The organism is Priestia sp. TRN 1309 (assembly GCF_050846875.1).
In the GTDB taxonomy this organism is placed as follows: Bacteria; Bacillota; Bacilli; order Bacillales; family Bacillaceae_H; genus Priestia; species Priestia zanthoxyli.
The window spans coordinates 114,298-974,408 of sequence record NZ_JBOZGM010000002.1 but is presented as its reverse complement, the minus strand read 5'-3'; the positions used below and the strand labels follow the sequence as shown (position 1 = coordinate 974,408).

The following is an 860,111-nucleotide window of genomic DNA, read 5'->3' as shown; positions in this document are numbered from 1 at the left end:
GTTATTGTTAGGTACTACATACCCGTTTTTTAACTTAAAGGTGTTTTTTATTTGTCTCACTCTAGGGGGTCAGTCCCCATTCATTGAGCGCTTTTTGTTACATACCTTATAAACAAGCTCATACAACGATCACATCACGTAAATTATCCTCTTTTATTTATTGGGAAAAATCGGTAGTATAAACATAATAAACAAAAAGGAGGAAGGTACGTGGAAACCGCTGTTTTAATTAAACCAGATGCAGCTTATAAAAAGGCTTATATGAGCTTTTATCATGAATGGAAAGCAAGCGGAGAAAAAATGATTCCGTGGGTCATTGCTAAAGATCCTGCTTACTTTGGAAAAATGGTTCAAGAGTTATTAGATGCAGAAAAAGGGATCGGATTAAAAAAAGGATTTGTACCCGATTCCACCTACTGGCTAATGCATCACGAAAGAGTAATAGGCGTAGTTAATATCCGCCATGAGCTAAGTGAAATACTTCGAAACAGCGGAGGACATATAGGGTATGGTATTCGGCCAAGTGAAAGACAAAAAGGATATGCCAAGCTGCTACTGAGGTTATCTCTTCAAGAAATTAAAAAGCTGGGAGTTCAACGGGCATTAGTTGTGTGTGATGATTGGAACACTGCTTCTCGTCGAACTATTCTGGCAAACGGTGGTATACAAGACGAGGATTATATAGAAGAGGACGGGGCTATTGTTCAACGCTTTTGGATTCATACGGATAAAATGGCATAAAAAAGAGATGAATTTTTTAATTCACCTCTTTTCTGCTTAGTCATATTGTTTTAAAGCTAACTTCAGCCGCATATAGGTATACATAGCGTATGCCTGTCTTCCTTTTAAACTGTACGGATTTGCTTTGGAGCAAAGACACTCAAGAAATTGCTCATCACATGAGCGGCATGATCGGTAATCTTCATAGCATAAATCATGGTATTTACAGCAGCAGTCTACATCATTTACAGGACATCCCGGACCACTGCATCCGGGGCCACACCATTTATAGCCGGGGAAGAGGCAGGGCGTGGCTTTCCGTTTATTCGGAACAGACATAATCATACATCCTTTTCAATAGTCTCTTTACATTAAATGCAAAAAAGAGAAAAGAGAAAGGGACAAACACCTTGCAGCAGTAGCCTAATTTTCATGAATTTCTATTTAATCGATAAATGCGTCATTCAGCCGCATTAATAGTTTGCCAAATAGCTCCTTTTCTTCACTTGACCATTTTTTTAACATACTATGATAGCGTTCAAGGCGCATTTGCTTATCAGTTTGCAGCATTTGTTTCCCGCGTGTTGTGATGTCAAATAGGCTGACTCGCCCATCCGAAGGATCAGAGGAGCGAGAAATAAGCTTTTTATTTTCTAAAGCAGCAGCCTGTCTAGAAAGAGTTGAAATGTCGAGTTTAAATGCTTCTGCCAGTTCTTTTACACGAGCTGGTCCAAATTCATCTAATTGCCGCAGCAATAAATAAGCTGATCTTTCTAGGTTTCCTATTTTATTTTCGGAATTATCAAGATAGACCGCTCGTCTAATAAAGGTAGTAAGTTCATATTCAATCAATTCAATTGAATTCTTTTCTTGCATTATAATCGCCCCTTACAAAATCATTCATTGACAAAGAAATATATACTTGTATAATACAAATGTATATATAGTTGTATAGTACAAGTAAAAGTAGGTAAAGTAAAGGTGTTTATATAGTTAAATGTTAGACAACATGACAAAATAAAGAGAGGAGGGCAGCTGTTCTTTATTTATAGGACAGTGACCTATAATGAAAGTGATACGAATCATTTTACAAATTGCGATTCTTTATGCTTTTTCTATGATTGGCGAAGCTGTTCACCATATGCTTCATCTACCTATTCCAGGCAGTATTATAGGCTTAATTTTAATGCTCATTTGCTTAACATGCAAAGTTGTTCCCATCAAAATAATTGAAGACGGAGCAAGTTTCTTGTTATCTTTTTTACCGCTATTATTCATACCAGCTATGGCAGGTGTGATGAATTATCCTTCGCTTCTTTCAAGCAGCGGAGCGGTTTTATTTTTAATTATTGTGCTTAGTACGATTGTTACGATGGCCGCTGCAGGGACTGCCAGCCAACTTTTGGAAAAGAAAGCGAACAAACGAAAGGAGAAACAACAGTGCAAGAATTCTTTATCGCGGTCTTTATAATCGTAGCTACAGTTGCTTTGTATCTAGTCATGGCAAAAGTATACGTGCGGTTCTCCTATCCGATTCTTATTCCTGTTTTAACTACAACCATATTCGTTATTCTTCTTTTGCTTGCTTTTCATGTTTCCTATGATGAGTATATGATTGGAGGCAAATGGATTAATTCACTTCTAGGACCAGCGGTTGTTGCATTAGCGTATCCACTCTATAAACAGCGTGAGATGCTAGTAAAATACAGCGTTCCTATTATTGGAGGGGTATTTGTAGGGTTATTCGCAGGCATGATCAGCGGACTCGTGTTTGCTGAAGTATTTGGCGTTGATCGAAGCCTGATTTTATCCATTATTCCTAAGTCTATTACTACTCCGGTAGCGATTCAGATCGCCACAGGACTAGGGGGCGTTCCATCGATGACCGTGGTATTTGTTATGATCGCAGGTTTTTCTGGAGTAATCCTTGGACCGCTACTTTTAAAATGGATTCGGATCAAGAGTTCTTTAGGAAAAGGAATTGCATTAGGCAGTGCTTCTCATGCGCTAGGAACTTCTAAAGCATTTGAATACGGTGAGCTAACGGTATCGATGAGTTCAGTATCAATGACGTTAAGCGCTGTATTAGGATCCGTTTTTGGGCCAATTGTTGTCTGGCTATTCCAAGTGTAAGGCGAGATAAAAGAAAGTGAATATAAAAAACGAGGCTGAGACAAAAGTATGTTAGTTAAAGTTGAACACGAACGATCTATTGAAAGGTGATGGATAGTTCGTGTTTTTTTATGCTCATCGTAAACGTAGATTTAATGTATGTATTGGCTTCTAACTGTTGATTTCGTTATGCCCCCATCTCGCTTTTTATATAAAAGCATAAATTTTTTCCGAAGCAAATTTTAAGTTGTGCGGCTCTTACTCTGGTACTATAATAAAAAGAAAGAAAATTCATAAAATAACCGCTTTTTTGTTATTTTTAGGAAGGCTAGTCAATTTTCGAATGGATAAGTAGGCTTAGTCAAGGTTATATATGCAGTAAAAATAGCAGAAAAGAGGAGCTGAACGTATTTTATGAAAGAGGAGCTCGTGTATATAGGAAAAAAGATTCTTGAACATAAATATAGCTTGTCAGAAAAATTAGCCGAACGTTTAGATGCTACACATACGCTAAGTCTAGAGGAATTGAAAGAAAAGAAAATTCTGAAGTGGCGAGTGTCAATTATGGAATACTTTGGGAGAGCTCTATTTGAAGAACAGGAGGCTGTACTTAAACTTGTTAAAGAATGGGCACTTGATACGGGTAAATATGCAGTGGAAAAAAATATTCCTTTAGAAAAAGCACTGGGTATCCTTCCAATCTATCGCAGCGTTATTTGGGATGTATTTACAAGAGAACTAGAGGAGCATCAGTTTGCTGCAATTACCATGCTGCATGTCAGTGAACGAATTGATCCACTTTTAGATACGGTAACATGTGTTTTTGGTCAAATTTATGACGAGCATAATCGATATATGATGAATTTAGCTTATACGTCACTAGAAGAACTTTCAGTTCCGCTCGTACCTGTCACAAAAGGGATTGCTATTATGCCGATTATTGGAGAAATTGATACCCACCGCTCGCAAGTTATTATGGAAACCTGCTTGAAAAAAGGGACAAGCCTTCAATTATCTTATCTTATTTTAGATATTTCAGGTGTCGTGATTATTGATACAATGGTAGCAGACAATCTTTTTAAAATTCATCGATCGCTTAAATTGGTGGGAGTGGAAGCTATTATAACGGGGATACGACCGGAAATTGCTCAAACGGTAGTGAAACTAGGAATTGATTTTAATCAAATTAAAACAGAAGCAAATTTAGAAGCGGCGCTTTTAAAAATTGGGTTTACACGTCCTGAAGAGCATAGCCGCACGCATGTGTCATCGCGGCGCATAAAATGACCGGCCATAAATATGGATTTCAGCATGTAGAAAGTAAGTGCATAGTAAAAAAGCGGATGTTAATCAACATCCGCTTTTTTACTTAATAAATGCGATATGCCATGGCAGCACAAAAGCATAAACGAGGAAGTATACCGCTATTGAATAGATAAAAAACCAGCCGTTTAAATAAAACAAGGGCAAGAATAAATAAGCATAAACTAACGGTAATCGGAAACCACAAACCGTGTGCAGATAAGTCTAAATGCTGAATTGCTTGCTCCAACATTGTTCACCTCAAAAGGAAGAGTTAGTGTTGAAGTTAGCCTGTGTTATGGAAAGTATTTTATACATTTTCTACGCGTTGCGCGTGTATTCTTCTCGCAAGATTGAATATAACTTTAAGTCTTGATGAGCTCCTTTAATAAACATGGCTTTTCGAATTGTTCCTTCATAAGACATACCGATTTTTTTCATCACTTTCTCAGAAGCGGCATTTTCAACAAAGCACCTGGCCTGAATGCGCACTAAATCCATTTCTTCAAATCCAAACGCAATTACTTTTTCAGCTGCTTCCGTAACAAATCCCTTATTCCAATATGCTTCAGAAATCGCATAGCCAATTTCCGCAATGCGATGAGTAGGGTTCCAAGTGACAAAGTCAATGGTGCCAATACATTTTTTCAGGGCTTTGATTTCCATAGCCCAAGGAGAAATGGATTGGTTGCTGTACTGCTTTAAAACGAAGGAAACAAACTCTTTTGTATCTTGAAGCTTTCGGTGCTTTTCCCAATTTACATATCTGCTTACCTTTTCATTTGAGGCATATTCAAACATGTCACGCACATCTTTTTTGGTAACTTTCCGCAAGCGGAGTCTTTCTGTTTCTAGTGTGGGTAAATTTCCGTATATATCTTTTACTTGAATCATAAAGTTGTCTCCTTTCTCAGCAAGAAGTGGATGAAGTGTTGATAAGAATGTTTCATAGAAGCTGCAGCATCCAAGAAAGATCCTTTTCATTTCATGTACTTGATTCTTTAATTGTAAAATATTTCATTGCTGAGCGTAAGAGGTCAAATAGCTTTTTAAAAAATAAAAACATTATTTTCACTGTTCATAATCAGTTCACATAAGCTTGTTAGACTAAAGTCAGAAATTACGAAGGAGTGAAATGAAACACATGAACAGTGAAGTGAAAGAAGAACGGACTTCAAACAAAAAAAGAATAGACTTATTTTTAGTTCCAATTGTTTTAATTGCAGCGTTTTTGAACTTATTTAAAATTTGGACAGATGAATACGCCAACGCTTATTACACGGCAGCTGTCAAAAGTATGCTTCAAAGTTTTCATAATTTCTTTTACGCATCTTTTGATCCAGGAGGCTATGTAACCATTGATAAGCCGCCGGTTGTGTTTTGGATTCAGACAATTAGCGCCAAAATATTTGGATTTCACGGGTGGAGCGTCATTTTACCGCAAGCATTAGCAGGCATCGGTTCAGTTCTTTTACTATACGTACTCGTGAAACGTACGTTTGGCGTATGGGCTGGGAGGTTTGCTGCTCTTGCGATGGCTCTGACGCCAATTGTGCCCGCGGTAAGCCGAACAAATAATATTGATAGTATGCTTGTGTTTACATTATTAGTAGCAACGTGGATGTTGTTTCGTGCTGTGCGTACAGCTAAATTTGGCTGGGTGTTAGCGGCTTTTGCGATGATTGGTGTTGCATTTAACATGAAAATGCTTCAAGCATACATGGTTTTACCAGCATTCTATGTTTTCTATGTAGTGGCAACCAAAATTACGTGGAAAAAGAAAATTGCTTTTTTAACAACAGCAACTGCACTGATGCTTGCTGTTTCTGTCTCATGGGCAGTCGTAGTAGATTCAACTTCGGCTGATAAGCGTCCTTATATGGGAAGCAGTCAAACAAATTCAGTTCTAGAGCTTGCTTTTGGATATAACGGTATCAATCGTTTAACTGGAAATACAAGCGTGACGGGAAGCAGTCATAAACAGCCTGCTCAAGCTCAGCAGCAAACAGCAAGCAGTGAAACAAAACAAACGAGTAATTCAAATGCTGAGTCTTCACAAAGCTCAAATCAAAGCAAGAGCAGCTCTTCTCAAAAGATGCAGGCTCCAGATGGAGGAAATCAAAACGGAATGTTCAACACGGGGAACCCTGGTCCATTCCGACTGTTCCAAAAAGGGTTATCAGATCAAATCAGCTGGTTATTACCATTTGTAATCTTTTCAATCGTGGGTCTATTTGCTGGAGTGAAATTTAAAGGGCCTTACACGGCAAAACAAAAAGAAAGTTTATTTTGGTTAGCTTGGCTGCTGCCGGTAGCTGTTTTCTTTAGTATCGCAGGATTTTTCCATCAGTATTATTTAATTATGCTGGCACCTCCAATCGCAGCATTTGCAGGAGCGGGAGCAGTAGCTTTATGGAGTATGTACAAACAGCATAATGGCTGGAAATCATGGCTGCTGCCGAGTGGTATTTTAACAACAGCAGCGCTTCAAGTATATATCATGTCTCCTTATGTCAGCTCAATCGGCGTAGCGCCAATTGCAGGTGTAGGGGCACTGGGCGTCATTTTAGCTCTTGTTTTAGCTATTCGTAAAGAGCGTAAAAATTCTGTAACGAATTATTTAGGAGTAGCAGCAATGGTTGTCTTGCTTGCAATGCCGGCGTACTGGGCGATGACACCAATTATTTATGGTGGAAATAGCATGCTTCCAGCAGCAGGTCCTGATTCTTCAAGCGGTATGGGAGGACCTCCAAGCACAGCTACAAATAGCAAACAGTCTGGCTTTAACGGCATGCAGCCTCCAGGAAGCTCTGGCAGCAATTCATCTTCAAACAATCAAATGCAGCCGCCAAGCGGTTCATCGAACGGCGGTCAAATGCAAATGCCGGGCGGTTCGTCCAACAATGGTCAAATGCAGCCGCCAAGCGGATCGTCAAACAGCGTTCAAATGCCAGGAGGCTCGTCCAAAAATAATGGTCAAATGCAAATGCCAAGTAGCTCTTCAAGCAAATTATCATCTTCAAAACGAAAAAGTGGAGGGATGAACGCAGAAGTAAACACAAAGCTACTAAACTATTTAACAAAAAATAATACAGGCGAAAAATATTTATTTGCCACAACGGATTCAACTTCAGCTGCGCCTTACATTATCAAAACGGGCAAGCCAGTCATGGCAATGGGAGGATTTAGCGGTTCAGATCCAATTCTAACGGTGAGTAAATTAAAATCTATGATTAAAAAAGGTGAAGTGAAATATTTCTACCTGTCTGGAATGGGTAAGGGAGGCCAATCTGACGTTATCACGTGGATTAAAGAAAATAGTAAGGAGATCCCTTCTTCCAAATGGCAGTCTACTTCATCAAGTTCTCAGCAAGGACCATCCGGAAACGGAACATTATACGAAATAACGCTTAAATAAGGAGGACATGAACATGAGTTCAATTATTAAATATTCTATTGTTGTTCCTGTCTACAACGAAGAAGAAGTGATTCATGAAACCTATCGCCGTCTAACAGAAGTGATGCGTTCAACGAAAGAAGCTTACGAGCTTCTTTTCGTGAACGACGGCAGTAGAGACCGAACGGCAGAAATTATTAAAGAGTACAGTGAGCAAGACCCAGCGGTTGTTTTATTAGATTTTGCCCGTAACTTTGGTCATCAAATTGCTATTACAGCTGGTATGGATTATGCACGAGGAGAGGCGGTCGTTGTGATTGATGCTGATTTGCAAGACCCGCCCGAATTAATTTTAGAGATGATTGAAAAATGGAAGCAAGGGTTTGATGTTGTATACGCTAAGCGTACAAAGCGAAAAGGAGAAACATATTTTAAAAAGCAAACAGCGGCTATGTTTTATCGTTTCTTACGTGCGATGACCGATATTGATATTCCGCTCGATACAGGGGATTTTCGTTTGCTAGATCGTAAAGTGTGCAATCAAATGAATAGCATTCAAGAAAAAAATCGCTTTGTTCGCGGATTAGTAAGCTGGGTTGGCTTTAAGCAAATAGCAGTAGAATATGAGCGAGACGAGCGTTTGGCCGGGGAGTCAAAATATCCTTTGAAAAAGATGCTGAAGCTTTCAATGGATGGCATTACGTCTTTCTCCTATAAACCGCTGAAGCTAGCTAGCTATGCTGGTGTAACGCTATCAGGTGTTGGTTTTATTTATCTTTTAGTGGTGCTGTATTTGAAGTTATTTACAGACAGCACCATCACAGGGTGGTCGTCATTAATTGTCATTCAGCTATTCTTTAGCGGCATCATTTTAATCATTCTTGGTATGATCGGAGAATATATTGGTCGCATCTACGATGAAACAAAAAATCGTCCACTCTATATCGTCCGTGAAAAGTATCAGCTTGAAACACGCAAGGAAGTATCACTTCGTGACTAACAAATGGATACCCTTGATTAAATTTGCGTTAGTAGGAGTTGTAAATACACTGATTGATTTTGTAGTATACGCACTTTTAACAACAATCGGTGTGAACTACATACTAGCGCAGTGGATTTCATACAATGCGGGCATTTTAAACAGTTATGTCATGAATCGTAAATGGACGTTTGAGAAAAAAGAAAAAAGCAGTAAGCGTGAAGTGATTTCATTCGTGATCGTGAATTTAATCACTTTATCCCTAACATCTTTTCTGTTGACTGTTCTATATAATAAATGGGGTATACCACTGCTAATCAGTAAACTTTTAATTACAATCGTAAGTGTCGGTATCAATTTTATTGGCACCAAATTATTTGTATTTACTACTAAAAAAGAAAGAGGGATTCATATATGACGATAAAAAAAGCAGTTATTCCAGTAGGCGGTTTAGGAACTCGATTTTTGCCAGCGACAAAAGCGCAGCCCAAAGAAATGCTGCCAATTGTCGATAAGCCTGCTGTACAATACATTGTAGAAGAAGCTGTGAAATCAGGCATTGAAAGTATTATTTTTATTACAGGTCGAAATAAAAAATCAATTGAAGATCATTTTGACAAATCAATTGAATTAGAGCAAATGCTTGAAGAAAAGCACAAGTTCGAAATGTTAAAAGAAGTACAAACGATTTCATCAATGGCCAGCATTCACTATATTCGTCAAAAAGAGCCGTTAGGACTTGGTCATGCTATTCTTTGTGCTGAGCAGTTTATTGGAGATGAGCCGTTTGCCGTTCTTCTTGGAGACGATATTATGACTTCTGAAGAACCTACGCTCAAACAGATGATTCAAGCGTATGAAACGACTAATCAATCAGTTATTGGAGTTCAAAAAGTGGATGTTGAAGAAGTATCAAAATACGGCATTATTCAGCCGAAAAATAAATCTGGCAGCATTCACGAAGTGAATGACTTGATTGAAAAACCATCAATAGAACAAGCTCCGTCAACGATTGCCGTTATGGGCCGCTACATTTTAAACCCTTCTATTTTTTCTTATCTAAAAACGATTGAAAGAGGGGTAGGAAATGAATTACAATTAACAGATGCACTGCGCGTGGTATGTGAAAAAGAGCGATTGTTTGCTCTTGAACTTGAAGGGCAGCGCTTTGACATTGGAGATAAGGTAGGCTATATGAAAGCAATGGTAGAAGTAGGGTTAAAGCGTAAAGATTTACGTCAAACGTTTTTATCGTATTTGGAAGGAATTGTAGAAAAAGAACGAGCAAACAACTTCAGCTAATAAGAGTTAATCAGTTTGTTCATATTCAGTTCATATTTGAAGTATAAAATCATTGTATGATCTTATGTGGCTCTCTGTTTGGTATAAACAGAGAGCTTACTGTGCGTAAAAGCTGGACAAACTTAGGAATAGGGAGAGACATGTATGATTCAAATATTAGTTGCAGATGATGATCAACACATTCGAGAGCTGATATCATTATATTTAGAAAATCAAGGATTTAAAATTATAAAAGCAGCAGATGGTGAAGAAGCGTGGGCGAAAATGGAAGAGTTTCGAATTGATCTAGCGGTCGTTGATATCATGATGCCATTTAAAGACGGATGGGAACTAACAAAGGAAATTAAGGAGTATTTTGATATACCGGTTTTGATGGTAACAGCTAGAGGCGAATCGCATGATAAACTAAAAGGATTTGATATCGGAACAGACGACTATGTCGTGAAGCCTTTTGATCCTCAGGAAATGGTTGCTCGTGTAAAGGCCCTTTTACGCAGGTACCGAGTAGAAGCTAACAATGTAATTTATATGGGGAATATAAAATTGGACCGTACCAAATTAGAGATGAGTGCAGGAGAAACAAGCGAACAGCTACCGTTAAAAGAGTTTGAATTACTGTTCACATTAGTTAGTTCTCCAGGAAAGATTTTTACTCGTGATCAGCTTATTCAATTAATTTGGGGATATGATTATGAAGGTGATGAGCGCACGGTAGACGTTCACATAAAACGTCTGCGAGAGAGGCTTAATCATATGAAAAACGTCGGTATGGAAATCAAAACAATTCGCGGACTAGGCTATAGAGCAGAAGGGTGTTAACGTGAAATCAATTTATGTAAAGCTGGTTCTGTCGTTCATCATTACAATTTTATTGAGCGTTGTGATTACCGTTGTCGTCACGACATTTCTTAGCAAGCAGAAGCTCGAAATGCGATTAGGTCAGGATATGGTGAAGATGGGAGAAGATTTTATCGATTTGTACGGAGCAGAAGACTCCGATAAAGCTGCAAGGTTTTTATCTAATTCATCATTCATTCATTTTTCGTTTATTATTATTGATGATCAGCATAAAGAGAAAGTATTAGGACAGCCGGGACCGCCTATTCCAATTACACCGAAAGAAGTAGATCAAGTATTAGACGGGAAGCGTTATTCTAATTTAAACGAGGAAAAAGGTGATCGTCCACAGCCAAACGTAGTGGGTCTCCCTTTTAAAGAAAATGGACGGTCGTATGCTCTATTTATTCAGTCTCATCCACAGCGGCAATTTTCAGTTATTCAAGATGTTCAAAATATCCAGCTTATTACGATTTTATTAGTAGGTATTGTATTGTTTGCATATGTTTCAACGATTATTATTAAACCGATTAAGCGTCTCAGTACAGCGATGAAAGTTGTCGGACAAGGCGAATACAATGTGCAAGTCGAGCACGTAGCGAATGATGAAATTGGTCTGTTAACTAAAAACTTTAATCAAATGACTAAAGAATTAAACAAAATAGAAACGATGAGGCAAGAGTTTATTGCTAGCGTTTCGCATGAAATTCAATCACCGCTGACCTCTATTCGCGGTTTTTCAGCGGCACTTAAAGATGATATCGTCAGTGAAGATAAAAAGATACAATATTTAACGATTATCGAAAAAGAAAGTACAAGACTATCTCAGCTTAGTTCCAATTTGCTAAAGCTTGCTTCTCTTGACTCTGAACATCAAACGCTAATGCTGCAGCAATACCGTTTAGATGAACAAATCAGGCATGTGGTCATGGCTTTAGAACCTCAGTGGATAAAAAAGAACATAGAAATTGACCTTGATTTATCCAATGTTCAAATAGAAGCAGATAAAGATTTGTTAGAGCAAGTTTGGCTAAATTTAGTAACAAATGCTGTTAAATATACGCCTGAAAATGGATTTGTGAAAATATCCATTCATCAAAAAAACGAAGAAATAGACGTGAAAATAAAGGATAATGGAATTGGTATTATCGAAGAAGATCAAAAATATATTTTTGAAAGCTTTTATAAAGTAGATAAGTCCAGAACGTTAAAAGGAAGCGGCCTCGGTCTAGCTATTACAAAAAAAATTGTGCGACTGCATGAGGGCGCAATACGTGTTGAAAGCAAAAAAGAACAAGGAAGCATCTTTACGGTAACTTTGCCTATCCAAAAAAATAGGAATAAAAAAGACTCGTCTGTGTAAGTTCATGCAGATGAGTCTTTTTTTATTAGGTCAAAGATATAAAAAAAATTAATAATATCTATTTATTTTTTTAATCCCTACTTGACATATAGGTAAAGTGTAAATAATATAGATAGTATAAATCTTTTGAAAAAATTGGGATGCTAAAGAAGCTGATCGGTCAACCGAAGGCTCATACTTGTTCGCTACTGGTGTGGGCCTTTTCTGTACATTGGTTGTGGTCATTAAAATCTCAATCTTCAACTGAACATATGGGGAGGATTACGATGTATTTATCTTCTGCACATTATACAAGTACTTATAGATGTTGTTCGCTTTGTTTATTCAACTGCAACTAAAATATAAATTTATCTATGAATAGGAGAATGATAAAATGGCTTCAATTACACAAGAAAGATTAGATTATATTGTTAAATTACTAACTGAAATCAACTATGGATCTGTACTAATTACTCTTCACGACGGACAAATTACTCAAGTGGACAGCACGGAAAAAAACCGCTTTTTAGCTAAAAGCAAAGTAGCAAGCCACAAATAAGCTTATTTCAATACGTATTTAGAGAAACTGAAGGGCCTGTCTAGATAGCGAACGCTTGACGGCGGGGCAAGCAAGTACTGTATTAAATATAGAAAACGTGCGCATTCGAAGAAGAATTGACTTTCTTTTCGGTCGAAGATTTAGAATTTTTCGAATTAAAATTGAGTTATAGGTTGTATGAGTATGACGATGAAAAGTGTAAAGCTGCTAAAGCAGCAGCTTTATACGTTTTAAAATTATGAAGATCTGACAGTTTCATTCCTGTGCTGATCGGATTACCGAAGGCTTCTGACCTGTGTTAGGAGTCTTTTTTTTATTCTTAAATTAATATAATAGGAGGAGAAAAGATGGAAAATTTATTACGAGCAGCGGTGCGCCAAAGAAAACAATACCTCATTGAAGAGTTACTGAAAAAAGGGATTTATAAAAAAGAAAATCATCATCTTTTTGAACTCACACTCTCTGACTTAGAAAAAGAGTATCAGGCACGCAGTAAGTAAGGAAAATACGTAAAAAGAACTAAAATAAGTGTAAAAAAGATTCAAAACCTAGTTGACTAATGGGTAAAGTGTGTTTATTATAAAAACAAGAATAAATTGTCTTTTCAGAAAGTATCTTCTTTTTATTCTTACGAATAAATTTAATAAGAATAATTTAAGAGCACATACGCTGATCAGACTAACTGAAGGCTGCTTCTCTTTTTAAAGAGATAGCGGCCTTTTTGTATTTTTTTATAAAAAGGGGAGTAAAACATGAAGAAAAAAGCAGTTCAGTTTTTAATGGTGCTGACAGCACTGCTCGTGGTGCTAGCAGGTTGCGGCAATGGAAAATCTACTGAAACAGCAGGGAAAGATAGTTCTGCGAGTAAAAACGATTCAAAAAAACCAGTAGAACTTTTAAACGTTTCATATGATCCTACACGTGAGCTTTATCAGGAGTTCAATAAGAGCTTTGCGTCTTATTGGAAAGATAAAACAGGGCAAGACGTCACTATTCAGCAATCACACGGTGGCTCTGGTAAGCAAGGCCGAGCAGTTATTGACGGTTTAGAAGCGGATGTAGTAACGCTGGCGCTTGCTTACGATATTGATGAAATCGCTCAAACTCGTCAATTATTAAACAAAGACTGGGAAAAAGAATTGGCTCATAATTCTACACCATACACATCAACGATTGTTTTTTTAGTTCGTAAAGGAAATCCAAAAGGAATTAAAGATTGGGATGATTTAACGAAAAAAGGTACATCTGTTATTACGCCAAATCCAAAAACTTCTGGAGGCGCGCGCTGGAATTATTTAGCTGCATGGGCATATGCGAAGGATAAATATAACGGCGATAACAAAAAGATTGAAGACTTCATGAGTAAGCTTTATGGAAATGTCGAAGTGTTAGACTCAGGCGCACGCGGAGCTACCACTACCTTTGTAGAGCGAGGCATTGGAGACGTGTTAATTGCATGGGAAAACGAAGCTTACTTATCGTTAAATGAGCTAGGAAAAGATAAATTTGAAATTGTAACACCGTCATTAAGTATTTTAGCAGAGCCACCTGTTGCTGTAGTAGATAAAGTAGCTGAAAAGAAAGGCACGACAAAGGTAGCAAAAGCATACTTAAAATACCTATATACAGAAAAAGGTCAGGAAATCGCAGCGGAAAACTACTATCGTCCTCGAAATAAAAAAGTATTAGAGAAACACAAAGATCAATTCCCTTCGCTTAACCTAATCACTATTAAAGATTTTGGCGGCTGGAAAAAAGCTCAAGAAACGCATTTTAATGATGGGGGAACATTCGATCAGATTTATCAGCCAAAGTAATATGATTCATTAAAAAAGTAGAACGAGGAAGATACGAATGGTGATTCGTATCTTCCGTGTACATGTATCTTGAAAGCAGAGAGAGGTGTAAGACGTGAGCGTGTTACAACGACAGAAAAAAAAGAAAAGCATCTTACCTGGATTTGGGCTTTCTTTAGGTTTTACGATGTTTTATGCAAGTATCCTTGTGCTTTTTCCGTTAGCTATGATTTTTTTAAATACGGCATCTATGGGATGGAGCGACTTTATTAAAACTGTTACAGAACCTAGAGTAGTAGCGTCGTATAAATTAAGTTTTGGAGCAGCATTTGCAGCCGGCATCATTAATGTTATTTTTGGAACCATTATTGCGTGGGTATTAGTGAGGTATCATTTTCCTGGAAAGAGGTTTATTGACGGACTTGTGGATTTGCCGTTTGCCTTGCCAACGGCTGTTGCCGGCATTGCCTTGACCACTCTTTACGTTCCGAAAGGATGGATTGGTCAATTATTTACGTTTAAAATCGCATTTACGCCTATCGGAATTATTATCGCTCTTACGTTTATCGGTCTGCCGTTTGTCGTCCGAATGGTGCAGCCGGTATTGCAAAACTTTAATGCAGAGATCGAAGAAGCATCTGCTAGTTTAGGAGCCAGCCGAATGCAAACGTTCAGAAAAGTTATTTTTCCGGAGCTGGTGCCGGCTGTTTTAACAGGTTTTTCTCTTTCATTCGCAAGAGCGCTTGGAGAATATGGGTCCGTTGTTTTTATTGCTGGAAATATGCCGATGAAAACTGAAATTACGCCGCTTATTATTATGACAAAACTCGAGCAGTACGATTATGCGGGAGCTACTGCTATTGCATCAGTCATGCTCGTTGTATCATTTTTTCTGTTATTACTTATTAATATTATTCAATGGTGGACAAATCGTAAATTTATACATAGTTAAGGAGGGATGACATTGGCAGGACATGTTCCAATGCAGCACGCAAAAACGACTGTTGAAATCACTCATTCTAGTTTAAAAGAGCCCAAAGTCGTCCGATGGCTGCTTACATTTATTGCACTGGCTTTTTTAGCTCTATTCTTAGTACTTCCGCTTATCACGATTTTTATAACAGCCTTTCAAAGAGGGTGGGAAACATATCTCGCTGCGATTACAAATCCAGATGCCCTGGCTGCTATTAAACTAACGTTAATCGTTGTGCTGATTACCGTTCCGTTAAATGCCGTTTTTGGCGTGGTAGCTGCATGGTTAATTACGAAGTTTGATTTTAAAGGAAAGAATATTTTAATTACGCTTATTGATTTACCATTTGCCGTTTCGCCTGTTATTGCTGGATTGATTTTTATTTTATTATTTGGTGCACAAGGGTTGTTCGGAGAATGGCTGTTTAATCACGACATCAAAATTGTCTTTGCTATTCCCGGTATTATATTAGCTACCCTTTTTGTAACGCTTCCGTTTGTTGCCAAAGAATTGATTCCACTCATGCAAGCTCAAGGGTCAGCCGAAGAAGAGGCATCGTTAACGTTAGGAGCCAGCGGTTTCAAAACTTTTTTTCTAGTGACATTACCTAATATTAAATGGGGCTTATTATATGGAATCATTTTATGTAATGCGAGGGCGATTGGAGAGTTTGGAGCTGTTTCCGTTGTGTCGGGGCACATTCGAGGAATGACAAATACGATGCCTCTTCATATTGAAATTCTCTACAATGAATATCAATTTGCAGCAGCGTTTGCGGTAGCATCTTTAATGTCAGTTTTAGCTATATTTACATTAATTGTAAAAAATATTATTGAGTGGAAAGCCAAACATATTTAAAAAGGAAGGAGCTTATGAGATGAGTATCCATATTAAGCACGTATCAAAGAACTTTGGTGATTTTAAAGCGCTGGATTCTATTAACATTGATATTCAAACGGGTGAATTAGTAGCTTTACTCGGTCCGTCCGGTTCTGGAAAAACATCTTTGCTTCGCATCATTGCCGGTCTTGAACATCTTGACCAAGGAGCTATTTTATTTGATGGAAAGGAAATTACGCACGTAAATCCAAAAGAGCGGAATGTAGGGTTTGTTTTTCAACACTATGCTTTGTTCAGGCATATGACTGTGTTTGATAACATTGCGTATGGTTTAAAAGTACGACCTAAAAAAACAAGACCTTCTAAAATGGACATTAACAAGAAAGTAACCGAGCTGCTGCAGCTTGTGAAACTAGAGCCGCTTGCAAATCGCTATCCTTCTCAATTATCGGGAGGACAGCGCCAGCGAGTAGCGCTTGCTCGAGCGTTAGCAGTGGAACCGAAAGTACTGCTATTAGATGAACCTTTTGGCGCTTTGGATGCGAAAGTTCGTAAAGATTTACGCAGATGGCTGCGTAAATTGCATAATGACTTTCATATTACGAGTATATTCGTTACGCATGATCAAGAAGAAGCTTTAGATGTAGCTGATCGTATTGTTGTAATGAACAACGGGAAAATTGAGCAGATTGGAAGTCCTGAGGAAGTATATGATCATCCTAACAGTCCATTTGTGTACGATTTTTTAGGAAACGTCAATTTATTTAAGGGTCGCATTCATAAAGGCAGGCTAAAACAAGGAAGCTTTGAAATGGATGTTCCAGAATTTAGCGGAAGAAATGAAGAAGCAGCTGTTGGATATGTGCGACCTCATGATATTCACCTTGAAAAAGTAAAAACAAGCGCAGATGCCGTTTCTGCAACCGTTAGCCATATTCATGTGATAGGACCTATCGTGCAAATTGAATTAAAAAGAGAAGATGCAGAAGAATTTTTAGAAGCTGAATTAAGCAAAGAGCATTATAAAACACTCAGCCTTCAAGTAGGAGAGCAGGTGTATGTAAAGCCTAAGCAGCTAAAAGTATTTATTCCAGAAGATTATTCTATTTGATAAAAAGCGTGAAGGGTATACCTTTGCGCTTTTTATCTATTAATAAATTAGTACCAGATATTAAAAGTAGGTGTTATAATTAAGTATCAACTGATTTGAGGTGGAGAAATGATGCAATCAAAAGCTAGAATCACAGGAATGGGGATATATACACCAAAGCAAAAATTAACGAACGACCATTTAAAAGAAATGGTTGATACAAGTGACGAATGGATTGTACAGCGCACGGGAATGAAAGAACGGCGAATTGCTGGTGAAGGCGAATACACGTCTACGCTTGCCATTCGAGCAGTTGAAAATTTGCTCAACCGATATGCTGTAGAAATAGAAGATGTAGATGCAATTATTGTTTCGACAACAACACCGGATCACTTTTTTCCTAGCGTAGCATGTCAGGTTCAAGATTACTTTCATATTGATCAAGCTGCTGCATTTGATTTAAGTGCCGCATGCGCCGGTTTTACATATGGACTTCACGTGGCGAACGGCTTAGTGACGTCCGGATTGCATAAAAAGATTTTAGTTATTGGTGCTGAAGTCATGTCGAAAATTACAGATTATACGGACCGGGCCACCTGCGTGCTGTTCGGTGACGGAGCGGGAGCTATGCTTGTAGAATACGATGAGCATAATCCAAGTTTCTTAGGATGTCACTACGGAACGGACGGAAGCGGAGGGGTGAATTTATATCGTTCTAATTTATCTGATACTCTTTCAGGAAAAGAAATTAACGCGAGCGGAAATTTAGTTCAAAATGGGCGTGAAGTATACCGCTTTGCTGTCCGAACGATTCCAAAAGGAGTAGGAGCATTGTTAAAGGGTACTTCCATTTCTCTTTCTGATGTAAATTGGTTTATTCCGCACAGTGCAAACCTTCGGATGATTGAAGCTATTTGTGCTAAAACAGGTGTTTCAATGGATAAAACGTTAACGAGTGTACAATACTGCGGAAATACATCTTCAGCTTCTATTCCACTTGCCTTGAACGAAGGAATAATGACAGGAAAAGTACGGGATAATGACCTTCTTATTCTCTATGGGTTTGGAGGAGGATTAACGCATTGCGGTTTGTTAATTAAATGGACGTGTAAAGAAAAAAGCTAAAAGGCATCGCCTTTTAGCTTTTTAGGCTTTTATCGTTAACAAGAATTCGATAAAATGGAAAAAGAAGTAAAGGGGGTGTGCGCATGAATCACGTTTTATACATTGAAGACAATGAAGAAATTGGATTAATGATTCAAAATGAGCTTAAAAAGCAAAACTATGAAGTTACTTGGTTACAATCAGGAGATATCGCCAGTCAGTTTATTAAACAAACGGATATTGTCATTCTAGATGTAATGCTGCCTGGGTTAGATGGATTTACAGTGGGAAAAAAGCTTAAAAAACTAGCACCTGATGTCCCGATTTTAATGCTTTCAGCTCGTACAGCCCTAGAAGATAAGATCATGGGGCTAGAGTTTGCCGATGACTATGTCACAAAGCCGTTTCATCCAGAAGAGCTGCTTGCAAGGCTCGAAGTATTGTTAAGGAGATTTTCAAGAAAGAAAGAAGAGCTTATTGTAAAACATTTGCATATTTCGATGATAGACTATCGCGTGATGAACAGAGAGACAAGTGAAGAAATTAGTTTAACAGGTAAGCAATTTCATATTTTTACTTATTTCCTTCAGCATTTAAATCAAATTTTAACAAAAGAACAAATTTATGAAGGAGTATGGAAAGAGCGTTATATAGAAGGAGATAAAACATTAATGGTACATATTCGCTATTTACGAGAAAAATTGGAGAAAAATGCAGCTAAGCCTGAAATTATTGAAACAATACGAGGGATTGGGTACAGGGTAAAGCAATGAACGTTACACAGTCTCTTATCACGAAGTATATCTTAATTATGCTTTCAGCTGTACTAATTATACCGGTATCATTTTTTGCAGGCTCATGGCTGATCACCGTCCCTTTTATGCATATTCAAGGATTATTAAATGAAGAGTATAAAGGAAAAAGCTACTACGAACAAATGTGGAATGAAGAAGCCCGAAAGCTAGAAGGAGCAAATGAGAAAACAATTAATCAAAAGCTAAAATTATTAAAAGAAAAATACCCTGAAGCTTCAATGTTCTGGGTAAACGAAGATGGACAAACACAGCTTCCGCTTCCTTATCATGCAGCCCTTCCGAAGCAATGGTCATCGTCTTATACGGCTGAATTTATAAAAAAACGATACGGAAACAATCCGTATACGGTTATTACCTTTATTGGGACAGATAAAAAGCAAGGTTTTATGGTCATTGAAGTGCCAGAAAAAGCCGTTGAGCCTCCTATTCAAAGGCTAGACCCAGCCTACTATAATATTTATTTAGGATTTGTTTTTATTATTGTGCTTTCTTTTATTGTACTTTCTCTGTTCTTTTTTCTTCGAATTCGAAAAAGGCTGCGAGTGTTACAAGCTGCTATGAACAACAAAGGCGAGCGAGGAATTCCTTTACCTGTTGTATCTGAGTCCACGGATGAAATTGGTCAGCTAGAACAATCCTTTAATCAAATGGTTAAACAGCTTCATGAAAGCCGGTATCGAGAGAAGCAAGAAGAACAGCTGCGGCAAGACTTAATTATGAGTCTATCGCATGACTTACGAACACCGCTCACGACTGTTCGAACGCATATTTATCAGCTAAAAAACGAAGAAATGGCCTTGAACATTCAACAATCTCTTGAGGTAATTGATACAAAAGTAGAATTTGTTAGTGATTTAATAGATAATTTATTTTCCTATACGCTGCTGTTAAATGGAAAATATCCATATCGGGAAGAGGAAGTTGATATGGCTCGATTTCTTAGAAAAAGCATTGCGCAATGGTATCCATTATTTGAAGAAGAGAATATGGAAGTGGATATTCAACTGCCTTCTCAGTCCATATATTGGCGCGGAGATGTTCAGTGGTTAGAAAGAATAATAGATAATTTATGTCAAAATGTCATTCGTCATGCCAAAGAAGGTAACTTTATTAGTTTTCGTCTTGTTCAAGAGCATGATTTATCTTCTCTCACCATTTCTGATAAAGGGTCAGGCTTTAAAAAGAATAGCCATACGAAGCAAAACGGTGTAGGTCTAGCGATTGTGGATGCGATGATTAAAGAAATGGAGTTAACGTGGTCAATTCATTCTACAAAACATGGAACGGATATTCAAATTGTGTACAAAGCGAGTGATTAATTCACTCGCTTTTTTAAACGAATTTTAACCTTTCTTTTCCGTCCTCTTAACTTTGGCTGTTTATAGTAAAGGAGAGGTGATAAAAGTGGAAATTGTTAAAACGACTCAGCTGATAAAAGTATTTAAAGGAGCAGAAGCTGTAAATGAAGTGAATTTATCCATTAAAGAAGGAGAAATCTACGGGTTTTTAGGGCCTAATGGAGCAGGGAAGACGACAACGATCCGAATGTTGCTCGGGCTAATGAAGCCAACGAGCGGGGAAATTGAGCTGTTTGGAGAAAGAATAAAAAATCACAGGCAGCATATTCAAGCCTTAAAAAAGATAGGTTCACTTGTAGAGAGCCCTTCCCATTATGCGCATTTAACTGCAAGAGAAAATTTAGAGGTACTTCGTAAAATACTAGGTGTATCTAAAAACAGAGTGGATGAAGTACTAAATATTGTAAAATTAACAAAAGAAGCAAATCGCCCAGTCAAAGGCTTTTCTCTTGGAATGAAACAGCGGCTTGGTATTGCTTCTGCACTCCTTGGAAATCCTCGTTTATTAATCTTAGACGAACCAACCAACGGACTGGATCCTGCAGGAATTCAAGAAATTCGTTCATTAATTAAAGAAATGCCAGGGGAAAACGGAGTTACCGTATTGATTTCAAGTCATTTACTCTATGAAATCGACCATTTAGCGATTCAAGTAGGTATTATTACAAAAGGAAAGATGCTATTTAATGGCTCGATTGAATCGCTTCGCAAAAAAGCTAAGCATCAAGTGGCATTTACAACAGGAGAGATAGAAAAGGCTAAAACAATACTATTAGCAAACGGGTTTGTACCTACTATCGATAAACATAGTCTTCTTTTAGATTATATTGATCATGAGCAAGTGGCACATCTTGTTTATCAGCTTGTGCAAGAAAATGTCTCAATCTACCGAGTTGAAGAAAAATCGAAATCATTAGAAGATATCTTTTTAAAGCTGACAAGCGAGGAGAATAGATATGTTCACAAAAATACTGCAGGCTGAGTGTATGAAATTAAAAAGAAAATGGCTCTGGTTTTTATTATTTTTAGGTCCAGCAGGTGTAATAGGCTTAACACTGGTAGATTACAGCGTTCGATATGAATATTTAATTCAGCAAAATCCAAATGTGTGGGAAGGTCTTTTTCATGAAATAAACATTACGCTTCCTACAGCTTTTTTACTGGGAGGAACAATTCTTGCTTCAAATATAGCGCATGTTGAATATCACAGAAGCTCCTGGAAGCAGCTGCTGAGCTTACCAGTAAGCCGCCTAAGTGTTTATACGGCAAAATTTATAGTAGTTATGGCTATGTTACTCATCGCTTCTGCTTTTCTATTGATTGGTATAGTCGGGCTAGGGTGGTGGTTGGGATTTGGTCTTCCCCCTTCTTGGAAAACTCTTTTTGTTTATAACTTCTATCCGTTCTTTTCAGCCATCCCGTTTGTAGCTATTCAAATATGGTTGTCCATGCTTTTCAAAAATCAAAGCCGTTCTCTTGCACTAGGTATTATGATGAGTGTGACAATGAGTGGTATGGGAGAGTTGCCAAGCTGGTTTATTTGGCAATGGCCGATGCTAGTATTTTCTGATTACCGGAATACGTATATGATAACAGGTGCAATTATTGGTATTTTCTTATATGGTGCAGGCGCCTTTCACTTTATCAGAAAGGATGTGGCGTAAATGTTGTGGCAATTATGTAAGGTAGAATGGTTTAAATTGTTGAAAACAAAAGCCTGGATATATCTTTTTATTAGTCCAATTCTTATCGCTGCTATCCTTTTTGTGGGAGATCCGGCGCTGCCAAATGGGAAAATGAAATGGCTTATGGCAAGTGCTTTCATTGCCAATGTTCACGGCTTATTGCTTTTTCCGTTAATTGGCGGTTTAGTAACTTCATTCGTTTGTCGATACGAACACGAAGCAGGAGGATGGAAGCAATTATTATCTCTTCCTGTGACAAGGACATCGGTATACGGAGCAAAATTGATTACAGCAGCAGCTTTCATGGGGATTCTTCAAGTGCTTGTATTTGTTGTTTTATTAGGAGTTAGCATGTTGAAAGACTATCCGAGTACTATTCCATTAAAAATGATAGCTGGAAATATGCTAGGCGGCTGGATTGCAGTGTTGCCAATTCTTGCATTTATGTTAGCTGTGTCGATGGCACTTTCTAGCTTTGGAGCATCTTTAACAGTTAACGTCATTTTAACACTACCGAATTTATTCGTTGTTAATTCTGAAAGATTTGGTCCCTGGTACCCATGGACTCAGCCGATGTATGGAATGTTAGGTGTAACGGGAAGGGAGTCATGGGATTTGATGCTGACTACACAGACTTTCTTAGTGGTTATCATAAGCAGCTTTCTTCTTTTTGTAGCAGCAGGTTCACTGTATTTCCAGCGCAAACATATATAATAGAAAAAACCCGCTTTTTTACAGCGGGTTTTTAGCTGGCTTTTGGAATAGTAAAACCTACTCCAAAGACGTCTCGCACATCGTGGACAACCACAAAAGCCTGTTCATCGACTTTATGAATAATGCGCTTTAACTCTAATAGTTCTTGTTTGTTCACAACTACGTACAATACGTCTTTTGCTTCTTTTGTATAGCTTCCATGAGCAGAAAAGACAGTGACGCCTCGCTGCATCTTTTTGTTAACTTGTTCGGCTACTTCAGCTGAACGGTGTGAAATAATGGTGATTGCTTTGCGGGGGTTGAGTCCTTCAATAATATAATCCAGCACCTTTGTTCCGATATAAAGAGAAATAACCGTGTACATCGTCTTTTCTCCACCGATGACAAAATAGGCGCTTGCTACAACTAATAAATCAATTGCTAGCATCGTTTTGCTAATATTCCAGTCTAGATATTGATTAGCTAAGCGGGCGATAACTGCCGAGCCTCCGGAAGTTCCGCCACCTCTAAACACAAGCCCGAGTCCTACACCGGCTAAAATACCAGCAAAAATAGCCCCCAGTAGCGTATCGTCAAGAGGATTTCCCAGTCCTTCAGTTATATGTAGGAATAGAGATGTGAAAATAATACATATAATTGTGTAAGCAATCACACGTTTGTGAAGCAATTTGTATCCGATCAGTACCAGCAAACCGTTTAATATAAAGTTTGTGATACCAGGAGACCAGCCTAGTACATAATAGGTAATCATTGTTACACCGGTTACGCCGCCTTCTGCTAATTCATTTGGAATAGCAAAATAATTAATGGCCAGTGCGAAAATGAGGCTTCCTAGAATAATGAGGATAATTTCTTTTATTTTATTGATCATGAACGTTACCTCCAATCATCAAAAACTCCGAAAACACAGTCATGACAATGTATTATACCAACTCTAGAGGCTGAATTAAAGATGGGATATTATTATTTTTTAAAAAATCAATTTCTGCTATCAACATAAAATCTTTTGACAGTTTTTATGGAGTATGAAAAAATGAATTGTTTGCTTTTATTTTGATTAAAAAGTTTTGCAATGAGAATGTTCGTTCGGTAAAATAGAAGCAAGAGTCAAGGGGGAGAATGAACGTGTATCAAGATGAATTAAAACAGTATGCGAAGTTAGTAATGCCTGAGCATTTAGAGAAAATGAAGAAAATGTACAGTCCCGAGGCGCATAAGCAGTCTTTAGGGTTGAAAAAAGAAAAGATTGAGCATATTGAAAATGTCATTATGAACAGTTACTCGGAGCATCATCCAGTAACCCTTCACGTCTATGAAGCAGGACATATTCAAAGATATGAACGAGTGACAATCGATAAAGTTTCTCTGCAGTCGAATACGCTGATGGTGACAGGGCCTTGTTATACATATTCGATTCGAGCGGATGCAGTAATTGAAGCAGATGTATGGAAAGATGAAAGCTACTCTAGCTAAGAGTAGCTTTTTTGTTGAATTTGTATCTTTTTTTTAACGCTTGCATACAATACATAAAAGCATATTCTGCGAGTAGTCACTTTTAGCTACTAGGAAATTTTGATTAAAGAAGGGATATTGTATGCAAAATGAAAAAACTCAAGTAAGAGAAATTGAATTAACGCAGTTCATTAAGAAAAGACTCGTTCGTTTTATCTCAAGTTTGGCTATTTCTTCTGCCCTTGCTTCTATATTATATATGCTTCTGTTTTTATTTAAATGATGGGTCACTTTGAGTTGTCCAAAAAGGTGGACAACTTTTTTGATGTATAGGCTCTCATTAAAACAGGATAAGCTAAACATAATTCAGTCAAGAGAAATTAAATCGGTCAAGAAATAGTCAAAAACAGTCAAAGTTAATTAGTTGCAAGAAAACCTTTACATATAATGAGAAAAGTAGACAAATTCTTGAATTACCAGCTTATTTCCTTTTGTATAAACTATTATCAAAACAAATGCAAATCTAATTGTTCGTTCAAAAAACTTTATTTTGTAATTAAAAAAATGAATGTTTTTGATTTTTTATGATTGATTTTGAATGTAAACCGTGATAAAGTAAGTACATGAAATAAATGAAAACGCTTTTTTGAAAAAGGAGCTAGAACATGTTAACGCCGGAGAGACATCAACTAATCTTAAAACTTTTAAAAGAGAAAGAACTTGTAAAAGTGCAAGAGTTTATCGAAGTTACAGGCGCTTCGGAATCCACAATTAGAAGAGACTTAAGTCAACTAGAAGAAGAGCAAATGCTCAAACGTGTTCACGGTGGCGCTTCGCTTATTCGCAGTAAACGAATCGAACTGAGCGTTATCGAAAAATCTGCTAAAAATATTCAAGATAAACGAAACATTGCAGAGTATGCGGCTTCCATTATAAATGAAGGTGACTGTATTTTTTTAGATGCAGGAACTACAACGTATGAAATGATTCCTTTTTTGAAGCAAAAAGATGTAGTTGTCGTGACAAATGGTTTAATGCATTTAAACCCGATGTTAGAACAAGGTATCACCCTCTATTTAATTGGAGGATCTGTTAAACATAAAACGGGCGCTTTAATTGGCAATGGAGCTCTTTTAAGTCTTGAGCAGTATCGTTTTGATAAGTGCTTTATGGGAGCGAATGGGATTCATCATCAATATGGATATACAACTCCTGATCCAGAAGAAGCATTGATCAAGCAAACGGCAATGAAGCTTTCTAGAGAATCTTATATTTTATCAGATTCTACTAAGTTTTTTGAAACAAGTTTTGCGAAAATAGCCGATTTACATGAAGCAAAAATTATAACAAATGACGTACCTAGTGATGTACTTATACAGTATGCAAACAAAACAGACATAAAGGTTGTGAAATCATGATTTATACATGTACGTTGAACCCATCCGTTGATTACGTAGTACATGTTTCAGCATTCGAAGAAGGCGGACTTAATCGCACAACGAATGAAGCCAAGTTTCCAGGAGGGAAAGGCATTAACGTCTCTCGCGTTTTAAAGCGATTAGATGTTGATAATAAAGCTCTCGGTTTTGTAGCCGGCTTTACAGGAACCTATATCGAAGACTACTTAAAAGCGGAGAATATTGAAACAGCTTTTACAAGAGTTGATGGAGATACCCGCATTAACGTAAAGTTAAAAACGGAAAAAGAAACAGAAATTAACGGTCAAGGACCTGCTATTACAGACGAAGCGCTTCAGTCTTTATTGACTCAAGTAAAGCAAATGACTGAAGGCGATATCTTCGTATTAGCAGGAAGTATACCGAAAACGCTTCCGAGTTCTGTGTATGAAACGTTAACGGAACTAGCAGCAGCGAACGGAGTAAAAGTAGTAGTAGATGCAAGTGGAAAAACCTTGCTAGACGTCGTGTCTCACAAGCCGTTTTTTATCAAACCAAATCATCATGAACTTGCAGAATTGTTTGATGTAGAAGTAAACAGTGCAGAAGATGCGCTAGTATACGGTAAAAAGCTTGTGGAACAAGGAGCGCAAAACGTCGTTGTATCCATGGCAGGCGATGGAGCACTTCTTATTAACGAAAGCGGTGTCTACAGTGCCACAGTCCCTAAAGGAACAGTGAAAAATTCTGTTGGAGCTGGCGATTCACTTGTAGCTGGATTTATTGCTTCTTATGTAAAGCAAGGGGATTTATTAGAAGCCTTTCAAACAGGAGTTGCTTCAGGAAGTGCCACAGCATTCTCACTTGAATTATGTACAGCAGAAGATGTAAAGACGCTTCGTGAACAAGTGTCAATCACAAAGGTAGAGTAGGGGGAACCGAGAATGAGAATTACAGAACTATTAAAAAAAGATACAATCATTCTTGATTTAAAAAGCACGTCAAAAGCTGATGTTATTGATGAGTTAGTTGGAAAATTAGACGAAGCTGGTCGCTTAAGCGACCGAGCTGGCTATAAAGAAGCAATTTTAAATCGTGAATCTCAAAGTACAACGGGAATTGGGGAAGGCATTGCCATTCCGCATGCAAAAACAAGCTCGGTAAAAACACCGGCCATTGCATTTGGACGCTCAACAGAAGGTATTGATTATGAATCATTAGACGGACAGCCTGCACATTTATTCTTCATGATTGCAGCGAGTGAAGGCGCGAATAATGCTCACTTAGAAACATTATCTCGTTTGTCTACGTTATTAATGGACGAATCGTTCCGAAAAACGTTGCTAACAGCATCATCAATTGATGAAGTCATTAAAGCAATTGATGATAAAGAAACTGAAAATGAAGCGCCGGAAGAAGAAGTGGATACAGCTTCAGATCAATTAGTGCTTGCTGTAACGGCTTGTCCAACGGGAATTGCCCACACGTATATGGCAGCGGATAGCCTAAAAGCAAAAGCGAAAGACATGAACGTGACGCTCAAAGTTGAAACAAATGGTTCCAGCGGTGTTAAAAACGCGTTAACGAAGGAAGAAATTGAAAACGCTACCGCTATTATTGTTGCAGCGGACAAGCAAGTAGAAATGGAACGTTTTGCAGGTAAAAAAGTTATTCAAGTTCCAGTAGCTGAAGGAATTCGTAAGCCCGAAGAATTAATTAACCGCGCGTTAAAAGGAGACGCTCCTGTATACAGCGGCGGCGGTGGCAGCAAAGAAGGCGGAGAAAGTAAAGGATCAGAGCGTACAGGGTTTTACAAACACCTAATGAGCGGTGTATCAGCAATGCTTCCGTTTGTTGTAGGGGGCGGGATCTTAATCGCCATTTCATTTATGTTTGGTATTCACTCAGCAGAACCGAAAGATCCAACGTACAATGCGTTTGCAGCGGCGCTAAAAACAATTGGCGGAGATAATGCATTCTTTTTACTAGTACCGGTACTAGCAGGGTTCATTGCAATGAGTATTGCTGATCGTCCTGGTTTAGCTCCTGGTATGGTTGCAGGTCTTTTAGCAGCTTCTGGCGGAGGCGGTTTCTTAGGTGGTTTAATCGCTGGTTTCTTAGCGGGTTATGTAGTAGTGGGATTAAAGAAATTGTTCAGCGTCCTGCCGCAAGCTCTTGATGGAATTAAGCCAGTTCTTCTTTATCCGCTATTTGGGATTTTTATCTCAGGATTGATTATGCTTTATGTTGTAAATGAGCCAGTTAGTGCAATTAACAAAGGGTTAACGCACTGGTTAAGTGGATTTGGCACGGGTAACTTAGTATTATTAGGTATTATCTTAGGCGGTATGATGGCTATTGATATGGGTGGTCCTATTAATAAGGCAGCCTTTACATTTGGTATCGCAATGATTGATGCTGGAAACTATGCTCCACACGCAGCGATTATGGCAGGCGGTATGGTTCCGCCACTAGGTATGGCTATTGCGACAACTTTGTTCAAAAACAAATTTACTCGCCAAGAGCGTGAAACAGGTAAAACGTGTTATGTAATGGGTCTTTCATTTATCACAGAAGGTGCGATTCCATTCGCAGCAGCTGACCCAGGCCGTGTTATTCCCGCATCGGTTATCGGTGCTGCAGTAGCAGGTGCTTTAACAATGATGTTCCACATCGGTTTACCAGCACCACACGGCGGTGTATTCGTTATCGGAATTGTACAAGGAAATCCTCTTTTATATGCACTAGCAATTTTAATTGGTGCCATTGTGACAGCGGTCCTTGTAGGTGTATTAAAAAAACCAAAAGCAGAATAACACAAAAAGACTGATTTTACATCATGTAAAATCAGTCTTTTTGTGTTTTTGTGGTAGACATTTGTTCTTTATGAGAGTACAATTACGGTAGTATTCCTTTAATTTTTAGAAAAGTTAGATAGATAAGCTTTTCTACTTGATAAAATATGGTACAATAATCGAATATTAAAAACAAAGTAAGGAAGTGTCTCAAACATGAAGGTTGCGAAGTTTGGCGGGAGTTCAGTTGCAAGCGCAGAGAAATTTAAACAGGTTGCGCATATTGTAACGTCTGATAAAGAGAGAAAGCTGGTAGTTGTATCAGCTCCGGGCAAGCGATACGGAGAAGATACAAAAATGACAGATTTGTTAATCGCACTTTCTGCCAAAATACAGCTTGGAGAAGATTACGTCGATGAGTTTGGGCAAGTAATCGATCGCTATCGTGAAATTGTGGTTGACTTGTCTATGCCAGAAACGATTATTACTGATATTATTGCGAATTTACAATCACTTATTGATTTACATAAAAACGATCCGTTTCGCTTATTAGATTGTCTCAAAGCAAGTGGAGAAGATAATAACGCAAAGGTAATGGCTGCTTATTTAAACCATTTAGGGTTTGAAGCTCATTATGTAAATCCAAAAGAAGCAGGTATTTTTGTTTCTGATGAACCAGGAAGAGCAAGAGTGCTTCCGCTGTCTTATGAAAAACTGCCGCAGCTAAGAGAGCGTTCGGGCATTTTGGTGATTCCAGGATTTTTTGGCTACTCTGAAGAAGGGAACATGGTTACGTTCTCGCGCGGTGGGTCAGATATTACAGGTTCAATTGTAGCAGCAGGAGTAAAAGCTGACTTGTATGAAAACTTTACTGACGTAGATGCTATTTACAGCGTAGATCCAAGACTTGTGGAAAAGCCTCATGAAATGAAAGAAGTCACATACAGAGAAATGCGTGAACTATCCTATGCAGGTTTTTCTGTCTTCCATGATGAAGCGCTAGAGCCGGTTTATAAACTAGGCATTCCTGTATGTGTAAAGAATACAAATAATCCTGAAGCAAAAGGTACATTCATTGTAGCTGAGCGCCCTCACGGCGATACGCCAGTAGTTGGAATCGCTGGGGACAAAGGTTTTTGCAATATTCATGTGAGCAAATACTTATTAAACCGTGAAATTGGTTTTGGCAGAAGATTGCTTGAAATTTTAGAAGATGAAGGTATTTCATACGAACATACTCCTTCAGGAATTGATAATATCTCTGTCATCATGCGCGAGCATCAGCTTACGCCAGATGTGGAAAAACGCGTATTTGCTCGAATTGAAAAAGAACTTGAAGTAGATGAAATCTTTATTGAACGTGATCTTGCTATGGTTATGGTAGTAGGAGAGGGAATGAATAGCACAGTAGGAATTGCTGCGAAAGCTACAGAAGCTTTTGCTCGTGCTGAAGTGAATCTTGAAATGATTAACCAAGGTTCTTCTGAGGTAAGCATGATGTTTGGTGTGAAAGCAGACGCTTTAGACCGTGCTGTTCAAGCTCTTTATAATACGTATTTTAACAGCATGTACAGTATTTCTTATTCTAATGTAAAATAAACAAGACGAAAAACCCCGCTTTCTTTTTAGAGAGCGGGGTTTTCTAGTGAAGGCGTATATAAATTGAATTTGTGGACATAAAGGGAAAGAAGAGTGAAGTCGAAGGAGGAAATACAGTGAAGAAAAGACCCTTTTTCATATTCTTTTCCCTTATAGGTATGAGCGTACTTTCAGCATGTCACAATGATGATGCAGCACCCGCGAGAGAAGCTCAAAATAAACAAGGCGTGACAAATGGCGGAACGCCGATGAGCTATGATAATCAAAGTGAAAACACATCTTTTAACTTTTCAAAATTTGATTTAGAAGTAGACTACAAGGGACTTAATAATGATTATGAAGCTGACTATGAAAATGAAAACGATGAGATAGAAGCCAAAGTGGATGATAATATTAACGATGAGCACTTGAACGGAGACAAAGCGTTTAATAAATTATCTTCAACATTTAAAAAGTTAAATTTTGATCAGCGCACCCCCGATGAAGATGTAAAAAAGGAAGTAATCGATGCGTTTGGCCTAAAAAAAGATTTTCAGTCGTTTGAATTAGAAGTTCGTTTTTCAAACGGAACGGAAAAAGAATACAACTTTAAACAAAAGTAAGACGTTAAAACAAAGTATTTTAGTTGAAGGAAAATCCGAACGATGAATTGAGGTTCTTTATTAAGAATCCAACTCGTTCGGATTTTTTCTTTGGTAAGGTGAACGTATGTCTCAATCTTATTTTTGATGTCTAAAAAAAGGAAAATAGTGAAAGGATGGTGATAAATAAGCAAAAGGAGGAATCACGGATGCAAAAGTTGATAATGAACGGATGCGTAGTCTTTGTTCTGTTATTGTTAGGAGCATGCAGCATGGTAAAAGAGCAAAATAACGCTCATGAAAACCACCTGAAAACCGAGGAAGCGAAAGAAACGAGCGAGGTATCGGTAGGACCTGTTAAAGTAGATTTAACGAATACGTCAGGCAAAAAAGTAGGAGAGGCTACGCTGACAGAAGCAAAGAACGGTGTGCAAATTAAATTAACTGCTCAAGGTCTTTCACCCGGGAGACATGGATTTCATATTCATGAAATAGGAAAATGTGAGGTGCCGGATTTCAAAACATCAGGGGCCCATTTTAATCCTTTTAAACGTGAACACGGCTTTAAAAATACAAAAGGCCCGCATGCGGGTGACTTGCCCAACTTAGAAGTTGCGCCAAATGGAAAAGTAGATACCGAAATTTTTGCTTCTCTTGTGACGTTGCAAGAAGGAAAGCCGAATTCTCTTATAGATATGGATGGGTCGGCATTAGTGATACATGATAAAGTAGACGATTACACAACAGATCCTTCAGGAAACTCAGGAGATCGAATTGTTTGTGGAGTGATTACGAAATAAGCCAAAAAGCTGTGAGATCATTCACAGCTTTTTTATTGCCGTAACGAGCCGCTTCTAAATTGCGGTGAGCTTCTTTTTTTTGCACAATAGAAGAAAGAGTTAAAGAAGGTGAAAACATGCATAAGCAAGTTGTTGTAATAGGTGGAGGAATAGGTGGGTTAACAGCGGGAGCGCTTTTAGCTAAACATGGCTATGAAGTGACGGTTTTAGAAGCTTCTCGAGAGTGGGGAGGCTGTGCCGGGAAATTCCAGCGCCATCTCTATACATTTCCTGTCGGAGCGACGCTTGGAATGGGATTTGAGCGCGGAGGGATCCATGAGCGAATCAGCACATACCTGGGCCTAGAAATTGAAAAGATTTCTCTTGAGAAAATCATGAAAGTTCATCTTCCACATCGTACACTAATTTATTATCAAGACCGGTATCAGCATATTTCGTATCTTCAAAAACAATTTCCTCATAAAGCGAAGAATATTAGGAGCTTCTATGAAAGTATTTTTAGAGTTGCAAAAGAAATTCGCAAGCTCATGCGGCCGCTGCCGGTTCTTCCTCCTCTCACAATCGGTGAGTGGAGTAGGCTGGTAAGTTCGTTAAATCTTGGGTCTGTGAAGTTATTACCTTATTTTCATCGATCGTTTAGTCATTTACTAAAAAAACACAGGTTGCTAGACGAAACGGACTTTATTCATTTTATTGATGGTCAATTAATAGACAGCATGCAGACAACGAGTGAGAACTGTTCAATGCTTATCGGATGTCTAGCGTTGGATATTTATCACGAAGGAGCTTTCTATGTGAACGGTGGCTTATACAAAGTCGCAGAAGCCCTGCAAAAATCTATTAAAGCCAACGGAGGAAAAACGACTCTAGGAAGGAAAGTAGTAAAGATAGAGCGTGATAACGACGAGTGGATCGTGCATGATCATAGAGGTAACCGCTACCGCGCTTCAGACGTTGTATGCAACGCGCCAATTCAAAGCTTAAAGTCTTTACTGCATGATGAAGATTACCAACATATCCATAAGAGGGCCAAAGAAAAAAGCGAGCTTCCGCAGTGGGGAACGTTTTCGATGTATGTTGCGATTGATGAAAGAGATCTTCCGCAGAAGGTAGAGTTGTTTCAGCAAGTGCTTCAATCCGAACAAGGCGAGATGACGGAAGGAAATCATTTATTTATCTCCGTGTCTCATCCTGACGATCGTTTTCGTGCGCCGGAAGGCAAACGTACAATTACAGCATCTACTCACATTGAGCTTAGCAAGTGGAGTAACAAGGAAACCTATGATGTTCAAAAACAAGTTCTTGAGAAAAAAATGATAGCAGGAATTAAAACCATCATTCCTAACATTGAAGAAGCAGAGCATCAAATTTCAGGAGCTCCTAAAGCATGGGAAAGGTTCACTTCTCGCCCAAACGGCGGAGTGGGTGGCTTTCCGCAAACGTTAGATCATGCTTTGTTCAACAGCATTTCGCATCGATCTGGCTTACAAGGGCTGTGGTTATGCGGAGATACAGTGTTTCCGGGAGCGGGAACTATAGGCGTATCGGTAAGCGGCTATCATGCTTTTCAAAGTATAACGTCTCATCAGCATAGGTTACCTTAACGTTTCGTCCGGACAAACTACTAGTGCTTATACCATCAAAAAACACCGGCCCTATTATCATAGGGCCGGTGTTTTCAGGAGAGAAACAGCTTCCACCACTTCCGTTTTCGCTTCATATCAGCAGCGGCGGTTTGTCTAAAGGTTTGGACAAAATCACTAAACATTTCTTCGCGTTCAGCTACGCTTTGACGATGAAGCTTACGCTCTTTCTCCATTTCTTTCAAATAATAGACTCGTTCTTCATTCATCGAATCAATTAAATCACGAAGCTCTTCTGTCGTATTAGTTGAAGAATTATTTAATTTTTCAACCATAAATTTTACTTGATTCATTGCAACGGTAGAATTGCTTGAGAATCGGTCTAATAAATACTGCATTTCTTTAGAGGATTCATCCGCATTCTCCATGACATCTTTCATGAACAGGCGCATATCCTCTGTTTTTTCTTCCGCAATTGTTGAATAATCTTCAATCAAAGAAGTGACTTCATCAAACGATTTTTCGTTAGAACGGATAATTTTTTTAGACATATTTTCTACATCTCTTGCGCTGCGTTCTGAAGACTCAGAGATATATGCCCCGACCGACTCCACCATTTCTACAGTTTGAGTAGCACTTTTTTCAAGCTCTTTTTTTACTTCTCCGACAATTTCTTCCCGAACTTCATTTCGCATTCCTTCTCGCATTTCTTTTAACAAATCAGCTTTAAACGTATCAAGTACTTCAAACACATCTTCATAGCGGCGAACAGCTTCTACTAGTTCCCCTTGAAGCAGCTCTTTTTCATTCACGACAAGGTCGTTTGGTTTTGGTTCTTCAATAGAAGCAGAAATAGCCTGCTTTTCTTCTTCAGTAGCTAATCGTGCTTCAGGTATAGGAGGGGTCTTCTCTTGCTTATTCTCTGAAATGCTTTCCTGCTTTTCAGCAGCTTTTTTCTTTTCTTGCTTCATTTGTTTATTGGAGTGTTCTTGAAAATCAATGACGTTTTCTTTTTTAGCAGTTTTCAACTTTGCTGGTTCTTCTTCTTTTGAAACCGCTGCCTCTGATTCCATCACTAAATGCTCCTGCTCTTCTTGTTCCTTTATTAGCAGCTGAACGTATTCTTTGACTTCATCTAACGTACATTGTTCATCAAACAGCTGTTTAATATCATTAAATAATTCAATTTGTTCCTCTGTATAGACACGGGCCCCATCTACTCGTTCAATTGTTAAATAGCTGCCCAATAATTTTTCCCATTGTTTTAACGTTTTCTTTTCTACCTCTAATTGATCACTTACTTTTTTAATTGTATACGTCTCCATCATTTTTCATTTCCTCCCTTATCTATTTTCATCCAACTATGTAATGGATTATTTGTTGTATGTTGTATTCACCATATCTTCACTTGTTTTCCTGCTAGGTGACAAAGGTTGTCAAAACTAGACGACATTAGCCTTCTATGTAAAGAAAACGCATATTTTGTAAAAAAATGTACAGAAATGCGCAAATGGCAAAAATGGAAAACATAAAAGAAAAGGAGAGTATAGAAAACAGTTGACGGGAAAAAATGAATCCTATAAGATAAGTTTAAATGTTTAAGTTCTTGAACATATAAACATAAGGAGTGAACACTATGTCACAGCATTATGCGCTCATCACCGGTGCGTCCGGAGGAATAGGTAAAGAGTTAGCTTATCAATTCGCAAAGGATGGCCATTCTTTAATTTTAGTTGCCAGAAGTGCTGATAAACTAACAGCGATTAGAGAGAATTTAAAATCTACTTATAATATTGACGTGATAACGGTTGTAAAGGATTTATCAAGAGAAGAAGAGATACAGTCACTGTATGAAGAACTTAAAAATAAAGAAATGCACGTTGATTATTTAGTGAACAATGCAGGTTTTGGACTATACGGTAAATTTATTGAAACAGCTTTAGATGAAGAGTTAAACATGATTGACTTAAATATCCGAGCATTAACTCATTTAACAAAATTATTTTTACCCGATATGGTCAAAAGAAATCACGGGAAAATTTTAAACATTGCGTCCGTTGCTGCATTTATGCCGGGTCCGCTTATGACAGTGTATTACGCAACAAAAGCGTACGTATTATCTTTCACAGAGGCCCTTGAAAATGAATTAAGAGGTACCAATGTAACGGTAAGTGCTCTATGCCCGGGTCCAACTAAAACGGGTTTTAGCGACCGGGCTCAGCTGAGCAATTCCAAGCTTTTTCAAAGCGGTGCAATGGATGTAGAAGCAGTTGCTAAAGCGGGCTATAAAAAATTTATGAAAGGGCAGACGGTTATCGTACCAGGAGTACAGTTTCGTCTCGCCACCTTCATCCCGCGCTTTGTACCAAGAAAGTGGCTTTCATCCGTTGTCCGCAGAACACAAGAAATTAAATAAAGGAGAATATTTATGAGTGAAAAAGCAGTGGAGTTATTTCGTGCCAGCATTCCTATTTTTCAGGCTCTAAGTGATTCAGCAAGACAAGATATTATTTTGCTGCTCGCGGAAAAAGAGCCTTTAACCGTTAATGAAATTGCAAACGAGTCTACTTTATCACGACCGGCAATTTCTCATCATTTAAAAATTTTACGTGATCAAAAGCTTGTGCAAATTGAGCAAAAAGGAACGCAGAGATATTATTCATTGGCTTTAAACGAGGCAGTTGAGCTATTAAAAAGCTTGCTTGCTACAGTTGAAGCTGAATGTTTATAGGGAGATGAAAGAGATGAACCACGAGCAATTCTATATCACAGATGAAACGGTCATTGAACATATTGTCTCTACACAAAAGCAGTATTTCTATGCACAAAAGACAAAGAGCATCAGCAGCCGCATTCAAGCGCTGAATAAGCTCAGAGACGCAGTAAAACAAAACGAGCAGAGAATTATGGATGCTTTAAAACAAGACTTGAATAAATCTGAAGTAGAGGCGTACACGTCGGAAATTGGGATTTTACTAGAGGAAATTCGGTTTACGCTTAAGCATTTAGTAAAATGGATGAAGCCTAAAAAAGTAAAAACCGCTTTAACACACGTGGGCTCTAAAGGGAAAATTGTGCCTGAACCGTATGGAGTCGCGTTAATTATTGCTCCGTGGAATTATCCGTTTCAATTAGCGCTGTCTCCTTTAGTAGGAGCGATTGCCGCTGGAAACACGGCGATTATAAAGCCTTCTGAATTAACGCCTAGCGTATCTCGGGTTATACAAGAATTACTAGCTGAGGCTTTTGATCCCGCATTTGTGACGGTGATTGAAGGCGCTGTAGACACGACGAGCATGCTTTTAAAACAGCCCCTCGATTATATTTTCTTTACGGGAAGTGTAAATGTAGGGAAAATTATTATGCAAGAAGCAGGAAAGCAGCTTATTCCCGTCACGCTGGAGCTAGGAGGAAAAAGTCCGTGCATTGTACATGAAGATGCAAACCTAGATCTTGCAGCGAAGCGAATTATGTTTGGCAAAGGAATGAATGCAGGCCAAACGTGCGTTGCTCCCGATTATTTGCTCGTGCATAAAAAGGTAAAAGCGCAGCTAGTGGAGAAACTTCGCGAAGCGATTTATCAATTTTACGGTAGTAATCCGCTTGAAAGTGAGCGCTACGGCCGTATTGTCAGTGAGCGCCATTTTATTCGGCTAGTTGAGTTTTTAAAAGACGGAAACGCTATAGTTGGAGGCGGGTATAATAAAAGTACGCTCACAATAGAACCTACGGTGTTAAGTGAAGTAAGCTGGACATCAGACGTTATGCAAGAAGAAATTTTTGGGCCTATTCTTCCTATGATTGAATACGAAACGCTAGACGAAGTTATTCATAAAGTTCAAGAAAAAGCTAAGCCGTTAGCTCTTTACTTGTTTACGGAAAGTGCAAATGTACAAAATGTCATAACGGAGCGTCTTTCATTTGGAGGAGGCTGTATAAATGATACGCTTATGCATATCGCTACGCCATATTTACCCTTTGGCGGAGTTGGAGAAAGCGGTACGGGCCAATATCATGGAAAAGACAGCTTTCAGACATTTTCTCATTTTAAAAGCATGCTGTCTCAAACAACCAAGTTTGATTTGTCATTCCGCTATCCTTCAGAGAAACAAAACTTGAAAATGATTAAAAAATTATTGAAATAAAAAGCCTCCTGATAGGAGGCTTTTTCGTTATTTTGAAAGTGAAAGCTGAGAAAGCGGCCATTTTTCTTGTGTATACGCCATTTCCCAAAATAAATACTCCAGCTCACAGCTTTTGATAAAGTGATCTTTCATACGATTACGTTCTTCTTCAGTCGCTTGTTCGGCGAGTTCATCAAGCTTGTTACAAAACCATTGTGTTGTGCCATTCATTTCTTCATTATTATAAAACTGAATCCATTCATAAAAAGGATGAGAAGGAGATGGATTTACTTGTTCTGTAATGCGCTGGCCAATTTCAACGTACGTCCACGGACATGGAAGAAGCACGGCAATGATTTCCGCTAAGCTGCCTGTATGCGCAACGCTTGTCATATGGTTAATGTAGTGGCTGGCCGTTGGTGAAAGAGCCTCAGTGTGGAGGTCTTCATAGCGTACGCCTGCTACTTCACAAAAATTATTATGAGGGTGTACTTCACTATGTAATACCGTAGAAATGCCGGCATTAAAGGCTTCCATTTCGGTACGCGTGCGGCATTTTGTTAAAGCAGCGCCGTAAATGCGGACAAATGCTGTTAAGTATTCGTAGTCTTGAGAAACGTAGTGAATAAGCGCCTCTTTTGGCACGTCTCCTTCAGCAATTCCTTTAATAAAAGGGTGGTTAAAAATGGCTTCGTAAATATAGTTTGCTTCTTGTCTTAATTGAGATGAAAATGACATCAAAATCCTCCTTTAATATGAGGAAGTCACAAACAAGCACATAAAGGAAATAAAAAACACTCCGTTTATAAACGGAGTGGCAAATGACAGTACAAAACTGAACATTGCCACTTTCCTACGCTGGTATGAGCCAGATCAGGTTCAAAGGGATCAAGAAAACTTGTCTCAGCCGGTCGGCACCCCTAGTGGACTTCCTATTAGTCTATGTTTAACTTACCATATATTCTGAAAAATAGAAAGCGTTACGGAAAATTGTTCCCTAACGGTTTTTATCTCTTAAAGAGGTAGCTTCTTGAAGCTATTTTTAATCATTTTTGTTTAAAAATGCATATTTTTAGGGAAGAAGAGGTATTAATGAAGGGAAGAGCCGTTTTCGTCTCCGAAACATGCCCATATAAATAGAAGAAAGGAGAGAACAAAATGGCAAAATTTCGTTTGTATGCTGTATTAAATACAGTAGGCTTGGCTATTACACTTCTTGTGAATTATTTAGCAAATGCGATTCCAATAGGAGGCAAAACAACGGCAGAGGCTTCTGCGCAAGTTCCTACGTTGTTTACACCAGCCGGTTATGCCTTTGCTATCTGGGGCGTTATTTATTTGTTATTAACCATTTGGGTTATACGCCAATTTTTTGCAAGAGAAGATCAAAAGGAAATATATGCACGTATCGGCATTTGGTTTTTTCTAAACTGTTTGTTAAATAGTGCGTGGATCTTTATTTTCCAAAACGATTACTATAAGTTATCCCTTTTAGTTATGCTCTTTATTTTAGGCACATTAATGATTGTATATTCCATTATTCAGCATTCTCGGATGACGACATGGTTTATGCGTCTGCCGATTTCGCTTTATCTTGGATGGATTTCTGTTGCGACTATTGTTAATGTATTTGTCGTATTTCAAGCAAATGGAATACAGCACTTGCTTGGCCTAAATGAATTAGCATGGACGATTATTATGCTGCTGGTAGGGGCTGCGCTGGGCATTATGTTTACATTAAAAAACCGAGACGCTGTTTATCCGCTTGTTTTTATTTGGGCTTATATTGCCATTGCGGTGAAACAAAGTGGAAATCAGCCAATTGTCATTACTGTTATCATCTCGATTGTTTTATTAGCAATTGCTATTATTGTGGGACTGATTAAACGCTATAGACGTTTTTAAAAAGAAGCTCTAGCTTTTGTAAGCTAGAGCTTTTTATGATGCTCTTTTGATTGTAAAAAAGCAGCTGTAAAAGCAATTAAGCTAATTAAAATACCAAAAGGAACAACAATTGGTACGAATGATAAAATAAATGTCATAAGCGTAACCTCCATGTTGCATCGGTGCATAATGAAAAATTCAACTTTTTAAATTGAAGTTCCGCTATTATAGTATGCTAGGCTTTATGTTTGGAGCCTATATGTTTAGAAATAAACGAAAAAGGCAACATACGTTACATATAGTTTATATAGGAGGAGTTAAAATGGAAACATATTTAGTGGCTTACACAGATAAAGACGATATGGAATATAAACAAGTGACGTGCGAGAGTTATGAAGATGCAGAGCGTACGGTTCTTCGTTTAGAGAGAGAAGGGCATATGCATATTGAAGAAATATCAAATCAAGAAGCCTACCGTGGAGACGAATCATCGTACAGAGAATAATTTTTGAATAGAAACATCAAACTCAAAATGAAGAGGCAGCTGCTTCTTCATTTTTTCTATTCTATATAGATATCGTTTTATAGAAAAAAGTAAAACGGGAATGATTTTCTTCTACATTTATGGTACAGTACTAATCAGGTGAGTTTTGAGTTTAGAAGAGGAGAGAGTAACATTATATGAGTAAAGGAAATCAGTGGTCTTCACGCCTCGGTTTTATTTTAGCATCTGCTGGGGCAGCAATTGGTCTAGGAGCGATATGGAAATTTCCATACGTAACCGGAACCAGTGGCGGTGGAGCATTTTTTGCGTTGTTTATTTTATTTACAATTTTTATTGGATTGCCGCTTCTGTTGGCAGAATTTATCATTGGAAGACATACGGGAAAAGAAGCGATTAGTGCTTATAAGGCAATTGCTCCAAAGTCCGCTTGGGTATGGATTGGCAGGCTGGGAGTACTCAGCTGTGTCGTTTTGCTTTCCTTTTACAGCGTCGTTGGCGGCTGGGTGATTTTATATACGATTATGAGCGTAACCGGTATGCTAAGCGGAAAAGAGTACGGTCCGTTGTTCAATGCCGTCATTAGCCAACCTTATGTGGTATTAGGTGCACAGGCGCTGTTTTTATTAATTACAGTGTTTGTTATTTCAAAAGGCGTACAAAAAGGCATAGAGCGTGCTAATAAATACATGATGCCGCTGTTATTTATCTGTTTTATCATTATCGTGGTTCGCTCTTTAACATTAGACGGAGCTATGGACGGAGTAAAGTTCTTTTTAAAACCGGATTTTTCAGCCATTACAGGGTCATCTGTTCTCTACGCGCTCGGTCAGTCGTTTTTCTCGCTTTGCGTAGGATTATCCTGCATGGTGACATATAGCTCTTATTTAGGGAAAAAAGTAAGCTTGACGCGTTCAGCGGGCACCATTGCTATTTTGAACTTGTTTGTTTCGCTGCTTGCAGGCTTGGCTATTTTTCCAGCTGTTTTTTCATTCGGATTAAAGCCAACCGAAGGACCTGGACTTTTGTTTGTGGTCTTGCCAACAGTATTTGAGAAAATGCCGTTTGGCACCGTCTTTTTAGCACTGTTTTTAATTTTATTTCTATTTGCTACGCTTACGTCTGCTTTTTCACTGCTGGAAATTATCGTAGCTGCTTTAACTAAAGACGATCAGACAAAACGAACTCGCTACGCTTCTTTATCAGGGATTCTTGTGTTTGTAGTAGGTATCCCATCAGCGCTTTCGTTTGGTGTACTAAAACATGTCACACTTTTTGGCAGAAGTATATTTGATGTAGCTGACTTTTTTGTGAGCAATTTAATGCTGCCTCTTGGAAGTTTAGCCATTGCGATTTTTGTGACATTTAAAATGAAAAAAGAAGCCGTGTATGAAGAGTTTATTTCAGGAAGTACAAAAGGCGCTAAATTATTCAACGTATGGTTCTTTCTAGTTAAATACGTATTACCTATTATTATTATAGCTGTTCTGTTAAGCTTACTTGTTGCATATTAAAAAAAGCACTCATCTGAGTGCTTTTTTTGTTTATTTTGCAAAAACGTGATTTCTGATTGTAATCGTAACCTGTTTTTGACGAAGCCATTGATCGCTTGTTTTATCTGGGTTAAAGAAGAATAACGAACCTTTTCCTTGACCTCTAAACGCTAGTGCTTCATTTACAGCTTTTTTTGCTTCAGCATCCGCTGCTTTATTAATTTCACCGTTTTGTACAGGTGTAAACTGTGTACCTTGATAAATGACATCATGAATAGAGTTTGGGAAAGAATCGCTATCCACGCGGTTTAAAACGACTGTTGCTACAGCCACTTTGCCAGCGTAAGGTTCACCTTTTGCTTCAGCTTGTACAAGGCGAGCTAACAATTCTTTATCGCTTTCGCTAATAGAGTTAGGGATTGTTAATGTTTCATTTGCATTAATAGAGTCGGTAGATTTGTGATTCGCTTCTTTTAACTGTTTAACCGTAACGCCGTATTCAGCGCCAATCTTGTAAAGAGTCTCTCCGGCTTTTACGCGATGGGTTGTTTCAGCGGCATTTGCCCCGTGACTCATGCCGAACATAGGAACTGCTAGTGCTCCAATAATTGCTAGTTTCTTAAACATAAAGTAAGTACCTCCTGAAATCCTTTTGAACGCCCCTTTTATCACGGATCGGTGCGTGCTGTGCACCGAACTTTATATGTACGTTTCAAAGATTAACAGGTGTCAATACATCTTGTCACTGCTTAAAACATACCAATCTAGGAAGATATTATAATAGTTAACAGATAATTTGAAAAATACGTTGACTGATAATAAAGGAGTGAATTATAATGAACGAGTAAATAGTTAACCGTTTAACTGGAGAGATTTTATGGGAGAAAAGATAACGATTCGTGATGTAGCAAAGCATGCAGGGGTGTCTGCAGCTTCAGTATCTTACGTCTTGAACGGAATTAACAAAGTATCCGATGAAACAAAAGAGCGAATTTTAACAGCGGTAAAAGAATTAAACTACGAACCAAATTTAACCGCCGTTAGTCTTTCGAAACAAAAGTCAAATATGATTGGCGTGATGTTCCCGCTTACAGATGATTCACTTTCTACTATATTTAAAGATAACCATTATTACAGTGAAATGATTAGTGGAATTGAATATGTAATCCGTAAGCATGGTTATGATCTAGTCATATCTGGAGTGAGTAGCCCAGCTGATTGCCTAAAATGGATTCGAACGAGAAATGTTGATGGTCTTCTGTTTTTAGGAGCCTTCCCGCATCGATTGTATGAGAAAATGAAAGCGTTATCGAATCCGATTGTGCTAGTTGATACATACGAAAGGTACGAACGTGATTATCATCATATTTCTGTAGACGATGAGTATGGAGGATATCTCGCTACAACACATTTAGTGAGTTTGGGGCATAAAGAAATTGCCTTTGTTGCTCATCACCTCGTCAATAGTCCAGTGGATAAAAAGAGGTATATAGGCTACGAGAAAGCATTAAAAGAAGCGGGCATTACACCATCAAAGACGTTTGTTTTTGAAGTGAACGAAAGTTCCTTTGATAACGGTTACAATTTAGGGAACAAGCTGCTGCAAGATCATAAGGATATTCGGGCGGTTTTTGCATCCTCTGATACGCTGGCGCTTGGAATTATGAAAGCACTGCAAGAAAAGGGGAAAAGAATTCCGCAAGACTATTCAATCGTAGGGTTTGACGACATCACGTTTAGCAGCTATGCATCTCCAAGTCTAACAACCATTCGTCAAGATGTATTTAACAAAGGAGTCGTCGCCGCGACGTCTGTTATTCAAGCAATCGAACACCGTTTCAGCACGCTGCAGCATGTAAAATTATCGGTTGAACTTGTTATTCGAGATTCGACTGCTAAGCGCGAGTGAACCACAGTAAGTTAACCGGTTAACCAAAGTTTAGCATTGATAAAAAAAGGGGATATAAGTTAGCATTCACAAAAAAAGGGGATATGAAAATGATTAATGTTACAGTATGGAACGAAAATCGTCATGAACAGAAAAATCCGGTTGTAAGAGAAATTTACTCTGAAGGCATTCACGGTGCCATCGCTTCTTTCTTAGAAGAAGGAGGATTTCGTACGCACACAGCAACATTAGACGAAGTAGAACACGGGTTGACTGAAGAAGTATTAAATCAAACGGATGTTTTAGTATGGTGGGGTCATTTAGCACATGACGAAGTAAAAGATGACATCGTTGAGAAAGTAAAGCAGCGCGTGCTAGACGGTATGGGGCTTATTGTCTTACACTCAGGTCACTTTTCCAAGATCTTTAAAACGCTAATGGGCACAAGCTGCGACTTAAAATGGCGTGAAGCAGATGAAAAAGAGCGCTTGTGGGTAGTAGAACCGAGCCATCCGATTGTGGAAGGTATTGGTGAATTTATCGAGCTTGAGCGCGAAGAAATGTACGGAGAGCACTTTGATATTCCAGCACCTGATGAACTGATTTTCACGAGCTGGTTTGAAGGCGGAGAAATTTTCAGAAGCGGCTGCACGTACAAACGCGGAAACGGAAAAGTATTTTATTTCAGACCTGGACATGAAACATATCCAACATACCATAACAAAGACATTCAGCGTGTCATTATGAATGCTATTAAATGGGCGAAGCCAGCAGAGAGAAAACGTCCTGTTTACGGCAATGCGCAACCGCTTGAATCAATCGCTGTTAAAAACTAATGAATAATGCTTAAGCAAAGGGGATAGGAAAGATGGCAAAAGTAAAAATTGGCGTTATTGGGTGCGGAAGCATTGCGCAACACCGTCACTTACCAGAATATAAGATGAATGAACAAGTAGAATTAGTAGCCGTTTGCGATATAAACACAGAACGTGCAAACAGCGTAGCACAGCAGTACGGTGTAAAAGCCTACACAAACTATGAAGAACTTTTAGCAAGCGGTACAGTGGAAGCAGTGAGCGTATGTACGCCCAATTATCTTCATGCGCCTATTTCGGTTGCAGCGTTAAACAGCGGAGTTCATGTTCTGTGTGAAAAGCCGATGGCAACATCAGAAGAAGAAGCGAAAGCGATGATTGAAGCAGCAAAAACAAACGGTAAAAAACTAATGATCGGACATAATCAGCGCTTTGTAGCTTCTCATCAAAAAGCTCGTGAACTTATTGAAAAAGGGGAAATCGGTAAAATTTATAGTTTCCGTACGGCTTTTGGCCACGGTGGTCCTGAAGGCTGGAGCGTGGACGGAAAAGAAAGCTGGTTCTTCAAAAAAGACGAAGCGTTTATTGGTGCTATGGGGGATTTAGGCGTTCATAAAACCGATATGCTCCGCTACATATTAAATGAAGAAATTGTAGAAGTCGGTGCATTCGTGGAAAGCAATGCAAAAGACTTTGCAAATGTAGACGACAATGCTGTGTGCGTATTAAAAACGGAAAGCGGGATTATCGGGACGCTTGCGGCAAGCTGGGCTTACAATGGAAAAGAAGATAACTCCACGATTGTTTACGGCGAGAAAGGGATTCTTCGTTTAGAGGACGATCCGACGTATTCATTAGTTGCACAATATGCAACGGGTGAAGTGGTGAACTATGAATTAGGAAAAATCCAGTCGAACGATGAAGGCGGACAAAGTAATTCTCACGTCATTGAACAATTTGTAGATGCAGTTGCAGAAGATAAAGAATCTCCGGTTCCTGGTGAAGAAGGATTAAAATCACTTGCTGTTATTTTAGCAGCTTTAAAATCAAGTCAAACGAAACAAATTACGCGCGTGTAAGAGGTGAAAAACGTGAGAATTGGCATAATCGGAGCAGGAGGGATTGCTGTAAGCAGGCATATCCCGGCATTCAAACAACTGGGTGATGAATGTGTGATTTGGGGGCTTAGCGATATTAATAGTGAAAGAGCCACAGAGGTAGCCAATGAACATAATATCCCTCACGTATTTGTTGATTACAAAGATATGTTTAAAGAAGTGGATGCTGTATGTATTTGTACACCTAATAAATTTCACGCCGAGTTTGCAGTAGAAGCGCTAAAAGCAGGCGTTCACGTTCTATGTGAAAAGCCGATGGCGATGTCTAAAGAGCAAGGTGAAGAAATGCTTGCTGCTGCTAGAGAATCAGGTAAGCAGTTAGCGATTGCGTATCACTACCGATTCATGAAAGAAGCGCAGGCTGCAAAAAAAATGATGACAGAGGTAGGGCGTCCATTAGTTGCACGTGTCAGAGCAATGCGTCGCCGTAAGGTTCCCGGTTGGGGGGTATTTACGAACAAAGATCTTCAAGGAGGAGGCAGCTTAATTGATTACGGCTGCCATTTGCTTGATTTAACGCTTTGGCTAATGGGAAACCCAAAGCATACTGAAGTACTGGGAAGTACATATAATGACCTGAGTAAAACGCCTAACCAATTAAATCAATGGGGAGCATTTGATCATGAAACATTCGGTGTGGATGATCATGTAACGGCCTATATTAAATTTGAAAATGGAGCGTCGCTTCTTTTAGAAACTTCTTGGGCTGCTAATATCGAAGATGATGAAGAGCACGTAAGCATATCAGGGGTAGAGGGCGGTTTAAGCGTGTTTCCGTTTGAACTATACACGTCCAAAAACGGTATGCTTATGAACAGTACGTCATCTTGGATAGATGGAGAAGATGATTACAGCTTAAGTCAGGCTAAAAATTTCGTTGAAGCGTGTAAAGGAAATGCTGAATTAGTAGTAAAGCCACAAGAAGCGCTTCAAGTCTCAGCTATTATTGATGAAATATATCGCACAGGGGGAAATTAAAATGAAACTTGGAGTATTCACGGTCTTATTTGCGGATCTTTCTTTTGAAGAGATGTTAGATAAAGTAAAATCAGCAGGTCTTCATGCTGTTGAAATCGGAACGGGAGGTTATCCGGGAAACAGCCATTGTCCGCTAGATGAGCTGCTTGAAGATGAAGAAAAAAGAGAAGCATATATGAAGCAGATAAAAGACCGCGGACTTACAATCAGCGCATTTAGCTGCCACGGCAATCCTATTTCACCTGAGGCAAGTTTTGCAAAAGAATCTGACGAAACGCTTCGCAAGACCATCCAACTAGCATCATTAGTAGATGTTCCAGTGGTTAACTGCTTTTCTGGAACAGCAGGAGATCACGAAGAAGCGAAGTACCCAAACTGGCCTGTTACTCCTTGGCCTAACGAGTATGGAGACGTATTGAATTGGCAGTGGGAAAATAAGCTTGTTCCTTATTGGAAAGAAATTGGAGAACTAGCGGAGGAGCATAACGTAAAAATTGGTTTAGAACTTCACGGTGGATTTTTAGTTCATACTCCGTATACGCTCCTAAAGCTTCGCGAAAAAACAAGTCCAGCGATTGGCGCTAACCTTGATCCAAGTCATTTATGGTGGCAAGGAATTGATCCGGTAGGAGCTATTAAAATTTTAGCAAAAGAAAATGCGATTCATCATTTCCATGCAAAGGATACGTACTTGGACCAGGATAATATTAACATGTATGGACTGACGGATATGCAGCCATATGGAGAAGTCCAAACGCGTGCATGGACGTTTAGATCCGTAGGATGCGGACATGATGTAAAAGAGTGGTCTGATATGATGAGTGCCCTTCGCACATACGGATACGATTATGTAGTCAGCATTGAGCATGAAGATCCAATCATGTCGATTGAAGAAGGATTTAAACGCGCGGTTACAAACTTACAAAGTGTATTAATTGAAGAAACTCCGTCACAAATGTGGTGGGCGTAAGCAAAAAGAAGCATCTCTAAAAAGAGGTGCTTCTTTTATTTTCGATGATAAATTATTTGCCTTTTGTTCACCTGAATTTCGATACAAACGGGTGATTGGTAACCCAAAAGCGCCAAGGGTAATCCTTCGCTTCACCAGAATTATCAATGCCAACGCGAGGTCCGGCGGAAATCGCTGAAGGAGTGAAGCCACGAGCAATATAAAGAGGAGGGGTGGTTAAATCATGACCGTACAAATCCATTGAAACCCCTAGTGCTTTTGTTAGTTTCCCAGGACCGTTTGTCCAATTTATTTCATTTTCCATCCCTCGACGTCTAGTTTTCATCAAATCTTTTCCGCTAAATGGCTCAATAGCTCGAATGAGGACGCCTTCTGGACAATCGATGTCGCTGCTTACAACATTGAGTAAACAATGTGTATGCATTGTATGCGTATAGGCATGACCAGGAGGACCGAACATTACCTCTGTTCTTTTTGTGCGCCGGTTATTAAAGCTATGAGCTGCTCGGTCGAAAGGCCCTTTATAAGCCTCTGTTTCCACAATAAAACCAGATGCAGCTCCTTCTGCCGTTTCGTGAACAAGAAGACATCCTAACAGCGACTGAGCTAGTTCAAGCGTAGGCTGTTGATAAAACGAAAGAAGAAGTGGTTCAATCGCTAAAAGAGAACGCGTCATTTGCTGTAGTCCATCCTTTCAAAGCAAAGTCATTCACGCTGTTATTGCGCATCTTTTATTATGATGTTTTCTTTGTTATTTTGCAAAGGGAGGGACTGGTTAATACAAGTAATCTTTCTTCCCCCCCTTTCAAGTATTTATCATGATTCAACTTACTCTATGAAATCATTTTATTTTAAAGAAGGGTTTCGTTTTGCACGTGTAGGGGGAATATTTTACTACAATACTTCGCTTTTGCTGCTGGTATGATATACACAGTTCATCCATACTTTACATGCTTTTAGTTTTAAAAAATAGTGATCCGTCTTTTCTTTATTTTCGTTCTACACATGAAAGCAAAATAAAAAGATTGAATGGTAGAAAGTTCTTTATAAATGGAAATAAAGAAAAAATATCCTTCAAAGAGTATTTAAGGGATTTTAGAACATATTAAAAATAAAATTTATACACTGTGAGGAATAGCTATGAACATCCACTTTGATACATTAACGAATTTATCAATTAAACATATTTTTGGGCCTGCATCTCAAACGATCAACCATCTGACATATCATTCAAAGCAGGTTCACGACGGATCAGTATTTTTTAGTATAAAAGGTGAAAATGAAGATGGACATGGATATATTAAAGAAGCTATAGCTAGAGGAGCCGTAGCAGTCTTTGGGACAAGCATTGAGGAGCTGCGTCTTTTGAGCACTCAGTATTCTCACTGTACGTTTTTAGCTGTTGACGACGTTCGCAAAGTAATGGCGTCTTTTTCTAAAATGTATTTTGATTATACGGATGAAAAAATTGAGACAATTGGCGTTACAGGTACAAATGGTAAAACAACCGTAGCAGCTTACGTAAGGTCGCTTTTAACTCTTTTAAAATTGCCAACAGGATCGATTGGAACGACCGGCATTTGGTCATCAAAGCAGAAGTTAGTTTATAAAAAAAGTACGCCTACAACACCTGAGTCGGTAGACTTGCATAAAATTTTTTATGATTTGTATACAAGAGGTGATGAAGCGGCAGTGATGGAAGTATCTTCGATTGCGATTGATCAGCAACGAGTAGAAAATATTTATTTTGATGTAGCCATTCATACAAACTTATCGGAAGAACATTTAGAGTATCATAAAACGTTTGAGCACTATAAAAAATGCAAGATGAAATTATTTCAACAGGCCAAACATGCCGTTATTAATATAGATGATCAGGACATGGGCAAAGACTTAAGCAGGGTATTTGAAGGACCTAAAGTCACGTATAGTTTATTAAATAACAAAGAGGCAACTCTGCAAGCAACAAACATCACCGTCAAAGAAGGAGGCTCTTTCTTTGATTTACTTTATAAAGGACAGTCATACAAAGTAGCAGTGCCTGTATATGGTGATTACAACATTGCTAACGTGCTAGCGGCCATTGGTACAGCTCTTCACTTTGAATACCACATTGAAGATATTATTAGCGTACTTCCTCAATTGGAAAGTCCAGAAGGGCGATTTCAGGTGATAGAAGGTCCTAATAACCAAAAAGTGATTTTAGACTATGCCCATACGCCTGTTGCCCTTACGCGTTTGGTAGAAGAAGTAAAAAAGATGGAGTATAACCAGCTGATTGTCATGATTGCAGGGATCGGCATTCGAGATTTTAATAAAATGCCTAAAATGGCGCGTACCATTGAAGGAAAAGCTGATGAAATTATCGTAACGGTTGATCACCCAGGTTATCATGATCCTAACGTAATTGTAGATCAAGTGATGACAGGTTTTTCGAATCCGAGCGCAAGCAATATTCACCGCGCCCCTACTCGAACAGAAGGAGTATTAAAGTCGCTTTCTTTAGGAAAGGCGAATGATATTATCTTACTTACAAGCGGCTGTATTAACGGCGCTCAGCTTGTAAAAGGAAACGAAATTCCGCATTCAGATGAAGAAATTATTGCCTCTTATTATGCATCGTTAAGCAATATTTCCTGATATTCTTCTTCATTTATTGAACGAACGTGGAGAAATTGAAACATCATACGAAAGAAGGTCTCTTACTGTTTTTAGAGACCTTCTTTTTGCATGGGAACTATAGGCTGTTTTCGCGCTGTGTTTTTGGTTCTTCAATTTTTACATCATGTTCTTTAGCCAGCTTTTTAATAGCTGCATTGTAATCGCGTATACCTTTTCGTGCTTCATCAAGCATAGCGTTTGCCTCAGCAATAAGGTTGCGGTCCTGCTTTTCCAAAGCACTGACAATTTTAATAAAAGCATTATACTGGGTATTGGCAGCCTTTATATAGCCTTCATGAACCTTTCGAAGATCGTCGGTTTCTACATCGATGTTTTCCAGTTCGTCAACAAATTTACGATAGGTAGGAATGACTTCACTCGTCATCGTATCGTACATAACAGCGTCACTTGTGTAGTTAGCGCCTGTAACGGAATCGTATGCGTCAATCGCCTCTTTTTCAAGCTGAGCGGCTTTCTTTAAATCTTGATTGTTATAATCGATTAAATCATCTTGAACAGGATCACTAAAGCAGGCGGATAATAAAAACAAAAGAGGGACAAGACAAAATAAAACTTTCTTCAACGAATTTCACCTCCGTTTAACAATGTATGAAACATCTGCTTGGCAAAGTCTGTTTTAATAACTGGAGAAAAAGAAGGGAGTGTATAAAAGGATTTTTAAAGGTCGACAGTGAATGTATTCATAAGTTGGTTTGTAGTTGACCACCCTTTAGTAGCAGGAAGGAAGAGAAGATGATTAAAATAAAAAGAGACCACTTAACGAACAATGAAGTTATTGAGCTAGTAAGTTCTCACCTTCAAGGAATGAACTTACATTCCCCCCCTGAAAGTATTCATGCTCTAGATATTGAAAGTTTAAAACAACGTAATATTACGTTTTGGAGCGTGTGGGAAGGAAGTCAGCTAGCAGGGTGCGGAGCTGTAAAAGAGTTAGATGAGCACCACGGAGAAATTAAATCGATGCGAACAGCTACCGCTCATTTGCGGAAAGGAATTGCTAGAGAGCTGCTGCAGTACATAATAAATGAAGCGCAAAAACGAGGGTACCGACGCTTAAGCTTAGAAACAGGATCCGCACCTGCTTTTGAACCGGCTAGAAAGCTATACGCCAGTTTTGGATTTTACGAGTGCGAACCGTTTTCTACCTACAAAGAAGATCCATACAGTGTGTTTATGACAAAGAAATTGAATGAGTAAAAGACAGGAAAGCAGGCGCAGATGATTTGTTTATTTGTATGCAAACTGTGCGCGCAAGCAGCTGTCATTTATCCTGTTAGCAAGTAAGCTTTTTAGGAGGCTTTGTTTTGGTCATGATTCATATAAAAAGGTATAAACTAGGTTTTCTCACTAGACAAAAAGGTTTTTCCTATGTAGTATAGGTGTCAGATAATACAAAACGAATGTTCAGTATAAATAATAAATGTACGGGGCGGTGGAAATAGCTTGAATAAAAAAAAGCTTCAAAGTGAACAAACCAAAAGAAAAGTGGCAGATGCCGCTAAAGCATTGTTTTCTCAAAAAGGCTATAAAGCTACATCTATTGAGGAAATTGTAGAAGCTACGGGAAGCAGTAAAGGGAATATTTATTATCACTTTAAAAGTAAAGAAGGGCTTTTTCTTTATTTAATAGACGAATGGGATCTTGAGTGGGAACGAAACTGGAAAGAAAGAGAGTCTCTTTACAAAACAACAAGAGATAAGCTTTTTGGAATAGCGGAGCAAATCATTTTAGATGATTTGAATCATCCTCTTACGAAAGCTGCGGATGAGTTTTTTAACAACGAGGAGAAGGGCAGCGACATCGAAGAGCGAATTGATGAGATGGTGAAACGACACGTGGAGTTTAACCGGGAACTTTTGCAACAGGGCATCGATGAAGGCGAGTTTTCTCATAAAAATGCAGAGCAACTTGCAGTAATTTTAGAAGGGTTGTTTGTTGGAATGAGCCGCATGTCTCGAAAAACGAGTACGGAAAATGCCCTGCAGCTTTACCATTCAGCAATCGATGTATTTTTAAACGGAATTATAGCAAGGTCTTCTTAAATAAGCGGGGATGCTTATTGCGGCAATGAGTAATCCCTCATTATTTTGTATTTTTATAGACCGAACGTTCAGTATTTTTGTAATCAGGAGGTTTATATGTCATTATTGTTAAGAAATCGAGCGGCGATTTTGCTGCTCATGCTAAATATTTTTATTATCTTTACGGGAATCGGTCTCGTTATTCCAATTATGCCAACCTATATGACGGAGCTTCATATCAACGGCAGCGTGATGGGGCTTTTAGTAGCGGTGTTTTCACTAACTCAATTTCTGTTTTCGCCTTTAGCGGGGCGATTATCCGATTCGTTAGGGAGAAAGAAAATTATTGTAGCGGGAATGATTGTTTTTGCCCTGTCTGAATGGTTCTTTGGTTCAGTGAGTACACCTCTTTTATTATTTGTATCCAGAATGCTAGGTGGGGTCGGAGCCGCGCTTATTATGCCTGCTGTTATGGCCTATACAGCGGACGTGACGTCTGCTAAAGAACGCGCTAAAGGAATGGGCTATGTGACGGCAGCGATTACAACAGGATTTATTATCGGGCCCGGTATTGGAGGCTTTTTAGCTGAATACGGCATGCGCGTGCCATTTTACATGGCCGCAGTAGCAGGAGGCTTGGCTGCAGTGATTACGCTTTTTGTTTTGCCGGAGTCTCGTCCTGTACAAGGTCATGCTGTTTCAAACAATGAGAATCCAAAAGAAGATCGGCTGCTACTGCAGCTTATGAATTCCTACAAAGAACCTTATTTTTTAAGTTTAATTATCGTTTTTGTGACATCGTTTGGATTATCCAATTATGAAACGATCTTTTCACTATTTGTTGATCATAAATTTAGCTTTACGCCAAAAGATATTGCGTTTGTTATTACGTTTGGCTCTATTGCAGGGGCTGTTGTGCAGGTTACGATTTTTGGCTGGATTTTAAATAAATTCGGTGAAAAAAGAGTGATTTCGTTTTGCTTGATGATGACGGGACTTTTTATTTTACTTACACTATTTGTGCACACGTACTGGCTTATTATTGTTGTGACATTTATCGTCTTTTTAGCAACAGATATTTTACGTCCGGCAATCAGCACGCAAATGTCGATGATGGCACAAGACGACCAAGGGTATGTAGCCGGACTAAATTCTGCTTATACAAGTCTTGGTAATATTATTGGACCTGTTGTAGCAGGCTTTCTTTTTGATATAAACATTAATTACCCGTACGTATCAGCTGCACTTGTACTGCTGCTTTGTTTTCTTTTATCTTTAAGAGCAGGGAAGGACCGAAAAACAGCTGTGAGAAATCAAGCGATTCAAGAGAAATGATAGAATTTTTAGGGGATAGAAGACCTCCAGTAGTTTACTGGAGGTCTTTTAATGATGCTTTTAGTAAAGCTGTAAGATTTACAACACCACTCAGCCTATAGCGAAGCTTTATTTTATGGGCAAAACAGTGAAATGGTTGCAAATAAAAAAAGTTAATAGTAAACTTTAAACGTAGTAATAAATAGTATGGGAGCTTGCGCGGGGCAGGCTGAGAGTACAGGGGCGCCTGTTGACCATTTGAACCTGTTGGATAATGCCAGCGCAGGGAATGTGAGTACATACCAAAGCACTTTGCGCATGCAAGGTGCTTTTTTGTCTTTTTTTTGCAGTGTTAAAACTAAATGAAAAGAGTGAGAGAACATGGATATTAGTAAAATTTCAGCTCAATTAGAAAAAGTAAGAGATACAAGTCCGCTTGTTCATAATATTACGAATGTTGTGGTAACCAATTTTACAGCAAATGGACTGCTTGCCCTAGGAGCGTCACCTGTTATGGCTTATGCGAAGGAAGAAGTGGCTGACATGGCTCGAATCGCCGGAGCGCTTGTCTTAAATATGGGTACACTGACGGCTCAAGAAGTAGAAGCGATGAGAATAGCAGGAAAATCAGCAAATGAAAACGGCGTGCCGGTTATTTTCGATCCTGTAGGAGCCGGAGCGACACCGTTTCGTACAGAAGTGGCACGTCAGCTTGTAGAAGAATTAAATATTGCCGTTATTCGCGGTAACGCTGCTGAAGTTGCGAATGTAGTAGGCGAGTCATGGCTCATTAAAGGCGTTGATTCATTAGAAGGGCAAGGAGACGTCATTGAACTTGCTGAGAAAGCGGCGAACAAATTAGATACAGTGATTGTTATTACGGGTAAACAAGATGTAATCACGGATGGAAACACAACGTATACAGTAGACAACGGTCACCCGTTATTTACGAAAGTGACGGGGACTGGATGTCTGTTGACATCAATTATAGGAGCTTTCGCTGCTGTAGAAAAAGAATATGTCGAGGCAAGCGTTGCTGCTTTAAGTTTTTACGGAGTGGCAGGTGAAATCGCCGCAGCGAAAAAAGGTGAAGAAGGGCCGGGAAGCTTTCAAATTGAGCTCTTAAACCAGCTTCATCTTTTATCTGGGCAGGATATTGAATCATATGCAAGAGTACATCAACGTTAAAAGGAGCCGGAAAATGACAAACGAAGAAATCAAAAAGCTGCTGCAAGTTTATTTTATAATGGGCAGTAATAACTGTAAAAAAGATCCGAAAGAAGTATTAAAAGAAGCAATTGAAGGCGGCGTTACCGTGTTTCAATTTCGTGAAAAAGGCGAGGGTGCCCTAAAAGGAGAAGCGAAATATCAGCTGGCGAAAGAACTTCAGCAAATTTGTCAGCAGCACAGCGTTCCTTTTGTTGTGAATGATGATCTTGACTTAGCGATCCGCTTACAAGCGGATGGCGTTCATATTGGACAAGAAGATGAAAAAGCTCATATTGTTCGAGAAAAAATAGGAAAAGGAATTGTGGGCGTCTCTGTTCATAATATACAAGAGCTGCAGCAAGCCATAAAAGACGGGGCGGATTATGTAGGAATGGGACCTGTTTTTCCTACTTCTACAAAAAAAGACGCAAAAGCAGTGCAAGGTACAAAATTAATTGAAGAAGTGCGAAACCAGAATATTGACTTTCCAATTGTAGGAATCGGTGGCATCACGCCTGAAAATGCCAAACAAGTAGTAGAAGCAGGTGCAGATGGTGTTTCTATTATTACCGCGATTAGCTTAGCAGCGTCTCCAAAAGAAAAAGCAGCTCAATTGAAAGAAGCTGTAGGAAAATAAAAAAAGCGCACAGTGTGCGCTTTTTTATTATAGCTGAACGGTTTGAGGAGTTTCTTCGCCTTCATTCATAAAGCGAATTTCGTTTGGTGTAATTTCCAGAACAACATACTCAGGGTCATTTGGACCGTCAAACCATTCTTTCATGTGATCGTTCCATATACGTCCTTTTAATTGATCACCAGTACGAAGAACAGCTGTCCCGGATAATTCTAAGTATTGATCGCCATATCCTTCGCCGCTGTAGCCCAATAGTACGTGCACGTTCGGATTGGCTTCGATTTCTTCTGCCTTATGTGTATTGATATTTGTTGGTGTGTAAAGAGCGATACCATCTTCATCGCTGAAAAATGTCATATAGCGAGAGTGGGGTTTGTTGTTTACAACTGTGGCTAATGTTCCTACACGATTTCCTTCTAATACTTCATTTACTTTTTTAGCAATTTTTTGTTCATTCATTTTATCCATCTCCTTTATTACCTTTTATGTTCCTCAATCGAAGATAAATAAAACATACATGTCTAAAAAAAATATAAGTTAACAATAAAATAATTATGTAAACTAATAAATAAAAAAATAAAAAAAGCTAGCTACAGCTAACTAAAAAATAAGCCCGCACTGCCGTAACCCTAAGTGTCTTAAATACCCAGATCTACTAGGTGGGTGCCCTCATAGCCGGGTTTAGCGTCCCAAGAAGGGCGTGCTATCTGCAGCTAAATTTTGAGCTCCCTTTTAACACTCAAAGGTTTAAGACAACATGAGTATACGCACAGCGCAGGTATGTATAACAAATGTAAATAAAATGCCGATATATAAATGTTTTCTAATTAATCAACTTTCATCGTACAAGAAATGATTATAACGGAATAATGAATGGAACGCAAGACTTTTATTTAAAGTTTTTCTTCTCTAACATCTTGGCGGTTATGCCGTAACAAAATAAAAAAAGGGCCCGCAACTGGAATGAAACATAAGAGAAGGTAAGGCCGGGATGCTATCTTTTCTTTTGTCATAACGGAATAAGAAAGCCACGTTAAAACAAAAAAATCAGCGGTCATCACGCTAACAAGCTGTGACTGCATAAAAGCATCTTCATAAGCTCTTATTGAACCTATGGATAGTCCGTATACGTAACCAGCAATCGTGAGTGCTAAGCATAGTCCAATCCATAGACGAGAAGAAATGATGGCAATGAAACGCGAAGGAATACGCGAACGTGTTCGAACTTTTTGTCCTTTCCAATGATAATAGAACAAAAGAGAAAAAGCTCCAAGCGCAAATGATAGGAGAGAAAATGGCCATCCAGGCAGTTTGTACGTATCTTTTTTACAAATCATTACCATGAACAATACTGGGAAAAGCCCTAAAAAAGAGAATACCATAACTACGAGCGGATCTACCTGTTGAAAATTTCCTGTGACAAGGTTTTTAAACAGCATATCATCAGCGGCGCTTGCTCCCGGAGCTAGCAGAAAGGCGTATAGTACAAGCATAGTCCATACAATGATGTACATATTCTCAACTCCTTTTAATTGTTTTAGTATACAAAAACCATTTCAGTATATTTCCCCGTTTTGTGATGAAGGGAAACGCTTGAAACTCTTCTTTAATTAGGTGTAATATTACACTAAAGACATGTGCGTGTATAGAAAGAAAGGGCTGTAAAAATGAATAAACAAGAAGTGATTAAATCAGTATCGGATAAAATACGATTAATTCGTTTAGAAAGAAACTATTCACAAGATAGAATGGCTGAAGTCATTGGTATTTCCAAAAAAACATTGGTTCAAATTGAAAAAGGGCGCACGGAAGCAGGGTGGACGACTACTGTTGCAGTATGCGGTTTGTTTGGTGACAGTGAAATCCTTCAATCGGTTTTAGGAGACGTCCCCTTAGAAGTAGTAGAAATCATTGCTCATAACGGCGTATCTTCTCCAAAAGATAAAACGCTCGGAGGAAGAGTATGGTGGAAAGAGATTCAAAAAGAAGGTTCTTTTCGTCTGCAGCAAAATATGATTAGTCAGCACTATCGTATTTTAGATGACCAAGACTATCGATGGTTTAGTTCATTTGATAAAAGCGAAGCTGTAGAAAGATTTAAAGAATTAACAAAGAAATAAAAACAAGCACTTGCTTTCAAGTGCTTGTTACTGATTCATTAACGTGCCGGATGAAGGACGGTTGAACCAATTCCATAGCTCTACATCTCCAAGTGACGCATAGGTGATAGACGGATCATTTTTTAATTTCAGAAGCTTTTTGGTAGGTCCTGTAATCACAACGCCGTACACACCGACTCCATGTTTTTTTACATAAGAATATCGCTGCTTTAGCAACAAATCGGAATGGTCTAGCTGACGAACTTTTTGGACCGTTTCTTCATTATCGGCTAATAGTTTCATCATACCTAAAACGTTCGACTTGCTAGTAGAGTGCGTTTGATTTTCTTTGTGCTCGTAAGGCAAGTCTAAAAACTCTGGAAAGCCAAATGTTGATGTTAAGTCAATTAATGGCTCATCTTTTGTGCTTGTTTTTTGTTCGTTCCCTGTATTAAGCGCGTACCAAGAGGTAGAAAAATCACGGCTGTCGATGGCGTTCATTTTTTGCTGAACTTCTTTTAGCGAATACGTATCATCAAAAGAAATAGCCACTTCACTTACCGTTCCTTTAGGTAGGTTTTCTAATGCATTCCATGTTTCATTCGTCCATTCCTTATACTCTTTTGCATGTAGCTTTAGTTTTTTTGGATCAGGATAGACAAAGGAAAGGTTAAGATCGTATTTACCGCCGGAAAATTCTTTTTCTACACCGCTCGTTTTATCAAACAGCTGATGAAATGTAAACGTCCCAATGGCCTGCTCTTCACGTCCAATTTGCTTATAAGCTTCCATTTGCGACTGCATTCGGAAAAAGGACTGTGTATCAGAAGTGGTTTCACGTATATGAACGTTCGGAAAAGCAGATTCGATAGCCGCTTGATTGACGCTGTTTATGTATTCGGTTTTTGATTGATGATAATATACAATGGATAAAAAGCTGCCGATAATCCATAGCAGAACCACAGAGCTAATGACAGTTGTCACATTTGAAAGGCGCTGCTTCCATTTGGCGATATAAATGGACTTTTTAACTTTTTTATTATCCAACATCGTATCGTCACTTAGTGAAGTAGTTGATGGAGTGGGCGATAACGGTTCATCTTCGATTAGCAAGTGCTCTAAATGAGCTGAGCATGCTTCACAATTTTCCGTATGTTGTTCAAGTGTTTCTGCTTCTTTGTCTGTCAAAGTGCCGTTTTTATATTTTTCCCATTGATGCTTCATATCTTGACAGCTCATCCGTCCTCTTCCTTTCTTTTTTTCAATTGTTGACGACCACGATACAAGTCCATTTTCACTTTTGACAGAGTAAAGCCAGTCATTTCTGCAATCTCTTCATATGTGAAGCCATGATAATCTCGTAACAGTACAATATTCTGCTTAGCCGGAGGCAAAGCAGATACATCAGAAAGCCAGCCGTCGATTTCACTTTGAATCATCACTTGTTCTTCAGCACTTGGCTGAGGAGTAAAGTGCCATTCTTCTATTTCGACAGTAGGGCGTTTTTTTTCTTTTCGATACCAGTCAATAAAGGCGTGATAAGCAATTTTGAACAGCCAAGGCTTCACTTCCTCGCCTTTATACGTTTCTAAGTGTAAAAGTGCCCGGTAAAAGGTCTCCTGCATTAAATCTTCCGCTGATTCTTTTCTGCGAGTAAGAGAGAGAAGATAGCGCAGCAAATCATGCATGTGCTGTTTATAAATGTGTTCAAAGTTATGCTGTTGTGCCATTTTCTCCCCCTTTCATTTAATCAACGCAATTTGTGGATAAAAGTTTCGGTTTTTTTATCAAAAATCGTATGTAATAGATAAAAGATGCTTAAAATACGATATATAGCTTATCATACTAAAAAGAAAATCATATGAAATTCGACATAATTCCGTGTAATTTGTCATTTTTTTAAAAAACTAAAGGGTAATTGGTGTTCGAAGGAAACAGAAAATGTTATGATAGAACAAGGATGTGCTCTTACAAAAAACAGCTACATACATAATAAAAAATACAGCGTTTGTTTGCAAAATGAAAAAGGACAAACACATGGTGTTTAACCATGGATGTTTGTGGGAAAATAAACTAAGTATTTTCAACAAAAAGTAAATTAAATTGTGTTTTCACTTATAAAAAACACGGTAAATTGGAAAAGGTGGGGTCATGATGGACGTAGAAAATACACAAGGTACAGAAGAACAAGCACCTAAAGTCAAAGCAGCTAAAGTTGGCGATACGATTCAGCCTAAAAAAGGCGACTATAAAGGATTTAAAGGAATTGTTATGGTAGTGCGAGACAATTCGGTTATCGTAGATTTTGGGAAAGATGCTGAAACGGGCGAATCTATGAAAACAGTCGTTAATCATAAAAACTATAAAATCGTAAAAAAGTAGGTGAATAACCTACTTTTTTTTACTGAATATATGTCTAAAGACGGCAATTTTTCTACCGGAAACCTTAGAGAAACGCATAGGTAAAGTAATTCTTTGAGAAGAAGAATGTTTTTTAGTAAACTATAGAAAGTATGCAGAAAGAAAGGATTTTTTGTTATGTCAATTCAATTATCACAATTATCATTACCAAAAGAGGTTCTTTCGCTTTTAGCGAATCGTAAATATGAAAATCTGTCTCACGCTGATCAGCTATTAATCGGAAAAGGCGGCTATACAGCAGAAGAAGCAGATATTTTAGAAGATGCCATTATTGCCTTGTCACTAGGGAAAAACGTACTTTTAAAAGGGCCAACAGGTTCAGGTAAAACAAAGCTTGCCGAAACGCTGTCGCATTTATTTTCTCAGCCGATGCATAGCGTTAACTGCTCGGTTGATTTAGATGCAGAAGCGCTGCTTGGCTTTAAAACAATTTCTGAACAAGAAGGTAAAACAGGTATCGAGTTTGTAGAAGGACCTGTTATTCAGGCAATGAAAAAAGGCCATTTATTATATATTGATGAAATTAACATGGCGAAACCTGAAACGCTTCCTATTTTAAACGGAGTACTTGATTACCGAAAAATGATTACAAACCCATTCACTGGAGATGTAGTGCGCGGTCAGCAAACATTCGGCGTAGTAGCGGCTATTAACGAAGGGTATGTTGGGACTGTTCCATTAAACGAAGCGTTAAAAAATCGTTTTGTTGTTATTGAAGTGCCATATATTCAAGGGAGCAGCTTAAAGCAAGTTCTAATGTCTCAGTCTCAGTTAAAAGACGAAAAATTAATTGATAAATTTGTCACGCTCTCCGCAGATTTAATTACTCAAGTTCAAAGCGGCCATGTATCAGAAGAAGCTGCGTCCATTCGTGCGCTTATCGATACGTGTGATTTAGCTCTTTATATGCCGCCTCTTCGCGCGATTAAACGCGGTATTATTGAAAAGCTAGAAGATGAAAGGGAAAAAGCCGCCATTCAAAATATTGCTGAAACATTATTTGAGTAAGGAGTGGCGCTATGCGATTTATTAAATTTAACGACAAAAATGTAGATTCCTTTCTCTATATGGAGCTGGCAGATTTAACGAAAACATTAACAAAAAATGATGAAATTGAAGTAGAGTATCGCGTTTCATCTTATTATGATCCTGTACACGGCATTATTTATCTCAGTCACTTTTGGGATAACCGTCCAGAAGAAGACAAAGTGTACGGCTTAAAAAGTGATGTGTTTTTAAGAAGTATTGGAAGCTATAAGCATTCAAACTTCAAAGAAATTAATGCATATTTAAAGAAAATAAATAAAACCTCGGTACCTAGCTTAGCTAAACAGCTGTTTATGCTGTTTGAAGATATTCGTTTAGAAGAAGTATGCAAACGCGAACGTCCTGGAACGAAAAAAGCCTTCGCCGTCAGAAGGGAGCTCTATAGAAAATATTTTGCTACACAAATGAGCGCAAATTTAACAAAAAGCGTGTACACGGATGCACTTTTTAACGGCATTTACTTGCTATTAACGGCTGAAAATCCGTTTGAAGAAATTCCTTCAATGAGTGAATCGATTAACTTAGCGATGCCTTTTATTCGCAGACAGCTAACAAATGTATATGAAGCGAAAACAACAAAAGATGTATCGCGCATCTGCCTTGAACTCGTAGATGTTTTTGATGATATTATCGAAAAAGATATGCTTAATACTTATTTCTTCTTGGCTGAACTTCAGTATGATCAGTTAGAAGAAGGGTTAACATTTGAAGATTTAAAACGCAAAGATTCATTAGTGAACGATGATATTTTAGAGCATGAAAAAGACGGAGATGAAGACATTCACGAAGAGAAAATGGAAATGTGGCATCGAGAGACAAGCGAAGCGACGCAAAGTTTTCTACAGTTTGATATGGATCAAGGTTCAAAAACAGACATGCTAGGCGATGGTGTTCGTGAAGGCGACGATGGAGATCAAGCAATGGGAATGGTGCAAGGATCTTCTCAAAAAACATCACGGAACGATTATTCTCAAATAGAAGCCATGGAGCAAACGCATCCGGAAAAAGACGGGGAAGCGGATTATGAGTATGGGAAAGAAAATAAGCATGCCTATGCTGTGTTTGTAGATTCTAAACTTCCAAGCGACGATCACGTTGTTCAGTATGATGAGAATAAAAAAATCATTGCATCGTATCAAAAAAAATTAAAGCAAATGATTGAAAAAACGCTTGAACATAAAAAAACGCTACCTAGAAGCGAGCTGCACTTTGGCCGATTAAATAAAAAACTTCTAAAACTATGGACGGATGATAATCCTCGTTTGTTTTATAAAAAAGATGAAGATTCTGCCCAAATTGATGCTGTGTTTTCTCTTCTAGTTGACTGTTCGGCATCGATGTACGACAAAATGGATGAAACGAAGCTCGGGATTACGCTATTTCATGAAGCGTTAAAGTCTGTTATGGTGCCTCATCAAATTGTTGGATTTTGGGAAGATACAAATGATGCTACTGAAACAAGCCAGCCTAACTACCTGCAGACGGTGATGGACTTTCAAGCATCATTAAAGCGTAAAAGCGGTCCTGAAATTATGCAGCTTGAGCCTGAAGAAGACAACCGTGATGGATTTGCCATTCGCCACATGACACGCCGCTTGCTTCAGCGTTCTGAACAGCAAAAGTTTTTACTTGTGTTTTCAGACGGTGAACCAGCCGCTATGGGATATGAACAAAATGGTATTGTAGATACGCACGAAGCGGTATTAGAAGCACGCAAGCACGGAATTGAAGTCATCAACGTCTTTTTATCCAACGGGGAAATTGATGAAGGACAGAAGAAAACCATTCAAAATATGTACGGGAAATATAGTATTCTAGTACCAAACATCGAAGAACTTCCCGATGTGCTATTTCCTTTACTCAAGAAATTACTTCATAAAAGCATTTAAAAAAAGTCGAAGCATATTGCTTCGACTTTTTTTGCTATTGACCGTTAATGCGGAGGGAGGTAAGTTAAATATATATGAAAAAGAGAGAAGGAATGGTAAGTGGAAGGAGTTCAAACTTCATCTAAAAGAGCGTGGGGGCTGCTGCTTGTAATCATTGGTGCCACGATGTGGGGAGTGTCTGGCACGGTAGCTCAATATTTATTTCAGCATAAGAGTTTTAACGCAGAGTGGCTGGTCGTCGTTCGTATGTTAGTATCTGGATTGCTGCTTTTGGCAATAGCCTCTAAGCAGCGCAATATTTTTGCAATTTGGAAAACAAAAGAAGAGAGGACTTCGCTGCTTTTGTTTGGTGTAATCGGTATGCTCGGCGTGCAGTATACATATTTTGCAGCTATTGAAGCAGGTAACGCTGCTACAGCTACAGTGCTTCAATATACGTCGCCAATATTTATTATTGGCTATTTAGCCGTGCAAGCAAGAAAGTGGCCGGTGAAAGTAGAAATGATTTCTGTTGCGCTCGTCATAACGGGGACATTTTTTCTTGCAACAAGCGGAAATTTTAACGAGCTGTCTATTACAGGATGGGGGTTGTTTTGGGGGATTGGAGCAGCTGTGACGTCTGCTTTTTATACGCTTCAGCCTAAACGTCTTCTTGCAAAATGGAGCTCAGTTGAAGTAGTAGGCTGGGGAATGGTAATAGGCGGCGTAAGTTTTTCATTTATTCATCCGCCGTGGCATATAGCCGGTGAGTGGTCGCTATTGTCGCTGTGTGCGGTGCTATTTGTGATTATCTTTGGAACGCTCATTGCCTTTTATTGCTACTTGGAAAGTTTGAAGCACATTAGCGCTTCTGAAGCCATTGTTCTTGCGTCAGCAGAGCCTTTGTCAGCAGCCGCGCTATCTGTTCTATGGCTTCATGTGACTTTTGGGTGGACGGAGTGGCTAGGTACAATTCTTATTATCGCTACGGTATTTTTGCTTTCTCAGCGAAAGCCAGAGGTGACATCATAAGTAAAAAGGACTTTCATTTGAAAGTCCTTTTTATTTTTATAGAGGTTTTAGCGTAAACGTGTTTGTATACGAGCGGTTGGCGTATAGTGTGTAATCAGGGTGTGTTTTAGCTCCCCAGCTGTCGTCTCCGCCAACGCCCATTTGCTTGTAGTTAACCCGCACGGTTACTGAATCGCTTAACGGCAATTTGTAAAAATGATCGTAAGCCTCCAGTTCAAAAGGTGAGTAAGGTAAAGCATTCAGCTCGACTGTTGGCAAACCTTTTAGTAAAAAGCCGCGTCCTTGATCGTTTGTAATAGTTGCCCATCTAACGTCCGTTTTGTTTCCGCATTCTTGAGGGCGTAAATACGGTGTAACTTGCTCTTTTACACTGCCTTTATGAAGGCCAAGCTTAGCGCCAGTTTTACGATCCCAATAATTTTCATGAGGGCCTCTGCCGTACCATGTTAAAGAATCAAAAGCCGCATCCATCGTAAACAGCATCCCAATTTCAGGAATTTCAGGCATTGCCTCAGAAGGTGCTAAAGATTGTTCAATCTTCATTTCACCATCGTTATATAGCGTATACGTTACATAGCAAGAAGCAAGAGAGATGTCTAAAGCTAGCTCAACCGAAATGATAACAAAGTCAATTTGCGGTTGAACACTTACTTTTTTCACGTGCTGCTCTAAACTTGCTTGACGCCACGTTTGACATCTTTCATGCAATTTATTGCCGAGGTCATTATCGGTGACTGCGCGCCAAAAGTTCGGACGGAAACCCGATGCAAGCAGCTCGGTATGCTCATAGTTGTAAGAGATAAACTGCCCTTTTTGCTTGTCAAAAATAGCCGTGAAGTTAGTTCCTGTAACCGTCAGCGTTTGTTCGTTTTGGTCAAATGATAAAGCAGGATAAACAGCTTTTACTGAAGGTACAGCGGTTTTGGCAGGCAGTACAAACTGTTCGTACGCCACTTCATATCCAGCTGAAGCCCAGGCTGTATCTTTGGATAATCTGAGAGAAAGAGTTAAAACAAATTCATCAGTTTCGTTTTCTTGCTCGTAAAGAGGATAAGAAAGCGTCAGTTCGTCTGTACTATCAGGAGCTACATTTAAAAGAGACGCATGTTTTTCAAGTAGTTCACCGTTTTTTTCAACAGTCCAAGCAAAACCATAGGCGTTCAAGTTTGTAAACAGGTGTTTGTTTTGAACGGCAAATTTTCCTTTAGAAGCGTCTACTGCTGTCCACTTTACAGGCTGATAGCATTTTTTTACTTCTGCAATTTTCGGGCTAGCTGTCCCATCAGCAAAGATTAAGCCGTTTCCGCAGAAGTTGCCGTCGTTAGGCGTATCACTAAAATCTCCGCCGTAAGCTAAGTAAGAAGTACCGTCTACTGCTGTTGTTTGAAGAGCTTGATCTTTCCAGTCCCATATAAAACCGCCTTGCAAGATTGGATATTGATCGAACAGCTCCCAGTATTTGTATAGATTTCCGCAAGAATTACCCATCGCATGACTGTATTCACACAGAATATAAGGTTTTTTCGGATTCATTAAAGCATAGCGCTCTACATCTGCTGGCTTAATGTACATCGTGCTTTCTATATCAGAAGCATCATAGTCGCGGTGATGGAAGATTCCTTCATAATGAACAAGTCTCGTGGAATCTTTCTCTTTAAAAAAAGTATACATATGCTGAAAGTTTTCTCCGCCAAATGATTCATTGCCAAGAGACCAAATAATAATAGAAGGGTGGTTTTTGTCACGTTCGTACATCGAACGACAGCGATCTAGTACGTTTTCTTTCCATTCTGGCTTGCTTCCTGGAACGGCTTTTTGTTCGCCTTCTTGTAAATAAGTCCACGTTCCGTGCGTTTCTAAATTGGTTTCATCAATCACGTACAGTCCGTATTCATCACACAGCTCATACCATACTGAATCGTTAGGGTAATGGGATGTACGCACCGCGTTAATATTATGCTGTTTCATCAGCAAAATATCGTGAATCATGTCTTTGCGTGTGATGCCTGCACGGCCTTTTACTGAATCAAATTCGTGGCGATTTACTCCTCGAAGTACAATACGCTTGCCGTTGATTGTCATAAGGCCATTCTTTAGTTCAAACGTACGGAAGCCGACTTTACAGCTTTCCGTTTCGATAATAGAACCAGCAGCATTCTTTAAGCTGAGTACAAGGGTATACAAATTAGGACTTTCTGCGCTCCATTTTGCAGGGCTTTTAATGTGTGTACGTAAGGACGCTGTATATTGATCGCTCACACTTACATTTGTTTGCAGCGGAGCTTGTAGTACTTCATGGCCATTCGCGTCATACAGCATGACTTCAAATGTTAGATCTTGAGTATCGTGCTGAAAGTAATTTAAAATATCAGCTGAAACGCTAAGTTCACCATCTTCGTAGTTGTTATCAAGCGACGAACGAACGCTAAAGTCATAGATGTGAACCGGTGGAGTAGAGTACAGATACACATCTCGGAAGATGCCGCTCATTCGCCAAAAATCTTGGTCTTCAAGCCAGCTTGCGTCACTCCAGCGATATACTTCTACTGCTATCGTATTTTCACCATCTTGAAGATAAGAAGTTATATCAAATTCAGCTGGAGTAAAGCTGTCTTCGCTGTATCCAACAAACTCACCGTTAACCCAGACGTAAAAAGCAGATTCGACGCCTTGGAAGCTGACGTACACCGGCTGATTTTTCCATTCTGATTTAGGTGTAAAAGTACGGACGTACTGACCGACAGGGTTATATTTAGTCGGTGCAAAAGGAGGTTCGAGGTTTTCGTTTTCAACCCAAGGGTATGTCACGTTTGTATATTGAGGATAGTCATATCCTTGCAGCTGCCAGTGTGAAGGAACTGAAATAGAGTCCCATTTCTTATATGAAAATTCAGGAGCGAAAAAGTTTTTGACGCGGCCATCCGCATTTTCAGCAAAATGAAAGTACCAGCTTCCATTTAAGCTTTGGTAGTAAACAGAAGATTTTCTATCATTTTTTAAGGCCTCTTCGACCGTTTGATAAGGCATTAGTAAAGCGTGTGCTTTCGAACGGTTCAATTGAAAAATTTCAGGGTTGTTATTCCATTCAGGGTATCCGTTTGCAGGTGCTGTATAATTAAATTTTTTGCCGGTTTTTAACATGTCGATCCCTCATTTCTAGATTACTAGGTTATTAGTTTATATGAAAATGATAACGTTTTCTGAAAACCTTATCAATCTAATTATTTTCATGATAATATAACTATATTCACATAAAAAGGAGGAAGTAATGTGGACCGTATGTACTTTCCGGCTCTTTCAGATGAAGATATGAAACTGCCATTCTATGTTACAAGCGCTGGAAGCTGGAGACATCAAACGCATATTAAACGTCAGGGAGAGTTTCCTGATTATCAATGGATTCAATGTATAAAAGGAAGAGGCGAGCTTCGTGTAAACGACGAGGTTTATATTATAAAAGAAAATGAAGGGATGTTTCTGACGCCGCATGTTCCGCACGAATACTACCCCATTACAAGCGAATGGCAAGTATGCTGGGTTTCTTTTAATGGAAGTGTAATTGATGATATCATGCTTTCTCTTCAATTTATTAATTCCGGAAAAATCGTCCTTACACATGCTGAAAGCCTTTATAGGATGCTGCAAGAGCTAATGAATTTGTTAGAAGAAAATCATACCTCTAGCACCATGAAGTGCTCTGAACTACTATATAGCGTCATTTTGAAACTGCGCCAAGACAGCGTATATATAGAAAGCAAAAGTCGCTTGCAGCAAATTACTCAGCTAAACCCAGTCCTTCGCTATATTGAGGAATATTATCATCAGCCGCTAACGCTAGAAGTACTGGCGAAGCAGCTCAACGTAACAGAGCAGTATACGTGTTTGCTTTTTCAACAATCTCTTGGTATCCGGCCGTTTGAATACGTAACGCGCGTCCGAATTCAAAAAGCAAAGAAACTGTTGCTTAAAAACAACCAAATCTCTGTACAAGATATAGCAAGACAAGTAGGGTATGAACATCCAAGCTATTTTATCAAGCGCTTCAAAGAACAAGAAAACGTGACTCCAACTGTTTTTCGGAAAATGTATTTTTCATAAGTTACATACATTGGGTTTTATCTAGGTTATAAGAAATGATGTGGATGCTAGTTATTTCGTATGAGTTTTAAAAAAAGAATTTAAATGTAGTTTTAAGTAAAAACGGGGAGGAAAAGTAGAGAGAAGAAACAAAAAGGAGGGATAAACGTGTTTGGGTTAAATGATCTTCCAAAGTTTGTGTGGTCATTCTGTCTTGTATTGCCACTTGTATCATTTGTTCATCAGCTGGGGCATTCCGTCATGGCAATTATTTTCGGAGGGAAGGTCGATTTTACTATTGGGCGGGGGAAAACGATTCTTAAAATGGGGAAGTTTAAAATTAAGTCAGTCTATTTTCTAGACTCGTTTTGTAAATATGAAAATCTTAAGAACGACAGTCGCTTTTCCCATGCAGTGGTGTATGCGGGCGGTGTACTGTTTAATTTACTTACTATTTTTATAATAAATGGATTAATTATGGCTAATATTCTGCCTGAAGATATATTTTGCTATCAATTTGTTTATTTTTCAGTCTATTATGTTATTTTTTCACTGCTGCCAATTCAATATACAGAAACATCTGCAAGTGATGGACGTGCTATATATAACGTATTACGGTACGGGAAAACGTGTGATCCAGATTAAAGGGCTGTGTGTAGCAGCCTTTTTTGGTGCCTTTTTCTGTTTCATTTAAATAAAAAAAGGAAAACTTTACGAAAAGAAAATAGTAGCGGATAATAAAGATAGTAGATGTTGGAATGGAAGAAAGGAGAGGATTTATACGATTATTGAGACAGAGCGAATGACGCTGCGAGCTATGGCTGAAAGCGATGCAGGCAATTTAATGAAAATATTTGAAGATGCTGAAGCAATGAAGTATTATTCTTCTACTAAAAATGAACAAGACACATATCGCTGGATTCAATGGATGAAGCAGCATTATCAAATATATGGCGTTAGCATGTGGATCGCTGAAGATAAACAGAATCGAGAGTTTCTAGGGCAGTGCGGCATGGTTCTTCAAAAAGTAGACGGCAAGGTAGATCCAGAGCTTGGCTATTTATTTTTACGCAGCTGCTGGGGAAAAGGCTATGCGAGTGAAGCAGCAAAAGCTTGTTTAGATTATGGCCTTCATACGCTGAAATTTCATAAGATTATATCATTGATAGATCCTCACAATTATCCATCGATTAAAGTGGCTGAAAGAATTGGCATGAAAAAAGAAAAGCAAGTTAACAAATGGGATAAATCATTATTCTTTTATAGTATATATAATGAAAAATGAGAGTAAAGGAGTGTTAGCATGATCAACATTAACAACGTTTCGGTAAAACGAGCAGAAAAAGAAATTTTAAAAAGCGTGTCGTGGTCAGTGGAAAAAGGGGAACATTGGTGTTTGCTTGGGTTAAATGGTTCCGGAAAAACGACGCTTTTAAATATCATCAACGGATATATTTGGCCTACAAAAGGGGAAGTAGAAGTTCTTTCAAGGAAATTTGGAGAAACAAATCTGTCTGAGCTCAGAAAAGAAATTGGATGGGTAAGCTCTTCGCTTCAACAGCGGTTTCGAGATGACGATACGGTTGTAGAAATGATTTTAAGCGGAAAATTTGCATCTATTGGGTTATATGAACAAGTGGAGCAAAAAGATATGAACCAAGCCATAGAATTAATGAAGCTGCTAAATTGCGAAGATTTACAAAATCAGGCCTACGGAACACTTTCTCAAGGAGAGCGCCAGCGAGTGCTAATTGCTCGAGCTCTTATGGCTTCACCAAAGCTTTTAATACTTGATGAGCCATGTACAGGTCTAGATATAATGGCCCGAGAACAGCTTCTTCAGCTGATTGCAAAAATGGCAGAGCAGCCAAATGCTCCTACGCTTATTTATGTTACTCACCATGTAGAAGAAATTTTGCCTTGCTTTACCCATACGCTTTGTATGCGCCAAGGAGAAGTGTTTTCTTCTGGAAAAACGAAAGACCAGCTCACTGAGCCGCATCTTTCTAAATTTTTTAATCACTCCGTAGAGATTCAGCAGCAGAAGGAACGCACTTGGCTGTCATTAAAAGAACCGGTAAAAAGCTGAGCTAGCGTCGAGAAACCTTCTTACATACCATGGGAAAAAGAGCGCTGCTTGCAATGGAAACAAGCTCATTGTGGAGATAATGTTTACATGCTACATAAATAGTGGTGCTGCAAATAATATCAATGAGTAAAAAAGCAGCAATGTCATGTTTATCAATGGTTACAAATACAAAAGAAGAGGAATCATAAGCTGTCATCGTTGGCTCCTTTGGTTATATCGTTATGTTACTTTATTCACAAAAGGCTTGGGCTATACGAACTTTTAAAGAAGTACGATGATGACAGCTGATTCTCTCCTCTAAAGCTGATAATACTCTTGTTCGAGTATACTCATGATAATATCTGTCTGAAATGCTTCTTCAATAAAAGCACCTTCACGCTCTATTCCTTCTTTTACAAAACCGCATTTTTCATAACAAGCAATGGCTCTATGGTTGTATTCGAGCACTCGTAAATCGACTCTGTGCAAGTGAAGGTGTTCAAATGCGTAGGCCAGCACCAATTTTGTAACTTCAGTGCCGAGCCCTTGATTCCAAACGGAAGAATCGAATAAACCAATAGCATATCGTGCGCGCCGGTCGTACTCGTTAACGGTCAGCCGGGCTTCTCCAACAAACTGCTGCTGATATTCAACACACCAATTCAGCTTTTGAGACTTTATGTACTCGACGTGCCGCTTGGCATCTTGTAATGTAAGAGGTTTTAAGTTTCGGGTATCGCCTCCGTACATACGAATAAGCTCTTTTGTTTGCTTGCACGCTAGATAGTCATGTACATCGCTGTCTTTTGGTTTTCTTAGTATCACGTTTTTTCCTTTTAAAAGTGGTGAAACATTATTCATTTGATGCATCCTTTCTTTCCCAACATTAAAAAGGTATTCCACTTGTCTCCTAAAAAAACCTGCTTTTATGTACAAAAAGAGGCTGGAATAAAAGGATTTTAGACAAAGTGAAAAACGAACCATTGATCAAGATGTTTGATTCGTGGTTCGTTTTTTTTGTTAGGGTAAACATAGGTTTCATGTGTGTAAGTCTTTCTAGCAGTTGATTGGAGGGCAAGGCGAAGACTCCCGCGGAAAGCGAAGCCTTGCACGGAAATCAACTGCCGTGTCACAAGCGATCCATAGGAGCTCATGTATCCTATATGTTCGTCTTTAGATTGGATTCATTTCGTCATGTCTCAACCCCTTTATGAAGAATGTTTTTTTGCGTAGTGGGCAAGTGCAAGAAGAGGGAAAATATCATTGTAGCTGTGGTACTGAATATAAAATTGTCCAGGAAGACCAATTCCCGTGGGATAATGAATTTGCTGCTCTGTAAGATTTGGATTCAGTAAAAATTTAATTCCTTTTTCAACGGCTCGATCTTTTAATGGACATATTGTCATTAAAGCATCGAGAGCCCAAGCCGTTTGAGAAGGAGTGCTAAACGATAGTGGCACATATTTTTTTAAAGAAGCGCTATAGCATGATTCTCCGAATCCGCCGTCTTCTTGTTGAATGCTTTTGAGCCAATTGATGGCTTTGATGATACGCGGATCAGAAGCGGAAATTCCTACAGCACGGAGTCCAGTAATAGCGGCCCACGTTCCGTAAATGTAGCAAACACCCCACCGGCCGTACCAGCTTCCGTTATCCAATTGATGATCAAACAGCCATTTTACTGCAGCTTTAATCGAAGGGTGGGATTTATTCATACCGGCAAAGTTTCCGAGGCACTCAAGCACTCGACCGGTTAAATCGGCAGTAGCCGGATCCGTTGCTGCGTCTTTTGCGTTTTCAAGCGGCAGATAAGTAAATAAAATAGAATCGGTATTTTTTTCAAATGCAGCAAAACCCCCGTCTTTGTTTTGCATGGACAACAGCCAGTTAATGCCCCTTTGCCAAGACTCCAAATAATCTGTATCGGTTTGCGCTCTTCTAGAAAGAGCTCTAATAGCAGCAGACGTATCGTCTAAGTCAGGGTTATTCGTATTAATATCGGAAAATCCCCAGCCTCCAGGCGCTGTATTGGGGTTATGAAACTGCCAGTCTCCAAGCTTTGTATGCTGTCTTTTCTTTAAGTAACGAGTTGTGCCTTTAATCATGGGATCTTGCTGCGGTACACCTGCTTCTTGTAGAGCGTAAGATAGCAGGGCGGTATCCCAAACGGTTGACGTGGAGTTTTCTACGTGCGTGTGGCCGCTGCATGTACTAAGTAGTGAACAAATACCGTCAATTGCTTTTTGAACCACAAAGGAATCTTTTTTATAGCCAAGAGCCAAAAGACCGTAAATCATAAAAAAAGTAGAGGTTGCGTAGCTGTACAGTGTTCCATCTTTTTCAAGTCTTTCTAGCATGTAACGCTCGGCTGCTTGATAACCAAGCTTGTGGATGTAAGAAGGTAAAGAAGCCAGCTGTTTTAAATGGTCGACTAAAAAAATAGAAGCGCGTGATTCTTGAGCAGTTTCATCCGCTTCCTGTTTCTGCTCTCTTACATCTAAATGAGAAAGAGAAGGTGTATGCCTAGAAGTAAGTGAAAATTTTTTGTTTCCAGCTACCATCATCGGGACGAAGTGAATTCTGGCATAGGTGCTTAGTTCATAAAAGTTAAGCGGTACATAGGTAGGCACGAGCAAAAGAGAAAGCGGGAGGTAAAATAGCTTTGGCCACTCGTATAAGCCGTTAACACAAAGCATCCATCTTGTGAGAAAATGAGCGCGAGAAATGCCTCCTGAATCTATAATATATCTTTCTGCTTTTCGCAAAATCCGGTCGTTTTTTTGGTAATAGCCTGAATATAAAAGAGCTGTATAAGCTTGAATAGTAGCGGATAAGTTGTGTTCTTCATCATCAAACAACGTCCAAAGACCATCTTCATTTTGAAGGGAAACGATCCGTTCGGTTAATTGTTTAATCAACACTTCTTTATCTAAATCAAAGGTGCGAAGAAGCATAATTAAAAACGCATCAGGCATAACGCCTGTTTCAAAACAGTAGCGAAATGACCCGTCATTTTTTTGTGTTGGGCGCAGATAGGCGATTCTTCGCTGAATCTCTAGCTGAACTTCCTTTAGCAATATGATCACCTCTTATGATAATGCTTTTCAATCTTTCGACCTGTTTCTTTATAACTGTATTCAAAGGAAGAGCGTTCTATGAGAGGAGAAAGTTGCAAAGAATAGAGCGCTTGCTGCACAATAAAGGTACTGGAAAATTGGAGTGATAGAAGTGAAAGAAATACAGGTAGAAGTTATTCAAGGGCGAGGCTCTTACCGAGAGCTTGGTAAAATGCAAGGGGAATTACATAAAGGAACAAAGCTGTTTGAAAATCATCAAAAAAGAAGAAAACGTTCATTACGAAGCTATCAAACAATAGCAAAAGAAGCTCGTCATTATTACGACTTATTTGCTCCCGGACTGTGGGATGAGCTATTGGGCTTAGCAGAAGGCTTAGATTGGCCTCTTGAAGACGTTATACATGAGTACAGCGGATATCAGCAAGAGTGGAAGAAAACGGGATGTTCTGCTCTTATGCAGCACGGTGTGTATGTGCGGAACTACGATTATCATCCGAAAACGTACGAAGGTCGATTTTTGCTTTTTCAGCCAAATGAAGGATATGCAAGCGTCGGGTTTGGAACAAGAATGATTGGGCGAATGGATGGAATGAACGAAAAAGGATTAGCAATTGGCTATCATTTTGTTAATCGCCGCCGTCAAACGAACGGATTTATTTGCTGTACGCTTGCTCGGTTTATTTTAGAAACATGTGAAACGACAGAAGAGGCTGTTGCTATTTTAGAAAGGGCACCGCACCGTCATGCGTTTAATTATTCCATTTACGACCGCAGCGGACAGGGGGCAGTAGTCGAAGCATCTGGACGAGGCGTTCATGTACAAAGAGGAACGATGATGGGGTGTACGAACCATTTTAATCAGCTGGTCGAAGAAAATCGTCATCATTTGGTAGAGTCAAAGGAAAGGCTCGATCATATTCGAGATCATATTGAAAAAAAGCTATCGCCTCTTGAAGCTTTTTCTTTATTTAATGAAGATGAATACGGTATTTTTAAAGAAGATTACCGGAATTCTGCTGGAACGCTTCATACAGTGGCATATGTACCGGAGACGCTGCAAGTCATTGTGGGAATTGGACGAAAAGCAAAACCTCTTATTTTCTCGTTTGAGGATTGGGTGAAAGGAGAACAATTAACTATAACGAAAATAAAAGGAACGGTAAATACAGACGAACCATTTCCGTTTCAGTAAGGAGCAGCATAATGAGAATTGTAACGAATCAAGAGATGTATCAAGTAGATGATTATATGACGAATACAATTGGGATGAGTGAAGAGTCCCTTATGGAAAATGCCGGGCAGGCTGCTGCAAACGCGCTGAGTGAGCGAATCGAAAAATATGAAAAAATAGGGCTGCTTATAGGAACGGGAAACAACGGAGGAGACGGCTTTGTTATTGCCCGTGCTTTGAAGTCAAAAGGCTATGAAGTTGACGTCTGGGTAGTTCCTGCACGGGAGAAAATAAAAGGCGCAGCTAAAAAAGCCATGATCATCTATGAAAATGCTGGATTCGCGTGGCAATCGGCGGGAGACAACTTCTCTGTGAAAAAGTATACGGTCCTTATTGATTGTTTATTAGGTATAGGCGTAAAAGGCAGCATCAAATCTCCTTATGATAACATTATAAAAAAAATAAACGACTCTAAGGCTTACATATACAGCATCGATGTCCCAAGTGGAGTAATGGAACAGAAGCAAGAGCTTACGGTACGTGCAGATGCTACGATTACGCTTCAGCAGCCAAAGATCACGGCATTTACATACCCGAGCAAAGAAAGCTATGGTGAATTGATTGTAGTAGATATCGGTATCCCACCGCTAGCAATTGAAAAAAGCTCATCTCTTAAAGAGGTATGGTCAACTCAGCATATTAAGAAATCTTTTCCCATTCGGAATGCTTCGTCCAATAAAGGTACACATGGAAAAGGAATCGTAATAGGAGGTTCACTTCAAACACCCGGAGCGCCGATGCTAACGTCAAAAGCAGCACTCACAAGCGGAGCAGGGCTTTTAACGCTTGCGCTTCCGAATGATATTCATGCGATTGCAGCTGCTCACATGTTAGAAGTGATGTATAAGCCATGCCCAAGCAAAGATGGCTTTTTTGCAGGCGAGATTCCTTTAGAAGAAGCAAAGTACGATGCAATTGCAGTTGGACCAGGGCTTGGGAGAACGGAAGAAACGAAGAAAGTTGTCGAACAAGTACTTCAACAGCCCGTTTCTATTGTAATCGACGCAGATGCTCTTTATCATCTGCCGGATTTGATGAAAGAAGTAAAAGAAAGAGAACACGCAACGATTTTAACACCTCATCCCGGAGAAATGGCTAGACTCGTGGATACAACAATCGCAGAAGTAGAAGCAAATCGATTTTCGATATCTAGCCAATACGCAATGGAAAATGGTGTGTATCTTGTATTAAAAGGCCCAAACACGATCGTTACAACGCCGGATGGAAAACAATACGTAAATACCACTGGAAACGCAGGACTCGCAAAAGGTGGAACGGGTGACACGTTAACCGGAATCATCCTCGCTTTTATTATGCAGCATGATTCTCTTCAAGAAGCAATCAGCAATGCGGTATATGTTCATGGAAAAGCAGCGGATGTGCTGCTCGATCAGGGGCATACAATGATAGATATGTTAGCAAGTGACGTTATTTCTGCACTTCCGGCAGTATTCGGGCAGCTGAATGAGAAGTGATTTCTTCTGGATTATTAAAATTTGTTGACAAAATCCTTCAAAAAGTTGTCAAAACTCTGTGTAAATGATAACGTTATTTTACGTAAGATTTTACATAGAAAGAAAGTGATGTTGTGTACTACTCAATGAGACCAAGAGGCATTCATTTAGCTGTGCCTACACTTTTCTTCCTTATTACAGTCGTGTTATTTGCGATGATGCAGTTTGGTTTTTATTTGGATTCCAGCATTCTTCGTAAAATTTGGGTCATCATTATGGCTTTATTGCCCATTGCTGGACTAATCACGGCTATTAAAGGTAGAAGAGGAAGCGCAAAGCCGTGGTTAATTATAGGAAACGTGATTCTTATTTTAACCGTTACAATAATGAGCGTACAGGCTATTATTTATTAAACAAAAAAACGTGTTCGCCAAACAGGCGGACACGTTTTTATTAGGAAGAAGAAAAGAGCTGTTTCGCTTATTCTTGCATCGCGGCATTTATTCCTTCTTTTCTAACTTCTAGCATATGAGTAGCTTTTTTATCAATACCTTTAGCTGTATCGGAAGAAATGACGCCTACGCTGCTTAAGTCATAGGCAAGACTTGTAACAAGCAGCTGCTCTCTTTGTGCGAGTGTGCCGTATGTAAGTGCAGCGGTTTTAGCTTGAATGCCACTCATATTTAATTCATCAGTAGAAGAAGCTGCTTCTTTTTTTGCGGCTATTGCTTCTTGATAAAGAGAATCATATCCTCCAAACCCTACTTGGGCAATTAGAAAGTTATAAATGTCATCGGCCGATTTTTTCGAAGGCTGAGAAAAAGCTCTTTGAAATTTATTGCGCGGTAAAAAGTTTAGTGCCGCCTGTCTTCCGTCTTCATAAATTTTTTCTTGTATTTCTTTAGTAGCTTTTTCGTCATTTTTTTTCTGTGCTGCATCTAGCTGTTTGCGATATTTTTGAATAATGACTCCGTCCTGCTGATTGTTTCCCTCTTTGAAAGTAGCTGCGGCTTGTGGAACATCTGACGTTGCTAGCGTCTCAGCGGCGTTCTCTGAAGAAGAAAAGAACGTATTTTTGACAAAAATAAGTGCAAAGATCAGCAAAACAAACCATAAAAACCTAAATTTCTTAAACAAAACGTTCACCTCTGTATAATATTTCTAATTATGTAAAACAACATCGATCAGTATACAACAATTTTAGTGTCTTTTTACACATTTACCCAAAAATAAGAAAATAGTAAGAGGTGGTTTTATTAATCTAATAGATATATAGGTTCATTGTTATAGTTCTAAAGAAACCATTGATCTATTTGTACTGATTTACATAGTCGAATATGTTTTTGCTAATAAGGCTTAAAGTGACAAGAATAAAAAGCGTTCGGACGTACGTCACGCCTTTTGATAAAGCGACGTTTGATCCAACGAAAGAACCCACGATCATCGCAAACCCCATAATTAATCCGTAAGAAAATACAACAGAATCAAAATACAAAAATACAAGCAAAGCACCTAAATTACTGCCGAAATTTAAAAATTTTGCGCTGCCTGCTGACTGCAGGAAATCAAATCCCATAAATAAAAAAGCAAATAAAATAAATGAACCTGTGCCTGCTCCTAAAAATCCATCGTAAAAGCCAATGATAAAAATAAGTGCAGTAAAGAAAATAAGTTTCTTAATAGACAGCGGCTTATACGTGGACGTGGTGCCCCAGTTTTTTTTGAAGATTGTATAAATAGCAACTAAAACAAGGAGAATCAAAATAACAGGTTTCAAAAAAGCAGAGGATAGAAAATGAACGGTGATTGAACCTCCCAAAGAGCCAATAAATACAAAAGGAAACCATTTACCCACAACGCGAAAATCGACTTTTCCGGATTTGACAAATCGAATGGTACTCGTTAATACGCCCATCGTTCCAGCTAATTTATTTGTAGCTAAGGCAGCAGCGGGCGGCAGGCCTAAAAATAAAAGAGCGGGTGTAGAAATTAAACCGCCTCCGCCCACTACGGAGTCAATGAATGCAGCTAAAAAACCAAAGAGTAAAAGCAAAAGAACAATCTGTAAACTTAATTCTTCCATAAAGCACCTTCCTCATGTCATAATATATATATAGTGACTACTTAAATAGTAACTATATAAAAAGCAGTTGTAAATATGTAAATGATGAAAATTTCAAATAACTTAAAAAACAGGGAGGTTTCCTTTATGGAAAATATTATTCAGCAGCTGCAGTCGCTTGGATTTAATCAGTATGAATCAAAAGTATACGTGACGCTTGTCAAAAAAGGATCTTCCACTGCTTATAGCATTAGTAAACATTCAGGTGTGCCAAGAGCGCGTGTATACGATATTTTACAAACACTAGAGGAAAAAGGCATGGTGTTAAAAGAAGAGAGTAATGATGGCACCCAGTACACGTCGCTGCCCGTCGATGCTTTTTTGCATTCGCTGCAGAAAAAATGGAACGAAACGTATGAAGACGTTAGCGAAACGCTTAAACGTCTTGAAGCTGCAGAGTCTATAGAAGAAAGCCGGGTTATGACGATGAGAGGAGAAACAGCCATTCTTGCTTTTTGTGAGTCGCTATTGTTAAAAGCAAAAAATAAAATTGTCATCTCGCTTTGGCCTGATATTTATAATGAGTTGAAGCCTCTTTTATTACAGCTAAGGGAGAGTGTCACACTAAAAGGAATTGTGTTTGAACAAGATGAAGCGATGGAGGAATTTGACCGGCACCGCCATACAAGCTATACCGAAAATATTGGGAATCAAAACTGGTTTATTATATCTGTTGACAGCAGTGAAATGATTTATGGTCATAAAGAAATGGCTTACTATACCAATAACGGAGTTAACATTAATTTACTTGAAAACTATATTTGGCATGATATCCTCGTTAACAGACTTGTAGAAAAAAGTGATCGAGAAATGGACAGGTGGATCGAAAGGGAAAGAGAAAGCTTTTTTGCGTAGAAAAGAGACTTAGACATAACGAAATCACTTCCATCGAAAGACGAACAAACGGGATAAATGATCCAGTATGAATGGCTTGTTACATCGCAGTTAATTTCCGTGCAAGGCTTCGCTTTCCGCGGGCGGACGATGAGCCTCCTCGTCGCTTACGCGCCTGTGGGGTCTCATCTGTTCCGCTTTTCCCGCAGGAGTCTTCGCCTTGCCCTCCAATTAACTGCTGGAAGCAGCCACCATGCATGAAAGCTACGTTCACTTTACCAACAGAAAAATCCGAACAAAGTTGATGCTCCATTAAGAGTCTCAAGTCCTCGTTCGGATCTTCCTTCAATCAAAATATTTTTGTTACAGCCTCTTTATATTAAAAAGTTTGGGCAAGTTTTTTTGCTTCAGCTATTCCTTTTTCTTTAATTTCTTGGGCTTTATCTGGCATTGCATTATGCCCTTCCACAAAAATGCCGTCTAACGAAGGGACTCCGAAGAAATTCATCATAATTCCAATATAGCGATGCCCCATTTCCATATCAGCTGCAGGACCTTCAGAATAAATGCCTCCGCGTGCTTGAATATGAAGCGCTTTTTTATCCGTTAACAGTCCAACCGGACCTTCGGCCGTGTATTTAAATGACTTACCTGCTACGGCTACAGAGTCTAAATAAGCTTTCATAACCGGTGGAAACGAAAAGTTCCACATAGGAGTTACAAAAACATATTTGTCCGCTGTTACAAACTGTTCGCTCAATTCTGCAAGGCGATTGACCTTTTCCTGTTCATGAGAAGAGAGTTCCGAGCCAGACTGAAGTTTGCCCCAGCCGCTAAATACATCTGCATCAATATGAGGGATATTTTCTTTATAAAGGTCAATATGTACAACTTCGTCACTTGAATTGTGCTCTTTGTAAGCATCGATAAATGCTTTTCCAGTTGCCATACTGAATGATTGAGACTCATCGTGAGGATGAGCTGTAATATAAAGTACTTTTGCCACGTCTTATCATCTCTTTCTTGTTTGAAATAATGTACTGTCTTATCGTTATCACTCCCATAAAAAACTATACGCGCTTTGTCAGGTAAGCTAAAAAAGAGCGCAAGAAATGGACGTCTATATAGAAAATAATGGTATAATAAATGTTTGAATATTTACATAACAAGTATGTGTAACAGAAAGTAGATAAGAGGTGTCGAGATGAAAGAAAAATGGGTAATCGTCACGGGTGCAGGTGCTGGAATTGGAAAAGAAATTGTAAAAGAATGTGTGTCGAAGTGCTATTCAGTTATTGCTTGTGATAGTAATGAAGGAGCTTTGAAACAGCTAGCTGAAGATACAAAGGGCCATATTGAAACGTATGTAGTAGATGTTAAAGAAGGGAAGGCCGTAAAAAATCTTTTTTATCAAATAAAAGATAAAAATTTATATGGATTAGTTAATAATGCGGGCGTGTATTTAGGGAAAAATTTATTGGATTATGAAGAAAAGGAAATAGATTTTGTGATGGACACTAATATTAAAGGATATATTTATTTCTCCAAATACTTTGGTGAATTATTAATGGAAAAGGAAACAGAAGGAGCAATTATTAATATATCGTCCGTATCAGGAATGGAAGGAAGCTCCGATGCTATATATGGAATGTCTAAAGCAGCGATATTAGGATTAACCAAAAGCTGTGCAATGAATTTTTCTCCTTATATCCGTGTGAATGCCGTAGCACCTACAATGGTAAATACCGATATGATGAAAAATATTCCAGAGTGGCGCAAAAATGAATACATCGATCATCAGCTGATTCCAAGCTTTGTTACGCCTCAAGACGTGGCAGATACCGTTCTTTTTTTACTGAGTCCTCAAGCAAAACATTATACAGGAGCTACCTTTGATTTAAATAGCGGATGTTATTTACGATAAATTATCTTTTAAACGAGTAATCGAGGCTGGACAAAAATATTTTAGTTAAGAATAAATTCGAATGATCAATCGGTATTATTGACTGACCATTCGGATTTTTTACTGTTATTATAGACGTTGGTTTCACCGCTTCTAGCTGTTGATTGGAGGGCAAGGTGAAGACTCCTGCGGGAAAAGCGGAACAGATGAGACCCCACAGGCGCGTAAGCGACGAGGAGGCTCATCGGCCGCCCGCGGAAAGCGAAGTCTTGCACGGAAATCAACAGCGGTGTCAAGAGCAATCCATATGAGTTTATTAATCCAATTTGCTCGTCTTTAGATTGTGTTAATTCCGTTATGTCCCATCCTCCTTTTTGTTTTCTTAAGAATTCTTAAGAAATTTACTTAACGTTTCTTTAGATTTTTTTTCTATTCTAGAAAGAAAGAGTAGAAAGAAGGAATAGAAAATGAATTTAGCTTTTATGTATCAATATTTTCACCAGCCGCGAACGGTAGGAGCGCTTTTGCCAAGCTCTACGCACTTAGCGAAAAAAATGGTGAAAGGGATTGATTTTGAACATGCAGCCTGTATAGTAGAGTACGGGCCAGGAACCGGAGCTTTTACCCGTGAATTAATAAGAAGACGAAGCGCTTGTACAACTTTGCTTCTTATCGAATACAATCGGCATTTTTACGAAAAAGTAAAGGAACAAGTAAGAGATGAAAAAAATGTGTATGTGATACACGGCTCGGCTGAACATGTTCAAAAGTACTTGATACAGTATGATATTTCAAAAGTAGATTACGTACTATCAGGTCTTCCTTTTGCTTCTTTAGCAGCTGAGGTGTCAGATTGTATTTTGCAAAACACGCGAAGCGTATTAGCTGATGAAGGGAAATTTATTACGTTTCAGTATACGAATTTAAAAAAAGAGTTGATCCGCACGTTTTTCCCCCACATTAAAGTTGAAAAAGAGTGGAGAAACGTGCCTCCCGCATACATTTTTTCATGCGAAAAGAATGAGGTATAAGGAGTTTGTAAATGAAAGACAGAATTTTAATTATAGATGACGATGAGCAAATTCGTAATTTAATTGCTATTTACTTAGAAAATGAAGGATTTGAAACGCTGAAAGTTTCTAATGCTGTATCTGGATTAGCGCTTTTAGAGGAACAAGAAGTAGATTTAATTATATTAGATATCATGATGCCGCAGATGAATGGAATCGACGCAGCTTTTAAAATACGTGAAGAAAAAAACATGCCCATTATTATGCTTTCGGCGAAATCAGAAGATATGGACAAAATTTCTGGTCTAACAGCAGGCGCAGATGATTACTTAACAAAACCATTTAACCCACTCGAACTCATCGCACGAGTCAAATCACAAATTAGACGCTATAAAAAATACAATGAACGCGCTGAGCGTGACGTTATTCAAATTGGCGATTTGGAAATTAACCGCAGCACCCGCCTTGTATTTGTGCGCGGCCAAGAGATTCGTTTAACGCCAAAAGAGTTTGATATTTTAGAGCTGCTGGCACGCAACAAAGGAACAGTGATGAGCATGGGGAAAATATATGAAGCCGTGTGGCAAGAAGACGCGTTTAAATCGGATAATACTGTAATGGTCCATATCACAAAAATTCGTGAAAAAATTGAGGATAATCCGAAAAAGCCCATTTATATTAAAACCATATGGGGCGTAGGATACAGGATATGAGAAGAATAAGTGTAAAGCTTCTTTTTGCTATCATTATAAGTTTTTTGGCTACCAATTTAATTTTTATTTTAATTGCTAGGCTTGTTTTGAGCAGGTATATACAAGAAGAGAAAATGAATGTCCCTGCATATAATGTATTAGCGTTTGGACTTTTCTTTATCGCCGTTGTGGTCTTTGTTTTTGTTTTTTTAACACTTATTCGTTCCCATATTCGTTATCTGAAAGAAATCTCTAAACAAGTTCAAAAAATCTCAAATGGAGATTTAGGCGCAACCATCCATGTACGAGGAAAAGATGAGCTGGCTGAATTAAGTCAAAACATTAACAAGATGTCTGCGCAGCTTCGTACAAAGTTTGATCGTGAACGAGAGCTGGAGCAATTGAAAAATGAGCTAATATCAAGTGTGTCTCACGATTTGCGTACGCCTTTAACTTCCATTGTGGGGTACCTCGATTTAATCAAAAAAAGAGAAAGTATGGATGATCAAACATTAGATAACTACTTATATATTGTGGATTCAAAAGCAAATTATTTAACGGATTTAATAGATGAGTTGTTTGACTATACAAAATTAACGAGTCCGGATTTTCAGCTTCAGAGAAATGAAATTGACATGAAACGTTTGCTTCAACAGGTAATAGGAGAGTACGAGCCAATTTTAACAAGAGAAGGCATTGAAATTCAGACTAACTTTGCTTGTGAATGGCATGCATTTATTGATGTAGAAAAAATGGTAAGAGTCTTTCAAAACTTGCTCGAAAATGCCAAGAAGTACAGCGAAAAGCCTTCCGTATTAGAGGTGAATCAGGAAATTGATGAGGATTCGTTGGTAATTTCCTTTAGTAACAGCATTAACATCAGTGAAAAACTTGAGGTGGAAAAGTTATTTGATCGATTTTATCGAGGTGATGAATCAAGAACGAACGTAAATGGTTCAGGTTTAGGGCTGGCTATTGCAAAACAAATTATTCAGCTGCATCAAGGAGAAATACGAGCAGAGCGTCAGCACAATAAGCTCACTTTTTCGATAAAGCTGCCGCCTAACACAAGAAAGCCTTAAGAATCACTTGTAAAGATTCTTAAGGCTTTTTGCGACTATTTTAATGCCGTATTCAAATTCTGCAAGCGTCGCATAAGAAAAGGATATTCTGATATGCTGTGACGTTTCATGGTCATACAATGCGCCTGGATTTAAAAGAACTCCTTCGTCGAGACAGTGCTTAAATAATTTCCGCATCGAAACAGGCTTATGCAGCGTCAGCCAAAAATAAAAACCTCCGCTCGGAGTATTCCACGCAGCAAGACTTTTTAAATACTTCTCTAAAATAGCCTGCGTTTGCTGAGATTTTTCTTTTAATTTATAGCGTACGCTGGCAACGTGCTTGTCATAAATTCCGGTTTTTAGAGCTTCAGCAGCGGCCCATTGAGATAAGGAACTGGCTCCGTAGTCAACTTGCATTTTAAGGTCGGCCAATCGCTCAATTACATGTTCAGGCCCTACAATCCATCCAATTCGAAATCCCGGACTAAATGTTTTAGAGAACGTTCCTAAATAAAGAACCACTCCATTTTTATCTCGAGCTTTTAATGAAAGCGGAGGCGGTGAATGGAACCAAAGCTCTCCGTAAGCATCATCTTCAATAATCGGCAAATGCATTCTTTCACACTGGCGAAGCAGCTCTTGGCGCCTTTGTTCACTCATCGTTACATTGGTAGGGTTATGAAAGTTCGGTATTGTATATAAAGCTGTGCCTTTTTCTTTTTCGTGCTGGTCTTTTAATGAAGATAAATGAATTCCTTCTTTGTCTAACGAAATGCCCATTAGTTTCATTTTTGCGGACTGAAACAATGGTAGAGAATACAGATAAGAAGGCTTTTCAGCTAATATATTGGCACCTGGAGGCAGCAGGCCGATTGAAATTAACTGAAGGGCTTGAAGTGAACCGGATACAATTAAAATAGATGAAGGAGACGTTTCAATGCCGCGTTTTTTTACATGCTTCACTAACTCTTGTCGGAGCTCATCATTTCCTCTTGGGTGCTCGTAGCCCAAGTGTACGCTTCTATGGTTAGTTCCGCTAAATAGTTCCGCAAGATGATGGGAAGGAAGCAGGTCAGGTGCTAACTCTCCAGTACCTAAACGAATAATACCTGGTTGAAATTCAGCTTCATTAATACGGCGGATAGTCGGAGAATTTGGTTGGTAGATTCCTGCTTCTACATACGAATTCCAGTTCATCTGAGAAGCTGATGCGAGTAAGCTCCACGTATTATTGATGACCTTGGTGCCACCACCTTTGTTTCCACTGAGAAGTCCTTCAGCAATTAAGTTTTCGGTTGCCGTCACCACCGTGCTTCTATTTACAGAAAAGCTAGCAGCTAAATGGCGCTGCGAAGGAATTTTCGTTCCAATAGGCCACTCTCCATTTGTAATTTTCTCTTTCATATACTCTTGAATTTGTTTGTGCATTGGCTTTTTATCAGCCGGATCTGGAATCCAATTCATGTGAGACCACCTTTTTGTAATTTGGTTGGTATTATAAATCAAAACTTGGATGGAGACAACAGGGTACGTCAATTGTAAGATGAAAGAGAAAGGAGAGAACAACATGTTTACAGTGGTTATGCATGCTTTATTGTTAGCATTCGGTTTGATTTTACCTTTAGGAGTACAAAATGTGTTTGTTTTTAACCAAGGAGCAAATCAACGAACCATCAAACAGGCGCTTCCTGTAGTGGTAACGGCTTCTGTTTGTGATACGATTTTAATTCTAGTAGCAGTGCTGGGAGTTTCAGCAGTAGCCGCTACTTTTTCATTTTTTCAAGCGCTTATTTTTGGGATAGGTTTTCTTTTTTTAGCGTATATGGGCTTTGTGACGTGGAAGAGCGAACCTTCAAAAACGTCAGTAAAGGAAGGGATGACGGTGAAAGCACAAATTTTATTTGCTGCTTCTGTATCTCTGCTAAATCCTCACGCGCTGATGGATATTATGGGTGTAATCGGAACAAATTCTCTACTGTACAGCGGAAAAGAAAAATGGATTTTTACGCTCGTTACGATATCCGTTTCGTGGATATGGTTTTTATCCTTAGCTTTTGCAGGAAAAGCAGTAGGGGAAATGGATTCAAATGGGAAAATAATGATTTGGGTCAATAAGGCTTCTGCATGTATGATTTGGGGAGTAGCTCTTTACATGGCAAAAAGTATGTTTTTTCAGTAAAATAGGCGCTAAAAGAAAAGTTATATAATAGAAAGCGAGGGGTAAAGATGATTCAAGGAATTAATCATATATGCTTTTCTGTGTCAAATTTAGAACGGTCCATCATATTTTATCAAAAAGTGTTAGGGGCGGAACTTTTAGTAAAAGGAAAGTCCACCGCTTACTTTAGTCTAAATGGAATGTGGCTCGCGTTAAACGAAGAAAAAGATATTCCTAGATCAGAAATTCAGTATTCGTATACTCATTTAGCATTTTCTATTTCCATTGAAAGTTTTGACCAAGCAAAAGAGCTGTTAAAACAGCATAATGTAAATATCTTACCTGGAAGAAATCGTGACGAGAGAGACAAAAAATCTATTTATTTTACGGATCCTGACGGTCATAAATTTGAATTTCATACTGGTACGCTCCAAGACCGTTTAGCGTATTACCAAGAAGAAAAGCCTCATATGACATTTTATTCGCCAAAAGAGTAGTACTAAAATAGTTATATAAGGTTACAGTTTTATTACATTCGCATTCCTCGCTCAGTTATCATTAAATAAACGATTCTGTTGTGATATAATGGAAAAAAAGTGAGGAGGAGGAAGAATGTATACCGCAAAACAGGTGAAGTTTGGTTCGCATATTGTGATAGGCGTACTTTTCGGCATCCTAGCTGCAATGTTAATCGGCACTTTTTATCAAAATGTACCAGGTGTATTACCGTACGGGATGATTAGCGGACTTGCAGTAGGACTCATAGCAGATACATATTATACAATTAAAACAAAAATAAAGGTTATCTAATATAGTGTAGTACTATTCTCAGGAGAAATAAAAGATTCCTTTTGAAAATAGTACTATTTTTGTGAGAAAAACAGTTAATTTCTATTTTAGAAAAACAAGTTAACGCGCTAAAAAAATTGTGAATTTACTATTTTGAATCAGCAATAGGGGGTTGAAATATCGAATTAACTCTAAGTATAGAATTATATATTAAAGTAACTAACCGTTTTCTAAACAGTGAAACGGTTTTTACTTAGTTTCGTTGCGCGTCAGATAAAAGGTCTAATAATTAAGCAATTGTTCGTAAAACTGAGGATAAGAGATTTTTTAAAGCTGCTACTAACAGATAAACTACTGTTGCTTTTAATAGTTTATCTATAGAAAACTTGATAATTTTTCTAAAATCGTTCTTTTGGAGTACATAATATATGCTATCATTGTTTGGTGAAAAAACTACATACCAAAAAAAGGAGAAAAAATGAAGAATTTAAGAAAAATCGGTCTAGGACTTGTAGCATCTTTGCTATCTATTAGTTTAGTAGCTTGTGGGTCAACGAAAGAAGAACAAAAACAAGGATCTGCTAAGCAAGAGCAGAAACAAATGGGGAAAGAGCAGAAAAAACTCGAACAAAAACTCTCTAAATTAGAGAGTGAGTATGAAGAATATACAAAAGAAAAAGGATATATGGAATCTGATGATTATCTTGTTTTTGAAGCAGACTTTAACATACTAGCAAAGTCAATTGAAAGCAAGAATATTCTTCAGGGCGATGATGGTGAACTAGACAAACATGTAAAAGACTTAAAAACTGAGATAGACCATTTAAGTAATGATCAAGCAATAAAAGCTCAGAAGCGTTATGGTTCGGCAGTAGATGTGTACGAGGCTGCAATTGGTACTCATATGCATATTGTGTTAACTAAAGCGGATATTACTCAGCACTTTAATGCGGTGAACACTATTGAGTTAGACAAAGATTTTAATGCAGATAGCTACGATTATGAAAAAATTGATGCAGACGCAACTGAGGCTATTAAGTCTATACAAGGAATGCCTATGAAAAGAATAAAGCTTATTAAGGAAGAGTTGGAGAAATATAAAGCTAGCTTTAGTACTGAAGAATATAATCAATTGAATTCCGCAGTCACTAGCGTAACTTCGTCATTAAATAAACAAGTTGAAATGCTAGAAGTTCTACAAAAAGAAAGTGGTAAGGATAAATCAACTTTAGAAGAAAACACAAAAGCTGCTGAAACACAATTTTTAGATGCTAAAGAAAAAGTGTCTGCATTTGAATCTAAATATGATATCCAAATGTAAAATATATGCTTTAAATATAATTGTTTATTAAAATAAAAAAGCCGTTTCTTAACCAAAGAAACGGCTTTTTATTATTTATCTCTATTGATCTTTGGTGTACGTAAGAAGAGAGAGGGTAATAACGCAATTAGAGTCAATAGCGTCGCAAATAAGAATACATCGTTACTACCATATCTATAGTCGAAGTTGTTATTGCTTTAGCGAGGTGTTCCGTAGTTTGTTGCGTCATAATTGTAACAAGTATAGCAGTACCAATTGAACCTGCAACTTGACGAATTGTATTATTTAAAGCTGTACCGTGAGAAATTAAATGTTGAGGTAATTGGTTGATGCATTCAGTCACAATCGGCATCATAATTAATGCACCTGGCAATAATAGTAGATCTGATTGAAGCGGCGTAAAGCCTCGAATGCTTTATAGATAGATTGGCAGCGGTTTTGAAATTATTTAGGATGAAACATAAAAAATTATAATAAGTTTTGTTGAAAATCAACTTGGGAATTATTGATGTAATTTTCTGAAACTTTTATTAGTGCTATAACGTATAGTAAGTATAGGGAATGTTAATTTAAATTCCTTTTTGCGGAAAAACGTTTAACATAAAGTCGAATCATCTGTTAGTTCTGTTTTGTTTAAAAGAATGTGGAGGGGATAGTTATTAAAAAACTTGCCATTTTACTTGTTGGAGGGCTTTTATCCTGCGGAGGATATATGCTGTATTACGCGACGCTAGGTGAACTAAAGAAGAAAGAGGGGATATTAAAATGACAATGTTGCTATGGGCAGGCGGATGTATAGTGTTTTTGTTAGCAATGGGTTACATTGCAGATCGTGTAGCAATAAGGAGAAACATTGAATTTAGTCCGGAGGATGGAATTAAAAATGCTACAGATGCAGAACAAATATATGTGGAGAGCTATTTGAATGAAACAAAAAACACGAATAATAATATACCGCTTTAATAGAAATTATAAATAAAAGGTTTATCCGCTGCTACTTGCATTAGGGATAAGCCTTTTTGTTTTATACTTAGTTCCAAACTTCGTCTAAAGTATCTCTAAACAATTGATCTAATTCATATGTAGGGTCATCTAATTCTACAGATAAAGTTCTGACGTATTTGTCTAAACGGTCAATTTCTATGTTTAAAAATTCATTAATAACATTGATGCGTGGTTCTAAATCTAGCTCATCACCACTAATTTTACGCTTTAACAGCTTACTAACCTCTTCTTTTAATTCTCCTTCTGGTAACAGTTTCTCTAAGAGAATAGGGAATTCTAGTGGAGGAAATTCATTATATTGTTCAACCCACTTAGCAGCTAACACGGGTCTTAAAACGTAAAAATATTTTTTGATTTTTACTTCGTCACCTTGTAAATACTCTCTAAAGTTATTTCTAGCCATATTTAAATAGTGGTATATACAAGAAGTAGGAGTAAAGATGTTAGAATGTAGTTTTTTCATTTTATCAAATGTTGAATACGCCTTGTAATATACAATGTTTGATTGCATCCATTCTAGTAAAGGTGGGTTTGATTTTCTAAAAAGTTTTAATGTCTTGGTTAAGTCCCAGCCGCTAACATCTAATAGGTCATTAATAGGTAGCTCTATTACATCTCGCTTTTTACCTACACCGATTGGGTCAATGCTTAAATATTTATTTTTCTTATGAATATAAATAAATCTAACATCATAATCGCTATCTTTAGATGGAAAGTCCCATGCTCTACTTCCAGATTCACAAGCGTATAATACCTTTACGTCGTAATCTTCTTCAATTTTCTTTAAAGCTGCAACAATTGTTTCTCTCATAACCCAACCTCATTTTCTTTTAATGCTTTCTATATACAAAAGCTATTACTATTTCTCCTATTATATTTCATAATGTATGGAAAATGGTAAATACATAAAAAAAGCTTCCTTTAAGCCTCTAAAAATCTACGAAAATATAGAGAGTGAAAAACTATATCACTCAAAAAGCACTATATCCAATCCCTTTCTGCGGTAACAGGTTAGAAGCGTATACAGTTCTGCACGGTGATGGTATAAATGAGACTGATTTATTCAACTAAATACTGCATTTTTTGATTCAGCCAGTACTCTGATTTTTCATTATTATCGAGCTTGATATAGCAATCGATAATTTCATCATAAATGAATTCTTTTTCTTCTACTAAATCAATAAATTTAACGAGTAAAAATACGGCTTTCGAAACTTTTCCATTCTCACAAAGCCATTCTTTCATCCAGATTAATAGATCAAGAAGAATAATCTCTATTTTCACTCGGATATCAAGGAACCAGTCGTCATAAATCGTTGTTAAATAATGAGGAACTAATTGATGTAGGCGCTGTTCAGCTTCCTTGAATTTCAGCGACGGGTCAGACTGTTCGGTTATCCACTGAAGGTCAGTTAGTAAATCTAATCCATCGCTTGACACATCGGCATTTAAAGAAATGAGCTGCCTGTTAACAAGTAAAACCGGCTCTGAATTTTCTGCGTTCAATAACTTTTTTAAATGAGACAAGTAGACGCGTAAATTCTTTTTAGCATTGCTTAAAGGTATGTCAGGCCACAGTGCTTCGCATAGCTGTTCTCTGCTGATAGAATGATGAAAAATAAGATATAGTAAAATTTCTTGAGCAAAGCGCTTATTCCAGCCTTCTGTAATAAGCTGACCATTTACATAGACGGAAAAAGAGTATAAGAAATCTACTTTAAGGGAGGGTGTATGGGCATGAAAATCTTTTTGTATGTCTATAGCCGTATCACTTTCCCAGTTTTTAAGTATTTTCATAGAATCATTCTTTAAAGAAGGCAGCTGGCCTGTATTACTTTTAATAAAATCTATGACAATTTCTCTGAATAAAGCTGTTTTTTCTTTTACTAGAAATAGAGAATGTGCGTTAGGTATGGTCATATGACTGTAGTTTTTTAAAAACATCGTTTTTGAAATCAGATACTGAGATGAAAACAGCAAATCATGTTGGCCAGATAAAGTGAGTACAGGAAGTGAAATGCTGCTTAGCTCTTGAAATAGACTGGCTGTAATAGAAAGTTTAACGAAGCGGAAATATACATTGGGATCCATTTGTTTAAGTCTTTCAATAACCTCTTGTATGTTTGTATATTCCAGCCTTTCCAGTTTGCCTAATTCAAGGATTTTATTTACCGGTATTTGATTTTTGCTTTCTTCGTTGTAACATCTCTTAATCTTTTGAATGGTGCTATCTGAATAAAAAGGAAGAGACAGTAGTATCAGTCCTTCAATAAGAAATTCATAGCGGGCGGTAAATTTAACAGCGATTTGTCCTCCAAATCCCACTCCAACTAAGTAACACTTCTTTATATGCAACGTATGTAATAAGTGGAAAAGATCTTCGATATGAGCCTCAAAAGATATTTCCCCTGTAGCAGAGGCGCTATTTCCTGTCTCTCTCAAATCGTAATGAATAACACGGTAATGTTGGGTTAATTCCGCAGTAATAGAATCAAAAAGCGTATGATCAGTGACACAAGAATGAACCATAACAACGGTTTCTGTCTTGTCAGTGAACACGGGCGAATGAATTTTATAGTAAATTTTTTCTGTCGCCGTATGCAGAAAAGGCATAAAAGCAATCCTCCTAGTGTCTAACTGTAGCGTTTGTGTAACGGTAAAATCATTATGATAGGAATAGACAAAAATTTCAAAAAAATGGTTCTTTTTAGCAAATATAAAATGTCTAATGTTCTAGTAATATCCATTATACTGTAAAACCATAGTGAAAAATAAGGGAGAATGCCCAAAAACAGAAAAAAGAAAACGTTCTCAATTCCCGAAAAAGAAGAAAGGAAGCGAATTATGAATTTTAAAGACGAAAATGCGTTAGACTTAGAATGGGTTATGCTCATAATGGAAGCAAAAGAAACAGGTATAAGCATTGAGGAAATTAGACAATTTTTACAAAGTATTAGTTCAAGTTCTTAGCCGATACATCAGTAAGGAAATAAAGAATTCGTTACGGATAGCTAACCTTTATAGCGGGTCTCAAGCTATGTCCACTAGATGTATAATTATCCCTTTACAGTAAGAACGTTTATTTATAATGCACGATAAAGTGAAATTATGGTATTATTATCGATAAGTAAGCATTAGTAAGGGTGATTATAATGACAATTGGTCAACGTATTCGAGATCTTAGAATGAAACAGGGAATATCGCTAACAGAACTTGCAAACCGAGCGGGTGTTGCTAAATCGTACATATCTTCAGTAGAAAGAGGAATTCAGCTCAACCCATCTATTCAATTTCTAAACAAAATTTCTACCTCATTGAACGTGAGTATTGATAGATTGATTCATGAGCCTATGGATAAATCTGAATCGTTGGATATTGATAATGAGTGGCTTGAGTTAGCAAAAGAAGCAGCGGAGTCAGGAATAAGCAAAGAGCAGTTTAAACAATTTCTTGAATTTCAAAAATGGCAGCGGGCAAAGCAAGATTAACTTCGCGGAATATACATAAAAGATAACTTACATAGCACAACTGCTAAAAAATCATGATTGCAAAAAAGAGATTCCATTTATCTATGGAATCTCTTTTTTGTTGACTTAAGAAGAAATAAAATGAGACGGGAATTCTTTTTCTCGCTGAAACTGAATACGTTCAAGAGTTATTAATCTCGGCTTTCTTTTCTGTTCAAACTGTCTCAATGTTTCTGAAATCTCTTTGTTTTGATAAAAAACTTGATGCAGTAAGTCAGACAGTAAGTCAGCATCTTTTAATGACTCGTTTAATCCAAAAGCGCCAGTAGGAGTCATCGTATGAGCAGCATCACCTAACAAGAGCAGGTGATGTTTTGACCACACTTCGCTTATGCTGCTTTGCACAGAAAGAAGCGTAAAGTCTGACCACGACTTAATAAACCTTTCAATTGAAAGGTTTAAGCTAGGGAAAGCCTCTATTAAACGCTGAATAAACGGTTTAAACGATTGTTTTCGAAGAGCAGGATAGCTGCCTTTTTCAATATTCCATCCGATTTGAACAAAGCCTTTTACTTGAGAAAAAAGCGCTACCTGCTGCTGCTTCACAAGTGCAAATTTAATAGAAGGTTCCCAGTTGGCAGGTGCAGGAATTTTCGCCCAAAGCAAATCGTATCCATGATTATGAATATTGTTTTTTATGTGCGCAAGTTTGCGAACAGTTGAATATCGACCATCTGCTCCAATAATGATTTTACTTTCAACTATTATTTCACCCCGGCCTTTTTGCTGAGCTTTTATTCCAGTATATTGTCCTTTTTCATTTTGCGTTAGCTCCGTTACTTTTGTGCCCAGCATAAGTTTGTAGGAGGGATGGCTGCTTGCTCGGCTATCTATAGACTGAAGAAGATGCTGCTGTGGAACATGAATTCCTGCATGTCCAAGTTCAGATTCTATCGTTTTGAATACATGTCCATCTTTCCAGTATTCGACCCTAGACATTCGAAGGAGGCCTAAGCTTTCAATTTCTTCAAATATATGATGTTTTTTAAGAATCATTTCTCCATCTTCATTTAAATGTTCGCCTCGAAATTCTTTTCCAAGCTTATCAGATCTCTCTATCAGTATAGTTGATATATTTTGTTTAGCCAGTAGATAGGCTAGTAGAGCACCGCCTGGTCCGGCTCCTATTATACACACATCTGTTTGATAGTTCATTTTCTTCACCTTGTTTGTTATATGCAATTAAGTTACTTTTAGTAAGTATATTAACTTTTATAAATGTTAATGTCAACTTTTTTATAGCTTTTCTTCTATGGAATTCGTTCTTTGGTCGAAACACAAATAAGGTTTTACATAAACAAAGTCAAAGATTAAGTTTTATGGTAAACTAAAATATACAAATTATTTTGAATAATTTGTATAAAAAGGTGAAATTTAAACATTGTTGAGAAAAAGCACGGTTGGAAAGCTGCAGGATTTTTAGCAAGAAGAGTAGAGAACGTCTCTGAAAATTCTAGCAAACTCCAATTTCGACTGGAGGATGATTATGACAAAAGTAGAACATTATATTCAAACATTGGGTAACAGTGCAGATTTGCTAACGAAAAAGCAGACAAGCATTTACTTCGAAAAACTTTCAAACACCTTTCCTTTTTTAACAATCATGCAAATTAATTGGAGAAAAGTATTAATTAAAAAGTCCGCCCGGCATATTGAAGAAATCAAAAAATGGCTTCAAGAGATGAATATAAAAGAACATCAGGTTGTTTTATTTTGGAAACGAGCAACTAAAGCCTTAAGCGTCGATTTAGCTCAGGCTCTAACGTTTTTCCAACAAACAGCTGATCTTACAGAAGAAGCGTTTATTTACTGTCCGTCTGTTGACTATGTCATTGAATATTTTAAAGACGGTAAAATGATGATTGGTTTAGCAGCACGTTAATTAAAAGGGAAAAAAGCTGAGGGAAGAGGGGGAATGAGAACTTCTTCACTCGGCTTTTTATGCATATAAACTCTAAAAAATACGAAACATAACGTTATTTACAACATAAATTACCTTCTCTTTATAATTAGTGGGAAAAGTATTGACATTTTCCATAAAACAAATATAATTAACATTAATCATATTGTTAATTGTAAAAAGAGTGATCAGGAGAAATGCTGAATGTCGAACAAAAAAGCAATGACGAATCAAATGAAAAAAGAATACCCTAAACCCTATGGCTATACGTCAGATATTGCTGTATTTACGATTGTGACGGAAGAAAAAGAACCATACAAACCACCTAAAATGAATTTAAAATTAATGCTTATCCAGCGAGCAATGCTAAACGCGGAGGGAGAAAAGAACAGCGAAGCAGGAAAGTGGGCGCTTCCCGGCGGATTTGTCCATCCTGATGAATCAGCTTTTGAAGCGGCTAAAAGAGAGCTCGAAGAAGAAACGGGCGTGAACGATATCCATTTAAAACACTATGGTGTCTATGATGAGCCCGGAAGAGACGATAGGGGATGGGTCATCACAAACGCACATTATGCAATTGTCCCAGAAGATAGTCTAATAAAACGAAAAGCGAATGATGATGCTGCTCGAGTTGAATTATTTAAAATAGATGAAATCTTTTCATTGCCTTTAGCTTTTGATCATGAAATCATCATTCGAGATGCAATCAAGGAAATTAAGAAAGATTTATTGCAAACGACTATTGCTCAGAAGTTTCTGCCTTCTCAGTTTACATACTCTGAACTGCAGGCTGTGCTGCTTACCGTAACGGATGATGCGGCAATTAAAAGTGATCAGGCGTTTGCACGAAAAATAAGAATGCTGCCATTCATTGAAGAAGTAGACGGAAAAACAACGACGAGAACGTCTAAAAAGCCAACAAAGCTCTACCGGTTTGTTGAGATGAATGTGATGAAGCCAATCTATACAGCACGCTATTAAAAGAAAAAACTTTCAATTCAAATAATTAACAATATGTTAACTGTTAATTTTTATTTATGAGGGGGAAACATAATGAAAAAAGCACTGATTAACATTGATTATACCAATGATTTTGTAGCTGAAAACGGGGCTTTGACATGCGGAGAACCAGGGCGACACATTGAAACATCCATAAGCGATATCACGCGTCAATTTATTGAGCAAGGCGAGTATGTCGTGTTTGCCATTGATTTTCATAAAGAAAATGATTCCTTGCATCCAGAATCAGCGCTGTTTCCGCCTCATAATATTGAAGGTTCTGCAGGAAGGAAGCTATACGGAAAGTTAAATGATTTATATAATGTGTATCAATCAAAGGCAAATGTAGAATGGATAAATAAAACGAGATACAGCGCATTTGCTGGAACAGATCTGGAGATTAAACTGCGAGAAAGACAGATTACCGATGTCTACTTAGCAGGTGTATGTACGGATATCTGTGTACTTCATACAGCAGTAGATGCTTATAATAAAGGATTTGCTATTTATATTTATGAAAAAGCCGTAGCGAGCTTTAATCAAAAAGGCCATGAGTGGGCGCTCGAACACTTTAAATCTTGCCTCAGAGCAGAAATTATTTAAGGACATAAAAGTGGAGGAAATCAATGAATATGTTTACAGATGACAGCGTAATGCTACACACCGATCTATATCAAATTAATATGGGAGAAACGTATTGGGAAGATAACATTCATCAAAAGAAGGCTGTTTTTGAAGTTTTTTTCCGCAAACTTCCTTTTGGAAATGGGTATGCTGTTTTTGCTGGATTAGAAAGAATTATTGAATATATTAAAGCATTTAAATTTAGCGAATCTGATTTAACGTACTTGCACGAAGAATTAGGTTTTAAAGAAGATTATTTAGCTTACTTAAAAGACCTTACATTTACTGGGACAATTCGATGTATGCGTGAAGGTGAGCTTGTGTTTCATAATGAACCAATTTTACGTGTAGAAGCACCGTTAATTGAAGCTCAGCTTGTAGAAACAGCGATTTTAAATATTGTGAATTACCAAACGCTGATTGCAACAAAAGCAGCCCGAATCAAACATGTAGTAGGAGACCAAGTGGCAATGGAGTTTGGAACGCGACGCGCTCAAGAAATGGATGCTGCTATTTGGGGAACAAGAGCAGCCTATATTGGCGGATTTGGTGCTACTTCTAACGTGCGTGCAGGAAAGAAATTTGGAATTCCAGTTGCAGGAACGCATGCCCACGCAATGGTGCAAGCTTATAAAGACGAATATATTGCATTTCATAAATACGCTCGTCGCCATAAAAACTGTGTGTTTCTAGTTGATACGTACGATACGTTAAAATCAGGAGTTCCCAATGCGATTAAAGTAGCAAAAGAATTAGGAGACAAAATTAATTTTACGGCGATTCGTTTAGACAGCGGCGATTTAACTTATTTGTCTAAAAAAGCTCGTCAAATGTTGGATGAAGCAGGGTTTACAGAGACAAAAATTGTTGCTTCCAACGATTTAGATGAAGATACGATTATGCATTTAAAGTCGCAAGGTGCACAGATAGACATGTGGGGAATTGGTACGAAGCTCATTACTGCATATGATCAGCCGGCGCTTGGAGCAGTGTATAAACTCGTCTCTATTGAAGGAGAAAATGGCGAGATGATGGATACGATTAAAATTAGTGCGAATCCTGAAAAAGTCAGTACACCAGGGTTAAAGCGCGTATATCGTATTATTAATAATTTGAATGGGAAATCTGAAGGGGATTATATTACGATGGAAGACGAAGACCCTCAAAGCGAAGAGCGTTTAAAAATGTTCCATCCTGTTCATACGTTTATCAGTAAATTCGTCACAAATTTTGAGGCAAAAGAACTTCATCATGATATCTTTGTAAACGGAAAGCTTGTGTATGAAACAGAAGAACTTCAGGAAATTCAGCAGTACGTAAAAGATAATTTAGAGCTGCTTTGGGATGAATATAAGCGCACGCGCAATCCAGAAGAATATCCAGTAGATTTAAGCGAAAAGTGTTGGGAAAATAAAACGCGTCAAATTGCGTACGTAAAACAAAAAGTAGCGGAAGCCCTAAATAAAAAATAGTAGGGAGCTGGAGACATGTCAGATACGCTTGCTTATTTTCAACAGCTAAACCCTGATAAGAAAATAGATACGCTTTTAGAAAAAGGAGCGAAAATTGGGATTTATGGTTCATCTTTTGATCCGGTTACCAACGTTCATCTTTGGACGGCATCAACGGTTGCGCATCGAAAGAAGTTAGATGCTATTATCTTCTTGCCTTCATCGCACAAACGGACAGATAAAAAGCTCCAAACGTCCGATGAACACCGTGTAAATATGGTTAGCTTAGCGATTAAAGACAACCCGAAATTTTTGCTCGATACGTATGAGCTAGACGTATTGCCCGGCTATCATTACACATACTACACTATGGAGCACTTTAAAAAATTGCTCCCACACGCTGACTTATTTTTTATTATGGGAGCCGACTTACTGCAAGATATTGGTGAGGGCAAGTGGAAGAAAGCAGATGAACTTATTAGTGAAAACCAGTTTATCATCATGGCAAGAGAGGGAATAGACATGTTGAAAGCTATTAGTCATTCTCCTTTGCTTCGAAATTATGACGACGGCCGGTTTCAGCTTCTTGATAAGGGGCTTGCAATGGAAATCAGCTCTACTTATATTCGTCAAGAATTTGCCAGGGGCGGAGAACCACGATATTTAATGCCTGATCTCTGTTATTTTTATAGTAAAGAACATGGTTTGTATCAGTAAGAAATCTACATATAATGGAAGGAGAGCATGTATTATGTCAGACATGCAAGAAAAAATAAGAAAAGAGCTACATGTGAAATCTGAAATTGATCCAGCACAAGAAATTCGTGCCCGCGTTGATTTTTTGAAAAACTACCTAAAGTCAGCAAATGCAAAAGGCTTTGTATTAGGTATAAGCGGAGGGCAGGACTCTAGTTTAGCTGGACGATTAGCGCAGATTGCTGTAGACGAATTGCGAAAAGAAGAATATGAAGCAAAATTTGTAGCCGTTCGCTTGCCTCATGGCACGCAGCATGATGAAGCGGATGCGAAGGCGTCACTAGAATTTATTAAACCTAATGAAACATATACATTTAATATTAAAAACACGGTGGAAGCATTTGAAAGTTCGTTTACAGGTTCTACAGATATAGCACTGTCTGATTTTCATAAAGGAAATGTCAAAGCACGTACGCGTATGATTGTACAGTATGCAATCGGAGGAGAAAACGGCCTTTTAGTTATCGGAACCGATCATGCAGCAGAAGCAGTAACAGGCTTTTTTACAAAATACGGAGATGGCGGAGCAGACGTGCTGCCTCTAACGGGATTAACAAAACGTCAAGGAAAAGCATTGCTAAAAGAATTAGGTGCAGATAAACGATTGTACGAAAAAGTACCAACCGCTGACTTATTAGATAATAGTCCTGGTCAATCTGATGAAACGGAACTAGGAATTTCTTATGATGAACTAGACGATTATTTGGAAGGAAAAGAAGTATCACAAGAAGCCGTTGAAAAAATTGAACAGCGCTATCGTATTACTGAACATAAGCGTCAGTTACCGGCTAGCATGTTTGATGAATGGTGGAAATGAGAGAAATGCCCATATTAGGTATATCTAATATGGGCATTATTTTGACTGATTTCTTTCATAAAACAAAAAAGTGGCGGAAAAAGTGTAATTTAACAAATTGTTTTCTCATACACACTTTGTTATTCTTACGCACTTTGGTATAATGAAGTGCTTTTAATATTATTGAGGAGGAACATTTTTTATGGCAGTTGAAGTAGGTAGCAAGGTACAAGGTAAAGTAACAGGTATTACTAATTTTGGAGCATTTGTAGAATTACCTGGAGGTCAAACTGGGCTTGTACATATTAGTGAGGTAGCTGACAGCTATGTAAAAGACATTAATGACCATCTTAAAGTTGGTCAAGAAATTGAAGTGAAAGTCGTTAATGAGAAAGACGGAAAAATTGGATTATCGATTAAAAAAGCGATAGATAAACCGGAAAGACCCTCATCTTCTTATTCACAACGCCCGCCACGTCAGGCAAGAAATAATGATAATCGTTCTAAAAGCAACTTCCAACCAAAGGAAAACTTCGAACAAAAAATGGCGCGTTTCTTAAAAGATAGTGAAGATAATTTATCTACACTAAAACGCAGCACTGAATCAAAACGAGGTGGCAGAGGCGGAAGACGCGGATAAATCCCTTCCACTCTAACTACTTTATTATATAGTTGAAGCAAGCCAGTAAAAATTGGCTTGCTTCTTTTTTGTGATAGCTTAAGTACATACGCTAGAAGAGTAAAGAGAAGGTTAAGCACTTACTTAGTTGTAAAGTAGATGCCAATCGTGACAAGAGATGAAAGAAGATCAAGGATGAGTAGGATGAAATTTAAATCTATCATAATCATACCTCCCTTTTTGCGAGCGTTGACGTTAGTATCTGCACGAACTACTTTTATTATTCGTAATTTTTAAAAATTTCATTTAATTAAATGTGATATTTAATATTTAATTAAACTATGTTCTAAATAATAATTAATAAAATAAAAAACGCTTATAAGAACAATTTTCTTAAAATAATAAAAAAACCTTATAAGTAAACGAAGAGAAAGTAGGAATGAGTCCCTCATCGAAATAGCTAAATTAACAGAAAATCGTCAGTATTCTTGTATATTCATCTAATTTTTTCATAATTTTAGGAATAAAAAAGTGCTGAAAAAGCAAAGAACAGACAAAATTCTTCCTTTTTTGAGCAGTAGTGCTCAATTTGGAGAAATATATAAAATGATTCCATAGACTCAAGGATTTTATAGTAATATATAGAACTTCCATACTATTCTAGTTTTTAGCTCATTAGCTAAGTAAAAGATGCGTATGTTTTGGGGATGAAGACATACATAGTCGTACGAATTATAGAGAGAAATGGAGAGGGAAAAACGATGAAAAAAGTATCAATTCGGGCTGTATTGAGTACAGTAGCATTTTCGGTTGCTTTATCTTCTTTTGCAATGGGAGCATCGGCTAATGGAAATTCAAAGCCGGCGCTGGAACCGTCACTAGTTAAAATTCAAGGAGACTATAACTTAAAATCGGCTAAAAAAGTAAAAGTTATTGTGGAGTTAAATGAAGAGTCTGTAGCGGAAGCCAAGAAAAAAGGAGTAGCGCAAAGTAAAGGAAAGATTAAAAAAGCGCGTGACGAAGTGAAAAAAGAACTTTCAAAAGCTTCTAAAACTTCAAAAGTAAAGCGAGAATACGACCAAGTGTTTTCTGGGTTTTCAGCGGAACTTCCGGCTAATGACCTTGAAAAAGTAGCAAGTTTACCTGGAGTAAAAGCTATTTATCCAAGCGTTGAATATCATACAACAGAAGTGAAATCGAAAGAAGTGAGCGCCGAAGAATACGGTTCTGAAATGGATAAAAGCATTTACTACGTGGGAGCAGATCAAGCGTGGAAATCAGGATATACAGGTAAAAATATGACCGTAGCCGTTATCGATACAGGCGTTGATTACGACCACCCGGATTTAAAGTCGGCGTTTGAGAAATATAAAGGATGGGATTTTGTTGATGATGACAAAGACCCTCAAGAAACGCCGGCTGGAGATCCAAAAGGCGAAGCGACAACGCACGGTACGCACGTAGCGGGAACAATTGCAGCGGACGGAAAAATTAAAGGGATAGCTCCTGATGCTCATTTACTTGCGTATCGTGTACTAGGCCCAGGAGGAACGGGTTCAACCGAAGACGTGATTGCCGGTATTGAACGTGCGGTAGAAGACGGGGCGGATGTAATGAACCTGTCGCTTGGAGATACGATTAATAATCCGGACTTGGCAACGAGTATTGCATTAGATTGGGCAATGGAAGAAGGAGTAGTAGCCGTTACATCAAATGGAAACAGTGGACCAGCTAACTGGACAGTAGGCTCTCCGGGAACGTCTCGTGAAGCTATTTCAGTTGGTGCGACTCAGCTTCCTTATAATTTGTATAAAACGACATTAACCGTAGATAACGCAAGCTATGCTTCAGCTGAAGTAATGGGCTTTCCAAACGACAAGGCGTTACTGGATGCAAGCGGTAAAAATTATGAATTTGTACCTGTCGGACTTGGAAAACCAGAAGATTTTGAAGGAAAGGATGTAAAAGGAAAAGTAGCGGTTATTTCCCGCGGTGACATTGCATTTGTAGATAAAGTTGACAATGCGAAAAAAGCTGGCGCTGTTGCAACAGTCATTTACAATAACGTAGAAGGAACAATTCCTGATATTCCAGGTACATCTCTGCCGAGTATTCGCCTATCGAAAGCCGATGGACAAGCTTTGATATCTTCTTTAGCAAAAGGATCCGTCACAGGCTCTTTTACTGCAACCTTTAATCAGACAGTCGATGAAACAATGGCTGACTTTTCATCTCGCGGACCGGTTGTGGATACGTGGATGATTAAGCCGGACATTTCGGCACCGGGAGTCGATATTATCAGTACAGTGCCAACCAATGATCCAAGCAATCCTCATGGATATGGATCAAAACAAGGAACAAGCATGGCCGCACCGCACGTAGCAGGAGCAGCAGCGTTAATTTTACAGGCGCATCCCAATTATAAAGTAGAAGACGTAAAAGCATCTTTAATGAACACAACGGAACTGCTTCGTGACCGCAACGGGCTCATTTACCCTCATAATACGCAGGGTGCAGGAAGCATGCGCGTAGTAGATGCAATTAAAGCAAAAACGCTTATTACCCCAGGAAGTCACTCGTACGGCGTCTTTTATAAAGATAAAGGGAAACAAGTAGAAAAACAAAGCTTTAAGATTAAAAATCTATCAAATCACAGTCAAAAATACTCGGTCAAAGTGAAATTTAAGAAAAGCCATCAAGCAATTGACGTTAAATCAACAAACGATTTAGTTGTTAATGCAGGAAAAACGCAAAAAGTAAATCTCAATGTAAAAGTAGATGCAGGGAAATTATCTCCTGGCTATTACGAAGGCACAATTACGGTAAGTAACAATAAAGAAACGTACGATGTTCCAACGATCTTATTTGTAAAAGAGCCGGATTATCCTCGCGTTACTTCTGCGTATGTAGATGTACTAGGAAATGGCTCGTTTGAATACGGCAGTTATTTACCAGGAGGAGCAGAGAAGCTTAGCTATTACATTTACGATGCAACGCTAGAAAAAGGGGAATTGTTAAGTTCGTATACGAATGTAGGAAAAGGATTCTCTAGCGCAACGTGGGACGGAAAAATTAATGGTGAAGCTCTTCCAGCGGGAACGTATTATTTATACGCAGAAGCAGTAAAAGCAGGTCAGACGACCGGTTCTTTAGGAGAATTTGAAATTCAATAAATAAAAAAGAGTGTCAGTTACACTGACACTCTTTTTTTATTGAGCCGTATATCCTCCATCGATCACAGCAGCTTGGCCGGTGACGCCTTTTGCTAAATCACTTGCTAAAAACATTGCGTAGTCTGCAATTTCATCAACTGCCAGCAAGCGTTTTTGAGGAACAAGAGGATAAATAACTTCTTCTAGTACTTTTTCAAGCGCTACATTTCGCGTACGTGCTAAATCTTTTAATTGATTTTGAACAAGCGGTGTATCAACATAACCAGGGCAAATCGCATTTACCGTAATGCCGTGCTCCGCACCTTCAAGAGCAGCCACTTTCGTTAAGCCAATCACGCCGTGCTTAGCACTGTTGTATGCCGCTTTTCCTGAGAAACCAATCAATCCGTTAATGGAAGACATGTTCAAAATGCGGCCGAATTTTTGCTTTTTCATAATAGGAAACGCATGCTTAGTCGCAACAAAAGGTGCAACAAGCATAATTTTCGTTAAAAGTTCAAATTTTTCAGTAGGAAATTCTTCGAGCGGGGAAACAAATTGCATGCCAGCATTGTTAATTAATACATCAAGGCGGCCATATGTTTCAACCGTTTGAGCAATCATTTGTTCAATGTCACTTTCATTTGTCACATCTGCTTTAATGCCTAATGCTTCGTAGCCTTTTGTCTTCAATTTGTCTGCTGCTTTCTTAACTCCGTCTTCATTCAAGTCAGTTAAGACAACAGTCGCTCCGTCTTCAGCAAAGCGCTCACCAATTTGATAACCAATACCTTGAGCTGCACCTGTAATTAACACAATTTTGTTTTCAACCATCGTTTTTTCCCCCTTATATGTAGATGATATAAAATCGCTTACTTTTCCATTTTATCAAAAATTATCTTAATTTAGCGAGTATTTTAACTGTACTTTACGCGAAAAGAATGGGTGTGGGAAGGGGTGTTTACTACCTTTACTTCCACATTGCTGACAGAAGCGAACGGCGAGGGACCTTTTTTAATTTCTTCAATAAATTTTTGGATATTACTTTCTTCACCTTCAGCATCAATTTCTACTTTTTGATCGTCTCGATTTCGTACCCATCCGTTAATAGAGCATTCCATTGCTTTTAGCTGCGTGTAGTGACGGAACCCAACCCCTTGAACGCGTCCGTCTACAATCATATGCACATGTTTTTTCACTGTTCTCACCTCACAGGCAATTTTCCCTTTTTTATAAAAAAGAAAACAACTATAATCTTACTTTTCACTGTATAATAGAAAAAGACATTGTAAGACTTTAACAGTTTTTTTAATGTAGATTAAATAAGAAAGAAGGGTTATGAATGCAAGCAGCAGCACGAACGCAGCAAGCGCAGCCGGCGACGATTTACCGTATTTTATTTGCTATTAGTTTAGGACATTTTCTAAATGATTGTATGCAGTCTGTTATACCGGCACTTTTTCCAGTCCTTGAAAAATCGATGAATTTAAACTACACGCAAATCGGCTGGATTGCCTTTGCTTTAAACATGACGTCATCGATCATGCAGCCGGTGTTCGGCGTATTTGCCGATAAGCGTCCCTCGCCGTTTTTATTGCCAATTGCAATGTGTTTAAGCATGATTGGTATGGTTGGACTCGCTTTAGCGCCAAATTTTTATTTTGTGATTATATCTGTTTTATTTGTAGGGTTTGGATCCGCTATTTTTCATCCGGAAGGTTCTCGCGTAGCGTATATGGCAGCAGGAGGAAAGCGGGGGCTGGCACAGTCTATTTATCAAGTTGGCGGGAATACTGGACAGTCGATGGCTCCGCTGTTTACGGCATTTATCTTTATCGGACTTGGTCAGTTTGGAACAATTTGGTTTACGTTAATTGCAGGTATCGGCGTAGTGGTTCTATACAGCGTCTCTAAATGGTATAAATCAGAGTTAGCTACTCGTCAACGCTTGAAGAAAAAGCAGTCAGATGCTTCATTTACGATGAACAAGCAAATTATTTTTGCGATTGGACTTTTAATTTTTCTTGTTTTTGCACGTTCATGGTACGGAGCCGGCATCCTTAATTTCTTTCAGTTTTATATTATTGAAAAATTTAATTTGCCTATCAAAAGCGCCCAGCTTTACGTTTTTTTATTTATGATTGCAGGGGTGTTTGGAACATTCTTTGGAGGTCCGCTTGCCGATCGTTTCGGAAAACGAAATATTTTATTGTTTTCTATGTTAGGGTCAGTACCGTTTACTTTATTACTCCCTCACGTTTCTCTCGGAGTCGCAGCGCCTCTTTTAATACTAATCGGCTTTATTCTCCAGTCAAGTTTCAGCGTCACGGTCGTCTATGCTCAAGAGCTGATGCCGGGGAAAATTGGCTTGGTTTCCGGCTTAATTGTAGGGCTTGCTTTTGGGATGGGAGCTTTAGGAGCTGTTGTATTCGGTAAATTAGCCGATGTCTTCAGCCTTCAGTTTATTATGCTGTTTTGCAGCTATTTACCAATCCTAGGGCTGTTAACATGGCTGTTGCCGAGCGATAAGCGTGTGAAAGAAATACACGAAGCAAAATAAGAAAAAGAAAAAGCAAACGCGCCTTAGCGTTTGCTTTTTTTATGAGCGTGAAGCAAATTTCAAGACGAATTCATATTTTTCTCCTACAATAGATACAATAGAAATTGAAAATCGAAAGGAAGAATCAGCTATGATTAAGCTAAGCGTATTGGATCAGTCTCCAGTTTCAAGCGGATCAACACCAAAAGAAGCGTTAAAACGTACGGTGGAACTGGCAAAATTAACGGAAAAGTTGGGCTACCACCGCTTTTGGGTAGCGGAACATCATAATACGAACGGTCTTGCAGGCTCATCTCCAACTCTTTTAATGACGCACTTAGCTTCTCAAACGAGCCGAATCCGAATTGGATCTGGAGGAGTCCTTCTTCCTCAATACAGTCCGTATAAAGTAGCAGAAGATGCTCAGCTGCTTGAAAATCTGTTTCCGAATCGAATTGATTTAGGTCTTGGACGCTCACCGGGAGGAGATGTGCTGACGCGGCTAGCGCTTACAGATGGAGTACGTAAAAGCCTCAATGAATTTCCGCGGCAAATTCAGGCGTTAAAAGGGCATCTTGAGCATAATTTGCCGTCTGACCATCCGTATTACGGGGTGACAGCTTATCCGTTAAGTGAAACAAAACCGGAACTGTGGCATCTTGGTATCAATAAAAGAGGAGCAAGATCAGCTGCTGAGCTGGGCATTTCTTTTACGTTTGGACACTTTATTTATTCAGTTGGTGGACAAGAAGCCATTCGTCATTATAAAGAAGAATTTGTCCCTTCTTCGTATCAATCAAAGCCTAACACCAACGTATGTGTATTTGTTGTATGTGCAGAAACAACAGAAGAAGCCGAGGAACACGCCAAAACGTTGGATGATTGGCTGTTGAAAGTAGCCAAAGGCGGAGACACAACAATTTCATCGATAGAAGAAGTGCGCAATCGTTCTTATTCAGAAGAAGAGCTTAAAAAAATAAGCACCAATCGTCCTCGTATGATCGTAGGAAATCCAGCTGAAGTAAAACAAGGGTTAACTCAGCTGCAGCAAAAATACGATAACGACGAATTTTTAATTATTACAAATATCCATGACTATGAAGCAAAAAAGAAGTCTTATGAATTGCTTGCAGAGCTATTTCCTCAACCCTCATTTTTTTAAGAAAAAGATGGAGGGTGAGGAAGCTGTTGATATGAGAGGGATTTAAGAGTGGGGGAAAAGTGTTTGCTCCACTAATTACTTAGATAACGCCCTAGCTTAGTAATGTTTTCAGATTTATATTTCTTTGTAAATTGATGTTTTTAAATAATGATAAATAGTAGTATTTTATAAAATTTTTATTTTATTGAAGAACAGAATGAAGAAAATTTTCGTTATGCTTAACATGAGGATTGTCAGGAACAAACGAAGCAGCAAGAGAATTATGTTTTTTAGCTTCGTGAAATTTAGATAGTTTACTGTAGCATAAACAAAGTTGTAAATGAGGAAGCCATGTATAACAAGGCTTATTCACAAAAGGGCTAGTATTTGGAATTTCTATTTCTGTAGCGAGTTTATACCAAGAAATAGCTTTTTCAATACAATTCTGCTGTAAGTATATAAAGCCTAATCGACAGCAAATCTCTCCTCTTGGAGCATGATATCTGAAAGAATTGATACAACTATCAATAGCATTAGACCAGTCTTTTAAATAAATATAGCAATCTGCCATTCTTCCACAAGCCTCAATATTATCTTCAAGCCATCCTTTTGCGCCATCTAGAAACTTCTGGTACCATTCAATTGCTTGTTCGTACATACAATGATCTTTACACTCGTTAGCATAATAATACTGATCTCTAGGAGAAAACGATTTTCCATCCTTTAATAATTCTTCATAAATTCGTAAATTACGATCACTGCTTTTTTTAAAATTTTTATGAGTAATAGCAATATCCGAATCAATAATATTTCCGTATACTTCTAAAAATTCATGTACAAAACCAAACCACTTAAAATTCATTTTGCGCTTAACAAGACGGTTGCGCCGGGAGATGAAACTCGGATTACCACTCTCATCAAATGCAAGGTGATAATTCATTGATACAGCATCTATATTGGAATTCAATGTTTGTTTTAATGTTAATAACTTTACTTTATTTTCTGCAGTTATAATATCATCCGCATCAAGCCATAAAATATAGTCTTTCTTAGCTTTAGAAAAAGCAAAATTCCGTGCAGCTGAAAAATCATTAGTCCATTTGAAATCATAAATAAAATCTGTGAATTCAGCAATAATCTTCTTTGTCTCATCGGTAGATCCCGTGTCAACCACAATAATTTCATCAACTATTTCTTGAATAGATGATAAACAATCCCTTATCACAGCTTCTTCATCTTTTACAATCATACACAAACTAATAGATATAGATTGATGTTCTTTCATTCCCTCACCTCCAGATTATTGTATTAAATGGCCCAAAAGATTGTGTTGAACTTACAAAAAAATACATTTTTAATTAAGGTAGATAATGCTTTTGGATTAGCACATACACCAAGTAATTCAGCCTTTTATACAACTTTATTATATCCACGATTTCTTTGTGAACGGAGATAATGGAGGCCGATAAATTACGCCAAAAGTTGCTCGTAATCCTATTATTTGAACTTATTTTTAGCGTTAGACCTCTGTTTGTTTCTCTACCAGAATTTTTTCGTTAAAATGTGAGGCATCCACTTGCTCATATACTATCACCTTCTTATATTTTCGAAGTTTGTTGTTCTACTTATTTTTCTGTTTTAGATAAGCTTATAAATGTTTGTGGAAAAGTACAGTAGTGTTTTTTGTAACTTTTATTTATGTAAAAAAGAAAAAACAGTTGCCCCCATATAATTTAATTTATAAAGATATGCTGCTTTGAAAACCAGAACCTAATAGAACGTCATTAAACGGCTCTACAATAGCTTAACGATACATTATCAAACCCGTTTATTTTTTAAAGAAAAAGATGGGGTTTTTTTACGGGATTAAATGTTAGAATATTTAAAAAGGAGGAGTGACATGCAAGTAGAGCAAAAAAGTGTAAGCAGCCAAACTAATAAGATTACCTATACATATATTAAAACAGGAGGGCCTCGTATTTGCTTTATGTTTTCAGGGCTAGGCTATACGTACGAAAAGCCCCTGTTGTATTATGTAACGATGCTGATGATAAAACACGGAATTGACGTGGTTCAGATTCACTATACATATTCCAAAGAGCTGATGACAAAGTCTACAGATGAGATTGCAGACGTTATGATGAAAGACATTTGTTTAGTGCTGCAAGACGTTTTGCCTCAAAATAGCTATAAAGATATCATATTTGCAGGGAAATCGCTTGGGACCATTCCTCTAATTCAGCGAGTTATGAAAGATGAAGTTTACAAAGACGCAGTGATGCTTTTACTGACGCCGCTTTTAACAAGAACAGAACTGTTTGAAAGTTTACTAAAAAGCTCTCACAAAGGTCTTCTTGTAATAGGAAGTGGTGATCACTATTATACTGAAGAAGTTTATCGATTAAAAACAAATCCAATGAATATTGCGGTCATCGAAAATGCCGATCATTCATTGGATGTTTTATATGCTCCAGCAGAATCGTTAAGGGTGCTGGGAACCGTTTTGGACGGCATAGAACAGCTTCTTTGAGACAGGAAATAAGGAAAGGAGAACAAAATGGATACGTTACGTGAAATTATTTGTGAAAAAAGAGCCTACAGCTATTCACCTCATACTCATGATCATAACTACAGTCAGCTTTTGTTTCCGCTAGCAGGCGCTCTTGATATTCAAGCAAGCGAGCAGCACTTAACGCTGCAAGAAGGATGTTTTTACATTCCGCCTCGTCAGCTTCATACGTATCAAGCTAAAAATACAAATGAATGTTTGGTTGTTGATATTCCTTTGAAATTTACAGAAAGTGCGCATCTTTCTCAAGAAGCAGTTTTTATTCAATGGGATTCAACCTGGAAAGCACTTCGCTACCTGTTACTTGATGGGCTTCAAAAAAGCACTGACAGGGGGGCGCTTGAAGATTTAGTCCGTTACGTTCAGCATTATTTACCAAAGAAACAAACGTTTAAATCCATTGATTACCTTCATGTTAACTTTAATCAAGAGTTAAACATAGAAAGTCTTGCTAAGCTGGAAAATTATCATCCTGCCTATTTTTCCGCTTGGTTTAAACAAAAAACGGGTTATTCGCCTCAAAGCTATGTAGCGCGTATACGTTTAAATAAAGCAAAAGAACTGTTAAAAGAGAGCAGCTATTCGATAACGTATATTGCGCACGAAGTCGGCTATCACAGCTTGTCTTCATTCACTAAATGGTTTGCAAAACAAGAAGGAGTCTCACCGACGCAATATCGAAGTATCTTAAAAACAGACAAATAAGATCATAAAAGCGGAAAAACTTTTTTCTTTCTTTTAGCTATGATAAAAGAAAGGAGATGAAACGATGAATACTTCATTATCAAAAATACTTATTTTATGTGCCGCAGTTTTGTGGGGAACAACAGGAACCGCCCAAGCTTTAGCGTCTGCTGAAGCGCATTCCGTGGCTATTGGAGCCGTACGTTTAGCGGTAGGGGGACTATCGCTTCTTACAGCTTGTCTTATACAAAGAAAGAATGTGGACGTAAGACGTCTTCCTATTTTGCCTCTTGCGGTTGCTGCAGCAAGTATGGCCGCTTATCAGCCGTTATTTTTTTCCGCTGTCATTAAAACGGGTGTTGCAGTAGGCACAATGGTGGCAATTGGCAGTGCGCCTGTTTTGTCAGGAGTATTAGATTACATAGTGTACCGCAAGAAACCTACAAAAAAATGGTTGCTTGCTACGGTTACTGGTATTATAGGGTGCAGCTGCTTGCTGTTAAAAAAAGATACTCAAATCGACGTGATAGGTTTGGGTATGGCGATAGGAGCAGGGGCGTCTTTTGCTTGCTATACGACTGTCAATAAAAAAATTGTTCAGCATGTTGATCCGCAAGTAGGAGCTTCGCTTGTGTTCACAGCCGCCGCCGTTTTACTGATACCATGCTGGTTTATGTACGATATGAGCTGGCTAGTCTCTTTAAATGGAATGGGGATTGCTCTTCATTTAGGAATACTTACGACGGCGATTGCTTATGTATTATTTTCTACAGCGCTTAAGTCAGTGCAAGCGTCTACCGCCGTAACGTTATCGTTAGCAGAGCCCGTTACCGCTTTTTTACTTGGCGTCTTTTTCTTAGGAGAATCTCTAACTTTGGTAAACATATGCGGAGCAGCACTAGTGTTGGCTAGCTTAGTGTTTTTAACGTATTCTCCGAAGTCATCGCTAAATCAAGAGGTGCATATATAAAAAATCCCCCCGTTCTTTAAAGAACGGGGGGATTTTTTATTAAGCGTACATGCTAGCTACTTGTTTTTGCAGGTTGCTGTCTTCTAAATACTCATCGTACGTCATTTGCTTGTCAATTACTCCGTTTGGCGTAATTTCAATCACACGATTCGCAATCGTTTCAACGAACTGATGGTCATGAGATGTGAAAATCATTGAACCTTTGTAGCTGATAAGTCCGTTGTTTAGTGCTGTGATTGATTCTAAGTCAAGGTGATTCGTAGGATCGTCTAGTAAAAGAACGTTCGAACCGCTTAGCATCATTTTAGAAAGCATACAGCGAACTTTTTCTCCTCCGGAAAGAACGTTGGCTTTTTTCAACACTTCTTCACCAGAGAATAGCATTCTGCCTAAGAAACCGCGTAAGAAGCTTTCGCTTTGATCATTAGGTGAATACTGACGCAGCCAGTCTACTAAGTTTAAATCTCCGTTTTCAAAGTACTCGGAGTTGTCTTTTGGGAAAAAGGCTTGAGACGTTGTGACACCCCATTTGTACGTACCGCTGTCTGCTTCCATTTCACCCATTAAAATCTTCATTAATGTTGAATTTGCAAGTTCGTTTCGGCCTACAAGAGCAATCTTGTCATCTTTATTCATAATAAAACTTACGTTATCAAGTACTTTTACGCCGTCAATTGTTTTTGTTAAACCTTCAACGCGAAGTACGTCATTTCCAATCTCACGTTCCGGCGTGAAGTTCACGTATGGGTAACGACGAGAAGAAGGACGGATGTCATCTAATGAAATTTTATCAAGCAATTTTTTACGAGACGTTGCTTGTTTTGATTTCGATGCATTTGCGCTAAAGCGAGCGATAAAGGCTTGAAGCTCTTTAATTTTTTCTTCTTTTTTCTTGTTTGCATCTGACGCCATTTTTTGTGCTAATTGACTTGATTCATACCAGAAATCATAGTTACCAACGTAGACTTGGATTTTACTGAAGTCAAGGTCAGCAATGTGCGTACATACTTTGTTTAAGAAGTGACGGTCATGTGATACAACAATGACTGTGTTTTCAAAGTTAATTAAGAACTCTTCTAACCATTGAATTGCTTGGATATCCAAGTTATTCGTAGGCTCATCTAGAAGTAATACATCAGGTTTTCCGAATAAAGCTTGTGCAAGAAGCACTTTTACTTTTTCACTACCCGTTAGTTCAGCCATTTTTTTGGCGTGAAGATCTTCAGAAATACCTAATCCTTTTAAAAGAATAGCCGCTTCTGATTCTGCTTCCCAACCGTTTAATTCAGCAAATTCACCTTCAAGCTCAGCTGCTTTCATTCCGTCTTCATCTGTGAAGTCTGCTTTCATATAAATAGCATCTTTTTCTTGCATTACTTCATAAAGGCGAGCGTGCCCCATAATAACGGTTTTCATAACTTCTTGATCTTCATATTCGAAGTGGTTCTGTTTTAAGACAGCAAGGCGTTCGCCAGGGCCCATATGTACATCACCAGTCTGAGATTCAATTTCACCAGATAAAATTTTTAAAAACGTTGATTTTCCAGCACCGTTTGCGCCGATTAATCCATAGCAGTTACCAGGCGTGAATTTAATATTCACATCTTCAAATAACTTTCGGTCGCCAAATCGTAAACTTACATTACTAACTGTAATCATGTATGAGCAGTCCTCCAAATTCAATATCTATAAAATTATACCATTCTTTTGAGATAAGAGCGATATGAATACAATATTTCAAACATAAAGTGTAACCGACACTTTAAGCACTCGTCAACCATTTAAGGGATTTTTTGAGCGGTGACGCTTGATTATTCTAGCATTCACCAAAACTTTGAGCAGCAAACTAGTATATCTAAGCCTTCAGTAAGCAGCTCTTTTTCATTTTTAAGATGGATGTTGTATTCCTTTGTATAAGAAACAAAAAGAAGAATAATACTACCTGGTAAATAAAAGAATTTCTATGAAGTAAACACTGATATTTTACGGATGCTTATTTCTAAAATTGCTTTGATATGGACATAAATAGGGTGATGATTATGTGGAAATTAGTTGTTTCCTATCTTCCAGAAGGGCCAGTTTTTATACAAGCAGTTCTGGTTTTTTTCATCCCGTATATAATCTACAAATTATTAAGCGGGATTCGTAATTCAGAGGAAGAGTGATGAAAGTGAAAAAATGGAGATCAACAATAAAAAAAATAGGAAACCATGCGAATGAAAAGGAAAACAAACAGGAATTTACATCTCAAAATTCATCTAATCATGTTACGGATCATTTAGCTTTAACTCTAAAAGCAGTTAAAAATGAAATTGGTCATAACTCCGACGTTCATTTTCGGGAGTTTATTATAGGACGTACAGGCATTCAGGCAGCTATTATTTTTGTAGAGGGGCTATCAGATAAAGATCTTATTGAAAAACATATTTTGTCATCATTGATGGCTGATTTTTCAAAAGAATACCAACAGGATCAGCTTTACGTAAAGGAAAGCCTTTCAAAACAGTTTATTAAAAGCCAAGTATTATCAATCAGTGATGTAGAAGAGGTTCATTTCATTAAAGAAGTAACATCAAAAGTCTTAACAGGATCTACGGCTCTTTTAATTGACGGAATATCACCTGCTTTAATTCTTGGTACAAGCAAAGTGAAAACAAGGACGATTGAAGAGCCCGTATCAGAAGCATTAGTGAGAGGGCCGAGAGTAGGCTTCACTGAATCTTTAAGTGATAATACTTCTTTATTAAGAGGAAGCGGAGACATTGAAAATTTGTCGCTGGTGAAATTTCAAGTAGGAAAGCGTTCCAAAAAAGACTTAGTTGTTGCTTACATAAAGGAAATTGTTGATCCAGAACTAGTTGAAGAAGTAGAAAAACGAATTAAAAAAATTGATCTTGATAATGTACCGGAGTCAGGATATGTGGAACAACTCATTGAAGATAATTACCTTAGCCTATTTCCTCAGGTGCAGAATACGGAGCGTCCTGATCGTGTAATTGCTGCTTTGATGGAAGGGAGAGTAGCCATCTTATTAGACGGGACGCCTTTTGCTTTGATTGCCCCCGTTACGTTTAGCATGATGCTACAGTCGCCGGAAGATTATTATGAAAGGTGGATTCCCGGTACATTTATTCGTTTTCTTCGTTATATTGCAGTAGTTCTTTCCCTTTTTACACCGGCTTTGTATATTGCTTTTATTTCGTTCCACCCAGGGATGATTCCGACTAAATTGGCTATTTCCATTATAGGAACAAAGTCTGGAGTGCCGTTTCCAGCCCTTATAGAAGCCTTATTCATGGAAATAGCTATCGAAATCTTGAGAGAAGCTGGACTCAGGTTACCAAAACCAATTGGTCCAGCAATGGGAATTGTCGGTGGATTAATTATTGGAGAAGCTGCTGTGCAGGCAGGGATTGTTAGCCCTATTTTAGTGATTATTGTGGCGTTAACTGCCATTTCATCGTTTGCTATTCCGCAATATAGCGTCGGGATTTCATTGCGTATTCTTCGCTTCATAGCTATGCTATGCGCTGCCATACTTGGATTATACGGCGTCGTTTTATTTTTCCTTTTTATGACCAGTCATTTGGTGAAACTAAAAAGTTTTGGCGTATCTTACATGAGTCCAGCGGTACCCTATCGTTTAAGTGAATGGAAAGACTTGATGGTCCGTATGCCTCTTATGATGATGAAAAGACGTCCAAAGATGATGCACACCAAAGATTCTCTACGAAAAGGATAGCAGCTTATGATAAAAGGAAGTGAATCAGAGGTAATGATAAATTCAAAAGATCGTATTACGACGCCACAAACAGCTATTATTGTCATCAATTTTATACTTGGAACTGGTATTCTGACGTTGCCTCGAACAGCTGCGGAACAAGTGAAAACACCAGATGTGTGGTTAACTGTTATTCTAGGAGGAATAGTCACCATGATAGCAGCGATAATCATGGTGAAGTTAAGCGGGAAATTCCCTGGAAAGACGTTTTATCAATACAGTAAAGAAATTACAGGGAAATGGTTGAGTAAGTTAATTAGCTTACTTATGATAGGTTATTTTTTACTGCTTGGTGGTTTTCACGCCCGTTCATTGGCAGAAGTAACCGGATATCTCTTGCTGGAAGGAACGCCGACGTGGGCTATTATTATGCCATTTATGTGGATAAGCCTCTATTTAATTAGAGGGGGCATTAATCCGATCGCTCGACTGTTTGAAATTATATTCCCTATTACCGTTATTCTTTTTTTACTGGTAGCTTTTATGAGTATGAAAATATTTGAAATAGATAATCTGCGCCCCGTACTTGGATCAGGAGTCCTTCCAGTACTAAAAGGGGTAAAAACAACTGCTCTTGCATTCACCGGTCCTGAAATCATGTTAATCATTTTAGCTTTTATGAAAGAACCGCACAAAGCAGGAAAAGCTGTGCTAGTTGGAATTACTATTCCTATATTTATTTATGTGATTACTGTTGTAATGGTGATTGGAGCGTTATCGATTGATGGAGTAGTAATAAGAACATGGCCAACGCTTGATTTAATAAGGAGTTTTGAGCTGACAGGCTTGATTTTTGAACGATTTGATTCCTTGCTGCTAGTTGTATGGATCATGCAGATGTTTGCTTCTTTTACTATTAACCATTACGCCGCTTCATTAGGACTGTCTCAGCTTTTCCAAAAAAACATTCATCCATTTATGTATGGTTTGCTTCCGGTCATATATCTTATTTCCATGATTCCTAAACATATTAATGATGTATTTAAATTGGGAGATATGATTGGCAATATCGCCTTAGTTTTATTTGGCTTTTTGCCGCTGCTTCTTCTCATTATTTCAAAAGTAAAGGGAGTAAAATATGAAACAAACCTTTAACCATTTCCAGTACCTATTGGTTTTGTTTTCTGTTTTTTTGCTCTTTCCTCTGGCAGGCTGCTGGAGCAGTCATGAAATTGAAGAGCAAAGTTTTGGAGTGGGTGTGGCCTATGATAAAGGTAAGGAGTCCATAGCTGAAAAAGAATTTGATGAACAAGGAGAAGGGTATACTAAAAAGAACCTGATTACGTCAACTTATCAACTTATCACTCCTCAAGTCGCAAGTTCAACCACTAAACAAGGAGGACCGCAGCAGAAATCTTACGTAAATATTTCGGAAACAGGAGATTCTCCTTTTCAAATGCTTCGTGAATTATCTTTAAGAAGTGACACTCCTTTAACTAGTCCTCATATGAAAGTAATGGTTATCAGTGAGGCCCTTGCACGAGCGTATAGTTTAGAGCAATTAGTGGACCAAACTCTTCGGGACAATGATTTTAGACCTAGTTGCCTTGTGTTTATTAGTAAAGGAAGAGCTAGCGACACGTTAGAATCAAAAACAGCAGGAGAGATCCCAGCTTTTCACCTGTATGGAATGATAGACAATACGTATCGAACAACGCGGGTTTTACCGCCCATGCCGCTTATTAAATTAGCAAGCAAGATTCAAACTGGATCTAGTTTTCTGTTGCAAAATGTATTATCAGCAAATGGAGAAATCAAATTTGCGGGTGCTGGTATAATTAAAGGGGAAACAAGCAAAATGATTGGTTTTTTGAATGAAGAAGAACTAGATGGTTTGGCTTGGATTACAGGGAAAGGGAAAGGCGGGCTAGTAAAAAGCTTTGATAAAAAGACCGGTCAGCTGATTGTATATGAAATAGAGTCTATGAAAAGTCACATTCAACCCCATGTTAAAGGAGATAATATCTCTTTTGATGTACACATTGAATCAGTGGGAAGGCTATCTGAAAGTTGGATGACCTCAGGGAGCTCTTTTAATAATCAATTTTTACAGAATGCGCAAAAAACTTCAGAAAAAAAAGTAAAGTACCTGGTAAGAAACGTACTAGAAAAAATGCAAACAAAATATAAAGTTGATGTTGCAGGTTTCGGAAATCAATTGAGAATTAAGCAGCCTAGAACATGGATGAGGGTCAAAGGAAATTGGGATCAAACATTTAGTGAAGTGCCAATTAACTATGATGTGAAGTTAACGATTAAAGATTATGGAGCATCCGGATCAAAAAAGTAAGCATCTGACTGTAACTTTGCTTATCGTTATGTCAAAAATGAAAAAACCTAAAAAAATAATAATCTCGGAACTTCCCACGAAATACTCATCGTATGCTTCGTACAGAGCCTTCAACAAACAACAAATAAGAGCTGCCGGTTTTCGACAGCTCTTATTTGTTGTTATTCAAAAATATAAGCTAATGCTTGAAGAGCTTGTTCTGGCGTTTCGACTACAACTTGCGCTTTGTTTGACAGTTCTTTAAGCGGGTGGTGCAGTTTTTCAGGGCGAACCAAAATTAGCGGTTTATCTAATGCGATGGCTGTCGCCGCATCCATTGCGCTGTTCCACTGCTTGTATTTTTCACCAAATAAAGCAATGACCACATCAGATTTTTTAAGGAGCACCTGTGTGCGTAAATTATTAATTTGAGAAGCAGCTTCATCTTTTAAGACAGCATTAGGCTGTTTTCCTAAAATTTCTTCTCCAATGTTGTCGGAGCGGTCATGGTCTGTCATGGGACCGACAAAGGTAAGGGGAAGGTTTAATTGTTCTGCTTGGTTTTTAATTTCGTCTCGCCAGTTATCATGAATTTGCCCGGCAAGGTATACGGTTAAGTTCATTATGTAGAAGTCCTCCTCTAACTAAGATTTGTTTTATTTTATCAAATGTAAGCGGATAATACGAATGATTTGAATGGGCTACTTTTCCAAAAATAAGGTTATAGTAGACAAATAGTTAAAAAAGAGAAACAATAGAAGGCGTATTGCTAATTAAAGAAAGGATGTACATGATGACAGAAACAGTGCTACAAGTAGATCATGTCAGTAAAGTAATTGGGAAGAAAACCATTTTGCATGATGTATCCTTATCGGTTGAGCGCGGTGAGATTTTCGGATTGCTTGGTCCAAACGGATCTGGAAAAACAACGCTCATTCGTACCGTCGTAGGACTCATTAAAGAAACAAAGGGAACAATTACCGTCAATGGGTTTCCTTTAAAAGAACAGTTTACATCAGCTATGAAATCAATTGGAGCGATTATTGAAAACCCTGAGTTTTATGATTATCTGACGGGCTATCAAAATTTAAAACACTTTGCGAATATGCATGAAGGGATCACGGCAGAACGCTTGGATGAAGTGATTGCGCTAGTAAAGCTTGAAAACAGCATTCATGCAAAAGTGAAGACGTATTCCCTTGGGATGAGACAGCGTTTAGGAGTAGCTCAAGCTATTTTACATAAGCCTGCATTGCTTTTACTAGACGAACCAACAAATGGTCTAGACCCAGCGGGAATGAGAGAATTTCGTACATATTTACAAACCCTCTGCAGGGAAGAAGGCATTTCAATTTTAATCGCGAGCCACTTATTAAAAGAAGTGGAAGCATTATGTGACCGCGTTGGTATTATTCAAAACGGCGAGTTAAAAGCTGTTCAAGATCTATCTCCAAATCGTCGAGATCAAGGGATGTATGTAGAATTTGAAGTATCTGACGTGCAACAAGCAGCGGATCTTTTATCTCAAGAATTCCAAGTAACAATAAAATCCGATAGTATTGATGTAGTGATTATGAAAGAACAAATTCCAGCTGTGAATAGAAAATTAGTGGACAGCGATATTTTAGTCTACCGAATCACTCCTGTTTATGAGACGCTTGAAGATTCGTTTATGTCCGTTACGGAGGGAGAGCACCATGCTTAAGTTAATTCAAAATGAACATATGAAATGGTTTTACAAAAGAAGTACAAAAGTCACGTTTATTACAATCGGCATCTTAACTCTTTGTATGGCTCTTTTAATGAAGAAAGTAGCAAACAGCGCAGGAACGGAAGACAACATATTGAATTTCCTGTCATTTAGTGCAGGCATGCTGATCCTCGTTCAATTTTTCGCGCTTGCTGTTGGAGGATCAATGGTTGCAAAAGAGTTTGAAGCGGGTACCATTAAGCTTCTTTTAATTCGCCCTGCTAGACGTTCAACGATTTTAACGTCCAAGTACATAACGCTCGTTTTAATTAGCTTGTATTACTTGCTGAGCTATTTGCTTTTTTCGTTTGTATGGGGAGCATTGTTCTTTGGATTTGCCAGTCTAGAAGGAGATGCGCAGCTGCTTAAAAACATTACGCTTACGTATGACAGCGCGTATATGGAAACGTTTATGATGATGACGTTCGCATTCATGCTGTCGTCTTTATTTAGAAACAGCGCGCTTGCTTCAAGTCTAGCTATTGTCGTAAGTATTGGGGCGAAAGCAGTAACTGGGATAGTATCACAGTTTGGTCTATGGTGGGGGAAATTTTTACTGTTCGCCAACACAAACTTTGTGCAGTATATGGACGGAATGAAGACGATGTTTGACGGAATGACAATTCCATTTTCAATCTTCATCTTAGTTGCACACTTTGTCTTCTTTATGGGCGTAGCATGGGTGGCGTTTTTAAAACGTGACGTAGCTAATTGATGTGAGAATTTTCACACTATATATTTTTCTAAAATAGCATTTGACAATTAAATAAAAAGAGATTACAGTAGTGAAAGACTATTTTTAAAACAACTACAAACTTCTTATCAAGAGAGACGGAGGGACTGGCCCTACGATGTCTCGGCAACTGGCTGTACGCAGTGCGGTGCCAAATCCAGCAGACGATGTTTCGTTTGGAAGATGAGAAGGGTAATCTTATGATACAAATAAGAGACCTCTTCTTATCAATAAGAAGAGGTCTTTTTTTATTACGTAAACAAGAGGTGTTAAGAATGGAACAACAAAAAGGAAACGGCTGGGCGCTGTTACCGCTGGGCGTCTTTTTAGTCCTGTTTGTCGGATCAGGAATTATAACGGGAGATTTTTATAAGCTGCCTGTATTAGTAGCCATTATCATTGCAGCCATTGTGGCGCTGGCTATGAACCGCAAAGATTCACTTAATGTAAAAGTGGAACGCTTTGCTAAAGGAGCAGGGCATCCTGATATCATTATTATGGTACTTATTTTTATTTTGGCAGGTGCTTTTTCTCAAGTCGCTAAAGGCATGGGAGCTGTTGATTCAACGGTAAACTTAGCTCTGTCTGTGCTTCCGCAAAGCTTAGTGGTAGTCGGAATCTTTGTTATTGGCGCATTCATTTCAATTTCGATGGGAACGTCAATGGGAACGATCGCTGCGTTAGGGCCTATTGCTGTAGGAATCAGTGAGCAGGCGCATGTATCCATTACATTGGCAATTGCTGCTGTTGTTGGTGGTGCAATGTTTGGAGATAATCTATCCGTAATCTCTGATACGACCATTGCGGCAGTTCGTACGCAAAAAACAAATATGTCAGATAAATTAAAAGTAAACTTTTTTATTGTCCTTCCTGCAGCGATTGTTACAGTGATTTTATTACTTGTAATGACGCTAGGCAATACGTCATCAGTAGAAATTAAAGATTTTAGCTGGTTTAAAATCTTGCCTTATGTCGGCGTACTCGTTGCTGCCATATTTGGTGCAAACGTATTAAGCATTTTAACCGGAGGAATTGTATTAGCCGGCGTGATTGGATTAGCTGACGGAAGCTACACGCTTTCTTCTCTTGCTAAAACTGTGACAGAAGGTATTGGCGGAATGTCGGAATTAATTATTTTATCTCTTTTAATTGGCGGAATGGTTGAGCTCATTCGCTATAACGGCGGTATTCAGTTCTTATTGAACTTATTAACACGACGCATTCAAACAAAAAAAGGTGGAGAATTCAGTATCGCTGGATTAGTAAGTTTAACCAATTTAGCCACGGCTAATAACACGATTTCAATTATTACAGCAGGTCCGTTAGCGAAAGAAATCTCTGATAAGTATTCAATTGATAATCGTAAATCAGCCAGTCTGCTCGACTTGTTTTCATGCAGCGTTCAAGGGCTTATCCCTTACGGTGCACAAATGCTTCTCGCAGCAGGATTTGCTAAAGTTTCACCGGTTGAGATTATTCCATTTACATTCTATCCAATGTTAACAGCGGTTTGCGGTATCATTGCGATTGTAATTGGCTTTCCTCGTTTAAATAAAAAATCAAAATCATCTAAAGAAGCTGCGTAATATCAAACCCTTAAAAAGAACATTCTTTTTAAGGGTTTTTTACTGTTTGAAAAAATCAGTCGGCTTTTTTTCATCTAGCTCCTTCCAAAGTGTCTCATTTTGTTTAAGTGCATAAGCCGCTCCTCCGATTTCAATTCCGCATAATAAAATGAATAATAAAATACCCATGATATGACCTCCTTATATAAGTGAATAAAAACATGATTGTAACGGGTTTAGCTTATTGCTGTTTCACTTTATAATGAGAATAAAGTATGAAACGCGTTTCAGCGCAAGAGAAAAAGGTGAAAACATGACAAATATCCGAGATATCGCAAAAAAAGCTGGTGTATCTGTTTCGACCGTGTCACGGGTTTTAAATCATCATCCGTATGTAAAAGAAGAAAAGCGCCGTCTGGTAGAAGAAGTAATTCAAGAACTTAATTACGAACAAAACATTAATGCCGTTCACTTATCAAAAGGGAAAACAAATATGATTGCCGTCGTCTTGCCTTTTATTAATCATCCTTATTTCAGTCTGCTTTTAGAAGGAGTGGCCTCTCAAGCGTTAGAAAAGCAGTATCAGCTTGTTATTTGTCAGACGAACTATGATGTAAAAAAAGAAGAAGAAGCGCTTCATATGCTAAAAACAAAGCAGGTTGATGGAGTGATTATTTGTTCTAGAGCAAGCAGCTGGAGCACGATTGAATATTATCAGCAGTACGGGCCGATAGCCGTGTGCGAAAACGTACAAAATCGTTCTATTCGCTCCGTATACGTTGATCATTATGCAGCTTTTAAGAAAGCGCTCATGTATTTAAAAGAAAAAGGATATACGGATATTGGCTACTGTATTGGAAGAATGACGGGTACAAATAGTCAACAGAGGCAGCAAGCATACAAAGAATATGTAGAAAGAATAAATGAGCCTTATCATCCGGAATGGGTGTTTCAAGGCTGTTTGAACGTGACAGATGGTGAAAAAGTGGTGAAAAAATTGGTGCAGATGAAAAATCGGCCTCAGGCGCTTTTAGTAACAAACGATCAAGTCGCTATTGGTATAAAAGCTCAGTGCGAACAAGCGGGTATATCAGTTCCAGGCGATTTAGCTATTATTGGTTTTGATAATCATCCGCTTTCTTCTTATTTACAAATCACAACGATCGAACTTCCTCTCAAAGAAATGGGCGAAACGCTTTTTAAACTAATCAGGAGCAAGGATCCTCAAAAAATTGAGCTTCCTTTTCGGTTTATTGAGCGTAAAAGCGTATAAATTCTTGATGATCTCACCACGTGTTTTTATCGGATAAAATGAGTAAAAGCGGACATCATACGAGTAAAGAAAGAAGAAAAGGATGATGATCGTGGAGAAAAAAGAATATCAAGTAGGAGATCAAGTATTTGTTATTTACCGAAATCCTCATACGGCAAACGTTGCCAATATTAATCAAGCTGAAATTGTTGAACATCCTGAAAATAAAGGTGAAAAAGCGCTGTTTCTGCATGAGTCTTATCATTTGTTAGCTGAAGATGATGCTGTGTATTCAACGTATGAAGAAGCAGAGAACATGTATAACAAGATATTTGATTATGAACAATATGATTGACGAAAGGCTCTCTTAAATAGAGAGTCTTTTTTGATCTAAAAAATAATTACCACGGATAGAGTCTTTTTATTTTTCAAACGCTATTAGTATTAGAAAAAAGGAAGTGTACATGATGATAAAACCTTTTGTACCTCAATTAGTATACATTGAGCCAGGGGCAATGGAGTACCCGCTTGGTGTTCAATTAAAAGAAAAATTTGAGAAGATGGGAATTGAGATTCGTCAAACAACTTCTCATAATCAAGTGCGTAATATACCGGGAAAAAATGATTTGCAAAAATACCGCAATGCCAAGTCTACTTTAGTAGTTGGTGTGCGTAAAACCTTGAAATTTGATACATCTAAACCGTCAGCTGAATATGCAATACCTTTTGCAACAGGGTGTATGGGGCACTGTCACTATTGTTATTTGCAGACAACAATGGGAAGCAAACCATATATTCGCACGTACGTGAATGTGGAAGAAATATTAGGTCAAGCAGAGCAATATATGCAGGAAAGAGCCCCTCAAATAACGCGATTTGAAGCGGCTTGTACATCTGATATCGTAGGAATTGATCATTTAACACATTCATTAAAGCGCGCGATTGAATATTTTGGGGAAAGTGAACTAGGTCAACTGCGCTTTGTGACTAAGTTTCATCACGTGGATCATTTATTGGATGCTAAACATAATGGTCGCACGCGCTTTCGCTTTAGCATAAACGCAGATTATGTTATAAAAAACTTTGAACCTGGTACATCTCCTCTTGATTATCGGATTGAAGCTGCTAATAAAGTTGCAAAAGCCGGATATCCACTTGGCTTTATTGTGGCGCCTATTTACATTCATGAAGGTTGGCAAGAGGGATACCGTCAGCTGTTTGAAAAGCTTGATGCTTCTATACCTGAAGAGTCAAGAGATGATATTACATTTGAAATGATTCAGCATCGCTTTACCAAGCCGGCCAAACGGGTGATTGAGAAAAACTATCCGAAAACAAAGCTTGAGATGAATGAAGAAGAGCGCCGCTACAAATGGGGGCGTTACGGGATTGGAAAGTATGTATACGCAAAAGATGAAGAACAAGAATTAAGAGAGACGTTGGAATATTACATTGATCAGTATTTTCCAAATGCGAAAATCGAGTATTTTACGTAATTATTCTACAGTAATTGAAAAGTTATTTTGACATCTTAGTCGAGATAGCTTTTCAATTTTTAATGTAAAAAATAAATTGGTTGCTAATAAGCTGAAAAAAGAGGTTATTTGTATCTCTTGTCGTATTACATACATAAGGGAGGTGACTGAGATGTTAAAAAATGAAGAGTTTGCGCTAACAAAAGAATTAACAAAAGAACAGCAAGAAGCTGCACGAAATTTTATTCAAGTGTTGTTCCAAGAAGATTTATCTGAATTTTGGAACATATTATGTGATATCGATAAGTCTCGTATTTACGGCTTGTATGAAGCAAACCACTATTACGATTCGGATGTTGAACTACATGGATTTGTACAAGAAATTAGAGATAATGTAAGAGCGGTTTATGCGCCTCTTCAAGGGCAAGGAGGTATTTCGACGAAAGTTCGATATACAAGCGAAGGAAAGATGTATGTATACATATTAGGAAGCGGCGAAAACCCGAGGGTATATCCTGTTGGATTAATGCCTGAGACCTACATTGAAGAAGAACGTTTTTCTCAGCGTCTTCAAATTAGCATTTATAACGATGAGTTTCGAAACGTTGCGCTGTAAATTATATATAAATGGAAAAATAAAGAATAATAAAATTAATTTGTTAAAATAGCAATATTTGGGGTATGTAATAGGTATAACATTAAAAAGGGGTGAAAGAAATGCATTATTATCGTATTTCAGAGGGAGACCATGAAGAGTATTGTGAAACGATTCTGCTTCATGAAAAGAAGTTTTGCAAAGAAACATTTCAATCTATGGTGCGAGAAGCAATGAACAATAAGCCAGGTAAAATTGACCGTGTGGATATTGTTAAATATTTAATTGGTCATCATAGCTTTCAAGTAGCCCACATCGAAGCGGGATTTCATAGTACATACAGCGAGAAAGTGACATAAAAAAGGCAGCACATCCTATACAACGAACTTTTCTTTTGAAAAGGGCGCTGTATTTTTTTTTGCTAAAAATAGAATGTTTCTAAGTAATATTCCTTTTAATGGTATAATAGTTAAGTGCTGTAAGGTATACATATAAAAATCACAAATACTTTAAAGAGAAAGGGTGAGGAAATATGGAAAACGAAAGAATAGAAGAGCTTGAACGAAAAATAAGCAGTTTAGAAGAAGACGTAGCCAAGCTAAAGTCGCTTGTATATAAAACAAATTCTCCAAGACCAGCAGTTCACGCTCCTCCCAAGCTGCGTCAGGAGACGACTAAACGTCCTGCTCAAACAGCAGCTAAAAGCTCACAGGCAATAGAAGAGCCTGTTGATTGGGAAAAAGTCCTTTTTCAAACATGGCTGCCGAGAATTTTTATTTTCGTATTTATTATTGGCGTGCTATGGGGATTTAAAGCAGCCTCTGACTATGGATTAATGAATGAAAAAGCAAAAGTTGTTCTCGGTTTCGTTGTTTCAATAGGTTTTGCTGTAACAGGTCATTTCCAAATCAAAAAGGGTAGGCTGGTGCTCGGGCAAGTACTTGTAGGAGGAGCTATTCCTATTCTCATGTTAACGACGTTTGCGATGCATAGCCTATATCATTTAGCAGGACCAACGCTTGCTTTTATACTAAATACGAGCTGGATTATCTTAGGGATGATCGCGACAGTCTTTTATCGTTCACAGGCATTAGGGATTATTAGCGCGGTTGGAGGCGTACTAGTTCCTTTTCTTATTGAAAGTAATTCGCCTAATGCTCTGGTTTTCATTGGCTATGAAACGCTTCTGTATATTGCCTTTTTATATGTGGCAATCAAACAAAAATATTCAATTTTATATGTTCTTTCCGCGGTACTATTAAATCTTACGCTACTCATTTATTACTCGTTTGTTGGTGATAATGGTGTAAAAGCGTTATTAGGTATGGCGATTCTGATTCAGCATTTATGCTTAATTTCTAGCTTTTTTCTATCACAATCCGTACTCCAAGTATATGCGTTTACCCTTCTATCGAGTTTAGCAGTTACGTACGGCTGGCTGCTTGCCGTTTTTGACGATGGCACGACCACCATGGTGCTGCTTGCGCTAGTTATTATTTACGCATTAGGTGTTTACACAGTAAGAAGTTCTAAAGAGAAATTTGAATTTTTTATTACCTATTTAATTGTTGCAGTAGCGTTTTTTATTCATCAGCTCGTCGATTTAAGAGAAGGAGTCATTTTATATGTGATTCAAGGACTTGCTGTTTACTATATCGCCATGACGTATAAAAATCTACTTCATCAACTGTTTTCTTATACGATTTATATACTGAGTGCCACGTATATCTTAGTTACACCAATCGAACAAGTGCTGTCTCTTCCGACATTAAATTGGGTTGTTGTGTTAGCTTCTATTCTAGTATTTGTATGGATCAGTATTCAAAAAACAGAAAAAGATGAGCACGATACATTCAAAATTGGAGGAAGTATTGTTTTTTCTATTCTTTCTTTAATTTTTGCAACGGAAGTGACGGTCGCTGGAACCACTGATCTTTCCGCTAATACACAAACGCTTATTATGACGGCCGTTTGGCTATGCTTGTCCATTGCTGCATTCGTAATAGGATCACTTCGAAATTTTAAAACAGCAACATATGTCGGCGTGGGCATTTTGTTCTTAACACTTTTTAAACTCGTTTTATATGATTTACCTTTTATCCCAATGGCTATACGAGCCTTGTTATTTATCGTTTTAGGAGCTATCGGTTTAATTATCTCGCGACTATTTTATAAAAAGAAGTAGCTAGAAGCTGAAGAGAAATTCTTCAGCTTTATTTATTATAATATGATTATGTAAACTTAATCTTGAAGTCGTACAAAAAGTATACAATCATGTATAATGGAACAAGTGAATTGGAGGTATACATAAAATGAAATCACTTGTATTAGCAGAAAAGCCAAGTGTAGCACGTGATCTTGCGCGCGTGCTTGGCAGCACACAAACAAAAAAAGGGTATATTGAAGGGCCAAAGTATGTCGTAACATGGGCACTCGGCCATTTAGTTGAATTACAAACACCAGAGGATTATGATAACCAATATAAAACATGGCGATTAGAAGATCTGCCAATTATGCCTGAGAAAATGAAACTAAAAGTAATTCGTAAAGTGAGCTCTCAGTTTCGTACAGTATCCGATCTAGCAAAAAGAAAGGATATTGGCGAGTTAATTATTGCGACTGATGCAGGGCGTGAAGGAGAGCTTGTAGCACGCTGGATTATGGAAAAGGTACGCTGGAACAAGCCGTTTAAACGTCTTTGGATTTCGTCTCAAACGGACAAAGCGATTCGTGACGGGTTTAAACAGCTAAAACCAGGAAAAGAGTTTAATCGTTTGTATGATTCAGCAGTTTGCCGTTCAGAAGCCGATTGGCTTATCGGTTTAAACGTAACGAGAGCGTTAACGACTAAATACGAAGAACCATTATCAGCAGGACGTGTACAAACACCGACGCTTGCGATGATAATTGAGCGTGAACAAGTAATTAACACATTCAAACCTAGTGAATATTGGACGCTTACAGCTCAGTTTTCGTCGTTTGAAGCAGCTTGGCAAAAGGGCAATGAAAAGCGCATTTTTGATGAAAAACGTGCAAAAGAGCTGCACTCAAAATTATCAGGTGAAGCAGTTGTGAAAACAATCAAGCGTAAAATGCATAAAGAAGCGCAGCCGCTTCCTTATGACTTAAATGAACTGCAGCGCGACGCTAACAAACGCTTTAACTTCTCTGCTAAGAAGACATTGAATGTACTTCAAAAGTTATATGAACAGCATAAGTTAGTCACGTATCCACGTACAGATTCTCGTTATTTAACAACAGATATGGTTTCCACTATGAAAGAGCGCTTGGAAAGCATCTCTGCTGTATATAAAGAAGAAGTTCGTCCAATTTTAAAAAATGCACAGCTGCCAAAGCGAGTGGTTAATAATGAAAAAGTAAGTGATCACCATGCGATTATCGTAACGGATCAGCCTGTGTTTTTACAGGACTTATCAGCTGATGAACGAAAGCTGTATGACTTAATTGCAAAGCGATTTATTTCATTGTTTTATCCTGCATATGAGTATGAAGTGGTTAAAGCAGAGCTTGAAGTAAACGGGGAACTGTTGGTAGCGAGCGGAAAGCAAGTTGTGAATGCAGGCTTCAAAAAAGTTTCTGGTGGAGACTCAGAAGCAACGGTGAAGCTGCCTGATATGAAAGAAGGCAGCAAGCTGCTCATTCAAAATGTAACGATGAAAAGTGCATTTACAGAGCCGCCGCAGCGCTATACAGAAGCCGATCTTCTTGGACAAATGGAAAAACACAACTTAGGTACGCCGGCAACACGCGCAGATATTATTGAAAAACTTCTGCAAAACGAATCCATTGATCGCCAAAATAACCGTCTGCACGCAACAAAAAAAGGAAAGCAGCTGATTGACTTAGTAGCAGACGAGTTAAAGTCTCCTGAGCTTACGGCTAAATGGGAACGTGACTTAGAAGCAATTGCTAAAGGAAAAGGAAATGCAAAAGAGTTTTTAACGAATATTCGCGAACAAACAGAAAAGCTTGTCAAGCAAGTAAAAACAAGTAATCAAACGTACAAACCTCATAATTTAACGGGCTCTAAATGTCCGGAATGCGGCTCGTTCTTAAAAGAAAAGAAAACAAAGCAAGGAAGAGTGCTCGTTTGTTCAAGCCTTGAGTGCAGCTATAGACGCGCAAAAGACCCTAAACTATCGAACCGACGCTGTCCGCAGTGTCATAAACGAATGGAAATTCATTCAGGAAAAGCGGGTACGTATTTCCAATGCCGTTCATGTCAAGTAGTGGAAAAAGCCGAGGACAAAAAGAAAAAGATTTCAAAACGAGAAGAACGAAAGCTTCTTAACAAATACAACGATGACGGAGCATTTGGTTCAAGCTTGGGAGATGCTTTAAAACAAGCTCTTCAAGATAAAAAAGATAAGTAAAGTAGAAAAGAGACTAGGACAAAAAGATTTTAGACAAAGTGAAAAACGAACCATTGATCAAGATGTTTGATTCGTGGTTCGTTTTTTTTGTTGTGGTAAATGTAGGTTTCGTGTGTAGGTCTTTCTAGCAGTTGATTGGAGGACAAGGGGAAGACTTTCACGGAAGTCAACGGCGGTGTCCAAAGTGACTCCGCTCATGTGTACTAGTTGTTTGTTTTTAGAATGGATTCGTTTCGTTATGTCTCGTCCTCTTTTTGGTATAATACGGATTGAATCATAAGTAAGGTGGCATGGAACAATGAAAAGAAAAAGCAAGGGAATGGATCTTTTAATTGCGTTCTTTATAGCAGGAGCGATTGTACTAATCATTTTAGCTATCTTAATGGGAAGCTACTTTTTTGGTTTTATAGGCTTCCTTAGAGTGATGGGAGTGGAGTATGACTCTTACTGGGCCATATGTTTATTTCTATTTTTTATTTTTGTGTTTGGCTCTATCACAGAGCTTTTTTCAAAGGCGCTTATTTTTTTAATGAAGAATGCTAGGATGAACAGAGCACTATTTGTAGCATCTGCAGCTTTTGTGGACATATTTTTTACTTTTCTATCGGTTTATATAGCAGACTTGCTTATAAGCGGAATCCGTGTATCTATTTTAGCGATGATTATTTTATCCGGTTTATTTTTTTTGTTAGAGAGTGCATTGGATAGTGAGTTTCTACGTAAAAAAACAAGCTGATGAAATTGTTCATCAGCAGCGCATAAACAAAAAAAGTGCATCATATCAAGCTTCAATGCTATTTAAAGAACTCTGTAACATATTTTTTTAAAAAAGTATGTGATTTTTTTCACATATCTCTTGAAAAAGAACAAACATGTTTGTATAATAAGAATTGTAAAAGATATGTGAAACATTTCACAATATATGTGAAAAACTTCACAAATTATATTTTCTATAATCCTAAGGGGGATATCATCTATGAAAATTGCAGTAGTAGGGTGTACACATGCAGGAACAGCAGCAGTGAAAAATATGGCAGAACTTTATCCAGAAGCTAAAATTACAGTTTATGAGCGAAATGATAATGTTTCATTTTTGTCTTGTGGAATTGCGCTCTATGTAGGCGGGGTCGTAAAAGATGCAAATGGTTTATTTTACTCTTCACCGTCTGAATTGCAAGAGATGGGTGTAAATATGAAAATGAAACATGAAGTGACGAATATTGATACAGAAGACAAAAAAATAGCGGTGCGAAACTTAGAAACAAACGAAGAATTTGAAGATACATTTGATAAATTAGTGATGACAACTGGATCATGGCCAATTATTCCAAACCTTGAAGGCATCGATTTAAATAATGTTGTGCTTTGTAAAAACTATCAGCATGCTAATCACATTATCGAAAAAGCAAAACAAGCAAAAAAAATCGCCGTAATTGGTGCGGGTTATATTGGTGCAGAATTAGTAGAAGCCTTTGAAGTATATGGAAAAGAAGTCACGTTCATTGATAGTGCTGATCGTATTTTAAATAAATATCTTGATCCAGAGTTTACAAGCTTGATGGAAACGGAATTTAAAAAGCGGGGAGTTACATTAGCATTAAACCAAGCGGTTACTAAATTTGCAGGCAGCGATGGATCTGTTGAAAAAGTAGTGACAACTGCAGGTGAATATGAAGCGGATCTTGTTATTTTGTGTGTTGGCTTTCGTCCAAACACAGACTTAGTAAAAGGGCAGGTAGACATGCTTCCAAACGGCGCAATTGTGGTTGATGAATATATGCAAACAAGCAAAAAAGATATATTTGCGGCCGGAGATAGCTGTGCGATTTACTACAATCCGATTAAGAAACATGCCTATATTCCACTTGCTACAAATGCGGTTAGAATGGGAACATTAGTTGCTCAAAACCTTGTTAAACCGACGATTAAGTATATGGGAACACAAGGAACATCAGGCTTGCATATTTATGATTACAATGTTGCATCTACCGGCATAACTGAAACAGCGGCTTCTCTTTTTGATATGAATGTGAAAAGTATCACAATATCAGAAAATAACCGACCAGAATTCATGCCAACGTACGAAAATATTACGTTAAAAGTAGTATATGAAGAAGAAACGAGACGAATTGTAGGTGCACAGGTTATTTCTAAAATTGATGCTACTCAAGCAATTAATACATTGTCTGTATGCGTACAGCAGGAAATGACGATCGATGAGCTTGGCTTTATGGACTTTTTCTTTCAACCCCACTTTAATAAGCCTTGGCATTTCTTAAACCAAGCAGGGCTTCAAGCGCTTCAAGCATAAAAAAGCAGGTGACTACCTGCTTTTTTTATGTAGATTTTATTATCTTTTTTATTTTTATTTTAGCTGGTTTAAAACGAATCCATCCTATGATAAGAAGAATAAAAGGATATAAAGCTCCCATCAAAAAACTATAGGGAATCCACGTTTCGGCTAACCATGTTTTTTGATAGGTAATGGTTGGGTACACAATAATGGAAAAAGTCGTAACAATTAATCCCATCGGTAACGTTAGAAATCGAGTTTCATTGATGTTAAAAATATGACAAAGTCCAGCGATGGAAGCATGAAAATAAAGAGAAACTTTAAAGAAAAGAGTAAGAAACCATATAATGGCAATGATTACCTCGATTCCTTGCAAAAAATTTCCCACCTCAATTCGCTTAGCCATTTCATATACGGGAAACATGGTAGTTGAAGAATGATAAGAACCAATAACGATTATACAAGAAAAAATAACAATTACCATAATAAATCCACCTAGCAGGCTGCCGCTCATTAAAGCTTTAGCTCCATTTTCAGGTTTTCTTAAATGAAGGGGGAAAATCATCATCAAAGGAGCAAAAGTAAAATAAGTAATGCTAAGAAAGATAAGAACCGAATGAGTCAGCGGCTTTAAGTGAATGTCCATTAAAGGCATAAGATTTTCAAGTTTCATTTGAAGAGTTAGTGAAAAAATAAAAATTCCGAGAAGGCCAACAAACCACGGGAAAAAGATTTCACAGCAGCGTGCAATTGTTTCTAGCCCCAGTCTTGCCCCGAACACAACCACAAGCATAAAAATAATGTGAATAGCAAGCAGCGGCGTTTCCATCATAATATGGGTATTTAAAAAACTTCCGACGTAGTATACAATACGGCTGCACGTTATGACAGTAGATAGGACAAATAAACAAGATACACCTTTTCCTAGATATTTTCCAAATACTACATCATTGATTTCTACCAGATTTTTATCTTTAAATAAAAGTCCGAGAGCTATATATACTTTCACTAATACAAATCCGCATGCTACTCCGAGAATAGCCGGAATCCAAGCAGTTTGCTTAGAATCAACAGTCATAGCCGCTGGAGCAATAACAATTGTGCTTCCAATTGTATAAAGCATAACGAGCATGCGAAATTGAATCGTTGAAATTTTAACTACAGGTTTCACGGTATTCACTTCCTCGTCTTACGTATTAAGATAATAAATGAAGTAAAAATATGCTGATTGGTCTAAAGATAGCAGCTGATAAATCAGAAGGATTTGGAACATACAAACCCAGTGCTTTACAGATGCTTACGGACATTCCAATTGCAAGAACTGTGTAGAATAGCCATAATTCTTTCTTCGCTTTTTTTTGCCGTAAGTTAGGTACTTCAAACCAAATGACGAGCGTACAAACAATAAGTAACCCCAATACCCCTAGCATAGACTAGCTCCTATACATGAATAATTAATGTTATATTTTCCAGAAAAATAACTACTTATACTGAAGGTGCATTCTCTATTAAAGGTTTTTGATTTTTTAGTCGCTGTTAGAAGAATGCTGCTTTTTGTTTTGAATAAATCCTGCAATTAAAAGGAAAAGCGGATATAAGATGCCTACAAGTAAGCTGTAGGGAATCCACGTTTTTGTATCCCAATCTTTTTGATAAGAAACGCTTGGATACACAATAAGGGAAAGTGTAATCATGATGAGTGCGACTGGAAAAGAAAATAGCTTGTAGTCCTTTATATGAAATACATTGGCAAACCCCAAAAGAGTAGCGTAAAAGTAAATGCAAAGCTTAAAAAAGAGAGTAATAAACCACAAAATAGCAATGACTACTTCAATTCCTTGAAGAAAGTTTCCTACATCAATTCTTCTTCCTAATTCATAGCTTGGAAACATGGTGATTTGGGAGTAATAAGGACCAAGCACTAAAATTCCGAGTAAGATTAACGTAACCATCACTAGTCCACCGGCTATATTCCCTATATAAAAAGATTGAGTGGACTTTTTTGTGTCTGGTGTATGAGAAGGAAAAATCATAAGCAAAATCGTATAAGTCAAAGAACTCATGCTTAAAAACGTTAAAACAGCCCGAATAAAAGCTTTTGGATGTATTTCAAGCACAGGCTGAATATGCTCTATTTTAATTTGCGGAATCATAGACAAAATCAGAAGTCCGAATAATCCGACAAACCAAGGGAATAAAATCTCGGCACTTCGTGCAATAACTTCTATTCCTAGGCGTACTCCTACGATAACCACACCCATAAATGCAATGTGGATGGCTGTAAGCGGCGTGTAGGGAAGAATTTGTGTAGTGAGAAAATTCCCTACATAGTAAAGAACTTGACTGCTGATAAACAAATTGGATAACACAAAAACAGCAGAAACAATCTTTCCAAACAGTTTACCTAAAATTTTTTCGTTCATTTCCATCAGCGTAAGCGTTGGAAACATTTTTCCAAGTGAGGTAAAAAGCAAAACTAAGCCAATTCCTGATGCTACACCGAAAAGTGCTGCAATCCAGGCGTCTTGATGAGCATCAGCCGTAATAGCAGCAGGCACAACAATAATTGTGCTTCCGATGCTATATAAAGTTACTAGCTTGCGAAATTGCGCAGCCGAAATATTGATTTCATTAAGCAAAATGAGCACATCCTTTTGCCATATACACGAATTAAGTGATCCAACGGAATAATAAGTGACTTAAAGGCTGAAACATTGCTTCTACCCAATCAGAAGGGTTCGGTAGAGGCAGCCGAAAGATTTTTGCAAGAGCGATTATGATACTGATTGTCATGAATACAATAAAAATTTTCCGTTCTTTTTTATGAGAGTGTTGAGGTAATCTTTTTATTTCCATCCATATAATCCCTGCACAAATGATCAAAAAGGAAAGAAACAAGTGCATGCAGTCAACCCCAATATATTTTGACGTTCAAATAAGCTATTCGTATGATGTCCGCTAAAGAAAGTGATTATACATTTATGTAAAATATAGAAAGTATTTCAAGGGATAAAAGATATCATTGGATGCTCTTAAATAATAAAGAAATTTGTTATGCGGAATATTTACGCAGCTTCAACCTATTGAAACGTCGTATGAATAAGTGGAAAAATGCCACACTATAGAGTGAACAAATGGAAAGGAGCACTATGATGAAAAAATTCCCATATAACAAAGATAAACAACAATCATTTCAAGCAGCACAGCAGGGGCATAAAGAAGCAGTAGATGCATATGAACAGGCAAATGAAGCTAAAAATGATGCATCCTATGGACATGAAGCGAAGCAAGCGATAGGTGAAGTGAACGAAGCCTCTCAGCAAATCGAGAATGCGCTTGAAAATGCTTCTGAAACACAGCGTCAGCGTTTAACTGAGTTTCAGCAAGACATAAAAGATATGGAAAACGACCTTAATCAATAAAAGAGCCGCTGTTTTACTTAGACTTAGAGCAGGTTCATAATAGGGTATAAATTGCAAAAGCAGAAGATAATGAACTTCTGCTTTTTTTTATTGGCAGAGTGAATGTAGGTTTCGTGTATATAATAGCTTCTAGCAGTTGTTTGGAGGGCAAGGCGAAGGCTCCTATAGGGAAAACAGAATAGGTGAGACCCTGCAGGAGCGGAAGCGAAGGCTTGCACGGAAATCAACAGTAGTGTAACAAATAATCCATCGTTCCATTCTTATTTTAAAAGGTATAGAAGTTAAAAAAGTAAGAATCCTAATAAAAACAGAACGATAAGAATGGAAAGGGATTGTGACAGGAAACATGCTAATAAATATACTAATAATGATTGTCGTATTGTACTTCATATATGTATTCGTAACTGCAGTGGCACTGTTTTATGTCCCTTTGCACAAGGGAAAAGACTTAAAAGTAATGAATACTGAGAATTTTTACGGAAAGAAAGAATCCACAGACCGTGTTATGCTTTTGGAAAACGGTTATTTTTCAGGGCTTGTTCGGATGCAGATGATTCAAGAAGCGAGGCATACAATCGATATTGCGTACTTTTCCATCGGCAAAGGTCGTTCGTCGGATTTACTTATGGGTGCTTTATTCGAAGCTGCGGACCGAGGTATACGTATTCGAGTGCTGTTAGACGGGATCTCTCATGGGTTAAAAGGCAAGAGAAAAAATGTTCTTTATGCTCTAGCTTTCCACAATAATATTGAATTAAAGTACTATGAGCCCTTTACTATTCTTAAACCTTGGACATGGCATAACCGTCTTCACGATAAAATAATAGTAGTCGATGGCCAATTAGGTATTAGTGGAGGACGAAATATTGGAGATAAATACTTGGCCAGTCAACCGGATAAAAATTTTGTCTATGACCGTGATGTGCTGATTTATAATACAAAGCAAGAAAGTAATAGTGTCATTCTCTCAATGGAGAAGTATGTAGAGAAATTATGGAACCACCCGTATACGCGCAAAGCTTTTCCAAAGCTCAAGAAAACTAAACAATTTCGTGGCCTTTCAGGAAAGAAATTGTTAATAGATCAATACGAAGAGGCCAAAAAAGCAAACGAACCCTTTGTCCATCCTTATATTGTATGGAGAGAATCGACGATGCCTACAAGAAAGATTTCTTTTATTACAAATCCTATTCAAAGAATGAATAAAAGCCCTTTTATATGGAAAACGTTTATTAAGCTTTCCGAGCAAGCTGAAAAATCCATTGTCGTTCAAAGTCCTTATATTGTACCAACAAAAGAGATGGAACAGTATATAGATAAGTCAGTAAAATCTAAAGTGCAAAGAATTATTTTAACGAATTCTATTACGTCCACTCCGAATGCTATGGCTTTTTCTGCATACTTAGGAGTGAAAAATCGCGTTATAAAAGCGGCTTCAAAGCTTTATGAATATCAACAGCCTTATTCCATTCACGGGAAATCCGTTGTTTACGACCAGCGTTTGAGCGCAGTTGGTTCTTTTAACTTAGATTCACGTTCTGTATTTTTAAATACTGAATCTATGGTTATGATAGATAGTGAAGAATTTGCAGCCGAGCTAACAGGGGCTATTGAAACTAAAATTTCTCACAGTACGCTTGTGGGAAATGAGGGGGAACCTGTGGATTTTAATACGGATTCTCAAAAAAACGTGCCTCCTGTAAAATCTGCACTCCTCCATATTCTTTCAGTCTTCACGCGATTTTGGAGACATTTTGTATAGTTCTGCACTTTTCCTAAAAAAGTGCTTTTGCAGAAAGCTTATAAAAATAAATGGTAGAGGATAAAAGGTGCTGCAACTGGCGGTGGAAAGTGTGAAAAGCTGTGATATGCCTCACAGTTTTTTTTGAAGTCGCCAGTACTAGTCATGATTCATAAAAAGACCTATTGACGAAATTCCATATATGTTTTATTATAATATAGCGTCGTCAATAAACGAGGTTCTTTTGAAGAAATCATTTCTAGGGGCATAGTTTAAAGGTAGAACTACGGTCTCCAAAACCGTCAGTGTGGGTTCGATTCCTACTGCCCCTGCCATTTTGGAGTTATTTTTCAATTCACCCGCGGGTGTGGCGGAATTGGCAGACGCGCTAGACTTAGGATCTAGTGTCTTATGACGTGGGGGTTCAAGTCCCTTCACCCGCATCTTTACTTTTATATATTGCGCGGAAGTAGTTCAGTGGTAGAACACCACCTTGCCAAGGTGGGGGTCGCGAGTTCGAACCTCGTCTTCCGCTTCTTTTCAAAAGCAGTTTGCATGTGCAAACTGCTTTTTTTGTTGTAGAAATAAAGATTTTTACTATGCTGTTTTTAATTAGAAATAGTTTATTCAATCAGTGCTGCTTATACGTATTGTTTTCGTGAATATACACATATTATTGGGGTTACATTAAAAGCTAATGAACGATACGTGAAGACGTCTAATATGGTTTTTAAGATAGGGGAGAGTCCTATGGAATCTAGTTGGTTTTCAATTATACCGTTTTTAATTGTTATTCCAATAGCTATTTTCACCAAACAAGTGCTGCCAGGGTTGTTTTTAGGCTTATTAGTAGGCGCTTATTTGATTGATCATTCGATTGTCGGAGGTGTTGAAAAGTTACTTCACTACGTTGTACAAGCTCTTAGAAATAAAAGTAATATAGAAATCGTTGTCTTTTTATACGCGTTTTCAGGGCTTATCGGAATGATTAAGATGGCTGGAGGAGTTAAAGGTTTTGTGGAAACAGCTGCAGAAAGAATTGATACAAGAAAAAAAGCTCTTATTTTAACCTATGTTTCAACCATTGGAACATTCAGTGCTCCCACCTTTCGTTTTGTGACGATCGCGCCCATTATGAGAGCGCTGCTGAAAAAAGTGAAAATGACGACAGCAGAGCTAGGGTTTGTTATTGAAACAACTGCTACTCCTGTTATCGTCTTAATTCCCGTGGCAACGGCATTTGTAGGATATATGGTCTCAATCATTCAAATGGCAATTGATCATCAAGGCATAAAACAAGACGCTTATTCTTTGTTTATTCAAAGCATTCCTTATAATTTCTTTTCGATTGTGATTATTTTAGTAGGGATTTATTTCAGCTTTTTTCATCATTCAACGTCTACGGCTCCTATGAAGCTCGAGGAAGAAGACGAAAAAGATTGGCATGATTGTCATCCTTGCGTATCGAAGGATTTGCCTTCTAAGCCTTGGAATTTGTTAGTACCTTTACTTGTTGTGATTTCACTTACCTTACTTTTAACATGGTGGAGTGGACATCGTAAGAGTCACACCTTTTTTGAAGCATTTATTAAAGCAGACGTGTTAGAAGCGATGGTAGTAGCTTTAATTATGACTACGTTAATTACGCTCATTTTTTTCTTGTTTCAGCGCTTTACATTACAGAATTTGCTTAATGGTTTTATCACAGGAGGCAATGACTTGATGTCCGTTATTTTGTTGTTATCGGTAGTATGGGGATTATCCGCTGTGACAGAAGACTTAGGTTTTTCAAATTTCGTGACGGCACATTCTAAGTGGATTCCTCAAATGTTTGTCACTCCGTTCATGTTTATCTTTGGAGCCGCTATTTCTTACTTTATCGGATCTGCTTGGGGAACGTGGGGGATTTTAATGCCGCTTGGCGTATCGCTTGCAAGTTCTGCAGATCTTTCTTTGCCGTTAATTATCGGTGCGGTGTTTGCGAGCGGTTCCTTTGGAGCGTTTTCTTCACCTTTAAGCGACGATACGAATACCATCGCCAAAATATTAGATTTATCTGTTATTGAATATGCCAAGTATAAATTAAAGCCAGCTTTAATTGCAGCGGGAATAACAGTTGCTTTCTATCTTGTTGTATCTTTCTTATTTTGAATGAGAAAAATAGCCGTCTAGTATCAATTTTTCATTTTTTTTAATTTAAAGTATGCATACAGTCCTAATGACAGGCACACTAGCATGATACAAGTAAGCGGAAATAAGATGGTATTAACAAAATGATCATAAAACCATATATACACGCACATCACCTCGATAATTTTAACGCCATTTTTTCTATTTAGTAGAGATATACTATCTGTGCTGCTTCTTCCTATTTTTTAAAAAGGCGATAATCAGAAGCAGTAGGGGTACGATAGAAAATAGCGGCATATGCAAAAGAAATCTCGCTACGTGCAATCCTTCATAAAGGTGTTCTTGAAAATTACTAGCGATTGTAATCGACAAAAACAGCACAATGATACCTAAAGGATACGCTAGACGGGAAGGAGATTTAATTTTAAATAAAGTAGCTGTACCTATTATAGAAGCATAAAACAAGATGCTAACTTTGAAATAAATCCCAATCACCATAGCGAACATAAAAAATACATCTAGACGCTCTAAAAAATCAGCTACTTGGATCGTTTGGACAGTACTAAGAAGAGGGAACTGTGATCTTGTTGTCAGATCAACTCCAAGCACGCTAATGTTAATGATCATCGTAATAATTAGATTAATTCCGCTTAATCCCGTTGCGCATAGCATGGTCACACTTGCTTTTTTGGGGTTGCTTAAGTAAGGAAGAAGCATAGTAAATACAATAGCTTCTGTGAAAGGAAAATATAGCGTTTCGGTCAAAGCAACTTTGGCAACAGGAAGTATTCCTTCTTTTAATACCGGCTGCAAGTTCTTAAAATCAACTAATCCTGAGCTAATAATTAAGATGAAGCCTGCAATAGCTAGAAAATACATAAAAATAAACAGAAGCTCTCCTGATCTCGCTATCGCTTCAATTCCTTTTCGGGTTATATAGATAATGACCAGCATCAATAAGGCATTGGCAATAAATAAAGGCGTATCCGGATAAGCAAAAGTAAGAAGCATTTCTCCGAAATCTCTTAGAACTCGTGATGCATCGTATAAAAAATAGACAATATATACGAATGCAAGAAGTGTTCCCAGTGCCTTACCTAAAATTTTCTGCATGTATTCTGTAGGGAGGAGGTCCGGATAGTAGGAATAGAGCTTATGATAGACTAAGAAGAAAAAAAAGCTGCACAGCATTCCAATTAAAATAGCTAGCCATGCATCTTGCTTCGCTCTCATTGCAAGAGGAACTAATAAAGCGCTTCCCAGTTCGAATAATACCATGAGAATAAATAATTGAGTGGCGCTGATTTTTGCTTTTTCCATATAGCCAGAACCTCCTTTCTTCATTGTTGTTTTTCTTTTACGCTAGAGAGAAACGATTTATTGCGCAGACCCGTTCGGCGAATGTAAGCTTCTACTGTAACGTCTACATCTAATTTTGGAAAATAAACGTCATCCCATTCTGATTTGAATTTTTCCCACTGATTGGGCCGCGTACGTTCCAGTGCTTCTCCAAACCCAAAGATGTCAACTTTGTCTGTCTGAGCTTGTTTAATAGCTGTTTGTAATTCTTTTTTTATTTCTTTACCTGCAGCTTTTTCCATTTTTTTGATTACGGCAGGTTGACGGGTATCAACAGGGACCTCCACTTCTCCAAGATCGCCTTCTACGCGAGTGTGAACGGACACGTAAGGTTTTCCTTTTTTCATTTTTACAGATACATTCGTTTTTTGACGAACTGTTTGATAGGCAAGCGCTTCTTTTTTTCCTTTCCAATCTATATTAATATCCGTTCCTTGTATTTTATCAAGAATCCAAACGCTGCCTCTGGCTGGACTATTGTACAACCAGTCGATTAACTTTCCATTTTTAAAAACAGCAATGCCAGAAGCACGAAGGGTAGCTTCTGGTGCGCTTTGCTGGAGGTTATCTAATTTTTCTGCTTGTTGAGGATTTCCAACTAAACGAAAACCCGAGACTAGTGCTTCTCCTCCGGGAGATTCGAGAGACCTCATCACTTCTTGAAAGGAAACCTTTAGATTTTCTCCCCATTTTCTTTGAGTGAACTCCAGCGTTTTCATAATTTTGTTTGCTGGAATTTTATCGACAGGCGTTAGTGCTTTTACCAAATCAGCAGCACTTGACTGGTGTGCGATGACTAGGGAAGTCGTAATTCGAAATTCAGGATCGCGATCAATAGAATCAATAAGAATGTTAATTCCTTCTTCACGCGCTAGTTTTTCTCCGATCACGACTAAGTTGGTATGGGCATAATAAAGTCTTCGGGAAATTCTAGCTGAAGCGCGTCTGCTTGCTTCAACTAAATTATCGCCAGAAGCAGAATAGATCGTAACAGGCGGACTTTGGGTACCGCCGCCCCCTTGTAAGCCAGCTACGTTTCCCGGGTTAATAATTTGAAAGGTAAGCTCATACCGTCCGTTTTTCGTTTTATCAATGCCCATTGCCGATACAAATGCAAGGTCTGTTAATTCTTTTTTACTCCAGCAGCTCGTAAGCAATACCATCATTATGGTCATTACCAGTAAAAATAAACTTTTACGTTTCATTTTGATCACCTTTTTCAAGTTCCTGGTTAATCATACCTCTTGAAGAAGGAGGCTCAGGCTTTTGATGTTTGCTTTGACGAACTTTGTTATCACTAATTAATTTAGGTCTTCTTCTCATCGTCCACCAAGGTAACCGCAGCAATGTATCTTCATTGCTTGCAGGAATAAAGGGTGCTAATGGGGTCATGTAAGGAACACCAAATGAACGTAAGCTGCATAGGTGTCCAACCCCCATTAAAAGAATAAGGATAATGCCATAGAAGCCGAATGTAGCCGCTCCCAGTATGAATAAAAAACGAATTAAACGCGCTGAAATAGCCATATCGAAAGACGGTGTGGCAAAGCTAGCAATGGCTGTAATCGATACGATAATAACCATAGCTGGTGAGACGATCCCCGCTTGAACTGCTGCTTGCCCAATAACAAGGGCTCCGACGATCGATACAGCAGAGCCGATAGCTTTTGGTAAACGAATCCCTGCTTCACGCAAAATTTCAAAGGTGACTTCCATAAAAAAAGCTTCCACGAACGCGGGAAATGGAACCGATTCTCGCTGTGCTGCAAGAGCTACAATAAGCGTTGTAGGTACCATCTCTTGATGAAATGTCGTAACCGCTACATATGTAGCAGGCGCGATAAGTGAAATCATAAACATAAACACCCGCAAAAGACGAATGGACGTCGCAATATCAAAGCGTGCGTAGTAATCTTCAGCCGATTGGAAAAATTGAATGAACAACGCTGGAGCAATAAGGACAAAAGGAGTTCCGTCCACAAAAATAGCAATTCTTCCTTCCAAAAGGTTACCCGCCACCACATCAGGTCTTTCTGTGTTGTAAATAGTGGGAAAAGGAGTGACTGTTTGATCTTCAATCAGCTGCTCAACATAACCTGATTCCAAAATACTATCAATATCAATGTTTTTTAATCGCTTTCGAATTTCTTTCACAACTTTATCGTTTGCGATGCCATGAATATACATAAGAGTGACATCCGTTTTAGTTACTCGGCCAATCTTCATCGACTCTAGCCATAAGTCGGGTGTTTTAATAATTCGGCGCACCATGGCTAAGTTTGTGCCAATAGACTCAGTAAAGGCACCTTTTGGTCCCCGCACTACCATTTGGGTAGTAGATTCTGAAATAGCACGCTTTTCACCGCCTTGTGTACTCACGCTGAGTACGCGGTTTATGCCGTCGACAATAAGAAGGCTATCGCCTGACATCAAAGAAGAAAGTAAATCATTCCAGTTGTCTGCAAACGATACGTTGCCGATTGTTACGATGTCTTCGGAAATTAACTCTAATGCATTTTTATCGTTTAGTTCGTTTTTTTCATTATCTTTCATCAGAGACTGCAGTAAGTAATCTTGAATAGCCTGATTATCTACAATCCCTTCTATGTAGACGATAGCAGCAGCTAAGCTATTATTGCTGCCTATTTTAAAATGACGAATCACAATATCTGAGCTGTTTCCAGTTTTCTCTTTAATTAAGGTAAGGTTCTCCGACAGCAGATTCTTAAGAGAAGAAGCTGTTTGTTCGCTGTTTGTTTGATCTGCCTGAGGTTCAAGCTTATTTTTAGATTTTTGATTTTTAAAAAACGAAGGCATAAATGAAAGCACCCTTACTATAGTTTTTATTAATTTGACCAAAAACCGTATAATTATGTAATTTTTAACAAAATATCTTTTGCATGACGGTAAATGAAAATGACGACCCTATGAGGTAAGTAACCATTAGGTAAGGAGTGAAAGGAATGAAAATTATTGGAGTTAGCCTGCTGCTATTTGGATCTGTGATTGCTCTTTCTGTAGGAATTGATCTTTTTCAAGGAGCGAACGTACTGCAGGCACTATACAATGCTTTAAGCCCGTTTCGTGTAATGGAAGTGGCCGAATTATTTGTCCTTTTTTCTCTTTTGTTCTTCTTTTTTGCAGAGTCACTTTACCTTGTTTTAAAGAAGCGTCAACAAAAGCACTAGTAACTTGGTGCAAAGAGGTTTTTATCTCTTCACTATCGAAACAAGCGTATAGAAAAATAGCTTTGAGATAGGGGAGAACCACATGAACATTGAGACTAGCAGACTACTAATACGCAAATTTAAATATGAAGATTGGCAAGATGTCTACACATATACATCTGATGCTAATGTCATGAAGTACATACCAGAAGGCGTTTTTAGTAAGGATGATGCGAAGAAATTTGTAAATGAAAATATGAAAGAAAACGTTAAAAATTTTCCAGTTGTATTAAAAAACGAAAAAATCCTAATTGGTCATATCGTCTTTTTTACCTATTTTGGGGACCATACTTATGAAATTGGCTGGGTATTTAATTCCCTCTATCATCAGAAAGGATATGCGTCAGAAGCGGCAAAAGCAATCGTGGACTATGGCTTTAATACAATGAAACTGCATCGGGTTATTGCTACTTGTCAACCTGAGAATACGTCTTCTTATCGTGTTATGGAGAAGATCGGGATGAGAAGAGAAGGGTATTTCAAAAAATGTATTCCAACTGAAAAAGGATGGTGGGATGAATATTATTACGCGATTTTAAAGGAAGAGTGGAAATGAGCTTTACTCTTACGGAATTACATTTTCCGAGTTGTAAAGACGAAAACAAGCCTAATTTTTAAAAAAATGAGCAGGACAGCAAACCAAAACGTCTAGGCAGACATACAATAACCTATCCATGAGAAACACCCCATGTTTGAACCTTCTTTGTTTTAGCAACAGAAAATTACGTTGAAAGGGAGTGCTTGTATGTCTAATGCTGGATGTGGATTTGGTTCTGGTTTCGCTTTATTAGTTGTATTATTTATTCTATTAGTAATTATCGGATGTAGTTGTTATAGCGGTGGTTATGGTGGCGGCTACGGCTGCTAATTATATCACTGAATAGCCTAAAGGATACCCTTTAGGCTTTTTTGTGTTCATTATAAAAAGCTGGAAGAGATGATTAATCAGCAGGCTCAGTATCAACATGCGATTCGATTTTTTTCTCTTTCGGCAATTGATCAATAGAAGCCCAAGGCACGCGGCGAGGCTTATATTCAATCGCATCAGTAGAGTAAACGGCCACGCTTACGACTCCCCCGTGTACCTGCGCTCGAATCAACAAAGGATCACTGTACGTATTTTTAAAATGAAAGTCAGGTCCATACCAGCTGACGGTAGCGTCTCGCCCAGGAGGTACGTAGGAAACACTGCGGCTGTGTGAGTAGCGCTGCGTAATCGTGACGCCAGCGTTATCGACGGCGTTAAATAAAGTAGAAGAAACTTGGCAAATTCCTCCTCCAACTCCTTCAGAATACTCTCCTTTTACAATGATTGGCGCACGCATATACCCTTTTGCTGCCGTTCTTTTTCCAACGGTTTGATTAAACGAGAAAACTTCCCCAGGAAATATGACGCTGCTGTCTAGTGATTCAGCTGCAAGAGAAATATTGTGAGAACGATTTTTATTATGAGGGTTAAATACCGTATGATAATGACCGATTTGCTTAATGCGAATCGTTGCAAGCAGCTCCTTATCCACGCGAGGCGGAACAGGAAGCGTCGGGATTTCTAAGGTTGACGTACCGCCGTTAAAAAAATAAGTATAAAATTTCTCCGCAAAATCTTTATGATATAGTTTGACACCCGCTTGCTCAGGAACAATTTGTCCGCTTTTATCAATGCGGGCATTTGTGGGCTCTCTATATGTTTTTTTATCCAATTCTTTTAGAAGAAGATTGTATCGATCATGATCAACCATGGGTACAGGAAGAAGAGGTACTGCCACTTTGTCTCGTTCAATCCGTTCAATTGGTTTACCGTCATGAGTAATAGATAGGTGGTCTTGTGTAGAAAGAGGTTGAATAAGCATTAAAAGTCCAACCATCCAAGTGAAATTCATATCATATACCTCGCTTTCACCTGTTAGTATGAATAAAATGAACCGTTTAATGTATAGGATTCACAAGCTCTTTTTTGTATTATTTTCCATGAGCTGAGCGTGTAAAAATTTCTATTTATAATTGTATGTGTACTTTCGCATATTACATAGAGAAACTACAAGGTAATGAGGGTAGACAATGATAAAATTAATGATTTTAGTCTTTATGCTTATTAGTTTTTTTTTGCATCCCCAAAAGATGAAAGCAGAAGAAAACCTTACGTACTTTCCGGTAAGCGACACAGGAAAAGTATTAAAATGGAAACGTGTAGAAACCTTACTGCCGAAGGGGAAAAAATTTAAAGTAATCGATGTAGAAACCGGTTTTTACTTTTATGTGCAGCGAAGAGCAGGCTCTCACCACGCAGATGTTCAGCCGCTTACACGTCAAGATACGAAAGTAATGAAGCACTTATATAATGGAAAATGGAGCTGGAACCGAAGAGCTGTTCTTATTCCATTTAAAGGCCAAATGCTTGCAGCTTCCATGAATGGAATGCCTCATGGAGCCGGTGCGCTTGACAATGGGTTCCCCGGTCATTTTTGCATTCATTTTGCAGGAAGTACGACTCACAAGTCTCAAAATGTGGATCCAGGTCATCAGTTAATGGTATTAAAAGCAGGAGGCAAGCTTGATGAATATGCATTAAAAGCTGAGCCGGCAGAAGTCGTCAATATGTTTTTAACAGGATTAAAGCAAGATGACGATGCCTTAATGCAGCCGGTTTTGCGCGTGAAGCAAGAGCATAAGCTATGGGCAAAGCTGCATAGTATCTCCACCATTTATTATAAAACGGACTTATTTCATGCAAAAAAGTATAAAACAAAAGAGAAAATCTCCGTAGATTGCCTTATTTATTACGAAAATAAAGGGGCTCACAAGACAACGATGGTTTTTACTTTAAAAAGAAATCCGTTAACAAACGGGTGGGAAATTTCTTCTCTTACACTGTAATGAACCATTATTTTTTAAAAACACATCTGACAGAAAACAGATGTGTTTTTAAGCATTTGTTTAGCTCTTTAGCCGTTTGCAATGTTATAGTGAAAAACATACTTACATACGATAGAAAAGAATTAAAAAGGGTATAAGTAATAATATTACTCTTTCTACAAAGAACTTTACAGCACGAAAGGAGAGGGTGTTTATTTTTTCATATTGGTTTAGCCGCTTAGTCGCTGCAGATCCTGGACGAAAAAGGTTCAAAACAGCTTCTAAAGCTACGATCAGTGTCATTACAGCTGTCGTTATTATGCTGATTGTATTAAAAGCAGCGGGAAGCTCTCAAATTACCGCTGCTATTTTATCGGGCGTAATCGGCCTGATGGGTATATTGGTTGTAAATGATGAAACAACAAAAGCAAAAAAAGTGACAACAGGATTAGTAGCAATTTCCAGCGCCGTTTCTCTTGGAATTGGCTCGTTTCTATCACGATATGGACAAGCAGAAAATGTTTTTCTCGTTCTATTGGTGTTTTTGTCTTTTTATTTACAGAAATTTGGTATTCGCTATTTCTCTCTGTCGATGGTAGCATTTATGTCGTTTTATTTTGCTTCTATTTTACACGTTACATTTTCTCAGCTGCCGTGGCTGTTAGCTGGCGTTGTAGTAGGAGCCTGCTGTGCATTTATCTATAATTTTGTTATTTTTAAAGACCGGCCTGCCAACGTACTGAGGTCTTCAATGAAATCATTTCATATTCAAGTAAATTTGGTGCTTGATTTAATTATTGAGTTAATTCAAAAGAAAAGGATTGAACCAGCTCAAATTAAACAATACAACCGCAATATTAAAAAACTAGCGGAGTATGCCCGTGTAGCATCAGAAGAGCTTGGAAATACAGATCCTCACGACATATGGCCTGGCGTAACAGCTGAGCAAATGCGCCTTTATGTATTTGATACAGTGATGCTGCTGCAGACATATTCTCCGGCGATTCGAAAGCTCAGTGAATTAAAGGCATTTAATCATTTTGATATTCAGCAGGTGCTGTTAAAGCTAGTGGAATCGATTCGCGAAGCAGAGGTATTAAATGAAAATCCTACTCATTCCTTAACAGATGCAGCTCAGCATCTGCAAGAGCTGCGCCAAAAATTAAGCGAACTCGAACCTCAAGACAAAAGGTATAAAGACTGGCTTTACTTAATACGCCGTATCGAAACGATATCAAATCATGTCATTGATGAAGCGTATGAGCTGCAGCAAGCAATTGTGAAGCAAGAAAAACAGCCTCAAAAAGAAGTGGAAGAACAAGAAGACGAAGAGGATAATGATGAAGAAAAGGGATTAAAACCATCTACAAAAAAGTCTATTCAAGCAGTCATCACTGCTGTTACGACCTTAATATTTGGTTCGTTTTTATCTCCATCGCACCAATATTGGGCGCTCTTAGCAGGCTATTTGGTGCTTCTCGGTACAGAAACGATAGGAAGTACGTTTGTAAAAGCCGTGCAGCGAAGCGTAGGCACGCTTTTAGGAGCAGCTGTGGGCTTTGTTGTCGCAAGCTTTGTTTCACCAGGAATACTTGAAGTAACGCTGCTTTTTATCTGTGTGTTTATGGCTTTTTATTTCTTTCCCATTACGTATTCGTTTATGAGCTTTTGGATTACGATGATGCTGGCCTTTATGTATGACATGCTTCTTGGCGGGGTTTCAGAGAGTTTATTACTGGCTCGCGTATTGGATACAGTCGTAGGAGTTGGAATTGGCTTAGCCGTATCTGCTCTTGTGTTTCCTAAAAGAACAAGAGATAAAATAACCGACACTTCAGTAGAATACGTAGCGGCTTTAAAAGAATTTGTTCACACCTATTTACATCGTTTTACGAAGCAGTACGCATTTGCCAATTTAGCTGATAAAGGAATGGAATTAGAAAAAAAGCTAAAACAGCTTCATGTCGATTCCGATCCTATTATCAAAGGTTTCGTTGGCCGTTCACGTCTTCAGCAATTTTTGACCGTTTTTACCGCCATTAATTATTACGCCAAGCATTTGGTAGCTTCTTCTACTAGAAACGAAGCTTTTTATAAGGAAGCAGAATTTCATGGCGTAGTAAAGGAAGTGGAAGAGAAAGTGGCAAGCAACTTCACTCAGCTTGAAAAAGCATTACGAGGAGAAAGAGGAACGTATGTATACACGCTTGAAGATGTAAGACAAAAGATTGAACAATCTTTAGATTATTTTGATACGTCCGTTCAATCAAGAAACTTACAGCATCTTCAGCTGCTCCACAACATCTATTACGTATGGAAAATCAATCAATCGGTTGTTCACCTAGCCAAAGATCTAGGAGCAGAAGAAATAAGTAGTGAAAGCTAAAAAACCAGCGAATACTTCGCTGGTTTTTTAGTCTGATGAGTAAGGAGACGTATCTTTTCTAATCGTTCTCCACGTTGTTTTAAGACCGGCATAGCTTCCAATTGCGGCGTATCCATAAAAATATCCCATAAATAATCCGGCAATAATATGATGAGGGTGACTGATAAATACTGAAAAAAGCACGCCGACAGCTAAAGCGATAGTCGGAACATACTGCTTTTTAGGATGAAAAAGCCATTTGATGAGCTGCGTCACGATTAATACGACAGGAACGCCAATGACTGCGTCCCAAAAGTTTGTATGAATTGTTGGGAAATCCATGTTTAAGCACCTCGTTAAATGTGTTGGATGTAAGATTATCTATGCTGTTTTACCTAAGAACACTTCAATTAGAGTTATGAGGGGCTCCAGGTGGATAATAATAAGGGGGAATTTTGAGCCATCCTTTTTGCTGCATTAGAATTTTTATTTTTGATCCTAATATGACCTTTTCAGTGTGGAATTTTAACCACATTAATCCAATATCGGTTCTAATAGATTGTCCCATATTCGTGCTGCACATGACGATATTAGAGGCAATTTTTATAGATATTAAGTTAGCGATTTCAGAATCCGTGGCTTTTGCTCCTAATGGAATACTGTTAGGGTCGGATTTCGGTTTGGTAGCCGGTATTTCAGGAAGGGGAATTCCTTCTTTAATCATTAATTTTTTTAGTGTATCAATCTGAGATTCAGCCAGGTTTTTTGAGTCTTGAGCAAGCTTAAGCAGTTCACTGTTGGTTGTTGTATTAAGACAAGTTTCTAAGGCAGGTATTTCTTCCGCTAAAGCAGTGAAATACAGCCAGCATCCCATAGTCTCACCGATATGTGGGCGAGGGGGCGGATCATCTGTAGAAGAGTTCTTTATATAATCAATTAGTGTCTCAATGACGTTAATCATAACTTTTCACCCTTTATATAGTTTATGCATCTTCATTATTGCCTTCAGCAGAAAAGGATAAACACAGCTAAGAAAGGTTGCATATAAAATTGATTATGATGGGTGGAAGAAAAAGCATCCTACTCAGTAATTTATAATGGTGATGGTACCAACATCTAAAGGTATAAAAATTGTTGAAATGCTTAATAAATAGGTTGGTGCTAGAAGATAAAGTCAATAGAAAAAAATCTCCTTGCTCATCAAGAAGATTTTTTATCTTGAGTATTATACAGTTTTTCTCCGGTACTCTCTCCATAAAGAAGTTAGCTCTTCTGACCAATATTTATAATCAAATACCGTTATATTTTTGCTAGGCATAAAAACATTTAACAGCCAATTAACTCTTAATTTATCTCTGACGCCTATCGTTTTATCATTTTTACAGCAGCCTTCATCACAAGGTTTATCGTGTATCTTGTAAGGAATATTTTTAACGACCAATCCGTCTTTTACACGCTTTGTGTACTCAATTCCTATAATCAACTATATCACTCCTCGCAGTAACTCTTATCTTCATAATCATATGTAGGGATGACTTCTTTAATGAAAGGGGAAAAGGGCAGAAGACAAAAATAAAAAAGCCCTGCTGTAGGGCTTTTAGATTAAGCAACTTTTGATGCAACCACGATTACTTTGCCGTGATCTAATTCTTCTTCATAGCGTTCAGCTTCAGGCTGTGATAATCCTAATGAACGCATTTTGGCGCGAAGCTCGTCTCCTCGAGAGCGAAACACATTCGCAATCGCATCAAAAACACCTTGTTCAGAAAGGCCGATATTGTTTGTATTTGTTGCAGCTGTTAAATCCTCGGAGCGATCTTGATGGTGTGCAAGTAAATAAACTTCGTCTTTTGTAAATCCTTCACGCAAAAATTGTTCGATTGTATCTTTTGCCTGTACGCCATTTTCAACTACTTTTACATTTACCATTTCAAAAAACCTCCTTGTATGATAGACAACTTTCTCGAATACGTTGAGTAATGAAGAGAAGTTTAAATAACTTATCTCCTTGCTTTGTGTATACACGTTATTGGAAGTGATAAAACCTATTTCCAGAAATTGAGTTAAAAAGTCTAACATAGAAAAAGAGGGAAAAGCGCTGTTATTTTAAAGGAGCACATAGGGAAGAGTCAGCAGGAAGATGTTTTAGCAAGCCTAGCATTTCGCTTGCATAATTATTTTTACTTGTACGCCAAATACTACTTTTTCGGTATGAAGTTTAAGCCACAGACGTACGCACATTTTTTGAAAAATCTCTTAATATAGGACAGGCACCCGTGCACATTCCTTTCTTTTTCATATACTGATAGGGACAAAGAAAGAAGGAGATGATAGCAAAATGGGATGTTGCAAAAAAAGATTCTACGATTGTGAGGACCGTGATCACGGCAGATGCTCTCGCAAAAAAAGATGCCACAAGCATGATGACTACGACTATGGACGCAGCAGATGCTCTTGCAAGAAAAAATGCCACAAGCATGACGACTACAAATGTTCCTGCAAGAAAAAATGCCATAAGCATGACGACTATGATCCATGTTATGAGAAAAAACATCATTGTGAAGACCGCTGCGACAATGATTACCGCTTAATTGTCTTTTAATATAAAAGTAAAAATGTAGGACAAATTCCAAAAAGCCTGTATCTTAAGTAAGGAATTAAGATACAGGCTTTTTTCATACATAAAAAATAAAAGCTTAAGATGAAAGACGTTCTTTTTGCTTTTCATACACGGAAGTGGATTCATTCCACGTATAACGACCGTCTTGCAATTGAATGGTCGCGCTGAATGGACAGTCTATTGACGTTTCTGCGTCATCTAAACTGCTTTCAAGCAAACTTTTTTTGAATCGAAGCAAATCTTCTTTCGATGCAATTCGAAAAACCATTTCTAACGTAAGATCATCATCCATTGCATTGTGTAACTGGCTGATGCTTTTGCGGAATTCTTTATTATATTGAAGCATAATTTTAATGTCTGCTACGCAAGCAACACCAAACACATCTTTCACAACAGACTCAACCGTTAACTGCGTTGTCGAAGCATACGTTGAAATATCACGCTGAGGATTTTCTAAATAATAAATCGTTTCTACAGGATGTCTCGTCATAAGCACCTCTTTCTTACTACTTATTATACAGGAAAAAAGGGCGAAACGGGGAAAAGAATTTTAGGAAGGGGTTACATAAGAAATAAAAAAAGCCCTCTTATTAAATAAGAGGGTAATAAATGTGATAGGAATTAATAAAAGTCTTTTTCGGAAAAACGGGACGAGACTTTTGCGACTGAGAGAGTGGCATTGATGGTAGTAATTGTACCGGCTGCAGCTGTAACTGTAGCTGTCACTGTTACCGTATCGCCTCTTCTTAGATAACGAAGGAATGATGCTGTAGCTGTACCAGCAGTAGGAGTAATAGTTTGAGTGAAGCCTCCAACGTTAATCGTATACGTAACAGTTGGGGGAACAGCAGCATTAGAAGTGAAGAATGATGTAAATGAAATAAAATACTCTCCGCGTTCTAAAACTTCTAGACCACCAGACACAACTCGTACGTTCTCACTTGGAGATAAAAGGTTAAGTGTTAGTGGAGTGGTTACAGCTGCTCCTGTTCCTACTACTGTGGTTGTACCTGTTACTGTGCCAAATGCAGGTCTATCATCAAAATCTGGTCTCTCACAATCATCGTCACAGTGTCTGTTGCAGTGATGTTTATGCCAATCATTATCACAGTGGTGTCTATATTCGTCGTCAGAACTACCTTTTAAATATTTTTTGTAATAATATGACATGCTTTCACCTCATTTTCAATTTGAAGGTTTTCACCTTCTAGTATAGTAAATGCAGGAGGTGAAGGTTTTGCAATGGACAAGTGTTTATGTAGAGGAAATTGTTCTAATTCTAAACTTTGAATAGTCCATTTTATTGTTTTTACCACTCTGAATTTTGTAATTCAGGATCCTAATTCTTTGAAAATTTATTTATATATACCATCACTAATATAGCGCCTAAGAGAATATTAAAGTTAAGGAAATAGTAAAAAACTCACTACTTTTTAACAACTATCAGTAGTGAGTTTTTTATTTCAGGTATTTATTGACGATTTAGTCGTTAGCTTCAATTTCACTAGCTGTTAAAGTGTAACTAGAGATATTATTAGGAGTAAGAGTAACTCCAGATTGAGCAAGTGGAACGAATGATACTACTCCAGCTGCTGTAGCTGTTGGGAATACAGTACCTGTTGGGAAAGGTCCAAGGTTAATGGTTGCAAAGTATTCATTTTCTCCTAAGTCAGGATCAGTATCTACAGCGTGAATAGTAGTAACAATAGGTTCAAATGGGATGCTAAGTAACGGAGTTGCAATCCCTAAGACCTGTATTGCTGCGAATGCACTAGAATCAGTCTTTTCGGAAATTAAAACAGTTCCTGATGAACTTTTTCTCCAGATTCTAAAAGTCGCTGGTACTGCTAAAGGAAGAGCGACACCTGCACCACCTAATAAAGTTCCGATTGCAGTTATAAGAGTAGCTACTAGAGTTGTTAAAGTAAAGGCAGTTGGTTGCCATTGTACCGTTAGGTCTAGGGCTACCCGGTCATCACGATCGTCAGCGCAAACTTCTACTTCAGCAAATGCGTTAGCTAAATTAGGAAGTCCAGTAAAGGAAAGTGGAACTGAAGGAGCTTGAGCTACATCAAATTCCGTTAGTAAACCGTTTTCTTCTTCTTCTTTCTCATAATGCTTGTGATATTCCATCTTGCAATCATCTTTGCACTCATGTTTCTTGTGCTCGCCTTTAATATACTTCTTGTCATAATATGACATAAACTTTCACCTCCGAGTTATTTAAGAGGTTTTTTAAGCCTCTTGATATATATAATGCTAAAGTTCAATAAGGTGGACTAGGTTACCGTCTAAAATTATAAAAAAGGGCGTTTGGCTAGTTTTAATATGATTATCATGTTAAAACTAGCCACAGCTAAAAAAGATAAGCTGTTTTTAAATTTTTAACACGATAAAAAATATATCTGAGATTTTATAAAAGTAGAGATAATCTTTGTTAACTGGGAAGCTAGAAATTAATCGTAAGTTAAAGCTGTACTTTAATAAAATTCACAGAAGAAAGAGCAATAAATACACTTCGATTTTCTCTTTCATAACCTATTACGGTTTCTTCTAATTCAATCAAACCATTTTCGAATTTTATTAACACTCCTTCAAAAAGCGCACTGTCAGTAGCGATCTCTAGAGTTAGTCCAATAGATTGAAGAAGCTGAGTTGCTAAGAATCCCGAAAAATTCATTGTAAATCACCACCTTCATTTAATGGAATTATTCCATTAATAGTAGCTAATGGAATATAAACAAAATTATTTTCTGACTGTTTTAATACAACGTAATCAAAAGGTATTTTAAAAAAAGCTCCGGTTTGTACAACTTCTCCTGTTATAGAGCCAAACGCGGTAATGATTTCTACGCTTGAATTTATGGCAGTGGTAAGTAACTCCCGAAATTGAGAAATTTCTTGTGCTGATAAAATATGTGCCATTCCAAATCATTCCTTTCATTTTTAATGATACATTTCAATATATTCAACAAGCCCTCTGTTGACAGGGACAAACTTCCTATATTTAAAAAAAGGGTGGGATTTTAAGCACATCATAAAAGATTCAAGATTACTTGTCTCACCTTTCAAAGTCCATTGCATATAAGTAATGTGAGGTGAAAATAAAATGTTATATGAACGGACTATAGGACTAGTGAGCGTAGTAGTAACCTGCCATAATATCTCATCTTTCATTAAAGAATGTTTAGATGGTTTATTAAAACAAACTTATAGTAATATAGAAGTTATTTTAGTGAATGATGCATCTTTGGATAATACAAGCAAGGTAATAAAAGAGTGGATAAAAGACAATAATCCTCCTTTTCCAGTTGAGCTTATTGATTTGCCGCGGAATGTTGGATTTTCAGGCGCTTTAACAACTGGCTATTTTTTAAGTAAAGGAGAGTATATTGCAGTGCATGATGGTGATGATATATCACATCCTGAACGATTAGAAAAGCAGGTAGCTTATTTACAGAAACATCCTGAAATTGAGGTGCTAGGGTCAAGCTATGCTTATTTTCACGATGGGAATTTTCAAGAATTCAGGAAAGAAAACTGGCTTCGGTACGGAAAAAACATTCGCGAATTATATGCAAAAGGTGGACACTGCGTGTGTCATGGCACGCTTCTGTTTCGAGGTGAAGTGTTTGACAAAATAGGAGGGCCAACACGCAGAATTAAAGGCGCTGAAGACTATGAATTTATTGCAAAATGCTTAAATGCCAAGCTGAATGTAGAAAACTTACACGACGTTTTATACTATTATCGTTTCCATTCAAAACAGCGTTCTCAAGAATTTTATAGAAAGGAAGCTACAAAAGATGAGTAATGAATCTCTGCGTATACTAATGGTTTTAGACAGCATTGAAGTAGGCGGCACGGAAACGCATGTATTCAGTTTAGCTAAAGAAATGCTTAAAAAAGGCATTCACATCGTCATTGCTGGAAACAAAGGAAGAATGATAGATAAATTTCATGAATTAGGATGTCCCGTTTATGAAGTTGCTTTTCCTTATACATTAAATATAGAAGAAGAAAAGAGAAATGAGTTAATCAGCCAAGTTGATCAAATTATGGAACAAGAAACTATTTCTCTTGTTCATGCTCATCAAACTCCTTCAGCATACCTTACCTTTTCAGTTGCAAAAGAAAGAAGAATCCCTACCATTTTCACAGTCCACGGCACGTATTACCCTAAAAGTGAATTACTCAAAGTAGTAGAGTTAGCTTCAGCCACCATATGCGTTAGTCCTCCAGTATACGAGTATGTTCAAGAAGAAACGTCTGTCGAGCCAATTTTAATTGCTAACGGAATTGACACAGAAGAATACAGCGAAAGGGATGTAACGGAGTTAAAAGCTCAATTGAACATCCCTAAAGAAGCATTTGTTTTGTTGTACAGCAGCCGGATCAATTGGACGAAGGCTAATATTTGCATGATGCTGCTTCGGGCGTGCAAAGATGTTAAGCTGTCAAAGGCTCCTCATCTTCACGTTGTGGTAGTAGGAGACGGTCCTCGCTTTAAAGATCTCCAAAGTTTAACCGACTTAATTCATCGAACGTGCAAAGATTCATTTATTCATCTTGTAGGTGAAAAACAAGATATGCAGCACTATTATCCCATAGCAGATTGTGTGGTAGGAACAGGTCGAGTAGCGCTTGAAGCAATGGCTTGTACTAAGCCTGTGCTAGCCGTTGGCAATCATGGCTATTTTGGATTGGTAGATGAAGGTGAGTATGACAATGCGTGGCACTATTATTTCGGAGATCATAACTCTCGCCACGCCTGCAGTCGATTTACGTTGGCTCGTGACTTAGGTACTATTATTGCTTCTTCTGAACAGCTTAAAAATATTGGACTTCAGTCAAGAGAATGGATTTTAAATAAATTTGATGTAACAAAAGTAACAGAGGAGTTAATAGAGTTATATGTTGATAAACTAAAGGATGAGACAACATGAAAAAAGTGCTGTATATAGGCTGGATTGGGTTTGGGAATTTAGGAGACGAACTGCTTTGGCATGTGTTTAAAGAGCTGAGTGAACAGTATTACAGCGAAGATGAAATTGAAATTACTCCGTCTTTTCTAGGTGTTGATTTTAAAAACGTAGAGCCTTACGATACGGTAGTTTTAGGAGGAGGCTCTCTATTACTTCCTGGTTATCTTCAAGTCTTGCAAAAAGCAGCTGATCTAGGAAAAGATATTCTAATTTGGGGAAGCGGAATGGACTGGGTTGAAAAAGAACAGCTAGATAAAATGCTGGCAGGAGAAAATATTTCTTTACGGAAGCTATTTACTGAAAAAGACGGCGAGCTAATGAAAGACGTTTTTAATCGCACATCTTTTGCAGGGATAAGAGGGCCGCTTGCTAAAAAAGCGTTAGAAGCAATAGGAGTCGATACTAAAAAAATACGCATTATTGGAGATCCTGGCTTACTGTTAAGTGCTAATAGTGTGAGTGATAAAAAAGAAAAAATCATTGGTGTCAACTGGGGAACTACGTATAACCGTTTATATGGAGGAAATGAGCTGGCAGTTGAAGATGCCCTAGCAAGCGCTTGTAAGAAACTAATTCAACAAGGATACAAAATAGCTATCTATCTTGTTTGGGGAAGCGATAAAGCTTCTTGTCAAAGACTGTTTGATAAAATTAACGATCCAGAACATGTAGTATTTGATGAAAAGCAGTATAAAGAACAAGAATTGATGTCTATCTTATCTTACTACACTATGACGATTAATTTTAAGCTTCATGCAAACATACTATCATTAGCAGCAGGGGTACCGTGTGTGGCACTTGGATATCGTTTTAAAGTATTCGATTTAGCCTCCTCATTAGAAATAGAAAAGTGCATTGTATCTACTGATTCAAATAGTTTAGAGCAAGATATTCTCACAAGAATTGCATATATTGACGAAAATGCTTCAAGTATTATAGGAAAGTATAAAAATAGTGAAGCTCTCTATCGTCCTATGTTGACGGAGCCTTTTATTCAAAAGTTAATATAAAAAGCAAAGCAAGTAATTTTTTACGTTACTTGCTTTGCTTTTAGTTAGTGCTAATAAAGTTTAGTATAAAATTATTCTTCAACTTTTACCACTGTTAATACCCCTGCCACTATACCAGTAATGGGCAAGATCGCTGTATTAGTGACATTTACATATATAATATCGCCTCTTCTCAAACATACTAGTTCTGAGTAATTAGCTGATCCAGTTCCAGTTAGTGCTGTGCCAGAAAAATCGGGAGAGAAGATTGAAAAAGTGAGAGTGGTTGCAGTATTTGGGAAAAATGCACTGAACGTGATAAAATATTCTCCGTCTTCTTCAATTGTAATTCCACCATTAGGAGCAACATTAACTTTAGTAGTATCCATTAGAAAAGTAGTGAAGGGGAGTCTGACTGTTGAATTTGCTGGAATGGTTGAAAGAGTTCCCGCTACTACTTTAGCTATAGGGTTATCTTTTTTCTTGTTTTTTAGGAAATTATTCCCACTTTTTCTTTTGACGAAATTGATTTCACTATGTTCTGACATATCATAATCACCTCCTAGTTAATTTAGAAAGAAGGGGAGTTCAATAAAGTCCTACTTATAAATAGGAATGACCGTAGGCTCAATCTTCAACTTTTGCTACGATTAATATTCCTGTAGCAAAGGTAACAGCAGCAGTAGATGATATTGTTACATACACGGTATCACCTGCTCGTAAACAGACTAATTCTGCTAGAGTAGCTATTCCAGCGCCAGTCAGAGCTGTTCCAGAGAAATTAGGTGTAAAAATGGAAAAAGTAACAACTGTTCCAGCAGCTGCTGCAAAAGTACTATCAAAAGAAATAAAATATTCACCGTCTTCTTGCACCGTTATTCCACCATCTTGGGGGATTTTGATACATGGAGTTTTAAATAACACTGTAGTAAGAGGTAATCTGATAGGAGGATTTGCTGTTCCGGCTCCGAGAACACCAGTAACTTTTCCTACTATAGGAGTTCCATCATTCTCTGTGTTTTCGATATAATAACTTTCTTTTTCGCAACATGCTTCATGGGTGTTTTTATTAGAAGGGTAAGTCATATACATCACCTCCTTGCATTCAATATAAAGTTGCCAGGTGTTGTTGATTGAAATAAAAAAGCCGATGGGTTCTCTAACAGAAAAACTGCACGGAGTATTTATTCAGGGATTTTAGCAACAGTTAATAAAGCCCCTACAAATGATAAAGTTGCGCTAGGAGTTACTATTACATATACCGTATCGCCTCTTCGTAAGTGAACTAAAGTTGAAAAGGTAACAGCTCCGGGGCCTAGAGGGCTAGTTGCAGTTCCTATTAATTCTGGAGCATAAATAGAAAAAATTACGGGTGCTGTGGAGGGTGTATATTGGGCATTAAATGAAATGAAATATTTTCCATATTCTAGCACTGTAACACCGCCATCTTGCGGAATTTCCACTCCTGGAGTTCGAAATAAAATGTTAGTAAGGGGTATCCGAGTAGCTATACCCGCCGGCACGCTAGCTGTCCCGAGTCCTAAATTTCCATTTAAATAAGCAATCACTGGTTCATGATCACAACACTCTTCTTCGACTACATGATCGCAGCAATCTTCACCACTATGTTTGTCATAATTAGAAGACATAATTAAATCACCTCCTGTTTTATAAAAATAGGTCGTTCTTATATATATAATGCACTAACGCCCTACTTTGAAAGGGACAACCGACTAGATAAGCAGCTCTCCTTCAAAAAACAGTAAAATAGTATCCCTAATAAAACAGATTATGGGTAGACAATTTTACTATAAATATTTTTGATATCACTGCTGTGTAGGCACCGTTACTTTGATAGGTATTCTAGCTAACGAATTCTGTGCAACTTCCCCCAAGATTTGATAAGATAAAACTCTACGTCTTAATTTCTTCTAATGAATCCCTCAACTACTATTTCTACTTATTTTAAAGGAGGACGCTATTTTGCAATTTGAACAAGCTTTAACACATTTACAGTCCTATTTTGGCTATGATTCATTTCGAAAGGGACAGGAAGAGTCGATTCGTTATGTTTTAGAAGGACACAATACCGCTTGTATTATGCCCACGGGAGGAGGAAAATCACTTTGTTATCAGATTCCTTCATTGCTTTTAGAAGGCACGACACTGGTTATTTCTCCGTTGATTTCTTTGATGAAAGACCAAGTGGACACGCTGAACGCAGCTGGTATTCCGGCTACGTATATCAACAGCTCGCTGACGCACACGGAGGTACAGCAGCGCTTAGAAGAAGTAGCGCTCGGGGAATATAAGCTACTTTATGTAGCGCCGGAACGACTGGAGTCTCCGCAGTTTTTAGAGCAGCTCCAAATGCTTCCTATTCCGCTTGTAGCGGTAGATGAAGCGCACTGTATTTCACAGTGGGGGCATGATTTTAGACCGAGTTACTTACGCATCAATGAACTAATCAGCAAGCTGTCTAATGCGCCGATTGTGATGGGACTGACGGCTACTGCAACGCCTCAAGTGCGTGAAGATATTTGCAGAGCTCTTCATATTAACGAAGAGTACACGGTGATGACGGGATTTGAACGTGAAAATTTATCGTTTGCGGTTGTGAAAGGTCAGGATCGAATCAGTTACATCAATCAATATATTCGTAAAAATGACCAAGAAGCAGGCATCATTTATGCCGCTACGCGTAAAGATGTTGAAGAGCTTCACGCTAGATTGCAAAAATCAGGAGTTAACGTATCAAAATACCATGCTGGTATGAACGCAAACAGCCGTGATGAAGAGCAAAATCGCTTTCTTCAAGATGATGTTCAGGTAATGATAGCCACGTCTGCGTTTGGAATGGGGATCGATAAATCCAATATTCGATTTGTTCTTCACTATCAGCTTCCGAAAAATATGGAAAGCTATTATCAAGAAGCAGGACGTGCTGGTCGTGACGGACTTCCAAGTGAGTGTATCGTGCTTTATTCACCTCAAGATATTCGCGTGCAGCGCTTTTTGATTGAACAGTCAACGTCGAATCCTAAAAAGCAGATTCAAGATCTTGAAAAGCTGCAAAGTATGGTGAACTACTGTCATACAGAAGGATGTTTGCAGGCGTATATTCTTCATTATTTTGGAGAAAGTGAAGCGCATGAGTGCGGCCGCTGCAGCAACTGTACGGATGATCGCGTGGAAATAGACGTAACGGTCGATACGCAAAAAGTGTTATCTTGTATGATTCGTATGGGCGAACGTTTCGGTAAAATGATGATTGCTCAAGTATTAACGGGTTCTCGAAATAAAAAAGTAGTTGATTTTGGTTTTGATAAACTGAAAACGTACGGCGTCATGAGCGACCGGTCGGCTAAAGAAGTGAGCGATTTTATTGAGTATTTGATTTCAGAGCAGTTTATTTTGGTAGGACAAGGGTCATTTCCTACTTTATCCGTAGCGGCCAAAGGAAAAGGCGTGCTTCTTGGTACGGAAAAAGTGATGAGAAAAGAACAAATGGAAGTGAAGCAAATTGTCCAAGATGACGAACTGTTTGCTCATTTGCGCTCCGTTCGAAAGCAGCTAGCAGACGAAGCCGGCGTGCCTCCTTTTGTCATTTTCTCAGACGACACTCTTCATGATATGTGTACAAAACTTCCGGTAACTCTTGAACAGTTCGCCACTGTAAAAGGAGTGGGAGAACAAAAACAAGAGCGATACGGAGAACGATTCACTTCTGAAATCAAACAGTTTTGTGAAGAACATCCAGACCGAAAGCGCGAAGTGTCAGCGCCTGCTCCGAAAAAAGCAAGAGCTTCATCAAAAGAAGGCTCTCACTTAATGACGTATGAGCTATTTCAGCAAGGAAAATCGTTAGATGAAATTGCTGCAGAACGTGAATTGAGCCGCATTACCATTGAAAACCATTTGTTTAAATGCGCAGAAGAAGAAAAAGAAATCGACTGGTCGCCTTTTCTTTCGGATGAAGACGAACAGCAAATTTTACAGGTCGCTTCGTCAGTAGGCGATGAAAAGTTAAAGCCAATCAAAGAAGAATTACCTGAAAACATCACTTATTTTATGATAAAAGTAGCTCTATTTAAACAAAAAATGAAGCAGCTATCGTAAACAAAAAGCTCCTATTAAAGGAGCTTTTTGTGTTGAGTAAGCGAGTTTACTGATAAAATAATAGGTGTAAATGTTAGAAAAATCAGATTACATAAAAAGGAGGACTGAATGGAGATGATTGAACGAGAGCTTGAAGCTATTTTGCATGCTTCTCACGACAATATCGTGATCACTGATGAAAAAGGGTGTATTTTACGAGCAAGTCAAAACTGCCGTGATATATATGGATACGATGTGTCAGAGTTGGTCGGGCAAACCGTCTACGAATTGCAAGACCGCGGGATATTTTCACCTTCCGTTACGATTGAAGTGCTAAAGAAAAAGAAAGAAGTACAGCTGATGCAACAAACAGAAACGGGTAAAGTTGTAATGGCAACCGGTATTCCCGTGTATGATGAACATCAGTGTATGAAAAGAGTCATTAGCTTTTCGCATGATTTAACAGAGCTTCAGCGCTTAAAAGAAGATTATCAGCAGCTCGAAGTGAAAATGAAAACATATCAGCTCGAAGTGGAAGAGCTTCGGGAACAGCAGTCAAATGATATGGTCATACGAAGTGAATCGATGAAAAAGGTATGGTCTATTATTAATCGCGTGGCAGACAGCGATGCAACGGTTGTGCTGCTAGGTGAATCGGGTGTTGGTAAAACGGCTTTTGCTCGTGCTTTACACTATGGAAGTGAACGAAAAGAAGAGCCGTTTATTGAAATCAACTGCGGAGCCATTCCAGCTAGTTTGTTTGAATCTGAAATGTTTGGCTACGAAGCAGGATCTTTTACAGGTGCAAGTACAAAAGGGAAAACAGGAAAGTTTGAATTAGCTCATAACGGCACGCTTTTTTTAGATGAAATAGGAGAGCTGCCTCTTGATATGCAAGTGAAGCTGTTAAAAGTGCTGCAAGAAAAAACAGTCACCAAAATTGGAAGTGAACGAGCCAAACACGTAAACTTCAGGCTAATTGTAGCAACCAATCAACCGCTTGAGGAAATGGTCAAAAAAGGAACGTTTCGCGAAGATTTATTTTATCGCTTGCACGTTATTCCGATTACTATTCCTCCGCTTCGCGAGCGAAAAGAAGACATCACAGCACTGCTTTATCACGTGTTACATAAACAAAATGAAAAATATAGCATGAAGAAATTTTTTCACGCAGAAGCATTAAATCTGCTTCTTGAACATCCGTGGCCCGGAAATGTGCGCGAACTTGAAAATACAATTGAACGCCTCGTGTTAACAACGGATGAAAACAGCATCTCGCCTCAAGATCTCCCGTTTTATTCAGAAAATAGCAGCAGTGAAAAAGATGAATGGGAGTCTCTTGACACGTTAACCTCTCAGGGAATGACGCTTCAGCAAGCACTTGCAGAAGTGGAGAAAAACTGGCTGATTCGCGCTTATCGTCAGTGTCAAACAACGTATGAAATGGCAAACACATTAGGAATCAGCCAGCCTACGGTCGTAAGACGTTTACGAAAGTACAATATAAAATAATGAGATTTTAATTCAAAATGAATTAACTGATTCAATACTGAATCAGTTTTTTTGTTTTGATTCTATTATGAATTAAAAATCCTCCATAATTGCACGGAATAAGGTAATAAAAATTGGCATGCATTTTGCATTAATAAAAAGTATCTAAATAAAAAGCGTCAGTATCCAACATGTTGATACGGTGCTAATGAATGAAACCCACTAGGAGGAATAAATTATGCCAAAATATCAGCCGAAAAATTCATTTGAATCTCCGCGTTTTTGCGGACCACGTACATTTATGAGACTTCCTTACGTAGAACAAGTAAATGCAGAGATGGATTTTATCATAACGGGCATTCCATTTGATTCAGGTCAATCTTTTCGAACAGGAGCACGTTTTGGACCGGAAGCTATTCGAGATTTCTCCATTTTGCTTCGCCCGTATAACCCAGAACAAAAGATTAATATTTTTGATTACATCTCAGGCGTGGACTACGGTGATTTGTCAGTTGTTCCCGGATATATTTTAGAAACATATAAAAAAATTGAAGAAGGGCTAGCACCGGTTGTGAATGAAGGAATTATTCCTATTTCACTGGGCGGTGATCATTCGATGACCCTTGGTGAACTTCGTGCCATCGCGAAAAAGCACGGACCGGTAGCGCTTATCCAGTTTGATGCTCATTCTGATACGTGGGATAGTTATTTTGAACAAAAATACAATCACGGTACGGTATTCAGACGAGCAATTGAAGAAGGGTTAATAGACGTGTCGCGCTCGATTCAAATCGGTATGCGAGGCGGTCTGTACGGCATTGAAGATTTAGAAGATGCAAAGAACTTAGGTTTAGCTCTGTATACGACAAATGAATATAAAAAAATGGGCGTTGATAGAATGCTAGACATTATTCATGAGCGTGTAGGGGAAGGACCCGTGTTTTTATCGTTTGACATTGATTTTTTAGATCCAGTTTACGCGCCGGGGACAGGAACGCCTGAGGTCTCAGGTGCAAGTATTGACGATGCGCTTCAATTCGTTCGAGGCTTAACAAATATTGATTTTGTCGGTTTTGATTTAGTAGAAGTACTGCCAGCTTATGATCATGGCCAAATTACAGCAGCGGCGGCCGCTAATATTGTCTATGAATTTATCACGCTTATTGCGTTAAGAAAAAAAGCAAAAGAAGAAGAAGCGCTGTTAGTGAAAGCACGCGACTGAATATAAGCAAGACGGTAAAAGTGGGAAGGTACTATTATCTTCCCACTTTTATATAAGAGTTCTCTATAAGGAGTGTTTGACTATGAACGGGCAAGCAAATGTAAAAATAGATAAGAAACAAACAAAACCATGTAAAAGAGAAATAATCAACCCAGCGACCAATAAGATTATAGCGGAAGTATTTGATTCGTCGCTTCAACAAGTAGAAGAAGCGGTAGGTAAAGCAAAACAGGCTTTTGAACAAAGTGAATGGAAGAAAAATAAATCACTGCGTGTAGAGGTGCTTACGAAACTAGCAGACTTATTAGAAAATGAAGCGAGTATATTCGCTGAAACAGAAACATTAAATACTGGCAAACCGATAAAAGAAGCGCAGTTAGATATTGAAGATACAATTAATTGTTTAAGATATTACGCACATTTAATAGAGGAAAATCAGCCGTGGACAAAGAACATGTTCGACGACACAAACAGTAAAATCATTCAAGAACCTATTGGGGTATGCGCGCTAATCGTTCCTTGGAATTTCCCTTTGCTGCTTGGCATGTGGAAGCTGGCTCCTGCATTAGCAGCTGGAAATACGGTGGTGTTTAAGCCGTCAGAATTAACGCCGCTTTCTTTTTTAAAGTTAGCTTCACTATGTAAAAAAGCTGGTATACCAGAAGGCGTGTTTAATTTACTTACAGGAGACGGTGAAGTGGGAAGTGCCCTTGTTGAACACAATGACGTAGCCAAAGTCTCTTTTACAGGAGGATCAGAAACAGGCAAACGTATTTATCAGCAGTGTGCAAAAGAAATGAAAAGAGTTTCGCTTGAACTGGGAGGGAAATCTCCGCTTCTTATTTTTGAAGATAGCGAAATTGATATTGCGGTAGACTGGACAATGTTTGGCTCGTTTTTTAATCAAGGACAAGTGTGTGTAGCTTCATCGCGTATACTCGTACACGAATCTATTTATAACTCGTTTCTTTCTGCTCTTACGGAGGCTGTTGCTGCTATAAAAATTGGTAATCCGTTAAGAGAAGAAACGGAGATGGGTCCGGTTATTAGCAAGGAGCATCTGAATAAAATACAGAGTTTTATTAAGCTAGGTCAAGAAGAAGGTGCGAATTTATTAACAGGAGGAACGTTAATTGACTGCGAAGGTGGAAACTATATAACGCCAGCGGTGCTCGTTGACGTGGAGCAGCATATGAAAATCGTCCAAGAAGAAATATTTGGTCCCGTCATTACCGTTCAATCTTTTTCAAGTGAAGAAGAAGCCATAGCACTTGCTAACGGTACGAGATTTGGTTTAGCTGCAGGGATTTTAACGAATGATGTAGAGAAAGCAGAGCGAGTTGCTGAACAGCTTCAAGCGGGAACGATTTGGATCAACGGCTACCATACGCCTCATATTGAAACGGCTTGGGGCGGTTTTAAAGAAAGCGGCATTGGCCGGGAGCTAGGTCCATCAGGATTAGCTGCTTTTACTGAAATAAAACATGTGAATACAAATTCCAAGTTAGCTCGAGCCAATTGGTATCAATAAAAGTGAAAGGTGGAAAAGGAATGACAACAAAAAGTGGTCTCGCCCATGATGATGTGCAGCCGATTGCAATGAATAAAAGAAGTATGGGCTTCTTCTCTACATTTTCCATGTGGATAGGAGCCAATGTGGTAGTAACGACCGTTTTTACGGGAATGCTGTTTGTACCCGATATGACATTTTTAAAGGCATTATTCATTATCGTGCTTGGCTCTTTAGTCGGTGCCATACCGCTCGTGCTGATGGGGAATATCGGAACTCGAACCGGTCTTCCAACCATGGTTTTGATGAGACCTGCTTTTGGACAAAGAGGAGCTATGCTTCCTGCTGCTGTTAATCTTATTACATTAATAGGATGGGCATGGATTCAAGCCTACATGGCAGGGCTAAGTTTAAATCATGCCGTCACCTTTTTGACTGGTTACAGCAACATCAATCTATTTACAATTCTTACTCAAGTACTAGTAGTAGCTATTTCTATATACGGACACAAAGGCATTGAAGCAACGGAAAAATTAGTAGCTACGCTTATGGTCATTTTAGCAACCGTTGTGTTTAGCTATTTGTTTATCGAATTTGATGCAGCAAAATTAATTCAAATGAAAGCAAGTGAAAATCCTGGTATTACAGGAATGTTAGCTTTTGATATTGTAGTAGCTACAGCTTTTACGTGGATTCCTATTGTTTGCGATTATAACCGAAACTGTAAATCTGAAAAAACGGGAATTGCGGGAACTTATTTAGGCTATAACGTTGCGACTTTGATTGCGATGGGATTAGGAGCAACGGTTTCCGGCTTTTCAATTCTCGGAAATATGACGCAAACGTATGACCCGGTAAATTTAATTGGCGCATATAGCCCGCTGTTGGGATTAGTAGCAGCCATCGTCATTTTTTTATCGGTGTTGTCAACCAACGTAATGGTACTGTATAGCGCAACAATGTCTTATTTGTCTATTTTTCCAAAGCAGCGCTTTTGGATACCGGCACTAACGATGGGAGTTGTCACAGTCCTAGGTTCTTTATTAAAAGAGTGGTTAATGACAAATTTTCAAAGCTTTTTGCTTATGATCGGCGTCTTATTTGTTCCTATTATTGCGATTGTTCTTGTTGATTACTATATCATTCGCCGAAAACACTATGACATTTCAGCTATTTTAGATAAGGAAAATAAAATATATTGGTATACAAAAGGATTTAACCTTCATGTGTATCTATCATACGTAGTGGGGGCTGTATTTGCCTACTATTTTACGTACGTTCACCCGCTAGCCACAGGAGCAACAATCTTAGCTTTTTTATTTACAGGTGTTTTACACGTATCGTTCACCAAGCTTTCGCAGCTCTCCATCACTTACTCAAAGGGAATCGACAAAAATGCTTGATAGATATTCAAAAAAGACTGAATTATCTAAAATATACCGAAAGCTCCTGTTTAAAGGAGCTTTTTATTTTGAAAATAGGTGAGAAATAAGCAAAAGCATGGGGAAGAGAAGTTCTTAATCTAGCTTCAAATAAAGTGGTAACAATGTATTTGATTCTATAAGGGGTCTTTTCTATAATAAATGTAGGAAAACTTTCCAAAGGAGAATTTTATGCTCGAATTAGAGGCTATTCAAAGCAGGGCCATTGAAAAAACTAAGCATACATTGCTACAGGATATAAAAAGCGTATTAGGTGAACAAGACGAATGTCCGGATTTAGAGACGTATTTAACAGACAGGCACTCTTTTATTAAAAAAGCCTGGGGGACTGCGTGGAGAAAAATAGCTGTTTCTTCTGTATCTAAGAAAAACAGAAGATCGTATTTAACAGAAAGAGGCTTTGAGATAAAAGGATATAAACCTCAAGCTATCGATAAGTTATTTGCTAAAGAAACGAGAAAAGGTATAGAATTTGATGCTTTTTCTTGGTTAGAAAAGCAGTACGGAAAGGGCAATAAAGCAGAGTGGCTATCTCTATACGGAGAAGCAAGAGCTGAATTTGCCAAAAAAGAAGAAGAAAGAAAAGAGAAAGAAAGACAGCAAAGTATTAATGATCGAAAAGCCAGATATCAATTACAGTTAAATTTAGAAGCAGCTCCTATTTTGGAAGTAAACAAAGAGCTGTATTACCTACATATAAGAGAACAGCTTTCACATCAGCTATCAAAAGACATTGAAACAAACTCAAAGTATATTGAAAACTATGCGCCGCATACTGAGCTTGAAGATGAATTAATAGAAAACGGTGATTTAACACGTCATGATTATGAAACGGTTCATGACTTTTTTCAAGAGCTCACCGGGAACGTAAGCTCAGAATTAGACAGGTATTCAACGATTATCTTGTTTGAAACGTATGAAGATGTATACGAGGTATTTATCACGGATAAGATTTATGAAATCATTCCAACTATGATTATGGATGACCTTCCTGCTTCATTTAAAGAAGAGTATAAATCTTATACAAATGATTCAGTAACACGAATGGATATTATAAAAGCACTCAGAAGTGATTTATCGGATTTGGTCTATGAATATAAAAGAATGCTTGTAGAAGAAAAGCTTTCCGATGTACTAGAAGTTTCAGATCACAACTTAACGATCGAAGAGCATAAAAAGCGATATGCACAGCAGCTGGAAGAAAGACGATTACAACAAGAACGTGAACGTGAAGAAAAGAACAAACTGATTGAAGAAGAACAGCGACAGTTAAATTATATTTTTGGTGCAGAATACGAAATGGATCCAAGAAAAGAAACGGAATACATTCTTCATCTCGGTGATACAAACACAGGAAAAACGTATACGGCATTAAAGTCATTAAAGAAAGCTGCTTCGGGTAGTTACTTAGCGCCGCTTCGCCTGTTAGCTTTAGAAGTCTTTGAAAAGCTGAACAAAGACGGAGTTGCTTGTTCGTTAAAAACAGGTGAAGAAGAAAAGATTGTTGAAGATGCTCAGCACATGGCCGGTACGGTAGAAATGTTTAGTGAATTAGAACATGGCGATGTAACCGTAATTGATGAAGCACAGATGATTCAAGACCGAGATCGGGGGTTTTCATGGTATAAAGCCATAACGAGAGCTAATGCCAAACAAGTTCATGTGATCGGAAGTTTAAGCATTCGAAGTATGTTAGAAGAGATGTTAGACGGTGTAATCTCAGAAATTTATGAGTATGAAAGAGATATACCTTTAAAAGTAGATCTTCGAAATTTCAAAATTGAACAAGTGAAACCCGCAGATGCTTTAATTGTTTTCTCACGTAAAAAAGTGCTTCAAACAGCGGCTAAGCTAGAAAAAGATGGTCACAAAGTGAGCGTGATTTATGGAAGTATGCCGCCTGAAACAAGAAGAAAACAAATTGAGCAGTTCATTAATAGAGAAACAACTGTCATTGTGTCTACAGATGCGATTGGAATGGGATTAAACCTGCCGATTAGACGAATTGTGCTTTTAGAAAACATGAAATTTGATGGGCAAAAACGGAGATTGCTGACTTCTCAAGAGTTAAAGCAAATTGCAGGTCGTGCTGGAAGGAAAGGCCTCTATAATGTTGGAGAAGTTGCGTTCGCTAAAGATGCCAAGCAAATGAGAGAACTGTTATTTTCAACAGATGAGCAAATCAGCAGATTTTCAATTGCGCCTACTTCGGATATGCTAAGAAGATTTAAAGAATATCATCATGACCTCGGAACGTTTTTTGACATGTGGGCTAAATTTAAAAATCCAAAAGGTACACAAAAATCAAATCTGGCACAAGAACGTGAGCTTTATGAGGAAGTGAAAGACACGCTGATTGAAGCGAAAATGCCCATTGTTGATTTATATGGTTACTTGCAGCTGCCGTTTTCAGCAAAAGAAAGCTCTTTGAAAAAGCAGTGGGTGGCTAGCATGAATGCAATTGTTAACAGAGAAGAATTACCTGAACCAAGGATAATAGAAGGTTCACTGGAAAAATTAGAGCTGTCTTATAAGGCGATTGGCCTGCATCTTTTATTTTTATATCGAATGGATAGAAGACCGGAAGCTATTTACTGGGAGCGTGTCCGAGAAGAGCTTACAAACAAAATACATGACGTATTAAGAAAAGATATGAAAAAATTTAAAAGAACGTGCAGTGCGTGTTCTAAAGACCTTCCTTGGAATCATGATCATGCGATATGCGATTCATGTTTTCATAAAAGATTTCGCAGAAGACACGGGGACGACGGTTTTAATTACTAAGATGTAGTGATAAAAAAAGAGGCTTGTATGAACGTATGTTAGTTAAAGGAAGATCCGAACGAGTTCGATTCTCGATTGAGAATCCAATTCGTTCGGCTTTTTTTATTGTGAAGATAGCTTTCATGTGTTTCGTTCCTTCTAGCAGTTGATTGGAGGGCAAGGCAAAGACTCCTGCGGGAGAAGCGGAACAGGTGAGACCCCGCAGGAGCGTAAGTGACGAGGAGGCTCAGCGGCCGCCCGCGGAAAGCGACGTCTTGCACGGAAATCAACTGCGGTGTAACAAGTACCCCATACCAAATCATTTATCCTATTTGTTCATCTTTAGATGAGATTGATTTAGTTAAGTCTCAACCTCACTTTTCGTATAAGCTTTTCATCTTTTTATTATAAATTTCTGCGTCAAAGCAGATTTTTGCAGAAAAAAGGCGGAAATGTATAAGCGCTCATCTTGTAAAAAGAGCAATAAATTATTATGATATAAGATGGAACTTATATTTTAAAGGATTCCGTGATTTTTTTGTTGGGCGGACGTGTATTGTCTTAGAGTAAGTTTGCTATCATTCATTATGTTAAAAGCAGCACTTTTAAATAGAGATACGGTTCGTAATAGAAGGGAAGAGGATGATGACAAGTCATAACAAAGAAAACAAAGCTGCAGTCGAGCAGTACAGTAAAGGGAAAATTTTGTGGCAATTAACCCGTCCTCATACGTTAACGGCATCGTTTGTACCCGTTTTGATTGGAACAGTTCTAGCTATGTTTTATGGCCATGTGAACGTTTGGATGTTCCTAGCGATGCTTTTTTCATGTTTGTGGATTCAAATTGCGACGAACTTATTTAACGAGTACTATGATTTTAAACGCGGGTTAGACACAGAAGACTCCGTAGGAATTGGAGGAGCCATCGTCAGACACGGAATGAAGCCGAAAACGGTATTAAATTTAGCACTGATTTCTTATGGAATTGCTCTTATTTTAGGCGTATATATATGTGCAAACAGCAGCTGGTGGCTTGCTTTAGTTGGATTAGTAGGTATGGCGATTGGTTATTTGTATACAGGCGGACCGCTTCCGATTGCGTATACGCCGTTTGGAGAATTATTTTCAGGTCTGTGCATGGGCGCGATGTTCGTGTTGATTTCATTTTTTATTCAAACGAATACCGTAACGTCTGAAAGCATCTTTGTATCACTTCCGATTGCGATTTTAGTAGGCGCGATTAATTTGTCTAACAACATTCGTGATATAGAAGAAGATACAAAAGGCGGACGACGTACGCTAGCTATTTTATTAGGTTCTAAAAATGCGATTAGATTTTTAGCTGCTTTGTTTGGCATTGCGTATATTTGGACCGTTGCATTAGTGGTATTCTTCGATATTAGTCCTTGGATTTTCTTAGTGTTTCTTAGTGCACCTAAGCCAATTCAAGCCGTACAAGCATTTGTACGCGGAGAGCTTATTGCGATGAAAGCAACTGCTCAAACCAATACGTTTTTTGGATTTACTTTATCAATTGGGTTATTAATTGGCTATTTAGTAAGCTGATTGTGTTGAAAAAGCCTGTCTTTTTAAAGACAGGCTTTTTGTTATGCTCCAGTTATTTTTTCTTTTACGGCGTTAATAAATGCGTTCATATTTTCAGAAGATGAAAAGCTGGCTTGAGCTTGTTTTGGTCCGCCGCCGCCTTTTCCATCGTAAAGCGGAAGCAGCTCTTTATAAAGCTCTCCGCATTTTACCTCACTGCCGCTGTGAGCCAGTAAGACTTTTTGATCACTTGAAAAAGTAAAAAGAAGCGTCGTATCAGGCGTTTGAAGCAGCTGCTTTGTCAAAGCTTGCACATCTTTTAATGTACGGTTTTCAAAGTGATGGTACAGAAATGATCCTTCTTTTTTTGCTTCTAATTCATTTGCTAAAAAAGCTGCATTTTCATTTTTTAATTCTTCTAGTTGTTTTTGCAGCTCTTTTTGTTCAGTCTCCAATTTTTTAATTCGTTCTACAACTAATTCACGGCTTGTGCTGAATTTATTGCTAAGTTCTGCTACGATTTCTTGAGACTGCTGATAATCAGCTAATGCACGCATACCGCATTTAAAAAAGAGGCGTGTATTGCCGCGCTGCTTTTCCGTTTTCGTAAGTTTAATAAGGCCAAGCTCTCCAATTTGGTTCATATGAGTACCGCAGCAGGCAGAAACATCAATGCCTTCAATTTCTACGATGCGTACCACTTCGTCTTCTAGCTCGGGCACTTTGCGAAGCGCAAGAGTATGTAAGTCTTCCTTTTTCACTTCGTACGTTTTAATGGGGCGGTTGCTGTAAATAGCATTGTTTACAACTTTTTCAATGTGTAATAGCTGCTCATGAGATAACTGAGGTACATTTAAATCGATAGAGACTGCTTCGCTTCCTAAGTGAAAGCTAACGGTGTGAATATCATATGTATCGATTAATAGAGCCGAAAGTAAGTGCTGTCCGCTATGCTGCTGCATATGATCAAAGCGGCGGTGCCAATCAATTTCACACGTGACGTTCGTTTGTGCAGGCAGTGTATCGACGAGATGATAGACTTCTCCATTTTCTTCGTAAACATCTTTTACGTCGATTCCGGCAATAGTACCGTAGTCAGAAGGCTGTCCGCCGCCTTCTGGATAAAAAGCGGTTTGTTTTAACGTTAATGCGTAGCCAGTTGAAAGAGCGCGCGTCTCTGTCACTTCTGTTTCCCACGTTTTTATGTAGGGATTGCTATAATAAAGTCTTTCTGTCATGTTCATCATCCTTTCTACTAAAACCATATCTAACTTTTTCTATAGTATCAGAAATATGTTTCTTCGAACATGGATAAGCTAACTTGTAATAATAAAACTGGGTGGGACATATGAAAAATACTGTTTATATTTATACGCGTGACTTAAAAAGGATTTTTACCAATTGGGCGATGATTATCATTGTGCTGACGCTTATGATTCTGCCGTCTTTTTACGCATGGTTTAATATAAAAGCATCTTGGGATCCATATGGGCGGACTGAAGGTATTGCCATTGCAGTAACGAGCGAAGACGAAGGTTCTACGATAAGAGGGCAGCACGTAAACGTGGGAAAAGATATTATTGCAACGTTAAAGAAAAATAAAACGCTTGGATGGACGTTTGTCTCCAAAGAAAAAGCTGATCACGGAGTAAAGCACGGAGACTATTATGCAAGTATTGTTATTCCAAAAGATTTTTCACAAAAGCTTGGTACCGTTCTTCAAGATCGTTTGGAAAAGCCGGTCATTATTTACAAAGTAAACGAAAAAATAAACGCCGTAGCGCCTAAAATTACAAGCAAAGGAGCCAGCAGCTTAACACAACAGATTAGTGAAAAATTCGTCAAAACAGCGAATGGAGCCATTTTTTCTGTTTTTAACGAACTCGGTATTACCCTGCAGCGGGATTTACCGACCATTCAACAAGTTGAACAACGGATTTTTGAGCTTGAAAATCGTCTTCCTGAAATTAAAAAAGTAATTAATGAAGCGAATGACACCACTCAAAAAGCTGGAGCTATTGTATCGAAAGCTCAGGCCGCTCTTCCTGAAGTAGAGAGATTAACAGCTGACGGCGCACAGATGACTCAGCAGCTAAACACTTTTTTAACCAAAAGCGATGAAGTGTTAAAAAACGCTGAGCCAACGATCAGCGAAACGCTGCACCGTGTTCAACAGCGAGCTCTCGGAGTTCAAGAATTGAAGAATCAGCTGATGGAAAAAGATATAGCCCCGGCTGAAGTCAGCGCAGCAGCGGAACAGCTAAAAGTGCAGTTAACAAAACAAGTTGCTGACACAGGAGAAATTCTTACGCTTCTTACGGATTTAAATGCGGTGTCTCAAGGGAACGTTCTTTCACCGGTTATTAATCAAATAAAAAGTGTACATACGCTTTTACAGCAGCAGCTGTCGGATGTAAGCGACTTGCAGCAGCAAACAAAAAATGGAGGTGCACCAGATCCAAGTGTGCTTGAGAAATTCAGTTCTCGCACCGACCAAGCTGTTTCTAAATTAAATACGTTAACGAATTCGTATTCTTCTACGATTGTGCCGGCTATTGAACAAGCTATCAAAGAAGCGAAAGATAAAACAGCAAGCGCAAACGCACTGCTTGATGAAGCCAATAAAAGTATGCCGGATGTTTCGAACGTGCTGTCTAAAACAGCGAGTGGCATTTTGCTCGGACAGCAGGAGCTTGCGAAAATAACAAAAGACTTTCCGCGAATTGAACAAAACGTGCACAATATAGCGGATAAAATACGTGAATTTCAGCGAAAAGAAAACATTGAAGATATTATTAATTTGTTAAAAAACGATGTGCAAAAAGAAAGTGATTTTTTTGCTAAGCCGGTTCTTTTAAAAGAAGAAAGACTTTATCCTATTCCGAACTACGGGTCGGCTATGTCACCGTTTTATACAACGCTTTGCTTGTGGGTCGGGGCTTTGCTGTTAGTTTCAATTTTAAGCGTAGAAGTAGCGGATGAAGAGCGGTTTAAAAGCTATGAAGTCTATCTTGGAAGACTTTTAACGTTTTTGTCTATTGCTCTTGTGCAAGCTTTTATTGTGACGCTAGGCGATTTATTTTTAATCAAAACGTACGTCGTAGACAAAGTGCCTTTTATCTTTTTAGGCTTGCTGTGCAGCTTCGTGTTTATGACGATTGTCTATACGCTTGTAGCGATATTTGGCAATGCAGGAAAAGCGATGGCGATTGTTTTGCTTGTGCTTCAGCTTTCTGCTGCAGGCGGTACATTTCCGATTCAAGTCGTGCCTGCTTTTTTCCAAGCACTCAATCCGTTTTTGCCATTTACCTACGCAATAAGCATGATGAGAGAAGTTGTAGGAGGCATGTTAGCAGATATTGTAAGAAAAGATGTTACCGTTCTTCTTTGCATTTGGCTTGGCGTGCTGCTCGTTGGCATTTTTCTTCATAAGCCTCTTAGTAAAACGAGTGCAAAATTAACAAAAAAAGCGCGTGAAAGTAAATTAATTCATTAAAAAAAGGTTTTGGGTTTCCAGACAGAACAAAATGCGGTAGTGTAGATAGAAAGGAGTGATAAGCATGGGTATATTAGATGGACTATTAGGAAATGCATCAGAAGCAGATATAAGAGGAACTGAAAAAGATTTACAAAACATTTTAATTGCCAACGAGCGAGTGGAACAAGCGTATAAAGTCATTCGCGATTTGATGGTGTTTACGACGAAACGTTTAATTATCGTTGATAAGCAAGGAGTGACGGGAAAGAAAACAGATTATCATTCCATTCCTTATAAGACGATTACCCATTTTAGTGTAGAAACGGCTGGAACGTTCGATTTAGATGCAGAATTAAATATTTGGGTATCAGGTTCTAGCGCGCCGATTTCAAAAGAATTTCGTAAAGATAAAAGCATTTACGACGTGCAAAAAGTATTAGCATCTTATGTATTGAATTAAAAAGTTGAGCCATGAAAAAATGGCTCGACTTTTTTTGTGTGTAAAACAAGAAAGCATAGCAGTCTTGCATACAGTCGTTTGAAAATACTCAGGCTGTTGTCCATTCCTATTGCCATTTTACTCATTACTGAAATGCATGAAAACGATTTACATAATGAATTATACAGAATAAAAAAACCGTGATATGCTTTTTTTAGAGAAAAAAGGAAGTGACCAACTGTGAGCTATACCGTAATTGGAACATCAGCTTTTCGCAAAACAAATGTTGCGCTTTTTGCAGCAGGCTTCAACACATTTTCAATTTTATATTGTACACAGGCCATTTTACCTGAATTTTCTAGAGAATTTGGGATATCTCCGGCTTTTGCGAGTTTATCTCTTTCGTTAACGACCATCACGCTTGCTGTTAGTATGCTTTTTTTAGGTTCTTTATCGGAAGTGTGGGGACGAAAGAAACTGATGGGCCTATCGTTAATTTTTGCGTCATTGCTATGCATCATGACAGCATTTAGCTCTACCTTTGAAACGCTGTTAGTTTTTCGCGTTATTCAAGGAATCGTGTTAGCAGGGTTGCCTTCTGTGGCCATGGCTTACTTAGGAGAAGAAATTGAACCCGGAAGTTTAGGAAAAGCGATGGGGATTTATATAAGCGGAAACGCCTTTGGAGGCGTAGCGGGAAGACTTATGACAGGAGTGCTCACGGAGTATTTTAACTGGTCTGTAGCTCTTGATGTTGTAAGCGCAATCAGCTTATTGGCCACATTTGTTTTTTTTATGAACTTGCCTGATTCACAGAACTTTACTTCTCGGTCATTTGAACTTCGTCAGCTTACTAGCTCTCTTCGCAGTCATCTTCAAGATAAAGGGATGCTTTGTCTTTTTGCTATTGGTTTTGCACTGCTTGGAAGTAATGTAGCTTTATACAATTATATTGGATACGCTTTATCTGCTCCTCCGTATTCTTGGAATCATACTCTTGTAAGTTTTATTTTTATCATTTTCTTTGTAGGAGTATTCAGCTCAGTCTGGATGGGGACGCTGGCGGATCGATACGGTCGGAAAAAGGTGCTGTTATGTACGATTGCTGTTACGCTTATAGGTTCAATCGTTACGCTGCATCCCGTTTTATGGATAAAAATTACCGGGCTTTTGCTGCTGACGTTTGGCTTTTTCGGAAGTCACTCCATCGCCAGCAGCTGGGTAGGAAGAAGAGCAACGCATGACAAAGCGCAGGCTTCGTCTTTATATTTATTTTTTTACTATGCAGGATCGAGCATTGGAGGGACTGCGGCTGGCTTATGCTGGAGCGCGTACGGCTGGAAAGGTGTGATTGCTCTAATTGGTGTGTTTCTTACAACAGCCTTTTTCTTAGCTGTTCGTTTATCAAAAATGCCGGCTCAGCAGACGCACGTTCACTAAGAAAATGTAAAGACATATAGCTATTGATTTAAAAAAAGAGGCCGGTACAAAAGGATTTTAGCCCAAGTGAAAAACGAACCATTGATCAACATGTTTGATTAGTGGTTCGTTTTTTTTGTTATGGTGAACATAGTTTCATCTGTTTCGTTCCTTCTAGCAGCTGATTGGAGGGCAAGACGGAGACGCCCGCGGAAAGCGAAGTCTTGCACGGAAATCAACTGCGGTGTCGCAAGTAATTTATACTAGCTACTTTAGTCTTTAGATTGAAGTAATTTAGTTATGTCTTAATTTCATTCCCTAGTTTAAAAGCTGAATAAAAAGCTCCGCTACTTTTTTATGAGCGCTGTTAGCAGGATAGATATAAGAAAAGCGGCGCTTAAAAGGAGCGGTGTTAACATTGAGAATCGATAGGTGCTTTTGTTCTACATCTTCTTTAATAGCACAAAGCGAGAGTACAGACATTCCTAAATCGTGAACAATCGCTTCTTTAATTCCTTGATTGCTGCTGATCGTTAGCATGCTTTTCATTTTTAAACCGTTGGACATTAGAACGTGATCTAAATATTCTCTTGTTCCAGAGCCTTTTTCACGCGCTACCCACCGCTGGTTTTGTAAATCATCAATTTCTACTTTTTTAAGCTGAGCTAAAGGGTGATCCACTGACGCAACGATGGCAAGCTCATCGTCCATAAAGGACTGAATATGTAAATCGGACTCTTCCGTGTGACCTTCAATAAGCCCTACATCCACTTTGAAATGACGAACAAGCTGAGCAATTTCTTTTGTATTACCGATCGTCACTTCTACATCAATATCAGGATATTGTTCACGAAGCTTTGCTAAAAAGGAAGGAAGAATATATTCGCCAATTGTAAAGCTGGCGCCAATCGTTAGCATTCCTTTGACACGGTGATGGTGTTCGTAAATATCTCGTTTCGTATGCTCATATATTTGAATCATTTGTTTAGCACGATCGTATAAAATTTCGCCGCTGGGTGTGATTTTTAACATTTTAGGTGAACGCAGGAACAGGGAAGTTTGAAATTCTTTTTCGAGATTTTTGATGTGTACGCTTACGCTTGGCTGTGAAATCATTAATTTTTCTGCAGCTTTTGTAAAGCTTTGCTCTTCTACAACAGAAACAAACGTCTTTAACGCATCATAGTACATAGAGTATGGCTCCTTTTATATTAAAAAAATTAATTATAAACATTATAAAACATTATTATGGTAATAACTAGGGGCACTTGGTTAAGAAAAGTAAAACAAGGTGCTGACTTAAAGGAGTATGTTAGCTTGCAACGAAGGCAACCTGCGCAATTTGTTTACAGTTATTTTTATTTCATCTATAAAGCTATTAAACACTTTTTTGTCATCTATTTGTAACAAAAGTAAAAAAAGTACTTGTTTTTTCCAGAAAACATACTATAATATTAACTGTAATGCGATAAGTAATACAGTTAATACACCTAGTACACACATCATGATTTTGGGTAGATGAAGGGAGGCAGACTATGTTCGATTTAGATATTCGTAGTCGTAAGCCGATATACGAGCAATTAGTAGATAAATTGAAAGAGCTTATTATTCATGAAGTCTTTAAGGCCGATCAAAAGCTTCCATCTGTTCGGCTGTTAGCAAAAGAATTAACGATTAATCCAAATACAATTCAAAAAGCGTATCGTGAACTAGAACATCAAAACTATATTTATTCAGTTCCAGGAAAAGGAAGTTTTGTAACGCCTCAAGTTGATACACTAAATAACGAGAAGGTGAAAAAGATGAAAGAAGAATTAGTAAAGCTGTTGGCAGAAGCTATGTATTTAGGAATGGACAAAGATGAAATTCTATCACTTATTTCACAGGCTGAAAAAGCAGTAAAAGGAGGAAGCGATAGTGATTGAACTGAAGGCGATAAAAAAAGAGTTTGAAGAAATGGAAGCTCTAAGAGACGTCACGCTTTCTATAAAAAAAGGATCTATTTACGGACTGCTTGGCTCCAACGGGGCAGGGAAAACAACGCTATTAAAAATCATTGCAGGTATTTACAAGCAGGATCACGGAAAGATTGCCATAGACGGCGAGGAAGTATTCGAAAACGTTGGTTTAAAAGAACGTATTATTTTTATGCCAGATTCTCTTTATTTTTTCCCTCAAACAACGATTAAGCAATTAGCGTCTTTTTATAGAAGCGTCTATCCGACTTGGAACGAAGAACGGTTCCAAAAATTAAAAGAAGCTTTCCCAATTCAATTACATAAAAAGGTACATAGAATGTCCAAGGGAATGCAGCGTCAAGTAGGATTTTGGTTAGCGCTGTCTGCTATGCCTGATGTACTTATCTTAGATGAGCCGCTCGACGGTTTAGATGCGGTAATGCGTCAAAAAATCAAAAACCTTCTTGTTCAAGACGTGGCAGAACGGGAAATGACGATTTTAATTTCGTCACATAACCTGCGAGAAGTGGAAGATCTGTGTGATCATGTAGGCATCTTGCATCACGGTCAATTATTAATTGAAAAAGAGCTGGATGATTTAAAGTCTGATGTGCACAAAATTCAAGTTGCATTCGAAGGAGATGTGCCGCTAGCGCTTTATGACACGCTAGACATTTTATATCAAGAAAAACGAGGAAGCGTCTTGCTTTGTATTGTTCGAGGAAAAGAAAATCACTTAGTCAACAAAGTCCGATCGTATAAGCCTTTAATTTTTGACATCTTGCCACTTACGCTGGAAGAAATCTTTATTTATGAAATGGGGGATGTGGGTTATGCAATCGAAAACATCATCGTTTAACCGCGGCATGTGGATTCAATCCATGAGAAACGTGGGATGGATTGGGCTTGTATACTTGCTAGTACTGCTGTTCGCTTTACCTTTACAACTGATTTTTACTTTCACAGGAAAGGTAGAGCCTTATATAGAAAAACCAGATACGCTATTTAACGTATTGGATGGGCTGGAATTTGTGTTTATGTTTGTTGTACCAGTGTTACTTGGTATTTTTCTATTTAGATATATCCAAACGAAGATTGCGGCTGACTATATTCATAGTTTACCAATTAAGCGTTCTACGCTGTTTCATCAAAATATGCTTCTGGGCGCGTTGGTTTTAGTTGTTCCTATTTTAATTACGGGAGTCGTTACTTTTGCCGTTAAAGGAGTTTTAACCGTTGAGGATGTTTATACAACAGGAGATGTTCTAAGCTGGGTCGGTTACAGTATTTTAATTAACTTATTTGTGCTGACTGGAACTGTTTTAGCGGGAATGTTCACCGGAATGTCTGTCCTCCAAGGAATCTTTTTATATGTTCTATTTCTTCTACCCGGCGGAATCTCTTATTTAGCTATATCTAATGTAAAGTTTTACTGGTACGGTTATGCGTATGACTATTACGTGAACAAAAATGTTGACAGCCTTGTTCCGTTTTCACACGTAGCGCAAATGGTAGCTCATAAAAGCTTTTCTACTAGTGCATTTGTTTATATTGGACTCATTGTCTTATTTTACATCATTGCTTTAATCACCTACCAAAAAAGAAAAGTAGAAGCTGCTACGCAAACCATTTCAGTTAGCTGGTTAAAACCGGTATTCGTATACGGAGTAACCGCTTGTTCACTCATGTTAGGCGGATTTTACTTTATTAGCATGAAAGGTGAATTTTCATGGATGGTCGTAGGCTATATTATTGGTTCATTAATAGGTTATATCGTTGCTCAAATTATCTTAAATAAAACGTGGCGGATCTTTACGAAATGGAAAGGGTATCTAGGCTTTGTTATAGCCGCAGCTATCGTTGGCTTTATCATTCATTTAGATGTATTTGGCTACTCTACTAAAGTACCGGCAGCTTCAGAGATTGAAAGTGTATATTTCGATGAAGATATATATCCATTGACTGATAAACCTGAAAACTATGCAAATGGAATGAATGGCTATTATGAAGCTCCATATTACTATACAAGTAAAGAAACGATTCAGAGTGTTCGTCAGCTGCAAAAACAAATTACAGCATCTAAAGATAAGAAGCTGGATCCTGATAAACAAAGTGAAATAGAAAGCAGAAACGGTAAAATGGCTGTATTTGCTTATAAATTAAAAAATGGAAAACAAATGGTCCGAGAATACTTTATTCCATTTTCAGACTATAAAGCTTTTTATAAAGAAATTGCAGAAACAAAAGAATACAAAGAAAATTTCCATCCGCTTTTACGAACAAAAAACACGGATAAAATTAAAAGCGTGAGTTTTTCTGTTCAAGGAAAGTCAAATTCAATCAACATTACAAATCCAGATAAAGTACAAGAACTTATACACGTAGTCAAACAGTCGATGATGAACGAAACGTTTGATGAAATGTACAGCACAAAAGAAAGCTGGGCTTCAATTGAGTTTATGGATGGAAAAGGACAGTACGTACAAACTGCATCTTGGGATAAGTCTTATAGCGAAGTAGAAGCATGGCTGAAAAAAGAGGGTTTATATGAACGTGCTCGTCTCATGCCAAAGGACGTAGAAAAAACCGAAGTGTTTAAAAATTCTTCTCATCTTAAAAACGATTATCGTCTTCAAGAAGAGTTTACATCTCTAATGAAGGATGAGAAAGCAATTAAAGTAAAAAACAATCAGCAGGTAGAAACACTTCTTCAACATGCGAACTTACGAGACACGGGAGATTATCTTGTTGCTTTTTATTACAAAGACCAAGTAGATACTCCTCAGATTTATATGTTGAATGAAAATGAATTGCCAGCAGAACTAAAAGAAAAACTAAAATAACAAGGGAGAACTTATTATGTGCGGCGAGGAATTACAAGATTATTTAAATCAGGTGCTGGCTTATTTATTAAAAAATGGTGTGAATAGACAAGACGCCGAAGATATTACGCAAGAAGTAGCATTAAAATATTTAGAAAAACAAGAAATGGTCGATCCTGAAAAAATAAAAGCTTGGATGTTTCGCGTCGCATTAAATAAACGCTGTGACTTAGGAAGGCGTAAAATAGTGAAAGACCGCTATACGTCTTCTTACAAAGAAGAACCCGTTATGTATACGCCTATTCAGCAGGTCCTCAGAAATGAAGAAGCGGCTGAATGTCAGGCGATTTTAAATCAATTGAATCCTAAGTATCGCAATTTGCTTCTGTTAAAATATGGATTAGGATTTAAATATGAAGAAATTGCCGAGTTATTAAATATGCAGATGACTACGTTAAAATCAGCTCTTTACCGCGCGCGCAAATACTTTGTGAAGGGATATAATGAAGTCATTTAATATAAATGAAACAGCAGCAGTTTGTGAAAAAGAACTTTTTTACACAAACTACTGCTGTTTTTTTCGTATTTTTCTTCTTTGGACGGCATAGATAATCAAACTGATCGCACAAAAAGCTAAAGTGATCTCAATCACATCAGTATAAGAAGATGTCGTATTAAAAAAGGAACCGAAAATAAATAAAGCCAGCGTCCAAATGAAACCAAAAGAAAATGAGACTTTAATGTAATGACGATGATTCATTCCGCTTGCCCCGAGAAAAAAAGGCATCACATGTCGCATTCCTGGTAAAAAGTAGCTTGCGATGATGGCGTGAGATCCATATTCTTGAATTGTTCGCTCAACTTTCATGACATTCTTTTCCCATCGCGGGCGTTTTAATAGCGCAAGCGCCTGAGCTGAAAAAAGACTGGCTATCAAAAACTTGAGGTATAAGCTAAGCATCATGCCGCTGTAGGTAAGTATAAAAGCTGGAATATACTGAACGGATGGAGACGTAGCCTGGCTGCCTGCAAGCATAATATATACTGGGTCAGGAATAGGAGTAAGGTTGGCTCCGACTAAAATGATAAAAAAGAAATATCCGTAGCCTAATTGGTTAATGGCTCCGATAAGCTGATCAATCACGTTTTCTTCCTCCTTTCTTCATTAGAATACGAGAGAGTGACACACAGTGTTCGCTCAAAATAAAAATAAAGTATAGGTACGCACAACTTAGGAAAAAAGAGTTATAATAAATAAGAATGTACGTTCTTCTTTCGGGGATTAATTATACAGAAAGAGGTGATAGTATGAAAATGATGTACCCTAAAAACGGCAAAGTTATTCTTCATATTGATGCTAATGCTTTTTATGCATCTGTTGAAACCGCACATGATCATACGCTCAAAGATAAGCCTCTTGCTATTGCTGGCAATCCAAAAGAACGAAGAGGAATTGTTGTAACCTGTAACTATATTGCTCGTAAACGCGGAGTGTATGCGCCTATGCCTCTTTGGGAAGCGAAAAGAAAATGCCCCGAGCTGGTTGTTATAAAGCCTAATTTTCCATTATATCGCCAAGTGTCCAAAAACATGTTTGATTATTTAGTAACCATTTCACCTCTTTTAGAGCCCGCTTCAATTGATGAAGGCTATTTGGATATTACAAACTGTGCTGAATTAGGCTCTCCTCTTGACATAGCAAAGTCCATTCAGCAGCATTTAATACAGACGCTGCAAATTCCTGTGTCAATTGGAATCGCACCGAATAAATTTTTAGCCAAAACGGCAAGTGATATGCAAAAACCTTTAGGAATTACCGTTCTTCGAAAAAGAGATGTCCAAACAGTTCTTTGGCCAAAAGCCGTAGAGGAAATGCACGGAATCGGTAAGAAGACAGCTGAAAAGCTAAATGCGATTAAGGTGGTGACGATCGGTGATCTAGCAAATGCCGCTCCCGGTCTTCTTAAACAAACTCTCGGAGTAAAAGGAGAAGTTATGAGAGACCGAGCGTGGGGCCAAGATGATCGACAGGTGAACCCTGATCGCCAATCACAGTTTAAATCAATTGGAAACTCTACGACGCTATCTCAAAATGCAGTAGATGAACATGAAGTTCTGCCTATTTTAAATAAACTATCGCACTCAGTGAGTTCTCGTATGAAAGCGAAAAAAGTTGTAAGCAAAACGATTCAGTTAACGATACGATATAGTGATTTTAAAACCATTACTCGAAGCCAAACTATTTCTAAAGCAATTAGCGAGCCAAACGATCTTTTTCATTACAGTGCGGTATTATTTCAAAAGCATTGGAACGGAGAACCGATTCGTTTATTGGGCGTAGCTGCTCTTCAAGTGAGTCACCAGCTTCAAGAAGAAGAACAGTTGGATTTGTTTACATACGGAGAACAAGCAAAAAAAGAGCCTTTATACAAAGCGGTCGAAAGTTTGCGTGAAAAATATGGAGATAACATTATTCAAAGCGGTTTAAAAAAACAAAGAGGAAAAGAAGAGAGGTAACTCTCTTTTTTTGTATAAAATAATAGGTTTACACTCATTATAGAAGGGGAAGTACATTACTATCACGGTAATCAAAGTGATTACAAAATGAATTTGATTGCGACTTTTTTAATTGTCTGCAATGAAATTACATAAATTAATCTATGAGGTGATCTTATGTCAGACGCACTATTTACATCTAAAGCAACAGCGGTTGGAGGCCGAGATGGTCGAGTTAAATCAGATGATGGTATTATTGATTTAACCCTTGTAAATCCTTCTCCAAATAACAAAAAAGAAGGAACAAATCCCGAGCAGCTGTTTGCAGCAGGATATTCTGCTTGTTTTGACGGCGCTTTAAATTTAATCGCTAAAAAACAAAAAAAAGACATTGATTCGTCTATTACTGCAGAAGTAAGTCTACTAAAAGACCACACTGATGATGGCTTCAAAATTGGCGTGGTGTTAAACGCTCATATTAAAGGCGTTTCACAAGAAGTAGCTGAGAAGCTAGTAGAAGATGCACATCAATTCTGCCCGTATTCTAAAGCAACGCGCGGAAATGTTAACGTAACGTTAAATACAACGGTTGAGTAAATAAAAAAACGCTTGGATTTTTCTGAAATCCAGGCGTTTTTTTTTATGTGCAATTTTATATGGTCTATTTTTGATTGTACGTATGCAGTGATTGCAGTAACTCCTGCAGCGTTTCTTTCAGCTTTTCTAATTCTCCCTGTGACTTATTTGTCATGCTAAAAACTTCTTCTGGAATATGACAAGCTTTATCACGTAATTTTTTTCCTTTTTCGGTTAAACTAATAAAAACAACGCGTTCATCTTCATGAGAACGCTCACGAATCACTAATTCTTGATCCTGCATTCTTTTTAGCATAGGAGTAAGGGTGCCTGAATCCAAATACAGAAGTTCGCCCATTTTTTTCACGCTGAGTGTTTCATGTTCCCATAAAACAAGAAGAGCTAAATACTGCGGATAGGTTACTCCTAATTTATCGAGCAGCGGCTTGTACACCTTTGTAATTTCTCGAGACGTCGCGTAAATTGAGAAACAAAGCTGATTTTCTAGCTGCAGCTGCTTATAAAGTTGTTCCATTCATGTTGCCTCCAGTCTATTGCTTTTTATTTAATTATACACAATTAAATAGTGGTGTCCAATAACGCTGGATGAAAAAGTGATCAAGCTGTAAATAAAAAATGGGAATTTTACATATACTAAGAAAAAAAGGGAGCTGTGCACATGTATTTTGCAAAAAAAGCCGTAGAAGAAGAAGTAGATCAAATGATGGATACGACTGTATATGCGTGTCAATCTGAATCATGTAATGGGTGGATGAGAGAAGATTTTGTTACGGTTGATTATAACTGTCCGATGTGCGGAACAGGAATGTCGCAGGAAGTACGCGAGCTGCCGAAAATTAAGTACGACCACCAATTTTATAATAAATAAAAAAGAAGCAGCTGCTTCTTTTTTATTTTTCACTAAAATTTCATTAAGCTGAGCTAGACTAAGAACCAACATATGATGAAGGTGAGGAATATCAGAATGAATCAAGGGAACTTTTTGAAAGGTTTATTTTGGGGAACCTTATTTAGTATTCCTATTTGGATTTCATTGTTTGGCTGGTTCCGCATTTTATCACATCTTGCATAGTTTCGTTTTATAAATCGTCATACGCGCCCTTATCTTTCTATTTCCGCTATAATAAGGGTGATAGAAAAAATAAGGAGCTGTTCTCTATGATTCAATACAAAACGGAGCAAATGACGGTTTTTGAAAGCGCGCTATTTCAAACAACATCTGCAGTGATTGAAACAAAAGACTGTGTGATTGTTGTTGATCCAACATGGCTTCCTCACGAAATTAATGAAATTAAACAGCATGTTCAAGAGATCTTAAATCATCGCAAGCTGTATGTATTTTTTACTCACGGAGATTTTGATCATGTCATTGGGTATGGCGCTTTCTTAGAATTAAATGCCACCTTTATCGGCAGCAAATTTTTAAAAAATCATCCGGACAAAGAAGAAAAGGTTCAAATGATTAAGCAGTTTGATCATGACTATTATATAAAAAGATCTCATGATATTATATTCCCGGAGCTGGATATTGTGGTAACCGAAAATGAACAGCACATTACCTTAGGTGAAACATCTATTACCTGTTATTTTGCAAAAGGTCATACAAACGATGGACTATTTATGATTGTCGATAATTCAACATGGATCGCAGGGGATTATTTATCGGACTTTGAATATCCGTACATATATGAAAGTGTAAACGATTACCGCGACACGCTTGCTACTGCGCGACACATTTTAGCTAAGCACCAAAATCTAACGCTAGTTCCCGGACACGGAAAAACGACACATCACCGAGCTGAAATTCAAAGACGAGTGGAGATGGCCAGCTCTTATTTAGATGAACTGCAAGCTGCAGTGAAAGAAGACAGTAAAGAAGCGCTCGATAAGCTAAACGATAAATTGGCGTTTCCCTCTGACTTCACCGCACAATGTCATCAGAAAAACGTTGAAATTATGAAAAGAGAATTGCTGTTATAGAAATCGAGTGTACAGTCATCCCGTTGATATTAAAAGTAAGAAACCGCATCTTCTGTTGGAGATGCGGTTTCTTACTTTCCTTTATTTATCAATTTAATGAAACTTTTTCCTTTTATATCCGTTTATATAAATAAGAAGTTATTTTATTTGTAAAGGAGTATGACAATGGGGAAAAACGGTTGTGTAAAATGCGGACATACAGAAGCAAAAACAAAAGAAATTGCTACAACGGGAACGGGGCTGTCTAGATACTTAGACGTTCAGCATAATCAATTTACTGTGGTATATTGCACGAGCTGCAGGTATTCAGAGCTATATAATAAATCATCTTCAAGAGGCAGCAATATTATTGACTTATTTTTTGGAGGATGAAAATGAGTATCGACCTTATTGAAATTGATAAAGACCGGCACGCTGCCTATTTAAACCTGCTATTAATAGGGGATGAAGACGAAAAAGTAGTGAAGTCGTATATAAATGAAGGTTCCTTATTTACCATTGTGTATGAAAAGAAGGAGATAGGAGTTGTGCAGTGCCTCACCGATGAAGAGGAGTCGGCAGTAGAAGTAAAGAATATCGGTTTAAAAGAAGCATACAGAGGAAAAGGAATCGGCAGCAAAGTCATTAAAAAGTTAGAAGTACTGTATGAACGTAACCAATATTCTAAAATGATTGTAGGAACAGCGGACTCCAGTCTTGAAAACATAGCATTTTATAAAAAGGCAGGCTTTTATCAAAGCGGTGTCAAAAAGAATTTCTTTTTGCACTACGTTCCACCGATTTACGAGAATGGCCTGCAAGCTATCAATATGATTATGTTTGAAAAGAAATTAAAAAGCAGAAGCGACTAACACGCTTCTGCTTTTAATGATTAATCTAAAATTTGAAGTTTTACCGTTTTGCGTCCCCAATTTAAAGCTGAGCTTTGAGATGCCATAAATAAATCAACGCGAGTACCTTTAATGGCACCGCCAGTATCTCCAGCAATTGCTTCTCCGTAACCTTCTACGTATACGCGAGAACCTAATGGAATCACGCGAGGATCAACTGCAATTACTTTTCGATTAGGATTTGACCTTAGGTCGATGCCTGTAGCAGTGATTCCGCTGCAGCCCGCACAGTAAGCAGTATAAGCTGTTGCTTCAACCGTAATCTCTTTCGAAACCGACTTACTTTCTTGCGCTGGAGCAGGTGCCGGCGTTGAAGTCGACGGTGCTGAAGTTGACGGTGTTGAAGGAGTAGCAGGTGATGGCGTTGATGGTTTCGCCTGAGCTGCAGCTTGTCCGCCTACTTGTAGCACTTGATTAATGTAAATCGTATTAGACGATAAGTTATTCCACTGTTTTAATTGAGAAATTGAAATGCCGTGTCGCTGTGCTACGCTCCACATTGTATCTCCAGGCTGAACTTTATAACTTTTACTGTTGCTAGGAGCCGGGGATGCCTGCGTTTCGTTTGTTTTTTCTTGTACAGGTGCTGAAGGTGATGATGAAACTGTTCCTGTTCCATTTATTTTTAATATTTGATTCACATAAATTAAATGACTAGATAAGTTATTCCACTCTTTTAGCTGCTGTACAGAAGTACCGTTGTTTTTAGCGATACGATAAAGCGTGTCACCTGATTTTACTGTATATGTATGATTTGAAGATGTTGTAGTTGGAGTTGAACTAGATGAAGAGTCAGTAGATGTAGATCCAATTTGTAATGTTTGGTTTGCATAAATTAGTGTGGAAGAAAGACCATTCCACTTTTTTAAGTCTTCAACTGTTACATTATGCTGCTGTGAGATGCTGAATAACGTTTCTCCAGCTTTTACTTTATGCGTGTCTGTGTCAGCCGATGCTGCGTCTGCAATTCCAATTGATACTAAAGCTGTGGCCCCTAATGTAAAAATGTGTTTTTTCATCTAATAATTCTCCTTTATTTCCAATAGTTGTCTCTTATTCTATCAGCAATATGTAACAAACTCATGACAAAATGGTAGGTTTTATATTACAAGTTTGTAACAATACGTCTAAAAATATAGAAAAAACGCAGTTTTTTTACGATTATGATGAAAAAAGTCTTAATTTGTCTGGAGAGATAGACTAGTAAAAAAGGTATTCTGCTTTTATAAAAATGAAGAAGAAAGAAGCTATGCTATATTCAAATGACATGATAGAATAGACAAGTTAGAAATGAACGGATAAAAAGGGAGTTAGACATCTATGGAAAAACGCTCTATCTCTTCATATTTAAAAGCATGGGTGCGCGCACTTTCAATTGAGATTAATTATATGAAGAAACACGGCGGAGAAAAGTATACGGTAGGAAAAGGAGAGTACTTAGGGCAGCAGGGAGATGCGTATCTTTACCGGTTTGAACGCACAGCCGATTTATACCTTTTTGATGGAGCTCAGGTACGCCTTGTCCACCAGCATAAAGAAAGTAAAGGAGAAGTTATCGGAACGGAAGGATTTGATTTGTACCTTAAAATAGATGCGTTTATTGGACAAGAAGTAGACGAACTCGATATATATAACGAACCATGGGAATTATTGCAGGCGCTCATTGATAGACTGACGGAAGCAAAAGACTACAAGCAAAAAATAGTAAGAATCAAACGTCTTATGAGAGGCGATAGTCCTGTTCGCCATAAAGAGTATACGTCTAAGAACGCTCTTCATGAAGTGTTGCTGCGAGCGCGTTATAACCGTACTACTTATATTTGGGGGCCTCCTGGAACAGGGAAAACATATACGCTGTCCAAAATCGCGGCAAGCTATTACCGGAAATCAAAGCGTGTCCTTTTATTATCTCACAGTAATGCAGCGGTGGACGGTTTGCTGCAAGAAACTGCACGTCAGTTAAAAAAGAAAGAAGCTTGGAAAAAAGGAAAACTCATTCGATACGGAGCAACAAAAAGCAGCGGCTTAGAAAATATAAAAGTAGAAGAAGTCATTGGAGAAGATGATCCGGATTTAGCTCAGGAGATGCGTGATTTGCAAGAAGAACGAGTTTACTTAAGCAGGTATCCCAATAGAGCTCACCAGCTTCAGCAAGTTAATAAAAAGCTAAACGCCCTTCGTAACAAGTGGATTGAAGCGGAGAAAAATGTTTTTGATCAAGCGTATATTGTAGGCACTACTTTATCAAAAGCGGCTATTGACCGATTACTTTATCAAAGTGAATTTGATATGGTTGTGGTAGACGAAATTAGCATGGCATATGCACCGCAAATTGCTTTTGCAGCTACGTTAGGAAAACGAATTGTCGTATGCGGCGATTTTAAACAGCTTCCCCCGGTATCTCAATCTTCTCATGCTGAAGTGAAGAAGTGGCTGCAGCGAGATTTATTTGAGCAGACGGGTCTTGTAGAACAAGTAGAAAGCGGTGAGATCCATCCGCATCTTTTTATGTTGAAAAAGCAAAGAAGAATGCATAAAGATATCTCAGCTTTTACAAATCGCTATATTTACAGCAATCGAGTGGGGGATCATCCATCTGTCACAACAAGTCGAGAAGTAGTAGCAAGCAGCCGGCCGTTTGCTCATGAAGCAGCGCTTATGCTTAACATTGGTCAGTTGCATTCTTCCGCTATGCGAGATGTCGCTTCCGGTTCACGCTATAATGTGATAACAGCTGTTTTGGCGGTAAGTTTGATACTGCGGGCACGCAAAGCTTCTTCGGCTACTATTGGCTATGTGACTCCTTATAAGTCTCAAGCTAAATTGATTAATGCATTTCTTCAAGATATTGAACCAGCCAGCGATATAATCGCAGCAACCGTACACAAATTTCAAGGCGCGGAACGAGATATCATGATTTTTGATACGGTCGATACAAAGCCGCAGTCAAAACCAGGTTTACTTTTAACAAATGAAAATAGCGACCGATTGGTAAATGTAGCGGTGACGCGTTCAAAAGGAAAATTTATGATGCTTTCAGACGAGTCGTTTGTCCAGCAGCGTGTACCAAAGGAGCGAGCGTTCTGGAAGTTGGTCAACCACTTTAACGAAAATCAAAAAGTATACCAACCTCAGCAATTTTTAAAAGAAGTCATTCAGCATCGGAAATTGATTTGGTACCATCCATCGAACAGCAGTCAGTTAAAAAAAGATTTATATCAAGCTCGGCAGCAGATTTTATTGTGTATTCCTTATGCTTCGCTTGTTCCTCAAGAAATACGGGAGATGTTACATTCATTTAAAGGTGAAGTGACCGTTCTTACTCGTGAACCAAAAGAAGTTCGAATTGACGGTGCTCATGTCATTTCATCTGCTGTTCCGATGTCACTGCTTATCATCGATGAATCCACTATATGGATCAATATGCCTTACGGCGGAAAAAATGAAGCGTTTATGGCAGCTAGAATTGAGTCAAAGCTAGGCGCTAAACAGCTTATTCGGTCAATTGATTTTACAGAAGATAAAACAAGAAATCAAGAAACAAAAATGCATATAGAAACAAATAAACCACAATATTCTTTGAGTAATTACCTTCGCAGCTGGGATCGCTGTGAATCCTGTCAGCATATGCGAGAAGTAGAGATAACAAAAAAAGGAAAAGTAAGGTTTATTTGCTATTATTGCGGGAAAACAAGTGGGGCAACACGTTTATTAGTGGAAAAATATTTAAACTACGTACATGCTGTATGTAGAGCATGCAAGCAGCCGATGAACGTAGAGTATGATGAAAATAAAGGCGTCTACGCATGTTGTCCATCGTGCAAAAAAGAAGTTTTGCCTAGAGATCTATTGTAACTTTAGGAAAAGGGCGTGATCTTATCGTTTACTCTCGTAGTGTAGCGGCTTTAGCTGATTGTTTGCTAGAAGGAGACGTTCAAAAAAGCTGGCTGCTCATTGCTATATATATAGAAGAAGGCCATTCTTCAACTGACGTATATACGTTTCTGACAGAAGCGATGTATGACATAGGGAAAAGGTGGCAAGAAAATAAAATTTCAGTCGCGGACGAGCATTTGGCTACTGCAACCTGTGACTATGTGTTAACTCGCTTTCAGCTATCACAGCATCAATTGCTTCAGCGTAATCGAGCACTTCTTTTTTGTATTGAAGGAGAAGAGCATTACTTAGGCATTAAAATGATTGCAGGACTTATGAGCGAACACGGATGGGAAGTTAAAAACTTAGGAGCAAACTTGCCGCTGCCGTTTGCTCTAAAAAGCATTGAAAGATGGGATCCTGATGTAGTATGTTTGTCCGTCTCACAAGTGCATTTGCTGCCTGATTTACAAAAATACATTGCTGAGATTGAAAGCATGCCGCAAAGTCCTCTTGTATTAGTAGGCAGCAGGCTTCTCAGCACGCATGATTTATCGGCTTCAGGATCTTCAAAAACTATATTCATTAATCATATTCAAGCTTTTAAAGACTGGCTTCTACTCAACAATAAAGAAAGTTCGACGCAAGATAAAATGTTAGCAATGGGGGAAGAAATATGATCAGTTTGCCGATTCAACACATTCCGGTTCCAATGTTTTTACTCAATAAAGACAACGAAATAATTGAATTTACACCAAGCGTCACGAAAAATTTCCCGCCTGTTCAGAACTTTTTAGATCTAGTTGATGAAGACAGCCAAGAAAAAGTAAAAAGAGCACTCCAGGGAAAGGAAGAAGTGCAAATCGAAGTAAATATGCGCACGTTTTCCAACCCGGTTGCTCTTTTTGATTTTCATTTTAAACCTGAAGCGTACCATTCGCTGCATGCTGTTTTCTGCTATCCTATTCATGAGCATATGACGAGTGTTCAATCAACCCTTCAACAGTTTCGCTCTATACTTATGCAAGACTCACCACAAGTGAACCAAGGTTTTTCGGTCAGAGAAACAGATGTAGAAACGGCGAAAAAAATGCAGCTAGTTGATCTTCAGCGTCATTTTCGAGAAATGAAAACAAATGTGCTAACCATTCAAGATCTCCTAAGTATTATCCGCTCCGACGTAATTGAAGCAGGAAAAGGAGAGTATATTGAATTGGTCTCTACACATTTGTTTGACATTCAAGATTTAATTAATCAGGAGCTTGACTGCTTAAGACAGAAGAACAAAGTACATTAAGAAAGCGGCAATCGGATTTCTACCGTTGTTCCTTTGCCTTCTTCACTATCATACGAAATGCTTCCTTTATGATTACTAATGATTTTATGACTCACCATCAATCCTAATCCTGTTCCTTTTTCTTTTGTTGTATAGAAAGGCTCGCCAATTCGTGTTAATCGATCTTTCGGCATGCCTTTTCCTTCATCTATCACTTGGACGACTACTTGATTTGTATCTGGATCAAATTTAGATACCACTAGAATAGACCCGGGGTCATCCATCGCTTCAATAGAATTTTTCACCATGTTGATAAATACTTGTTTCATATCTTTTTCAATACAATGAACAACAGGTAATTTTTCTTCAAAATCCGTTGAAATAGTAATGTTTTTAAGAATGGCCTGTGTATGCAGCAGTGTACATACGTCTTGAAGAATTAAATTTATCTGCTTATTTTCATATTTTACGACTTCGGGTTTGGCTAGAATGAGCAGTTCGCTAATAATCAGTTCTAAGCGGTTAAACTCGGACATCATGACGTCCATATATTCTTTTTTATACGTTTCTTCTTGCATCATAAGCTGTAAAAAGCCCTTTAATGATGTAAGAGGGTTTCGTATTTCATGAGCAATGCCGGCAGCCAGCTGTCCAAGTGCTGATAGCATCTCTGAATTTTTGAGCATCATTTCCGACTGTTTGCGCTGCGAAATGTCTTCGCTTAACCCAATGTAATGGATGATTTCATCCTGATCATTTTTAACAGGCATTAAGGCTAACTGTTCCCAAACGGTTTCTCCGTCTTCTTGGACGTAGGAAATTTCTCCGTTCCATTTTTCTCCTCTATATACTTCATTCCAAATCTTAGGGAATCTTTTAACGCCCAGCTTTTTTGTATATAAGTCATAGAGGTGCAGTCCAAATACTTCCTGCGGCGCATGCTTTTGCTCCATGAATTTTTGATTAATGTACTTAATTTTACCTTGATGATCGGTAATAAAAATGCCCGTAGGACTGTGAGCTACTGCAAATGATGTAATAGCCAATTCTTCATTTGATCGTTTAATTTCTGTAATATTAATAAACGTAATAACTACACCGTTAATTAAATTCTCGTTCGTACGATAAGGCATCATTTTCATGCTATACCATTGGTTATCGTAGCTTTGAATTTCTTTTTGAAGGGTGTTATTTGTTCTTAAAACGTGCATTGCGTCCTCAATTAGATGGTCATATCTAAAGTTATGCGAAATATGAAAGAAAGGTCTTCCGATATCTTGATGAAGAACGTTGATTACTGTTTTCGTTTCCGGCGTAAATAATTTAATATTCAGCTGCTCGTCTAAGAAGATGGTAGCAATAGTTGTACTGATTAATAAATTATCAATATCGTTGTTTAAGTCCGTTAATTCTTCAATCTTTCGCTCGTATTGGTTGTTAACACTAATTAACTCTTCATTAACAGACTGCAATTCCTCATTTGTGGACTGCAGCTCTTCGTTGGAAGCAATCAGTTCTTCGTTCGTGGACTTTAGCTCCTCATTTGCTGTTTCTAGCTCTTCAATCGTCGTTTGCAAATGCTGCTGTGTGTAATGAAGCTCTTGCTCTAAATCTACTACAAGCTCACTAATAGAGCTTGTTTGATTAAGAAACATGGGCTCTTCCTTATCAATAATGGCACTATCTGTCTGTTCGTCAAACATAAGTAAGTAAAGAGAGTGATTTGTTGGAAGGGCAGATATAGTAATATTAAAACGGCGCTGCACGTTGTTTATGACAAATTCAATGTGCTGACAGCATACGCTCATACCTTGCTCTTTTACGCGTTTAATAGCTGCTCCAATGGCTAAAGAGACGTGAACGGGAACCATTTTGAAAATGGTATAATTAATCTTCCCCACAGGAACGTTAATAAGCTGAGTCGCTTCTTTTGAACAAAATATCACTTCGTTGTATTCATTTAATACAAGACAAGGGCTCATAAAATGATCAATCATTGACTGATACATCTCATCCAATTTAAGCGAAGGAAGAGGCTTATAAAGTTGACTTGGCAGCGGTACGCTAGAAAAATCACCTTCATGCAAGCTGGATTTTGAAAGATTAAAAGCTCCTGTAATTTGTCGGCTGGGCTGCCCCGAACGTTTAAATATTTTCCACTTACTGTTGATAGGGCGGAACAAATCAGACAAATTTCCCGTTGTTTCACTAGGGCCTAAAAAAAGTACGCCTTCTTCTGTCAAAGAAAAATGAAAAAGAGACAGAATGCGCTGCTGCAGTTCAGCTTGGAAGTAAATCATCATATTTCGACAGCTGATTAAATCAACGTTTACAAAAGGCGAGTCTTTTCCTATATTATGCGGGGCAAAAACAATCATTTTACGGATTGTTTTTTTAACTTGATAACCACCGTGTTTTGTTTGCTCAAAATATTCATTAATCTGAGCTGCTGAGAAGGAATGAACTTCCGCTTCTTCATAAATGCCTTGACTGGCTCTTTTGATTGCATGACGATCGATGTCCGTAGCAAAGATTCGGACATCGAAATAACGGTTGATTGTTGATAAATAGTCATGAAGCAAAATAGCTAATGTATATGCTTCTTGACCAGTAGAACAACCTGCTACCCAGATGCGGATTTCATCTTCTTGGCTATGAATCTTTCTTTCAACTAATTGAGGGATGACTTGTTCTTCAATAATAGAGAATGCTTCTTTATCTCTAAGAAATTGCGTCACTCCAATCAGCAGGTCTCGCTGCAGTTCGACGATTTCTTCGGCTTCCTTACATAAATAGTCCCGGTACTCTTCCATCGTTTGAGAGGGCGGATCGAGTAAAGCCATTCTTTTTTCAAGTCGTCGCAGCACCGTGTTTTTTTTGTACATAGAGAAGTCGATGCCTGTTTTCTTCTTTATTAATGAATAAATGTATTGCAGCGTTTCTTCATTATATGTAAATTCAGTTTGGCTGACATGCGTTTGCACAAGGTCAGGCATATCAGCAGGAGAAAGAATATAATCAGCAAGGTGTGCATCAATAGCGCTTAGGGGCATATCTCTGTACTTTGCTGTGCTTTCATCTTGTACAAGTACAGTTCCGCCATACTCTCTTATCGTTTTTGCTCCTCCTGTTCCATCATTTCCTTTTCCCGATAAAATAATGGCTGTGCACCGGTGTTTTTTTGCAGCGGCCAGAGAATGAAAAAAGGCGTCAATCGGATACTTTACCTGATCATTTTCTTCATAAGGACGAAGGCGAAGAGTATGATCCACAACGGTCACATAATGATGGGGAGGATTTAAATAAATTGTGTCTTCTTGTAAAGTCATCCCGTCTTGTGTCAGTTTGATATTCATTCCTGTTTTTTTTGCTAAAAGTTCTGGCATAAAACTTTTATATTTAGAGGAAAGGTGCTGTACAATAATAAACGCCATTCCATTTGGTGAAGGCATATTAGCGAAAAACTGCTCAATAGCTTCTAACCCTCCGGCAGAAGCGCCAATTCCCACAACGTGTAAATCCTGTTTCTCTATTCCTTCTGAAGACGATGGAACTGTAGAAAACGAGTTGTTCTTCATAATAGAACCTCCAATAATGTTTCGACACTTCCTAGATTGTATGTCGTTTTGTTTATTTTAATGTCGACAGCACAGCGTGGTTTACATCAAAAGTAAATTTTTCAAAAAAAACCAAGATGCTGGTACATAGGTTCATTTTAGCAAACCTATTATATTGTTCAAATAACGTTTTCAAAATTCCTCTATTTTTCGCAAAAAAATTTTAAAGTCCAAACTATATAGTATGCCCCGATTTTCCTTATATAAACGTATTTTTATAAAAAAATTCGTTTTTTTTTGCAGAAAAAAATATTTAAAAAAGTTTTGTTTACGCTTACATACGCATAAGGTTATACGCTCAAGGAGGAAAAAAACGGTTAAATTCAACTTGACACTCTTTTTCAGCATGTTACTATAGGAACCGTTGAAAGAAACGAGAACAAAAATACGAACAAATGACAGGGGAGATTTGATGGATCAAAAACAAAAAGTTGCTTTTTTAGGTGCTGGATCAATGGCAGAAGCGATGATTTCTGGTATGGTCAATGCAAAGAAATTACCTGCTGAAAATATTATCGTAACAAATCGCAGCAATGATGCGCGACTGCACGAACTTGAAAATAGATATGGTATCAAAGCAGTAAAGCGCAGCGAGCTGAAAACAGATGACATTGACGTTTTTATTCTAGCGATGAAGCCAAAAGGCGCTGAAGAGGCATTAAACGAATTAAAGCCTCAAATCAACAAAGACCAGCTTGTCCTATCTGTTCTTGCAGGGATTTCATCTTCTTACATGGAAGAGTTATTGCATGATGAACAGCAGGTCATTCGAGTGATGCCGAATACATCAAGTATGATTCAGCAATCAGCAACGGCTATATCTCCAGGTCAATATGCTGCAATGGATGCTGTGCTAACAGCAAAAGAGCTGCTTTCTGCAATCGGAAAAGTGTACGTGATTGATGAGCCTCAAATGGACATTTTCACAGGAATTGCCGGAAGTGGACCCGCTTATTTTTATTTCCTTATGGAGCATATCGAAAAAGCAGCTAAAGAAGAAGGTCTCGATCCTGAGCTAGCACGTGAAATTGGCGCCCAAACCATTTACGGTGCAGCAAGAATGATGATGGAAAGAGATGAAACGCCGACGGAGCTTCGTGAAAATGTGACGTCTCCAAACGGTACAACAGCAGCTGGTTTAGACGCCTTAGCTAAACACGGCGGCGGAGAAGCAATGATGCAAGCAGTCAAAGGAGCATCAAAGCGTTCAAAAGAAATGAGTGCTCAACTACAAAAAGTGGCAAGTACTAATTAATTCGTCACTTATCTTCTTCGTGAATTCCTCACCACAAAAAAATAATCATAAACAAGAAAACATACAGAACACACTAGGAGTGATTTGATGAGTCCCGACAATAAGAAGCGGGTTGTAATTAAAATTGGAAGTAGTTCATTAACAAGTTCACACGGTGAAATCAGCAGACGGAAGCTCGAGCGCCTTGTGGATCAAGTCGTAGACTTAAAAGACAGCGGTCATGAAGTGCTATTGGTTTCATCAGGAGCTGTAGCTGCAGGATACCGCAAGCTTGGCTGCTTAGAGCGACCTAGCTCTTTACCTGAAAAACAAGCAGCTGCCTCAATTGGTCAAGGACTGTTAATGGAGGCTTATTCAGAACTGTTTCTATCACATGGATACGTTGCTTCTCAAATCTTAATTACGAGAGACGATTTTTCAGACGAAAATCGTTACAACAATGCACGAAATACAATTAATGTGCTGTTAGAACGTGGTATCGTACCAATTGTCAATGAAAACGACACGGTAACCATCAATCGATTAAAATTTGGCGACAATGATACACTTTCAGCTAAAGTTGCTGGACTAGTGGATTCCGACCTGCTTATTATTTTATCGGATATCGATGGCTTATACAGCGCAGACCCTCGTCAGGATCCAAATGCAAAATTAGTTCCTCATGTAGGGGAAATCACGCAAGACATCGAAGAATCTGCAGGAGATTCAGGAAGTTCAGTTGGAACAGGCGGTATGCGCTCGAAAATTGACGCGTTCAAAATCGCTATGGCGTCAGGAATTCCAGCATTTTTAGGAAGAGCTGGCGTGCCAAACATTTTAACACAAGCGGTTGACGGGGATGCAACAGGAACGTATTTTGAATCTGAAGATGATTCTGCGAACCTTAATCAGAAAAAGCAGTGGATTGCGTTTAACTCTGGTCCTGAAGGGGAAATAGTAGTCGAAGATGCCGCGAAACGTGCAATTATTGAAGATAAAGAGCCTTTACTTCGCGAGCATGTTAAATATATTAAAGGCCACTTTAGTGAACGAGCAGTTGTACGTATTCTAGATAAAGATGACAATGAGCTGGCTCTTGGCGTGACAAATTATTCATCTGATGAACTTGCACTGAATGAGCCAATTGATCAACCGATTGTTGACAGCGAAGGTCTAGTGTGTCACTTAGAAATTCCAGTACCGGTCGGTTTGTAAGCAAACATGCTGTAAAGAAAAGGAGCCCTTCCTTTTCTTTGCATGATTGCATTTACCTCTTATGCCTCACACTTTAAAATCAAACAAAACTAAAACGAATCCAGGAGTGATTTGGTGTTACAAACAAATGAAACGTATTCAGTAGAAGAACAAGCTATTTCAGCAAAAAAAGCAGCTAAGCAATTAAGTTTACTAACAACAAAGCAAAAGAACGATGCGCTGTTAACGATTGCTTCTACACTTGAAAGCAACACGGAGTATATTTTAAAAGCAAATGAAGTAGACTTAAAAAACGGGAAAGAAAAAGGTTTTGACGAAGCGCTTATGGACCGCCTTGCTCTTTCAGCGGAACGTGTAAAAGAATTTGCAAACGGCCTTCGTGAAGTTGCTGAGCTAGATGATCCAACAGGGGATATTTTATCAAGCTGGACATTGGATAACGGTCTAGATGTAAAGCAAGTACGCGTGCCTCTTGGCGTTATCGGAATGATTTATGAAGCACGTCCAAACGTAACGGTAGATGCAACAGGGCTAGCGTTGAAATCTGGAAATGCTATTGTGTTAAAAGGCGGCTCTTCAGCTATTTCATCTAACCAAGCTATCGTGGACATTATTCATAAAGCTCTTGATGAAACGCCAATTCCTAAAGAAGCGGTACAGTTTATTTCAAGTACAGATCGTGCGGCTACGCAAGAATTATTTACAATGAAAGAGCATATTGACGTGCTGATTCCGCGCGGAGGGGCTTCATTGATTCAAGCGGTCGTCAATAACGCAACCGTTCCCGTGTTAGAAACGGGAGTCGGAAACTGTCATATTTACATCGATGAAAAAGCTGACGTTAAGAAGGCCATTCCGATTTTAATTAATGCAAAAACAGATCGACCAGCGGTGTGTAACGCAGCAGAAACGGTTCTTGTACACAAAAACTGGCTCGATTCTCATAAAGATGAATTGATTCAAGCATTCAACGATCATAGTATTGAAGTATATGGTGACAAAGCGACAGTAGGTGAAATTCCTGGAGCAAAACCAGCGGCTGAAAAAGACTGGGCCGAAGAGTATTTACGCTTAGCAATTGCGATGAAAGTAGTAGAGAGTGTGGATGAAGCGATTGACCATATTGAAACATATGGAACAAAACACTCCGAAGCCATCATTTCAGAAGATGAACAAGCCGTTTCACGCTTTATGTCATTAGTTGATGCAGCCGCACTGTATCATAATGCATCTACGCGCTTTACTGACGGAGGAGCTTTAGGATTTGGAGCTGAAATTGGGATTTCAACTCAAAAGCTTCATGCACGTGGTCCAATGGGACTTCCTGCACTTACGACAATTAAATATATTATGAGTGGAAACGGACAAACTCGATAAGAAATCAAAAGCGAGCCTAATCATGTGCTCGCTTTTTTTTTTATGAAAAGCAAAACAAGTAAATGGAAGCTGATTTGTAAAAAATTATAAACTCTGTTATAATAGTAAAATATATAATTTTTGTGATCTTCATTTTTGTTCTTTTCAGACTATCCCGTTGTTTTAAGAAAAGCAACTGCTACCTGCTTTGTTATAACTTCATTTTTATTTTAGTCTTTCAAGACGCCGTATTATTCCTCAAAGATTGATTTACGGATGTATAGTATCACTTTATCTTGCACCATTTACCGCATTTACACGCTAAGTTAATCTTCATTTATTATCCACTTAAAAAGTACTGTTTAAAGGAGACGATGTGTATGTATAATCGTAAAAATTTAGAGCCGGCTGTTATTGAAGAAACAAAAGTTTGGGAATGTACATCAGATACGTGTAATTGTTGGGTTCGAGATAACTTTAAAAGCGGAGATCAGCCAACTTGTCCAATTTGCAAAAGCGAAATGAAGCAAGCTGTAAAAGAGCTGCAGGTTATTCATAATCCTAGAGTCATTGATTAATAACTTTTAGGAAGACGTTTTTTGAAAGGGGTTTGTGGATGTTTCTGGGAATTGATCATGTTCAGCTTCTTGGTCCAGAAGGATGCGAGCAAGAAGCAAGAAATTTTTATGAAAATCTTTTAGGAATGAAAACTGTTCTTAAGCCGGAAAATTTAAGGCACAGAGGCGGCATATGGTTTCAATGTGGGACTCAAGAAGTGCATATCAGTATTCAAGATGACTACATACCTGCTAAAAAAGCGCATCCAGCTTTTGTCGTGGAAGATATCAAGACGCTTAGACGTAAATTGGCACATTCGGGCTGCGTTCTTTCTGAAGAAGAGCCTATTGCAGGGAGAGAGCGTTTTTTTGTCCATGACCCGTTTGGAAATCGATTAGAATTTTTACAATATGACAAATAAAAGACCTCCAAGCGGAGGTCTTTTATTTTAGGGCTTTATCTAAATAGGTATATACCGTTTCTTTGCTAATTAATACTTCGTTCTCTCGGTCTTTATCTTTTTGCCATTTTTCTCGCGCTTTTGCTAATACTTCTTCGGCTTGCTCCTTGGGAATGACAATCACTCCACCGTCATCACCTGCAATAAAGTCTCCAGGACGGATTTTTACGCCCCCGCAGGAAATGATCTCGTTTACCTTTCCTTTTTCTTTTTTGCTGCTTGCTGCGATCGTAGAGCCCTTACAAAATACGGGGAAATCGAGCTTTTCGATGTCTTCTTGATCTCGTATAACCCCATCTAGTACAATACCGCTTATTCCAACAAGCTTCGCCATGGCTACTACGAAATCTCCTGCTAAGGCACGGTTACAGTAGCTTTTACCATCAATAACGAGCACACTTCCCGGCTCCGCTAGTCGAATCGCTTCAAGCACTGAGTAATTATTGCCAGCGGGCGTATCTACGGTAAGAGCCGGCCCGAATAGTTTGTAATGACGCTGCAAGGGCTTAATAGAAAAGTCTAAGTGGTTGGCACCTTCCATTGCATCTGATAAATTTGCTGTTGATAATGGGAGCTGTTCATTCAACATCATATCTCTCCTTTGTAACTTTAGTTTATCTATACATATTCATATAAGAGAAAGCTCTTATTTATGAAAGGGGGAGTAGATAACATTTGACTACGAATCGACTACAAACGTGCAATATTAAAACTTTTCGTATTCAATTTTTTATGCCATTTACTATATTTTTGAGACGCTGTTTCCTGTATGACATTCGTCATGTAAACTCATATCTCCTTTATTACCAATAGGAGCGAAGGGAGCGTATAAAGGTATTTTTAAAAGAGGGGACTTGCTACAGAACTCTGTGAAAGTAATATGCTGGGCGAAGTGTAAAATAAGGGTTAACGAAGATGAAGAGTCTTTGTTAGTTTTATAAATTTCACTGATGTGTACATAAAAGGGTCTTATATCCATATGAAACGCGTCTAAATGTTTAATCCTGTGAACATTTAATGGAGCTTGATACATTTTTATATAAAAAAGTGAAACCTTTTGGTATGATGAAACGTAGGAACATATATGGAAATCATATATGAAAAAACATATGTGACGTTAGTCATTTAGTGGAGGGAAAGCAATGGTAAAAAAATTATTGGCCGCATTTATCGCATTAGCGGTTGTGTTTTCACCAGTCGGTGGATCACTTATTCATGACGGTTCAAACGTAGCAAGTGCAAAAGGGTATAAATCAGGAAAGCGCTCTTTTGACAGCGGAAGCAATAACCAATCAAGCTTATTTAAAAACAATAACAGTAATTCGGTTAAGCAAAACAATACGTCTAAAAACTCATCATCTAAAAGTACAGCGGCTAGCTCAAAGCGCGGCGGCTTAATGAAAGGTCTTTTAATGGGAGGAATCGCGGGCTTATTATTTGGAAGCTTACTATCTAGCTTAGGACCATTAGGCCCAATTTTAGGCTTTATGGTAAATATGCTTGTGATTGTCGCTTTAATTCTTCTTGTAGTAAAGTTATTCCAAAGCGTACGTAGCAACAAGCGTAAAAATGAGGAAGTGAAATCTTGGAGACAATAAAAATTTCTGAACAAGATATTATCAATGCGATGTGTTTGTATATCGCAGAAAAAAAACAAGTTCAGCCTCAAGAAGTAGAGATTGAGCTAATGTATGATGATGACTACGGTTTTTCAGCAGAGTCATACGTGCATGATCGTAAACAGGTTCATATTACTTTGAACATTATCGAAGCGCTGCGCTATTGGCTGGATACGGAAATGAACGTAGACCCATACGCAGCAGGACTAGAACTGGAATTAGACGATGAAGAAGGCATTATCGCTTTTGCTAAATTAAGTCGATAAAGAAATCTTCAATGCAAAACCCGCTCACTTGAGCGGGTTTTTTTATCATGATTTTACCTGTTCGTTGGAACTGGACTTATCGCTTTTTTTAGTGAAAAACCACCAGTTGGCATCTCCAAGCAATTTCATAAGAGAAGGGACAAGAAGCATTCTGACAATCGTTGCATCGATAAATATAGCTAAAGCAATTCCTACACCCATTTGTTTAACAGGCGTTACGTCTGTAAAAGCAAAGGCTCCTGTAATGACAATCATGATTAAAGCAGCGCTCGTAATGATTTTACTAGTGGAAGCTAGGCCTTCGACCGTTGCTACATTGTTATCCTTCGTTTGATGATACACTTCGTGAATGCGTGAAATCAAAAAGACTTCGTAGTCCATGCTAAGCCCAAATACAAGGCCGAAAACAAAGACCGGCAGCACTAAAGCGATATTGGATTGGGTAAGACCTAAATGTCCATTTTGAAACAGCCATACAAGTAAACCAAACGTAGCTGTTAAGCTTAAAATATTCATAATGATAGCTTTTAAAGGAATCAAGACGGAACGAAAAGCAATCATTAAAATGACATACGTTGAAAATAAAACAAGAGCCAGGCCATAAGGCGCCTTTTCATAAATTTCATCAAATATTTCTTGTTCGAATTTTGGATAGCCGCCAATATGAACGGTGAAAGGTGAACGTTTCTCTTTCCATTTTCGAACAAAATCTTTTGCTTGATCTGAATTTTGGTCTGTATCTAGCGTAGCTTTTATGAGCATATAATGTTCGTTAATAAACGAATCTACAGCTGGCTTTGTCTGCGCGCTTATCTGCGGGTTGTTCAGCATAGCTTGAAGCTGATTACTGGATTTTACGTTTAAAGCGGTAGAAATAGAATCAACTTGCTTAACTAACGAATCTTCTTTTAATTGTTTTATAAAAGTAAAGGCATTTGTTAAAGGCTTTTCCTTCAGCATATCTTGCTTAGCTTCTAACACAAAATAAACGTCTGCCGTGTTTTTATTTATAAACGTATCGTTATACGTGTCAAAAGCTTGACGAGACTCGTATTTTGTTGGCAGCGCTTCTGAAGACGGTATTTCTAGATGCATGTCTCGAACGGGAATAAGTGCTACTAACAGAATAATAAGAGAAACAATCGTCATAGCTACAGGCTTTTTCATGACAAATGTAGCGAATGAACGCCACCTAGATTGACCGCCTTGTTCACTGATTTTTAAGATGCGTAAACGATTGATGCGTGTACCTAGTATAGCCAGTATGGAAGGAAGCAGCGTAAGAGCTGAAAACACAGCAATAAAAACAACAGCCATTCCTCCAAGAGCGACGTTTTGAAAAATATCAACTTGAATAAACAGCATTCCCGCTAATCCAATAAATACGCATAATCCTGAGAAGATGACCGAGCGTCCCGCTGTTTGAATGGTGATTTTGATTGCTTGTTCTACCGATTTCGTTTGAATTTCTTCTTTAAAGCGATTAATAAATAAAAGGGCAAAGTCAATACTAAGAGCTAATCCAATCATTGGAATCACGTTTAAAATGAAGATGGACAGCTCTGTGTACGGATGAAAGAAATAGACAACGCCCATGGTGGTAACGACGGTTACAATTCCTATCATAAGAGGAATTGCAGCGGCTACCACGCCGCCAAAAGCTAGAAGAAGCACAACTAAAGCAACAGGAATACCAATGGCTTCTGCTTTTGCTAGATCTGCTTGGCTTGCTGTATTCATATCTTTTTCAATAATAGGACCACCGGTTAATTTTACACTAACTTCTTTTTCTTCAGATGAAAGAGTTCTGATCTTTTCCACTCGTTTATCCATCGTTCCATCATCGTGATTAAAGTGGATAATTCCATATGCTGTGCTTCCTTTTATCATCTTGTTAGAAGCCGTTGGTATGTCAACTTTCGATGCGTCTGATTTTTCCTTTGCTTTTTGCATATACTGAGCGATTGTTTGCTGGAATTTCGAGTCAGAAACTCCCTCTTTTTTCTCAAACAAAACGATGACCTGAGCTTCGCTAACATCAAATTTATTAACTAAAAGCTGCTCAGTATCTTTATACATTCCTTTCATTTCAAATCCGTTTCCTCCAAGCACAGAAGGAAGCTTAGCCGCATAAAAGCCAAATCCGACAATTAGGATGATCCACAGTATTAATAAAATTTTTCTGCCCGCATATAATGCGTTCGCTACTTTATTCATATTAACCTCCAATTTTTTGTACAGTTACTAGACTATTTTATACTAACAGTTATTGTAATTAGAAGAAGTATTGTGTTTTTTTGTTTTTCTTGCCTGAAAAAGCTTTTCAGATAGATGCGCAGGGGTGTTTCCTTAGCAAAATCGTGTTTATGTTTCAGGCAATTTAGGGAACACTGTACATAAATGCACGAAGGGGGATTTAAAAAGATGCAAATGAAACAGCCAGCTAAAATGACGAATCGTTATGGGTGTAAAAATGAGTATGATACATTAAAACGTGTGGTCGTTTGTCCACCTACATATATGAAAATTGAAGAAATTATTAATGAAACACAAAAGCACTATGCGGACGAAAACATTGATGAGAGCTTAGCTTCAAAGCAGCACCGTCAATTTGTCGAATGCCTTCAAAAAGAAGGAGTGGAAGTCATCGGACTATCTGCACAAGAGCCATTTCCAGAACAAGTATTTACACGGGATATTGGCTATACGCTCGGAGATACCGTTATTGTCACGAAAATGGGCAGCGAAATTCGAAGCGGAGAAGAACAAGTGCTAGCAGACTGGCTGCAGCAGCAAGGTATTCCTTTCCATCAGGTACCGGACCATCCCATTGAAGGTGGAGATGTGCTGATTGATGGACAAGCTATTTTTATTGCACTCAGCGACCGTACAAGTAAAGAAGGCGTGGAGCATATCCAAGAGCTGCTTCCAGCGTATGAGGTTGTTCCGATTCCTATTGATCGGTCTTATCTTCATCTTGATTGTGTGTTAAATATTTTATCACCTACAGAAGCGCTTGTATTTTCACCCGCTTTACATGAGAAAGAATTAAATTTACTTCGCATGAAATATGACTTAATTGAAGTAACAAAAGAAGAGCAGTTTACGATGGGAACCAATGTATTATCCATCGGTAATCAACGGGTGATCAGCTTGCCAATAAATACAAAAGTGAATGAAGAGTTAAGGAAACGAGGCTATAAAGTGATTGAAGTTGATATATCTGAAATTATTAAGTCCGGCGGTTCTTTCCGTTGCTGCACAATGCCTCTTGAACGAGTGTAAAAAAGCCTAAAAAGAAAAAAAGATCTCGGCGATAGCCAGGGATCTTTTTTTTTGAAGGATGTTGTATAAAATTTCAAGTGAAAGGAACATTAACCTATATAAGCTGTTGAAGGAAAGGAGTGATAAACATGGCAAATCGTAATCCTATTTTAGTTCAAGGTGCTGAACAGCTTCTTGATCAGTTAAAAACGGAAATCGCGGGAAGACTTAACGTTCAGCTTGGCGCTGAACAATCGGCTCGCGCAAATGGTTCTGTTGGTGGAGAAATGACGAAGCATCTTGTTGAAATGGCGCAGCAGCAATTAAGCGGTGCACAAGGACACATTCGCTAGTCTGCTCTACATAAATACTTTGATGAAAAGTTCTGGCTCTTTTGAGCCGGAACTTTTTTTGTGTAGGAAACATCATTCTACTTTCTCATGGTCGCTTGATTTGAGATTTTGCTCGAAATTCTCCACTTTCAAGGTTGAAAAGTGCATAAAATGGGAAAAGAACAAAAAAAGAGAAAGTAGAGGTTTATCATGAAAAAGCTATTATCATTCGGAAAAAGTCTTGGTAAAGAAATTCAAGAAGACCAAGCAACGGGACTAGCGGCTGAGCAAGCCTATTATTATATGCTATCATTATTCCCTATGCTTATTTTACTGATATCGATTGTTCCGTATCTATCTATTAAACCGGCAGAGGCAATCGATCTTCTTCAAAGCGTTATGCCGGGAGAAACGGCTGCAATCTTTAAGGATAACGTAGCTCAATTTGTAAGCCAACCAAACGGCGGGTTACTGACTGTAGGGATTTTAGGAACCATTTGGTCCGCTTCAAACGGTATGAACGCCTTTATTCGTGCAATGAACCAAGCCTACGATGTGAAAGAACAGCGCTCGTTTATTAAAGTAAGAGGCTTGTCCATTCTTTTAACAATTGGATTAATTGTAACAATTGTTGTATCGCTTCTTTTACCAGTGTTCGGAGGGGTTTTGTTAAATTGGATAAGCGAATGGTTTTCTCTTCCTTCAGGTACAACAGTGGTTTTAAATATTCTGCGCTGGATTGTTGGTGTCGGCATTATGGTACTTGTTTTATCCGTATTATACAGATTAGCGCCAAATAAAACATTTCCTTTTGCTCACGTATGGCCCGGAGCACTCGCTGCTACGCTACTATGGCAGCTGACATCTTTAGGGTTCTCATTTTACGTAAGCAACTTTGGCAATTATTCTGCTACTTATGGAAGCTTAGGAGGCGTAATTGTTCTGATGCTTTGGCTATTTTTAACGGGGTTAATTCTCGTCATTGGAGGAGAGATTAATGCTATTTATCACCGAAACAAAACGGCTGCACCTCCTAAAGATACATCTCAGGCGATGTAATAAAAAAGGAAACCTTTATAAAGGTTTCCTTTTTTAACGTTTAAAGCTATTCACAAGCTGTTTAAATGAGTTGGCTGTATATTTGACCGAATCTTTTTTGTACTGTATATCCGTTTTAATCGCTGCTTGTGTTACTTTTAAATGGTTTGTTTTTTCTTTAATATGATCAGTTTCGTTTTGAAGATGTTGAGAAGTGGCATTTACAGAATTCACAGTTGGCTTGATTTTTTTATTAAATGATACGCCTGCGTAAATAAGATACGCAAGTGATGCCAAAACAACAGCTAAGCTTATATAAACAATAATCATCATTGTGCCTCCTTTGTACGTATTTATATTTATATAGGTGAGAATAAAATATATACGAATATCATCCTCTTTATTTAATTGTTATACCCATTTTTAATTAAAACAAACAAAAGCCTGCCGAGAAGACAATATATTGGATTTTTTCTGAAATTTCATTCATCATTACATATAGAGTTACCTTGAAAGGAGAGAGAAGAAGAATGCCGTTAGATCCGCATATTCAAATATTTCTAAATCAATATAACGAAATGCCCCGTCCTTCTTTAGAGGACGTTACACCCCTGCAGCTGAGGGAAATGGAAAAGATGTCTTTAACTCCTTCCAAAGAAGCAGTTAAAAAAGTATATAATGAAGAAATCCAATTAAATGAACGTACCCTCACTATACGAGTGTATGAGCCTGAAGGAACAGGGCCATTTCCCGCTCTTGTTTATTATCACGGAGGAGGCTGGGTATTAGGAAGCCTGGATACTCATGACTCCATATGCAGGTCGTATGCAAATGAAACAAACTGTATTGTAGTGTCTGTTGATTACCGCCTTGCTCCTGAGAGTAAATTTCCCGCTGCGGTGAACGATGCCTATGACGCCTTGGAGTGGATTTCAGCTCACGCGTCTCAATTAAATATCGATTCAAACAAAATTGCCGTTGGAGGAGATAGTGCCGGTGGCAACCTTGCTGCGGTTGTAAGCATTTTAGCAAAACAAGGACAAGGTCCATCCATTGTTCATCAGCTGCTTATTTATCCGTCTGTAGGATTTAAAAATCAGCATCCTGCCTCTATGAAAGAAAATGCCGAAGGATACCTTCTTTCAAAAGATCTTATGGATTGGTTTCGCCTTCAGTACTTAAATAATAAAGAAGAAGAGCAGCATCCCTATAATGCTCCGGTATTACTAGAAGATTTATCGAGTCTACCAAGCGCTACCATTATTACAGCACAGTACGACCCTCTAAGAGATAGCGGAAAAGACTACGCGGACGCATTAAAAAATCATGGTGTTCCCGTCACCTACGAAAATTATGAAACGATGATTCACGGATTTTTAGGGTTTCATGAATTTGTCCCACTTGCTCAGCAGGCGATCAATAAAAGCGCAGATCAACTGCGTCAAGTATTTGATTCTATTTAAGGATATATAGTGTCATAAATCATATAAACTCGAAAAGAACAGCACATTGATGTGCTGTTCTTTTCTGTATTTGGAGGGAGAAAAGGTTAAAAAGAGTTCCAAAAAAATAGCCTATTATCTCTTTTAAATTTATTTCAATGTTATAAATAAAGACAATGTTATAGAAGTTATTGAAAATGATGCTTCACAATAAAAGAAAAGATTTCATATCTTAATGAAGGTTTTTTACAAGTTGAAACAAAGTAGGTGATTAAATGTTCTATTCTAATTTTTATACTCCTTTTAACTATGCTTTCTACCCTTATTTCATGCCTTCTTTTGGACGTCCTACTGGATATGTACTGAATTCTAGTGGTGAAGTTGACAGTTGGTGGGGAAATTATCCGTTAGGGTATCCTGCGAAAGCTCCAAAATTTTTGGGTGGGGGGCAGACGCCTATTTCAGGACCTGCAATACCATTCAGTTTCAGGGGTTATTATTGAACTGATTACAAGGGTTACTGCCGTAAAAGGTAAGAAAGATACCTACAAAATTAAAGCAGTATTTAAAGCGACTGAAAGAGATGATATTTAATTCAGTCGAGAAAGTCAATCATAGGGTCGACTTTTTATTTTAGGTAATTAACAAGTTTGATTTGGTTAATGAAGAGAAAATAATAAGTAACTAAAAGGAGGTGGAGTTATGGATTATGAACAAAAAGATTATTATATCAGTGCAAAAGAAAATGAGTATTATAAAGTAATAAATGTAGTAGGTCATATGTTAGAGGAAGCACAAAGTAATAATAAATATCCAGTATGGGGCGAAAAACTAAGAACTGAGCTAAAAGAAAGTGCTGGTAATAACCTTACTCCATGGCATTTTAATATGATAATATCCACACTTTTAGATTATGTACCTGAAGAAGTAAAAAAATAAATCTAATGCTAAGTCACTCTGAAGAGTGGCTTTTTATTATATCTATAGTATGCAAATTAAAATATGTGCTAAATAATAAATGGTAAAAAAGGTGGCTAAACAACATGCCTAAGAAGCCATCTAAGATATGTAACACAGAGGAATGTCGTCAATTAGCTTATGATACATATTGTGACAAGTGCAAAAAAGATAATCATTAAGAGTACAAGGAACAGAGAGTAGATAAGGAAGGGAAAGCCTTTTAATCTAGTAACCCATGAATTAAATTATGCAATAGGAAGAAGAGATTAAATCCTTTAGATGAAGTCTGTCTTGAAGAAGGCAGGTGTACTCCTATTGAAATAGCCTATCACCTTATAGAAGTTAAAGAGGATTGGAGTAAAACTTATAGAGTGATCGTAAAGCACATCACCATAAGGTTCACTTTGGTGTAGATGGTAAGAAGTACACGAAGATTAAGAAGATAAGAGAACCTATTAGAGAATGCTTATTTACAGAAAAGCAAGTAAAAGAATTATTAAAAGCTATAGAAAGTATAATGATGGATTACATTAATTATAGGAAAGAAAATGCAGAGAATGAGAATGATTCAAAAAGAAAATTATCGAAAAACTGATAAGGGAAATAATTGAATATATAAAAAAATAACCTTTTTCGTGATATTATTTACTCGTTAAGGGGCTGTGTGTTGTGAATGAACAATTAAAACCTGAGGAAATTAGCATAGAAGTTAAACTTGAGCTTCTAAAGATATGTAATGACGTAATGAACAATATAGGGACCCCTAAAGAATTAATTAAGGACTTAGAAAAATTAGTTAGTCAAATCAATTTATCAGTTTAATGTAACACTCCATACAGAGAAAAGTTAAGGGGAGAATGCTGTGAAAAAGTTGTTAGTTGGTAGCATTTTGTTGTCTTTGAGTTTCACTATGGGAGCATGTGACCAAGGGGAAGAGAAGAACGCTGAGAATTCTAAGGAAGAAACTGCTGTAAAGCCAGAAAAAAAGACTAATGAAAGAGAATTAAATAAAAAATCTGAATCTCAACAAATTCAAGATGAACAGAAAGATTTACGTGCCTACGCTACAAAAGTTGAAGTAGAAAGAAAGGCTAAGGAATTAGCAGAACAAAAAGTAAAAGAAGAAGCGGAAGCTAAACGACAAGTAGAAATAGCCGAACAACAAAGACAACAAAAGATTGCCGAAGAACAACGTATAGCAGCTGAACAAGCAGAGCAAAAGAAGGAAGCGGAATCTCCAGTTAGTCAAGAAACAATCGATAATTATGAAGCAAATCAAGCTGAAACATGGGCTGAAGAGGCTGAGATTGAGGAGGAACTGAATAAGGAAGAAGAAGAAAGATTAGCTAAAGAACAGGCAGAACAAGAAGCATATGAAGCTCAAATCATTGCTGAACAAGATGCTAATTTCTCCGATGAAGCAAAGGAACAGATTCAAAAAGAAATTGATGAAGAAGGATATAGTCAAACATCATACTATTGCGATCAAGTTATGACTGCTGTACAAAGAGGGGATATGACTAAAGAAGAAGCTGGAGGTTGTTTGAAATAATTTAATTATAATTTCAAGAATTTCCTTTGGAATTATTTTCTTATTTCTATTGATAAAAAAACTACCTAAATGGTACAATAGACTTATAAAAACATAATGGAATGTTGTTTTCACAGAGTTCATTGACATTAAGTAAGGTGATTTTTTGAATGATAAAAAACAAGTAGGTCAGCTGATTCAAGATCTGCGAAAGATTGCGGAAATGACAACTGTCGAGTTATCAGAAGGAATTTGTACAGAAGAAGAGCTACATCGATTTGAACAAGGTGAAATTCATGCAAGCAGTGAAGTTCTCTATCATTTATCGAAACGCTTAGGGGTTCCGATGAATTATTTCTTTGAAGCAGGAGAGCTAACGCCCAACGATTATTCAAAAGAAATTAAATCGACCATTAGGCATTATATACGAAAACGCGATTATGCAACCGTGTTACATATGGTGGACAAAGAAAAAGATAATCCTATGTTTCAAGATCCTTTTCACGCACAATTTTTCCTATGGCACGAAGCCATATGTGATTATTATATCGGAAATAAATTTGAACAAGCGCTTCGTAAATTGGAAAAAGCCATTGCGTTCACGCGTACGAGCGAACAGTTTTATTCAGAGAAAGAGATTGCTATTTTAAATAGTATTGCCATTATTTACGAAGAAGAAGGTCATTTAAAAAAAGCGTTCAGTACGTTTATGGAAGGATTGCAGCATATTGCTTTGCTTCCTAAGTTAAAAGATCCTCTTGTCAAAATTCGAATTTTATATGGATTATCACATGCGCTTTTGCAAATGGAACGTTATGAAAAGTCGGTTAAATATGCACAAGCAGGACTAGAGCTGTGTATTCAGCATGAGACGCTTTATTTATTAGGAGAACTGCACTATCAAATTGGAGAAGCACTCTGTCAGCTTGGTGAGCTTAAAGAAGGAATAGCTTACCTAGAAAAAGCTATTACTGTTTTTGAAATTGAGCAAAATGAAGCGTTTGTGACCATTATTAAAGAAGAGATGTCTAAATATCAAGAAACAAAAAAGAAGAGCTGACAGCTCTTCTTTTTTTATCTCCAATACACTGGGTGTGGGTAAAACGGACGAGGACGAGGGTAAAAGTAAGGGGGGTGGTAATAAATAGGACGTGGGTAAGGGTAAGGATAAAATGGACGTGGGCGAGGATATGGATAATAACCATAAGGGAATCTTTCTTCAGTTTCCTGGGGATTGGAATAATAATCATAGGCATATTGATACTCTTCTAAAGGTTGTTCCGGGTAATATGGGTAATTCACTCTTTTCACCGCCTAAGTTTTTATGCTTTTTACTGTATTCATTATAGAAAGAATTGGAGTATGTACCCATCAAATTTTCACTTTAAAAATTCGACGGGAGATAAGGAATATTTTAATAATAAAAAGAAATTAGTTGTCCTTTTTATTTTTTTGTAAGGTATCTGCTGTGTGAGGCAAAGTAGGCAGTTCGAAGCTTTTAATAAAGGAAGCGTAAGCAATCGTATCTTTAATAGGATTTACATAAGATAATGGTTGACCTCGGTAGCTGAAATTAAACGTAATCCAAGCAAAATCTTTATTATTGTTGGAAATCAGTTTTGCATTATGTATAAAAGCAGATGCGGCAATCATCGCATCTGGGCCTTTAATTTTTTTATTGGATTCTATTTTAGCTTTTCTGCGAATTTGAGCTGCTAGCTGTGCAATTTCACTTGTAACGTCTACAATCTTATCGGTCATATCGTAAATATAATGATTTTTTACTGCTTTGACTTGAGGATTTGTTTCTACTTCCCAATGCGACAGAAGTTCCATTTCTACAACGGTAGGCATTAAAAATTCCGCATTATTTGAAATAAGTTCATTAATGTATTCCACAACTTCTGGATAATTAAGCGCATGTGAAGCCCAAATGTTTGTATCAATGATTACTTTTTCATCCAACACAAATCGTTCACTCCTCTCTACTAGCCATTCGTACGAGCTCTTCTAACCCAAAAGGTGAGTAAAGAGCCGCGGATTCTGAAAGCTGATTGCTTAATAGAAGCTTTTCATATTTGGTTAATCTAGTTTTGGCAGATTTTACGAGCCTTTCTTGTGTGCCGGTTACCACTTGATCTTTTTTATCATACGTGCGCAGAACCTTATTTTGAGGTTTGTATTTAAGATTTTTCTTCTGCATAGGGGGTGAGGAAGGTGATGGCGGCGAGGGTTGTGTATAAATTTTCCCATTTATTTTTAGGTTAAAGTGCTTCTGAACTTCCTTGCTGTATGTTGCTTTTTTGTCATCTACCAAGCGCTGTGCTTTCATGATATCCCTGCCTTTTATATAAATTTATATAGTATATGTGATGAAGTTTTTTCTTACTATTCCTTTTATATAAAAAGATTAAAAAAGTTAGCTGCCGGGAGTTATTGAATTAATTGATGTTTGCCTATTGGGTGATGATCTCACCGAATACCGGACAAAGGTTTAAAAACATGATATCGTGTAAGAGAAATAAATTAGTATAGGTTAGAGAAGGAACTAGGCAACAGTACGGTGTTTTATTACCGATTTGGTCCGTCCTCATTTATGAGATTTTGCTAAAATGTAAAAACCTACATATTTCCTTCCGAGATCATCCATACTTTATTGACAAAGGAAAATTAATCATGGTATATTATCTTTAATTAAAGATATTTAAATTAAAGATAAATAACGAATGATAAACTAGACGATTTATCCGGAGGAATGTAGAATGAACCACTTAAAAGGAATACACCACGTAACGGCTATTACGAGCAGCGCAGAAAAGAATTATGAATTTTTCACCTATGTGTTAGGCATGCGCTTAGTAAAAAAAACGGTCAATCAAGATGATATTCAAACGTACCATTTGTTTTTCGCAGATGATAAAGGCAGTGCCGGAACGGACATGACTTTTTTTGATTTTCCAGGAATTCCAAAAGGTTCTCACGGAACAAATGAAATTTCAAAAACATCTTTCCGCGTTCCAAATGATGAGGCTTTAGACTATTGGGTAAAGCGCTTTGATCGCTTAGAAGTAAAGCATACGGGGATTCAAGAGCTATTTGGGAAAAAGACGCTTTCGTTTGTTGATTTTGATGATCAGCAGTATCAGTTAATTTCCGATGAAGGAAATCAAGGAGTTGAATCAGGCACTCCTTGGCAAAAAGGTCCTGTACCTCTTCAATACGCTATTACGGGACTCGGTCCTATCTTTATTCGTATCGCCGAGTTTAATTACTTTAAAGAAATGATGGAAAAAGTCCTTTTATTTAAAGAGATTGCTCAAGAAGGAAATCTCCACCTATTTGAAGTAGGAGAAGGAGGAAACGGTGCGCAAGTAGTAGTCGAACACAACGAAAAACTTCCGCAGGCTCAGCAAGGTTTTGGAACGGTTCATCACGTTGCTTTTCGCGTAGAAAATCGACAGGCTCTTGAAGAATGGATTAACCGTATGCCAAGCTTCGGTTTCCATACGTCTGGTTATGTGAATCGTCACTTCTTTGAATCGTTGTATGCAAGAGTGGCTCCGCAAATTTTATTTGAATTTGCGACAGATGGACCAGGATTTATGGGAGATGAACCTTACGAAACGCTCGGAGAAAAATTATCACTTCCTCCATTTTTAGAGCCAAAACGTGCAGAAATTGAGAAGCTCGTGCGTCCGATTGATACAGTAAGAAGTACAAAAGAGTTTGTGAAAGAATAGTACACAAAAAACACTCAAATAGCTATTTGAGTGTTTTTTGATGTTTTCTACTTTAACAATGCCAATGTTCTACAAGGAAGGAGTAGGAGTGGGTTGTGCATAGCCTTCCTTATATTTTTCATCGATGTCTTTGCGAATATCTCTTATTGATTTGCCTCGGTTATAGTCGAGCATAGCTTTAGCTGCAATCTCTATACACAATCCGCATTTTGTTCCATGATCATCCCAGACAACTGCTCCATTTCTTTTGTTTTTAAAAATAAAGCAGTCATAGCTATTTTTGTGATTCGCTTCCATGCCACATCCACAGTAGCAAGGGATTTTTTCAAGTAGTTCACGATTTTTAGCAACGGATAGATAAACTAGCTTCATGTCTTTAGGCTGGTTCTTCAAAAACTGTGGTAAAACATCTGCTCCTGGAGTCTCTTCGCGAATATCAGCAACTGCAGCTTTATGATGTTCATGACCTGAATGTGCAGAAGAGTTTGTAGCAGAAGAAGTTGTTGTATTGTTTGAGCAAGCTGATAATCCAATACTTGTAGCGAGAAGCCCCAACAAAATAATTGATTTTTTCAATACAATTAACATCCTTTCATGTAAAAATAAATGATAGTTGCATCATACATGGCAGTTTATCTATGTAGATAATCAAATACCTGCTTGTTTATATCTAATTCTCTATAAGTATGCAGAGCGGTTATCGTGTATGATAGAGATGGACGAGGAAAAAACATGAAGCATGAATTTCTCATAAGGTGCGTTTTGTAAGTGAGGACAGAAAGAGAAAGTGAACGGAGGTTAAACAGTAGTGAGTGAACAAAATCAACGTCTTTTTGAATATATTTTAGAGAATTCAGCCTCTATCAGTGAAGAATGGCTGCGCCAAAGAAGTAACATTAAAGGGTCGATTTACTCAAAGGACGCAGACGCATCAGTTGAGAAAAAGCTGCGCGAGCAGCATCGTTATACGATCGAAACAATTGCGAGCGGCTTTCTTGACGATCAAGAGATTTTTAAACAACGTATGATGAAATGGACGACGGAAGTAGTAAACAGCAGAATTAAATTTGATACGCCGATTTACGAAGTAGTAGAAGCGCTAAGCAAAACAAGAAAAATTATTTGGACATATGTCAAAACATATAGCCTGATACATTCATCTATTACAAAAGAAGATATACTGTCTTGGAGTGAAGTTTATCATACAACATTTGATAAACTCATTAATGAATTTTCCGAACAGTATTATAAAATCACAAGGCAAAAAATAAGTCTTCAGCAAGAGCTAATCGACGAAACGAGTTTTCCTGTTATTCCAATTGTAGACCACATCGCGGTCTTGCCTTTGGTAGGGCTTATTGATGAAATCAAAGGTGATTCTATTATCGAGGTTGTTCCAAAAAGGTGTGCAGAAAAACATATAAGGCATTTAGTCATTGACTTATCGGGTGTAAATTATGTAGATACGTATGTCGCTCACAAATTTTTTGATTTGATTAACATTTTGCAGCTGCTAGGCATCCATGCGATTATGTCAGGAGTGAGTCCTGACATGGCTCAGACGGCTGTTAATGTAGGAATCAGTTTTAATAAAATTGAAACGTTCGGACATTTAAAACAAGCGCTCTCTTCGCTTGGTGTAAAGAAAAAAGAAGAAGAATAAAGTATAGAAATGCTAGATCGAAACGGAACTGTTTGAGACCTTTACTTTCAGTTCCGTTTTTTTGTTTGTCTATATTCTGTATATGAAAATATGAAATAATATTCTGCTGCATTCAAAATTTTGTAAGCATGTCTTACAAACTCCTTTTCATATGGGGACAAATGGAAGATACTAAGGAGCAAACAAACGGCGGTTTTCTATGACAAACGTCTCGTTTAGCTCAAGAATGGAGGTGTAAAGAGAAGAATAAGAGAAGTACATAATGAGATAGTTAAAGCCTTAGATAAGTACTGATAAGCCGTGTGATTAAGGAGGAGTTCTATGAAAATAATTTATCTTCTTTGCCTGCTTCCGTTTGTAGGAATATTAGGTTTATTGCCTTTTGTTAACAAAGTGACGCCGTTTATTTTAGGGATGCCTTTTTTTCTTTTTTGGATTGTTATGTGGGTAATCCTTACATCTTTTATTATGGGTATTGTGTACAAGCTCGATCCTGCTGTTAAAGGAGGAGATAAACAATGAATACCGCACTGATTATTATTTTCGGTTTTTTACTTTTAGCTATTTATCTTGGAATTCGAGCTACGCGGGGCAAAAAAATGGATTTAGAACAGTGGAGCGTAGGGGGCAGAGGTTTTGGAACTATTTTTGTCTTCTTTTTGATGGCGGGTGAAATCTATACTACTTTTACGTTTCTAGGTGGAAGCGCTTGGGCATATGGGAAAGGAGGGCCGGCGTTTTATATTTTAGCCTATATTTCTTTAGCGTACGTTTTAGGGTATTGGATTGGTCCGCAAATATGGCGATATGCGAAGCAGCATAAGCTCATGTCTCAGCCGGATTTTTTTGTTTCAAAATACAAAAGTCCGTTTCTTGGTATCGTTGTTTCATGTGCAGGGGTGCTGGCAATTGTTCCTTATATTATTTTACAATTCAAAGGCCTAGGTATTATTGTATCTGAAGCTTCTTATGGCTCTATCTCTTCAACTGCAGCCATTTGGATTGGAGCCATATCATTAACGGTTTACTTAATGATATCAGGCATACATGGTTCCGCTTGGACGGCTATTGTGAAAGATATTATGATTTTTATTGTTGTCTTATTTTTAGGAATATATATGCCGTTTCATTACTACGGAGGCTTACAGCCAATGTTTGAGGCTGTGCATCAAGCAAATCCAACGTTTCTTACTCTTCCCAAGACAGGTCTAAGTATTTCGTGGTTTATTTCTACAGTCATGCTGACTGTATTAGGATTTTACATGTGGCCGCATACGTTTAATGCAACGTATTCAGCTGAAAACGAGAATGTATTTAGAAAGAATTCTATTATAAGTCCTATTTATACGTTAATGCTGCTTTTTGTCTTTTTTGTAGGGTTTACTGCTCTTATGCAGGTACCTGGACTACAAGGCGCAGAAGCGGACTTGTCACTGCTTCGTCTTTCCATTCAAACATTTGACCCGTGGATTGTCGGCTTTATTGGCGCAGCTGGTTTATTAACAGCGCTTGTGCCTGGATCGATGCTCTTGATGGCAGCTTCTACGTCACTATCTAAGAACGTTTACGGCGTGCTTGTTCCCTCAGCGACGGGCAAACAAATTTCGATACTGGCTAAATGCTTCGTACCAGTCATTGCGCTTGTTTCAGTCTATTTTACACTTCATGGAGGGAATACAATTGTAACGCTTTTACTAATGGGCTACAGCATTGTGACGCAGCTGTTTCCTGCTTTTATTTTTAGTTTAATGAAAAACAATATCGTGACTAAATACGGGGCGTGTGCAGGTATTGTTGCCGGCATTGCGTCTGTGATGTATATAACGATTACTGAAACAACGCTTGGCACGTTGTTTCCTGCGTTGCCACAAATCATTAAAGATACAAATGTCGGCGTCATTTCTTTATTTATTAATTTAGTTGTATTAATGGTGGTTAGTTTAGCAACAAAAAAAATCGCCTCACAGCCGCATTTTGAAAGCGGGGCAGTAGATGGCAAACAGATTTTATGAAAATCTTTTTCCAATTGCGTTTTAAGAACATCATGAAGGGTATAAAAGTAGTGCATCACCAAAATGTTCAATATGGCTGAAAGACGTAAGCAGCCTTCTCGATAAAATGTAACGATTGCGTTGTTTTTAAACATAGGTAACGAGTGTGAAAAGCAACAAGACGTATGCCACAAGCGGTGTACGTCTTTTCTATGAAAGATATTCACCTAAAAAAGGAGATGATAACATGACATCTGAAAAAGCATTTGAGCAAAAGAAAGATCTTTTAATGAATCAAATTATTGAATCGGGTTACTTTAAAGCAGAAGACGGGAGACATTTGTACGAATTGAATTTAAGTGAACTAGAACAAACGCATCACGACCTTCAAAGCCAAAAAGTAAGAGAAGTATAATTTGAATCTTCTAGATTATTAGCAATTCAGCTGATTTCGTATATGTCTGTAAACACCAGCTGTTCAGTTTGTTCCTCCGCGATTTTTTGGTTTGAAAGCAGGCACTTTTCTTTTTCTTCCGGTGCGTTTACAACCTCGCTGTTTACAACCATATTCCTCAAACATATAACTCAACACTTAAGAAATAGGCAAATAAAAACAAAAAAAGCGCAGAAGCTGCGCTTTTTTTATTAAGTTAAAAACGAGTGGAAGCCGCTGTTTTTTTAGGTTTGCTCATTGCTTTTTTTAATACTTCAGAAAAATAGGGCTCTCCGCTAGGGTTTTGCTGTCTTAGCAAGTCAATGGTTCCTTTCACGTCATCCATAGCTCTGTGAGCGTTCTCTCTCTCAATCTTATGATGGTCAAGAAGTGTTGTTAGTTTTTTATTAGGAAAGCCGTACTCTTTCCATTTGACAGCACGCATAGAGCAGTGCCATTTTTGGTTAAATAAAGATGGATACCGTTTTAAAAGAAAACTGCGATCGAAAGAAGCATTATGAGCGATGATAGCCGAAACGCTAGTTAACAATGATTCCACTTTTTTATCATCTAATGTTTTATGTTTGACCATCTCATTTGTAATTCCCGTTAAGTTTGTAATGTACGGGAAAATGGGAGTTGAAGGCATATTAAATTCTTCATATTCTTCTACAATGTCGATTATTTCTCCGGTAGAAGAATCATAAGAAACAACAGCAATTGCCAGTTCGATAATATCGCATGTTTGAGCACTTAATCCCGTTGTTTCAACATCTAAAACGGCTGCTAATTTCACTTGTTCAGTTGACAACTCGTCGCCCTCCCTTTCTATTTATCATTCTATTAGCTTATCATTTTTTAACAGAAAACGTTAGTAAAAAAGATGAGCAAGCATGTACACGGGTTTATTTTATACGCCCACGTGGAAAAGGAATTTACTTTTTTAAAGGAGATGACGATAGCAAAGGAGAATAGTAATATTTACTCATCTAAATTAAGTCTTCATTGAAAATAATGAAATGAAGGAAGAAGGGGATCGTTATCATGCAATTGCTGTATATGGTACTTTTTCTTGTCTTAATTTTTTGGGGAATTACATCTTTTATTCATTACAGGAATCAAACTATTAAAGTTCGTTTGAACAAACATTATACGAATGCAGTAGAATGGATTGAAGCTGTTAAACAAGAGCTGGAAAAGCAAGGGAAATCCGTGAGTTATGAAGGGGATTTCTTGTTTAAAATTGATGAAAAACCTTATGAAATCGCAGCGCGCAATATGTCTATTTGGAGCACGTCGCTCTATCATATCTTGCTGCATCGTCAAAAAGAACATTCTTAAATTTACTTGCATACAAAGGTTATCACTTCTCGTCTATCGAGAAGTGATTTTTTTATCTTTCTGTATCCATAATGGGGAATTTTTTGTTTTTATATAATAGTAATACGGAAAAGGTGGTTCTAATTCCCTAAAAAAATACGCTTCATACAGTTTTAGTTGTGGTTATCGATTTGGCATGGAATTTGCATACGCAAGAAGGGTTTATCAGACATTTTAATTGTCAGGCAAAGAAAACTAGTTACATACTATAAAACTATTTTACATTATCTACTAGAATCAAAAAATTTTAATAATATAGTAAAATGTAGTTGACCTTCCTAGTTTTAGAATATAAAATAAATCTTGCTAATAGTTTGAAAATTCTAAAATGGAGGGGTTTACTTGAAAAGCTGGAAAAAGATTTTGGGGACATCTTTTCTTGCCACAACTGTTACATTAAGCGGAGTGGGACCAGTACTTATGAATGGAAGTACTGCTTCAGCTAAAACCGCACAATCGGAGGAACTTCCGAGTTCACCAATTGATATGAATACAGTACCGGAAGAAAGATTGGCTAACGCACTGAAAAACCAAGGAGTTATTTCTCAAAGTGCAACACCGCAAGAAGTGAAGAAAGCCGTTACTTCTTACATAAACAAAAAAGATGCACATAAAGAGAGCATGAAAGGACATAAAGCTAGCAAAATTGATTTGAAAGCGAAAGAAATGCAAACAAAACAAAAAGAAAAGTTTCAACGAGGCGAATTTGCTAACATTAAGTCTCAAGGAAACAATTCGGGGAACGGGGTAAACGTTAAACCTGCAGCTCAGGCAAAATATAACGGACAAGTGAGAAAAGATAAAGTTCTTGTACTTTTAGTCGAATACGCAGACTTCAAGCACAATAATGTCGTTCAAGAACCTGGTTACATGTATGCAAAAGACTTTAACCGAAATCACTATCAGCAATTAATGTTTGGAAAGAAAGACTTTACGCTATTCAACGGAAAGAAAATTAAAACGTTTAAACAATATTATGAAGAACAGTCTGGAGGTAGTTACACAGTAGATGGAACGGTTTCTGACTGGTTAACCGTACCTGGAAACGCAAAAGAATACGGAGCAGACAATCCAGCGGGAGGAAACGATAATGCGCCTGGATCTAAAGGGCCTCGTAACCTTGTAAAAGAAGCGCTTGCTGCAGCAGCAAAAAGCGGCATTAACCTTTCAGATTATGATCAGTTCGATCAATATGATATCGATGGAGATGGCAACCGCAATGAGCCTGACGGCATAGTGGATCACTTAATGGTCATTCATGCTGGAACTGGGCAAGAAGCAGGTGGAGGTAAACTAGGAAACGATGCTATCTGGTCTCACCGCTCTACTTTGGGACAAGTATATAAAGTTCCTGGAACAAACATGGCTGCTTATGATTATACAATCGAACCAGAAGACGGAGCAGTTGGGGTTTTTGCTCATGAATTTGGCCATGATTTAGGTTTGCCGGATGAGTATGATACACAGTATACGGGTCAAGGTGAGCCGGTAGGCGTTTGGTCAATTATGAGCGGAGGGAGCTGGGCTGGTGAAGTAGCTGGAACAGAACCGACAAGTTTCTCCCCGCAAAATAAAGAGTTTTTCCAAGCAAATATGGGTGGAAACTGGGCAAATATTCAACAAATTGACAGCAAAAACATTACAAAATCGGGCTCTGTGAGCGTGGTTGATCAAAGTGTCACAAAATCTAAACGACCAGGTATTGTAAAGATTAATTTACCTAAAAAAGCTGTTCAAGGGATTAAGCCTGAGTTTGGAAGCAACTATTATTACAGTAAACGCGGAGACGATCTGCATACGACGATGACAACGCCAGAGTTTGATTTAACAACGGCCAACACAGCTAAATTCAATTACAAAGCGTTCTATGAAGTAGAGGCAGAATACGATTACTTATATGTAAATGCGATTCTTCCTGACGGTTCAAAAGTTCTGTTAGATACAATTGGTGATAAAGCGAATAATGCAGATGGTTCTGCTGAAACATCTAACGGAAAATGGGAAGATAAAAGTTATGACTTAACGCAGTTTAAAGGTAAAAAAATCAAGCTTCAATTTGAATACGTCACGGACGGCGGACTTGCTCTTCAAGGATTCGCTCTTGATAATGCTAGTTTAGTAGTAGATGGAAAAACGGTATTCACGGACGATGCTGAAGGAGCTCCAAAAGTAACGTTAGATGGATTTGAAAAGACAAACGGCATCAGCTATAAAGATAACTATTATTACCTTGAGTGGAGAAACTATGCAGGCAGTGATAAAGCACTTCAATTCGCGCGCGGTGCAAAATATAATACAGGCATGCTGCTTTGGTACGCAGATGAAAGCTATCTTGATAACTGGGTAGGACAACATCCGGGTGAAGGATTCCTTGGTGTAGTTGATTCACATGCTCATAAAGTTCTTTACTTTAATGTGAATGGTATTAGCACTACAGCAAATTCAAGCCGATATCAAATTGCAGACGCCGCGTTCTCATTTGATAAATCACCTGCTTGGTCATATTCTCATAAAACGTGGGGAACGATTTCATCTAAAGAATCAAATGGTGTTACAAGCTTTAACGATAAAAAATCGTATTTAGATGAAAGAATTAAAGATGCAGGCCGCTTGCTTCCTCAAAACGGATTAAAATTAGACGTAATTGGTGAAGCAAAAGACAATTCAGCTGGTGCTGTATGGATTCATAAGTAAAATTGGACTTATTAAAAAGATCTGAAGAGCGTATTCTTCGGATCTTTTTTTGTAACATAAAATCAAAATAAACTATGAGCTAAATAATCAAATAAGTTAAGCCCGTTTAAAAAATAGAAAAAAGGGAATTTTCAACAGTGAATAATTGTTATTATGTCATGAAATTCATCCATATAATCAATACTAATAGGTAAAGAAAATATTGAAAAGGAGTTCTAACTATGAGCTATCGTATCGAAAGAGATTCAATTGGAGAAATCAAAGTGGCAGAAGATAAACTATGGGGAGCGCAAACGCAAAGAAGTAAAGAAAACTTTCCAATAGGGATTGAAAAAATGCCGATTGAAGTAATACGCGCTTTTGCGGTTCTGAAGAAAAGTGCGGCTATTAGCAATCATAAACTAGGCAAACTATCAGCAGGGAAATCGGAAGCCATCGTGCAAGCTGCTAACGAAATTATTGAAGGGAAATGGAATGAACATTTTCCTTTAGTAGTATGGCAGACAGGAAGCGGAACGCAATCAAACATGAATGTAAATGAAGTGATTTCCCACCGCGGAAACCAGCTAATAAACGGCGACGAAACGCTCCATCCAAATGATGATGTTAATATGTCACAAAGCTCTAACGATACTTTCCCTACAGCTCTTCATATTGCAGCTGTACTAGAAGTCGAAGATCAATTATTGCCTGCTTTAAAAACATTAAAAGAAACGTTTGCTGTGAAGCAAGAGCAGTTTAAAGATATTATTAAAATAGGAAGAACCCATTTACAAGATGCTACACCGCTAACACTAGGACAAGAAATTAGCGGATGGCATCATATGCTCGAAAAAAATGAAGAAATGATTAAACAAAGCGTAGAGTATATGAAGGAGCTAGCTATTGGCGGTACAGCTGTTGGGACGGGGATAAATGCACATCCTGACTTCGGCGATGAAGTAGCGAAAGAAATCAGCAGCACGCTTGGAAAAACATTTATCTCAGCACCTAATAAATTTCATGCATTAACAAGTCACGATCAAGTGGTTTATGCCCATGGTGCACTCAAAGCCTTAGCAGCTGACTTAATGAAAATCGCCAATGACGTACGCTGGCTGGCAAGCGGTCCTCGGAGCGGATTAGGTGAAATCACGATTCCTGCTAACGAACCAGGAAGTTCTATTATGCCTGGAAAAGTAAATCCAACTCAAAGTGAAGCTCTAACAATGGTTTCTGCACAAGTGTTAGGGAATGACGTGACGATTGGCATTGCGGCTAGTCAAGGAAACTTTGAATTAAATGTATTTAAGCCGGTTATTATTTATAATTTTTTACAATCAGTCAGACTGCTGACAGATTCCATGCAGGCTTTTAACGATAAATGCGCAGTAGGAATTGAACCCAACAAAGAGAAAATCCAGCATAATCTAGAAAATTCTCTTATGCTTGTAACAGCGTTAAATCCGCACATAGGGTATGAAAATGCGGCTAAAATCGCCAAGCTGGCTCATCAAGAAGGAACGACATTAAAAGAAGCAGCGGTAAAAACAGGCCTTCTGACAGAAGAACAATTTGAGCAATGGGTAAATCCAGCTAATATGATTCATCCATCAAAATAAAACAAGAAGCCAAGCAGCTTAGAATGCTTGGCTTCTTGTTTTATAATAAAATGAACATTGTTCTAAATAAACATATAAAAAGAGAAAGCGGATTAAAAGAAATTTTACACTACCTTGTACTAGATTCAAGTACATACGATTAGGGTATTTACATCTTTATAAAGGAGGGATTCAAGTGACGTACGAAGTGAAGTTTTATTTTGGAAATGAAAAATCAATCAGTACATTGGTTGAATCAGAAAATGTAAAAGAGCTTGAGGAATCTATTATTCATACGCAAGGATGGTATCGTTATTATGACAAAAAACACGAAGCTTATTTAGCTATTCAAATGAGCAACGTTTTACACATCGTTATAAAAGAATATCAAGATCCGGAAAAACAGGGGTTTTAAAATATTCGTCGTATACATAAGGAAGCTAGCAAAAGAGGTGAAAACTATGCAAAGTCGACATTCAAATAATCCTATTATTCTCGATGTTTCTCATCATCAAGGAATCATTAATTGGAAAGAAATAAAAAACACCTCAGTGAAAGGGGTGTATATAAAGTTAACAGAAGGCGGAACTTTTGTAGACCCTAGATCTTATGAAAATTATATAGGTGCTAAAAATGCGGGCTTGAGAGTAGGATTTTATCATTATGCTCACTGTACAAATAGCCCGGAGAAAGAAGCTGCTTTTTTTATTGCTCAGCTTGGACAAATGAAACTAGACCTTCCGCCGTGTTTGGATCTAGAAGAAGATAAGAAAAAATCCAAAGAATTTGTTTCTCGCTTTGCCGTAAGCTGGCTCGAGCATGTTCACAAAACAACAGGGATTAAGCCTATCGTATATACTAATTATCATTTTGCTAAAACTTTTTTTACAACTGAAATAAGTAAGTATCCTTTGTGGGTAGCAAGATATAGTGCAAACAACAGACAAGGCGGTATGCAGCACCCTGGTGAGCTAAGTCAATGGCAGCGGTGGGCAATGTTTCAGTATACGGATTCTGGCAGAGTAAAAGGAATTTCTACAAATGTGGATATAAATGAAATGGACTGCTCATTTTTTAAAGAAGTCACAACAAATCTCTCTATGACGAATAATACAAAAGGACCATTTGTCTATTCCAAAGGTGATAGAGGGTTAGGAGTCAAACAAATTCAGCAAAACTTACTTACGCTAGGTTTTTCTCTTCCGAAGTTTGGAGCAGACGGTTTCTATGGAGATGAATTAATCGCTGCAGTGAAAAAATTCCAGAATCAGTATGGCCTTTTTTCAGATGGAATAGCAGGAGCGGACACGCTGCAGCGTCTTATTAAAGAAGTGAATAATCTGAATAATCGGGTTTGAGAGAGTACCTGAGAGGGAAAAGTTATTGTAAGATTCAAAAAGGTACAAGGAAGGAGTTATTATGAGAAAACGAAAACAAAAAGCATTGATATCAGGTATTACGCTATCAACGGTAGGAGTCGGCATTACGTCTTATCTATTAAGCGATGCTGCGAAACGCCGAAAAGTAAAAGGACTTGTTCGAAGTGCCAAAGTAAAACTTTCAAGTTTATCTAAAAAACAGCAGGTAAATGCTAGCCTAAATAAAGATGCGCATTCAGATCCTACGTACGTTTCTGAAAGCAATATGATTTCAGAAGGACCTATGTATCAAGATCAGCATAGATAATAAAAAAACTAGTCTTGCCTCGGGCGAGACTAGTTTTTTTTATCAATTTTATAAATAGCAGCGCTTATTCATGTTACACTCTCTATATAAGGGAATTATTTCACGCATATTTACAAGTAAAGGAGGAATAGAAGGAGTGATTAGTAGCGGATTATTTGTTAACTTATGTATTTTTTCGTTTTTTGTCAGTATTATGATTGCGATACGAATATTTTTGCTGCAGCGTCTAGCCCATAAATACAAATGGATGAGTGGTATTTATGCAAGTATTGTTTCTGCTATTCTTATGATATATAGCGTTACGTATCAACAGATTACATATGATTTACGTTTTCTTCCTCTTATTTTGACCGTTCTATACTTTGGTTATAGAGCCGGTGCAGTTGCAGGTATCACTATGGCTGTGTGCAGTATCTATTTAGAAAGTCATTGGTTACTGACTATCTTAATTTTAATCTTTACCTTTTTATTTTCCCTTCCTCTTATTCGATATAGAAAGCAGTTTTCTTTATTAAAACAATCTCTTCTTTGTTTTTTTATTCATTTTATCGTTCATGTCTTACTGACGAATTACTTTTGGAATACACCTATTCAGTCGCCGTTTTATAGCGAAATAGAATATTTAGTGTTCGGAATTCTCGGACTGGGAGTAGCTGTAGCGACGATAGAATTTTATCGTAAATTTTACGCTGTAGCAGAAGAAGCTGCTTATGCTGGATCAGATTCATGTAAGGATGAAGAAGATTCTTTTTTTGTCAGAATAATGAAAAAAGAACTGGAATATACGAAAGAACAGCTGGAGTCTTTTATTAATCATCACATGGATGCGGTGATCATAACTGATTTAGAAGGGCGGATCTTGCGAGTTAATGAAGCCTACGAAAAAGTATATGGCTGGAAAGCCCACGAAGTAGTTGGGAAAACATATTACGAAATAGCAGGGGCTTTTAGTGAGGACGTACATGAGAATATAAAAAAGACGGTTGCTGAAAAAGAGGCAATCAATCGAGTAGAAGTTGTAAGAGCTCGTAAAGACGGAAGTTTAGTAGATCTTCGCATCACTATTTCGCCAATTTTTAATGGGAAAGATGAGTTAATAGGTTTGTCTGGAGTATGTGTGGATATATCTGAGGCTAAAAAAGCGAGAAAAGAGCTTGACTTGCTGCATCGTAAGCTTAAGGAAAGTGAGTTGAAATATCGAACGTTATTTGAATATGCAAACGACGCAATTTATTTACTTGAAATAGGTTCTAATCATTTTCCTTCTCGTTTTATCGAAGTAAATGAAGCTGGATGTAAGCGCTTTGGATATACGAGAGAAGAGCTTTTATCCATGCCATGCCAAGATATTATACCTAGAGATTCTGACATTGTTCGAAAAACGGTTGAAGAAATTCGCCAAGGAAATCTTTCTTTCACGCTGCAATCACAGTTTACATTTAAGTCTGGAGAAGTAAAAAAACTAGAATATAGTGGGAAATTGTTCAATATAGAAAACAAAAAAGTGCTTCTTATTGTTTCAAGAGACAGGACAGAATACCTAGAAACAGAAGAGCTGTTGCAGAAATCTGAGAAATTAGCAGCGGTCGGTCAGCTTGCTACAGCTATTGCTCATGAAATTAGAAATCCTTTAACGGCCATCAAAGGGTTTATGCAGCTATTAACTGAAAAAGCGAGTAAAGAAGAGTTAACCTATATGAACATTATATCCTCTGAAATTGAGCGTATTGAAATGATTACAGATGAATTCATGTCTGTGGCAAAACCACAGGCTGTAACATTTCAGTCGATTGATTTGCAGCTGTTAATTCAACAAGTGATTTTATTGCTGCAGCCTCAAGCAACCATGAAAAACATTTTTATTGAACTTCACTCATATGGAGAATTGCCTCTTGTATATTGTGAAAGCAATCAAATGAAACAGGTGTTTATAAATATTCTTAAAAATGCGATTGAAGCAATGCCTTCCGGAGGCGAAATTAAAGTTGAGCTGAGACAAAAAGACAACAATCACCTTCATATTCAGATTATTGATGAAGGTGTAGGAATTTCAAAAGATCGCATTAAACATTTAGGTGAACCATTTTACAGTATTAAAGAAGACGGTATTGGGTTAGGGTTAATGATCTGCTTTAATATTATCCAGCAGCATAAAGGAACTCTTAGTATTGAAAGTGAAGTAAACAAAGGGACGAATGTGGAAATTTGTTTACCGTTAAAATAAAAGGTAATCAGTTAAAGGCAGAAGAAATTTTGCAACAAGTTGTTTAGTAAAGTTATAATATTCTATGTTGGAGTAAAATAAGCAAAGGAGTGGTTACGATTAAACAGAAAAAGTGGATTAACATATTTCGTATTCTGTATATTATTTTTGCTATTATTGCAATTGGAGCATCTTTTGGAGACTATTCTTTCGGGCTTAATAATCCCCGCATAGTCAGTTTAACGGCTCTCGTTTTGGCGGTTATTTGTATTGTTCCGTATTACATACTTCGCTTTAAAGAACAAGCTTCTAAAAGTAAATAAGTTAATATTTGTTATCTTAAAAGAGGCTGTGACAAAAGCAGTTTAGTTGAAGGGAAATCCGAACGATGAATCGTTCGGATTTTTTCATTGGTAGGGTGAACGTAGGTTTCATCTATTTAGTTGCTTCTAGCTATTGATTGGAGTGATTTCGTTATGTCTCAATTTCTTTTTTATTGTTATAAAAGGGCGATAAATGGGCGAGCATTTTTTCTAGCCTGTACATATGCTATAGAGTAAACAGGCTACGGAGGTGAAGTGAAATGGGATTTTACAACTGGGGTTACGGCGGTGGTTATGGCTACGGCGGCTACGGTAGTTACGGTGGCGGTTTTGCATTAATCGTTGTACTATTTGTTTTATTAGTTATCGTTGGTTGTGTATGCTTGAAATAAACAGAAAAAGCACGGATTTACAAAGATTTTAGTAGATTCGTGCTTTTTTACGTTCATAAGAAGTACAGTACTATAATAAAATAATGTTGTGCACGTACATAAAAAACATATAAAAAATTTAATTAATAGATTAAAAAAATAAAAAAATGAAGAGAAAGAGTATATCTAAGCCGAAAAAATGGTCTGAAATTTATAATTTTCCTTATAAGTAATTTTTGTAAAATGCTTCATAGAACTGACAGTAAGAACGAATAACGCTACCTATCCTACTAGTTTTTATCAGCTGGCTAGAAGAATTATTTTACTTGTATGAAAATCAACATAAATGATTTTCATATAGTTTAAATAGGTAAAAAAGACTTATTGCAGAGGACCTATTTTTAGTTTTCATAATAATAGGAATATTGAAATAATATATAGACGTAGTAATCTTTAGTTGCTATAATGTTGCTAATTATCGCAATTAACAGAAAAATTGAGGTAATTAAATTTACTAGGGATAGGGAGAAAAAAACTATGAAAAAGAAAAAACAGGCTTTAAAGGTATTATTATCAGTTGGTATTCTTTCTTCATCATTTGCTTTTGCACATACGAGCAGTGCTGCGCCAAACAATGTACTTTCAACTGAAAAGTATAACAAAGAAATTAAATCTCCTGAGTTTATTTCCGGAAAGCTCTCGGGCCCGTCATCGCAGAAGGCTCAAGACGTCGTATTTCACTATATGAATACAAATAAAGACAAATATAAATTAGGAAACGAAAATGCTCAAAACTCATTTAAAGTGACAGAAGTGGTGAAAGATCCTATTGAACAAGCAACCGTGGTACGCTTGCAGCAAGTATATAATAATATTCCCGTTTGGGGATCTACTCAATTAGCACACGTAGCGAAAGATGGAACCTTAAAAGTTGTATCAGGTACAGTAGCTCCTGATTTAGATAAAAAGGAAAAGCTAAAAGGCCAAAAGCAACTTGATAGCAAAAAGGCGATTCAAGTAGCTGAAAAAGACTTAGGCTTTAAGCCGACGTATGAAAAATCTCCTTCATCTGAACTGTATATTTATCAAAATGGTTCAGACACTACATATGCTTATGTAGTAAATTTAAATTTCTTAAATCCTGAGCCAGGCAACTATTATTACTTTGTTGATGCTACTAGCGGTAAAGTACTAGATAAGTACAATACAATTGATTCCGTAGCTGGTCCAAAAGCCGACGTGAAGCAAGCGGCAAAGCCGGCAGCGAAACCTGTAACAGGCACAAATGCTATTGGCTCAGGTAAAGGAGTTCTTGGAGATACTAAATCCTTAAAGACAACGTTATCTAGTTCTACTTACTACTTACAAGATAATACAAGAGGCGCTACAATCTATACGTACGATGCAAAAAATCGTACATCTCTTCCGGGTACGCTATGGGCCGATACCGATAATACGTACAATGCAACTCGCGATGCAGCTGCAGTAGATGCTCACTATTATGCAGGCGTGACATATGATTATTATAAAAACAAATTTAACCGCAACTCCTATGACAATGCAGGAGCTCCGCTAAAATCGACTGTTCATTATAGCAGCGGCTACAACAATGCGTTTTGGAATGGCTCTCAAATGGTATATGGAGATGGAGATGGAACTACTTTTGTTCCGCTATCAGGAGGATTAGATGTTATCGGACATGAATTGACGCACGCGGTGACAGAAAGAAGTTCTAATTTAATCTATCAATATGAATCAGGTGCATTAAACGAAGCGATTTCCGATATTTTCGGAACGTTGGTAGAATACTATGACAACCGAAATCCAGATTGGGAAATTGGAGAGGATATTTATACGCCTGGAACAAGCGGCGATGCACTTCGTTCAATGAGCAACCCAGCGAAATACGGAGATCCGGATCATTATTCAAAGCGCTATACAGGTTCTAGTGACAACGGCGGGGTTCATACAAATAGCGGTATTATCAACAAAGCTGCCTACTTGCTAGCTAACGGAGGAACTCATTACGGAGTTACTGTAACAGGCATCGGCGGAGATAAGCTAGGAAAAATTTATTACCGTGCCAATACGCTATACTTCACTCAGTCTACAACGTTCAGCCAAGCGCGTGCAGGTTTAGTACAAGCTGCTGCTGATCTATACGGTTCAGGCTCTCAAGAAGTAATTTCAGTAGGTAAGTCATTTGACGCAGTTGGTGTTCAATAAGCTATAAACCAAAAGTCGCAAGATAAATGAGGTATCTGGCGACTCTCTATACTACCTAACTACCAATAAAGGAGTACTCGTATAAATATATTACAGTACTCCTTTATTTTATGTTAATAAATAAGGAAGATAGATTTCTTCCCAATCCATAAAAATCCACTTCTTATTCCTCCCTTTTATATCCATTCGAATTATGCCGTTGTTTGTTAAATGAAGAGGACCCGTTTTAGTAAACGGTCTTATCATAAAATGTTATAATAAAGAAAAGGCTTGAATACATACATATGAAAAAGGAGTGGAGGAATCAATGGACAAAATTGCTGTTATTTCAGATATCCACGGAAATCTCCCTGCATTAGAAGCAGTTTTAGCTGACATACAACAACGAGATATCCATCGCATCATTTGTCTAGGTGATTTAGTAGGAAAAGGACCGGATTCAAGTAAAGCAATTGATATCATAAAAGAAAAGTGCGAAGTAACAGTAATGGGGAACTGGGATGACTTCATTACAAAGCCTGCGGAATTTGAAGCGTTAAAATGGCATCAAGAGAAGTTAAGTTCAAACCAAGAAGCATACTTAAAGGAACTTCCTTTTTCTGTTGAGTTTATGATGAGCGGGAAATTAATTAGAATGTTTCATGCTTCACCTAGAAGTCTTTATGACCGAATTCAACCCTGGGATTCACTTGAAAAGCGCCTTAGTCTATTTGCTAATACGGAATATACGGAAAATATAAAAGGATCAAGAGAACCGGATGTCATCTGTTACGGAGATGTACATAATGCATTTATTCAACATATTAAAGGGAAAACGCTGTGTAATGTAGGAAGTGTAGGAAACCCGCTTGATTTACCACAAGCTTCCTATCTTATCTTAGAAGGAAAGGATCAAGACGAAAGTCCTTCAGCATTTTCTATTCAATTTGTGCGTATTCCATACGATATTGAAAAAGCAATCGAATTGGCGAGAGCTGTAGAGATGCCGGACTTTGAACCCTACGTTCAAGAATTAAAAACAGCTCGCTATAGAGGACTAAAAAATTAAGAGTAGAATGTATCTTAACCTTCAGCATAAATGCTGGAGGTTTTTTAGTTGAGTAGATGAGAGGTTTTTCAACATCATTAGTATGATACATACAAATAGAAGTTATTCAGATGAGTTTAAAGAAGGAAAAACTTGGAGAAAAACATACAGCATTTGAAAGGAAATAAATTTTATTTTATGAAGACAATATGAAGAGGGCAATTCCATTTGAACATAAAGTTATGCAAAAATGCCCCTGAAAAGCTGTTTTTAACATAACGAGTGGAGGAATACATGATGAAATTTTTTATTGATACAGCTAACCTGGAAGATATTAAAAAAGCATATAAAATCGGGGTATTATCAGGTGTTACCACAAACCCTTCGCTAGTAGCTAAAGAAGGCGTAAAGTTTGAAGATCGCATCGAAGAAATTTTAAAAACCGTCCCGGAAGTAGAATCCGTTTCAGCAGAAGTCACCCCCGACACAGTAACAGCAGAAGACATGATTGCGCAAGCAGAAAAGCTTATAAAAATTAACGGAGGAGACAAAAATATAACAATTAAACTTCCTATGACCATTGCTGGATTGGAAGCAACCCGTTATCTAGCTAAAAAAGGCGTGAAAACAAACGTAACGTTAATTTTTACAGTGAATCAAGCGCTTCTAGCAGCCCGTGCTGGTGCGACATACGTATCGCCATTTTTAGGACGCTTAGATGATATTTCAGAAGACGGTGTGTATCTGGTATCTCGAATTGCCGAGCTATTTCGAATTCAACATATTGACTCACAAATTATAGCAGCGTCAGTCAGACACCCAGATCACGTCACACGAGTAGCTCTTGCTGGGGCTCATATTGCGACCATTCCGTATGCTGTAATTGAACAATTAGTAAAACACCCGTTAACAGAACAAGGAATTGAAAAGTTTGCATCAGACTGGGAAAAAGCTGTGAAAAGTTAAATTCACTTAAGGAGAAGACATCATTTGAGTGTCTTCTCTATTTAAAGGGTATACGAAGATTCTTTTTTTCTATTTTGCAGCAAACAACTTATCATTAATAGGCGAACATCCTATACATATATACAGAGATGACATACGTTAATAGAAACGAAAGAGGTGGTAAAATGGGATGTATTATTAACATTGAGAATATCGTGACTAACGGGTTAAAAGACAATTCAAATGTAAGCGTAGGCTGTGTTGTACAAAATAGTCACACGGCCAATACAAAATCGGTAGGAGCTTGTTTTTCGTTTGGAAATAGCTCTCCTGCTATTGCCTCTATGACAAACAGTAATATCGACTTTTGCAAAGATGAAGAAAATAAAGAGCAACAATCTTAAAAACAATTCCAGAAAGAGTATTTCTGGAATTGTTTTTTGGTAAGTGATAGAGTTTTGTTAACGAGATATTTTATGCTCCAAAAGGAAAATATTCATAAAGAAGGGGAGCTGTGCTATGAGCATTATTTCTATGATTCCTTATACATACGTTGAAAGAAAAATAAAACGAACAAAAAAAGTGACGATTCAGCATTCAAAAGACATGTGCTTATATACGGATAATATTGAAACAGAGAATGAGTCCTTTCACATTAACAGCGTATTTGACATCTCTTACAAATGCGTTTCAAAAGAAAGCGGCTTTTTATACTTACATACAAATCAAGGAATGTTCGCTTATACCATACACACCGATCCTGGTGATTTTATAGCAGCATATAAAGATATAAAAAAGAAGAGGTGAGCAACGTCACCTCTTCTTTTTTTGGTTTATTATTTGATCCACTGTACAACTTGATCCATACTTCTTCTTGTTTTTTCGCGTTTAGGTTCGTGAATACGGTAGCCGAACGCAACCATAACAGAAACATCAAACTTGCCGTCTTCTAGTAATCCTTCTTCTTTTAGAATTTCATGTACTTGGTCATAGTTAAACCCTTCAATTGGGCAAGAATCAATGCCAATTTGAGCAGCTGATGTCATCATATTAGCTAGTGCAATATAAGATTGTTTGCTGGCCCAATCAAATAGCGCTCGCTTGCTTTCGAACAAGTGAAAATCATTTTCTTGGAAATCTTTGTAACGAGGCATTAATGTCTCTAATACATCCTCCGGCATTTCTTTTACGTTTTTCTGAAGATTTAACACATATTCAGAGTCATATCTTGCGTCTGTACGAGAAAGAATAATAACAAAATGACTTGCTGTAGGAATTTGGCCTTGTGCTCCCCAAGAAACAGCTTTTAATTTTTCTTTTAAATCTTCATTTTCAACGACTAAAAATTTCCACGGCTCGTAACCTACTGAGCTTGGAGATAAGCGCCCCGTTTCTAAAATGAATTGGAAATCTTCATCGGAAATTTTCTTCGCTGGATCAAACTCTTTTGTAGCATGACGAAAGTTAAATGCGTCTAAAATTTCTTGTTTCTTATCTGTATTGTTCATGTGTAAACAACCTTTCTGTAAAAATATTTAATGATGAACTGTTCAGAGTAATCTATACCCTGTATAGCTTACAACTAACAGTCAGTTAACATACAATTTGTCGTAAAATCCGTTTGCAGATTTATCATAAATCATATAATTCATCCTAACAAGTACGCACATTTTTGTTGTATAGTATACTTTTTTATACTATTGATACAGTTTTATAAGAAGCAGAAAGAAGTAAACGATCTGGGGAGTGTATGTAGGAAAGCAGTTAAGAGGGGGAGAAAGGAGAAGAGGAACCTTCTCCTTTTTAGTTAAATTTTTGTATTTGATTTTTTCGCTTTGTTTTCAAGTTCACTTTTCGGTTCTGTTGAAAATTCAACATCTTTTCCGTGCCCTTGAGGGTTAACACCAGGAGCTACTTGACCTCGGTTAGCAGATTTTTTTGTACCCATTTTCGTCACCTCCGTTCGGTTAGTATGTGCAAAAAAGTGAAACAAAAATCAGGAAATAAAGAGTGCAAGTATAAGTCGAGTTTGAACACGACTATCTTTAAGCATTTTCATCACATAAACAAGATACCCATTCAAGAGTCCATAAAAAAACACCCCTAAAAGGGTGCTTTTCTGTTTAAGAATCTGAACTTGTCGCTCTGTCTGCATATGGATAGATAGGATCTTTTAATTGAAATTCGTAAGTCATGCCATCTACAAGTCCTACCGTTTTATTGCTATCATAAAGGTCCAGCATAAAAGCAGCCATTTCTTTTGACGTATGAAACTTATGTACTCGTCCTTCGTATTCAAAATCACTCATATCCATCGAACGCTGTGCAAATTCTGTTTCAGTAGCCGCTGGAGCTAGAACTTTAGCCTGCATTTTTGATCCTCTTCCTTTCAATTCTTGAGAAAGACCTTCTGTAAATGCACTTACATAGAATTTTGTTGCGCAATAAGTGACTGCATCAGCAACAATGGTGTAGCCGCCTCCAGAAGAGACATTAATAAGCTGTGTACCTTCAACATTTTCATAATCTCTTACAAATAGAGAAGAAAGAATGGTTAAGGCTTCGATATTTAAGTGAAGCATTGTTTCAATTTTAGTTAATTTTTGTTCACCGACAGAAGCAAAGTTTCCAAATCCAGCATTGTTAATCCATGTTTCTAACTCATATTCTTTAAGCGACTCATAAAACGTGTGAGCATTTTCTGCCACGGATAAATCAACCGACTGGATAATAACATTTACATCTTGGTTCAGTTTTTCAATCTTTTCTTTTAACTCATCCAGCTTGTCCTCTCTACGTGCAGCTAATATAAGGTTTTTTCCGCGCGCTGCGAAAGCTAAAGCTGTTTCATATCCAATTCCCGAACTTGCGCCAGTGATTACTGTATATTTCATGTTAATTCCTCCATTTGCGATGTTTTCGAATTGATTATAATTGTTAAAGTATACTTTAAGTCAAGCGTTTATTCGATTTATTTTTCCCTTTATCAGTCTGATTATAAACATTTGAAGTTTGGTGCTAAACTTCCTTTTTTTTATGCTAAACTTAAAACAAAAGACGGTATTTTATTTCATTATTAATTCCTTAAAAGGAGGAATGTATGCGTTCTCTTTACGTGAATAGAAGACTTAGCATACTTGCCCAAATTACATTACTCATCACTGTAGTTATTCTTGTTAGTACCGTCCTTGTATGCATCTTATTTTCTGCAATGGTAGATGAAATTGTCGAAAAATATGTAGGTAATCAAGCTATGACAGTAGCAAAATTAGCTTCTGAAGATAAAATGATTGTAAAAGCTTTTAAGCAGAAAAATCCTTCTGAGCACATCCAACCTGTTGCTGAAAAAATAAGAAAAACCACAGGGGCAGATTATGTCACCATCGCCAATGATAAAGGAATACGCTATTCTCATCCCAATAGTAGTTACATTGGAAAACATACCAAAACAAGCAATGAAGCTTCTTTAAAGAAGCATCAATCCATTATTTATAAAGGAAAAGGAATTTCAGGATTTGCAATTAAAGCCAAAACCCCCATATGGGATAGCCAAGGAAACGTTATAGGTGTTTCTTCGGTAGGGTTTCTTGTAAGCAATATAGAAAAACAGATTAATGATTATAGAATAAAAATTATTAAATTGTCCTGTATTCCTTTTCTTATTGGAGCATTTGGGGCTTTCTTTATTGCAAGGCGGGTAAAAAGACTAATATTTGGACTGGAACCAGAGGAAATTTCCTTTCTTTTTAAAGAAAAAGAGGCTACCCTTGAATCTATTCGAGATGCTACTGTTACTGTAAATGTCGAAAAATATGTAACGTCGATGAATAGAAGGGCTAGAGAGCTCTTTGATAACCTTCATTTAGCAATAGGAGGAGAGATAAAGAACACCCGTTTAGGACAGCTAATTGATCAAGCAATAGAAGAGCAATGCGTGTATTCTAACCAATCCCTTCTACTAGATGGTCAGCAGTATATTTTAGATTTATCTCCTATTGTAAGAAAAAAAGAAGTGCAAGGTATCGTTCTTACCATAAGAACTTTATCACAAATTGAAGAATTGACTGAAGAGATTTCTAAAATTAAAATGTTCTCTGATAATTTACGCGCTCAAAATCACGAATTTTTAAATAAGCTGAACGTGATTTACGGGTTATTAAGGTTAAAGAAATATGAGCATGTCATGCAAATGATTTCATCAGAGGTAAAGGAACGCCAAGATATTCTTTCTTTTTTAATGTCTTCTGTGAAGGATCCTTTGATTGCTGCCTGCTTACTTGGGAAAATCAATCGTTCGAAAGAATTAGACGTCACTTTAGAAATTGATCAAGATAGTAACTTAACAAGTACTTTAGATATCGAAGAGGCAAAAAACGTTGTTTCCATCTTGGGGAATTTAATTGATAATGCGCTCGAGGCTGTGCGAGAACATAAAGGGAACGTGCTAGTATCTTTTACAGATGTAGGAAACGACCTGATTTTTGAAGTTGAAGACAATGGACAAGGGATATCAAAAGAAGTAGAAAATATGATTTTTATAGATGGTTACACAACGAAAAAAGGTGAAAATCACGGGATTGGATTGACCATTGTTAAAAGATCTGTAGAGTTGCTTAAAGGTGAACTATACATAAGCAAAAGTATGTTACAGGGAGCAAGATTCACATTAGTTATCCCAAAGCTATTAAATAATGAAAAGGAAGAATCGATATGACTGAAAATCAAATTAATGTCATGATTATAGAAGATGATTCTACAGCTGCACAAATTTATGAACAATTTACTAAGAAACTAGAGCATTTCACTGTTGTTGCGACAGCAGGATCTGGAGAACAGGCTTTAGAATTACTGACAATATTTACACCGCAATTAATTTTATTAGATGTCTTTTTGCCAGATATCAATGGAGTAGAACTGCTATGGGAAATTAGAAAGAAGTATCGAGGAATCGACATTATTTTAATAACGGCAGCCAATGATGTTGAAACAGTAGGAGAAGCAATAAGAGGCGGAGCGTTTGGTTATTTGGTGAAACCTGTAATTATTGATAAATTTTTATCTACTTTAAAACATTATCAGTCTACGAGAATAGAATTAACTGAAAATAAAATGATTAATCAAGACAAAATAGACCATTTATTTAGAACACATCATAGTCGCCGCAATCAATCAGCGGCTGCAGTAACAGCATTTCCTAAAGGTATTGATAAACATACTCTTCGTTTGGTAAGAGATAAAGTTTGCAAAGTTCAGGAAAGCTTGAATGTAGATGAGTTTGCTCAATTAGTCGGTATCAGTTATTCAACAATGAGAAGGTATTTAGAGTATTTAGTATCGTGTAAGGAAATGCAGGTTGAAATAGTGTATGGAAGTGTAGGGAGGCCCGAACGGAAATATCGAGTAACTAATCTTACATAAAAACGAGATAGTGGGTTTTTATCCGCTATCTCGTTTTTATGTAGAAATGATGCATGAAAAAAATGAAAAAAATTACTTTTATAAAAGATATTAAACTTATGTTGGTTATCTATGAACCAGCTTCAACAAGTGATACCTTTTTAGTAACGTGTAGCAAATAAAAATGAAAACGTTATCAAAAAAGGAGGAAAAATATCTGTGCTTTCTTTATTAGGATTTTTAATGGTTGCAGTCTTCATGTATTTAATTATGTCAAAACGACTTACCCCAATGGTTGCTCTTATCATTATCCCCATCATATTTGGTCTAATAGGCGGTTTTGCTAGTGGAATGGGACCTATGATGCTCGAGGGTGTAAAAGACATTGCGCCTACAGCTATTATGATTTTATTTGCTATTTTATATTTTGGGTTGATGATTGATTCAGGATTGTTTGACCCTCTTGTTTCATTCATTTTAAAGGTTGTAAAAGGAGATCCTCTAAAAATCGTTGTAGGAACTGCTGTGCTTTCAATGATGGTTGCTTTAGATGGGGATGGAACTACTACATATATGATAACGGTTTCTTCTTTGCTTCCGCTATATAAACGCTTAGAAATGAATCCACTTATCCTTGCAGGAGTAGCGATGCTATCTATGGGAGTTATGAATATGACTCCGTGGGGAGGTGCTTCTGCTATGGCTATGAGTTCATTAAATTTGGATTCATCTCAGTTGTTTTTGCCTTTGATACCTGTAATGGGTTTTGGGCTTCTATGGGTGCTGTTTGTTTCTGTTGTACTTGGAAGAAGGGAAAGAAAAAGATTAGGAGTTATCAATATTAAACATTCTGCAAATGAAATTGCACACGCACATGAAGTAGAGGGAACAGTGCAATATTCAGACTATCGACGTCCTAAGTTAGTATGGTTTAATTTTCTGCTTACCGTTAGTCTTATGGTGTGCTTAATTATGGACTTCATGTCGCTGATGCTTTTGTTCATGGTAGCATTCGCTATTGCATTACTAATAAATTATCCAAACATCAAAGATCAACAGCAGCGAATTTCATCTCATGCAAATAATGCGGTAGCCGTCGTTTCAATTGTTATTGCAGCAGGTATTTTTACAGGAATTATGTCTGGAACAAAGATGATTGATGCTATGGCAAATACACTTGTAGGAATAATTCCAGATGCAATGGGCCCTTTTTTGCCAGTTGTAGTAGCATTTTTAAGTGCTCCTTTTACATTTTTTATGTCTAATAATGCTTTTTATTTTGGCGTATTGCCGATTATTGCTCAAGCTGCCGAAAGTTATGGCATTAGCGCAGCTGAAATTGGAAGAGCTGCTATCTTAGGACAACCTGTTCACGTGATAAGTCCCTTGGTAGCAGCAGCTCACTTATTAATTGGAATGGTAGGAATTGAATTTAGTGATTTGCAACGATTTTTAATTAAGTGGGCGCTAGGAACTACGGCGGTGATGACACTAGCTGCATTAATCTTAGGTGTTATTTCTATTTAATAAAAAAAGACCCCGAGGGGTCTTTTTTTATATTCTTAATCTTAAGTTGAACTAGACTGTTCGCTGCAGCTGCTCTTTTTAAAATAGAACTTATAAATTAAAAATCCGCATACAGCCACTACCGCTGCAATTAGAATATAAGTTTGTGCATCTGAGATAAAAGACTGAATGGACTTAAAGTTTCCGATTTGTCCTAGCCAAAGCATGGCAATATTCAAAGGAAAGATACCAAGAAATGTGAGCAGAGCAAACGGCATAGGTTTTACTTTAGATAGCCCTGAAAGGTAAGAAATGTAGTTGCCGAGCCCTAAAGGACGAGCAATCGCAATACTCCATAATCCGCATTTTTTAAACCATTTTTGCGATTTCTCAAATGCTTTTTTCTTTTTTGATAATTTTTTCTTTACCTTATCTTCTAATTTATAGCCTATCCCATACGGTATAAAGCTAAAAGCTGTATAAACGGCGCTTCCTGCAAGAGCGATTAATAATAATTTCACTATGTGCATGTTTAATAAGTATCCGTAGGTAAGGGTGAGAAGAGAACCAGGAAACGGCAGGGAGGAAGCCTCAATGGCCAGTCCGCTTAAAAGTCCCCAAATTCCAAATTGTTTCAGTAAGTCTGTTATGAAGTGTAGCATAAGATCGCCTCTTTTTCTGTGTCATAACATTCAAATACCCATCTATATGTTCGGAAAAACTTATAAGAGAAAAGAAAATAAAGGAAGAGCGCGGGATATAACAGAAAAAAACTTAGCTTGTACAAGGAAAAAAGAAGGAAGTATATTTTATAGCTTCTACTCAAAGTGAAATTATAGGAAAAAAATAATTGAGTGTGAATTTTTAAATAAACTACGACTTTTATTCATAGTTTTGATTCCTTTTATTCATTTTACTTATAAAACTAACGGGTGTAAACTTGTTGTGTTGTGAAATAATCCATTATGTATATGTATTAAAAGGAAAGGAGGTTACCGTGTGGTTATTATTGTAGGATTGTTATTGTTGATGTTTTTTGCTTATCTAGGATGGTCTATTATCTGGGTGGCACCTGTTGTCGCTACGTTTGTTGCTTATTTTAGCGGTTTAAAAGTACTGCCTACTTATACAGATGTGTATATGGGAGGGTTTGTAGATTTCGCTGCAAAATGGTTCCCCATCTTTTTATTAGGAGCCGTCTTTGGAAAGCTAATGGAAGATACAGGCGCAGCTAAGTCGCTAGCGCAGCGCATTGCTAAATTGTTTGGAAGTAAAAGAGCCATTTTAGGGGTGCTGATTGCTTCAGCCATTTTGACATACGGCGGAGTCAGTTTATTCGTTGTTGTCTTTGCGATTTATCCTTTAGCAATCGCATTATTTCGAGAAGCTAACGTATCGCGAAATTTACTGCCAGCAACCATTGCACTCGGAGCATTTACATTTACAATGACAGCGATTCCAGGTACGCCTCAAATTCAAAATCTGATTCCGACTGCTACATTTAAAACCAATGCAATGTCCGGTTCAATTATTGGAATTGTCTCAGGTCTTATTATGGCAGTGGGAGGCTATTTATGGTTGGCTTATCGCGATAAAAAATTAAAAGCTAAAAATCAAGGGTTTACTGAGCCTAATGAATCATCGGTTGCCGCAAGTGAAGAGCAGGACTCGATGAATGTAATGTTAGCTATTTTACCGCTGATTATCGTTGTCGTGACATTAAACGTTTTAAAATGGGAGCCTATCGTATCATTATTAATTGGTATTTTTTCTATTTTACTTATTAATTTCAAACACTATAAGACGTTTATTTCTTCTATAAATGAAGGAGCAAAAGGATCCGTAATGGCTGTTATTAACACGAGTGCAGCAGTAGGCTTTGGCTCGGTTATTACAGCAGTTCCAGAGTTTAAAGATGTCACGCACGTACTACTAAACATTTCGAGTAATCCGCTCGTTTCAGAAGCGTTAAGCGTTCAAGTGCTAGCGATGATCACGGGTTCAGCATCCGGTGGTATGGGTATTGCGCTTCAAGCATTAGGAGATACGTGGTATCACTTGTCTCAAACGACGAATTTAAGCGCCGATGCGCTTCACCGTATTGCAAGCGTTGCGTCAGGTGCATCTATTTTACCGCATAACGGTGCGTTGTTAACGCTATTAGCTGTAACTGGTCTTCGGCATAAAGAAACGTATAAAGACGTATTTGTTGTTGCATTTATCATCCCGACAATCGCTTTATTTGCAGGAGTCGCATTAGCGGCAGCCGGTATTATTTAAAAACAGGAGGAGAATACACATGGTTGAAAATCAAGTAATTGTAATCACAGGAGCAGCAAGAGGAATTGGATTTGAAATAGGTAAACGATTCGCTGAAAACGGCGGGAAAATTGTGTTATCTGATATTGATCAAACTGCCGTAGAAGCTGCAGCACAAAATCTTCGTGAAGCTGGATTCGAAGCACTTGGTGTCAAAGCGGATGTAACAAAAGAAGAAGAAATCAAACATTTAATTGAAACAGCAAACGCACATTTTGGAGCGGTTCATACGTTCATTAACAACGCTGGTTTGCAGCATGTTTCTCCAATCGAAGAGTTTCCAACTGAAAAGTATGAGTTAATGATTAAAATTATGCTAACAGCTCCATTTATGGCGATTAAGCACGCGTTTCCGATTATGAAAAAACAAGGGTTCGGACGTATTATTAACGTTTCTTCTATCAACGGTTTAATCGGTTTTGCAGGCAAAGCAGCTTATAACAGTGCCAAACACGGTGTAATTGGGCTAACAAAAGTAGCTGCTCTTGAAGGTGCAGCACACGGTATTACGGTTAATGCACTTTGTCCAGGTTATGTGGATACACCACTAGTGAGAGGTCAGTTAGATGGTTTAGCTAAAACAAGAAACGTACCATTAGAAAGCGTTCTTGAAGAAGTTATTTATCCTTTAGTCCCTCAAAAAAGATTACTAGACGTGAGCGAAATTGCTGACTACGCTATCTTCTTAGCGAGTGATAAAGCAAAAGGTGTAACTGGTCAAGCGGTAGTAATGGACGGCGGATATACAGCTCAATAAAAATAGAACAAATCATTAAAAGCATAAATGAGTCCAACGGGCTCATTTATGCTTTTTTAGGTTATATCTATTCTATTGAGTTAATCAACGTTAAAATATAACTAGGCGATACATAAAAAAAGCCTCATATGCTATTTCTACTGTCAAGATAAATAGTAGGATAAAAAAGCGTACAGATTAGAAAGGATGATACATATGGTGCAAACAGTAAATGAATTAATTAAACATCCGGTTTTCTATTTCTTTAACGAAATCTCAGCTATTCCTAGAGAATCTGGAAATGAAAAAGAAATTAGTAACTATTTAGTTTCTTTTGCAAAAGAAAGAAGCCTTGAGGTTATCCAAGACAAAGCTTTAAATGTAATCATTAAAAAGCCGGCAACTAAAGGATATGAACATGCTCCAGCTATCATTTTGCAAGGACATATGGACATGGTATGCGAGTTAAATAAAGGAACTGTCCATGACTTTGAAAAAGATCCGCTTCAACTGCGAATTGTTGAAGATATGCTTTATGCAAATGGTACTACGCTAGGAGCTGATAACGGGATTGCCGTTGCATATGCACTGGCTTTACTAGATGCTCAAAATATAGCGCACCCCTCTCTTGAAGTAGTCATTACCACTGAAGAAGAAACGACTATGGGCGGAGCCATTGCTGTAAATCCAGCTTATTTTGAAGGGGAAATCTTTATTAACCTTGATACAGAAGAGGACGGAAAGCTCCTTGTCAGCAGCGCAGGCGGGGTAAAAGGCGTGCTTCGTATTCCTATAAACTGGGAGTCGTCTTCCAATAACTCAGAAACATATAGCTTAAGCATCGGAGGACTGCGCGGCGGACATTCCGGAATGGAAATTGACAAAGAAAGAGGAAATGCGAATAAACTGCTAGGGAGAGTTTTATATGATTTACAACAAGAACTTCCCTATTCTTTAAGCAGCATTAGCGGAGGATTAAAATCAAATGCAATTCCCCGTGAATCAGAAGCAATTCTATCAGTTGAGCCTTCTGAGGTAGGAAAGCTAGAAAATAAGATTCGTGAGTGGAACGAAATAGTAAAAAATGAATTACAAGCGGCTGATCCGAGCGTATATGTAAAAATAAACAAATTTTCTTCCGTTGAGAAATGTTTTACAAGAGAAACGACAGAACGAATTGTACAAGCTATTATGCTAACACCAAACGGCGTTCAAAGCATGAGTATGAATATTGAAGGATTAGTAGAATCTTCTACCAACTTAGGTGTGATCACGACGACAGAATCTGAGGTTGTTTTTCAAAATGAAATTCGCAGCTCAGTAAAAAGCTTAAAAGAAAAAATAGTAAGTCAAGTGCGCATACTTGCTCAGGTAGTCGGGGGAAGAGTTGAAACAAAAGGTAATTATCCTGAATGGGCGTACAATGGAGATTCAAAAATTCGCGAATTATGTAAAAAGGTTTACAAAGAAAAGTATGGTGAAGAGGCGGAGATCATTGCCATCCATGCTGGAATTGAATGCGGTATTTTCTTAAAAAAAATCCCTGGATTAGATGCCATTTCGCTCGGACCCGATATGTACGACGTTCATACACCTGATGAACACCTGAGCATTCCGTCTACTCTTAAGACATGGGAATACTTATTAGCAGTATTAAAAGAGGCAAATAAGATATAAAGTTATCAGCATCCCTATAATCTTAAAAAGAGAGCTTCTGTAAAGGAGCTCTTTTTCATTCGTCATTTATCAGATAATAAATAAGGTTCCATCAACGCGTCAGGCAATTGAGAACATTTATGTAAGCGTTTTACAAATAAAGGTTTTAAAACGGTCCTAAAAGAGGTAAACAATTATTAAAACGATAGACAAATGAATTCAAAACAAGCTCTGCAACTAATAAATTAGTAGGGAGAGAATGTATATGAATGATAATAGTCTTATCAAAGATCCTTTTTTAGAAAAAGGAGAAATTGAATTTTTAGAATTAAAGAAAGACGAAATACGTTATCTAAAGTTCGATCGATTTTTAAAAGTCATTAAAGCACTTAATCAACGCAGTGATAAAGGCTACCAGAGTCTTATGCTTTCCGTTGATGGCTTTAAAGGTACTTCAAGAGAATTATATGAGATAGAGGAGTTTCGCAGGTATGTAAATTTGTTAATTAATCAAGTTCCTCAAATGTTATTTTATATTCATGATAAAAACAAAATGACTAATCAAATTTTGAAGAGTTTATCAAATAATAGCAGCCAGCCGGCCTCTATAGATCCTAAAAGAGCACGTTTAATGATTGATGCCATACAAGAGCAAGTAACGAAAACAGAAGATAAAGAGATAAAGGAGAATCTTTCTGAATTCGTATGTAAAATCCAGAGCTTTGTGAATCAGTATTAACAGTTCCCAAGAGAAAAGCAGAATCCATATTATAAAAAAGTACGAGAACTTAAAGCTTCTCGTGCTTTTTTTGTTGGGAAAACTGTAGAAAAAGAAAAGGATTATCAACATATATTGATAAATAATAAAAGTAAAACTTCATATTTGGCAGTGAAATAATCAGGAGGGATGAACATTGAATCATATTGAAATAAGAAGACCAAAAATAGAGGACAGTGCAGAACTCCACGAGCTTTTTAATGAAGTGATCACAGATACCTTCCATAGAGAGGGTCTATCTGACATGATGAACGATATACAAATAGAAATTGAAAGTAAAGAACAATATTTAAAAAGTGACCTTGATAGCGATGGGAAATGTCGATTCTTTTGGCTCGGAATAGATACGTGCACCAATAAGATTATTGGCTGCATTGAATATGGCCCTGTTAGTGAATTAATTATGGCGTGTACAAAAGGGGAGCTGCAAGGATGGATTGAAATCGGCACAGTTTTTGTTCATCCAAAGTACCAAAGAAAAGGGGTAGGAACACTGCTTATACATATTATGCTGCTTACGCTTCAAAGCAGAGAAATTAAAAAAATTTGTTTGGATAGCGGATACAAGAATGCTCAGAAAGTATGGAAAAACATATTTGGAATTCCCGATTACTTAGTAAAAGATTACTGGAGCAAAGGATATCATCACATGATTTGGAAAATAGAAACAGAACGTACACCGATAGTATTTAAGTTCAGTCATAACGGATAATAAGATGTCTTCTAGAAAATAGCCGGTAGAAAGGTACCGGCTATTTTTTACGGATTGAGCTACGATTATTTAAAGATAAAAAAGACCTCTCTGAAGGTCTTTTTTATGGACATATAACAATTCTTTTTAAGAGCGAGCAGGATAGTTTATTAGAGAGCTAGAACACATTCATAATACGAACGATTACGGCAACAAGCTGAATATGAGAAAAACATATTCGTATCTTTGAATAATAAAGCTTTTATAACTTATGTGGAGGAGTATGGAAATGTCTATATATGAAATTTGGAATGAAGTGGATCTTTATATGAATGATAAGCTCATACAACCTGACCCTATTCTTGATGAGGTATTGAAGGCAAATCAAGAGGCTGGATTACCTGCCATCGACGTATCGCCTAGTCAAGGAAAGTTTCTGCATTTGTTAGCTTCATTAAAAGGGGCTAAACGCATTTTGGAAATTGGTACTCTTGGAGGGTACAGCACGATTTGGCTAGCCAGAGCTCTTCCGAAAGACGGACAGCTGATTACGCTCGAATTAAGCGCTCAGCATGCAGAAGTAGCACGAGCTAATTTAAAAAGAGCGGGAGTAAGCCACTTAGTAGAAGTCATTGTCGGCCCCGGGCTTGATACATTAGCTGTATTAAAGGATAAGGGAACAGAGCCGTTTGATCTTATCTTTATTGATGCTGACAAGCCGAATAACCCAAATTACTTAAAGTGGGCTCTAGAATTATCGAAACGAGGAAGTACGATTATTTGTGATAATGTTGTTCGTCAAGGGCATGTGGTGAACTCAGAAAGTGAAGATGAAAATGTAAAGGGAATTCGACAATTTATGGATGCTCTGGCTCAAGAAAAACGAATCAGCGCCACGGCTATACAAACCGTTGGAAGCAAAGGCTATGATGGATTCATTGTAGGGATTGTTGAATGATAGAACTCGTGTTACATATAAAGAGGCTGGGACAAAAGTAGTTTTGTTGAAGGGAAATCCGACCGATGAATTCAAATTCTTGATGGAGAATCTCGATTCCTCGGTCGGATTTTTTCATGGTGATAGTGAACGTAAATTTCATGTGTGTAGGTGTAGGTGCTTCTAGCTGTGGATTGATTTCGTTATCTCCCAGCCTCTATTTAATTTGCGTCCAACTTATTTGTTATTTGTTTTGCTGTCAGAAAATTAATCAACTCTCTTACAGCGAATGAACTGTAGCGTTCTTTTAACAGAATAATTCCAAGTTCCCACATCATTTCAGGATTTGCAATAGGTACCGTAATAATATTGGAATCTTTCACTTTGGCATAAAGCGATTCGGGTAAAATAGCAATACCTAGTTCTGCTGCTGTTAATTCAATAATTAAATCCCATTGAGAACTTTTATATGCGATAGAAGGCACAAATCCTGATTTTAAAGCATCTTGAATTAACCGGTCGTGCAGCGTAAATTCTTCACTGAACATAATGAATTTTTCATGCTCCAATTCTTTCATCCAGACGGAAGAACGTTTCGCTAAAGGATGGTTTTTATGGGCGTATAAAAGGAATCTCTCCTTAACGAACGGGTATACGTGAAAATGCTCATCATGACCGCTTGTGAGAGGAAGCATAACAATCCCCATATCTACACCAGCCTCTTCCACAAGGGCTTCAATTTTTTTTGCTCCAAATTCAATAAGCTCTAGAGATACTTTAGGGTATTGTTCATTAAATGCTTTTGCAATCTTCGGGAAAAACAAGGTCCCGATGAGCGGAGGGATTCCCATCTTGATTTGCCCTGTTTGCAAGTTCATTAAATCGCCCAACAAGTGAGGCATGTCTTTTAACACCGACAGCGCTTTAGTTGCCTGATGATACACGACTTCTCCTGCATCGGTTAGCTTTAATTCTCTTGTTGAACGGTCAAGAAGCTCAAATCCTAGTTCATTTTCTACTTTTTTGACGGCTTTACTTAAAGCCGTTTGTGACAAATGAACTTGCAGCGCTGCCTTTGTAAAATTTTTATGATTCGCTACCTCTATAAAGTATTCTAAGTCTCTGATTTCCATGTGAAACTCCATTTCTGCAAACTGCTTATCCTTTTTTTTTACTCTTTATTTTAACCATTAAATTATTTACTGTAAATGCGCTGATTAAAAAAGGGAGCTATCCAATGAATAAAAACGAGGAAAGGAAATGAACTAAAGTTTCTGTCGAAATTGATTTATAAAACCAATAATCTTTTTATAGAGAAACATAGATTTTGCTACTAGCTGATGAGGAATATAAAGATTTTTGCCTGTACGTTCGGGCAAAAATGCAAAACTTATCAAAATAACTGAAAGCCCAAAGGCTGCAGCTGTAATCTCTATCCAAGAAAACACCATATCATTCCTCCTTTTACAAACCTATTAATAGAATATGTAAAAGTTTGAAAGGAGGTTGTACGATAGACCTATAAAGAGCGTCGTCATTAAGCTCTCTCAAAATAAAATGACGTCAAAGAACGCAGGGCCTGTGCCAAACGTTCTTTGACGTCATTTTATTTTCGCTCTTCAGCTTGATGCTCTTGTTTGTTTTGCTCAGTGAGACGTTTTTGATGAGCTTTTGTTTCTGCACTTACGTGATTCGCATCATTCGGTTGATTCTTCTTTGAACCTCCTGCAGCGTTACTCATTAGACGACACCTCCAGTCCGGTTATGAAACATACCTATAGAATGTGCGTATTTACAAACTTTATACACGGCTATCGATATTACTGCACACGAAAAAAGCAAAGGGAGAGTCACTAAGACTGTTCCCTTTGCTTTTTTACTAGGCGACTTTATCGGTGGTGATAATTTTGTTAATCCAGTCTTTTCCTTCTGTAAACCTTGTAACAAGCATCGCTGTTACTGTATTTCCCGTACTGTTTAAGAGCGTAGCAGGGGCGTCAATAATTGTGGAAATGACCGCAATGATGGGCAGAACTTCTGGCGAAAATCCGTAAATTGTAATGATTAACATTTCGCCAATCATACCGCCTCCAGGAATTGCTCCCATTACGGCTCCAACTAAAAAGGCTACGCCTAATATGCTCAAAATACTCGTAGCAGACGTCATATCTTTGCCGAACAAACTGAATAAGAAAACAATTTTTAGAATACCACCGATAACAGAACCATCTTTATGGGTGTTTGCTCCTAATGGAATCACTGTTTCAGCAATATCCAGAGGCACACCCATTTTCTTTGTTGCGTCTAAATTGACTGGAATAGATGCCGCGGAAGAACAGGTAGCAATAGCAGTGATAGAAGGAGCAGCTGCATTTTTCCAAAACAGCTTAATTCCTGCTTTACCGCCAGCAATCCATGCGTATAGCGTAAAGAAGCCAAAATAGTAAACGATTGCAATTAATAAATAAAGAATAAATGCTCTGGCATACCCTTGCAAGATCTTTGGTCCAAGTTCTCCTACTACAGTAGCAAAATAGCACCCTAAACCAATTGGAGCATAGTACATGACAATTTTAACGACTTTCATCGATACTTCTTGACCCGAAGTCAGAAATTTCGCCATAGGCTGTCCTTTTTCACCAGCCATCGTGGTAGCAATACCGAAGATAACGGCAAAGACAATTAATTGTAAAATATGCTCTTTCGAAAATAACTGAACAAAATCAGGTACAGTAAATGTACTAACAAGCTGATTTAAAAGCGTCATTTTTTCAGCTGTATTTTCACTGTCACCCATTAATTCTTTAATGGCAGAAGTATCTACGTTGTGCAGCGGATTGTAAAGTGATGCGCCTAAAAAGCCTAGAACGGCTGAAACAGCAGCAGTGGCGACAAACACAACGGCGATACCTAGCATAATTTTACCAAGACGTTTCATTTCGTTCATGTTTGCGATCGCCGAAGCCACACTAAAAAAGACAAGGGGAACGATAATCATGAACATTAAATTAAGAAACAAATCACCAAAGGGCTTTACGACTGCCACATCGGGCCCGATAGCATATCCTGCTATCCCGCCAATTAAAATAGCGAGAAGCAGAATAAGCGATGATCTGTACGTTTTAAATACACTTAAAACCATATAGATTTCCTCCAAACAACAATAGCTTCTTTACTACGCAAGAACAGCTATCATTTGCTCATTGCATACGTAGTAACGACTGGCTTTACATCTTTACGCACCAAATCTTCGTATGTTTCTCGCTCTACAGCAAGACGAGCTTCTCCATTTTTCACAAATACAACAGCAGGGCGCGGAATACGGTTGTAATTGCTAGCCATTGAATAGTTGTAGGCACCTGTAGAGGATACTGCTAGTAAATCTCCTTGATTAACGCGCGGTAAATCGATATCCCAAATAAGCATATCTCCTGATTCACAGCATTTCCCCGCAATTGATACTGTTTCATCTTTTTTATCCGTCACTCTATTAGCCAAGACAGCTTCATGTTTTGCATCGTAAAGAGCAGGACGGATATTATCGGTCATACCGCCATCAATTCCTACGTATTTGCGTACACCTGGAATCTCCTTCGTTGAGCCGATTGTATAAAGCGTTGTACCTGCTTCTCCTACGATGCTTCTTCCAGGCTCAATCCAGACTTCCGGAAGGGTATAATTCTGTTCAGTTAACGTGCGGCTTAGCTTTTCTGTCAGTGCATCTACATAATACTCAACTGGAAGTGGAGAGTCGCTTTCGGTATAACGAATACCAAAACCACCACCTACGTTTAAAACTTTTACTTCAAATTCCATTTTATCACGAATACTGAATAAGAAATCAGTTAAAATATCAATGGCGCGAGAAAAACCATCTACTTCAAAAATTTGCGAACCAATATGACAATGAATGCCTAAAAGATCGTAGTAAGGCTTTTCTAATGCAGAACTTACCGCTTTCATAGCCTGGTCATTGGAAAGACCAAATCCAAACTTGGAGTCTTCCTGTCCGGTCATAATATATTCATGTGTGTGGGCTTCAATCCCTGGAGTAACACGCAGAAGAATAGATGCTTTCTGTTTGCGCTCAGCTGCTAAGGCATGTAAAACTTCAAGTTCGGTAAAGTTATCCACAACAAAACAGCCAATATTCGCATCAAGAGCCATTTCAATTTCTTCAATCGTTTTGTTATTTCCGTGAAAATGAATGCGTTCAGCTGGATATCCCGCTTCAAGAGCTGTAAATAATTCGCCTCCTGAGACCACATCTAATGACATATCAAGCTTCGTTAAAAGGCTAGCCATTTCCATACAAAGAAACGCTTTCCCTGCATAGGCGATTTGATATGAAAATCCGCTTCTTTGAAAGGCTGAATGGAAGGCCTTGCATTTCGTCTCAATTAATTCTTGATCGTAGATGTATAGGGGAGTGCCGTATTGTTTTTTCAGTTCGACCGTATCGCACTGCCCAATTTCTAAATGATTGCTGCTGTTAATTTTACTCGTTCCATGTAAGTACATAATCCGTATCCCTCCATTTAAATCATTCAACTATAACTTTGATGGTCAGTAGAAAAACACAAAAAAGACCCGTGAAGTGATGTTCACGCGTCTTGGTTTCATAATAATAAAGTATTATTACATTCTAGGCATCAACATCTCTTCAATAGCTCTCCACAAACCAAGTGGTTTGTGACAGCTCAGCATTTATTCAATACTGAACCAGTATATGAACACAATGGATGTTTATATACTTCGGCACGAAATCCCTTTTACTTATCTTCACAGACTCCATTAGTCTCCAATAAGTGACTCTTGATTTCATGCACCTCTATTCTCAGAGAGGAAAATTATATTTAAATGTAACTCCTATTATATTTCCTTTTCCTCTGTCTAGTCAATGAAAAGTTAAGGCATAGGAATATCAAAGAAGATAAATAAAAAAGCTATGAAGCTTCCAGATAGAATCCAAGCAGCCAGCGCTGTCTTCTGATGAATGATTAAAAGTGAGAACGTGACAATATTGAAGAGAAAAGAACATAGCAGCGACCATCCATAATGATGAGTGATACTGTGATTAACATAAGCAATGAACTCAATCACAGTAAATAAAAGCGCCCATAAAAGAATCCACCACAGCCGGCCGCTTACATGCAGCGGCAGCCTTCCTAAAAAAACCGGTATAACAAACGGATAAATAATTAAGGTTATTCCAAGAGAAACCATTAGGTGATCGGGTAGAAAAAGATGATCAATACCAACAGGGTGAAATACCCATACGCGGTGATGAAACAGCAGCACTTCATAAAGCAAATTCCCCGTGACCCAAAACAGCAAAGTAGGGTAGTATTCTTGATACCTTCGCCACTTGCCAAATAGTAAACCAAGAATGATAAAAAATAATACAAATGAAGATTGCATACGCTCTCCTTAAAATAATGGTTATTTCTTTTTATTTACATATTATAGTGGTTTTATTCTTTCATTTTTTTATTCAGCACCTATAATAGAAAAGCCGTAAGCCACAGCGTTAAAGACGTACTACCACTATTTATGGCTTTCTTCACCCTGTTATAATCTTGGTAAAAGAACTTCTACCGCTTTTGTTTACGAGACGAAAGGAGCTATATGTCAAAGTCAGCAAGGCTTAAAAATAAGCTTAAAATAGCTTCGCCTAGTATGTGACTTCTTTTTTTGCTATGCTAAAATTGCATACATATAGCATGAGAATACTAGAAGAAAGAAAAGGGTGTTTTGGTATGAAAACATACATCGTAGTTGGAGCTGGGGTACTTGGAGCTTCTACGGCATATCATTTAGCAAAAGCAGGAGCAGATGTGACATTGATAGATCGCAAGGATGCTGGTCAAGCTACTGATGCAGCAGCAGGAATTGTTTGTCCGTGGCTTTCGCAGCGTCGAAATAAAGCATGGTACCGATTAGCAAAAGGCGGCGCCAAGTACTATCAAACATTAATTCAGCAATTAGAAGAAGATGGAGAAACGGATACGGGATATAAGCGAGTAGGAGCAATCAGTTTACACACTGATGAACAAAAGCTTAAAAAAATGGAAGAACGAGCATATAAGCGTCGGGAAGAAGCCCCCGAAATAGGCGAGATTACACGTTTATCCACTAAAGAAACACAGGCTTTGTTTCCGGCTCTTTCGGAAGAATACAGTTCAGTTCATATTAGTGGAGCCGCTCGCGTTAACGGAAGAGCTCTTCGAAACGCACTTGTGAATGCAGCGAAGAAAAACGGTGCAAAAATAATAGAAGGAAACGCAGAACTACTTTATGAAAATAATCAAGTAACGGGCGTTGCCGTAAATGGACAAACCCTTCTAGCAAGTACAACAATCGTGACAGCAGGAGCGTGGGCAAATCAATTACTAGAGCCTCTTGGAGTGAAATTTTTAGCAAGCTTTCAAAAAGCGCAAATTGTCCACTTGCATCTTCCTGATTTAGATACAAAAGACTGGCCCGTTGTAATGCCTCCAAGCGACCAATATATTCTTTCGTTTGAACAAGGTCAAATTGTCATAGGAGCAACACATGAAAACGACACGGGTTATGACTTGAGAGTAACGGCTGGGGGGCTTCATGAAATTTTTTCAAAGGCCTTATCAATTGCTCCTGGCTTAACAGAAAGCACAGTCTTAGAAACAAGGGTAGGGTTTCGACCATTTACTCCAGGCTTCTTGCCAGTCATTGGGGCTCTTCCAGCTTACGAAGGAATACTAGTAGCGAATGGTCTCGGAGCTTCAGGCTTAACTTCGGGCCCTTATCTTGGTTCAGAGCTGGCTAAATTAGCACTTGAAATGGAAATGGAAATTGATCTTAGCGACTATGATGTAAGAGGAGCTATTGAGTCCTAAGCAAATAGAATGAATGAAAACAAATAGAAGTTCGCAAACTATAACTACTATATGATGAAAGGAAGTAGATTGTTTGCGAAAGATTATGATAAGTGCAGCAGCAGCTTTTTTATTTATGAGCGCGACACCTGTATTAGCGGAAAACAATCCTCAGCCAGAAACAAAAGACGTGCAGCTGACGTCTCAGCAAAAGCAGGAATTATCCGTTCTGTACAAAGAAATGTTCGAAAAAAAGAAAGAAATACTTTCAAAATATGTGGAGTACGGCGTGCTAAGCAAAACGGAGAGTCAAAACATTTCTTCACATATGGAAAATCGCTATCAGCATATGGAGCAAAATGGTTTTGTCCCGAAGCGTCACTGTCATAAAATGCATCATTCAAAGTAATTCCTATTCACATAAAAAAGCGCCTATACAGGCGCTTTTTTATGTGAATGAATGGAAAATATCCGCTTCTTTATCTAGTAAATTTTAAACACCTCATGTAAAATTAAGAGAATGAGAACGAGTAGGAAAGATGCTAGTGAGGGGTAGGTAAATATGAACGATGAACGAAAATAAAAAAATAGTCCGATTACATGCAGAAAATCATTCAGCTGAGGATCTAGGAATCATATTTGCTTACAAACAAAAAGGTGACCATCTTGTTTACAGTATGTATCAAGGAGAAAGCGTTTCTGAGCAAAAAATACCTCTAGAAGAATGGGTCTCGTATGAGCATTTTTTTGAAGCGCTAAATAAAAAGAAAAAGCTTATGTACGAGCTTCAAATAAATGATAAACGCTATGTAGTAAACTTAACCCCTTTATCTTACACAGAAAAACCTGAAATTATGGGACATTGCGTGAATATAACTAGTTATCAGGAGAAAAAAGAACAGATTCAGCCTTTTATTTATCATAACGCAGATGCTGTTGCTATCGTTGACTTAGAGGGTAAAACGCTTCAAGTGAACCCTGCGTTTGAGAATACATTTGGCTGGACGTTTGAAGAAATTCATCAAAAGCCTCTTCCGATTATACCTTCGTTTTTAAAGGAGCCCGTGTGCGAACTTCATAAGACTATTCAATCAGGGGAATCGAAAACGGAATTTGAGACGGTCAGACAGCATAAAGACGGGCATTTAATTAATGTAAGCGTCACACTATTTCGCGTTGAAAATATGAATGATTGGCCGTTATGCATTGCGTTTGTCTATCGAGATATAACATCACGCAAGCAGGATGAGACGGCTTTAAAAGAAAGCGAACAGCGCTACCGAAGTTTGATTGAGTTATCCCCGGAAGCAATTATCGTTCATAGTGAAGGTAAAATTGATTATATCAACCCTGCAGGAGCTAAAGCACTAGGATACAAGAATCCTCAAGATGTATTAGGAGCTTGTGTTTATCAGTTTGTTCACCCTGATTACTATGATGTTGTAAAACAGCGAATTTATCGAATGAAAACAGAAAATAAATCTGTGGATCTGCAGGAAGAAAAGTTTATTCATAAAGACGGTCATACGATTGATGCCGAAACCATTGCCTTTCCTATTCCGTATATGGGAAAGCAGGCCATTCAAGTTTTGTTTCGTGATATTACAGAACGTAAAAAAACTGAAAAATTGCTGCGTGAATCCGCTCAGCTTTCCTTAGTCGGACAGTTAGCAGCGGGTATCGCTCACGAAATCAGAAACCCTCTAACAGCGGTAAAAGGATTTATGCAGTTATTAGAAGAAACGAGCGGTCAGCCTTACTATGTAGAAATGATAAATCATGAGTTAGATAGAATCGAATTGATTGCCGACGAGTTCTTGAGTCTTGCAAAGCCTCAGGCGAAAACCTACAAAGACAAACACGTCCAAGATATCTTAGAGAACACGTTAAAGCTAGCTGAGGTGCAGGGGATTACAGAGAAAATTCACGTAAAAAAAGAGATTGATCTTCATCTTCCTCTCGTATTATGCGAAGAAAACCAGTTAAAACAGGTCTTTAGCAATATATTTAAAAATGCCGTCGAATCCATGCCAAGTGGAGGAACTGTAACGATTCAACTAAAAAGATTTAATCAGGAGAACCTTGTTGTCCGGTTTAGCGACGAGGGGCCAGGCATCACGCAGGAACGAATGCAGCATTTAGGAAAACCTTTTTATAGTACGAAAGAGAAAGGAACGGGGCTTGGACTGATGGTGTGCTATAAGATCATTCGAGAACATAGAGGAGAAATTAACTTTGTAAGTGAACTTGGAAAAGGAACTACCGTAGACATTCTTTTGCCTTTTAAAAAGTAGATTCTACTTTTATAAGCATGAAACCTTTTCTAAAGGGGAATACATGTTAGTGAACGAATAATGAGGTTAAAATAGGAGGGAATACGATGGAACGTATTGAAACGGGAGAGATTTTTACAATTTTAGATGAAAATGATCAAGAGCAAGATATTGAAGTGCTTGGAAAAATGACGATTGAAGGCCACGATTATATTGCCGTTGCGTTTGTGGAAGAAGTTTTAATTGAAACAGAAGAAGAAATTGATGTTTTCTTTTTAAAAATTGAAGATGATGGTGAATGGTCTTCAATTGAAGATGATGATGAGTTTGAAAAAGTATCAGCCGTATTTGAGGAAATGACATCCGCGTAAAAAGAGAGGTTACAACCTCTCTTTTTTTTATTTCTAAATAATATAATATTTAGAATTTTTCTAAAAATATCTTGCTGAATTATTTCCCTTCATTTATGATAAATATGTAACATACCAACCGGTTAGTAAGTAAATGAAAGCGAGGGACTACCGTGTATTTTTCTTACTCTGACAAAGTAGTGAAGCTGCAAAAAGAATTGAGCTCTTTTATGGAAGAGCATATTTATCCAAATGAACGGCTATACGAACAACAGCTGAATGAACAGCCATCTAGATGGTCAGCTGTTCCTCCAATCATGGAAGAGTTAAAAGAAAAAGCAAAGCGAGCTGGGCTATGGAACTTATTTTTGCCAGAAAGCGAATACGGAGCAGGTCTAACAAATGTAGAATACGCTCCTCTTTGCGAAATTATGGGCCGTTCTATTATTGGACCAGAAGCTTTTAACTGCGGAGCTCCTGACACTGGCAATATGGAAGTGCTGGTTCGATACGGAACGCCTGAACAGAAAGAAAAATGGCTAAAGCCTCTGTTAAATGGAGACATTCGCTCCTGCTTTTCTATGACAGAACCGGATGTAGGTTCTTCTGATGCCACAAACATTCAGTGCAGTATTGTAAGAGAAGGCGATGAATATGTAATAAATGGAAGAAAATGGTGGTCTTCAGGTGCGGGAGATCCTCGCTGCAAAATTGCTATTGTCATGGGAAAAAGCGATTTTAACGCATCTAAATATGAACAGCAGTCTATGATTCTAGTTCCATTAAATACTCCGGGAGTTAAAATTGAACGAATGCTTCCAGTCTTTGGATACGATCACGCTCCTCATGGACATGCTGAAATTCATTATGACAATGTGCGTGTGCCAGCATCCAATATGCTTTTAGGCGAAGGAAAAGGGTTTGCTATTGCTCAAGGTAGATTAGGGCCTGGACGTATTCATCACTGCATGCGTCTAATAGGAGCAGCTGAAAGAGCGCTCGAAGAATTATGTAAGCGTATTCAAAGTCGTTCTACATTTAATAAGGTACTTTCTCAGCAAGGGGTTATTCAAGAATGGGTGGCAGAATCGCGTATTGAAATTGAGCAAGCTCGCTTATTAACATTAAAAGCTGCTTATATGATGGACACAGTTGGAAATAAAAAAGCGCGGAAAGAAATTGCCATGATTAAAGTAATAGCTCCTGCTATGGCTTTAAAAGTCATTGATCGTGCCATTCAAGCATTTGGAGCAGCAGGTGTTTCAGAAGACACGCCGCTTGCGGCACTTTGGGCAAATGCCCGCACTTTGCGCCTTGCCGATGGTCCAGACGAAGTGCACAAAGCACAGCTTGCAAGACTTGAGCTAAAATCCTATCAAGAACAGGAGGCAACCTATGCACATAAAGGATCTATTTGATTTAACTGGAAAAACAGCTATTATTACCGGAGGAGGCAGAGGATTAGGAGAGCAAATGGCAGAAGGGCTTGCAGAGGCAGGGGCAAATATTGTTCTATGCTCAAGAAAAAAAGAAGCATGTCAGCAAGTGGCTGATCGATTGGCCACCATGGGCGTAAAAACCCTCGCTTTAGCATGCGACATCAGTCAGCCTGAAGATATTAAAAATGTCGTGCATCAAACGATTGAAACATTTGGACGCATCGATATTTTAATTAACAACAGCGGAGCTACGTGGGGAGCTTCGGCTGAAGAAATGCCTCTTGAAGCATGGCAAAAAGTGATGAATATTAATGTGACGGGCACGTTTTTAATGTCACAAGAAGCTGGAAAAGAAATGATTAAACAAAAAGCTGGTAAGATTATTAACATTGCTTCAATTGCGGGTCTTGGAGGAACGGACCCTCAGTATATGGATACAATCGGGTACAACACGAGTAAAGGAGCGGTCATTACGTTCACGAAAGATTTAGCTGTCAAATGGGGACAGCATAATATTCAAGTTAATGCAATTGCGCCGGGATTTTTTCCTACTAAAATGTCAGGTGCGATTATGGAACAAGGAAAAGATTATTTTCTAAGTCAAACCCCTTTAAAACGCTTTGGCTCCGAAGCTGATTTAAAAGGAGCGGCTGTTTTTCTTGCTTCTGCAGCGTCTAATTATATTACGGGCGATATTCTGACAGTAGACGGTGGAGTTCATGCTATGTGAATAAGAAAGGAGTTACTCAATGGAAGACGTTAAAAAATGGTTTACACCTTATCCAGAAGCCTACACTCATGACATTCACATCGAAGATATTTCACTATTTGATATGCTGAAAGAAACAGCCGAACGTTATCCTGCTCACACAGCCACGCGCATGTATCAGCATACGTTAACGTACCAGGAGCTGTACCACTCAGTCCGCGTATTTGCAGGAGCACTGCAGAAAAAAGGGATTAAAAAAGGAGATCGTGTAGCAATTATGCTGCCAAATTGTCCGCAATATATAATAAGCTATTTTGGCATTGTAGCAGCGGGCGGCATTGTCACTCAGGTCAACCCCATGCTTGTCGAACAAGAACTAGAGCATATTTTACACGATTCCGGCGCAAAAAAAATAATTCTACTCGATGATTTTTATACGAGACTTCAAGAGATAAGGAATCGTATTGAGATAGAAGAAGCGATAACCGTCAGCTTGCAAAAACCTTTTGTTCCTACATCACCAGACCTTTCCTTCTTAGATTTTCTAACCATTAAGCATGAATTTAATCAGCCGGTCATCCATCCAGCACACGATATTGCTGTTCTTCAGTATACGGGAGGAACGACCGGACCATCTAAAGGTGCGATGCTTACACATACAAACATTTACACAAACGCAGTTCAATCATACGAAATATTTAAGCATGATATTGAATTGGGAAAAGAAAAATGCTTAACCGTTATTCCATTGTTTCACGTATTTGGCATGACTTCCTGTATGCATTTATCAATTCTTTGCGGAAATGAAATATTGCTATTGCCGCGTTTTGATTTAGAAGAAGTACTAAATACAATCAAAAAAGAGCAGCCTAGTATTTTTCCTGGAGTGCCAACTATGTATGTCGCGATTACCAATCATCCGCGGGCAGAAGAATACAATATCGAAAGTATTCGCATCTGCAACAGCGGCAGTGCGCCAATGCCTGTTGAGCTGATGAAAGAGTTCGAACGAAAAACGGGTGCTAAAGTGTTAGAAGGGTACGGCTTATCAGAAGCGTCCCCCGTTACCCATTGCAACCTGCCGTTTTGTGAACGAAAGCCAGGCACAGTCGGACTTGGCGTTCCGCAAACTGCTTATAAAATTGTAGACGTGGCTACAGGAACAAAAGAACTGCCAAGAGGAGAGCTTGGAGAAATAGTCATTAAAGGCCCTCAAGTTATGAAGGGCTATTGGAATCAGCCTGAAGAAACAGCTCACGCGCTTAGAAACGGCTGGCTGTACACAGGAGATATTGGACAGATAGACGAAGATGGGTATTTATCCATTGTTGATCGCAAAAAAGATATGATTATTGCGAGTGGTTTTAATGTGTATCCTCGAGATATTGAAGAAGTTTTATATGAGCACAGCCACATTAAAGAAGCCGTTGTCATTGGCGTTCCGCATCCTTACAGAGGAGAAACAATTAAAGCGATTTTGGTAGTGAAAGAAGGAAAATCTCTTTCTGAAGAAGAGCTTACTTCTTATTGTCGACATCATCTTGCAGCTTACAAAATTCCGCGAATCTTTGAGTTTCGCGCTGAGCTTCCTAAGACCAATGTAGGAAAAATTTTACGAAGAGCACTGCGAGAAGAAGTGGTGAAAGAAACGATGTAAAGAAGCTGAACATAAACAAACTTTTTCAAAAGCTCCCTCTAAGCCATGGTATAATTTGTGAAAATGAGAAAAGACAGAGAGGGTTTGACGATGAAAGATTTGATGATGGAACGAAGCATTCAGCTTTTTGCTCAAAAAGGTTTCAAAGAAACGTCTATTCAAGATATTGTAAATGAATTAAATGTCACAAAAGGAACGTTTTATTATTATTTTAAAAGCAAGCAAGAGCTTTTAATGGATATTCACCTTCAATATATTGAAAGATTAATAGAAAACCAAGAGACGATTCTTGCAGATAAGACAATATCTTATCCTGAAAAGCTGCACAGCATTATTTTTAAACTTGTTCATGATATTGAGAAAGAAGGTCTTCGAGCTAAAGTGTTTTTTCGAGAGATGCGTCATTTGAGTGAAGAACACTTACAGCAAATCATTCCAAAGCGCGATCGTTTTAAAGAAAACGTACAGGAAATTATTGAAAAAGGAATGGAAGCAGGGCAGTTCCGTTCAGATTTGCCTTCAGATATCGTGACGCTAGGCATATTAGGAATGACAAATTGGAGCTATTTTTGGTTTCAGCCGGATGGTGAAAAGTCAGATCGAGAAGTTGCGGCTATTTTTTATAAGATGTTAATGAAAGGTATTCAGTCACAGTAGCTGCTAGGCTGGACAGTGCTCGTAAAAGGTGGGAAAGTATAAGCTCTTTCTCTCCTTTTATATTAAAAGGAGGCTATAACATGAATAGTAAAGATATACAGCGTATTGCTGTCATTGGCGCAGGACAAATGGGACATCAAATTGGTATGCTTTGTGCACTTGGAGGATATGAAACAATTATCCAAGATATGAATGAACAATCACTCATAGAGGCGAAAAATAAGCTGGAAGCAATTATAGACAAGTGGGTTCACAAAGGCAAAATTTCCTCTGATGCTAAAGAAGCCGCATTTCAAAGGTTGTCTTTTACAAGCACATTAAAGGAAGCGGTTTCAAGTGCTGATTTTGTGATTGAAGCTGTTGTAGAAAAGTTAGATGTAAAACAAAGCGTCTTTAAAGAAATAGATGAGTACGCACCAAGTCACGCCATTTTAGCATCGAATAGTTCAACAATTGTTAACTCGCTTATTGCAAGTGCAACAAACCGTCCAGAGCAAATCGTTAACATGCATTTCTTTTTTCCTCCTCTTGTAATGGACTGCGTAGAAGTTGTGATGAGTGAAAAGACAAGTGAACAAACAGCTCAAACGACAATGGAAGTTTGCAAGCAAATTAATCGCACAGCAGTCCTTCTGAAAAAAGAAATCTCAGGTTTTATTGCCAATCGAATTTTAGGAGCGCTGCAAAAAGAAGCCGTTTTCCTTTACGAAAATGGATACGCAGATTTTGAAGACATTGATACGATTTGCAAAAAAGCGCTCAATCACCCGATCGGTCCTTTTGAATTGATGGATCTCTCAGGAATTGACGTCGGATATTTTGTGATGCAGCAGCGCTATAGCGAAACAGGGGACCCTGAGGACAAGCCAGCTGCGTGCATAGAAGAAAAAGTTCAAAAAGGCGAGCTTGGACGCAAAACAGGAAAAGGTTTTTACACATACCACACACAGGGAGTGAAGCAATGATGAAAAAATTTGTACGTATTGAAAAAGAAGAGAAAACAGCTATTGTAACCATTGATAATCCGCCTTTAAATGTAATGAGCCAGGCTGTTGTGCAGCAGCTTGAAGAAACGTATGAAGAGCTTAGTAAAGATCCTGATGTCATTACAATCATTTTAACGGGAGCGGGCGACCGGGCGTTTATGGCTGGAGCTGATATTAAAGAATTTCCACAGCTAATGGGACAAAGCGGTATTAAAGAAGAGTTTATGAAAACCCATCGTGTTTTGCAAAAACTTGAAAACATTGAAAAACCAACAATTGTCGTGTTAAACGGTTTAACGTTTGGGGGAGGGTGCGAACTTTCACTAACCGCTGATATACGCATTGCCGAAGAACATGCTCAAATCGGTCTTCCGGAAGTGAAGCTCGGATTGTTTCCCGGAGGCGGCGGAACTCAGCGTCTTCCGCGCGTAATCGGCGCATCTAAAGCTAAAGAATGGATGTTTGCCGGCAGTCCTGTTTCGGCGGAAGAAGCACTTCATGCAGGCTTTGCCAATCATGTAACGCCTAAAGGAAAAGGGCTGGAAAAAGCAAAAGAGCTGGCTAAGAAATTTAACCGTCACTCTCTTCCGTCACTTTCTCGAATTAAGGCAGCGGTAAACGAAGGAATGAATCGTACACTATCTGAAGGTCTTGAACTTGAGGCAGAGCTGTTTGAAGAAGTCTTTCAAACAGAAGATATTAAAGAAGGAGTATCAGCATTTATTGAAAAGCGTCCCGCTGTTTTTTCACATAAGTAAAGGAGGAGAAAACCATGTATGAAACACAGGTCAAAGTGCGTTTTTGCGAAACAGACGCACTCGGTCACATTAACAATACGAGCTATTTCATTTATTTAGAAGAGGCACGCATTGCTTTTTTTGAAGAAATGGGAGCATCCATGCATACAAAAAAGTGGGAGTATATTTTAGCGTCTACTAAATGTGATTTTGTTGCGCAAGGATATTTTAATCAAGTGTTAACGATTAAAACCTTTGTATCTAATGTCGGCAATAAAAGCTTTACAATTGGCCATGAAATTACCGACAGCAAGACGGGATCGCTGATTGCTAAAGGAGAAGCTGTCATCGTGTACTTTGATTTTGATGCACAAAAAAGCATTTCTATTCCAGCGGACATTAAGCAGTTTTTGATGAATTATAAAGTAGCTGTTTAACTATAAAAAAGCAGGTGGTAAAAGAATGTCACAAATCATTCCTGTACGAAAAGGAGAGGAATTAAACACGGAAAAACTGCATCAGTTTCTCCGTGTTTCGATTCCTGATTTACCTAAAGAGCCTCTTTTAATCAAGCAATTTGGATCGGGTGCGTCCAATTTAACCTACGCTCTTTCAGTCGGAGAGTGGGAGGCGGTGTTGAGACGCCCGCCATTTGGGCCAGTTGCGCCAAAAGCGCATGACATGGAAAGAGAATACAAGATTTTATCTGTTTTATCGAAATCTTTCCCTCTCGCTCCTAGGCCTAATGTGTTTTGTGAAGATGAAACGGTGGTCGGGAAACCCTTTTTTTTAATGGAGCGAAAGCACGGTGTTCTCATCGACACAGCGTTTCCAGAAGACGTGAAAGGAACTAGCGAACTTTGCCGTCGTATTTCAGAACAAATGGTAGATGTCCTTGTTCAGCTTCATGACGTTCCTTATAAAGGTACGCTCCTTGAAGAAATCAGCAAGCCTGAAGGTTTTTTAGAACGTCAAGTACACGGCTGGATTCATCGTTATGAAAAATCAAAAACAAGTGACATACCGGAAGTAGAAGCACTAAAGAAATGGTTGACCACACACATCCCCACTTCACAGCATTCAACCATTATTCACTATGATTATAAGCTTAACAATACGTTATTTTCACCGGATGGAAATAAAATTGTAGGATTATTTGACTGGGAAATGACAACCGTTGGAGACCCGCTTGCTGATTTGGGAGTGGCGATGAGCTATTGGATGGAAGACAGCGACCCTGAACTTTTAAAAAGAGGATTGGGGAACCCACCTGTTACTGTGCAAAAAAGCTTTTATTCCCGTCGAGATTTTGTGGAAGCGTATGCTAAAAAAAGCGGACGAGATGTGTCACACATTGACTTTTACCTGAAGTTTGCGTACTTCAAACTTGCTGTCATTTGTCAGCAAATTTATTACCGTTATAAAAAAGGCCAAACAAATGACAAACGGTTTTCACAATTTGGAGAGTATGTAAAAACGCTGATTATTCATGCTCTGCATACAGAACGCGGGCATATATGAAAAGAAAAGTTCACGTAATACTCAAAAAAGAAGAGCTTCTTGCCAAAAAGCTAGAAGGAAAAACGGTCGTTATATTTGACGTCTTATTGGCTACTTCAACAATTGCGGCTGCTTTACAACAAGGAGCAATAGAGGTTATTCCCGTAAAAAACGAAGAAGAAGCGCGCAATAAAGCAAAAACGTATAAGCCTGACGAAATTGCGCTTGTAGGCGAATATAGAGGGAAAACGATTGAAGGCTTTTTTGATCCAAGCCCCAGCACGATAAAGCAGCATGTTCAAGATAAAACGGTTATTTTATCCACCACTAATGGAACGGTGGCCATTCATAACGCTGAAAAAGCAAAACATGTCTATGCAGCTTCACTGTTAAACGGAGAAGCGGTTGCCAGTGCTGTTTGTCAACCAAGTCAAGATGAAACTGTTTTATTGGTTTGTTCAGGTTCATCCGATCGCTTCTGTCTAGAAGATTTATATGGAGCGGGGTACTTTATAAGCTGTCTTCTGCAACTAAAAACATTTTATTTAACGGATGCTGCAAAAGCCGCACTGCTTTTGTATAAGGCTTATGAGCATTCATCTGTTGAAATATTGAAACACTCAGCCGTAGGAGAAATGCTCACTCAGTATGGCTTTCTAGATGAAATTGGCTTTGTAAGCCGGAAAAACGTCTATTCTGTAGTTCCTAAGGTAATGAAGAAAAAGCTAGTAAACGGGGAGGAAATGATATGTCTGAAATGAAAACCGAAGCAAAAGGCGGATCATTTTTACTTAAAAAAACATCTGCGCAGCACGTCTATACACCTGAAGACTTAACGGATGAGCATCGTATGATCGCTCAGACAGCAAAGCAGTTTATTGAAAAAGAAGTCGACCCTTACCACAGTGACATTGAGCAGCAAGATTTTGATAAAGTAGTAGAATTGATGCACAAAGCAGGCAAACTCGGACTTCTTGCTCACAGTATTCCAGAAGCATATGGAGGACTAGGTCTTGATAAAGTAAGCAAAGGACTCGTCGGTGAAATCATCGGCCGGACAAGCGGATATGGAGTCGCTCATTCTAATCATACATGCATTGCGACACTTCCTATTACGTATTTTGGTACCAAAAAGCAAAAAGAAAAATACTTGCCCAAATTGGCAAGCGGTGAATATATTGGCGCCTACTGTTTGACAGAGCCAGAAGCTGGTTCTGATGCTCTTGCAGCCCAAACAAAAGCCGTATTAAATCCTGAAAAAACGCATTATGTATTAAATGGAACGAAGCAGTACATTACCAATGCTGCCTTTTCAGATACGTTCATCACATATGCAAAAGTAGACGGAGAACATTTTACCGCTTTTATTGTAGAAAAAGATTTTGAAGGACTGTCTCTCGGGGCAGAAGAAAAGAAAATGGGGATTAAAGGGTCGTCTACTCGCCCGGTTATTTATGAAGATTGTTTAGTACCCGTAGAAAACGTACTTGGACAAGTAGGAAGAGGTCACTTAATTGCGCTGAACGTCTTAAACCTTGGACGTTTTAACTTAGGTTCTGCATGTATGGGCGCAGCGAAATATGCGTTTGAACTTGCTTTAGGTTATACAAAAGAACGCAAGCAGTTTAAAACAGCTATTGCGGAATTTAACGCTTCAAAAGAAAAAATAGCAAAAATGGCGGCTCGTATTTTTGCATCTGAATCTATCCAGTACCGTACAGCTGGTTTACTAGAAGAGGCGCTTGGTGGACTATATGAAAGTGAAAATCATAAGTTAGTAGCTAAACAGCTGGCTGAATTTGCAATGGAATGTTCAGTGTGTAAAGTGTATGGATCGGAAACTCTTGATTTAATTGCCGATGAATCGCTGCAGCTTCATGGCGGAGCAGGATTTATTCAAGAATATAAAATTGAACAAGTATACCGTGACTCACGCATCAATCGTATTTTTGAAGGTACAAATGAAATCAACCGCCTTTTGCTTCCAACTCAGCTTCTAAAAAAAGCAGGCAAAGGAGAAATAGAGCTGAACAAACGAGTAGAACATGCCGTTAGTGAATTGATGAGCGGTCAGTGGGAAATATCTTCAAATGAACTTCTAGCACGAGAAAAGCAGGCTGTTATTACAACAAGGCATTTATTTCTTGCATTGCTAGGAACAGCATTCCAAACGTTTCAGACAAATCTAGCGCAAGAACAAGAAACGCTGATGAAATTAGCAGAAATTGCTATTGGGCTATTCGCTATGGAGTCATCTGTGCTGCGCGTGGAAAAAGCTGTAACCAGAAATGGAGAAGAAAAAGAAACGTTAAAAAGCAAGCTCACAGCAACAGTTGTTAGTGAAACGCTCTTTGAAATTGAAAAGCAGGCTCGACAATTAATAAACGGGATGTTAACGGATGAAAAACACCGACAGTACCGCACAATTCTTGGAAAATGGATGAATGATTTGCAAAGTGAAGGAGAGTTCATGCGCAATCGAGACATCGCCCGTGAATTTATCGACAGCGGACGATATGTTGTATAAGGAGGGGTATTATGATGCGTTTTGAAGGGCAAATAGCTGTTATTACAGGAGCTGGAAGCGGCATTGGAGAAGCGACCGCTCAAAGAATGGCGAAAGAAGGCGCTCGCGTCATTCTTGTCGGGCGAACGAAAGAAAAACTAATACAGGCTGCATCCGCTATTGACACACGGTGTGAACGAAAATGTACAGATATTTTCCCAGCTGATGTAACGAAAGAAGAAGACGTCAAAGAGCTTGCTGAGTTTATAAAAGAAAAGTACGGACAAATTCATTTATTAATTAATAACGCAGGCGGATCTGTTAATTCCACAATCAAAGAAACAACGCTTGAACAGTGGAAACAGGTGCAGGACGTCAATTTAACAAGCGTATTTCTTGTAACAAAACATTTGATTCCTTTTTTAACTGAAGAAATAGCAGAAAATCGCTCTATTGTTAACATCGCTTCTCTTTCAGGACATAAAGCAGGTGCGCAAATTCCCCACTATAGCGCTGCTAAAGCTGCTTTAATCAACTTTACAAAAGCAATGGCATTTGAATTAGCACCTCACGGAATCAGAGTAAACTCTGTGTCTCCTGGATTCGTAAAAACACCTTTAACACAGCCTGGACTTGAAAATGAGCGCTTCACTAAGGCAATCGAAAAAAATACGGCTTTAAAACGTGTAGGTAAACCAGATGAAATTGCAAATGTTATTGCTTTTGCAGCGTCTAAAGAGGCATCGTATATGACGGGAAGTGATTTATTAGTAGACGGTGGGTGGCTTATCGTTTAATGCAAAGCAAAGAGGAGGAAGTCGAAATTATGAGTGATTTAGTAGTAGAAAAGCAGGGGACTATTTTATCTTTAACATTAAATCGACCGGATCGTTTAAATGCATTCAGTGAGGAAATGATTGAAAAGTTAACAGCTGAAATAAAACAGGCACAAAGCGATGAGTCTATTAAAGTGGTTATATTAAATGGAGCGGGGCGCTCGTTTTCTGCCGGAGGCGATGTAAAAACGATGGGTCAAGCATCGGGAGCTGATGTTTATGAACATATCGGCCGTTTAAATGAATGTATTTTAGCGATGCAAAATCTAGAGAAGCCAATTATTTCAGCAGTTCATGGGTTTGCAGCAGGAGCTGCTTTTAATTTAGCTCTCGCTTCTGACTTTATCATCGCATCACAAGAAAGCCGATTTGTATTAAGCTTTTCTCAAGTGGGATTGATTTCAGATGGAGGAGGTCTTTACTTTCTCACAAAGGTCGTTGGCCCCCACAAAGCTAAAGAACTGCTATTTTTAGCAGAGCCTCTGGATGCCGATACGGCTTACAAAGCCGGTTTTTTGAACCGTGTAGTGCCGTTAGATCAGTTGAAAGATGAGGTTACGTCTTTTGCAAGCCGTTTATCACAAGGGCCAACGAAAGCGTACGGAAAAATGAAAAAAATCGTCAACGATTCATTCCATTTAACGCTAGAACAAGTGCTTGAACAAGAAAGGCTAACGCAAGTTCTTATGGTAGAAACGAGGGATCATCAAGAAGGAATATCTGCATTTAAAGAAAAAAGAAAGCCACTATTTCAAGGGAAATAAGAGGGGGATATAAAAGATGAAAGCTATTCAATTCACGCAGTATGGAGGGCCTGATGTTCTGCAAGTTATCGATATTGCACGCCCTGTACCTAAAAAGAAAGATGTGCTCATTAAAGTTGCGGCAATTGGCGTTAATTATGCCGACGCTGCGCGGCGCGAAGGAGCATATGTAGTCGAAACGCCGCTGCCTTTTATTCCAGGCTCTGAAGTAGCAGGCGAAGTGGTTGAAGTAGGCGAGGATGTACAAGGGATAAAAGTAGGTACAAAAGTCGTGACACTGCTGGGATCTAATCGAGCAACAGGATACGCTGAGTACACGCTGGCAGATTCAAGAGGCCTTATTCCGTTGCCGGAGAATGTGGATTTAACACAGGCCGTTGCTTTGCCTCTTCAAGGACTAACGGCTTATCATATTTTAAAAACAATGGGTCGCCTTGAAAAAGGAGAAACCGTCATCGTTCATGCAGCAGCAGGCGGCGTCGGAACCTTAGCTGTTCAGCTTGCGAAAATTTTTGGAGCTGGAAAAGTTATTGCTACAGCGAGCTCTAAAGAAAAGCTTGAGCTTGCAAAAAATCTTGGTGCCGACGAAGTGATTAACTATACAGAAACAGGCTGGGAAAAACGGATTTTAGAAGTAACAGAAGGAAAAGGAGCCGATATTATTTTAGAAATGGTAGGAGGGCATATATTCTATGAATCTCTTCAATGTCTTGCACCATTTGGGCGCCTCGTTTTTTACGGAATGGCTAGCGGAAAATCTGTAAAGTTTAACCCTGCTCGCCTGATGGAAAAAAATCAGTCGGTTCTCGGCTTTTTCTTACCTCAAATGATGGCAAAACCAGCACTTTATCAGCAAAGCCTGCATGAGCTATTAAACTACGTGAATTCCGGTCAGTTAAAATTAATGCTGGGCGGTACATTTTCACTTGAAGAAGCAGCACATGTACATCGTCTGCTTCAAGGAAGAAAAACGACCGGAAAATTAGTGTTAGTTCCTTAACAAAACAGCTTCCGTCTCTAATAGGGATGGAAGCTGTTTTAGTTTAAAAAATTGGCTTTCGCCTGCCAAATTTTTAAAAACTGCTTAATAATTTGGCATAAAAATCAGTGTTTTTTACTAATTTCTTCTATATTTTAACACTGGCATGGAAGTTGCATAATAAGTGTTTGAACATATAAAGGAGGAATTGAATATGGTGAGAAATGGAACGGACCGCGTGAAGCGGGGAATGGCAGAAATGCAAAAAGGCGGCGTTATCATGGACGTGATCAATGCAGAACAGGCAAAAATTGCAGAGGCAGCAGGCGCTGTTGCTGTTATGGCATTGGAGCGTGTTCCAGCTGATATTCGTGCAGCAGGCGGCGTGTCTCGTATGGCAGACCCAACAATTGTTGAAGAAGTGATGAACGCTGTATCCATTCCAGTTATGGCAAAAGCCCGAATCGGCCATATTGTTGAAGCACGCGTGCTAGAAGCAATGGGTGTAGACTACATTGATGAAAGTGAAGTGCTGACTCCAGCTGATGAGGAATATCACCTTAACAAAAGTACATTTACGGTTCCATTTGTATGCGGATGCCGTGATTTAGGGGAAGCAGCAAGACGAATTGGTGAAGGTGCTTCGATGCTTCGTACAAAAGGCGAACCAGGAACAGGAAATATCGTGGAAGCAGTGCGTCATATGCGCCAAGTCAACGCTCAAGTACGTAAAGTGGTAGGCATGGATGAAGACGAGTTAATGACAGAAGCCAAACTATTAGGTGCCCCTTATGAGCTATTACTGCAAATTAAACGTGAAGGCCGCTTACCGGTTGTAAACTTTGCAGCAGGCGGCGTAGCAACACCCGCGGACGCAGCGTTAATGATGCAGCTTGGAGCAGACGGCGTGTTCGTTGGTTCAGGAATCTTTAAATCCGACAACCCTGAAAAATTTGCTCGAGCAATCGTTGAGGCAACAACGCATTATCAAGATTATGAACTGATTGCAAGCTTGTCAAAAGGGCTAGGAAGTGCAATGAAAGGAATTGAAATTTCATCATTATTACCAGAAAATCGTATGCAAGAACGCGGCTGGTAATAAGTAATAACTTTTAAACTTAGTTAGGAGAATGATCATGGGGAAATATACAATAGTCGATAAAGAAACGTGTATTGCGTGCGGCGCATGCGGAGCTGCGGCACCTGATATTTATGATTATGATGATGAAGGAATTGCGTTCGTTATCCTTGATGATAATCAAGGCACTGTTGAAGTGCCCCAAGAGTTAGAAGACGATTTAATAGATGCGTTTGAAGGCTGTCCAACAGAGTCCATCCGTATAGCAGATGAAAAGTTTGATGGAGATTCGAATAAATTTCAATAAAGCCGAATAAATAAAAAAATAGAAAGTTTTTTTAAAAGAAAAGAAGGATTTTGTCTAGAAAAGGCGAAATATTAGTTGTGTAAGAACATATCTTTTTAAAAATGAAAGCACTTACATAACTAAAATCATATGAGTTAGTCTCATTTGACCTTTCAGAATTATTAGTGTAAATGTGCGGAGTAATTAAATAGTTTTTAAAAGGAGATTAAGGGGCATGCAAATACTGAATACAGTCATTGTGACAGGATATGCAAAAGCTCCACAGGGAACTTCCATGTATGAAATGTATAAGCATGCGGGAATTGTACTAGAAGTGGATCTGACAGAGCATAAAATTGTAAATGCTGAGTTTACGTTTATTACGGAGCTGACGCAAAATTTTTTCCGGAAGCTGCTTATTGGTTACTGCCTTGCAGATGGAATTGAACCTCTTATTGAACGTATTCAAAATTATTATTTTGCTCCATCTCAACAGGCGATTATCGTAGCGCTTCAGGCTGCAATCCAACGTTACTGGGATAATGTGAATCAAAAAATTACATAGCGTTTGGTTAGAATAAAGTGAGAAGATAACCTCTTTTCATGGTCTTATTAAAACCAAGCAGACACACACGCTTTACAAAGAATGGGGGACGTCCCTGTTTCTTTGGGGAGTCATTGTGTCCTGCTTGGTTTTTTTCGTGTAAAGCGCTGTGAAATATAAAAAGAAAAGGAGGAAACAAAATGAACAAAATCATCACGCGCGAAGAAGCAGTAGGAAAAATAACTGATGGCGCACGCATTATGGTAGGTGGATTTGGTCTTGTAGGAAGCCCGCTTAGTCTAATTGAGGCGATTGCCAAATCAAATCTTAAAGATTTAGAGATTATTAGTAATAACCTCGGTGAACCTGGAAAAGGATTGGGTATATTGGTTCAAAGAAAACAAGTAAAAAAAGCTATAGGTTCGTATTTTACTTCCAATCCTGAAGTTGTACATGCCTATCAACAACAAGAACTTCAAGTGGAGCTTATCCCGCAAGGAACAATGTCCGAGGCTATTAGAGCAGGAGGTGCGGGCATTGGAGGATTTTACACACCTGTGAGCGTAGGGACTCAGCTCGCTGAAGGAAAAGAAGAACGAGTATTAAAAGGAAAGAAATATGTTTTGCAAGAATCGCTGCACGCAGATGTAGCGCTTATAAAAGCTAAAAAAGCAGACCGACTCGGAAATCTTATTTACAGCAAATCAGCAAGAAACTTTAATCCAATGATGGCAACGGCCGCTGATATCGTGATTGCTGAAGTAGAAGAAGTGGTTGAAGTTGGACAAATTTCTCCTGAAGAAATTATCACTCCTCATTTATACGTTACTTATATCGTAGTGAAAGGAGAAAAATAAGATGAACGTCAAACAATATATTGCTGGGCGCGCTGCAAAAGAGCTTTGTCACGGAGATGTAGTGAACTTAGGGATAGGGATTCCTACTTTGGTTGCTAATTATATTTCACCCGATGTTCACGTGTTTTTACATTCAGAAAACGGAATTCTCGGCGTTGGCCCTACTCCTGAAGAAACCTATATAGATCCAGAGCTTGTGAATGCTGGGAAGCTTCCCGTCACGGTCTTGGAAGGTGCCTCATTTTTTAACAGCGCCGATTCTTTTGCGATGATACGCGGAGGTCATGTGAATGTATCCATTCTTGGAGTGCTTCAAGTAGATGAAGCAGGGCGAATTGCGAACTGGGCTGTCCCTGGGAAAAGTGTTCTTGGCGTAGGAGGAGCAATGGATTTATTAGAAGGATCGAAAAAAGTGATTGTGACGACTCTTCATACGAATAGTCAAGGAGAGTCAAAACTAGTTAGGAATTTAAGCTATCCGCTTACTTCAGAGCGACGAGTCGATATGATTATTACGGAATTAGCTGTCTTTTCGGTAACCGATCTTGGTCTTGAACTTCTTGAAACAGCTCCGGGTGTTTCTTTAGAGGAAGTAAAACAAAAAACAGAGGCTTCTTTTCATGTTTCTACATTGTTTAGCAAAGACAATGAGGTGACGGCATAATGGCAGTGATTGTAAATGCATTTCGAACTCCTATTGGAAAGTTTGGCGGTTCGCTTGCAGATACGCTTCCAGAAGAACTAGTCTCTCTTGTGATGAAAAACAATTTGTCTTCAGCCGGATATACATCAGAGATTGTTGAGGAAATTATTGTCGGACAAACGAAACAAAGCGCTCATGCTCCTAATATAGCGAGAGTAGCCGGGCTTAAAGCTCAATTCTCTGAACGTATTCCTGCTTATACCGTGCACCGCCAGTGCGGCTCAGGCATGCAGGCTGTGATGAATGGCGCTATGTCCATTTTATCAGGTCAAGCCGAAGCGGTATTAGCTGGAGGAGTGGAAAGCATGTCTCAAGCACCGCACTATACGGTAGGCACTCGTTTTGGTTTTCACGTTGGTGATTTAACACTCTATGACTCTAACACAGAAAGTCAGCCAAAATCACAGCCTGAAACGCTATACGGAACGTTTACAATGGGACAGACGGCGGAGTGGCTTGCTGAAAAGTATAGCATTAGCCGTACGGAGCAGGACGAGTTTGCTTTTTATAGTCAGGAAAAAGCTAGGCGGGCTATAGAACTTGATTTGTTCGAAGAAGAAATTATACCGGTTCCTGTAAAAGAAGGAATGAGGCATTTTGCAACAGATGAATTTCCTCGTCTTACTAGCAAAGAAAAGCTTGGTACGCTTAAGCCCGTTTTTCAAAGAAATGGAACGGTGACAGCTGGAAATTCATCCGGAAGAAACGATGGCGCTTCGATGCTGCTGATGATGTCGGAAGAAAAAGCTGAGCACCTCGGATTAACACCTATGGCAAAGATTGTGTCGTTTGCCGCAGCCGGCGTCTCTCCAAAGGAAATGGGAATTGGCCCCGTTTCTGCTTCGCAAATTGCTTTAACTAAAGCCGGTTTAAGCTTAAATGATATGGACTTAATTGAACTAAACGAAGCATTTGCCGCCCAAAGTATTGCTTGCTTAAGAGAATGGGACATCACATCAGAGAAAGTGAATGTAAACGGAGGAGCAATTGCGCTTGGACATCCTTTAGGCTGCTCCGGGGCAAGAATCATCACAACTCTGTGTCATGAGCTCCACAAGCAAAAAAGACGATACGGCCTTGCTACTATTTGCGTTGCAGGAGGATTAGGAATGGCGATGGTGGTGGAAAGATGGACGAAATAAAAAGAGATTATGTTTTTCATAGAGATTTAACAAAAAAGTACCCTATGATTACGCACGGTCAAGGAAGCTACTTAATAGATGAACAAGGAAAAAAGTATTTAGACGGCTGCTCCGGGGCCGTAGCGGCAAACTTAGGGCACGGCATTGTAAAAATAGCCGAGGCGATGGCTGATCAGGCTAAAAAAGCGGCGTTTGTTCATACATTACGTTTTGAAACAGATGTTTTGCATAAACTTGCAGGAAAAATCGGTAAAATGGCTCCACTCCATTTAAACAAAGTCTATTTTACATCAGGAGGATCAGAAGCCAATGAAAGTGCATTAAAATTAGCAAGGCAATATCACAGAGATGCCGGAAAGACGCAAAAACACATCGTAATCGGAAGGTGGCAGTCCTATCACGGAAATACGATAGGGGCACTATCAGCTGGAGGAGATGTAAAAAGACGATATCCTTACACACCTAATCTTTTACATTTTGCGCACGTGTATTCTCCTTATTGTCATCGCTGTCCGTATAATCGCAATCAAGAAGACTGCGTGGCAAATCAAAACTGGAGCTGCATCACCGATATTGAACGCACCATTTTAGAGCTTGGTCCAGAAAATATTTCAGCTTTTATCGCAGAGCCGATTGTAGGAAGTCAGCAAGGAGCTGTCGTGCCTCCGCTTGACTATTTCAAAAAAGTACGTGAGCTCTGCAGCCGCTATGACATTCTTTTGATTGTTGATGAAGTGATGACAGGCTTTGGGAGAACAGGAACTGATTTTGCAGTGGAACAATTCGGAATCGAACCGGATATTCTAACGTTTGGTAAAGGAGTTTCAGCAGGGTACGCTCCTTTAGGAGGAATGGTTGTCCATGACCGTCTGATTCAAGGACTGTTAGAAAATAGCGGCGGAAAATTCCTTCACGGCTATACGTACAGTGGACATCCTGTTTCGATAGCGGCAGGACTTGCTGCTTTGGACATGTATGAAGAAGTAAATATCCTTCAAAATGTAGAAACTCAAGGTGCGTATTTAATGGAATGTTTAGTAGCGCTGCAGCGCAAGCATCCGTATATTTCAGATATTCGCGGCCGCGGACTTTTAATTGGATTAGAACTAATGAAAGACGCCAATCAACAGATATTTTTCGAGCCAGGCGAAGCAGCCAGCGAAAAGCTCAATGAAATTTGTATGGAGCTTGGAGGCGTATTTTATCCAGGGTCCGGATCTATAGATGGACATAAAGGAGAACATATCATTATTAGTCCTCCTTTAAATATAACGAAATCAGAAGTTGATGAAATAGTGAGATTGCTAGATCATGCGTTTTCTATTTTTCATCAGCACATAAGAAAGGATGAGTCATATGAAAGTGCAAAATAAAACAGAAGAGCTTCAAATCAAAGGCAAAAAACATTTATCACCCGTGATGACAAGAGTAACAGAGCTTGTTATTGAAAAAGCGCACGGTGCGAAATTTTGGACAGCTGATGGCACGGAATATATTGATTTTGTATCAGGAGTAGCTGTCAATGCAGTAGGTCATACACATGAAAAGATGGTAGAAGCGATTAAAAAACAAGCAGATCAGTTGCTTCACCTCGGTTTAAATTACGGATACTATGAAACAGCTGTGAATTTGGCAGAAAAACTTGCGCAAATTACGCCAGGAAACTTAGATACGGTTTTCTTTTCAAACTCAGGCGCAGAAGCTATTGATGGAGCGCTTAAGTTAGCAAAAGCGGCCACTGGCAGACCAGCGATTATTGCTTTTGAAGGTTCTTTTCATGGCCGTACATTAGGAGCTACAGCTATTACGGCTTCAAGCTCCAAGTACCGAAGCTACTACGAGCCGATTTTGGGAGAAGTGTATCACGCGCCTTATCCGTATCCAAGTCAGCTTCCTAATATTGACGAGGAAGAAGCGGAAGCATATTGCTTAAATCAACTGCAAAAGCTGTTTGAACTGCGAGTGGATCCTTCACGCGTAGCGGCGATTGTTATTGAGCCAGTCATGGGCGAAGGAGGCTATTACCCTGCTCCTTCTAGCTTTTTACGCGCACTGAGAGACATAGCGAATGATTATGGCATTCTGCTTATCTTTGATGAAGTGCAAACGGGATTCGGGCGCACTGGAAAAATGTTTGCCGCAGAACATGCTGGAGTCACACCAGATATTTTAGTTTTAGCAAAAGCTCTTTCCGGTGGTATGCCACTAGGAGCGATTGTAGCAAGCCGAGAACTGCATGAGAAATGGCCAACAGCCGGACATGGTTCTACTTTTGGTGGAAATCCAGTATCGTGCGCAGCTGCTTTAGCTAACATTTCAATCATTGAAGAAGAAAAGCTTGTAGAGCGCAGTGAAAAAGTAGGTGCCGATATTGTGAAACGTCTTCAGCATTCTATCGGACATTTACCGGCTATTAAAGAGGTTAGAGGAATTGGCATGATGATTGGCATTGAATTTCATGTTGAAACAGCAGCTGCTTATGTTCCTGCCATTAAATCAAAAGCGCTGGAAAGAAGACTGCTTATCATGAACTGTGGAGTCAAAGGGCAAACCATTCGCTTAATGCTGCCGCTGAATATTGATAAAGACGTGCTGAATCAAGGGCTGTCTTTATTAGAAGAAGTCATCACAGAAGCAGTTTCAATTAACTAGCTTTTTAAATGAAAAGGAGGGTAACGATATGAGTCAAACTAAAACCGAACTGCTGCAAGGAGATTTATATATTAACGGCGAGTGGGTAAGTGAAGAGGAGCAAACCTATTTTAAAAGTATAAACCCTGCAACACAAGAGCTCGTCGGAATGTGCGCAGCCGCTACGGCTAGTCAAGTCGATGCTGCCGTAAACGCGGCTAGTAAAGCCTACAGCCACTGGAAAAATATATCTATTCCTGAACGTGCAGCATTTTTAACAAAAGCAGCTGGGCTTTTTGAAAACAGAAAAGAAGAGCTAGCCCAAGTAATGACAAAAGAGATGGGAAAGCCGCTATCAGAATCCATAGGGGAAGTTGGTGTCGTCATTGCAACAGCTCAGTATATGGCGGGAGAAGGAAGACGTTTGTTTGGCGAAATAGTGCCCGCTGGCTTTCCTGACCGAGATATAAAAATGGTTCGCGAACCGCTTGGAGTTGTGGCATGTATTACACCTTGGAACTTTCCTGTTTCTCTCGCTTCTTATAAAATGTTTGCCGCTTTAATTGCTGGCAATACCGTTGTCTGGAAGCCGGCTTCAGAAGTGGCGCTCTCAGCGAAGATTTTTATGGAAGTATTGCACGCTGCGGGGCTTCCAAAAGGAACGATTAACTTGCTTACAGGATCGGGCAGAATCGTTGGACAAAAGCTTGCTACGCACTCTGAAGTGAAAATCATCTCATTTACAGGTTCTACGGAAGTTGGTCAGCAATTAGCAGAAATGAGCAGCAAAACCTTAAAGCGTATTTCTTTAGAGCTAGGAGGAAAAAACGCGGTTATCGTATTAAAAGATGCCAATCTGGATAAAGCAGCAGAGGGAATCGTTAAATCAGCATTCACGACAACGGGTCAGCGCTGTACCGCAGCTAGCAGAGTCATCGTGGAGCGTTCAGTAAAAGAAGAGCTGTTGAAAAAAGTAATAGCTCTTACAGAAGAAATGAAGATTGGAAATGGTCTTGATGAAGGGGTTGCAATAGGACCGCTTGTTAATGAACAGCAGTGCCGTTTAGTAGAAGATTACGTACAAAAAGGGGTAGAAGAAGGCGGGAATATTGCGCTCGGAGGTCGTGCTTTATCAGAGTTAGGAACTTGTTATTACATGCCTACAATCATCGATAACGTCCATTCAAATCACACAATTGCTCAAGAAGAGATTTTTGGTCCCGTGCTTGCTTTTATTGAAGTAGATGGCTACGAAGAAGCAATGAGCGTCAATAATGGAACGGTGTACGGACTTTCCACTTCTATTTATACAAGCAGCTTGCACTATGCCAGCCGAGCTGCCAAAGACGCTGTTAGCGGATTAGTCTATATCAATAACGGAACATCTAATGCTGAAATGGGGGTAGCATTCGGTGGAATGAAAATGTCTGGCAACGGCCACAGGGAAGTTTCTCATCATGCATTTGATGTGATGACAGAATGGAAGTCTGTCTACACCAACTATTAATCTCGCACCTTAGCGAAAAGGAGGAGCACATGTCTTCATATCGCATTGGCATTGCCTTTTTTTATCATGAATCTCACAGCTTTAGTCCATTAAAAACAGAAATAGAACAGTTTGTACAAGAAGGATATTTTGTTGGAACGGAAATATATAAAGCATACTCAGGAACCAAAACAGAAGTAGGGGGATTTTTGGATGTATTAAAGCAAGAGAAGCAAGTAGAAATCGTTCCCCTTGTTTGTGCAGCTGCAATTCCGTCTGGGGTTGTATCTTCGGCAGCTTATTACACAATTGAAAAGCAAATGCTGCATATGCTTACTCACGCCGGCCCGCTAGATGGCTTATTAATCGCCTTGCACGGCGCAATGGTAGCAGAGCATCTTTTCGATCCGGAAGCTCATTTGTTAGGTCAAATAAGAAGCTGTATAGGAAGCGATGTTCCCATTGCTACTACGCTCGATATGCACGCAAATATCAGTGAAGATATGCTTACGTACACGCCGCTACATTTCGGTTTTAAAACATATCCTCATATTGATATGTATGAACAAGGAGTGAACGCAGCGCGAGCGCTTTTAACACAGGTAAAAGAAAGCGCTATCTATTATGCGTCTTTAAAAAAACTGCCCATGCTTTTGCCGTCGATTAATATGCGAACAGCAGAAGGACCTATGAAAAAAATGATTGATCTTGCTAACCAAGCCGAGCAAGAAGAAGACGTATACAATGTTTCCATTTTTGGAGGCTTTCCGTATTCTGATATTCCAATTGCGGGAGCAAGCGTGCTCGTAACAGCTTTGAATCCGGAAACAGCAGAAAAAACAGCAAATAGACTAGCTTCTCAGTTTTGGAGTATAAAAGAAGATTTTATCATGGATTTGCCTACCGTTGAAGAAGGTCTGCAAACAGCGTTAAAACGATCAAACGAACAGCCAATTGTGCTCGCTGATATAGCGGACAATCCTTTAAGCTGCGGAAGCGGTGATACAACAGAGCTTTTAGAATACATGCTGAAGCTAAATATGCCGGGGACACTGTTTGGAGGTCTTTATGACCCTGAATCTATTAAACAATGCGTGCAAGCAGGAGTTGGAAGCTACGTCTCTCTTTCCTTAGGAGGAAAAGTTTCTCCTGAGTTTGGAAAGCCCGTTGAAGTTGAAGCAAAGGTCATTGGCTTATCAGAAGGTGAGTTTTACAATTCGGGACCGTTTAATCAGCATTTAAAAGTAAATGTAAAAGGCGCAGCTCATATTCGAGTAGGAGAATTGGATATTTTGTTGATTGGAAGGCCGGTATCAGCAAACGATCCTGAACTTTTCCGCCATATCGGTATCGAGCCAGCAAGGAAAAAAATAATTGGTTTAAAAGCTAAAAATCATTTCAGAGCCGCTTTTGAACCGCTTGTAGGGTCTATCATCTATGTGGATGCTCCAGGCGTAGCGTCAAATCGCTTAACGACCTTTAATTATCAGCACCTTCCAAGTCCAATATGGCCGCTGCAAGATGCAAAATATGAAAGTGAAAAAAGGAGGAAAGAAAAATGGATGCATTAAAAGAGCAGTATTATATCGAAGTCCCAGAGTCGTTAAGTCCCGCGCAGCAAAAAATGATGATTGAACTTGAAAAAGATGCGTTTCCGGGCATGGGAGCCGTTGATGAACAGACGCTTGTACCTTTAGCGCGCTACGGAAAGCTCATTCAATATTTCCAGGAAAATGACGCAAGGCCAATTGCCATTTGCGAGCTGCTTAGAGATTACAAAGATGTCACAAAAGCTTATATCTTTGGGTTCTACGTCCGCTCTGATAAACAAGGAAGCGGAGTTGGACAGCTGTTCTTAGAAGAAATATTTTCTATTCTACAAAAAGATAGTTTTGAAAGTGTTTGTTTGACTGTGAATGTAAAAAATGAAGGCGCTGTTAAGCTGTATAAAAAAATGGGCTTTACGATTAAAGAAACGCGAGCAGGAGAGTTTGGCGAAGGAGAAGACCGCTATTACATGGTGCGGTCAATTTCTTAGTAGAACATCTATTCAAAAAATAAACTTTGGAGGGAATATAAAATGAAAAATACATTATATAAAGCAAGCAGACACTGGAAAGAAATCGAGCTTTGGAAAGATGTAACGGACGAGCAGTGGAACGACTGGGTATGGCAGCTGACAAACACGATTAAAACATTGGAAGATTTAAAGAAAGTGATCAATTTAACACCTCAAGAAGAAGAAGGCGTTAAAATTGCAACCAAAACGATTCCGTTAAACATCACTCCTTATTACGCATGGTTAATGGATGAGAACGATCCGAAATGTCCAATCAGAATGCAGTCCGTTCCTATTTCAGAAGAACTGCATAAGACAAGGTATGATTTAGAAGATCCGCTTCATGAAGATGAAGATTCACCGGTTCCTGGCTTAACGCACCGCTATCCAGACCGCGTGCTGTTTTTAGTTACAAATCAGTGCTCTATGTACTGCCGCTATTGTACAAGAAGACGTTTTTCAGGACAAATTGGCATGGGCGTTCCAAAAAAACAGCTGGATACAGCTATTAATTACATTGCTGCCAACCCTCAAATCCGTGATGTATTAATTTCCGGAGGAGACGGCCTATTAATCAATGATAATATTTTAGAATATATTTTGAAAAATTTGCGCGATATTCCCCACGTAGAAATTATTCGTATCGGTACAAGAGCACCTGTGGTGTTCCCGCAGCGCATTACAGAAAATCTTTGCAACATCTTAAAGAAATATCATCCGGTTTGGCTGAATACGCACTTTAACACATCAATTGAAATTACAGAAGAATCAAAGCGTGCTTGTGAAATGCTTTCCAACGCAGGAGTTCCAGTTGGAAACCAAGCGGTTATTTTAGCCGGAATTAACGACAGCGTGCCAATCATGAAGCAGCTTATGCATGATTTAGTAAAAATTCGCGTGAGACCTTACTACATTTATCAATGTGATTTATCAGAAGGAATCGGCCATTTCCGTGCGCCAATCAGTAAAGGACTAGAAATTATGGAAGGACTTCGCGGCCATACGTCGGGCTATGCAGTTCCTACGTTTATCGTGGATGCTCCTGGAGGAGGCGGTAAAATTCCGCTGCAGCCAAACTATATTATTTCTCAAAGCTCCAATAAAGTTGTGCTTCGAAACTTTGAAGGTGTTATTACGTCTTATCCAGAGCCGCAAAATTACCAAAGTGGAAGCGCAGAAGAATTTTATAAAAAAGTATATCCTGAAGTGTTTGAAAAGTTTGAAAGCAACGGTGTTCTTTCAATTATTGATGATACAAAGTTCAACTTAACGCCGGAAGGTCTAAACCGTCTTGACCGCCGGAAAACGTATGATCAAAATCCAGAGCATAGCTCTTTAAAAGACAAGCGTGAAAAGCGCGATCAATTAAAAGAGAAAAAATTTGAAACGCAAATGAAAAAATACGAAACGGCGGGAGCGAAGGAGGAATGATATTGAAGTGCCAATGGTGCGAATCATATGAAGCCAAGGAGACGGATGCAACGGTTTATTGGGAGCTTCCTGACGGTACAAAAGCTATAGAAATTAAAGAGACGCCTTCCATTACATGTTCAGAATGTGGAATTACGTATCAAACAGACGAAACAGTTGGACACATTGAAGATCAACTGTTTTTAATTAACACCTCTGCCTTAGAAAAAAGTGTAACGTACGAACAGCTTATGAGCCTGCCTCGTCTATTAAAACGAAACTACTTTGATTTTTCAAAGTGAGCAATAAAGGATCCATCTCCTACTTTTTATAGGAGATGGATATTCTTATACGCTTTACGTTAAACATGTTCGCATAGTTCTTTTATGAAGGTGGGATAAGTATGGAAGCGGTCGATATAAATCGTAATGAAGAAGAAAAGAAGCAGGACGATAAGCATATAAAACGCCATTTAAAAGCTCGTCATATGACCATGATTGCCATTGGAGGTTCAATAGGAACTGGCTTATTTCTAGCTACCGGATCATCCATCCAAACTGCTGGACCTGGAGGAGCGCTGATTGCTTACGGGGCTATTGGAATTATGGTTTACTTTCTCATGACTAGCCTTGGAGAAATGGCCACGTTTATGCCGGTATCAGGTTCTTTTTCAACGTACGCCAGTCATTATGTAGACCCAGCTCTCGGCTTTGCGCTCGGCTGGAACTACTGGTTTAACTGGGCTGTTACGCTCGCTGTAGAAATAGCTGCTTCTGCTATTATCATGAAGTTTTGGTTCCCTGATGTGCCAAGTATTATCTGGAGCGCTTTGTTTTTAGGCTTAATTTTTTTACTTAATTTCCTATCTGTAAAAAGCTATGGAGAATCTGAATATTGGTTTGCTCTCGTAAAGGTAGTAACCATCATTGTATTTATCGGAGTGGGCCTTCTGACGATCTTTGGCATCTTCGGCGGTGAATATATCGGCTTTAAAAACTTTACATTAGAAGAAGCGCCGGTCAACGGCGGATTTCTGTCCGTACTAAGCATTTTCTTTATCGCGGGATTTTCTTTTCAAGGTACAGAGCTAGTCGGTATTGCGGCAGGGGAAAGTGAAAACCCTCAAAAAAATATACCAAAAGCCATTCGCCAAGTCTTTTGGCGCATCCTTCTATTTTATATTGCAGCCATTGCTGTAATCGGGCTTATCATTCCTTACACCAGTCCATCTCTTCTAGGAGGAGATGTGGATAACATTGCGGTTAGTCCATTTACGCTTGTTTTTGAAAAAGCAGGAATTGCTGCAGCTGCTTCGGTGATGAATGCTGTTATTCTTACATCCGTTTTATCAGCCGGAACATCTGGTTTATATGCTTCTACGCGAATGTTATGGTCAATGGCCAATGAAGGGCAAGCGCCTAAAGCGCTTCGGAAAATTAATCGTCGAGGAATTCCAGTAAATGCGCTTGTTTTAACCACTATTATTGGCGGTCTTGCGTTTTTAACATCCGTTTTTGGTGATCAAATGTATATGTGGCTTTTAAACGCTTCAGGTATGAGCGGATTTATTGCGTGGATTGGTATTGCCGTCAGCCACTATCGTTTCCGAAAAGCATATGTTGCTTCAGGACAGGATCTAAATGATCTAGCCTATAAAGCAAAATGGTTCCCTCTAGGTCCTGTTCTTGCATTTGGAATGTGCCTCATTGTTATTTTAGGACAAAACTATCAAGCGGTACTTTCCGACAAAATTGATTGGTACGGCTTAACGGTCTCCTACATTGGCCTGCCTCTCTTTTTAGCGACGTGGTGGGGATATAAAATAGCAAAGAAAACCAAGGTTGTACCTTTGCATGAGTGCATTCAAAAAGAGGATAAGAAATAAAAAAGCCATAGTGGCTAACGACAAAGAAAAAAGGTGAACCCCGGACAGTGGGGTTCACCTTTTCATTTATAAAAATCGATTATTTTACACTTTATTATACAAATATCATATCATAAAAAGTGATTTTTTTCCAGTCTGGTTTTTATTTTGTTTATTGATAAAATTCAAGAATACCACTGCATGCTAAGCAATTGTGGAGGTTGAAAATCTTTGTACTTTAATAAGAAAAGGGGTTCGTAATGAGAATTTCTGCAGGTGTTGAGATGCTACAGTTGACTGCCAGAGCTTTTGACCAAGATATAATATTAAATCCTACGTTAGTTTGGAATAACGATGAAGCTATTCTAATTGATACAGGAATGCCTGGGCAAACCGATCAACTGAAAGAGATCTTGGGTGAATTGAATATATCTATTGAACAGCTAAAAGTAATTCTTCTAACGCATCAAGATCTAGATCATATAGGGTGTGCGACTGATATACGAAAAAAATCAAATGAAAATATCATCGTATATGCTCATGAATTTGATAAGCCGTATATTGAAGGGAAACTTCCGCTTATTAAAACGAATGCGAGCCGAATGAGTAACGAAGAACTAGCAGCTATACCTGATGAAATAAAATATTTATATAAAAATCCTCCAAAAGTTGAGGTAGATACAGTATTAAAAGAAGATCAACTGCTTCCATATTGCGGAGGCATTGAAGCTATTTTCACTCCCGGACACACGCATGGGCACGTTAGTTTTTATTTGAAAAAATCAAAAACGCTGGTTGCGGGAGATGCTTTAGTATTGGTGAATGGACAGCTAATGGGACCTGTTAAACAAACGACTTTAAATATGGACCAAGCAGTTCACTCACTGGAAAAATTCTTACACTACGACATTGAGCATGTTATTTGCTATCACGGAGGCTATTTTCAAGGCTGTCCGAAAGAAGCGATTTTAAGGATAAAAGAACACGTTGCAGAGAGACAAAGTTAAGATAAATAGAAACCAAAGGGGATGGATAAAATGTTTACACCAACTATTAGCGTTCAAAAAATAAATGATAGCCTCATTATAAAATGGCAGCTTGCACACTTTACGATTCCGTTAGAAGACATTCTTGAAGTAACGGAAGATGACACGTACGGAGGCAAAGAAGCAAACGCCATTCGAATCGGCCCTCCGTATGGAACGACTGACCGCATCTTTATAAAAACGACCAATAAAAACTATCTGTTATTTACCTCAAACACACCGGCTATATTAAACGAAATAAATTCATAACGACCACTACTAAATACGAGATATATAGGAGAGAAAAAATTGAAGATTAGCCGTACTTTCGATGCTGATACAATTGCCAAGCTTAATCAGTCTGTTCATCAACTGCATGTAGAATTATCCCCCGAGCGCTTTCAAACATATGATTTTCAGAAGATACATGAATTTTTTAAGAAAGTGATGGAAAACGATAGGTTTATCTTTCTTTTAGCAGAAGATGAAGGACAGCATGTAGGATTCGCTTGGGTTGAAATAAAGCAGTATTCAGAAACAGTGTTTAAAAAAGCTTACAAGTCAATTTATGTTCATCAAATAAGTATCGCAGAACTCCACAAAAACAAAGGGTTTGGTTCAAGTTTGATGAAAGAAATTTATAGCATTGCCCGTACTCAAGACATAAATACAATTGAGTTGGATTACTGGAGTGACAATACGGTTGCGGAGAGTTTTTACGAAAAAGAAGGCTTTGTTACGTATAGAAAAATGGTTTATAAAGAGCTTTAAAGAGAGCATTTACTTGCTCTCTTTTTTATGTCTAGGAAGCCATTTTCTTCATTTTAATCACTCAATAAAACAAAGTACGCGATTTGAGAACTTAACTCTTGAAAAATTTTTGTTTTACATTTATACTTACATTCTTGTTCGCGTAATGCGACAACTTACTTTATATTCAACTAGGAGGTATACAGATAGTATGGAAAATTTCATTTATCATAATCCCACAAAATTAATCTTCGGAAAAGATCAGCTTCAAGCATTATCAGAAGAACTCCCGAAATACGGAAAAAATATTTTGCTTGTATATGGTGGAGGAAGCATTAAGAAAAACGGTTTATATGATCAAGTTCTTGCGCTGTTAAAAGAGCTAAACGTAAACATACACGAGTTAGCGGGCGTAGAGCCAAACCCTCGATTATCTACGGTACGAAAAGGAATTGAAATTTGCCGAAATGAAAACATTGACTTCATGCTAGCAGTCGGCGGAGGAAGCGTTATTGACTGTACAAAAGCAATCGCTGCCGGAGCTGAGTATGAAGGAGACGTCTGGGATATTATTAACAAAAAAGTCACGGCTACAAAAGCACTGCCGTTTGGAACGGTATTAACATTGGCAGCAACAGGTTCTGAAATGAATCCTGATTCGGTTATTACGAATTGGGAAACAAATGAAAAATACGTTTGGGGAAGCGCCGTTACGCATCCTGTATTTTCTATACTAGATCCTGTGAACACGATGTCTGTTCCTAGAGATCAAACTATCTACGGCATGGTAGACATGATGAGTCATGTGTTCGAACAATATTTCCATAACGTGAAAAACACGCCTTTACAAGATCGTATGTGCTATTCCGTATTACAAACAGTAATTGAAACAGCACCGAAATTGCTAGAAGATCTGCAAAGCTACGAACATCGCGAAACGATTTTATATTCCGGAACAATCGCATTAAACGGAACACTTCAAATGGGATACTTTGGAGATTGGGCTTCACATACAATTGAACACGCGGTATCAGCAGTATATGACATTCCTCATGCGGGCGGTTTAGCAATCTTATTCCCAAATTGGATGCGACACGTTGTAGATCAAGATGTAACTCGTATGAAACGCGTCATGACAAGCATGTTTGATATTGAAACTGCAGGTAAAAGTGACAAAGAAATTGCGTTAGAAGGAATCGATAAGCTAAGCGCTTTTTGGTCAAGCCTTGGTGCACCTTCTCGCTTAGCAGATTACGATATCGGAGAAGAGCGACTAGACGAAATTGCTGGAATTGCTGCTCGTGAAATGGAGCACGGAGGTTTCGGTAACTTTAAGAAACTAAATAAAGATGATATTTTAGCTATTTTAAAAGCATCACTGTAAAGTGAAAAATAAAAAAGAAGGAGACACCTGTCTTCTTCTTTTTGTTTTATCTTATAAATGACTGGAAATTAAGTAGAGTAGGAAGAATGGTTTTTTTCTCAAATTTCAGTTAACAACTAAAGGAAAAGCTTTATAATTAAGTACAGAAAGAAAGTTTTAGAGAATTTAAGGGAGTGGGGAGATGAAAAAGTTTGCGCTAGCTTCATATGCGCTTTATTTGTTGGGCGGATTAGTCATTACAGCCGTAGGATCCGTCTTACCGCAATTGTTAACACATTATCATGTGTCCTATACAGTTGGCGGACAGCTTGTATTAGTAGGTTCTTTAGGATTTTTGATAGGAGTTCCGCTTTCTTCTTTTCTATTAGGACGCTTCAGCGAAATGAATTTACTTACAATTGCCGCACTAATGATAGCGTTATCACAAATAGGTATGCTTTTATTGCCTCCATTTGAGTGGATTATTGCATTCAATTTTTTAAACGGTATTGGTGTAGCCGCATTGGAAGTAGTTGTAGCTACTTTAATGATGGAAGTATTTATCGGTAGAAGAGCTATTGTTATGAGTTATTTAGAGGTATCATTTGGTCTAGGTGCGCTGTTGATGCCGTTAGTAGCTAGCTTATTGATTTCACAGAACAGCTGGAGGTTTTCATTTTTTATAACAAGTGTACTAGCTTTACTAATGGTTGTGGTTTGTAAAATAATTCCTTTTAAAAAAGAGACTGTTTCAACTTCAGAAAGCGATGCTTCAGATGCCAGCTCAGAACCTGCGCCTGTGCTTACTAAAAATCAAAGGTGGAAAATACTTACTCTTTTTAGTGTGATGATTTTTATGTATGCCGGAGTAGAAAGCAGTATGAATAATTTTCTTTCGTCTATTTTTATCACATATCTAGACGTAATTCCCTCACAGGCTACTTTAAGCATAAGCGTTTTTTGGGTAGCTATGCTCATAGGACGAGTGGCTACTGGATGGATTATTCGAATTGTTACATACGAACGTTATCTTTTTGGTAGCATTGGAGGGACAATTGTGAGTTTAGTGCTGTTTATTGTGTTAAAAGAAGCAGTAGCAGGCTATATTTTATTAGGGTTTTTAGGGCTTGCAATGTCAGGTATCTATTCGATAACGATGGTATATGCTAACCATACGTTTACCGGATCTGCCCGTATTGTAACAAGTTTAATTACTGGTTTTTCAGGGCTTGGAGGTGCTGTTTTCCCTGCGCTTATTGGCTTTACTATGGACGCAAGCGGCATTACCTCAGCGCTTTGGTACATAACAGCTTTTGCATGTTTATATCTTCTAGCGTTTTGTATCATTTTTTTCGTTCAGCGGGGTGCAAAACAGAAATCTAATAACCATTTGCAGCCTATGAAATAAATGCTACGTCAAAAAAAGAAGTGAATTATAAGTTCACTTCTTTTTCTTTTTATTTTCTCTTTCGTTATAGTAATCAAAAAGGGTTCACATAAATTCAAACTAAAAAGTAAAAGATGGATATCTCTATAAAAAAGGAGCGCTATATGAAAGAAGTGAAGTTTAACTCAAATGACGTTTTGAGTCAAAAACAAGAAAATATTCAAATTATAAAAGCAGTAAACGTGCAGCCTCAACAAGCACGTGAAACGTTGGATAAACATTTGCTTCTTCTTCACCGTACCGCTAAGCCTGTTGCAATTCAAGAAACAGTAGCAGATAGCTTTCATGGAGGAGTAGCGTTTAAAAATGATATTAACTTTATTCCTGCTGGAGCTGACAGCACTTGCGAGTGGAAAGAACCGATATCTTTTTTGCGTGTTGAGTTAAATCCTCAAATCGTTAAAGAAATAGCTGATAAAGAAAATGTATCTTCTAGGCTTGATTTAAGCTATTACCTTAGAAATCAAGATCATAAAATGCAGCAGCTGCTTTTGTGGCTTAGTGAAGAGGTCGAACATGGGAATCCTCAAGGAAAACTGTACATTGACTCAGTTACAAATTTAATTATTTATCACATTTTAAAACAGCATAACGATAGTCAATCCAATTTTCTTAGTAAAACGCCGGGACTTGAACATTTAAAAATAGCGATGGAATACATGCAAGACCACTATGCTGAATCCATTACATTAGATGAGTTAACTCGTATATCTAATTTAAGTCCCTCTCATTTCATTAACAGCTTTAAACAAACGCTAGGCGTAACGCCCCATCAATACTTGCTTAAGATTCGAATTGAAAGAGCAAAAGAAAAATTACAAAGCTCTAGTTTGCCGCTTAGTGAAATTGCTTATGAATTAGGCTTTACAGATCAAAGCCACTTCTCAAAGCACTTTAAGAAAATAACCGGAATCTCCCCGCTTAAGTGGAAACAAAATTTTGTACAAAAATAACCGAATTTTGTACAAGAAAACAACTTAAATATCTCCTAAAATAAACGTGTAAAGGAATTTAAGAGGAGATGTTTAAGTGAAAATCATCTCCGTACTATAAAATTCATACACAGTATAGGAGAGATCATAATGAAAGTATTAGTAAATATATTTCACCCTAATCTAGCAGAATCTAATGTTAATAAAGCGTGGATGAAGCGATTAGAAAAGGAAAATGTCACAGTTAATAATATCTATGAGCGCTATCCGAATTGGGAAATTGATGTAGAAAAAGAACAAGAGATGTTATTACAGCATGACCGCATCGTTTTTCAATTTCCTTTTTACTGGTATAGTACGCCTCCGCTAATGAAGAAATGGTTGGACGATGTATTAACTTTCGGCTGGGCATACGGCACGAATGGCACCAAACTGCATGGAAAAGAATTTGTATTGGCAATTTCAGTAGGAGGTCCGCAAAAGTCATATAGAGCAGGAGGTTATAACAACTATACGATTAGTGAGTTAACAAAACCGCTGCAACAAACGGCTAACTTAACGGGCATGAAGTTTCTTACTCACTTTGTTCAATACAATTCGGTTGTTGCTACGGAAAAAGAAATCAGTGAAAGTGCGGAAGGCTTAGTTCAGCATATAACAGATCCTGGATTAAACCCGGACGTCGCTTTAAAAAGAATACTAAATGAGATGGCTGAAAAAGATGTAACTTTATAAATGGTTACTATCTATTTTAATAAAAAACATAAAAAAGAAAGGTTGAATCTATGTCAACCTTTCTTTTTTTTATAAAAATTCTCATTAATTTTTTTCTAACAATATCTTTATAATCAAATAGCAAAATTCCTGCTTTTAATTTCGCCTTAGTACTAACCCTATAAACCATTCTTTTCTTTACCTTTTACCAATATATTAAATATTCTATATATTCCTAATATTATATAAAATTAAATTGACAAATATATGAAGCGGTCATTAGAATTTAGTCATCGAACAGTGAAGAGCTGTTTAAAAGTAGGGGGGAAGTACATGCCGTTACAAAATAAGCATCTAGCAGTTGTGTTACAAAATACATATTTACCGTTTATTTTTGAAGAAGCAGAAGCTCTCGGAATTAAAGTGACGTTTTTTTATAACCAAGAAGAAGTAGAACCTAAGCACCTTAAAAACGTACAAAGATTCATACCCATTGATTTATTTCACATTCCGGACAAAGCCCTTGAGATTATTAGAGCAGAGCATCACAAAAATCCTTTTGACGGCATTATGACATTATATGAGCCTGCGTTAGAGTTTGTAGCTCAGCTGACAGAAGAATTAAACTTACCGGGCTTATCACCGTTTGTGATTAGTAACTGTCGCAACAAACAGAAAATGAGAGAGGTTTTAAAAGATAATGATCTTAACACTCCGTATTTTAAAGAGGTTGAAAATAAAGAGGAATTAAAGAATCTTTCACTGCCTTATCCTGTCGTAGTAAAACCTTCTAACGGATTTTCCAGTCAAGGTGTATCACGAGCGAATAATAAAAAAGAACTGATTGACAGCATAGAAAAAGTGAGACGCGTAAATGAAGAAGACCTAAGTAAATTCACAAAAAATAAAACGGGCATGGTAATTGAACAATTTGTAGACGGACCAGAGTTTGCTATTGAGACGTTTTCTGTACGAGGAGAGGTTTGTGTACTCTCTATAGGCTACAAAGGAAATTCCAAAGGACCTTTCTTTGAAGAAGGTGTTTATATAGCTCCAGCTCAGCTAGAAGAAAACGTTTGGCAATCTATTGCACAAGAAGCAGCTAGAGCAGCAAATGCTTTAGGGATTGAGGATGGCCCGGCTCATATTGAATTACGCCTGGATCCAGCGGGAAAACCTTATGTAATTGAAATAGGAGCGCGCATTGGAGGATCTGGGATTTCTCACTACATCGTAAAGGAAAGTACAGGTATTAACTATATGGAGCTAGTTTTTTACTATGTATTAGGATTAAAACCTCCTGTATTAAAAAATGAAAGAAAACGAAAGAAAGTGGTGGGCAACTACATTATCCCTGTGCAAGGCTATGGGATTTTTAAAGAAATTCGAGGCTTAGAAGATGTGCGTAGAGATACTGAAGTAAAAAGGGTTATTCAATTTATAACTAAAGGGACAGACATTTTACCATATCCGCACTTTTCAGGTTACCCTGGATTTATTTTAACCACTCATGACTCTTATTCCGACTGTGAGCAGTATTACAGCTATTTAGATAACAAAGTAAAAATCGTTTATCAAAATAAAGTAAACGCATAGGGGGTATCAAAGGCTATGATAGTTGCAGAGTCGTCTAGTAAGAAAAATAAGCAGCTTCAAAAAATTAGCATTATCCATACCTTAGGGCCTGAAGGAACAAATTGTGAAAAAGCAGGCTATCTGTGGTTCGAACGCCAAAGCATACAAGGTCAGGTCTTTTTACACCAAACGTTGGAAGAAGCTTTAGTTCATGTGAAAGAAACAGAGAGTTCTGCTCTTCTAGGCTGCGCGGTATATCCTTACTTACATGATATTGTGTTCAAAAATTTAACTAGTTTAGAGCTAGTAGATAGCTTTATTATGCCAACGTATAACATGGTTCTTGCCTCAAAAGAAGAGGTGATAACAAACAATAACCTGTTAATTGCTTCACACCCTGCCCCTGTTGATTTAGCTCATTCCATCAGTCCCAATGTTCAGTTAGTAAATAGTAATGCTCAAGCGGCGATTGATTGCTTAGAAGGAAAAGTAGACGCATGTATTACAACAAGTAAAGCTGCTAACGAGCAGGGGTTAACAGTTGTAAAAGATTTTGGAGAAGTGCCGATGTGTTTTACGCTTCACGGAAGAAAATAGGCTCAACTTTAAAAAAGAAATAAGGTGAAACAGTGATTTCTAAATTAACCCGTATTCATGTACATCTTTTGTTTTGTCTATTAGCCGTCATCGGGGGAACGACATGGGCTTTTCAAAAGACGGGATTAAAGGATAGCTTGCCTCTATGGTCAGCAGGTATGAGGTTTTTAATTGCTAGTTTAATAATTGCCCTCTACCTCTTACTCACAAAAAAAATGGCCGTTTCAAAAGAAGTAGTAATCATTTCAGCATTAAACGGAATTTTGTACTTTGCTCTACCGTTTGGTTCTGTTTATTGGGCATCCGTCTATTTGCCAAGCGGGCTTGTTTCCGTTTTAGCTGCCAGCATTTCAGTGTTTGCTCTTTTATTTAATCGCTTATTTAAAGGAACACCAGCTACAAAAGGACAAAAGATAGGTGTAGTCATGTGCTTAATTGGTATGAGCGTTGTATTTGGAAATCAGCTGTTTATACAGGGAAATGTTATCCAAATAGTAGCCATGATCGTCATTTTAATGGCTATGCTAGGTTCTGCTTTTATAACTGTTCAAGTTCAATCTCGCATAAAATCCTTGCCTATTATGACCTTTAATTCTTTTTCGATGCTAAGTGGAGGCGCTTGTTTACTGATTGTTAGTTTATTTACAGAGAATGGAAACCGCACTTTCTCTGGGGTTAGTCTTATCTCATTATTATACTTGGCTATTATAGGATCGGTCTTAGGGTTTTCTATTAATATTTATTTATTAAAAAAATGGCATATATCAAAAGCAACGGCGCATCTATTTATTTCACCGGTTATCGCCTTATATGTAGGATTTGTCTTTTTAGGTGAAACATTAAACAAACAGGTCTATATAGGTACAGCGTTTGTAATAGCGGGGGTTATATTTATTAACTTAAAAAAGCAAATAGAGAAAAACACACATAACTCTACTCTTACATCATCTAAAGATATTTCTGCTAAGTAGCTGTTCTAAAAAAAGGAGGGTTTTAATCATGTTAACAAAAAATCACACTCAAAGTTTAGTGGAGTTATTAAACGGTAAAATAGTACCTGCTCTATATGAGATAAGAAAATATCAGGGCCCAAATGGAGAGGTCAAAAGAAATTACGAAAAAGCTAGAGAGCTCTTATTAAAAGTAGTTGCTGAAACTGAAACAATATATAACTCTTTAAATTTACCTGAAGTGTGGCATGCATTAAAAAATGACGTATGTGATTGGATTGAAAGAGGACTCGATCAGTCTCCTTACTTTGATCAAACGTTAATTGCCTATAGCCCGCCTACAAACAGGGAAGCGACGTTCTTTTTAGGACCGATTGTAACGCCTAATGGCCCTACAAAAAGAGGATTTTATTTAGAAGCCTTTATCGCTGTTCGCGATGAACCTGAAATCATGAAATCCATCGAAGCAGACCTTCCTCATCCTAAAAATGGATGTGAATCTTTAAAGCTGTTGGCTGGTACTCAAGGATTTATGGAAGAAAAGTGTATTGTATTTTTCCCTGAGAATGTAAAAACAAAAGAAAAGGTAACAAGTCAAAACTTCGCGATATTTTTCTTTAATAAATTTCACAGCATATACAATGAGGATACATTAAAAAGAGCGTCTTCTATCTTTCCTGATTTTAACTTTAAATCTCATACTATGAATAGAGAAGACACTTATCAGGCAAGGGTAATCTGGGGATATCTGCATGATTATTACCATCACTGCGGAAATAAACCTTTTGACCAACATATACAGGCGAAAATGAATTTTTTTGCAGGCATACTAGAAGAAGTTAAAGTAGATTGCCAGACGGTGCTGACTCTTCATAAAAGAAAATATCCTTTTTGGGAAGAGATAACGGAATTTGTTCTCTTTGAACGCCTTTTAAGGTATCCTAGTCAGCATAATGCACCTCGAAACTTTGATTCTGGAACAGGTTTTTTTCTTTTTAGCTGGCTAGTTACAAATGGGCGTTCAATTTCCCGAAAAGAAGACCATGCTTATTTAGATTTAGACATGTGTTTGAAGGAACTAGACCTTTTAGTAAAAGAAATTGAACAACTTGAAACAATTCAAAGTGACTCTGGCTATAAAGAAAAAGCTGAACATTATGTTCGAAAATACTTATTACCTAGTGAGAACGATGATAAATTTATTATCCCGGACAATTACTTTATTAATCAGCAAAATAAAAAGATTGAAGTTCCATACTTACTATTCGATGACCATAATCTTTAAGGAGAAGGTGCACTAGTGACTGCTTTGCATTTGAGTAAAATAGGAAACAAAATGACTAATAAAGTAGGCGTTCGCGCGATTATGCATGACATCCAAGAAGTGCTCAATTCCGATCTCAATCAATATGTAAATTTAAGTGCTGGCAACCCCGCCATCCTCCCTCAAGTTTATGAAATGTGGGAAGAAGCTTTAAGAGATATTGTGAACGACAAACAATTAAAAAATTTGATTAGCCAATATGGTTCTAGCTACGGTACGCATGAATTAATTGATTGCATAAGAGAATATTTCTTTACGAATTATCGTATTAAACTGGACAGAGAACAAGTCTTGATCACGTCGGGAAGTCAAAATCTCTTTTTTTTAGCTTTAAATTCGTTTTGCGGTACAAGTAAAGAAGGAAGAGTAAAAAAAGCATTAATACCTATGCTGCCAGATTACGCTGGGTATAGTGGAGTCGCACTCGAGGAAGGTGTAATAGAAGGAATTCCTCCTATCCTTTCAAAGCTTGATCATCATACGTTTCGTTATGAATTTAACAAACAGGCATTCAAAGATAAAATAGCACAGGACCCAGATATCGGAGCTGTCGTATTATCAAGACCTAATAATCCAAGCGGCAACATCCTTTCCGAAGAAGCCGTACAGTTTATATCCCAAGTTTGCAAGGACTATCACATTCCTTTGCTAATTGATTCAGCGTACGCACCTCCTTTTCCGGCTATGAACTTTGTTGAAATGAATCCAATTATACATGGCAACATCATTCACTGCATGAGTCTTTCTAAAGCCGGCTTGCCTGGAGAGAGGATAGGGATTGCTATAGGGAAAAGTGACTTTATAAAAGTAATGGAAGCTTTTCAATCAAATATCTTGATTCACTCTTCTAGGCTAGGTCAACGAATGGTGGTTAACACCTTGAAGAGCGGAAAGTTAGCTAGAATTTCAGCTAACTATATAAGAACTCATTATAAACAAAAACATGACTATTTAAAAAACCTTTTAACTACACATATGCCGGATGATATTCCTTGGTATTTGCACAAAGCGGAAGGTTCGTTATTTGGTTGGCTTTGGTTGGAAGGTTTGCCTTTCAGTGATAACGATCTATACAATAAATTAAAAGCAGAAAACTTGATTGTAGTACCAGGCGGATCATTCTTTCACGGCAGCCAATCTTCTCCTCACAACCGGGAGTGCATTCGTATAAGTCTTACCGCTACAGATGAGGAGTTAAAAAAAGGAATCCACATTCTTTCATCAGTAGTTAAGAAAATATACAGTTCAGATCTTATATGTGAAACAGAAAAAATCTAATTTCTTAAAGGTTTAGAGGTAAAAAAAGCCGTCCCGGTTGCTAGGGGCGGCTTTTTTGTTTAGATTAAGCAATAGACACATTAGAGAAAACAAACAGACATTTTTAATGATGTTTCTCTTTTAGTTGGTTACCTTTATAAGACCATGGTTTCACTGTTGTGAATTAAAGTTTTTTAGATACTTTGATGACCATTTCTTTTTGTTTTGAGATACCTTTAACAGTACCTTCTGTTCGCTGGAAACCTTCTCCGCAAAAAGCATGACTTGTTTTTTGGACAAAAAGTTGATCTGTCTTTAAAGAGTTAATAAGCTCTTGTGCATCATCAGGTTTCATATCTTTATACCAAATACCGTCTGGGTAGGAAATGACGACGCATTTATCATGGCATCTTCCGTTACATCGAGTACGAGTGGTGTGTATGTATTCGTCCAGTTCTTGATTAGCTATCTCGCTTCGAATCGCTTGTGTAACTTCTTCGGCACCAGCTCGATTGCAGCTGCTTCCATTGCAAATGAGAACGTGATGTTTCGTTTTATCTAAGTTCCATGTAGCCATGTTAATCCCTCCTATTAAAAGTAACGATTACGATTTATAACGTATACTAATTCCTTTTTTAGCAAAGAGGGCTTTTTACCTCATTAGAATTTTACCAGCTTGATTTTTTTACTCCAGGAAGCTGTCCCTTGTGAGCGAGTTCTCTAAATGCAATGCGCGAAAGCTTAAATTTACGTAAATATCCACGAGGTCTTCCCGTTACTTCACAGCGATTATGCAAGCGAGTAGAAGAAGAGTCTCTAGGAAGCTTTCGTAGTTCATTATAATTTCCTTCTTCCTTTAACTGTTTTCTTAACTTAGCATATTTTTCGACAAGTGCTTGTCGTTGCTTTTCTTTTGCTATTTTTGATTTTTTAGCCAAATAATCAATCCTTTATTAAATATTAAAGTCCTTCTTACAAATCGTAATCATTACTATTTATATTGTTATATCATAAATGACTAAAGAATGAAATGCAACCCATATTTAATGAGTAAAGTTATATTTTTATATGCTGAAAAATAGTTAAAAAAATACGAGAACATCCAATTTCTTTTGGAACTGGATAATTTTTTGCAATGAAAGACTCCTATATTTCTGCTAGCATATGAACCACGTCAAGAAATAGCAAGGAGGCTTTTATTTTTATGATGAAAAAACTAGTAATTGCTATCGCAATGCTTATCCCGAGTTTTGGTGCAGGTTACTCAGCATTTGCTGCAGCACCCGCTCATGAACAGCACATTCAAGTAAATAAAAATGATAAAGAACTATTAGCTCGTCTTGTATCAGCTGAAGCCAAAGGAGAGCCGTACGCAGGCAAAGTAGCCGTGGCAACAGTTGTATTAAATAGAGTCGACAGCAGCAAATTCCCTGACACTGTAAAAGGCGTTATTTATCAAAAAGGTCAGTACAGCCCAGTCAGCAACGGTCAAATTAATAAACCTGCAGACAAAGGTTCTAAAAAAGCTGTAGAAGAAGCAATTAACTTCCAAGGTCAAGGAAAAGGTTCATTATTCTTCTTTAATCCTGATAAAACAGGAGATCAATGGCTGCGCCAAAAACAAGAAACAATTAAAATAGGGAATCATGTATTTGCAAAATAATAAAAAAGCTAATGGCTAGCTACGTGCTGTCATTAGCTTTTTTAGTTATGTACATAGCATAAACAGTAGAACAACCTTCGAAATTAGAATTTTATGGTAAAATAAAAGAAGTCATTCGTAATTAAAAATATGAGGTGATAACTTGAAAGAGAATATGATGTTTGCTTGGATAGCTTCATGGTTAGCTCTTGTTGGTCAGCTCATTTTTTTATGGGAGTAGCGCTTGTTACAGGGGATTGGCGCTACATGATGTGGAGTTTTATGATAAGCATAATTGTAGGTATACCTAGTATAATGGGTACTTATAAACGAAATCAGCAGCTAAAAGCATACAAAAAATAAGGAATATCGTATTGAAACGCGTTATGAAAGACTTAGAGAAATCCTCTAAGTCTTTTTTTGTTTGGGTATAAAAAGACATGAACCGTACTCCGTTCTTCTAAAAAAAGTACTTTTTACATAGTTTATCAATACAGAACATTTGATAAACACGCGGAGGAGTAAACATGAAGGAGCAGCCTAATTTTTTGTTGATTATGGTGGACGAAGAACGATTTCCACCCGTATATGAAAGTAAAGAAGTAAAAAAGTGGCAAAAAAAACATTTAAAAGCACATGAATTTTTAAAACAGCATGGAATGGGGTTTACTCGTCACTACGTCGGTTCTACAGCCTGTTCACCGAGTCGAGCTACATTGTTTACAGGGCAGTACCCTTCCTTGCACGGAGTGACCCAAACGCAAGGTATCGCAAAGAAGTCACAAGATCCTGATATGTTTTGGCTGCAGCCTAATACCGTCCCAACGATGGGAGATTATTTTAAGCAGGCTGGGTATCAAACCTTTTATAAAGGAAAATGGCATATTTCTGATGAGAACATCTTAATTCCAGGAACACATAACGTTTTTTCTAGCTACCAGATGCAAACAGGAATACCGGATCCAGAAAAAGAGCGCCTCTATCAACGGGCTAATAAGCTTGAAAAGTTTGGTTTTTCAGGGTGGATTGGTCCAGAGCCGGAAGGGAGAAACCCGCACAATTCTGGTTCATCTGCGGCCATTGGAGTGAGTGGACGAGACGAAATATATGCAGAGGAAATCATGGAGCTTATTCAACGATTAGAATATCAAAAGACTGCGCAGCCTTGGCTCATGGTAGCTTCGTTTGTGAACCCGCATGACATTGCGCTGTTCGGAGCGATCACCAAACACCTTGCTATGTTTCAGTTTTCTATTGATGAGACAATTCCGAACATCGAGCCGCCACCTACTATTAGAGAATCTTTACAAACGAAGCCTAGCGCTCAAAGCAGCTATAAATACATCTACCCAAAAGCGCTGCAGCCGACGCCAAATTCTAGTTTCTACCGGCGCTTATATTATCAGCTTCAAAAAAATGTTGACAAACAAATTTTGAAAGTCCTTCAGACTATAGAACAATCTTCGTTCTATGACAATACCATTATTATTTTCACGTCGGATCACGGTGATTTGCTGGGGGCTCACGGAGGACTACATCAAAAATGGTACAACATGTATGAAGAGTCGATTCACGTGCCGCTTCTCATTCATAACAAGCATTTGTTTCCTAGTTATCAACGTACAGACGTACTGACTAGTCACGTTGACTTGATCCCGACAATGCTTAGCTTGGCTAATATCGATGCTTCCGCTGTTCAAAAGCAATTGCAAAAAAGTCATACGGAAGTACATCCATTTGTTGGGCGAGACCTCTCAGGAACGTTGCGAGGAGAAACATCGCTCTATCAAGAAAAAGCACCGATTTTCTTTATGACGGATGATGACCCGACAAAAGGACTTCACCAAACAAATTTTTTAGGAGAAAGCTATCCGTCAGTCGTTCAGCCTAATCACATTCAAGCGGTCATTGTCGAGTTTCAATCAGCCGCAGGAAAGGAAATCTGGAAATACGCTCGATACCATGATAATCCGCAATTTCGGTCAGCACCTAACGAAAAAGATGAAGTCATCCACCGAGAGCAATATGAAAGTTACCCGGTGGATCTTACTAACCTTAAAGAAACATCGGTTCCGGATCAAATTGAAATGTACAATTTGACCAAGGATCCGTTAGAAACAGTAAATTTGGCTTACCCGTATTTTTCAACAAATGAAACAAGAAAAATTCAGCGGCAGCTTGATGTTATTCTTAAAGAACAACTCAGGAAAAAACGGATTTTCCCGCAAAGTGGAAGCATGTACCAGGAGCTTCCGTCTAAAGATAGATAAAAAATAGTTTCGACGAGTTCAAGCCTAATATTGGTGTAAGTAGAAAAAGGTATATTTAATATTTTAGTATATAAATAAAAAAACTGATGATACTTGTGCTATGTTACTTATTCTGATTTGAGCAGTACTGGATTTTAATTCGTTAATAATACTTAGATAAAGCAAATAAGTGCTTGTAATATCTTTCTTTTTTGCCTTTATTTTTACACAATAAAGGCAAAAACAAAATAAAATGCAGGTGTTAATATTATAATAAAAAACTTTTTAAGCCCATATATTCTTAAGTAACTTTTCGGGAATTTAAGCATAAATTAATTCTATAATATTAAAAAATAAAAATTATTTCTTGACTTCTGTAAAATTTATACACTATAATCACTTTTAACAACTAACAAACATTATTTGGCAACGAAAAGGACATGAATTAGGTGCCGTTTTCTTCGCAGAGAATAGGGTCAGCGGCTGGGAGCCCTTAAGAAATCATCTAATTTACCACCTTAGAGCTATTGCAGGGAATGTGCATAACTGAAACTGCAATCGGTAAAACCGTTATCTTTTTTGAGCGTAAAATGCATACAGGTATTTTACGGAATTAGGGTGGTACCACGACCGCATTCGTCCCTTCACTAGGGATGAGTGCGGTTTTTTATGTAGAAAAAATGAATATACAAGCATTGAAAAGGACATGAATCATTTTTGGATTTTCTTTACAGAGAGTAGGGTCACTGGCTGAGAACCCTTAGAAAACGAAATGAATTTACCACCTTGGAGCTGCGGCGGGGAATGTGTATACACTGAAACTGCAACCGGTAAAACCGTTATCTTTTTAAGCGTAAAATGCATACAGGTATTTTACGGAATTAGGGTGGTACCACGGCCGCATTCGTCCCTTTACTAGGGATGAGTGCGGTTTTTTTGTTGAATAAAAACATATTGGAGGAATGAACATGTCAAAACAAATGGAAGCAGAAAAACGAAATCATCAAAAATTAGGTCAAGAACTGGAGCTGTTTATGTCGATGGAAGAAGCTCCTGGTATGCCGTTTTTCTTACCTAACGGAATGATTGTTCGAAATGAGTTAGAAAACTACTGGAAACAAAAGCATTACAAAGCAGGCTATCAAGAGATAAAAACTCCCATCATGATGAAACAGGAGCTATGGGAACAATCAGGGCATTGGGAACACTATCATGAAAATATGTATTTTTCAAATGTTGACAAACAAAACTATGCGATTAAACCGATGAATTGTCCGGGAGCCATTTTATTGTTTAACAGCAAGCGAAGAAGCTATCGAGAACTTCCGATTCGATACGCAGAACTTGGATTGGTTCACCGTCACGAGCTTTCGGGCTCTTTAAACGGACTGCTAAGAGTCCGGTCATTCACACAGGACGATGCGCATTTATTCGTAGAACTTAATCAGATTGAAGCTGAGATTAGCCGCATTCTAGCGTTTATCCATGACTTTTATTCACATTTTGGCTTTGATTACAAAGTGGAACTATCCACACGTCCTGAAAAATTTATGGGAGATATTGAAACATGGAATCAAGCGGAAAAGTCGCTTCAATCTATGCTAAATGAAAAAGGATTAGACTACCAGGTGAATGAAGGAGACGGGGCTTTTTACGGGCCGAAAATCGATTTTCATATTTTAGACTCCTTAGGCCGCAGCTGGCAGTGCGGAACAGTTCAGCTTGATTTCTTAATGCCAGAGAAGTTTGACTGTATGTATATTGGAGAAGACAATAAACCGCATCGTCCTGTAATGATTCACCGCGCTATATACGGTTCCGTTGAACGTTTTATGGCCATCTTGATTGAACATTATGAAGGTCAATTTCCTCTTTGGTTAGCTCCAGTTCAATTTAAGCTTTTGCCTATTGCACCGCCGCATGTGGAATATGCGTACAAGGTGAAACACGAGCTGGAGTCACAAGGGTATCGTGTTGAAGTGGATGATCGTATTGAAAAAATAGGTCTGAAAATTAGAGAAGCCGAAATGCTCAAAGTTCCTTATATGGCCGTAATAGGAGATAAAGAAGTAGAAAATAAATCGCTTGCTATGCGAAAGCATGGGAAGAAAAACATTGGAACAGTAAGTGTTGAAGAGGCAGCTGTACACTTGAATAAAGAAATGGATTCAAACAGAGTTTATTGAAGCCATTTACCTTGCTAAATAGAAAAATCCGATTTTTTAAGTCGGATAGTGATTCCCTTCATCTTGTCTTACATCAAAATGAAGGGAATATTGAACTAGAAGGGTATAAGATAATATATATCAGCAGTATAACTTTTGCCTTAGACAAACGCCGGTATTTTATAAAAAAAATTATCTTGTTCCATTCGAATCGTTTGTACGGGGGGAAGCTGAATCTTCATTTGACAATTTGTTCATAGGTTGCTGACCTCGCTTCTTTTTAGAAGGAGAATAAAAAAGAAATTTAAACATAAAGTACACTCCTAATGCTAGTAAAATACAGCCAATAAGTAAGTTAAGCATCTCTCTCCGCCCTTCATACGCTTCAGTTTTCATCATTATAACACCCGTTAAGGTAAAACATTCATCGTTCTGTAAATAATCCCTATGTCAGGAATTTATATTTGAAGATAGGTAGCGAAAAAAACTATCTGGAAATAAATCGATTTATTTTTTAGAATATTAATTTTATTCAAACTTATTATACATAATCACAACGATGATTTCTTTATTTAGTTGATAAAGCCAAAATAGAGAGAGATTAAGAAATCGCTTACAAAAACTCTTGAAATATATATAATGATATTAGTATACTAATAGACAAGTTAGTAATTATTTCTATATAATTACTTCTGTATCTGAAGTAAAAACGCGTAGTCAAATAGGAAAAGACGTCATTTTTAAGTTTTTTAATGGATGAGTGGCAACAGAGAGGAGAGAGTGCAATGGGAAAACTATTTAAAAAGAAGTCAATCGAGCAATTATTAGAACAAAGTCAAAACAAATCTCTAGTCAAAACATTAGGGGCATTCGATTTGACTCTTCTTGGTATTGGAGCCGTAATAGGAACGGGGGTTTTAGTGTTAACAGGCTTAGTAGCTGCTAACGATGCGGGGCCAGCCGTTATTTTTTCTTTTATACTGGCTTCTATTGTATGCGGTTTTGCAGCGCTGTGCTATGCGGAATTTGCTTCAACTATACCTGTATCTGGGAGCGTTTACACCTATACATATGCAACCATCGGCGAAGTGGTAGCACACTTAATGGGATGGACATTGCTTTCCGTCTATTTATTAACGATGTCAGCAGTAGCAAATGGATGGTCTTCTTATTTTAATAATTTTTTAGAAGGCTTTGGTTTTTCACTCCCAAAAGAATTGATTACGATCCCTGCAAATGGAGGCCTGGTGAACCTTCCTGCTATTTGTATTACCCTTCTTATTACATGGCTGCTTTCAAGGGGAACTAAAGAAAGTAAAAAAGTGAATAATTTTATGGTGCTTGTTAAATTATTTATTATCCTTCTCTTTATTATTGTAGGGGCTTTTTATGTGAAGCCGTCTAATTGGACTCCTTTTATGCCTTATGGAATTGAAGGGGTTGTGACAGGGGGAGCGGCCGTATTTTTTGCTTTCTTAGGTTTTGATGCTTTATCTACATCAGCAGAAGAAGTAAAGAACCCGCAGCGCAATTTGCCAATTGGAATTATTAGTTCACTCGTGATCTGCACGATTATTTATGTAGCGGTATGCCTTGTTATGACAGGGGTTGTTTCTTACAAGGAACTGAATGTTCCAGAAGCAATGGCCTATGTTCTTCATTCAGTAGGACAAAATGCAGTGGCAGGAGTTATTGCTGCAGGAGCTGTCATTGGGATTATGGCTGTTATTTTCGCCTACATTTATGCAGCAACACGAATTTTATTCTCAATGAGCCGCGACGGCTTGCTACCAAAAGCATTTGCTAAAACAAATGAGAAAACGGGAGTTCCGACTCTCTCCACTTGGCTAGTAGGAATTATCGGAGCGTTAATTTCAGGATTTATCGATTTAAAAGAACTTGCGAATTTAGCAAATATCGGAGCCCTTTTAACTTTCGGTATGGTGGGCGTCAGCATTATCATCTTACGCAAAACGCACCCAACTTTAAAACGTGGATTTACAATGCCGTTTGTCCCGGTTTTACCAATTTTATCTGTATTATCTTGTTTATTTTTAATGATTAATCTTCCTAAAACAACATGGTTATATTTTAGCATATGGATTGTGCTTGGTATATTTGTGTATATAGGTTATTCTCGTAAACACAGTCGATTAACAAGTAAAGAAATGAAAAAAGCGAGTTAGAAGCAGAAAAAGAGCCTTTCATCCAAGAAAGGCTCTTTTTTTGCTTTTTGTTCAGTTGTTAGACAGTTAGGACGATTGTTCACTATGTTTTTTGCGTGTTTCCACAATAAACAGACAAGTGCTAATAACAAAAGCCGTTCCTACAAAAATGGCGCCAACCCAAGGAAGTGAAGTAAGTCCCATATGGTTAATAATTACGCCTCCGAAAAAGGCGCCAAAAGCATTTCCTAAGTTAGCAAATGAGTGATTCGAAGTAGAAGCTAAAGCAGGTGCTTCCTGTGCTAAGTTCATAATTTTCACTTGAATACCAGGCATTACAGCAAATGCTGCTGCTCCCCAGAAAAACAGCGTGATAATCGCTGCTGCTGGGCTTTTGACAGTAAACGTAAAAATAGTCAGCACAATACAAAGAAAAGCAAAGATACCTACAACCGAAGGAATTAACTTCCAATCTGCAAGCTTTCCTCCAACAACATTTCCAAGCGTAACGCCGCATCCGTACAATACAAGTATCCACGTAACGCTGTGTTCACTTACTCCCGTAACGTCTTCAAGAAGCGGTGTAATGTACGTAAATACAGTAAATAAGCTACCGCACCCTATTGCACTTAAAAGAAGCATCACAAGAAGTTTTGGTTGGCTAAAAGCAGCAAACTGCTGTTTTAGACCCGTTAATTTTTCTTGACCAAGCTTTGGGATAAACAGAATAATACCGATAAATGCAATGATTCCCATAATGGTAATAGCCCCAAACGAAGCTCTCCAACCTAAGTGTTGGCCAATAAATGTTCCTACAGGAACGCCGATGATATTTGCAATGGTTAAACCTGCCATCATCGTTGCAACAGCACTTGCTCGCTTATGCGGTTGTACGAGCCGTGAAGCAATAACAGCGCCTACTCCAAAGAAAGTACCGTGACATAACGCCGTAACTAAACGAGCTCCCATCAAAATTCCATAGTTAGGTGCAATAATAGCAATCGCATTTCCGAGAATAAATAAAAGCATGAGTAAACAAAGCAGAAGCTTTTGAGGAAGTCGATGAGTAAAAATGGTTAAAATTGGCGCGCCAATCGCTACTCCTAAAGCATAGCCCGTAATTAGCTGACCAGCAGTCGAAATGCTAACATGAAGGTCTTCTGCAACGTTAGGCAGTATCCCCATAATAACGAATTCCGTCATTCCAATAGCAAAAGCTCCAAGAGTCAACGAGATAAGAGCAATTGGAAAGGAATCTTTCTTACTGACCTGCTCATTAGCATGCATTGTATTCATGTGTGATCACCCTTTCTGTGTATAAAATTTATATCTCCTTGAAAAGAAGTCAATTACTAATAATACTTAAGTGATTGAGCTTTGACAACCAAAAAAGCTGATGTAAGCGGTATCTTTTGGGATTCCGTTTATCTTTATCATATATGAAGACAGTCAGACATAAATTTATTGACAGAATAAAGTTTAGTCCTATAAACTATTTTTAAAGTTGAATAGTTTATACCTATAAACTAAATGAGCAAAGGAGGGAAAGAAGTGACGAAAAGCAAGTTATATCAAGCTGTAGAACTTTTTGAAGAAGTGCTGTTTGTAGGAACAGAAGTCATTCACAGAGAGCTGAGCCATAACCTCTTCGAACATGTCTCAAGGCAGCAGTTTGATTTGTTAAATAGTTTAATGATTAAAGGTCCATCTTCACCTGGCAGTCTCGCTGTCTTGCAAGGTGTTCATAAAAGTGCCATTTCGAATCGAATTAAAAAACTGCTCGAAAAAGGGCTTGTGGAGTGGGACACTAATGAACTAGAGAGCGATAAACGTTCTAAGCTTATTAAGATTACGGCTGAAGGAGAAAAGGTAATACATGACGGAAATGCCGCGTGTTTTAGTATCATTGAGAATTTGTTTGATGATGTAGAAGAAGAAAAAATAGATACATTTATTGAAATTCTTACAATGGCAAAAGAAAAGTTAACTATAAAAGGGGAAAGCAAAAAATGAAATTTATTGTGAAATTTAAATGGGTGATTGCGGCCTTTATTTTAGCTTTAACGGTCATATTGATGCTAACGGCACCCAATTTAACAAAGCTCGCAAGTGAAAAAGGGCAGTCTCAGCTTCCTGATGATGCCGTTTCATCTAGGGCCAGCCAAATTCTCAAAAATGCCGGGGAAGACAGTAACACCATCAGCATGGTGATCAAGCTAGATAACGCATTAGATAAAGATAGTGAGAAACAGATACAGAAAATCATTGATAAGACAGAGAAAATTAAAGGTGTAAAAGATGTTACAACGCCTTTAACAGATGATCAAGATGTTCGTAACCAATTAATGTCTAAAGACAAAAAAACCGTTTTAGTTCCGGTTACTGTCAGTGGATCGGATGAAAAAGTTGAAAAAATAGCGAATCAGATTTATGACAGCGTGCCAAAAGACGTTACGGCATATGTAACAGGTGCATCTCTTATTAATCAGGATTTTGCACACAGTTCAGAAGAAGGGTTAAAGAAAACCGAGTTTATTACTATCTTCTTGATTTTAGGTTTGCTTCTACTCGTTTTCCGTTCAGTCGTGACGCCGTTTATTCCTATTTTAATTGTGGGAATCACATACTTAATCAGTCAATCGTTACTAGGTATTTTAGTTAAAAATGTCGATTTTCCAATCTCAACGTTCACGCAAACGTTCTTAGTAGCTATTTTGTTTGGAATAGGTACGGATTACTGCATTCTTTTACTTAACCGTTTCCGTGAAGAATTGGCTAACGGACATGATAAAGTAGAAGCCACGATCACGGCTTACCGTACAGCAGGAAGAACGTTATTCATTAGCGGAATTGCCGTATTTATTGGTTTTGCAGCCATCGGATTTGCCAAGTTTGCTATTTTCCAATCGGCCGTTGGCGTAGCAGTGGGAGTTGGTGTGCTGCTAGTGATTTTATTTACCTTGCTGCCACTTTTTATGGTTACGCTTGGAGAAAAATTATTTTGGCCGTCTAAAAAAGTGGCTTCTCATAGCGATAATAAGCTGTGGGGGTTTTTAGGAAGAAAGGCAGTAGCGCGACCGTTCGTATTTTTAGTCATTACAGCGATTATTACCGTGCCTTTTATTGTAACGTATGACTCAAAAGTATCGTTTGATTCTACTGCTGAAATAAGCAGTGATTATAAATCTATAAAAGGACTAAATGCTATCAGTGACGCACTGGGAGAAGGAAAAGCATTTCCTGTCAATGTTATTATTAAAGGAGATAAAGAGTTAACAAAGGCGGATGTTATTCCGTATTTAGGAAATATAAGCAAAGCAATTGAAAAAGTGGATCACGTGGATTCTGTTATGACGATCACACAGCCTACGGGAGAAAAGATTGATGATTTATATGTTAATTCACAGCTGGGCTCTGTATCAGACGGAATCAAAGATGCTGTTAAAGGAATCGGAGATGTACAAAAAGGATTAAGTGATATTGAAAAAGGGCTAAATCAAATAGCCGACCAAACGGGTTCTGCTTCTAAAGAATCTGGCGGGTCACTTGCACCTGCCGCAGACGGATTAGCTCAAGTTAATCAACAGCTGCAGCTTGTCAGCACTCAGCTCTCTACAACAGGAAATGTGCAGCAAGCGGTTCCTCAGCTTGCAGCAATCAGCAAACAGCTTACTACCATTCAAACCGGTCTTCAACAAGCAAATGAGAATCTTTCAGCTCAGCAAGGCCAAGTCGGAACCCTATCAGACAGTATCAATCAATTAGCAGAAGGTGTTGACAGTGCAAATGATGGGCTAACGAAAATCTCAGATGGCTTAACAAAAGCAACAGGTATGCTTGATAACATGAGTGACAGCTCAACAGTTAGAGATACGGGTATTTATCTTCCAGTAGAAGTGATGAAAGATAAAGGGTTTAAACAATCCATCGACAACTATTCTTTTGCAGATGGAAAAGGAGTTAAGCTCAGCGTAGTGCTCGATCAAAATCCATATTCTGAGGAAGCCATTTCAACCGTAAAAAATATTGAAAAAGCGGTGGCAAGCGAAGTCGTTGATACGCCGTTTGAGCATACAGAAATTGTGTATGGAGGGGTATCGAGCTCAAATGCGGATTTAAAAGATTTATCTACAACGGATCTTTCACGCACAATGGTCATTATGATGATTGGATTGTTTATTGTTTTGACCATTTTATTCCGTTCAATGATCATGCCTGTATACATGATTGCTTCACTGTTGCTTACGTATTATACAGCAATGGGAATCTCAGAGCTTCTATTCGTGGATATAATGGGGAATGACGGAATCAGCTGGGCCGTGCCATTCTTTAGTTTTGTTATTTTAGTTGCTCTTGGAATTGACTATTCTATTTTCTTGTTAGACCGTTTTAACGAAGAAGTGAAAAGCGGCGTAGCAGAAGGCATGGTTACGTCTATGAGTAAGATGGGGTCGGTTATTATTACTGCCGCTATTATCCTAGCCGGAACGTTTGGGGCTATGATGCCATCAGGTGTATTAACGCTTGTTCATGTAGCAACGGTTGTTATCATCGGTCTTTTACTTTATGGCCTTGTTATTCTTCCACTTCTTATGCCAGCGATTGTCGTGACGCTTGGAGAAGGAAACTGGTGGCCGTTTCTTCGAAAAAAAGAAAAATACAAAGTAGAAGAATAACTTATATATGCTGGATTTTATCAACAATCAGATATAACGTTAAGCATTAGATAGGATAAAAATGAAGGATAGATGAGCGTCATGAGACTGCTTTATCTATCCTTTTTTGTGCTATTGGAAAACTTGAGCATGATTAAAAGTAAACTTAAGCAGGCGCTGTGATAAATATACCGGGTCGAATAAAAGGCTTCCTACTAGGAAAACCTATAGTCAAAAACATGCGGAGGTCTTTTTAATGAAATTTGTAAATCTTTTAGCTAATCAGCGAGAAAAACGACGCGAACAAATGCGTGAAGCAGGCACATGTCCAGACTGCTTAGGAAAACGTTTTCACCATGTTGGGCTTTATTTTGTGCACGTTTATGAATGTCCGAGCTGTCAGGGGAATGAGGAAAACTAAATAATTCAGCCGAAAAGCTTCTTCATAAAATAGAAGCTTTTTTTATTTCACCACTATTACAAGCTCAGTAGGTTGAAAAGAATTGTTCCTTTAGAGCTAATAATGATAAGATTAAAAAAAGCAGCATCCAAGGTAATTCATACTCACTTTTACGTAAAAACCACTATAGTATAGAGATTATATAAAAAGGAGATTCCGGCATGGGTGAAAAAAAGAATATTGATATAGGTGGTCTTAGTTTTGCTTGGGATTTAGAAAAAGGAAAATTTAGCTTTGAAGGAGAAGATGCGATTCTTTTTTGGATTTCTTCGGCGATGAAAACATTGTTTGACACAATCGAAGAAATATCTGGAGAAGAGGCAGCTTCGGTAGTACTGGAAACCACTGGTTTTCGACAAGGATTAGTAGTAGGAGAGTACTTTCAAAATATGAAAGGCGTAACGGTTTTTGAAGCGGCTGAGTTAATTACAAATACATACGCTTCGGCTGGATGGGGGAAAACAACTATCAAATATTTAAATCCTGAAAGTAAAACTCTATCTGCTGAATTAAAAGACAGTTGGGAACATAAAATTAACGTGGCCCAAAAGAAAACAAAAGGAGGAAATTTTCTTCCGGCCCATTACGCAGGGATTTTCACAGGACTATTCGGGACAAATATTTGGTACAAGGTGATTCAACATCAAATAGAAGGGCATGAATGCACCACAGTAGAATACTTCCCTTCCAACATTGATATTACTCAAAATATTCATCAATTAGCGAGAAGAAAAGAAGCGCAGAAAATAGAACATTTGCAAAGCATTGTAGCAGAAAAAACGGCAGAGTTAAAAGATCTTATTAAAAAGCTTTCTTCTCCTATTATTCCGGTTTTGGAAGGCATAGTCGTCGTTCCTTTGATTGGCAAGTACGACGAGGATCGAACGGAAGATTTGATTGTCAATACATTAAATAACCTCCCAAAACATCAGGCTAATTATCTTGTGCTGGATTTAACCGGATTGGATAAAGAACTTACTGAATATACGGCAAGTCTTATTGAAAAATTAGGTGCAGCAGCGTCCCTGATTGGTACGAAAACAATTTTAGTAGGAATTTCTGCTGACTTAGGCTTAGTTATATCAAAGACTCATATTGATTTATCAAAATATGATTGTTTTCAAACATTGCAGCACGGTATTCACTATGCATTGGCACAAAGCGGACGAAGCATCGTTTAAAAGATATATTTGAAATATAACAAAATGCACTCATTCAACATTATAACAAATTTCTTTATCAAAGAACGGAGATGTATTGAAGGATTTCATTTTTCGAAAGAAGAATTGACATGAAACCAAAAGGTGTTATATTATTTTTATATAAAACCTTTTGGTGTTATTTTTGGAAAAGGAGAATGAAGACAACGATGAATGATAAAAGTGTAGTAGAAGATGTAAAACAGACGATAATATTTAACGCGCCGATTCAAAAAGTTTGGGATAAAGTAGCAACCGCAGAAGGGCTCCAACAATGGTTCATGCCTAATGATTTTCAGCCTCTGGTAGGATATGAATTTCATTTGCAATCGCCTTTTGGACCATCTCCGTGTAAAGTATTAGAAATAGATGCACCAAACTATCTTTCTTTCTCTTGGGATACGGATGGATGGGTCGTTTCGTTTACCTTAAAAGAAATGGGTAATCAAACTGAATTTACGCTTATTCATAGCGGCTGGAAAGAAGCTGAAACACTTCTTGAAAAAGCAAACGAAAAGAGTTCAGTGGTACGAGATAGAATGAGCTACGGGTGGACTAGTCTCGTGAATGAAAAACTTCGAAAGGTTGTTGAAAACTAAATGACTTCATCAGCTGCCAAGCATGATATCTTTCAAGCCATTGCTGATCCTACTCGAAGAAAAGTACTTGAGCTGCTTTCTGAAAAAGAATTGCCTATTTCAGAAATAACGTCCCATTTTTCAATAAGCCGTACCGCTGTTGTCAAGCATCTTCATATACTTTCAGAAGCAGACCTAGTCCATGGACAAAAAAAAGGCAGAGAAAAAGTGTATCATCTTCAGCCGGAGCCTTTGAAAGAAATAAAAGATTGGCTTTCTTACTACGAACAATTTTGGACAAACAAATTATCTATTCTTCAGCATATTGTTGAAAGAGACGAAGAAAGAAATCAATAGAAAAAGCATAAAAACGTTTTTTATAAGGAATATAGCAAAGCCGGTCGTTAAAAAGACTGGCTGTTTTACATAAAAGCTGGTTTTATTTTAGAAGGACAAATAAAAGAAAGATGCAGAACACCATAGGGCATTTCTTAAAATGAAAAGATAGACCTTTAGAAGAAAAAAAGGAGGAAACAGAGCAATGAACAAGCTTTTATTTTATGGGACGAGCGATGCTCAAGGAGTGCCTCGATTATTATGTGACTGTAAAGTATGCGCGCAAAAAGATCCATTAAATCAGCGCACAAGACCTAGTGCACAGTTCACACTGGACGGTAATGTGTGTTTGATTGATGTATCACCTGATTTTAAACATCAATTTCATTTATACAATAACAAAAAAATCCCTTCTACCGTGTTTATTACTCATCCTCACAATGATCATGTTGCTGGTTTAGGGGATTTAGCCGACTTATGCTACTGGAATAATGTAAGTACAGAAGTCGTAGGAGCGCCTGAAGTCATCAATGAGTTAATCAAAAGATTTCCTTATCTCGCAAAAAGAAAAGGGCTTACCTTTAATGGCACGTTAAAGTGGGAAAGCGGAGAAACGGCCATTACGTTTCATAAAGTAAATCACGGATTTAACGGTTATTCCTACGGCATTGTAGTTCATCAAAAACAAGGCGAACGCTGGGCGTATGTATCCGATTCTTTTAATGTGACAAATGAACAGTGGAAGCCCTTTTACCACTTAGATTTACTGATATTCGGTACATCTTTTTGGAAAGAATATCTTCAAAAAGAAAAAAGATCCGTATATGATGTGACAGAGGCAATGGAGATTAAAGCGAAGCTGCAGGCAAAAAACATGGTGTTCACTCATTTATCACATGATATTGATATCCCAAAGCACGCTGAGATGCTTTTAGATGAAAACGTAAGCTTTGCCTATGACGGACGCGAGATTTTATTACCTTATTTGTGTTGAGGTTAACTAATATCTTATAGAATAATAATTTCAAAATAGGGAGATAAAAGAGGTTAATACGCAGGGATAGCTTGAAGTAGGAACAAACACGACACTAAATTGGAGTTGAAGAAGGGGATAGTGTTATGGATGCTATTATAGAAAAAGCAAATAACCTCGGTGAATTATCTCAATTTCTATCAGAAACAAATAGTCAGAAAACATCACATATTGGTTATTGTGGTGAAAAAGAAGAAGAAATCTACCAGACATTAAAAGAATATTTTATTAGTGACCAGGGTGATATAAAATTTTTAATCGCTAGAAATAGGACAGGAGAAATTTTAGCGGCTATTGGATTTGATATCGAAGAAACGGTAGCAGAAGTGTGGGGACCTTTTAATAAAACATCTTCTATTGATTTGCAATCTCAATTATGGAAACAGTTAGTTAATGAAAATCCTTTGATCCAAGAATTTCATTTTTTTATTAATAACAAGAATATGCAGCAACAAGTATTTATGAATGATATAAAAGCAAAAAAGACTGGTGAACACTTGATCTTAGAAATTAAAGAACAAAATTTTGATAAAGTTATTGAAATGAAAAGCGAGCCATTTAAACATAGTGATTTTCAAGCATTTGAAATGCTGCATAACGCAATGTTTCAAAATACTTATTATGATGGAAAAACAATTATTGAGAGACTTAACGATAGAAATATGTTAAAAATACTTAAAAATATGTCTAATGAGTTGCAAGGCTATGCGTACTTTGAAGTCGATACTGAAATGCGAGAGGCTTCATTGGAGTATATTGGTGTTTCAAAGAATGCTCAGAGTCAAGGTCTAGGAACGAGGTTGTTAAAGGAAGTTTTAACAGAGATGTTTTCATTTCCACAAATTAATGAAATTAAACTAACCGTTGATAGAGCAAATAGTCAAGCAAATCGAGTATATATGAAAGTTGGTTTTGAACCAAAAGATATTCTTATAAGTTATCGCCTCAAACTGTAAAAGAGTTAAGTTCAATGAGGGCGGAGAACATTAAGTGTAAAAGCGCTCGGATTTTTTTCGAGCGCTTTTACTTACCATTTATATTGCTGATTTGTAGTTCTAACTTATGCTTCTTTCTATCAACCGAATCCGTTAGAAACAAGGCAATTCTTTTTTTGTTGTAAATTAGATACGCTCGATAAAATCACTCACAACTTTGTTAAACCGATCGCTTTCTTCGAGAAAAGGGCAGTGGCAGCTGTTCTCAAAAACTTCAAGTACAGAACCTGAAACCAGCTTTTGAATATGCCTTCCAGCCGCTACAGGAATGAGTTTTTCTTCTTTTCCAAAGCACAGTAAAGTAGGAATTGTAATAAACGGGAGGAATTCTCGATAGTCCACAATGGATTGATCAAACAAAATAGCACTAGCTATCGACTCGGGCATTTTCGTTACTTCTTTCATAATCCAATGTTTATCTTTTTCAGTTAATTCATCCTTAAACATAAGCGGAATAAACCTTTCTAATGTACTTGTTCGATCAAGCTGAATACCTTGCATAAGCGAAATAAGGGCAGGTAAATCAAATGCACCGATTGGAAAGTCTGACCATTTAAAGTCTGAAGCCATTTCATCTACAATAATATTCCCTTTTACATTTTCTTCACCAAATTGTTTCAAATATTCCCACACAACAAAAGCACCCATCGACCAGCCTACTAATATGACGTCTTTTAATCGTTTATTCTTTATAAACTCATGCACATCGCGAGCATAAGTGGAAATTGTGTGACCATATGGAGTATGACTTGAATTTCCATGTCCTCTTAAATCCAAAAGAATAGTTTGATACTGTTTCGAAAAAAAAGAAAGCTGGTTGTGAAAAAAACGACTGCTCATCCAAACTCCGTGAATGAAAATAATAGGTGTTCCTTCCCCTTGTTGTTCATAGTATAAAGTTGCACCGTCTTTTAATGTATAAAAAGGCATCATTTCCGCCTCCAATCTCAAAGGTTCATATCTCACCATGTATGCGCAGAAAAGCTCAGGTAGAACGTATCTCCGCAAGAAAATGTTCATAAAAAAACAAATCCTAGAAGTGTTCGCCTTGATATGTTATACTATTACAGGCTTAAATACTGTATGTTTTTGAAACAATCATTCACTGTAATACTTTTTAGATAGAAGCATCCTCATAAAAAGGATGTTGTTTTTGTCGTAATGTACCTTTAAGTAATGAATTGTTACCATCAATTCGGTTCACAATAACCGACCTACATGCATTATATCTTGCAAATATAAACAGATAGGTGGAAGAAGCAACATGACTGAAAGAAAACCATATCAAGTACTACTATATTATTTGTACACTCCAATTGAAAATCCTGAAGAGTTCACAGCTCAGCACTTGGCATTTTGTAAAGAGCTTGAACTAAAAGGACGCATTTTAATTGCGGCTGAAGGGATCAATGGAACAGTATCAGGAACAGTTGAACAAACAGATAAATACATGGAAACGATGAAAAATGATCCTCGTTTTGAAGGTATTGTATTTAAAATAGACGAAGCAGATGAACATGCGTTCAAAAAAATGCACGTGCGTCACCGCAAAGAATTAGTAACTCTTCGATTAGAAGAAGATGTGAATCCTCTTCGCGTAACGGGTAATTACTTAAGTCCAAAAGAATTTTATCAAGCGATGCAAGATGAAAATACGGTCGTAATCGATGCACGAAACGATTATGAATACGATCTAGGCCACTTCCGAGGAGCTGTTCGTCCGGATATTCAAAACTTCCGTGAGCTTCCTGAATGGATTCGCGACAACAAAGATCAGTTTGAAGATAAAAAAATCTTAACGTACTGCACAGGCGGTATTCGCTGTGAAAAATTCTCTGGATGGCTTCTTGAAGAAGGTTTTGAAGATGTAAGCCAGCTTCACGGAGGTATTGTAACATACGGAAAAGATCCGGAAGTACAAGGTGAACTATGGGATGGTCAGTGCTATGTATTTGATGAGCGCATCAGCGTACCAGTTAACCAAAAAGAGCATGTGATTGTCGGGAAGGATCACTTTACCGGCGAGCCTTGCGAACGTTATGTTAACTGCTCAAACCCAGAATGCAATAAGAAAATCTTAGCTTCTGAAGAAAACGAACACAAATATTTACGCGCTTGTTCACATGAATGCCGAGTAAGTCCCCGTAACCGCTATGTAAAAGAACGTGGTTTAACAGAAGAAGAATTTGCAGCACGTGTTAAAGAGTTAGAAAACGAACACGTAACTTTATAAAAAAAAAAACAGCACGCTATATACAGCGTGCTGTTTTTTTATGAAAAGATTCTCTTGTAACCTAGTGTTTAGAGAATAACCTAGTGTTTAGAGAAGGTTATGCAACGGGTATTTATAAAAAGGAAACATATTCCTGTTTTTTGTTTTGCATACTTAAAGGAATATTTTTTAGAAAGCGATTAAAAAACGGTTGTACATAAAAACAACAAAGGAGCTTGAAAATGGAAGCGAAAATTGAAAAAAAGTACGATGGACGTTTACTGGAAGGACCCCTATGGGATGAAGAAAATCAAAGATTAGTGCTAGTAGACATTTTAGATAAAAAACTTCTTACGTACGATCCAAAAACGACAACATTAGAAGATATGGATCTTCCTTCAGTTGTTACAAGCGTTTCTACAACCAATCATTCAAAATTGGTCGTCTCCACTCGTAATCAGCTGCTTTTAGTGGATAAAAACAAAAAGAATCATGAAGAGTATATCCGTTTAGATACTCTTGAAAAAAACATGCGTTTTAATGACGGGAAATGTGATCCATATAATCGCTTTTGGATTGGCACGATGAGTGAAGAAGATGAAGAAGGAAAAGCCCAGCTGTACGTAGTAGATGAAAAAGGTGTAATTAAGAGTGCTAAAGAAGGATTAAGCGTGTCAAACGGGCTAGCTTGGAATCGAACAGGAGACAAATTCTTTCTAGTTGATTCCCCGAAAAATAAAATTATGTCTTATTCATTTTCTAAAGAAACAACAAGGCTCGAAGATGAAAAAGTGGTGATTGACCTTTCAGATATAGACGGGTTTCCTGATGGAATGACAATTGATGAGCACGACCGACTGTGGGTAGCGCTTTGGGGAGGTTCGAAAGTTATTTGTGTAGATCCAGAGAAAGGAGAAATTATAGAATCTATTCATCTTCCTGTTTCCAATGTAACCTGCTGTACATTTGGAGGAGACGATTTACAAACTTTATTTATCACCACAGCTAAGGAAGAAGAAAAATACGAAGAAGCTGCCGGCTCTCTTTTTTCATGCCGAGTAGGAGTAAAAGGCGTACCGGCTTATACTTACGTATATTAGACCAGCACTTATCAAAATGTAATGATTCAGACCAGTAACGATAGATATTAAATGCAGTTTCTACAACTCCTTTGCACTGCGTTCATTCCCTTTACATTTTATTCATTATGAGGAAGAGGAATAAAACATGACGATAACGAATTCCCATAAAGAAGCCTTTCAAAGAATATGAATACTCGTATTGGGTAATAATGGTTAAAGGTACAAAAGGAGGAATTGTTTTGGAACAAACATTGTATGAAAAAGTGGGCGGACAAGAAGCGATTGAAAAAGTAGTAGACTATTTTTATTCTGAGCTTGTTTTAAAAGACGAAACAGTTAGTCACTTTTTCGAGCACACGGATATGGATAAACAACGTCGACATCAAGCCAAGTTTATAAGCTTTGCCTTAGGTGGACCGAATCAATATTCAGGAAAGTCGATGGCCAAAGCGCATGCAAATATGAATATTCAGCCCGAACATTTTAATGCAATTGCTAAGCATCTTCACGATGCACTTGCTCACTTTAATGTTGAAGAGCCTGATATTGACCAAGCATTAAGTAAAGTTGAATCCCTAAGAAATGATATTCAATATAAATAAATCATAAAAAAAGAAGGTTATTGTGACCTTCTTTTTTTATGCGCAAAGCTGTGGTGTATGAAGGAAACATGGAAAAGACATCGTAATATGATAAAAATGCAATAGGTGAAAATATTTATTGAAAGTCTGGGAGTGGGAGTATGTCAGCAATTAATGGGAAGCAATACGTAGAGAGAATCAATCAATTAAAAGCAAATGTATGGGTTGATGGCAAGCTCGTAACAGGCAATATATCAGAACATCCGGCTTTTAAAGGAGCCATTAACAGTCAAGCTAAACTTTATGATCTTCAGCATGATAAAAAAATTAAAGATATCATGACATACCAATCTCCGGATTCCGAGGATTTTTTTGGTACATCTTACTTACAGCCTACAACAAAAGAAGAGTTAAAAAAGAGACGAGAGATGACTCAGCAGTGGGCTCGCTTAACTCACGGTATGATGGGGAGAAGTCCAGATTATATGAATACCGTATTGATGGCTTTTGCATCCTCTGCAGAACTCCTGAGAGGAGAAGAAAATTGCTTTCCTGAAAACATCATTTCTTATTATGAATATGTGAGAGAGCACGATTTATCGCTCACTCATACATTCATCGATCCTCAAGTCAATCGAATCCAATTTTATTACGAGCAAAACGATGAACCGATAGCAGCAAAAATAGTTGATAAAAACAATGAGGGAATCGTTATCCAAGGTGCGAAACTGCTTGCTACACAGGGTGGCATGACGGATGAGCTGCTCGTACTGTCTTCAGCAGGCATTCAAGGAAAAGAAAAAGGGTTTGCTTTTTCAATTCCAAGCAATACAGAAGGAGTTAAATTTATTTGTAGAGAATCGTTTGCAGGAACAGATTCAACGTTTGATTATCCATTGAGCTCTAGGTTTGAAGAAATGGATACCATTGTTGTCTTTGAACGTGTATTAGTACCGTGGGACCGCGTGTTTTTTTATGAAAATGTAGATGTGTCCAATGCATTCCTTGCTTCTAGTTCCTTCTCGGCCTTTGCTCTGCATCAAGTAACTTCAAGGAGAATTGTCAAAACAGAGTTTGTATTAGGGATTGTACAATCTCTGATTGAAACCATTAACATTGCGGACTATCCGCATGTGCGAGAAAAAGCAACGGAGCTTATTATTGCGCTAGAAACGATGAAAGCTCTCGTGATGAAAGCAGAAGAAGAAGCGGAGATTGATCCATGGGGATACATGCGTCCGAATGAAACTACACTTCGTATTGCCGCAAATATATTTTCAAAAACATATCCTACCTTTACAGAGATTATTCAGCTTTTAGGTGCAAGCGGACTAATGGCAATACCAACGGAAAATACGTGCCGCTCATTGGTTAAAGAAGATATTACACGTTATTTGCAAGCTAAATCTAGAGGTGCAGAAGATCGAATTAAGCTTTTTCGACTAGCGTGGGACTTAACTATGAGTCCGTTTGGCACAAGGGAAACACTGTATGAACGTTTTTTCTTTGGGGAGCCTGTACAGTTAACCAGTTATCTGTACTTATCTTACGATAAAGAGCGCTATGTGCAGACAGTAACCGATTTTTTGAAAAGTTAACGGAGAAAACAAATCTCCGCTGGATATGATAGTTTGGTTACAAAAACAGCGGAGATGCTTATTGAATAAATTTGAAAAATCTGCAATAATTTTCAGGGAATCATTTCCGTGAACACACTAAAGAATACTATAAAGATAGGATGTTACAATGAAGCAATTAATCTATTTTGGTTTAGAACAAGCAAAATCCTGCGTTTTTCCTGTTATTATTTTTCTGACATTGGCTATGACAAAAATAATTGAAGTACCGTTTATTTCTAGATATGACCTTATTTTATTAGCCTGTCTAGGAACTCAAGTTTTAATGGTGGCGTTTAAACGGGAAACGCTTGATGAAGTAAAAGTCATTGCAGTATTTCATTTAATTGGACTAACGTTAGAACTCTATAAAGTTCATATGGGCTCATGGAGCTATCCGGAAAAAGCTTTCACTAAAGTCTGGGGAGTTCCGCTGTACAGCGGATTTATGTATGCTAGTGTAGCCAGCTACATGTGCCAAGTGTGGAGAAGGCTTGAATTAAAGCTTACGAATTGGCCTTCTACGTGGATTGTCAGTATACTAAGTATGGCTATTTACCTTAATTTTTTCACGCATCATTTTATTTACGACTTCCGCTGGTTTTTAAAACTTTTTACTTTACTTATTTTTTATCGAACTTTTGTATATTTTACGGTTAACAAACGTACATATCGCATGCCTTTAGTATTGTCTTTTGTACTGATTGGCTTTTTCATTTGGATCGCTGAAAATATCGCAACATTTTTCGGAGCATGGCAGTATCCAGATCAACAGCAGCAGTGGACAATGGTTCATATAAGTAAAATTAGCTCTTGGCTTCTTCTTGTGATTGTTAGTTTCTTGATTGTTGCTTTACTAAAGCATTTAAAAGAAAATCAAAATCAATTTAAACAAAGTAAGAAATCAAAAGAAACAAACGAACTATATGAAAGATAGAAACATAACTATGTACATGCTGTTAATATAAGGTACAGAATCTTTGGAGGCCTATATGCAAGAATATATTTTTTATCTTCCCTATTTTAAGTCAGCGGGAAAGACCGTAGCAGTTACAAATGAAAATGGAGAAAATGTCGGACAGCTTAAGAGAGTGCATAAAAACATGTGGACTAAAAGTATTGATTTTTTAACTCGTGATGGACTTCCAGTGTTAGATTCTATTTCTTGGTTTCCTATCTTTTCCTGCGGCTTAAAGGTACATGTACAAGTTCAATGGGAAGGAAGAACGGTGTTTATTGATCACGTAAAAAAACACCGGTGGGTGATAAAAGAAAATGGAAAAATAATAGGGGATCTATTAGGTAAAGGAATAATTAAAAGCGAAGGAGCACAAGAAATTAGATGGGGAAATAACGTCTACATGTTAAGCAGTCATGAAGCCGTAGAGGAAGCGTGTATTTTTAATCAAAAAAGAGAAAAAGTCGCGGAGTTTAAATCAGATCTTTTTCATTTTAAACAAGGCAAACACTCAATAAGAGTAACAGAAGAACTGCCCGTACCCATTTTTATCGCTTCTTACTATATAACTACTTTTATTATGCCATACATATAATCAGGCGCAGAATGATTCTGCGCCTGATTTTTATATCATAATTTTACAAATATCATTTGTGAATTCAACGGGATCACTAATAGATAAGCCTTCAATTAAAAGAGCTTGGTTATATAATAAATTTGTATAAAGGTCTAATTTCTCTTTGTCATTTTCAAATGCATCTTTTAAAGAAGCGAATACATCATGATTTACGTTAATTTCTAACACTTTTTCTGCTTTTACATGCTGATTGTCAGGCATAGCACTTAAAATTTTCTCCATTTCAATCGTTACTTCACCATCAGCTGATAAGCAAACGGGGTGTGTTTTTAAACGTTTAGACGCGCGCACATCTCCTACTTTTCCCGACAAAGCTTTTTTCATATAGTCAAATAGCTCTTTATTTTCTTTTTCCTCAGACTCATTGAGCTGTTCTTCTTCTGCTTCAATCCCTAAGTCACTGCTTGAAACAGATTTAAATTCTTTTTCTTCGTACGTCATTAACATTTTAATCGCAAATTCATCGATATCTTCTGTAAAATACAGAATTTCGTATCCTTTATCTGCAACCAATTCTGCTTGAGGAAGCTTTTCAATTCGGTCGTATGATTCGCCTGATGCATAATAGATATACTTTTGATCCTCAGGCATGCGCGATACATACTCGTTTAGTGTTACGAGCTTTTTCTCTGTAGAAGAATAGAATAAAAGCAGGTCTTTTAATACATCTTTGTTGCTGCCAAAGTCACTGTAAACGCCGTATTTTAGCTGGCGGCCAAATGATTCATAAAACTTCTCGTACTTTTCACGTTCGTTTTTAAGCAAGCTTTTTAACTCATTTTTGATTTTCTTGCCGATGTTTTTGGCAATCAGCTGAAGCTGGCGATCTTGCTGTAAGATTTCACGCGAAATATTAAGAGATAAATCTTCAGAATCTACCATACCTTTCACGAAGCTAAAGTAGTCTGGAAGAAGATCTGCGCATTTATTCATAATTAATACGCCGTTTGAATACAGTTCAAGTCCTTTTTCAAATTCTTTTGAGTAGTAATCAAACGGACTATTTTCTGGAATAAATAAAATAGCATTGTAGCGAATCGTTCCATCCACATTAATGTGAAGGTGAGTGAGCGGTTTATCAAACCCGTAGCGCTTTTCTGAATAAAATTGCTCATAGTCTTCTGAAGTCAATTCATTTTTATTTTTCTTCCAGATCGGTACCATACTGTTGATAACTTGTTCTTCTGTATAATCTTCTAGCTCGTTATCAGAACCTTCTTTAGGCCGTTTTTCCGTTATGTCCATTTTAATCGGGTAGCGGATAAAGTCTGAATACTTTTTAATGATCTCTTTTAAACGATACTCTTCTAGATACTCGTCATACGTTTCATCTTCTGTATTTTCTTTAATTTTTAAAATGATTTGAGTCCCAACCGTTTCTTTGTCGCAAGGTTCGATTGTATAACCATCAGCACCAGTAGATTCCCATTTATAGGCTTCATCGCTGCCTAACGCTTTACTAATCACCGTTACGACATCTGCCACCATAAACGCTGCGTAAAACCCAACGCCGAATTGGCCGATAATCGTGTGCCCATCCTTTGTTTCATTTTCGTTTTTAAATGCAAGGGAACCGCTTCGCGCAATTGTGCCCAAGCTGCTTTCAAGCTCTTCTTGCGTCATACCAATTCCAGTATCTGTAATAGTTAAGGTACGGTTAGTTTTATCGGGTGTTACTTTTATGTAATAGCTTTCTTTGTTAAAACGCAAGGAGTCATCTGTTAAAGCTTTGTAATAAATTTTATCGATTGCATCGCTTGAATTTGATAGAAGTTCTCTCAAAAATACTTCTTTTTGAGAATAGATGGAATTAATCATCATCTCTAATAATCGCTTTGATTCGGCTTTAAATTCTTTTTTTGACATAAGAAGTTCTCCTTTCCAAATAGGGCTTACAAAATAATTAGCACTTGAATAGATAGAGTGCTAATCACTCTTTTTATTTAACATGTATTAGGGTATTTGTCAATATATTAGGAGATTCACCAAAGAGATTAAAAATTAGACTGAAAAAAGCAAACTTTTAAAAAAAGGTTGAACGTTCTGAAAGAGTTTGCTAGAATATACTTAATTTCAAAGACTATATGTGACTGGCGAAACGCGGATAACCGTGAGGAAGCATATAGTGACGTAGCCGTTCGCCTGGGCAGAGGTAAGGGATTAATACATATCTCTTACCTCTTTCTGTTTAGGGGGAGAGGATATAGAAGTTGACATGTAGGCTAAAAAACCAGACTTTTAAAAAAATTAAAAATGAAGTTCCTTTATCCAAAGGTAAAAACATGTAAAACTACGATGATAATCAGAGGAGAGTACAAAATGAGCACATTAACATTAGAAAAAGTACAAACAATCAAAACATTAAACAACATCGCACAAAAAGGCCTAAATGTTTTTAATCAAGAAGGTTATCAAATTGACAACGACAGCGAAAATCCAGATGCGATTGTCGTGCGTAGCTTTAACATGCACAGCATGGCATTTGACCAAAATTTAAAAGCTATTGCACGAGCTGGAGCAGGGGTTAACAATATACCGGTGGACGCTTGCACAGAGCAAGGTATCGTTGTATTTAATACGCCAGGAGCTAATGCAAACGCAGTAAAAGAAATGGTTTTAACTACAATTATGGCTTCTTCTCGTAACTTATTTGCTGGAGTTGAATGGACAAAAGGATTAGACGGCCAAGGTGATCAAATTCCTAAGTTAGTTGAAGCAGGTAAAAAACAGTTTGTTGGAAAAGAAATCAAAGGTAAAACATTAGGCGTTATTGGTTTAGGTGCAATTGGTGCTCTTGTAGCAAACGACGCGCTTGATTTAGATATGGACGTAATTGGTTTTGATCCATTCATTTCTGTTAATACAGCTTGGAATTTGTCTCGCAACGTACAGCGTGCAATGTCTCTAGAAGAACTATTTGCAGCATCTGACTATATTACGGTTCACGTTCCATTAACGGACGATACAAAAGGTGTTTTCAATAAAGAGACGTTTAGCATCATGAAACCAGATGTTCATATTTTGAACTTCTCACGCGGTGAGCTTGTAAACGAAGAAGATATGAAAGCTGCTCTTGAAAGTGGAAAAGTTGGTCGATATATTACAGATTTCCCAAATCAAAATGTCTTGAACATGAAAAATGTTGTGCCAATTCCTCATTTAGGGGCATCAACTCAAGAATCAGAAGAAAACTGTGCGGTAATGGCAGCACGTCAAGTGAAAAATTTCTTAGAAACAGGAAACGTTAAAAATTCAGTGAACTTCCCGAATGCATCTCTTCCTTACACTGGGAAAAAACGCGTAGCTGCTTTCCATCACAACGTACCGAATATGGTAGGACAACTTACGCAAGTATTCTCAAACTACAATTTAAACATCGCAGATATGGTGAACAGAAGCCGCGGTGAATATGCGTATACAATGATCGATATTGACAATCAAGTAAGTGACGAGATTGTGCCTGAGCTAGAAGAAAAAATTGGTCAAATTGAAGGAATTATTACAAGTCGTATTATCTAATTTGGTTATCATCCTATTTTAGTGTTTCAGCCCTAACTTTTCTAAGTTAGGGCTGTTTTTACATGGTGCTTATCCTCATATCATTTCCTTCATTCCCATAGCATATAGAAATACCTTTAAAGAGGTGAACGTTTTGTCAGGAGAAATGATAGGAATTTTGATAGGGTCGCTCATCGCGCTGGCAGGAACTTTCATTACGTCTGTCGTAGCTATAGCGATGTCGAAAGAGCAATACAAGCAAGAGCTTCGCAAAGCATTTATCCAAAAGAAAGTTGATGCCTATACCCATGTGTGTCAGGTTATTTTAGCTATAAAAAATGATTTACTGACAATAACCGTTTCTTCAGCCGGCTTAAACTGGACGGCTCAATCTATTAACAAACTAGCAGATGTATGTATTACGGAAGGACTGTGGATCGATGAAGAAGACAGCAAAAAGCTGGAGGTTCTGCAAAAGCAGCTTTCAAAGTTTGTATTGGATGAAATAGAACTGTCTAGACATGATATCCTCACAACCTGTTATGAAATTATTGAGTATTGTGAAAAAAAGGTAAGGATTCTTCATTTTATGACTACAAAAGAATAGGTGATTACTACTTTAAGAAGGGATAGTAGACGGATAAAAAAAGCATCGGAATATAAAGTCAAAAAACAATCCGTTTATACACCAGCAGTCGACGAGGGCATTAGTAAGGAAAGAGCCAAGAGGAAATTTTTTGTAAAAACGATAGAAAAAGATAGGCTCAGTACCGGGTCTATCTTTTTGCGTTTATATAAAGATTAAATATATTTATATATGCATGTGTCCAAGCATTTACAGAAAAAACTCCTAAAATATAGTCCAGAAAGGAGACGATTGTATGTCAAATTACGAGTCGAACAAACCGTATATTAAAGCGGTGAATATACCTAATCCTTTATATCAATCGTTAAAAGGAGACTATTTTGTTGGACAAACTGAGCCTATTCGTTTCGGTGGAAATAGAAATGCTTGGGGCGGGTTAGTTAACCCTTCCGGCTCTGGAGTAGATTTATTTGTGAATGCTTTTACTATCACTAACTATTCCAACGAACCTTTTACTGCTGAAATTTGGTTTAACTCTATCCCGCCTGGAAAAGGAACAACTTCAGATAATGTGAGTCCAGCAAATACTACACTACGTTCAAAACCAAAAGGGAAAATTAAATTTGCAGAAATGGTAAAAGGCTTTCCTACTAAAGGGGTAAACGTATTTAACCGTGTTGTTCCGCCGAAAAGTACATTAGTAAGTGATGAAGACGGCAAATTTATCTTTCCAAACAACGGTTCATACGTTATTTTCTTAGTTTCTCCAGGAAATAAAGAAATTGAAGCTGAAATTGCATATGGATGGTTTGAGAAAAAACGTAAGAAGGACTGTTAACTGAATAGGTCTTAGCGATTGTATGAGAAGTGTATGAGCTATTTCATATTTAATACAGTTCTTAACAAACGGTAAGTGTTTATGAAAAGAACTTTGCAGCAGCATCCAAAGTTCTTTTTTATAGCTTGCGTTTTTTCGTTTGATTGTGGATATAACTAAAGAAAAACAAGCAAAGGTATAATTCCGATTACGCAAGCGATTTGAACGGTATTTAAAGAAGTTGAGGACTCAAGAAGCAAAGCGATAATACATAAGTAGAATGAAGTAACTTTTTTGTCCAGGATATAAGCATGCTCAACATCTTAAGATAATGTCTACATTCACATTATCTTACGTTTCAATTCATACTGGCTTCATATAAATGAATCATACTGAATGTATTAATGAAAGATACGAGGTGAAACAATGTTAAACAAGCTTTTTAGACTATTTACACAAGAAACCGAGATATCTAAAGATAAAGAAGGAGATCTCCAAGAAGAGAACGATTTTAAAGAAGTTTGTGATGATCATTTTATTATAGATGAGTATTAGAAACCCTATAAAACGCTGCAAAATTTAAAGAATTGATTGAGTATATCTGTATAAACAGTAATTGTATAAGGGTCGTAAAGGTATACTTTTACGATCGATTAATATTGATAAATTGCTTTTTACATGAAACAATGCGAAAAAGATGGGCACCCTAAAAGCAAAAGGAGGGGATAAAATGGGCAAAGAACCAAACGATGAAACAAGTGAAGGGCTGAATCAGCTTTTTGAAATCATCAATGCAAAAGGCGACGAGGGCGAACTTAGAGAAATTGTCAGCAGGAGCAGTGAAAAGAATAATCATAAAAATCATGGGGATCAATCGTAAAAAGAAAATAAAAAACCTCTTCATGGAAATCATGAAGAGGTCAGATGAAATAGCATTGCATCCATCCCATCCGGCAGAGTTTTAAAGTATTTTAAACTCTTGATACGACTGGTTTTATGGAACTGATGGGATTCGAACCCACGACCCCTTGTCTGCCAGACAAGTATTCTCCCACTGAACTACAGTCCCGCTTATGTAGAGTCTTTATTGCCTGTTGACTCTACTATATTTTAATACGTATGACGCACGTTCGCAATAGTTATTTTCAGTGTTTTCTAATTTCTTCATATGAATATTAACTTCTAAAAAAATCATTTACTTCTTGTTTGTACGTATTAAAAAAACTTGGAATTTGGCTTGGTTCCAATCCTTTTTCAGCGTATTTGCTGATGGACTCGTAGTACCATTTCTGTTTTTCGAATCCTCTTTTAAAACTATTCCAAATTGTATCTCCTTGCTGATCGTAGCTTTCTTTTAAAGACCGTAAATTGTCTAATTTATCTGCTACAATTAAAGATTTCACTTCAAGAGAACCAGTTTTCACAATTTGAATTGTATGCTGTTTACGTTCTTCCCAGCTTTTGGATTTGTCTTCTGTATGAGCTTCAACAATCTCCGCTACCTCTAAGCCAAATCTTTGTACAATTTCTTCGAGTGTTACACTTGTATCTTCTACAGCATCATGCAGATAAGCTGCTGCTATTACTTTTTCACTAAAACCTGCTTTTTCTAAAATATTACCTACGTTAATAGGATGAACGATATAAGGTTTATCAGACAGCTTACGCACTTGGCCGGTATGAGCATGTTCTGCATACCTACGTGCTTCTTTTATTAAAGACATCATATTCCTCCATTTTTTATACAGTATATATTCATATTATTAGTATAAACGAATATAGCTCTCCTAACGTTATGAAATTGCACAAATTCATTTCTTATAATTCTTATAATAAGGTAAGGCTACCAAAAGCCCTTCTTATTGTACGGTTTTTTATAAAGCCTAATATCTATTTAATAGGCCTGTATCAGTTGCCATTTCCTTTTTTATTCATAGTTTGTATGAAGGAGTGATAGCAATGCAAAACCGTAATAATCAAAATATTAAGGTCATTGATGTTTCTCATCACAACGGAACAATTGATTGGGCAAAAGTGGCGTCGGATGGGGTAAAAGGCGCGTATATTAAATTAACAGAAGGCACAACCTTCTTAGATAAAAAATCATATGATAATTATATAGGAGCAAAAAATGCAGGTCTACGTGTAGGCTTTTATCACTTTGCTCATGCTGATAATGATCCTATTGCAGAAGTTAATTTCTTTTTAAATAAATTAGGCAGCATGAAGGTTGATTTGCCTCATTGCTTAGATTTGGAAGAAAATAAAGGGAAAACAAAAGCGCAGGTCACAGCCTTTGCAGTTAGATGGATGGAATATATTGAAAGGAAAACAAGCATTACGCCTATTCTTTACACCGGGTATAGTTTTATTAAATCCAATTTTACAAGCGCCGTGGCAAGATATCCGCTATGGATAGCTCGTTACAGTGGAAGTAACCGTTCCAAGGGGTTTACTAATCCAGGTGATACGGCCATTTGGGATAGATGGTCTATGTTTCAATATACAGATCAAGGAAAAGTAAACGGGATTAAAGGCAATGTTGATATCAATGAAATGGATCTGGATTTCTTTAATAGTATTAACACAGGGGTGACGGTGGTGGAAAATAATCAGCCATCAGCACAATTGCAGCAAGGTGATAGCGGACTAGCTGTAAAAGAACTGCAGCAAAACTTAATTAAATTAGGATTTGAGCTTTCCCAGCAAGGAACCGATGGCCAATATGGCAGTGAAACTGTTGCAGCTGTTAAAGCTTTTCAAGAAAAGTATGGATTAACGTCAACTGGAAAAGCTGATGAGAAAACATTAGCTAAAATGATGGAATTGCTTAAGGGTGTAAGTAATCCTATAGAAGAATCATTACCAAAGGTTACTTCACTCGGAGATAAATATTCTTTTCAAGTAAAAGCGAAGAAGGATATTGGAGTCTACAAATATGCGAATGTAACAGAGAATTTCAGAACTATAAAAAAAGATACGGTATTTAGCGTATATGGCTATACGAGTGCAGCATGGGCTGTTCCAGGCGGATTCGTGCAAATGAAAGACGTAGAACCTATCCCAGTTACAATTAAAACAGGCGGATTAAGTAAAGACATGGAAACAGAGTTTCGTACTTTCTTAAAAAATGAAGGAATTGACAGTGAATTAAACGTACATGCAATAGGTAATCCGTCAGCTGAACTCACAGCAGCTGGACTGGATTTTGTAAAAGTTAAGCAGTTTTTAGATAAAAAAGGCTGGTACTACAAGCAATAAAACCCCGCTCTGAAGAGTAGGGTTTTATTTTGAGGTTTTATAAAAAAGAAGAGCAGACATCAATTAAGTAATTAAAATATGTTCTAAATAACAAATTAGGTGGCAACAAAAAAGTTTTTATGTATAGTCGACCTCTAACAGTCATATTTTTAGTCAACGACTCATGGAGGGTGAATGAATATGAAAAATACGCAGATTCGAATTGAAACACTATCCTATCACTATGAAAGCATTATGGTGAATGATGAAGTAGAGCGTGCGATAAAAAGTATTGAAGTGACGTATCGAGCATATAAACATAACCACGTTTTAAACGGACACGTAGTACTTTCAGGAGAAGAGATTTACGATCTTCAGCAGCTGACTCACGCAGTGGCTGGGAAAATAAAAGCAGAATTAGAAACTACATAAAAAAGCGCCTTTCTTTAAATTTCAAACATTAAAGAAAGGCGCTTTTTTATATTAATTATTAATTAAACTGCAAAAAGAAGAAATTAAAGTATGTTCTAAATAAAATATATAAATAAAAAACATAGCATCTAAGAGAATTCCCTAAGCCATACGCATTACCTTTGCATTGTGAACTTTGTCTCTTTTATCACTACTTTTCTTTTACTATGTGTAAGCAACACGCCGCATAACGTAATGATGCTTCCAGCAATGGAAGCTGCACTCGGGATATCTTTTAAAAGCAGCCACGCTAAGAAAAAGGACAGCGCAGGAGTTAAGTAAAGAGAGATGGCAGCCTCAGCAGAACCTATACGCGATGTCAGATAAGCGAGTACCATATAGGGAATAACGGTTGGAAATAATCCTAAATATATCACGCTTATTGCTGATCTGACAGAGATATACGCAAGTTCCGTTTCTAACCCAGGTAAAAAAACAAGCATAGAAATTGTAGCTCCCCAAATACTGTACGTCACAAAAGAAAGGAAACCATATTTTTTTAATAAATTTTTTTGACATACTATATAGACGCTTTCTGCAAGGGCAGCTAGCAGAACCAGTAAGATTCCATTAACTGAGTGTACAAAATTCTCTTTGCTGAAGGTTAAAAGTACAATACCCGCAAGGCTTACTGCAGATCCAATCCATTTTCTTTTTCCGAACTCCTCCTGAAAAAGAAAAATAGCTAAAAGCGAAGAAAAAATAGGAGTAGTCGAGATCAGTAAACTCGCAATACCCGCACTTACCGTTTTTTCTCCAATGTTTAAGGCCGTGTGATAGACGGTAAAACCTAAAAAACCGAGCGCTAAAAGAAGTGGAATATCTTTTATATCAGGCAAGGACATGCGTGTGGCTATTGCAATAACTAACAGCACTACAGAAGCAATACTTAACCGAACAAAAGCGAGGTGCTGAGGAGAAAACGATTCCAGCCCTATTTGAATAACTGGAAATGCTGACGCCCATAAGCTAATCATCAGTATATGTAAGAACACCAGACTAAACGTTAATTTCATACCTATTCATCTCCATTTTTCATTTTGAATCCAACCAGTATCTATTGTGGTTCCCATGTTAATAAACATTTGATAAAATGTCTTCAACCAGTTTAAAGGCAATTAACCCAACCACTTTAAAAACAGGAGTAAATGTATGAATCAAGAGAACAGTTCTAGTTATCCAAAATACAAGCAAATCATTGATTTTATGAAAGAGAAAATTGCGCGTGGAGAATGGCCGATTGGAAGTAAAATTCCTAGTCAGCGAAAGCTTGCTGCTATGTTTGATGTTAACCGAAGTACGGTCATCACCGCATTAGAGGAATTAACAGCGGACGGTTTAATTGAAGGTAAGATGGGAAAGGGAACCATCGTTATAAATAATACGTGGACACTTTTGGCTACAACTCCGCCCGATTGGGATGTTCATGTGAAATCAGGCATGCATCATCCGAGTCAAGCAATGGTACAAGATATTAATGAATCCGAATTTAACTCAAACCTTATTCAATTAAGCAAAGGAGAGCTTTCACCTGACATATTTCCTAAAAACAAAATGAAATACGCCGTAGAAAAAGTAGCAGAAAATATGGAGGTTCTAGGATACGAAGAACCAAAGGGGTATTTTCCTTTACGAAAAGAATTAAGTGCATATATGAAAACAATAGGGATTGAATCTTCTCCAGATTCTATTTTAATTGTTTCCGGCGCTCTTCAAGCTCTTCAGCTTATTTCAATTGGACTGCTGCAAAGAAACTCTTCGGTTTTGCTCGAAAAACCTTCTTATCTATATTCCTTACATGTATTTCAATCAGCCGGAATGAAACTCAAAGGCCTTGCTATGGATGAGGAAGGAATAAAAGTAACAGCTATAAAACGCGCCGACCCTCAAGAAGGGCAAGCTATTTTATATACAAATCCATGTTTCCATAACCCAACGGGAACATTAATGTCACAAAATAGGCGTTACGATTTGTTGAAAGAATGTGAGGAACATCTGCTTCCTATTATTGAAGATGATTTATACCGCGAATTATGGCTAGATAAACAGCCTCCGCTGCCATTAAAAGCTTTAGATAAAAATGGACACGTGTTATATGTTAGCAGTCTTTCTAAAACACTAAGCCCGGGATTACGGATCGGATGGATAGTCGGCCCAGAACCAGTCATTGAGCGTTTGGCGGATATTAAAATGCAAACAGATTACGGATCTAGCTCATTATCTCAAAGAGTAGCAGCAGAATGGTTTAAAAATGGCTTATATCAACAGCATATGGAAACTGTACGAACGGAATTGCGAACAAGAAGAAAAGTGATGCTGAATGCTTTGGAAACATACGCAGGAGATATAGCAACATGGACGAATCCTGAAGGAGGCTTTTTTATATGGGTGCATATTCAACCTTCTATTTCAATGAAATCTTTATACTCTCGTGCTTTAAAAAGAGGGATATTGCTTAACTCTGGAAGTATTTATGCACAAGAAACCGGCAGTTATCTTCGGCTTTCTTACGCCTATGCCTCTTTACCAGATATCGATAGAAGCATTGAAATTCTTGCTGAACTGATTCGGGAATTGCAAGTATAGTAAAAAAAGGAATAGTGGATTACCCACTATTCCTTTTTATTTGTATCAAACTATTCTTCTTATAAAAAACATCAAGTAACAACTGACTATATATTACCATCTATAAATCCATGTTATTTTTTATGGAAAAAATAAGTTAATAAAACTTTTAATTGACTTTCTGTACGTTTTACATGTAAATCGTGAATGGTTTTAACTACGTAATCATTATCAAACATTTCCAACACCTCAATTATTGTTAAGTTTCCTGTTTGTTATAGTTTATGAAATCATCAGACGCATATCATCGGCCATCAGCTGTAACTTTACGGTTTATCTTTTACAACTAAAGGCTGAAACGTACGTTCATGATTGAACGCACGAATAACAGGATATGCAAAAAAATGAAAAGTGTGCACGTTTTGTTTTAAAAAAGCTATATCTTTAAAAAAAGAAAATTGTCACACACATTTATGAATATGTATCTACTAAGTAAGAAGACTTTTTTAGTTGGTGGGATTGAAGGTGAAAAAGATGGATGAATTATTTAAAGATCTTGATCTGTACAGAACGCAAGAAGAAATGAAACAGTATTTTGAACATACGCAGCAAATGATTCATCAAAACAAAGAGTATATAAAATTAGCCAGACTTAAAAAAGGGCGTTTCAAAAAGTTTTTTGAAGAGTTTTATCCGCTTTATTGCTTCAGCCAATCTTCTTATTGTCCGAGGAATTCAAAATTGAAGCTTATTATTGGAAGTCAAGGATACGACGGATTAATTATTCAGCCGGATGGTACTGAAAAACGAATTGAAATTACTTCTTACAAAGATGGGAAACTGGAATTTGAAGATGCACAGAGGGTCAATTCAGGAAATTTTGCTCTACCCCGTATCCAGACGGAAGGTTCTGTGGAAGAGTATATAGAAAAAGTGCTAGAGAACATTCAAAAAAAGAGCAAAAAAGATTATAGTGGCGCATCCATTTTATTTGTTGTACACACGTTTCATTATTTTGAAGCCTATGGAAAAAGTTCAGCTGCCTTTATTCGTACCTTAAAAAAAGAAATGAAGAATACAGATTTTCGAGCGGATGAAATTTATTTATTGGAATTAAATCAGCCAGAAAGTGAAAGTGTTAAGCAAAACATTCATTTCATTAAATAAGAAGACACGCTGTAGATGTTGAGGTGTGTCTTCTTTTCTGATAATAGAACTTAATGCAGGTGGATAATTTTGAAAATTACAACAGTTAAGTGCTATAATTCAAGTATGAATATGCATTCAGAGGAGGAAAACCAATGGATTTAGCTTATAGAGAGAAAGCGTACGAATATGCCAAAAGATTCGAATCTAGCTATGACGATTATGATGAACGCTATAAGGTGCACAATAATCCGACGGTATGGCGATTTATGCCGCTGGCTGATTTTCAAGATTTACTAGAAACCAATGCGCTTTTTTTCGCAAAACCTGATGCATTTTCAGACCCCCTTGAAGGATGCTCTTCGATGTGGAACATAGAAGAGTTAAGAAAAAAAGGCGAACGTCATAACCGTACCTCTAGAACCTATATAAGAAAAATCCATGAATTTTCTGCTGTTTCATCCTGGCATATCAATGATTACGAAGCCGCTGGAATGTGGGATCTATATTTAAAAGGGAATGATGGCGTAGCTATTAAAACCACCTATGAAAATTTATTGTGCAGTATTAAAGATTTACGCTATAAAATCTTCTCTGGAAAAGTGCAGTACATAGACTTCCAAAAAGAAATGATCAGTCACTCTGTATATGACACGTTATTTTACAAGCGCAAATCCTATCAGCATGAAAATGAATTGAGGCTTGTTATTGTAGCAAGTCGTATACACGCTTGGAAGCTGCAAAAGCTATTCGAAATTCAAGGTATTTCCGCAAATCAATGGCAAAAACGAATGGATATCCTCGAAAAAAGATCGTATGAGTTTTCTCACGAGCATGGCAACCTCCTTACATGTAATTTACATCAGCTTATCAACGATATTTACGTATCGCCAAGAAGCGCTCAAAGCTGTGTAGATGAGGTAAAAGCTCTTACTAAGAAACACGGTCTCGCTTATAAAAAGGTTATTCAGTCTGACTTGTATAAGGACTATATTTACTAAATGCTAGCGAAGTACACAAAGGCTTAATCAAAAAATGATTAAGCCTTTTGTGTTACACGTTTTATATTCCCATACATTTCCTCATATAAAATAAAACAAACCTTCAAAGCCTATATATACATATTAGACAAATCAGGAGTACAGTATGGTTAAAAAAATGCTGTTTATTTTAGTATGCGGGCTTTGTTTGTGTTTGTTTTTTCAATGGGACGTAAAAAAAGGCTATAACGCTTATGTTCGCGTACATCCGCTTATCGAAACGCCTGTTTACCAAGGCAATATAGCGCTGTATACAAAAGGAAGTAATTTATATCCTACTTTATTTGAGGATATTAAAAAAGCAAAAAAGTACGTGTACATTCAATTTTTTATTATTCGAGCGGACAACATCAGCATGAAGCTATTTGAGCTATTGAAAGAGAAAGCAGCTGAAGGGGTAAAGGTTAAACTTTCTGTAGATCGTTTTGGAGGAAACGATCTCTCCCGAACACTCATAGATGACCTTAAGAAAAATGGAGTTGAGTTTACCTTTAGTCGAAAAGCAAGCAGGCAGCACTTTTTTTATAGCATTAATCATCGAAATCATCGAAAGTTTGTCGTAGTAGATGGTCAAGAAGCCTATCTCGGAGGTTTTAATATAGGAGAAGAATACTTAGGGAAGCATAAAAAATTGGGCTATTGGCGTGATTACCACTTGCGAATTAAAGGAGAAGGTATTTTTGAAATTGAAAAGCAATTTTTGAAAGATTGGGAAGAAGACACGGGACAACATATATCTCCTCAGCGAGTTCCTATCGCTCGCTCTCACGGAGCAAGCTATCAGCTATTGTTTTCAACTGGAGAAGAACTTGAGCAAAAGATGATTGATCTAATCAACCGTGCCAAAGTAAAGCTTACCATTGCTACCCCTTATTTTATTCCAAGTGAACATTTAATGAATGCACTTATTTCAGCAAAAGAAAAAGGCGTTTTAATCGATATTATACTTCCGGACAATACTGATGCGTGGTTCACTAAACCGCCTAGTTATCCTAAAACAGAGCAACTATTAAACAAAGGTATTCGAATTTTCTTATATAAAAAGGGGTTTTTTCACGGAAAAGTAATGGTCATTGATCATACGATTGCCAATATTAGCACAGCCAACTGGGATCCCCGAAGTTTTTATTTAAATGATGAAGCGAGCTGTCTTATTTATGATCGCGAGATGATTGCACACGTAGAACGAGAAATTAATGAAGATAAAACAAACAGCCGCAGATTAACCAAAACAGTAATAGATGAAATCCCTAAATGGGAACGTTCTCTAAAAAAAACACCGGAATGGATTTATTATTATTTTTGAAAAAATACCCAAATCAAGTTTTAATTATTTTTCCCCGGGTATATATTCTATGTAAGGCCAATACAGGAAAGGAGAGACTGTACACATGCATTGTTTTACAGCGACTTCAAGAAACGTATTGAGCACCTTAGAAGGAAGATTTGCTTTAATTACAAAAGGAACATTGGTAAACAATCGTTATACTAAGTGCTAGGCTGTCTAATTCAGACAGAATACTCGACTATTCTATTCAAACATAACATTCAGTATAAAAAAGAAGATGCGTGCTAAGCGCATCTTCTTTTTTGTTGACTCTATTTTCTCTCTCTTTTGTACTTCGTCTTATTTTTACGCATAAAATAATAAAAAGGAGGGGGTTATGTTGTTTGATTATGAACGGGAGTTAACGATTGACCGAAAAGATGCTACTCAAAAGACTGCAGCCACTAATGCTGAGACTTATAAAAAAATAGACTGGGAACAAGTGAAATCAGAACAAAATCTTGCGGATGACCAAGCCCTTGTACGCGTACCTTTTCCGCTGATTTTCAAAAAAAATCAGCTGTATCCTGTATGGGATTTAAGAAAGTACGCTTTTTTATTTGAACAATCTACACCTGCTACTGTCCACCCTAAACTGTGGGAACAAGGAAAATTAAATGTACAAGCCGGTTTATATCAAGTAACTGAAAACATCTTTCAGGTAAGAGGCTTTGATATGGCTAATATTACATTTGTTAAAGGGAAAACGGGGTGGATTGTTATTGATTGCTTAACATCCAAAGAAACGGCAGAAAAAGCGCTTGAACTAGTAAACCAGCAGTGCGGGAAGCGTCCTGTTAGAGCTGTTATCTTCTCTCATTCGCATATAGATCATTACGGCGGAGTTCTAGGGATATTACCTGACTCAACACAAAATAAAACTAGTAAAGTTTATGCTCCTGCTGGATTTATGGATGCGGTTATTGATGAAAACGTCACGGCGGCAACAGCAATGACACGAAGAAGTCAATACATGTACGGTATTCGACTGCGACGCGATGAAAAAGGCTTAATTGACAACGGCATCGGAAAAGAAATTTCATTTGGAACAATCACGCTTATTAAAGGAATAGAAGAAATTCATCCTTCCGAACATCATTCTTATGTAAGTAAGAAAATTGACGGCGTCTCATTGCAGTTTCAGCTTACGCCAGGGACGGAGGCGCCTGCTGAAATGAACATCTATATTCCTAGTGAAAAGGCTCTTTGTATTGCAGAAAACTGTACGGCCACTCAGCACAACCTCTATACCCTTAGAGGAGCAAAAGTAAGAGACGCAGCAGCGTGGGCAAAATACTTGCAGCAAGCAATCGATTTATTTGGCCAAGAACTAACAACTGTATTTGGGGTACATAATTGGCCAAGGTTCGGAAACGAGTCGTGCATCACATATATCGAAAATCAACGAGATGTTTATCAATATATTCATGATCAAACATTAAGGCTGATGAATAAAGGCTATACCATCGACCACGTCGGCCGAATGATGAAGCTACCGGAAACCCTATCTCACGAGTGGTATACAAACGGCTTTTATGGAACGGTTAACCATAACGCAAAAGCGGTTTATCAGCGCTATATGGGCTGGTATAACAGCAATCCTGTAGATTTAAATAAACTGTTTCCTGAAGAGTCAGCTAAGAAATATGTAAAGTATATGGGCGGAGCGGACAACATTGTCCAAAAAGCACAGCGCTGTTTTCAACAAGGCGACTATCAATGGGTAGCTGAAGTGACCAAACAAGTTATTTACGCTGATCCTCACCATGTGAAGGCAAAACTTTTATGCGCAGACGCGCTTGAACAATTAGGGTATATAGCTGAATCTGGTCCTTGGCGAAATGAATATTTAACAGGAGCCAAAGAACTTCGTTTAGGTAATATACCGCTGCCAGTCAACATTATTACAAAAGAAGTATGGGATACACTTCCTTTGAAAAATATTTTAGAACTATTTAGCATTCGCGTAGATGGATTAAAGGCGGGTGCATGTAACTATCGTATATTGTTTGTGATACCCGATCGTAATGAAGTAGCTCTCACAGAACTTAAGCATGGAATCTTTAGGTATCTTGGAGATACGCGAAAGAAAGCTGAGGTGACGGTAACGATGTGGCAAGATACCTTATACCGGCTAACAACTACAAATGATCACTCTTATAGCTCGGTCATATTTGTTCAAGGAGATAAATCAAAATGGGATTTCTTTTTGTCTTGTCAGGATTCTATTGATCCAAACTTTAATATTGTGACACCTGTTTCTAAAAAATAGAGTACCTGATTACAGCTCAGAAAGCACATCGTTGACTTTTTGTTCAAAACAGCTGTCGCATGTGAAGATTTCTTTTTCTTGAAAAGATGTTAGCCTTTCTCCACAGATGGAACAGCATTCTATATAGTGATTGTTTCGCTCTTGTTCTTTTCTTTCATGTAACATAGCACTTTCCTCCTTTTCAGTATAAATAGTTTGTCTTATTTCTTTAAGTATATACTAATATCAGCCTATGCAGGGAATATAAGGCGTGCTAATGCAGAATATTTATAAAATAAAAGCGTTGTAAAACCGTCGAAATTGGCACAGGAATTGCATATTAAATCATTGAGAAATTTCAATGATTAATATGGGGTGAACAGAATGTCCATTACAAAAACAGCTAGTGAATTAAAAAAAGAACAGCAGCAAGAACAGGAATCACTTAATTTATTTTTATCTACTCAAACTGTTATTCAAGAAGCGCTTCAAAAACTAGGGTATGGTGAAGAAATGTATCATTTGTTGAAAGAACCGCTGCGTATGATGACGGTTCGTATTCCAGTTAAAATGGATAACGGATCGGTAAAAGTATTTACGGGCTACCGCTCTCAGCATAATGATGCTGTCGGGCCTACTAAAGGAGGCGTACGCTTTCATCCTGAAGTAAATGAAGAAGAAGTGAAGGCATTATCCATTTGGATGAGTTTAAAATGCGGGATTGTCGACCTTCCGTACGGCGGAGGTAAAGGCGGAATTGTATGTGACCCAAGAAACATGTCGTTTGGTGAACTAGAGCGACTCAGCCGCGGCTATGTAAGAGCCATTAGTCAAATAGTTGGGCCTACTAAAGATATTCCTGCACCGGATGTCTATACAAATTCTCAAATCATGGCGTGGATGATGGACGAATATAGCCGACTGCGTGAGTTCGATTCTCCTGGTTTTATTACCGGAAAACCTATCGTACTCGGAGGATCTCAAGGACGCGAAACTGCAACGGCTAAAGGAGTAACCATTTGTATAGAAGAAGCTGTTAAAAAGAAAAACCTTAACTTGCAAGAAGCACGGATTATTATTCAAGGCTTCGGAAATGCCGGCAGTTTTCTTGCTAAGTTCATGCATGACGCAGGAGCAAAAGTAATTGGCATTTCAGACGCGTACGGAGCTCTTTATGATCCGCTTGGTCTTGATATTGATTACCTGCTTGATCGACGCGACAGTTTTGGTACCGTAACGAATTTATTTACCAATGTGATGACAAACGAAGAACTATTAGAAAAAGAATGTGATATTTTAGTACCCGCAGCCATTTCGAATCAAATTACGGTTCGTAACGCTCATCGCATTAAAGCTTCTATTGTAGTCGAAGCAGCGAACGGACCGACTACACTTGAGGCTACGCGCATTTTAGACGAAAAAGGCGTGCTTTTAGTGCCAGATATTTTAGCGAGTGCTGGAGGCGTAACGGTTTCATACTTCGAATGGGTGCAAAATAATCAAGGCTACTACTGGTCTGAAGAGGAAGTAGCTTACAAATTACGCAAGGTAATGGTGGATTCATTTGAAACGATCTATCAAATCGCTCAAGAAAATGATGTAGACATGAGACTTGCTGCTTACATGGCAGGAATCAAAAAATCAGCTGAAGCTTCTCGTTTCCGCGGCTGGGTATAAGATAAAAAAACGATTTGGACTACATGTTCCAAATCGTTTTTTATTTACCAGAACTGCCAAATAATTAAAAGAAAACCTGCTAAAAAAACAAACATGCATAAAAAATTGGCATATTTATTTATCGCAACCCGAATGATGGCAAAACAATTGACAGTGAGAATGATTTTCAATTATTCTATATATAAGATATATACATACCTATACTAATAAATTGAATGTAGAAAAGGAGACAGAAAGCATGAGCGTATTAGATATTATTAAAGCCAGAAGAACGATTGGGGCTATGCAAGACAAAGATGTATCAGAAGATGCTATCAATCTTATGTTAGAAGCAGGCACTTGGGCTCCTAACCATAAAAAGACAGAGCCTTGGAAATTCCGAGTGTTTACAGGGGATTCACGCGTTCGTTTAGGAGACGAAATGGAACGTATTATGAAGCAAAAAACTGCTCACTTAAGTGAAGAAGAAGCGTTGAAAAAAACAACAAAAGCTAAAAAAGGCCCGCTTCGTGCTCCTGTCATTATTGCTGTAGCAGTAAGTCCCTCAGGAAAAGTGCCTGAAATTGAAGAAATCTCTGCCGTAGCGGCAAGCATACAAAATATGCTATTAGTAGCGGAAGAACAAGGTTTGGCTACAATTTGGAGAACAGGTGAAATTGTCTATCAGACAGAACTGAATGACTTTTTATCTCTAGAAGACGGCGATAAGCTCCTAGGCTTAATTTACGTCGGACATCCTAATAAAGAAGCTTCATCAAAACGTATTCCGTATCAAGATAAAACAATTTGGTATCGTTAAAAGGTTATTTCTGTGTTTCTATAAATAAAAGGCAGCAGCTCATAAGTTGAGCTGCTGCCTTTTTTATTGTTTTTGAAAAGTGGCAGAAGGAAACTTCTTCATTTTCTTTACTAAGTAGAGCTTTAACATAAGCTGCTTTGAATACTCTTTGAAGAGTCTGATGTCTGATGAACGTTCAAACGATCTCGATAAGAAAATTGACCATTTAATATTCAAGACAGACGTGAAGAACCAGAGTAGAAAAGCTTTAAAAAAGTATTATTAATCGCTTTAATTGTAGTTGCAATTACATTTGTTTTCTTGTTGTTTATCCTTAGACTAATTAGTTTTTACTCAGTTGATATTAATTAGCATAAAAGGCTAACTTAGAGAATAAGCGCCTTTTTTTGTTAAAATAATTATTACATATAACAAAACCTTCTTTAGTGTTATTTAAAACCCTTAATTTAATGAGTTAAATTACAAAATAACCCATAATATGCTATTTTTTGTGCTATAATGATAAATTAATAGGTGTTATAGAGGATATAAAGCCTATAATCTTATAATGAAACGGAGAAATGATATGAAAAGAGTAACGCGAGTAGCATTAGCCGGAGTAATTACATTAGGTGGTTTAGGATTAGGATCTGTAGCAAGTCTCCCATTGGTTCCAAATGGGCATATTCAAGAAGCTGATGCCGCTTCATCATACGGTGTATCGGTTAACTCAACTAAGAAAAATTGGACAAAAGAAGAATCAATTATTATGAAGTTTATTAATCATAATTCATTTGAGGTACGACTTGTCGGTCAATTGCAGCATTTAGAGAATGGTAAATGGGTAAACGTGCAATCTGCATCCCAATGGTATGCAGTCCCTGGAGAGAAATTTGGAACGAGTTTTAAAGTTGATACTAATGGCACATACCGTTATAAGCTTGCTGTATATCATATAACCAAACCGCTAACCAATTATGATGGAACTTTCGCTGGATACCTTTATAGCAGCAACTTTTACGTGAAATGATCAAGTTTTTTAATACAGTTATAATAAAAAAGGACTTGATTACACATCAAGTCCTTTTTTGCTTATGTGCTTATTTAGTAGTATTAATAGTCTGTCTTAAAGTATCGGCGCTATAATATTCTTTGCCATTGAACCTATTATACATTTTAGGATTGATTCCATTGTCAGACTTAACTTTTATATTTTCTAATACATATTGGCTTACTGTCCCTAAGGATGCTACAACAATAAGACCGAGCGTGAACAAATCTATATAAATTTACTTTTTTTATAAGTGACGCAACGAAAATTCTGGAGTGAAAATCTTATAAGAAAGAGGGAAGTAATGGACGTTCAAAAGGTAGCAAATTTATTTTCGATTTTTGTCTTAATTGCAGCAGGCATTTCATTGGTAATTGGCTTTGTTGTTGCTGTGAGAAGTACAAACTATAAGAAGGGATATATAAGTACTTTTATATCCAGTGTTGTCTTTTTAATAATTATTGTGAGCTGGTATGATAAAGCATCTTCAAACGTTTTTATGGGGACAATACCTTGGATTTTAAATGTTATTGCCGTCATTATTGTGTTACCACTGTACGTGTTAGTTGCTCGCTTTATATTTAAAAAGGTGACAAAAGGACAAAAAGGAACAAATGAAAAAATTAGCGGTTAACTTACTTTTTTTATCGTTTTCCCTAATCTTCACGATTTTAAATAAATGAAGATACACAAAAAAAATTTTTATCAATATCCTGTTAGAGAAGGTGATTGATATCATTTTCTGTAAAGGAGAGAACGTCTATGATTAAAGTTAATCAACAAATTGTGAAAATAAGCGATTTAAATAATAGTTCGTTAACAAAAGAAAAAGCAGACATTTTAAAACAAATGGATGCCTATAGGGAAGTGTATGAGTATGCTACATTTGACCAGCTTGATTTTGATGTATCTGTTAAATTACAAATTATTGAATCGTCTGTGTTGCTGCGCAAAAGCGGCGCTAGGTTTGCTACATTCGCCCGTTCTAGGTGCAACGAAAAGTATTGGAAACGAACCGATAACGGAGGGTTTCAGCTACTACCTACCGTTTCTCCTCATCAGGCCATCGATGATATTTTTTACAACGGACACGAATACGCGTTTGAGTGCGCGACGGCTGTTATCATCATCTTTTACAAAGCTGTATTAAATAATATTGGAAAAGCAAATTTTAACAGGCTTTTTGCTGATCTTTACTTACACGATTGGCAATACGATGAAGACCTTGAGCTCCATGGTTATAAAGGATCTGACTACTTGCCCGGAGACTGTGCGTATTTTAAAAACCCTGATTATAACCCTGATACTCCCCAGTGGAAAGGTGAAAACACCATTGTATTAGATGAAACTCTATATTTTGGTCATGGAATTGGAATTACGACGCGGGAAAGAATTATTGAAGTGTTAAATTTAAAGAGAAAAGACAACGCAAAGCAATCAGCTTACCTGTCAGATGAAATTGTCAGACTTCACACCGCTCACCTCAGTTATTTGGCGGTTAGATACGAACCTGTTGTTTGGTATGACAGAAACAGCGCTATTATTTCCACTATTGGATCGATTACGTATGTAGCTTGAATGATCAAAGTTTTGATACTTTGGTCTTTTTTTGTAAAAAGGAAAGAATTACATGAAGGTAAATTTGAGAATTCAAAAGGATTTTATGTATAAAAGAAGAATCCATTTAATACGCAGGTCTTAAAACTAAAAGGAAAGGAGGAGATTACTATTAAAAATCGTGATAAAAGACGCAAGAGAAAACGCGGCGCATTAAAAGATTATCTGAAAAATAAGCTTGGTCAGCTAAAACCGAAGCCAAACAAAGGACCTGTCTCAAATTTAAAGTCTTCTGCTTAAAAAATCCCCCTAGTTTTTATATAGGGGGATTTTCTTTTGAATTTTCTTTTATTTTAAGGTTTAAATGTTATGAGTGGCATTTAAGGGGTAATTTGTGCACAATAGACATTGAATAGTTTATCTAATACGACAACGTAAGGAGAGATTAGACGATGGAAAACATGATTTTAAAACATATGGACGTTGTAAGAGGAATTACGATTAGTATCCTTGAAAAAACAACAGAAGAGGCAGCGGACATCACACCAAAAGGGTTCAATAACAATATTCGCTGGAATCTTGGACACATTGCCTTTATTCAAGAAAAGCTTGTGTTTGGCTTAGCTGGTGAACCGATGCAAACGCCAGAGAGTTATGAAAGCTTTTTTGGTGCCGGAACAAAACCTGCTGATTGGAACGAGGCTGCTCCATCTCTTGAAGAAATTGCGAATGTGTTGAAAGACCAAGCACGCCGTATTAAAGAGTTCATGCCGGGGCAGTTTGATAAGCAGTTAATCACACCTTTTACAAATAAAGCGGGTATCAACTTTACAACAGTTGGCGAAACGTTTTTATTCAGTTTCTATCACGAAGCGATGCATGTAGAAACGATTAAGCAAATTGGGAAAGCAGCAGCTGCACAATAAGGAAATAAAAAAGAATAAATCACATATTCTTTATAACTATTTTACATAGCGCCTATGCATATACTGATCTATACAGCGCATAAGATGTAACATGAGCTGCTTTTCCTAATGCAGTTCGCAAGGAGGTGACAACGTGAAATTTCTTTCAGGTTTAACGACTCTTCTTGTGATTTTAGGCGGTTTAAATTGGTTAGCTGTAGCATTAGGCGTGAATGTAGTAGAAGAGCTATTTGGCTCTTGGGATTGGTTAGTAACAACGATTTATTGGTTAGTTGGCCTGTCTGCTCTTTATCAAATTTTTGATAAGTTCTTCGGAACGGGAGCAAGTGTCAAAAGCAAAGCGCTATAATAAATATTATTTTTTATTATCTCTTTAGGGGGTTTGAATGTATATTCAAACTCCCTTTTTCATGGATAAAAGACGTGACATCTTTACAAAATACGGTAAAATAAGGTAATAACCAAAAAGTAGGAGGGATGAGATGGAGCTTTGGGGTGTAGTACCTATCTTAGTGTTTGGAGTTCTTTATATAGGAATCATTGCTGGTATGATAGCTGTTATTGTTATAGTGTTAAAGCGAATGAAAGAGAGAAATCAATATTTACGTGAAATACGGGATGAACTGAGAAATCAAAACAAGATAACTATAGCAGAAAATAAAGAATAGAAGAGGGTTTAATAGATGAATAAAAGTGTACTTCCTATCTTTTTTATCGTAAATCTTTTTTTTATTTACTGTTTATTATTTAATCAAGGATACATCTTTCAACTAAAGAATCTACCTTACATATGGGCTATTTATTTACTTATTGGCACCCTTTTAGCTTTTTATTATATGCTGCGATACAAACAAAAAAGAGACGGACAGGTGCTGCTTTCAATCGGTATTTTGACTACAAGCATTAGTTCACTTGGCTGTTTGGGTTTCTTTTATTTCTTTTATCGTGCAATGGGTGGATAAGAAAGAGCACCAAAAGCAGAGACTTCAGTGAAAGTCTCTGCTTTTTATATGGAAATCTATTGTATAATAGAAAAAAAAGAAATGGATGCAGGAGGGGAAATATGCGAATTGTTTCGCTTTGTCCAAGCAATACAGAACTAATAGCGTATTTAAAATGTGAGCATTTGCTCGTAGCAATTGATGATTATTCCGATTGGCCGCAGTCTATTCAGAGTCTGCCGCGTTTAGGTCCCGATTTATCTATTAATATGGATGCGGTGGAAGAAGCCAAGCCAGATTTAGTCCTAGCTTCACTAAGCGTTCCTGGAATGGAGCGAAATATTGAAGAACTTAAAAAACGAAAGATACCTTACGTCGTATATAATCCTAATTCGCTAGAAGATATCCGTCAAAATCTACAGGATTTAGGCCAGCGATTAAATATTGAAACAAAAGCAGCTGAACTGTTAGAGCGGTATGATCAGTTTCTTTCTACATATAAAGGAATGGCACGTCAAATCGAAAAAACCACTGTATACTGGGAATGGTGGCCAAAACCCGTTTTTACTCCTGGAAAAGCAAACTGGCTGACCGAAATTAGCGCGTTAGCGGGAGGAGAAAATATATTTGCTGATCACAAAGAAGCAAATGTACAGAGTGATTGGGAAGAAGTGCTCAAACGAAATCCACATCACGTGTGTTTGGCTTGGGTAGGCGTACAGACAAACAAAGTAAATCCAACGATTTTACACAAGAGACCGAACTGGTCTGACATGCCGGCCATAAAAGAACATCGTGTATATGTACTAGAAGAATGGCTGTATTGTCGTCCTTCACCCCGATTGCTGTTAGGGTTAAAAAAACTCGCGCCGCTTCTTCATCCAGATACGTTTCCTGCATTTGACGGTAAGGACCCTTTATTATAAGAAAAAGGAGCGATACATATGAAAGATATTGAACAAATAAAACATACCCTTCAACACCGCTATCCTTTTTTACTTGTTGATCGCATCTTAGAGCAAGAAGAAGGAAAGCTTGCTGTAGGAATTAAACAAGTAACAGCAAATGAACCTTTTTTTCAAGGTCACTTCCCGGACTACATGGTAATGCCTGGTGTACTTATTGTGGAGGCTCTTGCTCAGCTCGGCGGATTTGCCATGGCTACGGATGACCATCAAAAAGGAAGACTTGCTTTTTTAGCAGGAATAGATGAATGTCGCTTTAAGCGTCAAGTAAGGCCAGGAGATACACTACGCTTAGAATTTGAGATTCTTAAGCAGCGCGGAAAGATTGTAAAAGGAAAAGGAAAAGCATTTGTAGGCAGCGAATTAGCTTGTGAAGCGGTCATTACCTTTGCTCTTGATGTATAATACAAACGCCTTTGTAAAAAAGCAGCTGATGTTAGTAAGATGAAAACGACCGATGTAAAAAAGGAAATAATTCAGGATAAAGCGTAGCGAGAAAACCGCCTTATGTCGTAAAAGCGGTTTTTTATGAATACCTTTTTACCTTTTGATAAAAGAAGAAACGGGGTATAGAAGAAAAAAGGGAGAGGGGAGAATGCAGTGAGAACATTAACGGAAGTTGTTGTATTACTCACACTATTGGGTACGTATATAGGCATCTCACTACTTGTCTACAAACGGAAAAGAACGAATCCGTTTTTCTACAGCATTTACTTTTATTTAGCTACCAGCGTCATTTTGATTTGCTTGGTTATCTTTTGGCTTCAGCTTCGTTTTGGACTCACTGATAAGCAAGTAGGAGGATTGCTTATCAGTGTGGTGGCATTCTTTTTACTTATTTATGGTTTGTTAAAAACAAGACAAAAAGACAGGTAGCCGGTGCTATCTGTTTTTATTTATATTTATGTTATATATTTTTATCAATTGTAGTGTCAATTCAATACATCTCTTCATATAATAAAGATAACAGCTTTCTTTTGCAGGTTAGTTGACATCGCAGCTTATAACTCGCTATTCTTTTGATAATTCATTTTGTGAAAGGAAGTGGACGTATGGATGCATCCCGCATTATAGCTAAGTTAGAAAACCGGATGCCGACAATCCTTGGGATGGAGCAGTTCTCCCGCTTCGGCATTCTTGTTCCGCTTATTGAAAAACAAGGGGAACTACAAGTTTTATTTGAAGTAAGAGCGCTCGATTTACGTAGACAGCCCGGAGAAATTTGTTTTCCAGGAGGGCGTGTTGAAAAGACGGATGCAGATGAAAAAGAAACGGCTATCCGTGAAACCTCTGAAGAGTTAGGGATTACACCCCAATCTATTCAGCACGTACAAGCTTTAGATTATATTGTTTCTCAATTCGGAACAATCATTTATCCTTATGTAGGTTTCATTGATGAGTCGCTTGAACTTCGACCGAATCCTTCGGAAGTAGCAGAAGTATTTACCGTGCCTCTTTCTTTTTTTCAGCGTACCGAACCTGATATACACAATATTAATTTCAGAGTAGAACCCGAACATAATTTTCCTTATGACGCGATTATTGGTGGTGAAAATTATAATTGGCAAACAAGAGAGATGGAAGAACATTTTTATTACTATGAAGATCGAGTCATATGGGGACTGACAGCAAAAGTAATTTATCATTTAATACATGTATTAAATGATAAATAAAAAGCAGCGAATACGCATTCGCTGCTTTTTTATATTAAATAGATTGAATAGCTTCTGTGATAGGTGTATCACCTGAAACTAAATCAAAAGAACGTCCGAATGTATGATCTTCACTTAACGTTTCTACTACCACACGCGCGACATCTTCACGAGGAATGGATCCGCGCTCTTTGTTCTCACCGGCATCTACACGTCCTGTTCCTGGTTCGTTTAACAATCCGCCTGGACGAACAATTGTATATGTTAATCCGCTTGCTTCTAAGATTTTATCTGCATAATGTTTGGCTACATAGTAAGGAATTAGTGAAGTATTCCAGTTTTCACGGTGATGTGCTTGAAGGGCGCTTACCATCACAAATCGTTTAATTCCTAAATCTTCTGCAGCTTCCATCGCTTTTACTGCTCCATCTAAATCAATTAAAAGTGTCTTATCATGACCTGTGCTGCCGCCTGATCCTGCGCTAAAGATAACGGCGTCACAGCCTTTCATCACTTCCTTAATTTCATGCACAGTGCCTTCTAAGCTTGCAAAAGCCGTTTCTACACCTCTTGCTTCAAGCTCTTTTGCTTGTTCTTCTTTACGAACCATCGCACGTACAGTGTGCACATCACTTTCATTCAAAATGTTTACAATATGTTTGCCTACTTGACCATTCGCACCAATTACAAGAACTTTCATGTCTAAATTTGCTCCTTTCAAATCCAAATACTTATATATTATTGTTTCATATTCACCGTTTTCATTCAATGAATGAGCTCAAAATCCGGTGAATAAGGGGAAAGTAAGAAAATATATTAAAAAAATGAAAAACAAGAAATAAAAACTAATTTACAAACAAAAAAAGGAAAAAAATAGTTCATTAAACCCAGTGTCTGAACTGTTTAAATTTTGTAAATTTTTCTCAAACCCTTGGTAATACAACACTTCTTAAAAACAGTATCTCTTTTAACATTTCCCGATACAACCTATATAAACACATTTTGATAATTTTAAACTTTTACTTCGGAAAAATTTTTTGTTATTATGTTTTAGTCATTAAAATATTCACGAACGAAATATTTAGTCCGAGCGGACAAAGGAGAGGATAAAATGAACACATTACAATACTTAGTCGCAGAACGTGCAGAGATTTCTCCTCAACATGAAGCACTAGTTGAACATAATGAACGTTATACATTTAATGAATTTCATGAAAAAGTAAATCAATTGTCTCATTACTTCTTAGAGAAAGGAATTCAAAAAGGAGATCGTATTGGTATTTTAGCTCATACAAGCATTGCTTACCCAGTTGTTACAATGGGAATTTTACAAGTGGGAGCAGTCGTTGTTCCATTAAGTAAGAGCATGACACCTTATGAGCTTGATAGCATTATTACAAGCGGACAGTTAAAAGCGATTATCCACCACAATGAATTTACGTCTGTATTAGAAAAAGCGGAACAAACGGCTGGACTTAGCTTTACGTTAAAAATTGAGGATGCAAAAGAATTTACAACTCAATTCTCAGCGTATAACACAAACACACCAGAAGCACTTCCTGAAGTACTTCCTGAAGATTTAGCATTAATGATGTTTACATCAGGTACAACAGGTAAATCAAAAGGATGTATGATTGCACACGGATCGGTAAGTGCCTTTTTAAACTCTGGCGGACAGGAAGAACGTGCAAATATTGATAAAAGCATGCGCTATTTATTTGTTCATCCATTCTTCCACATGAGTTCGATGAGCATTTTATTTATGTGCATTAACACAGGAAACACAATGGTATGTTCTGAAGAAACAGATCCAGCTAAAGTAATTGAGGTAATTGAAAAAGAAAACATTAAAATGCTGTTTGCACTACCACCAGCATTAAAATACATCGTAGAAGAGCTTGAAAAAGGAGATCACTATGATTTCCCTCTAAAACTTGCTGTGTCAGGCGGAACAAAAGTATCAGAGTCTTTAATCGAACAATATGACCGTAACGGTATGATTTTAGCTCAAGGATACGGAAGCACAGAAGCTTGGATTATCAGTTCATGGCATCCTCAAATGGGATGGAAGAAAGTAAGCTCAGCTGGGAAACCGGCTCCACATGTGGAAGTTAAAATTGTAGACCCAGAAACACGTCAAGAAGTTCCAACTGGAGAAAAAGGTGAAGTGCTTGTACGAAGCCCTTATCTATTTAAAGGCTACTGGCAAAACGAAGAAGCAACAAACGCTGTCTTACAAGATGGCTGGTTAGCGATGGGCGATGCAGGTCGATTAGATGAAGACGGATTTCTTTATATTGAAGGACGCTATAAAGATGTAATTGTATATGGAGGAGACAACATCTACCCAGATCAAGTAGAAGAAGTTGTCCTAGCAGCAGACGGTGTGTTAGAAGCGACAGTTGTCGGCATGCCTGATGATGTGTACGGCGAAGTTCCATATGCATTTGTTGTTAAACAAGCAGCGTCAGCTCTAACTGAAGAAGACGTAGTGAATTTCTGTAAAGAACGATTAGCACCATATAAAGTGCCAACTGTTGTATTTGTTTCATCACTTCCTAAAAACAGCGTAGGAAAAGTGTTGAAAAACGAAGTGAAAAAACAAGCCTTAGCACACGCATAATAAAAAAAGCGGCCTTTATAGCCGCTTTTTTTATATTTATTGCTGTAATTTTTGAGATATTTTTTTCATAATGTGAAAGTATTGATCTCTTTCTTCTTCTGATAAGTGTGAAAGTAAATCTGACCAAAAATCGACACGAGTAGCTTGCAATATTTCGACAACTTTTTCGCCTTTTTCCGTCAACTCTACCCACACGCTTCGGCGGTTTTGCTTTTTATATATACGATTCACAAGCTCATCATCTTCTAATTGATTTAATACAATGGTGATAGCACCGGGTGAGAGCCCAAGTACTTTTGTGATATCGCTAACAATACAGCTTTTTTTATCGTGAATCGTCTTTAAGATTGCCTCTTTTGTTGAAGTTAAATGGTAGGGAAGCAAATCATATTTCTCACCGATTACGGTGTTTTTATATTTTAAAAGAGCTTCTTTTACATGATCTATACTTTCTAGCTGATGACTAATCTCTTCTTTGCTATAACGTTCAGTCAAGCGTAAATCCTCCTCATAAAACAAATTCCATTTTTACCATTATACCATGTATAATGCCCATAGAAAAATGAACAACACCGCGAAAATTGTCAGAAAAATTTTAAAATAATTACCATAATTCGTTAAAAAATCCTTGTTTTCGTGCTATTATATATAAGAATAGTAATAACAGGAAACGCATACAACATTTGTTTTCTATTGAGTTCATAAGAAAAAATGGGGTCTATGAACATCATTCCGCTTTACCTCATGTGTTGAATAAAGAAAAAAATATAAAAAATGGTGAGTATTCACTTTGGCAGATCGTCTTTTATAAGATGTTTGTATAAAATGAATGTATACATATTTTTATAGAAAAAACATATTGAGGTAAAGCCGAGATATGGGGGGATTCAATTACATGAAGAAAGTCTTAGGGGCGCTCTTGCTTGGCGCGACAATTGTTAGTGCGTTTATTGCGTACGGCATGTATACAAATCATTCCGCAAAGCAAACAGCTGCGATAGAACAAAAACAAGCGGCTAAAAAACCAGAAAAAAAGGCTGAGAAAAAGAAAAAGCCAGTCCTTAAAGTCGAAGAACTGACGTATCAGTTAAAAGATTCCCGTACAGGAGAAGTAATGAAAGAATTCAAGCCGGTTCATTACAAGGATAAAGGTGTATATGATCAAGAAATTAAACAGTTAGCGTCTGAGCTGGCAAAAGGGATCGATACACCTATGCAAAACATAAAAATAGATGAAAATGGATCGTTGACTGGCGGATCCAAGCAAATCATCTTAAAAGAAGCAGAACTTGTTAAAAATCTGCAGAACTTAAATACGAAACAATTGGAGGTAAAGGTTCCAATATACGAAACCGCTCCAAATGTCACGGCAGCATCTGCTCAAGGGATCGCCGATGTATCATTAGCTTCGTATTCTACACGTTTTCGACCAAGTGATACAAGCAGAAACAGAAATGTTCAGCTATCAGCAGAAGCAATTAATAACGTTGTGTTAGGACCAGGAGATTCATTTTCTTATAATCAAACAGTTGGGGAGCGCACAGCAGAAAGAGGCTATCAGCCTGCTCCTGAAATTATCAATAAACAGCTGGTGATGGGAATTGGCGGAGGTATTTGTCAAACATCTTCTACGTTATTTAATGCGATTGACGGCGCTGGTCTTCAAGTGACAGCTAGGTCTCACCATTCAAAACATGTAGGTTATGTACCTGCGGGAAGAGATGCGACCGTATCGTGGGGAGGACCTGATTTTAAGTTCACAAACAACAAAGATTATCCTGTCATCATTAAAGCATATGCAAACGTAAATACAGGTGTTTTAACGGTAGATGTTCGTACTTCACAGCGTGCTATCTAATAAAAAAAGACGTATCCTAACAGATACGTCTTTTTTTCATTTATTATGCTTTTTGTTGCTCGCGTTCACGAAGTTCCACACGTCGAATTTTACCTGAATTAGTTTTTGGTAATTCATCAATAAATTCAATTACGCGAGGATACTTGTAAGGTGCAGTAAGAGTTTTTACGTGATTTTGCAGCTCTTTAATAAACCCTGTATCTGTTGTTTTTACATGATCAACAAGAACAACATACGCTTTTACTACATGGCCGCGATCAGCATCTGGACTAGCTACAACGGCACATTCTTTCACTGCTGGATGCTTAATTAACGCATCTTCAACTTCAAACGGCCCAATTGTATAGCCGGAACTGATAATAATATCATCTCCGCGTCCTTGGAACCAGTAATAGTTCTCTTCATCTTTAGAAGCGCGGTCACCTGTTAAATAGTAGTTTCCTTTATACGTTTTCTCAGTGCGCTCCATGTCTTTATAGTAGTGCTTGAAAAGAGAAGGGAGGTCTCTACGAACGGCAATGTCTCCAACTTCTCCAGGCTCACAAGGCTCGCCGTCTTCATTAATGATTTCTACAAACCCTTCAAGCATTGGTTTACCCATTGAACCAATCTTCGTTTTTACACCTTTTAAGGTACCAATCAAAAGGGTATTTTCCGTTTGGCCGTATCCATCACGTACTTGGATATTAAAATATTTTTTAAACACATTAATTACTTCTTCATTTAGCGGTTCTCCGGCAGATACAGCGCTATGAAGGTGAGACAGGTCAAAACGTTCAAGTTCATCAATTTTAGCCATAAAGCGATACTCTGTTGGCGTGCAGCACAGTACGTTTACTTGTTCATCCTGTAAAATTTCTAAAAACTTTTTAGGTTCAAAACGTCCGTTATAGATAATGCCTGTTGCACCTTGTCCAAGTACAGATAAAAACGGAGTCCAAATCCATTTTTGCCAACCAGGACCTGCTGTTGCCCAGACCGTATCGCCTTTTTTAATATCTAACCATTCAGCAGCAGCGATACGAAGGTGAGCATAAGCCCATCCATGAGTATGAACAACGCCTTTTGGCTGTCCTGTTGTACCAGATGTATAAGGAAGGAATGCCGTATCATCCTTAGTTGTGTTAGCTGCTTGGAACTGTTGTGATGCATCCACTGTAAGTGACTCTAAGCGCGTCCACGACGTAACATCAGCACCAAATGTAATTTTATGTTGTAGAGAAGTAGGGAAGTTTTCAATCTTATCGATCTCATTGCAGAAAGGATGGTAAGAAATAATCGCTTTTGCTTCAGCGTGATGTAAACGATATTGGATATCTTTTGCGCGTAATAGTTCTGAAGAAGGAATTACAATAATACCTGCTTTTAAACATGCTAAGTAAATAGCATACGATTCAATAAGGCGAGGTGCGATAACCAACACGTGATCGCCTTTTGTTAATCCTAGCTCCGTTAGCCCGTTTGCCACCTTATTTGCTTTTGCTAACAGCTGGTTATATGTAATTTCCTCACGCACACCGTCAGCGTCCTGCCACTTTAGCGCAAGCTGATCGGATGCATATTTTTCAATTTCCTCTGTTAAGTTGTAATGTTCACTTGGAACTAAATCTTTTAGTTGAATCATAAAAACGACTCCTTATATTATAGATATCAATGATTTTTTATCATTACTATTATTATATTACTAACTATTAGTACTTGCTACTAATTTGTTTTGGGTTTTAGTAAAAAAGCAAAAAAAGACCCGCTTGTCTTATTACGACAGCGGGTATAACATATGTTATTTAAATAAGCTCCATTTTGTATGAATAGGTACTAGCTCTTCTTCAGACTCGTCCTCTTCGTATAAACCACGTTCTTTTAAGTATTCCACAAAATATAAGTCTGCTTCCTTACGTTCATCATAAGGCTTAATCGATAAAACAAACCCTACTTTATGCTGATCTTCATTTTCAACGCCTGAGAGATACGCTTTTACATTATGCTGCAAGAATAGCTCTTTAGCGGGAATAATTAAGTCCTTGACGAACTTCGACAGTAATTCTAACTCAAAGTCGAAGGTGAACTTAGCAATTTTTTCTAGATCTGCAAATACCACGCCGATAAAACTCGTATTATGTATTTCGTAGTCTTCCGTTTTTTCATCCCATTCAATATGTCCGATTTCCTTTAAGTAATTAATAAAATACCCAATGCCTTCATCGCGGCCAAAAGGTTGTTTAGAAAGAACCAAACCGATCTTTTTGTACTTGGGCAGATACACGCATGAGATAGCGGCTTCAACTTTATGCTGTTGAAATAAGTGCGTTGCCCCTTGAAGCAAAGCATCTAAGACATGATGGGTAATTTTCATTTGTTTACGAGGAAAGTGATATTCGTTGCGTGCTAATTCATCTGTATCAGCAAACGTTGCTCCAATAAAGCCTGTATTGGATAGGGTAGGAGGGAGCTTCTTTCTTTTTCTTTTTCGTACCGTCATTCAAAAACACTCCTTGTGATCATCAATACGATAAAAAATAAATCGAACATATGTTCTTATCTAATGATACAAAAAATGTGTCGAAAAGTAAAGAGAAGTTAACGGAGAATTTGAAATTTTATAATAAAAGTAGCTAATGATCTTAAAACGCAGCGGTCATTAAAAGGTGGAAAAGAAGAGGGGGAGCAAAAAAATAAAAGGCTGCAGATGAAAAGCATCCACAGCCTTTTATATATTCATTAACGAGCTTCTGTTAAAGCTACCATATCTTCATCATCTAAATCGATATCTACGTGACAATCCATTGTGTGAATTGTTTTATCTTCATGATTTCCATAATAAATTGTAATGTTCATGAGTATCGCTCCTTTAAAACTGGATAATGACATCCAATTTATACCGTCATCTATTTGTTTAATATTATACCCGATGAAAAAGGAAACTACAACTAAAATCACTAAAAAGCTGATAGGAAAGGGGTTTATAGTGATTTTAACAAGGAATTAGGTAGAATAAAAATGCTTATAACTGTATTTTATTACAGAAAATACGAGGTTTTTACTTTTGTTGATGAATAAAAATCCATTTAATGCAAACATATGTACTAAATGAAAAATATACGTTCAGTAGCAAATAAATCCTTAAGATATTAATTACAAACAGATTTCATCGTTTTGCAAAAGGTTCATTGAGAATACGATGAGAAAAAATGAATGAGTGTAAAATTTAATTTATATAAGTCATTCATTTTTCAAACTCTCTAAATATAATCTAAACATCAATCGAACTGATCAATCCTAAAAATAAACTGGTGAAATTCATATGTATTTCTATAAAATCATATCTGCAATTGTTCAATTAGAACAAATCTTGTTGCTAATTAGTTTAGTGAGTTAGATCATATAAATACGAACCCTATCTCATTTTTAAATTCTGTCTCATTATCATAAGTATACTTTTATGATGAGACAGAATTTGTGTTTTATCAATTGGTTCCTAGAATATATATTATGTAAACTAGAAAAAGAAATAAAATCGTTAGGGTCTCCCTTGCTCTTAGATCCTTGGAATACTTTGCTTTTCCTTTAAAGTGTGTAGGTTCCTTTTAAATCAGCTGTTTTTTGCTTTCGGGATTTTAATTTTCGGGTTGTAAACAGAACTCTTAAGAATCTACTGAATGACGCGCTTAAGGTCAAATGAATTAAATTATGTACAAGCTATGGATTATATCTTAGAAATGGTTAAAATAGCCGCTCACTTAATCGCAATCGCCTGAATACGCCAGTACGTATCATTTTATATGTAATTAAGTAATGCCTTATGGTTTATCCTAGAACTTTACAATTTCGTGTAATTCGTATAATAAGTTTAAGGTCGTTATGAATCAATGTGATATTAATGAGATTGTAATTAGTTGATTTGATGCAGAATCGAAAAGAAAAAGGAAAAAGAACGAATTCTTCCCCTCCATCCGCTTGACATACAAACTTTTCAAGTTACTAGTTTCAAGGCTTCACTCACTAAGGTATGTTTCCTAATCGTAGTCATGAATTTTATCAAATAGCCCAAATTTATTTCTTTTGTAAGTAAACAATGGTGATTCATTAAGAATACAAACTGATTGAACATTAAGTGAAAAATAGCACGTGGTGTAACCAGAACACCATGTGCTATTTTTAATTATTTCGTTAATCCGCAAAAACCTGAATCATCCACTTCCTGCATACCATTATCTAGCGCGTACCGAACTTGTGAACACTTCCATAAAGTTCTACTAAATCCAGAAGGGTTTTCCTTCTTTTCCTCTGCCACTTTTTTCTGTGTTTCAGTAGGTAATTTTGGAATAAGATAAGCCGCTGCTTTTTCTTCTTCTACCATGACGGGTGTTACTTTAATGAATAACCCATCTTCGGCAATAGACTTTTCTTCATCTTCGGCACGATCACGTTCACTTTTTTCTTCCGCTTTTCTAGTTCGTTCTTGCTCCTCTTCTGCATGTTTCGCGATAGCTGCTGAATCTTCCCACAATGGTGCTTCTTCTTCAGAGGGAACAGTCTTGTCTTCTCCTTGTAGGGAGGATTCTGAAGAATAATGATCGCTCTTTGATTGTTCCTTTTCTACTGAATTACTTTTAGGGTGTTCTGTTGCGGACCCATGGGCATTACCTGCAGGAATGTTTCCTTCTTTTGATGAAGGTGTCTCTTGTTTATACGTTGGAGACTGCTCCGCTACATGAGTTGAATTAGTTTTATTGTTGGTTGTTTCTTCTTTTTTAACTTTCTCTCTCTCTGTTTGGTCCGATGACGTAATTTCTTTTTTTGCAGTATTTGATTGATTTTCTTGAGATGTTTGCGCACCTTCCCCACAGCCTGCCAAAAATCCTAGTGTTAAAAACGGAAGTGCCAGTAAGCGTTTCATCTTCATAACAAGTTCCTCACCTTCTTATTCATTGGATGATTGACTTCAATGCAGCGAACTACTTAAGTTCGTACCTACCTTTGTTTCGTTTGCTTTATAGGTTGGATCAGGTGTTTTTAGACTTCGCATCTATTTTTTATATAAAGGAAAATCAACTGAAATTCACTTGCATATAAGCTTATTCTAAGATGAATTTATAATTATATTTTTCCGCAACATTAACTAATTGTTGCATCTGCTCTGGAGTTGGACCTTGGAAATCTGGTAGCCCAGAATCTTTTGGAACTTGTAAGCCTAATTCTTTTACAAAGCTGTCAAATTTAGCTGGTGATGCTGTGACAATCATTTCTCCACCGTCAATTCCGGCCTCAAATCGATGTGGAATTCCTTTAGGAGCAAAAACGTACTCGTTTTCATTTACCTCAAAGATTTCATCACCTACAAAAAATATAAATCTCCCTTTTTTTATATAAAAAGTTTCATCTTCATTTTCGTGGACATGCAAAGGAGGCCCCATTTTGGGAGGTTCTACAAGGTGAACAACTGAAAAGGCACCATTAGTATCTTCTCCTGAAGCTAATATCGTAATTGTCTCTTGCATAAAATGATACGTATTTTGGTCATTTGGAATTCCGTGTAAAGGTTTGATTACTATATTTTTTAACTCACTCATAAATTATCCCTCATTTGTAATTTAATTTTAAAGGTATTCATCTATCATCTAAAAACCTACTACAGTATTAGTAACCATCTACCGTAACATCAGTAATTGACCCATCACTAGGACTTACTTGATACCAACCTTGTGTAGCTGTATGTTCCTCTCCTGTATCTTCATTATCCACAACATTTTCATAAACATGGATAATATAGTTTCCTGAGTCGTCAAGGTGATCGTATTCTACAAGAAGAGGTGAATCTTCAGATATGCCTTGTTGGTCACGAACTAGCTGGATAGCTTGCTCTTGGGAAACTGTTTGTTCGGCTGGTTCCTCTTCCTCAAGGGTTTCTGTATCTTCTTCTTGCTCTGTTTCTGTTTGCGCCTCATCTTCTGAATCAGCCTGAGCTTCTTCCTCATCCGATTTTGCCTGAGCTTCCTCTTCCTCCTGCTGTTTCTTCTCTTCTTCTGCTAAACGTTCTTCCTCCGCTTTGCGATCTGCTTCTGCCTGAGCTTCAGCTTCTGCATCAGCCTTGGCCTGCGCCTCTTCTTCTTTTTGTTTGTCTTCTTCTAGCTGCGCGTAGTAATCATCTAATTCTTTTTCCATTTGCTGCTGTTCAAGGTCTGATAATTGCTTTTGTTGTTCTTGTATTTGGTTTTGAAGCAAAGCAATTTGTTCTTCTGAAGCATTATCAACAAAATTGATGTTTTCTACATAATCGCCACTGGCGTCAAAATTAACTTCCATCATACAAAAAACATTTTGCTCTTGATTAATCCCGTAGTAAATATACTGATTGTCACCTACTTGGATATACTGATAACCATTCATTACGTTTAATAAGTAATCGCGATCAGCTTCTTTAGAATTAACGGCTTTTTTAATGGTTGATGCTTTTGTTTGTAATGTATTTGGCGATGATTCTTTTACAGCCGTTTTGTTGCCGTTTTCTTTCGTATGAACCGCTGTTGATTTCTCTGCAGACTCTTCTTTTTGCGATACCGTTTCACTGGACTCATCACTACACCCTGCTAGCAATACGGCTAACAGCGGAATACCAAAAGCAACTTTCAACATTTTCATAGACTATTATCCCCTTTTTTTATCTTTTTTTAGGTTTTATATAATTCTAAAGAACTATAAAACCTTAGGGGTTATTATACCAAAATTAAGAAAATATAAGAATATTTTCTTGTTTGATTTATGGTATTTTTTTAAAAAGATTATCTTTTTATGCATAAAAAAACACAAAGCCATGTACTTTTCATAACACGGCTTTGTGTGTTCGTAATCGATGTTAATGATGAAATCCATTGTCGTATTTCGTGTCTTTAAGAACAGGTCTATCCAATGAGTTAAGAAATTCAACGGCTTGTTTGAAATTAACCATAAATAAATGAGCAAGGTCTCTTGAAAATCCATTTCTAACAACAATGCGCATGATTGTGATTTCTTCCATGTCTGCTGGGAGTGGATAAGCAGGCACTTGCCATCCATACGTGCGCAATTGTCTAGACAGGTCATAAAGAGTCCAGTTTGGCGTGTATCCTTCTTTTAGTTTCCAAGCAAGAACTGGGATATCTGAACCATCGGCGATAATTTCGAATGCGTCCATTTCTCCAATTTCTTTGCTGAGAAACAGCGCGTTTTCTTGGGAGGTTTTTTGCACGGCATAATAGCCCTCTTTACCTAAACGTAAGAAATTGTAGTACTGTAAAAGGACTTGTGCTCCTGGTCTAGAGAAGTTAAGTGCAAAAGTTGGCATGTTGCCTCCTAAGTAAGAAACGCGGAAAATAAGATCTTCAGGCAAGTCTTCTTTTTCTCTCCAAATCACCCATCCTAAGCCAGGATAGACTAAACCGTACTTGTGTCCCGATACGTTAATGGACTTTACTCGCGGCAAGCGGAAATCCCAGATAAGGTCTGGTTGAAGAAACGGAGCGATAAAACCTCCAGAAGCAGCGTCTACGTGGATAGGAATATCTAATCCTGTCTTTTCCTGTAACTCATCCAATGCTTTTGCGATAGCAGCAATTGGTTCGTAAACTCCTGTATATGTGACTCCAAGAATCGGTACGACACCAATTGTATTTTCATCAACCGCATTAATGACGCCTTCTGCATCTAAATAAGGATGATCTTCATTAATGTTCACATAACGAGGCTCTACGTCCCAATAGTTTGCGAATTTCTCCCATACCACTTGAACGGATGAACTAAATACAATGTTCGGCCGTTCTGTTGATAGCCCTTTACTTTTACGCAGTTTTTGCCAGCGTCTTTTTAACGCAAGTCCGCCAAGCATACATGCTTCAGATGAACCCGTAGTTGAAACGCCCATCGTTGTATCTGGATTAGGAGAATTCCACAAATCCGCTAAAATACGTACGCATCTCTCTTCAATAGCCGCTGTCTGCGGATACTCATCTTTATCAATCATATTTTTATCAAAAGATTCGCCGTACAAACGCTTTGCATCAGGCTCCATCCACGTAGTAACAAAGGTAGCTAAATTTAAGCGGGCATTCCCGTCTAAAGCAATTTCGTCATGAATGATTTGATAAGCTGTTTCGGGAAGCATACCTTGATCACTAATACGAAGCCTTGGAATCGTCACTTCTCCTTGTCGAGAAAAAAGCGGATTAACAGGAAATTCATCAGGTAAATTTTTTTGTTCACGATGCGGATGCCATTGAGGCATAAAGTATCATCTCCTTATGTATATCTAACAAATTTCTTTACGTTCCACCTGGTGTTGTAACAAGCAGGTCTCCTTTAAACATTATGAGCTTTGAAACCTATTTTCATTCTTTTCATTATTCGCAGCACGTAAGTACGAACTTTATTTAATAATACCCATGAAAATAGTCTTATCAAACTCAAAAGGTGTAAGATATGGTAATATATTCTAAAGGAGGTTTTTAGATGGAGAAACAAGGAATTATTTTGCAAGACAAGTTTTTCGAATTAGGTGAATCTCCTATTTATAATGAATCACAAGACATTGTTGGAAATGTCGCATATAAGTTATCTATTGCTAATAAATTTGAGATTTTGAAAAACGAAGAGATCGTGTTTACAGGTAAATCTAAAATGTTTGCCCTTATGCCAAAGCTGATTATTTCAGATCACCACGGAAATGAAGTTGGAATGATTCAACGGAAATTCACTTTTTTTAAAAAGAAGTATCTTTATATTAGAAACGACGGCGATACATATGAAATTACGGGGAATATAACAGATCGTAAATTTGACGTTTTACGTTCCGGCGTTCCTGTCATTCAAGTCCGCACACTTTCTTCGTTTCTGTCATTACGTCCGCACACGTTTGCTTTAGAATTTCTTGAACCTGATCTTGATAAGTGGGAAGGAATTGCGGTTGTACAAGGTGTAAGGATGATGGTGAAAGACGAAAACAGCAGTACAGCTACTGCTCCGGCTCAATAGTGGTTATAGAAGGTTATATGATATAAAAAACGAACAAACTTCAATATAAAGTTTGTTCGTTTTTTAATTAAGGGCCGAATACTAACGTACCGATGACATGGTAGCCAATTGGTACAAGAAACAAGATGATATTTAAAATAATCGCCCATAGACAGAGCTTGTCTTTTTTTATAAAAAAACCAATAATTGCAGGAACAATCATGAGCGGAACTAAAAAGATAGGAGCTACAATAGGCAGTCCTTGAAGTTTTTCAGCCGCAATAAGTCCTGTAAAAAAGTTAAGGATCAATAAAGTATTAATAATAACATATAAAAGTGAAATTCCTCCAAGAACCCCACATATTATCCCGCTTTTAGTTGTTTTAACAGTAGCATCCACGTTTCTATCACCTCATTTTTTAGAAATATAAGTAAACTATACTATAATGTGGTTTTTATTGTAAAGGTAAGGTATGGAGAAAAAGCACTGTAGCAATTGCTACAGTGCTTTTTTATAAACAGTGCATTTTTTGCTCTGCTTCTTTCCAAGAAACCGTATAGCCTTGTCCTTTTGCACAAAAGACAGAGGATGAGCTGTATTCCGGATCTGCCTCTTTATTGTAGCGGATTCGTTCAATAACTTCTTCTTCATTATGACAACGTTCATACCCTCCGAATAATAGAGACATCGCTCCTTTTCCGTGCGTAAAAGATGCTAGCGTCGAACCGTAGTTCATAAAAGTAGCAACAGGAACTTTCCCTGTAATAATCGCTTTGTTTTCGGTTGTTACAGGAGAATCAAAGCGGCCGTGCGCGCTTTGAACATCAGCTAATACCCTCCCCATTTGATCAATATCCACTTTAATTTTAAAGTCATAATACGGTTCTAGCACAATATTTTTGGCTTTTTCTAACCCTTGTCGTAATGCTCGGTACGTTGCTTCTCTAAAATCTCCACCGCTTGTATGCTTGTTGTGAGCTCGTCCGGTACATAACGTCACTTTTAAATCAGTAATAGGCGACCCCGTTAGCAAACCGTGATGCGGCTTTTCAAATATATGCTGACGGACTAGATTTTGATACCCAACGGATAAATCATCGGCGTGACAAGCATTTTCAAAGGTAATTCCGCTGTTTCGTTCCGCTGCTTCTATTTTCAAGTGAACTTCTGCATAGTGTTTCAACGGTTCAAAATGCCCGTAGCCCATCACTGTATTTTCAATGGATTCTTTGTACAAAATTTCTGGTTCTTCAAACTGTACGTTTATATTAAAACGTTCTTTTATCAGTTTTTCAAGAACTTCAAGCTGAATGGCTCCCATCACATGAATATGAAGCTCTTGAGTCCTTTCTTCCCACGTCACATGTAAAGAAGGATCTTCGGCATCTAATAGTTGAAAAAGTTTAATTCCTTCTTTTGGATGAACAGAAGGCTCAAAAACAACTTTTGATTTTAACGTAGGCAAAAGTTCGTAGGAGCGGCTTTCTTTTAACGTTCCAAGACCGTCTCCAACGGATGCTGAAGTCAATCCTGTAACTGCAAAAAGTTCGCCGGCTGAACCTTCATTTACGTTTTTGAATGTGCTTCCGTTATAAGCACGAATTTGAGTGATTTTTTCTTCGTATAGCTCTCCGTTTTTTTCATAAGCCACTTCATCACGCACTTGCAGTGTCCCGCTTAGAGCTTTGATAAACGTGATGCGCATGCCGTTTTCATCGTGCCGAATTTTATATACACGCCCTGAAAATGCTTCTTCCTGCGAGTAGTGAGTTTCTGATAGCAAATCGAGCTTTTCTAAAAAACTTTCAATACCGATGTCTTGCAAAGCTGAGCCACAAGCACACGGGAAAATCTGATTGGCTTGAATAAGCTTTTGCATAGCCGCTTTCCAATAAGCTTGATCATTCTTGCCTTCCATAAATGCATCTAAAAACTCTTCATCTTTTTCAGCTGTAAATTCAATAAGTTCCTCACTTAACGAGCCGTCTACAAGCTCTGAAGTTATGTCAAAAACATCAGGGGTTAAGTTATGTTTAATATCATTTATAACACGTTCAGGATCTGCTCCTACACGATCGATTTTATTGATGAAAAAGAATACGGGCACACGATGTTTTTGAAGCAGCTGCCAAACCGTTTCTGTATGCCCTTCGACTCCCTCGACTGCGCTTAAGATAACAATCGCATAGTCCATCACTTGAATAGAACGTTCCATTTCAGGTGAAAAATCGACGTGGCCAGGCGTATCAATTAAATAATAAGTAGAACCGTTATATGAAAAAGTGCCTTGATCAGCAAATACCGTAATGCCCCGTTCTTTCTCAATCGTATGAGTATCAAGAAACGAGTCTTTGTGGTCAACTCTTCCTCGCTGTTTAATACTTTTTGTGTGGTAAAGAAGCTGCTCGGAAAACGTAGTCTTCCCTGCATCCACATGCGCTGCAATACCGATTGTTTTGTTGAATTGTTTCATTATTAAATACCACCTTACTGCTGTATGTATAGCTGTTATTCTCTATTTTATAATAATCGTAAGAAAAAGTGGACGACAAAGGCCCAGAGCTGCTTACATCAAAAAAGAATGCGTGATTAAACATCGCATTCCTTTTTTGTACGGTGTTTGATATCTTTTTTGCCTTTTGCTATAAAAATAGCTGCTATAAGGCATCCAATTCCAGCTAAATGCATGATGTTATTACCTGTTGCGCCTAGACTGTTACTAGTCAAACCAACTAAAATACTACCAAGTATAATCAATAAAACAGCAAGCATGAACTTCATTTTTTCACTCTCCGTTAGCGTTAGTAAGTTATTAAATATGATTTGCATATGAATCATATAAAACAGTAAGTAGTACTAGATATTCAATTGCGAATGTATTAATCAACATCTAGTTAACCATAATATTATTATGAAAATAATAGTGTGGATTCAAACGCTCATGGTACCATATTCTAATCGATTTATATGTTATCATACATAAATTGTTAAAAGTACATTTTTTCACCTTTCACTATCAAAAAAGCAGCCTCTTTACTAAGAGACTGCTTTTTTAATGACAACTGATAAATCCTGATTAAGAAGCTTTTTTTAATCGTTCTTTTTGTTTCTGTTGATAAGAAGAAAAATAAATAAGGCCTACAAATACAGCTCCACCTATCATATTTCCAATAAAGGTAGGGATAATATTTGTCATAAAATCAATCCATGTAAAATGACCTGCAAAAATAGCGGCGGGAATAATAAACATATTGGCTACAACGTGCTGAAAGCCAATCGCAACAAATGCCATAATCGGAAACCAAATACCAAGAATTTTCCCCGTAACGTCGTCAGCGCCGTATGAAAGCCAAATAGCTAAACATACAAGCCAGTTGCAGCCCACGGCAGAAATAAGCGTTTTTAAAAATGAGTCGTCAATTTTAGCTTGAGCAATTGCTACCGTTTTATCTAAAAAAGGCCCCGTTTCTGTTAACCCGACAATATGTCCAAAGAAATACGCAATAAATACGGCACCTAAAAAGTTAGCAAGCGTGACCCAAAACCAGTTATGAAGCAAGTGACGAAGCGAAATTTTTCTTGCATACAGGGCAATGGAGACAGACATCATATTCCCCGTAATGAGCTCTGCTCCGCCAAGTACTACCAGCATAAGACCTACAGGAAAGACGGCCCCTCCTAAAAGATTTGATAAACTTCCCCATTCAGCTGGTAAATTACCAATGACGCGCACATCTAGTAAAAAACCAAGCGCAATAAATGCGCCTCCTAGAAACCCAAGCATAAGAATAGAAGAAAGGGATAACTTTGTCTTTGAAACCCCCGCTTCTAAAGCAATGTTTAACATTTTATCCGGCTTGTGAAATGCCATAAAACTCCTCCTTAATTAAAAAAGGCAGCACTCAAAAACACCTTTTACACAAGGTTTTTGAATGCTGCCTAATAATCCTGCACTTTCTTTACAGTATATCAGTCATCATTATTTATAATAAAACTAAATAAAAAACAAGCAGATCCTACTTCTCTTTCATTTAATTAAATTATGTATTTTGCGTTGTTCTTCTACTGAATATTGGTTTCAAACACAAATACGGAAACGGCGATATCTTCTTCCACTTTGATATCGGAAAATAAATAGTTCAGCTTAGCTCCTAACAAGTCTTCAAGTCCTTCTGGAGGAGATGAAGCATAAAGGTTTTGAATAAGCTTCGTTCTTGCCATATGTACCGTCTCTTTACCTTCGGTTGTTCTCGCGATAAATTGTTCAGCTGACGTTAAGTTGCCGTACAAAGTTGAAATAGCCATGTTTTGAACGAATACAGTATGAATTCGTTCTGGACCTTTTCCAAAAAGTTTTTTGCGCAGCTTTCGGATAATATCATTAAAATCATGTATTTTTTTAGACACCGGTGTATGCCTCCGCTTATCTCGAGTATGTCTGTCCTGCTCATTCAAGTTTTCAACTAAGAATAAGTTACATTATACATGACGACGTTTACATTGTATACAATGTATCTGTTTTATTCTTATTAATCCAAACAATTGCAAAACTTTTACGGAATGAAAAAAAATCCTTCACTTATTAAAGTGAAGGATTACCTTTATATCTCTACTTAAAGGTTACAAATGAATTCTCAGTTATCAAAGAAATAACTAAGAACTTCGACAAGATAGCATGTCAAAATAGTCAAGTGGTATGTTTGTACCAGTACTTAATGCTATCACGTTAAAGTCATGGAATCCACTTAGTTTACTTTCATAATACTTTATTTAAATATTCTTTTTTGATAGGTAGCCTTTAATCTTCATCACGATCTGCTCTAAATTCATCATCAGATAATGAATTTAGTTGATGGCTAAGCTTTTCGTAGTTATCTTGTTTTTGATTTTGTTGTACATCATTAGATATAGGAGTTTTACTAGAAACAGTAGATTTTTTTCTAGTCTCTTCGCTTCCGCTAACTCCAAACCCAACATTGTTATCTGTCATCGGCTTCACCTCTTTAACTGTTATTATGGAGAATTGCTCTAAAAAAATAACAGGAAACAAAAGGGACTCCCACTTAGCTAATAGCGGTCCAAGCTTCCTTATTTAACCTAAACCGTATTTAAATAAGAAAATGACCCGCTTTAACTCCATAGACAATACCGATAAAAAAACTTGCTATACCTAGTGTTTGACTTTTACATAAATACTTTATAGTTAAGCCTGGAATCAGACCCCATATAATGATGAAAATAGCAAACGATACTATAATAGAAGACCATGCATCTTGCCCTGATATACTTATACCTTGCATAAACGTTTCTCCTTTCAGTACTTATATCGGGAGAACATAAATTTTTTATAGTATCTTACTGTACGAACTAAAAAATTCAGGTGACCTGTCCATATATGCTTTTACAGCGAATGGTGGCGTTCAAGCTCGATTGTTTTTGGTTTTTGCCATATTAATACCCCTGCCGCTACGTACATAAACGAAGTGATGTAAAAAAGGCTTCCGATTGTCAGAAAATCAATGATATACCCTGTTGCAATAACGGCCAAGGCTGCCCATATAGAGGTCCATAAATGATAGTGTCCTACTTGTTTTCCTGTGTGAGCACGATCTGTCTGCCTAGATAACGCTATTTTTTCTGCTGTTTTTTGAAGAGCTCCAAGCAGACCCATTATAATTTGAATGATATACACCTGTGTGATCGTTGTTAAAACGGGAATCACAATCATAACAACGGCCATCCCAAACGTATATAAAAGAAGCAAGCGCTTTTCTCCTACTCTGTCACTCCATGAACCGATCAACGGATGACTCAAAGCTGCGGTTAAAGCAAAAATTCCGTAAGCTAAGCCAAATTGTGAATAGCTATCGCCAAGATTTCGAAGCAGTAAAAGGTAAAAAGGAAACACAATACTGCTTGCGGTAATCATCAGGCTTTGTGAATGTAAGAGTTGTTTGTACGTCATTTTCCATACTCCTTATAAAATAAATTAACGAACGTTTCGTTCCGGTCATATTTTCTTTTCAAATTAAAAAAGGCGGTTGTATGAGGGTAAGCCTCTTCTAACTGCTTCTTGCTTGGGTAGCCGTAGTAAGGCAAGTAATAGCTTCCCTGATGCTGCAGCGTCACATCCACCATTTTTCGGACAACTCTTTGTGTATCAGAGATGCCTTGATTGTCTCTTTTCTGGTTAATAAGTAAAACAAGAGCAAACATATCGTCTTTTGCATAAGACATGACGGCTTTATTATCCTTCTCTACATAGCGAACGGTAATGTTCAATAAATTTAATTCCTCAGTTGATAACACTTTACGTAAATCATCGATGTAAGAAGCAAATTCATCAACTGGAACAAAGTATTCTTGCAAAATTTCCGTCCGGCTAGCACTTTCGTATTCCATAAAATCACTTTCAGAACGCATAACATTATTTCTTGTTTCAAGCCGTCCATTTTGTTTTAAGAAATAAGCCTTTTGTGTTTCCCACAGCATATCTTTGCCCCAGTCGCTATACCGAGACAGCCCTAGCATAAATTTAGGAAGTGCCACTATTTTTTCTGTCTTGAGCGGTTCGTTTGCAGTAGAAGTATTTTGAGAAGATAAACGGTAGTTTGTGACGTACATATCTGTTAGCAATTGATTAGGAGAAACAGAAATACGCGCCATATGCATACGAACGTCAGGATTATGCTGTACGTAGTTTTTGAAATACGCTGTATACTGCCTATAATCTAAGCGAATAATTTCATCTTCGTACCATTCATCGTCCGTCAAACGAAGCGTCACATCTAAAATGACCCCAAATAACCCGTAGCCTCCGTTTACTAAAGAAAACAGCTCGGGGTGTTTCGTCCGGCTAATTTCGATAATAGATCCGTCCGCCTGCAGGAGACGCATAGATTTGACCGTATCCATTAAAGAACCGTATCGAATATCTCTGCCGTGTACGTTCACGCTAATAGAACCTCCAACGGTAAAAATATTTTGTGATTGCATAACTTTAAGAGCAAGACCGTCTTTATGTATATATTGCTGAATATCATTCCACGTTGTCCCGCTTTGAACCGTAATTTCTTTTTGACGGGGCTTGTAATCTATAATTTTATTGTACTGCTTCATATCAAGTAAAATAGCATTAGGATAGTATGTCTGCCCTCCTTGGCTGTGCTGCATGCCTGAAATCGCTATTTTTTCATGATGCTGTGAAGCGGTTTTCACCCAATTTTTCAGCTGTTTTTCAGTGGTTCCATGCTTTATTTCTTTGACTTTTGTAGGAAGAAGCTGCGCAACATCCTCCGTTACAGGACGGGTTTGCTGCTGTTTATAGATATGATATGAGGTATACGAACCTACTAGATAAAAAGATAAAAAAGATCCTAACAACAGGTTTTTCTTCATCACAAACTGTAAGCTCCTTTCTTTATTTCTGTGAAATTATACCATACAAAAAGTGAAATAACACTAATATAGTGTATTTTTACACTATATTATAACTTATTTTGAGAAAGTATATGAAAAAAGCTTGTAATTTAATGTATGTTAACCTTATTGAAACAAAAAAAGAAAAGACACTAGGTCTTTTCTTTTTTTGTTTTTTTATTTTTCAGCTTCGTATGCAACTAAAGCTACTCTTTTTCCCAACGTTTGTTGAAACTGCTCTTCTAGTTGTTTAAGCTTCGCATGCATATCATCGTTAATTGAAGCTGGCTCAAAGGTCATTTTTGTTTGCTCCATCGGATACTGTCACCTCTTTCATATGTGTATGTTCTACTTTTTCCAATATAAAAGAGGTCTATGACGATTTGACGAAAGTTTACAAATTGAATTTACTGATGAGCGCTGTTAATTGTTCTGCCATTTGAGACAGAGATTGTGCGGAAACAGCAATTTCCTCCATTGAAGCCAGCTGCTCTTCAGTTGATGCAGCCACTTCTTCAGATGTAGCTGCATTTCCTTTAGCAAGGATTGCCATTTCACCTGCTGTACGAGCCACTTCTTCAACCGCTGCTGAAATTTGCTGAGCAGTCGCAGCCACTTCTTCTACTTGCGGAGTCGTTTCATTCATGCTGCTTAGAATCTGTTCGAACTTTTGAATAGCCGTTTGTGAAATTGTTCGTCCTTCTTCAACTTTGTTTGTAACTTGCTCCATTGTATGTACAGATTCCTGAGTATCTTGTTGAATAGCTTGAATAAGCTCAGAAATTTGAGACGCAGAAACTTGTGATTGTTCTGCCAGCTTTCTCACTTCCGCTGCTACAACAGAAAAACCTTTTCCATGTTCCCCAGCTCGTGCCGCTTCGATTGCAGCATTTAAGGCTAGTAAATTTGTTTGAGCAGCAATGCCGCTGATTACTTCTAAAATGGTTCCAACTTCTTTTGAACGTTGAAACAAAGTACGAATCGTTGTATTAGATAGCTCGACGGACTGAGAAATGGATTCCATTTGTTCGACCGTTTCTCTCACGGCTTTTCCACCTTCTACCGCTTCAGACGTTGTGTGATTTGATAGCTGAGAAACAGTTTCTGTACGCTTGGCAATCGTATAAACTCCTTGTACAATCTCATCTAAAGAAGCTGCATTTTGGTCAATAACAGCCGTTTGTTTTTCTGCACTAGAAGCCACTTCTTGTATCGCAACCGATACTTGTTCAGTCGCAGCGCTCGTTTGCTGTGAACTGGCCGTTAGCTCTTCTGAAGAAGCAGCCACTTGTTCTGCACTCATTTCAACATTTTGAATTAATGTACGAAGGTTGTTTTGCATCTGACTAAAAGCATACCCTAACTCACCGATTTCATCCTTTGAACTGACGGTAATCGCTGTTGTCAAATCTCCTTCACTAACGCTTAGAGCCTGATTCTTAAGCTGTTTGAGCGGTTTAATAATCGATTGTAACACCACAAAAATGGTAAGACTCCCGATTATCAGACAAACTACAATAATAAATAGTGTTTTGTAAAAAATAGGATGTGCTGCTTCACTCACTTCTGATGAATACATAGTGCCTGCAACTTTCCAGTTCGTTGTTTTATTTGTCGTAAAGACCATCTTTTTTTCATCACCGTTAAAGGTATATTCAAAGAATCCGGAGCTCTTTGCATAAAGCTTGTCAAAAAGAGAATCTGTTGCTTTTGTACCTGCTTTTTCCGTAGGGTGAACAATATATTTTCTTTCTCCATCTAAAAGAAATGGATATCCTTTTTCTCCGATTTTCACTTTGCTGACAGCTTTATTGATGCGGCTTATATCTAAATTTAAAGCAATAACCCCTGTGCCATCCGCCGTTGTTTTTGCTACAGTAATAACGGTTTGACCTGTAGAGGCTGAGGGATAAGGTTCAGTGACAACTGTTTTCCCTTTGTTTTGCATGGCTAACTTGTACCAATCTCGTTTTCTGGGATCATAGCCTGCTTGTGTCACTTTTTTAGGCGCTTGAATAAACTTCCCCTGCTGATTTCCTGTAAAAATGCTGACGGCTTCTGGATGAAGCGAAGCATATAAGTTAAAATCTTTGCGTAAAGTAGCCATATCTTTTTCATTGTAGCGCTCGTTGTTTACCACTGATGCAAAAAACTCTACATCATGAATTTTTGGTCCAATGGTATCGTCAATCACCGAATTAATGGACTGTACATTTTGCTGTGCTGTGTTAATAATTTGGTTTTCAATTTCATGTTTCGCTGTTATGTAAGCTGATACACCTATCGTAACAGATGGCACTAATAAGATCGCTGCAAATGCTAGCACCAGCTTTGTCTTAAAGTTATTAAGGGACCTTTTTTTTCTTACTCTCTCCATGCTATGTAGCCTCTCTCTCTGTAGTTAAAAGTGATCGTGCACTTCCTTTCTATCGGCAAGACTTCATATTCCTTTAGTCATCGAGTGTATACATAATTAACAATGGGAGTGAAAAGATAAGAGTACGATAAAAAAAGTAGGTGACTTTAATGGAAGAAAGTAAAAACAGCAAGTCTTTTTCAATGTTTGAAACAGAAAAGGTTCAGCGCGGAGAAGAAAAAGATATTTTTAATATCTATAAAGAAGGAGTAAAAATTGCGGAAGTAAGAGGAACGGATCCTCAAACTCAGCAGGTTATTCCGATGCATGACTTAAACGACTATGAAGAAAATAAGCTTCACGAATATATCGCTCATTTAGACCACACAACGTAAACGTAAAAGTGCTAAAACAAGAGTCCCCTCTTGTTTTAGTCTTTAGAATCATAAAAAACATGTTCAAAGTGCAGCGTGTCTTTTTGTATGTACAGCAGTCCAAACGAAAATTGCTTTTGACGCCGCTTGTCAGTAGCAGAACCTGGATTAAACAATGTAATATCACCAATTTGTTTATGAACAGGAATATGAGAATGACCAAAAATTACTGCATCGACTTGTTGATGTTCAAATGCCAAAAGTGCACGTTTTTCAGTCGTTTTTCCTTTGCCATGACCGTGGACTACGCCAATCGTAACATCATCAAACGGAAGAAGTAATGAAGATGGAAGTACTTGCTGAAGCTCTTCACTGTCCACATTTCCACTCACACCGTGTACAGGAGCAAAAACGCGCAGTTCATGGTAGACATCTATCGTTTGAAAATCTCCGGTATGAATAATCGCATCAGCTGTTTTCAGTTCAGCTAGGAGTCTTTTTGGAAAATGTTTCGCTCTTTTGGGAATATGAGTGTCACCTAAAATAACGATCTTCATTTATGATACGCTCCTTTTTCATTCAATATGGTGTAGTGTAGCGTATTACGTTGGAATGAAGCAACTCTATACGGAGTGTCAGGCAAAAAATTTCTCTTTTTCGTTTAAGTTTGCGAAAATACTTTACATACTAAGTTACAGAATGGAGTTTTCGAAATGGAAGTAAAAATTAATCGAAACGCAGCAAAAGTATTAAGAAATGCCTTGGCTAGCCCAGAAGGTCAAGGAAAAATGATCCGTGTATATGTAACTATCGACCACGGTGATCATGCGCATTATGATTGGAAATTCGATACGCCGACTGAACATGATGAAATCGTAAAAACAGATAAAGATATCGATATCGTTTTAGATAAACGCGAGAAATTTTTAGAAGGCGTATGGATTCAATATTTCCACGTTCCAGAGCCTGAATTTGTGATTAGCAGCCTTCACCACGCGCATCACCATCATTAATACAAAAAACACACCTTGTTTTATAGGTGTGTTTTTTCGTTTGTGCGACAGGCAAAAATTTTATTGATGAAAGAAGAGATAAAATTTTGTTGAAGCAATAAAAATGAGCTATAGTGGAATTACGGATGAAAGAAAAGAGGTTAGCGTATGAAAGTAAGTGTGTTAGTAAGGTCTATTTTAGTTGTTATTTTATATAATTTATTCGTTCTGTACATCGGATGGAACGCTTGGGTGTGGCTTCACACAATGTTTGAAGTGGAAAACAAATGGATTCTTACGGTGATCGTTGTGTTTTTTGCTTATTCCTTTATCATCAGTCGCGCGTTTCAACAAGTGAGCATGTTTAAGGTTGTAGGATCGTATTGGTTAGGATTTATTCAATATTCAGTCCTTTTGCTTCCTATAAGTAATCTAGCCGTATATATTCTCACTTTTCTAGGCGCTTCGCTTTCTACAGCTATCGATTCAATCGGACTTTTCATGATTGCTGCTTTTTTATTCATTTTTGCTTACGGTACGTATAATGCTTACAGTCCTGTAGTAAGAAAATATACAATTTCGCTTCCTAAAAAGACGAATCGGAAAAGCCTTCGCATTGCCGTAGCATCTGATATGCACTTTGGCACATTGTCCGGCAAAAAACATTTACAGCGGCTAATCACTCATGTACAAAAGATACAGCCAGATCTTATTTTACTTCCTGGAGATATTATTGACGATGACCCCCACGTATTCTTTAAAAAAGAAATGGATTATATGATGAAGCAGCTCAAAGCGCCTTTAGGCACATATGGAATCTTGGGAAACCATGAGTATTACGGCGGGAAGATCCCTCAGTTTGTGGAAAGAATGAAAGAAATGAACATTCCTATTTTAATGGATGAAGTGTTAAACATAGGCGATAGCTTGTACTTAATTGGAAGAAAAGATAAGACGGATAAAAATCGAGACAGCTTTTTCGATTTAGCGAGTGAAACGGATCGTTCTCTTCCGGTCATTGCGATGGATCATCAGCCGCTTTCTTTAAAAGAAGCGGAACAAGCAGGCGTAGATTTACTTCTATGCGGTCATACTCACAGAGGACAAATGGCCCCTAATCATTTGATCACAAAGCGGTTATTTGAAATTGATTGGGGCTACAAACAAACAAATCAGCTGCATACCATTGTCTCTTCAGGATTTGGCTTTTGGGGTCCTCCTCTTCGAATCGGAAGCCGGTCAGAAATTATTCAAATTGATATTTCATTTACAAAATAGAGAAAGCCTTAGGGCTTTCTCTATTTTAATGTACGCAGCAACTTCGGAAGTTCTGCGTAAATAGCCACTACTTCATCTATTTTCATCCGAACGAGCCCGCTTGAAGACGGGGCAACAAAATCCATTATTCCTGATACCATCGATTCTTCTTGTTTGCCCCACTTTACTTGCTTGCGTCTACTGTACTGCTGATAGACACCTTTTCCAACAAAACAAACGATTTTAGGCGTGTATGTAGCGATTTTTTTCTTTAGGATTTCTCTGCCTTCTGCATATTCTTCTTTTGTAATCTCATCAGCTGCCTTTGTAGGACGCTCCACAATATTTGTTAAACCGTATCCTAGCTGTAACAGCGAGTGATCTTCCTCGGGATGGTATTTACGATCTGTTAAACCTGCTTTATGAAGAATCGTCCAGAAACGATTGGTTGGATTAGCAAAATGATGACCCGTTTCACCGGAACGGATGCTTGGGTTAAAACCGACAAATAAAATATCTAAGTTGGGCTGTATATGATCAAAAATAGAGTTCATAGTCATACGCTCCTTACAATGTAAAAAGAAAACATCCAAATTGGATGTTTTCTTTTTACTATACCCTATTAAATACGAACTACGCGTCCGTTGAATTTTTGTTTCCAGTAGCCGCTGCTCATGTTTGCAATTGCAACACCTGTTGAGCTTTGAGCACCGATGAACTTGCCGCCGCCTACATAAATACCAACGTGTCCGTCTTTTTTATATGTATCGAAGAAAACAAGATCTCCAGGCTGCATTTGACTAGAAGACACTTGCGTTCCAGCATGCTTTAACGTTTCTGTACTTACAGATCCAAGAGGCCCAAGGTTAACACCAACTTGAGAATATGCCCAGTGTACAAATGACGAGCAGTCAAATAAACCGTGGTTAATATCAGACTGGCTGCGTCCTCCGCCAAATACGTAAGCAGAGTTTCCAATCCAGCGGTTTCCTACCGTTACAACATTGCTAGCTTTTGGAGCCGGAGCGCTTGTAGGTGCAACATCATTGCTGCTTGCTTTTGGTGCTGCTTTAGGAGAAGGCGAATCAGCTTTTTCAGCTGGTTCCGCCGCTGCTTTTTGAGCTTGTTCGGCTGCTTTCTTAGCTGCCTCTTTAGCTGCTTGTTCAGCTGCTTTTCTTGCTGCTTCTTCCGCCGCTTTTTGATCTTTAATATTTTGTTCAAGCGTAGACTGTTCATTCGCAAGAGAGCTGTCTTTTGATTGTAGAGAAGCTTTTAGTTCTTCATTTTTTGCTTCTTTATCTTTTAGTTCTTTTGCCAACGCATCTTTTTGTTTCTTTTGAGCTGCTAGCTGGACAGTCATTTCATCCAGTTCTGCCTTCATATCTTCTAAGCTAGCAAGCTTAGATTTAACATCTGCTTGTTTTGTTTTTAGTTCGTCTTGCATATTTTTAGTTTCTTTTAAAATACCGCGGTCTGCATCTACAATAGTCGAAACAGCTAGCGCGCGGTCTACAAAATCACCAAAACTTGAAGAACCGAGTAAAACTTGTAAATACTCTACGTTACCGCCGCTTTCTTGCATGGAACGTGCACGATCTTTTAAAATATCATTTCGCTTTTCAAGTTTTTCTTGAAGCAGCTTAATTTCTTTTTCAAGCTGGTCTACTTGTTTAGACGTTTCTTTAATATCCGCTTCTGTTTTTTGGGCTTTTTTATTATTTTCTTCTTCTGCTAATGTTAATCGCTCAAGCTGTGCTTTCATTTGATCTTGTTCTGCTTGAAGGCGTGTTAATTCATCAGAAGCTGCTTTGATGTTAGATTGCACATCTTGGCGTTGATTTTGAATTTGAGATTTTTGTGATTCCATATCCTGAATGGTAGAGGCATACGCTGGGGTTGATAAAACTCCTCCTAGGCCTAATAAAACCGTTGTGTTAAGTAAAAGCATTTTCTTTTTCAATATGAATTCCTCCGCTTTCTCGCTCTGTTAAACTAGTAATTTCTAATTATGTATCAATATGTATAAAAGTCTGACAATTTATGTAAAGTTCACTGTATTTGTCGATAAATAGCTAAATATGCTAATGAAAATCTACGAAAATTATACCACGATAAACGTTCAAAAAAAGAATAACAATATTACAATTGTATTTCAGTAATGTAACATTTAACGCTTGTGTATACATTCACTTCTTGCCTGCAAAAATATACCTTTATTTCCCCATGCCAGTGAAAGATCTATCAAGCTTCAAACAGCAGTGCTTTTAGCGTTATAAAGTAGATAATTATTATTGTTTAAGCTGTTTAGATTTAAGATATTTCTAAAAGAAACGTAATAACTCTTTAACATATTTGTCTATTTTTACCCTTTATCTACCATTTTTACAATATTTGAAAATGATTTTCTGGAATAACAATGAATTTATTTCTATTCGATGTTTGAAGAAGTTCAAAAAGAGGACAATAGGCAATTTTCAAACAATATTCGACAACGCTTGGATGAAGCCATACAAAAAACCTTCTCGCCATGAGGCGAGAAGGTTTTTTTAATCACGCTGCTGATAATAGTGTTCTAAAGCTACAATTGCGCTTCCCATTCTTTCTTGGTCAGGAATAACAATACGATCTACTCCTTCTTCTTTTAAAGCAGCAGCGGTTACTTTCCCAACGGCCACAGCTACTACAGAGCTGTTAAAGAGTTCTCGAATGTGATCAGCTTGTCCGTGTTCTCTTGCAAACGAAAATAAAAAGCGGGCTTGGGGAGCGCTTGTGAAATTAACAGCATCGACTTTCCCGCTTGTTAATTCGTTTATAAGCTGTTCCATGACTTCTGCTTTTGGAGGAATATGCTGATACGGTAAAATCTCTTTGAATTGGGCTTTTTGATTCGAAAGAAAATCAATCAATTTTGGTGCAGGATCTCCGTGAAGCTGAAGCGCTACATGCTTTCCTTCAAAAGAAAACGAATGAAGCGCTCTGACTAGGCCCGCTGTACTTCCATCATCATCTCGAACGGTTGGAGTAACACCGAGCTTTTTTAACATATTTACGGTTTTATACCCGCGTGCAGCAATATTAGCTGCTTGTAAAGAAGAAAGGAATTCATCAGCTAGTCCTAGCTTATCTGCTGTTTTATATAAAATTTCCGTCCCGACGCCTGTCGTAAAAATAAACCAATCATAATTTCCTTTTACCAGTTCTTTAATATCTGCTTCTAAGTGTGTGTCATCTAAAAAGATGGTTCCTTGTGCAGGTCGTACAAGCGGGGTCCCGCCAAGGTTTTCAACAATTTTGCAGATTTCTTCTACTTTACGCTGACCTACGAGTGCGACTGTTTTACCTTCTAATCGTTTCAATGGTTTACCTCCATTTTTCTATGTATGCTACTTTAATGAACCTTGATAACCGAGTTTTTCAGAAATTAGGCTCGCCGCTTCTGTTACTTTTTGAATAATGAACGGCAGTCTGTCTCCTTGAAATCTCGCTTCAATTCCCGCTACGCTAATGCCTGCAACCACTTCATTTTGATGATTTACAATCGGCGCGCTCACGGATGTTGTAAAGTTTTCTAATTCAGAGGTGCTAATGGTATACCCTTTTTCTTTTGCTTCTTTTAATACATTTCTTAGTTTCTTTTGATCTGTAATGGTTCCAATACCTATTGGAGTTAGCTCCGTTTGAGTAATATATGCCTCTTGTTCTTTTTCGGGTAAATGCGCCAAAATAATGCGTGAACAAGCTCCTGCATAAAGAGGTGAACGCCTTCCAATTGATGTATAGAGACGCACGGGATGAAGCGTATCTACTTTTTCAATATACATGGCTTGATCCCCATCTCGTACAATTAGATTAACCGCTTCTTCTACTTCGTCTCGGAGCGTTTCCATTACGGGCTTTGCGATATTTCTAATATCTAAGCGATTAGCCACTAGCTGACCAAATTGCAAGAATAAAAGTCCTAGCGAATAGTATCCTTGCGCGTCTTTTGTTAAAAATCCCATCTCTTCAAGCGAACCAACCATTCGATGTAAAGAAGTTTTCGGAACGCCTGAATATTCCATCATTTCTGTGAAGGTCAGCTTAGGGTGGTTGATAAAAAGCGTGAGAATCTGCATGGATTTAACGACTGTTTTATTGTTAGCTTGCATAAAACCTTCTCCCTTATTTGTGCGAATACATGTATTTGATAGAAGTATAGCTTACTAGCTAATCATATGTTCTTTTTATTATACATGAAGAAAAAAAGGAAAGCACTCCCTTATAAGAGCACTTTCCTTTCTTACACCGTTTCTAGTTCTTTAATTGAAATAGGGTTACTTTCTAGAAATTTGGTTGTAAAATCCCCTTCTTTAAAAGAAGGATGATTCAGTAATTCTAAATGAAAAGGAATAGTTGTGTGAATACCTATAATGATAAATTCTTCGAGCGCACGTTTCATTCGTTGAATCGCTTCATTTCGGTCTTTCCCTGTTACAATTAATTTCGCCACCATTGAATCATAAAATGGAGAAATTTCATAGCCTGGGTAAACCGCGCTGTCTACACGAACGCCGTAGCCGCCAGGAGGTAAATACATCTCGACTTTTCCAGGAGAAGGCATAAAGTTTTTAGCCGGATTTTCTGCGTTGATTCGACATTCAATTGCCCATCCCTTTAACTGAACATCCCGCTGAGCAAATGATAGCGGGTAGCCTGCTGCTACTGAAATTTGTTCTTTAATTAAGTCGATATTTGTTACAAGTTCTGTAACAGGGTGTTCAACTTGAATCCGTGTGTTCATTTCCATAAAGTAAAAATGTCCGTGTTTATCTAACAGAAACTCCACCGTTCCCACACCTGTATAATCGACTGCTTTAGCTGCCGAGACTGCCGCCTTGCCCATTTTCGCACGAAGATTTTCATCTACTGCAGGAGACGGAGCTTCTTCTACTAATTTTTGATGACGTCGCTGAATCGAACAATCTCGTTCACCTAAATGAACTACATTACCTTCCTCATCAGCAATAATTTGAATTTCGATATGTTTCGGTTCTTCTAAATATTTTTCAAGGTATACTCCGCCGTTTCCAAAAGCTGTTTCTGCTTCGTGCTGAGCTTGACGAATCGCTTTTTCTAGCTCCTCTTCGCTATGAGCTAGCCGCATTCCTTTTCCGCCGCCGCCCGCTGTAGCTTTTACAATGATTGGATAGCCTATTTCTCTTGCTACTGGAATAGCGGTGCTGCTATCTTCAATCAGTCCTTCCGTGCCAGGTACAATAGGCACACCGGCTTGTTTCATTGTTTCTCTTGCTACAGCTTTTGCTCCCATTTTACGGATGGCTTCCTCTTTTGGACCAATAAAGGTAATATCATAGGATTCACACATCTCAGCAAAATCAGCATTTTCAGCTAAAAATCCGTAGCCGGGATGAACAGCGTCTGCCTTGGTTACTTGTGCTACGGTAAGCAAATTCCGAATATTTAAGTAGCTTTCTTTAGAAGATGTTTTACCAATACAAAATGACTCATCTGCTAGCTTTACGTGAAGTGCATCTTTGTCTGCTTCTGAATACACGGCCACGGTTGCAATTCCCATCTCTTTACAAGCTCGAATGATACGAACTGCAATCTCACCGCGGTTTGCGATTAACACTTTTTTGAACATAGTGGCTCCTCCTGACAATATGTATACTTTAATATGATTTTACGGTAAATAGAGGCTGTCCAAACTCAACAACATCTCCGTCTTTCACAAGAATTTCAAGCACTTCTCCTTCCATTCCTGCATCTACTTCGTTAAACAGCTTCATCGCTTCAATTACACATACAACATCTTTACGTTCAATAGTTTGTCCTACTTGAACAAACGGATCAGCGTCTGCTTCTGGCTTGGCGTAAAAGGTTCCAACCATTGGTGATAAGATTTGTTTTTCATTATTCTCTGCTGCGTTTACAGACATAGAATCTTGAGGCGTTTGCTCAGCAGCAGCGGCTTTTACTTCCTCTGTTTTTACTTCTGTAACAGCTGTGTCTTCTAAAGGAATTCCCGCTTTATCAATGACAACTTTTGTTCCTTCATGTTCAATATGGAGCTTTTGAATACCAGATTCATTCATTAATGAAACAACTTCTTGCAATTCACGTACGTTTATCATTTCTTGTCACTCCCGTTTTGTGTTATTTAGTTGAAGCAAGGTTAATAGCAATCTTCAATTCTTGAAGCATCTGTTCTTTTTCTAAATAGATTTTTTCTGCTTCATGAAGCGAAATGTGAGAAAAATAGATGGATTCTCCGGGCTTTACTTGAGCTAAAAGCGGTAAATCCGCTGTGATGACTTGAGCGATTTTAGGATATCCTCCTGTAGTTTGACGGTCTGCTAACAGGATAATGGGATTTCCATCTGGCGGGACTTGAACAGAACCTTGTGAGACGGCTTCAGACAATAGCTCTTTTTTTTCTTGAAGCTGAAGAGAAGGTCCATCCATTCGATAGCCCATTCGATCTGATTGATTTGATACTTTAAAGGGTTCTTGAGTAAAATGACTTTGGCTTTCAGCTGTAAATAAATCAAATTGACCCCCATTCATAACACGGACACTTGGTTTCTTTGTAAAATGGACAAATTCTTTATAATTTACGGACCATGAAGAAGTATATACTCCGTTTATCAGTTCATTGGAAAGAAAAGCAGGCTTTGAAGCAGCAGGAACAGATAGAGGTAAAACGTCGTCTGTTTGTAATGCTCTTCCTTTATAGCCACCAATTTCCCCCCTCAAATACGTGCTTTTACTATTTAACACTTCATTAATAGAAAATCCTCCAGCTACAGATAGATAGGAACGACAACCAGTTCTACAAGGCCCAAATGATAAAGTGCCTCCTTTTGGAATAAATAAAGGTTTCCACATCGGGACTGGCTTTCCGTTGACCGAAGGAGTTAAATCTCCACCTGTGATCGCTACTAAACAATCACTTTCTATTTCAAGGGTAGGCCCCATTAGCGTAACTTCAAGTCCCGCTTCTTTTTCATCGTTACCAACTAGTAAATTAGCAATTCGAAGAGAATAAGAATCCATTGCACCGCTTACAATTACACCGTGCTGCTGAAATCCTTTTCTTCCCAAATCTTGAATGCTTGTTAATAACCCGGCTTTACTAACTCTTATACTCATTTTTCCCCCTCCTTTGCCTGTAGTTCTTGATACTCTTCTTTAGAGATAGGCTCAAATTTTACAATATCTCCAGCCTGCAGCAAACTTGGAGGATTTTGCTCCGGCAAAAACAGTTTAATCGGCGTTTGACCAATTAGCTGCCATCCTCCGGGAGTGGAAATAGGATACACTCCTGTTTGCATTCCTGCAATACCAACCGAACCTGCAGGAATAGAGGTGCGAGGAGACGAGCGGCGAGGCGTAGCAATTTTTTCAGATAGTCCTCCGAGAAACGGAAATCCAGGAGCAAATCCAATCATGTACGCTAAGTATTCGCCTTCAGAATGAATACTTATTACCTCTTCAGGTGTTAAGTTATGGTGACGAGCGACATATTCAAGATCAGGTCCATACTCTCCTCCGTAGCAAACTGGAATGGAAACCGTACGATGGTCTAACTCTTTTTCTGTCTGTTCGTTCTCTAATTTACTTTGAAGGATAGAAGACACTACTTCAAAAGGAGACACAAATTCTTTTTTCTCCTTCTTTTTCACGGCTGCTACCACTTCAAGAGGGTTATAAAAGATCGTAAGGTTCGTAAATGCCGGCACGCATTCAATAAACCCAGGGAAAGGATTTAATTCTATTGAATCTTTACACGTTTTGATTTGTTTATGAATATCGTACTGAATACTATCTCCAAACGTTATAACAAGCGCTGAGTCGCCAAGCGGAGAAATAACAGCTGACGCTTTTGTTACGGTTTGATTCATATCTACACCTCTTTCTTTTATAAAACACCTAGTTTTTCATCTCGAATATCTGTAATAAACATATGTCCAGGAGCATGTGTAATCATAATAGAAGGTTTTGTTTCCATTGCTACAGCTTGAGGAGTTACACCACAAGCCCAGAACACGGGAACTTCGCCTTCTTTGACGGAAACAGCATCGCCAAAATCCGGAGAGTGAAGGTCTTCAATGCCTATTGCAGCGGGGTTTCCAATGTGAACAGGTCCTCCGTGCACAGCTGGAAAACGTGAAGTTACTTGCGCTGCCCGCACTACGTCTTGCTGAGGAATTGGGCGCATACTAACGACCGTCGAGCCGTGGAATATTCCCGCTTCAGCGCATGAAATATTTGTTTTATACATAGGAACATTACAGTTTTCTTCAATGTGACGAACAGGTATGCCGTTGTTTAAAAGTGCGTGTTCGAATGTAAAACTGCAGCCGATGAGAAAAGCTACCATATCTTCTGTCCAATAGCCTTTGATATCGGTTACTTCTTTTACCAGTTCCCCATTTTCATAGATTCGATACTTCGGAATGTCTGTACGAATATCTCCGGACGGAGCCGCAAACTTTGGAACAGGAGATCCAACGTCCGTTACATCTAAAAGAGGACAAGATTTAGGATTACGCTGACAGAACAATAGAAAGTCAAAGGCTTGTTTCTTTGGTAAAATAGCTAAATTAGCTTGAGCATAGCCGTTTGCCATGCCTGCCGTTGGGTGAATAAGCTGGTTGTTACGGATTTGCTGACGAAGTTCAGCTGGAGTTAGTTGTGAAAGGTTTGACATGTTTCTATCTCCCATCATTACCCGCACGCAACTTGCGTGCGGGCACATTGTTTTATTTAAATAATTGAGGAAGCTGATCCATTAACGTATAACCGCCCATTAAAGCCATTACAATAACGACAAGTACACCAGAAATGGTAAGCCATAAAGGATGCTTATACTCACCAACGATGCTTTTTTTATATGCAGCAACTAGTAATGTTCCAAGGGCGATCGGCAGAATTAATCCATTAATTGCTCCAACTAACAGAAGAACTTTTACAGGTTTTCCAATTAAGACAAACGACAGAGTTGAAATAATAATAAATCCAATAATAATCCAGTTTGAGTTTTTATTAAGTTTTTCACTAAACGTTTGAATAAACGAAACGGATGTATAAGCAGCTCCCACTACAGACGTAATAGCAGCAGACCACATGACAATACCAAAGATTTTATAACCGACGTTTCCTGCTGCGAGCTGAAACACGGATGCTGGAGGATTGGCCGGGTCAATTTGTAACCCTTTAGATACAACGCCAAGTACAGCTAAAAACAAAGCGATTCGCATAACGGAAGTGATAAGAATTCCTGTTACAGAACTTTTAGTTACTTGAGGTAAAGAATCGATGCCTTTTACCCCGGCATCTAAAAGACGATGTCCGCCTGCAAAGGTAATATAACCACCAACAGTACCTCCAACAAGCGTAACGATCGCAATGATGTCGATTTGATCAGGTTTAAAAGATTTCACTACAGCTTCTCCAACGGGAGGTGAAGTAGTAGCTGCTACATATAGCATTAGCCCAATCATGACAAAACCTGCAATTTGCGTGAAGCGATCCATTGCTTTTCCAGCTTCTTTTACAACGAAGATTAGCACGGCAATAACTGCACTAATTGCAGCTCCGGCTGTTGGAGAAATACCGGTAATCGCATTTAATCCAAGACCGGCACCGGCAATATTTCCAATATTAAATGCAAGTCCTCCAATTACAATTAAAATAGCGAGCACGTATCCTAGTCCGGGAAATACCATATTGGCGATTTCTTGTCCGCGTTTTTCAGAAACGGCAATAATCCTCCATACGTTGGTTTGAGCAAAGATATCAAGAATAATTGAAATTAAAATAACGAATCCAAAGCTTGCGGCTAAATTTTGTGTAAATACGGTAGTTTGAGTTAAAAAGCCTGGTCCAATAGCCGATGTGGCCATTAAAAAAGCGGCTCCAAGCATTAACGTCCAGTTTACTTTAGGTGCAGCCGAAAGCTTTTGCTGAGGTGTTGATTTTTTTATTGGCTCCAATATCATCTTCCTCCTGATTGTATGTAGTTTTTATTGTGAAATAGCCTTAACTACCACTTCTGATGCTTGTAAAGAACGGTTGACATGACGAGCAAATTCAAGTGCGTGAGCCCCGTCTCCGTGAATACAAATCGTGTCTGCCTGCAATTCTACATCCTTGCCTTGCTGAGATTTGACTTTCCCTTCTTTCACCATTGTAATAACTTGAGAAACAGCTTCGTCGTCATTTTCAATTAAAGCATTTGGTTCTGTACGAGGCGTAAGATAACCGTCTAACTGATAGGTACGGTCTGCAAATACTTCGTTGGCCGTTTTCAAACCAATTCTGTTACCTGCTTGAATCAGCTCACTTCCAGATAATCCAAACAAAATCAGCTCAGGATTTACGTTGTAAACAGCTTTTGCTATTGCTTCAGACAACGCTTTATTTTTAGCAGCCATGTTATATAGTGCACCGTGAGGTTTTACATGCTGCATTGATAACCCTTCTGCTTGCAAAAAACCGTTTAATGCACCAATTTGATAGACTACGATATCGTAGGCTTCCTGAGGTGAAATATTGATGTTTCTGCGTCCGAAACCGATAAGGTCCTGTAGACCAGGATGAGCACCAATTTGCACTTTTTTTTCAGCGGCCAATTTTACCGTTTTTCTCATGACGCTTGGATCCCCTGCATGAAATCCACAGGCTACGTTTACAGACGTCACGTGTTCTAAAATGGCTTCATCATTGCCAATGCGATAAGCACCAAAGCTTTCCCCTAAATCACAGTTTAAATCCACTCTACTCAATGCGTTCTTCCCCCTTAAAAACTTCATTGTAAGCGTAATCATTTGCAGATAGTAAATAAAATCCAAGCTGAATTATCTGCATCAATACTTCAAGTTCCGTTTTTCGGAACTGTAGTACCGTTTTTCAGTTATATTTGGATTTTAGCACGAGATGATGAATTGAACAACAACATTGTCAGAATATTTGACATAGTCATTATTTTCATTTGGATAATACTCCCTTATTTTATTGATGTTTTCTATCTATAGCCTTAATATAATGCAGCTTCTTAATGCCATTGGACACAGTAAATAACTAGGTTGTCAGAATAATTACTAGTTCAAAATAATCAAAATAAAATTTTCGTTGTAATCGTTTTCAAAGAGGTGCTATATTTCAATTGTAGTCAATTTATGCAAACGATTGCAAAAAAGGGGATGAAACGATGAAAGGGAAAAAATGGACAGCTTTAGCTCTAACACTGCCGCTGGCTGCTAGCTTATCAACAGGCGTTCACGCCGAAACCGTACATAAAGGTAAATCTCCAGCTGCAGATAAAAACGGTGTATTTTATGAGGTGTATGTAAACTCTTTTTACGATGCAAATAAAGATGGACATGGTGATTTAAAAGGTCTTACACAAAAGCTGGACTATTTAAATGATGGCAATTCTCATACAAAGAATGATCTTCAAGTAAACGGGATTTGGATGATGCCGGTCAACCCTTCTCCTAGCTATCATAAATATGATGTAACGGACTATTATAACATTGATCCTCAGTACGGAAATCTGCAAGATTTTCGCAAACTGATGAAAGAAGCAGATAAACGAGATGTAAAAGTTATTATGGACCTCGTTGTGAATCATACGAGCAGCGAACACCCTTGGTTTCAAGCTGCGTTAAAAGATAAAAACAGCAAGTACAGAGATTACTATATTTGGGCTGATAAAGATACCGACTTGAATGAAAAAGGATCTTGGGGGCAGCAAGTATGGCATAAAGCTCCAAACGGAGAGTATTTTTATGGAACGTTCTGGGAAGGAATGCCTGACTTAAATTACGATAACCCTGAAGTAAGAAAAGAAATGATTAATGTCGGAAAGTTTTGGCTAAAGCAAGGCGTTGACGGCTTCCGCTTAGATGCTGCGCTTCATATTTTTAAAGGTCAAACGCCTGAAGGCGCTAAGAAAAATATCCTGTGGTGGAATGAGTTTAGAGATGCGATGAAAAAAGAAAATCCTAACGTATATCTAACGGGTGAAGTATGGGATCAGCCTGAAGTGGTAGCTCCTTACTATCAATCGCTTGATTCCCTATTTAACTTTGATTTAGCAGGGAAAATTGTCAGCTCTGTAAAAGCAGGAAATGATCAAGGAATCGCCACTGCAGCAGCGGCAACGGATGAGCTGTTCAAATCATACAATCCAAATAAAATTGACGGCATTTTCTTAACCAACCATGATCAAAACCGCGTCATGAGTGAACTGAGCGGCGATGTGAACAAAGCAAAATCAGCTGCTTCTATCTTACTTACGCTTCCTGGCAACCCGTATATTTATTACGGTGAAGAAATTGGCATGACCGGTGAAAAGCCTGATGAGTTAATCCGTGAACCGTTCCGCTGGTACGAAGGAAACGGACTTGGACAAACTAGCTGGGAAACACCTGTATATAACAAAGGCGGCAACGGCGTGTCTGTAGAAGCACAAACCAAACAAAAGGACTCTTTGTTAAATCATTACCGTGAAATGATTCGCGTGCGTCAGCAGCATGAAGAGTTAGTAAAAGGAACGCTTCAATCTATTTCAGTAGACAGTAAAGAAGTTGTTGCCTATAGCCGTACGTATAAAGGCAACTCGATTAGCGTGTATCATAATATTTCAAATCAACCGGTAAAAGTATCTGTAGCCGCGAAAGGTAAATTGATTTTTGCTAGTGAAAAAGGTGCTACAAAAGTCAAAAATCAGCTTGTAATTCCGGCGAATACAACGGTTTTAATAAAATAATAGAAAACACCTTCGGGTGATTACCTGGTAATCACTTGAAGGTGTTTTTTCATAAAAAGTTAGCATTAGAACATCATCAGAAATAGGCGTAAACATAATTTCTACTGCTAGTCTAATTAGTTCATAAATCTTCATAAATGGTCTCTTTCTCCTTTGTATCTTGGTGCAAAGGCACCACAACATACATCGTTATCTTGTTTTGCTCGCTTTCTGCCCGTATTTCGCCTTGATGAAGTTCAACAATTCGTTTGGCAATGGAAAGGCCAATTCCCGACCCTACGACTTTGCTAGAGCGTGCTTTATCCATTCGATAAAACTTATCAAACAGATGGCTTAATTCTTCAGAAGCAATTTGATCAGTTGTATTAGAAATACGTGCAATGACTTGTTTTTCGTTAGTATAGAGGACTATCTCAATATCTCCACTTTCATGACTGTATTTTTCAGCATTCGAAAGTAAATTATCGAAAACGCGAATCATTTTCTCAATATCTATGGAGATAAAAACAGCCTCATCAGGAATCTCTACTTTTACGGAAAGCCCACGATTTTCAAACATGGGAGTATACTCTCCTACAAGCTGATATAACACCCCACTTAAATCGACTTCTTGAAATTGCATGTCTACGTCAGGTAGGGACAACTTCGTATATTCGAATAGTTCATCCAATAAATTTTTCAATTTGAATGAAATACCGTAGGTGGTTTGAATATATTGCTCCAGCTCTTCACTATTTTTATACTGTTTATCTTTCAAGAGTGTTAGATATCCAATAATAGAGGTCAATGGAGTTCGTAAATCATGCGAGAGATTTGTAATTAATTCATTTTTGGCTTGTTCCACTTTACGTTCTTTTTCAAAACGTTGCCTCATTTGTTCGGTCATCCAATTGATGTTTTTAGCTAAGAATGACAGTTCATTTTTTCCTTTCACCGGAATGGAATACGTCCAGTCCTTGTTCACAATCCTGTTGATTCCCTCTTCAATCTGCTTAATGTACCGTGTAATAGGCCTTGTCCATAATAAAAACAAGACAAAAAAGATGAGCACACTACCTCCAAGTCCCATATAGACTTGATAAATATATCTATTCGGACTGAAAATAGGATCAAAAGAAGGTCCTTCAATAACGAGGTATCCGATATCATCTTGAAGGGAAAGGAGCGATATAAAAGAAGAATAATGTGCATTAAATGATTGATTACCCGTAGATTCAGCTGCAAGCTTTTGTTTGAGTAAATACTTTATATTGGTACTTTTTATTTTTTTGTTATTTGAATGAAAAAGAACGTCTCCTTTGGCATTTGCTACTAAGAACCCTAAATTAGGATGAGCATCCGTTATAGGATTTAGTGTTGAAGCAATGTTACCTATATCATCTAAGCTCATGTGCTTCTCTTCGATTGAATGAGTGAGCTGAACAAGGAGCTTTCTAATCGTCTCTTCCTCTTTTTGTTGCTCTATTTGTTGATTACGGATATCCCCAAATTGGGGATTTATGAAGATAAAAAGAAAAAAGCTAAGGATAGATACAATCAAGGAGATAATAAAAATAAGGAATAATTTTGTGTTCAAATTGACTGATGGTCGTCCAATTTTGTCTGCATTATTTCTCGTTTTCATGCTTTATAGCCTACGCCCCATACAGTCTGAATATAGATTGGCTTTTTAGGGTTCTCTTCTATTTTGTCTCTAATTTTTGTCATATGGACCATAATCGTATTATCCGACTTATAAAAAGGTTCTTTCCATACAGTTTCATAAATCTGTTGAATACTAAATACTTGTCCTTGATGCTGAAGTAACAAAGAGAGAATTTGAAATTCTTTAGGAGTTAAACGAACCTCTTGATCTCTTACAAACACTTCATTTGTCCTTCCGTCCACTTTTAAGTCTCCCTTTTCTAAGAAGTGGGAAGAAACCTCTCTTTCAGGCGCCATATAGTATCGACGAAGTTGAGATTTTACACGCGCCATCAGTTCTAATGGGTTAAAGGGCTTTGTAACATAGTCTTCTGCTCCACTGGCCAGACCGTGAATTTTATCCATATCTTCTGATTTAGCTGATAAAAAAATAATGGGCATGGTATATTCTTCTCTGATTTTTAAGCAAGTATCTATCCCATTCATCCCTGGCATCATCACATCTAGAATAATCAGGTCAATTTTTTGTTTTTTTAACATATCTATAGCTGTTGCAGCATTCGGTACATCTACTACTTGATATCCTTCATTTTTTAAATAAATGGACATAAGATTTCTGATTTCGTCTTCATCGTCGACAATAAGGATGGTTCTTTCTGACATGTTTCTTCACTCTTTCTATTCTTAAATTCAATATAAACTAGAGAACATGAGTAGGATTAGTTATTACATACGAATACATAAGCTGGTGGAACATTTCTATACACTTTTTCATACTGAATCGTAGTAAAAAAGGATTCAAAGAAAGAGCGTTTTACTTTCGAATATTGGAATGTAATGAATTTGCCTTCTGGTCCCAGCAAAGATCCTGTCTCATGTAAGATCTGTGTAGAAATAGTTCCTGGTAAGCTTGTAAAAGGCAATCCAGATACGATATAGTCTACTTTTTCAATGCCATATTGTTTTAAATAGGCACTTATATTTTCAGCAAAGTCATGAATAATGTACACATTCTCGATATGTCCATATTTCTTCTTTAATATATTATAGAATGTTTCATTGGCTTCTATCGCTAAGAAAATGGTGTCTTTCCGTTTATTTTGAACAATTTCTTCTGTAAATACGCCTGTTCCTGGACCATATTCAATGATACACGTTATTTCCTCAAATGGTATAGGCTTCATCATTTTCTTAGCTAATGATTTAGAGCTAGGCATAATAGCTCCAACTGCACGCGGGTGTCTCATATATTCTTGAATGAAATGCATGGCATTCATGTATTTCTCCTCGTTTCTTCAGGTGATAGGTTATAAACAGTAGTTTAATGCTAAAATCTTAATACGATACGAGAAAAAACCTTAACAATTCTTAAGAAATACTTATGAAAAGATAACTTTTATAAAGAATCTGAAAGTAAACGTTACATGCTGGTCTTAAGAAAGGGGTGCCGCTAGTTCTTTTCCTTTAAGAACTAACGGTATCCCCTTTTTGATTTTATAACTGTTAACATAAAACCCCTTATAAGAAGCAAAAAGAGACTGAATTGTTTAAACACAAGTTTTTTCCACTTGAATAACAAGATCATTTAAATCTCATACTAACCTTATAATTATAAGGAGTTGACTATATCTTGAATCCAAAACTCTTTGCATTTCTTACTTTGATCATATCTTGGATAAGTCTAATATTTATTCCTAAAGAACAAGTAAAAAAATATACCCCTGTATCTATTTTTACTTCTCTTATTGTTTCTCTAATATTTGTTGTTGCTACTGATTTAGGCTGGTGGAAGTTAAAAAAACCTGTTATACCAGGTCTTAAATCAATTAACATGTTCTATGTATTTGGTCCTTTTTTTATAGGTACAATCTGGATATTTAAATTAGTCTATAAAATTGGATTCCTTCCGTATCTACTTACGAATGCTCTTATCGATTCGTTTTTTACATATGTATTCCTACCTTTTGCAGAGAAAATTGGAATTGGAAAGATTCATATTTCAAGAATATCTATTTTAAGTCTAATGCTTTCCACCTCATTAGCTATTTACGGATTTCAAAAATGGTATGAGAACCCTTCAAAAACAGAAAAATCTGTTTCATGATATTAATTTTTTCTCTATATACAAATAAATAAAACATAATATTATGAGCAAACTACTCAAGATGAATTGAATCATCAAAAAAATATGATTGCGTTACAGAAAAAAACTATCTAGCCACCTTTCTAACCGGACAACAGATAGTTTTTTCTGTTTTCAAGATGTATAATCTATACATTATTAGTTAACATAATGTCTCTTTCTGGAACATACCACAAAAAAGAACCCTTTTGGGAGTAAGGGTTCTTAGGCAGAAAAATATATATGGTAGGCAGCGTTTTATACATCCTTGATATGAAAGGCTTTATCAGAGAAATAGATGAAGAAAGAATGCATAAAAAAGCAGTTTTTTATACATCTGCTAAACAGTTTAAATAGTTAATTTTATATTAAAACCAGCTTCTTTTCTTCTGCTAAAATTGAGTACAATTGCAAGATCCTTCAAGTCACGTCGAATAGAAGGATTACGCTGTCTTCAACAGGAGCATAAGGCTCTGATAATAATAAAGAGGTTCCTATATTTTCTTTCTTTTGATCATTTAATGTACAATAAAAAATCCGCGGATATAATCCACGGATTTTCTTACAGTTCTTTTTCCAAGCAGTTAACTTGATTATGATGCAGCGGCTTAGTGGCGTACTGGGTAAAACCAAGGCGTTCCCAAAACAGCTTGGCTCTAGGATTTTGAGACAGAACCCCAAGACGTAGAATGGAAATTCCCTCTTCTTTTAGCTTGTCTTCAAACGCTAGATACGCTTGCGTTCCGAAACTGAAATTGTGATAGGCGCTATGAATAATAAAAGCTCCAATCCACGGATGATCATCGTTAGGATTTTGTTTCATGTAATCAATAACCCCTACGTATGTATCGTCGGCTTTTATAAAATAACTGTCTGTTTTTTCGTTCATGTATTCTTTAAAAAGCTCTTCTTCCCTCCGCTCTTTCTTGCCGTTTTCTAACACGTTATAAGCTTCGTTTGAATTGATAATCTCTGACACAATATACATCGTGTCAGCTGTAACGGGTTCAAATGAAATCATATGTCTTCCCTTCTTTCTCTGTAAAGTAGCTGTATATCGTTGCTTTGTCAATTTTACCATTTTTCATTCGCGGAAAGGACGTTAAAACTCTCCATACGCGCGGGATTTTATAAGAGGATACTCGTTTTGTCAGCGCTTGTCTTACATCCGAAAGAGAAATGTTCTCTAAGACAATTGCTGCACCTACAACTTCTGAACGTTCAGCATCTACTATGCTAAAGACAGCTGCTTCGCTAACGCCCGGTATTTGTAATAGCAGCTCTTCAATTTCTTCAGCATATACTAAGCTTCCGCTGCTTTTAATCACATTTTTATCTCTTCCTACGATGGTAATGCTCCCGTCTTGAAGCTGAACTGCAATATCATGCGACGTAACATATCCATTAAAAAATGAGCGGTTCGTTTCTTCGCTATCTTTAACAAACCCTTCGAATGCTTGAGTTGTTTTCACAAACAGTATTCCTTTGTCTCCTTTTTCTACTTCTTTTCCACGTTCGTTCAGGATTAAAACGTCTACACTGTCAACAGGATAGCCTACTGTATGAGGCAGCGTTTCAGCGGTATCTGGTGAAAGTACCGTAACAAATCCCATTTCAGAAGATCCGTAATATTCATACAAAGAGGCATCAGGAAATGCTTGTGAAAATTTCTTTCGAACGGAAGGCGATAATTTATTGCCTACTGAAATCACAGTCTGTGGCAAAAGTCGTTTTTCTTTCGGTCTGCTTTGTATGTACCGAAGCAAAGGAGAAATTAACGCGGGTGTAATAGACATACAGCTAGCTTCCTTGTTAAAAACAGCAGAAGGTGTAAACGCTTCTAGCATGATAGCATGCATGCCGCTGCAAAGCGCATGCAAAACCGGATAAAGCTGCGCGGAATACGAAATATGTAAGGGGATAAGTACTTTTTCATGTTTCTGTAAAGAAAATACGTCCGACCATTCTTGAAATGATGAAGACCAAGAATGATGCGATTTTACAAATCCTTTCGGTCTCCCTGTTGATCCAGAGGTAAATCCAAATAAAAATAGATCGGACAGTTCATTTGCTTGCCGTATAGGCAGGATTGGTTTTTCTTTTGTTATGTTAGTTAAAGAAGATGTTTTCCATAGCCAATTCGGGGACTGAATAGAAAAATAGGTATCCACTTCAGCCTCTGTTAGCTCATTATGCAAAAGCATCACAATTCCACCAGCTTTTAAAATCGCTAAAAATGACACAACAGCTTCTGCATTGTTTGGCATGCTTAAAGCAACGAGCTCTCCTTTTTCCATCACTTTTTCTTTCAGCTGTTTTTCGGCTTTACATACACGATCCCACATTTGACCGTAGCTTAGCTTATTAACAGAATCCGATAGTGCGAGTCTGTCCGGCGTTTTTTGACACTGATTAAAAACTAGTTCTTCAATTCGTTTCATTACTCCGTAAGCTCCTTTTTATTTTACTTTTAGTGTACCGTAAATACGGGTTTGAGAAAAGAAAAATGTAAACTTTAATAAAAATTAAGTTGACTAATTTAAGTTTAATAAGATACGATAGTCATGTTTTATCCTACATAGCGGAGGTTTACGATGAAAACAAAAGATATGACGTACGTTGCTTTATTCACGGCTATAATGGGAGCTCTAGGACTCGTCCCTCCTATTTTTTTATCTTTTACACCTGTTCCAATTACTCTTCAGCCTATGGGTGTTATGCTGTCGGGAGGAATTCTTGGCGCTAGATTAGGATCTTTAAGTCAATTTCTTTTTTTATGTTTACTAGCAGCTGGCGTTCCTTTACTTGCTGGAGGACGCGGAGGAATTGGGGTATTTTTGAGTCCGAGTGCTGGATATATCATTGGCTATGTGTTTGCCGCTTTCTTTATTGGCTGGACGTTAACAAAGTTAAAAAATGTAACGGTTGCAAAAGTTTTTGCTGTCAATGTGTTATTTGGGATTGTGTTAGTCTATGCCTGTGGTATTCCTGTGCAGGCAATGCAGCTTCACATTCCGTTTCTGAAGTCCCTTCAGCTAAGCTTTGTTTACCTTCCAGGTGACTGTATAAAAGCAGCGGTCGCGGCTTATTTAATTACAAAAGTTCGAAAAGCAGTAGCGGTACCTGGCCGTTCGAACACGGCTTCTATGTAAGGAAGTGATGACTTATCTATCAAGCAGCAATTGTAAAAGCGAAGCGTACGGTCATTGGAAAAGAAAACGGTCTACTGAAAGATTTTCATGTTCAAGAGCTAGCAGCTCCTTTATTAAAACAGCTTAGCGCTGGAATTGAACATGAAATTGATGACGTTATTTTAGGAAATGTTGTAGGTCCAGGAGGAAATGTAGCCAGGTTATCCGCTTTAGAAGCGGACCTCCCTTTTTCTATCCCGGGAATGACCATTGATCGTCAGTGCGGAGCTGGCTTAGAGGCGATTCGAATGGCCAGCTATTTGATAAAAGCAGGTGCAGGAACGTGCTATTTAGCTGGAGGCGTTGAAAGTACAAGTACTTCTCCTTTTGAAAAACGAGCACGTTTTTCTCCTGATAAAATTGGTGACCCTGACATGGGAATTGCAGCAGAAAACGTAGCTCAGCGATACAATATATCTAAAGATCAGCAGGACAGATATGCTCTTTTAAGTCATGAAAGAAGCTGGGAGGCTTTTGAAAAAAAATGGTTTGAAGAAGAAACGCTTCCTCTTCCAAACGTGATGCACGATGAAGCATTTATGAAAAAACGAAACCTAACAAAGCTGCTGCAAAAAGCCAGCCCCGTCTTTTTAAAAAATGAAGGCACCGTCACCGCAGCCAACAGCTGTGGAATCAACGACGGAGCCTGCATTGCGCTTGTGATGGAAGAGCAAAAAGCACGCGCTTTAGGCTTTCAGCCCGTTTTGCGTTTTATTGACGCTGATATTTCAGGAGTGTCACCTCTTTACCCTGCTATTGCACCAGTTTCTGCGATTAAAAATATCTTGAAGCGAAATTCTCTTACGGTAGATGATATTGATTTATTTGAAATCAATGAAGCATTTGCTGTTAAAGTTGTCGCTTGCATGCAAGAACTGGGAATATCAGAAGAAAAAGTGAATATTCGCGGAGGAGCATTGACCCTAGGACACCCTTACGGAGCATCAGGAGCTATTTTAGCTACGCGTCTTTTTTATGAGAGCAAGCGCCGTGACGTGCGATATGTCATAGCAGCTTTAGGAAGCGGAGGCGGAATAGGAACAGCGGTATTATTTGAAGTAATCAAATAATACCGCTGTTTTTATGCCTTTTTTATTACATTATGTTGCATCAAATATTGCTCAATATCTTTAAATGTCTCAACCGGAACAAATGAAACGTTTTGTTCGCGCAGTAAATCTTGCAAAGAATCTTTCGCAAAGGTAACATCTGCATGTTTTGCGGGATGTGAATCCGGTTCGCTGTCTCCAGCAAAATAAATCGTTTCGTATGCCTCTTTTAGTTCTTGAATAACAGCAGATTTATCAATGCCGTAGCGTTCTGAATGCCATCTGTGAGCAGGATCTAGACGCAAGTGAACGTTGTTTTGATGGAAATATCCTTCATTCGAATAAACTTCCACTTTTTCAACACCGTATTTATCTAACAGCGGTTTAATATAGTACGTTGTTCCAGCGCTTAAAATATAAAAATCCCCGCCGTTTTTCTGAACAGCTTTAATAAAAGCGGGCACGTATTTATCAATTGGAATATTCGCTACTTCTTCTAAAATTTTCGGTTCTTCTTGGTGAATGGATTGAAAAACAGTAGATAAAAAATCAATATCTTTCATTTCTCCTGCTTTCCACCGGCGGAAAAGCTCTTCACCTTCTGGAAAATACTTTTCAATCACAATCCAGTAAAAATCTTTTTTTGAAATCGTTCCATCAAAATCTGATACAAACGCCCATTTTTTCATTCCTCACACATCCTTTGCTACATACTAAGCAGTTCTCGGAGCTCTTCTTCTGTCAAACTAGAAAGCATTGTTTCTCCCGGTTGAATAACCTGTTCGATGAGTTCTTTTTTCTTTTGCTGCAAGGCGTAAATTTTTTCTTCGATGGTTCCTTGAGAAATAAGCTTGATGACCTGCACAACATTTTTTTGCCCAATGCGGTGTGCACGGCCTGCCGCTTGTTCTTCAATCGCGGGGTTCCACCATAAGTCGTATAAAATAACCGTATCGGCTCCCGTTAAATTTAAACCCGTGCCTCCGGCTTTTAATGAAATTAAGAAAATGTCTTGTTCTCCATTATTAAACCGATCCGCCATTTCCACTCGTTCTTTTGATGGCGTTTGACCGTCTAAATAAAAGTATGAGAGATTTTCTTTTTGAAGCTCTTCTCGAATAATATGAAGCATGCTTGTAAACTGAGAAAAGATTAACAAGCGTTTTCCGTTGGCAACCGCATTTCTTGTAATCTCAAGCAGCTGCTCTAATTTGCTTGAATACCCTTCGTAATTTTCAACGAATAAAGACGGATGACAGCAAATCTGGCGAAGTCTTGTTAATCCCGCCAAGATCTTCATTCGGTTTTTATTAAAATCTTCACCGGCTAAAGATGATTTTAACTGCTCTAAATAGCCTACATACAACTCTTTTTGTTCTTTAGTTAGCTCAGATAAATGAGTGGTTTCAATTTTATCAGGCAGTTCTTTTAACACATCTTTTTTTACTCGTCGCAGTAAAAATGGTCTTACAATTCGGCTGACCTGCTCCGATGACATGTTTTTAAACTGGCGAAGCCCTGGAAATAAACCTGGAAGAATAGTCTGGAAAATTGACCAAAGCTCGTCAAGTGAGTTTTCAATAGGCGTACCGCTCAGCGCAAAACGTTTTTTAGCTGAAATAGTCCTAACAGCTACTGCTGTCTTTGTTGTATGATTTTTAATACTCTGAGCCTCATCTAGAATTAAAGCATGAAAATGAAGGTGCTGATACAAATCAATATCTTGACGCAGCGTTGGATAAGATGTGATCCATACGTCAGCTGTGCGTTTTAGCTTCTCCTCACGCTCACTCGGCGTTCCTGTAATGGTTTGAACCGTTAAATTCGGTGCAAATCTCTCCAATTCGTTGCGCCAGTTATAAATCAAGGAAGCCGGCACAACAATTAAAAAGGCACTGCTGTCTTCATCAAGCTCTTTTTCAGATAAGATATAGGCAATGCTTTGAAGCGTTTTTCCAAGCCCCATATCATCAGCCAGTACGCCTCCTAAAGAGTAGTGAGACAGAGATTTAAACCACTTAAATCCATTACGCTGATAATCACGCAGGGATGCCTGTAAGGATTCCGGTACTTCCCAATCCATTTCCTCTGGAGATTTGAGCTGTGTAAGTAATGTTTTAAATGCTGAGCCAAACTTAGCAGCTGATTTATCACCCGCACTCATAATCTCTTCCACTTGCATTCCTCTGTATAAAGGTACCTGCAATGAGTTATCCTTTAAATCTTTTTCCGTTACGTTCAGCTCCCGAAACAGATTTTGAATATGTTCAAAGCCCTCATTTTCAAGAGGGATAAACGCACCGTTATCTAGACGATGATAGCTTTTCTTTTCTAAGACAGATTTTAAAACATCTTGAACGGTCTGATGATCAATGTCTCCTAAATCAAAATTAATTTCTAATAGCCCATTGCTATTTTGAATGTCAACCGTTGTTACTGGCGCAGAAAAATCCGTATAAGCATAATCTTTCATCTCATCCGTAATATACACATCCGCTATTTCATCAAGCTTTGGAACAATATGAAACAAAAATTCATATAGAGAGTATTCGTCTTGATTTAAGTACAGCTGGTTTTTATAAATATTTAAAGGAGCCGTTTCAATTAAGTCCATAACGCGGTCTTCTTTTTCTAAATCTCGTATCAAGATTTTATCGTATTTTTCAGACTGGGGTGAAAATGGATTAATCGAAATCTCTCCGTAGTTGTACCGAAGCGTCACAAACAGCTGTTCTTCCTCACGGTCAATAAATACTTTTGCTTTTAGTTCAGGCGCAATAATTTGATGGGATACTTCTTTTGCGATATCCACTTTCCCCACTTTTTTCAGTCCCGGAACGACGTGAGATAAAAAATTGCCCATCTGCTCTTCTGCTATAGGTACGACTGGCTTCAAAGGAGCCGTTTTCCGAAGGCCTTCAAGAAGCATACGCTGATCTTGAGATAGCTCATAAAACGTCCCTTTTAAAAATAGCCAACCGTATCGATCAAAAAATGAAGCTTGATGAAGTTCCGTAAAGTCTAGCTCAAATCCAGCTGCCGAGTGCTTATTTATTTGAAATGAAAAAGGAGCTGAACTTTCAGCAAAGATAATATTTTCATATGAATGCCCTTCATGAATAAATGTAAAGTTCCGATCTTTAAGGAGTTTAAATAACTCTTTGGCTACGATAGATGGAATGATTAGTTCTCTGTTATTTGCGGACGAACGATACATAGAATAGGAATTTTTATAAAATGATTCATTCGTCATAATATCCATCAGCAGCTCAATGATTTTCTTATCTTCGTCTATAAAAAAATGTTCTGCAGGATCATATTCGAAGCGCTTAGTAAATTCGTGAGTTTGGAATTCTTTAGCGTCTGTTAAAAATTCTTGAATGTTTTTTACTACATACGTCCGGTCGACGCCTACTTTCATTTCAAGCGCTACGTACATTCCTTCTGAACGTAAAAATTCTTCTGAGTAAGACTTGCAAATAAATTCTACTTTCAACGGATCTTTATCTGCATATTTCTTATGGTCGCTTATGGTTTGCTGATAGCTCGAAAATAAGTCGATAAAATGATTTACATTTTCGTATTCTTTGCTTTGGCGAAAAGGCTTTGTTTTAATTGGCTGCGGCTTTGCGCGCTCATCGCAAATGGTTAATAAAACAGCTACTTCGTGTTTGCATTCTGAAAACTCGTGATAAGCAGGACAATCGCAGAATGAATAAAAAGAATTTCCTTTTTGTTCAACCATTACCGTATACATTTCCGCTCCTCGAACGGATGCTGTCCACGTAGTGGTCTGTTCATTGTATTCCAAATCAAGCACACGCCCCTGCTTGTAATACGTGTGTCCTCTATAGTACGTTCTGCTTGAGTACGAATCTTTTAATTGTTCTTTGTTTAATGTTTTATTTATCATCGCTTCACAATCTTCCAATCGCATAACAGTCAATGCTGTTGCTGTTTAATTTCTATTCAGAACAAATAATGTCCAACGTCATAAACGTTGAACATTATTTGTCAATTCTTCTATTATAACATGCAACAGACATTATAAAACACTCTTAAGCAGTGCAGACTGTTTTCGCTGTTTTCTTTTGTAAAGTATCCAGCCTGCTCCGGCGGTTGATATTAAAAGCAGGCTAAGTCCTAAAAAAGCAAGTCCTATACGATCATTAGCCGTAACGTACGTAAAGAAGAAAATCAATAAAATACGAATCCCTAACGTGATAAAGCGAAAACAGCTGTCGACTCTTCCCACGATAATATTCGGTATTTTTTGCATCATAAACGTATTTCGAGCTACTCTTGTACCTGCATTTGCAAAAGCAAGAAGAAACACAATAGAAAAGTAAACGGGCAGAAGCTTCATAAAGAAGATGATCGATATTCCAAGTGCAAAAAGGCTTATATTCAGCATAATAGCTAGCTCAGTGCCTGTTCTTTTCATAATAGATACGATCAATATCCCTGCGGTTAATGCTCCGAAACCATATACAGCACTTTCAATCCCGTATGCTGCTGGACTTGCGTTTAATTCTTGAGTCAGATAAATAGGAAACAAATAGTTCGTCATCATCACAGCAATGAAAGGCATAAAAGAAAGCAGTAAAAAAAGAGATACCGAGCGATTTTCTTTTATGAATGCTAATCCCTCTTTCATCGCAGTGTGTTTTTTATCGCTTCGTTCACTGCTTTGTTTATATGGAATACTCAATAGAAAAAGGAATGCAGCTATGTACGTAGCTGCATCTACTGTTAAAATCCATTGAAGCGACCACCGGGTAATGACTAGACTCGCTGCAGCCCCTGCCAGCATACTCGATAGCTGGCCTTGTATTTCCATAATACTGTTTAATGATTGAAACACATCTTTTGAAAAAACTTCTTGATTTAACGCAAAAATCGTTGGATAAAAAAACGTGTAGTAAAGGTTTCCGGTTCCGTACAAAATGATGTAGTGAATCGTTGAATAATCTGTAACAAAACCAACGATCACAAATAGCATGACCGTGATAAAACCTATCAATTCTACGGTTAACAACATTTTCTTTCGTGACATTCGATCAATAAGAACACCTATATACGGAGTAGCCACAAAGCTAATCACCGTCATAATTAGCATAATCGTGCCAAATAGTTTATTTCCATCTGGAGATGCAACTAACAGTAAAGGAATGGCAAGCATCGTAATACCGGAACCAATAGAGGATAAAACATTCGCAGCAACTACGGCTTGAAAGCGACGGTCCTTATAAAGCGCCTTCATCAAACATTTTGCTTAGCTTCTAAAATTTGCTTAGACACTTGTGTATACAGAGTCAGCTCATTAACTAATTCATGAATTCCGTCAGCGGCGTTTTTTCGTAAAGTTCCTTTTTCCACGATGTCTGCAGGGTCTAATACCAACTGCTTAGATAGAACATTCGCATACAAAGCGCGTGTAACGGTTCTAAGGTTGTTTAAAGCATTGATACCTCCTTTTCCTCCTCCTGATACGGCTACAAGTGCGACGGGCTTATGTGCAAAATACGCACTGTTTAAAAAGTCAAACGCGTTTTTTAATGCTCCGCTCATAGCGCCGTGGTACTCAGGCGTCGCAAGTAAGATACCATCCGCTTTTTCTATTGCTTCAGTCAGCACTTTCACTTCTTCTATTTCATACTGATGAGGTTCACCGGTGAATATAGGAAGTGATAATTGACTTAAATCTAGAAAAGAACTTTGATAGCTTTTGTGAAGTTCTCTCGTTACTTGTGTTGTTCGGCCTGTTTCTCTAGGACTTCCGTTAATAATAAGTATATTCATATTTATCTACCCCTCTGTCGTTTGGTTATATGTATAGTATAGGGATGATTGAACTTTTTTTCGTCATGCTATTGATAGAAAGAAAGCTACCAATATAGACTGAGGTGAACAGAGAAAAACCTACAACTAAAGTCGTAGGTTAGGAAATTCCATGCTGAACAGCATATAGAGCAGCTTGCGTGCGGTCTTGAACCCCAAGCTTCGATAAAATATTAGACACATGTGTTTTTACTGTTTTTTCTGTAATATGTAAGGCAGCACCAATTTCTTTGTTGCTTTTGCCTTTTGCAATTTCTTTTAATACGTCTTTTTCTCGTTTTGTTAAGTGATCAATAAAATTGACTTTCTTTTCGCTGCTTTTGGTTAACCGTGTTAGCAAGTGCGTAGTGACTTTGGGATGAAGCTGATTTTCTCCATTCATTAGCTTTCGAATAGCCGTTACAAGTTCATCTGGATCGCTTTCTTTTAGCTGATAGCCTGAAGCTCCTGCTTCTAATGCCGGTATCACGTGATCTTGATCTGAAAAGCTTGTTAGAATCATGACTTGTATATGCGGTGCTTGTTTTTTTAGTTCTTTTGTTGCTTCGATTCCATCGAGAACCGGCATCGATAAATCCATTAACACAATATGAGGCTCTAGAGATGTCGCTAACTTTATAGCTTCTTCCCCGTTAGAAGCTTCTCCTACAACTTCTAAATCAGGCTGCGTTTGTAAGAAAAAGACAAGTCCTTTTCGGACAACGTGGTGATCATCTGCAATTAAAATCTTTATTTTCATGTGCGCTCCTTTCCGTTATGAAAGAGGAATAGATACTTCCACAATCGTTCCGTTTCCTATGCTGCTTGTAACAGATAGTTTTCCATTTAATCTTTTTATTCGCTCGTGCATAGTTTTTAGCCCAAGCGTCGGCAATTCTGCTGAAGGGCTATACATAAATCCATTGCCGCTATCCCGGATTTTCATAATTACTTGGTCTTTGCTTATATTTACGTTTAGATGTACCTCTGCCGTACCCGCATGCTTTCGGCAATTATTAAAAGCTTCTTGTCCGACTCTCCACAGTGTCTCTTCAATCACAGCAGGCAAAACGGACACTCCTTTAATTTGTTCTTTTACGTTAAGCCCTAGCATTTGACCATAGCTTTTTAACGCACTGACAATGCCGTTTTCTAATCCTTGAGGACGAAGCTGCCAAATTAAAGCTTTCATTTCCACTTGAGCATGCTGAGCGGTTTCTTGGATTAAGGAAAAAGTCTCTTTTAACTGCACATCTTTTGCTAAGCTGCTTCCGGCTTTGGCTGTGACATTAATTGAAAACAACAGCTGATTAACAGAATCGTGAAGGTCTTTTGCCAGCCTGTTTCTTTCTTCAATAAGTTTTACTTCCTGCTGAGATTGAGTCAGCTTAATCCGCTTGATAGCCGTGCCAATTTGAAGAGCGACGGATCCTAATAAATCAAGCTCTCGCTGTTCAAAATGAATTTTATGAGGGGCAGCTACATTTAATAATCCAAAGCGTTCATCCCCTGCTTGTAAAGGAACCGTTGCATGATGAGTAATGTCATGTGTATCTCCCCACTCATGAATGACGGAATCTTCAAGTCTCTTACACTCCATAATATTAGACGCTTTTTGAAGCCGGCCATCCATATACCGGTCAACACACCAGCAGCTTCCATTACACATAGGCTGAGCGGTTTTATTTAATAAAGCTGGTGGCAAATGCTGAGCGGCAATCATCTCATGCTTTCCATTTTCATCAATAAAAAAGATCCATCCTGTTTGTAAATCTGTGATTTGCAGCAGTTTTAAAAGCGCATCATGAAGCATGGTATGTAAATTAGTGCCTTCATTTAAAATCTCGGAAATGTCTTTTAAAATCTTCAGCTCTGAAATATGATCTTTTTCCATAGCCTCTCTCCTATATTATATGATGTATTTTCCATTTTTTATTTTATCACAATTAAAGCTGGTTCCGACTCACAGAACGTTATTTTTAAAGCATTTCCGCTTAGATATGTAAGACCTTTTAACATCAATAATAAAATTTTCAAAAAGTATGTCAGGTAGTTTAACAATTAGCTAGAGTCTTTACGTAAAACGAACTATACTACAGATAATTCAAGTAAGAACAGAAAAAATGAAGGGAAATGAGAAGAAAAAAATATTAAAATTAATCCATTGAAAACGCTTCCAAATATGAAGGCATAGTGCTATTATATAATTATTAACAGAATAGGGATGTGAGAAAGATGAATAAATTATTTTTAGAAGAGTTACGATACATTATCTTGTGTGAAGTGCCTATGACAAAGTACCGAGTAGAGCAGCTTCAAGACAAATTTGATCAAAGCCCATACTTAATTAATGAACTTTATCAACTCCTATTCGAAAAGCGTCACATTTTAGCTTTTGTTGATGATATCGAATCATCCCTGTATGACTATATTGTAAATAAAGAAATGATGGATGCTAAAACGTATTACGGAGCTATTGCACATGCAGCAAATCTCTTCGGCGAAACGCCTACATATATAAAATGCAAAATAAAAAAATATAGACAGTCTTCGATTTCAAGTATCAGCGCCTAAAAGGTGCGCACAGCTGATTCAAATAAAAAGCAAAAAAGAAATCCTAGCACAAGGGTTTCTTTTTTGTACCACTAACATATAGGGAGGAAAATAAGATGAAGACATTTTTTATCACAAATCGCTATTCGTTTCTTGAAACGCAAGTAAATGAATACATGCAATCGTTACTGGTAAAAACGCCTGAACAAGTTATTTTATATTTCGAAAGACAAATTCGAAAGTATAAAGTGTATTTACAGAAAAAACATCATTACCCAGAGTGTATGGTTCAATCTATCCACCGATTAATTGAAGAATATTCATTAAGTATCATTAAAGTAAAAAAATATATTAGCTATCAAAACAAGCTGATGAATAAACAGCTATTAGAGCCGCAGTAAAACGAATCATTTTTTATGGTTCGTTTTACTGCGGCTCTGCCGCTTTACTCCTCATATTTTAGCAGTAAATGCAGAACAGCGGGACGTTCTTCAAGATTTTTGTATGAGTGTACATGACTTCCTTCAAATTTTATAGAGTCAAATTGTTTTAGCTCGTATAGCTCTTCTTCGATTTTCATTTCGATTTTTCCTTCCATTACCGTTGCTACTTCAATTAATCCTTTATGATGAGGTTCGGGACAGTATGTAGCAAGAGGAGAAAGAAAGGCTCGGTACATTTCAATTGTCGAATCTATCTGATTTTGAAAAATAAATTCTACTTTCCAAGTTTCGTCCGGTCCTTTGAGAGAAAAACCTTCTCCACACTTAGATACAGCCACTGAAGGTTCTACTGACACTAATTTAGTTAAAGGGATATTTAAGCCTGTTGTTATTTTCCACATTACTCCTAGGGTTGGATTAGTCTCCCCTCTTTCAATTTTCCCTAACGTGAGTTTGCTGACTCCCGTCCTATCTGCTAATTCATCGAGTGTGAATTCTCGCTGTGTTCTTATTTTTCTAAGCTCGTTGCCTACCTTTTTCATCATTTCTTCTGAATGCATTTTTACCTTCCTTTCTTTTATATATTATGGTACACTTTTTTTGTATCTAAGTATACTATAATATATATTTAGGTATTTTTATTAATTAGGAGGAAAAAGTATGAAAGCAATTTTATGGGGGCTTCTCTCGTCCATGTTCTTTTCTGCTACATTTATTGTGAATCGTGCCATGAATGTATCTGGAACAAGCTGGGCTTGGACAGCATCTCTTCGTTTTTTATTAGCACTACCTATTTTACTCATTTTAGTACTTTTACAAAAGAAGTTTACACCATTATGGATGGAAATGAAAAAGCATCCTTTCGCTTGGTTAGGCTGGGGAACTCTTGCAGGAATTGGATTTTATTCATTATTAAGTTTTTCTTCACTTTTTGGACCATCATGGCTCATAGCTGGAACGTGGCAAGTAACGATCTTGGCAGGTGCGCTCATTTCTCCACTTTTCTATGTAACTATTCAAACTGCAGACGGAAATAAAAAAGTAAGAGGAAGCATCCCACTCAAAACGCTTGGTATTTCAACGTTTATTTTAGCGGGTGTGATTCTCATGCAAGTTAAAGAAGCTGAAAACATCACGCTTTCACAGTTTGTGTTGGGTTTTCTCCCTGTCGTCATGGCTGCTTTTTTATATCCGCTTGGAAATCGAAAAATGATGGAAGTTTGCAAAGGGAAATTAGATACATTTCAACGTGTTTTAGGTATGGCTATCGGCAGTATCCCGCTAAGTATCATCTATGCGATATATGGATTTTATACAACTGGTATGCCAACAGCTCCTCAATTTTCTCAAGCCTTTATCTTAGCAATGAGTTCAGGTGTAATTGCTACGATGACGTTCTTTTACGCAACAGACTTGGCAAAAGAAAATTTAGGTTTGCTTGGAGCGGTTGAAGCAACTCAATCAGGCAGCATGATTTTTACCGTGCTTGGCGAAGTGTTTTTATTAAATGGACGTATGCCAACAGGGATTGCGTTAGCTGGTATGACGATAATCGTAATTGGAATGATTATGAACAGTATGCTAAACAAAAAAACAAAACTGTCTTCGGCCGCCCCGTCACGTACTCTATCAAAATAAAAAAAGAGGAGATGAAAATCTGTTTAAAGGTTTTCATCTCCTCTTTTTAATATTCGAGATGATTGTTCCAATAGCGGCTCCAAAGCACAGGGAATCGCATCTGTAAACCATCCTCATCATCTTCATCCCAATCAAGATCCAAATCTTGCTCATCGTACCACACTGGATCAAACTGGTCATATTTATCATAATAATAGTCGTTATCTAAACCTGTCTTTTCTTCGTAAGCTTCACACGCTACAGAAAGTAATTCTTCTAATTGAGGAGCATAGCCTTCTGCTTCTAATGGTTTAAGTACAGAAATCATCGTCTCAGGAGATTCAATCGCTTTATAATATATGTCTTTTCCCTGATATAAAAGCCACGCTCTAAAATAATCAAAACAATCATCTGAACAACCGCCCATTACAATATAAGCTGCTGCCCACAATGAAGAAGTATAGGATTGATCAAAATGCTGATTTAGTAGCTGATCAAAGCGAAAAATGTCCTTTTCAGAACGCTTCGCTAGCGTGGAGCGGAGCCATTCCATTTGCTCATCGACATCTAATTTTGTCTTCGCCTTTTTTATCAGTTCCCAAAAGAGAGACTCTGACATCGTGCTGTCTTTCATTACTTGCATCGAACAAGTTAAAGGCTTATATCCTTTCTTCAATTTTGCACGAATCAGCTTTTCAGCTTCTGCTTCACAAGCCTCTGCGGAAGCAAACTCTTTCACTTGCATGCGACCGGCTGTATCAACTTTTCCAAAGTGAATGATTAACTTGCTGTCTCTTCTTTCAACTTTCCAAAATTTATTCGATTGCTCATCTTTATACACTAAGGTTATTTGCATGATACATTCCCCTTTTTCATCCCACTACTATTGTGAATAGTTCTCTTTTTACAATTTATGTAGATTCACAGCGCTTCATAATCCATTTTCTTTGCTTTTTTAACATGTTTCAGTTGATCTTACTATTGCTGAGGTCGTTTAAACAGTGAGTAATGACCACAAATTTGTGTAAAATGTTCATTGGTTGCTTTTTGTTGCATTTACAACATTTTATTTTTCCTTTATACTCTTTTTATATCACGTATTTTTATTATACAAAAAAGAAGCCTAAATTCGTAGAAAAGGAAGGATTTTAATGAAAATTAAGCATGTTACAACAAAAGAGCAGCTTGAAGAAGTATTCCATATACGTAAAACAGTGTTTGTTGAAGAACAAGGAGTGCCGTTAGAAGACGAATTTGATGAACATGAGGAAACGGCAAAACATATGTTAATTTATTATAACAACGAACCAGCTGCTTCTGGCAGATTCCGCATAGTAGACGATTACGCCAAAATAGAGCGAATATGCGTATTAAAGGAATTTAGAAAATACGGGCTCGGAAAAGAAGTGGTGACCAGCTTAGAAGAAGCAGCGAAAAAAGAAGGCTTAACTCAATCTAAGCTTCACGGTCAAGTTCAAGCTGAACCTTTTTATCATAAATTAGGGTATAAGACTGCTTCTGATGTCTTTATGGAAGACGGTATTCCACACGTTATTATGAAAAAAGAGTTTACGTGTTAAAAAGGCTTCTTTGCACAGTTACTTTAGTAAAGAAAAAGGCTCTCCGTAGAGAGCCTTTTTTGTGCTATTAGATTTTCATAATTCCGCCTGTGCTTGCAGAAGTTACAAGTTTAGAATATCTTGCAAGATAGCCTTTTTTCACTTTTGGCTCAAAGCCTTTCCAGTTTGCTTTTCGTTCTGCCCAAACATCTGGAGAAACTTGAACATTCATTGAACGATCTTCAATGTCAATCACGATGTGGTCGCCATCTTCGACAAATGCTAGCGGGCCGCCTTCAGCAGCTTCTGGAGATGCGTGGCCAATTGATAATCCACGTGAAGCGCCAGAAAAGCGTCCGTCTGTTAATAGCGCTACTTTTGCACCTAGTCCCATTCCCATAATTTGAGAAGTTGGAGCTAACATTTCAGGCATTCCCGGTCCGCCTTTTGGTCCTTCATAACGAATGACTACGACATGTCCTTCTTTTACTTTTCCGTTAGCAATACCGTGCAGCGCCTCGTCTTGAGACTCAAATACAATTGCTGGTCCTTCGTGGCGAGTAATGCCGTCTTGAACACCGCCTGTTTTAATGATCGCGCCGTCTGGAGCTAGGTTACCAAACAATACAGCAAGTCCGCCTTTTTCAGTGAACGGCTTATCGATTGGATGGATAACGTTATAGTCTTTTACATCGCATCCTGCAATGTTCTCGCCTAGCGTTTTTCCAGTAACTGTCATCGTATCTAAGTGAAGAGCCCCTTCTTTTTTAGATAGCTCGTTTAAAGCGGCCGATACGCCTCCTGCTTCATGTAAGTCTTCAATAAATACATCAGAAGCCGGAGCCAGTTTTGCCAAGTGAGGCACGCGTTCTGCTACTTCATTAATACGCTCTAATGGGTACTCAATTTCAGCTTCATTCGCAAGAGCTAGCGTATGAAGAACTGTATTTGTAGAACCACCTAACGCCATGTCCAAAGCAAACGCGTTGTCGATTGCTTTTTCTGTTACGATATCACGTGGTTTTAAATCTAATTTAATTAATTCCATAAGCTGTTTAGCTGATTTCTTAACGAATTCTCTACGTTCAGGAGCAACTGCTAAGATTGTACCGTTTCCAGGTAAAGCAAGTCCTAACGCTTCAGCTAAGCAGTTCATTGAGTTCGCTGTAAACATTCCTGAACAAGATCCGCATGTCGGACAGCCGAATTGTTCTAATTCAAGTAATCCTTTATCATCAAGTTTACCAGCTTGATGAGCTCCTACGCCTTCAAATACTGAAGAAAGAGAAATCTTACGACCGTCGCTCGTTACGCCAGCCTTCATTGGTCCGCCGCTAACAAAAACTGTCGGAATATTCAGACGTAATGAAGCCATTAACATCCCAGGTGTGATTTTATCACAGTTTGGAATACATACCATTCCATCAAACCAGTGAGCAGATACTACCGTTTCAACTGAGTCAGCAATGATTTCACGACTTGGTAATGAATAACGCATACCGATATGTCCCATCGCAATACCGTCATCTACACCGATAGTGTTCATTTCAAAAGGTACGCCACCAGCTTCGCGAATCGCATCTTTTACGATTTTACCAAACTCTTGTAAGTGAACATGACCTGGTACAATATCAATATATGAATTGACAACCGCAATAAACGGTTTGCCGAAATCCTCTTCTTTTACACCAGCTGCACGCAGTAGGCTGCGGTGCGGTGCTCTGTCGAATCCTTTTTTGATCATGTTACTTCTTAATTCTGCCACAATAATTCCCTCCGTATTCATCTAACCTATTAAAAACTGAATCTTTTTAAATTGTTTAATAATTTTTAATATAAATACTAATTTAACAAATCACATAAAGGTTTGTAAAGGTTTATGACAAAATAATCATTTTTTATTTTAAAATAGTAAAATCACCTGCACAAATTAGTATAATATATACATATATCCCTTATTTTACAGGAAGGCAGAAGGTGGATGCTGAGCATGAAACAATCCTTTTACTACAGAGGTCATCAGGAAAAAGAAATATTTGCACAAAAATGGAATGTTGAAAACCATTCTGCAAAAGGTGTTGTCCAAATAGCCCATGGAATGGCCGAACATATTGGACGCTACGAGTACTTTGCTAATGTATTAACGCAACATGGATATATCGTATATGGGAATGATCACCGAGGTCACGGTCAAACAGCTTTAAAAGATGAAGACAAGCGTTTTTTTGCTGAAGAAAATGGTTTTGATACAGTAGTCTACGACATGATTGCTCTGACTAAGCACATTTCGACGGAACACTCCGACCTACCGATCTTTCTTTTCGGTCACAGCATGGGGTCTTTTCTAACGAGAAGATATATTCAATTGGATACAGAGCACATTCATGGTGTGATACTCTCAGGTACTGGCAGCATTCCTTCCCTTTCACTGCAGGGCGGTATATTAGCTGCGCAAATAGAGATAAAGAGAAAAGGGTTACGATCTCCTAGCCCTTTGCTTGATAAGCTCTCTTTTGGACAATACAATAAATCATTTCATCCTGCTCGGACACCTTTTGATTGGTTAAGTCAAGATAATGAAGCTGTAGATTTATATGTAAATGACCCTTATTGCGGTGGGGTTTTCACAGCGGGGTTTTTCTATGACTTACTAACAGGAATCAAACAAATCTCTAACTTAGCTAATATAAAGTTAGTTCCATCAAGCCTGCCTATTTATTTGGTATCTGGAGAATATGATCCAGTAGGCAACTATACAAAAGGCGTAGTCAAAGTATATAACGACTTTAAAAAGGCAGGATTACAGGATGTAAGTTACCGTTTTTTTAAAGAGTGCCGTCATGAATTGCTGAATGAATTAAATAAAGATGAAGTGATAGAAGATATACTAAATTGGCTTAACGTGCAAATAGACAAAAAAACGGTTCGTGTGTAGACACGAACCGTTTTTTTATTAAGCAAATACAGATGTTAATACAGGTACTACTTGTTTTTTACGTGATACAACGCCTTCTAAGACAGCTGTATTGTTTTCAAGCGTTACATTGTATGCTTCTTCTACTTTTGAAGCAGCAGAACCTAATGCTAATGCAGTAGAGTTGCTGTTTAAAATATCTGTAACAACTAAAAGGAATAATTGTAATCCTTTTTCTTCGATTGTTTTAGTAATCGCTTCTTCCAATTCAACTTTGCGCACTAAAACGTCGTTTACGTCAATTGCATTCACTTGTGCAATTTCAACTTTGCTTGTGCCCATGCTGAATTCTTTAGCATCTAATGAAATTAATTGTGAAGCTGTTTTATCGCCTAAGTCAGCTCCAGCTTTTAGCATTGCTAATCCGTACTCTTCTGCATCTACGCCTGCAATTTCCGCTAATTCTTTAGCAGCTGCAACGTCTTGGTCTGTGCAAGTTGGTGATTTGAATAATAAAGAATCAGAAATGATAGCTGATAGCATAAGACCTGCGATGTTAGGTTCGATTTCTACGCCGTTTTCTTTATACATCTTGTTTAAGATCGTTGCCGTACACCCAACTGGCTCTGCACGATAGTATAAAGGATCTGCTGTTTCGAAGTTAGCAATACGGTGATGATCAATTACTTCAAGCACACGAACTTGATCAATATCGTTTGCACTTTGCTGGCGTTCGTTGTGGTCCACTAAAATAACTTCATTTGTTTCTTTAGATACTTCATCAACGAAACGTGGTAGTTCAGCGTTGAACTTTTCAAGAGCGAATTGCGTTTCACCGTTAATATCGCCTAATCGAATTGGTTCAGCGTCTACACCTAATTTATTCTTTAAATCAGCGTATGCAATTGCAGAACAGATTGTATCTGTGTCAGGATTTTTATGTCCAAAAATTAACGTCTTTGCCATCTTAAATCTCTCTCCTTCTTACGTATGTAAATAGCATTCTTGCGTAAAGTTAGTTAATTCGTTCACGCAACATTGCCATTTTAACATAAACTTTTACATTATTTTAATTTTTTTGCGAAAAATGATGTTCATCCGCAGATATTTTGCCATTTTGTATCTTTTTCACAGTAAAAACACCTCTATTTCCGATATAAATAGAGGGTTTTATACGTTCATTATATAAAAGTTAACGATAAAACACAACCTGTCTCTCTATCACTTGATAGATAACTTAAACGCAGTATCTTGCCACTTTTGATAAAGAAAAAGTAGAACAGCAATAACCATCATTAGTACAAATAATAAAAAATGATTCATTCCCTTCAGTGTATAAATGTCTAGTTTTTCAAAGATAGGACTCATGACAAATGCCTGAAATAAATCGAACGCTGCATTGATAATCATAAACATCCAAAAGCCAGGATAGGTAAAATAAAAAATAAAAAGCGTTCCTATTATAAATATGCCAAAAGGAAAAGGCGTCATATTAACAAAGAAAAAAAGAGTTTCATTGACTTCCCACCAGTTAAAGCGATCTGCAATTTGAAAAACCATCGTTAACAATACCACTCCGAATAGTGATACAGCCATATACCGCTTTACTCGCTCTTTATCAACTGCAAAAAGCAATAGCCAAGGACCGATAAAAAGCACCCACATTACGATTTGCGCCATGAGCTTTCCACCTTTCACTTTCAAAAAGAGAATATATATTATTCTGTCCTTATTTATGTAAAATAACCAAGAAAAGCACCCTTGTTAAAGGATGCTTTTCTTGGTTATCGTCGCAGTGTAAAGTTGAAATGTTCATTTACTATAGCTCCTAGCTCTTCAAGAAACTGCTGAGCAGTCATTTCCTCTACGCTTTGGGTATACCAAGCAAGCTGAGATTTTTTATGAACATTGTTGTAATATACATCTCTTGACCAATATGTTTTTGATCGGTATGTATAATTAAAGTGAATGAATAGTTCACTCCCGTCTGGACACTGCAACAACACGCGGTAATGTGGATTACGACGATTTTTATCTAAACTCATTTCTTTAATCTGCGCTAACATTATTCACCTCTAAAGCCATTACTTAATCATTTAAAGGTAAATGCCACACCACGCTATATCCTAGCTCTGCCATCAACTAGAAAATCATATATTTTCTAAAATTCTACACGATATAGGACAAAAGAGGAAGAGATAATTTATTGGTGGACGTGTAAAGTTTCATATAAATCTTTTAGCTGCTCAGGGTATTGAGACCTTACGTAATAACCTGTAGGGCGGTGCTCGATTAAATGAGAAGCAAATAAGTAGCCGATGAGCACGTGCATTTGTTCATCTGAGATTTCTTGGTTTAATTCTCTTTCGAATCGTTCCGCTAAGTGTGAAGCCAGCTGTTTAATTTTTTCATCATGTGATAAAAAGAGCATTTTGTTCTCCCCCTTATAACGAATAAGTAATGCTGTGAATTTCAATAAAGACAAAGTCTTGCTTTTATAAGGATAATTATATTTTATTTTACAATAAAAGTATATAAATAGTTCTAAATATCCAAAAAATAACTTATTTCTTTTGGACTATTCGACAACAAAAAAAAAGAAGCGGGAGCTGTCCCGCTTCTTTTACGTAAAAAGATATTCGATTACCGAAATTTATTCCACTTCCACTGCCCAGCCGAATGGATCTTCCACTGTACCATTTTGAATACCTGTTAGAGTGTCATACAGTTTTTGTGATACTTCTCCTGTGTTTCCACCGTTGATGACCATTTTCTCGTTATTCCAAAATAGCTCGCCAATCGGAGAAATAACTGCAGCTGTACCTGTTCCAAATGCCTCTTCTAGTTTGCCTTCCGAATAAGCTTGCTTAATTTCTTCCATAGAAATACGGCGCTCAGTTACAGGCATATCCCAGTGTTTTAGCAGCTCAATGATGGATTTACGCGTAATTCCTTCTAAAATGCTTCCGTTCACAGATGGAGTTACTACTTCTCCATCAATTTTGAAGAAAATATTCATGCTTCCTACTTCTTCAATGTACTTGCGTTCAACTCCGTCTAACCACAGTACTTGTGAATAGCCTTTTGAGTCAGAAAGCTGCTGAGCTTTTAAGCTTGAAGCATAGTTTCCACCTGTTTTAGCAGTCCCTGTCCCTCCGGCTACAGCACGAACAAATTCGCTTTCAACCGCAATTTTTACAGGAGCAATCCCTTCTTTATAATATGAGCCAACTGGAGATAGAATAATGATAAATTGGTAGCGGTCAGATGGCGCTACTCCTAAGTAAGGCTCTGTCGCGATGACAAATGGACGAATGTATAGTGATGTACCTTCAGCAGTAGGAATCCATTCGCGGTCAATTTTAATCAGCTGTTTTAACGCTTCTAATGCTAAGTCTTCGTCAACATGAGGAATACAAAGACGATCGTTTGATTTATTTAAACGTTTGAAATTCTCATCTGGTCTAAATAATAATACTTGCTCTTTTTTTGTTACATATGCTTTTAGTCCTTCAAAAACAGACTGCCCGTAATGAAAGATCATGGATGCCGGATCTAATGTGATAGGTTGATAAGGTACAATACGAGCATCGTGCCAGCCTTGGCCTTCTGTATAATCCATAATGAACATATGGTCCGTGAAGATTTTCCCGAATTGCAATTGATCAGATTGCGGCTTTTCTTTTTTTGTTTGACTTAGTGTTACATCGATTGAATAAGTTGTCATAGTTGTTTCTCCTTGCTCTTTATATTTACGGGTTTTTCGCTTAAACCTCTATATAAGTTACATTGTACAACTTTAGGGAAGCGTGTCACAATAGTTAGAGACGAAAAATTCTAAAAATTTTATAAAAATTATAAAGAAATAGCACCTAATCGAATTAAGTGCTGAATTGAAAAGGTTTTCTTTCTAAAAAAATTATTTCTACATTTTATTTACAACCATTTATAAACCAATTTTCACTCGAAGCTTTTCATCCTGTATTGAAAAATGTTTGATTTTCCCTACTGGAATGACTTTCACTTTATCAATTTCATTGAGGTTGATATGAATTTGTTTTTCTTCATACGTAGTAACAGGCGGCTTATGAAAAATTCGATAGTTGATCCAATTTTGATTAAGAGGTTTCATTTCATGGATTTTGAATACAAGCGTACGTTCTTTGGCTTCAAGAGGTTCTAGCACAATAGAAAATGGAATTCTCACCAGAAATTTTTTAATAATTCCATTCACGTGAATATAGGAGTCTTGAAATGAAATAGAAAATTGCTGAATTTGATCTTGCTTTGTCATTTGCTTTTGAAAAATCCGCATGAGCATAGAAGCGGATATAGGAACGGTTACACCGCTTTCAGCCATCTTTTCTTTCATTTTTGCCTGCACATCATCACTAATCACATCGTTTAGCTTTCTCTGTACCCAATCCTTCATGATGCACCTCCGCTATGAAGTTATGTTTCTGTTTCCTCTAACGTACGAATTGAAGCTGTTAAGTGATTTGACACGTCGGCGAGCCGATCTTTTGTCAGCTTTCCTTCAGCAAGGTAGATAGGCTTCCCAAAGGAAATGACAACGGGCTCCTTTGAAAATATCTCTTTTACATTTGCGGGTCCTTTGTAAACTGCGGGTACAATAGGAACCTTTGCCATGCTCGCTATAGTGACTGCTCCTCTTTTTAAGGGAACGTCTTCCTCTGTTCGCGTGCCGCTAGGGAAAATCCCGACGATATGTCCTTCTTTTGCTAATTTAATAGGTGTTTTAATGCTGCTGGGTCCCGGGTTGTTACGATCTACTGGGAATGCGTTAAGTTTTTTTAATACATTACTAGTGAGTATATGATTAAAAAGCTCCTTTTTTGCCATAAAATGAATTTGGTGAGGCAAAATAGCCGCACCAAGCGCTACAACGTCTACCCATCCCTTATGCGAACAAGCGATCACAAAACCTGTGTCTGTTGGTAAAGACTCTTTATTCCTTATGTAAAGCTTGCCTCTTCTTTTTAATAAAAATTTACATGCGTGAGCCGCAAGATTATACATAAACATTTCCTCTTCCCTCTATTATTTGAAAATATATACAAAATTATATCACTTGATATTAATATCTGGTACTGAAAACTAAATGTAACATCTTTTTACACGATAGCTTACCTACTTCTCTATATATTGTAAAAAAGGAGATATTGAAACCTCTGTTTTTGGTCAACTTGACTAATGACATCCCTTAAAAAACATTTTACTATTAATGTATCATTCTAAATGTAATATTTATTAACATTACATGTGATATAATTAAAGGAGGTTTTTAGGTGAATAACCAAAATCGGCCGTTTCGACTAGCTTCATTAGGATTACAGCACGTACTCGCTATGTATGCAGGTGCCATTCTCGTTCCGCTGATGGTAGGACGCGCATTAAATTTAAATACACATGACTTAGCCTATCTCGTAGCCATTGATTTACTGACCTGCGGACTAGCTACGCTGCTGCAGGCTTGGACGAACAGGTGGTTTGGGATTGGCCTTCCTGTTGTACTTGGAAGCTCATTTGTAGCGGTGACTCCTATGATTGCAATTGGAACTCAATATGGAGTTAGTGCCGTTTACGGAGCGATTATTGCCGGTGGTATTTTCATCGTACTGGCAGCAAGTTTTTTAGGCAAAATTATTAAATTTTTTCCTCCAGTTGTCACAGGAACGGTTGTGACGATGATTGGTTTATCACTTGTACCATCCGCTGTCCGAAATATGGCAGGAGGAGTAGGAAGTAAAGATTTTGGTTCTCTTTCTAATCTTCTTCTATCTTTTGGTGTTCTAGCGCTTATTTTAATTTTAAATCGATTTTTCAGCGGTTTTCTTCGTTCTCTTTCTGTGTTGATTGGAATTGTAGCCGGAACAATAGCCGCTGTATTAATGGGAAAAGTTAATTTCACTAACTTTAATGAAGCTTCTTGGCTGCACATTCCCACTCCTTTTTATTTCGGGATGCCTACTTTTGAAATCGGCCCTATTTTAACAATGATTCTCGTATGCTTGGTCATTATCATTGAGTCTACAGGCGTATTTTTAGCGTTAGGAAAGCTGTGTAATCGGGAATTAACGGAAAAAGATTTTGCAAAAGGCTACCGTGCCGAAGGAATCGCCATTGTCCTTGGAGGACTATTTAATGCTTTTCCTTACAATACATTCGCTCAGAATGTAGGACTGGTTCAATTATCGAAAGTAAAAACAAAAAATGTAGTGGTAGTAGCCGGCTTCATTCTCGTATTACTGGGGCTTGTTCCGAAAATAGCTGCTTTTACAACCATTATTCCCACCCCTGTTTTAGGAGGAGCAATGGTCGTGTTGTTCGGTTTAGTTATTTCATCAGGCATCAAAATGCTAAGTGCTGTCGATTTGGCCAAACAAGAAAATTTGCTGATTATTGCGTGCTCTCTTTCACTTGGCCTTGGTGTAACGGTGGTACCTGATTTATTCGCTCAGCTCCCAAGTGCTTTGCGCGTAATTGTAAGTGATGGAGTTATTACGGGAAGCTTGGCTGCCATTTTATTAAATCTCTTTTTTAACGCATCAATTGAACGAAAAGTACCTTCTGTCTCTTTAGAGAAGACAGATTATTCGGAAATAAAATAAAGAGGTGTAGTATGAATAACGTATCCGTGCAATATGTAAATCAGCTTAGCAAGAAGCATTTTGTTTCACTAGTTGGTGATATATTTGAACATTCACCTTGGGTTGCAGAAGAGGCTTATTTTAAAGGCCCTTTCTCTTCCGTTGAACAACTTCATGGCATGATGAAAGAAATTGTAGCGCAAGCATCTGTAGAAAAACAGCTAAAGCTGCTGCAAGCTCATCCAAATCTAGGTGAAAATATCGCTATGACATCTGCTTCTACTGAAGAACAAACAAAAGCAGGCTTACAAAACTTAACACAAAATGAGTATGAACAGTTTTCTTTTCTTAATGGAAGGTATATGGAAAAGTTTCCTTTTCCTTTTATTTTGGCAGTACGAGGTAAACAAAAAGAAGATATCTACGAGGCAATGCAAAGTCGCTTACAGAATACCAAACAAACGGAGTTTGCTACAGCGTTAGAAGAAGTATATAAAATTGCTTTCTTTCGCTTAACTGATAAAATTACTGAAGATAAGGAGACAAAGAAACGAGCATGACTAAAATTACAACGCATATTTTAGATCTTACCCACGGATGTCCGGCTGCTTTTGTCAAAGTTGATTTTTATCATATTCAGTCGGAAAGTAAACGAATAAAGCTTTCTCATGGTACTACAAATGAAGACGGAAGATTAGCAAACCCGCTCTTCTCTTCTGAAGCGTTTGAATCAGGAGATTATGAACTTTTGTTCCATATTGGGGAATACTATAAAAAACAAGAAGTCCAAACAACAAATCCGCCCTTTTTAAATCAAGTTTCTGTTCGAGTCGGATTGTCTTCTGAACAAGAACATTATCACATCCCTTTGCTTGTATCACCGTGGGGGTACCAAATTTATAGAGGAAGTTAAAAAAAGAAACGGCGTCTTTAAACGTCGTTTCTTTTTTTAGTTGAGCAATTTAGACATATAGTACTCATCAATAAACAAACCGCCAATTCGCAGTGAATGTTTCTTTGTTCCTTCGATTCCAAATCCTACTTTATCATATAAAGAAAGAGCCTTTTCATGCTGTATAGCGACTGTCAGTTCAAGACGATGAATATGGTGTTCTCTCGCCCATTCTTCAAGTGCACCGATTAAAGCCGTCCCAATTCCTTGATTTTGAAACGTCTTTCGAATACCTAATGTCAAAGAAGCGATGTGAGCGTTTCGGTTAGCTTCGCCCCCTGTTGCAGCTATATATCCCACAAGCATCTCGCTTTCTTCTGCTACAATAATCGTAGAGTTTGGCTGCTGCTTAAAGATTTCGATGTTTTTCTCCTGCTGATCCGTACTCAGCTTTCGCTCTCCGCTTTCGAACAGCATAAACTTACTTTCTTCTTCAATCTGTTTAAGCAAATCTACAAAGTTTGCAGCATCATGTAATTCTAGTTCTCTAATTTCCATGCTGATCCCCCTTTTTTGTGTCCCTTTTGTTTGTATATGTATTGGTTCACCTTTATAAAATATAACTTTACAGTTTCTTACGAAAAATACGACTTTTTAAGAAGTGGAAGTAGAACAAAAAACCTACTAATCTCCCTTTTTTTGAAATGCTTTTTTCCTCTGTATAATTTTAAATCACTTATCAACTTCTGTAAATTTTTTAGATTCCCTCTTTTAATTTCCATTTATTTTCCTTTTCCGCAGGGTTGATTTTGATCTAAGGGGATCTTTTATAGAAAACACATGACTATTATCCTGTTTTTTGTGAAGAAAGAAAGCAATAAATGTAATTTCACTTGTAATCGTTTAGAATAGAAAAAGTGGAAATTTTATGTACCTATCCTCCTTAATTATTGGTCTGTGAAAGGAAATTATTATGAAAGTACAACCCGCAAAATGTGGTGTATATGTCTTAAGCGGTCTAGGAGCTGTTACGGTGTTCTTCTTACTTTTACTTAAGAACAGTGCTTTCTTTCTAGAGGAAGAATACGACCAAAACAAACCTGAAGCTGCGCTTGCGGTGAGCGAACATACCTATCACCTTCACAAAGGTTCTATTAACTGGTCAAACGGCCGTTCAACAACAAAAAAAGAAATAAATGTATATGATTTATATACATACATATCGCAGCAAAAAAGTATCCCTTTAAAGCAGCAACAATTGGTTAAGCTCCATTTTTCCAACCTAGACGGCGCTTATATTCGCGGCGTGAGCGTGCATATATGGAAAAATAACGGTGAAAAAACCAAGCTGTTTGTCAAAAATAATGAATTTAAGATTCCTGAAAATCAAGGTTTTTACGTTGTAGATATCGTGATTAACTCTACAAGAGGAACAATGCAATATGCGGCAAATGTGCAAATACAGTAAGTTTGGCTGCAGTAAATAAAAGGGGCAGAAATTATAGAAGGGATCAAAAAGTTACCACAAAAAAAGAGAGCAATATGCTCTCTTTTTTATAAAATGAAAAAGACGTCCACGCAGGACGTCTTTGATGCGTTTGTGGCGGGGACCGTGTGACCACATTCACACGTTTAGCTCGAAAGCATGTCCTTCGACTTACACAAATTAGCTCATCGCTTTATTAATATAACATCTGCCATAGAAAAAAGCAACCAATTTTTAAATAGTTTTTTCTATTTATACATATTTCGCAAGAATCCACAAAATAATATGCATGCGTAGCTATTCACTCTCTACATTTTTAGTCTATTTTAACTCATATACGAATACACTAATAGACCAACCTATGCGCAGTTTTTGAAAAAGGATGTGAATAGCTTGTTTCAAATCACTGATTTCCCTGAATTTTCATGGTCCTATTCCAGGCATAAAATGATCACACAGTGCAAACGAAAGTATGCATATCATTATTATGTCTCACACAACGGATGGCTTGACAGCGCTTCTGCACAGTCTCAAAGCGCTTATCGTTTAAAAAAGGTTTCTACTTTATCTATGTACGCAGGACAAGCCGTCCGTCAGGTGATTACAGAAGCCATTTCTGACTATACATCTACACAGATTGTCCCGGGTGAACAAAATTTAGTGAAGAAAGTACAGCAGCTACTAAATAACGCACTGCGTGATTCTACTGACTATGGAGAGCTTTGGTATCACAAGCCTGCTCAGTATAAGATGCTTTTAGAATTCTACGAAAACGGCTATATTTCTAAAAAAGATCTTAAAGACATGCAAAAGCGGGTACACATTTGTGTACATAACTTTTTACAAAGTAAATCGTTTTGCGACGTGGTGTCTTCACCTTCTTTAGAAGTAGATTCTCCTCAGGCGTTTCGTTCTATAAATGTGTATGATTATAAAGTATATGCGCCTTTTCATTCCCTTTTTAAAAATCCAGTCGCAGACGAATTTACGATTGTTGATTGGAAAACAAGTAAACAAACAAAAGATGATTTGTTTCAACTGGCAATTTACGCTCTCTACGTGCTAGCTGAATATAATATTTCCGTTGATCAGATAAAAGTCCGAAACGAATACTTGCTTTCAGGCAGTGCGCGTACGTATCAGCTTACTCTTCACGAAATTGAAGCTGTTCTTCGGCAAATCGATACAAGCATTGACTATATGAAAACTTTTTTGGAACACTCAGAGGTAAATCAGCCTCTTCCGCTTGAGCATTTCCCTCAAGCAGATACGCCTTCCTCCTGTCACGGGTGTGCATTTAAAGAATTGTGCCAAACGGGATAAAAAACAGCTGAAGATGATTTATATTTTTTGCTAAACTTTTTTATTGTCAAAAGAACCTTTGCTAGCATATAATTTGCATTAAGGAAACATTTTATACTTCATATAAAAAAATTAGCTTGGGCTATTTATTGTTCATCAAAGAAAGGAGCACTAGACATGAAAGATCAAAACGGCAGTAAAGCATTATCAGCTATGCAGCTAAGTGCTCAAGACGTATTGTCGGGTAAAACAAAAGGAATTAAGCGATTATTACCTTTCTTAGGACCTGCCTTTATCGCAGCGGTTGCTTATATTGACCCAGGTAATTTTGCTACTAACATCGCAGCAGGCTCTCAATACGGATACATGTTGCTTTGGGTTGTATTAATTTCTAACTTAATGGCTGTCTTAATTCAATCGTTATCAGCTAAATTAGGTATTGCAACAGGCTTGAATTTACCCGAGATAGCACAGGAACACTTCCCGTCCTTCGTTTCTTTTGGGCTTTGGATCCAAGGGGAATTAGTCATTATGGCGACGGATTTAGCAGAATTTATTGGGGCTGCTCTTGGAATTTATTTATTATTTCATATTCCTTTGTTCCCAGCTGCACTCATCGCAGCGGTAGGTTCTTTTGCTATTTTAGAGTTACAAAGACGAGGTGTTCGACTGCTAGAAGCAGCGATTGCGGCAATGGTTTTTATTGTGGTATTAGCTTTTGGGACTCAAATGTTTCTTGCGCATCCAGACGGCGCAAGTGTTGTCCACGGCTTATTTGTCCCTCAGTTTCACGGGACAGACAGCGTGCTGTTAGCTTCTGGGATTTTAGGTGCTACAGTTATGCCGCACGCGATTTATTTGCACTCAGCTCTTACGCAGCGCCGCGTGGTAGGAACTACAGAATCGGAGAAAAAAGCGATTTTCCGCTTTGAATTTATCGATATTGTGATTGCCATGATTATCGCTGGTGCAATTAATGCAAGCATGCTGATTGTCGCAGCCGCTCTATTCTTTAAAAACGGATTAAACGTGCAAGATTTGGACGTGGCTTTTACACAATTTGAACATTTAATTGGTCCTTTTGCAGCTATTGCGTTCGGTGTTGGATTATTATCTTCAGGACTTTCAAGTTCTTCGGTCGGAACAATGTCTGGAGATGTCATTATGCAAGGATTTATTAAACGCAGAATTCCTTTATATCTTCGTCGTTTCATTACAATTATTCCGCCGCTTTTGATTATCGGACTTGGCGTAAATCCAACAAGTGCACTAGTTGTCAGTCAAGTTATTTTATCGTTCGGAATTGCATTTGCGCTTGTACCTCTTATCATGTTTACAAGTAATAAAAAAATCATGGGCGGGTTGGTTAATCATAAAGCAACAACTACTGTAGCTTGGGTGATAGCTGCATTAGTCATTTGTTTAAATATCTTTTTGATTTATCAAACGTTAGCGCAGTAAAGTAAATAACTTAGCCAAATGGTGTTTTTAAAAAAAGAGACCTCAATTGTTAGGCGGTACCTAACCCTTTGAGGTCTCTTTTTTAGCATTTTTATTAGCCGATAGTAGAAATGAAATGGACAAGAGTTCCAATAATAGCCGACACCACTAAGCAAACCAGTGGATATAAATAAGTGTAGCTTTCTTTACGGATTGAAAGAATACGGTCAACAATAAAAATAAGAATGACGCCCATCATTCCAAATTCAAACATTAAAAATCCAAAAATACCATGAAATATGAATGACATGATAAAATCAATTTTTTTACTGCGTTCTTTAACAAAAGCGCTGACTAATAAATCAACAATAACTGTGCCTAACGTCCCCATTATTAAAAAAAAGGGCGTAAAGAACAAAAGGTATAAAGGAAATAATTCGCTGAAATGCGAACTGTTTTTCTTTATAGTAAAATTGGGAATTGACTCTTTTATCCCTGGTATAAAACAAAAAAGCAAAGCGAAAAGAAAGGCAGCTATGATAGCCGCTGATAGTTTTCTATTTAAATGCATGTTTATTTTTTTATTACTGAATTCAGTATTTGTTTTTGTATGTTTATGATTCATATGTCTTTAACGTGATGTACGCACCTTTTCCTTTCTCGTAACTTTTTATCCACATTTTATGCCCAACTTTTGTTACCAGCACTTACAATGATACACGTTCTTTTTAAAATTGACTACATTAACACGTTTAATGTCTACTCTCTTTTTCTATAAAACAAAAGACAGGCGTTTTTTCTATATGTAATTAATACTCTTGTTTAGCTTCTTTAACAGGATAAAATTGTGCATCCGTTGTGGAAACATAATATTGACCGTGTTTTGATCGTTCTCCAAACGCTAATCGATCATCGGTTTCACCTTCTGTCGCTACCCGGCTTACAGGAGCCATCGTTTCATCTGTTGCTGAAATGGTGTCTGCTCCAGGGGCATGTTTAGGTTGAGGGTTTTTGTAAGTGACGTGCGTATCGCCTTGTTTGTCTTCACAAGCGGCGAGACTTGTGAACAAAACAGCCGCTACAAGGCTTCTGGTAACTATTTTCTTCATGTTATTCCTCCAATGACTAGTCTATATACTATGCTACATGGTATTTATCTGGGAATCAAGGATAAGATTGGTTTACTATGCAGGAAGAAGAAAAAGTGACTGAAGTCAGTGAGATTTGGAACGGATATAGGACTTTCAGAGACTTTTGTACTTGTTTTTACAACAAAAAAAGAGACGATTTACGCCTCTTTTTGTTTGTTCGTATTACGAATTTAGTTCATCTAAAATTGAATGCAGTTCACTTAAATGGGTAATTTCATAAGTAGGAATGACTTCATTTCGCTCTTTATCGTGACGATTAATCCATACAGATTTCATTCCAACGCGAGAAGAACCCAGTATATCTGTCATTAAATTATCTCCAACCATGATCGCTTCATCTTTCTTTAAATCCATAAGTGATAAAGCATGGTCGAAAATAGATGGATCAGGCTTACCCCGGCCAAATGCCCCTGAAATCACAATCTCATCAAAATATGGAACTAGTTCTGATGTAATATCTAATTTGGTATTTTGTAAGTCAGGTGAACCGTTTGTTAACAGCAGCAGCTTGTACTTTCCTTTTAATTGATCAAGCACTTCAAACGTTTCTTCGTATACAAAAGGTGTTTTGCGGCGCTCTAATGGAAAACGTTCAGCTAATTCCGCTCCAAAAGCATCGTCGTGAATTCCTAGAGCACGAAGGCCTCGAGTCCAAGCTTCTTTGCGATAAGTAGGAACAATATCTTTCATTTTTCGGAATTGATCATGATCGTCTAGAAAATTTCCCCATAACCCTTCAAATGGATTAATGCCAATCATTTGCGTAAATTCATAGGTTTCATACGAAGCATATAATTCTCTTGCTTCCTTACGCACCGCTTCTTCTAGTTCTTCAGGTTTTAGATTATATTTTTCACTTGCATATGTACATGTTGCAACGAATGCTTCTTTTACGCTTTTTTGATCCCAAAGTAGCGTGTCATCTAGGTCGAAAAAAACCGCTTTAATCATGGATGTGTGTACCCCCTACTGTTTTTGAAAAAGTTTAACTATTCTTACACTAGATTACAAGGATACACACAATAAGTCTAGTGTATTTGCAATTTATTGTGTAAATTTATTTTTATAAAGGATCACCTTTACAAACAAATTTACAGAAATAAAAACAGCTGATATAATCACAGCAGGTATATATGCAGGAGGTTTTATATGGAATCGTTAGAAGAAATATTCGGCATTCCCACCGTTCGTACAAGTAAGCGCTTAAGCAGAGTCGTTGCCGCACACTTACGTCCTTTTGGGATTACGCCAGAACAATGGACCGTTTTAAAGCGCGTATCAGAAGCTGAATATAGTACACAGAAGCAATTAGCTGAGCGAGCAGATAAAGATCAAGCGACGCTGACTAAAATTTTAGATTTACTAGAAAAACAAAATTGGATTCAGCGTGTTAGAAATCCAGAAGATCGCCGCTCGTTTTTTATTCAAATAACAGAAGACGGCCTGCGTTTAAAAACAGAAGTGACGCCTGCTGTAGAACAGGTATTTTCCGAATTAACGTCCCAGCTAAACGAGCAGCAGGTAAAGATTTATACCGACACTTTACAAAAACTTGAATTCCGCGCCGAACAATTGCTTCAAGACGCAGAAAACCTGCGTTAAATACCCAAAACCCCACAGGTAACATTCTGCGGGGTTTTATACGTAGTTGGCAATACATAATACTTCTTTAATTTTTGAAATCACTTGTTTGGTTTCATCTGTTAAAGAGGTGAATTTAAACGCGATGGATTCTGCATTTGGATTAATGAAGGGTTCTTTATTTGTGTCTTTGCGGTAGTCTTCAATTTGTTCTAAACAATATTTTAAAATAAACGACAAGTTTGCACGTCGAAATCTCAAACTGACGGTAGAAGGCCATCTTTTTTGAAACTGATTGCTCCCTTCATATTGAATCGCTCCGATGTAGCGTTCTCCGGATAAAAAAGATTCTTTACTTCGATATAGCTGAACGGTTTGGGCTGTTCCGCTCCAGTCAATATAAATACCTGCTGTTTCACAAACTTCGTATATGTAATGAAAAAGCTCCGTTACTTCTCCGAAATGGTAGTGAAGCGGATGTTTAGCCGTCATAGGTAGCTCCCTCCTTTATCGACTTTCTACCATTATATTGTAGGAAAAGTAACTTATTCATTTATACAACTTATTTCATACGCATAAGCAGTAAAAATGAAAATATATATTTTTTAGTTTACATAAAAATATTATAAGTGATTAGCGATAGCCCGACTTTCGAAACGCGTCGTATACCGTATCCTCTTGAAGTTTTTCAAGATAAACGTTCGTTGTAGCAATAGAAGAATGCCCTACTACTTGTTTCACAACCGCAAGCGGAACGTCATTAACTAAACTATTTGTAATAAAGGTATGACGAAACCAATGAGGAGAAATAGACGCGTTTCCTTTCACTTTATAAACAGCTGATTTAATCGTTCGATACAACGTTGTATAGGATAATCGCTTTTTTTCGCCGGTACGATAATACTCTTTAATGGAGTAAAAAAGCGGTTCAGTGTCAAAAGGACTTAGTTCGGTGCTTTCATTTAACGCTTGCCGATAAGTGAAAAGCGTTTCTTTCACATCATCAAACACGGGAATAGTGCGTTCTTTTTTTCCTTTACCAATCACATCTACAACCAAATTTCCGCGGCGGTCTTCGCGGAAGCTTCCCCAATTTAAACTTAGCAGTTCACTTGAACGCATTCCACTCATATACAACAGCATTCCCATTAAGCGATTGCGCGCTTTGAATTCCTTTTCATGCTGGCGAATGCGCACGACGGATTCTAACGCATTTACAATCACCTGGGCTTCGCAATCGGTTAGCTCTCGGTATTCGGTACGATTTTGTTTTTCCTTATCACTGTAATGTCCTTTTGCGATAGATGGTTTTTCAATCCACGTCGTATACAGCGAAGGATAAAAATGAGTAGCGTGTCCAAACTCTAGCATTCTTCTAAAAAATTCTAGTTTTCTTGCAGCAGTGCGATTGGCATATTGATTTATCATTTCTTCATTAAATAATTTGACTTCCATAAATCCAATCGATTTTAATGTAATCTCTCGTTCATAGAAAAAAGACAGAATCGTTTTCATGTCTTGATTGTAAGATCTGATCGTATGAGGAGAAAGTGATTTTTTGATAATACGCATTGAAAAAAAGAGCTGAATAAATTCTTCATCTGAAACGTGCTTTAAATTCAAGTTGTTATCTTCATCTAAGAGCTCTGCCTCTTCCCACTGCTCTTTTAGCTGGCGAAACGAATTTTTCGCAGGCGATAATTCAAATTCTTCCATTTTAACCCTCCTAATTACCACAAATAAATGAATACCTTTTAAATGATCCAAAATTGTATATAATGAATTTTTATCAAACTGCAACAAATACCATTAAAATTTTTCAAAAACCTCTCAAAACTCAATTTAGAAAGCCGTTTTTTTAAGATTTTAATAAAAACATCCATTATATGTAAAATAAATTCTATTTTCTGCTTATTACTCTACTTTATCATATGAACGCTTGATAAGGAAGAGTTATCTTGCGTTAGTATAGTAAAGTATTTTTTGAGATGATCTTTCTAAAGATTTGCTTTTTATGGTGGAACGTTAAAATCTATCATGATAGGAATTACACAAATTGTGTATACATAAAAACATCACGCAGAACGTGATGTTTTTTAAAGTGATTCAATTTTAGTCAGGTACAGCTGTTTGTTGCTGTAAGAAACGGTATACGTTCGGTAATACTCTTTTTCTTGACTTTGACCGTTCGTTGTAATGGAAATAACTTCTTTTGTTTGGATTGTATAGACCGTTTCATCATCATCTTCTTCTTCACTCACAGGTTCAACGTCTAATACCGAATAATCAACGAGTTCTTCTCGAATGTCTCTTTCATACAGCATTTTCACAAGCTGCTTTTGATCATTCCACAAAACACTGTCACGCTGGATATAAGGCTGTACGTGTTCGAATTTATTTGTGTTAATGGACTTTGTTAAATCTCGCAAATAATGTTCAATAAAAATATCTGCTGTTTCTTGATCAACTTTTGGGATATTTTTTAAATTAAACTCTTTTTCTTCCTTCTCTTCTTTTTCTTTTTCCTTTTCCTCTTCTTTAAAGTCGTCGATTCGCTGAGAGCTGTTTTTGCTGATGGCATACTTTGTATGGTTCTCTTTGAAAACCATGATTTCTTCCTTTTCCCCTTTTTCATTTGTGCGGGTTGTTTCGCCTTGGTATGAAATATCACTAGAAGGATTAATTGACTTCACGTATTCCATATATTCATCAGCCGTAATGTTGAGGTATTTTTGATGATAGGTAACTTCATCCCATTCATTTAACTTCCATTGCTTATTAACGTATTTAAAATTCATGTAAATGGTCAGTCCGCCGCTTCCTTCTTTACTAATTGGTTCAATGGCTGACACCGAAAATTGCCCGGCGTGATTGTTAATAAGTTCAAATCGAATAAGATGATTAACATCAGGGAAAAAGCTCATATTACATTCTTTACAGTAATAGTTAGTGGAGATACTTTTTAACTTTGTTGCAATTAAAGATGATGTTGCATATGGCGTTAGCGCTTTTTTTAACGTTTCATAATCAGCAGGGTTAGATTCATTATCCCATTCATACTCTTCACCTAATTCTTTATAGGTGCTTGAAATTTTATTCATCGTCTCAACTGCAGTTTTTTCTGCTTTTTTTTCTGATACAAGATCAGGCTTGATAGATGACTTAGCTTGATCTTTTGGGATCACTTCATCTGAGGAAGGTTCGGTTGGTTTGGATAACTTAACTGTTTCTTTTTCTTCACAGGCCGTCAAAACCATTAGCAGCAGTAGAACGAATGCAATCGTCCATTTTTTATGCATAAGGTGTCCTCCTCAATGCCGAATTTAGTCTATTCTTAAAAGGATCTTTAATTTTCGAACGTATCAAGTACGTAATCACCGCTTGGAATTCCCCATTTTGCCTTTTTATGTTGATCTGTTTTAGCGAGTAACGAAATGGAGTTTTCTTTAAGCGTAATGACAATGGTTCCTTTATTTCCTTGTCCATCATTTTCATATTCAATGACGGCTTGGTTATTTTCAAAGCGAATATTTTTTTGTTCAACGGTTGACACGCGGATTTTGCTAGGTGGCTGGTACGAATTTATTTTAATCGTCGCTTCCGAGTTGGATGTAGCAAGAAATTGAATGATAGGAGATCCGTTATCATTGCCAGTGGTCCATTTTCCATCGTAGTCGTGTAAATCTGTTGTTTGTGTAGTGGGAGTTTCAGTGTGTGTATTTGGTTTAGATGAAAAGTCGAATGGTTCTACACTCGATAGCTTTAACGTATCGTTTTGGTAAACAGCTGTATAAAGGCGGTCGCAAACTTTGCTGTAAGGATCTTTGCCGGGCTGTTTTAATAAGCTTTCCTCGTGGGTTTGTATTTTGAACACATGGTTAGGTTCTTCATACCAATTGACAATATGAAACGTTTGCTTCTTCTGCTCGATGCCTTGTCGTGTGAAATTTTCAACAAGAAGGTTCTGCTCTTTATAAAAAGAACTGTCCGCTTTCAAAAAAGCTTTTAGATCATTAAAAGAGTTGTCATCAACTGCTTTTCCGAACGCTGAAAAATAATCAGTCATCCAGGCTGTGATAAATTTTCCGCTCATTGCTTCTTTATTCAAATCAATTGATTGAATGCTTTCTACCTGTGTTTTTGGTTCATTTAGTACTTTTTTTGCATCTTTTTCTACTATCATTGTATTTCCGTCTTTTATTGTCTCTTCTTGCTGACAGGCTGATAACAGAATAGATGAAACAACCGTGATAATGATTGTATTACGTTTGTTCATCATAATTGCCCCTTCTTTATCTAATATAAATGTATGTATATTCTTCCAACAAACAGACCTAGTATATCATTCTACAAAAAAACGCTCAACCCTTTAATTTCACAAGAAAAACGGCTTGCTCTTACAGCAGCCGTTTTTCTTCTTATTTAATAGATGCTTCTTGATATGAATTGGATGCCTCTTTTTTAAGCTGTCTTGAACCATAAAAAACATAGTAAATAATTGAAAGAAGGAAAATGCCAAGAATCACATACATTAAAGGTAGAGAAACACCAAACAGCATTAAACTTGTTGTAAGCACACTGTATTTTATAATGCTGTATAAGCACAGAATCCCTAATACTAAAGCAACGCTTGGCACTACCGGGTAATTTACTTTAAAAGGACGAGACAAGTTAGGTTCTTTTTTACGTAAAATAAAAAGAGAAACTAAACTGATGCAGTACATCATCATTGCTCCGAATACAGATAAGATAATAAGGGCATTGGCAAACGTGGCAGATCCTGCACAAATCACACCGATTGCTCCCGGAATCAACAAACCACCGACAGGAACTCCTTTTTTATTCGTTTTAGCAAGAAATTTAGGGAAGTAACCATCTCGTGCAAGCGCATAGGTTTGTCTTGAAAATCCCATGATGATTCCATTTAAACTAGCAATCAATCCGAATAGCCCGATAATAGCAACAACGGTTGAAATGCCGTTTCCGTATACAGAAGACAGTGCCTGTGGAAGTGGATAATCAGCTAGCTTTCCGCTTCCTCCGCCAAGTCCTGCTGTTACAAATAGTGTAAACAACGTTGCGGTTGCAAGAGTAATAATCGCTCCAATAAATCCTTTAGGAATGTTTTTCTTAGGGTTTTCCACTTCTTCCGCTGCCATTGCTCCGCCTTCTATTGCAAGATAGAACCAAACAGCGAATGGAATAGCCGCTAGTACCCCTGTTGGCCCGTTAATAAATGAATGATCGTTAAAAATATTTGATGTTTGTACATGAGGCAAACCAGCTACATAAAAAATAGATAAACCAATTAGTGCAACAATGGTAGCTGTAAGCTCAATGACCGCTACTTCTTTTACCCCGATTAAATTTAGTAAAACAAAGAAAATAAAGGCACCTACCGTTGCATATACAGGGTTAACGGCTGGGATAAGAAAGTGCAGGTATGCTCCTGTTGATACCGCAATAGCAGGAGGAGCAAAAATAAATTCAAGCAAGCATGCAATTCCGGCGATATATCCGCCAAAAGGTCCAAGTGCTCTTCTTGCATAAGCTGAAGGTCCACCAGCTTGCGGGATAGATGTTGAAAGCTCTGCATAGCTGAACATAAACGTTGTGTAAAACACCGTTACAATTAAGGTTGCAATTGCAAGTCCGATAATCCCGCCTTGTTCAAACCCGTAGTTCCACCCAAAGTATTGTCCTGAAATAACCATACCAACTGAAATAGCCCATAAATGAATAGGTTTTAATTGTTTTTGTAACGCCATACGTTCTCCTCCTTTTGATGTTTAGACAATAAGATGTACACCGCTTGTTTGTTGCTTAATCATTTTGTCAATCATGGTACCGATATGTGCGGCTGCCTCAATAGGAGGCGTTCCTCTTTTATGAATATTAGAAATAACCATACGATCAGACTCTTTTTTGCCTTTGCTAGGTTCATAGCACATGTAAGCACTCATGGATTCAGCACTGACCAGCCCAGGTCGCTCTCCAATCAATAGCACAAGTGCTTTTGGCTTTATGATTTCACCAATTTCATCCATACATGCAACTCGTCCTCCTTTTACAAAAAACGAAGTCCCGATACGAAGTCCATATGACTCCAGTGAATCAATTAAAGCAGGATACACGTCGCTCATGTTTTCTTCAATTGCCTTAGCGCTCAGTCCATCTGATACCACTACTTGTACATCAGGCTGTGGCACGCAGTTTTTTAAAATCTCTTTCTTAGCGTCATCTGCTAATAACCTCCCTTGATCCGGCCGTTTTAAATAATGTTCTTTTGACTCCGCGCGTGTATTCACAGAAAAAAGGTTAAACTCAGATAGACTATCTTCTGAAACTGAGCCGTATACAGAGTCTACGGCTGCGGCATGATCTGTGCGAAAAGATAAAACGTCTTTTGTTAGCGGCCTTGTTCCCGTACGGCCAACACCTATGCGGGCAGGGGTAAATTGTTTCAGTGTTTCAAGCGGATCGCGATTTGACTTTGGTATCATAGTAAGCACCTTCCTTAAATCAAATTCATAAAAATAGTTGGGTCTCCAGCTCTTGATGTGAAGCGTCCGTTTTCCATAATACGCTGATCTTCAAGCCATTTTTGAAATAACGGCGTTGGGGTACGGCCGAGTACATTGCGCACGGTTGCGATATCATGATAACTAAGAGACTGATAGTTTAGCATGCAGTCATCAGCCATGGGCACTCCTATTACAAAGTTCACCCCAGCTGTTCCTAGAAGCATACTTAAATTATCCATATCGTTTTGATCAGCATCCATGTGGTTGGTGTAACATACGTCTACTCCCATAGGCAAGCCGTGCATTTTGCCCATAAAGTGATCTTCTAGCCCAGCTCGCAGGACTTGTTTGCTGTTATATAAATATTCAGGTCCAATAAATCCAACAACCGTGTTAACTAAGAAAGGCTTGTAGTGGCGAGCTAAGCCGTAGCATCTAGCTTCGAGCGTTACTTGATCAATATTATAGTGGGCTTCTGCTGACAGTTCAGAACCTTGTCCTGTTTCAAAATACCAGCGGTTCGGACCTTTTGCTGTCCCTTTTTCATGAATTAACGCTGTCGCTTCATCGAGCATAGACAGTGAAATCCCAAATGAATCATTACCGGCTTCTGTGCCTGCTAAACTTTGGAAAATCAAGTCAGCAGCTGCTCCTTTTTCGATTGCTCTCATTTGGCTCGTCACATGTGATAATACACAGTTTTGAGTAGGAATCGACCATTCGTTGATTATATTTTTTGTTTCATTTAAAAGCGCGTAGATATTATCCGTTGTATCAATAACAGGGTTAATTCCGATAACCGCATCTCCAATTCCATAGCTTAACGCTTCGTAAAGAGATGCTCTCATTCCTTTTAAGTTATCTGAAGGATGATTAGGCTGGGCTCTTGAAGCCAATACGCCTTTTTGACCGATAGTCGTTTGACAAGTAGTTTGCACTTCTATCTTGGCAGCTCCTTGAATTAAATCTAAATTGGACATAATTTTAGTAGCTGCCGCAATCATTTCGCTGTTTAATCCTTTGCTAAGCGCAAGAAGGTCTTCTCCGGTATGCTCATCAGATAAGATGTATTCTCTTAACTCCCCTACTGTCCAATTTTTAATAATGTCGTAAACTGATGAATCAACCTGACTTTCGATTAATGCCGAGACGTTGTCTTCATCTGCGCTTAGCAGCGGGTAATTTCGAATATCAGCAAGTGTGATATCAGCTAGCACTTGTTTGGCTGCCATTCGTTCTTTCATTGACTCAGCGCTAACTCCTGCGAGCTGATCTCCAGAACGTTCTTCGTTTGCTTTGGCCATAATTTCTTTCAAGCTATAAAATGAAAATGTTTCTCCTAACAACCGGGTAGTTTTAAACATCTTTTCCTCCTTGTATGTTCAGTTGATTATGATGAAAAAGCGAGTGTTTTAATCGAAACAGAGATTGCCTCTCCAGCTACGGGTAACCCTAGATCGATATAATCTCCGTGGGTAAAGTCAATTTGATCTAAACAAATAATTTCTAATTCGTTCTCCTGTTTGGCTAGTGCTTGTCCTAAAGCTTTAGCAATATCCTGCTCGCATAAAACAACGAGGCACTTAGCTCCTTTAAAACAAGCACCAAATTCAGCGCTTATTACTTTTGCTAATTCTTGCAGCATTATATAGCTGCAGTAAGGGAAATGAGATAAAGCAATAGCAACGGGAGGATCTTCTGCGCTGAAAATAGTTGAAGCCTGCATGCATGACGCTCGAGCTCTTTCTTGAAACAGCTGCGGATTCCACTCCTCCTCTGGCTGTACAGGTATTTCTATAATCGGAATGTTTTTCAGCGGCAGTTTTTTAGACTTAATGTATACGGTTGATCCGCTAACTTCTGTATTTTGCATGCCAGCCCCAATGACAGTAGCGCGCGTTGTTTCAGCGGCTTGAGATACGTGTATGGATTGAAACTGATACGCTAGCAGAGGACCAATGTCTCCATGTACAGCCACTTCCCTCACTGTTTTCGGCTTTTGCTTCTCCATCATTGCTCCTACCCCTCCTGAAATCATAATTGTTTCTGGTTGGATAGAAGATCTTGTATGAGGAGAAACGAGCAGCGAAGAGGTTTGAATTAGTGCTCTTACATAATTCACGGTTTCTTCAGCTAGTAATTGACAGATAGACGAGAGTTTTTCAAATGTTGCTTTTTCACCTTCTCGCAGTATTAAAGAATTATTTTTTAAAAATTCAGTTAAATAAGGTGAAACGTAGGTAACAAAGCCGTCTGAATTCAGCCGAATTAATCTTCCACCTACATGCAGCGTAAACGTTTCGATCACTTTTCCGTTTTGACATAAAGCGATGTTAGCGGTGCCTCCTCCTACATCAATATTGGCAATTACTGCATTTGTTTCAGCGGAATGTTGGATTGCTCCTGATCCTTTTGCCGCCAATATTCCTTCCAAGTCAGCACCGGCTGTTGCAACAACAAAATCTCCAGCATGTTCGGCTAGATAGTGAACGATAGTTTCTGCATTTTGCTTTCTAGCAGTTTCTCCTGTGATGATCACAGCGCCCGCCTCCACTTGATCTAAGGAGATTTCTGCATTCTTGTACTCTTGTTCTAGTAGTACCGTTAATCGTTGAACATCGATTTCAACCTCGTTTAGCATAGGTGTGGTATAGATAGAACTTGCATACGTTACTTGACGATCAATAATTTGACAGCCTGGCAGCGTAAACTGATTTTGTTGATTTGCTATTAACAGCTTGCTTACAATCAGTTTTGTTGTACTTGTTCCAATATCTAAACCTATGCTCGTGATCCATTTCTGTAGCATGCTATCAATCCTTTATCTCGTTTGAATATGTTGACTATCATAAAACAGTTTTTTGAATATTTCACTAACTATGTTATCAAACCTGACACACTTTTGTGTAAAGAAAGGTGACAAATGACAAAAAAGACTAAATCTTGGTAGATTTAGTCTTTTTTCTTATGATGAATGTGATTTAGTTACAATCATTCTTGATGCCGATGGAATTAACAATGAAAGAATGACTAAGCAGGCTATTAGTGACCCTACCATTGAAATACCGTTCATTGAAAAAGAATACCACAGAGCGGACATACCTTTTGGTGCGTACGATCCCCAGAAAATAATACCAGCAATAAAGTGCCAGAAATAACGTGCGAAGCTTCCGATAATAAGGGATAAAACAATCAAAACAAAAGCTTTTGATCTGTTATTGGTAGCTAAATTTGTTTTAATAGATTGTGAAAAAATACCTCCAAAACCTATAAAAGCAAAAGCCACAATATATTCAATAAATGTTTGTAGCGCTGTTAAAATATAAGCCGTTCCTGTCGCTAACTGCAAAAGCCCCCATAATAGACCAGATAGAGCCCCGCCTTTTACTCCCCAGCGAAAGCACATAATAAAAATGGGCACCATGGAGAACGAAATACTTACAGCCGTTGCAATCTTAATGGAAGGCAAAAGGTCAAGTAGAAGTGCCAATGCTGCAAAAATAGCTATTTCAATTTTAGCCTGTAAAGGTAATGCTTTATTCACGTTTCTCACTCCTGTTTTTGAATCATTCATATCAAACGGTTTACACAGGAGTAAGCAAATATATGCTACTATTCCCACATTCCTACGCTAGCGTTAACTAACAGGTTCTAAGGGTCTGAACATTTCGTTCACTCTCAGCACGGCGGCTCCCCCTGTGGTACGTTTGGATATTTATGTAGTATAAAGACAATGTTTATTATATCATATGTAACAAAATAGATTCGAGAGATTTCAAAGATGTTTCTATTTTCTGAATCTATTTTTTATAATGACAATCGTTTTAGTATTTGTTATACTTCTTTTATGTCAATTGAATATAAAAAACCCTCATCCTAATCGATGAGGTAGAGGTCGCAGTTTTTAATAGTAAAGTAACGGAAATGCAGAGAACATTGAGGATGTTGCTTGAAAGGAAAAATTGCCGAAGTTTAGATCACTTCTCGGTTGATTTAAGCTGGGGCTGTCTCCGAACAGGAACAGAACTGTCACATCATGCGAGTGATGTGAAGAGCTATCTTCACGGAAGGTTGACGCGGTTTTCAGATTTAAAAGCGCGCACATATACTGCGGGCTTTTTTTATGTTATCCCGTCTCTTTCCGTACATTCGAAAGGAGTATTTATCTATGCAAGAGCAGCAAGAATTAAAACGTGGGTTGAAATCTCGCCACTTAACGATGATTTCATTAGGAGGAGCCATCGGAACCGGCTTATTCCTAGCAAGTGGTGGAGCAATTCACACAGCAGGACCTGGGGGAGCGCTTTTAGCTTACGCTATTATTGGCGTAATGGTTTACTTTTTGATGACCAGTCTAGCAGAGCTCGCAGCTTATATGCCTGAAGCTGGTTCATTTAGTACGTATGCGTCTCGTTTTGTAGATCCATCCTTTGGTTTCGCTCTCGGCTGGAACTACTGGTATAACTGGGCTATTACGATTGCAGCTGAATTATCCGCTGGAGCCCTTATTATGAAATTTTGGTTCCCGAACTCTTCTTCTATTTTATGGAGTGCACTGTTTTTATTAATTATGTTTGGGCTTAACTACCTTTCTGTAAAAGGATTTGGTGAATCTGAATTTTGGTTTTCGTTAATTAAAGTAGTAACGGTTATTATCTTTTTAGTTATTGGTATTATGATGATTTTTGGTATCTTTAACAATGAAGCACCGGGTTTTAAAAACTTCACGCTTGGTGATGGACCGATTCACGGTGGATTCTTCACTGTACTAGGTATCTTTATGGCAGCTGGTTTTTCATTCCAAGGAACAGAGTTGCTTGGAGTCGCAGCTGGAGAAAGTGAAGATCCGGAAAAAACGGTTCCTCGCGCAGTTAAACAAGTCTTCTGGCGCATCTTGTTATTTTATATTTTAGCTATTTTTGTTATTGGAATGCTTATTCCATACACAGCGAATTCATTAGCAAGTGATGACGTGCGAGTAAGTCCGTTTACTTTAATATTCGAACGAGCAGGTCTGGCGTTTGCAGCATCAGCGATTAATGCCGTTATTTTAACAGCTGTTTTATCTGCTGGTAACTCAGGTATGTATGCTTCTACGCGTATGCTGTGGAACTTAGCGAAAGATGGAAAAGCACCAAGGTTCTTAGCAAAAGTGAATAAACGAGGCGTTCCAGTTAATGCCTTAATCGCAACGGCACTTGTCGGTACACTTGCATTTGGTGCTTCATTTTTTGGAGACGGTGCGGTATATACGTGGTTACTTAACGCTTCTGGTATGTCTGGTTTTATTGCTTGGTTAGGAATTGCGATCAGCCACTATCGTTTTAGAAGAGCATTTGTTGCTCAAGGTCATGATTTGAGTGAACTTCCATATCATGCAAAACTTTTCCCATTTGGCCCTATCTTTGCCTTTATTTTATGTGCCGTTGTTATTTTAGGCCAAAACTATTCGGCGTTTATGGGTGACTCGATTGACTGGTACGGTGTACTTGTTTCTTATATCGGACTTCCTTTATTCTTAATTGTTTGGTTAGGATACAAATGGACGAAAAAGTCGAAGCTTATCCCGTTAAAAGAATGTCAAGTAACAGTGAAAAAATACGAATAAAAAGAGCTCTCTATTCAAAAGAATAGAGAGCTCTTTTTATATGAGCTGATCGGCAAAATGAAGAGATATATAAGCGGGTTGGTTTTTCATAACAAGCATATAACCTTTGAGGGGACGGTTATAGTAATCAGCAGCTTCGATATAATAAATACGCTGAATTAACCTGCTTAAATGAGTTGCAAAAGATGGAAGTTGGTGATTAGGAATGGTTTGGATGTAGTCTATGATTTCTTGTTTAGTTTGAAGGCCTGAACGGGTACATTCTAACAGATGAAAAAGCGGATCTGCTGCTATAGTAGATAGTTCAGAATTGTGTTTGATTCTATTCAGCTGGATATGCAGTTCTTTTTGGGACCATCTTTTCGGCACAGCTCTTAGATGTTGATATTGAAAATGTGTACTCATGATAGCTAACACCTTTCGTATTAAAATAATAAAACAACTTATTATTTTAATAACCTTTACACATGAAACTAAAACGTTACAATGTGTAAAGGTGTCATACATCTTATAAAATAAGCTGATAAAAAAGTACATCTTGCCACTGATCAAATTTCCAGCCCACTTCTTTAAACTCTCCGCAAAATGTAAAATTAAATTGCTCATGCATTTTGATACTGATATCATTCCCTTTTGTAATTCCTGAAATGACAACGTGATGGTCGAGCTCTTTAGCTAATTCCAAAATGCGCTTCATAAGCTGTTTCCCAATACCATGCCCTTGTTGATTTTTATCAATATAAATCGATAGCTCTACTGTTTGAATGTACGCTTCTTTATCTCGATACGAGGAAAGCGAAGCATAGCCCGCTACTACTCCATCTTTTTCCGCGACAATAAGTGGAAAAAGTTCATTGCTAATATGATTATTAAACCAGCCCCTTCTTTGTTCTACTGTTACAGGCGTTAAGTCAAAAGTAGCAGCACTTGTTTGAACGGACTGATTATAAATTTCAACAAGCATAGGTAAATCTTCTTCTTTAGCATAACGAATGATCATATGTACAAACTCCTTATAGTATAGAATTATCTTTATTTTACTTCTTTTAAGAAACATAATCTACATAAAAAACCGATGTGCGTATGCACATCGGTTATTGGTTTTGGGCATATTGAAAGGTTTGAAGGACTTGAAGAGTCTCTTTTGTAGAAACGACCGTTGCAAACTCTCCGTGCAAGGAAGACAGTGCGAATGTATGTACATCTTCTGCAAGAAGTCTGGTTTTTCCATCGTAGGACATACAATCAAAACAGGCCGTTGCATCGTTCACAACATACGTCCTATACCCTAGATTTCCAGCCATGCGCGCAGTCGTAGAGACGCAGTGATTAGTAGTTAGTCCTATTAAGATAAGCGTATCATAGCCATTTGCTTTTAAATAGCTATCTAGCTCTGTTCCAATGAAACAGCTGTTCACGTGCTTGCGAATTAAGTATTCGTCTTCTTGTGGACCAAATCCTTCTTTGAACTGAAACCCCTTTGAACTTGGATGTAAAGGAGAGTCTGGATTTTCTGATGCATGCTGCACGTGAATGACAGGATAGTCTTGGCGCCTCCATGCTTGCAGTAGCGTCAGCATATTCTTTTCTGCATCTAAATTGTTTCTTTCTCCCCACTGGGGTGAATAAAACCCTTCTTGTACATCGATAAGTAGCAACACTGGCCGGGAACGTAGCATAAGCATCATCTTCTTTCGTCTTTATTTTAAAATGGAAATAACGTATGTGCATCCATCAGGACCGGCTTTTGAAGAATGAACCGTTTGTTTCGGTAAATGTATCCGATCTCCGGCCTGACATAGAACCGTATCACGTTCAACTGTAAAGTAAATAGATCCTTCAAGGATATGAAGAATTTCATCAGTTGGATGCGTATGAGACGGATGTGTTTGAAAAGCAATATCGTGCTGTACTTCAACGTATCCAGTATACGCCGGAAGCAGCTCTTTAATTACTTCTTCAAACTTTCCGCCAACTCCTTTTTTAATAGAGGCTTTTTTTACGTCCATGCTGCTCACTCCTTTTTAATTTAAATGGACACTGTCCGGTAGTATGGTTATTATCATCGTGTAAAAAATATTGCTTCCACTCTCTGTTTTCCTGCTGTCCATACCAGCCTAACTCAGGGTGAGCTGATACGTCATCATATGTTTTTAACCGATCGCGGACGACTTTTTGTACATGCTTCCCTATTTTTGAATCTCCTGTCATACCTTCAAACACCCACCGCGGCTGAAATGTAATCATAAATCCTCTGCTCTTACGGCTTTTACGTAGAGAATGAGCAGGCGTATTACAGACGACAAAAATAGGTTCTCCGTGAAAACAAAATTCCCATAATGCATCTTTTGGGTCTTTTGGAATATCTTGCGGCCATTTCTTTTGATCAATTTGATGAAGAAACGTCAGCGTATCCCAAAACATCGTTTCGTACTCTTCCATTGACCGTTCTTTATGTTCAGGCTTAAAGAATAACACAAAGGATGTATAGCGACCTATGGTCTTAAATGTATCTATGTATTCTCTAAGTGCCGCCGCTGCATGTTTAATATCTTGATAGTTATAAGGAGTCGTCACAAATGAAAAACGCAGTAAATCTTTTTTAAAGCCTTCTACCCCTAATATACAGGGAAATGGATTTTCTTCTGATAATATATCGCTTTGGAAATATTGAAAAGCATCTTTCCCCCAGAACGGGACATGCGTTGACTCTAAAATCTCATTAGCTCGAAAAAGCATTTTTGATGCCATTAAAACCCTCCTTATGGAACTCAACGTTACATGTGTATTAAAAAAAAGAAAGTTTATGAGTATTTTTAACTAAATCTCGCTTCTAAATTATAAAATTCTAATCTATATATATATAAGCTACTATTGGACAAGTTAGAAAGGAGGCTGTATTTGTGGAGTGGTTTTTGATTGCTATAAAACAAATAATTCTAGGTATTAGTCTCGCAGCACCGGTAGGTCCAATTAATATAGAGATGATTAAAAGAGGTCTGACAAAAGGATTTTGGGCTTCTTGGCTAGTCGGTTTAGGAGGAATGACAGCCGATATCTTATTTATGCTTCTCATTTTAATAGGGTTAACCCCTTTTGTTCAGATGCAGGCTGTTACGGTTGTCCTGTATGCAACGGGTTTTGTCATGCTCACATTTGTTGGCTTTCAAAGTATGAAACAAGCTGTCTCTCGTTCCTTTTCAGTAGATGTAAATAGCCCTTCTGCTAAAAAAGATAAGTCGTTTTTTACAGGTTTTTTTATTGCTCTTATGAATCCTTTAAATATTGTGTTTTGGTTTGGTGTATTTGGATCAAGCTTAAGCGAAAGCCTTCAAAGTCAAACGTGGCTATCCGTCTTTTTTCATAGCTTCTTTATTATTTTTGGCATCATTCTTTGGAATTTAAATATTGCGAGCAGCATTCATTTTACAAGAAAATTTATCACGCCTAAGCTTTTTCGCCTCATTACGTTAGGTGCTGGTTTTTTACTTTTTTTATTTGGCTGCCAATTCGGTTTTAAATGTGTATCCTTACTTATCGGCTGAGCTTTTATTGATGAGTTCAATAAGGGTGTCATTTACTTTCTCACGTTCATCATAAAAAAGACCGTGTCCACTATTTTCAAATGGGATCAGTGTAGAAAATGAAATGTGGCGATTCATTACTTTTGCAAGATCAAATGGACAAATTTGATCTTTTTTTCCGTGTAATATATATGTCTCAGCGAAAATTTGACTCAAATCTTCCTGTAAGTCTTCGTCTCGTAAAGACACCGCAGTTTTAATCGTTCCATGGCCAGATGCCTCTAAACCTAAATCTTGAAACCACCCTCTAAAAGCTGCGCTGACAGGCTGATTAAAAAATTTTTTCCCAAAGTCTTCAAGCATGTTAGGACGATCTCTATACGTATTTTGAATAATTGTATTTACTTCTTCAGAAGGAAGTCCGTATGGAAAATCAGTTTTTTGAATAAAGCTTGGAGCCGCTGCCCCTAATAAAATTAACTTCTTCACGCCATATCCTAAGTGTCTACTCATATATCGAATGGCAATGGCTCCCCCCATAGAAAAGCCTACTAGCGTATAATTTTTAAGTCCTAATTTTTCTACTAACATACGAATATCATCCGCTAATTGATTGTAAGAATAGCCGGTGAAAGGCGTATCTGATTTTCCAAATCCCCGAAGATCAGGAGCAATACACCGAATACCGCAGGCCGGCAGCGTTGTAAATTGGTATTCGTACATTTTAGCGTTAACAGGCCACCCGTGAAGGAAAAGAACGGGTTCCCCTTTTCCAATATCCCGAACAAAAAGTTTAGTCTTAGGAGTTACGTGAATAAAATAGTTCATATATAACACCTCCTAGATGTTTATATATATATATATGTTTTGGACAATTTGAACATTCAAAAGTTTCTTAGAGGCCTGTGTAGGAGATGCATGATGTTCATTTGGAATGAGAGTAGGAAAATCATTTCGTATTGTTTATTTAGAACATAGTTTAATTTAAAAATATTGGGTAAAAAAAGTAGTAAAGCTTTAAAAACTTTACTACTTTTTTTATTATTTTTCTTCCAGCCACATATCAACTAAATTGCCAGCTTCGCTTTGGTCCAATACGAATGAACCGTTGCTGTATCGGTCACTAGCTCGCATTGTAGATGGATCAACCTGCTCGATTTGACCTTTAGATGATTCCACTATCATGTAATGCTCTTTAGAGATTACTTTTACTTTTGCAATTTGATGCGGATTAGATTTTAGTTCTCGGACCATCACTAGCCCTCGTTTTGCTCGTGCTGATTCTTCAAACTCAGCAATTTTTGTCTTTTTCACAGCTCCTCGCTGCGTGGCGATAAATAATTCAGTTGATAGAGCTTCATCTTCATCGAAGATAACGCCGCTTACAACATAATCATCGTCTTTTAAGTTAATTCCTTTTACACCAGAAGCGCGAGTTCCTACAATATTAATTTCTTCTTCCCGGAAACGCAGTCCGTAGCCAGAGCGAGTGGCAATAAACACTTGTTTTTTACCATCCGTTTGATATACCTCCACTACTTCATCATCGCCTTTTAAATTAACAGCGACAAGAGCTTTGGAGTAGCGCTGTGCTTTATATTGAAGTAATTCTGATTTTTTGACCATACCATTTTTCGTAAAGAAAAGCAGATACTGATTTTCTTTAAATTCTTTTACCGGTATCGCTCGTACAATCTGCTCTTCTTTATCAATTGGAACAATGTTCATGATATGCTGACCCATGTCTTTCCACCTGATATCAGGAAGTTCGTGCACTGGCATATATAAATAATTCCCTTTGTTTGTGAAGATGAGCAGCGTTTCGGTTGTATTAATTTCATACTTCGCTAAAATTCGGTCCGTATCTTTCATACCGAAGTCTTGCCCGTTAGACGCGGCGTAAGAACGAAGACTTGTTCGTTTTACATATCCGTCTTTTGTGACTGTTACCATCACTTCTTCAGATGGAACCATCACTTCTAGATTAATTTTAATCTCTTCGATTTCCGCTTCAATTTTTGAGCGGCGTTCTGTACTGTATTGCTTTTTTACACGGCGTAATTCTTTTTTGATTACATTAAAAAGTTTTTTCTCGCTATGTAAGATTTCTTCTAACTCGTTAATTTTAGCACCTAGCTCTTCAGCTTCCGCTTGTAGAGCTGTAATGTCCGTGTTTGTCAAACGGTATAATTGAAGCGACACAATCGCTTCTGCTTGAGGTTCTGTAAATTCATATTTGCCAATTAAATTATTTTTAGCGTCGCGCTTATCTTTAGAAGCTCTAATCGTCGCAATAACTTCATCTAAAATCGACAGTGCCTTAATCAATCCCGCTACAATATGTTCACGTTCACGTGCTTTTTGCAGTTCGTATTTAGAACGATTTGTTACTACTTCTTTTTGATGATCAATATAAGCATCAAGAATGTTAGCCAAACTCATAAGCTTTGGTCGCTTTTTAGCAATGGCAACCATGTTAAAATTATACGGTACTTGCAGATCCGTATTTTTATAAAGGAAGTGAAGTACTCCTTGAGCATTTGCGTCTTTTTTTAATTCTACTACGATGCGCAGACCCGTACGATCCGTTTCATCGCGAACTTCAGCAATACCTTCCACTTTTTTATCTAAACGAAGCTCATCCATTTTCTTCACAAGGTTGGCTTTGTTTACTTCAAACGGAATTTCCGTAATGACAATTTGCTGTTTTCCGCCGCGAATGGACTCCACTTCCGTTTTTCCGCGAATAATAATTTTCCCTTTACCTGTCTCGTAGGCTTTCTTAATCCCGTCTACACCTTGAATGATTCCCCCTGTAGGAAAATCAGGACCTTGGATAGCCGTCATTAATTCTTCAATTGTACACGTTGGTTTATCAATTCGCATGATCGTTGCGTCAATTACTTCACCTAAATGATGAGGAGGAAGTTCTGTAGCATAACCAGCTGAAATACCCGTGGATCCATTCACTAGCAAGTTAGGAAACATAGCTGGTAACACAGTTGGTTCGCTGCTTGTATCATCGAAGTTAGACACAAACTCAACCGTTTGTTTGTCAATATCTCGTAGAAGTTCTGCAGCAATCGATGAAAGGCGAGCTTCTGTATAACGCATTGCTGCTGGGGGATCTCCATCAATACTTCCGTTGTTTCCGTGCATTTCGATTAATACATTTCTAACTTTCCATTCTTGACTCATTCGAACCATGGCATCATATACAGATGAATCACCATGAGGGTGATAGTTACCAATTACGTTCCCTACAGTTTTGGCTGACTTACGAAACCCTTTTTCTGCTGTATTTCCATCTACGTGCATTGCATATAAAATACGACGCTGAACGGGTTTTAACCCGTCTCTTGCATCCGGCAGTGCACGCTCTTGAATAATATATTTACTGTATCGACCAAAACGGTCGCCTAGTACATCCTCAAGAGGTAAATCTAAAAAGCGTTCTGTTTGTGTCATTGTACGTCCTCCTCTGCGACCGTTAATACATTTTCATTATCTAAAATATTTGGATCTTCTTCTAATCCAAACGCTACGTTGCTTTCAATCCATTTTCTGCGTGGTTCTACTTTATCGCCCATCAAAGTGGTCACACGACGATCAGCGCGAGCAGCATCATCAATACGAACACGAATCAGCGTACGCGTCTCTGGGTTCATTGTTGTTTCCCAAAGCTGATCTGCGTTCATTTCACCGAGACCTTTATAGCGTTGAATCATATACCCTCTTCCTACCTTATCGATAGCACCTTGCAACTCTTCGTCACTCCATGAATATTCAACCACTTCTTTTTTACCTGACCCTTTACTTACTTTGTAGAGCGGTGGAAGAGCAATAAATACTTTTCCTGCTTCCACAAGCGGTTTCATATAGCGGTAGAAAAACGTTAGAAGAAGCACTTGAATATGAGCCCCATCCGTATCCGCATCGGTCATGATGACTATTTTATCGTAGTTAATATCATCGATTGTAAAATCTGCGCCTACTCCTCCGCCTATCGCGTGAATGATCGTACTAATTTCTTCGTTTTTAAAAATATCTTGAAGTTTGGCTTTTTCGGTATTGATAACTTTCCCTCGCAGCGGCAGCACAGCTTGAAAGCGGCGATCCCTTCCTTGTTTTGCTGAACCTCCGGCGGAATCCCCTTCGACTAGGTACAGTTCGTTTCGCTGAGGATTTCTTGATTGCGCAGGCGTTAACTTCCCGCTTAGAACAGTTTCTTGACGCTTTCGTTTTTTCCCGTTTCTTGCGTCTTCTCTCGCCTTACGTGCCGCTTCACGCGCTTGAGCAGCTTTGATTGCTTTTTTTACAAGAAGAGAGCTTACGTCTGGATTTTCTTCTAGGAAATAGGCAAGTTTTTCAGAAATAACTGCATCTACCGACGAACGAGCTTCACTTGTACCTAACTTTCCTTTGGTTTGTCCTTCAAACTGAAGCAACTCTTCAGGTATTCTAACGGAAACGATGGCTCCTAATCCTTCTCGTATATCCGTTCCTTCTAAGTTTTTGTCTTTTTCTTTTAGCAGGCTTACTTTACGGGCGTATTCATTAAACGCACGCGTCATAGCGCTTTTTGCACCGGACTCATGCGTTCCCCCGTCTTTGGTACGAACATTATTAACAAATGATAAAATGGTTTCAGAATAACCATCGTTAAATTGAAACGCAAATTCAACTTCAATATTATGATGAATCCCTTCAAAAAAGACGACTGGATGAAGTGAATCTTTTTCTTCATTTAAATATGAAACGAAGGCTTGAATACCTGTTTCATAATGAAAGATATCTTGACGATCATGCCTTTTATCGATTAACTCTATTTTGAATCCTTTTAACAGAAAAGCCGATTCGCGGAGCCGTTCACAAAGCGTATCATAATTGTACACGGTTGTTGAAAAAATCGTGGCATCCGGTTTGAAATGAATCGTTGTTCCCGTTTTTTTTGTTTTCCCTATTTTTTCTAGCGTCGTAACCGGCTTTCCTCCATTTTCAAAACGCTGTTCATAAATAAATCCATCTCTATGAATGGTTACAGTCAACCATTCAGACAGCGCATTTACAACAGATGCACCTACTCCGTGTAAGCCTCCGCTTGTTTTATATCCACCCTGTCCGAATTTACCTCCTGCATGCAAGATGGTTAAAATAACTTCAGGCGTTGGTTTTCCTAGTTTATGCATGCCCGTTGGCATACCTCGACCTTTATCTTGTACAGAAATTGAATTATCTTTGTGAATGGTTACAATAATTTCTTCTCCGTAGCCTGCTAGAGCTTCATCGACAGAGTTGTCGACGATTTCATATACTAAATGATGCAGACCTCGTGTATCCGTACTTCCAATATACATACCAGGACGTTTACGAACGGCATCTAATCCTTCTAGTACTTGAATTGCATCTTCATTATAATTAAATTGTTGTTTCCGAGCCATTCATACTACCCCTTTCATCACAACGAACATTACTACATTATGTATGAAACACAAACGTTTGCGCTTCGTGTCTAAGAATAAATGATCATGTATCCTATCTTTTAATTTTATAGTGTTCGCATCAACAGAACGTATGTTTCTATTTTTGCGTACTTACAAGATTTTAGCACAAATTTCCGTATTATAAAAGCAATATCTTGTGTATTCATGGATTATAAGCCTTATAAAGCTAGCTGTCTAACGTCTATTGTAGCGGAAACTCTCTTACTATTTCAACGCATGGTGAAACCCATGCAAGCAGTGTGCATGGGTTGGTTGTTCTGCTTATAGATCTTACTTTGTTAAAGCATGCTCGACTTTTATACAACGATCCATAACTACAGTATACCCTTTTTTAACGAGCAGGTCATATGCTTCTTCATTAATTAAACCAGATTGTGCCCAAAATACGTCTGCATCTACTTCTAAAAACTCTTCTGCAACTTCAAGCAAATGCTCAGAACGACGAAATACATTAACGATATCAATATGCCCTTCAATTTCTTTTAATGAAGATACGGCTTTTACGCCGAGCGCTGAGTTGATTGTTGGGTTCACCGGAATTATCTCGTAACCTTGCTGCTTCATGGCTTCTGAAACCATATAAGACGTTCGATGAGGATTATCTGATAAACCTACTACAGCAATGCGCTTGCTTTTTTTTAATATTTTACCAAGCTCTTGACGGGAAGGAATTTTAATGGACATGTCTATTACCTCTCTTAGCTATATAATATGTACTGAACAACATTCGCGATTTACAGTTGATTTCCTGCATATAGTACCCGTTTTCTCTATTTTTGTAAACGTCTTCTTTTTTAAAAATAATTGTCTCTCACCCAAAACTAACTATGTTTTTTTAAGTATCTCATGGTAAAATAGAAACGATATAGAAATAAAGGAGCTTTCAAACATGAATTATTTATTACCTATTCTTGCCTATATCTTGGGCTCTATTCCTTTTGGACTAGTTGTTGGAAAACTAGGATACGGCATCGATATACGAGAGCATGGAAGTGGCAATTTAGGCGGCACCAACTCATTTCGTACATTGGGTGTAAAAGCCGGAATTATCGTTACGCTTGGAGACATTCTAAAAGGCACCCTAGCAGCTTCTTTACCGCTTTTATTTGATACAAATCAAAACATTCTCTTCATTGGTTTATTTGCTGTCATTGGTCATATTTTTCCTATTTTCGCGAAATTTAAAGGCGGGAAAGCTGTTGCCACATCCGCCGGAGTGATTTTATGTTATGAACCTCTTTTATTTGTTTTCGTGCTATTATGTTTTTTTATCTGCTTATACATAACGAAGTATGTATCACTGTCATCAATGGTTACTGGGGTATTAACCTTTATCTACACGCTATTTAAACAAGACTACATGCTTATTATGATTATTGGTGTAATTGTAGCCTTTGTCATTTACAGACACCGCGCAAACATTACGCGAATTCTTAACAAAACAGAACCGAAAGTCACATTTTTATCAGGTAAAAAGAAATAAGAGGAAGATCCTCTTATTTCTTTTTTATAACCACTTTGTAAGCGAATACATTTCTTGTTTATTAGTTATACTGATACTAAAATAAGGAGGTGAATAATGTGAAGAAAAAATGTCCCATTTGCAAACGTAATAAGAAAATGGATTCACAGCTAGAAGGAAGCCGCTACTGCGTTCACTGCTGGGAAACCATTGGAAAACAATATGATTTTAAATGAAAGAATGAAACGATTTAATATAGAAATGAAGCATTCGCCTCTATATTAAATCGTTTTATTTTATTTTATTTTATTTTATCTTATTCCTTCCTAGCTGGATTCGTATATATTGGTAATTTATCTATCTTTCTACTATAATAAATGTATCCGCAGTATTGGAAGGAGCATAATTAATGAAATTAACAGTAACAGAAGCAGCAGCTACGTGGTACAAAGACGAAATGATGCTAGAAGGAAACGAAACAATTCGCTTTTTTGTTCGCTACGGCGGATGCAGCAACGTTCAAAAAGGTTTTTCTTTAGGTGTAAACACAGATTCTCCTAAAAACGTTGGCGTTGAAACAAAAGTTGACGGTTTAACATTTTTCGTAGAAGATGAAGACCTTTGGTACTTTGATGGTCATGATTTGACCGTAAATTATAATGAAGAAACAAAAGAACCTGACTTTCATTACGAAGCGTAAGAAAAAAAGCATCGATTTATCGATGCTTTTTATTCTTACGCTTAACCCTGCTTTTTGGCGTCTTCATAGGCTTTATGCCATTCCGGATAATTACGGCGAATCGAAATAGGCTTAAAGTTTTCTTTTTTTACACATACGTGTGACGATGTTCCTGTTAACGCAAGTTCTTCATCTGAATTAAAAATTTCGTATCCGTACACAACGCGTAGACCGTCATAGTTCTCAACCCAAGTATGTACCACAGCTGTCTCGCCATAATGAAGCGGCTTTTTATATGATGCCTGTATATCAATAACTGGCGACAGCACACCGTCTCTTTCCATTTGTGCATAGCTAAAACCTAAATCACTGATAAACTGTGTTCGCCCTATTTCCATCCATACTAAATAGTTAGCATGATACACAACGCCCATCTGATCGGTTTCTGCATAGCGCACTTCGATTTCTTTCTTCGATACTAGCATGACTCTACCTCCTCTTGCACTGTTCCTGTTTTATCTTACCATATAAGGAGAATATACTCCTACTAGTTTGGTTATTACTCAATATGTTGTAAGACTAAGCGCATCTTGAATACGATATATCAGTGTTTCCAGCCTCGTCATCTTATTTTCATACCTTTTATAAGGAAGTGTGTATGTGTAGTCTTTATTTGTCCATAGACGGTCAAAATAAGCGTTTAGTTCCGTCATAACCTTTTTGTTAGGAGGTCCTGATACTTTAATATCCGTTTCTAAGTTCAAATCATCCAAATTTCGTTTTGTGAAATTTGCTGCTCCTGCAATAATCATTGCCTTTCTTTTGTTTCGAATAAATAAAGTTTTAGGATGATACTGCTCTTTTCCCGTATGATACCAGCGAACTTTAATATCGCCTTTAGATTTTTTCACAAGTTCTGCTGCGACTGGACGGTTAGGCAGTCCGAACTTTTTTCTTCCGAACGCATTTTCATTAGGGTCTAAAATTAATCGTACGTTTGCCCCTTGTTCGGAAGCTTTCAAAAGCGCCTTTATTACGTCTCGATCTCCAAGATAAAACATGCCAATCCACACATCGTCGCCTTTTTTAGCATGACGTAAATCATTTAATACGTGCTTATAGATTTTGCCTTCTGTTAACAGCTGAACATAGAGGTCTCCCTTTTCTTTTTCTTTCTTTTTATATAGAGGTAAATCTCCTCCGTAAGAAAAATCAGACACGGCTTGTTCGCTTTTTACAACATCTCCAATGATATTCCCTTTTACTTCAAAGGCCATGTTGGAATTATAAAAGCTTGCATCATGAGGATTGGCAGAGGAGATAATAACGCTTTGATCGGTTGCTACTACTTTTCTGTGATTAGCTTTTACATTTAACAACTTAAAATAAGCACGGGCCGTCACTTTAGGCGCATTATTTCCGAAAGGATTCGTGATCCATCCAGTTCCTTTTTCACCAAACCACTGAACAAAAGTTCTCCACACTGAAGAATATAGTGGAATGGAGTCTCTGAGCTTAGATAAATTGGTTTGCACCACTTTGATTCCGTTTAGCCGCAGTGAATCTAACCACTTTGAATCATGTGAGCCGTAGGTTGTATTGATTTCATCTGTAATAAAGACGATTTCGATAGTAGGATGTTTTCGTTTCTTTTCAATCAGCTTACTTGCAAGCGTATCACTAAGGTGAGGAAACGTTTCACCTTGGTTATAGTAGCCATTAAATAGAAACATATCCATAATAATAAAAGCTTTTGCGTCATCAATCGCATTCGTAACTGCTTGAAAAATATGTTGTTCGGAAACCGACGTCTGCTGGTCTTGATACGTTAGGTCCGATAAAAGAAATACATCTTCTACTTTGTGAGGCTTACTTTCGTATGAAACTCCTTTTGGCAAGGGCTTATGCGTGTGATAAGAGCCCACAATAATCAAAACGACAAGTAAACTGACCAAAATCCTTACTATTTTCTTTTTCACGTGCTTTTTCACCTACATAAACCTCTTCGCTAGTTTATATTATTATTCACCTTACTAAAAAAATATAGAAAGAAAGCAGCTAAAACCGTTTATTTTTAGCTGCTTATTGTCGCTGTTTTACTTATTAAATCGTACCTTCGTAACCATTTTGACGAGCTTCTGATTCATCTTTTATTTCGCTGCGCATTGCTTCAATGCTTACTTCGCGATTGTGATTTTTTTGCTGAATGCGCTGACGTTCTTCTTCAGTGCTGCATGCAGCAGCTTCTTCTGCTTCTTCAATGTTTTTCATTGTATTTTGTACCATTGTTTGTAATTTTTCAACGTTATCACTGCGATCGTCTGGATTCGGTTTATTCCATGCCATTGTATCTTCCTCCTCAAAATAACTTTGTTACAATTGTAGTATGCCGGATTTGTTCATCTCTATAAGTGGAAAAAAATGATTTTAGTTTACATAATATAATTATAATTAAGTTAAAATATATATATAAAACATACATAATATGGTAATATATACATACAAAGGGGGAATCGCTATGACCAAACGAATGATAACATTACTAAGCGTCATCTTTATTGCAGTGCTTGCCGTATTTTTTATGTCGCAAACTTCATTGGCATCAAAATTGACAATAAGTGCCTCTATCAAGCCTCACCATTACTCAAAACATAAAGAAAAAATGTTAGCCGTGACAAACTTAGACTACAAAAGCAATATCATGGCATACGATGTTAAAGCTCCTAATGGAGCAAAAGAAGCTTATGTAAAAGCTACTTATTATGAAAAGGGAAAAGCCAAACAACCTTTATTCTCAGGAGGGTTGACTGTTTCAAAAGAATTTGACATGTTTGCTATTACATATAAAATCGATGATGATACTCACAAAGTAATGTTTAATGTGGGAAGCAACGATACAAACCTAGGGATAGAAGCGGAAAAGCCAAAGAAAATGAACGGCTATTCCTTTACTGGATTAGAGAAAAAACAAAAAGTGAAAATGAATAAACCATATCCAGTTGCTGCTTTATTTGGTGACGATGGCAGTGGCATACGAGTTGCTCCGCTTTCAACCGATGACGGAGAAGTTGTTAAAGAGCTTATTTCGAGCAACCCTTACGTTTATTTATTCACAGTAGAATTCAAATAATAAAAAGTCGCTGAATTCAGCGACTTTTTATTCATTCACCTTTGGTTTGAATAACTTGAGGATGCTTGCCGGATGTATCTTGCATTTGTTTTCCGTTATTTCCACCAGCTTCTCTCGGTTGAGTGCCGATGTGATTCGGAACAAAACTTTTGCTTTGTTTTTTAGGATTTCCCATGCTTATCCCCTCCTCACCGTTACTCTAACCAACTTACTTTAAAGTTATTCAGCTCTTTCAAGCATACGATCTTCTAACCGCTTTTCAATTTCCAATTCAATGCGTTCAATTTCTGACTGATCTTTTAACAGCTGCGTTTTATTTTCTTGCACTAACTCTTCAAATGAACGTTTGCGTAATTTTCTCATGATTCCAACACCTACTTTATGTAATTTTTATGAAAAATCTGAAAAATCAAAAGAAACTGATATCATATAACTATCTATATTGTAACCAATTTGTCAGATAAGTAAACATACTTTTTGAAAAGTTGTAAGAAAGTTTGACATATTTACTGACTTATCTATATATACGATGGTAAAGTAAATAAGTTTCATTTTTAATAAAACAAGCAGCGAAGTTAATTCGCTGCTTGTTGAGCAAAGTTTTCCATTTGTTTAAGCGTCATTGGACCATTCACTCGCTGAACAATTTTCCCTTCTTCATCTATAAAGTAAGATGTCGGAATGGTGGACACCCGGTATTTTTTACTTCCCACAGTATCTTGGTCGTCCAATAATACATGAAACGTAAACTGTTTTTCTTTCAGAAACTTAGATACTGCCTGTTTACTACCTTCTGATGAAGTTAAATTAACCGCAAGCAGCTGTACGTCGTTTCCATATTTCTTATAAAATGCTTGCATATCGGGCATTTCTTTTTGACACGGCGGACACCATGTGGCCCAAAAGTTTAAAATAACTTTTTTTCCTTTAAAGTCCGATAATTGAACAGTTTTTCCGTTCGTATCTGAAAGTGTAAACGGAGGTGCTGTATCTTTTGGTTCTAACCCATAAGCTTGACCAGAAGCCTGACGAGCACTATCGCCTTTTTTAATATTTAAATCCTTGTATTCGCTTAAGTTAGAATTATCGGATGCTTCATTTGGAGAAAGCCCTTCCCAAAGTGCGTAGCTAAGAAAGCCTACTAGAAGCAAGACCGCAATTATTTTTTTAACCATATGATCGGCTCCTTTATTTCTTCTAAAAAGTGATAATCTATGTACTAATAGATATGTGCAATATCTACTAAAATAATCCTTTTATCGGGCATTTTCTTTTATAATATAGCATATTTCCCTCTCACTTTTTGTCGAAAACGGTGCGTTTGCATAAAAAAAGAGCGGCTCACGAGAACCGCTCTTTTTCTTTATACCTTACGCATGTGTTTTAGACTGTAATTTATCACGAAGCACCATTTGAAGGATACCACCGTGACGATAGTAATCAATTTCAACTTCACTATCGAAACGAACCAGTACTTCAAATTCTTTTTTATTTCCAGCTTCATCAGTTGCTGTTACTTTTACAAGATCACGTGGTTTTACTGTTTCATCAACTGCTACTGCAATTGTTTCTTTTCCAGTTAAACCTAATGTATCCGCGCTTTCACCATCTTTAAATTGAAGAGGTAAAACACCCATTAATACTAGGTTTGAACGGTGAATACGCTCAAAGCTTTCAGCGATTACTGTTTTAATACCTAAAAGATTTGTGCCTTTTGCTGCCCAGTCACGAGAACTTCCCATGCCGTAATCTTTACCTGCAAGTACAACAAGACCTGTACCTTGCTCTTTGTATTTCATACAAGCATCATAAATGCTCATTACGTCATTTGTTGGCCAGTACGTTGTCCAGCCGCCTTCTGTACCAGGAGCTACTTGGTTTTTAATGCGGATGTTTGCAAACGTACCGCGCATCATCACTTCATGGTTACCACGACGAGAACCGTATGAGTTAAAGTCTTTTGGTTCTACACCGTTTTCTTGAAGGTAAAGACCTGCAGGTGATGTTTTTGCAATTGAACCCGCTGGTGAAATGTGATCCGTTGTCACTGAGTCACCAAATTTCGCTACTACGCGAAGATCATTTAACGGTTCTACTTCACCTGGCTCTTCTGATAAGCCTTCAAAGAACGGTGGATTTTGAATGTATGTTGAATCATTCTCCCACGTATAAAGAGCATCTTCGCTCGTTTTAATTTCATTCCAGCGCTCATTGTCATCGAATACACGCTCATACTCGTTACGGAATAATTCAGGCGTTACGGTACGGCTAACAACTTCTTTAATTTCATCTTGAGAAGGCCAGATGTCGCTAAAGAATACTTCATTGCCGTCTGTATCAATGCCGATTGGATCTTTTTGTAAATCTACATCTACCGTTCCAGCCAGTGCATATGCTACAACAAGCGGTGGAGAAGCAAGGTAGTTACCCTTTACTAATTGGTGAATACGTCCTTCAAAGTTACGGTTTCCTGAAAGAACAGACGTTACAAGCAAGTCGCTGTCTGCAATCGCTGCTTCAATTTCAGCTTCAAGTGGACCAGAGTTACCGATACAAGTCGTACAGCCATAGCCTACGATGTTAAAGCCGATTTTATCTAAGTATGGAAGTAATCCTGAATTTTGAAGGTAAGCCGTTACTACTTTTGAACCTGGTGCTAAAGAAGTTTTCACGTAAGCTGGAACATCTAATCCTTTTTCTACCGCTTTTTTCGCAACTAAACCAGCTGCTACCAATACGTAAGGATTTGATGTGTTCGTACAGCTTGTGATAGCCGCAATAGCGATGGCACCTGTTTTCATTGTTGTTTCTGAACCGTCTGCAAGCTTAAACGTAACTTCTTTATCCACGTCTTTAGCATCAAGTCCGAAGCTTTGATTGCTAACAGGAGCTGTTAAAGCTTTCTTGAATTCTGTTTGCATTTGAGAAAGTGGAATTAAATCTTGCGGACGCTTTGGACCTGAAAGATTTGCTTCAATCTCAGCAAGATTAATCTCAACAACATCAGTGAAAATTGGATCTTCATTTTCTGGTGTAAAGAATAAACCGTTTGCTTTTGTATATTGTTCGACAACCTGAATGTCTTTTTCATCTCTTCCTGTTAAACGCATGTATGCTAATGCCTCTGCGTCAACTGGGAAGAACCCGCATGTTGCACCGTATTCAGGAGCCATATTAGCAATTGTTGCACGGTCAGCTAATGGAAGTTCAGCTACGCCAGGACCGAAGAATTCAACGAATTTTCCGACTACTCCTTTTTGACGAAGCACTTGCGTAACTTTTAACGCTAAGTCTGTAGCTGTAGTACCGTTTGGTAATTCACCAACAAGTTTAACACCGATTACTTCAGGAACTGGGAAATAAGAAGGTTGACCAAGCATGCCTGCTTCCGCTTCAATACCGCCAACACCCCATCCTAAAACACCGATACCATTAATCATCGTTGTATGAGAGTCAGTACCTACTAGAGAATCAGGGAAAGCTACGAATTCGCCATCTTCTTCAACAGCATGAACAACGTTTGCTAAATATTCTAAATTTACTTGATGCACGATACCAGTAGCTGGCGGAACTGCACGATAGTTATTAAATGATTTTTGAGCCCAGCTTAAGAAATTATAGCGCTCTGTATTACGTTGAAACTCAAGGTCCATATTAATTCGTAATGAGTCAGCTGTACCTGCTTTATCAACTTGTACGGAGTGGTCGACAACGAGGTCTACTGGAATTTCTGGATTGATTTTGTCAGGATCTCCTCCTAAATCAGCCATTGCTTTACGAAGTGACGCTAAGTCTACAACCGCTGGAACTCCAGTGAAATCTTGAAGAATAACACGAGATGGTTTGAAAGGAACATCGATATCTTTGATATCTTTTGTTCCCCATTTTGCAAGGTTTTCGACGTGTTCTTTTGTAATAACACGGCCATCTACCTGACGAAGAACAGATTCTAATAATACTTTAATTGAATACGGCAGCTTAGATACGTTACCTAAACCTGCTTCCTCTAAAGCTTGTAAGCGGTAATAATTATATGTGCTGCCATTAAGATCGAATGACGAACGAGCGTTAAAAACGTCTTTTTTAGTCATTGCTTTTACCCCCTTAAAATTCTATGTATAAAGGATTTACTTACCCCATCCTCTATTCCCTTCACCATCTATCTTAATATAATATTATACATAAGTAAATAAAAAGAATGTTATTAATTAACATAAGTTTCACTTATAACCTTTTTCCATCTGCCTTTTATTTTTCTAATAATTCATATTTCATTGATTTTTACGCATGCTAGAAACGGAGGTGATTCAACATGGCTAAACGCAAGTCAAACCACGTCATTCCTGGAGCTAACGCGGCTAGCGCTCAAGGAAAAGGAGCGGGTTATAATGAAGAATTTTCAAATGAACCATTAACCGAACAACAGAAACAAAATAATAAAAAACGCAAAAAAAATCAATAAAACATTCTCTTATTGGATATACTAATCACTAGTTAGAAAAGCAAAATCGTTTAACTCCATGAAATCTAACGAGAAGGCGTCATTATATATGGCGCTTTTTTTCTGTTCCCATTTCCTGTTTTTGCTAAACCTATTTTTAGAAAGGGGAATTTTTCATCGGATAAATCCCCTGTCACTATCCCACCCTAATAAATGAAAGGGAGGGTTTAACTATGAACAAAAACAGCAGCAAAGACATCAGAAGAAATGCGCCAAAAAGCAATTCTGGACAGCCCGAACCGCTAAGCGGATCTCATAAAGTAAAGAACCGTAAGCATTCTCGCCAAAAACACAATAGCGGACATGATATGTAAAACAGCGGCAAGCTCTCTACAGAGCTTGCTTTTTTATGCATAGAAAAGGCAGCTAGTACTTCAAGCTTATTCTTTGCACAGGAGTTCACTAAGTACATAAACGCGCATATGATAGTAAAGTGAAACAGTTTAAATAATGGAGGAACGTAGAAATGAAAAACAAGCGTCTGCCAGCAGACCAAATGTTTGTAAAAGGCTTTCAAGAGTTGTTAGAAGTCATGCTTTCAAATCCCTTTATGAGTTATTTAGATTATGATTCCGTTCGTATAGATTTATTTGAAACAGAACAATCATTTATTGTCGAAGCTGAATTATTAGGGTATCACCCTAAGGATATTATCGTTCAGATACAAGCTGACCACTTACAGCTCACAGCCAAAAAATACTGCCTTAGAGAATTTCATGATGAAAAGCAAGGAACGCTTGCAAGAGAACAAATGGAAGAAAGCGTTGAACGTACAATTGACTTTCCATTTTCATTGTTGAATAAAAAGATTACCGCTACATTTAGTAACGAAATCCTTGAAATTACGATTTCCAAACATGAGACAAATGAATCTAATCAGCCAATAGTTCCTATTGAGTTCCAATAAAGCTGCAGATGTTGTCTCTGCAGCTTTATTGGAACTATTTAATTGTTTATTTAGCACATAGTTTTTTTAGAAAGTTTTCCTTTTCAAAACAATTGGATATCTCATTTGTTTTACGGCACACTACTAAAAAAGAGTAAAAGGAGAACATTTATGCTTCATACTGCTTGGAAAGGTAAAATCAGCTTTGGATTAATTGACATCCCTATTAAACTGCACGGAGCAATTGAAGAAAAAGATGTAAAGCTGCGCACACTGCACTCCGTTTGCCATACACCCATTCATCAAGAAAAACATTGCCAAACGTGTGGACGAGAAGTAGAATCCGATGAACTGGTTAAAGGATACGAAACCGCGACCGGTCAGTTTGTTGTACTTTCACAACAGGAAATTGATCGTGTCAAAGAGCCCTTTGCAGCAAACAAAGCTGTTGAATTGTTGCACTTTGTTTCGTTAGATGACATTGATCCCCTGTTTTTTGATAAGCCCTACTATATTTCTCCTGAAGAAACGAGCCTAAAAGCTTATTATACGTTATTAAATGCACTTGAAATAACGAATAAAGTCGGTATTGCCAATGTATTTTTATATTCCAAACAGCAAATCGCCATTATTCGTTCCGTGGGCGGCTCTCTCGTTCTTCACACGATGCATTTTGAAGAAGAACTTCGTTCAGTCACAGATGTGCCTAACTTATCTACTACTTCTTCTGTTAATGAAAGTGATACACAAGTGACGGTGGAATTAATTGATAAGCTATCTACTTCTTTTAATCCATCTATTTACAAAAACAACTACCGAGATGCCTTACAAAGCGTCATTCAACAAAAAATAAATCAAGGCGAAGTTACAAAAGTAAGCGGAAGCGAAGAACGAGATATTCGACATTTAATGGAAATGTTAAAGGTGAGCATAGATCCTTCTACTTTACAACCGACAAAATCAACAGCAGAGAAAAAAACGTCATCCTTAAAAAAGAAAGCATAAAAAAAGCTAACGAAGAAGTTCGTTAGCTTTCATTTGCAACAGAAGTCTTAGGAACAATAGCTCCATATGACGCCGGTATTTTTAAATATTGCGTTACTTGATCATTTTCCACAAAAACAATAAAGTTATCTTTTTTATCTTTTCCAATACCTTTTGCTTTTGCTTCAGACCAATTGAAGCCCAGCTTTTCATTTACCTCACTGCGGGTCGTTTCCGGTCCAAAAACATATACTTTATCCCATCTAAAATCACATAATTCATTAAAATCAAGGATGGAAGCTTCTTCTTTACTTTGATTTGTTTTTTTAATTTCATTAATTACGGTTTGCTGAAGTTGCGCTTGGTTGCGTTCGCTGTATACCCTGTCAATAAAAAAAGTTGCCAATAGCGCTACTAACGTGAATAGTAGAATCTTTTTCACTTCGTTGTCCTCCTGATACGTTCTCTGCACATGATACGACTTCTTTTCGATACGGTTTTATTCTCTACTATTCTAGAAAATTCAACAGGAAAATACAACTAAAATCTCGAAATGTCATCAAAACATAAAAAACTTAACACTATGTCAACGCATAAAAAAAGGGCTTGTTCACGTTCTACCTATTTACCTAATCAGCGCTGAAAAGATTTGGTTCTTCCGTACAAATAGTTTTAATAAATTCTTCTACTAGCCCTTCCTCTCCCGGCAAAAAAGGCAGCGCACCCACTCCAACGCGTTCAATACTTTTATAAAAATGATGCTGCTTATAGCCTTCTGCTTTCCCTGGAAACAGCACAACCGCTGTTTGTACCGGTTTTATTCCATTTTCCTCTACAATAGCGTCTCGGTAACGGTGCATGGTATTAATATCTTCTTCTCTAGGAGAGGGCGTATCGTGATTTGGTTTGATACGATACTTAGCGTCAAAAAGATATACACTTTTTTTCTCCCCTTGCTTTACTTCAAGCAGCAAGTCCGGCTTTTGGATAACAGTATGAGTATGATGGTATTCTTTTTGATACCATAGCGTTACTTCTGCTTTTCCCACCTGAAAACGATGGTAAGAGGCCTGCACTCTGACATTCAACCCTTGTTCTGTCGTTGTCATGATGTTTTGTTCTATTCGTTTGCCGTAAATTTGCAACTTCTTTAAAAGACTAACATACGTCCAGTATTCATAGAGAGTTGCGATATCTTTTAATGAAAGGTGGTAAAACTCTCCGTTAAGAGCCAACCCTCGCGTTAAGAACATAAAGTATCTGCTTGCTTCCCGGTAGCGGGGTGCCGTACGGAGTGTAGAAGGAAGAGTTGAAACTTGTATGGTCTTCACTCTTTGCCAGAACACATTGTTTAGCAGCCTTTTTAATTCGGTATGATTGGTTTCTAGAGCCGACACCGCTTCTTTTTTTACATATCTATCTTCTATCAACTTGTCAATTAGTGTAGTTAGCTTGTGATACAGCTGCGTCATCATCCATTTAACACTTTGATTTTCCAAATTATCATAGATAGCTACATGTCTTGTGCCAATTGCTTTTGTGGGTACTACTTTTATATGCCGATTAATTTTAATTCCTCTGCTTGAAGATGCAAGATAGGTAGGGTGTGTTCGGACAAATGATATAGCCTGGCTATCTTGTTTTTTTATTTGATCTCCTCTCATGAGCTCATGTTCAACTTTTACCGATTGAAACGGCTGATTCTCAATCTGACGAACAGAATGAAGAAAGGGTTTCATATAGTGAGAGAGCACATGATAAAATTCCGTCCATGTTGCTTGTTTAGACCAAAGCGATTTTGCTTCAATATACGTTTTACGGAGCATATCGTATGCCAAATCATGAATGTATCCGTTCACTTCATCAACCATGCGTACATAATCTGTCTTGTAGCTCATCTTTGACGGGAAAATTTCAAGAGTAAAAGACAGCTCTTTTTCTATTTCACTGTAGACATGAAACGTAGAATACCCTACCTCATTTTGAAAGCTTATATTTCCTGTTAAAATGTAGGGAAATCTTACGGTTTGAAAACTTTGTTCAACTGCTTTTGAGTCGTGATTAACAAACAGACTTGTTTCATTTTTTGAAACAACTGTAATTTGATAGGTTTCATTTTCAAAAAATAAAGGCTCAAGCGGCGGTTTGGAAGTCATCATGCCTTTTGTTTGATTTAGTACTTTTACATGTGTGATTCCTTTTCCCGTACAAGAAAAAAACATCACTTCTTCTGCAGATTTTATTTTTTTCTTATTCTTTCCTTTTATAACCACCGTACACGTATCGGTTTCAATTTCAACGTACGGTATTAATCCAAAATGACGTGTATCCGTATACTTCAAAACGTCTCATCATCTCCATTATTTTGCGTGCACTTTTAGGAAATCTCATCCCGTCTGCGTTGACAACAGCTGTCTCAAATTCATCATCGAGCAGCGTATTTGTACAGTAATAATAAAGATTTTTTAATAGGTCAAATGTGTAAGCATCGCTTCCTGAAATACGAGGCAAAACTTTTTGCAATATCTGAAAATCAAACGCCTGATCAAATGTAAACACTCCGCTTTTCACTGCGTAAATTAGATAAAAGCATATTTCGTCGCGTACGCGGTAACCTATTTGCAAATCGACTTCTGTAAGCATCTCGTTGACGGTTAGCAGTTCATTTGTTACTTCGTGAATGAGCTCAGCATGTTCAACATACGCATCTTTTAAGTGAACGTATTGACTTTGAATTTGTACATTTTCAATACTGTGCCGAGGTGGATCTCTATCATCTAAAAAATCAAAAGAATCTAGCTGAATCTTATTCAGCTCAATGGTGTTGGTACGATCTAACAACTTTTGACTAAACCCATGAGTTGTTTCATCCATATTAATGGTACCGATAATGAGAAGGTTAGATGGCAAATAAATATCTCGGAACATCTTATGTCCAGGAAATAACGGAGCCGTTTTGATTTTCCCTTTTGACCAGCTTCTGCTTTCCATCACGCTTAAAATATCGCTAAAATAATGTTCAACTCGAGCTAAGTTCATTTCATCCAATATGGCAACATATGTGTAAGCTGGATGCTGAATGGCTTGCTGCATAATCGACAGAAACGATCCTCTGCGAAAATCTCCTCTTAAATCAATATACCCTAATAAATCTGAACTATCGTGCCAATCGGGCCGAACTGGAATAAGCACTTGTCTGCCATTTTCAATCGTGGCACCGATACTATCTGCTAAGAGCTGCGCAAGCTTTGTTTTTCCCGTCCCGCTCATTCCTGATAAAACAATAAAAGGCTTGGTCTTTAAAGCAAAGTAGGCGTTGGCTATATCTTGTCGTTCGTATGTAAATCCAGATTTCTTAATATACTCATGAATGTGGACGATGGCGTCTTTATCGCCAATCATCTCTTTGCTCATTCCGTATGTTTTTATATACTGTTCATGCATACTCAGCAGTAAATGCAAATCATCTTGAAGCTGATCATTATTAGGTAAGTCTGCTATATTGTAAGGAAGGTAAAGAGCTACTCTATCCTCAAAGCTTTTCGCTTCCATGCTTGTACCAATGACAATATGATTATCTTTCAATACGCGGGCATGTTCAGGAGTAAAAAAACGAATGTCTTTCAGATCAGTTCCTTCCCCTGCATCTCCTTTCATCATGACTAAGTAAATGCGCTGACCGTCTTCACTGAATAAATATGCTACTATCACATCACTCTCTATATTCTTATTAGCAAGAGTCACGTAAGGAAATGTTTCAGCGTGGTGGCCCGATATACGCATTTCTTCTCGATTTATATGCTCCAATCGATAAAGAGAAATCGGAAGCCGGCGTGTAAGCATATTTTCTATTTCATGTTTTACAAGTACGTCTCCACCCATTTGTTTATAATGTTCCGCTACATAAAGCAGCCGATCGCGCAAACTCATCGAATTCTCTCCTTTCTGCCTTCACTGCAGTTTGTAAAAATAAAAAGCATCGTCAGTTGACCACGCAAAAGTTTCGTTTCTTTTATTATAGACGCTTTCTTCGTATCGCAAGCTATTTTATAACGTTAGAAAACACTACATTATTCTTTTCTCTACATATATGTTTATGTTCATTTTAATGAAACATGACCGAAAAGAAAAGCGTTAGGGGCTTAATGAATGAAGAGGTAATGATACGAACAGAAAAATAGGCAGCTTCTGTACACAGTGATACAATCGCCATTATGCTACATGATTATTTGATGTCTGATGCTTTTGGCTGAGTAAAGAAAAAAATAAAAATAATCAGCGGCAGCGCGATAAGAAAAATACTCGTCTCTGAAGGTCTTACTGTAGGTATATCCGTTAATGACATCTTAATCAGTCCTTTGTAAATTTTTCAACTAAGTCAGGATTTACATAAAAATGTTTTGATACGGTACGATGAAAAAACTGAGAGGATTGATTTAGTTCACTTAATGCAGGTTCTGTTTTAGGAACGCCAAAAATAGGTCCACTTACATTAATGGTAAACCTTCCAGAAGAAATAAAGGCGCCCGACACATTGATCTGGTTATTAAGCAGCAACGCCGCAAGAATCACATCAATCATATCAATAATGATATTAATTCCCGCATCTCCGTCTTTTCCTTCTATTCGGCTAGTTCCTGTAATAGGTCCCCCTACTGAAATACGAAAAGCTCCGGGTGTCACAAATACGCCTATAATTGTTATTTGGCCAGTTAATAATAATATAGCTGTTACTACATCCAGATTTCGTTGAATGGCAAAGATCAGTTCCCTTTCTTTGTCAAAGCCGCTTTTCCATTCCACATTCTCCACACCCTTAGCACATACTATTCTAAACACGTGTAAATGTTATTCTATTTTTTCTTTTTCCCGTCTCACTCCCGCTCCGAAAAGTGTAAAACAGATTTTACTGCGTCTTCAATTTCTTTATACCCTGTACATCTGCATATATTGGAAGCAAGCCACTCCTTTATAATATCGTCACTGCCTGAAGGATGGTGTTTGGAAAGCAAATGAGCATTCATGATAAAACCCGATGTGCAATAACCGCACTGAAAAGCAAAGTGTTCAATAAAAGCTTTTTGCATAGGTGAACTCTTCAGCCCTTCTATAGTCATTATTTCTTTCTCTTCTGTTTCTGCCGCTAACATGAGACAAGATTTCATTGGCCGCTGATTTATCCCTACTGTACAAGCCCCACAGTCCCCGTTTAAACAGCCTGGTTTTGCTCCGGTAAGGCCCAGCTTTTCTCTTAATACGTAAAGCAACGTATCTGCTGTTCGGATATCAACCATTTTTTCTTCACCGTTAACCTTTAGCTTAATTGTTATTCTATACCATTCATCTTTTAGCACGTTACGTTCCTCCCAGCTCTGTGAAAATATCAAACAATAAATTTCCAATCACAAATTTGCGATAGCGATCCGACCCTTCTCCATCATTCAAAATCGGAGCAGGCATGTACTCAAGAGCAGTTTGAATTCGAGCTTCTAATGGCGTTTCTCTATGATTTAGCATTTCTTCTATTTCTGCTGAGCGAAAAGGAAACGAACAGACTCCGCTGAAAGCTACTCGAATGGCTCCTTCTATTTTTAACGCTGCTATTGTCACTAATGGATATCCTGTATCCCACTGCTGGCGCTCTTTTATACTCATATATGGCAGGGCAGCGTACTTCTTTTCAACAAACACCTGAACAAGAAGTTCTCCGTTTTCCAGCTGCAAACGCCGGTTAAAAAGGTCGTGAATCGAATAGATATTGGTTCCAGCCGGACCTGCCACTGCAAGTTGACTATCTGTTAAAAGCAGCGGCAATACCGCTTCTCGATAAAAAATATGCCCACAAATATTTCCTCCTAGCGTTATTTTATTTCGAGCCGTGTGATCAGCCACTTCGCTAGCAGACTTACTTAATAAAGGAAACAAATTTTTATCTTCCAGTTCAGTTAACGTTACTCCTGCACCAAAAATCATCCAATCTTCATTAGCTTCGGTTTGTTGAAATTCAGGTATATTTTTTATATCAATAACAGCATGGGTAACAAACAAACCCAATCTGCCTAATGTCAGAATTTCGGTACCGCCAGCATAATACCGCGGCTGTTTGCCTTGATTCTCTAACTCTTGAAACAAGGCAACTGCTTCTGAAACAGTTCCAGGTTTGTGATATTCAAAGTCAAATGAAATCATCAGCATTCCCTTCTTTCATTCTCCAAATCAATTCTGGAATAAGCGGAAGTTGGTTTAATTCTGTTTCTGCCGCCACCGTTAAGCTGTTTCCTAAAGAAGCCGGCATACCAAGCAGCCCGTGTTCTCCGACTCCTCTAGCTCCGTACGCCGCATCTAATTGAGGCGTATGAATAAAATCTACTACGTACTCTGGATGCTCTCCGTAGCGAAGAGGACGATATTTCCGAAGCTGAGGATTTAAAATACGGCCATTTGAATCAAACCAAAATGTTTCTCTGCCTGCAAACGATAGCCCCATACTCATCGCACCCATGACTTGCCCGCGTGCCATTTTCTCGTTTAGCACGGTTCCTATATCAATAACAGAGACAGCTTTTACAATACGATATCTATACGTTCTAGGATTATATTCCACTTCAACTCCTTCAGCTGCTACCGTCCATTCAGGCCCCGGACGCCCAGCTCCCGTTTCTTTATCCAAGTAGGTCATCCCTCTTAAAATATAGTTGCCTCTCCCTATAATTTGCCCTCCAATTGCATTTCCGTTCGGATATTTATAGCCATATACAATTTCTTTAAAGGCCAAGGATGTTTCAGGCTCATCCCGTAAAAAAACTTTTTCATTTTTTATTTCGATATCTTCCTCAGAAGCTCGAAATATACAAGAAGCTATCTTTTTTAATTGATTAATCACATCTTCAGCGGCTTCTAAAACCGCTCTTCCTGCCATAAAAGTGCCTCTGCTAGCCACCGTTTTCCAATGTTCAGGAGTCGTTTGAGTATCTACTTCCATTCGTACATGAATGCGTTCCACGCGCATCTGCAATTTTTCAGCCAGTATTTGCGCGAGCACGGTTTTCGTTCCCGTGCCTAATTCAATAACGCCAGACATTAAATTCACGCTTCCATCCGGATTGAATGTTAGAATAACACCGGAACCTGCGTTTGTTTCAATGGTAGAGGTTTTCCAGACGCAGCTAATCCCCTTAGCAGTAATAAGGCCGTTTTCATGCACCGTTCTCTGTCCTTCCTCCCATTTGATCAGCTGCTTCAAGCGACGAATACATTCTGGTAAGTTACCCACGCTGCTAGACGTTAAACGTACTTGCGTAGGCGTAGTATCGCCCGGCAAAATAGCATTTTTTTCTCTAAACTCCAAAGGATCTATACCTGCTTTTTTAGCAAGGATGTCCATCGTGCGCTCGAACGCAAATAATAGTTCTGAGTGGCTGAATCCTCGAAAAGGAGAAGCGTAAGGGTGATTTGTATATACACATAATGAATCACAAAAAATATGTTCAAGACGATAAGGTCCTGTACAGTCAGCTGCTGCAGCTTTACTCAGGTCCGTTCCTTTATCTGCATAAGCACCGCTGTCAAACAAATAAAGAATGTCAGCAGCCTGCAAGAGTCCCTCTTTGGAACAACCTAACTTGATTTTGGCATCTAGACCTATGTGAGCAGGCGAAGTGAGCATATCTTCTTCTCTTGTATTTAATATTTTAACCAGTCTTCCACCAACAGCTTTTGAAGCTATATATGCAAGCAACTCCAGCTGGACAGCTGCTTTTCCTCCGTAGCCTCCTCCTACTAGCGGTGTTTCAACGATCACTTTTCCCGCTTCAATTTCAAAGTACTCACTGATTAATTTTTTCACCATAAAAGGAGCTTGAGAAGAAGTGATAATTTTAACTAATCCATTCGGAAGAATTTCAGCAGCGGCACTTCTTGTTTCCATTGCCGCGTGATCTGAAGGAGATAGAGAAAACGTTTCTTCAACTATTAACTCACTTTTTTGCCAACCTTCTTCCATATTGCCTTTTCGTATTTTGACTCTGTTTGCTACGTTGGTGCCGGGCTCTGGATACACCGTTTCATCATGCTTGTAGATGTGCATATGTTCATGCACTAAAGGAGAATCCGGCTCAATAGCGGCGCTAGGAGAATGAACGACAGGTAACGGCTCATATTGAATATGAACAGCACTCGCCGCACGCTCAGCGAGTGCAGGAGTCTCTGCTACTATAAGGACTACGGCTTCTCCGTGATACCGCACTTTTTCAAACGCAAGCGGTCGCCGGTCACGAACTCCCTCTCCGGTTAACGGCAAATGCTCACCCGTCACAACTGCATGAACACCGTGAGTAGCGATCGCTGCTTGAATGTCTATTGCTTGAATTCTTGCATGAGCGTAAGGACTGACTACTATTTTGGCGTGAAGGGAACCTTTAAAACTGTAATCATTCGTGTACCGAGCTGTTCCCGTCACTTTTTCTAACGCATCTTTTCGAATCACGCTTTTCCCAATAACATCCACTCTTTTCACCTCCGTCAATCAAACCCGTCTACATTTCTCTTTATATATCTTTTTAATGCGTTCATACGCTTGTTTTGTATCAACATCCATGAAAAGAGAAGCGTCGGTACATTCATAAGACATTCCATTTCCAGGTCCGTTTTGTCTTATGATTTTTCTTGCTCCTTGATCTCCTTGCAGCTTATCCAAGCTTGAAAACATTTGTTTTGAAAATAAAACCGGTGCTCTGGCAATTCCTTGATAAAAAGAAGAAATAAACGGAGCGGAGGAATGGTTCTCAAACAGAGAAACAAATGTATCTATCAGCACGATACTTATAAGAGGCTGATCTGCCAGCAGCACAATAATAGCATCAGCGCTTAATTCTTTTGCTTTTTTTAATCCGCATTTTAAAGACGCAGACTGACCTTTTAAGGCGCTACTACAAGAAGTATGACTCCACTTCTGCTGATATGCTTCTGAAAAAAGAATAGGGTCAATCCACTCAAGAGAATCTCCTTTCTTTGTGACTACTATCGTATGATTTACTTTTGAACAAACCGCTGTTCGTAAAGCTTTACTCCCTAAACATCCATTCCCTAAAGGCAGCAGCAGCTTATTGCTGCCCATCCTTTTACTAGCTCCCGCGGCAAGATAAACAGCAACAATATTTAACCCGGACATTTTCACCCCTTTTTTTCATCATACATTCGGAGGATCTCAATTAATTCAGCTACAATACTAACCGCAATTTCCTGCGGTCCTACCGCTCCTATAGAAAGTCCCACGGGCGAATGAATATGGGAAGGAATATCGGTATTCAATAATCGAAGCGTTCGCTTTTTAGACCCTAAAACTCCTATATACTTCACAGGACTTGATTTTAATAGCGAGAGAATTTCTTGATCGCGATAAAAATTATGCGTCATAATCACAACAAAATCATCGCTCTGAACGGACAAGTGTTTCTCTACTTCCTCCGGGAATCCAATCTGTATTTCCTCTGCTAGCGGAAAATGTTCCTTATTACATAAAGCCGGTCTCCAGTCGCATAAAGTAACAAAAAACCCCGTATTGGCAGCAAGTGATACTAAATATTTTGCATCAGCACCTGCTCCCCATATAATTAGACGAGGCTTCGGTTTATATAGATGAGCATATGTGAGCAGAGAGCAATTTGAAAGTTGAATACCGCTCTTTCTCCCATTCCAATCATCTGTTGCAAAAGATGATTCGTCGCTATTTGCACCAAATGTTTGGCCCGTCTTTTCTACATAAAAAGAGGTTGTTTGAACAAAGTCTTTTTCTAATTTTTTAATATGCAAAACAGGATTTCGGTTATCTAAATGGCGTTTTACCCGCAAAAGATCTTGCTTCGTCTTCGCAGTTACAGGCTCTAGGAGAATATAGAGAATTCCATTGCAGCCTGCTCCTTGTCCCCACCCCGCATCACCTTCTTCTTTTAAATTGTACGTAACGGTTAATACGTGCTCAGTGTCGAACAACTCTTTTACGCGCTCAGCAAGATCTGCTTCCACACAACCAGCGCTTAACATCCCAATGTTCTCCCCGTTTTCTTGAAACAGCATGGACGTTCCTTCTTTTAAATAAGAGGATCCTTCTACATGAATAATCGTTGCCAACACGCTTTTTACTGTTGATTTTTCTACAGTATGTAAAATGTCGTGCATTTTTATTATTTCCTCCTTTTACTACTGATTTTTTAAAATCTTTTCACGTTTTGTGGAGAACTAAAATACGCTACAGTAGACTACTTCTACTCTCGGAATGAATCCATGTATTATTCATATTTTCAACGAAGTTACAATAAGCTTTTAAAGACTTAGAAGAACTGTCGTTTGAAAGGAGAATAGTATGCTATTTGACTCAACAAAAATCAACTTAGGAAAATTGAACGTTCGCAGTGCTGATCAAGCAAGCAGTATTTCTATTGGAAATACGTCAAAAGTTACAAGGTATGTCACAGCAAAGAAAAATCAGGCCTTCGGACAGCAGCTCGCTGATCAATGTTTTTCAGCAGGATCTGCTTACAAAACTGTAGATAATGATTATGTGGATGCATTTGCAACAAAAAATGATAAATAAGGAGGAAACCATATGATTTTTTCACCTATGGTCATTAACTTACAAGCCTTCAAAGTGAACGTTCTGGATAATTCATCCGTTTTAAGCATAGGACCTAATCAGCAGCTTGACGTGTTCGTATCTTATAAACGTAATCAAGGACTAGGAGAATCAAACGGAGATTTTTCTCCAAACGTAACTCCGTTCTCATGGATTATAGATTCAGACGTAAACGATTCAAACTCAGTTAAAAACAGCGTAATTTAAGCTTCTACACCGCCTCTAACGAGCATGACTAGCAGCATACCTTCATCTATTCGTCTACTAGTATTCAACCTGATGCCTAATAAATATAACCTGCGTCTGAACTGGCTATATTTATTAGGCTCTTTCTATGAAATGGGTACTTTTTGAAAAGACGATGGGCTATCAATTTGATCACGATCATCAACACAGCTTCTCGTTCCTATAAACCCGCTATCATCACCGAAATTTTGCCCAAACCCCTGTGTTTTTTTATCTGAATTATTCCAGTCTGCTAGTAAATTCTGTCCGATATTTACCGCAGACGCATTTTCAAAGGAATTTATCTTTAGCATTAAAATATTAATATTTATAGATGCACCTGACATTTAAACCACCCCCTTTTCAAACTATATTCAAATTCCATCTTTTTATGATGTGTGGTAAGGAGGAAACCATATGGACTTTGATAAACTTATGCAGTGGATGGAATTCGCTAAAAAATATCAAACAAACGACTTTTGGAACGGTGTTTTTGATCAAACTGCTTTTAACGAATTTATGAAAGAAAATATGGATATGACTGCTCAGGATTCGCATCACGCTCCTCAACCTCCTAGAAGTAATTTTCCACCTGTCGACATTTATGTTACTCCTCACGAGATCATTGTTATCGCTGACCTGCCTGGTTATCTAAAAGAAAACTTGCACGTTTCTGTTTCAGGCAGCCGGCTTCTATTAAAAGGCTCGCCCCACCCTCTCATTACAGGGCAGCCTGTTGTACAAGAACGACCTTCTGGAGATTTCAACCGAATTATCGAATTGCCTGAGCCTACAGATGCGCATCATCTGCGTGCAAAATTTGAAAATGGACTGCTTATTCTTTCTTATCACAGGCAGTTTTTTCAAGAAGAGCGTATTCATATTGAATAAGGTTTAGTAGTTTTACGAATGAAATGTAATGCTGCACATAAGCATTTATAAATGCAAAAAATTTAATATTAACTCCCAAACTGAATCAATATTTATTTATCTAACTGTGATTACAGAGGAAATAAGCCCAAGATGAGGAGAAGCGAAATGTCTATGAAAGGATTTTTCAACCCCAAACAGACTAACCAACATCTTCAAACTGAGCTAGCGGACTTCAAACATCAAATCAAGCGTATTAACACGCTTGAAGTTCACATGAACCGTTTTTTAAAACTCGAACCGCAAATGGGTTCTCTCATAATGTTCAAAAAAAAGCTGGAGGCTCAGCCAGTGCTTTCCAACGATTCTTCATCTTCACAAAGAAGTGCTCACAAAAACACTGAACAATCATATACAAAAGACATGCAAGAGACTGCTAGGCAGCTTCATTTTTTAAAAGAAAAAGTAGCGCAATTGGAACAAATCATCTCCACGCAAAACCCTCGCGATAAAAAGAAAGAAGCTGTGCCTTATCCGGATATAGCTAGCTTAGTAGAACAATCTGTAGAGAAACAAATGGCTCCTTATCTCGAAAAAATGACCGAACTAGATAACAGAGTTTCAGCATTAGAGCAAAGCATGTCGCTTTTAACTGAAGTACAGGTGGACATGCTAAAACGTACGTCTTCTCTTCAAGAAGAAGTAAGATTGATTCATCAAAAAGCGGCACTTTTAGAAAATGCTCCTCCGCCTATTCATATTGATAAATTTTTTCTTGATAAATACGAACAAAACAACAATATTGGCCAAGTGGGCATTAAGGAGCTCGGAGGTGCTTTAAACATCGGAGCTACATACGGAAGCGGAGCTATACCAAAGGATTTCACGGACCAAATCCAAAAAGATATGGAAGAGTTAAAAAACGCTAAATCAGATATTTCTTCTGGTAAACCGAAGCCTGCACAAGAGGATAAAGAGAATTCTTCTTCCGCTTTCGAAAAAGAAGAAGCGTATACAGAAGTTCCTATTTTTGATGAAGATGATCCAAAGGAAGAGTCAGTCTAAAAAGTTATAAAATTATATTTAGTTATGACTAGAATTTTTGCAAGCTATTCTTTACACTATAGGTAATAACTTCAAAAAAGGAGATATGCTGATGCCAAAGCTTTTATGGAGAATAGGTGCTGTCATGTTGCTAATGTGTGGAGGCTTTATCTTTTTATTTATTGCTGCTTCGCAAATGATGGTTCAGCAATACAAACCTTTTTTTAGACGCGAGAGTGCATAATTCTCGCGTTTTTTCATTGAATAATATCCTGTTTATGGTAATATATATATATATATCAAAAAGATATAGGTGAGGAAAGTAAATGAAGGAAAATCAAACAACATATGCGATTTTAGGACTGCTTACCACTGAATGCAGAACTGGTTATGAAATTAAGCGGTTAATGGATCGAAGTTTAAATCATTTTTGGAAAATTAGCTATGGTCAAATTTATCCCACTTTACAAAAGCTTGTGAATGAAGAACTAGCAACGGTAAATTCCGTTGCTCAAACTGATAAACCGGATAAAAAAGTGTACGCAATAACAACTAAAGGAAAAGAAGTTCTGCAAGATTGGCTGCGTGAACCTATTAAGCAGCTCCCCTCAGAACGAAATGAACTTTTGTTAAAACTATTTTTTAGTAGTCACCAAGAAAAGCAGCTCACAATTTCGCAGTTAAAAAACGCTCAGCAGAAACTAACTGAACGCTATCACATGTATTGCGGAATCGAAGACAGCATTTCTAAAAGCCCTTCTCCTGACAGAACGTATTGGCTTATTACCCTAGACTACGGTAAACGAACAACTCGTGCTTCGATGGAATGGTGCAAAGATACGATTAATAAATTATATGATGAGGAGGCGCAGAATTTATGATTCATTCCAATCGTGTAATGGCTAAGCCCGGTCAGGATCTGGTCGTCTTTGTTATAGGAATGCGTATTAATAAATGGACAGCCGTACACAGATGGCTCCCTGTATTTAAAGCAATGCCTCCTATGATTCGAGAGTTGTATGCAAACAAAAATCTTGGCTTTTTATCTTTGCAAGGATCGTTTAATTTAAGAACCATTACGCTGATTCAATATTGGGAGTCAGTTGATCAATTGACCTCCTATGCCAAAGGTCCTCAGCACTTAAAAGCTTGGAATTCTTTTTATAAACAGGCTTCAAAAACGAATGCAGTTGGCATTTATCATGAAACGTACGTTATTCCTGCAGGAAATTATGAATCAGTATATGTGAATATGCCTTCGTTCGGCTTAGCTAAAGCGCTTGGATGTGAAACCATAACGAAGCATACTCAAACTGCTAAAAAACGTTTGAATGTTAAAAGAGGTTAAGACATGACGAAATGAATCCAATCTAAAGACGAACAAATGGGATACATGAGCTGAACCGCTTGTGACGCCGCAGTTGATTTCCATGCAAGGCTTCGCTTTCCGGGGGCGGCCGGTGAGCCTCCTCGTCGCTTCCGCTCCTGCGGGGTCTCACCTGTTCCGCTTTTCCCGCAGGAGTCTTCGCCTTGCCCTCCAATCAACTGCTAAAAGGAAGGGCGCAGATGAAACATACGTTCACCCTAACAAAAGAAAAAAAACGAACCCTTGATTAACATGTTTGATCAAGGGTTCGTTTTTCACTTGGGCTAAAATACTTTTTCCTCAGCTTCTTCATTACATTTGTTATACATATATTTTCAGCATTTGATTGGCACCTTTTTGAAATTCATACGGGACATCTGCTATTTCTGTTCCTTTTACTAGAGGCGCAATCTCTTCTAAAAGCTGCGGCAAATAGGTAGAAATCTTGCCGCTCAGGTCCGTTAAAGGAAACAAGCGCACTTCCTCTTTTGTAACGCGTATCAGTTCTTTTAAAGCCTCTAAATGAAACGTATAATCTAACCGGTCGCTGTACATAAATAAAAAGTTTGCACAAAGCGTTAAATCAAACTCGTTCTTTTGAAACGGCAAATTAGGAAGGGCTCCGTACTGATAGGCTTCCGGGTTCTTTTTCATATGAGCAATACAATCTTTTAATGCTCTTTTTCGATGTTCCGTTAAATCATCAATAGACGAAAAATACGTCCACACATATTGCTCCTGTACGTGCTGCATTTGATTCATCGTATGAATTAAATCTAAGCTTCCCTTCTTTTCAAGCTCTTCTGCCGTAAATTTATAGGCAATATCACAGCTAGTAGCCTTCGTACCTTGCTGCAAGGCATGAGCAGTAAAAGAACAGGCTCCGCTAGCACAATCTAACACTTTTTTTCCTTTTAAACGCTTGTCATTCAAATTAAACATAGCTCTATACTCTTCAAACGTTCTGCCGATAAAAACAACTCGGTCAATTCCTAACTTTTTCTCTGCTAAACTCAACTCTACTCAGCTCCTATCTTTTACTTAGACCTTTATTTTACAGAAAATTGGATTAAATTCCAATAGTTTATGTAGTAATTAGGTTAATCACCATCTTTTGAAGCACTAAAAACAAGGCCCAACACATAACTCCTATGGATAAACTCACAAACAAATGAAGGGAGTTTTTTACACAAATATAGACGACAGCAAGTAATAAAATAGTGCCTGGGAGTCCATAAAGAACGCCAAGTGTAAACTGACTGACCACTTCCTTTTTTTCTCCTTGCACTGACAACCATATAATACTTAGTAAGCTCACAATTGGAAGAGCAGCCACGATTCCACCGTATGCCGGATATCTTTTGGCCATTTCTGTTACCCCTGCAATAATAAGAGCCGACATTAAAATTTTGATGATACTATACATGTTCTGCACGCTCGCTCAATAACTGAAAAGCCTGTTGAATCAGCTGTTTTTCAGATGCTGTCATTTCGCGTAAAATAGCTGATACTTTTTCTTCATCCAAGCTTGAATTCCGTTTTAAGATGTCTTTTCCTGCTTCTGTTAAATGCAGAATTACTTTTCTTTCATCCTGTATATCTCTATTTTTATACACATATCCTTTCTCGATGCTTCTCTTTACATGTTCAGATGCCGTATTATGTGAAATAGTTAAATAATCTGCGATTTCTCTTATTCCAACCGAAGATGATTTGTCGATATGCTGCAAAAGACGTATGGTTTGGTGCGTAATTTTCTCTTGATGCGTATAGTGCAAATGATAATAAATAGACGTCCAATAGCTGTTTAACTCCTCTACTTTCATGATCCTGCTCCTTTATATCGTATTTTTAGTTATTATCGTATTATACGATATATATTACAGAAACGACAGCCAGTTTTCAATACTCCTTTCTTTTTATCTTGCATCTCACATAATAATACGATTTAACAGTTACACTAATTGTACACACTGTGAAAGGCGGTTGTATGACATTGATTCTTCGACTGTTAAAATGGGTTCCGAATCTCTTTACGATTGGAAATTTGCTAAGCGGCGTATTTTCCATAGCCTTTAATATGAACAGCTACGAACGCTTAGCTGCTCTTTTTATTTTTCTAGCCGCTTTTTTCGATTTATTTGACGGCAAAATTGCGAGAAAGCTAAAAGTTAACAGTGAGTTTGGTGTAGAGCTAGATTCTTTGGCTGATATTATAAGCTTTGGCGTAGCGCCTGCAATGCTATTTCATACTCTTTCTCCCCACTCTTGGCTAACGGTACTCGCTTTTATGATTTATCCAAGCATGGGTGCATTGAGATTAGCTAAATTTAGCGCAAATCCAACCGTAGGTTATTTTATAGGGCTTCCTATTCCTTTTCCTGCTCTAATTATCGCACTGCTTGGCATGTTTTATTATGTGAACCCTTATCTTATGATTATTTTAGCTATTTTGATGGTGAGTCCTATCCGGGTCATAAAAATTTAGATGCAATGAAAGACAGACAAAATGCCTGTCTTTTATAGTGCATTCCATTCTTCACACAGCATTTTATGCTTAAATCTCAGCTCATGTTCTCTTTTTTCAAGCTGAGCTTGTAAAGACAGCCACTCCTTATTATCAGGTGCTGAGCATAATTTTTCTTCAAGAGACAGTAAGGAATCCAGTACGTCTTCAAGCTGAGCAGCCACTTCTCTTTGCTGTTTCATGTTCATTTTTTTCAACAGTAGTTTTTCATTTTTCTTCATTTTTTTCACCTCTTTCTTTTCTTTACCCGATGATGAGTGTTTTAGTATGAAAAGCACATGATTAAAAATAGTTTTATTCTAGTAAAGACCCTTTAATAGCCTATTTTTTATCTTTGTTGATTATTTAGAACATAGTTTAATAAGATATATTTACAATTAGTAATACTTTTACAAACCGTGATATACTAAAAAAAAAGAAAGGATGATGAATAGAGAATTATGCTGCAAAAATTTGGTTTTTCTCAGTATGAAAGTCAAGTATATGAAGCGCTGCTTGCGAATGAAGGTCCGCTGGATGCTAGTTCGATTGTCACGTATTCGCATGTTCCAAAAGCAAAGATTTATGAAGTACTTAATCGTTTAATTGATAAAGGCATTGTAGTAAATACATTGTCCGGGAAAAAGAAACTTTATTCAGCGGTAGCCCTTCAAACCGTCATTCAAAAACTTACTGCTGATTTTGAAAATGACATTAATGAATTAAAAACATATAAAATTAAAAGAACGTTTACAGATGATCATGTTTGGAGTTTAAAAGATAAATCCTCTATTTCTGCTCACATTGAACAGTTGATTCAAGAAGCGGAATCTTCTATTATTTTATCGGCTTGGAATGATGAGTTGGAACATTACCGCTCATTGCTAGAAGAAAAAGAGAAACAAGGCGTAAACGTCGAGGTCTTAACCATAGGAAACTTGCAGACTGCCCTCAAACATTTACATACATTAAATCCAATAGATGATCATAAAAACCTTGAGCCGTCGCAGTTGATTATTGTTGACGATGCCTACCTTTTATTTGCCGGCATTGAACATGAGACATGGAAAGCAATAAAAACCATGTCGCAGCCGCTTGTAAAAGTTTTTGCTGATTTCTTTTATCATGATGTCGCACTTACCCATATTACAAAGAAATATCAAGAGCAGCTTCTTCAGGATTCTGAGATCATGGAGCTGCTTACTCGACTGCGATATTAAAAAGGTTACTAATTCATTAGTAACCTTTTTAATATTACCTATTGAAATCCACTCTAAAAAAGGTTACTATTCTAGTTGTAACTTTTTAAAGAGGGGGTTTTTTGATGAATAAAAAAGTTTACATACTTGCGATTGCTTCTTTTGTTGTTGGAACGGTCGAATTAATTCTAGGAGGCATCTTGGACTTAATTGCCGATGCATTTCATGTATCACTAGCAAAAGCAGGTTATTTAATCTCTATTTATTCGTTTGTTTATGCTTTGTCTGCGCCGATTTTACTAAATGTGACGGCTAAGATAGAGCGGAAAAAAGTTTATATGTGGACATTATTTATTTTCTTATTGAGCAATGTATTTTCAGCCTACAGTTCAGGTTATTATATGCTATTAATCGGGCGTATCCTCGCTGCTGCGAGCGGCTCTTTTATTATTGTCCTATCTACCACAATGGCCTCTAGAATGGTAAAGCCTGAATATCAAGGCAGAGCAATTGGCGTTGTGTTTATGGGAATCAGCGGCTCACTTGTTTTGGGTATTCCTCTTGGTATTTTGATTGGAAATGCGCTTGGCTGGCGTCAAGTATTTGTTATGATTGCAATCTTAACTGCTATTATTATGATTACCGTTTGGTTTACAATGGAACGTCTAGCTCCCGCTCCAATTGTACCTTTAAAGACTCAGGTAAAAGCTTTACGCAATAAAAAAATGCTTGCTATTCACCTAGCAACATTGTTTGTACTGGCGGGTCATTTAACGCTTTATGCGTACTTCACGCCATTTTTACAAGAAACGCTAGGATTAAATACAACGATGGTGACCATTATTTATGGTATTTTCGGTCTTGCTGCAGTGGCAGGAGGAGGACTTGGAGGAGCTGTTTCTGATAGATGGAACCCTTCTTCGTCTGTTATCACCATGATTGCTCTCTTTTTTGTTAGCATGATTGCTATGCCTTTTGGCGTTCATTTGCCATTCATTGTGTTCTTGCTTCTTATGATTATTTGGAGTGCGCTCAGCTGGGCGGTCTCACCGGCTCAAAGCAATTTAATTATTCATAGTGCACGCGACACGTCGGACATTTTAATCAGCACCAATGCAGCGATTTCACACGTAGGAATTGCGATCGGCTCCTATGTCGGAGGAATTGTCGTTAATCAATACTCTGTTATTTATAACGGCTGGGTCGGGTCTATTTTTGTATTGCTTGGTCTTTGCTTCTCTCTTTATGCGGTAACACGAACAGAAAGCACAGCAGATACGCTTCACAGTAAATAAGCTTTTACAAAAAGAGATTGGATAAAAATAATTTCATAAAAGTGAAACACGAACTATCTATCAAAAATGGATAAATAGTTCGTGTTTTTTTATAATCATGGTGAACGCAGGTACTTATAGCTGTTGGTTGGAGGGCAAGGTGAAGACTCCTGCAGGAACAGCGAAACAGATGAGACCCCGCAGGAGCGAAGCGACGAGGAGGCTCATCGGCCGCCCGCGGAAAGCGAAGCCTTGCACGGAAATCAACAGCGGTCGAGCAAGCAGTCCAGATCATGCATCCAAATTGTTTGTCTTTGAGTTGGATTCATTTCGTTCTGTCCCATCCTCTTGTCATTGTGATTGCTCTTAATACATTTTAGCTGCAAATTGAGATTCGGATATAACGATAAAACCATGCTTTCTTAACAACGCAGTCGTTACCCCTTCACCGGCTATTTTAACACCTAGAAATGCTCCGTTATATATATGTTCACTTCCGCATGAAGGACTGTTTTCTTTTAGTACAATAACAGTAGCTTTTATTTCTTTTGCGATGTTCAGTGCCTTATAGGCCCCGTCTATGTATATATCTGTCACGTCTTTTCCCGATCGTTCAATAACTCGCGCATTTCCGTTTATTACGTCTATTCCCGTTCCTTTTATAATTTCTGCCGGTTCTCTAGGCGTGTGAAATCCACCTAACAGTTCCGGACATATCATCACCGCTTCTTTATTTTCAACGAGCGCTTCCATTTCCTTAACTAAGGCACTGCTCCCATTATATCTGCAAGCTTGACCTGCTAAGCAAGAACTAACCAATATCACAGAATTCTCCCTCCCATAAAAAAACACTTCTCATTCATCATACAAAGAATATATGACGAATGGAAGTGTTTACCTTTTATATTTTATTCAAGATCACGCTTTGACTCCTGCTCTTTGTCTCGATCCGTTTTTGCTTCAAATTCAGAGCGAGTCATTACGTCCTCTACGTGCATATTTACTTCTACTACTTCTAAGCCCGTCATATCGTGAACTGATTTTTTCACGTTATGAACAGTTTCGGAGAAAATCGCTGGAACATTTTTTCCGTATTCAACAATTACTTTTAAATCAAGAGCAACTTGCTTTTCTCCAACTTCAGCGTTAATCCCTTTTGTGATGTCTTCCGTGCTGCGGAAGCGATCTGTTAACCCGCTCATAAATCCACCGCTCATTGATAAAATCCCTTTAATTTCATTAGCTGCAATTCCAGCAATTTTTTTAATGACTTGATCTTCAAATGTTAATGTATTTTGATGTGTATTTTCCTGAGGTTTTACTGCTGTATTTGTTTCATTAACTGCCATAACGAACATCTCCCTTAAAGTGATTTTCTATCTTCCTCTAGTAAAGAATCCTACCCAGGCATGTATGTCTAAATGACCGTCTCGCCACTTCCCAATTACATAACCAATTCCCATAAAAGCTACGATTAGCAGCGTGGGGCCAAAACCAATTGTTAATAGTAAAATTGCCAACACTAAACCTGCCAGAATACCAAGTACTCGGCCACGGTATGGAATCAATTTATCTGGAGTACCCATTATGTCCCTCCTTCATCACACAACACGTTCTTTCTTTCGTGTTTGTGTATCTGTTAAGTCAATACGAACGGAGTGAACGGGAAGCTCAAGTAAGGCCTCCACGGCGCGTTTTGTTTCAAGCTGCATCTCTTTTCCTAGTGTTGGTAGCCCATCTCGTCCAAACAGCGAACAGTTAATATATAGACTAACTCTTTCTTTGCGAGAATGAATAGATGCTTGGACTTCAGGAGAGCGTATTCCCTGAAAGCCTCTAATTGCTCGCAAAGCTGTAGATTCAATCGTGGCTTTAGAAATGGTTATTTTGCCTTCGCCTGTTACAATTGCTAAATTCTTTTTAGGCGGTCTGCTAAATATGCCTGTTAAAAGAAAAATAATAAAAATAACAGCTAAAAATGCGCTTATTGATAATATCGTGTAGTAAAACCACTCCTGATGCTGCCACTTTTCTACCCAGTTCGAAAGGTGAGGAACCCTATAAACCATCAGTGCTAACATACCGGAACAAATCAGTCCTGCAATTCCAATAACTGCGATTAAAAACCGATTAAAATTATTCAATTTTCCACCTCATCTCAACGTGAACTCCTACTGTTTTTTAGTTATGTGTATAGGAAAGGCAACGAGATATTCAATAGTTACCCGCGATATTTTTTTAATAAACCTTTTAACTGTAAAACTGAATATAAAAAAAAACGACTAGGTTTCCCTAGTCGTTTTCCACGTCTCTATACGTTGTCTTGTGAGCTTTGATGAACTTATTACCGTTTATTAAACCGCCAATTAATAAAATAGCGGCCGTTAAATAAAACCAGACCATTAAAATAATAATACTTCCAAGCTGACCATAGATTTGCGAGTAGCTTCCAAACTGGACATAGTATCCAAATCCGGTAGATACAACTTGCCATCCTAGCGTGGAGAAAACAGCTCCTGGAAGTACATCTTTCCACGTTACTCTTGCGCTTGGCATCAGTTTGTAAAAAAGAATAAAAAAGCCTAATAAAAATAATGTCCCAATTCCCCATCTAATTGTCGTCCAGCTTTGAAACCATATGTCAGGAACATGGACTTTTGTTAGGACCAAATGTCGAATGACCTCTTCAATAATTGGTACAAATAATGAAATAGCTACTACAACCATAAAACCAAAAGTTAAAATTAAATCATTGATTAAACCGCGCAAAAACGTTTGTTTTCTTTGAATATGATACGCGTCATTTAACGAACGAACCAAAGATTGTATAGCCATAGATGCGAGCCAAAAAGTCGCCAATAAACTAAAAGATAAAACTTTTTTCCCGCTATTGTTAACTGTTTCAATTGACCGTTCAATTACGTCGTAGGCGCTTTTAGGTGTAAATGGTTCAATAAATATCAGCAAATTGTTTGTATCAATTGGAAAAAAACTCAGCAGAGAAAAAAGAAAGATAATAAACGGTACAAAAGATAACAAAAAATAGTAGGCTGTTTGAGCAGCCTGATCAAAGAAACGCTCCGTAAAAAAACGAGCGGCAACGGTCTTAGATGTTTGAATCATACAGCGTTCTCCTTTACTTTCGCTTCACCCTACAGTGAAATTCATATTCAATTTTTTATGTTCAACATGGATTGGATAAGTTTCGGCTTATAAAGCTTTCCTTTTCCATTATCCGCGGTTAACAAAGAATTTAACCTGTAAAATTATACAGCCGGTTCATAAAGAAGATATTATTATAATTACATCTGCCATTACCACCATATCAATAGATCTTCTTTTTCTTTCATAAAACCGTAAATTCTTTGGGGGTGTATTCCCTCTTTTCTTACACCTTAAACTTTTTACGCTATGTTAAAAAAGTAAAACATAAGAGCCCCGATCAGCATCAGCATAATCATTGAAACGAAAAGAACCAAAGCGTGAGAAGATTGATACGTTTGGCTGTTAATTTTTTTACGTGTTGAAAAATAATGATAGGTTGAGAAAAGAAGCAAACCTGCACTTGCAGCTAAAGAAAAGATGATAACAGCAATAATAAGAGTATCGGCTGCTTCACTTAATTTTTTTCCGGAATTGAAATGCAGGCCTCCTGCAACAAAACCAATGCCGAGTGTAGCAATAGACGTTCGAATCCACGCTAAATACGTTCGTTCATTTGCTAAATGCTGCTGAATATAAATAGATTCATTTTCTTTTTTAGTCATGCACATACCACCGTCCTTTTATATGTCTTCTATTATAAATAAATGCTCAAACGAAAATAAATTGAGGACGCTTCATGCCACATTATACCCGAAAAAAACGAATCATTACCATTTTCAAGCGGTCGAAAGAGCTTCTTCACAAACTAAAAAAAGCCAACCCCAGTTGGCTTTTTTTAGTTTATGAAACATTTTCTTTATCTTGATCATGCTGATATTCCTCGTCCCAATAATCAGCGTTTTGAATTCCTAATTTCCCAGGAGAAAAGACAGGATCTATTCCTTGTTTTCTCTGCTCGCGATAATCTTTTAAGGTTATTAAAGCAGGCTTAGCTAAAATCAAAATTGCAATCAAATTGAGCCAAACCATTATTCCAACTCCGATGTCTGCTAATGCCCATGCAGTTTCAGCTGTTCGGATAGACCCGTACAAAGTAGTGGCTAAAAGAGCTGCCTTAAGGATCATGGATACTATTTTATTTTGTTTGCCTTTCATTACGTAAGCTAAGTTCGTTTCCGCAATATAATACTGTGACATAATCGTAGTAAAGGCGAAAAACACGAGAGAAATAGCTACAAATCCTGATCCGAACCCAGGAAGCACCGTCTCCACTGCTTGCTGCGTATATTGAGGCCCCGCTTCAACTCCTTTTAAGTGGTCCACAATGAACGAACCGTCTGGCCCTTGGGTGCTGTAAGAACCTGTAATTAAAATCATAAAGGCAGTAGCAGAACATACAAGCAGCGTATCAATATAAACCGAAAAAGCTTGTACCAAACCTTGCTTGGCAGGATGTGAGACTTCCGCTGCTCCCGCGGGATGAGCTCCGGTACCTTGACCCGCTTCATTTGAATATACACCCCGCTTGACTCCCCACGCTATAGCCATGCCAATAATCCCGCCAAACGTAGAATCAAGTGCAAACGCACTTTTAAAGATTAAAGCAAGAACTCCTGGTAAAGCTTGAATGTTCAATCCGATAATCACTAACGAAACAAGAACATATCCAATGGCCATAAACGGAACAACATATTGTGCCACGGCAGCGATACGCTTGACTCCTCCAAAAATAATTAATCCTAAAATAATAACAAGTACAATTCCAGACGTTAAAGGCGGAATTGAAAATGCATTATTTAGCCCTGCTGTAATTGAATTTGCTTGCACTCCTGGCCCAAGTACACTCATAGCTAGCAATGCCGCAAAAGCGAAAATCAAGGCGTACCATTTCTTCCCCATGCCTTTTTCAATGTAATAAGCAGGTCCACCTCGATATTCTCCTTTATCTTTCACTTTATAAATTTGAGCAAGTGTTGATTCAATAAATGCACTAGCTGAACCTATAAAAGCAATAAACCACATCCAAAAAACTGCTCCTGGACCACCAAATGCAATTGCTGTTGCAACTCCCGCAATATTTCCAACTCCTACGCGTCCTGATAAAGCAAGCGTTAACGCTTGAAAAGACGAAACGCCCGAATCTGAACTTTTCCCATTAAACAATAAAATAACCATATCTTTCAAATATCGAACTTGTACAAAGCTAGTGAGAATAGTAAATAAAAGCCCCACTCCTATACATAGATAAAGCATCGGCGTACTCCAAATCATTTCACTTATTGTACTAATCATCTGCTCCAATATACACTCCTCCTTAAAACACTTTACGCATTATGAATAATGAGAACATAGTTTTAATATAGAGTTAAAAAACAGAAAATTCACTCTTTTTGTCAGGTTGTTTTACACATTATTTGATAAATAGACAAAATTTGTGGATATAACGTATATTTTAGACAGATTATCTGACGCTTTTTTCAGTGAAGCATAAGTTCTTTACATATCCCCTACTGTTACAGCATAAGGTAATGAGTGAACTAAGGGTCACTTTATGTTCTAGGCGGAGTGTAACCGCAGCACATCTTTCTGTTTTCATTTCATGTTAATAGTTCACTAAGTGAATCATTTTATTTTTAAATATTTCTGATATGTGGTATAATTTAAGCTGATAAAAAGATGCTGCATGTATGCTAAAAGAGCAGGCCGTATGGTTTCGCTCTTTTGTTGTTTTTACGCTATGCGGCACAACGAAAGAAGGAAATAGAATGGAATTATGGAAACGAAACTTGTACATTTGCTGGTTCGGTTCTTTTTGCACCACAGCCGGGATGAGTTTAGTTATTCCGTTTTTACCGCTTTATATTGAAAAGCTGGGGGTTCACGATACAAGCTCCATCAGCAGATGGGCTGGTATTGCATTTGGAGCTACCTTTTTAATGGCCGCTATTGTTTCTCCTTTATGGGGAAGTTTGGCCGACAAATACGGTCGAAAGCTGATGCTCCTTCGCGCAAGCTTGGGTATGGCAATTGTTATGACTTCTATTGGTTTTGTACAAAATGTCTATCAGCTTGTCGGACTGCGCTTTTTAATGGGGGCCGTTTCCGGCTTCATCTCTGCAGCCATTACGTTAGTAGCGACTCAAACACCTAAAGAGCACAGCGGTAAAGCATTAGGGACGTTGTCTACAGGGGCTGTATCAGGATCTTTATTAGGACCGCTAGTAGGCGGCTACTTAGGAGATACAATTGGATTGCGTCACGTCTTTTTCGTGACAGGTGCATTTATGTTTTTGTCTTTTTTAATTGTAAATTTAATTCAAGAAGACAAAAAAGAGACGGCGAAAACGACGAAAGAATCTAACATTGGGTTACTTTCTCTTAAGAATTCAAAGGCCGTGATTGGTGTATTTGTTACAACTTTTTTACTGCAGCTTGCGGTTATGGCTATTCAGCCAATCGTTACACTGTATGTAAAACAACTGTCTACTCATACCAATCATCTTGCCCTTATTTCAGGCTTTGTCGTAGCGGCAACAGGAATTTCAAATATTTTGGCTGCATCCAGACTTGGCAAAATCAGCGATCGCGTGGGTCCTCAAAATGTGCTTCAAATATGCTTGCTTATCGTAGCGGTTATTTGCGGCTTGCAGGCCTTTGTGCATAGTACTTGGCAGCTATTTTTACTACGTTTCTTACTCGGTTTTGCAATGGGAGGATTGTTACCTTCTATTAATTCTTATTTGAAGAAAATTGTGCCGGACTCGATTACAGGTAAAATGTTTGGCTATAATCAAACAGCACAATACTTCGGGAATTTAGCCGGTCCAGTGATTGGCGGACAAATTGCCGGAGCTAAAGGAATTCCTTACGTATTTTTAACAACGAGTGTTCTTCTACTGTTGAATGCTGGGTGGGTGTATTATCAGCGCCATCACAGACAGCAGCTAGACGGTAAAGCCGCATAAAAAACCTTCCGTGTTAACGGAAGGTTTTTTTATTACCACAAGGGTTCTTCTTCGCTGCTTACTTCATAAGAAAGTGGCATCATAACAACCGCTGCTATGAAGAAAATAAGCTCCGCGACAACAATGGATGGAAAGGAAAAGTCAAATAGTGAGAGAATAAGCCAAATAATAAGGGGTGCAAATGAGTAGATTGATAATCGCTTTTGGGATTTTGCAGAGATATACTGTTGTTTGTCACAGTGTGGGCATTCTAAAACGTTTCTAAATGTTAACAGTTGTTTAAAGGTTGTCCTCCAGTTCCATTTATGATTACAATTTTGACAGGTGGCCATGGGCATCACGCTCCTAAAAAGAATTTATGTACATATAAAGTATACGTACAAGTTGGTAAAGAGTTTCATTTTTATGATTAAAAACGTTTTTACTATTATAACATAAAACAAAATAAAAGGCTTTTTACAGGAAAAAGCCTTTTATTTCAACGTTTATTTAGAAACAGCTTCATTCGTTTGAGAAGTTGTTTTTACTTTTATAACCATAATAACAAAAGCGAGCAATCCAAGAATCGCTGCTACAAGAAAAGGAGCTTGAGGCGCTACGGCATTGCCGATAACTCCTGATAATAAAGGAGCAAACGCTGCGCCTAACCATCTTAAGAAATTATATCCTCCAGATGTAATTCCTCGTTCATAAGGAGATACTTCCATTACATGACTCGTAAATAAGGCATTATTAAGTCCTGATACAAGACCTGCTGCCATAATTAAAACAATGCGCAACCATGTTGCATCAAAGGCAAATAAACAAATTAAAATAAGTGAAAAAACAATTAAGCTAACATGTAACACTTGTTTTGGCTGATATCTTTTTTCTAACTGATGTGCTAAAACCGCTGAGCCATAAGCTAAACATAATCCCCATCCAAAGAAAACAAAGCCAATTTGAAGAGCTCCGATCGATAGAATAAGCGGCGTATAAGCTAACACTGTAAAAAATCCGTAGTAATAAAGCATGCCTGATACAGCGCCTTGAGTAAATGGTTTTAATTTATAAAGTTTAACCATGTCTTTAAAACCTGCTGCTTTACGAGGTTTAGTGCTTGTAGGCTGTTTAACAATCGTTAATACTAAAATAAAGGCGATAAAAATTAAAGCACTTGTACCGAAAAACGGCAATCTCCAAGAAGCATTTCCTAACACGCCTCCTACAAGCGGTCCTCCGGCCATCCCCAAACCAATTGCAGCTTCATATAATCCTACTGCTTTTTTCACTTCACCTGATAATGCAATAAGCAGCGTCATAGCTGTTGCAAAGAAAAACGAATTACCAAGTCCCCAACCTGCTCGGAAAATGGAAAGCTGAGGAATGTTGTTAGAAAACCCGCATAGGGCTGCAAAAATCGTCACAATGATAAGTCCTGTTACCATTAAGCGCTTGTCTCCTACACGTGACGCTAGGATGCCTGCTGGAATCATCATAATAGCCATCATTAACAAATAGGAAGTAAATAACATTTCTACTTGCCAATGAGAAGCTCCAATTTGCTTAGCAATTTCCGGTAAAATCGGATCTACTACTCCAATTCCCATAAATGCTAAAAAAGTAGCTACTACCGTAATAATTTGACCTAATCGGTTATTTGAATGCTGTCCTTCCACTCTTTCATCTCTCCTTTTGTTTTTGTTTTTTCATGTATTGCCATAGCAGATTCTCGCATTTCTTTTAATTCTGTTTTAAATGCCTGCATTTTTACGACTTTAAAATCAATCATCTTGATTTGATTTTCTAGCAAATCTTCTATTTGCGTGATCTCTTTCAATGACAATCCTTGCCGCTCACTTCTTTCTTCAATCATTCTTTTAAGCGACATAAACTGCTGCAGCTCCTGTAGAGAAAAACCGAGAACTTCTTTTGCTTCTGCTACTTTTCTTAGTTCTTTTACCTCTTCTTCGGAATAAATTCGTGCATTTCCTTTTGTGCGCTGCGGGGGTAAAATGAGTCCAATCTCTTCATAATACCGAAGAGCTCGCTTGGTCAAACCGGTCATTTTCGTCACGTCATCGATTAAATACATATGTTTCACCTCACCTCTCATTAACATTAACGTTAACGTTAATCATTCATATACTCATTATAGATTAACGTTAACGTTAATGTCAATAATATTAAGGTATTTTATGTAAATCTTAAAAATATGTGCACAAAAAAACCTATTGAAAAATCAATAGGTTACATCAATATGTCATATAGCTGCTGTGCTGTTTCTCCTGTTACTTTACCGTACACTCCTCTTTTTTTAGAAGTAAGTTCCGCACTATCGGAGGTGAATCGTACATTATATACAGCGCCCTCATAAGTAAGCTGTACATCTGGGTCAAGAGCGACGCTGTAATCAGCTTTTTTCCATTGAATTTGTTTCATAATTGATTCTACAGTTAAAGCATCTTCTGAACTTAACGTTTTATCTCCTGCTTTTATAGGCTTGCCCTCCCTGTTTTTATTAAATTTTAGTTCCGAATGAGAAGATGAAAATTCAAGTTGGTTTTTATCATGCGCTATGAAATCTTGGGGTAGTTCTACATAGCGGACAACCTCTCCTTCGTGTACAAACACAAGCATTTGATCAGCAGCAGATATTTTTTTCATCACTTCTTCACTAACCGGTGCGTTTACAAGTTTTTCTACGTCGGCTTTCTTGCTTTTGTTTGTGAATAAATATCCTTTTTCCCATTTAAAATCACTTAACTTCGATACATCCACTGAGCTTACACCTTTTTTTTCAAATGATTGCTGAATATTCTCTCCCATTTCTTTGTCGTTGGTGACTTGGGCATTAGAACTGCACCCTACTAAACAACAGAAAATAATGCCTATTACTATAAGAACCTTCACTTTTGCCTTCCTCCTCTCTACCATTCTTTTATAAAATTCCAACTTTGTACCATTTTAACATATAATTCCTATTTTTCGTGAAAACAAACAAAGAATACGCTTACATAATTTCACGCATATAATTTCTGTTTATTTATAAGTTTTTTCTGAATATTTTAAGAAAATTTTAATATTTTATTTAGTTCGTTTTTAAACTTTATCTTTAGACTAAAAAATAAGTTAAAAATAAATAACGCAGGAGGAAAACAATGACTTGTCTATCTGAAGTTTTAAAGTTTAATGAAAAATTTGTAACCAATAATCAATTTGAGGCTTTTCAAACATCCAAATTTCCTGACAAAAAAATAGTCATTTTAACTTGTATGGATACACGTTTGTTAGAATTACTTCCTAAAGCTATGGGGCTAAAAAATGGAGATGCAAAAATAGTAAAAAATGCCGGAGCTGTTATCTCCCATCCCTTTGGTAGCGTCATGAGAAGTATCTTAGTTGCCGTCTACGCTTTGCAAGCTGATGAAGTATGTGTCATCGGTCATCATGAATGTGGAATGACGGGCATGAAAGCTGAAGCTATTTTAGCCTCTGCTGAACAAAGAGGGATTAGCACGGAACAGATTCGTAATCTAAAATATGCTGGTATTGATTTAGAATCATGGCTGACTGGGTTTGAATGTGTAGAGGATAGTGTCGAAAACAGTGTGGATATGATTCGAAATCACCCTTTATTACCAAAAGACGTGCTTGTTTCTGGAATGGTTATTCATCCTTCAACAGGAAAACTTGACGTCGTTGTAAACGGCTATTCCCAAGACCGAGCTGAAACCGTAAGCTCATGAAGGAGGGTTTTATCGAATGCTAAAAGATAACCGATTTCAAGGCTATTCAGCAGGGCGTTTACAAAAAGACATTATCGCCGGTTTGGTTGTTGGGGTCGTTGCTATTCCTTTAGCAATGGCCTTTGCCATCGCTTCTGGTGTAAGACCTGAATACGGAATTTATACAACCATTATCGCAGGGATTATGGTTTCAATATTAGGCGGATCGAAATTTCAAATTGCAGGCCCAACAGGTGCATTTGTTCCGGTGCTGCTTGGAGTTGTCATGCAATATGGTTATGAGAACCTCATTATTGCCGGCTTTATGGCTGGAATTATGATTACGCTTCTCGGAATATTTAAACTAGGGAAACTTATAAAGTTTATTCCGCGCCCTGTGACGATTGGATTTACAGCAGGAATTGCGATTATTATTTTCTCAGGTCAGATCGCTAACTTTTTAGGCCTAAAGGGAATTGCAAAACATGAGGAATTTCATTTAAATATGATTGAAATCCTACGAAAAATTGCAACGATTAACATTTACAGCGTCATCATAGCCGCTATTTGTTTAGCTATCGTGATTATAACGCCAAAGTTTTTACCTAAAATTCCCGGTGCCCTTCTAGGTCTTCTTGTCTCCACACTTGTAGCCATTACACTGTTCCCAGGAAAAGTTGCAACGATTGGCTCTACTTACGGTGCCATTCCGAGTAAACTACCATCTTTTAGCTTCCCAGATTTAACATGGGATAACATCGTGATGCTATTTCCTGCTGCCTGCGTAATTGCGATGCTTGGAGGTATTGAATCTTTACTATCAGCTGTTGTTGCTGATAATATGGCCAAAACCAAGCATAATAGCAATAAAGAGCTTGTGGGTCAAGGAATTGCTAATATCGCTGCCTCGCTATTTGGCGGAATTCCTGCAACTGGTGCCATTGCCAGAACAGCTACTAATATCAAAAACGGCGCAGCTTCTCCGTTATCAGGAGTTATACACGGCTTAGTTGTTTTATTGGTCCTTGTGATGCTGGCTCCTTATGCATCAAACATTCCGCTGGCAAGTATGGCACCTATTTTAATGTTTGTGGCTTGGAATATGAGTGAACGTAAAGAATTTGCACATATTTTAAAAACCAAGTCAGCTGATTCATTTGTACTTGTAGCTACGTTTTTATTAACAGTTTCAATCGATTTAACAACAGGTGTAGGCGTAGGTCTACTTTTAGCTATTGTTATGTTCGTGAAACGAATGAGCGGATCACTGAAGATTTCAAAGGTTTTAGCGGAAACATCTGAAAACGCTCACAAATCTGAGCTGATGGAATATACCATGCAAGGATCTCTTTTCTTTGGATCAGCTGAAGTATTAGAAGATTCCTTTGATAACATCGCTGAAGCGAAACCGAAAGTTTTATTGCTTCGAATGAGCCAAGTCTCCTTTATTGATACATCTGGAGAAGCTTTACTATCGAAGGTGGTCGAACGTTTGAAAGATTCGCATAGCCAAGTCGTTATTTCTGGCTTACAGCACCAGCCGAAAGAAATGTTAAAGTCAACCGGTCTATATGATAAAATCGGTGAAAAAAATATATTTTCTTCCGAACCTCCCGTGAGTAAGATTAAAGCTCGTCATAGAATCGTTACTACGTAATAAAAAAGAGATCCGAACGATTAATCGTTCGGATCTCTTTTTTTAAATATTAAACCGGTACCCTGCTCCCCAAACCGTTTCTAGGTACTGAGGATCTGCTGGGTTTTCTTCTAGCTTTTCTCTTAGTTTTCGAATGTGAACTGTTACGGTTGAAATGTCTCCTGAAGAATCAAATCCCCAAATTTTTTCAAATAGATGTTCTTTACTTAATACTTGATTTGGATGAGAAACGATAAACTTTAGCAAATCGAATTCCTTCGCTGTAAAAAACACTTCTTTGTCATTCACAAATACTCTTCTAGCGAGCGTGTCAATGGCTAAACCATGAATGCGAATCATACGCTTTTCCTGCTTATCAGAGAGTCTTTCATATCTCGCTAAATGCGCTTTGACTCTTGCGACCAGCTCCCCAGGGCTGAATGGCTTGGTAATATAGTCATCTGCACCTAGCCCGAGCCCTCTAATTTTATCAATTTCTTCTTTTTTAGCTGAAACTAAAATGATTGGAATATCTTTTGCAGCTCGAATTTGCTTGCACACTTCAAATCCGCTCACTTTAGGGAGCATAATATCCAAAATAATCAAATCAAAATGTTCATTTAACGCTTTTTCTAATCCCTTATCCCCGCTATATTGAACGTCTATTTCAAAATCGTTAATTTCTAAATAATCTCTTTGCAATTCAGCAATACTTACTTCATCTTCAATTAACAATATCTTCTTCATGTGTATCACCATTTTCATTCATTTTTTGCAAAGAAAAGAAAATACTTGTTCCTTCGCCAAGCTTACTTAGTGCCCAGATGTCTCCCCCGTGGCGTTCAACAATTTGTTTTGCGATGGCCAGTCCAAGTCCACTTCCTCCAGTATTGCTATTGCGGGACTGTTCTGCTCGATAAAACCGGTCAAAAATATGCGCTAATGCTTCCGGTGAAATCCCAGAGCCGTTGTCTTTTACTTCAATAATGAGTTCACTTTCGGTAGCAGAAAGAACGATATCGATTCTTCTTTTTTCTTTATCCATAAATTTAATGCTGTTGGTTGTTAAATTTATTAAAACTCTTCGCAGCTGCTCAGCATCTGCCTTTGCATACAGTGTCGTTAGAGAATCATTAGAAAATAAAACATCAATATCATGTTCGCTCATTTCAAACTGAAGCTCTTGCACATAACTTTCCATAAAGGCAGAAATATTAAGTTTTTTAAACACAAATGGAATTTCGTGCAAATCCAATTTAGAAAATAAAAACAGCTCATCGATTAACGCATTCATGTCTTTTGCTTTCGTTGAAATCGTTAACAAATATTTAGAAAGCTTATCTGGCGTATTAGCCACGCCATCTTGAATTCCTTCTACATATCCTACAATGGAAGTAATGGGAGTTCGTAAATCGTGTGAAATACTTGAAAGCAGCTGCTTTCGATTATCTTCATATTGAATTTGCAGTTCAACAGAAGATTTTAGTTTTTGCCTCATTTCTTCAAAAGCTTGCGTTAATTCGCCTATTTCATCCTTTGAATTAGCAGAGATCTCAAAGTGAAGATCACCTTGTTTTATTTTTTCGGCCGCTTCTTTTAATTCACGAATGGGTTTAATAATGCTTCTTGAAACAAGATAGTTTAAAAATCCAATAATCACAATGACTAAAATTAATAGTAGAAAGATTAAAAAAGGGAAAATCCGATTAATAATGCCTACATAAGGGCTGATTTTTCGCAAAACGTAAATGCTTCCTTTTTCTTGATTTGAGAAAGGAAAATCAAGGTTGATATATGTAAAATACTGCTTGCCTATGCGCAGCATGTCCTGCTGATACGAATGATTTCCTTTACTTTTTTGATGCTTTGGCAAGTATTTACGAAGGTTTTCTCCTTTAATGGATTCTGAAGCATATACAACCTCTGTGTTTTTTTGAATCACAATATCAATATTTTCAAATTCATATTTTTTAACTGTCTCCGGCCGCAGCAGCTGTTCTGGTTTTTTTTCACTCAATAACTTTAAATCTAAGAATGCATTTTCTTCTTCTGGCGTTAACAATTTATACTCATAGGAGTGGCTGTACAGTTTTCTTACAAAATCGGCGTCTCCAGTAATGGAGAAAAAAATAAGAAAGCCCGATAAAAAAAGCAAAATAATAAAAACAAACACAATACTGATATACGTTAAAACAAAACGCAGCTGAATTGACATGACTTACCCTATGCCCCTTTGGCTTTAACAAAACTATTTGATAGACTAGTAAAGGTGAATAACAAATAGATCGTTAGACATTATACATATAGTAAAAATTAAAACAACAAAACAAATGTATATTCTCACTTTACCGTGATAGAGTGAGAATGAACACCACCTTTTTTACCATTTTATGAATTACTGGAAAATTATGATCTATTTTTCATAATATTCTTAGGCTGAAAGGTATATTATATGCCTTAATATTTTAAAAAAGGAGACTTTTTAATGAAAATTATTAAAGCTACTTCCTCTCACATCCCTTCTGTTGCCCGTCTGTACGTAGACAGCTGGCGCATTACATACAAAGGGTTAGTACCTGATGCTTATTTAAACAACTTGTCTTATAAACAAAGTGCAGAAAAGTGGTCCCTTTTTCTTACCGAGCCTTCTCATTTTATTTTGCTCGCTATCGATGAACGAGAAGAGATTGTCGGCTTTTCAGCAGGTAAACCTCATTTGTCCGCTGCTGAAATATACGCGCTATACGTTTGCAAGGAAGTGCAAAACCAAGGAGTTGGTCGTCTTCTGTTTTCTCATTCAGTAAAAGAATTTACTGATCAGCACTATACGTCTATGATTATTTGGGCCATGAAGAAAAATAAGAAAGCCGTTCAGTTTTATAAAAAATTAGGCGGCAAAAAAAGCTTGAATCGTACAAGTCAATTTGGAGAAACTAAAGTTGAAGACGAAGCATACGGTTGGGAACGTCTTCCTTCTAATAAATAAACGAGCACACTAGTGTGCTCGTTTATTTATTAGAAGATAATATTATTGAGCCGTTGTCTTTTTATCCGTTGAATGAGCTTTATTACAAAGCCTATTCCAGTGCCAAAAACAATTCCCTTGACTCACTATAAAACAATCCAGCCATTTCTGAAAATTCATATGTAATACATGTGCATCTTGAAACGATGCGTTCCGCTTTTTTACTATTATATATGCAGGATGCGCTGATTTTTTAGAGTCAATGATAATCTCTTCTTCTCCGACAGACCCAATTGTCATATAAAGACTCTGACTTTTATAAGCTGTTTCTCTTACGTCTTCTAAGCTATAAAGATTCCCTGTTATTTTTTTGTCAGCATCAATGAACAAATTACACCCATTTGTTAGCTGCAAAAACTGCTTGTAGTCTTCAGGAAGTGATACATGCATTTCTTCTTCAAAAACTTGCAGTTGGTTCTTGCTTACTCCATCAAAAAAAGTACAAGTGGTTCTGTATACTTCTCCTTCATTTTTACACACTTCTATAACATTATTGTTTTCCCACAGCCGCTTTCGAAGTGAATTTATTATTTTTTCAATCATACTCTTCCTCCAAGCGTTGGATTTAAAACGGTTACATTACATTAATTAAACAATAATGTGCTAATTCCTTCTTTCCTACTCAATTATACGATAAACTTTAGAAATTCATGTTTGCATAACATAGAAAAAAGCAGCGAATGTCGCTGCTTTACAGGTTATACAGGCGCTTTTTCTTCCTGTTCAGGATGGTGATCGTAATCAATAAGCGCTTTTGGAAGGCCCGTATATTTAGCCCAATAATAAATCCCAAGAGATACGACCGCTATGATAATTAAGTCTACAGGCGTATCGATTAAACCTTTCCCTCCGCCGAACGAACCGATATAAGAAATAAAGAGCATGATGATATAATAAGCAACTAGCCACCATGTTGATTTAATCTGCTGACGAAGACTTACTTCATTTTTAGGCACATATTTAGCAAAAATCAAATATATAACAAACATGACCAGTTGAGAAGTTAGCAGCCACGAAATAGTCTTCCATCCTGACCAGTACACAATAAAGGAAGCAAAAATAAAGGATAATGGACCAATTATACTCATTCCTCTTAATTTAAAAGGCTTTTCCAAATCTTTTGCGTTCACCATAAAGGCCGCTGATGAAATTGGTGCAATCGCGTAAGATAGAATAAGCGCAACAGAGCATACGTTTACGAGTGCATTCCACGAAGGAAATGGCAGTGTCCAAAAAATCGAAAGTCCTAATGAAAGCCATAAAGATGATCGTGGAATCCCTGTTTTTTTATCCACATGAGCAAACGTTTTAAATAACGTACCGTTACGAGACCAAGCATAGATAAGTCTAGATGTTGTATTCATAAAAATATTACCGTTACCACCCGGTGATAAAATAGCGTCTAAAATAACAAGTGTTGCTAGCCAGCCAAGGCCAAGAACAACAGCGATATCTTTAAACGGCAGTGAGAATTTATCTTGAATGCCGGACCAACCGCCTTTAATCATGTCAGATGGAATAGCTCCGATAAACAATACTTGTAGAGCAGTATAAATGAGAGCTGCTAGAATGATACAAATCACAAGAGCAATTGGAATATTGCGCTGAGGATTTTTCACCTCTCCAGCTACCGATACAATCGGATGAAGGCCTAAGTAAGCAAACATAACTCCGCCTGTAGCAATGGCGGCCTGGATACCATCAAATCCCCCGGGAGCAAACTCTCCCATCGTAAAGTTTCCTGACTTAAAATAAAATGCCAACGTTACAATTACCGTAAGCGGTACAAAATATTTGAAAATAGAAATGATAATATTCGATTTCGCAAATGCTTTTACACTCCAGTAATTGAGTAAAAAGAATAAGCAAAGCAACACAAATTGTAGAATCCATCCAGATATCGTTGGTGAGTCAGATCCGGATTTTGTTAAACCTGGAAACCAGTAAGCCACATACTGTCTCACTGCTGTTACTTCGATAGCGATTAAACTAGTGTAAGCTACGATCGTAATAAACGAAATCATATAGCCTACAAGATGACCGTGTGAATAAACAGGATATCGAATAATTCCTCCTGTACGAGGCAAGGCAGCCCCTAGCTCAGCGTATACAAGGCCTATTAATAAAATAATAACTCCACCAATAACCCAAGAAAAACTTCCTGCAGGACCTGCTTGCGTAGCGACATTACTAACGGCAAACAGCCAAGCGGAACCAAAAATAGCCCCTAATCCAATCAATGTTAAATCTAATAGGGATATCGTCTTTTTAAACGGACCTTTATTCTCCATAAGCTTCCTCCTTTGGATGAATCATCACTTTTGTTGGTTTTTTTGACAACATTCATATATATTCGATAATATGTGTCAAAATTTTTATTACTATACCCATTCAAAATTACTTTGAATCCCTTTTCTTTATTTCTGAAGGTTAATTAACAGAAAATTTTTAAAAATTATTCTTGCGTTCAAGACACATTAAAACTTTTTCTTCTTTTCTTTAATGGGTAAAATACTCAATAAATGAAAGGAGTTAGATAAATGACTTTACCAGAGAATTTGCCAGTTGATTTTACAGCTTACAACCACTTAACATTCCTTCCGCTCGGACGTAAGAATAAATCGATTCGGTCCGTAGGAAGTAAACATACTAAAGGGTTGCTTGGACGTTTAGACGACTACTTTGAGCGAGCAATGAATGCGTTACCTCAAGAAGATATCATCCTTTTTCAAACATTCTTATATGGAAATCATAGGGGCGGTTTTCCCGTCGCAATTGATAAAAATGAAGACGTTTATCCTTACTTTTGGAAACCAACTTCATTTCTTTGGAAAGAATATAATAAGAATCGCGGCATTCCTATTCATCATGATGAGTTTTATTCTCAAGATTTTACGGTTTTGACTAAAAATGAGTTGGAAAATTATCTCGGAAGCATTATGAAAGATTACATGTTTTGCGCTAGAATACATGATTCTTCAAAAGAAGAATGGATTCAGCATATTAATAAGTGTTTTTTCAAACATCCCCTCATTTCTCTTTATCACCGAAATGCAGATGTGATTGAAGCAATTGAACAATCAAAAAAATCACCTTTGCTTTTTATTATGAAAAACCCTGAGCAAATTGCTTTTTGGCGCAATCGGATTGAAATCATTATGAGACCTTTTCGCTCTCTTTCTTCCACCGCCTTTGAGAGAGGATTTGCAGATACGGAAGATACGGTATTAACTGTTCACGGAGAAAACGAGATCATTCGCTTAACTTCAGAAAACAGAGGTCTCGCTGTAACATATGATGTCACAAATGATGCTATTTCACTCGGTGATGAGTATAATGTAGTGCTAGCAGCCAAACGATTAGCTACAACTCAGCGGCAGTTCGAAGAGATTATAGATGAAAATGAAGAAGTGATTCAAAAACTGCTTGTCTTTTTTAAGTGGAAAAGTCTTTTAAAGCATCATGAAGTGCACATCAAAGAAATCCAAGACAAATTGTGCAGCCTAACCACTTATCAACTTAATGAAGAACAAGTTTTACGGGAAAATGATCCTTTTCTTTCCTTCATTCAAAACGTATTACAAGTAAAAACACCGAATGCCAATCTCAAAATTGGTTCCATACAATGGTTTTCACAGTGGGATTTTTCAGATGTCACCCTGCTGCAGGAAACAAACAAATTTATATGTTATATGGGTCCAAACGAAATAGAAACGAAGCTGACAGAAATAAGCGCTAAGATAGAAAATGAACTTCATAAGCAGCGTCAGAACCTGCTTTTGACTCCGCTAAAAATCGGTCAAATAACTTTCGATTCAAACCAAATGTTACAGTTATTAACGCTTATAGATACCTTAAAAAACACGGAAACTCAGCAGAGTTACGTACAAATTTTAGAAGGCGTTTCTACTAACAGCATTCGTCAAAAAGAGCTCGATAAAATACCCGCATTTGGATTATTAAATTCCGTAAAGCGCAAGCGCATTGTTACGTATTTACAAGAATTACAAAACTATCAGCTGCTTAAAAAAGAGAAAAAAGGATTCAGCCTCACTCCAAAAGGAGAAGCCATCCGAGGTCTATTTGAAGAAGAATCACGGAGAATATGAGATTGTATCTCACGTGATTCTTCTTTTTTGATTTTGAAGACTACTTTCTCTATTAAATGCTTATCATAATTAGAAAATTCCATTCATATAATTATTACTAGATTAGCAAAGTCCTTCATACCTATTAGCCTGACGCTGACATAGAGAGGAGATTTCGCCATTGAAATCTAGTAATCGCGCCAATTTTGTAGTGTTAACATATAAGATGGTTCTTGTTATTTTATCCGTTGTTTTAATGACATCATCTATCATTGTTCTAGTAAGTTACTCAGCATTTAAAGAACAGTTCAATTCTTCTATTGTCTATCAAACGTTATCAAAGCATAAAGCAGAAAGTCTTTATTATTTAATGAGCCAAGAAAACCATCATTTTTCAACGGCTTTTGATAAAAACTACTCACCTCCCGGTCTTTCTTCTACACTGCTCGAGTTATCAACAAGTATTCGAGCAGAAGACGCGAGAAGCTTGTTTGGTTCCGAACTTCCTGGATTCAGTATTTACGACTCCAATATCATTATCGCCGGTGAAGGCACAAATTTCACAAACTTCCCTAGAGAATCTGCACCGCCGCTAGATGAAACGCTAAAAGAAAGAAATTCTACTACAAAAGTTCAGCAGCCTAAAGAAAACAATGGTACGAACGCTCAAAATAATAATACAACTGGCGGGAAAAAGGTATTTTATATTTATCATACGCACAGCTGGGAATCTTACTTGCCTCTGTTAGGACTTGAAGGTGATCCAGATGCTAATAAAGCAGTGGATAGCAAAACAAATATTAATATTGTTGCAAATATGCTAGGAAAAGATTTAGAGGCTCAGGGAATTGGGGCAGAAGTTGATCAAACCAATATTGGACAGAAATTAAAAGAAAAAGGTTGGAACACCAATCAATCGTACGCCATGTCTCGCACAGTCATTGAAACGGCGATGACTGAAAATAGAGATTTAACTTACTTTATCGATTTGCACCGAGATTCGCTTCGAAAAGATAATACAACCATTAAGATTAACAATAAATCGTATGCAAAAGTTGTGTTTGTTTTAGGGAAAGCGAATCAAAACTTTGAACAAAACTTAAAAATGGCAAAAGCGCTTCATGAAGGACTTGAAAAGAAATATCCCGGATTAAGCCGCGGAGTTATTGGCAAAAACAAATCCAGCGGTAACGGTGTATATAATCAAGATGTTTCCAAAAATGCGATTTTAATCGAAGTGGGTGGAGTTGACAATAACTTTGATGAACTAACCAACACAACAAAAGCACTGTCTGATGTCATTAGCCAATTTTACTGGCAAGCTGAAAAAGTAGATGCCCCTGCTCCATAAAAAAAGCCCTCTTCACTGAGGGCTTTTTAAAATTCAATTCCTTTTACAGCCGGAATTCCTTCATCGTAATAATGTTTATGAGGCTTCATTTCCGTCACAAGATCTGCTGCTTCCATCACTTCTTTTTTGGCAGAACGTCCGGTAATGACCAAATGCATATGCTCAGGGCGCTTTTGAATAAGGTCAATTACTTCGTGTAGCGGTAGCACATCATCAATAGGAAATTTCTCGATAGCCAGTGCATTATTTAACTCGTCTAAAATAACCACATCATATTCGTTCGAGAAGACTTTGTCCTTCGTGAGCGCCCAGGCTTTTTGCAAAGCTTCACGATGTTCAGGCGGTGTTTTTGTCCACGTAAAGCCGACTCCTGTTTGAATCATTTCAATTCCTATTCTGTCAAACATCAGCTTTTCGCCATATGTACGCTGAGGAGATTTAATAAATTGAATCATTAATACTTTTTGTCCGCGTCCCGTAGCGCGCAACGCAAGACCTAAAGCAGCGGTTGTTTTCCCTTTTCCGTCTCCGGTATAAATTAACGTAAGACCCCGTTTGTCTTTCAATCTAAAAACCTCTTTTTCTTCGAATTTCAGTTTACAGCCATGTTGTTTTTTCTGTAAACGATGTTCTAGCAGGCTCTTTCATTTTTGTAAGAGACTCTTCATTTGGATAGCCTAAAAATACGTTTCCTACCACGACTTTACCTGCAGGCTTTCCGATAAACTCATACAGTCGCTCGTCTCGAACAAGACCAACTCCTCTTGTTCTCCAAACGAATCCAAGCCCTAATTCTTTAGCTGCTAGCCACATGGAATGAATCGCGCACGAAACCGCATATTTGTTATCTTCCGTGGCTTCTTCGTCTCCTTCAACTGTATCAGCTGTTACAACAATATGTACAGGTGTATTTTTCACTGCTTTTAACGAACTTTCTACTAAATGAGGCTTTGTCGGAAAGCGCTCCTTTAGATACGCTTCAGCCAGTTCTTCATACTTCTTTTTTGCTTCTCCTTGAATCACATAAAAGCTCCAGGGCTCTCTCATTCTGTCATTTGGAGCCCACGTCGCTGCTTCAAGCAGCTGTTCGATTTTCTCTTGTTCGACTTCACGCGGTTCATGATCTCGTACCGCTCTTCGTTCTTTTAGCTGTGAAATAATCGTCATATTGTCTCCTCCTTTTAACGTTAAAGCAGAATATTTTCCGCTCTTTCTTCGAACCATTTTATTTTTTCTCTAATTGTCACTACTTCACCTACAAGCACGATGGCAGGATGAGCAATTTCTGCTTTTTTTGCTATTTCTTCGATTGTGGCAAGCGTTCCCGTTACGGTGCGCTGATACTTCGTCGTTCCCCATTGAACAAGCGCTACTGGCGTATGTTTATCTCGTCCATGGTCCATCAACTGCTTGCATATATGAGGTAAATTTCCAACGCCCATATAAAACGCAATTGTATCTATTCCTTGAGCAAGCGCTGACCAGTTTAAATAATCTTTTCCTTTTTCTTCTCTTCCATGCCCCGTTACAATCGCAAAAGAAGTGGCATGATCTCTGTGGGTAACAGGAATTCCTGCATAAGCTGGAGCTGCAATTCCTGACGTGATACCAGGCACGACTTCGTAAGGAATTCCTTGAGTAGCAAGTACTTCAGCTTCCTCTGCTCCGCGGCCAAACACAAAAGGATCGCCTCCTTTTAAGCGCGTCACTACTTTTCCTTGAAGTGCTTTTTCAACAAGCAGTTCGTGAATACGATCTTGGATGACTCCGTGCTTGCCCGGTAATTTCCCGCAAAAAATAAGCTCCGCGTCTTTTTTAGCATAGTTTAATAACTGTTCATTAGCTAAGCGATCGTATAAAATGACATCCGCCTCTTGAATACACTCCATTCCATATACGGTTATTAGCTTCGGATCTCCTGGTCCGGCTCCTACTAAATATACTTTTCCAACTGTCACACGGCATCTCTTCTTTCTTTTTTTACCGCTTTACACTGTTCCACCCAGTTTTCTACCATCTTCGTAGAAGAGCCGAAATGAAAGTGCGTATAGCCGGCAATTAAATTATTGTTCATATAGCCTTCTTCTTTCATTCCTCGCATCCCTTTTGTATCATAGGCAGGCGAAAACTCTTTCTCTGAATGAAAGGTTGAATAATGAAATTCATGGCCTTTAGCTTGTATATCGCCTTTAAATAAAAAATTCCCTGGCTTTCCCGTCACTTCTCGGTACCCTAAAGCAGCCAATTTTGTCTGCATTCTTACTTGTCCGGGAATAAGCCCCACCATTTCATGGCATGTATCATCTGTTGTGACAATAGCATCTGTTAAAAACATAAAGCCTCCGCACTCAGCAAGTGTAGGAATCCCTTTTTCGATGGCTGCTCGAACAGAATTTTTAACGTCAATTTGCTGAGCCAGCGTTTCAGCAAATTCTTCTGGAAATCCGCCTCCTATGTAAAGGCCATCAGCATCTTGCGGAACCGTCTCTCCTTTTAAAGGCGAAAATTCTACAAGCTCTGCTCCGTAAGCTTTTAACAATTCGAAATTTTCTTCATAATAAAAGTTAAAAGCGGCATCTCTTGCCACAGCAATTTTCACTTGAGGTACGGACGGCTTTGTAAAGATAGGATCATTAATTTCTATTTTAGGAGCTAAAGCCAGTTCATATACTTTTTCAATATCAATTGTATCATGAACAAGCTGCCCTAACTGTTCAAAAAACGGTGTTAATTCTCCTCGTTCAATCGACGGGATCAGCCCGAGGTGACGTTCAGGAATCGTAAGATCATCGTTTCTTTTCAAGTAGCCTACTACAGGGATATGACATTCCTGCTCAATCGCTGCCTTAACAAGTTTATAATGCCCTTCACTTCCAACTCGGTTAGCAATTACACCGACAATGTTCGCTTCCGGTAAAAATTGCTGAAACCCTTTTACAATTGCCGCTGCACTTCTAGCCATACTAGCACAATTGACAACTAAAAGGACAGGGCTATTGGTGATTAAGCTGATTTCTGCTGTTGTCCCTTCGTTCGTTAACGGATTTTTCCCATCAAAAAATCCCATAACTCCTTCCATGATGGAAATATCAGCGTCTTCACTAGCTCGAGCTACAATTTCCCTAACCATATCGTGTTCAAGCATCCAGCTGTCTATATTACGAGACGCTCGTTCTGTAACAGCCGTATGATACGTTGGATCAATATAATCGGGTCCGCATTTAAACCCTTGAACTCTATAACCAGCTTGTTTTAATGCCGCCATCAGCCCAATTGTAAGTGTTGTTTTCCCTACGCCACTTCCGGTACCGGCAATGACGAGTCTTCTGTTTGACATGTTGTTCTCTCCTTTAGTCATATGGAATAAGCGCCACTGAAATGGTGACATTCCCTGACTTTTTCTTCACAAGTTCAAGCGTATCAGCACCGCTGTATAACATAGCAGCAGGTTCACTAACGCCATATGCACCTGTATATTTAAAGACAGTATCTGAAGGCTGTTGGATACTTATGCTGTTTAGCTCTTGGGGCGAATAATAGACAAACTCCCAGCCGTACTTAGACGCCACTTCTAGCAGCCCTTCTTCATCTTTCTTTAACTCTATTGTACATAATGCTTTTACACTTTTCATTGAAAACTGAAGTTCAGCAAGCGTTTTTTCAATAACGGTTTCAATTTCCGCTGCGCTTGTTCCTCTGTTGCACCCCATCCCAATCGCCAGTACTTTTGGACGGTAAAGAACACCGTTTTCTAAGATCGCTTCTTCTTCTTTTTTTAAATTGCGATGCGTTACGACCAAGGCTGCATGTGGCGATGCTTCGAGAGCTGTCTGAATCGATGAGTACGTTTTAATGTTAGCTGGAACAGGGTGCTCATAGTGCCACCAGCCCTTTTCACCTGATTCTTGAACCACCGCTATTGCTTCTTCGTTTACTACAGAAGCGCTGACAGGGGTTAGCTTTTCTGCTGATTCCCACACCCATCCAAAGCGCTTACCAAATAAATCAACGGGAATCGTTTTTTGAACATCGGATGCTGTTGTAATAACAGGATGAGCTTCAAGTGCTGCCGCAACTTCACGCGTTAGCTCATTTGCTCCTCCGATATGACCTGAAAGCACGCTGATGACATTTTCGCCTTTATCATCAATGACAACAACCGCAGGGTCCGTTTTCTTATCTTTTAAAATAGGGGCAATCATACGTACAACTGCTCCCAGTGAAATAATAATAATAAGTCCTTTATACGATTCAAAAAGAGAAGGCAAGAGCATCCGCACGCTTCCTGAAAACAGCTGAATGTTCTGTTCTCTTTCGTCTCCTTTTTCAAACTTGCTCATGTAATACACATCGGACTGCTGAAAAGTGCTGCCTAGATTTCTTGCAATTTCTACGCCATGCTTCGTGATGGCCACGACAGCATAATCCCCGCGCTGTGTAATGAGAGCTTTTTTTCCTTCTTGGAGTTGAATCATTCCGACTTCACTCCTCTTCGAAAGCCATGGGTAAATGTTTTATCATAAAGTTTTGATCGATAATCTTTGTCATGAATGTGGGGGTCAAGGGCCCAGCCTGCCAAAATCATCGCCTGCTTACGAATGCCGTTTGTTCGCATAGCATCATCCAGGTCTTTTACCGTCGTGCGAACAATTTTTTCATCTGGCCACGTTGCTTTATAGACTACTACAACCGGCGTGTCCTCACTCCAACCGGCGCTTATAAATTCTTTTATTACTTTTTTTGTGAGCGTCGCACTTAAAAATAAAGCAATGGTACATTTATGTTTTGCTAAATCAGTTAATTTTTCAAACTCAGGTACAGGCGTTCTTCCTTCAGCACGAGTTAAAATAACCGTTTGAGTCAAATCTGGAATGGTTAATTCTGCTTCAGCCGCTGCTGCTGCAGCAAATACGGAGCTGACTCCCGGAACAATTTCAATATCAACGCCTTCTCTTTTTAAAAGCACCATTTGTTCCATAATGGCTCCGTACATAGCCGGATCTCCGGTATGAACTCTTACAACCATTTTTCCTTCACGCATGCGATCAAGCATCGTACTGACCATTTCTTCTAAATGCATACCAGCTGTTTTTAACACTTCAGCTCCTGGTTTAGACTTAGCAACTAGCTCTTGACTTACTAGTGAGTCAGCGTATAAAACAACATCTGCTTGCTGAAGTAATTTTAAGCCTTTTACGGTAATTAAATCTGGATCTCCGGGTCCAGCTCCGATTATGTATAACTTCATTTTCGCACCACCATTAGTGTTAAGTATTGTAAATCGGCTCCTTCTAGTTCTGAAGCTTTCCAAATAATTTCTTCATCTGACGTTACTTTTGTTACCACCGATGCTTTTTCAAGCAGATCAAGCTCTTTTAAAAGACCGACCATAAAATCGATGACTTTAGCTACTTTAATAAAAATAACGCAGTCGTTTTCCATTAATACTTTTTTCATTGTTTCATAATCTTCACGAGCAGGAACAATGGCCACGTGTTCATCACCGTCTGCTAACGGAATACCTAAACGAGATGCAGCTCCATTAATGGATGAAATACCAGGAATGACTTGAATCGGAGCTTCAGGGTGACGTTCCTGCATCAGGCGCATCATGTGAATAAACGTACTATAAAGCATAGGATCTCCCTCTGTGACAAACGCTACATCTTTTCCTTCCTTGAGCTTTTCCCATACTCGCTCTACCGTTTCGGTCCATTTTCTTTCCAAAATAGCAGGATCTTTTGTCATTGGAAACACAAGGCCTAGCATGTCTTTTTCATTCGCACTGAAATAGACATCAATAATTTTTTGGGCGTAGCTTTTGCTTCCTTTTTGTTTTTTCGGGTACGCAATAACGGGTGATTCTTTTAATTTACGAAATGCTTTTACTGTAATCAGCTCTGGATCTCCTGGTCCAACTCCAAGTCCGTACAATGTTCCAATCATGTTCATTCTCCTCTTTTGGCTGTAATAATATAAATGGGGTTTAAAGCGTCAAATCGTGTTAAGTGTAAAATTGGCTTGCTTCTTGAAATTTGTGCAAGGGTAACAGCAGTCTCAAATCCTCGCTCTTTAAAAGCTTTCATCGCTTCTGCTAAATTTTCAATCGTTACGGCATTTAATACGATGCGCCCTCCTGAATTTAATCGGCTGCAGCACACGTCTAAAATGGTTTCCATGCCTCCTGCTGTCCCTCCAATAAACACCGCATCAGGATCAGCAAACTCACCTAACCCTTCCGGTGCTTTTCCGTGCACAGTATGGGCATCTACTCGAAATTTCGCTAGATTTTCCCTGCAGTTTTCCAAGTCTGCTTCATTTTTTTCCACAGCAAAAATTTGTCCTTCACGCGCAATTTTAGCTGCTTCAATCGCGACTGAACCCGTACATGTTCCGATATCCCACACCACGCTGTCTCTCTTTAGCTGCAGGGCGCTAATACTAAGTGTACGAACTTCTTTTTTAGTAATAAGTCCCTTGTCCGGCTTGCGTTGAATAAATTCATCGTCCTCTATTCCAAGAGGCCAAACTGGGCTTTTTTCTACCTGCTTTAATATCACGACATTAAGCGGAGAAAAGAGTTGATTCGCCGCCTCTTCTAGCGAAAGCAGCTGACAGAGCTCCGCCTCTCCACCTAGATTCTCTGCCACAAACATCTTGTACTCTGTCATGCCGAATGATAATAAGTAGTTTGCCAGAGCACTAGGAGAATTTTGCTCATCGGTTAAAATCGCCACTGTTTTATAGCCATCAATGCGCTGAGCCAGCCCTTTTATACTTCTGCCGTGTACGCTTGTAAAATAAGCGTCTTGCCATCGCTCTTTTAGACGTGAGAATGCAAGTTGAATAGAACTTAAATAAGGATATATTTCAACGTCTAGCCTCGTAGAAAGATAGCTTCCTATTCCGTAAAATAACGGATCGCCTGAGGCTAACACAACCGCATTTCCTTCTTCGTTTTTTAAACGTTCAACAAGAGAAGAAAGACCTCCTTCAATGGCTACTTTTTCTCCTTCAAAATCTTGAAAAAAGTCAAGATGACGCTTTCCTCCAATTAGCACATTGCTTTCATAAATCCACTGTTCATACATAGGAAGCAAACTTAATTTTCCGTCGTCACCTATTCCAATAATTTTAATTGCCATGTTGCACCGCCTGTCCTAAAAAATCTCCTTTTAATGTGTAAAGAGACGTATCGACATCGATTCCGTCCCCCACTTCCTTTAATGCTGATAAACAGCAGTACTCGCACAGTTTTTCGAAAAACTGATGATGACCGCTTTGCGTCATTAAATCTCCCACTTGAGAAGCTGTGTTTGCGCCTTTTATTTCCTCTACCAGTTCAGCAGAAGCGCCTGACTCAGAAGCTGCTTTTGCTAAAAAATTAAAATCAATAGGTGCACTTTTTGAATGAACCATCATAACGCCTTGCGCGACTTTTGAAAACTTTCCCATCATGCCTACGAGCGACACTTTTTTCATTCCTTGCTTTTTACATTGTTTTAACGTAAATCCAACAAAATCTCCCATTTCGATAAATGCTTCTTCCGGAAGTTCTGGGAACTGTTTCATTCCATATTTTTCGCTTCGTCCCCCTGTCGTAATGACAACGTGCTCACAATTACTCGCTTTAGCAACGCTAATGGCCTGCACGATACTTGCTTTATAAGCAGCTGTTGAGAACGGAACAACAATTCCCCGCGTCCCCAGTATCGAAATGCCTCCTAAAATACCTAGACGCGCATTTAATGTCTTTTTCGCCATTTCTTCTCCTTCAGGAACCGAGATGACAATCTTAACGCCTTTTTGTATGTTGTATTGGGCTAGAAGCTGTTCAGCCGTTTCTTTCAGCATCTTTCTTGGCACAGGGTTAATGGCTGCTTCACCGACAGGAACTGGGAGACCGGGCTTTGTCACACGCCCTACTCCCACTCCTCCATCAATGATAATGTCTGCACCATTACACCACGAAACTTCAGAAATAATCAGCGCTCCGTGCGTGGCATCGGGATCATCTCCAGCATCTTTAATGATGCTGGCTACAGCGCTGCTTGTGCGATACTCGCATTCTTCAAGATGAAACGTAGCAAAGCGACCAACAGGTAAGTAAATCGTTGACTCCTCTTGCACTTCTCCTGAAATTAGCGTAAGCAGAGCTGCTCTCGTAGCTGCCGTTGCACAAGCGCCCGTCGTATAGCCTTCTCTGAGTTTCTTAGGTTCTTTTGGTACTTCCTTCATGCGTTACACCTGATCTGCAAGAATTGAAATTGCATTTAATGCAGCAACCGTTACCGTACTGCCGCCTTTTCGCCCGATGTTTGTAATAAACGGCACGTCAAGTTTGGCAAGTTCTTCTTTCGATTCAGCCGCTGAAACAAACCCTACCGGCAGACCAATAACAAGTCCAGGCTTCGCTTCTCCTTCTTTAATCAAACGAATTAACTCAAGTAACGCTGTCGGTGCGTTCCCAATTGCAAAAATCCCGCCGTCTGCTTCTTTAATTGCTTTTCGCATAGAAATAATTGCACGCGTTGTATTTAAGCGCTTTGCTTCTTCCATTACGTCCGGATCTGAAATATAAACTTTGATTTCACCGCCGTGTTTTTCAATTCGCTGCTTGTTTGTTCCTACTTGCACCATTTGTACATCTGCAACCACTTGCTTGCCGCTGCGAATGGCTTTAATTCCTGCTTGAATCGCATCTGGATGAAACAGCATACTGCGTCCAAGCTCAAAGTCTGCAGACGCGTGAATTACTCGCTGAACAATTGGGTACTGTTCATCTGTAAACGGATGAGGTCCAAGCTCTTCTGTAATCATTTCAAAACTTTTTCCTTCAATTTGCTGAGGCTGAACAGTTAACGGTTTAAATTCTGTACGAAAATCCATCTCAATCAACTCCTAGTTTGGTTTACTAAAGCATGAACCACTTCTTCAAACGTGGAATACACGGTCCCATACTCAATTTTCGGTCGCCCAATCATAATGATATCTAAGCCTAACTCTTTAGCTGCTTCCACTTTTTCATCCACAGATCCAACTTTTCCGCTTTCTTTTGTGACCATGACCGTCACTCCGTATTGCTTATAAAGTGCTTGATCAAACTCTTTTGTAAACGGACCTTGAATAGCAATAATATTTTTTTGCGGCAATCCTAACTGCTGACACTTTTCCATATTATCCAGCCTTGGAAGCATACGAGCAACAAGCCGTACATCTGAAAGAGGAAGGAGCTTTTCTGTAAAAACCTGCAGCGTCTTGCTGCCTGTTGTCAGCATAATAACTCCTTTTTTCTCAGCTGCTACTTCAGCTGCTTCTTCATACGTAGAAACCATCGTCATATTGTCGTAGGTAAAAGCCTGCGAAGCCCGCTCATAGCGTATGTAAGGAATCGATGTTTCAGCAGCCGCACCGATGGCGTTTTTAGATGCTTCTTCGGCAAAGGGGTGACTTGCATCCACAATAGCTTTTACACCATGTTCGTTTATAAAAGTCATCATATCTTCTTGTGTGAGACGTCCAATTTTCACTTTCACTTCTGCTCGCTGTAATTCGATTGCTGCATTGTCGGTTACAACCGTCGCCGTAACGTCGTAACCTTCTTTTTTCACTTGAACAGCTAATGCACGTGCATCGCTAGTTCCCGCTAACAATAAAATCATTTTAACTCGCCGACCTTATCTTCATGGTGGTGATGGTCATGATGGTGATCGTGGTGATGGTGCCCGTGATCATGATCATGATCGTGATGATGATGGTGATCAATATGCTCCATAATGCCGAGGCGATATTGACATGTATCGCAGTTCATTTTCACTTCGCCTTCTAATCCTTCTTCAGCACGTTCTTTTAAAATTGTCTGCAGTTTTGGATGAAAACCGAAATAGCCGGCTAGCTTAAACTCAATGTTTTCATGCTGCATTTTATACTGCTTCACCATTTCTTCCAAACGCTTAATTAGTACTCCTGTAAATAAGAAATACGGGAGAATAACCACTTTTTTAGCGCCCAGTTTTAAACATCGTTCCACTCCTTCATCAATCAGTGGAGCGGTCACGCCCATAAAAGAAGTTTCGACGATTTTGTAGTTTGTTTTTTCCCAAAGAAGGCGCGTAATTTTATATAAATCACTGTTTGCATCAGGATCGCTTCCTCCTCGCCCTAAGACAATAACAGCCGTGTCTTCAGCTGGAGTTTCTAAATTTTCTCCTGATTCTTGTAATCTCGTTTTTAAAATTTCAAGGGCTTCTTCATGAACGCCAATGGGACGTCCGTACACGAAGTTTACGTGTAGATATTTTTCCTTAGCTTCATCTATAGCCGCCGGAATATGTATTTTTGAGTGGCCAGCTGGCAAGAGCATAATTGGAACTACAACTACATCTGTCGCTCCTTTTGCCACACATGTATCAATGCCTTGACTTACATTCGGACGTTCAAACTCTAGAAAACACGTTTCTACTAAAATAGATGGGTCCCAATCATGCTTCATAGTCGAGATAAACTCGCGAATTTGATCGTTCCCTTCAGGATCTCTACTTCCATGACCGACAAATAAAACTGATTTCATATAATGCCCTCCCATTTTTAATCTCCACACGGAGCTGGTTCTACTTTTATTTTTGGTGTTATATCTTGATAGTCGAATCCATAAACATTCTTCACACGCTTAAAGAATTTATGAAACCGCTCATTTGGATGACCTTTTTCTTTATATTCATGGACAATGTTCTCCACTATTTCAACAATGTCATCGGGCGCTATGCCTTCCGCCACAATTTGACCTGAATGGGCGTTTCGTCCAACCGTTTTAGCCCCTAAAAATAAGTCAAACGCACCTTTTCTGTAGACAATGCCGATATCTTCTTGAACAGCACCGTAACAGGCCATACCGCATCCATTAATACCAAGCTTCAGCTCTTTTGGCATGTCCATTCCACCGAGACGCTTTTGTAATTGTTCCGTATGCGGGATGGCGTCACTTTTTTCTCCATCACAAAAATCACACGCTTTAATTGTAAACACGTCTCCGACTGGAGATAGTAAAAAGGAAGCTGATTGGAGCTTTTTAATAATCACATCTGGCTGAGCCGTTGGAATTTGCAGTTTGATTTGATGGTCAGGCGTATACTCCATCGTACCTTTTTCACCAACAACTTCTGCTAGTGTTGTCATTTGAACGGGCGTAAACTTCTTATTTGCAAGCCCTGGACTAACTGCCACTTCAAAAATAGACTCAATTGGCTGGTGTACGACCGGTGAAGTAGTTTCACCTAAAATTGCTTGAAGCGCTTCTTCTGCCAGAGCTCGTGAAGCTGCTTTTTCTTCTTTTGTGTTCTGAACATCTTCAATAGCTGAAGCCGTTTGCTTTACAGTCTCCTCTTGATCAAGAGCCCATGGTTCTGCTTCTTTTCGAAGTCGCTGATGCGGTCTTAGCGGCTGCTCTGTTTGGTTGAGGGTATATTTACGCTGATACCCGCGCGGTGTAATCATTAAGTCATCGTAAAAGAACGTAGATGAATTTCCGACAACAACGGTAGTCAGCATGCCTATTTCATGATTTAACATGTCTTTTAAATTGGTCATTACCACTTCTTCACGGTCACGATAAGCGCTTTTCACAAGACCAACAGGCGTATCGGGGGAACGGTATTTTAATAAAATCCTTTGCGCTTCCACAATTTGTCTTGTGCGTCTTCCGCTTTTCGGATTATAAAAAGCTACTACAAAATCTGCTTGTGCAGCTGCTTCGATTCGTTTTTCGATTAACTCCCAAGGCGTAAGGTGGTCACTTAAACTAATCGTACAGGCATCATGCATCACGGGCGCCCCAAGGAGGGATGCGCATGAATTAATAGCCGAAATGCCAGGAATCACTTCCAGCTCTACGCCCGTTTCTTTTTTCCATCCTTTTTCAATCAACACTTCATACACAAGGCCGGCCATTCCGTATACTCCTGCATCTCCGCTTGAAATGACCGCCACGGTTTTTCCCGCTTCAGCTTGCTTTACGGCTTCTTGTGCACGGCTTACTTCTTCGGTCATTCCTGTACTAATAATTTGCTGATTCGTTAATAGTCCTTGAATTAATTCCACATAGGTTTTATAACCAATGATCATATCACTTTCTTGAATGGCTTCTCTTGCTCGCTGTGTAATATGTTCAAAGCTTCCTGGGCCGAATCCAATAACTAACAGTTTACCTTTCATGCTAGCTCCTCCTTTATGCGTTACTTTTTACTTTGTCAATTCCTTCTATGGAGTCACTCTTTTCCGGAGAAACAAAACCGTTTTGATCATATTCATAAATAAGTGATTCCTTTATACTGCAGCCTCCTGCTAAATGTTCTTCAACAATTCGATGAGCTACGTTTTCAGTGACCTGCTTGTACCAATCTCCTGAAGGGTACACGATAGCTACAGGAGCATCTTTGCATCTTCCGTTACAGCGCGTACGGGTTGTGTGAACCGCTTCATCTAGATTCAGTTCAGTCACTTTATTTCGAATAGCTTGCGTGGCTTCTTCTCCACCTTTTCTCATACAGCTGCTTCCATTACAAATCAATACGTGATGTTTTGTTCCATTTAAGTTCCACGTCGTCACACTTATTCGCTCCTTTACTAAAAAAACGCCTCTATCAATGATAGAGGCGCAGAAAAATTCAAACTAAGTTTTTGCACTTCCACCTATATCCCGTAGGGTAAGCTTCGCATTAGAAAAAGGCTGGTTTCCTGACTTCGATTCATCACTTGATTGCGCCTTCCCGAATACAGTGGCATATGCAATCAGCTCCTCTTCACAGTGGCGGGTACCGCGCTGGCTTCACACCAGACTTCCCATTTAACGCAATGTGAACATTGCGCACCTTTTTTGCACGATATGTAGTTTTGTGCTACGAGAAAAACCCGCTTCGCTAATATGCGAGCGGGTAAAACGTCAGAATAAAAGTGTACACGAATGCCACTTTAAGCCAACGTTTCCCTTCCCGCTCCCCGGAGAAATAGAAACTTCACAATAAAGACAGGTCTCCTGACTTGTGTATCATTCTACTTGAGAACCTTCCCGTGATTTTTCCACAGTGGTTATACTCGTTCGTCCACACTTACAGTTGCGGGGGCAGTACTGGTCTTTCACCAGTTTCCCTATTAAGCCTTCTTGGCATCTTTACTGTTGCTGTTTGATATATATGAACCTTTTAAACTATCAGAATAATAGAAGTAACTACCATATCATAGCGTACATTTTTTTTTATTTCAACTCTATTCTTTTCGTAAGATACAAGAAGCTATAAAAAAACAAGAGCATAAAGTCAGCTCTTGTTTTTTCATTATATAGCTACTAATGTTAAATGAGGATCATTATAATACACGACTTCTGAAAGAACTTTACAGCCATTTGTTTTTGCAAAAGCTTCTCTCGCCTGCGTTTCAGTTTCAAATTCAAACATTTTCATTTCTTTTCCAGCATATACCGTCAGTACCCACATGAAAAGATTCGCCTCCGATTATTGTAGTGATCGCTATATCCACATTATGACGAAACCCTATCCTTTTGAAAACCCATTCTACAAAACTTGTCACAAGAAACTTTTAAAAATTTAAAAACATTTTAACTTCTGTAAATGAACAAAATGTACAAAAGGTTTAAGCCGTATTATACCTCTTTAAAAAAGGTGCTTTTTTTACCAACTGTTGCTTCACCAGTAAAAAAATATATAGTATTTATTAAAAAAAGAAGCCGGACAGCCGGCTTCTTTTTTAGGAAAGGAAAGTACAGACATCACAGTCCCGTCCTGCTCTTTGTTTTGCATAAAAATACACTAATTAAATATTCCTTTCTTAAAGCAGAACCATGTTCGATTGCACATAGTGGTAAAGAAGCTTGTACGTATGGTTTAATGAATCTTGATGCGTTCTCTCAAACGCATGAGAAGAATCAATTCCTGGACCAATTAAGCCGTGTACGATGTCATGCCCGGCACGAATAGCAGCAGAAGCATCTGATCCGTAAAACGGATAAATATCTAATTTGTACTGAATATCATGCTGCTTAGCTAGCTCCACCAAATGCTTTCTCAAACCGTAATGATATGGGCCGCTTGAATCTTTTACACAAATAGACACGGTGTATTCATCAGTAGATTGTCCATCTCCCATGGCACCCATATCAACCGCTAAGTATTCTACCGTTTGAGGCGTAATATTAGAATTTCCTCCGTATCCAATTTCTTCATTATTTGAAATAAGAAAGTGCGTAGTGTATGGCAGTTCGATCTGCTCTTCTTGAATTGTTTTCATGAGCTGAAGCAATAAAGCTACGCTTGCTTTATCATCGAGATGACGAGATTTAATAAAACCGCTTTTTGTTATTTCTACACGAGGATCAAACGAAACAAAGTCGCCGACTTCAATTCCAAGACTGCGAACATCTTCTGCGCTATGTACTTTTTCATCCAATCGAATTTCTATATTATCTTGATTTCGCTCAGCTTTACCTGCATCTTTATACACATGAACAGATGTTTGATGCATAAGGATGGTCCCTGTAAATACTTCTCCTGCTGACGTTTCGATTTCACAATATTCTCCTTCAATGGAATTGTAGCGGAACCCTCCAATCAAGTCGATTTTCAGACGTCCACTCGGTTTGATTTCTTTTACCATAGCACCTAATGTATCGACATGAGCCGTCAGCATGCGGTGATGATCCGTATCTTTACCGGGAATAGTAGCGACTAAGCCTCCTTTTCGATTGCGATACGTTTGAATATTTAGCTCTTTTACATAGTCTTCGACAAATGAAATCACCTTTTCTGTATTTCCAGAAGGACTGGGAATCGAAACAAGCTTTTTAATTAACTGAACAGTTTCCGTCATTATGACACTTCCTTTGTCTCTCATTTCTTTTATTTTACCATATGTTTCAAAAAAGATAACAGGCAGCTCCAAACAAAAAAGCCAGGCAGCTGCCCGGCTTTTTTGTTTTAAGCTATGTTTGATTTCTTTAATTCATTTGTGTAATTTAATGATTTTTGCTTATCAAACTCGCCTTCAGACTTGGACATTACAATTGCAGCTAAAGCATTTCCTACTACGTTAACTGTGGTACGCATCATATCAAGAATGCGGTCAATTCCTGCAATAAATGCCATGCCTTCAAGAGGGAAGCCCATAGATTCAAGCGTAGCAAGTACAACTACAAACGATGCCCCTGGTACACCAGCCATCCCTTTTGAGGTTAACATTAGCACAAGAAGGAGCTGAATTTGATCCATAATGGAAAGGTCAATGCCGTACATTTGAGCAATAAACAGCGATGCCAGCGCCTGATAAATGGTTGAACCATCTAAATTAAACGTGTAGCCTGTTGGAATAACAAACGATGTAACCGATTTAGAACAGCCGAAGTCTTCCATCTTTTTGATAAGAGATGGTAAAACGGCTTCTGAACTTGCTGTTGTAAAAGCAAGAAGCAGCTCGTCTTTTAACACTTTTATGAGCGTAAACATGCTTGTTCCAGCCATTTTAGCAATAATTCCAAGAACCACAAGCACAAAGAAAATCATGGTGAAGTAAACGGCGAACACTAATTTCCCTAATGGAATAAGTGATCCGACACCAAACTTTATAATATTAACACCAATAAGTGCAAATACACCTACTGGAGCAAATTTCATCACCAAATTAGTTACCCAAAACATTGCATCCAAGACGCCTTCAAAAAAGGCTAAAACAGGTTTTCCTCTCTGTCCAATCGAAGCTACGCCTACACCAAACAGTACGGAAAATAAAATGATTGGTAAAAGATCGCCTTCTGCTACCGACTGAAAGACGTTTGTCGGAACAATATGAAGAAGCTCCTGAGCAATCCCTGTACTTTCAGACGTTTTTGCCGTTGCCTCATATTGAGAAATATCGCTTTTTGCAATATGTCCCATATCAACCCCTGCACCAGGGTGGAATAAGTTAGCGGCAATAATCCCCACTACAATCGCAATGGTTGTAACAATTTCAAAATAAAGAATTGTTTTTCCGCCAAGCTTACCTAATTTTTTGATATCGCCTACTCCTGCGACCGCTACGATTAATGCTGAAATCACGATCGGTACGACAATCATCTTAATTAAATGAATAAATATGTCTCCAATTGGCTGTAAAATAGAAATGGCCGTATCGCTTCCGTAAAAGATAGCACCTACAGCTACGCCTAAGATCAGTCCAATTAGAATCTGAGTTGCTAGACCTAACCTTTTCACTTTCTTGCTCCTTTCGCACAGTTGACTTTCACCTATCGAGCATATGCGGTTCAACGAACCGTGTATAAATATACATCCTTACAGCACCTTATGTAAACAGTTCTTTACTAATAAAGATGTAAGGCCGCACATGCAAATTTTTAAAAGCTACGGTTCTGTTTTATCATATCAAATAATTGTTGTACACTGAGATTTTTTTGCTAAGTATTTTTCTATTTTTGCTATTTCAGCGAATAAATAAAAAAAATAAAATTTTATATTGAAATATGCATTTTAGGTTAGTATAATACGATACATGTTTATTTTTATTATTCGAATATAAAATTCTGAAAATTTTAATTATTCAACACGATAATAAAAAGCATTTATAATTTTGGAGGTTTTAATGTGTCAAACAAAGTTCCTTTTTCATTTATAGTGGTTATTGGCTTTATGCTTTTTGCCCTATTCTTCGGCGCAGGTAATTTAATTTTCCCTGCGATGTTAGGTCAGTCTGCTGGAAGCAATATTTGGTCAGCAAATGCTGGATTTTTAGTAACGGGTGTAGGTCTGCCTCTGCTAGGCGTTCTCGCATTTGGTTTTTCCGGAAAAGAGGATCTGCAGTCTTTAGCTAGTCGCGTACACCCAGCTTTCGGTATTATCTTTACTACGATTTTATACTTGGCAATCGGACCGCTTTTTGCAATGCCAAGAACGGGAAGTGTTTCGTTTGAAATTGGCGTTAAGCCTTTTTTATCAGAAAATTCAGGTCACCTTCCCCTTATCATTTTCACGGTAATTTTCTTTACGATTACGTGCTTTTTTTCGCTAAATCCTGCGAAAATTGTCGATTTAGTAGGAAAAGTTTTAACACCTATTAAATTAACGTTTATTGGAATATTGGTAGTTGTAGCCGTTGTGAACCCAATTGGAAAGTTCGAAGCACCAAGCGAAGCTTATACAACACACTCATTTTTCAAAGGCTTCCAAGAAGGCTACTTAACAATGGATACATTAGCATCATTTGTTTTTGGAATTATTATTATTAATGCAATTAAAGAAAAAGGGGCAAAAACCAACCGACAAATTATTACAATTTGTGCAAAAGCTACGGCTATCGCTGCCGTTATTTTAGCTCTTATTTATAGCGCATTGTCCTATATGGGTGCTTCAAGCGTATCAGAGCTTGGACGTCTTGATAACGGAGGTACGGTTTTGGCTGAAGTATCAAATTACTACTTTGGCTCTTACGGAGGAATTCTTTTAGGTCTGATGATTACCGTTGCTTGTTTAACAACAAGTGTAGGTCTTGTAACATCTTGTTCATCTTTTTTCCATAAGCTGTTTCCAAAGGTCTCTTATAAGTTGATTGCTGTCATTTTATCAGCTTTCAGTGCCGTTGTAGCAAATTTTGGCCTAACGGAATTAATCGCTATTTCGGTTCCAGTCTTAACAGCTATTTATCCGTTAGCTATTGTGTTAATTGCTTTAACATTCTTACATCCTTTATTTAAAGGACGTTCTGAAGTTTACCAAGTAAGCCTTCTGTTCACGTTTATCGTTAGTTTATTTGATGGCTTAAATGCTGCTGGATTCAAAATTGCCGCAGTAAACGATCTGTTTACATCGATTCTACCTATGTATGGAGTGGGTCTCGGCTGGGTAGTTCCTGCTATTGTAGGAGGATTAATCGGTCTTGGCATTACCTTCCTTCGTACAAATGATAATACGAACAGAAACACTTCAAGAAAATTGATTAAATAAAAAGAGGATGCGAGTGCATCCTCTTTTTATTTTGGCGTCTTATGAATAAGGAGTTTTTTTCTCCGTTAACTTCACTTCTTCCTTTAACACACGTTTTTCATATAGATATTTATCCGTTCGTTGAAAATGATATTTATCAGCTTTTTCTTTTTCAGATGTGGTCAAAAGCACTTGACCATCAGAAGCAGCTGACACACCAAACGTTTCATTTTGATAAGTAGCATACGGAGCTACAAAAAACACGTCTTCAACAGCATCACGAGGAACTTCTTTTGTAAAAGTCGTGTCATTGTATGGAATGAATCCATTTGCTACATCGCCTTTATCATAGCTAATCAGCTTTACACACCCATTTTCCGTTTCATAACATTCGTAGTCTCGTTCATTATATGCTGCATACAAACCTTTTCGAATCATAAAAAACATTCCTTTACATTGGTTTAGCAACCGCTGGTACAAATCGTTTTTCTTCTGCCACATAGGTAGCTAAAAGTACTTCTTCCCCATTTACCACTTGATATAGTTCCGCTCCGTTTGCTGGTGGATAATAGTTATCAAATTTGAACTCTGGAACGGTTTCCCCGTTTCGAGATCCTGTAAACCCATTAAGCGTACATGGAGGTCCATAATTATTACTAATTAATCCCTTTTAGTAGGTCTCAAAAATAAAACACACCATCTAAAATAGATGGTGTGTGAAGTATAGTAAGTAATTAAGAAATTTGTTTAAGTTCTGATGAGAGTTTTAAAAACTCTTCTTTATTTTTCATCAATAGCGTGCGGTCGATTTCTTCTTTTAGCTGTGCTTTACGAAATTCTGCAATCGCCTTGTCTAAAATCATCTCAGCGAATAATGCATCAAGCACCTTTCCGTTGGATTTTTGCGGTGAATTAAGTAAATTCTTTTTCATAAGAAATCAACTCCTTGGCTTTTTTATAATATAACACAAATATTCTGACTTTTCAATCATTTAAACCAAGTATTTTAAATCTATTTTTCCCCACATAAAAAGGCCGCCCTTTTGTTATAAAGCGCGGCCTTTTTTTAAGAATCTGCGGTTTTTTCTTTTACTTCCGCATAGTAGTTTTCATATTCAATAAATTCAGGAGCTTGATGAGCTGCCATGATACCGTGGTAACTGATGTCTAAGCCCACTTCTTCTTCTTCTTCCGTAGATCGAAGCGGAACCACCAAGGAAATAACCTTTAACCCTATCCACGTCGTAACAAATCCCCAAGCGCATAGAGCAATTAATCCGAGAAGTTGAACACCTAATAACGTCCAGTTCCCTCCTGTAAACACTCCGCCGTCTGTAGAAAACAAGCCAACAGCCAACGTGCCCCATATTCCCGAAGCTGCATGTACAGGAAAAGCTCCTACAGGATCGTCGATTTGACGTGCTTCGAGCCAGTTTGTAGCTACCATCATTAATAAGCCAGATACAGCTCCAATAAAAATAGCAGATGGTGTATTAACAAAAGCGCACCCGGCCGTGATGCCAACAAGTCCGGCAAGCGATCCATTTATTACAGAAGGTGCATCTGAACGATTGTAGCGAAATAAAGTATAAAATAAAGTAGCTGCTCCGCCTGCTGCTGCTGATAACATTGTGACAATAGCAATGTGACCAATTCTAACGTCAGTGGCACTTAGCGTACTTCCTGCATTAAACCCGAACCATCCAAACCATAATAAAAAAGCACCAACTGAGGCAAGCGGCAAATTGCTTGGAAGAGAAACAGAACTAATTCCATTTTTCGTGAACTTCCCTTTTCTCGGTCCAATCATTATTGCAGCTGCTAAAGCTGAAAAACCGCCAAGAGCATGGATAACTGCCGAACCGGCAAAATCAAGCATTCCTAGCTTACTAATCCATCCGCCTCCCCAAATCCAGTGGCCGGCTATAGGATAAATAAATGTAGTCATTAAAATCGCATATAAAAGGTATGCGCGGAAATTAATTCGTTCTGCCACCGCTCCAGAAACGATAGAAATGACCGCAATAACAAACGCACATTGAAACAGCCAAAATGTTTCAAGCCCAATTGGAATGTCAAGGTGCGATAAATTACCTGAGAGCGCAAAACCGCTTTTACCGACGATTCCGCCTAAATCATCTCCGTACATTAATCCAAACCCAATTAAATAGAAACAAAGCGTTCCTATTGTAATATCAGCGAATACTTTCATAATAATATTGACGCTATTTTTATATCGGACAAAACCTGCCTCTAGCAAGGCAAAGCCGCCTTCCATTAGCAAAATCATCGCCGCTGTTAATACAACCCACGTCGTATTTATACCTAAACTTAGTTCATTAACACTCATATCCCAACGCCTCCACTGCTTTTTAGTCGTTTTATTTCTTGTACAATAGCAGGCGAAAGCGTAATTTCACTTGTTTCTTCATTTTCCGCTTTTATTAATTCAAGAACTTCATGAAGTTCTCGCATTTGTGCTTTAAGGTGATCAATTTTTTTAAAGCGTTCCTTTACGTATACCATATACTCGACCGCTTGATGCTGACTTAAAGGACGCCCGGTAAAAAATTTACGAAACGGTGATAGTGATTGGTACCAAGCTTCTTCAGCACGTTTCTTCTCTTCGTATTTACTAATTTTCGCTTTTATATCTTCTATTTCTTGTGCTTTAGCTTCTTTTAACTTCATTATAAATTCAATTAATTTTAATTGAGGCAATGTAATGACCACATTATGATAAAGTTCATCCACTATAACCATGTTATATCTCCTTACATAAGATGTTATATTTAGATTATATGTAGAACACTATAGTAAGTCAATGTAATTTTTTGAAAACTCTTTAAATAGTAAATGCGCCCTATCTTTTTACTACTTATAGAATATTAAGTTCGTATGTGTTGAAATATGACGTTATTTGTTTTATCGTAGGAAGAGGAATTATGTTAGTTCCCTATTTTAATTTTATTTACCTAGGCAATTATTCGCTTTATTTTTTATAAACTTTTATTAAACAAAGGGTTACGAGGTTCTTCACTTATTTTTTCAACGAAATGAGTTGATTTTATCTCGTATTAAAATTAAAATAGAATTATGTGCAAGATTTCACAACTTCACAATGTAGTTTGAAAGTCTAGCAGATAACTAGGAACTACATATGCAACAGTATCCAGCAAAGGAGGACTTTTCATGTCTCAATCAACTATTCAAAAATCAGCTGCAGAGGAAAATGCTGCTGTACAAACAGAAGCGGCGGTTAACAAAGGTCAAGCGGATGTGTTAGATCAATTGTTAAAGCCTGAAGTACAAGAAGCTCTTACTGTTCTTGTAGATAATTTACCAAAATTATCTGAAATGGTAACGGTGCTTACAAAAACTTACGACGTTGCGCAATCATTATTAACTGACGACGTATTAAAAGAAGATCTACTTGGTGGAGTAAAAGAATTTATCGAGCCAGTAGAAGGAACAGTAAAAGGTCTTGCAGCTACTGCAATCGAAGCGAACGATCGTGCAGAAGCAAATGCTTCTAATTCAATCGGTTTATTCGGTTTATTACGCATGCTTAAAGATCCACAAGCTCAAAAACTATTCCGCTTTGCACAAGCGTATTTAGACATTACAAACGAAAAACAAAAATAATTTTCATTAAAAAGTGTGGACGGAGGATCGACTATGTCAAAACATATTTTAATTTTAGGCGGCGGTTACGGTGGTTTATTAACTGCAATGACAGCTCGCCAACACCTAAGTGCGGATGAAGCAAAAATTACAGTAGTGAACCGTTTTGCTACTCACCAAATCATTACAGAATTACACCGTCTAGCTGTAGGCGGCGTTTCTGAACAAGCGGTAGCTTTACCACTTGATAAATTACTTAAAAACTACAACGTTGATTTAAAAATTGCAACGGTAAAAGAAATTTCACCAGATCAACGTGAAGTATCTCTTGAAGATGGTACAAAATTAAGCTACGACTACCTTGTTACAGCTTTAGGTAGTGAAACTGCTTACTTCGGTATCCCTGGTTTAGAAGAGCACAGCTTCGTTCTTAAATCAGTAAATGATGCAAACCGTTTACGTGCACACGTAGAAGCTTGTATCGCTGAATACAGCAAAACAAAAAATAAAGCTGACGGTACAATCGTAGTTGGCGGTGGCGGATTAACAGGTATCGAACTTGTTGGTGAATACGCTGACTTAATGCCAAGCCTATGTCTAAAACACGGTGTGGATCCAAAAGAAATTTCTCTATACTGTGTAGAAGCAGCTCCTACAGTTCTTCCAGGCTTCCCTGCTGAATTAGTAGAGCGCGCTCAATCAAGCTTAACAAAACGTGGCGTTACATTCGTTACTGGTACACCTGTAACAAAAATGGATGCTACAACTGTTGAACTTAAAGACGGCAGCAAAATTGAAACAAAAACAATGGTATGGACTGGCGGAGTTCAAGGTAACTCTGTAGTTGCTAACTCAGGTATCGAAGTAAACCGCGGTCGTGCACTTGTAAATGAATTCTTACAATCTACATCTCATAAAGATGTATTCCTTGCTGGTGACTCAGCGGTTGTAATGGGTCCAGAAGGTCGCCCTTACCCACCTACTGCTCAATTAGCTTGGCAAATGGGTGAAGTTGTAGGCGTGAACTTAGCAGTAGCTATTCGCGGCGGAGCAATGGAATCATTCGTTCCTGTCTTCTCTGGTACACTAGGAAGTCTTGGACGCAAAGATGCAATTGGTACAATCGGCGGAAACAAAACGCAATTAAAAGGTTTACCAGCATCACTTATGAAAGAAGCAAGTAACGTTCGTTACTTATCTCATATCAAAGGATTATTCGCATTAGCTTATTAATCCGTCTTAAAACGAAAGAGGAATTTCCCTCTTTCGTTTTTTTATTTACATAAGCCAAGAAATAAGAAGCGGAAGCGTAATCAACGATAAAATAGCACTAATGACAAAAGCAGAGGCCGTTTCGTTTTCCAAGCTTTCAAACCTCAAAGCAATCATCGCAGCTACAGCAGATCCAGGAAAAGCTACCAGTAAAATAGCTTTTGTCACTTCATCTGAAGACAGCCCTATCCATACTGCAATTCCGAGCATAACGATCGGTTGAACCGCTACTTTTAAGACAGCGATCCCAAGCGCGCCTTTACTGAAGTTAATTTTTCCAATTCCAATCGTTACTCCTACTGCAAACAAAGCTGCTCCGGATGTGATACTTCCAATTTGATCAAGCATATCCTGTAACAGTTTAGGTGACTGAAAGCCGCAAAGCGTTAAAATCACTCCAATTAACGGGACGCATGCCAAAGGCTCAGATAGACCATGCAAAATAGAATGAACCGTTACTTTGAATAAACTTGTTTTCTCTTCCCCTTCTTTTCGTCCCCTTTGGCCAACGGTTCCCAAAATCGTTGCCAACGGATCTAAAATCGCGTTCACCACGATTCCTGTGATGGCAATTGGAATCGCTACTGCACCTGCACCAAACAAGCCTCCAAGTACCGGAATGCCCATAAAAGCAAACGTTGGCTGAGCTGAGTTTAGAGCAAACATAGAAGAAGAAGTTAGCGTATGCTTCCCTGCATACTTCACGATGAGCAATATAATGAGATAAAACCCGACGATGCCTAAAATCAGCGCAACTAAAAACGGCCATTCATCTATGAGTGTTTTTCTTGGCGTTGTCGTCACACCTACAAATAAGTGTGCAGGAAGCGCAAACTTCGTTACTAATGTGTTAAGCCCCTTAGACGTTTGCTTGTCAAATTTTTTAAAATGCCCTGCTAAATAACCAAGCAAAATGACAAAAAAGATAGGCGCGAGAATGAGAAAAATTTGACCTATGCTCATTTATCATTTACCTCATTCATTTCTTGCCTTAACAGGTTTATAAACAGGCTGCCATACCGCTTCTTCTACAAGTTCAGCTACATTTTTTTCGGTAACAGTTGCTACGTTATCTTTTACAGCAGCATCGGCAACTGCCACAGCAACCGCCTTTGATACTTTTTGAAGATCTTTAATATTTGGAAGAAGCGTATCTCCTTTTGTATCTGTTTCTGCTATACGCGCTACTGCATTGGCTGCTTCTGCAAACATAGATTCAGTAAACTTTTGAGCGCGAACCACAATTGCACCTAAACCAAGACCTGGAAACACAAATGCATTATTAGCCTGTCCGATTTCGTAAGTGTGCCCGTTATATTCAACGGGTTCAAATGGACTTCCCGTTGCAATAAGGGCTTTTCCTTCCGTCCATTTTATAATATTTTCCGGAACAGCTTCAGCAAGTTTAGTTGGGTTTGAAAGCGGCATAATCACCGGGCGCTCTACATGCTTTGCCATTTCTTTAATAATTTCTTCGGTAAAAGCATCCGTGACGCCTGATGTTCCAATTAAAATCGTTGGCTTCACTTGCTTGACAAGCTCCAACAGTGAAATTTTATTTTCATCGCCCTTTTCCCATTCTTTAATCTCTTCATTTTGGCGAACATATGGCTGTTGAAAAGGAGCTAAATCTTCCATATCTTCCGTTAACAGACCTCTGTAATCATATGCCCAAAAACGATCATATGCTTCTTCTTCAGATAACCCTTCAAGCATCATCGCACTATGAATACGATCAGCATTCCCAATTCCAGCAGATCCCGGTCCAAATACAACAACCCGCTGATCTTTTAAAGGCGTACCTGTAATACGGACGGCTGTTAAAACGGCTGCAAGAGTAATTACTCCCGTTCCTTGAATATCATCATTAAATGTTAAAATTTTATCGCCGTATTCTTTCATAATGTGTCGCGCGTTAATATTACCAAGATCCTCCCAATGAAGAAGCGCTTTAGGAAACTTGGCCGTTATTTCTTTTACAAATTGAGCGATAAAACGATTATAGTCTTCTCCTTTTACTCGTTCATGACGATTTCCTAAATACAAAGGATCTTCAAGAAGCTTTTTATTATTGGTCCCCATGTCAAGAACAACAGGCAGTACGCGGCTTGGGTCAATTCCTGCTGCAGCTGTGTAGACCGCTAACTTTCCAACTGCGATATTGATCCCTCCTACTCCCCAGTCCCCAATTCCTAAAATACTTTCTGAATCCGTGACTACAAGCAAATCAATATCTTCGCTGTCGAGCCCTAAGTTTTCAATCGCCTCACTTAATCTGTCCGCTTCATTTACGGATAAATATAAGCCGTCAGGACGATGATATTCATGGCTGTATTCTTGAATAGATTGACCTACAGTAGGCGTGTAAATAATGGGAAGCATTTCACTTAAATGATCGGTTAATAAACGATAAAACAACACAACGTTCCGGTTATGCAGATCATTTAACGAATTATTTTTTTGAAGATCATTCGGCGCTTTTTCGAACTGCTCATATGCTCTTTTTGCCTGCTCTTTTAACGTTAAGACCGTTGGAGGAAGAAGTCCCTGCAGATGAAGCTCTTCTCTTTCTTCTTCAGTAAAAGCAGAGCCTTTATTTAAATAAGAAGTGGATAAAACTGATTTTCCTTTTAGTGAAGTTGAAATTGACCCATCTTTTTCTACTTTATATGCTCTCATGTTTTTACCTCTTTTCGTGAACAATTAGATAGGGTTAGGTTCAGCAAAGAGATATATTTTTAACCATTTATTTTTAATGAAAACAAAAAAAGAGATTGAGGCATAACTACATCAATACAATCTAAAGACGAAAAAACGGGATAAATGAAACCTGTGTTCAACCTAACAATAAAAAAATCCGAACGATTCATCGTCCGGATCTTCCTTACGCCAAAATACGTTTTTCCCGCTTCGTTTTTTATACCATGCTGTAGTCTTCCTCCTCACTTTCTGAGTAATTAGGTGGCTGTATATGTGAAGGCACAAGACATTCATAGCTTTCCCCTTCTAGTCTATCCTCCAGCTCTTGTTTAGCTTGACTAATCAGCTCTTGATTTTCTATCATTTCAATCGCCGTAGCCGCGATGGATTTTCCAGCCAATAACATCGCATCATGGGCATACTCCGTTTTCCCTTGAGCAACAGCTTGCCATGTATGAAACGGCGTAGCATAAGCCCACGTTGCGGTCACGCACTGTGCAGTGGGAACATTCCAGCTAACGTCTGCAACATCAGTTGATCCTGTCATGAAGGAAACATTTTTAGACATAGGAGCAATTTGATTGAAGACTGGATGATTTGCTAAAGCTCTGTCTAGCAGTGAACCCACTTGTTTTTTTGCTGCTTCTTTGTCTTCAGCGGATGTAGACTCGTAAATAGCTTTGGCAAAGACTATTTCTTCATGTTTCACCTCAGCCAAATTTATCTGCATCATTTGTTTATGCATCAGCTGCTCCATTGTTTGATTTGGAATTAGATTAGCGCAGGCTCCTTGAATTTCCTGTTCCATTTGTGTTTCAGTCATTAAAGCCGCTCCCTTTGCAATTTTCACAACCCGTTCATAAAGTTCTTTTACTTGAGATGGCTTCGGAGCACGAATTAAGTACATGACTTCCGCTTCTGCTTGAACAACATTAGGAGAAATGCCTCCGCTGTTTGTAATGGCATAGTGTACGCGCGCTTCATCTATCATATGTTCACGCATATAATTCACACCAATATTCATCAACTCTACAGCGTCTAAAGCGCTTCTGCCAAGGTGAGGACTAGCAGCTGCATGACTGCTTCTTCCTTTAAATTTAAAAGTTGCTTGCATAACCGCATTCGATGACGTATGCATGACACCATTAACGGTAGCCGGATGCCACGAAAACGCGATGTCTACATCTTGGAAAAATCCTTCTCGTACCATATACGTCTTTCCGTAGCCACTTTCTTCAGCTGGACATCCATAGTATCGAACGGTTCCCGGAACATTTTTTTCTTTTAAGTATTCTTTGACTGCAAGCGCAGCTGCTAGTGAGCCTACGCCAAGTAGGTTATGTCCACACCCATGGCCATTTCCATTTTTTTTGACTGGATCTGCTACTGCACACTTATCTTTTTGACTCAGCCCGGTAAGCGCATCATATTCACCAAGAATAGCGATAATCGGATAACCGTGCCCGTAACTTCCAATAAAACCTGTTTCAAGGTTAGCAATATGTGTACGAAGCGTAAACTCTTCTTTTTCTAACATGTCGCAAATTAGCTGTGCCGACTTATACTCTTCAAACCTCGTTTCTGCATATTCCCATATTTGATCACTGATTTGAGTTAGCTCGTGTCGCTTTTGTTCAATAAGTTGTTCGACTTTTTTGACAATATCCATGAGACACTCTCCTTTTTCCCTCATTATTTAACAGCATTTTGTGCGTTCACTACCACTTTTGCAGGTCGAATCGAAAACAACGAAATAGCACAGACAAGAGCGCAGATAATTAATAAAGCAAACGCTGCATTATAAGACCCGCCAAACGATTGTACTAAAAAACCAATAAGCATTGGTGTTAATACGCCGGCTGCTTGAGCCCCTGTATTAATAAAACCATTTGCTGAACCGACCACTGATTCAGGCAACATTTTTAAAGGAGCTGAAGCGATTAAAATCACATTAAATGAAAACAGTAAAGTTACTGCGCTTTGAAAAACGATAAACATGCCTACGCTAGGTGAAATAGCCATTAAGCAAAGAAAAACGCCCATCAGTAAACCAAAAACCGCTGCTATCGTCTTGTCTTTTCCTTCTGGAAGCTTGTCTAAAATAAAGCCGCTAACAAACATTCCTATAATGCCTACAAATGCTGGGATAGCGGAAAGAAAACCGATGTCCGTTAAATTCAAATGTCTTACTTCGGCTAAATATGTAGGCATCCACGACATGAGCCCCCAGTTAATAGCGTAAATACTGAAATAGGCAATAAATAAATTCCAAATCATCGGGGTTTTGATAATTTCTTTTAATGTCATCTGCTTAGCAGGAATAGCAGAAGCCTCTCTTTTTTCCCCCTGCTGCTTTTCTTTTAGTAAAAAAACAAACAGAACTGTAATAACAAGCCCGATGGCTCCTATGATATAAAAGATACTTCTCCAGCTTATTGTTTGCATCAGCTGCGTCGCCAGAATCGGTGTCACCACGCCCATAATCGTACCTGACGATAACAAAAAAGACATGGCTCTACTGCGTTCTTGCTGAGGAAACCACCCTGCGATTCCTTTTGACGCAGATGGAAAATAGCTCCCTTCCCCTAATCCAAATAAAAAGCGAATGATAATAATAGAAGCAAAAGACCAGGCCATTCCGGTAAAAACCGTAAACAAAGACCATAAAAGCACGGCGATTGTAATGACTTTTTTAAACCCAAAGCGGTCTGCTAGCCACCCACCAGGTATTTGCATCAGTGCATATCCTGCAAAAAAACTGCTTAAGATGATGCCTGTAGAAGAAGCATTAAGGTGTAGATCTTTCGAGATATCTAAAATAGCGTAATTAATAATAAAACGATCTAAGTTTCCAAGCGACCAGCCTAAAAATAATAAAAATAAAATGATGTATTTCCAGTTCGACCTTGCTAGCATAAACGCACTCATCTCCTTTTTATTCCATTTAATGTAATGTTTTGTAACAAATCGATTCGTTACATAAATATTAAAAAATTCTGACTACTTTTTCAATGTGCATTTCTATATAATAAGAACTATAACTATGTATTTTTTTACATTAAGTAGTCTATAAGGGGTTGTTAATATGAGTGATTTATTAGCTAATATGAAAGGTTATCTTACATCTATTATTAAAAACAGTTCTTATCAAATTTGGACAAGTATTGATTCTGCAAATTTTAACATGATTTTTTCCAGTTCTTTATGCTCATCCCTGACTTACACTCCTCCCACTAGCCTACATAACGGCAGTGATTCCTTTCAAAAGCATATCGCATATGAAGAGTTCGAAGAAATTTACTTATCCTTTCCAAACCGGTATGCGTTTGTTGTTCGCATATTTGCTAAGCATGACTGGACACCACAACAAATAAAGAAGCTATCCGCTAACTTTTCTCCTTATGTGCTGCAAAAAAAGCTAGAGCGGCATGAGCACATTTTGAACGTACTTATGAAAAGCATTAAGGAAATCTCGCTTTTACAAGACTCTGACTATCTATTAACAAGAATTCTAGAAAATGCTCTTTCAGTTATTTCTGTTGCGGATATGGGCGTGCTGTGGATGTTTGATTCTTCCACTGAATTTCTTTTGCCTCGCGCCTGGTCCGGGGGGCCAAACAATGAAATTCAAAACATGAAAATGAAAGTTGGCGAAGGAATTATCGGAAAGACATTTCAGCATAATAAAAGCTATATGTATACGAACTTAGAGGATATAGTACGCGATTCTTCTACTATGACTGACGATAATATTCACTATCTTAATCAGTCCTATACATTTACACACATTCAATCTATTATTTCTGTCCCAATTTGCATGGAAGAACAAACGGTATGCGTACTCATTATTTATCAAAACGGTACAACTCCTCTTTTAAATGAAGAGGATAAAGAATTGTTAGAAAGCTTTTCCGATCAAGTTTCGATTGCTCTCTTAAACTCAGCGCTTTTTGAAGATGTAAAAAAACAAAATGAACTTTTAATACGCCGCGATCAAATTCATCGCACATTCATGAACGTTTCACTTCAAAGTAAAGGAATTGAACCGATACTTACCGAATTACGCCGAATGGTTACATCTCCCGTCACCATTGTAGATTTTGTTGATAATAAGACCTATGGCTTTTTAAAATTTCTTGATGTAGACACAAAAACAGCTGAATTTCACACGCATTTTCTTTTACATACAAAAGCTTGCTTTTATACTATTGAGTCACACAACCAGAAGCACAGCGTCTACATTCAACCGATACACGGCATTGATACGCTCTTAGGGTTAGTTATTCTGCAGACAAATCAAGAAGATCTTTCCTCTCTAGATCAAGTGGCACTCGAACAAAGCAGCTCTGTTATTGCACTAGAAATGCTGAAAAAACAAACGTTAGTCGATTTATTTTACAAGCGAACGCATGAACTATTTAGTGAATACTTATCATGTTATGACACCACTTTACTGTATCAAAAAGCAAATGAGCTAAACATTGATACAAAAAAGCATATTCTAGTCGCTCTTATTACCATTCGTTCACAGGCGGACCTCCAGCTCTTAAACTTACATCTTCATCGCCTTGTATCTGACATCAAATCGGTTTTCAGCTTAAAAGCGCCGGTCGTATACGGATTCGACACGAAAGTAACCATTGTATTCACGCTTGATTCTTATGAAGACCATCATGCTATTATCAAACAATTAGAAGATTCACTCTCAAAATGGCGTTACTACAATGAATGTCATGTAAAAATAGGGATTGGAAGTCGTTATTCTCACTTTACCCGAATAGAAAAAAGTTATAGTGAAGCTGAAAAAGCTGTCTCTTACCTTCTGTCTCAGCAGCAAGATGGATGCATGTTGTATGAGGAAATAGGAATTAACCGCTTATTTATTAATCAATCGAAAGAAGAAGTAAAAACCTTTATTGATGAAGTATTTGTCCCTCTTAAAAACAATCATTTGAATGATGAACCTTTAGAGCAAACGCTAGAAGCGTATTTTGATAACAACCGTTCTGCTTCACTTACAGCTAAGCAGCTTCATATTCACGTTAATACACTCTATCAGCGGTTGAAGAAAATCGAAGATAAAATGAACATATCATTTACAAATAGTGAACATCTATTAAAAGTGCAGCTAGCGTGCTATTTGAAAAAATTTCACTACAGCTAAAAAACCGATTCTTATTTTTAAGAATCGGTTTTTTCAGTAGAAAGAACAGCCTTAATTGATTGCTCCCAGCGGCTCAGTACCTCTTTGGAATCATGAAGCTGAAATTGAATGCCCGATGTTAAAACTGCATATTTTGCGTAATCTTCTTTAACAGCGGCTACTTCTCCCGTAAATAGCTCATAGCCTGATAACACAGGAGCTTCTTTTTTCAGCCAAAATTTAATGTAATAAGCTTTGCCTTCAACAACTAATGTAACGGTTGCCTTATGATTCTGTATCATGTTTTTTGAAGACGTGGTATCTTTCCATACTAACAGCTTGACGCGCGAAGAGCTAATAGCTACCAGCTCTCCTGCGCTAATCATTGCTACATGAGGAAACCCCTCGGATGTCACTGTAGATAGCAGCATCGCAGCATGCTGTTTCCTTTCTAGATCTTTTCCATTTAAAAATACGCGCACGGCTTTTGGCAGCTCTGCTTTATTCATTTTACTTACCACCTTTGCTGATTAAGATCGGGGTGGCACAGGAGGCACATGCGTTGCCAGCGGTACGTCTTTTGGATTGATTTTAAATGGTCGAGGGTATTTTTCAGGATTGGTGATCGTCTCAGGTTCAGAAGAACGCCAGGTAAACAAACACACGTTGCATAAGTAAATCTCCCAGGCTCCTTCAACTGGTGATTTAGATACTAAGTTCGCTTGTTTGGCTTCACATCTTGGACAAGTATGCATGTCGATTCCTCCTTGTTTATTTTTGCATCATATTCGTTAAGATTTTTTCCCATTTTTCAGTTTCAAGTGGTGTATCTAAAGGCTGCGAGTAGTGGCCTCTTGTTTCTGGTGCAACCGGTGTTGTAGCATCCAAAATCATTTTATCTGTAATACCAGCCGGATCAGATCCTGGATCAAGTGGCAGAACTGAGAGATTAGGCACTGTTATAACATCATGTTTTGGGTGCATTTTTGTCGATAGCGCCCACATGACTTGCGGTAAATTAAACGGATCCACATCTTCGTCTACTAAAATAACTAGCTTGCAATATCCTAATCCATGCGGCGTAGTCAATGCCCTCATACCAACCGCCTTAGCAAATCCTCCGTATCGGCTTTTCGTTGAAATGATAGCAACGAGACCATGAGTATACATCGCGTTCACCGCTTCAATCTCTTCAGGATATGCTTCTTTTAGCTGCTGATATAAAGGAACGCTTGTATTGATTCCAATTAAATAATCTGTTTCTGTCCAAGGCATACCGATATATAGACTTTCAAAAATAGGATCTTTGCGATGGTATACGCGATTGATTTTGATAACAGGCATGCTTCTCCCACCGGAGTAATGACCTGTAAATTCACCAAAAGGACCCTCATACTCACGTTCACCAGCTAAGATTTCTCCCTCTAAAATCACTTCTGCTCCCCAAGGTACATCTAAATCAGAAAGCTGAGACTTCACAATTCTGTACGGCTCACCTTGAATAGCTCCTGCCATTTCATACTCTGATTGATCGTAATGAAGCGGCGTAGCAGCTGCTGTGACAATCGCGGGTTCACATCCTAAAGCAATTGATACAGGGAGGTTTTCACCTTTTTCTTCGGCTTGTTTCAAGTGAATGGCAATATCATGCTGTGGCACGGGCTGAATGCCTAGACGGTCTTTCCCTTTGACCTGCATACGATATATACCTACGTTTTGTTTGCCGAAATGCGCCTTATCATGCTGATCACGAGAAATAACGCACGCTTTATCTAGATAATAGCCTCCGTCTCCTTGATTCAAGCGGAACAATGGCAAAAGGTCGAATAAGTTAATATCATCTTTAATTTCACACTCATGAAATGGCGCTGTTTCTTCTCTTTTCACTTTAACAGGAAATTTTTCATATCTCCGAGCAAACTCAAAGAACTGTTCTTTTACAGGAGTTGATTTAGGCAGTCCCATCATTAACGCGTGATTTGACCAGGAACCCATTACGTTTAGAGCTACCTTTGCGTTGTTATATCCATAAATATTTGTAAATAATAATCCCGGCGTTTGATCTCCTAAATTACTGATGGCTTGACCTGCTGAACCTAAATCCGGATCTGGCTGCACTTCATCTGTAATCGTCAGCAGCTGCCCTTCTTTATGTAGCGTATCAAGGAAATCTCTAAAGTCTTTATAAGCCATGTTTATTTTCCTCCTTGTGATAAATGTTTAATTCCATTCCATCTTTTTGCCTCAGGAAGCTCAATTCCTAATTGATCTAACGTTCGAACAGCAATATGCGTGACAATATCATCAATTGTCTCAGGTTTGTTATAAAAAGCTGGCATAGGAGGCACGAGGATAGCTCCCATTTTTGAGAGATCCAGCATGTTTTCTAAATGAATCGTATTCAAAGGCGTTTCTCGAGGAAGTAGCACCAGTGGCTTTCTTTCTTTTAACATCACATCTGCCGTTCTTGCTATTAAGTTATCTGCTAGTCCCATTCGAATAGATGCTAATGTTTTCATGCTGCAAGGACTTACAATCATTCCGTCTATACGAAATGAACCGCTCGAAATTTTTGCTGCTTGGTCTTGATATGAATAACAATAATCTGCTAGCGCTTCTACTTGCCTAACGCTATACGGTGTTTCCAGCTTAATTGTGGCATGAGCCCAAGACGACATGACTAAATGCGTTTCAACAGAAGCCTTCTTCAAAAGCTCTAAAATTCGAATACCTAGAATAGCTCCTGTGGCTCCTGTTATTCCTACAGCTATTTTCATTTCTTTTCCTCCTCTCTGCTTTGGTCACACATTTAACTTTACACTTATTTTCCATACAATTAAAATATTGATAAAGTATATAATAATACCTTTAAAGTATGGAGTTGAATATAGTGGAATTAAGACAGCTGCATTATTTTATTGTCATAGCTGAAGAATTAAATGTAACTAAAGCAGCCAAGCGTCTGCACATGGCTCAGCCTCCTTTAAGCAGACAGCTAAAGCAGCTCGAAAATGAGCTGGGCCTTTTGCTTTTTGAACGAAACAATAACAAGCGCTTATTGTTAACGGCCGAAGGAGAGCTTTTTTTAAAACGAGCGAAAGAAATTGTGCAAAGGATCGAAAAATCAGTATTGGAAGTACAGGAATGTAAAAACGTAACAAATGAAAAGCTTGAAGTCGGATGTACAATCTACTGTGCATCAACGGTTCTAGATAAGCTAGCTCTTATTCAAAAACAGTATCCAAACAGTACTTTTAATATCTATGAAAACGAACCAGCTCATTTAAACGAGTTGTTGACGGATGGAAAGATTGATGTAGCAGTCACCACTACAGACTTACCTTATCAACAGGTAAAAACAAAAACACTTGCACCAGATGTCTTTGTTGTAGCAGTTCCCAAAGAAAGTAGTTATGCAACAGAAAAGATTTCAGTCGCTGAAATCGCTTCTCTCCCTCTTATTCTTCTTCGTTCAAATCGGGAAATAAGCATATACAATCGCATTATAAAGGAATTTAAAAAGATGGATATAACACCTACCATTTTATGCGAATGCCATGACTCAGCGATGCTTCTTAATTTAGTATGTCGTGGCCTTGGTGCTGCTATTGTTCCTTATTCGATGCTATCTTCTTTTTCGCTAGAACATATTAAAATTTTAAGCATAGAAGATAATCCATTTGTAATTGAGCCTTTAGTTACGTGGCGTACCGATAGTTATCTCCCCAAAATCGCTCAAGAATTTTTAAAGCTTTTTTAAGTATAGATGCACAAAAAAGGCTTTGCTAAAATAGCAAAGCCTTTTTTATTTTATATTGATATATGTGACTACATTAACCAAGAAATTAATAGCGGTAATGTAACAAGTGACATAATGGCACTAAGTACGAATGCTGAAGCTGTTTCACCAGCTAGGCTATCAAAGCGCACTGAAATCATCGCTGCTACAGCTGAACCTGGGAACGCTACTAATAACACTAATTTTACGATGTCAGCTGATGATAGACCCATTGCTGTTGCAATTCCTAACATTACAAGCGGCTGAATAGCCACTTTTAAAATCGCAATACCAAATGCCGCTGGGCTAAATTGAATTTTACGGATACCAATTGTTACCCCAACTGCGAATAGTGCCGCACCAGATGTAATTGAACCAATTTGATCTAAACTGCTTGATAGTAAATCTGGAGATTGGAACCCACATAGCACTAATACTACTGCGATTAACGGAACACAAGCTAACGGTTCAGAAAGACCGTGTAAGATTGATTTAATCGTTACTTTAAATAAGCTTTCTTCAGAATCCCCTTCACTTCTTTCGCGCTGTCCAACCGTACCAATAATAGTTGCTAAAGGATCAAGCATCGCATTTACTACGATACCCGTAATAGCGATTGGAATTGCTACTACATCCGCGCCAAACAAGCTACCTAATACGGGAATACCCATAAACGCAAACGTTGGCTGCGTAGAGTTTAAAGAGAACATAGACGCGCCTGTTAGTGAGTATTTGAATACATATTTTGCAACAAGTAAGAAAAGAACATAAAATCCAATAATACCAAGAACTAATGCTAGTAAAAACGGCCATTTTTCAATAAGCGTTTGTTTTGATGTTGTTGTAATACCAACGAATAGATGTGCAGGTAACGCAAATTTTGTTACAAGCGTATTTAACCCTTTAGATGTTGTTGCATCAAACTTTTTAAAATATCCTGCTAAATAACCTAGCAAAATAACAAAAAAGATTGGGGTTAAAATAATAAAGATTTGACTAATTTCCATTTTTGAACACTCCATTGTTTAGATTAGAATCAATCATATAAATTTGCTTTCTTAGAAAGATAATTATCTTCTAAGGCTTGTCTATGGATATTGTTTACGTCAGGCCATTCATCTCCCCTTTTGCTAAACATCTCTACAAATATGAAGTAACGTATAATGGTTCATGAAAACGCATGGACTTTGTTTTTCTGCAATCATTTATTTACTTCGAAACTGTTCATTTAATCAACATCAAATCACATAAAACTTGTCATACAATACAGTAACTCTACAACCTTAGTAAAAACTTGTCATACAATCATGTTGTTGGCTTACTTAGGCTGAAAAAAAACACCTTCAAATGAAAGATGCTTAATCTTGTGACGAAAGAAAGCGACTTCTGATTGATGAGGAAGAATCTCTAAGAGTTTGAAACTCTCAGTTAAAAAGTTCCATAATTTCACAAAGTTTTTACAAACTATCTTACTTATTTGTATATTGCTTTCTGTGACGAATTTATGAACATGTTTTAACTTAACATTTGTAGGGGAATTATTCAATTACATTGCTTAAAATTTTAATGAAAAAAATATTTTAATCCTGTTTTTTTTACATAAAACGGATTAAAATAGTCATAAAGACCTATATATTATCGGTTAAAAAGAAGATGATTCATCTATCACCTTCTTTTGCTCACTTTATTTAATAATGACATTTTGATCATAACGTTACTTTATTTTAGCATCAATAATGGAAAAATTGTGTTCTTCTGAAAACCACGTTTTGATTTTTTCTTTTGCTTTCAGTTTAACATCTTCATCAATGTACATGGCAACTTGAATCAATGCAAGCCCCAGAGCTCCTAAATCATCTGTAAATCCAACTCCTGCTGCAAAGTCCGGAATTAAATCTAAAGGAAGAATAAAATAACCTAACGCTCCTATAATCACTGCTTTTGCTTTTGGAGGAATATCAGGCTTTTGCAGCGTGTAGTATAAAAGCAGTACGGCATAAACAACGTTTGCTCCCGCTTTTTTACCAAACTTTTTAAGCTTGTCCCAAAATTTTTCTTCCGAATAATATTTGGCTGTTTCCTCTGTACGAACGGGTACAATTTCTTGTTTCTCTTCCATATCGATCACCCTTTCATCACCATATGTACTTATTATAAACGATTATCTCTACCGAATTCCATTGAGAGCTTAAACTCCATAAACCTGCACAAAGCAGGCTTATGAATTTTTTAATGAGTAATGCTTCATAACGATAGTAACTAAGTCATTCAGCGCCGTTTCACTTTTAGAATGATTTTCAAACTGCTGAATGAGATCCATATGTTCAAGCAGCACTTCGTAATTACCCGTCATCTTTCTCAGAACTTCATATGCGGAACTATTCAAATCCACTTGTATTTTCAAATCCTCCAGCTGTACTAGATACTCATTCCAGCGCTGATCTTGTTCTAGCAGCAGCAACACAATTTCTTTTATCGCCTTCCGCACATTGGACTCCATCTTTTCATCTCCTTTGATACACAGATATAACAAAGTCTATGAAAAAAACGAGCTTTTTCATTCCCGTATTACACAAAAAGAGTTTCTTTTATTTTATAACAAGCCCGCTTAAGAGCTCTTCCCATACTTTATCATCGCGCAGCACGTCCATTGAAAAAATAGGTGCATGTAAAACACATGTATAAGGCAAGTCCCAGTTAGCTTCGGACAAAAGTTCTTTTTCACTGTTTGTCAGCAGCAGTATATAGAAATCGTTTTTGACCATTCCCTTTAAAACATGCTCTAATTCTTTCGCTTCTTCATACGTTCCACCCATACGAATAAACAATATACAAGAACTGGTCTCCATTGACGTTAAAAATCGCTCCGTTCTCCGTTCATATTTTTCTTTGACTTCATTATATGAAAGCCAGTTAGTCTCCGTATTAATAGACGACGGAAAATCATGAGCAGAATCAATTTGATACACCTTATCACGCAGTCTAAGCGTGGAACCATCTCCGAAAGAACTGATATAGGTTAAGTGTTCATATACAAATAAGTCTTTACAGCGATTTTTCAACAGCTGATTGACATGAGAAAGAGAAATGCTAATACACCAATCAATCACCCCGGCTTGTTTTCGCAAAGAATATTTTTTCATATATATCCCTGGAAAACAGTTATAGCCTAAACTGTATATCATATCGTACTGCTTGCTTTTTAGTTCATTTAAAGTAACCATATTCATCCTCCCTTCTTCTATAAAATATGACAGTCTTTTATAGAAAGAGGCGGCTTCTGCCTTATACCGTACAAGCTTTTTGCGTTTTAGGAGCTTGTGTAATAAAAGAGTAAGGAATTAAAAAAAACAACCGAAGCAAAATATTTTGGAACTCGAAAGATTCTTGTTAAAATACTTGTATTCCATTGAAATAACAAGGCCTATGAAGTCTTTAAAGAAAGAAGATGAAATTGATGAGTAAAGCATTAAAAGATATTCCGATTTCCGTGTTAGATCTTTCTCCTGTAGTTGAAGGAGGAACTGTATCTGACTCACTTAGAAATACATTAGATTTAGCTCAGCACGCTGAAAAATGGGGGTATAACCGCTATTGGCTAGCTGAACATCATAATATGACAGGTATCGCAAGCTCCGCTACATCTGTTGTAATTGGTCATGTCGCTGGAGGCACGTCACGCATTCGCGTAGGCTCTGGCGGCATTATGCTTCCTAACCATTCTCCGCTTGTTATTGCTGAGCATTTTGGTACGCTTGAATCACTATTTCCAGGACGTATTGATTTAGGCTTAGGAAGAGCGCCAGGGACAGATCAGCTGACAGCGCAGGCGCTGCGACGCGACCGCAGAAGCGACGGCAGTGACTTCCCAGAACAGCTGGCCGAACTGCAAGAATACTTTAAACCTGCTTCAGAAAGTCAGATGCGTGTTAAAGCTGTTCCCGGTCAAGGTTTAAATATTCCGATTTGGCTCCTTGGCTCAAGCGGTTTTAGCGCACAGCTTTCTGCACAGCTAGGCTTGCCATTTTCATTTGCAAGTCACTTTTCGCCTAATAATACAATGACAGCTCTTAACATGTACCGTCGTTATTTTAAGCCGTCCGACGTGTTAGAGAAACCATATGCAATGTTAGGTGTAAACGTAATCGCTGCTGATACAGATAGAGAAGCTGAACGCTTGGCTACTTCTATGCAACAGCAGTTTCTAAATTTAATTCGAAACACACCGGGTAAACTAAAAGCTCCTGTGGATAATATGGATGAACTATGGACTGACTTTGAAAAAGCTTCTCTTCAACAGCAGCTGGGCTCTTCTATTGTCGGAAGTCCTGAGACGATTAAAGTCAAGCTTGAACAGTTTATTGAAGAAACAGAAGCAGATGAACTGATGATTAACGCTCAAATTTACGATCACAAAGCTCGCCTTCGTTCGTACGAAATTGTTTCTCAGCTGTTCAAATAATAAAAAGGCCGGAAACGTCCGGCCTTTTTATTTGCTTTCTACTGCTTCAAGAAGTAAATCTGCAAGATGAACGGCCCTTACACTTTCTTCTACTCCTTCTCTGACTACGCCTAGCTTCATTTGAATGAGACAGCCAGGGTTTGCTGTTACAATTGTATGGGCATGGGCTTCTTTCACTTTTTCCATTTTATAATCTAAAATTTGCATAGACATCTCTTGTTCCGTTAAGTTATAAATACCAGCTGATCCGCAGCAATGAGCCGCATTTTCCATTTCATTAAACACCGTTCCGTTAATCGCTTGGATCAGTTTTCTCGGTGCGCTGGACGTTTTCATCACGTTTCTTAAATGACACGAATCTTGATACGTAATAATTTGACTTGGGAGCGATAACTTTTGTCTTTCTACAAACTGCTGCTGCAATAAAATCTCTGAGAAATCTTTGACTTTTGCAGAAAAGACCGCTGCTCTTTCTTTCCATTCCGGCTCATCTTTTAATAGATGATCGTATTCCACTAACAGCGCACCGCAGCCGCCTGCATTAAGAACAATATCATCCGCTTGAATGGATTCAAACGCCATAATATTTTGTTTTGCTAACCTTTTTGCCTGATCTTTTTCTCCGCCGTGCGCATGCAGGGCGCCACAGCACGTCTGCACTTCTGGTATAACGACCTTACACCCCGCTTTTTGTAAAAGTGCAATCGTCGCGTTGTTTGTTTCCATAAACATCGTGTCCATTAAACACCCTGTAAAAAAAGCAACCGTACGCTCTCTTGTTCCTTCTGCTTCAAATAAAAAAGGACGTTTCTTCATTTCTTTTTTTGTTGGCACAGGCGGAAGCGTTTTTTCCATTTGTGCTAAATTACCGGGCAGGACGTTTAATATATTTGTTTTTTGAACAGCTTTTTGCAAGCCGCTTCTTTGATAGAAAGCAAGCAGAGAATGTACATTTTTTAATCGTTTTTTATGCGGAAAAAGCTGTTCAAACACCATATGCCTGAGCGCTTTTACCGGCCATTTATGTCGTTTTTTCTGCTGAATAATATCACGCGCTTCTTCTAATAAGTGTCCGTACTTCACACCCGAAGGACAAACAGGCTCACACGCTCGGCAGCCAAGGCAAAGGTTCAATTGTTTTTCAACGGATTCATCCGGTTCAATAAGCCCATCTACAACTCCTTTCATCAAAGCAATTCTTCCGCGCGGTGACGCTGCTTCATATTGATTGGTTTGGCCATACGTCGGACAGCTTGGCAAACAAAAACCGCATCTCATACAATTCATTAACTCGTCATAATCTAACCGTTCTTTAAACGCTTGCTGAATGTCTTTTGTTGCCGTCATGAACGAACCACCACTCTTTTTCTCGTGTCTTTAGCAAAAATTTTCCCTGGATTCATAATTCCTTGCGGGTCCAAAGCATACTTAATTGCTTTCATCGCAGCTACTCCTTCTCCGCCCATCTTCAATGCTAAATACGGTGCTTTCATTTCTCCGACTCCGTGTTCACCTGTAATCGTTCCTCCAAGCTCAATGGCTTTATGAAAAATTGCTTCAAAAGCTTGTTCGACTCGGTGAAGCTCCTCTTCGTCACGCGCATCTGTTAAACAAGTCGGATGCAGATTTCCATCTCCCGCATGACCAAACGTACAGATTTTAACGTTGTATTTTACAGCAATTTCATTAATCGCTTTGACCATTTCACTAATTTTAGACCGCGGGACGGTTGCGTCTTCTAAAATCGTCGTTGGCTTCATTCGTGCTAAAGCAGAAAGAGCTGACCTTCTTGCTGTACTTAACGCTTCTGCTTCTGCTTGCGAAGCCGCTACTTTCACCGATACAGCCTTTCCTTCACTGCAGATGCGTGAAATCATTTCAATATCGCGCTTCACCACTTCTGGCGGGCCATCTTGTTCAATCAATAAGACAGCGTTTACATCAGTTGGAAGCCCAACTTGGGCAAAATCTTCTACTACTTCACACGTCGGCTGATCTAAAAATTCAAGCGTAGCCGGAATAATCTTATTGGCGATAATTGCTGAAACCGTCTTAGCAGCTGCGTCCATGTCTTCAAACAGCGCAAGCAGAGTTTGTTTTGTTTCAGGTATTGGAATGAGCTTTAAAATGGCTTCTGTCACGACGCCAAGCGTTCCCTCAGACCCGATAAACAAGTTCGTTAAATCGTAGCCAGCTACATCTTTAGCCAGCTTGCCTCCTGTCTTAATACAATCGCCGTTTGCAAGAATTACTTCAAGACCAAGAACGTAATCTTTTGTTACTCCGTATTTTAAGCCTCGTAATCCTCCTGAGCATTCATTGATGTTTCCTCCAATGGTTGATATTTTCATAGAGCTTGGATCAGGAGGATAAAATAAACCTTTTGCCTCTACGGCATTAATTAAGTCTAACGTAATAACACCCGGCTGCACGGTAGCGGTTAAATTTTCTTCATCAATTTCCAAAATTTTATTCATTCGGTTAAAGGTAAGAACAATTCCGCCTTGCGTTGGACACGTTCCTGCGCTTAGATTTGTGCCTGAGCCTCTTGGCACAATAGGAACGTGATCTTCGTTGCATATCGTTAAAATTCTTTTCACTTGATCTTTGTTTTCAGGCATAATAACTGCATCAGGAAGCGACTGAAAGTTAGGGGTTGCGTCATAAGAATATACGAGTCTTGCTTCACTGCTATCTTGAAAGTTGGCCGATCCTACAACTTCAATGAGCTTTGCTTTTGTTCGTTCATTAAGCATAACGTTCCTCCTTATATATCTCTTAATCTTATTATAGTTGCAGAAGCCACGAGGGACTATAGATAAAAAACTAAAAAAAAGCGCTTTAAAAACTCATTTTTTGTATGTTTATCTAATGAATAGCGCACTTTATTCTAGTAGAGACAGCGCAAGGTAAAAAAGCGTGAGACCCTTTACACTTTTAGGATCAATGTCTGTTAGTTCTTTCATTTGCTTCAAGCGGTAATGAAGCGTATTGATATGAATATGTAAATCAACTGCCGTTTTTTTTAATGATTGATCATTGGATAAATAGCATTTCAACGTTTCGAGAAGCTCTTTTTCTTTTAAAAGAGCTGAAAGCACTCGACTTAAGAATTCCTTTTTTACAGGTTCAGAAACGTCTTCTAAAATCATGTCCATCAGCAGTTCCTCATAAAAAACAACGGTTTGACGTTTTGAAGCTACTTTAAGCGCTTTTTTTGCTTCTTCATATGAAGCATGCAAATCAAATTGCTCCGCTGGCTTTCCTACACCAATAGTGATGATAACTTGGTTGTTTGCTTGAATGTACTGCTGACATTTTTTTAATTCTTCTTTAAATCCTTGTCTTACCTTTTCACCTACCGCTTCTTTCAGTAAAAGTAAGCGATCGTATCCCCAATTTGCGATATAATCTCCTTCACCTTTATGACTTTCAAACCAGTAGCGAATTGTTTCTTGTACCTGCTGCTGCTTCTTTTTCGAAAGAGATGAGTCAATTTGAAACAGCGTGCAGCAATAAGGACTGTCTACTTGTACTCCTAAAATATGACCTCGTTCAATAAATTCTGCATCTACCTGCTGGCTATAAATCCATTCACGAAAAAAAGCTTCTACTCCTTTATTTTCCCATTCCTTTGTTTCTATGTAGTATGCTTCGCGAATAATTAACTCTGTTAATCTTCGAATAATATCTGCAAAAGGCTCAACAGCTTCTGGAGTACCTGTAATGCCAATAACGCCAATAATGTCTCCTTGATAACTGATAGGCAAATTAATTCCTGGCTTAACTCCTTTTAAATCTGCTGCTTCTTTTTTGGAAATATATAGTTTTTGCTTTTTTTGCATCACGTTCCACGCGCCTTCATGAAAAAAACCAACCCGCTTTTCTTCTGTAGACGCAATAATAATTCCGCGTGTATCCGTTACAATTACATGTTCTTTCATCACCAGCTGTACTTCTTTTATAATTTTCTTCGACAGTTCAGACACTAGCTGCACGTTGTTTACACCTCACCTATCATCAATTAAAAGAGCTGAAAGAATGGTTTTCTCTCAGCCCGCTTTTTTTATTATGCGTTCACTTTTTCAGCTTTTTTTAGCACGTTAAAAAACTCTTTCATAAATTTAGGTAAATCCGGCCAAGCTTGTCCGGTTACTAAGTTTCTATCTACGTGGAGCGTCTGTTCAACAAATATAGCACCCGCCGCTTCTACTTCCGGACGGCAAGCAGGATACGCTGTCACTTCTCTGTCTTGCAGATACTCTCTAACCGTCGTTAACACGAGCTGACCATGACAAATAACGCCTAAAGGTTTGTTTTCTTTTAAAAAATGAGCGGCAATTTCCTGAACTTTTGTGTTCATTCGAATATATTCAGGCGCTCGTCCTCCAGGGATAATAAGTCCGTCAAAATCAGCGGGATCCACTTCATCTACAGAAGCATGAGAATCAATTTTATATCCCGTTTTTTCTGTGAATGTTTCCATTTCTGGAAGAAAATCATGAACAACCGTTTGGAGCTTCTTTTTCACGGGAGAGGCAATGGTACACTGAATATCTTCTTCTAAACAGCGATAATACGGATAAAAAACTTCTAAAGCCTCCACGGCATCTCCTGTTAAAATCAAGACACGTTTACTCATCTTTTATCACCTTTTCTTTTAATGTCGTCATTTACTTCTTCTCGCAAGCTGCTTTCCATTCCTGCTTTTCCCCTAGGAATAATAAAAAAAGCAGGGCCTTCATTCCTTTACTAGGAATGTCAGCCTTGCTTTTTATCTTGTACTCTTTTTAATTCAGCTGTTAATTCAATAAACCAAGCTTCGTCTTTTGTTAGCAGCGCAAGATCAATCAATGAAAGAATCTGCTCTTCGTGCACCGTTTTTTGAAGGGGCAGCTTCTCTATTTTTTCATCCATCATGCCAATGGTTGTACCGACCATTTTTTCATCATCACTTTTCACTACATTGATTAGTGCGGCTTTTTTAGATGGATTAATCGTTTTTATATATCCGTATATAAGTTCACCGTCGCGAGACTTTCCTTTGACCCAGTCGCCTACTTTTAAATTTCCTTCAAATAGCTTCACAGTCATTCTCCTTTCTTCATAAACATGCTAAGAATTAATGTAACGGCATATAGTATTCTAGAAAGTAGTGTAATCATAATACTTACAGTTTAGAAAGTCAAAGAATCTGTTTTAGAGCAAAAGGCTCGATATACAAAATCAGTGCAACAATAAAAAAATCCGAACGATTTATCGTTCGGATCTTTCTTCAACTACACTCAGCCTCTTTATTTGTTATACGAGTCCAGTTAAGCTGTAGATTCCAATGATTAAGAAACATGCAAGCGTTTTTATAACAGTGATCGCAAAAATATCTCGGTAAGACTGCTTGTGGGTTAATCCGGTAATAGCAAGCAGGGTAATAACGGCTCCGTTATGAGGAAGCGTATCCATACCGCCTGATGCCATCGCTACAACTCTGTGCATAACTTCAGGAGGAATATTGTATTGATTAATAGCTTCTACATACTTATCTCCCATCGCACTAAGCGCGATTCCCATACCTCCAGAAGCGGATCCTGTAATACCGGCTAAAATGTTTGTCGTAACGGCTCCATTGACAAGCGGATTTGTAAAGGTATGTGAAATACCATCGCGAACGGTTGCAAAGCCAGGAAGAGATGAAATAACGCCTCCAAAGCCATACTCAGCTCCCGTGTTCATCGCAGCGAGAAGCGCTCCGCCAATACTTGCGTTAAGACCCGCTTGGAAACCGGTGGTCACTCTCTTCCAGTCATACGCAATCGTCGTAATAATTCCAATAACAAGTGCTAACTCCACTGACCAAATACCAACAACTGCGGTTAAATCTACTTTTCCGAACGCTTCAAGGCCAATTTTGGCAAAATCAAAACCGTCTGGGTACCACTTTGGAATAGAAACAGTAAAAAATTTGTTTGCAACCCCTACAAGCACGAGCGGAACAAACGCTAAAATCTGTCTTGCTACGCTAGGTTCATATTTAGGTTCTGTAGAAGGTACAGACTCTTTTTCTAGCTCTGCAGCAGCTGCTAGTTCATTATTAAATCCGTAGTAGCCTTCTCCAGCTTTTCTTGCTTTTTTACTTCGACTTTCTAAATACCAAAGACCTAAGCTAAAAACAATAACTGATCCGATAATCCCCAGTGTCGGAGCAGCATAGATGTCTGTTTTAAAAAAAGTCGTTGGAATAACATTTTGAATTTGCGGTGTACCCGGAAGTGCATCCATGGTAAACGAAATAGCTCCTAATGCAATCGTTCCCGGTACTAATCGTTTTGGAATATTCGCTTCGCGGAATAAGTTAGCCGCAAACGGATAAACTGCAAACGCAACAACGAATAAACTTACGCCGCTGTAGGTTAAGATTGCTCCCATTAAAACAATCGCCAAGATCGCACGTTTAGCCCCCACGACTTTAACAATTGTTTTCGCAATCGACTCAGCGACTCCAGACATTTCTACCATCTTCCCGAAGACTGCTCCTAATAGAAAGACAGGGAAGTAGTTTTTAATAAATCCAACCATTTTCTCCATAAAAACGTTTGAGAAAAACGGGAGTGCATAGCTTGGTTCCGTTAAAATAACGGCTAGCAGCGCACAAAGTGGAGCAAACAAAATAACTGAAAATCCGCGGTAAGCAACCAGCATCAAAAGCCCCAGAGACAGCAAAATAATCAGCAAATCCATAACGTTTCCCCTTTCATCCCTCATTCAATTTGTCTTGAATTTATCTTATTTCTTATAAAGTGCAGACTCAAACTCATATTCATAGCAGGTGTAATACAGCTGGATAATTTCTTCTGCCGTCGGTACAACAGGATGGTTAGCAGGACTTCCGCTTTGAATCGCATCCGCTGCCATTTTTTCAACCGCCGCATAAAATAGCTGACGATCAATGCCCCACGATTGAAGATTAGGAATCTCTAAGTCGATACAAAGCTGCTTGATGGCTTCAATTAACACATCTGCTCCTTCTTTTTTTGTATATGATACGTTCGGAAAAAGAGCTTGTCCTATTTCACCTAAACGATCGATTGAAGCCTCTTTTGTATAGTCCAAAACCGCAGGCAGGAGCATCGCGTTAGAAATACCGTGCGGCACATGGAATAACGCGCCAATAGGTCGTGACATACCGTGCACTAGAGCAACGGATGAATTTGAAAACGCCATCCCCGCAAGCATAGAAGCATAGGCCATTTCGTTTCTTGCTTGAACATTTTCTCCATTTCTGTACACAAGACGAATATTTTTCATAATTAACTCAATTGCTTGAAGCGCAAGTGAATCCGTAAAAGGATGTGCTTTTTTAGACAAATACGCTTCGACCGCATGACTGAGTGCATCAATTCCTGTAGCTGCCGTTACGTGTTTTGGACATGATAGAGTTAATAACGGATCAACAATGGCTGTATCAGGCAATAATTGAGGCCTTGCGAGCATCATTTTTACATCGTACGCCGTGTCTGTAATAACCGTCGCTTTCGTCACTTCTGAGCCCGTTCCAGCAGTCGTAGGCACGGCAACCAAAGGAAGAGGACTACCTTGAAAATCTTGTTGATTTTGAAAATACGTTCGTAGATGCCCTTCATTTGTCATCATAATGGCAACCGCTTTTCCAGTATCGATACAGCTGCCTCCCCCTAAGGCAATAACCACATCGCACTGCTCCGCTTTACATATGGCAAGCGCTTCATCTAGATGAATATCTGTCGGCTCTGAATTTACGCCTGTATACACGGCACAGTCCATGCCAGCCTCTGCTAAGTAACGACGACAAGTTTCTACATTGCCTGCTTTCGCCATAACGTCATCACTTATAAGCAATGCCTTTGTCCCAAGCAGTGCAGCTTGTTCTCCAATTTTAGAAAATGATCCTTCTCCATATAAAACCGTGCGTGGTACAAGTAGTTCATAAATTCCCACTGTTTTTCCCCCTTTGTTATCTCGCTGACAATCTCTCCTTCCGTCTTTTCATGCTGACTTATGTAAGCGATTTCATTTATTTGTGCAAAAAACCAACATGAACTTCGTTTTTCTCCCCTATTTATTCTCTTTTTGTATACCCCTTTCCTCTTTCATTCTAAAATTTCATCTTATATTTTTCAATCTTTTTTTGAAACTTTTTAAAAATTACAAAAAAAGCCAGAGGTATTCTCTGACTTTACCATTTAAATAAACTTTTGAACAGTATTATTTCGATTTAATTTATAAATCGATAGCAGGAAAAAAACGAGTGCAAAAGCTAGTAAAATGCTGATATTTAACCATAGGCTGCTTAATGCGGCTCCTTGTTGAACACTTTTCAACGTGCTTAATACCCACGTTTGAGGAAGAAAGTCGGCTATTTTCTGCATCACATCCGGCATAAATTCAGGAGGGAAAAAGCACCCTGACAGTAAACAAGTTGGCGTAATAATAAGCGTTTGAAGGCCGTTTGCCGCTTTTGAGCTTTCTGTAAAAGCAACGATTACAAGCGACAAGCCGATGGCTACTAGCCCAAACAAAACTAAAATAAAAAATAGCTGCCACACAGGAATGTTCATATCTACATGAAAAAGAGTCGTAATACAAACAAGTGTAATCATTACTTGCAAAGTTAATAAAATCATATTTGTCATAACATTAGATATCACGTATTGCCTTGCACTGACTGGCGAAGCTAGCAGTCTAAAATACGTGCGCTGCTCTTTTTCTTTTGTGATAAGAGCCGATAGATTTACGGCAGAAAAAAGCATAAACATAATTAAATACCCAATTGTCTGCTTGACAATGTTTTGATCGGTTCCTTTGTCTTCAAGTGCATGCGTGGAGACGTGGAATGGCGCTTTTTGATAACTCTCATACATTTGTTTAAACGCAGCGTCATTGCCGCCTGCTGCTTGATTAAGCGCAGAAACATTATCAATATATTGATACAAATAAGACTTAATAAAGCCCGTTACTTCTGCTCCTTTTATCGAAGTAATCGTAATATGATCTGGTTTGTTCGCTTTGACGCTTTCAGAAAACCCTTTTTCAAAAGTAATAACAGCATCAACTTTCTTTGACGTAATCTCATGATCCACTTCTTTGTCAGTGAGCATTTTAACATTTGTTTTATGCAGTCCTTTTAAAAACTGAACGGTGTCTTTTGAGATATCCGTTGAGTCGTGATTGACAACTCCGATATTCACCGAAGTCCCTGCTGTATTTCCATAAATAAGAACGGACATCAAAATACCTGCAATAGGCAAACCAATAACAAGTACAAGCGTCCTTTTGTTTCTAAGCAGCATATTTCTCAGCATATTTGTGACAAGCCACATGATATTTTTCATGTTATAACCCCTCTCTTTTTCTCAAAAGCACAATGGCTGTGCCCAAGAATAAAATAGAGAAGCCTACATTCAACCCGATAACTGAAAGAGAAGCGCCGATATCATTTGTATAAATCAATTTAATAAGTCCATTATTCATCCAGGTTAAAGGTGATACATTGACGAAGCCTTCTCCAGCTCCATTTTGAAAATAGGTTCCTCCCACAATACACGACACTTGAATCACAACCATAATAATTGCTCTTGACGCCGCTTCCGTCTTCGTAAGGTAGCTAACTCCTAGTCCAAAGCTAATGGCAAAAAGAATCTGAGATACTAACATTACGAGTACTAAGAGTAAATGATCTCCCCAATTCGCATCAAAAAAATATTTAGTCGACATAATGACGACTAATACACAAATGGCGTGAACCAAAACAGTGCCTAAAATTTTCCCGACAAAAATTTCAGCGGTTTTAATCGGTGCGGCTACTAATCGAATTGCTGTATTTCGCATACGCTCTCCTCTAATTAAATAACTCGCTGAGATAGATCCGTACAAAACAATCATGGTGGTCATTGAAATAGCGTAGTAATCTATTGAATTTGGCTGTTTTTGAGAATGAAGGGATGTTTCTTGAATATAGTCATGCTTAGACGCACGCAGCAGGTTCTCGACTTGCTGAGGATTTACTTTGGCCACTTCCATAGCCACGTTGTACTTATCAACAAATGTACTTAACATACCTTGCACCACGTTAAATTCAATGCTGTTTTCTTCATTTCCGGAGAGATTAATGCCTCCGTCTTTCACTTCTACATAAGCTGTATAATGCTGCTCTTTTACTTCTTTTTTTCCATCTTGATCTTTTTTCAACGCTTTAAAGTGAATGCCCGATTTTTCTGCATGTGCAGCAAACTGCTTAAAAGCGGCAGATTGTTCATTACTTGTGTCCATTTTGTAGAGAACGTAACTGTCGTCTATCGTCATGTCGTTATTAAAGGCTTGAGACAAAGCTGTTCCTAAAATAAGGACAAGAGCTAGCGGAAAAAGAATCATAAAAATAAATGCACGCTTATCTCGCAGATCACTTTTCATTTCTTTCAAAGCAATTGCAATAATATTCATTCGTTATTCCTCCTTTCTTTTATAAATCTCTTAGACTGCGTCCTGTGAGCGTCAGAAAGACCGTCTCTAAATTAGGGGCTTGTTCTTTAACTGCTTTAATTTCGATATGATGCGTCATTAAATAATGAATGACCTTGTTTAAGTTATTCACTTCGGCGCTTGAATTAATTTTAATGATTCCATCTTCATACGTAACGGCTGTTACGCCTGGAATTTCCTTTAGACCGCTGCAATCTATATCGTCTGCTTCTTTTACTTCAATCCAAATATCTTTTGTATCGGTGATAATCGCTTTCAGCTGCTCTTTTGTTCCTTCAGCAATAATTTTGCCGTGATCAATAATTGCAATTTTTGTACATACCTCTTCTACTTCTTCCATATAGTGACTCGTATAAATGATTGTGCTTCCCATTTCATTTAGCTTTTTTACAGATGTTAAAATATAATTTCGCGACTGAGGATCAATGCCAACCGTCGGTTCATCCATAATGATCAGCTTAGGGCGATGAGCAATTGCGCATGCGATATTTAACCTTCTTTTCATTCCTCCTGAAAAGCTTTTCGGATACGCCTTTTGTTTATCTAAAAGCCCTACAAACGCTAAAGCTTCTTCGACTCGTTCGCTAAGAAGTGATCCTCTTAATCCGTAGAGTCCTGCAAAAAACTTCACATTTTCATAGGCTGTCAAATCTTCATAAATCGCTAAGTCCTGCGGAACAATTCCGATGTTCATCTTTGCGAAATTTCGGTGTTTCTTTATATTTTTCCCAAGTACTTCAATATCGCCGCTGTTGCTTTGAAGAAGACTAGCTACCATATGAATCGTTGTGCTTTTTCCTGCTCCGTTTGTTCCTAAAAACCCAAATATATCTCCTTCTTCTACTTGTAAAGATAAATTATCTACCGCAATAAAATCTCCAAATTTCTTTGTTAATTTTTGAATGGATAATACGTTCATCATTTCACCTCTAGTGTGTTGGTATATCCTTATTTTATGAAAAAAAGGCAAACTTACGTCAGTGCATAAGTTCACCTTTTCCCCATGAGAAATCTCATTATTTACGTATGAAGTTTCTCACCTATCGGCAGCAGTGTGGTAACAGAAAATCCGTTTGCTCCGTCAACAATCACCGTTCCGTTAATGGAAGCAGCGCGCTCTTCCATTCCTGCTATGCCAAGTCCTTTTTGAAACAAGTGAGCGCCTTTCCCATTGTCTTTGACTTCTACTTTCACCATTTTATTTAGTACGTGAAGCTCAATGGCAATCATCGTTGCTTCTGCATATTTTAAAGCGTTTGTAATAGCTTCTGTTATATTTTCATGAATAATTTTCCACTGAAGAGGCGTGATAAGATCTAAATTCCCTTTGTATACAAGAGGCATTGCGATACTATGCTTAGCCTCAAATTCACCAATAAATAATTTAAGACGGCTGATTCCTATTTGCTCAGCGGGAGGCTTTATACTTTTTAACGTTAACCTAATTTCTTCAATGCCTTCTTTCGAAATTGTAATCGCATTTTGAAGAAGAGACAGCGCTTTTTCCTCGTCTTGCTTCATTACGTGCTTTGCTGCCTCCATTTGAATAAGTGCTCCTGTCATTGAATGACCAATCTTATCATGAATTTCCTGCGATAGTCGATTTCGCTCTTCTAATTTTGAAGCATATTGAGACTGTCTCACATACTCTTTATTTTCATTCACGTGCTTTTGCAGCTTTTGCATACTTACTCTCATTTCATCAAGCTTTTGTTCATAATTGTTTGTCCGCTTTTGATAGAGAGCTGCTCCTGTGTAAATAAAAAAAGTAAACGCAGCGACTAACACATACAGAGCTCTAATATCAGAGGGAACTAGCAGCACTGGAAGCAATACAAGCAGCACCATCCATTTTTTTACGACTGATTCTCCAATAAGCTCACAAAGGTTTAGCGGCAAAAGAAGAAAAAACAAAGGATGAAGTTGATACGCACAATATAGAATAAGGACAATTGAAAAAGCAATAAGCATGCGCTTGAACGCGCTCTTTTTCACAATAGACGCGGCGATATTAACACAGCTGTAAAGAAGCAGTGCTAACACAATAGCTGAAATCGAGTGTACATAATTAAACTGAATGTACGTAATAGCCAAAAACAGCATGAGGATGAGCTTGGTCATCATTAATCCGACTTCCATAGTCCTACTTCCCTTTACCGGTTAAATAGTAAATAGCAATTTGAGTACGGTGCTCAAGTCCCGTTTTACTTAAAATCGAACTAATATAGTTTGCTACGGTACCTTCTGAAATAAAAAGCGTTTTAGAAATTTCTTTATTTGAAAGCCCCTTGGCAATCAGCGTCATAATGCTCGTTTCACGCTCGGTAAACTGTGTCATATCCGCTTTGGACTCGCGCTCAGTTGCAGCGTTTAAACTTGATTTAATTTTATCAAGCACAACATCTTGCAGCACCGTATGTCCGTTGAACACACTTTTGATTGCGTCTCGAATGCGCTCTGGCTCTGTATTTTTTAACAAGTAGCCTTTAGCTCCGTTTTTTACAGCATCAATAATATATTCATCGTCATCAAACGTAGTTAAAATAAGCGGCTTTGCTTTCGTTGACTCTGAAATAAGCTTTGTAGCCTCTACACCGTCCATAACAGGCATTCTTACATCTAACAATGCAATATCGACGGAGTGATTCTTGCAATATTGAACGGCTTCTTGACCATCTTTTAAAGTAGCGACAACGTCGAATTCCTCGTATGTATTTAATATAATTTTCATTCCTTCTCGAATAAACGAATTATCATCTGCAATAATAATAGTAATTTTCATTTCTGCAAGTGAGAAGATCTCACTTTTTTTCACATCCTTTTTTCACATCCATCCCGATGCTTCTCATTTATTGTAGCCATAATAAACCAAAAGTTCAATGCGATAGTTTGCAGTCTTTCTAAGCACTAAAAAAGAGCAAACCTCCGCAGGTTTACTCTTTTATCTCATTACTTCTGAGCTAACTTAATCACCGTCTCTAAAAGTACGTTTACACCTTTTTCGCATTCTTCCCAAGGAGTGAACTCTTCTTCACAATGACTTTTTCCGTTTACGCTCGGAATAAAAATCATAGCCGTCGGAATATAGCTAGCTAAAAACTGTGCGTCATGTCCAGCTCCGCTGACCATTCGCTTGTAGGAATACCCTAGCGAACGAACCGACTCTTCCACTTCATCACAAACCGTTTTATCAAACCACACGGTATCGCGTCCCCAAAGCTTGGTCACCCGCACTTCGCACCCTTCTAACAGCTCCGCTTGATCAGGCAGTGATTGAATAATTTTTTCCACGGATGCAATGACATCTTCATCCGTATGTCTCGCTTCAAGTGAAAAAATCACTTTATTTGGAATAACGGTATGAATATTAGGCAGTACGTTCATACGACCCATTGTATAGACTAAATTTGAATCCAATCTGCCGAGCTCATGACGAGCTTCAGCAATCAGGTTATTAGTTGCAAATAGCGCATCTTTCCGCATATCCATCGGCGTCGTCCCGGCGTGATCTGACTCCCCCGTAACTTCAATTTCATAGCATACCATTCCGAGCACGCACTCGACTACACCAATTGATTTGGCTTCTCTTTCTAAAATAGGCCCTTGCTCAATATGTAATTCTACAAATGCCGATGCTTCAGTAAGACGGTTACTTCTATCGCCTTCATATCCGCATGATTGAAGGGCTTGCTTAAACGTCACGCCGTCAACATCTGTCTTCTTCATCATAACGTCTTTTTGAAACTTGCCCGATAAAATACCTGAAGCCATCATAGAAGGCTCAAAACGCGCTCCTTCTTCATTCGTAAAGTTAACAATCATAATCGGCACCTTCGGCTTAATATTATGTTCAACCAGCGTCCTTACTAACTCTAACCCTGCAACTACACCGAGGATTCCATCAAACCTTCCGCCTTTTTTTACGCTGTCCATGTGTGAGCCAATCACAACAGGCGGCTTATCTTCTAGCCCTTCAAGCGTGGCATAAATACATCCAAGGTCATCGATTTTAATATCCATTCCAAGATCCCGGCAGCATGAGCAAAAATAATCTCGTGCTAGGCGATCTTCTTCTGACAGCGCTAGGCGGGTTACACCGTTATTAGGTGTTCGTCCATAATCGGCAAATCGTTCAAGCGTATTTTTTAACCTTTCTCCATTCACTGCTACTTTTTGTCGTTGCAACTCAACCACTCTCCTCATTATTTGGTTATAAAGTGCGTCTAAGATGCTGTGTTAATGAATATCATTCATTATGACATAAAATAGGCGATATCACTTGAAGTCTGTTAGAACCCCTTCCATTGTTTTTGTAATGAAAGTGCGCAGCTTGCCTTATGTATCTATTAGCTTCAAAACGTAAATTTCCTGCTTTTTTCTATGAATAATGCACGCGTTATTTATGCATTTTTATTATAAAAATAGCGATAGGTTTTTTTCAAAAAAAAGAGAATTAGTTATTATACTAACTCTCCTCTACACACTTACTTTTTATTTGCTTTCTTCGCAATCGCAATCATTGTAGCCAAAACACCAACTGTAATAATCACAATAGCAATTACGGCAGTGGTAATAATAATTCCTGATGTCACTTCTGAAACACCCATTAGTTTACGTTCTCCTTTTGTGCCTGACCTATTTATCTAAATCAGCATATTGATCGATTTATTCCTATTATATACGAACTTGTAAAGCGACGAAATATGTGACACATAATTGACATACTGTTTATATGTTTTCTTTTAATTCTACGTTTTATTTAAGAAAATACGGGAATAATTCAAACATATATAAGAAATACTCTTTATTTCTTTAAAGAAGTATTGTAATATAAATGTAACAATTGTAATATTAACAGCATGAATGTTACATATATTTCAATGAATGAGTAGGAGGGAAATGGAAATGAAAAAATTTGGAATAATCTTAGCATCACTTGCTCTTTTCTTTTCACTAAGCACAGGAGTTACAGCTCAAGCAGCATCACAAAATCTATCAACGACTAATGCGGTAAAAATTGCAGCAAACGCAAGCAACCATTTCTGGAATGCACTTCATGGATCTAAAGGTAATTTATGTACTCAAAAAACATTTAATTATAAAGGCACTCAGTACTCATATCTTTGTCAAGATTTTAATACAAAAAGCAAACTAGTAAGCTACTTATCTGAAACGTTTACAAACAGTGCTATTCAAAAAGGATTAACAAATTATCGCTACATCACATATAATGGAAAGCTTGCTCGTCCTGTCGGTGACGGATTCAGCATGCTAGAGTGGAACAAAGCAAAAGCAAAACTAACTTATCAACGCGCCGATGTTCGCTCTTATCAATTTACGGTTCCAACAGTTGACGGAGGAAGTGTAAAACGCACCGTTACATTTTATAAATCTGGTTCACAGTGGAAAGTAAATAAGTTTGATGCTGTACTATAAGCAATATAAAAAACAAGGTCTTCTAAGGCCTTGTTTTTTTATGCTCTCTCTTCCGCTCTTTATTAAAGAAGTTTCACTTTATTTTCACCAACTCCCCTTATAGTATGGAGACACACTACTACTTATTCGATACATTGTCATCGGAGGATTTTATATGAACATACTACAAAAAAGAACGGCTTTTATCGTAACGGCAGCTTTTCTTTTAGCATTTGTTTTCAGTATCGTTTCACTATCACACTATAAAGGAGAAGAACATTTATTTTCAATTCAAGAAAGTCATCAGTTAAAAAAGATTACGAATGGTATATCTGCTCTTGATAATAACTCAAGAGATCATCGTCTTCCTTCAGGAAACGGTCCTGCTTCACCCAGCAATTCCGGAGAACACGTAACGCCTTTTCATAATCTATCTATGGATAACGGTGCCGGAAGTCAAGGAGCTAATAAAGACTATGAAACGCCGCTAGCTCTTTATACGGTGGGCTTTTTTATAGCAGCAGCTTTCGTTTACGGATTAGTAAAGAAAAAGAAATGGCATCATTCGATAGGGCATTCTCGCGTTATTTTATGGTCATTACTTGGCACTGGTTTATTTATTCGGATTGCACTGATTCCGTGGGTAGGCTCTCATATGGATGCGTCGCTTTTCAAAAACTGGGCATCGGTTGCGGCTAATCATTTTTCAAATTTCTACGCTAAAAGCGGAAGCGATTATCCGCCGTTTTATATTTATATCTTGTTTATCGTTGGGAAAGTTGGCAGTTTACCGGATTTTCAGCAGTATTTTTCGCTGTTGATTAAAATTCCGCCTATTTTAGCAGATGTTGTCACATCTTATTTACTCTATCGTTTAGCTCGTAAATACTTGGCACCTTCTTTTGCATACCTGTTAGCAATTGGGTATTTATTTAATCCGGCCATTTTAGTTAATTCAACGTTTTGGGGACAAGTGGATTCATTTTTCACTTTACTTATTGTCCTAGCCATTGTAATGATTACGGAAAAACGAATTTACGCGTCGGCCGTTATTTTTACAGCAGCGGTCTTAATGAAGCCGCAGGCGATTATTATCCTGCCTATTTTGTTTTTCGAGCTCATTCGCCTAAAGCAAGTGAAGCATTTCTTCGGCATTGCTTTAACGGCGGCTTTCACTGCTGGGGTGATTTTATTGCCTTTTTCAGTCGGAAAAAGTCCAACGTGGATTATTGATTTATTTTCATCCACCATTGGAGAGTACCCGTATGCTTCTGTTAACGCCTACAACTTTTATAGTTTAATAGGCGCAAACTATAAAGACAGCTCTGCAACGCTACTGTTTTTCAGCTATCATACGTGGGGACTTATTTTTATCGTCGCGACAACTATTTTTTCTTGGCTTATTTATATAAAAGGACGGAGCTTTAAATACGCCGCTCTTGCAGCGCTTATTCAAATTTCAGGGGTATTTACGTTTTCTTCAAGTATGCATGAACGCTACTTATTTCCAGCAGCAGCGCTTGCTTTAGTGGCTTATATTTATTTAAAAGACAAAAACTTGCTTTACTTATCCCTTGGATTTAGCATCAGTATTTTTATGAACACTTTTTTTGTTTTATACGGCGACAGTAATATGCAAAACAGCACGTCATACCCGTTTTCTATGTTTGCTACGTCGATGCTAAACGTCTTGCTTGTTGTTTATTTAGTAAAAGTTGCTTGGAATTTAGTCCAAAAAAGTACGGTTTTAAAAACGGCATAATACAAAAAGCTCAGTGAGTATGATTGATCACTGAGCTTTTTACATAACAAGCGACATGCCTGGCGCGTCTTCTTCTCTTTCTTGAAACCCTAATTTTTTATAAAAATGATGCTTTCCTTTTGCTGCAAACAGCTGAATCGATTCAATTCCGCTTTCTTGACATTTCGTTAACAGCTCTTGAATAATTTGCTTTCCAAGTCCTTTGTTTTGATACGAGGGATCAACCATCACGTCGCAAATAAGCGCTTGGTAAATTCCGTCTGAAATCATACGGCCAAATGCAATTAAATGTTCATTGTCATAAATACCGACTCTAAACCAGCTGTTGGCTGCCGCTTCAAACAGCTGTTCTTTTGTATAATTGCCTTTTTTACTTTTATGTAATCCGCTCGCTTCATGCAGAGCTGCAAACTGCTCAAATAACGGAACCTCTTTTTTTATTACGTAAGACACGTTCATTCTCCTCTCAATACCGTTGCTTTCTATATTATATTTATACATCAAAAAGAATAATAATTCAACATTTTTATCTAGTTATCTTGTTACCCTTTCTCCAAATAAAAAAACTGCCAAACGGCAGTTTTTTAGGCTTGTGCTGATTTTTTTCGTTTTTTAAGATCAATTCCTGCTATAATAAGCAAAATGATTCCAAGAGCAATCATGATTTTACTCACTGTTTCTACCCACTCAGGTGCGCTTCCAGCAAGTAAAAGTGAAAATCCAATGATATAAATAGGAAACCCAACGAGAGCCCAAGGAGATTTCACCTTCTTTGTCTTCATATATAGGATCTCCTCCTTCTTTACAGATTCTATGTAGGCTGTATATGATGAGTTTATCAGAAAAAATTGGAAACGACAAAGGAGAGAAACGCATGCATACGTTGCCTCAAACATTTTGTGATACAATTACTCACCTTCACTCTCATAAAGGCCAAAAGTGGCTAACTGACTTTCCTCAGCTGATTCGCTACTGCGAACAGCGATGGCATATCACCATTCACAGTCACTTCCCTCTTTCTTACCACTTTGTTGCTCCTGCGCGCAAAGCAGATGGAAGCGAACTAGTTGTAAAACTCTTTGTAGAGCCTTCAGAGCTGCTTCATGAGCAAGAAGCACTGACAGCAATAGCTGGTGAGAACACGGTAAAAATAGTGGACAGTGATGCTAAAAAAGGTATTTTACTGCTTGAAAAGCTGTCTCCCGGATGCCCGCTTTCCTCTTTATCAACTAAAGAAGAGGCTGCGTTAATCGCTGCTCGGCTCATGAAATCTCTGTGGCGCATGCCTCAATCAGACTCCACTATCGAAGAAACAGCCGTTAAAAGAGAGAAGCAGCTTCGAGAGTATACACAAATGTATCCAAGCGGCATTGATTTTCTTTCTTCCGAAACGCTTCAACACGCGCTAGCCGTTTTCTCTGAATTAAACCGGACTTCTCAGCAGCTTTTTTTGCTTCACGGAGACTTGCATCATGATAACATCTTACAGTCTGGTGAAGCGTGGAAAATAATTGATCCAAAAGGGTTGATTGGAGAAAAAGAGTACGAAATTATCCCTTTTCTTTTAAATCATCTGCCTAAGACAAACGTAGCAGAGACAATTGACCATCGAATCAATATATTTGTAAAAGAACTGAACGTAAATAAAAAACGCATTTTACTGTGGGGATACGCTCATTCTGTATTAGCCACGTGCTGGTTAATAGAAGACCGCCAAGACGCCGCTTCTTTTTTACGTGCTATAGAAGCATTTCAGCACTTTTTTGAGTACTATTACGGGCATAAAAAATAAGAGCCGACATTTGGCTCTTATTTTTTGCATTTCTCTGCGACAAGCTCATATGATTTTAATCGGTCAGCCGGATCGTGCGTAATGGTGACAAGCATGAGTTCATCCGCTCCGTAGCGTGCTTGAACTTCTTGAAGACGGACGTGTACTTCTTCCGGGTTTCCGATAATCATAGCTTCTTTCATCTTCTTCATTTTTTTCTCTTCTTCTTCTGTCAGCGGATAGCTGGCCGCTTCTTTAATAGAAGGCACACCTTTTGCTTCCATTTTATCCTGTTGAATTTTCCATACGAGTGAGCTCGTTGCGATGCGATGCGCTTGCTCGGTTGTTTCAGCGCAAATGACCGATACAGTGACAATCGCATAGGGCTGATTCCCGCTCTGTCTTGGCTGAAAAGCCTGCTTGTACTGATCAATAATAGCTGAACCGTCTTGTTCACTCATAAACTGTCCAAACGTATAGGCCATTCCGTTTCTAGCAGCGAGCTCGGCACTTTTTTTACTTGTGCCAAGCAGCCACGGTTCTGGAGAGACAGGCGGAAGCGGCGAAGCTGAAAGCTTGGCGTATTCATGTTCAGCCGGAAATTTATCTTCTAAAAACTGCAGAAGCTCTTCAACAAGTTCAGGCATTTTAAATACTTGCTGCAAGAAGTTATCCGACAGCGCATTTGTTGCTTCAGCCGATCCACCCGGCGCGCGCCCAATCCCTAAATCAACGCGCCCTGGAAACAGCGTTGCGAGCATGTTATACGTTTCCGCTACTTTATACGGCTTGTAGTGAGGCAGCAGCACCGCTCCGGATCCAATTCGAATTCTATTAGTTTGTGCGCCGATATAGCCAAGCATCACTTCAGGAGCCGAACAGGCAAGTCCAGACAAATCATGGTGCTCTGCAATCCAGTAGCGCTCATAGCCAAGCTTGTCACCAGCCTTGGCCAGCTGCATCGATGCTTCTAACGCTTCCGCTGGGGTCTGATGGGATGAAACGGGCGATTGGTCAAGTATACTTACTTTCATCACGCATCTGCTCCTTATTCGTTCACTTCAATTAAACTTAATGAAAAATCCCCTACCTGGCCTTTTTCATATAAATTTGTAAAAGACGTAGAGTACTGATGAATCGTTCCTTGGAAATCCAGATCTTCTTCTGGGACATTTACATGAAAAGTACCTTTATATAAAAGTGTAGTAATATCATGATATTCCTCACTTGTTACCTTAAAATCAACTGAAACTTTTGTTTTGCCTTTTACAATTTCTTGTTCATAGCTGTAAATTTGAATAGGCGTATCATTTAATACAATTTCTTGTACCACGTTAAATCGTCTCCTTTTTTAGTGCGTATGAAAAATAATAGCACTTGAAGAAGTCATGAGCAAATAAAAGAGCTTCTGGTTGCGCATGCAAAAAAAGCATGGCTTTTCGCCATGCTTGTAGTCCAAAAACGATCTTATACGCGCTTTGTACGCGTGCGTTTGAATACGAAATAAAGAACAATAATCACAAATGCCGCAACTACAAACGGAAGCGTATATTTGCTTGCTACGTCTTCAATGTTCGCCCAGTTCTCGCCTAGCTTTCCGCCTAAGTAAATAAATAAAATCGACCAAGGAATCATCGCTAACACGGTTAAAGACGTAAACTTCCAAAACGGCATTTTAGCAATACCTGCAGGGATCGAAATCGCGTGTCGAACAACCGGGACAAAACGAGCGGAGAAAACCACGCCCGCGCCGTATTTATTAAACCAGTTTTCCGCAAGGTCGATATGCTTATCATGAATAAATAAGTACTTGCCGTATTTTTGAAGAAACGGACGTCCTCCGTAGGCTCCAATCCAATATAAAAACCACTGTGCAATCGTTCCGCCAATAATTCCGGCAATGACTGCTCCTGGAAAACTAATCATGCCTTGAGAAATCATATACCCCCCGTAGGCTAGTACAATTTCACTTGGAATGATTTCAATCATTAAGCCGAGCGCAATACCTAAATAGCCAAGGCTCGTTAAAAAATCCAAAATACTCGTAATAAATGAACTCACCTTTAATCACCTTACTCATTCTTTAATAATTTTACACTACTACTATATTCCAACCATCAGTATAAAAGGAAACTATGAACTCATTATGAACAGCTTACTTCCCCGTTGACTGCCGGTACCTTTTCCGCAGCTCATGCGTATGCAGATCCGCTAGGCGGACCGGAATCGGAAGCTTACTTTCTTTTGAAATAAAATGCATCATAAGCTGATATGACATGTCCAAATCAATATAGTTTCCGCACGACAGAAAAATAGGCTTTACCCCTTTGGCTGTCCTTACTACTCTACCATAAACTTCATCATCGATCACAATATCTTCATAAGCGCCCTCTGTATCTTCAGGCATAACGTAATCATGTCCCTTGATCTTTAAATAGCTTTTCCCTATTCCAACGGTAGGTTTATTGAGAAAAAAAGAAGCATGTGTGGCTACTCCCATGTGCTCGTAGTGCAAATATCCGTTGCCATCAAATAAAAACACGTCGGGCTCTATTTGAAGTTTTTTAGCCGCTTCAAGAATTAAAGGAAGCTCTCGAAAAGCTAGAAACCCAGGAAGATAAGGAACCGTTACTTCTCCTACACTGTGCACTTTTTCCACAACGTTTTTCGTCTGATAATCAACCACTACAATGCTGCACGCTCCGTGAGATATGCCGTTTTCTTCCCAGTACGCAACATCAACACCAGCACAGTTATGTATATGCGTCATTTTGACGCGTGATGTTAAATCAATTTGTGCTTTTAGCTTTTGCTGAAGCGTCCGGCACTCCTCTTTCGTTTGCATCGTAAACGCATGTATGTACTGAATATCCATGTTCCATTCCTTTCATTGACTGACTCACCTATTATACAACTATTTTCTAAGAAATTCCTATTCTTTTTTTCACACCTTCTATTATAGCGCTATTTCCTTAACGTTTGATTAAAATCGCTATTCGTTTACGCATTTTTTGTAAACATCATCATGAAAAAATCCCTATTTTTCTTTACGAAATGTCAACGTTTTCTACACACTTCCTCTATATCAGCATCACATTTTTTCGTTACGCTATTTCTATACCAACGCATAGGAGAGAAATGTGATGAAAAAATATTTAGCTGGTTTAAGCGCCGTCGCCTTATTATGCTGTTCAATCGCCTCTTCTGCTTTTGCACGCACGGAAGAAAAACTCACAAATATCGCGCACCGAGGAGCCTCTGCCTACGCACCTGAAAATACAATGGCTGCTTTTCACCAAGCGTTAGAAATGAATGCGGATTACATTGAACTTGACGTGCAGCAAAGCAAAGACGGTGTACTCGTTATTATGCATGACCGTACCGTAGACCGAACGACAAACGGAAGCGGACACATTCGAGAGTTAACGTACGCGGAGCTTCAGCGCTTGGACGCAGGAAGCTGGAAAGGGGATTCTTTTACGAATGAAAAAATTCCAACTCTTTCGCAAGTATTAGATGAATTTCAAGGAAAAATCGGTATATTAATAGAGTTAAAAGCGCCGGAACTTTATCCTGGAATTGAAAAAAAAGTAGCTTTTGAAATCAACAAGCGACAGCTCGATCACGTTATCATTCAGTCTTTTAACGTTTCATCCATGAAAAAAATGCATGAGCTTCTCCCAAACGTTCCTATAGGGATACTAACTTCTTCACAGCGAGACGCAAGCCCAAATTCAATCCAGCAATTCGCCGCTTTTGCCACTTACTTTAACCCGTCTTATGACATCCTAACGCCTGCTCTTATCCACCAAGTCCATTCTGCCGGAATGAAAATATCACCGTGGTCTGGAATCAAGCGGCTTCCCGCTTCATTTTTGTGGAAAACAAAAAGTGACGGAGTGATTACAAATTATCCTGATGAAGTGAATTGGGTGCAAACATCAAGTGCTATCGGACAACAGCTCGAAAAAGGAAGCGCACGCCGAGTAATTACACTTGCCGTCACAATGTGGCCATAGTTCCTGTAATCTTTTACTAGTAACCTCGTCTTCCTTACTGCCTTTTTAACGCTTCAATACGTTTGATTTCACTGAAATACCGAAAGTTCCCTTTAAAACATCTCTCCATCGTTTTAAAAAACTGCTCCGCTCCTCCTAACACCACCATAAAAAAGTCTTGTTTTGGAAGCACTGCTTTTACGGGAGGAGATGTATGCAAGGTATACAGTACAAACTGTTCAGAAGCCGATTTTAAGGTTAATACTAACGGTTGATCTGGAAAATTCATCTCTCCATATCCGGTCTCTTTTAAACTCTCCATTGCATCCAACAAATAAAGCCACATCCCATCTATAACATCCCATGCAGATGCATCAAGAAGCGGCTCACCGTAGTATTCAAGCTTAATAGCTCCTTCAAGGCAAGTAAAATCAAACTGATTACCGTAACGAATGAGTTCTTCTTCGTTCGATATATCGATAAAATAGTGCGATTCCTTTTCATATAGAGATGATAAATCCGTAATCAAAATACCTGGACGCTTAATGAATGTTTGAACACGAAACAACATTATCCCTCCATGCCCTGTTTGCTTTCACAGCTCAAATAAATTTTCTCCGTCCTTATTTACCCAATACTTTTCTATTTTTGGAATCAAACCTGTAAAGTCTTTATACGTTCCTTTCCAATCGCTTGGAACATATTCTTCAAATGAAGCCGGCTCAGGAAACAGTGAGTAAAACGTCTTTTGATCAAAATCCACCAAAAACGAAGGGCTAAAATCTAATACGTCTTCTTCATCTACGCTTTCTATTTTATCTTCAAACAGCTTTAAAAGAGTAGTTGTATCTGCTTGATACGACTCTATACGTTTTAAAAAAAGCTCAGCATTTTCATTGCTGAGAACTTCGATCCCTTTTCGTTCAGGTTCGATGTATTCATTAACCGCTGAATCACCTTCATTTTCAAAAGCTTGTGCAAACTTTACATAATCCAAATACCATAGCTCTCGATCGGTCACATACCATTGAAACTGCTTTTTATGTACTACTCCGACAATTACGTTTTCAGCATATATGGGTTCTAGCATGAGATGGACCTCCTTGCTTTTATTAGCTTTGTGGCCTGTTATATACGATTTAATTAATCTTTAAGCACTCTCTTTTGTACTTTTTCATTCAGCTTTCGTTTTAAATATTCAGCCATTTCTATTTGTCCTCGTTCAATCGCAAATGCGTAAGCATCCATCTCTTTCATATTTTCACCAGAGTATGTAATCGATATATTAATATGATTCTCAACTAACAGTTTAACCATCTCAAAATGACCGTTATATATGGCAGCAAACAGCGGATTTCTATCTGGTTCACTGATATCAATTTCAATATTATGGTTAATAAGATACTTAGCAATATCTATATGTCCTTTTGCAGCCGCTCTTTCTAAGGCATTGGTAGAAAAAGTTCCTCCTTGTGCATTCACATCTATTCCAGCACGAATAAGGTATTGTACGATTTCTAAATGACCATAAGCTGTCGCTACATGTAGCCATGTGCCAAAAGGTGTAATCCATGTTAACATTTCTGGATTTTTCTCCAATAAGTCTCTTACCTTATTTAAGTGACCACCTTTTATAGCGTCTCTAATAGCTTTTGTCATTTGAGTTATTTCCATTTTTCGTTTTCCCTCTACTTTCTACCTTGTAGAATTCTCTCCAAAATATATCGTCTCTCTGCTTGGTGTAATGCGCTGTAGTGTCGGGAGCTTATTATCTATAGCAAGACTCGATTCGCGGCTTCTTTATGTACTCCTACTAGTCTTCGATACTATAATTTTGTTTGATTTTATGTAAAAGAGCCATCACTTTTTCTTTATCATGGGCATGATCTTCCATATATACGTGGCAAATTTTGTGCAAGTAAGTTAAAAACGTTTCATAATCGACAATAACACTTTTGTCAGTGTCACCCGTACCGTCTAGAAATTCAATGCCGTTTTCAACATAGCCCTCTTCCCACGGCTCTAAGTCGTCTGAAAATGTACAAATGTGGTACTCATTTCCATAACCAGTTTCCTCTGAAAAATAGTGTAAGACTTTTAAAAATTTTTGATCTGATAAAGCGCTATAAAAACTTATCATGGGAGACAACGTACAATCTATATCATGAAATAATTCTACGATCTTCTTCATTTATATCCCCTTTTTATAATTAATTGAATCAACGTTTACTATTTGATCACGCCTACTTCTATGAGAGCCTCAAAAAATCCACAATTATTTTCATGCCCTACTTTAGCTGCGGATTAATGAAGCATAGCTAAAAATTCTTTGAATGTATCTGCAACAGGGTACGTGTTCGGCTCAAGCTCAGCAGAATTTTCATGATCCCATACACAAACGCTAGGGTTATCTCTTGAATTTCTATAATCTAAACACACAAAATCTCCTGCAAATAAAGTCGCGATTGGTAATAAAGCTACTCCCAATAAATCTCCATCATCTGTAAGCCGATCCTCTAATTGAGTCCATGTTACATCAATATCAAACGTACCGGCTTCATTGTTCTCTGGGGCTTCAAGAATACATAAAAACCTTATTAATACATAGCTATGACTCTTCACTTTAAAAGCTTTTGCTTCTGGAGAAGCCCCGTTATTTCTTTTTATCATTTGTTTATAGTCTGGAGGTAATTTCACTCTCCAAAACGCTTCCTTTTCAGCTACTAAATTATCCGATGGTAATGGATAAATGATTGAATCTTTTTTTATTTCCATTGAATGTACTCCTTCTCTGTAGTATTCTTTCATTCCCTATTGAGATATGTATATTTAACATAATGAATTACACTATAAGCTGTTCATTTTTTATCTATCTTTTACAGCCTCGAGATATCTCTTTAGATGCTTTTGTCCTAGCTTACTTTTTGGCAAGATACCAAGGTATTCATATTTCCATATTGTCTTCCTAGCATGGGAATCTGCGGCTGAAAGATCATCATAATTAAATTGAATCGTAAACGTTTCTTTGTGATTAAAAATTAAAGTGAAGTTGGTCCATGGCTCTTGGTTCTCACTGGAGGTAAACACTTTCCACAATTCTTGGATGCAGTCTAATAATTTGTTCCATTGTTTAACATAGTCTTCTTCACTTACAGCAAAAATTTCAGGAATGTCATGACTGTATATAATTTCATCACTGTTATTAGGATAATAATAGAAGTACGCTGTTTGGGCACCATCAACAACTTCACCATAAAGATAAACTTTAGAACACGCTTCCGGAATGGTCTCTATTACGATATTGCCTATGTCTTGATATAGCTTATTCACTTTTTCTTCGTTCATCTAACATTCCTCCTGCTGCCTTGTTAAACTGCCTAAGAAGCCCTAGCAAAATATTAAAGCCTATTAAGTTTCACCTTTTCAAACCACTCATTAGCATTATAACTAGCGGTTTTAACATCATCATTTGTATAAACCAACTCGTAATTGTATTCCGCTGTAAAGTGGCCGCTCTTCACATCATAAATTAATTTCATCTCCGTTGGCATGTCTCTGTTATTTTCTTTACACAGCGCTTCAATTTTTTCAATATCTTCATTTAAAATATTTAATACCATAAATCCTCTTTTCGGAGATGTATCATATCTTTCATCCTCATCCTCTAAGGCGTCGTTCACTTGATGAGATTTTACATATTGATTGTTAATAAGATAAAAAAACTTACTAGCGATAATGTTTCCTTCACACGAAGCATAGATATACACTTTGTCGGCTCTATCGTTAATATATTCCATACAAATTGATATCATATCAGCTTGGAGTTCAGTGAATCGTTCTTCAAATTCTTTCATATGATGTTGCACCTCGCTTATAAACTTTTAATTCTACGCTTGTAAAATGTTCCCTTGATGCAATTCTTTAGGGTTAATTTAGTACCTTCATGAGGTGGGAATTTAACCACAAATACTGGATTTATGCTAAATTGGATTATTGGGATACTCATTTAAATACTTATTGATTAAAGTCTTACTTTCGCTATCATCTGGTTCTGTTCCTAAATATTTATATTCCCAAATCACTAGCTGGTCATCAAAGCTGTAATCCGTGTCAAACCAATTTGTATAATCATAATGCACCTTCAATTTGCCATCGCTATTAACAGATAGTGTAAAAGAGTACCAAAGTTCTTGCTGATTATCTTTAAAAACGTTTCTTAATCTATTACTTAACTCAAATAAAGCTCGATCCTTCATTTTATAAAATTCTTTATCAATATCGTCGTATTCACAAGGAATTTCTAAACTATATTTATAGTTCTTTTCATTCTCAAGGGTATTATAAAAAAAGTAAGTGCCTCCGCCCGTTTCGGATATTTGAGCGTAAAAATAAATCTTTGTCCATTTCGTAGGAATCATTTCATTCACTGTTTCAGAAATCCCCCTATAAATTTGATTTATTTCTGTTTCCATACTCAATATGTTCGACCACCTAACTGTTTTTCCAGTTTATAACGCGTTCCTTACTGTACCATCCATTAATGTTTCTCTATAACTATTATAAACCACTACAATAAACTCATCATTGCTCTTATCATAAAACACTAAAGTACTAAATACTTTCTCTCTACTTCCTGCATTGCATTCTTTACATTTCAAATACTAACTTTTTACTCCAACATAAAAAAAGAATTCGACTCTTTTCGAATTCTTTTCCTAATTTAACAACTTCTCTCCTCATTTTTTTGCTCTTAAGCAATTTGTACCACCTGCATGAGAGACAATCTAAACCCAATCAATTTTCAGTCATCCTTTGCTTTAAATATTCAGCAATCTCAGTCTGCCCAAACTCTCTTGCATATTCATAAGCATTCATATTTTTGATATTTTCTCCCGTGTATCTAAGCGACACATCTATTCCTTTTTGTACTAAATATTTAACTACTTCTTGATGCCCACCATAAATTGCTCCAAACAGTGGATTTCTCTTCGCTGAGCTCACATCTAGTTCTGCTCCAGATTCTATTAAATACTTTACTATCTCTAAATTACCGGACCCAGCTGCTAAATTTAACGCAGAAGCATCAAATGTCCCGCCTTTCGCATTAACGTCAATTCCTTTTTCAACTAAATATCGGACGATTTGAAGGTTCTCTTTTTTAACCGCTACATGTAACCACGTACCAAATACAGTCACGGTATTTAAAACCTCTATATCATCTCCTATTAGTTTTTTCACTGCGTTGATATCGCCAGTTTTAATGGCATTTCTTATCAATTTCTTACTATGGTTTCGGTCCACTATGCAAACTCCTTCATTATCATCTACTCAAATAGGATCATTCGGAAATTCACTATCGTACTTTGCAATTAATGCTCTATCTTTTTCTTCACTTGCTTCTTCACCTAGGTATTTACGTTTCCAAGTTATCATTTGGTCACTAAAACTATACTTTGTATCGAACCAATTCGTATAATCATAGTGTATGTTCAACTTCCTGTTACTATCTACAGACATTGTAAATGAATACCAAAGCTCTTGGTAATTATTTTCAAAACTGCTTCTTAATTGATTGCTCAATTCAAACAGTTTTCTTTTACATTTTTTAAATTCTTGTTGATCCACATGATACTCAAACGGGATTTTCAAGCTATACGTAAAACTTTGTATATTCTGAAGTGTATTATAAAAAAATAAGTACCTCCCCCAGTTTCTGATATTTGAGCATAAAAATAAAACTTTCCCCATTCTTCTGGTATCATTTTATTCACTGTTTCAGCTATTTTTTTATGTAATTGCTTCATTTCATTTTCTACTCTTTTCATGACTTCAGTTCGTTCAAATTCTATACCTACCATTCTTCCAGATTTAGCTGCTTGATATTTAGCTTCCTTTATGTATTTTAGACTTAGACCTAACTCTTTTCTCTTTTTATAATGCATCAATTAACCTAAGTTTAGTTACTAATTCATTATATTTTAAAATATCAACCGCATCTCCTGAAGATTTATTAATAAGGAGTTCAGGAATGTTTGAATTACTCTTCTTTAATTTATATTTTTGAATGTTTGTTAATTCAGGATTGAAAGAAATAGTCTGAGATGTAAACTCTAAGTTTATGAGTTTATTGTAAACTTCCCCTAAAAATTTTTTCCAATTTTCCAAGGAAGAATTTGAAACCTCACCAGGATCTTCTAACATACGATACCCGTCTGCATAATGAAACATCAGTAAACCTGTTCCAAAATCACAAGCTGCATTTTCTAGAATAACTGTTGGCACTTCAAATCCACTATTCCAGTTATAATTTGCAGCAGAGTAATGAAGCAATAGAAAGTTATTAGTATTCAATAAATAACTTATTATATAATCCTTATCTGTGCTATTAAGTAACTGTTGAAGAAAATGAATATCGTCCTTATCCATAAGTTCTTGCCTCCTTTTTAAAAAACTCAAATGCTATAAATTATTGATTATTGCTGTTAAAATTCTCTTCATATCTTTTCATTTTCATCATTTGTTCTTTATCTTTTTCATCCGCTAATTCTCTACTTAAATATTTGTACTCGAAAATCCCGCATCTTCACTTTGTGCTTACTGCTTCCTTTATTTGTATAGCCTTAATAATTATTTAAATAGGATTATTTGGATATTCTTTTAAATACTGATCTATTAAACTTTTAGTTTTTTCATCCGCCGGTGCTTCATCTAAATATTTATACTTCCAAATCTTTTTCTGTGCTACAAATCCGTAATCTGTATTCAACCAATCTGTATAATCAAATGATACAGAGAACTTCCCTGTTTGCTCTAACATTAGCGTAAAAGAATACCATAGTTCCTGGTTATTTTCTTTAAAGATTTCCCTGAGCTGTTCACTAAGATCAAAAAGCTTATCTTCTTCATTATTAAATTCTAGTTCCGATATGTTAAATTGTTTTGGTATATCTAGACTATACGTGTAGCTATTATCTCTAATTGATTTATAAAAAAAGTAAACTCGCCCCCCCGGATTCATCAATCTGTGCATAAAAATAAAATCTTTCCCATTCTTCTGGAATCATATTATTAACCGTTTCTGCTATTTCTTGATACAATTCCTGTAACTGGCTTTCCATTTGCATAGAATTTATCCTCCTGACTGGTTTTCAACTGTTGCTATCCCTAGTTCTTCATCTTCAATTTGGTATGTTATTCTAACTGTTTATCTTTAACTTTTTTATGTTTCTTCAAATCCATGTCAGACAACTAAAAAAAGACACTTGGTTACTTTTGTACAAAATCAAGTGCTTTAAGTCCATCTGTTTTTTAGTAGCATTAATGTTGTAACTTTCATAGTAAAAGTATGATACTTATATATATCCTAGCAACTATTAAGCTGACACATCTTATGAACTCTAGCTTTACAAAAGAATTAGCGTTCTTCTTTGCACAAATATAAGTATTGGCCAAACTCAGGAAACACATCCCAGTTTTTTTCAAGGGTATTGTTTGTTTCGCGCTCCTCTACTGAAACATTCTTTAAATCTCGCTTTTCCATTGCTATGTAACCATCTTCTCGGAAATTCAAAATCAAAATACCTACTTCTGTATCAGTTTCATCATCATATTCCCAATACATGGCTGTTCTTAAAAAAACCATACCTTCACTCATAACTTCGAAGTCATAATTTAAATATTTACGAATTAGTTCATCGTAAAACCCTACCGAAACCCATTCATTTGTAATATTTATAATATACTTGTGCTTCTCATCTTCCCTTAGTACGACCGTATAGGGTTTATGTTTTTGGTGGTATGTGTATGCAGTATGCTCATCAAGAATGTTCCAAGGCTTCTTTTTGATATCTGACCATTCGTCACAATAATACATTTCCATAGTCACTTGTACACCTTCCCATAATATTTCTACTAACAGTGCTTTTTTTTTTCACAAATTCTTTATACGTTTCTGGTAAATTCATTCTCCATTTACCTTCCTTTTCAGAAAGCACAGTATCGTCCGGCAAGGGATAAATGATTGACCATCCTTACATTCCATTTGTATACCTCTTTAACATTGTGATGAAGTGTAATATTAAAAGGCGATATATCCATTTGGCTTCTGATCATCGTCCTTCTCATAAAATTCAAATATTAACTTGATATTCCTTGATGATGCTACCTTCATGAACTTTAATAAAGCATCATTCAAGTATACAAAATGTAAATATCTCAAAAAAACAACCAAAAGCAGCTGTCATCTAAAAGTCTCATCTGCTTATCTTTGAAGTTAAAATCTGCTTTTAAAAGTATAGCTAAATAATTACACATTTTTAGAAGTTTCTTAGTTATCTATTTCTCAATAGACTCATCAATAAAAGTCTTTATTGAAATTAAATCTACCCTTTTATCAGCATTCTTTGGATAGTTTTCTTCAAGAAAGTGTAATAGCTTATCTGAGATACTATTATTCTCATATACCTTTTCAAAATTTGTTATGAAGCTTTCAACAGTCTGATAATCAACACTTTCAATAGTCTGGGGAAGATACTTTTCTTTTTCATATTGATACGCCTCCCAGATTGTATATGCCAGAGCATTTCCAATACATATCCATACTTTTTCATTATCTTTATCATCGGCCAGTTGCATATAAGTCATGATATCTGTTTCATCTATGTTTTCTAAATATACATACAGGCTATCTGCGTCAAAATCCTTTAATTTTAGCCATTCCCAAGCTTTTTCTAATGACTCAACCGCTACTTTAAATCCTTTAGATTCAGAAATCTTGTTGATAATTAAATTAGATAGCGACAATAGATATACGACTTTAGCATCCTTGCTCAAATTATTAAATCGATTCATTTGATTTGGTGATCCTCCTTCATACATGGTTACCTTTTGAGTAATTTTATATATTTCGTGTCTTTCCCTTCAAATAACCTTCCTTCTGATTTTCGATTAGCTATATCAAAAAACTCTTTGGCAAGTAAAAGGGATCCCAATTCATAATAAATAACGCCTGAAATAAACTCTTTTTCACCATCATCAAATCGTTTAAAGCCTGATGAGTATAGATGAGTTAGCCAATATTGGGCACTTTCATAGTCATTCATTATGATAAAGGTATCAATGATATCTTTTACCACCTCATAAGTATCACTATATAACCCTTTTGGAAGCGGAATCTCTTCCCACCCTTTGATTAATACATCAACAGATTGTTGATAATTTTTCTGTTCAAATAACTGATCACTTTTCACTCTATATTCTCCAACTCTTTGTTGGATATTTAATTCCATTTTCATTTACATTCTCCTTAATAAAATGGGATGACTTGTTAAGACTAAAGATACATTGCTATTTAATAGTTTTGCACTTATAAAATTTGACCAGATCTATTGATCCCTATCCTAAAACGTAAAAAATACCTTTTTCTTTCCTTTAACAATTACGTACTGTTAAAAATAATGCATTTAACTGCTTTTTGAGGTTTGCTGACTGTTAGTTCTCACTATTTGCTGTAGTGGTCTACACTTACTCATTCGTTCTCTTTATTCAATGGGTTCCATACACTGAGTTAAAATAATTTCATAAAATCTTCTCTTTTTATTGAGGTTTCATTGCTTGTACACTCATAATCATAAAAAACTAATTCCATTCTTTCAATTTCCTCTACTGTGATAAAACCGGTCTCAACTGCGCTATTCAAAAAGACAGTGCTACTATCTGCACCGATACCTTCCAGTGCTTGCGGTACATATTTTACTTTTTCGTTTTTATAAGCTTCCCAAGATGTATAAGCGGCGGCATCCACTAGTAGTGACCATAGCCTAGCCATATTCAAGTCTTCTTCTTCCTCAGCAAATTCTGAGATCCCTGTATAGTCTGCATTGTCAATAAGCTCATAGAGTTCATCTCCAGTTACAATATGAGATTCACCCCATAACCAACATTTGTCTAACGCTTCTCTACCTGCTGGATATCTTTCATCACCTTTACTCATTACAGAAAATACTCTTTCAGCAACAATTAAAACAACCCCAACTTTTCGTTCACTTTGTAAATTAAGAATGGATTTATTTTTCATAAAACCCTCCTTATGTTTATTTAATAATCTTTCCATTTTTTTAAACATACACGTAATTCATTTTTGAACTTTTTTATGATTGTACTGATTGTTACGCTCAAATAAAAGAACGCACCTGCTTCCTTTTATGGACAATCAAGTGCTATATGCTATATAAACTTACTTAGTCTATTTACACATTATTTTTTAATTATCTTGTAACCCTATTAAAATCCATTCATCTACAATATCCCAGAAATCAACACTATATTCAGGCTGGTCATTGGTGAACCACAGTGTTGCTCTATTATCCGTACAATTGTTCAAATCCACCGCAACGTATCCACCAATACCATTCTCAAAAAATCCATAAGTGGTATCAAGATTGATTTCTAATGGATGCTCTAAATCATCAAGAATCCCCCATTCATCTTCTTTAAAATAAGTTACTCTCTCTAACGGTACTAGACCCATTGCTCGACTTGGCATATAATAAAAGCCATTATGTAACTTTCCGTAAAATTTAACAATAGATTGCGGAACACTTGACCAAGCTTGTTCAATGTCTAAATCGTAAATTGATTTGTTTGGTATTCCCCCTTCATAATAAAGAATTTCGTCATTTTCACTCTTCACGCTATATAGAATGGCGTACTGTCCATTATCTATAATGAGTTCAACATCTACTAAATTCTCTTTTAAATATGAAATCGTGTGACTTAATTCTTTTTCACATACCCGATTCCATAAAGCAATTAGTTTATCTTTCCTCTCAGTCTTGTCAGTTTCTATAAATACTTCCACCCATTCTTTCGGGATGTTCTCTTTCTTAATATTTAGTAAGTCTTCATTAGATACAAACTCAATACTTTTTCTGTATTGTTGTAGAAAAGATAACTTATTCACTTAGAATCACTCCTATTTATCCTCTTAAATGCATTTATTAAACTATATTTATTTTCTTCTGTTAGACTATTGTAGAAACCTAGGTGATTTTCAGTATTCATCATTTTTTGGGTCTATTTAAGCTAGTCAGTATATTTAAAATCATGAGTTTTCGGCTTTTCACCTGTCATATTACTTCAATACATTTTGTTTTCGTATCGACCAATGGTCTTTAGTGATTTTTTGTGGAACTGGCTTCGTTTGAACAGGAACTTCCAAAATTAATTCTCCCTCTACTCGACCACCTTTTAAAGTGTTTAGGTTAAATTTACCAGAATAATATTTTTTAGTAAACTCACTTAAATAACTTAATGCGGTCTTTTCTTGTACTTCAGTCAGTTGAGTGAATTTCCTCGAGACAATTTCCCCACCTGGAATATAAGAATCAACAACATATTTCTTCCCATTGTTTTTTTCACAAAATTGGGTATTGATTTCTTTTTAGATACTGCTTTACCGTTCTCTTTAGCATACTTATAAAATTATCATATTCATTTCACCTTTCATACTGAAATACAAAAAGCACTCATCGTCTCTCTTAGACAATTAAGTGCTTTAAGTTTGCAAGTTTTATAGCGAGAGTGTGACACCCTTTACATGCTGTGACAAATCATACATTGAAACGTAGGTGCCAATTTTACATACAATTTAAAATCAACTTCTATATCATTTTCAACACTTGTTCTTTCACATTTTCGTCAAACTTAGCTCCTTCTACATTTGCTCCTGTCCAAACTACATTGTCGAGTTTAGCACCGGTAAAATCCGCTTCTGTGAAATCCCCATTTAAAAGGATTGCTCCGGTAAAATCTGCTTCTGTGAAATTAGCATTTCTAGCATCTACCGCTGATAAATTTACATTTTCCAAATGCGCTTTTTCAAATTTACTATTTGTCAGATTGGCACCGCTGAAATCCGTTCCCATACAGTCGGCCTGTTCCGCATCAATTCCTGACAAATTTGCATGGCGAAATGTAGCATGATTTAAAATTGTTCCAACTAATTCTCCATGTGAAAAATCAGCCTCATCAAAACGAGTTTCAAAGCAACTACTTATATTTATCTTTGCATATTTCATATTTGCTTTAGAAAAATCCGCTTCGCCAAACCTACAATCTGCCATGTTAATTTCCTCTAAATTACAACTTCTGAAATCAGCTAACTCAAAATCGCAGTCATGAAACGCTGCTCTCATTAGGGAAGAGGCTCTCAACACAACACGTTTTGCCATAATACGCCTTGCCATTACTTCTGACAGGTCTGAAAAACTAAGGTCTAAATCACTCATATCTACCTGATCTATAACCTCATCATTATATTGAGATCTATTTACTATTTCCATAACCCTTATTCGCTCATTACTTTTCTCATCCATGATTACAAATTCCTTTCCTTTAATTTTCTAGATACTTCTTCCAAGCAACATTGGGCGAATACGTGACAACCATTCGACTTTCATGAAAACTTGGCACAGCTATTACTTGAGCTGGTTCTAAGTATTTCATTACATGTAACCACCGATCTAGCAATGTATCCCTATCAGCTTCTAATGGATTTTGTAAAAGATCCATACAAACCCCGCCCCATTCTAATTCTGATACGACAGCGGGAGTATTTAGTAGGAATTCCTTATCAAACATTTCTAAAATATGACCACTAAAATATGTTCTAGCTCCTACCCCCAAGGGACCGTTAGGAAGAAACCTGACCGGTATAGGTAGTGAAGACATATTCATCCACATATGTAAGCGTTCATATTCAGTATTCCATGGATAAGATGCTTTCCAAAAAATTTGGGACACTCCATAACGCGGCTTTACAATTTCTGCGATTTGATCAGATAACTCAAAAAAAACAGACCATAATTTTTTAGGTATTGATTTATGGAACTCAAATTCCAAATATGAACTATGACTCCAGTTAACTTTAAAACTCCCTTTATAGTGCACCGCTTTATCACGATACAGGTGAACTTCAGATACTCTACGCTCTGAAATCACTTTTTCTAGAATTTCCCGACGATTATATTCTACCTTTACTGTTTCAGAGTTACCCCAATGGGTAGGAGCAAATTTTTCATTTGACTCAAACACATCCAAAAGACGACCTAGTATCTCTTCCTGATTAATAGATACTGTAGGATACATTGCAATCGTAAAATAATTAGGTTTCATTTAAATCCCCCTTAGTACTAAAAAGTAAAGTTACATACTTATTTATATTTTTATCCATATACCTCCACCAGGGATATCTGGATGATATTCCCATTTATGTGTTACTCTACCACTACTTGGATCAGTATAGAAAATGTCACTCTCTTTCGCTAAAGGGCCACTTGGTCTTGGCTTAGGAGGAATTCCATTTAAATCAGGTTTATCACTTGATATTGTCACAACATGACGACCATTTTTCCCTTGTGCCAGTTCTCTTTCAGCTCGCATTTGACTATCATTATGAATAACATGTTCTTTGTCACTTATTTTGTGTTTGTGATCATGAACCAAGTCAATTTCACCCTTACTATTACGCCCTATACTGTCTGGACGTGTAAGATGCCCTTCACTGGATGTATAGGTAACAACCTCACCGACGTTATTGTTCTCTAGCTTACGATCAAGATGTTCTCCTAAAGCTTTTCTTCCTTTTATTTCTTCTTCTCTACCACGCTCTGTGATCTTTTTTAGATTCTCATTCCTAACATCCCATTTTTCACGATCTAAAGGTTTTTTCGTTTCTTCACAATAACGATCATATCTAATATCATCTGCTACATCATACTCTCCTCGAGCTTCAGCTTCATCTATTTTCTTTCGATAATATATTTCTCGTTCTGGAGTTAGTTTAATTTTGTTTGGGTTTGTATTACTACCTTTACCCGTACCCTTAGTACCTTTTTGAATTTGACGTTCACTCACACGCTCTACTTTTACAGGCTTTTCAATCATCTGCATCGTCTGCTGCTTCACATTCTGCAAGGTCTCTCTCACCGTCTGCTGGGCAAGTGCTGGACCTACCGGCACAAGATCTGGCATGAGTCTTGGCATACTGCTGTCTAGGATGTTGTTATACGTTTTATGTAGCGACTGTGTCCAAGAGGCCGGTGCATTTTTGACGCTTTGGTAGGCTTGCTTTGTGACGTTGGCAACGGCGCTTGTGCGAAGCGTGTTGCGCATGTTGTTGAGCTTTTCGGTTCCTTTGGTCGCAAGGCTTTGTCCCATTTTCCCCGCTACCTTCGTAGAAAGCGCTCCAGCTCCAGCAATTCCTAATGCTTGCAGAAGACTTGCTTTACGCTGCTCTTCACTGATTTTATTCCCGAACATGTCGCGTCCGGTCATGTATTCTCCTAGCCCGTTTGCGGCCACAAGACCGTAGAGGCCTTTTTCCGTTTGCTCTAGGACTTTGAAGGATTTGGCAGATTTGTAGGCGTCTAGGGCGTGATCCGCTGCGCTTAGGCCTTTAGCTGTTTTGTAGATGGCTTTTCCGCCTTTTGCGGCTCGTCCTACCCAGCCGACAACCGGAATGAAGCCGGCTGCTGCCATGGCTCCCGCTGCGACGCGCTGTGAGGTGGAAAGTTTTTCACCCGTAACAGGGTCCACGCCTTCTGCTGCTCGTTTATAATCATAATATCCGCTGACCTCTCCTGTAAAGGTAGAAACCGCGTCCCACGTTTTTTCATACCACGGCTTGTTTGCTTCTTCTTCTTGCTTTTTTTCCAGCTCGTATACTTCTTCTTGCTGCTTGTTGTAGTCAACGTATGAAGTGGCATAGTCGTTTAGCTTTGTTTGAACTTTATACAGCTCGCTGTCGTGATAGGCTTTTTCGTCAAAGGCAAGCTGATAGACACTTCCTCCTTGACTCGTAGCAAGCTCTAAGCCGCTTACTAGCGTATCCACTACCGCATAGAAGTCGTCCATTTCGCTGTATTCTTTTGACCATTCAGCGTCTAACTGGTTCACTGCCTCAATTGTATCGGTGCGTTTTTTCTCTGCTTCTTCTATTTTATCGTTAAACTCACTCGTTGAAAACGCTGAAATAGAGACGATATCGTCAATACCGTTTAAAATACTCTGCAGATCGTCGTGCTGCTGCGCAACCATTTCTTTAGCATTGCTATTGGCGTTTTTTAGCTCTGTTTCTAAAAATGATTCAGTTACAATCGTGCTTCCTGATAGCTTTGCTTTTTCAGCTTTAACGTGAAGCGTTGAAAAATAGCTTTGCTGCATTTTAATTAAGTTTTCCCACTGTCCGGCCGTATCGGCGTGCTGCTTATAAAAAGATTTTATATTGTCAGCGCCTTTTCCTTCTAAGCTGCCATCTAAGTCCGCTACGCCCTGCAGCGCTTTTTTCAGTTCACCCAGCTGGCTTAGTAACTCATCGTAGGCTTTTTCCCTGTCTTTTGCTACATCAAACAGCGCTTTTGCATCGTATACCTTTCCCACAGTCATCCCCCTTTGCTGCTACGAATGGATAATAGATTCGTCTTGTTCTTTTAGTAAGTCTACATTAGATTTTGTATCTTTTACGTTTTTGTTTAGTGCTTTTATATAAGTAGAAATAAGCGTTTGAATTTCTTCTTCGCGCGCTTCCCATTTCTCTGTAGTATCAAGGCTGTTTTTTCCAAGGTCAGGCATTTTGCTAATGGATAAATTTCCAATCGCTGTGCTGACTGCTTCAAGCTTTTTGATAACGTCAGCGTGATCAAGCTTAATTGTCATGAAAACAGCCCCCTTCTAATTTCACTAATCTTGTTTTCTACTGCGTCATAGGCTTCTTCACCTTTAGCTAATAAAGAATCCGCTTCTCCAATAACGGCGTTCAAGCCACTCAAAGCTCCTTTTTCAGCTTCTAGCGCCCATATCTTTGTTTCAATTTCACGAATGTATCCATCGTAATCACCGTCTAAAATGCCTTTTATGTTGTCGTAGGCTGCCGTACGTTTTTCGTCAAAATCATCCGATAACGTACCCGTCCATTTGTCTCCCAGCTCAGGCTTTTTGATGTGTTCAATTTCTTTTAATGAAACAGCTTGTTCATGCTCAATTTTACTTTTAGCCGTTCTTAGCTTAGAGATTTTCCCTTCTACATCTGAGACTCTTCCAGATACTTCACCCAGCAGTCCGTCTAATACGCTTCCTAACCCCATATCGTTCCTCCTGTTCCGCACATTTCGAGTTTAATCCAATAATTATAAGTATAAAATTTGTCTCATTATAGCTAAATAGGAAAAAACTCTCTTTTTTATGCTTCTAGTTTCATGAATTGAGATAAAAATGGAAAATCAGAGAAAAAAGACTCATGTCTAAATACGTCATCCAACCATATACCGTTATCTAAAACAAAGAATAAGTAGAATAAAACCATTTCTTTGTACCCATACCCGTTTTTTCCCACAAATTAAAGCTTTTTGCGTAAAAAGACCAGCTTTACTTCGTTTTTTTACACAGCAAAAAACCTCTGCACATTCTGCAGAGGTTTTGTTTTATACTTGAACCGGCGTTGGTTCTTCAGCTGTTTGTTCGTGCTGTATAAGTCCGTAGTTTTCCCATGCTCGGCTTTTCCAGCGAAAAAACATAATAACTGCGCGCGTCCATTCATCGGCTGCGATGGCAAGCCAAATGCCAGCGAGCCCCATGTCTAAATGGAAAACGAAGAAATAACCGAGCGGCAAGCTCATCATGACCATCGACATCGCACCAATTAACACCGGATATTTGGCATCTCCCGCTGCCCGCAGCGAGTTAATCAGCACAATGTTCATCGTTCTTCCCGTTTCAAGCACAATGCTCAGAAGCAGCACCGTCGCCCCAAGCTCAATGATATGCGGATTGTCTGTAAACACGCTGATCAGCTGTGTTCTGAATGTCATCACAAGAACAACCATCATCATCGTTACGGCACTGGCCCATTTGACGCTTTTCCATACGCGATGGTACGCTTCATCTTTTTCGTTTCCGCCTACTAAACGGCCGACAATAATCGCTGTACCCATTCCAATTGCAATGGCAAATAAGTAAATGAACATTGAAATATTCATTGCGTACTGTCTCGCAGCAAGTGATTCTGCTCCTAGGTAGGTTGCATAGTATAAAAAGACAATTTGACAGCCTTGATACATCACTTGTTCAAAAGCCGAGGGAATACCGATTTTTAAAATTTTACCGATATATTCTTTTGAAAGAGTAATGTAGTATTGAAATTTCACTCTATATTCCATCACTTGATACAGCAGCCAAAAGAACACAATAAGGGCAACAAATCGGCTGAACGCAGATGAAATCGCTGCTCCTTGCACGCCCATTTCCGGAAAGCCGAACTTCCCGAAGATTAAAGCATAGTTTCCTGCAATATGAAAAATGTTCATTCCAAGTGAAACAAACATTGCCTGCTTCGTAAAGCCATGTACGCGAATAATTGCTGCAAGAGAGTTAATAATCGCTTGAAGAAAAATAGCTCCTCCAACGATGGATAAATAGCTTTGTGCATACATCAGCACGTCACCTTGTAAGTTCATCGCTTCCATCATATGTCTTGAAAACAAAAGAAAACCCGCGCTAATGACTAGCCCGACTCCTAAATTTAACGTAACGGCCAAAGCAGAAATCTTTGACGCTTCCATATACCGTTTTGATCCTAAATACTGAGAGACAACAATTGCCGCTCCGTTACCAATGACCTCTAACACCAAAATCGCAATGTGAAGGTATTGATTGGCTGCTCCGACTCCTGATACGGCATCATCCGACAGCGCACTTAGCATAAAGGTATCAGCAATCCCCATTAACATAAAAAGAAACACTTCTAAAAAGATCGGCCACGTTAAGAAAAACAAATTCAGCTTTTCTTTTGGCCCTTTTTTTGTTTCGACCGCGGTCATCCCATCACCTTCTTTACCGATATCCAATTTCAAACAAGAAGTATCTTACCACACATTTCCTTTGTATACATCCCCTTTTTAGCACATTTTTTATTTTATTTGTTTAGGCATAAAAAAAGCCGCTTCCTTAGAGGAAGCAGCTTTTTTTCCGTTATTAAATTGAAATTTTCACTTCTGCGTTCATACCTGGAAGAACTTTATCTGATGCGTCATCAATTGAAATTTTCACCGGTACTTTTTGCGTTACTTTTGTGTAGTTTCCTGTATTTTGAGCAGGAAGCATAGAAGACACTGAGTTTGTTGCGCGACCGATTGCTTCAACATGGCCTTTAAAGACTTTACCTGAATCTCCGTCCACTGTAATGTCGACGCTGTCTCCTTCTTCTAAATCACCTAGGTCTGTTTCTTTAATGTTTGCATTGATATAGATTTTAGATAAATCAGCTGTTTGTGCTAACACATCGCCAGCTTTTACTAATTGATTTTGAGATGCGTTGTTTTTAATAATTGTTCCGTCAATCATAGACGTTACGTCTGTTGATTTTTCGCCTTCTTTTAAGCTTCCAACAGAATCACCTTGAGAAACGCTATCTCCTTCTTTTACATTCCATTCGCTTAACTGACCGTTAGCTGAAGCGATGACTTGTGAAAGCGGTGCTTCTACCTGCGCTTCATCTGTTTTAACGTAATTTGCTTTTTCGTAGAAATAATATCCACCAAAGCCTACTAGTAATAAAATCACAATGATTCCAACAATGTTAGTAACCAATAAACGACTTTTACTCATCGGAATTCCTTCTTTCTATAGTTAGTATATTATACAGAGGTTTCTTCTGTTTGAGGTGCCGGCAGCATTTTTCTTTCTTCTTGCGGCTCAGCTTCTTCTTGAACCTCTTCTTTTTGAACAAGAATTCTATTTTCACCGCTCCACGCTTTACTTAGTGAAGCAATGAGCATAATTACGCCTAAAATACCAAGCATGAAAAATAAGTTGTGATACGCATGTAAAATCGACGCTTTTTTAGCGCCTGCTACAACAGCCGTCACGGCCGATGTTTTTGCGTCTGCTTGACTCATTCCCATACCCATATAGCGTTTGATCATTTCAGATAGCTGCATCTTCACCTGAGGATCTACTGAGCTAATTTGACCTCGGAAATCTTCATAATAAATCGCGTTTTGTCGAACAACAAACCACCCAATCACAGGTGCTACAATCGCTCCTAATAAATTTCGAATGGAGTGCAGTGAAATGGAACGCATCGAAGCTTGATGTAAATCTCCGGCTAGTGCCGCTCCTAATGCACCGGATACAAGTGCCATACTAACACCCATACCAAAGAGCATAATGTGAACATACAAGCTCACTAGTGATGTATCGGCTGATACGTTTACCCAGCTAAATCCTACAATGACAATGAGAAGTGATCCAATCGCTCCAAGATAACCTGGACCAAACTTGTCATACAAGAATGTCGTCGCAAATGCTGAAATCAGTACCCCAACAAAAAAGTATAAATAAAAATAGGAAAGCGTGGTGTACGATGCATTTTGCACATTTTGCATGACGCCATTAATACCTGCAATTGCTAAGATGTATGCCATATGACCGCCAATGGCCATAATTGTACCCGCAACTGGTTTTACGGCTAGCAGCGATTTTAATGGTACTAACGGATTTTCAGCCGCTAAATCAACTAAGACAAAAATGACAACTAACCCTGCTGCAGCTAGTAAGAACGGCCACACTTGGATAGAAGCAAATCCTTCGTATCTTAGTTCATACAGTGGATAAACTAATAAAATCATAATAAGGCTAAGAATAAAGATACTTTTCTTATCCACTGGACGGTCTTCTTGCTGAGTTGGATCATGAGCAGGTAATACCTTATATCCGATAAACAGAGAGACAAGAGAAGCAAGTATTCCTAAAACAAACACCCAGCGCCAATTATCCATGCTAAGAGATACAGCGCCTAAAAAGGCTCCAATCGCCGTTGAACCGAACAGTCCGCCGATCGCTAATACTAAAAAGAAGTTTCGGATTTTATTCGGAAACGAAATCAGCGCAGCTGGAATAATGGTTAAAAACAGCATTCCTGAGCTTAAGCCTTGAATCAGACGACCAAGGGATAAAAACGCCACATTTTCAGAAAAAACGTTGATAATCGAACCTGCTAAAAAGACTAAAACGAACGTTAAGTATGCTTTACGTACGCCATATTTTTTCGCAAGCATCGGACCAATTGGTACCCCAAGTCCAAATGCCAAGTTAGAAATAATAGATGGCAATAGTAAGCTTTGTGTACTCGCATCAAATCGATTTTGAATCAATACTTGATTGACCGTGTAAGATAAATTCAAAAAATACTGAGGGCCAATTGAAAATAGCGTTAAAATCGCCATAATTAAGTATTTAGGTACGCTTAAACCTTGTTTGTCGGAGGCTACTGCTGGATTATTCTGACTCATATTTATTCCTCCTTTTATTAAATTCTTTTCATATGACTAACAATTCCTTACATATTTTATTGTACAAGTTGTATCATGCAAGTTATAGCAGCACTACATATTATACATCTTTTAATGAAGAAATCAACTTCTTTGTTTCAACTTAAAAAGACTATTTTTCAATAGCCTTTTTGTTCATCTATATGTATTCGCTTTAACATCCATTACTGCGCCATCTTTTAAAATCAAGATTCAAGCGTGATAAACTTTTTTCCAGTGCCAAAACCTCTTCTTCCGACCAATTTTCTAACACTTCAGCATAGGCTTGTTTACGCTTGCTTTGTACATGCTGCAAAATATCTTTCCCTGCATCCGTCATTTCAATTAAACTAATCCGCCCATTTTCTGGACTCGGAAAGCGACGAACAAACTGTTTAGTCTCAAGCGCAGATACTTGCCGGCTAGCTGTAGATAAGCTCAGCTTTAAATTTTCAGCTAATGCATTAATCCCGAGCGGACTGCGCTGATCTAGCTCGCTTAACAGTAAATACTCAGAACGGTCCAAGCTTCCAAGCTTAGGACTGTGCGTCGTTGTTAGACGAACAAGCAGCGCAATTTCGTGTTCAATGGTTTGCAGCGAGTCTCGCTTCACCTCTGTCTCCCCCTTTATCTCATGAAACATTCTGTACTTTTTAATATGTTTACTATACCGCAACCGTTCGCGTGAACCAACCTTTTTTCCGTTTTTCTTCTATTATATAGAAAGATATCATAGATGAGGTACATTTAATTCCAACATCACAGGACAGTGGTCGCTTCCCATTACATGCGGATGAATAGTAGCTTCTTGAATAACATCTTTGATTCTCTCCGAGACGATAAAATAATCAATGCGCCATCCGATATTTCGTTCTCTCACTTTGTTCATATACGACCACCACGTGTATGCTCCTTCTTGATTCGGATACAAATAGCGAAATGTATCAAGAAATCCGCTAGCAAGAAGCGTCGTCATTTTTCCTCGCTCTTCTATTGTAAAACCAGAATTCCCTCGGTTTGGCTTCGGATTACGCAAGTCAATTTCTGCGTGTGCTACGTTTAAGTCTCCGCACAAAATCACCGCTTTACGGCTATTCAATTTGTTTAAGTACACGAGCAAATCGTCTTCCCATTGAAGCCTTTCTTCAAGCCTTGCTAAATCTCTTTTAGAATTTGGCGTATACACATTTACTACATAGCATTGTTCAAATTCAAGCGTAATGATACGTCCTTCGTCTTCCGATTCTTTATCCACACCGTATGAAACCGATAAAGGCTTCTGCTTTGTAAAAACAGCCGTTCCAGAATAGCCTTTTTTCACGGCGTAATTCCAATACTGATAATACCCTTCTAGCTGCAAATCAATTTGGCCTTCCTGCAGCTTCGTCTCTTGAATACAAAATACATCTGCATCCACTTCTTGAAAATAATCTAAAAAACCTTTTCGCACACACGCGCGAATGCCATTTACGTTCCAGGAAATCAACTTCATAAACTGTCCACGTTCTCCTCACTTGATTTATGTATCAGTGTTTAGTGTAGACAATTTTTTGCACGAGTTCAAATAATTTAAAGAGTACTCTTCTCTTTAAGGTATTCCTGATATTTCTTCTTATTTTATTTTCTGTACCTCAAACACTAGATACAAGAGGTGAAACATAATGTCAACAAACTACACGTATGAAAATAACGAACAAGTTTCTACTGTTTCTAAAAAAGAAGAGCATCCTACTAAAGAATGCGAAACACAGAATCAAACGGCGCTTACCAAAGAAGATTTTTCTTTAAATGATTCTGCCATTAAGCACTTCAGCAGATAATGGCTCCGCAAAAATAGAGGTTGAGACATAGTTAAGTAGGCGAAACCTTCGTTTACCAAACCAATAAAAAGATCCGAACGATTTATCGTTCGGATCTTCCTTAAACTATTCCTACCCTAAGTTCTTTCTTTACGAAATAAAGCTGCAAATCGTATCTGCCACAAGCGCATGATCTTCTTCTTGCGACATACCTGATACGGTAATGGTTCCAATTACGCCGACGTTTTTAACCGAAATTGGAAATGACCCTCCTACTGCTTCGAATTCCTGAGGATTCGCTGCGTAAAACTGCGCGTAAGAACGATCTTTTAACTCGCAGTACAGCTTCATATAATACGAGCTGTGATGGTGACGAAGAACGGTGTTTGATTTTCGTTTTATCCATTCTTCATGATCGGGAATAGCCCCTTCCATCGCATGTTGAAAGAGAGTTTGACCATTTCGTTTAATACTTACGGTTACTGCCTTACCTTTGCTTTTCGCTTCATTAATAATGGCAGTGCCGATCTGTAACGCCTGGTCATTTGTAAATTGATGAAAGATTAGCTCTTTTTCCTGTTGAACTACTTTTTCAAGCAGCGTCTCTGTCGAATGATTACTCACTGTTTCTCGCTCCTTAGTTAAAATAAACCGCTCGTTTTTCTTTGCTGCTTTCAAATGCCGCTTCGATAACTTTAACCACGTCACGAGCTTCTTCTGCTGAAACCGGAAGCTCTTCTCCTCGAAGCAGGCTGTCGGCGATTTTTTGATAATACATTACGTAAGAACCGTGCAGCGTTTCAATTTCTGTTGTTTCTCCTTCCCCTGTTGTCAGCTTACCGTAGTGTTCAGGACGATCCGCTCCCCACGTATCATCCACAGGCTTCTTGCCAGCTCTTAGCATATCTTCTTGGCCGTCAATTCCGTATTTGATATAGCTTGCTTTTGTTCCGTGAACTTGAAAGCGAGGCCCGTTGCTTGGCACAATGGCGCTTGAATGTAAAATAACACGAAGAGAACCGTATCCAAGCACTAAGTGGAAGTAATCATCCGTGCGTGCATGATCTCGCTGCCCAAACACATCAGCTTGAACAAAGTCAGGCATTCCAAAAAGATGTAAAGCTTGGTCAATTAAATGAGATCCTAAATCGTAAAGCGCTCCTGACCCAGGTCCTTCATTTTCTCTCCAGCGGTCTCGAACAGCTGGACGATAGCGATCAAAATGAGCTTCATACATTTTTACGTCGCCTAATTTCCCTTCTTCAATCAGCTGTTTCACTGTCAAATAATCATTGTCCCATCTACGGTTATGATAGACGGTTAGTTGAACACCTTGTTCTTTTGCTAATTGAATTAATTCATTTGCTTCTTTTTCGGATACCACCATCGGCTTTTCAACAATTACGTGCTTACCTGCGCGTAGTGCGTCTTTCACCATTTCATAGTGCATGCCGCTAGGCGTTGTAATAATCACTAAATCAATGCTGTCATCTTCTAGAAGTTCAGACAGAGTGCTCACTACTTCAACATCTTCTAAGTCGCTCTTTACTTTTTCAGGATTTGAACTCATTACCTTTGAAATATGAAATTCGTCTAACACGCTTAAAAGCGGCGTGTGAAAGACCGTTGCTGAAAATCCGTATCCTACTAATCCTACTTTTATTTTTTTCATCGTTTTTCCTCTCCTTTATCAAAATCTGTGACGATAAGCCGCACTTGATTTTGTTCTATTTTTTCTTTTACATCCGCTTCTGGGTCTTTATTTGTAATTAAGATATCAATGTCGCTCATATCACATACTCGATGTAAAAATTCACGTTCAAACTTCGTATGATCCGCAAGCATAATCACTTGTCTTGCACATTGAATCATCTGTCTTTTTAAAAACGCTTCTTCTTCACTTGGAGACGTAATAGCATCTGCACCAACGCCGCACGTACCTAAAAACAGCTGATCTACTTTGTATTCCTGCAACGTAGAAATCGTTCTTGGCCCGGTGACGTTACGGTTTTTCCCGTTAAACTTGCCCGGCAGCAAAAACGTATCACACGGGGTATATTGATCGAGCAAATCCACATTATCAATGGAATTTGTAATAACGTTTACATGCTTTACATCCATATACTTTGCCATCAGTGCGATGGTAGAAGACGTATCTAAAAGCACGTCATACCCCTCCGACATTAACGCAGCTGCTTCTTTAGCAATTTGTTCTTTCGCTTTGGTAGGCGTTCGCTCACTGTAATCGATGATATGACTTGACGATAGCGTCGCTCCGCCTTTGACTCTCATAACCTCACCGTGTTCTTCAAGCTTGACTAAATCGCGTCTCGCCGTATCTTTTGAAACGGTGAACATATCACAAATTTCGTCTAATGTAATCATGCGGTGTGTGTGAAGGTATTCAATAATCGCACTCATGCGCTGCTCTTGATACACCCGAATACCCTCCTTTTTTACTTTGATATGAGCTAATTGTAGCGCAAAGAAAAGTTAAAAACCAGAAAAAAACTTAAAAAAATTAAGTTTTTTGCTTTTTTAACTTAAATTATAAAAGTACACAAACGTCTTCTGGAAATAACTATCTTATTTTGGATAATACTTCTTTTATATCTGATACCCTTTCACGCTTTTGACTAATCGCTTATGATTTAGACTTCTAGCAAACAAACGTATGTGCAAAAAAAAGCGGGAATCTTTACGATTCCCGCTTTTTCGTTACATCTTATGTTCAAGCGCCTTGAAGTTTTTTTGAAATTGCTCCAAGCGAACAAGTCCTTCTTCACGAAGGCGTTTATTTTCTTCTTCAATTGCTTTTGTTTCCTGCATTCCTTTCATAATAATATTCCACGTTTGTTCCATCGTTTCTACTTTTACGCTAGGGGCACCGGACATTTTGGCGATTTTAACACTTTGCTGTGAAATATTTTCTGCATTTCGAATGAGCAGTTCATTTGTGCGTTTGTCTAATTCGTTCATAGACTCCGCTACTAAATTTTGACGCTTTGCTGCGATTGCGTTAATGAGTCCATTTTTAAAAATAGGAATCGTTGTAATAAACGCCGAATTGATTTTGCCGATCAGCTTTGTATTTCCTCGCTGCAGCATACGGATTTGAGGAGCAGATTGATAAGATACTTGTTTTGCCATTTCTAAGTCATATAATCGCTGCTCCATTAGCTCAACTGCGTTTTTTAAAGTTTGAAGCTCCATTGCCGCCAGCTGATTTCCACTCGACGCTCTTTCTTCAAGCACCTTTAGCTCTTGTTTCAACTCTTCTACTTTCACTTCGCCCGCTACAATGTATTTTTCAAGCTCCATATAATACTGATAGTTTTGCTCGTAAAGCTGTTCAAGCGTTGTGGTCGAATGCTTCATTTCCGTTTCATATTTTGTAATCTCTACATATACTTTATCAATTTCAGAGCCCATTGTTTCATATTTTTGAAACAGCTTATCCACTATTTTTTGACCGCGTTTAAAAAGCTTAGAGAAAAACCCTTTATCTTCAACAAAATCCTTTGCATCAAATTTATCCATAATTTTTCCAAGCTGCTTTAATAATTGACTGGACTCTTCCATGCTAGACGATTTAATTGTACTAAGCACTTTTCCGGAAAACGAGGAAATTTCATTAGCTGTTTCTTTCCCGTATTCAAGCAGAGCCAGCTGATTTTTATAATCAATTTGTTCTGCCAAGCGACGTACTTCCGGCTCTTCTCGCAGTTTTGCTTTTACTTCGGTAGGCTTTGTTTCTAAAACTTCTTCGGCTTCGTTTACATCTAAAGGCTGTAATTCATTTGTTGCCATTTAAAAACCCTTCTTTCTTTAAAAGATTCGTTTTAACCATTTTTGAATGAGCGACGGTTCTTTGAATTCTTCATTAAAGCTAATATCTTCTAGCCAGTGCATATCGAAATACTTTTCTTCGACGAACGCTTCTATATCCAGTTGACCGGTTGGATTAAAGAGAACAATATCAACGCCGAATTCATTTAATAGAAGCAGTAAAGCTGCATCTTCACGCGTAAACGCTTCTCGTTCATTTCCATGATAAATAATGAGACGGGGTACATGCTGCGTATAATCAAACTTTTGAAGCATGCGAAGCACGTTGTTTGGAAGCTTCAAAGACTGATTAAACAAATACATTTGATGCTGATACGCATCTTCATGATCCAAGCGAAGGAGCTTTGAATGTGCACAATACCTAGAAATAGCTGCAGCGAGCCCTTTCTGAAGCCCGATAGGCAGCTCTTTATAGCGCCACCAGTTGCTTTCAATCATTTTATCAGGACTGAGCGTGCCATCACTTCCGAGAGCTCCTTGATAGTGAAAGTGATTATTTCCTTCTATTTTTTTAGCAAAAGGAACAGAATCAATCGTCAGAGCTAACTCATCTTCCGTTTGCATGAGCTCATGCACTTTACTCCAGTACTCTTTTCGGTTTTTAGAGATACCAAGTACTTTTGAAAACAAGACCGGCACGTGTACATATGGCTTGGACACTTGAAAATTAGGACGAATAAACGCCCGTTCTCTCATTAATAAAAAGATTTCATCATACGTCGTTTTAAGAGTAACTGAAGTTGGAAAATACGAACGAAATTGCCAAGGTTTATACAGCATGGACTCCTCTGAATGAAGCACTTGCTCAATTTCTTGAGAAGCTCGAAATGCTACCGTACCTTTTCGAACCGGTTTATCCGTTGGAAAAGGTACAAGAGAGCTAGTAGAAGGAAACGTATAAACCGTTGTTAAGTGCTGATTCTTATCTACTTCTTTTAAATGATCCTTTCCTTCTGGATGAAAGGTAAGGACGTCAAAACCTAGTAAAATTAAATAATGGAGAAAATACTGCTCGCTTTTATTTGCATCCCCATACCACATGATGCGAGGCGCGTGCTCAGGAAATGCTTTATCGACCATCCAAGGTTTTACATGATTCCACTGCCACTTTATTAAATCGATTAATACGCGTTGAAAATGCCCGTCCATAAAGCCCTCTGCGTGCTGTTCTTTAAAACACGTTAACGTTTCAATAAATTTTTCACGTACTCTTCTATGTATAGCGGGATTTTCTGACTTCACGATCAGCTTTTTCCCTTCTAAAAAAGCAAATAGCCGATTGACAGAAAGGCCGCGTTCTTCTTGATTAATTTTAAGGATCGTTTGTACTTCTTTTAATCTATCATTAGAAATGGACTTATCAAGCTTATCGTGCAGGACAAGGATCGATGGTGATGAATGCGCAAGTTCATAAAGAAAATCTGCGTACTCGTCCGCATCAAGATGAGTGCCTACATATCTGCCTGCCACTTGTTTATAGGTAGTTTGCTGCTCATTTTGTATAAAGTCACCTCGCAGAGAAACATCCTTAGAAAAAAGAGAAGTTCCATCCTCCTCGTTAAGATTAATCATATGAGGATCAATTAATTTACTCACACCTTACAGCTCCTTTCTTTTCAGACATATACATGCTAAAAAGAAAGGGTACTCGTTAAAGCACCCTTTCTTTTTCATTTATCGCATGCCTTTTTTATACGGATAGTCCGTAGTTGCGGCAAAGATCGGCCAATCCGCCAGAAAAACCGCTGCCAATGGCATTAAATTTCCAGTCGTTTCCGTGCTTGTATAGCTCACACACCACAACAGCTGTTTCGATTGAAAAATCTTCGCCTAAATCATAACGAAGCACTTCTTCATTTGTTTGGGCGTCAATGAGACGAACAAACGCGTTGGATACTTGTCCAAAGTTTTGTCCGCGAGCATCTGCGTCGTGAATCGTGACGCTAATTCCGATTTTTTCAACGTGGTCAGGAAGAAGAGAAAAATCAACGGCGATTTGCTCATCGTCTCCATCTCCTGCACCTGTACGGTTGTCACCGGTATGCTCCACAGCTCCGTTTGGACTTTTTAAATTGTTGTAAAAAACAAACTCTTCGTCATTTACAACTTGGCTTGATTTATTGGCTAAAAATGCACATGCATCTAAATCGAAGTCCTGAGACCCAGCATATTTATTTGTATCCCACCCAAGACCTACTATTACTTTTGTTAAGCCTGGGTTCGTTTTGGTTAGGTCAATGCGCTGACCTTTTGATAAAGAAATTGACATAAAAACATCCTCCGTACATTTTCTTACTTTAATGATTAGGCGTTTAAACCAAAGTCGTTTACAAGTGCCGCCAAGCCGCCTTGATAGCCGCTGCCAATGGCATTGAACTTCCATTCTCCACCGTGTCGATACAGCTCGCCTACCACGACCGCTGTTTCAATCGAGAAGTCTTCACCTAAATCATAACGAATTAACTCTTCGTCATTTGTTGCATTTAAAATACGAACGTAGGCGTTGCTTACTTGGCCAAAGTTTTGACCGCGTGCTTCCCCTTCATGGATCGTAATGGTGAACGCAATACGTTCAATAGATTGAGGCACATTTTTCAAATCTACTTGAACCTGCTCATCGTCTCCTTCACCTACGCCTGTACGGTTATCTCCGGTATGTTCAACCGCTCCGTTTGCACCCGTCGTATTGTTGTAAAAAATAAAATCAGATTCTGAAGCGCATTTTCCCGCTCCGTTTAATAAAAAGACAGATGAATCTAAATCAAAATCGTTTCCACCGTCATACTTATTTACATCCCACCCAAGACCTACTACTACGTTTGTTAATCCTGGATTCGTTTTTGTTAAATCTACTTTTTGTCCTTTTGAAAGATTAATAGCCATTTCGTTTCCCTCTTTTCTAGTTGTTTATTTTGTATATTTGTTTGCAATTTCAGCCAATCCAGTATCTCTCGTTGCATCTCCAGTTGCTGAAAACTTCCACTCTTTTCCGTCTCGATAAATTTCACCTGCAAATAAAGCTGTTGCTCCTGAATGGTCTTCAGATAGATTAAAGTGTACAAGCTCTTCGTTTTTAGCGCTGTCCACAACACGGATAAAAGCATTTTTAATCATACCGAAATCTTGGTTTCGCTCAACACACTGATAGATGTTGACTACAAACACAAGTTTATGTACGTTTCCAGGAACATTTTTTAAATTAACAAAAATTTGTTCATCGTCCCCTTCACCTGCTCCGGTAAGATTATCGCCTGAATGCTTGACGCTTCCACAGTTACTATGACGATTCCCAAAATACACAACGGCTGAGTTACTTACAAGCTTATCGTTCGAATTGAGCATAAGAACAGACGCATCGCAGTCAATCTCTGGTCCGCTTCCTCCAAAACCAAAAAAGCTGCGTTTTTTTACAGGATCCCATCCTAATCCAACCGTAATAGAAGATAACCCTTCTCTTCCTTTTGTTAAATCAATTTTCTGCCCTTTTTGTAGATTAATAGCCACGTTTATTTACTCCTTTACTATAGCGAACACGTTCTTTTACAGGTTCTATATAACTTTACATAATAGCGTAGATAAATGAAAAAATAGTGAAATCTTTGATACTATTTTTAACGTTTACGTAAGTCTTCTTATGGAGAGAATACCACAATTTGGTGATTGTTTCAAAAATTAAGCTATGTTTTATAACGTAAATTCATTGACTGAGAGTTTAAAATTTAAGTTAAACTATTAAAAAAAGGCTGTCTCTAAACCGGAAATCCGAGTTATGAGACAGCCTTTTTTGGCTTATTGAGCTATTTTTAAAGTCGGTTCTTGCTGTTCAGCTGTTTTAGCAGCTGCCACGTTTTGAATACGGCCTTCAGCTTTGTATTCAAACGGGCTCTGAAGTGTTTTAATATAGTTTACCGTTGCTTGTAAATCTTCTGGTCCCACTTCCATATCTGACGAAAGTGCACCAATACCATACTTTTCATTTCCGTACATGTAGTTATTCACTACTACCGTATATTCTTTTTCTTTGTCGATTTTACTTCCATCTGGTAGCGTAATATCGACTACTTTATTTGTGCTTCCATCCCACGTATAGTTAAAGCCTGCAATATGGAAATCTAGTCCAGATGATGTAATTTGATTATTTAACACCGTTTCTAAATCCGCTCCGCTTAGCTTTACTTTATTTAAGACGTTGCCAAACGGCTGAATCGCAAACAAATCACCGTATGTCACGTCACCTGCATCAAGCTGTGAACGAACGCCTCCGCCATTCATTAACGCAAAGTCAGCGTTCATTTCTGCTTTCATACCGTCAGCAATTAAGTTTCCAAGCGCGATATCACCTGTTGCTCCGCTAGAAGGATAGCCTTTTGCCAAATCTGTAGATGAATTCCCAACCACTTGTGCTTTAATAGGCGCTGCTAAATCTTCGTACTTTTTCATAATGCTTGAAACTTCAGGATCTGGCGTATAGTCTTTTTGGTATACGGTCACAATTTTTGCATCTTTTTTCACGATGTCACCCGTGTTATCAATTTCAACGTCTACGTCAGAAAACGCTGAGCCGTATGAATAAGCTTGAACGATTAGTTTGTTATCTACTACTTTGTTGTTGTATACGTGATTGTGAGCTGAAAAGATCACGTCAACTTCATCGTCAACTTTTTTAGCGATATCTGCTGCATCAAACTCGGTAGACGTTCCATTTTGATTAGATGGATTATGAGCAAGTACCACAATGGCTTTAATACCTTGCTTTTTCAACTCTGCCGTGTATTTATCAATTGCTTCTGCTTCGTCCGTAATTTTTAAGTTTTCATTTCCTTTACGAACAATCATGCTTGGCGTTTCTTGTGTTACAACGCCGATGAAGCCGATTTTCTTGCCGCCTACTTCTTTTACCGCATAAGGTTCTGTAATTAATTTATTAGTTGACGTATCATAAGCATTTGACGCTACTACCGGGAAATTCATGCCGTCGTATCCTTTTGTTCCTTTTGGATGGTCTCCGCCTTCAATCATACGGTGAAGCTCAGCAATACCTTCATCAAACTCATGGTTTCCAAGCGTCCCTACATCAAATCCAAGCGATTCCATCACTTCAACCGTTGGCTCGTCTTGAAACAGCGCTGAAACTAGCGGACTTCCGCCAATCATGTCTCCTGCATGAACTAAAAGCGTATTCGGATTTTCAGCTTCTTGTTTACGAATAGCTGCTGCTGTATATTTCATATTTCCAGCTAACAGCGATTGGCCATTTGAATTGATTTTTGTATCTGTATCGAGCTGACCGTGAAGGTCGTTCATGCCTAACAGCTGAATCTTTGTATTATCTTTTGATTCGCCGTTTAAATTAATTTTGTAAATGCCGAATCCTTTGTCGTCCGTTTTATTTGTATACGTAATGTTACTTCCTTCAGTTAAATAGCTTTCTCCGCGCGGTGAGCTTGTGAACGTCACGTTAGCCGTTCCGTTAATTGGTGCAATGGACCAGTTATCATCAGCTGTCGGCGTAATTTCTTTTTGTTCGGTGATGTAGTCCATTAGAATTTGACGGTTTTCATCCGCTGAATCCACCACAAGCTCGCTTCCTTTTAGACCAGGGAAGTTTCCGCCTCCGCCAGCTCGGTAGTTATTTGTCACAACGATAAACTCTTGATTCGGGTCAACTGGTTTACCGTTATACGTTAAGTTAACAACTCGGCTTGAATCTGCGTGAATCACGTTTCCATTCACATCGTATTTTGCTGGTTTTGTCACGTCGATTTGGTATTGAACGCCGTCAATGACGTCAAAATTATAAACAGGGAAGCTTGGGTTTAATAATTCCTGCTCTTCTGTTTTGTTCGGTGTAATTTGATTAAACTTACCGGCAGACATATCAATCCAGTCTTTTACCACAGAACCTTTTACTTTGACCGCTTTTAACGTGTTGTCATATAGATACAGGTCGCCTGCGCTTCGAATCGTTAAGTCACCTTTTTTAATTTCCGTATATTCATCAACGCCGTTTCTTCCTGCTTTAAAAGGGGCTCCCACTGATAAAATCGGAAGGTCTTTATATTCCGGCTTGTTTTGAGAAACGTATTTTTCCACGTAGTCTTTTTGTGCATTTGTTACAACTTGAATAGAGGGATCATCTTTCACAAGAGAAAAATAGCTGTGAATATCATCCGTCGTTTTACCGATGGGTGTGTTCACATATTTAACCGTTGCATCGTGATCTTTTTGAACTGCTTTAACAACACCTTTATCCGGTTCTACCGTACTTTGCGTAACCGTTTTCCCTGACGCGTCTTTTACGTCTTTATACGTTTCACGCGTGGACGATTGAGAGTTTACTACTTTCCATTTTCCTTTTTCTTCTTTTAACGTTAAGTCAATTAAGCCAAGTGACCCTCCGCCGTAACCTGCTTGGACAGCCGGAACGCCGTTGATTGTTCCTTTTGCATTATCAACGCCAGGAAGAGGCTTTTTATCTGCTCCAAGGAACAAACCGTCTAGCGAAGCTTCCGTTTTAGCAGGGAAGACTTTATGCGTATGCGAAAACGTAATAGCATCAATGCCTTTTACTTCACTTAATGAGTAAATGACATCTTCCGTGTTTTGCTTGTTGCTGCTAAACCCGGAGTGAGCCATCGCGACAACTACGTCCGCGCCTTTTTTCTTCATTTCTGGAATGTACTTGTTGGCTGTTTCCACAATGCCTTTTGTAATGACTTTTCCATCAAGGTTTGCTTTATCCCAATCGTTAATTTGAGGAGGCACAAAGCCAATGAAACCAACTTTAATCGTTCGTTTCTTTCCATTTTCATCGACGACTTTTTTATTCATAATTTTATACGGCGTAAATTTATTTTTGTCGTTTTTCGGGTTGTTGTCATGATCATCAACGTAAACATTGGCATTTATGTAAGGAAAGTTCGCGTCGTTATACGCTTCTGTTAAGAAGTCTAATCCATAGTTGAACTCATGATTTCCAAGTGTTGCAATATCGTAATCCAGCTGATTCATGGCTTTAAATACAGGATGAACTTCACCTTTTTTCAGCGGGTTAATCTTGGCTTTATACGTGCCTAGAGGCGTTCCTTGAATGAGGTCTCCGTTATCTACTAATAAGCTGTTTTTTACTTCTTTTCGAGCATTTTTGATTAAGGTAGCGGTTTTAGCTAAACCTACTTTTTCATAAGGGGCGTCTTTGAAATAATCATAGTTTAATAGATTCGTATGAACATCAGTTGTTTCCATCAGGCGTATATTCACAAGCGCATCTTTTTTATTGTGGCCTTGATGCTTGCTTTGCTGTGAGCTTTGTCCAGGGTGACGTTCTTCTGCTCCTGCCTGTGTAGTTAGAAGCGGCATTGATAATAAAGAAAGTGCCAGTGATGTAGTTAGTATTTTCTTCGTTTTGCTGCGTTTGTTCTTTTTCATCTACCATTCACCTTTCAAGTAAGTTATCATCGCTATAAATCTAGCAACTGTTCAAAAATAGTATAGCAGAAAAGATTTATAAAGGATGTAATTTTTTTGATTTTTTAGTAAACCATTTGTATGCGTTTTATTAACTTTTTGTAAACCGAAAAATTTTTTTTAGTTTCTCTCTTTAAAACAAAGGACTATAGTTTTTATTAATTGGATGAACCCTCCTTTTTAAATGAGTCTTATTACCTAATACATCAACGTTCCCACGTTCTCTTTTCATTCAAAAAAAATTTATTTCAAGCGGTGTGTATATATGTACTATACATAGGATATGAAAAGCAGACATTAAGTTTGTCACAGCTTCTAACAAAATTTCGTAGATATAAAAAAGAAAGAGAAGGTTTTTCCTTCTAATAAATAGATATATTTATATAATTTTACATTTATAACATGGAAACGAGATTGAATTATAAGGCATACCTACTATATCAATCCAATCTAAAGCATCTATACACATGAAACCTACGTTCATCCTACAAATAAAAAAATCCGAACGAAGTTGATTCTCCATCAAGAATCGTGATTCATCGTTCGGATTTTCTTCAATTAGCACACTTTTGTCCCAGGTTTGTTTTTTTACTGACCTAATTCTTTAATTTGTTTCATAATACTTGATACATCTTGAATTGATTGAAACAATTCACTGTTTTTTAGCGCTTCTGGATTGAAGCTGCCATCCTTTATATTGGCTTCATACGCTTCAATTCCACTAATGATTTTTTCGTTTTGCTGAACAAGCTGATCGTGCACATCAGAAGCGATGTCAGGAGCTTTGGTTTGATTAAATTCTTCGGCTTTCCCTTTCATTTCCTGCAGCTTTTGCTCGAGCTTTTTTATTGCCTCATCGTCATTAACAGCTTTTTCCGCTAGAGGCGGTATTTCTTCAGCAAACTTTTGAGCTTCACTCACGTAATCTTTCGCATCGTTTGCGTAGTTCAACGTACTGCTTGTATCTTCAAGAAAAGAACAGCCGCCGACCATAAAGAGAACAGCAGTTGACATGACTAGCATCCACTTTTTCACTTAGCACTCAACCTTTCTTATTTTCTTTTCTACTATCTTCTTTTCGATTTTCGTTTCTTTAACTCTTTCATAATAATGGGTACAGCTTTTTTTATTCCTTTTTTTACAGCGGGGCTTTTTAACAGTCTCGATAGTTTTGACATTTTTAAGCTCCTCTCTTCTTTTGAAATAACAAAAAACACCTTTACCATATGTGGTAAAGGTGTTTGTATCCAGACCTTTACCAATGGCAACATTGGCAAAGGTCTCGCTAACAATTTGCATTGTCAATAAAGCCGGAGATAATAATCTCGAAATGACGACTTTACTGCAAGAGCTACTCCCCTTTGAGCAAAACAGCATTTTTTGTTAACACAATCATAACGTATGTTCCTGATTATCGTCAACTTATATGGAATTAATACACATCTTTTTTGGTAAATACCAGAAACGACACCAGCAGCCCGGCAAGTCCCCAAATGGTTAAAACACCTAAGGAAAATCCTAGTGTCATTCCTTCAGTCGGAGGAGCTGTGCCTTGCAGGTAAGAAGTTAAATTTAAATTGACCATAAACAAGTACTTAGCTGAATTCCACGAAGAAACCATACTGCTTAAAATCGTACCTGCAATCAAACAAGCAAGCATCACACCCATACCAGCAGCCGTACTTTTAATTAAAACGGACAGCATAAAAGCAAGCGTTCCAACCACCAGGGATACAAACCAAGCAAGGCCAAATTCCATTAAAATATATCTCCACTGCGAAATTAAATGAACGTCCGCTGTATTCAAATCATTGCCCTGCACGCTAAATCCCGTAAGAATAGGCGCTGTCCAGCCTTTAAATCCAAATACAACGCCAGAAATGAGATACGACAAAACGCCAAACATTAAAATTAAAAACGAGACGGACATGACGAGCGTGATGTATTTACTAAGCAGGATTTTCCACCGTTTCACAGGCCTCGTCAACAGTACCTTGATGGATCCCAAGCTGTATTCTGAAGACACTAAATCCGCTGCAATAATCATAATCATTAGCGGCAGCAAAAGCTGAATGGCGTTTTCAATGAACCCTCGCACAAACGTTGGGGCTCCTGGTTCCGAAGGATTAATATCGTTATCTAAGTAATACTGCTGCTGCGCCACGCGAATTTCAAGCTGCTTGCGCCAATCATCTGAAATTTGGCTTCCGCTCAGCCGGTTTTGCGTATCGATAATTTCTTGCTGCAGCGTACTGCGCCAATCGGTCGTTCCTAGCTTTTCTTGAAGGCGCTGCGTTTCGCGAAGCTGAGCATAGGTGAACATGGAAATCAAAACGCCCATAATAAGGGTAACGATTAACAGGCGCTTTTTTCGAACGAGCTTGATCATTTCATTTTGAACCAAACTAATCAATCGATTCGCCTCCTGTCATTTCGATAAATAAATCTTCAAGAGTCGGAAGCTTTCGGTTCATTTCTTTTACCGTTACTCCTGCTTGAATGAGCTGTTTGTTCCACTCTCCCACTTCAGCTTCCTCATAAAACGTCGTGACATATTCTCCCTGCACTTGCACAAAGTCCGTCACTTGTTTTAAGACGTCTATTCCCGCTGGCTGCGGATCTAGCTTCCACAGTAAGCGCTCCTGCTGAGTTAACAGGGTCTTCACCGATTCTGTGTGAATAACTTCTCCTTTTGCAATAATCGCTACTCGGTCACACATCAGCTGAATCTCGCTCAGCAAATGACTCGATACTAAGACGCTTAGACCTTCACTTTCAGCTAAAAAGCGAATAAATTTACGCATGTCCCGAATCCCAGATGGGTCGAGTCCGTTCGTTGGCTCATCTAAAATGAGCACTTTTGGTTTTCCGAGAAGCGCTTGCGCAATTCCTAAACGCTGCCTCATGCCTAACGAATACGTGCGAACTAAGTCGTGGATGCGCTCTTGCAAGCCAACTAATGCCACAACTTCATGAATGCGTTCTTCCGTCATAGAAGGAATCATACGTGAAAAATGCTGCAGATTTTCCCAGCCGCTTAAGTATGGATACAGCTCAGGATTTTCAACAATACAGCCGATATGCTCCATCGCTTTTGTAAACTGCTTCGATACGCTGTATCCACAGATAGAAATGGAACCAGCCGTCGGGCGAATCAAGCCGACAAGCATTCGAATCGTTGTCGTTTTACCGGCTCCATTGGGTCCTAAAAAACCGAACACTTCGCCTCTTTTTAATTCAAAATCAATATTTTTGATGATTTCACGTTTTCCTATTACTTTTCTCAGTCCTTTTACGGAAAGTGTTACTTCACTCATATCATTCCCTCCCTTACCACGTAATAAGCGATGCTACACGTTCTGCGATCAGCTTGTAGCCTTTTGCATTCGGATGAAACTTATCAGTATATAAGTAGTCATCTACCTTTAACTGAAACAAATCAAAGGTCGGAACAAAAACAGTTTGCTTATAATTAGCGCTTAATTCGCTGCTTTTATAATTCCATTCTCGTACAATAGCCGTTGTCGTTTTTGCATCTTGCAGGTTACTAAACGGATTATACAAACCAATTAAAAAAATCGTCGCGTCTTTATTTGCCGAACGGATGCTTTTTAAGATGCTGTCTACGTTTTTTAAATAGTCATTTTCTAGCTTTTGAATATTGTTTTTATTTAAGTTTTGCAGCGTTTGTCCACCTTGAAATAAGTCATTTCCGCCAATCGTAATCAGCACGGTGTCTGCAGACTTAATCTGTCGCTGAATTTGCTGCTGCTTTACTTGACTTGCTAGCTGCGAAGACGTTTGACCTTTTATTCCAAAGTTACTTAAGAGGATTTTTTTCTTCGTTTTTTCTTCAAGATTATCTTTTAAATACCCAACGTATCCTTTCCCCGCTGCGTCTCCTGTTCCTCTTGTCAGTGAATCTCCTAAAGCAACAATCGTATAATTTTTGGTACTTTTGTTACTGCTGCTTGTTTCTTGCTTCGGCTTTGGCATTTCTTTTACAGTAGCTTTTGAGGCGCTAACATAATCATAAATAGACATTCCAAGCCCTGCTGCAAACAGCAGACACGAAATAATTGAAATAAAGGATACGATCCATACCCACTTTCCTTTCGCTTTCACTGGCTGCACTCCTTTTCGTCTTTTTAGTTATCTTTTTTTAGAGCTTCAACTGTTTTTAGTAACGCCGACCAGTCTAAATGACCCCAGCCATTTTCAATTCCTTGTTCATAATGACCTTTCACAAGCTCTCCTAACGGAAGCGGCGCGGACACTTTTTTGGCTGCATCAATAGCCAAGTTTACATCTTTTAATCCAAGCTCCAGCTTAAATCCGGCTGGATCAAAGTCTCTTTTAGCAATTAAATTGCCGTAATTTTTATACACAGGAGATGCAAATAAGCTGTTAACCACTTCAAGAAACTGCTCCGCTTGCATCCCGTACTGCTCTACCATGACTACTGCTTCAGAAACAGCTTCTAACATCGATACTAGTAAAAAATTATTGCCAAGCTTAGCTACATTTGATAAGTAAGGCTCGTCTCCTACAGTAAAAATAGTTTGACCAATCGCTTCAAACAGCGGCCAAACGTGCTCTCTTGGTTCTTTATTACCTGCAACTATTACTTTGAGAGCCGCAGCAGCTGCTGCGTCGGGGCGCCCTAAAACGGTCGCTGCAACAAAATGCTGTCCTGATGCAGCATGTGCGCTTGTTAATTTTTCGGACAAATCTACGCTAATAGTACTCACAGAAACGTGAATACCGCCTTCTTGGAGGCCTGCAAGTATACCGTCTTGTGACATCGTTACTTCTTCTAAAGCCTCGTCATTGGAAAGAATCGTAAAGACAAGATTCGCTTCTTGTGCTGCTTGGGCAGGTGTCTCTACAACCTTTGCTCCTTTTTTCACAAGACTTTCCGCCTTTGAAGCAGTTCGGTTATAAATCACAAGTTCATGACCCGCTTTTATCATATTTTCCGCCATCGGTAATCCCATATTTCCTAAACCAATTAAACCCACTTTCATCTTTACCACTCCATTTCAGCGCTCAGTATGTACATTTATACTTGTTTTCTACCTTTAGAAAAACCATATTTTCATTATTATATAACTACAGTAAAAGCGAATACAAAGAATAGCCTTTCTAAAATGTTCAAAATGTGACATTTTTTAGACGTGTCTTATGAAAAACTTGTCAAAAAAATACGGATAGTTTTTAAATAAAGCGCTTGCAAGCATAGGAAATTTCTGCTAAGATATAAGAGAATTATTTTTGTTCGGTGGGGATGTATGAGTATTGTCACTTTTCGTCTTTAGATTTGAGCAAGAATAGTACCACAATGTGCGAGTCCGCACGAGGAGGCAACAATTATGGAACAAGGTAAAGTAAAATGGTTTAACGCAGAAAAAGGTTTTGGATTCATCGAGCGCGAAGGTGGAGACGATGTATTCGTACACTTCTCAGCAATCCAAAGCGAAGGCTTCAAATCTTTAGACGAAGGTCAAGCTGTAACATTTGACGTAGAACAAGGTCAACGCGGACCTCAAGCTGCTAACGTTCAAAAAGCATAAGAAACACAACATATCAGAAACAGATCCTTTAAGGGATCTGTTTTTTTGTGTACAAACATAAAAAAGCCCTGTTTTTCAACAGGGCCAGTCGGTACAAATACAGAAGTAAAGTTAATGGTACTCTTAGTATAGCACAAGATCATAACAATCTATACGAAATAATAAAATAAAACTTTCATCCAGCACGTTTACCTATGTTTATAGCTATTCCAGACTCTCTAGGGCGCTCGCAAATCGTTTAATTCCTTCTCGAATAACCTCTTCTTCCCCTCTGCCAAACGTAAAGCGAATAGCTCCGCTTTGAGAACTCAGCACGCTTCCTGGGACAAAGGCCACTCCTTTTTTAAGCGATTCTTCCAATAGACGATAGTCATCGACCGGCTGATTCACTTTGCACCATAAGTGAATCCCGCCTTGAGGCGAATCGAAAGATACTTTTGATCCAAGCAATTCGTTCAGACTCGACGACAGGGCATACTCTTGCTTTTTGAGCTCTTGTCTAAGCTTTTCAATATGAGAAGAAAACGTAGGAGAATCTAAGAATTGATAAGCAATCCACTGCGGAAAGATGCTATGACCAAAATCAATTTGCTGCTTAGCGTCTGCCAGGCGCTGAATTACTTGCTCCGGCCCCACTATCCAGCCGATTCGAAGGCCTGATGCAACAATTTTAGAAAGCGAGCTGATATAGAGGACGTTTCCGTTCTCGTCCATCGATTTCAGCGTTTGATGTACATTGCCATCAAATGCCGTGAGTGAATAAGGATCATCTTCAATAAGCGGAATGCCGTATTCTGAAGAAAGCTCTAGAAACCGCTTTCGGCGCGCTTCTGATAACACAATACCGGTCGGATTTTGATAGTACGGATTTAAAAAAACCATTCGAATGCGATGCTTTTTATGTAATTCTACTAAGTCGTCCGGGTTGGCTCCATTTTTATCTACAGGCAGTAAAAACGTTCGTAGACCTGCTGATTGAAAAAGTGGCAGTGAATAGCTATAGGATGGATCTTCAATCGCTACTGCATCCCCTGGTTTTAACAAACACTGCACAATCAAATGAAGTGCTTGCTGTGCACCTGATGTAATTAGAATAGAATTGGAGTCAGTGGAGATTTTCCGGTACTCATAAACATGAGCAGCAATAGCATCACGCAAACGTTCATTGCCGTGGGGATGATCATAGCCTAAATGTTCATTAAAAGGCATGCCCGCTAATATTTGCTGAAAATCTTCGCTTGGAAATAAGCTAGGAGCTAACTCTCCGCTGGCTAAGTTCACAAAATCTGTTCGCAAAGCCTCGCTTCTGATTCGCTGTACGAGCGGTAAATTAGGCAAAAATGAACCGTCTTCTACATATCTCCCCCAGTTTGGAATACGTTTTCGGGAAATTCCCCAGATGCTCGAACTCACTCGCGTGCCGCTTCCTTTTTTACGTTCTACGATTCCAAGTGCCTGCAGCTCTTCATAAGCAGCTACTACCGTGCTTCTGTTCACGTTGAGCTCAGCGGCAAGCGTTCGTTCTGATGGCAGCATAGAATCCGGTGGAAAAGCTCCCGATGAAATACAGCTTTCAATATATTCTGCAATTTGTTTATAAATCGCTTTTTTGCTAGCGCGATCTGGTCTCCAGTTCATGCGGCGTCAGTCCTTACATTTAAACTTTCTTAATTAGTAGTTTATCCTTTATCTCTCTTATCTTAAAGCAGTTTTATAAAAAAAGACCATCCAATTCGGTGTTTTTTTGCTCATCCACTTTATCAAAAATTATGATAGTAGCTACTTTTCATTTTTAGGTATTTTAGTTTACATAATAATTTTATAGTTAATCATATTGAATGAATTTCACCATGAAAAAGAGATTGAGACATAACCACACCAGTCCAATCTGAAGACGAACAAATGGGATACATGAGCTCATATGGGTTGCTTGGTACACCACATTTGATTTCCGTGCAAGACTTCGCTTTCCGCGGGCGGCCGGTGAGCCTCCTCGTCGCATACGCTCCTGCGGGGTGTCACCTATTCCGCTTTTCCCGCAGGAGTCTTCGCCTTGCTCTCCAATCAACTGCTAGAAGCAACGAAATACATGAAAACTACATTCACCATGCCAATAAAAAAAACCCAAACGAAGTTGATTCTCCATCAAGAATCTCGATTCATCGTTCGGATCTTTCTTCAACTAAAATACTTTCGTCACAGCCTATTTTTTTATAAAGGCGGTAAATCTAGCTTGCCTTCTTGAAACAATTCTTTCACCATGTGCTTGGCATACCCTGTTGCTTGCCCAAGCGTTATTTTTGCTGGCATAGGCGCTTCGTTTGCATCAACGATTACATCGATAATACACGGTTTATTCTGTCTAACTGCACTTTCAAAAGCAGGCAACAGCTCGTCTTCCTTTTCTACTCGGTAGCCAACACCTCCGCAGATATCTGCATACCTAGCAAAATTCGGGTTTGTTAAATCTGTCCCAAATTCAGCATTTCCCATTACTTCTTGTTCAAATTTAATCATGCCGATTTTATGATTATTAAATAGCACTACGACTAGCGGAAGATTGTATTTAACAGCTGTAATAAAGTCAGCCATTGTCATCGCAAAGCCGCCGTCTCCACACACCGCAAACACCTGCTTCTCGGGATAAGCAACTTTTCCAGCAATTCCGCCCGGCAGCCCGCATCCGAGAGTGGCTAGCCAGCTTGAAATCACAAACTGCTGATTTGTCATCCGAAAATGACGCGCCATCCATACTGTGACGTTTCCTACATCTACAGACAAGACCGCGTTATCATCCGCTACGTGCTGAAGCGCTCGAATCACTCGCTGAGGCTTGATAGGTACACTTTCTTTGGCTTCTTGGGTATCAAGCTGACTCCACCACTTTTTCATACGTTCTTGACTTTGCTCTAAAAACTGGCGATGCTCTGAGCGGCCCACATTTTCTAAAAACCACTGAACCGTTGCTTTCGCTTCTCCTGCAAGCCCCGCATCTACAGGATATCTTTTGCCAATTTGTGCAGGATCAATATCAATATGAATCGTTTTCGCATGGTCTGGCAAAAAGCCTGTAAACGGATAGGACGTCCCAATCATGATGAGCGTATCCGCTTCTTGCATTGCTTCATACGCTGGCTTTGTCCCGATTAATCCAAGTCCTCCGAGACAATATGGATGCTCATCCGGTATTGCGCCTTTTCCAGGAAGCGTAAGGACAATAGGTGCTGCGATTTTTTCTGCAAATGCAAGCAGCTCTTCTCTCATTTCATGTGTGCCTCGACCGGCTAGGATAACCGGGCTTTCCGCTTTACCAATCAAATCTTTTGCTTTTTCAAGATCTTCTCTATGAGGAAAAATGTCTTGTTTGACAATTACGCTTGATGTTTCTCGTGCTTCTGATCCAACTTCGAAACGAGGAATATCATCGGGAATGGTTAGCACAGCCACACCTTTTTTAGCATACGCTGTTCGAATCGCTTGATTAACAACAGTCGGAAGCTGCTCAGCGGACATGATTCGCTGGTTATATACAGCCACATCATCGAACATTCTCTCTAAATTAATTTCTTGAAACGCATCGCTGCCGATGAGATCTGATTCTACTTGCCCTGTAAGTGCTAAAACGGGCGCTTTGTCTAATTTGGCATCATATAAGCCATTTAGTAAATGAATTGCTCCCGGTCCGGCAATAGCCGTGCATACACCGATTTTACCCGTTAGCTTCGCATATGCAGCTGCTGCGAGAGCTCCCGCTTCTTCATGCCTTACTTGAATAAATTTAATTTTATCCTGGGCTTTGCGAAGCGGTTCAATAATTGAATTAATGGAGTCTCCTGGCATGCCGTAAATATGATCAACGCCCCATTCAATTAGCAGTTCAATCAGTTTTTCTCCAGCTTTTTGTTTAAACATATGACTACCCCTTTCTTCTTATATATAGAGATAGTGTGACCTGATACGCTCTTTCTTACTTATTTTCAGCCGTATAATTTTCGTTTTCTTTCGTTAAAGGAAGACAACATCTTCGTTAAATTTTCTTCATTCCTTGCAATTATCATTATCTTTTGCTATTCTATAAGAAGAATTATTTTTGTTCGGCAACAATCGATAGGTGAATACTTTCGTCTTAAAGATTTTGATCATGAGCAAGGATAGTAATACAATGTGTGCATAGCACACGAGGAGGCAACATTCATGGAAAAAGGTACAGTAAAATGGTTTAACGCAGAAAAAGGTTTCGGATTTATCGAACGCGAAAACGGCGACGATGTATTCGTACATTTCTCAGCAATCCAAAGCGAAGGATTCAAATCTTTAGACGAAGGTCAAGCTGTAACATTCGACGTTGAAGAAGGTCAACGCGGACCTCAAGCTGCTAACGTTCAAAAAGCATAAGTAGTAAAAAGACTCTGATTTCAGTCAGAGTCTTTTTTTATGTAGAGCTACGCATAAATTTTTTTAACATGTAGTTTATACACGTTATTATAAATAGTAAACTAAAAGAGTCTCTTCATTCCGAAGAGACCTTTTGTGGAAGAAATAGTTGAAGAAATAAAGTGTGGATGTTGCATCGTCCTCATTTTTTAATAATTAGCACCAGCCGCCGCCGAAGCAAGAAGCGCCGATGATGATTAATAAGATGAAAAGTACAATGATTAAAGCGAAACCGCCGCCGCAGCCACCGCCGCCATAACCACAACCGTATCCGTAACCTCCGTAGTATCCCATGTGTTTCACCTCCATTTGCTATACTTTAAGATATGTGGATTTAGTTAAATTGCTCCTAATAATTCCATAGAACTTTTGAAAATGTTTGTCATACACTAAAATACTGAGCTTCTCAAACAAGTTCCACAAAGTGATAAAATATCTGATTTTATGGGCATTTACTCCTCTTTTCTTTATCTTTTAAAAATGTAATCGCTCCCTTTTTCATGAATGTACAATGCGCTGAATACCTTTAGTTATGTACACTCACACAGGAGGGATTCAATATGTTAACACTCGAAATTTCAAAGCAAATCGTTAAAAACGTCTACCCTATTGTCTTATCGAACCGCAGTAAAATCTTTCAAGAGGAAGTGAGCGTCGCCGCCTTGCAAGACTACTTTGGTCTTGATCATGCCTTTAGCGTATATGCAGCTGCCACCATTATTTATCAGCTAGAAGCTGACGGATATGTATCCAAACCTCTGAAACGCAGCGAATACAAGCGAATTTTGCTCAAATAAAAACAAGCATCCCACAAGGATGCTTGTCTTATTTATAGCTATACCTGTCGAATAATTGCTCGACTCTTTTGTGATAGTCCGCAAGGTAATCAGAGAGCTCCGTTTTGCTCAAATTATTGGCCTGCTCCTCAAATAGTGACAGCAGCGAAATTTTAATCATTTCCATTTCCGTTTCCGAACGATTTTCATTTCGCAAATCTTTTCTTAAATTCCACAGGCTTTGCTCCATTTCATGCTTTAATTGTTCTAGTGAGTGTGGTTCTTCAAATCCGGCACGAATGTCTTTTTTAAATCCACTCATCTTATCACTCCTCGCATTTGCACCTGCTAGATAGTATCTAATGTATACTATACCATAAATAACTATACGAGGCTTAAGCATGCATTTTAAGCAATTGGTCACAAAATAAAAAACATCTCTTTGGATGTCTTTACGTTACTTTTTATCTTACTTCGTCTTCTTCACCTTTTACATATTTAAAAAATGAATCAATCATTTCATTTAAAAAATCATTTCGATCTTCAAAATTCATAATTTCTAAAAACTCCACAATATCCTTATCTAAGCTAATAGAAGCGGGAACATAAGCAGCTGCTTCCCTTCTTTGCGGGAATGGAATCACATTATCTTTCTTCTTCATAAAACACCGTCCTTTTTCTGTGCTTTACTAGTGTAAGCTTTCAAGGAACGATTTGCAAGTCCCTCTGATGTAAAATTTTATATAAACATTCTTCTGAAAAGACAGAGTATATCTTTAGCTACTCAAGCAAGCTCATTTGACCTTAGCCTTTTTCGTGTTCTGGCGTCATATTAATAATTCGCCGCTGTTTTCTCTTTTCCTTTTGGCATCTTTTGGCAAATTTAAACACAAATAGTTTAAAAGAGGTTTTTATTTCCTTCTTATAGGTTAAAGAAAGGAAACAACATTTTTATATGGAGGGGTTACAAATGATTGCATTAACTGGAAAAGTTGCGCTTGTGACGGGAGCGGCATCTGGAATTGGACGCGCTTCAGCCATCACATTAGCTGAACAAGGAGCGCGCGTTGCTCTTTTAGACTTAGAGGAAGAAAAATTACAAGAAGTAAAAGAGACCATCATGGCGAGCGGCGGAGAGTGTATAGCCATTAAAACAGACGTATCTGACTCTGAAAGTATAAAAGAAAGTATCGAAACGATTAGCAGCTTATGGAGTCAATTACATATTGTTTCTATTAACGCAGGCATCAACGGTACGTTTTCTTCTATTGAAGAACTATCACCAGAAGATTGGACAAAAACAATTGATACAAATTTAACGAGTACTTTTTTAACCGTGAAGCATTCTATTCCTTATTTAAAAGCTCAGGGAGGAAGCGTTATTATTACTAGCTCGATTAACGGCAACCGTACATTTTCAAACATCGGCATGAGCGCATACAGTTCCTCAAAGGCTGGCCAAATGGCCTTCGGCAAAATGGCAGCTCTTGAACTTTCTACATACGGAATACGCGTTAACGTTATTTGTCCAGGAGCAGTTGATACAAATATTGAAAGCAATACATTCCGTCAAGAAGACAAATTAAAAGAAGTCGCGATTCCAATTGAATATCCAAACGGCAATCAGCCGCTTGCTAAACGCTCGGCTAAGCCTGAAGAAGTAGCAGATTTAATTTCCTTTTTAGCTTCTGACGCGTCCAAACATATTACCGGAAGTGAAATGTTTATTGACGGCGGAGAATCGCTGCTGTAACGTACAAGCCCCTGCATTATCTGCCAGGGGCTTGTTTTTTGCTTTTATGAACAACGTCTACTCCACCCGAAGCAGATATAATGCTGCCTGTAATCATATCTGAGTTTTCATCACAAAGAAACTCAATAATACGCGCAATGTCTTCTCCCGTACCTGATCGGCCCACAGGCGTTTCCTTGTCTTCTAGTAATCTTGCTTTTATGATATCACTTTCTTTCATGTCTCCTACAATATCTCCGGGACAGACCATATTGGCCGTAATCCCGTATTCGGCTACTTCTAGAGCAAGCGATTTGGTCAGAGAAGCCAGCCCTGACTTAGCGGCACTAAAAGCCGCGCGGTCCATCCATCCAGGGGTATGCTCTACATCTTGAAAACCGTATGTAATAATCCTTCCAAACTGCTGCTTTTTCATAATAGGAACAACAGCTTTAACAAAGTGAAAAACAGAGCTTAAATTCCCTTCCACCATTTCATACCATTCACTGTCTGTGTACTCTATTAATTTCTTTCTTTCAAATACATACGGACCTGCATTATTAATTAAAACATCAATACGTCCAAACCGCTCCATAGCCTGCGCAACGACATATTCAATATCTTCTTTATTTGTTATGTCTCCTTCTACAAACTGTACGTTATCACTATATTGATGCCATTCTTCTTGCAGTTCTCGCACTTTATTTTTATCACTGCGAAAATGGACGGTAACGGAATACTGCTTTTTCAGAAACTGTTCTGTTACTTTTTTGCCAATACCTTTATGACCTGCCGTAATTAATGCATGTTTCATCGACCTTCACCTCTTTTACTCTACTTCTCTACTATATATATTAGACAGCTCCTTGATTTCTCCTTTACTAACGGAAAAAAGCCCTTGACGAAAGGGCTTTTCTTTTACGGTCTTAACAAAATTTTACCTGTACTTTTTCGGCTTTCAAGAAGCTCATGTGCTTTCGCTCCGTCTTTTAAGTCAAATACCACAGGATCGGTTAGCACAAGCTGACCTTTACTGATCCACTCAAACAGCTGCTGTGAGCGTACTTTGCGTTCTTCATAAGATACAAGTACGTTCCACAGATCTCCGCCTGTAAGCGTTTTAGAGGTATCCATCAACATACGCGGATCCACTGGAGCCGGATCGCCTCCTGCCATTCCGTAAAACACTACGGTTCCTCCTGTTTTTACGGCTTCAAAGCTTTTTTCTAGCGTAACCCCTACAGATTCGTAGGCAACATCTGCGCCTCGCTTCGTTACTTCTTTCACTTGTTCCACCCAGTTATCTTCGTATAAAAAGACATGGTCAGCCCCTGCTTGAGCCGCTGCTTTTGCTTTTTCAGAAGATGACGTTAAGCCAATAACCTGTCCGCCTAACAGCTTAGAAATTTGAACTAAAAGCTGCCCTACACCTCCAGCAGCTGCGTGAACAAGTACATAATCACCCGGCTGAATGCTGTAGCTGTCTTGTGTTAAATAGTGAGCCGTTAACCCTTGCAAAAGCACAGAAGCAGCTGCATCAAACGAAATATCTTCAGGTACAGCAATTATTTTATCCTGTGGCACGGCAACAAGCTCTGCATTTGCAAAAGGAACGTCAGCAAACGCAATGCGGTCTCCTACGTTAACGTGACTTACTTCTGCTCCTACTTCTTCTACCACACCTGCTCCTTCATATCCTAAAATATATGGAGGTGTACCCGTTAAGTGATAGTTCCCTTTTCTTCGGTAAACATCCGCAAAATTAAGTCCAATTGCTTTTGTTCTTACTAGTACATCTGTTGGTCCAATAGAGGGATTCGGTATATCTTGATAGTGAAGAACGTCAGGTCCTCCAAATCTTTCAAATACTAATGCTTTCATATATAAGTTACCTCGTTTTCTTTATGTATTCCCTTTCATCGTAATTCAACGAGATAACAAACACAAGTTTCTTACTCAGCAAAAAACGCTTTGTCTCCTCATGAGACAAAGCGTTCTTTTACTTTGTTTGCGCTACAACTTCTCGCATTGTTCCATTTTTTTGATAAGACGTATGAAAAGAAAAGGCTTTTTCAAGAACGTGCGGTGTTTGGCCGCCTCGCGTGAGCGCTTCTTCGTAATACGCCATAAGCTGATCGCGATACATTGGGTGGGCACAATTTTCAATAATGCGTTTTGCTCGTTCTCTTGGAGCGAGTCCGCGTAAGTCTGCGTATCCTTGCTCTGTTACAATGACATCCACATCGTGTTCCGTATGATCAACGTGCGAAACAAACGGCACTATGCTTGAAATATCACCGTTTTTAGCAATGGATTTTGTTACAAAAATACCAAGGCGCGCATTTCGGGCAAAATCTCCTGAGCCTCCGATTCCGTTCATCATTTTTGTTCCCATCACATGTGTGGAATTGACGTTTCCGTAAATATCTAGTTCTAGCGCGGTATTAATTGAAATCAGCCCTAAACGACGAATGATCTCGGGATGGTTGGAAATTTCCTGCGGACGAAGAATAAGTTTACCTCGATAGGCTTCAAAATTCGAGAAAACTTGTTTCATTTTATCTGCTGAAAGCGTAATTGAGCAGCAGGAAGCAAACGTAACTTTTCCTGCGTCAAATAAATCAAACACGGCGTCCTGCAATACTTCGGAATATACTTCTAAATCATGAAACTCAGAATCTAACAAACCGTGGAAAACGGCATTTGCCACGGATCCAATTCCAGATTGTAAAGGAGCAAGCGATTCAGTTAATCGCCCTTCTTTAATTTCTTGGCGTAAAAATGAAATCAAATTTTGAGCCATCACAACCGTTTCTTCGTCAGGTGCTACAATTGTAGACGGTGAATCTAGCTGATTTGTAAACACAATACCCTTTACTTTATCTAAATCAATTGGTATGCCTAACGAACCAATACGATCATCGGATTTTTTCAAAGGAATTGCATCTCGCTTTCCTTGAGCGCCCGGATCATACAGATCGTGAATACCTTCTAACAGCTCTGGCTGCGCTGTGTTTATTTCAATAATAATTGATTTTGCATGCTCGGCAAACACCATTGAATTGCCGATTGACGTTGTTGGAATCATCATTCCGTCACCTGAGATAGAAATCGCTTCCAAAATAGCGAAATCTATTGAATCTAACACGCCTGAACGCACCCATTCAGAAGTATGCGATAAATGCTGGTCAATAAACTGAAATTCACCTTCATTAATTTTTTTACGCATCGTCGAATCCGCTTGAAACGGCAGGCGTTTGTTTAACATACCTTTTTCTGCAAATAGCTTATCCACATCTGACCCAAGTGAAGCACCGGTATACACGCTGACTTTTATTGCCTCAGTTTCCGCTCGTTTCGCTAGCGCAAACGGCACAGCTTTGACATCGCCCGCGCGTGTAAAACCGCTTAGACCAAGCGTCATTCCATCTCGAATCCAAGACGCTGCTTCTTCAGCAGAGACAACGCGATTCTGTAATGCTTCATGCTTAATTCGATTACGTACGTTTTCCATTCTCTTCACTCCTTGTTTTTGCTCTTTTTACCATTTTACTGTAAAGAAAGCGTCCACAAGAGTTTTTGGAATGAAATGGACAAAAATAGCGACAAAACAGCATATTTGATGATAATGAAGCTAAATGACGGTTAAAACCCAAGCAGCTTTCGAAAATAACTGGCGTACGACTGACTGACCGGAATTTTTTCTCCATTGTTCATCACTAATAAAAAGGTTGAATGTGTATCAGGGTAAATTTCTTGAATTTGCGTCACATTGACGATAAAGGAACGATGACAGCGCACAAACTCTTCTTTTGGAAGCACATAATCAAATTCATTTAACGTGTATTTATGCGTACCCGTATACTTCTGTGCGTACACATAGGTTTTTCGGTCACGCGCTTCTACGTAGATGATTTTTGAGAAAGGAACCGGTATCCATCCTTCGTTCACCTTTAACGTCACAACTGACTTTCCGCTCGTTAACGCAGGAAAAATCGCCGTTACGCATCCTTGAACATCTCCTTCATCTAAAAAAGGCACGGCCATGCCGTAGTAAGGTGTGCCGAACACGTCTCGGTGAATAAATTCCGATACTTTTTGCTTTCGTTCTAATGCTTTATATGTAATCGTTCCTTTTTTTATTTGATCTCCAGGGCTGATTTTCAAATTAATTCGTTTGCTTGCTCGGTAATACACGTACGTTTCTAGATCTGAAACGGCAATCGACGCTTCATCGGAGAACAATTCACTGATAACATCTAGTAGGGCTGAGGCTTTAAATGGTTTCATGGTTTCACCTTCTTTTGTCTAGTTAAACACGTTGCTTCTTTATTGTAGCGCAAAAGCAAAAGCGATTGGGAGACAAGCATGGAATTTATCCTTTTAACTGCATAAAATTTCTATTTTTTCACAACATAAAACAATGAAATGAAGGAAGGGTGAAATGTATGGGCTATGCTGAATCGACGTTTCGAATCGCCTGTTCATTTTTTGTGCTGCTTCTTTTAACGCGGCTCATGGGAAAAACAGAAATCAGCCAGTTAAATGTATTTACATTTATTACAGCAATTACGATTGGTAATATCGCTTCTTCCCTCTCCACCGATGAGCGAGTGGAGATTGATAAAGGGGTTTATTCACTGCTAGGTTGGACATTTTTAACGATCGCTATGGGCTATCTTGGAATGAAATCGAAAAAAGCGCGGCATCTTATTACCGGTGAGCCTAAAATTGTAATTAAGCAAGGGAAAGTGATGGAAAAGGCATTAAAACAAGTCCGGCTAGATATTGAATCTCTTTTAGGCATGCTGAGGCAGCAAAACGTATTTTCCATAAAAGATGTCGAATACGCCATATTAGAAATCAATGGAAATCTTTCCGTTATGCAAAAACAAGATAAAAAGCCAAACGCGTGGTCAAAAACGCTTTTATTTCCCACTTCAACCGGCGTTATTTACGACGGAAAAGCGAATGAAGATGCGTTGAAGGACCTGCACGTAGATCATAACTGGCTGCATAAGCAGCTCGAAAAAGCCGGAGTCAAATCAATTGATGACGTCTTTTATGCTGAGGTTCAGTCGGACGGATCGCTTTATATTGACTATAAAAAAGATAAATTTAACTCATAAAAAAAATCCGTACCATATAAGGCACGGATTTTTTATTAGCTTGCTTTTTTTACACGATTTGTAATGGTATCTTCTTTTGGTGATGTTTTGCGAATAAAGAAGGCTAAAACAAACGCGATCACACTTAAAATCGTTGCGATCATAAACGCATCGTTAATACCCATTGCTGTACCTTGATTCACAGCTTCAGCCATACTGCCTTTATCTGTCGGCAAAATTTGCTGATTCGTTACGATGTTTTTCACGTGTTTTTCACCTTGATTCATCATAATGGATACAAAGAACGCCATTCCTACAGCTCCGGCAACCATTCGAAGCGTATTAACCATCGCGGTACCGTATTTATTTAAGCTAAGCGCAAGCTCATTTAATCCAGCTGTAAAGATCGGCATCATAAGCAGTGACATCCCAAACATACGAACAGTATAGACAATCATGACATACATAAATGTTGTGGTTGTTTCAAGCTTTGTTAATTCATATGTTGTCACAACGGTAATTGCTAAACCAATAACAGCAAGCCATCTTGCGCCGAACTTATCAAACAGCCTTCCTGTAATCGGAGACATAATCCCCATTACAATTCCCCCAGGAAGTAGCAGCAAGCCTGAAAGAAATGGTGAAAAGCCGCGTACATTTTGCATATAAATCGGCATTAAAATCATACCTGAAAACATTGCCATCGTCACAATTACGTTAATAATTGTTGTCAGCGTGAACATACGGTAACGGAAAATACGGAATTCAAGAAGCGGCTGATCAATTTTTAACTGACGGAAAATAAAGAACAGAATCGAAATACCGCCTACAATAAACATGGCTAACACTTCGGTGCTGGTCCACCCCTTTGTACCGCCCGTAGCGAACGCATAAAGCAAGCCGCCAAATCCAATTGTTGATAAAATAACGCCAAGCACGTCTAGCTTAGGTCGGCTTGTTTCCGTTACGTTTTTCACTAAAATAATAGCCGCAATTACGTTGATAAGTGCAATTGGAAACATCATAAAAAATAAAACACGCCATGAGTAGTGCTCAACGATTAAACCAGAAAGTGTCGGCCCTACTGCCGGTGCGAAGTTCATCGCTACTCCAAAAATCCCCATCGCAAAACCGCGTCGGTCAGGCGGGAATAACGTGAAAATAACGTTTGTAATTAACGGAAATAAAATTCCCGCTCCTGCAGCTTGCACGACGCGTCCCACTAAAATAACAGAAAATGTCGGTGCGATACCGCAAAGGAGTGTTCCTACTGTAAACAGACCCATTGCTGTAATATACAGCTGCCTTGTCGTAAATCGATTCATTAAAAATGCTGTAATTGGAATAACAATTCCGTTTACTAACATAAAGATGGTTGTTAACCAGTTCCCCGTAGCCGCCGTTACATGGAAATGATCCATCATTTGCGGAAGCGCAATGTTAATTAGCGTTTGATTTAAAAAAGCGACGAGCGCTCCCATTATCATTACGCCAAAAATAGACCGAGTTCGCGCTTGATCGGACTGTTGTGTTTGTGTATTCATTTTAACAAGACCTTTCCCTTTTAAAATTATCTGTATGTAAATCTTCAGATGACAAACAGTTTAAGAATATAGTTTATGTGTTCATTCTATTAATTTATGTCACGAATATTTAATGAACTTAATTATATACCGGATAAATATATCCGTTTCCGAAATATTTGTCAACAAATATGATCATTTTCGTAAAACTTTTCCATCAGTATATATAAAGTAGCATGCCCTTTAATGAAGAAAAAAATGAGAGCCTTTCAACGAAGGCTCTCATTTCTTTAAGGAATACTTATTTTAAGATTTGAACTTTTACTGTTTTTCTTCCCCATTTTAACGCTTCTTTTTGAGAAGGAAGAAGAACATCAATTTTATTTCCTTTAATCGCACCGCCTGTATCAGCTGCGATTGCCGTGCCATAACCTTCTACGTATACTTTTGAACCAAGCTTAATCACTTTTGGATCGACAGAAATCACTTTTTGATTTGGATTCTTTTTCAAATCGATTCCAATCGCCGTTTTTCCGCTGCAGCCTTTGCAGTTCGCTGTGTACGCTGTTGCTGTTACTTTAAATTCTTTCACCACGTTTGAAGACTTCGCAGGCGCTGCTTTAGCAGGCGTGCTTGATTTTACTTGAGATACTTTTAATACTTGTTTCGGATGAATGCTGTCTGACTTTAAGTTATTCCACTGTTTCAGCTGACTAACCGATACTTTATATGTCTTTGCAATTTTGTATAGCGAATCTCCGCTTTTTACTGTATATGTATTTGTTGCAGCTGATGCACCACTTGCCACACCGAACAGTGACATTAGAACTAAACTGAACGTAATCATTGTCTTTTTCATGTAATTGATTTCCCCTTTATCTACCAATACATAAAAAATAACACATGAATATTACAGTTATATTTCAGTAACATGTCAATAGTTTGATAGTTTAGTTACAGTAAAAATAAAGATTCTTCCTTTTAAACTAGTAAATTAATCACCTTTACTCTTCAAAAACATACATATTTAGGAATATAACGGTGCTTTTACACACGTTGATATTAGATTATTTCATTTGTAACATTTAACTGGTTCTAGAGGCTTATACTTTTTTTATATTGGTTGTTTAGAACATAGTTTATTTAAAAATAAATAAATGCGTTAAAGTAGCTAAAGGAGCTTAATATAAATCACTTTTTACACCGCAGTTAATTTCCGTGCAAGACTTCGCTTTCCGCGGGTGGCCGATGAGCCTCCACGTCGCTTGCGCTCCTGCGGGGTCTCATCTATTCCACTATTTCTACAGGAGTCTTCGTCTTGCTCTCCAATCAACTGCTAGAAGCGTATACATATATCAACCGCCATAACAATAAAAAATCCGAACGCGTTGGATTCTCCATCAAGAATCTCAATTCATCGTTCGGATTTCCCTTCAACTAAAATGCTTTTATCATAGCCTTTTTATTTGAAATTAAAATACCTGCAATACTTGTTAATACGGCTGCCACTGAAGCATTCTAGCTGCCTCAAACCTTTTTTCTACATTCGGCCAGTAAACGATTTTCCACCAATTATCAACGTATGGATCACGTTCATTTTTGTACTGTAAATAATATGCGTGTTCCCATACGTCTAATACAAGAAGCGGAATCGTATCCCACTGCGTGAGAAGCTGATGGCGCTCAGCTTGCAGAACTTCAAGCTTTCGCGAACGCGGCGACCATACTAAGATTGCCCAGCCAACACCTTCGACTTTTTTAGCGGCTTGAGAAAAGTGCATCATAAACTTCTCATAGCTGCCAAAGTCTTTTTGAAGCTGCTGCAGCAGCTGTCGTCTCGGTCGTCCTCCTCCTTCTGGACTCATAATCTCCCAAAAGATTGTGTGTAAGTAATGACCGGAGCCATGAAAAGAAGCTTCCCGTTCCCAATGTTTTATGAGGTCAAAATTGTTTGTGTTACGGGCTTGCTGCAGCATGAGCTCTGCTTTATTTAATCCATCGACATAGCTTTGGTGATGCTTGCTGTGATGAAGACGCATAATTTCCCGGTTAATATACGGTTCAAGAGCTGAATAGCTATAGCCAAGCGGCGGCAGCTCGTGCTGTCCCGGCGCTATCGATTCTCGCTCCCTGCCATCGTCTCCAAGCCGCTCTTTTAAAACTTTATCAATATGCCGCACTGCATTATTGATTTCTTCTAACGTATATTCGTTGACATCTTCTTCGCTTAAATATTCAAGAACGTCTTCTTGCGTGCGCGTTATATATGACGTTATATCTACTTCTGTAATGGCTTCTTCAAATACAGGATCACATACTTGTTCAAGCCAGGTCTGAACTTCCATCAAGTATCTTTTTCTCTCATCTTGATCGGCCATACTTCCCCTCCTTACACCTCATCTTCACTATCATATTCAAAAGAAAAAGCAACATAACTTCCTACTTGTATCTATTGAGGTAGAAAATTCGACATAAAAAAGCAAGAGCTCCTTAAAGGATAAACTCTTGCCTTTTTTCTTATATCTTCTTCGCCATATTCACATAATCAATCGTTTCTTGCTTACTAACAGCTGCGTGCTTCAACTTCGGGTTATAATAGAGCTCCACTTTTATATTATTAATTTCACAGCCGTCTGGCATATCCTGCAAATCCGTTAGAAACGGCAGCAAGTGATTGTTCATATCGTATTCAAACGCCCCGTTTTGCAAGTAATACACCTTTGGCACATAGTTAATATGGCGAAAAAACTTCACTACGTTAATTCGCTCACCGTATGAGGCGATCACTTCATCTTCTGTGAGGTTAGGATAAGATAAATTAAACACCTGTTGAACCGGTGTTTTTAGCCATTTGGTTAAGCAAGTCTGCGGATTATTGACAAGCGCTTTTGCTCCTTTTACGTACCCCGCTAAAAACATTGACATAAAGCCGCCGCCCGAAGATCCGTAAAATAGCACATTAGACGAACTCACCTGTACTTTTTTCATGAACTTTTCAATTAAAACCGCAATGTCTTTTAAATAAAAACGGTCGCTTGTCCCTTGCCCCCACGCAAGCGACACCTTTCCTAAATAAAGCGTAGGATCGTTATAATAAATAATTGAATCTTGGAATTCATTCATCCACGAATGGCGCTGAAAATATGGAGGACCTGCCGGCATTTCTTGACTTGCTCCTCCTCCTGAACCAAACACAAGCAAATGAGAAGACTCTTTTTTCAGCCTTACTAAAAACTCAAACAGCACTCCGTTCCACTCGACTCCTACTAAAATGGGCTTATCAAACGGCAGCTGAAGTTCATCCAGCTTTTCATACGTACTAGTTATCTTTTCATATTGATCAAGCAACAGCTCTGCAACTCACTTTCCTTAAAATGATCCGTCTTATGCGTCTGACATTGATCATGGCTCTGTAAAAAAAGAACCTGTTACAGTGTATGAAAATCAGTGGACAAATGTTTGTACACGTTATCAAAAATAGGCCTTACCTACATATCCTCCTAGGCTTCTGTCACGAAATAAAACTCTCTACATACGATACAGCATCATAAAAAATTCAAGGATAGGAGCTGGAGACCCTTGTCAACGCCCTATATGGATTACAATAATCCAAACGTACAATACTTTTCTGATGTGAACAAAAACAGACTTAATACGCGAAACGATCAAAATTACATTAACCGATTGGGCCGGGATGTGCTCAACACATTAGGAAATGTATCATTACTTGATATTTACTTAAGCAAAAGCCGCGTAGTCGAACCGCACTATCACCAAAATGCCGCTGAGCTTGTCTACTGCATTTCAGGCTCAGCCGTCGTTTCATTAATCGATCCGTTTAACAACGAAGTCACAAATATTCCGATTACTCCCGGTCAAGTAGCCAATATCCCTCAAGGCTGGTGGCACTGGGAAATTGCGTCTGAAGACAATACGCATTTACTTGCCATTTTTGACGCCCCTTACCCGGAATATATTTTTGGATCGGACATTTTAAATAAAACGCCTATTGAAGTCCTTGCTCACACGTACTGCTTAGATCCGGAGCAGCTAAAGGAAACGCTGGCTCCGCTAAAAAATCAAACCATCGTGATTGGACCAACGGACGAATGCGGAGAAAAAGAACACTATAAAAAGAAAAAACAAGTAGGCCCTGTACACCACCAGCAGCCTACTTATACGTATCCTCCGCCTCAAAATCCTTATTACTCTCCTCAAAATCCCTATCACTATCGATATTGGTAGAGACAAAAAAAACCCGCTGCCAGTGCAACGGGGTTTTTTAACGAATACATAACGTTATTAATCTGTATATGTACTGTGAAAAGCGGCTTCAATATATGCAACTTGGAAATGATAATGTCCAATTAAATATTTCACAATGTCCACTTGATCGATTTTGCCAGGCTTATCGACCATCGCTTCTTTCACCATTTTTTCAAATGTACCTTGATCAAATTGTTCTTCATGAATAACAATTGTTTCAGAGTACGTTTCGCCTTGCCCTTCTGAAATGCGGTAGTAATACAATTTCTTCACCTCAATTTATATTAAATGTATGTATACCCTTAACTACTCATTTTAAAACATTTTTTCAGCGTTCTTTTTCTACTTTACGATAGGCTGCGGCTTTTGCTTTTACGAGCAGCCTTGTAACCCAATACGCTACTAACGTTATTCCTATATCAATCAGAAAAATATAAAACAAGCTCATTCCTTTTCCTGAATCAATAAATTTAAAATGGTGTTCAAGAGGGGCTAGCCCAAATGAAAAAACAGCGCTCAGCAGAATTGTATACAGATAAAAATTCTTTTGGTGATTCGTACAATATTGATAAAGCAGCAGAAAGCCTACCGGCAAAATAGAAGCGGTAATATTCGTTGCGTTCGGAAGCAGCGGCGTTAAAAAAAACGTGTGCGTTAAATGACCGCTTCTCCCAAGTGCAATATCAATATATGCCCAGAGCATGTGCACTGTGTAACCGAAGAAAAACACCTCAAAGATCCTCGTCCGATCTACGGTAAAATACAACAACACAAGAGGAAGAACGAGCGAAGCAAGCACCACCCAAAACTGCCAGTTTCCAAAATCTGAATACTGATGCCAATACGACGATAATAACTCCTGCAGCTTATCGCTTTGTTCATGTATGTTTCCCCAGTATCGTTCATAACTCACTGAAGTAACCTCCTATATAGAGTCTCTGCTTATATATGTACGAATAAGCTCCATTTTATACAGAGAAACATGGGAAGCGGCCATTTATTGCTTGTGATCACCCAAATAGGTCACCAGGAGTTCACGTTCAATGATTTTGCTCGCTTTTCGATCAACAGCGTACGCTTTTGCTGTAGACCTTGAGCTAACTGACGCGGATAGCTTCTCATCTTTAAAATGCAGCGCGACTCCGTCATCTACAGCGTAGCCTTCTTTCATTTCCCCGCTTGCCATTAACTCATGATACGAAGGTCTTCGATTGCTTTCTCCGTCGTAGTGAGGACAGTTGCTGCCCGTTAAAAATCCTAAACAGTCGATTTTAGACAGGTTATTGTTCATTGAATCGGTGACGCCTTCTTCAAACCAGCAAAGTGAACCTGCGCTTATTCCTGCTAAGATTATTCCTTTTTTATAAGCTTCTTTTAGAATTGTATCAAGTCCCCACTCTTTCCATAAAGAAAGCATATTCCTTGTATTACCGCCGCCTACATACAAAATGTCGTGCTGCAGCACATATGCTTTTAAATCTATAAAGTTTGGTGAAAACAGCGATAAATGAGACGGTGTACATACCAACTTCTCAAACGCTTCATAAAACCTTTCTATGTAATTATCGGCATCTCCGCTGGCTGTAGGGATAAAACAGATTTTCGGCACATCTATATGAGCTTGTGAAAGTATGTATTGATCCAGAAGCAAGTTATCCGGCTCCATCGAAAAACCTCCGCCGCCCATGGCTATAATTTGTCTCATTTCAATCATTCCTTTCAAAAAAGTGATATAGGAAATGTAAATTCATACTATTTCAAACAAGAAGTTTTCCGTATAATGGAAGAGTGATAAAAAGGTGGTGCAAAGCTCTTGAAAATAGTACGAACACTTTTACTAATACTAGGCATTTTTATTATCTTGTTTTGTATCTTTGGCTATATCGATTATAACGGTCAAAAAATGGAACTTGGAGCCAAACAAGAAAAAAACATTCCTTCTTCCATTAACACTGACGGGGGAACTATTACGCTATCTGCTATCAGTAAAAAATACGATAAAACGCAGCTTGGCTTTTTTGTTATTCAAAACAATTCGACGCATACCTTAACGATTCCTTATGAAAATACGGCGGATCACTTAAAAGACGGAAAGTGGTACGAAGTTGTGCTAAACGGATTGGAGTTTCCTGATAAAACTGTCACGCTGAAGCCAGGGAAATCACTCAAATTAGATATCGCAACTCCTAACTACAAAGTAGGAAAATATCGTTTTGTTCAACACTTTAAAGATGAAAACGGAAAAGAGTATGTACTAGCGGCTCCTTTTGAAATCGTTTGGCCGAGTCTTAAAAATGTTCTCGGACAGTTTGATTAAAGGTAAAAAGAGAGATTTAGAAATACCGAAATTTATCTCACTTAAAGACGAACAAATCGGGTGAATGATTAGTATGAATTGCTTGTTACCCCGCTGTTGATTTCCGTGCAAGACTTCGCTTTCCGCGGGCGGCCGGTGAGCCTCCTCGTCGCTTTCGCTCCTGCGGGGTCTCACCTATTCCGCTTCTCCCGCAGGAGTCTTCATCTTGCCCTCCAATCCACAGCTAGAAGCAGCTACCTTCACTATAAAAACAGAAAAAACGAACGGTTAATCGATAAACCGTTCGTACATTAATTCAACTTATCCTTGCCTCTCTTTATCAGTTCTGATTTAAAATGCGAAGCGTAACTTGCTTTGTTCCGACTTTTACCGTCTCTCCGTTTTTGATGGCTTCTTTCACACTGAGACTGTGCAGCAGAAGATTTTCTTGAAGCAGCGTTTCAAACTTCGCAACGGCTTCCTTCACTTCTTCGTCTCCGCTAAGTTCCAAATCAATACGTAAGTTCACGGGTAAATCCAGCTTTTTACGATAGTCTTGAACCGCTCGAATTACTTCACGAGCGACTCCTTCCTGCACAAGTTCTTCGGTTAACGCCGTATCCAACACCGCAGTATACATGCCGTTTGAAGCAACCGCAAAACCTTCTTTTGGCACTTTTTCAACAAGTACGTCTGCCGTTTCAAGCGTTAGGTTTTCTCCTGAAGCAAGCGTAACACTTAGCTTGCCTTGTTCAACAAACTCTTTTCCTTTCTCTTCTGAAAGGTTTTTCAGCGCTTGGTTGACCTCATTAACTTGTTTCCCGAACTTTGGTCCAGCCTGTTTAAAATCAAGTTTTAATACGTATGAAACAAGTTTGTCGTCGTCTTGCTCCACGTTAAAGTTCTTTACATTAAGCTCATCTTTGATGACATCACGGTATGCTTCCCACTCTACATCTTCTTCCGTTACCACAAGTGAAAGACTTTGCAGAGGCTGCTTTACTTTTAACGAATGCGTATTTCGGATGCTTCGGCCTAGCTCAACTACTTGCAGTACCGCTGCCATTTCTTTTTCCAGCTTTTCATTCACTTTGGTTTGATCACATGCAGGATAGTCTGCTAAATGAACGCTTTTTCCTGTCAGATTTTCATGAATATCATCCGCAACAAACGGCGTAAACGGTGCTAACAGCTGACTAAGCGTGACTAACACTTCATGAAGCGTATCGTAAGCCGCTGCTTTTTCGCCGTCCATCCCTTCTGACCAAAAACGATCGCGAGAACGTCGTACATACCAGTTGCTTAGCTCTTCAATGAATGCTGCGATTTCACGAGCGGCATTTGTAAATCCGTAATCTTCAAGATGTGCTGTTGCTCGCTTAACCGTACTATGCAAACGCGAAAGAATCCATTCATCCAATTTTGTTTTTTTCAATTCATACGTTTGCTCAGGGTTATAGCCGTCAAGCTTGGCGTACAGAACGTAAAAGCCGTACACGTTCACAAGTGTATCAATCACTTTTGACTTCGCTTCTTGCACGACGCGCTCTGAAAATTTCTTCGGATTCCAAGGCGCACTGTCTGCTAAAAGCGCCCATCTAAGCGCATCCGCACCAAATGTATGAATAAGATCAACAGGGTCTAGCGCATTTCCTTTACTTTTAGACATCTTTTGACCGTTTTCATCTAACACGTGGCCAAGAGACAAAACGCGCTTATAAGGCGCTTTTCCAGTAAACAGCGTTGAAACTGCCATCAAGCTGTAAAACCAGCCGCGCGTTTGATCAATTCCTTCTGCGATAATGTCTGCTGGAAACTGCTTTTGAAACAGCTCGCTGTTTTCAAACGGATAGTGATACTGCGCAAACGGCATCGAGCCGCTGTCAAACCAAACGTCAATCACTTCTGGCGTTCGCTTCATTTCTCCGCTGCAGACCGGACACGTCAGCTGCACGTCATCTACGTAAGGCTTATGAAGTTCAATACTGTCATCAACGGAATGAGACGCATGATTTTGAAGCTCTTTGATGCTTTTTGGCGCTACTTGATGCTGACATTCCCCGCACTCCCATACGTTCAGCGGCGTTCCCCAGTAGCGTTTTCTGCTGATGTTCCAGTCAACCATATTTTCTAAAAAGTTGCCAAAGCGGCCGTGCTTGATATGATCCGGGTACCACGTCACGCTTTCATTGTTTTTCAAAAACTGTTCCTTCAACGCCGTCGTTTGGATAAACCAGCTTTCATTTGCGTAATAAAGAAGCGGCGAGTCGCATCGCCAGCAAAACGGATAGCTGTGCTCATGCTTTTCTTTATGATACAGCACGCCTTCATTTGCTAAATAACGTACGATATCAACGTCGCAGTCTTTCACGAAACGTCCTTGAAAAGGCGGCACTTCAGACGTGTACTGTCCTTTTTCATCCACTACGTTCACAAATGAAAAGCCGTTTTCTTTTACGACTCTGTAATCATCTTCACCGTATGCAGGTGCTAAATGAACAACACCTGTTCCGCTTTGGTCCGTTACGTAATCAGCCGTTACGACTTCATGCCCTTTTTCAACGTTCACAAAATCAAACGGCGGCTCATACGACATCCCTTTTAACTCATTTCCTTTATGATGAGATAAAACGCTATATTCTCCTTTTAACACTTTGTCTGCGAGTGCTTCTGCCACTATATACACGCTATCGCCTTGCTCAGCGCGAACGTAGTTCATCTCTTCATGCACCGCAAGCGCCACGTTTGACGGAAGCGTCCAAGGCGTTGTCGTCCAGCCTAAAAAATACTCGTTATCGCGATTTTTCACTTTAAATTTCACCGTTACCGTTAAATCTTTTACATCTTTATACCCTTGCGCTACTTCATGCGAACTTAGCGACGTTTGACAGCTCGGGCAGTAAGGTGATACGCGGTGTCCTTTATAAAGAAGTCCTTTATCATGAATAGTACCAAGCACGTTCCATACGCTTTCAATGTAGGAATTCTCCAAGGTGATGTAAGGGTCTTCCATATCAACCCAATAGCCTAGCTGCTCCGTGAACGTGCGCCACTGCTTTTCATACACAAACACACTTTCCTTACACTTGTTGATAAAAGCTTCTACGCCGTATTTTTCAATGTCATGCTTCCCTGAAATTCCGAGCTGCTTTTCGACACCGAGCTCTACCGGTAGTCCGTGCGTATCCCAGCCTGCTTTTCGGATCACTTGATGCCCCGTCATCGTTTTATAACGAGCCACCACGTCTTTAATCGTCCGGCCTAGCGCGTGCCCAACGTGAGGCAAACCGTTGGCTGTCGGGGGCCCTTCATAAAATACAAACGACGGATGCCCTTCTCGGTTTTGAACCGACTGCTGAAACACATTTCCTTTTTGCCACTGCTGCTGGATACGCTGTTCGCGCTCTTGCGAAGACTCCCTTACATTCACTTCTTTCATGTGATACCACTCCTTTTAAAGTTAAAAGCACACAAAGAAACCCGTCCCTATGACTAGGGACGGGTTTTAAACCGCGGTACCACCCTGGCTTCTATTGATCCGTTCATCAATAGCACTCAGCAACGTACAATCATACGCGTTCTTTTTAACGGTAGACTACCGTTCAAACTTACTTATAGGTTCAGTTTGACTTCTCAGAGAGGATATTCCCCTGCGGCTTGAACACTGGCTTTCAGCTATCACCAGCTCTCTGTGGAACAAACTTGCAGCGTACTGATTCTCTTCAACGAATTTGTGTGCTTTTATTAGTAGCTATTGTATGCGCTTTGGAAGGGAATGTCAATGTTTATGATATTTATGTATGTTTCTCCGTATAACGTAGCCATCTATTGATAAAATAACTGCTTACCACTGTTTGCTGCCTTTTTCACGCTCTTAGAAAAAGGCAATGTACACAAAAAACCACCTCATTTAAGGTGGGTATTATTTGGCTCTCCGACTTGAAAGACACTCTTTAAAACCAGTTAACAAATGGCGGGATGCTCTGAGGGAAATGAAATAGATTGCACGGATCATATGCTCGTTTCACTTCTCGAAGCTTTTTAAAATTCTCTCCATAATACGCCGTTGGCCAATCTCTGATGAGCCGGTCCGGCCAGTTCACATAATCTCCAGTTGTATATCTCGATAAAGCATTCCTTAAGTCTTCAATCCATCGAATGTTTACTCGCTCTTCTGAAGGATGGCTCCATGTGGCAAGGTACTCCTGTGCGATAATAGCATCTCTATAATAGAAGGCCGTTTCATTAGAGCCAACTTCCTCCACTGCTCCCCCAAGAGACTGGTGCCAGATACTAGATTTTTCATTCGGAGCATTTTCTAAAAAATGCTTCATTGTTAAAATGGCCTCTTTTGGAAAAGGTTTATTAAGAAAAGAACCTGACCTTTTCCGAGGGGCGGGTTGGTTTCCGCTCGGATCGTCAAAAAATTGTACAGCTTCAATATATGAAACTTCCTTTATTACTACTTTTTTAGGACAACCAGCATCTATTAAAGGCTGCAGAAGTTCCTTCAACTTGAATGATGAACCAACAAATTCACCTTGAGCGATAATCTGATTTGCTTCTTTCGATTTTAACTCGATTTCCGAAGTTAAGCGCTTATCCGTATTCGTGGCCCAGTGCTGCCATGCATCAAAAGCAGCTTCGAAATCTTCCCATTCCCATGTAATTGAAAAGATTGACACCTTTGAAATAGGCTGCACCTTAAAGGTAAGAGACGTAACAATACCAAAGTTTCCGCCCCCACCCCCACAACAAGCCCAAAAGAGATCGCTATTGTAATTTTTATTCGCCTTAATGAGTTCAACTTCTCTCTGTTCATTTACTATGGCCATTTCAACTTCAACTAAATTATCACAAGTAAGCCCAAACAGCCTTGATAACATCCCAATTCCTCCGCCAAGCACAAGGCCTACAAGGCCAACACTGCTTTCCGTTCCTGCAGGGATAGTCGTTCCCTTTTTCCATAATTCATTATATACTTTCCCTAGATTAGCTCCTGCTTCTATTTTCGCTGTCATTTCTTTAGAGTTGAACGTGATTCTATCCATTTCACTAACATCAATCACTAATCCACCGTTTACTAATGAAAAATTTTCATAGCTATGCCTACCGCTTCTTATTCGAAATGGGACATGATTTTCCTTTACCCACTTCAATGCATTTACTACATCGTTTGTATTCTGACAAAATACAATTATTCTTGGAAATTTAGGCACACCTAAATTATTATTTGTTCTAGCCTGATCATATTCCACATCATCAGGTGTAACGATTCGTCCAGTAAGCTTTGTTTCCTCCACGATATAACCCCTTTCTTACATAAAAGATGCTATATCCTATGAATTTTCTTCAAAAAAGACACACAGTTTAAAGGGAAGAAACAGAGAATAGAAAACTTACTGGAGGGGTTCAGGATAAGTGTGCTAATTTATTTTTAACGTATTTTAAATGACGCCACTATGTGTAAATTACTTCCTAAGTATAAACATAGCAATCTATCATGTGCAAAAATCAATTTATATCATTTACTTGATATCTAGCGGGTCCTCTAAACACTTCTCTAACATGCCACCCAAGAAAATCTTCACTCGGCTGGTATGCCGGATGAATTGGATCTCTAAGCTTTTGTCCATGATACTTCATAAGCCACTCTTCAAATCCATTTGTCCCGTGCGCTTGAGTTGCCACTAACAGCTCATTATGATCTGAAAAAGTAAAAACTCCTCGATCAAATAATTTATGATGCATCGAACACAATGCGATTCCGTTACTTTCAATATCTGGCCCTCCCGCTTGATGCCACTTAATATGAGCGGCCTCTACACCAACTAAATTATGACCAAGACGAACGTTAAAACCACAAACAGCGCAGCTATATCCGTAAGCTTGAAGAATTTTCTCTCGAAACTTTGGATTTCTTCTTCTCTTTAACTGTGTTTCAAAATCCAACCCTACCGCTCTTAATATATCTTCATGGATCGTATCCGGAAAATGCTCATTTAATAAAAATTGCGCTGCATCTTGAAGCAGCGTAGGATCATTTGCAAAAAGGTTATAAATATCCTGTCTAAAACCGCCTACTATATTTGTACTCAGCAAATATTTATCTGTAAAGCTACGCTTATCAACTTCTTCACTTAGCTCCCATATTCCATCTCCTGTCAAACGAACAAAAGGATGCTCTGGATGATAGGAACTCCGAGAAGGTCCAAACTCCATAAGCAGCTCTTTTAAAGGGATTTTCACCTCGCTATACGGCAGGTGCATTCGTTGCTTGGCCTGCAGCTGACCTAAAGCATACAGTATTAGTAATGGTTTGTGCGGAGCTCTTTGATCTCTTTTTTTCCAGATGTTTAAGTTCTTTATTTTTTGAAGTACTTCTTCTCTGTTCATGTTTATTTTTAGCTCCTAACTCTATAACAACTCCATTCGACACTACTTTTTGTAACACGTTAAATAATGCTATATTGCTAACTTCAATATAATATATAAATTGAATATATTAAACTTTTTAGAAGACCAGATGCGGTTTCCTCATGAAAATTTGAAATACATCTACCCTGCACTCTCTACTTAGTTTTATTTGTAGTAAACTCGACAAAGTAAAAACTTAGAGTTCTTTTTTACCTACTAACCTTTCAGTCAACGGTAAAAAAGACTCACAATCGTGAGCCTTTTCCGTTAAACATTTAGCTATTTATACAAAATAGATTTTTAATAATCGATTAACCAGTACCTCATGACGGTTCTCACACTCAGAAATAGTCCATTCTCGGATAGGTTTCAGCTCTTTAGTTAGTTCAAAGTCGGTGATGCCATTTGAAAAATATTTATCCAACTTAAATTGAAAATCTTTGTTATTAGCAGATGAATTTTTCTTCCTACTTAATAAGACTAAGTTACCCAATTTATGAGTCCAATTTTTTCGATCTTCTTGAGCAAAAGCTCCTTCCCAAGCGCTTTCTTTGGGAGGATTTTGAGGCAAGATGTGTTCAACGCTAATTACTCCGCTATAAGCCTTTTTAATTGTAGCATTTTCACTTAAACTCATATCTAAGCGTAATAATAAATATTTAGCAAACTTTTTCCGATAAAAATCTTGCACATTAATATTATATGTAAAATCAGAAAGGCTGTTCTCTGTGTTAAAAATATCAGATGTTATAACTTCTTCTACTGATAAAGCCGTATCAATTGATTGAATCATCTTAACTGTTTCCGTAACACGTGCGGTAGGTGATAACCCTTTAACCCAGCTAGTCACAAATTTCTTTTCTAGCAATTGTAGAAATGGATATACTTGCTCATTATCATTAAATTTTTGAACAAAATGAATGAATACAGGAATCCAATCAGATCCAGGAATGAAGTCTCGCATTAACGTTAGCAAACCATAATACTTTGCTTTTAGATCTGTATCTCTACTAGCCAGCTCTGCATTTAATACTTTTTCACGATAAATCTCAGCAAATTCTTTTACATATTCAATAAAATTCTTTCCTTTAAAATCAGAATTCTGTTTGAATACTTTTTCATTATACTCTTCTTGAATCGTTTTCTTAGCTTTTTCTTTTACGTAAATTAGTCGAATAAAACCAAGAAGTTTCTCCAATTCTTCACGACCTAGTTCTTCCTCCATTGTTTCCCAAACATTTTGGTAGTAATGGCGCTCTGTATCATTTACCGCCTCCAAGTTCATGCTTTTCAATAAATCGGCATTACTTAACGGCATACCCCGATCATTTAATACAGAAAACAAGCGAAAAGCAGATGTAAACGTACCAGTTTTTACATAGACAAACATACAATTATTTAAAACAAAAACAACCATTTTGTTTAATAACTCTTCATCTACTAAACCTGTAGCTTCATCTCTAAATTTATCTTTGAACCGCTCAATAGCCTTACTCATTCTTTCTTGTGACTCTGTGACAAATGAGGATTCGGGCTGTGACGTGCCGCCTTCTTCTAAAATATGTTTTTTGAAATACGCAAAATCTCGATCTCTTACTTTTAAACGAAAGGTTTCAGGTTTGTCTTCAAAAATATCAGCTTCTTGATAGATTTTCGATTGGAGTGTGCTTTTAGCTTTTGGAGATGTAATTAAATCTCGCATTACAGCTAATAAAATTGTTAAGGTTGTTAAGCGCTGCTGTCCATCTACAACATCATAAAGACCGCTTTCATCACTTTTTTGAGAGATTATTTGTAAAATTACACTTCCCAAAAAGTAACTATTTTCTCCGTCTTCCATCGCTTCTCGAATATCATCAAACAGCTGATCAAGCTGGTCTTTTTCCCATGAATATTGACGTTGGTACCCTGGAATTTGAAAAGCAAACTTAGAACCAAATAAATCCTTAAATAAAATTTCTTTTGCTTCAATTTTTGTGTCAATTACTGTTGTCATGTTATCCTCCAAAATATTAATTATATAGAATGTCAATATACCTAAAATTATTATAATACAAACAACTTGAACATGAGGGGATATTGACTAGAGGTATGTGTTTATAATGCCCTACACTTCTACATCTTTATCTCTTTCTTCATCTATCGGTTCAATACTTTCCCATTTACCCGCACGTTCAAGTTCACTTTTTAAAATATCAAATAATGTACGGTGATATCGTACACTATCAGGGTTATCACTTACACTTGTTAACCTAGCATCGGTAGAACCAACTCTCATGGTGATTTGCCCTACTTTATTTTTAAAAATACGTAGTGGTACTTCAATGGTTTTAGTGTTTTTGCCTTCTTGCATTTAAATTCCTGCCTTCTGTTATTATTTTTTATAATATTACTGGAATGTTTGATTTCATATATTTAATATTATTTTGATTATTATTAAGTTGAATCAGATGTGTCTCATCAGACTTTTTAGTTAACTTCATCTTTTTTAGATTCTAATCAATAGTTATAGTTACAGATTCAGGAAAATCAATAGAAAAACCATCTTTAGAGATACGAGGATGCAGATAAAATTTTGACTGAAAACGCTGAGAATAAGATAAGAGAAGGACTTTTTAACACAACAAATGAGTATTCAAAACAGCAATTACTTAAACAATATAAAAAGCAATTAAGTATAGAATAAAAAGAATGATTAATATAGCCTCTAGGAGTAGGGGCTATATTAATTTAAATATTTAAGGATAGTGTGTCGCTTCAAGCAAATAATGCTGTTTTCATAGCTCTTTCCTCTATAATTTCATTGTCTTTCACTATATAAATATAGACTTTATCTAGAATCTCATTTAAATCTTCTAGATAAAAACTTTTTGGAACAAAATGCTGACTATTTGTGAGGATAATATATCGTTCTTCTCCATTAAATCTTTCACTATAATAATCAATTAAGCTTAGGTTATCAAACATCTTTACATTTAGGCGACCATTTTCTCGTTCATAATTCATCACTACTTCGTAATAATCTTTAGCAATTAGACGTTCACAAACTCCACTTGGAACTACTTCAAACGATATAATTTTCTTTGGAGGCTTCAAAGAAATATTTTTTTGACGGTAGATTATATTTAGTCGTTCTTCTTTTTTAAGATCTAAATCAATCAGCTGAGCATTCATTTGATTGATTAAAGCACTATTTCGATTATCTATATTTTCCTGTTGATATTTTTCTAGCCGGTCTAGTGCTTCACGATATTGCTGATTAAAAGTTTTTTCTAAAAACGTTAGCAACTTGTCCAATTGCTTCTCTCTTTTCGATGAAAGTTGATTTCGTTCAGAAATAGCCCGGTGCATTGCCTCATTGGTACATTGACTTTCTACATTTTCCTTTTTCATAAAAGAAGTTTCGGAGAAATCATTTGCAAATATCCAATACTGGTCTAAAGGAATAATATCTCCATTTTCTCGTTTTGCCAAATGAAGATAATAATTATTTAATTCTCTTCCTGTACCATCTATAATACTTATATAATAAACCTCTATGTGAAGTTTCTCAGGAACATTTGCAGTAACTATATAATGATGCCATGCTAGACCTTCAATTTCTTTTTTCATTAACTCTAGACTCGCGTGAAATAAAGGGTGATTTTCATCTATCATTGGTACGTTTTCAATCTCAATAGAATTAGTAAAACGAAAACTATCCTGTTGATAGGTTTCTAGCTCTGGGATACGATCTCTAATAAACTTCGGTAATCGCTCGATTCGCATAACTCTTGAATCTTGAGACTTAAAAATACGTACACGTTTTCTCTCTAGTATATAAGCGGTTAAATTAGTAAAAGCGCGCTTTGATATTCTTTGAACCACTAAATCATTCTTTACACGCTTTAATGTTGAAATATCTATACTTTCTCCGCTCATTCTTTCTTCTTGCATTAATTTTAGAAGTTTCTCGTGCTCATCAGATAATGTTTTTTCCATCCCCTCAATTATCTTGTCTAGATTCTCACGATGTAAAATCGCTCGCTGCATTAAGTCTGCTAAACTATCATAATTATCATCTAAAACTTCACCTATAAAATCGTATACTAAATCGGAGCCTAAGTCCGTTTTCATCAGCTCCATTTTATCTAGTAACTTAACCATGACACTACCTTCACGCGTATTTTGAGCAACTAAATTAAATACAGCTACTTCGTTCTTCTGTCCAATACGATGGATGCGCCCCATTCTTTGTTCAAGTTTATTAGGATTCCATGGAATATCATAGTTAATCATTTGATTACAAAATTGAAGATTAATAGATTCACCGCCAGCATCGGTTGCTATCATAATTTGACATTCATTTCTAAACATTTCAACTTGTTTTATACGTTCATCCATTGAAAAGTTCCCAACAATTTTTGCTACTTTTAATACTCTTTTAGATAATTTTTCTTCTAAATAATTTAGTGTATCTACAGATTCTGTAAAAATTAAAATCTTTTCATTATGATTTAAAAGTCCATCTGTTCCAAATAATGTTTTTTCAAGCTCTTGGTATTTTCTCTCTACAGCATATAATTTAATATTTTCAGCTTGTTGAATAAGCTTCTTTAACATAATTAATTCATTCTTTAATGCTTTAGTATCAATTAAATCTATGGCTTTCTCAATTTGATTTTCAAGCTTTTCTTGAACTTGACTGTCTTCTTCTAAATAATTTTCTGTTTCAAGTGCTTTCATTTTTTTTACGTATTTATTTCTGTCTTCTTCAGTTTGCTTATAAAGTTTAAATAATCGACTATACCTTCTCTTTAAAGAAAGATAGATAGCAGTAATAGAGGAACTGAGTCGACGTTGAAGTAACATCATTGCAAAGGCTGTACTGTTACTTCCATTATTCATTGCACGATTAAAATAATGACGCACGTACTCTGTTACTGCTTCATAAAGAGCTAATTCTTCGTCTGTAAGGCGATATTGAATAGTTTTAGTTGTGCGTTTAGGAAATAATGGTGTTCCATCAAAATTCTTTAAATTTTCTTTTAACCGCCGGATTATAAAAGGGTTTGCTTTTTCTTTTAAATCTCCAGATATCTTACTGCTAGAGAAGACATCTTCATCAATTAATTTCATCAAATGTCTAAAATTTTCAGAATCGCCCTTATGAGGAGTGGCTGTTAGTAGTAAACAATGTGACGCCTTTTTTAGTAGAGACTCCCCTAATTGATACAATTTTGTCCGAAAGGTTTTCTTTTTTAATGTACCATGTGTATAGGCTGCCATCTTATGAGCTTCGTCAACAATAACTAAATCGAATTGAGCTTCTTGTATAAGTGCCTTTACATCTTCTCTCATAGCCCAGTACATAGAAGTTAAACACAATTGATTTAATATAAATGGATTTTTTCCGCCATATTCTTTTAAGGTCATACGATTTATAATGTGAAAATGTTCATTGAATTTCTGTTCTAACTCCCCTTGCCATTGTCTCAATACAAGGGGTGGCACCAAAATCAAAACCCTACTTACACTTAGTCTAGCCTTCAATTCTTTAATCAACATCCCTGACATAATTGTCTTACCTGCACCGGGATCATCTGCTAATAAAAAACGCACCTGAGGCACTTGAAGCATTCTGCTATATACCGCCTCAATTTGATGTGGTAAAGGCAATAAATTTTCATTACCAAGAGCTCTCGTTTCTGAAAATCTCATATCGTTTTTTAAAATCAAATAATGTAAGTAACGTTGAACATCTAACGCTTTTTCCTCACGTGTCTCAATTTCCTGCTTTAAACGTCTAAACTTTTGAATCTTATGTTGTTCAATTACAATCTCATAATATTGGCCTGTTTCTTGTCCAATTGCCTCAATAAGAAAATACTCCCCTATAGCTTCACACTTTTTTATTTGTACACTTTCAGGAAAGTGTGAAGTGGATACAATATCGCCTACTTCCAACATACTTGGTTCCTCCTGTGTGACAATAAAACTTACTTTTATAATAATGCAGTCTGAACTATGCTATTACGCTCAACAACCAATGCATCCATTCCCTGACGGTGAAAAACAAGACCATTATGCTGCCTTAACTCTAAAAGATTTAATTCATACATAAACGGGAAAAATAAACTATGATCTTGAATAATATCTAATTGTAAAGATGTGTTCTCTGTTATTTGCAAGAGTATCTGTATAATAAATGCTTGCATTTCTACATTACCTATTTGGATTTTATCATTTAATTGATAAGAACGATTTTGAGCTGGAATTATAATTTCCCATGCTTTCATACTCATTAAGACAGCACTTGTTGCAACTTCTACTCTTCTTCTATCCCCATAAGCCTCTTTCATTCGTTGTCCTATGACTGTACTTGGTACGTTATCTTGTAATTGAAACAGCCTACCAAGCTCTTGAGCAACATCTTTGAAAAAAGGATAAGCGGCTAAAGTCATCCCCCAATGAATAAGTAACCTTTCCTCTTTAGTTAATAAAGGGAATATATCTAAAATGCTATTACGAAAGGGAACTAATTTTTCATCTACCGAATACCATATCTTCATTAGCATCGTAATAGCATTTTTTCTTGATTTAGCTCCGCTAATATCACTACGCAAATAACCATCTAGTAGCTCATACATTTCTTTTCGAGAATATTTATTGATATGTTTTGCTGTGAAATCTAAATGATGTAATAATACTTTTTGATCAAACCCAACAGGCTTTTCCATTAAATATCCTCTCCTTGTTTTTTCTGTATTTTAATAAAAGGTACAATGACTTCCTCTATACTAATCCCACCATGAGTAACAATTTTCTCATTCTTTGTTACAAATGCCTCTCCATATTCCGAAAATAGTGCATAATAATTCTCAGGAAGGCCAGCATTACTCCAAGCTATAGATTGAATATTTGATAAGGAATCTTCATAAAGTGTACGATCATTATATATTCGTACACGCTCTCCTTTTTGCTCAACTAGAACACCTTCTGAAACACGACCAATACCTTTAGCATTTGTATTACCATGGTCAGAAGTTAGATAAATAGTGTAATGGTCATTCACTAAGTCAGTCAATAATTGTACTAAATAATTTGTTTGTAACCATAGATCAAGATTAGATACCAAACTTTTTTCTCCTAGAACTGCATGGTGTGTAAGTTGGTCAATGATATCTACTACACATCCGTACACTTTAATTGAATTTCTTTTTAATGCCATTATATTATCACGACTATATGGTTCTTTTCCTAGGCCTCGTTGATATGCTACATATTGCTTTAAAACTCCATGGCTTTCCCAAAACGATTTCCAATGTTTCTCTTCTGCAGCCGTTGTTTTAATAGTTTTCCCAAATGTATTAGGAACATTACCTGAAAAAATAGATTGACGTGAGACTGAAGTAAGAGTAGGTACCCATGCAAACACACCATTCTCTTCAAAAGAAAAACCATTTTCTTTTAGATATTTTCTTATTTGTTTCCACTGAATAAAGCTCATTCCATCTAATACAACCAAGGCATTTTTTTCATTATTTTCTTTTTTTGCATACATTACATGGGGAATATGATGAACCATTTTAGGCTTTGGTAAAGGCGGTAAACTTACTAAAGCCTGAAATTGATCGTTCATCCAACTTTGGAAAATTTTATTTATTTTCACCATAATCTCTTCTGCTTGATTATATTGCTCCTCATCATCATTTTTTAAAGCAACATATTTATATTCACCAGCCAACTCCATAACTTCAATCCAGTCTTTATATAACTTGATATTTGTAAGCTTATGATTTATTTTTTCCTCAAGATGGAGGAATACCTTGCAAGAATCTAGCAGTTTATAGTCTTCTTCAATAATTCCTATTTTCATCCACTCAGGCAAGTGGGTGCTTGAAGCCACTTTAACCTTTGACAGAATCCCCTCCATAAATAAATTATTTATTAAACTATGGACATTATGACTTGCAAAGGGATGGATATCTTTTGTATGTCTTTCAGAATTTATTTCGCCTTCATTGATTTCCCTATATAGCTCTATTAAATTAGCCCATTGCTCTTCAATAAAACTATAAAAAAACGTAGAGGAGGAAATCAATTCCTCTATAGGTAATTTCCCAAACACTTCAACTCGTTTAAAGTTATCAATAAGCAGTTTCTGAACGCTATACGGAATTTCCTTTTGCGCATAGTGAAGGGAAAGTAATATTCTGTATAATTCTATTTCATTATTAATAATTTCATATGGGATTTTATATAATTGTTTAATGAGATACTCTAGAGTATCTTTATCAGAAGAAGAGCCTTGATACTGGGCATGCACAGTAAACAAGGCATCAAAATCTTCACGATTCATACTTCGAAGTATAGGTACAGAAAATTTAGGGAATATCGTACCAATGTTAAGTTTGAAACTAACGCCTTTCTTTAAAAGGTCAAAAGGAAAAACAATTTTATTATTTGTATATACAATTAATTTTAAATCTCCTTCTTTTCCTCTATATGTTTGTTCGAAAATATATCTAAATGAGATACTATCCTCAAAACGTACAACATTGTAACCATATTCATTTAATTGCTTTATTATTAATTCGTCATTTAGTAAATAGTCTTCATCATGAATTAATATAATAGGACTGATGTTATCTTGAAACTTTACTAGTATCTTATCACGCCAACTACTCATATTAATCACCATCTATAATCCTAATCGAATACAAGCATTATCATAATACATAAGCAACTTATCATCTTCTTGGATAACACTTTCAGGTAGACGCTCTCCAATTTTAACAATTTTTTCAAAATCTTTTTCGCTATACGCTTTCTTAAATCCATAACGGATAGCCTCTGTACGAAATTGTCTTAGTTTTTTCTTACTTTTTTCTAACTCTTCTAAATAACTATCAAACTCACGTAACAATGCTTTTTCACGTAATTTTTCTAAGTCTGCTTGTTTATTTGGATCTGGAACATACCATCTACTCCAAGCTTTTTCAATTAACGCTGGGTCATTTGAATCTAAACCACGTAAGTCTTTATAATTTTTTCTCAAGTAAGAAGTAATTTGGTCAGGCACTATTCCATCGCCTTCATACCTCAAAAAGTTTTGATCTAACAAATCATCTAGTTCTGGTAATAATTCGTGCTTAGCAATATGCTGAATTTCTTTCATATAACTTGGATGTAAATCCTGTCGTTTTTGTGGTTTTTTCAAAAGTTGTTGTCTTATCCATTCAATTGCACTATTTTCATCTGATACAAACAGATTCATTTGTGCGAACTCTTTTACTAAAGTACGCTTCTTATCATATTCAGCAACCTGATTTTCTAGGAATATCATACCATCACGCATTGGAAAACGCTGTGCTACTCCCACTTGAAAATCAGCTGATGAAATTGGAACAGGTAAATTATTTTGAACATGATAAGCTACCATCCGGTCAAATAAGATACGAGGCGTTCTTTCCGGTATAACTTGAGCTTCCCCTTTTAAACCAATAAATGTAGGTAATTGCTCCAAGTGCTGTGCAACGAATGTCCATGCGGATTCTTTAGTATTTTGTTCTTGTTTCATCTTATCTATATCTTCTTTTTTAGGCTTATAAGCTGAGATAACTAAATCTTGTTTTACTGCTGTTGTAGTAGTGACAGCTTTAAAACTCCCCTGCTTCTTGTCTAAAGCCGCAACATTAGCTATAATAAACCCAGCTTTTTGAATTGCTTCTTGAATTGCGTTCCAGACGCTTGCTTGGGAATTGCTAAATTCTACTGTCATCCACCTACCAGGCTTTAACACTTTAAAGTAACTTTTAAAGCTCTCTTCCATAAGCTTTTGATATTCTAATAAACCTTTTGATTGTGTATTGTTCATAATAGCTTCATCTTCATTATTAGTAACTAACTTGAGCCAACACTCCCAAAGAAAATTCAGCTCTGAATACATTAAATTCTTACCAAATGGAGGATCTGTGAAAATATAATCAACAGCATTTTCATTAATACTTTCAATTTTAGAAGTAGACTGAGTAGAGGTAATCGCCGCATAGCCTTTACTTTTCTCCTCTAGTAACATTTTTTCATAATCCTTTAATTTTTTTTCAAGTAATAAAATAACATTTCTTTCAAAGATTAGAGATGGTATATATAAGGTTCCACTCAAACCACCAGTTCCCCCAAACCGGAATCGATTAGTTTTAGTAGCTCGGTTAACTGAAGCCTGAAAGAAAAACAATAACCTATTGAAATATTTAGATTGTTTGGCATGGTTAACGAAACTAGCTAAAGTAAATATATTCCTATGTGTGTAATAATGATGAGAATGAGTTAAGCCGGTTCTGTCATTTCTTCTAGATTCATCCCCCGCTGGCATTCTTTCAAGTGGGAATTGATAAGGAATTTTATCAGTTTTAATTTTTTCAATTAATTTTAAATCTTCCTCATTAACTGCTCTTTCAAATCTTTTTGTTCCAACTGAATAATTAATATATACGGGGTTCTGTTTTGCAACAGTGATTACGTCGTTAAGGTACTTGTCATAGTAAGAATCCCACGCTCGTTCTAATTTACTTTTCTGGAGTTCAATTCCACAATGACCACAATTAAAATCACTAAGGATTTTCTTTTCCTCGGCATCTACAGCAACATCCCAATATGTAATTTCATTAGTACAGTTGGGACATTGAAATACATCACTCCATACAACATAATTAATCTTTCCATTACCATATTGATTGTTTCCTGCTTGATGTACTGTTTCATACATCCAACTGCACTCTTCTTTTACTAATTCTAAGATTCTTTTAGCTTCTTTAACAAAATCCTGAACATCTGGCACAGAATTGTAGTTATATGTGATTAAAGTAGCTGAGGGGGAAAGATCATTTAGTATAGTTAAACGTTTACCAAATTCCCCCACTTCTTCCCCTGAACTATTAATAATCTTTTTATCACTAATTGTATATCCTAAACTTTTAATGGTCTCTTCATTACCACACCTTCTAGCTGCTACACCTGTCATACCTGTCCCTGAGAACCCATCTAATACAATATCGCCTGGACGAGTATAATGTAATAAATAATGCATTATAGCTTTATAAGGCACCTTTGTATGATAGCTATGTGCATTATAGACTGCATCATTTTTTCCTTCACTCACATCAGAAGCAAAAGGTTCACAGTGATATTCCTCATCATTCTCTCTTCCGTACTTCTCAACTTTTTCCCGCTCCCACTCCTTAATAAAATTATTTAGCCAAGGATTTGGGCATGCAGTATAATATGGAGGATCAGATAATGCAATAATATCCTCGTCTTCGCCTTTTGGAAATCCTTTTAACTGTTTTAACTCAGGTAATTTTTTTCTTAGCTCATCTCGAAAGTATTTTTGACGTACTTCGTCATTTTCAAATTCCATACCTAAGCAGATAATTGGGTTATTATCTGCTTGAGTTTGTTCTTCTAAAAATGATAATTGTTGTGTTTCTTTATTCAAGTTTAATTCCTCCTATTTATTTCTTAACCATTAGACGAACACGACTTGTTTCGTTAATTCCAACCAAGTCTTTTATTAATATTTCAAAGTTTCTCCTTGCTTCATCCACACTGATAGGATTTCCATCGCCAAATATTTTTGTAAGTTCGGTTAAGTCAATTTGTTCTTTATGAATTCCTTTAAGAACGATATTAATTGCATCAACTAAACTTAGAGGGATTGGAAAACTAAATGCCTTGTTAGAGATCAGTTCTTGAATCAAGAGTTTCTGGTTAGATTCAAGTAGTTCAATACTAGTTTTTACTAATGGGTCATTAAAGTTAGTTAGTAACATTTCTGTCCATGAATTCAGTAACTCTCCTAATTGATCCTCTAATTGAGATAATGAAGGTTTTTGTTTATTTTGTTCTTCACGTGGGTTATATCTACAATTCGGACATTCAGGAATATGACTCATATTCTCGATTGTTAAATTATAACAATCTTTAAGAGATTTTAAACTTGTTTCCCATTCTTCAAAAGATTGACTTGGCAAAAACATAATTTCTGACGAAAGGGTGCGCAGAGCTTCATAACGTGAATCTCTTAATAAATCTGATTTTCTTTTATTTTCCGTTGCATTTAAACGTGCCCGCTGATGTAAACTCATATAATGGTTAATATACTGTTTCTTTAATTCTTCCAAGTCTGAAACAGCTTTGGTGCAATCTTCATCCTTTTTTAAAGCAATACTTAAATCACCTAAAGCTATATCAACATCGTCAATCCAACTTTGGCTTGGGGAAACAATATATTTTGCTTTAGTCAAATAATTCGCTACTTTAGTATATTCATTTATCTTTTGCTCTAATTTGATTAACTTATGGCTAAGTGTTAGGTGAATTTTTTCTTTTTCGATACGATTTACGTCATACTTTAAATTAACCATTTTTGCACGTGTATTATACACTTGCAACCCCTGTAAGAACTCACTTAAACTTTCTAATTTAGCAATAATCTCATCTTTCTCTTCTCTAGAAAAGAGCTGTCCATCCCAGGTTTGGAATTTATCACGTACATTTGATATCATTTCAATAGTTTTTACTATTTCCTCTTTTGCTCTTGATATGATTTGTTTAATTGAAAAATCTACTGAATTTGGATCTGTAAATTCAGCCGGGACCGCCTTAAACATTTCTATTAATGCTTTTACTGCATTAACTGGTAAGCCACTTGGTTTTTTTATATGACTAAAGTAAGTTAAATCACTAACTGGTAAACGTAAAAGATCTATAAAATTCATAGCTTCATAAGTTGTACTATTTATGCTAATCACAATTTCTCCACTCTGTATTAGCGCTGCTAGTACTACCACTAACAATTCAGGTTCCATTGCAAATTCTTTAGTTAATCGTTGATCAGGTGTACCGTGAACAGTGTTAATAACCTCAATTAGTTCGTTTTGGTTTAATACCTGTCCTTGCCCTTTTTTATTTAACAGCTCTAATACCCATTTAGCATATCCTGAATTCCTTGTAGTAGGATTCCCGTTATTGTCCAGTAGGACTAACCCATCTAGTATCGCTTCACCTTGGTTAGTTTTCTTTCCATTTAAATAATCTAAAGCATCTCTTACATACGTATGCATGTTGGCTTTTGTAACATATGATCTTTCTAATTTGCGAAAAGATGGATATTCATCATATTTAGTTTCAAACCATTGTGATAATAAATCTTGTGCAACTGAATCAATAACTTGAATCAAAGTATCTGGATTACTTGGAAGGAAAAAACCATGTTCTATAACATTTGCTTTGTTTCCTTTATAGACAATTTCAAATGCATCTACAAAGTTTTCTTTTAACCACTTAATTAATTTCTTAAAATAGGCATCCATCTTCGGTTTATATAAGTGACGGTTTGTAATTGTATCATTATACATCTCACAAGCGCCTCCATATAAACGCAACAGATCAATTAATTCATCATTTTTCTTAATTAGACGAAAGAAAACCTCATCTTCTTTATGTTCATCTTTAAACTTAGGCTCTTCAAATGGTTGAAGCATATAAATATAGAAATCGCGTTCAGGTTGTGCTGTGGAACGCTCATTAGGCGCGCCAAAGAAAAGGTAACCTTGACGTTTTACTCGACGATCTTCCCAGGGAATCTCATGCAACCATATCTTATATCCGTTAACATATGAACTTTCTGCAACTTCTGTTGCTTGCTTTAAAACTTGAAAGTAATAACTATCTAATTGATGGTCAGCTAAACCTTCACTGCGCTGTTGAATTAAATCGTCTACTGCCGTTACTTTTTCGATATCAACAAAATATTGACCGTTATCTTTATTCAGTGATATAAATTGGTAACTAGCAGCGGTCATTAATTCTTTCATTGCAGCTTCAATCATTGTTGTTAAAAATTCAGATGCTTCTTCATCTAATTCTAATAGCATAGGGTTACTGAGAAATAATTTATCTCGTAGAGCTTCTGATGTAAGTCCAATTGGTGTCTTTAAATCATCCGTAGTTAAACGATAGACAGCGAGAGCATCTACAAGTTGATTTGCCATGTTTTTATACTGCCGCTTAACACTGTTCTGAATACATCCCTTTAATGTTTCAACTTTATCCATAATTAGCCTTACATTCTCTTTAATTCGAAGCGCAGAATCCTCTTCAATATACTTCCAATAATGATCAAATGAAATTAACCCTGTTGTCTCTTCAGGAACTTCATTCATCAATAATTTTTTAATTTCCTTACTAATTGTCTGAAGAATAACACGCTTTTCAGCTATATTTACCTTTTCAAATGTTTCAAGGTAAGCGGGATGTATTGGAAACATGTCAACGTAGGTTTCCATGTCTTCTCCAAGCCCATTATAAAGTTTAGTAAATTTACTTAAGTGCTCTCGAATTAAAGCTCTTTGTTCATCGTTTTTTTTCAATAACCGTTCTGATACAACAAACGCAATATCTTCTCGAACAATCCTCACCTCATTAAAACGTTCCTTAACTCGACGAAGTGACTCGGCAACAAAGCTAAACTTTGGATTATCAAATAACATTTCTTGTACACCTGAAATGAAACGAAAACGCGATTTACTACATACTTCCCCTATCTCTCTCAAAAAACCTAAGTCAAGTGTGAGCTCTTGTTCCTTACGCCCACGTAGATAATCAAGCAATTCATCAATTACTAATAATAGACCTTTATCAGGGTGTTGCTCATGAAATAAATCCATCATTTCATAAAACATTTCTTTGTTATTTGTGACCTGATCAGATGATGGAAAAGAATAGTCAACACCCATTTTTTCAAGTCCTCGTTCTAATTCACGACAAATAATTTCACGTAAAGGCATTGTAACTGCACCAAATTCTGCCCTTATGACTTTAAATTTCCCTTCAATTTCTCTAGCTTTTTCCGCTACTTTTTTATTACGTAAATGCTCACTTGCACCAGGTAATTCGGCTATCGTAGAGATAACACTCATTAAATGTGACTTACCAGTTCCGTAATTACCTACAATTAGAGTACCTTTATTATCAACTAAGCGGTCAAATTGAACATTCTCAATAATTTCAGTTGTTAATTTTTCAGCCATATTGTCAGAAATAACGTATGTGTTTAATAATGAAATTGCATAATTATTGTTATTTGCTTCTTTTAACTGTACAACAGATTCAACTGCTTCAAATTCTATTAGATTACTATAACGTAACATTTAAATTCCCACCTTTAATTCACAATTACTTTCCCTTCATAATCAGAACATGTAAAATATTCAGGATGTCCAACCTCAGCATAATTTAATATTCCATTCTCGTATAGACCTGGCCATATAACGATTAATTTATTTCGTTTACTTATATTTTCAAATAAACGAATAGGGTGTATTTGAAGTACAGGATCAAATAATATCTCAAAATGTTGGAATATATATATTTTTGATTGATCATATAAAAAGTTTTGAATAATTTCTTCAATATAAAGAGAATATTGACCTTTAGGTAAATTTATTAATGATTCACTAAGCAAAAGGTTTAGGTTTAACACTTTAATCTTTGGATCTAGGAGTGCTAGTTGGTTTATTAAAATTTCATTTTTGTATAAAAATAGAAGTTTGTGCCACTGGTCTCCTATTTGCTCTATCTCATTTTCCGCATTATGCAAATTCATGTATTAAACATCCTCTTCAACGTAAAATCATCCGAAAAAATTCCAATTCATATTTTTAACCCTACTAGTTCAAGTTAAGAGTGATTTGTCTATATAAAATATACTAATATAACCTTAGCCCTATAACAACAAAAAAAGGTAGTAAGAACCCTTTTTTAAAAAAAGATTCACTACCTGACAATTCTATTTATTTAATATAACTCAATAGAATAAATGGAACTACTATGTATATGTAAATTTATTTACTCTCTTTTTAAATTATATTTTATTAGAATTTAGCAAGATTATAATACTTAGTTATTAACTCTGTAAGAGGATTCATCCTAACAAGAGAAAGATAAACCTTACCTGTGGTACTTATTTTTCTTCCGCTCTTACTATAATCCCCTTCTGCTTCTTTGCGAATATATATTTCTTTCCCTTCCATTTCTGTATAAACACTTTGCGCTTCTTTCCAAAATACGCCTTTAATGCATGGCATTTCATACCAGTAGATATAGTCTACCTTATCTAACCCTATTTCTTCTTCAACTAATGTTTTTTGCTTTTGGAGCTTTTGTCGTTCATCTTCACTCCCGTCATCTAAGGTCAGAGAATGTGAGTAACATTTATAGCTGCTATCTACCATTTCCGATATTAGAACATAGGGGCGAAATATAGATTTAAATTCAAAGAAAGCAATAACTTTTTCGTCCTGGATCCTAATAATCTTAAAATCTGGCATATGAAAATTATCTTTATCCGCCCTTTCACTTCTGACCCTTGCCGAATTCCCTTTGGTACAAAGAAGTCTGTTTAATAAGGCTACTATGTAGCTACTAAAATATCGTTCTAATTCATTTCCAAATTTCACATCTTTATATTTATCTATCTTTTTTTTATTTTCCTCTGCGAGAAAAAAACTTTTGCAATCATTGCATATCTTTCCTCCGGGCTTATCTTTCAACTCCTCAGTAAAGCCTTTCTGTTCAAGATATAAACTAGAATAAATATTAAATGTTTCCTCAGTGATATTAAATACGTCGGGATGAGCTGCAGGCACTTCTAAATTATCTTTTTTTGCTTTTTCTGCAAGCGGTTTATAAAGATTGATGTCTTTCATAATAACCTCCTCTAAGTTATGAATAGATATATATACCTAAGTTCATAGAACCATTATAATGTATTTTTTTGATATATGTGAAATTTATATATTTATTTGATTTTATTATTACTAATGTTAAAATTAAACAAATTAGATTAAATTAAAAGAGGACATCAATCAAAACACAGAATACTTCTGTGTTTTGATTGATGTCCTCGAATTTTCTAATAGTTGATGAATTTTAAAGTTCATTCTTTCAATGCTTATTTAATTAAAAATATTTAATTGAATTTGTATGATTTTGTGTCATTGAGTAACCTCATTTGCCTATCCGTCAATTATAAGGGCTAGCATGTTTAAATTAACTGTTCAATTTGAATTCTTTTCACCCTAAAAATTAAAAATTAACCAATTGCAGCGTAAAATAGAGCGAACCATTCTTTTAATGGAGTAGTATTTGCATAAATGTTCATAAAGTTCGTTCTGATCTTCCTTATATAAAACAGACAGATGCTCTTTAGCATAATTTTTGTCAAGTTTGTTTACACCGACATATTTTTTTTCATATTCTTTTACATTAGTCGAAGAGTCAACGTTATCAATAGTTCTCTTGCTGAGCTTCTTACAAAGTACTTTATAAATTACATCTATATGATCTTCTATCGTCCTTCTTTGTTCGTTCCTCTTTTTATTATTGCTATAACTTTCTTCTCTCTCTCCCAGTTGATTATTTATTTCTCTTCTAATTGCTTTTCTTATTAACTCTATCTCAAAATCAATAGCTGGATAATCTTTTGCAACAGAAAATGCCTGTCCTGCGGCCAGAGGTTTCCCCGGTAAATAAGAATAGTGATAATGTTTATTTTTGGGGTTGAACGGATGCTGAAAATGACTATTATTTGCTATCTGTTTATTTCTATAATATTTATCTGCCTGTATGTACGTATGATATGTAGGTGCCACATAACCTACAAAAGCATCATCGCCGAATGATTTCATTAACTCGTATAATGTCTCATTTTGTCCTTGACTTAAACTAAAAGCATATATAAATTTATATACCTTTTTAGGAGTATTCCATGTATTCCAAATATCAAAAGGTTTTGACTTACCGCTAGCCCTACTTCCCTTAACGCTACGAAAAGGTTCTAAATAAGAAACTGGCACTTTGCACTGTAAAAACATACTCACATACCTTTTGGGTGTTTTTGTGAATAAATCTTTAATTTTATCCTTAAAAATTTTATATCTTTTTTCCAATTTTAACCCTTTATGCTGTATATTCACTTGCTTCCACACTCTTATTTTGGTATTCCAAACAAATCTAGGATCAAGTAATTCAACGTTTTTAGAGCTATATTTCTTTAGGTAATTTGATAATATTGCCAAATCTATTCCCAGGTACTTTTCTGCTTGAATTGAAGGCTTAAATCCAGGGTTAGAATTATGTATAGAATATTTTGTTCTTAATTCATTCATTAGATTACATTCATACTCAGCTTCAGAAAAGTGAGATTTTTTTTCAGCCAATATAGTCCCCCCTAATATATACTTACATAAATTATTTAAAACTGTCTCTGAGCCCTTGATAAGAGTATCTTCTTTTTGTCTTCCCTTACAAATTTTTTGACTAAAAAATCGCTTCGCTGTTGCAATTATAATATAAAAAAACAATTCAAATAAGGCTGATTTCTTGTTTTTATTAAATAATTTTAATATCAACTTTCTTTTTTATCTTCTTATTAATTAGCCTCTTCAACAATATGAACTTAATAATATGAATTTATTGGGGACAACTTGGGGACACAAATAAACAAACTGTCCCCATCCACTCCCCACTAAAACCGAAATATTGAAAAAACAATCTTATTATAACAACATTTAACTAATTAATCTGTCGTAATCAAAAACCTTGTTTATCTCTGGCAGCGTAGCAGTCACACTACCCGGAACACTTTCACTCACCCAACCACAACAACCGCTAGCTCCAAAAAGGAACTAGCGGTTATTTATAATCTCTCAGAAACCGCTCACTCTTCCACCGGCTTCTGCTCATCTGTTAACGTATCAATTTTATTAATTTGAAGTTTGTCTTTGCCAGCAGCTTTCACATGATAAATTCGTTCTTTTTTAAACTGCGTGCTTGCGTCATATGAGTCGGTGAACGTGTATACTTCGTTTGTATAAATGCTGTAGGTTCCATCATCATGTGACTCTGTTTTTGTCACGAGAAACTGATCGTTAGCAAACGATACGTTTTTTCCAGCTAAGGATGTGATATAGCTTTTTAGCTGCTTATACACTGGCTGACCCGAGTCGATATAAGGCGCCATCCCACTAAAGTCGCCGCTGTTTAAACTTGAAAAGTAAGCAGCTTTATAAGAAATAAAAAAGTTTTCAAGATCCGTTTTGCTTACAGAATCTGGCTTAGTCTGTTCATTTTTTAACGACTTCGTGCTGGCCGTAGCTTTTATGTTTGAGCTTGTTTCTACCGTTTGATTATCACGATTCATATATACAATCGTCAGCAATAAGACAAGGGCGATAGCGCCTCCTATTAAAATAGGAAAAGTGCGCCGCCGTGATGATTGCTGCTTTTTGAGCACGGGAAAGTCTGCGTAGGATGGCAGCGTAGCAGGTTTTATATCTACCTTTAACCGAGCTAATGGCTTTGGTATTTCCATGCTTGTTACACTCCCAAGTGGCTGAAGTGCTAAAAATTCTTCGTATGTAACAATAAATTCATTTACTGCTATTCCTTTATACATACCGTAAATTCGGTTCCATAGCTCTCGACATCGAGTATCCTTGATATCTTCACTCAGTTCGTTAAAAAATGGTCGTGATTTTTTAATAAAAGCCGCTAACCACGTTTGATGAGCGTCGACTTTGTGGACTGCATGTAGGTCGGTAAGTGATTGCTTTAACTTGGCGTGTTCATTTGCATCATTTTGGCTAATCACTTCCATACTGTATTCCGTTTCTTTTAATACAGTAGAAAGACTCTTATTCATTTTTTCTTGCAGCGCATCAAACTGGCTGCGAATATCAGGCCAGTAAAGTTGGAGTAACTGTTTTTGTGCAGTCGTGGCTTTTCTAATATTTTCATTTAGCTCATGCTGCTTTGTGCGAAAGGCGGTCGCTTTTTGTTTGGTCATCAATTTGTTTTTGCTTAGCTGATGCCATTCTTGCTTCAAGCTCTTATCTTCTTCGAGTACTGTGGCTATCGCTTGTTTTACATGTTCATTCTTTTTTTGAAAGTCAACGAACGCGGGCAAATACGTATTCCAGTTTTCCTTCATTTCTTTTAACGATGACGCGTTAGCATGTCTTTCTGTTAGTTGAAAAAAGTCGTTTCTAAACGCTACCATATCCGCTTCAGAAAAAAGTTCTTTTCCGAAAAACTCTGTCACATTCCTATGTATGTTTGTTAACTGTTCAAACTGTCTCATATTGCTTTGACGCTTTTTTATGTACTCCGGATAGTCGCTTGAAAGAAACGTCACCATTGTATATTCACTATTGTTCATATTGTACTCTGTCCGTTCTTTTTCCAGTTCGTCATACACTTTCTGCAGCTGACGTTCTACTATGGAGAGGAATTTTTCTTTATCCATCCCGTCTACTTCTTCTTTTAGTATGTTTAAAGATTCCGTTTCTTCAATAAGAAATGTTTTTTCTTTATATAGCTTTATCCACCTTTCTAGTAAATGTGCTGCTGATTCATTCCAGTGGCTTGTATTCATCGTTTGCTTCACCTGTTGTTTTTATTTTTATCCTTTCTTAACTATACAGGAATTGAACAGAAATTCTATTACAGTTTTATTACTCTTGAAAAATCAGGTTCAAGCTTTCTAGAGCCGCTTCTAGCGTTTGTTTATCTCCTTGATCGTAGCTATGTGCCACAAGCACTACGGTTGTAAATACGGCTTTCCATTTTGCAAGCCTGTGCGTTTCTTCATCTACTTCTCCGTATTCTTTGAAAAAACGAGCTCTTCCTTTAGATGGTAGGAAGCTATAGGCAATCGCTAGGTCAACTGCCGGATGACCAATATGAACGTCTCCCCAGTCAATAATGCCTGAAACCATATTGGTTTGATCAACAATCATGTTTTTAATATGAAGATCTCCGTGAACTAGTACATGTTTTTCTTGATACTTAATTTCTTGTATGTCATTTACATAGTCTTCAAGAATCTCTTGTTTTGAATAAAGACTACGCTCTTTCATTTGCTTGACATACTTCTCTAGCGCAGACTTTCGCTTCATCATATCAAGCCGATTTAACTCATCAAACGGAACACTGAGCTCTTGCGCTTTTGAGTAAGGATAGTGATGTAACGTGCGAAGAAACCTCGCTAGTACAGAAGCGGATTGTATGCGCTCTTCTTCTGTTAATCTTCCAGGTGGAGTTCCTTGAACGTAGTGATAGCCCGTAAAAGGCCAAGGATAGCCTGCATTCGGCTTACCGAAAAAAATGGGCTCTGCAATCGATAGAGGCAATTGAGAAGCAAGACTTGGTAAAAGTCGATTTTCCGTTTTTAGTAGCCTCACTGCTAGTTCTCGTCTAGGAAACCGGAAAACAAACCGGTCGTTTACTTGATAAACCGTATTGTCAAAGCCGTAGCCAAGCAGCGAAATTACAGCGGGCGCAAGTTCTGGAAACTGCGTCTCGATTAGCGTTTTGGCAAGCGGTGCTGATACGATTTGTTCTGCATCCCATGCATTTGGCACTGTGATCACCTTTCTTTAACGTGAAGTTTGTATGTAAAGTATACTATAAATAATTTTGACCATAAAAACCCTCTGACACAAAGCCAGAGGGTTTCAGTGAGTATATAAATAAGATAGAATGCCTTAGAACGGCACACTACGCCTCTAAGTTAGTAGCCTACGGTACGTTTACTACTTAATACGTACACCAAAATACCTCATTGGCTGTTTCTTCAACATGCTCCATCTTAATAAAGTTCAATAAAAGATCCGTTTGGTCATTTCCTGTATACTCATCTTGGTCAACATTATAAAATTGAATAAGCTCGACCTTGTACATACCGTTTTTAATATCAATTCTATACTTAGAACAGTTTTGATCAGGCACAGACTGATCTTCAAACTGGGCGGCCATCGTAAGGCAGTCATAATCTACGAGATAAAGCTGATGATTGGTTACATTTATATAACCTGTTGCTTTTCTAAAGTATGTACCTATATCCGACTCTGTTCCAATCTTCACTTCTACGTTCCAGGAGTGTTCAATTCCTTCTTCTGTCATTTGACATACTAGGATATTTCTCTTTTTCATTTCACTGCCAAAATGGTTCAAAAGCTGATCTAGCTCCCAATCCTCATCGACAAATGATTGATATTCTTTTGCATTGGCCACTCCGATAAAATTGGTATCGCCAAAATCCATAGAAAATTTCATTTTATCTCCTCTGCTCTTTAAAGTAATTTTTATTATCCATTAACATATATCCGCAAACTTCTTACACGCTTTCTCTAACTCTTCTTTTTTAGCAAGCTGACAAACCCACTCTTCAGGAATGCCATCCAGCTGATAATATGCTCCTGCCATAGTACCGGTAATAAAGCCTATTGTGTCTGTGTCTTCTCCTAAATTCACAGCAGTGAGTACAGCTTCTTTGTAGTCATCACTTTGCAGAAAAGACCAAAGAGATGCTTCTAGCGAGCTGACGACGTATCCGGTTGACCCGATTTCCTTTCTCGCTGCGTGCGGCAAGCTTAGGTTTAACACTCGTTCATACGCAGTGAACTCTGCTTCATACTCCGTACCTGTTAGCTGCTTTTGACAGAGATTTACCGCTTTTTCATATGCTTTAAAAGGCTCGTCGCCGTCAAGAAGGCGAATAAGCAGCTCCACGTATATAATGCAGCCAAGAGTAGAGCGCATATGGCGGTGCGTGACGTGCGCAATTCTTTCTATTGCTTCTTTTCTTTTTGTAAAGCTAGGTTCATCACATAGTGTAAACGCAAGCGGTGCGATACGCATAAGCGCTCCGTTTCCGTTGTCGTATTCAGCGCTTCCTCCCCACTCTTCTTTAGGAAGCCCGCTTTTATAGCGGCGAATCGCTTCGCTTGTTGCGATGCCAATATCAAACATTTCTCCGTACGGCGTCCAGTAGCCATCCGACCAATAGTTCGCAAACTTTTGCATCAAATCATATTCATCTTGTTTTTCTAGTAGATTATCAATCAAGCACATCGTCAGAGATGTATCATCTGACCACGTTCCTTCAGGCTGGTTATACGTACCGTAGCCGGTCATAGTTGTGATCCGAAATGAATCGCGTTTTTTAAACTCAACTGGAACGCCTAAAGCGTCTCCGACAGCTCCTCCTAGAATTGTAGAAAGGACTTTTTTATGTAGCGTCATGCAATCAACTCCTTTCTATTATTGTAATTGTTTGATTTTGGAATTTGCAAGAGATCTCTTGCCTAGACGTTTTTTCTTCTTTTTACAAAGGAATTTACAAGCCTTAATCTAATTTAGTAAGAGGTAAAAAAACATGTGAGGTGTGGTAGATGATTCATTTTTTTGAATATAATTGGCAAGTGAGAGATGAATGGTTTAGCTGGTGTTATCAACTTTCTAGAGAAGAACTGTTGAAGAAGCGGACTGGAGGAACGGGCAGCATTTTACAAACTCTGTTTCATATTATTGATGTGGAAGACAGTTGGATACGCGCCATCCAAGGTAAACCAGATATCGTTCTTTCTTTTGAAGAACACGATACGCTCGAAAAGCTTCAAGCACTCTCTTCCGCACATAGACCCGAAATTGCCGACTTTCTAAGTCATTTGAATTTTTCCAACAAAAGGTACGTAACAGTCCCTTGGGATTCTACTTCTTACACGGAAGCTGACATTTTGCATCACATCATCATTCATGAAATCCATCACATCGGCCAGCTTTCTATTTGGGCAAGAGAGGTGAATAAACAGCCTATTTCTTCTCACTATGTAGGAAGAAACATAAAAGACATTCCTTCGTACTTCTCTAAAAACAATTGACCAACAAGAACAAACGTTCTATAGTAAATATATGGAGGTGAAAACGATGCGACCTGAACTTACAAAAAATTTATCTATCAATGACTTTACGAATTTTTACTGGCTCAAAACCGAGCTGCAGCAATTTTGCCGTGAAAACAATATGAGCCCGTCTGGATCTAAAATGGAACTTTCAAAAAGAATTGAAGTGTTTTTAACAACCGGTAACACTCAACAATCAAAATCACCTTCTAAAAGACGCTCGTCCTCTAAAACGAAAGCGCTGCTAACATTAGATACCGTCATTGGGGAAAATCACCGCTGCAGTCAAGAAGTACGGGCTTTTTTTAAAGAAGCCATTCATCCTACGTTTCATTTTTCCACGTATATTCAAAACTACTTTAAAGAAAATGTAGGGAAATCCTATCGAGACGTGGTAAAAGCGTGGCATGAAGAAGAAAAACGAAGAAAGCAGCCTTCTTATCAAAAAGAAATTGCGCCTCAGTTTGAGTACAACCGCTTTATTCGCGATTTTTTTAACGATCCGAAAAACAATGGAAAAAGCCGCGATGATGCAATTGCGGCGTGGAAGCATTTAAAAGTTCAGCCTGGAAGCAATCAATACCGCTCTTAAATCAAACTCTACATATAAAGACCATTAAAACACCACCTCAAGAAAAGGTGGTGTTTGTGCACGCCTGTAGATTTCTTCACATACGCATGTGCTGTTTGTTGCGGCGTAAAATCTTTAGCTATAAACAGACTCTTTTTTAATTAAACCAAGCGTCTGTGAAGTAGACGCATGAATTTCGTTAAAGAAGTCTGGATGATCAACTAACGACATGCCATAGGAAGGAATCATTTCTTTTATTTTTGGCTCCCACTTGTTCATGTTTTCTGGGAAGCATTTTTCCAATACTTCAAGCATAACGTGCACCGCCGTTGATGCACCAGGCGAAGCGCCAAGAAGTGCAGCAACAGAACCATCAGCGGCACTTACAACTTCTGTACCAAACTGAAGCGTTCCTTTTCCTCCGGCTTCCGTGTCTTTGATTACCTGCACACGCTGGCCTGCTACAACAATATCCCAGTCTTCGCTTTTCGCGTTCGGGATAAACTCACGCAGTTCTTCCACACGTTTTTCATTTGATAACAGCACTTGCTGAATTAAATATTTTGTTAACGCCATTTCTTTGACGCCTGCTGCTAGCATGGTTAAAATATTATTCGGCTTTACAGAACTGATTAAGTCCAGGTTTGAACCTGTTTTTAAGAACTTCGGTGAAAAGCCGGCAAACGGGCCAAACAACAGCGTCTTTTTGTTGTCAATATAGCGTGTATCAAGGTGCGGAACTGACATTGGCGGAGCTCCGACTTTGGCTTTTCCGTATACTTTTCCGTGGTGCTGCGCAATTACTTCAGGGTTATTGCATACCATAAATAATCCGCTTACCGGGAATCCTCCAATATGCTTGGATTCAGGAATACCTGTTTTTTGAAGTAAAGGCAAGCTTCCGCCTCCACCACCGATAAAGATGAACTTTGCCGTGTGGTACTCAACTTTTCCGCTGTCTACATCTGCGACTTTTACTTCCCACATACCGTCACTTTTACGTTTAATATCTTTTACACTTCGTTTGTAATGAACGTGAACCCCTTTATTCTTCAGGTGGTCAAACAACATGCGTGTTAAAGCACCAAAGTTTACGTCTGTTCCCGAATCAATTTTAGTTGCGGCAATCGGTTCATTTGACGTGCGCCCCTTCATGATTAACGGAATCCATTCTTTTAGTTTGTCAGGACTGTCGGAATACTCCATTCCTTGAAACAACGGATTGTTTGACAGCGCTTCAAAACGCTTTTTCAGAAACGATACATTTTTTTCCCCTTGTACCAAACTCATATGCGGAATTGGCATGATAAAATCTTGCGGATTGCGAATCAACTTGCTGCTTACCAGATAAGACCAAAACTGCCTTGACAGCTGAAACTGTTCGTTAATTCGAATCGCTTTCGTTATATCTATAGATCCATCAGCTTTTTCTGATGTATAGTTTAGTTCGCACAGCGCAGAATGGCCCGTCCCTGCATTATTCCATTCGTTCGAGCTTTCTTCCCCTGCGTCTGCGAGTTTTTCAAATACTTTAATGTCCCATTCAGGTGCTAACTCTTTGAGTAATGATCCCAAAGTTGCGCTCATGACTCCGGCACCAATTAAGATAACGTCTGTTTTTTTCTGTACGTTGCTCATTATAACCTTCCTCATCCCCTATATTTGTAAAAAGATGTAGGCGCTCCTGCTTACGTAGTAAAAAAATTCAGGTGCGACCTAAGAACACACCTTTTTCTGTCTCACTTATAACTATATCACAGTATAATTGTCTGATGATTATAAACTATTCAAAAATGATAAAAAAGTGAGAAAATCGCCCACAAATTCCAAAAAACTTATTAAATTCCGTCTGCATTTTCTTTTATTAGTAAACTTTTATACCTACTTCTAAGTGGCAAAGCATCGATCAATAAAATAACAAACTATTCCAAAAATTCAGCTTAAAAACCAAAATAACTGTCTTGAAAATTTCACCTACTATAACTATACTCATTTGAAAGAACAAACAGCACTATAAATAGAAAAGCCTTCATTCTTTTTGACTAGTTATACGTAGATGTATATATATATGTATAGAGCACCGGCTCGTCCGGGTGCATTTTTAGAAAAATAAGTATATATTACAACAGCTAATTCTCAACAGATATTGCAAGTTACAATATCTATGTCATATAACATACCATGAAATAAGTGAATAAGTAAATGATTATTCAGAAATTTATGTTATAAAACCTAACATGTATGTTGACTTTTACATAGACTATATTTGAATATTTAAAAGAAAACCCTCCAAATTTGGACGAGTGACATATTGTTATACGCTCGAGCATTTTTTCGATGAAGCATTTCCACAAAAATACCCCTTAGAGACTTTAGCAAATCAACGTGCACTTACAAAAAGCTTTTCAATCATGTAATTTACTTAAAAAATCCGTAAACGTATCTGCGATGTAAAATACATTGCTCCTTGCACGTTCTTCCACTTGTTCTTCAGTTAAACCTTTCTCTTGCATTAACACTTCTTTTTCAGCAGCATTTTCATGTTCCCAAAATACCACAATCGGATTGTCTATATTATTTTTACAATCTAAACAAAATAAATTTCCAGCGGGATCATTCGCAATAGGAAAAACCTTTTGCGGAAGCATAGGTTTATATAGTTCATATTTTTGAACAATGTACTTACTGCTTTTCTTATCAAAGCTAAATAAACTACCAAAACAACGCTCTACGTTGCCTACATTAAATTCTTCTGGTAATACGCTAGCACCTCCATTTATTTTTACACAATCAATATAATCTTTAGGTAAGTGGAATCCTAATTGCCTTCCACTTTCTTCAACCTCATTTTCTGATACTTCTCAATCAGCATATTCCCACTCTAAATCTTTTCTCATCTAATTCCTCCTTATAAATACGGATTATTCCATAACTCCAATCAGAAATGGATATTTAATTCTTCACGAATCGATTTTTCTAGATAGTCTTCAAAGCTTCCGGCTAGAACTTTTTTTCCGCCAAAGTCAAAATCAACTATGATGATTTCTTTATTAGGATATTGAAAGCCTACTGGATTTCCCGCACTGTCTACTCCAATCACAACAAAATGCTCGTATCCTTGAGGCAACATATTTCTGAACTGTAGAGATTTATCTACAAATGACGGTGTAGACACAAACTCTGCCTCTCTTAACCCTAAAACAACCGCTTCACCAATTGCCCCCGAACCATACCTCAAAAGAAATTTTTTAAAGTCCTCTGGAAGTTTCACTTTTAGCTTAGCTTCAGCTTGTGTCACTTCCTCACTAGTAACAGCACCGCCAAAAGCTTCAGGGTACATTTCCAACTCTTGGTCCACTGCTTTTAATAATTCGATCTTCATTCCATCCCTCCCCTTTCTGTAGATGATGAATTTATAAGAAATACTTATTTAATTTTAATTTCACTACATATGGAGTTTAAGTAATCTATGTCAAAGAAATTAAAAATTTACAAAAAACAAAATAAACCTTAAAAGGTAATGTAGCCCATCAAGGTATATGTTTAGAGTAACGTTTTTATTTTTTAATATCCCTTTTCCATACACTTTCTCCGTCAGTTAAAAAAACTGCACTTGGCGGATCATCATAAAGTGAAATTTCAACTAATGAACCTTTCTTTTGTATTAGCCAATTATATAAACAACTTTCCTCACTAGTAGGATGCGCTAAAATATCATTTACTTGAAATACAGCTGCATCATATTCGGTATAATTTATATCGTCGTCATCTAACCCATTATCTGTTTCAAAAACTGTATCTAGTTCACCAACAATCCTTAATCCATTTTCCCATTCTAGTATCATGTCACTATGTTCATATTTTATTAATGTTCCTATTAAAGAGTCATACCCCATATACATCCTCTTTTCTTTTGTTTTTACGGCCTTGATGGTACTATATGAGCTCCATCTTTGCCATAATGCATCAACCCATTAGTAGTCTCAAGGTATTCACCGGTATTTCGACTATAGTACTTCCTAATAGTTTTACCAAAGTCTACTCTTTCTTTTTTACCGTTTGGCAGTAGTTGACCTTTCCCTGCAAACGTATCAAGCAATTCATAAGCTGTTTTATATTTCATCATATCATATACAATGTTTACAAAACTTCTCATAATACATACCGCTTGTCCTTTTGTTTTTCCCTCTTTAGTTTCTGTTGATAATATACATGAAACACTAGGTTTCTAGGTAACTTACTTCCTTTCGCTACTTGCACTTGCTGTACGGCTAAATTATAAAATAAAGCGTGTAGCGCCCTCTTTCCTTGTTTGCTTTTGTGTGTTTTACCTTTCCCACCAGAACCAACGTAAACAGGTGCAATCCCCGCAAATCTTGCTAATTTATTGGCATTTGGAAATGGCCTTACACCCCCAATTTCTGCAATTAATGCCGATGCCGTCACAAGTTCTATTCCTGGCATCGTCTTTAATTGATAATCTAAATGTGTCTACCTATTTCTATCCTAAAACGCAAAAAAAGCACTCGTTGCCTTTAGTTGACAATCAAGAGCTTTAAGTTCATATGTTTTTAAGTAGCATAAATTTGTAAGTTTTGTAGTAACTGTTGTCTGATTTTTGTTTGCTTCACCTTAACGCTTCCCACTATAATAAATTTCTTAATAAAAAGCACTTGTATTCAATGTTTTTATATTTTTTTGCAAGCTCTACTATTATTTCGCTACAACTCTCACACCTATCTAATTCCGCAAATAACAGAATTCTTCCTTTGATTTTTATAGTTCCCAAGAAAAAGCCCTTCTGGATTTACTCAGAAAGGCTTTGACTGTTATTTATTTAATAAATATATTTATATTTTATTTTTTAATAAATTTTTCTTATCGCTTGGTACACCCATTACTTACTGTAAATGCCCCTAGCATATAAAATGCCATCTCGCTAAATTCTCGTTCTTTTCTCGTTATTCCAGTATTAAAATAACATAATAGTACAGCCTTAATAAGCTCTCGATTTAAAACATATAATTGATACTCTTCAATTACCTAAACATCCGTCCTTCATCAAGTTTAGTATTTTTTATAAAGGCAAAGCCTTGAAAGGCATAAAATTCTTCAAAATAAATACAGTTTTTTTTATTTCTTTATCTGATATCTCTCTTTAATTTTATTCATATATTTTTCTATCTCTGACTCATTTTCTGGATGTCTCGCTATATAATCACCAGTTATTTCTTTTAAATATATAAATAAAGTTTCATAGCCTATTATTACTTCTTCATCCTCTTCTACTGCAGGATAATCGAAATAAAAGGCTATCCCTTCATCTCCAAAGTAATCCTCTTCCCATTCTTCATAGTCTTCAGCAAATACACACCAAACATGCTCTATTCCATACCCTTCTCCACCAGCTAGTTTTTCCAACACTTTTAAAAATCTGTCATCTCCTAGAACTTGAAAATAGTAATTAACTAGTTTCTTATTTTTATCTTCCATTTTATCACCCCATATTATCTATTCATTCTTTTATTCTTAGACCACTGTTTACATAGTACTCCGTGATGGCCCAGCCTTCATTAGCTCTCGATTCTCAATCAAATCATTTTCTTATTGTCTCGCTCAAAAATCAGCTGATTTAATATAAATTAAAGTAAAAACCTTGAAAGGCATTTAGCCAATCAAGGTGTTTGCTTGGAAATCAGGATTAATCTCTCTTGATACAAAATATCATTATTTGTTTCTTCTAAAGAAGTAATTAGTCTAAATAAAGTATTTTTCCGCATAAACTTTTGGATTCAAAACTTTGATATCTCAAATTTAATCCAAGTACTCCTCAGCAATTTGCATACTTCTCTTTAAGTTTAAGTCTGGGTATCTTTGATCTAGGCAATATAGTAATTCAATATACTTTTTACTTTGCAAATTATATGCCACTTCTTCAAAAATCTCACTTAAAAATGAAAGTTCTGTTTTTGTACAAACCTTTAAGAAACTCAAAGTCAAGTTTTCATCTTCACTTAGTAAAACAATTAACTCTTCCCATTTCTGCTCAATTCTTGGGTCATTATCATCTAGTAATGCTCGTGCACATAAGACCGCTCTAACTATTAGGTAGATGTTAACTTCTTCTATAATTATAATGGTTTTATTCGTTAATAATAACCAAATGCCTAGTTTGGCAATTTTTCTTTAATGTAAGAATGTTCAAGAAAACTAAGCAAACTCTTGGTTAAATATTTTACCTGGTATTGATCTAAATCACCATTGACAATTAACTGACCCTTCTCTTTTCTAAGTAATTGATCCGAACCGTTTTCTAAAAACAATAGATTTCCGCCAACTTGTCTCATAAGATTCCCAATAACTTTAAACAAAACTTCTATTCCTTGATAGAAAGTGTTACCAAATAATTGAACTCTAATGCATACATTTACTTCTAAATCGTAATGCCTTCTAATAAAAGCTATGTCAGATATATCCTCTATTTCTAGAGCTAATGAATAATACTTAATCCCAATAACTATTTCTTCTTCACTAATGTGAACAGTTATATCTTCGTTCACAGACCCAACTATTATACTTCGAATAATTTCCGCCAGGGATTTACAACTTAAATTAGAGCTTAAAAACAATTCGTAATCCATTTATTTCTCCTCTCCAAATACTCGTGTAATTTTTCCGTCGTTCACAATAAGTAATTCTTTTAAGTTTTTCAAATCTCCATTTGGATTAGCTTTTCTTTGAATACCTTCAGTAATTTCAAGAATTTTCTCAGGTGGAAAATTATCCACATTTTCTAATGCTTCTTCGTTCAGTTTTGCGCCACTAATTCCTTTATCTCTAAAAATATGTATCAAGTTCAAGCCTTGTTCTTCACAGTATGCTTCAATTTCATCTTCTTGATATTTCAAGCTATATCCCTCTTTAGCTTGCCCTTGAGTGGAGACTCGTATATACCCAACAACGTTCAACTTTTCACCCTCCCATTACGAAAATTAAAATTTATGTAACGCTTTTCAAACGAATAGCGAGTATTATATGACCGTCTCTAGTAAAAATACAACCCACTATTTTTTATCCAAAGCAGCTGCAAAAGAAAATCCTTTTACATTACCCATTGTTTATCGCTACGAGCTTTTACGATCTCGTTAGTTTATCGTCATTGCCGTGTATAAAGTCCCTCGGCCATGTAAAATGTCATCTCGCCCGATTATCTTACTTTGCATGCTATCCAAGTATTAAAACATAATGCCTTGATGGTACAACCATCATGAGCTATTGATTTTTATTAGCATTTTTGTGTAGTCTAAAGCATAAATTTCTTACAAAAAACAAAAAGCACCTGTTGCCTTTAATTGACAATAAAGTGCTTTAAGCTTATATGTTTTCTTAAATGTATAAAACCTCTATACAATCTTATTCAATAAAACTACCTAATTCCTCTTCCCAAAAACACCCTTCAGTTAAAGAGGCAGCGTCGATTTTTTGAAGTTGGCCAGAAATCCAGTCTAACAAATCTTTAGTTGCATTTTTTTCGAGATAAGCTCTTCTTCCGTTAACAGCCTTTACTTTCTTTATAAATTCTACGTAGACAAGTAAAGCTTCTGCAAACTTTGCTATCGTAGTATTTATTAAAACAACCTTATTATCATTATCATAATCTATATATACGAGCTCTGAGTTAGATTCATCAATACATATTGGATATCCACTACCAGTAAATCCGAAATATAAAAACTTATGATACGTCGTTTCTAATTTATTGTTTTTTTCAATTAATCTTTCCCCACCACCGCTAACTGCAGATTCAAATGTTAGAAATGAAGGAGAAGATTCAGGAAAACCTGCTTCAATTAAGAAATCTTTAGTTTCTTGGGATAAGGGAAGTGAGTTAATTATTTTTTCATCATAGTTAACCAAACCATATATGTCTTTATTCCAATTGTCTAAAAAATCTTGTGGTGAAATCATTTTTTATACCTCCACTAAATATTATTAATTTTCACTTAATACGTTATCTTAATGTTTACGGCTGCTTTTGAGACGTAAATACTTCTCCAATCTCAGTCAAGGGGTCGTTGTCTCTAATCTTGTATTCTTTTTCAAAATTGTGTATGCCTCCAAACCCCTTATGTAATGATTGTGGCACAGCAGCAGCTTGACCTCCACCATCTATATGATGATGTATCAGTTTATCACCCTTACAACCTTTATATTGAGGAAAATACTTAATAAAGTCGTCATCTACTACAGGAACTAATCCGTTTTCAATCCTCTCAATATTTGCTTCACTAAAAAATTCGGGATGCTTATCTAATAATTCATTAAAGTGCTTAGAGGCACTTCTTTCCCATCCCGCTGCATTTGCTCCACTTTTTTTCTTTCCTTTATATATAGTTCATTTCAGAAACAAGTCTAGGATCGGCCCTATATTCTATTGGTACTTTTTCTATATCAATATCACGGTAAGCACGGATATCACTATAATCAACTTCATTGACTGTTTTAATTATAGTTTCACCCGTACCCTTAGAAACAGCCGCCTGATCATGAACCCCTTCAACACCCGCCTTACCACCAGGCTTTTCCACTTTCTCCACAGCTTTCGACTCGCCCTTGGAAACATCTTTAACCTTATGCTTGGTTACGGTCTTTTCTGCTTTGTTTACGCGAAGTACGTATTCTGCTCCTTCGCTTCCGTATTTCACCACTTTCCCTGGCACTCTCGCAAAGCCGCCAAGAACAATTCCTGCTCCCGAAACAGAACGGTCAAAACTAGATAGTTCATTCCCCGTAATAGGATCGTATCCTACACTTGCTTCCCATCCACCTTTTACATTGGAAACCATAGGCACCATATCCGCTACAAAAGAAACAGCTGCTAGACCATCCTGTTGTTGCTTTTTGGCTTCCTCCTCATATACACTTCTTGCAATTTCAGGCTTTTTATCATTCGTATATATCTATAATAGATGCTTATTTAATTTTAATTTCACTATATATGGGATTTAAGTGATGCAGCTAACTTTTATGACAAAGAAATTTTAAAAAAACTTATAAAAAAACAAATAAACCTTGAAAGGCCTATAGCCAATCAAGGAATAATTTAAAAATCATTTTTTGTTTCTATAAATTCATCATGTAAAAGTCTGATGCGATTTCAGTCCAGTAAGTTCAATCAATAATACGGAACTATAAAAAATCATACTAAGGATTTCATCACAAAAGAACTGTTTCAAATGCATCACCTAACAGGGAATCAAAATTTTCAAATGACTGAATTAAAGTTCCTGAAGGTTTATCGAGTTCCACATATAAACTCTCTGTTAAATCATAACAGTACCATGCTGTATCAGAATCCCCCCAAAATATATATTGCTTTTGCAAACCATTTTCGTACCAAAGCTCGTTTGCTTCAATAAAACCATAAATGTCTTCATCTACTTCCTTATCTAGTAAAGCTTTATCAACACCATATATTACCAAACCATTAAAATCTAATCCATTTACATTTTTCAAAAATTCAATATATGACTCGGGTAATGCCATACTCCCTAATTTCTCTTGAATATTATGATTTAATTTCATAATCTCTCTATCTGATGCTGGACTTCTAAGTGAACTTCCGTATTTTTCTTCAACCTTTTCTATTTCCCTCAACAAATCTTTCCACTCGGGCATATCTACTCTTCCCTTCTTTTAAAAGGTTTTAGGGGATAAACATCATCCTCAAACATTGGCCAATCTATAGTTTTACTTTGTTTTGGTGCCAAACCTCTTGTTAAAGAGTTTTGTTGATTAGTAACCGCTTTATGATAAGGATCATTCTTTATTAATACTAAGTTAGTAAAAGCATTTATACCACCATCATCTAAAGGTAAATTGTGATGCACTTGCCATCCTTTAGGATTAAGTCCATCTTTCATTCTAGCAATATCACCTTCACCCAGACCAGCTTCTCTAAGATATTTAACTCTTACAAAGTCGTTAGCAAATTCTTTAAGGAAATTTTTCCTAATAGAACTATTAAATTTCTTCCTAAGCTTAGCTGTTTCTTCAGGAAGTCTTTTAGTATAAATGATTTCTTCTACCTTTACACCATTTAAATGAATTTTCTCTCCTTTTAACGTTCCTATAAAGTAATCATCTTTTTCACCATTTCCTCTACCCTTAACCACTGCCCTTTGATCATTGATCTCCTCAACATCCCTCTTGCTCTTACCACCAGGCTCTTTCACTTTCTCCAATGCTTTGGACTGACCTTTCGAAACATTCCCCATCTTATACGTCGTTAACCCATGTAACGCTTCACCAAAGGTCTTTCCAGGTAACGCCTCTCCTATCCCTACCAGTTGAGGTTGAGGACGTAAAGTCGGTATCTCAGCATCTAATAAAGGTTGAAGCTTCTTCTGAACAGGTTCATACTCCTTCTTCGACCAATTGCTTGCTGCTTTTGGGCTGACGACATTTCGCATATCGCTTAATGTTTTGGTCGCTTTATGGGCAGGTACATGCGGAACGCTTGTTACTTTTGGAACAGTTTTTGTGGCATTTGTGGGTTTCGTTCTCCAAACTAGAAAACAAAGTATAATTTTATAGCCAAAACACTCAGTTTCTTTAGTTTACAATCTCATACTCTCTTATTAGATTAGCCCAATGAATAGCTTCTATTTTTAACAGAAGATTATATAGACAAAAAATCCACAATGTAAAAATTTATCACTGTGGCGTATTACATTTATTTTTCTTGGAAATGTACCATATCATAAGGGTAGTACGGAGTATCTTTTAAAGCTGAGTCATCTAATTTTAAGATTTTTGCGATTGCTCCACTTTCAAAGCTCCAGTAACCACTATAAATATCATGTTTGTTTTCATGCGCGTCGTACCATGCTTCATCTGAATGTCCCTCATACCAATATTTATTCATATATTCTTCCAGTTTTTCTATGGAATTCTCTTGTGAAATTTTATTGTTTTCAATTACTTCTTTTAATTTCACATATGGATTTTTTACATAAAATTCACTCTGCTCATGAAAATCTGAGGCCTCACCCCTTCTAAAAGCAATAAAATAATTAATCAAATAGTCATTTAATCCTTCTTTCTTAATCATTGTTATCAGTCTATTAAATTCTTTATCTTCAATATTTAGCATCACTGCTATGGAGGTCATCCATAGCATACGTATATACCCACTTTCTTTATTCCATACTTTCTCCATAATATCTATTACTTCAGGTAGAAACTCACGAATGTTTTGAACAGAGAAACCCGCAGAGTACATAGCCCTTAATTTATTAAAATAATAGCCTTGCAATGCTATGTATCCATTCTTTAAACCTTTATCATCTTTCCCTCTTTCTTCAATGACTTTTTCAATTAATAATAAAAATTTTTCTATTCGTCTTTCCTCATAATGAATAAACTCGTCGAAATATATATTAGTTTTAATTTTATCCCGTAGCATACTCTCTCTCCACCTTTTATTCTTCAAGGATTTTCTTTACTACTGTTCCATCAGGCATAACCTGTATAACAATCCTTTGAACATTTTCTGGATTGAGCAACATTTCCATCATAATACATTCAATTTTAAAAAAAACCTTGAAAGGCATATAGCCAATCAAAGTCTAAGAAGTCTAACTAAAAAGCTAAAACTCAAATAAACTAAGGGATATTAGTTAGCAATATCAACATCAATATAACCACTTACTGGTTGTACCATACCGACATCAGCTACCAAATTCATATTCACTGAGATTGTAATTTCCGTAACGCTTTTAAACGAATAGCGAGTATTATACGACCATTTCTAGTAAAAAAATAACCCAAAATTTATAAGCCAAAGCAGTATAAGAAACAGTCTTACACGTTACCCATTGGTTATCGCCACGAGCTTTTTCATTGTCGTTAGTTTGTTAGCCAATCCATGTCATAACTACCCCTACCATATAAAATGTCATCTCGCCTAATTATCATTCGTATTTATATTATTATGAAAAGTTCAGCCTTTAAATGTAGCTTTCTATAAGTATCCATTATTCTGATTCATATAAGTTATTAAAGAACCCAGTAAAACTATCTGCAAGGATAAACATATTGTCCATTTCGTCTTCGGGTTCTATATCATGAATCCAAAAATATACTTTTCCCTGATACTCTCCACTAACTCCTAATAAAATCTCATTTCCTCCAGGGTCATTACCAATTGAAATAAAATCTTCTGGTATTTCTCCTTCTAATACCTCAAAAACTTTACTTAAATTACTTTTCATATCGCCAATTCCATAAAACTTATTGACTAAACTTTCTCCTTCATCATCAGAGATTTTAAAGTTAGATTCTTGAGGAAATCCTCCATTGTGTTCTAGTAGAAAATCAACATATTGCTTGGGTAGCGTAAGTTCATACTCTTGTTCAAATTGTTTTATATCCTGTAAAGAAACTTTTGGATTTACACTAAGCATTTTTGTCATACTCTCACTCCTATATCATTACTTATTTTTTCCATTAACCTTTGATTGACCACCAATGTGCCTAAACTCTCTGTGGATATCTTCATCTACTAGCATCATTGTTTTTCCATCTTCATGATGATGCCACGTATAACCGTCTGGCGGCCTTCTAATATCTATTATTGGTGGATCAATATCTTTTGTAAGTCTAGCTGCTTTGTTTGCATTTTCAAAATCTTTCGGATTATTTTTAGGCGAATGAACTTCTATTTTTAAAGGCTTAACATTTGGATACATAAAAGGTGTAAAATCTGGATAACCATTCGGGTAGCTTACTGATGTTCCAGACTTGTTAGTATAAGTCCAAGTACCATTATTTTCGATGGAGATACTTCCACCTTTTTTATACCACTTTTCAGGTATTGGAGAGTTCATTGGTTTAGTCTCCAATATCTCTTTAGTGAAATCTTCTATTTTTAGTTTATTACCTTTAACCGTACCCTTAGCAACAGCTTCCTGATCATAAACCCCTTCAACATCCGCCTTACCACCAGGCTTTTCCACTTTCTCCACAGCTTTCGACTCGCCCTTGGAAACATCTTTAACCTTATGCTTAGTTACAGTCTTTTCTGCTTTGTTTACCCGAAGTACGTATTCTGCTCCTGCACTTCCGTATTTCACCACTTTCCCTGGCACTCTCGCAAATCTGCCAAAGACCATTCCTGCTCCAGAAATGGAACGGTCAAAACGAGATAGTTCATGACCAGTAATAGGGTCATAACCAGAACCTGTTTCCCATATACCTGTTAAATTGGATATACCAGGGAATATATCCGTAACAAAAGAAAGCGTTCCTAAACTCTCCTGTTGTTGCTTTTTGGCTTCCTACCTATATACACTTCTTGCGATTTCAGGCTTTTTGTAATTCTCATATAGATACGGATACTTTTTCAACTCTTTTTCTAATCTATTAAATTATTGCTTCATGCTTCCCATTTGCTTGTATTTGTCCGTATGTATAAATCCCTCTCCTATTCTTCCCCTATTTATTTTCGTAGTCGTATAAAATTTAACACTTAGTACACTAATTAAATAATCAGTGAAAATGCAAAAAAGCACTCATCGCCTATAGTAGACAATCAAGTGCTTTAAGTTCATATCTTTTCTAAATTTATTAATATCTTTAAGTTTTCATAAGTTTGTAAGTTTCATGTTTTTTATTTCTTGACAAGTGTCACGTTTAAACCCATGAGCCTGTTCAATCTCGTTAGTTTTTTACTTACGATACCCATGATGGTCCTGGCTAGTAAAATGTCATCTCACCATATTCTCGTTCTTATTGCCTTAGTATTAAAACAATGCTAATACTCCTTGAAGGTATAACCTTCATGGGTTATTAATGTAAATTCGAGAATATTTTCAACTGTAAACAAGTTAAAAATGAGCATCTCACATTGCATCCTTGTTTATCACCACGAGCTTTGTCATTCTCTTTTGCTTTTTAACTATGCGATGTCGCAAACTACCCCTAGCGTATAAAATATCATCTTGCTTACTTCTCACGCTTTTTATCATCGGGTGACACTCTTGATGGTACTGCCTTCATGACATATTGATTTTGTAAATGTGGGAGCTTTATTTAACACCTACACTATAAACCACAAATTCTCACAGTAAATATGGGTTGTCTTCCTAAACTCGTATTGTTTTAACCATAACAAAAAAACTTGAAAGGTAGTTAGCCTATCAAGGTGATAGTTAAATATTCAAAAAATAATTTTATTCCTAATTCAAATTTAACATTTAACCCAAATAATACTTATTCTCACATATATACTAGTACTTTTGATTAATCTAAAATCTGGTAAATGTGTCTTGAAATATCTATTTCTTCTCCATCTTAAATTATGATAAATTTAAAATTTCTTTTAGTTCTTTTAAGGAAACTTCAACTCTTGTTCGATCTTGAGGTCGTCTTGTTAAGTAGTCTTCCCCAGCCTCTGTTAAATATTGAAAAAATACATTTTCATCTACAATAGCATTTTCCTCAACTTCAGACATAGGAGGTTGTATACTGAAGTTAACACCAGTTTCACCAAAATACCCCTCTTCTCCTGGCTGATATTCATTTGCAAAAATACAACATACTGGATCAATCCCAAAACCTTGTTTGTTTTTGAAGTTTTCAATCACTTCCATAAACTTCCCATCACCTATTATTTTGTAATATAGACGCATCAACTCAACTTTTTCTGAAAATTCTTCAATAATAAAAACTTCCTCACTCATAACAAACACTCCTTTAACATTTAATCTAGAACTGGGAAGAAATTCGAAATCTCACCTGTATTTTTGTCTTTAAAGCTCATAAATTTCAATTATTCCCCATTTACATTGACATACCCTTCTACCATATCACTTGGTGACCTATCTCTACCTTGAATTATCCTATTATTACTAATACCTTCTTCCATTGCTTCCCTACCCAACTTTAATATCTGTTCATCAGAAAAAACCTTTGGGTCATATATTGTCTTAGGGTTCTTATACTCTTTCCACTGTCCAGTAAAGTTGCCTTTCCATCCATTTGCTGTACTCAATCCATCATAAACAGGAAGCTTATATTTCACCTCATAAATTCCTGAAATATCAGGATGAGGCGTTTTAGTAACAGCTTGATTAATATCCTTAACTTGATTACCAAAGTTATCTAAAATAAATTGTTCAAAGTTCTCAAGATTGTGACCACCCTTTATTCCAATATTCGGTTTTGCTTTAAAACCCTCCACTTCGGTTAAATGTGTATCATAACCCTTTTTAAAAGTAACATCTTTTACCGTACCCTTAGCAACAGTCGCCTGATCATGAACCCCTTCAACATTCGCTTTACTATCAGGCTTTTCCACTTTCTCCAACGCTTTGGACTGACCTTTCGAAACATTCCCTATCTTATACGTCGTTAACCCCTTTAACGCTTCCCCAACGGTCTGTCGAGGTAACTCATCTCCTATCCCTGACAGTTGAGTTTGGGGACGTAAAGTCGGTATCTCCGCATCTAGTAAAGGTTGAAGCTGCTTTTGAACAGGTTCATACACCTTTTTTGACCAATTGCTTGCTGCTTGTACGCTAAATCATTTGTTCAAGACCTACTTCATTTATTACGTTCACTTGGTTTTCTTTTCTTGTCAAGGTTAGTTAAATCCAGGCTTACTCCTAATTAGCTAGTCTCATTACTTCTTGATCACTACATCTATTCTTCTTTGGATACCTTTTTACCAAATCCAACTTTATAAAAAAACCTTGAAAGGCATTTAGCCAATCAAGGAATAAATAATATATTCGTTAAATTTCCAATCTACTAATAAATCAAGGTAATACTTATCATTTTCTTCTATTTTCTTCAAAAATCAGCAACCTTACCCATAAATTTAAAGCTAACATAGAAATTTAGAAAACATATGTACTTAAAGCACTTGATTGTCTACGGTAGGAAACACATGCTTTTATTATTAGATTACATACAATATAGGATATAAATTTCGTAACGTTATAAAAATAGGATGGCACCTTTTGTATATCGGCCATGTGTCTATATTCATCACCCAGTAAAATGTCATCTCGCCTAAGCTCGTACTCCGTTTTTCTATTCTATCATTACGCTCAGTACTCCCTGACGGTACAACCATCATGAGTTTTTACTTTTTAACAGCCTATTTCAAATTGCAACATCCTGGTAACCCACTTCAGTTACTTTTTCATTTAATAGACGAAGCCCTAGTCCATTTTCTGTGTCCCATGTACAATCGAAGGTTATCGCAATATCTCGATCTTCATTAATATCTCCATACGGAACAACAATTCCAACTAAAGTTATCATCTCAAGTAATTGATTAGTCGTTTCGATTTGCGGATAATTTTCATTAACTTCAATGTCATACCCTAGTTCTTGACGCTCTAGTTTGTTATAGTCTAATATTGCTTGTAAAAAACCTTGCTGTAATTGTTCCCAATTTTGCACTAATGAGTTATAAGCACTATATTGTTCTTCATCAAACTTACCGTCTTCTTCACCTTTAACCATTAATGCTATTCCAGCTTCTTTTCCACAAAATTCAATGGTAGTGTACTTAACCCATCCATAATTATATTCAAGCTCACCAAAAACCACATCATTTATTTTCACCTTATCTCTCCTACTCCACCACTAATTGTCATTTCCACAACGTACTTTAAACGAATAGCAAGTATTATAAGACAATCTCTTGTAAAAATACAAAATGTCACCTCGCCTATTCTTGCTCTTATTACATTAGTATTAAAATAGCATCTCTTAATAACTTTTCTTAATGAGCTATTAATTCGAATTCAAGGATATCTTTAACTGTAAACCAGTCACTCATACTGAGAAAAATAAGTATCTCCTAATGCTGTATAAATCCATGTACTTGTTTCCCAATTGTTCTTCGGTAACGGAACTAAATCTAGAGCAGCTATATAGCTCTCTATTGCTTTATCATCTTTTCCTTTTTCAACAAAAGCATTTCCTTCACTACATAACTTTACAATTTGGTCATACACTTGATCATTGAGTGCCAATACAAATCCCTCCCAATAATTATTTACCATCCACCTCAAATTGATATGGTAATACCACTGAACCATTAGTAGTACACTCTACATCTCCGATTAACGCTTAAAGGACAAAGTTTTTCAACCTTGTTCTTTAAATGACTAGCTTATTTTATTTAAACGCCAAACCCCATAAGGGTTATAAAAAGGGTCATCACTTTCAAACAGCACACACGATTCTTCCCTTAATTGAAAAACCGGAGCTTTAGGATTAACACTAAATGTTTCTCCACTATTAAATACAGGATTTTCGATCAACGTATATAGGCAAAAGGTTTGAAACAACTCTACTGTTTCAGCTGGATTGGTATTAGATGTAGATGTTAGTAAATCTTTATAGCCAAAATTATGCATACCACAGGTGTAAAACACATCTTCTTCTCTAGACATTTGAACGAAAGCAGCAAATGCTCTGTTCTCTGTACCATTGTTAACGTATTCTAACCAATTATCTTTGGTAGTGGCCTTTCCAGATGACTCAACGTTCACTGCTAAACCGCCCGATTGAAGGACTGCCTTCCCGACACTTATAATTTCAAAAACTTGCTCAAGTGATCCACCTTCTGCAATAATATATGCCATACTACGGTGATTTTGAAGGGTTTCAATATCATCTTTAGTAAATGTCCCATTTCCACAAAGCTCAAACGCTTCAGCTACATGAGGAATATGTTCATTAACAAATTCCACTTGATAAAAATATTCAGGCGTCTGTAATTTGCCTATATGTTCCCCTAGGTATACAAACTCTTGTTGACTTTCGTTAAATTTGTCTTTAAATGCTTGTCTATCTTTCCATGTGCCCGGTATTCCCAAAATAATTTTCGGATTATTTTCCACGCTCTCACCCACTTATAATAAATTAATTTATTGCTAGCTGTTCTTCAAAAATAGCTCAATTCGCTTAATTTGAATAGCATGCATAGATTCTTCTTTGAGTTTTTCAAGATTTTTTTGTAATTTGTCTAATGGTTTTTATAGTTTTCAAGAAAAAAGCACTTCTGGATTTATTCAGAAGTGCTTTTACTATCCCTTATTTAATAAGCATATTTGCCTTTAGTTTTCATCAACAACTCTTCAATAATCTCTTTTTTAAAGAGAGGAATCAATTAACCTTTTATATTATATTTATCTTTTATCTTAAAAAGAAGTTCTTTCACGTTTTCAGTACGCTCAGGATGTTTTTTAATGTAAAATTGGCATGCAGTTTGAAGATATTTACATAACTCTTCATAATCTACAATATTTTCTATTTCTTCATCTACACCATAGTAGAATAGAACTCTATTTTCTCCAAAAAATTCTTCATCATCTCTATCAAATTCATCTGAATATACTACACCCATATAATCCCGTCTTTCGACATATTCCTCCAAAAAGCCTTCTAGTATCCTAACAAAGTCATACTCCATTACAAAATCACCAAGCACATCAATAACTGAACCTTTATGGAGTCCTTGCTCCTCATACATTCGAATCAACTTATTTTTATCATCAAAAACAGTACTCATTGTATTATCTCCTTAGTTCTGTCCAAATTTCAACACTGGATAAAAATTTTCTATTTCCCCGGTATCAGTATTTTTAAATCCTTCAAACTTCAATCCATTACTTGAAACTCCCCGAATCATTTGTTTATTTGTCTGGCCTTTTAATTGTTTAACTCTTGACGATTCAATACCTTCCTCCATTGCTTCATTCCCCAATCGAACAATTTCGTCACTGGATATTAAAGCAGGGTCATAAACCGTTTTCTTATGAGGAGGTTTATCTTCCTTTGGTACAAATTTAAATTCTCCGGTTCCTTGTCCTCTATAATCTTTTATCTCAACTTTTAATCTATACTCTATATCGTATACCCCTTTAACATCTGGATGCTCATCCTTCTTAACTTCATCTAATTTATATTGATCACTATTATCAAAGTATTTTTTAAATTCATCATAGTTATGTCCGCCACTTACACCGTGACGTTTTGTACACTTTTCTACTTTCCCAGTTAAATGCTCAATATAGTAGCCTTCTTTATATCTTATATTCCCCTTAACCACCGCATCCTGATCATAAACCCCTTCAACATCCGCTTTACCACCAGGTTTTTCCACTTTATCCAACACTTTGGACTGACCTTTCGAAACATTCCCCATCTTATACGTCGTTAATCCATTTAACGCTTCACCAACGGTCTTTCCAGGTAACGCCTCTCCTATTCCTACCAGTTGAGGTCGAGGACGTAAAGTAGGTATCTCAGCATCTAGTAAAGGTTGAAGCTGCTTTTGAACAGGTTCATACACCTTCTTCGACCAATTGCTTGCTGCTTTTGGGCTGACGACATTCCGCATGTCACTCAATGTTTTGGTGGCTTTATATGCAGGTACACGCGGAACGTTTGTTACCATTGGAACAGCTTTTACGGCACCTACTGGTTTCGCTCCTCCAATTATACTTGCAAACAGAATCATGCTGTTTTCCCAGTGCTCTTTTGAAAGAGGTTTGTCAGGATTAAGTGCCTGCTGCCCTACATCTAGAAGTCCCATCGTTGCGTGATTGACAAAGTCATACGGTGAATCAAACGATTTTTCCCCTCTTTCATCCAATCCTTCTTTGAGAGCGATAGCTCCATCAAACCCACCTACCGTCACAAGGTTTCCAAAGTCATACCAGGAGTTGTCCCATTTATCTAACCGCTGTTCTATTACGGTCAAAAAGTCTTGTGCTACTCCTTTATTACCCGTAACTGTACCTTTTGCTAAGGTGACAGCACCTTCTCCTACGTCCTTGACTAAAGCTTTTATACCGGTTTCTTCTTTTTTAGCTTTAGGATTTTCACAGATTTCTGTAAAGTCAAAGGATTCAGCTGTTTTTTTAGTCCCAACACTCCTAATCTGCCCCTGACGCACCACCGACTGCATAAGCATTCCCTCAACGCTCGTAGCGTTTTGAAGAATCTGTTGAGACGTTAGCATGCCCACAGTTGAAGAATCGTTGAGCGCCTGCAGGTATGGACTTTTTTCTAGTTCCACTGCTTGCTCTGCAGGTGACAGTTCCGCTAGTTTTTTCATGTTAGCAGGTGCTGTATCCTGCTGAATTTGCGTTAGCACTTCTCTTATGTAAGGCGAGTTTTTTTCAAGCTTGTGAATTTCTTTTAACTGTTCAGCAGGCGTCATTGCTTGAAGCTGAATCAGTTTTTCAATGCCTACTTCCTTTATCACTTTCTCTTGTTTTTCTTTTCTTGTCAAGGTTGTTGGAATGCCTTTTTCAAAAACCGAGACGCCTCCTGAATCGGTCATCGCTTTTTTCGCCAACGCGCTCAGCTCACTTACATTGCCCGGCTGAATGGAACCATTTTGAAACCCAGCTTTCACTTTAGAAAGCAGCGAATTTAAAGACGTCAGCTGATCTTGAATGACTGAAAGGCTTTGCGTTTGCTGTTCGTCAAAACGGACTAAACCATTCATCGTTTTGTCCGCTTTGTTTTTTGCTTGTTCTACTTCTGTTAAAAAACCTTGGTCGTTAAGCGCTGAAACAGAAGCAAGGTGACTGACTTTTTGAATCGCTGCATTCGCTTGATCGACAAGCGAGACGGTTGTATTTCTTGTTTGATTTAAATGCGCGGGAATAGTGCCTTGCAGAAAGGGCTGCGTAATGTAGCCGTCTTCGCTCGGTTCGAATGAGCGCAGCGCATGTGTGATTTGAGTTAGTCGAGCTTCATAGGAAGTGAGTAATGAATGATACAGCGTTAAAAAAGAAGCATGTCCCGTTTCGTAAAAAGACCGAATCGCTTCTCCTCCTTTTCCTTTAAACGCATCATCTAAGCTTGAAAATGCCTGAACCTGTGAAATCAGGCCCTGAATTTGTTCTTTTTGACTTTTAATAGAGTCTAAGATAGCTTGAATATTTTCGTGAAAAGCATCGACATCAAGTGTTTTCAATAACCTGTAACCTCCTAGCTGTATCGATGTAGAAAAACAACGAACGGTTAACGAACAAGCGCCCGTCATTTTTCTAAACCTAAGCGGACGCTCCTCTTTATAAGGCTTGCATCATCCGCTAGGTAAAACCTTTTTATTTGAATGCCAAATCTATGCTGGTTGAAAGGTTGTTTTTGATAGCTTTATATAAAATATGAACATTATTTAGCGGCGTTTGCAGCTTTTTCATCTGCTTCTTTTATGGACTGCACGGATTTTTTGGTGGCGTTCAAATCATCGAGGAGCGTTTGCTTGTAGTCCACAATTAACGTTTGCAGCTGCTGGTTCAGCTGGTTTAATTCATCGAGCACCGCTAGATCTTGTCCGCTTCCTACGTGAAACGGAAAAAGCGGCTGGAACTGCTGCGCAGCAGCGCTTAGGTCACTAAGCGTTCTATTAATTTCACCATCTATTACTTTAATTTCGTCTGCCATATTGCATCACACCTTATCTTTTGCTTCGTCTTCTTGCATTTTAATGGCGCGTTCCATCCCTTGTATATCCGATTGAAGCGCCGTAATTTTTGCTTCAATTGTCGCAAGGGCATCCGTCAGCTGACGGGTCAGCAAATCATCGTATTCGTCTAACATAGCGGTGCGGATGTCTTCAAACCCAACAGCAAGGCTGCCTGACCAAGTGTCGGAAGTGAGCTCTGGTTCTTTTACCTTTTCCTTTGCACGTTCAAGCTCGCCTTTAACTTCCGTTAACGTGTTTTTACTAGCGGTAAGCTGCTGGATATCTTCATGTGCCTGCTTCACTTGGGTATACAGATGAGCAACAAACATCTCATTCATATGATGACACTTCCTTTATATCTATCTCTTGGTTCTTCTAACAGTAATTCCCTTTTATAGCTTATCAAATAAAGAAAGAGAGCACATCGGCACGTTTTCTTATATTTTTTGGGAATAATGTAGGTTTTTAGTTCAATACCCACTCTTCAGGATAAAATAACCAAAACTATCTTACTATTGACAATTTATCAAGATTTTCGAACTACTTCATGTGTTATTTCCATGCCACTAAAAGGTCTTTTTACACAATTTTTTTGTTAAAACGCATTCATTCTTTCTATTTCCAAATATTTAAACATGCGCTAGTATATACATAATATAAAGAGGAGGTTGAGTATGAGAGAAAAGCTCGTAAGACTCGGTTATTTACTGGGGTTGGCTCTTGTTTTGTCCAGCATTTTATATTTCTTTGCATCGAACTGGCAAGGCTTTGACCGCTACACTAAAATTGCGCTGAGCGTGGGGCTGATGCTGCTGTTTTACGGAAGTGCATTTGCGGTGCGAAAGCTGCTTCCTCAGCAGGCGTTTTTAAGTCACTGGACGCTTTTGGCCGGCGCTCTTTCATTTGGATTAAGCATCGCGCTTCTTTCTCAAATTTACAACACGCACGCTGAATCGTACTGGCTGTTTTTAATTTGGCTTGTGCCGATTATTTTGTTTAGCTTTTTTACAAAGTATCAGCCGTTTTACGTGTTATCGTTTGTTTTATTTCAATTCACCATGGCTTTTTTTATTTCACCAACAGGCGCAGTTTCACAGCGAGGCGAACACGAGACGCTTTTACTTTACGCAGGAATGGCGTTTGTGAACTTACTCATCTTTTGGATCATAAAAAAGAAACAGCGCTCGTCTCCTGTGATCATGTATGCAGCGTTTTGTTTGTTTCACTACATTTTTTTAACTATCTCCCTGCCGGATTTCACAGGCAGCTCTAGCTTACGGATGGGTCTTATTATTTTTTATTTGCTGTTTTTACTAAGCTCCTTGTTTTATTTTTCAAAAGTGGAGCCGCAAAGGTCATTTTTAGGGATTTCCATTGTGGCATTTGCTTTATTTGTTATTGAACAGTTTTTCTCTTTTATTTTTAAACACTACGCTGAATGGTCACTGTTCTTAGCTTTAGGATTCGTGATTTTATTTATTGGTGCAAGCGTATGGTTTGTCAAATGGCTCACTACCAACACGTCAGCACAAAAAACCTCGCTCCGCGTCATCAAACGAATAGCGGTGATTGGGATTACGGCTATTGCATCGGTCATCGGCAGCAGCTCTTTAGGAGGACTTGTCACACTTATTACAGGAACGTACCCAACAAACGGAATGCTTGTGATTGGCGTTTTGCTGATTGTGGCATGTTATTTGATTAAAGCAGATATTCCAACCGTGAAATATACGCTTTTAATGATGGGCGTATTAATTAGCGGCGGCGCTTCTTTTTTTGTGAACGACATTCTGTTTTTTATCTACGTCATCGCACTTGTAGCGCTTTTAGTATTCACAAAGCATATGCCCGTTCGCCTGCTGCTTTTTGTGCTAGTGCAAGGGCTTCTGTTAATAAAGGTTCCGACTGCTTACTATGACACTATCAAAATAGATTATGTGCTGCTCGCTTTGTTTCTATTAAATGCCGCTGTGTACGCGATAAACGTACACCACGCGTTTAAAAAAGCGGCGCTGCTTCTTGCTTTTATCTTTTTACTGTCGCTGACTGAATTAAGCGAACCTTCTTTTTTAAATATCATTTACTGCACGGTGTTTTTTGTGATTTCGACCGTCTTTTTATTTGTGACGGTACGAAAAGAGCCAAAATATGATTTTATTGTTGGCATGATCTTCTGGTTTGTTTTTTTAGCGATGAAATATTACGACTTTGTGTGGGATTTATTTAATAAATCACTTGTGCTCGTTATTTTAGGTCTTATCTTTCTTTTCCTAAGCAGGAAATGGGACCTGTCAACGCCCGATCAGCCGCAGCCGTCGTTTCTTGACCGCAGCCGAACCGCTGTATGGATCATCATTCTTGTTCAGCTTATTATGCTGGGCGGCATTTTCACTAAAAACGAAGTGCTTCTTCAAAACGGAAAAGAAATTAAGCTCGCTTTACAGCCGATCGATCCGCGCTCGCTGCTGCAAGGCGATTACGTTGAGCTGACTTACGACATTGCGCACGTTACCTTACCTCATGTGAAAGACGGTGAAAAAGTGAAGCTCGTTCTTCGTCCTAACAAACAAGGCGTGTATGAATACGCAAAAATCTACCAAGCGGATGATGACTGGAATAAGCCGTATACTTCTAAAAAGAAAGACGTTGTCATTACGGGGAAGTATCACGACTGGGGAATTCAGTACGGAATTGAACATTACTTTATTCCAGAAGGAACTGGCAGCAAAGTGGAAAGCGAAGCTCGTTTCGCTACTGTACGCGTTGGAAAAAATGGAGATGCGATCGTTACAAAAGTAGGCAAATAAAAAAGCAGCCGCTTCAACATTGAAGCGGCTGCTTTTTGTTTTAATTGATAAATACGCCGATGATCATCGTTAGAGTAAGAATCACAAAGAAAATAATGATTCCATAGCCAATCCATTTTATTCTTTTGGGCGTTCCTTTTACATTCATATCCGTTAATTTTCCTTCAATACGCTTTTGATGTTCAGTAACATCATTGTATTCATTGTTAGGTGAAGTGATATTACCCTTCCTTTCTATTTAATCGTTTTCTTTCTTCTAAAAGCTCTTCGTATCTTTTTTCAAGACGCTGCTTGTCTTTTCCTTCTGGGGTGATAGAAAGCTCGCTAATCACTTTTGTTAATTCTAGTTGAAGCGCAAGTTTCTCGGCTTCATTTTGCTGCTGTGACGCTTTTTTGCTTTTACCCGTGTCTTCAATCGCCGCGAGATCCGCTTTGGACTGTTTTAACGTCAAAACATGCGTCGCAAGCTTTTTAACAAAATAGCGGTCGTGCGTCACAAATAAAATCGTCCCTGGATAAGCTTTTAACACTTCTTGAAGCGCTTCTTTTGTATGAAGATCAAGATAGTTGGTCGGTTCATCTAAAAGAAGAACGTTATAGTTTCCTAAAAAGACTTTTGCTAATGCCGTTTTGACTCGTTCTCCTCCGCTTAGCATCTCTACTTTTTTATACACGTCTTCACGTTTAAAAAGTAAGCGTGATAGTACCGTACGAATAAACTGTTCAGTGTACGGACTGTCTTCTTTAATGTTTTCTAAAATGCTTTTAGCGGGATCTAGATTTTCAAGGCGCTGATGGAAAAAGCCGAGTTTTACAGGCTTCGCAACCGTGATGCCTTCTGTTCGCTGCTCAATCATATTCAGCAGCGTAGATTTTCCGGCGCCGTTTTTGCCGACAATCGCTACTTTCGCTCCTGGCTTCACACCGCCTTTTAGATTTTGAAACAACATATGATTACCAGCTGATGCTGATACTTTGTCAAAGCTCAGTACCTGCTTGCTGTGCACTTGGTGAAACTGCGATAGGTCAAAATGAATTTCTTCCATTTCTTTTGGCTTTTCTTTTTTCTCCAGCTTTTCAATTCTTGTTTCAATCGCTTTTGCGCTTCTATCTAGCTTCGCTTTTTGTTTTCCGACCGCTCGCTTATGAAGTCTCGCTTCAGAATTGCCCATGCGGCTCGGCGCTTTTTTAAGCGACTTTGATTTTTGGCTTTTTTCTTCAGACGCCAGTTCAAGCCGCTGCTTTTCTTGTACATACTGTTCGTATTCAAACTGCTGTCTTTCAACCGCATGTTTTTTTTGCGTCACATATTCTTGATAATTGCCTTCATAACAGTTAATTTTGCCGTCTTCTAATTCCCATATGGACGTACAAAGGCGATTTAATAATTCTCGGTCATGTGAAATCAGCAGCAGACTGCCTGTAAAAGACTTCATTTCTTCTTCAAATTTCTCTACGCCTTTTACATCTAAGTGGCTCGTTGGCTCGTCGGCTGCAAGCAGTTCCGCGCCGGATGAAAGAGCAGATGCAATTTTCTTTCTTGTTTCTTCTCCTCCGCTAAGAAAGTCCGCTTCAGTTGGCACACTCCACTGACTTTTCATCTCAGGAGAAACGGCAGATGTAGGTTGAACATCAAGCTGCGGAATCAGTGAGGAACGGCCATATGTTTGCACAATCCCTTGATCTGGACTCATTTTTTTCATTAAAATATGAAGCAACGTCGATTTGCCTTCTCCGTTTTTCCCAACAATTCCAATTCGCTCTCCGCGATGTACTTGAAGTTTCTCTGCTTGAAACAGCAGGCGATCTCCATAGCTTTTTTCAATATTTATAGCTTCTAACAATAACATAAAAAAACCTCCCTAGGATTTCTAGAGAGGATTAGAGGTCATAATTAGGCATACGCAAATATGCACCCTTTTATAGAGTAAAAAAAGGGAGAAATCACTTCATATAAGACATATAGAAATGGCACCTAAAAATGTACAGACTAATCCTATCTAGACAAATGTTCATTTAAAATAAAGTTTTAAAAGAATGTCTAAAAAAATAGGATTACTTATCCATTGTCTACGGTACCTTTCCTTTCTTAGTATAAAATGACTTGCTTCTTACAGTGTATGATGAATATTTTTAAATGTCAATATAGATTTGGATGATATTCCCTTCTTTTCCTAAGTACAAAAGAATCCTCAGCTGATCTCAGCCGAGGATTCTTTTCTTACACGTATTGGTTCACTTTCCCTGTAAAGTCAGGCAGCCACTCACCGTGGGCTTCAATTAAATCATCGCACATACGAATGATGTCATCCATGGATAATTCCGCATTTGTATGAGGATCTAGCATCGCTGCTTGATAGATGTGCTCTCTTTTTCTAGTGACAGCTGCTTCAATAGTTAATAATTGCGTATTAATATTCGTGCGATTTAACGCCGCAAGCTGCTCTGGTAAATCTCCTACATAAGTCGGCATAATACCGCTTCGGTCTACAACACATGGAACTTCTACACACGCTTTTGTCGGCAGGTTACTAATTAAGCCTCCGGTATTTAATACGTTACCCGCAAATTTAAACGGCACGTTTGTCTCCATTGCTTCAATAATTCTAGAGCCGTACTCATGCGAACGTGTATGAGTTAACTGACTGTTGTTAACCATTTCTTCTCTCATGGATTCCCAATTGCTGATTTGCTCTTCGCATCGGCGCGGATATTCATCAAGAGGGATGTTAAACTGATCAACAAGATTTGGATATTTATGTTTAATAAAGTATGGATGATATTCTGCGTTATGCTCAGACGATTCGGTAATATAATAACCGAACTTATCCATTAGCTCAAAACGCACCATATCATGATGCTTTGTTCTTTGTTTTTCTTTTGCCAGACGCTTGATTTCTGGGTATAAGTCTTGTCCATCTCTTTTTACTTCTAGCAGCCATGCCATATGGTTAATGCCTGCGATTTTCTCTTGTATTCCTTCATGATCCATTCCGAGAGAATCAAATAAATCTTTTGTACATACTTGAACACTGTGACAAAGGCCTACCGTCTTTACATTTGTATAGCGCAGCATTGCACCCGTTAGTGTTGCCATTGGATTGGTGTAATTTAAAAACAGCGCATCCGGACATACTTCTTCAATATCTTTTGCAAAATCAAACAGCACTGGAATCGTGCGCAGTGATCTGAAGATTCCTCCAATTCCTACTGTATCTCCAATCGTCTGACGCAAGCCGTATTTTTTAGGAATTTCAAAATCAATGACGGTGCTTGGTTTGTATCCGCCTACTTGAATCGCGTTAATCACATACTTTGCTCCTGTTAAAGCTTCTCTGCGGTTCAAATAGGCTTTAACCGTAATATCCACTTTGTAGTTTTCTTTTAGATTGTTTAGCATATTTTCCGAATCTCTTAAACGCTCGGCATCTATATCGTAAAGTGCAAACTCAAAGCCAGCTAAAGCAGGCACAAACATGCAGTCTCCTAAAATATTTTTTGCAAAAACTGTACTTCCCGCTCCGATAAATGTGATTTTAGACATCGTCATCTTCCTTCCTCGTATTGGTTTTATCCTTTTACAGATCCTGATGAAAGCCCTGCAATAAAGTATTTTTGTAGCACTAAAAATAAAATGGTCATTGGAAGCATCGCAATGATCGCAGCTGCTCCTACTAAGCTAAGATTATTTTGATTTTCGGCAAAAAAGCTCGCTAACGTAACGGTTAATGTATGCATTTCCTTATCTTGAAGGAAGAAAATTGCAAACTGATAGTCGTTCCAAATATAGACGCTTGCAATAATTAAAATAGACGCAGTGACAGGCTTTAGCAGCGGAAATACGATTTTAAAGAAAATCGTTAACGTGCCGGCCCCGTCAATTCTTGCTGCTTCCTCGAGCTCTTTAGAAATAGTGGAGCGAATGAAGCTGGCATATAAAAAGATCGTTAGCGGCAAAAATGCTGCGACATTATTTAAAATAGCAATTTGATACGTGTTCATCATCCCCATATTCACAACCATTTTGTACAGCGGAACTAGCGCTGTTAAAGGCGGTATTACCATCACGGCGATAAAGATAAAATAGACGTACTTATTTAGTTTCGTTTGGCGTCGCGCTAAAGGATACGCAGCCATTGATCCTAAAAAAATAAGCAGAATCGCCGAAACGAACGTAATGATAAATGTATTAACAAAAGAATTTCCTAAGTTCGCTTGCTCCCAAGCCGATGTGAAATTTTCAAGGTGTATGCTTTTTGGAAATACCCATTTTGAACTAAAATCCCCGGTTGCCTTTAAAGAAGTCGTAACTAGAATATAAAAAGGGACAATATGAACGAGCGTTATACAAAGCGCTAGAAAGGTAAAAAATCGTTTTTTCCGTTTATTTGTATAGTCCATCACGCTTCTGTCTCCTTTCGCTTAAAGTACACAAGTGCTGATAAGCTAATGACTAAAATAATGAGCGCCATGCACACACCTTGAGTTGCAGCATAGCCGGCGTCCTGTCTTCTAAAATATAAATCATACATAAAAGTAGACATTGACTGCGATGCATCTCCAGGCCCTCCTCCTGTCAGCGCAACAATGACGTCAAACAGTTTTAAACCTCCGATAATATTTAAAACGACGTTAATTGTAATCGAAGGCATGAGCAGTGGAAGCGTAATGTTTTTAAACTGCTGAAGAGCCGATGCTCCGTCAAGCTGCGCCGCTTCGTAATAATCTTTTGAAATACTTTGCAGCCCCGCTAAATAAATAATCATCGCAATTCCAACGAATTGATACGTATTGACGAACACAATAATCCAAGAGTTAAGCTCCGGAGTCCCCAAAGCATTAATCTTCTCAAAGCCTAAAAATACAAGAAGGTCATTTAAAGCGCCTCCTTGGTAGGCAAAAAAGAAGTACCAGATATACCCCATAATAATTGGGCTGATAATAACTGGAAGGTAGACAATTGTTCTTGTTACAGCTTTCATTTTAATGCTTTGATTGAGAAGCAAAGCATACAACAAGCCAATAATGTTTTGGAAAATTGTACTGCCTATTCCGTAGAGCAGCGTATTTTTTATCACAAGCCAAGTCGTTGGGTCTGCAAGCAAACGTTTATACTGCTGGAGCCCAATCCAATCGTATGTTTGTGAAAATCCATTCCAATTAGTAAAGGAAAGTCTAATTCCGTTAATAAAAGGATAGATAATAAAAACGGTGATAATTACTAAGCCGGGAAGGTACATCCACCATAAAGAAGACTCTGTTTTTAATTTTTTCTTTCGTTTTTCCGTATCTCTTACTACGGAAACCAACTCTTTCCTGACTATTTCATTCATCGTGTTCACTCCTATTTCAGCTTGTGTTGAAAAGAAGCAGAAGACTATCTCCCTGCTTCTTAGCGAACAAGGAACTTTTGCACACTATTTTATTGTTTACTGAGACGCTTGTACTCTTTTTCCATCTCTTTTGATAATTGCTTTGGCGTTAAACTTCCCGCTAGCAATTCTTGACCTGTAGAAGACATCACTGCCCACATACCGCTCGGTAAATACTTTCGGTCGAAGTATGGCTCAACTTTAATATCGCTATACTTATCGTAGTATTCAGAGTAGTAGTTTTGGGTTTTATTGTTTGTCAGAGCCGATGCTGAAGACGTTCCTTCGGCAATCTTTTTGGCAACTTCCGGCTGTGACACAAATTCAATAAATTTTTTCGCTTCTTTAAGGTGCTTAGAATCCTTCCACGCAGCAAGGGTAAAGCGCTCTCCGCCAATCCAGCTTTGCGTGCCCCCTTTATGAATAGCAGGCACCGGTACCGTTCCTACTTTTACTTCAGGATTTAATTCTGTTGCATCCGGTCCAAGAGATCCGCCCACAAATGTAAAAGCAATTTTATTTTGAGCCATTAATTCCGTTGCTTGAGATACTTTTGCGGTTAATACATCTTCATTCAGCAGCCCTTTTTTCTTCATTTTTGCCATTGTTTCCGCTAGAGGCGTATAGTTTGACCAATTGAATGTCCCTTTTTCCAACTGCTTAGCATAGTTCTTATTTTTTGCTGTAATAAGCTGAGGTGTAGCCAGCTGATCAAACACTTGAGCAATATTGCCATTTTCCCCTCCTGGGATCCATAGAGGCGCTACTTCTCCTTTGCTTTTCTTTTTTACTGTTTCTAACGCTGTTATAAATTCATCCATTGTGTTAGGAGGCTTTATTCCGTATTTTTCTAACAGCGTCGCATTATAGCTAATTCCGTCTTTTGCTTGATTTAAAGGATACGCATACACTTTGCCGCTTTTATCTTTTAAAATTTGATTTAGCGCCGGATCCAAATGCTGAACCCAATCCATATCTTTTAAATCTGCTACATACTCCCCGTAGCGAAGCTGAGACCAGCCGTGCGTATCAAATAAATCAGGCATATCATTTGCACCCATTTTCACACGAAGCATATCTTCATAGCCGTTACCCGGAAAATTCGCATCAATTTTAATATCTGGATTTTGTTTTTCAAATTCTGTAATCGCGTTTTGAAGCGCTTTTCTCTCGCCTTTATTACTCATCGTAGAAAAAAGCGTTAGCGTTGTTTTCCCATTTCCGCCTGTTGCCGCTTCTTTATTTCCGCAGCCCGCTGCCACAACAGAAAAGACTAGTAATAGAACAAAAAGATACGTAAGCTTTTTCATTTATCTTTTTTCCTCCTTATACTCTATCAAGACACAAATAACTGAATATTCAGTTATTTGTACATAGACAAATTCATTGCACAACGAAATAAAGTCACTTATAATTTAATCCTATACTTTTACAAAGGTTCAAAGAGTCCTAGAAATGAAAAAGCTTTTTCATCTACATATTTATCTGCCAATAAGTATGTAGTTTCTAGGGCTTTTTAACCTGCCTTTTTTATGATTTTTTCTATTTTTCTTCCCCCTTATCACTCTTTATGTATGAATTCTGCTTTTCTATCACCCCCTTTCAAGTTATAACTTTTAGGTTACTGCTTCTTGAGCAAAGCTCCGCAGCTTTCACGGTAAATTAGTTTGGTCGGCACCATGACTTTTAAAGGAATGGACCTGCCGCTTAACCGATCTACTAGCATTTTAACAGCCTGCCTTCCCATTTCTTCGGTATATACTTTAACTGTGGTGAGCGGCGTGCTCGCAAATGCTGCGACATCCACATCATCAAAGCTTACAATCGCTACGTCTTCAGGAACCTTTATATTTGATTGCTGCAGGGCACGCATCGCTCCTATCGCCATTGCATCACTTGCGATAAAAAATGCCTCAGGAAGATTTCCTTGCTTAATCGCTTGTCCCATCAGCTCATATCCTTCATTCATTGAATATTCGCCGACATAAACTTTCTCAGAATCGAACAGGCCTTTTTCATGCATAACGCTTTCAAAAACCGTTTGACGCTGATCTTCAATAATAGAACTTCCATTGATATAATGTTCTCTTTCTGTCCCTCCGATATAGCCAATTCTTTTATAACCGAGGTCAAATAAATGATTTAATGCATGTTTAGTAGCTTTCTCAAAATCAATCATGACCGAATCGTACAAATCCTCATCCGCTTTGTGATTGATAAAAACAATAGTATCTAAATGATTGCTCACTTCTTGAACCGTTTCTGGACTAACTCTTCCCACTACAATTACTCCATCAAGATCCTGCAGCAGCTCTTCTTGCTTCATGCCTTTTAGTCTAAATGACTTTACTGTAAAAATTTCTTTTTCTGCGCATTCACTCTCTATTCCATGGCGAATAGAAGAGAAAAAAGGGTCTACTAACTCTTCTTCAAGGGATTGAGCAAAAATGATACCTATCCTTGGAGCTTCTATGTCTTTTCCGTTTGCCGTTCCTTTTCGTATCTTCACGGGTGTATATTGCAGCTCCTTGGCTGCATGAAGAATGCGCTCACGAGTAACCTCAGATACAGAAAGCGTATGATCATTATTTAGTACTCTGGATACGGTTGAACTGGAAACATTAGCGTACGCCGCTATATCTTTTAAAGTTGCCATCTTTTTACCTCTCTATTATAATCTTCTATTTTTACTAAATATTTATCTCTTATATTGGAAGAATAGCACATTAATAAAACGCTTTCAATAAATAATTTTAAAATTTCAGTAAATTTATTAAAATATCCTCCAAAATTCTTCATTTCTTTTGCTAGTTCCGCCGTTAAAATGACAAAATCACTGCTATTACTACTTTATTTTTATCACACTGCACTAAAACTTAAGTAAACTTTTAGTAAATATTAATTTTCGTAAGAATTTGTTCATATTTGATATAAAACGGTTTGTTGGGGAAAATAAAAGGAGAAATACTGATAAGGAAAGAGAGAGCCTATGATTAGCCAACATTCTTATTTTCAACAATGTCTGCCTGCCCTTCAACAATTACATAATATGAATTTCACGAAAGAACAGCTGTTGCAAAAAGACTTTTTAATCGCTCAAGAACATGAACTAAGCATGTACTACTCGCCCCATAACGATTACATAAATCCGGACGCTCATATTATTATTGCCGGCATCACACCAGGGTGGTTTCAAATGAAAACTGCTTTTAAACAATGCGTTTCCAGCCAGTCTCATCACCATCCCCTTGAACAAGTGCTGTACGAAACAAAAAAAGCCGCGAGCTTTAGCGGAACGATGAGAGTAAATTTAATAGACATGTTAGACAGGTGCGGCGTTCAAAAAGCGATCGGTATGGACAGTGCCGCTGAGTTATTTGCTTCACAGCGAGATATGCTGCATACCACGTCCGTATTAAAGTATCCTGTGTTTTACAAAGGAAAAAACTATACGGGTCATCAGCCGCCAATTGAACGATCAGCGCTTCTTTCACACTATGCTTTTGAAGTGTTTCCACAGGAATTGAACGAAATAAAAAATCCATGCTTAATCATTCCGCTAGGAAAAGCAGTTGAAAATGTTTTAAGAAAACTTTCGCGTGAATTTTCGTTTTCTCGGCATACGTATTTATTTGGCTTTCCTCACCCATCCGGAGCAAACGGACATCGAAAACGGATATTTGAAGAACACCTAAGTGAATTTACGGAAATTGTGGAGGGGTGGGCTGTAAACAGAAGGAGTTGAAAATGACCTTTAGCTCTTTCTGTTTACAACATCTCCTTCTTTTTCTTCTATTTCTCGTTCATTTTGTTCTTCGTGAAACTCTTCTTCTGTTTGTGCAGCAAGATAGTCAAACGGCGTATAGTAATTACGAGGAAGCTTTCGGTGCCAAACTGTTTTAACAATAATAATCATCAGCGGAATACTCACCGTTAAAATAGCGACTAAAACTAGTAGCGAAAAAATCATAAATTATTTCCTCCTGCTTTATAAACCGTTCCTCCTGGAACAACAAAACGGATACCCTACACCCATTCACTTATATTCAATCTACATTTACCGCCATCAGTATACGAGATTCATGAGTGACAAAACCGTTTTTTTCAAAAAAACGTTCTGGTTTGCCTTGGCCTCCTTCAGTAGAAACGTAGACTTCTTTCACTTCTTTTTGTATAAGTAACTCGTTAAGGAAAGATAAAAGACTCGTTCCTATGCCAGTTTGCTGAGTGCTGCTTAACACACAAATTTCATTTACATAAAACGTCTTATAGTTCGCCCACTGTTCTTCATTTCCTACTATAAATCCTATGAGTTTATTATTTTCACTATGAAAGAAACCTATCCCTATGTAACCTGGAGTTTTACTGATATCGTATAAACGAGCATAAGCAGTGTTTATACTCCAAGGCTCATTCCACGGTGACCCACTAAAAACATTTGTATAGATGATTGCTGCTTCTTCTAATTCTTTATCGGTTAGTAAACGAACTTGACTTTTCATCATTGCTCCCCTTTTCTCAACAGGTCTCTTGAAACTCATTCATAACGTTCAATAGTTCTTTTAAATCCTCTATTATATATGAATCTGTAAAACTTCCGTCAAAGAAAGCGTCTTTTTTCCATACAGCATGCATGCCCGCGCCTCTTGCGCCAAGCACATCATTTTCTGGATGATCCCCGACATATACACTTTCTTCAGCCGACACATCAAGCGCTTTTAACGCTCGCAAAAAGATATCTTTATGCGGTTTTTTAATGCCTTCTTGCTCGGAAACGAGTATAGTATCAAAATAGTGATCAATTCTAAGCGCCTTAATATTCATCCACTGAAAGTCCGTAAAACCATTTGTGATCATGCCTAGCAACAACCCTTTTTTCTTTAGCTCTTTTAGTACATGCTCCATATGTAAAAACGGAACGCAGTGAGCTGGAAAATAGTGAAGGTAATCATCTAGCATCTCTTCCCACGTCAGATTCGAAAGATCATATTCGTTCAAAAGCTGCTGATATACTTTGTCTTTCCATACGTAGCCTTTTTGATCCAGCTCGATAAATCTAGATATGTATTTCTGCTTCGGTATGTGTGCTAGCTCTTTACTATAACGCTCATACTGATCTTGAATAAAATGTTTTAACGAACTGTCTCGGTCTAATAGTGTCCCATCTAAATCAAAAATAACGGCTTTAATCATGATTTGCCTCCTCTATATATAAATCATTCCAGCGATTGGTTAATTATAACATTTATAGCTATACAGCTAACTAGATTTAATTCTTCTCTATAAAAAAGGAGACCTCTTGTTTGGACTCCTTTTTCTTATATCCTTTATTTCCTTGTACTTGAATTAATAGATGTATCTATAAAATCATTTACATATTTGCTCATTTCTCTGTACTTCGTCCAGTGTAAATAGTGATGCCCTTGTAAAACAACTAGCTTTTGCGACGATACGTGACTTAATTGGTTTTGATAAAACGTAATATTCGATTTTCCTTCTTTTGCTTCTTTATCTATTTTTCTAGTAAAAATCATTACGGGCATTTTTGAAGGAAACGACATATCGAGAGTTTTATTTATATTGTTGTTCAGTTCTTTTGCTTCATCAATGACGTTTTTGTTGTAGCCTTTCCAGCTGGAGATTGCTTTTGTCATTTTTAAATTTTTTGCTGTATACGTTCCTTCTTCGGCTAGCGGTAGATACTGATTAGGACTAGTAAGCAGGGCTAAGCGAGCAACTCCACTTGGCGCTAAAACACTCATCAAACTTGGTATATTCGGCGTTTCTTCTTTAAAATAATCCAGCGCTTTTGGCAACGTAGGGTCTATTCCAATAATTGCTTTTACTTCATCTGGATATTTATTAGCGTAATACATGCTGTACACGCCAGAAACTGAATGCGGCATTAATATATACGGACCCTTTATATTCGATTTTTGCAAAGCTTCTCTCATTTCGCTTACACTATTTTCTACCGTACGTTTTTTATTCGTAGTGTCACTCCATCCGTATCCAAATGGTTCTACTACCACAACTTTATTATCCTTCGACAGTTCATTTACTAACGGTTCAAAATCAAGTGCAGGCGCAGCCGTTCCCAAGCCGCTTAGTAGTACAATTGTATTTTCCCCTTTACCTTTTGTATATACATGAATATCTCTGCCATTAACCTCTACTAATTGACCAATAGGCGGGTACTTTTTCTTTTCCACTGCCGTCATTACTTGATTCGTTACAATCCACATGATGCATATCCCCAATATAGCTACTATCACGTTTCGTAGAATTCTCAAGAACCTAAACTTTTTTTGCACGTTTACCTCTCCTTTCCGTAAGTAGCAGTTAGTAAGCTGACGAGAATGCTAGCGAATCTTTGTAACTGCTTACTTACTATGACGCTTTAGAAAATGTTTAGTTCTATTTCCTATATAAAATTTAAAAGAATGATAGCAGCTTACTTCAGCACTAAACGAAAAAAAGGCCTCTTCTGATGAAAGAGACCTTTTACTATTTATTAAAAAGAGAACAATAAAAACTGTAACTTCTTCACTTGATGCCTAAGCGTATAACTGACGCTACGTTTTTAGCCGTTCGTTCAATGTTTTCACCCGCTTTTTCCAGCGCTTCTGACAGATCGACCGCTCCGGGCACGACGCTAAATAAAGCCGAAATACCATGTTCATACACAGCTTCGCTTCCTGCTCCAATGCTCCCTGCTATTGCTATCACCGGAACGCTATGCTTTTTTGCTGTTTTTGCTACGCCAATGGGTGTTTTTCCGTAAATGGTTTGTCCATCTATTCTTCCTTCACCGGTAATGACAAGATCGGCATCCTTAATATAGTTTTCTAGCTCAGTTGCTTTAATCACAATGTCTACACCTGGCTTTAACTCCGCAGATAAAAATGCCAGCAGCCCGCCTCCTAGCCCTCCTGCTGCTCCGGCACCAGGAACGTTCTGAATATGAATATCCATTTCTTTTTCAATAACTGCTGCGTAATGAGCTAGATTACGGTCAAGCTGTTTAACCATATCCGGAGTTGCACCTTTTTGAGGGCCAAATACCGCAGATGCTCCGGTTTCACCCGTTAACGGATTGTCTACGTCGCACGCAACTTCTACTTTGACTTCAGCAAGCCGAGAATCCAAGTTTGTCAGATCAATAGCAGCTAACTGGTTTAAACTGCCGCCTCCTTCTTTTATTTCTGCTCCGTTAGCATCAAGAAGCTTTGCCCCTAAAGCCTTTGCCATACCGGCTCCTCCATCATTTGTAGCACTTCCTCCGATGCCAATAATGATATGCTTCACTTTATGATCTAACGCTTTAAGAATCAGCTCGCCCGTTCCTCGCGTTGTGGTGATAAGCGGATTGCGTTCATCCATAGGAACATGATGAAGGCCTGAAGCGGCTGCCATTTCAATAACAGCCGTGTTGCCGTCTCCAAGAATTCCGTAAAAAGCTTCAACCTCTTTACCTAAAGGTCCGGTTACTCGCGCTTGTATAATCTCTCCACCCGTTGCGTCTACAAGCGACTGAACAGTTCCTTCTCCTCCATCTGCCATGGGTACTTTACTAATCTCCGCGTCTGGAAAATGAGCTTTTATTCCTTTTTCAACTGCTTCACAAACATGCAGAGCCGTTAAGCTTTCTTTAAATGAATCAGGTGCAATCACAATTTTCATAGAAACACTCCTTTTTGTTTTTACCCGTATAGCTTTAATACACCAAATATAAGCGTGGATACAATTGCCATAATGAGTCCAATCAGCGATTCATAAGGGATTAATTTTAAACGTTCTTTTATTTTCATATTTACACTTCCGCCCGTTGCGTGGAAAAAGCTTCCGTGCGGAAGGTGATCAAGTACGGTCGCTCCGGCATGAACCATAGCAGCTCCGGCTAAAGCAGAAACGCCTAGCTCTAAAATCGTCGATCCAAAAACTTGGCTTGCTACTGCTGTTCCTGCGGTTGTCGAAGCCGTTGCGGCTGACATAAAAATACCTGAAACCGGTGCTAAAACATAAGCAGGCAACCCAATGGCAGACAAGCCTTGAATAATAACGTCTTTTAGCTGAGAGTTAGCAATGATTCCTGCTAATGTCCCCGTTCCAAGCAGCATAATGGCTACACCTGACATTTTCCCTAACCCTGAAATAGCGTATGTATTAAGCTGTTTCCCTTTTTTCATCACAATGGCACCAACAATCCCTCCTGCGGGAAGAGCAACCATCGGATCAACATTAATATCAAAAAGCGGGCGCAGCGCCAGCAGGACGATGGTAACGATTGGCGCTATGATGGCTGTTAAAAACAGCGGCAAGCTGCTTGCATCCACTGTATCGATTTCTTCAGCTTGAACCATTGTTCCTTTTTTCACTAATCGTTTGGCTACTACATAAGTAGCTGCTACGCCGAATATAGCGGGAATAATCCCTGCGGTCATTACGGATGTAAGCGGAATATTAAATGCATCTGAAGCAGCAATGGCGTTAGGATTAGGAGACATTAAATTCCCTGCCTTTCCTCCTCCGATCATTGCTAGTAAAATAGCAGGCTTTGACATACCCGTACGTTTCGCAATAGCTAAAGCAATAGGGGCTACTGTGATCACAGCAACATCAACAAACACGCCTACTGTCGTAAGAATAAGTGTGGCTAGCGCTAGAGCTAAAAGTGCTTTTGTTTCCCCGAGTTTTTTTACAATGGTTTCTGCTATAACCGCTGCAGCACCTGATTCTATTAATACCCCGGCCAATACCCCAGCTGCAAGAATCCGCAGCACTGCGGGAATGATGCCTTGCGCTCCTTCAATCATTAAAGTAACGGTATCAGCAATATTAACTCCGCCTATCAGTCCTCCTATTAAAGCTCCGGCTATCATTCCGTATGCAGGAGCCACTTTCTTTAGAATTAATATAATGGCAATTACTAATGCACAAATCGCGCCTAATGCGCTTACTTGAACGTCCATAAAGCATCCCCTTTCTTATTCTTATTTCTTCTATCCCCAGTGCTAATTGTAAGCGCTACCTTTAATTCTTTCATTAGTCATTTCAACAAAAAAAGACCTTGCTATCGCAAGATCTTTTATGCACGTGCACAATTATGAAATTTTAGATAGCAGCATGGCTACATACAGTTCGAGAAGGTCTTTTACTTTCCTTGGATCTTTTCCCGTAATATCTTGAATTTTATCTAAACGGTAGCTTAGCGTATTTCGATGAATAAAAAGCTTTTTAGCTGCCGTGCTTCCTTCGCCATTTTCTTCTATGTAGATCGTTAACGTTTCGATAAGCTCTTTTTTCTTATCATATTCCTTAAGCTTTTCATAGTATTGCAACAGATCATGATTTTCTTGAAAACCGGCGCGTTGACGTAACAGTACGGGAATTTGATAATCCGAATAGCTGTAGAAATCAGCTTCTGGATGAAGCTTTGAACCAACAGCAAGCGTATCTTTCGCCTGCTGATACGATACATGAAGGCCTTTAAAGTCAGCTTGAACAGATCCTGCAGATAACTTACACACCATACCAGACGCACGAAGCTGTTTTTCCAGCTGTTCAGCATAGCTGCTAGCGCTGCCCGCTTCTATAGATTTTAATATGACTACTCCGTCTGGAAGCATAGCGTATAGATCATTATTAGCTATGTATTTCTTTACAATCTTCATAACTTCATGGCGATTTTCAGCTTTAATAATTAGTGCCATTCTTGGAAGGTATAAGTTAATATTAAACCGATTCGCTCGTTCAAAAAATAAGGAATCCAGCGGCTCTTCTTGTTGAAGAAGCTGATGAACCACCTCTTCTTTTAATCGTTCATCCCACTGAATTTCCTCTATTAAAATCATTTCTTGAAAAATCATTTCAGCAGCCATACGCACAAGCTCTCCGTAATTACGAATCTGTTCTGGCAGTCCTGTTAATCCCACGACTCCAACAATTTCTCCGTTAAAGAAAATAGGCAAATTCACGCCCGGTTTGGCTCCGCGCAGCGAGTCAGCCTGCTGCTGAGTAATTTCGTAAGAACTGCCGCTTTTTAATACCATTAGCGCTCCTTCGTGAATTTGGTCCATTCGCTTTTTGTCACCAGAACCAATAATGACTCCTTTTTCGTTCATCACGTTAATGTTGCAATCAATAATCTCCATTGTTCTACCGACAATTTTCTGAGCTAATTCTTTTGTTACATATCTCAAGCCTGCTCCTCTCTTTCTTTACATTCCCATCTTTTTAGTTTCTTTATCAAAGTAGAATGATCGATACCTAATTCTTTCGCTGCCTGCCGGAGTGATGGACAATGTTGAATAGTCTCTTTAACGAGTCGCTGTTCAAACTGCTCCACTTTCTTTTTTAGAGGTAAATAATCACATTTTTCATCTTCATGATAAGTATGAAAAGGTAAATGATGAGCTTCAATTGTTTCTCCAGGAATAGACACAATCATATTTTCCACCATATTCCGAAGCTCTCTTACATTTCCTGGCCATTGGTAAGCTTCTAATACTTGCTTCGCTTTATTTGATATGCGCTTTTGGACGTAATACAAGCTGCAAAAGTAGGAAACATAATGATCAACCAGTAAACTGATATCCTCTTTACGTTGAGATAGAGGCGGAAGGCTGATTTCGACTACCTTTAAACGGTAGTATAAATCTTCACGAAACCTCCCCTTTTTAATAAGCTCTCCTAGATGTTGATTTGTTGCCGAAATGATTCGTATATCGATACTTTTTGTTTTAGTTCCTCCAATTTTCTGTACCTGCTTTTCCTGTAACACTCGAAGCAGTTTCACTTGCAAGGAAATCGGCATTTCACCAATTTCATCAAGCATCAAGGTTCCGCCATCAGCGAGTTCTAACAGTCCTATTTTCCCTTCTGTTCGAGCGCCAGTAAAAGCTCCCTTTTCATAGCCGAACAACTCCGATTCTAGCAACGGCTCAGGAATGGCTCCGCAGTTCACTTTAATAAATGGCTGATTGTTTCTATCGCTTGAATCGTGAATAAGGTTAGCGACTACTTCTTTTCCGGATCCTGAGGGACCTGATAGAAGAATACTTGTAGGAAACGGAGCTACTTGTTTGGCTTTCTGATAAACCAAGTTCATCCTATTGCTTTGAAACACTAGGGGCTGTTCCGACCCATTCACTTTTACAGCGTATTTATTTGCATTCATATGCGAAAACTCTTGTACCTTTAAAAGCTCTTTTTTAACTGCGTTTAACTGTGTAATATCCTGTACAGTGGTCACAACGAGCTCTATTTCACCTTGTTTGTTAAACACTGGATTTCCTGTTACCATAACGTCTCTTTCGCTTGAAATGGTTTGCATAATAGAGCGCTGCTGTTTTTCTACTAACACAAGTAGGGAAACAGATTGATCAATATATCCTTCATCGATAACGGTTTGCATATGCTTTCCTAATACGTCTCGTTTATTTGTTCCTGTGATTTTTTCATAAGCTTCATTTACATATATCGTTATTCCCTTTTTATTTACTACATATATTCCGTCCGTAGAGAATTCAATGATGGCCTGTAACGTTTCGTTCGTCAAATCTTTTTTTCCTTTAAAAGAAGTCATTGTTTCACATTCCTTTCTTATGGTGAATTCCCGCCAACATATGGTGAAACTTTTCACCACTAACCATTCAATGCACAATAGCCTTTTTCCTTCTAAAAGCGGTGAATTTTTTCCGCGCTTGGTTATAAGAACCAAGGAAAACTGCGCTAATATTTACTTTTCAAATACTGGCATAAAAATTGCAGTCTAGTATGTTGAAAGAATAGGAAAGAGTCTATCCATTTTAAAAAGGATTATTCTCTCCAGCATATAGGGTAAATGTAGTATAAAGTCATTTTGAAAACGCAAACAAAAATTCAACTACGTTTAGGAGGCTATTATATGTGTAATATTATCAAACCTAATCCAAAGCTTTATGTGATGGACAACGGCTCGATGCAAATGGATAAAAACTGGATGCTTGCAATGCATAACCCAGCAACTGTTAAGAACCCTCATGCACCTACGGAATTTGTAGAGTTTCCAATTTATACTGTATTAATTGATCATCCTGAAGGGAAAATTCTGTTTGATACAGCCTGCAACCCTGAATCAATGGGACCACAAGGGCGTTGGACTGAAGCAACTCAACAAATGTTTCCTTACTCCGCTACAGAAGAATGTTATTTACCAAATCGATTAGAACAATTAGGGGTTGACCCTAAAGAAATTAAATTTGTTGTTGCCTCCCACCTTCATCTTGATCATGCCGGCTGCTTAGAATTGTTCACTAACGCCACTGTTATCGTTCATGAAGATGAGTTAAACGGCACTCTTCAGTCTTATGCACGCAATCAAAAAGAAGGTGCTTACATTTGGGCTGACATTGACGCCTGGATAAAAAATGACCTTCGTTGGAAAACGATTAAACGAAACGAAGATACCATCAAACTGGCAGAAGGAATTAATGTCTTGAATTTTGGAAGCGGACATGCTTGGGGTATGCTTGGTCTTCATGTTCATTTGCCTGAAACAGGTGGCATTATCTTAGCATCCGATACAATCTATACAGCTGAGAGCTATGGTCCTCCTGTTAAACCACCCGGTATTATCTACGACTCTCTTGGATATGCAAACACGGTTGAACGTATACGCCGTCTAGCCTATGAAACTAATTCGCAAGTTTGGTTTGGTCACGATGCAAATCAATTTCAGCAGTTCCGCAAATCTACTGAAGGTTATTACGAATGAAATCAAGCAGCTGCTTAATATAAAAAAATTTTCTATAAATCGGAGGGCAAACAAATGACCATTTCAAAACTAGTTTTCACCCCTCTCAGCTACACAGGATGGGGATCACTTCAGCAACTGCTTCCGGAAGTAAAAAAATATGACCCTGCTCATATTTTAATCGTCACAGATCCAGTGTTAAAAGACATTGGACTTGTAGATAAAGTGAGTGCTCCTCTTATCCAAAATGGATACGAAGTAGATGTATATGCAGATACGGCACCAGAGCCGCCCTTAGCGCTTGGTGAAAAACTAGTATCTTACGCAAAAAGCCGAAAATTTGATTTAGTCGTTGGAGTGGGCGGCGGAAGCGCATTAGATTTAGCAAAACTTACGGCCGTTTTAGCCGTTCATGACGGAGCTGTAGAAGAATATTTGAACTTAACTGGCACGAAACAAATTACGGAAAAAGGACTTCCAAAAATTTTAATTCCCACGACCTCCGGCACGGGCTCAGAAGTAACGAATATTTCTGTATTATCTCTTGAAAGCAGCAAAGACGTCGTGACCCACGATCATTTGCTTGCGGACGCCGCGATTGTAGATCCCGAGCTTACGCTGAGCGTTCCTTCTAAAGTAACGGCGGCTACAGGGATTGATGCATTAACTCATGCCGTTGAGGCTTATGTATCGGTAAATGCAAATCCAGCAACGGACGCCTTAGCCCTAAAGGCTATACGCATGATCAGCTCTTCTTTAAGAGCAGCTGTAGAAGATGGCAAAGATAAAGAAGCGCGAACTCAGATGAGCTACGGAAGCTATTTAGCAGGTCTCGCTTTTTTTAACGCTGGTGTTGCTGGGGTTCATGCACTTGCATATCCGTTAGGCGGACAGTTTCACATTTCTCACGGTGAATCAAATGCCGTACTGCTTCCATACGTTATGGGCTATATCCGCAGCAGCTGCGTGACAAAAATGCGGGATATTTTTGAAGCACTAGGTGGAAACGCTACCTCTTTATCAACAGAAGAAGCTTCTTACCAGTGTGTAAAACACCTGCAGTCACTTGTCAAAGACGTCGGAATTCCTCAGACTCTTCGCGGATTTGATATTCCAGAAAGTGCCCTTCAAAAGCTGACAGAAGATGGCGTCCAGCAAAAACGAATTCTCGCTCGCAGTCCTTTGCCTCTTCGTGAAAAAGACATACGAGCTATTTACCAATCGGCTTATGATGGAGCTATAGTGGAACCTGTCCACTAAAAAACTCCCCCTTACCTAAGGGGGAGTTCTAATTATGCTGCTTTGGCCGTTGTACCAAAACGATTCTCTTTTGGATCGCTAGGCTGGCAGAATAAAACAATTAGCCAGATACTGCCGATAAGTGGAACCAATGTAATGAGCTGCCACCATCCGCTTTTTCCCGTATCGTGGAGTCTTCTTGCTCCTACCGCTAACGATGGGACTGCAACCAACAACGAATAGATAACCGGAAGAAAAAGAGGCTTATCAATAACGAACTGAAGGAACGAAAGAATAAATGAAATAACAAAGTTAACTAACACAAACATCCAGTATTCAGTTCGGCTTGCTCGACCAGAAAATACCCCGTAATTTTTTAACACCTTTATGTACCATTTCATCTGCAAAATCCTCCTTTTTTATCATATAATTGTAAATTTATAGTTTATATATCCTTTTTATTCAAAAAACAAACCGTTAAATAAACAAATAACGACATTTTTTATCCAAAAGAAAAAACTTCTTTAAAAAAAGAAGTTTTCTTAATGTATTATGCTTTTTCTATTTAATCAAATCATTTCGGTCTTCCATACTTGGCGGTTCCTCAAGCCATCCGTTTTTGGCCATGATTTTTCCCCCTTCTTGCCCGTATGTTAAAATGTCTTTAGCCGTACTGACAAGTGTAAGGGGAAGATCTCCACGCAAACTAAAGGCAGTGCCTAAAGCGTTGCTTCCCAGCCCGAAACTGCAGAATAAACTTACGCAGTACATCATCAGCTTATCTGAAAAAGGTGCTACTTTTGATTCTGTCGCTTTCGCTCCCCACGTCGCAGGCGTCTGAATATCGCTCTCCAAAAGAATCTTGCTATAATCACTTACAACTTTTTTAGCCAGCTCTTTTCCTTTTACAAAGTACTTCTTCACTTCAGGTTCATTTGCTACTTGAGCAAACCCTGTGATCATTTGCATGCCCAAAATGTTGCTTTCAATAGCGTAATAAATATGTGCTACCTCTACAGTATTTAATGCACGTTTACTCGAAAACAAATGGATTCCATTCATGTAATCTGTGCCTTCGGCAAACTTCACTGTTTTAGGTACTGAAACAGCTGGAGGTCTTGGAAGCACGTTTTTTTCCTGAAGATAATCTACACATTTGTCATAGCCACTTTGCGTGAAAGCGGTAAGCTCTTTATATAGTGAAATCATGTCTTTTCTGTAGGACATGGTTAAATGAAGCGTATGTAGCCCCATGCTAATTTCTTTTAAAAGGCGAAGAAACATAATATCAAACATCTTATCATAAAGCTTAGGAACACCGACATTTACGTCTTTTTCTGTGTATCCTACCGGTACGGCTGCCCCTTCATTCTGTAAAATTTTTTTGATATCTTCAATGTAGTTCACCACTTGCATATGCGTATCTTTCATAATTTCTTTTGCTCGGTCATCTTCTGCGTGTGCAATAAAATATTCTAAGATTCTTCGGACCATTGTCTTTTGCTGATAGGTCATCCAAAGAGTAGCAATTTCACTTGAACTTAAGGGTATTTCTTGACTCATACACTAAACCTCCTGCTAGGGATACATAGAGCTCTATTTATTCAAAAGTCGGCATCTGTACTAGTGAAGATTGTATTCTACTTTAACGTTCATTCACGTAATCAGATACAAAACTCTGTCTCTTCCTCAATTAATTCTGCTTCATTTACTATGCACAAACTGGAAGAATTCTATGTATTTCCCCTTGCTTTTAAATGGAGGAAACAAAAAAAGCCCCTTTCCATTTAAGGCGCTTTTTCAAAGAAAACGGTTTTATTCCATCGTATCAGAAATTCTTTTGTAGCTTCCGCACTTTTTTAGATATTGAATAATATCTTGATCTTTTACACGCTGGATAGCTGTTCCGAACAGTTCTGCTGCTACCTGCATGCGTTCATGTTTATGTTCAATGGTCATAATATATCGAAGCGCATCCACAACCGGTGCATTGTGACGTGTACGACGAGTTATGTACTCGTGAATGGCTTCATTTAACCCTTCCGATTCCGCTTGTTGAAACTCAGGTTTTCTTACTGCTTGACTATATACCACTTTTTTGCCACTCCTTCTCCTCATTTTTAATCATTTTTTATCTCTCTTTTATTTCCAGTTCCCTAACAAAAAGGAAACAAAACATGCAATCTTAACTTTTTTTATAAAAAAACAATTATTTTTCATAAAGCTCTAACAAGCGTTTGTGTATCCAAATAGCAGCTTGTAAACCTTCTCCCATCGCTACCGTAACTTGTTCAGAATGAGCCACAATGTCTCCTGCTGCCCACACGTTTGAAACATTTGTTTCTTTTGTACGCGGATTTACGATAATGTGCTGATTTTCTAGAAGTTCTACTCCCAGCTCATGCGCTAATTCTGTTCGAACTTTATTTCCTCCGAATGCTAAAAAACCTCTTTCTCCATAAATAAATTCATTGTTTTCTAGGATGACGCCTTTTAACATTTCTGCTTCAGTTATGACTTTTTTTATTGCCGCTTCTTTATAGGTAATTCCCTTTTGCATCAAAGTATCTGCTAAAGGTCCAATTTCTTTTTTGTCGTGATTAATGTACGTAATGTCATTTGTCCAATATGTTAACGTAAGAGATAAACTGGCTCCTGCTTTTCCTGACCCTAGTACTAATACCTTTCTATTATTTACTTCATATCCGTCGCAGTCGGGACATACATATACGGTTTTTCCCATGCAAGGATATAGCTCTTGCTGAAGGTCAGGCGGAACCCGATCTACTACTCCCGTCGCAAACAGTAAAGTAGCTGCTTCGTAGTTCGCAGAGTTTGTGATGACGTTAAACCCATCTATTTCTTTTTGACACTGTATGACACGATCTTCTGTAAATTGAATGCCGTAGCTTTTTGCTTGCTGCCTTCCCGTTTCTCTTAGAGTTTGCCCGCTTATTCCCTCAGGCCATCCCAATATATTTTGATAATTTTTGCAAAGATTGGAACGTCCATCGTTTGAATCAATAACCAATACATTTCGCTTATATCTTCCAAGCTGAATAGCAGCTTGAAGTCCTGCAATTCCTCCACCTATAATGACGCAGTCATACTTATCTGCCACAGCACATCACCCCAGCTTTTACTATTTTCTAAACGAAAGCTTCAGTTTTTCATTATCTGTTTTTGTATTATTTTTATACGCTTTATTGTCTTTATTTTTTGAAGTCATTCTACATACAAAAAACCGCCTCGGCAGCTGCCCTGCCTAGAGACGGTTTTTTATAAAATGAAAAAGACGATATTACTCATTTTTCTTTCCTGCTTCTTTTTCATTAATTTTAGTAATCAAATCTTCTTTATATACTTCACTATCTTTCCCGTAGCGTAGACGGCTATGACAGTTGGGACATAGTGCCGCAGCGTCCATTGGCTTAGCGAGTCCGCTCTCTGAAAGCTTTGAAAGATAGTACATTTGCAAAAAGGAGCTCCCATCTTTTGCGATAAACGGCGCGCTTTCTCCGCAGGCTTCACAAATACCAGCTGCGCGTTTGCGAACATATTGTTTAAGAGCTGCCGTTTGTTCATAAATACTTGTCTTTTTTTCTTTCCCTAACGCCATATGACGAAGCTGTTCAGTTGAATAAGCTGAAACATCCAGCTGTGCTGCTTTTTCCTCAATCACAGGATTTCGTTCAAGTTCAAAAATAATGGCTTCACGCAGCTCTCCGTCTGAATCCCACATAATTTCTAATTGATGATTGATATACGTCACTTCATCAATAAACTCGACCACTCCCGGCTCCACGTAGTGAAACAAATAAACAGCTTTTCCTGATAAAAAATGTTCACGAAGCGCTTTATTGCCTTTAATGAGCTGCATCGATCCTCTTTGGCCTTCCCCCGTATAGAAAAAAGCGGTTTTATCTTTGTTCCATCCGTGTCCCGTTCCGTATTCACTTCCGCTTTCTTTTGTAAAAATAAAAATATATGGATGCGCTTTTGGCGTTGATATTTCGCTTTGTTCCTGTCCTTTATAAAGCTTATGAATTTGTTTTCTGCGATAACGATGTCCTTTTTGAAAGAAATCTCCGCGCTGTAAATCCGTAATCAATGAATGGCCTCCTACTGCGGTCCTGCTTTTATAGTACTTATAGCTCTACTATACACTAATTTTTGTTTTCTTTGCAGATCGTTTCTTCTATCTATTGGATTTATATCATACAAAAAAGCAGCTGTATGGGCAGCTGCTTTTTTGCTATAGTCAATTTTGCACCGTGTAGTCTTCTCCTAGCCATTTTGTGCTGAGTTTTTTTAACGTCCCGTCTTTTTTCAGCTTTTTAATCGCTTGGTCAACTTCCGACTTTAACTTTTCGTCTTTTTTGTTAAACATAAAATACACTTTTGAATTAATCACAATATCTCCAACCGTTTTTTGCTGAAATTTTAGCGCTTGATTGCTAAAATCGATGGAAAATGGCGTCGCAAGCGTAGCATCTGCTCGGCCTGTTTTTAATTGAGTGGTAGCATCATCCGCACCTTGACCGGCGTAAACTACATCGATTTTATTGCCGTGTTTTTTATTATATTTGTCTAGATAGACAGCCGCATTGCTTGTAGCTCCTACAATCATTTTTTTCCCTTCTAAATCTTTTAATGAATGAATATCATTTCGAGTTTTAGGAACTGTTACATAAAGCGGAGAATAATTATATGTTTCATCATTAAATAAAAACTTTTTCTTTCGCTCAGCGTTCTGAGCCATGTTATGAGCAATCATATCAATTTTATTACTTTCTAAGCTAAGAAGCAGATTTGAAAATTCCATCGTTTTAAATTCAAATTTATAATCCTTTAACTCTTTGTCGATCGCTCTTACTACTTCTACATCATAACCGGTCAGTTTGCCTTTATCATCAATAAAGCAAATGTTAGGAAACTGAGTGCCCGTTCCAACAACAATCGTTTGAACATCTTTTTCTTTCTTTTCTCCCGCACTTGAAGATGCGTTTGTTCCGCATCCTGCCACGCTCACAGCTACTACAATTGAAAGTAAAAACAGCCAATATTTTTTCATACGTTCCTCCCCCGAATCCCTATATTATGTAATAAAAAAAAGGCTCTTGATAAAGCATCTGCTTCATCAAGAGCCTCTGGTTAACCAGTGGGCTTACTTCGTGTAAGATTATTCACATCATAATACTAGTTAACCGATAAATCAAGTAGGTTTTGAAAAAAAGATTATCTTGACAGCTCAGTATCTACCGCTTAAGATACAACTAACAAAACAATGAAACTGCATATCTACCAGTCAACTGGAGGCAAATGGACACGGCAATGCGTGTACGTTTGCTTTTTTTATTGTCGTCCAGCATTTTATCTTTTGGAGGTAAAACGTATGAAATTTGCTTTATTTAGTCTTATTCAAAATATCCCGAACCCGGTTACTGGAGAAACATTAACTGCTCAAGAAAAATTTCAGCATGTGTTAAATCAAGCAGTGCTGGCAGAAAAATTAGGTTTTGATGCTTACGGAGTCGGCGAAAGACACGGAGCTCCTTTTTTGTCTTCTTCTCCTCCCGTTGTTTTAAGTGCAATCGCTGCTAAAACGTCTCATATTCGTCTTCTTACTACCGTTACCGTTCTAAGCATTTTAGATCCTGTACGAGTAGCTGAAGATTATGCAACGCTTGATCACCTGTCGGGTGGACGCCTTGAACTGATTATCGGAAAAGGCAATGATCCGCGTCATTATCCGCTTTTTGGCATTACGGAAGAAGAACAATGGGAATCTCTTGCTGAAAGATATGCTCTTTTGAAACAGCTTTGGACAGAAGAAAATGTCACGTGGAGCGGCCGTTATCGTCCGCCTTTAACTAACGTTACGACTCAGCCTCGGCCGTTTCAGCCTTCTATTCCCGTTTGGCATGGAAGCGCGTCAAGCCCGCTGTCTACAGAACTTGCAGCTAAATACGGAGAGCCTCTATTTTCATCCAATTCTTTTCACCCTCAGGCTAAATATAAAGCGCTGATTGACCATTACCGCGAACGTTTTGCTTATTATGGCCATGACCCACGCAAAGCCATCGTCGGTTCAGGGGCAAGCAGCCTATATATTTCTAATACAACGGAAGAAGCGATTCGCCGCTATCGCCCGTACTATAACGCGTTTAGCAATACAGAGGCAGCGAAACATAATCAATCGCCGTTCACGTCACTAGAAGATATCGTTCAACACGGTCCTGCTTTAGTAGGAAGCCCGGAGCAAATCATTGAAAAAATAATAGATTATCACAACGCTTATGGAAACGAAGTGCTGAGCATCAGCGTAGACGGTCTAAGCGAAGCAGAACAGCGCGAACAGCTAGAGCGCTTCGCAAGTGATATTGCACCTGTTCTTCGAAAAGAAATTCCCAGCAGCGTATGGGAAAATGAAAAAAAGAGATTGAGACATAATGAAATCAATCCAATCTAAAGACGAACAAATCAGATACATGAGCTGAACCGCTTATGACACCGCCGTTGATTTCCGTGCAAGGCTTCGCTTTCCGCGGGCGGCGCTAGAAGAACCTATACACATAAAATTCACGTTCACAATCACGCTATGAAAAAATCCGAACTAATTGGATTCTCCATCAAGAATCTTAATTAGTTCGGATTTCCCTTCAACTAAATTACTTTTGTCCCAACCTCTTTTTAATTTAGATACAATTCGCACGTTTAGTTTACTAACTTTTTAAACTAATAAACTACTCTGGTTAAGACGCCTGCGTGTCTGTATCGTAAATATTGGCTGTTACTTCGCTTCTTTGACAAAGTAAGATGAGCAGCCAAATGCCTCCAATAACTGGAACAAAGTTAATTAAATACCACCAGCCGCTTCTTCCTGTATCATGAAGTCGGCGAACAGTAACGGCAAGTGAAGGCAGAATCATTGCTGCTCCGTAAAGTAATACTAAAATAACTCCAAATACTGCAAGTGAATCGATAAAAACCAAGATATATGGAATGATCATAAAGATATAAGCAAATAATGTAAACATCCAATACTCCGTACGCGTTGCTCTTCCTCGAAACGTCGCATAATTTTTTAACGCTTTTATATACCAGTACATTTTTAAACCCTCTCTTTGTTTATTAAATTAAACTACCTAACCGTTTAAGTCCTACGCAACTTTATTAGGTACATCAAACCGGTTTAACTGCGACTCACTCCGTAGACAAAGAAGAATTAATAGACAAATACTTCCCGCAATCGGAATAATAGTAATGAGCTGCCACCACCCGCTTCTTCCTATGTCATGCAGTCGACGTGCCGTCACAGCAAGGGATGGAATGAAGACTGCAACAAGATAAACTATACGCAAAAACGGAGGCATATCTGTTATAAGTTCAATAGCTGAAAGCACACACCATATAATAAAATTAAATAAGACAAACATCCAATACTCTTTACGTGTTGCTCTTCCTTGAAACGTTGCATAATTTTTTAGCACATGTAAATACCATTTCATACAAAAACCTCCTTTTTAAACCGAATTTTGTAAGACAAGCTTACTAGCAGTAATTACCTTAGCATACAAAAAATTAATTTCATATCCTATTTTTTGAAAAAATCCCAAATGGTAATATAGATATAGGAGAGAGATGGATAATAGTTAGTAATAAATACCCAATAAATTCAGTTAAAAAACCATTTAATTACTATAATTACTTTTAATTTATAAAATGTTTTTTTATAACAAAAATCCTGCCGTATTAATCGGCAGGCTCTATCTTTACTTACGTGCGGTAAAAGTAAGGTCCACATGAGCTTTCATGAGTAATCACATAAGTCCATGTAAAGTCTTTATCTACGACATATAAATCTTCTAAATACATGTTTGTATTTTCACTTAAATCAGCGCTTGTTAAATGCTTACATTTAGATAGCTGCAGCACTCGTTCATCATGCTCAAACAGCAAATAACAGTCGTTCTTAACTTGGTTCTCAAACGCTTGAACCGCTTGTTCCTCTTGCAAGCAAGGAAGCTTTTCATAGCTAAACGTATGCCACAGAAACTGATCCATATAAATTTTCTTTTTTTGCGATGCGCTTAAAGCATCTGCAAATTCATTTTCCCACCGCTTCCGGAAGAATTCACCTTGATTCGATAATTTTTTAACAAACATTCCTTTTTTCTTTAACGCATCTTTCATTTTCACTGTGCTTTCTCACCCTTTATTCTGTATTCATTTCTTTTTATCGGCTTCTTAGCTTATTTGTCCATTAGTACCTATGCGTTAGATTCCTTGTTTTTTGACTAAACTTATTTTATAAAACGCCGGCTTTAACGTGCACAAAAACAATACAACCGTACTTAAAAGCATGATCAGGCTTCCACCAATTACAGCTCCTTGAATTGAAACAATGTGTGCAGCCATTCCGCATAGAAAGGTCATCATAATAATTAGCAGTGACTCAAGTAGCCCATAGATACTTCCTACTCTCCCCATCATGTCAACGGGAATGCTGTTTTGATAAAAGGTTTGAAAACCAGCACTTGCAAAAGCTAACGCAAAGGATAAGCTAAAAAATCCCGCTCCCATAGTTTGAAAAGAAGACGAACACGCATACAGCAAATAGCCAAGCGATACTCCTACACTGCCGGCACCTATTAGAAAGTTCGTGGACAGCTTCTTAGCAAACAGTGTATTAATAACTGCGCCAATCATAATACCAGCGCCTGCTACGCTTACTAAAAATCCGTATTCGCTTTCGGATAAATGAATGACTTTTGTTGCAAATGAAACTTCAAGAGAATCAATTGCCGTGGCCATGACCATTAAGAAACTGAACAATACATAAATGGTGATAATGTATCTGTTGGCTCTACTGAAACGAAACACCGCTTTCCAATCTTCTCGAATGGTGTTTACAGAGAGTTTATTTTCTTTAGTTTTTGTTTTTATATCTAAGTTAGGCATTAATAAAGTAACCATTCCTGACCACACGAGCGCTGCAGCATTGGCATAGATAGCAAACGCGGGCGTTCCAACCATAAATAACGCACCTGCTGCGGCCGGACCAAGAAGAAAGCCTCCTGAGTCAATCAAACTGCGCAGCGAATTAAATCTTTTTCGCTTTTCAGTTGGAATAAGCTTTGTAATATAGACCATCGATACCGGACGAAACATCGAACCTGCCATACTGATGATAAATACCAGCACATAAATGATCAGTATGGATGAGAAAAGCGGAAGGCAAGCAATGACCCCGGCGCGCATCCAATCTAAAACCATCATAAGCTTCTGTTTGTTCATGCGGTCAATTAAGCTTCCAGACCATATATTTGTACATAGCGCAGCAAGCGGCTTTATCATGTATAGCCCTGAAATCGCAAGCGGCGAATTCGTCATATCAAGCATCATGACATTTAAAGCGATCAAATAAATCCAGTCGCCGATATTGCTAGTGCCAATTCCAAACAGCAATAAACACGGGTATTTCCAAGACAACAGCTTACTTTTCATAAAAGAAAGGCCTCCGCTTCACTATTGATTTTTGTCAATAAAAAAAATCCCACCCCCAAGACATCTGTCTTAGGGGCGAGATTATAAATCGCGGTGCCACCCTAGTTTGTTCATATGTCGCCATATAAACCTTATCGAGTACGGCTTTCGCTTATACTCTAGCTCTGTAACGGAAGCAGCCGTCGCACTATCACGTTAGATCCAATGCGCTGCTCAGAGGCTTGCTTCAACAGCGTTTTTCTTGCTCCTTTTCAGCTTCCGGAGCTCTCTGCTAAGAATACGCGCTGTCTACTTTTCTCTTCACGGCATTTAATTTCTAACATCTTACCATTATTATCTATTTTTTGTAAATACTTTATTTCAAAATCATTTTTTTCGGCTGAGAAAAGAATAGTCGGTATCCTACGTATACAAAATAAATGATGGAAGCTACCAGCACGATTCCCCACATATTGTACATATCTTTATTTCCCCATACGCCCGTTAGCGAAAACAGCGCTGGAATTGTTAAGGTAACCCACGACTGTACAATCGCCACTTTCCCTACATATGCAGATACATCTTTTTTGCTCGTATTAAGCACATAAAATAAAAACCATAAAAACGACCAAAGAATCCATGTAATGGCGTTTACGACGTCATGATAGTGAACAAGAGAAACCGTCACGTACACTAAAGCGATAATCGATACCCAAAGTGAATAATAGCCCAGCCCCGTTCCCTGCATTCCTTTTAATACCGTCACGCCTACATATAAATACGTAAGGCCAAATAAAAAGATTGCCGTTCTTTCATATAAAATCCAGTTGCTTTGGTCTGACGTAATAATTAAATAAAACGGAACAATAACTTGAAAAGCTCCAACAAATAAGTTAAATACGCCTACGTTTTTTTCATCTGCTTTTCCAAGCAGCATGAGTCCGTTTAAAAATAAAGCTGCTCCTGACAGCAATAGTCCAATTTGATCCATTTTTCAGTAAGAAAAGCCCCCAGCTTTTCTTGTCCTCCTCTGTGTCGATGTTTTTCTTTAGGATGTGCGGAGTTACGGTTTACATGTAAAAAAGAAAAAGCACTTCCTTTTGAAAAGGAAACTGCTTTTCTTTCTGTTTCTATTACATTTATAAAATGAAGCTGACAACAATCGCTGACAGTACGCTTACAAGCGTAGCTCCGTACAGTAAACGAAGACCAAAGCGCGCTACTGTATTTCCTTGCTTTTCACTTAAGCCTTTAACCGCTCCTGACACGATTCCAATTGATGAGAAGTTAGCAAATGATACTAAGAATACGGATACAATTCCAAGCGTTTTAGCACTGAATGTTGAAGCCATATCTGAAAGACTCATCATTGCCACAAATTCATTTGTTACAAGTTTTGTTGCCATAATTCCACCCGCTGCTACTACTTCTGAAGCAGGAACACCCATGATGAATGCAAACGGTGCAAACACATAGCCAAGCAGGTGCTGGAACGACAGACCAAACAGCATTTCAAACACGTTATCAATCGCAGCCATCAGCGCAACGAAACCAATCAGCATCGCACCTACGATAATCGCTACTTTAAATCCGTCCATAATATATTCGCCAAGCATTTCGAAGAACGTTTGCTTATGACCTGTTTGTACCTCTAAAATATCTTCTTGATCCGTTACTGTGTAAGGGTTAATGATAGAAGAAATAATAAATCCGCCAAATAAGTTAATCACAATTGCTGTTACTACGTATTTTGGTTCAATCATTGTCATATAAGCACCGACAATGGACATTGAAACAGTCGACATAGCTGATGCACAAAGCGTATATAAACGGTTTGGCGGCAGTTTGTCTAATTGCTTTTTAACGGTAATAAATACTTCTGACTGACCTACAATGGCAGAAGCTACTGCGTTATAAGACTCTAATTTTCCCATTCCGTTAATCTTGCTGAGAACTAACCCAATCCATTTCATAATGAAAGGAAGAATTTTAAAGTGCTGTAAAATCCCGATTAAGACAGAGATAAAAACGATTGGAAGCAGCACGTTTAAGAAAAACGGCATTGATCCTTTATTCGCGATTCCGCCAAATACGAACTCTACGCCTTCATTTGCATATGAAAGCAGCTTTCCAAAGACGCTGGCAATGGCATTAATAATAATTAAGCCAAACTTTGTATTTAGAAGTAAAGCTGATAATAGAACTTGAATCACAACCATAATGACGATTGGTCTATATTTGATTTCTTTGCGGTTATTACTTGCAAGATACGCTAATCCAAAGACAACGAGTAATCCTAAGATGCCAATTAAATATTTCATAGTATCCTCCACTGCTTACTTATTTTTGTAAGTCTTTTGATGAAAAATAGCCCGGTAAGATTTCGTTGATGTTTGTAATCACAAAATCTCCTTTTAGGTTTGCTAAGATAATTTGTGTGTGATCATCACAGAACTCAGCTAATACTTGTCTGCATGCGCCGCAAGGAGAAATTGGCCCGTCCGTATCTCCTACAACTGCAATAGCTGAAAACTGCTTGTCCCCCTCTGAAACAGCCTTAAAAATAGCCGTTCTCTCAGCGCAGTTCGTCAATCCATAGGAAGCGTTTTCAATATTGCATCCACGATAAATCTTTCCATCGGTTGTTAAAAGAGCTGCACCAACATGAAAATGAGAATACGGTACATGTGCTTGTTTGCTTGCTGCGATTGCTTCATCTATTAATTGTTTTGGCTCCACCGTCATCATCCTTTGCTTAGTTTACAGCAGGTTAGCTAGTACTAACCTGCTGTCATTTATTAATAATCAGAGTTGCTTAATTGACCTTTTGCAATTGATACGCCAGAGCTTGCACCAATACGTGTTGCACCTGCTTCAATCATTGCTTTTGCATCTTCTAAGCCGCGAACGCCGCCAGAAGCTTTTACACCTACATCCGGTCCAACCGTTTTTCTCATAAGCGCTACGTCTTCTACCGTTGCGCCTCCTGTTGAGAAGCCCGTTGACGTTTTAACAAAATCAGCTCCAGCTTTTACAGCTAGCTCAGAAACTTTTGCTTTTTCTTCGTCAGTTAAAAGAGCTGTTTCAATAATTACTTTTACTAGCGCTTTGCCTTTTGCAGCATCGACTACTGCTTGAATGTCGCTTTGCACTAGGTCATAGTTTTTATCTTTTAACGCGCCGATGTTGATCACCATATCTACTTCATCTGCACCGTTTTCAATTGCATTTGTTGTTTCGAATGCTTTTACTGCTGAAGTCGTAGCTCCAAGAGGAAAGCCAATTACCGTACATACTTTTACTTCTGGAGCATCTTTTAATAACTCAGCTGCTTTTTTTACCCACGTTGGATTTACGCAAACTGAAGCGAATGAATATTCTTTTGCTTCTTGTGCTAAAACCGTAACTTGCTCTTCTGTTGCATCTGCTTTTAATAATGTATGATCAATAATACCCGTAATGTTTTGACTCATTTTGTTCTTCCTCTCTCTTTCTTAATGAATTTCTTTATAAATTAACGTTGGAGCTTCTACTTTTTCAGCGACCGTGCTGTAAGAATCATAAACGATATCCATTACTTCCTGTACATCTTCGCTGTTGCTGTGGATTGTAACAAGAGCGTCGCCTTTTTTCACTGAATCTCCAACTTTTTTATTAAGCATAATACCAACTGCTAATTCGATTTCAGATTCTTTTGTTGCACGTCCTGCACCTAGCTTCATTGCCGCTACGCCGATTTTTTCTGCAACGATTTCTGAAATGTAGCCATCTTCTTTTGCTGGTACTTCAATTTTGTGCGCTGCATCCGGTAATTTAGACGGATCGTCTGCCACAGAAGCGTCTCCGCCTTGTGCGCTTAAGAATGTTTTAAATGATTCTAATGCTTTTCCGTTTTTAATTACTTCTTGAAGCATTGCACGCGCTTCGTCTAGGCTGCTTGCTTTTTCAGCAAGTACAACCATATGACTTCCTAATGTTAAGCAAAGCTCCGTTAAATCTTCAGGGCCTTCGCCTTTTAACGTGTCGATTGCTTCTTTCACTTCAAGCGCATTACCAACCGCAAAACCTAGAGGCTGGCTCATATCTGAAATGATTGCTTTTGTGTTTCGGCCTACGCCCTTTCCGATTTCAACCATTGCTTTTGCTAATTCTTCAGCGTCTTCAAGCTTCTTCATGAATGCGCCGTTCCCCGTTTTCACGTCCAAGCAAATGGCATCTGCTCCAGCGGCAATTTTCTTACTCATAATTGAGCTTGCAATTAACGGAATCGAATCAACCGTTGCTGTTACATCACGAAGCGCATAAAGTTTTTTATCCGCTGGCGTTAAGTCTCCGCTTTGGCCGATAACGGCAATTTTATTTGTATTTACTAAACGAATGAATTCTTCGTTTGTAATTTCAACATGGAAGCCAGGCACTGCTTCTAGTTTATCAATCGTACCGCCAGTGTGTCCTAAGCCGCGGCCAGACATTTTGGCAACCGGTACATCAACCGCAGCTACTAAAGGTCCTAATACAAGTGTTGTTGTATCACCTACGCCGCCTGTGCTGTGTTTGTCTACTTTAATACCTTCAATTTTTGATAAGTCAATTTGATCGCCTGATTCAACCATTGCTTGCGTTAAATTTACGCGTTCTTCCTGCGTCATTCCTTGAAAGTAAATCGCCATCGCAAATGCCGATAGCTGATAATCAGGTAAATCCCCTTTTGTATAACCTTCGATAATAAAATCGATTTCTGCTTTATTTAATTCATGTCCATTACGTTTTTTTTCAATTAAGTCAACCATTCTCATGACGTTTTCCCCCTAAAAGTATCTGCATATTGTGCATCCACTAAAACGTTTTCAACAACTTACACCCTTACTATATAATAGCTTTGAACAATTGTAAACAGATATATTTACATTTGTTCAAAAATATTTATAGCTGCTGTTTTAGTGAATAAAAAAAGACTTCCGCACTCGGAAGTCTTCCCTTATTTTTCAGCTTTTATCACAAATGACAATACGATTCTGTACTTATTCTTTACCTTTTTATAAGGAATTAATACGTATGGCTGATCAGGCGGCGTAAATCGTTCAATTCCTTTTTGATTAGCATCAGGAGAAAAGTACATTCTTCCCCACCGTTTAATGATATAGCCCGTGGTTCCCTTGGCAATCACTCCGTCTTTTGAAACGTCTGTTTGAAAAGGATACCGGTTTCGCTGTGCCTGCAGAGACGACACAGAATAAGATACAATATCTTCTACTATTTCAATTCGATGAAGCTTTTGCTCTTGAAAAAACAGCGTCTTCATCTCCTTTACTCTTGTTTATCTAATAAAAAGCGCGCCGTGAACTGATCAGTAACGAGTACATTTGCAAATTTCCCTTGCAGCGCTCCGTAAATGCTGTCGATTTTCTGATCCCCGCCAGCTACTAAAATGGCGTACTCTTTCTTCTTAAGTTCCTCCAAATCAAGTCCTAGCGTCCGTTCATCCAGGCTTTCATTGCAAATTTGTCCATCTTTATCAAAAAAGCGTGAACAAATGTCTCCTACGGCTCGCGAAGAAATCATCTCTACATCTTGCTCGGAAAAATAGCCAAGCTGAAAAAGCAGCGAATCCGTTTTAATGGGTCCCGTAGTAAACACGGCAATGTTGGCTTGCTTGCCTAAATCTAAAATGCGCTTAATATGACGATCCGTTTCCATTGCTTTTTTGACTACCACGTGATCGACAATCACAGGCAGAGGAAGATGCATAGGAGGCGTATTGTATGCCTTTCCAAATAAGTACATAATTTCAGAAGCATATGTGCTCGTTTCCGAATGGCTTACTCCGCCTTTTAACTGCACAACCTGCACGTCATTCACATACTTTTGTTTTAAATCGATGGCCACTTGATAAAGAGTTGTTCCCCACGTCACCCCAATAATATCTCCATCTTTTACGATGTCATAGAGATAGTCAGCTGCTGCCACGCCTAGATGACTTTTAATAATGTGATTTTCATATTGAGGCACCGGTGTGACGATTGCTTTTTTTAGATTGAATTTTTGTTCAAGCTGAGAAGACAATTTTTCACTATTGATAGATGAATCCACAATTTTAATTTGAACAATGCCTTCTTCTTTTGCTGTCTGCAGCAATCGAGAAACCGTAGGCCTTGATACACCAAGCTTTTTTGCAATTTCACTTTGATTATAATCAAGAATATAATACATCCTTGCCGCTTCAATCACTTTATTAAATTTCTCTTGATCCATCTCCATCGACTTGTTCTCCCTTACCTCATGAATTTCTTATCCCAATTTTACCAAACTTATGTCTTTAGTTTACTTGTTTGGTGAACAAAATTTCAAGAGGTAGATGAAATATAAAAATTAAAATCCTTAATTCAAAAGATACTTCGTATACGTTGGGATTTAATTTGAATTTTCACTGTTTTTTTTCGAAGTGTTGAGCAAGTCGATACTCACAAATTTCTTTAGTCCATTTATACAAAGTGCTATTATCAGCTTCTTCTACATCCAGGTTAAAGCGAAAAACTCCATCTTCAAACTCTACAAGTCCTTTTGAACTTCCACTCCACTTTGTCATTGGCATTGTAGCAATCAATTTGGCAACTTTTTTTTCATCATATTCCCAAAGTTTCTGAGTAAGTTTGTCAGAAAAATCAACTTTTCTTCGATACGTTTTTCCCATTAAATATTTATGAAAAAATGGTGCGACCTCCTTAGGTGTAATAAAACTCAACCAATGTTCTATGCCGCGTTCTAGCATATATTTTAAAACAATCATTTTGTAGCTTTTCGACATCGACGTACGTTCAACCTCTATAAGCCACGACTCATAACGTAAAAATATCTTTCTCTCTTTCTCACTTAACTCATTTGCCCAATTCAAGAAACCAATGAATGTTTTAAATTCTTGCTTGTAAGCAATTGAATGCTCACTTCCATTTAAATGTAATTCTTTATAAGTAGGTCGCCTTCCTAATTCCTGCTTTAACTGAATATAGGCAGAGTAAAGTTGCTCTTTTCTTGGTTGACGCTTTTTTGCAAGTTCTTTCAACAAATCAACCGCTTTTACATCGATATGGAATTCACATGATGTTGGCACTGTAGGAATAATTAATCCTTTTTTCTTATCCACCTCTTTAATATACCCATGAAATAGCTGAAGTTTTATATCAGCATTGCGATAATTTCCAATTAAATCAATGATTGTACAGTGTGTTTTATTAGGATGAAGTCTCAACCCCCGGCCAATCTGTTGAGTAAAAATAGTGAGTGATTCAGTAGGCCTTACCATTAAAAGTGTGTCAACTGAAGGAATATCTACTCCTTCGTTAAAAAGGTCTACAGTAAAGACGATGTCAATCTTTCCTTCTACTAGAGATTCTATCGCCTCTTGCCGAGATATTCCTAATGTTTTTGAATGAAGGCTTATTGCTCCAAAGCCTTGTCTCACAAAATAAGAAGCAAGAAAGTCAGCTTGTTCAATTGACGAGCAAAATCCAATTGTTCTTGTTTGTCTATGCTTTTTCCATGCTTCTACTACCTTTTCTGCAACTTCCACCTTCACTTGCACTGCTAATAATTCTTTACGGTCATATTTTGTACCAAGCCAAGTAATTGCTGAGTAATCAGTTTCATCGTATATACCATAATAATGAAATGGCGTCAGCCACTGCTTTTGAATTGCTTCTATAAAATGCAATTGATATGCAACATTTCCTTCACATAATCCATAAATATCTTTTTGATCCATTCTATCTGGCGTAGCAGTGATACCTAATAGAAAGAGTGGCTCAAAATACGTTATAACATTTTGATATGTATTAGCTGCAGCATGATGAAATTCATCCACTACAATTAGATCAAATTCTTCTGGGTTAAATCGTTTTAAATGTTTAGTTCTACCTAGTGTGTAAATCGAAGCAAATAAAAAGTCGGCTTTTTCATCCTTCTTTTGCCCGTAATACAAGCCTGTCATTTTAGAAGGCATAATATGCTTAAACGTAGATTCCGCTTGCTTTAAAATCTCTTCTCGATGGGCAATAAATAGAACCTTCTTAAATTTCTTAGCAAAAAAAGCTGCTAAATATGTTTTTCCAAGACCTGTAGCTAATACAACCATTGCCTTTTTATAACCTTCTTCTTGAGTTTGTTGCAATGCCTCTAAAGCAAGATGTTGAACGGGTCTAGGGTGAATATCACCATAATTTTTAGCTCCCTCGCTTACCTGTACGGGCTGATTAGCTCTTTTAGCTTCTGGAATCATAAGCTCTGTTTCCTCTAATTCAGTCCATTCTTTTACTATCAAAGGATTCGTTTCTCTGTACTTTTCATAATTATCCTTATATGTTTCTATAGTTTCTACATTTATTGGAATAGTCTGGTCATGATAAAATAAACGCATGAATTCTTCAGTTGCCTTTTCAAACGATGAAGCCTCCTGATGATCCTGAACCTTTACGCTCCATTCTACCCCACTAGTTAAAGCAGACGCAGATAAGTTAGAGGACCCTACAATAAGAATACTATCTTTTTCAGTTTCGAATATGTAAGCTTTAGGGTGAAAAGACTTGCCTTTACTGTGCCAAAGTCTTATCTCTAATCGGGGATGGATTTCTAGTAAACGCGTTAATGCTCTTGGCTGTGTGATATATAGATAATCCCCTGCTAGCAACTTCACTTCGGTTCCTCGCTCAACGGCTTCCTTCAAAGCCTTTTCAATAACCTTTACGCCTGATTCCATTACAAATGATGTTAAAATATAAATGCTTTTAGCAACATTTATTTCAGCTATAATCGTTTGACCGATTTGTTCGGTAACTAGCTCAACTTTGCTCATCTTCTACCTCAATCAAATAAATTCGTTCTTCAAACCCTCCTCGTTTCTCAGCCTTTTTATGACGTACTTCTTCCAACTGTTCTGGAGTTGCTCCGTGAATGGCAGCCAAGGCGTACATAACTTCAAGTAAATCCGCTAATTCTTCAATTGAATCTTCATGATTTTTAGCTTCACTATATTCTTGAAATTCTTCTTTTGCCTTTTTCATTAACTCTGTTTGATATTCTTCTCGTTGCAACACACGTGTTTTGAATGTCTTTCCCGATTGTTCTATAATAGTTGGAATATGATCTCGTACTAGCTTGTTATAAGTTGGCATACCTATCCCCTCCATTTTTTAATAGTTTAATAGTTTTGAAATGATCTTTTATTACCTTTAAATACATTTAAATCAATGAATTTCTCTTCACCATTATACCCTTTCAACCGCCCTTTGTCCGTATACTGCCAAAACGTCCATTCTTGCTGCTCTTCAAGAGTGGGCTTTTTCACAACGTCGCGAATCCAAATATCACACTCAGGATATCTGTTTTTAATATACAAGTCATACGCTTTAGGCGTCGTATAAAGAATGACGCGCTTGTCATAATGAGATTCAAGACGTTTAATCATGCTAGAAAGCTCCTTGTATACATGTTTCTGAGACGGAAGATTTTGTTTTTTGTCTCCGTAAAATTCAACATCAATCACGGGAGGCAGATCGTTATTTCTAAGAGAAACCGTTTTGATAAAATTAGCCGCTTGTGTTTCACCTTTGCTATCATAACTAAAAAAGTGATAAGCTCCGATCCGCATGCTTTTGCGATTTGCTTGTTCCCAGTTTTGTTTAAATAAAGGATCTTGAAATGAACTTCCTTCCGTTGCTTTGATAAAAGCAAACTGAATATCTTGTTTACTCAGCACACTCCAATTAATCTCCCCTTGATAAGAAGATACGTCTACGCCTTTTACATCATAGCGGTTAGCACTTATCGCATTAGGAATTACCCACCCTTTACTCCATAGTAGAAATATAAAACTTACAAGAGCGGCTAATATAACTCCTACGGCAAGAAATCTGTTCTTCTTTTGATTTTCTTTATCTATTGTGTTTACTCCCTTTTTTAGAAAATACTTCTAATATTCTAACATAAAAAGGATTTTTCAAAGCAAAAGAGCCTACCAGTCTTTATTTGGAAATATAAAAAAACCACCTAAAATCAGGCGGCTCTTCTTTTATGCTGCGTCTTCAGATGGTTCATTATCTTTGGCTGCTTCTATAAGTAAGAAAATAGCCGTTAAGATGTGCATGATCATGCCGACAATTGGAATCCACGCAATAGCAGAACAGACAATTCCCATGATATGCCCTGTCCGAACTTTGTTTGTTTTAATCGCAAATACTAAACCTACAATATGCAATGCGAGCATTAAAATAAGCGGCGTGTAGGCTAGGCCAATAACCAAGGTCCCGCCTAGAATTGGAATCCCCCAAAGAGCCTCTAATCCTCCGCTGACCCATTTCAATATACGACTTGTTTTTCCCAATGTATCCTCCCCCTTTGTCTTCAATGTATGCACAGAAGTTTTGTTTCTGAACGGTTGTATATGAAAAAAGTGGTAAAAATACGTGTACTAAAAATAAATCGATAGTCCCATATAAAGATACGTTTTTATACGGGACTAGTGTAGTAGTGGAAAATGAATGAGAGGAAAAGGCTTTGTTTTACATGTAATAACGAGGAGCTCTTCGTCGAGAGAATGAAGTAAACATCAACAAAGAAGCCGAACTCAAAATGTAAGCTCGGCTTTTTCTTATATGATAAATAGAAGTATTATAAAATGTTTTTTGTATTAGTGTTCTCGACTCTTCTCAAATTTTTCAACAGCCTCAAAATCAAGTTCGGCTGATATCCAATCGCCTTTTTCCGGGAATTCTAGATTTCGAACGACTATTTTATTCGGCCCTTTTTTTTCTAAAATTTTCGCCTGGCAGTTTTTGTACATAACTACTTCTCGTTCTTTGATATCTGTCCACAACAAGTGCAGAACCCCTTTCAATTTTAAGAAGTTAATATTTCGAAACACTGTTTTACATTTTATTATATTTTTTTGGATTTGTTAATTTTTTTGTCTTGTTTTTCATAAAAAATGATCAAAACGCTTTTTTCCACTACAATATACCCAAAATATCTTTTAACCTTTAAATATTTATGGTATATTTTTAAAATTGTATTACAAGTTTTTTTGTTTTTGCCTTTTCGTTTCTTCTCTTTTCTTCTTTTTACATATTCATAATAGACATATCAATCTATACTAATACGTATCAAGGCTTAAAAGTTCAAAAATATCTTAACATACTAAAAAGCATTGGATTGTTCCACTAGAAATCCAATGGAATTTACAAAAACTCCACCGAAAAAACTAGAAGCCTTTAGCCATACAAAAAACTGCTTTTACCGCATTTATATTTTAATGAATACTAACAACACAATTTGAGGTGCCAATAATGAACGTACTAACAAACGCTATAATTATCTTATTAGCTTATTTAATTGGGTCAATTCCTTTTGCTTTAGTGATTGGAAAGGGCTTTTACAAAACCGATGTTCGTAAGCACGGAAGCGGTAACTTAGGAGCTACTAATACCTTTCGCACTTTAGGAAAGAAAGCAGGTATTATAGTATTGATCGGCGATATAGCAAAAGGCTCGCTAGCCGTCTGTTTACCGCTTATGATGAATAGTCACTTGCATATGCTTGTCCCTGGATTTATTGCTATTCTTGGACATAGCTATCCGATTTTTGCAAAGTTTAAAGGAGGAAAATCTGTAGCGACTGCCGCTGGTGTATTCCTTGCATTTTCACCATTAGCTTTCATTCTAGGGATTCTTGCTTTTTTAATTTCTCTCAAAATTTCTAAATACGTATCCTTATCTTCACCTATTGGCGCATTGGTTGCCTTTTTAGCATCAATTTATGTAGGTGATGTTGTACTAATCGTATTTGCAGCCGTTATTTTTGTTTTCATTACATGGAAGCATATTAAAAACTTCAAACGAATTAAATTGGGTACAGAGCCTAAGGTTAATTTTTAAACGTCATGAAGTTATTGACTAGTAATCTTTAAATATGTTTACCAAAAAGGTGTTCATGAGTTGAACACCTTTTTTTATTATTTTAGTACGCCTTGTCCCAAGATAGACGTAAATTATGAAATTTCTTTAAAAATGCTCTTGATTATAGAGTAAACAATGCATTCCATTTGATATTTACAATTTAACTACTTAACATAGTAATCTTTTTAGTAAATTTGAATAAATAAATGAAACCTTTCCTCTCTACTAACCGTATACCTATCATGCACGTATTAGTTAAAGGAGGAAGACTTGTGCTAAAACGAATTTCACTGTTTATTTTCGTTAATATTCTAGTATTAATTACAATCACAACGATTACATCTTTATTAGGTGTTCAAAGCTATATGGGAAGCGGCGGTTACGGCGGCCTGCTGGCATTTAGCGTCATTGCCGGCTTCAGCGGCGCGATTATTTCTCTTATGATGTCACGCTTAATGGCAAAGTGGATGATGGGTGTTCAAGTTATTGATGAACGTTCCCCTCAAGGTGAATACGAACGATTTGTTTTAGAAGAAACGCACCGACTTGCATCTGTGGCAGGATTAAGAAAAATGCCTCAGGTCGGAATTTATCACTCAGCCGAAGTTAACGCGTTTGCAACGGGGCCAAGTAAAAGACGCTCGCTTGTTGCCGTTTCAAGCGGAATGCTTGAACGAATGGACCGCGATGCGATCAGCGGCGTTATCGCTCACGAAATAGCGCATATTAAAAGCGGTGATATGGTCACAACTACGCTACTGCAAGGAGTATTAAATACATTCGTTATTTTCTTCTCTCGTTTAGTAGCCAAAGCGGTGTCAAACTTTGTGCGAGAAGAGTTTGCGATGGTTGTTTATTTCCTTACATCGATTGTATTTGAGATTCTCTTTAGTATTTTAAGCAGCCCAATTATTTTCTGGCATTCAAGAAGACGTGAATTCAAAGCCGATGAGCTTGCAGCTAAACTCGGCGGCAAGGAAAAAATGATTTATGCGTTAGAATCGCTTCGTCATACTACTTCATTAGTAGATGACCGTCAAAAATCAATTGCCGCTTTTAAAATTAGCGGTAAAGAAAAATTCTCACGCTTATTTTCTACTCATCCACCGCTTGAAAAACGCATTGAGCGCTTGCATTCACTGTAAGCAGACAAAACCAGCTTCTTTAAAGAAGCTGGTTTTTTTATGTTATGACTGAGGAGCAAGCACACGTGTAGCTTCCCACAGCAAGACGCCGTCTTTATTTTTTGTTAATTCCACGTAGCCTTCTTTTTCTAGATACGTAAGCTGGCCGTACACTTCTGAGAAAATAAAGTCAGGTGCTTTTTGATACATATCCGGGAAAAATGCAGCGCTGACTTCAAGCGTTGTTTTCTTTCCTTCCCCCATCGCTTGTAACACGCGCAGCGCCCATTTATGCTGCTTTTGAATACGTTCCATAATTAAAGAATGAATGTCACTAAGCGGTTCACCATGACCGCTGTAAATCAAATCAATGTCATAGTTCAACGTTTTTTCTAGAGACGCTAAGTAGTCCAGTAGCGGCGTTGGCTTGGGATTTTGAATGGTTGGCTCTAAATACGGGTTTGACGGTACTTTTGGCAAAATATGATCTCCGCCAAACGCAACTTTTTCTTTGCGATTGTAAAACATCAGCTGACTTAACGAATGTCCCGGCGCTTCAATTACTTCCCACTCACTCGCATACGGAAGTGTATCTCCTTCTTTTAAATAACCCGTTAGCTTCTGCCCTTTAGGTGAATATACTTGAATTGCAGCCGTTGCTTTACGAAGCCATTCTTCCATTACATCATCACTGACTCCAAACTCCATAAGGAAATTACGATATAGCTCATTATGCTGCTGAACAAACTCTTCATCTTGGAAAATCCAAGGCTCCACAAGCTTATGGCCGTAAACCGGTATATCACTCGGCAGCCACTCTAAAAATCCAGTGTGATCCGGATGCTGATGAGTCAGAATAACTTGTTCAATATCTGTTACTTTATATCCTTCTTTACGAAGCGCCTCTTCAAAAACGCTCCACGCTTCTTTGGTTTTCATACCTGCATCAATTAACGTTAACTTGTCTGCTTTTAATAAAAACACATTCACTGGTCCAATTGGAAATGGCGTAGGCAGTTCAATGCGTATCACTTTATGATCTAAACTCATTTTACCAAACCCCTATATCTGCATTCTTTTTACTTTTTTATACTGTTAAACGTCTTATTCTTTTAATTAGTCAATTTCCTGCTAACGTCTACTTGTAAAAGTACTCTGAGCAGAAGTCATTACATAGCTCTTTGCACTCGTACAAACAGTCACATAAACTCATACTATTAATAGTTTAGCAGGTTTGAAGACAAATTGATAAAGGAATGCTTTCCAGTGTACTTATTTAAAACAAACGAACGGTTCATCAAACGAAAAAAGTAAGATAGAATAAAAGAGACGAAATGATGATATAAGGAGTATAGGTTATGATTAAAGCGATTTTTCTTTTTATCTTAGCAGGTCTTGCTGAAATTGGCGGAGGCTATTTGATTTGGCAGTGGCTGCGCGAAGGAGCATCAAGCTGGTTAGGACTTCTGGGCGGTATTGCTTTGGTGCTGTACGGCGTCATTGCTACGTGGCAGTCGTTCCCTGACTTTGGACGTGTATATGCAGCTTACGGCGGTATTTTTATTGTTTTAAGCCTGTTTTGGGCGTGGTGGGTTGATAAAAAAATGCCCGATACATACGATTGGATTGGCGGACTTGTGTGTCTGATTGGCGTAGCGGTTATGCTTTGGCCAAGAAGTTAAGTAACCACACAGGAAAGAGCGCGCTTTCTCCCCTTTTTGTAAGAAGAAGCAAAATAAAAAGAGGCTAGGACATAACGAGTTGAATCCAATCTAAAGACGAACAAATGAGAGACATGAGCTGAACCGTTTGAGACACCGCCGTTGATTTCCGTGCAAGACTTCGCTTTCCGCGGGCGGACGCTGAGCCTCCTCGTCGCTTACACTCCTGCGGGGTCTCATCTGTTCCGCTTTTCCCGCAGGAGTCTTCGTCTTGCCCTCCAATCAACGGCTAGAAGAATCTCAACAGGTGAAACCTACGTTTACCCTAACAAAAAAAACGAACCACTCATCAACATGGTTGATAAATGGTTCGTTTTTCACTTCGTCTAACATACTTTTGTCCTAGCCTCTTTTTATTTATCACTTATTAAATCTGCCGAAAAAGCCTTTTCTTTTTTCCTTAAACGTATTAGGTCTATGTAAATTAAATAAGTGTTCGATGCCATTTTCCATCATCTTTTCTAGCAAAGCTTCTTGTCCATGCTGGAAATAGTACTCCATTTCTTCTTCGTACAAAGGGAGAAGCGTATGGAAATAGACTGGCCACTCTCCGTGGGTTTCTTTTCCGTTTTCAAGATACGGCATCATAAATGCCTCTTGGCACTGCGGCAAAGGAGGCACGACCATAACACCACAAAAGCCGCTTTCTGGTGAATACGGTTGAACCTGTAATGGCAGCTTCACTTTTTCACCTGTTAACGTTCGTTCATAGGTATCCACGTAGCGATCCAGCTCTTGATTTGGAAACACCATCCACTGACCAATCCAATTCATATTGTTAACCGCAAAGCTTCCTACTTGATGCATGACTTGAGGAATCCAGCTGTACTTTTCATCTTCAAACGGATCTTGATCTGCATGCATCACCAGTTCAACGTACGCGCTGTCTAATCCAGGGGGTGCCGGCAGGCGAAGCGTACTATAACCATGTGTTGCGACCGTATAAAACGGCACTGATTCTGTAGGAGCCATTTCATAAAAACCTGCCTCTGTCACCTCAGCTGATTCTGCTTCAACACGGCGGATAATTGGCCCATAATATGCTTGTAAGTGAGCTTCCACATCCTCATCGAGCGATTCACGAACAAATGGATTTAACTCTTCAACTGAAGCTTCTGCTTCCTGTGATGACCATACTTCATAGAAAGTAAAACCGGTTAGCCCGTTCTCAAACACTACCTCTCGAAATGCATCAGAAACATAAATTTCTGGAGAGATAATAGGAAAATCTCCTAGACTATGTTCGGTATACTTTATTCGAAAAATTGGCTGTCTCTGTACCTTATCCTCTATAAAGGATAGCTTGTCAAACCCTCCAAAATCATCAGGTATTGATTCTGAATAATTCACACATTCGTTTATCACATTAACAATATTAACAGCGTAGCACTTGTATTCAGGGTGAGTAAGAGGAACAAATTCTACAAACTCAGAAATTAGTTTTTCTAAGCTCTGAACAGCATATCCATCGATAATTGGAGGAGTTGCAAAACCTTTATAAGTTAAAAGGTTATTTAACTCTCCTTTTTCATATGTTTCAACTGGAAGATTTGTTTTACTATGTAGATACTCTCCTTGCTGCAGCAGATTTCTAAATAGTGTTTCGTCATCTTCCTTGTTAGCAGCGGCTATTTGCTCACTTTCTAAACTTGTACTTAATTTCCATATTTTCATAAACAACACCTCTAGTTTCTATATAGGAAGTCTATTTTGCCTGTTAATAAGTCTTTTCTAGTTTTATCTAATAAATTAACTATAAGCTCCGTCTTTTGTTCATGAGGTATAGGAGCGTTGTCGATTCTCAGTATGCTGTCCTTCAAGTAGTCTTTATAGACTTTCCCATGTCCCCAAAAACTCTTTCCAGTTAGCCAATAATCTCCATACAAATGGTGTACAACTTGTCCTGGCCAAAATTTAAACTCTTTTGCGGTGATAAAAACTCCATTAGCAGCAGAATTAATATCTATACCATATTTCTCTAAATACTCTCTCATCCCTCCATCGTTTACAGGAACGATATGATGAGCTTGAGAATTTTTCGGCCGTATAATACCGGCATTCTTTAATTCATCGCTTAGTATTACAGAATCTTGTTTGGATTTACTATGTGTTTTCTGAATAGTCCAAGCTTGATTTTTCCTCACTTGATTAGCGTATTGTTCTGCTTTTTTAGCAGCCATTAACCTTAATCGCTGAATTCTATCAGCATTCACCTTACGTTTTACCGGTATTATCTTTAATATTTTTTCTTTGCTTAAACGTAAATTAATCGCTTGAAGCTCCCGGTTAGTTAGGTGTGTAACATCTTTACTAGGAGCTACTAAGCTACCTTTCCAGCTTGCTGGGTCAACTAAACCCTCTTTTACAGCCGCTGCTAATTTGGCCTTACTAGCTTGATTAAACTCTAGTTTGTTAATAATATCTAAGTTCTTTGATAAAGTTTCAGCAGATCTAGTTTCTGAGTTAACAGCCTCAAGACTTTTTGAAGATTGAGAGCCTCTTCCACTACCTTTCGATGGCACATTCCAATCAGAAGTAGTTTTATAAATATTGTTTTCTAGATGAGATGAAGACTTGGAATATAAGCTTGACTCAGACACTGCACTTTCTCCAGCAAAAGCTAAGTGTCTTTGAACGCCTGTAGTATTGGCTAAATTAGAGGTTTCTTTAAACGTATGCTTTGCTTGTTCACCTAGCACTTTTGCTCCTTGAATGACTTCTTTCGTATCTTTGGCGACTTTCTGAGTAATTACTGCACCAGCTCCGCTTCCAAATAGCCCTCCAAATGCTCCTATTAACGCGCTTTTACGCTCATCTTCATCTAGCTTATTTCCAAGTACATCTTTTCCTGTTACATATTCGTACGTCCCATTCGTACCTACAAGTCCGTAAAGACCTTTTTCGGTGTTCTGAAGAACATGAAACGATTTAGGATTTTTATATGCAAGCAGTGCATCGTGAGCCGCATTCATTCCTTTACCAGCTTTATATACACCTTTTACTCCTTTTGCTCCTTTACCAATCCATCCTACTACTGGAATAAAACCAGCTGCAGCCATTGCCGCTGCAGTTGCTCGCTGAGTGGCAGAGAGCTTTTTACCCGTCACAGGATCTACACCTTCGGTTGCTCGCTTATAATCATAATATCCAGTCGCTTCTCCTGTAAAGGTTGAAACGACTTCCCATGTTTTTTCATACCATGGTTTATTTGCTTCAATTTCTGCTTGTCTTTTATTTTCATAGTATGTTTTTTCTTCTTTTTTTGCTTTTAAATAACTTTTTGTATTTTGGCTAATTTTTTGCTGTACTTTGTATTTTTCACTATTATGATAGGCTTTAGTGTCAAAAACAACTTGATAAGCTCCACTTCCTTGAGAAGTTAACGCTTCTAGCTCATCAACACTGCTTTTTACAGATTGATAATTTTCATCTAAACTTGCATATTCAGTAGACCAATTATGATCTAGTTTTTCTACTGCAGTAATAGTACTAGCCCTCTTTTTATCTGTGCTCTTTAGCTTCGATTGAACATCCTTTGTTGAAAAAGCGTCCAACGGCAAAATATCATGTATATCGTTCAAGATATCTTTCAAATCTTTATGTTGTGCTTCAATCATTTGTGTTGACTGATTATTAGCTACTTCGAGTTCATGTTCTAAAAAAGATACATCAACAATCGTATGACCATCTAACTTTTCTTCGTGTGCACGTTCTGATAATACAGAAAAATAGGCGTAGTGAGCGGAAACTAATGCTTCCCAATAGCCAACCACGTCTACCTGCATTTGATAAAATTTTTTAATTTGGTCTGCACCTTTCCCTTGAAATTCGGTATCTAAGTTTGCTACACCTTGTAATGCTTTTTTCAGTTCACCTAATTCTTCATTAAGCTTTTTATATGTACTTACACGCTCTTTTGCATAAGCAAGCAGCGAACTTGCTTCATACACTTTACCCATTAAATTCCCTCTTTTATCACTTTAATTAGAAAACCATCAAACTTTTTGTATTTAATCTAACTTTTCCCTATATTATCCATTATAAAGTTTCAGCTAACCTATCTAAATAGGAATATCTAACCTTTTATACACAATTAATTTCTATAAAAAGGATAAAGATACAAAAATATCATATCTTTGATTCCACAAAAAAAGACAACCAAAAGGTTGTCTTTTCAATTACTTCAACTCAGCCCATCTTTTATCTAATGATTTTAACAGCTCATCTTCAGATGTTTGGCCGCCGATGTATTCTTGTACATCTGCTCCAAATTTTTGCGTTACGCCTTCAGGGAACTTTGTCCATTCCCAAGGAATCGTTTTTTGATCTTTAGAATATTTAAGAAGCTCGTCACCTAAAGGTCCGATGTCTTTTGCTTCGATTGACTTAAAGGCTGGAATGTACTTGAAGTCTTCTACTAGCGCTTTTTGACCTTCTTTAGATGTAACCATCCAGTTTAAGAAGTCTTTGGCTGCTTTTTTATCTGCCGCTGGTGCTTGTTTGTGAATAACCCAGTTGCTTGGAACGTCAATTGCAAGCTTGTCAGATACAGCTGCATCATCGCTTAACGGCATAGGTAGAATACCTACATCCATGTTCGGCGTAATTTTATCAAGCATTGGCTGAATCCAGTTTCCTTGCTGAATCATCGCTGCTTCACCGGTCGCAAATTTCGTTACTTGCGTGTTGTAGTCCGTCGTTAACGGATTTTTGTTTCCATATTTCACTGTTAAATCAAGCAGCTTTACATACTGTTTGAACTGCTCGTTTCCTGCGATTTTCGTACTGCCGTCATTTAATCCTTTAATAAATGCATCCGGATCTTTTTGACTGGCAAATGGAATGTTTAAGCCGTGGTTTCCAAGCACCCACCACTCTCCGTAGCCGATAGAAAATGGCGTAATGCCGGCTGCTTTTAGCTTTTTAGCCGCTGCTTCTAATTCTGAATACGTTTTTGGAAGTTCTTTGATGCCTGCTTTTTTGAACAGTTTTTTGTTATATGTAAATCCATAGCCTTCAAGACTGATTGGCTGTCCATATACTTTACCGTCCATCGTCATTGGTGTAAGTGTGTTTTCATATGCGTCATCAACCCAAGGCTGATCTGATAAATCTTCTAATTTATTTTTCCACGTTTTCGCCTCTTGATATCCGCCGTTTGTGAAAAGGTCGGGTGCATTGCCCGACGCAAACTGCGCTTTTAAGGCTGCTGCACCGTCAGCTCCTCCACCAACCGTTTGGATATTGAACTTCACGTTTGGATGTTCTTTTGTATATTGATCAGTTAGAGCTTTTAGCTGATCTGCAATTTCTACTTTTCCTTGAAATACGTCTACTACTACTTGATCTCCGCCGCTTTTTTTATTACCAGATGCGCTTTCGTTTGAACATGCGGTTGAAAATAAAAGCGTAGCCGATAAAACACCTACTGCTAAAGGCCATTTTTTCATTTTGAATGCCATTTTCTGTTCCTCCCTATTTGCTGCTGGTTTTGATGCCTCAGCCTCAAAACCAGCCCTGTTGCCGCTTCTATTATTTAATTGAACCGCTTGTAATTCCTTTAACAATGTGTTTTTGCATTGCAAAGAAGAAGATTAATAGCGGGATAATACTGATTACAAGTGCTGCTAGTGCTAAATCCCACTGCTTTGTATACTGACCAAAGAAGAAGAATGTCGCAAGCGGAATCGTTCTTAGCTCAGGATCTTGCAAAACAAGAGACGGAAGTAAGAAGTCATTCCAAATCCATAGGCTGTTTAAGATGACGACAGTTACTGTAATTGGCTTTAATAATGGGAACACAATTCTCCAAAATACGCCTAGACGTGAGCATCCGTCGATGATTGCCGCTTCTTCTAGCTCAACTGGAATTCCTTTAATAAATCCGTGGTATAAGAAAATCGTCATACCTGAACCGAAGCCTAAGTACATGATCACAATACCCCAAATGCTGTTTAACAGATTTAAGTTTCCTGCTACTTTTACAAGTGGAATCATGATGGATTGAAATGGAATAACCATTGCCGCTACGAATGCCATAAAGATAATGCTGCTGATTTTTTTCTTTGTTCGAACCAGCATGTAAGCTGCCATTGAACAGAAGATGACTAGAACTGCGTTACTGATGACTGTAATGATTAGCGAGTTGCTAAGCACTTTTAAGTAGTTCATTTGGTTAAATGCATTAACAAAGTTTTGAAACTGAATCGTTGTTGGCAGTGCCGATGTGTTTGATAAAATTTCTGCAAATGACTTCAGTGAGTTTGAAAGCACGTAATAAAAGGGAACCAAGAAGACCAGTCCAAGCAGGACCGCTAAAATTTCAACAATAAAGGTTTTGCTCGTATATTTGTTTCCCATTACGATTCAACCTCCTTCTTCTTCGTGTATGTTACTTGAATAATCGTAATCGCTGCTACGACGATGAAGAAAATTAAGGCTTTTGCTTCACCTAGACCGTATCTGTTATTCACAAATGCTTCTGTATAAATGTTAAGCGCTAACATTTCTGTTGATTTGAATGGACCACCGTTTGTTAATGATAAGTTGACATCAAATACTTTAAATGACCATGAAATCGTTAAGAATAAACAAACCGTTACTGCCGGCGCTACCATTGGAATTGTAATGTGACGAAGAATTTGCCATCTGCTTGCTCCGTCAATTTTTGCTGCTTCAATCAGCTCTTGCGGTACGTTTTGCAGTGCTGCTGTGTAAATAAGCATGATATAACCTGCTCCTTGCCATACACTTACAATCACGATGCCCCAAAATGCTGTTTTTGCGTCTCCTAACCAAGGAAGTTCAAAAAGTGAGATTCCCGTGATTTGTCCGATAGATGCAAATCCTTTCACGAAAATGAACTGCCATACAAATCCTAGTAAAAGTCCGCCAATTAAATTCGGCATAAAGAAAACCGTACGTAAAATGTTTCGTGTTTTTAACATTTGAGTTACAAGGATTGCTAACACGAACCCAACCACATTCGTTAAGATAATCGCAACGACCGTATATTTTGTTGTGATCCAAAACGACTGCTGAAACTGCTTATCTTCGGTGAACAAGTACTTGAAGTTATCAAGTCCCACCCAGTTAATCGTACCGTTTACTCCGTTCCAGTCTGTAAATGAGTAATAAATCCCTGTAAAAAATGGTATAAGTACAATCACACAAAATGCTAAAAGTGCGGGCCCTACAAATAGAGCAAATAAACCTGCATTTTTCAAATTTTTACGTTTTTTCGTATTAATGGATGGTTCTCTTTTAAGTTCTTGCTCTAAAGGAACATATTCTGTCTCCTGTAATTTACTTTGGCTATTCATCTTACTAGCACCTCCCTATGTCTTATTTTAGCGAAATCCGCTATTTATGAAACCGCTTTAATTGACGAGTAGGGTGTAAAATATTGACCTTTGTGCAACATTTTCTCCCCTGTGCACATTTTACATACTTTTCTAAAGCATGAAAGAAATATAAGAAAAAGCTAGAAGTGGACGACATATCTTCTTATCTTATACACTAGAAAAAAGATGTAGTTGGGAGGAACATACTCATGACAGCAAAACGAGCGCTAATTACAGGTGCCAATTCAGGAATGGGGCTGGCCACAACGATTGAACTAGCTAAAAAAGGATTCGAAGTCATTATGGTATGCCGAAATGAAGAAAGAGGAAATGCCGCTTTAGAAGAAGCGAAACGCCAAAGCGGATCGGATTCCATATCTCTTATGACCTGTGACCTAGGTTCTCTTGACAGTATCCGGGCTTTCAGTGAAGACTTTACGTCTCGCTACAGTGTACTTGATGTGCTGATTAATAACGCGGGCGTCGTGACAATTAAGCGGGAAACAACACAAGACGGATTTGAAATGATGCTTGGTGTCAATCATTTGGGTCACTTTTTATTAACTAATTTACTTTTAGATCCGCTGAAAAAATCTCAACAGGGACGCATTATAAACGTTGGATCCGGTGCTCATAAAGCGGGAAAAATAGACCTCAACAACCCTCACTTAACAACAGGATTCGGAATATGGCGAGGATACTCTCAGTCTAAATTAGCAAATAACTTATTTACGGTTCATTTAAGTAAAAAGTTAAAAGACACCTCTGTAACCGTAAATTGCCTTCACCCCGGAGCCGTTTCTACCGCTATCGGCGTTAATCGTCAAACAGGTTTTGGAAAAAGCATTCACGCCGTGCTTCGCCCTTTCTTTTTAACACCTCTTCAAGGTGCCGAAACAGCTATTTATTTAGCTGACAGTCCTGAAGTGACGCATATTAGCGGCGCTTATTTTTATAAAAAACGCGTGACTCCTCCTTCTTCAAGAGCAAAAAATGAACGGCTTGCAGAAGAATTTTGGGACTGGAGTGCGCGCGAAGTTGGTTTATAAAGTAGATAGATACGCTTGGGAAAGAAAAAAGTAATGAAAAAGGTCAGCTTTTCAGCTGACCTTTTCGTATTAAAAAAACGTTAGTCCTATAGCAAAAATAAAGCCTGATACAATTAAGGTCGTCACGCAGTAGCCCATTATATCGCGTGCTCCGAGCCCTGCGATAGCTAGTGCAGGTAGTGCCCAAAACGGCTGCGCCATATTCATCCATGCTTCTCCGTAAGCAATGGCCATCGCAGCGACTCCCGGATCTACGCCGAGCTGTTCAGCTGCCGGCATAATAAAAGGTCCTTGTACAACCCAGTGTCCTCCTCCCGAGGGAACGAAAAAGTTCACAACGCCGGAACTTAAAAACGCGAGAAACGGAAATGTCGTTTCATTTGAAATCGAGATAAAGGCGTTCGTTAGCTTCCCGCCTAAGCCTGATAGCTCCATCATGCCTTGTATACCTGCATAAAACGGAAACTGAATCACAATCCCAGCGGTGCCTTTCGCCGCATTAGAAACGGCATTCATATAGGATAAAGGGGTACGGTGAAGTAAAATACCCGTCGTGAAAAATAATAAATTCACTGTGTTAATATCCATTTTAAAGCCGTTTGTAGCAAAATAATAAATTAAATATGAATACCCAAGAAGTGCAATTGTTAGACTTAAAAACCTGCTGTTTTCCATGCGTACAGCAAATGTTGGCTTAGAAGAAGTTGTCTCAACAACTGTAGCCGGAGCCATTTCATCTTCCGCCAACAGTCTTGGATCAATTTCTACCACTTCTTTTCCCGTCGGCATCATCAGTCTTGTCATAATAGGAAGGACAATTAATAATCCGAGGGTAATAAATAAGTTGTAGCCTGTAAAAATCGTGTCTGACAGCGGAATAAGTCCAGCCGTTTTTTCCATTGGGTTTCCAGGTGTAGCAGCAACAAGAGGAATCGAACCCGACAAACCTCCGTGCCATGTTAAAAACCCTATGTAAGCACAGGCAATTAAAAACCGGTAATCAGATCCCGGCACGCGTTTCGCTACTTCTTTCGCAAACAGCGCACCTACAATTAAGCCAAACCCCCAGTTAATCATACAGGCCATAGCTGCGCCGAGCGTGACCAGAATTACCCCTTGCGCCGGAGTTTTGGCTAACAGCGCTATGTTCACAAGCCACTTCTTTACAAGCGGCGAGCTGGCAAGCGCATGTCCCGTGACAAGCACTAAGCTCATTTGCATCGCAAATGCAAGAAGGTTCCAAAAGCCGCTTCCCCAAAACTGAACCATCTCAATCGGCCCGTGAGGAGTAAAAACAATACCTGATACAAATAAAATCAGCGTCAGGATTAAAGCAAATACAAACGGATCAGGTAAAAAGCGCTGAACAAGCGCCGTGAAGAAATTAGATAACGCTTTCATTTTACTCCTCCTTTACAGGAATGCTCCTGTGAATAAATGTCGACAAGCATCTTTAATTATACATAATTTGTTGAAAATTGTTAATATTTAGTTTAATAAAAACCCTTCTGCTTTCCAGAAGGGTTTTACACACTAAACGTTTGAATAAGAGTTGGCTCTCCGTCAAGTTCAATTTTCTTTTCTTGAAAGGAAATATGTAAGCTTTCATAAATATGTTTCCAAAATGAAATAGCCCGCTTGTTGCCTGCAAGCTCAATAATCATATACGTTCCTTTTCGATGAGAGAAAATGTCTTTTACCGTTTCAGAAGCAATACCCTGCTTTCGGTATTTGTTTAAGATAAAAAAATCATTGATGCAGTAATCTGCTTCTTGCTGAAGTGCGGGCTGTTCAAGAAGTAAAAAAAAGCCCGTCAGCTTATCATCTACTTTAATAAAGTATGGCGAGAGGCCTTCTACTTTCCAAAACAAGGGCAGCTCTTCAAAATGAAAAGCTCCATCTTCGCGAATATCTAAAGAAGGTGTATACGCAGATAAATCATGGAGATAAAGAGAATACAAATTTTGCAAAACGCCCGCTTGGCTTTTAGGTACTTTTTCAATCGTAAGCATTCTTAGTTCATCTCCTTCTTTTCCTATCATAAGGGTTTTTTGTGAAAGTTTACAGTAAAAATGTTTGAGGCAAAGTGAAGATGGATAGTCAAAAAGCTTTTTTTCATTTTGTAGATGTATGAAACGCAATAAAAAAACGATCATCTCCGGTACTGTACGCTCCGTCTGATAATCGTTTTTTATGTTTTGTATGCTGATGCTGAAGTTTTTCCTTCTTTGTTTTGGTTTTGCGCGTTTCCATGTCTGCAAATATAAACAGGCTGCGGTTTAATTCTGGATTTCGTTTTCCTTCACGCGTCATTTTATCACGCATTTTTTTTGCTTTTGACTTTGCCATGTAACTTCCTCCCTATATAAACGATGTATACATATCTTACTGCTTTTTTATAAAATGTCAAGTTTAGAAGCACTGATGTGTTAACAGTGCTTCTGTATAGTCATGACTCTTTATTTTTCAGCATATCATCTAATTTTTGCTCCATTCTCTGAAGCCTTTTTTCATTTGCCCCCTGCTTTTGAATCAACCTTTTTAAGCCTATAATAAATGCAATTATTACTCCTGCTATTCCTATCAGGATCAGCAGCATAAGAATTTGAAAAATAATATCACCTATATTAACCATAGTTCCACCTTTTATCTATTTTTTTACATTATATCATTTTTTTAGTTATTTCTGCTTTATTTTATAAAAAAAGCTCTCAGTGCTGAGAGCTTCATTTACTATCTTCATCGTAGACCGTCCACTTTTCCTGTTTGATTTGATTGGAAACATCAATCAGTTTATTTTTTACCCGGTCCTTTTCTGCTCCTGTTAAAGGCGTAGGTCGGTAGTCGTTTCGCGCCGTTGTGGAAGAAATGCGGAATGGAATCACATTGATGTCTTTGTTTGTCGTTAGCTTTCCATCTTTAATCGTAAACGTCTGCTGAAATACAAATGTATCCTTATCACTTGGATTTTTGTTTCCGCCAAACATAAAGTTTCCTAAGCTATAGACAATAAATTTATTTTTGTATTCTTCAATTCCTTGAACAACGTGAGGGTGATGACCTAAAATCAAATCTGCTCCGTTATCAATTGTATACTTCGCCAGTGCCTGCTGCGCTGTATCAGGAACATAGTGTCGTTCAGATCCCCAGTGGAAATGCACAATAATAATTTTAGCGCCTTTTTCTTTTAAAGACTTAATTCCGTCTTTAATCTGACTTCTTACTTCTTTTGTGTCATCCCAGCCCGGATATCCAAGCAATCCTACTTTGACTCCCTTTACCGTTGTAATATATGTATCTTCATAGCCAAAATAGCCTATTCCGCTTTTCTTTAAGTTTTCTCGTGTATCATCATATCCTTGCTGTAAATAATCATGCGTATGATTATTAGCCAAGTTAACGGTTTCAATACTTCCTTGTTTTAAAATATTTACAAACGAAGGATCACCTTTAAAACGAAATGTTTTACTTGCTTTTTCCGTCGCAGTTGTCAGCGTTGTTTCTAAATTAACCGTTGTTAAGTCATCTTGCTCAAAGATCGATTTTACATTTTGCGTAAAATACGGCAGGCCATTTCTTGCTGCTACGTCGTTAAAAGTAGAATCGTACCCAAAGCTTTCATCGTTTCCTAAGGTAAAATCTCCTGCTGCGCTAACTTTAATGGTTGTATTGATTGCGTCTTTTTTCTCTTTTTTACTCGCTTCTTCTTTAGACTTTACTGTTTCTTCTTTTTTCTGCGGCTCAGAAGAGGTTTGTTCTCCTGCTCCTCCGCACGCTCCTAATAAAAAACACAAACTTCCATAAATAACAGCTTTTTTTAAATACTTGTTCATGTAACGTTAAAACCCCTTTTTACGTTTTAATAACTGTGTCTGGACTTGGTGTTTACTGCTTATTTCGCCAAATACATACAATTCTCCTGTTTTATCGGCAAAATAAGTGAAATTTTTATAAAAAAAGGAAGTTTTTATATTCTTTTTGGGTTAGAACAAGAGGATTTGGCTAAGAGAAAAGCAGCGGAAACGATGCGCAGAAAGCCGATGAGCTGTACTAAACTTCAAGTGATTCACAAAATAGCAGAGCGATTCCAAACATCACCTAAAATAAAAACCTCCTTTGCTCATGCAAAGAAGGTTTTATCTAAACTTAACAAATCGAATCATTAGATTTAGGATTTTTGAGTCCAAATAACGGGCGGATAAATAGTGCTAAGCCTGTGCCTAGCATCGCCATAACCATCCATACCCATCCGTGAAGACTAAATGAAGCAATGCCGCCAAAGTAAGCGCCAATATTACAGCCAAAAGCAAGACGCGCACCATATCCCATTAAAAGGCCTCCAACAACAGCTGCTCCTGCAACGCCAGGTTTAATCTTTCCTGGTTTGAACGTTCCTTGCGCAGTCGCTGAAATGAAAGCGCCTAGTATGATCCCAAAATTCAATACGCTGGTAGAGTCTGCTAGCACACTTTGCGTTAGCGCTTCTCCATTTGCACCTTGGAAAAAGCCCCAGCTTGATACATCTATTCCAGCTGCCATCATTGCTTTTCCGCCCCATAAAGCAAAGGCAGAAGTAATACCCCAAGGATTTCCTCTTACAGCCAGCGTTAATGCATTTAATACAGCCAGCACAATCGCTGCAGTGAATAGAGGCCAAGAGCCGCGAATGATCTTTTTCCACCCTTTTGTCGTAGGAAGCTGCTTCATCATAGGCGGATTTTTCTTTTTGGCAATTTGAATCGTAATCCAGTAAATCGCTACAAACGCGATAAGCTGTACAATCCAAGCGCCAAAATAACCAAGGCCTGTCGATTCAGCTAATGAAATAGGAGGAAGCGAAGGTTGTTTTTGCCAAAATGGCAAATGATACGCCCCGAACATAGAGCCTACAATAAAGGCTAAAAGCGTTAAAATCATGGAAGAAGAGCCGCCGCCTAACGAATACAGCGTTCCTGAGGCACATCCATTTCCTAGCTGCATGCCAATTCCAAACATAAACGAACCAACTATCACGCTGACTCCTACAGGTGAAACATATCCTTTTGGCGTTACCCCTGTAAAGCTAAAGCCTGTACTTAAAATAATAGCAAACAGCGTTGACGCAATCGCTAGCATAAGCATATGCGCTTGCAAGCCTTGAACGTTGCCGACAGATACGAGTCGGCGAAATGCTGATGTAAAGCCAAAACGTGCGTACAGAAGCGTCATTCCTAGTGCTAGACCGATAATAAATAACACACCTTGCGTCCAATCAGTCGTTAGCACAATCGCTAGAAGTAAAATAACCGCTGCTATAACCCCTCCTGCAAATAACGGCTTTTGCATAGGGCTTAATTCTGTTACAACAGTAGTTGGCTTTGATTTATATGATGAGTGCAACGTTTGTGCCAAATCATCCACTCCTTTTCTGATAGAAATACTAAGAATTAATATTTATCATCTTATAGCACTTCCCTTTCTCTGTAAACTATTTAGCAAAATGAAAGTGAATTGTTTATTTTTTGAGTATTCTTACTTTCGTTCATACAAAAAGCAGAAGTTTCTGTTCTTCTGCTTTTGGCTGCTAAACGTAAATAGAATGAATCTCTTTTAAAGGTTTAGGATTAGGCTTTGCAAAATAATACCCTTGAAACAAATCATAACCCATCTCTATCAGGCATTTTAAATCTTCTTCTGTTTCTACACCTTCTGCAAGAGCCTGCGCCCCCATTCTATGGGTGATAGCTAACATCTCTTGAGCCACTTTTTTCTGTTTCTCATTCTTACTGACTCCGTTTGTGAATTCAAATGCCAATTTCACGACGTCAGGCTCCACTTCTAAAAGCCGATTCAGCGTATTATAGCCAACTCCTACGTCATCTAGCGCATATTTAAATCCGTGGGAGCGATAATAATTCAAAATGTTTTTCAAATGCTCAATATCTTGAACATCCTCCGTTTCAATCACTTCAAACACTATTTGCTCGGGCTTTATATTCAATTCTTTAATTAATGTAAATGTAGATGCTAAGCAATGCTCAGGGTTATATATTGCTGTAGGAATAAAGTTAATAAAAATCAGCTGATGATCAATAATACTAGCATTTTTTACAGCTTCTAAGCGGCAGGCTCGGTCAAGAGCGAAGGTTTTATTTCTTATTTGAGCAGCTTCAAACATTTTAAAAGGAGGTATAATACTTCCGTCTTCTTCTAATCCTCTTGATAAAATTTCGTGGCCAACGATATGCACGCGTTCGTGATTAACCGATACAATCGGCTGATAATATGAGCAAATTCGCTTGTCTTCAATCAGCTCATCAATCCACAAGGCATCTTTCATTTTTTGGAAAGCGGTGATTGGCTCCATACGCGGCAGGTTTTCAAACGGGCTCCGCTGCTTGGCTTCTACAGCCCGCACATGCCGAGGGTCTAAACGCTGATGAACATAATCCATAAAACTCCAAAAGATATCTTCCCTCATCCAGACCATATCTTCTCCAAGAGCCTTCCATTGGTTTTGAGAAATATCTTTAAAGTATTTTTCCAATTTCTTCACATCGCTTGATTGCTGAAAAGAAACCGTATATCCTGTCCTAATTGGCAGACACGCGTCGCACCCCATAGCTCATCTTCTCCCTCATTTATCATCAGTTTTTTGTATGTATACTTGGATAGTTCTTAAGAACTATACCACTTTTAAGAAACTTGCAAACCCTATTTTTTCGCTAAAATAGAATGTACCAAAAAGTTTTGGTAAAATGATAGACGTGTTTTATTGTCTACATCATAAGACGCACTTGATAAAAGGAAGTGAACCATACATGAGCAAAAACCGTTTTACGAAGTGGTTTTTATTTTCTTTACTACTCTTTGCCTTGAGTACTGGAGCAATGTATTATACGCTCTATATATCGTACTGGGCGTATTCTATTAAGCTGTTTTTAATTGTGGTGCCGCTCTTTACATTATTATCGGTTGCTTTTGGTTCGTTGGTAATCGTTCATGAGCGCAAAAGAAAACGCGTATTTCAGCTACAAAATGAAGGAGGCATTCCCAAAAATACGTTTATTCAAGGCTTTTCCGAAATAACGGTAGGAGCAGGCTGCATCTTGCTGTGCTTTTTTCTTTTTCTTTATTTTCTAATGGATTATTAAGTACATATAAAAAAGACGAGCAGGCAGCTCGTCTTTTTATTTGGATCTTTCTAGAATATCTCGAACGCTTGCATAATCAAGCTCTTTATAAGTACCAACACCTGGTTTTACAAAGGTCTTTTCAACAATCGCATCAAATTCAGAGTCATCAATATCATAGTCACGCAAGCTGTTCGGGGCTCCTAAGTCATTCCAGAAAGTGCGAAGCGCTTTTGCACCTTCCATTGCTGTTTCTTCATCGCTTTTTCCTTCTGGGTTGATGCCAAATACGTTTACAGCCAGTTGTTTTACACGAGAAGGATCTTCTTTTAGCACATGCTCCAGCCAGTTAGGGAACAAGATAGCAAGGCCGCCTCCGTGGGGAATATCATACACGGCCGACAGAGCATGTTCAATACGATGAGTAGCCCAGTCTCCTCCATCCGTTCCGTTTGCTAAGCTTCCGTTAAAAGCCGTCGTGCTGATATACATCATTGTTTCACGATACTGATAAGAAGTCAGGTTTGTAAGAAGCTTAGGACCTTCTTGTACAGCTGTTCTTAGCAATGATTCAATAAAGCCGTCGATCATCGGCGTATTTTCTGTGCGGTGAAAATAGTGTTCAAGCGCATGCGACATACTATCAACAATTCCATAGACTGTTTGGTCGCGCGGCACTGAAAACGTGTACGCCGGATCTAAGATAGAAAAGACGGGAAATACATGAGAAGACGTCCAACCTAGCTTTTCTTTTGTTTCCCAATTTGTAATAACAGAAGTTGAATTCATTTCAGATCCTGTTGCCGCAAGTGTTAAGACCGTTCCAAAAGGAAGAGCACCTGTAATCTCTACTTTGCGTGTAATTAAGTCCCATGTATTCCCTTCATATACGGCTCCAGCTGCGATAGCTTTTGTACAATCGATCACGCTTCCTCCCCCAACGGCTAAGAGAAAATCAATGTTTTCTTTTTTACATATGTCAACGCCTTTAGCTACCGTAGTCAAACGAGGGTTCGGTTCTACCCCAGACAGCTCGTGAACGACTGCGTTAATAGACTGAAGTTCAGCTTTCACTTCGTCGTATACGCCATTTTGTTTGATGCTTCCTCCTCCGTATACTAACAGAACGTTTACTTGTTTATGATAAGAAGCAAGCTCTTGCGATAGCTTCGTAATTTGATTTTTTCCAAAGTATAATTTGGTAGGATTGTGCTGCAAAAATATATTCATGTTCTACACCTCTAGTTTTCTTTTCTTGTAAAAAGTGTATCACGAAAGCAGCTTCATCATTATTGAAGATTCTCTATATCTATTATCAATATTTTTGATAACCTTCTTGTACAAGTGAAATGAAGTGTTGAATGGGTGCCGTCAGCCATTTTTTCTTTTTGAATATGAGCTGTGAATAAAGATAAAATTCTTCATGGTCAAACGGGATTTTAATCAGTTTTCCATTTTCAATCTCTTGTTTTACCGCTATTTCTGGCACAAGAGCAATACCTAAATTATCCGCTACGCACTGTTTAATTGCTTCAAGACTGCTAAATGAAATCACCGATTGCATATGAATACCCCTGCTGCGCATCATCTCTTCTAAAAGCGTACGATAAGGGCAGCCACTCTCGGTTAAAATGATGGTTTCACCTTCAAACTCTTCCATTACAACGTTGTTTTTTTCACTAAAAAAATGCGAAGGCGAAGCAATCATAACCATGTTTTCTTTTCGAATAGGAATCACTTCTAAACTTGAAGAGGTTTGAAGGCGATCAAGCAAAACGGCTACGTCATACTTTCCGTCAATAATCCCTTGTGTTAAATTTGGACATAAACCCGCTTCTAGCATAATCTTTAGAGAAGGGTGCTGCTTTTTTAATTCACGAATATACGGTGTAATAAAATAAGCGGCCAGCGACTCCACGGTTCCTATTGAAACTGTTCCTCTAGCATCTTCATTCGTAGTAAGGCGCTCTTTTGCTTCATTTAATAACTCGGTTACTTGATTCACATAATAAAGCAATTCTTCACCAGGCTGAGTCAGCTTCATTTTTTGTCCTGTTCGTTCAAATAGTTTTTGACCGTAATGATCCTCTAATTTTTTTATATGAGTGGTAACGCTTGACTGAGCATACCCTAATTCCTCGCCCGTTCGTGTATAGCTCCCCCACTTCGCTACTTCTTTAAATGTATATAAATAGTTAATATCCATGTGCTGCTCCTTATGTACTGCTGTTTTGTTTCGTTATCCATATGCTAAAGCTGTTCTTAATCAGAACCTATACGTAAATAGAATCACAGTACAGTATAAGCGAACTTGTTTTGCCAAGCAATTTTATCAACCTTAAAAATTCTTTTTATATTAGGCAATTACGTCGTTTTTTGTTCATAGAATGAAAAACAAACTTATGAAAAGAAAGGGTGTATCTCGTGACAGCCTACAAAGAAGTGCTATATAAAGGAAAACGCTTTGTACTGATTCACGTATATGATTCAGGGTACTGTGAAATTCGACCGATTGATCATGCTTTTAAAGTCGAACTTGTGCGATTAGATGAGATAGAACAATGTGGATAACAGTCATGAACGCAGCCATTGCAGCTGCGTTTTTGTTTATATTATAAACAAGTGGATGAGATAAAAATACCTGAATTGGCTGGCCTTTTACATAATTTCTTCCTGTATACTTTGTAACTAAGGATATCCGCACTTATTTAGTTTCTATACTTACTCGAGGTGATGACATGAAAAAAGGCTGGCTGGAATGGATATTATTATCCGTGGCGTTAATTTGGGGAGCCAATTATACAATCGGAAAATTTGGAGTTGCTCATATGTCTTCCATTCAATTTAGCGCACTGCGTTTTATAATGGTTGCTCCTATTCTTTTACTTATTACAGGAATAATAGAGCGAGGCATTCGTATCGAAAAAAAAGACTGGGGTCGTTTAATAGCGGTCAGCATAGTAGGCGTTACGCTCTATCAAACGCTGTTTATGGTATCTGTTAAGTATACGACAGCTACAAATGCTTCTTTACTTATTTCCATGTCTCCTATTTTCACAGGAATCTTAGCTATATTATATAAGCATGAAGCTTTTTCATTAAAAACACAGCTAGGCTCTATGCTTGCTTTTTTCGGGGCTGCGTTTGTCCTGCTGTTTGGTCACTCTAGTCATGCGCTGTCGCAGCTTGCATGGTTCGGAAATATCATGGGGATTGTAGCGGCCATTGCGTGGGGCTGGTACCCGATTTTAGCAAAACCTTTAGTCGTAAAATATTCTGCCTTGCGCGTGACTGCCTGGTCTGCTTTGATTGGAGCTATTCCACTTACTGTCTACTGTCTTTTCACCTATCAAACACTTACCTGGCCAACAGATATAGGCAGCTGGAGCTCTTTGGCATACTCTGTTTTGTTCGTGACGGTGTACGGGCTGGTAATGTGGTACGTAGGAATTGGAAAAATTGGATCTACAAAAGTAATGGTTTACATGTATGTTATTCCTTTATTTGCCGTTGTTTTTGCTGCTGTAGCCATTGGAGAAACCATTAATTCCATGCAGCTGCTTGGAGGACTTATTATTTTTAGCGGTTTGTATATTGTTAAAAAAAGCCCTGCTCCTAAAACAGCTCTCAAACTTAAAAAAGCAAACTAAAAAGAGTAACGGGTTCGGTTGATGCAAAAAAACAAGCTAAAAGCCATGTAATTAAAAGCCTAATTAGCATCTATTTTAATAGTGAATTAGCAATATGAATGGTAACGAATAACGCTCAGATTTTGTCTGAGCGTTATTCGTATATTATTTTAATGTCCTAATTGAATTAAGCCCCCGTTGGTTTTATTAATAAACATTTAGTATGTTGATTTTTAGTTTATATTCATGAGTAATTTTATGTTGATTGTATACGCGTTTAAAGCCGTTTCGTTCATAAAATAACTTCGCTTCGTCCGTATTTGTATAGAGAACGAGGGTGTCATAATAGTTCTCTGCATAATGAATGACCTCTTTTAAAAGTCGCTTGCCCATACCCTTTCTCCGAAACTGAGCTGAAACATAAAACCTTCTTACTCTTCCAACGTTAGCACACTTACTGTAAGGATCTTGATTAAGGCCCGCTACGGCTATTAATTGGTTTTGTTCACCGTAAACTCCCCACAACCTTTCTCCTGTTTTGTTAAATACGTTTTGACCATTTTTATATTCTGCTATTAGCTTTGTAAGAAAGGCAAAACCTTCTTGCTGACTTTCCATTAGCAGTTCTTTTATATCATGCTCCATAAGATACGTTAGCCTGATGATTTTCATATATTCTCTCTCCGTTCAGCAGGTGATTTTATTTCAATAGAATGCTTGTTATACACTAACGCTGCCACGCCTATCAGAGCCGTTAACAGCAGCATGAAGCTTGAAAATAGATATACAAACCTCACCCCAAAGAAGTCCGCTACTGTCCCTATAAACGCGATAGAAAGAATAAACGCACTCTGTACAAGAGTTGATTTTGCCGCTACTACTTTAGAAAATACCGAACTGCTGCAGACATTTTGATAAATGGTTTCCTGCGCTGCGTCTCGAAGCTGATAGGCAGGACCCATCATTATTAAAAGTACTAAAGCTAAATACGAGTTCGTTACTAATCCGTAAAAACCGGTTAAAACAGCATAACTGATTGAGCCTGCGAACATAAAAAGCAAAAGCCTTCCTTTTACCATAGAGGAGATTCGATACACAATAATCCCTCCCACTATGCTTCCAAAATAATACGCACCGTTTATATATCCCCACCATGCTTCTCCTTTTTCAAGCACTTCTTTCACAAAAGAAAGAGTAATAGCTCCAATCCAAATGCTTCCAACAAGTGATTCAATTATTTCCATTATAACGAGTGCTCTAATGCGTTTATGTATCCATAAAAAGCGCCATCCTTCCATTAGTTTTGCCACGCTTCGCTTTTGTGTTTGTTTATATGTGTGGGCTTCTTTTATAAACAGCAAGCAAACAAATGAGATCAATAGAAGACCTACCGTTATAAATAGAGACTGAGTGAATCCCGTTAAAGACAAAAATAAGCCACCAAGCGACCACCCTGCAAATAGAAAGGTTTGGTCAATTGTTGAAAGCAAACTATTCGCCTGCATTCTTTGACTATCACTTACTAAGCTGCGGACAACCGACGTTTTAAAAATAGTAAAAAAACCGTTAAAAAAAGAAATGATCCCAACAATGACAAAACACATCGCTAGTACTGTGACTGTAAATTTTTGTGTGAGTAGCATATACAATCCAGCGAGCATTCCTATTTGCATAACCTGTACAGCCCGCATAATATGAATAGATTTATATGTATCGGCTAGTAAAGGTACGCTAAGACCACTAAGGAGGCGAGCAAGTAAGCTCGTCATCGTAATCATTGATGCAAGAGCTGTTGAACCGGTGTTTTGATTTATATAGGAAGTGAGGGCCATTGTATAAAGAACAAAACCTAAATTTGTGGTTACTTGACTTGCTGCTAAAAAATAAAAACGCTGAGTCAATTTTTTCTCCTTTCCGTTAGGCGTAACATACAAAGGGATAATATTTTTTGTTAATTTTTCCCTTTTTAAACTATAACACTATTTGACGAAATCCAAAACTATCTATAATTTAGTAGATGGAGGTTTTTATGTTTAAATATAGTTTTCTTATTGTTCTTATTGCTTTTTTACTTATTAACTTTAACGGCCAGGAAAATCAAATTGTAGGTGGGAGAATAAAAAAAGAGCGAAGTGAGGTTTTCTTTGGAGAATATGACAGCTTTACAGGCCGCTACTCTCGGAGCATTAAACTCAAAAAAGGCGTAACCTACGTTTTCAGGCTATCTAAACACACTAAAAGTGGAGACCTTTCTCTATATGTAGAAGATCCAAGACGTACACGTTTCTTTGAGATGACTAATAACTCTCTTTATCTAACACCCGAAAGAACGAGAAGATATCGTATTAACTTTATAGGCTCTGAGCATAAAGGATCTTTTCAGCTTCACTGGAAAAGCAGCGTTCAAAGGGATGATAATGAAACATCTGTTTAATGCCATGTGATTTAGACAACGTTTAAACGAGGAGGAATGGTTTATGATGATTAATCAAGCTGTCCTGTACACTCATCTACTGGACGAAATGAAGGCTTTTTATGTAAATTCCCTCAATTTCCCATTAACTGCCGCTTCACCGCGTTCTTTTTCCATTAAAGTTGGTGAAAGTGAGCTCATTTTTAAAGAAAGTGCTCTACATACAAAGCCCTTTTACCATTTTGCTTTTAATCTTCCAGCAAACCGCTTTATGGAAGCGAAACAATGGGCTACTCAAAGAGTCTTCCTCAATACAGAAGAGAAGAAAGATGAGATTTATTTTGAAGCATTTGATGCTCATTCGTTTTATTTTGAAGATCCTGCTCATAATATTGTTGAATACATTTCAAGACATTCAGACTGCCCGCCATCCAACGACCCCTTTTCTTCTAAGTCGCTTTTAAGCATAGGAGAAATCAACTTGACAACGCCTCATGTCCGCTCTGTAGGGACACAGCTTATTAACTCGGGTATCACCGTGCGCAACAACAGGCCATTAAACGAGAACTTTAACTTTTTAGGAAGCGACAGTGCGTTTTTTCTTGTAGGGGCGCCTAAAAGACGGTGGTTTTTTTCGGACCGAGACTCTGAAGTTCATCCATTAACGGTGAAGGTTAATCATTCTCTAGCAGTTGCGTTAGATAAAAAAGGAATGCTGAAGATTACGCAAGAATGATTGTTTTTTCAATAAAGCCATGTAACAAGCGAACTTGTTACGTGGCTGTTTTTGTTCAAAATTCAGCTCTACTCCACCTATAGGTTTTGTATATAGTTCTCGATGTCCTTTCTGTTCATCAGCATAAAAACCTTGCAATCCTCATCGTTTCTAAGCTTTTCAAACCGTTTTCTCATCTTTTTTTGCCGCTCTCTGTACGTCGTAAGAATAAATGTAAAAAATGACCAATCTACTTTTTCAGGGCAGCCTTTTGCCATATCTTCACGCGTTTTTCTTGCATATACAATCCTCCTCTTTATCACTCGGTACACACAAACGATTAGAGGCAGCTCTAAATAAATGATGGTATCTGCACGCTTCACTCGAATATCATACGAATTGCTGTAGTTCCCATCGATAATCCAGCTGTCTTTTTTTACAATGTGCTCCTGCAATTCTCTAAAACTATCCTTGTCTCTTTCCGTCCAGCCCGGCTGCCAATACAGGCTGTCTAGATGATGTACTTCTAGATCAAGCTTTTCCCCTAATTTCTTGGCAAATGTGGACTTTCCTACTCCTGGAGAAACGCCCATTACCAGCACTCTTTTCATCTCATCACCTTACCTTTTTAAAAACTAAAGCTAATTGAAGAGAAGGCAACTGTTTATACTGACTCGGTGTACTAAAAGCAGACTGCTGTATAAAGCAGCTTCATGTTAGCAGTTTTATTCGCATAATTTTCAGATAACATATAAACATTCATCATAAATTTCTGTATTCCTTCTTGCTTTGTAGTAAATAGGTTGCTTTTATTAATCGTTTCCTTTACCTTAAATGTGAGTATATAAAAGTAAGGTGAAAAAAATGAATGCATCTATGCTAAAGAGATTTTTACGAAACCTCGGGATTTTTATTTATATTGTCATCGCAGCTATTAATATTTACTTAACGAGAAATGACTTGAGCGATATGCTTACTCGCCTTGTGCTGCTGACTATTTTACTTCCTTTGTTTTTTAGTTTTGTGTATGCGTTAGGAAAATCACATTTTAAAAGACAAGAAGAGCTCGCTCAACAAGAGAAGAAAAAAGAGTAAAAAAAGCCTTTTATAGAGAGGGATTCCCCTTTCTAAAAGGCTTTTACTTTTTTCCATATAACTGAATCTGAACTACATCAGGATTAACGTTATACTGCTTGGTAAGTTGATTTACGACTTGCTGAATGTCCTTCTTCTTATAGGAAGAAAGTTGTTCGGCCGGCAGAAGAACCAGAACTTGAGCTTCCGCATAGTCATTCAGCACCCTAACTTCTTGAAAACCCTGCTGCGTCAAAGCTGATTTTAACTCTTTTTCAAAGTCGGTGCTTTCTTTTGGGACAGCTATGGAGAACTGATTGTAAGAAACTAGCGAAACCTCTTTCTCTTTAGGCTTTTTATACACCGCCCAAGCAGTTGTCAGCACTGTGACAGCAATACCAACATTCAATATCCACACTTTCATACCATGAACGCTCCTTTTAATCGAGTTTGTTCATGATATGAAAAAATTTATTGGTTCATGCGTTATCTTCCTAGCCATCCTCCGTCTACGGCAAGCAAGTGTCCGTGAATATAAGCAGACGCATCAGAGGCTAAAAAGACGACCGCTCCTTTAAAATCATCTGCCTGTCCCCATCTGCCTGCGGGAATACGTTCAATGATTTGTCTGCTGCGCGTTTCATCGTTAATAAGTGCTTCATTCATATCAGTGGCAATGTATCCTGGTACAATTCCATTAACATTTACGCCTTTTGCTGCCCATTCATTAGATAAAGCCTTTGTAAGCTGAGCAACTCCGCCTTTTGCTGCGGCATAAGCTGGAACGGTAATACCTCCTTGGTAAGAAAGCAAAGATGCCATATTAATGATTTTTCCGCTTCCTTGTTTAAGCATTTGGCGGCCCGCCTGCTGACATAACAACCATACGGTTTTTAAATTAACGTTCATAACAGCGTCCCAATCTTCTTCTGCAAAGTCTACAGCGGGTGAACGTCTTTGAATGCCCGCGTTGTTCACTAAAATATCGAGCTTGCCAAAATAAGCAACAACCGATGAGATCGCTTCGCTTACTTGAGAAGCATTTTCTAGATCACAATTAACAATAAAACATTTTCTTCCGAGCCGTTCGATTTCTTCTTTTACTCCAAGAAACTCCTTTGAACGCTGCAAAAGAGCGATATCCGAACCTGCTTCTGCCAAAGCAATCGCCATTGATCTTCCAATTCCTCTTGTTGCTCCTGTAATCGCTGCTACTTTACCATCTAAAGAAAACAAATCTACTGTCATTGTTCATTCTCCTCTCCGTTTGGTGCAAATAAAACCTTAAGTGATTCATCAGGCCGCTGCATAAACTCAAACCCCGCTTGAATATCTTCAAGCTGCAGTTTATGAGAAATTAGGGAATCTGCTGCTATTTCACCAGTTGCCAGTAAATCAATAGCCGTCTGAAAATCTTCCCTTGTATAACATCTTGTTGTAGTTAATGAAATTTCTTTAAAGTGCATCGCTGCTAAATCTACTTCTGGAGCGTTTTTGTATACGCTCACCACTACAATCTCACCTTGAATACGGCTTGTTTCAACCATTTGTTTTGCTGTAATTTGATTTCCGGCTACTTCAAATACAACATCTGCACCAACGTCATTCGTAAGCAACCGCACTTCTTTTACGACGTCTTTTTTCGCTGCATCAATTGGTATAAAGCCCAGTTCTTTCGCTTTAGTTAAGCGATAAGAACTAATATCTGAGATCATTACTTTTTTTGCTCCTGCTCGTTTCGCAATCATCCCGATCAGCAGTCCAATAGGTCCTGCCCCTAAAATGACAGCTTGGTCTCCTACTTTCAACCGCGAGCGTCGCACTGTATGTACGGCAACTGCTACAGGTTCTGCAAGAGCTGCATGCTCGCTAGACAGTTTCTCTGGCAAGAGGTGAAGGCGGTTCACAGGAACAGCCACGTGCTGCGCAAACCCTCCATCTTGATCGATGCCGATTAGTTTTAACTGTTTACAAACGTGAAGCTGTCCTCTTACACAGGCTTCGCACGTTCCGCAGCTAAGCGTAGGTTCAACTGCTACGCGGTCACCTAAAGAAAATTCCGTTTCCCCTCGGATCTCCTCTATCACTCCGCTGAATTCATGTCCCATAGTGAGTGGCGCCTGTGCTCTAGGGTGTTTTCCAAAATAAATCATCATATCCGTTCCGCAAATTCCAGCATGAGATACCTTTACAAGCGCTTCTCCTTTTTTTATAACCGGTTTCGCTTTTTGCTGCATAACGGCTTTTGTTTCTGAAACGTAGACACCTGCTTTCATTTCTCCATCCCCCTTTGTATACTTGTCGACAAATTGAAGAGAAAAATATTTCAAATATTTTATCCCTTTTTTTATGCTTCATTCAAAAGTAAAGCTGTTATCGTATTTCGCGTGTCTTCAAAGTGACGTTTCACTTCATCTTGAATGCGTTCTGTATTTTGAGACTTTAATGCCTTAATCATTTCATGATGCTGCTTAATCAGTGGGAGCACAGCTGCTTTATCATCTCGAAATCTTTTTTCAGTCGTAATTAAAAGAGCAGCTAAAATAATTTCACGGATGCTTTCCCACAATTTTAATATCCGCTTGTGGTCTGCTTCGATAATCACGAGCTCATGAAACCGCAAATCTTGATAAGCAAACTCTACATAGTCATCGTATTTAGCTGCCATCTTCATTTGATCAATGCTTTGCTCCAGCTTTTTAATAAGCGAATCATGGTTGACTTCAGATAAACGTTCTAAGACAAAGTGTTCTAAAAGCAGACGAACATCGTACAGCTCGTTTAAATCCCTAGTTGTTAAACCAATAACAACTGCTCCCATTCGCTGTAAATCAATGAGCCCTTCGTTTGAAAGGATCCGCAGAGCTTCTCTGATAGGAGATCGACTCATTCCAAACTCTGACGAGAGCTGATTTTCTGATAGTATGGTTCCTTTTTTCAGCTCGCCGCTCATAATTTGAATTCTTAATTTGTTTACCACTTGTTCTCCCAGCGAGGCTCCGCGAAACCATCTTTCCGGGTAGGTTACCTTTTTAATGTGTCATCACTTCCTTAACCAACTTGTATACAAGTATTCAAGATTTAGTATATAGATAAGAAATCTGACTGTAAACGTTTTCTTTGCGAAATGTATATTTTTACAATTCTTTCTTACACTAAGAACTACTGATAAATAAAAGGTGGGAAGATGGATGAATCAAATTATATTATGGGGAATTCTTGTTATTCCATGGTTTTTACTGCTGCTGCTTGATAAACAGCGGGTTAAACGATTTTTTACTGTAGGGTTGTTTGCTGCATTAATGATGACAATCGCCTATCAAGTAGCGGAAAAAATGCACTGGTGGACGGTTCAAGAAAACGTATTTTTTCTTACCAGCATGGGAGCAACGATTTATTGCCTTCATATTGTGATTACGATCTTTGTCTTTTACCTTACGTATCCCGGGTTTATCTTGTACATAATGGTTAACATTATTTTGGATTTGATTCATGGTTATGTTATAGTTCCTTTTCTCGCTAAAATTGGGCTTTATAATCTGTATGAAATTAGTCATTTTGGACTTTTCCTTGTCATGACTACCGTAGCCATTATCCTTTACTTGTTTCAGCGGCTTCTTGACTTTATATTTGAAGAAAATCATGCATAAAAAGAGGCTGGGACATAACGAAATGAAGCCCACCTAAAGACGAATAAATGAGATACATGAGCTGAACCGCTTATGACACCGCAGTTGATTTTCGTGCAAGGCTTCGCTTTCCGCGGGCGGCCGCTGAGCCTCCTCGTCGCTTGCGCTCCTGCGGGGTCTTCTGTCCCGCTTTTCCCGCAGGAGTCTTCGCCTTGCCCTTCAATCAACTGCTAGAAGGAACGAAACCCATGAAGCTATATTCACCATAACCAAAAGAACGAACCACTCATCAAACATGTTGATCAATGGTTCGTTTTTCACTTGGGCTAAAATACTTTTGTCCTAGTCTCTTTTTAATCAATAGAAAAATGGAATAACCGTATCTCCGCGAATCGGTTCAACAGCTGCATGAAACTGAATTCGCAAACTTTTTGACGTTTCGATGTCAGAGGCATCCATGACGTGAAAATGAATGTGAGGTTCGGATGAATTCCCGGAATTTCCACACCTTCCGAGCAGCGTTCCTTTACGAACCACGTCTCCTTTTTTCACAGAAACCGACCCTTGCTTCAAATGTGCAAGCACACTGTATTCTTTCTCTTCATGTTCAATGATAACGTGATTTCCTAAAGGATTTTTTTTATTCGTGTGTCCAATTTCATTATCTTCTTGGCCATCAGCTGCTGCGATAACGACTCCTTCAAGCGGAGCTACAACCTTTTTTCCATAAGCATAGTAATCTTCGTTTTTCATTCCATCATTTTTATAGCTTTGCTTTCCTTTTCGCACGACTAAATCATATGCATACCTTTGGCTTTCGACTGGATGGTGATAGTTCAACACCTCATGCTTTCCACCCCAATAGACAAACCATTCACTTTGAATCGGCATCGTATATTTGTTTGTACTCCGTCTCTCTCTCTCTGAAAATGATTCTATAGGAGCAAGCACAAGTGCTTGTATAATATTATGTTCATCAAACATAACGCTGATGGCTTTTCTCTGCGTAGAATTTATCCAAATAAACTGCTCAATTTGAGGGGTTAAATAAAGATTTGTTTCTAGTCTGTAGAACTGTTCTCCTTGATTAAACAATTTGCTCTGCTCCAAAAATTGCTGAAGGGAAACTTGACGTTTAAATTCTTCGCTTACACAATCATAAAGCTTCTTAAAATCCCCTTCTGCAAATAAAGTTCCAAACTCTTCTCTGATATTCACTTTTCTCTCTGTATCCATCATTGTAATCCACCCTTTTATATGTATTTCAATTTGTTTGAATTATCTATAAGTAATACGTTTTATCTTATAAAAAGGTTTCATTTTCCAATTATTCTATCTCAAAATCTTCTCCTATACCTTATTTACAATTTTCTCAATCCATTTTATACTTATTTTACAAATATTTGAAAGGAGGTGCAGCATGATGAAAATAACGTTAAATAAGAAAATCAAGCTGCGCCGAGTAAGTATTTTTGGCGCTTAAATTTTAAGGAGATTTCACAATGAAAGTAGCATTAGTACGTCATTACAAAGTAAACAAAGGGCTTCCAGAAAACCACCGCTTATCCACCGATGAACTAGTGGCTTGGTTTCAGGAATATGATGAATCAGATATTACGTATGGAGAGACTGATTTAAATAATATTGAATGGAAACGCTGTTTTTCAAGCGATATGCCGCGAGCACACAAAACGGCAAAGCATATTTATAAACAAGAGATCACTCTTCTTCCGGAACTTAGAGAAATACCCATGCCTATTATTCCAGTAAAATTTAAACTTCCTTTTATCCTCTGGGCATTACTGTTTCGCATGTCCGGACTCATCAACAAACAAGCTCGTACAGATATGGCTGAGACTAAGAGAAAAGTAGCAGCAGTGCTAGATCGCGCTATTTCCGAGTCAGAAGACGATTTGCTGATTGTCAGCCACGGAGGCATTATGAAATTTATGCGTAAAGAACTTATAAAACGCGGCTTTAAAGGGCCTCGGTTTGATATTGCTGTTAACGGAAAGCTTTATTTATTTGAGAAAGAATAAAATTTTTCATCATGTCGAACCGTTTCTTTTACCAGCCAATTCAAAACAAAAAAAGCGTATACAGGCCATAGGCTTGTCTACGCTTCACTATGCAAGAATTAAAAGCTTATAGCTCGATTTCTAATTCTACTAACAGAGCAAGTAATAGCTCAATTAATACTTGAATGTTGATTGCAATTTCAGTGTCTGATACATCGATTTTTACATTTCGTGAATTTTTAATAACTGTACGCTGTCTATTAATTTGTTTGATAGATGATTTTTGGAATAATTCTTGTGCAATTGACTCTGCTTCTGCACTGCGTCCAATTGCAATTGTTAAAACAAGAACGATTGCCGCTTGTAGTGCTGCTTGTACAGATAAAGCCGCTTTGATGCTTGTTGTGTTTACTTCAACGTCTGCCGAATCGCATATAAAAATAGTTTCTTCAGAATATTGAACCGTTTCCTCTTTTTGTTTCGCTACTTGATTTTCTCTAACAGCGTTGAATGCCGGATGGCTAGAGCCTTCCAATGCACTCCATCCAGATCCTCCGCATTTTGTTTCTTTTCTTTTCTTTTTACCTTTAAAATAATCTTCTGCTTCCTCATACTCTTTTTTCATATAATACTTACCCTCTTCAGGATTGTAATAGCTGTAGTATTTACTCATATCAATCACCCTTCTAAAAGTTTTTGTTTTTGCAAAACCACATGATTTTCTTGATTAAAACCGCTTTATACCCTTCTGGTCATCAACGTTCTTATTTGAGTGTGTCGTTAACTTTGGACTGAAGCTCAGCAACAATTTGCTTAATTTTTTGTTTTTGCTCAGGGGATAAATTTCTTAGAGAATTTTCTGAAACACCATACTTTTTTAGTACATCAGAGATTAAAGCATCAGCAACACGGCTTGTCTGATCACTGTTAAAAGCTGAAGCGATTACTTTGCGTAAATTGCTCATATAAATATCAACTCCTGTTAGAAATATTGTGAGGTGAAGTAGCTCACCTGTTAACAATATATGTAATTTAAAGCAATTCGTATGGACTGATGACAGTGGACAAGCACACATTTTTTGTACGAGCTTTAATGAAGATAAAAGATCATATTTATAAGCACATTAAAAAGTCGCAGAGACTACTCTCTGCGACTTTTTAATAACCATTTTCTTCAATTGTTAATGCTTCACGCAAAGCGATATCTTTTCGGATATTATGAGCGATTTCACGCGTGATTTCTCCTTTTTCATAAAGTTCTTGCACCGTTTCCCGCTCGGTATGAAACGCTTTATAACATAAATCTCTCGTTGCTTTTTTACGTTTACCTGAATTATACTCCGTACTCTCTTTTCTAAGTCTTGCCATGGATCTATGGTATTCACTAATGATAGCAAGTGAAATCATTCGATTTTCTTCGTTCATATTTTCTTTAATGACCTTTATCGCTTCTTCAATCATTTGAATACGTACTTTGTTCACTTTACTTCTTCTGCGCAGGCTTTGTTTTCTTAAAGCCTGCTTATTCGGTGAAAAAATTCGGACTAGTAGTAGTAAAACTTTTTTAAACCTCATCCAGCTCACCAATAATTTGTACCTTACACGATTGGTTACAGCCATTTCAAGCTTGTGCGTATGTTCCAAACAAATATACGCTGTCTCACGATCTATTTTTTCCTCTTTTAATAGCTTTTCCACCAATTTTCCCTTGGCCTGGAGAGCCAGCAATCGAATTTCTTCTTCATACTGTTTGTTTTCAGAGGCTTCTAAAGGATGCGTTTTAACAATGATGTTATTAATCGTTGTATTATACGTTGAAATTAACGAAAGCGCTGCTCCACGATTTTCTTCGGTCATTTCTCTTTTTAACCGCTGAATAGCAGCTTTGTGCACTTTAATGCGTGCTTTAACCTCTTTTGTATTGCGCTCAGGCTTCTTCGGCGCCTTTTCTGTTTTCGCAATAACAGGTAAAAGAATGCTTGCCGCAACTAAGGTTAACAATATAACGCCTGCTGCTAGAAAAATAATCAGAGAGCGTTCCGGGAAATCACTGCCGTTATCAAGCGTATAAGGAATCGAGAACGCTCCGGCTAACGTAACAGCTCCTCGTACACCTGAAACCGTAATAATACCAATAGACCGAGGCTCAGGTTTTAGATGCTTGTTGTTTTTGTAATACCAGCCTACTGACCATGATACCATCACCCAAATAAATCGTAGTACAAGCAAAAAGACAGTAATAATCAAAATATAAAGAAGCACTTGTCCATTATTAAAGTTTGGATCTTGAATAATTGCTTTCGCCACTTTTGGTATTTGCAGACCAAGCAGCACAAAAACCAAGCCATTTAACAAATATAAAATAACCGTCCAAGTACTTTTTGATACCACTTTAAGCTGCTGGTTAGGTGATTCCTCTCGGTCGCGCTCAATCGCATGCACAATGCCGCCTGCTACAACTGCCAAGATTCCCGATAGATGAAAGTGTTCAGCAATGTAGAAGACAACAAATGGAGTTAGAATTTGTATTAACATATGAATCGTAATGTCTTCCATTCCTAAACGTCGAACAAGTACACGCAGTCTGATAATCAGAAAAGCGATAAATGCTCCTACAAACAAACCGCCCAGCGCTACCCAAAGGAACTGAAATGTAGCATCTACGATTGAAAAAACGCCCGTTACGGTAGCAGCTACTGCTACTTGAAACGCTACAAGACCAGAGGCATCATTCATCAGTCCTTCCCCTTCAAGCAAATGCATAATTCGCTTAGGCAGCTTTACTCGGCTCGCCATAGCTCCAACTGCCACTACATCTGTTGGGGACAAAATAGCGGCTAGTGCAAATGCCGCCGGTAACGGAATGGAAGGGATAAGCCAATTGATTAGATATCCCCCTACTGCCACCGTTACAAAAACCAGTCCCAGCGCTAGTAATAAAATAGGTGTACGAAGCTTCCAAAGAGCAGCTCTTGACACGTTTTTCCCATCATTAAATAATAGCGGGGCAATAAATAAAATAAAAAATAATTCAGGTTCCAAATGGACATCTCCGCCAAATGGCAATATAGCAAGCCCTGCTCCCAAAGCTATTTGAACTAACGGAACAGGAATAAATGGCACAAAATGATTAATGATATTAGATAGACCAATCAAAGCCAATAAGACTAATATCGTCAGAAAAAATTCCATAAAAACAATCGACTCCTACTTCTATTTACATCTCTTTAAAGGTATCACGTTGTCTCTTTTCGTTCATTTTATAATGTTTAGTTTACGCTTTTTCTGCCAAAAAATGTTGCGGGTTATTAAAAAGTGTTCTTTCTTTTCGATAAGTTTATTTCTACGGAGATTAAGGGAACAGTATACATGATATTCTTTATTTACCATATAAATCAGCTCATCAAACTTTTATAAAGGAGGTGTTCCCTTATCCGTTTCAACGGGGTAAGGAGATAAATTTGGAAACAGTAAATGTCATCTTATTCATCGTATTAATCATATTAACAGCCTTTTTTGTTGCAACGGAATTTGCCGTCATTAGGGTACGGTCGACTAGAATCGATCAGTTAATTGAAGAAGGAAACCGGAACGCTTTAGCAGCAAAAAAAGTAGTATCAAATTTAGATGGTTATCTTTCAGCCACACAGCTGGGCATTACGGTTACCGCATTGGGTCTAGGCTGGATAGGTGAACCTACGGTAGGTCATTTATTAGAGCCGCTTATTGACATGCTTCCTTTTGCTACATCACTTTCGCATGTCATATCTTTTGTTCTTGCTTTTTCGATTGTCACATTTTTAAATGTGGTAGCTGGAGAACTTGCGCCCAAAACGGTGGCGATTCAAAAGGCCGAACAAGTGACGCTGTTATTTTCCCGTCCTCTTATTCTTTTTTCTAAGTTACTTTATCCGTTTATTTGGCTTTTAAACCACTCAGCAAGAGGCGTTGTCGGATTATTCGGCCTGAAGCCAGCTTCTGAAAATGAAGTAGCTCATAGTGAAGAAGAACTTAGAATTATTTTATCTGAAAGCTATGAGAGCGGTGAAATTAATCAATCGGAATTTAAGTTCATGAATAATATCTTTGAATTTGATAATCGTACGGCTAAAGAAATCATGGTGCCTCGTACAGAAATTGTTAGCGTATCAGCAGATGAAACGATAGAAGAATTCTTAAAAATGGCTAGAGTAGAGCAATATACTCGCTATCCAGTAGTTATAGATGGAAACAAAGATCAAGTGGTGGGATTAGTTAATATTAAAGAAATATTAGCGGATTACATAAAAGAAGATGATATCAAACCACGTACCGTGCAAACGTATATGAAACCCATCATTCAAGTCATTGATTCCATCGCCATTTACGACTTATTGCTTAAAATTCAAAGGGACAGAATTCACATGGCCATCTTAATAGACGAGTATGGAGGAACAACGGGGCTTGTAACGGTTGAAGACATTTTAGAAGAAATTGTTGGTGAAATTCGTGATGAATTTGATGATGATGAAATACCGGACGTACACAAAATTAATGAAAATCACTACGTACTAGATGCGAAGGTGTTGATTGAAGAAGTAAATGATTTACTCGGAACAACTATTGAACAAGAAGACGTTGATACCATTGGCGGCTGGATGCTGACCGAAAAGTTTGATCTTGCTAAAGGTGATAGCATCAAAAACGAAGGTTTTTCATTTAAAGTCATTGATATTGAACATCACCATATTAAACGAATCGAAATAACAAAGGAAAAAAGTACGGATCCCAGCTGATTATCCGTACTTTTTTTGATGCTCTTTTTTCATTTGCAAGTACTCTTTATTCTCTCGTACCTCTTTCCATTTTTCCATAAAAATTGATGCCGATTCTGCTTTTTGTTCATCAATTTGCCGTTCGTTACGCTCGCCGTCTTTGTTGTATTTCTTTCCGCCTTTGTAGTTCGCGTAGCGCCTCGATCGCGTGTATCCCATTTGGAGAAATTTCCGGGCCATGTCCATTCCAACAAAATCGCTTTTTTCTTTGTAGGTTAAAAAAAGCTGATAGATGGCGTCGGCGGATTCCTCAGCAATGTCAGGTGTACGAAAACGCCAGTGAGGAAGAATTTCACTTTTATATGGCTCAACAAGGAGAACTCCTTGTTCTCCTTTTCCTACTCTATACTTTTCAGGATGTTTTCTAAAATCGATATGTTCAAAGTCAAGTGAATAATCAAATGCCACGGCTCTTCCCTCCTTTTTGATCTCTACCCTTTACAAATGAATGATAAAACTTTTCTTAAAGAAGTTTTTCACATGCAGGTGAGGGTAATAATAGGTGGATAAGTATGGTTAACTTTTTTCTTCATACTAAAAGAAGTCCGAACTTATTAAATCATGATATGGGAGATTTCGTTATGTCAATAAAGCTACAGCAAAATCGAATAAAAGCTAATTTTTGGATTACTCCTTCTATATACGGAATTGTTGCTTTTATTTTAGCCACTATTAGTACATTTTTAGATCGATATTTGACAGCTCACAAACAGTGGTTAAAGTTAGTTCCTTCCGTGTTTCTAACGGATAAAGAGCTTGCTCATACTATTTTAAGTTCAGTATCAAATTCCTTATTAACGATGACGACAATTACGTTTTCTTCTGTGTTAGTGGTACTGACTACGTTTGTAGGTCAGTTTTCTCCTAGAACGATTCAGAACTTTAATACAGATGCCAAAACTCAGCGCGTGCTTGGCACTTTTATCGGTGGATACGTATACGTGCTTGTAGTGCTCATTCAAGTTCGCAGCAACCAAGTCAGCAATACTTTTATTGTTCCTTCATTAGCCATCGTGGTAGCATTCATTTGCTTAGGGATGTTTGTGTTTTTGATTCACCACGTCATCAACTGGATTAAAGTCGGAAATTTAATTTCAAACATTGCCAAAAAAACGATGCTTACCATTGAAGAGAGACGGCTAGAACAACAAAAGCACCCCGAATCAAAGAATGAAATACAGGTTGATTTTGATAGTGAAAACACACTGCAAATTAAAAGTAACAGACAAGGATATATTCAATATATCGAACTCAACCATTTAACAGCACTAGCATCTAAATTAAATGTCATTGTTAAACTCGAAAAAGCACCCGGAGAGTATGTAGAAGCAGACACACCGTTATTAACTGTAATCACTCACAATCAATCGTTAGAACGTGAAAAATTTCTTCATTGCTTGTTTATTACAAATGACCAAGAATCGATCCAAGACGTAAAATTAGGTATTCAAAAACTAAGTGAAATTGCATTAAGAGCTATTTCACCAGCTATTAATGACCCTGAAACAGCTATTAACTGCATTGAACAGCTCACGCAAGTGTTTATCAAACTCGGACAAAGTTATTCTTCCTCTCCTTATTATTGCGATGAAGAAGGACGTATTCGAGTGCTGCTAGAAAGACCTTCTTTTACGGATTATTTGTACAAAGCGTTCTATCAAATTCGCCATTATGGAAAAGAAGATGTTTCCGTGATGTCTGCTGTCATTAAGGCATTAACTGTAATCGCTGAAACAAATCGCTCTGCCATCAAAAACGACGTGTGGTTTTTTTCTTCCTATATCGTAGAAGGACTGCAAAAGGAAGAGTGGCTTAAAATGGACAAAGAGTTTCTTAATCAGCTTCTCAAAAACCTTGCAAAAGCTTGTGAAAAAAAATGCGGGTCTATGTTGATAGAATAAAAACCAAAAAAAGCCGCTCATCAACTGAGCGGCTTTTTCTTACGATGTGAGGAACTTCTAATCTATGGGATAACAAACGGGCTAGAGTCGTTTTTCCACTTCCAACGGATCCAACGATATGTATTTTTTTACATGAAGCGCTTTGAATACTTCATCTCCTCCTACTTCAAACCTGTTCTTCTATACATATTGTATCATTCAAGTTCTTTTTCTCTAATGCAAACCAAAACGTTTTATGCTAGTATTTTATGGTACTTGACTGACAAAAGGAGTGAAAACACAGTGCCTAAAACCCTTTTTGGAAAACTTACGCTGTTTTGGATTGGACTATTTTTATTAATTACAGGTCTATTTTTTTATTATAAATATACAAACCAAGGGTTTACAGCTGCAGATTTATTCTTTCGCTCCTCTCCTCCTTTAGCTACTATTGGCTTTCTTTTAAGCGCAGCCGGACTATATGAAGAACGAGGAAAAAACAAGCTAATTCCTCTTGTTGTACTCACCATTAGTTTTATCATGCTCTGCCAAGCAGGCTATCACTTTATCCATATGCATACTCCACCGCCGCGTCCCTGACTTTGTCTCATTCTCATTTATAAAAAAGCTCTCGTTTAGTATATTAAACGAAGAGCTTTATTTTCTATTCAAATAAACGCACAAGCTTTTTTGTATAGGGATGCCTGTTTTTATCAAATAGCTGTGCACGGTCAAATTGATCGATAACCTCGCCTTGCTGCATAACCATCATGCGACTGCTCATAAATTTTACTGCTGCTAAATCATGCGAAATAAAAAGATAAGACAGCTGAAAAGTCTCCTGCAAATCTTTTAATAAATTTAAAATCTTTGCTTGTACCGTAACATCAAGGCTCGCTGTTGGTTCGTCTAACAGTACCAGAGACGGACCTACGCTAATGGCACGCGCAATCGCTACACGCTGAAGCTGTCCTCCGCTGAGTTCATGGGGATAATTCAACGCATATTCTGCGTTAATTCCAACTTTTTCTAACAAATAAAAAGCGATTTCTTTTTCATTTCTGCTCACATGAGATAAAAATGAAGGAACGGTTCGCTGCTGCCGCAAAGGCTCGAGCAAAGAATCGATGATTTTTACTTTTGGATTAAAAGAAGCCGCGGGGTTTTGAAATACCACTTGCATGCCTAGACGAGCTTGCTGCAGTTTTTTCCCTTTTAACCGGTGAAGAGGTTTCTCTGCAAACCATACTTCTCCCTGCTGAGCCTCTGTTAACCTTAGCACGCTTTTTACAAGCGTACTTTTTCCGCTTCCACTTTCTCCGACAATCCCTACACATTCCCCTTTATCGATATGCAGGGAAACATTATTTAGCGCTTTAACGTCTTTATACTGTTTCACAAGCTGCGTGACGCGTAATATATTTTTTTCTTTCATATCTCACTCCTATATCAACACTTTTTTCTGCGTATCTAACAATCGATCAGGCGTTTTCCGTAAAGAAGGAATGGCGTTAAACAGTTTTTTTGTGTAAAAATGACGCGGAGTGTGAAGCAGAGATTCGATACTGTTTTCTTCCACGATTTCTCCTGCTAGCATAATGGCTCCCCGGTCCGCATATTTCCGCACATGACGCAAATCATGAGTAATAAACAGAATGGCACAGCCAGCTTCTTCTTTCAGCTTATACAGCAGCTGAAGAACTTCAGCTGCTGCCACGCTATCTAAAGCCGTAGTTGGTTCATCTGCGATAATCAAGGCAGGCTTCATCACCAGCGCTAAAGCAATCGCTGCTCGCTGAAGCTGTCCTCCGCTCAGCTGAGCAGCATAGCTTTTATACACGCGTTCATTAGGTAAATTCACCGCTTTTAAAGCCTGAAAAATGGCGGATTTCCTGTCTTTTTTAGACAGCTCACTATGAGTACGAACCGTTTCATCAAACTGCTTTCCAATTGTTAAAAAAGGCGTAAAAGCGCTTCGATAATCTTGAAAGATATACGAAATATCTTTTCCAAGGATAGGAGCCTCTCCTTTCTGTTTAAAGGTGATAGAGCCTTCTTTAAGCGTTACACCTGAAGGCAGCAGTCCTCCTATCGAAGCAGCAGTGATGCTTTTCCCGCTTCCGCTTTCTCCAACGAGCGCCATCCACTGTCCTTGTTCGATTGTGAAAGAAACGTCTTTTATGATTTGTTTTGTTTTATTATAAATGGCTAGATGCTTTACTTCTAAAACGATGACGATCACCTCTTTTATCGATTAACTTGATATTTCCCTCGAATATATTCACCTAAAGCTGTAAACGTCAGCACAAATAAAATAATGGCCACACCTGGTATCAACATTAGCTGCGGAGCATTGTAAAAGTAAGCCCTGCCTTCATTTAGCATCGTTCCCCATTCCGGAGTAGGCGGCTGAGTCCCTAGTCCAATATAGGATAATGAAGCCATCATTAAAATAATTTTCCCTATATCCAGCGTAGCAAGAACAAGAATATGTCCCCCGACGTGAGGAAGAAAATGGCGAAGGATTAAAGGCAGTGTTCCCACTCCATTTAATTTAGCGATCAGCACATATTCTTTTGACTTCTCTTGAAGCACAATACTCCGCACTACCCTTGCATAACTAACCCACTTTACAATAACCATTGCAGCAATTAAGTTAAATAATCCAGGCCCTAACAGTCCGCTTAAGACAATGGCTGCAATATAATCAGGAAAAGCTAAAAAAGCATCTACAATTCTCATTAAAAAGCGATCTATCTTTCCTCCAATATACCCTGAAACTAAACCAACCGGGACTCCAATCAAAAGAGAGAGCGCTAAGACAAGAAAACTAGTTCCAATCGTAGTCTGAGATCCAGCTATGATTCGTGAAAAAAGATCTCTGCCTAAGTGGTCAGTCCCTAGCCAGTGATCACTGTTGGCTTTTTGAAGCCGGTCTTGCATATTGACTTGTGTGGGGTCCATTGGTATTAGCTGACTTCCAAACAGACAAAATAAAATAAGCACAATACCACACATGCTTATTACTACAAAAAGAAGCTGCGGCTTTTTCACGTTTTATCCCCTCCCTTTACATAGAGCTGGGGATTTACATATTTGTAGCTCAAATCCACAAGTGAATTGATTAAAACAACAAACAGGCCCATCCACAAAATATACCCTTGAATCACAGGATAATCACGATTCATAATCGCATCAATAACTAGTTTTCCAATTCCAGGATAAGCAAAAAGCACTTCAATAATAACCGTTCCTCCAAGTAAACTCCCTAAGCTTGTCCCTAAAATGGTAAGAATGGGTGTTAAGCTATACCGAAACGCATGGAAAATAAAAATGCGGCTTTCACTTATTCCTCTTGCTCGAGCAGATCGTACAAAATCTTGTTTCAATCCTTCTAGCAGACTAGCTCTAATCATTCGCATATACACAGCGGACATGGCAAAACCAAGTGTTAAAGAAGGCAGCACAAGATGGGCTGCTGTGCCTGTACCCATTGAAGGAAGCCATTGAAGACGTACAGAGAACAGCTGTATAAACAAAAGACCGAGCCAAAAGCTTGGAATAGACGCTCCAATTAAAGAAATACTTCTGCTGAGATAATCAATCCACTTATTTGGATATAGTGCTGACAGCGTTCCGAGTGGCACAGCTATTAACAGCATCACAACCAAAGATGCAACCGTCAAGCGCAGCGTAGCCGGAAACTTCTCAACTAATTCGTCGATGACTGGCTCTTTTGTCATATACGAAGATCCTAAATCAAACTGAAAAAAACGCGTCAGCCATTTTCCATATTGAATATATACAGGTTCGTTAAACCCTAGCTCTGTTCTCAAACTATTTATTTGTTCCTCAGACACTGCCACGTCATCTACGCGAAGCATTTGCTTAACCGGATCTCCCGGAGCTAGCTTCATTAAAACAAAGCTGAGAAACGATAGTATAACTAAAAAAATGAGTAATTCTATTATTCTTTTACCAATTAATTTCATATCTACTTCACATCTAAATCCTTTGTTATCACATAGTATTCACTTTTGGCTGTAACCCAATTTTTCACATTGTCTCTATAGGCTACAAAATTGTTCGGGTGAACAATCGAAGAATGCAGCGTTTCCTTTTCTGCTATTTCTCCGGCTTGTCTTGCTAACTTATTGCGCTGTTTTTGATCAATGGTTTTATTAAGCTCATCAATAATGGAAGCTAATGCTGGTTCATGAAAATGTCCAACATTAAATGCCCCTCCCTCCGTATAAAGAGCATTAAAGAAATATCCTGCATCTCCTCGCGGCGCGGTTACTAGGCTGTATGTAACGATTCCCCAATCATCTTTTGTTGTCATATACTCATCCATATTTTCCACTTGTTGAATGTCTATTTTCACACCAATCTTTTTTGCTTCTGACTGAAGCATTTGCGACATTAAAGGCAGTTCTGGACGATAAGGGTATGTAACAAGCTTAAAAGAAAGTTGTTTTCCATTTTTTATTGCTTTTCCATCCTTGAGTATATAACCGGCTTTTTCTAAATGTTTTTGAGCCTCACTTGGTCCGTAGGTTTTCGTTTTTTGATCGTTCGAAAAATCCAAACTATCTAAAAATGGACCTGCTGCTGGTGAACCTTGACCTGCGAGCGCTGTGTTGACAACATCCGTGGGATTTAATAATACATCAAACGCTTTTCTCACATTTTTATCTTTAAACGCTTCTTGCCTTGAATTATAGAAAAGCATTTGATTTCTGAGGCTCGGCTGTATATCTACTACAATAGATGAATCTTGTTTTAAAGTATTTAAGCTTTCAATTGCCGGACGATATACAATATCAGCTTCACCTGATTGTAAAGCAGACGTGCGTGCATTTTCATCATCATTAAATGTTAACACAACTTCATCCAATTTTGGTTCCGCGTCCCAGTATTCTTTGTATTTTTTTACTTTCATTTCACTATCCGGTTTAAACGAAGCTACTTTAAATGGTCCCGTTCCCACTGGTTTACTTTTTATATCTGAAGTATCTACATCAATAATTGCCGTGTTTGGATGAACAAGTTCAGAAGGCAACGTAGCAAGCGGCTCTGTTGTTGTAATGATCAAGATTTGGCCACTGGCTTTCATTTCTTTAATTTTAAGTGCACTTTTCATTGCTTCGCTTTCTTTTATCGTTCTTTCTAACGAATGTTTCACGGCTTCAGCATTCAAATCCTTGCCATTTTGAAACGTAATCCCGTCTCTAATCTCAAATATCCATGTCGTCCCATTATCTTCTGTTTTCCATTTCTTTGCAAGCCATGGTTCAATCTGTAATTGCTCATTCACTTTGACTAGTGTTTCCGCAATGCCGGCTCGTACAGTGGTATAATTTAACTGTGGATCGAGCGTGTCACTTGGAAAATTCGATACAAAAGTAAGTGATTTTGTTTCCCTCTCTTGTCCGGTACTCGCGGATTTACTCGAACATGCCGCTAGCATACCTATCGTAGCAAGCGTTAAGCATAGCAGACTTATCTTTTTTTTCATATAAACCCTTCCTTTATTAAAAGCTATCCTTTTTTATGTACTGTCTCTAACTATAATTCCCCTCCTTTAAATCGTAACGATTATTATTATCATAAAAAGTTTAATTTGTTTACCTTACTTTGTCAACAAAGGTTTTTAAAGGATACAGGTGCTCTAACATCTGTTTTCATCCGTTATGATGATTGAATTTATTGATAACGTATACAAATGAGCAAAAAAAAACAAAGCCTTCTCGAGGCTTTGTTTATGCAGGGTATTTTTTTCTTTTATATTTCCACATCATATATCGATAACGAATCGTGCAGCCTATACAATACCCCATCAGCGCTACACCTGCAGCAAGAATCACCATTATACTAAATAAATAGCCGACAAGCGTATAACCCATTAAAAAGGAAATGAAAGCAACTCCCATACATATCGTTGCAATCCATTGGTTAAAAAGCTGCTGATCCCGGTCTTCCATTTGATAAGAAGAAGCAGGCTTTTTGAGAAGCGTTTTCCCTGCCATAATTACGGGATTACGCTTTGTTGCAAGTGTGACTACTCCAACGAGAAAAGGCAAAAGTAAAAGCCACTTTGCCGCAAGTAAAGCGAGCAAAACCGTTATAACGATAAAGAGTTGATTAAGCTGAACTAATGGTTTGGGAATGCTCATGGAACTCCTCCTTCTTAAAACCTATTATACAAATTGGTTTACTAATTTAAAAGAAAAAGCACTCCAAATGAGCGATAAGACTCATATAAAAAAGTTACATAATTTCACTAACGTACTTTAAAATCAGTATCGTAAATAAAATCAAGACAACGTATCGTAAAGAACGGATTCGACGTTGAAGAAGACGTTTTACATGCCTTTTATTACGCATATGGGTTCTTCCTTTCGTATATTGAATTGTCTTTAGACACACTTATATCATACTTTTTCGGAAAACACCAACGTCAGAAAAAATTGCCAAGAACCACAGCTTTATGCGCTTAAAAAGCCTTTTCCAATTACGTCTCGTACATCGTGTACAATCACAAATGCTTCATCATCAATTTTTTTAATTAACTTTTTAAGTTTAAGAAGCTCTTGTTTATTAATGACAACGTACAAAATTTCTTTTGATTCTTTTGTATAGTTCCCTCGACCGTTTAGAATCGTTACCCCGCGATCAAGCTGTTCATTGATTTGGTCCGCTACCTCGTTTTTGTTGCTTGAAATAACGGTAACGGCCTTTTTGGCATCAAATCCTTCAATAACGAAGTCAATTACTTTTGTTGTAATGTAAAGCATGACGATCGTAAATAGTAACTTTTCGATTCCAATAATAAAATAAGAAGCCAATACCACTAGTAAATCAACAATTAGAAGTGCATGACTGACTTTCCAGTTTAAAAACTTATTTAGAATTCGAGCAATAATGGCTGACCCTGCTGTTGTTCCACCAACTCGCAAAATCATCCCAATTCCAACGCCTAGCAGTACACCGGCAAAAACCATGCCAATGAGCTCTTCGCGAAGATGAAGACCCCAGCCTTCAGTTACGTGAAGAAAAATAGATGTAGTGATAATCGTAATCATTGTATAGACGATGGTTTTTTTCTCTAAAAATTTATACCCTACGATAAGCAAGATACCGTTTAGAATAAAGTTAGTGACGCCTGTTGAAAGATGCGTTGTATAATATAAAATAATGGATATACCCGTAACGCCGCCTTCACCCAGTCCTATTGGAATGACGAACATGTTAACTGCAAGTGAAAATACAAACGAACCTATTAATAAAAAGATGACATCTTTTACTGTTTTACTCATCAATTAAACCCTCCTCGGCATAAAAATTCACATAAAAAAGCCCCTTCTCCAAAAGAGAAGAGACGCTTATGTTTAGTTTTTATATTACGTATTCTTAAATTGCCATGTATGACTATAATATGTTCACATACGTTTGTCAAACGGAAAGTTTATGCATTATGTGTAACCAAGGCTATGAGTCATTTATCTTTTATGTATACTAGGAATGTTTTAATTTATTTAAGCAAAGACGGATGCAGGAATTAGTCGACTCAATTAATTCTTTATCGCCTTTTTTCAATCGAATTTCTAACGCGCGTTGAAAATAGTGATGTGCTCTGGAAACAACCCGCTGATCAAGTAAACATTTTCCATAATGCTGATAGACAAAGTCTTCATATATGTGAAGGTCTTCATCTGCTTTTAATTGTTCAATGAGTAGCTGAAACGTTTCATTCGCCTTATCCCACTGTTCTTGCCAGTGATATGTATGTCCAAGTCGGATCGTATTCAAAAATTCACCTATTGTATCAGCATGTCGGTCATATAGATAAATGGCCAGCTGCAAGTGTCTTTCACTGCTCGTTAATTCTCCAAGTATGCGCTCATATACACCAATATGTCCATATGTTTTAGCAGCGGCACACTCATCCTCTTCTTCAAGAGCTCGTTTCTTTAAATAGATGATTCCCTGCTTCATTTGGTGTGGGTTAACCGGAACTTCTCGAAGCTGTTCATTAAATCGATAACTCATATTAAACGGAAGATCTCTGATGTTCATGCACGCTCCTTTCATGTGGCACATCAGCAAACATACTTTCATGACCGCTTGCTTATGGTCCATTGGATGTAGGATTCTTTCCATTTTGATACGTTTACGCGATTTACAGGAAAGCTCAGCAAAAGTGCTGAGCTGTTGGTTCTTATTATTTTACTTATATATCCATTTTATCACAAAAAATACTACCGTAAAGATGCTCAGGCAGTCTTCATATAAAAAAATGGTTTTTTATCAATAAAAATGGTTTTATGCTCTTGAAAGCCTATACGCTGATACAATTTTTTGGCTTCTAGGTTATTATATTCAACGTTTAACGATAAAAACATCTTACGCTTTTTGGCTTCTTGCTTGGCTACATTTAAAAGAGCCGTTCCTATCCCTTTTCCGCGGTAATCTTCATCTACACATAGAGAGTCAATATAATAATCTCCATGTTCAGTTTCTATATCAATTTCCCACGCTGGATTATTAAGTTTCGCACGTACAAAACGCTTAACTGGTTCATAAAGCGTTTGTAACATACTTCCTTCGTAGCAAAGCATAAGTCCAACTACCTTCTCATCGACTTCCGCGACTGTAATATGATGATAGCTATAGCGATTCTTCTCAGACAGAATAAACGCTTTAAGTCTTAAAAGCGCTTCTTCATTCGTTGTAGCCGCCGTGTGAGAGCGTGCAATACTCCCAAGCATGTCATAAAGTAATTCCGTTACAGCAGAAGCATCTTCTTTTCTTGCTTTCCTTATTTTCACGATTTTCAAACTCCCTTTATTCTCTTCGCTTGCGTTATTTGTAGCAAAACTTCTTACCTATCTACTTTAACACGAAAAAGAAAAGAAAGAAAAAATTAACTCCTAATCTTCCTTTCATTGTATAATTAATGTATATTTTCAAATGAATGGATGATGACTATGAAAAAACGCTGTCAGCAGAAAGATAATACGATGAGCGGGAGAGAACTTATAGCGGAGGTTCTTTTACAAGTGCCTCAGTTGCTCATATGGCCCGTGCGTCTTCTTATACGAATTGGTCGTTCTTTGTTGGACGGTATTTAGCCAATCCTATACACATACTTACGGAACTCACAAAAAAAGAAACTCAGCAGCTACTGAATTTCTTTGTTAGTTTTTTGCTTTTTTGTATCCTGCTTCTTGTGCATCTTTTTCAGTACAGAACCAAATGACGTTGTTCATTGTTTGATTGTAGTGTGCCCCTGTTGGCACGTGATAAATTTTAGAGTTTTGATTTCCTTTTATTTTACCTTCGCAGCTTGTGGCAGATTGAGTATCTTTTTGATTAGAAGAGGACTGATTTTTTACAGCATCCGTATTATATCCTTTTTCTTGGGCATAGTTTTCAATACTCCAGATGCCTTTTTCGCTTTTTCGAGCCTGCTCCTGTATTTTCTTAAATTCGTCTACGTACTTTGTATTAGGAGGAAATACCGCTACGCGGGCTAGCCCTTTTGCTAGCAGCTCTTCATTGTATAGCTCATTGTCTATCCATATATACGCAAGTAACCGTCCATATTGATCACGTTCTTGCACATCAAATTCAAGAGTGATCTCCTGCCCTTCTAGCCTTTTTTTCGTGTAAGCAGATGCTTCTGGACCAAAGGGCTGTACGCCTAGTTTGGGATGCTTTGTTTCTGGGGTATCGACAAGAAGTAGTCGTACGCGATCCGTCTTTCCGTTCAGCATTTTTACTTTAAGCGTATCGCCGTCCACCACTCTTTCTACCGTAGCTGCCTCACCTACTACGTCTTCACGACTTGCTTTAGAAGGACTATGGTCTTCTTCTTGATCTGATGAACCTTCTACTTGAACTTCTTGTTTTGTATCCGTAGAAGGTGTGCTTGAATGACTTGCCTGCTCATCACTGCATCCAGTAAGAAGCAGCACAAACGTCGCGATCATGATGTAAATAATTGCTTTTATTTCTTTCAAAACCCGGGTCCTCCTTTAACACATTCCCTATCTACTATATAAAAGTAAAATGATTTTATAAATAGTGTAAATCACCTAAAAACAAAAACTCGTGAAAATACCTTTCACGAGTTTTTCGCGCAGCTTGTTTTAAAGTCATTATTTTAAATAGCATTTATTTTATTTTTATTTCACGAACACATTTTTCGTTTTTGTGTATCCAGATTTTTAATCATGAGGATATTTTACACTACAAATACATTTATCGTCTACCGGCTTATAAGAATAAGGAATAGCCGCACAAATAGAATAAGTGTGAATATTTCAATATAATAACTGACTACCATGATGACTATTTTTTTGTAACATAAATAAGAGCCCTTACTAACAATAGCTAATAGGGCTCTTCAAACCTTTGTTTTTACGATCGAATTTTTTGTTTGCGCATCCACTGGGTAGCGACCCACTTTTCTCCTTTTATAACAGGAGCTCCCCCGTGGAGAGTACGGTCATTAAGTTCAGCATCACTATAAAAATATTCAAAGTACACGGCCATTCCCTTTGTCGGAGATACGGAAAGACCCAGCTTAGGAAAATAAGTTTCTCCTCCTTCTTCCACATCATTTAAGTACATAACCAATGTACTAATACGGTTATTTTTAGATGCTTTACTTGCAGAAGTGAAATAGTCGTGATGCGCTTTGTATTCTTGATCAGGCAAGTATTTTAAAACTTGAAGGCCTTCAGCATATTCAATAGACGGTCCCATTATCTTAGAAAGTCTCTTTTCAATTTGATGTACAAGCTCGTTTTCACTTTCTTCAAAAAACATGCCGCTGCTCGTACGAATACTGTTTACTTCACGTTCAGCTCCAATTTTTGATCGCTGCATTTTATCTTTGGATAGCTGTATAAGTTCGTCACATTCTTCGGTACTTAGGACATTTCCTAAAACTAGAACAAGAGGCTCTTCAAATCGAGCAACAATATTAATCTCTCTGTCTTCTAATTTAATTTTATTCCCTGAATGGCTAAAAATCGTTTGTTCTTTCGTTAGTAAAGATGTATTAGTTGTAATCATCTTTTATCGGCTCCTCAAAATAGCTATTTTCCAATTCTTCACTCCATTATATGTAAACGCTTACTAATAAGAATTATATCATGTATACGAAGTAAATTCTGCTAGCAAAGGAAATAAATAAAAAGAAGCCCGTTATATAACGGAGCTCCTTCATTTTTTCTTATAGATTTCACTTATATTTTAAACACTTTATAAAGCAGCCTAAAAAAATTCTTTTAATCTAAAGCATACGTGCCAAAGGCCGCCTAAAATCATCGGTACGCAAGTTCTTTTTTACTTAAATTCAGCGTTTGTGCTGTAGAAGCATGAATTTCGTTAAAAAGCGCTGGATTTTTTACCAGTGACAAGCCGTAAGAAGGAATCATTTCTTTTATTTTTGGTTCCCAGTTCTTCATATGCTGCGGGAAACATTTTTCTAGCACTTCAAGCATAACATGAACGGCAGTCGAAGCGCCTGGCGAGGCCCCGAGCAATGCAGCAACGGAACCATCCGCTGAACTCACAACTTCTGTACCGAATTGAAGAGTTCCTTTACCTCCGGCTTCCGTATCTTTGATTACCTGTACACGCTGACCCGCTACGACGATATCCCAGTCTTCGCTTTTTGCGTTTGGAATAAATTCGCGAAGTTCTTCCATACGCTTTTCATTTGACAATAGCACCTGTTGAATCAAGTATTTCGTTAAGCCCATCTCTTTGACGCCTGCTGCTAACATCGTTAAGATATTATTCGGTTTTACAGAATTGATTAAATCCAAATTTGAACCCGTTTTTAAGAACTTTGGTGAAAATCCGGCAAAAGGTCCAAACAGCAGTGTTTTGTTGCGGTCGATATAGCGTGTATCAAGATGTGGAACCGACATCGGCGGAGCGCCAACCTTTGCTTTTCCGTACACTTTCCCGTGATGCTGCGCTACAACTTCGGGATTATTGCATACCATAAATAATCCGCTTACCGGGAACCCTCCAATATGTTTGGACTCAGGAATACCCGTTTTTTGGAGTAAAGACAGACTTCCGCCTCCTCCTCCGATAAAAACAAAGTTCGCCGTGTGATATTCCTGTTTGCCGCTATGAATATCATGTACTTTTACTTCCCACGAGCCGTCTGCGGTACGTGTCAGATTTTCAACGCTGTGGTTATAGTTTATTTCTACGCTTTTACTTTTTAAATGTGTAAACAACATACGAGTTAAAGCTCCAAAGTTCACGTCCGTTCCTGAGTCAATTTTGGTTGCCGCAATTGCTTCAGTCGATGTACGGCCTTTCATAACAAGCGGCATCCATTCTTTTAACTTTTCAGGACGATCCGAATACTCCATCCCTTGAAACAACGGATTATTTGATAGCGCTTCAAAACGTTTTTTCAAAAAGGATACGTTCTTTTCTCCTTGTACGAAACTCATATGAGGGATTGGCATAATAAACTCTTGCGGATGATGAATTAAATTACTGCTTACAAGATACGACCAAAATTGCCTTGAAAGCTGAAACTGTTCATTAATTCGCACTGCTTTCGTAATATCTATAGATCCGTCAGCTTGTTCAGATGTATAGTTCAACTCGCACAGGGCAGCATGCCCAGTCCCTGCATTATTCCATTCATTGGAGCTTTCTTCTCCTGCATCTGCGAGTTTCTCAAATACTTTGATTTCCCATTCCGGCACTAACTCTTTTAGTAAAGATCCCAGCGTTGCGCTCATCACTCCGGCCCCAATTAAGATAACGTCTGTTTTTTTATATACATTGCTCATCACAATCTTCCTTATCTTTTATATTTTAAAAAAGCACCTTTTAGCAACACGCCTGTTCTACCTGACTCTCTATAAATTAAGTATGTCTGACAAGTTGTCTGTCTTACATAATGGGAGTTTTTATACATACCCTTTCATCTTGTCCTTTTTTAACATGCTCAATATCACTTCAGCGGTTTCTTCAACTGCTTTACCTGAGACATTAACAATAGGACAGCCAATGCGCTTCATAATTTTCTCAGCATAGTCCAGCTCTTCAAGAATTCGATCTACATTGGCATAATTGGCTTGAGACGCTAAACCTAAATTTTTTAATCGTTCTTTTCGGATTTCATTGAGCTTATCCGGTGTAATAACTAAACCAATACATTTATTTTTTGGAATAGTAAAAAGTTCGTCAGGAGGCGTCACTTCTGGAACTAACGGTATATTCGCTACTTTAAGACTTTTATGAGCTAAATACATCGAAAGTGGCGTCTTAGATGTTCTCGAAACACCAATCAACACTAGATCAGCTCGCTTGATGCCTCTGAAGTCTTGTCCATCATCATATTTAACAGCGAATTCAACTGCTTCTACTCTTCGAAAATAGTTATCGTCTAATTTTCTTGTTAATCTCGGTTGAAGATTAGGTTCTTTATTAAAGGTTTGGCTAAAGGCACTCATAAGAGGGGTCATCAAATCAATGGCTACAATTCCTTCTTCTTGTGCCGTTTGGTCAAGATACTGTTTTAAAGGTGGGATGACGATAGTATACGCAATGATGGCCTCGTTACACCTTGCTTCGGCAATGATATTATCAATATTTTCCTCATTTTCTACGTAAGAAGTATTTTGAATTTCAATATCTTCTCCACTAAATTGAGTTAAAACTGCTTTTACCATCAGCTCAGCCGTTTCACCTACTGAGTCGGAAACTATATAGACAATTTTTCTTTTATTCACATTAAATCTTCCTATTCTTTGATTTTAATAGTTTAATAACGCTAATATTTTTTATTTAGCAGCTTACAAGATACACAATTTAATAGTAATGAATAGATAAATATGCTGGTCACTGTGATTATAAACACTTTAACAAAACAATTAAATTAAGAATTTATGTCATACTAATTACGAAATAACTCTAAATATGTTATACTATTTTCATTAAATGTTATATTAGCATTAAATATACGGAGATACAATCCCTTTTCTGCGCATTTTATAAAAAGTTTGAAGAAAGAAAAAGTTTAGATTTTAAAATGTTTTATGCTTTGGCATGGTGGCACTCATCAGGGCTGAGAGGTGTTTTGCAGGAATAGGCACGAGGATAGTTATGTCGTTTATAACATGATTTTTAAATTATAGAAGATTTATTCTTATCTATTCTTTTTAGCTAAGAGTGCTATAACTAAAAATAATGAACGGTTTACTTTTACCTTATGCATACTAAAAACACCGCCTAAAAGACGATGTTTTGAATAGTTGGTTATATGTCGTGAAATAGATTCATTTTTATAAAACGGGATTACTTCTAGTAGATTTTTGTAATAAAAATTTAGAAAGGTAATGGGAGACGCCGTTTTCGTCACAGTTAAATTCCGTTACGTCATCGACAATCTCTTTAATATGATCCGGCGCGTTTTTCATCGCTACAGCATAGCTGGCAAACTGAAACATTGGTAAATCATTGTTGCTGTCGCCAATTGCTAGAATGTCTTGCTCGGGCAAATTAAAATGTTTTAGCATTTGCTGAATTCCCGTTGCTTTATTTACGTTTGCCACCATCACTTCGACATTGTGTTTAGATGAAGTAGAAGTTGTAAAGTCTGTTTCTTGCTTGAGTTTTTCAAGCTCTTCTTTCCATTTATCGATATGCTCGTGCGTTCTTGCAAAGAAATAGAACTTTGAAAATTCACTTCCTTCTACGGAATCTTTCCAGTCAATTTCTTCTTTAATTGCTTGTTTACGAGAAAGCCATTCGTTAATTTCCACACTGTCTGGCTTTGGCTCTTTAATTTCATTTTCAACATACGGCTGATCTTGTTTTAACGTCACGCGAGGTGTGCCATACGGGAAAAGCTCGTAGTATACCTTGTTCGCTCTTGCTTTTTCAATAATAGTTTCCACCAATTGAAGTGAAAGCGAATGCTGAAAGACTGATTCTTTTCCTACGTATCCTGCCATACCATTTGATGTGATAAATCCATCTACTTGAAAGCCTTCAGGAACTAACTCTTCTATTTCATCAAACGCTCTTCCCGTAGCAATAAAAACAAAAATTCCCTGTTTTCGTAATTCGTCAATGGTTTCTTTTGTTTGAATACTTACTTTGTTGGAGCGATTTAATATCGTACCGTCCATATCTAAAAAAATTGCTTTAGGTTTTAACAACATATTTATTCCCCCTATTTGTAAAAAGAGTGTACTTGGCAAGTATAAACTTTTCCATTTTCAAACTCAATGAATGTACTTTGCTTTTCTCTTTTATAAAGCTACTATAATACTCTCCTTACATCTAAAATTGTACAAGCGCTATAAAGAAAGAATTTTATATTTGTAATAAGCCTTTATATACTAATAGCTGGTTAGGCTAATTTGATATAAAACAGCATTCACAAAAACGAATTTTCCTTTTAGCCTTTAGAGTATCGTTCAAAAAAGATATAATAAGAGTGTTACAGATTAAATACATGCAGAGGAGGTCAACATGAACGAACCATCCAATTTTTCTCCTTACCTTATTAAACAAATCAGCGATGCGATCGATGACAATATCAAAGCAAAGTGTATAGACTTTTTATATGATTCTCATTCGTTTTTTTCGAATGAAAAAGATTTTATAGAAGACTACATTTTAAATATATTGCAAGATACGTTTGTTTTAGAGAATAAATTAATAAATCCTAAGGAAATACGAAACCCAGCCTACAAAAGAAGACAATCAAATAAGAAAAACTGGCTGCAAACATTAAAAAAAGATATTAAAGCAGAAAAGCCTAATCCTATTTTTGAAGACATTGAATTAGCCAAAAAAGTGATGGATAAAAAAGTAGATACCGAACACTTAAAAAAGCTGTTTGGCGTGGAAAAACCTGAAGATATTTTAAAGATAAAGTTAAAAGAAGTAGAGGCATGGGCTAAAAGCAAAAAAACAAACATTACCGATTTTCCTTATTTAGATTCAAAAATGAATTATCAAATAGAGAAAGCATTTCACACGGACTTTACTTTTTTAATTGCGGAAATCATCTTAGAAAAATACAATGGAAATTTAAGCAACTGGATTGATAAACGATTAAATTCGTGGGTAGAGGCGCCTATCTTCTCAAACGAAAGTCATTCTCTTAAAACCAATATGGAAGTTAAAACAAACTCCCAAGAAGTCGTTTTATATAATGACTATAAAGTTGATGAAGAATATTTCATTCGCACCATTATCCCTGTGAATGATAATCAAACGGTTCTTTCCAAACGAAATATGGTTTTAGACCCAAAAGATTCCCAAATTATCCAGTTTGCTCTTTCACAGCGCGACGAGATGTTTTATAAAGAAAAAACGGTGACTCTTGATTTAGCGGATATCGTGAAAGAAATTTATAATTCAAAAGGTGTAAAAAACTATGAAGCCGTTGAAGCCCGCATTATGAAAATTGCCAGGTATCACGTAGAAGGTGTAGCAAAGAAGAAAAATTCCAGAGATACAAAATTTGCGATCAACTTCTTTCAAAAGGCTGTTATTGAAACCGATGAAGTAACGGGCAGACGATATGCAACGATTGTATTTAGCGATGATACGCATCAAGGCTTTTTAAATCAGCAGTTTGTACAAATTTACAGTGATGTTATTAAAAAGTTTAAAGATAACTCGCTGTCTTCTTTACTGCTTTATGCATTTCAAAAAGAGCGTTTAGACTGTTATTTACAAGAAAAGTCTTACACTCATTTTTACCCGTATCAATATTTTGCTTCAAAAGTTCGTTTTCGTTCAAAGAAAATTGATGTAAACCTAAAATTAATTAATGAATCTCTAGCAGAATTTGTTAGCAATCAAGTACTGATCCAAAGTTATCAGCAAAAACTTCAAGGCTTTGAAATCTCTTTTATTCCTCTTCAAAATTATGAAATTCAAGACTATTTTGGAGGAGAACATAGAGAAACATTGGAAGGGTAAATCATTCCCTTCCTTTTTTATTTGACATTTTGCCATTTTCGTCTTTTTGATACAAAATCTCCCTCTATTTTCATTTCATAGTTTGGAAGTTTTGTCATTTTTAACGTACTACACAAAAGCTTTTGCCGTTTTTGACGTACTCCTCCGCTACTTTTGCCGTTTTCTGCGTACTAATTACTGTCTTTTGCTGTTTTTGACGTACTACTTTGCTTCTTTTGCTGTTTTTGACGTACTAAATTCATTTTATTTACTCGTCATCACTTATTAAGTGTTAATTATTCTCTTTTTTTCGTAAAACAATCCTACCTTTTGCCGTTTTTGACGTACTCCTTCACTACTTTTGCCGTTTTCTGCGTACTAAACATTGCTTTTCCCTTTGTTATGTCCTTTTCAAACCCTATTTTTTATTTTTTTCGCAGCATATATAAAGCTTTTGCCATTTTTGACGTACCAAACGATAACTTTTGCTGTTTTTAGCGTACTACCAGGTCGTTTTTGACGTTTTTCACGTACTAAAAATAACTTTTGCCATTTTTGACGTACTATTGAAATTCATTGTGTTATTTACAGCGATCAGAGAAGTGATTTTTTTCCCTTTTTTTAGGTGAATCGAGATCACTTTTGCTGTTTTTGGCGTACCACTCTTCACTTTTGCTATTTTCGGCGTACTATATTGAGCCTTTTGCCGTTTTTTACGTACTAAAACGCATAAAGTTTTTTTTGATTTTTACTGATCGTAACAAACACTGTTCTACCGGCGCTTGCTTGCTTTTGCCGTTTTTGTCGTACTAAAAAACCTATACGCTGAATCCCTTGCTATGACAGCATTCTTTGAGCCTTTTGCCGTTTTTCGCGTACTACTCGTTCGTTTGCGATTCTGTTTCTTATTGATATAATTTTCACAAGGTATTCTTTGTTATTTTACCCTAATAAATTATTGTTGATATGAAATAGATTGGAGGGATTCTCATGATAAAAAAAGAATTTGCGAAAATTGGAAAACAAATTATTCGCCAATTGTCTAGCACCGTAGAAAAATATAAAGATATTGAAGATCACATGGACCTAGACGCTCATGGGAACCCTACAATCAAAACAGTGGCAGAACATCACCGTTTATCTAAATCTCAAATTTCACAATTAATTTTTTATCACTTCCTTCACGTTGATGAAAGAGGTATTATTTGTGATGTTTCTGAAAAAGAGATTGCAGCCGCTTTGAATTGTACAGTTCGAACAGTTCGCAACAACAATGTAGTATTAGCAGAAACAGAATTAATTTCCTATTCTCGCAGCGGCAAAGGAATCAATATTTGTATTGTTCCCTACCCCCAATATTTTGAAGAACACGGCTTTGGGTTTATGGAATTAGAATATACTCGCTTTGAAGAACTTATTCTAATTGAAAACGTAAATGCCCTTCGCTTAGAGCTGCGCAAAGAATTGGTTTATGACAACGATACGATTAAGCGTCAGTTTAATCCTGGAGAAAACACTTCAAAAATTAGCTTTAATGACTATAAAATTTTTACGCCGAAATATACTCACTACAAGGGTATGATGCAAAAAATAGCTGAAACGCAGGCGAGCGCATTTAAAACCGTTGTCCAAGGATCTACTATTTTCTTTGTTTTAAAAGACGGAGCTAAAAATGGCAAGATGTCAAAACAAGAAAAGAGAGATCAATACGATGCGGCGATTCGACGTACTATTGAAGAGACTTTTGTAAAATTATCTGGACACAGCACAGATTCTACAGGAATTGTTATGTCTTCATTCCAAAACGAAGACATCGCTGATTTGGTTCAGCTTTCTTTTGAATATGGTATTGAACGAGTGAAGTCTGCCCTTTATACATTGATTGAACAGGCCTTCTTCAGCCATGATGCTCAAGTCGTTGAAAATTACGGTGGGAAAATCCGTACGCTCATTCGAAAAGAGCTTTCAAAAAATCTTCAAGATCAAGTCCCTGCCGAACTTACAGCTTCATAAGGGGCTTCTTTGGCATGCCTTTTTTTTATTTTCTCTCCCTTCTCTTCTCTTTTTGATACAAATAGTACAAACAAACACCCATTTTTTCAGCTCTCAAATTTCATTATCCTATCTATATAAACGTAATGAGTTTAAATAAATGATATTTCTTGTGTATAACTATGGAATATTACTAAAAAAACACCTTCATACTTATCCACAAAAGAAAGAAAACATATTCAATGACTGTTATATCATCCTCTTTATTAATAAAAACATCCCTTTTATTTTTTTATTAACGATAATTTCCAGGTTATTTACTCTTTAACATAACTACTTTTATCCACAGTGGAAATAATTCATACTTTTAACAGCAATCTTCATACTATTGATTTTAAAATCCATCTATTGTAGAAGAAAAAACATAGTAAATAAAATAGATTCCATATCTACTACGATAAAAAACATCCTTTAGCCAAAGGATGCTGTTCACAAAAAAGGGCTATTTTCCACACAGTTATTTATTGAAAAGCTATTTTCTTTCTAACCCTTGATATCATTGGGTTTTTAGAGGATTTTTCTTTCTTTAATATCTGTATATAATGTTTGCTAATAAGATCTATACTAATCTCTGCTATAAGATTTTATTTAATATTTGTATAAAGAAATGTTTTAAAAATATCTATACCTGAGGATTTTCACTTTTTCTAAATTAAGGAGTTTTCATTACATATACCAAATACAAATAAATTAAAATAAAACAATAGTTCAAACGCCTCTTAATAAATTCTAGTAGTATATTTTTTAAAATAAATTATACTATTCAGTAGAGAAAATTTTATAAAGCAAGAAAGGGACTTAGTCATGAAATACATACAGTGGGTACAGCAAACTTTATTTAATACCGGTAGGTGGATTGACATTAGTGAAGTAATCATAAAGATTATCCTCATTTTTATCATTGCTCAAATTGTCATCCGGTTTGCTCGCAGTGTCATTAATAAAATCTTTGATTTCAGATTTAAAACTAAACTGCTGAGGTACAACGAACGAAAAGAAATAACGCTGAAAAAACTTTGTCTGAGCATTGTCATGTACGTTGTGTATTTTATTGCACTTATTACGTCTTTAGAGGCAATCGGAATTAATATGAAAGCACTTTTAGCTGGTATTAGCGTAGCAGGGTTTATTACAGGCTTAGGTGCACAGAATTTGATTAAAGATATTTTAAATGGGTTTTTTATTCTATTTGAAGATCAATTCTCAGTAGGAGATCACGTATCTATAAATGATACGAAAGGAACTGTTGAAGAAATTGGATTGCGCACGACAAAAATTCGCGGAGTCGACGGAGAGTTTTATTTTTTTGCTAATAGTAACATTACAAAAGTAGCGAACTACACGCTCGGTGAAATCCCCGAAATACATACACCTGAACAAATAAAAACTCGTGAAGAATAGCTTCACGAGTTTTTATTTACGACCGTTGTAAAGAATTGATCATATGATGTAAGGTGATAATCTGCTTCAATATCGTTATTTTGAAATGCACATGTTTTAATTCCCAGTTCACGGGCAGGTTTTAAGTCAAGTTCGCGATCCCCAATTACTAAATCGAGCTGATACTTATCGTGAAGATAGGCATAAGCTCCGCTATCAGGCTTTCGTTTGTAGCCATCATCCTTTGTAATAATCTCCGTGAAGTAGTGCTCCATATTAAAAAATGCCAGGATATCAAGCGTAGATTGTCTAGACTTGTGCGTAACAATTACATTTGTATCCGCAAAGCTCAGTACGTCTTCTACGTGAGAAAAAGCAGGCTTATCTTTAGGATTGATTTTTTGTTCGAGCACATGGAAGTGTTTATCAAACAAAGACTTTTCAATATCAAAATGCTTGATTGCTACGTCAGAAGATATTTTCATTTGTTTTAAAATATCATCTTCTGAAATCGTTTGATCTGTTAGTAATTCTTTGAATGCTTTCACGATAGTCGGATAGGTATCAAAGATGGTTCCATCAAAGTCCCATAAAATATTCATTTTCGCTGTCTCTCCTTTTTAAAAACGTAACGATTATACCAAATTTTTCACTGCTTGTCAGTGAATCATTTTGTCGTCGTTGCATTTAAAGTAAAAAAACTCGTATAAAACGAGTTTTTTTACTTTATTAGCTGCTGCTGCACCCACTCCCGCAGCTAGAGCTTGAACAGCTTGAACTGCTGCAGTTTGAACTCGAACAGCTGCTGCCGCTGTCATGATGGTGATGACCTCCATCGTTGTTGTGATGGTGGCGGTTGTCTTCCCAGGGGCTTGAACAGCTATACCCGCTGTAAGAGGCTGTCTCTCCCGCATACATCGTCTTTTTATATAGCAACAGTTCATTCATATGGCTTGAAAAGTTGGTGGCTTTGTAGAGAGAATAAAAAACAAAGCCTTGAAGAAGAAGTTCGTTTGATACATTTCCTTTTTTAGCAGCTTTTTTAAAATAAGTTGATCCGCCCGTTTTTTTTCTTTTTCGTGCAGCAGTGACTTCTTCTTTTAATGTTTGAATCAAATGCCTCTGTTGTGTTTCCCATTTGCCGTTTCTTAAGAAATAGCGATCTAGTAATTCATCTTCTGATAACCTTTGAAAATCTTGAAGCGTACTTTTATCAAGCGGATGCTGAAAAAATTTCCCCCAAAGCAGTCGGCTGTTACCCGTTATGTCAAACAAATGAGCATACATCCAATCGAAGAACGCTCGCTTATCCGGCTGTGGGGATGGAGCTGTTTCTACATTTGGCTGGTGATGCAAAAAGCGGTTGAAAAAGTGTTCTGTAAAACGCTCATAATCTACTGTAAACATAATCATTTCATGCCATACTTCATCCACTTTTGCACTAAACATCGGTACGTCTTTGATGACTGCATTTAATAAAAAGTAGCGCTTCATCTCAAAAAACGTCCATTCCACTTCATCGTCTTTTGTATTTTTTCCTTTCATGCGCTGTTTCACTTGCTGAACATAGGCTGCCGGTAAAGAATCTTCTAGTGAATGAACAATATCTTCAAACCCTTGATCTTTATGTATTCCGAGCTCATCTGGAAGCTCCTCTTTATACAAGCGAAATCTTCTCGACTTTGCAACCCCTTTAATAATCAAAACTAAAAGAATTACCGCTCCTACTATAATGGCTGCTATCATCTTCTTCCCCCTGTATCGTATCTATATATTCAATATTTTACCACATTCGTAAAACACAAAAAAAGAGCTCAATTAACTTGAGCTCTCGTCATCATCGGGTATCTCGTCTACCTTTTCTACTTTGACTAGACCTTTCGTGCTATATTCCAGATCAAAATATGCTTTAACGATATCCCCTTTTTTCAAATTGCTTGGAATCGGTTCATTTAAATTTTTATCGGAAAATTTAATGCCCGTTCCTTCTTTTGTTGTTCCGCTGTATGTACCATTTTCGATTTTTTCAATAGTAATATAATACACTCGATATTTGTGCGCTTCCTCGTCGCCTTTCGCTTTTTCTTTAACGGTTTCTTGTTCAGGAAGCTTACTCAGTGTTTCTTGGGCCTGTCCAGAAGTCGGCTCTGCTGATCGATTTATGAATTGCATCACAACTAACACTAAACATATAACTACTAAAACTAATAATAATATCTTTTTTGCTGATAAAGACAATGAACTGTGCCTCCTTACACCTTTATGTATATCATGCTGCACACAAGAGATTATACACGATAAAGGATTAGAAATTGGAATAAATTCTATAAAAATAGTAAAAATATGAGAAAGTACCTAGAATTTTTTACGCTTTTCTGCACTTTTTTGAGATAGAAAAGAAATTTGGTACCTTATCCTTAAATTGTAACTGATTCACTTCATTTTCGGAAAGAGTTTTGCCTATTTTGTCGTAAAAAAGTCATAATAAGAAGGAATATCACACCATATTGTCGAACGTATGTATATACTTATAATGAACTGCCGAACTGCTTTTCTCTATCCTCATTGTTGAGGCAATATGGCAACTGAAACAGCTTGCTGTTAAATTCAGATTACACATCTATACTCAGGAGGTGGAATGCAAAATGATGTTTGCACTTATTGTTGTGGTTGGTATCGTAGCACTTGGCGTAGCTAGCTTCTACGTCATTAAGCGACCTCAAGGCGCTGTTGATCCTGAGGATCGCAAACCGCTTGTTTCTGTAAACGGGCATGTTAAATTTGCAGAAGGAATTAATCAAATTTCCATATCTAAAATTGACATGTACGATCAGCGTCTTGTTATCAATCAAGTAGCTATTATTCCATTTAACCGTATTCAACGAGCAGAATTTTCAAAGGTTGTCAAAAATGAAAAAGGCCTTCACGGAGCTCCTGTTCAACGCTATTTCGGTGAGTTAACCATTCATTTCACAGACAAGAACGGGCAAGAAACCTACATTCGCTGTGAAACACCGAAAAAAAATCAATTTCACCTCATCTACCAGTACGATTTAATGAAAAGACAATTAAATAAGCGTCTTGGTCTTGAAGATCAGCAGCCTTACCTTACTCTTCAAGAACCATACGAACTATAAGAGAAAACCTCCCTTTTTCACATATTATTTCACTTCCCTGTACATACTAGAAGCGAAACTGAAAATGGGAGGTCATTCCAATGGATTTCGTCCGTTTTTTGCAATATTTTTGTTCAATCGCCGGCGCTCTATGCTTGGGGTTTACCTACTATCACATGTTCAAGCGTGACGCTCCGGTTAAAAAAGAAGAATCACAGCAAGGTGGAACTGACTAACGTTCACCTTGTTTTTTTATTTCCAGGCATGTGTACTTCGCATTTTGTGGTTGAAAGTTAGATTACTTTAATCATTTGTAAAATCACGGGTGATTTTTCTAAAGGAATATCCTCTGTGTTAATGATAAGAAGTCCTTTTTGGACGCTGTAATTGGAGGAAGGCTGCAACACACCGTTTATGAATAGATTACTGTATGAGTAGCTCTCAGGATCCAATATACGCTGAGTGCCATATTCTTTTAACGCATCTTGATCTGTAAAGATGCGCTTGCTGCCTCCGGCTACGGTATAGTATTCAAAGATGCGAACTTTTTTCGGGAATATATACCTAAATTCCTGCTGAGGCAACACGGGAAGCTTAATAAAAGGTGTTGAACAAGAAGGTGCATACTTATCGCAGCCGTAAGATTTTTTTTTCAAGAAAGACTCTCCTTCACAGATGTACTTAGTTTAGTTATAGTCTTTAAGAATTAAATTTATGCCATTAAACCTATTCCTCAGAAGGAACAAATGCATATATTGAAGGATAGAACATGAAAGGAGGTAACACATTTATGCCTCTTCAAATTATGAAACTCGCTATAGCCGCTGCTACCACTGTAACAGCCAGCCCAACCGTCTCACGTTTCTTTTATACAGCAACTGCTACAACTACGGGTGCAACTACTTTAACAATAGATGCCGCTGACTTTTTTGGTGATACAGGTGGCGCGGCTACTGCACTTCCAGCTTTAGCTACGGATAACAGCTATTACAATGTGTATATCAACGGCGTTTTACAAATGGCTGGCCTTTCCACATATACGCCAGGAGCCACGGGTGTCGGTTCTTTAGCTATTACTGTTCCTGCAGGATCTAGCGTTTTAACAGGTTCTCCTATAGTTTTGGAAGTTGTTAACTTTGCTCCTGATTCTACAACTGATGTACAAACTTAAAAATAACTTGCTACCGTTTTATTTTAAAGCGTAATCGCGTGTAAGATATATAAAATCTCAGTTTTACAGAAATTTAGTGATCACAATAAAAGCTTCTGCGGATGTAGCGCAGAAGCTTTTATTATTGTTATTTATTTAATTCAAAACGCCCAGTTCCCTTTTCTAAACACAGGCTCGCTTGTACCGTCAGCTTTGATGCCGTCGATGTCCATTTCAGCTGAGCCAATCATGAAGTCAACGTGGGTGATGCTGTCGTTTTAGAGTGGAAAATTAGAATTCTGTGACCAATCCGTGACCACTGTGTGACCACAAAATTTATACTCTTAAGCTTGTTATTAAAGGTTTCCTTTTATAAAAAAGCCTTACCTCCATAAAGGGAATAGGACTTTTTTATTTTAAAAATATATTATTTGCTATATCAAAAGAGTTTCTTTTGGCTTATCAACAACAATTACTTCAGTTGTTAAGAACATAGTCGCTACAGATGCTATCAAACCTTTATATAATCATGTATTACTTATATTTGATTAGCTCTAACCATTTCTTGATATAAAGCTCCAGTGACATTTATAAAGGTTGTAATCAATTTTCTTTGCAATACAACCGCTCTGAATGCGTGTTGTTTAGATCAAAGGAGAACCTTCTTTAATGTTTAAAATAATCTAGAAAACATCCGTGTCAATGAAACTCAAATTTAACTTTGGGAGATACGTTCATTGTATCCAAGATGTTCTTTTAGGGCTTCTGCTGTAATTTGAATTGTTTCTCTAGAAGTGATCAACTTATCGCTTTCTTCTGATACAAGTTTTCCTTTAAAGAAACTGTTGGATCGTGACCAATCAAATAACATAAGTTGTTCCAAGCTATAATATGCATCTTCTAATATACTTAATTCTAACCGATCTTTCCTCGATTGTTCATACTCATTAAATATGGATTTTGCTACTCGACTGGCAACAATTAAACCAACTCCGCTAGTAATAACCGAATCGTATTTTAATTCGGGAGTCTTATCTCTTTTAATAAGGCATTGTTTTATAAATTTATTATCCTTTAAAGCCTTGAAGAATAATTCCCCCTTATATTTTAAGGTAAGACTAAAATTATTATTGTCTTCTTTTAGTTTATCAACAATTGCTTTCTCACCACTTTTACCACTTTGTGAATTTTTACCTCCCAGCTCAATTATCACATTTTTAATATTATTTAGTGTGTAAATGTCTTTACTGTTTTTAGACACGCTAGTAGCTAGCATCTCAGTAATATCCTCGAGATAATCACTATTTTCTAGTATATCCATTACGATACGAGAAAGAGGATCTCTTGTATTAAACAGAGTGTTAATAGAAGGGGTTGTTTGTTTTGCATTTTTATTTACATCGACGAAATCTTGTCGAATTTTCCTACTGTCTTTTTCATAAACAATATTTAATAACATATTGCTATTTGCTATTAATTCCGGTGTTTCTTGTGCTAATTCACGAATTGCAACAGTCCTGTGGTTGCCATCCAAGCATTCGAATTCATAATCAACAGGTAACTGCATCATCCCCGCTAAAGAACCACAGCTCTCTAGCGTACTCATTAACTCCTCTTTTGTTTTAATTTGCTTTGTACTGCCAAAAACAAAAGGTTCAAAACTTAGTTCATCATATGAAACTAATGTAATAGGTGGAATTGTAAAACGTGGTTCTTCAACAATATAATTTTTAATTTCATTTTTATGTACTTTATCGAGAAATCGATTTTTGATTTCCGATTTGATAATAACTTCATTTTTCTTTTTTACAGCAGAAGTTTGAACAAATCTCCCTAATGTTTTATACGGTAAAGTAACTGCATACCATAACCTCTCTCCACTTAGATAAGCAATTGCGGGTACTGTAAAAGAAGGAGTAGCAACTCCTAAATCTAGTGCTTGAACATTAATATTTCTTATGTCCATAAATTCCAACTCCATTTCATTAAGGGAATAAAGGCTTTGAAGTACAAAGCCCTTTAACCCAAATAATTAAATTATTTTAAGAACACAACTTCGATTCCATCGACAAATGTGTCTGAAGCTACCATTGAGTCTATCGCTCCTATAAAGTGTTGCCCTAATCTCATAATCTTGTTGTTTACGGCATCTGCCTTTACATGTACGATATTTTTTAGGTCTTCAATACTAGTCTTAATTTTTACGTAACCATCAACAATTTCAGTACGTTGCTGTAAGACACCAGCTAAAATAAAAAACGCTACACCTTTATACATCTGATCTCCTTCATAAATCATTGGCATAAAACGTTCCTTTAAATCTTGATCATGTCGAATATAATTATAAAGTTCCCACATATCATCGATATGATTTTTGGTTCTTATAATAGAAGCATTCATTTTATGATTTTTCAATGAACCCAAAATTGCTCCTTTTGAATTGTATGATCTTTTAGCATTATCTATAGTGCTTTTATTGGGGCTAATGATATTTACAACTTGGAGAAGTTCTCCCACCTCGATACTTCCTTCATCTCCCTCATGGAAACTGATATCAGATCTTAGTTCTGGTGTTACACTTTCTTTGATCCATTTAAACATACCGGTATGATTTAATTCTGATTCAGCGGACAACTTTTTGGATGAATTTCTTGATGCTGCAATTTCTGTTGTAAGAGTATCTGGTACACCAGTATTAATTTCAATTCTAACAGTTGCATTATCTACACCATGCTTATTCAGAACAAAGAAAGTATGCCCCCCATTAATGATACCTTGTCTATCATTGACCTCAAAGATGACCTTTCCGGTTTCCGTATCAATAACCGCTTTATAAGCAATAATTGAAATCCCTTCATTTTTCTTTCTGAAATTGGCTGGATCAGTTTCTAACTGTGTAATCATTGCTTTAACATTTTTATTCTTTGGCGAAGGTTTCCGTGGATTTGCTCCCAAAGGAATAACAACATCCTTTAATGCACTAGTTTTTGTGGTCATAACAATATAACCTTCTTCTAATTCAACCGCATTTAGATAATCTAAACTAATAGTCTTCCAAGTCATTGAAATATCCCCCTACAAATAATTATTTTTCAACTAAACGAATATTATCATACAAAAACGTATTACGTCAATATATAAACGTATTACGTCAGTATCTATTTTTAATTTAGCTTATAAATACCAAATTCATATGTTACATGTAGAGTTAATTCTTCTATTGCTTAATAGTTAACTTCTCTTTATTGTAATTGAGCGAATAAAATCGATATTTCATTCTTTATCGTCATCTACTTTACTCTACAAAAAAGCATCTAACCATATTTAGGGTAGATGCTTGATCTAAAAGTGTTTGGACTACCTATATTCTCCACTTTGTAAAAAACAGACACAAGTACAAATGGTAATCGGATTATAGATGCTGAGTCTGCCACCCATCATAAACTGTTTGAGAATGTTGATATATCAATGTTTATCCGCACCACTCTGACGGTTTTTCACCTAACATTTGCCCTGAGCATATTATTTACTGATAGACTTCATCCCACGAATATCAACAAAAGGGACACCATCTTCCTTCTTTAACACGTGACCCAGATCGTTCAAACTGATGCCCATTTTTACACTCCCATCTTAATAGCGTCTTACTGTTTATATATGTATTTGATAAACACTTCCCATCGTTTAATTGTGCTAATTTGTACATATCTTCTATTGTCTTTTTCTTTGAACCACCACATTGTGGACACCAAGTTCCTTTTTTTATACTTGAAGGAACTGCTTTCCAAATATGTCCTTGACTACATTGCCATTTTAGTGGTACAAAAGAGCCTTTGTATTCATTAGATAAACACATTCCACCTCGGGAGACAGCTACCTCTTGCATTTTCTCTAATGAATCAGATAATTTAGTAGCTGCTCTTTTGATAGAGCATATATTACACCAAGTTCCTTTCTTCACACTTGAAGGTATTGCCTCCCACTGATGATCTTGACTACATTCCCACAACAATTTAGTTTTTGCGTTGATATAATGTTCGGAAAGACATTTTCCACCACGACTTACTGCTATTTCTTGCATTTCTTCAATTGACAATCTTTGAGAATTACCTGAATTTTGTATTGCACACTTTGGACACCAAGTTCCTTGCTTTACACTTGAAGGGACTGCTTCCCATTGATGTCCTAGCTTACATTCCCACTTTAGCTTAGTATGTGCATTTATATATTCTTGGGAAAGGCATTTACCTTGATGACCAGCAGCAAGGTCTTTTAATTGGTTAAGTTGCGAGTTGGATTTGTAAAAATATTCAAATTTAATCTTATTAGTAACAACTTTAATTTCTTTAGCTTTCAGTTTTGATTTTATATATTGTGTTTTTGCACCATCCGTGGCTTCTGTATATGGTACTTCAATAAGATAAATATTGTTTTCTATGCATTCTGCTTTCTTTTCTTCATCACGTATTTTTTGTTTTATGAAGTCCTCTTCAGTAAAATGAAAAGGTTTTGTAAAATTATAGTGTTGTTCCCCTTGATATTCAAACGCAACTCTCAATTCTTTGTTATAGCCATCTAACTCTTTCCGCTCAGATAATATAGTTCTTGTTTTGTTAAATTTATAGCCTGTGAGTTTTTCTATTATGAAACGGCATTTTTCTTCATTTATTCTACCGCTACATCTTGGACACCATGAGCCACCTTTTATACCACTATAAGTAGCTTTCCACGTATGACCGTTTGCACATTTCCATGTTAATGGTGAATCAACACTTTCATAGCTGGTGGATAAACATTCTCCCCCTCTTTCAATGGCAACTGCCTGCATTTCTTTAATTGTCTTCTTAGACAAACCCTTACATTCTCTACACCATGAACCTCTAATAATACTAGAAGGAATTGCATACCATACATGCCCTTTATCACACTGCCACTGTAAACGAGTATTAACATTGACGTAGACCTGAGATAAACACCGTCCTCCTCTTTCTTTCGCAATTTTTTTAAATTCCCCAAGGGTCTTTTTATTTGTTCCAGCACAAAAGGGACACCATGAGCCTTTCAATATACTTGATGGTGTAGCCTCCCACTCATGCTTATGATAGCATTGCCATTTTAACTTTGTTTTTGTATTTACATATGTTTTAGAGATGCATTTCCCATTTTTTTCTTTCGCAATTTTAACCATATCCCTTAAAGTTAACCTTTGCGAATCTCCAGCTTTTAAGGCAGAACATTTTGGACACCACGATCCACCTTTTACGCTAGCAGTTGAAGCTTCCCATTGGTGTCCTAGCTTACATTGCCATTTTAATTTTTGATGTCCATTGATATAACTTTCAGATAAACACTTTCCACCAAGCTTTTCTGCAATTTTTTTTGGTTTTTCGATATTATGTTTTAGCTTCTGACTATTAATATAGGTAGCACATTTGGGACACCATGAGCCTTCCTTAATATGGCTAGGGATAGCCTTCCATACATGCCCATTAGAACATCTCCAGGTTAACTTTGTTTTTGTATTGGTATACTTACTTGATAAGCAACTACCTCCACGTGCTTTTGCTAAATCCTTCATTTCTTCAATTGTTAATTTAAGAGTTTCACCTGCTCTTCTGTTATAACACTCAGGACACCAACTTCCATTCTTCACATGGTCAAATCTAGCTGTCCAAATATGCCCTTTATCACATTCCCACTCATATTTTGATTTTATATTTAGATATTCTACCGATAAACATTTCCCATTTCTTTCTCTTGCGATTCGCTTCATATCTAAAATGGAATGTTTTTTCCCCATTTCCAATTCACCTTTTAATCTTAGTTAATAATTTGTCTTGAGTAATAATTTTTCGTTTATAGGATATATAGCTTAACACTACTTTCTTGAAGTTCCTTCCAGTACAACTATTTAGTATACATTCTACCGTAATTAATAAAAAAACCTTTCATTCATTGTTAGTGCCTCCTATCTGGTGACTTAATAAACCCATATTTTATTATAAGGTTATCGGATTAAAAAAGTCGTACTCACTACATATTTCTTCCTACGTTATGTTATTATCAGGGTTATAAAGATAAAATATACAAAAGGGGGTATGTTAATGACTTTAATTGCAGCATATTCATATGGACATAATAATACAGTGTTTGCCCACGACTTTCGAACTTCCTCTAAATCAAGAGGTCTTCGAGCAGATAATGCATTTAAATTTGTACATTTAGGTAAATCTACAGGGTTATTTTTAGCAGGAGATGTAAACGGGTGGAATACTATATTCAAAAAAGAGTCCACAAAATTAAAAGAGGTAAGAGATGAAGATTTTCTTGAAGAATTCCTGGAAATTCTACGTAGCTATGCTACATCATCTACTCCTCTTCTCAATACTGGAGGAACACTCAGCGCCCTCGGGTTTGTAATTGAGAAAACCTCTGGATCAAATAAGTCTTTTCATATCGATTATGTTCAAGGTTATGGAGCTACTATAAGGGAACTGGAAAAAGATAGGGTGTATTTAATTGGAAGTGGGGCTAATATAGAAGGATTGGAGAAACATTTAAACATATATTTATCCAACTACACTTCAGACCAGGACAGACCTTTGCACCAAAAAGAACCTTACTTAGTTTCAAGTATTTTTGAAACTGCTATAAAAGACTACATTAAAAACTTAAATGATCCCTCAATATACCAAAAGAAAGGCATTTCCAATGTTTTTAGTTATAGTTATCTAAAAAACGGCTACTTTGAAATCTGCTCTTACTCCGATCAGGAGTTTTTGAAGGGCGAGAAAATGCCAAGACAATTTATATTCAAAAAGGATGAACAACAGAATCCAGTATTAGTTGATAAAACTAACGACATTATTTCTAAGCTTTACCCCTTAAACGACTTAGTTTTAAAAGAGTCAATTGTTATAGACCCATTTAAGCGAGAAAAGCCTTAATATATTTTAAGGTTAAGGAAGAGAGCGCCCTACCTTAACCTTAATTGAATTTTTTTATAACTAATCCGTTTAGATTCAAATAGTTATCGTTATTCGAAATCTTCAATTGATTTTTATTAACCTTTTCACATTTATTGGAATTATTTTCTGCAGAATATAAAAAGCATCATAGTGAAATGTTATGTTCCTTAAGGATAAATTCTAAAATGAAAATTCATTAGATATTTGCAGCTTTTAAAAAATATTTAGCCTACACACTTCATTTTTATGGTAGCAACGCTTGTTCTGCTACGCCTTCACACTTCGTAATAGTTTGATTAGTTGGATTAATCATTATTTTGACATCATTCCAATTCATATTTTTCTCTAAAGGAATTAAATATGCATCAAATACTGAATAGATATGTAAATAAATTCGATAAGAGCCATCCTGTAAAGTCTCAACTCTAAACCCGTGAAAATTGTTACTATTCATTATCTCTGAAAAATCGTCATGATTCACCTGAAAGTTTTTACCTCTCGTATATATTAAGAAATTATATTGAGGCTGTTTTTCACCTGTGAATTTAGAACTAAGACTCTTATCTGCTCCCCATATGTATTGTCTTAAAAAATCAGCTGTTTTTGTATTTGTGAAATTTAGAAGGCAAATAGAGCATAAACCTAATATAATTTTAGCGTGTTCTCTTTTTAAAACATCCTCATTTTTTACACGTAAATCCAAAGCTAGAAAATCCTTTTTTTTAAATCTCTCTTCTAATCTTGTAAGTTTCTTTTCTGTTAAATTAGTAAAATAAACTTCTCCATCATCAAAGACTATCTTAATATCCTGGTCAAAGGCTGTTTTTTGTTCCTTAGGCGCTAAATGCCCACTCTTCGTTTGAGTCCCAGTAACTCTTAAAAGAGCCTGCATAAGATGTGTATTGCTACTATATTTAACATCTATAAACTCATTCGCATCTTTATTACATTCATCGCACACTAGCTTTGTAGCAATTGGCGAACCTAATGCCTCTGGAATAACATGTTCTCCAATAGTAGTCGTTTGAGGTTTAAGTTCCTTACAGTATATACAAGTAATTTGATTAGTCATCCTATTATTCTCCTCAATTCTTTTGGAAATTTTATCTTAAATACTAATTGAAGATCAAATTTTACGCATTTTCGTTTTCTTAATACATACTAGTTTATCATAATTATCTGAAATCTAACTATTTACCTCATAGTTTTAATGGTTCTTTTTAGTTATACATGACTTATGCTATTATTAAATCCCATTGTTTACGCCTAATAAAAACTTTGTGATGTGTGGATGAAGGTACATAGGGTATATCCTGCATTTAAACCCTATAAAAGTGTGAAAAATACGCCCCTAAACTTTATGGAAAAGAGACAACTCTATTCAGAAGTCTCTTTAAATTTCCTCATATTCTTTAACCTTGTGATAAAAAGTAGCCTTGGTCATATTTGATTTTTTCATAGCTTCAACTGCAGTGATAACTCCTGCCTTTCATTGCATATAAGTATGCTCAAATTCAGGCGTAATAGATACTTTAGGTCTTCCTAGGTTTTACCCCGTGCCTTTGCGGTGACTATCCCTTCAGCTTGACCAGTCTTAATCCTAGTTCTCTCTCCTTCAGCAATAATCCACGATAAAACCTGTAAAACCAAGTCAGCTACGAAAGAACCGATCGAGTCATTGTATTTACCTGTATCTAATAATGGCATATCAATTACAACAATATGTGCCTTGATATTCTGTGTGATATCTTTCCACTCATTTAGAATCATCTCTTTGTTATCCATCGTTCAATCTACCTTGTTATTTGATACTCCTATCAATTTTGTATCCAAAGGTCAAAGAGAACTATGAAACGTTTCAAAAATCGATTATATACTATATGAGAGTTACCAAAATCCTTTTTTAATGGTTTCATGATATACATTCCAAAAAGTGTACCTTTTGAAACGTATTTTACAAATCGAAACAACATGTTTAAAAATATACCTATTGCTTTGACTGACTTAATAGTTCGTACTCCTTCTCAAGTACTCGTCTCGAACAATATTAGCTTATTACTATCTAATTTATCATTTTCCCCTATTAAATCAGAGCAAATACTTGAGTCGTATCAGGAATCCACCAAATATTTGTGTTAATGAGAGTGGTTTCTGAATCAAACCAATTACTTTTTCCGTTAAACGTACGGAAATTCCTCGGATTCAATCTTAAGCATCACTGAATAAAGGGTAAAAGAGAAAAAGTAAAACACTCACAAGCCATTCTGAGTTTTTGAGGTGGAATGCTATTTGCACAATATAAGTCAGTTTAGAATAGAGAGTAGAGTAAAATATATCATAAAATGCTCTAACTTGAATCTTGTATTATAATTAAATTATGGAAAGAAGAGATAGATGTTGGAAGTGTGAAATGAGAAAGAACTTTATTAATTCTAAGCGGAGCGATATTGAGGGTTTTAATTCTTTTAAGTGGTCGTTATGTGGTAGGGGCTTTAAATTGAATATGAATGAAGTTCAAGAAGATGATGTAATAGAGCTGTTTTGTCCAAACTGCAGAATCCCAAATCCAATATCTACTTACTACACTGATGATATAATAGAGCATGCAGAGACACTTGTTATAAATCAGGTAATGGATCTATTGACTGATTTTACAATTGGATTTATTAGCAATGAAAAAGGTGGGTTAAAATGATCTATAGAGGTGAAGTATACTTAGTCAATACATCAGAGAACGAAATAATGGATGAAAAGTCTGTTAGACCTTGTTTAATTGTGCAAAATGATATTGGTAACCGCTTTTCTCCAACAGTTATTGTTGCTGCACTAACAAATCGTATTGAAACTCCTAAATTACCTACGCATATCTTATTAGAAAAAGATAAGTATGGATTTGATTCTAATTTTATTATCTTAATGGAACAGATTAGAACAATTAGTAAAGGAAGATTGCTCGATAAAATAACTACATTGGATGAAGCGGATTTAAACCAAGTTAATGAAGCTTGGTGTATTTCTGGAGGAGTCAATATTGAAGTTGCTACGCCAGTAGAGGCAACAAGGGATTTTTACGAATTCTTTTTAAATGAAAAAGTGAACGCACTTGAGGAAAACCTTGGGAATGAATTTAAAACACCTAGAGACTCATATGATTCAGAGGAAATAGTAAAGTTAGTAAAAAATAAGTTAATGGAATATGTCGTTAGTTTTCTTAATGGCAATGGAGGAAGTATATATTTTGGTATAGATAATTCTGGAATAATAAAAGGATTAAATTTAAGTTACGAAGAGCGAGACCAGCTAGCTTTAGATATAAACAATTTAATTAATGACCGTGTAATTCCTAGTATTAGTCCATCTTACTATACTATAAAATGGCATTCAGTCAAAAATAGGGATAGAAATAATATAGATAATCTGAATGTTCTTGAAATAGAAATTAAAAGACCTTTTGATCCGCTAGCTATTTATTTTGATAACGGGGAGACTTTATATATTAAGACTAGTACAGGAAGGAAAAAATTCACTAAACCACATCAAATGGTAAGTAGCATTATGAAGAGAGTTCTAGAAAATAGAGAGTTTATTGAGTCAACAATAAAGCTTAACAAATAAAATCTCCTAAAGATAAGGTCTTTATTATCTTGAATATTCAAAAAAATCATATTAACATAACAAAGGTAAGATATAGATTTACCCTTTTAATAGATTCTCAGTTTCTAGCGATTAGTTTCAAAAAATTCATCAAATTCAGACCTAATATTGGGACAATACCGATTTACCATTAAAGATGAATGCAAACTTACAACACTTCTACCAAGACAGTAAAGAATATCATAACAAGAATTACGCTATCTAAGCGGTGCGAGGAATTATTCCTTTGTCGCTGCGTCAGTTAAAATATTCTGGAGTGCTGAATATCCATGGCTTTCTAATGAATATCCTGAAAGCGACATTGGGTGCGTTCCTTCAACCCTTAAAGCTAATTGAGTAGAACTCCCCCCCATAGAGACTATACCATTAAGAAGTAAAGCCGCTAGTATTAAATACCCAGCGGCTTTCTTCTCTCTATACGATTATGCATCCCTTGGTATGCTATCCAAAAATGGCTCTACCGTTTAGTCCTCCTCATGCATAGAGCAAGGGATGTTAAAACAATAGGTAAGGAATTGAGCATGATCCAAATCACCTCGGACTTTAATTTTAATAGGTTTAGTAAATTGGCGATATTAGCGGATAGAAGACCTGCAAGCAAGAAACCTGCAAGTAGGTACTTACTACTCATATTAACCTCGACCATAGTAAGGAAGTTTGGAATTGAACCAAATGCCATGAGTTGGTGAATCATTTGATACAAATATAACATGTATTTCCTTTTCATCAAAGCCTTAAACTTCTTCTTTTACAGCGTATTTTCTTCTAAAAAAGTCTCATATTTAACCTATATGTATTCTGCCCTCTAGCAGAAGTACAACCACAAACAAAATACTTTTTTTGTAAGTATCAAACAATAAAATCTCAGCTTTATTAATGCCTTAAATCCCCACCTCACGCTTCAACAATTTGCTACAGTACCATTTAGAATGACTCCTCAGATTCATAGTTAGAAATGTTTAGTTTTGTATCACGCTTCCAACTCATTAGCTATCCCAAAAGTAAAAAACACCAACTATATAAATCAGTGACTCATTTCCTCATTCTTTTTTACATTATTAATAATCCATTTTTATTATACTAATGTTAATCGTTTCAAAGTTTATTTACTCTCTGCCCACTTTACGACAGCTACCTCTAAAACATCCAATCTCGGCAAAATTGAGCGATACCAATGACTTGCTTCATCGCCAGGTAGACACTTAGCAGAAGCTAAAAATGCCCTCCTTTGCCAATTTGGAAGTTGCATTATACTTCTCTTTCTAGTTTTAAACCAAGATTGTTGATTTGCTTGACCAAGTGCCAGTATTATTTTCCTTCTTGAAAAATCATCAAAATATTCATTGTAGAATGTTGCCATTTTATCGATATTCCATCCTTGTCCATTGCTAAAAGTTTTAAATAACCACATTCTATGATACTCCAAATGACCAACGATAGAATCATCAAGTATGCTAATTAGTTTTTCACTTACTTCCTCTTTTTGTAACTCATTTAATTCTAATTCATTTAGGTAAACGAAAATATGCTTAAAGGAAGTATATAATTTATCAATATTCTCTAAAACTGATTCTAACGCATCTGTGTTTTGCAATTGAGCCATTCTTCTCAAAACAAACCCGACTATTTTTGAATTGGCACTTTCTGAGTCAATTTGTTCTTGAAGAATCGCTAAAAGGTTCAAACTATCGATTTGTTCTTGAGTATCGTCTGGTAAAAAATCATAATCAATTTCTCCATATGGGTCTTCTATCCCAATCTCCTGAAGTATGTCCAAAAATTTATCAGATAATCTCTCAATCTCTACTGATTCTTTAGATTTTAAGTATTCCCTTCTGAATTCATCAACAGTCATTATTCTAGTCTTGTGCTGTTGTAATGTTAAACCATGATTTTCAAACAACATTTCCGCTAATATTGCTAACTGTTGATAAGCCTCTTTTTCACTAGGGCAAAATATTCTAAAATCATCGACATATCTACAACAATCAACACCTTCACTAAGCAATCCTTCATCTATATCATTAAGTGTAAGTTCGGCTAGTAATCTTGATGCGTCCTGCCCAACAGGTATTCCGTAAGAGATGCTATAATTCCAACTGTTTAATAAACGTTTAATTGCAAGGGCGTGATTAGTTTTAGTAGTACAAGAACTTAAAGCATTTTCCAATGGATGTAAGTATAATCTGGGAAAAAAATCTGCTATATCTGCTACTACAACATACTTAATGTTCTCATCACCTATTAATGGATCAACTTTCTCTTCGCAATAATTCAAGAAACTTCCATAATGAATTTCAGAATCAAACATTCTTCCTTCATCATTTGGGTGAAATCTATAAGAAAAACTTACGTTCCTGTCTACAGGAATCCTCTTTGATTCAATATCGTGACCAATCTCGTAAACTAAAGCTAGATACATCAATGTATCTAACGGGTCTAACTGAGTGGATAGCCGAAAACCAAATTTATGTTTTGGTGTAAGACTCCTTCTATAGTCCCTTACTTTCCACTGTAACATATCTTGATTTCTTAAGTACTCTTTAAGAGTTGTACCATTAGGCAATTCTCTTGTATTAGTATCCCATAAATACCTAATTGCTTCATATTCAAAAGGAACTGGAAAAATATCGGTATCACCATAATTCTCTATATGTTTTAATGCCCATTCTAACGATTCCATTTTTAGTTTTAACAAATTAACTCCCCCAATAAGTAATAGGATGCATTTCGACAAAGATAGTATAAAACCCTCCTCATTTTTTAATGTCAACATAAAATTCAATGCTATTCAAATTAATATGGAGTATACTTGTTATGCTTTTTCTTGTTGTATAAGTCAAGTTTCTATATTAAACAGACAAAATAAAAGACTGGTTTTATTAATATATGAATGGTGAATAATTACACAATGTTCGATCCTCTCCTCTAATACCCAAAAAGAGAGAGTCTTAATTAAGACACCCTTCTGTGAATGTTATTGATTAATATACCTCTGACCAACCGTGTAGTTTTTTTGATTTATTCTTTATATAATTACGTTCTGCTTCTGATAATTCTTTGCCTCCAACCTTCAATAATTTTTTACTTTTAAACCAATCATTCCTTTCAATTGCGCCTATGATAACTTCACTATCGCACCACCTTGAATATACATTATGGTCACGTATTTCCTTTGTTTTTCGTAAAGTTTCACGCAAAGTCAATTTGAATAACAGTTTGGCTTCAAATAAGGCTGTAATATAGGTCGAAGCTGTTTTTTCATTTATGTTTGCGTATTTAGTTATTCTCTCGATACTTTCTGTCGAATAAAAATCCCCCATACTTCCAATCAATGCTCTCGAAATTGCCATCAGATAGAGGGATATCATATTCGCTCTATTGTGTTTTGATTGAATTGTAAATAACTTAACAGCATCATCGATATAGACAGTTGTGTAAATGAGTCCATACTCAATCAACTCTTTGTCTATTTCTTCGTCATCAAATCTGTTTACAAACTCCTTGCTCATCACATAGTCATTATTAAACTTAACGAAGAACAACGTACTTCCTTTTAAATCAATTGGTCTCATCTCTTTTGTCAAAGCAAGGTCTGAATAAATACTAATAATGTTTAGCTCTTCGAGTTCTATAAGTCCTTGCCTTACCATGTTTTGATTTTCAGTACGTTGATTGTACCCCACCATACCCAACAATCCGTTAATGCTTGTTTGCTGAAATAGTTGAGTTTGATTTATATTACGGCTCATTGTTAATGAGGTGTAGATCATCTTGCTCATGTTTAAGATACTATTATTACGAACAATTGCGTTTGGAATCATGATGTATGGCTTATCTGTATTCTTTGTTGACAAAATATTTTCTACTTTCTTATGACTAAGTTTCACTATTAAAAATAGCAGTCATATAAAATCCCTCCCTTTAATTTTGAATTTCAAAATGCTGAAATTATATGTACCCCCCTTGTGGGGCGCATATAAGTCTCTCTTTAATTATTTTTTATATAAAGAATGTTTATCTATTTAGCACCCCCATTCTGCGTATGGTTTTATACAATGATTTCTGAGGTTTGAAAACTGAATGTATGATTTTATACAATGATTTCTAGAATGCTAAAATATCTGTATATTTTTATACATATAATATTTTTGAGACTCCATCATATCCTTATCTTCTCACAATAAATCTCATTCAAACCTATAGTAACAACGGCTCAAATGAGATTTATTTGTAATAACTACCAATGATTTATTTTTGATTCTTAAGTTTAATATTTTATGCTTTTGTCTCATTCTTCAGTATCTAGATTGATTGTAACCTCTAGTGGTCAGAACCTCATCGTTTAATTGTTATTGATTAGATTCCCAACGCCTTCATCCACTCAGATTTACCTTTAGCGTTCATCTCTTCTTCCCGTTCATGGCAACGTTTATCCTTTTCTTCTTGCTCTTCTTCATAAGCCTTTCTTGTTTTACCGCCAGCTATTTCAACCGCCTGCCACCACTTACTATAGACTTTCTCCTGTTCTTCTTGATTAGAACATCTTATTATTACATCTACTGGCTGTTGATAACCGTTGTATTCCCACCAAGATATACAAACATCATTCTTCGTATAGGTAAGGTAGCTATCTTTGTGAACCTCAAATCTTGTTATTCTACAGTTAGAAATGATACTCTCCTCTTTTAATGCTTGTATCATTTCTTCCATAGTAGTAAGTTTCTCTGATGGTTTCATATAGTCTCCTTCTACTCATTCATGCCTATGAGATTTTATTAGTTTTATTTTATAGCATGTTTTCTTCCCCTTCATATTGGATTTGCAATATATTTGTTTGACAGGATTATCGTAGTTCAAAAACATTACTGTTGAAGGAACACAGTAAATGTTACAGAGCTGATCCATCAGAGTTTTCGTTTCCCGATTAAGATTTCCTTTGTACTTTATACAATATTTAGTTTTTTTACTTAACATGTAGCTTTTCAATTAATGATTTTTACTTATCGTCAATATATATGAAAAATAAGGATAATCACTCCTTTTACCTACAAATGATGAGGCTTTTATCCTTATCGTATCGGAATTTTTTACACTGTGTTGGTGTAGTTAGGAGTGCTTAGTTCCTTTATCAACTGAAAATATTGTAGCGTATTTATATTACAGTGTAAACTATAACTTACTCTTTGAGTTAAAAATAATTTACAAAACTAACTTCCTTACTACATGTAAGCGTGTTATAATTTACGAATACTACAATCCATTTTGTTTATCGGAGGAACTATAACTATGAGTATTAATAACTTTGGTAGAGACATTAAAGCATTGAGAACAAAGAGAAAAATAGGATCGAGAGAGTTATCACGCTTGATTGGGAAGGCAGAAACATATATTTCTCAATTGGAGAGAGGGTTAATTAAAAAACCAGATTATAACACAGCGTACGATATAATGAAGCATTTAGAATTTACAGAGAGTAGTATTGATGACTTTTTATACAATTTCCATCAAATCAAATCTCCAAAAAGAATTGAATGTGAAGCACAGGAAGTTGCTAATTGGGAGGAAAAGAGGGCGGCAGAAATTGAAGAATTGTTATCACAGAGAGAGGAAGAAAACGATATTGTCCAAGAATATCCAGTAAATACGTTCGGAAAAAAAAGAAGTAATATTGAGAGTGAATGGATGATAGAATTAATTAGAAAACTTGAAAGGAAGAATGAAGAAATTAAAATGGAACTTTCATTTAATATAGATAAAAATGCACAAATTTTTGAGCATGTTATTTATAATCTCCACTCTTTGTTAATATCCATGAGAAAAGATAGAGAAAATTTTAATTTTTTTGTGGAGTTACTTGAGAGTGATTTAAGCATGCTTAGTGGAGAGAGTAAAGAAAAGATATTAAAAACTGTTAAACAGGTAAGGTAAAAACACTAAAAAATTACAATATCAGTACAAATTTGTTTTATTTCGAGTTAATGAAAAGGGAGCAGAATTAGCTGCTCTCTTTATCACTTTGGATTTTTTGTTTTCAGAATGCAATTTTTAAAAATTTGTTTTAGTTGCAATACCACCTTTATATTTATAATATTTAAACTATTATGTTCCCCTCGAGTTTTTTGACCAATTCCTCTTCACCAATTCTATACTTCCATATGAATCCACCTAGTGTTGACTGGTTTCCACTACAACAATTAGGTATATTTAAGTACAGCTTACCCAGTTGGTCTGATACCTCTCTTACATTACACTTCCATTCTTTAATTAATATCCCGTCTAAATCATATTGAAGAATTGTCCTTTTTGTTTTATTTATTAAATTGATTCTTTCTTGTAGAGTATGCTTTTCTGAATTATATATCCATATGAATCCTCTATACTTATTTATCCTCCTATTTGCACAGTTGTATATACATGCAGCTGAATACCCGAACTTCCTGTTAGCTTCTTTAGCGCTAATATGCAATGCTATAAAATGTCCATCTAAATTATATTGTAATACGGGTTTATTTAGTATCCGTTTTAATTTCTCTTTAGTAGAATCTTTTAATTTATTCCCTAAACAATTGCCAGCAACCTTAGAAACATTAAAACCTATTTTTCTATCGTAAGGTTTTGCATCATCAAGCCAAAATTGCTCTCTTTCTATTAAGTGTTCTCTTTTTACGACTGATTCTATTATTTCAAACTTAAATGCTTTTTCACCGTATCGGTTAAATGAATTCTGAAGATAGCTATTACAATGTTTATCTTTCCTTAAATCATTAAGATGAGTAGACCACCGTGCGCATATATTCACAGCACTGCCGATATAAAATTTTGAATTGCTTTTACACGTAATTTTATAAATACCGCTTAGAGTATTAAGCTCTTTCCATCTTATATCAAAGAGACCGTATCGCCCATTTAAAGCGTATAAATTCCCTTCACAGGTTTTACATCTTGCTTTAAATCCACTTTTAGCTGCTGTATCGATGTAGAAATGTTCGTTTGTTTTTGGTTTATCTTCTTTACACTTACTACATCTCTTTGTTTCTATATAACTTTCTAACATGTACCTCTTCATCCTTTCTCATCTAGTTAAGTTAGTCATTCAATCATTTAATTTTCTTAATACTCAGAAAATAATCAAGACGAAGGTCGCCCTTTTCTGTATTACATTGCTCACAAGCACAAACTAAGTTATTAAAAGTAGTCTTACCACCTTTGGAACGAGGAACTATATGATCTATGGTATTTCCCTTTACACCACAATATTGACAAATACGTTTATACTTTTTTAGTACAACATCTCTCAAATCAAATTGGTGAATACATGAATCATTTACGATTCCAGCCCTTTTTTCTTTTACCATGTTTACAGCTTCTTCATAGGAAACCTTATAAAATACTTTTCTTTTTGATCTAATTTTCACTGTGACTTTTATGTTGGACTTTCTTAATTTTTTAGTATTGAAGATATCCTTAGCGCCAAATTTTTTAAAGTATCTACAATCATGGCAATAAGACTTTCTGTGGCTTTTATCTCGACCGTTAGAGACAAACCTAGAATGATACCTTACTCTTTTACAAATAGAACAAGTTTTATACAATTTACAATATTCATTGATAAACTATCACTCCCCATGGTAAAAATTGAATTCGAATTCATATATCATCATAACATAAAAATATATAATTTCAAATTTTTACCATTAAACAAAAGTATTGAAATTGCTTTATTTGTAATACTTTTGTTTAATCTGTCTAATTTCTAAAAAAATATCTCTGTTGAACAAAATTATTCAAATATACTATTAGGAGTCATAAAAATTTCTTTTATTTTCAACCTAAAAATGAAAATTAGTGTATTTTTCAGCATTTTTCTCTTCGGTCATTCTTACAGCTTTCTGATAAAACAGATAAAACAATAGTAAATATTCTTTATTATAATCATCTATTTAGAGTTGCTAATCAAGATGTTATGGACAAAATAAATAGATTATATATATCAATGCTTTGAGACTCTTTATCGTGTCAGATTATACTTTTGTGTCATACCGTGTGGATATAGGTACTGCACCTCTTTACCTCTAAAAAACACTTTAAAAATGTCGAAAATACCCCCCCCGTCCTCATTTACAGCAAAAGAAGTAGCTGCGTTGTTGACTTCCTTACTGTCTAGTATCTTTTTAAGCGATTAATTGTTATTTTTATTTGTTCCCTTTTTATCTTAATTTTCTTGTAGAAAATAAATAATACTTAACTAATCAATTGTTTCTCTTTTTCTATCTCTAATATATATATGATAAAATAATAAGTAGGAAACCCTTGATAATTACATGCTTAAGAGCAATACAGGAGGCTCTTAAGATGCAAGGAAGTATAAAAAAAGATAAAACAACAGGTAAATATTATTTCATAGTAGATATTGGTAGAGACGAACTAACAGGTAAACGAAGACAAAAGAAGAAACGTGGTTTTACAACAAAGAAAGAGGCGGAAAAAGCTTTAGCGGTTGTACTAAATGAGTTAAACTTAGGTACTTTTATAGAACCACAGCTAATTGATTTAGACAGTTTTATAAAGGAATGGTTTGTAGAAAGACAGACACAGTTAGCTAAAAGTACACTAAAGAACCATCAGTGCTTATATAGAAATCACCTTAAACCTAAGTTAGGTCATTATAAGCTACAAGATTTAAATCCAATCGTTCTTCAAAAGTTCACTAACAGTTTGGTAGCAGATTCTTCTCTTAGTCACAATTCTGTTCGGAAGCTTTTATTTTTAATGAATCAGCTTATGAAGAAGGCACATGGTTTAAAGCTCATCTCTGAGAATCCATTAACACATGTGAATATACCAAGAGAAGTAAAGTCTGAAATGAGCATTTGGGACTTAAAGCAAGTAAATTACTACATTGCTCACGCTAAGCAAAATAGATATTATACAATCGTTCTTATGGCTTTGCTCACTGGAATGAGAAAGGGAGAAATCCTAGGGCTACGGTGGAGAGATATTGATTTTGAAAAACAGGTTATCTATATTAGACAAATCTATGACGGGTATGCGAAAGAACTTAAGGTGGGGGCTAAAACAGCGTCTGGTGTACGTTCCATTCATATTCCTGATATGCTTGTTAATCAATTGAAAAAAGAGCGTAAGAAAGTATTAGCTAATAAACTTAAACAAGGTATAACCTATAATGATTATGACTTAGTGAACTGCACAAAGTTTGGCAACCCTTTAGATTCATCTACTTTATCGAAGAGATTTAAAAACCATACTAAAAAGCTTGGGCTACCTGTGATACGATTTCATGATTTACGTCATACGCATGTAACCATGTTGATTCAGCAAAATGTGAATGTGAAGGTTATCTCCGAACGTGTTGGACACTCTTCTATTCAAATCACATTAAACCAATATAGCCACGTCTTGCCGAGTATGCAACAAGAAGTGGCTGATAAATTAAACACTTTATTCATTAATATGTGACCAGCTTGTGACCAATTAAAAGGTTAAGGTGGTTAAAACCTTACTACATCAAGATTTAATTCAAAACGCCCAGTTCCCTTTTCTAAACACAGGCTCGCTTGTACCGTCAGCTTTAATGCCGTCGATGTCCATTTCAGCTGAGCCAATCATGAAGTCAACGTGGGTGATGCTGTCGTTTGCTCCGTTTTGTGATAGCTCTTCTTTAGACATCGTTTTTCCACCTTCTAAACAGAAGGAATACGAGCTGCCGATGGCTAAGTGGTTGGATGCATTTTCGTCAAACAGCGTGTTGTAGAAAATGATGTTTGACTGAGAAATTGGCGATTGATGCGGTACTAAGGCTACTTCTCCTAAGTATTTGGCACCTTCATCTGTTTCAATTAAGTGCTTTAACGTTTCTTCGCCTTCTTCTGCTTTTACATCCACAATTTTTCCGTTTTCAAATGTTAGCGTGAAGTTTTCAATTAAGTTTCCTGCGTAGCTAAGCGGTTTTGTGCTTGTTACTTGACCGTTTACGCCGTCTTTTTTTGGAAGTGTAAATACTTCTTCTGTTGGCATATTGGCCATGAACGAGTTGCCGTCTTCATTAACACTGCCTGCGCCCACCCAAATATGTTTGTCAGGAAGTTCAATTGTTAAATCTGTTCCTGGCGCTTTATAGTGAAGCTTAGAAAATCTTTTTTCATTTAAAATGTCTACTTTTGTATGTAATGAAGCATTATGCTCTTCCCATGCGGCCACTGGATCTTCTTGGTCTACGCGCACAGATTTAAAAATAGCTTCCCATAGTTTTTCTTGCTGCTGTTCTTCTGGAACGTCAGGAAATACTTTAGCTGCCCAGTCTTTTGAAGGAACAGCTACGATGGACCAGCTGATTTTATCAGATTGGATCGCTTCACGGAATTTTTTCATTGCTTTTCCGCTTACTTTTTGGAACGCAGCAATACGTTTGCCGTCTACTCCTTTTAATAAGTCAGGACCGCTTGAAATTACAGATAAAACAGCGCCTCCGTTTTTCACAAGCTCTTCTCTTGCCTGAGCTTTCCAAGCAGGAAATTCATTAAATACAGATTCATCCGCTTTTTCATATTTCAAACGAACTAAATGATCGTCATGCCAGTCTACATCAACAGACTTTGCTCCGGCTTCATACGCTTTTTTCGCAATTTCACGAACAAAATCAGCGGAAGAAATATCAGCATTAATGTTTAATACTTGCCCTTTTTGAATGTTTACACCGACTTTTACAGCTAGCTCGGCGTACTTTTCAATATTGCGCTCAAACTGTTCCATAATTTATCTCCTTTACGTATATATTCTAACAACTTTATTGTATCATGAATAAAACATCAATTAAAAATCCTAGCCTATAGTTTACATAATATAATTACGTTATTTTACAGATTATTATATAGAAAAAGTTTGTTCTTTAAGAATCAGAACAAACTTTTGTCTTTTACAGATTCCGTTTTGTAGCCGAGCCGCTCCGAAATGTTCTTGCCTATATCAACCATGCGTTCTTGAAGGTACGTTAATCGCTCATTGGTCATACGCATCGTAGCACCGGAAATGCTGACTGCAGCAACGACTTGACCAAGGTGATCAAAAATAGGGGCTGCGATGCAAGTAATTCCGTATTCATTTTCTTCTAAATCCAGCGCATATCCTTTTCGTTTTACTTCTGAAAGTTCCCGGAGAAAGCTTTCTTCATCTGTAATGGTGTGATCGGTATGAGCTGGTAAGCCTTTTCTTTCAAGAATGCTTGTTACCGTGTTAAGCGGTAAAAAAGCTAGGATAGCTTTACCAACAGACGTACAGTGCATAGGCGCTCTTTTCCCCACTTTTGAGTGCATGCGCAGCGTCTGATTTCCTTCTAGCTTTTCAATATACACTACTTCACCTTGATCGTAGACAACAAGATGAATAACTTCATTTGTCTCACTTTCAAGTTCTTGCAAAAACGGCTTTGCTTCCGTTCGTAGATCAATAGAATCTAAAAGCTTTGAACTTACTTCTAAAAACTTATACCCAAGCTTGTACCGCCCGCTTTCTTGATCTTGTTCAATATAGCCATACTGAGCAAGAGTAGTTAGAATACGGTATACGGAGCTTTTATTAATGTCCATTTGCTTTGCAATTTCTGTGACCCCTACCCCTTCTCTTTCCATGCTGACAATTGTGACAATGTCCAATGCCCGGCTTACAGACTTCACCATATTTTCTCTCTCCATTTTTCCTCTCTCCTCTATGTGTCATTTTACTGCCGGGCATTTTTTTATCACTTTTATACGTTTACACGTTCTTTCTCTGCAACAAATGGATTTTGGAGAGTTCCAATTTCTCGGATGGTGCATTCAATAACATCGTTTGCGCTCACCAGTTCCGCGCCGACCGGACTTCCTGTTAAAACCACATCTCCCGGCTTAAGGGTCATAACAGTAGATAGGTAAGCAATCATTTCTCCAACCGAAATAATCATTAAATCTGTCGAGCTGTTTTGTTTTTCAACACCATTTAAAAACGCTTTTACGTGAATCGACTTAAAATCAAGCTCTGTTTCGATTACGGGTCCAAGAGGCGTAAATGAATCAAAGGATTTTCCAATGGTCCAGTGCCCGTCTTCATGAAAATAATCCGGCGCCGTCACATCGTTTCCAATTGTATACCCAAATATATAATCCAGTACGTCTTCTTTTGCGATGTTCTTCGCTTCTTTTCCAATAATAACTGCAAGCTCAGATTCAAACTTAACGTGCTTAATAGCAGTTGGAATAACAATGTCTTCGTTTGGACCAATCACAGAAGATGTGGGCTTAAAAAAGAAGACAGGAATAGAAGGCATTTCCTTTGGAAGCTCAGACTTTGCGCCTGCATAATTTGCGCCTATTCCAATGATTTGATTCGGCTCTAAAGGAGCCAAAAGCTTTACTTCATTTACTAAAAAAGTCTGTCCTGTATAGTTCCATTTCTTAAATATATTTCCTTCAATAACGCTGATCGTATCTTCTTTTAGTACACCTGTATGACGGCTATCTTGTACAGCGAACCTTACAAATTTCATGACATAGCTCCTTTTCCCATTTGCTTTTTTTTAATAAGGATCGTAGGTAGTCAGGTTCTTAAGATGTAAGTACAGCCTGCCATCTCTATGCTGACAGGCCGTTTTTTTTACTGTTTTATAGCTGCTTTTGCCTTTGCTTCGATACGACGGCGGTGTAAAATGGGCTCCGTATAGCCGTTTGGCTGATCATAGCCTTGAAATACTAAATCGCAGGCTGCCTGAAAAGCAATGGATGCGCTGTAGTTCGATGACATTGGCTGATACAGAGGATCATTTTCATTTTGTTGATCCACTACTTTTGCCATTCGCTTTAGCGTTTCCGTTACTTGTTCTTTTGTACAAATCCCATGATGAAGCCAGTTGGCTACGTGCTGACTGGAAATACGAAGCGTTGCCCGGTCTTCCATTAGCCCTACATTATTAATATCTGGTACTTTTGAGCACCCTACTCCTTGGTCGACCCATCTTACTACATAGCCGAGTATTCCTTGAGCGTTGTTGTCTAGCTCCTGCTGGATTTCATCTTTGCTCCAATTTGGTTTTTCGGCCACAGGAATTTGCAAAATGTCATCTTGTAAATCAGTGGACTTAGTAAGCAATTCGTTTTGAACATCTCTTACATCAATTTGATGATAGTGAAGAGCATGAAGCGTTGCTGCGGTTGGTGAAGGCACCCATGCCGTATTCGCTCCTGCTTTTAAATGCCCCACTTTTTGCTTCAGCATTTCGGCCATCATATCAGGCATTGCCCACATGCCTTTTCCGATTTGAGCGCGGCCTTGGAACCCGCTTGCTAACCCTATGTTTACATTAGACTGCTCGTAGCCTTGAAGCCATTTAGACGCCTTCATATCATTTTTACGGATAACAGCTCCTGCTTCCATAGAAGTGTGAATTTCGTCACCTGTTCGATCCAAGAATCCAGTATTAATAAACGCCACTCGGTCTTTTACTTCTTTGATGCACGCTTTTAGATTAAGTGTTGTGCGGCGCTCTTCATCCATTACGCCGATTTTAATCGTATGACGCTCAAGCCCTAGCATATCTTCAATTGAATTAAATAACGTGTTGGCAAAAGCTACTTCTTTGGAGCCGTGCATTTTCGGTTTAACGATATAGATAGAGCTCTTTTTAGAATTTTGATACGTACCGTTTTTAAGCAAAGTGTGTTTGGCAATTAAACTAGTAATCACGCTGTCTAAAATACCTTCATAGATTTCGTTGCCATTTCGATCTAAAACAGCGCTGTTTGTCATTAAATGCCCAACGTTTCGAACAAACATAAGCGAACGACCAGACAGTGAAATCTTTTCCTTGTGGGGAGAAATATAGGTACGGTCTGGATTTAAACGCCTTGTCATGTTTTGACTTCCTTTTTTAAAAGTAGACGTCAAATCACCTTTCATTAATCCCAGCCAGTTGCGGTAAACATCTACTTTGTCTTCTGCGTCTACTGCCGCTACTGAATCTTCACAGTCCATAATCGTCGTAAGAGCTGCTTCCATTAAAATATCTTTTACACCCGCATCGTCCGTTTTACCAATCGAATCCGTACGATCAATTTGAACTTCAAAATGCAGGCCGTTGTTTTTGAATAAAAGAGCATCAGGGCTTTCTTCTTCTCCTTGATACCCTACAAATTTATCTTCTTCCTGTAACTCTGTTAAACTGCCATCGTTTAATTGAGCAACAAGCTTTCCATTTTCAAGACTGTACTGAACCACTTCTGCATGAGAAGACTGAACGAGCGGAATAACTTCATCAAGAAAATTCTTTGCAAACGCAATAACTTTTTCTCCTCGAATTGGATTATAAGAACTCGTGCGCGAAGCTCCATTTTCTTCACTGATTGCATCAGTGCCGTAAAGTGCATCATAGAGACTCCCCCAGCGTGCATTAGCAGCGTTAATAGCATACCGAGCGTTATTCACTGGTACCACAAGCTGTGGTCCCGGTTGATAGGCAATTTCGCTGTCTACTCCTTCTGTACCAATAAGAAAATCTTCTGCCTTGTCTTCTAAATAGCCAATTCTCTTTAAAAACGATTTGTATTCGTTAAAGTCACCGTCAGGATTTTCTTGATGCCATGCATTAATTTGAGCTTGAAGCTGATCACGCTTTTCTAACAAACGTTTATTTACGGGTGTTAACTCAGTTACTAACGCTTCAAAATCAGACCAGAAATTTTCTGTACTTAGGCCGCTGCCCGGGAGAGCTTCCTCATTAATAAATTGATAGAGAACTGGAGCTACTTTCAGATTTCCAACTTGTTTGTAGTTTGTCACCGTCTGTTTCCTCCTCTTACTTCTTTACATTTTTAAATTTGGACGCGCTTTCAATTCTTTTTGCCAAAATGGTTAAGACGAACATATGCGGTACTGTTTCTTATTACAAAACAGCGTTTTATTTTTGTTAAAAAAATCATATCATCGAGCGAATGTATTTTCAAGAATTTTCTAAAAATAACCCACTTTTTTCTTTTCTTTTTTGACTTCAGCGCAGCGGCTCGGACTTGGAAAAAGCTTTCCTGCATTTAATAGATTTTTAGGATTAAATACTTCTCGTATATTCGTTTGTGCTTGAATTTCATCTTCATTAAAAACAAATCGCATTTCTTCTTTTTTTTCAATGCCCACACCGTGTTCCCCGGTAATCGTTCCTCCTACTTCTGCACATACTTGCAAACATGCGCTTCCGGCTTCGAGTGCTTTTTCAGTTTCCCCTGGCTTTCTAGCATCAAATAATACAAGCGGATGCAAGTTCCCGTCTCCAGCGTGAAAAATATTGGCAATACGAAGGCCTGCTTCTTCGCTAATTTTGTTGATTCGCTTCAGCACTTGAGGCAGTTTACTTCTTGGAATAACGCCGTCTTGTACGAGGTAGTCAGGGGATATAGCTCCCATCGCTCCAAATCCTGTTTTGCGATTTGCCCACCACCTGGCGCGCTCTCCTTCACTTTCAGCTACTTTCACTTCCCGTACGTTTTGTTTTTTGCATACGTCTAAAATACGTATGATTTGCTCTTCGATACCGGCTGAAATGCCGTCTACTTCAATTAATAAAAGAGCTTCAATATCTCTAGGGTGTCCGACTGGAAACGCAGCAGCTTCCACTCCTTCAATGGCGGTTTTATCCATCATTTCAAGCGCAGCGGGCACAATGCCGGCTGATATAATGTCGGATACCGCTTGACTGCCGTCTTCTACGCGGTCGAAATAGGCAAGTACCGTTTGTTTGGCTTCGGGGTTTTTCAAAATGCGCACCGTAATTTTTGTAACGATTCCTAACGTCCCTTCTGATCCTGTTAAAAGTCCTAATAAATCATATCCCGGTTCATCTGGAATACCTTGCTTGCCAAGTTCAATCACATCTCCATTTGGAAGCACCACCTCTAGCCCTAAAATATGGTTGGTAGTTACACCATATTTTAGACAGTGTGCCCCTCCCGCGTTTTCCGCTACATTTCCACCAATGGTGCAGCAATACTGACTCGAAGGATCGGGTGCATAATAATATCCTTTTTCAGAGATTGAATTAGTTAACTTAAGATTAATAAATCCGGGCTCTACAACGGCACGTCTGTTTTCATAGTCGACGCTAAGCAGCCGCTTCATTTTTACTAAACTAATAATCACTTCGTTATTAAGCGGAATCGCTCCTCCGCTCAGTCCTGTGCCTGCTCCTCTTGCAAGAAAAGGCAAGTCATGTTCATTGCAGTATTTAACAATGCTAGAAACTTCTTTCGTATTTTTAGGAAATAACACCGCTTTAGGCAAGTGTCTGTGAATAGTAAACCCATCGCAGTCGTACGCAAGTAAATCTTCTTTGTGATACAAAATAGAATGAGCATCTACTAGTTGAGAAAGATTTTTCACGTGAAGATCTTTTATTCTATTTTTCTTCAACACGATGCGCTTCCTCCTCTTCTTTTTGATAGGCCCACTCCAAAAGCTGTACCGTGTGAACAATTTGCTGACTTCGTCCATATTTTTTCACTCCTACTGCCATCTGCAGCATACATCCTGGGTTTCCCATTGAAATCATTTCTACGTCAGGGGGCACATTTTCCATTTTACTTTGAAGCACGGCTCCCGCCATGTCAGGGTTTGTTAAATTATAAATTCCTGCGCTTCCACAGCATCTGTCTGCGTTAGCCATATGAACCATTTCAACTCCCGGAATAGAAAGCAAAATATCTCTTGGTTCTTCTCTAACTCCTTGACCATGAGCTAAATGACAAGCGTCGTGATACGTAATGCGCGTATGCAGCTTCGCCTGCGGAGGGCGATATCCCGTATCATGAAGGTATTTTGAAATATCCTGGACTTTTTTAGCAAAGACTTCGGCTTTTTCAAGCCACTCTTGCTCTTCTTCTCTAAATAGTTCAGGATACTCTTTTAACATGCAGCCGCATCCCGCAGCGTTTACAATAATGGTATCGGCATGCTGAAACGCCTCTATATTTTTTTTGGCAAGCTGCCTTCCCATGTCTCGGTCTCCTGCATGAACGTGCAAAGCACCACAGCACGTCTGAGAATGAGGAATAACAACGTCATTTCCGTTTCTTCTTAATACATTAAGAGTCGCTTCGTTAATATCACTGAACATGACGTCCATAATGCAGCCCGTTAAAAAAGCAACTTCGGCTTTTCTTTCGGCTTTTGCTTTTAGAACGCGTTCTTTTTTATATTTTTTTCGAACAGAACGGGTAATTTTAGGCATTACATGTTCCATTTCTGCTAGATGTGTTGGCATCATATTTAACATGCCTGTTGTGCGAACCATTTTTTGCATCCCGCTTTTTTGATACAACTTTAATAGACTTCCTGCAGCTTCTAAGCGATGGGAATGAGGAAAAAGTTCCTTTAGAAAAAACTTGCTGATCATTCCTTTCCATCCCGTCAAAGGCATCGCCTGACGAATTTGGCCGCGAGCTTCTTCAATGAGTCCGCCAACGTCTACATTTGCAGGACAAGCAGTTGTACAGGCACGGCAGTCCAAACAAGCAAATACAGGATCTGTAAACTGTTCATTCACGCTTATCTTTCCTTCTGCTACCGATTTGATAAGGTGCACGCGTCCTCTTGGTGAATGCTGTTCTTGCCCCGTTATTTCGTAAGTAGGACAAGACTCCAAGCACATTCCGCAGTGTACACAATCCGCCCATTTTTTTTCGTCTGGCGCGTCTTTCCACAAATAATTGCTAACGCTTTGACATGGAGCATCTTTGATATCCGCTTTCGCTGAATTCACTTAGATTCCTCCTATAAATCGTTTATAGTTAAGCACATTTTTAGCGTCCACCTTTGCTTTAATTCCTGCTAGTAACGGAAAATGAGAAGGTTTTTCCCCCCACACATTTACTTTTTGACGCAGTATAAAAGGCAAATGTTTAACGACCACATATCCTCCGTACGTTTTAGCCGTTTCAGTAAATGAAGTGATAACGGAAAGAATGGCTTCTTCTGAGCCCTTTATGTAGACTGAGCAAAGACCGTGTCCAACTCCTCCATGTGCTTTTACCAGCATGGGAAGGGATGTTTTTAAAGCAGTACTTTTGTTTATCACGTCAAGTACATTCATATTTGGTACACCGACTTTTAAAGTGGCTTCCGTTTCCTCTTCGGAAGAACCGCATGCACCATTTGGACTAATGTTACTAAAAAATCCCCAAAATACTTCGGCTTCTTTTTCATGAAGCACTTTTAAAATCGTATCAGACGGCTGAATGCTTTTGATGTAATTCTCTTGATAATGAACGGAACTTTCCACATCTTCAAAGCTGATTACAAGCGTAAACAGATGCTGCCCTATTACATCTTCAGCTAGAGAAGGATTTAATAATTCCAAGGAAACGGGCTCTATCATGGAGTCTAAGACTTTGCTAACAAACGCATGAACTTCTTCGATATTGCCTGTTGAAAAAGAAAGAAAAAGAACGCTTTGATACTTGGGCAGCGGACGCAGCTTTAACGTTATTTCGGATATAACGCCGAGCGTTCCCATTGAACCAATAAACAGCTTATTCATATCATAGCCAGCCACGTTCTTGACGACTTTTCCCCCTGAACGAACAATGGTTCCATCTGAATATACAACTCTCATACCGATTACTGCATCTCGAGCTGATCCATAAGACAAGCGCTTTGGGCCACTTTCATTCGCTGCAATAACTCCGCCGATTGTAGCGTAGTCTCCTAGAGCTGGATCAAGTGAAACTTGCTGATTGTACGTTTTTAAATACGTTTGCAGCTCTCCAAACGGCGTACCAGCTTTTACAGTAACCGTCATATCGCCTACTGTATGTTCAACAATTCCGCTGTATTCAGTCAGCGAAAGCAAAAGATCTGCTGTGTCTATAAGCCCGCCAAAGCCTTTTTTGGTACCGTTCCCTTCAATGACGACTTTTTTTCCGTGTTCCGCCGCATACCTTAAAACGGCTGCTATTTCTTGTTCTGAAGTTGGCTTAACATGCACGGACCCGTTATTTCCAAGGAAGTGATTCATATGCTGTTCTTCAAGTGTGGAAGGATGAGATAAAATGGATTTTAAATGACCTGGAAGTTCTAACGTACTCAATAAATTGACTCCTCTCGTTTTGTAATAGCAAACAACGTTTCACTAATAACATACAGAAGTGCCATGTATAATACGACTGAAAGTAGTAGATTAATAAGAAGAATAATTAGTAGAATAGATGAAAAGATATATTTTAAGCGCTTACAATCATTTAATCACCTATTCTTGGGATTTTCAACCAGTATTTTCTTCTTATCAACAAAAAAAATGTCCGTTCTTTAGAAAAAAAGTTTCTTTTAGTACTTGCCTATCACGAAAGTATTAGAATATAATGTAAGCGAATTCATTTTTACATAAGTCATCAGATGACCTTATCATCGTAGTTTTAATGGTTTCGTTTTACTAAATTCGTAGTTCACTAATTTGAAAATGAGGTGTTAGTTATGACATGGACACAGCAGTTCACTCCTGTAGGAAACAGCGTCATTTGGTCTTCATTAATCGCTTTGATTCCTATTCTTTACTTCTTTTGGGCTCTGGCTATTAAACGAATGAAAGGTTATATGGCTGGGATTACAACCTTACTGGTCGCACTTGCCGTTGCGATGCTTGCCTATAAAATGCCGGCTAGCATGGCTTTTATGTCAGCTAGTCAAGGAGCTGTATACGGTATACTGCCGATTGGATGGATTATCATTACATCCGTTTTTCTTTACAAACTAACTGTAAAAACCGGTCAGTTTGATATTATTCGTACCTCTGTCGTATCTATTACAGAAGATCGCAGACTTCAAGCTTTGTTGGTTGCTTTTTCGTTTGGGGCTTTTCTTGAAGGTGCTGCTGGTTTTGGTGCACCTGTTGCGATTTCAGCAGCTTTGCTTGTAGGACTAGGTTTTAATCCGCTGTATGCCGCTGGCTTATGTTTATTAGCAAATACAGCACCCGTTGCTTTTGGTGCAATCGGTATTCCTATCACGGCTATGGAGGGTCCTACTGGAGTAGCGGCAATGGAAATCTCTAAAATGGTAGGCCGCCAGCTTCCTTTTATTTCTGTATTTATTCCGCTATATTTGGTTTTTGTAATGGCTGGATTTAAGAAAACAGTAGAAGTACTCCCTGCTATTTTAGTATCCGGCGTCTCTTTTGCTCTTACACAGTTTGTCAGCTCTAACTTTTTAGGACCTGAACTTCCCGATATTTTATCGGCACTCGTTTCACTTTTTGCGCTCGCTATTTTCTTAAAATTCTGGAAACCGAAAACAACGTTTCGCTTTCAATCTGAAAAAGCAGCACATGAAGTAGCTTCCGCTTCGGCTGAGCCAAGAGAAACTCAAGGTCAGCCCGCATTCACGGGGGCTCAAATTGCAAAGGCGTGGTCACCTTTTTTAATTTTAACGATCTTTATTTCCATATGGGGAATTCCTCAAATTAAAACCGCTCTGACGGGACATTATGAAGGAACTAACGCTTTTTTGAGCGCTATCAATTCCGTCGGACATTATTTAACGTTTATGCCAGAAGTACCTTGGTTAAATAATTTAATTTTAAATGGAAATGGAGAACCAATTGCGGCAGTGTATAAGTTAGAATTACTAGGCGCTGCGGGCACAGCTATCCTGTTGTCTGCTGTTGTCACAAAATTTATCGTCAACATCTCTTGGAAAGAATGGTTTATTACGTTTAACGAGACGTGCAAAGAATTAGCGTTGCCGCTGCTTACCATTATGTCCGTTGTAGCATTTGCTTACGTGACAAATGCTTCTGGAATGAGTACAACCTTAGGACTGCTGCTAGCTAAAACAGGCGCGTTATTTCCCTTTTTCTCTCCTGTACTCGGCTGGCTTGGTGTTTTTATTACAGGATCAGATACATCAGCCAACTTATTGTTCGGCAACTTGCAAAAAATCACGGCTACGTCTATTGGAATGAATCCGCTTCTTGCGCTTGCAGCAAACTCTTCTGGTGGAGTAACCGGTAAAATGATTTCACCGCAGTCCATCGCTGTTGCCTGTGCTGCGGTTGGGTTGGCTGGAAAAGAGTCCGATTTGCTTCGTTTTACGGTGAAGCACAGCTTATTTTTACTGCTGATTGTCTGCGTATTAACATTTTTACAATCTAGTGTATTATCGTGGATGATTCCTTAATCAAAAAAGCTTCCGCAGCTAGAGGTGAACCTCTGCACGGAAGCATTTTTCTTTTAGTTAAGATCGATTGATGGCATATACAACAAATAAAACTATATCTAGCAAAATCATGACAACACCGACAAGTAGCCAGATGTTTCCTTGAGTCTTTTTCTCTCCTTCTTGCATTTCAAGCGCTCGAATAGCAAATACAATTCCAAGCGTAAACACAAGGAAAAAAAGCTGACGGTAATCAAAAAACGACAGTACGACAAAAATTAAGGTAAAAAACACCATAATCATTTCTAAAATTCGATAAGGCTGCTTTTGACATGCTAATAATAGTTTCATTTCTTGACCTACTTTCATCCCGTTTCTAATAGCGTTATTTTACTATTAATTTTAAATGAGATGTTAGTGTTTCGGGCACTGTTCACTGTTTTGTAACAAAAAAAGCGTACGTTAGCTAAACGCACGCTTCTCCTTTTATTCATTTACATTTGGATTCATTGGATTATCCATCCCTGTTTTATCTTGAATTTTTTTATAGATAAAATACGTGTAGACGGCAATTAAAATGGAGAATGCCCACGTAACGGCTTGACGGAATACAATCATGTTCCCGTACCCTTCTACTCCGTACTTTTGAATCAATACGTATTTTACAATTGCTAAAAATACATAGCGACCTGCGAACAGTACTGTAAGCCAGTTCATCATTTTGAATAAATCAGGCTGGTGGAAGAGCTTAAGAGAATCTTCTCGCTTATAGCCCATTAAGTACGCCGTATCTACAAAAAAGTACAAACCAATTGGCTTTTTTATCACAATGGTAAAAAGGACAACTACAGCCAGTCCAATCATAAAGTATACTTGATTGTTTAACATCGTCGCTGCGTTTCCTGAAATTAAATCAATAATGGTACGTGCCAGCAGCGTAATGACAATAAACAATCCTGTTACGTTAAACTGGCGATCTTTAATAAATGTATAAATGGTATACACAAACGCTGGTGCTGTTGAAAGCAAAATGGCATAGTAATCACCAATAATGTCTTTTCCCTGATTCCATATTAGGTAAGGAATAGCGATATAAAAAAGTAAATCAAACCATACTCGTTTTGTATTGTTCATATATAACTCCTTTAAAAACGTTGTTCCTGCTATTATATGGGATACTACGCAAGAAAAAAAGGCTTTTACCTGGAATGTTATGAAATTTTAATCATTTATGTTTAGATCCAAAGCGACAGGGAAAACGATTTCTAGAAAGACTTCAAGAATTATAAACATCGAAACACTTGAGCAGCAATACATGTGCCACAAGTGAAAAATGCTGAAAGGATTGATTCATTATCGCACTTCACCTAACGTACACGTCAGAAATGGAAAAGGCCATGCAGCTTTCTCACGGCGTGGGGTATGCTGAATATAGCCGTAAACTAGACAAACGTCTACAGGTGGAAAAAGAACGGGAAAAAGATTATCAGGCTAGCAAAGATATACTTCGTGATATTAACCAGCATCGATAATAAAAAGCCGCTTGCTACTCTTGGTAGCAAGCGGCTTTTTATTTACAAATGAACCAAAATTATACATAATAAGGAAGTGCGTGTATCAAAGAAAGGAACTTACTTATTATGATGGAAAAATTACTGATTATTTGTGTATTTGTAGGAATTATTCACATGATTGAAACACTAGCCTACTCTGTGAGACTCGCGGGCTTGAAAACTGGAAAACTAGTCGTGGCCCTATCTCTTTTTAATATTATTGTCATCGTTTCAAGAACAGCTAATATGGTGCAAGCTCCACTGACCGGCAAATTAGGAGATGCGGTCCAGTCTAAAGAAGATTTGCCTGTTCTGCTTCATCAGCTTCAAACCATTTTGCTCGCGGCCTCTATTGGGACAATCGCAGGTGCTCTTTTAATTCCTAGCTTTGTATCAATCTTCTCTCGCATGATTTCACACTTAGAAGTAGCAGGATCTGTACCCAAAATGATGAAAAACATTACTTCCATACATACCCTTGAGAAAGCAAAAAAACACGTGAAGCGTCCTAGGTGGATTATGCTGTCTCAGCTGCGAATAGGCGGAGTGCCCAAGCGATTGCTTCTTTTAAATTTAATGGCTACGACCATTTATACAGTAGGTGTTCTTTCCACTCTTTATGCTTCTACGCTCGAGCCTACTCTTTCTAAATCGATTCTGATGTCTTCTGGTCTTATTAACGGACTAGCGATGATTACCCTTGCAGTGTTTGTAGATCCGCAAGTAGCCATTCTAACTGAAAAGGTAATGAAAGGTGAATCGACTAAGCAATCTATGAATAAAATGGTTGGTACACTCGTCATCTCTCGTTTATGCGGGACAGTATGTGCCCAGATTCTCTTAGTCCCCGCTGCTCTTTATATTGCGTGGATTTGCAAATTAATTCCCTAGAAAAAAGACTTCGTTTCAGAAGTCTTTTTATACATATTCTACTTTTTTGTACCTATAAACAGCAGCAATTAAAAGAAGAAAACAGCTCACTAATGTAACAACTACGGTATAGGTGACACTTTGTGACCAGTGCAATTGTTCAAGTATACGACCGGCGTATTGTGACAGCGCCGCAGGACTCCACTTTAATTGATTCGTAAACAAAGTACTTAAAAATGAAAGTGACGCAATAATCAAAATGCTTACTCCAGCAATTCCTCCGCTTTGTAAAAGAAAGGTTCCAGCTGCCACTAGCACGGACAAGATAAAAATCAGCCACAGGCTGTATAAAAGAAAGCTAACTATCATATGAGTCCAATCCACATGTGAAAATAAAAGATTTGTATAATACCACGCTGCTATATAGCTTATAAACGTTGAGCCAATGACCAGTACGATTTGCGCAGCCCATTTACTCATAATGTATTGAATGACGCTCACCGGTCTCATCATAACAAGTACAGCCGCATGATTTTGTCGTTCATTTGAAATCATATTCATGCTTGCTAGTACAATCAATAAGATTCCTATTGTGCTATATTGTGAAAGGACACCTTGCAATACTTCTTGACCGGTGGGCGTAGGAAGTTGAATAATGGCTCCTTTTGGCAAATTTCCTGCCATGTCAATGATTTGTGGCATATAATAATTCGTTAAAGGCTGTGTGATGCCTAGCAAAATTAGAGAGATGGGCAGCCAAATTGCTTTGCCGTTCGCAAATAATTCATGCAGTTCCTTTTTAAATAAGACTCCAAATATATTCATTTATTCATCACCTCTAGATACACGTCTTCAAGAGAATGCTGTTTTCGTTCAAATAAAACAAGATTTGCTTGTTGATCAACAAGCAGTTGAAGCAGCTGCTGCTGAGATGTATCTTTTACACTTACAGTGGCTTTATAAGGAGAATGAAACAGCACCTGTTCAATTGGTAGACTGCTAAATGATGCAGGGAGCCTTTCTTCTGTTTCAATCGTAAAAGCAGGATCCGCAAACTCTTGGCGCAGCGAACTCTTTGTTCCATTCCATTTCATGCGTCCGTTTTTAATCATAATCATGTTATCGCATATTTGTTCTGCATCATGCAAAATGTGAGTTGAAAAAAGGATGGTCGTATCTTTTTTTAATGTTTCGATAATGAGTAGGACATCTTTTCTGCCTTCAGGATCCAAAGCCGAAACGGGTTCATCTAAAATTAGCAGTTCAGGTTTATGTAACAAGGCTTGTGCTAAGCCCAAACGTTGTTTCATTCCTCCAGAAAAGCCTGCAATTTTCTGCTTTTCCTTTCCTTTTAAACCTACCGTTTCAAGTACTTCATCTATTCGTTGAGAAAGCACATTTTTTGAAATGTTAGATAAAAGGCCTAAAAAAGTTAAATACTGCTGAGGCGTCATCCAATTAAAAAACGTAGGATGCTGCGGCAGAAAGCCAATAAATGATCGTACGTCTTGATGCTGTTTATCTTCAAAAGAAATTTTCCCTTTATTAGGTGCAGTAAGACCTGCAATCATATGCAAAGTAGTCGTCTTACCTGCACCATTAGGGCCTAACAATGCTGCACATTTTCCTTTATCGAGATTAAATGAAAGGTTATCTACAACGGTTATATTACGGTACGTTTTTGTCAGTCCTTCTACTTGCATAAACATCTTCGCTCCACCTCACTGTTTTTTACGTCCTAAAACAAAATATAAAACGGGACCGACTGTACTTACACATAAAATGATGAGTCCCCATAACCATTTTGGTCCGTTTGTCTCTTCTTGCTTTATGCAGCTTATTAACGCTGGAATCATTAAAAGCAATTGTAAGAATAGAATTGGAGCAATTAACAACCAGTTAATGTCCTTCATTTACATCCCCCTTTTTTTCGTGCTGGAAGCCAAATAATAAAAAACCAATAAAAAAGCGTTGGCATTGGAATTTGAATCAGTCCCCATATTCCCCAAAACCATGGATGGGCGCCGCGTTTTTTTGCATTGATAAAAAGTAGAAAGCTTTGAAGAAGGAGAAATGGTGAAATAAACAGCACAATAATCCATTTTTCATTCATTATAAAAACATCTCCTTTTTTCGTTTATAGTGAAAAACGATAAAAGAAAGAGGCGCAACAATGATGCCAATTACCTCAATGGCGATAAATAAGGCAGGTATTTGTAAAATAGCCGTTGCCACTACCGTTAAAATAACAAGTGCTGTTAATGTAAATAAGCATAACTCTTTCCGGAAAGCTTTTTTCTGCTTTTGTTTTTGAATGAGAAGCTGTTCTTGAATTGTATGAAGAGAAATACGTTCATGACTTGCTAAACTCTCTAGCTGCTCCCAATCTTTTTTTAAAGAATGTAAGGACTGATTGTCATTTTCTTCCCTCATTCTTTCCACTCCTTTCTCAGTATATTTACTCCTTTATTTACTCTTGATTTGACCGTTCCTGCTCGCATATTCAGCATATGGGCAATCTCATCGTATGTATATCCGTAATAATGTCGAAGCAAGACAGGAATTCGAAAGCGTGAATCGAGTTCATTAAAATCGGAAAACATCTCGCTCCACTCCACTCCTTTGTATTTAGCTTTCCACTGAAGCTGATGCGATAAAGCCTGCTTTATTCGCTGAAGACTGCTTTTTTCACGTTTTTGCTTACGCAAATAATCCATGTACAGTCTTGAAGCAATGGATATCATCCAAGTCGAAAACTTTGCTTCATTTTTGTATGAAGAAAGATTCACGTAACACTTCATCATTGCTTCCTGACACAATTCACTGCATAAGTCCTCATCTAATGTCAGCTTTAAAAGGTATTTATATAAAAATGAATGATAGCGCTGAAATAATAATGAAAAGGCATCATCATCACCTTGTAATGCTTTTTGGACAAGGATGAAATCATCTTGTTCCAAAGCGGTCACCCCTCCTTTTTGTTTCATCACCTATATGACGCTTGAGCGATTGAAATCGTTCATTTTTTATATAAAAAAAACGCCCCGCAGGACGTTTTTATTTAGTACGAAGCATTTTTAATCCTTCTTCATCTTCTTCTAATGAATAGACTTCATCGTTTTTAGCGAATAAAACACCGTGGAAGATTTGAAGATCATCATCACAGGCTTCACAAAATTCCTTTTCGCCTTCGTTCCAAAAGCTAAAGAGCGCTAGTTCATCACTTCGCACGCTTGCGTATTTTTGATGAAATTCATAAATCATCATCGCGTAGTAGCGAAGCGCTTCTTCTTTTTTTTCAAATTCAATGGTTTCAATAATATCTTTTTCCCAGCCTTCTAAAAAAAGCCAAGGTTCACAATCACTTTTTATTTTATGAACTCTCCATTTATCTGTCATGATTGAACATCTCCTTACTTACAGCTTACTTCTAAAAATTCTCTTTTCCTTATTATTCAGCAAAAATAACTTTGAATCAAGTAAAACGGAAAAAAACGCCTATTTTTAGGAAATAGGCGCTAACAAGTTGGCTTAATCTGAACTTCTTTTTTATATTAGTAATAGCCCCTTAAACTATAAGGAACTAAACTGCCCGTATAATACTGGGTAACAGGAGGGAAAACGCCGGCTGAAGGCGTGATTTTCCCCCACCAAGATGGTTTTTTGCCCCACCAGTTATCCATCGCTCCATCAGGTGACACGACAAATCCAATTGGACGTGCAAAAGAAGGCATAAAATACGGATAAAACGAATACTGAAAAGGCGTGTAGAAAGAAGAGTAAAACATCTCTTTCCTTATCCGTTTCCGAAGCCGTTTTGGTCAGAACCATCCGGATCGAGCGTATTTGTATTAGAAAGTCCCGAATTTGTATTTACACAAATTCCTGTATTTGAAGACCCTGAACCTTGCGCAGTTTTACTGTTACTTTTTGGAGAAACATAGTACGTGTCGCCAAATGTAACGACTCCTCCTGTAACATTTGGAATCACTACATGATTAATAACAATCGGCATTATCCTCACCCTTTTTATTTTCATCGTGATGTAATATATGAATAATTTATCAAAAGGGTTATAAATTAATGGATATAAATAAAAAATCCCCCTGCAGAGTGGGGTATTTTTACGCTTTTACCTCTTTTTTAGAATGACTTAATTCATCTCGAAGAATATCAAAATCTCGTTCTGCTACTTCTTCAATTTTAGTATACAACTCATTCTCTGTTAGAAGTCCTTTTTCTTCAAGTATTTCGACAAGAGCCTTAAACTTTATTCTAGATAAAAGCATTTCGTTGACCGTGCTCTCTGTTGGACGTTCATTTTTCACTTGTTCTTTTTCTTTAACAGGTTCTTGCTGCAGCTTCACTCTGAAAACAATATTTGTATGATCTGTAATTTCAGGTGACTGATAAAATGTGCTATGCGAAATGTTTTTTAGTGTTAGCGTTTCTTTTGTCTCCATATTTGTTACTTCAAAGTACGGATCCTCAAAAAATGCATCATATTTATCATAAGCTGCTTTGCCTACAACCGAAAAAGAAAAGTTTAGCCTTTTCAACTCTTCACCTGTATTCGCATCAGTAATCATTTTTTCTTCAAACATATCAACGTGAAAATTTACGTTATTAATCATTAGTTGTGTCAATTCAATCGCCTCCTTCTTTATTAATACGACATGGAGTGACAAGTTCCCTGTTTTTTTATATAAAAAAACATCTCCCAAAAATGGGGATGTTTTTCAAAGAGCTAGAAAAATGCTTTTTTTAGCTCTACAATTCTTCTTCTGCTTTGTCGTATTTACGTTCGTGCGCCGTATCTTCTTCGTTATCACGAATGGTTTTTTGAAGCACAAAAGCGGACATCGTTAAGTATAATGTTCCAACAGCATAATAACCTTTTACCGGTAATGATGCATCTAAGGTATAAATTCCTATAAACATAGCTAATAGTGCTGTAATAAAAGCTGTCCATGCTAAAAATGTAAAAGCTGCTGTATTACGCTTTTTCATCGTATGACCTCCTCTTTTCCTTTTTCTGTTAAGCGTCGCTTTCATTTTACATTGTAAAATAATTGTTGTCATGGGTATTTATAGTCAGTTACCCTTTTAATCAGAACAAGAAACGGAAGAATTTAGGTCTTACATCCTATTTTTATCATAAAGCTTTTTTTCGAAATGATGAGATATATGGAATTTCTCTTTAAAAGTATGTTCATTCGTTTTCATTAAGAAAAGCTCCATTTAATTATTGCAATAAAAAAATCATCGCCGAGACGATGATTTTTTTGTTTAGCCTTCAAAGTATTCTTTATAAAAGCCGCCGACTTGGCCAGTGTTATCAACAACAAAATAAAATTCTTCTGTTTCGTTTTTTACATCATATGTTTTTCCTGCTGTTAAAACATTTTCAACCACGAATTTTTTTGCATCTGTATGTATGCATTTTACTTGTTTAATTGTTGGACGATCGTTCCATTCTAAATGAATCATGTATGTACACTCCTTTGTTTTCATTCAAGATTCATTTTATCTTACTTGAAGTAAAAAAGAAACGGAGCGAATTTAAAAATTAAAAAATTCGCTCATGCACTTTTTTTTTGGCAACTGTTGCTTGTACAAACTGTGCCGTTTGTGCAACAATTGTGTCTTTATCAAAATCCATCGACGCAACATGGTAAGAGTTTCGAAGCATGTGCTGTCTTTTTTCTGCTGATTGAATATGGTTTAAGATATAAGCTGAATTCTCAGGCGGTACTACGTTATCAACGGTTGATGTTAGTACTAAAGCCGGGCATGTTACATAAGATAAGCGTTCTTTTGTTTCGTCCATTAAAGAAAGCAGCTCACGCATAGAGCGCACTGGTACTTTGTCGTACGTAATTTCATGTACGTTTGGATCCTTAATATCAGGATGGTCTTCTTTTAAATAACGAGGCGTATGACGAGAGCGGTAAGGCTCCATTGAAGGAATGGACGTCATAGCCGGATTGATTGCAATAACTCCGTCAAGATCTAATCCTTGGCTTGCTGTATGAAAGGTGAGAGTGCCTCCCATGGACTGACCTAAGATAAATACATGACGGCATTCTTGCTTCAAACGCTGATACCCATTTAAAAAGTCTTGCTTCCATTCCTCGTACGTTGTTTGTTCAATATCATAGTAGTGAGTACCATGTCCCGTTAGTCGCAAACCGTACACAGTAAAACCTTTTTTAGCTAATTCTTTTCCGATATATTCCATACTTTGAGGAGTCCCCATAAATCCATGAGAAACAAGTATACCAATGTCGTTGCCTTTATAATAAAAAGATTCTGCGCCTTGAATTACGTCATAACGTTCCATTTTCTTCACCCTTTATCACAAATTTTCTGACTAAATGAACTACCTTTATAATACACCTATAATTCCTATAAGTCAACTGGGTTATTTATTTTTTTACGATTCAAAAAGAACGAAGCAAGAATTATCTCTTGCTTCGTTCTTTTTGAATATGTGGAAATACTAGCTCAGCAAACGTATATGCTTCTTCTAGATGCGGGTATCCCGATAAAATAAACGTATCAATTCCTAGCTCTTTGTACTCTTTTAAACGATCCGCTACAATTTCAGGACTTCCAACAAGAGCGGTTCCAGCTCCTTCTCGTGCTAAGCCGATTCCAGCCCATAGATTCGGAGCAATCTCCAGCGCACCTCGATCTTTTGTGCCGCTGTGCAAACTTGACTGTGTTTTTTGGGCAGTGGAGTCAAATGACGCAAACTTATCTTGAAACGCTTTGATCGTATCATCATTAACATGTTTAATTAATTTATCTGCAGATTCCCACGCTTCGTCTTCCGATTCTCTTACAATAACGTGCAGTCGAATACCAAAGCGAATGTCCCTGCCTTCATTTGCAGCTTTTTCTTTCATCTCATCAATTTTCGTCTTGATCACTGCAGGAGGTTCTCCCCATAACAAATATACATCTGCATGCTTTGCGCCTACTTCTTTGCCCGCTGGAGAAGACCCGCCAAAGTACAGCGGAGGATACGGTTTTTGGACAAGAGGCGACGGAATGTACGCACCTGTTACATCAAGATGTTCTCCTTTATAGTCCACTTTTTTTCCTTCCATTACATCTCGCCAAATCGTTAAAAATTCATCTGTTAACTCGTAGCGTTTATCATGGCTTAAATAGTTACCGTACGTTGCTTGCTCCACGGGATCTCCTCCCGTCACAATATTTAACATAAGTCGGCCGTTTGATATTTGATCGAATGTCGAAGCCATCCGTGCTGAAAGTGTGGGAGACATGACACCCGGGCGAAGTGCAATCAAAAACTTCAGTCGGTTTGTAACGGAAGCAAGTGCCGATGCAATCACCCACGAATCTTCACAATTTGAACCAGTAGGCAACAAAGCACCGTCATATCCTAGATAATCCAGCCCGTGTGCGATTTGCTTTAAGTAGTGAATATCACTTGTTCTACTTCCTTCGGTTGTGCCTAGATAATGTCCGTCGCCTGCTGTAGGGAAAAACCATAAGATGTTCATTTCCATTTCCTCCTAAATATTCTCGTATTCTATATAAAGCGTTTTCATATTATTTGTTCAATTCTTGTCCGCTAATTACAGAGATGCATTTGTATATTAGCGTATGTAATACGACTCTTTTTATTTATTAAATTAGTAAAATCATAATACCTGTTTAACCTATATGTCAAGTATGAATTGAAATAAAAAAACAAGAATTAAAAATAATTCTTGTTTTTTATTTCCTCATACGTGAAGCCATCGCATTAGCAAGAGTTGATTTTGTTGATATATTTTCAAACGATAAACCTAAATGAGAAGCGGTAATCGCGATTTCAGGACGTACCCCAGAGATAGTTGATTCTACGCCTATTAATTTTAAGGCATCAATCAGCTGGAAAATCTGATGAGCAACCATCGTATCAACAATAACTACTCCTGAAATATCAATATAAAGGTGATTCACTTGCTGTTCAGCACAGCGAGTTAACGTATTCTCTAAAATTCGTCGCGCTCTTGCCGTGTCGATATCCCCAACAAGCGGAAGAATCGCAATATGATCGCTCAATGGAATAACTGGGGAACTCAGTTCGTTAATCAGCTCTTTGTGTGCTTCAAGCAACCGTCTTGAATGCTGATGGTGCTCTTCAACAAATTTATAAACGGTGATATCAAACACGCGTACAATCAATTCGTTCCATTCGTCTAGTTCTTCTTGCGTAATATCTTGGTCATACGCTTCTACAAATTGATTTAAATATGTTAAATACTGTTTTCTAACTCGGAAAAATTCTCGAATAATATAATGAATAGGCGTTCTTACATGCTCTCCGTCTTCCGCAATCTTTAAAATCCACGTTTCAAATGAATCAAAAAATTCTTTTTCACTTTTTATAAATACATCGGCTATGTATAAATGAAATTCATTATTTTGACCTTTTAATACTGAAATGACTTCCGGATGAGTAGATGCATAAACCGATTCTGGGTCATTGTCTTCAAGGCTTTCATACCATTCTTCCGTTAGTTGATCTGCATGTTTTAAGAAAAACATTCGAAGTGCTTCATTTTTATTCAAAACAATTCCCCTTTCCATACGAGCTACTACTATCATTATAATTCAACTTTTTCCCCCTTACTAGTTTTATAAAAAGAGGAGAAAGAAAATTTTTTAAAAAATACGTTTAGTTTATTGATTTTATGCTACATTGAAAATGGCTATAAAAACACGAAGGAGTTTTCAAATGATACGAACGTTAGCTCTTATGAACGATAACAAACTTGTGAAACATATACAATTAGATCAGATTCACGACCCCTCTATTCAGTACTATTGGATTGACTTTAACTGCCCTTCTGAAGAAGAAGCGCTGCTGCTTCAATCATCCTTTCACTTTCATCCGTTAGCGATTGAAGATTGCTTTCATTTTCTGCAGCGTCCAAAACTCGATTATTATGAAGGATACAGTTTTTTTGTCCTTCATTCGTTAAATCGGCAAACGTTAGAAGCTGAAGAAGTTGATCTTTTTATCGGCGATAATTATATGGTTACTTTTCATTTTCACCCGTCAGCTGCAATTGATAAAGTATGGGAAAAGCTGCTTCATACACCTTCGATTCAAGAAAAAGGAATAAGCTACCTTGCGTATTCTGTGATGGATAAAGTGGTAGATGAATATTTTCCCACTGTATATCAAATTGAAGATGAGCTGAATGATATAGAAAACATAGACGCAAAAAAATCCATCTCTGTTTTAATGGAAGATGTATTTAAACTTCGAAGTGATTTGCTAAAAATCAGAAGAACCATTTTGCCTATGCGCGATTTATTGTACCGTGTTATAAATTCTGAACGCTTAGATGTTCATCCTGAACAAAAAAGGTATTTTAAAGATGTCTATGACCACTTATTAAAATTAGCCGATATGATTGAATCAAACCGGGAAATGACGTCTGATATGCGCGATAATTATCTTTCTCTTAATTCAAACCGAATGAATTCAATTATGATGACACTGACTGTTATTTCATCTATCTTTATTCCCCTTACCTTTATCGTTGGCGTATACGGAATGAATTTTGAAAATATGCCTGAGCTAAAGTGGCACTATGGCTATTTCTTTGTGCTTGGCTTCATGGGATTGATAACGCTTGGTTTAATTCTATGGTTCAAGCGAAAAGGCTGGTTTAATGCTGATAAAGAGTAGAAAGATTGAGACATACCGAAATCAATCCAATGTAAAGATGAATAAATTGGATAAGTGAGCTAGTGCTATCAATTTCCGCGGGCGGCCGATGAGTCTCCTCGTCGCTTACGCTCCTGTGGGGTCTCCCCTGTTCCGCTTTTCCTGCAGGAGTCTTCGCCTTGCTCTCCAATCAACCGCTAGAAATCCTGCATACATGAAGCCTACGTTCATCCTATCAATGAAAAAATTCGAAAGGTTTCGATTTCTACTAAGAGTATGGATTGATTGTTCGGCTCTTCCTTCAACGAAAATATGTTTGCCTAAACCGCCTTTCTATGTGATGATAACTAGTTATTTCCCGAAAATATTTATAAACTAACGTGCTTGCGTTTCCTTTTTCTGAAAAATTTCATAAGATAGTGAAAATAATGCTCAGAAAGGAGGCTGAAGTAGTGGATATTAAAGGCGAACACTTGCTAATGGATGCGTTCGAATGCGATGAAGTGATATTAAATGATCCCTCACTTTTAAGGCAAATTCTTATTGAAGCTGCACTAGATGCAGAGATGGAAGTTTTGCACTGTTATTTTCACCAGTTTACGCCCCACGGCATTACAGGCATTCTCGTATTAGCTACCTCTCACTTGTCTATTCATACTTGGCCGGAGGAAAACTACGCTTCATTAGATTTTTATACGTGCGGAGACAAAGAAATAATTGAAATTGGTTATGCGTTGCTGAAGCAATTAGCTTCAAAAAAAGCTGTTGTATATTCAATTTCTCGCGGAATTCAACACGTCGAAACGCCAACAAAAAATCGTCAGCATGCTGAAAGCACTCGTCTTCTCGATCGTGGAGATGACTCAGATCACGTTAGTCTACAGCAGATCTTATCAGGCCAGCATGACATTTTGTTTCATCAGAAAAACAGTATTCAAGATATTCAGCTGATTAAAGCATCTGATATTCGAATGTATTTGGATGAACAGCTGCAATTTAGTTCATTGGATGAACATGCGTACCATGAAGCTCTTGTACACCCTATCTTTGCAGCTTCCTTAAGTCCTCGCCGCATTCTTATTCTGGGCGGTGGAGATGGTTTAGCTTTACGAGAAGTCCTTAAATATAAGAAAGTTAAAGAAATAGACCTTGTGGAAATAGATGCTGACGTTGTAAATGCTGCGATGAATATAAAAGAATTAAAGAAGTTAAATCAACGCTCATTTGAAGATTCTCGTGTCACCGTTCATATTCAAGATGCTGTTGACTACCTCTCTTTGAATTCAGCGTTTTATGATATTATCATTGTCGACTTTCCAGATCCTACTAACAAAAAAATAAGTGCTCTTTATACAAAAGAATTTTACGAACTTCTCCAACGTTCACTATCGCGCAGCGGCTTGGTCGTGTGTCAGTCAAATTCTCCTAGAGACACACCTATCGTTTTTTGGAGCATTAATAAGACGATGAAAGCTTCTCAGTTTTATACGTTGAGCTACCACACCATTATTCCCTCTTTTGGAGATTGGGGTTTTCACATCGGCTCGAAAACATCTTTGTCTGCCCCTATACTCTCTACTGATGTTTCATCTACTACGCTGCCATCAGACTTTACTAAGTTAATGCGTTTTTCTCCTCATTCTCTTTCTAAAAAACAGTTTGCCGTTGTGAACTCTGCTGAGCACTTGGTTCTGCATAAAATATTTAAAAAAGAAGGCTTATATTTGTAAAAAAGAAAGCTTGGCTTATACATTCCTTTTCTTTTGACATACTAAGATAGTCTCGTCATCACTGCGCGTTAGAAAGGATTGTTATGAGAAAAATTTCGGTTTTTGTTATCTTATTGCTAACTGTTATTTTCCCTTCCCCCGCTTTTAGCCAAGTGAAAGTACCTATACTGATTTACCACTCTATTGATTCCTACACAGGCCACGGGGAAAAAGAACTGTATGTGACACCTGAAAATTTTGAGAAACAGCTTCTTTATCTTAAAAAGCAAGGATATACGCCGCTAACATTTGAAAAATGGCAGGAGCTGAAGCGTGTAAAAAAGCCTATATTTATCACATTTGACGATGGATATAAAAATAATCTTACTATCTTGCCTATTTTTCAAAGAGCAGCCAGCCCTCAGTTTCATCCAGCGGCTACAATTTTTGTGATTTCAGATTTTATTGGCCGTCCCAACCGTTTGTCTCCAGCGGATCTAAAAAAATTTGTTGATTCAGGATTTTTTTCTATTCAGTCTCATACCGCTACTCATCCGGATTTAACTAAGACGAAAAATTTATCCTATGAGCTAGCTGAATCAAAGCTGAAAATTGAAGCCATCACGAGCCAGCCCGTTATTGCTCTTGCTTACCCTTACGGAAAGGTCAATAGCCGCGTAGTCGAAGAAACAAAAAAGAATTATACATTTGGTCTTTCAACGATTCCAAAATTTTTTACTGAAAGTGGACAAAAAAATGAAAACTATCTTATTCCCCGTCTGTACGTCACGTATTCTACAACGATTGAGGATTTTGCTAAGCTATTAAAAGAAAGCTAAAAACCCTTTCCTTAAAAGGAAAGGGTTTTTAGAATTTTGTTATTTCTAGTCCTCGCTCTTGCTGCCATTCAGCATAAAAAACTTCGCTGTATTCCTTTATTTTCTTGATTGCCAGCTGTTTTTTTAACCACTTTTCATCTACGTTTGCTTCTTTCAAATTGCCAGGCACTACTTTTCCATCCATGATTAAAGCAATAGGTAAATTAGTTTGAGAATAAGGGATGTTTAAATCATTTTTCGTCGGAGGGCCGAATTCATGTTTAGGAGCGACGCTCACCTCTCCATTCGTTTCTAAAATGACATATTCTGCTTCATACAGTGAAAAATACCCTTGCTGTCTCATTAGATGCTGAAGCTGATTCAAATCCAAGTTGTTTTTCTTAAGCTCTTTATAATGAATTTTCCCTTTATAAATAATCATTGAAGGCTTGCCTTCAAGAACTCCCCTAAATCCTGTAAAGGTTTGAGATAGCTTTGTCACTGCGTAAATCAGAAGCCCCCAAATCAAAACACTATAAAGAATTTCAGTTAATTCTACTCCTTTTTCAAGAGCTGCATCCCCCACAATATTTCCCAGGACAAGCGTTGTAATAAAGTCAAACGGAGTAATTTGAGCAAACTGTGTCTTACCTAAAAGCTTCAGCATAATAAATAGCGCTAAAAATCCACATATCAGTTCAATCGCAATATCTTTATACATCGATACCCTTCCTCTATAGCAAGCATGTTATAGTATCAGTTTGTATCATATGTGAGAGTGATAAACCTGACTTTTCATTTTTCTTTCCTTCGTTTTCCAACTATAGAACTTTTGATTAAGCTTTTGTCTTACTTGCATAGGTTTCTAACGTTATATATTGATTAAAAATGGATGCGGCTGCTTTTTTTCCTACATATCTAAGGTGCCATGGTTCGTATTTATAACCGGTAACTTCTTCTTCACCTTGAGGATATCGAATAACGAATCCGTATTGATACGCATGTTTTGAAAGCCAATGAGCTTCTAGTGTATCAGCAAAGCAGTCTGCCGCAGCACATATTCCCTTTCCTCCTGTGACATCGATTGCTAGTCCCGTTTCGTGTTCACTCGTTCCTGGGTAGGCGCTATAAGTGCGTGCTTGTTCTTCACCGTCTCGCTTTGCGTAAAATGCAAAAAGCTCTTTTTGCCGCTCGTGAGATCGATAACCAGATACACCAAGTAAGCTGATCCCCTCTTTTTCCGCGTCTCGAAAAAGTTCTTCAAGCGCTTGTGCCGCAGGCTTTCTAAGCATTCGTTTTTCTATTTTTTCGTTAAAGATAAACGGAACGTCGGCATAGACTAAATCGGAAGGCTGGTAAGATTCAGGAAGCTGATGCTTTTTATTAACTAAAGCCGTAACCGATTCTGGATTGGCTATTACCACTGTTTCGTCTACATTAGATTTCATTAAAGATGAAGAAGCTGATGAGCTTTCTAGTTTTTGAGCCTGTCCATTTTTTGTGAATTCTCCGGCAGGCTTTGATGAAGAATTGCTTGTGCCGCACCCTGCTATCATCAGCGCAAAAGCTAAAGAACAAATAAATAAAAAGTATTTCATGATGTCTTACTCCTTTCACATGGCTTTTGATACGCTATAAAAGCCTGTAAAGAAAGAATAAAACATAAATGTTTCTGTCTTTTATTCAGTTGTTTCAAACTTGTAAACACTCTTAAAGAAGTTTAGTATGCGTAAAAAAAAGACTGCCTAAGCAGTCTTTTTCAAAAAGATAATATACGTATGAACTTGATTTTGCGTAAAGCTCGATGCAACTAGTTTATTTCCTGATTGACTCCAGGCAAGCTGATCAGCGGCATAGTCTAAATTTACGTTTAAGTGTGTAACATCTCCTGTTAATCCATCTGCTATGAATATCCCTTTATCTCCCTCTTTTTCAGAAATAAAATTATAAGCTAATTTCGAACCGTTGGGAGACCAGCTGACACCAAAAATTTGAGTGGACAGAGCAAGCTGAAAGGCCTCTGATCCTTTTAAATCTGTGATAGACAGCGTTCTCGTTTGGGCATCTTTTTGCTGAACGAGCGCTAATTGCTTTCCATTTGGAGACGGGATAATAGAAACCACATTATCTCGGATTTTTTCAGGGTCCGTCTGTTCGTTATGAAGAAAAAAAAGCTGGTTGTTTACACCAATATAATAAATGCCACCTATCCCTTTAACTGCATCTAAGATTCGATCGTCTCTGTGCAATAGAGGTTCTGCTTTTCCTTTTACATTTGCTTTAGAAAGCTTTCCTTCCATTGTAATAAACATTACTTCTGAATTATTAAGCCACTCTCCGCTTGATGGGTAGAGAAGAACATTCTTGATTTCAACTGTTTTTTTTGTTTGAACGTTCATTATATAACCAAATGTATCTTCGCCTTTTGCAACTTTATAAAAAAGATATTTGCCATTTGGAGAAAGCTTCGCCGCATGTTGAATTTCATTGCTTGGATGCAACACAAAAGTAGACTTGTTTTTTAGATTATAAGTAGCTAAATTCTGCGCATATACCTCTTTGGGACCGAAATCGTGCGACCGAAATTGTTTATTTTCTTGACTAACAATCACTGTGTTTTCATTCAAAAATTGAAACGCTCTTACTCCGTTAATATCTTGAACGTCTTTCACTTCTATTTTTCCATCTTGATCTACGTGGTCCAATACAGTAATTTTCTTGTCTGGTTTTTCAACCGTTTCTCTATGACCTTCTCCTTGGCCGCATGATGCTAAAATAAGAAAAGTGCTTGCGATATATATCATTAATCTATACCGTTTCAATAACGGTTCACTCCTTTTAGCTAACTCAGTTCTCGTTTTTTAAAGGAAACGACACTTTAAAAGTTGTCCATGTAGAGTCAGAATGATGCAGCTTGATAACACCGTTTTGTTTTTCAGTTAAATCTTTGGCTAATGCTAAGCCAAGACCTGTTCCTCCGGATAAACGCGACCGATCTTTATTTACGGTGAAAAATGGTTGGAATAATTTCTCTTCTGCTTCGGGTGGAATTCCTATTCCGGTGTTGGCTACATCTACAATGATAGAATTCTCTAAAGTATAAGATGCTACTTCCACTTTTCCTCCGGGTTCATTATATTTAATAGCATTGTCAATTAAATTAATAAAAATGTGTATTAAGCTTTCGCGATCAGCCCAAACAACCGCTTCTTTTATATTTGTATGAAGAGTCAAATCAAATTTAGCAGCTTTTCCTTTCATACGATCGCATATGTCTTCTAGAAGCCGTTTCAATTCAACTTGCTCTGGTCGCTGCTCGAAATCATATTTCTCAAGTGCTGAAAGCTTTAAGATTTTATCCACCATTTCATGGAGGCGATTCGTTTCTTTACGAATGTTTTGCACACCGTCTTCCATAAGCTGAGGATCATCTCGATACATATCAAGTAAGTCAACATAAGCTTTGATCGATGTTAAAGGCGTCTTAAATTCGTGGCTGATGTTACCGATAAACTGCTTTTGCTGCTGTTCGAGAGACTGCAGTTTCGAAATGGCGAACTCAAGCTTTCTTTTTTCTTTATTCATTTGATCGATGTTTTTTTCAATCGACGTACTCATAAAAAACAAGCCTTGACTGAGCTCTCCGAGTTCATCGCGCCGTTTGAAGGGCACATCAGTTAAATAATGGCCTTTTCGAATCTGCTGTGAAGTTTTTTGAAGCGTAGCGATGAGAGAAGCAATGCGATAAAAATAAGCATAGCCAATTAAAAAAGCTGCTGCCGCTGCAATCGTTCCCCCCATACGAAATAAGTGCCTAATGTCAGCTATAAACTGCTGATTATTTTTTAGGGAATGGTCAAAACGAAGGACTCCAATAAATTGATTCTCGATTGACACAGGTGCAAAGTAAATAAGGGAAGAACCCGAGATTTGATAGGCTATTTTTCCTTTCAAAGCATAGCTAAGCGTATCAGAAACATCCACATCTTTTTGGCCGATGGGAATAGAGCTTCCTGCTTCCTGTCCTTTTTGATTATATAGGACTGTTTGCATTCCGCTTTGTGATGCAATTGAAGATGCAAGGCGCTGTCCTTTTTGCTGAAGAAAGGAATCTGTATTCAGAGACGGGTCACCTGTTACATAACTTTGATGAATCGTTTGCTCCGCTGCTTTGCTTTTTTGAATAAGTTCACTTTCTAGCTGATCACGCTGATTGGTCTCAATTCCTTTTAATACAAGTACGCTCAGTACGGTTACTGTTAAAATAATTAAAAAAGCAAGAACGAGTCCCATCTTAGCTTTTAGGCTGATTTTCATTCATTGATTCCTGCAGTCGCTTTATATCCAACCCCGTATACCGTTTGAAGCAAATAAGGCTCTGCTTCTCCTACTTTTTTTCGAAGGCGCTGCATGTGAATATCTACCGTACGTGTACCGCCTGCATAATCCATTCCCCAGACAAGATCTAGTAAATCTTCTCGTGTGTACACTCTCTCTAAATTGGCAAGCAATAAAGCAATAAGATCAAACTCCTTTGGTGTAAGCTTAACTAACTCATTGGCAACATGTAACGTGCGCTGAATTAAGTTCACTTTCACTTTTCCCACCGTGATTTCTCCCACAGCTTCAGGAGCTTCATTTTTTTCTATTCGCCGAACAAGTGCTTTAGCTCTAGCTACAAGTTCTCTTACATCAAATGGCTTGGTCATGTAATCATCAGCGCCTAACTCTAAACCTAGAACTTTATCGACGATATCATTTTTAACCGTTAACAAGATAATCCCCATTCCTCTTCGATTCTCAAGTTTTCGGCATACTTCATAGCCGGTTAGTTTTGGCATCATCACATCTAATATCATCACGTCAGGTCGAAAGCTTTTTACTTTTTCAAGTGCTTCTTCACCGTCAGATGCTGTGTCTACAATATATCCTTCGCGCTTGAAAGCGTAAGATACCGCTGTGGCAATACTTTTTTCATCATCTACTACTAAAATCCTTTTATTCAATGTATCACGTACTTTCATTTGATATTTCTCTTCGTCTATCTTATCAAACAGCTTTAGCAAAAACATCTCCAAGTTGTTTCGAAATTGTAAACAAAAATAAAGAGATTGAGACATAACAAAATCAATTCAATCTAAAGACGCACAAATGAGATAAAGGAGGCTTAGTATGGAGCGCTTTTGACACCGCGGTTGATTTCCGTGCAAGGCTTCGCTTTCCGCGGGCGGCCGCTGAGCCTCCTCGTCGCTTGCGCTCCTGCGGGGTCTCACCTGTTCTGCTTTTCCTGCAGGAGTCTGCGCCTTGCCCTCCAATCAACCGCTTGAGTAAACTAAACAGATGAAATCTACGTTTACATGACCATAAAAAAATCCGAATAAAGTTGATTTTGCTTGAAGAGTCTCGATTCATCGATCCAATTTTCTTTCAGCTAAAATCATGTTGTCTTAGCTTTTTATTAGCGTTATTATTCATTTGTAAAAGGAAAAATTTTATGAGTATTCAAATATTGATAAAGAAGCTCTATACGCTGTTCGCTGCTAATAAAACCGATATACCCGTCCGGTCTAATAACATACAGTGCATCTTTTTGAAGCCCTGCTTTCTTCATATAGGGGTTCCAAGAAAACTCATGCAAAGAGAAGCCTTTTTCTCTCATGCTCTTTTTTAGCTTCTGTGCTGCTGTTCCATAGACGTGTATTTGCCAGTTTAAGGACCGTAAAGATTCAAAATTCCCTTCCACATAAGGTAACCGATCACCACTTTGCACATTTGTCCCTTGTCCGCTGCTTAGGTTACTATTTCGATATTTAATGCGGATTTGAGATAAAATTGTAAATGCTTTGTGACGGGGATAAGGAAAGCGAAATAAAAAGGATAGTACAGGCGGAAAGATATGCTTTCTAAAAAATTGACTCGTTTTATCTCTTGCCACCATTCGCTTGAAAGCGCGATCAGTTGTATTTACAAGCAGCTCTGCAAAAGGTAACCTTTCTTCTTCGTATGTATCTAATATGGAAAGTGCCGCTTTGTGTTGAAGGACAGCTGCTAATTTCCATGAAAGGTTGATTGCATCTCCAATTCCTGTGTTCATTCCTTGGCCGCCTGCAGGACTATGAATATGGGCTGCATCTCCACTTAGAAAAATACGCCCTTGTCGGAAACGACTTGCTACTCTGTGATGGATATTGTATGTTGAGAACCAATTTATATTTTCAATCTCAGCACCAAAGGTTTGTTGAAGAAAAGTTTGAATATTTTCAGCTTTTATATCGTTTTGATCCAAAAGAGCTGAAGGAATAATGCCGATCATTCGATACGTTCCTTTACTTCTAACAGGCATACAAATCAAAAATTCTTCATTGCTAAATGAAATACTGATTTTTTGATCCTTCATCACTTCACCAGAGCCGTGAACATCCATCACATAAAAATGCTGTTTATATTTTTCTCCTTTAAACTCTATATTCATTTGTTTACGAACTGTACTGTGCGCTCCGTCACATCCACAAATATACTTAAAATAAGCGGTTTCCTCTTGCTGGGCTTTTAATAAAGTTTTTATCCCTTCTCCGTGTTCAGCTAGAGATAGTAACTCCGTCTTCCATTCTACTTCAATCCCAAGATTTTTTAATTTTTCAAGCAGAAACTGCTCGTGGTCGTCCTGTGGAAATGTAAGAACAAAAGGAAAAGGACTTAATCCTTCTCCTAAAGATCCTAGATGAACTTTTGCTTTTATTTTATTCTTTACTCGGACGTATACATCTTCCATCTTAATCCCGCGGTCTATGACTTCATCTGCAAAACCGAACTGCTGATAAAATTCAAGGGTTCGCGGTAAAATAGCCATTGCCCGGGAGGCTTGCCCAGGCCCTTCGTTTCTATCAATAATTCGAAAAGAAATGTTATGTCTTGCTAAATTATAGGCCATCACAAGGCCAGTAGGTCCGGCACCAACGATTAGGATTTGTGGCTTCATCATTATCTCTCCTTCTCATTCAGTTGCAGTATCTTTTATATTGAGCGAGACTTCTCTTTTTTTACAGAAGATGCAGGTAAAGCAGAAGCAAACAGAGCACACAAACTTATTAAAGAGATAAGAGCTAGAGCAGATACAGAATGATTCCATGTCAGATGTTCTCCAAAGAAAAATAGTTCTCTTACGCCATCTACCATAAACCTCATTGGCAGCCATGGATAAATCCACTCTCGATAAAAATCAGGCATAATTTCTGGGGCCATTGGAAGCAGCGGTGCGCCAAAAAATAGAATAATAACGAAAATCGGAAGTCCCTTTAGTCCTAACCATGAAAGTGCGGCTGATATCAAGGTGAAAAAACTGAAGTAAGCAATAGCTAAGAATAGTGCTGTATCCAAAAATGAAGGAACGCTTATTCCAACTACTTCAGCTAGCCACGCTAGCCCGAAACCTGCAGCTAAAGCAAGTGTAGCACCAATGATTACGAACCCTACTTGGTTAACAATTTTCTCTTTGCGAGAAGAAAACGTGATTTTGTGGATGCTGAGGAAGACAACTGCTGCCCCTGCTATGCTTGCCATCCACAGCGGCTGAAATAATGAAACGGGGGCATTTCCGTTGACACTATGAGTCCCTGTTTTATTGACGTTTATCACTGTCTTTTGAATCGGTGCAGCGAGTGCTAATGCTTGGTTTGCACTTAGTTGCGTTCCGCTTTGTTCAAATCTTTTCACTAGCTGCAAGCGCATATTTTCATTCATCTGATCAACTGCTCCGTTTAGCACCTGACTGGCTAGTGTTGAAGCAGCTGTATTCATTCCTTGATTCACTAACAATCTAATAGCAGGTGCCTCAGGCTGAGCCGTCTGAAGAGTCACCTGTTTTTTGGTGAAATCTTTTGGAATGATAAGCGCTCCGTAGTATTTTTGATTATTTAACCCTTTTTCAACTTCTTTAGTAGTTGATACAAAAATCCATTTAACCGAAGACTGTTCAGCGCTTGAACTCTTCATATTTTGTTTTATATGATCTCCTATATTTACCTTACCCTTTGCTGGAACTGTCATTCCTTCGTCGGCATTTACAAATGCGATTGGCAAATTCTTAGGTGCTTGGCTTACTGAAGGAATTAACGTTAGGGTAAAAATGAAAATAACTGCTACCACTATAATTGGTGAAAGATATATAAGCTTTTGATTACTTAATTTCATATAGATATTCCCTTCTTTAAGCATATACACGTTGACGGAAAGATAATGTACATGCTGTTGATTAGTGATCACTATGTAAATTATAATAAATTTACCTGCATTCTCAATATGCAATAATCATGGGAATGTCGCTTACTTAACACAAAACACATCACTGTTCATTATTAAAGAAAAAAGTAGGTGTTTAAAAACTGTGGGGAATTCAAAAACAGATCGTAGAATTATTCGAACGAAGAAATTTATCCGAGATGCTTTAACAGAATTAATGGAAGAGAAAGGATTTGAAGGCGTAACGGTCAGAGATCTGACGAAAAAAGCCGATATTAATCGAGGAACTTTTTATTTACACTACCAAGACAAATACGATTTGCTTGAAAAAAGTGAAAATGAAGTCATTCAAGAAATAAAAGAATTTATCAAAAAAGCAAATCCAAATGAGATTGTATCTGCTAATTTGAAAGAACAGCCTTTGCCGTTTATTATTGCGCTTTTTGAATATATTCAAGAGAATGCGCGTTTTATGCAGGTTATGCTTGGTCCAAAAGGCAACCCTGGCTTTCATCTTAAAATTAAAGAAGTTATGAAAACCAATATACTGGAAAAATTAGAGCTCATGGATAGTAAAACGCCTCCGCTTGTTCCACTTGAACATTTAATGTCTTATGTAACGTCAGCCCATCTTGGCGTCATTCAGCACTGGCTAGAACAAGATATGAAGCAGTCACCTAGAGAAATGGCTCTGACACTCGCTAGCATGACTTTTTTGGGTCCTGCTTATGTTGCAGGCATTAAGCGAACATAAAAGAACCTGCTATTCTCTCGGAGAATAGCAGGTTCTTTTTTATTAACCTTCTAGTAATAAAGATTCTGGATCTTCTAATAGTTCTTTAACAGTAGCTAGGAAGCTTACGGCTTCTTTGCCGTCAACGATACGGTGATCGTAAGAAAGTGCAATGTACATCATCGGACGATTTTCGATACGCTCTTCATCAATTGCTACCGGACGAAGCTGAACTTTGTGCATTCCTAAAATACCAACTTGAGGCCCGTTTAAAATTGGTGTAGACATTAATGAACCGAATACACCGCCGTTTGTAATTGTGAACGTTCCACCTTGTAAATCTTTTAATGCTAATTTGTTGTCGCGCGCTTTTTTCGCTAAATCAACGATAGATCCTTCGATACCAGCGAATGTTTTACGGTCAGCATCACGTACAACTGGAACAACAAGACCGTCTGGAGCTGACACAGCAATACCAATATCGTAGAATTTTTTAATTAATAACTCGTTGCCTTGAATTTCAGCATTTAATAATGGGTATTTTTTAAGTGCTGCTACTACTGCTTTTGTGAAGAATGACATAAAGCCAAGTCTTACGTCGTGCTGTTCAAAGAATTTGTCTTTGCGTCGTTTGCGAAGAGCCATAACAGCCGTCATGTCTACTTCGTTAAACGTTGTCAACATAGCCGCTGTTTGCTGAACTTCAACGAGACGTTTGGCAATTGTTTGACGACGACGTGACATACGTTCGCGTTCAACAGGTTTGTCGCTATTTTCACTTGCCGCTGGAGACGGAGATACCGGGTTAGCTGGCTTACTTGCTTGTGCCTGATGTTTTTGCTCATTTGATTTTTGATCTGCATATGAATCAATATCATGTTTACGCACGCGGCCAAGAGGATCAGTAGTTGGTACTTGATCTAGCTTGATTCCGCGTTCTCTTGCTGCTTTGCGAGCTGCAGGAGAAGCAATCAGCCATTGTTTTTGATTTCCTTGTTGAGGCGCTTCAGCTGCTGGCGCTACTTCTTCAACTGTTTTTTGCTGAGCTGGAGCAGCTTCTTGTTTTGGTGCTTCCTCTGCTGGTTTTTCTTCAGCTTTTGGTGCTGCTGGTGCTGAAGCTCCTTCTTTCGCTTCAAGACGTGCAATTGTTTCACCAACTTGCACTGTGTCGCCTTCGCCAGCAAGAAGTTCTGTTAGCACACCAGAGTCTTCAGCTGTAATTTCAACGTTAACTTTATCTGTTTCAAGTTCAACGATATAATCGCCTTTTTCAACGAAATCTCCTACTTGTTTTAGCCACTGTGCAACTGTTCCTTCAGAAATTGATTCTGCTAATTCCGGTACTTTAATCTCTCCCATGGTTCATTCCCCTTCCTTATCGTGTAACAACGTCGTTAGCAATTTCATTTTTAGTTAATGCATCTTGTAAAATACGTTCTTGTTCTTGTCTGTGAACTGTTGGATCTCCTTCAGCTGGACTTGAGCGTCTTGTGCGGCCGATGTAGTCAACAGTAGCTCCTTCTGGTGCTACTTCACGCAGTCGATCTTCTACATAGTTCCATGCGCCCATGTTTTCAGGCTCTTCTTGTAACCAGACAATCTCTTTTAAATTTTTATAGCGAGCAAAGATTTCAGCAATTACGCGTCTTGGGAACGGATAAATTTGTTCTAGACGAAGAACGTGTAGCCAATCTTTATCATCTTCTGCTTTGTTTAAGCGTTCCGTTAACTCACTGCTGATTTTTCCGCTGCACAGAACGATTCGTTCAACTGCATCTTCTTTTTTGCCTAATCCAGGCTGTTCTACTACTAAGCGGAAAGAGCCTTTTGTAAACTCTTCAAGGTTTGACACACTAAAAGCATTACGAAGCAAACTTTTTGGTGTCATAACTACTAGCGGTCTTACTTCTTCGCGCTGTAAAATGGCAGCTTGTCGTCGAAGTAAGTGGAAATATTGCGCAGCGCTTGTTACGTTTGCGATTGTCCAGTTGTTTTCTCCAGCTAGCTGTAAATAACGTTCTAGACGAGCGCTTGAGTGTTCTGGCCCTTGACCTTCATGGCCATGTGGTAGCAATAAGACCATTCCAGATTTTTGTCCCCACTTAGCACGACCTGCTGCAATAAACTGGTCAATAATAACTTGACCTGCATTGGCAAAATCACCGAATTGTGCTTCCCAAAGAACAAGCGTTTCAGGAGCAAATACATTATAGCCGTATTCAAATCCAAGCACTGAACCTTCAGATAATGGACTGTTACGAATATCAAAGGAAGCGCTTACGTTCTTCATTGCGTGTAGTGGTGAGTAAACATCCCCTGTCTTATGATCATGAAGAACAAGATGTCTATGTGCAAACGTACCACGTTCAGAATCTTGGCCTGTAATACGAATTGGCGTGCCGTCTCTTAAAATCGTAGCAAATGCAAATGCCTCACCCAATGACCAATCCACGCTTTCATTTTCTTCAAACGCTTTGGCACGTTTAGATAAGATGCGATCAAGTTTTGGAAATACGTTAAATCCTTCAGGGTATTTCACTAGCTCTTGATTCACTTCAAACAGCTCTTCTTTTGTAACAGATGTATCAATATCTGAAATTCCTTTGAAGACTGCTTGTGGCATTTCCATAATTCTATGTTGTTTTTCAGCTTTTGGCGGTACTTTCTCATAAGCTGCTTTTAACTTCGCTTGTAACTCTTCATTAATTTGATCTGCTTGACCGCTTTGAATAACGTTTTGTTCTTCGAGCTGCTTTGCATACATAGCACGAACGGTTGGACGTTTTGTCACAATTTCATACATCTTCGGCTGCGTTACAGACGGTTCATCCATTTCATTGTGGCCAAATCGACGGTATCCAATTAAATCAATCAAGAAATCTTTGTTAAAACGTCTGCGATACTCATAAGCAAAATAAGCAGCCGCTAAACAGGCTTCCGGATCATCCGCGTTTACGTGAACAATTGGAATTTCAAACCCTTTTGCTAAGTCACTTGCATATTTTGTTGAACGAGAATCGACGCTTTCTGTTGTAAATCCAATCATGTTGTTAGCAATAATGTGGATTGTTCCACCTGTTTGATAACCAGTCAATTGATTTAAGTTCAGCGTTTCTTGTACAATACCTTCACCAGGGAACGCAGCATCTCCGTGAATTAAAATCGCGAACGATTTTTTTACATCTTGTTTCGGGTATCCATTCACATCACGCTCATCTTGAGCCGCTCTTGTAAACCCTTCCACAACCGGATTAACAAACTCCAAGTGACTAGGGTTACTAGCCAATGTCAAACGAGCTCGAACTGTGTTCTCTGCTTTAATTTGTTTGTCGGCACCCAGGTGATATTTTACGTCTCCCGTCCAGCCGTAGTTGATACCGATTGAACCTTCTGAAGGAACTAATTCCTTGTTAGGCGCATGCTGGAATTCCGCAAAAATCATTTCATACGGCTTGCCTAATACGTGTGCTAATACATTTAAACGTCCACGGTGAGCCATACCGATATTAACCGTTTTTGGGCTTGTTTCCACTGAGCGTGCAATCAGTTCATCTACAAGTGGAATTAACATATCTACGCCTTCAATAGAAAAGCGTTTTTGTCCGACAAATGTACGGTGTAAAAATTGTTCAAAGCCTTCTACTTCTGTTAAACGCTTTAATACAGAAGTTCTTTTCTCATTTGAAAGAGGTTGGAAAATAGCACCTGACTCGACCATATCAGTCAGCCACTTATTCTCTTCCATGTTATGTACGTGATGGAATTCAAACGCAATGGTTTTTGTGTAGACATCTGTTAAATAGTTAATTGCGTCTAAACCATTTTTGACGTGTGATGGCGCATTCGTACATAAAATATCAACCGGAATTGATTTTAAATCTTCTTGCGTTAAATTGTAATCTTCCAAGTGAAGCAAGACAGGATCTTTCTTCTCGCTTTCAAGAGGCTTAATTGACGCGTATAGATGACCATAAGCACGGATGTTTTCCGCTAGCTTAATAGCCGATGCAATTTTAGATGTGTTAGCTGAAGGTGCAGCCTGTGCGTATTCAGCTTGCTGAACCTGCTCACTTTCGTTTAATGGAGGAGCACCCCAATAATCAAATAATTCTTTTAAGTCTGGATCTACTAGATCTGACTGCTCTTCATATAACTCATACTGTTCTAATACATAGCCATAGTTCGGACCCAAAAATCCTTGCCAAGGCTCCCCTCTATTCGACGTTTCGTTACCCATGATAAAACCCCCAACGAGTTATAATAATTGTCGTACTCAACAATCTTTCCATTTTGAATGTCGATTACCTTATCGTCTGACATCTTTACAACGAGTGATAAATCTCACTGCGTGTGTATCTGATATCTGCTTATATTTTACCACTCTTTTACTCGTCAATCAAAATGAAATCGCTATATTTCTTTAATTTTTTTTACTTTTTTAATAGTCTTACTACTTTTTGAAAGCGTTTTATAAGTAAAGCTGATTAAAGGTCGAATCAGGTGTTAATTAATTGTTATTGACCTAGCTTTTGGCAAAATTAAATTGCTTGAAATATATTTTATGACTATTTAAAAAAAGAAGCAGTGTTTTGCTTCTTTTTTTAAAACTCATCTACGATTTTTTCAACGTCTTTAAAATAACCATCATCTACTTCTGTAAGCTTGCTGCTTTTCGCCGCTTCGAGTAAATGAGTGAACCAAGTTAGTTCTACTTTCAAATGCATAATCGTGCGCATAATGATCGACAGATTTGCAATGGAATGATCCACCTTTTTAACTTGATACAAATTTTGCATTTTTTCTAAATAAGCTGCCGTTTCCTCAATCTTTTTTTCTAAAGCAGAAGCCACTTTTTTTTGATCCACGTAAGAAGTAAATGAAAGAGCAGCATAAACAGGTCTATGCATATGCTCTTTTTTTAACAGCTGTTCAAAATAAAGGCGTTCAAATTCTTCTCTTCCTGCATCCGTGATAGAATAAACGGTCTTTTCAGGTCTGTTCGTCTCTCGAATCACATCGACTACTTTCACCAACTGATCTTTTTCGAGCGTATCAAAAGCGTAATATAAAGAACCGCTTGCAAGTTTAATATAGTGCTTCATTTGTCTTTCATTAATGGTTTGCTGAATTTCATAAGGGTGCTTATTTCCTTCCATTAATAAGCCCAGTATGACTAATTTAACACTCATAACACCTTTCACCTCTTGACATGCATCTTATTTAGTAAAAAAAGCACGAATAAATTCGTGCCTTTTCTATTTTTGAGCTGCAGGTTCCTTAGCTTCTACCCGCTTTTTAGGGGGAACTTCCACTCGTTCATTTCCCATTAAAAAGACAGTAATAATAGCTACTGCAATTGGAATAAGAGCAAGCATAAATGCATACGTGATCGATGTAGACATAGCATCAACAATCTTATCTAATATTTGAGGCGGAATGCTGTTTCGGGCACTTGATTGAAAAACTGCACTCGGATCTCCTATTTGAGAAAATGCTCCTTGTGATCCATTTCCCATACCTTGAAAATTGCGCTGCAGCTCATTTGTAAATGTATTGCTTTGAATCGTTCCAAAAATCGTAACTCCCAGCGTCATTCCTAAAGAACGAGCAAATGAGTTTGTTGAGTTGGCAGAACCTCTAAACTGTGGATCTAGCTTATGAGTTGACGACGTTGGTAAAAGAGAAAAGCTAAACCCTACGCCAAATCCAGTCAAAATCATAAATACCGTGAGCATCCAACGAGGTGTATCAGGTTCCATTGTTCCTAACAAGAACATTCCTACTGCAAATGAAAAAACGGACATAATCATCAAGTTTCGGAAGCTTGTTTTTGTGAGAAAAATCCCGCCGATCGCACTTCCTGCTACTGAGCCTAACATCATCGGAGTTAAAATTAAACCTGCATTTGTAGCAGAACCTCCGTAGACAGCTTGAACGAAAATAGGAATAAATACCGTTAAAATAATAAACGTTGCTCCGTATAAGAAAGCGAGAATTTGTGATGTTGCAAATAAACGGCGCTTGAACATCCAAAATGAAATAATCGGCTCTTGCGCGCGCTTTTCCACAAAAAAGAAGAGTGACAGCGCCACAGCAAAGATAGCAAAAAGAGATAAAATTTGCGGAGAAGACCACTCATACTCTTTTCCTCCAAGTTCAAGAGCAAACATTAAACTTACTACTGAAATGACAAGAGTGGCTGCACCAGCCCAGTCAATTTTTTGCTTTTTATGACTTTTTGACTCTTTATAAAAGCGCATAATAAAAAATAACGATAAAAGTCCAATTGGCACGTTCACGTAAAACACCCAGTGCCAGCTGATGTATTCCGTAATGTAAGCACCGAGAAGTGGACCAAATACGCTTGCTGAGCCAAAAACGGCACCTAATAATCCCGTCATTTTCCCGCGTTTTTCAGGAGGGAAAATATCAAATACGATGGTAAAAGCAATCGGAAGAAGCGCTCCTCCTCCAATTCCTTGAATCGCTCGGTAAATACTTAGCTGCACAATGCTTTGTGCTAAACCACACAATGCGGATCCAAGTAAGAATACGGTTAACCCAAAAATAAAAAACCGTTTACGGCCGTACATATCAGATAGTTTACCAAATATCGGCATACCTGCCATCACGGCAACCATATAAGCGGACGTAACCCAGACAAACTTATCTAATCCGCCTAGATCAGAAATGATTTTCCCCATAGCCGTCGCTACGATGGTATTATCCATGGCTGACATAAAAATACCGAGCAGCAATCCTGCTACGATAAAACGAATATGTTTTTCTGATGAAACCATTTCAGTTCCTCCTTTCGCGTCATCTTTTTGATGAACAGAAATGATAGCTACTTAAATTATTATATTCAAATTTGAGTATTTTACAATCTTAAATGTGCTATTTTTTAGAAATAAACATAACAAAAGCGTAATGGATTCATTACGCTTTTACTGTGAACTGAGGTTCTAATTCGATCTCTACATTTCCTTGAATGGCTCTTGAAATCATACAGGACGTTTCTGCTTTTTTTATAAGTCGATTGATTTTCTCTTCTTGGGCCGCAAATTCAGGTGTGACGATCACGTGAGGTTTATGAATGATTTTTTCGTACGTAAACACACCATTCGTTACGTCCACGATAGCTTCTGATTCCATCGTTAAAGCCTCCTGATGGATTCCACTTCTTTCTAGCATCGCTGCAAGCGTGATAATGTAGCAGGTGGCTGCTGCTCCTAGCAGCATTTCATCTGGATTTGTCCCGGCTCCTGGCCCGTCCATTTCTGGTGGAATAGAAATGTTTGTTTTTAATTGCCCTGCTTCAATTGTTCCCACTTCATTTCGGCCTCCTGGCCAATTTGCTTGCAAATGAAAGTGATGTTTTGCCATAGTGTATCCTTCTTTCTTCTATATAATGATGTATACTTAGCGTACCTTTTTTGCTCATAAAATAAAAATGTTCTGCTTGTAATAGCAAAAAGACTGCTAAACGTGCAGTCTTTGTTGTTCTCTAACTTAAAGGTACTTTCTTTTCGCTTTCAACGACAGTTTTGATTAATGAAGGCAGCCAGTCCTGCAGGTTCGTAAATGAATATCCCCAAAAGCTAGCTTTTTCATTGCTCATCGTCCAAGAATGATCTACTCCGTACGGAGAACTATTTTCATCCGTTAAACGAGAGGTTGTTCTTGCTGTTTTATCCGCTGCTTGTTCAATATATGAAAATAAATTTTTGAGTGAAATGGTACCATTTGAACAAGCGTTAATCGGCCCTTTTAGCTTCTGTTCTGCACACCAAACTAAAAATTCACCTGCTTCTTCCTGTGAAATGAAGTTCATTTCTGCTTCAATAGCCGGTACACCAATTTCTTCTCCATGCATAATTTTTTCTATGTGAAAACGCAAGCGGTCCGTATAATCATCTTTTCCCATAACAATTGGAAAACGGACAGCTGTTACCGAAAACGGTGCTTTTTGAAAGAATACTGCCTCGGCTTGGCGTTTTCCTTCTTGATAGGAAATATTTTCACGGCGTGTATATGAAATAGGATACTTGTATGGATCAAAATCTTCTTCATAACACGTTTTTTCTAAAGAACCATATACTGAAAGAGTCGAGGTAAGTACATAGTGACTCGTACTATGACGAAAAGCTTCAACAGCAACAGCTGCGCCGTGTGAAGAATAGCATATTTGATCGAAGATAACATCCCATTTTCTTCCTCTTGTTGTTTCGATTACAGAATCTTTTTCTACACGATCAAGAAAAATTCGCTCAACTCGGTCGCCGAAATCATCCGGTGTTTTACCTCGCGTTGCTAACGTAACCTTTACTCCTTTAGAAAGCAATGTCTGAACTAAATTTTTTCCGAAAAAACGCGTCCCACCTAACACAAGTGCTGTTTTCATCTTTTTCTCCACCTTTCATATTTGATATGGGTGACCATACCATTATTATCCAACTTTTTCATCCATAAAGCTATGAATCTTTCCGCTTATTTTTTTGTACTTCCACCTATTTTTTCGCCACTGCCGTGTTAAGATGTACATATCTAACCAAAAGGAGCGACAGCGATGAATCCTTCTCCACTTCCCCTTAAAGAACGTCTTGTTATTCTTGATATTATTCGGGGCATTGCTTTGCTGGGCATTTTTTTAGTGAATATACCGGCTTTTACTTCTCCGATATTTATTTTTCAGCTGTACAATGTTTCTTATAAGTATGAAGGAATAGATGCTTATATTGATTTATTCTTGCAGCTATTTGTCCAAGGGAAGTTTTTTACCATCTTTTCTTTTTTGTTTGGACTTGGATGCGGAATTTTTTTGCATAGAGCTGAAGAAAAGCAGTACTTTGCCGCTGCTTTATGGTCAAGAAGAATGGCTTCTTTGCTATTAATCGGGCTTTTTCATCTTGTCTTTTTCTGGTATGGAGACATTTTGCATGTGTATGCTATTGGCGGTCTTTTATTATTCTTTTTTTACAATCGAAAAGCTAAGACGATTTTGCTGTGGGCAATAGGCTTGCTATGCTTTTTTTATCTTTTGGCTTGTATGCAGTTTTTTACTCCAGCACACGTCTTGCAGGAGGCTCAGTGGGAGTATAAAGCTTTACATGAACATGTCTTAACCCAATATTTATCCACCTACAGGCAAGCAGACTATTTATCTTGGCTGTTTTATCGTTTGAATGTTGAAGTGGTGCCTATGCTATTAAATCTACCGTTTTCTATCTTTCCCGTATTTTCTATGTTGTTATTTGGCTTATATACTGCTAAAAAAGGGTTGGTACATAATATCGAACAAAATCGTTCTTTTTTAAAGAAAATTCAGTCAATAACAGGCGCAGCAGGTTTCACTTTAACTATTATTCTGGCCATGCTAAAAACAGAGATTTTAAGATACGAACTCTATCAGCAGGCGGCCATTCACCTTTTTACAAGTTTGAGCGGCATTTTTCTATGTTTTTTTTATCTTACCACCTTACTGTTATTCCTGCAATTTTCTCCTTACGCTTCAATGCTGGGTCTTTTTAAGTATAGTGGAACAATGGCATTAACAACTTACCTTAGCCAAACTTTAATTTGCCTGTGGATGGTTCGAGTCTTTGGTTTATACGGAACTCTTACCTTAATGGAAAGCACGGTTATTTGCCTCATCATCTATACACTCCAGCTTTTTCTTAATAAGTGGTGGCTTTATTATTTCTATTACGGTCCGTGTGAATGGTTATGGCGGAGCTTTACATACCGATCTCTCCCGCCTCTTAGGCGGAATAGAAAAGCTTCAGCTTAACAGCAAATCGGCCTTCAAGGTTGAAAGCCGATTTGTCTCCTTTACTGCAAAGGCGGTATAGTTATTCGTTTAATTCCATTTGTCTCAAACTCTCGTATATAATCCATTTCTCGATGAAAAATTTGCATAAAAACTTCATTTTTTATTTCTTTAGTGGGTCCTATTTGCTCTATCACATCTCGTTTAGCCATGCGATAGGCTAGCGCTTCCCAAAACACTTCGTTATCGTATTCTCCAATAATATCTTGAAGAGAATCTTCATGTTCTTCTGTAAACATAACCTCACTGTTTAGCGTGTGAAAAGGTCCTTTTTCAAGGAAAGGCTCTGCGTGTGAAAACATTTGTTTTTCTACATCCGTATATTCCTGTGCATGCTCATCTTCCACTCCAGAACATGCTGTGACCATCCAGTTACCTAAATAAATTAAATCAAGCAGTTGAAAAAAGTGCGTTTCAGATAGTTGAAGTTCAATATCGTTTTTTACAGGAGCTTTTGACATAAGCGCGGATCTCTCCTTTAATTTTGAGGGTAGTTGCTACTAAATAAAATAGCTAAAAGGGTTAATATGCAGGCTAGCAGGAAAACTGAAGAAATGGCTTCACCTCTTTTCTGTAGTGTAAAAATAGAGGTACTGACATCCAAAGAAGTGAATACGAAGGGTGTAAACTTATCATAATCGAAATAAAGACAAGATACAAGACTTTTTTACTAAATTTTCTGACTATTTTCGTCATAAATACCTATTTTTGTTTTGTTTATACTAGAAAGGTCTGAAATTTGTGTGCTGAGCTGTTCAAAATAAAAAAGCGCTGAACCAGGCGCTTTAACGGTGTAAAAAAATAGATAAACCAATAAAAAAAGCAGCTAAAATAAAATCAAAAATCCATTGCCACTTCTCACGTTTTAACAATACGTGCTCTACCCCTGATAACAGCGAACTTATACTAACCAAAACAAAAATAAAGCTTAATTGGTTAAACGAAAATTTAGTGACAAAATTTGATACAAGTATGACTGCTACGGTGATGAACAGTGCCATTTGACTTATAAGTACCCATTTAATTCTCTGTTTATATCCGTCTTTTAAAGCTTGTAATAAATCGTTGCTGATCACTCTCACTAAACCCCTTTTGTATTCCTATCGTCAAAAGTAAGAACGCAGCAAAAAAACGCTTCTCTGCATCTTAACTACTTAGCAAAACTAGCTATTAAATCGAAACATAAATATCAACTTGACTGTACTCAGGATCAATACAGCGTTCATCATATAGTTCAAAATCTATTTTATAGGCACGATGATTTTTTTTAGCCCACTCGCGAATATAAGCCCAAGCCTCTACGACTACCTGTCTAGCTGGCCCAACAGCTGTTGTAAACACCATATATTCACCTTCTGGGATGATGAACTCTCTCATATCCTCTTTCAGTTCGCCGCCGGGTAAAACTTCGTAGCCGAGAGCAAATGTAAAATCCATTTTTTGATTATATTCAAATTCTGTATAAAGAGCAAATGTATTACCATTTACTTTATTGGCGATTTTATTAGCTAACTGTTGTTTATAAAAAGTCTGCCAGTGCTCAGGAATAAGACCTGTGCCCGTTTCTTCCACAGGTTCATCTGTTCGAATAGGCACTCCTACAACAGTGAATTCATTTACCTTGACTACTTTTTGACTTACGACTAAGTCAGTCAACATATTGAGCCCCCTTAATTCTTCTTTTTCTGTAGTTACAATGAGGGAAATACTTCTTAATATGCATTTTATTTGTATTCAAAGAAAACGTCAACCTTTTATGCAAATCCCTTAACGAAGGGGCTGAAGATCCTTCTTCTAAACTATAAAAAAACGATTCTATTTTCTTTGTACACATCATACGTATAAGATACCCCTAATTTACAATAGAGTGAGGTAAAAAAATGAAGATCATTGAACTTGCCGAATTCATTAAAACAAGTAAAAAAACAACTAAACTTGCTCTCTCCTCTTCTACAGTACAGTATACATTAGAAACAGATGATTTGAAAATTGAATTAAAAACAGGCGGCACGAATAAGCGAATCGTGTTTTTTCGCATCTTCTTAAAAGGAACATACAAGGATTGGATTTGTTATCACCGGAACGAACATCATATTTACGAATTGTATCAAAATATTCCTTTATCTCCTAAAATGCAAAAGCAGCTTTTGTATGCTATTGCATCATAAAAGAGCTGGCTTAGTTAACCAGCTCTTTTTCAATACATTAGACGAAGCTCAAGCTAATTAGGTTTTAAATTACTCATTTTTTATCAAAAAAACACCGGAAGCTTTGGGGTCAGTCCCTTGCTCCGGTGCTTTTCTTATTTATGCTGTAGCTTTGTAAACGAATGTTTGTGCGGCTTTGCATGTAACTTTCCCTTTGTCCATTGAATCCCTCTGTATAAATAGTACGAGCACCAAAAAACTGCTGGGACGATAAGTACATATGCGACGATACTATTTGTAAAGAAAGAAGAATCTATGGAACGAAGCAATCGATAGGTCTCATTTAATATACATATATGCACGACATAAATGCCAACTGAATTTTTCCCAACCTTTGAGAAAAACGAGTTTTTGCCAAGGCTTGGACTGCTTAATACGAATAAAAACAATGATGCTGATAAAAAGATCGTAGAAATAAAATAGTCTCCGGGCTTGCTGTGCTGGATATTAACCAACCAGTAGCGCTCGGCGATCTCTAACGCTGAAAACACAAAAAAGCTGGCTAAATAAATCATGGGTCTTACGTTTAATACTGACAGAATTTGCTTACCATAAAGGGCAAACATAGCTCCTAATACTGTATAGAACAAACCAAAGAACAAGGCATCTCTTGTTTGAAAAGAAAGTGGAAAAAATAAAGAATAAGACTGTCCAAATAACCCAGTTACATATAATACGGTGCTGATAAGCATTAATAAACCGATCTTTTTCCATCTTTGAAATAAGAAAACGATAACAACAGCCCAAATTAACGCAATCAAGTACCAAAGCTGAAATCCACTTGTGTCACTTCCATAATAAAAGATATCTTTGAATGTGATGGATGATGTTAAATAATCAGCTACTGCATCTTTTCGCTCTGCTAATGTTCCGTGGTTCTGAAATAAGCGCAGAACTACACCAAACAATAAATAAAAGATGAACCAACATGCATAAAGCTTTGAAATATTCCACGTGTATTTTTTTAAGTATGCAGAAGGTTTTGGGTGTTTTTGAATTTTATTCGTAAACAAATACCCTGATACAATAAAGAAAAAAGGAACCGCGAATCGTGCAAATGTGTCAACAATGACATCTAGCACATTTTCCTGGTTCCCTAAAAAGAAATCGTCATGTGATGGATTAACATGAATACAAACCACAAACACTGTAGCAAAAAACTTAATAAAATCAATTGAATAATTACGTTCCATCTTGTTGTCAGCTCCTTAAAATAAACTCGAGCTCTATTTTAGCATAATTATCCAAACGAAAAAGACATTTTGGTAAAATTAACCTTATAGTCATGGAAAAATTTTCTTAACTTCCAATATTCTAGTCTTGTTTACTTGTATGATGTCTTTCAATATTCCAAATAAATGATTCTAAAGAACTACAAAACAAAAAACAGATTACCGCTAACCTGTTTTTTAAATTAACATTTTCCATGCAAACTTATTATCTTGTTTAATATCGATTTCTTTTTCATGCAAAGCCTGCACATGCTGTTTAATTTGTTTGAGAAACAGCATTACTTCTCCGCTTGATACGGCAGCTGAGTTGAGAGATAACGAATGTTTTTTAGCAATTTTTAATTCCTCTGTTTCCACTGAAATACTTACGTGGCGAAATAAGTGCCAAGGGTAATAAACTGTTTTAAAAGATTTTGAGAAATAAATTCCTTTAGAACAAACGGTAATCCCCTCGGTTTTTTGAAGAGGATATGTATTTAAATGAGCTACAATTTTTTCTTTTGCAGGTAAATAGAGCCTGTTTCGCATCTCTTTTTCAACTTCTTCACATAGTTGTCCTGCTACCGACAACACATCTTTTGGATCAGGTGTTTGATGAATTTGAAAAGATGAACAAATAGAAGTTAATTCTTTTGAGGATACACATGGATATATATAGTCTTGACACATATATTCATGGGAATGAGTGCGAATAAATTTCTTGATTTTTTTTAATAGAGATACTAGCTTTCTAGCTGAGTAATCGTTTTGATTGACTTGAAATTTCTCCACGTCATTAAAACAAATCATTTCTTCTTTTCGAATGGTAATGGATTGAATGTTAGCGAAATCTTCCCATAACATTTTTCCTTTTTTCATCCCTCTGCTTTTCCAGTAAATCCCCTTATTTGTAAAGCAAATTCCCCTTTTATCTAGGCCCGCTATAAAAGAGCTGTGTAAATACGCAATTATTTTTTCTTGGGGCTGAAACTGAAAGTATTTGCTAGCCATTTTTTTGTAGAAACTAGGTATTTGCATTACATAAAATTGACTTTCTCTATAGATTAAGCATAAGTCAGTCAAATAATTAGTTTTCAGCGTCGCCACGCTCTCACTTCCTTTTTGAGTGTAAATAACCGTACCCATTTTTTTCTATTACTTTATAAACGTTTTTTGATGAAAAAAGTTTCAACTTTTTTTGTTTTTTATGAAAAAGCTTTAAATTGAAGCATTCCTTTCATCTAGGAGGTTATCTAATTACTCACTTATTCAATAATCTTATTTTAAACGTTCCCTACTTAATTAAGAAACTAAACCAGATAATAGCAATGCTTACCTGCTTTATCCAAATCATCCCCTGTGAACAAAAATAAACCGCAGCGTTAAAACGCGATGCGGTTTGTTTTTTAAGCTAAATAAGCTTCTTTTATTTTTTCATTGTGAATTAATTCCGGTCCTTTTCCTTGCAAAATAATTTCTCCCGTTTGAATCACGTAGCCTCGGTGCGCGATTTGCAGTGCTTGATAAGCGTTTTGTTCAACGAGCAAAATGGTCATTCCGCTTTTATTTAATTCCATAATAATCTCGAATATCTTTGTGAAAAATGTTATTTCTGGAAACGATGAAAAAGATTACTGTTTATGTACCCCTTTTTTCTCGCAATCTTTCATAATAGATTCAATCTCATATACAAAGAGAAGCTGAAAAAATAAAAATATAGTTATTTTCTACAATATACTCTTTGGCTGTATATATAACAAAAAAGCATGTCACCATAAGGAAACATGCCTTGTAACTACTCAACCTAAAAAAAGGTGCATATTATGCACCTTTTTATGACCCTTTGTTTTCCGCTTCTCCCCGAGTTTAACTATTGTTTCGTAAAGCCTGTGATCCCTCTTCCCCTGTTCGGATCTTAATCGCATTTTTTAATTCATAGATAAATATTTTCCCATCTCCAGGCTGACCTGTATTTAGTACTTTTCTTGCTTTATCAACAACGTCGGATACGGGAACTTCGCATACAACAATTTCCACTTTAATTCGGGCGTGCATATTGTCTTGTTTTTTGACCCCCCTGTAAAGTTCCGTAATGCCTTTTTGCAATCCGCATCCTAACGCATCTGTAACCGTAATACCGCTCACGCCAATTTTTGCTAGTTCTTGCTTAAGCTCTTCAAACTTTGAAGGGCGCGTAATAATTTCAATTTTTGTTAAAACATCACTCACTGTGCCCACCCCTTTTACATATTCGATTCGTGATACGCTCTTTCACCGTGCAGCGTAATATCAAGCCCGAGCGTTTCTTCTTCTTGTGTTGCGCGTAGAGATACTACCAACCCAACCACTTTAACAATAATGAAGGTAGCGATGCCGACAAATAGATACGTTGCTACGATAGCCACCAGCTGTTTCCATAGTAGACTTGGGTCTCCGTAGAATAAACCATTCGCGCCGGCATCATTTACAGAAGTTGTGGCAAATAAACCCGTTGCGATACCTCCCCATGTTCCTCCAATACCGTGAAGACCAAATGCATCTAACGCATCGTCGTAACCGATTTTCTTTTTAAGTGAGAAGATACCCCAAAAACAAACTGCTCCGCCGATAAAACCAATTACAATAGAAGCAAACGGTGTAACGAATCCACAAGCTGGTGTAATAGCTACAAGTCCAGCAATCGCTCCCGAAACGGCTCCAAGCAGCGTAGGCTTTTTATTAATAATCCACTCTACTACAAGCCAGCCGATAATTCCTGTTGCTGCCGCTGTATTCGTGTTAATGAAAGCCGTCATTGCAACGCTGTTAATAGTTAAGGAACTTCCAACGTTAAATCCAAACCACCCGAACCAAATCAGCATTCCGCCTAAAAGAGTTAGCGGTAAATTGTGAGGTGCTGCAGCATCGGCATTTTTTCGTTTTCCAACAACAAGAGCTAGAATTAATCCTGCTACACCTGATGAAATGTGAACGACGTTTCCGCCAGCAAAGTCAATAGCTCCTAGTTCACGAAGCCATCCGCCAACTCCCCAAACCCAGTGTGCAACGGGTGCATATACAAATAATGACCATAGGATAGCAAATAAGATAAATGCTGAAAACTTCATGCGCTCTGCAAAAGCACCCGAGATAATAGCTACTGTTAACACAGCAAATGTTAGTTGAAACATCATAAACATGTTATGCGGGATCGTTGCGCTGTAGTCCCCGTTTGGAGTGAATCCAACGCCTTTTAATCCCACCCAGTCCAAGTTTCCAATAAAAGCATTGCCACCGGTCGAAAATGCTAACGAATAGCCAGCTACTATCCAAAGAACAGATATGACAGCTAATGAACCTACGCTATACATCGCGGTACTTAACATGTTTTTACTTCGAACCATGCCTCCGTAAAACAATGCAATAGCTGGTGTCATAATCCAAACCAATAATGCTGAAAAAAACATAAATACTGAATCGCCCATTTGCATGATGATTTCCCCCTTAAGTACGAATAAATAACCCCTAAATTTAATGTTAGATTATATAACATGTTTTGTTATGTTTACTATCATATTTGATTTATATGTATTTAGCAACTACTTTTTGCAAATTTATTCAGAAAATTTTTGTTTTTTTATCCTCTTTTCTTTTTGTTATTTATTCTCCTATGTACACATAAGCTGAAATATCATTTATAAGTGTTAGAATTTCTAACATAAAAAATCCTCTTCTTGGAGTAGAAGAGGATTTTTCTTTACAAATACATATATACACCTGGTCCTAGAGGAATACCGAATACAGCAAAAACAATCAACATTATAATCCAAATTCCTAAGAAGGCTAAAGTATAAGGAAGCATAAGTGAAATGATGGTTCCAAGCCCTGCTTTTGGCTCGTATTCTTTCATAAAGGCTAAAATGACAATCATGTAAGGATTTAAAGGAGTGATTACATTGGTAGACGAATCTGCTATTCGGTAAGCTGCTTGAATAAATCCAGGGTTGTACCCTAACAGCATGAACAATGGAATAAAAATAGGTGCTTCTAGTGCCCATTGAGCAGAGCCGCTGAAAATAAGAAGATTCAGCAGAGCTGTTAAAAATACAAAACCAATTACAACGGGAAAGCCTGTTAGATGTAATGCATTCAATATATCCGCTCCTTCTACTGCGATCCACGTTCCAAGATTCGTCCAATTAAAGTAGGCAATAAATTGAGCAGCCGCAAAAATAAGGACGATGTAGCTTGCCATATCTTTCATCGAATCAGTCATATAAGCAGGTATATCTCTAGAACTTTTGATTTTCCCTACTGTTATTCCATAAACAGAGCCAACTACCACAAAAAACAGCAGCGTAATCGGAATGATACCATCTAAAAAAGGAGATGGAACAATTCCGCCGTCTTCATTTCGTAGAGGAGAGTTGGGCCAAAATAAGAAAACAGCTAGTACAACGACATAAATACATGCAGCAACGATACTGTTTTTTAAGCCTCTTGCTTCTGCCTCACTAATTTCACCAAAATCATTGCGTTTTTTTCCTTTATAATTACCCAGTCTAGGTTCTACAATCTTTTCAGTGACGATCGCTCCTATAATAGTTAAAACAAATACAGAAGCCGCCATGAAGTACCAGTTCGCTGCAGGACTGACAGCAGCGCTTGGGTCAATTGTTTTAGCAGCTTCAGTAGAAATGCCCGATAACAATCCATCGGTTCCGGATATAATAAGATTCGCTGTAAAGCCTGATCCCACCCCAGCAAATCCTGCCGCTAATCCAGCAAGCGGGTGCCTTCCTACTGTATAAAATATCATTGCTGCAAGCGGAGGAACGATGACAAAAGCAGCATCTGCCGCTAAGTTGGCCATAATTCCTGTAAAAATGATGGCGTATGTAATAAGAGCTTTTGGAGCATTTAAAATCGTTTTCTTTATGGCCACTTCAAGCAGACCTACTTTTTCTGCAAGTCCGACTCCAAGCATCATAGCAAGTACAAGTCCTAGGGGCTTAAATTCAGTGAAATTGGTCAGCATCGATGTTAAGATATACTGAATGCCTTCATGCGACAACAAACTTTTAATTGGAAGAGTCTTATTAGTACCAGGATGGACCACTGTTACTCCCATACTATTAATAGCAACAGACGCTAATACGATAATAAGCGCTAAGCATACAAACAAAATAAAAGGATCAGGTAGTTTGTTTCCGAATGCTTCTACTCTTCCTAATAGTTTGTCTAGAAAGGTTGTTGGATGTGGTTTTTGCTCTGTTTGCAAATTAGGTTGTGCCATACTTTCTCTCCCTTTTCTTTTAGATTCTTTTTGTTTTTTTCCTTTTAATTACCAAAAAGACTATTAGTACATAATAATCTGAATATTTATATTATTCAAGTATTATTTTTAAGGAATTTTTATTTATCTATTAAAACTAATAGCATTTAGATAAATAGAAAGCCAGAAGAGATCTTTTGAATCGACAATCAAAAATAACAAAAAGCTCTCCGTTTGAAGAGAGCTTTTTGTTATTTCGCTATACTAGATGGGGCAGACTCTTTTCCTGACTCGTTAACAGCTGTTACATAATAACGAGACTGAGATGCGTCGGAGTCGGCAAAGCTTTTTCGCTCAAATTCCGAAACGCTGCCAATATGGACAAATGTTCCGCCGGGGTTCTTTTTATAAATTCGGTAACCGATAATATTGCCTTCTCGTACCGCGTACCACGTAAGCAAATTACCGCTCATCTTTACATGTGTGGGAGGTTGTGGTGCAGTTGCTTCACGCTCCAATTCTTTTGCTTGGTCAGCTTTTAGTTCTGTATATACAACTAACCTCTCTTGATGGGTTCCTTCTGCACGGTCAAACGTGCCTGTACACGTAATTAGATTTAAATTACGTTTGTTGCTGTACCCAAAAATTTCGTTTAAAGGTGCCTTATCTCGCGGATAGCTTTTTGTACGTTTAACAACAAAGGTAAGCGTGGTCCCCTGTGCATCTCTTACGGTAATTTCATCGTCTTTTTTTAAGTTTTTTAGATTGTAAAAGACGGCAGGACCGGTTTTACTGTCTACGTGTCCTGCTAGTACAGCATTTCCTTTTACGCCAGGTTTAGCTCCTGGTTCAAACCAAGCAACTCCATTTTCTGTAGATGGCGCTGCCATTTCACCGCTGTCTAATAACCCTACTTGTTCAATTGAAGCCTCCACATGAATAGCTGGAATGGACACTTTTGCAGGAATGATTCCTTTGAATTCTTTGTTTAACTGTTTGGCTTCTGTTTTATGCTTTTTTAATACAGCAAATTCCTCTTCAAGCGTTACCCGGCTTTTTAAATCCTTTGATTGTGATTCTTTTTCTTTTTGCTTAGCTGCATTCTGTTGCTTCATTTCTTTTGCTTCTACCATTTGTTCTTTAAAATATAGTCCGCCGCTAACAAGCAGGACTAAACTTAATATACAGTAGGCGAGAACAATCGCTTTTTTCACATCGTCACCTCGTTTCACAGCTGTTTATAAAAAAGAAGAGAGAACAACCTCTCTTCTTTTTTTAGGACTCTTGACTTGTAATTCATAAGGAAAAGGAGAAAAAATATTATTTGCTTACTGGTTTCTTGCGTAAAATAACTCCAGCTGTTAATACAGCTAACGAACCTAGTGCAATATAGATCGCTGTTAGTGGGTTCATCGTTGATTCAGATGCCCCGCCCATACCTGTTTTCGGCATATCTGTTGGCATAGCTGTCTCAGCAAACTTATCGGGATTTTGTTTTACAATCGCTTCACCTAAAGCTTGGCCGACACCAAACATTAATTTATACCCTTCACGGTACGTATCATAACTTCCAGCGTAGTCGCCGGATGCATATTGCTCAAATGTTTTAATAACCGTATCTTCATGTGCTTTTATAGCTGCCTGTGCGTCTGCAGTTGGAAGGTTTCCATCTGTTGCTGTTCCTAAGAATGTACCAAATTCTTGCGCGAATTTATGGAGCTTGTCTTTAGCAGCTTTTTCTCCTGCTTCATCGCCTTTTACTTGTGCACTTACTAGTTCAGCTTGGGCATTGATGTGATCTCCTTGCCAAATTTTTTCGAATTGTGCAGCCCCTTCATCGCCATATACTGAACCGATTGCAGCTTTAAAATCTGCTGTGTTAGCATTTTCTAACCAGCTAACATAGTCGTAATCTTTTGAACCGTTGAACCCTTTTTCCATTCCCATTGTTGCTAAAGCAAAATGTTCTGCTGCTAAGCTGTTTAATGAAGAACGTAAATCTGCTGCTGGTGTATCTACTTTGGTATTATCGAATTTATCGGGCATTTGCGTTACGATTGCATTTGATAACGCTTTACTAATGGCAAACATTTGCTGATATCCTTCGCGGTATGTTTTAGCGGCCGCTTCGTAGTCACCAGCTACATAATCTTCAAATGTTTCTTTTACTTGGTCTTCATGTACGCGAAGCGCTTCTTTTGCTGCATCTTCAGGTAGTTTGCCTTCCGTAGCAGTACTTAAGAACTTAGCAAATTCATTTACGAATTGATTTACTTCTTTATCTACTTCAGCCATGGCTTCTTTGTCATTTTCTTTTGTTGCTTTTACAAAATCATCTGTGTAATTATTATGTTCTCTGAAAATTCTTTCAAATTCAGCTGCTCCTTTATCACCATAGACAGACGCAATAGCAGGCTCCATGTCAACGGCATTTTGGTCCAATGCTTTAAACGCAGCGTCAGCGTCTTTAGAACCGTCATAGGCTGTTGTCATAGCGGCAACGGCAAGCGTAAAGTGTTCAGATAATAAGTAGTCTAAGTTCGCTCGTAAATCTGCAGCTTTTGTTACTGCCGTTGGTTGTGCTTCCTCTGCGTTTGCAATTGTGGGCATCAATAGTGAAGCTCCTAGTACAGGGATCATTAACTTTTTGCTTAATTTCATCATTTTCCACTCTCCTCATTTTTAGTTGATGTACGCTACTTTTTTCATTCTTACTACATCTTAAATCATTAAAAAGATTGAACATTTTGAATATTCTTTATATTTCACCTTCATGTTCTCCCGTATTTAATGACTCTTTTTAGGAAGTATTCTCTTTCTATCTACTAAACGATTGGCGAATGACCTTGGATCACTTTTTTAAAACTTTTTTAAGATGTCATTTTCGTCAAGAATTCCTTCCCTTTCTACTTATCTAACGAACGCTTTGTTCAGCTAGATCACTTTTTTTGAAAAAGTTTTTAACCGCTTTTTTCAAGAAGTACTTCCTTTTCTACTTACCTAACGATCACCTTATTCTGTTGGATCACTTTTTTTAAAATTATTTTAAATTCAAAAGAAAAAGAAAGGTTTCTAAAGGAAACCTTTCTTTTTCTCTTTACTTATTTAAAAAATTCCACATCACGTTGTTTACTTCTTGAGGCTTTTCATGCTGAGGGGCATGAGATGCTTCAGCTAATCGGTGAACAGATATGTTTGGCACATATTCTTCAATACCATCTAAGTTTTCAGGCATAAAAGTAGGATCTTGATTTCCCCAAATAATTTGTACCGGGATGTTTAACACTTCTTCTTCTAACGGAAACAAAGATTTTCTTCGAAGGTCTTCTTCCGTGAAAATCTTTAAATTGCGGTAATAACTTAGCATGGACAGCACAGAGCCATTTTCCCAAGAGTTCATGTATGCTTGAACATCATCAGCTGTTAGGTATCCTTTTTTTACACCTGGGTCGATCACAAGCTTACGCAAACCTGAGAAGTTGTCTCGTTCCATATAGTCCTGTGCTTCTTGTTTTTGAAACCATTTCATATACTCGCTTGCTTTTTGCTGATTTTTATTTGTTCTAAGCTCACGCATAAATGTATAAGGGTGCGGACCGTTAAAAGCAATTAATTTTTGTACATATTCCGGGTAGCGATAAGCGAATGTCCATCCGATTCCTGCTCCCCAGTCGTGTACAACTAGCGTGCAGGAGCTATATCCTAGGCCTTCAATCACTTGGCGAATATCTTCTACTAATACATCAATCTCGTATGATTTTAGTCCGCTTGGCTTTTCAGATAAGTTATATCCTCTTAAGTCCAGAGCAACTGTGTGAAAATCATTAGAAAATTCATCTATCTGGTGTCGCCAAATATGCGAAAAGTCAGGAAACCCATGAAGAAATAGCATAAGCTCTCCTTGTCCCTTGCTTATGTAGTGCAAATTAACGCCATTTACGTTTATATACTGTTTGCTCATTGTTCATTTCCTCCTTTTATGTAGCTGTAGAGCAGTATAACGCTGTAAAAAATGAACGTCAATTCATTTGCTTCGTTCACTTCTTTTTAATTCTTTTTATGAATATAGTTAATTATTTAGAGTGGATTTTTTTGAAGGAGTGATTAACAATGGCTCATATCTATTCAAAGGGCTGGTTTGTTCAGCAGTTAAAAGCGGCCAATATCTCCAAAATCGATGGAAGAAAGCTAGAAAGTTATAAAACCTACATTCTTCGTAATTTACATGCTGAGCTTATAGAACAAGGTAAAATCAACGGCTAAAAGAGGTTGAGACATAACGAAATGAAACCTACGTTTGTCCTAATAAAAAAACGAACCACTAATCAAAAGTCTTGATTAATGGTTCGTTTTTCATTTCGTCTAAAATATTTTTGTCCCATCCACTTTTTTTACAGCGATTGCTGAATAAAAGATAATACGCGCTTTACATATTCTTTTTTGTATACATGATAATTTTGAACGTGTTCTGCTTTATCAGTTTTCCAGAAGTGAAAAGCATCCGGGTGTGTTTTAGCCATTTTTTCACTTTCAGTGTAAGGGATTTTTGTATCTCCTGTGCTGTGTATAAATAAAATTGGTCGAGGGTAAATATGCTCGACTGCTTTAATAGGACTAGCTTCAGCAGGATTTACATCTGCAATAACAGGAAGAATAGCAATGGTTAGCGGTGTAAATGGAAAATTTGGTAAATGAGACCATACAGATAGATTTTCTTTTAAATAAGAGGTTAAATCACTAAAAGGACTATCGGCTACCACTGCTTTTACGTCGTCATCTTGAGAGGCTGCTAATAAAGAAGTGGCTGCTCCCATTGAAATGCCGTAGAGCACAATTGGCTCTTTTGTTGTTTCTTTCATTTTCTGAATAACGCCTAATAAATCGAGCTGTTCTTTTACACCAATCGTCGTTTGATTTCCTTCTGAGTCTCCTGAATCTCTAAAGTCAAACATGACTACTCGATATCCCGCTTTTACAAATTCTTTACTCAGCGGCAGAAAGCCAGCTCCTTGTGCTTCACGGTTATTTCCGTATCCATGTGACATAATAACGGTCGCTTTTGGCTGTTCCGTTGGTTCAATCATCCATCCTTTTAAATGGGTTATTCCGTCTTTGCTCAAAAATACTTGATTGCTATAGTGCATGCCGTAATCACTAGGATTTTTCACAGCAGGATTTTTATCTAGTCTTGTCAGGCTTATGCCTACATAAAGAGAAATGGCCGTACAAAGTACAAAACAAAGAATAACAAAGGATATCAGGCTGATCCATATTGTTTTTTTCTTTTTACCTGTATTTGTCTGTCGATTTAGAACTGGAGTCAAGCTCGTTCCTCCTTTTTATCTAAGATCATCTTTCCTATTCTTATTGCTGCTTCCCTTTCTCCATTTTAAAGCTAGCCCATCTATTTTATGAATAAAATTCGTTTTATTTTCCACATATTTTTCCGGTTCAAAGCGATAGCGATGCGCTAGTTCTGTTTTCAACGTTTCGTATTCTTTGGCTGCATCAGGGTGAGTACGCAGATAATCTCGAAACCATATATGCCGATTAATTTCTGGGTGGCCTTTTTCATAAATATGAACGTGGTGAGTTCTTTCATTTCCACCTTTTTGGAAGTATCGTCTTCCTTTTATGCCGTTTTCACCTTTTGCTTCATATCCAAGCTGTTCCATCTTTTGATTATATGTATCTACTTTTTTTATATCTCTCACTTCAATAAGTAAATCAATAATCGGTTTTGCGCTTAAGCCGGGAACAGCAGTGCTTCCGATATGATGAATCTCTATTTTTAGACTGTTAAAAATAGAACTAAGCCGCCTTTTTTCTTCTTCAAATTGTTCCGGCCATTTATGACTATATTTCAATATTTCTATTACCCTTTTTATAGTCACTAACCTTCCCTCCCTTGTTCTTTATTTTAATAGACTATCACACCTTTCAATTAAATAAAAAGACCCGCCATATTAAGGTGACGGGTCTTGCTTCTAACTTCTGTAACAACAATGAATAATTAACGCTTTGCGTACAATAAACGTAATAGTAGCTTGTGAAGATAGTCCCGCTGCATTTGTAACTTGCACAATAATTTTATCGATTCCTACAAAGTTAGGGTTCGGTATATATGTGACGCTTCCTGTGTCTGGATCAATTTGAGCTGTTCCATGTTGTGCCCGTCGAACAATAGAATAAATAATTGGTAAACTTTGAGGATCTGATGCAGCTATTTGGCATGTTACCATTTCATTCATACGAAGAACAAAAGTCTGGTTATTGATAATTGGTTTTAATAAAACGGATGGTCGAACTGCAATGGTTATAGTAGTAATGATTTGATTTCCTAAGTCATCTCGTATTAGAACTGTAAAGGTATCGATTCCTGAGAATCCTGCATTTGGCGTATAAACAAAAGACCCGTTCTCATCTAGTATGACAGTTCCGTTTGAAGGATTACTATTCAGCGTATACGTTAAAGGTCGGCCCAAAAGGTTTGTTGCAATAATAGTAGCACTAAGTGGTGTATCTTGAGACGTTACAAACTCGGTTGTAATTGGGGTAATTTCATTTTGAGTGGGTAACACGTTCACTGTAACAGTAGCAAAAGCCTGTTGACCCGCATTATTCTTTACAAGCACAACGAACTGATCCTCACCAGTAAATCCGAGGTTTGGCGTATACGTAAAGGATCCGTCAGTATCCAATACAAGTATGCCGTTCGCTGGAGATGTTTCAACTAAATACGTGAGTGGACGATCTTGTGTGTCAATAGCTTGAATTTGTCCTTGGAGTGTTGAGCCTGTCGTAATGTTATATTTCGAATCATTTACCTGAATTTCTCCACTTGGATTTGAAATAACAACAGTTACTGTGGTTGTAACAGAAACACCTAAGTCGTTTGTTACGGTGACGTTAAAGAAATCTATTCCTGCAAAGTTAAAGTTGGGGGTATAAACAAAAGAGCCATCACTATTAAACACAAGTGTACCATTTTGTGGCTGCGAGCTTAAGGTGTACTTAAGTGGGCTTCCTTGGGAATCTGTGGCAATGACTTGCCCTGGTACCGATTGATTTACAATTCCAGAAACAACTAGCGGCTGTACGGAAATCGTGCTTTCTGCTTGCTGTACATTAATGTTTACAACGCCAATTGATGAATCTCCTCGCTCGTTCTGTATAAGAACAGTAAAGGAATCATTGCCGTAAAAGCCCGGGTTTGGCGTATATGTGAATGTACCATCTAAATTCACAATGGCTGTTCCTCTAAGCGGTGGATTATTAAGGAAAAAGCGCAGTGGACTTCCGAGCGCGTCTGTTGCGGTAATAACGCTAGATACACTTTCATTTTGCCTCGTTTGCTCATTTACGTTTTGTACAGTGATAACATCTTGCACTTTAGTAACAACGATTGTAACTGGTGCAATAGCTTGATCTCCCTGATCGTTCTGCACAAGAACGGTAAACTGATCCTGACCGCTAAACCCCGGGTTTGGCGTGTACGTAAAGGTTCCGTCCGCATTCACACTGACTGTGCCATATAGAGGATTTGTGCTAGGTGTATACGACAGCGGACGTCCCAGCTGATCGCGTGCTTGAACCTGCCCGGATACCGGCTGACCTTCTCCTGTAGTAAGCGTAAGACTCTCTGTTACAATTTGATTTTGAAATGGCGTCACCGTTATATTAATAATGCTTGTTGCAGTTAAACCTATTGTATTCCCTACAAGCACGACGAATGAATCATTTCCAAGGAAATTTGGATCAGACGTATACGTAAAGGTTCCGTCTGCATTTAAGGTGACAGTACCATTTGCAGGTTCTCCAATTAGCGTAAACGTAAGTGGACGCCCTTGAGGGTCGGCTGCTTGCACTGCACCGTCTAGCGGCTGCTGTTCAATAGCTGTTAAATTTTGATTAGTGGCAATTGGCGCTTGATTTACAGGTTCTTGGACGGTAATAGATACGGTAGAGACCGCTGTACCTCCCGTCAAATCAGTTAACAGCACCTGAAATTGATCTTCCCCAAAGTATCCAAGGTTTGGTGTGTACGTAAACGTACCGTTTGAATTGACAATAACCGTTCCGTTTGCCGGCGCTACGCTTAGTGTATAGGTAATTGGACTTCCGGATATGTCAAATCCTACTACTTGCCCCGATACGGGCACATTATAATTCGCAGCTAGTTCATAATCGCTTGTAGTAATTTGAGCTGATGTTGGTGTTATCGTGATAACAAAGCTTGCAATTCCTTGGTCGCCGTTGCTGTCTGTCGCTACAATAGTAAATAAATCTTCGCCCACAAAATCAAGATTCGGGGTGTAAACGAACGAGCCGTCTGGATTAATAGAAACCGCTCCATTTAAAGGAGGCGTTCCTAGTGAATAGGTAATTGGAAGCCCCTCTGGACTAATAGCCATAACTGTTCCAGAAACTGGTATGTTGACGACGGTTGTTAAGTTTCCGCCGAGAGCGCTTATCGGCTGCGTTTGCGGAGGAAGTACTTGAACAATTACCGAGCCAAACCCTTGATTACCAAACACGTCTCTTGCTACAACAGAAAAAGAATCTGTTCCAACAAATCCTGAATTCGGCGTATAAGTGAACGAGCCGTCTGAATTAACAATCACACGTCCATTTAAAGGGACAACTCCAATACCTACAACAAATGAATCTCCTTCTGGATCTACAACGGTTACTTGAGCAGATATAGACGTATTATAAGGTGTTGTAACACTTAAAGGTGTAACAGCTGGTGCTTGGTTTACACTTGTTACATCCACTAATACGACGGACGTTGCTGCTGCTCCTCTGCTGTCTCTTACCTGTACGGCAAACGAATCGACTCCAACAAAATTAGGATTTGGCGTGTACGTAAAACTTCCATCTGGGTTTACAACGGCCGTTCCATTAAACGGTGGTCCTGATAATGAAAAAATTATTGGATCTCCTTCTGGATCAACGCCTGGAATTTGTCCAGACACCGATGTACTTTCAGGTGTTGTAATGCTTAAATCGTTTGTGACCGGCGCGTTGTTCGTATCAAAGACTGTAACGGTAACAGTAGATGTAGCGGTAAGTTCAGACGTATCTTGCACAATAACGGTAAAAGTATCAGTTCCAACAAAATTAGGGTTTGGTGTATACACATAGGTGCCACCTAAATTAATACTCGCCGTTCCGCTTGCTGGAGCTGTTCCTAAAACGTACGTCAGCTGCTCTCCGTTTGGATCTGTTCCAATAACCTGCCCGGATACTGGTGTGTTTTTAGGTGTTGAAATGCCGTAATTTGGCACAACAGGTGGCCGTTGAATTGGCGTTATGGTAACCGTGACGTGAACGATTGCAAAATTTCCTGATGGATCGGTAATTAAAATGTCAAAGCTGTCGTTTCCAGTGAAGCTCGAGTTTGGTGTGTACGTAAAGCTCCCATTTGGATTCACGACAGCCGTTCCGTTATCGGGAAGATCTTGCAGCGTATACGTCAGCTGCTCTCCGTCCGGGTCGATGGCAATAATTTGACTGCTCACAGGCGTGTTTTCAAGGGTCGTTAAGCTAATATCTGAAGGCGCAATGGGCGGATCGTTTACTGGTGTAACGTTTATAGTGAGCGTTGAAGTAGCCGTGTCTCCTTGGGGATCAGAAACAATGATTGTAAAAGTATCGACTCCGTTAAAATTAGGGTTCGGTGTATACGTAAAGGTTCCGTCTAGATTTACAACAGCCGTTCCATTCGCCGGAGGAGTTCCTAGCTGATACGTTAGCAAGTCGCCGTCTGGGTGTGTGGCAACCACTTTTTGCGTCAGGGTTGTGTCTTCGTTAATGGTATATTGATAGTCTGGTATAATTGGTGCATCATTTACTGGAAGTACCGTGATAAACACATCTATAATAATAAAGTTTCCTGCCGTATCTGCTATACGTACTGAAAAGTGGTCAGGTCCGTTAAAGTTTGGATTCGGCGTATAGACAAAGGTGCCGTCTGGGTTCATAATCACTGTTCCATTTTGTGGTGGATCTTGCAGCGTATATGTTAACGGGTCTCCATTTGGATCAGATGCTGGAATAGCACCGTTCAACACAGTATCTTCGTTTGTTGTAAATTCAAGAACACTTGGTGCCACCGGCGGTTTGTTCACTTCTAAGACGGTCAAGCTTACCGTAGAAATCGCTGTCCCTCCAGATCCATCGCTTACTAACACGGTGAAGCTGTCATTACCGAAAAAGCTAGGCGCCGGAATATACGTATACGTGCCATCAGTATTTACGGAAGCTGTACCGTTTGTTGGAGCTGTATTAAGCGAGTATGTGAGCAGATTTCCGTCGATATCTGTAGCAGAAACTGCTCCGTTAAAGTTTGTATCCTGGTTGATCGTAAACTGATAATTTGGTACAACCGGCGGCTGATTAACTGGAAGCACAGTGATATTTACGTTAGTGATAACAAACGTGCCGTTCGGATCACTGATTCGAACGGTAAACGTATCAGCTCCGCGATATCCTAGCAGCGGGGTATACGTAAAGGTTCCGTCTGGATTGACCACTGCTGTTCCAAAAGTAGGAAGATCCTGTAATATATATGTGAGCGGCTCGCCGTCCGGGTCAATGGCAGCAATTTGTCCTGTTCCTACCGTATCTTGATTAATAACTAAACTGATATCGTTAGGGGCAATCGGCGGGTCATCAATTGGAAGCACGGTTGCAGTAATAGTAGAAACCGCTGCTCCACCTAACCCATCGCTTACTAGTACCGTAAAAACATCTATTCCATTGAAGTTAGGGTTTGGCGTATAGACATAAGTTCCGTCTGGATTAACTGTGGCTGTTCCATTCGTTGGTGGTGTCTGAAGAGAGTATGTGAGCGGATTTCCATCAATATCCGTTCCGATTATAGCCAGTGAAATAGACGTATCCTCATTTAACGAGATTGAATAGTTCGGTACAGCAGGCGGTTGGTTAACTGGAAGCACGGTAATATTTACGTTAGTGATAACAAACGTGCCGTTCGGATCACTGATTCGAACGGTAAACGTATCAGCTCCGCGATATCCTAGCAGCGGGGTATACGTAAAGGTTCCGTCTGGATTGACCACTGCTGTTCCAAAAGTAGGAAGATCCTGTAATATATATGTGAGCGGCTCGCCGTCCGGGTCAATGGCAGCAATTTGTCCTGTTCCTACCGTATCTTGATTAATAACTAAACTGATATCGTTAGGGGCAATCGGCGGGTCATCAATTGGAAGCACAGTTGCAGTGATGATAGAAACCGCTGTTCCACCTAAGCCGTCGCTTACTAGTACAGTAAAGACATCCATGCCATTAAAGTTAGGGTTTGGCGTATAGACATAAGTTCCGTCTGGATTAACTACGGCTATTCCATTC

The 860,111-nt window shown here is 37.8% G+C and carries 860 protein-coding genes, 4 tRNA genes, 1 other RNA gene, 15 pseudogenes, 9 riboswitches and 3 other annotated features (1 of these 892 running past the window's edge); of the genes and pseudogenes, 378 read left to right on the top strand and 502 right to left on the bottom strand.

Annotation, left to right across the window (positions count from 1 at the left end):
* The first annotated feature begins 261 nt into the window (after positions 1-261).
* Complete coding sequence (locus ACRPLQ_RS12280) at positions 262-741, top strand: GNAT family N-acetyltransferase (RefSeq protein WP_205689768.1); 480 nt, start codon at positions 262-264, stop codon at positions 739-741.
* A gap of 36 nt (positions 742-777) precedes the next feature.
* On the opposite strand, the gene ACRPLQ_RS12275 is transcribed toward ACRPLQ_RS12280, so the two are convergent.
* On the bottom strand, positions 778-1,059 hold the full coding sequence (locus ACRPLQ_RS12275; protein ID WP_432236022.1) for a phospholipase: 282 nt from the start codon (positions 1,057-1,059) through the stop codon (positions 778-780).
* A gap of 105 nt (positions 1,060-1,164) precedes the next feature.
* The gene (locus ACRPLQ_RS12270; RefSeq protein WP_165635960.1) at positions 1,165-1,596 is read right to left on the bottom strand and encodes a MarR family winged helix-turn-helix transcriptional regulator; all 432 of its coding nucleotides are present in this window, start codon (positions 1,594-1,596) and stop codon (positions 1,165-1,167) included.
* A gap of 190 nt (positions 1,597-1,786) precedes the next feature.
* Between ACRPLQ_RS12270 and ACRPLQ_RS12265 the strand changes: the two genes are divergently transcribed.
* The 3 genes from ACRPLQ_RS12265 (at position 1,787) to ACRPLQ_RS12255 (ending at position 4,119) form a co-directional block, all read left to right on the top strand.
* Complete coding sequence (locus ACRPLQ_RS12265) at positions 1,787-2,191, top strand: CidA/LrgA family holin-like protein (protein WP_033578834.1); 405 nt, start codon at positions 1,787-1,789, stop codon at positions 2,189-2,191.
* Entirely contained in the window at positions 2,161-2,853 is a 693-nt protein-coding gene (locus tag ACRPLQ_RS12260; protein ID WP_028413552.1) for an LrgB family protein, read from the top strand. Before ACRPLQ_RS12265 ends, ACRPLQ_RS12260 begins: the two co-directional genes overlap by 31 nt.
* Before the next feature lie 393 nt (positions 2,854-3,246).
* Complete coding sequence (locus tag ACRPLQ_RS12255; RefSeq protein WP_033578835.1) at positions 3,247-4,119, top strand: STAS domain-containing protein; 873 nt, start codon at positions 3,247-3,249, stop codon at positions 4,117-4,119.
* Positions 4,120-4,455: 336 nt separating this feature from the next.
* On the opposite strand, the gene ACRPLQ_RS12250 is transcribed toward ACRPLQ_RS12255, so the two are convergent.
* Entirely contained in the window at positions 4,456-5,028 is a 573-nt protein-coding gene (locus ACRPLQ_RS12250) for a GNAT family N-acetyltransferase (protein WP_014460341.1), read from the bottom strand.
* Positions 5,029-5,269: 241 nt separating this feature from the next.
* On the opposite strand from ACRPLQ_RS12250, the gene ACRPLQ_RS12245 reads away from it, so the two are divergent.
* The 18 genes from ACRPLQ_RS12245 (at position 5,270) to ACRPLQ_RS12160 (ending at position 22,925) form a co-directional block, all read left to right on the top strand.
* Positions 5,270-7,552: an ArnT family glycosyltransferase gene (locus ACRPLQ_RS12245; RefSeq protein WP_049164300.1), complete on the top strand. Its 2,283-nt coding sequence runs from the start codon at positions 5,270-5,272 to the stop codon at positions 7,550-7,552.
* 13 nt (positions 7,553-7,565) lie between these two features.
* Positions 7,566-8,531, top strand: a complete 966-nt coding sequence (locus tag ACRPLQ_RS12240) for a glycosyltransferase family 2 protein (RefSeq protein WP_033578836.1) — start codon at positions 7,566-7,568, stop codon at positions 8,529-8,531.
* The gene (locus ACRPLQ_RS12235; protein ID WP_165635962.1) at positions 8,524-8,928 is read left to right on the top strand and encodes a GtrA family protein; all 405 of its coding nucleotides are present in this window, start codon (positions 8,524-8,526) and stop codon (positions 8,926-8,928) included. Before ACRPLQ_RS12240 ends, ACRPLQ_RS12235 begins: the two co-directional genes overlap by 8 nt.
* The gene (gene galU / locus ACRPLQ_RS12230) at positions 8,925-9,812 is read left to right on the top strand and encodes a UTP--glucose-1-phosphate uridylyltransferase GalU (RefSeq protein ID WP_165635963.1); all 888 of its coding nucleotides are present in this window, start codon (positions 8,925-8,927) and stop codon (positions 9,810-9,812) included. The genes ACRPLQ_RS12235 and galU overlap by 4 nt, the downstream gene beginning before the upstream one ends.
* A gap of 144 nt (positions 9,813-9,956) precedes the next feature.
* Positions 9,957-10,631 carry a response regulator transcription factor gene (locus ACRPLQ_RS12225; protein WP_013056822.1) on the top strand — a complete coding sequence of 225 codons (675 nt, stop codon included), beginning with the start codon at positions 9,957-9,959 and terminating at the stop codon, positions 10,629-10,631.
* Position 10,632: 1 nt separating this feature from the next.
* On the top strand, positions 10,633-12,012 hold the full coding sequence (locus ACRPLQ_RS12220; protein ID WP_432236021.1) for a sensor histidine kinase: 1,380 nt from the start codon (positions 10,633-10,635) through the stop codon (positions 12,010-12,012).
* A 373-nt stretch (positions 12,013-12,385) separates the two neighbouring features.
* Positions 12,386-12,550: a DUF2292 domain-containing protein gene (locus tag ACRPLQ_RS12215; protein ID WP_430078472.1), complete on the top strand. Its 165-nt coding sequence runs from the start codon at positions 12,386-12,388 to the stop codon at positions 12,548-12,550.
* Between the two features lie 347 nt (positions 12,551-12,897).
* Positions 12,898-13,050 (top strand): Fur-regulated basic protein FbpA, encoded by a 153-nt coding sequence (locus ACRPLQ_RS12210; RefSeq protein ID WP_013056825.1) that lies wholly within the window; start codon positions 12,898-12,900, stop codon positions 13,048-13,050.
* A gap of 252 nt (positions 13,051-13,302) precedes the next feature.
* Positions 13,303-14,367, top strand: coding sequence for a sulfate ABC transporter substrate-binding protein (locus ACRPLQ_RS12205; protein ID WP_432236020.1), 1,065 nt, complete (start codon positions 13,303-13,305; stop codon positions 14,365-14,367).
* Between the two features lie 94 nt (positions 14,368-14,461).
* Entirely contained in the window at positions 14,462-15,298 is an 837-nt protein-coding gene (gene cysT / locus ACRPLQ_RS12200; protein WP_033578840.1) for a sulfate ABC transporter permease subunit CysT, read from the top strand.
* 12 nt (positions 15,299-15,310) lie between these two features.
* On the top strand, positions 15,311-16,177 hold the full coding sequence (cysW, locus tag ACRPLQ_RS12195; RefSeq protein WP_328141496.1) for a sulfate ABC transporter permease subunit CysW: 867 nt from the start codon (positions 15,311-15,313) through the stop codon (positions 16,175-16,177).
* 19 nt (positions 16,178-16,196) lie between these two features.
* Positions 16,197-17,270 (top strand): sulfate/molybdate ABC transporter ATP-binding protein, encoded by a 1,074-nt coding sequence (locus ACRPLQ_RS12190; RefSeq protein ID WP_033578842.1) that lies wholly within the window; start codon positions 16,197-16,199, stop codon positions 17,268-17,270.
* Between the two features lie 108 nt (positions 17,271-17,378).
* Positions 17,379-18,374 carry a ketoacyl-ACP synthase III gene (locus tag ACRPLQ_RS12185; protein ID WP_098626795.1) on the top strand — a complete coding sequence of 332 codons (996 nt, stop codon included), beginning with the start codon at positions 17,379-17,381 and terminating at the stop codon, positions 18,372-18,374.
* Positions 18,375-18,457: 83 nt separating this feature from the next.
* Positions 18,458-19,126 carry a response regulator transcription factor gene (locus tag ACRPLQ_RS12180; protein ID WP_028413539.1) on the top strand — a complete coding sequence of 223 codons (669 nt, stop codon included), beginning with the start codon at positions 18,458-18,460 and terminating at the stop codon, positions 19,124-19,126.
* The gene (locus tag ACRPLQ_RS12175; RefSeq protein WP_028413538.1) at positions 19,123-20,487 is read left to right on the top strand and encodes a HAMP domain-containing sensor histidine kinase; all 1,365 of its coding nucleotides are present in this window, start codon (positions 19,123-19,125) and stop codon (positions 20,485-20,487) included. The genes ACRPLQ_RS12180 and ACRPLQ_RS12175 overlap by 4 nt, the downstream gene beginning before the upstream one ends.
* 85 nt (positions 20,488-20,572) lie before the next feature.
* The gene (locus ACRPLQ_RS12170) at positions 20,573-21,508 is read left to right on the top strand and encodes an ATP-binding cassette domain-containing protein (RefSeq protein WP_432236019.1); all 936 of its coding nucleotides are present in this window, start codon (positions 20,573-20,575) and stop codon (positions 21,506-21,508) included.
* Entirely contained in the window at positions 21,483-22,190 is a 708-nt protein-coding gene (locus tag ACRPLQ_RS12165; protein WP_430078459.1) for an ABC transporter permease, read from the top strand. The genes ACRPLQ_RS12170 and ACRPLQ_RS12165 overlap by 26 nt, the downstream gene beginning before the upstream one ends.
* Positions 22,191-22,925, top strand: coding sequence for an ABC transporter permease (locus tag ACRPLQ_RS12160; RefSeq protein ID WP_328141493.1), 735 nt, complete (start codon positions 22,191-22,193; stop codon positions 22,923-22,925).
* A gap of 31 nt (positions 22,926-22,956) precedes the next feature.
* Here the strand turns inward: ACRPLQ_RS12160 and ACRPLQ_RS12155 are convergent, their stop codons facing one another.
* Positions 22,957-23,796, bottom strand: a complete 840-nt coding sequence (locus ACRPLQ_RS12155) for a YitT family protein (protein WP_028413534.1) — start codon at positions 23,794-23,796, stop codon at positions 22,957-22,959.
* 248 nt (positions 23,797-24,044) lie between these two features.
* Between ACRPLQ_RS12155 and ACRPLQ_RS12150 the strand changes: the two genes are divergently transcribed.
* The 9 genes from ACRPLQ_RS12150 (at position 24,045) to ACRPLQ_RS12110 (ending at position 33,153) form a co-directional block, all read left to right on the top strand.
* The gene (locus ACRPLQ_RS12150) at positions 24,045-24,398 is read left to right on the top strand and encodes a YolD-like family protein (protein ID WP_033578844.1); all 354 of its coding nucleotides are present in this window, start codon (positions 24,045-24,047) and stop codon (positions 24,396-24,398) included.
* A 121-nt stretch (positions 24,399-24,519) separates the two neighbouring features.
* Positions 24,520-24,660 (top strand): hypothetical protein, encoded by a 141-nt coding sequence (locus ACRPLQ_RS12145; protein WP_013056833.1) that lies wholly within the window; start codon positions 24,520-24,522, stop codon positions 24,658-24,660.
* A 382-nt stretch (positions 24,661-25,042) separates the two neighbouring features.
* A complete protein-coding gene (locus ACRPLQ_RS12140; RefSeq protein ID WP_028413532.1) occupies positions 25,043-25,795 on the top strand; it encodes a DeoR/GlpR family DNA-binding transcription regulator in 753 nt (250 codons plus the stop codon).
* Complete coding sequence (pfkB, locus tag ACRPLQ_RS12135) at positions 25,792-26,706, top strand: 1-phosphofructokinase (protein ID WP_028413531.1); 915 nt, start codon at positions 25,792-25,794, stop codon at positions 26,704-26,706. The genes ACRPLQ_RS12140 and pfkB overlap by 4 nt, the downstream gene beginning before the upstream one ends.
* 12 nt (positions 26,707-26,718) lie before the next feature.
* The gene (locus tag ACRPLQ_RS12130) at positions 26,719-28,590 is read left to right on the top strand and encodes a PTS fructose transporter subunit IIABC (RefSeq protein ID WP_028413530.1); all 1,872 of its coding nucleotides are present in this window, start codon (positions 26,719-26,721) and stop codon (positions 28,588-28,590) included.
* A 195-nt stretch (positions 28,591-28,785) separates the two neighbouring features.
* Positions 28,786-30,168: an aspartate kinase gene (locus ACRPLQ_RS12125; RefSeq protein ID WP_028413529.1), complete on the top strand. Its 1,383-nt coding sequence runs from the start codon at positions 28,786-28,788 to the stop codon at positions 30,166-30,168.
* A gap of 116 nt (positions 30,169-30,284) precedes the next feature.
* Positions 30,285-30,770 carry a YusW family protein gene (locus ACRPLQ_RS12120; protein WP_028413528.1) on the top strand — a complete coding sequence of 162 codons (486 nt, stop codon included), beginning with the start codon at positions 30,285-30,287 and terminating at the stop codon, positions 30,768-30,770.
* A gap of 188 nt (positions 30,771-30,958) precedes the next feature.
* Positions 30,959-31,549: a superoxide dismutase family protein gene (locus tag ACRPLQ_RS12115; RefSeq protein ID WP_432236018.1), complete on the top strand. Its 591-nt coding sequence runs from the start codon at positions 30,959-30,961 to the stop codon at positions 31,547-31,549.
* A gap of 116 nt (positions 31,550-31,665) precedes the next feature.
* Positions 31,666-33,153 carry a phytoene desaturase family protein gene (locus tag ACRPLQ_RS12110; protein WP_182028886.1) on the top strand — a complete coding sequence of 496 codons (1,488 nt, stop codon included), beginning with the start codon at positions 31,666-31,668 and terminating at the stop codon, positions 33,151-33,153.
* A 74-nt stretch (positions 33,154-33,227) separates the two neighbouring features.
* Here the strand turns inward: ACRPLQ_RS12110 and ACRPLQ_RS12105 are convergent, their stop codons facing one another.
* Positions 33,228-34,460 (bottom strand): helix-turn-helix domain-containing protein, encoded by a 1,233-nt coding sequence (locus ACRPLQ_RS12105; RefSeq protein ID WP_028413525.1) that lies wholly within the window; start codon positions 34,458-34,460, stop codon positions 33,228-33,230.
* Positions 34,461-34,768: 308 nt separating this feature from the next.
* Between ACRPLQ_RS12105 and ACRPLQ_RS12100 the strand changes: the two genes are divergently transcribed.
* From ACRPLQ_RS12100 to ACRPLQ_RS12090, 3 genes are read left to right on the top strand one after another with little or no spacing between them, the layout of a single operon-like run.
* Entirely contained in the window at positions 34,769-35,548 is a 780-nt protein-coding gene (locus tag ACRPLQ_RS12100; RefSeq protein ID WP_028413524.1) for an SDR family NAD(P)-dependent oxidoreductase, read from the top strand.
* 12 nt (positions 35,549-35,560) lie between these two features.
* On the top strand, positions 35,561-35,863 hold the full coding sequence (locus ACRPLQ_RS12095; protein WP_033578848.1) for an ArsR/SmtB family transcription factor: 303 nt from the start codon (positions 35,561-35,563) through the stop codon (positions 35,861-35,863).
* 13 nt (positions 35,864-35,876) lie between these two features.
* On the top strand, positions 35,877-37,277 hold the full coding sequence (locus ACRPLQ_RS12090) for an aldehyde dehydrogenase (RefSeq protein WP_432236017.1): 1,401 nt from the start codon (positions 35,877-35,879) through the stop codon (positions 37,275-37,277).
* A gap of 27 nt (positions 37,278-37,304) precedes the next feature.
* On the opposite strand, the gene tenA is transcribed toward ACRPLQ_RS12090, so the two are convergent.
* Positions 37,305-37,994 (bottom strand): thiaminase II, encoded by a 690-nt coding sequence (gene tenA, locus ACRPLQ_RS12085; RefSeq protein WP_028413521.1) that lies wholly within the window; start codon positions 37,992-37,994, stop codon positions 37,305-37,307.
* Positions 37,995-38,089: 95 nt separating this feature from the next.
* Positions 38,090-38,188, bottom strand: a riboswitch (TPP riboswitch).
* Between the two features lie 226 nt (positions 38,189-38,414).
* On the opposite strand from tenA, the gene ACRPLQ_RS12080 reads away from it, so the two are divergent.
* From ACRPLQ_RS12080 to ACRPLQ_RS12070, 3 genes are all read left to right on the top strand, one after another.
* Positions 38,415-39,161 (top strand): TspO/MBR family protein, encoded by a 747-nt coding sequence (locus ACRPLQ_RS12080; protein ID WP_028413520.1) that lies wholly within the window; start codon positions 38,415-38,417, stop codon positions 39,159-39,161.
* Between the two features lie 301 nt (positions 39,162-39,462).
* A complete protein-coding gene (locus ACRPLQ_RS12075; protein WP_013056847.1) occupies positions 39,463-39,645 on the top strand; it encodes a hypothetical protein in 183 nt (60 codons plus the stop codon).
* A 176-nt stretch (positions 39,646-39,821) separates the two neighbouring features.
* On the top strand, positions 39,822-41,156 hold the full coding sequence (locus ACRPLQ_RS12070; RefSeq protein ID WP_432236016.1) for a sodium-dependent transporter: 1,335 nt from the start codon (positions 39,822-39,824) through the stop codon (positions 41,154-41,156).
* A gap of 30 nt (positions 41,157-41,186) precedes the next feature.
* Here ACRPLQ_RS12070 and ACRPLQ_RS12065 read toward each other — a convergent pair whose 3' ends face one another.
* On the bottom strand, positions 41,187-41,762 hold the full coding sequence (locus ACRPLQ_RS12065) for a cell wall hydrolase (protein WP_432236015.1): 576 nt from the start codon (positions 41,760-41,762) through the stop codon (positions 41,187-41,189).
* 250 nt (positions 41,763-42,012) lie between these two features.
* Here ACRPLQ_RS12065 and ACRPLQ_RS12060 point away from each other — a divergent pair, with 250 nt between their 5' ends.
* From ACRPLQ_RS12060 to ACRPLQ_RS12040, 5 genes are all read left to right on the top strand, one after another.
* A complete protein-coding gene (locus ACRPLQ_RS12060) occupies positions 42,013-43,044 on the top strand; it encodes a LacI family DNA-binding transcriptional regulator (protein ID WP_034265726.1) in 1,032 nt (343 codons plus the stop codon).
* An 89-nt stretch (positions 43,045-43,133) separates the two neighbouring features.
* Positions 43,134-43,859, top strand: a complete 726-nt coding sequence (locus ACRPLQ_RS12055; RefSeq protein WP_028413517.1) for a ThuA domain-containing protein — start codon at positions 43,134-43,136, stop codon at positions 43,857-43,859.
* Positions 43,860-43,891: 32 nt separating this feature from the next.
* The gene (locus tag ACRPLQ_RS12050; RefSeq protein ID WP_033578851.1) at positions 43,892-44,917 is read left to right on the top strand and encodes a Gfo/Idh/MocA family protein; all 1,026 of its coding nucleotides are present in this window, start codon (positions 43,892-43,894) and stop codon (positions 44,915-44,917) included.
* Positions 44,918-44,929: 12 nt separating this feature from the next.
* Positions 44,930-45,934 (top strand): Gfo/Idh/MocA family protein, encoded by a 1,005-nt coding sequence (locus ACRPLQ_RS12045; protein WP_165635970.1) that lies wholly within the window; start codon positions 44,930-44,932, stop codon positions 45,932-45,934.
* A 1-nt stretch (position 45,935) separates the two neighbouring features.
* Positions 45,936-46,904 (top strand): sugar phosphate isomerase/epimerase family protein, encoded by a 969-nt coding sequence (locus ACRPLQ_RS12040; protein ID WP_165635971.1) that lies wholly within the window; start codon positions 45,936-45,938, stop codon positions 46,902-46,904.
* Positions 46,905-46,971: 67 nt separating this feature from the next.
* On the opposite strand, the gene ACRPLQ_RS12035 is transcribed toward ACRPLQ_RS12040, so the two are convergent.
* Positions 46,972-47,580 carry a DNA-3-methyladenine glycosylase gene (locus tag ACRPLQ_RS12035; protein WP_432236014.1) on the bottom strand — a complete coding sequence of 203 codons (609 nt, stop codon included), beginning with the start codon at positions 47,578-47,580 and terminating at the stop codon, positions 46,972-46,974.
* Positions 47,581-48,044: 464 nt separating this feature from the next.
* Here ACRPLQ_RS12035 and ACRPLQ_RS12030 point away from each other — a divergent pair, with 464 nt between their 5' ends.
* A complete protein-coding gene (locus ACRPLQ_RS12030; protein ID WP_323873754.1) occupies positions 48,045-49,544 on the top strand; it encodes a UDP-N-acetylmuramoyl-L-alanyl-D-glutamate--2,6-diaminopimelate ligase in 1,500 nt (499 codons plus the stop codon).
* 97 nt (positions 49,545-49,641) lie between these two features.
* Here ACRPLQ_RS12030 and ACRPLQ_RS12025 read toward each other — a convergent pair whose 3' ends face one another.
* Entirely contained in the window at positions 49,642-50,148 is a 507-nt protein-coding gene (locus ACRPLQ_RS12025; protein ID WP_013082979.1) for a hypothetical protein, read from the bottom strand.
* Positions 50,149-50,321: 173 nt separating this feature from the next.
* Here ACRPLQ_RS12025 and ACRPLQ_RS12020 point away from each other — a divergent pair, with 173 nt between their 5' ends.
* The 5 genes from ACRPLQ_RS12020 (at position 50,322) to thiE (ending at position 54,768) form a co-directional block, all read left to right on the top strand.
* Positions 50,322-50,783, top strand: a complete 462-nt coding sequence (locus ACRPLQ_RS12020) for a GNAT family N-acetyltransferase (RefSeq protein WP_234943124.1) — start codon at positions 50,322-50,324, stop codon at positions 50,781-50,783.
* Positions 50,784-51,029: 246 nt separating this feature from the next.
* Entirely contained in the window at positions 51,030-51,629 is a 600-nt protein-coding gene (locus ACRPLQ_RS12015; protein ID WP_028413510.1) for a TetR/AcrR family transcriptional regulator, read from the top strand.
* Positions 51,630-51,725: 96 nt separating this feature from the next.
* A complete protein-coding gene (locus ACRPLQ_RS12010) occupies positions 51,726-52,943 on the top strand; it encodes an MFS transporter (protein WP_028413509.1) in 1,218 nt (405 codons plus the stop codon).
* A gap of 176 nt (positions 52,944-53,119) precedes the next feature.
* Positions 53,120-53,228, top strand: a riboswitch (TPP riboswitch).
* Between the two features lie 75 nt (positions 53,229-53,303).
* Positions 53,304-54,110 carry a hydroxyethylthiazole kinase gene (gene thiM, locus ACRPLQ_RS12005; protein WP_013056862.1) on the top strand — a complete coding sequence of 269 codons (807 nt, stop codon included), beginning with the start codon at positions 53,304-53,306 and terminating at the stop codon, positions 54,108-54,110.
* 13 nt (positions 54,111-54,123) lie between these two features.
* A complete protein-coding gene (thiE, locus tag ACRPLQ_RS12000) occupies positions 54,124-54,768 on the top strand; it encodes a thiamine phosphate synthase (protein WP_028413507.1) in 645 nt (214 codons plus the stop codon).
* A gap of 27 nt (positions 54,769-54,795) precedes the next feature.
* Here thiE and ACRPLQ_RS11995 read toward each other — a convergent pair whose 3' ends face one another.
* The 3 genes from ACRPLQ_RS11995 to ACRPLQ_RS11985 form a co-directional block, all read right to left on the bottom strand.
* Entirely contained in the window at positions 54,796-55,224 is a 429-nt protein-coding gene (locus ACRPLQ_RS11995; RefSeq protein ID WP_013082985.1) for a pyridoxamine 5'-phosphate oxidase family protein, read from the bottom strand.
* Positions 55,225-55,371: 147 nt separating this feature from the next.
* Positions 55,372-55,549: non-coding RNA, 6S RNA (gene ssrS / locus ACRPLQ_RS11990), on the bottom strand.
* A gap of 109 nt (positions 55,550-55,658) precedes the next feature.
* Positions 55,659-56,279, bottom strand: coding sequence for a hypothetical protein (locus ACRPLQ_RS11985; protein ID WP_034265740.1), 621 nt, complete (start codon positions 56,277-56,279; stop codon positions 55,659-55,661).
* A 153-nt stretch (positions 56,280-56,432) separates the two neighbouring features.
* Between ACRPLQ_RS11985 and ACRPLQ_RS11980 the strand changes: the two genes are divergently transcribed.
* Positions 56,433-56,885: a helix-turn-helix transcriptional regulator gene (locus ACRPLQ_RS11980; RefSeq protein ID WP_165635973.1), complete on the top strand. Its 453-nt coding sequence runs from the start codon at positions 56,433-56,435 to the stop codon at positions 56,883-56,885.
* A 27-nt stretch (positions 56,886-56,912) separates the two neighbouring features.
* On the opposite strand, the gene ACRPLQ_RS11975 is transcribed toward ACRPLQ_RS11980, so the two are convergent.
* The gene (locus ACRPLQ_RS11975; protein WP_165635974.1) at positions 56,913-58,103 is read right to left on the bottom strand and encodes an anti-sigma factor; all 1,191 of its coding nucleotides are present in this window, start codon (positions 58,101-58,103) and stop codon (positions 56,913-56,915) included.
* A complete protein-coding gene (locus ACRPLQ_RS11970; RefSeq protein WP_013056868.1) occupies positions 58,100-58,594 on the bottom strand; it encodes an RNA polymerase sigma factor in 495 nt (164 codons plus the stop codon). Before ACRPLQ_RS11970 ends, ACRPLQ_RS11975 begins: the two co-directional genes overlap by 4 nt.
* 421 nt (positions 58,595-59,015) lie before the next feature.
* Between ACRPLQ_RS11970 and ACRPLQ_RS11965 the strand changes: the two genes are divergently transcribed.
* The 4 genes from ACRPLQ_RS11965 (at position 59,016) to ACRPLQ_RS11950 (ending at position 63,232) form a co-directional block, all read left to right on the top strand.
* Positions 59,016-59,246, top strand: a complete 231-nt coding sequence (locus ACRPLQ_RS11965; RefSeq protein ID WP_013056869.1) for a YkvS family protein — start codon at positions 59,016-59,018, stop codon at positions 59,244-59,246.
* Between the two features lie 156 nt (positions 59,247-59,402).
* Complete coding sequence (locus ACRPLQ_RS11960; protein ID WP_014460283.1) at positions 59,403-60,293, top strand: ATP-binding protein; 891 nt, start codon at positions 59,403-59,405, stop codon at positions 60,291-60,293.
* Between the two features lie 11 nt (positions 60,294-60,304).
* Complete coding sequence (locus ACRPLQ_RS11955; RefSeq protein WP_165635975.1) at positions 60,305-62,221, top strand: vWA domain-containing protein; 1,917 nt, start codon at positions 60,305-60,307, stop codon at positions 62,219-62,221.
* Between the two features lie 99 nt (positions 62,222-62,320).
* Positions 62,321-63,232 carry an EamA family transporter gene (locus tag ACRPLQ_RS11950; RefSeq protein WP_033578861.1) on the top strand — a complete coding sequence of 304 codons (912 nt, stop codon included), beginning with the start codon at positions 62,321-62,323 and terminating at the stop codon, positions 63,230-63,232.
* Positions 63,233-63,268: 36 nt separating this feature from the next.
* On the opposite strand, the gene ACRPLQ_RS11945 is transcribed toward ACRPLQ_RS11950, so the two are convergent.
* The gene (locus ACRPLQ_RS11945; RefSeq protein WP_432236013.1) at positions 63,269-66,373 is read right to left on the bottom strand and encodes a glycoside hydrolase family 2 TIM barrel-domain containing protein; all 3,105 of its coding nucleotides are present in this window, start codon (positions 66,371-66,373) and stop codon (positions 63,269-63,271) included.
* Positions 66,374-66,511: 138 nt separating this feature from the next.
* On the opposite strand from ACRPLQ_RS11945, the gene ACRPLQ_RS11940 reads away from it, so the two are divergent.
* The 4 genes from ACRPLQ_RS11940 to ACRPLQ_RS11925 all read left to right on the top strand — a co-directional run bounded on the left by ACRPLQ_RS11940 (position 66,512) and on the right by ACRPLQ_RS11925 (position 69,398).
* Entirely contained in the window at positions 66,512-67,330 is an 819-nt protein-coding gene (locus ACRPLQ_RS11940; RefSeq protein WP_224980575.1) for an AraC family transcriptional regulator, read from the top strand.
* Between the two features lie 147 nt (positions 67,331-67,477).
* Positions 67,478-67,954: a site-2 protease family protein gene (locus tag ACRPLQ_RS11935; RefSeq protein ID WP_028413498.1), complete on the top strand. Its 477-nt coding sequence runs from the start codon at positions 67,478-67,480 to the stop codon at positions 67,952-67,954.
* Positions 67,955-68,111: 157 nt separating this feature from the next.
* The gene (locus ACRPLQ_RS11930) at positions 68,112-68,594 is read left to right on the top strand and encodes a GNAT family N-acetyltransferase (protein WP_432236012.1); all 483 of its coding nucleotides are present in this window, start codon (positions 68,112-68,114) and stop codon (positions 68,592-68,594) included.
* 18 nt (positions 68,595-68,612) lie between these two features.
* Positions 68,613-69,398 carry an ABC transporter ATP-binding protein gene (locus ACRPLQ_RS11925; RefSeq protein WP_028413496.1) on the top strand — a complete coding sequence of 262 codons (786 nt, stop codon included), beginning with the start codon at positions 68,613-68,615 and terminating at the stop codon, positions 69,396-69,398.
* 1 nt (position 69,399) lies between these two features.
* Here the strand turns inward: ACRPLQ_RS11925 and ACRPLQ_RS11920 are convergent, their stop codons facing one another.
* The 3 genes from ACRPLQ_RS11920 to ACRPLQ_RS11910 form a co-directional block, all read right to left on the bottom strand.
* Positions 69,400-69,594 (bottom strand): hypothetical protein, encoded by a 195-nt coding sequence (locus tag ACRPLQ_RS11920; RefSeq protein ID WP_013056879.1) that lies wholly within the window; start codon positions 69,592-69,594, stop codon positions 69,400-69,402.
* Positions 69,595-69,695: 101 nt separating this feature from the next.
* Positions 69,696-70,238: a GNAT family N-acetyltransferase gene (locus ACRPLQ_RS11915; protein ID WP_028413495.1), complete on the bottom strand. Its 543-nt coding sequence runs from the start codon at positions 70,236-70,238 to the stop codon at positions 69,696-69,698.
* 347 nt (positions 70,239-70,585) lie between these two features.
* A complete protein-coding gene (locus ACRPLQ_RS11910) occupies positions 70,586-72,463 on the bottom strand; it encodes a terpene cyclase/mutase family protein (protein ID WP_432236011.1) in 1,878 nt (625 codons plus the stop codon).
* 142 nt (positions 72,464-72,605) lie between these two features.
* Here ACRPLQ_RS11910 and ACRPLQ_RS11905 point away from each other — a divergent pair, with 142 nt between their 5' ends.
* The 3 genes from ACRPLQ_RS11905 to ACRPLQ_RS11895 all read left to right on the top strand — a co-directional run bounded on the left by ACRPLQ_RS11905 (position 72,606) and on the right by ACRPLQ_RS11895 (position 75,552).
* Complete coding sequence (locus tag ACRPLQ_RS11905; protein ID WP_098999896.1) at positions 72,606-73,646, top strand: C45 family autoproteolytic acyltransferase/hydolase; 1,041 nt, start codon at positions 72,606-72,608, stop codon at positions 73,644-73,646.
* Positions 73,647-73,657: 11 nt separating this feature from the next.
* Positions 73,658-75,160 (top strand): NAD(P)H-hydrate dehydratase, encoded by a 1,503-nt coding sequence (locus tag ACRPLQ_RS11900; RefSeq protein ID WP_432236010.1) that lies wholly within the window; start codon positions 73,658-73,660, stop codon positions 75,158-75,160.
* A gap of 113 nt (positions 75,161-75,273) precedes the next feature.
* A complete protein-coding gene (locus ACRPLQ_RS11895; RefSeq protein ID WP_223260155.1) occupies positions 75,274-75,552 on the top strand; it encodes a hypothetical protein in 279 nt (92 codons plus the stop codon).
* Between the two features lie 67 nt (positions 75,553-75,619).
* Here ACRPLQ_RS11895 and ACRPLQ_RS11890 read toward each other — a convergent pair whose 3' ends face one another.
* On the bottom strand, positions 75,620-76,285 hold the full coding sequence (locus ACRPLQ_RS11890; RefSeq protein ID WP_432236009.1) for a hypothetical protein: 666 nt from the start codon (positions 76,283-76,285) through the stop codon (positions 75,620-75,622).
* Between the two features lie 163 nt (positions 76,286-76,448).
* On the bottom strand, positions 76,449-77,222 hold the full coding sequence (locus ACRPLQ_RS11885) for a sulfite exporter TauE/SafE family protein (RefSeq protein ID WP_013056888.1): 774 nt from the start codon (positions 77,220-77,222) through the stop codon (positions 76,449-76,451).
* Positions 77,223-77,348: 126 nt separating this feature from the next.
* Here ACRPLQ_RS11885 and ACRPLQ_RS11880 point away from each other — a divergent pair, with 126 nt between their 5' ends.
* Entirely contained in the window at positions 77,349-78,116 is a 768-nt protein-coding gene (locus tag ACRPLQ_RS11880; RefSeq protein WP_047751054.1) for a TrmB family transcriptional regulator, read from the top strand.
* A 79-nt stretch (positions 78,117-78,195) separates the two neighbouring features.
* Here the strand turns inward: ACRPLQ_RS11880 and ACRPLQ_RS11875 are convergent, their stop codons facing one another.
* Together ACRPLQ_RS11875 and ACRPLQ_RS11870 are read right to left on the bottom strand one after the other, a co-directional pair.
* Positions 78,196-78,408 carry a hypothetical protein gene (locus tag ACRPLQ_RS11875; protein ID WP_047751053.1) on the bottom strand — a complete coding sequence of 71 codons (213 nt, stop codon included), beginning with the start codon at positions 78,406-78,408 and terminating at the stop codon, positions 78,196-78,198.
* Positions 78,409-78,474: 66 nt separating this feature from the next.
* Positions 78,475-79,101: an FMN-dependent NADH-azoreductase gene (locus ACRPLQ_RS11870; RefSeq protein ID WP_013056890.1), complete on the bottom strand. Its 627-nt coding sequence runs from the start codon at positions 79,099-79,101 to the stop codon at positions 78,475-78,477.
* Between the two features lie 198 nt (positions 79,102-79,299).
* On the opposite strand from ACRPLQ_RS11870, the gene ACRPLQ_RS11865 reads away from it, so the two are divergent.
* The 5 genes from ACRPLQ_RS11865 (at position 79,300) to ACRPLQ_RS11845 (ending at position 82,782) form a co-directional block, all read left to right on the top strand.
* Positions 79,300-80,019 carry an SDR family NAD(P)-dependent oxidoreductase gene (locus tag ACRPLQ_RS11865; RefSeq protein ID WP_063248072.1) on the top strand — a complete coding sequence of 240 codons (720 nt, stop codon included), beginning with the start codon at positions 79,300-79,302 and terminating at the stop codon, positions 80,017-80,019.
* A gap of 139 nt (positions 80,020-80,158) precedes the next feature.
* Entirely contained in the window at positions 80,159-80,338 is a 180-nt protein-coding gene (locus tag ACRPLQ_RS11860; RefSeq protein WP_080963388.1) for a hypothetical protein, read from the top strand.
* 127 nt (positions 80,339-80,465) lie between these two features.
* On the top strand, positions 80,466-81,029 hold the full coding sequence (locus ACRPLQ_RS11855) for a class I SAM-dependent methyltransferase (RefSeq protein ID WP_165635982.1): 564 nt from the start codon (positions 80,466-80,468) through the stop codon (positions 81,027-81,029).
* An 11-nt stretch (positions 81,030-81,040) separates the two neighbouring features.
* On the top strand, positions 81,041-81,721 hold the full coding sequence (locus tag ACRPLQ_RS11850; protein ID WP_034265788.1) for a response regulator transcription factor: 681 nt from the start codon (positions 81,041-81,043) through the stop codon (positions 81,719-81,721).
* Positions 81,718-82,782, top strand: a complete 1,065-nt coding sequence (locus tag ACRPLQ_RS11845) for a HAMP domain-containing sensor histidine kinase (protein ID WP_034265791.1) — start codon at positions 81,718-81,720, stop codon at positions 82,780-82,782. Before ACRPLQ_RS11850 ends, ACRPLQ_RS11845 begins: the two co-directional genes overlap by 4 nt.
* Before the next feature lie 3 nt (positions 82,783-82,785).
* Here the strand turns inward: ACRPLQ_RS11845 and ACRPLQ_RS11840 are convergent, their stop codons facing one another.
* Positions 82,786-84,228 carry a PLP-dependent aminotransferase family protein gene (locus ACRPLQ_RS11840; RefSeq protein WP_432236008.1) on the bottom strand — a complete coding sequence of 481 codons (1,443 nt, stop codon included), beginning with the start codon at positions 84,226-84,228 and terminating at the stop codon, positions 82,786-82,788.
* A gap of 103 nt (positions 84,229-84,331) precedes the next feature.
* Between ACRPLQ_RS11840 and ACRPLQ_RS11835 the strand changes: the two genes are divergently transcribed.
* The 4 genes from ACRPLQ_RS11835 (at position 84,332) to ACRPLQ_RS11820 (ending at position 87,032) form a co-directional block, all read left to right on the top strand.
* Positions 84,332-84,943, top strand: coding sequence for a LysE/ArgO family amino acid transporter (locus ACRPLQ_RS11835; protein ID WP_432236007.1), 612 nt, complete (start codon positions 84,332-84,334; stop codon positions 84,941-84,943).
* A 47-nt stretch (positions 84,944-84,990) separates the two neighbouring features.
* Entirely contained in the window at positions 84,991-85,419 is a 429-nt protein-coding gene (fosB, locus tag ACRPLQ_RS11830; protein ID WP_033578879.1) for a FosB/FosD family fosfomycin resistance bacillithiol transferase, read from the top strand.
* A 115-nt stretch (positions 85,420-85,534) separates the two neighbouring features.
* On the top strand, positions 85,535-85,732 hold the full coding sequence (locus tag ACRPLQ_RS11825) for a hypothetical protein (protein WP_016763981.1): 198 nt from the start codon (positions 85,535-85,537) through the stop codon (positions 85,730-85,732).
* Positions 85,733-86,189: 457 nt separating this feature from the next.
* Positions 86,190-87,032 (top strand): hypothetical protein, encoded by an 843-nt coding sequence (locus tag ACRPLQ_RS11820; RefSeq protein ID WP_028413482.1) that lies wholly within the window; start codon positions 86,190-86,192, stop codon positions 87,030-87,032.
* A 199-nt stretch (positions 87,033-87,231) separates the two neighbouring features.
* Here ACRPLQ_RS11820 and ACRPLQ_RS11815 read toward each other — a convergent pair.
* Positions 87,232-87,465, bottom strand: a pseudogene (locus tag ACRPLQ_RS11815) (hypothetical protein); the annotation flags it as partial.
* A 332-nt stretch (positions 87,466-87,797) separates the two neighbouring features.
* On the opposite strand from ACRPLQ_RS11815, the gene ACRPLQ_RS11810 reads away from it, so the two are divergent.
* Positions 87,798-87,995: a hypothetical protein gene (locus ACRPLQ_RS11810; protein WP_080754417.1), complete on the top strand. Its 198-nt coding sequence runs from the start codon at positions 87,798-87,800 to the stop codon at positions 87,993-87,995.
* Positions 87,996-88,062: 67 nt separating this feature from the next.
* Here the strand turns inward: ACRPLQ_RS11810 and ACRPLQ_RS11805 are convergent, their stop codons facing one another.
* Positions 88,063-88,848, bottom strand: a complete 786-nt coding sequence (locus tag ACRPLQ_RS11805) for a nucleotidyltransferase domain-containing protein (protein ID WP_028413480.1) — start codon at positions 88,846-88,848, stop codon at positions 88,063-88,065.
* Positions 88,849-89,096: 248 nt separating this feature from the next.
* Positions 89,097-90,650: an alpha/beta fold hydrolase gene (locus ACRPLQ_RS11800; RefSeq protein WP_432236006.1), complete on the bottom strand. Its 1,554-nt coding sequence runs from the start codon at positions 90,648-90,650 to the stop codon at positions 89,097-89,099.
* 231 nt (positions 90,651-90,881) lie between these two features.
* Between ACRPLQ_RS11800 and ACRPLQ_RS11795 the strand changes: the two genes are divergently transcribed.
* A complete protein-coding gene (locus ACRPLQ_RS11795; protein WP_154991390.1) occupies positions 90,882-91,007 on the top strand; it encodes an anti-repressor SinI family protein in 126 nt (41 codons plus the stop codon).
* Between the two features lie 182 nt (positions 91,008-91,189).
* Positions 91,190-91,525, top strand: a complete 336-nt coding sequence (locus ACRPLQ_RS11790; RefSeq protein ID WP_033578883.1) for a helix-turn-helix domain-containing protein — start codon at positions 91,190-91,192, stop codon at positions 91,523-91,525.
* 105 nt (positions 91,526-91,630) lie between these two features.
* Here the strand turns inward: ACRPLQ_RS11790 and ACRPLQ_RS11785 are convergent, their stop codons facing one another.
* The gene (locus ACRPLQ_RS11785) at positions 91,631-92,719 is read right to left on the bottom strand and encodes an FAD-dependent monooxygenase (protein WP_432236005.1); all 1,089 of its coding nucleotides are present in this window, start codon (positions 92,717-92,719) and stop codon (positions 91,631-91,633) included.
* A gap of 331 nt (positions 92,720-93,050) precedes the next feature.
* Between ACRPLQ_RS11785 and ACRPLQ_RS11780 the strand changes: the two genes are divergently transcribed.
* The 8 genes from ACRPLQ_RS11780 to ACRPLQ_RS11745 all read left to right on the top strand — a co-directional run bounded on the left by ACRPLQ_RS11780 (position 93,051) and on the right by ACRPLQ_RS11745 (position 101,882).
* Positions 93,051-93,446: a hypothetical protein gene (locus ACRPLQ_RS11780; RefSeq protein ID WP_432236004.1), complete on the top strand. Its 396-nt coding sequence runs from the start codon at positions 93,051-93,053 to the stop codon at positions 93,444-93,446.
* Positions 93,447-93,668: 222 nt separating this feature from the next.
* Positions 93,669-94,445, top strand: coding sequence for an NUDIX domain-containing protein (locus ACRPLQ_RS11775; protein WP_028413475.1), 777 nt, complete (start codon positions 93,669-93,671; stop codon positions 94,443-94,445).
* A gap of 72 nt (positions 94,446-94,517) precedes the next feature.
* Entirely contained in the window at positions 94,518-95,066 is a 549-nt protein-coding gene (locus tag ACRPLQ_RS11770; protein ID WP_028413474.1) for a cysteine hydrolase family protein, read from the top strand.
* A gap of 23 nt (positions 95,067-95,089) precedes the next feature.
* A complete protein-coding gene (locus ACRPLQ_RS11765; RefSeq protein ID WP_028413473.1) occupies positions 95,090-96,559 on the top strand; it encodes a nicotinate phosphoribosyltransferase in 1,470 nt (489 codons plus the stop codon).
* Positions 96,560-96,574: 15 nt separating this feature from the next.
* Positions 96,575-97,255, top strand: a complete 681-nt coding sequence (gene nadD, locus ACRPLQ_RS11760) for a nicotinate (nicotinamide) nucleotide adenylyltransferase (protein WP_028413472.1) — start codon at positions 96,575-96,577, stop codon at positions 97,253-97,255.
* 34 nt (positions 97,256-97,289) lie between these two features.
* Positions 97,290-98,111 (top strand): ammonia-dependent NAD(+) synthetase, encoded by an 822-nt coding sequence (gene nadE, locus ACRPLQ_RS11755; RefSeq protein ID WP_028413471.1) that lies wholly within the window; start codon positions 97,290-97,292, stop codon positions 98,109-98,111.
* Between the two features lie 181 nt (positions 98,112-98,292).
* The gene (locus ACRPLQ_RS11750; RefSeq protein WP_013056909.1) at positions 98,293-98,730 is read left to right on the top strand and encodes a S1 domain-containing RNA-binding protein; all 438 of its coding nucleotides are present in this window, start codon (positions 98,293-98,295) and stop codon (positions 98,728-98,730) included.
* A gap of 740 nt (positions 98,731-99,470) precedes the next feature.
* Positions 99,471-101,882 carry a S8 family serine peptidase gene (locus ACRPLQ_RS11745; protein ID WP_098627176.1) on the top strand — a complete coding sequence of 804 codons (2,412 nt, stop codon included), beginning with the start codon at positions 99,471-99,473 and terminating at the stop codon, positions 101,880-101,882.
* Between the two features lie 36 nt (positions 101,883-101,918).
* Here ACRPLQ_RS11745 and ACRPLQ_RS11740 read toward each other — a convergent pair whose 3' ends face one another.
* Entirely contained in the window at positions 101,919-102,695 is a 777-nt protein-coding gene (locus ACRPLQ_RS11740) for a 3-hydroxybutyrate dehydrogenase (protein ID WP_013056911.1), read from the bottom strand.
* An 83-nt stretch (positions 102,696-102,778) separates the two neighbouring features.
* Positions 102,779-103,060, bottom strand: coding sequence for an acylphosphatase (locus ACRPLQ_RS11735; protein ID WP_013083031.1), 282 nt, complete (start codon positions 103,058-103,060; stop codon positions 102,779-102,781).
* 143 nt (positions 103,061-103,203) lie between these two features.
* Between ACRPLQ_RS11735 and ACRPLQ_RS11730 the strand changes: the two genes are divergently transcribed.
* Both ACRPLQ_RS11730 and ACRPLQ_RS11725 read left to right on the top strand, forming a co-directional pair.
* Positions 103,204-104,421: an MFS transporter gene (locus tag ACRPLQ_RS11730; RefSeq protein ID WP_028413468.1), complete on the top strand. Its 1,218-nt coding sequence runs from the start codon at positions 103,204-103,206 to the stop codon at positions 104,419-104,421.
* A 130-nt stretch (positions 104,422-104,551) separates the two neighbouring features.
* On the top strand, positions 104,552-105,562 hold the full coding sequence (locus tag ACRPLQ_RS11725) for an LLM class flavin-dependent oxidoreductase (RefSeq protein WP_432236003.1): 1,011 nt from the start codon (positions 104,552-104,554) through the stop codon (positions 105,560-105,562).
* A 181-nt stretch (positions 105,563-105,743) separates the two neighbouring features.
* On the opposite strand, the gene ACRPLQ_RS11720 is transcribed toward ACRPLQ_RS11725, so the two are convergent.
* On the bottom strand, positions 105,744-106,826 hold the full coding sequence (locus tag ACRPLQ_RS11720) for a glycosyltransferase (protein ID WP_051137108.1): 1,083 nt from the start codon (positions 106,824-106,826) through the stop codon (positions 105,744-105,746).
* A 615-nt stretch (positions 106,827-107,441) separates the two neighbouring features.
* Here ACRPLQ_RS11720 and ACRPLQ_RS11715 point away from each other — a divergent pair.
* From ACRPLQ_RS11715 to ACRPLQ_RS11705, 3 genes are all read left to right on the top strand, one after another.
* Positions 107,442-108,071, top strand: coding sequence for a hypothetical protein (locus ACRPLQ_RS11715; RefSeq protein WP_028413466.1), 630 nt, complete (start codon positions 107,442-107,444; stop codon positions 108,069-108,071).
* Positions 108,072-108,098: 27 nt separating this feature from the next.
* Positions 108,099-108,815, top strand: coding sequence for an AraC family transcriptional regulator (locus ACRPLQ_RS11710; RefSeq protein ID WP_432236002.1), 717 nt, complete (start codon positions 108,099-108,101; stop codon positions 108,813-108,815).
* Positions 108,816-108,879: 64 nt separating this feature from the next.
* Complete coding sequence (locus ACRPLQ_RS11705) at positions 108,880-109,764, top strand: DMT family transporter (protein WP_049164394.1); 885 nt, start codon at positions 108,880-108,882, stop codon at positions 109,762-109,764.
* A gap of 39 nt (positions 109,765-109,803) precedes the next feature.
* On the opposite strand, the gene ACRPLQ_RS11700 is transcribed toward ACRPLQ_RS11705, so the two are convergent.
* A complete protein-coding gene (locus ACRPLQ_RS11700) occupies positions 109,804-111,423 on the bottom strand; it encodes an ABC-F family ATP-binding cassette domain-containing protein (RefSeq protein WP_013083037.1) in 1,620 nt (539 codons plus the stop codon).
* Positions 111,424-111,928: 505 nt separating this feature from the next.
* On the opposite strand from ACRPLQ_RS11700, the gene ACRPLQ_RS11695 reads away from it, so the two are divergent.
* The 3 genes from ACRPLQ_RS11695 to ACRPLQ_RS11685 are packed head-to-tail and all read left to right on the top strand — an operon-like array spanning position 111,929 to position 115,835.
* Complete coding sequence (locus tag ACRPLQ_RS11695; protein WP_034265842.1) at positions 111,929-113,506, top strand: spore germination protein; 1,578 nt, start codon at positions 111,929-111,931, stop codon at positions 113,504-113,506.
* A gap of 6 nt (positions 113,507-113,512) precedes the next feature.
* Positions 113,513-114,640 carry a spore germination protein gene (locus ACRPLQ_RS11690; RefSeq protein WP_432236001.1) on the top strand — a complete coding sequence of 376 codons (1,128 nt, stop codon included), beginning with the start codon at positions 113,513-113,515 and terminating at the stop codon, positions 114,638-114,640.
* On the top strand, positions 114,624-115,835 hold the full coding sequence (locus tag ACRPLQ_RS11685; protein WP_028413460.1) for a Ger(x)C family spore germination protein: 1,212 nt from the start codon (positions 114,624-114,626) through the stop codon (positions 115,833-115,835). Before ACRPLQ_RS11690 ends, ACRPLQ_RS11685 begins: the two co-directional genes overlap by 17 nt.
* Before the next feature lie 161 nt (positions 115,836-115,996).
* On the opposite strand, the gene ACRPLQ_RS11680 is transcribed toward ACRPLQ_RS11685, so the two are convergent.
* Positions 115,997-116,437: a YtoQ family protein gene (locus tag ACRPLQ_RS11680; RefSeq protein WP_025752263.1), complete on the bottom strand. Its 441-nt coding sequence runs from the start codon at positions 116,435-116,437 to the stop codon at positions 115,997-115,999.
* Positions 116,438-116,607: 170 nt separating this feature from the next.
* Here ACRPLQ_RS11680 and ACRPLQ_RS11675 point away from each other — a divergent pair, with 170 nt between their 5' ends.
* From ACRPLQ_RS11675 to ACRPLQ_RS11665, 3 genes are all read left to right on the top strand, one after another.
* The gene (locus ACRPLQ_RS11675) at positions 116,608-117,519 is read left to right on the top strand and encodes an ABC transporter ATP-binding protein (RefSeq protein WP_432236000.1); all 912 of its coding nucleotides are present in this window, start codon (positions 116,608-116,610) and stop codon (positions 117,517-117,519) included.
* Positions 117,512-118,279, top strand: a complete 768-nt coding sequence (locus tag ACRPLQ_RS11670; protein ID WP_034265853.1) for an ABC transporter permease — start codon at positions 117,512-117,514, stop codon at positions 118,277-118,279. The genes ACRPLQ_RS11675 and ACRPLQ_RS11670 overlap by 8 nt, the downstream gene beginning before the upstream one ends.
* Positions 118,280-118,380: 101 nt before the next feature.
* A riboswitch (SAM riboswitch) is annotated at positions 118,381-118,487 on the top strand.
* An 85-nt stretch (positions 118,488-118,572) separates the two neighbouring features.
* Positions 118,573-119,883 (top strand): Na+/H+ antiporter NhaC family protein, encoded by a 1,311-nt coding sequence (locus tag ACRPLQ_RS11665; RefSeq protein ID WP_034265856.1) that lies wholly within the window; start codon positions 118,573-118,575, stop codon positions 119,881-119,883.
* 39 nt (positions 119,884-119,922) lie between these two features.
* Here ACRPLQ_RS11665 and ACRPLQ_RS11660 read toward each other — a convergent pair whose 3' ends face one another.
* Complete coding sequence (locus ACRPLQ_RS11660) at positions 119,923-120,051, bottom strand: hypothetical protein (RefSeq protein ID WP_255219815.1); 129 nt, start codon at positions 120,049-120,051, stop codon at positions 119,923-119,925.
* Between the two features lie 124 nt (positions 120,052-120,175).
* Between ACRPLQ_RS11660 and ACRPLQ_RS11655 the strand changes: the two genes are divergently transcribed.
* From ACRPLQ_RS11655 to ACRPLQ_RS11615, 9 genes are all read left to right on the top strand, one after another.
* A complete protein-coding gene (locus ACRPLQ_RS11655; RefSeq protein WP_432235999.1) occupies positions 120,176-121,135 on the top strand; it encodes a LacI family DNA-binding transcriptional regulator in 960 nt (319 codons plus the stop codon).
* Positions 121,136-121,220: 85 nt separating this feature from the next.
* Entirely contained in the window at positions 121,221-121,469 is a 249-nt protein-coding gene (locus tag ACRPLQ_RS11650; protein WP_033578899.1) for a transcriptional regulator SplA domain-containing protein, read from the top strand.
* A 112-nt stretch (positions 121,470-121,581) separates the two neighbouring features.
* Positions 121,582-122,610, top strand: coding sequence for a spore photoproduct lyase (gene splB / locus ACRPLQ_RS11645; protein ID WP_025752275.1), 1,029 nt, complete (start codon positions 121,582-121,584; stop codon positions 122,608-122,610).
* Positions 122,611-122,761: 151 nt separating this feature from the next.
* On the top strand, positions 122,762-123,205 hold the full coding sequence (locus ACRPLQ_RS11640; RefSeq protein WP_033578900.1) for a hypothetical protein: 444 nt from the start codon (positions 122,762-122,764) through the stop codon (positions 123,203-123,205).
* Positions 123,206-123,306: 101 nt separating this feature from the next.
* Complete coding sequence (locus ACRPLQ_RS11635; RefSeq protein WP_013056931.1) at positions 123,307-123,543, top strand: hypothetical protein; 237 nt, start codon at positions 123,307-123,309, stop codon at positions 123,541-123,543.
* Between the two features lie 173 nt (positions 123,544-123,716).
* The gene (locus ACRPLQ_RS11630) at positions 123,717-125,369 is read left to right on the top strand and encodes a DUF2339 domain-containing protein (protein ID WP_154991386.1); all 1,653 of its coding nucleotides are present in this window, start codon (positions 123,717-123,719) and stop codon (positions 125,367-125,369) included.
* 127 nt (positions 125,370-125,496) lie between these two features.
* Positions 125,497-127,578, top strand: a complete 2,082-nt coding sequence (locus ACRPLQ_RS11625; protein ID WP_034265868.1) for a DNA topoisomerase III — start codon at positions 125,497-125,499, stop codon at positions 127,576-127,578.
* Positions 127,579-127,876: 298 nt separating this feature from the next.
* Positions 127,877-128,314, top strand: coding sequence for a YrvL family regulatory protein (locus ACRPLQ_RS11620; protein WP_432235998.1), 438 nt, complete (start codon positions 127,877-127,879; stop codon positions 128,312-128,314).
* A gap of 240 nt (positions 128,315-128,554) precedes the next feature.
* A complete protein-coding gene (locus ACRPLQ_RS11615; RefSeq protein WP_028413450.1) occupies positions 128,555-129,889 on the top strand; it encodes an FAD-dependent oxidoreductase in 1,335 nt (444 codons plus the stop codon).
* Positions 129,890-129,914: 25 nt separating this feature from the next.
* On the opposite strand, the gene ACRPLQ_RS11610 is transcribed toward ACRPLQ_RS11615, so the two are convergent.
* From ACRPLQ_RS11610 to ACRPLQ_RS11600, 3 genes are all read right to left on the bottom strand, one after another.
* Positions 129,915-131,042, bottom strand: a complete 1,128-nt coding sequence (locus tag ACRPLQ_RS11610; protein ID WP_165635994.1) for an endospore germination permease — start codon at positions 131,040-131,042, stop codon at positions 129,915-129,917.
* A gap of 25 nt (positions 131,043-131,067) precedes the next feature.
* On the bottom strand, positions 131,068-131,301 hold the full coding sequence (locus ACRPLQ_RS11605) for a hypothetical protein (RefSeq protein ID WP_014460215.1): 234 nt from the start codon (positions 131,299-131,301) through the stop codon (positions 131,068-131,070).
* Positions 131,302-131,397: 96 nt separating this feature from the next.
* On the bottom strand, positions 131,398-132,519 hold the full coding sequence (locus ACRPLQ_RS11600) for a GerAB/ArcD/ProY family transporter (protein ID WP_230624625.1): 1,122 nt from the start codon (positions 132,517-132,519) through the stop codon (positions 131,398-131,400).
* A 504-nt stretch (positions 132,520-133,023) separates the two neighbouring features.
* Here ACRPLQ_RS11600 and ACRPLQ_RS11595 point away from each other — a divergent pair.
* From ACRPLQ_RS11595 to ACRPLQ_RS11570, 6 genes are all read left to right on the top strand, one after another.
* The gene (locus ACRPLQ_RS11595; RefSeq protein ID WP_014460213.1) at positions 133,024-133,293 is read left to right on the top strand and encodes a hypothetical protein; all 270 of its coding nucleotides are present in this window, start codon (positions 133,024-133,026) and stop codon (positions 133,291-133,293) included.
* 367 nt (positions 133,294-133,660) lie between these two features.
* Positions 133,661-135,055, top strand: coding sequence for a phospholipase D-like domain-containing protein (locus ACRPLQ_RS11590; protein ID WP_432236031.1), 1,395 nt, complete (start codon positions 133,661-133,663; stop codon positions 135,053-135,055).
* A gap of 240 nt (positions 135,056-135,295) precedes the next feature.
* A tRNA-Trp gene (locus ACRPLQ_RS11585) sits at positions 135,296-135,369 on the top strand.
* Positions 135,370-135,395: 26 nt separating this feature from the next.
* Positions 135,396-135,477 (top strand) — tRNA-Leu (locus tag ACRPLQ_RS11580).
* Positions 135,478-135,497: 20 nt separating this feature from the next.
* Positions 135,498-135,569, top strand: a tRNA-Gly gene (locus ACRPLQ_RS11575).
* A 215-nt stretch (positions 135,570-135,784) separates the two neighbouring features.
* Complete coding sequence (locus ACRPLQ_RS11570; RefSeq protein WP_028413444.1) at positions 135,785-137,185, top strand: Na+/H+ antiporter NhaC family protein; 1,401 nt, start codon at positions 135,785-135,787, stop codon at positions 137,183-137,185.
* 198 nt (positions 137,186-137,383) lie between these two features.
* Here ACRPLQ_RS11570 and ACRPLQ_RS11565 read toward each other — a convergent pair whose 3' ends face one another.
* From ACRPLQ_RS11565 to ACRPLQ_RS11555, 3 genes are read right to left on the bottom strand one after another with little or no spacing between them, the layout of a single operon-like run.
* Complete coding sequence (locus ACRPLQ_RS11565) at positions 137,384-138,484, bottom strand: GerAB/ArcD/ProY family transporter (protein ID WP_034265878.1); 1,101 nt, start codon at positions 138,482-138,484, stop codon at positions 137,384-137,386.
* 20 nt (positions 138,485-138,504) lie between these two features.
* A complete protein-coding gene (locus ACRPLQ_RS11560; RefSeq protein ID WP_432235997.1) occupies positions 138,505-139,728 on the bottom strand; it encodes a Ger(x)C family spore germination protein in 1,224 nt (407 codons plus the stop codon).
* Positions 139,718-141,340 (bottom strand): spore germination protein, encoded by a 1,623-nt coding sequence (locus tag ACRPLQ_RS11555; RefSeq protein WP_033578911.1) that lies wholly within the window; start codon positions 141,338-141,340, stop codon positions 139,718-139,720. The genes ACRPLQ_RS11560 and ACRPLQ_RS11555 overlap by 11 nt, the downstream gene beginning before the upstream one ends.
* A gap of 146 nt (positions 141,341-141,486) precedes the next feature.
* On the opposite strand from ACRPLQ_RS11555, the gene ACRPLQ_RS11550 reads away from it, so the two are divergent.
* From ACRPLQ_RS11550 to ACRPLQ_RS11540, 3 genes are all read left to right on the top strand, one after another.
* Complete coding sequence (locus ACRPLQ_RS11550; protein WP_028413440.1) at positions 141,487-141,711, top strand: hypothetical protein; 225 nt, start codon at positions 141,487-141,489, stop codon at positions 141,709-141,711.
* Positions 141,712-141,793: 82 nt separating this feature from the next.
* The gene (locus ACRPLQ_RS11545) at positions 141,794-142,306 is read left to right on the top strand and encodes a GNAT family N-acetyltransferase (RefSeq protein WP_154972902.1); all 513 of its coding nucleotides are present in this window, start codon (positions 141,794-141,796) and stop codon (positions 142,304-142,306) included.
* 189 nt (positions 142,307-142,495) lie between these two features.
* On the top strand, positions 142,496-142,618 hold the full coding sequence (locus tag ACRPLQ_RS11540; protein ID WP_013056948.1) for a YjcZ family sporulation protein: 123 nt from the start codon (positions 142,496-142,498) through the stop codon (positions 142,616-142,618).
* Positions 142,619-142,691: 73 nt separating this feature from the next.
* Here the strand turns inward: ACRPLQ_RS11540 and ACRPLQ_RS11535 are convergent, their stop codons facing one another.
* A complete protein-coding gene (locus ACRPLQ_RS11535) occupies positions 142,692-143,630 on the bottom strand; it encodes a VanW family protein (protein WP_432235996.1) in 939 nt (312 codons plus the stop codon).
* Positions 143,631-143,808: 178 nt separating this feature from the next.
* On the opposite strand from ACRPLQ_RS11535, the gene ACRPLQ_RS11530 reads away from it, so the two are divergent.
* Positions 143,809-144,624, top strand: coding sequence for a hypothetical protein (locus ACRPLQ_RS11530; protein ID WP_432235995.1), 816 nt, complete (start codon positions 143,809-143,811; stop codon positions 144,622-144,624).
* 187 nt (positions 144,625-144,811) lie between these two features.
* Positions 144,812-146,989, top strand: coding sequence for an FUSC family protein (locus tag ACRPLQ_RS11525; protein WP_432235994.1), 2,178 nt, complete (start codon positions 144,812-144,814; stop codon positions 146,987-146,989).
* A gap of 27 nt (positions 146,990-147,016) precedes the next feature.
* On the opposite strand, the gene ACRPLQ_RS11520 is transcribed toward ACRPLQ_RS11525, so the two are convergent.
* From ACRPLQ_RS11520 to ACRPLQ_RS11505, 4 genes are all read right to left on the bottom strand, one after another.
* Positions 147,017-147,310 carry a hypothetical protein gene (locus ACRPLQ_RS11520; RefSeq protein WP_025752303.1) on the bottom strand — a complete coding sequence of 98 codons (294 nt, stop codon included), beginning with the start codon at positions 147,308-147,310 and terminating at the stop codon, positions 147,017-147,019.
* Positions 147,311-147,374: 64 nt separating this feature from the next.
* Positions 147,375-147,929 carry a DUF3231 family protein gene (locus tag ACRPLQ_RS11515; protein WP_063248040.1) on the bottom strand — a complete coding sequence of 185 codons (555 nt, stop codon included), beginning with the start codon at positions 147,927-147,929 and terminating at the stop codon, positions 147,375-147,377.
* A 264-nt stretch (positions 147,930-148,193) separates the two neighbouring features.
* Positions 148,194-148,451: a hypothetical protein gene (locus ACRPLQ_RS11510; RefSeq protein ID WP_047751018.1), complete on the bottom strand. Its 258-nt coding sequence runs from the start codon at positions 148,449-148,451 to the stop codon at positions 148,194-148,196.
* Positions 148,452-148,570: 119 nt separating this feature from the next.
* Positions 148,571-148,897 carry a general stress protein gene (locus tag ACRPLQ_RS11505; protein ID WP_013056955.1) on the bottom strand — a complete coding sequence of 109 codons (327 nt, stop codon included), beginning with the start codon at positions 148,895-148,897 and terminating at the stop codon, positions 148,571-148,573.
* Positions 148,898-149,295: 398 nt separating this feature from the next.
* Here ACRPLQ_RS11505 and ACRPLQ_RS11500 point away from each other — a divergent pair, with 398 nt between their 5' ends.
* The gene (locus ACRPLQ_RS11500) at positions 149,296-149,559 is read left to right on the top strand and encodes a hypothetical protein (RefSeq protein ID WP_432235993.1); all 264 of its coding nucleotides are present in this window, start codon (positions 149,296-149,298) and stop codon (positions 149,557-149,559) included.
* 105 nt (positions 149,560-149,664) lie between these two features.
* Here the strand turns inward: ACRPLQ_RS11500 and ACRPLQ_RS11495 are convergent, their stop codons facing one another.
* The 5 genes from ACRPLQ_RS11495 to ACRPLQ_RS11475 all read right to left on the bottom strand — a co-directional run bounded on the left by ACRPLQ_RS11495 (position 149,665) and on the right by ACRPLQ_RS11475 (position 152,513).
* Complete coding sequence (locus ACRPLQ_RS11495) at positions 149,665-150,078, bottom strand: hypothetical protein (protein WP_205689760.1); 414 nt, start codon at positions 150,076-150,078, stop codon at positions 149,665-149,667.
* A gap of 131 nt (positions 150,079-150,209) precedes the next feature.
* Positions 150,210-150,758 (bottom strand): hypothetical protein, encoded by a 549-nt coding sequence (locus ACRPLQ_RS11490; protein WP_432235992.1) that lies wholly within the window; start codon positions 150,756-150,758, stop codon positions 150,210-150,212.
* Between the two features lie 312 nt (positions 150,759-151,070).
* Positions 151,071-151,790 (bottom strand): hypothetical protein, encoded by a 720-nt coding sequence (locus ACRPLQ_RS11485; protein WP_432235991.1) that lies wholly within the window; start codon positions 151,788-151,790, stop codon positions 151,071-151,073.
* 265 nt (positions 151,791-152,055) lie between these two features.
* The gene (locus tag ACRPLQ_RS11480; RefSeq protein ID WP_432235990.1) at positions 152,056-152,268 is read right to left on the bottom strand and encodes a hypothetical protein; all 213 of its coding nucleotides are present in this window, start codon (positions 152,266-152,268) and stop codon (positions 152,056-152,058) included.
* A complete protein-coding gene (locus ACRPLQ_RS11475; RefSeq protein WP_432235989.1) occupies positions 152,265-152,513 on the bottom strand; it encodes a hypothetical protein in 249 nt (82 codons plus the stop codon). Before ACRPLQ_RS11475 ends, ACRPLQ_RS11480 begins: the two co-directional genes overlap by 4 nt.
* 184 nt (positions 152,514-152,697) lie before the next feature.
* On the opposite strand from ACRPLQ_RS11475, the gene ACRPLQ_RS11470 reads away from it, so the two are divergent.
* From ACRPLQ_RS11470 to ACRPLQ_RS11460, 3 genes are read left to right on the top strand one after another with little or no spacing between them, the layout of a single operon-like run.
* Entirely contained in the window at positions 152,698-153,402 is a 705-nt protein-coding gene (locus tag ACRPLQ_RS11470; protein WP_432235988.1) for a glycosyltransferase family 2 protein, read from the top strand.
* Positions 153,395-154,534 (top strand): glycosyltransferase, encoded by a 1,140-nt coding sequence (locus ACRPLQ_RS11465; RefSeq protein WP_432235987.1) that lies wholly within the window; start codon positions 153,395-153,397, stop codon positions 154,532-154,534. The genes ACRPLQ_RS11470 and ACRPLQ_RS11465 overlap by 8 nt, the downstream gene beginning before the upstream one ends.
* Complete coding sequence (locus tag ACRPLQ_RS11460) at positions 154,531-155,583, top strand: polysaccharide pyruvyl transferase family protein (RefSeq protein WP_432235986.1); 1,053 nt, start codon at positions 154,531-154,533, stop codon at positions 155,581-155,583. The genes ACRPLQ_RS11465 and ACRPLQ_RS11460 overlap by 4 nt, the downstream gene beginning before the upstream one ends.
* A gap of 71 nt (positions 155,584-155,654) precedes the next feature.
* Here ACRPLQ_RS11460 and ACRPLQ_RS11455 read toward each other — a convergent pair whose 3' ends face one another.
* From ACRPLQ_RS11455 to ACRPLQ_RS11445, 3 genes are all read right to left on the bottom strand, one after another.
* Positions 155,655-156,110 carry a hypothetical protein gene (locus ACRPLQ_RS11455; protein WP_432235985.1) on the bottom strand — a complete coding sequence of 152 codons (456 nt, stop codon included), beginning with the start codon at positions 156,108-156,110 and terminating at the stop codon, positions 155,655-155,657.
* A 79-nt stretch (positions 156,111-156,189) separates the two neighbouring features.
* Positions 156,190-156,648 (bottom strand): hypothetical protein, encoded by a 459-nt coding sequence (locus ACRPLQ_RS11450; RefSeq protein WP_432235984.1) that lies wholly within the window; start codon positions 156,646-156,648, stop codon positions 156,190-156,192.
* Positions 156,649-156,746: 98 nt separating this feature from the next.
* A complete protein-coding gene (locus ACRPLQ_RS11445) occupies positions 156,747-157,211 on the bottom strand; it encodes a hypothetical protein (protein WP_432235983.1) in 465 nt (154 codons plus the stop codon).
* A gap of 334 nt (positions 157,212-157,545) precedes the next feature.
* On the opposite strand from ACRPLQ_RS11445, the gene recQ reads away from it, so the two are divergent.
* From recQ to ACRPLQ_RS11415, 6 genes are all read left to right on the top strand, one after another.
* Complete coding sequence (gene recQ, locus ACRPLQ_RS11440; RefSeq protein ID WP_165636015.1) at positions 157,546-159,681, top strand: DNA helicase RecQ; 2,136 nt, start codon at positions 157,546-157,548, stop codon at positions 159,679-159,681.
* Between the two features lie 108 nt (positions 159,682-159,789).
* A complete protein-coding gene (locus ACRPLQ_RS11435; protein ID WP_165636016.1) occupies positions 159,790-161,172 on the top strand; it encodes a sigma 54-interacting transcriptional regulator in 1,383 nt (460 codons plus the stop codon).
* A gap of 217 nt (positions 161,173-161,389) precedes the next feature.
* Complete coding sequence (speB, locus tag ACRPLQ_RS11430; RefSeq protein ID WP_432235982.1) at positions 161,390-162,373, top strand: agmatinase; 984 nt, start codon at positions 161,390-161,392, stop codon at positions 162,371-162,373.
* An 82-nt stretch (positions 162,374-162,455) separates the two neighbouring features.
* Positions 162,456-163,904 (top strand): aldehyde dehydrogenase family protein, encoded by a 1,449-nt coding sequence (locus ACRPLQ_RS11425; RefSeq protein ID WP_432235981.1) that lies wholly within the window; start codon positions 162,456-162,458, stop codon positions 163,902-163,904.
* A gap of 20 nt (positions 163,905-163,924) precedes the next feature.
* A complete protein-coding gene (locus ACRPLQ_RS11420) occupies positions 163,925-165,286 on the top strand; it encodes a purine-cytosine permease family protein (protein WP_432235980.1) in 1,362 nt (453 codons plus the stop codon).
* Positions 165,287-165,496: 210 nt separating this feature from the next.
* On the top strand, positions 165,497-168,109 hold the full coding sequence (locus ACRPLQ_RS11415) for a helicase-related protein (protein WP_367078235.1): 2,613 nt from the start codon (positions 165,497-165,499) through the stop codon (positions 168,107-168,109).
* A gap of 138 nt (positions 168,110-168,247) precedes the next feature.
* On the opposite strand, the gene ACRPLQ_RS11410 is transcribed toward ACRPLQ_RS11415, so the two are convergent.
* Entirely contained in the window at positions 168,248-168,406 is a 159-nt protein-coding gene (locus tag ACRPLQ_RS11410; RefSeq protein ID WP_328180135.1) for a hypothetical protein, read from the bottom strand.
* 327 nt (positions 168,407-168,733) lie between these two features.
* On the opposite strand from ACRPLQ_RS11410, the gene ACRPLQ_RS11405 reads away from it, so the two are divergent.
* Positions 168,734-169,654 (top strand): 1,4-dihydroxy-2-naphthoate polyprenyltransferase, encoded by a 921-nt coding sequence (locus ACRPLQ_RS11405; RefSeq protein ID WP_025752322.1) that lies wholly within the window; start codon positions 168,734-168,736, stop codon positions 169,652-169,654.
* A 41-nt stretch (positions 169,655-169,695) separates the two neighbouring features.
* On the opposite strand, the gene ACRPLQ_RS11400 is transcribed toward ACRPLQ_RS11405, so the two are convergent.
* On the bottom strand, positions 169,696-170,871 hold the full coding sequence (locus tag ACRPLQ_RS11400) for an alanyl-tRNA editing protein (protein ID WP_432235979.1): 1,176 nt from the start codon (positions 170,869-170,871) through the stop codon (positions 169,696-169,698).
* Between the two features lie 110 nt (positions 170,872-170,981).
* On the opposite strand from ACRPLQ_RS11400, the gene ACRPLQ_RS11395 reads away from it, so the two are divergent.
* The 3 genes from ACRPLQ_RS11395 (at position 170,982) to ACRPLQ_RS11385 (ending at position 174,990) form a co-directional block, all read left to right on the top strand.
* Entirely contained in the window at positions 170,982-173,129 is a 2,148-nt protein-coding gene (locus tag ACRPLQ_RS11395) for a YhgE/Pip family protein (protein ID WP_432235978.1), read from the top strand.
* A gap of 64 nt (positions 173,130-173,193) precedes the next feature.
* Entirely contained in the window at positions 173,194-173,571 is a 378-nt protein-coding gene (locus tag ACRPLQ_RS11390; protein WP_028413413.1) for a PH domain-containing protein, read from the top strand.
* Positions 173,572-173,790: 219 nt separating this feature from the next.
* Positions 173,791-174,990, top strand: a complete 1,200-nt coding sequence (locus ACRPLQ_RS11385; RefSeq protein WP_165636021.1) for an MFS transporter — start codon at positions 173,791-173,793, stop codon at positions 174,988-174,990.
* 297 nt (positions 174,991-175,287) lie between these two features.
* On the opposite strand, the gene ACRPLQ_RS11380 is transcribed toward ACRPLQ_RS11385, so the two are convergent.
* The gene (locus tag ACRPLQ_RS11380; RefSeq protein WP_013083080.1) at positions 175,288-176,160 is read right to left on the bottom strand and encodes a selenium metabolism-associated LysR family transcriptional regulator; all 873 of its coding nucleotides are present in this window, start codon (positions 176,158-176,160) and stop codon (positions 175,288-175,290) included.
* A gap of 344 nt (positions 176,161-176,504) precedes the next feature.
* On the opposite strand from ACRPLQ_RS11380, the gene ACRPLQ_RS11375 reads away from it, so the two are divergent.
* The 4 genes from ACRPLQ_RS11375 to ACRPLQ_RS11360 are packed head-to-tail and all read left to right on the top strand — an operon-like array spanning position 176,505 to position 180,266.
* Positions 176,505-176,894: a GntR family transcriptional regulator gene (locus ACRPLQ_RS11375; protein ID WP_013083081.1), complete on the top strand. Its 390-nt coding sequence runs from the start codon at positions 176,505-176,507 to the stop codon at positions 176,892-176,894.
* Positions 176,887-177,786, top strand: coding sequence for an ABC transporter ATP-binding protein (locus ACRPLQ_RS11370; protein WP_028413411.1), 900 nt, complete (start codon positions 176,887-176,889; stop codon positions 177,784-177,786). The genes ACRPLQ_RS11375 and ACRPLQ_RS11370 overlap by 8 nt, the downstream gene beginning before the upstream one ends.
* Positions 177,761-179,770, top strand: a complete 2,010-nt coding sequence (locus ACRPLQ_RS11365; RefSeq protein ID WP_034266003.1) for a DUF6449 domain-containing protein — start codon at positions 177,761-177,763, stop codon at positions 179,768-179,770. Before ACRPLQ_RS11370 ends, ACRPLQ_RS11365 begins: the two co-directional genes overlap by 26 nt.
* A gap of 16 nt (positions 179,771-179,786) precedes the next feature.
* The gene (locus ACRPLQ_RS11360; RefSeq protein ID WP_028413409.1) at positions 179,787-180,266 is read left to right on the top strand and encodes an RNA polymerase sigma factor; all 480 of its coding nucleotides are present in this window, start codon (positions 179,787-179,789) and stop codon (positions 180,264-180,266) included.
* Positions 180,267-180,314: 48 nt separating this feature from the next.
* Here the strand turns inward: ACRPLQ_RS11360 and ACRPLQ_RS11355 are convergent, their stop codons facing one another.
* Positions 180,315-180,893, bottom strand: coding sequence for a DedA family protein (locus ACRPLQ_RS11355; protein WP_028413408.1), 579 nt, complete (start codon positions 180,891-180,893; stop codon positions 180,315-180,317).
* A gap of 164 nt (positions 180,894-181,057) precedes the next feature.
* Here ACRPLQ_RS11355 and ACRPLQ_RS11350 point away from each other — a divergent pair, with 164 nt between their 5' ends.
* Entirely contained in the window at positions 181,058-182,266 is a 1,209-nt protein-coding gene (locus tag ACRPLQ_RS11350; RefSeq protein WP_047751006.1) for a DNA polymerase IV, read from the top strand.
* 156 nt (positions 182,267-182,422) lie between these two features.
* On the top strand, positions 182,423-182,842 hold the full coding sequence (locus ACRPLQ_RS11345; protein ID WP_016764045.1) for an organic hydroperoxide resistance protein: 420 nt from the start codon (positions 182,423-182,425) through the stop codon (positions 182,840-182,842).
* A gap of 64 nt (positions 182,843-182,906) precedes the next feature.
* Here the strand turns inward: ACRPLQ_RS11345 and ACRPLQ_RS11340 are convergent, their stop codons facing one another.
* Complete coding sequence (locus ACRPLQ_RS11340) at positions 182,907-183,356, bottom strand: MarR family winged helix-turn-helix transcriptional regulator (RefSeq protein WP_014460175.1); 450 nt, start codon at positions 183,354-183,356, stop codon at positions 182,907-182,909.
* Positions 183,357-183,500: 144 nt separating this feature from the next.
* Between ACRPLQ_RS11340 and ACRPLQ_RS11335 the strand changes: the two genes are divergently transcribed.
* The 4 genes from ACRPLQ_RS11335 to ACRPLQ_RS11320 all read left to right on the top strand — a co-directional run bounded on the left by ACRPLQ_RS11335 (position 183,501) and on the right by ACRPLQ_RS11320 (position 185,673).
* Positions 183,501-183,710: a cold-inducible protein YdjO-related protein gene (locus ACRPLQ_RS11335; protein WP_014460174.1), complete on the top strand. Its 210-nt coding sequence runs from the start codon at positions 183,501-183,503 to the stop codon at positions 183,708-183,710.
* Positions 183,711-184,000: 290 nt separating this feature from the next.
* Positions 184,001-184,822: an MBL fold metallo-hydrolase gene (locus tag ACRPLQ_RS11330; protein ID WP_432235977.1), complete on the top strand. Its 822-nt coding sequence runs from the start codon at positions 184,001-184,003 to the stop codon at positions 184,820-184,822.
* A 165-nt stretch (positions 184,823-184,987) separates the two neighbouring features.
* The gene (locus ACRPLQ_RS11325) at positions 184,988-185,194 is read left to right on the top strand and encodes a zinc ribbon domain-containing protein (protein ID WP_432235976.1); all 207 of its coding nucleotides are present in this window, start codon (positions 184,988-184,990) and stop codon (positions 185,192-185,194) included.
* Between the two features lie 2 nt (positions 185,195-185,196).
* Positions 185,197-185,673, top strand: a complete 477-nt coding sequence (locus ACRPLQ_RS11320) for a GNAT family N-acetyltransferase (protein ID WP_432235975.1) — start codon at positions 185,197-185,199, stop codon at positions 185,671-185,673.
* Positions 185,674-185,693: 20 nt separating this feature from the next.
* Here ACRPLQ_RS11320 and ACRPLQ_RS11315 read toward each other — a convergent pair whose 3' ends face one another.
* A complete protein-coding gene (locus tag ACRPLQ_RS11315) occupies positions 185,694-186,731 on the bottom strand; it encodes a LysM peptidoglycan-binding domain-containing protein (protein ID WP_432235974.1) in 1,038 nt (345 codons plus the stop codon).
* Between the two features lie 301 nt (positions 186,732-187,032).
* Between ACRPLQ_RS11315 and ACRPLQ_RS11310 the strand changes: the two genes are divergently transcribed.
* From ACRPLQ_RS11310 to ACRPLQ_RS11300, 3 genes are read left to right on the top strand one after another with little or no spacing between them, the layout of a single operon-like run.
* A complete protein-coding gene (locus ACRPLQ_RS11310) occupies positions 187,033-189,567 on the top strand; it encodes an AAA domain-containing protein (protein ID WP_432235973.1) in 2,535 nt (844 codons plus the stop codon).
* Positions 189,561-190,268 (top strand): cobalamin B12-binding domain-containing protein, encoded by a 708-nt coding sequence (locus ACRPLQ_RS11305; protein WP_432236030.1) that lies wholly within the window; start codon positions 189,561-189,563, stop codon positions 190,266-190,268. The genes ACRPLQ_RS11310 and ACRPLQ_RS11305 overlap by 7 nt, the downstream gene beginning before the upstream one ends.
* Positions 190,265-190,885 carry a hypothetical protein gene (locus tag ACRPLQ_RS11300; RefSeq protein WP_028413401.1) on the top strand — a complete coding sequence of 207 codons (621 nt, stop codon included), beginning with the start codon at positions 190,265-190,267 and terminating at the stop codon, positions 190,883-190,885. The genes ACRPLQ_RS11305 and ACRPLQ_RS11300 overlap by 4 nt, the downstream gene beginning before the upstream one ends.
* Here the strand turns inward: ACRPLQ_RS11300 and ACRPLQ_RS11295 are convergent.
* On the bottom strand, positions 190,882-194,442 hold the full coding sequence (locus ACRPLQ_RS11295; RefSeq protein WP_028413400.1) for a CheR family methyltransferase: 3,561 nt from the start codon (positions 194,440-194,442) through the stop codon (positions 190,882-190,884). The genes ACRPLQ_RS11300 and ACRPLQ_RS11295 overlap by 4 nt on opposite strands.
* Before the next feature lie 451 nt (positions 194,443-194,893).
* On the opposite strand from ACRPLQ_RS11295, the gene proC reads away from it, so the two are divergent.
* From proC to ACRPLQ_RS11270, 5 genes are all read left to right on the top strand, one after another.
* A complete protein-coding gene (proC, locus tag ACRPLQ_RS11290; protein ID WP_028413399.1) occupies positions 194,894-195,736 on the top strand; it encodes a pyrroline-5-carboxylate reductase in 843 nt (280 codons plus the stop codon).
* 87 nt (positions 195,737-195,823) lie between these two features.
* A complete protein-coding gene (proB, locus tag ACRPLQ_RS11285; protein ID WP_028413398.1) occupies positions 195,824-196,930 on the top strand; it encodes a glutamate 5-kinase in 1,107 nt (368 codons plus the stop codon).
* A gap of 114 nt (positions 196,931-197,044) precedes the next feature.
* Positions 197,045-198,307, top strand: coding sequence for a glutamate-5-semialdehyde dehydrogenase (locus tag ACRPLQ_RS11280; protein WP_028413397.1), 1,263 nt, complete (start codon positions 197,045-197,047; stop codon positions 198,305-198,307).
* 359 nt (positions 198,308-198,666) lie between these two features.
* Positions 198,667-198,864 (top strand): cold-shock protein, encoded by a 198-nt coding sequence (locus tag ACRPLQ_RS11275; protein WP_013056990.1) that lies wholly within the window; start codon positions 198,667-198,669, stop codon positions 198,862-198,864.
* Positions 198,865-198,902: 38 nt separating this feature from the next.
* Complete coding sequence (locus ACRPLQ_RS11270; RefSeq protein WP_013056991.1) at positions 198,903-199,265, top strand: VOC family protein; 363 nt, start codon at positions 198,903-198,905, stop codon at positions 199,263-199,265.
* Positions 199,266-199,287: 22 nt separating this feature from the next.
* Here ACRPLQ_RS11270 and ACRPLQ_RS11265 read toward each other — a convergent pair whose 3' ends face one another.
* On the bottom strand, positions 199,288-199,893 hold the full coding sequence (locus ACRPLQ_RS11265; protein WP_034266024.1) for an RraA family protein: 606 nt from the start codon (positions 199,891-199,893) through the stop codon (positions 199,288-199,290).
* Between the two features lie 553 nt (positions 199,894-200,446).
* Here ACRPLQ_RS11265 and ACRPLQ_RS11260 point away from each other — a divergent pair.
* Together ACRPLQ_RS11260 and ACRPLQ_RS11255 are read left to right on the top strand one after the other, a co-directional pair.
* Positions 200,447-200,902, top strand: coding sequence for a hypothetical protein (locus ACRPLQ_RS11260; protein ID WP_013056993.1), 456 nt, complete (start codon positions 200,447-200,449; stop codon positions 200,900-200,902).
* Positions 200,890-201,189 (top strand): YxcD family protein, encoded by a 300-nt coding sequence (locus tag ACRPLQ_RS11255; protein WP_014460159.1) that lies wholly within the window; start codon positions 200,890-200,892, stop codon positions 201,187-201,189. The genes ACRPLQ_RS11260 and ACRPLQ_RS11255 overlap by 13 nt, the downstream gene beginning before the upstream one ends.
* Positions 201,190-201,234: 45 nt before the next feature.
* Here the strand turns inward: ACRPLQ_RS11255 and ACRPLQ_RS11250 are convergent, their stop codons facing one another.
* Positions 201,235-203,406 carry an MMPL family transporter gene (locus ACRPLQ_RS11250; RefSeq protein ID WP_432235972.1) on the bottom strand — a complete coding sequence of 724 codons (2,172 nt, stop codon included), beginning with the start codon at positions 203,404-203,406 and terminating at the stop codon, positions 201,235-201,237.
* A gap of 207 nt (positions 203,407-203,613) precedes the next feature.
* On the opposite strand from ACRPLQ_RS11250, the gene ACRPLQ_RS11245 reads away from it, so the two are divergent.
* From ACRPLQ_RS11245 to ACRPLQ_RS11235, 3 genes are all read left to right on the top strand, one after another.
* Complete coding sequence (locus ACRPLQ_RS11245; protein WP_165636030.1) at positions 203,614-204,474, top strand: dimethylarginine dimethylaminohydrolase family protein; 861 nt, start codon at positions 203,614-203,616, stop codon at positions 204,472-204,474.
* Positions 204,475-204,602: 128 nt separating this feature from the next.
* Positions 204,603-204,806, top strand: a complete 204-nt coding sequence (locus ACRPLQ_RS11240; protein WP_165636031.1) for an alpha/beta-type small acid-soluble spore protein — start codon at positions 204,603-204,605, stop codon at positions 204,804-204,806.
* A gap of 189 nt (positions 204,807-204,995) precedes the next feature.
* A complete protein-coding gene (locus ACRPLQ_RS11235) occupies positions 204,996-205,844 on the top strand; it encodes a YihY/virulence factor BrkB family protein (protein WP_033578946.1) in 849 nt (282 codons plus the stop codon).
* 33 nt (positions 205,845-205,877) lie between these two features.
* On the opposite strand, the gene ACRPLQ_RS11230 is transcribed toward ACRPLQ_RS11235, so the two are convergent.
* Positions 205,878-206,153 (bottom strand): hypothetical protein, encoded by a 276-nt coding sequence (locus tag ACRPLQ_RS11230; protein ID WP_034266052.1) that lies wholly within the window; start codon positions 206,151-206,153, stop codon positions 205,878-205,880.
* 200 nt (positions 206,154-206,353) lie between these two features.
* Between ACRPLQ_RS11230 and ACRPLQ_RS11225 the strand changes: the two genes are divergently transcribed.
* The 5 genes from ACRPLQ_RS11225 (at position 206,354) to ACRPLQ_RS11205 (ending at position 210,816) form a co-directional block, all read left to right on the top strand.
* On the top strand, positions 206,354-207,286 hold the full coding sequence (locus ACRPLQ_RS11225) for an alpha/beta hydrolase (RefSeq protein ID WP_432235971.1): 933 nt from the start codon (positions 206,354-206,356) through the stop codon (positions 207,284-207,286).
* A gap of 681 nt (positions 207,287-207,967) precedes the next feature.
* Positions 207,968-208,204 carry a hypothetical protein gene (locus ACRPLQ_RS11220; protein ID WP_223546589.1) on the top strand — a complete coding sequence of 79 codons (237 nt, stop codon included), beginning with the start codon at positions 207,968-207,970 and terminating at the stop codon, positions 208,202-208,204.
* Between the two features lie 690 nt (positions 208,205-208,894).
* Positions 208,895-209,047 carry a hypothetical protein gene (locus tag ACRPLQ_RS11215; protein WP_155017243.1) on the top strand — a complete coding sequence of 51 codons (153 nt, stop codon included), beginning with the start codon at positions 208,895-208,897 and terminating at the stop codon, positions 209,045-209,047.
* A gap of 40 nt (positions 209,048-209,087) precedes the next feature.
* Positions 209,088-209,777 (top strand): hypothetical protein, encoded by a 690-nt coding sequence (locus ACRPLQ_RS11210; RefSeq protein ID WP_367032365.1) that lies wholly within the window; start codon positions 209,088-209,090, stop codon positions 209,775-209,777.
* 145 nt (positions 209,778-209,922) lie between these two features.
* Positions 209,923-210,816, top strand: coding sequence for a helix-turn-helix domain-containing protein (locus tag ACRPLQ_RS11205; protein ID WP_028413387.1), 894 nt, complete (start codon positions 209,923-209,925; stop codon positions 210,814-210,816).
* A 371-nt stretch (positions 210,817-211,187) separates the two neighbouring features.
* On the opposite strand, the gene ACRPLQ_RS11200 is transcribed toward ACRPLQ_RS11205, so the two are convergent.
* Entirely contained in the window at positions 211,188-211,724 is a 537-nt protein-coding gene (locus tag ACRPLQ_RS11200; RefSeq protein ID WP_034266063.1) for a PIN domain-containing protein, read from the bottom strand.
* 7 nt (positions 211,725-211,731) lie between these two features.
* Entirely contained in the window at positions 211,732-212,088 is a 357-nt protein-coding gene (locus tag ACRPLQ_RS11195; protein WP_165636035.1) for a hypothetical protein, read from the bottom strand.
* A gap of 430 nt (positions 212,089-212,518) precedes the next feature.
* On the opposite strand from ACRPLQ_RS11195, the gene ACRPLQ_RS11190 reads away from it, so the two are divergent.
* Positions 212,519-213,496 carry a ring-cleaving dioxygenase gene (locus ACRPLQ_RS11190; protein WP_028413383.1) on the top strand — a complete coding sequence of 326 codons (978 nt, stop codon included), beginning with the start codon at positions 212,519-212,521 and terminating at the stop codon, positions 213,494-213,496.
* A gap of 69 nt (positions 213,497-213,565) precedes the next feature.
* Here the strand turns inward: ACRPLQ_RS11190 and ACRPLQ_RS11185 are convergent, their stop codons facing one another.
* Entirely contained in the window at positions 213,566-214,072 is a 507-nt protein-coding gene (locus ACRPLQ_RS11185; protein ID WP_165636036.1) for a PCYCGC motif-containing (lipo)protein, read from the bottom strand.
* 232 nt (positions 214,073-214,304) lie between these two features.
* Here ACRPLQ_RS11185 and ACRPLQ_RS11180 point away from each other — a divergent pair, with 232 nt between their 5' ends.
* The 4 genes from ACRPLQ_RS11180 to ACRPLQ_RS11165 all read left to right on the top strand — a co-directional run bounded on the left by ACRPLQ_RS11180 (position 214,305) and on the right by ACRPLQ_RS11165 (position 217,565).
* Positions 214,305-215,159 (top strand): STAS domain-containing protein, encoded by an 855-nt coding sequence (locus ACRPLQ_RS11180; protein WP_034266072.1) that lies wholly within the window; start codon positions 214,305-214,307, stop codon positions 215,157-215,159.
* A 321-nt stretch (positions 215,160-215,480) separates the two neighbouring features.
* The gene (locus tag ACRPLQ_RS11175) at positions 215,481-215,681 is read left to right on the top strand and encodes a DUF3311 domain-containing protein (protein WP_033578956.1); all 201 of its coding nucleotides are present in this window, start codon (positions 215,481-215,483) and stop codon (positions 215,679-215,681) included.
* Positions 215,678-217,171: a sodium:solute symporter family transporter gene (locus ACRPLQ_RS11170; RefSeq protein WP_028413379.1), complete on the top strand. Its 1,494-nt coding sequence runs from the start codon at positions 215,678-215,680 to the stop codon at positions 217,169-217,171. Before ACRPLQ_RS11175 ends, ACRPLQ_RS11170 begins: the two co-directional genes overlap by 4 nt.
* Positions 217,172-217,397: 226 nt before the next feature.
* Positions 217,398-217,565: a Fur-regulated basic protein FbpA gene (locus tag ACRPLQ_RS11165; RefSeq protein ID WP_080754423.1), complete on the top strand. Its 168-nt coding sequence runs from the start codon at positions 217,398-217,400 to the stop codon at positions 217,563-217,565.
* 235 nt (positions 217,566-217,800) lie between these two features.
* Here ACRPLQ_RS11165 and ACRPLQ_RS11160 read toward each other — a convergent pair whose 3' ends face one another.
* Positions 217,801-218,394, bottom strand: a complete 594-nt coding sequence (locus tag ACRPLQ_RS11160; protein WP_430077619.1) for an exonuclease domain-containing protein — start codon at positions 218,392-218,394, stop codon at positions 217,801-217,803.
* Between the two features lie 233 nt (positions 218,395-218,627).
* On the opposite strand from ACRPLQ_RS11160, the gene ACRPLQ_RS11155 reads away from it, so the two are divergent.
* The 14 genes and pseudogenes from ACRPLQ_RS11155 to ACRPLQ_RS11090 all read left to right on the top strand — a co-directional run bounded on the left by ACRPLQ_RS11155 (position 218,628) and on the right by ACRPLQ_RS11090 (position 232,825).
* Complete coding sequence (locus tag ACRPLQ_RS11155) at positions 218,628-218,924, top strand: hypothetical protein (RefSeq protein ID WP_028413377.1); 297 nt, start codon at positions 218,628-218,630, stop codon at positions 218,922-218,924.
* A 381-nt stretch (positions 218,925-219,305) separates the two neighbouring features.
* A complete protein-coding gene (locus ACRPLQ_RS11150) occupies positions 219,306-221,657 on the top strand; it encodes an immune inhibitor A domain-containing protein (protein WP_028413376.1) in 2,352 nt (783 codons plus the stop codon).
* Positions 221,658-221,878: 221 nt separating this feature from the next.
* Entirely contained in the window at positions 221,879-223,258 is a 1,380-nt protein-coding gene (gene fumC / locus ACRPLQ_RS11145) for a class II fumarate hydratase (protein WP_033578958.1), read from the top strand.
* Positions 223,259-223,433: 175 nt separating this feature from the next.
* Positions 223,434-223,652, top strand: coding sequence for a hypothetical protein (locus ACRPLQ_RS11140; protein ID WP_108674720.1), 219 nt, complete (start codon positions 223,434-223,436; stop codon positions 223,650-223,652).
* Between the two features lie 46 nt (positions 223,653-223,698).
* Positions 223,699-224,595 (top strand): GH25 family lysozyme, encoded by an 897-nt coding sequence (locus tag ACRPLQ_RS11135; RefSeq protein ID WP_047750989.1) that lies wholly within the window; start codon positions 223,699-223,701, stop codon positions 224,593-224,595.
* A 61-nt stretch (positions 224,596-224,656) separates the two neighbouring features.
* The gene (locus tag ACRPLQ_RS11130; protein WP_028413373.1) at positions 224,657-224,923 is read left to right on the top strand and encodes a hypothetical protein; all 267 of its coding nucleotides are present in this window, start codon (positions 224,657-224,659) and stop codon (positions 224,921-224,923) included.
* 136 nt (positions 224,924-225,059) lie between these two features.
* On the top strand, positions 225,060-227,147 hold the full coding sequence (locus ACRPLQ_RS11125) for a PAS domain S-box protein (protein WP_028413372.1): 2,088 nt from the start codon (positions 225,060-225,062) through the stop codon (positions 227,145-227,147).
* Between the two features lie 89 nt (positions 227,148-227,236).
* Positions 227,237-227,449 carry a hypothetical protein gene (locus tag ACRPLQ_RS11120; protein ID WP_013083131.1) on the top strand — a complete coding sequence of 71 codons (213 nt, stop codon included), beginning with the start codon at positions 227,237-227,239 and terminating at the stop codon, positions 227,447-227,449.
* A 260-nt stretch (positions 227,450-227,709) separates the two neighbouring features.
* On the top strand, positions 227,710-227,841 hold the full coding sequence (locus ACRPLQ_RS11115) for a YjcZ family sporulation protein (protein ID WP_033578960.1): 132 nt from the start codon (positions 227,710-227,712) through the stop codon (positions 227,839-227,841).
* 606 nt (positions 227,842-228,447) lie between these two features.
* Positions 228,448-230,046: pseudogene (locus ACRPLQ_RS11110) on the top strand (M4 family metallopeptidase); the annotation flags it as partial.
* 307 nt (positions 230,047-230,353) lie between these two features.
* Positions 230,354-231,094 (top strand): metallophosphoesterase family protein, encoded by a 741-nt coding sequence (locus tag ACRPLQ_RS11105; RefSeq protein ID WP_047750988.1) that lies wholly within the window; start codon positions 230,354-230,356, stop codon positions 231,092-231,094.
* A gap of 276 nt (positions 231,095-231,370) precedes the next feature.
* Positions 231,371-232,039 (top strand): fructose-6-phosphate aldolase, encoded by a 669-nt coding sequence (gene fsa, locus ACRPLQ_RS11100; protein ID WP_028413368.1) that lies wholly within the window; start codon positions 231,371-231,373, stop codon positions 232,037-232,039.
* 164 nt (positions 232,040-232,203) lie between these two features.
* Positions 232,204-232,422, top strand: coding sequence for a spore germination protein (locus ACRPLQ_RS11095; protein WP_033578963.1), 219 nt, complete (start codon positions 232,204-232,206; stop codon positions 232,420-232,422).
* A 115-nt stretch (positions 232,423-232,537) separates the two neighbouring features.
* Positions 232,538-232,825, top strand: a complete 288-nt coding sequence (locus ACRPLQ_RS11090) for a hypothetical protein (RefSeq protein WP_028413366.1) — start codon at positions 232,538-232,540, stop codon at positions 232,823-232,825.
* A 29-nt stretch (positions 232,826-232,854) separates the two neighbouring features.
* Here ACRPLQ_RS11090 and ACRPLQ_RS11085 read toward each other — a convergent pair whose 3' ends face one another.
* The 3 genes from ACRPLQ_RS11085 to ACRPLQ_RS11075 all read right to left on the bottom strand — a co-directional run bounded on the left by ACRPLQ_RS11085 (position 232,855) and on the right by ACRPLQ_RS11075 (position 234,912).
* On the bottom strand, positions 232,855-233,526 hold the full coding sequence (locus ACRPLQ_RS11085) for an NAD(P)H-dependent oxidoreductase (protein WP_047750986.1): 672 nt from the start codon (positions 233,524-233,526) through the stop codon (positions 232,855-232,857).
* 299 nt (positions 233,527-233,825) lie between these two features.
* Positions 233,826-233,966, bottom strand: a complete 141-nt coding sequence (sspL, locus tag ACRPLQ_RS11080; RefSeq protein ID WP_013057030.1) for a small, acid-soluble spore protein L — start codon at positions 233,964-233,966, stop codon at positions 233,826-233,828.
* 175 nt (positions 233,967-234,141) lie between these two features.
* Positions 234,142-234,912, bottom strand: coding sequence for an SDR family NAD(P)-dependent oxidoreductase (locus tag ACRPLQ_RS11075; RefSeq protein ID WP_328171576.1), 771 nt, complete (start codon positions 234,910-234,912; stop codon positions 234,142-234,144).
* A gap of 206 nt (positions 234,913-235,118) precedes the next feature.
* Between ACRPLQ_RS11075 and ACRPLQ_RS11070 the strand changes: the two genes are divergently transcribed.
* From ACRPLQ_RS11070 to ACRPLQ_RS11060, 3 genes are all read left to right on the top strand, one after another.
* The gene (locus ACRPLQ_RS11070) at positions 235,119-236,732 is read left to right on the top strand and encodes an ATP-binding protein (protein WP_432235970.1); all 1,614 of its coding nucleotides are present in this window, start codon (positions 235,119-235,121) and stop codon (positions 236,730-236,732) included.
* Positions 236,729-237,436 carry a response regulator gene (locus ACRPLQ_RS11065; protein ID WP_098999322.1) on the top strand — a complete coding sequence of 236 codons (708 nt, stop codon included), beginning with the start codon at positions 236,729-236,731 and terminating at the stop codon, positions 237,434-237,436. Before ACRPLQ_RS11070 ends, ACRPLQ_RS11065 begins: the two co-directional genes overlap by 4 nt.
* A gap of 198 nt (positions 237,437-237,634) precedes the next feature.
* Entirely contained in the window at positions 237,635-238,942 is a 1,308-nt protein-coding gene (locus ACRPLQ_RS11060) for a CitMHS family transporter (RefSeq protein ID WP_034266108.1), read from the top strand.
* A 41-nt stretch (positions 238,943-238,983) separates the two neighbouring features.
* Here ACRPLQ_RS11060 and ACRPLQ_RS11055 read toward each other — a convergent pair whose 3' ends face one another.
* Complete coding sequence (locus ACRPLQ_RS11055; protein WP_014460120.1) at positions 238,984-239,583, bottom strand: DedA family protein; 600 nt, start codon at positions 239,581-239,583, stop codon at positions 238,984-238,986.
* A gap of 337 nt (positions 239,584-239,920) precedes the next feature.
* Between ACRPLQ_RS11055 and ACRPLQ_RS11050 the strand changes: the two genes are divergently transcribed.
* The 6 genes from ACRPLQ_RS11050 to ACRPLQ_RS11025 all read left to right on the top strand — a co-directional run bounded on the left by ACRPLQ_RS11050 (position 239,921) and on the right by ACRPLQ_RS11025 (position 246,059).
* Positions 239,921-241,201, top strand: coding sequence for a GntP family permease (locus ACRPLQ_RS11050; protein WP_014460118.1), 1,281 nt, complete (start codon positions 239,921-239,923; stop codon positions 241,199-241,201).
* Positions 241,202-241,220: 19 nt separating this feature from the next.
* Positions 241,221-241,997, top strand: a complete 777-nt coding sequence (locus tag ACRPLQ_RS11045) for a 3-hydroxybutyrate dehydrogenase (protein ID WP_028413363.1) — start codon at positions 241,221-241,223, stop codon at positions 241,995-241,997.
* A gap of 195 nt (positions 241,998-242,192) precedes the next feature.
* On the top strand, positions 242,193-243,653 hold the full coding sequence (locus ACRPLQ_RS11040; protein WP_432235969.1) for an aminoacyl-histidine dipeptidase: 1,461 nt from the start codon (positions 242,193-242,195) through the stop codon (positions 243,651-243,653).
* Between the two features lie 244 nt (positions 243,654-243,897).
* A complete protein-coding gene (locus ACRPLQ_RS11035) occupies positions 243,898-244,371 on the top strand; it encodes a hypothetical protein (RefSeq protein ID WP_034266114.1) in 474 nt (157 codons plus the stop codon).
* A gap of 175 nt (positions 244,372-244,546) precedes the next feature.
* Entirely contained in the window at positions 244,547-245,122 is a 576-nt protein-coding gene (locus tag ACRPLQ_RS11030; protein ID WP_165636045.1) for a GNAT family N-acetyltransferase, read from the top strand.
* A 250-nt stretch (positions 245,123-245,372) separates the two neighbouring features.
* Complete coding sequence (locus ACRPLQ_RS11025; protein WP_034266120.1) at positions 245,373-246,059, top strand: O-methyltransferase; 687 nt, start codon at positions 245,373-245,375, stop codon at positions 246,057-246,059.
* Between the two features lie 200 nt (positions 246,060-246,259).
* On the opposite strand, the gene ACRPLQ_RS11020 is transcribed toward ACRPLQ_RS11025, so the two are convergent.
* From ACRPLQ_RS11020 to ACRPLQ_RS10995, 6 genes are all read right to left on the bottom strand, one after another.
* On the bottom strand, positions 246,260-247,171 hold the full coding sequence (locus ACRPLQ_RS11020) for a LysR family transcriptional regulator (RefSeq protein ID WP_251440376.1): 912 nt from the start codon (positions 247,169-247,171) through the stop codon (positions 246,260-246,262).
* Between the two features lie 132 nt (positions 247,172-247,303).
* Entirely contained in the window at positions 247,304-247,489 is a 186-nt protein-coding gene (locus ACRPLQ_RS11015; protein ID WP_028413357.1) for a hypothetical protein, read from the bottom strand.
* 155 nt (positions 247,490-247,644) lie between these two features.
* Positions 247,645-247,779, bottom strand: a complete 135-nt coding sequence (locus ACRPLQ_RS11010) for a hypothetical protein (RefSeq protein ID WP_013057043.1) — start codon at positions 247,777-247,779, stop codon at positions 247,645-247,647.
* A 138-nt stretch (positions 247,780-247,917) separates the two neighbouring features.
* Positions 247,918-249,180 (bottom strand): dicarboxylate/amino acid:cation symporter, encoded by a 1,263-nt coding sequence (locus ACRPLQ_RS11005; protein ID WP_033578970.1) that lies wholly within the window; start codon positions 249,178-249,180, stop codon positions 247,918-247,920.
* Between the two features lie 50 nt (positions 249,181-249,230).
* On the bottom strand, positions 249,231-250,559 hold the full coding sequence (gene lysA / locus ACRPLQ_RS11000) for a diaminopimelate decarboxylase (protein ID WP_014460106.1): 1,329 nt from the start codon (positions 250,557-250,559) through the stop codon (positions 249,231-249,233).
* A 138-nt stretch (positions 250,560-250,697) separates the two neighbouring features.
* Positions 250,698-250,880: riboswitch (Lysine riboswitch) on the bottom strand.
* Between the two features lie 66 nt (positions 250,881-250,946).
* Positions 250,947-251,459, bottom strand: coding sequence for a CBO0543 family protein (locus ACRPLQ_RS10995; RefSeq protein ID WP_028413355.1), 513 nt, complete (start codon positions 251,457-251,459; stop codon positions 250,947-250,949).
* Positions 251,460-251,797: 338 nt separating this feature from the next.
* On the opposite strand from ACRPLQ_RS10995, the gene ACRPLQ_RS10990 reads away from it, so the two are divergent.
* The 43 genes from ACRPLQ_RS10990 (at position 251,798) to ACRPLQ_RS10780 (ending at position 294,303) form a co-directional block, all read left to right on the top strand.
* Positions 251,798-252,916, top strand: coding sequence for an NAD(P)/FAD-dependent oxidoreductase (locus tag ACRPLQ_RS10990; RefSeq protein ID WP_325076835.1), 1,119 nt, complete (start codon positions 251,798-251,800; stop codon positions 252,914-252,916).
* 73 nt (positions 252,917-252,989) lie between these two features.
* Positions 252,990-253,304: a YckD family protein gene (locus ACRPLQ_RS10985; RefSeq protein ID WP_048020928.1), complete on the top strand. Its 315-nt coding sequence runs from the start codon at positions 252,990-252,992 to the stop codon at positions 253,302-253,304.
* A 160-nt stretch (positions 253,305-253,464) separates the two neighbouring features.
* Positions 253,465-255,189 (top strand): PAS domain-containing sensor histidine kinase, encoded by a 1,725-nt coding sequence (locus ACRPLQ_RS10980; protein WP_325076837.1) that lies wholly within the window; start codon positions 253,465-253,467, stop codon positions 255,187-255,189.
* An 86-nt stretch (positions 255,190-255,275) separates the two neighbouring features.
* Positions 255,276-255,539, top strand: a complete 264-nt coding sequence (locus ACRPLQ_RS10975; protein WP_013057050.1) for a DUF1292 domain-containing protein — start codon at positions 255,276-255,278, stop codon at positions 255,537-255,539.
* A 152-nt stretch (positions 255,540-255,691) separates the two neighbouring features.
* Positions 255,692-256,936 carry an acyl-CoA dehydrogenase gene (locus tag ACRPLQ_RS10970; protein WP_325075473.1) on the top strand — a complete coding sequence of 415 codons (1,245 nt, stop codon included), beginning with the start codon at positions 255,692-255,694 and terminating at the stop codon, positions 256,934-256,936.
* Positions 256,914-257,687 (top strand): SDR family oxidoreductase, encoded by a 774-nt coding sequence (locus ACRPLQ_RS10965; protein WP_033578975.1) that lies wholly within the window; start codon positions 256,914-256,916, stop codon positions 257,685-257,687. Before ACRPLQ_RS10970 ends, ACRPLQ_RS10965 begins: the two co-directional genes overlap by 23 nt.
* Positions 257,688-257,706: 19 nt before the next feature.
* A complete protein-coding gene (locus ACRPLQ_RS10960) occupies positions 257,707-259,323 on the top strand; it encodes a long-chain-fatty-acid--CoA ligase (RefSeq protein WP_182029626.1) in 1,617 nt (538 codons plus the stop codon).
* 90 nt (positions 259,324-259,413) lie between these two features.
* Entirely contained in the window at positions 259,414-259,980 is a 567-nt protein-coding gene (locus tag ACRPLQ_RS10955) for a TetR/AcrR family transcriptional regulator (RefSeq protein ID WP_028413348.1), read from the top strand.
* Positions 259,981-260,060: 80 nt separating this feature from the next.
* Positions 260,061-260,945, top strand: coding sequence for a 3-hydroxyacyl-CoA dehydrogenase family protein (locus tag ACRPLQ_RS10950; protein ID WP_033578977.1), 885 nt, complete (start codon positions 260,061-260,063; stop codon positions 260,943-260,945).
* Positions 260,942-261,724, top strand: a complete 783-nt coding sequence (locus ACRPLQ_RS10945) for an enoyl-CoA hydratase (RefSeq protein WP_028413346.1) — start codon at positions 260,942-260,944, stop codon at positions 261,722-261,724. Before ACRPLQ_RS10950 ends, ACRPLQ_RS10945 begins: the two co-directional genes overlap by 4 nt.
* A gap of 14 nt (positions 261,725-261,738) precedes the next feature.
* Positions 261,739-262,140, top strand: a complete 402-nt coding sequence (locus tag ACRPLQ_RS10940; protein ID WP_048020916.1) for an acyl-CoA thioesterase — start codon at positions 261,739-261,741, stop codon at positions 262,138-262,140.
* 25 nt (positions 262,141-262,165) lie between these two features.
* Entirely contained in the window at positions 262,166-263,224 is a 1,059-nt protein-coding gene (locus ACRPLQ_RS10935; RefSeq protein WP_182029628.1) for a phosphotransferase family protein, read from the top strand.
* Positions 263,221-263,964, top strand: coding sequence for a 2-phosphosulfolactate phosphatase (locus ACRPLQ_RS10930; protein WP_182029630.1), 744 nt, complete (start codon positions 263,221-263,223; stop codon positions 263,962-263,964). The genes ACRPLQ_RS10935 and ACRPLQ_RS10930 overlap by 4 nt, the downstream gene beginning before the upstream one ends.
* The gene (locus tag ACRPLQ_RS10925; protein ID WP_182029632.1) at positions 263,952-265,730 is read left to right on the top strand and encodes an acyl-CoA dehydrogenase family protein; all 1,779 of its coding nucleotides are present in this window, start codon (positions 263,952-263,954) and stop codon (positions 265,728-265,730) included. The genes ACRPLQ_RS10930 and ACRPLQ_RS10925 overlap by 13 nt, the downstream gene beginning before the upstream one ends.
* Before the next feature lie 14 nt (positions 265,731-265,744).
* Complete coding sequence (locus ACRPLQ_RS10920; protein ID WP_432236029.1) at positions 265,745-266,506, top strand: SDR family NAD(P)-dependent oxidoreductase; 762 nt, start codon at positions 265,745-265,747, stop codon at positions 266,504-266,506.
* A gap of 29 nt (positions 266,507-266,535) precedes the next feature.
* Complete coding sequence (locus ACRPLQ_RS10915) at positions 266,536-267,309, top strand: enoyl-CoA hydratase/isomerase family protein (protein WP_028413341.1); 774 nt, start codon at positions 266,536-266,538, stop codon at positions 267,307-267,309.
* Between the two features lie 16 nt (positions 267,310-267,325).
* Positions 267,326-268,309: a quinone oxidoreductase family protein gene (locus ACRPLQ_RS10910; RefSeq protein ID WP_432231514.1), complete on the top strand. Its 984-nt coding sequence runs from the start codon at positions 267,326-267,328 to the stop codon at positions 268,307-268,309.
* Positions 268,310-268,502: 193 nt separating this feature from the next.
* Positions 268,503-269,387: a pyridoxal 5'-phosphate synthase lyase subunit PdxS gene (pdxS, locus tag ACRPLQ_RS10905; protein WP_014460089.1), complete on the top strand. Its 885-nt coding sequence runs from the start codon at positions 268,503-268,505 to the stop codon at positions 269,385-269,387.
* A gap of 37 nt (positions 269,388-269,424) precedes the next feature.
* A complete protein-coding gene (locus ACRPLQ_RS10900; protein ID WP_013057065.1) occupies positions 269,425-269,673 on the top strand; it encodes a ferredoxin in 249 nt (82 codons plus the stop codon).
* Positions 269,674-269,887: 214 nt separating this feature from the next.
* Positions 269,888-270,217 carry a DUF3870 domain-containing protein gene (locus ACRPLQ_RS10895; protein WP_013057066.1) on the top strand — a complete coding sequence of 110 codons (330 nt, stop codon included), beginning with the start codon at positions 269,888-269,890 and terminating at the stop codon, positions 270,215-270,217.
* A 179-nt stretch (positions 270,218-270,396) separates the two neighbouring features.
* Entirely contained in the window at positions 270,397-271,053 is a 657-nt protein-coding gene (locus ACRPLQ_RS10890; RefSeq protein WP_028413338.1) for a CoA transferase subunit A, read from the top strand.
* A gap of 1 nt (position 271,054) precedes the next feature.
* Complete coding sequence (locus tag ACRPLQ_RS10885) at positions 271,055-271,717, top strand: 3-oxoacid CoA-transferase subunit B (protein ID WP_033578984.1); 663 nt, start codon at positions 271,055-271,057, stop codon at positions 271,715-271,717.
* Positions 271,717-272,898, top strand: coding sequence for a thiolase family protein (locus tag ACRPLQ_RS10880; protein ID WP_432235968.1), 1,182 nt, complete (start codon positions 271,717-271,719; stop codon positions 272,896-272,898). The genes ACRPLQ_RS10885 and ACRPLQ_RS10880 overlap by 1 nt, the downstream gene beginning before the upstream one ends.
* Positions 272,886-274,271 carry an aminotransferase class III-fold pyridoxal phosphate-dependent enzyme gene (locus ACRPLQ_RS10875; RefSeq protein WP_034266163.1) on the top strand — a complete coding sequence of 462 codons (1,386 nt, stop codon included), beginning with the start codon at positions 272,886-272,888 and terminating at the stop codon, positions 274,269-274,271. Before ACRPLQ_RS10880 ends, ACRPLQ_RS10875 begins: the two co-directional genes overlap by 13 nt.
* Positions 274,255-275,550 (top strand): aminotransferase class III-fold pyridoxal phosphate-dependent enzyme, encoded by a 1,296-nt coding sequence (locus ACRPLQ_RS10870; RefSeq protein WP_034266166.1) that lies wholly within the window; start codon positions 274,255-274,257, stop codon positions 275,548-275,550. Before ACRPLQ_RS10875 ends, ACRPLQ_RS10870 begins: the two co-directional genes overlap by 17 nt.
* A 28-nt stretch (positions 275,551-275,578) precedes the next feature.
* Positions 275,579-277,036 carry an aldehyde dehydrogenase family protein gene (locus tag ACRPLQ_RS10865; RefSeq protein WP_034266170.1) on the top strand — a complete coding sequence of 486 codons (1,458 nt, stop codon included), beginning with the start codon at positions 275,579-275,581 and terminating at the stop codon, positions 277,034-277,036.
* Between the two features lie 29 nt (positions 277,037-277,065).
* Complete coding sequence (locus tag ACRPLQ_RS10860) at positions 277,066-278,586, top strand: M81 family metallopeptidase (protein WP_432235967.1); 1,521 nt, start codon at positions 277,066-277,068, stop codon at positions 278,584-278,586.
* Positions 278,574-279,053, top strand: coding sequence for a GNAT family N-acetyltransferase (locus ACRPLQ_RS10855; protein WP_049164561.1), 480 nt, complete (start codon positions 278,574-278,576; stop codon positions 279,051-279,053). The genes ACRPLQ_RS10860 and ACRPLQ_RS10855 overlap by 13 nt, the downstream gene beginning before the upstream one ends.
* Before the next feature lie 42 nt (positions 279,054-279,095).
* Entirely contained in the window at positions 279,096-280,505 is a 1,410-nt protein-coding gene (ablA, locus tag ACRPLQ_RS10850) for a lysine 2,3-aminomutase (RefSeq protein ID WP_028408513.1), read from the top strand.
* A gap of 2 nt (positions 280,506-280,507) precedes the next feature.
* Positions 280,508-280,786 carry a YokU family protein gene (locus ACRPLQ_RS10845; RefSeq protein ID WP_013057076.1) on the top strand — a complete coding sequence of 93 codons (279 nt, stop codon included), beginning with the start codon at positions 280,508-280,510 and terminating at the stop codon, positions 280,784-280,786.
* A 101-nt stretch (positions 280,787-280,887) separates the two neighbouring features.
* Positions 280,888-282,369, top strand: a complete 1,482-nt coding sequence (locus ACRPLQ_RS10840; RefSeq protein WP_048020895.1) for an amino acid permease — start codon at positions 280,888-280,890, stop codon at positions 282,367-282,369.
* Positions 282,370-282,608: 239 nt separating this feature from the next.
* Positions 282,609-283,355: an MBL fold metallo-hydrolase gene (locus tag ACRPLQ_RS10835; RefSeq protein ID WP_367078209.1), complete on the top strand. Its 747-nt coding sequence runs from the start codon at positions 282,609-282,611 to the stop codon at positions 283,353-283,355.
* A gap of 30 nt (positions 283,356-283,385) precedes the next feature.
* The gene (locus tag ACRPLQ_RS10830) at positions 283,386-283,643 is read left to right on the top strand and encodes a hypothetical protein (protein ID WP_367078208.1); all 258 of its coding nucleotides are present in this window, start codon (positions 283,386-283,388) and stop codon (positions 283,641-283,643) included.
* Between the two features lie 39 nt (positions 283,644-283,682).
* On the top strand, positions 283,683-284,144 hold the full coding sequence (locus ACRPLQ_RS10825; RefSeq protein ID WP_033578995.1) for a GNAT family N-acetyltransferase: 462 nt from the start codon (positions 283,683-283,685) through the stop codon (positions 284,142-284,144).
* A 190-nt stretch (positions 284,145-284,334) separates the two neighbouring features.
* Positions 284,335-285,507 (top strand): iron-containing alcohol dehydrogenase, encoded by a 1,173-nt coding sequence (locus ACRPLQ_RS10820; RefSeq protein ID WP_034266185.1) that lies wholly within the window; start codon positions 284,335-284,337, stop codon positions 285,505-285,507.
* A gap of 181 nt (positions 285,508-285,688) precedes the next feature.
* Positions 285,689-286,894 (top strand): MFS transporter, encoded by a 1,206-nt coding sequence (locus ACRPLQ_RS10815; RefSeq protein ID WP_432235966.1) that lies wholly within the window; start codon positions 285,689-285,691, stop codon positions 286,892-286,894.
* Positions 286,895-287,037: 143 nt separating this feature from the next.
* On the top strand, positions 287,038-287,886 hold the full coding sequence (locus ACRPLQ_RS10810; protein ID WP_430093847.1) for a helix-turn-helix domain-containing protein: 849 nt from the start codon (positions 287,038-287,040) through the stop codon (positions 287,884-287,886).
* 129 nt (positions 287,887-288,015) lie between these two features.
* The gene (locus ACRPLQ_RS10805) at positions 288,016-288,600 is read left to right on the top strand and encodes an NAD(P)H-dependent oxidoreductase (RefSeq protein WP_154988789.1); all 585 of its coding nucleotides are present in this window, start codon (positions 288,016-288,018) and stop codon (positions 288,598-288,600) included.
* 312 nt (positions 288,601-288,912) lie between these two features.
* Positions 288,913-290,175, top strand: coding sequence for an ATP-grasp domain-containing protein (locus tag ACRPLQ_RS10800; protein WP_432235965.1), 1,263 nt, complete (start codon positions 288,913-288,915; stop codon positions 290,173-290,175).
* A 15-nt stretch (positions 290,176-290,190) separates the two neighbouring features.
* Positions 290,191-290,751 carry a hypothetical protein gene (locus ACRPLQ_RS10795; protein ID WP_028408503.1) on the top strand — a complete coding sequence of 187 codons (561 nt, stop codon included), beginning with the start codon at positions 290,191-290,193 and terminating at the stop codon, positions 290,749-290,751.
* 32 nt (positions 290,752-290,783) lie between these two features.
* A complete protein-coding gene (locus ACRPLQ_RS10790; RefSeq protein WP_432235964.1) occupies positions 290,784-291,722 on the top strand; it encodes a DMT family transporter in 939 nt (312 codons plus the stop codon).
* A 28-nt stretch (positions 291,723-291,750) separates the two neighbouring features.
* Positions 291,751-292,986 (top strand): DUF6421 family protein, encoded by a 1,236-nt coding sequence (locus ACRPLQ_RS10785; protein ID WP_432235963.1) that lies wholly within the window; start codon positions 291,751-291,753, stop codon positions 292,984-292,986.
* 15 nt (positions 292,987-293,001) lie between these two features.
* Positions 293,002-294,303 (top strand): valine--pyruvate transaminase, encoded by a 1,302-nt coding sequence (locus ACRPLQ_RS10780; protein WP_432235962.1) that lies wholly within the window; start codon positions 293,002-293,004, stop codon positions 294,301-294,303.
* A gap of 163 nt (positions 294,304-294,466) precedes the next feature.
* Here ACRPLQ_RS10780 and ACRPLQ_RS10775 read toward each other — a convergent pair whose 3' ends face one another.
* On the bottom strand, positions 294,467-294,859 hold the full coding sequence (locus tag ACRPLQ_RS10775; protein WP_034266207.1) for a (2Fe-2S) ferredoxin domain-containing protein: 393 nt from the start codon (positions 294,857-294,859) through the stop codon (positions 294,467-294,469).
* Positions 294,860-294,950: 91 nt separating this feature from the next.
* Positions 294,951-295,220 (bottom strand): 30S ribosomal protein S14, encoded by a 270-nt coding sequence (gene rpsN / locus ACRPLQ_RS10770; protein WP_034266209.1) that lies wholly within the window; start codon positions 295,218-295,220, stop codon positions 294,951-294,953.
* A gap of 266 nt (positions 295,221-295,486) precedes the next feature.
* Between rpsN and ACRPLQ_RS10765 the strand changes: the two genes are divergently transcribed.
* The 3 genes from ACRPLQ_RS10765 to thrS all read left to right on the top strand — a co-directional run bounded on the left by ACRPLQ_RS10765 (position 295,487) and on the right by thrS (position 300,359).
* Positions 295,487-295,945 carry a cell wall hydrolase gene (locus ACRPLQ_RS10765; protein WP_049164594.1) on the top strand — a complete coding sequence of 153 codons (459 nt, stop codon included), beginning with the start codon at positions 295,487-295,489 and terminating at the stop codon, positions 295,943-295,945.
* A 506-nt stretch (positions 295,946-296,451) separates the two neighbouring features.
* Complete coding sequence (locus tag ACRPLQ_RS10760; protein WP_432235961.1) at positions 296,452-298,194, top strand: sulfatase-like hydrolase/transferase; 1,743 nt, start codon at positions 296,452-296,454, stop codon at positions 298,192-298,194.
* A gap of 665 nt (positions 298,195-298,859) precedes the next feature.
* Positions 298,860-299,088, top strand: a binding site (T-box leader).
* Positions 299,089-299,141: 53 nt separating this feature from the next.
* Positions 299,142-300,359: a threonine--tRNA ligase gene (gene thrS, locus ACRPLQ_RS10755; protein WP_367072023.1), complete on the top strand. Its 1,218-nt coding sequence runs from the start codon at positions 299,142-299,144 to the stop codon at positions 300,357-300,359.
* Between the two features lie 171 nt (positions 300,360-300,530).
* Here the strand turns inward: thrS and ACRPLQ_RS10750 are convergent, their stop codons facing one another.
* A complete protein-coding gene (locus ACRPLQ_RS10750) occupies positions 300,531-300,734 on the bottom strand; it encodes a hypothetical protein (RefSeq protein ID WP_261765726.1) in 204 nt (67 codons plus the stop codon).
* Between the two features lie 389 nt (positions 300,735-301,123).
* On the opposite strand from ACRPLQ_RS10750, the gene ACRPLQ_RS10745 reads away from it, so the two are divergent.
* On the top strand, positions 301,124-302,524 hold the full coding sequence (locus tag ACRPLQ_RS10745; protein WP_048020877.1) for an amino acid permease: 1,401 nt from the start codon (positions 301,124-301,126) through the stop codon (positions 302,522-302,524).
* 66 nt (positions 302,525-302,590) lie between these two features.
* Here the strand turns inward: ACRPLQ_RS10745 and ACRPLQ_RS10740 are convergent, their stop codons facing one another.
* Complete coding sequence (locus ACRPLQ_RS10740; protein WP_432235960.1) at positions 302,591-303,799, bottom strand: MFS transporter; 1,209 nt, start codon at positions 303,797-303,799, stop codon at positions 302,591-302,593.
* Between the two features lie 255 nt (positions 303,800-304,054).
* On the opposite strand from ACRPLQ_RS10740, the gene ACRPLQ_RS10735 reads away from it, so the two are divergent.
* The 8 genes from ACRPLQ_RS10735 (at position 304,055) to ACRPLQ_RS10700 (ending at position 311,720) form a co-directional block, all read left to right on the top strand.
* Complete coding sequence (locus ACRPLQ_RS10735; RefSeq protein ID WP_033579007.1) at positions 304,055-304,516, top strand: MarR family winged helix-turn-helix transcriptional regulator; 462 nt, start codon at positions 304,055-304,057, stop codon at positions 304,514-304,516.
* Positions 304,513-307,179 carry an MMPL family transporter gene (locus ACRPLQ_RS10730; RefSeq protein ID WP_432235959.1) on the top strand — a complete coding sequence of 889 codons (2,667 nt, stop codon included), beginning with the start codon at positions 304,513-304,515 and terminating at the stop codon, positions 307,177-307,179. The genes ACRPLQ_RS10735 and ACRPLQ_RS10730 overlap by 4 nt, the downstream gene beginning before the upstream one ends.
* A 235-nt stretch (positions 307,180-307,414) precedes the next feature.
* Entirely contained in the window at positions 307,415-307,579 is a 165-nt protein-coding gene (locus tag ACRPLQ_RS10725) for a hypothetical protein (RefSeq protein WP_165573448.1), read from the top strand.
* 200 nt (positions 307,580-307,779) lie between these two features.
* Positions 307,780-308,799 carry an STAS domain-containing protein gene (locus ACRPLQ_RS10720; RefSeq protein WP_432231493.1) on the top strand — a complete coding sequence of 340 codons (1,020 nt, stop codon included), beginning with the start codon at positions 307,780-307,782 and terminating at the stop codon, positions 308,797-308,799.
* Between the two features lie 188 nt (positions 308,800-308,987).
* Positions 308,988-309,416: an SRPBCC family protein gene (locus tag ACRPLQ_RS10715; protein ID WP_028413312.1), complete on the top strand. Its 429-nt coding sequence runs from the start codon at positions 308,988-308,990 to the stop codon at positions 309,414-309,416.
* Positions 309,417-309,752: an ArsR/SmtB family transcription factor gene (locus tag ACRPLQ_RS10710; protein ID WP_028413311.1), complete on the top strand. Its 336-nt coding sequence runs from the start codon at positions 309,417-309,419 to the stop codon at positions 309,750-309,752.
* 184 nt (positions 309,753-309,936) lie between these two features.
* Positions 309,937-310,725 carry an MBL fold metallo-hydrolase gene (locus ACRPLQ_RS10705; RefSeq protein ID WP_311264521.1) on the top strand — a complete coding sequence of 263 codons (789 nt, stop codon included), beginning with the start codon at positions 309,937-309,939 and terminating at the stop codon, positions 310,723-310,725.
* Positions 310,726-310,850: 125 nt separating this feature from the next.
* Entirely contained in the window at positions 310,851-311,720 is an 870-nt protein-coding gene (locus ACRPLQ_RS10700; protein ID WP_311264522.1) for a GNAT family N-acetyltransferase, read from the top strand.
* A gap of 165 nt (positions 311,721-311,885) precedes the next feature.
* Here the strand turns inward: ACRPLQ_RS10700 and ACRPLQ_RS10695 are convergent, their stop codons facing one another.
* The gene (locus ACRPLQ_RS10695) at positions 311,886-312,689 is read right to left on the bottom strand and encodes an alpha/beta hydrolase (RefSeq protein WP_321201954.1); all 804 of its coding nucleotides are present in this window, start codon (positions 312,687-312,689) and stop codon (positions 311,886-311,888) included.
* Positions 312,690-313,023: 334 nt separating this feature from the next.
* On the opposite strand from ACRPLQ_RS10695, the gene ACRPLQ_RS10690 reads away from it, so the two are divergent.
* The 6 genes from ACRPLQ_RS10690 (at position 313,024) to ACRPLQ_RS10665 (ending at position 318,803) form a co-directional block, all read left to right on the top strand.
* Entirely contained in the window at positions 313,024-313,992 is a 969-nt protein-coding gene (locus tag ACRPLQ_RS10690) for a rhodanese-related sulfurtransferase (protein ID WP_367078198.1), read from the top strand.
* 221 nt (positions 313,993-314,213) lie between these two features.
* A complete protein-coding gene (locus ACRPLQ_RS10685) occupies positions 314,214-315,071 on the top strand; it encodes an SMP-30/gluconolactonase/LRE family protein (protein WP_033579014.1) in 858 nt (285 codons plus the stop codon).
* Positions 315,072-315,292: 221 nt separating this feature from the next.
* Positions 315,293-315,655, top strand: coding sequence for a group I truncated hemoglobin (locus ACRPLQ_RS10680; protein WP_025751868.1), 363 nt, complete (start codon positions 315,293-315,295; stop codon positions 315,653-315,655).
* Positions 315,656-315,795: 140 nt separating this feature from the next.
* Positions 315,796-317,232 (top strand): 4-hydroxyphenylacetate 3-monooxygenase, oxygenase component, encoded by a 1,437-nt coding sequence (hpaB, locus tag ACRPLQ_RS10675; protein WP_367078197.1) that lies wholly within the window; start codon positions 315,796-315,798, stop codon positions 317,230-317,232.
* 148 nt (positions 317,233-317,380) lie between these two features.
* Entirely contained in the window at positions 317,381-318,187 is an 807-nt protein-coding gene (locus ACRPLQ_RS10670; protein WP_328140929.1) for a DUF817 domain-containing protein, read from the top strand.
* A gap of 55 nt (positions 318,188-318,242) precedes the next feature.
* On the top strand, positions 318,243-318,803 hold the full coding sequence (locus ACRPLQ_RS10665; protein ID WP_367078196.1) for a tubby C-terminal domain-like protein: 561 nt from the start codon (positions 318,243-318,245) through the stop codon (positions 318,801-318,803).
* Between the two features lie 30 nt (positions 318,804-318,833).
* Here the strand turns inward: ACRPLQ_RS10665 and htpG are convergent, their stop codons facing one another.
* The gene (htpG, locus tag ACRPLQ_RS10660) at positions 318,834-320,711 is read right to left on the bottom strand and encodes a molecular chaperone HtpG (RefSeq protein WP_367078195.1); all 1,878 of its coding nucleotides are present in this window, start codon (positions 320,709-320,711) and stop codon (positions 318,834-318,836) included.
* A 210-nt stretch (positions 320,712-320,921) separates the two neighbouring features.
* Positions 320,922-321,000: riboswitch (ZMP/ZTP riboswitch) on the top strand.
* Between the two features lie 164 nt (positions 321,001-321,164).
* Between htpG and ACRPLQ_RS10655 the strand changes: the two genes are divergently transcribed.
* From ACRPLQ_RS10655 to ACRPLQ_RS10640, 4 genes are all read left to right on the top strand, one after another.
* On the top strand, positions 321,165-322,364 hold the full coding sequence (locus ACRPLQ_RS10655) for a phosphoglycerate dehydrogenase (protein WP_013057119.1): 1,200 nt from the start codon (positions 321,165-321,167) through the stop codon (positions 322,362-322,364).
* Positions 322,365-322,497: 133 nt separating this feature from the next.
* Positions 322,498-322,950 (top strand): hypothetical protein, encoded by a 453-nt coding sequence (locus ACRPLQ_RS10650; RefSeq protein WP_165636076.1) that lies wholly within the window; start codon positions 322,498-322,500, stop codon positions 322,948-322,950.
* Positions 322,951-323,224: 274 nt separating this feature from the next.
* Positions 323,225-323,767 carry a DUF6143 family protein gene (locus tag ACRPLQ_RS10645; RefSeq protein WP_033579020.1) on the top strand — a complete coding sequence of 181 codons (543 nt, stop codon included), beginning with the start codon at positions 323,225-323,227 and terminating at the stop codon, positions 323,765-323,767.
* Positions 323,768-324,476: 709 nt separating this feature from the next.
* The gene (locus ACRPLQ_RS10640) at positions 324,477-324,626 is read left to right on the top strand and encodes a hypothetical protein (protein WP_165636078.1); all 150 of its coding nucleotides are present in this window, start codon (positions 324,477-324,479) and stop codon (positions 324,624-324,626) included.
* A 117-nt stretch (positions 324,627-324,743) separates the two neighbouring features.
* Here the strand turns inward: ACRPLQ_RS10640 and ACRPLQ_RS10635 are convergent.
* Both ACRPLQ_RS10635 and ACRPLQ_RS10630 read right to left on the bottom strand, forming a co-directional pair.
* Positions 324,744-324,815: transfer RNA gene (locus tag ACRPLQ_RS10635), tRNA-Ala, on the bottom strand.
* A gap of 106 nt (positions 324,816-324,921) precedes the next feature.
* The gene (locus ACRPLQ_RS10630) at positions 324,922-325,470 is read right to left on the bottom strand and encodes an HD domain-containing protein (RefSeq protein ID WP_034266266.1); all 549 of its coding nucleotides are present in this window, start codon (positions 325,468-325,470) and stop codon (positions 324,922-324,924) included.
* A 235-nt stretch (positions 325,471-325,705) separates the two neighbouring features.
* On the opposite strand from ACRPLQ_RS10630, the gene ACRPLQ_RS10625 reads away from it, so the two are divergent.
* Together ACRPLQ_RS10625 and ACRPLQ_RS10620 are read left to right on the top strand one after the other, a co-directional pair.
* A complete protein-coding gene (locus ACRPLQ_RS10625) occupies positions 325,706-327,007 on the top strand; it encodes a GH25 family lysozyme (protein ID WP_367078190.1) in 1,302 nt (433 codons plus the stop codon).
* 180 nt (positions 327,008-327,187) lie between these two features.
* Positions 327,188-327,418 (top strand): hypothetical protein, encoded by a 231-nt coding sequence (locus ACRPLQ_RS10620; RefSeq protein ID WP_016764194.1) that lies wholly within the window; start codon positions 327,188-327,190, stop codon positions 327,416-327,418.
* A 155-nt stretch (positions 327,419-327,573) separates the two neighbouring features.
* On the opposite strand, the gene ACRPLQ_RS10615 is transcribed toward ACRPLQ_RS10620, so the two are convergent.
* On the bottom strand, positions 327,574-328,473 hold the full coding sequence (locus ACRPLQ_RS10615) for a DMT family transporter (protein WP_274863925.1): 900 nt from the start codon (positions 328,471-328,473) through the stop codon (positions 327,574-327,576).
* Positions 328,474-328,609: 136 nt separating this feature from the next.
* On the opposite strand from ACRPLQ_RS10615, the gene ACRPLQ_RS10610 reads away from it, so the two are divergent.
* The 5 genes from ACRPLQ_RS10610 to ACRPLQ_RS10590 all read left to right on the top strand — a co-directional run bounded on the left by ACRPLQ_RS10610 (position 328,610) and on the right by ACRPLQ_RS10590 (position 335,807).
* Positions 328,610-330,043 (top strand): PLP-dependent aminotransferase family protein, encoded by a 1,434-nt coding sequence (locus ACRPLQ_RS10610; RefSeq protein ID WP_325077202.1) that lies wholly within the window; start codon positions 328,610-328,612, stop codon positions 330,041-330,043.
* Positions 330,044-330,556: 513 nt separating this feature from the next.
* Entirely contained in the window at positions 330,557-331,189 is a 633-nt protein-coding gene (locus ACRPLQ_RS10605; RefSeq protein WP_034266280.1) for a hypothetical protein, read from the top strand.
* Positions 331,190-331,323: 134 nt separating this feature from the next.
* Positions 331,324-332,169: a DUF2971 domain-containing protein gene (locus ACRPLQ_RS10600; protein ID WP_028413295.1), complete on the top strand. Its 846-nt coding sequence runs from the start codon at positions 331,324-331,326 to the stop codon at positions 332,167-332,169.
* Positions 332,170-332,314: 145 nt separating this feature from the next.
* Positions 332,315-333,514, top strand: coding sequence for a phospholipase D-like domain-containing protein (locus ACRPLQ_RS10595; protein WP_432235958.1), 1,200 nt, complete (start codon positions 332,315-332,317; stop codon positions 333,512-333,514).
* 358 nt (positions 333,515-333,872) lie between these two features.
* Positions 333,873-335,807 carry an alkyl/aryl-sulfatase gene (locus tag ACRPLQ_RS10590; protein ID WP_432235957.1) on the top strand — a complete coding sequence of 645 codons (1,935 nt, stop codon included), beginning with the start codon at positions 333,873-333,875 and terminating at the stop codon, positions 335,805-335,807.
* Between the two features lie 9 nt (positions 335,808-335,816).
* Here the strand turns inward: ACRPLQ_RS10590 and ACRPLQ_RS10585 are convergent, their stop codons facing one another.
* On the bottom strand, positions 335,817-335,972 hold the full coding sequence (locus ACRPLQ_RS10585; RefSeq protein ID WP_162871471.1) for a hypothetical protein: 156 nt from the start codon (positions 335,970-335,972) through the stop codon (positions 335,817-335,819).
* Between the two features lie 198 nt (positions 335,973-336,170).
* On the opposite strand from ACRPLQ_RS10585, the gene ACRPLQ_RS10580 reads away from it, so the two are divergent.
* The 13 genes from ACRPLQ_RS10580 to ACRPLQ_RS10520 all read left to right on the top strand — a co-directional run bounded on the left by ACRPLQ_RS10580 (position 336,171) and on the right by ACRPLQ_RS10520 (position 345,354).
* Positions 336,171-337,463 carry a Glu/Leu/Phe/Val family dehydrogenase gene (locus ACRPLQ_RS10580; protein WP_033579029.1) on the top strand — a complete coding sequence of 431 codons (1,293 nt, stop codon included), beginning with the start codon at positions 336,171-336,173 and terminating at the stop codon, positions 337,461-337,463.
* Between the two features lie 238 nt (positions 337,464-337,701).
* On the top strand, positions 337,702-338,262 hold the full coding sequence (locus tag ACRPLQ_RS10575) for a nitroreductase family protein (protein ID WP_028408464.1): 561 nt from the start codon (positions 337,702-337,704) through the stop codon (positions 338,260-338,262).
* Between the two features lie 565 nt (positions 338,263-338,827).
* Entirely contained in the window at positions 338,828-339,271 is a 444-nt protein-coding gene (locus ACRPLQ_RS10570) for a hypothetical protein (protein ID WP_310876451.1), read from the top strand.
* Between the two features lie 325 nt (positions 339,272-339,596).
* A complete protein-coding gene (locus ACRPLQ_RS10565) occupies positions 339,597-339,926 on the top strand; it encodes a hypothetical protein (RefSeq protein ID WP_063247967.1) in 330 nt (109 codons plus the stop codon).
* Between the two features lie 128 nt (positions 339,927-340,054).
* A complete protein-coding gene (locus tag ACRPLQ_RS10560) occupies positions 340,055-340,870 on the top strand; it encodes a protein-glutamine gamma-glutamyltransferase (RefSeq protein ID WP_033579040.1) in 816 nt (271 codons plus the stop codon).
* Positions 340,871-341,301: 431 nt separating this feature from the next.
* Positions 341,302-341,775 (top strand): DinB family protein, encoded by a 474-nt coding sequence (locus ACRPLQ_RS10555; RefSeq protein ID WP_033579041.1) that lies wholly within the window; start codon positions 341,302-341,304, stop codon positions 341,773-341,775.
* 133 nt (positions 341,776-341,908) lie between these two features.
* Positions 341,909-342,124, top strand: coding sequence for a DUF378 domain-containing protein (locus ACRPLQ_RS10550; RefSeq protein WP_013057146.1), 216 nt, complete (start codon positions 341,909-341,911; stop codon positions 342,122-342,124).
* Positions 342,125-342,257: 133 nt separating this feature from the next.
* A complete protein-coding gene (locus ACRPLQ_RS10545) occupies positions 342,258-342,443 on the top strand; it encodes a hypothetical protein (RefSeq protein WP_034266296.1) in 186 nt (61 codons plus the stop codon).
* 15 nt (positions 342,444-342,458) lie between these two features.
* Positions 342,459-342,737 (top strand): hypothetical protein, encoded by a 279-nt coding sequence (locus ACRPLQ_RS10540; RefSeq protein WP_048020820.1) that lies wholly within the window; start codon positions 342,459-342,461, stop codon positions 342,735-342,737.
* Positions 342,738-342,838: 101 nt separating this feature from the next.
* Entirely contained in the window at positions 342,839-343,642 is an 804-nt protein-coding gene (locus ACRPLQ_RS10535) for a cobalamin-binding protein (RefSeq protein ID WP_048020818.1), read from the top strand.
* Positions 343,643-343,660: 18 nt separating this feature from the next.
* Positions 343,661-344,086 (top strand): 3-hydroxyacyl-ACP dehydratase FabZ, encoded by a 426-nt coding sequence (gene fabZ, locus ACRPLQ_RS10530; protein ID WP_033579045.1) that lies wholly within the window; start codon positions 343,661-343,663, stop codon positions 344,084-344,086.
* 195 nt (positions 344,087-344,281) lie between these two features.
* On the top strand, positions 344,282-344,557 hold the full coding sequence (locus ACRPLQ_RS10525; RefSeq protein ID WP_014459988.1) for a hypothetical protein: 276 nt from the start codon (positions 344,282-344,284) through the stop codon (positions 344,555-344,557).
* A 176-nt stretch (positions 344,558-344,733) separates the two neighbouring features.
* On the top strand, positions 344,734-345,354 hold the full coding sequence (locus tag ACRPLQ_RS10520; protein ID WP_033579046.1) for an NUDIX hydrolase: 621 nt from the start codon (positions 344,734-344,736) through the stop codon (positions 345,352-345,354).
* Between the two features lie 34 nt (positions 345,355-345,388).
* Here the strand turns inward: ACRPLQ_RS10520 and ACRPLQ_RS10515 are convergent, their stop codons facing one another.
* Positions 345,389-346,033 carry an SDR family oxidoreductase gene (locus ACRPLQ_RS10515; protein WP_028413280.1) on the bottom strand — a complete coding sequence of 215 codons (645 nt, stop codon included), beginning with the start codon at positions 346,031-346,033 and terminating at the stop codon, positions 345,389-345,391.
* A 411-nt stretch (positions 346,034-346,444) separates the two neighbouring features.
* On the opposite strand from ACRPLQ_RS10515, the gene ACRPLQ_RS10510 reads away from it, so the two are divergent.
* Positions 346,445-347,956 carry a class I adenylate-forming enzyme family protein gene (locus tag ACRPLQ_RS10510; RefSeq protein WP_033579047.1) on the top strand — a complete coding sequence of 504 codons (1,512 nt, stop codon included), beginning with the start codon at positions 346,445-346,447 and terminating at the stop codon, positions 347,954-347,956.
* A 36-nt stretch (positions 347,957-347,992) separates the two neighbouring features.
* Here ACRPLQ_RS10510 and ACRPLQ_RS10505 read toward each other — a convergent pair whose 3' ends face one another.
* Positions 347,993-348,451 (bottom strand): MarR family winged helix-turn-helix transcriptional regulator, encoded by a 459-nt coding sequence (locus ACRPLQ_RS10505; RefSeq protein ID WP_013057155.1) that lies wholly within the window; start codon positions 348,449-348,451, stop codon positions 347,993-347,995.
* Positions 348,452-348,851: 400 nt separating this feature from the next.
* Between ACRPLQ_RS10505 and ACRPLQ_RS10500 the strand changes: the two genes are divergently transcribed.
* Positions 348,852-349,814, top strand: coding sequence for a VanW family protein (locus tag ACRPLQ_RS10500; protein ID WP_033579048.1), 963 nt, complete (start codon positions 348,852-348,854; stop codon positions 349,812-349,814).
* A gap of 43 nt (positions 349,815-349,857) precedes the next feature.
* On the opposite strand, the gene mbcS is transcribed toward ACRPLQ_RS10500, so the two are convergent.
* From mbcS to ACRPLQ_RS10470, 6 genes are all read right to left on the bottom strand, one after another.
* A complete protein-coding gene (gene mbcS / locus ACRPLQ_RS10495; RefSeq protein ID WP_432235956.1) occupies positions 349,858-351,438 on the bottom strand; it encodes an acyl-CoA synthetase MbcS in 1,581 nt (526 codons plus the stop codon).
* A gap of 156 nt (positions 351,439-351,594) precedes the next feature.
* On the bottom strand, positions 351,595-352,293 hold the full coding sequence (locus ACRPLQ_RS10490) for a hypothetical protein (protein ID WP_165636083.1): 699 nt from the start codon (positions 352,291-352,293) through the stop codon (positions 351,595-351,597).
* Between the two features lie 1,680 nt (positions 352,294-353,973).
* Positions 353,974-354,717 carry a hypothetical protein gene (locus ACRPLQ_RS10485; RefSeq protein ID WP_034266315.1) on the bottom strand — a complete coding sequence of 248 codons (744 nt, stop codon included), beginning with the start codon at positions 354,715-354,717 and terminating at the stop codon, positions 353,974-353,976.
* A 172-nt stretch (positions 354,718-354,889) separates the two neighbouring features.
* A complete protein-coding gene (locus tag ACRPLQ_RS10480) occupies positions 354,890-355,384 on the bottom strand; it encodes a cupin domain-containing protein (RefSeq protein WP_048020802.1) in 495 nt (164 codons plus the stop codon).
* Positions 355,385-355,451: 67 nt separating this feature from the next.
* Positions 355,452-356,453: a hypothetical protein gene (locus ACRPLQ_RS10475; RefSeq protein WP_224980144.1), complete on the bottom strand. Its 1,002-nt coding sequence runs from the start codon at positions 356,451-356,453 to the stop codon at positions 355,452-355,454.
* A 214-nt stretch (positions 356,454-356,667) separates the two neighbouring features.
* Positions 356,668-358,071 (bottom strand): glutamate decarboxylase, encoded by a 1,404-nt coding sequence (locus ACRPLQ_RS10470; RefSeq protein WP_033579053.1) that lies wholly within the window; start codon positions 358,069-358,071, stop codon positions 356,668-356,670.
* 224 nt (positions 358,072-358,295) lie between these two features.
* Here ACRPLQ_RS10470 and ACRPLQ_RS10465 point away from each other — a divergent pair, with 224 nt between their 5' ends.
* Complete coding sequence (locus tag ACRPLQ_RS10465; protein WP_098999351.1) at positions 358,296-358,817, top strand: hypothetical protein; 522 nt, start codon at positions 358,296-358,298, stop codon at positions 358,815-358,817.
* Positions 358,818-358,884: 67 nt separating this feature from the next.
* On the opposite strand, the gene ACRPLQ_RS10460 is transcribed toward ACRPLQ_RS10465, so the two are convergent.
* The 11 genes from ACRPLQ_RS10460 to ACRPLQ_RS10410 form a co-directional block, all read right to left on the bottom strand.
* Positions 358,885-359,196: a hypothetical protein gene (locus tag ACRPLQ_RS10460; RefSeq protein ID WP_165636088.1), complete on the bottom strand. Its 312-nt coding sequence runs from the start codon at positions 359,194-359,196 to the stop codon at positions 358,885-358,887.
* A gap of 112 nt (positions 359,197-359,308) precedes the next feature.
* Positions 359,309-361,270 carry a GTP-binding protein gene (locus ACRPLQ_RS10455; RefSeq protein WP_425205532.1) on the bottom strand — a complete coding sequence of 654 codons (1,962 nt, stop codon included), beginning with the start codon at positions 361,268-361,270 and terminating at the stop codon, positions 359,309-359,311.
* A gap of 116 nt (positions 361,271-361,386) precedes the next feature.
* The gene (locus tag ACRPLQ_RS10450) at positions 361,387-361,578 is read right to left on the bottom strand and encodes a hypothetical protein (protein WP_165636089.1); all 192 of its coding nucleotides are present in this window, start codon (positions 361,576-361,578) and stop codon (positions 361,387-361,389) included.
* Between the two features lie 295 nt (positions 361,579-361,873).
* Positions 361,874-362,668, bottom strand: coding sequence for a formate/nitrite transporter family protein (locus ACRPLQ_RS10445; RefSeq protein WP_034266342.1), 795 nt, complete (start codon positions 362,666-362,668; stop codon positions 361,874-361,876).
* Positions 362,669-362,859: 191 nt separating this feature from the next.
* Positions 362,860-363,204, bottom strand: coding sequence for a DUF2294 domain-containing protein (locus tag ACRPLQ_RS10440; RefSeq protein WP_034266345.1), 345 nt, complete (start codon positions 363,202-363,204; stop codon positions 362,860-362,862).
* A gap of 391 nt (positions 363,205-363,595) precedes the next feature.
* On the bottom strand, positions 363,596-363,787 hold the full coding sequence (locus tag ACRPLQ_RS10435) for a hypothetical protein (RefSeq protein ID WP_033579060.1): 192 nt from the start codon (positions 363,785-363,787) through the stop codon (positions 363,596-363,598).
* A 118-nt stretch (positions 363,788-363,905) separates the two neighbouring features.
* On the bottom strand, positions 363,906-364,097 hold the full coding sequence (locus ACRPLQ_RS10430) for a hypothetical protein (protein WP_033579061.1): 192 nt from the start codon (positions 364,095-364,097) through the stop codon (positions 363,906-363,908).
* 101 nt (positions 364,098-364,198) lie between these two features.
* Entirely contained in the window at positions 364,199-364,762 is a 564-nt protein-coding gene (locus ACRPLQ_RS10425) for an MFS transporter (RefSeq protein ID WP_033579062.1), read from the bottom strand.
* Positions 364,759-366,195 (bottom strand): FAD-binding oxidoreductase, encoded by a 1,437-nt coding sequence (locus ACRPLQ_RS10420; protein ID WP_367072081.1) that lies wholly within the window; start codon positions 366,193-366,195, stop codon positions 364,759-364,761. The genes ACRPLQ_RS10425 and ACRPLQ_RS10420 overlap by 4 nt, the downstream gene beginning before the upstream one ends.
* 198 nt (positions 366,196-366,393) lie before the next feature.
* Complete coding sequence (locus tag ACRPLQ_RS10415) at positions 366,394-366,531, bottom strand: hypothetical protein (protein WP_014459963.1); 138 nt, start codon at positions 366,529-366,531, stop codon at positions 366,394-366,396.
* Positions 366,532-366,610: 79 nt separating this feature from the next.
* Complete coding sequence (locus ACRPLQ_RS10410) at positions 366,611-368,593, bottom strand: methyl-accepting chemotaxis protein (protein WP_432235955.1); 1,983 nt, start codon at positions 368,591-368,593, stop codon at positions 366,611-366,613.
* A gap of 149 nt (positions 368,594-368,742) precedes the next feature.
* Here ACRPLQ_RS10410 and ACRPLQ_RS10405 point away from each other — a divergent pair, with 149 nt between their 5' ends.
* Complete coding sequence (locus ACRPLQ_RS10405) at positions 368,743-368,967, top strand: hypothetical protein (protein ID WP_014459961.1); 225 nt, start codon at positions 368,743-368,745, stop codon at positions 368,965-368,967.
* A gap of 35 nt (positions 368,968-369,002) precedes the next feature.
* Here the strand turns inward: ACRPLQ_RS10405 and ACRPLQ_RS10400 are convergent, their stop codons facing one another.
* Positions 369,003-369,503: a metallophosphoesterase family protein gene (locus ACRPLQ_RS10400; RefSeq protein ID WP_432235954.1), complete on the bottom strand. Its 501-nt coding sequence runs from the start codon at positions 369,501-369,503 to the stop codon at positions 369,003-369,005.
* Positions 369,504-369,659: 156 nt separating this feature from the next.
* Here ACRPLQ_RS10400 and ACRPLQ_RS10395 point away from each other — a divergent pair, with 156 nt between their 5' ends.
* Both ACRPLQ_RS10395 and ACRPLQ_RS10390 read left to right on the top strand, forming a co-directional pair.
* A complete protein-coding gene (locus ACRPLQ_RS10395; protein WP_028413258.1) occupies positions 369,660-369,959 on the top strand; it encodes a hypothetical protein in 300 nt (99 codons plus the stop codon).
* A gap of 147 nt (positions 369,960-370,106) precedes the next feature.
* Positions 370,107-371,216, top strand: coding sequence for a metallophosphoesterase (locus tag ACRPLQ_RS10390; protein WP_155017276.1), 1,110 nt, complete (start codon positions 370,107-370,109; stop codon positions 371,214-371,216).
* A 20-nt stretch (positions 371,217-371,236) separates the two neighbouring features.
* Here ACRPLQ_RS10390 and mug read toward each other — a convergent pair whose 3' ends face one another.
* The 11 genes from mug to pxpA form a co-directional block, all read right to left on the bottom strand.
* On the bottom strand, positions 371,237-371,749 hold the full coding sequence (mug, locus tag ACRPLQ_RS10385) for a G/U mismatch-specific DNA glycosylase (protein WP_432235953.1): 513 nt from the start codon (positions 371,747-371,749) through the stop codon (positions 371,237-371,239).
* Between the two features lie 68 nt (positions 371,750-371,817).
* Complete coding sequence (locus ACRPLQ_RS10380; RefSeq protein ID WP_033579068.1) at positions 371,818-373,155, bottom strand: coiled-coil domain-containing protein; 1,338 nt, start codon at positions 373,153-373,155, stop codon at positions 371,818-371,820.
* 586 nt (positions 373,156-373,741) lie between these two features.
* The gene (locus tag ACRPLQ_RS10375) at positions 373,742-374,551 is read right to left on the bottom strand and encodes a uroporphyrinogen-III synthase (protein ID WP_432235952.1); all 810 of its coding nucleotides are present in this window, start codon (positions 374,549-374,551) and stop codon (positions 373,742-373,744) included.
* Positions 374,552-374,578: 27 nt separating this feature from the next.
* Positions 374,579-375,343 (bottom strand): IclR family transcriptional regulator, encoded by a 765-nt coding sequence (locus tag ACRPLQ_RS10370; RefSeq protein ID WP_033579070.1) that lies wholly within the window; start codon positions 375,341-375,343, stop codon positions 374,579-374,581.
* 131 nt (positions 375,344-375,474) lie between these two features.
* Positions 375,475-376,839 carry an acetyl-CoA carboxylase biotin carboxylase subunit gene (gene accC, locus ACRPLQ_RS10365; protein ID WP_367078164.1) on the bottom strand — a complete coding sequence of 455 codons (1,365 nt, stop codon included), beginning with the start codon at positions 376,837-376,839 and terminating at the stop codon, positions 375,475-375,477.
* A 28-nt stretch (positions 376,840-376,867) separates the two neighbouring features.
* The gene (gene accB / locus ACRPLQ_RS10360) at positions 376,868-377,329 is read right to left on the bottom strand and encodes an acetyl-CoA carboxylase biotin carboxyl carrier protein (protein WP_034266373.1); all 462 of its coding nucleotides are present in this window, start codon (positions 377,327-377,329) and stop codon (positions 376,868-376,870) included.
* A 22-nt stretch (positions 377,330-377,351) separates the two neighbouring features.
* Positions 377,352-378,347 carry a biotin-dependent carboxyltransferase family protein gene (locus tag ACRPLQ_RS10355; RefSeq protein ID WP_034266376.1) on the bottom strand — a complete coding sequence of 332 codons (996 nt, stop codon included), beginning with the start codon at positions 378,345-378,347 and terminating at the stop codon, positions 377,352-377,354.
* Positions 378,344-379,099, bottom strand: coding sequence for a 5-oxoprolinase subunit PxpB (gene pxpB, locus ACRPLQ_RS10350; RefSeq protein ID WP_034266379.1), 756 nt, complete (start codon positions 379,097-379,099; stop codon positions 378,344-378,346). The genes ACRPLQ_RS10355 and pxpB overlap by 4 nt, the downstream gene beginning before the upstream one ends.
* 17 nt (positions 379,100-379,116) lie before the next feature.
* On the bottom strand, positions 379,117-379,908 hold the full coding sequence (locus ACRPLQ_RS10345) for a putative hydro-lyase (protein ID WP_432235951.1): 792 nt from the start codon (positions 379,906-379,908) through the stop codon (positions 379,117-379,119).
* A gap of 52 nt (positions 379,909-379,960) precedes the next feature.
* Positions 379,961-381,199 (bottom strand): NRAMP family divalent metal transporter, encoded by a 1,239-nt coding sequence (locus ACRPLQ_RS10340; protein WP_033579076.1) that lies wholly within the window; start codon positions 381,197-381,199, stop codon positions 379,961-379,963.
* A gap of 24 nt (positions 381,200-381,223) precedes the next feature.
* Entirely contained in the window at positions 381,224-381,985 is a 762-nt protein-coding gene (gene pxpA, locus ACRPLQ_RS10335; protein ID WP_165636096.1) for a 5-oxoprolinase subunit PxpA, read from the bottom strand.
* Positions 381,986-382,410: 425 nt separating this feature from the next.
* On the opposite strand from pxpA, the gene ACRPLQ_RS10330 reads away from it, so the two are divergent.
* On the top strand, positions 382,411-383,973 hold the full coding sequence (locus ACRPLQ_RS10330; protein WP_165636097.1) for an alpha-amylase family glycosyl hydrolase: 1,563 nt from the start codon (positions 382,411-382,413) through the stop codon (positions 383,971-383,973).
* Between the two features lie 121 nt (positions 383,974-384,094).
* Here ACRPLQ_RS10330 and ACRPLQ_RS10325 read toward each other — a convergent pair whose 3' ends face one another.
* The 3 genes from ACRPLQ_RS10325 to ACRPLQ_RS10315 are packed head-to-tail and all read right to left on the bottom strand — an operon-like array spanning position 384,095 to position 386,894.
* Complete coding sequence (locus ACRPLQ_RS10325) at positions 384,095-385,597, bottom strand: sensor histidine kinase (protein ID WP_432235950.1); 1,503 nt, start codon at positions 385,595-385,597, stop codon at positions 384,095-384,097.
* Positions 385,594-386,280 carry a response regulator transcription factor gene (locus tag ACRPLQ_RS10320; protein ID WP_432231468.1) on the bottom strand — a complete coding sequence of 229 codons (687 nt, stop codon included), beginning with the start codon at positions 386,278-386,280 and terminating at the stop codon, positions 385,594-385,596. Before ACRPLQ_RS10320 ends, ACRPLQ_RS10325 begins: the two co-directional genes overlap by 4 nt.
* 56 nt (positions 386,281-386,336) lie before the next feature.
* The gene (locus ACRPLQ_RS10315; protein WP_432231467.1) at positions 386,337-386,894 is read right to left on the bottom strand and encodes a class I SAM-dependent methyltransferase; all 558 of its coding nucleotides are present in this window, start codon (positions 386,892-386,894) and stop codon (positions 386,337-386,339) included.
* Positions 386,895-387,247: 353 nt separating this feature from the next.
* Between ACRPLQ_RS10315 and ACRPLQ_RS10310 the strand changes: the two genes are divergently transcribed.
* A complete protein-coding gene (locus tag ACRPLQ_RS10310; protein WP_325076907.1) occupies positions 387,248-387,721 on the top strand; it encodes a hypothetical protein in 474 nt (157 codons plus the stop codon).
* Positions 387,722-388,301: 580 nt separating this feature from the next.
* Here the strand turns inward: ACRPLQ_RS10310 and ACRPLQ_RS10305 are convergent.
* A complete protein-coding gene (locus ACRPLQ_RS10305) occupies positions 388,302-388,760 on the bottom strand; it encodes a GNAT family N-acetyltransferase (protein ID WP_432235949.1) in 459 nt (152 codons plus the stop codon).
* Positions 388,747-390,180 (bottom strand): class I adenylate-forming enzyme family protein, encoded by a 1,434-nt coding sequence (locus tag ACRPLQ_RS10300; RefSeq protein WP_432235948.1) that lies wholly within the window; start codon positions 390,178-390,180, stop codon positions 388,747-388,749. The genes ACRPLQ_RS10305 and ACRPLQ_RS10300 overlap by 14 nt, the downstream gene beginning before the upstream one ends.
* Before the next feature lie 153 nt (positions 390,181-390,333).
* Here ACRPLQ_RS10300 and ACRPLQ_RS10295 point away from each other — a divergent pair, with 153 nt between their 5' ends.
* Together ACRPLQ_RS10295 and ACRPLQ_RS10290 are read left to right on the top strand one after the other, a co-directional pair.
* Positions 390,334-390,891 (top strand): biotin transporter BioY, encoded by a 558-nt coding sequence (locus ACRPLQ_RS10295; RefSeq protein WP_367077192.1) that lies wholly within the window; start codon positions 390,334-390,336, stop codon positions 390,889-390,891.
* A 14-nt stretch (positions 390,892-390,905) separates the two neighbouring features.
* Positions 390,906-392,000, top strand: a complete 1,095-nt coding sequence (locus ACRPLQ_RS10290) for an acetyl-CoA C-acyltransferase (protein WP_325076932.1) — start codon at positions 390,906-390,908, stop codon at positions 391,998-392,000.
* Positions 392,001-392,011: 11 nt separating this feature from the next.
* Here the strand turns inward: ACRPLQ_RS10290 and ACRPLQ_RS10285 are convergent, their stop codons facing one another.
* The 6 genes from ACRPLQ_RS10285 to ACRPLQ_RS10260 form a co-directional block, all read right to left on the bottom strand.
* Positions 392,012-392,668, bottom strand: coding sequence for an MtnX-like HAD-IB family phosphatase (locus ACRPLQ_RS10285; RefSeq protein WP_176344008.1), 657 nt, complete (start codon positions 392,666-392,668; stop codon positions 392,012-392,014).
* 17 nt (positions 392,669-392,685) lie between these two features.
* Complete coding sequence (locus ACRPLQ_RS10280; protein WP_325076910.1) at positions 392,686-395,892, bottom strand: DEAD/DEAH box helicase; 3,207 nt, start codon at positions 395,890-395,892, stop codon at positions 392,686-392,688.
* A gap of 132 nt (positions 395,893-396,024) precedes the next feature.
* Positions 396,025-397,242 (bottom strand): MFS transporter, encoded by a 1,218-nt coding sequence (locus ACRPLQ_RS10275; RefSeq protein ID WP_325076911.1) that lies wholly within the window; start codon positions 397,240-397,242, stop codon positions 396,025-396,027.
* Positions 397,242-397,781 carry an NADPH-dependent FMN reductase gene (locus ACRPLQ_RS10270; RefSeq protein WP_048019267.1) on the bottom strand — a complete coding sequence of 180 codons (540 nt, stop codon included), beginning with the start codon at positions 397,779-397,781 and terminating at the stop codon, positions 397,242-397,244. Before ACRPLQ_RS10270 ends, ACRPLQ_RS10275 begins: the two co-directional genes overlap by 1 nt.
* A gap of 139 nt (positions 397,782-397,920) precedes the next feature.
* Positions 397,921-398,559, bottom strand: a complete 639-nt coding sequence (locus ACRPLQ_RS10265; protein ID WP_049164786.1) for a response regulator — start codon at positions 398,557-398,559, stop codon at positions 397,921-397,923.
* Positions 398,560-398,574: 15 nt separating this feature from the next.
* Positions 398,575-399,693, bottom strand: coding sequence for a GAF domain-containing sensor histidine kinase (locus tag ACRPLQ_RS10260; protein WP_155008087.1), 1,119 nt, complete (start codon positions 399,691-399,693; stop codon positions 398,575-398,577).
* Between the two features lie 341 nt (positions 399,694-400,034).
* Between ACRPLQ_RS10260 and ACRPLQ_RS10255 the strand changes: the two genes are divergently transcribed.
* Positions 400,035-400,373: a hypothetical protein gene (locus ACRPLQ_RS10255; RefSeq protein WP_033579093.1), complete on the top strand. Its 339-nt coding sequence runs from the start codon at positions 400,035-400,037 to the stop codon at positions 400,371-400,373.
* Between the two features lie 95 nt (positions 400,374-400,468).
* On the top strand, positions 400,469-400,753 hold the full coding sequence (locus ACRPLQ_RS10250; RefSeq protein ID WP_028408390.1) for a hypothetical protein: 285 nt from the start codon (positions 400,469-400,471) through the stop codon (positions 400,751-400,753).
* Between the two features lie 44 nt (positions 400,754-400,797).
* On the opposite strand, the gene ACRPLQ_RS10245 is transcribed toward ACRPLQ_RS10250, so the two are convergent.
* A complete protein-coding gene (locus ACRPLQ_RS10245) occupies positions 400,798-401,376 on the bottom strand; it encodes a helix-turn-helix domain-containing protein (RefSeq protein WP_049164793.1) in 579 nt (192 codons plus the stop codon).
* 79 nt (positions 401,377-401,455) lie between these two features.
* Between ACRPLQ_RS10245 and ACRPLQ_RS10240 the strand changes: the two genes are divergently transcribed.
* On the top strand, positions 401,456-402,433 hold the full coding sequence (locus tag ACRPLQ_RS10240; RefSeq protein WP_049164797.1) for a DMT family transporter: 978 nt from the start codon (positions 401,456-401,458) through the stop codon (positions 402,431-402,433).
* A gap of 46 nt (positions 402,434-402,479) precedes the next feature.
* Here the strand turns inward: ACRPLQ_RS10240 and ACRPLQ_RS10235 are convergent, their stop codons facing one another.
* On the bottom strand, positions 402,480-403,268 hold the full coding sequence (locus ACRPLQ_RS10235) for a DUF4240 domain-containing protein (RefSeq protein WP_047750885.1): 789 nt from the start codon (positions 403,266-403,268) through the stop codon (positions 402,480-402,482).
* A 295-nt stretch (positions 403,269-403,563) separates the two neighbouring features.
* Here ACRPLQ_RS10235 and ACRPLQ_RS10230 point away from each other — a divergent pair, with 295 nt between their 5' ends.
* Positions 403,564-403,992: a GNAT family N-acetyltransferase gene (locus tag ACRPLQ_RS10230; RefSeq protein ID WP_028413194.1), complete on the top strand. Its 429-nt coding sequence runs from the start codon at positions 403,564-403,566 to the stop codon at positions 403,990-403,992.
* A 67-nt stretch (positions 403,993-404,059) separates the two neighbouring features.
* On the opposite strand, the gene ilvD is transcribed toward ACRPLQ_RS10230, so the two are convergent.
* Positions 404,060-405,736: a dihydroxy-acid dehydratase gene (gene ilvD / locus ACRPLQ_RS10225; RefSeq protein ID WP_028408385.1), complete on the bottom strand. Its 1,677-nt coding sequence runs from the start codon at positions 405,734-405,736 to the stop codon at positions 404,060-404,062.
* Positions 405,737-405,961: 225 nt separating this feature from the next.
* Between ilvD and ACRPLQ_RS10220 the strand changes: the two genes are divergently transcribed.
* A complete protein-coding gene (locus ACRPLQ_RS10220; RefSeq protein ID WP_049164806.1) occupies positions 405,962-406,906 on the top strand; it encodes an alpha/beta hydrolase in 945 nt (314 codons plus the stop codon).
* Positions 406,907-406,924: 18 nt separating this feature from the next.
* On the opposite strand, the gene ACRPLQ_RS10215 is transcribed toward ACRPLQ_RS10220, so the two are convergent.
* The 7 genes from ACRPLQ_RS10215 to ACRPLQ_RS10185 all read right to left on the bottom strand — a co-directional run bounded on the left by ACRPLQ_RS10215 (position 406,925) and on the right by ACRPLQ_RS10185 (position 411,925).
* Positions 406,925-407,851: a manganese-dependent inorganic pyrophosphatase gene (locus tag ACRPLQ_RS10215; protein WP_014459925.1), complete on the bottom strand. Its 927-nt coding sequence runs from the start codon at positions 407,849-407,851 to the stop codon at positions 406,925-406,927.
* Positions 407,852-408,106: 255 nt separating this feature from the next.
* Positions 408,107-408,565: a hypothetical protein gene (locus ACRPLQ_RS10210; RefSeq protein WP_325076916.1), complete on the bottom strand. Its 459-nt coding sequence runs from the start codon at positions 408,563-408,565 to the stop codon at positions 408,107-408,109.
* Positions 408,566-408,669: 104 nt separating this feature from the next.
* Positions 408,670-408,951: a hypothetical protein gene (locus tag ACRPLQ_RS10205; RefSeq protein ID WP_028413191.1), complete on the bottom strand. Its 282-nt coding sequence runs from the start codon at positions 408,949-408,951 to the stop codon at positions 408,670-408,672.
* A 137-nt stretch (positions 408,952-409,088) separates the two neighbouring features.
* Entirely contained in the window at positions 409,089-409,316 is a 228-nt protein-coding gene (locus tag ACRPLQ_RS10200) for a hypothetical protein (RefSeq protein WP_325076917.1), read from the bottom strand.
* A 222-nt stretch (positions 409,317-409,538) separates the two neighbouring features.
* On the bottom strand, positions 409,539-410,612 hold the full coding sequence (locus ACRPLQ_RS10195) for a branched-chain amino acid aminotransferase (protein WP_028413189.1): 1,074 nt from the start codon (positions 410,610-410,612) through the stop codon (positions 409,539-409,541).
* A 219-nt stretch (positions 410,613-410,831) separates the two neighbouring features.
* Positions 410,832-411,317: a hypothetical protein gene (locus ACRPLQ_RS10190; protein WP_098113019.1), complete on the bottom strand. Its 486-nt coding sequence runs from the start codon at positions 411,315-411,317 to the stop codon at positions 410,832-410,834.
* Positions 411,318-411,337: 20 nt separating this feature from the next.
* On the bottom strand, positions 411,338-411,925 hold the full coding sequence (locus tag ACRPLQ_RS10185; RefSeq protein WP_099331049.1) for a lysophospholipid acyltransferase family protein: 588 nt from the start codon (positions 411,923-411,925) through the stop codon (positions 411,338-411,340).
* 269 nt (positions 411,926-412,194) lie between these two features.
* Between ACRPLQ_RS10185 and ACRPLQ_RS10180 the strand changes: the two genes are divergently transcribed.
* Genes ACRPLQ_RS10180 through uraH form a run of 3 tightly spaced genes read left to right on the top strand, consistent with a single transcriptional unit; the run spans position 412,195 to position 414,409 of the window.
* Positions 412,195-413,517 carry a nucleobase:cation symporter-2 family protein gene (locus ACRPLQ_RS10180; RefSeq protein WP_165635223.1) on the top strand — a complete coding sequence of 441 codons (1,323 nt, stop codon included), beginning with the start codon at positions 412,195-412,197 and terminating at the stop codon, positions 413,515-413,517.
* 11 nt (positions 413,518-413,528) lie between these two features.
* Positions 413,529-414,056, top strand: coding sequence for a 2-oxo-4-hydroxy-4-carboxy-5-ureidoimidazoline decarboxylase (gene uraD / locus ACRPLQ_RS10175; RefSeq protein WP_432235947.1), 528 nt, complete (start codon positions 413,529-413,531; stop codon positions 414,054-414,056).
* Complete coding sequence (gene uraH / locus ACRPLQ_RS10170) at positions 414,053-414,409, top strand: hydroxyisourate hydrolase (protein WP_033579098.1); 357 nt, start codon at positions 414,053-414,055, stop codon at positions 414,407-414,409. The genes uraD and uraH overlap by 4 nt, the downstream gene beginning before the upstream one ends.
* Positions 414,410-414,445: 36 nt before the next feature.
* Here uraH and ACRPLQ_RS10165 read toward each other — a convergent pair whose 3' ends face one another.
* Positions 414,446-414,946, bottom strand: coding sequence for a GNAT family N-acetyltransferase (locus ACRPLQ_RS10165; protein WP_165635225.1), 501 nt, complete (start codon positions 414,944-414,946; stop codon positions 414,446-414,448).
* A gap of 415 nt (positions 414,947-415,361) precedes the next feature.
* Here ACRPLQ_RS10165 and ACRPLQ_RS10160 point away from each other — a divergent pair, with 415 nt between their 5' ends.
* From ACRPLQ_RS10160 to ACRPLQ_RS10150, 3 genes are all read left to right on the top strand, one after another.
* Positions 415,362-415,856 carry a hypothetical protein gene (locus ACRPLQ_RS10160; protein ID WP_033579100.1) on the top strand — a complete coding sequence of 165 codons (495 nt, stop codon included), beginning with the start codon at positions 415,362-415,364 and terminating at the stop codon, positions 415,854-415,856.
* 411 nt (positions 415,857-416,267) lie between these two features.
* Positions 416,268-417,197, top strand: coding sequence for a PD-(D/E)XK nuclease family protein (locus ACRPLQ_RS10155; protein ID WP_165635226.1), 930 nt, complete (start codon positions 416,268-416,270; stop codon positions 417,195-417,197).
* A 156-nt stretch (positions 417,198-417,353) separates the two neighbouring features.
* Complete coding sequence (locus tag ACRPLQ_RS10150; protein ID WP_028413180.1) at positions 417,354-418,637, top strand: Nramp family divalent metal transporter; 1,284 nt, start codon at positions 417,354-417,356, stop codon at positions 418,635-418,637.
* A 94-nt stretch (positions 418,638-418,731) separates the two neighbouring features.
* On the opposite strand, the gene ACRPLQ_RS10145 is transcribed toward ACRPLQ_RS10150, so the two are convergent.
* The 3 genes from ACRPLQ_RS10145 to ACRPLQ_RS10135 form a co-directional block, all read right to left on the bottom strand.
* Positions 418,732-419,241, bottom strand: a complete 510-nt coding sequence (locus ACRPLQ_RS10145) for a hypothetical protein (protein ID WP_028413179.1) — start codon at positions 419,239-419,241, stop codon at positions 418,732-418,734.
* 184 nt (positions 419,242-419,425) lie between these two features.
* Positions 419,426-419,725 carry a hypothetical protein gene (locus ACRPLQ_RS10140; RefSeq protein WP_231503804.1) on the bottom strand — a complete coding sequence of 100 codons (300 nt, stop codon included), beginning with the start codon at positions 419,723-419,725 and terminating at the stop codon, positions 419,426-419,428.
* Between the two features lie 204 nt (positions 419,726-419,929).
* Positions 419,930-420,718, bottom strand: a complete 789-nt coding sequence (locus ACRPLQ_RS10135) for an HAD family hydrolase (protein ID WP_033579103.1) — start codon at positions 420,716-420,718, stop codon at positions 419,930-419,932.
* Positions 420,719-420,916: 198 nt separating this feature from the next.
* Between ACRPLQ_RS10135 and ACRPLQ_RS10130 the strand changes: the two genes are divergently transcribed.
* Complete coding sequence (locus ACRPLQ_RS10130) at positions 420,917-421,369, top strand: MarR family winged helix-turn-helix transcriptional regulator (RefSeq protein ID WP_033579104.1); 453 nt, start codon at positions 420,917-420,919, stop codon at positions 421,367-421,369.
* Between the two features lie 36 nt (positions 421,370-421,405).
* Here the strand turns inward: ACRPLQ_RS10130 and ACRPLQ_RS10125 are convergent, their stop codons facing one another.
* From ACRPLQ_RS10125 to thiT, 9 genes are all read right to left on the bottom strand, one after another.
* Positions 421,406-421,840 (bottom strand): hypothetical protein, encoded by a 435-nt coding sequence (locus ACRPLQ_RS10125; protein WP_013083346.1) that lies wholly within the window; start codon positions 421,838-421,840, stop codon positions 421,406-421,408.
* A 141-nt stretch (positions 421,841-421,981) separates the two neighbouring features.
* Positions 421,982-423,064 (bottom strand): tyrosine-type recombinase/integrase, encoded by a 1,083-nt coding sequence (locus ACRPLQ_RS10120; RefSeq protein ID WP_432235946.1) that lies wholly within the window; start codon positions 423,062-423,064, stop codon positions 421,982-421,984.
* A 380-nt stretch (positions 423,065-423,444) separates the two neighbouring features.
* A complete protein-coding gene (locus ACRPLQ_RS10115) occupies positions 423,445-424,647 on the bottom strand; it encodes a TcaA NTF2-like domain-containing protein (RefSeq protein WP_432235945.1) in 1,203 nt (400 codons plus the stop codon).
* 47 nt (positions 424,648-424,694) lie between these two features.
* Positions 424,695-425,624, bottom strand: coding sequence for a TcaA NTF2-like domain-containing protein (locus tag ACRPLQ_RS10110; RefSeq protein WP_432235944.1), 930 nt, complete (start codon positions 425,622-425,624; stop codon positions 424,695-424,697).
* 142 nt (positions 425,625-425,766) lie between these two features.
* A complete protein-coding gene (gene eat / locus ACRPLQ_RS10105) occupies positions 425,767-427,116 on the bottom strand; it encodes an ethanolamine permease (RefSeq protein ID WP_034266474.1) in 1,350 nt (449 codons plus the stop codon).
* A 21-nt stretch (positions 427,117-427,137) separates the two neighbouring features.
* Positions 427,138-427,851, bottom strand: coding sequence for an ethanolamine ammonia-lyase subunit EutC (eutC, locus tag ACRPLQ_RS10100; protein WP_432235943.1), 714 nt, complete (start codon positions 427,849-427,851; stop codon positions 427,138-427,140).
* A 14-nt stretch (positions 427,852-427,865) separates the two neighbouring features.
* On the bottom strand, positions 427,866-429,236 hold the full coding sequence (locus ACRPLQ_RS10095) for an ethanolamine ammonia-lyase subunit EutB (protein WP_099331053.1): 1,371 nt from the start codon (positions 429,234-429,236) through the stop codon (positions 427,866-427,868).
* Between the two features lie 26 nt (positions 429,237-429,262).
* Entirely contained in the window at positions 429,263-430,681 is a 1,419-nt protein-coding gene (locus ACRPLQ_RS10090) for an ethanolamine ammonia-lyase reactivating factor EutA (RefSeq protein ID WP_432235942.1), read from the bottom strand.
* A 156-nt stretch (positions 430,682-430,837) separates the two neighbouring features.
* Positions 430,838-431,446 (bottom strand): energy-coupled thiamine transporter ThiT, encoded by a 609-nt coding sequence (thiT, locus tag ACRPLQ_RS10085; RefSeq protein WP_047751853.1) that lies wholly within the window; start codon positions 431,444-431,446, stop codon positions 430,838-430,840.
* Positions 431,447-431,478: 32 nt separating this feature from the next.
* A riboswitch (TPP riboswitch) is annotated at positions 431,479-431,579 on the bottom strand.
* Between the two features lie 174 nt (positions 431,580-431,753).
* A riboswitch (Lysine riboswitch) is annotated at positions 431,754-431,938 on the top strand.
* A 102-nt stretch (positions 431,939-432,040) separates the two neighbouring features.
* Between thiT and ACRPLQ_RS10080 the strand changes: the two genes are divergently transcribed.
* Positions 432,041-433,480, top strand: a complete 1,440-nt coding sequence (locus tag ACRPLQ_RS10080; protein ID WP_047750873.1) for an amino acid permease — start codon at positions 432,041-432,043, stop codon at positions 433,478-433,480.
* Between the two features lie 36 nt (positions 433,481-433,516).
* Here the strand turns inward: ACRPLQ_RS10080 and ACRPLQ_RS10075 are convergent, their stop codons facing one another.
* The 5 genes from ACRPLQ_RS10075 to ACRPLQ_RS10055 form a co-directional block, all read right to left on the bottom strand.
* Positions 433,517-433,885, bottom strand: coding sequence for a hypothetical protein (locus tag ACRPLQ_RS10075; protein WP_033579111.1), 369 nt, complete (start codon positions 433,883-433,885; stop codon positions 433,517-433,519).
* A gap of 103 nt (positions 433,886-433,988) precedes the next feature.
* A complete protein-coding gene (locus ACRPLQ_RS10070) occupies positions 433,989-434,480 on the bottom strand; it encodes a GNAT family N-acetyltransferase (RefSeq protein WP_033579112.1) in 492 nt (163 codons plus the stop codon).
* Between the two features lie 94 nt (positions 434,481-434,574).
* Positions 434,575-435,159: a cysteine hydrolase family protein gene (locus ACRPLQ_RS10065; protein WP_033579113.1), complete on the bottom strand. Its 585-nt coding sequence runs from the start codon at positions 435,157-435,159 to the stop codon at positions 434,575-434,577.
* A gap of 21 nt (positions 435,160-435,180) precedes the next feature.
* Positions 435,181-435,489, bottom strand: coding sequence for a cupin domain-containing protein (locus tag ACRPLQ_RS10060; protein WP_013057236.1), 309 nt, complete (start codon positions 435,487-435,489; stop codon positions 435,181-435,183).
* Complete coding sequence (locus ACRPLQ_RS10055) at positions 435,464-436,231, bottom strand: YqcI/YcgG family protein (protein WP_033579114.1); 768 nt, start codon at positions 436,229-436,231, stop codon at positions 435,464-435,466. The genes ACRPLQ_RS10060 and ACRPLQ_RS10055 overlap by 26 nt, the downstream gene beginning before the upstream one ends.
* Positions 436,232-436,383: 152 nt before the next feature.
* Here ACRPLQ_RS10055 and ACRPLQ_RS10050 point away from each other — a divergent pair, with 152 nt between their 5' ends.
* Complete coding sequence (locus ACRPLQ_RS10050; RefSeq protein ID WP_165635230.1) at positions 436,384-437,025, top strand: LysE family transporter; 642 nt, start codon at positions 436,384-436,386, stop codon at positions 437,023-437,025.
* Here ACRPLQ_RS10050 and ACRPLQ_RS10045 read toward each other — a convergent pair.
* The 4 genes from ACRPLQ_RS10045 to ACRPLQ_RS10030 all read right to left on the bottom strand — a co-directional run bounded on the left by ACRPLQ_RS10045 (position 437,011) and on the right by ACRPLQ_RS10030 (position 443,192).
* Positions 437,011-437,832 (bottom strand): alpha/beta fold hydrolase, encoded by an 822-nt coding sequence (locus ACRPLQ_RS10045; RefSeq protein WP_165635231.1) that lies wholly within the window; start codon positions 437,830-437,832, stop codon positions 437,011-437,013. The two genes, ACRPLQ_RS10050 and ACRPLQ_RS10045, sit on opposite strands and share 15 nt — an antisense overlap.
* A gap of 213 nt (positions 437,833-438,045) precedes the next feature.
* Positions 438,046-440,472: a DNA topoisomerase IV subunit A gene (parC, locus tag ACRPLQ_RS10040; RefSeq protein ID WP_430078876.1), complete on the bottom strand. Its 2,427-nt coding sequence runs from the start codon at positions 440,470-440,472 to the stop codon at positions 438,046-438,048.
* The gene (gene parE, locus ACRPLQ_RS10035; protein WP_028413163.1) at positions 440,469-442,445 is read right to left on the bottom strand and encodes a DNA topoisomerase IV subunit B; all 1,977 of its coding nucleotides are present in this window, start codon (positions 442,443-442,445) and stop codon (positions 440,469-440,471) included. The genes parC and parE overlap by 4 nt, the downstream gene beginning before the upstream one ends.
* Before the next feature lie 333 nt (positions 442,446-442,778).
* Positions 442,779-443,192 (bottom strand): CoA-binding protein, encoded by a 414-nt coding sequence (locus ACRPLQ_RS10030; protein ID WP_367077184.1) that lies wholly within the window; start codon positions 443,190-443,192, stop codon positions 442,779-442,781.
* A gap of 205 nt (positions 443,193-443,397) precedes the next feature.
* Between ACRPLQ_RS10030 and plsY (ACRPLQ_RS10025) the strand changes: the two genes are divergently transcribed.
* Positions 443,398-443,991, top strand: a complete 594-nt coding sequence (gene plsY / locus ACRPLQ_RS10025; RefSeq protein ID WP_014459891.1) for a glycerol-3-phosphate 1-O-acyltransferase PlsY — start codon at positions 443,398-443,400, stop codon at positions 443,989-443,991.
* Between the two features lie 388 nt (positions 443,992-444,379).
* Positions 444,380-444,670 (top strand): HesB/YadR/YfhF family protein, encoded by a 291-nt coding sequence (locus ACRPLQ_RS10020; protein WP_013057245.1) that lies wholly within the window; start codon positions 444,380-444,382, stop codon positions 444,668-444,670.
* Positions 444,671-444,711: 41 nt separating this feature from the next.
* On the opposite strand, the gene ACRPLQ_RS10015 is transcribed toward ACRPLQ_RS10020, so the two are convergent.
* The 3 genes from ACRPLQ_RS10015 to tlp all read right to left on the bottom strand — a co-directional run bounded on the left by ACRPLQ_RS10015 (position 444,712) and on the right by tlp (position 446,995).
* Positions 444,712-445,134 carry an acyl-CoA thioesterase gene (locus ACRPLQ_RS10015; protein WP_048019239.1) on the bottom strand — a complete coding sequence of 141 codons (423 nt, stop codon included), beginning with the start codon at positions 445,132-445,134 and terminating at the stop codon, positions 444,712-444,714.
* Between the two features lie 78 nt (positions 445,135-445,212).
* Positions 445,213-446,640: a phospholipase D family protein gene (locus ACRPLQ_RS10010; RefSeq protein ID WP_432235941.1), complete on the bottom strand. Its 1,428-nt coding sequence runs from the start codon at positions 446,638-446,640 to the stop codon at positions 445,213-445,215.
* Positions 446,641-446,752: 112 nt separating this feature from the next.
* Positions 446,753-446,995 carry a small acid-soluble spore protein Tlp gene (gene tlp, locus ACRPLQ_RS10005; RefSeq protein WP_013057249.1) on the bottom strand — a complete coding sequence of 81 codons (243 nt, stop codon included), beginning with the start codon at positions 446,993-446,995 and terminating at the stop codon, positions 446,753-446,755.
* Between the two features lie 172 nt (positions 446,996-447,167).
* Here tlp and ACRPLQ_RS10000 point away from each other — a divergent pair, with 172 nt between their 5' ends.
* A complete protein-coding gene (locus ACRPLQ_RS10000) occupies positions 447,168-447,779 on the top strand; it encodes a hypothetical protein (protein ID WP_432235940.1) in 612 nt (203 codons plus the stop codon).
* A gap of 31 nt (positions 447,780-447,810) precedes the next feature.
* On the opposite strand, the gene ACRPLQ_RS09995 is transcribed toward ACRPLQ_RS10000, so the two are convergent.
* The 4 genes from ACRPLQ_RS09995 to acnA form a co-directional block, all read right to left on the bottom strand.
* Entirely contained in the window at positions 447,811-447,954 is a 144-nt protein-coding gene (locus tag ACRPLQ_RS09995) for an acid-soluble spore protein N (RefSeq protein WP_014459885.1), read from the bottom strand.
* Between the two features lie 44 nt (positions 447,955-447,998).
* Entirely contained in the window at positions 447,999-448,142 is a 144-nt protein-coding gene (locus tag ACRPLQ_RS09990) for an FbpB family small basic protein (RefSeq protein WP_014459884.1), read from the bottom strand.
* Positions 448,143-448,354: 212 nt separating this feature from the next.
* Entirely contained in the window at positions 448,355-448,954 is a 600-nt protein-coding gene (locus ACRPLQ_RS09985) for a TlpA disulfide reductase family protein (RefSeq protein WP_028413159.1), read from the bottom strand.
* A 195-nt stretch (positions 448,955-449,149) separates the two neighbouring features.
* Complete coding sequence (acnA, locus tag ACRPLQ_RS09980) at positions 449,150-451,870, bottom strand: aconitate hydratase AcnA (RefSeq protein ID WP_033579123.1); 2,721 nt, start codon at positions 451,868-451,870, stop codon at positions 449,150-449,152.
* A gap of 221 nt (positions 451,871-452,091) precedes the next feature.
* Here acnA and sspO point away from each other — a divergent pair, with 221 nt between their 5' ends.
* The 4 genes from sspO (at position 452,092) to ACRPLQ_RS09960 (ending at position 454,171) form a co-directional block, all read left to right on the top strand.
* Entirely contained in the window at positions 452,092-452,241 is a 150-nt protein-coding gene (sspO, locus tag ACRPLQ_RS09975) for a small acid-soluble spore protein O (protein WP_013083371.1), read from the top strand.
* Positions 452,242-452,453: 212 nt separating this feature from the next.
* Complete coding sequence (locus ACRPLQ_RS09970) at positions 452,454-452,594, top strand: small acid-soluble spore protein P (protein ID WP_013057256.1); 141 nt, start codon at positions 452,454-452,456, stop codon at positions 452,592-452,594.
* 152 nt (positions 452,595-452,746) lie between these two features.
* Entirely contained in the window at positions 452,747-453,187 is a 441-nt protein-coding gene (locus ACRPLQ_RS09965) for an Hsp20/alpha crystallin family protein (RefSeq protein WP_034266496.1), read from the top strand.
* Positions 453,188-453,337: 150 nt separating this feature from the next.
* Positions 453,338-454,171 carry a Ku protein gene (locus tag ACRPLQ_RS09960; protein WP_028413156.1) on the top strand — a complete coding sequence of 278 codons (834 nt, stop codon included), beginning with the start codon at positions 453,338-453,340 and terminating at the stop codon, positions 454,169-454,171.
* A 22-nt stretch (positions 454,172-454,193) separates the two neighbouring features.
* On the opposite strand, the gene ACRPLQ_RS09955 is transcribed toward ACRPLQ_RS09960, so the two are convergent.
* The 9 genes from ACRPLQ_RS09955 to ACRPLQ_RS09915 form a co-directional block, all read right to left on the bottom strand.
* A complete protein-coding gene (locus tag ACRPLQ_RS09955; RefSeq protein ID WP_014459877.1) occupies positions 454,194-454,592 on the bottom strand; it encodes a hypothetical protein in 399 nt (132 codons plus the stop codon).
* Positions 454,593-454,779: 187 nt separating this feature from the next.
* A complete protein-coding gene (locus ACRPLQ_RS09950) occupies positions 454,780-456,492 on the bottom strand; it encodes a DUF2357 domain-containing protein (RefSeq protein WP_034266499.1) in 1,713 nt (570 codons plus the stop codon).
* Positions 456,446-458,080, bottom strand: coding sequence for an MrcB family domain-containing protein (locus ACRPLQ_RS09945; RefSeq protein WP_033579126.1), 1,635 nt, complete (start codon positions 458,078-458,080; stop codon positions 456,446-456,448). The genes ACRPLQ_RS09950 and ACRPLQ_RS09945 overlap by 47 nt, the downstream gene beginning before the upstream one ends.
* Positions 458,081-458,500: 420 nt before the next feature.
* A complete protein-coding gene (locus tag ACRPLQ_RS09940; RefSeq protein WP_372454456.1) occupies positions 458,501-458,953 on the bottom strand; it encodes a hypothetical protein in 453 nt (150 codons plus the stop codon).
* A 71-nt stretch (positions 458,954-459,024) separates the two neighbouring features.
* A complete protein-coding gene (locus ACRPLQ_RS09935) occupies positions 459,025-459,504 on the bottom strand; it encodes a (2Fe-2S)-binding protein (protein WP_033579128.1) in 480 nt (159 codons plus the stop codon).
* Position 459,505: 1 nt separating this feature from the next.
* A complete protein-coding gene (locus ACRPLQ_RS09930) occupies positions 459,506-460,339 on the bottom strand; it encodes an FAD binding domain-containing protein (protein ID WP_033579129.1) in 834 nt (277 codons plus the stop codon).
* A complete protein-coding gene (locus ACRPLQ_RS09925; RefSeq protein ID WP_033579130.1) occupies positions 460,326-462,656 on the bottom strand; it encodes a xanthine dehydrogenase family protein molybdopterin-binding subunit in 2,331 nt (776 codons plus the stop codon). The genes ACRPLQ_RS09930 and ACRPLQ_RS09925 overlap by 14 nt, the downstream gene beginning before the upstream one ends.
* A gap of 18 nt (positions 462,657-462,674) precedes the next feature.
* On the bottom strand, positions 462,675-463,319 hold the full coding sequence (locus ACRPLQ_RS09920) for an NTP transferase domain-containing protein (protein ID WP_033579131.1): 645 nt from the start codon (positions 463,317-463,319) through the stop codon (positions 462,675-462,677).
* A gap of 2 nt (positions 463,320-463,321) precedes the next feature.
* Positions 463,322-464,326 (bottom strand): XdhC family protein, encoded by a 1,005-nt coding sequence (locus tag ACRPLQ_RS09915; protein ID WP_033579132.1) that lies wholly within the window; start codon positions 464,324-464,326, stop codon positions 463,322-463,324.
* 184 nt (positions 464,327-464,510) lie between these two features.
* Here ACRPLQ_RS09915 and ACRPLQ_RS09910 point away from each other — a divergent pair, with 184 nt between their 5' ends.
* Positions 464,511-464,741 (top strand): hypothetical protein, encoded by a 231-nt coding sequence (locus ACRPLQ_RS09910; RefSeq protein ID WP_033579133.1) that lies wholly within the window; start codon positions 464,511-464,513, stop codon positions 464,739-464,741.
* A gap of 12 nt (positions 464,742-464,753) precedes the next feature.
* Positions 464,754-464,987 carry a hypothetical protein gene (locus ACRPLQ_RS09905; protein ID WP_013057270.1) on the top strand — a complete coding sequence of 78 codons (234 nt, stop codon included), beginning with the start codon at positions 464,754-464,756 and terminating at the stop codon, positions 464,985-464,987.
* Positions 464,988-465,112: 125 nt separating this feature from the next.
* Here the strand turns inward: ACRPLQ_RS09905 and ACRPLQ_RS09900 are convergent, their stop codons facing one another.
* Positions 465,113-465,352 (bottom strand): hypothetical protein, encoded by a 240-nt coding sequence (locus tag ACRPLQ_RS09900; RefSeq protein ID WP_033579134.1) that lies wholly within the window; start codon positions 465,350-465,352, stop codon positions 465,113-465,115.
* Between the two features lie 70 nt (positions 465,353-465,422).
* Between ACRPLQ_RS09900 and ACRPLQ_RS09895 the strand changes: the two genes are divergently transcribed.
* The 5 genes from ACRPLQ_RS09895 to ACRPLQ_RS09875 all read left to right on the top strand — a co-directional run bounded on the left by ACRPLQ_RS09895 (position 465,423) and on the right by ACRPLQ_RS09875 (position 468,267).
* Entirely contained in the window at positions 465,423-465,896 is a 474-nt protein-coding gene (locus ACRPLQ_RS09895; protein WP_034266505.1) for an Hsp20/alpha crystallin family protein, read from the top strand.
* A gap of 147 nt (positions 465,897-466,043) precedes the next feature.
* Positions 466,044-466,940: a hypothetical protein gene (locus ACRPLQ_RS09890; protein ID WP_034266506.1), complete on the top strand. Its 897-nt coding sequence runs from the start codon at positions 466,044-466,046 to the stop codon at positions 466,938-466,940.
* 91 nt (positions 466,941-467,031) lie between these two features.
* Positions 467,032-467,163, top strand: coding sequence for a hypothetical protein (locus ACRPLQ_RS09885; RefSeq protein WP_013057274.1), 132 nt, complete (start codon positions 467,032-467,034; stop codon positions 467,161-467,163).
* A gap of 82 nt (positions 467,164-467,245) precedes the next feature.
* Positions 467,246-467,800, top strand: coding sequence for a PadR family transcriptional regulator (locus ACRPLQ_RS09880; protein ID WP_034266508.1), 555 nt, complete (start codon positions 467,246-467,248; stop codon positions 467,798-467,800).
* Complete coding sequence (locus tag ACRPLQ_RS09875; protein ID WP_034266510.1) at positions 467,797-468,267, top strand: DUF4188 domain-containing protein; 471 nt, start codon at positions 467,797-467,799, stop codon at positions 468,265-468,267. The genes ACRPLQ_RS09880 and ACRPLQ_RS09875 overlap by 4 nt, the downstream gene beginning before the upstream one ends.
* Here ACRPLQ_RS09875 and ACRPLQ_RS09870 read toward each other — a convergent pair.
* The 4 genes from ACRPLQ_RS09870 to ACRPLQ_RS09855 form a co-directional block, all read right to left on the bottom strand.
* Positions 468,264-468,464, bottom strand: a complete 201-nt coding sequence (locus ACRPLQ_RS09870) for a hypothetical protein (RefSeq protein ID WP_108674747.1) — start codon at positions 468,462-468,464, stop codon at positions 468,264-468,266. The genes ACRPLQ_RS09875 and ACRPLQ_RS09870 overlap by 4 nt on opposite strands.
* 142 nt (positions 468,465-468,606) lie before the next feature.
* Positions 468,607-469,302, bottom strand: coding sequence for an SAM-dependent methyltransferase (locus ACRPLQ_RS09865; protein ID WP_034269246.1), 696 nt, complete (start codon positions 469,300-469,302; stop codon positions 468,607-468,609).
* Between the two features lie 67 nt (positions 469,303-469,369).
* On the bottom strand, positions 469,370-469,711 hold the full coding sequence (locus ACRPLQ_RS09860) for a DUF3147 family protein (RefSeq protein WP_034269243.1): 342 nt from the start codon (positions 469,709-469,711) through the stop codon (positions 469,370-469,372).
* Positions 469,704-470,111 (bottom strand): MarR family winged helix-turn-helix transcriptional regulator, encoded by a 408-nt coding sequence (locus ACRPLQ_RS09855; protein WP_034269240.1) that lies wholly within the window; start codon positions 470,109-470,111, stop codon positions 469,704-469,706. The genes ACRPLQ_RS09860 and ACRPLQ_RS09855 overlap by 8 nt, the downstream gene beginning before the upstream one ends.
* A 170-nt stretch (positions 470,112-470,281) precedes the next feature.
* Between ACRPLQ_RS09855 and pssA the strand changes: the two genes are divergently transcribed.
* Positions 470,282-470,773: a CDP-diacylglycerol--serine O-phosphatidyltransferase gene (pssA, locus tag ACRPLQ_RS09850; protein WP_182029361.1), complete on the top strand. Its 492-nt coding sequence runs from the start codon at positions 470,282-470,284 to the stop codon at positions 470,771-470,773.
* Between the two features lie 32 nt (positions 470,774-470,805).
* On the opposite strand, the gene ACRPLQ_RS09845 is transcribed toward pssA, so the two are convergent.
* Positions 470,806-471,033 (bottom strand): hypothetical protein, encoded by a 228-nt coding sequence (locus tag ACRPLQ_RS09845; RefSeq protein WP_033579144.1) that lies wholly within the window; start codon positions 471,031-471,033, stop codon positions 470,806-470,808.
* 219 nt (positions 471,034-471,252) lie between these two features.
* On the opposite strand from ACRPLQ_RS09845, the gene ACRPLQ_RS09840 reads away from it, so the two are divergent.
* From ACRPLQ_RS09840 to ACRPLQ_RS09830, 3 genes are all read left to right on the top strand, one after another.
* Positions 471,253-472,011: a TrmB family transcriptional regulator gene (locus ACRPLQ_RS09840; RefSeq protein WP_033579145.1), complete on the top strand. Its 759-nt coding sequence runs from the start codon at positions 471,253-471,255 to the stop codon at positions 472,009-472,011.
* Between the two features lie 104 nt (positions 472,012-472,115).
* A complete protein-coding gene (locus ACRPLQ_RS09835; protein WP_034269237.1) occupies positions 472,116-473,285 on the top strand; it encodes an MFS transporter in 1,170 nt (389 codons plus the stop codon).
* A 123-nt stretch (positions 473,286-473,408) separates the two neighbouring features.
* Positions 473,409-473,582, top strand: a complete 174-nt coding sequence (locus ACRPLQ_RS09830) for a hypothetical protein (protein ID WP_308122678.1) — start codon at positions 473,409-473,411, stop codon at positions 473,580-473,582.
* A 48-nt stretch (positions 473,583-473,630) separates the two neighbouring features.
* Here the strand turns inward: ACRPLQ_RS09830 and ACRPLQ_RS09825 are convergent, their stop codons facing one another.
* From ACRPLQ_RS09825 to ACRPLQ_RS09795, 7 genes are all read right to left on the bottom strand, one after another.
* On the bottom strand, positions 473,631-474,089 hold the full coding sequence (locus ACRPLQ_RS09825) for a DUF523 domain-containing protein (protein ID WP_033579147.1): 459 nt from the start codon (positions 474,087-474,089) through the stop codon (positions 473,631-473,633).
* 83 nt (positions 474,090-474,172) lie between these two features.
* Positions 474,173-474,613 (bottom strand): Asp23/Gls24 family envelope stress response protein, encoded by a 441-nt coding sequence (locus ACRPLQ_RS09820; protein WP_034269226.1) that lies wholly within the window; start codon positions 474,611-474,613, stop codon positions 474,173-474,175.
* Positions 474,614-474,640: 27 nt separating this feature from the next.
* Positions 474,641-474,850: a DUF2273 domain-containing protein gene (locus ACRPLQ_RS09815; RefSeq protein ID WP_033579149.1), complete on the bottom strand. Its 210-nt coding sequence runs from the start codon at positions 474,848-474,850 to the stop codon at positions 474,641-474,643.
* Between the two features lie 15 nt (positions 474,851-474,865).
* Positions 474,866-475,408, bottom strand: coding sequence for an alkaline shock response membrane anchor protein AmaP (amaP, locus tag ACRPLQ_RS09810; RefSeq protein WP_034269223.1), 543 nt, complete (start codon positions 475,406-475,408; stop codon positions 474,866-474,868).
* A gap of 148 nt (positions 475,409-475,556) precedes the next feature.
* On the bottom strand, positions 475,557-476,387 hold the full coding sequence (locus ACRPLQ_RS09805; RefSeq protein ID WP_033579151.1) for a YihY/virulence factor BrkB family protein: 831 nt from the start codon (positions 476,385-476,387) through the stop codon (positions 475,557-475,559).
* Between the two features lie 281 nt (positions 476,388-476,668).
* Positions 476,669-477,031, bottom strand: a complete 363-nt coding sequence (locus ACRPLQ_RS09800; protein WP_033579152.1) for a YidH family protein — start codon at positions 477,029-477,031, stop codon at positions 476,669-476,671.
* Between the two features lie 178 nt (positions 477,032-477,209).
* The gene (locus ACRPLQ_RS09795; protein ID WP_373921267.1) at positions 477,210-478,661 is read right to left on the bottom strand and encodes an alanine/glycine:cation symporter family protein; all 1,452 of its coding nucleotides are present in this window, start codon (positions 478,659-478,661) and stop codon (positions 477,210-477,212) included.
* Between the two features lie 473 nt (positions 478,662-479,134).
* Here ACRPLQ_RS09795 and ACRPLQ_RS09790 point away from each other — a divergent pair, with 473 nt between their 5' ends.
* Positions 479,135-480,334, top strand: a complete 1,200-nt coding sequence (locus ACRPLQ_RS09790) for a multidrug efflux MFS transporter (protein ID WP_416420701.1) — start codon at positions 479,135-479,137, stop codon at positions 480,332-480,334.
* 32 nt (positions 480,335-480,366) lie between these two features.
* Here ACRPLQ_RS09790 and ACRPLQ_RS09785 read toward each other — a convergent pair whose 3' ends face one another.
* The 4 genes from ACRPLQ_RS09785 to ACRPLQ_RS09770 form a co-directional block, all read right to left on the bottom strand.
* Positions 480,367-480,666, bottom strand: a complete 300-nt coding sequence (locus tag ACRPLQ_RS09785; protein WP_016764349.1) for a TIGR04104 family putative zinc finger protein — start codon at positions 480,664-480,666, stop codon at positions 480,367-480,369.
* 153 nt (positions 480,667-480,819) lie between these two features.
* Positions 480,820-481,992 (bottom strand): MFS transporter, encoded by a 1,173-nt coding sequence (locus ACRPLQ_RS09780; protein WP_014459848.1) that lies wholly within the window; start codon positions 481,990-481,992, stop codon positions 480,820-480,822.
* A complete protein-coding gene (locus ACRPLQ_RS09775; RefSeq protein ID WP_033579154.1) occupies positions 481,962-482,408 on the bottom strand; it encodes a MerR family transcriptional regulator in 447 nt (148 codons plus the stop codon). The genes ACRPLQ_RS09780 and ACRPLQ_RS09775 overlap by 31 nt, the downstream gene beginning before the upstream one ends.
* A 155-nt stretch (positions 482,409-482,563) precedes the next feature.
* Positions 482,564-483,226 carry a hypothetical protein gene (locus tag ACRPLQ_RS09770; protein WP_034269212.1) on the bottom strand — a complete coding sequence of 221 codons (663 nt, stop codon included), beginning with the start codon at positions 483,224-483,226 and terminating at the stop codon, positions 482,564-482,566.
* A gap of 248 nt (positions 483,227-483,474) precedes the next feature.
* Here ACRPLQ_RS09770 and ACRPLQ_RS09765 point away from each other — a divergent pair, with 248 nt between their 5' ends.
* Together ACRPLQ_RS09765 and ACRPLQ_RS09760 are read left to right on the top strand one after the other, a co-directional pair.
* A complete protein-coding gene (locus ACRPLQ_RS09765) occupies positions 483,475-484,062 on the top strand; it encodes a beta-class carbonic anhydrase (protein ID WP_034269209.1) in 588 nt (195 codons plus the stop codon).
* Between the two features lie 16 nt (positions 484,063-484,078).
* Positions 484,079-485,698, top strand: coding sequence for a SulP family inorganic anion transporter (locus ACRPLQ_RS09760; RefSeq protein WP_432235939.1), 1,620 nt, complete (start codon positions 484,079-484,081; stop codon positions 485,696-485,698).
* Positions 485,699-485,740: 42 nt separating this feature from the next.
* On the opposite strand, the gene ACRPLQ_RS09755 is transcribed toward ACRPLQ_RS09760, so the two are convergent.
* Positions 485,741-486,424, bottom strand: coding sequence for a response regulator transcription factor (locus ACRPLQ_RS09755; RefSeq protein WP_033579157.1), 684 nt, complete (start codon positions 486,422-486,424; stop codon positions 485,741-485,743).
* Positions 486,402-487,892, bottom strand: coding sequence for a sensor histidine kinase (locus ACRPLQ_RS09750; protein ID WP_033579158.1), 1,491 nt, complete (start codon positions 487,890-487,892; stop codon positions 486,402-486,404). The genes ACRPLQ_RS09755 and ACRPLQ_RS09750 overlap by 23 nt, the downstream gene beginning before the upstream one ends.
* A 270-nt stretch (positions 487,893-488,162) precedes the next feature.
* On the opposite strand from ACRPLQ_RS09750, the gene ACRPLQ_RS09745 reads away from it, so the two are divergent.
* Positions 488,163-488,663 (top strand): GNAT family N-acetyltransferase, encoded by a 501-nt coding sequence (locus ACRPLQ_RS09745; RefSeq protein ID WP_033579159.1) that lies wholly within the window; start codon positions 488,163-488,165, stop codon positions 488,661-488,663.
* A 42-nt stretch (positions 488,664-488,705) separates the two neighbouring features.
* On the opposite strand, the gene ACRPLQ_RS09740 is transcribed toward ACRPLQ_RS09745, so the two are convergent.
* Together ACRPLQ_RS09740 and ACRPLQ_RS09735 are read right to left on the bottom strand one after the other, a co-directional pair.
* Positions 488,706-489,245, bottom strand: coding sequence for an SMI1/KNR4 family protein (locus tag ACRPLQ_RS09740; protein WP_033579160.1), 540 nt, complete (start codon positions 489,243-489,245; stop codon positions 488,706-488,708).
* A gap of 155 nt (positions 489,246-489,400) precedes the next feature.
* Positions 489,401-490,993, bottom strand: coding sequence for an APC family permease (locus ACRPLQ_RS09735; RefSeq protein ID WP_013057301.1), 1,593 nt, complete (start codon positions 490,991-490,993; stop codon positions 489,401-489,403).
* Between the two features lie 249 nt (positions 490,994-491,242).
* Here ACRPLQ_RS09735 and ACRPLQ_RS09730 point away from each other — a divergent pair, with 249 nt between their 5' ends.
* Together ACRPLQ_RS09730 and spoIIP are read left to right on the top strand one after the other, a co-directional pair.
* Positions 491,243-492,811: an RQC-minor-2 family DNA-binding protein gene (locus ACRPLQ_RS09730; protein WP_034269197.1), complete on the top strand. Its 1,569-nt coding sequence runs from the start codon at positions 491,243-491,245 to the stop codon at positions 492,809-492,811.
* A gap of 160 nt (positions 492,812-492,971) precedes the next feature.
* The gene (spoIIP, locus tag ACRPLQ_RS09725) at positions 492,972-494,141 is read left to right on the top strand and encodes a stage II sporulation protein P (protein WP_034269194.1); all 1,170 of its coding nucleotides are present in this window, start codon (positions 492,972-492,974) and stop codon (positions 494,139-494,141) included.
* A 26-nt stretch (positions 494,142-494,167) separates the two neighbouring features.
* On the opposite strand, the gene cobO is transcribed toward spoIIP, so the two are convergent.
* From cobO to ACRPLQ_RS09640, 17 genes are all read right to left on the bottom strand, one after another.
* Positions 494,168-494,707, bottom strand: a complete 540-nt coding sequence (cobO, locus tag ACRPLQ_RS09720) for a cob(I)yrinic acid a,c-diamide adenosyltransferase (protein ID WP_034269191.1) — start codon at positions 494,705-494,707, stop codon at positions 494,168-494,170.
* Between the two features lie 31 nt (positions 494,708-494,738).
* Complete coding sequence (locus tag ACRPLQ_RS09715) at positions 494,739-495,308, bottom strand: nitroreductase family protein (protein ID WP_033579163.1); 570 nt, start codon at positions 495,306-495,308, stop codon at positions 494,739-494,741.
* A 20-nt stretch (positions 495,309-495,328) separates the two neighbouring features.
* A complete protein-coding gene (gene cobA, locus ACRPLQ_RS09710) occupies positions 495,329-496,099 on the bottom strand; it encodes a uroporphyrinogen-III C-methyltransferase (protein WP_013057306.1) in 771 nt (256 codons plus the stop codon).
* Complete coding sequence (locus ACRPLQ_RS09705; protein WP_033579165.1) at positions 496,096-497,478, bottom strand: cobyrinate a,c-diamide synthase; 1,383 nt, start codon at positions 497,476-497,478, stop codon at positions 496,096-496,098. The genes cobA and ACRPLQ_RS09705 overlap by 4 nt, the downstream gene beginning before the upstream one ends.
* A 13-nt stretch (positions 497,479-497,491) precedes the next feature.
* Positions 497,492-498,616, bottom strand: a complete 1,125-nt coding sequence (locus tag ACRPLQ_RS09700; protein WP_432235938.1) for a cobalt-precorrin 5A hydrolase — start codon at positions 498,614-498,616, stop codon at positions 497,492-497,494.
* Positions 498,613-499,389, bottom strand: coding sequence for a precorrin-4 C(11)-methyltransferase (cobM, locus tag ACRPLQ_RS09695; protein ID WP_432235937.1), 777 nt, complete (start codon positions 499,387-499,389; stop codon positions 498,613-498,615). The genes ACRPLQ_RS09700 and cobM overlap by 4 nt, the downstream gene beginning before the upstream one ends.
* On the bottom strand, positions 499,386-500,087 hold the full coding sequence (cobI, locus tag ACRPLQ_RS09690; protein WP_028413121.1) for a precorrin-2 C(20)-methyltransferase: 702 nt from the start codon (positions 500,085-500,087) through the stop codon (positions 499,386-499,388). Before cobI ends, cobM begins: the two co-directional genes overlap by 4 nt.
* Positions 500,088-500,089: 2 nt before the next feature.
* Positions 500,090-501,286, bottom strand: coding sequence for a bifunctional cobalt-precorrin-7 (C(5))-methyltransferase/cobalt-precorrin-6B (C(15))-methyltransferase (locus tag ACRPLQ_RS09685; protein WP_028413120.1), 1,197 nt, complete (start codon positions 501,284-501,286; stop codon positions 500,090-500,092).
* Complete coding sequence (locus ACRPLQ_RS09680) at positions 501,276-502,379, bottom strand: cobalt-precorrin-5B (C(1))-methyltransferase (RefSeq protein ID WP_033579170.1); 1,104 nt, start codon at positions 502,377-502,379, stop codon at positions 501,276-501,278. Before ACRPLQ_RS09680 ends, ACRPLQ_RS09685 begins: the two co-directional genes overlap by 11 nt.
* 3 nt (positions 502,380-502,382) lie before the next feature.
* A complete protein-coding gene (locus ACRPLQ_RS09675; protein WP_013083415.1) occupies positions 502,383-503,030 on the bottom strand; it encodes a precorrin-8X methylmutase in 648 nt (215 codons plus the stop codon).
* Positions 503,031-503,035: 5 nt separating this feature from the next.
* Positions 503,036-503,803, bottom strand: a complete 768-nt coding sequence (cobK, locus tag ACRPLQ_RS09670; protein WP_033579172.1) for a precorrin-6A reductase — start codon at positions 503,801-503,803, stop codon at positions 503,036-503,038.
* Complete coding sequence (locus tag ACRPLQ_RS09665) at positions 503,800-504,711, bottom strand: sirohydrochlorin chelatase (RefSeq protein WP_432235936.1); 912 nt, start codon at positions 504,709-504,711, stop codon at positions 503,800-503,802. The genes cobK and ACRPLQ_RS09665 overlap by 4 nt, the downstream gene beginning before the upstream one ends.
* A gap of 17 nt (positions 504,712-504,728) precedes the next feature.
* Positions 504,729-506,351, bottom strand: coding sequence for a precorrin-3B C(17)-methyltransferase (cobJ, locus tag ACRPLQ_RS09660; RefSeq protein WP_034269175.1), 1,623 nt, complete (start codon positions 506,349-506,351; stop codon positions 504,729-504,731).
* 13 nt (positions 506,352-506,364) lie between these two features.
* Positions 506,365-506,745 (bottom strand): (2Fe-2S) ferredoxin domain-containing protein, encoded by a 381-nt coding sequence (locus tag ACRPLQ_RS09655; protein ID WP_033579174.1) that lies wholly within the window; start codon positions 506,743-506,745, stop codon positions 506,365-506,367.
* Positions 506,746-506,846: 101 nt separating this feature from the next.
* Positions 506,847-507,026, bottom strand: a riboswitch (cobalamin riboswitch).
* Positions 507,027-507,144: 118 nt separating this feature from the next.
* Positions 507,145-507,323, bottom strand: a riboswitch (cobalamin riboswitch).
* Positions 507,324-507,469: 146 nt separating this feature from the next.
* Positions 507,470-507,628, bottom strand: a complete 159-nt coding sequence (locus ACRPLQ_RS09650) for a hypothetical protein (RefSeq protein ID WP_014459832.1) — start codon at positions 507,626-507,628, stop codon at positions 507,470-507,472.
* Positions 507,629-507,980: 352 nt separating this feature from the next.
* A complete protein-coding gene (locus ACRPLQ_RS09645) occupies positions 507,981-509,018 on the bottom strand; it encodes a M42 family metallopeptidase (protein WP_047750842.1) in 1,038 nt (345 codons plus the stop codon).
* 107 nt (positions 509,019-509,125) lie between these two features.
* Positions 509,126-510,397, bottom strand: coding sequence for a cation:dicarboxylate symporter family transporter (locus ACRPLQ_RS09640; protein WP_048019195.1), 1,272 nt, complete (start codon positions 510,395-510,397; stop codon positions 509,126-509,128).
* 387 nt (positions 510,398-510,784) lie between these two features.
* On the opposite strand from ACRPLQ_RS09640, the gene brnQ reads away from it, so the two are divergent.
* A complete protein-coding gene (gene brnQ / locus ACRPLQ_RS09635; RefSeq protein WP_049164898.1) occupies positions 510,785-512,140 on the top strand; it encodes a branched-chain amino acid transport system II carrier protein in 1,356 nt (451 codons plus the stop codon).
* A 39-nt stretch (positions 512,141-512,179) separates the two neighbouring features.
* Here the strand turns inward: brnQ and ACRPLQ_RS09630 are convergent, their stop codons facing one another.
* The 4 genes from ACRPLQ_RS09630 to ACRPLQ_RS09615 form a co-directional block, all read right to left on the bottom strand.
* Positions 512,180-512,557 carry a hypothetical protein gene (locus ACRPLQ_RS09630; RefSeq protein WP_154972994.1) on the bottom strand — a complete coding sequence of 126 codons (378 nt, stop codon included), beginning with the start codon at positions 512,555-512,557 and terminating at the stop codon, positions 512,180-512,182.
* Between the two features lie 296 nt (positions 512,558-512,853).
* The gene (locus ACRPLQ_RS09625; RefSeq protein WP_013057324.1) at positions 512,854-513,051 is read right to left on the bottom strand and encodes an IDEAL domain-containing protein; all 198 of its coding nucleotides are present in this window, start codon (positions 513,049-513,051) and stop codon (positions 512,854-512,856) included.
* Between the two features lie 134 nt (positions 513,052-513,185).
* Entirely contained in the window at positions 513,186-514,469 is a 1,284-nt protein-coding gene (locus ACRPLQ_RS09620; protein ID WP_432235935.1) for an ammonium transporter, read from the bottom strand.
* Positions 514,466-514,882: a hypothetical protein gene (locus tag ACRPLQ_RS09615; RefSeq protein WP_028413111.1), complete on the bottom strand. Its 417-nt coding sequence runs from the start codon at positions 514,880-514,882 to the stop codon at positions 514,466-514,468. Before ACRPLQ_RS09615 ends, ACRPLQ_RS09620 begins: the two co-directional genes overlap by 4 nt.
* Before the next feature lie 429 nt (positions 514,883-515,311).
* Between ACRPLQ_RS09615 and ACRPLQ_RS09610 the strand changes: the two genes are divergently transcribed.
* Positions 515,312-515,764: a DUF1641 domain-containing protein gene (locus ACRPLQ_RS09610; RefSeq protein ID WP_013057327.1), complete on the top strand. Its 453-nt coding sequence runs from the start codon at positions 515,312-515,314 to the stop codon at positions 515,762-515,764.
* Between the two features lie 33 nt (positions 515,765-515,797).
* The gene (locus ACRPLQ_RS09605) at positions 515,798-516,976 is read left to right on the top strand and encodes an NAD(P)/FAD-dependent oxidoreductase (RefSeq protein WP_013057328.1); all 1,179 of its coding nucleotides are present in this window, start codon (positions 515,798-515,800) and stop codon (positions 516,974-516,976) included.
* A gap of 45 nt (positions 516,977-517,021) precedes the next feature.
* On the opposite strand, the gene ACRPLQ_RS09600 is transcribed toward ACRPLQ_RS09605, so the two are convergent.
* The 4 genes from ACRPLQ_RS09600 to ACRPLQ_RS09585 all read right to left on the bottom strand — a co-directional run bounded on the left by ACRPLQ_RS09600 (position 517,022) and on the right by ACRPLQ_RS09585 (position 522,631).
* A complete protein-coding gene (locus ACRPLQ_RS09600; protein ID WP_047750839.1) occupies positions 517,022-517,978 on the bottom strand; it encodes an AEC family transporter in 957 nt (318 codons plus the stop codon).
* A 12-nt stretch (positions 517,979-517,990) separates the two neighbouring features.
* The gene (locus tag ACRPLQ_RS09595) at positions 517,991-519,694 is read right to left on the bottom strand and encodes an NAD-dependent malic enzyme (protein WP_033579179.1); all 1,704 of its coding nucleotides are present in this window, start codon (positions 519,692-519,694) and stop codon (positions 517,991-517,993) included.
* A 238-nt stretch (positions 519,695-519,932) separates the two neighbouring features.
* Positions 519,933-521,384: a M20 family metallopeptidase gene (locus tag ACRPLQ_RS09590; protein WP_033579180.1), complete on the bottom strand. Its 1,452-nt coding sequence runs from the start codon at positions 521,382-521,384 to the stop codon at positions 519,933-519,935.
* A 23-nt stretch (positions 521,385-521,407) separates the two neighbouring features.
* A complete protein-coding gene (locus ACRPLQ_RS09585; protein ID WP_033579181.1) occupies positions 521,408-522,631 on the bottom strand; it encodes an MFS transporter in 1,224 nt (407 codons plus the stop codon).
* 169 nt (positions 522,632-522,800) lie between these two features.
* Between ACRPLQ_RS09585 and ACRPLQ_RS09580 the strand changes: the two genes are divergently transcribed.
* Complete coding sequence (locus ACRPLQ_RS09580) at positions 522,801-524,879, top strand: helix-turn-helix domain-containing protein (RefSeq protein WP_165635254.1); 2,079 nt, start codon at positions 522,801-522,803, stop codon at positions 524,877-524,879.
* 17 nt (positions 524,880-524,896) lie between these two features.
* Here ACRPLQ_RS09580 and ACRPLQ_RS09575 read toward each other — a convergent pair whose 3' ends face one another.
* From ACRPLQ_RS09575 to ACRPLQ_RS09560, 4 genes are read right to left on the bottom strand one after another with little or no spacing between them, the layout of a single operon-like run.
* Positions 524,897-525,367: a hypothetical protein gene (locus ACRPLQ_RS09575; RefSeq protein ID WP_154972997.1), complete on the bottom strand. Its 471-nt coding sequence runs from the start codon at positions 525,365-525,367 to the stop codon at positions 524,897-524,899.
* Positions 525,368-525,388: 21 nt separating this feature from the next.
* Complete coding sequence (locus tag ACRPLQ_RS09570) at positions 525,389-525,613, bottom strand: non-oxidative hydroxyarylic acid decarboxylases subunit D (protein ID WP_028413104.1); 225 nt, start codon at positions 525,611-525,613, stop codon at positions 525,389-525,391.
* A gap of 16 nt (positions 525,614-525,629) precedes the next feature.
* Entirely contained in the window at positions 525,630-527,051 is a 1,422-nt protein-coding gene (locus tag ACRPLQ_RS09565; RefSeq protein ID WP_028413103.1) for a non-oxidative hydroxyarylic acid decarboxylases subunit C, read from the bottom strand.
* Between the two features lie 2 nt (positions 527,052-527,053).
* Complete coding sequence (locus tag ACRPLQ_RS09560) at positions 527,054-527,635, bottom strand: non-oxidative hydroxyarylic acid decarboxylases subunit B (protein ID WP_028413102.1); 582 nt, start codon at positions 527,633-527,635, stop codon at positions 527,054-527,056.
* 113 nt (positions 527,636-527,748) lie between these two features.
* Here ACRPLQ_RS09560 and ACRPLQ_RS09555 point away from each other — a divergent pair, with 113 nt between their 5' ends.
* Positions 527,749-528,618: a LysR family transcriptional regulator gene (locus tag ACRPLQ_RS09555; RefSeq protein ID WP_154991251.1), complete on the top strand. Its 870-nt coding sequence runs from the start codon at positions 527,749-527,751 to the stop codon at positions 528,616-528,618.
* Positions 528,619-528,686: 68 nt separating this feature from the next.
* On the opposite strand, the gene ACRPLQ_RS09550 is transcribed toward ACRPLQ_RS09555, so the two are convergent.
* From ACRPLQ_RS09550 to ACRPLQ_RS09535, 4 genes are all read right to left on the bottom strand, one after another.
* A complete protein-coding gene (locus ACRPLQ_RS09550; protein ID WP_028408284.1) occupies positions 528,687-529,643 on the bottom strand; it encodes an AEC family transporter in 957 nt (318 codons plus the stop codon).
* A 707-nt stretch (positions 529,644-530,350) separates the two neighbouring features.
* The gene (locus ACRPLQ_RS09545) at positions 530,351-530,755 is read right to left on the bottom strand and encodes a YkvA family protein (protein WP_028413100.1); all 405 of its coding nucleotides are present in this window, start codon (positions 530,753-530,755) and stop codon (positions 530,351-530,353) included.
* A 99-nt stretch (positions 530,756-530,854) separates the two neighbouring features.
* Positions 530,855-531,136: a hypothetical protein gene (locus tag ACRPLQ_RS09540; protein WP_033579186.1), complete on the bottom strand. Its 282-nt coding sequence runs from the start codon at positions 531,134-531,136 to the stop codon at positions 530,855-530,857.
* A gap of 88 nt (positions 531,137-531,224) precedes the next feature.
* Positions 531,225-531,860, bottom strand: coding sequence for a DUF1796 family putative cysteine peptidase (locus tag ACRPLQ_RS09535; RefSeq protein ID WP_033579187.1), 636 nt, complete (start codon positions 531,858-531,860; stop codon positions 531,225-531,227).
* Between the two features lie 233 nt (positions 531,861-532,093).
* Here ACRPLQ_RS09535 and ACRPLQ_RS09530 point away from each other — a divergent pair, with 233 nt between their 5' ends.
* On the top strand, positions 532,094-533,098 hold the full coding sequence (locus ACRPLQ_RS09530; RefSeq protein ID WP_028413099.1) for an LLM class flavin-dependent oxidoreductase: 1,005 nt from the start codon (positions 532,094-532,096) through the stop codon (positions 533,096-533,098).
* A gap of 27 nt (positions 533,099-533,125) precedes the next feature.
* Here ACRPLQ_RS09530 and ACRPLQ_RS09525 read toward each other — a convergent pair whose 3' ends face one another.
* From ACRPLQ_RS09525 to ACRPLQ_RS09460, 14 genes are all read right to left on the bottom strand, one after another.
* The gene (locus ACRPLQ_RS09525; protein ID WP_034269143.1) at positions 533,126-534,445 is read right to left on the bottom strand and encodes a (Fe-S)-binding protein; all 1,320 of its coding nucleotides are present in this window, start codon (positions 534,443-534,445) and stop codon (positions 533,126-533,128) included.
* On the bottom strand, positions 534,442-535,854 hold the full coding sequence (gene glcD / locus ACRPLQ_RS09520) for a glycolate oxidase subunit GlcD (protein WP_034269140.1): 1,413 nt from the start codon (positions 535,852-535,854) through the stop codon (positions 534,442-534,444). Before glcD ends, ACRPLQ_RS09525 begins: the two co-directional genes overlap by 4 nt.
* A gap of 129 nt (positions 535,855-535,983) precedes the next feature.
* Positions 535,984-537,096: a CdaR family transcriptional regulator gene (locus ACRPLQ_RS09515; RefSeq protein WP_432235934.1), complete on the bottom strand. Its 1,113-nt coding sequence runs from the start codon at positions 537,094-537,096 to the stop codon at positions 535,984-535,986.
* 71 nt (positions 537,097-537,167) lie between these two features.
* On the bottom strand, positions 537,168-537,740 hold the full coding sequence (locus tag ACRPLQ_RS09510) for a DJ-1/PfpI family protein (RefSeq protein WP_033579191.1): 573 nt from the start codon (positions 537,738-537,740) through the stop codon (positions 537,168-537,170).
* Between the two features lie 119 nt (positions 537,741-537,859).
* Positions 537,860-538,192 (bottom strand): IDEAL domain-containing protein, encoded by a 333-nt coding sequence (locus ACRPLQ_RS09505; RefSeq protein WP_232217037.1) that lies wholly within the window; start codon positions 538,190-538,192, stop codon positions 537,860-537,862.
* A gap of 207 nt (positions 538,193-538,399) precedes the next feature.
* The gene (locus ACRPLQ_RS09500; protein WP_013083445.1) at positions 538,400-539,833 is read right to left on the bottom strand and encodes a GntP family permease; all 1,434 of its coding nucleotides are present in this window, start codon (positions 539,831-539,833) and stop codon (positions 538,400-538,402) included.
* A gap of 45 nt (positions 539,834-539,878) precedes the next feature.
* Positions 539,879-541,069 carry an iron-containing alcohol dehydrogenase gene (locus ACRPLQ_RS09495; RefSeq protein WP_080754429.1) on the bottom strand — a complete coding sequence of 397 codons (1,191 nt, stop codon included), beginning with the start codon at positions 541,067-541,069 and terminating at the stop codon, positions 539,879-539,881.
* 245 nt (positions 541,070-541,314) lie between these two features.
* On the bottom strand, positions 541,315-542,463 hold the full coding sequence (locus tag ACRPLQ_RS09490) for an ABC transporter permease (RefSeq protein ID WP_033579192.1): 1,149 nt from the start codon (positions 542,461-542,463) through the stop codon (positions 541,315-541,317).
* A gap of 1 nt (position 542,464) precedes the next feature.
* Positions 542,465-543,571: an ABC transporter permease gene (locus ACRPLQ_RS09485; RefSeq protein WP_034269130.1), complete on the bottom strand. Its 1,107-nt coding sequence runs from the start codon at positions 543,569-543,571 to the stop codon at positions 542,465-542,467.
* Positions 543,572-543,590: 19 nt separating this feature from the next.
* On the bottom strand, positions 543,591-544,529 hold the full coding sequence (locus ACRPLQ_RS09480; protein WP_028413090.1) for an ABC transporter ATP-binding protein: 939 nt from the start codon (positions 544,527-544,529) through the stop codon (positions 543,591-543,593).
* Between the two features lie 101 nt (positions 544,530-544,630).
* On the bottom strand, positions 544,631-545,749 hold the full coding sequence (locus ACRPLQ_RS09475) for a sensor histidine kinase (protein ID WP_034269127.1): 1,119 nt from the start codon (positions 545,747-545,749) through the stop codon (positions 544,631-544,633).
* Positions 545,750-545,753: 4 nt separating this feature from the next.
* A complete protein-coding gene (locus tag ACRPLQ_RS09470; protein WP_028408271.1) occupies positions 545,754-546,392 on the bottom strand; it encodes a response regulator in 639 nt (212 codons plus the stop codon).
* Positions 546,393-546,559: 167 nt separating this feature from the next.
* Positions 546,560-547,795 (bottom strand): Zn-dependent hydrolase, encoded by a 1,236-nt coding sequence (locus ACRPLQ_RS09465; protein WP_033579195.1) that lies wholly within the window; start codon positions 547,793-547,795, stop codon positions 546,560-546,562.
* Positions 547,796-548,094: 299 nt separating this feature from the next.
* Positions 548,095-548,217, bottom strand: a complete 123-nt coding sequence (locus ACRPLQ_RS09460) for a hypothetical protein (protein ID WP_013057357.1) — start codon at positions 548,215-548,217, stop codon at positions 548,095-548,097.
* A 292-nt stretch (positions 548,218-548,509) separates the two neighbouring features.
* Here ACRPLQ_RS09460 and ACRPLQ_RS09455 point away from each other — a divergent pair, with 292 nt between their 5' ends.
* Together ACRPLQ_RS09455 and ACRPLQ_RS09450 are read left to right on the top strand one after the other, a co-directional pair.
* Entirely contained in the window at positions 548,510-549,046 is a 537-nt protein-coding gene (locus ACRPLQ_RS09455; protein WP_014459798.1) for an IseA DL-endopeptidase inhibitor family protein, read from the top strand.
* A gap of 154 nt (positions 549,047-549,200) precedes the next feature.
* The gene (locus ACRPLQ_RS09450; RefSeq protein WP_028413088.1) at positions 549,201-550,787 is read left to right on the top strand and encodes a glycosyltransferase family 39 protein; all 1,587 of its coding nucleotides are present in this window, start codon (positions 549,201-549,203) and stop codon (positions 550,785-550,787) included.
* A gap of 39 nt (positions 550,788-550,826) precedes the next feature.
* Here the strand turns inward: ACRPLQ_RS09450 and ACRPLQ_RS09445 are convergent, their stop codons facing one another.
* The gene (locus ACRPLQ_RS09445) at positions 550,827-551,246 is read right to left on the bottom strand and encodes a GNAT family N-acetyltransferase (RefSeq protein WP_231503802.1); all 420 of its coding nucleotides are present in this window, start codon (positions 551,244-551,246) and stop codon (positions 550,827-550,829) included.
* A 125-nt stretch (positions 551,247-551,371) separates the two neighbouring features.
* Positions 551,372-551,569: a hypothetical protein gene (locus ACRPLQ_RS09440; RefSeq protein WP_432235933.1), complete on the bottom strand. Its 198-nt coding sequence runs from the start codon at positions 551,567-551,569 to the stop codon at positions 551,372-551,374.
* Between the two features lie 92 nt (positions 551,570-551,661).
* Between ACRPLQ_RS09440 and ACRPLQ_RS09435 the strand changes: the two genes are divergently transcribed.
* Positions 551,662-552,579 (top strand): aminoglycoside phosphotransferase family protein, encoded by a 918-nt coding sequence (locus tag ACRPLQ_RS09435; RefSeq protein ID WP_432235932.1) that lies wholly within the window; start codon positions 551,662-551,664, stop codon positions 552,577-552,579.
* A 17-nt stretch (positions 552,580-552,596) separates the two neighbouring features.
* Here the strand turns inward: ACRPLQ_RS09435 and ACRPLQ_RS09430 are convergent, their stop codons facing one another.
* The 4 genes from ACRPLQ_RS09430 to ACRPLQ_RS09415 all read right to left on the bottom strand — a co-directional run bounded on the left by ACRPLQ_RS09430 (position 552,597) and on the right by ACRPLQ_RS09415 (position 555,433).
* Positions 552,597-553,592, bottom strand: a complete 996-nt coding sequence (locus tag ACRPLQ_RS09430) for an LLM class flavin-dependent oxidoreductase (RefSeq protein ID WP_432235931.1) — start codon at positions 553,590-553,592, stop codon at positions 552,597-552,599.
* Between the two features lie 14 nt (positions 553,593-553,606).
* Complete coding sequence (locus tag ACRPLQ_RS09425; RefSeq protein WP_014459792.1) at positions 553,607-553,891, bottom strand: DUF3219 family protein; 285 nt, start codon at positions 553,889-553,891, stop codon at positions 553,607-553,609.
* A 134-nt stretch (positions 553,892-554,025) separates the two neighbouring features.
* Complete coding sequence (locus ACRPLQ_RS09420) at positions 554,026-554,619, bottom strand: DedA family protein (protein ID WP_014459791.1); 594 nt, start codon at positions 554,617-554,619, stop codon at positions 554,026-554,028.
* A gap of 94 nt (positions 554,620-554,713) precedes the next feature.
* A complete protein-coding gene (locus ACRPLQ_RS09415) occupies positions 554,714-555,433 on the bottom strand; it encodes an endonuclease V (protein WP_165635263.1) in 720 nt (239 codons plus the stop codon).
* A 268-nt stretch (positions 555,434-555,701) separates the two neighbouring features.
* Between ACRPLQ_RS09415 and ACRPLQ_RS09410 the strand changes: the two genes are divergently transcribed.
* Positions 555,702-556,577 carry a glycerophosphodiester phosphodiesterase gene (locus ACRPLQ_RS09410; RefSeq protein ID WP_165635264.1) on the top strand — a complete coding sequence of 292 codons (876 nt, stop codon included), beginning with the start codon at positions 555,702-555,704 and terminating at the stop codon, positions 556,575-556,577.
* 34 nt (positions 556,578-556,611) lie between these two features.
* Here ACRPLQ_RS09410 and ACRPLQ_RS09405 read toward each other — a convergent pair whose 3' ends face one another.
* The 27 genes and pseudogenes from ACRPLQ_RS09405 to ACRPLQ_RS09275 form a co-directional block, all read right to left on the bottom strand.
* Positions 556,612-557,124, bottom strand: coding sequence for a hypothetical protein (locus tag ACRPLQ_RS09405; RefSeq protein ID WP_033579200.1), 513 nt, complete (start codon positions 557,122-557,124; stop codon positions 556,612-556,614).
* A 27-nt stretch (positions 557,125-557,151) separates the two neighbouring features.
* Positions 557,152-557,646: a hypothetical protein gene (locus ACRPLQ_RS09400; protein ID WP_029322197.1), complete on the bottom strand. Its 495-nt coding sequence runs from the start codon at positions 557,644-557,646 to the stop codon at positions 557,152-557,154.
* A gap of 53 nt (positions 557,647-557,699) precedes the next feature.
* Positions 557,700-558,230: an ankyrin repeat domain-containing protein gene (locus ACRPLQ_RS09395; protein ID WP_165635266.1), complete on the bottom strand. Its 531-nt coding sequence runs from the start codon at positions 558,228-558,230 to the stop codon at positions 557,700-557,702.
* 139 nt (positions 558,231-558,369) lie between these two features.
* Positions 558,370-558,747 carry a ribonuclease toxin immunity protein CdiI gene (gene cdiI / locus ACRPLQ_RS09390; RefSeq protein WP_165635267.1) on the bottom strand — a complete coding sequence of 126 codons (378 nt, stop codon included), beginning with the start codon at positions 558,745-558,747 and terminating at the stop codon, positions 558,370-558,372.
* A 113-nt stretch (positions 558,748-558,860) separates the two neighbouring features.
* Positions 558,861-559,331: an SMI1/KNR4 family protein gene (locus ACRPLQ_RS09385; protein WP_165635268.1), complete on the bottom strand. Its 471-nt coding sequence runs from the start codon at positions 559,329-559,331 to the stop codon at positions 558,861-558,863.
* 90 nt (positions 559,332-559,421) lie between these two features.
* Positions 559,422-559,901 carry an antitoxin YezG family protein gene (locus ACRPLQ_RS09380; RefSeq protein ID WP_165635269.1) on the bottom strand — a complete coding sequence of 160 codons (480 nt, stop codon included), beginning with the start codon at positions 559,899-559,901 and terminating at the stop codon, positions 559,422-559,424.
* Positions 559,902-559,954: 53 nt separating this feature from the next.
* Complete coding sequence (locus tag ACRPLQ_RS09375; protein ID WP_165635270.1) at positions 559,955-560,410, bottom strand: DUF600 domain-containing protein; 456 nt, start codon at positions 560,408-560,410, stop codon at positions 559,955-559,957.
* 126 nt (positions 560,411-560,536) lie between these two features.
* Complete coding sequence (locus tag ACRPLQ_RS09370; protein WP_071277046.1) at positions 560,537-561,028, bottom strand: immunity protein YezG family protein; 492 nt, start codon at positions 561,026-561,028, stop codon at positions 560,537-560,539.
* 322 nt (positions 561,029-561,350) lie between these two features.
* Positions 561,351-561,857, bottom strand: coding sequence for an ankyrin repeat domain-containing protein (locus tag ACRPLQ_RS09365; protein WP_165635271.1), 507 nt, complete (start codon positions 561,855-561,857; stop codon positions 561,351-561,353).
* 27 nt (positions 561,858-561,884) lie between these two features.
* Positions 561,885-562,318, bottom strand: a pseudogene (locus ACRPLQ_RS09360) (immunity protein YezG family protein).
* 169 nt (positions 562,319-562,487) lie between these two features.
* Positions 562,488-562,982 (bottom strand): DUF4274 domain-containing protein, encoded by a 495-nt coding sequence (locus ACRPLQ_RS09355; RefSeq protein WP_432235930.1) that lies wholly within the window; start codon positions 562,980-562,982, stop codon positions 562,488-562,490.
* Positions 562,983-563,187: 205 nt separating this feature from the next.
* A pseudogene (locus tag ACRPLQ_RS09350) lies at positions 563,188-563,674 on the bottom strand (antitoxin YezG family protein).
* A gap of 296 nt (positions 563,675-563,970) precedes the next feature.
* Positions 563,971-564,435, bottom strand: coding sequence for a hypothetical protein (locus ACRPLQ_RS09345; RefSeq protein WP_028413070.1), 465 nt, complete (start codon positions 564,433-564,435; stop codon positions 563,971-563,973).
* A gap of 455 nt (positions 564,436-564,890) precedes the next feature.
* On the bottom strand, positions 564,891-565,406 hold the full coding sequence (locus ACRPLQ_RS09340) for an Imm6 family immunity protein (protein ID WP_028413069.1): 516 nt from the start codon (positions 565,404-565,406) through the stop codon (positions 564,891-564,893).
* A 29-nt stretch (positions 565,407-565,435) separates the two neighbouring features.
* Positions 565,436-565,849 carry a hypothetical protein gene (locus ACRPLQ_RS09335; RefSeq protein ID WP_165635273.1) on the bottom strand — a complete coding sequence of 138 codons (414 nt, stop codon included), beginning with the start codon at positions 565,847-565,849 and terminating at the stop codon, positions 565,436-565,438.
* A 272-nt stretch (positions 565,850-566,121) separates the two neighbouring features.
* Complete coding sequence (locus ACRPLQ_RS09330; protein ID WP_165635274.1) at positions 566,122-566,631, bottom strand: Imm6 family immunity protein; 510 nt, start codon at positions 566,629-566,631, stop codon at positions 566,122-566,124.
* Positions 566,632-566,817: 186 nt separating this feature from the next.
* On the bottom strand, positions 566,818-567,516 hold the full coding sequence (locus tag ACRPLQ_RS09325; RefSeq protein WP_432235929.1) for an SMI1/KNR4 family protein: 699 nt from the start codon (positions 567,514-567,516) through the stop codon (positions 566,818-566,820).
* Positions 567,517-568,216: 700 nt separating this feature from the next.
* Positions 568,217-568,930, bottom strand: coding sequence for a pentapeptide repeat-containing protein (locus ACRPLQ_RS09320; protein WP_028413065.1), 714 nt, complete (start codon positions 568,928-568,930; stop codon positions 568,217-568,219).
* Positions 568,931-568,949: 19 nt separating this feature from the next.
* Positions 568,950-569,729 carry a hypothetical protein gene (locus ACRPLQ_RS09315; RefSeq protein WP_165635277.1) on the bottom strand — a complete coding sequence of 260 codons (780 nt, stop codon included), beginning with the start codon at positions 569,727-569,729 and terminating at the stop codon, positions 568,950-568,952.
* 42 nt (positions 569,730-569,771) lie between these two features.
* Complete coding sequence (locus ACRPLQ_RS09310) at positions 569,772-571,994, bottom strand: ribonuclease YeeF family protein (protein WP_165635278.1); 2,223 nt, start codon at positions 571,992-571,994, stop codon at positions 569,772-569,774.
* Between the two features lie 18 nt (positions 571,995-572,012).
* Positions 572,013-572,270 (bottom strand): YwqI/YxiC family protein, encoded by a 258-nt coding sequence (locus tag ACRPLQ_RS09305; RefSeq protein ID WP_013083474.1) that lies wholly within the window; start codon positions 572,268-572,270, stop codon positions 572,013-572,015.
* On the bottom strand, positions 572,267-572,698 hold the full coding sequence (locus tag ACRPLQ_RS09300) for a YwqH-like family protein (protein WP_013057382.1): 432 nt from the start codon (positions 572,696-572,698) through the stop codon (positions 572,267-572,269). Before ACRPLQ_RS09300 ends, ACRPLQ_RS09305 begins: the two co-directional genes overlap by 4 nt.
* A 336-nt stretch (positions 572,699-573,034) precedes the next feature.
* Positions 573,035-574,429, bottom strand: coding sequence for an MATE family efflux transporter (locus ACRPLQ_RS09295; protein WP_014459767.1), 1,395 nt, complete (start codon positions 574,427-574,429; stop codon positions 573,035-573,037).
* Between the two features lie 154 nt (positions 574,430-574,583).
* Positions 574,584-575,216, bottom strand: a complete 633-nt coding sequence (locus ACRPLQ_RS09290) for an HlyD family secretion protein (RefSeq protein ID WP_025751627.1) — start codon at positions 575,214-575,216, stop codon at positions 574,584-574,586.
* A 29-nt stretch (positions 575,217-575,245) separates the two neighbouring features.
* A complete protein-coding gene (locus tag ACRPLQ_RS09285) occupies positions 575,246-576,901 on the bottom strand; it encodes an MFS transporter (RefSeq protein ID WP_028413057.1) in 1,656 nt (551 codons plus the stop codon).
* Positions 576,902-577,094: 193 nt separating this feature from the next.
* Entirely contained in the window at positions 577,095-577,532 is a 438-nt protein-coding gene (locus ACRPLQ_RS09280; protein WP_014459764.1) for a MarR family winged helix-turn-helix transcriptional regulator, read from the bottom strand.
* 117 nt (positions 577,533-577,649) lie between these two features.
* On the bottom strand, positions 577,650-578,411 hold the full coding sequence (locus ACRPLQ_RS09275) for an exodeoxyribonuclease III (RefSeq protein ID WP_028413056.1): 762 nt from the start codon (positions 578,409-578,411) through the stop codon (positions 577,650-577,652).
* Positions 578,412-578,580: 169 nt separating this feature from the next.
* On the opposite strand from ACRPLQ_RS09275, the gene ACRPLQ_RS09270 reads away from it, so the two are divergent.
* Positions 578,581-578,739: a hypothetical protein gene (locus ACRPLQ_RS09270; RefSeq protein ID WP_165635279.1), complete on the top strand. Its 159-nt coding sequence runs from the start codon at positions 578,581-578,583 to the stop codon at positions 578,737-578,739.
* 129 nt (positions 578,740-578,868) lie between these two features.
* Here the strand turns inward: ACRPLQ_RS09270 and ACRPLQ_RS09265 are convergent, their stop codons facing one another.
* The 14 genes from ACRPLQ_RS09265 to ACRPLQ_RS09200 form a co-directional block, all read right to left on the bottom strand.
* Positions 578,869-579,342, bottom strand: a complete 474-nt coding sequence (locus ACRPLQ_RS09265; RefSeq protein ID WP_432235928.1) for a heme-degrading domain-containing protein — start codon at positions 579,340-579,342, stop codon at positions 578,869-578,871.
* A gap of 13 nt (positions 579,343-579,355) precedes the next feature.
* A complete protein-coding gene (locus ACRPLQ_RS09260; protein ID WP_155008039.1) occupies positions 579,356-580,390 on the bottom strand; it encodes an oxidoreductase in 1,035 nt (344 codons plus the stop codon).
* On the bottom strand, positions 580,387-581,157 hold the full coding sequence (locus ACRPLQ_RS09255; protein ID WP_165635280.1) for a DeoR/GlpR family DNA-binding transcription regulator: 771 nt from the start codon (positions 581,155-581,157) through the stop codon (positions 580,387-580,389). Before ACRPLQ_RS09255 ends, ACRPLQ_RS09260 begins: the two co-directional genes overlap by 4 nt.
* A gap of 279 nt (positions 581,158-581,436) precedes the next feature.
* A complete protein-coding gene (locus ACRPLQ_RS09250; RefSeq protein ID WP_033579227.1) occupies positions 581,437-582,528 on the bottom strand; it encodes a toxic anion resistance protein in 1,092 nt (363 codons plus the stop codon).
* A gap of 18 nt (positions 582,529-582,546) precedes the next feature.
* Positions 582,547-584,163 carry a YceG family protein gene (locus tag ACRPLQ_RS09245; protein ID WP_205664096.1) on the bottom strand — a complete coding sequence of 539 codons (1,617 nt, stop codon included), beginning with the start codon at positions 584,161-584,163 and terminating at the stop codon, positions 582,547-582,549.
* 94 nt (positions 584,164-584,257) lie between these two features.
* Complete coding sequence (locus ACRPLQ_RS09240; RefSeq protein ID WP_028408240.1) at positions 584,258-584,836, bottom strand: TerD family protein; 579 nt, start codon at positions 584,834-584,836, stop codon at positions 584,258-584,260.
* Positions 584,837-584,871: 35 nt separating this feature from the next.
* Positions 584,872-585,450, bottom strand: coding sequence for a TerD family protein (locus tag ACRPLQ_RS09235; RefSeq protein WP_025751616.1), 579 nt, complete (start codon positions 585,448-585,450; stop codon positions 584,872-584,874).
* 24 nt (positions 585,451-585,474) lie between these two features.
* The gene (locus ACRPLQ_RS09230) at positions 585,475-586,071 is read right to left on the bottom strand and encodes a TerD family protein (protein WP_028408239.1); all 597 of its coding nucleotides are present in this window, start codon (positions 586,069-586,071) and stop codon (positions 585,475-585,477) included.
* 285 nt (positions 586,072-586,356) lie between these two features.
* On the bottom strand, positions 586,357-589,995 hold the full coding sequence (locus ACRPLQ_RS09225; protein ID WP_165635283.1) for a multifunctional 2',3'-cyclic-nucleotide 2'-phosphodiesterase/3'-nucleotidase/5'-nucleotidase: 3,639 nt from the start codon (positions 589,993-589,995) through the stop codon (positions 586,357-586,359).
* A 627-nt stretch (positions 589,996-590,622) separates the two neighbouring features.
* Complete coding sequence (locus ACRPLQ_RS09220) at positions 590,623-591,069, bottom strand: DUF6376 family protein (RefSeq protein ID WP_049164979.1); 447 nt, start codon at positions 591,067-591,069, stop codon at positions 590,623-590,625.
* Positions 591,070-591,466: 397 nt separating this feature from the next.
* Complete coding sequence (locus ACRPLQ_RS09215) at positions 591,467-592,447, bottom strand: ABC transporter permease (RefSeq protein ID WP_014459751.1); 981 nt, start codon at positions 592,445-592,447, stop codon at positions 591,467-591,469.
* On the bottom strand, positions 592,440-593,351 hold the full coding sequence (locus ACRPLQ_RS09210; protein ID WP_014459750.1) for an ABC transporter ATP-binding protein: 912 nt from the start codon (positions 593,349-593,351) through the stop codon (positions 592,440-592,442). The genes ACRPLQ_RS09215 and ACRPLQ_RS09210 overlap by 8 nt, the downstream gene beginning before the upstream one ends.
* Positions 593,352-593,364: 13 nt before the next feature.
* Positions 593,365-594,159, bottom strand: coding sequence for a GDSL-type esterase/lipase family protein (locus tag ACRPLQ_RS09205; RefSeq protein WP_033579231.1), 795 nt, complete (start codon positions 594,157-594,159; stop codon positions 593,365-593,367).
* Positions 594,160-594,182: 23 nt separating this feature from the next.
* Positions 594,183-595,061, bottom strand: coding sequence for an NAD(P)-dependent oxidoreductase (locus tag ACRPLQ_RS09200; protein ID WP_098627197.1), 879 nt, complete (start codon positions 595,059-595,061; stop codon positions 594,183-594,185).
* A 345-nt stretch (positions 595,062-595,406) separates the two neighbouring features.
* Here ACRPLQ_RS09200 and ACRPLQ_RS09195 point away from each other — a divergent pair, with 345 nt between their 5' ends.
* Entirely contained in the window at positions 595,407-595,607 is a 201-nt protein-coding gene (locus ACRPLQ_RS09195; RefSeq protein ID WP_013057405.1) for a cold-shock protein, read from the top strand.
* 204 nt (positions 595,608-595,811) lie between these two features.
* Here ACRPLQ_RS09195 and ACRPLQ_RS09190 read toward each other — a convergent pair whose 3' ends face one another.
* The 3 genes from ACRPLQ_RS09190 to ACRPLQ_RS09180 form a co-directional block, all read right to left on the bottom strand.
* Positions 595,812-597,245 carry a PLP-dependent aminotransferase family protein gene (locus tag ACRPLQ_RS09190; protein WP_033579233.1) on the bottom strand — a complete coding sequence of 478 codons (1,434 nt, stop codon included), beginning with the start codon at positions 597,243-597,245 and terminating at the stop codon, positions 595,812-595,814.
* 187 nt (positions 597,246-597,432) lie between these two features.
* A complete protein-coding gene (locus ACRPLQ_RS09185) occupies positions 597,433-597,675 on the bottom strand; it encodes a hypothetical protein (protein ID WP_165635286.1) in 243 nt (80 codons plus the stop codon).
* A gap of 143 nt (positions 597,676-597,818) precedes the next feature.
* Complete coding sequence (locus ACRPLQ_RS09180; protein ID WP_154991219.1) at positions 597,819-599,519, bottom strand: pyruvate oxidase; 1,701 nt, start codon at positions 599,517-599,519, stop codon at positions 597,819-597,821.
* Positions 599,520-599,801: 282 nt separating this feature from the next.
* On the opposite strand from ACRPLQ_RS09180, the gene ACRPLQ_RS09175 reads away from it, so the two are divergent.
* Positions 599,802-600,002 (top strand): cold-shock protein, encoded by a 201-nt coding sequence (locus tag ACRPLQ_RS09175; protein WP_013057408.1) that lies wholly within the window; start codon positions 599,802-599,804, stop codon positions 600,000-600,002.
* A gap of 195 nt (positions 600,003-600,197) precedes the next feature.
* Here ACRPLQ_RS09175 and yjcZ read toward each other — a convergent pair whose 3' ends face one another.
* Positions 600,198-600,335 (bottom strand): sporulation protein YjcZ, encoded by a 138-nt coding sequence (gene yjcZ / locus ACRPLQ_RS09170; RefSeq protein WP_013057409.1) that lies wholly within the window; start codon positions 600,333-600,335, stop codon positions 600,198-600,200.
* Between the two features lie 266 nt (positions 600,336-600,601).
* Between yjcZ and ACRPLQ_RS09165 the strand changes: the two genes are divergently transcribed.
* A complete protein-coding gene (locus ACRPLQ_RS09165; protein WP_014459745.1) occupies positions 600,602-600,838 on the top strand; it encodes a hypothetical protein in 237 nt (78 codons plus the stop codon).
* A 28-nt stretch (positions 600,839-600,866) separates the two neighbouring features.
* On the opposite strand, the gene ACRPLQ_RS09160 is transcribed toward ACRPLQ_RS09165, so the two are convergent.
* Together ACRPLQ_RS09160 and ACRPLQ_RS09155 are read right to left on the bottom strand one after the other, a co-directional pair.
* Positions 600,867-601,139 carry a hypothetical protein gene (locus ACRPLQ_RS09160; protein WP_045292176.1) on the bottom strand — a complete coding sequence of 91 codons (273 nt, stop codon included), beginning with the start codon at positions 601,137-601,139 and terminating at the stop codon, positions 600,867-600,869.
* A 142-nt stretch (positions 601,140-601,281) separates the two neighbouring features.
* Positions 601,282-601,479 (bottom strand): hypothetical protein, encoded by a 198-nt coding sequence (locus tag ACRPLQ_RS09155; protein ID WP_014459743.1) that lies wholly within the window; start codon positions 601,477-601,479, stop codon positions 601,282-601,284.
* A gap of 308 nt (positions 601,480-601,787) precedes the next feature.
* Here ACRPLQ_RS09155 and ACRPLQ_RS09150 point away from each other — a divergent pair, with 308 nt between their 5' ends.
* The gene (locus ACRPLQ_RS09150; protein WP_048019146.1) at positions 601,788-602,570 is read left to right on the top strand and encodes an SDR family oxidoreductase; all 783 of its coding nucleotides are present in this window, start codon (positions 601,788-601,790) and stop codon (positions 602,568-602,570) included.
* Positions 602,571-602,586: 16 nt separating this feature from the next.
* Here ACRPLQ_RS09150 and ACRPLQ_RS09145 read toward each other — a convergent pair whose 3' ends face one another.
* The 4 genes from ACRPLQ_RS09145 to ACRPLQ_RS09130 all read right to left on the bottom strand — a co-directional run bounded on the left by ACRPLQ_RS09145 (position 602,587) and on the right by ACRPLQ_RS09130 (position 606,839).
* Positions 602,587-603,363: an SDR family oxidoreductase gene (locus ACRPLQ_RS09145; protein ID WP_028413041.1), complete on the bottom strand. Its 777-nt coding sequence runs from the start codon at positions 603,361-603,363 to the stop codon at positions 602,587-602,589.
* A 104-nt stretch (positions 603,364-603,467) separates the two neighbouring features.
* A complete protein-coding gene (locus ACRPLQ_RS09140; protein ID WP_165635289.1) occupies positions 603,468-604,430 on the bottom strand; it encodes a quinone oxidoreductase family protein in 963 nt (320 codons plus the stop codon).
* A gap of 118 nt (positions 604,431-604,548) precedes the next feature.
* A complete protein-coding gene (locus ACRPLQ_RS09135; RefSeq protein WP_432235927.1) occupies positions 604,549-606,063 on the bottom strand; it encodes an acetyl-CoA hydrolase/transferase family protein in 1,515 nt (504 codons plus the stop codon).
* Positions 606,064-606,194: 131 nt separating this feature from the next.
* The gene (locus ACRPLQ_RS09130) at positions 606,195-606,839 is read right to left on the bottom strand and encodes a LytTR family DNA-binding domain-containing protein (RefSeq protein WP_014459738.1); all 645 of its coding nucleotides are present in this window, start codon (positions 606,837-606,839) and stop codon (positions 606,195-606,197) included.
* Between the two features lie 158 nt (positions 606,840-606,997).
* Here ACRPLQ_RS09130 and ACRPLQ_RS09125 point away from each other — a divergent pair, with 158 nt between their 5' ends.
* The gene (locus ACRPLQ_RS09125) at positions 606,998-607,678 is read left to right on the top strand and encodes a DUF421 domain-containing protein (protein WP_165635291.1); all 681 of its coding nucleotides are present in this window, start codon (positions 606,998-607,000) and stop codon (positions 607,676-607,678) included.
* A 35-nt stretch (positions 607,679-607,713) separates the two neighbouring features.
* Here ACRPLQ_RS09125 and ACRPLQ_RS09120 read toward each other — a convergent pair whose 3' ends face one another.
* The 5 genes from ACRPLQ_RS09120 to ACRPLQ_RS09100 form a co-directional block, all read right to left on the bottom strand.
* Entirely contained in the window at positions 607,714-609,201 is a 1,488-nt protein-coding gene (locus ACRPLQ_RS09120) for a DHA2 family efflux MFS transporter permease subunit (RefSeq protein WP_028413037.1), read from the bottom strand.
* A 280-nt stretch (positions 609,202-609,481) separates the two neighbouring features.
* Complete coding sequence (locus ACRPLQ_RS09115; RefSeq protein ID WP_014459735.1) at positions 609,482-610,039, bottom strand: 3D domain-containing protein; 558 nt, start codon at positions 610,037-610,039, stop codon at positions 609,482-609,484.
* Positions 610,040-610,378: 339 nt separating this feature from the next.
* Complete coding sequence (locus tag ACRPLQ_RS09110; RefSeq protein WP_432235926.1) at positions 610,379-610,513, bottom strand: hypothetical protein; 135 nt, start codon at positions 610,511-610,513, stop codon at positions 610,379-610,381.
* A 160-nt stretch (positions 610,514-610,673) separates the two neighbouring features.
* Positions 610,674-611,558: a superoxide dismutase gene (locus tag ACRPLQ_RS09105; RefSeq protein WP_016764472.1), complete on the bottom strand. Its 885-nt coding sequence runs from the start codon at positions 611,556-611,558 to the stop codon at positions 610,674-610,676.
* Positions 611,559-611,697: 139 nt separating this feature from the next.
* Positions 611,698-612,528: a glycosyl transferase family 2 gene (locus ACRPLQ_RS09100; protein ID WP_155008033.1), complete on the bottom strand. Its 831-nt coding sequence runs from the start codon at positions 612,526-612,528 to the stop codon at positions 611,698-611,700.
* A 231-nt stretch (positions 612,529-612,759) separates the two neighbouring features.
* Between ACRPLQ_RS09100 and ACRPLQ_RS09095 the strand changes: the two genes are divergently transcribed.
* A complete protein-coding gene (locus tag ACRPLQ_RS09095) occupies positions 612,760-613,425 on the top strand; it encodes a cupin domain-containing protein (RefSeq protein ID WP_155008032.1) in 666 nt (221 codons plus the stop codon).
* Positions 613,426-613,482: 57 nt separating this feature from the next.
* Here ACRPLQ_RS09095 and ACRPLQ_RS09090 read toward each other — a convergent pair whose 3' ends face one another.
* The 3 genes from ACRPLQ_RS09090 to ACRPLQ_RS09080 form a co-directional block, all read right to left on the bottom strand.
* On the bottom strand, positions 613,483-613,710 hold the full coding sequence (locus tag ACRPLQ_RS09090; protein WP_028413034.1) for a hypothetical protein: 228 nt from the start codon (positions 613,708-613,710) through the stop codon (positions 613,483-613,485).
* Between the two features lie 64 nt (positions 613,711-613,774).
* Positions 613,775-614,359: a hypothetical protein gene (locus ACRPLQ_RS09085; protein ID WP_047750788.1), complete on the bottom strand. Its 585-nt coding sequence runs from the start codon at positions 614,357-614,359 to the stop codon at positions 613,775-613,777.
* 84 nt (positions 614,360-614,443) lie between these two features.
* Entirely contained in the window at positions 614,444-615,151 is a 708-nt protein-coding gene (locus ACRPLQ_RS09080) for a peptidase E (RefSeq protein ID WP_328141874.1), read from the bottom strand.
* Between the two features lie 108 nt (positions 615,152-615,259).
* Here ACRPLQ_RS09080 and ACRPLQ_RS09075 point away from each other — a divergent pair, with 108 nt between their 5' ends.
* Positions 615,260-615,763: an immunoglobulin-like domain-containing protein gene (locus ACRPLQ_RS09075; protein ID WP_432235925.1), complete on the top strand. Its 504-nt coding sequence runs from the start codon at positions 615,260-615,262 to the stop codon at positions 615,761-615,763.
* Between the two features lie 319 nt (positions 615,764-616,082).
* On the opposite strand, the gene ileS is transcribed toward ACRPLQ_RS09075, so the two are convergent.
* The 17 genes from ileS to ACRPLQ_RS08990 all read right to left on the bottom strand — a co-directional run bounded on the left by ileS (position 616,083) and on the right by ACRPLQ_RS08990 (position 645,289).
* Positions 616,083-619,181 carry an isoleucine--tRNA ligase gene (gene ileS, locus ACRPLQ_RS09070; protein ID WP_432235924.1) on the bottom strand — a complete coding sequence of 1,033 codons (3,099 nt, stop codon included), beginning with the start codon at positions 619,179-619,181 and terminating at the stop codon, positions 616,083-616,085.
* 52 nt (positions 619,182-619,233) lie between these two features.
* Positions 619,234-619,477: a binding site (T-box leader), on the bottom strand.
* A gap of 218 nt (positions 619,478-619,695) precedes the next feature.
* On the bottom strand, positions 619,696-621,045 hold the full coding sequence (locus ACRPLQ_RS09065; protein ID WP_432235923.1) for an FAD-binding oxidoreductase: 1,350 nt from the start codon (positions 621,043-621,045) through the stop codon (positions 619,696-619,698).
* A gap of 211 nt (positions 621,046-621,256) precedes the next feature.
* On the bottom strand, positions 621,257-622,138 hold the full coding sequence (locus ACRPLQ_RS09060; RefSeq protein WP_432235922.1) for a phosphorothioated DNA-binding restriction endonuclease: 882 nt from the start codon (positions 622,136-622,138) through the stop codon (positions 621,257-621,259).
* A gap of 304 nt (positions 622,139-622,442) precedes the next feature.
* The gene (locus ACRPLQ_RS09055; protein WP_432235921.1) at positions 622,443-624,155 is read right to left on the bottom strand and encodes a DUF262 domain-containing protein; all 1,713 of its coding nucleotides are present in this window, start codon (positions 624,153-624,155) and stop codon (positions 622,443-622,445) included.
* A gap of 111 nt (positions 624,156-624,266) precedes the next feature.
* A complete protein-coding gene (locus ACRPLQ_RS09050; protein WP_432235920.1) occupies positions 624,267-624,512 on the bottom strand; it encodes a hypothetical protein in 246 nt (81 codons plus the stop codon).
* Between the two features lie 404 nt (positions 624,513-624,916).
* Positions 624,917-628,108 (bottom strand): helicase-related protein, encoded by a 3,192-nt coding sequence (locus ACRPLQ_RS09045; protein WP_432235919.1) that lies wholly within the window; start codon positions 628,106-628,108, stop codon positions 624,917-624,919.
* A gap of 35 nt (positions 628,109-628,143) precedes the next feature.
* Positions 628,144-628,878, bottom strand: coding sequence for a hypothetical protein (locus ACRPLQ_RS09040; RefSeq protein ID WP_432235918.1), 735 nt, complete (start codon positions 628,876-628,878; stop codon positions 628,144-628,146).
* Positions 628,878-630,830: a BREX-3 system phosphatase PglZ gene (gene pglZ / locus ACRPLQ_RS09035; protein ID WP_432235917.1), complete on the bottom strand. Its 1,953-nt coding sequence runs from the start codon at positions 630,828-630,830 to the stop codon at positions 628,878-628,880. The genes ACRPLQ_RS09040 and pglZ overlap by 1 nt, the downstream gene beginning before the upstream one ends.
* Before the next feature lie 12 nt (positions 630,831-630,842).
* Positions 630,843-633,638 carry a DNA methyltransferase gene (locus ACRPLQ_RS09030; protein ID WP_432235916.1) on the bottom strand — a complete coding sequence of 932 codons (2,796 nt, stop codon included), beginning with the start codon at positions 633,636-633,638 and terminating at the stop codon, positions 630,843-630,845.
* 16 nt (positions 633,639-633,654) lie between these two features.
* Entirely contained in the window at positions 633,655-637,353 is a 3,699-nt protein-coding gene (locus ACRPLQ_RS09025) for a DUF6079 family protein (RefSeq protein ID WP_432235915.1), read from the bottom strand.
* A 14-nt stretch (positions 637,354-637,367) separates the two neighbouring features.
* Positions 637,368-637,808, bottom strand: coding sequence for a BREX-3 system P-loop-containing protein BrxF (gene brxF / locus ACRPLQ_RS09020; protein ID WP_432235914.1), 441 nt, complete (start codon positions 637,806-637,808; stop codon positions 637,368-637,370).
* Positions 637,809-638,076: 268 nt separating this feature from the next.
* On the bottom strand, positions 638,077-638,910 hold the full coding sequence (locus ACRPLQ_RS09015; protein ID WP_432235913.1) for a hypothetical protein: 834 nt from the start codon (positions 638,908-638,910) through the stop codon (positions 638,077-638,079).
* 372 nt (positions 638,911-639,282) lie between these two features.
* Positions 639,283-640,422, bottom strand: a complete 1,140-nt coding sequence (locus ACRPLQ_RS09010) for a hypothetical protein (RefSeq protein WP_432235912.1) — start codon at positions 640,420-640,422, stop codon at positions 639,283-639,285.
* 500 nt (positions 640,423-640,922) lie between these two features.
* Positions 640,923-642,638, bottom strand: a complete 1,716-nt coding sequence (locus ACRPLQ_RS09005) for a TcaA NTF2-like domain-containing protein (protein ID WP_432235911.1) — start codon at positions 642,636-642,638, stop codon at positions 640,923-640,925.
* Positions 642,639-642,717: 79 nt separating this feature from the next.
* Positions 642,718-643,626: a phosphotransferase gene (locus tag ACRPLQ_RS09000; protein WP_098578652.1), complete on the bottom strand. Its 909-nt coding sequence runs from the start codon at positions 643,624-643,626 to the stop codon at positions 642,718-642,720.
* Between the two features lie 175 nt (positions 643,627-643,801).
* A complete protein-coding gene (locus ACRPLQ_RS08995) occupies positions 643,802-644,308 on the bottom strand; it encodes a hypothetical protein (protein ID WP_170836809.1) in 507 nt (168 codons plus the stop codon).
* A 51-nt stretch (positions 644,309-644,359) separates the two neighbouring features.
* On the bottom strand, positions 644,360-645,289 hold the full coding sequence (locus ACRPLQ_RS08990; protein ID WP_432235910.1) for an ADP-ribosylglycohydrolase family protein: 930 nt from the start codon (positions 645,287-645,289) through the stop codon (positions 644,360-644,362).
* A 149-nt stretch (positions 645,290-645,438) separates the two neighbouring features.
* Between ACRPLQ_RS08990 and ACRPLQ_RS08985 the strand changes: the two genes are divergently transcribed.
* Together ACRPLQ_RS08985 and ACRPLQ_RS08980 are read left to right on the top strand one after the other, a co-directional pair.
* Entirely contained in the window at positions 645,439-645,927 is a 489-nt protein-coding gene (locus ACRPLQ_RS08985; RefSeq protein WP_014459715.1) for a DinB family protein, read from the top strand.
* Between the two features lie 46 nt (positions 645,928-645,973).
* A complete protein-coding gene (locus ACRPLQ_RS08980) occupies positions 645,974-646,540 on the top strand; it encodes a DUF6434 domain-containing protein (protein WP_432235909.1) in 567 nt (188 codons plus the stop codon).
* A 114-nt stretch (positions 646,541-646,654) separates the two neighbouring features.
* Here ACRPLQ_RS08980 and ACRPLQ_RS08975 read toward each other — a convergent pair whose 3' ends face one another.
* The 28 genes and pseudogenes from ACRPLQ_RS08975 to ACRPLQ_RS08840 all read right to left on the bottom strand — a co-directional run bounded on the left by ACRPLQ_RS08975 (position 646,655) and on the right by ACRPLQ_RS08840 (position 668,368).
* The gene (locus ACRPLQ_RS08975) at positions 646,655-648,157 is read right to left on the bottom strand and encodes a malate:quinone oxidoreductase (RefSeq protein ID WP_013083523.1); all 1,503 of its coding nucleotides are present in this window, start codon (positions 648,155-648,157) and stop codon (positions 646,655-646,657) included.
* A 767-nt stretch (positions 648,158-648,924) separates the two neighbouring features.
* Positions 648,925-649,416 (bottom strand): annotated as a pseudogene (locus ACRPLQ_RS08970) (SMI1/KNR4 family protein).
* Between the two features lie 41 nt (positions 649,417-649,457).
* Positions 649,458-649,901, bottom strand: coding sequence for an SMI1/KNR4 family protein (locus ACRPLQ_RS08965; RefSeq protein WP_432235908.1), 444 nt, complete (start codon positions 649,899-649,901; stop codon positions 649,458-649,460).
* 175 nt (positions 649,902-650,076) lie between these two features.
* A complete protein-coding gene (locus ACRPLQ_RS08960; RefSeq protein ID WP_432235907.1) occupies positions 650,077-650,415 on the bottom strand; it encodes a hypothetical protein in 339 nt (112 codons plus the stop codon).
* Positions 650,416-650,438: 23 nt separating this feature from the next.
* Positions 650,439-651,004, bottom strand: a pseudogene (locus ACRPLQ_RS08955) (transposase); the annotation flags it as partial.
* A gap of 160 nt (positions 651,005-651,164) precedes the next feature.
* Positions 651,165-651,308, bottom strand: a complete 144-nt coding sequence (locus ACRPLQ_RS08950) for a deaminase domain-containing protein (RefSeq protein ID WP_223260252.1) — start codon at positions 651,306-651,308, stop codon at positions 651,165-651,167.
* A gap of 344 nt (positions 651,309-651,652) precedes the next feature.
* Positions 651,653-652,012, bottom strand: coding sequence for a ribonuclease toxin immunity protein CdiI (gene cdiI, locus ACRPLQ_RS08945; RefSeq protein ID WP_116740699.1), 360 nt, complete (start codon positions 652,010-652,012; stop codon positions 651,653-651,655).
* 674 nt (positions 652,013-652,686) lie between these two features.
* Positions 652,687-653,160: a hypothetical protein gene (locus ACRPLQ_RS08940; protein ID WP_154990503.1), complete on the bottom strand. Its 474-nt coding sequence runs from the start codon at positions 653,158-653,160 to the stop codon at positions 652,687-652,689.
* Positions 653,161-653,327: 167 nt separating this feature from the next.
* A pseudogene (locus tag ACRPLQ_RS08935) lies at positions 653,328-653,487 on the bottom strand (recombinase family protein); the annotation flags it as partial.
* A 445-nt stretch (positions 653,488-653,932) separates the two neighbouring features.
* Positions 653,933-654,487: an SUKH-4 family immunity protein gene (locus tag ACRPLQ_RS08930; protein ID WP_432235906.1), complete on the bottom strand. Its 555-nt coding sequence runs from the start codon at positions 654,485-654,487 to the stop codon at positions 653,933-653,935.
* A gap of 55 nt (positions 654,488-654,542) precedes the next feature.
* The gene (locus ACRPLQ_RS08925; RefSeq protein WP_261786054.1) at positions 654,543-654,665 is read right to left on the bottom strand and encodes a hypothetical protein; all 123 of its coding nucleotides are present in this window, start codon (positions 654,663-654,665) and stop codon (positions 654,543-654,545) included.
* An 18-nt stretch (positions 654,666-654,683) separates the two neighbouring features.
* A pseudogene (locus ACRPLQ_RS08920) lies at positions 654,684-654,911 on the bottom strand (T7SS effector LXG polymorphic toxin); the annotation flags it as partial.
* The gene (locus tag ACRPLQ_RS08915) at positions 654,904-655,452 is read right to left on the bottom strand and encodes a pre-toxin TG domain-containing protein (RefSeq protein WP_432236028.1); all 549 of its coding nucleotides are present in this window, start codon (positions 655,450-655,452) and stop codon (positions 654,904-654,906) included. The gene ACRPLQ_RS08915 and the pseudogene ACRPLQ_RS08920, both read right to left, overlap by 8 nt.
* Positions 655,453-655,735: 283 nt before the next feature.
* Complete coding sequence (locus ACRPLQ_RS08910; protein ID WP_432235905.1) at positions 655,736-656,197, bottom strand: YrhA family protein; 462 nt, start codon at positions 656,195-656,197, stop codon at positions 655,736-655,738.
* Positions 656,198-656,199: 2 nt separating this feature from the next.
* Positions 656,200-656,991 carry a hypothetical protein gene (locus tag ACRPLQ_RS08905; protein ID WP_432235904.1) on the bottom strand — a complete coding sequence of 264 codons (792 nt, stop codon included), beginning with the start codon at positions 656,989-656,991 and terminating at the stop codon, positions 656,200-656,202.
* A 263-nt stretch (positions 656,992-657,254) separates the two neighbouring features.
* Positions 657,255-657,986 carry a PoNe immunity protein domain-containing protein gene (locus tag ACRPLQ_RS08900; RefSeq protein WP_432235903.1) on the bottom strand — a complete coding sequence of 244 codons (732 nt, stop codon included), beginning with the start codon at positions 657,984-657,986 and terminating at the stop codon, positions 657,255-657,257.
* Positions 657,987-658,557: 571 nt separating this feature from the next.
* A complete protein-coding gene (locus ACRPLQ_RS08895; RefSeq protein ID WP_432235902.1) occupies positions 658,558-658,995 on the bottom strand; it encodes an SMI1/KNR4 family protein in 438 nt (145 codons plus the stop codon).
* An 18-nt stretch (positions 658,996-659,013) separates the two neighbouring features.
* A complete protein-coding gene (locus ACRPLQ_RS08890) occupies positions 659,014-659,409 on the bottom strand; it encodes an HNH endonuclease (RefSeq protein WP_432236027.1) in 396 nt (131 codons plus the stop codon).
* A 246-nt stretch (positions 659,410-659,655) separates the two neighbouring features.
* A pseudogene (locus ACRPLQ_RS08885) lies at positions 659,656-659,817 on the bottom strand (pre-toxin TG domain-containing protein); the annotation flags it as partial.
* 1,062 nt (positions 659,818-660,879) lie between these two features.
* On the bottom strand, positions 660,880-661,263 hold the full coding sequence (gene cdiI / locus ACRPLQ_RS08880) for a ribonuclease toxin immunity protein CdiI (protein WP_328158283.1): 384 nt from the start codon (positions 661,261-661,263) through the stop codon (positions 660,880-660,882).
* Between the two features lie 89 nt (positions 661,264-661,352).
* Positions 661,353-662,069: a CdiA family toxin C-terminal domain-containing protein gene (locus tag ACRPLQ_RS08875; RefSeq protein ID WP_432235901.1), complete on the bottom strand. Its 717-nt coding sequence runs from the start codon at positions 662,067-662,069 to the stop codon at positions 661,353-661,355.
* Positions 662,070-662,689: 620 nt separating this feature from the next.
* Positions 662,690-663,157: a DUF2004 domain-containing protein gene (locus ACRPLQ_RS08870; RefSeq protein WP_328157821.1), complete on the bottom strand. Its 468-nt coding sequence runs from the start codon at positions 663,155-663,157 to the stop codon at positions 662,690-662,692.
* Between the two features lie 212 nt (positions 663,158-663,369).
* Positions 663,370-663,570: pseudogene (locus tag ACRPLQ_RS08865) on the bottom strand (tetratricopeptide repeat protein); the annotation flags it as partial.
* Positions 663,571-663,705: 135 nt separating this feature from the next.
* Entirely contained in the window at positions 663,706-664,443 is a 738-nt protein-coding gene (locus ACRPLQ_RS08860) for a DUF4261 domain-containing protein (RefSeq protein WP_328157820.1), read from the bottom strand.
* 269 nt (positions 664,444-664,712) lie between these two features.
* Entirely contained in the window at positions 664,713-665,114 is a 402-nt protein-coding gene (gene cdiI / locus ACRPLQ_RS08855; RefSeq protein ID WP_098999515.1) for a ribonuclease toxin immunity protein CdiI, read from the bottom strand.
* Between the two features lie 12 nt (positions 665,115-665,126).
* Entirely contained in the window at positions 665,127-667,535 is a 2,409-nt protein-coding gene (locus ACRPLQ_RS08850; protein WP_432235900.1) for a T7SS effector LXG polymorphic toxin, read from the bottom strand.
* 200 nt (positions 667,536-667,735) lie between these two features.
* The gene (locus ACRPLQ_RS08845; RefSeq protein ID WP_045292218.1) at positions 667,736-668,008 is read right to left on the bottom strand and encodes a DUF5344 family protein; all 273 of its coding nucleotides are present in this window, start codon (positions 668,006-668,008) and stop codon (positions 667,736-667,738) included.
* A gap of 6 nt (positions 668,009-668,014) precedes the next feature.
* On the bottom strand, positions 668,015-668,368 hold the full coding sequence (locus ACRPLQ_RS08840; RefSeq protein ID WP_182030229.1) for a YwqH-like family protein: 354 nt from the start codon (positions 668,366-668,368) through the stop codon (positions 668,015-668,017).
* A 336-nt stretch (positions 668,369-668,704) separates the two neighbouring features.
* Between ACRPLQ_RS08840 and ACRPLQ_RS08835 the strand changes: the two genes are divergently transcribed.
* A complete protein-coding gene (locus tag ACRPLQ_RS08835; protein WP_432235899.1) occupies positions 668,705-670,837 on the top strand; it encodes a GDYXXLXY domain-containing protein in 2,133 nt (710 codons plus the stop codon).
* A 221-nt stretch (positions 670,838-671,058) separates the two neighbouring features.
* Here ACRPLQ_RS08835 and abc-f read toward each other — a convergent pair whose 3' ends face one another.
* The 6 genes from abc-f to ACRPLQ_RS08805 all read right to left on the bottom strand — a co-directional run bounded on the left by abc-f (position 671,059) and on the right by ACRPLQ_RS08805 (position 678,865).
* Positions 671,059-672,687 carry a ribosomal protection-like ABC-F family protein gene (abc-f, locus tag ACRPLQ_RS08830; protein WP_432235898.1) on the bottom strand — a complete coding sequence of 543 codons (1,629 nt, stop codon included), beginning with the start codon at positions 672,685-672,687 and terminating at the stop codon, positions 671,059-671,061.
* 371 nt (positions 672,688-673,058) lie between these two features.
* The gene (locus ACRPLQ_RS08825; protein ID WP_432235897.1) at positions 673,059-674,381 is read right to left on the bottom strand and encodes an alpha-glucosidase/alpha-galactosidase; all 1,323 of its coding nucleotides are present in this window, start codon (positions 674,379-674,381) and stop codon (positions 673,059-673,061) included.
* A gap of 26 nt (positions 674,382-674,407) precedes the next feature.
* On the bottom strand, positions 674,408-675,238 hold the full coding sequence (locus tag ACRPLQ_RS08820; RefSeq protein ID WP_328153024.1) for a carbohydrate ABC transporter permease: 831 nt from the start codon (positions 675,236-675,238) through the stop codon (positions 674,408-674,410).
* Positions 675,238-676,170 carry a carbohydrate ABC transporter permease gene (locus ACRPLQ_RS08815; RefSeq protein WP_432235896.1) on the bottom strand — a complete coding sequence of 311 codons (933 nt, stop codon included), beginning with the start codon at positions 676,168-676,170 and terminating at the stop codon, positions 675,238-675,240. Before ACRPLQ_RS08815 ends, ACRPLQ_RS08820 begins: the two co-directional genes overlap by 1 nt.
* Before the next feature lie 89 nt (positions 676,171-676,259).
* Positions 676,260-677,519, bottom strand: a complete 1,260-nt coding sequence (locus ACRPLQ_RS08810) for an ABC transporter substrate-binding protein (RefSeq protein ID WP_033579311.1) — start codon at positions 677,517-677,519, stop codon at positions 676,260-676,262.
* 311 nt (positions 677,520-677,830) lie between these two features.
* Positions 677,831-678,865, bottom strand: a complete 1,035-nt coding sequence (locus ACRPLQ_RS08805) for a LacI family DNA-binding transcriptional regulator (RefSeq protein WP_182030221.1) — start codon at positions 678,863-678,865, stop codon at positions 677,831-677,833.
* Positions 678,866-679,198: 333 nt separating this feature from the next.
* Here ACRPLQ_RS08805 and ACRPLQ_RS08800 point away from each other — a divergent pair, with 333 nt between their 5' ends.
* Positions 679,199-679,954 carry a hypothetical protein gene (locus tag ACRPLQ_RS08800; protein ID WP_432235895.1) on the top strand — a complete coding sequence of 252 codons (756 nt, stop codon included), beginning with the start codon at positions 679,199-679,201 and terminating at the stop codon, positions 679,952-679,954.
* A 9-nt stretch (positions 679,955-679,963) separates the two neighbouring features.
* On the opposite strand, the gene ACRPLQ_RS08795 is transcribed toward ACRPLQ_RS08800, so the two are convergent.
* From ACRPLQ_RS08795 to ACRPLQ_RS08760, 8 genes are all read right to left on the bottom strand, one after another.
* Positions 679,964-680,179, bottom strand: a complete 216-nt coding sequence (locus ACRPLQ_RS08795; protein ID WP_034268750.1) for a DUF3951 domain-containing protein — start codon at positions 680,177-680,179, stop codon at positions 679,964-679,966.
* A gap of 76 nt (positions 680,180-680,255) precedes the next feature.
* The gene (locus ACRPLQ_RS08790; protein ID WP_034268754.1) at positions 680,256-680,711 is read right to left on the bottom strand and encodes a GNAT family N-acetyltransferase; all 456 of its coding nucleotides are present in this window, start codon (positions 680,709-680,711) and stop codon (positions 680,256-680,258) included.
* A gap of 16 nt (positions 680,712-680,727) precedes the next feature.
* On the bottom strand, positions 680,728-681,402 hold the full coding sequence (locus ACRPLQ_RS08785) for an HAD family hydrolase (RefSeq protein ID WP_034268757.1): 675 nt from the start codon (positions 681,400-681,402) through the stop codon (positions 680,728-680,730).
* A gap of 134 nt (positions 681,403-681,536) precedes the next feature.
* A complete protein-coding gene (locus tag ACRPLQ_RS08780; protein ID WP_232217024.1) occupies positions 681,537-682,454 on the bottom strand; it encodes an alpha/beta fold hydrolase in 918 nt (305 codons plus the stop codon).
* A 301-nt stretch (positions 682,455-682,755) separates the two neighbouring features.
* Positions 682,756-683,892 carry a glycerate kinase gene (locus tag ACRPLQ_RS08775; protein ID WP_034268763.1) on the bottom strand — a complete coding sequence of 379 codons (1,137 nt, stop codon included), beginning with the start codon at positions 683,890-683,892 and terminating at the stop codon, positions 682,756-682,758.
* A gap of 20 nt (positions 683,893-683,912) precedes the next feature.
* Entirely contained in the window at positions 683,913-685,181 is a 1,269-nt protein-coding gene (locus ACRPLQ_RS08770; RefSeq protein WP_034268766.1) for a GntP family permease, read from the bottom strand.
* 132 nt (positions 685,182-685,313) lie between these two features.
* Positions 685,314-686,411 carry a sugar diacid recognition domain-containing protein gene (locus ACRPLQ_RS08765; protein ID WP_034268769.1) on the bottom strand — a complete coding sequence of 366 codons (1,098 nt, stop codon included), beginning with the start codon at positions 686,409-686,411 and terminating at the stop codon, positions 685,314-685,316.
* Positions 686,408-687,796 carry a sigma-54 interaction domain-containing protein gene (locus ACRPLQ_RS08760; RefSeq protein ID WP_034268772.1) on the bottom strand — a complete coding sequence of 463 codons (1,389 nt, stop codon included), beginning with the start codon at positions 687,794-687,796 and terminating at the stop codon, positions 686,408-686,410. Before ACRPLQ_RS08760 ends, ACRPLQ_RS08765 begins: the two co-directional genes overlap by 4 nt.
* Positions 687,797-688,117: 321 nt before the next feature.
* Here ACRPLQ_RS08760 and ahlS point away from each other — a divergent pair, with 321 nt between their 5' ends.
* Together ahlS and ACRPLQ_RS08750 are read left to right on the top strand one after the other, a co-directional pair.
* Positions 688,118-688,966, top strand: coding sequence for an AhlS family quorum-quenching N-acyl homoserine lactonase (gene ahlS / locus ACRPLQ_RS08755; RefSeq protein WP_034268775.1), 849 nt, complete (start codon positions 688,118-688,120; stop codon positions 688,964-688,966).
* A 54-nt stretch (positions 688,967-689,020) separates the two neighbouring features.
* Positions 689,021-690,205: an iron-containing alcohol dehydrogenase gene (locus ACRPLQ_RS08750; protein ID WP_034268778.1), complete on the top strand. Its 1,185-nt coding sequence runs from the start codon at positions 689,021-689,023 to the stop codon at positions 690,203-690,205.
* Positions 690,206-690,237: 32 nt separating this feature from the next.
* Here ACRPLQ_RS08750 and ACRPLQ_RS08745 read toward each other — a convergent pair whose 3' ends face one another.
* From ACRPLQ_RS08745 to ACRPLQ_RS08720, 6 genes are all read right to left on the bottom strand, one after another.
* Complete coding sequence (locus tag ACRPLQ_RS08745; protein ID WP_033579325.1) at positions 690,238-690,585, bottom strand: DUF805 domain-containing protein; 348 nt, start codon at positions 690,583-690,585, stop codon at positions 690,238-690,240.
* Positions 690,586-690,745: 160 nt separating this feature from the next.
* Entirely contained in the window at positions 690,746-691,747 is a 1,002-nt protein-coding gene (locus tag ACRPLQ_RS08740; protein ID WP_034268781.1) for a DUF3231 family protein, read from the bottom strand.
* A 252-nt stretch (positions 691,748-691,999) separates the two neighbouring features.
* Complete coding sequence (locus ACRPLQ_RS08735; protein WP_033579327.1) at positions 692,000-692,278, bottom strand: hypothetical protein; 279 nt, start codon at positions 692,276-692,278, stop codon at positions 692,000-692,002.
* 115 nt (positions 692,279-692,393) lie between these two features.
* On the bottom strand, positions 692,394-693,305 hold the full coding sequence (locus ACRPLQ_RS08730) for an NAD(P)/FAD-dependent oxidoreductase (protein WP_033579328.1): 912 nt from the start codon (positions 693,303-693,305) through the stop codon (positions 692,394-692,396).
* A gap of 180 nt (positions 693,306-693,485) precedes the next feature.
* Positions 693,486-694,295 (bottom strand): HNH endonuclease, encoded by an 810-nt coding sequence (locus ACRPLQ_RS08725; RefSeq protein WP_182030207.1) that lies wholly within the window; start codon positions 694,293-694,295, stop codon positions 693,486-693,488.
* A 150-nt stretch (positions 694,296-694,445) separates the two neighbouring features.
* A complete protein-coding gene (locus tag ACRPLQ_RS08720; RefSeq protein ID WP_033579330.1) occupies positions 694,446-695,258 on the bottom strand; it encodes an amino acid ABC transporter substrate-binding protein in 813 nt (270 codons plus the stop codon).
* A gap of 321 nt (positions 695,259-695,579) precedes the next feature.
* Here ACRPLQ_RS08720 and ACRPLQ_RS08715 point away from each other — a divergent pair, with 321 nt between their 5' ends.
* A complete protein-coding gene (locus ACRPLQ_RS08715; RefSeq protein ID WP_034268789.1) occupies positions 695,580-696,656 on the top strand; it encodes an LLM class flavin-dependent oxidoreductase in 1,077 nt (358 codons plus the stop codon).
* Positions 696,657-696,939: 283 nt separating this feature from the next.
* On the opposite strand, the gene ACRPLQ_RS08710 is transcribed toward ACRPLQ_RS08715, so the two are convergent.
* The 16 genes from ACRPLQ_RS08710 to ACRPLQ_RS08635 all read right to left on the bottom strand — a co-directional run bounded on the left by ACRPLQ_RS08710 (position 696,940) and on the right by ACRPLQ_RS08635 (position 710,540).
* Entirely contained in the window at positions 696,940-697,296 is a 357-nt protein-coding gene (locus tag ACRPLQ_RS08710; protein WP_028412963.1) for a DUF805 domain-containing protein, read from the bottom strand.
* Positions 697,297-697,347: 51 nt separating this feature from the next.
* Positions 697,348-697,695: a DUF805 domain-containing protein gene (locus ACRPLQ_RS08705; protein WP_028412962.1), complete on the bottom strand. Its 348-nt coding sequence runs from the start codon at positions 697,693-697,695 to the stop codon at positions 697,348-697,350.
* 268 nt (positions 697,696-697,963) lie between these two features.
* Complete coding sequence (locus ACRPLQ_RS08700; RefSeq protein WP_034268792.1) at positions 697,964-698,386, bottom strand: DUF4275 family protein; 423 nt, start codon at positions 698,384-698,386, stop codon at positions 697,964-697,966.
* A gap of 78 nt (positions 698,387-698,464) precedes the next feature.
* Positions 698,465-699,694, bottom strand: a complete 1,230-nt coding sequence (locus ACRPLQ_RS08695; RefSeq protein WP_432235894.1) for an MFS transporter — start codon at positions 699,692-699,694, stop codon at positions 698,465-698,467.
* Positions 699,695-699,762: 68 nt separating this feature from the next.
* Positions 699,763-700,007, bottom strand: a binding site (T-box leader).
* 42 nt (positions 700,008-700,049) lie between these two features.
* A complete protein-coding gene (locus ACRPLQ_RS08690; RefSeq protein WP_013057473.1) occupies positions 700,050-700,664 on the bottom strand; it encodes an AmiS/UreI family transporter in 615 nt (204 codons plus the stop codon).
* Between the two features lie 148 nt (positions 700,665-700,812).
* Positions 700,813-701,994 (bottom strand): NupC/NupG family nucleoside CNT transporter, encoded by a 1,182-nt coding sequence (locus tag ACRPLQ_RS08685; RefSeq protein WP_221780350.1) that lies wholly within the window; start codon positions 701,992-701,994, stop codon positions 700,813-700,815.
* Between the two features lie 19 nt (positions 701,995-702,013).
* Entirely contained in the window at positions 702,014-702,412 is a 399-nt protein-coding gene (locus ACRPLQ_RS08680; protein ID WP_013057475.1) for a cytidine deaminase, read from the bottom strand.
* A 59-nt stretch (positions 702,413-702,471) separates the two neighbouring features.
* Positions 702,472-703,146, bottom strand: coding sequence for a deoxyribose-phosphate aldolase (gene deoC / locus ACRPLQ_RS08675; protein WP_014459662.1), 675 nt, complete (start codon positions 703,144-703,146; stop codon positions 702,472-702,474).
* Between the two features lie 21 nt (positions 703,147-703,167).
* Positions 703,168-704,469 (bottom strand): pyrimidine-nucleoside phosphorylase, encoded by a 1,302-nt coding sequence (locus ACRPLQ_RS08670; RefSeq protein ID WP_432235893.1) that lies wholly within the window; start codon positions 704,467-704,469, stop codon positions 703,168-703,170.
* A 182-nt stretch (positions 704,470-704,651) separates the two neighbouring features.
* Positions 704,652-704,975, bottom strand: coding sequence for a hypothetical protein (locus ACRPLQ_RS08665; RefSeq protein WP_034268798.1), 324 nt, complete (start codon positions 704,973-704,975; stop codon positions 704,652-704,654).
* A 5-nt stretch (positions 704,976-704,980) separates the two neighbouring features.
* Positions 704,981-705,925: a sugar-binding transcriptional regulator gene (locus tag ACRPLQ_RS08660; RefSeq protein WP_026106623.1), complete on the bottom strand. Its 945-nt coding sequence runs from the start codon at positions 705,923-705,925 to the stop codon at positions 704,981-704,983.
* Positions 705,926-706,097: 172 nt separating this feature from the next.
* Positions 706,098-708,518: a DEAD/DEAH box helicase family protein gene (locus ACRPLQ_RS08655; RefSeq protein WP_432235892.1), complete on the bottom strand. Its 2,421-nt coding sequence runs from the start codon at positions 708,516-708,518 to the stop codon at positions 706,098-706,100.
* The gene (locus ACRPLQ_RS08650) at positions 708,505-708,837 is read right to left on the bottom strand and encodes a nucleoside triphosphate pyrophosphohydrolase (RefSeq protein WP_335708299.1); all 333 of its coding nucleotides are present in this window, start codon (positions 708,835-708,837) and stop codon (positions 708,505-708,507) included. The genes ACRPLQ_RS08655 and ACRPLQ_RS08650 overlap by 14 nt, the downstream gene beginning before the upstream one ends.
* Positions 708,838-708,863: 26 nt before the next feature.
* Positions 708,864-709,604: a glycoside hydrolase family 25 protein gene (locus tag ACRPLQ_RS08645; RefSeq protein WP_432236026.1), complete on the bottom strand. Its 741-nt coding sequence runs from the start codon at positions 709,602-709,604 to the stop codon at positions 708,864-708,866.
* 129 nt (positions 709,605-709,733) lie between these two features.
* Positions 709,734-710,045, bottom strand: a complete 312-nt coding sequence (locus ACRPLQ_RS08640) for a hypothetical protein (protein ID WP_028412954.1) — start codon at positions 710,043-710,045, stop codon at positions 709,734-709,736.
* A gap of 306 nt (positions 710,046-710,351) precedes the next feature.
* A complete protein-coding gene (locus tag ACRPLQ_RS08635) occupies positions 710,352-710,540 on the bottom strand; it encodes a hypothetical protein (protein ID WP_016764545.1) in 189 nt (62 codons plus the stop codon).
* A gap of 466 nt (positions 710,541-711,006) precedes the next feature.
* Between ACRPLQ_RS08635 and plsY (ACRPLQ_RS08630) the strand changes: the two genes are divergently transcribed.
* Positions 711,007-711,594, top strand: a complete 588-nt coding sequence (plsY, locus tag ACRPLQ_RS08630) for a glycerol-3-phosphate 1-O-acyltransferase PlsY (RefSeq protein WP_028412953.1) — start codon at positions 711,007-711,009, stop codon at positions 711,592-711,594.
* Positions 711,595-711,887: 293 nt separating this feature from the next.
* Positions 711,888-712,760 (top strand): protease HtpX, encoded by an 873-nt coding sequence (htpX, locus tag ACRPLQ_RS08625; RefSeq protein WP_014459652.1) that lies wholly within the window; start codon positions 711,888-711,890, stop codon positions 712,758-712,760.
* Positions 712,761-712,802: 42 nt separating this feature from the next.
* Here the strand turns inward: htpX and ACRPLQ_RS08620 are convergent, their stop codons facing one another.
* Entirely contained in the window at positions 712,803-713,789 is a 987-nt protein-coding gene (locus ACRPLQ_RS08620) for an MBL fold metallo-hydrolase (RefSeq protein WP_325077980.1), read from the bottom strand.
* A 308-nt stretch (positions 713,790-714,097) separates the two neighbouring features.
* On the opposite strand from ACRPLQ_RS08620, the gene ACRPLQ_RS08615 reads away from it, so the two are divergent.
* A complete protein-coding gene (locus ACRPLQ_RS08615) occupies positions 714,098-714,421 on the top strand; it encodes a YnfA family protein (RefSeq protein WP_014459650.1) in 324 nt (107 codons plus the stop codon).
* Between the two features lie 64 nt (positions 714,422-714,485).
* Here ACRPLQ_RS08615 and ACRPLQ_RS08610 read toward each other — a convergent pair whose 3' ends face one another.
* From ACRPLQ_RS08610 to ACRPLQ_RS08585, 6 genes are all read right to left on the bottom strand, one after another.
* On the bottom strand, positions 714,486-714,686 hold the full coding sequence (locus ACRPLQ_RS08610; RefSeq protein ID WP_325076378.1) for a hypothetical protein: 201 nt from the start codon (positions 714,684-714,686) through the stop codon (positions 714,486-714,488).
* A gap of 134 nt (positions 714,687-714,820) precedes the next feature.
* Positions 714,821-716,134, bottom strand: coding sequence for a suppressor of fused domain protein (locus ACRPLQ_RS08605; protein WP_325076379.1), 1,314 nt, complete (start codon positions 716,132-716,134; stop codon positions 714,821-714,823).
* Positions 716,135-716,145: 11 nt separating this feature from the next.
* Entirely contained in the window at positions 716,146-718,419 is a 2,274-nt protein-coding gene (locus ACRPLQ_RS08600; protein ID WP_432235891.1) for a T7SS effector LXG polymorphic toxin, read from the bottom strand.
* 219 nt (positions 718,420-718,638) lie between these two features.
* Positions 718,639-719,922 carry an ABC transporter substrate-binding protein gene (locus tag ACRPLQ_RS08595; protein WP_028412948.1) on the bottom strand — a complete coding sequence of 428 codons (1,284 nt, stop codon included), beginning with the start codon at positions 719,920-719,922 and terminating at the stop codon, positions 718,639-718,641.
* A 70-nt stretch (positions 719,923-719,992) separates the two neighbouring features.
* The gene (locus tag ACRPLQ_RS08590; protein WP_013057493.1) at positions 719,993-720,820 is read right to left on the bottom strand and encodes a carbohydrate ABC transporter permease; all 828 of its coding nucleotides are present in this window, start codon (positions 720,818-720,820) and stop codon (positions 719,993-719,995) included.
* A complete protein-coding gene (locus ACRPLQ_RS08585) occupies positions 720,820-721,782 on the bottom strand; it encodes a carbohydrate ABC transporter permease (protein WP_047750673.1) in 963 nt (320 codons plus the stop codon). The genes ACRPLQ_RS08590 and ACRPLQ_RS08585 overlap by 1 nt, the downstream gene beginning before the upstream one ends.
* 230 nt (positions 721,783-722,012) lie before the next feature.
* Here ACRPLQ_RS08585 and ACRPLQ_RS08580 point away from each other — a divergent pair, with 230 nt between their 5' ends.
* A complete protein-coding gene (locus ACRPLQ_RS08580) occupies positions 722,013-722,852 on the top strand; it encodes an SDR family oxidoreductase (protein ID WP_098999492.1) in 840 nt (279 codons plus the stop codon).
* 69 nt (positions 722,853-722,921) lie between these two features.
* Here the strand turns inward: ACRPLQ_RS08580 and ACRPLQ_RS08575 are convergent, their stop codons facing one another.
* From ACRPLQ_RS08575 to ACRPLQ_RS08545, 7 genes are all read right to left on the bottom strand, one after another.
* Positions 722,922-724,253 (bottom strand): TIGR00366 family protein, encoded by a 1,332-nt coding sequence (locus tag ACRPLQ_RS08575; protein ID WP_014459643.1) that lies wholly within the window; start codon positions 724,251-724,253, stop codon positions 722,922-722,924.
* 125 nt (positions 724,254-724,378) lie between these two features.
* Positions 724,379-724,864, bottom strand: a complete 486-nt coding sequence (locus ACRPLQ_RS08570; protein WP_028412945.1) for a GNAT family N-acetyltransferase — start codon at positions 724,862-724,864, stop codon at positions 724,379-724,381.
* Positions 724,865-724,967: 103 nt separating this feature from the next.
* Positions 724,968-725,201 carry a hypothetical protein gene (locus ACRPLQ_RS08565; RefSeq protein WP_063247778.1) on the bottom strand — a complete coding sequence of 78 codons (234 nt, stop codon included), beginning with the start codon at positions 725,199-725,201 and terminating at the stop codon, positions 724,968-724,970.
* Positions 725,202-725,301: 100 nt separating this feature from the next.
* Entirely contained in the window at positions 725,302-725,487 is a 186-nt protein-coding gene (locus tag ACRPLQ_RS08560; RefSeq protein ID WP_013057499.1) for a DUF4083 family protein, read from the bottom strand.
* Positions 725,488-725,578: 91 nt separating this feature from the next.
* A complete protein-coding gene (locus ACRPLQ_RS08555; protein WP_014459640.1) occupies positions 725,579-726,685 on the bottom strand; it encodes a CapA family protein in 1,107 nt (368 codons plus the stop codon).
* Between the two features lie 313 nt (positions 726,686-726,998).
* Complete coding sequence (locus tag ACRPLQ_RS08550) at positions 726,999-728,243, bottom strand: YeeE/YedE family protein (protein WP_165635317.1); 1,245 nt, start codon at positions 728,241-728,243, stop codon at positions 726,999-727,001.
* Between the two features lie 172 nt (positions 728,244-728,415).
* Positions 728,416-729,453: an EAL domain-containing protein gene (locus tag ACRPLQ_RS08545; RefSeq protein WP_165635318.1), complete on the bottom strand. Its 1,038-nt coding sequence runs from the start codon at positions 729,451-729,453 to the stop codon at positions 728,416-728,418.
* Between the two features lie 199 nt (positions 729,454-729,652).
* Here ACRPLQ_RS08545 and ACRPLQ_RS08540 point away from each other — a divergent pair, with 199 nt between their 5' ends.
* A complete protein-coding gene (locus tag ACRPLQ_RS08540; protein ID WP_033579345.1) occupies positions 729,653-729,985 on the top strand; it encodes a hypothetical protein in 333 nt (110 codons plus the stop codon).
* Between the two features lie 36 nt (positions 729,986-730,021).
* Here ACRPLQ_RS08540 and ACRPLQ_RS08535 read toward each other — a convergent pair whose 3' ends face one another.
* Together ACRPLQ_RS08535 and ACRPLQ_RS08530 are read right to left on the bottom strand one after the other, a co-directional pair.
* On the bottom strand, positions 730,022-731,194 hold the full coding sequence (locus tag ACRPLQ_RS08535; RefSeq protein WP_098113144.1) for an iron-containing alcohol dehydrogenase: 1,173 nt from the start codon (positions 731,192-731,194) through the stop codon (positions 730,022-730,024).
* 85 nt (positions 731,195-731,279) lie between these two features.
* A complete protein-coding gene (locus ACRPLQ_RS08530) occupies positions 731,280-732,170 on the bottom strand; it encodes a LysR family transcriptional regulator (protein ID WP_034268834.1) in 891 nt (296 codons plus the stop codon).
* 218 nt (positions 732,171-732,388) lie between these two features.
* On the opposite strand from ACRPLQ_RS08530, the gene ACRPLQ_RS08525 reads away from it, so the two are divergent.
* Complete coding sequence (locus ACRPLQ_RS08525; protein WP_013057506.1) at positions 732,389-732,535, top strand: hypothetical protein; 147 nt, start codon at positions 732,389-732,391, stop codon at positions 732,533-732,535.
* Between the two features lie 167 nt (positions 732,536-732,702).
* Complete coding sequence (locus ACRPLQ_RS08520; protein WP_325076381.1) at positions 732,703-733,614, top strand: DMT family transporter; 912 nt, start codon at positions 732,703-732,705, stop codon at positions 733,612-733,614.
* Positions 733,615-733,800: 186 nt separating this feature from the next.
* Here ACRPLQ_RS08520 and ACRPLQ_RS08515 read toward each other — a convergent pair whose 3' ends face one another.
* Positions 733,801-734,265 (bottom strand): GNAT family N-acetyltransferase, encoded by a 465-nt coding sequence (locus ACRPLQ_RS08515; protein WP_432235890.1) that lies wholly within the window; start codon positions 734,263-734,265, stop codon positions 733,801-733,803.
* On the bottom strand, positions 734,262-735,494 hold the full coding sequence (locus tag ACRPLQ_RS08510) for an MFS transporter (protein ID WP_432235889.1): 1,233 nt from the start codon (positions 735,492-735,494) through the stop codon (positions 734,262-734,264). Before ACRPLQ_RS08510 ends, ACRPLQ_RS08515 begins: the two co-directional genes overlap by 4 nt.
* Before the next feature lie 128 nt (positions 735,495-735,622).
* Here ACRPLQ_RS08510 and ACRPLQ_RS08505 point away from each other — a divergent pair, with 128 nt between their 5' ends.
* Together ACRPLQ_RS08505 and ACRPLQ_RS08500 are read left to right on the top strand one after the other, a co-directional pair.
* Positions 735,623-736,027, top strand: a complete 405-nt coding sequence (locus tag ACRPLQ_RS08505) for a hypothetical protein (RefSeq protein WP_098113150.1) — start codon at positions 735,623-735,625, stop codon at positions 736,025-736,027.
* A 43-nt stretch (positions 736,028-736,070) separates the two neighbouring features.
* The gene (locus ACRPLQ_RS08500; RefSeq protein ID WP_367078067.1) at positions 736,071-736,742 is read left to right on the top strand and encodes a glyoxalase; all 672 of its coding nucleotides are present in this window, start codon (positions 736,071-736,073) and stop codon (positions 736,740-736,742) included.
* A 77-nt stretch (positions 736,743-736,819) separates the two neighbouring features.
* On the opposite strand, the gene ACRPLQ_RS08495 is transcribed toward ACRPLQ_RS08500, so the two are convergent.
* On the bottom strand, positions 736,820-737,332 hold the full coding sequence (locus ACRPLQ_RS08495; protein ID WP_367078065.1) for a topology modulation protein: 513 nt from the start codon (positions 737,330-737,332) through the stop codon (positions 736,820-736,822).
* A 253-nt stretch (positions 737,333-737,585) separates the two neighbouring features.
* On the opposite strand from ACRPLQ_RS08495, the gene ACRPLQ_RS08490 reads away from it, so the two are divergent.
* A complete protein-coding gene (locus tag ACRPLQ_RS08490; protein WP_033579352.1) occupies positions 737,586-737,816 on the top strand; it encodes a hypothetical protein in 231 nt (76 codons plus the stop codon).
* A 43-nt stretch (positions 737,817-737,859) separates the two neighbouring features.
* Here ACRPLQ_RS08490 and ACRPLQ_RS08485 read toward each other — a convergent pair whose 3' ends face one another.
* The 4 genes from ACRPLQ_RS08485 to ACRPLQ_RS08470 form a co-directional block, all read right to left on the bottom strand.
* Positions 737,860-738,219 carry a hypothetical protein gene (locus tag ACRPLQ_RS08485; protein ID WP_432235888.1) on the bottom strand — a complete coding sequence of 120 codons (360 nt, stop codon included), beginning with the start codon at positions 738,217-738,219 and terminating at the stop codon, positions 737,860-737,862.
* Positions 738,220-738,281: 62 nt separating this feature from the next.
* Entirely contained in the window at positions 738,282-739,043 is a 762-nt protein-coding gene (locus ACRPLQ_RS08480; protein ID WP_034268851.1) for a glucose 1-dehydrogenase, read from the bottom strand.
* Entirely contained in the window at positions 739,040-740,071 is a 1,032-nt protein-coding gene (locus ACRPLQ_RS08475; RefSeq protein ID WP_367078062.1) for a zinc-dependent alcohol dehydrogenase, read from the bottom strand. The genes ACRPLQ_RS08480 and ACRPLQ_RS08475 overlap by 4 nt, the downstream gene beginning before the upstream one ends.
* Before the next feature lie 71 nt (positions 740,072-740,142).
* Positions 740,143-740,775 carry a GntR family transcriptional regulator gene (locus ACRPLQ_RS08470; RefSeq protein WP_321201877.1) on the bottom strand — a complete coding sequence of 211 codons (633 nt, stop codon included), beginning with the start codon at positions 740,773-740,775 and terminating at the stop codon, positions 740,143-740,145.
* 211 nt (positions 740,776-740,986) lie between these two features.
* Here ACRPLQ_RS08470 and ACRPLQ_RS08465 point away from each other — a divergent pair, with 211 nt between their 5' ends.
* Complete coding sequence (locus ACRPLQ_RS08465; protein ID WP_033579356.1) at positions 740,987-741,445, top strand: hypothetical protein; 459 nt, start codon at positions 740,987-740,989, stop codon at positions 741,443-741,445.
* Between the two features lie 70 nt (positions 741,446-741,515).
* On the opposite strand, the gene ACRPLQ_RS08460 is transcribed toward ACRPLQ_RS08465, so the two are convergent.
* Together ACRPLQ_RS08460 and ACRPLQ_RS08455 are read right to left on the bottom strand one after the other, a co-directional pair.
* The gene (locus ACRPLQ_RS08460) at positions 741,516-741,647 is read right to left on the bottom strand and encodes a hypothetical protein (protein WP_255219796.1); all 132 of its coding nucleotides are present in this window, start codon (positions 741,645-741,647) and stop codon (positions 741,516-741,518) included.
* A 134-nt stretch (positions 741,648-741,781) separates the two neighbouring features.
* Entirely contained in the window at positions 741,782-742,663 is an 882-nt protein-coding gene (locus ACRPLQ_RS08455) for a M23 family metallopeptidase (RefSeq protein WP_367078061.1), read from the bottom strand.
* A gap of 263 nt (positions 742,664-742,926) precedes the next feature.
* Between ACRPLQ_RS08455 and ACRPLQ_RS08450 the strand changes: the two genes are divergently transcribed.
* Entirely contained in the window at positions 742,927-743,463 is a 537-nt protein-coding gene (locus tag ACRPLQ_RS08450; RefSeq protein ID WP_034268866.1) for a histidine phosphatase family protein, read from the top strand.
* Positions 743,464-743,569: 106 nt separating this feature from the next.
* On the opposite strand, the gene ACRPLQ_RS08445 is transcribed toward ACRPLQ_RS08450, so the two are convergent.
* The 3 genes from ACRPLQ_RS08445 to ACRPLQ_RS08435 all read right to left on the bottom strand — a co-directional run bounded on the left by ACRPLQ_RS08445 (position 743,570) and on the right by ACRPLQ_RS08435 (position 746,634).
* Positions 743,570-744,115: a spore coat protein gene (locus ACRPLQ_RS08445; protein ID WP_231504518.1), complete on the bottom strand. Its 546-nt coding sequence runs from the start codon at positions 744,113-744,115 to the stop codon at positions 743,570-743,572.
* Positions 744,116-744,206: 91 nt separating this feature from the next.
* Positions 744,207-744,407 (bottom strand): hypothetical protein, encoded by a 201-nt coding sequence (locus ACRPLQ_RS08440; RefSeq protein ID WP_028409001.1) that lies wholly within the window; start codon positions 744,405-744,407, stop codon positions 744,207-744,209.
* Between the two features lie 193 nt (positions 744,408-744,600).
* A complete protein-coding gene (locus ACRPLQ_RS08435) occupies positions 744,601-746,634 on the bottom strand; it encodes a Na+/H+ antiporter (RefSeq protein WP_028412925.1) in 2,034 nt (677 codons plus the stop codon).
* A 269-nt stretch (positions 746,635-746,903) separates the two neighbouring features.
* On the opposite strand from ACRPLQ_RS08435, the gene ACRPLQ_RS08430 reads away from it, so the two are divergent.
* Positions 746,904-748,217, top strand: coding sequence for a hemolysin family protein (locus ACRPLQ_RS08430; protein WP_033579360.1), 1,314 nt, complete (start codon positions 746,904-746,906; stop codon positions 748,215-748,217).
* Here ACRPLQ_RS08430 and ACRPLQ_RS08425 read toward each other — a convergent pair whose 3' ends face one another.
* Positions 748,218-748,664 carry a DUF4385 domain-containing protein gene (locus ACRPLQ_RS08425; protein ID WP_034268877.1) on the bottom strand — a complete coding sequence of 149 codons (447 nt, stop codon included), beginning with the start codon at positions 748,662-748,664 and terminating at the stop codon, positions 748,218-748,220.
* 173 nt (positions 748,665-748,837) lie between these two features.
* Between ACRPLQ_RS08425 and ACRPLQ_RS08420 the strand changes: the two genes are divergently transcribed.
* Positions 748,838-750,157 (top strand): DUF2254 domain-containing protein, encoded by a 1,320-nt coding sequence (locus tag ACRPLQ_RS08420; RefSeq protein WP_432235887.1) that lies wholly within the window; start codon positions 748,838-748,840, stop codon positions 750,155-750,157.
* A gap of 46 nt (positions 750,158-750,203) precedes the next feature.
* Here ACRPLQ_RS08420 and ACRPLQ_RS08415 read toward each other — a convergent pair.
* A pseudogene (locus ACRPLQ_RS08415) lies at positions 750,204-750,305 on the bottom strand (DNA topology modulation protein FlaR); the annotation flags it as partial.
* Between the two features lie 134 nt (positions 750,306-750,439).
* Here ACRPLQ_RS08415 and ACRPLQ_RS08410 point away from each other — a divergent pair.
* Positions 750,440-750,736: a hypothetical protein gene (locus tag ACRPLQ_RS08410; RefSeq protein ID WP_034268885.1), complete on the top strand. Its 297-nt coding sequence runs from the start codon at positions 750,440-750,442 to the stop codon at positions 750,734-750,736.
* Between the two features lie 64 nt (positions 750,737-750,800).
* Here the strand turns inward: ACRPLQ_RS08410 and ACRPLQ_RS08405 are convergent, their stop codons facing one another.
* From ACRPLQ_RS08405 to ACRPLQ_RS08365, 9 genes are all read right to left on the bottom strand, one after another.
* Positions 750,801-751,571 carry an ABC transporter ATP-binding protein gene (locus ACRPLQ_RS08405; protein WP_165635327.1) on the bottom strand — a complete coding sequence of 257 codons (771 nt, stop codon included), beginning with the start codon at positions 751,569-751,571 and terminating at the stop codon, positions 750,801-750,803.
* Positions 751,572-751,580: 9 nt separating this feature from the next.
* On the bottom strand, positions 751,581-752,378 hold the full coding sequence (locus ACRPLQ_RS08400; protein ID WP_165635328.1) for an ABC transporter ATP-binding protein: 798 nt from the start codon (positions 752,376-752,378) through the stop codon (positions 751,581-751,583).
* A gap of 5 nt (positions 752,379-752,383) precedes the next feature.
* Positions 752,384-753,190 (bottom strand): nickel transporter permease, encoded by an 807-nt coding sequence (gene nikC, locus ACRPLQ_RS08395; protein WP_165635329.1) that lies wholly within the window; start codon positions 753,188-753,190, stop codon positions 752,384-752,386.
* Positions 753,187-754,128, bottom strand: a complete 942-nt coding sequence (gene nikB / locus ACRPLQ_RS08390) for a nickel ABC transporter permease (RefSeq protein WP_028412916.1) — start codon at positions 754,126-754,128, stop codon at positions 753,187-753,189. The genes nikC and nikB overlap by 4 nt, the downstream gene beginning before the upstream one ends.
* A gap of 2 nt (positions 754,129-754,130) precedes the next feature.
* Positions 754,131-755,654 carry a nickel ABC transporter substrate-binding protein gene (nikA, locus tag ACRPLQ_RS08385; protein ID WP_367078057.1) on the bottom strand — a complete coding sequence of 508 codons (1,524 nt, stop codon included), beginning with the start codon at positions 755,652-755,654 and terminating at the stop codon, positions 754,131-754,133.
* 244 nt (positions 755,655-755,898) lie between these two features.
* The gene (locus ACRPLQ_RS08380) at positions 755,899-756,312 is read right to left on the bottom strand and encodes a DUF4395 domain-containing protein (protein ID WP_165635331.1); all 414 of its coding nucleotides are present in this window, start codon (positions 756,310-756,312) and stop codon (positions 755,899-755,901) included.
* Positions 756,313-756,624: 312 nt separating this feature from the next.
* Positions 756,625-757,455: a YitT family protein gene (locus ACRPLQ_RS08375; protein WP_028412913.1), complete on the bottom strand. Its 831-nt coding sequence runs from the start codon at positions 757,453-757,455 to the stop codon at positions 756,625-756,627.
* A gap of 199 nt (positions 757,456-757,654) precedes the next feature.
* The gene (locus tag ACRPLQ_RS08370) at positions 757,655-758,215 is read right to left on the bottom strand and encodes a hypothetical protein (RefSeq protein ID WP_028412912.1); all 561 of its coding nucleotides are present in this window, start codon (positions 758,213-758,215) and stop codon (positions 757,655-757,657) included.
* Between the two features lie 197 nt (positions 758,216-758,412).
* Positions 758,413-758,967 carry a GNAT family N-acetyltransferase gene (locus tag ACRPLQ_RS08365; protein WP_165635332.1) on the bottom strand — a complete coding sequence of 185 codons (555 nt, stop codon included), beginning with the start codon at positions 758,965-758,967 and terminating at the stop codon, positions 758,413-758,415.
* Positions 758,968-759,126: 159 nt separating this feature from the next.
* Here ACRPLQ_RS08365 and ACRPLQ_RS08360 point away from each other — a divergent pair, with 159 nt between their 5' ends.
* Positions 759,127-759,270 (top strand): hypothetical protein, encoded by a 144-nt coding sequence (locus tag ACRPLQ_RS08360; RefSeq protein WP_165635333.1) that lies wholly within the window; start codon positions 759,127-759,129, stop codon positions 759,268-759,270.
* A gap of 66 nt (positions 759,271-759,336) precedes the next feature.
* On the opposite strand, the gene ACRPLQ_RS08355 is transcribed toward ACRPLQ_RS08360, so the two are convergent.
* The 5 genes from ACRPLQ_RS08355 to ACRPLQ_RS08335 form a co-directional block, all read right to left on the bottom strand.
* Complete coding sequence (locus ACRPLQ_RS08355; protein ID WP_165635334.1) at positions 759,337-760,161, bottom strand: thermonuclease family protein; 825 nt, start codon at positions 760,159-760,161, stop codon at positions 759,337-759,339.
* 400 nt (positions 760,162-760,561) lie between these two features.
* Positions 760,562-761,221 (bottom strand): 2OG-Fe(II) oxygenase, encoded by a 660-nt coding sequence (locus tag ACRPLQ_RS08350; RefSeq protein WP_033579371.1) that lies wholly within the window; start codon positions 761,219-761,221, stop codon positions 760,562-760,564.
* 251 nt (positions 761,222-761,472) lie between these two features.
* The gene (locus ACRPLQ_RS08345) at positions 761,473-762,975 is read right to left on the bottom strand and encodes a malate:quinone oxidoreductase (protein WP_165635335.1); all 1,503 of its coding nucleotides are present in this window, start codon (positions 762,973-762,975) and stop codon (positions 761,473-761,475) included.
* A gap of 120 nt (positions 762,976-763,095) precedes the next feature.
* Positions 763,096-763,920 (bottom strand): pyruvate, water dikinase regulatory protein, encoded by an 825-nt coding sequence (locus tag ACRPLQ_RS08340; protein ID WP_042992073.1) that lies wholly within the window; start codon positions 763,918-763,920, stop codon positions 763,096-763,098.
* Between the two features lie 552 nt (positions 763,921-764,472).
* Positions 764,473-765,354 carry an HAD family hydrolase gene (locus ACRPLQ_RS08335; protein WP_028412906.1) on the bottom strand — a complete coding sequence of 294 codons (882 nt, stop codon included), beginning with the start codon at positions 765,352-765,354 and terminating at the stop codon, positions 764,473-764,475.
* Positions 765,355-765,667: 313 nt separating this feature from the next.
* On the opposite strand from ACRPLQ_RS08335, the gene ACRPLQ_RS08330 reads away from it, so the two are divergent.
* The 3 genes from ACRPLQ_RS08330 (at position 765,668) to ACRPLQ_RS08320 (ending at position 770,563) form a co-directional block, all read left to right on the top strand.
* Complete coding sequence (locus tag ACRPLQ_RS08330; RefSeq protein WP_013083667.1) at positions 765,668-767,131, top strand: hypothetical protein; 1,464 nt, start codon at positions 765,668-765,670, stop codon at positions 767,129-767,131.
* A gap of 969 nt (positions 767,132-768,100) precedes the next feature.
* A complete protein-coding gene (locus tag ACRPLQ_RS08325; RefSeq protein ID WP_033579375.1) occupies positions 768,101-769,123 on the top strand; it encodes a hypothetical protein in 1,023 nt (340 codons plus the stop codon).
* 843 nt (positions 769,124-769,966) lie between these two features.
* Positions 769,967-770,563 (top strand): mechanosensitive ion channel family protein, encoded by a 597-nt coding sequence (locus tag ACRPLQ_RS08320; protein ID WP_028412904.1) that lies wholly within the window; start codon positions 769,967-769,969, stop codon positions 770,561-770,563.
* 2 nt (positions 770,564-770,565) lie between these two features.
* On the opposite strand, the gene ACRPLQ_RS08315 is transcribed toward ACRPLQ_RS08320, so the two are convergent.
* The 3 genes from ACRPLQ_RS08315 to ACRPLQ_RS08305 all read right to left on the bottom strand — a co-directional run bounded on the left by ACRPLQ_RS08315 (position 770,566) and on the right by ACRPLQ_RS08305 (position 772,780).
* Positions 770,566-771,144, bottom strand: a complete 579-nt coding sequence (locus ACRPLQ_RS08315) for an HAD-IA family hydrolase (protein WP_033579376.1) — start codon at positions 771,142-771,144, stop codon at positions 770,566-770,568.
* 127 nt (positions 771,145-771,271) lie between these two features.
* Positions 771,272-772,288 (bottom strand): hypothetical protein, encoded by a 1,017-nt coding sequence (locus ACRPLQ_RS08310; protein WP_432235886.1) that lies wholly within the window; start codon positions 772,286-772,288, stop codon positions 771,272-771,274.
* A 72-nt stretch (positions 772,289-772,360) separates the two neighbouring features.
* Positions 772,361-772,780, bottom strand: coding sequence for a hypothetical protein (locus ACRPLQ_RS08305; RefSeq protein ID WP_028412901.1), 420 nt, complete (start codon positions 772,778-772,780; stop codon positions 772,361-772,363).
* 407 nt (positions 772,781-773,187) lie between these two features.
* On the opposite strand from ACRPLQ_RS08305, the gene ACRPLQ_RS08300 reads away from it, so the two are divergent.
* Positions 773,188-773,679, top strand: coding sequence for a hypothetical protein (locus tag ACRPLQ_RS08300; RefSeq protein ID WP_028409022.1), 492 nt, complete (start codon positions 773,188-773,190; stop codon positions 773,677-773,679).
* Between the two features lie 80 nt (positions 773,680-773,759).
* Entirely contained in the window at positions 773,760-773,894 is a 135-nt protein-coding gene (locus tag ACRPLQ_RS08295; protein WP_013083673.1) for a hypothetical protein, read from the top strand.
* Positions 773,895-773,951: 57 nt separating this feature from the next.
* Here the strand turns inward: ACRPLQ_RS08295 and ACRPLQ_RS08290 are convergent, their stop codons facing one another.
* Complete coding sequence (locus ACRPLQ_RS08290) at positions 773,952-774,314, bottom strand: DUF4183 domain-containing protein (RefSeq protein ID WP_232217028.1); 363 nt, start codon at positions 774,312-774,314, stop codon at positions 773,952-773,954.
* A 134-nt stretch (positions 774,315-774,448) separates the two neighbouring features.
* Here ACRPLQ_RS08290 and ACRPLQ_RS08285 point away from each other — a divergent pair, with 134 nt between their 5' ends.
* Positions 774,449-774,829 (top strand): DUF4183 domain-containing protein, encoded by a 381-nt coding sequence (locus tag ACRPLQ_RS08285; protein ID WP_045292351.1) that lies wholly within the window; start codon positions 774,449-774,451, stop codon positions 774,827-774,829.
* 140 nt (positions 774,830-774,969) lie between these two features.
* On the opposite strand, the pseudogene ACRPLQ_RS08280 reads toward ACRPLQ_RS08285, so the two are convergent.
* The 4 genes and pseudogenes from ACRPLQ_RS08280 to ACRPLQ_RS08265 form a co-directional block, all read right to left on the bottom strand.
* Positions 774,970-775,086, bottom strand: a pseudogene (locus tag ACRPLQ_RS08280) (aminopeptidase); the annotation flags it as partial.
* A 437-nt stretch (positions 775,087-775,523) separates the two neighbouring features.
* The gene (locus ACRPLQ_RS08275; protein WP_432235885.1) at positions 775,524-776,774 is read right to left on the bottom strand and encodes a DNA sulfur modification protein DndB; all 1,251 of its coding nucleotides are present in this window, start codon (positions 776,772-776,774) and stop codon (positions 775,524-775,526) included.
* A 71-nt stretch (positions 776,775-776,845) separates the two neighbouring features.
* On the bottom strand, positions 776,846-777,871 hold the full coding sequence (locus tag ACRPLQ_RS08270; RefSeq protein WP_432235884.1) for an AIPR family protein: 1,026 nt from the start codon (positions 777,869-777,871) through the stop codon (positions 776,846-776,848).
* Between the two features lie 490 nt (positions 777,872-778,361).
* A complete protein-coding gene (locus tag ACRPLQ_RS08265; protein ID WP_432235883.1) occupies positions 778,362-780,608 on the bottom strand; it encodes a hypothetical protein in 2,247 nt (748 codons plus the stop codon).
* A 304-nt stretch (positions 780,609-780,912) separates the two neighbouring features.
* Between ACRPLQ_RS08265 and ACRPLQ_RS08260 the strand changes: the two genes are divergently transcribed.
* Positions 780,913-781,755, top strand: a complete 843-nt coding sequence (locus tag ACRPLQ_RS08260; RefSeq protein WP_432235882.1) for a hypothetical protein — start codon at positions 780,913-780,915, stop codon at positions 781,753-781,755.
* A 265-nt stretch (positions 781,756-782,020) separates the two neighbouring features.
* Here ACRPLQ_RS08260 and ACRPLQ_RS08255 read toward each other — a convergent pair whose 3' ends face one another.
* Entirely contained in the window at positions 782,021-782,848 is an 828-nt protein-coding gene (locus ACRPLQ_RS08255) for an HNH endonuclease (protein WP_432235881.1), read from the bottom strand.
* Positions 782,849-783,169: 321 nt separating this feature from the next.
* Positions 783,170-783,555 (bottom strand): annotated as a pseudogene (locus ACRPLQ_RS08250) (recombinase family protein); the annotation flags it as partial.
* A gap of 724 nt (positions 783,556-784,279) precedes the next feature.
* Here ACRPLQ_RS08250 and ACRPLQ_RS08245 point away from each other — a divergent pair.
* The 3 genes and pseudogenes from ACRPLQ_RS08245 (at position 784,280) to ACRPLQ_RS08235 (ending at position 785,391) form a co-directional block, all read left to right on the top strand.
* On the top strand, positions 784,280-784,471 hold the full coding sequence (locus ACRPLQ_RS08245) for a hypothetical protein (RefSeq protein WP_432235880.1): 192 nt from the start codon (positions 784,280-784,282) through the stop codon (positions 784,469-784,471).
* Positions 784,468-784,821: pseudogene (locus tag ACRPLQ_RS08240) on the top strand (type II toxin-antitoxin system PemK/MazF family toxin); the annotation flags it as partial. The gene ACRPLQ_RS08245 and the pseudogene ACRPLQ_RS08240, both read left to right, overlap by 4 nt.
* Before the next feature lie 48 nt (positions 784,822-784,869).
* Positions 784,870-785,391 (top strand): AlbA family DNA-binding domain-containing protein, encoded by a 522-nt coding sequence (locus ACRPLQ_RS08235; RefSeq protein WP_432236025.1) that lies wholly within the window; start codon positions 784,870-784,872, stop codon positions 785,389-785,391.
* A gap of 1,141 nt (positions 785,392-786,532) precedes the next feature.
* On the opposite strand, the gene ACRPLQ_RS08230 is transcribed toward ACRPLQ_RS08235, so the two are convergent.
* From ACRPLQ_RS08230 to ACRPLQ_RS08220, 3 genes are all read right to left on the bottom strand, one after another.
* Positions 786,533-788,128: an RNA-directed DNA polymerase gene (locus tag ACRPLQ_RS08230; protein WP_432235879.1), complete on the bottom strand. Its 1,596-nt coding sequence runs from the start codon at positions 788,126-788,128 to the stop codon at positions 786,533-786,535.
* A 286-nt stretch (positions 788,129-788,414) separates the two neighbouring features.
* Positions 788,415-789,287, bottom strand: a complete 873-nt coding sequence (locus tag ACRPLQ_RS08225; RefSeq protein ID WP_432235878.1) for a hypothetical protein — start codon at positions 789,285-789,287, stop codon at positions 788,415-788,417.
* Between the two features lie 502 nt (positions 789,288-789,789).
* Entirely contained in the window at positions 789,790-790,170 is a 381-nt protein-coding gene (locus ACRPLQ_RS08220) for a hypothetical protein (RefSeq protein ID WP_432235877.1), read from the bottom strand.
* 549 nt (positions 790,171-790,719) lie between these two features.
* Between ACRPLQ_RS08220 and ACRPLQ_RS08215 the strand changes: the two genes are divergently transcribed.
* Positions 790,720-791,361, top strand: coding sequence for a helix-turn-helix domain-containing protein (locus ACRPLQ_RS08215; protein ID WP_432235876.1), 642 nt, complete (start codon positions 790,720-790,722; stop codon positions 791,359-791,361).
* A gap of 163 nt (positions 791,362-791,524) precedes the next feature.
* On the opposite strand, the gene ACRPLQ_RS08210 is transcribed toward ACRPLQ_RS08215, so the two are convergent.
* Together ACRPLQ_RS08210 and ACRPLQ_RS08205 are read right to left on the bottom strand one after the other, a co-directional pair.
* Positions 791,525-792,487, bottom strand: coding sequence for a GIY-YIG nuclease family protein (locus ACRPLQ_RS08210; RefSeq protein WP_432235875.1), 963 nt, complete (start codon positions 792,485-792,487; stop codon positions 791,525-791,527).
* Positions 792,488-792,530: 43 nt separating this feature from the next.
* A complete protein-coding gene (locus ACRPLQ_RS08205) occupies positions 792,531-792,788 on the bottom strand; it encodes an HNH endonuclease (protein ID WP_432235874.1) in 258 nt (85 codons plus the stop codon).
* Between the two features lie 997 nt (positions 792,789-793,785).
* On the opposite strand from ACRPLQ_RS08205, the gene ACRPLQ_RS08200 reads away from it, so the two are divergent.
* Positions 793,786-794,910, top strand: a complete 1,125-nt coding sequence (locus ACRPLQ_RS08200; RefSeq protein ID WP_432235873.1) for a tyrosine-type recombinase/integrase — start codon at positions 793,786-793,788, stop codon at positions 794,908-794,910.
* Positions 794,911-794,970: 60 nt separating this feature from the next.
* Here the strand turns inward: ACRPLQ_RS08200 and ACRPLQ_RS08195 are convergent, their stop codons facing one another.
* The 7 genes from ACRPLQ_RS08195 to ACRPLQ_RS08165 form a co-directional block, all read right to left on the bottom strand.
* Positions 794,971-796,203 carry an aminopeptidase gene (locus ACRPLQ_RS08195; protein ID WP_033579379.1) on the bottom strand — a complete coding sequence of 411 codons (1,233 nt, stop codon included), beginning with the start codon at positions 796,201-796,203 and terminating at the stop codon, positions 794,971-794,973.
* A 143-nt stretch (positions 796,204-796,346) separates the two neighbouring features.
* Positions 796,347-797,141 carry an IclR family transcriptional regulator gene (locus ACRPLQ_RS08190; RefSeq protein WP_221833051.1) on the bottom strand — a complete coding sequence of 265 codons (795 nt, stop codon included), beginning with the start codon at positions 797,139-797,141 and terminating at the stop codon, positions 796,347-796,349.
* A 53-nt stretch (positions 797,142-797,194) separates the two neighbouring features.
* On the bottom strand, positions 797,195-797,971 hold the full coding sequence (locus ACRPLQ_RS08185; RefSeq protein WP_335577071.1) for a fumarylacetoacetate hydrolase family protein: 777 nt from the start codon (positions 797,969-797,971) through the stop codon (positions 797,195-797,197).
* A 107-nt stretch (positions 797,972-798,078) separates the two neighbouring features.
* Positions 798,079-800,256: a malate synthase G gene (locus tag ACRPLQ_RS08180; RefSeq protein ID WP_432235872.1), complete on the bottom strand. Its 2,178-nt coding sequence runs from the start codon at positions 800,254-800,256 to the stop codon at positions 798,079-798,081.
* A 171-nt stretch (positions 800,257-800,427) separates the two neighbouring features.
* A complete protein-coding gene (locus ACRPLQ_RS08175; RefSeq protein WP_028412895.1) occupies positions 800,428-801,879 on the bottom strand; it encodes an FAD-linked oxidase C-terminal domain-containing protein in 1,452 nt (483 codons plus the stop codon).
* A complete protein-coding gene (locus ACRPLQ_RS08170; RefSeq protein WP_028414362.1) occupies positions 801,863-803,224 on the bottom strand; it encodes a (Fe-S)-binding protein in 1,362 nt (453 codons plus the stop codon). Before ACRPLQ_RS08170 ends, ACRPLQ_RS08175 begins: the two co-directional genes overlap by 17 nt.
* Complete coding sequence (locus tag ACRPLQ_RS08165) at positions 803,225-804,550, bottom strand: FAD-binding oxidoreductase (RefSeq protein WP_325077510.1); 1,326 nt, start codon at positions 804,548-804,550, stop codon at positions 803,225-803,227.
* 383 nt (positions 804,551-804,933) lie between these two features.
* Here ACRPLQ_RS08165 and ACRPLQ_RS08160 point away from each other — a divergent pair, with 383 nt between their 5' ends.
* On the top strand, positions 804,934-806,634 hold the full coding sequence (locus ACRPLQ_RS08160; protein ID WP_325077511.1) for an L-lactate permease: 1,701 nt from the start codon (positions 804,934-804,936) through the stop codon (positions 806,632-806,634).
* A gap of 57 nt (positions 806,635-806,691) precedes the next feature.
* Here the strand turns inward: ACRPLQ_RS08160 and ACRPLQ_RS08155 are convergent, their stop codons facing one another.
* Together ACRPLQ_RS08155 and ACRPLQ_RS08150 are read right to left on the bottom strand one after the other, a co-directional pair.
* Positions 806,692-806,964 carry a hypothetical protein gene (locus tag ACRPLQ_RS08155; RefSeq protein WP_325077512.1) on the bottom strand — a complete coding sequence of 91 codons (273 nt, stop codon included), beginning with the start codon at positions 806,962-806,964 and terminating at the stop codon, positions 806,692-806,694.
* A 135-nt stretch (positions 806,965-807,099) separates the two neighbouring features.
* Entirely contained in the window at positions 807,100-807,747 is a 648-nt protein-coding gene (locus ACRPLQ_RS08150; protein ID WP_013057564.1) for a VC0807 family protein, read from the bottom strand.
* A 251-nt stretch (positions 807,748-807,998) separates the two neighbouring features.
* Here ACRPLQ_RS08150 and ACRPLQ_RS08145 point away from each other — a divergent pair, with 251 nt between their 5' ends.
* Positions 807,999-808,145 carry a hypothetical protein gene (locus ACRPLQ_RS08145; protein ID WP_014459567.1) on the top strand — a complete coding sequence of 49 codons (147 nt, stop codon included), beginning with the start codon at positions 807,999-808,001 and terminating at the stop codon, positions 808,143-808,145.
* A 108-nt stretch (positions 808,146-808,253) separates the two neighbouring features.
* Positions 808,254-809,057, top strand: a complete 804-nt coding sequence (locus tag ACRPLQ_RS08140; protein ID WP_016764609.1) for a lipid II flippase Amj family protein — start codon at positions 808,254-808,256, stop codon at positions 809,055-809,057.
* Positions 809,058-809,084: 27 nt separating this feature from the next.
* Here the strand turns inward: ACRPLQ_RS08140 and ACRPLQ_RS08135 are convergent, their stop codons facing one another.
* From ACRPLQ_RS08135 to ACRPLQ_RS08065, 15 genes are all read right to left on the bottom strand, one after another.
* Positions 809,085-809,861, bottom strand: coding sequence for an ABC transporter permease (locus ACRPLQ_RS08135; protein ID WP_432235871.1), 777 nt, complete (start codon positions 809,859-809,861; stop codon positions 809,085-809,087).
* The gene (locus ACRPLQ_RS08130; protein ID WP_432235870.1) at positions 809,858-810,745 is read right to left on the bottom strand and encodes an ABC transporter ATP-binding protein; all 888 of its coding nucleotides are present in this window, start codon (positions 810,743-810,745) and stop codon (positions 809,858-809,860) included. The genes ACRPLQ_RS08135 and ACRPLQ_RS08130 overlap by 4 nt, the downstream gene beginning before the upstream one ends.
* Positions 810,746-810,757: 12 nt before the next feature.
* Entirely contained in the window at positions 810,758-810,949 is a 192-nt protein-coding gene (locus tag ACRPLQ_RS08125) for a PLD nuclease N-terminal domain-containing protein (protein ID WP_013057569.1), read from the bottom strand.
* Positions 810,946-811,149, bottom strand: coding sequence for a transcriptional regulator (locus ACRPLQ_RS08120; protein ID WP_098625794.1), 204 nt, complete (start codon positions 811,147-811,149; stop codon positions 810,946-810,948). The genes ACRPLQ_RS08125 and ACRPLQ_RS08120 overlap by 4 nt, the downstream gene beginning before the upstream one ends.
* Positions 811,149-811,469 carry a YxlC family protein gene (locus ACRPLQ_RS08115; protein WP_328141236.1) on the bottom strand — a complete coding sequence of 107 codons (321 nt, stop codon included), beginning with the start codon at positions 811,467-811,469 and terminating at the stop codon, positions 811,149-811,151. The genes ACRPLQ_RS08120 and ACRPLQ_RS08115 overlap by 1 nt, the downstream gene beginning before the upstream one ends.
* Positions 811,466-812,023, bottom strand: coding sequence for an RNA polymerase sigma factor SigY (sigY, locus tag ACRPLQ_RS08110; RefSeq protein WP_232217030.1), 558 nt, complete (start codon positions 812,021-812,023; stop codon positions 811,466-811,468). Before sigY ends, ACRPLQ_RS08115 begins: the two co-directional genes overlap by 4 nt.
* A gap of 70 nt (positions 812,024-812,093) precedes the next feature.
* Entirely contained in the window at positions 812,094-812,435 is a 342-nt protein-coding gene (locus ACRPLQ_RS08105; RefSeq protein ID WP_013057574.1) for a DUF1033 family protein, read from the bottom strand.
* A 155-nt stretch (positions 812,436-812,590) separates the two neighbouring features.
* The gene (locus tag ACRPLQ_RS08100) at positions 812,591-812,824 is read right to left on the bottom strand and encodes a hypothetical protein (RefSeq protein ID WP_028412882.1); all 234 of its coding nucleotides are present in this window, start codon (positions 812,822-812,824) and stop codon (positions 812,591-812,593) included.
* 8 nt (positions 812,825-812,832) lie between these two features.
* Positions 812,833-813,051 carry a spore germination protein gene (locus ACRPLQ_RS08095; protein ID WP_013083687.1) on the bottom strand — a complete coding sequence of 73 codons (219 nt, stop codon included), beginning with the start codon at positions 813,049-813,051 and terminating at the stop codon, positions 812,833-812,835.
* A 109-nt stretch (positions 813,052-813,160) separates the two neighbouring features.
* On the bottom strand, positions 813,161-813,682 hold the full coding sequence (locus ACRPLQ_RS08090) for a hypothetical protein (RefSeq protein ID WP_028412881.1): 522 nt from the start codon (positions 813,680-813,682) through the stop codon (positions 813,161-813,163).
* 124 nt (positions 813,683-813,806) lie between these two features.
* Positions 813,807-814,046, bottom strand: a complete 240-nt coding sequence (locus ACRPLQ_RS08085) for a YiaA/YiaB family inner membrane protein (RefSeq protein WP_013057577.1) — start codon at positions 814,044-814,046, stop codon at positions 813,807-813,809.
* 279 nt (positions 814,047-814,325) lie between these two features.
* Positions 814,326-814,526: a DUF6501 family protein gene (locus ACRPLQ_RS08080; RefSeq protein ID WP_013057578.1), complete on the bottom strand. Its 201-nt coding sequence runs from the start codon at positions 814,524-814,526 to the stop codon at positions 814,326-814,328.
* A gap of 79 nt (positions 814,527-814,605) precedes the next feature.
* On the bottom strand, positions 814,606-815,379 hold the full coding sequence (locus ACRPLQ_RS08075) for an alpha/beta hydrolase (RefSeq protein ID WP_033579390.1): 774 nt from the start codon (positions 815,377-815,379) through the stop codon (positions 814,606-814,608).
* A 121-nt stretch (positions 815,380-815,500) separates the two neighbouring features.
* The gene (gene ssuD, locus ACRPLQ_RS08070; RefSeq protein ID WP_325077517.1) at positions 815,501-816,571 is read right to left on the bottom strand and encodes an FMNH2-dependent alkanesulfonate monooxygenase; all 1,071 of its coding nucleotides are present in this window, start codon (positions 816,569-816,571) and stop codon (positions 815,501-815,503) included.
* A gap of 217 nt (positions 816,572-816,788) precedes the next feature.
* Positions 816,789-817,664, bottom strand: coding sequence for an STAS domain-containing protein (locus tag ACRPLQ_RS08065; RefSeq protein WP_049165233.1), 876 nt, complete (start codon positions 817,662-817,664; stop codon positions 816,789-816,791).
* Positions 817,665-817,794: 130 nt separating this feature from the next.
* On the opposite strand from ACRPLQ_RS08065, the gene corA reads away from it, so the two are divergent.
* The 3 genes from corA (at position 817,795) to ACRPLQ_RS08050 (ending at position 821,284) form a co-directional block, all read left to right on the top strand.
* Positions 817,795-818,757 carry a magnesium/cobalt transporter CorA gene (gene corA / locus ACRPLQ_RS08060; RefSeq protein ID WP_028412877.1) on the top strand — a complete coding sequence of 321 codons (963 nt, stop codon included), beginning with the start codon at positions 817,795-817,797 and terminating at the stop codon, positions 818,755-818,757.
* A 431-nt stretch (positions 818,758-819,188) separates the two neighbouring features.
* On the top strand, positions 819,189-820,466 hold the full coding sequence (locus ACRPLQ_RS08055) for a polyamine aminopropyltransferase (protein ID WP_028412876.1): 1,278 nt from the start codon (positions 819,189-819,191) through the stop codon (positions 820,464-820,466).
* 83 nt (positions 820,467-820,549) lie between these two features.
* On the top strand, positions 820,550-821,284 hold the full coding sequence (locus tag ACRPLQ_RS08050; protein ID WP_099000462.1) for a polysaccharide deacetylase family protein: 735 nt from the start codon (positions 820,550-820,552) through the stop codon (positions 821,282-821,284).
* A 28-nt stretch (positions 821,285-821,312) separates the two neighbouring features.
* Here the strand turns inward: ACRPLQ_RS08050 and ACRPLQ_RS08045 are convergent, their stop codons facing one another.
* From ACRPLQ_RS08045 to ACRPLQ_RS08010, 8 genes are all read right to left on the bottom strand, one after another.
* Positions 821,313-821,984, bottom strand: coding sequence for a DUF421 domain-containing protein (locus ACRPLQ_RS08045; protein ID WP_028412875.1), 672 nt, complete (start codon positions 821,982-821,984; stop codon positions 821,313-821,315).
* 115 nt (positions 821,985-822,099) lie between these two features.
* Entirely contained in the window at positions 822,100-822,861 is a 762-nt protein-coding gene (locus ACRPLQ_RS08040; protein WP_155017362.1) for a M15 family metallopeptidase, read from the bottom strand.
* 147 nt (positions 822,862-823,008) lie between these two features.
* On the bottom strand, positions 823,009-824,085 hold the full coding sequence (locus ACRPLQ_RS08035) for a TolB family protein (RefSeq protein WP_432235869.1): 1,077 nt from the start codon (positions 824,083-824,085) through the stop codon (positions 823,009-823,011).
* 25 nt (positions 824,086-824,110) lie between these two features.
* Positions 824,111-825,580 carry a sensor histidine kinase gene (locus tag ACRPLQ_RS08030; RefSeq protein ID WP_028412872.1) on the bottom strand — a complete coding sequence of 490 codons (1,470 nt, stop codon included), beginning with the start codon at positions 825,578-825,580 and terminating at the stop codon, positions 824,111-824,113.
* Positions 825,577-826,269, bottom strand: coding sequence for a response regulator transcription factor (locus ACRPLQ_RS08025; RefSeq protein ID WP_028412871.1), 693 nt, complete (start codon positions 826,267-826,269; stop codon positions 825,577-825,579). Before ACRPLQ_RS08025 ends, ACRPLQ_RS08030 begins: the two co-directional genes overlap by 4 nt.
* A 121-nt stretch (positions 826,270-826,390) precedes the next feature.
* Positions 826,391-826,675: a hypothetical protein gene (locus ACRPLQ_RS08020; RefSeq protein WP_165635209.1), complete on the bottom strand. Its 285-nt coding sequence runs from the start codon at positions 826,673-826,675 to the stop codon at positions 826,391-826,393.
* Between the two features lie 55 nt (positions 826,676-826,730).
* The gene (locus tag ACRPLQ_RS08015) at positions 826,731-828,242 is read right to left on the bottom strand and encodes an FAD-dependent monooxygenase (protein ID WP_432235868.1); all 1,512 of its coding nucleotides are present in this window, start codon (positions 828,240-828,242) and stop codon (positions 826,731-826,733) included.
* Between the two features lie 35 nt (positions 828,243-828,277).
* Positions 828,278-829,453: a YhgE/Pip domain-containing protein gene (locus ACRPLQ_RS08010; RefSeq protein ID WP_033579399.1), complete on the bottom strand. Its 1,176-nt coding sequence runs from the start codon at positions 829,451-829,453 to the stop codon at positions 828,278-828,280.
* Between the two features lie 193 nt (positions 829,454-829,646).
* Between ACRPLQ_RS08010 and ACRPLQ_RS08005 the strand changes: the two genes are divergently transcribed.
* On the top strand, positions 829,647-830,255 hold the full coding sequence (locus tag ACRPLQ_RS08005) for a TetR/AcrR family transcriptional regulator (RefSeq protein ID WP_028412868.1): 609 nt from the start codon (positions 829,647-829,649) through the stop codon (positions 830,253-830,255).
* A gap of 42 nt (positions 830,256-830,297) precedes the next feature.
* Here ACRPLQ_RS08005 and odhB read toward each other — a convergent pair whose 3' ends face one another.
* From odhB to ACRPLQ_RS07975, 6 genes are all read right to left on the bottom strand, one after another.
* Entirely contained in the window at positions 830,298-831,593 is a 1,296-nt protein-coding gene (gene odhB, locus ACRPLQ_RS08000; RefSeq protein WP_432235867.1) for a 2-oxoglutarate dehydrogenase complex dihydrolipoyllysine-residue succinyltransferase, read from the bottom strand.
* Positions 831,594-831,609: 16 nt separating this feature from the next.
* Positions 831,610-834,471: a 2-oxoglutarate dehydrogenase E1 component gene (sucA, locus tag ACRPLQ_RS07995; RefSeq protein WP_033579402.1), complete on the bottom strand. Its 2,862-nt coding sequence runs from the start codon at positions 834,469-834,471 to the stop codon at positions 831,610-831,612.
* A gap of 364 nt (positions 834,472-834,835) precedes the next feature.
* Positions 834,836-835,423 (bottom strand): PadR family transcriptional regulator, encoded by a 588-nt coding sequence (locus ACRPLQ_RS07990; protein WP_028412866.1) that lies wholly within the window; start codon positions 835,421-835,423, stop codon positions 834,836-834,838.
* A 66-nt stretch (positions 835,424-835,489) separates the two neighbouring features.
* Positions 835,490-837,034: an MDR family MFS transporter gene (locus ACRPLQ_RS07985; protein WP_028412865.1), complete on the bottom strand. Its 1,545-nt coding sequence runs from the start codon at positions 837,032-837,034 to the stop codon at positions 835,490-835,492.
* A 139-nt stretch (positions 837,035-837,173) separates the two neighbouring features.
* A complete protein-coding gene (locus ACRPLQ_RS07980) occupies positions 837,174-837,620 on the bottom strand; it encodes an OsmC family protein (RefSeq protein ID WP_033579404.1) in 447 nt (148 codons plus the stop codon).
* A 121-nt stretch (positions 837,621-837,741) separates the two neighbouring features.
* A complete protein-coding gene (locus tag ACRPLQ_RS07975; RefSeq protein ID WP_257042600.1) occupies positions 837,742-838,638 on the bottom strand; it encodes an NAD-dependent epimerase/dehydratase family protein in 897 nt (298 codons plus the stop codon).
* Positions 838,639-838,803: 165 nt separating this feature from the next.
* On the opposite strand from ACRPLQ_RS07975, the gene ACRPLQ_RS07970 reads away from it, so the two are divergent.
* Complete coding sequence (locus ACRPLQ_RS07970) at positions 838,804-840,024, top strand: DUF418 domain-containing protein (RefSeq protein ID WP_432235866.1); 1,221 nt, start codon at positions 838,804-838,806, stop codon at positions 840,022-840,024.
* 41 nt (positions 840,025-840,065) lie between these two features.
* Here the strand turns inward: ACRPLQ_RS07970 and ACRPLQ_RS07965 are convergent, their stop codons facing one another.
* The 3 genes from ACRPLQ_RS07965 to ACRPLQ_RS07955 all read right to left on the bottom strand — a co-directional run bounded on the left by ACRPLQ_RS07965 (position 840,066) and on the right by ACRPLQ_RS07955 (position 841,722).
* Positions 840,066-840,524: a hypothetical protein gene (locus ACRPLQ_RS07965; RefSeq protein ID WP_033579407.1), complete on the bottom strand. Its 459-nt coding sequence runs from the start codon at positions 840,522-840,524 to the stop codon at positions 840,066-840,068.
* A gap of 324 nt (positions 840,525-840,848) precedes the next feature.
* Positions 840,849-841,139 (bottom strand): hypothetical protein, encoded by a 291-nt coding sequence (locus ACRPLQ_RS07960; protein ID WP_013057601.1) that lies wholly within the window; start codon positions 841,137-841,139, stop codon positions 840,849-840,851.
* A gap of 94 nt (positions 841,140-841,233) precedes the next feature.
* Positions 841,234-841,722 carry a GyrI-like domain-containing protein gene (locus ACRPLQ_RS07955; protein WP_028412859.1) on the bottom strand — a complete coding sequence of 163 codons (489 nt, stop codon included), beginning with the start codon at positions 841,720-841,722 and terminating at the stop codon, positions 841,234-841,236.
* A 221-nt stretch (positions 841,723-841,943) separates the two neighbouring features.
* On the opposite strand from ACRPLQ_RS07955, the gene ACRPLQ_RS07950 reads away from it, so the two are divergent.
* Positions 841,944-842,231, top strand: coding sequence for a hypothetical protein (locus ACRPLQ_RS07950; protein WP_028412858.1), 288 nt, complete (start codon positions 841,944-841,946; stop codon positions 842,229-842,231).
* A gap of 134 nt (positions 842,232-842,365) precedes the next feature.
* Here the strand turns inward: ACRPLQ_RS07950 and ACRPLQ_RS07945 are convergent, their stop codons facing one another.
* The 9 genes and pseudogenes from ACRPLQ_RS07945 to ACRPLQ_RS07905 form a co-directional block, all read right to left on the bottom strand.
* Positions 842,366-843,463 carry an acyltransferase gene (locus ACRPLQ_RS07945; protein ID WP_154973683.1) on the bottom strand — a complete coding sequence of 366 codons (1,098 nt, stop codon included), beginning with the start codon at positions 843,461-843,463 and terminating at the stop codon, positions 842,366-842,368.
* Between the two features lie 216 nt (positions 843,464-843,679).
* Positions 843,680-844,360, bottom strand: coding sequence for a hypothetical protein (locus ACRPLQ_RS07940; RefSeq protein WP_223546143.1), 681 nt, complete (start codon positions 844,358-844,360; stop codon positions 843,680-843,682).
* A 527-nt stretch (positions 844,361-844,887) separates the two neighbouring features.
* A pseudogene (locus ACRPLQ_RS07935) lies at positions 844,888-845,076 on the bottom strand (ABC transporter ATP-binding protein); the annotation flags it as partial.
* A gap of 271 nt (positions 845,077-845,347) precedes the next feature.
* Positions 845,348-845,710, bottom strand: a complete 363-nt coding sequence (locus ACRPLQ_RS07930; protein ID WP_013057611.1) for a P-II family nitrogen regulator — start codon at positions 845,708-845,710, stop codon at positions 845,348-845,350.
* Between the two features lie 14 nt (positions 845,711-845,724).
* Positions 845,725-846,951 carry an ammonium transporter gene (locus ACRPLQ_RS07925; RefSeq protein ID WP_028412855.1) on the bottom strand — a complete coding sequence of 409 codons (1,227 nt, stop codon included), beginning with the start codon at positions 846,949-846,951 and terminating at the stop codon, positions 845,725-845,727.
* Between the two features lie 266 nt (positions 846,952-847,217).
* A complete protein-coding gene (locus tag ACRPLQ_RS07920) occupies positions 847,218-848,756 on the bottom strand; it encodes an AbgT family transporter (protein ID WP_205689623.1) in 1,539 nt (512 codons plus the stop codon).
* A gap of 230 nt (positions 848,757-848,986) precedes the next feature.
* A complete protein-coding gene (locus ACRPLQ_RS07915; RefSeq protein ID WP_165635356.1) occupies positions 848,987-849,949 on the bottom strand; it encodes a class F sortase in 963 nt (320 codons plus the stop codon).
* A 106-nt stretch (positions 849,950-850,055) separates the two neighbouring features.
* A complete protein-coding gene (locus ACRPLQ_RS07910; protein ID WP_033579419.1) occupies positions 850,056-851,399 on the bottom strand; it encodes a hypothetical protein in 1,344 nt (447 codons plus the stop codon).
* 433 nt (positions 851,400-851,832) lie between these two features.
* On the bottom strand, positions 851,833-852,696 hold the full coding sequence (locus ACRPLQ_RS07905; protein ID WP_033579420.1) for an alpha/beta fold hydrolase: 864 nt from the start codon (positions 852,694-852,696) through the stop codon (positions 851,833-851,835).
* Between the two features lie 149 nt (positions 852,697-852,845).
* Here ACRPLQ_RS07905 and ACRPLQ_RS07900 point away from each other — a divergent pair, with 149 nt between their 5' ends.
* On the top strand, positions 852,846-852,998 hold the full coding sequence (locus ACRPLQ_RS07900; protein WP_080743170.1) for a YflJ family protein: 153 nt from the start codon (positions 852,846-852,848) through the stop codon (positions 852,996-852,998).
* A gap of 128 nt (positions 852,999-853,126) precedes the next feature.
* Here the strand turns inward: ACRPLQ_RS07900 and ACRPLQ_RS07895 are convergent, their stop codons facing one another.
* From ACRPLQ_RS07895 to ACRPLQ_RS07885, 3 genes are all read right to left on the bottom strand, one after another.
* Entirely contained in the window at positions 853,127-854,059 is a 933-nt protein-coding gene (locus tag ACRPLQ_RS07895) for an alpha/beta hydrolase (RefSeq protein ID WP_432235865.1), read from the bottom strand.
* A gap of 15 nt (positions 854,060-854,074) precedes the next feature.
* Positions 854,075-854,623, bottom strand: a complete 549-nt coding sequence (locus ACRPLQ_RS07890) for a GrpB family protein (RefSeq protein WP_432236024.1) — start codon at positions 854,621-854,623, stop codon at positions 854,075-854,077.
* Between the two features lie 99 nt (positions 854,624-854,722).
* A protein-coding gene (locus ACRPLQ_RS07885; protein WP_432235864.1) for a tandem-95 repeat protein crosses the window boundary here: on the bottom strand, positions 854,723-860,111 show its 3' portion. Its footprint extends 4,823 nt past the window's final position; only the last 5,389 of its 10,212 coding nucleotides appear in the window; its start codon lies beyond the right edge, outside the window; it ends in the stop codon at positions 854,723-854,725.

Excerpts from the sequence above, each read along its gene's own strand:
- ACRPLQ_RS12145 (WP_013056833.1), top strand. The coding sequence starts at position 24,520 with ATGCAAAATGAAAAAACTCAAGTAAGAGAAATTGAATTAACGCAGTTC.
- ACRPLQ_RS08790 (WP_034268754.1), bottom strand. The coding sequence starts at position 680,711 with ATGAAAAGTCAAGTTCGTTTACTAACCGATAAAGAATTAGAAGAAGCA.
- ACRPLQ_RS09135 (WP_432235927.1), bottom strand. The coding sequence starts at position 606,063 with ATGGAAAACGTACGTAATCGAATTAAGCATGAAGCATTACAGAATCGC.
- ACRPLQ_RS10185 (WP_099331049.1), bottom strand. The coding sequence starts at position 411,925 with ATGTATAATCTTGCGGCTCACGCATGTAAATTTTTATTAAAAAGAAGA.
- ileS (WP_432235924.1), bottom strand. The coding sequence starts at position 619,181 with ATGAAAGAAGTGAATGTAAGGGAGTCTTCGCAAGAGCGCGAACAGCGT.
- ACRPLQ_RS10415 (WP_014459963.1), bottom strand. The coding sequence starts at position 366,531 with ATGGAGCAAACAAAAATGACCTTTGAGCCAGCTTCAATTAACGATGAT.
- ACRPLQ_RS09665 (WP_432235936.1), bottom strand. The coding sequence starts at position 504,711 with ATGAAATCAGTTTTATTTGTCGGTCATGGAAGTAGAGATCCTGAAGGG.
- ACRPLQ_RS09395 (WP_165635266.1), bottom strand. The coding sequence starts at position 558,230 with ATGGAAATAACTCAAATGACAAAAGCTATTAGAGACGCTATAAAAGGT.
- ACRPLQ_RS08665 (WP_034268798.1), bottom strand. The coding sequence starts at position 704,975 with ATGAAGACGCTGTTTTTTCAAGAGCAAAAGCTTCATCGAATTGAAATA.
- ACRPLQ_RS09930 (WP_033579129.1), bottom strand. The coding sequence starts at position 460,339 with ATGATTTCATTTGACTTTGAATATCACAAACCTGGAACTGTTTCAGAA.
- ACRPLQ_RS07910 (WP_033579419.1), bottom strand. The coding sequence starts at position 851,399 with ATGATGAAATTAAGCAAAAAGTTAATGATCCCTGTACTAGGAGCTTCA.
- cobM (WP_432235937.1), bottom strand. The coding sequence starts at position 499,389 with ATGAAGTTATACATAATCGGAGCTGGACCCGGAGATCCAGATTTAATT.
- ACRPLQ_RS12140 (WP_028413532.1), top strand. The coding sequence starts at position 25,043 with ATGTTAACGCCGGAGAGACATCAACTAATCTTAAAACTTTTAAAAGAG.
- ACRPLQ_RS10470 (WP_033579053.1), bottom strand. The coding sequence starts at position 358,071 with ATGCCTCAATGGCATCCGCATCGTGAACAAAAAAATTTACCTGATGAA.
- ACRPLQ_RS09430 (WP_432235931.1), bottom strand. The coding sequence starts at position 553,592 with ATGAAAGTAAGTATACTTGACCAATCGCCCGTTTCATCCCATCAGACC.
- ACRPLQ_RS10630 (WP_034266266.1), bottom strand. The coding sequence starts at position 325,470 with ATGTCTTTAATAAAAGAAGCACGTAGGTATGCAGAACATGCTCATACC.
- ACRPLQ_RS12100 (WP_028413524.1), top strand. The coding sequence starts at position 34,769 with ATGTCACAGCATTATGCGCTCATCACCGGTGCGTCCGGAGGAATAGGT.
- ACRPLQ_RS09445 (WP_231503802.1), bottom strand. The coding sequence starts at position 551,246 with ATGAACGTGTCTTACGTAATAAAAAAAGAGGTTCCGTTATTTGAGCAG.
- ACRPLQ_RS11195 (WP_165636035.1), bottom strand. The coding sequence starts at position 212,088 with ATGAAAGCACAGCGCTTGGTAGATGACAAAAAAGCAACATACAGCAAG.
- ACRPLQ_RS10490 (WP_165636083.1), bottom strand. The coding sequence starts at position 352,293 with ATGACGGTACGAAAAAGAAAAAGAAAGAAGCTCCCTCCTACCCTATCC.
- ACRPLQ_RS08605 (WP_325076379.1), bottom strand. The coding sequence starts at position 716,134 with ATGAAAATATGGAAATTAAGTACAAGTTTAGAAAGTGAGCAAATAGCC.
- ACRPLQ_RS09735 (WP_013057301.1), bottom strand. The coding sequence starts at position 490,993 with ATGGAGAATAAAGGTCCGTTTAAAAAGACGATATCCCTATTAGATTTA.
- ACRPLQ_RS11505 (WP_013056955.1), bottom strand. The coding sequence starts at position 148,897 with ATGGTAAATGTAAAAGTAGTTGAAAATGGCGTACAGGCAAAAGATACA.
- ACRPLQ_RS08930 (WP_432235906.1), bottom strand. The coding sequence starts at position 654,487 with ATGATTTCACCACAAGATTTTTTAGACAATTGGAATAAAGACATATAT.
- ACRPLQ_RS08595 (WP_028412948.1), bottom strand. The coding sequence starts at position 719,922 with ATGGCATTCAAAATGAAAAAATGGCCTTTAGCAGTAGGTGTTTTATCG.
- ACRPLQ_RS10510 (WP_033579047.1), top strand. The coding sequence starts at position 346,445 with ATGAACACATTACAATACTTAGTCGCAGAACGTGCAGAGATTTCTCCT.
- ACRPLQ_RS11420 (WP_432235980.1), top strand. The coding sequence starts at position 163,925 with ATGACAACAAAAAGTGGTCTCGCCCATGATGATGTGCAGCCGATTGCA.
- ACRPLQ_RS11665 (WP_034265856.1), top strand. The coding sequence starts at position 118,573 with ATGGAACAACAAAAAGGAAACGGCTGGGCGCTGTTACCGCTGGGCGTC.
- ACRPLQ_RS09300 (WP_013057382.1), bottom strand. The coding sequence starts at position 572,698 with ATGGGGTTAGGAAGCGTATTAGACGGACTGCTGGGTGAAGTATCTGGA.
- ACRPLQ_RS10240 (WP_049164797.1), top strand. The coding sequence starts at position 401,456 with ATGAAAGCAATTTTATGGGGGCTTCTCTCGTCCATGTTCTTTTCTGCT.
- ACRPLQ_RS08200 (WP_432235873.1), top strand. The coding sequence starts at position 793,786 with ATGCAAGGAAGTATAAAAAAAGATAAAACAACAGGTAAATATTATTTC.
- ACRPLQ_RS11570 (WP_028413444.1), top strand. The coding sequence starts at position 135,785 with ATGGAATCTAGTTGGTTTTCAATTATACCGTTTTTAATTGTTATTCCA.
- ACRPLQ_RS08980 (WP_432235909.1), top strand. The coding sequence starts at position 645,974 with ATGCGACCTGAACTTACAAAAAATTTATCTATCAATGACTTTACGAAT.
- ACRPLQ_RS10665 (WP_367078196.1), top strand. The coding sequence starts at position 318,243 with ATGCAAGAATATATTTTTTATCTTCCCTATTTTAAGTCAGCGGGAAAG.
- ACRPLQ_RS08485 (WP_432235888.1), bottom strand. The coding sequence starts at position 738,219 with ATGAAAGTGTGGATATTGAATGTTGGTATTGCTGTCACAGTGCTGACA.
- ACRPLQ_RS09675 (WP_013083415.1), bottom strand. The coding sequence starts at position 503,030 with ATGGATTTTCGTACAGAATTTAAACCGTTAACTGTTCAGCCTCAGCAA.
- ACRPLQ_RS12245 (WP_049164300.1), top strand. The coding sequence starts at position 5,270 with ATGAAACACATGAACAGTGAAGTGAAAGAAGAACGGACTTCAAACAAA.
- ACRPLQ_RS08100 (WP_028412882.1), bottom strand. The coding sequence starts at position 812,824 with ATGTTTTACTCTTCTTTCTACACGCCTTTTCAGTATTCGTTTTATCCG.
- ACRPLQ_RS11765 (WP_028413473.1), top strand. The coding sequence starts at position 95,090 with ATGAATATGTTTACAGATGACAGCGTAATGCTACACACCGATCTATAT.
- ACRPLQ_RS10855 (WP_049164561.1), top strand. The coding sequence starts at position 278,574 with ATGGATGCATTAAAAGAGCAGTATTATATCGAAGTCCCAGAGTCGTTA.
- ACRPLQ_RS10965 (WP_033578975.1), top strand. The coding sequence starts at position 256,914 with ATGCACATAAAGGATCTATTTGATTTAACTGGAAAAACAGCTATTATT.
- ACRPLQ_RS08545 (WP_165635318.1), bottom strand. The coding sequence starts at position 729,453 with ATGGGGTGCGACGCGTGTCTGCCAATTAGGACAGGATATACGGTTTCT.
- ACRPLQ_RS09470 (WP_028408271.1), bottom strand. The coding sequence starts at position 546,392 with ATGAAAATTACTATTATTATTGCAGATGATAATTCGTTTATTCGAGAA.
- ACRPLQ_RS09240 (WP_028408240.1), bottom strand. The coding sequence starts at position 584,836 with ATGTCAATTTCTTTATCAAAAGGTCAGCGCATTGACCTAACCAAAACG.
- ACRPLQ_RS08140 (WP_016764609.1), top strand. The coding sequence starts at position 808,254 with ATGATGGAAAAATTACTGATTATTTGTGTATTTGTAGGAATTATTCAC.
- ACRPLQ_RS10210 (WP_325076916.1), bottom strand. The coding sequence starts at position 408,565 with ATGGCGCAAATCGTAATGTGGGTGCTTTTTATCGGTCCTTGGCTATTG.
- ACRPLQ_RS09385 (WP_165635268.1), bottom strand. The coding sequence starts at position 559,331 with ATGGAAATAAAAAAAGATTCAATCATTTATCCATTACCATCGGATAAT.
- brxF (WP_432235914.1), bottom strand. The coding sequence starts at position 637,808 with ATGAATTTGCATAATGCGGAAAATGAGATAGAGCAAATAGGAGACCAG.
- ACRPLQ_RS10835 (WP_367078209.1), top strand. The coding sequence starts at position 282,609 with ATGAGAATTTCTGCAGGTGTTGAGATGCTACAGTTGACTGCCAGAGCT.
- ACRPLQ_RS11105 (WP_047750988.1), top strand. The coding sequence starts at position 230,354 with ATGGACAAAATTGCTGTTATTTCAGATATCCACGGAAATCTCCCTGCA.
- ACRPLQ_RS11560 (WP_432235997.1), bottom strand. The coding sequence starts at position 139,728 with ATGAAACGTAAAAGTTTATTTTTACTGGTAATGACCATAATGATGGTA.
- ACRPLQ_RS07920 (WP_205689623.1), bottom strand. The coding sequence starts at position 848,756 with ATGGCACAACCTAATTTGCAAACAGAGCAAAAACCACATCCAACAACC.
- ACRPLQ_RS09680 (WP_033579170.1), bottom strand. The coding sequence starts at position 502,379 with ATGAAGGAAGTACCAAAAGAACCTAAGAAACTCAGAGAAGGCTATACG.
- ACRPLQ_RS09045 (WP_432235919.1), bottom strand. The coding sequence starts at position 628,108 with ATGTTGGAAGTAGGCGATATTGTATCCACTTCACACTTTCCTGAAAGT.
- ACRPLQ_RS10645 (WP_033579020.1), top strand. The coding sequence starts at position 323,225 with ATGTCAAATTACGAGTCGAACAAACCGTATATTAAAGCGGTGAATATA.
- ACRPLQ_RS09590 (WP_033579180.1), bottom strand. The coding sequence starts at position 521,384 with ATGGATATTGTCAAAAAAGTCGAACAACTTATTGAACAAAAGCGACAC.
- ACRPLQ_RS11380 (WP_013083080.1), bottom strand. The coding sequence starts at position 176,160 with ATGTACTATGATGCGTTAAAGACGTTTGTTTCTGTTGTAGAAGAGCAA.
- ACRPLQ_RS09190 (WP_033579233.1), bottom strand. The coding sequence starts at position 597,245 with ATGAACTGGAGACCAGATCGCGCTAGCAAAAAAGCGATTTATAAACAA.
- ACRPLQ_RS11425 (WP_432235981.1), top strand. The coding sequence starts at position 162,456 with ATGAACGGGCAAGCAAATGTAAAAATAGATAAGAAACAAACAAAACCA.
- ACRPLQ_RS08590 (WP_013057493.1), bottom strand. The coding sequence starts at position 720,820 with ATGGGAAACAAATATACGAGCAAAACCTTTATTGTTGAAATTTTAGCG.
- ACRPLQ_RS09550 (WP_028408284.1), bottom strand. The coding sequence starts at position 529,643 with ATGGAAATTAGTCAAATCTTTATTATTTTAACCCCAATCTTTTTTGTT.
- ACRPLQ_RS07940 (WP_223546143.1), bottom strand. The coding sequence starts at position 844,360 with ATGAAAAAAGGAAAAATGTTATGGGAAGATTTCGCTAACATTCAATCC.
- ACRPLQ_RS08440 (WP_028409001.1), bottom strand. The coding sequence starts at position 744,407 with ATGAGCAATTTACGCAAAGTAATCGCTTCAGCTTTTAACAGTGATCAG.
- ACRPLQ_RS08405 (WP_165635327.1), bottom strand. The coding sequence starts at position 751,571 with ATGAAAGAAAAAAATATATTACGCGTCACGCAGCTTGTGAAACAGTAT.
- ACRPLQ_RS08210 (WP_432235875.1), bottom strand. The coding sequence starts at position 792,487 with ATGTTAGAAAGTTATATAGAAACAAAGAGATGTAGTAAGTGTAAAGAA.
- ACRPLQ_RS11705 (WP_049164394.1), top strand. The coding sequence starts at position 108,880 with ATGAATACTTCATTATCAAAAATACTTATTTTATGTGCCGCAGTTTTG.
- ACRPLQ_RS12160 (WP_328141493.1), top strand. The coding sequence starts at position 22,191 with ATGTTGTGGCAATTATGTAAGGTAGAATGGTTTAAATTGTTGAAAACA.
- ACRPLQ_RS11450 (WP_432235984.1), bottom strand. The coding sequence starts at position 156,648 with ATGACTTACCCTTCTAATAAAAACACCCATGAAGCATGTTGCGAAAAA.
- ACRPLQ_RS08540 (WP_033579345.1), top strand. The coding sequence starts at position 729,653 with ATGAGCAAAAACCGTTTTACGAAGTGGTTTTTATTTTCTTTACTACTC.
- ACRPLQ_RS12150 (WP_033578844.1), top strand. The coding sequence starts at position 24,045 with ATGAACGTGTATCAAGATGAATTAAAACAGTATGCGAAGTTAGTAATG.
- ACRPLQ_RS12040 (WP_165635971.1), top strand. The coding sequence starts at position 45,936 with ATGAAACTTGGAGTATTCACGGTCTTATTTGCGGATCTTTCTTTTGAA.
- ACRPLQ_RS11975 (WP_165635974.1), bottom strand. The coding sequence starts at position 58,103 with ATGAGCTGTCAAGATATGAAGCATCAATGGGAAAAATATAAAAACGGC.
- ACRPLQ_RS11945 (WP_432236013.1), bottom strand. The coding sequence starts at position 66,373 with ATGTTAAAAACCGGCAAAAAATTTAATTATACAGCACCTGCAAACGGA.
- ACRPLQ_RS12240 (WP_033578836.1), top strand. The coding sequence starts at position 7,566 with ATGAGTTCAATTATTAAATATTCTATTGTTGTTCCTGTCTACAACGAA.
- ACRPLQ_RS10080 (WP_047750873.1), top strand. The coding sequence starts at position 432,041 with ATGCAAGAGCAGCAAGAATTAAAACGTGGGTTGAAATCTCGCCACTTA.
- ACRPLQ_RS09715 (WP_033579163.1), bottom strand. The coding sequence starts at position 495,308 with ATGACGATTATTTCACAGCTAAAAGAACGAAGAGCGGTACGAGATCAT.
- ACRPLQ_RS11315 (WP_432235974.1), bottom strand. The coding sequence starts at position 186,731 with ATGAAAAAACACATTTTTACATTAGGGGCCACAGCTTTAGTATCAATT.
- acnA (WP_033579123.1), bottom strand. The coding sequence starts at position 451,870 with ATGACTAAAAAAGACGTTTTTAACGCTCGTTCGTCATTCGATCTTAAT.
- ACRPLQ_RS07985 (WP_028412865.1), bottom strand. The coding sequence starts at position 837,034 with ATGGTTTCATCAGAAAAACATATTCGTTTTATCGTAGCAGGATTGCTG.
- ACRPLQ_RS10940 (WP_048020916.1), top strand. The coding sequence starts at position 261,739 with ATGTATGAAACACAGGTCAAAGTGCGTTTTTGCGAAACAGACGCACTC.
- ACRPLQ_RS08895 (WP_432235902.1), bottom strand. The coding sequence starts at position 658,995 with ATGACAAAAATGCTTAGTGTAAATCCAAAAGTTTCTTTACAGGATATA.
- ACRPLQ_RS11915 (WP_028413495.1), bottom strand. The coding sequence starts at position 70,238 with ATGAATAATGTTTCACCACTTTTAAAAGGAAAAAACGTGATACTAAGA.
- ACRPLQ_RS07975 (WP_257042600.1), bottom strand. The coding sequence starts at position 838,638 with ATGAAAACAGCACTTGTGTTAGGTGGGACGCGTTTTTTCGGAAAAAAT.
- ACRPLQ_RS09760 (WP_432235939.1), top strand. The coding sequence starts at position 484,079 with ATGCTAAAAGATAACCGATTTCAAGGCTATTCAGCAGGGCGTTTACAA.
- ACRPLQ_RS08155 (WP_325077512.1), bottom strand. The coding sequence starts at position 806,964 with ATGAAACTATTATTAGCATGTCAAAAGCAGCCTTATCGAATTTTAGAA.
- ACRPLQ_RS10870 (WP_034266166.1), top strand. The coding sequence starts at position 274,255 with ATGAAAGTGCAAAATAAAACAGAAGAGCTTCAAATCAAAGGCAAAAAA.
- ACRPLQ_RS09835 (WP_034269237.1), top strand. The coding sequence starts at position 472,116 with ATGAATAAAAAAGTTTACATACTTGCGATTGCTTCTTTTGTTGTTGGA.
- ACRPLQ_RS08570 (WP_028412945.1), bottom strand. The coding sequence starts at position 724,864 with ATGCTTACGATTGAAAAAGTACCTAAAAGCCAAGCGGGCGTTTTGCAA.
- ACRPLQ_RS11640 (WP_033578900.1), top strand. The coding sequence starts at position 122,762 with ATGTTAAAAAATGAAGAGTTTGCGCTAACAAAAGAATTAACAAAAGAA.
- ACRPLQ_RS09605 (WP_013057328.1), top strand. The coding sequence starts at position 515,798 with ATGTCAAAACATATTTTAATTTTAGGCGGCGGTTACGGTGGTTTATTA.
- ACRPLQ_RS10900 (WP_013057065.1), top strand. The coding sequence starts at position 269,425 with ATGGGGAAATATACAATAGTCGATAAAGAAACGTGTATTGCGTGCGGC.
- ACRPLQ_RS07955 (WP_028412859.1), bottom strand. The coding sequence starts at position 841,722 with ATGTTGACTGACTTAGTCGTAAGTCAAAAAGTAGTCAAGGTAAATGAA.
- ACRPLQ_RS10740 (WP_432235960.1), bottom strand. The coding sequence starts at position 303,799 with ATGAATACAATGCATGCTAATGAGCAGGTCAGTAAGAAAGATTCCTTT.
- ACRPLQ_RS10695 (WP_321201954.1), bottom strand. The coding sequence starts at position 312,689 with ATGCCTTTTTATACATTAAAAGACGGTGCAACTTTATACTATGAACAA.
- ACRPLQ_RS08685 (WP_221780350.1), bottom strand. The coding sequence starts at position 701,994 with ATGAAATATTTAATTGGCATCTTAGGATTACTCGTTGTCTTTGGATTA.
- ACRPLQ_RS09855 (WP_034269240.1), bottom strand. The coding sequence starts at position 470,111 with ATGAAAGTAGAGGAGTTAAACAGCTATTGGACGTCTATTTATTATCAT.
- thiE (WP_028413507.1), top strand. The coding sequence starts at position 54,124 with ATGACAAACGAAGAAATCAAAAAGCTGCTGCAAGTTTATTTTATAATG.
- ACRPLQ_RS09790 (WP_416420701.1), top strand. The coding sequence starts at position 479,135 with ATGGAATTATGGAAACGAAACTTGTACATTTGCTGGTTCGGTTCTTTT.
- ACRPLQ_RS08810 (WP_033579311.1), bottom strand. The coding sequence starts at position 677,519 with ATGAAAAAGCTTACGTATCTTTTTGTTCTATTACTAGTCTTTTCTGTT.
- ACRPLQ_RS08150 (WP_013057564.1), bottom strand. The coding sequence starts at position 807,747 with ATGAACAATACAAAACGAGTATGGTTTGATTTACTTTTTTATATCGCT.
- ACRPLQ_RS10095 (WP_099331053.1), bottom strand. The coding sequence starts at position 429,236 with ATGTTTAAAACTACCCGGTTGTTAGGAGAAACATTTTCATTTTATAGC.
- ACRPLQ_RS11075 (WP_328171576.1), bottom strand. The coding sequence starts at position 234,912 with ATGAAATATACAGTAATCACTGGCGCAAGTTCGGGAATTGGATATGAA.
- ACRPLQ_RS11730 (WP_028413468.1), top strand. The coding sequence starts at position 103,204 with ATGCAAGCAGCAGCACGAACGCAGCAAGCGCAGCCGGCGACGATTTAC.
- ACRPLQ_RS11395 (WP_432235978.1), top strand. The coding sequence starts at position 170,982 with ATGAAAAATACTGTTTATATTTATACGCGTGACTTAAAAAGGATTTTT.
- ACRPLQ_RS09400 (WP_029322197.1), bottom strand. The coding sequence starts at position 557,646 with ATGCTAGAACCCATATATGCTGAAAACGTAATTGTCGGAGTAGTACAT.
- ACRPLQ_RS10700 (WP_311264522.1), top strand. The coding sequence starts at position 310,851 with ATGGATGCTATTATAGAAAAAGCAAATAACCTCGGTGAATTATCTCAA.
- ACRPLQ_RS12035 (WP_432236014.1), bottom strand. The coding sequence starts at position 47,580 with ATGACGCGTTCTCTTTTAGCGATTGAACCACTTCTTCTTTCGTTTTAT.
- ACRPLQ_RS10865 (WP_034266170.1), top strand. The coding sequence starts at position 275,579 with ATGAGTCAAACTAAAACCGAACTGCTGCAAGGAGATTTATATATTAAC.
- ACRPLQ_RS07905 (WP_033579420.1), bottom strand. The coding sequence starts at position 852,696 with ATGAGCAAACAGTATATAAACGTAAATGGCGTTAATTTGCACTACATA.
- ACRPLQ_RS08975 (WP_013083523.1), bottom strand. The coding sequence starts at position 648,157 with ATGAGCAACGTACAGAAAAAAACAGACGTTATCTTAATTGGTGCCGGA.
- tenA (WP_028413521.1), bottom strand. The coding sequence starts at position 37,994 with ATGTCATTTTCATCTCAATTAAGACAAGAAGCAAACTATATTTACGAA.
- ACRPLQ_RS09080 (WP_328141874.1), bottom strand. The coding sequence starts at position 615,151 with ATGAGACAAATTATAGCCATGGGCGGCGGAGGTTTTTCGATGGAGCCG.
- ACRPLQ_RS08135 (WP_432235871.1), bottom strand. The coding sequence starts at position 809,861 with ATGAATATATTTGGAGTCTTATTTAAAAAGGAACTGCATGAATTATTT.
- ACRPLQ_RS09315 (WP_165635277.1), bottom strand. The coding sequence starts at position 569,729 with ATGAAACCTAATTATTTTACGATTGCAATGTATCCTACAGTATCTATT.
- ACRPLQ_RS09115 (WP_014459735.1), bottom strand. The coding sequence starts at position 610,039 with ATGAAAAAGACAATGATTACGTTCAGTTTAGTTCTAATGTCACTGTTC.
- ACRPLQ_RS11590 (WP_432236031.1), top strand. The coding sequence starts at position 133,661 with ATGATTGTCGTATTGTACTTCATATATGTATTCGTAACTGCAGTGGCA.
- uraH (WP_033579098.1), top strand. The coding sequence starts at position 414,053 with ATGACTAAAATTACAACGCATATTTTAGATCTTACCCACGGATGTCCG.
- ACRPLQ_RS12070 (WP_432236016.1), top strand. The coding sequence starts at position 39,822 with ATGAGTAAAGGAAATCAGTGGTCTTCACGCCTCGGTTTTATTTTAGCA.
- ACRPLQ_RS08455 (WP_367078061.1), bottom strand. The coding sequence starts at position 742,663 with ATGATGGATACAGAGAGAAAAGTGAATATCAGAGAAGAGTTTGGAACT.
- ACRPLQ_RS08495 (WP_367078065.1), bottom strand. The coding sequence starts at position 737,332 with ATGAAAAGAGTGCTGGTAATGGGCGTTTCTCCAGGAGTAGGAAAGTCC.
- ACRPLQ_RS12125 (WP_028413529.1), top strand. The coding sequence starts at position 28,786 with ATGAAGGTTGCGAAGTTTGGCGGGAGTTCAGTTGCAAGCGCAGAGAAA.
- ACRPLQ_RS11920 (WP_013056879.1), bottom strand. The coding sequence starts at position 69,594 with ATGACAGCTTATGATTCCTCTTCTTTTGTATTTGTAACCATTGATAAA.
- ACRPLQ_RS10295 (WP_367077192.1), top strand. The coding sequence starts at position 390,334 with ATGAAAACAAAAGATATGACGTACGTTGCTTTATTCACGGCTATAATG.
- ACRPLQ_RS08695 (WP_432235894.1), bottom strand. The coding sequence starts at position 699,694 with ATGAAAAGTAAGCTGTTGTCTTGGAAATACCCGTGTTTATTGCTGTTT.
- ACRPLQ_RS11480 (WP_432235990.1), bottom strand. The coding sequence starts at position 152,268 with ATGAATTTTTCGGGATTCTTAGCAACTCAGCTTCTTCAATCTATTGGA.
- ACRPLQ_RS11955 (WP_165635975.1), top strand. The coding sequence starts at position 60,305 with ATGCGATTTATTAAATTTAACGACAAAAATGTAGATTCCTTTCTCTAT.
- ACRPLQ_RS10215 (WP_014459925.1), bottom strand. The coding sequence starts at position 407,851 with ATGGCAAAGACGTTAATTTTTGGACATAAAAATCCTGACACAGATACA.
- ACRPLQ_RS11650 (WP_033578899.1), top strand. The coding sequence starts at position 121,221 with ATGATCGTGGAGAAAAAAGAATATCAAGTAGGAGATCAAGTATTTGTT.
- ACRPLQ_RS10775 (WP_034266207.1), bottom strand. The coding sequence starts at position 294,859 with ATGGCTACATGGAACTTAGATAAAACGAAACATCACGTTCTCATTTGC.
- ACRPLQ_RS09900 (WP_033579134.1), bottom strand. The coding sequence starts at position 465,352 with ATGTCAGGTGCATCTATAAATATTAATATTTTAATGCTAAAGATAAAT.
- ACRPLQ_RS10315 (WP_432231467.1), bottom strand. The coding sequence starts at position 386,894 with ATGAATGCCATGCATTTCATTCAAGAATATATGAGACACCCGCGTGCA.
- ACRPLQ_RS09490 (WP_033579192.1), bottom strand. The coding sequence starts at position 542,463 with ATGAAAAATATCATGTGGCTTGTCACAAATATGCTGAGAAATATGCTG.
- ACRPLQ_RS10910 (WP_432231514.1), top strand. The coding sequence starts at position 267,326 with ATGAAAGCTATTCAATTCACGCAGTATGGAGGGCCTGATGTTCTGCAA.
- proB (WP_028413398.1), top strand. The coding sequence starts at position 195,824 with ATGAGTCCCGACAATAAGAAGCGGGTTGTAATTAAAATTGGAAGTAGT.
- ACRPLQ_RS08745 (WP_033579325.1), bottom strand. The coding sequence starts at position 690,585 with ATGAAATGGTACATAAAGGTGTTAAAAAATTACGGGGTATTTTCTGGT.
- ACRPLQ_RS11835 (WP_432236007.1), top strand. The coding sequence starts at position 84,332 with ATGTTTACAGTGGTTATGCATGCTTTATTGTTAGCATTCGGTTTGATT.
- ACRPLQ_RS10320 (WP_432231468.1), bottom strand. The coding sequence starts at position 386,280 with ATGTCAGAAAGAACCATCCTTATTGTCGACGATGAAGACGAAATCAGA.
- ACRPLQ_RS09355 (WP_432235930.1), bottom strand. The coding sequence starts at position 562,982 with ATGGATAAGGACGATATTCATTTTCTTCAACAGTTACTTAATAGCACA.
- ACRPLQ_RS11230 (WP_034266052.1), bottom strand. The coding sequence starts at position 206,153 with ATGATTATTGTTTATATAAGCTTAGCTGTTGTTTTGGCATCACTTGCG.
- ACRPLQ_RS11680 (WP_025752263.1), bottom strand. The coding sequence starts at position 116,437 with ATGAACTTAACCGTATACCTTGCCGGGCAAATTCATGATAACTGGCGA.
- ACRPLQ_RS10355 (WP_034266376.1), bottom strand. The coding sequence starts at position 378,347 with ATGAGTATAAGAGTTAGTAAAGCCGGGTTATTAACAAGCATTCAAGAT.
- ACRPLQ_RS09795 (WP_373921267.1), bottom strand. The coding sequence starts at position 478,661 with ATGATTAGTACAATAAGTGAAATGATTTGGAGTACGCCGATGCTTTAT.
- ACRPLQ_RS08515 (WP_432235890.1), bottom strand. The coding sequence starts at position 734,265 with ATGAAAATCATCAGGCTAACGTATCTTATGGAGCATGATATAAAAGAA.
- ACRPLQ_RS12225 (WP_013056822.1), top strand. The coding sequence starts at position 9,957 with ATGATTCAAATATTAGTTGCAGATGATGATCAACACATTCGAGAGCTG.
- ACRPLQ_RS10540 (WP_048020820.1), top strand. The coding sequence starts at position 342,459 with ATGAATAAAAGTGTACTTCCTATCTTTTTTATCGTAAATCTTTTTTTT.
- ACRPLQ_RS12205 (WP_432236020.1), top strand. The coding sequence starts at position 13,303 with ATGAAGAAAAAAGCAGTTCAGTTTTTAATGGTGCTGACAGCACTGCTC.
- ACRPLQ_RS10830 (WP_367078208.1), top strand. The coding sequence starts at position 283,386 with ATGTTTACACCAACTATTAGCGTTCAAAAAATAAATGATAGCCTCATT.
- ACRPLQ_RS10925 (WP_182029632.1), top strand. The coding sequence starts at position 263,952 with ATGTCTGAAATGAAAACCGAAGCAAAAGGCGGATCATTTTTACTTAAA.
- ACRPLQ_RS12255 (WP_033578835.1), top strand. The coding sequence starts at position 3,247 with ATGAAAGAGGAGCTCGTGTATATAGGAAAAAAGATTCTTGAACATAAA.
- ACRPLQ_RS10610 (WP_325077202.1), top strand. The coding sequence starts at position 328,610 with ATGAATCAAGAGAACAGTTCTAGTTATCCAAAATACAAGCAAATCATT.
- thiM (WP_013056862.1), top strand. The coding sequence starts at position 53,304 with ATGGATATTAGTAAAATTTCAGCTCAATTAGAAAAAGTAAGAGATACA.
- ACRPLQ_RS10230 (WP_028413194.1), top strand. The coding sequence starts at position 403,564 with ATGAAAATTAAGCATGTTACAACAAAAGAGCAGCTTGAAGAAGTATTC.
- ACRPLQ_RS08650 (WP_335708299.1), bottom strand. The coding sequence starts at position 708,837 with ATGCCAACTTATAACAAGCTAGTACGAGATCATATTCCAACTATTATA.
- ACRPLQ_RS09800 (WP_033579152.1), bottom strand. The coding sequence starts at position 477,031 with ATGACTAAAAAAGAAAATGAATCTATTTATATTCAGCAGCATTTAGCA.
- ACRPLQ_RS08965 (WP_432235908.1), bottom strand. The coding sequence starts at position 649,901 with ATGAAGATCGAATTATTAAAAGCAGTGGACCAAGAGTTGGAAATGTAC.
- ACRPLQ_RS11775 (WP_028413475.1), top strand. The coding sequence starts at position 93,669 with ATGTCGAACAAAAAAGCAATGACGAATCAAATGAAAAAAGAATACCCT.
- ACRPLQ_RS12180 (WP_028413539.1), top strand. The coding sequence starts at position 18,458 with ATGAATCACGTTTTATACATTGAAGACAATGAAGAAATTGGATTAATG.
- ACRPLQ_RS08380 (WP_165635331.1), bottom strand. The coding sequence starts at position 756,312 with ATGAGCATTCCCAAACCATTAGTTCAGCTTAATCAACTCTTTATCGTT.
- ACRPLQ_RS11245 (WP_165636030.1), top strand. The coding sequence starts at position 203,614 with ATGCAAATGAAACAGCCAGCTAAAATGACGAATCGTTATGGGTGTAAA.
- ACRPLQ_RS11170 (WP_028413379.1), top strand. The coding sequence starts at position 215,678 with ATGAATACCGCACTGATTATTATTTTCGGTTTTTTACTTTTAGCTATT.
- ACRPLQ_RS08990 (WP_432235910.1), bottom strand. The coding sequence starts at position 645,289 with ATGACGCTACATAAAAAAGTCCTTTCTACAATTCTAGGAGGAGCTGTC.
- ACRPLQ_RS11685 (WP_028413460.1), top strand. The coding sequence starts at position 114,624 with ATGAAACAAACCTTTAACCATTTCCAGTACCTATTGGTTTTGTTTTCT.
- ACRPLQ_RS11750 (WP_013056909.1), top strand. The coding sequence starts at position 98,293 with ATGGCAGTTGAAGTAGGTAGCAAGGTACAAGGTAAAGTAACAGGTATT.
- ACRPLQ_RS08115 (WP_328141236.1), bottom strand. The coding sequence starts at position 811,469 with ATGAGGGAAGAAAATGACAATCAGTCCTTACATTCTTTAAAAAAAGAT.
- ACRPLQ_RS09120 (WP_028413037.1), bottom strand. The coding sequence starts at position 609,201 with ATGAATACACAAACACAACAGTCCGATCAAGCGCGAACTCGGTCTATT.
- ACRPLQ_RS09260 (WP_155008039.1), bottom strand. The coding sequence starts at position 580,390 with ATGAAAAAAATAAAAGTAGGATTAGTAGGATACGGATTTTCAGCAACG.
- ACRPLQ_RS10980 (WP_325076837.1), top strand. The coding sequence starts at position 253,465 with ATGAACGAAAATAAAAAAATAGTCCGATTACATGCAGAAAATCATTCA.
- ACRPLQ_RS08780 (WP_232217024.1), bottom strand. The coding sequence starts at position 682,454 with ATGTGGATTGTAACGAATCAAGTAATGACGGCAGTGGAAAAGAAAAAG.
- ACRPLQ_RS09965 (WP_034266496.1), top strand. The coding sequence starts at position 452,747 with ATGAAAAACAAGCGTCTGCCAGCAGACCAAATGTTTGTAAAAGGCTTT.
- ACRPLQ_RS08245 (WP_432235880.1), top strand. The coding sequence starts at position 784,280 with ATGAATGAAGTTCAAGAAGATGATGTAATAGAGCTGTTTTGTCCAAAC.
- ACRPLQ_RS10165 (WP_165635225.1), bottom strand. The coding sequence starts at position 414,946 with ATGGAAATTAGAGAACTAGAATTACATGATGCTGCAAACTTTGTAGAT.
- ACRPLQ_RS10260 (WP_155008087.1), bottom strand. The coding sequence starts at position 399,693 with ATGGAAAAAGATCATATTTCAGAGCTGAAGATTTTAAAAGACATTTCC.
- ACRPLQ_RS07950 (WP_028412858.1), top strand. The coding sequence starts at position 841,944 with ATGAAGATCATTGAACTTGCCGAATTCATTAAAACAAGTAAAAAAACA.
- ACRPLQ_RS10265 (WP_049164786.1), bottom strand. The coding sequence starts at position 398,559 with ATGAAAATAAAGATTTTAATTGCAGATGATCACCACGTTGTCCGAAAA.
- ACRPLQ_RS10395 (WP_028413258.1), top strand. The coding sequence starts at position 369,660 with ATGGAAGTAAAAATTAATCGAAACGCAGCAAAAGTATTAAGAAATGCC.
- nadE (WP_028413471.1), top strand. The coding sequence starts at position 97,290 with ATGTCAGACATGCAAGAAAAAATAAGAAAAGAGCTACATGTGAAATCT.
- pxpB (WP_034266379.1), bottom strand. The coding sequence starts at position 379,099 with ATGAATCAAACCGTAACAAAAGCGTCAGCTGTTATTTCTCCGCTTGGC.
- ACRPLQ_RS12250 (WP_014460341.1), bottom strand. The coding sequence starts at position 5,028 with ATGATTCAAGTAAAAGATATATACGGAAATTTACCCACACTAGAAACA.
- ACRPLQ_RS08785 (WP_034268757.1), bottom strand. The coding sequence starts at position 681,402 with ATGATTAAAGCCGTTATTTTTGATTTAGATGGGACACTATTAGACCGA.
- ACRPLQ_RS09505 (WP_232217037.1), bottom strand. The coding sequence starts at position 538,192 with ATGACTGTGAAGCTATTTGAAGGAAATTTAAAAGTAGGCGACTGGGTC.
- ACRPLQ_RS08910 (WP_432235905.1), bottom strand. The coding sequence starts at position 656,197 with ATGCCCGAGTGGAAAGATTTGTTGAGGGAAATAGAAAAGGTTGAAGAA.
- ACRPLQ_RS09570 (WP_028413104.1), bottom strand. The coding sequence starts at position 525,613 with ATGCATACTTGTCCAAGATGTGAAGCCAAACAAGCGAACTTAGTATCT.
- ACRPLQ_RS08015 (WP_432235868.1), bottom strand. The coding sequence starts at position 828,242 with ATGAAGCCACAAATCCTAATCGTTGGTGCCGGACCTACTGGCCTTGTG.
- ACRPLQ_RS11985 (WP_034265740.1), bottom strand. The coding sequence starts at position 56,279 with ATGTACATCATTGTATGGACTATGCTTGTACTATACGCCTTTCTGCTA.
- ACRPLQ_RS10560 (WP_033579040.1), top strand. The coding sequence starts at position 340,055 with ATGATTAAAGTTAATCAACAAATTGTGAAAATAAGCGATTTAAATAAT.
- ACRPLQ_RS08995 (WP_170836809.1), bottom strand. The coding sequence starts at position 644,308 with ATGGATTTTGGCGATACCAATTTTATCGGAGTGGCCAATGCAAAAGAA.
- ACRPLQ_RS10390 (WP_155017276.1), top strand. The coding sequence starts at position 370,107 with ATGAAAGTAAGTGTGTTAGTAAGGTCTATTTTAGTTGTTATTTTATAT.
- ACRPLQ_RS09105 (WP_016764472.1), bottom strand. The coding sequence starts at position 611,558 with ATGGCCGATCAAGATGAGAGAAAAAGATACTTGATGGAAGTTCAGACC.
- ACRPLQ_RS08295 (WP_013083673.1), top strand. The coding sequence starts at position 773,760 with ATGGATTTCGTCCGTTTTTTGCAATATTTTTGTTCAATCGCCGGCGCT.
- ACRPLQ_RS10075 (WP_033579111.1), bottom strand. The coding sequence starts at position 433,885 with ATGAGTACACATTTTCAATATCAACATCTAAGAGCTGTGCCGAAAAGA.
- ACRPLQ_RS11805 (WP_028413480.1), bottom strand. The coding sequence starts at position 88,848 with ATGAGAGAAACAATTGTTGCAGCTTTAAAGAAAATTGAAGAAGATTAC.
- galU (WP_165635963.1), top strand. The coding sequence starts at position 8,925 with ATGACGATAAAAAAAGCAGTTATTCCAGTAGGCGGTTTAGGAACTCGA.
- ACRPLQ_RS08320 (WP_028412904.1), top strand. The coding sequence starts at position 769,967 with ATGAAATACATACAGTGGGTACAGCAAACTTTATTTAATACCGGTAGG.
- ACRPLQ_RS10765 (WP_049164594.1), top strand. The coding sequence starts at position 295,487 with ATGATGAAAAAACTAGTAATTGCTATCGCAATGCTTATCCCGAGTTTT.
- ACRPLQ_RS10860 (WP_432235967.1), top strand. The coding sequence starts at position 277,066 with ATGTCTTCATATCGCATTGGCATTGCCTTTTTTTATCATGAATCTCAC.
- ACRPLQ_RS09920 (WP_033579131.1), bottom strand. The coding sequence starts at position 463,319 with ATGTCCGGGTTAAATATTGTTGCTGTTTATCTTGCCGCGGGAGCTAGT.
- ACRPLQ_RS10995 (WP_028413355.1), bottom strand. The coding sequence starts at position 251,459 with ATGCAATCTTCATTTGTATTATTTTTTATCATTCTTGGTTTACTATTT.
- ACRPLQ_RS08360 (WP_165635333.1), top strand. The coding sequence starts at position 759,127 with ATGAAAAAACGCTGTCAGCAGAAAGATAATACGATGAGCGGGAGAGAA.
- ACRPLQ_RS09235 (WP_025751616.1), bottom strand. The coding sequence starts at position 585,450 with ATGGCTATTAATCTTTCAAAAGGACAAAAAGTAGATTTAACAAAAACG.
- ACRPLQ_RS12270 (WP_165635960.1), bottom strand. The coding sequence starts at position 1,596 with ATGCAAGAAAAGAATTCAATTGAATTGATTGAATATGAACTTACTACC.
- ACRPLQ_RS09150 (WP_048019146.1), top strand. The coding sequence starts at position 601,788 with ATGATTGCATTAACTGGAAAAGTTGCGCTTGTGACGGGAGCGGCATCT.
- ACRPLQ_RS08095 (WP_013083687.1), bottom strand. The coding sequence starts at position 813,051 with ATGCCGATTGTTATTAATCATGTAGTGATTCCAAATGTTACAGGAGGA.
- ACRPLQ_RS09060 (WP_432235922.1), bottom strand. The coding sequence starts at position 622,138 with ATGAACAGAGAAGAAGTACTTCAAAAAATAAAGAACTTAAACATCTGG.
- ACRPLQ_RS11310 (WP_432235973.1), top strand. The coding sequence starts at position 187,033 with ATGGAAAAACGCTCTATCTCTTCATATTTAAAAGCATGGGTGCGCGCA.
- ACRPLQ_RS11130 (WP_028413373.1), top strand. The coding sequence starts at position 224,657 with ATGAGAAAACGAAAACAAAAAGCATTGATATCAGGTATTACGCTATCA.
- ACRPLQ_RS11535 (WP_432235996.1), bottom strand. The coding sequence starts at position 143,630 with ATGAATTTCACTTGGATGGTTGGACTTTTAATGCTTATTCAACCTCTT.
- ACRPLQ_RS11495 (WP_205689760.1), bottom strand. The coding sequence starts at position 150,078 with ATGACGAGACATCCTGTAGAAACGATTTATTATTTAGAAAATCCTCAG.
- cdiI (WP_328158283.1), bottom strand. The coding sequence starts at position 661,263 with ATGAGTGAGGAAGTTTTTATTATTGAAGAATTTTCAGAAAAAGTTGAG.
- ACRPLQ_RS07970 (WP_432235866.1), top strand. The coding sequence starts at position 838,804 with ATGAATCCTTCTCCACTTCCCCTTAAAGAACGTCTTGTTATTCTTGAT.
- ACRPLQ_RS10370 (WP_033579070.1), bottom strand. The coding sequence starts at position 375,343 with ATGCAAGCTAACAATAAAACAGTCGTTAAATCCATGCAGATTCTCACG.
- ACRPLQ_RS11135 (WP_047750989.1), top strand. The coding sequence starts at position 223,699 with ATGCAAAGTCGACATTCAAATAATCCTATTATTCTCGATGTTTCTCAT.
- ACRPLQ_RS10330 (WP_165636097.1), top strand. The coding sequence starts at position 382,411 with ATGAAAGGGAAAAAATGGACAGCTTTAGCTCTAACACTGCCGCTGGCT.
- ACRPLQ_RS11980 (WP_165635973.1), top strand. The coding sequence starts at position 56,433 with ATGAATAAACAAGAAGTGATTAAATCAGTATCGGATAAAATACGATTA.
- ACRPLQ_RS09990 (WP_014459884.1), bottom strand. The coding sequence starts at position 448,142 with ATGAGAAAATTACGCAAACGTTCATTTGAAGAGTTAGTGCAAGAAAAT.
- ACRPLQ_RS10500 (WP_033579048.1), top strand. The coding sequence starts at position 348,852 with ATGAAGAAAGTCTTAGGGGCGCTCTTGCTTGGCGCGACAATTGTTAGT.
- ACRPLQ_RS11040 (WP_432235969.1), top strand. The coding sequence starts at position 242,193 with ATGGTGCAAACAGTAAATGAATTAATTAAACATCCGGTTTTCTATTTC.
- ACRPLQ_RS09875 (WP_034266510.1), top strand. The coding sequence starts at position 467,797 with ATGATTCATTCCAATCGTGTAATGGCTAAGCCCGGTCAGGATCTGGTC.
- ACRPLQ_RS09805 (WP_033579151.1), bottom strand. The coding sequence starts at position 476,387 with ATGATTCAAACATCTAAGACCGTTGCCGCTCGTTTTTTTACGGAGCGT.
- ACRPLQ_RS11165 (WP_080754423.1), top strand. The coding sequence starts at position 217,398 with ATGACATCTGAAAAAGCATTTGAGCAAAAGAAAGATCTTTTAATGAAT.
- deoC (WP_014459662.1), bottom strand. The coding sequence starts at position 703,146 with ATGAGTCAAAACATTACGGGTATTATTGATCATACATTATTAAAAGCA.
- ACRPLQ_RS10655 (WP_013057119.1), top strand. The coding sequence starts at position 321,165 with ATGAGCACATTAACATTAGAAAAAGTACAAACAATCAAAACATTAAAC.
- ACRPLQ_RS10140 (WP_231503804.1), bottom strand. The coding sequence starts at position 419,725 with ATGAAGAAAATAGTTACCAGAAGCCTTGTAGCGGCTGTTTTGTTCACA.
- ACRPLQ_RS08220 (WP_432235877.1), bottom strand. The coding sequence starts at position 790,170 with ATGAAACCATCAGAGAAACTTACTACTATGGAAGAAATGATACAAGCA.
- ACRPLQ_RS11960 (WP_014460283.1), top strand. The coding sequence starts at position 59,403 with ATGTCAATTCAATTATCACAATTATCATTACCAAAAGAGGTTCTTTCG.
- ACRPLQ_RS10435 (WP_033579060.1), bottom strand. The coding sequence starts at position 363,787 with ATGACAGATAACAATGTTGGGTTTGGAGTTAGCGGAAGCGAAGAGACT.
- ACRPLQ_RS11630 (WP_154991386.1), top strand. The coding sequence starts at position 123,717 with ATGGAAAACGAAAGAATAGAAGAGCTTGAACGAAAAATAAGCAGTTTA.
- ACRPLQ_RS09890 (WP_034266506.1), top strand. The coding sequence starts at position 466,044 with ATGTCTATGAAAGGATTTTTCAACCCCAAACAGACTAACCAACATCTT.
- ACRPLQ_RS11770 (WP_028413474.1), top strand. The coding sequence starts at position 94,518 with ATGAAAAAAGCACTGATTAACATTGATTATACCAATGATTTTGTAGCT.
- thiT (WP_047751853.1), bottom strand. The coding sequence starts at position 431,446 with ATGAATGATTCAAAAACAGGAGTGAGAAACGTGAATAAAGCATTACCT.
- ACRPLQ_RS11435 (WP_165636016.1), top strand. The coding sequence starts at position 159,790 with ATGGAGATGATTGAACGAGAGCTTGAAGCTATTTTGCATGCTTCTCAC.
- ACRPLQ_RS11565 (WP_034265878.1), bottom strand. The coding sequence starts at position 138,484 with ATGGAAAAAGCAAAAATCAGCGCCACTCAATTATTTATTCTCATGGTA.
- ACRPLQ_RS08560 (WP_013057499.1), bottom strand. The coding sequence starts at position 725,487 with ATGGTTAATATAGGTGATATTATTTTTCAAATTCTTATGCTGCTGATC.
- ACRPLQ_RS11015 (WP_028413357.1), bottom strand. The coding sequence starts at position 247,489 with ATGGTGTTTTCTTGGATAGAGATTACAGCTGCAGCCTTTGGGCTTTCA.
- ACRPLQ_RS08900 (WP_432235903.1), bottom strand. The coding sequence starts at position 657,986 with ATGCTACGGGATAAAATTAAAACTAATATATATTTCGACGAGTTTATT.
- ACRPLQ_RS11300 (WP_028413401.1), top strand. The coding sequence starts at position 190,265 with ATGATCAGTTTGCCGATTCAACACATTCCGGTTCCAATGTTTTTACTC.
- ACRPLQ_RS08080 (WP_013057578.1), bottom strand. The coding sequence starts at position 814,526 with ATGATTCATTTAGAATGGAACGATCGTCCAACAATTAAACAAGTAAAA.
- ACRPLQ_RS08020 (WP_165635209.1), bottom strand. The coding sequence starts at position 826,675 with ATGAATCGAGACTCTTCAAGCAAAATCAACTTTATTCGGATTTTTTTA.
- ACRPLQ_RS09330 (WP_165635274.1), bottom strand. The coding sequence starts at position 566,631 with ATGAAAAATAAATCCATTCTTAATTTACAAAGTGAACGAAAAGTTGGG.
- ACRPLQ_RS10685 (WP_033579014.1), top strand. The coding sequence starts at position 314,214 with ATGGAAGCGAAAATTGAAAAAAAGTACGATGGACGTTTACTGGAAGGA.
- speB (WP_432235982.1), top strand. The coding sequence starts at position 161,390 with ATGCCAAAATATCAGCCGAAAAATTCATTTGAATCTCCGCGTTTTTGC.
- ACRPLQ_RS11220 (WP_223546589.1), top strand. The coding sequence starts at position 207,968 with ATGGATTATGAACAAAAAGATTATTATATCAGTGCAAAAGAAAATGAG.
- ACRPLQ_RS08450 (WP_034268866.1), top strand. The coding sequence starts at position 742,927 with ATGAAAGTAGCATTAGTACGTCATTACAAAGTAAACAAAGGGCTTCCA.
- ACRPLQ_RS11175 (WP_033578956.1), top strand. The coding sequence starts at position 215,481 with ATGAAAATAATTTATCTTCTTTGCCTGCTTCCGTTTGTAGGAATATTA.
- ACRPLQ_RS11900 (WP_432236010.1), top strand. The coding sequence starts at position 73,658 with ATGAGAATTGTAACGAATCAAGAGATGTATCAAGTAGATGATTATATG.
- ACRPLQ_RS11345 (WP_016764045.1), top strand. The coding sequence starts at position 182,423 with ATGTCAGACGCACTATTTACATCTAAAGCAACAGCGGTTGGAGGCCGA.
- ACRPLQ_RS10785 (WP_432235963.1), top strand. The coding sequence starts at position 291,751 with ATGTTAACAAAAAATCACACTCAAAGTTTAGTGGAGTTATTAAACGGT.
- ACRPLQ_RS09415 (WP_165635263.1), bottom strand. The coding sequence starts at position 555,433 with ATGGATATTCAGTACATACATGCGTTTACGATGCAAACGAAAGAGGAG.
- ACRPLQ_RS08310 (WP_432235886.1), bottom strand. The coding sequence starts at position 772,288 with ATGATAGCAGCCATTATAGTAGGAGCGGTAATTCTTTTAGTTTTGATT.
- ACRPLQ_RS12050 (WP_033578851.1), top strand. The coding sequence starts at position 43,892 with ATGGCAAAAGTAAAAATTGGCGTTATTGGGTGCGGAAGCATTGCGCAA.
- ACRPLQ_RS10300 (WP_432235948.1), bottom strand. The coding sequence starts at position 390,180 with ATGAAACGAATTGAAGAACTAGTTTTTAATCAGTGTCAAAAAACGCCG.
- ACRPLQ_RS11940 (WP_224980575.1), top strand. The coding sequence starts at position 66,512 with ATGTACTTTCCGGCTCTTTCAGATGAAGATATGAAACTGCCATTCTAT.
- glcD (WP_034269140.1), bottom strand. The coding sequence starts at position 535,854 with ATGCTTAATGAACGAACAAAAGCAAAGCTCATTGAAGTTGTAGGATCG.
- nikB (WP_028412916.1), bottom strand. The coding sequence starts at position 754,128 with ATGAAATTAATTGGTAAAAGAATAATAGAATTACTCATTTTTTTAGTT.
- pfkB (WP_028413531.1), top strand. The coding sequence starts at position 25,792 with ATGATTTATACATGTACGTTGAACCCATCCGTTGATTACGTAGTACAT.
- ACRPLQ_RS12190 (WP_033578842.1), top strand. The coding sequence starts at position 16,197 with ATGAGTATCCATATTAAGCACGTATCAAAGAACTTTGGTGATTTTAAA.
- ACRPLQ_RS09410 (WP_165635264.1), top strand. The coding sequence starts at position 555,702 with ATGAAAAAATATTTAGCTGGTTTAAGCGCCGTCGCCTTATTATGCTGT.
- ACRPLQ_RS11555 (WP_033578911.1), bottom strand. The coding sequence starts at position 141,340 with ATGCCTTCGTTTTTTAAAAATCAAAAATCTAAAAATAAGCTTGAACCT.
- mbcS (WP_432235956.1), bottom strand. The coding sequence starts at position 351,438 with ATGATTCAACTAAAAGATTTAGTTCCAAGTGAACATTACAACTTAACA.
- ACRPLQ_RS11850 (WP_034265788.1), top strand. The coding sequence starts at position 81,041 with ATGAAAGACAGAATTTTAATTATAGATGACGATGAGCAAATTCGTAAT.
- ACRPLQ_RS09290 (WP_025751627.1), bottom strand. The coding sequence starts at position 575,216 with ATGAGTAAAAGTCGTTTATTGGTTACTAACATTGTTGGAATCATTGTG.
- ACRPLQ_RS11745 (WP_098627176.1), top strand. The coding sequence starts at position 99,471 with ATGAAAAAAGTATCAATTCGGGCTGTATTGAGTACAGTAGCATTTTCG.
- ACRPLQ_RS07965 (WP_033579407.1), bottom strand. The coding sequence starts at position 840,524 with ATGTCAAAAGCTCCTGTAAAAAACGATATTGAACTTCAACTATCTGAA.
- ACRPLQ_RS09015 (WP_432235913.1), bottom strand. The coding sequence starts at position 638,910 with ATGAAAGACATCAATCTTTATAAACCGCTTGCAGAAAAAGCAAAAAAA.
- ACRPLQ_RS12115 (WP_432236018.1), top strand. The coding sequence starts at position 30,959 with ATGCAAAAGTTGATAATGAACGGATGCGTAGTCTTTGTTCTGTTATTG.
- ACRPLQ_RS10710 (WP_028413311.1), top strand. The coding sequence starts at position 309,417 with ATGACTTCATCAGCTGCCAAGCATGATATCTTTCAAGCCATTGCTGAT.
- fosB (WP_033578879.1), top strand. The coding sequence starts at position 84,991 with ATGATTCAAGGAATTAATCATATATGCTTTTCTGTGTCAAATTTAGAA.
- ACRPLQ_RS10065 (WP_033579113.1), bottom strand. The coding sequence starts at position 435,159 with ATGCTACGTTCCCGGCCAGTGTTGCTACTTATCGATGTACAAGAAGGG.
- ACRPLQ_RS09740 (WP_033579160.1), bottom strand. The coding sequence starts at position 489,245 with ATGATTGAAAAAATAATAAATTCACTTCGAAAGCGGCTGTGGGAAAAC.
- ACRPLQ_RS08580 (WP_098999492.1), top strand. The coding sequence starts at position 722,013 with ATGACAGCAAAACGAGCGCTAATTACAGGTGCCAATTCAGGAATGGGG.
- sucA (WP_033579402.1), bottom strand. The coding sequence starts at position 834,471 with ATGGGTAACGAAACGTCGAATAGAGGGGAGCCTTGGCAAGGATTTTTG.
- ACRPLQ_RS08760 (WP_034268772.1), bottom strand. The coding sequence starts at position 687,796 with ATGACTTCTTTTAAAGGAAAAAAAGATTTGACGAACGAAACGTTACAG.
- nikA (WP_367078057.1), bottom strand. The coding sequence starts at position 755,654 with ATGAAAAAAAAGATAAGTCTGCTATGCTTAACGCTTGCTACGATAGGT.
- ACRPLQ_RS11725 (WP_432236003.1), top strand. The coding sequence starts at position 104,552 with ATGATTAAGCTAAGCGTATTGGATCAGTCTCCAGTTTCAAGCGGATCA.
- ACRPLQ_RS10135 (WP_033579103.1), bottom strand. The coding sequence starts at position 420,718 with ATGATTAAAGCGGTTTTTTTCGACCTAGATGACACGCTACTTTGGGAT.
- ACRPLQ_RS08275 (WP_432235885.1), bottom strand. The coding sequence starts at position 776,774 with ATGGACATAAGAAATATTAATGTTCAAGCACTAGATTTAGGAGTTGCT.
- ACRPLQ_RS09610 (WP_013057327.1), top strand. The coding sequence starts at position 515,312 with ATGTCTCAATCAACTATTCAAAAATCAGCTGCAGAGGAAAATGCTGCT.
- ACRPLQ_RS08465 (WP_033579356.1), top strand. The coding sequence starts at position 740,987 with ATGAATCAAATTATATTATGGGGAATTCTTGTTATTCCATGGTTTTTA.
- ACRPLQ_RS10815 (WP_432235966.1), top strand. The coding sequence starts at position 285,689 with ATGAAAAAGTTTGCGCTAGCTTCATATGCGCTTTATTTGTTGGGCGGA.
- ACRPLQ_RS11885 (WP_013056888.1), bottom strand. The coding sequence starts at position 77,222 with ATGGAAGAATTAAGTTTACAGATTGTTCTTTTGCTTTTACTCTTTGGT.
- ACRPLQ_RS08890 (WP_432236027.1), bottom strand. The coding sequence starts at position 659,409 with ATGAACTCTCCAATACCTGAAAAGTGGTATAAAAAAGGTGGAAGTATC.
- ACRPLQ_RS10115 (WP_432235945.1), bottom strand. The coding sequence starts at position 424,647 with ATGCATAAAAAATGGACGATTGCATTCGTTCTACTGCTGCTAATGGTT.
- ACRPLQ_RS10120 (WP_432235946.1), bottom strand. The coding sequence starts at position 423,064 with ATGGAAGAATTTGAATTATCGCCTGCGAAAAATTCGTTTCGCCAGCTA.
- ACRPLQ_RS10145 (WP_028413179.1), bottom strand. The coding sequence starts at position 419,241 with ATGAATCATAAACATACAAAAACAAATACTGAATTCAGTAATAAAAAA.
- ACRPLQ_RS11350 (WP_047751006.1), top strand. The coding sequence starts at position 181,058 with ATGAAAATGATGTACCCTAAAAACGGCAAAGTTATTCTTCATATTGAT.
- ACRPLQ_RS10020 (WP_013057245.1), top strand. The coding sequence starts at position 444,380 with ATGAAATTAACAGTAACAGAAGCAGCAGCTACGTGGTACAAAGACGAA.
- ACRPLQ_RS08815 (WP_432235896.1), bottom strand. The coding sequence starts at position 676,170 with ATGAATGAAATAGTCAGGAAAGAGTTGGTTTCCGTAGTAAGAGATACG.
- ACRPLQ_RS11465 (WP_432235987.1), top strand. The coding sequence starts at position 153,395 with ATGAGTAATGAATCTCTGCGTATACTAATGGTTTTAGACAGCATTGAA.
- ACRPLQ_RS10515 (WP_028413280.1), bottom strand. The coding sequence starts at position 346,033 with ATGAAAGTTCTTGTAATTGGTGCGAATGGTCAAGTAGGCAAACATATT.
- ACRPLQ_RS11530 (WP_432235995.1), top strand. The coding sequence starts at position 143,809 with ATGATAAAATTAATGATTTTAGTCTTTATGCTTATTAGTTTTTTTTTG.
- ACRPLQ_RS09175 (WP_013057408.1), top strand. The coding sequence starts at position 599,802 with ATGGAAAAAGGTACAGTAAAATGGTTTAACGCAGAAAAAGGTTTCGGA.
- ACRPLQ_RS09575 (WP_154972997.1), bottom strand. The coding sequence starts at position 525,367 with ATGAATAAAGCAGAGCTGCCAAAAGCCGTGCGCGTATTTTTAAATGGA.
- ACRPLQ_RS08615 (WP_014459650.1), top strand. The coding sequence starts at position 714,098 with ATGATTAAAGCGATTTTTCTTTTTATCTTAGCAGGTCTTGCTGAAATT.
- ACRPLQ_RS10625 (WP_367078190.1), top strand. The coding sequence starts at position 325,706 with ATGCAAAACCGTAATAATCAAAATATTAAGGTCATTGATGTTTCTCAT.
- ACRPLQ_RS08370 (WP_028412912.1), bottom strand. The coding sequence starts at position 758,215 with ATGAACATCAGAGATCTTCCGTTTAATATGAGTTATCGATTTAATGAA.
- ACRPLQ_RS10015 (WP_048019239.1), bottom strand. The coding sequence starts at position 445,134 with ATGCTAGTATCGAAGAAAGAAATCGAAGTGCGCTATGCAGAAACCGAT.
- ACRPLQ_RS09320 (WP_028413065.1), bottom strand. The coding sequence starts at position 568,930 with ATGGATGAGAAAAGTAATGAGCGAATAAGGGTTATGGAAATAGTAAAT.
- ACRPLQ_RS09820 (WP_034269226.1), bottom strand. The coding sequence starts at position 474,613 with ATGGCAGTTAATGAAACAAATACAGCAGTAAAACCTCAGGAAAATACA.
- ACRPLQ_RS11865 (WP_063248072.1), top strand. The coding sequence starts at position 79,300 with ATGAAAGAAAAATGGGTAATCGTCACGGGTGCAGGTGCTGGAATTGGA.
- ACRPLQ_RS12265 (WP_033578834.1), top strand. The coding sequence starts at position 1,787 with ATGAAAGTGATACGAATCATTTTACAAATTGCGATTCTTTATGCTTTT.
- ACRPLQ_RS11625 (WP_034265868.1), top strand. The coding sequence starts at position 125,497 with ATGAAATCACTTGTATTAGCAGAAAAGCCAAGTGTAGCACGTGATCTT.
- ACRPLQ_RS08285 (WP_045292351.1), top strand. The coding sequence starts at position 774,449 with ATGCCTCTTCAAATTATGAAACTCGCTATAGCCGCTGCTACCACTGTA.
- ACRPLQ_RS11240 (WP_165636031.1), top strand. The coding sequence starts at position 204,603 with ATGGCAAATCGTAATCCTATTTTAGTTCAAGGTGCTGAACAGCTTCTT.
- cobJ (WP_034269175.1), bottom strand. The coding sequence starts at position 506,351 with ATGAAAGGTAAACTGTTAGTTATTGGATTCGGCCCAGGAAGCTTTGAA.
- ACRPLQ_RS11840 (WP_432236008.1), bottom strand. The coding sequence starts at position 84,228 with ATGAATTGGATTCCAGATCCGGCTGATAAAAAGCCAATGCACAAACAA.
- ACRPLQ_RS09545 (WP_028413100.1), bottom strand. The coding sequence starts at position 530,755 with ATGGAAGAGAAACAAGAAATTGTACCCGTTCGTACAGAGGAAACAGCC.
- ACRPLQ_RS11550 (WP_028413440.1), top strand. The coding sequence starts at position 141,487 with ATGAAAATTATTGGAGTTAGCCTGCTGCTATTTGGATCTGTGATTGCT.
- ACRPLQ_RS10555 (WP_033579041.1), top strand. The coding sequence starts at position 341,302 with ATGGAAAACATGATTTTAAAACATATGGACGTTGTAAGAGGAATTACG.
- ACRPLQ_RS11270 (WP_013056991.1), top strand. The coding sequence starts at position 198,903 with ATGTTTCTGGGAATTGATCATGTTCAGCTTCTTGGTCCAGAAGGATGC.
- sspO (WP_013083371.1), top strand. The coding sequence starts at position 452,092 with ATGGCTAAACGCAAGTCAAACCACGTCATTCCTGGAGCTAACGCGGCT.
- ACRPLQ_RS08705 (WP_028412962.1), bottom strand. The coding sequence starts at position 697,695 with ATGAAATGGTATTTACATGTGCTAAAAAATTATGCAACGTTTCAAGGA.
- ACRPLQ_RS08565 (WP_063247778.1), bottom strand. The coding sequence starts at position 725,201 with ATGGCAAAGTCAAAAGCAAAAAAAATGCGTGATAAAATGACGCGTGAA.
- ACRPLQ_RS09380 (WP_165635269.1), bottom strand. The coding sequence starts at position 559,901 with ATGAACGAAGAAAAAGTGAATAAGCTATATCAAGACATAGGCAATATC.
- ACRPLQ_RS09885 (WP_013057274.1), top strand. The coding sequence starts at position 467,032 with ATGCCAAAGCTTTTATGGAGAATAGGTGCTGTCATGTTGCTAATGTGT.
- ACRPLQ_RS10400 (WP_432235954.1), bottom strand. The coding sequence starts at position 369,503 with ATGAAGATCGTTATTTTAGGTGACACTCATATTCCCAAAAGAGCGAAA.
- ACRPLQ_RS10990 (WP_325076835.1), top strand. The coding sequence starts at position 251,798 with ATGAAAACATACATCGTAGTTGGAGCTGGGGTACTTGGAGCTTCTACG.
- ACRPLQ_RS09700 (WP_432235938.1), bottom strand. The coding sequence starts at position 498,616 with ATGATTCAACTCCAAGAAGGAAAAAAAGCTCTCATTACACAGCGCGGG.
- ACRPLQ_RS09455 (WP_014459798.1), top strand. The coding sequence starts at position 548,510 with ATGGAAATGAAAAAATTTGGAATAATCTTAGCATCACTTGCTCTTTTC.
- plsY (WP_028412953.1), top strand. The coding sequence starts at position 711,007 with ATGAACGTACTAACAAACGCTATAATTATCTTATTAGCTTATTTAATT.
- ACRPLQ_RS11500 (WP_432235993.1), top strand. The coding sequence starts at position 149,296 with ATGATAGCAAAATGGGATGTTGCAAAAAAAGATTCTACGATTGTGAGG.
- ACRPLQ_RS12110 (WP_182028886.1), top strand. The coding sequence starts at position 31,666 with ATGCATAAGCAAGTTGTTGTAATAGGTGGAGGAATAGGTGGGTTAACA.
- ACRPLQ_RS10890 (WP_028413338.1), top strand. The coding sequence starts at position 270,397 with ATGAACAAAATCATCACGCGCGAAGAAGCAGTAGGAAAAATAACTGAT.
- fumC (WP_033578958.1), top strand. The coding sequence starts at position 221,879 with ATGAGCTATCGTATCGAAAGAGATTCAATTGGAGAAATCAAAGTGGCA.
- ACRPLQ_RS09165 (WP_014459745.1), top strand. The coding sequence starts at position 600,602 with ATGTTAACACTCGAAATTTCAAAGCAAATCGTTAAAAACGTCTACCCT.
- ACRPLQ_RS09145 (WP_028413041.1), bottom strand. The coding sequence starts at position 603,363 with ATGAAACATGCATTAATTACGGCAGGTCATAAAGGTATTGGCAAAAAA.
- ACRPLQ_RS10575 (WP_028408464.1), top strand. The coding sequence starts at position 337,702 with ATGAGCGTATTAGATATTATTAAAGCCAGAAGAACGATTGGGGCTATG.
- corA (WP_028412877.1), top strand. The coding sequence starts at position 817,795 with ATGATACGAACGTTAGCTCTTATGAACGATAACAAACTTGTGAAACAT.
- ACRPLQ_RS11360 (WP_028413409.1), top strand. The coding sequence starts at position 179,787 with ATGTGCGGCGAGGAATTACAAGATTATTTAAATCAGGTGCTGGCTTAT.
- ACRPLQ_RS09530 (WP_028413099.1), top strand. The coding sequence starts at position 532,094 with ATGAGTAAAGCATTAAAAGATATTCCGATTTCCGTGTTAGATCTTTCT.
- ACRPLQ_RS10255 (WP_033579093.1), top strand. The coding sequence starts at position 400,035 with ATGAATAAATTATTTTTAGAAGAGTTACGATACATTATCTTGTGTGAA.
- ACRPLQ_RS12095 (WP_033578848.1), top strand. The coding sequence starts at position 35,561 with ATGAGTGAAAAAGCAGTGGAGTTATTTCGTGCCAGCATTCCTATTTTT.
- ACRPLQ_RS08075 (WP_033579390.1), bottom strand. The coding sequence starts at position 815,379 with ATGGAACGTTATGACGTAATTCAAGGCGCAGAATCTTTTTATTATAAA.
- ACRPLQ_RS09580 (WP_165635254.1), top strand. The coding sequence starts at position 522,801 with ATGAGTGATTTATTAGCTAATATGAAAGGTTATCTTACATCTATTATT.
- ACRPLQ_RS11675 (WP_432236000.1), top strand. The coding sequence starts at position 116,608 with ATGACAGAAACAGTGCTACAAGTAGATCATGTCAGTAAAGTAATTGGG.
- ACRPLQ_RS10420 (WP_367072081.1), bottom strand. The coding sequence starts at position 366,195 with ATGAAGAAAAACCTGTTGTTAGGATCTTTTTTATCTTTTTATCTAGTA.
- ACRPLQ_RS08800 (WP_432235895.1), top strand. The coding sequence starts at position 679,199 with ATGATTAGCCAACATTCTTATTTTCAACAATGTCTGCCTGCCCTTCAA.
- ACRPLQ_RS09560 (WP_028413102.1), bottom strand. The coding sequence starts at position 527,635 with ATGAAAATAGCTGTAGGAATAACAGGAGCCACAGGAGCTATTCTAGGT.
- ACRPLQ_RS11020 (WP_251440376.1), bottom strand. The coding sequence starts at position 247,171 with ATGGAAATCAGAGACTTAGAATACTTTATAGAGGTAGCGAATCATAAA.
- ACRPLQ_RS09645 (WP_047750842.1), bottom strand. The coding sequence starts at position 509,018 with ATGACGGAAACTGTTCAGTTAATTAAAAAGCTTGTTTCGATTCCCAGT.
- ACRPLQ_RS08145 (WP_014459567.1), top strand. The coding sequence starts at position 807,999 with ATGGAAAAGGCCATGCAGCTTTCTCACGGCGTGGGGTATGCTGAATAT.
- ACRPLQ_RS11635 (WP_013056931.1), top strand. The coding sequence starts at position 123,307 with ATGCATTATTATCGTATTTCAGAGGGAGACCATGAAGAGTATTGTGAA.
- ACRPLQ_RS09450 (WP_028413088.1), top strand. The coding sequence starts at position 549,201 with ATGAACATACTACAAAAAAGAACGGCTTTTATCGTAACGGCAGCTTTT.
- ACRPLQ_RS08335 (WP_028412906.1), bottom strand. The coding sequence starts at position 765,354 with ATGTTGTTAAAACCTAAAGCAATTTTTTTAGATATGGACGGTACGATA.
- ACRPLQ_RS11085 (WP_047750986.1), bottom strand. The coding sequence starts at position 233,526 with ATGAACAATACAGATAAGAAACAAGAAATTTTAGACGCATTTAACTTT.
- ACRPLQ_RS09620 (WP_432235935.1), bottom strand. The coding sequence starts at position 514,469 with ATGAGTGTTAATGAACTAAGTTTAGGTATAAATACGACGTGGGTTGTA.
- ACRPLQ_RS11405 (WP_025752322.1), top strand. The coding sequence starts at position 168,734 with ATGACAAGTCATAACAAAGAAAACAAAGCTGCAGTCGAGCAGTACAGT.
- ACRPLQ_RS10450 (WP_165636089.1), bottom strand. The coding sequence starts at position 361,578 with ATGAAGTTCATGCTTGCTGTTTTATTGATTATACTTGGTAGTATTTTA.
- ACRPLQ_RS08195 (WP_033579379.1), bottom strand. The coding sequence starts at position 796,203 with ATGGAACAGTTTGAGCGCAATATTGAAAAGTACGCCGAGCTAGCTGTA.
- ACRPLQ_RS12185 (WP_098626795.1), top strand. The coding sequence starts at position 17,379 with ATGATGCAATCAAAAGCTAGAATCACAGGAATGGGGATATATACACCA.
- ACRPLQ_RS11605 (WP_014460215.1), bottom strand. The coding sequence starts at position 131,301 with ATGCTAGGGGTATTGGGGTTACTTATTGTTTGTACGCTCGTCATTTGG.
- ACRPLQ_RS07925 (WP_028412855.1), bottom strand. The coding sequence starts at position 846,951 with ATGCAAATGGGCGATTCAGTATTTATGTTTTTTTCAGCATTATTGGTT.
- ACRPLQ_RS09630 (WP_154972994.1), bottom strand. The coding sequence starts at position 512,557 with ATGATTCGAAAAGGTTTGTATGCAGCATATAATGAACGAGACTACGAA.
- ACRPLQ_RS09815 (WP_033579149.1), bottom strand. The coding sequence starts at position 474,850 with ATGGGTACTCCAGATAAATTGATTCCATACCGTGGCCGAGTACTTGGT.
- ACRPLQ_RS11335 (WP_014460174.1), top strand. The coding sequence starts at position 183,501 with ATGTATTTTGCAAAAAAAGCCGTAGAAGAAGAAGTAGATCAAATGATG.
- ACRPLQ_RS09970 (WP_013057256.1), top strand. The coding sequence starts at position 452,454 with ATGAACAAAAACAGCAGCAAAGACATCAGAAGAAATGCGCCAAAAAGC.
- ACRPLQ_RS09625 (WP_013057324.1), bottom strand. The coding sequence starts at position 513,051 with ATGAAAAAGAATTTACTTAATTCACCGCAAAAATCCAACGGAAAGGTG.
- ACRPLQ_RS10725 (WP_165573448.1), top strand. The coding sequence starts at position 307,415 with ATGAAATTTGTAAATCTTTTAGCTAATCAGCGAGAAAAACGACGCGAA.
- ACRPLQ_RS09500 (WP_013083445.1), bottom strand. The coding sequence starts at position 539,833 with ATGGATTTGCTGATTATTTTGCTGTCTCTGGGGCTTTTGATGCTGGTT.
- ACRPLQ_RS09685 (WP_028413120.1), bottom strand. The coding sequence starts at position 501,286 with ATGGCAATTAAAATTATTGGAATAGGTGACGACGGAAAATTAAGTTTG.
- ACRPLQ_RS10110 (WP_432235944.1), bottom strand. The coding sequence starts at position 425,624 with ATGAACAAACGTAATACAATCATTATCACGGTTGTTTCATCTATTCTG.
- ACRPLQ_RS12090 (WP_432236017.1), top strand. The coding sequence starts at position 35,877 with ATGAACCACGAGCAATTCTATATCACAGATGAAACGGTCATTGAACAT.
- ACRPLQ_RS11190 (WP_028413383.1), top strand. The coding sequence starts at position 212,519 with ATGAACCACTTAAAAGGAATACACCACGTAACGGCTATTACGAGCAGC.
- ACRPLQ_RS08520 (WP_325076381.1), top strand. The coding sequence starts at position 732,703 with ATGAAAAAAGGCTGGCTGGAATGGATATTATTATCCGTGGCGTTAATT.
- ACRPLQ_RS09650 (WP_014459832.1), bottom strand. The coding sequence starts at position 507,628 with ATGTGGGTACTGACGGTATATGCTGGAAAAGAAATGAAAATGTTTGAA.
- ACRPLQ_RS10840 (WP_048020895.1), top strand. The coding sequence starts at position 280,888 with ATGGAAGCGGTCGATATAAATCGTAATGAAGAAGAAAAGAAGCAGGAC.
- ACRPLQ_RS11995 (WP_013082985.1), bottom strand. The coding sequence starts at position 55,224 with ATGAATGAACAAAAAATTGCTAAAAAAGTAAATGAAGTATTAGAAGGA.
- cdiI (WP_116740699.1), bottom strand. The coding sequence starts at position 652,012 with ATGGAAGATAAAAATAAGAAACTAGTTAATTACTATTTTCAAGTTCTA.
- ACRPLQ_RS08940 (WP_154990503.1), bottom strand. The coding sequence starts at position 653,160 with ATGGATTACGAATTGTTTTTAAGCTCTAATTTAAGTTGTAAATCCCTG.
- ACRPLQ_RS10745 (WP_048020877.1), top strand. The coding sequence starts at position 301,124 with ATGGGAAAACTATTTAAAAAGAAGTCAATCGAGCAATTATTAGAACAA.
- ACRPLQ_RS08435 (WP_028412925.1), bottom strand. The coding sequence starts at position 746,634 with ATGGAATTTTTTCTGACGATATTAGTCTTATTGGCTTTGATTGGTCTA.
- thrS (WP_367072023.1), top strand. The coding sequence starts at position 299,142 with ATGTCAAAACAAATGGAAGCAGAAAAACGAAATCATCAAAAATTAGGT.
- ACRPLQ_RS09050 (WP_432235920.1), bottom strand. The coding sequence starts at position 624,512 with ATGCAAGAAGGCAAAAACACTAAAACCATTGAAGTACCACTACGTATT.
- ACRPLQ_RS10445 (WP_034266342.1), bottom strand. The coding sequence starts at position 362,668 with ATGGCATTTCACAAGCCGGATAAAATGTTAAACATTGCTTTAGAAGCG.
- ACRPLQ_RS08185 (WP_335577071.1), bottom strand. The coding sequence starts at position 797,971 with ATGAAATTTGTAAGGTTCGCTGTACAAGATAGCCGTCATACAGGTGTA.
- ACRPLQ_RS11670 (WP_034265853.1), top strand. The coding sequence starts at position 117,512 with ATGCTTAAGTTAATTCAAAATGAACATATGAAATGGTTTTACAAAAGA.
- ACRPLQ_RS12130 (WP_028413530.1), top strand. The coding sequence starts at position 26,719 with ATGAGAATTACAGAACTATTAAAAAAAGATACAATCATTCTTGATTTA.
- ACRPLQ_RS10000 (WP_432235940.1), top strand. The coding sequence starts at position 447,168 with ATGACCAAACGAATGATAACATTACTAAGCGTCATCTTTATTGCAGTG.
- ACRPLQ_RS11820 (WP_028413482.1), top strand. The coding sequence starts at position 86,190 with ATGAAGAATTTAAGAAAAATCGGTCTAGGACTTGTAGCATCTTTGCTA.
- ACRPLQ_RS10480 (WP_048020802.1), bottom strand. The coding sequence starts at position 355,384 with ATGAGTGAGTTAAAAAATATAGTAATCAAACCTTTACACGGAATTCCA.
- ACRPLQ_RS10220 (WP_049164806.1), top strand. The coding sequence starts at position 405,962 with ATGAAACAATCCTTTTACTACAGAGGTCATCAGGAAAAAGAAATATTT.
- ACRPLQ_RS09055 (WP_432235921.1), bottom strand. The coding sequence starts at position 624,155 with ATGACAACAGTAATTGACACAAAAATTGAAGCAAAAGAAATTTTATTT.
- ACRPLQ_RS10720 (WP_432231493.1), top strand. The coding sequence starts at position 307,780 with ATGGGTGAAAAAAAGAATATTGATATAGGTGGTCTTAGTTTTGCTTGG.
- ACRPLQ_RS08690 (WP_013057473.1), bottom strand. The coding sequence starts at position 700,664 with ATGGATCAAATTGGACTATTGCTGTCAGGAGCAGCTTTATTTTTAAAC.
- ACRPLQ_RS12060 (WP_034265726.1), top strand. The coding sequence starts at position 42,013 with ATGGGAGAAAAGATAACGATTCGTGATGTAGCAAAGCATGCAGGGGTG.
- ACRPLQ_RS09460 (WP_013057357.1), bottom strand. The coding sequence starts at position 548,217 with ATGGGTGTTTCAGAAGTGACATCAGGAATTATTATTACCACTGCCGTA.
- accC (WP_367078164.1), bottom strand. The coding sequence starts at position 376,839 with ATGTTCAAAAAAGTGTTAATCGCAAACCGCGGTGAGATTGCAGTTCGT.
- ACRPLQ_RS08130 (WP_432235870.1), bottom strand. The coding sequence starts at position 810,745 with ATGTTTATGCAAGTAGAAGGACTGACAAAAACGTACCGTAATATAACC.
- ACRPLQ_RS08770 (WP_034268766.1), bottom strand. The coding sequence starts at position 685,181 with ATGGACGTTCAAGTAAGCGCATTAGGCGCGATTTGTGCATTAGTAATT.
- ACRPLQ_RS08555 (WP_014459640.1), bottom strand. The coding sequence starts at position 726,685 with ATGAACAAGTATTTAAAAAAAGCTGTTATTTATGGAAGTTTGTGTTTT.
- ACRPLQ_RS10195 (WP_028413189.1), bottom strand. The coding sequence starts at position 410,612 with ATGACAACTTATTCAATCGATGTAACACTAAGTCAAACAAAAAAAGAA.
- ACRPLQ_RS10270 (WP_048019267.1), bottom strand. The coding sequence starts at position 397,781 with ATGAATATACTTATTATTAACGGAAGTCCTAGAGAAACAGGCCGAACA.
- ACRPLQ_RS11005 (WP_033578970.1), bottom strand. The coding sequence starts at position 249,180 with ATGGTTTTAAGTGTATTTAAAACGTACAGATCATCGCTTATTCTGCTT.
- ACRPLQ_RS09440 (WP_432235933.1), bottom strand. The coding sequence starts at position 551,569 with ATGAAGACAAAGAAGGTGAAATCTCCTTGGGCTCTCGTTGGGTTTCCT.
- ACRPLQ_RS08205 (WP_432235874.1), bottom strand. The coding sequence starts at position 792,788 with ATGGTAAAAGAAAAAAGGGCTGGAATCGTAAATGATTCATGTATTCAC.
- ACRPLQ_RS09755 (WP_033579157.1), bottom strand. The coding sequence starts at position 486,424 with ATGAAGAAGATATTGTTAATTGAAGATGAAGTAAGTATTGCTGAATTG.
- cobI (WP_028413121.1), bottom strand. The coding sequence starts at position 500,087 with ATGATTGGAACATTGTACGGACTTGGAGTTGGACCAGGAGATCCAGAG.
- ACRPLQ_RS10600 (WP_028413295.1), top strand. The coding sequence starts at position 331,324 with ATGGATTTAGCTTATAGAGAGAAAGCGTACGAATATGCCAAAAGATTC.
- ACRPLQ_RS11330 (WP_432235977.1), top strand. The coding sequence starts at position 184,001 with ATGATTCAATACAAAACGGAGCAAATGACGGTTTTTGAAAGCGCGCTA.
- ACRPLQ_RS11460 (WP_432235986.1), top strand. The coding sequence starts at position 154,531 with ATGAAAAAAGTGCTGTATATAGGCTGGATTGGGTTTGGGAATTTAGGA.
- ACRPLQ_RS10930 (WP_182029630.1), top strand. The coding sequence starts at position 263,221 with ATGAAAAGAAAAGTTCACGTAATACTCAAAAAAGAAGAGCTTCTTGCC.
- ACRPLQ_RS11485 (WP_432235991.1), bottom strand. The coding sequence starts at position 151,790 with ATGTCATATTATGACAAGAAGTATATTAAAGGCGAGCACAAGAAACAT.
- ACRPLQ_RS08820 (WP_328153024.1), bottom strand. The coding sequence starts at position 675,238 with ATGGACTATACAAATAAACGGAAAAAACGATTTTTTACCTTTCTAGCG.
- ACRPLQ_RS10425 (WP_033579062.1), bottom strand. The coding sequence starts at position 364,762 with ATGACGTACAAACAACTCTTACATTCACAAAGCCTGATGATTACCGCA.
- ACRPLQ_RS11690 (WP_432236001.1), top strand. The coding sequence starts at position 113,513 with ATGATAAAAGGAAGTGAATCAGAGGTAATGATAAATTCAAAAGATCGT.
- ACRPLQ_RS10160 (WP_033579100.1), top strand. The coding sequence starts at position 415,362 with ATGAAAGTACAACCCGCAAAATGTGGTGTATATGTCTTAAGCGGTCTA.
- ACRPLQ_RS11415 (WP_367078235.1), top strand. The coding sequence starts at position 165,497 with ATGCTCGAATTAGAGGCTATTCAAAGCAGGGCCATTGAAAAAACTAAG.
- ACRPLQ_RS08660 (WP_026106623.1), bottom strand. The coding sequence starts at position 705,925 with ATGGATCAAGAGAAATTTAATAAAGTGATTGAAGCGGCAAGGATGTAT.
- ACRPLQ_RS09480 (WP_028413090.1), bottom strand. The coding sequence starts at position 544,529 with ATGAACGTATTATCCATTCAAAAATTAACAAAGAAATTTGGAGATTTT.
- ACRPLQ_RS11265 (WP_034266024.1), bottom strand. The coding sequence starts at position 199,893 with ATGTTGAATGAACAGCTCCCATTATCAACAGCAAATTTATCAGATGCA.
- ACRPLQ_RS11295 (WP_028413400.1), bottom strand. The coding sequence starts at position 194,442 with ATGAAGAACAACTCGTTTTCTACAGTTCCATCGTCTTCAGAAGGAATA.
- ACRPLQ_RS09370 (WP_071277046.1), bottom strand. The coding sequence starts at position 561,028 with ATGGAAACAGAAATAAATCAAATTTATAGGGGGATTTCTGAAACAGTG.
- ACRPLQ_RS09525 (WP_034269143.1), bottom strand. The coding sequence starts at position 534,445 with ATGACGGCAACAAAAGACATTCAGCAAGCGTTTAAAGAACGGTTAGAT.
- ssuD (WP_325077517.1), bottom strand. The coding sequence starts at position 816,571 with ATGAACATCTTATGGTTTTTCCCTACAGCAGGCGACGGACATTATCTA.
- ACRPLQ_RS11250 (WP_432235972.1), bottom strand. The coding sequence starts at position 203,406 with ATGAATAAAGTAGCGAACGCATTATATGCGGGCAGAAAAATTTTATTA.
- ACRPLQ_RS10805 (WP_154988789.1), top strand. The coding sequence starts at position 288,016 with ATGAAAGTATTAGTAAATATATTTCACCCTAATCTAGCAGAATCTAAT.
- ACRPLQ_RS11720 (WP_051137108.1), bottom strand. The coding sequence starts at position 106,826 with ATGAAAGAACATCAATCTATATCTATTAGTTTGTGTATGATTGTAAAA.
- ACRPLQ_RS08535 (WP_098113144.1), bottom strand. The coding sequence starts at position 731,194 with ATGAATATATTTTTGCAGCACAATCCTACCAAATTATACTTTGGAAAA.
- ACRPLQ_RS09375 (WP_165635270.1), bottom strand. The coding sequence starts at position 560,410 with ATGAAAGAATTTGAAGAACGATTCACTGAACTCCAAGCTGATATGATA.
- fsa (WP_028413368.1), top strand. The coding sequence starts at position 231,371 with ATGAAATTTTTTATTGATACAGCTAACCTGGAAGATATTAAAAAAGCA.
- ACRPLQ_RS09895 (WP_034266505.1), top strand. The coding sequence starts at position 465,423 with ATGGACTTTGATAAACTTATGCAGTGGATGGAATTCGCTAAAAAATAT.
- ACRPLQ_RS08600 (WP_432235891.1), bottom strand. The coding sequence starts at position 718,419 with ATGGGTAAAGTGTATGAAGCAAGTTCGCTGCTTGCTTATGCAAAAGAG.
- ACRPLQ_RS11615 (WP_028413450.1), top strand. The coding sequence starts at position 128,555 with ATGAAAATTGCAGTAGTAGGGTGTACACATGCAGGAACAGCAGCAGTG.
- ACRPLQ_RS09960 (WP_028413156.1), top strand. The coding sequence starts at position 453,338 with ATGCTTCATACTGCTTGGAAAGGTAAAATCAGCTTTGGATTAATTGAC.
- ACRPLQ_RS08835 (WP_432235899.1), top strand. The coding sequence starts at position 668,705 with ATGAGAGAAAAGCTCGTAAGACTCGGTTATTTACTGGGGTTGGCTCTT.
- ACRPLQ_RS12155 (WP_028413534.1), bottom strand. The coding sequence starts at position 23,796 with ATGATCAATAAAATAAAAGAAATTATCCTCATTATTCTAGGAAGCCTC.
- ACRPLQ_RS10325 (WP_432235950.1), bottom strand. The coding sequence starts at position 385,597 with ATGAAAACGAGAAATAATGCAGACAAAATTGGACGACCATCAGTCAAT.
- ACRPLQ_RS08050 (WP_099000462.1), top strand. The coding sequence starts at position 820,550 with ATGAGAAAAATTTCGGTTTTTGTTATCTTATTGCTAACTGTTATTTTC.
- ACRPLQ_RS08505 (WP_098113150.1), top strand. The coding sequence starts at position 735,623 with ATGTTTAAATATAGTTTTCTTATTGTTCTTATTGCTTTTTTACTTATT.
- ACRPLQ_RS11475 (WP_432235989.1), bottom strand. The coding sequence starts at position 152,513 with ATGGCACATATTTTATCAGCACAAGAAATTTCTCAATTTCGGGAGTTA.
- ACRPLQ_RS09335 (WP_165635273.1), bottom strand. The coding sequence starts at position 565,849 with ATGAAAATGGAATTAAATATCCAACAAAGAGTTGGAGAATATAGAGTG.
- ACRPLQ_RS10125 (WP_013083346.1), bottom strand. The coding sequence starts at position 421,840 with ATGACGGCTAAACATCCGCTTCACTACCATTTCGGAGAAGTAACGGAG.
- ACRPLQ_RS08480 (WP_034268851.1), bottom strand. The coding sequence starts at position 739,043 with ATGACAGTAGATTTGTTTTCTTTAGATGGTAAAGTAGCAGCGATTACA.
- ACRPLQ_RS10715 (WP_028413312.1), top strand. The coding sequence starts at position 308,988 with ATGAATGATAAAAGTGTAGTAGAAGATGTAAAACAGACGATAATATTT.
- ACRPLQ_RS10280 (WP_325076910.1), bottom strand. The coding sequence starts at position 395,892 with ATGATAAATAAAACATTAAACAAAGAACAATTAAAAGATTCGTACTCA.
- proC (WP_028413399.1), top strand. The coding sequence starts at position 194,894 with ATGGATCAAAAACAAAAAGTTGCTTTTTTAGGTGCTGGATCAATGGCA.
- ACRPLQ_RS09785 (WP_016764349.1), bottom strand. The coding sequence starts at position 480,666 with ATGGCCACCTGTCAAAATTGTAATCATAAATGGAACTGGAGGACAACC.
- ACRPLQ_RS09200 (WP_098627197.1), bottom strand. The coding sequence starts at position 595,061 with ATGAAAGTGGGTTTAATTGGTTTAGGAAATATGGGATTACCGATGGCG.
- ACRPLQ_RS08315 (WP_033579376.1), bottom strand. The coding sequence starts at position 771,144 with ATGAATATTTTATGGGACTTTGATGGAACCATCTTTGATACCTATCCG.
- ACRPLQ_RS08420 (WP_432235887.1), top strand. The coding sequence starts at position 748,838 with ATGTCAATAAAGCTACAGCAAAATCGAATAAAAGCTAATTTTTGGATT.
- ACRPLQ_RS10285 (WP_176344008.1), bottom strand. The coding sequence starts at position 392,668 with ATGAAAAAATGGGCGTTTGTATCAGATTTTGATGGAACGATTTCAAAA.
- ACRPLQ_RS12215 (WP_430078472.1), top strand. The coding sequence starts at position 12,386 with ATGGCTTCAATTACACAAGAAAGATTAGATTATATTGTTAAATTACTA.
- ACRPLQ_RS09160 (WP_045292176.1), bottom strand. The coding sequence starts at position 601,139 with ATGAGTGGATTTAAAAAAGACATTCGTGCCGGATTTGAAGAACCACAC.
- htpG (WP_367078195.1), bottom strand. The coding sequence starts at position 320,711 with ATGTCAAAAAAAGAATTTAAAGCCGAATCAAAGCGATTATTAGAGATG.
- ACRPLQ_RS10345 (WP_432235951.1), bottom strand. The coding sequence starts at position 379,908 with ATGTCAAACCTTTCACAACTAACTCCAGCTGAACTTCGTCAGCAAATC.
- sspL (WP_013057030.1), bottom strand. The coding sequence starts at position 233,966 with ATGGGTACAAAAAAATCTGCTAACCGAGGTCAAGTAGCTCCTGGTGTT.
- ACRPLQ_RS08475 (WP_367078062.1), bottom strand. The coding sequence starts at position 740,071 with ATGAAAGCAGGTGTCTACGTTTCAGAAACAAAAGCCGTTATGCAGCAA.
- ACRPLQ_RS12175 (WP_028413538.1), top strand. The coding sequence starts at position 19,123 with ATGAACGTTACACAGTCTCTTATCACGAAGTATATCTTAATTATGCTT.
- ACRPLQ_RS08030 (WP_028412872.1), bottom strand. The coding sequence starts at position 825,580 with ATGAAAATCAGCCTAAAAGCTAAGATGGGACTCGTTCTTGCTTTTTTA.
- ACRPLQ_RS11055 (WP_014460120.1), bottom strand. The coding sequence starts at position 239,583 with ATGCTACACTTCATAACAGACTTACTGAAACAATTTGGAATTTGGGGA.
- eat (WP_034266474.1), bottom strand. The coding sequence starts at position 427,116 with ATGGCGTTACAAAAACAATTAAAACCTATTCATTTATGGGCTATTTCA.
- parE (WP_028413163.1), bottom strand. The coding sequence starts at position 442,445 with ATGGCTCGGAAACAACAATTTAATTATAATGAAGATGCAATTCAAGTA.
- ACRPLQ_RS12210 (WP_013056825.1), top strand. The coding sequence starts at position 12,898 with ATGGAAAATTTATTACGAGCAGCGGTGCGCCAAAGAAAACAATACCTC.
- ACRPLQ_RS09180 (WP_154991219.1), bottom strand. The coding sequence starts at position 599,519 with ATGTTTAAACAAAAAGCTGGAGAAAAACTGATTGAACTGCTAATTGAA.
- ACRPLQ_RS07900 (WP_080743170.1), top strand. The coding sequence starts at position 852,846 with ATGGCTCATATCTATTCAAAGGGCTGGTTTGTTCAGCAGTTAAAAGCG.
- ACRPLQ_RS10410 (WP_432235955.1), bottom strand. The coding sequence starts at position 368,593 with ATGGAGAGAGTAAGAAAAAAAAGGTCCCTTAATAACTTTAAGACAAAG.
- ACRPLQ_RS10570 (WP_310876451.1), top strand. The coding sequence starts at position 338,828 with ATGAAAAGAGTAACGCGAGTAGCATTAGCCGGAGTAATTACATTAGGT.
- ACRPLQ_RS09345 (WP_028413070.1), bottom strand. The coding sequence starts at position 564,435 with ATGGAAATGTATTATTGTGACGAATGGTCAGATATCAAAAAGAAGCCT.
- ACRPLQ_RS09195 (WP_013057405.1), top strand. The coding sequence starts at position 595,407 with ATGGAACAAGGTAAAGTAAAATGGTTTAACGCAGAAAAAGGTTTTGGA.
- ACRPLQ_RS08255 (WP_432235881.1), bottom strand. The coding sequence starts at position 782,848 with ATGACTAATCAAATTACTTGTATATACTGTAAGGAACTTAAACCTCAA.
- tlp (WP_013057249.1), bottom strand. The coding sequence starts at position 446,995 with ATGGCATGGAATAAACCGAATCCAGACGATCGCAGTGATAACGTTGAA.
- ACRPLQ_RS08345 (WP_165635335.1), bottom strand. The coding sequence starts at position 762,975 with ATGAGCAATGTATATAAAAAAACAGACGTTATCTTAATTGGGGCCGGA.
- ACRPLQ_RS11225 (WP_432235971.1), top strand. The coding sequence starts at position 206,354 with ATGCCGTTAGATCCGCATATTCAAATATTTCTAAATCAATATAACGAA.
- ACRPLQ_RS08300 (WP_028409022.1), top strand. The coding sequence starts at position 773,188 with ATGATGTTTGCACTTATTGTTGTGGTTGGTATCGTAGCACTTGGCGTA.
- ACRPLQ_RS09995 (WP_014459885.1), bottom strand. The coding sequence starts at position 447,954 with ATGGGAAATCCTAAAAAACAAAGCAAAAGTTTTGTTCCGAATCACATC.
- ACRPLQ_RS10950 (WP_033578977.1), top strand. The coding sequence starts at position 260,061 with ATGAATAGTAAAGATATACAGCGTATTGCTGTCATTGGCGCAGGACAA.
- ACRPLQ_RS11970 (WP_013056868.1), bottom strand. The coding sequence starts at position 58,594 with ATGGCACAACAGCATAACTTTGAACACATTTATAAACAGCACATGCAT.
- ACRPLQ_RS12030 (WP_323873754.1), top strand. The coding sequence starts at position 48,045 with ATGAACATCCACTTTGATACATTAACGAATTTATCAATTAAACATATT.
- ACRPLQ_RS11700 (WP_013083037.1), bottom strand. The coding sequence starts at position 111,423 with ATGATTACAGTTAGTAATGTAAGTTTACGATTTGGCGACCGAAAGTTA.
- ACRPLQ_RS12165 (WP_430078459.1), top strand. The coding sequence starts at position 21,483 with ATGTTCACAAAAATACTGCAGGCTGAGTGTATGAAATTAAAAAGAAAA.
- ACRPLQ_RS11455 (WP_432235985.1), bottom strand. The coding sequence starts at position 156,110 with ATGTCAGAACATAGTGAAATCAATTTCGTCAAAAGAAAAAGTGGGAAT.
- ACRPLQ_RS11470 (WP_432235988.1), top strand. The coding sequence starts at position 152,698 with ATGTTATATGAACGGACTATAGGACTAGTGAGCGTAGTAGTAACCTGC.
- ACRPLQ_RS11825 (WP_016763981.1), top strand. The coding sequence starts at position 85,535 with ATGTATACCGCAAAACAGGTGAAGTTTGGTTCGCATATTGTGATAGGC.
- ACRPLQ_RS11540 (WP_013056948.1), top strand. The coding sequence starts at position 142,496 with ATGTCTAATGCTGGATGTGGATTTGGTTCTGGTTTCGCTTTATTAGTT.
- cobK (WP_033579172.1), bottom strand. The coding sequence starts at position 503,803 with ATGATTTTATTGTTAGCGGGAACTAGCGATGCACGTGCATTAGCTGTT.
- ACRPLQ_RS08325 (WP_033579375.1), top strand. The coding sequence starts at position 768,101 with ATGATAAAAAAAGAATTTGCGAAAATTGGAAAACAAATTATTCGCCAA.
- ACRPLQ_RS08575 (WP_014459643.1), bottom strand. The coding sequence starts at position 724,253 with ATGAAAGCGTTATCTAATTTCTTCACGGCGCTTGTTCAGCGCTTTTTA.
- nadD (WP_028413472.1), top strand. The coding sequence starts at position 96,575 with ATGTCAGATACGCTTGCTTATTTTCAACAGCTAAACCCTGATAAGAAA.
- ACRPLQ_RS08105 (WP_013057574.1), bottom strand. The coding sequence starts at position 812,435 with ATGACAGATAAATGGAGAGTTCATAAAATAAAAAGTGATTGTGAACCT.
- accB (WP_034266373.1), bottom strand. The coding sequence starts at position 377,329 with ATGATAAACGTACGTGAATTGCAAGAAGTTGTTTCATTAATGAATGAA.
- ACRPLQ_RS10920 (WP_432236029.1), top strand. The coding sequence starts at position 265,745 with ATGCGTTTTGAAGGGCAAATAGCTGTTATTACAGGAGCTGGAAGCGGC.
- ACRPLQ_RS11445 (WP_432235983.1), bottom strand. The coding sequence starts at position 157,211 with ATGTCTTCTAATTATGACAAACATAGTGGTGAAGATTGCTGCGATCAT.
- ACRPLQ_RS11845 (WP_034265791.1), top strand. The coding sequence starts at position 81,718 with ATGAGAAGAATAAGTGTAAAGCTTCTTTTTGCTATCATTATAAGTTTT.
- ACRPLQ_RS08750 (WP_034268778.1), top strand. The coding sequence starts at position 689,021 with ATGACCATTTCAAAACTAGTTTTCACCCCTCTCAGCTACACAGGATGG.
- ACRPLQ_RS08825 (WP_432235897.1), bottom strand. The coding sequence starts at position 674,381 with ATGTCTAAAATCACATTTATCGGAGCGGGAAGTACAGTTTTTGCAAAA.
- ACRPLQ_RS11095 (WP_033578963.1), top strand. The coding sequence starts at position 232,204 with ATGGGATGTATTATTAACATTGAGAATATCGTGACTAACGGGTTAAAA.
- ACRPLQ_RS08040 (WP_155017362.1), bottom strand. The coding sequence starts at position 822,861 with ATGAAATACTTTTTATTTATTTGTTCTTTAGCTTTTGCGCTGATGATA.
- ACRPLQ_RS11875 (WP_047751053.1), bottom strand. The coding sequence starts at position 78,408 with ATGGAGCATCAACTTTGTTCGGATTTTTCTGTTGGTAAAGTGAACGTA.
- ACRPLQ_RS09910 (WP_033579133.1), top strand. The coding sequence starts at position 464,511 with ATGCTATTTGACTCAACAAAAATCAACTTAGGAAAATTGAACGTTCGC.
- ACRPLQ_RS09985 (WP_028413159.1), bottom strand. The coding sequence starts at position 448,954 with ATGGTTAAAAAAATAATTGCGGTCTTGCTTCTAGTAGGCTTTCTTAGC.
- ACRPLQ_RS09585 (WP_033579181.1), bottom strand. The coding sequence starts at position 522,631 with ATGCTAGCAAGGTCGAACTGGAAATACATCATTTTATTTTTATTATTT.
- ACRPLQ_RS09840 (WP_033579145.1), top strand. The coding sequence starts at position 471,253 with ATGCTGCAAAAATTTGGTTTTTCTCAGTATGAAAGTCAAGTATATGAA.
- ACRPLQ_RS10130 (WP_033579104.1), top strand. The coding sequence starts at position 420,917 with ATGGAATCGTTAGAAGAAATATTCGGCATTCCCACCGTTCGTACAAGT.
- ACRPLQ_RS10795 (WP_028408503.1), top strand. The coding sequence starts at position 290,191 with ATGATAGTTGCAGAGTCGTCTAGTAAGAAAAATAAGCAGCTTCAAAAA.
- ACRPLQ_RS11235 (WP_033578946.1), top strand. The coding sequence starts at position 204,996 with ATGAAAAAGCTATTATCATTCGGAAAAAGTCTTGGTAAAGAAATTCAA.
- ACRPLQ_RS10810 (WP_430093847.1), top strand. The coding sequence starts at position 287,038 with ATGAAAGAAGTGAAGTTTAACTCAAATGACGTTTTGAGTCAAAAACAA.
- ACRPLQ_RS10750 (WP_261765726.1), bottom strand. The coding sequence starts at position 300,734 with ATGAAAACTGAAGCGTATGAAGGGCGGAGAGAGATGCTTAACTTACTT.
- ACRPLQ_RS10690 (WP_367078198.1), top strand. The coding sequence starts at position 313,024 with ATGACTGAAAGAAAACCATATCAAGTACTACTATATTATTTGTACACT.
- ACRPLQ_RS12010 (WP_028413509.1), top strand. The coding sequence starts at position 51,726 with ATGTCATTATTGTTAAGAAATCGAGCGGCGATTTTGCTGCTCATGCTA.
- ACRPLQ_RS10800 (WP_432235965.1), top strand. The coding sequence starts at position 288,913 with ATGCCGTTACAAAATAAGCATCTAGCAGTTGTGTTACAAAATACATAT.
- ACRPLQ_RS10915 (WP_028413341.1), top strand. The coding sequence starts at position 266,536 with ATGAGTGATTTAGTAGTAGAAAAGCAGGGGACTATTTTATCTTTAACA.
- ACRPLQ_RS10070 (WP_033579112.1), bottom strand. The coding sequence starts at position 434,480 with ATGATCATTCGTTATGCTAAAGAAGAAGATTTACCTATGCTTGTTGAA.
- ACRPLQ_RS09945 (WP_033579126.1), bottom strand. The coding sequence starts at position 458,080 with ATGAGTTTGCGCGATCGGCTGCTTTATGTAGCGGAACATTATAAACAA.
- ACRPLQ_RS10595 (WP_432235958.1), top strand. The coding sequence starts at position 332,315 with ATGGTTAAAAAAATGCTGTTTATTTTAGTATGCGGGCTTTGTTTGTGT.
- ACRPLQ_RS08260 (WP_432235882.1), top strand. The coding sequence starts at position 780,913 with ATGACTTTAATTGCAGCATATTCATATGGACATAATAATACAGTGTTT.
- ACRPLQ_RS10875 (WP_034266163.1), top strand. The coding sequence starts at position 272,886 with ATGGACGAAATAAAAAGAGATTATGTTTTTCATAGAGATTTAACAAAA.
- ACRPLQ_RS11490 (WP_432235992.1), bottom strand. The coding sequence starts at position 150,758 with ATGTCATATTATTACAAAAAATATTTAAAAGGTAGTTCTGACGACGAA.
- ablA (WP_028408513.1), top strand. The coding sequence starts at position 279,096 with ATGAAAAATACATTATATAAAGCAAGCAGACACTGGAAAGAAATCGAG.
- ACRPLQ_RS10465 (WP_098999351.1), top strand. The coding sequence starts at position 358,296 with ATGGAGAAACAAGGAATTATTTTGCAAGACAAGTTTTTCGAATTAGGT.
- ACRPLQ_RS11340 (WP_014460175.1), bottom strand. The coding sequence starts at position 183,356 with ATGGAACAACTTTATAAGCAGCTGCAGCTAGAAAATCAGCTTTGTTTC.
- ACRPLQ_RS10730 (WP_432235959.1), top strand. The coding sequence starts at position 304,513 with ATGAAATTTATTGTGAAATTTAAATGGGTGATTGCGGCCTTTATTTTA.
- ACRPLQ_RS10090 (WP_432235942.1), bottom strand. The coding sequence starts at position 430,681 with ATGCTACAGAAATGGATCACGAGCATAGGTTTAGATATTGGAACAAGT.
- ACRPLQ_RS08805 (WP_182030221.1), bottom strand. The coding sequence starts at position 678,865 with ATGGCAACTTTAAAAGATATAGCGGCGTACGCTAATGTTTCCAGTTCA.
- ACRPLQ_RS10585 (WP_162871471.1), bottom strand. The coding sequence starts at position 335,972 with ATGTTACATGAAAGAAAAGAACAAGAGCGAAACAATCACTATATAGAA.
- ACRPLQ_RS11115 (WP_033578960.1), top strand. The coding sequence starts at position 227,710 with ATGGGATTTTACAACTGGGGTTACGGCGGTGGTTATGGCTACGGCGGC.
- ACRPLQ_RS08160 (WP_325077511.1), top strand. The coding sequence starts at position 804,934 with ATGACATGGACACAGCAGTTCACTCCTGTAGGAAACAGCGTCATTTGG.
- ACRPLQ_RS08775 (WP_034268763.1), bottom strand. The coding sequence starts at position 683,892 with ATGAAAATTGTGATTGCACCTGATTCATTTAAAGAAAGCTTAACGGCT.
- ACRPLQ_RS10055 (WP_033579114.1), bottom strand. The coding sequence starts at position 436,231 with ATGGCATCAAAAATGCTTTTTCGAGCTAATGAGATTTTAGAGTCAACG.
- ACRPLQ_RS07980 (WP_033579404.1), bottom strand. The coding sequence starts at position 837,620 with ATGGCAAAACATCACTTTCATTTGCAAGCAAATTGGCCAGGAGGCCGA.
- ACRPLQ_RS07990 (WP_028412866.1), bottom strand. The coding sequence starts at position 835,423 with ATGAGTGTTAAATTAGTCATACTGGGCTTATTAATGGAAGGAAATAAG.
- ACRPLQ_RS08845 (WP_045292218.1), bottom strand. The coding sequence starts at position 668,008 with ATGGCAGACGAAATTAAAGTAATAGATGGTGAAATTAATAGAACGCTT.
- fabZ (WP_033579045.1), top strand. The coding sequence starts at position 343,661 with ATGAAAGATATTGAACAAATAAAACATACCCTTCAACACCGCTATCCT.
- ACRPLQ_RS09615 (WP_028413111.1), bottom strand. The coding sequence starts at position 514,882 with ATGGTTATAGTGGATGAACTTTATCATAATGTGGTCATTACATTGCCT.
- ACRPLQ_RS11855 (WP_165635982.1), top strand. The coding sequence starts at position 80,466 with ATGAATTTAGCTTTTATGTATCAATATTTTCACCAGCCGCGAACGGTA.
- ACRPLQ_RS11715 (WP_028413466.1), top strand. The coding sequence starts at position 107,442 with ATGCAAGTAGAGCAAAAAAGTGTAAGCAGCCAAACTAATAAGATTACC.
- hpaB (WP_367078197.1), top strand. The coding sequence starts at position 315,796 with ATGTCAGCAATTAATGGGAAGCAATACGTAGAGAGAATCAATCAATTA.
- ACRPLQ_RS10580 (WP_033579029.1), top strand. The coding sequence starts at position 336,171 with ATGTCCATTACAAAAACAGCTAGTGAATTAAAAAAAGAACAGCAGCAA.
- ACRPLQ_RS10975 (WP_013057050.1), top strand. The coding sequence starts at position 255,276 with ATGGAACGTATTGAAACGGGAGAGATTTTTACAATTTTAGATGAAAAT.
- ACRPLQ_RS09485 (WP_034269130.1), bottom strand. The coding sequence starts at position 543,571 with ATGAATATTATTGCAATTGCTTTGAAAGAAATGAAAAGTGATCTGCGA.
- ACRPLQ_RS09845 (WP_033579144.1), bottom strand. The coding sequence starts at position 471,033 with ATGAAGAAAAATGAAAAACTACTGTTGAAAAAAATGAACATGAAACAG.
- ACRPLQ_RS11810 (WP_080754417.1), top strand. The coding sequence starts at position 87,798 with ATGACAATGTTGCTATGGGCAGGCGGATGTATAGTGTTTTTGTTAGCA.
- ACRPLQ_RS08655 (WP_432235892.1), bottom strand. The coding sequence starts at position 708,518 with ATGAGCAAAGTTGAGCTAGTTACCGAACAAATCGGTCAAACGATTATA.
- ACRPLQ_RS11325 (WP_432235976.1), top strand. The coding sequence starts at position 184,988 with ATGGGGAAAAACGGTTGTGTAAAATGCGGACATACAGAAGCAAAAACA.
- ACRPLQ_RS11710 (WP_432236002.1), top strand. The coding sequence starts at position 108,099 with ATGGATACGTTACGTGAAATTATTTGTGAAAAAAGAGCCTACAGCTAT.
- ACRPLQ_RS09475 (WP_034269127.1), bottom strand. The coding sequence starts at position 545,749 with ATGGAAGTCGGATTAATGATGACCAAGCTCATCCTCATGCTGTTTTTG.
- ACRPLQ_RS10895 (WP_013057066.1), top strand. The coding sequence starts at position 269,888 with ATGCAAATACTGAATACAGTCATTGTGACAGGATATGCAAAAGCTCCA.
- ACRPLQ_RS09600 (WP_047750839.1), bottom strand. The coding sequence starts at position 517,978 with ATGAGCATAGGTCAAATTTTTCTCATTCTCGCGCCTATCTTTTTTGTC.
- ACRPLQ_RS10535 (WP_048020818.1), top strand. The coding sequence starts at position 342,839 with ATGCGAATTGTTTCGCTTTGTCCAAGCAATACAGAACTAATAGCGTAT.
- ACRPLQ_RS10205 (WP_028413191.1), bottom strand. The coding sequence starts at position 408,951 with ATGTTAGCGCAGATTAAAGAAATGAGTTTAGATAAAAATCGTCGTAAT.
- ACRPLQ_RS09295 (WP_014459767.1), bottom strand. The coding sequence starts at position 574,429 with ATGACCGCGGTCGAAACAAAAAAAGGGCCAAAAGAAAAGCTGAATTTG.
- pglZ (WP_432235917.1), bottom strand. The coding sequence starts at position 630,830 with ATGAGTAGTTGGCGTGATAAGATACTAGTAAAGTTTCAAGATAACATC.
- ACRPLQ_RS12055 (WP_028413517.1), top strand. The coding sequence starts at position 43,134 with ATGATTAATGTTACAGTATGGAACGAAAATCGTCATGAACAGAAAAAT.
- ACRPLQ_RS11365 (WP_034266003.1), top strand. The coding sequence starts at position 177,761 with ATGCAATCGAAAACATCATCGTTTAACCGCGGCATGTGGATTCAATCC.
- ACRPLQ_RS11515 (WP_063248040.1), bottom strand. The coding sequence starts at position 147,929 with ATGATTAACGTCATTGAGACACTAATTGATTATATAAAGAACTCTTCT.
- ACRPLQ_RS11070 (WP_432235970.1), top strand. The coding sequence starts at position 235,119 with ATGCGTTCTCTTTACGTGAATAGAAGACTTAGCATACTTGCCCAAATT.
- ACRPLQ_RS11795 (WP_154991390.1), top strand. The coding sequence starts at position 90,882 with ATGAATTTTAAAGACGAAAATGCGTTAGACTTAGAATGGGTTATGCTC.
- lysA (WP_014460106.1), bottom strand. The coding sequence starts at position 250,559 with ATGTACTTACATGGAACGAGTAAAATTAACAGCAGCAATCATTTAGAA.
- ACRPLQ_RS11260 (WP_013056993.1), top strand. The coding sequence starts at position 200,447 with ATGGTAAAAAAATTATTGGCCGCATTTATCGCATTAGCGGTTGTGTTT.
- ACRPLQ_RS09705 (WP_033579165.1), bottom strand. The coding sequence starts at position 497,478 with ATGTCAAACAGAAGACTCGTCATTGCCGGTACCGGAAGTGGCGTAGGG.
- ACRPLQ_RS09005 (WP_432235911.1), bottom strand. The coding sequence starts at position 642,638 with ATGAATACAAGCCACTGGAATGAATCAGCAGCACATTTACTAGAAAGG.
- ACRPLQ_RS09765 (WP_034269209.1), top strand. The coding sequence starts at position 483,475 with ATGACTTGTCTATCTGAAGTTTTAAAGTTTAATGAAAAATTTGTAACC.
- ACRPLQ_RS10590 (WP_432235957.1), top strand. The coding sequence starts at position 333,873 with ATGTTGTTTGATTATGAACGGGAGTTAACGATTGACCGAAAAGATGCT.
- ACRPLQ_RS11025 (WP_034266120.1), top strand. The coding sequence starts at position 245,373 with ATGTGGAGGAGTATGGAAATGTCTATATATGAAATTTGGAATGAAGTG.
- ACRPLQ_RS11090 (WP_028413366.1), top strand. The coding sequence starts at position 232,538 with ATGAGCATTATTTCTATGATTCCTTATACATACGTTGAAAGAAAAATA.
- ACRPLQ_RS11545 (WP_154972902.1), top strand. The coding sequence starts at position 141,794 with ATGAACATTGAGACTAGCAGACTACTAATACGCAAATTTAAATATGAA.
- ACRPLQ_RS08330 (WP_013083667.1), top strand. The coding sequence starts at position 765,668 with ATGAACGAACCATCCAATTTTTCTCCTTACCTTATTAAACAAATCAGC.
- ACRPLQ_RS08190 (WP_221833051.1), bottom strand. The coding sequence starts at position 797,141 with ATGGAGAGAGAAAATATGGTGAAGTCTGTAAGCCGGGCATTGGACATT.
- ACRPLQ_RS09140 (WP_165635289.1), bottom strand. The coding sequence starts at position 604,430 with ATGAAAGCATTAGTATTTGAAAGATTTGGAGGACCTGACGTTCTTCAC.
- cdiI (WP_165635267.1), bottom strand. The coding sequence starts at position 558,747 with ATGAAGAAGATCGTAGAATTATTTCATGATATAGATTGTACGTTGTCT.
- parC (WP_430078876.1), bottom strand. The coding sequence starts at position 440,472 with ATGACACAAACAGAACGCTTTTTAGATTTACCTCTTGAGGATGTACTA.
- ACRPLQ_RS08905 (WP_432235904.1), bottom strand. The coding sequence starts at position 656,991 with ATGCGAAATGTCGTCAGCCCAAAAGCAGCAAGCAATTGGTCGAAGAAG.
- ACRPLQ_RS09905 (WP_013057270.1), top strand. The coding sequence starts at position 464,754 with ATGATTTTTTCACCTATGGTCATTAACTTACAAGCCTTCAAAGTGAAC.
- ACRPLQ_RS11925 (WP_028413496.1), top strand. The coding sequence starts at position 68,613 with ATGATCAACATTAACAACGTTTCGGTAAAACGAGCAGAAAAAGAAATT.
- ACRPLQ_RS09250 (WP_033579227.1), bottom strand. The coding sequence starts at position 582,528 with ATGGCAACAAATGAATTACAGCCTTTAGATGTAAACGAAGCCGAAGAA.
- ACRPLQ_RS08065 (WP_049165233.1), bottom strand. The coding sequence starts at position 817,664 with ATGATAGTAGTAGCTCGTATGGAAAGGGGAATTGTTTTGAATAAAAAT.
- ACRPLQ_RS11520 (WP_025752303.1), bottom strand. The coding sequence starts at position 147,310 with ATGGATTTCCCAACAATTCATACAAACTTTTGGGACGCAGTCATTGGC.
- ACRPLQ_RS10960 (WP_182029626.1), top strand. The coding sequence starts at position 257,707 with ATGGAAGACGTTAAAAAATGGTTTACACCTTATCCAGAAGCCTACACT.
- ACRPLQ_RS10200 (WP_325076917.1), bottom strand. The coding sequence starts at position 409,316 with ATGCTCTTTTTATCACATGATGAAAAAATTAAACAGCTGGCTTCACAC.
- ACRPLQ_RS08585 (WP_047750673.1), bottom strand. The coding sequence starts at position 721,782 with ATGAATAGCCAAAGTAAATTACAGGAGACAGAATATGTTCCTTTAGAG.
- ACRPLQ_RS10705 (WP_311264521.1), top strand. The coding sequence starts at position 309,937 with ATGAACAAGCTTTTATTTTATGGGACGAGCGATGCTCAAGGAGTGCCT.
- ACRPLQ_RS08445 (WP_231504518.1), bottom strand. The coding sequence starts at position 744,115 with ATGAGTAAATACTACAGCTATTACAATCCTGAAGAGGGTAAGTATTAT.
- ACRPLQ_RS11035 (WP_034266114.1), top strand. The coding sequence starts at position 243,898 with ATGAATGATAATAGTCTTATCAAAGATCCTTTTTTAGAAAAAGGAGAA.
- ACRPLQ_RS08840 (WP_182030229.1), bottom strand. The coding sequence starts at position 668,368 with ATGAATGAGATGTTTGTTGCTCATCTGTATACCCAAGTGAAGCAGGCA.
- abc-f (WP_432235898.1), bottom strand. The coding sequence starts at position 672,687 with ATGTTATTGTTAGAAGCTATAAATATTGAAAAAAGCTATGGAGATCGC.
- ACRPLQ_RS08670 (WP_432235893.1), bottom strand. The coding sequence starts at position 704,469 with ATGAGAATGGTTGACTTAATTGAAAAAAAACGTAATGGACATGAATTA.
- ACRPLQ_RS10190 (WP_098113019.1), bottom strand. The coding sequence starts at position 411,317 with ATGAAGGATTGGGTACAGAGAAAGCTAAACGATGTGATTAGTGATGAT.
- ACRPLQ_RS11655 (WP_432235999.1), top strand. The coding sequence starts at position 120,176 with ATGACAAATATCCGAGATATCGCAAAAAAAGCTGGTGTATCTGTTTCG.
- ACRPLQ_RS09275 (WP_028413056.1), bottom strand. The coding sequence starts at position 578,411 with ATGAAGTTGATTTCCTGGAACGTAAATGGCATTCGCGCGTGTGTGCGA.
- ACRPLQ_RS12105 (WP_028413525.1), bottom strand. The coding sequence starts at position 34,460 with ATGATGGAGACGTATACAATTAAAAAAGTAAGTGATCAATTAGAGGTA.
- ACRPLQ_RS09040 (WP_432235918.1), bottom strand. The coding sequence starts at position 628,878 with ATGGAAAAGCCTGTTGGGTTTGATCAAAAAGTATTATTACATCATTTA.
- ACRPLQ_RS09340 (WP_028413069.1), bottom strand. The coding sequence starts at position 565,406 with ATGAATCGATTTAATAATTTGAGCAAGGATGCTAAAGTCGTATATCTA.
- ACRPLQ_RS08125 (WP_013057569.1), bottom strand. The coding sequence starts at position 810,949 with ATGAAGGACATTAACTGGTTGTTAATTGCTCCAATTCTATTCTTACAA.
- ACRPLQ_RS10405 (WP_014459961.1), top strand. The coding sequence starts at position 368,743 with ATGGAAGAAAGTAAAAACAGCAAGTCTTTTTCAATGTTTGAAACAGAA.
- ACRPLQ_RS08740 (WP_034268781.1), bottom strand. The coding sequence starts at position 691,747 with ATGAGTCAAGAAATACCCTTAAGTTCAAGTGAAATTGCTACTCTTTGG.
- ACRPLQ_RS08530 (WP_034268834.1), bottom strand. The coding sequence starts at position 732,170 with ATGGATATTAACTATTTATATACATTTAAAGAAGTAGCGAAGTGGGGG.
- cdiI (WP_098999515.1), bottom strand. The coding sequence starts at position 665,114 with ATGAGTACTGTTTTTGATGATAAAAATAAGTTGATTCGAATGTATGAG.
- ACRPLQ_RS08710 (WP_028412963.1), bottom strand. The coding sequence starts at position 697,296 with ATGTACTGGTATATAAAAGCGTTAAAAAATTATGCGACGTTTCGAGGA.
- ACRPLQ_RS10340 (WP_033579076.1), bottom strand. The coding sequence starts at position 381,199 with ATGATATTGGAGCCAATAAAAAAATCAACACCTCAGCAAAAGCTTTCG.
- ACRPLQ_RS11320 (WP_432235975.1), top strand. The coding sequence starts at position 185,197 with ATGAGTATCGACCTTATTGAAATTGATAAAGACCGGCACGCTGCCTAT.
- ACRPLQ_RS10670 (WP_328140929.1), top strand. The coding sequence starts at position 317,381 with ATGAAGCAATTAATCTATTTTGGTTTAGAACAAGCAAAATCCTGCGTT.
- ACRPLQ_RS12065 (WP_432236015.1), bottom strand. The coding sequence starts at position 41,762 with ATGTTTAAGAAACTAGCAATTATTGGAGCACTAGCAGTTCCTATGTTC.
- ACRPLQ_RS10640 (WP_165636078.1), top strand. The coding sequence starts at position 324,477 with ATGGGCAAAGAACCAAACGATGAAACAAGTGAAGGGCTGAATCAGCTT.
- ACRPLQ_RS08215 (WP_432235876.1), top strand. The coding sequence starts at position 790,720 with ATGAGTATTAATAACTTTGGTAGAGACATTAAAGCATTGAGAACAAAG.
- ACRPLQ_RS09595 (WP_033579179.1), bottom strand. The coding sequence starts at position 519,694 with ATGAGAGCATATAAAGTAGAAAAAGATGGGTCAATTTCAACTTCACTA.
- ACRPLQ_RS08010 (WP_033579399.1), bottom strand. The coding sequence starts at position 829,453 with ATGAAATTAAGTAATCAAAAGCTTATATATCTTTCACCAATTATAGTG.
- ACRPLQ_RS09860 (WP_034269243.1), bottom strand. The coding sequence starts at position 469,711 with ATGTATAGTATCATCAAAATTTTAATGTCGGCTCTTATTATTGCAGGG.
- ACRPLQ_RS09535 (WP_033579187.1), bottom strand. The coding sequence starts at position 531,860 with ATGGTTACTTTAAATGAACTAAAAAGCAAGCAGTACGATATGATATAC.
- ACRPLQ_RS07945 (WP_154973683.1), bottom strand. The coding sequence starts at position 843,463 with ATGGAACGTAATTATTCAATTGATTTTATTAAGTTTTTTGCTACAGTG.
- mug (WP_432235953.1), bottom strand. The coding sequence starts at position 371,749 with ATGAACTCTATTTTTGATCATATACAGCCCAACTTAGATATTTTATTT.
- ACRPLQ_RS10430 (WP_033579061.1), bottom strand. The coding sequence starts at position 364,097 with ATGCAAGGTATAAGTATATCAGGGCAAGATGCATGGTCTTCTATTATA.
- ACRPLQ_RS10880 (WP_432235968.1), top strand. The coding sequence starts at position 271,717 with ATGGCAGTGATTGTAAATGCATTTCGAACTCCTATTGGAAAGTTTGGC.
- ACRPLQ_RS10150 (WP_028413180.1), top strand. The coding sequence starts at position 417,354 with ATGAAAGATCAAAACGGCAGTAAAGCATTATCAGCTATGCAGCTAAGT.
- ACRPLQ_RS08085 (WP_013057577.1), bottom strand. The coding sequence starts at position 814,046 with ATGAAAAAGCGTAATACAGCAGCTTTTACATTTTTAGCATGGACAGCT.
- ACRPLQ_RS12280 (WP_205689768.1), top strand. The coding sequence starts at position 262 with ATGAGCTTTTATCATGAATGGAAAGCAAGCGGAGAAAAAATGATTCCG.
- ACRPLQ_RS09155 (WP_014459743.1), bottom strand. The coding sequence starts at position 601,479 with ATGAAGAAGAAAGATAATGTGATTCCATTCCCGCAAAGAAGGGAAGCA.
- ahlS (WP_034268775.1), top strand. The coding sequence starts at position 688,118 with ATGTGTAATATTATCAAACCTAATCCAAAGCTTTATGTGATGGACAAC.
- ACRPLQ_RS11595 (WP_014460213.1), top strand. The coding sequence starts at position 133,024 with ATGAAAAAATTCCCATATAACAAAGATAAACAACAATCATTTCAAGCA.
- ACRPLQ_RS11695 (WP_034265842.1), top strand. The coding sequence starts at position 111,929 with ATGAAAGTGAAAAAATGGAGATCAACAATAAAAAAAATAGGAAACCAT.
- ACRPLQ_RS09125 (WP_165635291.1), top strand. The coding sequence starts at position 606,998 with ATGGGCTATGCTGAATCGACGTTTCGAATCGCCTGTTCATTTTTTGTG.
- eutC (WP_432235943.1), bottom strand. The coding sequence starts at position 427,851 with ATGATACCAAAGTCAAATCGCGATCCGCTTGAAACACTGAAACAATTT.
- ACRPLQ_RS11965 (WP_013056869.1), top strand. The coding sequence starts at position 59,016 with ATGATGGACGTAGAAAATACACAAGGTACAGAAGAACAAGCACCTAAA.
- ACRPLQ_RS10235 (WP_047750885.1), bottom strand. The coding sequence starts at position 403,268 with ATGCAAATAACCTTAGTGTATAAAGATGAGCAATCGAATAAATTTTGG.
- ACRPLQ_RS10455 (WP_425205532.1), bottom strand. The coding sequence starts at position 361,270 with ATGAAACAATTCAACAAAACAATCGGTATTGCAGCGCATGTGGATGCA.
- ACRPLQ_RS11275 (WP_013056990.1), top strand. The coding sequence starts at position 198,667 with ATGTATAATCGTAAAAATTTAGAGCCGGCTGTTATTGAAGAAACAAAA.
- ACRPLQ_RS09435 (WP_432235932.1), top strand. The coding sequence starts at position 551,662 with ATGCATACGTTGCCTCAAACATTTTGTGATACAATTACTCACCTTCAC.
- ACRPLQ_RS09730 (WP_034269197.1), top strand. The coding sequence starts at position 491,243 with ATGACTTTACCAGAGAATTTGCCAGTTGATTTTACAGCTTACAACCAC.
- ACRPLQ_RS10475 (WP_224980144.1), bottom strand. The coding sequence starts at position 356,453 with ATGAAAATGTTGAAAGTTGCTTTTGGTATTCCGCTGTTAGCCGTATTG.
- ACRPLQ_RS10045 (WP_165635231.1), bottom strand. The coding sequence starts at position 437,832 with ATGAACTATTTTATTCACGTAACTCCTAAGACTAAACTTTTTGTTCGG.
- ACRPLQ_RS10605 (WP_034266280.1), top strand. The coding sequence starts at position 330,557 with ATGGATGAATTATTTAAAGATCTTGATCTGTACAGAACGCAAGAAGAA.
- ACRPLQ_RS08120 (WP_098625794.1), bottom strand. The coding sequence starts at position 811,149 with ATGAATGAAAAATGGATTATTGTGCTGTTTATTTCACCATTTCTCCTT.
- ACRPLQ_RS10760 (WP_432235961.1), top strand. The coding sequence starts at position 296,452 with ATGAAGGAGCAGCCTAATTTTTTGTTGATTATGGTGGACGAAGAACGA.
- ACRPLQ_RS09510 (WP_033579191.1), bottom strand. The coding sequence starts at position 537,740 with ATGAGTAAACGTGTCTTGATTTTAACAGGAGATGCCGTGGAGGCTTTA.
- ACRPLQ_RS12080 (WP_028413520.1), top strand. The coding sequence starts at position 38,415 with ATGGCAAAATTTCGTTTGTATGCTGTATTAAATACAGTAGGCTTGGCT.
- ACRPLQ_RS11620 (WP_432235998.1), top strand. The coding sequence starts at position 127,877 with ATGAAAAGAAAAAGCAAGGGAATGGATCTTTTAATTGCGTTCTTTATA.
- ACRPLQ_RS10060 (WP_013057236.1), bottom strand. The coding sequence starts at position 435,489 with ATGGACGTAAAAAAAGCCTCTATTAAAAAAGGAGTTGGCGGAAAGTTT.
- ACRPLQ_RS12075 (WP_013056847.1), top strand. The coding sequence starts at position 39,463 with ATGGAAACATATTTAGTGGCTTACACAGATAAAGACGATATGGAATAT.
- uraD (WP_432235947.1), top strand. The coding sequence starts at position 413,529 with ATGAATAACGTATCCGTGCAATATGTAAATCAGCTTAGCAAGAAGCAT.
- ACRPLQ_RS09880 (WP_034266508.1), top strand. The coding sequence starts at position 467,246 with ATGAAGGAAAATCAAACAACATATGCGATTTTAGGACTGCTTACCACT.
- ACRPLQ_RS09210 (WP_014459750.1), bottom strand. The coding sequence starts at position 593,351 with ATGAGTGAAGTAACACTTTCCGTAAAAGGACTGAGAAAAGTAATAGGA.
- ACRPLQ_RS10885 (WP_033578984.1), top strand. The coding sequence starts at position 271,055 with ATGAACGTCAAACAATATATTGCTGGGCGCGCTGCAAAAGAGCTTTGT.
- ACRPLQ_RS09025 (WP_432235915.1), bottom strand. The coding sequence starts at position 637,353 with ATGTTACGTTATAGTAATCTAATAGAATTTGAAGCAGTTGAATCTGTT.
- ACRPLQ_RS09270 (WP_165635279.1), top strand. The coding sequence starts at position 578,581 with ATGTCAACAAACTACACGTATGAAAATAACGAACAAGTTTCTACTGTT.
- ACRPLQ_RS11790 (WP_033578883.1), top strand. The coding sequence starts at position 91,190 with ATGACAATTGGTCAACGTATTCGAGATCTTAGAATGAAACAGGGAATA.
- ACRPLQ_RS10520 (WP_033579046.1), top strand. The coding sequence starts at position 344,734 with ATGGATGCATCCCGCATTATAGCTAAGTTAGAAAACCGGATGCCGACA.
- ACRPLQ_RS10955 (WP_028413348.1), top strand. The coding sequence starts at position 259,414 with ATGAAAGATTTGATGATGGAACGAAGCATTCAGCTTTTTGCTCAAAAA.
- ACRPLQ_RS11880 (WP_047751054.1), top strand. The coding sequence starts at position 77,349 with ATGGAAAATATTATTCAGCAGCTGCAGTCGCTTGGATTTAATCAGTAT.
- ACRPLQ_RS11780 (WP_432236004.1), top strand. The coding sequence starts at position 93,051 with ATGACAAAAGTAGAACATTATATTCAAACATTGGGTAACAGTGCAGAT.
- ACRPLQ_RS11930 (WP_432236012.1), top strand. The coding sequence starts at position 68,112 with ATGACGCTGCGAGCTATGGCTGAAAGCGATGCAGGCAATTTAATGAAA.
- ACRPLQ_RS10935 (WP_182029628.1), top strand. The coding sequence starts at position 262,166 with ATGTCACAAATCATTCCTGTACGAAAAGGAGAGGAATTAAACACGGAA.
- plsY (WP_014459891.1), top strand. The coding sequence starts at position 443,398 with ATGAATTATTTATTACCTATTCTTGCCTATATCTTGGGCTCTATTCCT.
- ACRPLQ_RS09225 (WP_165635283.1), bottom strand. The coding sequence starts at position 589,995 with ATGAAAAAGAACAAACGCAGCAAAACGAAGAAAATACTAACTACATCA.
- ACRPLQ_RS10275 (WP_325076911.1), bottom strand. The coding sequence starts at position 397,242 with ATGAAGGCGCTTTATAAGGACCGTCGCTTTCAAGCCGTAGTTGCTGCG.
- ACRPLQ_RS11010 (WP_013057043.1), bottom strand. The coding sequence starts at position 247,779 with ATGAGTAACGCTGCAGGAGGTTCAAAGAAGAATCAACCGAATGATGCG.
- ACRPLQ_RS10250 (WP_028408390.1), top strand. The coding sequence starts at position 400,469 with ATGAAGACATTTTTTATCACAAATCGCTATTCGTTTCTTGAAACGCAA.
- ACRPLQ_RS09745 (WP_033579159.1), top strand. The coding sequence starts at position 488,163 with ATGAAAATTATTAAAGCTACTTCCTCTCACATCCCTTCTGTTGCCCGT.
- ACRPLQ_RS11375 (WP_013083081.1), top strand. The coding sequence starts at position 176,505 with ATGTTCGATTTAGATATTCGTAGTCGTAAGCCGATATACGAGCAATTA.
- ACRPLQ_RS09775 (WP_033579154.1), bottom strand. The coding sequence starts at position 482,408 with ATGTATTTAATCGATGACGTGACGAAAATGACCGGTTTGACCAAGCGA.
- ACRPLQ_RS09305 (WP_013083474.1), bottom strand. The coding sequence starts at position 572,270 with ATGACAATTAAGCTTGATCACGCTGACGTTATCAAAAAGCTTGAAGCA.
- yjcZ (WP_013057409.1), bottom strand. The coding sequence starts at position 600,335 with ATGGGATACTACGGAGGTTACGGATACGGTTGTGGTTATGGCGGCGGT.
- ACRPLQ_RS10545 (WP_034266296.1), top strand. The coding sequence starts at position 342,258 with ATGGAGCTTTGGGGTGTAGTACCTATCTTAGTGTTTGGAGTTCTTTAT.
- ACRPLQ_RS09750 (WP_033579158.1), bottom strand. The coding sequence starts at position 487,892 with ATGTCAATTCAGCTGCGTTTTGTTTTAACGTATATCAGTATTGTGTTT.
- ACRPLQ_RS10030 (WP_367077184.1), bottom strand. The coding sequence starts at position 443,192 with ATGTCCATTAAAATTCCTTCCCGTCAAGAGCTTGGTAAAATATTAAAA.
- ACRPLQ_RS08490 (WP_033579352.1), top strand. The coding sequence starts at position 737,586 with ATGAATGCATCTATGCTAAAGAGATTTTTACGAAACCTCGGGATTTTT.
- ACRPLQ_RS12275 (WP_432236022.1), bottom strand. The coding sequence starts at position 1,059 with ATGTCTGTTCCGAATAAACGGAAAGCCACGCCCTGCCTCTTCCCCGGC.
- ACRPLQ_RS10945 (WP_028413346.1), top strand. The coding sequence starts at position 260,942 with ATGATGAAAAAATTTGTACGTATTGAAAAAGAAGAGAAAACAGCTATT.
- sigY (WP_232217030.1), bottom strand. The coding sequence starts at position 812,023 with ATGAAACAAAAAGGAGGGGTGACCGCTTTGGAACAAGATGATTTCATC.
- ACRPLQ_RS11740 (WP_013056911.1), bottom strand. The coding sequence starts at position 102,695 with ATGGTTGAAAACAAAATTGTGTTAATTACAGGTGCAGCTCAAGGTATT.
- ACRPLQ_RS11155 (WP_028413377.1), top strand. The coding sequence starts at position 218,628 with ATGCAATTGCTGTATATGGTACTTTTTCTTGTCTTAATTTTTTGGGGA.
- ACRPLQ_RS11660 (WP_255219815.1), bottom strand. The coding sequence starts at position 120,051 with ATGGGTATTTTATTATTCATTTTATTATGCGGAATTGAAATCGGAGGA.
- splB (WP_025752275.1), top strand. The coding sequence starts at position 121,582 with ATGATAAAACCTTTTGTACCTCAATTAGTATACATTGAGCCAGGGGCA.
- ACRPLQ_RS10565 (WP_063247967.1), top strand. The coding sequence starts at position 339,597 with ATGGACGTTCAAAAGGTAGCAAATTTATTTTCGATTTTTGTCTTAATT.
- ACRPLQ_RS08375 (WP_028412913.1), bottom strand. The coding sequence starts at position 757,455 with ATGAGTAAAACAGTAAAAGATGTCATCTTTTTATTAATAGGTTCGTTT.
- ACRPLQ_RS08270 (WP_432235884.1), bottom strand. The coding sequence starts at position 777,871 with ATGACTTGGAAGACTATTAGTTTAGATTATCTAAATGCGGTTGAATTA.
- ACRPLQ_RS11065 (WP_098999322.1), top strand. The coding sequence starts at position 236,729 with ATGACTGAAAATCAAATTAATGTCATGATTATAGAAGATGATTCTACA.
- ACRPLQ_RS10485 (WP_034266315.1), bottom strand. The coding sequence starts at position 354,717 with ATGAAGATGAAACGCTTACTGGCACTTCCGTTTTTAACACTAGGATTT.
- ACRPLQ_RS08715 (WP_034268789.1), top strand. The coding sequence starts at position 695,580 with ATGAAATTTGCTTTATTTAGTCTTATTCAAAATATCCCGAACCCGGTT.
- ACRPLQ_RS11390 (WP_028413413.1), top strand. The coding sequence starts at position 173,194 with ATGGGTATATTAGATGGACTATTAGGAAATGCATCAGAAGCAGATATA.
- ACRPLQ_RS11800 (WP_432236006.1), bottom strand. The coding sequence starts at position 90,650 with ATGCCTTTTCTGCATACGGCGACAGAAAAAATTTACTATAAAATTCAT.
- ACRPLQ_RS10620 (WP_016764194.1), top strand. The coding sequence starts at position 327,188 with ATGAAAAATACGCAGATTCGAATTGAAACACTATCCTATCACTATGAA.
- ACRPLQ_RS10305 (WP_432235949.1), bottom strand. The coding sequence starts at position 388,760 with ATGATTTCATTTGAACCCGTTACAGCTGACACGATGTATATTGTGTCA.
- ACRPLQ_RS08720 (WP_033579330.1), bottom strand. The coding sequence starts at position 695,258 with ATGAAAAAATATTGGCTGTTTTTACTTTCAATTGTAGTAGCTGTGAGC.
- ACRPLQ_RS09915 (WP_033579132.1), bottom strand. The coding sequence starts at position 464,326 with ATGCACGACATTTTACATACTGTAGAAAAATCAACAGTAAAAAGCGTG.
- ACRPLQ_RS09130 (WP_014459738.1), bottom strand. The coding sequence starts at position 606,839 with ATGAAACCATTTAAAGCCTCAGCCCTACTAGATGTTATCAGTGAATTG.
- ACRPLQ_RS08265 (WP_432235883.1), bottom strand. The coding sequence starts at position 780,608 with ATGGGGAAAAAACATTCCATTTTAGATATGAAGCGAATCGCAAGAGAA.
- ACRPLQ_RS11400 (WP_432235979.1), bottom strand. The coding sequence starts at position 170,871 with ATGACAGAAAGACTTTATTATAGCAATCCCTACATAAAAACGTGGGAA.
- ACRPLQ_RS10615 (WP_274863925.1), bottom strand. The coding sequence starts at position 328,473 with ATGAAATTAACGTTTAGTCTGGTGTTCTTACATATACTGATGATTAGC.
- ACRPLQ_RS08045 (WP_028412875.1), bottom strand. The coding sequence starts at position 821,984 with ATGTATAAAGATATTGCGATTGAACTGATATGTGGATTTTTAGCGCTA.
- ACRPLQ_RS10820 (WP_034266185.1), top strand. The coding sequence starts at position 284,335 with ATGGAAAATTTCATTTATCATAATCCCACAAAATTAATCTTCGGAAAA.
- ACRPLQ_RS09285 (WP_028413057.1), bottom strand. The coding sequence starts at position 576,901 with ATGAGTCAGAATAATCCAGCAGTAGCCTCCGACAAACAAGGTTTAAGC.
- ACRPLQ_RS08985 (WP_014459715.1), top strand. The coding sequence starts at position 645,439 with ATGATTCATTTTTTTGAATATAATTGGCAAGTGAGAGATGAATGGTTT.
- ACRPLQ_RS08350 (WP_033579371.1), bottom strand. The coding sequence starts at position 761,221 with ATGATTACAACTAATACATCTTTACTAACGAAAGAACAAACGATTTTT.
- odhB (WP_432235867.1), bottom strand. The coding sequence starts at position 831,593 with ATGGGAGAGATTAAAGTACCGGAATTAGCAGAATCAATTTCTGAAGGA.
- ACRPLQ_RS08795 (WP_034268750.1), bottom strand. The coding sequence starts at position 680,179 with ATGATTTTTTCGCTACTAGTTTTAGTCGCTATTTTAACGGTGAGTATT.
- ACRPLQ_RS08960 (WP_432235907.1), bottom strand. The coding sequence starts at position 650,415 with ATGGGGTATGACTCTTTAATAGGAACATTAATAAAATATGAACATAGT.
- ACRPLQ_RS08500 (WP_367078067.1), top strand. The coding sequence starts at position 736,071 with ATGATGATTAATCAAGCTGTCCTGTACACTCATCTACTGGACGAAATG.
- pdxS (WP_014460089.1), top strand. The coding sequence starts at position 268,503 with ATGGTGAGAAATGGAACGGACCGCGTGAAGCGGGGAATGGCAGAAATG.
- ACRPLQ_RS11045 (WP_028413363.1), top strand. The coding sequence starts at position 241,221 with ATGGTTGAAAATCAAGTAATTGTAATCACAGGAGCAGCAAGAGGAATT.
- ACRPLQ_RS08620 (WP_325077980.1), bottom strand. The coding sequence starts at position 713,789 with ATGAGTTTAGATCATAAAGTGATACGCATTGAACTGCCTACGCCATTT.
- ACRPLQ_RS11785 (WP_432236005.1), bottom strand. The coding sequence starts at position 92,719 with ATGAACTATCAAACAGATGTGTGTATAATAGGAGCCGGACCAGGCGGT.
- ACRPLQ_RS09540 (WP_033579186.1), bottom strand. The coding sequence starts at position 531,136 with ATGGAGTCCAATGTGCGGAAGGCGATAAAAGAAATTGTGTTGCTGCTG.
- ACRPLQ_RS09565 (WP_028413103.1), bottom strand. The coding sequence starts at position 527,051 with ATGGCTTATAAAGACTTTAGAGATTTCCTTGATACGCTACATAAAGAA.